The following is a 915,204-nucleotide window of genomic DNA, read 5'->3' as shown; positions in this document are numbered from 1 at the left end:
CATAGCGCAGGGCATTGCCGGGCAGGAACTGGGTGTGGCCAAGCTCGCCATGTTTCGCGCCTTTGGTGCCGCCATTGATCGCGCCGGTATCAACCAGTTTCAGCGCGCCGATGGCGTGGGGGGCAAAGAAATCGGAGCGGCGGCAGTCATAGGTCAGCGTTGTGATCGCAGAGACCACCGAGGTATCGCCCATGAAGCCACCAAAGGCGGTTTCCATCCCGTGGATCGCGATGATCACCCCCGCTGGCACGCCGTAGCGCGCTTCGAGTGACTGGTAGAAGCTTGCATTGCGGGCCTTGCGCTTGCGGCCTTGGGCGACGATCGTATCGGCACCGCGCACCTGCATGAATTTATCGAGCGAATAGTTGAAGGATTTCTGGTTGCGGTCGGCGGCGATGGTGCTGCTGGCATAGCGCGCGTTTGCCAGTGCATCGAGCCCCCGTTGACCGACACCCGCGGCGGCGGCCTCTTTCGCGAAGGCGGGTTTCCAGGCGTCGAAGCCTCCCGCGTTGTTGCCACATTGGGCCGCTGCAACTGGGGCGGCGAAGCCCAAAGAAAGCATAAGTGCCGTGGCAAGACGTTTGGTGGGGCGCATGAAATAACCTCTGACTATATTAAACTTCGGCTGACTCTAGCTCAGCTGTTTCGAACTTCAAATAGCAAGACGCATTCCAAGCGAAAGGGCGCCCCGATAGGGACGCCCTTTGCTGTTGGTCTGGCCACCCGTCCGGGTGGAGACCGCGTTTAGCAGCTGTAGTACATGCCGAATTCAACAGGGTGGGGGGTGTGCTCGTATTTGTGCACTTCTTCCATCTTGAGTTCGATATAGCCTTCGATCTGGTCTTTGGTGAATACGTCACCGGCCAGCAGGTAATCCATATCCGACTGCAGCTCTTCCAGCGCTTCGCGCAGGGAACCGGAAACGGTTGGGATATCGGCCAGTTCTTCGGCCGGCAGATCATAGAGGTTTTTATCCATGGCTTCGCCCGGATCGATCTTGTTCTTGATCCCGTCAAGGCCGGCCATCAGCAGCGCGGCAAAGCACAGGTAGGGGTTTGCCGCCGGATCGGGGAAGCGGGCCTCTACGCGTTTTGCCTTGGGGGATTCGGTCCATGGGATACGGACACAGCCCGAGCGGTTGCGTGCGGAATAGGCGCGCAGAACGGGGGCTTCGAAACCGGGGATCAGACGCTTGTAGCTGTTGGTCGCCGGGTTGGTGAAGGCGTTCAGCGATTTCGCGTGGGACAGGATACCGCCGATGAAATACAGCGCTTCCTGGCTTAGGTCGGCATATTTGTCGCCTGCGAAGAGGGGCTTGCCGTCTTTCCAGATCGACATGTTCACGTGCATGCCGGAGCCGTTGTCGCCATAGATCGGCTTGGGCATGAAGGTTGCGGATTTACCATAGGCGTGCGCCACGTTGTGGATCACGTATTTGTATTTCTGCAGCTCGTCCGCCTGTTCGGTCAGCGTGCCGAAGATCAGGCCCAGTTCGTGCTGGCAGGACGCCACTTCGTGGTGGTGTTTGTCGACCTTCATGCCAAGACGTTTCATGGTCGAAAGCATTTCGGCGCGCAGGTCCTGTGCTTCGTCCGTGGGGTTCACGGGGAAGTAGCCGCCCTTGAGGCCCGGGCGGTGGCCCATGTTGCCCATTTCATAGTCGGTGTCGGTGTTCCAGGACGCGTCGGACGCATCAACTTCGTAGGATACCTTGTTGATCGAGTTCGAGAATTTGACGTTATCGAACAGGAAGAATTCGGCTTCCGGACCCATATATGCCACATCACCGATACCGGAGGCTTTCAGGTAGGCTTCGGCTTTTTGCGCGGTGCCACGGGGGTCACGCTCATAGGCTTCGCCTGTGTCGGGCTCTACAACAGAGCAGTGCACGCAGATGGTTTTTTCGGCATAGAACGGATCAACATAGGCGGTGTCCGTGTCGAGCATCAGCTTCATGTCGGAGGCTTCGATGCTTTTCCAACCCGCGATGGAGGAGCCGTCAAACATGAACCCTTCTTCGACAAAATCTTCGTCAACAAGATCGGAGACGATTGTCACGTGCTGCAGTTTACCGCGTGTATCGGTGAAACGTACATCAACGTATTCGATGTCCTCGTCCTTGATCTTCTTCAGGAAGTCCTTGGTGCTCATTGGATGATATCCTTTTCTTGAATCTCGTAAATTCGATTAAAGCGCGTCTGACCCGGTCTCGCCGGTACGGATGCGGATTGTTTGTTCGATGGGGCTGACGAAGATTTTGCCGTCGCCGATCTTTTCGGTCTTCGCGGCCGATACGATGGCCTCGATGGCGGCGTCTACCTGATCGTCGTCCAACACGATTTCGATTTTTACCTTGGGCAGAAAATCCACGACATATTCAGCGCCACGGTACAATTCTGTATGGCCCTTTTGACGCCCGAAGCCTTTGACTTCGATAACGCTAAGGCCCTGAACGCCAACCTCTTGGAGCGCCTCCTTGACTTCATCAAGCTTGAACGGCTTGATTACAGCTTCGATCTTTTTCATCTGAGGCCTCCCTGCCAGACGGGTGATTTTCGGTCTACATCGGTGTCATCTCACCGTGCGGGCCGACGGTCTACCAGACGCGCGATGGAGTCCACCGAAAGAGGCGAAAATTTGTGCGCATCGGCTGTTTTATGTGCGTTGCGATTAAAATCTGTGCAGTTTGAAAATCCATGTGCTGGCAGGCTTGGCTATCGCTTGGGCAGGTGGTTTATCTTCGGGCAAAAGACGGACCGGAAAGGGGCTGCCATGCAACCGAGTGCCATCACCGCAGACACGCTGGACTTTGACCAATTGGCCAAGGGGCAGGGGCATAAGTTCGATCACGGGCATGCGATTGTCGTGACCGGTGGGGCCGGGCGCACGGGTGCTGCGCGGCTGTCCGGGCGTGCGGCGTTGCGGATGGGGGCGGGGCTGGTCACACTGGCCGTACCGCCCGCCGCGCAGATGGAGGTGGCGATGCAGATCACCGCCCTGATGCTGTCGCGCGTCACAGGCCCCGAGGATTTGGCAGAGCTGGCCGGTGACAAACGCGTGCGGGCGCTGTGCATCGGGCCGGGCTTGGGGCTGAAACCGGCCCATGTGGCGCTGGTGCGGGCAGTGCTTGAATGCGGCAAGCCCTGCGTGCTGGACGCCGACGCGCTGACCCTGATCGCGCAGGAGCCCACCCTGTGGGAGCGCCTTGGCCCGCACTGCGTGCTGACCCCGCATGGCGGGGAGTTCGCACGTCTTTTCAAGGGCATATCCGAGGGTGACGCCGATAAGGCGAAGGCCTGTCTGATGGCGGCGCAAAAGGCGGGGTCGATTGTTCTGTATAAGGGGGCGACCACCCTGATCGCGCATCCCGACGGCCGCGTCGCGGCGCATCACGGCACGGGCGATCGCGCGGCCCCGTGGCTTGCCACCGCCGGCGCGGGGGATGTGCTGTCGGGCATGATCACCGGTCTGCTGGCCCGCGGCATCACGCCTTTCGAGGCGGCGCAATACGCCACGTGGCTGCATGTAGAGGCAGCACGTCAGTTCGGACCGGGGCTGATCGCCGAAGATCTGGTCGAAGAAATCCCCCGCGTCTTCAAGGCGCTGGACCTCTAGCGGCGGTCGGGTGCAGGCACGCGTGGCAGGTGAGAAAAACTATACGTCATGCGCGTTTTTCCCCCTCGCCACTGGGAAATTTCTTTGATAGTGAACGCGCAATGCGGGTGTGGCGGAATTGGTAGACGCACCAGATTTAGGTTCTGGCGCCTATGGCGTGGGGGTTCGAGTCCCTTCACCCGCACCACTTCAACTTATTGATAATCATGCATAATTCGCGCGCTTCAGCGCCTGCGTTTTGATGTCTGTCTTGGCTGTGAACCATGCGCCGCGCCCGAAGGGTGTTCGGGCGCGGCGGGGCTGCGTGGGTTACGCGGCGGCTTTGAGCGCTTTGTCGGCCTTGTCGGCGACGGGCTCAGCGGCGGATTTGGCCGTTGATGCGGCCTCTGTTGGCGCGTTCGATTTCAGCAGGGCCGACAGGTAGGATTTGCTGGCCTGCTGGGGCGAGCTGCTGACCGGCGCGATCGAGTCGATCAGGCTGCGGGCCTGTGCGGCTTCGATCCGGGCTTCGGCTGCGGCGCGGGCTTGCGCCTCGCTCATGCCGCTGTCTTCGGCGTCCGAGGTGGCAACCGGGGTTGGGGCGACGGGGGCCGGAGCCTCCGCAGCGGGGGCTTGCGCTTTCTGCGCAGGGGCGGCGGCCTGAGACGACTGCGCAGGGGCAGTTTCAGCGGTGGGCTGCGTTTCTTGCGCGGCCGGCTGTTCGTCTTTGGCTTTGGCGTTGTTCTTTTCGGTGTTACCGGTCTCGGACTTATCTTTCTGTTTCTCGGCCCCTTTGGGCTGAGACTGCTGGCTGCCGCCAGAGAAAAGTGAACTTATTAACATAGATTTGCCTTTTCAGTTGGTTACCTACATGACTGAAGCAACTGCCTGACCGGTGTGGCGAAAAAATGGTCCAATTAAGGTTAATGCGAAGCTGAAATACCCGCGCAGATAGTATGCTGCGCGGGTCGGTGTGGTCTGATCACTCCTCCGGCGGGCGAAGAGCGATAACATGGATGCCGTCGCCGCCTTTGAACTCTTCGTTCTTGCGCATGAACTTGATCTCGCCGCTGGTGGTGATCTGGGCGAGCAGCCGCGCCTCGGGGCTTTCGGCGCGCCAGTCTTCCAGCGTGAACTCCTCTGACAGACGTGTGCTGCGGAAGCGCCAGCCTTGGGCGATCAGATCACGCAGTTCCGCATGTGTCGCCTCTAGCCCCAAGGGCCGCCCGCCAAGGGTGCGGGGCAGCTGGTGGCGGCTGCTTTCGGATTTCTCGCGCATCACCTGAAACACATTCTCGCGGCCGAATTCCGGTGCCAGGTCGGTGGTGACCAGCGTGTTGTAGGCGTCGTTATCCGTGGCAGCGATCAGCGTGGCATAGCTGACGAGTTCGACGCGCTGCTCTGCCGCCTCTGACAGAATATCACCCGAGAATGTGTCGATCCCCGCCGCGCGCGCCTTGCGCAGGCGGATGAAGTTGGGGTCGGTCATCAGCACCGGAATCTTTGCTTTTTTCAGCACTTCGGCCAGCTGCGTTGTCCAGTCCGAGCCGCCGATGATCACCACGCCGGGCGTGTCCGCACCGGTCAGCCCCAAAAGCCGCGCAAAGGGGGCGAGGGTGAAGCCGTTGACCACCACGGTCACCGCCACAAGCGCAAAGGCAAGCGGCGCGATCAGGGCGGCGTCCTCGAACCCGAGGCTGAGCAGGCGTTCGCCAAACAGACCCGCGACCGCGACCAGCACGACGCCGCGCGGTCCGGTCAGGGCCACCAGTAGTTTTTCGCGGAACGGGATGCCCGACCCGATGAGCGAGATAAACACCGTCACAGGCCGTGCGACCAGCACCACCACAGCCACAAAGGCCGCCGCGCGCCAGTCGAGATTGCCAAGCGCCTCGACATCCAGCCCTGCGGCCAGCAGGATGAACACGCCCGACACCAGCAGCACGGTGGCATGTTCCTTGAAACGGCGCATTTCCTCGTAGCTGGGCAGTTTGGAGTTCGCGATCACGATCCCCATGATGGTCACCGCCAGCAGCCCGCTTTCGTGCAGCACGGCATCGGACGCGGCAAAGACCCCCAGCAGCAGGGCAAAGAGCACGGGCACCTTCATATACTCGGGCACCCAGCCGCGTTTGAAGGCGCGCGACAGGCCGATCCCCGCAGCGACACCGGCGGCAGTGGCGACGGCGGCACCGATAAACAGCTCCAGCATCGCCTCGGACGCTGTTGTCGCGGTGTTCAGCGCGATCACGACCTCGAAGGCCAGCACGGCGGCCAGCGCGCCGATGGGGTCGTTCAGGATCGCCTCCCATTGCAGCAGGGTGGCAGGGCGGCGCGACAGCCGCGCGGTGCGCAACAGCGGCGCGATGACCGTGGGGCCGGTCACGATCATGATCCCGCCAAAGACGGCCGCGCTGGACCAGCTGAGCCCCGCCACATAATGCAGCGACAGCGCCGACATCAGCCAGCCAAGGGGCGCGCCGATATAGACCAGCCGCCGGACACCGCCGACCGCGTCCTGCAGCGTGTGAAAGTTCAGCGACAGACCGCCCTCGAACAGGATAATCGCCACGGCGATAGAGATCATCGGCCCCATCAACGGCCCGATATCCCGTGCGGGGTCGAAGATGCCCAGAACCGGCCCTATCAGGATACCGGCCACCAGCATCAGCACGATGGCGGGCATGCGCAGCCGCCATGCGATCCATTGAGACCCCACCCCGATCGCGCCGACCAATGCGATCGCAGTTACAGGATTTAGCGCGCCGAGTGTTTCTGTTGCCACAATGTGAACCCTTTATAATCAAAGCGATGACGTAACGCGGACCATCCCGCTGACAATGGCCGGTGTGAAATTTTAGGGGGTTTCCGTGTCGCAAGCCAGCGATCTGTCGTGCTGAACGACAAAAGGCCCCGACGTCAGGGGCCTTTTGCGCGAGGGTATGGGGCGGGGCGCGTGGCCCCGCGAGGTCAGTCGTCGACGCGGCTGTCGGCCAGCGTGCTAAAGGCGAGGTTCTTGAAGATCAGCCGCAGCGGCCCCCGATTGGCGGGCGACTGGATCATCAGCAGCGCGATCATATCTTCGGCAGGGTCCGCGTGATAGCCGGTTCCTGCGGCACCGCCCCAGTTGTATTCACCGGCGGAGCCCATTGACGGGGCGTTGCCGGTTTCAAGTCGCACACCGTACCCCAGACCAAAGCCGTAGCCGGGGCCGGGCAGGTAGTATTTGCCGGGTTTGATGCCCTCAAGGTGGTTCGAGGTCATCAGCTGCACCGACTTAGGCGACAGCAGCCGCGTACCGTTCAACTCTCCGCCATTCAGCATCATCTGCGCGAATTTGGCATAGTCATGCACCGTGGACATCAGCCCGCCGCCGCCCGACTGGTTCGGCTTGCGCACGCGCGGGTCAAAGACATCGCGGCTGCCCAGTTTGGCCTGATCGGCGAAGGGTTCGGCGATCCGCGGGAAATCCGCCGCGTCATCGATGTAGAAGGCCGTATCCTCCATCCCCAGCGGGTCGAAAATACGCGCCTTCATGAATTCCTCAAGCGTCTGGCCTGAGGCGACCTCTACCACCGCGCCCAGAACATCTGTCGCGCGGGAGTATTCCCATGTGGTGCCGGGGTCATGCTCAAGCGGCAGGGACGCCAGCAGATTGGCTTGTTCGATCGCCGTGTTCTCGGGCGAGGCGACCCCGGCCTCGTTATAAGCCTCGCGCGCGGGACCGGCCCCGAAGAAGCCATAGGTCAGCCCCGAGGTATGGCGCATCAGGTCGCGCACCGTCATCACGCCTTTGGCGGGGCGGGTCACGGGCTTGCCCTCGGCGTCTTTCTCACCGGTGACCACGGTCAGGGTTTTATAGGCGGGCAGATAGGTCGAGACAGGCGCGTTCAGCAGCAGTTTGCCTTCTTCGACCAGCATCATCGCGGCGACGGATGTGATGGGTTTGGTCATGGAGTAGATGCGGAACAGCGTGTCTTCGGTCATCGGCTCCCCGTCGGGGGTGCGTTTGCCCATGGTGGACAGATGCGCGATCTGACCGTCGCGGATCAGCATCAGCACGGCCCCCGGCGTCATCCCCTTGTCCACCAGCGCGCCAAAGGTGGCATCCATCCGCGCCAGTCGGTCAGGGTCGAACCCCAAGGCGGTCGCATCGCCGCGCGGCAGCTCTTGGGCCCATGCGGGGGTTAGGGTGGTAAAGGCGGTGCCAAGGGCCAGCGCCCCGGCGACCAGACCTGATCTGAAATGTTTCATTATATCTCCTCCCGGTTGTTGTGATCCGGTGGGACCACGACCCAAGGTTAGGAGTGTGCACGCCGCTGTGGCAACCTGCCTGACGGCTGTCAGGGCAGCGGCGCGGCTTTGTGACGTAGGGTAACTTGTGCCGCGATGCAGCGTACGCGGGGGCGGGGCAAGGGGGGTGTCGCCCTAGGCAGGAAAGACCGTAGGCGCGTCGCCCTCTGCCCATTGCGGGTATTTATCCATCACGGCGGCAAAGGCCTGCGAGGTCAGGAACCGGTCCAACCACGCCTGCAACTGCGGCCAGGGCTGCGCGTCGAACCAGGGTTTGTCGATGAAGGCGAACTGCCGCACGAAGGGGGCAATGGCCATGTCGGCAAGGCTGGGGGTGTCGAAAATATAGGTGTCAATTTGCGCGTCCAGCGCCGTCAGATGGGCGGCGGCTTTGGCCCGCTCTGCCTCCGGATCGGCGTCGGGGTAGCGGGTGGCGTATTTCGTGCGGTCCAGTGCGTGTTTGAACGGCCCGTCGCAGCGGCTGATCCAGTCCCATCCCGCGTCAGGCATCTGCAGCAGCCCTTCGGGATCGTGTCGGCGCAGAGCCCAGATCATGATGTCGAGGCTTTCGTCAATGACCTCGCCCGTATCCAGCGCCAGACAGGGCACCGTCCCACTGGGCGAGGTCGCCAGAAAGGCGGCGGGCTTGTCGCGCAGCACGACCTCGCGCAGCTGCACCTGCTGGCGGGCCGACCGCAGCGCCAGCCGCGCGCGCATGGCATAGGGGCAGCGCCGGAAAGAATAGAGCACGGGCATCATGGCAGCACGCTGAGCCAGAGCCACGCGGTCAGCACCGACCCCACCGTCGCCACCAGCACCGAGCTTGCCGCGACCCGCCGCGCGCGGCCATACATATTGGCGAAGATATAGGCGTTGAACCCCGGTGCCATCGCTGCCGTCAGCACGCCCGAGCGGAACAGATCCTGCGGCAGGCCAAAGCCGCTGCCCATGAACCAGACAATCGCGGGATGCACGATCAGTGCCAAAAGGCAGACCATGGCGATGGTCTTGCTGTCGCCCTCGGGGCGGTACTGGATCAACACGCCGCCCAAGGCAAAGAGTGCCGCGGGCAGGGCAGCGCGTACGATCAGCGACAGCGCGTCGTCGATCACACCGGGGATCGCCAGCCCGCTAAAGTTCACGGCAAAGCCCGCGAGGATGCCCAGAACCAGCGGGTTGTGGAACATCGCCCGCGCCACATTGCGCGCAAAGGCCGGACCGGATTGGCCCCGGTTGCGCACGAACTCCATCACCGTGATCCCCAGCCCGTAGCAAAAGGGCGAGTGGATGGCGATGATCGCAAAGTTCCCGATCAGCGCCTCGGGCCCATAGGCGCGTTCGGTGATCGGCAGCCCCAGCAGGACCGAGTTGGAAAAGAGGCTGCAGAACCCGATGGCCACACAGTCTTCCCAGTCGCGTTTGAACAGGATGCGCGCGCCGAACAGCCCCAGCGTGAAGCAGACCGCCGCGCCGGTGTAGAAGCTGAACAGCAGTCGCGGGTCGAAAGAGGCGGAGAGATCCAGATGCGCGATCGATTGGAACAGCAGGCAGGGGATCGCGAAGCTTTGCGCGAACCGCATGACCCCGTCGATGCCCGAGACCGGAAAATACCCTCGCCAGACAGAGACATAGCCAAAGCCGATGACAAGGAAGACGGGCAGGATGACTTCGAGAAGCGTTTGCACGAGAGATATGGCCTTGGGTGCGGGTGGCGCTGTCGGAGTGGGGGTTTCACACCCCCACGCCCCCGTGGAGTTTATAGGGCAAAATGAAGTCCGGACCCCGCGGGCGGGGGCTAGACCGGAAAGCTCAGGGTCATGCCATCAAAGGCGGGTTCGATATGGTCGGGGGTTTCCGCGGCCAGCGTGTCATAGTCGAGGTCGTTGTGCATATTGGTCAGCACAGCGGTTTGCGGTGCCATCTGTTCGATCCAGTCCAGGGTCTGAGCCAGGTGGCTGTGGGTTGGATGCGGGTCGCGGCGCAGCGCGTCGACGATCCAGCAGCGCAGGCCCTTGAGGTGGGGCCAGATGTCATCGGGGATCTGCGCCACATCGGGCAGATAGGCCACATCATTGACGCGGAAGCCAAGCGCATCCATCCCGCCGTGGTTCACCAGAAAGGGCGTGAAGCAGAGCGTGCCACCGGGCCCGTCGATCGTCACGTCGCCGTCAATATGGTTCATCTCGAGGATCGGCGGGTAGGACGATCCGGGGGGCTGGATGAACACATAGCCGAAACGGTCCAGCAGCGCCTCGCGCGTGGGCGTGTCGGCCCAGACCGGCAGACGTTGGCGCATGTTGATCACGATCATCCGCAGGTCATCCAACCCGTGCACATGATCGGCGTGGGAGTGGGTATAAAGCACCGCGTCCAGCCGTCCGACGCCCGCATCAAGCAGCTGGCTGCGCATATCGGGGGAGGTGTCGATCAGCACCGATGTCGTGCCCGCATCCGTGATCCGCTCGACCAGGATGGAGCATCTGCGTCTTGCGTTCTTGGGGTTGGCCGGATCGCAGGCCCCCCAGTGCCCGCCAAGGCGCGGCACCCCGCCAGACGAGCCGCAGCCCAGGATGGTGATCTTCATCTCGGCCATCAGGCGGCGTCCTGATATTGGGCGGCCTTGGTAAACAGCCGGTCGAAATTCGCCTGCGTCTGCGCGGCAAAGCTGGCATAATCGATGCCGAAGGTTTCGGCCCCACGCCGCGCCGTATGGGCGGTAAAGGCCGGTTCGTTGCGTTTGCCGCGATGGGGCGGCGGGGCCAGATAGGGGCTGTCGGTTTCGACCAATATCCGGTCCAGGGGCGCGTCGGCAAAGATGTCGCGCAGATCCTGGGATTTGGGGAAGGCGGTGATGCCCGACATCGACAGGTAGAACCCCAGATCCAGTGCCGCACGGCCAAGCGCCTGCGTCGAGGAGAAGCAGTGCATCACGCAAGGGTAGGCCCCGTTGGCATGTTCCTCTCTGAGGATGCGGGCCATATCGTCATCGGCGTCACGGGCGTGGATGATCAGGGGCAGGCCGCTGTCACGGGAGGCGGCGATATGGGTGCGCAGGCTGGCTTGCTGCGCCTCGGCGCTGTCAGCGGTGTAGTGGTAGTCCAACCCCGTTTCGCCGATTCCCACCATCTTGGGGTGTTTGGTCAGCGCCATCAGGTCGTCATAGCTGGCCATCGGCTCTGTCGCGACGCTCATCGGGTGGGTGCCGGCGGCATAGAAAACCGGGGCATGCGCCTCGGCAATGGCGCGCACGGCGGGTTCGTTCTTGAGCTTGGTGCAGATGGTGACCATGCGTGTCACCCCTGCGGCTTGGGCGCGGGCGATCACATCGGGCAGTTCACCGTCGAAATCGGGAAAGTCCAGGTGGCAGTGACTGTCGGTGATCGGGTGAATGTCGCGGGTGCTGTCTGTCATGCCTGGGGTCCTGCCTGTTCGTCTTGCGTGGGCTAGCGCGGTGCGGCGTCGCCCATCTTGAACAGGGTATCTAGGACCAGTGCGGCAGGGTCAAGGTTGACCGCCATCCCGTGGCGCGCGCGGGTGCCGATGTCTTGCGCGGTCTCGGCCCAGACCCGTCCTTGGGCGGGGGTGGGCGACAGGCGGGTCAGCACCGCGGCCTCGTTCTGGGCGGCGGCGGTTTCGGGTGGGCGGCCAAGGGCACCGGTGCGGGCCAATCGCAGCATCAGCAAATCCACCAGCGTGAACAGCAGCGACAGTTTTTCTTCGGCCCCGCGGGCGGCGGCGGCCTCTGCCAGTTTGAGCGCGCGGGCGCGGTCCAGCCGCGGCATCGTATCTAGCAGGGCGACCAGTTCGCCATACATCGCGAGCCCGCCCATCAGCGACAGGGACAGCGCGCCGCCGACAGACCCGCCGGAAAGCGCCGCGAGCGCTGCGGGATCGCCCTGAATATCCACCTCGGACTGGCCGAGCGCCTGCGCCATATCATCCGGCGTCAGGGTGCCAAGCCGCAGGGTCCGGCAGCGCGAGCGGATGGTGGGCAGCAGGCCGGAGGGGCGGTGGCTGATCAGCAGCATGATTGCGCGGGCGGGCGGCTCTTCCAGCATCTTGAGCAGCGCGTTCGCGGCATTGGGGTTCATCAGGTCGGCGTCATCGACGATCACGACACGGCGCCCGCCATCGGCAGCGGACATCTGGAAGAACCCGTTCAGCTTGCGGATGTCATCCACGACGATCTGCTTGCGCAGCCGTTTGGTTTTCTCGTCAACAGAGCGCGTGATCGCCTTCAGCGCGCCTTCGCCCCCGGCCGCAATACGGCGGGCGACGGGGTGGTCGGGATCGATATCAAGGCTGGTGGGGGCGGGGGTGTCGAACATGCCGCCGTCCTCTGCATCGGGGGTGGCCAGCAAGAACCGCGCAATACGCCACGCCAAGGTGGCCTTGCCCACCCCACGCGGGCCGGTCAGCAGCCAGCCGTGGTGCAGCTTGCCCGAGTTGAAAGCATCGAGGAACGCGGCCTCTGCCGCCGACTGGCCGAAAAGCTGCGGCGTGTCGCGCGGGTGGCGCGCGCCGTCGATACGGTCGGGCTGGGGGGCGTCATCACTCATGTCACGTGGTCTAGCAGATTGCGGCGGCAGGAAAAGGGGTCAGCGCGCATCAAGACGCGGGCGCACCTGCGCAAACACATCCGCCGCCACCGCATCGATGGATTGCGCGCCATTGATGGTGACGAAACGGTCGGGGAATTCAGCGGCAAGCGACAGGAAGCCGGCGCGCATGGCGACCTGCAGGCTTTCGCCGAAATCCTCGAACCGTTCCTCGACCGTGTTGCGCGACAAAGCGCGGCTGAGCCCTTCGCCGGGGTCCATATCGATCAGGACGGTGACATCGGGCTCGACGCCGATCATCAGGCTGTGCAACTGGTCCACGGCACCGCGCAGGTCACCCCGGCTGAGCCCCTGATACATCCGGGTGGAATCGGCAAAGCGGTCGCAGATCACGATCTTGCCCGCCTCGAGCGCAGGCAGGATCGTGCGTTCAAGGTGATCCCGACGGGCGGCGGTGAACAGCAGGATCTCGGTTCGGGCGGACCAGCGGTCGGGATCGCCCTGCAAGACCAAGGCGCGAATTTCCTCGGCCCCGGGGGAGCCGCCGGGTTCGCGGGTCAGCACGACCTGATGCCCGTCGGCCTCAAGCCGGTCTTTCAGTAATTTGGTCTGGGTCGATTTGCCCGAGCCGTCGATGCCTTCGAAGCTGATGAACAGGCCCTTGGCCGCGGTGCTCACGAAGCGGCCTCTGGCCCTTCGTTCAACCGGGTCAGCAGATGGCGGGCGGCGGCTTCAAGTTTGACCATGAACCCCCCTGCGGCAACGCTGTCGCGGGCAACCAGCGGGGCACGTACCTCTGGCAGGTCACCGCGGGTCAGCACCAATTCGCCGATGTTCTGGCCCTTGGTGATGGGCGCGCGCAGCGGGCCGGTATAAACCACCTCGGCCGAGACATCGCTGCCGCCGGACACAGGCACCAGCACCGACAGATCGCTTTCCAGTTCAAGGCCAACGGCACCCTGCGCGCCAAGCGCCACGGGGGCTTCGGCAATCATGGTGCCGGCTTTGCCCATGGACCGTTGCGAGAATTGGCGGAAGGCCCAGTTCACAATCGATTCCGATTCCTGCGCGCGGGCCGCGGCGCTTTCGAGACCGGACAGAACAAACACAACGCGGCGGTCGCCCTGTTTGGCAGAGCCGACAAGCCCGTAGCCCGCTTCTTCGGTGTGGCCGGTTTTCAGCCCGTCCGCGCCGATACCAAGCCCCAGCAGCGGGTTGCGGTTGGTTTTGTTTTGCGGCGCGCGCCCGTCAAACAGGAATTCGCGCTGCGAGAACATCGGGTAGTACTGCGGGTAATCCTCGATCAGGCGGGTGGCCAGCAGCCCCAGATCGCGCAGCGACATGCGGTGACCGGCGGCAGGCCAGCCGTTGGAGTTCGCGAAGGTCGAGTTGGTCATGCCCATTTGCTGCGCCCGCTGGGTCATCAGGCGGGCAAAACCGGCCTCTGACCCATCGGGGCTCAGCGCTTCGGCGATCACGGCGCAGGCGTCATTGCCCGACAGCACGATGATGCCGCGCAGCAGGTCTTCGACCTTTACGCGGTCGGTGGTGTCCAGAAACATGGTCGACCCGCCGTAGGACATGGCGTGCTGCGACACGGGCAGTTCCTCTGTCAGGTCCAGCCCGCCATTGCTTTTGCCCCGCTCGATCGCCTCGAACGCCATATACAGCGTCATCAGTTTCGACATGGAGGCCGGCGGCAGGGGTTCATCCGCGTTCTTGGTCAGCAGCACGGTGCCGGTGGTCTGGTCGACCACATAGGCCGCGCGGGCCTGTGTCTCGAACGCCTGCGCGGGCAGGGCCAACAGAAGGGTCGCAATCGTGGCTGCAAAAATACGGATCATGGCAGTTTCCTTTGGCGGTGGGTCAGTTCGACACGGCGTAGGCGTCAGAGAACCCTTCGGTCTTGATGGATTTCAGCAAATTGGTCAGTTCGGATTTCGTAGCGGCAGGGCCGACGACCACGCGCCAGAACGGCTTGTCGTTGATCTCGCTCCGTTTGACGGTGGGCAACATGCCCGCGCTGCGCATCTGGTTGGCCGCGCGTTCGGCATTTGCCTCTACACTGAAAATGCCGATCTGGACAAAGGGTTTGGCCAGCGAAGACGCAGGTTTGGGGGCTGCGGGTTTCGGGGCCGCCGGTGCAGCGGGCTTGGCCGCAGCGGGTGCGGCACCAATCGCGGCACCAGCCGTGACAGCGACTGGATCAAGCGCGGTTTCTGTCACTTCCGACGGGGTTTCAATCGTGCCTTCGGGGGCTGCGTCGGGGGCAGGGGTGTCATCGACTTCCTGACGGCGCAGGGCAGTGACGTTCAATGGCGCAGGGGCACCGGCCAGAATACCAAGGGCCGCCGCCGCATCCGACGACATCTGCAGCTTGGGCCCGGGTAGATCGCGTTCACGGCGAAACAACGCGCCGATGACGAATTTGCCATTGGCCTCGTTGCGGATGATCACCCGTTCGGGATCTGTGACATCGGGATGCGCGACCCAGACACCGCCAAGGCTGGGGCGTCCGTCCCAAAGCCCCTGATCACTGACCGAGAAAACCTCGGGCGCTTCGACGTCACGCTCCACCAGCTTGGTCGAGCTGGACGCCACCGCAGCAGAGCCTTTCTGACCGCCGGTCAGATTGCCGACCGCATCGCAGCCCGCCAAAGTCGTCATCATCAGCAAAACCCCTACCGTGCACCGCAGCGGCCGGTTGCCAGAAAAAGGGTGTAGCCCAAGGCTGTTCATGTCCGTCGTCCTTGCCTGCTGGCGCGGCGTTGTCCGCCGCCGCCTGATCGCGCCGTCAATACGGCATGTTTGATGCCCCATTGCCGGGGTCTTTGCGCTACACTAACGCGGGTACAGGGGTTTTGGAAAGGCTGACAGGACGGCATCGGCAAATTTCCCCACCCGGCCGGAACCCGCCCAACACGGGCTGCCGCTGTCTTGCGTTACGGTGCCACAGTGCGCGTCATTTCCAGGTTTGCAGAATCGCTGACACCCCTCTATGCGGTGCTTGCTGCGGAGGAGTGGCAGAGTGGTCGAATGCACTGGTCTTGAAAACCAGCGTGCGTGAGAGCGTACCGTGGGTTCGAATCCCACCTCCTCCGCCAATATCCCACCCTCTCACTACGCCTCTCCCCAATTCCGCGCCTGTCGTGGAACCGTCACCTTTGCGTTACGCGGCTGTTACCAGAATCGTGCATCAGGGACCGTCTTTAACGGAGAGCCCTTATGAAACACCCTATTCTTCCCCTTGCCCTGTCCCTTCTGGCCGCCCCTGCTGCCGCGCAAGAGACGTTTGATGCCACGCTTGCGGGCCATGCCTACCTGCCTGCGCTGAGCCTTGTCGCGCCGCCTGCGGATGCGCCGAAGGATGCGTGGATCAGTGGTAAGTTCACTGGTGGCGCGCGTAATGGCGTGCCGATGTCGGTGCAGGGCAATACGGGCAGGCTGCATGGCAAACGGCTGACGGGGCTGAACCTGCCCTTCATTGGCCAGCCGTTGCAGGGGTTTTCCGGTTTCGCGATGAACCGTGCCGAGGATGGGTCGGTCTATGTGCTGACGGACAACGGCTTTGGCTCAAAGGCGAACAGTCCCGATACGCTGTTGTTCTTCAGCCGGATGGACGCTGATTTCGACACAGGCGAGGTCGAGATCAAGGAAACGGTTTTTCTCCATGACCCCGATTTCAAAGTGCCCTTCCGCATTTCCTATGGCGGGACAGACAGCCGCTATCTGACCGGCTCGGATTTCGATCTGGAGAGCATCCAGCGCGTCGGCGACAGCATCTGGATCGGCGAGGAGTTCGGCCCCTATCTGATCGAGGCCACATTGGACGGGCGGATCAAGGGCGTCTATCCGACGATGGTGGATGGTGTTCAACTGAAAGGGCCGGACACGCCCGGTATCTCGGCCACATCGGTGAAGGGGACGGATTGGACCGTGCCACGCTCGGGTGGGTACGAGGGCATGGCGCTGCAGCCTGAAACGGGTTTGCTGTGGGCCATGCTCGAGAAACCTCTGCTGGCTGCGAGCGGCGAGAACGAAGGTGATTTCCTGCGCGTCATGGCCTTTGACCCCGAGGCACGCGACTGGACGGGCGAGGGCTTCAAGTTCAAGCTGGCCGAAGGGGCCACGGCGATCGGTGACTTCAACTTCATCGACGAGACCCGCGCGCTGGTGATCGAACGTGACAATGGCGAGGGCGAGCCTTCGTTGAAATGCGCCGGTGACCCGCAGGCAGATTGTTTCCCGAACCCCGCGATGGTCAAGCATGTGGTCCTGATCGATACCGCCGATGTGGATGCAGAGGGCTATGTGCGCCGCATCGGCCAGATCGACCTGATGAACATCGCCGACCCCGCGGGTAAGGCCCGCATCGAAACCGATGGCGGCGAGGCAGGGCGGTTCAGCCTGCCGTTCTTCACCATCGAGGACGTGATGCGGGTGGACGAGACGCATATCATGGTCGCCGTGGACAACAACCTGCCGTTCTCATCCGGGCGCAAGCTGGATGCCGCTGCAGATAACGAAGTGGTGCTGCTGAGCGTGCCCGAACTGCTGGCCGCGCAGTAACCCGACGCGCCCTTTCGGCAAAGGATGCCGAGGGGGCGTTTCACACCCTAGACACACCCCAGGCCCCGCCATTGCCCGCGCGCCCCCAACCTTTGGGAGGATGCCGGTTGATGTGCGGGGCTTTGCCGTGTCAGAAAAAGCGAACGCCCGCCCGATGGCATCGCCGTTCCCTGACCCCCGCGCCTTGGGACAGGGCACAGGGGTGGTACGGTGGGCCTTGGTAAAAGGATCGCCCCCATGACGTTTCAGATCGGCATTGGCCCGAATAATCGCAAATCCGCCTATTTCGACGCGACTGTCGCAGAGGGTGTGGCTTGTTTCTCGGTCTATAATCACATGTTCATACCAGCGCATTACGGCGACCCCGAGGGCGAATATGACGCGCTGATGAACGGGGTGGCCATGTGGGATGTCGCGGCGCAACGGCAGGTCGAACTGTCCGGGCCGGATGCCGCGCGGCTGATCCAGTATCTGACCACGCGCGATATGTCGAAAACCCGGATCGGGCAGGGACGCTATGTGCCCATGTGCGACCATCAGGGGCGGCTTATCAACGACCCCGTGCTGCTCATGCTGGCGCAGGATCGCTATTGGCTGTCGATTGCGGACAGTGACATCGCCCTATGGGCCAGCGCCATCGCGGCAGAGCGCGGGTGGGACGTGACCGTGGCTGAGCCAGACGTCTCCCCGCTGGCGGTTCAGGGCCCCAAGGCCGAGGCGGTGATCACCGCGTTGTTCGGCGACTGGGTGCGCGATCTGAGGTATTTCGGCTTCAAGCAAACGCAGCTGGGGGATATCCCGCTGGTGCTGGCGCGGTCGGGCTGGTCGAAACAGGGCGGCTTCGAGATGTATCTCCAGGACAGCAGCCGCGGGGGGGAGCTATGGGCAAAGGTAAAGGCCGCAGGCGCGCCCTTTGGCATCCGTCCCGGTGCGCCCAATGACGTTGAACGGATCGAAAGCGGGCTGGTGTCCTATGGTGCGGATGGTCGTCTTCAGACCAACCCCTGCACCCCGTATGACATCGGCCTGGGCAAGCTGGTCGATCTTGAGACCCCCGACGATTTTATCGGCAAAGAGGCGCTACGCCGCATCGCCGATGAAGGCGCACAACGGGAAAGGTCAGGCTTTGTCATCGCGGGCGCGCCACTGACGGGGGCGGCACATTCGATCTCCGTGCTGGACGACAAAGGCCAGCCGCGCGGCGTGCTTAGCGACTACGTCTATTCCAAACGTTTCGAGGCCAATATCGGCGTCGGGATGATCGCATCGGATGCAACGCAAGCGTCGCTGCACGTTGTCATTGGGGACGAGGCCCGCAACGTAACCCTGCGCAGCCTGCCATTTGAAAGCTGACCTTAGACGGTGGTCCCGCCGTTATGGCAGGATCACCCGCACGCCGGGAATTTCCTGAATGCGCGCAACGTCTTCGTCGTAAACCTCTGTCATCTCTTCGACCAGCTCTTCGGTCCAGCTGGGCATGTCCAGCTCTTCCTCGAGCGCGTCGTCGATCACGTATTTGTCCAGAAACGCCGCGATCACTCGCGGGTGCTCTGCCGTTGTCATCTCGGGATGCGAGGCGAGATAGGATTTGAACCGTTTCATGCCTTCGGGGCGCATGATCGTTTCCAGCAGGTCGAATTCCCCGTCCAACGGTGCCATCGTGGGCAGGCCCGCCATCTCGCGCATGATCTGCCCCCAGATCAGGGGGGCGTCTTCGTTGCACCATACGGTCACGGGAATCTCGGGCGCAGAATCACGTAGCAGCGCCAGCGTGTCGGACCAGCGCACATCCAGCGGATCCTTGTCGCCCCAGAACTGCGGCGGAGATTTATCGGCCGACACACCATACAGCACCGGCAGCAGGGTCGCGGGATTGCGGATGCCCATGAAAATCTGCAGTTCATCCTCGGGGAAAAGCTGCGCCATGCGCATCATCCGGACGGGGGCAGCGGGATAAAGCATCCCTTCAACAACCGCCGTCGCAGGGGTGCGAAAGAAGTTCGCGTCGGAAAAGATCACCCGATCCGCGTCAGAATCTCCCATGACCGCGTCCAGCAAGACATCCCGCGCCCCGTCCGAGGCGGATGTTTTATACATCGCATTCAACGTATCGCGAAACAGACCACGATAGGTCGCGGGGCTTGGCACATGGGTGCCCGCCTGCGTCAAAAGATCGTGGTTCGACTGGAGGCTTTTCAGCAACCTGTCTTCTTCGGTGTAATGGGCACCTGTGTGCAAAATCAACTGCATGAACGTCTTCTCACCCTTACTGATACCGGCTTTCCAATAGCCTTTCCTGCGACTTGTGTAAAACTGCAAAAAATTGACATTTCCCCTCTTGCACGGCCCGCAGCAATCTCTTAAACGCTCCCTCAGTGCCCCTATAGCTCAGCTGGTAGAGCAACTGATTTGTAATCAGTAGGTCCGCGGTTCGAGTCCGTGTGGGGGCACCACTTCTTCCCTGATTTCAATACATTGACAACTTTATGCGTCGCCGCATCCGCGATGCATTTCCCACATTTGTGCGTGCCTCACTGCTTGGCCAGCGGTAGGGGGATGATGTTTGATTTTCGTTTCATCCGCGCAAACTCCACCTGGGCGGCGTCTTTGCAGGTGGGGCAGATGGAATAGCTTTTGGCGAAGTTATCCGCATCTGGCGGGGTGCGCAGATCGATCCATTTGTCGCCGATCTGGAATGCGCAGCAGACCGAACATCGCGTGGTATCGTAGTATTCCTCGAAGGCGCTGACCGTAGGGTGAGGGGGGCTGGTGATCGCGTGGACAAGCATACTGCCGATGGTCAGGCTATCGTCGGGGGAGGGCCAGATCGTCAGCCGGTACAACCGCCGCACATCCGGCCCGTCACAGCGGTAAAGGATACTGAACAGTTGCTGTTCGATCCGGCAGGCCTGAAACACACCGAACAGATAGGTACGGGTGTTGGCCCCTTCGACGAAATCCCAAATCTCCCGCCCCAGCACATGGGTGGAGGTCGCCCCCGGCGCGTCATTTTCTATGGCGAAGGCGTCCCATTCGGACCCGACAGAGATGATCCGATCTTTGCTGTCCACGACATAGCTGTTTGTCTTGAGGTCCAATGAAAATGCCCTTGGAAAAATTTAAGGTCATAAACAGGATCATCGTTACGCTAGGTCATCATAAGCGCGAAACCGGCGCTTGCCCAAATATTTATCGTTAGAATTTAAAGTACCACGCCCCTCTGCGCCTCAAGCCGTCTTCTGGATATCGGTCGCGCCGGTGCAGGGCAGCGTCAGGCTGAAGGTGCTGCCAACGCCCAGTTTGCTTTCCAGTGACAGCGATCCACCGTGCAGCTCTGCCAGCTGCTCGGAGATGGCCAGCCCCAGCCCCAAACCGCCGTTTTGCCGTGTCATGGACCCGTCAACCTGTTGGAAACGCTGGAACACGCGGCTCGCGTCCTCCTCTGCGATGCCGTTGCCGGTGTCGGTGACGCTGAACACGATCTCGTCGGCGGAATGTAGCATCGACAGGTGGATTTTGCCTTCGCTCGTGAATTTGATCGCATTTGTAATCAGATTGTACAGGATTTGTTTGACGCGCACCTTATCCGCTACGGTGGCAGCAGGGCCGTCGCCGGCATAGGTGAGGGTCAGCCCTTTTGCCTCTGCGGCGGGTTGCAGTTCTTGGGTGACGGTGCGGGCGATCTCGTCCAGCTGGGTTGGGGCCATGTCCAGCTCTAGCTGGCCGCGGGACACTTTGGTCCAGTCCAGCAGATCTTCGACAAGGCGGATCATATGCTGCGATGATTCCGCGATTCCGGCACCCTGATCGGTGATGAACTTCTGGTACTCGATCGCGGCGGCAGCCGATTTCGGACAGCCACTGCCATCGGCGGTCAGCGCCGACATTAATCGCTGCGCCTGAGGCATCTTATCACTGTGCCGCATGAACGACGCACGGCCAAAGATCACGGTCAGCGGGGTGCGCAGCTCGTGCGATACGTTGTTCAGGAACTCGGTCTTCTCGCGGTCGGCGGCTTCAGCGGCTTCTTGCGCGCGCTTCTCGGCGGTCACATCTGTCCAGATGCCGACGGTATAGCCGTGGGGGGTCTTTGCCTCTGTCACCTTGAGCCAATTGTCGTTGCCGATGTCTTGCAAGAACGCCTGACCCGGATTGCGGAAACGTTGCAGCCTTTCGCGTACCCAGGCCTGTTTGCTTTTCGATCCGCTGAGGCTTTCGGTCCGGTTGGCCCAGTTGACCACAAGCTCTCCCATGGTGGCGCCGGGGACGATCAGATCGGCGATCTGGGGGTGATAGTCGCGGTACTTCTGGTTCACCACCATCACCCGTTCCTTGTCGTCAAACGCGATAAAGCCTTCGTCGATCGCGTCGATGGCCTCGGCCAGCAAGGCGTGCGCGTTGGTCTGGTTCAGCGCCAACCGGCGGAACGCCAACAGCACGCCCAGCAGGAATATGGCGGAAATGAGGGCGAAACCCACCAGGTTCCGGCTTTGTGGTGAATAGGCCGGCCATCCCGCGGCGGGGCGCACGGCGGCTTCCCATGTAGTGCCCAGAACGTTGAACGTGGTCACGACGGGCTTGTCTTTCAGCGCGCTCAACCGGTGGTCGGGCAGGGCCTCTACCAGTCCGGAGGCTTTGAGCGGGTGCAGCTCGAAACTATACTGTTCGGGGTCCGAGAAATCATGTTGCGGGGCTTGCAGCAGACCTTCCTGATCCATCACGACAGAGATGACGCCCCAGAATTGATCGGTGTTCAGCTCGGCGTTCGGCAGGAACACAGGGTAGTGCATGATATAGCCGGTCCCGCCCTGCACAAGGTTCACACGGTCATCCACCACAGGCGCGCGGGTGCGGTAAGCTTGGGCAACGCTCGCCATCTGGGCGGGCAGTTGCCAGTATTTGACACCGATCGTCTCGCGGTTATCGGTTTGCGGGAAACTGTGTGTAATCGACAGGTTAGGGGCCAAAGCGACGGCAATCACGTCAGGGTTGTGGCGTTGCAGGTCGCTCACGGTGCGCGCGATCTGACGCTCGTTGATCTCCCCCGCGACGGCAAGCGTATTCTCGATGTTCTTGGCCACCAGCACGGCTTCGAAAAAACGCAGCTGGATCTGGTCGGCCACCGAATGCAGGGCCTGTTCCACCTCAAGGCGCAGCGCGGCGAGGTGATTGTCGCGGTCGAGCTTCACAATAGAATAGGCAATCCCGCCGATACTCGCGAGCAGGACAATCGTCAAAACGACGAATACCTTAGAGGCTAAATACCCCGTGAACTTGTTGAGCAAAGTGCCACCCTCTTCCGTCCAGGTAGGCCGCCGCACGACTTTCTGTCGTTGCTGGTTTGCCTGCCTTTGTCCCCTTTATTGACTGCATCATTGTTTATCGAACGGACAAAATACGGGCGCAATCGAGGCATTTTGTAGACTTTTGCGCAAAGCGGTCATGCCGGTCACTGTCAGGCGTTTTCGGGGGTGATTACGGGGGTGCGATGCTGTCGAAGCGCTAGGGCAAGCCCGTCCTTGGGTGCTGCATCGGTGATCAGATGGCCCAGATGCTCAAGCGGGGTTACCTGCGTCAGGTGACGTTTGCCGAACTTGCTGGCATCAATCAGGAAATGCGCGGCGCGACTTTGGTCCAGCATGGCGCGTTTCACCTCGGCAAAGCCCGCGATGGCCTCGCTCACGCCTGTTTCATCCAGCGCGGAGGCCCCAAGAAAACAAGCGTCGACATTGAAACCGCGCAGAAAGTCGCAGGTGGCAGTGCCGGTCAGCGCGGCCTCTGCATTCATATAGTCGCCGGGGGTCATGATCACCCGCACCCTGTCGGAGGCCCCCAAAATCATCGCGACCTGCAGGCTGTTGGTTAATACCGTCGCCGTCACGCGGGAAAGGGTCAGCGCCCGCGCGAATTCCATCATCGTGGCGCCTGCGTCGATCATCAGGGTTTGCCCGTCTGTCACCCGTTTTGCGGCAAGCTGCGCCATCTGGCGACGTTCATCCACATGTTCGCGCTGACGTTCATCCAGCACGCTTTGCGCCCCCGGCGCGCGGGAGGAGGCCCCGCCGTAGGATTTCTGCAAAAGCCCCTGCGCGCTGAGCTCAGCAATATCGCGGCGGACGGTTTCGGTGGTCACATCAAAGCTGGCCGCAAGGTCCGATACACGCACATGCGGGGCAAGGCGCAGTTCCAGCAATATTTGTGCGTGGCGCTCTGCTTTGCGCAGGTTTCGGCGTTCCGTTCCGGTATCCATTCTGCGGTTCCTTTCGGCGGTCGGGGCGATGCATCCGACCGTCAATATTTGGCACTTGCCAAATTACTAGGCGGAAAATGTTGCGAATCGAAAGCTTCAATGCTCGTATCGCGTAATTAATCGCGCAGTACACTCTGCGCGGGTATTCTCGGGGAGGAGAAACAAGATGATCAAACGCAGCTTTATCACGGCGGGCCTGATGGCCGCTTTTGCCATGACCGGCACCACCGCACTGGCCGAAGAATGCGCCGAGCGCGGCGCGCTGGACGCGATGTTCTGTGACGCCAACGGCGATCTGGTAGCCGATGCGCCCACGGACGAAAGCATGCTCAAAGACCCGTCGACGCTGGTCTTTGCCTATACACCGGTCGAAGATCCCGCGATCTACGAAGACATCTGGACGCCCTTCATTGACCACCTGTCCGAGGTGACCGGCAAGAAGGTGCAGTTCTTTGCTGTGCAATCCAACTCTGCCGAGGTAGAGGCGATGCGCTCGGGCCGTTTGCATATCGCGGGCTTCTCGACCGGACCCACACCCTTTGCTGTGAACCTTGCGGGCGTTGAACCTTTCGCGATCATGGGCTCCGAAGACGGGCAGTTCGGCTACAAGCTGCAGGTCTACACCCAAGCCGACAGCGATATCAAAGAGATGGCCGACCTTGCTGGCAAACGCGTCGCGCATACATCGCCCACGTCGAACTCCGGCAATCAGGCACCGCGCGCGCTGTTCCCTGATCTGGGCGTCGTGCCGGATCAGGACTACGAAGTGACATACTCGGGCAGCCACGACCAATCCATGCTGGGTGTTGTTGCAGGCGACTATGATGCGGCACCGGTTGCGTCCGAAGTGGTGGACCGCATGGCGGAACGCGGGCTTTATGACCCTGCCGAGGTGCGCATTGTCTGGGAAAGCGATCCGTTCCCCACGACATCCTACGGCGTGGCCCACGACCTGACGCCCGAGCTGAAGGACAAGATCAAGGAAGCCTTCTTTAGCTACGATTTCACCGGCACCGCATTGGGCGAAGAGTTTTCGGGCGTGAGCAAATTCGTCCCGATCACCTATAAAGACCAATGGGCCGTCATTCGCCAGATCCAGTCTGCCAACGGTGTTGAGTACACGCCACAAGGTCTTGCTGCTGAATGATTTTCCCGTCGAGGCCGGTCCCAATGGGCCGGCCTCACGCATAAGGTATCCTACATGTTGAAAATTACTGACCTCGTCAAACGCTACGGCTCTGGCGATCCGGTCCTCAAGAATCTTGACCTGACCATCGAGGGCGAAAGCGTCGTGTCGATCATCGGGTCTTCCGGTGCGGGCAAAAGCACGTTGCTGCGTTGTATCAACCGTTTGGTTGAACCCACCTCCGGCACGATCGAGCTGAACGGCACCGACCTGACCCGCTTGCGGGGCAAGAACCTGCGGGCCGCACGGCGCAAGATCGGGATGGTGTTTCAGGGGTTCAACCTCGTGGATCGTCTCACCGTGATGGAGAACGTCCAGTCGGGCCGTCTGGGGTATATTTCAACATGGTCCGCCATCACGCGGCGCTATCCCAAGCAAGACATCCGCCGCGCTTACGAGCTGATGGAACGGGTCGGCATCGCCCATTACGCCGACACCCGCGCCGATCAGCTGTCGGGCGGTGAACGTCAGCGTGTCGGCGTGGTCCGCGCCCTGATGCAGGAGCCCGATATCCTGCTGGCGGACGAACCCACCGCATCGCTTGACCCCAAGACATCGGAACAGATCATGGGCCTGCTGCGCGACCTGTCGCGCGAGCTCAAGCTGCCGGTGCTGATCAACATCCACAATGTGAACGAGGCCAAGGAATACACCGACCGCATCGTCGGCATGCGCTATGGCCGGATCATCTTTGACGACAAGCCCGACATGCTGGACCCCGCCGCGATGGAGGCGATCTATGCGGGCAGCCCCCATGCCGACCGCAGCGGCGGGCCGGATGACAAGGCAGCCGCATCATGACCGCGCCGCGCGACACTTGGGTCAAGCCACCCTTCATCGCCAATCCGGCGCTCCGCTGGGCCGTGTATCTGGGGGCCATCGCCTATTTCGGCTGGGTCGGGCTGACCATGCCCATCGACTGGGACCGCGTCGCCGAAGGTATCGGCCGCGCCGGCAAGATCTTTGGCGGGGCCTTTCCCCCGAGCTTTGAACGCAGCGGTCTGCTGATCGACGGCTTTCTCGAAAGCCTCAAGATCGCGGTGCTGGCCACGGCGCTTGGCGTGCTGCTGTCGATCCCTATCGCCTTTATGTCCGCACGCAATGTGGCCCCCAAGCCGGTGTTCTATCTGGGCCGCGCCCTTATCATCATCGCACGCAGCTTCCATCCGGTCATTGTCGCGATCCTTTTCGTCAAGGCCGTCGGCTTCGGGCCGTTCGCCGGAGTGCTGACCCTGACCGTCTATTCCATCGGCTTTGTCGCCAAGATGCTGGCCGAGCGGATCGAGGAGATCGACTTTGGGCAGGTCGAGGCCATGCGCGCCGCCGGTGCGCCGTATTTCTCGACGCTGTCTTACGCGATCTTCCCGCAGATCATGCCGCGCCAGATCGGTCTGACCATCTACCAGCTTGATTCCAACCTGCGGGCCTCTGCCGTGGTGGGGATTGTGGGGGCAGGGGGCATCGGTGCGACGCTCGCCAATGCCTTCGGCCGCTATGACTATGATTTTGCCCTTGCCATCACCATCGTCATCGTCGGGGTGATCCTCTTGTCCGAGGCCGTCAGCGGCGTCATCCGAAAGCGTATCCAATGACCTCACTTTCTACGCAATTCGGGCGCGACGACTGGTCCCGCTTTACGTTCAAGCAACGTATGACGCGCTATGCCATCTTTCTGGGCTGTGCGCTGGCCATCGCCTGGGCGCTTACCTCGATAGAGGTGATCTGGCCGTGGGTCTGGGGTGCCCCTGAACAGATCGCCGATCTGTTTGGCCGGATGTACCCGCCGGACCCCAGTAATCTGGAAACCATCCTCAAGGTGCTGTGGGACACGGTGAACATCGCGACATTCGCCACCACCTTTGCGGTGCTGCTGTCGCTGCCGGTCGCCTATATCTCGGCGCAGAACACCACACCCAACCGTGTGACCCTGTGGCTGGGGCGGCTGATCCTTGTGACCTCGCGGTCGGTGAACACGATCATCTGGGCGCTGCTGTTTGTGGCGATCTTCGGGCCCGGTGTTGTGGCCGGTATCGTGGCGATCATGTTCCGCTCTATCGGGTTCATCGGTAAACTGCTGGGCGAGGCAATCGAGGAGATCGACACACGCCCCGTCGAAGCGCTCGAGGCGACGGGCGCGTCGCGCTTCAAGGTGATCGTCTATGCGATCGTGCCGCAGGTCATGCCGACCTTCTGGGCGGTGGCCATTCTGCGGTGGGATATTAACCTGCGCGAATCCACCGTGCTGGGTCTGGTGGGCGCTGGCGGCATCGGGATCATCCTGCAAGGTGCCATCGACACGTTCAACTGGCCCGAGGTCGCGACCATCCTGCTGGCGATCATCGCGCTGGTGGTGGTGGGGGAAGTCATCTCTGCTTATCTGCGCCGCCGTATCCTGTGACCCAGAGCATCGGCGTCGACCCGCAAAGCGCCTTTGCGCGCTATCTGCAAATCGCCGACCGTCTGCCGCGCACTGCGGCGGGCGGTCTGGCGGAAACGGGCGTGTTCACCGACATCGCGGCGCGCTTCGATCTGATCCTGTTTGACGCCTATGGCGTGCTGAACGTCGGCGAAACCGCGATCCCCGGTGCCACTGATACCATCGCGGCGCTGCGCGCGGCGGGCAAGGCGGTTGGCGTGGTGTCAAACTCCGCCGCCTATCCCAAGACGCATATGATGGCGCGCTACGCCCGTCTGGGGTTCGATTTCTCCGCCTCCGAGGTGACCACCAGTCGCGAGGCGCTGACCGCGCATATCGCGGGGCTGCCGCCGTGCCGATGGGGCGTGATGATCAACCCTGCCGTCGATCTGGGGGAACTGGCGACGCTGAACACGACTGTGCTGGGGGATGACGCCGAAAGCTACGATGCGCAGGACGGGTTCTTGCTGGTGGGCGCGGACGGCTGGACCGACCGTCGGCAGACATTGCTGGAGGCGTCGCTGAAACGCGCGCCCCGTCCGGTTTTGGTGGGCAACCCCGATCTGGTCGCACCGCGTGAAACGGGCCTCTCGCGGGAACCGGGCTGGTTCGCGCACCGGCTGGCCGATCGCACCGGTGTGATGCCTGTGTTTCTGGGCAAGCCGTTCGGGCAGGTCTTTGACATCGCCCTCGGCCGGTTCAATCGCGCCCTGCGTCCCGAACGGGTGCTGATGGTCGGCGATACGCTGCATACCGATATTCTGGGCGGTGCGCAGGCGGGCTTTGCCACGGCGCTGGTCACGGGCTATGGCGCGCTCACGGGGCTGGATGTGACGGATGCCATCGCGCAGGCCGGTCTGTCGCCCGATTTTATCGTCCCCAACATCTGACGCCCGCGCCCCTGCGCATCGGCGGATCATGACCCCGCGCGCGATATCACGGTTTATTTTGTGGCCCCCACAGGCTACCACCGAACCCGAGGCTATCAGAACAAGGGCAAGAAAAATGCGCAAAGCAGTGACCGCCGCCATATCGGCAATCGTGATCGCGACCACCTTGGGGGCTACCCCCGCCACCGCAGGATCTTTGGGCCGTTTCGAGGTAACGGGCGTGGGTGAGGATGACATGCTCAAGATGCGGGCAGGGCCGGGGACGGGGTTCATCGTGCTGCTTGGCCTGCCCAACGGCACCATTTTGCAGGTGCATGATTGTCAGCAAACCGGCGGCACGCGCTGGTGCGAGGTCTCGCTTGATCAGGCCCGCCGCGTGCGCGGTCACGTGTCTTGGGCCTATCTGCGCAAGCTTCGGTAAAGCGGGCGGCGCAGGGGCGCCTTTGCGGTTTGTCGCTGGCGCGTCGATTTCTGAATAGTTGATCTTTAAAGTCAGGATTGCGCCTTGTCGTGATCTTTGCTAGGCACGGCGCAATCGCGCTGTGCCAAAAGGGCTGTTTGCCCGCTGCGCCGCGCCAGAGCCAAAGGTGCCCATAGCGCCTTAGCCAAAAATCTCATCGTTTCATCCCACGGTCAGGAGGTCCCATGTCCCGTTTCCGTACCGCTATTCTGTCGCTGCCCCTTGTGATCGCAGCCCCGCTGGTCGCCGCGCAAGAGACCGATATCAAGGATCAAATCTCGGTCGAGCTGAACGCGGCAGAGACCACCGAAGATGCCTGCAAGCTGACCTTCATGATCACCAATGGCTTGGAGACGCCGGTCGACAAGATCATCTACGAGGCGGTGTTGTTTGACACCGAAGGGCAGGTGGACCGGCTGACGCTGTTTGATTTCGGCACCCTGCCACCGGCCCGCCCGCGCGTGCGCCAGTTCGTCGTGCCGCAAACCACCTGCGAAGGGCTGGGCCGCATCCTGTTCAACGGGGCCAACGCCTGCGAGACCGGCGGCAGCGCCAGCGGCGTCTGTGACACCGGCCTGCTGCCCACATCGCGCACGTCAATCGAGGTTCTGGGCTGATGGATATGTTCTCTGCACTGATCGCGTCGTTCCGCCAGATCGCTGAAACCGGCGGGCCGGTTGTTGTTGTCCTGATGGGCGTCGCCGTGCTGACGTTGGCAGTGGCGATCTATAAGGTCTGGCAGTTCTGGCGCTCTGCCGTGGGGCGGCACAAGGCGCTGACCGAAGCGGTAGAGGCATGGGACCGTGGCGACAGACCCGTCGCCCGCGAAGCTTTGGGCCGGTCGAAAAGCTACCTCGCCCCCGTGATCAAGATGGCGATGGTGTCGAACGGCAAGGGCAGCGGCGCAGGCGTAGAGCGTTTGCAAGCCGAGGCAGAGACGCGTTTTGCCAAGCTCGAAACCGGTTTCCGCCTGCTCGATTCCGTGGCGCAGCTGGCCCCCTTGTTGGGCTTGTTCGGTACGGTTCTGGGCATGATCGAGGCGTTCCGGTCGCTGCAAACCGCCGGATCGCAGGTCGATCCGTCGATCCTTGCGGGCGGTATCTGGGTGGCGCTGCTGACCACGGCTGTCGGTCTGGTGGTGGCGATGCCCACGGCCCTGATCCTCAGCTGGCTGGAACAGCGGATGGAGGCAGAGCGGGTGATCGCGGATAAGGCGATCCTGACGGTGCTGAACCCGTCCAACGACGTGCCAGCCTCTGCCGCCGCGACGCCAGCGCCGACGCCTGAAATGGTCGCCGCACATGGCTAGGCCGCGCACGCGCAGACGGCGGCTGTCGATGACCTCCCTGATTGATGTCATCTTTCTGCTGCTGCTGTTCTTTATGCTGACCTCGACGTTCTCGAAGTTCTCCGAGGTGCCGCTGGCCGCTGCCGGTTCGGGCGCGGTCGCGCAGGCCAGCGATGCCAAGCCGGTGTTCTTGCAGCTTGGCCCCGATACCCTGCGTCTGAATGGCGACGAAATCGCATTGGACGCGCTGGCCGGATCATCCTTGGCCGAGGCCGAGAAGGGCACCGTGCTGCTGGTCTCGCTCGGGGCGGATGTGGACGCGCAGCGGTTGACGGATGTGCTGGTCAAACTGCGCGAGATGCCTGCCTTGCAGGTGTCGGTATTGGGGGGCTGACAGATGCGCCGATTTGCCAAATCCAAACCGCAGCGTGAACCGACCATCGCGTTGATCAATATCGTCTTTCTGATGCTCGTCTTCTTCATGGTCGCGGGCACGCTGGCGCAGCCGCTGGACCCCGATCTGAAACTGGTCGAGACCCGCGCGCTTGAAGGGCAAGCCCCGCCGGACGCTTTGGTGATCTACCCCGACGGGCGCTTGACCTACCAAGGCGCGGCGCAGGTGGATGCCGCGTCCTATGTCGCCAGCCTGTCTGACGAAGACCGCGAGATCATACGCCTTGTGCCGGATCGCGCCTTGCCTGCCGAGACGCTGGTCGCGCTGACCCGCGACTTGCGTGCGGCGGGGGCGCAAAAGGTGATGCTCGTCACGCAAAGGGCACTGCAATGATATCGCATTCTCCTACAGCCAAAGGAATCTCTTTCGCCTTGGCGGTCGGGATCGTCGCGGGGGCTGTCACCATCGGTCTGCCGCAAGAAGAGATCGCGATCGAAGGGGGCGGTGCGCCGGTCGAGGCGATGATGGGCAGCAGTTTCGAGGATATGGCCGTGGGCACGCTCACGCCGGAACCGGCAGAACCGGCAGAGACGCCCGTGGCCGAGGCACCTACCGCCGCAGAACCCCTGCGCCCGACCACTACAGAGCAAACCCCGCCCGAGCAGGCCGAGCCGGTCACCCCGCCGGAGCAGGCGCAGCCCGTGACCCCGCCCGATGTGGCAACGGTGACGCCTGCGGCCCCCGCAGCATCCGCCGCCTTGGTGCCTGCGCCGCTGGCCGTGCCCCCATCGGAGAGCGCGCAAGTCGCACCGCCGCCTGAAACCCTGCAGGCGCAAGACCCCGATAGCGACGCCCCCGTCCTGTCGCGCCGCCCCATGCGCAAGAACCCTGAAACCGCTGCCAAAATCGCTGAGGCCCGCGCCAAGCAAGAGCAGGCAGAGCGTGAACGGCGTCAGGCAGAGCAGCAAGCCGCCAAGAAGAAAGCAACGCAGCAAGCCACCGCACGTGGCAATGCGCAGCGCAATGCGACCAAAGGGTCTTCGTCGGGCCAAAGCGCATCGGCCAAATCCACGAGCACCGGCAAACGCCAAGCCGCCGCATCGGCGCAAGGCAATGCCGCCGCCAGCAACTACCCCGGTCAGGTCATGCGCCGCATCTCGCGTGCGGGCAAGCCGCGGGTCCGCACCACGGGTACCGCGACGATCTCTTTTGCCATCGCCAGCAATGGCGGGTTGGCTTCTGTGTCAGTCGCACGGGGGTCCGGCTCTGCCGCGCTGGACCGGGCGGCGGTATCGGTGATCCGCAAGGCCGCCCCTTTCCCGCGTCCCCCCGCTGGCGCGCGGCGACAGTATTCTATCAAGATCAAAGGGCAATAGGCGGGACGTTCAGCCCCCTACGCCTTGCTTGAAGTGCAGCCGTCGCGGCGGCATCAGCCCTTATATACCGGCCATTTCCGCCGGATTGGTCCCCTGCAAGCTGTTGTTTCCCATGATAAAAAAGACCGGTAATTTTTACTGGTTACCACCAGTATAACGTAAACACGCCTCAAATCTGCCGTTTTCTCCGCCGATTAACTGTCCGGTAATCAACAGGTAGAGTGCGCCGACATGTTCAAAGTAGCCCATACGATCCATCATGATCACGACCTTGGTCTCGTGCTTCTGGCCGGGCTGCTTTGCGCCTTTGGCTGCTGGGTGGTGTCGCGTTTGTATCAGCACGCCTTGGGGCGCCCGCGCAGGCAGGCGCTGATCTGGTATTTCCTTACGGCGATCACGGCGGGCGTTGCGGTTTGGTGTACGCATTTTATCGCAATCCTCGCGTATCAGCCTTCGGCACCGGTAACGTTTAACTTGCAACTGACCTTTGTCTCGCTGTTGATCGCGATTGCAGGGTCGACCGTGGGCATCATGGTGGCGGGCATGTTCCGGTCGCTCGCGAGCACGATCATCGGCGGCACGATCTTTGGCGTTGCGGTATCGGCGATGCACTACACCGGCATGGTGGCCTACCGCGTCGAAGGTGTGGTGACCTGGGACCGTGGCTACCTCATCGGGTCTGTTATTCTGGCGGTGGTCCTGTCGACTGCCGCGCTGTATCTGGGCAGCCGCAGCGCACGGTGGAGCGGGCTGCAAATGACCGGCGTCCTGACGCTCGCCATCATCGGGCTGCATTTCACCGGCATGGCCGCGTTCAGCGTGGACTGCATCGGGCTGAAACCCGGCTATACCAACCCCGAAGAATACAAGCTGCTGGCACTGGTGATCGCGGGCACGGCGACGACAATCACCCTTGGCGGTCTGTTCACCTATTTCATCGAAAACCGGACCCGCATGGAAAGCATCGAGGAGTTGCGCAAGGCCCGCGACGCTGCCGAAGGGGCGAGCCGCGCGAAATCCGAATTCATGAGCGTTCTCAGCCACGAACTGCGCACGCCGCTGACCATCGTGATCGGCTATGCGGGCTTCCTGACCAAGCTCAAGACCACGACCACGGCCAAACTGTCGCCGGGTGAGCCGATCACCGAAAAACACTATAATATCATCGGGGATCAGGCAGAGCTTTACGGACAGCGCGTCAAATTCGCGGGCAACCACCTGCTGACGATCATCAACGATATTCTCGACTATACCAGCATCGAGCTGAACGACATCAAACTGGCCAAGACGACATTCCCCACACGGGCGCTGCTGGCGCAGGTCGAGGACCAGTTTCAGGGCATGGCGCAGGGCAAGGATGTGACCCTGCATATCCCCGACGGCAGCCTTGACGTGAACGCCGACCGTGGCCGCTGCTTGCAGATCCTGATCAATCTGGTGGGCAATGCGCTCAAGTTTTCCAAGGGCAAGGATATCTTCCTGCGGGCCGAAGTGGACGGCGGCGGCTTCCGCTTCGAGGTCGAAGACAATGGTGTCGGGATGGAGCAGAAAGATCTGGAATCGATCTTCCAGGCCTTCACCCAGATCGAAAGCGCCGACAACCGGTCGGAAGGCGGTACAGGGCTCGGGCTGGCGATCTGTAAGAAACTGGCGCTAGCGCATGGGGGCGATATCTCGGTCTCCAGCACGGTGGGCAAGGGCACCAAATTCTCGGTCTTCTTCCCGCATAGTCTGGTGAGCACCGGGCACCCGTCGCAGTCTTTCGCGGCAGCCGCCTGACCGAATAGTGCCACCCCCGAAACAGCAAGGGCCGCAGCGTGATGCTGCGGCCCTTGCTGTGTGCAGATCCGCGCCTAGCGTTTCAGCAACGGGGCCACGCCAGAGGACAACATGAAAAGCACCGCCGCGACGCTGACGATGCTGGGCCCCGTCGGCGTGTCGAGCGTGAAGGACGCGGCCAGCCCGCCCAAGGCGGCGATCATCCCGATGATGCAGGCCGCCATCGCCATGACTTCGGGCGTGCGGGCAAAGGGGCGGGCGGCGGCGGCGGGGATGATCAGCATCGCCGCGATCAGCAGCGCGCCAACTACCTTGATCGCGACCGCGACCGTCACTGCCAGCGCCAGCGTCAATATCAGCTGTTCACGGCGCGGATTGACCCCGCTGGCCGTCGCCAGATCGGGGTTCAGCGTGGACGACAGCAATGCCTGCCAGCGCCAGACCAGCAGCGCGATCGACAGGACGGCGCCGCTCCAGATGATCGCAAGGTCGGTCTTGGTCACGGCCAGGATCTCTCCGAACAGATAGGCGCTGAGGTCGACACGCTGGTTCGGCAGCAGCGACACCGCGACAAGGCCGATGGCCAATGCCCCGTGGGCCAGCACCCCCAGCAGCGTATCCGTGCCCAGGCTGCGCCCGTTCAGGGCCGTCACGATCAGCGCCATCGACAGGGCCACCAGCAGCACCCCAGCGAAAATCGGCAGCTCGAACGCCAAGGCCAGCGCGACCCCCAGCAAAGCCGCATGCGAGGTCGCATCGCCGAAATAGGCCATGCGCCGCCAGACGACGAAACAGCCCAAAGGCGCGGCCGCAAAGGCCACACCGATACCGGCAAGCCCGGCACGTATCAAAAAGTCATCAAGCATCTTGGTCCCCATGGGCGTGGTTGCAGCCGGCACCATGGGTATGGCCCTGCGCATGGTCGTGGGTGTGGTCGTGGGTGTGACTATGATCATGTGCATGATCATGCGAATGCGAATGTTCGTGCCGGTAAAGCGCCAGCGCCCCTTGGGTGCCAGTGCCGAACAACGCGCGGTATTCCGGCGCATCGGCGACGATCTCGGGGGTGCCTTCGCAACAGACATGACCGTTCAGGCACAGCACCCGATCCGAAGCCGCCATCACCACATGCAGATCGTGGCTGACCATCAAGACAGCACAGCCCATGTCGCGGCGGACCTCTTCGATCTGGCGGTAAAACGCGGCAGAGCCGGGTTGATCCAGCCCCTGCGTCGCCTCGTCGAGGATGAGGATATGGGGTTTGTTCAGCAGGGCGCGTGCCAGCAATACGCGCTGGAACTGGCCACCCGACAAGTCGGTCATCTGCTTTTTCGCCAGATCCGTGACCCCCGCCTGTAGCAGCGCCTGCGCGATGGTCTCGCGGGGCTGGCGGCGGGGCAGGTTCAAAAAGCCATGCACCGTCAGCGGTAGCGTCGCGTCGATTTGCAGCTTTTGCGGGACATAGCCGATGCGCAGGTCCGCAGCACGGGTGATCGTCCCCGACGCGGGTTTCAGCGCGCCGATCAACGCCCGCAGCAAGCTCGACTTGCCCGACCCGTTGGGGCCGACGATGGTCACGATCTCGCCGCGCTCTACGGCGATATCAACGTCGCGCAGCACCGTTTGCCCGCCAATGCGCAGGGTCAGGTTCCGGGTGGCGATCAGGCTCATGCGGTGGCTCCGTCCTGACAGGAGGGGCAGAGGCCCTGCGCCTCGATCACCGTGCGTTCAATCTGGAACCCCGCCGCGCGGGCCGCATCGCCCAAACGCCCTTGGGTCAGCGTCGTGTCGCTTTCGGCAACCGATTGGCAACTGCGGCAGATCAGGAAGGCCGGCGTGTGATCGGCACCGACGTGGCTGCAGGCGATATAGGCGTTCAATGCCTCGATCCGGTGGGCAAGCCCCGCCTTCACCAGAAAGTCCAGCGCGCGATAGGCGACGGGCGGCTGCGCCCCGAGCCCTTCGGCAGAGAGATGCCCCAGAATATCATAGGCCCCCAAGGCGCGGTGTTCGGCCAGCAGCAGTTCCAGCACGCGGCGACGTATCGGTGTCAGCCGAAGGTCCGAGGCCGCGCAACGCGCCTCTGCGGCGGCCATCGCGTCGTCGACGCAGGCCCCGTGATCATGCGTTTCAAATCCAATGGTCGACATATTTCGCCTCCGTAGCAGGGTTCGGTGTTGATATGTTATAACGTGTGATCTATCAAGGTTATAGTATAACATTAATAGGAGCCCGCCAATGCGCCGCCTGCTTTGCACAACCCTTCTTTTCTCTGCCGGTCTGGCACATGCAGAGGTGCCCCGTGTCGCCACCGATATCGCGCCGGTACATTCGTTGGTTTCTATGGTCATGCAGGGTGCAGGCAGCCCCGATCTGATCATCCCGCCCGGCGCGTCGCCCCACAGCTATGCCATGCGCCCCAGCGAGGCGCGCGCGGTGGCCAAGGCCGATCTGGTGGTCTGGGTCGGCCCGTCGCTGGCTCCGTGGCTTGAAGAGCCGATGAGCAGTCTGGCGCAGGGGGCCGAACGTCTGACCTTGCAAGACGTAGAGGGTATCCGCCTGCTGACCAACCGCAGCGGCGTTGCGTTCGAAGCCCATGATCACGGAGATCATGAAGGTCACGATGATCACGACGGTCATGACGACTACGCGGACCACGCGGAGCACGAGGATCACGAAGGGCACGACCATTCAGCTCATGAGGGGCATGGCGACCACGAGGATCACGAGGGTCACGAGGGTCACGACCACGACGCGCATGAAGACCACGAGGATCACGGGGATCATGAAGGGCACGACCATGCCAAGCATGACGATCACGGCGACCACGAAGGCCATGATCACGACGACCACAAAGGTCACGATGACCACGCAGATCATGACGACCACGACCATGACGCACATGAAGAGGCAGACGCTCACGAAGGGCACAATCATGCACCCGGCGCGCTGGACCCGCATATCTGGCTGGATCCGCAAAACGCAATGGTCTGGTTGGATGCCATCGCTGCAAGATTATCCGCGCAAGACCCTGAAAACGCAGAGCTTTACGCAGATAACGCTGCGCAGGCCCAAGCGCAGCTGGTAGATCTTCAAGCCGATATTCAGGCCGAGCTGACGCCGCTTCGGGGGCAGAAGTTTGTCGTCTTCCACGACGCTTATCACTATTTCGAAGCCCGCTTTGATGTCGAGGCAAGTGCGGCGATCTCTCTTAGCGATGGGGCCGCCCCCAGTGCCGCGCGTCTGGCCGAGGTACGCGATGTGGTAAAGGACATGCAGGCCGCCTGCGTCTTTACCGAGCCCCAGTTCAACGCCGGTCTGGTCGAGGCGCTGCAAGACGGCACGGCGCTGAAATCCGCCTCGCTTGATCCGATTGGCGCCGCGCTTGAGCCGGGGGTGGACATGTACCCCGCTTTGCTGCGCGATCTGGCCGCAGCCTTTACCAGCTGTCTGGCAAAGTAAGCCCCGCTTCGGGCGTCACAGTGACGCCCAAAGTTGAAACAGCAGCCCCGAGGCAAATGACCCTGTCAGTGCGATCCCGATATACAGCGCGAAGACAGGGCGTTTGACCAAAGCCCAGACGGCGATGGCCGCGGGCAGGGAGGTCACCCCGCCCGCGACCAGAAACGACAGACCCGCACCGGGGGCCATGCCCTGTCCGATCAGCCCGCCCACCAGCGGCAGCGCGGCATAGCCGTTTAGATAGGCCGGCACCCCCACCAAGGTCGCGATCCCGATCGGGGCCAGCCCGCTGCCGCCAAGGGCGCGGGTCACCAGCTCTGCGGGAATCCATGCCAGCATGAGGCTTTCCAGCAGGAACGCCAGCGTCAGCCATTTGGTCAGGAAGATCGTGGTCTTGGCGGCCTCGCGCAGGAATTTGGCGGATCGCGTCTTGTCGTGCCAGAAGGCCCAAACCACAGGGTGCGATGTGCGGACCTTCGACGCGCCACAGCCCCCGTTGCCCACGCCGTCGCGCAGCGGGTCGGTCAAGCGACCCGCGCGGGACAGCAGATGCACTATGATCCCGCCAAACACCCCGAGCCCGACGGCCGCGATGGTCTTGGCCACCGCGAACTCCACCCCCAGAACGCCGGTGGTCAGCACGAACATCGACGGATCCATGACGGGCGAGGCCAGCCAGAAGGCCATGACGGCAGACAGGGGCACCCCCATCGCCAGCAGCGCCGCGATCAAGGGGATCACCCCGCATGAACAGAAGGGCGACACCCCGCCGGCCAGTGCTGCAATGGCGATCATCACGGCGGGTGATCCGGTAAAGGCACGCGCGATCAGCCCGTCGGCCCCCGTGGCACCCGCGTAGGCGGCAACCGCGATGGACAGGATCAGAAACGGCGCGACATCCAGCAGGTTGGTCGCGGTGAAGTGCACGCTGGTCACGGCAAGCGGCGCATCGAGCGCTGCGACAGCGGCCAGCATGACGATACAGACCAGCCACACGCGTTCTCGCGTCCAGATGTGATGGGCCAGCGACCTGAGCGGGCTGCGCGCGGGGTGGGGCAGGTCGGTCATGCGGCGGTCTCCTTCAAAAGTGAAACACCGGTGCAGCATTCCGAGGTGAGAAACGAAAGCGTCGCCCGCATCACGTCGAAATCCACGCGGTTGACGATGTTGCGCCCGTCGCGGCGCTGGATGATCAGCCCCGCATCGACCAATGCCCCAAGGTGATGGGCAAGGGTGGAGGGGGCCGCATTCAGATGGGCACCGATCTCCCCCACGGTCAGCGCGTCATCACCGGCGCGGACAAGCAGGCGAAAGATCGCGAGGCGGGTATCATGGCCAAGGGCGGCGAGGGCGCGGGCAGTTGTTTGATGTTCTGTCATGCTATCAAACAAAACTATAAAACTAGTTTTGTAAAGATGATTCGCATTTACCGGCGCGACAAAGAAATTGCGCCCAAGGGGGGGAACCCTTGGGCGCAGAGATTTTGAAATGAATTTGGTTGGAATAGGGTCGGGGCGTCAGACGGCGATCTTGCCGCCACCCTGTTTGGTGACCACAACCACCGCAGGGCGCGGGGGCATCTTGGGATCAAAATCGGGCCAGCGGGTGGCGGGATCTTCAAAGGTGCTTTCACGCTCGAACCCGGGGATGTTCTTGGTCCCGTCCGTGCCGGGGTGTTGCACGGCGACAAACAGCGTCTCGCCGTCGTCGGTAAAGTAGGGGCCGCACATCTCTCCGCCGACGGGGCAGCGGAAGAACAGCTTGGACGTGCCGCGTGCCTCGCCTTCGGTTTCGACCGCATACAGCCCGTCCGACTTGCCCGTCTTGGCCCAGTTGCTGCCCTGATCCGTGCTGACCCACAGGCGGCCATCGGCGTCGATGGCGCAGTTGTCGGGGCTGCCGAACCACCCGTTTTCAGAGGTTTCGGGGTTCCATTGTGCGCCCACGTCCGACACCGACGGATCGCCGCATTTCACAAGGATCGACCAGCGCCCCTGCGTTGCCGCGTGGTTGCCGCCGTCTTCCTTGATCTCGATGATGTGGCCAAAGCTGCTGTCGGCACGCGGGTTGGCGGCGTTCACCTCATCCTCTGTGCGTTTTGTGTTGTTTGTCAGCATGATATAGGCCGTGCCGTCACCACGGGGCTGCGCGTCTTCGGGGCGGTCCATCGGGGTCGCGCCCAGCAGATCGGCCGCGATCCGCGTGTCGATCATCACGTCGCCTTGGTCATTGAAGCCGTTTTCAGCCGTCAGCGGGCCGGTGCCGTGGGTCAGGGGCAGCCAGGTCACCGTGCCGTCCTCGTCAAAGCGCGCGACATAAAGCGTGCCGTCGCTCAGCAGTTTGGCGTTGGCCGCCCGGTCGTCCGAGACTTTGCCCCCCGAGACGTATTTATACTGGTAATCAAAGCGGTTGTCGTCGCCCATATAGACCACCAGACGCCCGTCACTGCTGACCGTGGTTTCCGCACCTTCGTGGCGGAAGCGGCCCAAAGCGGTGTGTTTGACGGGGGTAGAGGTCGGGTCCATCGGGTCTACCTCGACCACCCAGCCGAATTTATTGGGGGCGAGGGGTTCTTTATCGATGTTGAAACGGTCGTATTGCGCGCCCCAGGCGTACCACATGCCCGGCACGCCATAGCGTTTGTAGGACGCCGCTTCGGGGTGGTCATCGGCGATCACGGGTTTGCCGTCCGCGTCCAGCTGGTCGCTCCAGAAATAGCCGTGGAAGTTCTCCTCGGCCATGAGCCACGTCCCCCAAGGGGTCAGCCCGCCGGCGCAGTTGTTCAGCGTGCCGATCACATTCACCCCGTCGGGGTCGTCGTTGGTCTTCATCCGCGCATGGCCCGCGGCGGGGCCGTCGATGGTCATCGCGGTGTCCAGCGGGGTGATGCGGCGGTTCATCTTGCCGTCGCGCACCACCTGCCAGACCCCGGCGTCGTCCTTGGCGATCTCGACCACCGAACCACCGTGGGCGGCCATTTCAATGTCGATCAGCGCGGGCGTCATGCCGGAAAATTGCGCGCGGTCCTGACGGCCAAGTCCGGGGAACATCACCTCTTCGTTGGTGTATTCGTGGTTCACACAAAGCAACCCGCGGCTGCCCTCATCATTCAGCGGGACAAAGCCCACGTAGTCATTGTTATAGCCGAACTGCTTAAGCTGCGCGGCCGCGGTCTGGTTCATCACGTCGAATTCGGGCGCGTCGGCGGTGATCGGATCGCCCCACCGCAGCAGCACATTGGCGTCATAGCCGTCGGCCACATGATGGGTTTCGTCATTGCCCCATGCCAGTTCGTCAAAGACATAGCGGCTGTCCGCGGTGGCGGCACTTGCCTGACGCGGCGCGACCATTGCCGAGGTGCCGAACAATGCGGTTGTCGCCGTGACCCCCAGCATGCCGCGCAAGATGTCGCGGCGTCCGTAGCGCGCGTTGATCACATCGCCGATGGTGCGCTGCAGATTGGGGTTGGTGGGGATGTCGTCGAAGGCTTCGAAAGCTTCGGCCTTATTGCCGATTTCGGGATCATCGAGGATTTGGCGACGTGTCATGGCTATTCCTTTATTGTGTCGGGCAGTGCCTCTGGCATTGCGTTTGGCGAGGTGACTCGCGGTTGCGCCTTATGTCGTCGCGATGTGCTACAAATGTGTTCCGCTTTCATGACAGTTCTGTGACAGGGCGCGCGGCGGTGGGCTGTGTTGCGCGCCACCCTAGCGCAGGAACGGGCAGGATGTGGGCGAAAATCGGCTGCCGGTATCCGCAGCACAGATCAGCGGGGCAGGGCGGTGGCGCAGGGCCAAATCCAAAGCCAAGGGGATGATCGGTCCTGCCCCCCTTGAACCCCCTAGGTGGCGCGATTAATCTTAAGCCAAGGTTTCGCGGGTATGGTCCGGCGAACGGCAATATCAGGCAGGCTTTATGAACGATCCACATGATACATATATGAACACGCTGGTCCCTATGGTGGTTGAACAAACCAGCCGGGGCGAACGTGCGTACGACATCTTCTCGCGTCTGCTGAAAGAGCGGATCATTTTCCTTAACGGGCCTGTGCATGACGGCATGTCTTCGCTGATCGTGGCGCAACTTCTGCATCTCGAGGCAGAGAACCCCTCAAAGGAAATTTCCATGTATATCAACAGCCCCGGCGGCGTTGTGACCTCTGGCCTGTCGATCTACGATACGATGCAGTACATCAAACCGAAGGTGTCCACGCTGGTCATCGGGCAGGCGGCATCCATGGGGTCGCTGTTGCTGCAAGCGGGCGAAAAAGGCATGCGATTCTCGCTGCCCAACAGCCGCGTTATGGTCCACCAGCCCTCCGGCGGGTATCAGGGTCAGGCGACGGACATCATGATTCACGCGCAGGAAACGCAAAAGCTGAAAACGCGCCTGAACGAGATCTATGTCAAACACACCGGCCAGCCGCTGGAAAAAGTCGAAGCAGCGCTTGAGCGTGACAACTTCATGTCGCCCGAAGAAGCCAAAGACTGGGGCCTGATCGACGAGATCGTCGAGAACCGCGGCAAGATGGATGATCCTGATGCGCCAAAAGATGGCGACAAAAAAGGCAAGTAAATAAGGCGTGCGTGGCCCGTTATTTTGCGATTGTGGACCACGCACCGCTGGCCTAAGCTGGCACCGAGCAAAAAAATATATAGATGGCTGCCCTATGGCGGACACGATCAAACGACAGACCTGAAAGGGTTGAAATGGCTAATACTTCGAGCGGCGACAGCAAGAACACACTTTATTGCAGCTTTTGTGGCAAAAGTCAGCATGAGGTGCGCAAGCTGATTGCAGGTCCGACTGTCTTCATTTGTGACGAATGTGTCGAACTTTGCATGGATATCATCCGCGAGGAAACCAAGGCCTCGGGGCTGAAAGCCACCGATGGTGTGCCGACCCCGAAAGACATCTGTGATGTTCTGGACGATTACGTGATCGGGCAGGCGATGGCCAAACGGGTGCTGTCGGTTGCCGTGCACAACCACTATAAACGTCTCAACCACGCCCAGAAGGGTGGGGACATCGAACTGGCGAAATCCAACATCCTGCTGATCGGCCCCACGGGCTGCGGTAAGACGCTGCTGGCGCAAACGCTGGCGCGTATTCTGGATGTGCCCTTTACCATGGCCGATGCGACGACACTGACCGAAGCGGGCTATGTCGGGGAAGATGTTGAAAACATTATCCTCAAGCTGTTGCAGGCGTCTGAGTACAATGTCGAGCGTGCACAGCGCGGCATCGTCTATATCGACGAAGTTGATAAAATCACGCGCAAATCCGAAAACCCCAGCATCACCCGTGATGTGAGCGGCGAAGGCGTGCAGCAAGCCTTGCTGAAACTGATGGAAGGCACCGTGGCCTCTGTCCCGCCGCAGGGCGGGCGCAAGCATCCGCAGCAGGAATTCCTGCAGGTGGATACCACGAACATCCTGTTCATCTGCGGCGGTGCTTTCGCCGGTCTGGACCGGATCATTGCCGCGCGCGGTAAAGGGTCGGCTATGGGCTTTGGTGCCGATGTGCGTGATCAGGATGCCCGCGGCATTGGCGAGATTTTCACCGACCTCGAACCGGAAGATCTGCTGAAGTTCGGCCTGATCCCTGAATTCGTAGGCCGTCTGCCGGTTCTGGCGACGCTTGAGGATCTGGACGAGGACGCGCTGGTCACCATCCTGACCGAACCGAAAAACGCGTTGGTCAAACAGTACCAGCGCTTGTTCGAGATCGAGGATACGCAGCTGACCTTTACCGATGACGCGCTGTTGGCGATCGCGAAACGCGCCATCGAACGCAAAACCGGTGCCCGTGGTTTGCGTTCTATCCTCGAAGACATCTTGCTGAACACGATGTTCGATCTGCCCGGCATGGACAGCGTCACCGAGGTGGTCGTGAACGAAGAGGCGGTGACCTCTGACGCGGCACCGCTGATGATCCACGCCGACGCCGAGAAAGAGCCTGCAACCGCCGGCTAGGCATCGCCTGCATGTTAACTGATCAAGGCGCGCCAGCGATGGCGCGCCTTTTTCGTATCTGGAGGGGGCCGCCGCTTTGTCGCTTGACCTTAGCAAGGGCAGGCGCTTTGACAGGGGCAGGCATGACAGACAAGAGGCGCATCATGACAAGACGTATTTTTTCCGGTGGTGAATTCGAAGCCAAGATCGGCTACTGCCGCGCCGTTGTGGCGGGGGGCTTTGTCCACGTGGCGGGCACCGTGGGGCAGGGCGATACCGTGACCGACCAGTGCCGCGCCGCCCTTGCGACCATCGAAGGCGCCCTGCGCGAGGCAGGCTGCACCATGGCGGATGTGGTGCGCGTGAACTATTATCTGCCCGACCGCGCAGAGTTCGAACCCTGCTGGCCGATCCTGTCCGAGGTCTTTGGCGACGCGCCGCCCGCCGCGACAATGATCGAATGCGGGTTGATCGACGACAAATACCGCATTGAAATCGAAGTCACCGCCTGCCTACCCGGCTGAAAACCGCGGCTATGTGCCCCGAAGCCCGCTAGACCTTTGCGCGGCCTTGGTGCATATATCCATCAAAGCTTCAGGAGACCTCTATGGGCATTCTCAACTCTCTTTTGCGCGGCGTGACATGGTGGAACGGCCAGACGCTGAACACGCAACTGTTCACGTGGCGCAAGGGCATCAAGGTCGGCGAAGACGCCGAGGGCAATGTGTACTACCGCAACGCGGACAGCAGCAAACGCTGGGTGATCTTCAACGGCGAGATCGAGGCGACGCGCGTCAACGCGGATTGGCACGGCTGGCTGCACCATTCGTGGGATGAAACCCCCGAGGCGCGTCCGCTGGCGCATAAGACCTGGGAAAAGCCCCACCAAGAGAACCTGACCGGCACCGCCCTGGCCTATGCGCCCGCAGGATCGATCCGCCGCGAGAAGCCTGCGGACCGCGGTGACTACGAGGCGTGGCAGCCCGAATAAGCGCCACACGCGCGCCCCGTGATCGGGCGCGCGCTGCTGCGGCGGCTCGGCTGTGCTGGCGACGCCCTTCGACGTTCAAGGAACCCATGTGATGCGCAAGATATTGATGATGCTCGCCATAATGGCCGCACCGGTGCAGGCACAGCAGGTGGCCAGCGCTGAAGGCGGAGTTTTGCGCGCGCTCGACAAGGTATCGGGTGTGTCACGTGACGTTGAAATGCGCCGTGGCGAAACCGCGCGCGTGGGCAATCTGAATGTGACGATGAACGAATGTCGCTATCCGTCGGGCAACCCTGCGGGCGACGCCTATGCCGAGCTCGAGATCGTCGAGACGGGCGACGAGAACCGGCTTTTTGCAGGCTGGATGATCGCCTCTGCCCCTGCGCTGTCGGCGTTGGAGCATCCGCGCTATGACATCTGGGTCATCCGCTGCACCACCTCTTGAGGGCTGGCCGCAGCGGGCGCTGTGAAATCTGCCGTTTTCATCAACGCCATCTCTAGCCGTGCGTGATAGGCCGCGCGGGTGATCTCTTGCGCGCCAAGGGACGCCAGATGCGGGGTCAGGAACTGCGTGTCAAACAGGGTAAACCCGCCGCGGTTTAGCCGGTCCACCAGACAGGCGAGCGCGATCTTGGACGCGTTGTCGCGCCTTGAAAACATGCTTTCTCCAAAGAACGCACGCCCCAGCGTGACGCCATAGACCCCGCCCACCAGCATGTCATCCTCCCAGACCTCAAGGGCGTGGGCATGACCAAGCCTATGTAGCTGGGCATAAAGGCTGAAAATCTCGGCGTTGATCCAGGTGTCGGCGCGGTCGGCGCAGCCGGTGACAACCTCGTTGAACGCGGTGTTGGTGGTGATGGTAAATCGCGTGCGCCGCATCGCGCGCGACAGGGACCGCGAGATATGGAACCCGTCGAGGGGAAATACACCCCGACGCCGCGGATCGACCCAGAAAATCTCTGGGTCGTCGCGGTGTTCGGCCATGGGGAAAATCCCGATGGAATAGCCGTGTAATAACAGCTCGGGCGTGAGGTCAGGCATTGCCCAGGTTGGTTTCAAGCCAATGCTCTAGCCAGTGGATGTTATAGTCCCCTGTCAGCACGTCCTGTTCGTCCAGCAGCGCATGGAACAACGGCACCGTGGTGTCGACCCCATCCACGATCAGCTCGCCCAAGGCGCGACGCAGACGCGCCAGCGCTTCGGGGCGGTCGCGCCCGTGGACGATGAGCTTGCCGATCAGGCTGTCGTAATAGGGCGGGATCTTATAGCCGTCATACAGCGCGCTATCCATTCGCACACCAAGCCCGCCTGGGGCGTGATACTGCGTGATCTTGCCCGGGCAGGGCGAGAAGTTCGGCAGTTTCTCGGCGTTGATCCGGACCTCGATCGCGTGGCCGTTGATCTGCAGGTCTTCTTGGGTAAAGGACATATCCATACCGGCAGCAACGCGGATCTGTTCGCGCACCAGATCGACCCCGAAGATGCCTTCGGTCACAGGGTGTTCCACCTGCAAACGCGTGTTCATCTCGATGAAGTAGAATTCGCCGTTTTCATAGAGGAATTCGATCGTGCCCGCACCGATGTAGTTGATGTTGGCCATCGCATCGGCACAGACTTTACCGATCCGCGCGCGTTCTTCGGCGGTGATCGACGGGCCGGGGGCCTCTTCGAAAACCTTCTGGTGACGGCGTTGCAGCGAACAGTCCCGCTCGCCCAGGTGGACAGCACGGCCCTTGCCGTCGCCAAAGACCTGAATCTCGATGTGGCGGGGCGTGGTCAGGTATTTCTCGATATAGACTTCGTCATTGCCGAAGTTCGATTTACCCTCGGCGCGGGCGGTCATGAAGGCACGTTCCATGTCAGCGGCGGATTGCGCCACTTTCATGCCCTTGCCACCCCCACCGGCGGTCGCCTTGATGATCACCGGATAGCCGATTTCCTCGCCGATACGCTTGGCGTCGGCCAATGTGGGCACGCCGCCGTCAGAACCGGGAACGCAAGGCACGCCAAGCTCTTTCATGGTGTCCTTGGCGGTGATCTTGTCGCCCATGATGCGGATGTGTTCCGCTGTGGGGCCGATGAAGGTCAGGTCGTGGTCTTCGACGATCTGCACAAAGCCCGCGTTTTCCGACAAGAAACCGTATCCGGGGTGGATCGCTTCGGCTCCGGTGATCTCGCAGGCGGCGATGATCGACGGGATCGACAGATAGGATTGCTGCGAAGAGGGCGGGCCGATGCAGACAGATTCGTCTGCCATGCGCACATGCATCGCATCGCTGTCAGCCGTCGAATGGACGGCGACAGACCCGATGCCCATCTCGCGGGCCGCACGGATCACGCGCAACGCGATCTCGCCGCGGTTTGCGACTAGGATTTTTTTGAACATGGGTTTCGCCTTATTCCAGGATCACCAAAGGCGCGCCGAATTCAACGGCGGCGCCGTCTTCTACCAAGATCCGCTTGACCGTGCCGGAGCGTGGCGCAGGAATGTGGTTCATGGTTTTCATCGCTTCGACGATCAACAGCGTGTCGCCTTCGGAAACGCTTGTCCCGACAGAGATAAACGCGGGCGCGCCGGGTTCGGCTTGCATATAGACGGTGCCCACCATCGGAGAGACGACTGCGCCGGGGTGATCCGCCGGGTCGCTGTTGTCTGCGGCAGGGGCTGCTGCCGCTGCTGGGGCCGCGGGGGCGGGGGCTGCATAGTGTGCAGGGGCCGACTGCGCCTGTTGCGGCGCGACGATTTGTTGTGGGGGTTTACGGCTGACGCGCACATTCAGGCTGTCATCCTCGGCGTAATCCCGCTTGACCTGCAATTCGGTCAGATCGTTTTCATTCAGCAACTCGGCGAGCGCCTGGATAAAAGCCACATCGGCGTCATGGGTGTTTTTTGTCATATTTTCCTCAGCCAGTCTAAGTCGATCGGGCGCTGCCTGTGCCCTTGAATTGCTGCCTTATAGGGCATGGGCGCAGGCATGAAAAGCAAGCAGTTGCCTAACGTAAGCTTGGCCGCGCAAAGCGCGGGATCGGGCAGCGGATCGGGGCGAGGGATATGGGGGATGCGACAGGGGGACGCGGGCGCGGGAAAATGCCGGTGTGAAACATATGTTTCGTCTGTTTTTCCCGCGCGCGTAGAGGCTTGGCCGTCAGATTGCCAGATATTCGGCACGCAGTTCGGCGTTGTTCAGCACCTCTTCGGCGGTGCCGTCAAACACCACGCCACCGGTATCAAGGATCACCGCACGATCCGCGAGTTTAAGCGCACGCACCGCGTTTTGTTCGACCAGAATGGTGGTGATGCCTTGGGATTTGATCAGCGACAGGGTCTTTTCGATCTCGTCCACGATGACGGGGGCAAGCCCTTCATAGGGTTCATCCAGCAGCAGCACCTTGATGTCACGGGCCAGCGCACGGGCAATCGCCAGCATCTGTTGTTCGCCGCCCGACAGGGTCACGCCCTCTTGCTTGCGGCGTTCCTTTAGGCGGGGGAATAATTCGTAGATGCGGTCAAGCGACCAGCCGATGGGCGGGGCGATCTGCGCCAGTTGCAGGTTTTCCTCGACCGTGAGACCCGCGATGATGCGGCGGTCTTCGGGGACCAGCGCCAGACCGTTTGCGGCGGCCTCGTGGCTGGCCATCTTGTGCAGCGGCTGGTGGTCCAGCCAGACCTCTCCTTTGCGCAACTCGGGATCGCCGATTTGCGCGATGGCCCGCAGGGTAGAGGTTTTCCCCGCCCCGTTGCGGCCCAGAAGCGCCAGGATCTCGCCTTCGTGCACGTTAAAGCTGACGCCCTGCACGATGTAGCTTTCGCCGTAATAGGCGTGGATGTCCCAGACCGAAAGATAGGCGGGGGCGGTAGCGGCGTGGTTGGCGCTGTTCGAGAAATCGGGTTTCGTGTTCATAGTCTTGTCCTTGCAAAGCCGTGTGTGCGGGGCGACGCGGGAGGGGGGAACCCCCGTGCGTCAGGCGGCGTCTTGGGATTCGCCCAAATACGCCTCGCGCACCTTGGGGTGGCCTTTGATGTTGTCGGGGGTGTCTTCGACCAGCGGGGTGCCTTGCGCCAACACGGTGATCCGTTCCGCCAGCGAGAACACCACATGCATGTCGTGTTCGATGATGGCGATGGTGATGTCGCGTTCGTTCTTGATCTGTTTCAGCAGGTCGATGGTATTGTTGGTATCGGCCCGCGCCATGCCCGCTGTGGGTTCATCCAACAGCAGCAGGCGCGGGTCTTGCGACAGGCACATCGCGATTTCCAACCGACGTTTGTCACCGCGCGACATAGAGGCCGCGTTCATGTGGCGCTTGTCGGCGAGCTTCATCTCGACAAGCATCTCTTCGGCTTTTTCGATCACGTCACGTTGGCTCGACATGGCGGTGAGCGCGTTCATCTGGAACGCCCCGTCACGTTTGGCAAAGCAGGGGATCATCATGTTCTCCTGCACGCTGAGATCGCCGAAGATCTCGGGCGTCTGGAATACGCGGGAAATCCCCATCTGGTTGATCTCGTAGGGTTTGCGCCCCAGCACCGACTGCCCGTCGAACATGACCGATCCGGTATCGGGGATCAGCTTGCCCACCAGACAGTTCAGCAGCGTGGATTTGCCCGCCCCGTTCGGCCCGATGATCGCATGGACCGAGTTTTCCGCGACGCTGAGGTTCACGTCGCTCAGCGCTTGCAACCCGCCGAAACGTTTGCCGACATTTTTGACTTCGAGAATGGCCATCTGTTCAGCTCCTTCTTATTCGGCTGGGGGTGTGTTGCGTTGTGCGGCGGCGTCTGCCTCGACCGATCCGGCGTTCCGGTCCTTGCGGCGGAACACGCGACCGATACGTTGACCGCCTTCGACCAGACCACCGGGCAGGAAGATCACGACCAGCATGAACAGCAGACCCAGCGTCAGGTGCCAGCCCTTGCCCACAAAGGGGTGGATCAGCGTGATCAGCGTGTCTTCCAGCCCGTCAGGCATAAAGGCGAACCAACCGTGCAGCACGTTATCGTTGATCTTGGAAAAGATGTTTTCAAAGTACTTGATAAAGCCCGCGCCCAGAACCGGCCCCAGTAGGGTGCCCGCACCACCAAGGATGGTCATCAGCACGACCTCGCCCGAGGCGGTCCACTGCATCCGTTCAGCACCGGCAAGCGGGTCCATTGCGGCCAGCAGGCCACCGGCCAGACCGGCATACATGCCAGAGATGACAAAGGCCGCCAGCGTGTAGGGTTTGGTGTTCAGGCCCGTGTAGTTCATCCGTTGCTGGTTCGATTTCACCGCCCGCAGCATCATGCCGAAAGGCGACCGGAATACACGGATCGAGATATAGAACGCCAGCAGCATGATCACGGCACAAAGGTAATACCCGACCGAGAAGGTGAAGGACCACGCCCCGAAATCCAGCGTCGTCGCCGCATTCATTTGCGCCCCGAACAGATTGGGGTAGCTGGGCGCGTTTGCCCCATCAAGGATACGCGGATCGCTCAGCGCGATTTGCAGGCCGGTTTCCCCGTTGGTGATCGGCGTCAGCACCGAATAGGCAAGGTTGAACGACATCTGCGCAAAGGCCAGCGTCAGGATCGAAAAGTAGATCCCCGACCGGCGCAGCGAGACAAAGCCGATCACGACAGAGAAGAGCCCCGCCACGATCACCGACAAAAGGATCGCGGGGATCACGTTCATCGACAAGAGCTTCATCATCCACACGGCAGAGTAGGAACCGACCCCCAGAAAGGCCGCGTGACCAAAGGAGAGGTATCCGGTCAATCCGAACAGAATGTTGAAGCCGATGGCAAAGATGCCAAAGATCACAAAGCGTTGCATCAGGTCAGGGTAGCCCGCGTTGAACTGCGCCAGCCCTGATCCGGCGGGGAAGGGGTTGAGGATGATAGGGGCTGCCATGGTCAGGAATGCCACCACCAACAGCAGGAGAAAGTCTTTTTTCGTGAGTGAGTGCATGGGTTATTCCTCCATCACGCCTTTGCGGCCCATCAGGCCACGGGGGCGTGTCAGCAAGATGAGTATCGCGACAACGTAAATGATGATCTGGTCAATGCCGGGCAGGATGTTCTTGACCTCGTTCATCGAGGCAAAGCTTTCCAGAATGCCCAGCAAGAACCCCGCCAGCACGGCACCGGGCAGCGACCCCATGCCGCCGACAACGACGACCACAAAGCTCAGCACCAGAAAATCCATACCCATGTGGTAGTTGGGCGAATTGATCGGCGCGTACATGACACCGGCCAGACCGGCGACCGCGGCGGCGATGCCGAACATGATGGTGAAACGTTTGTCGATGTTGATGCCCAGCAGACCGACGGTCTCGCGGTCGGCCATACCGGCGCGTACGACCATCCCGAAGGTGGTGAACTGCAAGAAGGCAAAAACGCCACCGATGATCACGGCCGAGAAGGCGAAATAGATCAGACGCCAGTAGGGGTAGATGATCGCATTGGGATCAAAGCCCAGCATCACGCCAAAGTCGAACGACCCGCGAAACGCCTCCGGGGCGGAGGTAGGGATCGGGTTTGCGCCGTAGAAATACTTGATCACCTCTTGCAGCACGATCGCCAGACCGAAGGTCACGAGGATCTGGTCGGCATGGGGGCGCTTGTAGAAATGTTTGATCAACCCGCGCTCCATGACAAAGCCGATGGCCAGCATGATCGGCACGGCAAAGAGGATCGACAGGGGAACGGACCAATCCAGCATCCAGGCACCGGCGGTCTCTCCGAACCAGTCCTTGATATAGAGAATGTCCTCGTATTTCGGCTTGCCCAGAAAATCGACGCCGGAGGGTTCCGATGCCTTATGGCTGAGCGTGAAAATCTTGCTTAGCGTGACGGCGCAGAAGGCACCGATCATGAACAGCGCCCCATGGGCAAAGTTCACGACACCCAGCGTGCCGAAAATCAACGTCAGACCAAGCGCGATGAGCGCATAGGCTGAACCTTTGTCCAACCCGTTAAGAAGTTGCAAAAGAATGGCGTCCATCGCGGTGCCCTCGAATTTTTAAGAAGTGAAAGGCGGAAAAACCCGCCGGCAAGGTAAGGCAGGGGTCGCCCCCTGCCTTAGACTTGATTTACGCGCCGGGGTTGCAGTCGCCCAACTCGCCGCCCGCAAACATCGGGTGGTCAGGTGCATAGGTGACCTGATCGGCTGGGGTGACTTCGACGATTTCCACGAGATCGAATTCATTCTCGGGGTTCTCTTTGCCGCGCACGACCACAACGTCCTTAAAGCACTGGTGGTCATCGGCGCGGTACAGCGTCGGGCCGTTGCCCAGACCGTCGAATTCGAACCCGGCAAGGGCTTCGCCGACGGCGCAGGGGTTGAACGACCCGGCACGGGCCACCGCATCCGCATACAGCAGCGTCTGCGCATAGCAGGTCTGGGCCGCCTGGCTGGGGGGGAAGCCGTATTTTTCGCCAAAGGATTGAACGAACGCGTTGGTGCCTTTGTAGCGGTCGCCCATCTGGTTCTCGAGCTTCCAGTCCCAGTTCTGCGAGCCGACGATACCGGTGATATTCTCACCCGCACCACGGGCCATCAGCTCTGAATAGAGCGGCACGACGATTTCGAAGTTCTTGCCGTTCACCTGCTTTTCGCGCAGGCCGAACTGCACGGCGTTGGTCAGCGAGTTGACCATGTTTCCGCCGTAGTGGTTCAGGACCAGAACATCCGCACCGGAGTTCAGGACAGGCGCGATATAGGATGAGAAATCGGTCGCGGCGAGCGGCGTGCGCACGTCGTTGATGGTTTCCCAGCCCATGGCTTCGGTCGCGGCCTGAATGGATTCCTGCTGCGTCCAGCCCCAGGTGTAGTCGGCTGTCAGGCTATAGACCTTGCGGTCATCGCCATAGAGGTTTTTCAGCACCGGTGCCAAAGCGGCAGCGGACATATAGGCGTTGAAGAAGTGACGGAAGCCATTGGCTTTCTTGTCTTTACCCGTGGTGTCGTTCGAATGGGTCAGACCCGCCATAAAGATCACGCCGGCCTCTTGGCACAGGCCCTGCACAGCAACCGCCACGCCCGAGCTTGAGCCGCCCGAGATCATGATCGCGCCGTCTTTCTGGATCATCGACTGCGCCGATGCGCGGGCCGCGTCCGATTTGGTCTGCGTGTCGCCGGTCACGAACTGGACTTTCTTGCCCATGATCCCGTTACCTTCCAGCGCCTTAGAGCTGAAGGTGTTCAGCATACCGCCGTCGCCCTGACCGTTCAGGTGCTCGACCGCCAGCTCGAACGCGCGCAGCTCGTCTGCGCCTTCGTCCGCGTAGGGGCCTGATTGGGGTACGTTAAAGCCAAGCGTCACCGTGTCGCCCGTTGGCGCGTTGGTAAAGCCGGAATGCGCGGCCGCGCTTAGATACGTCGGCAGCGCCAGACCGGCCCCGGCAGCAGCGCCGGTTTTGATCACGCCACGACGCGTCAAGTTAGAAAATGACATGTATTTCCTCCCAAATGTTGAAATCACGGCCCGATTATTTTTCCGGGTCCATGATGCACAGAGGTGCAAATATGATATGAGAGGAAAACTGAAAACCGATCAACAAGCCCCTTGATAAAAACAACTATTCTGTAAATATATTCGCACAGGTTGAGGGGGAGTTGTAAATTTAATGATATTGCAGCGCAGAAAGCCGTTGATAACGCGATATAATTCGTGCGGGGGTGCCGCGTGACCCGTGATGCGCTGACCGGCAGCCGCATCCGTGAACGTCGGGTGATGGCGGGGCAGAAACAGGCGGACCTTGCCAAGCGGATCGGCATCTCGGCCAGCTATCTGAATCTTATCGAACACAACCGTCGCAGAATCGGCGGGAAGCTGCTGCTGAATATCGCCGCCGCCCTTGGGGTGGAGCCGACGGCGTTGACCGAAGGGGCCGAGGCGGCGCTGATCGCCACCCTGCGCGAGGCGGCGGATGATGCGCGGCTCAGCGGGCCGGAGGCGACCCGCGCCGATGAATTTGCCGGGCGGTTCCCCGGCTGGGCCGATGTGCTGGCCAACGCACAGCGCCGGATCGCCACGTTGGAGCGTACGGTCGAAACCCTGACCGACCGGCTGGCCCATGACCCGCATCTGGCGGCCTCTATGCACGAACTGCTGACGACCGCTGCCGCGATCCGGTCCACCGCGTCGATTTTGGCCGATACCAAAACGCTTGAACCCGAATGGCGCGACCGGTTTCACATCAACATTGATCAGGACAGCCGTCGCCTTGCCGATAGCGCGCAGGCGCTTGTGGGCTATCTTGAGGCCGACCCCGAAATCACCCCCGCCGCCGATTCCCCGCAAGAGGAGGTAGAGGCGTTTCTGGCCGCGCATCGCTATCGTTTTGCCACGCTCGAGGTCACCGAAGGGGATGCGGATGCCATCGACAAGTTGATCCAGACCGCCCCCGAACTGCAAAGCGTGGCCGCGCGTCACATCGCGCGCGATGTGTTGCAGCAGATCGCCATCGACGCCGAAGCCCTGCCGATCACGCGGCTGACACAGGCGCTTGACCGGCTTGGACCCGACCCGGTGGCGCTTGGTGCAGAGCTGCGCCAGCCCGTGGCCCGCGTCTTGCGGCGTATGGCAACGGTGCCGGAACTGGGGGCAGGGCTGGTGATCTGCGACCGGTCGGGCACGTTGATCTTTCGCAAATCCATCGACGGTTTCGTCGTGCCGCGCTTTGGGGCCTGTTGCCCGCTTTGGCCGCTGTTCGCCGTTCTGGGCAGCCCGGGCATGGTGCAGAAACAACGGGTCGCGCAATTGGGGCGGGGCCATTCCGCCTTTGACTGTTTTGCCACCTGCGAGACGCAAAACGTGCGCGATTACAACGCGGTACCCTTGCTTCATTCGGTGATGTTGATCCTGCCCGCGGGGCCAGACAGCGCGCCCGCGCTTGATGTGGGGGCCACCTGTCGCGTCTGCCCGCGCGCGGCCTGTCCGGCGCGGCGCGAACCGTCGATCCTGAATGATGGGGTCTAGCGCGGGGCAACAGGCTTTTGACAGGGCAGGGTTTTCCGTGCATCTTGCCGCTCGGCCTACCGAGATCGCGGCACAAGCGACCAGGGCCACAGGGAGGGATTTTGCCAATGGGCAAGCATGTGGTGCTCGTGGAAGACGAGACGAACATCGCCGAGGCGATACGATTTTTACTCGGCCGTGAGGGCTGGCGCGTCGAAACGCTGGCCAATGGCGCGACAGCCGTGGAGGTGATCCGCAACGCCAGCCCCGATCTGGTGATGCTGGATGTGATGCTGCCGGGCAAAAGCGGTTTCGAAATCCTGAAGGAACTGCGTGCGGATGCCGCGCTGGCCGATCTGCCGATCCTGATGCTGACCGCCCGCGGTCAGACCCGCGACCGCGAAATCGCGCTAGAGGCCGGGGTCAGCCGGTTTATGACCAAACCGTTTTCCAACGCCGATATGCTGGCAGCCGTGCGCGATCTGACCGCCGCAGGCACCGCAAAAGCATGAGCAAGCCCCCCGGCTCGCCGCTGTTTCTGGAACGGCGCAGCTACCGGTTTCGCCGCATGATGGATGCCGTCCGGCTGCTGCCCTTGCTGGTGCTGGCCTTCTGGATGGTGCCGCTGCTCTGGCCTGTGCAGGATGCCCCCGTCGGCGCGGCCGTGCCCATGTCGCACGCGCTGCGCTATGTCTTTGGCGTCTGGCTGGCGGGCATCGTCTTGTGCTTTCTGCTCTGGCGGCGCACGGCGCGGCAGATTGCCCAGGAAGCGCAAGACTGATGGTGTCACTGAACCAGTTGGTCGCGGTCTGTCTGCTGTATGTGGTCGGGCTCTTTGCCGTGGCCTTCGCGGCAGAGCGTGCGGCGGCACGGGGGCGGGGCGACTGGCTGTTACGCTCTCCGCTGGTCTATACGCTGTCGCTGTCGATCTATTGCACCGCCTGGACCTTTTACGGTGCCGTTGGCTATGCCGCACGGTCGGGGTTGGAGTTTGTGACGATCTACCTTGGCCCGTCGCTGGTGATGATCGGCTGGTGGTGGGTGCTGCGGCGGTTGGTGCGCATCGGGCGGTCGCATCGGGTGACCTCTGTCGCGGATCTGATTTCCTCGCGCTACGGCAAGTCGAACCTGCTGGCGATCTTGGTCACCATCATGGCGGTGATCGGGGTGACGCCCTATATCGCGCTGCAACTTCAATCGGTTACCCTGTCCCTGTCGATCTTTGCCAGCGCCGAGCCGGGGGTGACACCGGGCAGCGACCCGCTGAATTCCGCACAGGCGGCCTTTTGGGTCGCGGTGGGGCTGGCGCTATTCACCGTGCTCTTCGGCACCCGCAATCTCAACGTGAATGAACGCCACCACGGCGTGGTCATCGCCATCGCTGTCGAGGCGGTGGTCAAGCTGCTGGCCCTACTGGCCGTCGGCGTTTTCGTGGTCTGGGGGCTGGCGGGCGGCGTCGATCAGGCGCTGGCGCAGATCGACCGGTCGGCCCTTGGTCAATGGCAGGTCGAGGGCGGCCGTTGGGCCGCGCTGACGCTGCTCGCCGCTGCCGCCTTCATCTGCCTGCCGCGGATGTTTCAGGTGCTGGTGGTGGAGAATGACGACGAACGTCACCTGCAAACCGCCAGCTGGGCCTTCCCGCTGTATCTCATGCTGATGAGCCTGTTTGTCGTGCCGATTGCCGTGGTCGGGCTGGACCTGCTGCCCGAAGGGTCGAATCCCGATCTGTTCGTGCTGAGCCTGCCGCTCAGCCAAGGGCAAAACAGCCTTGCGATGTTTGCCTTTCTGGGGGGCTTTTCCTCGGCCACGTCGATGGTGATCGTGGCGACTCTGGCGCTGTCGACAATGGTGAGCAACCATATCGTCATGCCGATCTGGCTCACCTACGGGCAGAACTCGGTGCAGCAATCGGGTGATGTGCGTCATGTGGTGATCCTGTCGCGGCGGCTGTCGATCCTGCTGATCATCTCGCTGGGGTATTTCTATTACCGGCTGTCGGGCGGCGGCGGTGCGTTGGCGGCGATCGGGACGATCTCTTTCGGGGGGGTCGCGCAGTTCCTGCCGGTGTTGCTGGGCGGAATCTTCTGGCGCGGAGCCACGCGCACGGGGGCCGTCTGCGGGCTAAGCGTGGGCTTTGCGATCTGGGTCTATACGATGCTCTTGCCCAGCTTTGGCGCAGGCGCGGCGCTATCGGTTGCGACCTTTCAGGACGGGCTGTTCGGCATGACCTGGCTGCGTCCCGAAGCCTTGTTTGGAATCAACGGTTTGGACCCTACTGTTCACGCAGTGATCTGGAGCCTTTCACTCAATGCGCTGGTCTTTGTCGCCGTGTCCCTGTTCAGCTTTCCGGCCCCTGTCGAGCGGCTGCAAGGCGCGCAATTTGTCAATATCTTCGACCATTCCACCGCCGCCCGCGGGTGGAGCGCGTCCGTCGCGGCCAGCGAGGATCTGATGATCATGGCGCAGCGGATTTTGGGCCCCGCCGAGGCGCAGGGATTTTTCCGCGCGCAAGCCCAGTTGCAGGAAAAATCGGATGGTTTGCCAGAGCCAACGCCGCGTTTTGTTCAGGCGCTGGAGCGTGAATTGGCGGCCTCGGTCGGGGCGGCGACGGCCCATGCGATGGTGTCGCAGCTGGTCGGCGGTGCCTCTGTCTCGGTGCAGGATCTGCTGGCGGTGGCGGACGAATCGGCGCAGATGCTGGAGTATTCAAGCCAGCTTGAAATCAAATCGCGCGAGCTGACCGATACCGCCGCGAAGCTGCGCCGCGCCAATGACAAGCTGACGCAACTGTCGCATCAGAAAGACAGCTTTCTGAGCCAGATCAGCCATGAACTGCGCACGCCCATGACCTCTATCCGGTCGTTCTCCGAGATTCTGCGCGACGCCCAAGGGCTCGGCCCCGAAGAAAAGACGCGCTATGCCTCGATCATCCACTCCGAAACCATCCGGCTGACGCGGTTGCTGGACGATCTGCTGGACCTGTCTGTGCTGGAAAACGGCGAGGTGTCGTTGAACCGTCAGCGCGGGTCGCTGCGCGATGTGCTGGATCAGGCCGTGACCACAGCGCGCGCCGCCAATACCCGCGCGATCACCATCGACCGCGATCTGGCGGTCGAGGAGGTGATGCTGGAGACGGATCTGGACCGACTGGTGCAGGTTTTCATCAACCTTATCACAAATGCGCAGAAGTATTGCGTTGCCGACGACCCGAAGCTGTCGATCCGCGCCCACCAGCGGGGGCGCCGCATCATTGTGGACCTGATCGACAATGGCGCGGGGATCGATGCTGCCTCGCAGGAATTGATTTTCGAAAAGTTTAGTCGTTTGCCCGGGCAGGGCGGCGAGGGGGCCGGTCTGGGACTGGCGATATGCCGCGAGATTATCAAACGTTTGCAGGGGGATATCTCGTATCTTACCGAGGTGTCGGGCACCGGTTTTCGGGTTGAACTGCCGTTGGCGCAGAGCGGGGCCTAGGGCGATTTTTTCGGTTCTTTAAAGGGAATCGTAACCTCTCTGCGCCATTTCATAGGGGTGAAATGGCAGTGAAGGAGGCGTGCGATGGGGTAAAGGATGTGAGTTTCGTCAAATGATGCCGGTGACATCAGATGCGGGGTGACAGCGCCGTCTTGGCGCTATCCGTTGGTATGGCCTCCGCAACGGCGCGGTTGGCCTGATCCTTGGCGGATCGACCCGTGGCGCGTTGACCGGTTACGCGTAGGGGGCGCTGAGCACGCCGCGCATGTGGCTTAGATCGTAGCCACCGGCCCGTGCGGCATCAATCAGCGCGTCCGCCGGTTGTTCGCCTGCCTGACCCAAGGCCCAAGCGATGGTCGACCGTGTGCCCGAGGCGCAATAGGCCAGAACAACCTCGTCCTGCGCCACGCCGATCTCGCGGTTGCGGGCAATGACATCAGGGGTCATCGTTTGGTGCGTCAGCTCCTGCACCGCAAAGCGCAGGCCAGCCGCCTCTGCCGCGGCCTGGATGGCGGCATGCTGGTGGCTGGGGGGCACTTCCGCGTCGGGACGGTTGCACAGGATCAAGGTAACGCCAGCCTCTTTGATCGCCTCCATATCGGAGGGGTCGATCTGAGGGGCAGCAAAGAAGCGGGGGGTGATTTGACGAATATCCATAGTTTGACTTATCCAGCCGCCCGCGTTGTGTCTAGTATCCGCCGCGCTTTGGGGGCGATCATCATACCCGCCAGCATGGTGATCAGAAAAATCAGGCCCCCCAAGCCGCCAAAGCCAAGCGACGCCATCGCAGGCCCCGGGCACAGCCCGACCAGCCCCCAGCCCGCGCCAAAGAGCACGGCCCCCAGGATCAGCTTGCGGTCCAGCCGCGGGTCGGGGCGTTCGGGGAAGTCACCGCCCACCACGGGCCGCCGCCCACGGGTCAGCGCCCAAGCGACCGCCATCGGCAAAATGGCCCCGCCCATAACAAAGGCGAGCGTCGGATCCCAATCCCCGAAGAAATCCAGAAACCCCTGGACCTTTTGGGTATCGGTCATGCCGGACAGATATAGCCCGGTGCCAAACAAGGCCCCGGCGAGGGCGGCAAGCATATTGCGCATCTCAAACCCCTCCGACCAAGGCGCGCAAGGCGACAACCATCAGCGCGCCTGCCGCGATATAAACGAGCGTGGCAACGATACCGCGTCGGCTCAGCCGCGAAATGCCGCAGACCCCGTGACCGGAGGTGCAGCCATTGCCGATGCGCGTGCCCAGCCCGACCAGAAGACCGGCCGCGCCGACCAGCCACAGGTTCTCTGTCAGGTTGGTGGTCGCAGGGACGGGGGCAAAGAATGCGATCACCGCAGGGAAGATGATCAGCGCCGCCAGAAAGCTGCCGCGTTCGGCCCAAGCGCCGCGCGCCGATCCGTCCACCAGCCCGCCGATAATGCCGCTGGCTCCCATGATGCGGCCATTCCCCAACAGGTAGACCGCAGCGCCGCTGCCAATCATCAGCCCGCCAATTAGGCCCCAAATCCAATCTGCTTCAATCATATGCTATATCGCCCTTTAGTACCGCCGTAAGCGGCGGGTGTCGGGAAAACATATAATGAATGCTGAATGTGTGGCAAGCCGCAAGCGCGAGGTTGACGCTGTGTCGGTCTCTGGGCGTTTGTTATCTATAGAGACAGGGGCAGAAAGTGGCCTTCACCTGCCTTAGCCGAGGATGATACCGATCACGACCATCATCAGTCCGATCACCGACAGCAGCAATGCGCCAAGGTTCATCGGCAGCACTTTTTGCAGGACGATCCGCATCTCTTCTTCGGGCAGGGCGGCGCGTTTGGCACGGGCCACGCGCAGGATACACCAGACAAGCCCGACCAACCCTACAAAGGAGATCGCCGCGCCCGCCCAGATCAGGACGTCAAAGAGTGAAAGAGATGCATTTTCCATAGGCCGCGAGCTATCCGAATTCCGCCCAATGGGCAAGAGTGGCTTGCGGCAGCGCAGGCACGCGGGTAGTCAATGCGCTGACCCATTCAAGACATAGGACGCCCCAGATGAGCGACAGTGCCACCAATCCCGAATCCCAAGACGCCATCGGTGATGCCACATATCGCGTGACCGCGAATGAGCTGCGCCAGTTCGTAGAGCGGATCGAACGGCTGGATGCCGAGAAGAAAGACCTCGCCGAACAGCAAAAAGAGGTCATGGCCGAAGCGAAATCCCGCGGTTACGACACCAAGGTGCTGCGCAAGATCATCGCTCTGCGCAAGCGTGAAGCTGATGATATCGCCGAAGAAGAAGCCGTGCTTGAGATGTATAAAGAAGCGCTTGGCATGTCCTGAGCCGGATGCGGTGCCTCGGGGGCCGATTATGCGCCCACTGGACGCCGCGCGAGACGTTTAATGCCATCGGTACGCGGGGGCAGGGGGCAATTCGCCCCGTCCCACGGGACCCCGCCGCCAAATCCGCTTGCGCCCAAGCGCAGGCCCCAATAGAAGAGCGGAAATTTTTCCGCCCGCGCCCCGCAATGCGCGGCCTTACCCTATGGAGCAAACATGCAGGTCAACGAGACGCTGAACGAAGGTCTGAAACGCGGCTATGCCATCACTGTGACAGCAGCTGAGCTGGAGGCCAAGGTCAACGAAAAGCTGGCCGAAGCGCAGCCCGAAGTCGAGATGAAGGGTTTCCGCAAAGGTAAAGTCCCAATGGCGCTGCTGAAAAAGCAGTTCGGCCAAAAGGTTATGGGCGAAGCAATGCAGGAAAGCATTGATGGCGCCATGCAAGAGCATTTTGAAAAGTCCGGCGATCGCCCTGCGATGCAGCCCGATGTTAAAATGGCGAATGAAGACTGGAAAGAAGGCGACGACGTCGAGGTCACCATGACCTACGAAGCACTGCCCGAGATCCCAGAAGTCGACCTGTCGTCCATCACGCTGGAAAAAATGGTTGTCAAAGCCGATGACGCCGCCGTTGAGGAAGCGCTGGCCAACCTGGCAGAGACCGCACAGGACTTTGAAGCCCGCGAAGAGGGTGCCAAGGCAGAAGACGGCGACCAGATCACATTCGATTTCCTCGGCAAAGTAGACGGCGAAGCCTTTGAAGGCGGCGCGGCAGAAGATTACCCTCTGGTGCTGGGTTCCAACTCCTTCATCCCCGGTTTCGAAGAGCAGCTGGTCGGTGTTGTGGCAGGCGACGAGAAAGACGTAACGGTTTCCTTCCCGGAAGATTACCAAGCGCCTCACCTCGCCGGCAAAGAAGCCGTGTTCGAGTGCAAGGTTAAAGAAGTGAAAAAGCCTGTTGCCGCGAAAGTGGACGACGAGCTGGCCAAGAAATTCGGTGCCGAAGATCTGGCTGCGCTGAAATCCCAGATCGCAGAGCGTCTGGAAGCGGAATATGCCGGTGCGTCGCGCGCTGTCATGAAACGCGGTCTGCTGGACGAGCTGGACAAGCTGGTCAGCTTTGACCTGCCGCCGTCGCTGGTCGAAGCCGAAGCAGGCCAGATCGCGCACCAGCTGTGGCACGAAGACAACCCTGATGTTCAGGGCCATGACCACCCGGAAATCGAAACCACAGACGAGCACAAGAAGCTCGCCGAGCGCCGCGTGCGTCTTGGCCTGCTGCTGGCCGAGCTGGGTCAGAAAGCCGAAGTTCAGGTCACCGACGCGGAAATGACGCAAGCGATCATGAACCAGGCACGTCAGTACCCTGGTCAGGAACGTCAGTTTTTTGAATTCGTTCAGCAAAACCAGCAGATGCAACAGCAGATGCGCGCTCCTTTGTTCGAAGACAAAGTCGTTGATCACGTGTTTGAACAGGCGACATTGAACGAGAAAGAAGTGTCGAAAGAAGACCTGCAGAAAGCCGTAGAAGAGCTGGAAGACGAATAAGTCTTTCCCCTTTTTCGGTATCACGAAGATCAAAGCCGTCCCGATTGGGGCGGCTTTTTTCGTTGGACGGCTGGGGGGGTATCCGTTTTAGTGCAGCAAAATGCGGCAGTTCCGGTCAAGGGGAAGGTGGTAGACACATGTCAGATCAAGCCAGTAACAGGGCGCGCCGCGCCGCGAGAGCAAAGACCCCCCTGACCGAGGAGGAGCGCAAAGCCCGCCGGCGTGCAAAGCGGAACCTGCGTCAGGCCGAGGCGATGGGCTTTCTCAAGGGGGTGACGGCGATGCTGAAGCCTGGCGATCTGGCGATGGACTGCGGGGCCAATGTGGGTGTCGTGACCCGTTTGTTGGCCGACACAGGCGCCGAGGTGATCAGCTATGAACCCGACCCTTATGCGTTTGAACAGCTCACGACGGCTGTGAAAGACCGCGCGAACGTGCGTCTTGTCAACGCGGCGGTTGGGGCCAGCTCGGGCACTGTGCGGCTGATGCGGGCCGCGAATTTTGACGACAATATGAAGGGGGCATCGGTCAAAAGCACAATCGTCGACGGCGGGCGTACGATTGACGCAGACAATTATGTCGATGTCGCATTGCTCAATTTTCTGGAAATCATCAGGGCTGAAATCGATAAGCGCGGCGAGATCGCTTTTGTGAAGATGGACATCGAAGGCGCGGAGCTTGATCTGCTTGAGGCGATGGATGCAGCGGATTTGATCAAGGGGATCAGGTGCTTGGTCGTGGAAACCCATGAACGCAAGTTCGCGGATCTCAGGCCGAGGTTCCGCGCGCTGCGCGAAACCTTTGCTGCGAAATACCCTGCGCGACAGGTGAACCTCGACTGGATCTGAGAGAGGCACGCCTGCGCCCATGGGGCAGCGCGGCGCGCCTTAGGGGGCTCAGCCTTTGCGCAGGCCGGTTTCAACCAGCATACCGCGCCGTTTGGCCTCGTAGTAATAGCCGCGGGCGTACCATTTGATTGCTGTGGCGTGATCGCCATCAGACAGCAGCCAAGCGCCGCGCAGGTATTTGACGCCGTATTTCAAGTTTACATCAGGATCGAGAAGATCGCCGGCATCGCCGCGAAACCCCATGCCGCGTGCGGTGGCGGGCAGGATTTGCAGCAGGCCGAAGTAGGGCCCATTGCGGGCCTCTGGACGGTGGGTGCTTTCACGGATGGCAAGACGGTGGACCAACGGGCGGGGGACGTCGTAGTGGTCGGCCCATTTGTTGATCAGCCCGCGCAGCTCGGGCGTCTCGTTGGGATAGAGCGGCAGCTTGCGGGGCGCGGGGGCGGGCTCTGGTGCGGTACTGGCGCAGGCAGAGAGGGCAGGTGTGCAAAGCAACATCTGGCAAAGGGAACGACGTGTGAGGGCGATCATGCGGGTGACTCGCATCGTTGACGGGAGCCAAATGCTTACAACGCCGGGGGCACCGCGCAACAAGGGCAGCGCCGGATGGGCAGAGGGTCGCTTAGCACAGGGCGGCATATTGCCGATCGCGCAATGAAAAACGCCGCCGCTGAGAGGTCAGCGGCGGCGTTTCATTTGGAATCAGATCAGAAGGCTTAGGCTTGCGCTTCGTCTTCGTCTGTTTTCTCGACAGCTTCTGCCAGATCGTCGTCGTCGGATGCGGCGGAGCCGATATCGTCGAACAGTTCAGAGATCTCGAATTCGGCTGCAGCTTCTTCTTCTGCGGCCAGTTCCTGGATCGACTTGCCTGCGGCCTGAAGCTCGGCCTCTTCAGGGGAACGTGCAACGTTCAGCTGAATTGTGGCTTCGACTTCGGGGTGCAGGATGACGGTGACGTCATGCAGGCCCAGGTCTTTGATCGGGCTGCCCAGAACGACCTGTTTGCGGTCGATGGTGAAGCCTTCGGCTGTAGCAACGTCTGCCGCGTCACGGGTCGTAACCGAACCGTAAAGCGCACCCGAATCGGAGGCGGAGCGGATGACGATGAACTGCTGACCGTTAAGCTTGTCGGACAGTGCTTCGGCTTCTTTTTTGGTCTCGAGGTTTTGTGCCTCAAGCTGGGCTTTCTGACCTTCGAAGGCTTCGATGTTGGCTTTGGAAGCCGACAGCGCTTTGCCTTGGGGCAGCAGGAAGTTGCGTGCGTAGCCGGGCTTTACGTCCACGACTTCGCCCATTTGGCCCAGTTTGGCCACACGTTCCAGAAGGATAACTTGCATGTGCTTTCTCCTTACTTAACGGCGTAGGGCAGCAGGGCGAGGAAGCGGGCGCGTTTGATGGCACGGGCCAATTCACGCTGCTTTTTCGCGGAGACTGCGGTGATGCGGGAAGGAACGATTTTGCCGCGCTCAGAGATGTAGCGCTGCAGAAGACGTGTGTCTTTGTAATCGATTGCCGGTGCGTTGTCGCCCGAGAAGGGGCAGACCTTACGACGGCGGAAAAATGGTTTAGCGGCCATGGTTTATGTCCTTTATTGCAAGCTGATGATCAACGACGTTCGCGGCGTTCGCCACGCTCGGGGCGTTCGTCACGTTTCTGCATCTGAACCGATGGCAGCTCTTTGTGCTCATCAACTTTGATGGTCAGAACGCGCATCACGTCATCATGCAAACGCATCAGGCGTTCCATTTCCTGTACGGCGGTCGCTGGTGCGTCCGAACGCAGGAAGGCATAGTGGCCCTTGCGGTTTTTGTTGATCTTGTAGGCCATCGTTTTGACGCCCCAGTATTCGCTGTCGACGAGCTTGCCGTCGTTGTCAGCCAAAACTGTGCCAAAATGTTCGATAAGGCCTTCTGCTTGCGTGTTGGACAAGTCCTGACGCGCAATCATAACATGCTCATAAAGCGGCATGTGCACTCCTATTTATATCAAGGCGCATTTCATAGGCAGGGCATTTGCGTTCTGCGGCCCCACCACGAGAGTCTGCGCGGTTCAAAAGATGATGCAAAACGAAGGGCCGATATACACGGTTTTGCAGGCAGGGCAAGGGTGCGTAGGCGCTATGGCACGGGCGTCTATCGATTTGGGGCGGATGATCCTTTGAAAAGTACCACTTCGATCACGGTCGCGCCTCTTTTTCGTCATGAACCCATACGAGAACTGAAGGGGAGATCACACGGTTAAGCAAGGTTTATCAGAACAATGGGCGCAGTTACGAATTTCTCGGCGGATAGTCTTCAGTTTTCGGCACAGGCCGGGATGGTAGATGGCTCTCGGGCGGTGGTGCGCAGCGTCCAGCGGTTGCTGGGGGCGGCCTTGGTGCTGGCGGCGTCGGGGTTGTGGCTGACGCCGGGGTCGAACTTTGGGTCAGATGTGATGCTGTTCAAGGTCGGGCTGTCGGCGGTGTCTGTGATGTTGGGGGCAAGCCTTTTGCTGTCGGGGCAAAAGCCCGCGCTGCCCGAGATCCAGATCGACACGCTGCGGCGCGAGCTGCGTCTGGTGCGTCCGCGCACGATGGGGGCGCAACGGGTGCTGCAACGCTGCAGTTTTGGCGATCTGGGACGGGTGGAGCGTGTGGGCCGCAACTTTCACTTCTGGGACGGGCGCGGCAATTTCATCGTTGATGTCCATATCGCAGAGCGCCGCGTGGTCGATAACCTGACCTTTAGCCTGCGCGACTCGGGTCAGGCGATCTGATCGTAGCTAGGTCGATATGTGCGTGTTTATCGCATGTCTGACGCGCGACTGTTCGCCAATGCGCACTAACTGTTGAACACTGCTGGGTTGCTGAAACGCTGAAATGCTTCATGTATGGTGCAGACAAACGCCAACAGGAGTATTCCAATGACCATGAAGTCTGTCCTTCTTGCCACCGCCCTGACACTGGGTGCCACCTCTGCTTTCGCCGCCGAGAAATATGTGCTGGACGCAAGCCACAGCCAGATCGTTTTTACCTATAACCACCTTGGGTTCTCGACCACCACGTCGATGTTCAGCGGTTTTGACGGTGAAATCATGCTGGACGAGGCAGAGCCCGCGAACTCCTCTGTCTCCGTATCTTTCCCGGTCAAAGACATGATCACCGGCTGGGAACCCCGCACCGAACACTTCATGACGGATGATTTCTTTGGCGCTGAAGACGGCGACATGGTGACGTTTGAATCCACCGGTATCGAGGTCACAGGTGAAAAGACCGCGTTGATCACCGGTGATCTGACCATGAACGACGTAACCAAATCCGTAGTGCTGGATGCCAAGCTGAACCAGATGGGCGAGCATCCGATGGCCAAGAAGCCTTGGGCCGGTTTCGACGCGACGACCACGGTCACACGCACCGATTTCAACCTTGGTCAGTTCGCGCCTTTCGTCAGCGACGAAGTGCAAGTGAACATCTCTATCGAAGCGATGAAGGCTGAATAAGCTTTTCACAGTTTATTAAGAAACGAGAACGCCGGGGCAGAACCCCGGCGTTTTTGCGTTTATGGGGGGGCGGGATTATTGCCCGCGTGTGGCGGTGAGGTCGATATTCACCGTGACGCTAAAGGCCAGCGTGCTTTCGTCCGTCACCGTTTCCCCGATGCCGAAGTTGCGGCGGTCCAGCGTGGTCGAGCCTGCCATCCGGGCGGTGTCGTCCTGCAACGTCAGGGTGAAAGGCAGGTCGACCGGCATCGTCTGATCCTTGATCGTCAGGCTGCCCGCCGCGATATAGCCGTCGGCGGTGGCATTGATATCGGCCTGAAACGTCGCGGTGGGGAAGGCCTCGCTGTTGAAGAAATCCGCCCCCATCGCCTGATCCGTCACCGACCCGAGGCTCAGCGACGGGATCGCGACCGTGGTCGTTACGTCGCCCGCTTTGCCGGATTGTACGGTGTCGTCAAATGTGATCGCGGATGTCCAGTCGGCAAAGCTGCCAGCCACGACGGATCCGAACTGCGTGACCTCTAGCGCGATGGTACCATCCTGCACTTGCCAGTCAGAGGCGACGTCCTCTAGCGCGGCGGTCTCGGTCGGGGCGGGTTGATCGCTTTGCTGGCCCCAACCAAGCCCCAGCCCCAGCCCGACGGCAATCGCGGCGACCCAGACCACAGTGGCGGTGATCACCGGCGCGGCAGAGTGGTGCTGCGCAGGCAGCGGGCCGACGACGGCTTCGCCCGGCAACATCCGCCGCAGGGTCGAATCGCGGTCCACAACGTGGTGCTTCAGCGCGCCGGCGATATGCAGGATCAAGGCGCCGATCAGCAGTTTGCCCGAGATGACGTGCAGCGCGCCGAAGGCGTGTTCTACTGTTGTGTTCTTGGGGATAAACGGCAGCGACTGCCCCAGCGGCCACCAGATCGGCGCGAAGCCAGAGGCGGCGGCGTGGTTGATCCAGCCGGCCAGCGGGACGATCACCAGCGACCCATAGAGCACCCAATGCACCGTTTCCGCCAGCCAGCTTTCAAGACGGTGATCCGCGTTCAGCAGCCCCGGTTTGGGTTGGGTAAAGGCCCAGACGATGCGGGCAAGGGCGACAAAGAAGACCGTCACGCCCAGTGTTTTGTGCAGCGAGAACAGCCACGCTTTGCGGGTCAGCTCCGCTTGGGTATCGTGGGGCAGATCGCTGGCATAAAGGCCAAGGGCGATCAGGGTGAGGATCAGCAGGGCGGTGAGCCAGTGAAGGAACTTGGTCACCCCGCCGTAGCGGATTGAGGTATTGGTTAAGGCCATCTGGGTGCTCCGTCGCGAAATGGGGTGGTTTCTCCATACTGCAACGGGGCTTGGGGACCAATGCGGATCAGCGCACAGTCGCCGTGCAGGCTTGTTTGACGGCCACCCACGCGCTAAAGCGCTGGAAACGCAAATTCGGGGGACTTTATGACCATTGCATTCGTATATCCGGGCCAAGGCGCGCAAACCATCGGTATGGGCCGCGATCTGGCCGACGCCTATCCGGCGGCAAAGGCCGTATTTGACGAGGTGGACGAAGCCTTGGGCGAAAAGCTGTCGCAGTTGATCTGGGAAGGCGATGCGGAGGAGCTGACGCTGACACAGAACGCGCAGCCTGCGCTGATGGCGACATCAATGGCGGCGATGGCGGCGTTGAAGGCCGAAGGCGTTACCGTCGATAAGGCGGCGTATGTCGCGGGCCATTCGCTGGGTGAATATGCGGCACTATGCGCGGCGGGGACGTTCTCGCTTGCCGATACGGCGCGGTTGCTGCGCATCCGGGGGCGCGCGATGCAGGCGGCTGTGCCCGTGGGGCAGGGCGCTATGGCGGCCCTTCTGGGGCTGAGCTTTGATCAGGCCGAGGCCGTCGCCGCAGAGGCCGCACAGGGCGAGGTCTGTCAGGTCGCCAACCAGAACGATCCGGCGCAGAATGTCGTTTCGGGCAGCAAGGCTGCCGTGGAACGAGCGATTGATCTGGCGAAAGCGGCTGGTGCCAAGCGCGCGCTGCTTTTGCCTGTGTCTGCCCCGTTCCACTGTGCCCTGATGGCCCCCGCCGCAGAAGAGATGGCCGGTGCGCTGGCGGATGTGACGATGAACGCCCCCGCCGTGCCCGTGGTGGCGAATGTGGTGGCCGAGGCGGTCACCGATCCCGAACAGATTCGCAAGCTGCTGATCGAACAGGTCACCGGTCAGGTGCGCTGGATGTCGTCGGTTGAATGGATGGGCGCGCAGGGCGTGACCGAGGTCTGGGAAATCGGCGCGGGCAAGGCGCTGTCCGGCATGATCCGCCGCATCAACAAGGAAATCACCTGCGTGAACATCGGCACCGCTGCCGATGCCGCTGCTGTGAAAACGGCCTGAGACAGGCCGCGAAAGGAATTACATATGTTTGATCTTACTGGAAAAAACGCGCTGGTCACTGGCGCTTCGGGTGGTATCGGCGCGGAAATCGCGCGCAGCCTGCATGCCCGTGGCGCGACCGTGGGCCTGTCCGGCACCCGCACCGAACCTCTTGAGGCGCTGGCCGCCGAACTGGGCGAGCGCGCCCATGTGCTGCCCTGTAACCTGAGCGATATGGACGCCGTTGACGCGCTGCCCAAACAGGCCGCCGAAGCGATGGGATCGGTTGATATTCTGGTCAATAACGCCGGCATCACCCGCGACAACCTGTTCATGCGCATGTCGGATGATGAATGGAATTCGGTCCTGAACGTCAACCTGACCGCGACGTTCAAGCTGTGCAAAGGCGTGATGCGCGGGATGATGAAGGCGCGTTGGGGCCGGATCGTGAATATCTCGAGCGTGGTCGGGGCCACCGGTAACCCCGGTCAGGCGAACTATGCCGCGTCCAAGGCCGGTATGGTGGGCATGTCCAAATCACTTGCCTATGAGGTTGCCAGCCGCGGGATCACCGTGAACGCGGTCGCCCCCGGTTTCATTACCACGGCAATGACTGACAAGCTGACCGACGACCAAAAGGCGGGAATCATGGGGCAAATCCCTGCGGGCCGTATGGGCGAAGCATCCGAAATCGCGTCGGCTGTTGTCTATCTGGCGAGTGCGGAAGCCGCCTATGTTACCGGAACCACCTTGCATGTGAACGGCGGCATGGCCATGTTGTGACCCTGCGCTGCAAAGCGTTTGCCAAATCTGCGTCTTGTGCTAAATGGGGCGCAGAATCCATCATAGGGAGGCTTGATTGCCCCCCTTACCTTGTGACAACAAGGGCCATAGCCGCCCCTCGGGGCACGATCCATACGGACCACATAAGGTTCTGACGGAAACAGAAGAGGGCAGGATTGCCCGAATGAATGAGGACTGAATATGAGCGACGTCGCAGACCGCGTAAAGAAGATCGTTGTAGAGCACCTGGGTGTTGAAGAAGACAAAGTTGTTGAGAACGCATCGTTCATCGACGATCTTGGCGCAGACAGCCTCGACACTGTTGAGCTGGTTATGGCGTTCGAAGAAGAGTTCGGCATCGAGATCCCCGATGACGCAGCCGAGAACATCCAGACCTTCGGCGACGCGGTCAAGTTCATCAAAGAAGCGTCCTAAGACGTTTTCGCCAGCCGCAGCCCAATAGGCGTCGCGGTGGCACGAGATTTAGAGAACGGCGTTCTTCCTAGCGGAAGGGCGCCGTTTTTGCTTGGGGGGCCCGCGCGTCACTTGTGTTGCGCGGGCTGCGGCGTGACACTGCCGGTGACAGAAATTCAAGCGTGAAGGTAATTCACCACATGTCGCGATCAGTACCGACCATCAATACCGCCCGTCTCACCCTGCGCGCCATGCGGGCCGAAGACTTCCCCCGTTATGCTGACATCTGGGCCACGCCCGCCGTGGTGACCCATATTACCGGCAAGCCCAAACCCAAGGCCGAAAGCTGGGATGCGTTTCTGCGCAATGCGGGCCATTGGCAGATTGTCGGCTTTGGTCAATGGGCGATCCAGTCGCGCGGCACCCGCGAGATGGAAGGTCAGGTCGGGTTTTTCTTTGGGTCCCGCGGGTTTGGCGACGATTTCGATCCCTTTCCCGAGGCCGGCTGGGTGCTGGCCCCCGAAGCGCAGGGCACGGGGCTGGGGCTGGAAGCCGCGCGCGCGGCGCATGACTGGTTCGACCGCGTGGTGACGGGGCGCACGGTGTGCATGATCGCCGTGGCGAATGCATCGTCGCTGCGGCTGGCCGAGACCCTGGGATATACCGCGCTGCGCGACATAGAGCTTGACGGCGACAAGATACGTCTGATGACGCGCAAAGGCCCGCCGGTCTGACCGTGGCTTGGGCGCTTCGCGTCTTGAAATTTACGGTCTCGGCAAGGTATAGCCGGTCAACGCAAAGAAACACCAAGGGGCTTGGATATGCGCAGAGTAGTAGTGACAGGTTTGGGATTGGTAACTCCGTTGGCCGATGGCGTGGAGGCCAGCTGGTCCAGAATTTTGGATGGTCAGTCCGGGGCGGGCAAGATCACGGGCTTCGATCCCAGCAAGCTGGTCACTCAATACGCCTGCGAAGTGCCGCTTGGCGACGGTACGGATGGTACCTTTAACGGCGACAAGTATATGGAGCCGAAAGAACAGCGCAAAGTGGATACCTTTATCCTGTTCGGCATGGCCGCAGCACAGCAAGCGGTCGAGGATTCCGGCTGGATGCCCACGGACCGCGAAGATCTGGAACGCACCGGCGTCTTGATCGGGTCGGGCATCGGGGGCCTGAACTCTATCGCGAACACTGCCGTGATGATGCACGAGAAAGGCCCGCGCCGCGTGAGCCCGTTCTTTGTGCCCGGCGCGCTGATCAACCTGATCTCGGGTCAGGTATCGATTCGCTATGGATTCCGCGGCCCGAACCATTCGGTTGTGACCGCCTGTTCCACCGGTGCCCATGCGATTGGTGACGCAAGCCGTCTGATCCAGCATGGCGACGCGGATGTGATGATTGCTGGCGGGGCCGAGGCCGCGATTTGCGAGATCGGCATGGCCGGGTTCAACGCCTGTAAAGCGCTGTCCACCAAGCGGGGCGACGACCCCACCAAGGCAAGCCGCCCCTATGACGCGGATCGTGACGGTTTCGTCATGGGCGAGGGCGCGGGTATTGTCGTGCTGGAAGAATACGAACACGCCAAGGCCCGTGGGGCCAAGATCTATGCCGAGGTGCTGGGCTATGGTCTGTCGGGCGATGCCTATCACATCACCGCCCCTGCCGAGGATGGCGACGGGGCCGAACGGTCTATGCGCAACGCTCTGCGTGGTGCCGGGCTGGAGCCAAAAGACATCGACTATATCAACGCGCATGGCACATCGACCATGGCTGATGTGATCGAACTGGGCGCGGTCGAGCGGATGCTGGGCGACGCGGTTGAGACGGTCACCATGTCGTCGACGAAATCCGCCACCGGTCACCTGCTGGGGGCTGCTGGCGCGATCGAGGCGATCTTCTCTATCCTCGCGATCCGCGATCAGGTTGCCCCACCGACCATCAACCTCGACAATCCTGCGGTTGAAACCAAGATCGATCTGGCCCCGAACAAGAAGGTCGAGCGCAAGATTGATGTCGCGCTGAGCAACTCTTTCGGCTTTGGTGGCACCAATGCGAGCGTGATCTTCGGGAAAGCATCCTAATGTGGCGTCATATCGCGTCTAACGCTGTTACGTTTCTGATTTTAGGCTTGTTTTTGTTAGGCGGGATTATCCTGTGGGGGCGGGGGCAGTATGATGCCCCCGGTCCACTGTCGCAGGCGATCTGCCTGCAGGTGGAGCGCGGGTCGAACATGCGTGCCGTGGGCGATGATCTTGCTACGCAAGAGGCCGTAAGCTCGGCTGCGATTTTCCGTCTTGGGGCGGAGTATGAGGAAAAGACCCGCGACCTGAAGGCGGGGAGCTTTCTGATCCAGCCCGAAGCCTCGATGAAAGAGATCGTGGACACGGTGACACGCGGCGGGGCAAGCACCTGCGGTACCGAAGTTGTCTACCGCATCGGTGTGAACCGCATCAGCACGCAGGTGCGTGAACTGGACCCCGTAACAAGCCGTTTCGTCGAGCGTGCCGAATTCACCCCCGGTGAGGATGAGGTGCCAGAGGTCTATACCCAGACCAAGGCGAAGGCCGACACGCGGTTCCGCATCGCGATGGCAGAGGGCGTGACAAGCTGGCAGGTGGCCGAGGCGTTGAAAGCCATTGATCTGCTGTCTGGCGAGATCGCGGCGGTGCCTGCGGAGGGATCTTTGGCACCCGACAGCTATGAGGTGTCCGAAGGGGACGACCGTGCCGAAATCCTGACGCGTATGGCCGCGGCACAAGAACAGCGTTTGGCCGAAGCCTGGGAGGCTCGCGATCCGGGGCTGCCCGTCGAGACGCCTGAGGAACTGTTGATCCTTGCCTCTATCGTCGAGAAGGAAACCGGCGTACCGGAAGAGCGCGAACAGGTGGCGAGCGTTTTCGTCAACCGTTTGAACCAGGGCATGCGTCTGCAGACGGACCCGACCGTGATCTACGGGATCACCAACGGGCAGGGCGTCTTGGGGCGTGGTCTGCGCCGCAGCGAGCTGCGCAAGGAGACCCCGTTCAACACCTACGTCATTGACGCGTTGCCACCGACGCCGATTGCGAACCCCGGACGTGCGAGCCTGATGGCTGCGGCACAACCGGCCAGCGAGGACTATGTTTTCTTCGTTGCCGATGGCACCGGCGGTCACGCATTTGCCGAGACATTGGAAGAGCATAACGCCAATGTCGCGCGCTGGCGCCAGATCGAGGCGGAGCGTGGCGCGGAAGCGGCGGGCAATGCGTCGACGGGCGGAAACTAAGGGTCAGAGCGGGCGCAGATCAGGGTTAAATTAGGAATTTGTTAACCATCGTAAGGGCTTGGAAGGTTTCGGTAACCTTGTTTTTCTTGACTTTGCGTCCGCTCTGACATAGAAATACGTCCATGCTAGAAGACATGGGCAAACGGCCCCGGATTAAGTTCCGGTGGCCGTTTTTTCGTGTCTGCTCGGGTTGGAGGTCCAAAACGAGAGGTAAGAGCAAGATGACGATGAATACCCCGGAACAGGAAATTGCTGCCAGTGAAGAGCAGCTTCAGGCGTTGCAGGTCGCGATCCGCGATTTGCGCCGCGAGATAGAGAGCCTGCGCGAACAGGCCCGATCCGGGGAGGAAGTAAACGAAACAGCAGCGTCGAAGGCATTGGGTAAGGCCAGTGGCATGGTGGCGACTTGCGTCAAGGTGGAGACCTATCTGAATGAGTGCAGAAACAGACAAGCGGGCATTGCCCGAGGGGGATACGCGCTGGACATGGAAAGGGCGCGGGCTGACATCGGGTGCAAGCTGGATCGGCTCCGCCGATGTTGCGGTGCAAGACCGGTTCCTGAATGATCTGGAGGAGGGAGAGCTTTTGGCTCTCCCTTTTTTGTTCGAGTTCTGGGCCATGCCGCATCAGCTGCCCCCCGAGGGCGACTGGCGGTCCTGGGTGATCATGGGCGGGCGCGGTGCGGGCAAGACGCGCGCGGGGGCGGAATGGGTGCGCGCGCAGGTCGAAGGGTCGCGGCCCTTGGATGCGGGGCGCTGTCGCCGTGTGGCGCTGGTGGGAGAGACCATCGAGCAGGTGCGCGAGGTGATGATCTTTGGCGATAGCGGGATACTGGCGTGCTCGCCCGCGGACCGGCGACCGGATTGGGAGGCGACGCGCAAGCGGTTGGTCTGGCCCAATGGGGCCGTGGCGACGGTGCATACGGCGCATGACCCAGAGGGGCTGCGCGGGCCGCAGTTTGACGCGGCTTGGGTGGACGAGCTGGCCAAGTGGAAGAAGGCCGAAGAGACGTGGGACCAATTGCAGTTCGCCTTGCGGCTGGGGGAGGACCCGCGGGTCTGTGTGACCACGACTCCGCGCAATGTCGGCGTGCTGAAAAACCTGCTGGCGTCGCCGTCGACCGTGACCACCCATGCCCCGACAGAGGCGAATGCCGCGAACCTTGCGGGCTCTTTCCTGGAGGAGGTGCGGGCGCGCTATCGCGGGACGCGGTTGGGCCGACAGGAACTGGACGGTGTGCTGTTGGCCGATGCGGAAGGGGCGCTGTGGACCTCCGAGCGGATCGAGGCCGGGCGGGTGCGGGATGTGCCTGCGCTGGACCGGATCGTCGTGGGGTTGGACCCTGCGACCACCGCCGGCGCGGGGTCGGATGAATGCGGGATCGTGGTGGTGGGCGCGCAGACCCAAGGCCCGCCGCAGGATTGGCGCGCCGTGGTGCTGGCCGATTGCACGGTGCAGGGGGCGACCCCGTCGGGCTGGGCGCGCGCGGCGATCAGCGCGATGACGCAGTACGGCGCGGATCGTCTTGTCGCCGAGGTCAATCAGGGCGGGCAGATGGTGGCGGAGGTCTTGCGTCAGGTCGACCCATTGGTGCCGGTCAAATCGGTCCATGCCAGCCGTGGCAAGGTGGCGCGGGCGGAGCCTGTGGCGGCGCTTTATGAGCAGGGGCGCGTGAGGCATGTGGCGGGGCTGGACGCGCTGGAGGACCAGATGTGCCGGATGACAGCGCGGGGCTATGAGGGGACTGGGTCGCCTGATCGCGTCGATGCGCTGGTCTGGGCGCTGCATGAGCTGATGATCGAGCCTGCGGCACAGTGGCGGATGCCCGGGGTGCGTGGATTGTGAGCGCGTTGCGGAGGAGAGCGGCCCTTCGGGGAGAGTTTAACGGGCAAAATGAAGCGCTGTTGCGGGCGGGGCGTTCGCTCTGGTCGGGCGGCGTTAAGGGATTGGTGAGATTTTCATGGGGCGGTCAATGAGCAGGGAGAGCAGCGGCATGGTTTTTGATTTTCTCAAACGGGGGGCGGTTGAGGTGGTTGCGGAGAAGAAAGCCTCTGCCACGGGGCCTGTCGTTGCGGTTCAGACCAGCGGGCGCGTGGCCTGGAGCCCGCGCGATGTGGTCAGCCTGACGCGCAGCGGGTTTTGCGGCAACCCTGTGGGGTTTCGGTCGGTGAAGCTGATTGCCGAGGCCGCGGCGGCCCTGCCGCTGGTGTTGCAGGATGCCGCGCAACGGTTCGAGGCGCATCCGCTGCTGGATCTGGTGGCACGGCCCAATGGGGCGCAGGGGCGTGCGGAGCTGCTGGAGGCGCTTTATGCGCAGCTATTGTTGACGGGCAACGGCTATATCGAGGCGGTTGGCGCGGGTCCGGTACCGGTGGAGCTGCATGTCTTACGGTCGGATCGCATGTCGGTGGTGCCGGGGGCGGATGGCTGGCCGGTGGCCTATGAATATGCCGTCGGCGGGCGCAAGCATCGGTTTGACGTGGCCGGGGATACGGCCGCGATCTGTCACATCAAGAATTTCCACCCGCAGGATGACCATTATGGGTTCAGCCCGTTGCAGGCGGCGGCGATGGCGTTGGATGTGCACGGCGCGGCCTCGCGCTGGAGCAAGGCCTTGCTGGACAATGCGGCGCGGCCATCGGGGGCGATTGTCTACCGGGGGGCCGAGGGGCAGGGCAAGCTGAGCGATGATCAGTATGACCGTCTGGTCAGCGAGATGGAGAGCCACCATCAAGGCGCGCGCAATGCGGGGCGGCCGATGCTGCTGGAAGGCGGGTTGGATTGGAAGCCGATGGGGTTTTCGCCCTCGGACATGGAGTTTCACCGCACCAAGGAGGCGGCGGCGCGGGAAGTGGCGCTGGCCTTTGGGGTGCCGCCGATGCTGCTGGGGATCGCGGGGGATGCGACCTATGCCAATTATCAGGAGGCGCATCGGGCGTTTTACCGGCTGACGGTCCTGCCCTTGGCGACGCGGGTTGCGGCCGCACTTGGTGCGTGGCTGGCGGGGTTCACGCATGAGGCGGTGACGTTGAAGCCCGATCTGGATCAGGTGCCCGCCCTGGCGCAGGAGCGTGACGCGCAATGGGCGCGGGTGGCGGGGGCGGATTTCCTGACGCAGGCGGAAAAGCGGTCTTTGTTGGGGCTGCCAGCGGTGGCGGCGGATGGTTGAGGAGATGGGATATGACCGGTTTGAATGTGCGCCGGGGTTGCGGTTGCAGGCGCATGAGAGGGTGAGCGCGATCCACCACGAGAACCTCTTGCAGCGGCTCGACCGGCTGGAGGAGATGATGGAGCGGCTGGAGCGGCGGTTGTGGTTGACCGTCTATGGTGTGGTCGCGGTGATTTTGGCGCAGGCGGTACAGTCGTTTCTGGTGGTCGCGCCGTAGCAATTTGAACGCAAGGGAGGGTGTCATGGAAGATGGCATGCGCTTCGGCCTCGGGTCGGAGAACGGGAGAGGTTTGCCCCATATGGGCGCTGGGTTGGAGCATAAGTTCGCGCGTTTCGACGAGGGGCTTGTGGTGGAGGGCGGCACCGAGATCAGCGGCTATGCCAGCCTGTTCGGGCGGGTCGATCAGGGTGGTGATCTGGTGGCACGGGGGGCTTATGGCGCCTCGCTGGCGGCGGCGCAGGCCGCGGGGCGGCGGATCAAGATGCTGTGGCAGCATGATCCGGCACAGCCCATCGGCGTGTGGGACGAGCTGCGCGAGGATGCGCGGGGGCTTTGGGTCAAGGGGCGGCTGCTGGACAGTGTGGCGCGGGGCCGCGAGGCGGCGGCCTTGATCGAGGCCGGGGCGATTGATGGCCTCAGCATCGGCTATCGCACGCAGCGGGCGGCCAAGAATGACGCGGGCCAGCGGGTGCTTCAGACCCTGGACCTGTGGGAGGTGTCGCTGGTGACCTTTCCCATGCTCCCCACGGCGCGGATCGCGGCCAAAGGGGATTTTATCGCCATCGGAGACGTCTTGCGCGGCATGGCCGGTGTCTTTGACGAGGCGCGGCGGAATTTGAAACGGAACGGAGGGTAAGCGGATGGAACGACACGAAGATGACATGGGCACCGAGCCCCGAGGCGCGGTCGAGGAGATGCGCCGCGCGGTAGGTGGATTTGTGCAGGATTTCAGAGGGTTTCAGGACGAGATGACGACCAAGTTGCAACAAACAGAAGAGCGAATGACTATGTTGGATCGAAAGATGACTTTGCCTGCGCGCACACCATTGGCGGGGGCTGTGGACAGCGGTGCGCCGCATCAGAAGGCGCTGCATGCCTATATCCGCAACGGCGACGACGACGGGTTGCGCGGGCTTGAGCTGGAGAGCAAGGCGCTGTCGGCGGCGGTGAATTCTGATGGTGGGTATCTGGTGGACCCGCAGACCTCGGATCGGGTGAAATCGGTGTTGAATGCCACGGCCTCTATCCGGGCGATTGCGTCGGTGGTGCAGGTCGAGGCGACCTCTTACGACGTGCTGGTGGATCATGCGGATGTGGGTGCCGGTTGGGCGACAGAAACGGGGGCCGTGTCCGAGACCGACACGCCGCAGATCGACCGTATTACCATCCCGCTGCACGAGCTGAGCGCGCTGCCCAAAGCTTCGCAGCGGTTGCTGGATGACAGTGCCTTTGACATCGAAGCCTGGTTGGCGGGGCGCATCGCCGACAAATTCTCGCGGGCAGAGGCCGCGGCCTTTATCCACGGGGACGGGATCGACAAGCCCAAGGGGTTTCTGGCCCATGCCACGGTCGACAATGTGATCTGGGAGTGGGGCAATCTGGGCTATGTGCCCACCGGCGTCGCAGGCGAGATCACGGCGGATGCGGTGGTTGATCTGGTCTATGCGCTTGGGGCGCAGTACCGCGCGCAGGCGAGTTTTGTGATGAGCTCGAAGACGGCAGGGATCGTGCGCAAGCTTAAGGATCTGGACGGGCGGTTTTTGTGGTCTGACGGGATGACGCAGGGCCAGCCCGCGCGGCTGATGGGCTATCCGGTGCTGGTGGCCGAGGACATGCCCGATGTGGCGGCGGATTCATTCTCGGTCGCCTTCGGTGATTTTGCCGCCGGTTACACCGTAGCAGAGCGGCCCGACCTGCGGATCCTGCGCGATCCCTTCAGCGCCAAGCCGCATGTGCTGTTCTATGCCACCAAACGGGTGGGCGGCGACGTGAGCGACTTTGCCGCGATCAAGCTGCTGAAATTCGGCACCGCCTAAGGCGCGGGGTCGAATAGGGGGGCTGGCGGTGGCTGGCCCCATCCCCCGGGCGCGCCGTGATGCGCCGGGTGCATTGCCTAGCTGCTGCCTCCGACCGAGCGATGCAGTCGGGGTGCGCGTTCGGGGGGCTTTGGCGGGCTAGATTTGGAGCGATGAGATGTTGATCGAAGAGACAGGGGTGGCGGAGGCCGATCTTCCGCTAGAGCCGTTCAAGGCGCATTTGCGGATGGGCAGCGGTTTTGGCACCGAAACCGTACAAGAGCCCGTTTTGGAGAGCTTTTTGCGTGCCGCCATTGCCGCGATTGAGGCGCGCACAGGTAAGGCGCTGATCTCGCGGTTGTTTACCATGACCGTGCAAGAGTGGGCGGACCCGCAGGCGCAGGCTTTGCCCGTGGGGCCGGTCCGGCAGATCGTGAGCGTCACCGTGGTGGCGCGGGATGCGATGGAGACGGTGATCGAGCCGCAGCGCTATTGGCTGGTGCGCGATATGCAGGCTCCGCTGCTGAAGCCATCAGGGGCGATGCTGCCGTTCATTCCGCCGCAAGGGTCGGTGGAGGTCTTGTTCGAGGCGGGGCTTGGGGAAAGCTGGGGCGCTGTGCCCGCGGATTTGCAGCAGGCCGTGCTGATGCTGGCGGCGCATTACTATGAATACCGCCACGAGACCCGCCTTGGGGATGGCTGCATGCCCTTTGGGGTGAGCAGCCTGATCGAGCGCTACCGCCCACTGCGGATCGGCTTGGGGGCACGCGCATGAGCCGACTGTCGTTGAGCCGCCGCCTGGTGTTGGAGGCGCAGGTGCCTCAGCCTGATGGCGCGGGCGGAGAGAGCCGGAGCTGGGTGCGTGTGGGGGATCTCTGGGCGGATGTCACGGCGCGGCGGGGCCGGCGTTTGGGGCGTGGCGGTATTGCGGTGAGCCGCGGGGTCTATGTGGTGACGGTACGCGGGGCACCAGTGGGCGATCCCGCGCGCCCCTTGCCGCAGCAGCGCTTTCGCGAGGGCACACGGGTTTATCAGATCCAGTCGGTGGCAGAGCAGGACGCACAAGGACGGTATCTGGCCTGCCTGACCCATGAGGAGGTGGCGGTATGAGCTATGGCATGGGGTTTGCCCTGCAACAGGCGGTCTTTGGCGTGTTGAGCACGGATCAGGAGATCACGGCGCTGGTGGGGGATGCGGTTTTTGATGCGGCTCCTGCGGGGGAGGTGCCGGCGCTGTATGTGCAGTTGGGGTCCGAAGCGGTGCGCGATGCCTCTGACGGGACGGGCGGCGGGGCGGAGCATCGGTTCACGGTTCTTGTCGTCACGCATCATGCGGGGTTCGCCCCTGCGAAACAGGTGGCCGCTGCGGTGAGTGATGCGCTGGTCGGTGGGCAGTTTGGCCTGAGCCGCGGGCGGCTGGTGAGCTTGCGGTTCGAGCGGGCCGTCGCACGACAGGTCGGAGCGGATGCGCGCCGACAGATAGAGATGCGGTTCAGGGCGCGGGTTCAGGACGGCTGAGCCGAAGTTTCAGGAAACTAACAGGAGAGTGGATATGGCTGTTCAAGCGGGCAAAGACCTTTTGGTCAAGGTGGACATGACGAGCGATGGTCAGTTCGAAACGATCGCGGGGCTGCGTGCCACGCGGGTGAGCTTTAACGCGGAGCCGGTTGAGGTGACCTCGCTTGACAGTGAGGGGGGCTGGCGGGAGCTGCTGGCGGGCGCGGGCGTCCGATCTGCCGCAATCAGCGGGTCGGGGGTGTTTCGCGATGCGGGCACGGATGAACGCGCACGGCAGTTGTTTTTTGACGGGCTGACGCCGGATTTCCAGATCGTGATCCCCAGCTTCGGTATTATCGAGGGGCCGTTCCAGGTGGCGGCCATTGAATATGGCGGGTCGCTGAATGGCGAGGCGACCTATGAGCTGAGCCTGCAATCCGCGGGGCAGCTGAGCTTTACCGCGGATACGGCAGACGCGCCCGAGGGCGGGGTCTGATCATGGTGAACCGGTGGCGAGGGGATGTGGCGCTGGTGGTGAACGGTCAGCGGCGCGTGGCACGGCTGACCCTGGGGGCTTTAGCCGAGCTGGAGGACGCGCTGGAGGAGCCGTCGCTGGTGGCTTTGGTCGAGCGGTTCGAGGGTCATCGGTTCAGCAGTCGGGATGTGCTGTTGCTGTTGGCCGCGGGGCTGCGTGCAGGGGGCACCGAGGTAAGTGCCGAGACGCTTGCGCAGGCCGAGATCGAGGGTGGGCCGGTGGCCGCTTCTCAGGCCGCCGCAGAGCTTTTGGCGCGGGCCTTTGTTGTGCCGGTATGAGCGTGCCACCCAAGAGGACAAAGGCAGAGACCGCGCTGGGGATGGACTGGGCCGCGCTACTGCGGGCGGGGCTGAGGGGGTTGACGCTGACGCCCGACGCATTCTGGGCGCTCACGCCGGCAGAGCTGCAACTGATGCTGGGGAGCGAGGCGGGGCGGGCTCCGCTGTTGGGGGATGGATTGGCAGCCTTGATGGCGGCTTATCCCGATAGGCAGAGAGAGGAAGACTGATGGCACAGGATGATACATTCGAGGGGCTAGAGGATGGCGCAGAGCGGTTGAATGAGACGCTTGGCGCGACGGCCACGCTGGTGGCTGGTTTCGATGCCGAACTGCGCCGTATGCGCAGCGCATTGGCCGCGACAGGCAAGGATGTCGCGACGTTGGAGAAGGGGCTGAGCCGTGGATTACGCAGGGCCTTTGATGGTGTCGCGTTTGACGGGATGAAACTGTCGGATGCCCTGTCCACCGTGGCGCGGTCGATGGTGAACACGACTTATAACGCGGCGATGAAGCCGGTGTCCGATCACGTCGGCGGGCTGATCAGTCAAGGTGTGGGATCACTGGTGCAGGGAATACTCCCCTTTGCCGATGGGGCACCGTTTTCTCAGGGACGTGTGATGCCTTTTGCTCAAGGGGGGATTGTCAGCACCGCCACTGGCTTTGGCATGCGCGGGGGGATGGGGCTGATGGGCGAGGCCGGACCGGAGGCGATCATGCCCTTGGCACGGGGGCCGGACGGTAAGCTGGGTGTCAAAGGGGGCGCGAGCGGCGGGACGACCGTGGTCATGAACATCACCACCCCTGATGTGCAGGGATTCCAACGCAGTCAAAGCCAGATCGCCGCTCAGCTGAGCCGCGCGCTGAACACTGGCAACCGTAACCGCTAGGGGAGCAAACCGATGAATTTTCACGATGTCAGATTTCCACCTAGCCTGAGCTTTGGATCTCTCGGGGGGCCGCAACGCCGTACCGATGTGGTGACGCTCGCCAACGGGTATGAGGAGCGCAACACCCCCTGGGCCCATTCACGCCGTGTGTATGATGCGGGGCTGGGCATGCGCTCTATCGACGATGTCCAAGCGCTCACGGGGTTCTTCGAGGCACGTATGGGGCAGATGTACGGGTTTCGTTGGAAGGATTGGGCGGATTTCAAATCCTGCGCCTCTTCGGTCGGGATCACGTTCGAGGATCAGAGCCTTGGTTTCGGGGATGGTGTGCGGACGGACTATCAACTGGTCAAGACCTATAGCTCGGGCGGGCATAGCTACGTCAGGCCGATCACCAAGCCGGTTGCCGGAACCGTGCGCGTGGGGATAGAGCAGGACGCCCTGCAAGAGGGGAGCGACTATGAGGTTGATCTGAGCACGGGCATCATCCGTTTCGCCCATGCGCCGGACCCCGAAATGCAGGTGTCGGCGGGGTTCGAATTCGACGTGCCTGTCCGCTTTGACACGGATCGCATTCTGGTCAGCGTTGCCAGCTTTCAGGCCGGGCAGGTGCCGGATGTGCCTGTGATCGAGGTGCGGGTATGAGCGGGGCGGGCAAAGACGCGGTGTTGGCGCATGCGCGCACGGGTCTGACGACGCTGTGCACGGCCTGGGCAATCCGGCGGCGGGACGGGGTGACGCTGGCGTTTACCGACCATGATCAGCCGCTCGGCTTCGACGGGTTGGCGTTTCGTGCGGATAGCGGGCTGAGTGCGCGGGCCTTGGCGCAGAGTACGGGGCTGTCGGTGGATAACACAGAGGCGCTGGGCGCGCTGAGCGATGACGCGATCCGCGAGGACGAGATCGAGCAGGGGCGCTTTGACGGGGCGGAAGTGCGCTGCTGGCGGGTGAACTGGGCCGATGTGACCGCCCGCTGCATGATCTTTCGCGGCACGATTGGCGAGATGCAGCGCGCGGGCGGTGCCTTTCGCGCAGAGCTGCGTGGGCTGACCGAGGCGTTGAACCGGCCTGTGGGGCGGGTGTTTCAGAAGCCCTGCACCGCGGTGCTGGGGGATGCGGCCTGCGGGTTTGATCTGGCGACGGCGGGCTATGCCGTGACACTCGCCGTGCAGGAGCACGAGGACGGGCGGGTGTTCCGTTGGGAGGGCATCAACGGGTTTGACGACGCATGGTTCGCGCGGGGCCGGCTTGAGGTGCTGGACGGCCCTGCGGCGGGGCTTTGGGGTATGATCAAACACGACCGGGTGCTGGAGGGGCGGCGCGAGGTCGAGCTGTGGGAGCCGATCCGCGGTACAATCACCGCCGGGCAACAGCTGCGACTGGTGGCGGGCTGCGACAAGCGCCACACCACCTGTCGGCTGAAGTTCAACAACCTGCTGAACTTTCAGGGCTTTCCTGATGTGCCGAGCGCGGATTGGATGATGGCGGTGCCGAAATCCTCGGGCAGCAATACCGGCGGGTCGCTGAGATGAGCGCGCGCGGGACCGCCGTGGTGGCTGCGGCGCGGGGATGGATCGGCACGCCCTACGTGCATCAGGCGGCGCGCAAGGGGGCGGGCTGTGACTGCCTTGGCCTGTTGCGCGGTATCTGGCGCGAGGTGGTGGGGGAGGAGCCGGAGGCGATCCCTTCCTATTCAATGGACTGGTCAGAACCACAGGGGGACGAGCAGCTTTGGCGTGCTGCGCTGCGTCACCTCTCGCCCAAGGTCCTGATCGATGAGGCCCCCGGTGACGTGCTGTTGTTCCGCATGCGCAGCGGGTCGGTGGCGAAACATCTGGGCGTGGCGGCAGAGGTCGGCGCGCAGGCGAGCTTTGTCCACGGCTACAGCGGGCATGGGGTGACGGAAAGCCCGCTGAGCCTGCCGTGGCGCAGGCGCATTGTGGCGCGTTTTGAATTCCCGGCGGAGGCGATCTGATGGCGACGATACTTCTTTCAACCGCAGGTGCGGCGATTGGCGGCTCTGTCGGGGGCACATTGGCGGGCTTGTCTTCGGTCGCCATTGGGCGTGCCGTGGGGGCGACCCTTGGCCGTGTGATCGACCAGCGGCTGCTGGGGCAAGGGGCGCAGGCGGTCGAGACCGGCAAGGTCGACCGCTTTCGTCTGACCCAGGCGGGCGAGGGCGCGGCGATTGCGCAGGTCTATGGCCGGATGCGTGTCGGGGGACAGGTGATCTGGGCCTCGGATTTCGCCGAGACCACGACAGTGACGGGCGGCGGCGGTGGCAAGGGCGCGCCCTCGACCCCGCAGACGACGGAATACAGCTATAGCGTCAGCCTCGCCATCGCCCTGTGCGAAGGGGAGATCACCAGCATTGGCCGGATCTGGGCGGATGGGGAGGAAATCTCGGCCCACGCACTGAATATGGCGGTCTATCGCGGGACGCGCGATCAACTGCCCGACCCGACGATTGCCGCGATAGAGGGGGCGGACGCGGTGCCGGCCTATCGCGGCACGGCCTATGTGGTGATGGAGAACCTCGGGCTGGGGCCCTTTGGCAACCGCGTGCCGCAGTTTTCCTTCGAGGTGCTGCGGGCAGAGGAACCGGATGCGCCTGCCGCCGACATCAGTGTCACCCATGGGGTCAAAGGTGTCGCGCTGATTCCCGGCACAGGGGAATACGCGTTAGCGACGACTCCGGTGCACTATACCGACGGACAGGGTGGCCGGTGGAGCGCCAATGTCTCTACCCCCGACGGGCGCAGTGATTTCACCGCCGCGCTGGAGGATGCCACGCAGGACCTGCCGCAGCTGGCTGCCGCGTCGCTGGTCGTCTCGTGGTTCGGCGATGATCTGCGGTGCGGCGAATGCCGCCTGCGCCCGAAGGTGGAAAGCGCCGAGGACGAGGGCGAAAACATGCCGTGGCAGGTGGCAGGTCTGACCCGCGGCACCGCCGAGGTGATCGCCCGCGAGGACGACCGTCCGGTCTATGGTGGCACCCCCGCAGATGCCGCGGTGATTGAGGCGATTCATGCCATTCAGGCGACGGGCAAGGCGGTGATGTTCTACCCGTTCATCCTGATGGACCAGCTAGAAGGGAATGGCTTGCCCGACCCCTATAGCGATGCCGGCGCCCAGCCCAAGCTGCCTTGGCGGGGGCGGATCACGCTGGCGAAAGCGCCAGGTCAGGCGGGCAGCTCTGACGGGACGCTGAGCGCGCATAACGAGGTAGCGGCGTTCTTTGGCACGGTCACGGCAGCGGATTTTACCATTGCGGGCGGGCAGGTGGTCTATTCCGGACCGCAGGAATGGTCGATGTCGCGGTTCATCCTGCATTATGCCGCCCTGTGCAAAGCCGCAGGCGGGGTAGAGGCCTTTTGCATCGGCACCGAGATGCGCGGGCTGACGCAGATCCGCGGGGCGGGGAACAGCTTTGTCGCGGTGCAGGCGTTTCGCGCGCTGGCCGCAGAGGCGCGGCTGCTTTTGGGCGCGGGCACCACGATCAGCTATGCCGCGGATTGGTCCGAATATTTCGGCTATCACCCGCAAGATGGCAGCGGCGATGTGTTCTTTCACCTTGATCCGCTGTGGGCCGACGACACGATCGATTTCATCGGTATCGACAATTATATGCCGCTGTCCGATTGGCGCGACGGTACAGATCATCTGGACGCGCAGCAAAGCGACAGCATTTATGCTCTCGACTATCTGGCGGGTAATGTTGCGGGGGGCGAAGGGTTTGACTGGTACTACCATTCGCCCGAGGCGCGCGCGGCGCAACGCCGTACGCCGATCACCGATGGCACCCATGGGGAGCCTTGGGTTTACCGTTACAAGGATCTGCGCGGCTGGTGGGAGAACCTGCACCACAATCGTATTGGCGGCGTGCGCGCAGCAGAGCCGACGGGCTGGCAGCCAAGCTCCAAGCCCATCTGGTTTACGGAATACGGCTGTGCAGCGGTGGACAAGGGGACCAACCAGCCGAACAAGTTTCTTGACCTCAAAAGCTCTGAAAGCAGTTTGCCGCGCTATTCATCGGGCGCGCGGGATGAGTTGATGCAGATGCAATATCTGCGTGCCGTGGCGGATCATTGGCGGGATCCGGCGCATAATCCGATCTCGGCGGCCTATGGCGGGCCGATGGTGGATATGACCCGCGCCTTTGTTTGGGCCTGGGACACGCGGCCCTATCCTTTCTTTCCCAATAATCGCGCGCTGTGGAGCGATGGTCGAAATTACGCCCGTGGGCATTGGCTGAACGGCCGCAGTGCGGCGCTGCCTTTGTCCGAGCTCGTGGCGGCGATCTGCCGGCGTGCTGGCGTTAACGATTTCGATACCTCTGGGCTGTATGGCTATGTCCGCGGCTATGTGGTGGACGAGGTGGCCGATGCGCGCGCGGCGTTGCAGCCGTTGATGCTGCGCTATGGCTTTGATGCGGTGGAACGCGACGGGGTGTTGCGTTTCATCATGCGGGACGGATTGGATGCCGTGCCACTGAACAGAGAGACGTTGGCTGTTTCGGGTGATCTGGAGGCACCGGTGGAACAGTCCCGTGAGGCAGAGGCGGAGCTTTCGGGGCGTCTGCGTTTGCGGTTTGTGCAGGCGGATGGCGACTACGAGGTGATCGCGGAAGAGGCGATCTTGCCTGACGACGCGACCCATGCGGTGGCGATGTCAGAGTTCAATATGGCGCTCACCCGGGCGGAGGGGCACCAGACAGCTGAACGCTGGCTGACAGAGGCGCGTGTGGCACGCGAAGGGGTACGTCTGGTGTTGCCGCCGTCGATGATGGATGTCGGCGCGGGTGATGTGATTGCCTTGCCGCCAGACGATGGCGAGGGGGAGGCGCTGTACCGTGTGGATCGCGTCGAGATGGGGGAGATGTCCTTGATCGAGGCCGTGCGGATTGAGCCCGAAGTCTATGACCCCGCGCCCTTCGATGACGAATTGGTCGCGTTGAAACCCTTTGTCGCGCCCGTACCGGTGAACGCGCTGTTTCTGGACCTGCCGCTGCTGCGCGGTGACGAGGTGCCCCATGCGCCGCATATTGCGGCCAGCGCACGGCAATGGCCGGGCAATGTCGCGGTCTATGCCTCTGGCGGGGAGACGAATTTCAGGTTGAACACCCTGATGCCCCTGCGCGCGACAATGGGGGTCACGCAAAACGACATGGCCCATGCGCGCCCCGGTGTGGTGGATCGCGGGCAGGCGCTGCAGGTCACGCTGACCAGCGGCGTGTTAGAGAGTGTTGATGAGGCCGATCTGCTGGGCGGGGCCAATCTGGCGGCGATCGGCGACGGCTCTGCCGACCGGTGGGAGGTATTCCAGTTCGCGCGGGCCGAGCTGATCGCCCCGCAAACCTATCTTCTGCGTGACCGGCTCCGCGGACAAGCGGGGTCGGATGGGGTGATGCCGGATGTCTGGCCCGCAGGATCGCAGTTTGTGCTGCTCAATTCAATCCCTCGCCAGATCGAGCTGAGCCCGAACCTGTTGCGGATCGCGCAGACCTATCGCATCGGGCCTGCGGGCCGTCCGCTGAACGACCCAAGCTACGTTCAAAAAACCGAGAGCTTTGACGGCAACGGGCTGCGCCCCTATCGGCCCTGCCACCTGCGAATAACAGAAGAGGCGGGGGCGTTGCGGTTTGGCTGGATACGCCGAACGCGGATCAATGGCGACGGGTGGACGGGTTTCGATGTGCCACTGGCCGAGGAAAGCGAGCAATATCAGCTGCGTATCCTGCAAAACGGTGTTGTCCTGCGCGAAGAGATCTTGGACCGCGCAAGCTGGACCTATACCGCCCAAATGCGCGCGGGTGACGGGGCGGCGGGGCCTGCGTTGATCAGTGTTGCGCAGGTTTCTGCGCTATACGGGGCGGGGCCCGCGCTGTTTGGCGAGATCAATTTGTGATAAACTGCGCGTGTAACCCCTCGGCTTTGCGTTTGGCACTTGGGCGGAACCTGCTATATCGTGGGGACAAAGAAGGATGGTCTTATGGCAAATGCACGCACGAATATCGCCACGGTGGATCCGGTTTGGGATCAGATCCAGACGGAAGCACAGAATGCTGTCCGCGATGAGCCGCTGATTGGCGGTTTTGTCCACGCTACGATTCTGCACCATAAATCCATCGAGAAAGCGCTATCCTACCGTATCGCGGCGAAGCTGGCCTCGAATGAAATGTCGATGATGGTGGTCCATGAGATGGTGGAGGAGGCCTTTGCCAGTGATCCCGACCTGATCAAGGCGGCACGGGCCGATCTGGTGGCGATTTACGAGCGTGACCCCGCCTGCCACCGGCTGTTGCAACCGATCCTGTATTTCAAAGGCTATCAGGCCGTGCAGGCCTACCGTGTGGGCCATCACCTGTGGAAACAAGGTAAACGGGATCTGGCCTATTTCGTGCAGATGCGCGTGAGCGAGATTTTTGGCGTCGATATCCACCCCGCCGCGACGATCGGCAAGGGAATCATGATCGACCACGCCCATTCCGTCGTGATCGGCGAAACCGCGGTCGTGGGCGACAACGTGTCGATGCTGCACTCGGTCACTTTGGGCGGGACGGGCAAGGAAGAGCAGGACCGTCACCCGAAGATTGGCAACGGCGTGTTGATCGGCGCGGGGGCGAAAGTGTTAGGTAATATTTCTATCGGACATTGCTCGCGCATTGCGGCGGGGTCTGTCGTGCTGGAATCCGTGCCGCCCTGCAAGACCGTCGCGGGCATCCCTGCGCGGGTCGTGGGGGAGGCGGGCTGCGATCAGCCGTCGGTCCTGATGGATCACATGCTGGGGCCGCAAGGCGATATTAATATGTAATGCTAGGGGATTGAGGGCGCGCGCCTTCGTCGAGATGTGAAAAGGCCGGACCCGTCATAGGGGCCGGCCTTTTTTTTGTGAGGCCGGGGGCTGTCTGCCCCCGGACCCCCGAGGATTTAGACCCATTTGGAAGCGGGGTTACGCCAGCATCATCATGGGGTTTTCGAGATTGTCCTTGATGGCGCTGAGCAGCTGCGCGCCCAAGGCTCCGTCGATGACGCGGTGATCGACAGAGAGGGTGACGGACATGACCGTGGCGACGGCGAGCTCCCCATCCTTGCCGACGACGGGTTTCTTGACCCCTGCGCCGACGGCCAAAATCGCGCCATGGGGTGGGTTGATGACCGCATCGAAGTTGTCGATCCCGAACATGCCGAGGTTCGAGATGGCGAAGCTGCCGCCCTGATATTCATGCGGCGCAAGCTTGCGGTCGCGTGCACGGGCGGCGAGGTCTTTCATCTCTGACGAGAGGGTCGAGAGCGATTTCATCTCGGCGTCTTTCAGCACAGGCGTGAACAGGCCGCCCTCGATGGCCACGGCGACGGCCACATCCGAGGGCTTGAGCTTGAGGATGCGATCACCGGCCCAGACGGCATTGGCGTCAGACACGGTTTGCAGCGCCAGCGCACAGGCCTTGATGATGAAGTCATTGACCGACAGCTTCACGTCGCGGGCTTCGAGTTGTTTGTTCAGCTCACCGCGGAACTTCAGTAGCGCGTCGAGTTCGATATCGCGGCGCAGATAGAAATGCGGGATCGACTGTTTGGCTTCGGTCAGGCGCGCGGCGATGGTCTTGCGCATGCCGTTGAGGGAGATTTCCTCGAACGCGCGGCCTTCGTAGATTTTCATCACGGCGTCGGCGGAAGGGCCGGCGGCAGGGGCCGCTGTGGCTGCCGGTGCGCTGGCGGTTTGCGTGCTTTCGGCCGGTTTGGCTTTGGCGCTACCGGCGGAGGCTGCCTCCACATCTGCTTTGATGATGCGACCATGCGGGCCAGAGCCGGAGAGTTCGGTCAGGTCCACGCCTTTGTCTGCCGCGATGCGACGGGCCAGCGGTGTTACAAACAGCCGTTTTCCGTCACTGCCCTTGGGCGCGGCGGGGGCGGATTTGCCTGTGTCGTTGGCGTCGCTTTCGCCGCGGCCGTAGCCTTTTTCAGGGGCCGCGTCCTGGTCGGGGGCATCCTCCTTGGCGCTGTCCTTGGCATCCGGGGCAGGGGCGCTGGTATCAATGTCTGACGCCTCTTCGCCCTCTTCCAGCAGCACGGCGATGGGGGTGTTCACCTTGACGCCTTCGCTGCCGTCACCGATCAGGATCTTGCCGATGGTGCCTTCGTCGACGGCTTCGAATTCCATCGTCGCCTTGTCGGTTTCGATCTCGCACAGGATATCCCCGGAGGAGACGCTATCCCCTTCGGAGACAAGCCATTTCGCCAGCGTGCCTTCTTCCATCGTGGGGCTGAGGGCGGGCATGAGGATTTCTATGGGCATGTGGACCGCTCCTTACTTGTAGGTGACTTTTTTGACCGCCGCGATAACCTCGTCCGTGGTGACAAGCGCCAGTTTTTCGAGGTTTGCGGCATAGGGCATGGGCACATCTTTGCCGGTGCAGTTGATCACCGGCGCATCCAGATAGTCAAAGGCTTCCTGCATGATCACGCTTGAGATGTAGTTCCCGACGGAGCCTTGTGGCCAGCCCTCTTCGACGGTGACAAGGCGGTTGGTCTTCATCACCGACTTGATGATGCTGGCGGTGTCCATCGGGCGCAGGGTGCGCAGGTCGATGACTTCGGCGTCGATGCCTTCTTCGGCCAGCTTTTCAGCGGCTTCCAGCGCATAGGTCATGCCGATGCCAAAGCTGACGATCGTGACATCCGTGCCCTCGCGCCAGATGCGGGCCTTGCCGAAGGGGACGGTATAATCCTCGACATCGGGCACATCGAAGGATTTGCCGTACATGATTTCATTTTCAAGGAAAACGACGGGGTTGGGGTCGCGGATCGCGGTTTTCATCAAGCCTTTGGCATCGGAGGCAGAGTAGGGCATCGCCACCTTGAGGCCGGGGATCTGCATATACCACGCGGCGTAATCCTGGCTGTGCTGCGCGCCGACGCGGGCCGCGGCACCGTTTGGCCCGCGGAAGACCATTGGCGCGCCCATCTGACCGCCGGACATATAGAGCGTTTTCGCGGCGGAGTTCAGGATGTGGTCGATCGCCTGCATGGCAAAGTTCCAGGTCATGAATTCGACGATGGGGCGCAGCCCGCCAAAGGCAGCACCCACACCGATACCGGCAAACCCGTGCTCGGTGATCGGCGTGTCGATGATCCGCTTGGCCCCGAATTCGTCCAGCAAGCCTTGGGAAATTTTATAGGCACCTTCGTATTCGGCGACTTCCTCGCCCATCAGGAACACATCTTCGTCACGGCGCATTTCTTCGGCCATGGCGTCGCGCAGGGCCTCGCGGACGGTCTGCTGTTTCAGCTTGGTGCCGTCGGGCCAGTCGGGGGTGGTGTCGGTTTCCGGTGCCTTCGGGGCTTCGGCATCCGGCTTGGCGGCGGCGGGTGCCTTGTCGGATTTAGCGTCGTCGCTGTCGTCGGCTTTGGTCTGTTCCGCCGGTGCGGCGCTGGACGCGCTATCGATGTCAGAGGCGTCTTCGCCCTCTTCCAGCAGCACGGCAATGGGGGTGTTGACCTTGACGCCTTCGGTGCCGGCGTCGATCAGGATCTTGCCAATGGTGCCTTCGTCGACGGCTTCGAATTCCATCGTGGCCTTGTCGGTTTCGATCTCGGCCATGATGTCACCCGAGGACACGGTGTCGCCCTCTTTGACCAGCCATTTGGCAAGCGTGCCTTCTTCCATTGTGGGGCTCAGTGCGGGCATGAGAATTTCGATTGCCATGGTTCAAGCCTCCTGTGGGACTTCGGTTGCGTAGATATCTGTCCAAAGCTCTTCCGCCGCGGGTTCGGGGCTTTCTTTGGCAAACTCCGCGCTTGCGTTAACGATTTCCTTAATCTCTTTGTCGATCGCTTTCAGATCGTCCTCGCTGGCGTGTTTATGTTCCAGCAGGATGTTGCGCACCTGTTCGATGGGGTCGCGTTCGTCGCGCATTTTCTGCACTTCTTCGCGGGTCCGGTATTTGGCCGGGTCCGACATGGAATGCCCGCGATAGCGGTATGTCTTGATTTCCAGAATATAGGGGCCGTCGCCCGAGCGGCAGTGTTTCACCGCGCGTTCGCCCGCGTCCTTGACCGCTAGCACATCCATGCCATCCACCGCTTCGCCGGGGATGCCGAAAGCCTTGCCGCGTTCCCAGATTTCAGCGCTGGAGGTAGAGCGCTGCTGCGAGGTGCCCATGGCATATTGGTTGTTTTCGATGATGAAAATCACCGGCAGTTTCCACAGGGCGGCCATGTTGAACGTCTCGTAGACCTGACCCTGGTTCGCGGCACCATCCCCGAAATAGGTAAAGGTAACGTTGTCGTTGCCCTTATACTTGTCCGCAAAGGCGATGCCCGCGCCAAGGGGCACGTTCGCGCCAACGATGCCGTGGCCGCCGTAGAATTTCTTCTCTTTCGAGAACATATGCATAGACCCGCCCTTACCGCGGGAATAGCCGCCTTCGCGGCCGGTGAGTTCGGCCATCACCCCGTCGGGGTTCATGCCGCAGGCCAGCATATGCCCGTGGTCGCGGTAGGTGGTGATGCGGCTGTCGCCGTCCTTGGCCGTGGCTTCAAGCCCGACAACCACCGCTTCTTGTCCGATATAAAGGTGGCAAAAACCACCGATCAAACCCATGCCGTAAAGCTGGCCCGCTTTTTCTTCGAACCGCCGGATCAGCAGCATATCGCGGTAATAGGCCTTGAGCTCTTCGGCGCTGGCGTTTGTCTTTTTCGTCGGTTTCTGGGCAGCCATGGGGCAATTCCTCCGTAGTTTGTCCCGCGCACGCGCAAAATAGTTTAGCGTTAAACTATCTCTTATCGGATTCGAGCAATGATGGCGAGAGGCATTTACAGGTCACGCAATACCCTGCTGGCGGGACGTGAATTTTTTATGACGCTGCGGGGGATTATGCCGGATAATGCGCGGGTATCAGCGGATCACGATTTCATCGGCGCGGATCATCCCCAGCACCTTGCGGGTCTGTTCGTCCAGCAGGTCGAGATCAAGATATTCGTCAGACAGACGATGGGTCAGGTTCTCCATCCGCGCCACATCAATCTGCACCTGTGCAAGCTGTACCCGCAGATCCTGCGCTTCGGCCACGATCTCGGCGCGGCGGAACAGGCCGTAGTTCCCCTGAATCGCCGCGAAGGCGAAATAGAGGCTCAGCGCGAAGGCGATCGCGAAAAACAAGAGAGTGCCAAAAGCGGGTTTGCTGCTGCGGTTCATGTATCTGCCTTTAATCGTCTCTTAGTGGACGTTCCCCCAGTATGACACAGGTGATTCGCGAAGGGAATCCCCCGTCTTGCGATTGGCAAGAAAATGTTCATCTTTTTAGGGGGTTGGGCAAGGATGTCGCATATCTTTCCCGCCAGTCGCATCGCAGCGCCGCGACTGGCGGGGGATAAGGTCAGGCGTCCAGCGCGGCGACGCCGGGGAGGATCTTGCCTTCCATCCATTCAAGGAAGGCACCGCCCGCGGTGGAGATATAGGTGAAATCCTCCGCCGCACCTGCCTGGTTCAACGCGGCTACGGTGTCGCCACCGCCCGCCACCGAGATCAGCGCGCCGTCGCGTGTCGCCGCGGCCGCTGCCTTGGCCGCGGCGACGGTTGCGGTGTCGAAGGGGGGGATCTCGAACGCGCCCATGGGGCCGTTCCAGATCAGGGTTTTCAGGCCGTCAAACGCGTCTTTGACCAGTTCAACCGTCTTCGGGCCTGCGTCCAGTACCATCTGGTCTGCTGCCAGCACGGTATCGGCCCCAAGGGCTGCGACCTCATGCGCGGCATGGGCGGCGAATTCCCGCGCGACAAGCCCATCTACGGGCAGCAGGACGCGGCAGCCGGCCTTTTCCGCCTGTGCCAGAATATCCTTGGCGGTGTCGTAAAAATCGGGCTCAGACAGGGACTTGCCCAGATCAGCGCCCTGCGCGCCCAGAAACGTATTGGCCATGCCGCCCCCGATCACCAACAGATCCAGCCGGTTCACGAGGTTTTCCAACAGCTCGATCTTGGTCGATACTTTGGCACCGCCCACCACCGCGCCCACGGGGCGTTTCGGAGTGGCCAGCGCGGCCTCAAGCGCCGAAAGCTCGGCCTGCATCAAACGGCCCGCACAAGAGGGCAAAAGCCGCGCAACCCCTTCGGTCGACGCATGGGCGCGGTGCGCGGCAGAGAAGGCATCATTGCAATAGATGTCGCCCAAACCGGCCAGACGTTTGGCAAAATCGGGGTCGTTCTCGGTCTCGCCCGGATAGAAACGGATGTTTTCAAGCAGCAATACATCGGCGGCGTTGATCTCTTCGGTGCCCGCCTCGGCGGCCTCGAGCGTTTCGGCCAGCACGACTTTGCGGCCCAGGGCATCTTCTAGCGCGGGGAGGACGACACGCAGGCTCAGATCCTGCACGCGCTTCCCCTTGGGGCGGCCAAAATGCGCCAGCAACACAGGGGTGCCACCCTGTTCCAGAATGTCGCGCAGGGTCGGGATGATCCGCTGGATGCGGGTGTCGTCCGTTACCTTGCCGTTTTCAACCGGCACGTTGATATCCACGCGCACCAGAACCCGCTTGCCGCGCAGGTCCATGTCATCCAATGCTTTCCAGCCCATCTTGTCCCTCGTGTAAAACCACAATTCCCGTCGTGTTTTGCCGTTATTGCCGTCAGGGTCAATGGACCCGCTTGGCAATTGCGCTTGCACGTCCTAGGTAATTGCCAACGAAATTCTTAAAGGAGACCGGCATGGCCGAGATCAAAGACCCCGAAAACACGATCCTGATGGAACTGAAGGGCGGCACTGTCACCATCCAGCTGTTGCCTGATGTGGCCCCCAAGCACGTAGAGCGTATGAAGGAACTGGCCCGCGCCGGTAAATACGACAACGTGGCCTTTCACCGCGTGATCGAAGGGTTCATGGCGCAGACAGGCGACGTGGCCAACGGCAACATGGAAGACAATTTCAACCTGCGCGCCGCGGGGACCGGTGGGTCGGACATGCCGAACCTGCCAGCCGAATTCTCCAAAGTGCCGCACGCTCGTGGCAGCATCGGTGCCGCGCGTTCCGCCAACCCCGATAGCGCGAACAGCCAGTTCTTCATCAACTTCAAAGACAACGACTTCTTGAACGGTCAATACACCGTTTACGGTCAGGTCATCTCGGGGATGGAGCATGTGGACGCGATCACCCGTGGCGAGCCGCCAGCGAACCCTGATCGCATGATCAGCGTCAAGGTTGCCGCTGATGCGTAATCTGATTGCAGCAGGCGTTGCTTCTGCCGTGATGGCAGGGGCGGCTTTCGCGGATGGTCTGGCGATCACCGTGGATGGCGAAGCGCAAGGCACCATCAAGATCGATCTGGCCGAAGACGTGGCCCCCGCGCATGTGGCACGGCTGAAAGAGCTGGCCGAAGCAGGGGCCTACGATGGCGTGGTATTTCACCGCGTGATCGACGGGTTCATGGCGCAGACCGGTGACGTTGAATTTGGCAAGGCCGGTGGGGACACAGGCCGCGCGGGCATGGGCGGTTCCGACTTGCCCGATCTGCCTGCCGAATTCTCGGACATCCCCTTTGACCGCGGTGTTGTCGGCATGGCTCGCAGCCAGAGCCCGGATTCCGCGAACTCGCAGTTCTTTATCATGTTTGACCAGGGGCACTTCCTGAACGGGCAATATACCGTTGTGGGCAAAGTGACCGATGGGCTGGACGTGCTGGACGCGATCAAGCGCGGGACCGGCGGCAACGGCGCTGTCACCGGCACGCCGGACCGTATGGTCGAGGTTAAGGTGACCGAATAATCATCGCGTAGGGCAGGGGCGCTTGCGCCTTTGCCTCGCTTTGGTCGCGCAGCACTTCGCGGTCGAAAATTTTGATATCACAACGAAAAAGGGCGTCGCAACAGTGCGACGCCCTTTCACATTCATCACCCTTGTCCGATCAGGACGCCGGGTTCGGCTTTTGCGCAGGGGCGGATTTCGCGCCGGGGTTCAGCGGGTCGTCCTGACGCTGAACGGAGCCTTCGAAATGCGCACCGGATTCGATGGCGATGGTCTTGTGGATGATGTCGCCTTCGACGCGGGCGGTCGATGTCAGGCGGACTTTCAAACCGCGCACGCGGCCCACGATACGGCCGTTGATCACAACGTCATCGGCGATCACTTCGCCCTTGATGGTCGCGGTTTCGCCGATGGTCAGCAGGTGGGCGCGAATGTCGCCTTCCACGGTGCCTTCAACCTGGATGTCGCCGGTTGTTTTCAGGTTGCCGGTGATGTGCAGATCGGAGGACAGCACGGAGGCAGGTGGTTTTGCCTTGGGCGCGCTGGCCTTGAATTCGCTTTGCTTGGGCGCAGCCGGTGCAGAGGATGACGGTGCAGCGGTGCTGGACGTGTCTGCGTCGGACTTAGGAGCGGGATCATTGATTTTGCTTTTAGAAAACATCGTTTGCAGCCTTGATAAAGATCATTGGATTTACAGCCTTGCCACCGACACGGACTTCGTAATGCAGGTGGACACCAGTAGACCGTCCTGATGTTCCCATATCACCTATCCGCTGTCCGCGCGATACCCTTTGGCCGACTTTTACGCGCAATTTAGACATGTGTGCGTAACGTGTCTCGACCCCGAATTCATGTTGGATTTTAACCAGTCGCCCGTAGCCAGAGCTCCAGCCCGCGTGGGTCACAACCCCTTCGGCGGTGGAGTGGATGGGCGTGCCCATACCGGCGGCGAAATCTGTCCCGCTGTGCATCCGGCGGCCCCCCGTCTTGGGATCGCGGCGGTAGCCGAACGGGCTGCTGAAGCGGAACGAGGATTTCAGCGGGTTCGCAAAGGGCGCTTTTTGCGCGGCAATGCGGTACATGTTCAGCTTGTCCATCTGGCCAAGCAGACGGTTGGCGCGCAGTGTGTCGGGGGAAGGAGCCTCCCCCCGTGTGGAAAAGCTTAACGGCATCAGCGGGCCACCCTGACCGGAATAACCGCGTCGCACGGTGGCCAGCATCCGGTCGGTCGGCATGCCCGCGCTGCGGAACATTTTATCAAGCGGGGCAACAGAAACGGTCATCGCCTCTTCAAGCTGGCGAAAAATCGCGTCGTTCTGTTCGCGCATCAAGGCCAGCTTCTGATTAAGTTCATCCGCCTGGATCAGCGCGTCTTGCGCATCAATCACCACCTGATCGCGTTCGGCGGCGGTACGCTCAAGCGCCTCTGCCAGCAGGGAAATCGGGGCGGAGGACCCGTTGGCGGCGCGTGTCGCTTTACCTTCGCCGGCGGCAGCGCCTTCCAGTTCGGCGACCTGAGTGCGCGCAGCTTCGCGGTCTTTCATCGTGTCGCGCAGGGTGCTTTGAATAACTTCGATGCCGGTCTCAAGCTCGCGGCGGCGCGTCTCGGATTGCAGCAGCTCGGACTGCATGACCGAAATCTGCTTCAGCGCGGCGTTAAACCGCTCCTGCGCGGCGACGGCCTCTTCCGCGCGCCCATTGCGCTGCGCTGAAAGATCGCTCAACCGGGCCTGATAGGTACGTTGGTCGCGTTTGGCTTGTTCGCGAAAATTGCCAGACCCGATGCTGTCCATCAGGATCACGGCGGTGGCGACGATGGACCAGGCCACAAACAAGGAGGCCCCGGTGAAGACGAAAAGCTGGGTAACGGGGCGCAGGCGGATAAAGCGTGTGTCGGTATCGGATTTCAGAAAAACGCGGCGTTCGGGAAAAAACCGTTCAAGCGCCGAATGAATTTTGATCGCAAACCTTGTCCGCACGCGTGGTATCCTTGTTCCGTCCCTGTCACAGCACGCAAGGCCCCCACCGCGCGCTGATTGTCACCCGCCGTGCTTAGCCAGTGGGGGTCCGTCGGGCAACCCTTCAGACTTTCCCACCGGCGGTTAATGAAAGTTTAACGACAAATTTGGCAATAAATTGCCGATTCAACGGTTTGGAGGGCGAATATTTTAAACACTCTCGGTCAACGGCCAGTAAAAATCCGGTGGAATCCCGGCCTCTGCCCGCTTCTCTTCGTTGAACGGGGGCTTGAGAACACCGTGGAAATAGGTGCGCACCAGATCGTGGAACGCCTCTTTCGGGTCAAGCTCGTGGCGCCCGCACAGGAAGTGGAACCACTTTGACCCATAGGCCACATGCGCGACCTCTTCGGCGTAAATCACCTCAAGCGCGTCGACGGCCTGCGTGGACTTGGCGCTTTTGAACACCTGAATCATATTGGGCGTCACATCGAGCCCGCGCGCCTCAAGCACCATAGGCACAACGGCGAGACGCCCCATGAAATCATCCACCGTATCTTCGGCAGCGCGCCACATACCGGCATGGGCGGGCAAGGCCCCGTAGTGGCTGCCCAAAGCTTCAAGACAGTCGCACATCAGGTTGAAATGTTTGGATTCATCGTCGGCGGCGCTGACCCAATCATCGTAAAACCCCATGGGCATTTTGACATCGGTAAAGCGCGCGATAATGTCCCAGTGCAGATCAACCGCGTTCAATTCGATATGGGCCACGGCGTGCAGCAAGGCGATGCGCCCTTCGGGCGATCCGGGCTTGCGGTGGGGCACATCGCGGGGCGACAAAAGTTCTGGCTTGTCGGGGCGGGCGGGGCGCAACGGCGGGGTGGACGTACCGATTTCCGGTGTCTCGCCTGCGGCGCGGGCAGCCCGCCACTCGGCTGCGTACTTGTGAGAAAGCGCGGTTTTTTCACGGCCATCCGCAGTGCGCAGCACGTTTTCCGCCATTTGGGCCAGCGCGATCATAGGGCGCGCACCGCGTCCAGTACCTCTTCCACGTGACCGGCGACTTTCACCTTGCGCCAGATGCGGGCGATATTGCCGCTCGCATCAATCAGATAGGTGGCGCGTTCGATCCCCATGGATTTTTTGCCGTACATATTCTTTTCGACCCAGACGCCATAGGCTTCGGTCACGGCCCCATCGATATCGGCCAGCAGGGGAACCGTCAGGGCATGTTTGGCCGCAAAACGGTCGTGTTTTGCCATCGTGTCACGGGATACGCCAAAAACCACGGCACCGGCGTCGGCAAATGCTTCAAGATGTTCGGAGAAGCCCACGGCCTCCTTGGTGCAGCCCGGCGTGTCGTCACGGGGGTAGAAATACAAAACCACAGCCTTGCCCCGCAGATCGGAGAGCGAAATTTCGCCACCCCCCGTCACAGGAAGCGTAAAGTCTGGTGCAGGTTGGGAAATCTCTGGCATGGGTCACTTTCTTATGTATTGGAAGCCGTTGTCTGCACTGTCATACTAGTCGGGCTTGGCGAAACTTAAACCCCAAGCCGCCCTAAAAACCGGACGCCCATGCCCAACACCAGCGCAGCCCCCCGTACCCCCAAGCGGAGACGACTTTGGCAAGCCACCAAATGGTCGCTGCTGGTTATTTCGCTGATTGTTGCCACCATCGCGGGGGCTGCCATCTATATGATCCGCAGCCCTATTGTCGTGCCGGAATGGCTCGAGACGCGCATCGAAGAGCGGTTTGCCAAAGATATGCCGCTTGCGCGGATCGGCTTTGGCGAGATGGTGTTGATCGTGGACGAAGGGTGGCGGCCGCGCGTTCGGCTGCGCGACGTGAATATCACCAACCCCCAAGGGGTTAGCTTTGCCGCCTTCCGTGAAGTGCGGGCCAGTTTTTCCATTCAGGGCCTGCTGGCGGGCGATGTGCAGCCGCGCGATATTGCGATGTCCGGGGTGGTGGCCAATCTGCGGCGCGATAAGGATGGCCGCGTCGCGCTGAGCGCGGCAAGCGGGACTGCCCCGGCAGAGCGGCGGGCGGCCACGATGCCGCAGTTGATAGGCCAGCTTGATACGGTGTTCGAGACGAAGGCGCTGTCGCGGCTGCGGTCGATAGAGCTGCGCGCCCTGACTTTGCGCTACACCGATCTGCAGTCCGACAGGATGTGGACTGTGGATGGCGGGCGGCTGTTGCTGGACCGCGAAGGCGATAACCTGCGGATGACGGCCGAGCTCGCCGTTTTGGGCGGGGGGGCGGATGTTGCCACGCTTTCCGCCAACTACAGCAGCAAAATCGGCGATACCGCGTCGCAGTTCGGCGTGAATTTCGATGGCGTGAGCGCGGGTGACATCGCGGTGCAGAACCCAGCGTTTGCTTGGTTGAAAGTCCTGCGCGCGTCTATCTCCGGTTCGGTGCGCAGCAGCCTTGACGAGGACGGCACCTTCGAGCCGCTGAACGCGACGCTGCAGATCGGGGCCGGTGTGGTTCAGCCTAATGAACGTGCTACGCCGATCCCCTTTGACGGGGCCCGCAGCTATTTCAGCTATGACCCAGATCAGCGTCTGCTGCGTTTTGACGAGCTTTCGGTCGAAAGCAAATGGGTGTCGGGCCGGATTGAGGGGGCCGCAAGTCTGGGTATTGATGACAGCGGTAAACTTGGCGAACTGGTCGCACAGGTCCGTCTGCGCGATCTGGTGGCTGACCCCGCCGATATTTATGACGCCCCAGTTTCGATTGAGGGTGCCGACCTGGACGCCAAAATCACCTTCAACCCGTTTCACATGTCCGTCGGCCGTATGGATATCGTTGACGGGGGGACGACGTTGAACCTGTCGGGGGATTTGCGGGCGGGGCCGCAGGGGTGGCAAGTTGCACTGGATGCTGGGTTGAACGCGTTGAAACCAACGCGCCTGCTCGAGCTTTGGCCAGAAAACGTCAAGCCAAAGACCCGCAAATGGGTGGACGAAAATATCTACGCTGGCGCGTTGAGCGATGTTGACCTTGCCTTTCGCTTGAAGCCAGGCGAGGCACCGCAAGCATACCTCGACTTTGATTTTCAGGGGGCCGAGGTTCGGTTCTTGCGCACCATGCCGAATATCACCGACGGCAGCGGTCATGCGAGCCTTTCGCGCAACCGCTTTGTTGTCAGCGTGGATACCGGGGTGATCACACCGCCCGACGAGACGCCTGTGTCGGTAAACGGGTCTTCGTTCATCATGCCGGATGTCACGGTCAAGGACGGCCCGCCCGGCATAGTTCGGTTGCGCGCCGATGCGGACATCACATCGGTCCTGGCGCTGTTGAACCGGCCCCCGTTGCAGGCGATGGATAAGGCCAACCTGCCGGTTGACGTCGTCGATGCACGGGCCCAGTTGGCGGGCACTTTGTCCTTTCCGATGAAAAAAGGCTCTGACCCGAAGCTGACGATCTTCGACATCAACGGAACGCTGGCGGAATTCCAAAGCGACCGTCTGGTCAAAGATCGCGCGCTGCGCGCCGACCAGCTGACATTGAACGCGTCCAACAGCGGCCTGACGATCAAGGGCGAGGGCGAGCTGGACGGCGTTCCCTTTGACGGCGAATGGTCCCAACCCTTCGGGAAGCCGGGCGCTGCGAGCAGTGTCAGGGCGGATATTGCGCTGAACGCCAAAACGCTCGAGACTTTCAAGATCGCGCTGCCCCCTGATACGATCGCAGGTGAAGGGCGGGCGTGGTTCGCGATGGATCTGGTCAAAGGCCAGCCCCCAGATTTTTCTGTCACATCGGATCTGCGGGGTTTGCGCATCACCGTTCCACAGATCGGCTGGACCAAAGCCCGATCCCAGACGGGCACGTTGGAGATATCGGGGCGGCTTGGGCCGGTTCCAGACGTCGATACCTTGAAGATCAGCGCCGCGGGGCTGTCGGCGCAGGGAGATGTCACATTGCACCCAAGTGGTGCTTTGGACAGATTGCAATTTCACCGATTGCAGGTCGGGAACTGGCTGGATGTGCCTGTGGATCTGATCGGGCAGGGGGCAGGTCGCCCGGTGCAGGTGGTGGTGAAAGGCGGCCGTCTTGATTTGCGCACGGCGGAGCTCGGAAAAAGCAAGCCCAGCGGGGTCGCGAGCCCGCCGATGTTGCTGTCGCTGGATAGGTTGCAGGTCACGGATAAGATTGCCCTGACAGGAATGCAGGGCGAATTTAACGTCGCGCGTGGCCTTGATGGACGGTTCACGGCAGCCTTGAACGGGGGCGCGCCGGTTTCTGGTCGCGTCGTACCCAAGGATGGCCGTAGCGCGGTGCAATTGACGGCAACCGATGCTGGTGGCGTTTTGAGGTCTACCAACATTGCACAACAAGTCCACGGCGGCGCGCTTTCGTTGACCCTGGTACCCGCCGGATCGGGCGGGGCTTTCGACGGTCACGCAGAGATTAAAGACGTTCGTATCAAGGACGCCCCGACGATTGCAGCGCTGGTGAACGCAGTGTCCGTGGTCGGGCTGATCAACGAGTTGAACGGGGACGGGATATATTTTGACACGGTCGAAGCTGATTTTCGCCTGTCTTCCAATCGCGTCAACCTGACCCAAGCCAGCGCGACGGGGGCGTCGCTTGGGATTTCTATGGATGGGGTTTTTGCCACTGACACCGGCCAGATGGCGCTGCAGGGTGTGATCTCTCCTGTATATATGTTGAACGGAATAGCCAGCTTTCTGACCCGCAAGGGCGAGGGGCTTTTGGGCTTCAACTACTCTATCGGCGGTACAGTGCAGAGCCCGTCTGTCTCGGTGAACCCGCTGTCGGGGTTTGTGCCCGGTGCGATGCGGGATATTTTTCGCAGCGCCCCTCGCACGACGCCCGCTCAGGATGGGGGGGCTGTCACCCCTGCGCCACAAAAACCTGTTGCTCAACGCTTTGAGGGGCGCTAACGGGCGCGTATGAAACTCAGTGACTTCGATTTTGAACTGCCCGAGCGTTTGATCGCGACGCGCCCTGCGGTCCCCCGTACGTCGGCCAAGATGCTCGTTGCGCAGGGTGATCATATGACTGACACGACCGTCGCCAATATGACCGATTGGTTGCGTCCCGGGGATCGGCTGGTGCTGAATGACACAAGGGTCATTCCGGCGCGGTTGTCGGGGCTTCGCCACCGGGACAGCGCACAGGGTCCGGTGCAGGCGCGTATCGAAGTAACCTTGCTGGAGCCACGGGGCGATGCGGATTGGACAGCGCTGATCAAGCCGTTGAAAAAGCTTAAGATTGACGAGACGGTCGTCTTCAGCGCCGATCTTTCTGCGCGTTTGGTTGGCGTCGAGGATGGGCAGGGTCGACTGCGGTTCAACTGCAGCGGCGACGATTTTGACGCCGCGCTGAATGATGCTGGTGCGATGCCATTGCCGCCCTATATTGCAGGCAAGCGTCCGGCAGACGCGCAGGACATGACGGATTACCAAACCGTTTTTGCCAAGAATGCGGGCGCAGTGGCCGCGCCTACGGCGTCGCTCCACTTTGATCAGCCGCTGCTGGATCAGCTCGCCGCGATGGGGGTGCGTTTTAGCCACGTCACCTTGCATGTGGGCGCGGGGACGTTTCTGCCCGTGAAGGTTGATGACATTGCTGACCATAAAATGCACAGCGAGTGGGGGCAGGTGAGCGCGCAGGCAGCTGCCGAAATCTCCGCCACCAAAGCTGCTGGTGGGCGGGTCATACCCGTTGGGACCACTGCCTTGCGGCTGGTCGAGACCGCTGCGCGGTCCGGGAATATCCAACCCTGGGAAGGGGATACCGATATTTTCATTACCCCTGGTTTTGAATTCAATGTCGCAGACGCGTTGATGACGAATTTCCATCTTCCGAAGTCGACCCTGATGATGCTCGTTTCGGCATTGATGGGGCAGAAAACTATACAAAAGATTTACAATCACGCGATTGAATCGAATTATCGGTTTTTCTCCTATGGCGATGCGTCGCTGCTCTTTCCAAAGACGCAAATAAACGCCTGAATGTCGTTCGGGGGGGTGACACCTCTTGGGATCGCCGTCAGGGAGGGGGCTGATCGCGTTAAAGGATTCGTAAGATGTTTCAGGTACTGAGCAGCGCATGGGCGCTTTTGTTGGGCATGTGTTTGCTGATGGTGGGCAACGGCATGCAAGGCACGCTCTTGGGGATTCGCGGCGGGATCGAGGCATTTTCGACCTTCGAAATGTCGATCGTGATGTCGGCATATTTCGTGGGCTTTTTGGGCGGCTCGCGTATGGCACCGGGTATGATCCGGCGCGTCGGTCACGTGCGGGTCTTTGCGGCGCTGGCGTCGATGATCTCGGCTGTCATGATCCTGTATCCGACCTTCCCGAACGTCGCTGTCTGGTCGGTGGGCCGCGTGTTGATCGGCTTTTGTTTTTCTGCGGTTTACGTGACGGCGGAGAGCTGGCTCAACAACGCTGCGACGAACGAAAACCGGGGGCAGGCGCTGTCATTGTATATGATCGTGCAAACCTTTGGCATCGTTATTGCGCAAGCGCTTTTGCTTACCGCGGATCCTTCAGGCTTTGTCCTGTTCGTTATTCCGTCGGTTTTGGTCAGTGTGGCGGTGACGCCGATTTTGCTGTCGATCAGCCCGACGCCCGCGTTTGACACCACCAAACCGATGAGCTTGCGCGAATTGGCCGGCTTCTCGCCCTTGGGGTGTGTCGGCATGTTCTTGTTGGGCGGGGTCTTTTCGGCGCAGTTCGGGATGGCCTCAGTCTACGGTGCCGAAGCCGGGCTGACCGTGGCGCAGATTTCGATCTTCGTTGCGACGTTTTTTGTGGGTTCGGTGGTTTTGCAATATCCGATCGGTTGGGTTTCGGATCGGATGGACCGGCGTCTTCTGATTGTCATCACGTCCATCATTGGGGGTATCGGGTCTGTCATCGGCATGCTGCTGGGGCATAACTTTAGCGTGTTACTGCTGACCGCCTTTGTCGTAGGTGGCATGTCTAACCCATTGTATTCTCTTCTTATTGCGCACACGAACGACTTCCTTGAACCCGAGGATATGGCCGCGGCATCCGGCGGCATGATCTTTATTAACGGGTTGGGCGCTATTCTGGGTCCGGTGATCACCGGCTGGATGATGGGCACCGCGCTCGGGCCGGGCGGGTTCTACCTGTTCACGGCGGTTCTGTTCTTTGCTTTGGCGGTCTACGCGTCCTACCGCGCGACGGTGCGTCCGGCCATTCCTGCGGATGAAACGGGTAACTACATCCCGATTTACCCCGCTGCGACGACCGTCGCGGTCGAACTGGCGCAGGAATACGCGATCGAGAGCGAACAAACCGCCGAAGCGGAGCCGACCTAGACGTTTTGCTAATTCGTTACATCTTGTGTCTAATGAAATTAGAAAAGTTTAATCTTTTCTGTGGTCAAAGGAGGCAAGGCTATGAAAACGCCTGAGGACGTACGTCGGTTCTGGCTGGAGGAAACTGGGCCTGCGGGATGGTATGCGGTGGATGATGACCTCGATTCCGCGATCCGGTTACAGTTTCTGGACACCTGGTCGCTCATCGGGACCCATCGGTTGGACCATTGGCTGACCGATGCGAAAGGCACTTTGGCCTATCTCATTCTGGCGGATCAGTTTCCGCGCAATATGTTTCGCGGGCAGGGGACGGCGTTTTCGACGGATCTGCGGGCCTTGCGGGCGGCTCAAACCGCTGTGCGCAACGAATGGGATAGGCTCATCGCGCCGCCTGAACGGCAATTTTTTTACCTTCCGTTCATGCATTCAGAAAGTCTGACCGATCAGGATCACTGCGTTCGGCTGGTCGTTGACCGTATGCCCGAGGCCGAGGAGACGCTTCGGCATGCGCGCGCACATCGGAAGGTGATCCGGCAATTCGGCAGATTTCCGTATCGCAACAACGCCTTGGGTCGGCGAAGCACCGCCGCTGAAACCGAATATCTTGACGACGGGGGGTATGCCTATACGCTGCGGACACTCACGTAAGTGCGAGTCCGGCAGTTTGATCCTGGATCGGAATTCTCCGAGTTGCTGACGCCCGCGAGATAGTTTACCACTAAACTAAATTTCAATACGTGCTGCGAGGTTGCATAATGGCTGCGAAATCCTTTGATCTGATCGTGATTGGTGCGGGGCCGGGGGGCTATGTTGCGGCCATCCGGGGGGCGCAACTGGGGCTTTCGGTCGCCATTGTAGAGCGTGAGCATCTAGGCGGCATTTGTCTTAACTGGGGCTGTATCCCGACCAAAGCGCTTTTGCGGTCTTCGGAAGTCTTCCACCTGATGCAGCGCGCAAGCGAGTTTGGCCTGAAGGCAGACAATATCGACTATGATCTGGAGGCAGTTGTCAAACGGTCGCGCAAGGTTGCGGGGCAGCTGTCCGGCGGTATCGGGCATTTGATGAAAAAGAACAAAGTCTCGGTCTTCATGGGCGCGGCGACGTTAGCGGGCAAAGGTAAAGTGTCGGTTAAGTCGAAAGACGGGGAAGAGACGCTGACCGCCAAGAATATCGTACTGGCGACCGGTGCGCGGGCACGCAACCTGCCAGGTCTGGAAGCAGACGGGAAACGCGTGTGGATGTACAAGGATGCCTTGCAGCCGCCCCATATGCCGAAAAAGCTGCTGGTGATCGGGTCTGGCGCGATCGGTATCGAATTCGCAAGCTTTTACAATACCTTGGGCGCAGACACGACTGTTGTCGAGGTGATGGATCGTATCCTTCCCGTCGAGGATGAAGAGATCAGCAAATTCGCGAAAAAGCAGTTCGAAAAACAGGGCATGAAGATCATGCAGAAGGCCGTTGTCAAACAACTGGACCGTGCTGATGACAAGGTGACTGCCCATATCGAAACGGGCGGCAAGGTGACCAAGCATGAGTTTGACACGGTGATCTCCGCCGTGGGTATCGTCGGCAATGTCGAGGATCTTGGGCTGGAGGATCTGGGCGTGAAAATTGATCGGACCCATGTCGTGACCGATGAATATTGCCGGACCGGCGTCGAGGGGCTGTATGCCATCGGTGACATCGCCGGTGCTCCTTGGTTGGCGCATAAAGCCTCGCACGAGGGGGTGATGGTCGCCGAACTGATCGCGGGTCAACACGCGCACCCGGTCAAACCGGAATCCATCGCCGGCTGCACCTATTGTCACCCGCAGGTCGCATCCGTCGGGTATACGGAAGCCAAGGCGAAAGAGCTTGGCTTTGACGTTAAGGTGGGTCGCTTCCCCTTCATCGGGAATGGCAAGGCGATTGCCCTTGGTGAGCCCGAAGGGATGATCAAAACCGTCTTTGACGCAAAAACAGGCGAATTGCTTGGCGCGCATATGGTGGGTGCCGAGGTGACCGAGCTGATCCAGGGCTATGTCGTGGGGCGTCAGCTTGAGACCACCGAAGAAGACCTGATGAACACCGTCTTCCCGCACCCGACCTTGTCAGAAATGATGCATGAATCCGTGCTGGATGCTTACGGACGCGTTATTCATATGTAGCCTTTGCCCGCGCATAGCGGGGTCCTGATCTTTGCAACGCCCGGTGACAAATTCAATGTTGCCGGGCGTTTGCCGTCGTAATGGTAGCCCAAAATGCGCCGCGATAATGTCGTTCCCCTTGTGTTCTTATTTTTTCGTTGGAGAATCCGTAGCACGCACCTATGTACTAAGCGTTAACGGGGGTCCGATATGGCTGAGCTAAAGAACATCGAAGTGCGCGGCGCGCGCGAACACAATCTAAAGAACATCGACGTGGATATTCCGCGCGACAAGCTGGTTGTGATTACCGGGCTTTCCGGATCGGGTAAATCGAGCCTCGCGTTTGATACGATCTATGCCGAAGGGCAGCGGCGCTATGTGGAATCGCTCAGCGCCTATGCGCGGCAATTCCTTGATATGATGCAGAAACCCGATGTGGATCACATCAGCGGCCTGTCGCCAGCGATTTCGATTGAACAGAAGACCACGTCGAAAAACCCCCGCTCTACCGTGGGGACGGTCACCGAGATTTATGACTATATGCGCCTGCTTTTCGCGCGCGTCGGCACGCCCTATTCCCCCGCGACCGGCAAGCCGATCGAGGCGCAGCAGGTGCAGGATATGGTTGATCGCGTGATGACCATGCCCGAAGGCACGCGCGCCTACCTGTTGGCCCCGATCATTCGGGACCGGAAGGGCGAGTACCGCAAAGAGTTTCTTGAGCTGCGCAAGCAGGGCTTTCAGCGGGTAAAAGTGAACGGCGACTTCTACGAATTGGACGAGCCGCCCACGCTGGACAAGAAGTTCCGCCATGACATCGACGTGGTTGTCGACCGTATCGTGGTCCGCGAGGGGCTAGAGACGCGCTTGGCGGATTCCCTGCGCACAGCGCTTGATCTGGCCGATGGGATCGCCGTGCTGGAAACCGCCCCGACCGAGGGCGAGCCCGAGCGTCATACCTTCAGCGAAAAATTCGCCTGTCCTGTCAGCGGCTTCACGATCCCCGAGATCGAGCCGCGTCTGTTTTCATTCAACGCTCCTTTCGGTGCCTGTCCGTCTTGTGATGGTCTGGGCAAGGAGTTGTTTTTTGATGAACGCCTTGTGGTGCCCGACCAGAACCTCAAGGTCTATGACGGTGCGCTGGCCCCGTGGCGCAAGGGTAAGTCCCCGTATTTCAAGCAAACGATCGAAGCCATCGCAAAACACTATCAATTTAGTGAAAATACGCGGTGGAAAGACCTGCCCGAGAAGGTGCAGCAGGTGTTCCTGCATGGCTCCGGCAAGGAAGAGATCAAGTTCCGCTATGACGAAGGCGGCCGTGTGTACGAGGTCAGCCGCGTGTTCGAAGGGGTGATCCCCAATATGGAGCGCCGCTACCGCGAGACGGATAGCAACTGGATCCGCGAAGAATTCGAACGCTACCAGAACAACCGCCCCTGTGGCACCTGCAACGGCTACCGCCTGCGGCCAGAAGCGCTTGCTGTCAAGATCGGCCCGTCGGATGGCGATAGCGATACGCTGCTGCATGCCGGACAAGTCGTTGAAATGTCGATCCGCGAAGCTTTTGACTGGTGCACCAAAGTGCCCGATTATCTGACCGTTCAGAAGAACGAAATCGCGCGCGCGATCCTCAAGGAAATTCGCGAACGTCTGGGATTCCTGAACAATGTCGGGTTGGAATATCTGACGCTGGCACGCTCTAGCGGGACGCTCAGCGGGGGGGAAAGCCAACGTATTCGGCTTGCGTCGCAGATCGGGTCGGGGCTGACAGGGGTGCTTTACGTGCTTGACGAACCGTCCATCGGCTTGCACCAGCGCGATAATGACCGCTTGCTCCAGACCCTGAAAAACCTGCGGGATCAGGGCAATACGGTCATCGTCGTTGAACATGACGAAGAAGCGATCCGCGAGGCGGATTATGTGTTTGATATCGGGCCGGGGGCCGGTGTGCACGGCGGGCAGGTGGTCAGCCACGGGACATCGCAAGAGGTCGCCAATGATCCGAATTCGCTGACAGGGCAATACCTTACCGGCAAACGCGAGATCGCGGTGCCCGCCAAACGGCGCAAGGGCAACAAAAAGAAAATCCGTGTGGTCAAGGCGACGGGGAATAACCTCCAGAATGTCACGGTGGACTATCCATTGGGCAAATTCGTCTGCGTGACGGGTGTGTCAGGCGGCGGGAAGTCTACCCTGACGATCGAGACCTTGTTCAAGACCGCGTCGATGAACCTGAACGGGGCGCGCCAGACGCCCGCGCCCTGCGAGACCATCAAGGGATTGGAGCATCTGGACAAGGTGATCGACATTGACCAGCGCGCCATCGGGCGCACGCCGCGGTCGAACCCGGCGACCTATACCGGTGCCTTCACCCCGATCCGCGACTGGTTCGCCGGTCTGCCCGAAGCCAAGGCGCGCGGGTACAAGCCCGGACGTTTCAGCTTTAACGTCAAGGGCGGACGCTGCGAGGCCTGTCAGGGCGACGGTGTGATCAAGATCGAGATGCACTTCCTGCCGGATGTCTACGTCGAATGTGAAACCTGCAAAGGCCAGCGCTATAACCGCGAAACGCTTGAGGTGAAGTTCAAGGGTAAGTCCATCGCTGACGTGCTGGATATGACTGTCGAGGACGCGCAGAGCTTCTTCCAGGCGGTCCCCAGCATCCGCGAAAAAATGGATGCGCTGATGCGTGTGGGCCTGGGCTACATCAAGGTGGGTCAGCAGGCGACGACGCTGTCGGGCGGGGAGGCGCAGCGCGTCAAACTGTCGAAAGAGCTCAGCAAACGCTCTACAGGCCGGACGTTGTATATCCTGGATGAACCGACCACGGGTCTGCACTTTGAAGACGTGCGCAAACTGCTAGAGGTGCTGCACGAGCTGGTGGATCAGGGCAATACTGTGGTCGTCATTGAACACAACCTCGATGTCATCAAGACCGCGGACCATATCATCGACATTGGTCCAGAAGGCGGCGATGGCGGCGGGCAGGTGGTCGCGACCGGCACGCCTGAACAGGTTGCCGAGGTCGAGGGGAGCTATACCGGCCATTACCTCAAGCCGATGCTCGCCCCGCGTAAGGTTGCTGCCGAATAGCATTGCCAACACTGCGGTAGACATAAAAATGCCCCGTCCTACTCAGGCGGGGCATTGTTCATGAAATCTTAGGGTTTCGCGGCGCAGTTTAGTTTAGAAGGCGCGATGCCAGACCGATCAGTGCCAGTACGTCATTGGTTTGCGGATCCACGGCATAGACATAGCCGTCGTCCTGAACGTAGCGGTTGTAGCGGGTCAGCCCATGCCGGTGGGGCTGTTCGATCACGACGTAGCGCGTCAGCTTGTCGCCTTTGGCGTGGTGGTGCTTGTCATGCCCTTTGGCAAGATGACGCCCGTTGTCGCTGTGCTGCTTCTCGTGTTTCTTGATCGCCTTTTTGTATTCTTTAACAGCTTTCTTGTGCTGCTTTTGATGCTTTTTGTCATCGTGCTTATCATGCTTGGCCAAGGTCACCTGTGGTGCCGCGACATCGTAATGCCCCGACGCGCCATAGGAGGCAGAGGCCGCCTGTACGGCCGGGCTGAAGGCCAGCACGGCGAAGGCGCTTGCGGCGAGGGTAAGGGTTTTCATGCTCGTTCTCCGTTACAGTGTCGATACAGTAACAAACGAACGGCGCGCGGGTTTCCGTCGCTGGGACGAGACGGCGGGAACCCGCTTGCTTTTCCCTGTCAGCCGTTGCGGCCGCGGGTTTCGAAACGGGGCAGCATGGCAGAGAAATCCTTGCCGTTTCCGTCTTCGTTCTCGACGAATTGCGCATAGAGCGCGCGGGCCAGCTCTCCCATCGGGGTGTCTGCATCTGCCATCTCTGCTGCCTGCTGCGACAGCCCAAGATCCTTGAGCATCAGCTCCGCCGCGAAGCCCGGCGTATAGCCATTGTCTGCGGGCGAGGTGGGGCCAACACCGGGGGCAGGGCAATAGGCGTTCATCGACCAGCTGTAGCCCGACGAGGTGCTGACCACGTCGAACATCTTCTGCCGGTCCAGCCCCAGTTTGTCGGCCAGTGCAAAGGCCTCGCAGGTGGCGATCATGGTGACGCCGAGGATCATGTTGTTGCAAATCTTCGCCGCTTGCCCCGCACCGGCATCGCCGCAATGCACCGCCTTTTGCCCCATGATGTCGAACAGGGGCTTGGCCTTGGCAAAGGCTTGCGTCGATCCGCCGGCCATAAAGGTCAGCGTGCCGCCAGATGCCCCGCCGATACCGCCAGACACGGGGGCGTCAACGGCCATTATGCCTGCATTTTCAGCGGCTTGCGCGGTGTTCTTTGCGCTTTCCACATCGACGGTGGAACAGTCGATGAACAGCGTGCCCTGCGCCATATGGGGGATCGCCTGCGCCGCCACTTGCCGCAGGATCGACCCGTTGGGCAGCATTGTGATCACCGCGTCCATGCCCGCTACGGCGGCTTCAAGGCTGTCTGCAACGCGCACGCCCTCTGCCGTGGTGCCCGCGACGTCAAAGCCCGTCACCTCGTGGCCCGCTTTGGCGAGGTTGGTCGCCATAGGCGCGCCCATGTTGCCCAGTCCGATAAATCCGATCTTCATGCTCATGTGGTTCTCTCCAGTGTCAGGGCGTCCTCGGCCAGCGGGCGCAGCATCTTGGCTGTCGCGGCAAGGGGGACGTTCATATCGGCATATTGCCAGTTGGGGCTGCGGTCCTTGTCGATGATCGCCGCGCGGATCCCTTCAAGGAAGTCGCCATGCTCCATCGCGCGGAAGGTAAATCGGTATTCCATATCCAACGCCTTCTCGATGCTCAGCGAGGGGCCGCGCAGACGGTGGATGATCTCGACCGTGCAGGCCATCGCCAATGGGCTGCTGCGCTGCATCTTCTTGAGCGTGTCTGCGGCAAAATCGCTGTCGGATGCGCGCAAGGCGTTGAGGATATCCGCCAGCGTTTCGCCGCCAAACAAGCTGTCAATCTCGGCCGCCTGCGCCTCTAGTGCAGAGGCGGGCGGCGTGGTGCTTGCGGTTTCCAGAATGGCCACATCGCCTGAATTCTCAAGCGCGGCTATCACGTCGGGCCAGTTTAACTCTGCGATGTAAGTGTCTGCGAAGCCAGCGTAAATGGCATCTTCACCCTTCATGCGTGACGCGGTTGTGCCCAGATATTCGCCCACCCGTCCGGGGGCCAGCGCCAGCATCAGGCTGCCGCCCACATCGGGCACCAGACCGATCCCACATTCCGGCATCGCGATCTGGCTGCTTTCCCCCACTACGCGGTGCGAGCCGTGACAGCCGATGCCTACGCCGCCGCCCATGGTGAACCCCTGCAAGAAGGAGACGACGGGCTTGGTATAGGCGAAGATCTTGGCGTTCAGCCGGTATTCATCCGCCCAGAACTTGCGCCCGTAGGCGTAGTTTCCCTTGGTGCCTGTGGCGTAAAGTTCGGCGATGTCACCGCCCGAGCAAAAGGCACGATCCCCTTCGGCGTCAAGGATGATCAGATCGACCTTCGGGTCATGCTGCCAAGCGTCAAAAGCGTCTTCGATGGCCAGACACATGTCATAGGTCATGGCGTTCAGCGCTTGCGGGCGGGTGAGGGTGATCCGACCCGCGCGCCCTGAAATACGGATGGAGATATCGGTCATCGGTTCTTCAGCATATCCCGCGCCACGATGACGCGCATGATTTCATTGGTGCCTTCAAGGATCTGGTGGACGCGCAGGTCACGCACCAGCTTTTCGATGCCGTAATCCGCCAGATAGCCATAGCCGCCGTGCAGTTGCAGACATTGATCGACGACCTTGCTGCCTGCCTCTGTCACGAACTTCTTGGCCATGGCGCAGAACTTGGTGGCATCCGGCGCGCCCGTGTCCAGCTTCCACGCGGCTTGTCGCAGGAAGACGCGGGCGGCTTGCAGTTCGATCTCCATCTCGGCAAGGCGGAATTGCAGACCCTGAAACTGGTCGATGGGTTTGCCGAATGCTTTACGCTCGCCCATATAGTTGAGCGTGGCGTTCAGCGCGGTCTGTGCAGCACCCAAGGAACAGGCGGCGATGTTCAACCGGCCACCATCCAGCCCCATCATTGCATATTTGAAACCTTTTCCCTCTTCACCCACCAGATTTCCGGCGGGAATGTTGCAATCGTCAAACTGCACTTGGGACGTGGGTTGGCTGCGCCAGCCCATTTTATCCTCTAGCCCGCCAAAGGAAAGCCCTGCCGTCCCGTCTTCGACATAGACAGTGGACACGCCCGCGGCCCCCTCATCCGAGGTGCGCACCATCGCGACATAGGCGTCGGAATAGCCGCCGCCCGAGATGAACGCCTTGGTGCCGTTCAGTGTGTAGCCTTCGTTCGTGCGGGTGCATTTCGTCTTGAGCGCCGCCGCGTCAGAGCCCGATCCGGGCTCTGTCAGACAATAGCTGAGCACCGTGTTCATGCTCAGGATGTCGGGCATGATCCGCGACTTGAGATCGTCACTGGCAAAGCTGTCCAGCATCTTGGCGCACATGTTATGGATCGACAGAAAGGCCGCGACCGACGGGCAAGCCATGCTGAGCGCTTCGAACACCAGCGTCGCATCAAGCCGCGTCAGGCCAGATCCGCCCGCATCCTCGGACACGTAAAGCCCGCCAAAGCCCAGCTCTGCAATCTTGGGCCAAAGGTCTTTGGGGATTGTTTCGTCTTTCTCCCACTTCTGGGCGAAAGGGGCGATATGTTCCTGGCCAAAGCCATAGGCCATGTCGAAAATCGCGGTTTGCTCTTCTGAAAGTGCGAAATCCATAAACGGTGATCCCTCCCAAGACCGATCGAATTGAACGTGTGTTTAATTGTAAGCATGCACGTGGGCGTCGCGCAAGCACCCTCCGGCGGGGGAGCCGCCGAAGGGCGAGGATGGGGCTTATTCCATCGGCTTGAAGTTGAACTCGCCGCCTTCTTTGATGCCCGAGGGCCAGCGCGAGGTCACGGTTTTGGTGCGTGTGTAGAATTTGAACGCATCCGGTCCGTGCTGGTTCAGGTCGCCAAAGACCGATTTCTTCCAGCCGCCAAAGGTGTGATAGGCGAGCGGCACGGGAATCGGCACGTTGATCCCGATCATGCCGACGTTGACGCGCGCCGCAAAGTCACGCGCCGCGTCGCCGTCACGGGTAAAGATCGCGGTGCCGTTGCCCATTTCGTGATCCATCGCAAGACCAAGCGCCTCTTCATAGGTTTTGGCGCGGACGGTGGACAGAACCGGCCCGAAGATCTCGTGCTTGTAGATGTCCATATCGGGGGTGACGTTGTCAAAGAGGTGCGGGCCGACAAAGAAGCCTTCCTCGTAGCCTTGCAGCTTAAAGTCGCGCCCGTCGACAACCAGCGTGGCCCCCTGATCGACGCCGGTCTGTACCAGCCGTTCGATGTTTGCCTTTGCGGCTGCGGTGACCACGGGGCCGTAATCGACGTCATTGCCCGAGGTATACGGCCCGACTTTCAGCTTCTCGATGCGCGGCACCAGCTTTTCGATCAGACGGTCGGCGGTTTCCTCGCCCACAGGCACAGCGACCGAGATCGCCATGCAGCGTTCGCCCGCCGCGCCATAGCCCGCGCCGATCAGCGCGTCCGCGGCCTGGTCCAGATCGGCGTCCGGCATGATGATCATGTGGTTCTTGGCACCGCCAAAGCATTGGACACGTTTGCCATTCGCGCAGCCCGTGCCGTAGATATACTCGGCGATGGGGGTGGAGCCGACAAAGCCGACCGATTGAATGACAGGGTGATGCAGGATCGCGTCGACCGCTTCCTTGTCGCCATTGACGACCTGAATGATACCTTTGGGCAGGCCCGCTTCTTCCAGCAGTTCGGCCAGCATCAGGGGCACGGATGGATCACGCTCGGACGGTTTGAGGATGAAGGCGTTGCCGCAGACGATGGCGGGGGCGAACATCCACATGGGGATCATGGCGGGGAAGTTGAACGGCGTGATGCCTGCGGACACGCCAAGGGGCTGACGCATGGAATACATGTCGATGCCGGGGCCCGCGCTGTCGGTGAAATCGCCTTTCAGCAGCTCGGGCGCACCGATGCAGTATTCCACCACTTCCAGACCGCGCTGCACGTCACCGGCGGCGTCGGGCAGGGTCTTGCCGTGTTCGCGGCTCAGCGCTTCGGCGAGCTTGTCCATATCGCGGTTCAGCAGGTCCACAAACTTCATCATCACCCGCGCCCGACGCTGGGGGTTCACCGCGGCCCATGCGGGTTGCGCGGCCATGGCGTATTTCACGGCCTGATCCATTTCGGACTCGTTGGCCAGCGGCACCTTGGCCTGCACTTCGCCGGTTGCGGGGTTGTACACGTCGGCAAAGCGGCCTGACGTGCCTTTGACGTGGGCACCGTTCAGGTAATGGGTCAACTCTTGCATGGAATGCTCCTTCTGTGCGTTTGGCGGCAGGTTAGGCTTGCAAAAAACAAAGCAAAAGAGGCATGGCGTCAAAATCGTTTTGCAATATTGCAAAGCCTTGCGCGGGCTGAAAGGGTAGGGTGGGGCGCTGCCCCCGTCCTTCGGACGTCCCCGGAGTTTACGGGCAAAATGAAGTCTGTGCAGAAAATGAAGCATGAAGGGAGCCGTGGCCGATGATGGGAAACTGGGACGACTTGCGGCTGTTTCTGGCCGTCGCGCGCGAGCAGAGCCTATCGGGCGCGGGGAAGCTGTTGCGGTTGGACCCCGCGACCTTGGGGCGACGCATGGCGCGGCTGGAAAAGACCATGCAGGCGGTATTATTCGTGAAATCGCCCTCGGGCTACGCGCTGACCGAGGCGGGCGTGCAGTTGCTGTCGCGCGCCGAAGCCGCGGAGCAGGCGATGCGGCAGGCCACGGCGGATGTGGTCGTGCCGTCGGACCAATTGGCAGGGCAGATCAGGATCGGGGCACCGGACGGCTGCGCCAATTATCTGCTGCCACAGGTCTGCGCCCGTTTGGTGGCGGATAATCCGGGGCTTGATATCCAGATTGTCGCCCTGCCGCGGGTGTTCAACCTGTCGCGGCGCGAGGCGGATATGGCGATCGGGGTCAGCGCGCCCACGGCGGGGCGGCTGGTTGTGCAGAAAATCGCCGACTACCAGCTGCATCTTGCCGCCGCCGATAGCTATCTTGCCGCGCGTCCCGCGATCCGGACCGTTGCAGACCTGCAGGGGCACCGGTTGGTGGGGTATATCCCCGACATGATTTTTGATCGCGAGCTTGATTATCTGGCGGAGCTTGGCATGACGCGGGTGCCTCTGGCCTCTAATTCCGTGTCCGTTCAGGTGAATATGATCCGGCAAGGCGGCGGCGTCGGGATTGTGCATGATTTCTCGCTCCCTGCGACGCCAGGGGTGACGCGCATCCTGACCGGTGACGTGCATCTGAGCCGCGCCTTTTATTTGATTCGCCACGAAGACGACCGGCGCAATCTGCGTCTGAGCCGCTTTGCGGAAGCTCTGGCGCAGGGCGTCCGCGCCGAAGTGGCGAAACTGGAGGCAATTGCTTGACACGCAACAGTATTAAAGGGAACCTGACCTATAGGTAATATTCTTGCGAAGGGGCCGACCATGCTAGTTTCCCAAATCCTGAAAACCAAAGCGGATGACAGTGTTACGACGGTAAAACCGGGCACGCGTATCTCGCAGGCGGCGGCGATGTTGTCGGAAAAGCGGATCGGGACCCTGGTCGTGTCAGCGGACGGCAAAACGCCCGATGGTATCCTGTCGGAGCGTGACATCGTGCGCACCCTTGGCCGCGAGGGCGGCGGCTGTCTGGACGACACCGTAGAGGCGCTGATGACGCGCGATCTGATCACCTGCGCCAAGGATGAAACCGCGGATGATATCCTTGCCAAGATGACGCAAGGCCGCTTTCGCCACATGCCTGTTTTGGAGGATGGGGTTCTGATCGGCCTGATCTCTTTGGGGGATGTGGTCAAGGCCCGCCTGATGGAGCTTTCGATGGAGAAAGACGCCCTGGAGGGGATGATCAGGGGCCACTAGCCCACCGAAATTGGCGTTGCATCTTCGCGGTGTAAATGCTTGCTTGGACTTCGAATAACGACTTGAAATGACTGGACTCTCCCATGCGCGTAGGCCTTTACCCCGGCACCTTCGACCCTATTACTTTGGGTCACATCGACATCATCCGGCGGGCGGCGACGCTTGTTGATAAACTGGTGATCGGGGTCGCGATCAACCGCGATAAGGGGCCATTGTTCGAGCTGGAAGAGCGTGTCGCCCAGATCGAAGAGGAATGCCGCAAGCTGAACCAGGAGACCGGGACAGAGATCGTGGTGCATCCTTTCGAGAACCTGCTGATCGATTGCGCCCATGATGTGGGGGCACAGATGATCATCCGCGGGCTGCGGGCCGTGGCGGATTTCGAGTACGAGTATCAGATGGTGGGGATGAACCGGAAGCTGGATGACAGCGTCGAGACGGTCTTCTTGATGGCAGAGGCCGAGCATCAGGCGATTGCCAGCCGTTTGGTCAAGGAAATCGCCCGGCTTGGCGGGGACGTCAGCAAATTTGTGACGCCCGCCGTCAATGCCGAGCTGTTAAAGCGTTTCTCGCAGTAACGATCAGAGGGTTTTCGCAACCTCGCGCGAGGTGTCGAGCATACGGTTCGAGAACCCCCATTCGTTGTCATACCAGCCCAGAACCCGCAGCTGTGTCCCGCTTTGGACAGAGGTCTGATCAAGGGCTACGACACAGGAATGTGAATCGTGGTTCAGGTCGATCGACACCAGCGGGCGTTCAACCAGACCAAGGATGCCTTTCAGCGGGCCTTCGGCGGCGGTGCGCAGGGTGGCGTTGACCTCCTCCACCGTGGTGTCTTTCGACAGTTCGACCACCAGATCGACACAGGATACATTCGGTGTGGGCACGCGGATCGCGGTGCCGCCGATCAGCCCGTCAAGCTCGGGCAGCACTTTACCCAGTGTCTTGGCCGCACCGGTGGTGGTGGGGATCATCGACAGCGCCGCGGCGCGGGCACGGTACAGGTCGCTGTGCGCCGTGTCATGCACCGGCTGGTCGCCGGTGTAGCTGTGGATTGTGGTCATATGGCCGTGCTTGATGCCGAAGGCGTCGTGCAGGGTCTTGGCCAGCGGTGCCATGCAGTTGGTGGTGCAGGAGGCGTTGCTCAGCACCGTGTCTTCGGCGGTGATCAGATCGTGGTTCACACCGTAGACGATTGTTTTCATGGCGTCTTTACCGGGGGCAGAGATGACGACGCGTTTCGATCCATTCGCCAGATGTTTGGCCGCAGCCTCGCGCGTGGTGAAGATGCCGGTGCATTCCAGCACGATGTCCACATCGCCCCAAGGCAGGGCAGCGGGGTCGCGTTCTGCTGTCACGCGGATCGGGCCTTGGCCCACATCCATCGTGTTGTCGCCCAGGGTGACCGGACGGCCAAAGCGCCCGTGGACCGAGTCGAATTCGAACAGATGTGCGTTGGTTTCCAGCGGGGCGAGATCGTTGATCGCCACCACCTGCAAATCATCGTCGCCACGCTCCATCAGCGCGCGCAACACGTTACGACCGATACGGCCAAAGCCATTGATTGCCAATTTGGTAGCCATGGGGCGTCCTCCTGAATTTGATAGCGCTAACATCGACATTTATGACAAAGAGTCAACCTGTGCAGGGCAATATTGCGCCGGAAGTGATCGGAGGGAAGGGGCCGACTGTCGGATCAGCGCCAGAACGCCACCCATTCGATCAGGTCGACAAATTTCTTGGTCAGGAAAATCAGATGTTCGCTGCCATAGATCAGCGCATCAATCCCCAGTGCGGTCAGCAATACAGCAGCGAGAGAGACAGCGATGGGGGTGTCCATGGGGGCGGTGGTCCTTGCCTGCGGGTGGCCCAGATATGACAGGGCAACCCGCGCGTCGCAAGTCTTAGCCCAGTTTGCCCATGGCAACGGCGACATCGGCCATACGGACAGAGAAGGCCCATTCATTGTCATACCACGCCAGGACACGCACAAGGCGGTTGCCAACGACCTTGGTCTGGTCGGGCGCGAAGATCGACGAGTGTTCGGTGTGGTTGAAATCGACCGACACTTTCTGTTCCGCATCATAGGCAAAGACCCGCGACATCGGGCCGTTTGCAGCGGCGCGCATGGCCTCGTTGACCTCTTCAACCGTGACGTCACGGCCTGCCATAAAGGTGAGGTCAACCGCGCTGACGTTTGGCGTTGGAACCCGCATAGCCGTGCCATCCAGCTTGCCTTTGAGCGCGGGCAGCACTTCGCCCAAGGCTTTCGCCGCACCGGTAGAGGTCGGGATGATCGCCATCGCAGCGGCGCGCGCGCGGTAAAGGTCTTCGTGGCGGCGGTCCAGCGTCGGCTGGTCGCCGGTATAGCTGTGCACGGTGGTCATGATGCCGCTTTCGATGCCGAACGCATCATGCAGCGCCTTGGCCATTGGGGCCAGACAGTTGGTGGTGCACGACCCGTTCGATACCATTGTGTCCGAGGCCTGCAATTCACCGTCGTTCACGCCGTAGACCACCGTGCGGTCGACGTTCTTGCCCGGTGCCGACAGCAACACGCGTTTCGCGCCCTGATCCAGATGCACCTTTGCCAGCAGCCCGTCGTTGAACTTGCCCGTGCATTCCAGCACGACGTCGCACCCTTCCCAGTTCAGCTCGTTCATCTGGTAGGTCGACATGACCTCCATCTCTCCGCGCCCCAGATCCAGCGTGCCGTTGCCGACTTTGACGTCATTGGGAAAACGCCCGTGGACGGAATCGTATTTGATCAGATGTGCCGCAGTCTCCAGCGGGCCGGTCGCGTTGATGCGCACCACCTCGATGTCATCCCGGCCCGATGCCGCGATATGTGACAGGGTGCAGCGGCCGATGCGGCCAAATCCGTTGATACCGACTTTGATGGTCATGGGGGCGTCCTTTGGCAAAGATCTGGAACTTTGCCGGTTCTATATCTGGTGGTCGTGAACAGGGGAAAGGGCTAAAACCCCCTAATTTCCGTATGTTAGCGATAAATATTCGTGTTAGCGATAACCCTCAGATCGCCTTTGCCTTCTGCCTGCGCTGCGCTACCCTTACGCCAACAAATATGGAGAGACTGAATGAGCGGCCTATTAGCCCTGTTGGATGATGTAGCAGCGATTGCAAAAGTGGCCGCGGCCAGCGTGGATGATGTGTTCGGCCAGGCCGCCAAGGCCAGCGCCAAGGCCGCGGGTGCTGTCATCGACGACGCCGCCGTGACCCCGAAATACGTCAGCGGCTTCGAGGCCAACCGCGAGCTGCCGATCATCTGGCGCATCACCAAAGGGTCGCTGAAGAACAAGCTGGTCTTCTTGTTGCCCGCCGGTTTGCTGCTGTCGAATTTCGCGCCATGGTTGATCGCGCCCTTGTTGATGTTGGGTGGGGCCTACCTGTGTTTTGAAGGCGCTGAGAAGATCGCACATGCGCTTGGGGTTGGGGGAAAAGGCCACGAGGATCATCCCCCCGGTGCCGATGAAAAGGTGATCAAGGACCCTGCCAAGCTGGAAGAGCAAAAGGCCAAAGGCGCGATCAAGACCGACTTTATCCTCTCGGCCGAGATCATGACCATCGTGCTGTCAAACCTCGAGGTGTCAAATTTCTGGATGGAAGCCGGGGCGCTGGCCGCCGCCGCCGTGATCATCACGGTCGCGGTCTATGGCTCTGTCGCGCTGATCGTAAAGATGGATGATGTAGGGCTTTATATGGCCAAGGACGGCAATCTCGGCCTGACCCGTGGTCTGGGTCGCGGGATCGTGCGCGGCATGCCGTGGTTCCTCAAGGCGCTGACCATCATCGGGACGGCGGCCATGCTCTGGGTCGGCGGATCGATCATCGTGCACGGTATGGAAGAGCTTGGCTTCGGCGCGCTTGGCCACCTGATCCATGACTACGCCGTCGCTTTCGGCCATATGGTTCCGGTCGCGTATGAAGGTGCCGCCGAATGGATCGCCAAAGCCGCGATGGACGGTGTGTTTGGTCTGGCCCTGGGGCTGGTGCTAATCCCCGTCGGCGAAAAGATCATCACCCCGCTGTGGCGCGCGGTCTTCAACCGCAAGGATGCCGGCGCACACGCGTAAACGGGGCGTATATGAGGGAGAGGAAGGGGGCGCAGGTTGCGCCCCTTTTTTGTGTGCGCGCGCTCAGCTTGCCTAAAGACCGTGGGGCACGATTTACCGCTTCGTCGTCTACATTACGCCTAAATTGCAAACTAGCGCTATTCTAGACGGCATAGGGAACCCCTTTTTGTTTCACACCTCGTTTAGATATTTTCTCGCAGCGACGTCGGCTGCGATGCTGGTCTACTTGGGCTTGACCCTAGGCCCGTCGATCCGCGCGGAAAACGAACGCTTCGCGGCGTGCAAAAACGATACTTCGTCTCAATGCCTCTCCAGCTTGGGCGTAGAGCAGGCGATGGATGCGCGCTTCGTTCCGCCACACATGCCTGAAGTGAGCATGTTGGCCCAAATGGGGCGCATCGACGACGCTTTTGCCTTGGCGCTACGTGCTGAAAGCGAAAATGAGCCGCTGCCAGAGGATGTTGAGGCGACCGTCAACAGGATGCTTGCTAGCCACCGTCTTACAGGGGCGCTTCGCGAGGGCAAGAGCCTGCAGGAAGCGATGGAAATGACACCGGGCATTGGTGCTGGCACCCCTTGGATCACTGCGCTGGATTTACTTGGCCGCAGGCCCTACGGGCTGTCTGCGCGCGACGGAAGCACCGCGGACACAATCCCGCGTGACGTAGTATCAGAGATCGCGCAGCGCATCGTCGATATTGCACAAAATGAACCCGTCAGGCCGCGCATTAGCCACCTAGTGGAAGCGGCTGAGTTGCACGCAGCTTTAGGGAACCGAGACAAAGCATTAAAGGTGCTTCAATCTTTGCCGCGAACGGACAACGCCTCCATCAACCCAAGTGAAAATCTTATGCGGCTCGTTGGGCCGTCAACATTTCTGCAGCTCTATCGCGAGGCAGGCGGTACGCATCTTTCCATACTTTTGACCGCCGCGGCGGCAGAGCCGGATATGACCCTCGCAGCCACGTATCTGGAAGAGGCCTTTACCGCGTTCTCGACCAAAAAGCCCTTTCCGGAATATGTCTGGATGGAGCGCATTATTGAACGCGCCGTCGACCTTGGCTTGCAGCCATTTGCCCTTGAGTTGGCACGCGCCTTCGAGGATCGAGCTGACATCGAACCCGCGATCTTCCCCGTCTTTGCACATATCGAAGCTGCGCGTGTTTTGTTACTTGCTGGTGCCGACGAGGGGGAAGTTCAGGCGCGGCTTGACGTGGCGCTTAGCACGTTCCGCACGAAGGATGGGAAAACTGCAAGTGACGCTTCCGAGATCGGGAGTATTCGGTGGGGCACTCGTCGGCTGGATGCGCAGGCACGGCGTGAAATGGCGACGCTAAAGGCGCGGCTCGGAGAAACTGAAACAGCCATCGCCTATATGGCAGGGTTGGAACAACCATTGTTTTCTTGGATGAGTATGCTGACCTCGGAGATTCCGGTTCAGGACGTGGATCTGCTTTTGCTTGCTGCGCGTGGTGCCCTTTCCGATGAAGAGCTCGCCTATGCAAAGCTGCAGCATGCGCAACAGTTGTTGCTAAGTGACACGGGCGAAGGGCAACGTGTTTGGGCGCAGGCGAAAGCGACAGAGCTAGCGAAATCCGACACGCTGACGGGGGAGCATGCGGTTCGCGCCTACAGTATGCTGTCTCGAATTGGGGCGCTTGTCGAAGACCAAAGACTTGAACGGTTAGGGTTGGAACAAATGGCTGAGGCCGCCCTGAAATCCCGCCGCTACCAAGATTTGTTGATGGCTGGCTTTTGGTGGAACCGATCACAGCAAATGCCGTGATTTCCACCTAGTGTGTCTGCCCCTGAGCCACCGCAGATCTGCAAAGTGCGTCGATCAGATAGACTGTGTCGACTGCTATGGACGTCGGATCGAACGTTTCCTGCGCCCCCACAAACCAAAAAGGGGGAGCAAAATGCTCCCCCATTCTCGTCTCGCTAAACAGTTCAGATCACAGCAGCGCTTTGGCCTTGTCGGCGACGTTCTGCGGGGTGATGTCGAACTTTTCGAACAGCTCTTCCGCGGGGGCGGAGGCACCGAAGCGGTCCATGCCGACGAAATCGGCCTTGTTCCACTTGCCACGCTCGCCGGTGAGCCAGCGGTCCCAGCCTTGGCGTACGGCGGCTTCGACGCCGACGCGGACGGGGCCGGCGGGGAGGACGCGGCGGCGGTAGGCTTCGTCTTGGGCGGCGAACAGTTCCATGCAGGGCATGGATACGACGCGGGTGCCGATGCCTTCGGCTTGCAGCAGGTCACGGGCTTTCAGCGCGATCTCAACTTCAGAGCCGGTGGCGATCAGGATGACCTGACGTTTGCCTTCGGCATCCGCCAGAACATAGGCCCCCTGTTCGGTGAGGTTCTTGTTCTTGTGCTCAAGGCGCACGGTTGGCAGGCCCTGACGGGTCAGGGACAGCACCGACGGCGTCTTTTTGCTGCTCAGCGCGATTTCCCAGGCCTCTGCGGTTTCAACCGTGTCAGCGGGGCGGAACACATAGGTGTTGGGTGTCGCGCGGCTGATGGCCAGATGTTCAACGGGTTGGTGCGTCGGGCCGTCTTCGCCCAGACCGATGCTGTCGTGGGTCATGACAAACACGCTAGGCACCTGCATCAGCGCGGCAAGGCGCATGGCGGGGCGGGCGTAGTCGGTGAAACACATGAACGTGCCGCCGTAGGGGCGGATACCGCCGTGCAGCGCCATGCCGTTCATCGCGGCGGCCATGCCGTGTTCACGGATCCCCCAGTAGACATAACGCCCACCACGGTTGTCCACGTCAAACACGCCCAGATCAGCGGTCTTTGTGTTGTTCGAACCGGTCAGGTCAGCCGAGCCGCCCACGGTTTCGGTATAGAGCGGGTTCAACACCTCGAGCGTCTTTTCGCTGCTGGCGCGGGTGGCCAGTTTCGGCGCATTTTCCGATGTCTGCTTTTTGAACGCCTTGATCGTCGCGCTCAGCTTCTTGGGGGCGTCACCGGCCAGCGCGCGGTTGAATTCTTCACGCTTTGTGCGCGACATGGCGTCGAAACGCTCTTCCCAGGCGCGGCGGTCGTCTGCGCCGCGTTTGCCGATCTCTTCCCAGGCGGATTTCACGTCGGCGGGGACTTCGAACGGGCCGGTTGTCCAGCCATAGGCGGCTTTGGCGGCGGCCATCTGGTCCGCGTCGGTCAGCGCGCCGTGACCTTTCGAGGTATCCTGCGCGGCGTGACCAAGCGCGATATGCGTTTTGCAAGCGATCATCGTGGGCAGATCGGATTTGCGCGCCTCGGTCAGGGCGGCGTCGATCTCGTCGGGGTTGTGGCCGTCGATTTCGATGACGTGCCAGTCAGCCGCCTTGAACCGCGCGACCTGATCCACTTTGTCGGAGAGCGAGACGGGGCCGTCGATGGTGATGTCGTTGTTGTCCCACATCACGATCAGCTTGCTCAGCTTATGGCGGCCGGCAAGGGCAATCGCCTCGTGGCTGATGCCTTCCATCAGGCAGCCGTCGCCCGCGATCACATAGGTGAAGTGGTCGACGATCTTTTTGCCGTATTGCGCGCGCTGGATTTCCTCGGCCATGGCAAAGCCGACAGAGTTCGCGATCCCCTGACCCAGCGGGCCGGTGGTGGTTTCAATCGCGTCGGCCAGGAAGTTTTCAGGGTGGCCCGCGGTGCGTGCGCCCATCTGGCGGAAGTTCTTGATCTCTTCGAGGGGGAATTGCTCGTAGCCGGTCAGGTGCAGCAGCGAATAGATCAGCATGGACCCGTGGCCGGCCGACAGGATAAACCGGTCGCGGTCAGGCCACAGCGGGTTGGACGCGTCGAACTTCAGGTGCTTTTCAAACAAGACAGTGGCGACATCCGCCATGCCCATCGGCATGCCCGAGTGGCCGGAATTGGCGGCGGCGACAGCGTCCAGCGTCAGGGCGCGAATGGCGGTCGCTTTGGACCAATGGGCGGGATGGGCTTTGGCGAGGGCGTTCAGATCCACGGTGCAAGCTTCCTTATAAGGGGGAAAAGGGATTGCGCGGATCAATACCAGCCACCCCGCAAAGATCAAGGCCCAGAGGGCATCGCCTGCAGCAGAGCTTTTCCGCCGGGCCAAGGCATTGTTCTTAAAGGGGCAGTATTCCGCCTTTGGTTTCGGTAGGATCAGCGGAAACCACGTTGACCAGCGATTCGATGGTTGGCAAACTGCATTTTACGACTGACATACGACGTTTTACGAGGAACCCTGCGATGAGCGACATAGAACACTTGCAAGGCCGTATTCTGGCGGCGCTTGAAAGGGCATCGCGCGGAGCTGACAAACTGGCCGTCGCCAAGGCGGAGGTCCCCGATCTTTCGGAAGAACTGGCGCAGGAACGCGCTGTCAACGCAGAGCTTTCTGAACAGGTCACTGCCCTGAAAAAGCGGCTGGAGGATGAAACCGCGCATCTGCGGGCTGAACTGGCCACAGCACAGGCGCGCAACAACAGTGCGGCCGCGGCACAGGCCCAGACCGAAAAGCTTGATCTGGAAATCCAGCGGGTGCGCCGCGCCAATGCGCAGCTGGCCGATGCCTGCGCTGCGCTGCGCGAAGCCAATGCCGAAGGGGTGGGGGACGCCGATCTGATCAATGCCGCCTTGCAGGCAGAGCTTGACGCGCTGCATGCCGCCCGTCGCGCCGATGTGGCAGAAGCGGACGCGATCCTCTCTGTTCTTACCCCGCTTGTTCCCACTGCCGAGGAGTCTGCCTGATGCCCGAAGTTTCCATCTCTATCGGCGGTCGCCAATTCGAAGTTTCCTGCCAGGAGGGCGAGGAAGACTACCTGCACGCCGCAGCCAAGATGCTCGACGATGAAGCGCAGGTGCTGTCGGATCAGGTGGGCCGGATGCCCGAAGCGCGGATGTTGTTGATGGCGGGCCTGCTGCTTGCCGATAAAACCGCCAGCGTCGAGGATAAGATCAAGGACGCCCGCGCCGAACTGGCAGAGCGTGACGCAGAACTTGCAAGCCTGCGCAATGTCGTGGTGGAGCCCGAGCGGATCGAGGTGCCTGTCATCCCGCAAAGCGTCACCGACAGCCTTGCCGAAATGGCTGCCCGCGCCGAAGCCTTGGCGAGCGAGATCGAAGACAAGGCCCGAGATAAGGCCCAAGACGGGGCCCAGTGACCCTGCCGCGCGCCATCGCATTCGGGGCCGCGGCGGCGTGGTGGTTCGGGGTAGGGGGCAGCGCTTTGGCGCAGGCCATGCCGGTCACCGCCACCTATATCTGCGAGCGCGGGGTCGAGGTGCCGGTTTCCTATACCACTCCCGAACAAGGGGAGGCGACGGCTGTGCTTTATGTGGAAAACCGCATGGTTACGCTGGTCCGGACCCGCGCGGCATCAGGGGCGCGCTATGCATGGCCCTCGGACGGTTCTGGCTATGTCTGGTGGACCAAGGGGGACGCCGCGACGCTATTCTGGCATGATGCGGCGGCGGATGAGGATGTCACGCTCTATGCGGCGTGTCAGGCGCGGTGACGCGTTCTATACCGCGCGCGCGCCGGTTTGCGTGGCGCGGTTCGGGTGCCCCTTGAACCAAGGCGCACCCGTTTTTTTGTCAGCCGATCGTTAGCTGTTAGCCGTTAGCCGTTGGCTTCGCGGATCTTGTCAGCTGCTTCTTTGTCAAAGGCGACGCCGTTGTCTTCCAGCAGCGTGTCCAGCTCGCCCGACAGCATCATTTCGGTGATGATGTCACAGCCGCCGACGAATTCGCCTTTGACGTAAAGCTGCGGGATGGTGGGCCAGTCAGAGAAATCCTTGATCCCCTGACGCAGCTCTTCGTCGGCCAATACGTTCACATCGGTGTAGTCAACATTCATATAGTTCAACACGCCCGCCACACGGGACGAGAACCCGCACTGCGGCATCGTCTTGTTGCCCTTCATGAACAGCACAACATTGTTGGCGGTGATGGTTTCCTGAATTTGCGTCTTTGCGTCGGTCATTTCGATTTGTCCTTTGGTATAAAGCGTTTCGCGTATTCTTGAGGGTCGCGGGGGATGCGGTAGTTGGTCTGATGTCCGCCACCGCCGCCACCCGAATGATAGGTCGCGTCAATTTCGTGATAGCCCTTGCCCGGCTTTGATCCGCGTTCGGTATCGCGTGTGTGTTTCAGCGCCTGTAGGCCGCGCAGAACCGCCACGATCAGCACCAAGACGCTGAGGATCAGCACCAGGATCGGGTCCACCGGATCAATCCGGCGCTTTGGTTGTCAGCGCCAGCGCGTGCAAATCGCCGTTCGATCCATCCATCCGGCCCTTGAGCGCGGCATAGACGGCACGTTGCTGTTGCACACGGTTCTGGCCACGGAAACTTTCGTCGATGATCATCGCGGCCATATGCACGCCGTCATTGCCTTCGACGGTGATCTTGGCGTTTGGAAAGGTCTCGCGCAGCAGGTCTTCGATTTCGCGGGCTTGCATGGGCATGTGTGGGGCGCTCCGTCTGGCATGTCATTGCCCAAGATGTAGTAGTGTGCAGGGCGGCGTGCAAGTTATCTCCCCGTTATCTCATTGAGCGGGGGCATGGGACGCCCTACATAAGAACAGTCGCCGCCGCGACAAGGTAAGGAGACCACCCGCCATGGAGATTTTCGAGAACGCACCGGAACGCGCCTATGCATGGGCGCAAGCGGGCCGCGGGGCCGCGCTGGCCACGGTGGTGGAGACATGGGGCTCTGCCCCGCGACGGGTTGGCGCGCAGCTGGCCATCGCCGCGGATGGCGAGATGCAGGGCTCTGTCTCGGGCGGGTGTGTCGAGGGGGCCGTGGTGGTCGAAGCGCTTGAGGCGATCGAGGACGGCACGCCGCGTTTGTTGGAATATGGCGTGAGCGATGGCGACGCCTTTGCCGTGGGGCTGGCCTGCGGCGGAAAGATTCGCGTGTTGGTCGAACCTGTGGGCGCAAAGGCGATGCCGTTTGACGTTCTGGGCGACCTCGTCCGCGCCCGCGCCGCGCGCCAGCCCGTGGCCTATCAGGTGCCCCTGTCGGGCGGGGTGGGGCGTTTAGTCACGGGCGGCTATGCAGACCGCTTTCGCATGGACCGTTCCGGCGTTGAAGAGGATGGCGATACATTTGTCGCGATCCACAACCCGCCGCTGCGGCTGGTGATCGTCGGGGCGGTACATATCGCGCAAGCCTTGGTGCCCATGGCGCAGGTCGCGGGCTTTGACGCCGTGGTCATCGACCCGCGCGAGGCGTTTGGATCGCAAGCGCGTTTTCCCGATGCACAGGTGATCAACGACTGGCCGGACGCGGCGATGGACACCGTCGGCGTTGATACCCGCAGCGCAATTGTGCTGCTGACCCACGACCCCAAACTGGACGACCCCGCGCTGCATATCGCACTCCGGTCTGACGCCTTCTATATCGGGGCGCTCGGATCGAAACGCACCCATGCCTCCCGCGTGGCACGGCTGGAAGAGGCGGGGTTTCCCGCCGCCGACATCGCGCGCATCAACGGCCCCGTCGGGCTGGACATCGGGGCCGCCAGCCCGCCCGAGATCGCGGTGTCGATCCTGTCGCAGATGATCCAAGCCCTGAGAAAACCGTGAAGTTCGGCCCCATCGACACGGCGCAGGCCGAGGGTGCCGTGCTGGCTCATTCCATCGCATTGCCCTCGGGCCGTTTGCGCAAGGGGTTACGGCTAGAGACCGCCCATCTGGCCGCGCTTCGGGCAGAGGGCATCGACCGCATCATTGTGGCGCAGCTCGCGTCAGGGGATGTGGATGAAAACACCGCCGCGGCACAGGTGGCGCAGGCCGTGCTGGCGGCGCATCCCCATCTGACGATGACACGCGCCTTTACCGGTCGCGTGAACCTGCTGGCCGATGGGCCGGGGGTGGCGCAGCTGGATGTGGGCGCGCTTGAAGCGTTGAACGCCGTGCACCCGATGATCACGCTGGCCACGGTCCCGCCATTCCAGCAGATGGCAGCGGGGGGCATGGTGGCGACGATCAAGATTATCTCTTACGCCGTCGCGCAAAGCGATCTTGCCGCCGCCTGTGATGCCGGACGTGGCGCGATCCGGCTGGTGCCGCCGCAAATCAAGGACGCGACGCTGATCATCACCGAGATTGACGGCGGCGCGGGTGATAAGGGGAAAAAGGCCATCGCAGACCGGCTTTCTGCGCTGAATGTGGATCTGAAAAAAGTCGTTATGGTCCCGCATGAGGTCACCGCCCTGCGCGATGCCATTGCGGCGGCGGATACGGCGCTGACGCTGATCCTCACCGGCTCTGCCACCTCTGACATTGATGACGTGGCCCCGCAGGCCCTGCGCGCCGCGGGCGGAGAGGTCTCGCGCTTTGGCATGCCGGTTGACCCGGGCAATCTGCTGTTTCTGGGGCAGATGGGCGATAGGCCGGTGATCGGCCTGCCGGGCTGCGCGCGCTCTCCTGCGTTGAATGGGGCGGATTGGGTGCTGTCGCGGGTGATCTGCGGCATAGAGGTATCCCCGCGCGATATCGCCCGCATGGGGGTGGGCGGCCTGCTGAAAGAGATCGCCACCCGTCCGCAACCAAGACGCGGCTGACCGACCCTGACGCAAGGCCCGTCGCCGCGCCGCGCCCGCGAAGTTCAACCCATGCGAAAAATTTCTGTTCTCAACGCCCCTTTGGCGTGCTTAACTCTACCCAACACATGACATAAAACGGGAGGAACATCATGACCGAGGTCAAAATGACCGTGAACGGCAAACCTGCATCCGGTGCCGTCGAAGGGCGCACGTTGCTGGCGTCATTCCTGCGCGAAAACCTGAGCCTGACCGGCACGCATATCGGCTGCGACACCAGCCAGTGCGGGGCCTGCGTGGTTCATGTCAACGGCGAGGCGGTCAAGGCCTGCACCATGCTCGCGGTCGAAGCGGACGGGGCCGAGGTCAAGACGATCGAATCCATGGCCAACCCCGATGGATCGCTGACAGTGATCCAACAGGCGTTTCAGGACCACCACGGGCTGCAATGCGGCTTTTGTACACCGGGCATGATCATGTCAGCCTCGGCGCTTTTGAAAGACAACCCCAAGCCGACCGAGGCAGAGGTCCGGCACTATCTGGACGGCAATATCTGCCGCTGCACCGGCTACCATAACATCGTCAAAGCGATCATGGCCGCATCCGGTCAGGACGTCAGCGCGCTGGCTGCCGAATAACCACCGTGCGACGTGCGGCCCTGTTGATGCAGGGGCGGGAGGACACGGCGCACCCATCCTGAAAACCGCGCTTTCCCACACAAACGGGGAACCGCAGCAACCCATAGATTGACGACATAAGAATAAAGCCAAACGCAAAAGCCACATACGACGGTGCGGACCCGATCCGTGCCCCATAGGGAGGAATTGACCATGCCAAAGGACGGCGGAATTGGTGCCAGCAGCAAGCGGCGCGAGGATATCCGGTTTTTGACCGGTGAGGGGAATTATACCGACGATATCAACCTGCACGGACAGGCGCATGTGTTCTTTCTGCGCTCGGATATCGCCCATGGGGTGCTGAATTCGGTCGATACATCCGCAGCAGAAGGGATGCCGGGGGTCGTGAAGATCTTTACCGGTGCCGATTTCGCCGAGGTCGGGTCGATCCCCTGCGGCTGGCAGGTCACGGACAAGCATGGCGAGCCCATGCAAGAGCCGCGCCACCCCGTGCTGGCCGAAGGCAAGGTCCGACACGTAGGCGAACCGATTGCGGCTGTCGTGGCGGAAACCCTGTCGCAGGCCCGCGATGCGGCAGAGGCGATCGTCGTCGACATCACCGATCTGCCCGCCGTCGTCGATATGAAGCAGGCCGTGCAGGAAGGCGCGCCCAAGGTTCATGACGATCTGACCTCGAACCTTTGCTACGATTGGGGCTTTGTCGAAGAGAACAAGGCTGCCGTGGACAAGGCCTTTGACGACGCGGCCCATGTCACCACGCTGGAACTGGTCAACAACCGTCTGGTCGCCAATCCGATGGAGCCGCGCGTCGCCGTCGGCGACTATGCACGCGGGACAGGCGATCATACGCTTTACACCACCAGCCAGAACCCCCATGTGATCCGCCTGCTGATGGGGGCCTTTGTTCTGGGCATCCCCGAACACAAGCTGCGCGTCGTGGCCCCCGATGTGGGCGGCGGTTTCGGCACCAAGATTTTCCACTATCAGGAAGAGGCGTTCTGCACCTTTGCCGCCAAAGCCTGTAACCGTCCGGTGAAATGGACCTCCAGCCGGTCCGAGGCCTTCATGTCCGACGCCCACGGGCGCGACCATGTGACCAAGATCCAGATGGCGCTGGACGCGGACAATAACTTTACCGCGCTGCGCACGGACACTTACGCGAATATGGGGGCTTATCTGTCGACCTTCGCGCCGTCGGTGCCCACATGGCTGCACGGCACCTTGATGGCGGGCAACTACAAAACGCCGCTGATCTATGTGAACGTAAAGGCCGTGTTTACCAATACCGTGCCCGTCGATGCTTATCGCGGCGCGGGCCGACCGGAGGCAACCTATCAGCTGGAACGGCTGGTGGATAAATGCGCCCATGAGCTTGGGGTCGACCCGATTGCGCTGCGGCGACAGAATTTCATCACCGAGTTCCCCTATGCCACGCCGGTCGCGGTGGAATATGACACGGGCGATTATGTGGCCACGATGGACAAGCTTGAAGAGATCGCCGATTTCGCCGGTTTCGACGCGCGCCGCAAGGAAAGCGAGGCCAAGGGCAAGCTGCGTGGGTTCGGCGTGAACTGCTATATCGAGGCGTGCGGCATCGCGCCCTCGAACCTTGTGGGGCAGCTTGGCGCGCGGGCGGGTCTGTATGAATCCGCCACCGTGCGGGTCAATGCCACGGGCGGTCTGGTCGTGATGACCGGCAGCCACAGCCACGGGCAGGGGCATGAAACCGCCTTCCCGCAGGTGATCGCCGAGATGATCGGTATCCCCGAAGAGATGGTCGAGATCGTGCATGGCGATACGGCCAACACCCCGATGGGGATGGGCACCTACGGCTCGCGCTCCCTTGCGGTTGGCGGGTCGGCCATGGTCCGCGCCACAGAAAAGATTATCGCCAAGGCCACCAAGATCGCGTCGCACCTGCTGGAAGCCTCGGAAGGGGATATCGAGCTGAAAGACGGGGCCTTTACCGTGGCAGGAACGGATAAATCCGTTGCTTGGGGGGATGTGACGCTGGCTGCCTATGTGCCGCATAACTACCCGCTGGAGGATATCGAGCCCGGTCTAGAGGAAACGGCTTTCTACGATCCCTCGAACTTTACCTATCCGTCCGGTGCCTATGCCTGCGAGGTCGAGTTGGACCCCGAAACCGGCCATGTCACCATTGACCGTTTTGCGGCGGCGGATGACTTTGGCAATATCGTCAACCCGATGATCGTCAGCGGTCAGGTCCACGGCGGGATCGCGCAAGGCATCGGGCAAGCGCTGATGGAGAATTGCGCCTATGACAGCGACGGTCAGTTGCTCAGCGCGTCCTACATGGACTACGCGATGCCACGGGCCAGCGATCTGCCGTTCTATACCGTTGACCATTCGTGCCAGACGCCCTGTACGCACAACCCCTTGGGCGTGAAAGGCTGCGGTGAGGCAGGGGCCATCGGATCGCCGCCTGCGGTGGTAAATGCGGTGTTGGACGCCATGCGATCGGGCGGTAAGGATGTCGGGCATATCGACATGCCTGTCACACCGGCGCGGGTTTGGGCGGCGATGAACGGATAAGAGGATGAGACAAGGCGGGGGGCTGCCCCTTCGCGCTGTGGCGCGAAAAAAATAGGTACAGCGGGGGCCAGCCCCCGCGCCCCCGGAGTTTATTGGCAAAATGAAGAGCGGCGCAGAGGCCAAGGCCCGCTCTGAGATTGGAAGGACGCAAGATGTATGATTTTGATGTAGTGAAACCCGCGACAGTGGCCGAGGCGGTCTCGGCATTGGGGCAGGACGAGGCGCAACCGCTGAGCGGCGGGCAAACGCTGATCCCCACGCTGAAGGCGCGCTTGGCGATGCCGTCGGTTCTGGTGTCGCTGAGCGGGATCGAGGACATGCGCGGCGTGCGTATGGGCGATGACGGTCGTCTGTGTATCGGTGGGGGTACCGTACATGCGACCGTCGCCAAAGAGGCAGAGGCACATTACCCCGGGCTGGCCAGTCTGGCCGCGCGGATCGGAGATCCGGCCGTGCGCAACCGTGGCACCATCGGCGGATCGGTCGCGAATAACGACCCCTCGGCCTGTTATCCGGCAGGGGTGCTTGCCAGCGGTGCGACGATCGTGACCAACGCGCGCGAGATCGCGGCGGATGATTTCTTTGAGGGGATGTTCGCCACCGCTCTGGACGAGGGCGAGATCATCACCGAAGTGCGTTTCCCGATCCCCGAGAAGGCGCATTACGAAAAATTCATCCAACCTGCCTCGCGCTTCCCGCTGGTGGCCGTGTTTGTAGCAAAATTCGCTGACGGTGTGCGGGTCGCGGTGACGGGGGCGTCGGAGGATGGCGTCTTCCGGTGGAGCGATGCAGAAGCCGCGCTGAGCGGGAGTTTTGCCGTGGATGCCCTGTCGGGGTTGAGCTTGCCCGGTGACGGTATGATCAGCGATCTGCACGGCAGTGGTGACTACCGTGCGCATCTGGTTGCTGTGATGACAAAACGGGCAGTTGCCGCGCTGACCTAAGCGGCTGGATACTTCAATGAAAACCGCCCCTTGGGAAGCCTTGGGGCGGTTTTTTGCTGTCTGGATGATTATCACTTGCGCAGTGTTGGGAACGATTTTGCAGCACCGGTGTTGTGCCGTAACGCTGCCCGAACGGCGTCCATAACCCCGTGAGGATTAGGAATGTATAAACTTTTGAAATCGACGACCTCTTTGACCATGTGTTTGGCGCTGGCCTTGCCCACAGGTGGTTTTGCCCAGACAACAGAAAGCTGCGTGGCCGAAGGGGAGCAAACCGTGTTCCCATGCGTGCTGCCTGACGGCAGTGTCGTGGCCGATGCGGATCAGATGATGACCTTGCGTGCCGACGGTGATCTGGCGCAGGCTCTTGGTCTTGAGGCGGAAGCCCAGACCGAAGCGCAAGCCGAGCCCGATGCAGAAGCCGCCGCTGAAACCGTAGACGCCGCGGAAGAGCAGGCCGCCGCCGCCGCCGAGGCCGAAGCCGCTGCCACCGCAGAAGCCCAAGCCGCCGCGGAAGAGCAAGCCGCTGCCGACGCAGAGGCCGCCGCCGCTGCCGCCGAAGCAGAAGCTGCTGAGGCGCAAGCTGCAGCCGATGCAGAAGCTGCCGCCGCCGCGCAGGCCGCTGAACAAGAGGCCGCCGAAGCTCAGGCCGCTGCAGACGCACAAGCCGCCGAGGCCGAGGAAGCTGCTGCCGCCGAAGCGCAGGCCGAAGCAGAGCGTGAGGATGCGGTCGCTGCACAGATCGCCGCAGACGCTGAAGCCAAGGCTGCAGCCGAAGCCGAGGCAGAGCAAGACGCCGCTGCGGCTGCCGAAACCTCGGAAAGCCCTGAAGCGCAGTCTGCCGAGACACAGGCAGATACCCCTGCCGCTGAAAGCGATGCTGGCGTAGACGCAGAGGCGCAAGCTCAGGCAGAGCCGACAGAGACTGAGTCGACCGAAGAAACCCAAGCCCAGACCGACGTGCCGGCAGACAGCTCTTCCGACACTGAAACTCAGGCAGAGGCCGAAACCCAGCAGCAAACGGAAGAGCAGATCGCCGCTGATCTGGCCGCCGAACAGGCTGCGGAAGAAGCCCGTCAGGAACAGCGCGCCGCTGATGCAGCCGCTGCTGCCGAAGCCGCCGCCGCTGCTGACAGTGGTGAAGCCAAGGCCGATGTAGTGGTAGAAGAGATCACCGAAGAAGACACACGCGCGTCGAGCGAAGAATTTTCGACGGCCGTCACCGGTGACACCTCTGCCGAAGCCAATACGCAAGCCAAAAAGGATGACGACGACGGGCTGAGCAAGTTCGAGAAAGCCCTGCTTGTCGGCATCGGTGCCGTGGCTGTCGGGTCGATCCTGAACAACGGCTCTAAGGTCGTGAGCAACTCGGGTGACCGTCTGGTTGTTGAAGATCCGAATGGGGATCTGCGCGTTTTGAAAGACGATGATGCGCTTGTGCGTCAGGCCGGTGACGAAGTCCGCCGCGAGACGTTCAACGACGGCTCTTCGCGCACCACTGTGATCAAGCCTAACGGCAGCAAGATCGTGACCATTCTGGGTCGGGACGGCACCGTATTGCGCCGGATCAACGTCGATCCACAGGGCAATGAATATGTGCTGTTCGATGACACACAAGCCGAAGAGCGTATCGTGGTGAACGAGCTGCCTCAGGTCCGTCCGCAGGCCAATACGCTGGCCAGCCAGCAGAACGAGGAAGCGCTGCGTGCCGCGTTGCAAACGCAGTTGCGTGGGGATCAGGCCCAGCGGTATTCGCTGCGTCAGGTGCGTGATGTCCGTCAGGTCCGTGCCCTAGCACCAGAGATCGAGCTGGACGCTGTGCGTTTTGCCACAGGGTCGGCTGCCATCCAGCCTGAACAGGCCCGGGCGCTGTCCAAGATCGGGACCGCGATCAGCAATGCGATCAAGGATGATCCGCGCACTGTGATCCTTGTGGAAGGGCACACCGATGCGGTTGGCAATGCGGGCTACAACCTTGCGCTGTCTGACCGTCGTGCCGAGACCGTTGCATTGGCCCTGACCGAGTATTTTGACGTGCCGCCAGCCAACCTGATCACCCAAGGCTACGGTGAAAGCGCGTTGAAAGTACCGACCGAGACCGCCGAACCCGCCAACCGTCGTGCGGTTGTGCGCAACATCACAGGTCTGCTGCGTCAGTAACCGCGACTTTCAAGACATAGAAAAACCCCCGCAGGAAACTGCGGGGGTTTTTTGCGTCTCGGGACTGTAAGACCCGGAATTATTTGCTTGGCAGCGGCCCGATGAGCATGACCATCTGGCGGCCTTCCATCTTCGGGAAGTTTTCAACGCGGCCAACTTCTTTGGTATCTTCGGCAACGCGTTCAAGCAGCTCGCGGCCAAGGTTCTGGTGGGCCATCTCACGGCCGCGGAACCGCAGCGTGATCTTTACCTTGTCCCCATTGTCGAGGAACTTGAACACGTTACGCATCTTGACGTCATAGTCATTGGTATCGGTGTTCGGGCGGAACTTGACCTCTTTGATCTCGATGATCTTTTGCTTCTTGCGCGCTTCGGCTTCACGCTTTTGCGTCTCATACTTGAATTTGCCAAAGTCCATGATCTTGCACACGGGCGGGTTGGCATTGGGCGAAATCTCGACCAGATCAAGTCCGGCATCAACAGCCATTTCCATGGCGCGATCCGGTGTCACGACGCCGACGTTTTCCCCATCCGCACCGATCAGGCGGATTTCGTTGGCGCGGATATTTTCGTTGATGCGCGGGCCGGTGTCTCTTTGCGGCGGCGCGTTATGCGGTCTGCGAGCGATGATGGTCGTCCTTTGATTGTTGTACTGATGTCGAGCACGGAAGGTAAACCTGCTCATGGTCTTCTTCAAGTCGCAAAATGGCGCATATACAGGGTAAAACCGCGTATTTTTGGGGGATTTACCCAAGGGGAAGCAGCGTATCGCGCATTTGACGCTATGTGTTGGCATATAGTATGTGCAGCAGGGGATTAACAAAGTTCAAAGGAACCACAGCATCATGAAAAACCTCATCTGGATTGTCATCGCAGGGGTGATCGCGCTTGGCGCGTACATGTTGTATTCGGGCCGTTCGGTCCAGGAGATTGCGACCGATGCGTCGGATGCCGTCAATGCTCCCGCCGCGCTGGAAAGTGCGACCGAAGCTGTGGGCGACGCTGTCGAGGCGACAGAGGGCGCAGTGACCGAGGCGGTAGAAGCCACCACGGAGGCCGCGAATACCGCAGCCGACGCGCTGTCGGAAGTGGCCGAGGATGTGGCCGACGCCGCGGCAGAGGCGGGCGAGGATGCCATGAACGCGGGCAAGCAGATCGCCGAGGATGCAACGCAAGCGGCGAATGATACCGCAGAAGGAAACGCGGAGGTTTCCACCAGCGCAGAGGCCGATGCCATGGCTGCCAGCGATGCAGAGGCAAGCGATGCCGCCAGCACCACACAAGCGGGCACGGCACCCGCCGCTGACCCGCAAGCCGAGGCAGACGCCGCAGCGGTTCAAGAGGAAGAAGCCGCCGCCGTCGCCGCGACAGATGCACAGGCGAGCGAAGATGCGGGGGCTGCAGCCGATACAGAAGTTCAGGCCGACGTCACCGCCGATGCTGACACGCCAGAGCAGTTGACCACCGTCGATGGCTTTGATCTGGAGAAGGTGCAAACCATGATCGACACCTCTGATCTGCCCGCCACGCAAAAAGCGCTGCTGAAGCAAGGGCTGGTCACCGCCGGTGAAAACCCCGATGCCCTGCGCGCGATCCTGGCACGGATCCGCGAGGCGCTGGCGCTTTAAGCGCGGCCCACGCAAAGCCGACCGGTAAGACATGAAAAAGCCGCGCCTCGAAAGAGAGCGCGGCTTTTGTTTTATCCCTGGTGCCCCATGCAAGGGCACCGCTGCATCGGATCAGCCGACAAAGGCCTTTTCAACGACGTAGTGTTTAGGGTCGGAGTTCGCCCCTTCCTCGAGCCCGAAACCTTCAAGCACGTCCTTGATATCCTTGTTGAATTCAAGGCTCCCGCAGACCATGCCGCGATCGGTGTCGGCGCTGATCCCGTCGATGCCGAGGTCTTTGAACACCGTGCCGTCCTGCAGCAGATTGGTGATGCGGCCCATCGTGGGGCTTTGTTCACGGGTGGTGGTGGGGTAGTAGACCAGCTTGTCGCCGATCATCTCGCCGATCAGCGGATCATCGGCAAGGCTCTCGACCAGCGTGCGGCCATAGTCTAGCTCGGCCACATCGCGGGTGGTGTGGGTCATGATGATCTGGTCGAATTTCTCGTAGGTCTCCGGTTCGCGCAGCAGCGAGGCAAAGGGTGCAAAGCCCGTGCCGGTGGCGAAAAGCCACAAACGTTTGCCGGGCAGCAGCGCGTCATGCACCAGCGTGCCGACGGGCTTGGGCCGCAGGATGATCTGGTCGCCGGGCTGGATGTGTTGCAGCTTCGAGGTCAGCGGGCCGTCCTGCACCTTGATCGAATAGAACTCCAGCTCTTCGTCCCAGGAGGGCGAGGCGATGGAATAGGCGCGCAGCAGCGGCTTTTGCTTGCCGGTCTCGGGGTGCGGATCGCCCATCAGGCCGATCATCACAAACTCGCCCGAGCGAAAGCGCAAGGACGCAGGGCGGGTCACGCGGAAGGAAAACAGCCGGTCCGTCCAGTGTTTGACAGAAGTCACGGTCTGCGCGTCAGGCAACGTGGGTACGGGTTTGGCGTCGGTTTGGGTCACTACATTCTGCTCGGTCATAATTTCATCTACGCGCGGATCGCGGCACGCAGCCTTTCTCTAGGGGAAGGGAGGGGGCAGGGAAAGCATCTTGGGGCGAAAACCCCGATCAGCCGCGCAGACGCGCCTGATAATTATGCTCTTGCCAGTTTGCACGGGCCAGCCATTGGTCCTGCGGTTGACGGGCGGCCAGATCATCGGGGATCTCGACCTCGTCAAAGCCCGACCGGCGCGCCATGGCGTATTGGTCCGCAATCACATGTCCATGCGCCCGCAGCCGCCCGGTGTAGCCGCGCAACCGCAGTTGGCGCGCGATGGTAAAGCCGCGCCCGTCGGCCGAACTGGGGAAGGCCACGCGGATCATCGAGATCGCACCATCCACAGGGATCGTCTCCGGCTGCACGTCAGAGGGGACGTCAAGGGCGGTCGCACCCGCTTCTACGCCTTCAGCAGCATCGAAGGGGGCGTAGGGCGTGGCGAAATCATCCGCCACAAACCCCTGATCATTGATCAACTGTGTCATGTCTTTGCTCCTGTGCGGACCATCTTGCCATCGACAAAATGGATGCCGCATTCTTCTTTTTCAATGTTTCTCCAGCGGCCGGCGCGGGGGTCTTCGCCCGGTTTCACCTTGGTGGTGCAGGGGGCGCAACCGATGCTGGGGTAGCCTTGGGCCACCAGCGGGTGACGGGGCAGGCGGTTCTCGTCGATATAATCCGACACGTCGGAGGCCTGCCAATGGGCCAGCGGGTTCACCTTGATCCGCGCGGGCGCATCGGCGGGGGTTTCGACCTCGAAGAACGGCAGGCTGGCGCGGGTCCCGGACTGGAACCGCTTGCGCCCCGTGATCCAACCGTCGAACCCCTCTAGCGCGTGCTGCAGGGGCACGGTCTTGCGGAAGGCACAGCAGGCGTCCGGGTCGCTCAGATGCAGCGTCCCATCGGGGTCTTTCTCTGCCACGTCCTGCGCCCGGATCGTCTGCACATTGCGCAGCCCCAACCGTTCGCTCAGCTCTTGCTGATAGACCAGCGTTTCAGCAAAGAGCATCTCTGTGTCGATGAACAACACCGGCAGATCACGTTTCACCATAGAGGCAAGGTGCAACAGGGCGACGGATTCCGCCCCGAAGCTTGAGACAAGCGCCAGATTGGGCACGTTGTCGATCGCGGCACGCAGCACGTCGGTGGCGCTGTGATGGCGCAGGCCATCGTTCAGTTTTTCCACCTGACGGGTCAGCGCTGCGACGCGGTCCGGCCCTTCGGGGAGGATTTTTTCCCCATTTGGAAGTGTCAGTTGATCACGCGGCATTGGCTTGTGCTTCCGGGTAGAGGACGGCCTTGAACGGGGCAAGACCGAGGCGACGATAGGTTTGCAAGAAGGTCTCGCCCGCGTCGCTGCGCAGGTCGAGGTAGCCTTTTACCAACCGTTCAATCGCCGGAATAATGTCGTCGGCGGAAAAACCCGGACCGGCGCGCTCTCCGATGGCGGCGTTTTCGGTGCCGTCACCGCCCAGAGTGATCTGGTAGTTTTCGACACCGGCGCGGTCGAGCCCGAGAATCCCGATGTGGCCCACGTGGTGGTGGCCGCAGGCATTGATGCAGCCCGAGATCTTGATCTTGAGCGGACCGACATCGTGTTCCAGCTTCAGCTCGTCAAAGCGGGTCGCGATTTCCTGGGCAATCGGGATCGAGCGGGCTGTGGCCAGCGCGCAGTAGTCCATGCCGGGGCAGGCGATGATATCGCTGATCAGGCCGATATTGGCCGTGGCAAGGCCGACCTCTTTCAACGCCGCGTGCAGCGCAGGCAGGTCGCCGCGGTGCACATGGGGCAGGATCACATTCTGCTCGTGGCTGATGCGCAGTTCGTCATGGCCGTACTCGGCCGCCAGTTCAGCCATACGGTGCATCTGTTCGGCAGTGGCGTCGCCCGGGGTCTTGCCGTGGGCCTTGAGGCTGATCGACACGATCGCGTAGGACGGATCGCGGTGGTCGGTCAGGTTGGTGTCGGCCCAACTTTTGAACACGGGATCGCTGTCATAGGCAGCAGTATAAGCGTCCGTCGGGGCGGTCTTGAACGTCGGGCTGGCGAAATCCGCCTCGATCCGCGACAGCATCTGCTGGTCGACGCCGGTGAACTGCGGACGGATCAGCGCATAGCGGGCGTCCACCCGTGCGCGGATGTCGTCGATGCCGTTCTCATGCACGGTGATCTTGATCCGCGCTTTGTATTTATTATCGCGGCGGCCCAACAGGTTATAGACCGAGACGATGGCCTCGAGCGTGGGCAGCAGGTCTTCGGAGCTGACGAAGTCGTAAAGCACCTTGCCGATCATCGGGGTCCGGCCAAGGCCGCCGCCGACAATGACTTGATAGCCGATCTCGCCGTCTTTCTCGACGATTTGCAGGCCGATATCATGGGCCTTGATCACCGCACGGTCATGGGGCGCGCCAGAGACAGCGACCTTGAACTTCCGCGGCAGGAACTGGAATTCGGGGTGGTCGGTGGACCACTGCCGGATCAGTTCGGCCACGGGGCGCGGATCGGCGATTTCATCCGCGGCGGCACCGGCGAAATGGTCGGCGGTCACGTTGCGGATGGTGTTGCCGCTGGTCTGAATGGCGTGCATGTTCACTTCGGCCAGCGCGTCCAGCATATCGGGGACATCACGCAGCTGGGGCCAGTTGTACTGGATGTTCTGGCGCGTGGTAAAATGGCCGTAGCCCTTATCCCATTTGGCAGCGATATCGGCCAGCTTGTGCATCTGGCGGCTGCTGAGCGTGCCATAGGGGATCGCGACCCGCAGCATATAGGCGTGCAGTTGCAGATAGAGCCCGTTCATCAGGCGCAGGGGCTTGAATTCATCCTCGGTCAGGGAACCGTCGATGCGGCGTTCGACCTGCGCGCGAAACTGTGCGTTGCGTTCGGCGATGAAGGCATCGTCAAATTCGGTGTAGCTGTACATTATTGAACCTCCTGCTTGCCGTGGGTGTAATTGCTTGGACCCTTGGCGCGGAATGCTTCGCGGAAATGCGATGGCTTGGGTGTGTCTGTGCTGGTGTCGACATCGGCCAGATAGGCCCCGACGGTCAGGTCGGCTTGCTGGATCGCATCGATCAGACGCACATCGGCGACCGCCTCGTCGGTCAGGACTTCGGCCTCCTCGAGTTTGCGGGTCCAGCCGGTGGCGGTCTGGTAGATCACGTCGCCTTCCAGCAAGGCATTGGCGGTGACAACTTTGGGGGTGAAGGGCTTGGCCATTATGCCATCTCCTCTTGAAACAATTCGGTGGTGGCGCGGGCGGCGGCACGGGGTGCCAGCCCATAGAAAGTCAGGGCGGGGCCGGTCAGATTGGCCGCGTTCAGGTCGGTGGGCAGACGGTCCAGCGTGGTCTCGACAATCCGCTGATCCGCGCGCGAGGCATTTTCGACCAGCGTGACAGGCGTGCTGCGATCGGCCCCGTGCATCAGCAGGCGGCCTTGGATGAACCGCGCGGATTTCTTGCCCATATAGATCGCGGCGACCTCGCCCGGGCGGGCCAAAGCGGCCCAATCATGATCGGCGAACCCTTTCATGTCATGGCCGGTCAGGAACCGGACAGAGGCGTTGCGCCCGCGTTTCGTCAGGCTTTGCCCGATGGTTGCGACGGCGGCAGAGGCAGAGGTGATCCCCGGCACGATGTGCCAGCCGATGCCATGGGCGTCCACGGCGTCGATCTCTTCGTCCAGGCGGCCAAAGATGGTGGCGTCGCCGGATTTCAGACGGACCACCTGGGCCCCCGCCTGCGCGTGTTCGACCAGCAGATCGTTGATGGTTTCCTGCGCGGTAGAGGGGCCGAAGCCTTCCTTGCCCACGTCGATCATCAGCGCCTCGCGGCGGGCGAGTTCGAGGATCTCGGGGCTGATCAGCCGGTCGTAGATCACCACATCGGCCTCGTCCAAAGCGCGGCGCGCCTTGAGGGTCAGCAGTTCGGGGTCACCGGGGCCGCCGCCGACAAAGGCGATGTGACCGGCACGCGCGGCGCGGGACTGGTGGTCGGCCAGCAGCGTGTTCAGCGCGTTTTCGACGGCGGCTTTGCCATCCGCTACGGCGCGGGGGCCGGCGGCAAAGTAATAGTCACGCCAGAAATCGCGGCGCGGGCGGCCAAAGGGCAGGGCGTCGGCCATCTTGCGGAACCCCTTGCCGATCCGCGCCAGCTTTCCCAGCGTTGTGGGCAGACGCTCTTCCAGATCGGCCTTGATCGCACGGGCCAGCACGGGGGCCGCGCCTTCGGTGCCGATGGCGATGGTCACGGGGTCACGGTCCACTATGGCGGGGGTGATAAAGGCGCTGTCGTGCAGATTATCGACGATATTGACCAAGGCCCCTTCGGCACGCGCAATCGCGGCGGTGCGGGCGTCTTCGGTCTCGTCTTCATCGGCAGCGTAGAAGAGTTTCGCACACAGCACATCGCCGTGGCGCAGGGCGCGGGTGTGTAGCGTCAGGCGGCCCGCATCAGCCCATGCTGCGATCTCGGGCGCGGGGGTCGGGGCGAAGACGCTGATCTTGGCTTCGGTCTTGAGCAACAGGCGCAGCTTGGCCAAAGCCGCTTCGCCACCGCCTGACAAGACGATGCGCTGGCCCTTGGTGGACAGGTAGATTGGGAAATGATCCATGTGGTTCGGTCCTTGCGCTTAGCTTGAGCTCTATATAGGAAATAATTCCAATAAGGCGCTAGGTGTCTGGGGATATAAGGACGTACGTTCCATTCAGCCGCGCAAACAGAACAACAGACCACAGAGTGAAGGAAAAGCAGAATGGACGTTCGGATCGATGACGTGGACCGGAAAATTCTAGCGCAGTTACAACGCGATGCCAGCCAGTCATTAGACGATATCGCGCGCGAGGTCGGCAGTTCCAAGACCCCTGTGTGGAACCGGATTCGTAAACTGCGCGAGGCCGGGGTGATCGGGCAGCATACGGTTGTGCTGGATGCAGAGGCGCTTGGCTTCGAGGCGTGTTTCTTCGTGTTGATCCGCACGTCGTCCCACGAGGCCGACTGGCAGGCGGCGTTCCTCAAGGCGTTGAAAAACCGTCCCGAAGTGCAAGAGGCGCACCGGCTGGCGGGGGACATCGACTATATCCTGAAGGTCCGCGTCAAGAACGCCCGCGCCTATGATGCCTTTTATCAGGCGCTGATTTCTGAGGTCCGCGTGCACAACGTCACAGCGTTGCTGTCGATGGAAGAGATCAAATCGACCACGATGCTGCCGCTGTAACGCCGTGGCGCGGGGAGGCGCGACTTAGATCGTCACCATCAACCGTTCCAGCTTGTGGAAATGGTAGGTATTGGCAAAGCGCGGTGCTTCGGCCAGTTGCAGGTTCGGCGCATGGTCAAAAAGCGCACGCAACGCGATCTGCATTTCCAGCCGGGCCAGCGGCGCGCCGACGCAGAAATGCAAACCACCGCCAAAGGCCGCGTGGGCCTTGGCCGGACGGGTCGGGTCGAACACATCGGGCTGGTCGTAAAGCGCGGGATCGCGGCCTGCGGCCCCTAGCACCAGTGCAATTTTGCGGCCCTTTTCCAGCATGACATCGCCCAGTTCGATATCCTCGTAGGCGAAACGTTCAAAGACATGCAGGGGCGGGTCGTAGCGCAGGATCTCTTCGACCGTGGCGTTGATCGCATCGGGGGCGAGGGCGCTGGCGGGGGTGCTATTTTCCAGCAAGCAGGCGATCCCGTTGCCAAGCGCGTGGACCGTCGCCTCGTGCCCTGCGTTCAGCAGCAGGATACACGTGCCGATCAGCGCATCCGTGCTCAGTTTTTCGCCGTCTTCTTCGGCGGCGATCAACTGGGTGATCAGGTCGTCACGCGGGTCTTGGCGACGCTCATTGACATAGCGGCGCAGGAAGGCGGTGAAATCTGCGGCGGCGGTATTGGCGGCCTCTTCGGTCGCGCGGGTCCGGCCGATCTGGTAGACGGCGACCATATCATTGGACCAGCGCAGCAGGTCGGGCCACATATCCTCTGGCACGCCAAGCAGCCGCGCGATGATGCGCACGGGCAATTGGGTGCAAAAAGCGGGGATCAGGTCAAAGGCTTCGCCCTTGGGCAGGTCGGCCAGCAGGGCTTGGGCAATCTCTTCGATCTCGGGGGCGAGACCGGCAATCCGGCGCGAGGTAAAGGCACGCAGCACCAACCCGCGCAGGCGGGTGTGGGTTGGCGGCTCAAGCTCGAGCATCGATTGGTCTTCCACCGCATAGAAGTCGCGCATGTGATCGGGCATGGGCTTGCGCTGGTCGGCAGGGGTCTCGCGGCCCAAACGGCGGTCACGCAGCAAGGCCTGCACCGTCGCCGCATCAAAAGCGGCCATCATCCCGTAGTCTTGCCAGAACAGCACGGGGCCCTGCGCACGTGCGCGCGTATAGGCGGCATAGGGGTTTTGGACGAAGTCGGGATCAAGCGGGGAAAGGTTCAGTGTTTTCATGGGGCCTAGCAATAGCTGTGGCTCTGGTCTTTGCAAGCGGGTCTGTGCCAAATAACGCCATGACCTCCGGAATGCGCCGCCGCGTCGCGACCTTTGTGCTGTTTCTGATCACCGTGTCGGTCCTCTCCGGCGGGGTCTGGCGCTATGCCTATCTGCAAGGGCTGGACCAGCTGCGCGCGCGGGGGCAGGCGGATCTGTCGCTGGTCAGCGACCGTCTGGTCGGGCAGTTGCAGCGGTACCGCGATCTGGCGGTGTTTCTGGCGGATCACCCGCAGGTGGCGCAGGTGCTGGACCGGCGTCCGGCGGTCGAGGCGCAGGCATTTTTGCAAGAGGTCGCGGATAAGACCACGGCGCTGGATGTGCAGGTGCTTGACCGATCCGGCGATGTGATCGTCGCGGCACTTGGCGCGGAAGCGGTGCGGGTGCCACGGGCGGATCAACGCTTTGTCCTGCGGGCCTTGCGCGGTGCACTTGGATGGGGGCACGGCCCCGCCGCGCCCTTGACCGACCGCGCCTATTTCCACGCCGCCCCTGTCTTCGCGCCCGACGGGCAGGTGCGCGGTGCCGTTGTGGTGTCGACTGATCTGAACGGCATTGATTATGACTGGCGCGGCAGCAATCCGGCGGCGTTCTTCACCGACACCGACGGGGTCGTCCAGATCGCAAACCGGTCAGAGCTGCTGTTCTGGGCGCGTCCCCGTGCGGCGCAGGGGCTGGTGCCGCCAGATGGTGCGGCGCTGGATTTCGCGGTGTCTGACGTGCGCGGCCACGAGATCTGGCATATGGGCTGGGGGCCGTATCTGCCCGACGCCGCCTTGCATCTGACCCGCGCCTTGCCGGTGGTGGGGATGACGGGCGAGGTGCTGCTGGATATCGAGGGCGCGCAACGTTTGGCACGGGCACAGGCGGCGGCGGTGGCAGCGCTTTGCCTTGCCTTTGGCGCGCTGCTGTTTCTCGCGACCGAGCGCCGCCGCGCCCTGTCAGAGGCGAACGCGGCGCTTGAGCGGCAGGTCGCCAAACGCACCGCCGCCCTGAACGCCAGCAACACCGAATTGCGCCGCGAAGCGACCGAGCGGGAAGAGGCGCAGGCCGCACTGCGCCGCGCGCAGGCGGATCTGGTGCAGGCGGGCAAGCTGTCGGCGCTTGGCCAGATGTCGGCGGGCATCAGCCACGAGCTGAACCAGCCGCTGATGGCGATCCGGTCCTTTGCAGAAAACGCGGTGCAATTCCTTGAGCGTGACCGCCCCGACAGGACGGCTGAAAACCTGACCCGCATCTCGCAGATGGCCGACCGGATGGCGCGGATCATCCAGAACCTGAGGGCCTTTGCGCGGCAAGAAAGCGTGCCGCAGACCCGCGTGGATGTGACCCGCGTGGTCGCCAGCGCGGTGGAGCTGACCCAAAGCTATCTGCGCGACGCGGGCGTGACCCTTGACTACCAGCCCGCCAATGCCCCCGTCTGGGTGCGCGGCGGCGAGGTGCGCTTGGGGCAGGTCTTTGTAAACCTCATCACCAACGCCGTCGATGCCATGAGCAGCAGCGACACCAAACGGCTGAGCATCACAATCGATCCCGCCGACCCCGTGCGGGTGCAGTTCCGAGACACCGGACCGGGGATCGAGATGCCAGACAAGGTGTTCGACCCGTTCTACACGACCAAATCCGTGGGGGGCGGTGCCGAGGGTGCGATGGGGGGCATGGGGCTGGGGCTGTCGATCAGTTACGGGATTGTGCAAAGCTTTGGCGGGGGGATCCGTGGCACCAACCTTGACGCGGGCGGTGCGATGTTCTCTGTCACGCTGGAACGCGCCGATACGGGCGAGGAGGGGCAGGCATGAGCAGAACCGTTCTTTTGGTCGATGATGATGCCTCTGTCCGCGAGGCGCTGGCGCAGACGCTGGAGCTTGCCGATATTGATGTTGTCGCCGCGGGGTCGTTCGTGGCTGCCAAGGATAGGATCACCGAGCGGTTCGATGGCATCATCCTATCGGACATGCGCATGCCCGGGCGCGACGGGTTTCACCTGCTGGCCTATGCCCATGAACAGGATCCCGACCTGCCGGTGATCCTGCTGACAGGCGAAGGCGACATCCCCATGGCCGTGCGCGCGATGGAGGCAGGGGCCTTTGATTTCCTTGAAAAACCCTGCGCCCCCGCCGCGCTGGTCACTGTGATTGAACGCGCACTGAAAACCCGCGCGCTGGTGCTGGAAAACCGTCGGCTGCTGCATATCGTGGAAACCGGCGATCCGGCGGCGCGGATGATTTTCGGGTCGTCGGATCTGTCAGAACGGCTGCGCGACAAGGTGCGGCGCGTGGCGCAGGCCAATGCCGAGGTGCTGGTCACCGGCCCGTCGGGCTCTGGTATTTCGAAGGTGTCAGAGGTGATCCACCTATCCTCGCGCCGCTCCAAAGGGCCCTTCGTCAAACGTGCTGCCGCGGGGCTTAGTCCCGATGATGTGAGCGATGCGCTGCACGCCGCCTCGGGCGGGTGCCTGTTTCTGGACGAGGTCGCGCAGCTTCCCGCGCAGACCCAACTGAGCCTGATCGAAGCGCTTGAGCAGGTGCCAGATGTGCGTCTCATTGCGGGCAGCGCGCGGGAGCTACAGTCATTGGTGGCCGAGGGGCAGTTCCACGCGGATCTCTATTACCGGCTCGAGGTCATGACCGTGCGCATCCCGTCGCTGGCTGAACGCCCCGAGGATATCGCCACGATGTTTCGCCGCTACGTCGATCAGGCGGCAGAGCAGTCGGGCGTGCAGCCGCCCGAAGTGACGCCGCAAATGATCGCGGGGCTGATGGCGCGGGACTGGCCCGGCAACGCGCGCGCGCTGATGTCAGAGGCGATGCGCTTTGTCATGGGGGTCTCGGACGAGGTGACGCCGGATGCGAACCTCGGGCTGGCGGACCAGATGGCGCAGGTGGAACAATCCCTGCTGCGCGCGGCCTTGCGCCGTGCCGAGGGGCAGGCGAGTGCGGCGGCGCAGGCGCTGAAACTGCCGCGCAAGACCTTCTATGACAAGCTGGCCCGCTACGGGATTCGGCCCGAGGACTTTCGCAGCTAGCCTGTGCGGATTTTCGCACAACTGCGCTGCGCGCTGTGCGGTTATCCGCACAGGCAGCGTGCAGCGCGTTGGTATATAACCTTAACTAAATGCATCAACGCTCTGATAAATAATATGTTTAACGCGATCTTGATCTTTCAACCTCTCTTCCTTGTGAGGTCGGCGAAATAACGCTCTAGTAACGCCACCGCATTTGGAACGACCGGATGCCGAGACTTGAAAAACAGTTCTCTGGGAGGAGACATCACATGAAATTCCTGACAACCACTCTGGTGGCTATTACCCTTTCCGTAAGCGCCGGTGCTGTTGCCGCGGCGTGTGACGATGGCGAAGTCGTCATCAAGCTGAGCCACGTGACCAACACAGACCGTCACCCCAAAGGCATCGCCGCGTCCTTGCTGGAACAGCGCGTCAATGACGAGATGAACGGCAAAGCCTGCATGGAAGTGTTCCCGAACTCCACGCTGTACAATGATGACCAGGTTCTTGAGGCGCTGCTGCAAGGCGACGTTCAGATGGCCGCACCGTCGCTGTCGAAGTTCGAGCAGTTCACCAAGCAGTTCCGCATCTTCGATCTGCCCTTCATGTTCAAGGACATCAACGCTGTAGACGAGTTCCAGAACTCCGACACCGGTGTTGCGATGAAAGAATCCATGACGCGCCGTGGCCTGCTGGGTCTGGCGTTCTGGCACAATGGCATGAAGCAGATGTCGGCGAACAAGCCGCTGAACGTGCCGTCGGATGCCAATGGTCTGAAATTCCGCGTGCAGAACTCTGACGTGCTGAAGGCCCAGATGGCGGCAATGGGCGCATCGCCCCAGCCGATGGCCTTCTCGGAAGTTTACGGCGCGCTGCAAACCGGCGTTGTCGACGGTCAGGAAAACACCTGGTCCAACATCTATGGCCAGAAGTTCTTTGAGGTGCAGGACGGGACAACCGAAACCAACCACGGTGTTCTGGACTACATGCTTGTGACCTCCACCGACTGGTGGGACAGCCTGGACGCCGATGTGCGTGACCAGCTGGCGACCATCGTTCAGGAAGTGACCGACACCCGCAACGCGGAATCGTCCAAAGTGAACGCCGAAGCCAAACAGGCGATCATCGATGCCGGTGGTGTGGTCCGTGAACTGGACGACGCGCAGCGCGAAGCCTGGGTCACCGCGATGAAGCCCGTCTGGGAAGAGTTCACCGCAGACGTCGGTCAGGAAAACATCGACGAAGCCCAAGCGATCAACGCCAAGCACTAAACCCTGTTCTGCCCCGTCTGGCGACGGACGGGGCATATCACTTGCGTCAGGCCCCGACATGCCCCGCGGCGTGCGGGCCTGATCCACTCTCCTCTCACAGCGGAGCATTCCCATGTCACATGGTGTTCAATCTCATTCTGCGCTCGGGCGCATTGTCAACGAGCTTGAGGAAACGGCGATTGCCATCATCCTTGGTCTGATGACGCTTATCACCTTTATCAACGTCGTCCTGCGCTATGGTTTCAACACCGGCATCATCTGGGGGCTCGAAGCGGTGACCTTCCTCTTCGCCTGGCTGGTGCTGTTTGGCATGAGCTATGCGGTGAAGGTCACGGCTCATCTGGGGGTGGACGCGGTCGTGAACCTGTTTTCGCTGCCCAAACGCCGGGTGCTCGCGCTGGTTGCGGCAGTGATCTGCGTGGTCTACGGGGCCTTGCTGATGAAAGGCGCGTGGGATTACTGGGCCCCCTTCGCGGGGCTGGACGCCACAACGGGCCGCTGGTTCCCCACAGGCTTTGCCGACAGCCGCGATCAGGCGTGGTATGAAACCGTCGATATCCCCATGCCGGATTGGCTGCGCTTTATCGAGCCGATCATGAACGAGGGCGAAACCTACGGCAAACTGCCACGGTTCATCCCCTATTTCATGCTGCCCTTCGGCATGGCGCTGCTGTTGTTCCGTTTCATCCAGGCCGGTGTGCGTGTCTTTACCGGACAGGCCACAGCGCTGATCGTCAGTCACGAGGCCGAAGATGATATCGAAGCCGTCAAACACATGAACGCGGAGTCCTGAGCGCATGGAAGTCCTTATCCTATTTACCATGATCGTCGGGCTGATGTTGCTGGGCGTTCCGATTGCCGTCAGCCTTGGCTTCTCGTCGATCGTCTTTCTGCTGGTGCTGTCCGACAGCTCGCTTGCGTCCATCGCGCAGACCTTCTTTCAGGCGATGGCGGGGCACTACACGCTGCTCGCGATCCCGTTCTTCGTGCTGGCGTCGTCCTTCATGTCGACGGGTGGTGTGGCCAAGCGGATCATCCGTTTCTCTATCGCGCTGGTCGGGCATTTTCCGGGTGGTCTGGCGATTGCGGGTGTCTTTGCCTGTATGCTGTTCGCCGCCCTGTCGGGATCATCGCCTGCAACGGTCGTTGCCATCGGCTCCATCGTGATCGCGGGGATGCGGGAAACCGGCTACACCAAGGAATTCGCCGCCGGTGTCATCGCCAACGCGGGCACCCTGGGAATCCTGATCCCGCCGTCCATCGTGATGGTTGTCTATGCCTCTGCCACGGATGTCTCTGTGGGCCGTATGTTCCTTGCGGGCGTTATCCCCGGTCTGATGGCGGGCACCATGCTGATGCTGACCATCTACATCATGGCGCGGGTCAAGAAGCTGCCACAGGGCGAATGGCGCGGCTGGGGTGAGGTCTTTGCTTCGGGGCGTGAAGCGGGCTGGGGGCTGATGCTGATCGTGATCATCCTTGGCGGTATCTATGGCGGTATCTTTACCCCGACCGAAGCCGCTGCCGTGGCTGCTGTCTATGCCTTCTTCATTGCGGCCTTTGTCTATCGCGATATGGGCCCGCTGCACGTCGAAGGCGAGGGGCGCAACCTGTCGCTGATGCGCAAGCCGATGGCGCTGGTCACTGTCTTTTTCCACCGCGATACCCGCGATACGCTGTTCGAGGCGGGCAAGCTGACCGTCACCCTGATGTTCATCATCGCCAACGCGCTGATCCTCAAGCACGTGCTGACTGACGAGCAGATCCCGCAGCAGATCTCTGCCGCGATGCTGAGCGCCGGTTTCGGGCCGATCATGTTCCTGGTCATCGTCAACGTGATCTTGCTGATTGGCGGGCAGTTCATGGAGCCGTCAGGCCTGTTGATCATCGTCGCCCCGCTGGTCTTCCCCATCGCGATTGAACTGGGCATCGACCCGATCCATCTGGGGATCATCATGGTGGTGAACATGGAAATCGGGATGATCACCCCGCCGGTGGGTCTGAACCTCTTTGTGACCTCGGGCGTGGCGAATATGCCGATGATGAATGTGGTCAAGGCCGCGCTGCCCTTCACCGTGGTGCTGTTTATCTTCCTGCTGATGGTGACTTATATCCCGGTCATCTCGACCTGGCTGCCGACCCTGATGATGGGGCCGGAGATCATCACCCGCTAGGGCGTTGTATCACGAGAGAAACGAAAAAGGCGGCGCACCCCATCGGATGCGCCGCCTTTTTATGTGTGTCATGCCATGAGTTTATTTGGCAAAATGAAGATCAGGTGGCAGCGAGCGCCTGAAGGATCGGGACGAAATCAGCGGGTGTAAGGCTCGCCCCGCCGATCAGGGCACCGTCCACGTTATCGACCTTGAAGATCTCTGCCGCGTTGTCCGGTTTGACCGAGCCGCCATACAGCAGCCGCAGCGCGTCGCTGACATCCGTGCCGAAGCGTTCGGCCAGTGTTGCGCGGATGAAGTCATGCACCTCGACGATCTGGTCAAGCGTCGGGATTTTACCGGTGCCAATCGCCCAGATGGGTTCATACGCGACGACGGTATTCTCGCCTGTGCAGCCGTCGGGCAGGGAGCCTGCAAGCTGTTCGGCGATGACATCCAGCGTGGTGCCGGAGCTGCGATCCGCCTCGCTTTCGCCGATGCAGATGATGGCGGTCAGCCCCGCGTCCCAAGCGGCCTGCGCCTTGGCCGCAACGTCGGCATCCGTTTCGCCATAGGCATCGCGGCGCTCGGAATGGCCGAGGATCACATAGGTCGCGCCGACCTCCTTGATCATCGAGGCAGAGATATCGCCAGTGAAGGCACCTTTCGGCTCTGCGTGGCAATCCTGCGCGCCGATGCCGACGGGGGTGCCTTGGGCTTTGGTGACCGCTGGTAGGAGGTAGGGGGCGGGCGGGCAGATCACCGCCTCTGCAGCGGTGCTGTCCATTGCAGCGGCCACATCGGCCAACATGTCCAGACCGGCCAGCGTGCCGTTCATCTTCCAGTTCCCAGCGGCAAGCTTGCGGCGCATATGCATATCCTTCATGTGGTTTTTCAAAGGGATACCAGCGCCACCCCGACAGGGCAACGGCAAGCTGCGGTCACGCCCCGCCAGCGCGGCGCGATACCGTTAGCCGAATTTGATGGATTCGCCGCAGCCGCAGGCTTCGGTCACATTGGGATTGCGGAACTTGAAGCCGGATTCCAGCAGCGAGGTTTCATAGTCGATCTCGGTGCCGAAAAGGAACATCTGCGCCATCGGCGCGATCATCACACGCGCGCCGTCCTGTTCGACGACCTCGTCATTGGCGTCGGCCTCGTTCACATACTCCATCGTATATTCCATGCCGGCGCAGCCACCCTTCTTGATGCCGATGCGCAGACCGGCGTGGCCGGCGGACGTCATCAGCTTGGTGATCTGATTGGCGGCTTTGGGGGTGATGGTGACGGCTTGCTTGCCTGGGATTGCGAACATGCTGAATACTCCTGTTACCGACAAGATAAGGGCTTTGGCAGGGTTTCTCAAGCGGGGGGATGCACAATAGCGAAAGGCCGCCCCCGAAGGGACGGCCCATGTCGTCACGCGCGATTGCGCCGGATCAAACCCCGTAGGTTACAGGCCCATGCAGTTGGCATAGTAGGTGACGGTCGCGGGCCAGTCAGAGAAGACCCCCTTGACGCCAGCGTCCTGTGCCAGCACGTCCAGCGCGACCAGATAGTCGCTGTCGTCGGTGATGATGTCGCCAACGGATTGGAAATACCAGCCACCGCCCGTGGACAGCGGACCGGAGCGTTCGAGCGTCCAGGCGATCAGGTTCAAACCGGCTTCGCTGGCTTTCTTGGCATAGTCAGAGGCGGCCAGAGCGCCGTCTTTGTTGGTCAGCAGCATGTTCAGCGACGGGGCCAGATACTGCACGCCTTGCTCTTTCAGCTGGGCGAAATCCTGTGTCCAGGTGCTGGGGTCCTGTTCGTCGAAACCTTCGCTCCATTCCACGAGATAAACGGCCTGTTTGCCGAACTCGGGCTCTGCCTTGATCCAGTAAAGCACGTCATCCAGATTGAACGACTGCGCCCAAACGTCCGAGGCAGGGACGCCCGCGGCTTTGTATTCGTCGATCATCTTTTGCGCATAGTCTTCCTGGCTGAAGCCGTCGTGGGGCATCTCGACCGAAGGGGACTTGAGCTCGGGGGTGAATTTCGCGCCGAGGGATTTGAACAGCTCGATCGATTCCGCGTGGGTCATCAGATCGGCACCGTCGCTGTACAGCTGGGTGCGGAAGCTGGCCACGCCGCCCTGATAGTCTTCGGCGGTGGTGGCGGTGGCGTCGGCGCTGTCCATCTTGGGCGTCAGGGTGCGGAACTCAGCCAAGGTGATATCCGAGGTGCGGCATTCCGCGCTGGCACCTTCTTCGCCCGCAGCGGCGGTGAAGCCGGTGGTGCATTTCTCGGCCAGATCGGAGACGAGGATATTGGTGGTGGTGTGCAGATCGTTCTGCGCGTGACGGCAGACCAGTTCGTGATCGGCGGTAAAGGTCACGTCGCATTCCAGAATGCCTGCACCCTGACGGGCGGCGGCAACGTTGGACTGTACGGTATGCTCGGGGAACATCAGCGGCGCGCCGCGGTGCCCGATGGAGAAATCGGATTTGGACGCGGTCTGGCCCATGCAGGACGCCAGCTTGTCCTTGAGGTCGCCATCGGGAAGCTTGTCCACCAGATAGGCAGGACGGGCACCGTATTCGACAGGGACGGGGGTGCTGTGGGCGTCGGCCAGCAGCGCAGTGGGGGCCAAAGCCAAAGCTGTAAGGGCAGTAGTTAGTCGCATGATCGCTCCAAATAAAATCATCTGGCAGCGGTGTGGCTACCCTATGTTACAATGATGCGACCATTGCGTGAAACTCATGTAAAATCAACCGGGACGTGAAACGCGCCCCGGTTTCGGCCTATCGGCTTACATGAAGCCCAGTTCAAGACGGGCTTCGTCAGACATCATATCCATGCCCCATGGTGGCTCCCAGACCAGTTCCACGTCGACGGTTTTCACGCCGGGCAGGGGTTCGACCGCATCGGCGACCCAGCCGGGCATCTCGCCTGCGACGGGGCAGCCGGGCGCGGTGAGGGACATCTTGATGTTGACCTCGTTTTCCGCGTTGATGTCGATCGTGTAGATCAACCCCAGCTCATAGATATTCACCGGAATCTCAGGGTCATAGACAGTGCGGCAGGCTTCGGTGATCTGCTCGTACAGCGGATGATCCGTTGACGAGGGCGCAATCAGAGGGGTGCCTTCAAGAGGTTGTGTGCTGTCGGTCATCAGGGCCTCGCTCCTTTTTCTTATCGTTTATATAGGGATTGCAGCGGGCACCGTCCAGAGGGCGGACCCGCGAACCAATGCGGAAGCTACGCTTTGCGCTTGCGCACCGGCTGCGGCTTTACCCGCGCTTCGATCATATCATAGACCATGCCGACGATATCCTTGCCGGTGGCTTTCTCGATCCCTTCGAACCCGGGAGAGCTGTTGACCTCAAGCACCTTTGGCCCGCTGTCCGACCGCAGCAGATCCACACCGGCCGTGCCCAGTCCAAAGGCTCGAGCTGCACGCAGGGCGGTGTCGCGTTCAACCTTGGTGATGCGCACGACCTGAGCGGTGCCGCCACGGTGCAGGTTGGAGCGGAAATCACCCTCCGCGCCGGTGCGCTTCATCGCGGCCACGACCTTGCCATCCACCACAAGACAACGCAGATCCTCGCCCGCGGCTTCCTTGACGAAATCCTGCACAAGAAAGTTTGCCTTGAGCCCGCGGAAAGCATCAATCACGGATTCCGCGGCCTTCTTGGTCTCGGCCAGCACCACACCTTTGCCTTGGGTGGATTCCAGCAGTTTCACGATGAGCGGCGCGGTGCCGACCAGCGCCATGAGGTTCGACGTGTCCTTGGGCGAGGCGGCAAAAGCGGTGGTCGGCATGCCGATTTTCTTCGACGCCAAGACCTGATGCGCATGCAGCTTGTCGCGGCTCGACAGGATACCGGCAGAGCCGTTGACGCAGTAGGTCCCGATGGTTTCGAACTGCCGGATCACCGCGCAGCCATAGGGCGTGACCGAGGCACCGATCCGTGGGATCACCGCGTCATAGCGCGGCAGACGTTTGCCATCGTAATGCACTTCGGGAGCCATGGCGTTGATCGCCATATAGCAACGGGTGGTATCGATCACTTCGACAGTATGGCCACGGGCCTCGCCGACTTCGACCAGACGCGAGGTGGAATAGTTGCTTGCCTCACGGCTCAGCACGGCGACCCGCAATGCGCGTTTGGGCGCGCGGTGGCGCACAGCGGCGGTATGGTAGACGTCATAGCTCAGATCCGGTTGCAACCGTTTCTCGGTGGGCGAGATGGTGATGTGATCTGTCAGCGCCTGACGGCCCAGCAACATGCGGCTGGTCATGCCCGCACGGTTGGTCAGGGTCACGTCAATCGGCCAGCTTTGGCCTGCGACATCCATCTTGGTCGAGATGACATAGCGCAGCTCTGCCTCGCCATTCGACGAGGTGACCTCGCGCCGGTCAATGATGGGCGCGGAGCAGGTGATAGTGATGTCTTCGTTGCCAGCCACAGGATGCACGTTGAACCGGACCTTGGGCTTGGACGCGGGGCCAAAGACTTCGATGTCATGGGCGTGCAGCGCCGATGTGCGCGCGCCGGTGTCGATCTTTGCCTTGATCGCGGGAAGCCCCAATTCGGGAAGGGCGACCCATTCTTCCCAGCCAAACGTCAATTCTTGCATGTCACGCACTCCGGCACAGCTAAATCATCCCGCCGCCTAGCAGGTCGCCTGCGTCTACTCAAGTCACGACACGGGCTTCCAAATGGCATAAATCCCGGGGTCCGGGGCAGCGCCCCGGCGGTTCCGGCTGGACATAGCGCAGATTTACGGTGCTTCCATGACAGCCTTGTGGAACGCGCGGCTAAACTGCGCGATTGCGCCTATGCGGGGGACATCTTATAGCCGCAGTCATGAAAAAATTCTCGTTCGATCTTCAGGCCCGCGATGGTGCGGCGCGTACCGGTGTCATCTCTACCCCGCGGGGCGATATTCGCACGCCGGCCTTCATGCCTGTGGGCACTGCCGCCACGGTCAAGGCGATGATGCCCGAAAGCGTCGCCGCGACCGGTGCGGATATCCTGCTGGGCAATACCTATCACCTGATGCTGCGCCCCACTGCCGAACGGATCGACCGTTTGGGCGGGCTGCACAAGTTCATGAACTGGGACAAGCCGATCCTCACCGATTCCGGCGGGTTTCAGGTGATGAGCCTGTCAGGGCTGCGCAAGCTGACGGAAAAGGGCGTGACCTTCAAAAGCCACGTGGACGGGTCGAAACACGAACTGACCCCCGAACGGTCGATGGAGATTCAAAAGCTGCTCGGCTCCGATATCGTCATGTGCTTTGACGAATGTCCCGCGCTGCCTGCGGATCGCGCGCGGATCGCGGACTCGATGCGGATGTCGATGCGGTGGGCCAAGCGCAGCCGCGAGGCCTTTGGCGACCGGCCGGGCCATGCGCTCTTTGGTATCCAGCAGGGCGGGCTGGAACGTGACTTCCGCGAGGAAAGCGCCAAGGCGCTGATCGACGTGGGCTTTGACGGCTACGCTGTGGGCGGCCTTGCCGTGGGCGAGGGGCAAGAGGCGATGTTCGGCTGTCTCGACTTCGCCACCGATATGCTGCCCGTGGATCGGCCGCGCTACCTGATGGGGGTGGGCAAGCCGGATGATATCGTCGGGGCCGTGGCCCGCGGGATCGATATGATGGACTGCGTTTTGCCCTCACGCTCTGGCCGGACGGGGCAGGTGTTCACGCGTCACGGCGTTGTGAACATCAAGAACGCACGCCACGCCGATGACCCGCGCCCGCTGGACGAAGCCTGCACATGTCCTGCGTGCTCGAACTACAGCCGCGCCTACCTGCACCATGTGTTCCGTAGTCAGGAAATGATCTCGGGGATGCTGCTGACATGGCATAACCTGCATTATTTCCAGGAAATCATGGCGGGTATGCGCGACGCGATTGCGGCGGGAACATTTGACGCCTGGCAGGCTGATTTTCATAGCCAGCGCGCCCAAGGCGACATCGACCCGCTTTAGGAAAACCCTGCGGTGAATGGAATAAACCTTCCGCCCCGTCCTTGCGATGACGGGGCGGAAGGTTAGGTGCTGTAGACAAGAAACAACACCGCAAAGGAGTTTTCCATGACCGAGGCATTATTCACCCCCCTGAAGGTCGGTGGCATCGAGGCCGCGAACCGCATTGTGATGGCCCCGCTGACCCGCAGCCGCGCCAATGACGACAGTGGCGAAGTCGGCGACATGCACGTCGAATACTACGCACAGCGCGCCGGTGCCGGGATCATCATCACCGAAGCGTCCCAGATTAGCGCCGAAGGCAAAGGCTACATCAAGACCCCCGGCATCTACACCGAAGGGCAGGTTGCTGCCTGGAAAAAGGTGACGGACGCGGTGCACGCCAAGGGCGGCAAGATCGTGATCCAGCTGTGGCACGTGGGCCGGATCAGCCATGTGGACATCCAGCCTGACGGACAAAAGCCCGTCGCTCCCTCGGCCATCGCGGCAGAGGTGAAGACCTTTACCAAAGACGGTATGACCCCGACATCTGAACCACGCGCCTTGGAGTTGGACGAGATGCCGCGTATTGTCGCCGATTATGTCCACGCAACCAAGATGGCGCGCAAGGCAGGCTTTGACGGGGTCGAGGTCCACGGGGCAAACGGCTATCTGCTGGACCAATTCCTTAAGACCTCAAGCAACAAACGCGATGACGCCTATGGCGGGTCGGTCGAGAACCGCGCGCGGCTGCTGTTCGAAGTCTTGGACGGCGTCGTAAATGCATGGGACGGCGATCACGTCGGCCTGCGCCTGTCGCCTTTCTCGCCTGCGAACGGCATCGCGGATGATGACCCGCAAGAGACGTTCACCTACGTCGTGGATGCGCTGAACAAATACAATCTGGCCTATCTGCACATGGTCGAAGGCTCGACCGGCCAGTCGCGCGATCTGGACAGCGGCGAAGACCTTGGCAAGCTGCGGTCGCTGTTCAACGGCGTCTACATGGCAAATAACCTTTATGACCGCGACATGGCGATCGATGCCGTGGCCAGCGGCAAGGCTGATTTGGTGGCCTTTGGCCGGCCTTATATCGCCAACCCCGATCTGGCAAAACGGCTCGAACTTAACGCACCGCTGAACGAGGGGGATACGAAAACCTTCTATGCCGGTGGCGAAGAGGGCTATACCGATTATCCCTTCCTCGAAGAGGTCGCGGCAGAGTAAGCTCGTTAAACGCGAAAAAGCACATTTCCGGCCCGTTTTTTGTCATTCGGGCCGGTTAACCATGGTTCTTGGCGGTTTTCGCGGATAATCATACGATCCGCGCTTGTCTGTCCGCCGGTGGCGGTTCATTCTAGGGCGATCCTCACGCCAGATGGCCCGCATACGAACGGATCACAGCATCATGGGGATTGAAACAGGCGGGTAGGGTCCCCAGATATCCTACTCAGAACAGGAGATGAACGAACGGTCGCCTAAGATAGGGGCCAGTGTCATCTTGCAGTATAAGGAAAAGAGCATGTTAGAGCCTCTGAACGCGTCCTACCCGGTATTGCCTTTGCGCGATATTGTGGTGTTCCCCCACATGATTGTACCGCTTTTCGTGGGCCGCGATAAATCTGTTCGCGCCCTTGAAGAAGTCATGGCCGATGACAAGCAGATCCTGCTGTCGAGCCAGATTGACCCCGGCGTGGATGACCCCGATTCTGATGGTATTTTCAACACCGGCGTCCTGGCGAATGTCTTGCAACTGCTGAAGCTGCCCGACGGCACCGTGAAGGTGTTGGTCGAGGGGCAGGCGCGGGTGCGCATCACGGAATACCTTGAAAACGATAGCTTCTTTGAAGCTTCTGCCGAATATCTGACGGAAGAGCCCGGTGACGAGACAACCACTCAGGCGCTGCTGAAGTCCGTCGCCGAAGAATTTGAGCGTTATTCCAAGGTCAAGAAGAACGTCCCCGAAGAAGCGCTGTCGGCGGTGACCGAAGCGTCCGAGCCTGCACGTCTGGCCGATCTGGTCGCGGGACATCTCGGCATCGAGGTCGAGCAGAAACAAGACCTGCTTGAAACCCTGTCCGTCTCCGAGCGGCTCGAGAAAGTATACGGGCTGATGCAGGGCGAAATGTCCGTTCTGCAGGTCGAGAAAAAGATCAAGACCCGCGTCAAATCCCAGATGGAGAAGACGCAGCGCGAGTACTATCTGAACGAGCAGATGAAGGCCATTCAGAACGAGCTTGGCGATGGTGAGGACGGCAAGAATGAAGTCGCCGAGCTGGAAGCCCGCATCGCGGACACCAAGCTGAGCAAAGAGGCCAAGGAAAAGGTCGACGCCGAGCTGAAGAAGCTCAAGAACATGTCGCCCATGTCTGCCGAAGCTACAGTTGTGCGCAACTACCTCGACTGGATCCTGTCGATCCCGTGGGGCGTGAAGTCGCGCACCAAAAAAGACCTCGCCAAGGCACAGCAGGTGCTGGATGATGATCACTATGGCCTTGAAAAGGTTAAAGAACGCATCGTCGAATATCTTGCCGTGCAGCAACGGTCCAGCAAGCTGAAAGGCCCGATCATGTGCCTTGTCGGCCCTCCCGGTGTGGGTAAAACCTCGCTTGGGAAGTCTGTTGCCAAGGCGACGGGGCGCGAATTTATTCGCATCTCGCTGGGGGGCGTACGTGACGAATCCGAGATCCGCGGTCACCGCCGGACCTACATCGGCTCCATGCCCGGCAAGATCATTCAGGCGCTGAAAAAGGCGAAAACCACGAACCCGCTTATCTTGCTCGACGAAATCGACAAGATGGGTCAGGATTTCCGTGGCGATCCTGCGTCGGCCATGCTTGAGGTGCTTGATCCGGAACAGAACGGCACATTCGTCGACCACTATTTGGAAGTGGAATACGATCTGTCGAATGTCATGTTCCTGACCACGTCGAACAGCTACAACATGCCCGGGCCTTTGCTTGACCGGATGGAGATTATCCCCCTTTCGGGCTATACCGAGGATGAGAAGCGCGAGATCGCGAAACAGCACCTTGTGGCCAAGCAGGTCAAGAACCACGGTCTGAAGGCAAAGGAATTTGCCATTGAAGACAGTGCGTTGACTAGCATGATCCGCTACTACACCCGCGAGGCCGGCGTGCGGAACCTTGAGCGCGAAATCGCCAAGGTTGCGCGGAAATCGCTGACCAAGATCGTCAAGAAGGAAGCCGACGAGATCACCGTAACGGGCGACAACATCGAGGATTTTCTCGGCGTGAAAAAGCACCGCTACGGCTTGGCCGAGCTTGAGGATCAGATCGGCGTCGTGACCGGATTGGCCTATACCTCGGTCGGGGGCGAATTGTTGCAGATCGAAGCCCTGCGCCTGCCGGGTAAAGGTCGGATGAAAACCACCGGTAAGCTTGGCGATGTGATGAAGGAATCCATCGACGCGGCCAGCAGCTATGTGCGGTCTATCAGTCCCAAGATCGGTGTGAAGCCGCCCAAGTTCGACACGCTGGATATCCACGTCCACGTGCCCGATGGTGCGACGCCGAAAGATGGCCCCTCTGCCGGTCTGGCGATGGTGACATCAATCGTGTCGGTGCTGACCCAGATCCCCGTGCGCCGCGATATCGCGATGACGGGGGAGGTGTCCTTGCGCGGGAATGCGATGCCAATCGGCGGCTTGAAAGAAAAGCTGTTGGCGGCGCTGCGTGGTGGGATCACAACGGTTCTCATCCCGACCGAGAACGAAAAGGATCTGCCGGATATCCCGGATAACGTGAAAGAAGGGTTGACCATCATTCCCGTCAAACACGTGTCCGAAGTGCTGAAACATGCGCTGGTCCGCGAGCCCGAAGCGATCGAATGGGATCAGGAGGCAGAAGATGCCGCCGCAGCCGCCGCGCTGGCCCGTCGCAACGCTGCAGGCGATAGCGCCACAGCGCATTAAGCATCGATCAAACCGACATCAGGCCGCCCTTCGGGGCGGCCTTTTTCGTGGGCGCGTCCCCGATTTTCGCGCAGGGCTGCGTCATCCCCAAGCACCGCTGGATTTCCCCCGGTGGCCCCGCTAGGGTTTGATGAAACCTCCCCAACGGACGAGACGTCAAATGGCCACGCCCAAGAAAACCTCCACGCCTAAACCAGCCGCACCCGACACCGCCGCAGCACCCGCTGTGGTCGAAGCACCGCGCCCTGTGATCCTCGGCCCCGTGATGCGCAAGAAAGAGCTGATCGACACAGTGGTCGAAAGGTCGGGCGTGAAAAAGCGCGATGCGAAACCCGTCGTTGATGCCATGCTCGCCGTATTGGGCGAAGCACTGTCGGACAGCCGCGAGCTGAACTTGCTGCCGTTCGGCAAGCTGAAAGTGATCAACGAGAAAGAGCTGAAAAACGGCAAGATGATCCGCGTCAAAGTGCGGCAGGTGACACAGGGGCAGGGCGGCGGCGATACCGCTGATCAACCCGAGGACTGAGGGCGAAAATCGCTCAAGATCTCCGGCGTAAATTTGCGACGCCCGCAGCAGCCCTTCACCTTGGTGAGGGGCTTTGTCGTATCAAGGTCTTTGCCTTGCTGATGCCACGGGCCGCGCAGGCAATCCCTTGACATCAAACGCATAAAACCCTGTCGCCGTCGGCGCAGGTTGCGTTGGTAGAACTGAATTGTATTGGTGGAATGGTGGGTCGTGAGAGGCTCGAACTCCCGACATCTTCGGTGTAAACGAAGCGCTCTACCAACTGAGCTAACGACCCGGTAGCGCTCTACTACCCCAAGGTTCAGCCGGGGTTCAACCCCATTTTTGCCGCCCCGGTGATTATTTTCGATTTTTTTCTGACGGTGCCCCGGATTGGCGCGGATTCACACGGTAACATTGCGTTTTCAAACGGTTTTGCCGCCTCCGGCAGATTGCGACGGGGCGAATCCCTGCGCCTCCGTTGCCCTTGGGGAAGTAACCGCGCTGAAATCGGCGGATGACCGATAGACGGGCTGTGTTTGGCGCGCTACTCAATGCACAGTCACGTAAAAGGTGGGAGAGCCTTTTGCATATATTCAGCAAGCCCTTGCAGCAGCAAGGCACCGGGGCCGACCACAATTGCCGGCCCCATAGGAGGAGGAATTCACATGGCCGTTCAGATTGATCCGACCAGCTACCGTAACCTGGACATCAAGGCGCATGACGATGGCGTCTGGGTGGTGACCCTGAACCGTCCCACGAAACGGAATGCCTTGGACATCGACACGATCGAGGAGCTGGTCACCTTCTTTTCCGCCGCACCGCGCGCTGGTGTGCGTGCAGTGGTACTGGCTGGCGCGGGGGATCACTTTTGCGCCGGGCTTGATCTGATCGAACACCATGACGAAGACCGCAGCCCCGCCGATTTCATGCACGTCTGTTTGCGGTGGCACGAGGCGTTCAACAAGATGGAATACGGCGGCGTGCCCGTGATTGCCGCATTGCAAGGGGCCGTTGTCGGCGGCGGGCTAGAGCTTGCCAGCTCTGCCCATGTGCGGGTGATGGACCAAAGCGCGTATTTCGCACTTCCCGAAGGCCAGCGCGGGCTGTTCACCGGCGGGGGGGCTACGATCCGTGTGACCGATCTGGTCGGCAAGGCGCGGATGATCGACATGATGCTGACCGGGCGCGTCTATCAGGGGCAAGAGGCCGTCGATCTGGGCCTCGCGCAGTATATCGTCGAAGGGTCCAGCATGGACAAGGCGATGGAACTGGCGCGCAAGGCGGCGCAGAACCTGCCGCTGTCGAACTTTGCGATCTGTAGCGCGGTGAGCCATATGCAGAATATGTCGGCAATGGATGCCGCCTATGCCGAAGCTGTGGTCGCCGGTGTGGTCAATACGCAGCCTGACGCACGCGCGCGCCTTGCGGCCTTTGCTGACAAAAGCGGCGCGCGGGTGCGGCCCAACGCGGAATAAGAACCGAAAGGATCACGCGCGGGTGCTGCGCGTGATCCCGCTTTCGCTGCGCCCTTCGGCATAGCGGGTCAGACGTTGCGCCAGCAGCCCGACAGAGAGATGCAGCAGCACCGTCAAACAGGCGAGCATGATCAACGCGGCGAACATCAGGTCGATCTTGGCGCGACCATTGGCCAGCAGCATCAGATAGCCCAGCCCCTTTGACGCGCCGACCCATTCGCCAATCACTGCGCCGATCGGCGCATAGACCGCCGCCAGCCGCAGCCCCGTCGCAAGGCTTGGCAGCGCGTGGGGGATTTGCACGTAGCGCATGAACCGCAACGGTCGCGCGCCCATCGATTGCGCCAGATCGCGGTAGCCATCAGGCACGCGGTTCAGCCCGTCGTGAAAGGCAGATGTCACCGGGAAATAGATGATCAACACCGCCATCACGATCTTGGACCCCATGCCATAGCCGAACCACAGCGTTAGCAACGGGGCCAGCGCAAAAACCGGCACGGCTTGGGTAAAGACCAGCAGCGGCAGCAGCAAACGCTCTGCCGTTTTGGACAGCGCCAGATGGATCGCGGTAACAGCCCCCAAGGCGGTGCCGATCAGCAGCCCCAGCAGCACCTCGACAGTGGTGACCCATGCGTTCTCGATCAGCGTCTCACGGGCGCGATATGCCGCCTGCGCCACGCGCCACGGCGAGGGCAGGATATAGTGCGGCGCGTCGGTCAGCAGCACCGCGGCCTGCCAAAGGCCAAGCCCCAGCAGGATCGCAAGTGGTATGTCGTATCGTCTCATGCAGGCACCCCCCGCAGATGGGACAGCAGCGCGCTTTGGCAGGCCCAAACCTCGGGCGCGGTGACGAAACGCGGCGCGGGAAGCGCGGGGACAGGCCAGCTTTGTACGCCCGTGGCAGAGAGGATCAGGATGTGGTCGGCCAGCCGCGCCGCCTCTGCCGGATCATGGGTGACCAGCAGCACGGTCCGCCCGTGCAACAGCTCTGCCGCGAGCTCTTGCATCGCGGCGCGGGTGCCCGCATCCAGCGCCGAGAATGGCTCGTCCAGAAAGACCACCGTGCGATCCTCCAGCAAGGTCCGCGCCAGCGCTGCCCGCTGCCGCATGCCGCCCGACAAGGCGGCGGGTTTCTTATGGGCATGATCCTGCAGGCCGACCCGTTCAAGCATGGCGGAGGCACGGTCCCTGTCAGGCGTGGTCCCACGCAGCCGGTCGCCGATCATGATGTTTTCGATCACCGTAAGCCACGGTAACAGCAAGTCGGATTGCGCCATATAGCTGATCCGCCCCGCCAGTGGTTGCCCGTCAGAGGCGGTGATCGTGCCGTCAAACGCGCCGCCCGTCTCAAGCCCCAGCAGCAGCCGCAACACCGTGGATTTGCCCACCCCCGACGGGCCGAGCAAGCAGGTCCACGCCCCCGCGGCGAGGGTCATATCCACGTCAAACAGGGGGCGCGCGTCAATCCGGTGTTGTCCCGTCAGACGCAGCGCGGGCGGTGGGGTCATGGCAGGTCCAGCCCCATCTGCCAAAAGCCGACCTCTAGCCGTGTGGCCGTGGAAAAGCGGTTTTGCAGTGCCGCGCGACGGGGGGCGGTTTCAAAATCTCCGATCCGCCGCGCAACCGCCGCGTCGACCATCGCGCCCACCGTCTGGCACAGCGCCTGATAGTCGGGGTCGGCGTAGGTCTCGATCCACTCGGCATAGGGCGTGTCGGCGCTGCAGGTCTGGGCCAGGCGCTGCCCGATCTCCCCATATCCCATGACGCATGGCAAGAGCGCCGTCATCAGATCAAGGAAATCCCCCTGCATCCCGGCATCCAGCACATAGCGCGTATAGGCGAGGTTGGCGGGGGCTTCCGTCGCGGTGAAAAGCGCCGCTTCGTCGATACCCGCCGCAGCACAGGTGCGGATATGCAGCGCCATCTCGTGATTGACCAGCGCATCTACCGTGGCGGCGCAGGTCTTCATCTCTTCCATCGTTTCCGATTTGACCACCGCCATGGACCAAGCGCGAGAGAAATGCACAAGGAAAACATAGTCTTGGATCAAATAGTTCACAAAGCAACGGCGCGGCAGGCTGCCATCGCGCAGCCCTTCGACAAAGGCATGGTGGGTATAGTCTTGCCACTCCTCCGCCGCAGCAGCGCGCCAAATCGCGAAGCTGCGGCCATAGTCCGGCGCGGTCATCGGGCGGTCACATCGATGGCGATGGTCGACACGGGCGAGATGTCGGGGATCAGACCCGCGTCATGCAAGAACGTCTCGAATGTGGCGTAGCGTCCAGCATCCATCGCCGTGGGGCGCAGGGCGAAACGGGGCAGCGTGTCTTTCCACGCGCGGGCGTTCAGCTCGTCCTGCAGATCGGCAGAGGTGGCGGCGAACACCTCCCAGCTTTCCTCGGGGTGGTTGACGATATATTGCGTCGCTTTCTCGGTCGCGGCCAGAAACCGCGCGATCATGTCCTTGTCCATCGTGTCGCGGTTGGCGACGTAGATCAGCTCGTCATAGGGTGGCAGACCCTCTTCCTCGACGTAGAAACAGGTGCCATCGACGCCTTCGATATCCATCTGGTTCAGCTCGAAATTGCGGAAGGCTCCGATGACCGCATCCACCTGACCGGACATCAACGACGGTGACAGCGACCAGTTGACGTTTACCAGCTCCACATCATCCAGCGACAGCCCGTGATGGGTCAGGATCGCGCCAAGCACGGCCTCTTCGACACCGCCTACCGAGAATCCGACCTTTTTGCCCGCCAGATCCGCAGGAGAGGCGATGGGACCATCGGTCAGCGCCAGCAGGCAGTTCAGCGGCGTGGCCACCAGCGTGCCGACCCGTTGCAGGGGCAGACCTTCGTGGATTTGCAGGTGCAACTGCGGCTGATAGGAAATCGCAAGATCCGCCTTGCCTGCGGCGACCAGCTTGGGCGGGTCAGAAGGATCGGCGGGGGCGATGACCTCTACGCTCAGGTCCTGTTCGGCGAAGTATCCTTTTTCCTGCGCCACGATGATCGGCCCGTGGTCGGGGTTCACGAACCAGTCCAGCAGCAAGACCATCTCGTCCTGCGCCAGCGCCGGGCCAGAGGTCAGCGCCAGCGCGGCCAGAATGTTACGAAGTTTCATCGGTTTGTCCTTTCAACGGGGAAGGCTCGCCCATGGCGAGCAGGGTAATGGGGCCGTGCCAGTAGCTGGCCAGATGGGTCGCCGCCTGCCACGCGCGCAGTCCCGAACGGCAGGCGATCACCGCACGGGGTTGATGTGTCGGGCGGGGAGCGTTGCGGAGGAAATCGGGCAGGGTGATGCGCTGCGCTGTGGGTGTCGCGGATGTGGGGGCCTCATCCGGGCCGCGCAGATCGACGACCCAATCGCTTGCGCGGATCTGCGAAGGCGCGACGAATCCGAAACCGTGGTCAGGCTCCGGCGCGGTATCAAAGCGGAAGCCGCCAGAACGATAGGAGGCAAGATCAAAGCTGATCAATTGCCCCAGAGGGGACGGCGACAGTCCAAGGAGGCAGGCCAGCGCCATCTGTGCTTGTGTGGCACCGATCGTGGCGACAACCGGCCCCATCACCCCCGCCGTGTCGCAGCTCGCCGCGCGGTCCGGCAGATCGGGGAAGACCGCCCGCAGCGACGGCGCGCCGCCGCAGAACCCGCCGACATAGCCGCCAAACCCAAGGGCCGAGGCGCTGATCAAGGGCAGATCCGCGTTCAGGCAATGATCCGATAGCACATAGCTTGCTGCGAAGCTGTCGGCGCAATCCAGCACGAGCGTCGCATCATGGCACAGCTTTGCCACGGTTTCCGGCCCAAGGGTCACGGGGTGGGCCACCACGGTGCACGCGCTGTTGCGCGCGGTTAGGGCGCGGGCGGCGGCGGTGACCTTGGGCGTGCCGATATCGGCCTCGGTAAAGAGCGTCTGGCGGTGCAGGTTTGACAGGGCCACGTCATCACCGTCCACCAGCGTGATATGCCCCACACCGGCCCCTGCCAGCAGGGGCAGTACCGGTGCCGCCAGCCCGCCCGCGCCGACCACCACCACACGCGCCGCCGCCAGCGCCTCTTGGCCCGATGGGCCGACCTGCGGCAGGATCATCTGGCGGGCATAGCGGGTCATCGGGTTGCCCCCAGCCATGCGGTGATGCGATCCTCGGGCGAGGGGTTCAGGGTGATGTCGGTCACCGCCGCGACGCAATCGGCACCGGCATCAAAAGCACCCGCCGCGCGGTCGACGGACATGCCACCGATGGCCACAAGCGGGGTCTGGCCCACCCGTTCACGCCAGTCGCGCAGACGGTCCAGCCCCTGCGCGTGCCACTTCATCTGCTTCAGGATCGTCGGGTAGATCGGGCCGAGGGCGATATAATCGGGGCGCAGGTCCAGGGCGCGGGTCAGTTCGGCCTTGTCGTGGGTGCTGATGCCCAGACGTGCGCCCGCATTGCGGATGGCGGTGAGGTCGGCGCTGTCCAGATCCTCTTGTCCCAGATGGATAAAATCACACCCTTCGTCGAGCGCGATACGCCAGTGATCGTTGATGACGAGGGTACAGTCGTGCTTGGCGCAGATCGCCTTGGCCTGCCGGATGTCGCGCCGCAGGGCAGGGGCGGGCGTGTCCTTGATCCGCAGTTGCACCAGTTTGATGCCAAGGGGCACCAGCCGCTCCAGCCAGGCGGCGCTGTCGAAGATCGGGTAGAAACGGTCAAGGGTCATTCCAGAAACGCCTTTCCGATCAGGGGGGTAGAGGGCGCGGCCATATCGCGGGGCGGCATCGGGTCCGCCTCGGCGGCAAGCTGTCCGGCGCGGATCGCGGTGGCAAAGGCCTCGGCCATGGCGGCGGGGTCACCGGCTTTGGCGACAGCGGTGTTCAGCAGCACCGCGTCAAACCCCAGCTCCATCGCCTGTGCGGCGTGCGAGGGCAGGCCGATGCCCGCGTCGATCACCAGCGGCACGTCGGGAAAATGCGCCCGCATGGCGCGCAGCCCGAAAAGGTTGTTCAGCCCCATCCCCGACCCGATGGGCGCGCCCCAGGGCATCAGCACCTCGCAGCCCGCCCGCAGCAATCTATCCGCGACCACAAGGTCTTCGGTGGTGTAGGGAAAGACCTGAAACCCATCCTCGCTCAGGATGCGGGCGGCCTCGACCAGACCGAAGACATCGGGCTGCAACGTGTCCTCCTCGCCGATGACCTCGAGCTTGATCCAGCGTGTGCCGAACACCTCGCGGGCCATATGGGCGGTGGTGACGGCCTCTTTGACGCTGTGACATCCGGCGGTGTTGGGCAGCACATGGACGTCAAGCGCGCGGATCAGTTCCCAAAAGTCCTGACCGGCGCGATCCCGTCCGCTTTCCCGCCGCAGCGATACGGTCGCCACCGCTGCCCCGCTGCGCGCAAAGGCGTCTGATAGTACCTTGGGCGAGGGGTATTGCGCGGTGCCAAGCATCAGACCATTGGCAAGGGTTTCTCCGTAAAAGGGGCGCATCTTAGCCTCCCTGCATGGGGGCGAGCACTTCGATGCTGTCGCCGGAGGACAGGGGGTGGCTGGCCCGCAGGCTGGCGGGGATAAAGCTGCCATTGACGGCGGTAGCGACTTTCGCGCCGCCAAATCCTTCGGCCTCTAGCAGGGCGGCAAGCGTGGGCGCGTCGCTGTCGAGCGGGGCACCGTTAAGCTGTAGTTTCATGGAAAATCTCCGGTGTTTTGGCTTCAAGGATCAGGTCCGCCACCATGGTCGCCAGCGCAGGGGCGAGCAGGAAACCGTGGCGATACAGACCGTTGGCGCGGATCAGATTGCCCTGCCGTTCGATGCGCGGCAGGTTGTCGGGGAAGGCGGGGCGGCTGTCGACGCCGATCTCTAGGATCTCGGCCTCGCCAAAGGCGGGGGACAGTGCGTAGGCCGCGCTCAGCAGTTCAAGCACGGACCGCACGCTGGCATGGGCACTGGCGCGGCCTTCGACCATTGTGGCCCCGAGCATGTAAATCCCGTCACCGCGCGGCACGAGGTAGATCGGCACACGTGGGTGCAGCACGCGGATGGGGCGGGTGATCGCGATATCGGGGCAGGACAGCAGCGCCATTTCCCCCTTCACGCCGCGCAAATCAGGCAGATCGGCGCGTGCGTGATAGCCGCGGCAATCAATGACGGTGCCGTCTTGCGCCAGCGCTTCGGGATCGGCCTCGCCCTGTTCGAAACTGGCCCCATCGGCCACCAGCCCGCGCCACAGCTCTGCCAGCGCAATGCGGGGCGACAGGTGGGCCTCGGTCTGGAAATATAGCCCTTTGGCAAAGCGGTCGCCCAAGTCGGGTTCAAGCGCCGCGATCTCTGCGCCGGTCAGGGTTTGGTGGCTTGTCGTGCGGCGGGCAAAGCGGGTCAGATCGCTGCTGTCCCGCGCCGGAGAGATTACAAGCGACCCGCGTCGGCGCAGCGATGTGGTGTGCTGCCCCCACCAATCCGCCGCCCTTTGCCCCAGCCGGATCACGGGTTCCTCGGCGCTTTCGCCTTCGCAAAACGGAGCGAGCATACCGCCAGCCCACCAAGAACACCCTTGCGGGCCGGGCTGGCGGGCGCGGTCGATCAGATGCACGCGCATCCCGCGATCCAGCAAGACACGCGCGGTACACAGCCCCGCGACGCCCGCGCCGATGATGGTGACCTGCGTCATGACCAGACCGCGTGGAAGTGATGCACCGGCCCGTGGCCCGTGCCGATATCGAGTTGATCCGCCGCGATGATGGCGCGGTGCAGATAGTCATGGGCGGCCTGTACCGCCGCGCCAAGGGGTTTGCCGTGGGCCAGCCCGGCGGCGATGGCCGCGGCGTAGGTGCATCCCGTCCCGTGGGTATTGCGCGTGTCGATGCGCGGCGCGCTGAGCCATGTGACACGCTCTGCGGTGACCAGCGCGTCGCTACAGATATTGCCCGCGCTATGGCCGCCCTTCATCAGCACTGCCTTCGGCCCCATCTTGAGCAGGGCACGGGCTTGCGTGACCATTTGGTCGGCGCTGTCAGCCTCGGGCTGGTTCAACAGGCGGGCGGCTTCGGGCAGGTTGGGGGTCAGCAGATCGGCGCGCGGCAGGATATCCGCGACCAACGCTGCGACGGCGTCTTCTTGCAACAGCGCATCGCCGGATTTTGCGATCATCACCGGATCGACCACGACGGCCCCCCGAAACGCGCAGAGCGCAGCGGCCACCGCCTGAATAATCTGCGGAGAAAACAACATGCCCAGTTTGATCGATTGCACCGAAAGATCGGACAGCACCGCATCGATCTGGGCCGCGACGATGGGCGCGGGGATCTCGTGCACGGCGCTGACGCTGCGCGTGTTCTGCGCGGTCACGGCGGTGATCACGCTGGCGGCATAGACATTATTGGCCGACATCGCCTTGATATCGGCCTGAATGCCGGCACCACCGCCGCTGTCGGATCCGGCGATGGTCAGGGAAATGGGGGTCGTCTTGGTCACATGCTCGCCTTTCGGTGGTGGGCAAGCAGACGCAAGAATGAGCTTTGTGGCGTGGACCCAGGGCCGTTGCACAAAGATACCCGTTCCCTACGCCGGTATTGCCCGGATCAGGTTCGACGGGTCGGTGCACGCACCTCTCAGCCCCCTAGGGCACCCCGACGGATAGATGTTGGAACTGCGGCCCCTGTGGGGGCGTGCAGCGTCGTTACCTTAGGCGTAGCCAAGTTCGGCAAACGGTGCAAGCCGCAAAATATTCAACCAAAGGTGGCGATATTTTGGGCAAATCGGGCGCGGTTTGGACAGCCCTCCTGACGCTTGTCAGCCGAAACAACGCCTCGTAACCCAAAGCAACGTAACGTCACATTTCCCATATTCTGCGGCGTTAACCCTTTGGCATCAGCAAACTAGGGGTGATCGCGCAAAGACCCCACGCGGCTGCGGTATCAAGTTCTGTTCTGCGGTATTGGCATCGAAATATCTTGCCCCTAGGCTGATTGACAGATTGAGTCGGATACCCTCGGGAGGAGGGGGCCGACACTCGGGAGGATGCGTTTTCTGGCCCGTTTTGCGGGTCGTACCGGACGCGTCGCGACAAGCATTGGGAGGTTTTGCGTGACATCTGCAAAGATCACATCTGCGTCCTGCGCATGGGCATCCGCAGCTTTTGCGGTGCCTGTGATCCTGCGATCCCGAACAATCCAAAGATGTACAACAGGGAGAGAGACCACATGAAGAATATGACACGTTTTGCCAAGGCCGCCGTCGGGTCCTTTGCGGTATCCATGGCGCTTTCGGGCGTCGCGATGGCGCAGGAGTATGAGTGGCCGCGCATGCTCGTGATTGCCACGCCGGGCACGTCGACAGGCAGCTTTGCCTCGACCAACGGTTGGGGGCCTGCGTTGCAAAAGGAAACCGGCACCACCGTGCGGATCGTTCCCGAAGACAGCGAGCCCATGCGCTACAAACGTCTGACCGACCGCGAAGATATCGCGATCGCGTCGGTTTCCGCGTCGGAAATGGCGCTGCAAGCGGAAGGGGTCGGCGGCTACGCCTCGGCGAAACCCATGCCGCAGCGGATCTTGTGGCACCATAACGACACGCCTTGGGGCTTTGTTGTGGCTGGCGATTCCGAGCTGCAAAGCCTTGAAGATATTGGGAAAGGCGGCGTGCGCGTTACCTCGGGCGTGTTCTCGCCCGCGATTGTCTCTGCGATCACCCAGGCCCTGCCTGCCTTTATCGGCATGACGCCCGAAGAAGCACAGGAAAAGATCGAATTCGTCCCGGCCTCCAGCTATGGTGAAAACTGTCGTTCGGTTGTCGAGGGGAAGTCCGATGTGGCCTATTGCTCGCCGATCTCTTCCGTCCTGTCCGAAATGGAAGGCGCACCGGGCAGCATCCGCTGGCTGCCGATGGATCCCGCCAACAAAGAAGGCTGGGACGGCTACCTCAGCTACCGCCCCATGACGATCCCCTCGACCATCTCTATGGGGGTGAGCACCGCCAAGGGTGTCGAGTCCATGACGTCGAACTTCGTCTATGCCGTGCCGGTCACCGCGGAAGAGGATTTCGTCTATAACATGGCGAAGTGGATGAATGAATCCCACGACAACTACAAAGGATCGCACGCGCTGGCGACCCGCATGTCGCTGGAGCATTTCCGCAACTTCCTGGATGCCAACCCGATTCCGGTTCACGAAGGCACGGTGAAATACCTGCGTGAAATCGGGGCGTGGACCGAAGAAGACGATGCCTGGAACAACGAGGCCATCGAGAAGATGGACGCGTGGATCGCGGCACGCAACGCCGGCATGAAAGAGGCGATGGAGCAGGGCGTAGAGATGAATTTCGAGAACCAGGAGTATCTCGACATTCTGGCCAAGCACACCGACGGGCTGGAGCCGTTCCGCTCGCGTCTGTAACGCCGCGCCGGACCGTCATCGACGGCATAAGACAGGGCGGAGCACAGCGTGCTCCGTCCTCCTAAGACACTGCCACAGCGCCCTTATTTTCAGGATCATCCATGTCAGCAACACAACACCCTCCGGCGGCTGAAACGGCTGTCGAACCCTCGTCCGAGACGACGCGACTGGGGGGATTATTCTCGTTCACCAGCATCGCTTTTGTGCTGCTGTGTACCTTTGGCCTCGGGATGGGGCTCGCCTATGTATTCGGCGTTCCCATCGGCGGGCGGCGCCTGATCGAGGGGCAGTACTACTGGGTCTTCATCGGCACCTTCCTTGCGGCGGCGTTCATCGCGCTGCCAGCGGTGAAATCGCACACTCATCTACCGATCTATGACATCGTGGCGGCCGCCGTGGGCTTTGGCATCTGCATGTGGTTCTCCATGTATGCATGGGAGATCGTGCAGGCGGGCTGGACCAATTTTTACGCGGGCGTCGTGCTTTGGCTGCTGATGCTTGAAGTCGCGCGCCGGTCGGGCGGCATCCCCTTCTTGCTCGTGGTGCTGGTGCTGGGGCTTTACCCGCTGGTGGCCGATTACTTCCCGGGTTTGCTGATGGGCATCCCCTATACGTTTGAACGCATGATCGAGGCGCATGTCTTCCGCACCGAAGGGTTGATGGGCATCACCACCAAGATCGTGGCCGAGATCGTGCTGGGCTTTCTGGTCTTTGCGGGTGTGCTGATCGCTACGGGGGCGGGGCAGTTCTTTATCGATCTGGCCAATGCGGGCTTTGGCAAGTACCGCGGCGGTCCAGCGAAAGTATCGATCGTGGCCAGCGCCTTTTTCGGGTCGCTGTCGGGGTCGATTTTTTCGAACATCGCGGGCACCGGGTCGATTACCATTCCGACCATGAAAAAGGTCGGCTACCCGCCCCATTACGCTGGCGCGATCGAGGCCTGTGCCTCGACCGGCGGGGTGGTGATGCCGCCGGTGATGGGGGCGATTGCCTTTGTCATGGCGATCACCATCGGTGTGGATTACGCGACCGTGATGGTGGCCGCGATCCTGCCGTCGGCGTTGTTCTACTTTGGCCTGATCCTGCAAGTCGACGCCTATGCCGCGCGCAAGGGGCTGGTGGGGATGAAACCCGATAACCTGCCCTCGGCCCGCGAGGTGATGAAGCGCGGCTGGCCTTTCTTGCTGGTCATGATCTTTCTGGTCTGGGGCCTGCTGTATATGCGGTGGGAGTATTACGCCCCGTGGTACGCCAGTGCGCTGATGATCGCGCTGAGCTTCCTGCAACGCGAGACCATGATGACACCTGCGCGCATCTTTGAAACGCTGCGCCAAGTGGGCACGCTGGTCACACAGACCGCAGCGATCATCCTGCCGATCGCCTTTGTGGTCAGCGCCTTGACCATCACCGGTGTGACAGGGTCGATGACCTCGGGGCTGGTCGCTTTGGGCGGGGATAACGTCTATCTCGTGATCGCGCTTGGGGTTTTGGCCTGCTTTATCATGGGCATGGCGGGGCTTGCGATTGTGGCCTACATCTTCCTTGCGGTGACGCTGGCACCCGCGATCATCGAAATCGGCGGGTTGAACACGGTCGCGGTGCACTTTTTCATCGTCTACTACGCGATGCTGTCGGTGATCACGCCTCCGGTGGGGGCTGCGGCGTTTCTGGCGGCGACGATTGCGGGGGCCAAGCCGATGCTGACCTCCTTCACCGCGATGCGGCTGGGGGTGGTGATCTACTTTGTGCCGCTCTTCTTCCTGTTCCAGCCTGCGCTGGTGCTGCAGGGCGATCTGACGCCGCTGATCTATGTGCTGCCGTCGATCATCATCGGCATCACGCTGCTGTCCGGCGGGCTTGAGGGCTATCTGCTGGGCGTCGGTATGGTGCGGCCCTGGTTGCGTCTGCCACTGGGGATCGCGGGCTTTGCCTTCAGCTTTCCGGGGCTGACGACGACGCTGATCGCGGGGGTCGCCTCGGCGGTGCTTGTCGCGGTGATCTGGCGGGACAACCGCAACGGCGTGGTTGCGGTCCCTTAAGATTGGGCGCGCGGGGACAGCCCCGCGCGCCGCAGTTCATGACGTTTGCGAGGGGCGCAGCTGTGCCGTCCCCAAGGCGCTCAGCGCCAGCATCAGCGCCGCGGTGCCAAGACACAGCGCCAGCCCCCCCAGTTGATAGGTGAAGCCTGACAAAAGCGTGCCTACCAACCGACCGGCCGCGTTGGACATATAGTAGAACCCCACATCCATCGTGACCCGCTTTGCATCCGTGAAGCTGAGGATCAGATAGGAATGAAGCGCCGAATTCACCGCGAAAATTGCCCCGAATACCAGCAAACCGAGAACAATCGTGACCGTCAGCGCGGGGGATGGCGCAGGCGTGATCCAGACCAGCGCGGCCAGCAGGGCGGGCACGACGACCAGCGCAAGGTTCCAGTGGCGGGCCTGCGCGAGCGTGTCGCCTTCCGCCCGGCCTGTGGCCCGCAGTATCTTGGGGGCCCAGCCTTGCACGGCCCCATAAAGGATCGTCCACACCGCCATAAAGCTGCCGATCATAAAGAAAGCCTCCCGCTTGCTTTCGACGCTGCCATCGGAGAGCACGGCATAGAAATAGACCGGAATGCCCACGACAAACCACACATCACGCGCCCCGAAGAGGAACAGCCGCGCGGCGCTGAGCCAGTTGATATTGCGGTTCTTGGACAGGACTTCGGTGAACTTGGCGTCCTTGCGCCCCACGGGCAGGCCCGCGGGCATACCGATGATGACGCCGATCAGGATCACAAACAGGATCGCCGCCATCACCAGCGTCGACGGCACAAACCCCAGCAGCGCCAGCATCCCCGCACCCAGCAGAAAGCCAGCGCCCTTGACCGCGTTCTTCGATCCGGTGAGCAGTGCGACCCAGCGGAACAAGCCGCCCCCTGTGGTGGGGGCCAGCAGCTTGACCGCGGATTTAGAGCTCATCTTGGCAAGATCCTTGGCCACGCCCGACAGCCCCTGCACCAGCATGACAAAGACGACCGAGGCGGCGACGCTCCATGCCGGATCAAGCTGTGTCAGTGCCAGCAGCGCGACCACTTGCAACGACAGCCCCGCATAAAGCGTCGAGGTCAACCCGAAGCGCGCTGCGATCCAGCCCGCCGACAGGTTGGTGACCACGCCCGCGATCTCGTAGAGCACAAACAGATAGGCCAGTTGTACCGGAGAGAACCCGAGCGTGTGAAAATGCAGCAGCACCAGCATCCGCAGCGCGCCATCGGTCAGCATAAAGGCCCAATAGGCGGCGGTGACAGTGATATAGGCGGTAAAACCGGCAGGGCGTGTCACAGCTTGCCGCCCACCATCAGCGCCACGTCCACCAGACGGTGCGCATAGCCCATTTCATTGTCATACCATGCATAGATTTTGACCTGCGTACCATTCACCACCATCGTCGACGGCGCATCCACGATCCCGCTGCGGGTGTCATTGGTGTAATCCGACGACACAAGCGGGCGTTCCTCAAAGCCCAGAATGCCCTTTAGCGGCCCCTCGGCGGCGGTTTTGAACAGGGCGTTGACCTCTTCCACACTCGTCTCACGCTCCACCTCGAACACGCAATCGGTGATCGACGCATTCAGCAGGGGCACCCGCACGGCGTGGCCGTTCAGCTTGCCGGTCAGCTCCGGATAGATCAGCGTGATCGCCGTGGCCGACCCTGTGGTGGTGGGGATCAGGTTGGTCAGCGCCGATCGGGCGCGGCGCATGTCCTTGGCGGGGCGGTCCACGATGGTTTGCGTGTTGGTCACGTCATGGATCGTGGTGATCGACCCGTGTTTGATCCCGATCCCTTCCAGCAGCACTTTGACGACGGGGGCGAGGCAGTTGGTGGTGCAGCTCGCCGCGGTGACGATGCTGTGCGTGGCTGGATCATAGGTGTCGTCGTTCACGCCATAGACGATATTCGCCGTCGGCCCGTCCTTGACGGGGGCAGAGACAACAACCTTTTTCACGCCCGCCTCGAAATAGGGGGCAAGCTTGGCTTCGGTCTTGAACGCACCGGTGCAGTCGATCACCACATCCACACCGTCCAGCGGGAGGTCTGTGATCGATTTGGTGCTGGTCACGGGGATACGCGTGCCATCGATGGTGATCGCGTTATCCTCTGCGCTGAAGGTCGCAGGCCAGCGCCCATGGACGGAATCAAACTCCAGCAGATGGGCGTGCATCTCGGGGTCGCCAACGGCGTCGTTGATAAAGGCGATCTTGGCCCCTTGTTCCAACAAGGGCCGCAGGGCGAGTTTTCCGATGCGGCCAAGGCCGTTCAACGCATAGGTTGTCATGGTGGTTTATCCTGTGGTCACTGGGTCGGCCCCGATGGCATCGACCCGTTTTTGCAAGGCAGCGCGGTCCAGCGCTTCGAAAGGCAGGGCGGTAAAGGCCAGAAGCCGGTTGTGCAGCGCGCCATATGTCTGTTGGAAGGCCAGCCGGCGTTCCGCTTCTGTCCCTTCGGCTTTGACGGGATCGGGCATGCCCCAATGCCCCGACACGGGCTGGCCGGGCCAGGTGGGACATTCCTCGTTTGCGGCATGGTCACAGACGGTAAAGACGAAATCCATCTGCGGCGCATCGGCGGTCTGGAATTCAGAGATATGTTTGGACCGCAGCGCGTCGATGCTGTGGCCCTTGGCTTGCAGCATCTCGACCGCAAGGGGGTTAAGCTCGGACCGGGGCAGGGTGCCCGCAGAATAGGCGGTGAACCGGTCGCCCGCCATGTCACGCAGGATCGTCTCTGCAAAGATGGAACGGGCGGAGTTGCCGGTACATACGAAAAGCATGTTGAATTTTGTCTGGGTCATCATCTGCGTCCTGTTAATGAGGTCAGAGAACGGGGGCGGGCAGAGATCAGCGCGCCCCCGACAACAATCCACGAACAACCCCGATACGACCTCGCCCGCCGCATCAAGGTTGATGGTATACAAGAGCCGCGTCCCGTCGCGCCGCTGCGAGATCAGCCCGACTTGCGTCAGCGCCGACAGATATACCGACGCCGTGCTGGATTTCAGCGCCAACACCTGCGCGATTTCCCCCGCAGGCAAGGCATCGGGATAGCGCCGCATCAGCAGGCGAAACACGGCCAGCCGCTGCGGGTGGCTCAGGGTGGCGAGTCGATCTGTGAGTAGTGATTCCATATTTCATGAATATGTGAAATATAGATTAGGCGTCAACACCTCTCTTCGATCCCGCCAAAGGTTTTTTTGCCACGCGGGTGCGTGTTGGGTGACGTGGCGTTTCAGGGGCAGGGTGTCTTGCGCGCCCTTGGCTTTGCGGGCATCGATTGGGAAACAGCGCGCCCGCGCGCGGTGACAGACGTATAAAGGACCCGACATGACAGATGTGACCCTGGCCGAGGTATTGGCCACAGCAGAGCAGGACGGCACCGCGCCGCGCTATCAGGTGCCAGAGAACTGGGCGCAGGGGCGTACGGCCTTTGGCGGATTTACCGGTGCCTTGCTGGTCAATGCGGCCCGTCGCGACCGCCCCGATCTGCCCGCGCTGCGGTCTGCGCTGATTAACTTTACCGCACCCGTGTCGCAGCCGCCCACGATCCATGCCGAAGTGCTTCGCGAAGGGCGCAACATCACCACCATCGCCACCCGCGCTGAAATCGACGGCAAGGTCGCGGCAACGGGCACGTTTTCTTTCGGGCATGCGCAGGAAAGCCAGTTGAGTGTAGGCCATACCGCGCCCGCCGCCCCCCAAGGGCCGGACGACACGCCCTCTTACTTCCCGCCCGCGCTGAAACGCCCGCCGGTGCGGTTCTTTGTCAACTTCGAGGTCAAACTGATCGAGGGCAGCCTGCCGTTCTCCGGTGCGGATCGCGGCTATGTCCGGATCTGGGCGCGGCACCGTGATCCGGCGATGTGGGGCACGCTTGAGGGGCTGATCGCGATTGGCGACGTGCTGCCCCCCGCCGCTTTCCCGATGATGACGCGGCCGGGGCCGAATTCGTCGATGAACTGGATCATCAACCTGCTGTCCGATCACGCCAATACCCGCGACGGCTGGTATATGATGGAGACGCAGCTGACCGCCGGCAACGGCGGCTATAGCTCTCAGGTCATGCGGGTCTGGAATACCGATGGGGATATGGTCGCAGACGGCATGCAGTCGGTGATCATCTTCGCCTGACGCCACGCTGTCGCCCGATAGGATAAGCCCGGCCCGAGGATATCAGGCCGGGCTTTTGCACGTGTAAGGGGCGGATCTACTGCGCTGCGATCGTGGCCGATCTGGACGCGGGCTTGGCCGGTGCCACATGCATGCCGAGCCGTTGCAAAAGGTCGTTGTCCTTCCACGTGGCGGGGTTTTCGGTAGTCAGCAACTGGTTGCCCACAAAGATCGAATTCGCACCCGCCAGAAAGCACAGTGATTGCAGCTCGTCGCTCATCCCCGTGCGGCCTGCGGAGAGACGCACGACCGAAGCGGGCATCAGGATACGCGCCAAGGCCACCAGCCGGACCAGCGCAAAAGGGTCGACCTTTTCGGATTTTCCCTGCACCGGCACGCCTTTCACCGCGTTCCACAGGTTCACCGGCACGCTGTCTGGGTGGCTGGGCAGCGTGGCGAGGGTGACCAGCATGCTGATCCGGTCCGCCTCTGCCTCGCCCATGCCAAGGATGCCGCCGCAGCAGACCTTGATCCCGCCCTTGCGCACATGTTCCACCGTTTCAAGGCGGTCTTCCATCGTGCGGGTCGAGGCGATCTCGGCGTAATACTCGGGCGAGGTATCGATGTTGTGGTTGTAGAAATCGAGCCCGGCATCCTTGAGCTTGGTCACCTGCTCGGGCGACAGCATCCCCAGCGTCATGCAGGTCTCGAGCCCCAGATCGGCCACGCCGCGCACCATGTCGGTCAGCTTGTCCATGTCGCGGTCCTTGGGGCTGCGCCATGCAGCCCCCATGCAGAACCGCTGCGCGCCCGCATCCTTGGCGCGTTTGGCAGCGGCGATGACCTCCTCCGCGCCCATTAGTTTGGTCGCTTTGACGCCGGTGTCGTAATGCGCCGATTGCGAACAATAGCCGCAATCCTCGGGGCAGCCGCCGGTCTTGATGCTCAGCAAGCTGGCGGTTTCGATCGCCGTGGGGTCGAAATGCGCACGGTGTAGCGTTTGCGCCTGATGGATCAGGTCGGGGAAGGGCAGCGCGTGGATCGCTGCCGCTTCGTCAAGGGTCCAGTCCGTGCGGATCATTGATCACGCCCTTTCAGCCGCGTCAGGCCCGACAGCAGTGTCGCCACCAGCAGCACCTTGACCACATCGCCCAGCAGGAAGGGAGTCAGCCCTGCGGCCAGCAGCTTGGGCGCGGGCACGAACAGCGCCAGCCACGCCAGACCACCGGCATAGACCACGGTCAGACCCGCCAGCATCGCCAGCACGCGCCCGATCCAGCCGCGCCCCATTGCCAGCCAGCCGGTCAGGCCCGCCGCCACAAGGTAACCCAGCAGATAGCCGCCCGTCGGCCCGACCATATAGCTGAGCCCGATGCCGCGTTCAGGCGTGCCGGAGAACACCGGAAGCCCCGCTGCACCGGCCCCAAGATAGGCCGCCATGGCCGCCAGCCCTAGACGCGGGCCAAGGGTGAGGGCGACAAGAAAGACCGATAGCGTGTGCAGCGTCATGGGCACTGGCCAGAACGGGATCTGGACCTTGGCCCCCAGCGTGATCAGCGCGGCACCGGCCAGCGCGAGGCCAAGGCCCTGCGCGAAGGACGGGTTACGGGGTAGGGATGTAATCGCAAGTGCCATCTGGTTTCCTCCGAGTGATAGCTTTCAAGGTCTATCCCAGTAGGACGAAGGACGCGCCTGCTGACAATTCAGATTATAGATAATTATCTGAAAAACTCGGAAGTGCCTGAGCCGATTTGATTTTTTAGGGTGCGACTGCGCTTGCCGATCCACCCCACATGGCGCGAGAGCGTGGTGCAGGCCAGATCCACCTGACCTTTGCGCAGCGCGTCAAGGATCAGACGGTGGTCGTGATCGGTGCGGGCTTCCCAATTTGTCCGCCACGCCCGCAGAATGAACCGCGCGCTTGCCGCTTGCAGGTCGTCAATCGACCGCATCAGCCGCGGCATCTGGCAGGGTTCTAAAATTAATCTGTGAAAACAGCGGTTTGCCTCTTCCCATTCATGTACATTCTGGGCGCTGTCTCCTTGCAGGTTGGCCTTTTGCGCCTTGGCAAGGATATCGGGCGTCAGGTTGGGTGCGGCGTGCCGCAGGGCGAGCGCTTCGAGGCTGGCGCGCATTTCGGCGACCTCCCGCAGCTCTGCCATATCGAAAAAAGTGACGCGAAATCCGCGTCTTGGCAGGCTTTCTGCAAGTGATTGTGTCTCTAGCAGACGGAAGGCTTCGCGCACGGGCACATGGCTTGCGCCGAATTCCTGCGCGATGTGGTCTTGCCGCAACCGCGCGCCCGGAGCCAACTGCCCCGAGATGATGCGGTCGGCCAATATGCGCGCGATCCGGGCGGAGTGGGTCTCTGATCTAGGTTGGGTCATGGATTATAGATAGTTTTGACCGTCCCCCTTGTCGAGCGGGTAAACTCAGACCGTCCGCAGCAGCAATCCCCCCGCCAACAGGGCTACACCAAGCCCGGCGGCAAGCTCGATCAGGGCGGCGATCTGGGCTGCACGGGGGGTACTGGCCCATCCGGCGAGCACGCCGCCGCGCAACGCGCCGGCCCCCAGCCCCACGGCGATCGTGATGGTCGCCGTGCCAAAGGCCATCGCAAAAGCACCGGCAATCCCGACGCCCGCGATCCCCATCTGAAGCGTGATGATCAACACGAACAACGCCCCCGTGCAGGGCCGCACCGCGATAGATCCGATCAGCAGCAGCGTCTCGCGCAGGGTGGTTGCCTGTCGAACCTGTTCAGCGGTGGGGCCATGCGCATGGCCACAGGTGGCGCAGATACCGTCATGGTCGTGCTGGTGGTGATGGTGGTGATGATCTTGCGGCGTGGGAAGCGTCGCGCGGAAATGGCGCAGGCCCCGCCAGAACAGCCACAGCCCGACACAGACAATCGCGCCATAGCTGACGGGGGCCATAATCGCCTCTGTCAGCGAGATCATACGCTCGCGCCCCAAATGCAACAGGCTCACGCCGGTATAGACCAGAGCCACCGCCGTCACGGCCTGACCCAGCGACGACAGCAGCGCGATCACCGACAGTCGCAGCATCGGCACAGCCTTGGCCGCGCCATAGCCGCCGATCAACACCTTGCCGTGACCGGGGCCTGCGGCATGCACGACACCATAGGCGAAACAGGCGGAAAGCAGGGCGGTTACCGCCTCTGGCTGGCCCGCACGCACGGCGCGAAGCGAGAGGGCGATGCTGTTTTGAAACGCGCGTTGATGCGCCGCAGCCCATTGCGCCAGCCGGTCAAAGCCGCCAGTCCACCACAGCGCGGCAAGGGCGATGACCACGCCCAAGGCGATCACGGTCAGGGCGCGGCGCATGTCACATTCACCGTCGGGGCCATTTGCGCGCCGATATCCGGCAGACCCGCGTCGGAAGGATCGGTCTGGGCATCAAGCTGGGCGAGCTGTTGTTGCAGCGCCTCCATCGTGGCGGTGACATCGGGCATGGCGACGCGGGCGCGACAGGTCGGCGCGCGCGTGGTGTCTATTGCGGTCGTGATATCGTAGGCGGTGTAATAGGTCGCATCATAGGGTTTGATCGTGATCGCTGTCCCGGCGGGGACAGCGGTTTCCAGCGCGCGGGTGTGCATCGTGGTGATCTGTCCGTTGTCAAACTGCGTTGCAATCTCGGTCGGGCCGGACAGCGCGATATTGCTCGCCTCGGCGCGGATGACCAGATCGCCGTTGAACCCGTCGACCCACTGCATGTCAAAGCCGTTCAGCGTCGCAAGCTCCGTTTCCGTGAGCGACCCGTCGCCGTCGGCATCAAGGCCCATATCCTCGGTCACCAGCAAGGAATAGAGCGCGTCATACTCCCAGGTCACCCGTACATGGGTCAGTTGCCCTTGATCGTCGGCCACAAGCGAGAGCTGCGTGTCGATGAACACATGGGGGTGCGCGGCCAGCGGCGCGGCCCAGAGGGTGAGGACAAAAGGGGCGAGCTGTCGGATCATAGGGCTGTGATACAAGTCTTGGACAGGGGGCGCAATTGCGCGGGCGGCGGATAGGCGCGCTTCCACTCGGCGCGGTTTACCCACCCATGCGACGGCTCAGGTAGCGTTCAAGCTGGGCCATCGCATCATAGATAAGCACCGCAAAAAGTCCCACGATCAACCCGCCTTGCAGCACATAGGCGGTGTTGTTGGTCAGCAGCCCGGCGATGATGACTTCGCCCAGGGTGCGCGCGGCAACGGTGGAGCCGATGGTGGCGGTGCCAAGGGCGATGACGACGGACAGGCGGATGCCGGTCAGGATCACGGGCACGGCGAGGGGAAGCTCCACCCGCCACAGGCGTTGCCAGCGGTTCAGCCCCATGCCGCGTGCGGCCTCCATCGTGGCGGGGGGCAGGGTTGATAGGGCGGTGATCGCATTCTCGAAGATCGGGAGCAGCCCATAGAGAAACAGCGCCACCAGCGTCGGCCCCGCCCCGAACCCCAAGGCAGGCACGGCAAGCGCCAGCACCGCGACGGGGGGGAAGGTCTGACCGATGTTGGTGATCGTGCGCGACAGCGGCAGGAAGGACGCGCCCACAGGACGGGTGACAAAGATCGCCAGCGTCACCGCCACCAGCGTCGCGGCGACAGATGCAAGGGCCACCAGCCCGAGATGGCTGAGCGAGAGCGAGAGCAAAGAGCTGCGTGCGTAAATGACCGGTCCGCCCGCCGGGGCCAGCGGCGCAAAGAGCGGCGCGAACCAATCGGGCCGTAGCACCAGAGCGAGCAGCAGCGCCAGCAAACCGGCGCGTAGCAGATTGCCCGCTGTCATGCGTGCACCTCGGCGCGGGCGCGGATCGCGTCCAGCGTCACGCGGCCGATGATCTTGCCCTTATCGGTGATCGGCACGGCGCTGCGTCCTGTCCACAGGCAGGCCGACAGCGCGTCGCGCAGATTTGCCTCGCGGGGCAGGGGCGCGCCGTTGGCGGGACCGTCCTCCATCACCTCAGCCAGCGGGGTGAGGGAAAGCAGCCGCAGCGGGCGTTCGACATCGCCCACCATATCGGCGACAAAATCGGTCGCGGGGTGGGTGATGATCTCTGCCGGGGTGGCATGTTGCACCAGCTTGCCGCCATCCATTACCGCCACGCGGTCGCCCAGACGAATGGCTTCCTCCATATCATGGGTCACGAGGATGATGGTGGAGCCGAGCGCCTGCTGGATGCGGCGCAGATCCTCTTGCGCGCGGGTGCGGATGATCGGGTCGAGCGCGCCAAAGGGTTCATCCATCAGGATCAGATCAGGGCGCGAGGCCAGAGCCCGTGCCACGCCGACACGTTGTTGTTGCCCGCCCGACAGTTCAGAGGGGTAGCGGTGGCGGAATTCTTGTGGTGCCATCGAGAAGAGATCAAGCAGTTCGTCCACGCGGGCGTCGATCTTGTCACGGGTCCAGCCCAGCAGTTGCGGCACCGCGCCGATATTGCGCGCGACCGTGTGATGCGGGAACAGCCCGTGCCCCTGAATGGCATATCCGATCCGCCGCCGCAGGATATGCGGTTTGACGTCGAGTGTTGATTGTCCGTTGATCCGCACCTCTCCCGAGGTGGGCTCTTCCAGCCGGTTGATCAGCCGCAAAAGCGTTGTCTTGCCCGAACCGGATGTGCCCACAATTACGGTGATCGTGCCGGTATCAATGGTCATCGACACGCCGTCGACGGCGCGGGCGCTGTCGTAGATTTTGGTGATATTGTCGATCTCTATCATGGTGTCTCCTTGGGGAGGCGGCGGGTCAGGTCGACCAGAATATCCATCACGATGGCCGCCGTCAGGGCCAGCGCGACCGTGGGCAGCGCGCCCAGCAGGATCAGGTCTGTCGCGGTCTGGTTCAGCCCTTGGAACACGAATGTGCCAAAGCCGCCGCCGCCGATCAGCCCCGCGATGACCGCCAGCCCGATGTTTTGGACCAGCACGATGCGCAGCCCGGTCAGGATCACGGGCAGGCCAATGGGCAGTTCCACGCGCCACAGGCGTTGGGCCGCTGTCATGCCGATCCCGCGCGCGGCGTTCAGGGCTTGCGGCGGCGTGGCGGCCAGACCGGCCACGGTGTTTCCCACGACGGGCAGCAGCGAATAGAGCACCAGTGCGACAAAGGCCGGTGCAAATCCGATGCCCGCGATGCCAATGCTGCGCGCACCGGGCACGGTGGCACCGACCCAGCCCAGCAGGGGGATCATCAGCCCGAACATGGCGAGCGAGGGGATGGTTTGCAGAAAGCTCAGCACCGGCAGGATCGCGCTGCGTAGCGCGGGCTTGCGGTGGCTCAGAACGCCGATGGGAAAGCCGATCAGCCCCGCCATGCCAAGCGACCCGAAGGCCAGCCACAGGTGACGCGTTGCCTCGGACGCGAAGGCGTCACGGCGCGCGGCAAATTCCTGCATCACCGACAGCGGTGCCAGCGCGCCAGAGCCGAGCACGACGCACAGGGCACCCAGCACCGCTGTCAGCAATAGTGCGCGCTGAAAGGGCCCCGGTTTCATCGCGGTGATTGCATCGGCCATGAGCAGGGCAAAGATCACCAGCAAGCACCAGAACCCCGCCGCCGGAGAGACCCTTGCGTAATCGCCCGCGCCCTCCAGCAGCGCTGGTGCGCCCTGGACGATCAGCCACAGCAATCCCGCCAGCCCCACAAGCGGCCCCGCCAGACGCAGCCCCACGTGTCTTGCAGGTAGGCCCAACGCCAGCCCCGCCGCGATCGCTGCCAATCCGGGGATCGTCTGCGATACGGGGACCACCGCCCAGATCGGCACCGCGTCCCCCGCCACGATGCGGTTTGCGGCCAGCGTCATAAAGGGGGCCAGCATCGCTGCGGTCCCCAGAACGGCAAATAGAACCCCCGGCGCGGATAGCCGCGCCCGAGGGGTTTGCAAGGACATCGTGCCCCGGATCAGTCCAGCACCCCGGCTTGGGTGAGGTAATCACGCGCCACGGCCTCTGCCGGTTCACCGCCCACCTGAATCCGCCCGTTGAGCTTTTGCAGCGTCGCCATATCCAACCCCTCGAAAATGGGGTTCAGCACCTCGGGGATCGACGGGTATTCGGCCAGTACCTCGGCGCGGACGATGGGGGCGGGCTCGTAGACGGGCTGCACGCCTTTGTCATCCTCCATCACCACCAGACCTGTGGCCCCGACACCGCCGTCGGTGCCATAGACCATCGCGGCGTTCACACCCGATGTGCCGCGTGCGGCGGCCTGGATCGTGGCCGCTGTATCACCGCCGGACAGGATCACGGTCTGGTCCGCGTTCAGTTCAAACCCGTAGGTGTCCTGCATCGCGGGCAGCACCGCGGGGGAGGACACAAACTCGGTCGAGGCCGCGAGCTTGACCGTGCCACCCTGCGCGACCCATGCGCCGAAATCGGACATGGTGGTCAGGTTGTTGTCTTGCGCCACGGGGCCGGTCACCGCGATGGCCCATGTGTTATTGGCAGGGGCCGAGGTCAGCCATGTGACATCGTTTTGCGCGGAGTCGAGCTCGGCCGCGCGGGCGTGTGCGGCTTCGGCGTCTTTCCACACGTCGCTGTCTGCTTCGTTAAAGAAGAAGGCCGCGTTGCCGGTGTATTCGGGGTAAATGTCGATCTGGCCGGACAGCAGCGCCTCGCGGACAACCTGCGTGCCGCCCAGTTGCAGGCGGCGTTCGACAGGCAAGCCCGCGTCCTCGAGCGCAAGGGCGATGACATTGCCCAACAGCCCGCCTTCTGTGTCGATCTTGGACGATACGGTGATGTCGGCGGCTGCGGCCGAGGCGAGTGCTACGGTAAGGGTCGCGGCGGATACGGTGATACGAAGGGAATTTTTCATGAGATGCAGGCTCCTTGGCGTAAAAAGTGACTGGTTTGTACAACTTGGGGATCAAGGTAGCGGGCCAAGCCGGGAAGCCAAGGGAAATTACTGCGAAAGCGGCAAGCGGCGGGGCGCGCACCGGTCCGTCCGCGCATTTTCGCATTTGTGCATCGAAGGCGTGCCGCTTAATGACGTCGGCAACACCCATAAATAGGTCGAAGCAGATATGAAATTCCCCAACCTCGCGCTGGCAGTCGTGCTGTCGGTCCCCTTTGCTCTTCCCGCCTCGCTGTTCGCACAAGGCGCCACAAGCGAGCAGATTGTCGATATCGCAGGTGCCAGCTTTGCGCCGGTAATCGAGCAATATCGAATCCCCGGATTGGTCGTGGGCATCACCTGGCAGGGGCAGCATAGCTTCTATGCGACGGGTGTGGCGGCGCGCAAAGGCAATGTCGCGGCGACGCCGGATACGATCTTTGAACTCGGGTCGATCAGCAAGATTTTCACCGCGACGTTGGCCGCATTGGCTGAAGACCGCGGTATGCTTGATCTGGATGCGCCTGTGTCGGACAGCATACCCCAGCTTGAGGGGGCCGCTTTCGGCGCGATAAGGCTGGTTGATCTGTCCACCCATGTCACCGGTGGCTTGCCGCTTCAGGTTCCCGGCGAGGTTGGCAATGTGCCCGAGCTGATCCGCTGGCTAGAGGGCTGGCAACCGCCGCAACCGGGGACACGCAGCTATTCCAACGTCAGCATCGGCTTGCTGGGGCATATCACGGCACAGACCATGCAGATGTCCTTTGCCCAAGCGGCTGAGGATGTGCTGTTTCCCGCGATGGGGCTTGGCAGCACCTATGTCGACGTGCCGGATGACGCGATGGATCGCTATGCCTTTGGCTATGACCGCAAGACGGATGCGCCCATTCGCGTTAACCCCGGCGTGTTGGCAGATGAAGCCTATGGGGTGAAATCGACCGCTCGCGATATGCTGCGCCTGCTGGATCTGGAGCTGGGCCGCGGCGGCGCAGATCCCGCGCTGACCGCAGCGCTTGAACGCACACGGCAGGGGCAGGCAGAGACGGCCTATTACACCCAAGACATGATATGGGAGCAGTACCCTTGGCCTGTCGATGTCGCCAAGATGGAGGCGGGCAACGGTTATGACTTTATCCTGTCGCCCCAGCCCGCGACCCGCCTGACCCCACCGTTGCCGCCGCAGCGCGATGTGATCCTGAACAAGACCGGCGCGACCAACGGGTTCGGCGGGTATGTCGCGCTGCTACCGGGGCAAGACCTTGGGATCGTTGTGCTTGCCAACCGCAACTACCCGAACGAGGCGCGGGTTCGTGCGACCCATGCGCTGATCACCGATTTGCTGGCGACGCAGGACTAGCGGGCTTGGGCGGCGCGTTCAGAAGGGGGCGGGTTACGCCGTCCCCAGAAGATCTCGGGCGATGCGGTCAAAGATCCCGCTGCCGATGGGGATAAGGTCATCGGGGAAGTCATAGTCGGGGTTGTGCAGGGCCGCGTGATCCTCCCCCGGTCCGAGACACAGCATCGCGGCTTTGGCCCCCCAGCCGAATACGCCGAAATCCTCGGAGGCGCGCATGGGTACGTTTTCCTCGCCAAAAGGCACGCCGATCGCCGCCATCGCTTTGGTCGCTACGGCATAGGCGTCTGCGTCATTGATCGAAGCGGCGAAATGGTCATGCACCTCGAAAGAGACGCCAAGACCGTATTCACCGGCAATCGTTGATGCGAGATCGCGCGCGGCGGCCTCAAGGTTTTCCAGCCCCGCATCGCCGGCGGTGCGCAGGGTGGCAAACACCTCTGCTGCACCCGGCGCGATGCCGAAAGTCGGCTCTCCTATAGTGGCGTGGGTGACGGTGACCAGCCGGAAGTCGTCGTTGCGCGGGCCGCCGTCGCCGTGGCCCAGATCATCCAGCGCGGGGATAAGCCGTGCCACCGCGAGCGCGGGCGATACCCCGTCTTGCGGGTCGGCGGCATGGGCAGTTTTCCCGCTGAGCTTGACCTTGAGCCCCATCGACGCGCAGTTGATCAGCCCCACGCGGGTGGAGACAAAGCCGAACGGACTGCCCGGTTCATTGTGGATCGCAAAGGCCCAATCCGGTTTGATCGCGTCGAATGCGGGGTCGCTGACCACCGCTTTGGCCCCGCTGCCGTCCTCTTCCGCGGGTTGGAACATCAGCACCACGCGCCCCGTGGCAACCGGTTTGCGCGCGATCATGCGCCCCAAAGCCAGCAGCATCGTCATATGACCATCGTGGCCGCACACGTGGCTTTTGCCCGCAACCTCGGACAGCCAATCGATATCGCTGTTGCGTTCTTCTATCGGCAGGGCGTCAAGCTCGGCGCGGAACAGGACCGTCGGGCCAGCCGTGCCGCTGTCGAACACCGCCGCGACGCCGTGCCCCCCAAGACCTGTCAGGATGCGGGTGGGCGACATGGGCTTTAGCGCGCCAACGATGGTCTTTGCGGTCTCTACCTCTTCACCAGAGACTTCTGGATGGCGGTGCAGCGCGCGGCGAAATTCGGTCAGTTCCACAAGATCACTATTGGTCAACATAAAACGCGACGCCTTCTGCTTCGGGGTTTTCTGGTATGTTAGGTCAAAGCCTTAGCAAACGCGACGGGTGCAGTGTAGGCGCGTTTGTGCGGGCGGTGCGGGAAACCGAGCGTAGGGGTCGGGACTAGGCGGCAGACCCGAACCTTTCGCGATACCGGATCGGAGGAACGCCCATCAATTTGCGGAAATCGCGGCGAAAACTCTCGGCCGAGCCGAAGCCGCAAACATCTGATATATCGGCCAGCGGGATGGCGCTATTTTCCAGCAGTTCAGCGGCGCGGGACACCCGTTCAAGCTTGAGCCAGTTAAGGGGGGTGTCGCCTGTCTCTTCGCGGAACCGGCGGGCAAGCGTGCGTCCGCTGGTCGCGGCGGTTTGTGCCATACGCGCCATCGGCCAGTCCTCGTCGAGTGTGGCGCGGATCATATCCTGTAGCGCCGCAAGATCCGACCCCATCCGCGCCTTGGGCTCGGGGCGGGGCACGAACTGGCGCTGCCCGCCATCGCGTTGTGCGGGAAGGACAAGCCGTCGGGCGACAGACGCAGCGACCTGCGCGCCGTGATCCTGCCGAATGATATGCAGCCCCAGATCCAGCCCCGCCGCCGATCCGGCGGAGGTGAAAACCCTGTCGTCTTCCACGAATAACACATCAGGGTCCACGGATATGTCAGTGTAGCGCGCGGCCAGCTTATCGGTGTATCGCCAATGGGTTGTGGCGCTTTTGCCTGTCAGCAGCCCCGCCGCAGCCAAAACAAAGACACCGGAACAGATCGACGCGATCCGTGCGCCTTGAGCATAGGCGTCTTGCAAGGCGGCGCATAGCGCGGGCGGGATAGGGGCATCGGCACCGCGCCAGCCGGGCACGATGATCAGGCTGGCTTGCCGCAGCAGATCAAGATCGTCCTGCGCCTCGATCGTGATGCCGCCCGTGGCGCGGATCGGACCGGGTTCGGCCTTAACTGTCGCATAGCGATACCAATCCGCGAACTCGGGTCGGGGCAGGGCGAAAAGCTCTACCGCGATGCCGAATTCGAAGGTGCACAGCCCGTCATAGGCAAGCGCACAGACCAAGGGGGCGTTTCGGGGCGCAGTTTGGGACATTTTGGCAGAATCCGACCGAAGCTTGTCAATATAGCCAGTATCGCGGGTTTCGCAGAAATGGCAATCTTGGATCAGCAACACATACCGGAGGTTTGACATGACCCTGCACCCTGACCTGCTGAGCGCGATAGAGACCTATTTTGACGCGATACACGAGTGTGACACCGACAAGCTGAATGCCGTGTTCCACCCGAGCTCAAGCCTGTTTGACGGCGACAATGGGACGGTCTTTGTAGAGCCGATAGACAGTTTCAGCCGCGATGTCGGGGCCCGCGTCTCTCCTGCCAGCACCGGGCAACCGCGCGAGGCCGAGGTATTGATGATCGACATGCTGTCGCCGCTGAGTGCAACGGTGAAAATCCGCATCCGCGCCCATGACAATGTCTTCGTCGATCACCTTGGTTTCGTGAAGGGCGCGCAGGGGTGGCAGATTGTATCGAAGATCTGGCATCTTGAGCGGCGCATTGATGCTTCCAATGCGGTCTGAGCGGCGGGGCAATTCGATTTTACGACAACACCAAACATTTGAAAGGGATAGGAAATGACCAAGATGAATGCCGTAGGATGGTTCGATATCTATGTGGACGACCTTGATCGGGCAGTCGGGTTCTACGAAGCCATGCTCGACACCAAGCTGGAGCCGATGCCAGACCCCAGCGGTGAGATGCAGATGATGAGCTTCCCGACCGAGATGACAGCCTATGGCGCGGGGGGCGCGCTGACCAAAGCGCCTTATGCGGGGCCAGGGGTCGGGGGCACGATTGTCTATTTCATGGTCGAGGATTGCGCCACCCAAGAGGAACGCGCGACCAGCGCGGGCGGCAGCGTCGCGCAGCCGAAAACATCCATCGGTGAGTTTGGCTGGATCCTCGTGTGTCAGGATACCGAGGGCAATATGGTCGGTTTCCACTCCATGCAGTAGCGGCACAAGTTTCGCTTAAATGCGCGCTGGCGAGGGGTCACTCCCTACGCCAGTGGCGCGTCAGCCCGCGTCTTTCCACGTCTGGGGCGTCAGGTAGACGACGCTGTCATCGACGCTGACCATCACGTCACCGTCCTGAATATGCACGCCAAGCTTCATCGCGCGGCTGGCCAGCTTTGCCAGCGCCGCGGTGTCATGCTCTGCCAGATTGACGACCTCGAGCTTGTCGAAACGGGCGGTGCTGCTGCGGACCTTGTCCCACCAGACCTCTGCGGTTTTGCCGCCATAAGAATAGATCACGACCCGCGCGGATTTGTTGCAGGACTGCCGGATGATCTTTTCACTTGGCAGGCCGAGAGCCACCCAAACGTCGATCTCGTCGCTCAGGCTTTTTTGCCAGATATCGGGTTCATCATCGGTCGACAGGCCCTTTGTCATCTCAAGATGCTCATGCGCGTTCAGGGCAAAGGCCAGCAGGCGCACCATCAGACGTTCATCGGTTTCCGACGGGTGTTTGGCCACGGTCAGCTTGTGGGTCTCGTAGTAGTGGCGATCCATGTCCGAGACCGAAAGCTCGACTTTGTAGATCAGAGAATTTTGCGCCATGACGTTGCCGGACCCTTGATGACCGGACTGTCCTATACAGTCTGGTGATGGGGGGCAGTACCTGCCGGTGACTGGATAAACAAGGCGAGACTGCGCTGTGAAAAATCATGCGTGTGTGAGGGGTGGCGAAATATTCTTTCGCCAAGTGTGCTTTCCGTGTAAGATCGTCAAACGCGTATCGCGCACGGACGTCTGACAATCCCGTGATCATCTTGGTCCAGACCTGTCAAAGGGTGCCATGAAACCTATGTTGACCAGTTCGAAACCACGCTGTTATACGCGCCCTCCGCCCTAGGCAAAAATTACCCAAGGACAACGACTTAATGATTGAATTCGAATTGAACGGACGGCAGGTCTCTGTCGACGCTGAGCCGGATACGCCCCTGCTGTGGGCGATCCGTGACGAGATCGGACTGACCGGCACCAAGTTCGGCTGTGGCATCGGTGCCTGTGGCGCGTGTACCGTGCATATCGAGGGGACGGCCACACGGTCCTGCATCACCTATCTTTCGGATGTCGAAGGTATGAAGGTCACCACCATCGAAGGGCTGGACGAAAACGGCAACCACCCTGTGCAAGAAGCGTGGCGGAACCTGCGCGTGCCCCAGTGCGGCTATTGCCAGTCGGGTCAGATCATGCAGGCAGCGTCGCTGCTGAAAGACACGCCCAACCCCAGCGATGACGACATCGACGCGGTGATGACCGGCAACCTATGCCGCTGCATGACCTATACCCGAATCCGTCAAGCCGTGCGCGATGCCGCCACCGCTATGGGAGGCTCCGACAATGGCTAATTTGATTTCCCGCCTCACAGGCGCACAGACGCAACCCCAGATGACCCGTCGTGGGTTCCTTGTCTCCATGACGGCCGTTGGCGTTGCATTCGGCTTCCCGCAGGCATCGAACGCCGCAATGAACCCTGCGGTGCCCGATGGCACGCCGGTCACGCCCAATGGCGACACGTTCGAGCCGTCGATGTGGTACTGGATCGACGCTGACGGTCAGGTCAACGTCAACATCATCCGTGCCGAGATGGGCCAACACGTCGGCACCGCCATCGCGCGTATTCTGGCGGACGAGCTGGAAGTCGCATGGGAAAACGTACACATCACCCATGTCGATACAGCCGAGAAATGGGGCCTGATGGTCACCGGCGGCAGCTGGTCGATCTGGCAAAGCTGGCCCGTCTACCGTCAAGCGGGGGCCGCTGGCCGGACCGCCTTGATCGAAGCCGCAGCGGCAAAGTGGGGTGTTGATGCCTCGGGTCTGACCGCACGCGACGGTGCGGTGACCGATGGCACGCAAACCATCAGCTATGGTGATCTGGTGGCCGAGGGTCTTGACCGCAGCTTCACCGAAGAAGAGCTTGCAGCGCTGCCGCTGAAACCCCACGCTGACCTGCGCCTTGTGGGTCAGGACGTGCATCCGCTTGATCTGGATACGAAAACCACGGGTCAGGCGATCTATGGTCTGGATGCCAAGGTCGACGGGATGGTGTACGGCGTGCCGATGCTGCCGCCGACGCGCTATGGCTCCAAGGTAAATGCCGTGGACGATAGCGGTGCCAAGGACATCAAGGGCTACCTTGAAACCGTGGTGATCGAAGACCCGTCGGGCACTGTGCCGGGCTGGGTTGTGGTGCTGGGCAAAACGCTGCACGCCGCGCGCACGGCGACCTACGAGATCAGCGTCGACTGGACCTCGGGCGAGACGGCGAATGTCTCGGAAGAGGATATCCAGGCGCGCTCGCGCGAGCTGATCCAGGGCGAGGAAGGGTCGATCCTGCACACAGAGCAGCCCGACACGACCGCTGCCTTTGATGCCGCCGCCGACATGCTCGAAGCCGAATACACCACGCAATCCGTGCTGCACTTCCAGATGGAGCCGGTGAACGCCACGGTTTTCCAGAACGCCGATGGTGTTTGGGAAACTCACGCGGGCAACCAGTGGCAATCGCTGATCCTGCCCACGCTGGCCGCCGCTTTGGAAGTGCCCGCCGATAAGATCGTGATGCGCAGCTATATGCTGGGTGGGGGCTTTGGCCGTCGCCTGAATGGCGACTATATCGTGCCTGCCGCACTCGCCTCGAAAGCTGTTGGCAAGCCGGTCAAGCTGGTGTTCTCGCGCGAAGAAGACGCGCAGTTCGACAGCATCCGGTCGCCGTCCGTGCAAAAACTGCGCATGGCGTTCGACGATGCCAAATCGGTCACGGGTATGGAACACCACGCCGCCGCCGGTTGGCCGACGCAGGTGATGGCACCGGGTTTCATGCCCAAAGGTGTCAACGAAGAACCCTATGACCCCTTTGCCATCGACGGTGCCGATCACTGGTACACGGTGGGTGCGCATCAGGTGCGGGCGATCTCGAACGATCTGGCGAATGCGACCTTCCGTCCCGGCTGGCTGCGGTCTGTCGGACCGGGCTGGACCAACTTTGCCGTGGAAAGCTTCATGGATGAAGCGGCGCATAAAGTCGGTGCCGATCCGTTGCAGTTCCGTCTGGATCACCTGAAGGCCGAAGGCATCAACGCGGGCTCTGCGCCCAATGCGGTTGGTGGGGCATCACGTCAGGCCGCTGTTTTGCAGCGCGTGGCAGAGATGTCGGGCTATGGCAGTGCAGAGCTGCCCGAGGGCACCGCAATCGGTATTGCCACCACCTATGGCCAGTCGCGCAGCATGCCGACCTGGACAGCGGCGGCGGTCAAGCTGGCGGTTGATCCTGAAACGGGCGAGGTCGATGTCCAGAAGATGTGGCTGGCGTTTGACTGCGGCACCGTCGTGGACCCCGACGGGGCGCGCGCGCAATGCGAAGGTGCAGCGCTTTGGGGGCTGTCGATGGCGCTGCATGAAGGCACCCGGATCGAGAACGGCAACGTCATCGACCTGAACCTCGGGGCCTATACGCCACTGCGTCTGACCGATGTGCCCGAGCTTGAAATCGACTTTGTCGAAAGCACCGAAGTACCCGTTGGTCTGGGCGAGCCCGGCACCACCGTGATCGCACCCGCGATCGCGAATGCGATCTTCAACGCGACGGGCGCGCGCGTGCGTCACCTGCCGATCACCGGCGATGCTGTGCTTGCCGCGATGAAGTCCTAAAAACAGATCGGGCGGGCGCAGTCATCGCGCCCGCCCGTTCCGGTAACCCAAGTGCCCGCAGCTGATTCACATCCGGTTGGCACCGTTGCCCATATTTCCCGAGATTTGTTCCTTTTCCCACCGCGCTGCGCCGCTGCGCATCGCGCCGTTCTGCGCACCGTGTTGCGTGGGATTGGCACCCCATCAGCTAAAACGCAAAGGATGTGCCACGCAGGCCCCCGAACGCGAAAAGCGCCCCCGAAGGAGCGCTTTTTCGTTTACCGCCAACCACCTAAGGGGAAGTTGGCTCCGACGGTAGGGATCGAACCTACGACCAATTGATTAACAGTCAACTGCTCTACCGCTGAGCTACGTCGGAACGGTCTGCACCGTATAGCTATGGTAATTTCCGGCGTCCAGAGGGTTTTGCCACTTTTTTCCAGATTTTTTCAAAAGATTTTCAGACCCGGCGAAAGGTGGCTGTCGCAGAGAGGGATTCAACCGGAGCGACGCGGTTTTTACCTGTAAGGTCAATCAGATGCGCAAGGACGTTGCGGGTCGCGGCACCCAGTAGCGCAGGCGGGGTTTCGGTGTAGATCGCGGCGGCAAGTTGGGCGGCGGTGGCGGGGGCTTGGTCGAGGGCACGCAGGATATCCGCCTCGCGCGAGAGGCGGTGCGACACCAGCCAATCGAGCCTTGCCGCAGGGTCGGTCACCGGCGCGCCATGACCCGGATAGAACACCCGCCAGTCGTTTTTTTGCAGCTCGGCACAAGATGCCATGAAATCGGTCAGATCCCCATCCGGCGGCGACACCAGCGAGCTGGCCCAGCCCATGACGTGATCCGCGGTGAAACAGGCGTCATTCCAGTCAAGGCTGATGTGGTTCCCAATATGGCCGGGGGTGTGAATCACGCTCAGCGTCCAGTCGTCGCCGGCGATGGTCTCTCCGTGAGTTAGGGGGCGATCGGGGATGAACTCTGCATCAATGCCTTCGCCGCCGCCAATATCGGACACGGCGGCCAGTTGTTGCATCACCTCAGAGCGGCCAGAAAACGCGTCGCCAAAGGCCAGTATCGGCGCGCCGCAGGCACGGGCAAGGTCGCGCGCGAGGGGCGAATGGTCCAGATGCGTATGGGTTACGATGATGTGGCTGATGTGCTGTTCGGGTCCGATGGCATCGCGTATCGCTTGCAGGTGCCGCGGCGACGCGGGGCCGGGGTCGATCACGGCGATGCCGCGCGTGCCCAGCAGATAGGTATTCGTGCCACGGTAGGTCATGGGCGAGGGGTTGTCGGCCACGATGCGGCGCAGGCCCGGTTCCAAGATCTCGGCAATACCGATGGCGGGGTCGAAGTCGTCAGGGGGCAGCATGGTTTGGCCTTTCGCTGGGGCAGGGGGCTGGCTAAGGTCTATCCCATGTTCTTCGTCTGGCTCAAACGATATATGCCCCGTGGCATCTATGGGCGCGCTGCCCTGATCCTGCTTTTGCCGGTGGTGATCTTGCAGCTCGTGATGACCGTGATCTTTGCACAGCGGAACTATGAGGGGGTCACCAACCAAATGACCGACACGGTCCTGCGCGAGGTCGAACTGGTCATGCAGGTGGTCGATGATGCCCCCTCCGCCGCTGCCGTGCCCGCCACGGTGCAAGATCGGCTGGCCGCGCTGGACATGGGGGTGACGCCTGTGTCCGCCAGTGAGGTGCCGACGCGCAACCGGATGTCGTGGTATGATTATTCCGGTCGGGTGATGGTGGCGCGGTTCGATGAGTATCTGCCGTCCTTCCTGAGCCTTGATCTGACGCGGCCCACTGGGGTGCATCTCTATGTGCAGTCGCGCTTTGGCCCGCTGGATCTCCAGTTCGAGAGGCGCAGGATCTCGGCGCAGAACCCGCATCAGCTGTTCGTGTATACGTTCAGCTTCGGCTTTGTCATGACGTTGATCTCCTTCGTTTACCTGCGCAACCAGCTGCGCCCGATCAAGCGGCTGGCCCGCGCCGCCGAAGCCTTTGGCCGCGGGCGTCACGTGCCATATACCCCGACAGGCGCTGTCGAGGTGCGTGCGGCGGGGGCGGCCTTTGTCGATATGCGCGCACGGATCGAACGGCAGATTGAACAGCGCACCTTGATGTTGTCGGGGGTCAGCCATGACCTGCGCACGCCCTTGACGCGGATGCGGCTTGGCCTGTCGATGATCGACGAGGACGACGCGGAGCCGCTGTTGCAGGACGTCGATGATATGCAAGGCATGCTGGATGCCTTCCTTGATTTCGCCAAAGGCACCGCAGAGGGGGACGCCGAACCCCTGGACCCGCACGCCCTGATGCAGACCGCCGTAGAGGATGCGCAACGCGCTGGTCGCAACGTGACCTTGCTCCCGCCCGAAGGCGACGGCACCGGCACCGTCCGCCTGCGCCGCATGGCGATTTTGCGCGCGGTGGATAACCTGATCTCGAACGGGGTGCGCTATGGGGCGCGGGCCGAGGTATCTGTGCTGCTGACGGATAAAACCCTGCGGATCAGGGTGGAGGACGACGGCCCCGGCATCCCCGAGGATCGCCGCATCGAGGCCGTGCGCCCGTTCTCGCGGCTTGACCCCGCGCGCAATCAGAACAGTGGCAGCGGCGGCGTGGGCCTTGGTCTTGCCATCGCAACCGACATCGCCCGCGCGCATGGCGGCGTGCTGCGGTTGGGCAGCTCGGACACTCTGGGCGGTCTGCGCGCGGATATCGTCATTGCACGGTAATGCGCCAAGGCACCGGTGGCGTCAGCGTGCGGTGGCGTAGTCTTGCAACTGCTCGATGCGCGATCGCGTCAGGTCAATCCGGCAGCTCAGCGTCACATTGATCGCGGCCGTTCCCCCCAACGACAAGCGTTCGGGAAACGCGCAGTGATATTTGCGGTATTCTTCAAATGCGATCTGAGAGCTTTGAAGCAACGCGCTCGCCGAGGCATCGGCCTTTCGCGAAAACGCCTGATCAAACGCAGCCAGCGCCGCTTGGGCATCGAGATAGGCGCGCACCATGTCACGCTCCACCTGATCGCCCATTGCAAACAGACATTGATGCACGGCGTTCGGATCTGTCTGCGGCGCGGTGCAGTCTGACAAAAGGTCTGATTCAGGGGGTAGTTGTTCAGCGGTGGCCGTTGCCGGGATCAACAGCAGCGAAAAGCACACGTATTTCAACATCTGGCGTATCCTTTCGGGCAACATGGCAAAGCTACGAAAGAGATACTGCCGCAAAGCACGGCGGAATGCTACCGGTCGGGTCAAGGGCGATGATCGACAAACGGCTCTTGGCGGCAAGACATGCCGCGATCCCCGAAAAGGATTGAGATAAACTTTAGGGAAGGCTTGGAGCGGGTAACGAGAATCGAACTCGTAACTAAAGCTTGGGAAGCTGCCGTGATACCTTTTCACCATACCCGCGCGCCGTGAGGTGACTTAATCCGATGTGGCGGGTGCGTCAAGCGGGGTTTTTGCCTGACGCGCCCTTTGCCGATGGTTGCGGGCAGACCTTAGCGGCGGCGGCGGCGGCGGTTGCCGCCGGAGCTGTCGCCGCCGGTGTTGAAGGTCTCGGTCGGGAGCGTGACGATGCTGTTGAGGATCGGGAAGGGCTCTACCGCGTTGGGGATCGCAGAGGCGTTGACGAAATGCTCTTGGAAGCGGGGTTCGATGGCGGTCTCGATCTTGTGAATGTTGCGGACGGTCTCTTCGATCTCGGCGCGGCTGGAGGTGTTAAGCAGGGCAATGCGCGCGCCGGTGCCTGCGGCGTTCCCGGCGGATGTCACCTTGTCGAGCGGGGCGTCGGGGATCATGCCGAGGATCATCGCGTGCTTGGGGCTGATATGGGCGCCAAAGGCACCGGCCAGCACCACGCGGTCCACGTGATCGACCCCGAATTTATCCATCAGCAACCGCGCGCCGGAATAGAGTGCTGCCTTGGCCATCTGGATTTCGCGGATGTCGCGGTTGGTCACGGTGATGCGCGGGCCACCATCGGCGGTGCCATCATAGACCAGATAGGAATTGGTGCGCCCGTCGGCAAAGACATTGGCCGATCCGGTTTGTTCAGCCGTGCCGATCAGGCCGGGGGCGTCGACGATCCCGTGGATGCGCATTTCAGCGACCATTTCGATGATGCCCGAGCCGCAGATGCCGGTCACGCCGCTGGCACCGATCTGAGATAGGAAAGCGGGGTCGTCGGACCACAGGTCGCTGCCGATCACCTTGAACCGGGCGATCTTGGTGACGGGGTCAATCTCTACCCGTTCGATCGCGCCGGGGGCGGCGCGCTGGCCGCTGCTGATCTGCGCCCCCTCGAAGGCGGGACCGGTGGGGGACGAACAGGCGAGCACTTTATCGCGGTTGCCCAGCAGGATTTCGGCGTTGGTGCCCACATCGACCACCAGCACGAGATCGTCGGATTTATCGGGGGCTTCCGACAGGGCGACAGCGGCGGCATCCGCGCCCACATGGCCCGCAATGCAGGGCAGCAGATAGACGCGGGCAGAGGGGTGGATGTTCAGGTCCAGGTCCATGGCGCGCAGACGCAGCGCGTTTGACGTGGCCAGCGCAAAGGGCGCTTGCCCCAGCTCGAACGGGTCGATGCCCAGAAACAGGTGGTGCATGACCGGATTGCAGACAAACACCGCATCCACGATCATGCCCTTGTCGATGCCGCCCTCGGTGCTGATTTCATCGAACAATGTGTTCATACCGGCACGGACCGCGCGGGTCATCTCTGCCGCGCCGCCTTCGTTCATCATCGAATAGCTGACGCGGCTCATCAGGTCTTCGCCAAAGCGGATCTGCGGGTTCATCACGCCGGAAGAGGCCACGACCTCTCCGGTCTGCAGGTCGCACAGATGCGCGGCGATGGTGGTGGAGCCCAGATCGACCGCCAGCCCGTAAAGCGACCCTTCGTAGAAGCCGGGCCAGAGATGCATGATGCGGGCCGGGTTCTCATCATCGCCCAAATGCACGGCGACGGTGACTTTCCATGCGCCCTTGCGCAGCGCAGGTTGCAGCGTTTGCAGGATTTGCAGATCGGCGGTGACATTTTCAAGCTGCCACTGATCGCGCAGGGCGTCGCAGAGCCTCTCCAGATCGCCCGAGGGGTCGTGCATGTCGGGTTCCTGCACCTCGACGTAAAAGAGCTTGGTCGACGGGTTGAGCACGATATCGCGCGCCTCGGCACGTTTGCGGACCACCTGTTTGTGCACCTGGCTTTCGGCGGGCACATCGATCACCACGTCGCCCATGATCTGCGCCTGACAGCCCAGACGGCGGCCATCAATCAGACCGCGCTTGTCCTTGTAGCGTTGTTCGACGCTGTTCCATTCGGACAGCGCATCCGGCGCCACGGTGACCCCGTGCTTAGAGAACTGCCCATATCCGGGCGAGACCTGACATTTCGAACAGATGCCACGCCCGCCGCAGACGGAATCCAGATCAACGCCCAACTGCCGCGCCGCCGTGAGCACCGGCGTGCCCTTGGCAAAGTGACCGCGTTTGCCCGAAGGCGTGAATACCACAAGGGGATCGTTGCTCATCTATCTTTATCCTCAACACTTTGGCGCACCATAGCGTAGCAGGCGGCAGGTGAAAGCCGCGATGCGGCATAATTCCTGCCATCTGCGCCTGTCTGTGCCCCTGTACCCCCATGGCAGCGGCTGCGCGGATCACGTATGCGCGTCGAGCAATGCAGTTAGCGTGCAAATGGGTCTTTCCAATCAAACCCATCCATGAAATATGAAACCGCCAAATGAACCCATGCAAGCCGAGGTGCAAAATGGAGATTCGTGAGGCTCTGACCTTTGATGATGTACTACTGGTGCCTGCGGCATCCAACGTGTTGCCGTCTACGGCTGACACGCGGACCCGCGTTACCAAATCGATCGCGCTGAACATTCCGCTGCTCAGCTCTGCGATGGATACGGTCACCGAAAGCCGCATGGCGATTGCCATGGCGCAGGCGGGGGGCATGGGGGTCATTCACCGCAACCTCACGATCGACGAACAGTCCAAGGAAGTGCGCCGCGTCAAACGGTTTGAATCCGGCATCGTCTACAACCCGATCACCCTGCGCCCGGACCAGACGCTGGCCGACGCCAAGGCGCTACAGGAACGCTACCGTGTCACGGGCTTCCCCGTTGTTGATGACGCAGGCCGCGTTGTGGGCATTGTGACGAACCGCGATATGCGCTTTGCTTCTGATGATGCGACGCCGGTGCGCCTGATGATGTCCTCCGACAATCTGGCGCTGCTGCAAGAGCCCGCCGACCGCGACGAGGCGATCAGCCTGATGAAGGCGCGCCGGATCGAGAAGCTGTTGGTCACCGACGCCAAGGGCAAGCTGACGGGTCTGCTGACGTTGAAAGACACCGAACAGGCTGTGCTGAACCCCACCGCTTGCAAAGACAACCTTGGCCGTCTGCGCGTTGCTGCGGCTACGACCGTTGGCGACGCGGGCTATGAACGCTCGCAAGCATTGGTCGAGGCGGGCGTGGATATGATCGTAATCGATACCGCGCATGGCCATTCCGCCGGCGTGGCAGAGGCGGTGCGCCGTGCCCGCGACCTGTCGTCCGACGTGCAGATCGTTGCGGGCAACGTCGCCACAGGGGACGCGACCCGTGCGTTGATCGATGCGGGGGCGGATGCCGTCAAGGTTGGCATCGGGCCCGGGTCGATCTGCACAACGCGAATGGTAGCCGGTGTCGGGGTGCCGCAGCTGACGGCGATCATGGATTGCGCCAAAGCCGCGGGCGATGTGCCTATCATCGCTGACGGCGGGATCAAGTTCTCGGGCGATTTCGCCAAGGCGATTGCGGCAGGCGCGTCCTGCGCGATGGTCGGCAGCATGATTGCGGGCACCGATGAATCCCCCGGCGAGGTGATCCTGTACCAGGGCCGTAGCTTCAAAAGTTACCGTGGCATGGGCAGCCTTGGCGCCATGGCGCGGGGCTCTGCCGACCGGTATTTCCAGAAAGACGCCGCATCGGACAAGCTGGTGCCAGAGGGGATCGAAGGTCAGGTGCCGTATAAAGGCTCTGCCAATGCCGTTGTGCACCAATTGGTCGGCGGGCTGCGTGCGGCCATGGGCTATACCGGCTGCGCCACGGTCGAAGAGATGCGCAAGAACTGCACTTTCGTCAAGATCACCAACGCGGGTCTGTCTGAAAGCCACGTGCATGATGTGCAGATCACTCGAGAGTCGCCCAACTACCGTATTGGGTAGGTCAGTAAAATATAGCGCTTCAGGTTTGGGCCTGGAGCGCCACTGCATCTAAGATGTCGGAACGTATCAGGAACTATCGCCTTTTATAGATGCAGTATAGATGCATGAACAGGTGGAGTAGATGCAGATTTGAGGAGTTTGGGCGGGTCTCAGGAACCGCCTTCGGCGTGACGCTTTATCCGCGCCAGCAAATAGGCTTCGGCCACATCCTCCGCGACGACGTCTCGCGGACCTTCATCCCATGCCGCTGCCTTGGCATCGAGTGTTTCGTAATATGTCCGATTCATCAGGGTGTAATCTGTGGCACCATCACGCTCGATGTGAATTGCACTCAAAGCAAGCGGACTGCGCTCAAGCACCTCCGCAAACGCAGCAACGGCCGCCTCCAGTTTACTGAATGCGGCCGCGTATTCATCTTCAATCTTCATGGAAATCTCCTCGCATTTTGGCGGCTCTCATATTGAAGTGCCGCCGAGGATGCGAGGGTTGTCTCACATCGTCAGGCTTCCTGCGGATTCGTATGCGCTTAGCTGCTGCATCTGCGTGGTTGCGCTTACCGTATACAAGTTTATTGCCACGCCTAATTTGCTTATCGACGAACCTTGTAACCCCAGTGTCGCGCAGCACACGCGCGGATGACCTGAAGTTTTCTGGCACACCTTTCCCGATCTGCAGGCGCTGGTAAGACGACAGCTGACCGCCCTTCATGTCGTTGCCTGTCATCATTTTCCAACCGTCGAGGAACTGGTTTGATCACTTGGTAGCAGTTTTAATGTTATCTTGCGTAGGATTGCCGTCCAGGCCTTTGGCAAGCTCGTGTTCTGAGAATATCCGCAGTCCATCTGTCAGAGCCGTAGGCCAATGTGCATCACGGTCGCGCTGTGAGTAGCCCTAATATGCTGCAGCGTTCGAAAGCCGATCACGAGCGTGCTCATATACGGCCCCGCCAAACACGCTCTGGAATGTCGCGTCAGGTAGTGCAGCAAGCCGCTTATACTCTGTTTCGCGCGGGTCTTTCGTTTCGTAATTAGCATCGATGAAGCCGTCGAACACGCCGTCAATTTTTTCAAGTTTTGTCATTTTGGTTCTCCTTACCACCCGGCGGGGAGGTGGAGATGGGTTGTGACTATGCTGCGAATTCGGCCAGAAATTTCTCGACTGCCTCGTCGCATGTCGACGAGGTGATCCCGGAGCCATGCTCACTGACGATGATGTTATCGGCGCCGAAGTAGAGCTGGTGGTTCCTGTCGCCGCGGAACATATGGTTCTTGGAGCAGAGATCGATGTAGACCCGCTTGCCCTTCCAGGTCCTGGCACTCTTTACGTCGGGCAGGACATTTGCGCGCTCGGCGACTTCCTCGAGGATTTCGCTGGGCGACGCATCCTGATCATCGCAGCCTCGACAGACGTTGTATCTTCGATAATCCCGGCCTCGATGGCATCGTCCAGAATCCATCCCATACGCTTGAGACATGCGAGCTTCTCGTCATGCTCATCGTAGAGAGCGAGCGCTTCAATTGTCCGCGCGAGAAGGCCCGCGTCTTGCTTCCTTTGGACTTCGGCTGCTATGCATGAGGCGATCTTCATGGCGGCAAGGATCTTGGCTCGATCGCCTTCATCGGTGATGAGTTCCGATGCCAGCGACAACCCGAATTTAATATCCGAAAGTTCGGAAACCTCATTGGCGCGCGAGATCCGCTTGGTGACGTCGAGCACTTGGTGGTTCGAAAGTGTCATTGTCTTTCCTTCCTTTGTTCATCGGTCTTGTGTGATGCCGATTACAAGGAAATAGGAACGACGTGGGAATCTAAAAAAGAATTCCGACTTGGCAGCGATATTTCTTCTAAGCCGTTAAAAGGTTTATGATCTCTATGCAGCCGTCTCCTCTGTTTCCGCGGCATTCATTGCCTCGATCAGCGCCTGACCGATAGCCTTGCCGAGGAGTGGCGGGACGGCGTTGCCGACTTGGACATATTGCTCAGTCTTGGAGCCGGAGAACGTGAAGCTGTCAGGGAACGACTGCAGGCGGGCAGCCTCCCGGACGGAAATCGCGCGGTCCTGTTCGGGGTGGATGTAGGCGCCCCAGTGTATGTCACATTTCGTCAAGACGGTGCAGGAGAGCCCGCCCCACGTCATCCGCCCATACCGCTTGGTGTGGTCCGATCGCTTCGCGCGTTGCATACCTGCCGGGAGCAGGTCGAATGGGATGTCGCGCCAGCTTCCACCAGGTGGTATGTGCGCCAGACGGTCGACGTTCACCTTTCCGAGCCGCGGCGCCGCGTGGCAGGTGACCGCCGTCAGATTGCCTCGGAGCAGCTTCTGGAACTCCGACGTCGCCTCGGTAGCGTAGGGCACAACACCCAGATTCTCGCCGTTCTCCAGCGCGGGTAGATCGGAAATCGCGTCCTGGACGGTCACATACGGTATGAGGCCTGGGCCATGCGTCGGCGCAGGATGCTTGATAGGCGCGCCGATCCTGTTGCCGATGAATACGACACGGCGCCGCTCTTGTGGAACACCGAACTGCTCTGCTTTCAGGACCTCGAACTTGACGTCATATCCAAGAGCGCCGAGTTCATTCTGGATCGCGTGCACAGCTTCGCCGCCGCCGATCGAGAAGATCCCCGCAACGTTCTCCATCACGATCCATTCGGGTTGGAGGGCTTCGACGATTCGGAGGTATTCGCGGAAGAGTGTAGCCCGCTCATCATGCATTCCGCGCTGGTGATTGTAGACCGAATAGGCTTGGCAGGGAGGGCCGCCGACGAGGACAGTGAGCTCGCCTTTCTTGAGGCCTGCTGCCTTTAGAAACTCATCTGTCTTGAGGTCTTGGATGCGACCAGGCACGAACTTCGCCATGGGGTGAGTTTCGGCAAAAGTCCTGCCCGCGGCATCGAACAGGTCGTTGCCAGCCAGAACGGTGAAGCCCGCCATCTCCAGTCCAGCGGACAAGCCGCCCGCACCACAGAAGAGATCTATCGCTGTCCTGCGTTTGCCCATGTTTGCCCCGAGTCTTGTTTTGTTCTCTCCGCCGATACCAGATATCGCAGATTCCGGCAATTCCATATCGACATCGCGTTACGGTCCGGCGTTCATTTTGTCCTCAATCGCGCCCTCGAAGTCACCCATCGCGACAGGGATGCCGCCCGTCAGCCCTTCGATGGAGTGCTCCAATGTGGTCAGTCGGCGGTCGACCATCTGGAGCTCGAACGGGGCCCCCGGTGCCGCTTGGATGAAGTCAACGAGATACCAAACGATGTCGCAGTTCGAAACGTCAGGCATCTCGCGCATCTTGCCCATAGACTTGAAGAAAGCGATGTCGACCACGACTGCCATCTTTTTTCCCCATCGCCGCAAGGTGGGCACTTTGATCTGAAGCTGTGGCATGAGCCGCTTTGGACCACTTGAGCGGTAGTCAGGCCGGCGCCGATCGTTGGGCATTGCCAGCTGGCCACCGCTATTTGCGATCGCAGTTAGCTCCTTGCCCATCTCCGCGCCGGAGAAGTAGACCGCCTGAATCTCGACTGCGGCCCACTTCATCGGGTGGCCCACCGGATTGTTCGTTGCGGCGAGGACCATGTCGATGTTCCCGACACTCTGTCCAGGGTCGCTGTCGAGATTGCCGGTCGATTCCAGGAACCCGACCTCGCCGACTTGGAACGGATTCGGGTCACCCAGGAGGTCCTGGCCGATGTGCTGAGCAACGATATTTTTCTCTTGGTAACGGACCGGGCACATGCTGCGGATGTAATCCCGCTTGCCGGTTACCGGCTGGATGCCACCTCCGGGCTTCTCCTGGTATAGGCGCATCGAGCAGACGCCTCCGGGTTTGTTGCAGAATGGGAAGGGGGTGTCGGTTCGGAAGGGACACGGCATCTGTGTCGTCTGGAGAGCGTTAAGGCTTGCCTCAAGGTCTGTAAGCCTTTTCTGCTCCGTGGCAGACAGCGGGCCGAGCTTGGCCTTGGCCCGGAGATCCACAATGCGCTTCATCTCGGATTTATTCAGCATCTTCCCGGACGCCCTGAATTTCCCGAGGCTGACCCGGTCAGCGTCCGACAGATCAAGGAACGGCAGACCATACCATTCTGCGATATGGAACATCTCTTTGTCTTTCGGCGCTTTCGCCATCACGCTGCCCCTCGATTCTATGGTTTTTCAAACCATTACCAATGGGGCGTATGTGTGGATAGAAAAAAAGACCCGCAGGGCAGATCCGGCGGGTCTCAGGGTGTCCATGCATGAACTACTATTCGGGCGAAAATGGAGTAAAATCCGACGCGCACACTCGATGCTACAGGCCCAGGACGGGGCCCTACACAGTGATCTCCGTGAGCCTGAGGCCGCGCTTGAACGTTACAAAGGAACCTCGTCGTCGATCTGTCCTGCGGGTGGGGTGGGTTTCTGGTTGCCAGATGCGGAACCCTCGGAAACCTTCGGGCCCAGGTCGACCTTGCCGACACGCAACTCCAGCGCGGTCCGAGTCTGTCCGTCCTTATCGTATTCACGCTGACTCAGCTCGCCGCTGATTGCGACATACTGACCCTAAGACTGATACGGTGCCAGCTTCTCTGCGCGTGCACCCCAGATCGCGCATCCCGGCCAGAGCGTGCTCTTACGATCGCCGAACCCGGTGTCGCTGGCGACGTGGAAGTTACGGACCTGCGTCTGACCGACGGACTTGACGCCGTCGTGATCTGCGACCACCCGGCCGACGAGAGAGATTGTGTTCATGCCTGTTTCCCTTTCGGATTGTTGAATTTAGAGCATCACATCGGAAGCGATATTGAAGTGTTCCTTGTTCGCCGCGCGACCAGCATGCAGATCAGGGCCCTGCCGGAAGCAGCGAACTGTCATCATTTCGATCAGAAAATCTTCGAGGTCTTGCCCCTCAAGATGCTCGAATGCGGCAGCCTGAGCTTCGCGGCCCGCCTGTATCCATTGCGGCGCGTGGTTCTTAGCATTTTCCGATTCAAGTTCTTGTTGATGATAGCCTTCGCGCAAAGAGCAACGCCTTCTGCCGCGGGCTTTTTCGGCGCTTTTGCTGCAGGCTTCACCGCTTCGTCATGCAGCCGTTTCCTTCTGTTTTGCAATGGACTTAGGGAACGGGTTCGGACTGCTACAAATGACTGGGCTGTCTATTTTCAGGCCGCAAAATCGGCACAGCAAATGTCGGAGTGCTGGCGAAATGCGACGGTGTAGAACGTGTAGATCTTGCCACCACCCCGCGTCATCATGCTGATCTTGCGACACAGGCGGAACAGTTCATCAGTTGATGACTTTGTGGCTACTGGCGCATCTGCTGTGTTGCAAAAGGCTCGGGTCGTTTTGAGCAGCTCGACCGGCGAGGCCCCGCACTCTCGCGCATATGCCGTGAACTCTTCGATAAGTGATCTACGGCTGATTTCTGTTGGGCATTGGGTGGTCATGTCAGTCGCCATTTTCAGTGTGTGAAAAGAAGATAGAAACGAGATTTCCAGATCGGAAATTTGTGAGCAGATTATTTTCAAATATCGAAGTTTGGCCCGACCAGATCACCCCACACAACATCGCGATGATGCTCAGCAACGTGATCGTTCAAGGCCCGTCGCATCCGTTCTGTGCGCTCGGCACCCTCCGCTTCGAGCATTGATTCCAGCGCACCACCGAGTATGCACAAACGATGCGTCCGCGCGTCACGGTCTTCTTCTTCTGCAAGTCGCGCGAGGCGGTCGAGGAACCGCTGTTCAAGCCCGCTTTTCTTCTTCTGCCAGTCTTTCATGACTATCTCTTTTCTGTCTTTCTGAATGGGAAATAGTGCCCCGCCAGGCCCTTCGCGACGGTAGTCGCATCAAATAAACATCGAGCAGATATGTCGCGCCGCAGGCCGCGGTGAAACGGGAGAATCCCGTTTTGCATCCTTGCGCCCTTAACTACACACACACCTTTGGTCCCGCAGGGACCTATTTCCTTTTCAAAGAGGAAATTAGAAATGTCAGACAGACACTCGGCATCTTGGGCGCGCATCGAAGTCGTTCAAAGATCAAAGGGACAATCAGCAGTCGCACGCGCAGCATATCATCTTGCCGCACGTCTCTACGACGAACGTCGCGACCAGCATCATGACTTCAGCAAGAGGGGTGGTGTCGAAACCGTAGGTGTTTTCGGCTGGCGAAATCGTGACCCGCAAGACCTATGGAACGCCGCTGAGAATGCTGAAAAGAAACGCGACGGCACATATCGTGAGAAAGCTCAAACGGCTCGCGAAATGCGCATCGCGCTGCCGGTCGAAATCCCAGACAAAGACCTCAGGAAACTGCTGCGTGGCTACGCGATGTGGATGCATGAGCGCTACGGTGTCGCGGTGCAAATCGCAGTGCATCAGCCGCCGCGTGACGACTCCAAGAACCTGCACGTCCACATCCTGATGACCACACGCACGGTCGATCCGAACTCACCAACTGGCCTTGGCAAGAAGGCCCGCGAACTCGATGATCGCACCTCGCCTGGCATCGACAAAAACGGCAAACCACTCCCGTCTCGCGGCTCGCAAGAAGTAAACGCAATGCGCGATGAGTGGACGAGGCGAGTCAATCGCGCGCTGAAAAAATGCGGATCAGATCGCGGCCAGGTGGACCTTCGATCTCATAAAGAAAGGGCTGCCGTCGGTGACGCTCCACCCAAGAGATTGGCAAAGCACCTGGGCCCGGCGAAGGCTGCGACCGCCCGCAAGTATTTTAAGGAATGTGCAGCAGCAAAGGCCTACGGAACCTCCGAGCCAGACGCACCAGGATGGATCAAATCCGCCCGCCGCAATTCTGATATAAACCGTCAGCTTCAGTCGCTGTGGGATGAAACCTTGTTTCAGTCTCTGCGGCATCGCAAGCGTGGCGAGGAGGAACAGGCAGAGGAACTCTTGGGTATCTTGTTCGGCGCGGTTTCGGCGTTCTTCACACGCTCACAAAAGCCCAAAGACAGACAGACTGTGGCACCGTCTGCGTGTGCACCGTTGCCCCTCGCGAGGCCGGATCCGGAAGCAGAAGAGCGGGCACTCATTGCTTCTGAGTTCGATGTCGAAGTGGATCCAGAAGCCGATCCGAAAATCGACAAGAAGCCCGAGCAGCTGCCCGCCTTCCGTCCAGTTAAATTGCCAGGTCGCCAGCGCCAGAGGCAGCGCACCAGAGCTGGGGGATAACCCCCGGCCTGACCCGAGTCCTTCCGACTCGTGTGGTTCTTGTCAGGTTTCAGTGCTCGAACTGACGCTAAGACTTTCATCTGTAATCAGCAGACTCGATTTAGGGAAACATTCCATGAAACCTTCGGTCTCGCGCGCCTCGCGGAAAACAGCAAATGCCTTCGCGTCCTTATGAGAAAGCCCAGCAGTATGAGCGCTTTGAGCTAATTCAAGTAAGTTTTCGAAGTCTCGTTTTACGCACGCCAGTGCGAGTGCAAGGACAGGATCGGTTACGCTCCAGTCATATCTTGCCAGTTCTAACTCTGCATTTCGACTTTGGGCTTCTTCTTCTACGCCTGGCTCAAAGAGCTTAGTCAATGCTTTGTTGATCCCAAATTTTAGCCGAAGGTCATTGTCAAATTTTGCCTTATTGAACTCGGCGAATTCGACAATACGGGCAGCCATCTTCGTAAGTTCTGCCAAAAGAAACTCGTGAGAAGCAGATAACAGAGCAGAATACGACTTACTGGCATGTGCACGATACACCTGTTGAAACACCAAGTGTAGAATGTAAGAACCTACTACATATACTCTCGCGGCTGCTGATCTTAGATACTCATGGTCGATGTCAAGTTGAGTGCCCAATTTCGGTAAGCTGTCTTTTGGGATGCCCGCCGAAATGCAGTTTTCGAGATACTCCTTATTCACAACCCCACCAGCGTGAATGAAAAGGTGCCTCCTCTGGCACACTTCCAAGAAGTCCCGATAGTGAGAATCTTTTTTAACGTAGGATAAGTCGTTTAGTTTCGCGATGTCGCTCAGAATCCAATCAATTAGGTCTTTGTGACTCCCGCGCAATTTTTTGGAAAGGACCTTTTCAACCTGATCTGCTTCCCAATCCTGCACACTCTTTCCACTTCGCAAGTATCCAACGGAAATTGTTTCGTCACCTGGAATCAGCAGCTCGGGGAAATCAAGACAGACGCTTCGAAGAAGACGAAGCAGTAGGAAATCAAACTCTGCGATCAGCGCGCTTAGATTTGCCCTCTGAATGGAACTTGCAGCCTTTAGAAGGTGAGATGTAGTAGCCATTTTCTGGGCAACCGCAGCCACATCATCGTCATGAATAATGAAACTGTGTCTAACGCCGTTGTTTTTATTACCTTCGGCGTTTACGGGGGTCTCCTCGCTGGAGATTGCGTTATCCTTGAGGTAAGCAAGGACCTCTTCTTTTATCTGATAATCCGTGATGTGATATCCAAAGCCAGACATTGGAGGCATGTGTTTAATGGAGGCGATGCAAAACGCTGTCCAATCCTCGAACGATTCGAGCACTTCCTTGGCACCTTCTGGAACCGTATCACGACCTGGACCGACAAGCTTGAAGTTCATACGAAAGCTGCCTCCATATTCATTGGATTCAATGATTACCCGTGGCAGAAATTCGTCTTTTCCCGACATTTTTGGTCCTATAAATTTGCGATAAAAACTCAGTAAGTCCTATCTTACCTAAAATAGATCAGACCTCGCGTATAGACTCTTCCTTTTGTTAGCCCAAACTTCTCAGCTGGCCTCCTCCGGTTCAGCGGATAACCCTTATTCGGGGCCAACGTGTAGTTATGGTAGAAGCGAAGTTTGGTCGCCATTATGTCGACCATTTCTGGGTCGTAGTAGGCCCTCTCATACCACGTCGTTTCACCTGACGTAGGCTTCGTTCCACGAGCGAGGACATAGTCTCGTGATCCGTGGCTTTGAAATCAGCTTGATCGCGGGCCAAAATGACGTCCGAAAATTGGGCTTCCGTCAGTAAACCTATCTCCGGTATGACCATTCTTCGCGCGCTGACGTTCGCGCTCGCACTCGCGACAATTGCCGCGAGTCATGCGCACACCCTCGACGTATCGCTTCGTAGGAAAATCGTTCTCTGGCTGCTCTACACCGCACTGGGTGCAGGTTTTTACCCAAACCCCATCAATCAACCGATGACCCACATGCAGCCGCTTGTGCGTGACGGTATCGACGCAATCCAGATTCTCGATCCGGTTGTCAGTTCGATTGTGACTTTTGTGATGTATCTGGAAGCCGTCCGGGATTGGACCGTGCGCTTCTTCCCAAAGGATACGATGCTCGGCGACAATCGTGCCGCATGTCAGTTTGATCTGATAATACCCGTCAGATCCAAGCCAGCGTGTTTGTGTGTTTTTCTGTGCCATACTCGGGAAGTCGAGCCCGAGTGAGGATCTCGCTTGCTTGTTCTGCAATTTCCGGTTGCAACATTGCCTTATGCAGGTATGACGTTCAAAACTTCGGAGCAGACATGACGAAAAAACTCTACCGCGACATTCAGTCGATCGCTGGACTTGTCGAGCGAATGACGAATTCGGAATCTATTGATTTCACCGCAACCATTTTTGATGATGGTTTTGCAGAAGTTCCTGGAAACGAAATGCGCGTCATGCGCCTTCCTGCGGATATAATAAAGAAAAGTTCTACGATAGATATGAAGGCGAACTTCACTCCATACTTGATAAGCTATCTACAGAGAGATCATAAGATCATTGGGCTTATTTGCGGCATGACAGAAATCCCTGCAGATATTTCTCACGCTCAGGTCGATGATATACACGCAGACTACTGGTCTTATCGAGGCAGAAGAGTTGGTCTTGCGTTCGGAGTGGCACCGAACGAGGCGATTACAACAACCCTTGATCCCGTGACTGGCGCTGAATGGACTGCTTGGAATCTTGAGATTGCTGGTATTATGCCTGACAATATCGAACCGGGCCGCACCCCCTATCTTGCTCGGTGCGAAACGACTGGCGACATGATGACTTTTGATCGTCTTGCAGACGGAAAAGTTGAAGTGGTCATGTTGCCTAATGATGATGTGGCTGTAATGCAGACGATCTATGAAAACTTGAAATGAAAAAGACCCCCGGTGTATGCCGGGGGCCTCTACAGGAAATTCTTTTGACATATCAGGTATTTACAAGCATTCCGTGAATTGTAGCAGTTGAAGGCATCTCCATGAGCGGCAATTCGTAGATCGTTTCCCAGAATTCGTATTCTCCGCGATACATTTCCCATCTTCCGACAGTGATAGTGCGACCGACCATCTTCGATTCTTCATATCTCGCTCTTAACGCGAGATGACGAAGTTGGCGGCTGATATGTTCTGGCTTGAATGCCTTGATGCCTTCTTCAAGCAACTCAATGCCGGTGTGAATTGCTTCGTCGACCAGTTTCCGTTTTTTCAGGATTTCTTCCACGCGAAGATCAGTCAACTTGTGCTCGGCAGCTTCTATAATAGTAGCGAGGCCACCCCGTGCCACTGCGAGCTTCGGCGGCTTGCGCTGCTGCAATGAGGGGAAAATCCGCTCCATCTCCTCGATCATCTGGAGCATTTCTTTTTCAACCGGGATGAAGTCCCGATCAAGTATTTGAAGTAGTTCTTGAGCGTTTCCGAGCACTGCTGCTGACATTTTTCGGTGCGCCGCGATCTCGACCCGTTTTTCGAGATTACGTTCGATTTTTGCAACTGTCGTTTTGTCTGTGAGCTCAACAGCGCAGCAATGTCCGCAAAGCGCTTTGCTGCCGTCAGGCAGTAGGGCAAAGATGCCCTTGCGATGCCATTGCCTCTGCTTGCAGAACGAGCACCTGACATTGGTGTCGGACAGGTATCCATCCAGCAACATGACGGGGCGAATGCCCGCATGAACCTCAAGAGTGACGCCGGGCTGTTGTTCCGGATCAGTGATGACGAAATCCTCGCCGGGGAAAACTTGTTTGCTCAAATTGTCGCATCCATGTGATTGCCGTTGACGAGATGATAGTTCCTCGTGCAGGCAATATACTCGATTCGTTCTATTGTGGAAAGCTCGGCGCAACACACCACATTTTGTGTTGGTGGTCGGGCAAAAAAGAACCCCGATCATGAGATCGGGGGCAAGTTGATACAGGTCCCGGCCATTACCTCGGCCGGAGGGGATTCATTCGGCGGCGACATTGACAACAGATTTGGAGTTTTCTCGAACCGGGTTCGGCATGCGGTGCTGCCTCATGATGTCTATCGCCTTTTCGGTCAGTCCCACGCCGCGGTAGTAGCGTTCGCCGCGGATCTTTACGACATTCTTGGACACCCCGTGTCCGGCCATCGCATCCAGCAGCAGCTCCTTCTCATAGGGCTTCGGCTGACGTCCTCCGAGATAGATCTGGAAAAGCTTGTTGATCGCAGGGGCGGTCGTGTCGAGCGCCGGCAAAAATTCGAACCATTCGTCGAACATCTCGCAATACGGGTTCGCACTCTCAAGGATTTTGTCACGCAACGCTTCCACCGCCGACGAGTTCGGGAAGTTGCCCGCCTTCCCCTTGTTGAAGCGATAGTATGCCCGCGCACCGAGAACGGCGTAAAGACCAAGAGCCTTCTGGCCATCTTCTGACGCAAGCCACTCTGCGAGGCCGACCTCTTTCTCTTGGCACCCCTCCGGCGCCGTGCCGGGATCATAGAATGACTGGTTAAAAGGGAAGGGTGTGAGCCTGACCTTCGTCGCCTTGTCCCAGCTCTTGAAGCGTGGCACCCCGTTCATTGACATCCAGAAGCTGGCCGTGTTCACGAATTGGATGTTCTCGGTGCCGTGCGGCGGGCGTGCTGTCTGTTCGTCGCCACCAGAAATGCGGTTGAACTCCCCCGCCTCGATGCTTGAGCCCTTGCGCGGCTCGGATGCCATTGCGAACCGGCGCCAGATGAGAGGCGTTTTCGCACCGTCATGGCTGTTCGCATCGCGGTCTCCGGTGTCGAGAATGATGCCGGGCTTTACGGAGCAAGCCCACCCACCTCGACCGCCGCCGAACAACTTCAAGAGAGAGTTCTGAACCAGTGACTTGCCATTGTCGCCGTTCGAGTTCGAGTCGCTTTGATCGCCTGCCATGAAGAACATACGCTTCGCAGCCACCTCGCCGGTGACAGAATAGCCGATCGAAACCCGGAACATCCGAGAGGTCTCTGGATCACCGGGCCAGAAGCGGGAAAAAGTCCTCGCGACACGCCTCGCGTCGGCGGCCTTGTCGAAATCACACTTCAGGGCACCGGTCATGTAGTGCTCCGGATCATGCGGTATTTCCCCGCCCGTGCGCAGATCGACAGTCAAATTTTGAAAAGCGACGAGATGAGCCACCCGGAATGAGTTGAACAGCTCCCGCGGCAGGGTCATGGTGCCTTTCGCGTGATCGAGGATATACTCTGCGCTCTTGGCGTTCGCATTCAGCTTGTCGGCGACGTCGCCTGTTTCGGTCGCGTAGAGGCGGCGCACTCGATCAAGAAGCTCCGCACTGGGCTTTTGTGAAAACTGCCAGTGCGATCCAGTCCATTCGCCCCAACCCGCTCCTTCAACGAAGCATGCCCGGCCTTTCGCCTTCTCGGCGAGCCATGCGCCGAGGGCGCTGTAGTTGACATCGAATGCCATCAGCGGATTGCTCTCGGCGAGTTGCTTTCGGATACGGGTCTTCTCTTCGCGCTCTTCTATGGCAGCCCTTGCTGCCTCGGCTTTCGCATCCTTCTCGGCGGCTTTCTCGGCCTTCGCGAGATCCTTCTCCATGCCAGCCAGCTCGCGCTTTGCGGCTGTCACATCTGCACGGGCCGCGACGGCGGCCTTCGCGGCGTCGACCTTGTTCTTTTTCGTCGCCGTCGCGTTCAGCGCCGCCTTTTCAGCTTTCACCATTTCGAGTTTTGCGACCTTCTCGATCACCGCATCCCGAGCCTGCCGAATTGCCTCAACGTTTTTTGTCATTTTTTTTATACCCTTGACCTGTTGGCTCCTCCCAGTCTGGGCCGCCCCCGGGGATCAATCCGGGGGCTTTTCAGGTCCAGCAGGGAAGATGCGACGCCATTGTCGCTCAAGGGAAATGGTTCCCACCCGACATCTCGTGAAGTAAAGCAAGTAACGAATTGTTTCAGTTCTGTTTCAAGCCAATCTGCACTGTTGGCTTTCATCAGGGGCAGAGGGGGCAGGGTTTTGAAGTTCTTTGTGTGTGAGGAATTTCTTTTTTTACGTTGTAAAGCTGCCTCTCGTTAGAAAGGCACAAACATGAGAGGACTTTTTACCTGAAAATTTTTCCCGCGTTCAGTAGAAAAGAAGGTGCGCGAGACGTGCCCCTTTACTCCAGGAGGCGCAATCCATTGATCTGAAGGGGAAAATCGGGGACATCGGCGTTGCCCCCTGCGTTGTCGCCTGACCAGGAGATTTCCCCTTCGTCGACAATCACTCTGGCCAATGTTCTCCTCGCAAGCCCCATGGAGAGCCACATGATCGACGAAGACAAACTCGAAGATGACCTCGTGCTGGTAGCCGCTTGGTGCGAGTATCAATTTCCGCACATCAAGAACCTGAAACTGTTCGCTGCAGCTCAACAAACGAACGTTCCATATCAGCTTGCTGTGGCAGTCGCTGACACGCTTTCAACGACAAAGATTGATGGGCCAGTTGTTGCAGAAGCCCGCCGCGCGCTGCAAGCGCTCGGCTATACGTTTGCGTGGGAACAAAACGGCGACATCGACTTCATTTTGCAAGTCAGTGCTCAAGGGTTCTCAGCGCATGGACGGATGCAGGCTATATCGCAGCTTCATAAGCTCGTCCTGGCATGAGTTGCAGTCAGTGATGACATACGAAGAAGCGATCCACCGCGCCGCTGAGCAAGCGTCTGAGGAGCATCTGCGGCGCCTGGGTAGGTCTGCGCACCAGTTGCTGAAATTGCGCTCTGTGGCGCCGGAAAAGCGGGTCGAGTTCGTGTCGGGGTTTCTTGTTTCTGAGATTTTCAGAAAGATGGGTTGATCGCTTTGGATCGACGATCTGGGGCGTAATTCCGAAGGAGACACACAGAAAGACAGACAGAAGATGCAAAAGATGGATTCGATTATGCAGGAAGTAGCACTGGTCGAATTCTGGCACCGAACAGAGACAGCCGCGACTGTGCCCACCCAAGAAGAGATCGTTGTGAAAGTCAAGGCGGAGGTCGTTGATGATGCCATTGACTGGTCGAGCCTCGCCGCGCTTGGCGAGAAGGCGAAACGGGACGGTTACTACTACCGGAATGGCGCCCGCCAAGCGAGCATGTCTGACCTGATCGGGAAGGTCTGCATCTATGTGGCGCAGGTTGATGATGAGCAAATCATCTTCGTTTCCAACGACGGAACCTTCGCGAAGATGTATCATCGGCAGGACTGTTGCGAGAGCGTCTCGCTTGGGGATGTGAATGGCGATCTCGACGACCTGATTGGCGTGTCGCTTGAGGTTTTCGAAGAGCGCACTCAAGATGCCCCTTCGACCTACGGCAGCGCCACCTGGACTTTCTACTGCCTTCGCACGATCCGTGGTTTGATCGACATCCGTTGGCATGGTTCGTCTAATGGCTACTACTCCGAGACCGCAGATGTCGACGTGTGGATGCCGGAAAAACCGATCGGTGCTCACCAGCGTATAGAGCTGCTGAAGGCCGCTCACGAAAGCGGTGCATCATGACCAGCAATATTGAACACCTGAAATGGAAGATGGCGGTCAACTCCGCGCATAGCCTCGAGCAGTTCGTCGCCCTCGGCGAAAAGCGTGGATACAGAGCGAGCTGGGCATATCGCGCATATGCTGCACGCCTCGACATGAGTGAGAATTTTCAGCGCGACATGGATCGGATCCGGAAGAGCTGGGACGGGTTCGGGAAGGCGGTCGGAAAGACTGCTAAGCGTCTACAGGCAGAGAGATTTAAGCGGGACGACGGATATCAACCTCGCGGTTCCGGTGATCACAGCACCCCAGCCACTGGCGGAAAGTCAGTGCAGATCATGGTAGGGCAGGGGTGATGCGCTACGAACCCTACCAACTCGCCGCCCTCAAATACATCGAGGAGCGCGACCCAACGTTTGAAGAGCGCGCTGCCGATCTCACCGCTGACAACCTGAAGCGACATGGCGTATCGAACCACGTGTTGGTCTGGCTGCATATCATGAGCGGCCAGCAGATCTTAGCCTTAAAGGTTGAGGTCAAGCGGAAGTGTGAACGCGAGATGATGGAGAGCTTTCGCGAGCGCATGGGGCACTTTGTCGTTATTCATTTGCCAGTCCTATTTACAGATCCATTTGAGGGCTGTGATGCATAAGATCGTTCGCAACGTCCGAGGCTCCGCCGGCATACAGTGGAGCATCCTGATTGGATTGGTTATCGTCAATGGATATCAAGTTTATTTTTATCTCTTGGGGTTGATCGTATCGGCTTTGGGAGGCAGGGCTGATGCAAATTGAAATTGATCCAGATGACGTTGAGTTGCAATGTATCGACCTCGATTTCTCTCACTTGATATACCGTGGTGTTTCGTTTGCACTTGATGGCAATGACTACATCAAGCACCAGGCAAAGAGGTCTTCAGAATTCATCGGCTGGTCTCAGGATGATGGCGTCTACGATGCCTTGCTGCATGCCGCTGGTGCAGACCTCATTGCTGTTAAGGTGGCGGCAATGTCTGCACACGAGCGCTTGGAGTTCTTTCGCAAAGCGCAGGCGTGCGCATGAATCTCTACCGCCTCGACCCACCGCCGGAGTTCGACGAGGATGGTTTTGCTATCATGTGGTCTCCACCCGTTCGCCTTGAGTGTTGTGCTCCACCCATAGAAGCGATGCCAGCATGCTGCTCGATGGTTGGTGGATATATGCGCCAGGCAGGGACACAGCCGCCGAAGTGTAACGCAAGGCCACATCTCCTCTGCATAAGAGATGTAACCAAACGATCAGGACAATTGAGGGGGCAGCGAGGTAGCGCATCCGAGCGTGGCTATGGTGCGCCTTGGCGTAAGCTCGCTGAACGTATCAAACAGCGTGACATTGGTTTGTGCCAGCTATGCTTTGATCTGGGTCGCACCACTCAGTTGGATGCGGTTGATCACATCATCAACAGAGCAACGGCAGACGCTGACGGGATGGTGATGACCGCTTCGGGCGAGACGATGCATTACGATGATGAGCGCATTCTCCAATCAATCTGCAACGCGATCAAGACATCACGCGAAGGCAACGGCGGCAAAGTGAAGCCGCAGTTTGGCGTCAATGGGTGGCCGCTATGATCGCTGATCCAGGGCAGCTTTCGGACCCCTCGCCTTGGTCGGTCTCATTGGATGGCTTTCTCCGCAGCCAGCCTGGGTGCTGAAAAGGCAGTCAGGATGATCCGCCTGGGCGTCGTGCTGTTCATGTGGCTCGCCTAAGTCGCCTCAATCAAGCTTGGAATCCACGGTATCAAGAACCTCAATGCTCTTTTGCCAGGCTGATTTCTTGCGGCTACGCACAATCGCCCCCGAGCATAGAGATATCGAACGTTAACCACGCAAATTTCCGACCTCTCAGAAAGAGACGCATCTCCTCGAAAATGAGGAGTCTTGCACGTGTATTTCCAGCCTAAATCCAACGAGTTTTCTGCCGCTTATACTGAAATTTTGACCGAGCCTGAAGCTGCTGAATTTCTTCGGATCGGGCTGACGAAGCTCCGAGAGTTGCGCCGATCGGAACTTATCCCTCACATTCCAGGAAAGCCTGTTCGATACATGTCGGCCTCACTTCTGTCTTGGATGAAAGAGCAGGAAGTTCCGGCAAAGTCGTTGGCATTGCGCCCGACAACGAAACGCAGCAAAACCTACAACACAAACCCCGACAAGGCCGCCCTGCGAGCCGGAATTTTCGGTTGACGATCTCAGTTGCATCTGTTGACGTGAGTGAAAGCCACGGAGATAGATGCGGACATGAAGACACTCGAACGGATCGGCCAATTTACGGTCGCGCAAAACCGAAACACCTACCATCTCAGATGGACGAATAAGAATACCGGAAAGCAAGAGTCCGAGAGTTTTGGCAGAGACCGTGCTCGCGCTGAGGGTGAAGCGTGGCGGCGGATGGCCGCACTTGTTTCTCCGGGTGACCTGATTGAGCGCCCGAACAATCCGACATTCGAAGAGCTCTGGCACTTCTATTGCCGGGAGAAGAAGCCGAACCTGTCAGTTGGGCGCGTTCGGCGCCTTGACGAAGCCTACAAGCTCTATTTCAAGTCCGCTTTGTCTAAGGTGCCGGCGAGCGAACTTCCTGACGCAATCCGCATGATGCGCGATCGCATGCTTGATGGCTGGACGGGAGATAATCGCGACAACAGCCGCGGAGCGAGACACAGGCCCATCCACCCCAATACAATCGAAGATGTTGTAAATATTGCCAGGGCGACGCTGAATTTCCTGCTCGATGAGCGCATCATTGCAGGACCGAGTCCAGTGCCTACGATCCGGGTAGCGGGCCGCACGGCACCGATTGACCGAGATCCAAAGGGTCGCCATTTATCCTTTTCGGAGATCGGAAAGCTAATCGACGCATGCGAATTCCGACACCACCTTCATATAATGCTGTTCGAGCTCGGATGCGGTGCGAGAAGCGGAGTATTTACCCCCATGTGGCTTGATCAAGTCCTCTGGGATGTTGATGCGATCAACACTCTGCCGGAGGGGTGGAAGCAGGGTAAAAAGTATCGACCAGTGGTTCCCGTAACCGGCCCTATGAGATGGGCGGCTGCGGAAGCTACAATGACGGCGGGGCCGGACCAGCAGCTAATCCACTATCGGTCAGAGGGCCTCAAGGGCCGCAACGGCACACAGATCATCCACCGGATTGCGAAGCGTGCCCTCGGCGAAGAAAAGGCAGAAAATGTGAACTGGTATTCGATCCGTCACACATTGATCGACTGGCTTGAAATGCGTGTGCCTGCGAAGAGCCTGTCGATACTGGCTGGCCACGTCGCCGCGCTGGATACGCGTGAACGACGGCAGATGCGGAACATTGACGGCAGCAAGACCACTCTGATCTATATGCGCGCAAAGCTGGCCCATTTTGACCCGGTCCGAAAAGCTCTGGACGAAGAGTGGTGGCCGGCGATACAGATGCATTGCGACCTGAACCTCCGCCTGGATGATCCGAAAGTCGATTATGAATGGGCCACAGCACGAGAATTGGCTAAGAAAATAGATGCAAATCAGATGCAATTGAGCCGTAAGTGGTTGAAAGAAAACAACCGGTAGCCATGTGCATGATGTGCAGATCACCCGCGAAAGCCCGAACTACCGCATCGGGTAACTCCCTTAAATCAAAGGCGTAATCTACGTGACCCAAGCATGACCCCCGGCGCGCGCATCTCTGCCGCCATCGAGATTTTGAACACAATGGCGGACGGTGTCCCGGCGGAGCAAGCCTTGACCCGTTGGGCCCGTGGCAGTCGCTATGCGGGGTCCAAGGACCGTGCTGCGGTGCGCGATCATGTGTTCGATGTCTTGCGGCAGCGGCGGCTGGCCGCGCACCTTGGGGGGGGTGACACGGGGCGGGCGCTGATGATTGGCGTCTTGCGGGCGCAAGGCATCGACCTTGCGCCGCTGTTCAACGGGCAAGGTCACGCGCCGCTGCCGTTGTCGGACGCAGAGGCCACGACCCCCGACGCGCCAAGTGATATGGCGACCCTGTGGAACCTGCCGGACTGGATCATACCGCTGTTTCAGGCGTCGCTTGGGGCAGACGCCGAAGCTGTCGCGCAGGCTCTGCAATCGCGGGCACCGATCTCTGTCCGGGTGAATACGGCGCAGGCAACGGTCGCGGATGTGGCAGAGGCGTTGGCCGAAGCCGGCATCGAAACACGCACGAATGACCTTTGCACCACCGCCCTGACGGTGACTGAAGGGGAGCGGAAACTTCGCAACTCTGACAGCTACTTACACGGTGATATTGAACTTCAGGATGCGGCCAGCCAAGCGGTTGTGGCAGCGCTTCCCGAAGCTGAACGGATGCTTGATTATTGCGCAGGTGGCGGCGGCAAGGCGCTGGCAATGGCCGCGCGGCGCGATGCGACTGTCTTTGCCCACGACATCGATCCGCGCCGAATGGTCGACCTGCCCGCGCGCGCAGACCGCGCTGGTGTAACCGTCAGACAGGTGACAACCGATGAATTGGACGGGGCAGGCCCCTTTGACGTCGTTCTATGTGACGCTCCCTGTTCGGGGAGCGGGTCGTGGCGCCGGTCGCCCGAAGGCAAGTGGACGTTTACAGCCGGTCGTCTGGAAGAATTGACACAAATTCAGGATAAAATCCTGGATCACGCCGCCACGCTGACCGCCAAAAACGGGACGCTGGCCTATGCGACATGCTCGGTTCTGCAATCTGAAAACGAAGATCGGGCCGCGGCGTTTCTGGCGCGGAACCCGGACTGGACGCAGGTATTTACCAAGCGTTTCCATGTAGATGCGCAGGGTGACGGATTTTTCACGGCACATTTTAAACGTCGTTGAAGGATCTTTGAAACAACTTGAAGATGTTATTTTCTTTGACCTGATACGAAATTAACAGCACATTAACCCTCCTAAGTCTAAATGAACTCGGTTTCATGATTTAGGGGGAAAGTGTTGGCTCAAGAAAGTGCGGCTCGTCAGATCGTCTTTGGTAAGCGTTGGCTGGTGCTATCAGCCTTTGTTATCTTCGCCGCCATCCTTGGTTCAATCGCTCCAGCGCGCTCTCTGGCCATCGTTCTACAGGCTGCCAGCGCCACTGTCGGCCTTGCTGTCTTGGTTAACTTTGTGGTCGCGCTGCGCCGCCAGCGGGTGCAACGCGCGCAGCGTACGGCGGCAAAAACCACGATGGCTGATGATCCGAACCCCTGTGTACTTACCACCAAGGAAGGCGATATCGTTGCGCAGAACAACGTCGCGTTAACCACCTTTCTGCGTCCGGCACAGCCCACCATCGCCGACCTGCTCGCGCCGCTTTTCGCGGACCCAGAGGCGCTGTCGTCTCGGCTCGCGGCCAAGGCGACGGAAGGGGGCGCTGCGAAAGAAGACATCAACACCCGTGACGGCACCATGCGCCTGTCCGCGCACCGCGTGGGGGAAGATCTATTTTGGCGGCTCGAAACCTTGTGGGACGCGTCCGAAAACGGGGCTGGCACCAGCGATCACGGGTTGCCAATGGTCATGGCCAGCAACTCCAATGTCATTTTGTTTATGAACGCCGCGGCCCGCAGCCTAGTCGGCAGACGCGTGACAGCGTTGAACCAGATCATCGGCGATATCCCCATCGCTTCGGGGGAAATGGTTACCGTGCAGACTGCCAAAGGCCCCATATGCATGACCGTCGCCGAGATCGGAGCCTCGGCGAACCGCCGCGCACTATATTTTCTGCCCCATGCAAACGACCGGTTTCAGGACGCAGGGTGGTCCGCGCTTCAAAACCTGCCGATCCCGCTCATCAAAGTCGCCCCAAGTGGCGAGGTTTTGTCCTTCAACGCCCCGGCAGAGCAGTTGGTGGGCGCGGAATTGACGGAAGGCGTGTCACTTGCCGACGTGATGGAGGGGCTGGGACGATCAATCTCGGACTGGTTGCAAGATACGCTGGAAGGGAGATTGCTGCAAAAGCCCGAGTTCCTCAGGCTTAAACGCAGCGATCGGGAAGTGTTTGTTCAGATAAGGTTAAGCCTGATTTCCGAAGGCGGCACGCCCACGCTGATCGCCGTGTTACATGACGCGACCGAGCTTAAATCGTTGGAAGCGCAGTTTACCCAAAGTCAAAAGATGCAGGCTATCGGACAGCTTGCTGGGGGCGTTGCCCATGATTTTAACAATCTGCTCACCGCTATTTCCGGCCACTGTGACCTGCTCCTTCTGCGCCATGACCCGGGCGATCGTGATTACAGCGATCTGGTACAGATCGACCAGAATGCCAACCGCGCTGCGGCTTTGGTGGGGCAGTTGCTCGCCTTTTCACGCAAGCAGACGCTCCGCCCCGAGACGGTCAATATGCGCGACACGCTTGCCGACCTGACCCATTTGCTTAATCGTCTGGTTGGTGAAACGGTGACCCTGACGCTCAGCCATGACCCGATCCTGCAACCCATCCGTGCAGATAAACGCCAGTTGGAACAGGTGCTGATGAACCTGATCGTGAACGCGCGCGATGCTATGCCCATGGGCGGGGAAATCAAGGTCACCACAGAAAATACCCAGCTGGCTGAACCGCTTACACGTGATCGGGTGACCGTGCCCGTCGGGAAATACGTAACTGTTCAGGTCACCGACGAGGGCGAAGGCATCCCGCAGGACCGTTTGCAAAAAGTGTTTGAACCCTTCTACACCACCAAACGGACCGGCGAGGGGACGGGGCTGGGGCTGTCCACCGCCTACGGTATTGTCAAACAGTCGGGGGGCTATATTTTCGTCGATAGCACGATCGGGGAAGGCACCACCTTCACCCTGTATTTTCCGTGCCATAGCAAGGGCGCGGAGGCATCAGCGCCGATGAAACTAACCGCTTCCCCGACCGGATCGAAAAGAGAGGACGGGACCGTCTTGCTGGTCGAAGACGAAGCACCGGTGCGTGCATTTGCCAGCCGCGCGCTGCGCATGCGCGGCTATACTGTTCTAGAAGCCGACTCGGCCGAGATGGCACTAAAAACCCTTGAGGACCAAGCGCTTAATATTGATGTCTTTGTGACCGACGTGATCATGCCGGGGATGGATGGCCCCACTTGGGTACGCGAGGCGCTGAAAGCACGACCGGGGGTGCCTGTGGTCTTTGTCTCTGGCTATGCCGAGGATAGTTTCGGCGATGCCCAGATGACGATTCCCAATTCTGTTTTCCTGCCTAAACCGTTTTCGCTGACGGAGCTGACGAACACTGTGAACAGTCAGATCCAATAGGCTGGCTGGTCGCTACTCGATCGAGTCGTAAAGCGCGAATTCATCCGCGAATTTGCGTTTGAAACGTTGCTCTATCTCCGGGGAAAGATGCAGGTCCATTTGGGGGGACACGTTTTCTTGTTTCAGATCAAGCGTCACGTCGAGCCTTTGTTCAAGAAAACCTTTTAACCGATCCTGATTCTCGTATCGAAAATAATGGGTTATGCCCGTTCCGTTCGGTTGCGCTGCCATAAAGTTTAGCTGGCTGCCCACGTCGGCAAACCCAGGCTTTTTCCCCTTCATATAGGCAAGGATGAATTCATCAAAACTCACATCGAAGGTGGCATTGGGCTTGCCCTGCATAAAGGGCCGCTGCCGATAGCGATACCAACTGCCCAGCCAACTGATCGGTTCGCGCATGACGGCCATCAATTCAAGCTCCGTGTCACAGACTTTCAGAAACATCGGGCGAATAAACCGGTTGTAGCGATAGACCGGCGCATGTTTCAGGATGGGCGGTTCAGAAATCACCATATCCGCCCGGGGGGCCAAAGCGGTTTCATATGCGGTGGTGCCGGTTTTTGGCACCGACAAAAACGCAAGGCGCTCCTTAAAGAAAACAAGCACTTGAAAGAAAACCTTTCGTCAGTCGAATAGTAATTTTCGCGTATCAACCGAATGTTAATCAGTTCAATAAATAGATGAAAGGGCAAACAAATACATTGTAATGTTCTCATTTTGATCTCATATGGAACATAGAAAGAACATCAAGATGGTCGGGGCATGATGATTGCGGCTTGCAGACCACTGTGACAGTAAGAGGATAACCTATCATGGCAACGGCAGATCTTTTGACTATGGACAACAAGAAACAAGCTGAAAAGCAAAAGGCCCTGGACAGCGCGCTGGCACAGATTGAACGCCAGTTCGGCAAAGGGTCGATCATGAAGCTGGGGGCCGAAGGGGCCATTCAGGACATCAAGGCAAGCTCGACTGGTTCGTTGGGGCTGGATATCGCACTTGGTATCGGCGGTCTGCCCATGGGGCGGATCATCGAGATTTACGGCCCGGAATCCTCGGGTAAGACCACATTGACCCTGCATTGTGTTGCGGAGCAGCAGAAAAACGGCGGCGTTTGTGCCTTTGTTGACGCGGAACACGCGCTTGACCCGCAATACGCGCGCAAACTGGGCGTTGATATCGACGAGCTGCTGATTTCCCAGCCTGACACCGGCGAACAAGCGCTTGAAATTACGGATACGTTGGTCCGCTCCGGTGCGGTGAATATGGTGGTGGTCGACTCCGTCGCGGCGCTCACGCCCAAATCCGAGTTGGAAGGCGATATGGGCGACAGCTCTGTCGGGGTGCAGGCCCGTCTGATGAGCCAGGCAATGCGTAAGCTGACAGGCTCGATCTCGCGATCGAACTGCATGGTGATTTTCATCAACCAGATCCGGATGAAAATCGGCGTTATGTTCGGGTCACCCGAAACGACGACCGGTGGGAACGCGCTGAAATTCTATTCTTCCGTGCGTCTGGACATCCGCCGCATTGGCGCGCTCAAGGATCGTGACGAGGTGGTCGGCAACGCCACACGGGTCAAGATCGTCAAGAACAAGGTCGCCGCACCGTTCAAGCAGGTCGAATTCGACATCATGTATGGGGAAGGGATCTCCAAGATGGGCGAGCTGCTGGATCTTGGGGTCAAAGCTGGCGTGGTTGATAAATCGGGATCGTGGTTCAGCTATGGCGATGAACGGATCGGGCAGGGGCGTGAAAACGCCAAGACCTTCCTGAAAGAAAACACCGCCATGGCAAATGAGATCGAAGACAAGATCCGCGCGGCCCATGGGCTGGACTTCGACGGCTCCGACAGCGACGACGCGGATATCCTCGAAGCGTAAAGGCTTGCACCGCAAGTGGTTAGAAAAGGCGTGCCCCCAGGGCGCGCGTTTTTTCATGGGGGCTGCCTGTGGACAGTGCTCTGTCGCGAGGGTATTCGAAGGTAATTGTTTTTGCCCCTCGAAAGGCCCCGCATATGAAGACGCTCAACGATATCCGATCAACCTTCCTTGGTTATTTTGAAAAGCAGGGTCACTCGATCCAGCCGTCCAGCCCGCTGGTGCCGCGAAACGACCCCACGCTGATGTTCGCGAACTCCGGCATGGTGCAGTTCAAGAACCTGTTTACCGGCGTTGAAACCCGCGATTATTCGCGTGCGACAACAGCGCAGAAATGCGTGCGCGCCGGGGGCAAACATAATGACCTTGACAATGTGGGCTATACAGCGCGCCACCATACCTTCTTTGAAATGCTCGGTAATTTCAGCTTTGGAGACTATTTCAAGGCCGAGGCCATCGCCTTTTCATGGGAGCTGATTACCAAAGAACTGGGCATTGATCCCAACCGTCTTTACGTGACCGTTTACCATACCGACGACGAGGCTGCGGACATCTGGAAGAAAGTCGCCGGGCTGCCGGACGACCGGATCATTCGCATCGCGACAGATGACAACTTCTGGATGATGGGGCCGACCGGCCCTTGCGGCCCATGCTCCGAGATTTTTTACGACCACGGGGATCATATCTGGGGCGGCCCTCCCGGATCGCCAGAGGAAGACGGCGACCGGTTTGTCGAGATCTGGAACCTCGTTTTCATGCAGTATGAACAGTTCGAGGATGGCAGCCGCACCGCACTGCCGAACCAATCGATCGACACGGGCATGGGGATCGAGCGGGTCGCGGCGCTGCTGCAGGGCACGAACGACAACTATGCCACCGACCTGATGCGCAACCTGATCGAGGCGAGCGCCCATGCCTCCAGCACCGATCCGGATGGCCCGGGCAAGACGCACCACCGCGTGATCGCCGACCACCTGCGATCGACCTCCTTCCTGATCGCGGACGGGGTGATGCCGTCGAACGACGGGCGGGGCTATGTGTTGCGGCGGATTATGCGCCGGGCGATGCGTCACGCGCATTTGCTGGGGCTGAAAGACCCGTTGATGCACCGCCTTGTGCCCGAACTGGTGCGTCAGATGGGCGGGGCCTACCCCGAGCTGGGGCAGGCGCAGTCACTGATTACAGAGACACTGCTGCTGGAAGAAACGCGCTTCAAGCAAACGTTGGACCGCGGTCTGAAGCTGCTGGATGACGAACTCAAGGGCCTGCCCGCCGGTGCCGATCTGCCGGGCGAGGCTGCGTTCAAGCTCTATGACACCTACGGCTTCCCGGTCGATCTGACGCAGGATGCCCTGCGCGAACAGGACCGCAAGGTTGACCTTGAAGGCTTCAACGCCGCGATGGATGCGCAAAAGGCCAAGGCGCGTGCCGCATGGTCCGGTTCGGGCGAAGCGGCCGATGCGACCGTTTGGTTCGATGTGGCTGAAAAATCCGGCACCACCGATTTTCTGGGCTATGACACCGAAACCGCCGAGGGGCAGATCGTTGCGCTGATCCAGGACGGGGCGCAGGTGGCCGAGGTGAAACAGGGCGACGCCGTTCAGATCGCGCTGAACCAGACACCGTTTTACGCCGAAAGCGGCGGTCAGGTCGGGGACACCGGCACGATCAAGACCGACAGCGGCGTGGTCACGGTGACCGACACGCGCAAAACCGCGGGCGTCTTCATCCATATCGGCGAGGTGACAGAGGGCACAGTCAAGACCTCTCAGGCCGCGGTCTTGGATGTGGACCACGCGCGGCGGACCTCGATCCGTGCGAACCACTCTGCCACACACCTGCTGAACGAGGCGCTGCGCAAGACCTTGGGGGATCACGTAATGCAGCGTGGCTCTTTGAATGCGGCGGATCGTTTGCGTTTTGATTATAGCCATAACCACCCGATGACGGCCGACCAACTGGCCGCGGTCGAGGAAGAGGTGAACAGCTACATCCGCCAGAACACCGCCGTGGAAACCCGGATCATGACCCCGGATGACGCGCGCGAGATGGGGGCGCAGGCGCTCTTTGGCGAGAAGTATGGCGACGAGGTGCGGGTTGTCTCTATGGGCCGCGAGGCCGGGTCGGGCAAGGGCGCGGACAAGCAGACCTATTCGCTGGAACTCTGTGGTGGGACCCACGTGCGCCAGACCGGTGACATCGGGGCCTTTGTGCTATTGGGCGATAGCTCCAGCAGCTCGGGCATCCGCCGGATCGAGGCGCTGACCGGCACCGAAGCCCTCAAGTGGCTGCGCACGCAGGAAACCGCGTTGACCCGCGTCGCGGCAGAGCTCAAGACCTCGACCGCGGATGTGCCCGATCGCGTCCGTGCCTTGCTGGATGAACGCCGCGCCTTGGCCAACGAGGTCGCTCAGCTGCGCCGCGAGCTGGCCATGTCGGGCGGTGGCGATGCCGGTGCCGCGGCCCCGCGTGAGGTGAACGGGATCAAGTTCATCGCGCAGGTGGTCAACGGTGTGACCGGCAAGGATCTTCCCGCGCTGATCGACGAACATAAGGCCAAGCTTGGATCCGGCGCGGTGCTGCTGATCGCTGATGCAGACGGCAAGGCAGCGGTTGCGGCGGGTGTGACCGCTGATCTGGCCGCCACGATCTCGGCGGTTGATATCGTCAAGACAGTCGTTGCCGAACTGGGCGGCAAGGGTGGCGGTGGCCGTGCTGAAATGGCCCAGGGCGGTGCCAAAGATGTCGCAAATGCCGAGGCCGCGATTGCCGCAGCCGAAAATGTTCTGAAAGGATAAACTATGCCCGCTTTGTGGATTGCACATGTCACGGTTACTGACGAGGACGCCTACGGTAAATACGCCAAGCTTGCTGGCCCCGCCATCGCGGCGCATGGGGGCAGCTTTCTGGCCCGTGGTGGCCGCTTCGTGCAGCTTGAAGGCAAGGAACGCCCGCGCAATGTTGTGGCCCGTTTCGCCTCTGTCGAGGATGCGGTCGATTGCTACAACTCCGACGCCTACCAAGAGGCGCTGAGCCACGCCAAAGACGCGTCAGAACGCGAGTTGATGGTCGTAGAGATCGACGGCTAAGCCCAGCTGGCCAAGCCCGCACCCAAGCTCTTGTCAGCAGCCAAGAAAGGCCGCTGACCCCACCAAACCTCCCCCCACACTTCGCCAGACATAAAAAAGCAGGGCCAAACCAGCCCCGCTTTCCAAATGGTATAAAATCCTGGGGTCCGGGGCAAAGCCCCGGTCCAGCGTCGCTTTGTTTACGCCGACTTTGCCATCCGTTTCCGCTCGTGCGGGTCCAGATAGCGCTTGCGCAGACGGACTGCGTTTGGCGTGACTTCAACCAGCTCGTCGTCATCGATATAGGCAATGGCTTCTTCCAGACTCAGGGTCATGGGTGTGGTCAGACGGACGGCCTCGTCGGTGCCCGAGGCGCGGACGTTGGTCAGCTTTTTGCCCTTCAGCGGGTTCACCTCAAGATCGTTTTCACGGCTGTGTTCGCCGATGATCATGCCGGTATAGACGTCAGCCTGTGCGCCGATCATCATCTTGCCGCGTTCTTCAAGGTTCCACAGGGCGAAGGCTACCGAGGTGCCGTTCTCCATCGAGATCAGGACGCCCGCGCGACGGCCGGGAATCGTGCCCTTGTGCGGTGCCCAGGAATGGAACACGCGGTTAATGACGCCTGTGCCGCGTGTGTCGGTCAGGAATTCACCGTGGTAGCCGATCAGCCCGCGCGACGGGACATGGGCGATGATGCGGGTTTTGCCGGCACCGGCAGGTTTCATCTCGACCAACTCGCCCTTACGGGTGCCTGTGATCTTTTCGATGACCGCGCCGGAGTATTCGTCATCCACGTCGATGGTGGCTTCTTCGATGGGCTCGTGACGCACACCGTCGATCTCCTGGAACAGAACCTGCGGGCGCGAGATCGAAAGCTCGAACCCTTCGCGGCGCATGTTCTCGATCAGAACGCCCATTTGCAATTCGCCACGACCGGCAACCTCGAAGGCGTCGCCCCCGGGGGTGTCGGAGATTTTGATCGCGACGTTGGATTCGGCTTCCTTCATCAGGCGCTCGCGGATTACGCGGGACTGAACTTTCTTGCCGTCACGACCGGCCAGCGGGCTGTCGTTGATGCCGAAAGTCACGGTGATGGTGGGCGGATCGATCGGCTGGGCAGGGATGGCTTCGTTCACCGATGTATCGGCCAGCGTGTCGGCCACGGTTGCCTTGGACATACCGGCGATGGAAACGATGTCACCGGCTTCGGCCACGTCGATGGCTGTCTGCTCCAGCCCGCGGAAGGCGAGGATCTTGGTGCAGCGGAAGTTTTCAATCAGTTTGCCGTCGCGCGACATCGCCTTGATGCTTTGGCCGGCTTTCAGCGTGCCTGTTTCCACGCGACCCGTCAGCAGACGGCCCAAGAAGGGGTCGCCGCCCAATGTGGTTGCCAGCATGGTGAAGGGCTTGTCGGCGTTTTCGATCTGCTTGGGCGCGGGGACATGTTTGAGCACAAGCTCGAACAGCGCGCTAAGGTCTTTGCGCGGGCCGTCCAACTCGGCATCGGCCCAGCCGGAGCGGCCGGAGGCGTACATATGCGGGAATTCAAGCTGTTCGTCCGTGGCGTCAAGGCTGGCGAAAAGGTCGAAACATTCGTCCAGTGCGCGGTCAGGCTCGGCGTCGGCCTTGTCGACCTTGTTCAGCACAACGATCGGGCGCAGCCCCAGCTTCAACGCCTTGGAGGTCACGAATTTGGTTTGTGGCATCGGGCCTTCAGCCGCGTCGACCAGCAGGACAACACCGTCGACCATCGACAGGATGCGCTCCACCTCGCCGCCAAAGTCGGCGTGGCCGGGGGTGTCGACGATGTTGATGCGTGTGTTGTTCCAGACGACCGAGGTCGGCTTGGCAAAGATCGTGATGCCGCGCTCGCGCTCCAGATCGTTGCTGTCCATCGCGCGTTCGGTTGTGGCCTGGTTTTCGCGGTAGGTGCCGGATTGTTTCAGAAGCTCGTCAACCAGCGTCGTTTTGCCGTGGTCAACGTGAGCGATGATTGCGATGTTACGCATGTCCATTGGGGTATGCCTTTGATACGGGAGGGGGCCGCGCACGCTCTCGCACCGCAGCATTTGCGCAGCGCTTACCGTGCCCGGCATCAGAAAGCTAGCCCTAAAGGCGATTAGCCGCCGGTGCCTGTGTCTTCTGTGCTGTCGCGGCGGTCGTCGATGGGCAGCGGTTCATTGAAGGTCAGCGTGCGATAGGGGAAGGGGATCTCGATGCCCGCATCATCCAGCGCGCGTTTAACGGCGGCCACGACTTTGTCACGGCTGCTGCGGATGTCGATGGGGCGCGAGCCGGTCCACCATGTGACCTCGAAGTTGATCGCGCTATCCGCGAACTCCTGCGCAAAAATCTCGACGTCGCGCACGTCGTCGCGTACCGCATCCACACCGCGCACCGCATTGGCGATCACGTCGCGCGCAGCATCCACATCCTCGCCGTAGGCCACGCCGCAGATCACCGTGGTCCGGCGCACATCACGGGCGGTACGGATGGTGACGGGGTTCTTGAAGAACATCGCGTTCGGGGCGACGACAAGCTGCCCGTCGGTCTGGCGCACATGGGTATCGCGGATCGTGATCTCTTCGACCTGACCCTCAAACCCTTCGCATTCGATGTAATCCTCCACCGCGAAGGGCTCGCGGATCAGCAGCAAGATACCGGCGAGGAAGTTTTCGAACACATCCTTGAAGGCGAAACCGATGGCGACACCGCCGACACCCAAGGCGGTCAGTGCCTTGCCGGGGGTGATTGTGGGAAAGGCGATGGTCACCGCGATCAGCACCCCGAAGAGCCACATGCCCACCACGATCAGCATCATGATCACGTCGACAAGCGACCGCCGCATATGGGCGCGGCGCAGGGCACCGGGCACGACGGCCTGAACGATGCGGATGATGGCCCAAAGAAAACACAGGAAAACGATCGACAGGATAAGCTGCGGCAGGACGCTCCAGAACCCGATGGCGTAGCCTTCTAGCTGATTGCGCAAAGGGTCGGGGAGGGTGCCCCATACGGAGCTTAGTGAGTCTAACATGCGGCACTTTCGGTCGTTGCGTTACACGCTAACGCCTAAAAGCAGCGGCAGGTTCCGAGAAAGCGCGCCTTAGTGGGTCGCACTATGGGAAAACAGGTGGATGACCAGCACGCCGCCGATGATCATCGACAGGCCAACCACGGCGGCGAGGTCGAGCTTTTGTCCGAACACGATATAGCCGATGCCCGCGATGCAGACGATGCCAAGGCCCGACCAGATCGCATAGACGATCCCCACGGGCATCACTTTGAGCGTCAGCCCCATCAGGTAGAAAGAAATCGCATAGCAGACAACGACGCCGACTGATGGCCAAAGCCGCGTAAACTGTTGCGAGGCTTGCAAAGCGCTGGTGCCCAACGTCTCTGTCAGGATCGCGATCATCAACCAAAAGTAATGCATATCCTGACGCCCCCGTTGCTGCTTTCCGGCCCAGTCCTGCGGCGGTCACGGGCCGGTGTCAAGAGCGGGGCTGCGTGCTACACGCCTGTGGATCAGGTCGCGATATAGCGGTCGCGGCGGTGGTTGAAGGTGATGATCAGGTTCAGCACCAGTGCCCCAAGCAGCGAATAGCCCACGACAGAGGCTGGAAACAGGAACAATGCGACCGAAAAGATTACGGCGTCGGTGATCAGCTGGACCCATCCGGCTTTGAATCCCGTGGTGTCTTGCACCAGTAGGGCGACCACCCCAAGACCGCCAAGCGACCCGTTGTGTCGGAACATCGCCAGCAGCCCAAGACCCACCAGCGCGCCAAAGATCACCGCCGCGAGGGCAGGGCTGAGCGACTGGATCGCGAAACCATAGGGCAGGAATTCGGTCACGACCGACAGCATGGTCACGGAAATCAGCGACTTGATCGTGAACTCGGCCCCAAGCCGTTTATACGCAAGGAAGTAGAACGGCAGGTTGATCAGGAAGAAGACCGTGCCAAAGGAATAGCCTGTCAGATAAGCGATGATCACCGCCAAGCCCGCCGTCTGTCCGGTGATCAGACCGGCTGAGGTCAGCACAAAAATTCCGATACCGCAGAGAAAGACCCCAAGGCTGAGGCCTTGAATATCATCTAGCGAAGAATGGTGGAGGGGATCTGCATATGTCATATCGCCCAGATAGGGCAGCTATGTTGACCTGTCTAGGGGTGCTGCAGTGCAGAATAATATTTTTCCTCATGACATCACGTCACGCGGGGGATCGTGCACAGAAAAAGGGCCACCCGGTGTGGATGGCCCTTATTTTAAGCATTCGGCTTACTGCGCGCCAAGCGCCTTGTTCAGGTTCTCGTCCACCTTTTCAAGGAAGCCCATCGTGGTCAGCCAGCCTTGGTCGGGGCCGACCAGCAGCGCGAGGTCCTTGGTCATGAAACCCGATTCCACAGTATCCACCACGGTTTTCTCGAGCGTCTCGGCAAAGCGTGTCAGCTCGGCGTTGCCATCCAGCTTGCCCCGGTGCTTCAGCCCGCCGGTCCATGCGTAGATCGACGCGATGGAGTTGGTCGAGGTTTCCTCGCCCTTCTGGTGCTGACGATAGTGGCGGGTGACCGTGCCGTGGGCGGCTTCAGCCTCGACCGTCTGGCCATCGGGGGTCATCAGCACGGATGTCATCAACCCGAGCGAGCCGAACCCCTGCGCGACGGTGTCTGACTGCACGTCGCCGTCATAGTTCTTGCAGGCCCAGACATAGCCGCCGTTCCACTTCATCGCGCAGGCGACCATGTCGTCGATCAAACGGTGTTCATAGGTAATGCCCGCAGCTTTGAATTTATCTTCGAACTCGGTCTCGTAGATGTGCTGGAACAGCTCGAGGAAGCGGCCGTCATACTGCTTGAGGATCGTGTTCTTGGTGCTCAGATACACCGGCCAGCCGAGGTTCAAACCGTAGTTCAGCGAGGCGCGGGCGAAGTCGATGATGGATTTATCAAGGTTGTACATCCCCATCACGACACCGGCGTCGGGGGCGTCGAAAAGCTCGCGTTCAATCTCTGTCCCGTCTTCGCCGACGAATTTCAGGGTCAGCTTGCCCTTGCCGGGAAATTTGAAATCGGTCGCTTTATACTGGTCGCCATAGGCATGACGGCCCACGACAATCGGCTTGGTCCAACCGGGCACAAGGCGGGGGACGTTCTTGCAGATGATCGGCTGGCGGAAAATCACGCCGCCCAGAATGTTACGGATCGTCCCGTTAGGGGAGCGCCACATCTCTTTCAGGCCGAATTCCTCGACCCGAGCCTCGTCAGGGGTGATGGTCGCGCATTTGACGCCCACGCCGTATTCCTTGATCGCATGGGCCGCGTCTATGGTGATCTGGTCGTTGGTCTCGTCGCGGACCTCCATCCCCAGATCGTAATATTTCAGATCCACATCGAGATAGGGAAGGATTAGCTTTTTCTTAATGAAATCCCACATGATGCGGGTCATTTCATCACCGTCGAGCTCAACGATCGGGTTTTCCACTTTGATCTTGGTCATCATCTGCGGTCCTTTGAAATGATACTGACACCCGCATAGCCTATTCAGGCATGAATGCCTAGTCGGTATGCAATGGTATACTGAAAAGAGTTGCGCGGCTTAGCCAATATCATCGCGCTGCGACAGGCGTGTGACAAGTGTGGTTGGGGATGATGGGTAGAGGGGCGGGCGGTTAGCCGCGTGCGGCAAACCATGCAGAGACACGGGCGCGGGCAAACTCCCAAAGACCCGGCGCGCCGGTCTGGATTTTGCTGCCGACCTTTTCCACGAATTGCGCTTCGGTCACGTTGTATTCAACCCAGCTGCCGCCGCCCGCCGCGAGGTTCTGCATCGGGGGCTGGAACCGGTCGAGCGATTTGGCAAAGCGGGCTGTGGGGGTCTCATTGGCTTCGAACTCTTCCCAGGTCGCGCGAAGATCATCGCGTAAGTCATTGGGAAGGATGCCAAAAATACGATCAGCGGCAAGCTGTTCCTGCGCTTCCATATCGGCAGTGTCGTAGCTGCCAAAGATCGGGTTGTCGCCTGCGTCAATCTCTACCAAATCATGCAGGATCAGCATCTTGATCACGCGGGTGATGTCGACATCGGGGCCCGCCTGATCCGCCAGCACCAGCGCATAAAGCGTCAGGTGCCAGCTATGTTCAGCCGAGTTTTCGGCCCGCGACGCATCACAAAGCAACGTCCCGCGTGTGACCGACTTGAGCTTGTCCGCTTCGTTCAGAAAGGCGATCTGCTGCTCAAGTCTGGTGGTCATTCGTCAGCTTTCCTTTGCACGGTGAGCGGCAAGCGCCTTGGCCATAAAGTCACGCCCCTGTGCGGCGGCAAGCCGCGTGCGGATCGCCGTGACAAAGGCTTCTTCCATCGTCTGCGACGACGCGCCCAGAACAGCAGCGACTTCCATAAAAAGCCGCTCCTGTCCGGTTTCGCGTTGGACCGCCAGACATTCTTCGGCCATTTGGTTGGCCAATTCGACGACTGTCGGATCCGCCATTAGCGGGTTGTCTCCGTCAGGCGGCGCTTCACGTAGTCTGTGGTAGAGGTGATCAACGTCTCCATATGCGGCTCTTCAAAGAAGTGGCCGGCACCCTCGATCTCTTGGTGGGTGATGGTGATGCCTTTCTGCTCGTGCAACTTGTTCACGAGGTTCACGGTATCTGCGGGAGGTGCCACACGGTCAGCGGTCCCGTTGATCACCAGACCGGAGGCCGGGCAGGGTGCGAGGAAGCTGAAGTCATACATATTCGCCGGTGGTGCGACAGAGATGAAGCCCGTGATCTCGGGGCGGCGCATCAGCAGCTGCATCCCGATCCATGCGCCAAACGAGAAACCGGCAACCCAGCAATGTTTGGAGTTGTTGTTCATCGATTGCAGGTAATCCAGCGCCGAGGCCGCATCGGAGAGTTCACCGACGCCCTGATCGTATTCACCCTGGCTCCGGCCTACGCCGCGGAAATTGAAGCGCAGAACGGTGAAACCCATATTGTAGAAGGCATAGTGCATATTATACACGACCTTATGGTTCATCGTCCCGCCGAATTGTGGATGCGGGTGGAGCAGAATGGCGATTGGTGCGTCGCGTTCTTTTTGTGGATGGTAGCGGCCTTCGAGGCGGCCTTCGGGTCCGGGAAAAATAACCTCGGGCATGAGCGTCCCTGCTTGGGGTTCTAAGTGCAGCGGAATAGTTGACGAATTCGCTAGGGCAGTTTAGAACGGTTCTAACTTGTGTGATCCCCGTTTCTGGGGGTCAGACTTTGCGTTTAGGCATTTCAGGCGTCGTCGTCAATCAAACAGGCGCTTATGGGGAAGGGAACACTGCGATGAAGCTGTCAACCAAGGGGCGGTATGCGATGGTCGCTTTGGCCGATATAGCGCTTCAGCCCGCGGATCGTCTGGTCAATCTGGGCGATATCGCGACGCGTCAGTCGATTTCCCTGCCGTACCTAGAGCAGCTTTTCGTCAAGCTGCGCCGGGCCGAGCTGGTGGCATCGGTGCGTGGTCCGGGCGGCGGCTACCGCTTGGGGCGGCCCGCGTCGGACATTCGCGTTGTCGATATTCTGGCGGCGGTCGACGAGAAGGTCGATGCGATGCATGTGGGGGCCGGTGCCTCCGGCGGGTCATCGGGCAGTCGGGCGCAGTCGCTGACCAACCGCCTGTGGGAGGGGCTGAGCGCACAGGTCTATGTCTTTCTGCACCAGACGCGGCTGTCGGATGTTGTCGCGAACGAGCTTGCCCCCTGTCCGGCGGTGCCGAACCTCTTTGCCATCGTGGATGAGGCGGATGCGGAATGAGGGACGCTGTCCCTCACACTCCCTGGGATTTAGGACCATTTGGAAGCTGATGTGAGAGTATATCTTGATCATAACGCGACCACGCCCCTGCGGGCAGAGGCGCGCGCGGCCATGCTGGCGGCGATGGATGTGGCGGGCAACCCGTCCAGCGTCCATGCCGAAGGGCGTGCGGCCAAGATGATGGTCGAGAAGGCACGCGGGCAGGTGGCTGCGCTGGTCGGCTGCGATGTGTCGGAAGTGATTTTCACGAGCGGTGCCACCGAGGCGATTGCGGGTGTGGTGCAGGACGCGGGCAATGTGGCCGGCGCAGCCGTGGAGCATGAAGCGGTGCGTATCTGGTGCCCGGAGGCCGAACAACTGCCTGTGGATCGCAATGGTCACGTGGATTTGAACGCGCTGCCGGATGGAGCCTTGGCGGGTAAAACGCTGTTTTTGCAACGTGCCAATAGCGAGACAGGGGTGTTGCAGCCGGAAAGTCTGCTGGCCGAGCTGTCGCGTTTGGCCGCGTCGCCCGCAAGCGTGTTCCGTGACGCGGTGCAAGCGGCGGGCAAGTTGTCGGATCTGGGGCGCTGGCGTTCGGATGTGGGTCGTCATGCGTCATTGGCTGTCTCGGCGCATAAGTTGGGCGGCCCCAAGGGCATCGGTGCGCTGATCGCGGGGCCGGAATATACGCCCGGATTGATGCAGCCGATGTTGCGCGGAGGCGGGCAGGAATTGGGCCGTCGTGCGGGGACAGAGAACGTCATCGGCATCGCCGGTTTTGGGGCTGCGTGTGCTGCCGCAGCCCAGGATTTGGCGGATGGCGTATGGGAACGGGTTGCAGAACTTAGAAATGTTCTAGAGAAGGCTCTTGAGGCTGCGTCAAAGAAGACTATTTTTGTTGGGAAAGACGTGGCGCGTTTGCCGAACACCTCTTGCTTTATCACGCCCGGGTGGCGCGGTGAGACGCAGGTGATGCAGATGGACCTTGCGGGCTTTGCGATCAGCGCGGGGTCTGCGTGCTCTAGCGGTAAGGTGGCGACAAGCCGGGTGTTGACGGCGATGGGGTTTGACGACGCTGAGGCATCCTGTGCCGTGCGCGTATCGCTTGGGCCGGACACCACAGAAGAACAGGTCTTGCGTTTTGCAGACGCCTGGACCGCGAAATTGAAGAAACACGAGGCGCGGGCCGCTTGATGCGCGCCGCCAGTTGAAGGATGAAAAGCATGGATAGCACTTTGGTCAAGGACGACCCGAACACCGGCGTTAAAGAGGGCGTTGATCAGGAAACCGTGGATGCCGTGCGCGAAGTCGGCGGTGCCTATAAATACGGGTGGTCCACAGATATCGAGATGGATTATGCCCCGTTGGGTCTGAACGCCGATATCGTCAAGCTGATCTCGGAGAAGAACGAAGAACCCGAATGGATGCTGGAATGGCGTCTGGCCGCCTATGAACGCTGGCTGACCAAGAAAGAGCCGAACTGGGCGATGGTCGACTATCCGGAAATCGACTTTCAGCAGCAGTATTACTATGCGCGTCCGAAATCGATGGCGGAAAAGCCAAAGAGCCTGGATGACGTCGATCCCAAGCTGCTGGAGACCTACAAGAAGCTGGGTATCCCTTTGAAAGAGCAGGCTATTCTGGCAGGCGTCGAAGGCGCAGAGAAGATTGGCGACGAGCCCCGCAAGGTGGCTGTGGATGCGGTTTTTGACTCTGTTTCGGTCGGCACCACCTTCCAGGACGAGCTGAAAAAGGCGGGTGTGATCTTCTGCTCTATCTCCGAGGCGATCCGCGAACACCCCGAGTTGGTCAAGAAATACCTTGGTTCGGTCGTGCCGGTGAATGACAACTTCTATGCGACGCTGAACTCGGCCGTCTTTTCCGATGGGTCGTTCGTTTACGTGCCACCGGGCGTGCGCTGTCCGATGGAGCTGTCGACCTATTTCCGTATCAACGCCGAAAACACCGGTCAGTTTGAACGCACGCTGATCATCGCCGACAAGGGGTCCTATGTGTCCTACCTTGAAGGCTGTACCGCGCCGCAGCGCGACGAGAGCCAGCTGCACGCCGCGGTGGTTGAAATCATCATCGAGGAAGACGCCGAGGTGAAATATTCGACCGTTCAGAACTGGTACCCCGGTGACGAAGACGGCAAGGGCGGGATCTACAACTTTGTGACCAAGCGTGCAGATTGCCGTGGCGACCGTGCCAAGGTGATGTGGACGCAGGTCGAAACCGGCTCTGCCGTGACGTGGAAATACCCGTCCTGCATTCTGCGCGGCGACGACAGCCAGGGTGAGTTCTATTCCATTGCTATCGCCAATAACATGCAACAGGCCGACACCGGCACTAAGATGATCCACCTGGGCAAGCGCACCAAATCGCGCATCGTGTCCAAGGGGATTTCGGCGGGCAAGGCGCAGAACACCTATCGCGGCTTGGTGACCATGCACCCCAAAGCCAAGGAATCGCGCAACTATACCCAGTGCGACAGCTTGTTGATCGGCGACAAATGCGGGGCCCACACGGTGCCTTACATCGAGGTCAAGAATAACAGCAGCCGGGTGGAGCACGAGGCGACCACATCAAAGGTAGACGACGATCAGCTGTTCTACTGCCGTTCGCGTGGCATGGACGAGGAAGAGGCGGTTGCCCTGGTCGTGAACGGCTTTTGTAAAGACGTGCTTCAGGCGCTGCCGATGGAGTTCGCGATGGAAGCGCAGGCGCTGGTTGCGATCTCGCTTGAAGGGTCCGTGGGGTAATCACGATGATGCGCAAGCTGACATGGGACGTGACCATTGCCGCGCTCGTTTTCTGGGTGCTGATGGCGCTGTTTCGCGGGGGCGGGCTGACGCGCGTCGCCTTCGAGAACACGTTCTTCCAGATGCTGATCTTTGCGATGATCTACGCTGCGATCCGTGTGGCCCTATTGGTGCTGCGCAAGGGGGATGGCGAATGATCACCGTAGGGACCAAAGGCGCAGCGCTCTGATGCAGGCATCGGCGGATACCACTCCCTTGCGCCTGCACTGGTGGAAGGCGGTCCCGAATTTCGGGGACGCCATCAGCCCTGTGGTGCTCGCCCATGTCGCGGGCCGGCCTGTGGAACATGCCGGTGTGCGCAAGGCGGAGGTCTGGGCCATCGGGTCGCTTTTGCAGGTGGTCAAGCGCAACTTCAGCGAGCCGCAGGATCACCGCCCGGTGATCTGGGGGGCGGGCCTGTTGCATCCGGTGCAGGGGACGGGGTTTGTCGATCATGTCGATATCGCTCTGGTCCGTGGGCCGATCACTGCCGCGCTGCTGGGGTTGGAGCTGTCAGAGTTTGGCGATCCCGGTCTGTTGATCAACGCCGTGTGGCCGCAGGACCGCGCGCCCAATGGCAAGATCGGCATCGTGCCGCATCATTCGCTGGTGGATGACCCTGTGTTGCAGGCTCTGATCGCCAGTGACGCGCGGTATCAGCTGATTGACCCGCGCGGGCAAGCGCAGGATGTCTGCGCGGCGATTGCTGCGTGTGATCATGTGTTTGCGTCTTCCCTGCACGGGTTGATCGTGGCCGATGCCTACGGCGTGCCCAACAGCTGGCTGGCCCCGATCGGGCAGTCGCGCTTGAAATATCTGGATTACGCGGCCTCGGTCGGCCGGCCCCTGCGGGCCCCGATCAACGTCGAGGACATCCCGACGGCGGTTCTGCCCGACCCGCTGTCACCGCTTTCCTATCAGGCGGGCATAGATGCCTGCCGCACCGCTCTTTATGACCGTTTTCCCAAAGCCTTACAGGCGGGGAAGGCGGCATGAAATCTTACACCGATGACGGCCCCGCGACGGGGTTTTCATTCACTCAATTCACTGTCATTGCAGCGCCAAAGCGCAAGAAAAGGAACCCATCATGCTGAGCATCAAAGGCCTGAAGGTCAAACTGGAAGAAGAAGACAAGCAAATCCTGAAGGGTGTAGATCTGGAAGTCGAAGCCGGTAAGGTTCACGCGATCATGGGGCCGAACGGGTCCGGTAAATCCACGCTGTCCTATGTGCTGTCGGGCAAAGACGGCTACGAGGTCACCGAAGGCTCCGCCCATCTGGGTGACATCGACCTGCTGGACCTTGAGCCGGAAGAGCGTGCCGCCGCTGGCCTTTTCCTCGCCTTTCAATATCCCGTTGAAATCCCCGGCGTTGGCAACATGACTTTCTTGCGCACCGCAGTGAATGCGCAGCGCAAGGCCCGAGGCGAAGAAGAGATGTCTGCTGCGGAATTCCTCAAGGTTGTGCGTGCCCGCGCAAAAGAGTTGAAGATCGACGCCGACATGCTGAAGCGCCCCGTGAACATGGGCTTCTCGGGTGGTGAGAAGAAGCGTAACGAGATCTTGCAGATGGCGATGCTCGAGCCGAAAATGTGCATCCTCGACGAAACGGATTCCGGTCTGGATGTTGACGCAATGAAACTGGTTGCTGATGGCGTGAACGCGCTGCGCACCGAAGGCCGTGGTTTCCTTGTGATCACCCACTACCAGCGTCTGCTGGACCACATCAAACCCGATGTGGTGCACATCATGGCTGATGGCCGTATCATCAAGACCGGCGGCCCCGAGCTGGCGCTGGAAGTCGAGAACAACGGGTATGCCGACATCCTGTCCGAGGTGGCGTAATGGCCGAAGCAGCGACACAACAAACCCCGACCGAGGCGTTGATCGCCACGTTGGACCTGCCCCAAGGGGGCTGGTCCGATGCGGCGCGCAAGGATGCGTTGTCCCGTCTGCAACAGGCAGGTCTGCCCGAGCGTCGTGACGAATACTGGAAATACACCCGCCCCGATACGCTGACCCAGCCGCAGGCTGTCTCTGCCGCGGTGCGCGCGTCGGAAGACGTGGCCCTGTTTGATCAGATCGACCGGCTGAAGCTGGTGTTCGTCGACGGTGTGTTCGATGCCGATGCGTCGGATGATCTGGCGCTTGAAGGCATCACCATCGAACGGCTGGCCCAAGCGGATGCCGATCTGCATTGGGCGCGTGATCTTTATGGGACGTTGGAAAAAAACGGCCAGACGCCTGTGGCACGGCCCCTGGCGGCGCTGAACACGGCCTTTGCTGCAGATGGTGTGCTGATCCATGTGACGGACAAAGTTTCGAAGCCGGTGAATATCGTCTATCGCCGGACCTCCGAGACAGCGGATGTCATGCTGCACCACGTCGTCAAGCTGGACGCCGGCGCTGAATTCACGCTGCTGGAGAACGGCCCCGTCGCCGCGCGCTTTAACGGTGTGCTTGAGGTTGAAGTTGCGGATAACGCATCTTTCCACCACGTGCGCGCCCAAGGCCGCGATCACGAACAACGCGCCGCGACGCATATCTTTACCCGTTTGGGGACTGAGTCCGCGTTCAAATCCTTTACGCTGACCGCCAATGGCGTGATGACGCGCAACGATTGCGTGATCGAGCTGACGGGTGACGATGCTGCGGCGCATGTCGCGGGGGCCTGTGTCGGTGATGGTGCGGATTTCCACCACGACGACACGGTGTTCATCACCCATGACGCGGTGAACTGCGAAAGCCGTCAGGTGTTCAAGAAGGTACTGCGCAACGGGGCAACCGGTGTGTTCCAAGGGAAGATCCTGGTCAAGGCCGACGCGCAAAAGACCGATGGCTACCAGATCAGCCAGTCGTTGCTGCTGGACGAAGACAGCCAGTTCCTTGCCAAGCCAGAGCTTGAGATCTACGCCGATGACGTGGCCTGTTCGCACGGCTCCACTTCGGGGGCGATCGATGAGGACGCGCTGTTCTATCTCCGCTCGCGCGGTGTGCCGCATAACGTCGCGACGGATCTGCTGACCTTGTCCTTCCTGGCCGAGGCCGTGGAAGAGATCGAGGACGAGACCCTGCGCGAAGAGATCACCGCACGGCTTGCCGCGTGGCTTGAGCGGCACGCAGCCTGATGGCGGCGACACGCGATATCGTGGCCAGCTACCGCAACCCCGCCGCCGTTGTGCGGCGGTTGTTGGGGCAGGGCCCGCGGGAGGATCGCAACCTGGTCTATCTGATGGTCGCGTGTCTCATCTTTTTCGTGGCCCAGACCCCGCGTCTGGCCCGCGAAGCCCATGTCAACGGCACCGAGCTTGACATGCTGCTGGGGGCGACCCTGCTGGCATGGCTGTTCATCGCGCCGCTGATTTTCTACATGCTGGCGGCGGGGACGCAGATCATCCTTAGGGTGATGCGCGGTCGCCCCAGCGGCTATAGCACGCGTCTGGCGCTGTTCTGGGCCTTGCTGGCGTCCAGCCCGCTTGTGCTGTTGCACGGGCTGACGGCGGGGTTCGTCGGCGAAGGGATCGAATTGCGCATCGTCGGGCTGATCTGGCTTTGCGTGTTTTTATGGTTTTGGATCAGCGGGTTGCTGGTCGCATATCGGACACGCTCATGAATGCCCCTGATACAAGATCGGTTCTGACCGAGCTGGTTGTGCTCAGCCTGCGCGACCCGCGTGCCGCCGCGAACCAGATCATGGGATGGCGCCTAGGGCGGGACGTGCTGTGGACCGCGCTGGCGCTGGCGGCGGCGATCAATACGTTGATCTTCTCGGTCAGTCTGGTGCTGCAACCGACGCCCGCGATGCCTGCGTTCTTTACCAGCCCGCTGGCGATGTTTGTCCTGCTCTCGGGCGTCCTGGTGATCACGACCCACGGGCTTTACTGGGCCGGGCGTGCGCTTGGGGGCGAAGGCGACCTTGGCGATGTGCTGGCACTGGTGGTGTTCTTGCAGGTCCTGCGCATTATCGCGCAGGTGGCGATTTTCCTGCTGATGTTCATCTCTCCGGGGGTGTCGGTGCTGGCGTCCTTGGCGACGGGCCTTATCGGGCTTTGGATATTGGTCAACTTCATCGCCGCCGCCTTTAGCTTTACCGGACTGGGCAAGGCTGTCGGCGTTTTGCTGATTTCTATGGCGGCCATCGTTCTGGGGCTCAGCCTGCTTCTCTCTATCGTGGGCGTTGCCGCCCAAGGAGTGCTTCTTGATGTATGACGTAAACACCATCCGCAGCGACTTTCCGATCCTGTCGCGCGAGGTGAACGGCAAGCCGCTGGTCTATCTCGACAATGGGGCCTCGGCCCAAAAGCCGCAGGTCGTGATTGATGCGATCAGCCGCTCGTACAGCCATGAATATTCCAATGTTCACCGTGGCTTGCACTATCTTTCTAATCTGGCAACCGATCAGTATGAATCCGTGCGTGGCACTGTGGCGCGGTTCCTGAATGCCGGAAACGAGGATCACATCGTCTTTACCTCCGGCACGACAGAGGGGATCAATCTGGTCGCTTACGGTTGGGCCATGCCGAACCTGCAGGCAGGGGACGAGATCATCCTGTCGGTGATGGAGCATCACGCCAATATCGTGCCGTGGCATTTCCTGCGCGAGCGTCAGGGCGTCGTGATCAAATGGGTCGATGTGGACGCCTCTGGCGCGCTTGATCCGCAAGCCGTGATCGACGCCATCACCCCCAAGACCAAGCTCATTGCCGTGACGCAGGTGTCGAATGTTCTGGGCACGGTGGTGGACGTCAAGGCGATCACCGCAGGGGCCCATACCAAAGGCGTGCCCGTCTTGGTTGACGGGTCGCAGGCGGCGGTGCACATGCCTGTGGACGTGCAGGATATCGGCTGCGATTTCTACGCGATCACGGGTCACAAGCTTTATGGTCCCTCGGGGTCCGGCGCGATCTATATCAACCCCGATCGCATGGCCGAGATGCGCCCGTTTCTGGGCGGCGGCGATATGATCCGCGAGGTCACCAAAGACGGCATTACCTATAACGATGCCCCGATGAAGTTCGAGGCGGGCACCCCCGGCATCGTGCAGACCATCGGCATGGGGGTGGCGCTGGATTATATGATGAACATCGGGATGCAGAATATCGCCGCCCATGAGGCATCCTTGCGCGATTATGCCGTGTCGCGTCTGTCGGGTCTGAACTGGGTGCAGGTGCAGGGCACCACGCCGGATAAGGCCGCGATCTTCAGCTTTACACTGGACGGGGCGGCGCATGCGCATGATATCTCTACCATTCTGGATAAAAAGGGCGTGGCGGTACGTGCGGGTCAACATTGTTGCGGGCCGCTGATGCAGCACCTGGGCCAGACCGCCACCTGCCGCGCGTCCTTCGGGATGTACAACACCAATGCCGAGATCGACACGCTGATCGAGGCGCTTGAACTGGCGCATGATTTGTTTGCGTGACCCAAGGCTGATTTTGTAATTGCAGGGGGCGGGTAGTCTGGCTATACCGCCCCTAGATGGACCCTTAGCTCAGCTGGATAGAGCGCTGCCCTCCGAAGGCAGAGGCCAGAGGTTCGAATCCTCTAGGGTCCGCCATCTTCCCTTGAATGAGCTATGTCTATGTGCGGCTTCGCCCTCAGGCCTGCACGGCTTCTGGCGTGTCGCCTGTCGTTGCAGGGGTAGGGGGGTCGTCCGTGTTGCCAGCGGCTGACAGGATCACGGCGGGCTGCCGTGCGGCGACGGTGGCAAATTCCATGTGGAAGGTCGTGCCTTCGCCGACAACGCTGTCGTAGAACAATTTTCCCGACATCTGCCGGGCCAGCTGTTGCGAGATATGGAGCCCCAGACCGGACCCCTGTGTTGCATATTGCCCGCCGTTCTTGACCTGTTCAAAGCGGCCAAAGACCTGCCCCTCCATCCCGTCGGGGATGCCGCGGCCGCTGTCCTTGATCGACAGGCGCACATGGCCGTTGCGGATGGACAGGCTGCCTTCAACGGTGCTGCCCTGTTCGGAGAATTTGATGGCGTTGGACACGAGGTTGTCGATGATCTGGCGGAGGGCAAAGGCGTCACCGGTGATGGTCGCGGTTTGATCACCTTTCGGCAGCACGAGGTCGATCTTCTGCTCGGCGGCGAACATCTTGTTCTCTTCCAGGCTTTCTTTCAGTAGCGCCCCCAAATCGACCGGCAGCGCGTCCAGCGACAGCGCGTCCACGTCGATCTTTTGCGCCAGCAGGATGTTATCGACCAGACGGGACAGGCGCATCCCGTTGCGCTGCGCAATTTCGAGGGGGGAGCGGATGCGCGCGTCGATCTCGCCCAAACGCCCGCTTAGCGCCAGAGCCAGCCCCCCCTTGAGCGAGGTAAGCGGCGTGCGCAGCTCGTGGCTGACGACAGAGATAAATTCATCCTTGGCGCGGTTGGCCTCGTCGGCGCGCAGCAGCGCGTCTTCAAGGGCGCGGGTGATGACGATACGGTCGGTGATATCGACCAGGGTGATGCTCCACCCCAGAATGGCGCCGTTCGGGTCCAACGGGCTTTCGATTTCCTGAATACGGGGGTCATAGATGCGCTGTTCGATAGTCAAGGATGCGTCCGTCGTGCGGGGGCTGCGGGTGTCGATCTTGGCCAAAAGGGCGTCGGCTTCGGCTTTGGACAGGTTGCACAAGCCGCTGCGTTTCGCGGCAGAGTTCATCAACGTGACACGGCGGTTGTTGTCGATCAGGATCACCGGTTCGCTGGTCGTATTGAACAGGATCGACTGCCCGATCGACGCCATATCCATCGTCTTGTTCGTCAGCAGCATGAAGGTAAAGGCCAGGATACCGACGGTGAACATAAAGGCCGTCGGGTCCAGCCCGAAGACGGTGAAGCCGAAAATAACGTAAGACGCATTGGCAGATAGCGGGGTGATCGTGACCACCGCCAGCATTGTCAGCAGCGGCCAGGCAGAGCGGCGGGCGCGGGCAAAGGCCTTGATCAGCGCATAGAAGGTCGCGGCGACGAAAGTATATAGCACGGCCGTGATCGCGAAGAACCCCGGCCCGTGGATATAGGTGATCTGCCGGTCACCGGGCAGGATGGCAGTCTCGGCGGTATAGACCAGCTGGTGCATGCTATTGGTTGCAGCAAAGACAAAGCAGCCCACGGGCACCAGCACCAGCGCGGCCATCACACGCTTTTTCGACAGCCATTCGGCCTGATGCACATAGGCGAAGACAAAGAAGCACCACGCCACAGGTACCAGCGCATTTCCCAGCCATGCGACGACGGCCATGTCGAACTGGCAGGCAAAGGAGGGGTTGGAGGCTTCGGCCCCGACGGTGATCAGGGTCCAGATCATGGCGATGAAGGTCAGGGCGTAGAACCGCTTGCCGTGGAAGTGCTGGTATTTCAGCATGCAGACCATAACGACCGCGGCGACAGCGCTCACGCTTGCGGCAGCCCAGAACACGGGCTGCATAGCTACACCTTCAAAGCACGTTGTCATCAATTCACCCACGGCCTGCGTCTTTGCAAAGCAATCTAGGCATACGGATGTGTTGAAACTTTGACAGAAGTTAGACAGTAGGCCTGTGCGTTCGGGGCCGTCGTTCTGTGTCAAAGACAATACAAGGCATAGTATAGCTTTGTGCCGTGATCATGCGTGTGTGGGATGTGGGGTCAAGCGCTGGACGGGTTAAACACTGGCCTGAACACAAAAGAAATCCCCGCAAAACCGTGGTTTGCGGGGATTTTGACCTTGGCGGTAGGGAGAATCCCCATTACCGGCGGCGGCCACCCTTGCGGCCGGCGCGCCCACGCCCCTCTTGACCGGCCTTGGGCGCGACCTTGTTGAACTTGATCCATTCGGTGCCGTGAGGGTCGCGGTCGAACAGGAAGTTGGCGGCGCGGATCGCCTCCATCTCTTTGCCGGGGGTGGGTTTGGTCGATCCCATCCCGAAAAGCGTCACAAAGGTTTCGTCGTCGATCTCGTCCGGCAGGATGATGCCCGCCGTCACCAGTTCGGCCTTCTTCTCGGCAATCTTGGTCTGGTTCACGGGCAGGGTGATCGGGTTCATGATCGCGGAGGTCATGCCAGCGCCCATTGCCATCGGCAGGAAAGCGTTGTTGATGCCGTGACGGTTGGGCAGACCAAAACTGATGTTGGAGGCACCACAGGTCGTGTTCACGCCCAGTTCCTCGCGCAGACGGCGCACAAGGGTAAAGACCTGATGCCCCGCGGTCGCCATTGCGCCGATGGGCATGACCAGCGGGTCGACCACGATATCATGGGCTGGAATACCGAAGTCGGCAGCGCGTTCTACGATCTTCTTGGCAACGTCGAAACGCACGTCGGGATCTTCGGAAATGCCCGTGTCGTCGTTCGAGATCGCAACCACCGGCACGTTGTATTTCTTGACCAGTGGGAGCACGAGCTCCAGCCGCTCTTCCTCGCCGGTGACCGAGTTCAGCAGCGGGCGTCCTTCGCAGGCCTCAAGACCGGCTTCCAGCGCACCGGGGACCGAGCTGTCGATGCACAGCGGGATGTCGACGACGTTTTGCACGACGCGGATCAGTTCGGGCATCAGCATCGGTTCGACAAAGTTATTATCCGCATAGCGGGGGTCTTCGGCCATCTTGTTCGAGAAAACGGCACCCGAGTTCACGTCCAGAATATTCGCGCCCGCCGCGGCTTGTGCAATGGCGTCGGCCTCGACGCGGCTGAAATCGCCACGCTCCAGCTCTTCGGCGAGGATCTTGCGGCCGGTGGGGTTGATCCGCTCCCCGATCACGCAGAAGGGCTCGTCAAAGCCGATGATCGCTGTTTTTGTTTTGGATTCGACGACAGTTCTGGTCATGGTGTTCAGTCTTTCCTTAGACGGAGTTGGCTGGTTGAGCAGCGGGTCCGCTATTTTCAATGGCCCAATTGGCATTCGTCTTGATCCCACCCAGCGGGAAGAAATGCACATGGGTAATGTTGAAATCTGGGTTGGCGGCTTTGTGGGCGGCCAGTTCGGTGATCACATCTGTCGGCTCGTAGGGCAACAGCAGTTTGGTGACATCCATCGCGCGCTTTTGCAGCACCTTCAGCGAAGGGCCGACCCCGCAGGCGATGGCGAATTTGATCAGGGTTTGCAGCTTGGCGGGGCCTGCAATGCCGATGTGGATCGGCAGGTTGATGCCCGCGTGTTTCAGGCTATCGGCCCATTCGATGATCGGCTGCGCCTCGAAAGCGAATTGTGTGGCGATGGCCATCTTCGCGTCCGTCCGTTCGGAGAAACCCTGCTTCCAGCGCAGCGCATCATCCACCCGCAGACGTGATCCATCGGTGTCGATGTCGCGGTTGCCTTCGGGGTGGCCCGCGATGTGCAGCCGTTCAAACCCGTGTTTGTCAAACAATCCGGTGTCCATCAACTGCATGGAGTCGCTGAAATCGCCGTGGGGCGTTGTGACGCCACCGGCCAGCAGCAAGGCTTGGCGTACGTCAGCCTCGCCCTGATACATGGCGATCCAGTTTTCCAGCGTGGCACGATCCTTGATGATGCGGGCGGGAAAGTGCGGCATGACCTTATAGCCGTCCGCATTGAGCCGCGCCGCGGTGGCGACCATGTCTTCGATCGGGGTGCCATCGATATGCGCGATATAGACCCGTGTCCCCTCGGGCAGCAGATCGCGGAAGTCTTCGACCTTTTCCGCCGTGCGGGGCATCACCTCGATCGAGTAGTCGCGCAAAAAATCCGCGACCTCGGGGGTAGGCAGATCGGACACTGGGGCTTCTTTGCGCCGGAAGTTCAAAAGGGACATGAGCATTTCTTTCATGAAGGGATCAACTTTTGCACCGGCAACAGGCGGTCAGGCCCAGCCGTCATTGGCAATCAGCGTCTTGATGCGGTCACGGTCGAACTCTGCGTCGATGCGCGCGACCTCTGCATCGGCCACGGCGTCGGGTTCGCCGTCGACCGTATAGGGATCGGCCTTGCGCCATTCGGCCAGATAGGCATCGCTGTCATCCGCGCCGATTTTCATCGCGGCACGGTCGATGGCCTGTTCGAAGCGTTCAGGCAGCGGACGCTTGGACCCGCGACGGCCTTTGCCGACGATGACCTGCGCAGGAATATCACGCCAATAGACGATGGTAACTTCGGGCATGATTGATTCCTCTGCTGTGCTTGTTTTTCTTAGCGGCTGTTGATCTGTCCCCGTCGCCGTTTTTCGACATTCAGAACGGCGTCTGCGACGTGGTCACATTACAGTGCGCTACCGCGACAGGCGAGGGGGGCGGGGCGTCATAATTCTCAAGATGGTTGTGAGGGCGACTATAAGCTTACGCTTCCGGATCTCTGGTTTCCCGCTTGCCCCTTGCCCGCAGAAACATTACCTTGGGGGCAACTCAATATGAAAGGCGCAATCATGGCGCCACAGCGTCCCAAAGGTGCGGGCGCGCTCGATATACCGCCGGCTCTGAGCCCCGCGCCAGTTCCGCCCAGATCGACCGAACTTTATGCGGCCCTTGATCTGGGCACAAATAGTTGTCGCATGCTGATCGCACAGCCAAAAGGCAGCGGTTTCCATGTCGTCGATAGCTTCTCGAAGTCCGTCCAGCTTGGGGCAGGGCTTGAGAAAACCGGGCGATTGTCGCGCGGATCGATGACGCGTACCATTCAGGCATTGCGGATCTGCCAGCAAAAGCTGCGCCGTAACAAGGTGCGGCGGATGCGGCTTGTCGCGACCGAGGCGTGCCGCCGTGCCGCCAACGGTGCGGAATTCATGCAGCGTATCCAGCGCGAGACAGGGCTCAAGCTTGATATCATCAAGCCCGAGGAAGAAGCCCAGCTTGCCGTGATTTCCTGCGCGCCGCTGGTAAACCGCAAGACCCACAACCTGCTGGTGGTGGACATTGGCGGCGGTTCGACCGAATTGGTCTGGATCGACATCTCGAAGGTGCCAAAGGCGGATCGTGCGCAATCCATCATGCGGCTGCATGGGGGCTTCCATCAGGCGAAAACAGACGTGCCCGCAGCGCGCGTGGTCGACTGGATCAGCGTGCCTCTGGGCGTGGCGACCTTGCGCGATCAATTTTCTGACGTGGAAGACGACGCCGCACGCTTTGCCTTGATGAGCTGGTTCTTCGAGGAGAACCTGACCGACTTCACCCCTTATCAGTCGATCCAGTCGCAGGACCATTTCCAGATTGTCGGCACCTCGGGCACGGTCACCACTGTTGCTGCCAGCCATTTGGGGCTAAAGCGCTACGACCGGACCAAGGTGGACGGGCTTCGCATGACCTCGGCGCAGATCGACAAGGTGATCCATTCCTATCTTGCGATGGGGCCGGGGGGGCGGCGTGCCGATCCGCGTATCGGGCTGGACCGTCAGGCGTTGATCATGTCAGGGGCCGCGATCTTGCAGGCGTTGATGCGGTGCTGGCCGACGGATAGATTAAGTGTTGCAGACCGTGGTCTGCGCGAGGGGCTGCTCTATGCCCAGATGAGCGCGGATGGCGTTTTGGAAGAAGGATTAGGCTGATGGCGAAAACTCCGACAGGCAAGACGCCCACGGGCGGTGCGTCGGGCGGGAAGACCCCCACTGGCAAGAATACATCAGGGCGCGGCCAGCGTGACCTCAAGGTCAAGGTCAAGTCGGCCCGCGGACGCAAGCTAAGCTCGACCCGTTGGTTGCAGCGCCAGTTGAACGATCCTTATGTCAAACGCGCCAATGCCGAAGGGTATCGCGGGCGGGCGGCTTACAAGATCATGGAACTGGACGACAAATACCGCTTTTTGGTGCCCGGTGCGCGGGTGGTCGACCTTGGTGCGGCCCCCGGTGGCTGGTGTCAGGTCGCGGTCAAACGCTGTAACGTTCTGGGCGAGAAAAAGGGCAAGAACGTCGGGACCATTCTGGGGATCGACCTGCAAGAGATGGAGCCGATTGCAGGCTGCGAATTGCACCAGCTTGATTTCATGGAAGACGACGCGGACGAGATCGTCAAAGGCTGGCTGGGGGGCAAGGCCGATGTCGTGATGTCCGACATGGCGGCGTCAAGCTCGGGTCACAAACAGACTGACCACAACCGGATCATCGCGCTGTGCGAAGCGGCGGCCTATTTTGCTTTTGACGTGCTTGAGGATGGCGGCACGTTTGTCGCGAAAGTGCTGGCCGGCGGCGCGGAGGGCGACTTGCAACAGCTCCTCAAACGTCGGTTTACCAAGGTCGCCAATATCAAACCTCCCGCCAGCCGGTCCGACAGTTCCGAGAAATTCGTGGTCGCCACCGGTTTCAAAGGGGCGCTACCCGAAGACCAAGAGAATCTGTAGGCCCCGCACCGCCCCAAGGCGCGCGGAATTATCAAATGTGATGCGGCAGTTAGACGACTGCCGCATTTTTTTGTGCGGTGGATGCGGTTGGTCTCTTACATATTCGTGAAATGGACCTAAATTGGATCATCGCGCCGCGGCAAAGTTCAATTGCTGCGACAAGAAGCCCTCATAAATCCGTATTTTTCCATCGCAATTTGCGAAAAGAGGGCTGGTCGTTTTGGCGTGGCTCATGACATAGTTGCGGCCATGTCTTTGTTCCTGATTATAGCCCTCCCGTTTCTTGGCGCCTTGCTGCCCGGCCTGATGTATCAGGCAGGCCGTCAAAGCTGCTTTTTGGTGACCTTTCTGGTGACGGCCTGCGCCGCGATCGGCCTTGCGACACATGCACCGGCCGTTCTTGCAGGCGAGGTCGTGACCGCCAGCCTCTCGTGGCTGCCGCAGCTGGGGTTGAACGTGAACCTGTTCCTCGACCCGCTGGGGTTGATGTTCGCGGGGCTGATCCTTGGGATCGGGATGCTGATCATCCTTTATGCGCGGTTCTATCTGTCGCGTGACGACAATATGGGCGCGTTCTTTACCTATCTGCTGCTGTTCCAAGGTGCGATGGTCGGGATTGTTCTGTCGGATAACATCTTGATGTTGCTCATTTTCTGGGAGCTGACGTCGCTGTCGTCCTTCCTGCTGATCGGGTTCTGGAAGCATCTGCCCGAAGGGCGTCAGGGCGCGCGTATGGCCCTGACCGTGACGGGGATGGGCGGTCTGGCGATGATCGGTGGCATGCTGCTGCTGGGGCAGATCGTGGGCAGCTATGACCTGACCGTGATCCTTGAGAACCGCGAGCTGATCCAAGCGTCGCCGTTGTATCTGCCTGCGCTGATCCTGATCCTGCTGGGCTGTTTCACCAAATCCGCGCAGTTCCCTTTCCACTTCTGGCTGCCGCACGCGATGGCGGCCCCGACGCCTGTGTCGGCCTATCTGCACTCTGCCACGATGGTGAAGGCGGGGCTGTTCCTGATGGCGCGCATGTGGCCGGTGCTGTCGGGCACTGAAATCTGGATCGTGCTGGTCTGCTCTGCCGGGTTGATCACGATGGTCCTTGGCGCGCTGATCGCGATTTTCAAAAACGACCTCAAGGCGCTGCTGGCGTTTTCCACTGTGTCGCATCTGGGGCTGATCACCTTCCTGCTGGGCACGGGCACCTCCTTTGGGGCGATGGCGGCGGTGTTCCACATTCTGAACCACGCGAGCTTTAAGGCGGCCTTGTTCATGAGCGCGGGCATCGTGGATCATGCGGTCCATACCCGCGATATGACCCGACTGGGGGGCTTGCGCCGTCTGATGCCGATCACCTTCGCGATTGCCACGTTGGCCGCATTGTCGATGGCCGGTATCCCGTTGCTGAACGGGTTCCTATCCAAAGAGATGATGCTGGAAGAGGCGCTGCACACCACGCTGTTCGGCTCGCCCTATCTGGTGGCGGCAGTGGCAACGCTCGGCGCGCTTTTCTCGGCCGCGTATAGCTTCCGGTTCATTGCGCATACCTTTCTGGGCAAAGAGCGGAACGATTACCCCGCCAAACCCCACGACCCCGAGTTTGGCCTGTGGATTTCCCCGGCTTTGCTGATCATTCCCGTGATCGTCATCGGTGTGGCACCGTTCCTGGCGGAACCCTTTGTGCGCACCGTGACCCAAGCGGTCATCGGCTCTGCCGCCGAGATGCCAAGCGCGCATATCAAGCTGTGGCACGGCTTCGTGCCCGCCCTCGGCATGTCGGCGATTGCTGTGGTGGGTGGTTTGCTGTTGCTCGCCGCCTTCGGCCCGCTGGCGCGTCTTTGGGCCGCCACACCGCGCCCCGAGGCCAAGGATATCTTTGACCGTATCATCGCCGCGGCCGTGGGTCTTGCCGGTCTGGTATCGGAGCGTCTGCACAACGGGTCCTTTACCCGCTACGCTGCCGTCTTCGTGACCGCCGTCGTCGCCATCGGGGCGCATGCGTGGTTTACCGGCACCGATGGCGCCCCCGCGCGCGAGATGCTGCCCATCACGCCCGTCGGCTTTGCCGGTTGGCTGATGCTGATGATCGCGACGGGTTTCCTTGTGACGGTGCACCGCAACCGTCTGGCGGTTCTGATCCTGATGGGGATCATCGGCTTGATGGTATCGGTCGGGTTCAACTATTTCTCGGCCCCGGATCTGGCGCTCACGCAGATCTCGGTCGAGGTGGTGACGATTGTCCTGTTGTTGCTGGCGCTCAACTTCATGCCCAACAGCACGCCTAAGGAAAGCACCATTCTGCACCGCAGCCGCGATATCGTTGTATCGGTTGTGGCAGGGCTGGCGGCAGCCGGCCTGATCTATTCGATCCTGATGTCGGATTTCCCGATTGCCTCTATCGCTGACTACCACCTTGCCAATTCCTACAAAGGCGGCGGTGGCACCAACGTGGTCAACGTGATCCTCGTGGATTTCCGTGGCTTCGACACCTTTGGCGAGATCATCGTTCTGGGGATCGCCGCGCTGGTCATCTATGCCCTGACAGAGGCGCTGATGTCCGGCCCTGTGCGCGCGCGTCTGCTGAACCGTGGCTATGAGGAAGAGCGCGCAGGCGATGCGCATCCGCTGATGATGGTGGTGCTGACACGCGTGTTGATGCCTGTCGTTCTGCTGGTCGGTGTCTATATCTTCCTGCGCGGTCACAACGAACCGGGCGGTGGTTTTGTCGCCGGTCTGGTGGTCGCGATCGCGGTCGTGATGCAATATATGGCCAGCGGCTTTGCCTGGGCGGACAAGCGCCAACGCTATCATTACCACGGGATCATCGGGGCAGGGGTGCTTTGCGCGGGTCTGACCGGTATCGGTGCGTGGTTTGCCGGTGCGCCATTCCTGTCCTCTGCCTTTGGCTACTTCCGCATCCCCCCGATGGAGAAATTCGAGCTCGCCACCGCTATGGGCTTTGACCTTGGGGTCTTCCTCGCCGTCGTCGGCGCGGTGATGCTGTCGCTGGAAAGCTTCTCGCGCTTGGGCCGTCGCGCCGGCATCGAGGAAAGCGAACATGCAATGGATATCGACCCGTCACGGGATGAACCGAAAACCGAGACGGAGACCTGATATGGAGCTTTTAGTCGCGTCCGCCATTGGCGTTCTCACCGCTGCCGGGATCTATCTTATCCTGCGCCTGCGTACCTTTCCCGTGATCATCGGCACCTCGCTGATCAGCTATGCGGTCAATGTGTTCCTGTTCGCCTCCGGGCGGCTGGCGTTGAACGCCCCACCGATCCTGCGCGACGGGGTCGAGGTCTATACCGATCCGCTGCCCCAAGCGCTGGTGCTGACGGCGATCGTGATCTCCTTTGGGATGACAGCCGTGGTGGTGATGATCGCGGTCGGGTCCTACCTCAGCGCGGGCGATGATCTGGTCAACGAACCCGACACGCTGGCCGGAGCCGATACCGCAGAACCCTCCCCACGCGGAGGAGGCCCGGCATGACCCATTGGCTTATTCTTCCTATTGTTCTGCCAGCCATGCTGGCGGCGTTCATGGTGCTTGCCGCGCGCTATCACCTGCTGATCCAACGGGTGCTGTCCGTTACGGGCACGCTGGGATTGCTGGCACTGGCGCTCGGGCTGTTCTGGCAGGCCTCTGACGGGACGGTCAGCCTGTACCAGCTTGGCAATTGGGCGGCACCTTTCGGTATCGTGCTGGTCGCGGATCGTCTGTCGACGCTGATGGTCTTGCTGACCTGTGTACTGGCCCTGCCGGTGCTGCTTTATGCGATCGGGTCGGGCTGGGATAACCGCGGGCGGCATTTCCATCCGCTGTTCCAATTCCAGCTTATGGGGATATTGGGCGCCTTCCTGACCGGCGACGCCTTCAACCTGTTTGTTTTCTTCGAAGTGTTGCTGATCGCCTCTTACGGGTTGATGATCCACGCGGGCGGGCAACGGCGTCTGCGCGCGGGGACGCAATATGTGCTGTATAACCTGCTGGGCTCGACCCTGTTCCTCTTTGCCCTTGGCACGATCTATGCCGAGACAGGCACGCTGAACATGGCCGATCTGGCGATGCGTGTGGCGACGCTGGATGCGGGCGATGGTGCGGGTATTCGCGTCGCGGCGGTGCTGTTGCTGCTGGTCTTTGCGGTCAAGGCCGCGATCTTGCCGCTACATTTCTGGCTGCCCGCCAGCTATAGCGAGGCACCGGCCCCGGTGGCGGCGCTGTTCGCGATCATGACCAAGGTCGGGGCCTATTGTATCATCCGTTTCTACACGCTGGTTTTCCCCCCCGATCTTGAGATCACGCAGGGGCTGTTTGATGTCTGGCTGATGCCTGCCGCGCTGCTGACCGTCGCCCTTGGTATGGCGGGCGTGTTGGGGGCCAGAAGGGCCGACCGCATGGTCGCGTTCTCGGTGATCGGGTCGATGGGCATGCTGCTGGCTGCCGTGTCGGTCTTTACCCCCGCCGGAATTTCCGCCGCCCTTTATTATGCGATCCATTCCACTTTTGCCGCCGCAGCGCTGTTCTTGCTGATCGACGTGATCCGCAGCCGTCGCGGCGCGGCCGAGGTGTCCTTTGTCGATGCGCCGCCGCTGGCAGGTGGGGCGCTTGTCGCGGGTATGTTCTTTGTCGCGGCGATTGCCATGACCGGTCTGCCGCCGCTCTCGGGCTTTCTGGGCAAACTGCTGATCCTTGACGCGGCACGCAGCGCTGACCTGATGTGGTGGGTCTGGGGTGTGATCCTTGTCGGATCGCTGATCGCGGTTGTCGGTTTCTCCCGCGCGGGGAGCCAGATTTTCTGGAAAGCGCACCAGTCCATCGAAGAACCTGCCGAGGGTGATGAGGCACCGGTTGTTGCCGAGGGGCAGGGCGTTTTGCCGATGGTGGCCATTGGCGGGCTGCTGGCCCTGCTTGTCGCGCTGACCGTTGCGGCGGGGCCCATGACCCGCGTGCTGAATGCGACCGCTGCCCAGTTGTTCAACCCCGAACGCTATCTTGCGGTGGTCCTGACCACGCCGGGTAAAGAGATCACGGACCATCACGCAAAGGATGACCACGGCGATGCCGAGGGATCAGCCGATGCGACAGAGGACCACGGCGCAGAGGATGCCGCCGCACCAGAAAAGGATCACTGATATGTTGTCCCGACTGCTTCCGCACCCGATGCTGACAGCGATCCTCGCGATTGCCTGGTGTCTGCTGGTCAATGAAATCAAGCTTGGCACCATTGTCTTTGGTGTCATTTTGGGGCTGCTGATCCCGATTGCCACCGCGGCCTATTGGCCTGACCGCCCGCCGGTCGCGAAACCGGTCAAGCTTCTGGGCTATCTGATCATGGTCATGTGGGATATTCTGGTCGCCAACGTCGTGGTCGCGATGATTGTCCTGTTCAAGTCCAACAAGAACATGCGCCCCGCCTGGGTCGTCATCCCGCTAGAACTGCGCACCCCCGAGGCGATCACCATGCTGGCGGGGACAATTACCCTCACGCCCGGTACGGTGTCGGCGGATGTGTCTGAAGACGGGAAAGCCCTGCTGGTCCATGCGCTGGATGCTGAAAACCCCGACGAGGTGCGTGACGATATCAAACAGCGCTACGAGCGTCGCCTGAAGGAGATTTTCGAATGATTCTGATTGCTCTGAATATCGCCTTTGTCGCTGTTGCGGTCTCGCAGCTTCTGGCGATGCTGCGGTTGTTGAAAGGCCCCAATACCGGCGACCGTATCCTGTCGCTGGATACGATGGTCGTGAATGCGATTGCCCTGATCATCCTGCTGGGGATGCGTTTGGGCACCGACATCTATTTTGAAAGTGCGATGATCTTTGCCATGCTTGGCTTTGTGTCGACCGTGGCCATCGCGCGCTTTGTGCTGCGAGGTGATATCATTGAGTGATCTACCCCTAATCCCCGAAATCATCATCTCGGCCCTGCTGATTGTGGGCGGGTTCTTTACCCTTGTCGGTTCCATCGGCCTGATCAAGCTCGACAACTGCATGTCCCGTCTGCACGCGCCGACCAAAGCATCGACACTGGGCGTGGGGTCGCTGCTGATGGCGGCGATGATCTATTCCTTCGTCTCCGGCACAGGGTCCCTGCACGAGATTCTGGTAATGGCGTTCTTGTTCGTCACAGCCCCCATCACCGGCAATTTCATCGCCAAGGTGAATTTGCACCGGCTGCATCAGACCAAGGATATGCCGCCAGCGCCCAGTGATCACGTCTGGGGCACATACTCTGACAAATAAGCCAAGCCCGCGCCTCAAAGCGCGGGTTTTTTCTTGGGCGCAGGGCAGGTCGGGTAGGGCGTCTGACGGCGGATCAAAGAAAATTTCAATTTTCCTGCCGATCCATGCAAAACCCCGCTTGACGCCATCGCGAGCAAACCCTATCACCACCAAACGCTTCGACGGCAACGACGAAGTACGCAGTGGGCGGTTGTAGCTCAGTTGGTTAGAGTACCGGCCTGTCACGCCGGGGGTCGCGGGTTCGAGCCCCGTCAACCGCGCCACCGCTGCATTTTATCAGATATTTTGATAACAAGCACACGCCCTTCGGGGCGTGGTTTGCTTGTGCGTTCAGGCCCCTGATTTCCGCCACGGGCAGGGGATTACCGGTGCTGTTTCATGCGCAAAATGCGGCGATGAAAATTTCCAAAATTCTTTGTAGTTTTCTGCGGTTAATCGCTTGACGCTCTGCGCTGGTTATCTTATTCCGCCCTTACTGCGCGGTTGTAGCTCAGCTGGTTAGAGTACCGGCCTGTCACGCCGGGGGTCGCGGGTTCGAGCCCCGTCAACCGCGCCACTTCTCCCTTTTTAGATTTCTGATTTACCTCGTCCTAAAAGGGGAAAAGCGGGCCGTTAGGCCCGCCCGTTTGCTTACGTCATCGCATCCAGAATACGTGCCCAGCTTCGGATTCCCTTGTGGAAGCTTTCGAGGTCGTATTTCTCGTTCGGGGAGTGGATGGCGTCGTCGTCTTTGCCGAATCCGATCAGCACCGGCGTGGTATCCAGAATTTTCTGGAAATGCCCCGCAATGGGAATCGATCCGCCACATCCGACATAGGCAGCGGGGACGTTCCATTCATCGGTCAGCGCTTTGCGGGCATCTTCAAATGCGGGGGCGGTGGTCTCGAAGACCGATCCTTGGCTCGACCCGTGGGCGTGGAAAGTCGCTTCGCAGTCCTCGGGCATCATGTCTGTCACCATCTTGCGAAAGCTTTCGCGGATGACGTGAGGGTCCTGGGTGCCCACCAGACGGAAGCTGATCTTGGCGTGGGCCTGCGAGGGCAGCACGGTCTTGAAACCGGCACCTGTGTATCCGCTCCACATGCCGTTGACCTCGCACGTGGGGCGCGACCAGATCATCTCGATCGGCATGCGGTCCTGTTCGCCGGCGGGCTTCGACAGGCCCACATCGCCAAGGAAGCTGTCATGATCAAAGGCAAGCCCCTGCCACTGCGCCTGAATATCGTCGGGCAGTTCTGGCACGCCGTCATAGAAACCGGGCACCGTGATGCGGCCCGTGTCATCGTGCAGGGAGGCGATGACCTTGGACAGGACGCGCGCGGGGTTCATCGACACGCCGCCGTACATGCCAGAGTGCAGGTCAAGATCAGGGCCGGTGATGGTGACCTCTTCGCCCATCAAGCCGCGCAGCATCGTCACGATCGACGGCACCTTGGACTGGAACATGCCCGTATCGCAGATCATCGCATAATCGGCGCGTAGCTCGTCGGCATTCTCTTCCATAAAGGGCACCAGCGAGGGGGAGCCTGATTCTTCCTCGCCCTCGAAGAAGAAGGTCATGCGGCAGGGGAAATCGCCATTGACCGCTTTCCACGCGCGCAGCGCTTCGACAAAAGTCATCAGCTGGCCCTTGTCATCTGCAGCACCGCGCCCACGGATCACGCGGCCTTTTGCCGTGTCCTCGACGGCAGGATCAAAGGGATCACGGTGCCACAGGTTCAGCGGATCGACAGGCTGGACGTCATAGTGACCGTAGAACAGGATATGCGGCTTGTCGGCGGGGCCGTCCACATGGCCCACCACCATCGGGTGACCGGGGGTGGGGCGTTTGGTGGTCTTGATGCCGATGCTGTTCAGATCTTCGACCAGCCAATCGGCGGCGCGGTCGCAGTCTTCCTTGAACGCGGGGTCAGTCGAGATGGAGGGGATGCGCAGCAGATCGAGCAGCCGGTCGGTGGCCGCATCCAAATCATGATCGATCCGTGCCAATACGTCGGGTAGGGACATGGGGGTAAACCTTTCAGTCAGGGTGAAGATTGCCGCGACCGTATCAGCGGGTTTGGCCGTGTCCAGTAGTCCGCCCGAGGTGGCCGCAGCTTGCGCGCCATACCGCGTGAGAAGCGCTTGAAAAACATGCCTTTGACCCAAGCGGGACAGCGTGCAGGTTTCCGATGCGCGACATCCGACTGCGATGCGACGCGCCCCGGGGCGGCACCTGCGACAATCGGTTCCTATTAAGGCATTGAATTGAATGGCTCTAAACTATATTCATTCTAAAGCACGAATATGGCGAATGATCCGGTTGCCTTTGCTGGTCCCGCCACCGACGAAGGAGCAAGGCGCAATGGACTATACCAAACAGCTTGATCAGGCGATTGACCGGCTGCACGAGGAAGGTCGCTACCGCACCTTTATCGACATTGAACGCCGCAATGGTCAATTCCCCCACGCTGTCTGGACCCAACCCGACGGGCAAGAGAAGAATATCACCGTCTGGTGCGGGAATGATTACCTAGGGATGGGGCAAAACCCTGTTGTTCTGGCCGCGATGCACGAAGCACTTGATGCGACGGGTGCAGGGTCGGGCGGGACGCGCAATATCTCGGGCACCACGATTTACCACAAACGTCTTGAGGAAGAGCTGTCGGACCTGCACGGCAAGGAAGCCGCCTTGCTGTTCACCAGTGCCTATATCGCCAATGATGCGACGCTCAGCACGCTGCCCAAGCTCTTTCCCGGCCTTATCATCTATTCCGACGAGCTGAACCACGCGTCGATGATCGAAGGGGTCCGCCGCAATGGCGGGGCCAAGCGTATCTTCCGCCATAACGACGTGGACCACCTGCGCGCGCTGATGGCCGCCGATGATCCCGCCGCACCCAAGCTGATCGCCTTTGAATCGATTTACTCGATGGATGGCGATTTCGGCCCGATCGAGGCGATTTGCGACATTGCCGATGAATTCGGCGCGCTGACCTATATCGACGAGGTCCACGCTGTGGGGATGTACGGCCCGCGTGGGGCAGGGGTCGCCGAGCGTGATCGCCTGATGCACCGGCTGGATATCATCAACGGAACGCTGGCCAAGGCCTACGGCGTGATGGGTGGCTATATCGCGGCCTCGGCCAAGATGTGCGATGCCATCCGGTCTTACGCGCCGGGTTTCATCTTTACCACGTCCCTACCGCCAGCGGTTGCCGCCGGTGCTGCGGCCTCGGTCGCCTACCTCAAGACCGCGCCCGAACTGCGCGAGAAGCACCAGCAGCAGGCCAAAGTGCTGAAACTGCGGCTCAAGGGCTTGGGTCTGCCGATCATTGATCACGGCAGCCATATCGTCCCTGTGATTGTCGGAAACCCCGTACACACCAAGATTCTGTCGGATCGCCTGCTGGAGGATCACGGGATCTATGTGCAGCCGATCAACTTCCCCACCGTGCCCCGCGGGACAGAGCGTTTGCGCTTTACCCCGTCGCCCGTCCATGGCCCACTGGAAATCGAAGGGCTGGTCCACGCGATGGACGCTTTGTGGTCCCATTGTGCGCTGAATCGTGCCGAAATGGCGGGGTGACCCCGAATATTTCGTATAGTCCGTTGATTTATGCTACCGATATCGAAAGAAAAGCTTAATCTCGAATCAACATGTTGTTTCGATTAAGGGCAGCGGGCATAGCTACGGGACATTTTTATGATTGGGCGGTGGTCTTCCAAGTCGGCAGATAACGAGCAAGTTGAAGCCAAAGGTTTCGACGCGTTCGACTTGCGCCTTGGTGACCTGATGCGCGGTGAACGCGCGACGCTTGGTAAATCCCTGCTGGATGTCCAACGCGAGCTTCGGATCAAAGCCTCCTACATTGCCGCGATCGAAAACGCCGACCCGGAAGCCTTTGATACACCTGGATTTATTGCCGGTTACGTGCGGTCTTATGCGCGCTATCTGAACATGGACCCGGACAAGGCGTTCGCAGCCTTCTGCGCTGAATCGGGTTTTGCCGTGGCGCATGGCATGTCCTCTAAAGCGTCCGTCGTCAAAAAGCCGACCCGCGAAGAGCGTATGACCCGCAATGGCGAGAGCGATATTTTCGCCCGCCCTGCGACGCCCTTCACCCCCGTCGGTGATTCCCTTCTGGCGCGAATAGAGCCCGGTGCTTTGGGCTCGCTGCTGGTGCTCGTCGCTTTGATCGGCGGGATCGGCTATGGCGGGTGGAGCGTTCTGAAAGAAGTGCAGCGCGTGCAGGTTTCACCGGTGGATGAAACCCCTGTTGTGCTGTCTGACCTTGATCCGCTTCAAGGCGCGCTTGCCTCTGCCCCTGAAACGACAGAAGACCCCGATGCGCCGACCGCGATGGCTGTGCCACGTTCCGACGCGCTGGATCGGCTTTATCGTCCTGCCGCACTGGATGTGCCTGTTCTGGTCGCGCGGGATGCGCCGATTTCCTCGATTGATCCGCGCAGTATCGGCAGCTTTGCCTCCAGCTCGCCTTCGCCTTCCGTCGGAGATGCGCTGCGCACAGCTGAAAACACCGTGGTCCAACGGGATACGCCCGAGGTACTGCCGGGTGCCGTGCCGCAGGTGGTCGAAGGGCCCGCGCCGCAGCTGCGTATGGTTGCAGCCTATCCGTCCTGGGTGCGTGTACGCGCCGCAGATGGCAAGGTTATCTTTGAAGGCATCATGAACAAGGGCGACAGCTGGGATATCCCCGCGACCGAAGAGCCCCCGACGCTGCGCACCGGCGAATCCGGCGCGCTGTATTTCGCGATGGACGGGCAGTACTTCGGGCCTGTTGGCGATCGTGGTGCTGTGACGTCGAACCTGCCGCTGCACCGTCAGGCGCTGGCGGAGCTTTACGAGCCAGCCGTTCTGGAAGAGAATTCCGCGCTCGCGACAATGGTGGCCGAGCTGAAGAATGCGGCGACTTCGCCGACGGAATAAGCCGGATACCATTGCAACAACGCGACGGGCTGAATAGGTGTAGGGCGAACCGAACCTGACAGACCCTTCGACTGTTTCATTGCCAAAGGTAGCTTTGCATGTCCCTCAATCACATTCGCCCGTGGCGCAACATTTACCGCCGGAAGTCCCGTCAGATCATGGTGGGGAATGTGCCGGTCGGGGGCGATGCGCCGATCACGGTGCAGACGATGACGAACACGCTGACGACGGATGTCAAAGCGACCATCGCGCAGATTCAGGCCGCTGCCGATGTGGGGGCCGATATCGTGCGTGTGTCGGTGCCGGATGTCGAAAGCTCCAAGGCGCTGAAAGAGATCGTGCGCGAGGTATCGGTGCCGATCGTGGCGGATATCCATTTCCACTATAAACGCGGAATCGAAGCCGCCGAGGCGGGGGCCGCTTGTCTGCGGATCAACCCCGGCAATATAGGCGATGAAAAGCGCGTCAAAGAGGTGATCAAAGCCGCGCGGGACAATAATTGTTCGATCCGCATCGGCGTCAACGCGGGGTCGCTGGAACGCCACCTGCTTGAGAAATACGGCGAGCCATGCCCCGATGCGATGGTCGAAAGCGGGATGGATCACATCAAGATCCTGCAAGACAATGATTTCCACGAATTCAAGATCAGCTGCAAAGCCTCTGACGTCTTCATGGCCGCCGCTGCCTACCAGCAGTTGGCCGAGGCGACGGATGCTCCGATCCACCTTGGCATCACCGAGGCGGGGGGGCTGACCTCGGGCACGATCAAATCGGCCATTGGCCTGGGCAATCTATTGTGGATGGGCATCGGTGATACGATCCGTGTGTCCCTGTCTGCGGACCCCGTGGAAGAGGTCAAGGTTGGCTACGAGATCCTGAAATCCCTTGGCCTGCGTCACCGTGGTGTGAACATCATCAGCTGCCCCAGCTGCGCGCGGCAGGGCTTTGACGTGATCAAGACCGTCGAAGCGCTGGAGCAACGGCTGGAGCATATCAAAACCCCGATGAGCCTGAGCATCATCGGCTGCGTCGTCAATGGCCCCGGTGAGGCGCTGATGACGGATGTGGGCTTTACCGGCGGGGGCAACGGGTCGGGCATGGTCTATCTTGCCGGCAAACAAAGCCACAAGCTGGGCAATGACGCGATGATCGATCACATCGTCGAACAGGTCGAAGCCCGCGCCGCCATCATCGAAGCAGAGACCCAAGCGGCAGAGCAAGCAGCCGAGTGACTTTGCCCCAAGCGGCGCATTTGCCATCGACAGATATTTGCGTATTCCATATCAATAGATATGCCTGATCACGCCGCCAAGACCCCGACGTACGCCGAGTTTTTCTGCGGCGGTGGCATGGTGCGCGCGGCCTTGCAGGACCGCTGGGATTGCGTGCTGGCCAACGATATCGACGCGATGAAATGCAAGGTCTATGCCCAGAATTGGGGGCAGGCGGCATTGCATCAGGGCGATATCGCGACCATGCCCGATGACCTTCTAACGCGTCAGATCGATATGTATTGGGCGTCGAGCCCGTGTCAGGATTTCAGCCTTGCGGGCAAGGGGCGGGGATTGGGCGGCGCGCGCAGCGGTGTCTTTGCCCATTGGGCCGACAAGATCGCTACGGCCATAAAAGCAGGCTTTGCGCCGCGTATCATCGCCTTTGAAAACGTCGTCGGGTTGGTGTCGCGCAATGGTGGCGCGGATATGAACACCGTACTCGCGACCTTTGTGCGGCTTGGCTATAAGGTTGGCGCGCTCGAGATCGACGCGCGGCGTTTCTTGCCGCAAAGCCGGCCGCGTCTGTTCGTTGTGTGCGTGCGCGAGGATATCGATATCTCGGGGCTGACGGTGCCAAAACCGTCCCATGTCTTTCACGGCAAGAAGCTGCAAAAATTTCTCGCCTCCGCCGCGCGGCCGGTCCGATCCAACTGGGTCTGGTGGAAGCTGGGGGACGCCCCCGCCGACGAACAGGCGCTTGAGCGCGTGCTTGAACGGCGTGCCACCATGCCGTGGTTCAGTGCCGCGGATACTGACCGTCTGCTCACGCTGATGTCGCCCCCCAGCCTTGAACGGCTGCGCGTGGCGCGCAAGGCGGGGCGTACGGTGGTGGGCACGATCTATAAACGCGGGCGCCCCGATGCGGATGGGAATGTCCGACAACGGGCAGAGCTGCGCACCGACGGGATTGCGGGCTGCTTGCGGACCCCTGCGGGCGGGTCCTCGCGGCAAATTCTGATGTTTATCAAGGGCAACCAGACCAAAGCCCGGCTTGTCTCCTCGCGCGAGGTGGCGCGGCTGATGGGGTTGCCGGACAGCTACAAGATGCCCGACACCTACAACAACGCCTACCGCGTGGCGGGGGATGGGGTCGCCGTGCCCGTGGTACGCTATCTCGACGAGGTGTTGTTCGCGCCCCTGCTGGAACGTCAGTCACTGGGGGCCGTCGCGTGAACGCGGCGCAGGCGTTTCGGGGCAAGGCACTGGCGGCGCTGACCAACCAGATCGGCGTCTATGCTCTGTGCGATCTGGACGGCAACCCGATTTATGTGGGCCAGTCGGTTGATGGTATCCGCACGCGGGTGCGCCGGCATCTGACATCGGCGCGGTCCGATGTGATTGCCAACCGTCAGATCGACGTGTGGGAGATCGCCTTTGTCTGGGCCTGGCCGGTGACCACGAAGGCAGAGGTAGAACCGCTGGAACGCGCGATCTTTGCTCATTACGACGCTGAATTGCCGTTGATGAACGGCAAGGCGATGGTGGCGGATGCACCGCTGTTCGATTGGCCGGAAAAGCAGGTGGTGCAGGTCATCGACGAAGAGGAACGACAGTCGCGTCTGACCCCGTCAAACCGGCTGCCGCGCCAGATCAAACAGTATGACTTGCTGGTCGATTATATCCTCAACGTGAAAGAGGCCCCGCATCTCAAGCGGTCGCTTGATGCGCATTTCAAACGCATGGTGCGCTATCATCAGCGGTTTCTCTAAGCGCTACGGGGCCAGATACCGCCGCAGCACGATGTCGGGCATATGGCCACGCAAGATGCGGTCTGCCATGACGTAGAAGGGAGGATCGGTCATGCCAAGCTCTGCCGCGAGGGCGGCGCTGGCAGGGTCGGACATCATGTGATGCGTGAAGATGATGCCATATGTGTCTGTTATCGCTTCCAATTCCGCCACTGCGCGACCGCAGTCTGCGCAGTCGTCGTCGGTAAACAACGCAATCGGCGCTCCGGCCAATACTTGATCTGTCAGGGATGCGATAAGCGCGAGATCCGCCTGCGCCTTCTCTTGATAGGCTTCGGCAGCATAGTTGCGGGGGGCCACAGCGGGTGCTGCAAGCTCTGGCTCTGCCAGAAGCAACGCCCGCACTTCTTCCCCCAAGGCGCGCCGTTCTGCATGGGTCAGCGCGCCAAAGTCGGTCTGCGCGGCCACCGGAAAGGCCGCCACGCAACAAGCCAATGCCAGTCGCATCTTAGCCGCGTTTTTCTTCCAGAATGGCTTTCATCTGGTCGTAAGGCAGATAGCCGCGCAGCAGCTCGTCCTGCATCACAAAGGTGGGTGTGCCGGAAATCTGCAGCGTCTGTGCCAGTGCGCGGGTCTTTTCGATCTCGGCGGTGACTTCGGCACTGTCCATCTTTTCCTGAATGGCCTCGGCATCCAGATCAAAGCTGTTGGCCAAGCGTCCCAGCGACGTCGGGGTGATGTCGCCGTTAAAGCTCATCAAAGCGTCATGCACGGATTTATAGGCCTCGTCTCCCGCAACGATCTTGGTTGCGATGGCAAAGCGCGAGGCGACCATGGATTGTTCGCCCAGAATCGGCAGTTCTTTCACGATAAAGCGGATATTGCCGTCGCCATTGACCAGCTTTTCAACCTCGGAGAACGCTTTTTTGCAGTAGCCGCAGCGGTAGTCCATGAACTCTACGATGGTCATGTCGCCTTCGGGATTGCCACCGACATAGGAATAACCATCGTCAAAGATCGCGGCCGCATTGTCGGACACCAGCGTGAAATCCGCCTGCGCCTGTGCTTCGGCCTGACGGGCCTGTAGCTGGTTCACCGCTTCCATGATCACTTCGGGGTTTTCCATCAGATAGGCGCGGACCTCGGCGCGGAATTGCGCGCGTTCGGCATCGGTCAGTTCGGTCAGGTCCATCGCATGGGCGGGGGCTGTCAGGGAAAGGGCCACTAGGGCGGGGGCGATCAGCTTTTTCATCAGGGTCACTCGCTTGTTGTTGCGCAGGGGTGCAGGCACCGGTTGCAAGGGTGGTGCGCGATTTTGCCAGCGCGCACAAGGGTTGACGGCACCGGCGGGGTGCGGTGAAAGGTTCGGGCTCAACAGTAGGATCAAGCCCATGCGCATTTCAACCCGATCTCAGGTCGATCCCTTTATCGTGATGGATGTGATGCAGGCTGCCGCCGCCGCCGAGGCGGAGGGCCGCCACATCATCCATATGGAGGTCGGCCAACCCGGCACCGGCGCGCCCAAAGGGGCCAGCACCGCATTGACCGCCGCGATGGAGCAGGGCGCGCTTGGCTATACCGTCGCATTGGGGCTGCCTGCGCTGCGCCAGCGGATCGCGCGGATGTACGGGGAGTGGTACAATGTCGATCTGGACCCGAACCGCGTGGTCATCACCTCTGGCTCTTCGGGCGGGTTTATCCTGACGTTTACCTCGCTCTTTGATACCGGGGACCGCGTTGGCATCGGGGCACCGGGGTATCCCAGCTACCGCCAGATCCTCAAGGCGCTGGACCTTGCCCCCGTCGATCTGCCCACCTCGCTCGACAATCGCTTGCAGCCGGTGCCTGCGGATTTCGCAGGCATGGACCTGCAGGGGCTGCTGGTCGCGTCGCCGGGCAACCCGACGGGCACGATGCTGGATCACGCTGCCATGTCCGCCCTGATCGACGCGACGAAAGCGCAGGGGGCATCCTTCATCTCGGACGAGATTTACCACGGCATCGAATACGAGAAAAAGGCCGTGACCGCGCTTGAGATCACCGATGATGTCTATGTCATCAATTCGTTTTCCAAGTATTTCTCTATGACCGGTTGGCGTGTCGGCTGGATGGTTGTGCCAGAGGATCATGTGCGGGTGGTCGAACGGATCGCGCAAAACATGTTCATCTGCGCCCCCCACGCCAGTCAGGTCGCCGCCCTTGCCGCGATGGATTGCACCGATGAGCTTGAGGCGAATATGGATGTCTACCGCGCCAACCGCGCGATGATGATCACCGGCCTGCGCGAGGCGGGATTCACCCGTTTCGCGCCCCCCGACGGGGCCTTCTATGTCTACGCCGATGTGTCCGAGCTGACGGATGACAGCCGCGCGTTGGCGCGGGATATTCTGGACAAGGCGGGTGTGGCCGTGACCCCGGGGCTCGATTTCGATCCGGTGCGCGGGCATCACTGGCTGCGGTTTTCCTATGCGCGCAGCACCCAGGATATTGCCGAGGGGCTGGGGCGGCTCAAGACCTATATGGCGGCCCGCTGAAAGGCTGGTTCGGGTCGCGGCGGGGTGCTATACCTGCCGCAACCACCCCGAGCAGAACGGTGACAGGCATGCGTATCCTTCCCATTATCGCAACGGTTTGCGCGCTGTCCTTGCCAGCGTCCGCGCAGGATCTGACCGCGCTGGCGCGGGTGGACCCTGCCAAAAGCGCCATCTCGGATGGTTGGTTCGGGGGCACGACGCTGACGCTTGGGCTGAGCCAGGGGGTGCCGTTTCGGGTGTTCTTGCTGGATGATCCTGCGCGGCTGGTGGTGGATTTCCGCGAGGCCGACTGGAGCGGTGTGAACACCGCAGACCTGCTGCCTGAACCCGGACGGATTACCGGTCTGCGCTTCGGCCCGTTCCAACCCGGTTGGTCGCGGCTTGTCGCGGATCTGGCCGAACCGATGATCCCGCGCGAGATCGGGATGCCGGTCAACAAGGGCTCTGGTCACGCCACGCTTGAGATCGCGTTGACATCCGTCACCCCCGAGGAGTTTGCCGCCGCCGCCGGTGCGCCCGTTGATCCGGCGTGGACCATGGCGCTGGCCGCACCGCCCAAGGCGGTTGCCGACCTGAAAGAGGTGCCGTTTCGCGTGGTGCTGGACCCCGGTCACGGGGGCGTTGATCCGGGGGCAGAGACAGATGGTATCCTGGAAAAAGACCTGATGCTGTCCTTTGCCCAAGCGCTGCGCGATACATTGGTGCGCGACGGGGTCGATGTGGTGATGACCCGTGACACGGATCATTTTGTCGCGCTCGAAACCCGCGTCGCCATTGCGCATCAGGCCGAAGGCGATCTGTTCATCTCGCTCCATGCGGACAGTTTGCAGCACGGCGGCGCAAAGGGGGCGACGGTCTATACGCTGTCGGACGACGCCAGCGATACTGCCACCGACCATCTGGCCGCACGCCACAACCGCGCCGATATTATCGCGGGGGCCGATCTGACCGGATCGGATGACGAGGTCGCCAGCGTGCTGCTTGATCTTGCCCGCCAAGAGACAGAGCCACGGTCGGTCGCCGCCGCTAAAACGTTGGTTGAAGGCATGAAAGCCGCCGGCGGTCCGATGAACCGCCACCCGCTGCGCAACGCGGGCTTTTCGGTGTTGAAATCGGCTGACATCCCCTCGGTCCTGATCGAAATCGGGTTCCTCAGCTCGAAGCGCGATCTTGCCAATCTTCGTGACCCGATCTGGCGGGCGGTCATGGTGTCGGCGATTGCGGATTCCATCGCCAAATGGCGCGACGCGGATGCCGCGCTCAAGCCCTTGATTCGCCAGTAAACCGCACCCGAACGCCCCTCTAGGTGTTGCGCGGGTTACCGCACAGGGCCACTGCATCGTGTTTTGACGATTCCCGCAGGGTTGCGTATAGACGGGTCACCAACCCTCCTTGCAAGGAACTGCCAGCCGTGTTTCGTTTGATCCTGTCTTTCTTCGGGGGTATTTTTACCACCCTCACCATGAGCATCGGTATGGTCGCGCTGACCATCGGCGCGGTGTTCTGGATGTATGGCCGCGATCTGCCCAGCCACGAATCCCTTGCGCAATACACGCCCCCGACGATCAGCCGGATTTATTCGGGGCAGGGGCGGTTGATTGACGAATTCGCCAAGGAACGTCGCCTGTTCGCGCCGGCCAACACGATTCCGCCGCTGATCAAACAGGCCTTCATCTCGGCCGAGGACAAGAACTTTTATACGCACGAAGGCTATGACCTGCGCGGCATCGGGGCGGCGGCTGTAGACGCGGTGCGCACAAGGGGCAAGGATGTGCGCGGTGCATCGACCATCACGCAGCAGGTGATGAAGAACTTTCTTCTGTCCGGCGACCGTCGGGCTGAACGGAAGATCAAGGAAATCATCCTCGCCGCACGGCTTGAAGAAACGCTGCCCAAGGAAAAGATCCTTGAACTTTATCTGAACGAGATCTTCTTGGGCCAGAACTCCTACGGTGTGGCCGCCGCGTCGCAGACCTATTTCAACAAGACATTGGGGGAACTCGCCCCACACGAGGCTGCGTTCCTTGCCTCGCTGCCCAAAGCACCATCTGATTATCATCCCGTGCGCCGCAAGGACCGGCTGCTGGCACGCCGGAACTTCGTGCTGCGCGAGATGAAGGAAAACGGCTATATCACCCCCGCCGTCTACGAGACCGAGGTCGCACAGCCCTTGCGATCGGTGCAGAACGGGGACTTTGAAAGCTTCAAGGCCGAACTGCCGCCGCGCGATTACTTTACCGATGAGATCCGCCGCCAGCTGTCCGAGAACTTTGGCGAGGGCGAATTCTTTACCGGCGGTCTGACCGTGCGTGCCACCATCGACAACGAGATGCAGCCCATTGCCGCACAATCCTTGCAGCAGCAGCTTGAGGAATATGACCGCGGCATCGGTATCTACCGCGGCACCGGCAAGAAGATCGCGCCCGAAAAGCTGACCACCGAGGCCGATTGGCGCGAAGCGCTGTCGGACACCCGTGTGCCACGTGACGTTGATCTGGAAAACCCGTGGTATCCCGCCGTGGTGCTGAGCCTGACCAATGACGCCGCCCGCATCGGGATCGAAGGTGTGGACGAGGACGCAGACGGTCATTTCATTCCCGCCAAGGATGTCCAATGGGCGCGCAAACGTCTGGAGAACGGCAAGCTCGGCAACCGCGCCCAAGTGCCCGCTGATCTGCTTGAGGTCGGCGACGTGGTGCTGGTGCGCCGCATGACTGCGGATAGTGACGGGTCGTTCATCCGCTGGACCCTGCGTCAGATCCCGGAAGTGCAGGGCGGCTTTGTCGCGATGGACGTGAACACAGGGCGCGTGATCGCGATGCAGGGCGGTTTCTCCTATCAGGCGTCGGTGTTCAACCGTGCGACACAGGCGAAACGCCAGCCGGGGTCGAGCTTCAAGCCCTTTGTCTATGCTGCGGCATTGGACAGCGGCTATACCCCTGCAACCATCGTTGTGGATGCCCCGATCGAGATCAACACACCCCAAGGCATGTGGCGGCCGCGAAACTCGTCGAACAAGTTCTACGGGCCGACGCCCCTGCGGACGGGTATCGAACAGTCGCGGAACCTCATGACCATCCGTCTGGCGCAAGAGGTCGGAATGAACACCGTTGGCGACTATGCCGAACGGTTCGGGGTCTATGACAACCTCTCGCCGGTACTGGCCAACGCGCTTGGCTCGCAGGAAACGACGCTTTACCAGATGGTGTCGGCCTATGCGATGTTCGCCAATGGTGGCGAACGGGTGCAGCCGACGCTGGTGGACCGTGTGCAGGACCGCTACGGCCGCACTGTCTACAAACACGACCAACGCATCTGTAACGATTGCCAGCTTGAAACGCTGGCTCCCGGCGTGGGGCCGCGCATCATCTCGAACCGTGAACGGGTGATGGACCCGATCACGGCCTATCAGCTGACATCGATGATGAAGGGCGTGGTGGATCGCGGCACGGCGCGTGGGGCGGTGAACCTGCCCGTGCCAATCGCGGGCAAGACCGGCACAACCAACGACGCCAAAGACGTCTGGTTCGTTGGCTTCTCAAGCAACATCGTGGCGGGCTGCTATATCGGTTTCGACAATCCGCGCTCGCTGGGGCGTCGTGCCTATGGGGCGGGGATGTGTGGCCCTGTATTCCAGCGGTTCATGAGCGAAGCGATCAAGAAATACGGCGGCGGCCCCTTCGAAGTGCCCCCCGGCGGTCACTTCATCAAGATCGACCGCTTCACCGGTGCGCGTCTGTCTGACAGCGCCGCAGGTAATAACGTTGTGGCCGAATACTTCCGTGACGGCGAAGAGCCGCTGTTCGGGATCACCTTCGATGGCGGCTTTGCGATGGGTGCGGATCTGCCTCTGGTCGAAGAAGCCGGCGGCGGCGCGCGCGAAGTCACAACCTCTACCGGTAAGAAGGCGCGTGTCGGGCCCAAGGCAAGCTTTGGCAGCATCAGCTCCGGCGGGTTGTACTAGACCCGGCCCCATTCTACAGCGCTTGCCCATGTTGCGGCGCTGGTCTATTTGAAACGCGGCCCCGGCTATTCGGGGCCGCGATCTATTTAAAGGCAGGATACCATGCGCGCAGATGCACAAAATACAGCGGATAAGATCAGCAAATCGCTGGAGCTGTTGGCACAGCGTCTGGACGTCGAAACCGCGCCATACCGTCTGGAAGAATTCAACGCCCGTGTCGAAGACCCCAATCTGTGGGATGATCCCGATGCGGCGCAAAAACTGATGCGCGACCGTCAGGCGCTGGTCGATTCCATCGCCACCTACGAGGGCATCAAACAAGAGCTGGCCGATAACATCGAACTGATCGAACTGGGCGAGATGGAAGGCGACGACGAGGTCATCGCAGAGGCCGAAACCGCATTGAAAAAGCTGGCCGAGACAGCCGCCCAGAAAGAGCTGGAAGCGCTGTTGAACGGCGAGGCCGATGGGAATGACACCTTCCTTGAAATCAACGCAGGGGCAGGCGGCACCGAAAGCTGTGACTGGGCCAATATCCTGTCGCGCATGTATGTCCGGTGGGCCGAGAAAAAGGGCTATAAGGTCGAGCTGCAATCCGAAAGCCCCGGCGAAGAGGCGGGGATCAAATCGGCGACCTACAAGATCAGCGGCCCGAATGCCTATGGCTGGCTCAAGTCGGAATCCGGTGTGCACCGTCTGGTGCGGATCAGCCCCTTTGACAGCGCCGCCAAACGGCACACGTCCTTTACCTCTATCTGGGTGTATCCGGTGGTGGACGACAACATCGAAATCGATATCAACCCCAGCGACATCCGCATCGACACCTATCGGTCCTCGGGGGCCGGTGGTCAGCACGTAAACACCACCGACTCGGCCGTGCGGATCACGCACCACCCCACCGGCATCGTGGTTACCAGCTCTGAGAAATCGCAGCACCAGAACCGCGACATCGCGATGAAGGCGCTGAAATCGCGGCTGTATCAGATGGAGCTGGACCGCCGCAACGCGGCCATCAACGAAGCCCATGAAAACAAGGGCGACGCGGGCTGGGGCAACCAGATCCGGTCCTACGTCTTGCAGCCCTACCAGATGGTCAAAGACCTGCGCACCAACTTTGAAACCTCGGATACCAAAGGGGTGCTGGATGGTGACCTTGACGGGTTGATGGGGGCCGCGCTGGCGCTTGCCGTGTCGGGCAAGACCCGCGCCGAGGCGCAAGAAGGCTAAGGCCAAATATCAGGCAACTGCGCGCGGGCGGCCTTGTCGCGTGCAGCAGTTTTGCCGGTGCCTCTTGCATACCCCTGCCGCCTTCCGTTCTATGACCGCGAACGGAGGGCTCGGCCATGAACATACTAGACATCGGGGCCTTGGCCCAATCGGAGGCATTGGCGAACGGCAGCCTGACGGCGCGTGCTTTGATGGAGGCCACGCTAGAGCGCATCGACGCCGTGAACGGCGCGGTCAACGCCATCGTCGCGCTGCGCCCGCGGGCCGAGCTTCTGGCCGAAGCCGATAGGGCCGATGCCACGCCTCGGGTCGGATGGCTGCACGGTATTCCCATTGCGATCAAGGATTTATCCGATGCCAAGGGCTTGCCAACCGCCAAGGGATCACCGCTGTTTGCCGGAACGATTGCCCAGAAGGACAGCGTCTTTGTCGCCCGCATCCGCGCGGCTGGGGCAATCATCATCGGTAAAACCAACACGCCTGAATTCGGGTTGGGCAGCCACACGTTCAACCCCGTCTACGGCCCGACGCGGAACCCCTATGACCACACACGCTCGGCTGGCGGGTCTTCGGGCGGGGCGGCGGCTGCTTTGGCCACGGGGATGCTGAGCATCGCGGACGGCTCCGACATGATGGGCAGCCTGCGCAACCCCGCGGGCTGGAACAACGTCTACGGCATGCGCCCCAGCTGGGGCACAGTACCGGCAGAGCCAGAGGGCGATATGTTCCTGCATCAGCTGAGCATGGCAGGCCCGATGGCGCGCTGCCCCCGCGATCTGGCGGCCTTGTTGGACACGATGACCGGAGAGGACCCCAAACAACCCCTCGGCCTGTCACCGGCGCCGAGCTTGCCGCAGATGGACACCCCGTCGCCCACGCGCCGCATCGGGTGGCTGGGCGACTGGGGCGGGGCATTCACCTATGCAGACGGGATCGAGGACGTGAGCAAAGCGGCCCTGGATCAGCTGGCCGCCCTGGGGCATCAGGTGACCCATGTGCCAGCCCCCTTTGACGCAGACGCGATGTGGGACAGCTGGACCACGCTGCGGTCTTTTGCCGTTGCTGCCGGATTGGGCGCGCTCTACCGCGATCCGGAAACCCGCGACAAGCTCAAGCCCGCCGCCCAGTGGGAGATCGAGCGCGGGCTCGGATTCACGGGGCAGGAGGTGCAGCGCGCCAGCCTGACGCGGTCGGATTGGTATCGCCGTGTCACCGCGCTGTTTGACGAGGTTGACGTGCTGGTACTGCCCTCGGCGCAGCTTTGGCCCTTTGACGTGGATCAGGTGCATCCGACACAGATCGCCGGACGGGACATGGATACCTATCACCGCTGGATGCAGGTCGTGGTGCCCGCCGGTCTGGTGGGGCTGCCGGTTGTCAACATCCCCGCCGGTTTCGGCGCAGGGGGGCTGCCTGCGGGGCTACAGATGATCGGACCGCGGGGAAGCGATACGGCGCTGCTTCAACTGGCGCAACAGTGGCACGCGGCAACGCAGTGGCCCCAGATGCGCCCGCCGCCGCTGGCGTAGCGGTCATTCAAAGGCGAATTCGGTGCGCAGAAGGTGGCGGTGAAAGGGTTCAAGATCGTTTGCCTCGCATAGCCCCTTCAAGCGGGCGGCCTGCAACACGGCCGACGGGGTTTGCGGCAGGTATTCATAGACCAGCCGCGTCGCCCGCAGCCCGATCGAATTTTCCGGCACCGTGCGGGTGATGTATCCGACCCAGAAATTATTGTTGAACGACGCGATCCGCCCCAGATAGTTGAACGAAGAGGTCATCGCGCCGCGCCGCGAGGCGATAATGGCGATGCCTTCTTCCTGCTGCAGCACCACGCCGCGATACTCGCGCAATTCCGAATGGGTGGGCAGGCTTTGGATGCGCATGGCGTGAGGGGCCTCGTAGCCGCGCAGATAGGTATGCCGGCCACTGCGAAACACCATGACCAATCCCAAGGCGAATTTCTCGGGGTAAAGAAAACTGCGACGCGAGAACCGGTAGAAACCGCTGGGAAACGTTGCTTCGGGCAGGTCCAGCGCGCCCGAAACGATGAAGTCACCCATGAAATCCGGGGGGGTGGGTTCGATCTTCTTGATCTCTTCCAAGGGCTCCAGAAGGACACGCGCATCAACGTCGAAAAACTTGCACATCCGGTCCAGAATATCGGGGCGCGGAAAGCTTTCCCCCGACAGATATCGATTGAACTGTGTGCGATTGATCCCCAGTTCCTGCGCGAGGTAGGTGATGGAGGGGTAACCCACTGAAAGTTTTTTTAAATTTGACCCGAAAATTGTCCTGATATCGGCGGGGTTCGTCATGAAATCAGTCCACTAAAATTAATTGAACTAAACTTCACAACCTTTGAACGAATTTGCAAGGAGATTTGCAATATAGGGCTGTGTAGTGACGCTAATCAGCGTCAAATTTCGGTGCGCGCGACACAAAATGATTTCGTAAAAAAATCGACAATTTGTAAAAATGACATGATTATCTCTCATGTCTGCAAGCATCTGGAAGGAACAGTTAAATGTACGGTGTGGTACTTTGGAGCGATGCCCGATCCAACAAAGCTGTGTTCTGGTGCGAGGATCACGGCGACCTTGCGTATTTCCAAGGTGACCCCGCGACAGTGAACCAGATGACAAGCTGTTTCGATGCTGGTGATCTGGTCCAGTTCGAGGTCTACCACGAGGCCAAGTTGCGCAAGGCGCTTAACCCCAAGGTCGTGCGATCCAAGGCGGACGCTGATTTGCCGAACAAACTACTGCGCCATTCCGCCGGCATTACGCGAAAGCAAACAGGCGGCGAGGTGCTTCCATTCCGCCCAAAAGCCGTCCCGCCGGTAGAGTTCCGCCACCGCGGTCAGGCTTAGTCCGGCCGAAGCCGGCCAGACGTCAACCTGCCACCTTAGCGTATCAGTCGCCGCGCGACAGGGCTGCCACACCCGTCCGTGCCACGGACACCAGCCCCAAGGGGCGCATCAATTCGGCAAATGCGTCAATCTTCTCGGGCGCGCCGGTGATCTCGAACACGAATGTTTCCAAGGTACTATCGACAACGTTGGCGCGGAAGATATCCGCAAGACGCAGGGCTTCGACACGTTTGTCGCCGGTGCCATTCACCTTGAACATCGCAAGCTCACGCTCGACCACGGGGCCTTCGACGGTCAGGTCATGCACCTCGTGTACCGGCACAATCCGCCCCAGCTGCGCCTTGATCTGCTCGATCACCTGCGGCGTGCCCGAGGTGACGATGGTGATGCGGCTAAGGTGGCCTGTGTGGTCAACCTCTGCCACGGTAAGGCTGTCGATGTTGTATCCACGGCCCGAAAACAGACCGATGACGCGCGCCAGCACACCGGGTTCGTTCTCGACCAGTACGGCCAGCGTGTGGCGTTCGATCACATCCGAGAAATTGGGACGTAGGTTATAGGCGGAATGGCTGTTGGAGCCTTTTTTGATCTTTAGGGCTGACATGAAACTGTCCTTCTAAGATTTGTTCAATCTCGGCGCGCGACCCCGCGCCGATGTGTTTCCTTGTGCCGTTGGCGGCTTAGACCAAGACCGATCCTTTGGCGTCGATCACACCTTGCGTATCGACACCGGCCAGCATCATGTCGTTATGCGCTTTGCCCGACGGGATCATCGGGAAACAGTTTTCGTGTTTTTCCACCAGACAGTCAAAGATCACCGGACCGTCATAGTCGAGCATCTCCATGATCGCGTCGTCCAGATCGTCGGGGTCCGAACAGATGATCCCCTTGGCCCCGAAGGCTTCGGCCAGCTTGACGAAATCGGGGAGGGATTCAGACCAGCTTTGGGAATAGCGCTCGCCGTGCAGCAGCTCTTGCCACTGGCGGACCATGCCGAGGCGTTCGTTGTTCAGGATGAACTGTTTCACCGGCAGGCCGTATTGCATGGCGGTGCCCATTTCCTGCATATTCATCAGCCAAGACGCTTCGCCGGCGACGTTGATGACCAACGCGTCAGGATGCGCCATCTGCACGCCGATGGACGCAGGGAAGCCATAGCCCATCGTCCCCAGCCCACCAGAGGTCATCCAGCGGTTCGGATCCTCGAAGCCAAGGTATTGCGCGGCCCACATCTGGTGCTGGCCCACTTCGGTGGTGACATAGCGGTCACGCCCCTTGGTCAGCGCCTCAAGCCGCGAGAGCGCGTATTGCGGTTTGATGATCTTGCCTTTTTGTTCGAACTTGAGGCAGTCAACGTTGCGCCATTCCTCGATCTTCTTCCACCATTTGCCAACGGCTTCGGTGTTTGTCTTGCGGCCGCGCGATTTCCAGACCTTCAGCAGGTCTTCAAGCACATGGCCCACGTCGCCGACGATAGGGATGTCCACGCGGATGATCTTGTTGATCGACGAGGGGTCGATGTCGATATGCGCTTTCTTGGATTTCGGGCTGAACATGTCGACGACGCCGGTGATCCGGTCGTCGAAGCGCGCGCCGATGTTGATCATCAGATCGCAGTCGTGCATCGCCATGTTGGCCTCGTAAAGACCATGCATCCCGAGCATCCCCAACCATTTGTCACCCGACGCCGGATAGCTGCCAAGCCCCATCAAGGTAGAGGTGATGGGAAAGCCTGTCGCCTCGACCAATTCGCGCAGCAGTTGCGACGCCGCAGGGCCGGAGTTGATGACGCCGCCGCCGGTATAGAAAATCGGGCGCTTGGCGGTCTCGATGGCGGCCACCAGTTCGGTGATCTCGGTCATGTCGCCTTTGACGGGCGGCTGGTAATGCGAGGTGGACGGCTTCTTGGGCGTGTATTCCCCCGTGGCGAATTGCACGTCTTTCGGGATGTCGACCAGAACGGGGCCGGGGCGCCCGCTGGTGGCCACATGGAACGCCTCGTGCAGGACGCCGCCCAGCTTGTCGGTCTCTTTCACCAGCCAGTTGTGCTTGGTGCAGGGGCGGGTGATGCCCACGGTATCGGCCTCTTGAAACGCGTCAGAGCCGATCATGAAGGTCGGCACCTGACCCGTCAGGACCACCAGCGGAATGGAATCGAGCAAGGCATCCGTCAGGCCGGTCACCGCATTGGTGGCACCGGGGCCCGAGGTTACAAGAACAACGCCCGGTTTTCCGGTCGAACGCGCATAGCCTTCGGCGGCATGCACCGCCCCTTGTTCGTGACGCACCAACACGTGTTTGATGCTGTTTTGTTGGAACACCTCGTCATAGATCGGTAGGACAGCGCCGCCGGGATAGCCAAATACGGTATCAACACCCTGATCAATCAGGGCTTGAACGATCATTTTCGCTCCGGTCATTTTACGTGTCATCTTGGTGCTCCGTCAGGCGGTGGTTTATCAAAAAATACGTTGCGCAAAAAAAAGCCCCCGATTTTGACGGGGGCGCATGGTGACTATTATGGTCTGCCGTTACCGGCCCATGCGCGTGTGTCTTAGAATGACGACGATATCTGTCAAAGCTAGATCTGTCATAGCCAAAGGCCCCTCATTGCGTGCATGGACATTATGAGCGCCACAAAGGGGCGTCAATGCTCTATTGTCGATAAAAGTGTCGCTGGGTGCAAAAAATCTTTTCATTTATTGCGCGAAATCCTGAATTTTCTAATTTTTGCAAAATTGGGGGCATTTCTCGGGCCGATATCAGCTAGAGTCGCACTCCGGTTCCCTGCAGCACGCCGTGTTCCATCGCGTAGCGCGTCAGCCCTGCGGTGGAAGAGATGCCTAGCTTGCGCTTGATATTCTTGCGGTGGGTTTCGACGGTGCGCACAGAGATATCCAAGGTCAGCGCGACCTCTTTGTTGGATTTCCCCTGTGCCAGTTGCAACAGGATCGTCTGTTCGCGTTCGGTCAGGGATTCACGTGCGGCATCCTTGGGTTCAAGCGACCCTTGCGCGCCGGTGCACAGATACCGTTCGCCGCGCATCACCGTATCGATCGCCAACTTGATCTCGTCCGTCGGCACATCCTTGAGGATATACCCCATGGCGCCGTGGCTCAGCGCCGAAGAGATATATTCGGGGTTGTCATGCATCGACAGGATCACGATGCGGGTGTCGGGCTGGCGTTCCAGCAAGATCTCGGTCGCGGACAGCCCGCCGATCTCTGGCATATTGAGGTCCATGAGGATCACATCGGGGTCCAGTTCCGCGACGCTCTCGATCGCGGCGCGGCCATTGGGCAGACAGCCGACCACATTGATATCGTCATAGCTTTCAAGAATGGACTGGATGCCTTCGGCGACCATCGGGTGATCGTCCACGATCATCACTTTTATCAACGCGGGCGGCTGGGTGTCGGAAAGGGTCATGGGGCAGCTTTCGGGAAGGGGCATATCAGGGCTTAGGGAAGGGCGGTCGGCGGCGGGCGCAGCATATGGGTTAGCGGGACGGTAGCGGTAATCTCGGTGCCGCCCTGGGCAGAGGTTTGCATGGTCAGCGTACCGTCTAGCTGTTCGATCCGCTCTTGCATATTGCGCAGGCCCAACCCTCCGGCGGTGGAGCGTGTCTTGGCCAGTCCCAGCCCGTTGTCAGAGATCGACAGCGTCGCGCCCTGTCGGTGACCGCGCAGATCGACGATAACTTCGGTGGCGCGTGCGTGGCGTTCGATATTGGTCAGCGCCTCTTGCGCGATCCGGTAAAGCGCGATCTTGGCCTCGTCGTCCAAGCGGTTGCGGAATACCACGGTATCGAAGCGGCACTGAATACCGGTGCGTAGGGCGAATTGTTCGACCAGCGTTTTCAGCGCGGGACCAAGGCCGAGATCATCCAGAATACTGGGGCGCAGGTCGCGGCTGATGCGGCGCACTTCGGCGATGGCCTGTGCAAGGCTGTCGATCCCCTTTGCCAAAGGCTCTGCCGCGCGGGCGTCGCCCCTTTCCAGCCGGCGTCGCGCGTTGTCGAGCGCATAGCGCACCCCCACCAGGATCTGGCTGATGCCGTCATGCAGTTCGCGCGCCACGCGGCCGCGCTCTTCCTCTTGGGCGTCAAATACCCGCTGCGTCAGCTTTTTGAGCTTTGCATCCGCAAGCCGCCGTTCCCGCAGGTTGACCAGCATGCCCGTGCCAAAAACCAACAGCAGGGCGGTCACCGTAATAACGCCGATATAGAAGAACGTACGCTGCACCCGCGCCTGCACATCGGATCGCGCCGCGGCCCCGCTGGCAAGCACGTCGTCGATGAACACACCCGTCCCCACGGCCCACTGCCAGCTCGGGAAAGAGGTGACATAGGTGATCATCTGCGCATCCTCTCCGGTAGAGGGTTTGGGCCACATATAGGTGTGATACCCGCCGCCACTGCGTGCGATGCGGATCAGCTCGTCCACCACGGGCGTGCCGTCGCTGTCCGTCTCGCCGGCAAAGTTGCGGTTGATCCGGTCCGTCTGGCGCGGGCTGACAAGGGCGGTGCCGTCGTAGTCATAGACAAAGAACTGACCTTCCTCGCCATAGATCATCGCCGCGAGGATCTGCGCCACCTGCGATTTCGCCGCCCCATCATCAGGAGAGGCGGACCCGTAGACGAAGTAAAAGCCGTTGCGCGCCTGTGTCACATAATTGCGCAGCTCTACCTTCTTGGCGTCCAGCAACTGCTGCTCGAGCGTTGAAATCTCGCGGTCGGCCACCGCGCGCGCCTGCAGTGCCACGACAAAGGCAATCGCCGTCACCGCCAGCACCAGCGGCACAGAGGCGATGAGCGTCAGCTTTTGGGCGTAGGTGGGGGCGATCATGAAAGACGGGCGGCGCATGCAGCGCTGATACTGGGAAATCCACGCGAATCAAAGTGCTAGATGCAGTCACAATTCACCCGCTATACGCGTGTATGCACAACATATGGCAGGTGCGGCGGGAGATTTGCCGCATATTTGGGCGGTAAATCTGCACGCTCTACGCAGTAGTTGGTATTTTCAACCATTCGCTTTTGCGTAGAGTGAACGACACTTGAAATGACCCGCGCGCATATAATGAAGCGCGGGCACCCTCATATAACTCGGGAGGAGTATCCAATATGGACCGTCGTTCATTTCTGAAGACATCCGCGCTTGGCGGGTCTGCCGCCGCTGCATCGACACTGGCCGCACCGCTGTACGCCCAAGGCAAACGCACGCTGACCATGGTCACCGCATGGCCCCGTGGCTTTGCCGTGCTTGATGACGCCGCGACCTACCTCAACAACATGGTTAACGAGATGTCTGACGGCACGTTGACCATCGAAAAGAAAGCCCCGGGCGAGCTGGTCGGCGCGTTCGAGGTCTTTGACGCCGTTTCCTCCGGTCAGGCGGATATGTATCACGCGGCCGACTACTACTTCATCGGCCAGCACCCCGGTCTGGCGTATTTCACCGCCGTGCCTTTCGGTGCCACAGCACAAGAGCTGACCAACTGGTATCTGCACGGTGGCGGCCATGACCTGCACAACCAGATCGGTGAAATCTTCAACATGAAGATGTTCCTCGCCGGGAACTCCGGTTCGCAGTCCGGTGGCTGGTTCCGCAAGGAAATCAACTCTGCCGCGGACTTCAACGGCCTGAAATTCCGTATGCCCGGTCTAGGTGGCAAGGTGCTGGGTAAACTGGGCGCGTCTGTTCAGAACATCCCCGGTGGCGAACTGTATCAGGCGCTGTCCTCCGGCGCGCTTGACGGGCTCGAGTGGGTTGGCCCCTTCGCGGATGAGCGCGCGGGCTTCCAGGAAGTCGCCAAGATCTACTACACCGCTGGTTTCCACGAGCCAGGGTCGGGCCTGACCGCATCGGTCAACCTTGATGTGTTCAACGACCTGACACCGGCGCAGCAGAAGATCATCGAATATGCATCGATGGCGACCACGCACACCGGTCTGGCCGAAACACTGGCCAACAACGGTGCCGCCTTGGCGCGTCTGCAGCAGCAGGGCGTGAAAACCATGCAGTTCCCCGATGATGTCTGGGATGCATTCGGTGCGGCCTCCAAAGAGGTTATGGACGAGAACATGGACGACTCCCTGTTCGCCGACATCCGCAACAGCTTTGAATCTTCGCTGTCCGCATCGGCTGAATGGCTGTCCAAATCCGACGCCTACTATGTCGAACAGCGCCAGCGCGTTCTGGGTAAAATGTAAGCCATCCCCACGGGATGACAGGGGGGCTGCCTTTGGGCGGCCCCACACGCGACTTTGCGATCCGGAAAACGGGCGCGCAAAGCGAGGATAATTTTCGCACCAAGCCCACACTGAAACCGGGCGGGCGAAGGGGGGATATCAATGGCAGAAGATGCAGTATGCGCTGGATTTTTCCGCGCGGCGGAAGGGGCCAAGATCAGCTGCTTGGACCAATTCCAAGAGGGCAACCTGATCAGCTTCATTCTGGGCAACCTACTTGAAGCATTCTACAATTTCTTTGCAGCGGTGCTGAACCCGTCCATGTGGCTGGACTGGTCCAATAGCGAAGCCTTGATGCGGTTCATCTATTACGGTGCCTCGGTAGAGCTGTTCTTTGTCTTGCTCGTCGGGCTGCTGATCGTCACGGCTGTCGGCATCTGGAAACGCAGCTTTATGTGGGGCTGTGTGCGCGGGCTTGAAGGCTTCGCAAATGTCACCGGGCGTTTCTTTGCCTGGGCCGGGCTTTTGATGGTGCTGCAACAGATCATCATCGTCTTCATGCAACGTATTTTCACCCGGCCTGATATCTCTATCGGCTTTGGTATTCCGCTGCAGTTCGACATCAGCTGGTTCGCGGAAGAGTTGAAGCTTTTCAATGCGTTGGTCGTATGTCTTTGTGTGTCCTACACCTTTGTACAAGGCGGGCATGTGCGCGTTGACCTCTTCTATGCCGGCGCAAAATTCCGTACCAAGCGCGTGATCGACATGTTCGGCGCGCTGTTCTTCATGATCCCCTTCGCGATTGTCACATGGCTTTATGGCTGGTTCTTCCTGTGGCGCCATCTGGTGACACCGAACCCATCGGCCTCTGACCGGTTGGAACTGCTGCTGCGCAAGGCGCGCTTGCTCAAGTGGAACGTGGAAACCATCGGCTTTTCGCCCAATGGGTTCAACGGCTACTTCTTGTTCAAGATCCTGCTGTGCGCCTTCTGCGCAATGGTGATCTTGCAAGCAATATCAGTGTTTTATCGCGCTTTGTTAGAGTTCCGTGAAGGGCCTGAAAGCGAAGATAAATATCTCGACCGCGATACGTTGGGCGAGGGCGAAGAAGCCTATGAGGGCACACATTAATTCAAGGGGCGTCCCATGCTATTTGGTCTCGACGGGGTCGAAATTGGCCTGATCATTGTTTTTGCCTGCCTCTTTGGCGGCATCCTGTCCGGTTTCCCGGTGGCCTTTGCCATCGGCGGTGCTGGCATCATCTCTTTCGGTATCATCGCCGCACTCGATAGTGCGGGTCTGATGGTGCATCAGGCGATTGACCAATCGTCGCAAGCCTATCGCGATCTGGTGAACTCGGGCGTTCCCAATGACGCGGTATCGAAATTCCGCTATCCGGATTTGCCGCTGATCGGTGAATCGGTCTTCCCCCAAGGCTGGGAAGTCGCGCTGGACCGGAACGTCAGCTTTATCGTGAACCGTATGAACGAACGCGTTCTGGCGGGGCAGTCGATCGAGACGTTGCTGGCGGTTCTGATGTTCGTTCTGATGGGCATCACGCTTGAACGGTCGAAGATCGCGAACGACCTGTTGACCACAATGGCGCGCGTCTTTGGCCCGCTGCCCGGCGGTTTGGCGGTGTCGATTGTGGTTGTGGGCGCGTTTCTTGCGGCCTCCACCGGGATCGTGGGCGCGACTGTTGTCACCATGGGGCTGCTGGCGCTGCCGACCATGTTGCGCAACAACTATTCGCCTGAAATCGCGACAGGTGTCATCGCAGCCTCCGGTACTTTGGGCCAGATCATTCCGCCGTCTATCGTTATCGTCCTTCTGGGCACTTTGGCGGGCGATCTATATTCCGCCGCCCAGGAAGCGCGTGCCACCGCCGTGGGCTGTACCGATGCGCTGACCTACTTGGGCCAGCCCGCGGTTGTGTCTGTGGGGACGCTGTTTCAGGCCGCGTTGCTGCCGGGAATCATGCTGGCGCTGCTTTATGCGCTTTACGCCTTTGTCTATGCGCTGCTGAACCCTGAAAAGGCTCCCGCCGTGCCGATGGGGGCGACCAATGCCGAACCCATCACGCGGGGCGAAGGCTTTACCTGGTTCCTTGGCATGCCAGCCCTGCTGATCGTGGGCACGATTGTTCTGGGCAACCTTGGCATCGTGGGCAGCCAGTCGACTGTCGTGTCCAGCTTTAGCGACATCGGGCAGGGTGCCAGCCTGCGCACCAACGTAGGCGAGGCCTGTCAGGCCGCGATGATCGAACTGCACGGGCAAAGCGCATGGGATCAAGCGGTAACCGAGCAAGCCGCGATCGAGGCGGCGGGCGGTCAACAGGCCAGCGAAAAGCTGACCGAAGAAGCGCTGGCCGCCAAGCAGGCTGAAAAGATCGCCAATGCCGCCCCCATCGGGACCGGTGTTGCGATCATCCTGATCCTGCTGGCACTGGTCATGACGACCGGTCGCGGTGTCGCCCCATCGGCGGACAAACGGCCGCTGATCATCGGTGGCATCGGTCTGGTGCTGACACTGCTGGTCGATATCCTGCTGGTCGGTCCGGCCACGTCCTCGGGCACGATGGTGCTGCTGATGGCGCTGCCTTTCGTGGCTGTCATGTATGGCGTGGTCTATGCGCTGAAGCTTTGCGCGGGTAACGAGCTAATCCGCGTGGTCTTCCCGCCGCTGGTCCTGATCGTTGCGGTCCTGGGGTCGATCCTTGGCGGGATCACCAACCCGACGCCCGCTGCGGCCTTGGGGGCAGGTGGCGCGATCATGCTGGCCGCCTATCGCAAGCTCAAGGATATGGACCGGTCGCCCAAGGTGATCATCTGGTCCACCCTGGCCATCCTGATCGCGATCCTTGTCGGCGTGAACTTTGACCTGCGCATCAACCAAGAGGGCGTGAGCGTCGAAAGCTGGTTTGCCTTCTTCGTCGCCTATGGCGCGTATCTATACGCGGTGTTCGGTCTGCTGTTCTCGTGCTGGATCCTCTATACCTCGGGCGTGCTGAGCCCCGTGGTCCGCGAGACGGCCAAGGTGACCTCGATGGTGTTTACCATCCTGATCGGGTCGCAGTTGCTGAACCTTGTGGTGATCTCCTTTGGTGGCGAACACTACATCCAGCAGTGGTTGAAAAGCTTCGACAACGAGCTGACGGTCTTCCTGATCGTGATGCTGGTGCTCTTTGTGCTGGGCTTCGTGCTCGACTTCCTCGAGATCATCTACATCGTGATCCCGATTGTCGGGCCGGTGATCTACGGCGGCACTTTCGACCCGAAGTGGGTGACGATCATGATTGCGGTGAACCTGCAAACCTCGTTCCTGACACCGCCCTTCGGCTTCGCGCTCTTCTACCTGCGCGGCGTGGCCCCGGCGAGCGTCACCACCTCGCATATCTACCGCGGGATCATTCCTTTCGTCTTGATCCAGGTCGGAGCACTGGCGCTGTTGTGGATGTTCCCGGTCATCGTGACCATCGTGCCTGACCTGATCCCCAACTGATCTGGGGTCAGGCCGCCACAAAAACAAAAGGCACCCTGCGGGGTGCCTTTTTCGTTTCAGCGGGTGACAGCGGTCGAATGTGCCGCAGCGGTACGATTTAGCCTTTGGTCGGGCTCAGATCGGGGAGGGCGATATTGGCCACCTGTTCGGCAATCGGGTCGGTGTTCAGCGGATGCTGCTCGGGTTCGAAATCATCGGGGTTGCGCATCTTCTGCCACGCGCCGCCCATATAAACCTCAAGCCCCGAGAACTTGGCCTTATAGCCCATCTTGGGGCTGCCGGGCACCCAATAACCCAGATATACATAAGGCAGACCCGCCGCACGGGCGATTTCGATGTGGTCAAGGATAATGTAATTGCCCAACCCGTCACGGGGCCGGTCAGGGCTGTAGAACGAATAGACCATGCTCACCCCGTCATCGAGCACATCCGTCAGGCAGACGCCAATCAGCTCGCGGGTTTGGGTATCGGTATATTCGATCACACGGCTGCGGATCGGGGTTTCCTCGATCATCGCGGCGAATTCGAAGACATCCATATCGGCCATGCCACCGTCTGCATGGCGGCTGTCAAGATAGGTGCGGAAGAGGTCGTATTGCTCTTCCGTGGCCCAAGGCGATGTCGCCCGCCGCGTCAGCCCCGCGTTGCGCTTGATCGTGCGCTTCTGGCTTTTGCTGGGGGTGAAGTCGGCCACGTTGATGCGCGCCGACAGACAGGCCGCGCAATCCGTGCAAGACGGGCGATACAGTACATTCTGCGACCGCCGGAAGCCTTGCCCCGACAGGCTGTTGTTCAGCTTGGTCGCAGAGTCGCCCTGCAGCGCGGTGAACAGTTTACGTTCCATCCGGCCGTCCAGATACGGGCAGGGCTGTGGCGCAGTCACATAGAACTGCGGAGCGATGGGAAGTGTATGGCGCATGAAAATCCGTTGTTGTTCGGAGGAAATTCTAACAACTGGTCCAAAGCGCGCCAAGCACAAGTTTGGGTCAGTTCACGCTTTCGACACGACGGTTCAGCGGGACTGTGCCGAGGATCACGTCGCTCAGGCTCTGATGGCGCGAGGTGGCGCAGATGAGAATGATCGAAATCACCTGCAAAGGCATCATGGCAACGCTGACCGTATAGCCCGAAGTATGCAAAAACGCCGAGGCCAGATCCAGCGGTTCATCGCGCGCCGTGCGCAACTCCATGCCGAACAGGCGCATGCCCCAAGTGGCCGACCCGCTGGCAAGCGTCGCGACACGGTAGGTAAAGCCCACCATCAGCATCAGCAGCGGAAAAAAGAACAGGCCGGTGAAGGCGGTGAACGGCAGGATCAACACGCTGGCGATCAGCACCAACAGGGCGTCAACAACCCAAGCCATGAACCGCTTGGTCGGAATGCCGCTATAGAATTCAGGCTGGTCGAATGGATCTGGGGTGGTGGGGGTCATCATGTCCTGTCCCTTGAGAAAATCGGCCCCCCGCCGTGGCGGAGGGGGTGTTGATTGAACGCGCAGGCTTTAGGCCTTTTGCGCATCATCGTCGTTTTTGGAGCCTTCGGCCATGAACTGGTCGAACTCTGCCTTGTCCTTGGCTTCGCGCAGACGGCTCAGGAAGGCCTCAAAATTGGTTTGCTCTTCCTCCAGACGGGCCAGGGTGTCGGCCTTATAGGCATCAAAGGCGGCGTTTCCGGTTGAACGCCCGGTGATAGACCCACGGCGGGCGCGTTTGCTGCAAGACGAAGATTTAAACATGCGTTTGCTCCAGATCATATAGGCAAGAAGGGCAAGGCCAAGCGGCCAGAAAAGAATGAAACCGACAACCATGGCGGCGATCCAGGCCCCTTTGCCCTTGTCGTCAAGAAAGTCCTCGGTACGGCCCAGCCAACTGCGTTGTGCGGTGTAGGTGGGTGCATAGGTCTGTGTCATCAAGTTCCCTTTCGGTCAGAGTGTGGTGGCCCTGAACGCTGCGGGCCGGTGCGGTGGCGGGTAATGTAAATGCCTTTCACATTACATTAGATCGGGGTGCGCCCTGTGGTTTGCAAGGGATAATGTAAATCTTTTTTACATTATTTGGATTTGCACGTGTTTGGTGGGGGTTAGCAGGTGCCACGGCGCCATTGACGACGGGCATAGAACCAGCGAATGCTTGGCATATGAGAACACTTGCCAGTCAGATCACCCGCTGTCCCCGCATCTTTACGGCCGATCAGGCGCAGGATGCGCGCGCGCTCTTTCCCGATGCGCCGTCCGAAATTGCCGCGCTTGTGGCGGGGGCGGGATCGACGTCGCCCTATCTTCTGGGGTTGATGCAAAAGGAAACCGACTGGTGTCGTGTGGCCTTCGATGATCCCGCAGGGGCGGTGCAGCAGGTGATCGACAGCGCGGGCGCAGTGCCCCCGGACCAGTTGTCCAGTCATCTACGGCAGAGCAAGCGGCGCGTGGCGCTGATGACGGGGCTGGCCGATCTGGCAGGGGCTTGGTCGCTGGAGGAGGTGACCGGCGCGCTGACCGATTTCGCCGACGCCGCCGCCCAAGCCGCGCTGACCGCAGGGCTGAAAGCGCAGATCAAACGCGGCAAGCTGCCCGGCATGACGGAAGAGGACGCCGACAGCGGCGCAGGCATGGTCGTGCTGGCTATGGGCAAGATGGGCGCGCGCGAGCTGAATTATTCGTCCGATATCGATCTGATCTGCCTGTTCGACGAAACGCGCTTTGACGCCAGCGATTTTCACGACGCCCGCACCGCCTTTGTGCGCGCCACCCGCGCGATGAGCGGGACGCTCAATGATCTCACGGGCGAGGGCTATGTCTTTCGCACAGACCTGCGGCTGCGGCCCGATTCCGGTGTGACGCCCGTGTGCATCGCAATGGAAGCGGCAGAACGGTATTACGAAAGTCTGGGTCGCACATGGGAGCGTGCCGCCTATATCAAGGCACGCCCTGCGGCGGGCGACCTGGCGGCGGGTGATCAGTTCCTTTCGGTGCTGCGACCCTTCGTCTGGCGCAAGCATCTGGATTTTGCCGCGATACAGGACGCCCATGACATGCGCCTTGCGATCCGCGAGCACAAAGGGTTGGGGGGCAGTGTCTCGCTTTCGGGGCATAATATGAAGTTGGGACGCGGCGGTATCCGCGAGATCGAATTTTTCACCCAGACCCGTCAGCTGATCGCCGGTGGGCGCGACGCAGATCTGCGCGTGCGCGGCACCTGCGAAGGCATGGCCGTGCTGGCGGAAAAGGAATGGATCCCGCCCGAGGTGGCCGAGACGCTGAGCGATCACTACCGCGCGCATCGCACCGTGGAACACCGCGTCCAGATGATCCGTGATGCCCAGACCCATACGTTGCCCCAAACAGAAGAGGGGTTCGACCGGCTGGCCGCGATGATGGATATGGATGTCCCCGCGCTGCGTAGTGACCTTGAACGGCGGCTGGAAGAGGTTCACCAACTGACCGAAGGGTTCTTTGCGGGCTCGACCTCACGCCCTGAAGCGGCTGCCCCGCCCGAGGAACATGTCTTTGACGCCGCGATCGTGGACCGTTGGCTGAACTACCCCGCCTTGCGCAGCGCCCGGGGGGCGGAGCTTTTTGCAGAGCTGAAACCCGGCTTGCTGGCGCGTCTCGCACGGGCCACCAAACCGGACGAGGCATTGCTGGCCTTTGACGGCTTTCTTGGCGGTCTGCCCGCGGGGGTGCAGTTATTCTCCTTGTTGAAGATCAACCCGCAACTCTCTGATTTGCTTGTCGATATCGTCAGCGCGTCACCCGCGCTCGCTGCCTATCTGTCGCGCAATGCGCAGGTGTTCGACGCGGTGATCGGCGGAGATTTCTTCAGCGAATGGCCGGCAGAGGACGCTTTGGTCGACAGTCTGACAGAGGTGCTGGAGGCCGAAGAGGATTATGAGGCGCGGCTGGATACCTGTCGTCGATGGGCCAAGGAATGGCATTTCCGGATCGGGGTGCATCACCTGCGCGGGCTGATTGATGCCGCGACGGTTGGGGCGCAATATGCCGATCTGGCGCGGGCGGTGTTGCGCGGGCTCTGGCCGGTGGTGATCGACGAATTCTCGCGCCGTCACGGGCCGCCGCCCGGGCGCGGTGCGGTGCTGGTCGGGATGGGGTCACTTGGCGCGCGCCGCCTGACCGCTGCCTCTGATCTGGATATGATCGTGGTTTACGATTCCGCTGGCGTCGAAAGCTCTGACGGCAAGCGCCCGCTGGCCTCGCGGCTCTATTATGCGCGGTTGACGCAGGCGATGATCACCGCGATGACCGCGCCGATGGCCCAAGGCAAGCTCTACGAAGTGGACATGCGCTTGCGCCCGTCGGGGACGCAGGGGCCGGTGGCGACCAGTTTAGCGAGTTTTGAAAGCTATCAGATGGGGCAGGCATGGGTGTGGGAGCATCTGGCCCTGACTCGCGCCGATTGTGTGACCGGCCCCGATGATCTGATGCAGGATGTGGCGCGCCTGTGCGACAAGGTGCTCGCCCGTTCGCGCGACCGTGCCGATACCCTGCACGAGGTCGCGGCGATGCGCGCACGTCTGGCAACGGCCAAGGTGGCGGGCGGCATCTGGGATGCCAAGAACGGGCCGGGGCGCTTGCAGGATATCGAATTGCTGGCGCAGGCTGGGGCCTTGCTGGCGGGCACCACGGCGCGGGATATCACCTCTGCGCTCGGGGATGCGGAGGCGCAGAACGTCATCACCGCCGATCAGGCAGAGGTGCTGCGCCGCGTCTACCGCAGCTGTTGGGCGCTACAATCCGCGACGCGGCTGCTGTCATCCTCTGTCCTGCGCGAGGATTCTCTGGGGCAGGCGGGTTTGCGGTTTCTATGCCGCTCCCTCGATGTGGAGACGTCCGAAGAATTGCACGCGCATCTCGCGCGAAGCTACGATCAGGCCGCGACGATCATCGCCGATGCACTGGCCGCTTACGTGGACAAGGCGGATGGGGGCGGGACATGAGCAAAGGGGACCCCAACGATCCCAAAGGGCTGATCTTTGAATCCTACCGCATAGAGGGGATCACCCAGGCGGAGTGTCGGTCAATTTTTCTGGATTGGGCGCTCAGCCTGCCAGCGGAAGCGGATACCAAAGCCGCCCTGCGCGCCTTGTTGGACAGCATGACAGCAGAGAACCAAGACCATCCCATGACCCAAGTGATGCAAGAGGGGTTGATCGACATGGCCACGCCTCGGCGGCGCGGCGGCTGGCGCACCCGACCGCGCAGCTAGACAGGCCGACATTAAGGCGCAAACGTGCCGAAATACCCTAATGATGCCTTAGGTTTTGAACATTCTTGCCCCATTCCTGCCTTAATTGAGCAGCATTACCGTTACATGGCTGCACAATACGTATCGTCAGCAGCTTTTGGAGGGGTAAATGAAACATCATAAACTGTTGATCGCTTTGGCCTGTGCCGCTGCCGTGTCCGGTTGTGCACCGGCGGATATTGCCAGCCGGAATGCGATGTATGACACATCCTCGACCCGCATGTCCTTGCTGGACAATCTGAACGCCTACCAGCCCGATACGTTGCTGGACGCGGTGCATATCCAGCACACCAACGTCTCTGTGCCCGACCACCTGCGGGTCGCACAAGCGCCAAGCCTGCTGCAATCGGCCGACATCGTCTGGCATGGCGAAGCAGACACGGACCGCCGCGATCAGGTGCGCGCGATCTTCGAGGCCGCGATCCGCCAGGGGGCAGTGACCGCCTATGGTCCCGTGCCCGCCGCGCTGGAGGTCGAGGTCTTGCGGTTCTACAACCCCGCCTCAGAAGCCCCGTCGGCAGAGTTTATCCTGACCGTTGTCGACGCGCGCAATGGCAACCCGCTGGCCGAACCCCGTCAGGTCGCGGTAGAGCTGAGCAGCTTTGCGCCCCCCGTCGCAGAGGCGCAGCCTGACAATGCGGTGATGATCCATGATCTGGCCCGTGCGATCGAACAGCAGCTCGCCACGCCGGGCAGCTATAAACGCACGAAACTTGCCGCCTATTGAGGCAGCAATCGAACTCTGCGCTTCCCCAAACGCGCGGAACCGACTAATGGGGGCGGTATGACAACGCCCCTTTCCCCTCCCGCTTCGACCGACCCTTCCGATTTGCCTGTGGTGCGCCTGCTGCCCAAGGCGAATGCCCGCGCCATCCGGCACGGGTTTCCCTGGGTTTATGCCAATGAAATGGTCACCGACCGACGCACCAAGGCGCTTGCGCCCGGCAGTCTCGCGCTGCTGGAAGACAGTGCCCGTCAGGTGATGGGGGTGGTCGCGGTGAACCCGGCCTCCAAGATCTTCTGCCGGATGCTGGACCAGAACGCGCAAGCCGTGGTGAACCAGAACTGGTTCGAGGCCCATATCAATCGCGCCGTGCAACTGCGTGACCAGATGTATGACGCACCCTATTACCGGTTGATCCACGCCGAAGCCGATGGGTTGCCCGGTGTGGTGATCGACCGCTTTGGCGATACGGCCGTCATTCAGGCCAACGCCGCATGGGCCGATGTGCATATCGATGCGCTGACAGCAGCGCTGGTGGAACAAACCGGCGTGCGCCACGTGCTCAAGAACGCGTCGGGCCGGACCCGCAGCCTTGAAGGGCTGGATGACGTAAGCGGTGTGCTGCATGGCGAGGCCCCAAGCGCGCCTGTGCAAGTGCCGATGAACGGTGCTATCTATATGGCTGACCTCACCGGCGGCCAGAAAACCGGCCTGTTCTACGACCAACGCCCGAACCACGCCTTCGCGGCGAACCTGACCAAAGGCAAACGCGTGCTGGATGTCTTCGCCCATGTTGGCGGGTTCTCACTCGCCGCGCTGGCAAATGGCGCGTCTTCTGCGGTTGCGGTCGACGGATCGGCATCCGCGCTTGAGCTGGCGCAGCAGGGCGCAGAGGCTATGGGCGTGTCAGACCGCTTTGCCACGCGCCAAGGCGACGCCTTTGACATCCTGACAGCACTGCGGGCCGAGGGCGAAGAGTTCGACGTGGTGATCTGCGATCCTCCCGCCTTTGCCCCCGGAAAACCCGCGCTTGAAGCCGGTCTGCGCGCCTATGAACGTGTGGCGCGTCTGGCGGCGCAACTGGTGGCCGAAAACGGCGTGCTGGGTCTGTGTTCCTGTTCCCACGCGGCGGATCTGACGCAGTTCCGGACCGCATCTGTGCGCGGTATCGGTCGTGCGGGACGGCGCGCAGCGCTGCTGCATACCGGTTTCGCCGGTCCTGACCACCCGCAGCTGCCGCAACTGGCCGAGACGGGATACCTCAAGTCGTTGTTCTTCCGCCTGTAATGGCGCTGCGCATCCTGATTGACGCCTGCGTGCTCTATCCCACTGTCATGCGCGAGATGGTGATGGGCGCGGCGCGGGCGGGGGTGTTTGAACCGCTGTGGTCCGCGCGCCTGTTGGAAGAATGGGCGCGCGCCGCGATCAAGCTTGGCCCCGAGGGCGAGGCACAGGCCCGCGCAGAGATCGCCTTGCTGCGCGCCGCCTGGCCCAAGGCCGAGGTGCCCCCGAGCCCCGGTGTGGCGGCACGGCTGTACCTGCCGGATGAAAACGATGTGCATGTGCTGGCCGCCGCGATCACCGGCCATGCCGATATTATCATGACGCTGAATGCCAAGGATTTCCCCCGTGGCACCTTGGCTGAAGAGGGGTTGGCGCGGGTCGATCCCGACAGCTATCTGCACGGCGTCTGGCTGGCGCAGCCGCAGGTGATGGAAGCTGTAGCCGCACATGTTCTGGAAGAGGCACGCCGCCTGTCAGGCCATCCGTGGGAGATGCGACCGTTGCTGAAGAAAGCACGGCTGCCGCGGCTGGCAAAGGCGCTTGGTTAACGGTCCCAGGCGGTTTGCAGCGCCGTGAGCGCGCCGATCCTGTCTGCGGTCTTCGGGTGGCTCAGCAGCCAGGCGGGGGCGGTGCCGTGGTTGCTTTGGGTCAGTGCCTCCAGCTTTTCGAACAAGGAAATCTGTGGCGCGATGCCGATACCCGCTTTGGTCAGCAGGGCGGCGGCATAGGCGTCCGCCTCGTATTCATCGCTGCGCGACAGCCGCGCGGCCAGGAGCGTCGCCAGCATATTGGCGATCCAGATACCGACACCGGGAAGAATCCGCCCCAAGATCATCCCAAGCGCCGCGCGCATGGCATTCTGGCCGGAAAAATCGATCATCCGTCGCCGTGAATGCCCCAAGGCCACATGGCCGAGCTCATGTGCAATCACGCTCGCGAGCTCTTCGGCGGTGACGTCACCGGATTTGAATTTCTCGTAAAAACCGCGGGTAATGAAGATCCGCCCATCGGGGGCGGCAAGACCGTTGACGGGGGCGACTTCGTAGATATGCACCTTGATCCGCGGCAGATCGAGGGCGCTGGCCAGCTTCGATGTCATCTCGCGCAGGGCAGGGTCGAGCAGTTCAGTCGATTTGTCATCCAGCTCCTTCGCGGTGCGCCAAGCAGAAAACCGATACATGGCAAGCCCGTAGAGCACGGCGAGAAGTATGGGGAGGATGCGGATCATCCACCCAATATGGACGCAGGCGAGCGGGGTGCAAGGGTGGAATGAGTATTTGGGAAAAGGGTGAAGGGGTCGTAGTAGGGGCCGCGGGCGGGCGCGGCCCCTGGGGTAGGGTCAGGACAGTTTTGCGTCCATCGTGATTTCGGCAGTCATCAGTTTGGAGATGGGGCAGTTCTCCTTGGCGGTTTTGGTCGCCTCTTCGAACTGTTCTTGTGTGGCATTGGGGATGACACATTCCACATCAAGGTGAATCTTCGGCACATGGAAGCCGCCGTCTTTTTGTTCAAGGAAGACCGTGGCCTTGGTTTCGATGCTATCGGCGACCAGATCGTAGTCTTCAAGGATCATTGACAGCGCCATCGAAAAACAGGACGCATGGGCCGCGCCGATCAGCTCTTCGGGGTTGGTGCCGTCTTTGCCTTCGAAACGGGTGTTAAAGCCGTAGGGTTGGTCGCTGATCACGCCGGTCTGGGTGGAGACATGGCCTTTGCCCTCTTTGAGGTTGCCTGTCCATTTTGCGGAGCCTGATTTCTTGATCATGGGAATTCCTTTCACCATTTGGGTTCATGGTGAAAACGCGGGGGCGCGGTGGAATGTTCCGATCTATGATGGGGTGGCGGCTGATTACCGGGTCAGGGTCTTCATCCCGCGGCTCAGCCCTTCGAGGGTCATGGGCACCATGGCCTCTGCGCCAAAGATTTCCTGCACCATTTTGATGGATTGTGTGTAGGGCCAGTATTTCTCTGGGATCGGGTTGATCCAGAGGTTGCTGTTCCATTGTTCGCGCGCCCGAGAGAGCCAGACCGATCCGGCCTCCGCGTTCCAGTGTTCATTGGCGCCACCGGGGTAGGCGATTTCGTAAGGCGACATGGACGCGTCGCCCACGAAAATGCATTTGTAATCCGGCCCGTAGGTGCGCAGCACCTCCATCGTGTCCAGCTGTTCCGTCCAGCGGCGGCGGTTGTCACGCCAGACGCCTTCATACAGGCAGTTGTGGAAGTAGAAGTGTTCGAGGTGTTTGAATTCGGACTTGGCGGCGCTGAACAGTTCTTCGACGGTTTTGATATGCGGGTCCATAGAACCACCCACATCCAGGAACAGCAGCACCTTGACCGCGTTGCGCCGCTCGGGGCGGGTTTTGACATCGAGGTAGCCGTGTTCCGCCGTCGCACGGATGGTGCCGCCCAAATCAAGTTCGTCATTCGCGCCGTCACGGGCCCACCGGCGCAGACGTTTCAGCGCGACCTTGATGTTGCGGGTGCCCAGTTCGACCGTGTCGTCGAGGTTTTTGAATTCGCGTTTGTCCCAGACCTTGACCGCGCGCTGGTGGCGCGATTCATTCTGGCCGATGCGCACGCCTTCCGGGTTGTAGCCATAGGCCCCGAAGGGCGAGGTGCCTGCGGTGCCGACCCATTTATTGCCCCCCTGATGGCGGCCTTTCTGTTCCTCGAGCCGTTTGCGCAGCGTCTCCATCAGCTTGTCAAAACCGCCCGCGGCCTCGATCTCGGCCTTTTCCTCGGGGGTGAGGTGCTTTTCGGCCATTTTCTCCAGCCACTCGTGCGGGATGTCCACGGCCTCCATCACATCGTCGAGGCTGATGTTTTCAAGGCCCGAGAACGCGGCTGCAAAGGCGCGGTCGAATTTATCGATGTTGCGTTCGTCTTTGACCATGCTGGTGCGCGCGAGATAGTAGAAGGCATCGACATCATAGGTCGCGAGCCCGGCTGCCATCCCGTCGAGAAAGGCGAGAAATTCGCGCATGGACACCGGCACCTTGTGTTGGCGCAGTTGGTCAAAGAACGGCAGAAACATGAATTACGCTCCGGTTAGGACTCGGTCCAGAACGACTGTAAGGATCATGCCGACGATGATAAAGGCCATCGCAAACCCGGCCGCGTATTGTGCGATATCCTTGCGGTTGCCGTTGCGTTTACGGGCGGTCAGCCCCCCGATAACAGCGCCGATCACGGCGAGAAGTATGACGATCATTTTAACCCGTTTCGCTAGTTATTTGAGCGGGTTAAGCGACGCGATCTCGCGCATTTTGGCCCGCACAGCCCAGTCAGAGCCAAATCCGTACCGTGCCCAGCCCAAACTGTCCACCCTGACGGCCTGTGCCTCGGCCGCGCGGTTCTCAAGCTCGAGCGCTTCGGCACGCAGCAACAGCAGGGTGCTGAGCAGGGCGGCGTTCTCGCGTCGGCGTGCGGTGTCGATATGCGGCGCGATCAGACGTAGCGCTTCGGCACCCTGACCCTTGGAGACCGAATAGGCCCCCAGTTGCGTCGCCACATAGGCGCGGTGCAGATCGGTGCCGGGGGTGCGGGCGTAGAAGAGATCGGACATCTTGTATTGTTCATGCGCGGCTTCGGCATCACCCGATTGCAACGCGCGCCCCATGGCGTAATGGGCAAACGCGCGGCGGTGATCCTGCCAGCCCAGGCTTTGTGCGATCTTGATGGCGCTATAGGCCGCGTCCTGGCGTTGCCCGCTGGAGCGACCGGGCCCGAGCGCGCCCTGAACGGCGGCATTCCAGGCGCGGGGGGTGCGGGTCAGGAAGCGTGCTTTGGTCGATGTGCCGCCCGGATTGATCCGTGCCAGAATACCCGGTAGGGCGTTTGCCACCTGGCCCCGTGTCATGCCCGACCGCAGCGCCGGATCGTAGTAGGCGCGCAGGATCATCATATCAAATCCGGTCAGCACTGTATGCACGTTGTCATCGTTAAAGACAGAATCCGGCAGGCGATACAGATCGTTGAGAGGGCCAAGCGCTTGGGCCAGTTCTTCGTGCAGACAATCGCGGACCTCTTGCGGGCTGGCGTCATTCGGGATGAAGATCGACACGCGGCTGCGGGTTTTGAGTAAAGACCAGTTGGTCTGCGCGGTGCGGCGCACCTTCTTGTATTCATCAAGGCTGCTGACATTCGGGGCCACAAAACATGCGGCTTGGGGCAACACTTTGCTGATGGTGCGACGGCTGACAGCTTCGACGGTGATATTGGCATTCGTGCCGCTGGTGGGGCTGATGTCGATCCGGGCCTCTTGCCGCAAGCGATTGAGCAGCGCGGTCAGATCGGGGCCAAGGGTCGGGGGCGGCGCACCGATGACGCGCACGGTGACCGGACCTTCGAAACGGGTAAAAACGGGGAGCTCCTTGCCGCTTTCCATGCGGAACGACAGTTCGATAAAATCGAGGCTGAGGTCGTTGTTGGAGCGCGGTGCCGGGAGCGATTGATGCACGGTGAACCGTTTCATCGCGGGCAAAGAAGAGGTTGAGGCGGGTTCCATCGCGGCGCGGGTCACCACACCGGGATGCGAGGCCGGAACGCAGGCGCTGATCGCCAGCATCAAGGGCAGCAAAAGGTATTTCTTCATGGATGCGACCCCGTTGTGGCAGGTGCAGGGACCGCGAGGACAACTTTAACAGTCTCCAATACGCGGCGCACGAACGGTGCAAAAATCATATCCATCATCTACCTGACTGCCCTTTTGAGCTGATTACAGGTGTTTTTCGCCCGCCATCCAGACCATTCTAGGGAGCAACCATGTCAAAACAGAGAAAAATGTTAACAAATAAGGCAGGCTTATGACCATCGTTGCTTAGACGTCACAAATAGGACGGGCGCGTTTGCTGCCTTGAAATAACGCGCGAGCGGTTGGATATTCGCTTTATGCGGGATCAGGGCGCGGCGCACCGCGCCCCTTTGGGGTCACTTTTGCGCGCGTGCCATGAAAGCAAGCCGTTCGAACAGATGCACGTCCTGTTCGTTTTTCAGCAGCGCCCCGTGCAACTTTGGCAGGGCGGACTTGCCGTCTTTTTTCAGGTCGGCGGCATCCATATCCTCGGCCAGTAACAGCTTGAGCCAATCTAGCACTTCCGACGTGGATGGTTTTTTCTTCAGCCCTTGCTGTTCGCGGATTTCGTAGAATTGGGTCAGCGCCGTGGTCAACAGGGATTCCTTGATGCCGGGGTGGTGGACCTCGACGATCTTGCGCAGCGTGTCCATCTCGGGGAACTGGATGTAGTGGAAGAAGCAGCGGCGCAAAAAGGCGTCGGGCAGCTCTTTTTCGTTGTTCGAGGTAATGATGACGATGGGGCGGTTTTCGGCTTTGATCGTCTCGCCTGTCTCGTAGACGAAGAACTCCATCTTATCGAGCTCTTGCAAAAGGTCGTTGGGGAATTCGATGTCGGCCTTGTCGATCTCGTCGATCAGCAACACGGTTTTGCCTTCGGCCTCAAACGCCTGCCACAGCTTGCCCTTGCGGATGTAGTTTTTCACATCATGCACACGCTCTTCGCCAAGCTGGCTGTCGCGCAAGCGGCTGACGGCGTCATACTCGTATAGACCCTGTTGCGCACGGGTGGTCGATTTGATGTTCCATTCGATCATGGGCAGGCCAAGGGCGGCTGACACTTGTCGGGCTAGTTCCGTTTTACCTGTGCCGGGCTCACCTTTTACAAGCAGAGGTCGTTCCAGCGTCACAGCCGCATTCACCGCAATCGTGAGGTCATCTGTGGCGACGTAATCTTGAGTACCTTGGAATTTCATCTTGTTTTCAACCTTCTTCAACGCGCTATTCTTGGTCCTTAAACCAACAAACATAAGCATTGTGTAGTGACAATCCGCTAACGCTGCGTTAGATGCACGCCACGGGAGTGATGTCGGGAGACGCGCCTTCATGACAGGATTTAAGACCGCGATGGGGAATGATATGAAGCAGGAAGTTTTTTTGGCGGATGGTTATACACCTGCCGAAGACGAGCCGTTCATGAATGATCGGCAAGTCGAATACTTCAGACGCAAACTATTGAACTGGAAAGCCGAGCTGCTGGCGGGAAGCCGGGACACGATCGAGGGCTTGCAAGACGGGACACGCAACATCCCCGATGTGAACGATCGCGCCTCCGAGGAAACGGATCGCGCGCTGGAATTGCGCACACGGGACCGCGCCCGCAAGCTGGTCAGCAAGATCGACGGGGCGCTGCGCCGCATCGATGAGGGTGAATTCGGCTACTGCTCTGTCACCGGAGAGCCGATTTCGCTGAAACGTCTGGATGCGCGTCCAATCGCCACGATGAGCCTTGAGGCGCAAGAACGTCACGAGCGCCGCGAGAAAGTTCACCGCGACGATTGATCGTCCGGTAACGGGCCGCAAATGATCGCATTTGCGCGAGAATGATAATGAAAGCGCCGCGGTGAGAGCCCGGCGCTTTTGTGTATGAAGTTGGCAAGGCAGGCGAAAGCGAAATGGGCATCGGCAACGCAATCGTTATTGGTGGGGGTATCGGCGGCTTGGCCGCCGCAGCGGCTTTGTCGCGCCGCGGCATGGCTGTCACGCTGCTGGAGCAGGCTCCGGCGATCACCGAGGTCGGTGCCGGTCTCCAGATCAGCCCTAACGGTATCGCGGTGTTGCGGGCCATGGGGCTTGACGCGAAGCTGACCGAACGCGCGGCGGTGCGCGGGCAGGCGGTGGTCTTGCAGGATCACAAGGCTGGGGCGCGTGTGGCGCGGTTGGACCTGATGCGCGGGCAGGGCGCATATCCCTATGTGTTCGTGCACCGCGCCGATCTGGTGGACATCCTGCTGGGCGCGGCCAAACGGGGCAATGTGACGGTAGAGCTCGGGGCCGAGGTGGCAGAGGTGACCCCCGGTGCCACACCGCAACTGCGCCTGACCGATGGGTCGCGCCGACGGGCAGAGCTGATCGTTGATGCCAGCGGGATCCACAGCCGGGCGCGTGCGGTGTTGAATGGCGCGGATCAGGCAAAGTTCACCGGTCAGGTCGCGTGGCGCGCGGTTGTGCGCAATGATTTCAACCACCCAGACGAGGCCCATGTCACCATGGGGCCGGGCCGGCATCTGGTCAGCTACCCTTTGCGCGGCGGGCGGCTGGTCAATCTGGTCGCGGTGGAAGAGCGTGACAGTTGGGCCGCCGAAGGCTGGAACGATGCGGACGATCCGGCACACCTGCGAAAGGCTTTTGCGGGCTTTGGCGGGCGGGCTGCCGCGATGATCAATGCGGTAGAGACCTGCACGCTTTGGGGGCTCCACCTGCATCCGGTTGCGCAGTCGTGGCATCAGGGCGGGGTTGTCTTGCTGGGGGATGCCGCGCATCCGACGCTGCCGTTCCTAGCGCAGGGCGCCAATATGGCGCTTGAAGATGCATGGGTGCTGGCCGACAGCGTACTGAACCACCCCGCAGAACAGGCGCTCGCCCGCTATCAAAACCTGCGCCAACCCCGTGTTACCCGCGTCGTCAAAGCGGCGGCAGGCAATGCCGCGCGCTATCATTTGCGCCCCGGGCCTTTGCGGTCGGCCGCGCATTTGGGGCTAAAGCTGGGCAGCACCCTTGCACCCTGGGCGATGGTCGGCGCGTTCAACTGGCTGTACCACCATGATGTGACCGCGCCGAAATAGGCTACCGTCGCCGTTACTTGGCCCTTTGCAACATGCCGAACAGATCCCGCGGATCTTCGGGGTCGGCCAGCAGGTCAAGCGGGTCGAACAGATCGGTCGCCTTGATCTGGTCGCGCACATAGCGCAGCGCCGAGAAATCCTCGATCGCAAAGCCGACGCTGTCGAACAGGGTGATCTGCTTGTCATCGGTGCGCCCCTGCGCCTGACCGGTCAACACCTGCCAGATCTCGGTCACAGGGTGATCCGGTTCAAGCTGCTGTATCTCGCCCTCGATCCGGGTCTGTTCGGGGTATTCCACAAAAATCCCTGCGCGGTGCAGGATCGCGGGGGCCAGTTCGGTCTTGCCCGGACAGTCGCCGCCGATGGCGTTGATGTGGATGCCGCTGCCGACCATATTATCTGTCAGGATGGTGGCATATTGCTTGTCCGCCGTGCATGTGGTGACGATCTGCGCGCCCAGCATCGCTTCTTCCGCGGTGTCGCAGGGCACGACCTTGATGCCCAGATCTTGCAGGTTGGCGGCGCATTTGGCGGTGGCATCTTTGTCGATGTCGTAAAGCCGCACCTCGTCGATGCCGACGATGGCCTTCATGGCGAGGGTCTGGAATTCGGATTGCGCCCCGTTCCCGATCATCGCCATCACATGCGCGCCCTTGGGGGCCAGCAACCGCGCCACCACGGCAGAGGTTGCCGCCGTGCGCAGCGCCGTCAGCATCGTCATCTCGGACAGCAACACCGGATAACCGTTGGCCACATTCGCCAACAGGCCAAAGGCGGTCACGGTCTGCAAACCGTCTGCGGTGTTCGAGGGGTGGCCGTTCACGTATTTGAACCCGTAAACCTCGCCGTCCGAGGTCGGCATCAGCTCGATCACGCCCTGTTCCGAATGGCTGGCAACGCGCGGGGTCTTATCAAACAGCTCCCACCGTTTGAAATCCGCCTCGATATACTCCCCAAGCCCGATCAGCATGGGTTCAATCCCGATGTGGTGGATCAGCGTCATCATATTGTCGACGGAAACAAAGGGCACCAGCGCCTTGTCAGAGGGGGTCAGATTGGTCATGGTCGTGGTCCTTTACTCAAATCAATAGGCGCGGGTGGGGCGGTCGAATACGCGGCGGCCAAAGGCAGAGGCGGCCAGATCGACCATCAGCTGCGCGGTGCGGCCCCGTTCATCCAGAAAGGGGTTCAGCTCTACCAGATCAAGCGAGGTCATCAGCCCGCTGTCATGCAGCATTTCCATCACCAGATGGCCTTCGCGCACGGTCGCACCGCCGGGGACAGTCGTGCCAACCGCGGGGGCAACGGAAGGATCAAGGAAATCCACATCAAGCGAGACATGCAGCATTCCGTTCGCCGCAGCGACCTTTTCAAGGAAGGTGTTCAGCGGCGTGGCGATGCCCGTCTCGTCAATCTCGCGCATGTCGACGCGCTGGATGGTGGTTTCTTGCAGCGCCGCACGCTCTGCCGCGTCGACAGAGCGCAGGCCGATGATGGCGATATTATCGTGGGGCAGCGGGTAGGGCAGATCGGGGAAGGCATCAAAGCCCTCGCGCCCTGTTACATAGCCTAAAGGGGTGCCGTGCAGGTTGCCGCTGTCGGTGCTTTCGGGCGTGTGGAAATCGCTATGCGCGTCCAGCCACAGCACAAACAGGGGGCGTTCCTGCGCCTGCGCATGGCGCATCGCGCCCAGGACGGTGCCGGAGGCAAGCGCATGATCGCCGCCCATGATGATCGGGGTACCGTCCTGCAAGGCGGCTTGGGTGGCCTCGGCCAGACTGTGAGTCCAGGCGATGGTTTCCTCAAGCGCGTGCAGTTTCGGGTGCTTTCCGGGCGTGAAGGGCGCAGGCGCGACATTGCCACGGTCTGTGACGCTATGGCCCAGGTCGGTCAGCGCGCCCGCCAACCCTGCGGTGCGATAGGCATCGGGGCCCATCAGACAGCCCAACCGGCGCTTGCCGCTATCTAGCGGGGCCCCAAGAAGAATACAGTTTTGTCCAGACATGGGTGAGATCCTTTCGTCAACGTTTCCAAGACGATATCTAGCTGGTCTGGTCAGAAACAATCATCTAAAGTGACCAAATCGGAGATTATTTTACCAAACTGGACAGCCAAAATGGACACAACGGACGAAGCAATTCTGGCAGCGCTGCGCGACGACGCGCGGGCGTCTCTGTCTGATCTGGCGGCGGCCTTGCGGCTGTCACGTACCACCGTGCGCGCGCGTCTCGCCCGTTTGCAACAAAGCGGAGAGATACTGGGCTTTACCGTCGTGACGCGCTCGGACGTGCGTGCCGATCCGGTGCGCGGATTAATGATGATCGAGATCGAGGGCCGTGGCGCTGACCGCATCACCCGCACGCTGGCCGGAATGGCGGCGTTGCGTGCCGTGCATTCGACCAATGGCAGATGGGATGTGATCGTCGAGATCGGCACCAAAACGCTTGAGGAGTTCGACGAGGTTCTGGCCCGCATCCGCAAGCTAGACGGGGTGGTCGCGAGCGAGACGAGCCTTTTGCTCAAGACGCGAAAAGCAGGGCAGGCCGCCTCCTAGAGCGGCCTGCGAGATGGTTCAGCGCGGCGTGCGCGCGGCAGAGACCCAGAACGCCAGCAGGATGGCACAAATGACCGCGTTCCAACCCGCCATGGACAGACCGAAAAGCTGCCAAACGATGTCATCACACATAACCAGACCGGAGGGCGCGCTGGTGGACAGAAGATCGCTGCCGCTCATCGCGCCAAGGTCCATGCCACCGCCTGTGCAGGACGAGGGACCGGGCCAGAATTTCCATTCCACCCCCGCATGATAAACCCCGATCAGCCCCGTGATCGCCACCGACAGCGCGCCCAGCCAGATCAACGCCCGCGGCGCACCAAAGAGAACGATCACCCCGATCAGGATCGCCGCCGCATGGGGCCACCGCTGCCACAGGCACATTTTGCAAGGCGCATAGCCGCCGATGTGTTGGAACCCAAAGGCCCCCAACAGCAGCGCAGCAGACCCCAGCGTAGCGATCAGGACATAGGTGTTTCGCGTCATCACAGATACCTCAGCAAGAAGAAGCTGCCGAACAGCAGCACGACAAATACCGTAAATACCAAAGGCAGACGGCGTTCAACAAAGTCGCGGATAGGTGCGCCAAATTTCCACAGCAGCGCCGCCACGATGAAGAACCGCAGCGCGCGCGCAAGGATCGAGGTCACGATAAAGGTCGCCAGCGGCATCCCCGTCCACCCCGACATGATCGTGATCACCTTGTAGGGGAAGGGCGTGACGCCCGCAGTCAGCACAGCCCAGAAGCCGACGCCGTTGAACCGGTCCGAGAATTCCGCCATCGCGTCGCCTTTGCCAAGGCTGGCAAGGATCGGTTGCCCCAGTTGTTCAAATGCCAGCGCACCGATGGCGTATCCCAGCAGCCCTCCCAAGACCGACGCGACCAGTGCGATCCCCGCGATGAGCCATGCGCGGTTCGGGCGCGCAAGGATCATCGGGATCATCAGCACATCCGGCGGAATGGGAAAAACAGAGCTTTCAAGGAATGCCACAACCGCAAGGGCCCAAAGCGCGTGCGGGTGGTTTGCCAGGCCCAGAACCCAGTCATATAGCCGTCGGATCATACTGCGGTCTCCGGTATTGTTTTCTGTTCAATGGCAACACCAGAACAATCGGACGGGGTCAAGCAAAAGCGGTAAAATTGCTCTTGCCGTGGGGCGCGTGGCACGGTAACAGACCCCCATTGTGCCCAAGTGGCGGAATGGTAGACGCAGGGGATTCAAAATCCCCCGCCGCGAGGCGTGCCGGTTCGAGTCCGGCCTTGGGTACCAAGGGCTTAGCCGATTTATCGGCGACATGACTGTAGTGAGTCCCACATGGGAGTCCTACAGTCATGTTTTGTTTCCGGTCTGTTTTCTTTTTCATGTTCTGCGCTCCTGCCCAGCTTTTGAAAGTTTTCGGCGGCTTGCCTTGGATCTATAATAAGCGACCATTTGAGCGCTTTGCCCCGTAATGGCTTGAATTTGAGCATCAGTCGCGTCCGCTTCGGCCAATTGGATGATCGCAAGCTTACGTAGGCCGTGGAGTGAATAGGGCAGGGCGTTGTCGCCTAGTCCTTTCCGCCAGCGCCGGAATGATTTTTCGACTGCATCATATCCGACCGGCTGATTAAGGTTCTTTGCAATAATGTGCGTTCCACGTCTTGGGAGGGCCTCTATGTAAGCTCGCAGCTTTTGCGGGCAGAAAACTTCAAATTCTTGGTTTCCCTTCTCATCACGCACACTCATCCATTCCCCATTAAAATGATCACGGCGCATCGATATTGCGGCACTGGGCCGCTGTCCGGTCCCGAGGATAAGCTCCGCCGCAGTCCGAACATTGAGGGGCGCACTTGCCAGCGCGTCGACCATCCATTCCGGCCAAGGTTCATATTGCCGCTTTGGCTGATTAGTCCCCAGACCCTCCGCAGGGTTTGATCCTAGCGGCCAATCGAGTTCTTTCTTTGCGAAGTTCCAAAGGAGACTGATGGTTTGAGCAAACCGTGTGGCCTTACGTGGTGTTTCAACGTACTTTGCCATTGATGCACGGACAGCAGCGCGGGTCGTTTGTCGAATATCTTTATGCCCGTTCTTCTCCATGATTGTATCCATGGGAAGGCGGTAGCTTTTCTTAGTGCTGTCTGCCAACTTCTCCTGAATCAGTATATCTTTTCGCCAAGCAATAATCGCTTCGCCCCATGTATATCGGGCTGGCGTTACTTGAGCATCATGCATCCCAGATTCACATGCCCAGTAAAGACGATCTAGTTGCTTCGCATCACCAGCCCAATCCAGCTTAATCTGCCGGGAAAGGCGCTTGCCGCCCTCCGTCCATGTTGTCAGGTGGTTCGGCTCCCACTCATTACGCGCCGCGCGCCAGACCCATTTCAGGCGTGGCTTAACGATCCTTGGTTTATTCCGGCGGTAGCTCAAAGCTCAAAGTCCTGTGAGGGCCGTGCCGCATGGCCACGGGCGATTGTATGCAGCTGTTCGACGTCCCATCGCGGATAGCGCCCCAAGTTCAGCGCCTTGGGCAGCACACCGTCTTGTACCAGCCCGCGAAACTCATCAGGCTTCAACCCAAGTAGGTGCGCGGCATTTTTTTCGTCAACAAAGAGGGGCGCGGGTTTGGACATGACTATGCTTTCGCATCCGAAATACGGACGATGGCGCGGCTCAACACATCCTGCTTTAATTCAGCCCGACGCGACATTCTAAACCCTTCCAATCCAGGTGCCGATTGTGCTGTCGATTTGCGCAAAGGCATTTGCGACACACTTTTGCGCATCAACTCTCAGGGAAGTTACATGTTGGCTCTCCGAAAACCCTTCGTCTTGCGGTTCGGTAACGAGGAATGGGCCATCGGTATGACCAGGTGAATGAAGGAAAAATACTGTTCTTTGCAGCGCAGCGAGTAGAGCATCAGCGGGGGTATTACGATATTCCAGCAGCAGTTCTGCTTTGCGGCTTAGAACGATATAAGCCATCATGTTGGCGTCCTCCACGCCAACCCCCCACCGCACCAGCTCACGAGTGACTGCCAGTACGGCGACGTCACCCATGGTAAATTCAGTCCAGCCACGCGTTTTGTGATCGCTCAAGAGGTTGAGCTCGTACCTCTGTAGCCAGTTGCGAAATGCCTTTGGTGTTAGGTCAATTGCAGTCGCAACGTTCGAAAATCTGATTTTTTTATCAAGCCCATTCATAAAAGTGTCCTCCTGAGTATTTTTTAATATGTGCTCAGGTGGGCGCTTTTGTCAACATGGTTTTAGCATCTTGTTGTTGGAGTTCATTCAACAGGTCATCGCTGATATCGGTGATGACCTGGAGCAGTGTCGCGACCGCCTCACCAACATGTGGGTCGGTTAAGTTGGTATTCAGTGCAGCTTGGCCGACAAGGGCAAGCTGAGCGATCTTCTCGACTTGATCTGACGGCGTGAGCATGGCGTTAACGTGTGTTTGGACATTGGTCATTTTTTACTCCATTGAGTTTCAAGCGATCTAGTGATAGGTCTGATATCATACCCAATTGAAATGATCAACATGATATCACTTGATAAGAAAAAGATCACATCCGAGCAACTACGCGGAGCTAGAGCAATGCTCAGGATCACGGCGCAAGAGCTTGCTGACGCTGCTGGTGTAGGCGTCGCCACCGTTCGCCGAAGCGAAGAGGGAAGCGGTACTATTAGCGCAAATTATTCAAGTTCCAAAGCAATGCAGGACGCGCTTGAAATAGCAGGTATTGAGTTCATCGATGAGAACGGCAGTGGTGCTGGTGTGAGATTAAAAAAGGAAATGTAATGAAGTTAGTTATTGATAAAATTGAAAGACTTAACCCAGACAATGATGGCATCGCAGAATTACATGTCACAGTTTCTCTTTCTGGTTTTCATCTAGTTGGTCAATTCGTTTACATTGAAATGATCAAGTCGGATGCCCCCATTCCCGACGGTCTAGAAGATCGTTGTGAGAAGAGAATTACTGATCTGCTTTCCAGCTAAAAGGTTGAGTACGCGCCGCGCCCTGGAAAGGTAGCTGGGCCGCGCGCTGTCAGGGTTAATAACGGCACTCACTGACTGAACCGTGCGAATAGGCTTGATGAATAAAAGCCAGCGCCCGCAAACGCTATCTCTCCCAATCCACCATGCGCATTGCTCCGGACACGTCTGCCGGTGCAATATCAGCGGCCTTAGCCTCAGCCAGCGTCTTGATGATCGCCGAAAGGGCACGGGCACGTCCGCCAGCGTCGAAGGCTTGCAAAGGCCGGATCGTGTCAATCGTTACCTCTACGCCGAGCTTGGCTGTCGCCTCATCCGCCAGCATCGCAGCGATCGGCTGCAAGGTCCAAATCGCCAGCTGGCGTTGTGCCTCACGGATCACGGGGCCGGTGGCCGACCGATTGAAGAATGATGGCAAAACACCATAGGCCATGCCAACGCCCTCACGGGCTGCCGCCAGCGTCTCGCTTGTCATGGATTTTGACAGGTCAGGCGATAGCTGATCAGGTTTTTGTCCAATCGTCGGGTTCATGCCGGCCGCCGTCGCTTGGGCAACACCTTCGATCACAAGAGTTGAACCGCGACGGCCTTTGAACGCGCCACGCATATTCGCCATGTCGTCAGTACCGGTGTCAGGCAGTGGCACGATCAAGCTGCCCAACGGGGCGTTCTCGAACGTCTCAGAAAGCGCCGATTCCACCGCATGAAGCATTGCCCCGGTCAGACTCGATCGCCGTAGCGGTGCCGTGCCGATCCAAGGCGTCAGGTTGTCCGAGCCGATCCGCAGGTGCAACACCTCGGCGGCAAGCGCGGTGACAGTGCGGCCGCCGCCCGCCTCGGGGATGGACAGGCGATAGGCGCGCGGCTTGCCGTCGCGGGTGGTCACGTCCCAATCGGTCGCCGGCACAAGCCCCAAGTCTGTGACTAGAAAGACCGCCTCGCCGTTCAACGCAACACCACGGGCTATCATAGCCATCGTCTGCCGTGTCAGTAGGTCAGTGCCGGTCACGTCCGCCATGGCAAAGCCTCCCTCCCACAACGAGATTGATGACTGTACTACGGATGTCAGCTCGGCCACGCCGCGCCGCCCGCTGATGTAGCTATCGCGCGCCGCCATAACCTGGGCAGTATATCCGCTGCCACTCGACCGCACCTCGATCGGGCGCAGTTTATTCATGATCCATCCAAGCATTTTTATCTCCACCGGATTGCGGCGGGGCGGTGCGTCGAGCGCTTTGCCACCTCGCTAATGGGTTGCCAGTTGCGCGCCTCGATCTGCGCTTGAGGGTAGGCCGGTTTCGTAACGGCACTAATCTCGATCAGATCAGCCGCCCGAATGGTGCGAAGGATTGCGGTTCCGCGTTCCTCTACGGTTTCACCGCCTGGACGGACGCGAAAGCCGGGTGATAGCCCGCGTACCAGACCGGCGGCATGAGCGGACAGAAAGTCGCGGACATAGCTGACCTGGCCCATAGCAGCGCTGATGATCGCGTCGATGGTCAAAGCCTCGTCAGTCTCCGTCAGGGTCAGACTGCCGGCGGAACGTGAGGCCAGCGGCTTGTTGAAGTCATGGCCGGCCAGAAAATGCACGTCCTCACCGCGCTCGATGCGATCGGCAAACGCGCGGGCTGCGATCATCTCACGACGCTCACGGCCTGCCCCGATACCTTCGGACAGCACGGTTTCCCGACCATAGGGAAAGGTTGCCCGAAGGCGGATTTCTCCGCCTTCGGTGCGCAGCTCAAGGCTGCCGGTATGTGCGCCCCAAAGCATTATGCGGCTGCCAATTCGAGACCGGTCAGCAGTTCGAGCTGCGCCGGGCGCGCTACTGTTACGTCCATCGTGGCCAGCGCCGTGATCCGCAGTCCGCCGGACTGTGCATCGCTGTAGGGGTCGCGGATCATATCAACCGCACCCCAAGCACCGATGAAGATCGGGGCCACGCCACCCGCCGCAGTGGTCAACAGCGATGAGGTGGCGAGAGGGACGCCAGACGGCGCGGGAAGCGCGTTATTCGTCATAGCGATGTTGGCCGAGGGGAGGTTCTTGAGCAGGCGATCCCATTCCGAAACGGCGGTGCCGCTGATCAGGGCGCTGTCCAGATAATCCCATAGCTCGGGCCGGATCAGTGCCCGTACCGCATCTGGTGAACCGGCGGCGTTTGAGGTCATGAAGCGGGTGACTGCAGAACGAAACGCACCCCAGCTCGCAAGCTCTGCCACCACAGTTGCCGTGATGCCGTAGGTAGCCGCGCCACTGATGACGCCGAGGGGCTGACCGTCAGCGCCAGTGCCAAGGAATGCGGCCTGATCCATCGCTGCGCCCATCGCGCCGTTCATATCCCGCCGCACTGCCTGCTCGAGGGCAGCGCCGGACTGCTTCAGGGCTTTCCGCGTGATCCGCATCTGAATACCCAGATTGTGGTCTGGCGACATGGCGCGGTCAGTTGTGGCGTAGACAGTCGGGCCTGCGACATTGCCTGTCTCTGATGCCGCCCATCCCGCCGTGACTGCCGATGTGGTCACCGGCCATTCGATCGCGCCGGCCTCGATGCTGATCATCTGCGCACCCATGCGGGATGCCACGCTATCGGGGAAAAGGCGGTCAATGATAGGCCGGGTCTGGATCGGGTTCGGGGTGCCACCCGCTACCGTTTCGCCAGCGCGGGTTTCAAGCGCCTGCCACGGTACTGGGATGCCACGGAAACCGCCTGCATTGCGCAGCTCCGTCACAATTTCGGCGGTCTGGCCGTCAAGCTGACGGCCTTCGTCCAAAGCCAAGGCGACCTGGCGCATCTCGAAGCCGGCCATCAGATCCGCCCATTCCTGACTGGAACGGGTTTCCAATTCGCTGCCAGCATCACGGCGTTCGGTATCCTCGGCGATCAAGGCCGCACGATACCGCGTTTCGTTGGACCTGTATTCGGTGTCCATTTCACCCATCTTGCGGATTTCGTCCTCGGACGGGGTTTGGTTGTTTGCCAGCTCGGCAAGGTTTTGGCGGATCTCCGACTGTCGGCGGGCAATTTCTACTGATCTAAGCATCGTTGATTTCCTTTGTGATGATGCTGCATTCATCGGGGCTTGAGAGTGCCTCGACGGCTTCTTGCCATTGCTGGCAATTTCGGGACGGGGGATGCCCGCACTCGATTCTTGTTTTTTTCGCGTGACAGCTGGGGCAAAGCGATTGAAGATTGCTGGGGCTGTAAGCCAGATCGAAATGCGACCTGACGGGCTTGATGTGATCGACCTCGAGGCGTCCACCTATGCCGCATTCCTTGCAGCGAAAATGATCACGCTCGAGGATCTGCATTCGCAGAACCTTCCAGCGTTTGGTCGATGTGACCCGCTTCGAAAAGCGGAGGTATTCGGGCCTACTGTCTCCCATCACATCACCCGCGCTTTGCAGCTGATTTCGAGAAAGCTCATTCTGCCCTCGATCTGCTTGATGCCGATGATGTTAAATTCGAGCCCCTCGCAGGTCAGCCGATCCGATGGGCTGATATCGCGGGTGAAGGTTGAAGAGCGGACTATAAAGCGCGTGTCTAGCGTTGCTTGAACGGTGCCCGCTGCAAATTTTTCGACATCCGACACGTCGCGCCGTGCCGCAAAGACGAGCGTTCCATGATCCTGCCACTCCTCAACCTCGCTGAACCCATCATCGACGAGAACGGCACGGAGGAATTGAATTCGCCTATCAAGTTTTCCAGAATTCAAACCCATAGCGCGCGCCCCTTCTTTTGCGGAGCTGCTTTCATGCGCGCGCCTTGGGCTACTGCGACCACGGTTGCCGCCGCCGCGTCGATCCGGCCAAGTGATCGAGCCTTTGCCAGCTTATGGTTGCCCGCCGGGTCAACCAGCGTTATCGCGTCGGCGAAAGCAAAGCGCAGCAGCATCGAAGGTGCGACTTTGACTTCTCCATCGAAAAGCGCCCGCCTGAAACGCTCAATATCTTCGGCAGAATCCTTCCAGCCAAAGCCGCGCCAGATGAACGGTACCCGCGAAAGCCCGGCTGCCTGCATCGCCTCGACGAACTCCGCATGACGGAAACGGTCACCAACGATGCATACTGGTGTGATCCCGTCCAGCTGCCGCACGATCTCGGCCAGCCATGGACCAGGCGGAACGGTATTCTCACCCATGACGGAAAGTTCACCGCGTTCGTGCATCTGCGAATAACGATCAGACACCCCATCCGATGCGCCGCGATCTGCCAGACCAGGGAATGAAGGAAACGTGCCCAAGGCTTCGAGCCTGCCAGTCGACGGCCAATAGAAGGCCGCAGCCGACATGCTGCGCGACCCGCCCAAGTCGATACCAAGAACGCATGGCCCTTCGCGCTTAGGCAGTTCGTCCGGGTCAACCTCGGCAGACATCCATTCGTCAACGGTCACCAGTTGCGACCGATCCTCAGTCGAAGTCCGTTCATTCCTGTTGAGATTCCTGAAAGACGAAAGGGCAGATCCGCCTCGAGCGATCGCACGACGTGCCTGAGACACAAGCCAGTCAGCCGTTGAGCCGATACCCTCGGCTGCGCCGGGGTTGGCGATCAGCAGGCTTTCGAGATCATCGGCAGGCAAGCCCATAGGAGGGCGATGCTCTTGCACAAATGTGCCGGGGGGCGGTTCGTCCATCCAGCGAGAAAAGGTGTTGGTATCGTCGGGCGCAGACGTGGAAATGATCAAGGCACGGCCATCACGCTTGCCAAGACCGGATAAAATTGCGTTCTCGAGGCTGTCGCCTTTTTCGCGTTCCCATGCCGCGCGCTCGTCCATTATCGCCAATGTCGGCGCGCCGCCTAGGACGGACTTGCCATCAGCTGCGATGACCCGAGCCACGCCACCGCCGTTGCCCTCGAATTCTACCTCGAGTTTGGATCCGCGACGGATGATGAAATTCGCTTGGTCAGCCTCCGACATGCCTTGGATGAAACCCAGCAAGAAATTGAATGCGATCTTGGCTTGATCCCGGTTCCGGGCGGCAAGGATAATCTCGCGCTTGGGCTGAGGCCGCTCTTGCATCGCACCGACGAGCTCGGCCAATGCTAGGCCGGCGGACAAGGCAGTTTTTGCATTGCCCCGACCGATCGACAGCACACCAACCATGATTTGCTTGGAAAACGTACCTTTGATGAAATTTCGCTGGAAATTGGCGAGTTTTAAAGGTTTTCCAGCCTTTTTACCCTCAGGAACGTTTAAAAGCGCCAAAAACTGAATTGCGCGAACCGCCGGCGATTTTCCCCGGATTTTTTTGAGGAGAGAGAACGCAACAGTCCCACCACGGTCCCAAGCATTTTCAGAAACTGCGGCATTGGTACCAGATCCGAAGAGGTCTGTTTGGTCTTTCGATCGTGCGTGTCTCATTGTCTGTTCTCCATCTCAAACGTTGCTTTATTCACTTCATCTCAATCAGTTCAGACCTCGGTTGACGGTCAGAAAGCGGGTTACTCTAGCGGGGTTGAAAACCCGCTCCCCGCCCTGACCGCCGCCATGTTGCCATCTCAATTCAGACGAGCCCCAGCATTAGGTCAGACCTGCCTTTCCCTCGGCGCAGTCCGCTCTCCCATGTTCACCGCCATAGGGTGGCAGTGGGGCCTTAGGGCGTGGAGAGACCGCACGACGCGGAATAGCTGCCCTTGTGCTGTGGCCCGTTACCCGGTAGCACTGTGATGCGGCAGACCCGGCTAACCCGTGAACGCCATCTGCCGCATAGGCCCGCCGTGTCACCGGCGGGCTTTCTTCTTTGTTATCTCTCGATCAACTCGACATCGCGCTCTGGCACGGTGCCAAGCTCTGACACTAGACGCCGCATGATCTGTTCTTGCCTGGCAGTGGGTCTCCACTCTGGCCGCTTCCCATGCTTGGCGATCGAGCGCACAAAGCCTTTGAGCCATTCATCCGTGCCTGCCATTGATCTTCGCATCACCAGTGGCCAACGGAACGTCAGCACCTCTTCAAGCTCTCTGTCAGTCATGCCTGCACCCCGCGGTATCGAGCGCCCACACGCGCCATGTGCGGTGAAGTAGTGAGGGACTTGGCCTCCATCGGCGACCTGCCGTCATAGTGCAGTGCGGTCTGATCCATGAGGGCCTGAGAAAGGTCGTGCGGGATGCTCGACGCATCTGCGCCAAACCCCGCCTGATATTCGATCGTGATCCGGCTTGGGGCCAGGTCGTGCCATGACGCCAGCCACCGGATATAGGGACGGTTGCCGCCCGCAAAGTCGAACGCCGAGAACGCTTCGCCGTCGATGGAAACGGCCGGAATGTCATCGTCTGCAACTGGCCCAATGGGCAACCGCAACCCGCCCTCGCGCGACGGTTCAAAAATAGTCACGCGGATCGTCTGGGTCAGCAGGGCGATCTGAGCAAACTGTTCAATCTCCGCCGCCGCCGTGTGGCCCATGTTCGTGATCGACGCATCGTCAATGTCATCATTCACGCGGATATGGGCCTTGAGGTCATCCAGGTCGAAAGGCAGCTTAGTGCTGACAGGTGTCCGGTGCACAAGCATTTTCATGCGGCAATCTCCACTTCCGAGATGTGGTTGCGGAACGCCATTTGCTCGCGCATGGGCAGTGCCTCATAGGCTGCCAGCGCATACGCCTTGCGCTCTTTTAAAGATGCGAAGGATGCCCACCAGCGTGCATCTTCCATCGGATTGAGAAAGGTCGGCAGGGGGTAGTCTGCGAACGTCAGGAGGGTTGCAGCGACAGTTTCAGCTTGTGCCGGGGTGTCGAGGGCGCGGAGGGCAGCCCACGCCAAGGCGGCGCGTTCTTTGTTCGTCAGTCGCGTCTGCGCAACGGTTGTGAAACCGGCCCATGCGTCAGCATCGCCGAGGGTCAGTGTGTAGCCGATCACACGCGCCATGCGCTTGTGTTCCGGCTTCATGCTTCTGGAAAGAGACGAATTGCCGCGCGGTCCAACGTTCGCAGGAGGTTCTCGATCTGTCCGTAGGACGGAATTATCGGAAGTTATTGTTTTGGTGCGATTACGGTTAAATTCAAAATCCCCCGCCGCGAGGCGTGCCGGTTCGAGTCCGGCCTTGGGTACCACCTTGTTCTTGCAAGGCTTTCCGTAAAATTCAGTTTTGATCGTCGATAGGTGTGAAGGTTGCTTTTGCGGCCTCGGCGATGTCGCGTCCTCTTGTCCGTTGCATATCAAAAGCCGCGCAGGGAATTGCTGCGCGGCTTTGTGAAAGGGTCCGTCTGGGGTTGGCGTTAAAGCTCGTTCGCCCAAGGCGGGTTGGCACCGGCGCGTGACACGGTGATGGCGGCAACGCGGGCGCCATATGTCATTGCGTCGCGCAAAGCGTCGGGATTAAGCATGCCAAGGGCTTCAGGCGTCAGCAGACCCAGATCGGACAGCTTCGCCAGAAATCCCGCATTGAACGTATCACCTGCACCGATTGTATCGACGACGTTGGTCTTTACCGCAGGCACTGCGATCGATGTGCCGTCGGCAAGCGTTGCTATGGCACCCTCGGCCCCTTGGGTGACAATCACAACCGACGGGCCGGTGTCGAGCATTGCGCTGATCTTTTCGGCCTGCGTCAACGGGGCGGGGTTCAGCCAGTCAAGATCCTCGTCCGAGACTTTGACGATATCCGCCTGGTTGATCATCGCCGCCATCCGGCGGCGGTAGCCGTCCGCGTCGGTGATAAACAGCGGGCGGATGTTGGGGTCGATCATCACCGCCCGCGACCCACCCTGACGTTCCAGCAAGGCAGCATAGGCGCTGGCACTGGGATCGCTGGCAAGACTGATACCGCCAAAGAACAGCGCGGTGATATCGCTCGGCAGCGCTGGCATATCCTCGGCGCGGATCATCCGACCGGCGGAGTTTTCGTCGAAGAATGAATAGCTTGCCTGCCCATCTTCAAGTTTCACAAAAGCCAATGTGCTAGGGCGGTCAGAGCGGATGATATGCGTGGTGTCCACGTCACTGGCCTTCAGCGCATCGGCGAGCTGATCGCCGAACATATCGCGCGACATTCCGGTAAGCATGCCCGTGCGGGCCCCCAATCGGCCAAGCGCGATGGCGGTGTTAAAGACCGCGCCGCCCGAATGGGGCACAAACCCGTCCGGCCCGTCGAGCGACGGGGCCGCGACCATATCGATCAATGCCTCCCCGCAACACAGGATCATTGCCCCATCCCCGCGCGGTCACCGGCCAATGCGGCGGCCACATCCGGCTGATCGGTATAGACCGCAAGCGCGGCCTCGCAGCCTTCTGCCCAGATGAGCGAGAGCCAGTGTTCAAACGCCTCGGCAAAGGCCTGATGCTCGGCCAGATCGCCATAGATATGACGCTGCGCAAGCCAGAGCTGCGGCGCTTCGCGCGCGGCCAGGGCCACAGCGTTGAGGCGCGCCCACTGCGGGTCGTTCGGCTCGATCTCTGTCCCGTCCATGCGGGAGCCTGCACACATACGGGCCCATAGCGCCTCTACCAAAGCCAGACCGGAGCAACTGCCCTTGGCCGCCAAGGCGTCGCGCAGGACCGGCAGAACAAACCCCGGATGTCGTGATGACCCGTCAAAGGCCACGCGCCGTGTGGTGTCGCGGATCGCGGGGTTGGCGAAACGTTTGGCAATCAGTTCGACATAGGCCGCCGGGTCTTGACCGGGCACGGCGGCGACGTAGGGGGCGATTTCCTCTGCCTCGATCTTGCGGAACATGGCAGAGGTCAAGGGGTGCGCCATGCAATCGGCGATGGTTTCCAGGCCCAGCAACTCTCCGGCGTTGGCCAAGACCTGATGTCCTGCGTTGAGGATGCGGATTTTCATCGCCTCGTAGTCATGCACAGCATCGGTAAAGATCGCCCCCGCCTTGTCCCAGTCGGGGCGTCCGGCGCAGAAGTCGTCTTCGATCACCCATTGGCGGTAGTTCTCGTGGGTCACCGGTGCCGCGTCATCGACGCCAAGGCTTTGCGCCAGCGCAATCTCGTCAGGGCCGGTGGCGGGCACGATGCAATCCACCATAGAGTTCGGGAAGCTGCAGTTTTGCTCGATCCACTGGGCAAGCGCCGCGTCACCTTGGCGGGCGAGGGTCACGACGGCCTGGCGCGTGGCGGTGCCATTGCCGCGCAGGTTGTCGCAGCTTTGCACCGTGAACGGACCGTGGCCCGCATCGCGCCGCAGCTTGAGCGCGGCAATGATCGCCCCGAAAACCGTCTTGGGCTGATCGGGCTGTGCGCGGTCATGCTGGATATCGGCGTGGGTCAGATCAAGCCCGCCGGTTTCGGGGTCGATGAAATAGCCGCCCTCGGTCACGGTCAGCGACACGATGCGGATCGCGGGATCTGCCATCGCGGCAATTAGCGGCGCGTTGTCTTCGGCGATGGGGGTGTAGTCGATCATCGAGCCGACGACCTCTGCCGTGACACGGCCGGGCGCAAGCTCGATCAAGGTCGTCAGATAGTCCTGCGCTTTAAGCTTGTCGCGCATCGCGCTGTCATAGGCCCGCACACCGGCGCCGATCAGCGCCCAATCCTGCGCCAGACCCTGTTGCATCAGCTTGTGCAGATACCACGCCTGATGGGCGCGGTGGAAATTGCCCAGACCGATGTGGATGATCCCCGCCGAGAGCGCGGCGCGATCGTAGTTGGGCGTGCCGATACGGGCGGGCAGGTCACCAAGGCGGTCCAGGGACAGCGGCACCGGAGGCGGCGCGTCGGTGTTTGTTATGGTCGGTTCATTCATGAGACCGCTTTCGTAGGAAGCAAAGTTAAAGGGCAGGGGCACGCGGCGCTTCATGCGATGCGTAGGCCGTTGGCGTCGAAGCGGTGAAGCGACTCCTCGCGCGGGGTCAGGAACACTCGGTCGCCGTGGCGCAAGCCCACTTCGCCGCGGGCACGGACGGTCATCATCTCGGTCAGGCCGGTGTCATAGACGTGGAAGAACGTGTCCGACCCCAGATGCTCCGACACTTTGACGACGCCGCTCCAGGTGCCTTCGGTTGTCGATACGTCGATGTGTTCAGGGCGGATGCCGATGGTATGCGCACCGTGTTTGGCCGCCTCGGGGCCCGAGATCAGGTTCATCTTGGGCGAGCCGATAAAGCCCGCGACAAAGGTGTTTCGGGGTGTGTGGTAAAGCTCGAGCGGGGAGCCGACCTGTTCGATCACACCGGCCTGAAGCACCACGATCTTGTCGGCCATGGTCATCGCTTCGACCTGATCATGTGTTACATAGATCATTGTCGTCTCAAGCCGTTTATGCAGCTCGGAGATTTCAAGCCGCATGCCCACGCGCAAAGCAGCGTCGAGGTTGGACAGCGGTTCGTCGAACAGGAAGGCCGCGGGTTCACGGACAATCGCCCGACCAATCGCCACACGCTGGCGTTGCCCGCCCGACAGCTGGCCGGGTTTGCGGTCCAGATAGGCGGTCAGGTTCAGCGCTTTCGCCGCGGCATCGATGCGGCGGTTCTGTTCGTCCACGGGTATGCCCGCCATGCGCATCGGAAAGGCGATGTTCTTGCGCACGGACATATGCGGATACAGCGCGTAGGACTGGAACACCATCGCCAGACCGCGCTTGGCGGGGGGCACATGGGTGGCGTCCTGTTTGTCGATGCGGATTTGCCCGCCCGAGGTATCTTCGAGCCCTGCAATCAGGCGCAGCAAGGTGGATTTGCCACAGCCCGAGGGGCCGACAAAGACGGTGAATTCGCCGTCTTCGATGGTCAGGTCCAGCGGCGGGATGACTTCGACGTCACCGAAGCGCTTGGAAACCTTGTCTAATGTGATGCGTCCCATGGTGTTGTTTCCTTATTTCACTGCGCCAAAGGTCAGGCCGCTGACAAGTTGTTTCTGGCTGAACCAGCCAAGGATGAGGATCGGCGCGATGGCCATGGTCGAGGCCGCGCTGAGCTTGGCGTAGAACAACCCTTCGGGGCTGGAATAGCTGGCGATAAAGGCCGTCAGAGGGGCAGCCTTGGCAGCGGCGAGGTTGAGGGTCCAGAAGGCTTCATTCCAGGCGAGGATCACGTTCAGAAGCAGCGTGGAGGCGATGCCGGGGATCGCCATCGGCGTGAGGATATACAGCACCTCTTCGCGCAGGCTGGCACCATCCATACGGGCTGCCTCTAGGATCTCTCCGGGGATTTCCTTGAAGTAGGTGTAAAGCATCCAGATGATGATCGGCAGGTTGATCAGCATCAGCACCACGACCAGCCCCAGCTTGCTGTCCAGCAGACCCATCTTGATAAATATCAGGTAGATCGGATACAGCACCCCGACCGCTGGCAGCATCTTTGTGGACAACATCCACAGCAGGATATCTTTGGTCCGGTTGGAGGGGACAAAGGCCATCGACCAGGCGGCGGGAACGGCGATCAGGATGCCCAGAAGGGTAGAGCCCCCCGCGATCACCACCGAATTCCACAAGAACCGGCCGTAGTTCGAACGTTCCTGCACCGCGGCGTAGTTCTCTAGTGTCCAGTCAAAGAACAGGAACACCGGCGGGTCTGCAATCGCCTGGGCTTCGGTCTTGAAGCTGGTCAGGATGGTCCAGAGGATGGGGAAGAAAATCAGCAGCCCGACGCCCCATGCGAGTGCGGTGTTCAGAGCCTTGCGTTGTGTGGTCGTTGCACGTGCCATGACGGGCTCCTTATGCGTCGAGGTTCTTGCCAACCATGCGCATCAGGAAGATGGCAACGATATTGGCGAGGATGATGGCATAGACACCGCCGGCAGAGCCGAGCCCGATGTTCTGGCTTTCCAACACACGCTGGAAGATCAGATAGGTCAGGGTTTTGGTGCCAAAGGCGCCTTGGGTGGTCACGAAAATTTCGGCGAAGATAGAGAGCAAAAAGATCGTCTGGATCAGCACCACCACAGTGATCGCCCGCGACAGGTGGGGCAGAGTGATGAAACCAAAGCGTTTGACGGGCGATGCGCCGTCCATCTCGGCGGCCTCCAGTTGTTCACTGTCCAGCGATTGGATCGCGGTCAGCAGGATCAGCGTCGCAAAGGGCAGCCACTGCCAGCTGACAATGAGAATGATGGATTGGGTCGAGGCCTCGGTCAGCCACACCAGCGGTTCAGCCCCGAACAGGCCCCACAGGTGGGCGAGCAGCCCGTTGACCGGATCCATGAACATGTTTTTCCAGACCAGCGCCGATACGGTCGGCATCACGAAGAACGGGGCAATCACGAGGATCCGAACGATCCCTTGACCCCACATCGGCTGGTTCAGCAAAACGGCCAGCAACACACCCAGTACGACGGTGATGAACAGGACGCCGCCCACGATCACCAGTGTCGCCTGAACCGACGGCCAGAAGGCGCTGGACGATACAAAGCGGACGTAGTTGTCAAAGCCGACCCACCCCAGATCACCGCCGCGCAGGGGCAGGTATTTGCGAAAGGAAAAATACAGCGTCATCGTCAGGGGGACGAGCATCCATCCCAGAAGCAGCACGACAGCGGGGGCCATCATCAGACGGGCGGCCGATCGTGAGTGTTGCGTTGCCATTGAATATACCTCCTCCGTTGACGGGCTAGGGCCGTCCCGGACGATCATGCACGTGTTGGAAAAAAGGGGCCAGTCAGCAAGGGGGAGCTTTGCTGACTGACCCCGAGGGCGATCAGATCAGTAGCCGGCGGCTTCCATCTCATCGGTGGTCAACGCTTGTGCGTTGGCCAGGGCTTCATCGACGGACTGTTGTCCTGCCAGCGCGGCAGAGAACTCTTGACCGACCTGTGTGGCGATGCCTGCAAACTCCGGGATAGCTGCAAACTGCACACCGACGTAGGGCACCGGATCCACGGTTGGCGCGGTGGGATCAGCCGACAGGATGCTGTCCAGTGTCATCTGCGCGAAAGGCACCTTTTTGTATTCGGCGTTTTCGTACAGCGATGTCCGCGTGCCGGGAGGAACATTTGCCCAACCGTCTTTCTCGGCGACCAGTTCAAGATACTCTTTGGACGTGGCCCATTCGATGAATTCTTTCGCGGCGGCTTCGTTATCGGTGCCAGCAGGGATGCCAAGCGCCCAAGCCCACAGCCAGTTGCCGCGTTTGCCTTTGCCGGTGTCAGGTGCCAGCGCAAAGCCGACCTGATCCGCGACGGTGGAATCTGTCGGGTTGGTCACAAAGGACGCCGCAACAGTCGCGTCGATCCACATGCCGCATTTGCCCTGCTGGAACAGCGACAGGTTTTCGTTGAACCCGTTGTTCGCCGCACCCGGAGGGCCCGCGTCGTTCATCAGGTTCACATAGAACTCAAGCGTTTCTTTCCATGCGGGCTGGTCAAACTGCGCAGTCCAGCTTTCGTCGAACCAGCGTGCCCCAAAGGCGTTTGCTGTCGCTGTGAGGAACGCCATATTCTCGCCCCAACCGGCCTTGCCACGCAGACAGATGCCGTTGATGCCGGCGTCACGGTCGGTCATAGCGCGGGCGGCTTCAGCGACGAATTCCCATGTGGGCGCGTCGGGCATCTCCAGTCCGGCTTTCTCCATCAGGTCCTTGCGGTACATGATCATGGAGCTTTCGCCGTAGAAAGGGGCCGCATAAAGCGTGCCGTCGACGCTCAGACCGCCGCGCATCGCGGGCAGGATGTCGTCGGTGTCATATTCTGCAGACAGATCGTCCAGCGGAACCAGCCAGCCTTGTTTGCCCCAGATCGGGGTCTCGTACATGCCGATGGTCATGATGTCGAACTGCCCACCTTTGGTAGTGATGTCCGTGGTCACACGTTGACGCAGGACGTTCTCCTCCAGCGTGACCCATTCGACTTCGTGGCCGGTTTTGGCAGTAAAATCATCGGTAAAACCCTGCATCCGGATCATGTCGCCGTTGTTGACTGTAGCGATTGTGATCGTATCCGCAGAAGCAGCGGCTGCCGTCAAAAGTGAAATGGCGGTCGCCGTTCGAAACGCGTTCAAAACAAACATCTTCTACCTCCCTGATGAGATGTTAGCGACAAGCTTACGGTTATTGGTGAACTCGCGTCAATTTGAATTTTACGCGCGTCTAGTTTTGCGATTTAGGTGCGTGTTTTCAATAATTTAGGCAGAGCCCCTGAGCACGAGCTTGCCGTCAAACAGCGTCTCTGTACGCGAATCAAGAGAATCATCTGCCTCGATCAGGGCCAGCAGGGTGGTCGCGCTTTTCTCGGCAATGGCTTCGTAGTCTTGGGACACGGTGGTAAGGCGCGGGCAGGTGAAGCGCGAGAAAGGATGGTCGTCATGGCCCGCGACGCGGAAGTCGTGGCCGGCCTCGATCCCGACGCTCATCCCCGCCTCGAAAATGGCGGACAACAGCCCGATGGCCAAACGGTCGTTGCTGCACAGTATGGTTTTTGACGGTAGGCTTCGGTCGCGGATTACGCGGGTGCCTTCACGAAACCCGATCTCTTCGAATTCCCATCCCTCGCCACCGACCTGGATCAGATGCGGCGTTTGGCCCAGACGTTCCATCGCCCTGACATAGGCGGCGCGCCGTTTGTAGGCGTTGGGGTTCATCGGGTCTTTCATCTCGAAAAAGGCAGGCGGCTCGCCCGTGCGGCACAGATAGTCAACGATCAGATCAACGCTTTGTTCATTGTTGGAGCCTATGAACGCCTTGCCGACCTTATCGATGTTCGCATCGAACAGGACGGTAGGGACCTCTTCGGTAAAGGTCTGGATCTGCGCGTGGTCAGAGCTGCGCCCGAAAGCGGCCAGCAATACGCCCGCCGGTTTCAACATGCGCAGGTTTTCGAGGTTCTCCAGCTCCATCTCGGGGCTGCCGTGCGACCCGAGCAGAACGGGCCGGAAGCCCTGCCGCAAGATGTGCTCTTCGATCGTGCGGGCAATCTTGGCAAAGAAAGGGTCGGCCAGATGCGGCACCACGACGCCGATGTTCTTGGTCAAACGGCGGTTCTGGTTCATGGCGTAAAGATTGGGCCGATAGTCATATCGGTCCAGCGCTGCCTCAACCCGTTTGCGGGTGCTGCTACGCACGCTGGTGGGGTCGTTGAAGAACTTGGAAAGCGTCGGACGGGAGATCCCGCTGACGGCGGCAAACTCTTCCATATTCTTGATTTTCCGACTGCTCATCAAACGCTTCTTCTGGTGGTGGCAGAGGCCAAGTGACGACGCCATGTTCCTGTATCTGTTGGATCAGCATACTTGTCGCGCGGTAAATATCACCCCCTAACATCATGAGACAGTGGGATTTTGCTGCGAATTTGACCAAAATACCCTCTTGCGGTTGTAGCGGCAGATGTTCGCTCAAACACATGTCCTCGTGTCAAACTTATGGTGTCGGGCCTAAATAATCGGCATATGGCACCCCACCTGAGGTGCCGAAGACTATCCTTTAGGTGGTATTGCGATTCGGTTTTGCGCTGGCAAACTGGCGGCGTTTTCGAAAAAATGGGCGCGGTCGCAAGCTATTGGTTCCAAATCGCGAATTTACGCCCCGCCACAGTCCCGCCACGCCGAATTTAATCGCAAAGATGGTTTATTGTGTCTGTCTGCGAAACAGTGCCGAGCGCTAGGTTTGGGAAATCATTAAAATTAAGTGAAAAATCCCAAAAACCACCCGCATCATCGAAATTCGCACCCTGATATGGGAAACAATGCGCTACCTATGCGTGCATATTCCGCGCCGCCGTCGAGTCAAAAAAGGCGGAAAAGAGGCGCGTCTGCGAATTCTTGCCATTTTTTCCTTCCAGCAACGTCAACGGGTAGGTAATAAGAACGTGCCCAACTGGGGGGCAAAGTTTTTTAGGTTTCGGGGGCGACCGCATCGAACGCACATGTTGTGCGGGGAAGATGTGTTCGCTTGGCTCTTAAGAGCCGATGAATATACCACTGCCGGTTGCGCGGCAGCGGGCAGCTGTCTGCGGCTGATCCTCCCTTCAGGACGGTAGAGTTCTTTGTGTGTCGTCTGTGACCGCGGAGCTTTGTTAGGGGTATTGTGCGCCGTTTTTTAACGGCCCGCCACGTTGGCGGAAGGAGGAGAAACTGATGGGAAACTGTATCTACAGACCACGACTGCCGGACCGTTCGGGTATGGATGATGTTGCAACTCTGCGTTGCTCCGCCGCTGCCGAGACCGTCTTGATTTCTTCCCCGAAGCGCCGTTTTCGGATCACAACAAGAACACAAATGACCCGTATCCAAACGGCTGCAGATTTGGGCGTGTCACGCGATGCACCCGTCCGCGCGCCGTATGTTTCATTGCAGCAGCGTCGCGGGCAGGGCGTTGCTTTGTCCCGCCTTAGTACCCCGGGCACAGAATTGGTGCCATGTGATTTAATTAGCTTCGCCCATGACTGGGCACCCTCGTTTTATGGCTGACGGTACAACCGTAGCGTGCCTGACCTGATTTTGGAGACGACCGATATGACCATCTTTTTGAACAAACTGTGGCTCTTTGGAAAAACCTCGACCGCCGAGGCCGAGAAAACCGCGACCGAGGCTCCGGCCGACGGGCCGAACGGGATCGTGGACGGTAACCAGCAGGGCAACAAGATCGACGCCAGCTATAATGATGACCCAAGCGGTGACCGTGTTGACGGCAACGACGCGGTGTTCGGCAACGTCGGGTCCAATGATGACATCATCCTCGCACGTGGCGGCAATGATACGGTCAACGCGGGTTTGGGGAATGATACGGTCGTTGCAGGGTCGGGCAATGATTATGTCGATGGTGGCAAGGGCAACGACATCCTGATCGGTGATGGCGCGACCAAGGGCAACTACGGCGACACCCGCGAAAGCTTTGAATGGTCCAAGGCACCCGACCCATCGGGCGACGGTTCCGCGATCGACGACAATGACAACCTCAAGGGCGGGTTCACCCAGAATACCGGCACCGTCAACGTCACATTCGAGCTCAAGAGCTTTTCGCCGAAGAACAATGCGGACCAGGAATTCAGCGATAGCAAACAGTTCACCGGAAATGTCGAGGGCGATGCCCATGGCGTGAACGACAACAGCTCGTTTGAATCGCTGGCCAACTGCACCGGTGAAACAAAGTTCGAACTGCGGTTTGACGAGGCCGTTGGCAATGTGTCCTTCAACGTGAACGACATCGACAACAGAGGCGCGGTGAAAGTGCTGGCCTACGATGCATCCGGCAAGATGATCGACGTCGATATGATCGCCAACAGCAGCTCCGGCAAAGTGAAGCTGACGGACAGTGACGGCAAGTTCGGCGTGGACACGGCCACCAGCGAGGGCGGCGACGATTCCCCGGCGTCGAGCAAGTATTCCGTCAACGTGTCCATCGACGGTCCCGTGTCGCGGATCGAGTTCATTCACACCGGTGCCACAAGCGGCAACTCGGGCGTGAACGTAACAGACGTGTTCTTTGACAACCCGGCGGCTTTGCTGGCGGATGACGACGGCACCGTCGGCAACGACACGCTGCACGGCGGCGAAGGCGATGACATCATCTTTGGCGACAGCGCCGGCCTGACCAAAGCGCAGCCCGTCTCGAAGACTGTTGAGCCTGTATCGGGTGCGGATCATACCGTTCTGACATGGGATCTGGCAAATGTGACGGTGGCTGGCGGTTCAAGCCCCTTCCAGAACAGCGATGTGGGCTCCGGCGATCTGTCTGGCAAGTCGTTCACCATCAACGAAAATTCCGCACCTGTCGCGGTTGGCATCAATGATGACGACGACAAGTTGAATGACAACGACAACTCGCAAACCCTGGCAAAGACCACCAAATTGGATGGCAACACCGAATACGCCGGCGACAAGATCATCCCCGAGTATTCCTATATTGTGCGCCCCGAAGGCGCGGTGGATTCCTCGCAGGATGTGACAGTCTACGTCGTGAACTTTGACGGCAACGATGCCGTCGGTTTCGTGACAGACAAACCGCTGGAAGTCGGTAAATCCTACGATTTCGTCAGCCACAACTCTAACCTGCCGTCGATCAAATACGACCACATCGCCAAAACCTACACCGTGACCGATGACAGCACGTCCCCAACCGATGGTACCGTTGGTGGCGACGATGTGCTGACCGGCGGGAATGGCAACGACACGATCTTTGGTGAAGGCGGCAACGACAGCATCGAAGGCAACGCGGGCCACGATTCGATCGAAGGCAACCACGGCGATGACACCATTTCCGGTGGCACCGGCAATGACACGATCTATGGCGACAACAACACCGGCGGCACCTCTACGCCCGGTGGCACGACAGAGCGTGAGAGCTTTGAGTGGGACAAGGCACCAGACCCCCATGACAACTCGGCTGTCGATAATAACGACAATCTGGGCGGTGGATTTGTTCAGGACACGGGCAACGTCAATGTGACCTTCTCGGTCACCGGCAGCAGCAAAACGCCCGAGACGACATTCTCCACTGACCAGCAGAAGGTGCATTCGATCACCGGCGACGGTCAGGCGACCAATGCGAACAGTTCTTTGGCGTCTCTGGCGAACCAGGATGGCGAAAGCGCGACCTATCGCCTGGACTTCTCGAAGGATGTGACCAACATCAGCTTCCGCATCAATGACATTGATAACGCGTCGAAAGTTGTGATCGTGGCCGTTGGCCCCGATGGCGCACGCACGCCGATCAACGTCAGCACAGGCGGCGGCATTCAGGCACAGAACCAGGACGGCGTCGGCGGGAATGAAACGCTGATCAGCCGCGGTGCCGATGGCCCGGATACAGATCCGAGCCACTCTGCGCTGGTGAACATCTCGGGTCCGGTGGATTACCTCGAAATCACCCACACGATGGATCAAAGCCTGTCGCCCGGCAACCACGCGGGCATCAACATCACCGACGTCTATTTCGACGCGCCCGTGGGCGGCGTTGACGGGGGTGCCGGCAATGACCTGCTGATGGGCGACGAGGGCGATGACCTGATCGACGGCGGCGCGGGTAATGACACGCTGTTTGGCGGCGATGATGACGATACGTTGATCGGCGGCGACGGTGATGACCAGCTCACTGGCGGCGAAGGCAAAGACAACATCAGCGGCGGCGCGGGCAAGGATACCATCTTTGGCGGCACCGATGGCGATACGGTTGACGGTGGTGCCGGCGGCTTCAATGCCGACCCTGCGCTGAACACCGACGATGACACGCTTGATCTGACTGGCCTCAATTTCCGCTTGCGTGATCTGGAACCAGATAGCAACGGCAATGGTCAGAACGGTACGGTTGATCTGTACAACGACGACGGCACATCCGCGGGCTCGTTCAAATTCACCGAGATCGAAAACATCATCGGCGAAGAGATGGCCGGCCCTGTTGATGGTCTGGACAGTGGCGAGGATATGGCACCGGGGTACACCGACGCCCAAGGCGACCAGATCGACGGCACAGACGGGATCAACGATACGATCTTTGGCAACGGTGGCGACGACACGATCGACAGCGGGTTGGGCGACGATACCGTTGACGGCGGGTCGGGCGACGACACGTTCACACTGACCGATGGCGTCGATAACGACGTTATCATCGGCGGCGAAAGCGGCGAAACCGACGGCGATGTGATCGACAGTACGGCTGTGAACGACGACCTGACTGTCACTTTCACCGATAAAGAGGAAGGGACACTGACCAACGGGTCCGGCACCACCGAATTCTCGGAGATCGAGAGGCTCGAACTGGGGGGCGGTGACGATACTGTCACAGGCTCCGGCGGTGATGAAAATGTCTTGACCGGTGACGGCAACGACGTGGTGAATGCCGGCGGTGGTGATGATACCATCGATGGCCAGGGCGGCAATGATACCATCGACGGTGGTAAATATGATGACAGCCTGATCGGTGGTGACGGCAACGACTCCCTCGTCGGTGGTGAGGGTGACGACGTACTGATTGGCAACAAGCCCGGTGCGATTGGCGTGCCCGACACAGACGTTCCGTTGGTCTCCACACCCTTTGATCAGGATACCAACCCCAACGACGACAAAGACACGCTGATCGGCGGCGCGGGCGATGATACGATCGATGGCGGTGATGATGCCGACTATATTGACGGTGGCGACGATGATGATGTCATCGAAGGCGGCATCGACAACGACACCATCTATGGCGGCAGCGGCAACGACACCATCACCGATGTCCAAGGTGCGGACGAAATCTATGGCGGTGACGGTGACGATCTGATCGAAGCGGGTATCGACACCTTCTCTGATTATGCGAATGATCAGCCGACCGTCGGTGGACGACCCAACCCCTTCTTCAACTCCGGCGATCCGAACAAGGACGATGGTCGTGATTTCGTCGATGGCGGCAGCGGCAACGATACGATCCGCACCGGCGACGACTCTGACACCATCTACGGCGGTACGGGCGACGATTCTATCAACGCGGGTATCGATGACGATGAGGTCTACGGCGACGACGGCGACGACAGCATCATCGGCAGCCACGGGTCCGACAGCCTGTATGGCGGCGAAGGCAATGACACCATCTATGGTGGCTTTGGCAACGAACCGATCGCCGGCTACGAGGGCGAGGAAGTCGACGCCACCGATCCGCAGCCGAATAACGGCAAGGACTATATCGAAGGCGGTGCGGGCAATGACGTTCTGTACGGTGAAGACGACAACGACACCATCCTGGGTGGTGCCGATGACGACTACATCGACGGTGGCATTGACGACGACAGCCTGGATGGCGGTCAGGGCAACGATACGATCTTGGGTGGTCAAGGCAACGACACCATCCGCGGCGCACAGGGCCATGATGAGATCGATGGGGGCGACGGTGACGACTCCATCCTCGCGGGTAATGGCGACGACGACGTTAAAGGCGGTGCCGGTAACGACACCATCGACGGTGGTCAGGGCAACGACACCATCGACGGCGGTGACGGCGATGACTCCATCCTTGGCGGCTTTGGTGACGACTCCATCCTCGGGGGTGCCGGAAACGACACGATCATCGCGGCCGGTGACAATGATACCGTAGACGGTGGGACCGGTGACGACTCCATCAGCGGTGTGCGCGGCGACGACATCTTGTTCGGTGGCGAGGGTGACGACACCATCGACGGCGGTGAAGACAACGACAGCATCGACGGTGGCGTCGGCGACGACAGCCTGCTGGGTGGCTTTGGCAACGACACCATCGAAGGCGGTGAAGGCGACGATACCATCAGCGCAGGTGGCGGCGACGACATCATCAGCGGTGGCGCGGGCAATGACAGCCTGCAAGGTAACGACGGGCGCGATACCTTCACCAACGTCAACGGTGGCGACACCATCGACGGCGGTGCCGGCACAGATGCCTCCGACTACGACGTCATCGATCTGAGAGGCGCGTTGAGCCCCGGCGGCGGCTATCGCCTTGAAAACGTCACGCCGGATAATGATGCCGGTGACACAATCGACGGCGACAGCCCCAACGATGGCATCGACGGTACGATCGTCTTTACGGATGCGTCCGGCACTGAGACCGGTCGTCTCGACTTTACCAACATCGAAGAGATCATTCCCTGCTTCACGCCGGGCACCTTGATCGCTACGCCGAAAGGGGAACGTCGGGTCGAAGATCTGGTGGTGGGCGACCGTGTCATCACCCGTGACAACGGTATCCAGGAAATCCGCTGGGTCGGTGCCCGCGAGATGACCGGACAAGAGCTGGCGCATAAAGCGCATCTGCTGCCGGTTCTGATCCGTCAGGGCGCTTTGGGCAACAACCTGCCCGAGCGTGACATGCTGGTCAGCCCCAACCACCGCGTTCTGGTGGCCAACGACAAGACAGCGCTCTACTTTGAAGAGCGCGAAGTTCTGGTCGCGGCGAAACACCTGACCGGTCTGGAAGGTGTTGATATCGTTGAAACCTCTGGCACGACTTACATCCACGTGATGTTCGACCAGCACGAGGTGATCCTGTCTGACGGCACATGGACCGAAAGCTTCCAGCCGGGCGATATGAGCCTTGCAGGCGTCGGCAACGCGCAACGCAACGAGATCCTGGAGCTTTTCCCGGAACTAGCAACGCGCGAAGGGGTGGACGGCTATGTCGCCGCGCGTCGCACGCTGAAAAAGCACGAGGCGAAACTTCTGACGAAGTAAGCGCCACATTATATGCAGCAACATGCCTGCATCCCTTAGGGGGTGCGGGGCGAAGAACGGGGCAGGCGACTGTCCCGTTCTTCGTGTTCAGGGGTACGTGGTCAGGGGCCGGTCAGCGCGCCGCGCGCCATGCAGCCCATGCTTCGGGCGTATCAAGGTCCAGTCGCGCGCGGTTCTCCGGCAGGGGAATCAGCAGCGTCTGATCCTGGGCCTGTGCGATGATCTCTTTCCCGCCGGTGTCACCTTGCATCCGTGCAAAATGATCAAAATGGCAGGCGGCAAATACCGTCGGGTGACCCGGCTTTCCATCCGCCGTCGCACCGCGCCATATCGTGTAATTTGATTTAATATCAACGGCGTGAAAGACGGTGTTCAAGTCATCTTCAGTCAGTTCTGGCAGGTCGGCAAGCAGCACCATCGCGGCAGGCGTACCGGCGGGAAGGGCCGCAAACCCCGCGCGGAGCGAGGCGTTCATCCCCTCTGCCGCATCGGGAACGGGGAGCGCTTCAACCTCCATATCAGCCACAAGCGCGTAGCGCGGGTGGGGCGCAGGTGGCAGCGCCACAATGACCGCCCCTCGCGTCGCCGCCCGCGCGATCCGTGCCTGTCGGCGCAGCAGGGGTTCGCCCTCCACGATCTCTTGCAGTTTGTCGCGCCCCCGCATCCGCGAGGATTGCCCCGCGGCCAGCAGGATGATGGGGATGTCATGGCTCATACACCGACCATAGCCATAATTCTCAACCACCGTAAGAGCATAGCATCAGTCCCACCCGCTGATTTGGCCCTGCGTTTTTGAACCATCGGGCGGCATAGGGCGTTGGGCTTGTAAGCCAGGTGATCTCCGCGCAAGCTTGTTGAACATGGCACTTCATGACGCGGACATACCCTATGAACTTTGACTTCCTTTTGCCATCGACACTGCTCCGCAAGGGCCGTGAATACAGCCGCAAGCTTTGGGTGCGTGTGCTGATCATGGGGTTGTTGGCGGTCTTGTCGCTGCTGCTGAGCATGTTGATCGAACGCTGGATCCCGCAATCGCTCGCGACCTATCTGACCGGCAGTGCGGCGGACCGGTTGTTGTCGATCATCGCCAACGCGATGCTCGCGGTCACCACCTTTTCGCTTAGCGTCATGGTCACGGTATATCGCAGCACCTCGACCCAATGGACGCCGCGCATTCACCGCTTGATCGTGCAGGACCGTACCACCCAGAATACGCTGGCCGTTTTTATCGGGGCCTATGTGTATGCTCTGATCGCCATCATCCTGCGCGAGCTTGGGGTGTTCGACGACAAGCGGTCTTTCGTGTTGTTCGTGATGACGGTGATCGTATTGACGGTGATCGTGTTCAGCCTGATCCGCTGGGTGCTGCATCTGCAGACCTTTGGCAGCCTGATCGATACCTCGCGACAGGTGGAGGATCAGACACGCCGCACCTTCAAGGAACGCCTGCATAATCCCTGCCTCGGGGCCAATCCGCTGACCGGTGATATTCCCGACAGTGCAAAGCCGTTCACCGCGGATGAAAACGGCTATATCCAGCATATCTATCCCGAAGCGTTGAATACCGTGGCGGAAAATCACGGGGTAAAGATCTACCTCAAGCGCAACATCGGCAGCTTTGTTTTCGTCAACGAACCTTTGATGATGATCGACCGCGTGGGGCAGCCCAAGGACGATGAACACACCGATGAAACGCTGCATGCAGGGATCAATGCCAGTATCACCATCGGCGATCTGCGTACCTATGACCAAGATCCGCGCTTTGGTCTCATCGTGATGGGAGAGGTCGCGTCAAAGGCGCTGTCGCCCGGCGTAAATGACCCCGGCACCGCGATCGACGTGATCACCCGCATTGGCCGCATCCTGAGCTTTTACGAGGACGAGACCGAAAGGGACCGCGACGAGGTGCTGGACCACATCTATGTCGCACCGCTGGACCCGTCCGACCTGATGCAGGACGCTTTTGGCGCGTTGGCGCGGGACGGGTGTACGGTGGTCGAGGTGCAGCAGCGGCTTCAAGCCACGCTGAACGGCCTGATGCGGCACCCTGACGAGGGGCTGCGCATCGCCGCGCGCAGGGCTGCCGAACGTCACCTCAGACGCGCGCTTGCCAAGATCGACTTTGAACCCGACCGGGCGCAGTTGATGGAAAGCGCCAGCCAAGACGTGCGCGATGCGGTCCGTGATGCGGTAAAGCGCAGCGATACAGAGGATGACGCGCCAAAGATGGACAATGACACCACCTGAGGGCGGCTTTTACAGGGGGCGGATTTTCAGCTGTGTGATCCGGTTGCCATCGCGGGCGATGACCTCGAACCGGAACCCGTGGAAAGAGAACACCTGATTGGGCGTCGGGATCATCTGCGCTTCGTGGATCACCAGACCGGCGACGGTATTAGCCTCTTCATCCGGCAAATCCCATTCCGTAGCGCGGTTGAGGTCGCGGATCGTCATGGCCCCATCGACGAAATACTGCCCGTCCTCGGCCTTGGTCACGCCGTGGTCCGCATCTGGGTCGAATTCATCGGTGATCTCGCCGACGATTTCTTCAAGGATATCCTCGAGCGTGATCAACCCCTGAAGCGAGCCATATTCATCCACCACCAGCGCAAAATGGGTGCGGCGCCGCAGGAACTGGCGCATCTGTTCGTCCAGCGTAGATGTCTCGGGCACGAAATAGGGTTTCATCGCGATATCGGCGATTTTGAACGTCTTGAACGGTTTGTCATCCTCGGCACCGCTGATGTGCTTGTACATGGCACGCAGCAGGTCTTTGGCATGGATCACACCGATGATGTTCTCGGGATCGTCGCGGTAGACGGGCAGGCGGGTGTGGTTGCTTTCCAGGATCTGTTCAAGGATCTGCGAAGGGTCATTGGCGGCATCGATCATCTCGATCCCTGACCGGTGGAGCATGACCTCTTCCACCATGCGTTCGCGCAGATCAAGCGCACCAAGAATACGGTCGCGGTCTTCCTTCTCTACCACCCCTTCGGAGCGGCCGATTTGCAGCGCCCCCGCGATTTCCTCGCGCACGGCAAGGATGTTGCTGTCGGGGTCGATGGTCACGCCGAAAAGGCGCAGGATGCCGCGGACCAGAAACCGCACGGCTGATACCACGGGGCTGAAGATCAGCACCACCAGCGCAATGGGCCGCGACACGGCGGCGGCGGCGGTTTCAGCATTGGTGATCGCATAGGTCTTGGGCAGAACCTCGGCAAAGATCAGGACCAGCAGCGTCATCACCAGCGTCGCCAGCGCCACACCCGACTCGCCAAAGACCCGCGTGAACAGCGCCGTCGCAAGCGAGGCTGCAAGAATGTTCACAAGATTGTTGCCCAGCAGGACAGAGCCGATCAGCCGCTCGTTATCCTCGGTGATCTTGAGCGCACGTTCCGCCCCCTTGGACCCTTTATCCGCCTGACCCCGCAGCTTGCCCCGCGATGCCGCCGTCAGCGCCGTTTCCGACCCCGAAAAGAAGCCGGAAAGCACCAGAAGAAACAGGATGATACCGCTGCTGATCCAAAATGCGCCGTCTAGGATTGCGGGGGCCGTGTCCATTTGTGAGTATACCTTATCCGTTTGCTCATAGGGTTATGGGCGTGTGTGCGGTTTCATTCAAGGGATGAGCAGGGTGAACCATCAAGATTTGGGACAATTGAACGGGCCGATTGTGTTGTTCGGCGGTCCGTATTCCAACCTGCAGGCGCTTGCCGCGCTGTTTGACCGCGCGCGGGCCTTAGGGGTGGGGCCGGACCGGATGATTTGCACCGGCGACGTCGTGGCCTATTGCGCCGATGCCCATGCCGTCAGCGACAGGATGCAGGACAGTGGCATCGCGGTGGTGGCGGGGAATTGTGAAAAGCAGCTTGCCGCAGGTGCGATGGACTGCGGCTGCGGGTTCGAGGATGGCAGCGCCTGCGATCTGCTGTCGGTCGGCTGGTACGGCTACGCCAGCGCGCAGATCACCCAAGCGCAGCGCGACTGGATGGGGCAGGTGCCGGACATCCTCAGTTTTCACCACGCCGGAAAGCGCTATGCCGTGATCCACGGGGGGCACCACGATATCGCCCGCTTTATCTGGCCCGTCTCGCCCAAGGCCGTGTTTGACGCGGAATGGCAGGCGGTTGAGCGCAGCATCGGTCCGGTGGACGGGATCATCGCCGGGCATTGCGGGGTGGCTTTTGAACGGCAGACGGCGCGGGGGATGTGGATCAACGCCGGTGTCATCGGCATGCCGCCCAACGACGGCGCACCGCAGACCCGTTTTGCGGTGCTTGATGCGGGGCAGGTGACGTTTCACAGGCTTGACTATGACCACGCCGCCGCCGCCCGCGCGATGGTGCAGGCGGGGCTGACCCAAGGCTACCACAAAGCGCTAGAGACCGGTTACTGGCCGTCAGAGGATGTCTTGCCGCCGGAACTGCGCCGCCCCGCCTTGGCCAGCGGATGATTTTCCAGCACCAGCTCGGACAGACGTGCCTCTAGCACATGGGTGTAGATCTCGGTCGTGGCGACATCGGCATGGCCCAGCATCGTCTGGATCGCCCGCAGATCGGCCCCATTGGCCAGCAGGTGCGTGGCAAAGGCGTGGCGCAACGTGTGGGGGGTGACCTTGGACGGATCAACACCGGCGGTCAGGGCAAATTCCTTGATCAGCAGATAGAAGCGGTGGCGCGTCAGATATCCGGCGCTGCCGCGGCTGGGGAACAGGTAAATCGACGCGGGTTTGCCCTTGGCCTGCGCGGTCTCGTCGGTTTTATCTCGCTGCACCAGCCATGCCGCCAGCGCCTCGCGCGCCGGGTCAGACAGGGGCACCAGACGTTCCTTGCCGCCTTTGCCCATGATCAAAAGCAAACGCGGATCGCCGCGGGCGGCGCTGACCCTAAGGCTCACCAGCTCGCTCACCCGCATGCCGGTGGCGTAGAGCAGCTCCATCAAACAGGTGTTGCGCAGCTGGTCCGAGGTGTTGCGCCCCGAGTGGCGCGCCGCGTCGAGCAGCTGGTCAACCTCGTCTTCTGACAGCACCTTGGGCAGACGCTTGTCCTGCCCCGGACCGGCAATCTGGATCGCGGGGTTATCGGTGCGCCACCCTTCTTCAAAGGCGAAACGGTACAGCTGTTTGATCGCCGACAGCCGCCGTGCGCGGGTGGATTTGGCAAGCCCCTGCGCGTCGCACCAGACCAGATAGGCTTCGATATCCTTGCGACCGACCGTGACGAAATCCAATGCGCGGCGGGCGAGAAAACTGTCAAAATCCTTCAGGTCGCGCCCATAGGCGAGTTGCGTGTTCGTGGCCGCGCCCAGTTCCGCCGCCTGCGCCTCTAGGAAGGTTGAAATCCAGTGCAGCAACTCGGTCTGCATCAGTCACGCTCCAGCAAAGACGTTTGCAGGGCAGCCCGCCGCGCGGCATCTTCCAGCCCCAAGGCCCGCAGGGTAGAGATCGCATCGCGCAGGGCAGCCGTGTCGCCGCGGGCACCGTCCTCTAGCAGGGCAATCGTATGCAGGATGGCGCTGCCCAACTGACCGTTTTGCGCCATTTCAACCAGCCCCTCACGTGGAGTTGGCGTCGTGAACGCGCTGGCAATCCCCTGTGCGTGGGGGATATCGGGCGTGGTTTTCGGGGCCTCCCCGCGCGCGATCTGCGACAGGAATGTAATCTCTGCCGGTGTCGTATCGGTGCTAGTAACCTGCTCGTAGAGCGGTGACAGCAGCAAGATACGGTCGCGCAGGGCCGCACTGGCACCGGTAAGGTCGGTGCTCTGCAAATCCTCCGCATAGAGGGTGGCGAAGGTCACTTCGGTCTCGGCCTGCTGCATGGCGCGCCACGCGGGGCGCAGGGCTTTGGCGATTGCCTCTGTATTGCCGCTGGACATGGCCGTGTCGAACCGCTGGAGCGCGTCGACACGGTCCCACACCCCGCCAGAGGCCGCAGGCTCACGGTCGGTATAAATGCCCAGAAAGCGGTTGTCGGGCAGGGCACCGATACGGGTCAGGCGCTCCGCCGCATCGAGCTGCGCTTTCCAGCCCGCGATATCGCGCAGATCGGCCACAGCATAGGCGGCGGGCAGGTTCCGCGTGGGCTGCGGCTCTCCGATCGCTTCAAGAAGCCGAAACTTGAGCGGCGTCATCTCGCGCGGGCCGGGCAGGGGCGCGGCCCCTTCGTAAAGGTCAGGGTTGAGGAACCGGTCCAGCAACGACAGATCACTTTCGGGCAGCAGCGCCAGCGCTTGGGCAGACCCCAACGTCAGCGCCGCCGTGTCCCATTCCCCCGACCGCGCAGCGCACAGGATGCGGACGCCATAATCCGTGGTCAGGAAGGGCTTGTCCTTCAGGCGCAAGCAGGCACGATCTTCTGTGCCCAAAAGCAGGCTCACCTGCATCCATAGGCCAAAGTGATCCGGCGAGGTCTCGACACCCGCCTGTTCGATCAGCGACATCGCAGGGTCAAGCGCCGCAGCATCCATCAAGGTGCGCACACGGGCGAGGGCCAGCGCATCGCCCTGTTTCGCATCCCCCTGCGGCGCGGTTGCTTGCGCCAGCAGCAGGGTAAACAGCAGCGAATGGGCCACGGGCAGATGAAGCTCTGGCAGACGGTCAAGCTGATGGGCGATGTCTTCCGCTGTGCTGCCCGTCCATAGATCCTGCGGCAGCCCTGTCACCTTGGTTGGCACCAACCCGATGGCGCGCGGCCCGCCTTTGCCCAAGGGGGCCACGGTCACGGCAGGCGGCAGCGCGGACCGCGCCACGGGGGCTTCGTCCGGCTTGACGGGGGCCTTGCGCGTCGGTTGCGGCGTCTTGGGACGTTCGCCGAGCCAGTCGATCACCGACAAAGGCGCGTTGCGGTCATTTTGCGCCGCGGTTTGCGCGGCGACACCAAGGGGGAGGGCAATCAGGCAAAAAACGCTTAGCTGCCTGACAAATCGGATCATTGCTGCTCCAACGTCACGGATTCGCGGATTTCGACCTGGGGTGGTGCAAAGTCCGCCCCGAAGAACGGCCCCACATAGGCATAGACCGCAAGGCCGATGAACCCGATAATTGCGAGGTAAATCAGAAACTTGATCAGCTTGCCCATGGAATCCGCCTGCTTTCTTCTGCATCTTTTGACTATTCTATATATGGCCTTTTGGGCAAGATCACGTCATTCACACAAGAATGAGCGAAATTCAGCAATCCCCAGCCGATACGGCCCAAAACACCCCTCGGTACCATCTTAAGAAGACGGTTGTCATGGTGGGTATGATGGGCGCAGGTAAAACCGCCGTGGGCCGCGCTTTGGCCGCGAAACTCGGCGTGCCCTTTGTGGACAGCGACCACGAGATTGAGGCCGCTGCCAATCTGACCGTGCCCGAAATCTTTGAGCGCGACGGCGAACCCTTCTTTCGCAAGCGCGAGACCGAAGTGATCTCGCGTCTGCTGGATAAAGAGCCCGGCATCCTGTCGACCGGCGGGGGCGCCTTTCTGGCGGAAGCCAACCGCGAGAATATCTCGGCCCGCGGGGTGTCGGTGTGGCTGGATGCGGATCTTGACCTGCTGTGGAACCGCGTGCGGTACAAGACCTCGCGCCCGTTGCTGCGCACCGCTGACCCGCGCGGCACCCTGACCGAGCTTTACGAAAAACGTGTGCCGATCTACCGGCTTGCGGATATGACAGTTGCCAGCACGCCGGCGCTGTCGATTGACGCGATGGCGCAGCGCGTGGTGGATGCGCTGGCGGATCGTCCAGATGTACTTGAGGTGCTGTGATGCGAGAAACGGTTCATGTCGGTCTTGAGGGCCGCGCCTATGATGTGGTGATCGGCCCCGATCTGCTAGCGCAAGCAGGCGCGTTGATTGCCCCGCTGTTGCGCCGCAAACGTGTTGTGGTGGTCAGTGATGAAACGGTTGCGGCGCACCATCTGGACAGTTTGCGCGCCGGGCTGGACGCCGCTGACATCAGCGTCGAGGCGCTGGCATTGCCGCCGGGCGAGGCCACAAAATGCTGGGCAGAGCTGACCCGCACGGTCGATTGGCTGATGGATCAGAAGGTCGAACGCAACGATGTCGTGATTGCCTTTGGCGGCGGTGTCATCGGTGATCTGGTGGGCTTTGCCGCCGCGATCCTGCGCCGTGGTGTGCGCTTTGTGCAAATCCCGACCTCGCTTCTGGCGCAGGTCGACAGTTCGGTCGGGGGCAAGACGGGGATCAACGTATCGCAGGGCAAGAACCTTGTCGGCGCGTTTCATCAGCCGTCCCTTGTATTGGCCGATACGGCCGTGCTTGGCACATTGCAGACGCGTGACTTCCTCGCCGGATATGGCGAGGTCGTCAAATACGGGCTTCTGGGGGATGCGGCCTTCTTTGACTGGCTCGAGGTGAACGCTCCCGCGATGGCCGCTGGCGATATGGCGATGCGCGTAGAGGCGGTGCGCCGGTCTGTCCAGATGAAGGCCGATATCGTGCTGCGCGACGAAAAAGAACACGGTGATCGCGCGCTGTTGAACCTTGGCCATACCTTCTGCCACGCGCTTGAGGCGGCGACGGGCTATTCCGACCGGTTGCTGCATGGCGAAGGTGTGGCGATCGGCTGTGCGATGGCGTTCGAATTGTCCGCCCGTTTGGGGCTTTGCGCGCAAGAGGACCCCAGCCGCGTCCGCGCGCATCTGCGGGCCATGGGGATGAAAACCGACCTGCGCGACATCGACGGAGATCTGCCGGACGCCGCCTATCTGCTTGATCTGATGGGGCAGGATAAAAAGGTCATCGACGGCAAGCTACGCTTTATTCTGGCTCGCAGCATTGGCGATGCTTTTGTCACCGCCGATGTCCCCAGGGACGCGGTGCTGCAGCTGCTGGATGACGCGCTGGCCGAACGCCACTAGGGCGCGACGCCCACCCGTCTTAAGTCACGACAAAGAAAAAGGCGGGGAATTCCCCGCCTTAACTATGTTTGGTATCCAATTGATATCAAAATGGGATTTCATCATCCAGATCGCGCGAGGAGCCGCGACCACCGTCGTTGCCGCCGCCCGAGGGGCCACTGTCATAGCCGCCACCGTAGCCGCCCTGATCCGACGGGCCACTGTCGTAGCCGCCACCGCCGCCGCCGTAGTTGCCACCACCACCGGAACCACCACCGTCGCGGCCATCGAGCATGGTCAGCGTACCGCCAAAGCCCTGCAGGACAACTTCTGTGCTGTATTTATCTTGACCGGACTGATCTTGCCATTTGCGCGTTTGCAGCTGGCCTTCGATATATACTTTGGAACCCTTCTTCAGGTATTGCTCTGCAATGCGCACAAGCCCTTCCTGAAAGATCGCCACCGAATGCCATTCGGTCTTTTCGCGGCGCTCGCCGGTGTTGCGGTCTTTCCATGTCTCGGATGTCGCGATGCGCAGGTTGCACACTTTGCCGCCGTTCTGGAACGAACGCACTTCGGGATCGCGCCCCAGATTCCCGATTAGGATCACTTTATTCACTGAGCCGGCCATGATGCCCCCATTTGCTGCAAGTTTACGGGCCACGCGCGAATCCCGCACGCACCTTGGATTGGCCGACGTTATACCCAGCAGGGTTTGCGATAAACAGGGGGGAGGCGGGATTATCGCCGTTGCGACCCACGCAGATGTGACAGGGGGCAATAAAGGGTGGCACCAACGGGTCAGTTTGATATGGTCTGCGGGAATTGAGACTGCGTGGGGCAGGGACAATATGCGAATTTTACTAACGGCGGCGCTGTGCTGCCTTTCTGTGGGCGCAGCACCGGTTGCCGCCGATGTTTTTTCATCCAAGAACCGGACCAAGCTTTTTGCGTCCCAGACCAAGATTTTGGACACACGGGCGTCAAAGCAATATGCGGCCTCTGTCCGGCTGCAGCCACAACGCGTGGCCACTCCGACAAAATGGGACACACCCAAATATCGCGGCAAGTACAAGGGCGTCTATCTTGGCATGGCGCGCGAAGCCGCGATGCGTCACGGCATTCCGGCGGATCTCTTCTTGCGCCTCGTGCAGCAGGAAAGCGGCTGGAACCCTGCGGCGCGGTCGCATAAAGGCGCGCTTGGTCTGGCGCAGCTTATGCCGGAAACGGCGCGGATCCTGCGCGTGGACCCGACCGACCCCTACGAGAACCTTGATGGCGGTGCACGCTACCTTAAACGTCAATATCAGGCGTTCGGGTCATGGAACCTCGCGCTTGCGGCCTATAACGCGGGGCCGGGGGCGGTGAAGAAATACGGTGGCATCCCGCCCTACGCCGAAACCAAGAACTATGTGAAGGTGATCGCGGGTCTGTGATGCACCCCGATAAGTGGCTGTAAATACTATGTATTTCGCCGCTTTATGCTGATTTCCGGTTGCCGTTTTTCGCGGCGATGGAACCATATCGCCACGGCTGATGTTCCCTTTCCACAGCGTCAGCAGGTCGTCTTCTACGGTCTGCGCGCATCAGAAAGATAAGGAGCATTCGCATGTTCAACTCAGTTAAATCGATCGCCTTGGCCACGGGTGTCAGCTTGGCCGCATTGTCCTCTGCCGCATTTGCGGACGACAGCGTTGCCTTCTCCGCGATTGACGTAAGCTCGTCGATCAATGCCGCGCAGGACGCTAACGCGATGGAATACTACCCCCAGATCACCGAGGATCTGAAAGCCGCCGTGGCCGCCCGCGTATTGGGCAGCGATGATGCCAGCGATCCGACGATCAACATCGACATCCGCAAAATCTCGCTGGATGGGGATACGATGCTGAGCGACAGTCAGGAATTTAACGAGATCGAAGGTGTGGTGGACATCACATCACCCAATGAATCGATCGGCGCACGCAGCTTCCCTGTGAATGTCGCCGCCTATTCGGTCGATCAGGTCGTGCCCGAGGGCTATGTCGCTGTGTCCCCGACCGAGGGTGTTTTTTACGAAGTCATGATCAACGGTTTTGCCGATGAGGTGGCCGAACAGGTCGGCAATCTGAACACCGCAGGTAGCGGCGTCAGCAAATAAGCCACCTTGCCTCGATCAGGCAGAAGCGGCCATCGCACATGCGGTGGCCGTTTTTTGATGCGTAGCGAAGGGTTCAGCGCGCCGTAACGTCCATCTCGATCACCGGCTCCATCGCCGCAAGCTGCGCGTCATCCAGATGACATTTTACCGTATGCCCCGCCGCCAGCGGCCGCAGCTCTGGCACCTGCTTCTCGCACAGATTTCCCGGCACCCGAGATTTCCATCGGCAGCGCGTCTGAAAGGGGCAACCGGGCGGCGGATTCATCGCCGAGGGGACATCGCCTTCCAGCACGATGTGTTTTTTCTTCACCCGCGTGTCGGCGATTGGCACCGCTGACAGCAGCGCTTCGGTATACGGGTGGTAGGGCGGAGAGAACACCTGATCCGTGGTGCCCAATTCGACCACATGCCCCAGATACATCACCATCACCCGGTCGCTAAGATATCGGACGATGCTCAGGTCATGGCTGATGAACAACAGACAGGTCTGTTGCGCCTGCTGGATCTCCATCAAAAGATCCGTCACCGCCGCCTGAACCGAAACATCAAGCGCCGAGACGGGTTCATCCGCCACCACGATCCGCGCGTCTCCGGCAAAGGCACGGGCAATCCCCACGCGTTGTTTCTGCCCGCCCGACAGTTGGCGCGGCATGCGGCTGGCGAATTCCCGCGGCAGTTTGACCAGATCCAGCAGCTCCAGCATACGCGCCTTACGGTCACGCGCGGATGTGCCCACGCCAAACACTTCAAGCGCGCGGATGATCTGGCGGCCCACGGTCATTGACGGGTTCAATGTGTCGAAAGGGTTCTGGAACACCATCTGGATATCAGCGACGGTCTGTGTCCCCCGATCCTCGATCGCGGTGGTGCCGATATCACGGCCATCCAGTAGCAGATGACCGGCTGTGGCCGTCTCCAGCCCCATAAGAACCTTGGCAAAAGTGGACTTGCCGCAACCGGATTCCCCAACGATGGCAAGGGTTTCACCCGCACGCGCTTCAAAGCTCAGCTCTTCGTTTGCTTTAACCACTCTGGTTCCGGTGCCGCCAAACATGGAATGCGCCGCCACCTGATAGTATTTCTTGAGCTTGTCCATTTTCAGAACGACGTCGCCAACCTCGCCCTTCGACTTGGTCGCCGCATGCGCCATCGGCGCGGCCCAGTCGATTTCATCGTGGCGGATACAGCGGGTCGCGTGTCGCGTGTTTTCGGGCACATCCAGCATCGGAATGGCACCCTGATCGCAGCGCCCTGCGACAAAGTAATCACAGCGCGGGCCAAAGTTGCAGCCTTCGGGGCGTTCATGGGGCAGGGGGAAATTGCCGGGGATAGCGACCAGCGGGCGCGCGGTCTTGTCGGCACCGGGCAGCGGGATCGACCGGAACAGAGCCTGTGTATAGGGATGACGCATGCCGTCGAACACATCCGCAATCGACCCGCGCTCGACCGCCTCGCCGGAGTACATGACACAGATGCGATCGCAGGTGTCCAGCACCAGCCCGAGGTTGTGGCTGATGAACAGCATAGAGGTGCCGTATTTGCGCCCCAGATCTTTGACCAGATCAATGATCGCCGCCTCGACCGTGACATCCAATGCTGTGGTGGGCTCGTCCAGGATCAGCAAGGACGGCTCTGACATCAGGGCCATAGCGATGACGATACGCTGCTGTTGCCCGCCTGACAGTTGGTGCGGATAGGCCTTGAGGATACGTTCGGGGTCCGGCAGCTTGACGTCGGTCACCAGTTGCAAGGCGCGGGCATGGGCCTCGCGTTTCGACATGCCACCGTGGATCATCGGCACTTCCATCAACTGCTGCCCGATCCGCATGGCGGGGTTCAAAGAGGCCATAGGCTCTTGATAGATCATCGCGATTTCGCTGCCCCTGATCTGACGCAACTCAGCGGCGCTCATCTGGGACAGATCGCGCCCCTTGAACTTGATGGACCCGCCCACGACACGCCCGTTCACCCCAAGGTCCTGCATCACACCCAAGGCGACCGTTGATTTACCACAACCGGATTCACCAACCAGCCCCACAGCCTCGCCCGGTTTGACCGAGACAGAGAAATCCATCACCGCCGGAATTTCGCGCAGCCGTGTGAAGAAAGAGATCGACAGCCCGTCGATCTCCAGAATTGGCCCGTCATATGCCTCGCCCATGTCCAACTCCCTTACCTTCAACCGCAACCATATACTTCATTTTGCCAAGTAAACTCCGGGGGTGCGGGGGCTGGCCCCCGGCGGCGGCCATCCCAAATCAATCCCGCAAACTCTCTTCGCGCAGCCCATCCGCGAGCAGGTTCAACCCCAGCACAAGGCTGAGCAAAGCCAGCGCCGGCGCGATTGCCGCATGGGGGTAGAGCGCCAGCAGGCGCCGCCCTGCGTTGATCGTGGTGCCCCAATCGGGGCTTTCGGATTCCAGTCCCAGCCCAAAGAACCCCAGCGTGCCAAGCAGGATCGTGGTATAGCCGATGCGCAGGCAGAAATCGACGATCAGGGGGCCGCGGGCATTGGGCAGGATCTCCCATAGCATGATGTACCACGGTCCTTCGCCGCGGGTCTGCGCGGCCGCCACGTAGTCGCGTGTCTTGATGTCCAGTGCGAGCCCGCGCACGATCCGGAATACTGTGGGCGCATTGACGAAAACCACCGCGACAAAGACCACCAGCAACCCCGGCCCGATGTCGAGGAAATCCAGAAACGCGGGCAGGCCCGGGATCTCGTAGGTCTGGGTGCGCACCAACGCCCCATCGTCCGAGATCATCGCGAGGTAAAGCCAGCCCACCAGCCCCAGTACCACGACCAGCACCGGCGTGCGGGTGCCTGGCTGCGTGCGCAGACGAGTGTTGAGCAGCACCCCAAGGAACACTAGCGGAAAGATGAACAGCACAATTGCCATGTAATTCGGCAGTCCGGTCAGCACGATTTCGGGGGTGACCAGAAGATAAAAGATCAAGATCACCGGAAAGGCGAGGATCAGATTGGCTAGAAAGCTCAGGAATACGTCCAGTTTACCGCCATAGTAGCCCGCAGGCAGCCCCAGCGTGATCCCCACCATAAAGGCAAAGACCGTCGCCATCGGCGCGATCTGGATCACCACCCAGGCCCCCTTGATCAGTCGGCTGAACACATCGCGGGCAAGGTTATCGCCGCCCAGCAGGAACCACGGGTAGTCGCCATCCTCGGCACGGGCCAGTGGTGTGCCGGGAAGCTTGTTCTTCATGCCCGAGGTCTGGCTGAGGCTGTCATGGGTCACGATCATGTCGAACACCCCGCCGAACAGCCCCGTATAGACCCAGAACATCACCAGCCCAAAGCCGATCATACCGACGGTGCTGTCAAACAGTTTGCCATAAAGCCCCAGCCGGCGTTTGAAGGCGATCGACAGGGCAAAGGTCACGATCAGGGCAACCCAGACCGGCAGCAGACGTTGCGCCATGCCGCCAAAGATGCCGGCCTCGGCACCCATGAAAATGCCCCCGACGACATAGACCATCAGCAACGCCGTCGCCGCCGCGATCCCCGCGGTGGTGATCTGCCCCAAGCGGCGCGCTCCCGCAGGGGAAGTGGGCAGCAGGGGCCAGACCATCTGCATCGCGATGCCAAGCAGCACGACCAGTACCGCGCCCCCCAGCAATGGGTTCACCCAGTCCAGCGCACCTGTCCATGTCAAGGGGTCCATCTGCATTGTCTCCTCAGGTGATCCGGATGCGCGGGTTCAGCACGACATAGCCGATGTCCGAGATCAGCTGCGTTGTCAGCACCACGATCACCGACACGACCGACACGGCCAGCAACAGCTCGATGTCATTATTCGACGCGGCGCGGACCAGCAGCCAGCCGAAGCCCTTGTAGTTAAAGAGGGTCTCGACGATGACGACTCCGTTCAGAAGCCAGGGGATTTGCAGCATGATCACCGTGAACGGCGCGATCAGTGCATTGCGCAGGGCGTGTTTCAGGACGATGTTGCCAAAGCTCACCCCCTTCAGCCGCGCCGTGCGGATGTATTGCGCGGTCATCACCTCGGTCATCGAAGCACGGGTCATGCGCGCGATATAGCCCATCCCGTAAAGCGAGATGGTCAGCACCGGCAGAAAGAAGTTCCAGAAGGTCGCGTCTTTCATCGCACTGGCGGCGGAGCCCAGAAACAGCGTTTTGCTGTCGATCCAGCCCCAGTCGGCCAGCAGAGGCGACAACCCAAATCGCGACGAGGCGAGCAGGGCGATGAACACGACACCAGACACATATTCAGGCGTCGCGGTTGTCAGGATTGAAAAGGTCGACAGGGTCCGGTCCGTCCGCGACCCTTCGCGCATCCCCGCCAGCACGCCCACAATCAGCGCCATCGGCACCATCAGCAGGATCACGCAGCCCATCAACTTGCCCGTCAGCGCCAACCGGGTCAGGACAGTGGGGCCGACATCCTCTTGGAAAACAGTGGAAAATCCCCAATCCCCTTGCAAGATACCGCAAAAGCGGCGGCGGTCGCCCTCGGGCGTGTCCTTGGTAAAGCAGCGCCCGAAACTGGTGCCGTCATCCTCTTGCGTCACCCATCCGGGCATGACGCCCAGCCATTGGCCGAATTTGACCGGCAGCGGGTCAAGATAGCCGCGATCCCCCAGATAGCTTGCGACCGCTTCGTCGGACATGCGGAAGTTGCCTTGGGTCTTGGCGAGCTTTTCTAGGTTCGGATAGAGGTTCGTCAGCCAGAACACGATAAAGGTCAGGCATAGCGCTGTTACCACCATCACGCCCAAACGGCGCAATATGAAAATACCCATGTGATGACCCTGTTGCGCGGCGGTACGGCGACACCTTGTAGGCGCGCGGCTGCGTTTGAATTTGTCGCAGCGCGGTCCGGCTTTTGCCGATACGTTGCGCGCTGCGCGGCTCCCTTATTATCCGCTTTCGGCCATGACATTGGCGGTGCGGATGTGTTTTTCTTGAATACCAGTCAGCCACAGGTCGCGGTGGCAGGTCAACTCGGTACTTTGGAAAAGGCGCTAACCCCAGCGTCCTTGCGGCCACCGGCCCTGACGTGTCAGGCCGCCGTTGCCCGCAGACGCGAGGGTGTGAGGCCCGTGTGTTGCTGCATGAACCGTGTAAAATAGGCGGCAGAGCCAAAGCCGAGGTGGCGCGCGATATCCTGGGCGGAATGCTCTGTCGTGCCAAGCAGGTGCCGTGCCTCATGCACCACCCGTTCGGTCAGGATATCCGCCGCAGTCTTGCCGGTCGCGGATTTTACGGCCCGTGACAGATGCGTCGGCGTGACCTCCAGGCTTTCGGCGTATTGCGCCATCGGCGCGCCGCTGCTGTAGTGTTCACAGACCATCTGGCAGAACCGCGCGCTGAGCCGTGCGGCGGCGTTGCGCCGGTTGGGCACATGTTCGTCCTGCATGATCTGGCGCCGCAGCCAGACCGACATCAGCGCCGCGTGCCCCTCTAACGCGTCGTGATACAGCGGGCGCTTGGCCTGTTGTTCGCGCTGCGCGGCTTCGATCAGGCCGGTCAGTTCGGTCTGGGCCTGCACATCCCGAATACGCAGGTGGCGCGGCATTTGGGGCAGGCGCAGCTCGGTGCCGTCGGGGATCACCACCGCTTGCCCGATGCCCTGCCGCCCCATATCAAGGGCAAAGAGCGCACGGGCAGGGATAAACACCGCGTTATGCGCCCCCAAGCCGCGCCGCTGGCCGTCAAGCTGCAGCAACCCCTGACCGCGGGTGATCCAGATCAGCATATGCACAGGACGGTCATGACAAAGCTGCACGCGCCAGTCCTGCCCTTGCGACAGTTGCGCCAGCGTCAGCAATTCGATTGTGTTCTCTGTCATTGCATGACCCTATCAGCAAAAGACAAGTAAACACTATCGTTATACAGAGATACGGAAAGATAAAGGCAGCAAAAGATAATTTCGCCGTTTTGGCAGCCGCGTGCTACCCCGGCACATATTGCAGCCAATCGGCGGTGTTCTTGCGCATCCACGTGCGCTGCCGTTTGGCATATTGCCGTGTCGCGATGATGGCATCCTGTCGCGCCACGTCAAGCGGTGTCGCGCCGTCAAGGTAGCGCATCAGCTCGGGTACGCCGATGGCACGGTGCGCGGGCAGGGCGGGGTCGTAATCGGGGCGCACGGCGGCGACTTCGTCCAGCGCGCCTTGGTCCAGCATCTGGTCAAAGCGACGGATGATCCTGTCGTTCAGCCAGTCCTTTGACGCGGCAACGGCGACAGGCTGACAGCGGTCCATCGGCAGGACGGGCGGCGGGGTATCATCTTGCCACGCGGCCAGCCCGCGCCCTGTCGCTTGCTGCACCTCCCACGCACGCTGGACGCGCATGGGGTTATAAAGATCGATGCGGCGCGCCGTCTCTGCATCAAGCGCGTCGATCATCGCCGCGCGGGTCATGGTGTTGCCCGCGGCGCGCACCGCATCGGGGGTCGGGGGAATGTCCACCAGCCCCTTGGTCAGCGCCGCGAAATAAAGCCCCGTGCCACCGACAATGATCGGGCGTGCGGGCTGGCGCAGCACCTCGGTTACCTCTCGCAGCCAGTGGCCGACCGAATAGGGATCGTGTGCCGCGACATGGCCATACATCAGATGCGGTGCCAAGGCCTCTTCCTCGGCTGGGGGGCGGGCCGAGATCACGCGCCAGCAGCCGTAGACCTGACTGGCATCCGCATTCACAATCACCCCGCCCTGAGCCTGCGCAATCGCCAGCGCCAGCGCCGATTTACCCGACGCCGTGGGCCCCGCAATCAGGACAGGCGCAGTAGCGTCGATAGAGGAAACCACGTCAGAGACGCGGGACAGCGGGGCATCTGGCATTTCTTTGCGTGAACCTCTGACGGAGCATTGAATGTTTGCGCTATTTGCGACATTTTACGGCGCAATGAAAACCCCTCCCACACCCTGAAAGGTGCGCCCATGCCCGAGAGCCAGTCAAAAGTAACATTCAACCGGGTCATGCTGAAGATTTCAGGCGAAGCATTGATGGGCGATCAGGGGTTCGGGCTGAACCCGCCAACCGTGCAACGCATCGCGAACGAGGTCAAATCGGTTCACGATCTTGGCGTCGAAATCTGCATGGTCATCGGGGGCGGCAATATCTTCCGCGGGCTGCAAGGGTCGGCTCAGGGGATGGAACGCACCACCGCTGACTATATGGGGATGCTGGCCACCGTGATGAACGCGCTGGCGATGCAATCCGCGCTGGAGGAACTGGGCATCCACACGCGGGTGATCTCCGCGATCACGATGAACGAGGTCGCCGAACCCTACATCCGCCGCCGCGCCGTGCGCCACCTTGAGAAAAAGCGCGTGTGCATCTTTGCCGCGGGCACCGGCAACCCCTATTTCACCACCGATACCGCCGCGACGCTGCGCGCCAATGAAATGGCCTGCGAAGCGATATTCAAGGGCACCAAGGTCGATGGTGTCTATGATAAAGACCCCGCCAAATTCGACGATGCGGTCCGCTATGATGCCGTCAGCTATGACGATGTGCTGCAAAAGCGTTTGGGGGTCATGGATGCCTCTGCCATCGCCTTGGCGCGTGACAACAACCTGCCGATCATCGTCTTCTCTCTGGACGAGCCGGGCGGCTTCAAGGGGATTCTCGCGGGCGAGGGCACATACACACGGGTTCAGGGCTAGGCCCCAACCTGCGATAGATGCGGGGCTCCCTATACAAGGGGGGCTTGATCGCGTTATATCGGTTCAAATCTAGATAGTTACAAAACCACCGGGGACATCATGTCAGACGATTTTATGCTGGACACAGACGATCTTGAGCGGCGCATGAACGGCGCAATCGCATCGTTGCGCACCGAATTTGCCTCTTTGCGCACAGGCCGTGCCTCCGCCTCTATGCTGGAGCCTGTGATGGTCGACGCCTATGGCAGCAGCACGCCGATCAACCAGGTGGGCACCGTCAACGTGCCCGAGCCGCGGATGGTCACCATCAACGTCTGGGACAAGGCGCTGGTCGGCAAGGTCGAAAAGGCGATCCGTGAATCCGGTCTGGGTATCAACCCGCAGTTGAATGGCACGATCATCATGTTGCCGATCCCCGAGCTGAACGAGGAACGCCGCACCCAGCTGACCAAGGTCGCGGGGCAATATGCCGAAAGCGCCCGTGTATCGATCCGCAACGTGCGCCGCGACGGTATGGACCAGATTAAGAAAGCCAAGGCCGACGGCATGTCGGAAGACGATCAGAAAGTCTGGGAGGGTGAGGTTCAGGACATGACCAACAAGTTCATCGCCCAGATCGACGAGCAGCTTGAAAGCAAACAAGCCGAGATCATGCAGGTTTAAGTACCTTACTCGATGCGCGCGACCCAAGGTCCGCGCATCGACCTGCAGTTCGATAAGGATAGATGATGCCTGCTGCGACCGACCAGACCTTCCAGCTTGTCCCAGGGGCACCGCGCCATGTTGCGATCATCATGGACGGAAACGGCCGTTGGGCGACCCAGCGAGGGCGTCCGCGTCTGTTCGGGCATCACGCCGGTGCCAAACGCGTGCGTGAAATCGTAGAGGCATGCCCCGATTTCGGCGTCGAATATCTGACGATCTTTGCCTTCTCGACCGAGAACTGGAAACGTACTCAGGTCGAGGTGGCGGGGCTCATGAGCCTGTTCCGCCGCTATATCACCAAAGAGACCAAGGCGCTGAAAGCCAAGGGCGTGCGCGTCCGGTTTATCGGTGACCGTGTCCGGCTGGATGCGAAACTGGTCAAGCTGATGAATGTGCTAGAGGCAGAGACGGCGGAAAATACCCGTACCCATCTGACGATTGCCCTGAACTACGGCGGTCGCGACGAGGTCGCGCGCGCGACACAGCGGCTGGCACAGGACGTTGCAGCGGGTCTGCTCAGCCCAGAGGACGTCGACGAAGAAACCCTGCCGCGCTATCTGGATACCCATGTTTTGCCGGACCCCGATCTGGTGATCCGCACCAGTGGCGAGGCGCGGATATCGAACTTTCTGCTGTGGCAATCAGCCTATGCCGAATATGAATTCATTGATACGCTCTGGCCCGACTTCACCAAGGCCGAGTTTGGCAATCTTTGTGCGGCCTTTGGCAATCGCGACCGGCGCTTTGGTGCCGTGTCCTCCTGATCGTACGACGAAAGGAAAGCACTATGACACCTTCTTCGGAACGCTGGTCCGACCTCACGGCGCGCGTCGGGTCGGCGCTGGCGATGATCGTGGTCGGTCTGGGTGGTATCTATCTGGGCGGGCCCGTGTTCCACGTTCTTGTCGCGATCATTTGCGGCGTCATGGCGTGGGAACTGGTGGGGATGTTGAACCCGTCAAACCGTGGTGCGCGGATGCAGATGGGCTTGCTGGTGGGCGCGGCGACGCTCGCCGCGATCTACCTGCCCGTGGGCTTTGCCCTGCCGGTGCTGCTGGCCCCCGCGTTGGTGGGCTTTGGCCAGTTGGAAAAGCACCGCACCATTTTCATGTGTTTCACCGTGATGATCATGCTTGCCGGTTTCGGGCTGACGCAGGTGCGCGATGATTTCGGCTTTGGCTGGCTGATGTGGCTGGTACTGGTTGTGGTCATCACCGATGTCGTTGGCTATTTCGCCGGACGTGCCATCGGTGGGCCGAAGTTCTGGCCCAAGGTTAGCCCCAAGAAAACATGGTCCGGTACGGCGGCGGGCTGGATCGGGGCCGCGGCTGTCGGTTTCCTGTTCTCGATCAACACCGGTGTGGGCTTGCAGCTGGTCGGTGTCTCTGTCGCCATGTCGATGGCGTCGCAGATGGGTGATATGGCGGAATCCGGGATGAAGCGTCGCTTGGGGGTCAAGGACAGCTCTAACCTGATCCCCGGTCATGGCGGTTTGCTGGATCGGTTCGACGGTATGCTGGGGGCGGCGCTGTTCCTGCTGATCATTGGTCGTTTCCTGACCATCACCCCCGCGCTAAGCTGATCTTCATCCCATGAAGAAAGTCAGTATTTTCGGGGCCACGGGCTCTATCGGGCAGAATACCATTGATCTGATCGCGCGCGCGCCCGACGCCTATGATGTCGTCGCGCTGACCGGTGCCAGCAATATCGCGCAGCTGGCCGAAGATGCGCAGCGGCTGAACGCGCAGCTTGCCGTCACGGCCCATGAGCATCTGCTGGACGACCTGCGCGACGCGCTATCGGGCACGGGGGTAGAGGCCGCCGCCGGACCCCAAGCCATCAACGAGGCCGCCGCACGCCCCGCCGATTGGGTCATGTCCGCCATCATCGGGGCCGCGGGACTGGCACCGGGGGTGGAGGCGTTGAAGCAAGGCGCGACGCTGGCCCTTGCGAATAAAGAGTCGTTGGTCTGCGCCGGTCAGCTGATGCTGGATACGGCCATGGCACATGGGGCCACCATGCTGCCGGTCGATAGCGAACATTCCGCCGTGTTTCAGGCCCTGATCGGCGAGGATATCTCGGCGGTGGAACGGATCATCATCACCGCCAGCGGCGGGGCGTTTCGCGATTGGCCGCTGGAAAAGCTCGCCGATGCAACGTTAGAGCAGGCGTCGAGCCATCCGAACTGGGACATGGGCCAGCGCATCACCATCGACAGCGCGTCAATGTTCAACAAGGCGATGGAAGTCATTGAAACGCGTGAATATTTTCGCGTGGATCCCGACCAGATCGAGGTGTTGGTGCATCCGCAGTCGATGATCCATGCGCTGGTGGGGTTCAACGATGGTGCCTTGATGGCGCATATCGGCCCGCCCGACATGCGCCACGCCATCGGCTTTGCCCTGCATCACCCCGACCGTACCCATTTGCCGGTAGAGCGGCTGGATCTGGCAAAGATCGGCAGCTTTGACTTCCGCGCCCCCGATGACATCCGTTGGCCCGCCCTGCGCCTCGCGCGCGAGGTGATGGCGCGTGGTGGCATGGCCGGTGCGGTGTTCAATGCCGCCAAAGAGGTCGCGCTTGACGGGTTTATCGGCGGCAAGCTGCGCTTTCCCCAGATGGCCGAGATCGTCGAAGACACGATGGAAGCGCTTTTCCCTGACAATGGGGTGATCGATGCGGCCATCACACTTGATAACGTCGCACAGGTGGACCATCTGGCAAGGCAGGCCGCATGGGCCGCAATAACAAAGAGGGCAGGGTAGAGTTTTGGATATTATGGCATTGATCCCGCAGTTTGGCGGGCTGATCTGGACGCTTCTGGCTTTTGTGATTGCCCTGTCTGTGATCGTCGCGATCCATGAATACGGTCATTATATCGTCGGACGCTGGTCCGGCATCCATGCCGATGTCTTCTCTCTCGGGTTTGGCCCTGTGATCTACAGCCGCTACGACAAACGCGGCACCAAGTGGCAGATCGCGGCGCTGCCCTTTGGCGGCTACGTGAAATTTGCGGGCGATGCGGATGCGGCCTCGGGCAAGGATGTGGCCGCGATGGAAGCGGCCGAGGCGGACCCCAAGCGGTTGCGTGCCACCATGCATGGGGCGCCGCTATGGGCGCGTGCGGCCACGGTCGCTGCGGGGCCGGTGTTCAACTTTGCCCTGTCCATTCTGGTCTTCGCGGCCATCGGCCTGTCGGTCGGCGTTCCGCGTGACCCGATGACAGTCGGGGAGTTACACCCGCTGCCGTTTGACCAGAATGAACTGGTGGAAGGGGACGAGATCGTCTCTATCGGCGGGGTGACCCTGCCGCCGGTGTCCGATGCCACCGCCTATGCCGACGCCTTTGCCAGCATTCCGCTTGACCAGCCGCTGCCCTACGAGGTGAACCGTGGCGGGGACGTCGTGACCGTGGATGGGCCTTATGTCATGCCATCGCTGGTCAAGCAGGTGATGCCGCAATCCGCGGCCTATGAGGCCGGTCTGAAAAGCGGCGATGTGATCACCGCGGTTGACGGGGCAGAGATTTTCGCCTTCCGCCAGTTGAAGACCGCTGTTGAAGCGTCTGAAGGCACACCGCTTGAACTTGATATCTGGCGCGACGGGGAAATGCTGGACATCACCCTGCGCCCCAAAGTGACGGACGAACCGCAGCCGGACGGCAGCTTCAAGTCGCAGATGCGCATTGGCATCGTGGGCGGCACCGCCTTTGACACCGCCACCACGAACCCTGGCGTGCTGACAGCGCTCTGGGGTGGGGTAGAGAACACAGGCCGGATCATCAGCGGGTCGCTGTCGGGTCTCAAGCATATGATCGTCGGCAATATCAGCACCTGTAACCTGAGCGGCCCTGTGGGGATCGCGCAAACCTCTGGCGCGATGGCGTCGCAGGGCGCGCAAAGCTTCATCTATTTTATCGCGGTTCTGTCGACGGCGGTCGGTCTGCTGAACCTCTTCCCGATTCCGGCGCTGGATGGCGGGCATCTGGTGTTCTACGCCTATGAAGCCGTGACCGGCAAACCACCCAGCGATGGCGCGTTGCGCATCCTGATGACCATTGGTCTGACCTTGGTGCTGGGGTTAATGGTCTTTGCCTTGGGTAACGATTTATTCTGCCCTTAGGCGATATTTTGCCGCCTAAAAGGGGGTAAAAAGTTACAAAAGTCTTATTGCTGCCTTAATTGGTCAAACGAGCGCCGCAATCGCCTGCGATATTCGATCCAAGTTACAAAGGATACGAGTATGCAGACGTTCAAGACAAGTTATCGCGGTTTGAGCCTTTTGGTTGATCTGAACTGGGACCGCGCTTTGTACTTCGGCTTCCTGATCATCGCGCTGACCGCCGGCGCGTGGATCGGCGCATAACGCCGTTCTCTCTCCCTATCCAGGTGCCCTCCCGCACTCTATCGTGATCCAACTGGCCGTCATACACACTATATAGGTGTATGGCGGTCTCTTCGTTTTGACAAAGGCCGCTAACCTGTCTAGTCAGGACGAAAGAGTTTTTTGACAGCGGGTAGGGCAAATGATGCACAACGACAGGTGGAATAAGCCCACCGAAACAGCGGTTTTCACTCCTTTTGCGAAATCCTTGCGCAGCGCTTCTTTTTGCGTAATGTTATCAGTCGCTTGGCTGGTGCCAGCGCCACATGCTGACGCGCAAAGCTATCAGTTCAATACAGTTCAGATCGACGGCAACGAACGGATCGGCGACAGCGCCATCCTAAGCCGCGCAGGAATCGCGCGTGGTCGGGCGATCAGCGCGGGCGAATTGAACGATGCTTACCAGAACCTTCAGGCGTCCGGCCTGTTCGAAAGCGTCGCACTTGAACCGCGCGGCGGGACATTGGTGATCACGGTCGTAGAATTCCCCACGATCAACCGCATCAGCTTTGAAGGCAACGCGCGCATCGACGACGAAGCGCTGGCGTCGGTCGTTGATTCAGACGAACGCCGCGTCTTTAACCCGACCCAAGCCGAAAAAGACGCCAATGCCATCGCGCAGGCCTATAGCAACGACGGCCGTATCGCCGCCCGCGTCCAGCCCAAGGTCATCCGCCGCGACCAGAACCGCGTTGATCTGGTGTTTGAAGTCTTCGAAGGCGACAACGTCGAGATTGAACGCCTGAGCTTTGTCGGCAACCGCGAATATTCGGACCGTCGTCTGCGCCGCGTTCTGGGGACCAAGCAAGCGGGGCTATTCCGCCGACTGATCAAACGCGACACTTTTGTGCCCGAACGCATCGAGGCCGACCAGCAGATGCTGCGCGATTTCTACCTGTCGCGCGGGTATGTCGACATGCGCATCTCGGCGGCGAACGCTCAGCTCACCGAAGAACGCGACGGCTATTTTGTGCAGTTCAACGTGCAAGAGGGGCAACAGTTCAAGTTCGGCGAACTGACCGTGACCTCGACCATCAACGGGGTGAACGCCGACGATTATCGTGGCGTGATCAAGACCAAATCCGGTGCCGTCTATTCGCCGTCGCTGGTCGAGACGGATATCGCCCGGATGGAACGCAAAGCCATCCGTGACGGCGTTGATTTTCTGCGGGTAGAACCGGTTGTCACGCGCAATGATCGCGACCTGACGCTGAACGTCGAATATCGCATCTCTCGTGGTCCACGTGTGTTTGTCGAACGGATCGACATCGAAGGTAACACCACCACGCTTGACCGCGTTGTGCGCCGGCAGTTCGACAGCGTAGAGGGTGACCCGTTCAACCCGCGCGAGATCCGTGAAAGCGCCGAGCGCATCCGCGCCCTTGGTTATTTTGAAAGCGCCGAAGTCAACGCCCGCGAGGGGTCTTCCCCCGAGCAGGTCGTCGTTGACGTGAATGTTGTGGAACAGCCGACAGGCTCGCTCAACTTCGGTGGGTCGTTCTCGTCCAGTGACGGGATCGGCGTCGCGGTCAGCTTTGCCGAGGATAACTTCCTGGGGCGCGGCCAGAAGCTCAAGCTGACGGTCAGCACGGCTGAAGATGCACAGCGCTATGGCTTCAACTTTATCGAGCCGAGCCTCTTGGGGCGTGATGTGGCGTTCGGCCTGAACCTCGATTATGCCGAAACAAGCTCGTCCTATAACTCCTTCGACACCGAACGTATCGTCTTCCAGCCGACCCTGTCGTTCCCTGTCAGCGAAAACGGACGGTTGAGCCTCAACTATACCTATGACGACCTTGAGATGTCGGAGCGGGACGATACCACAACCGGTTTTGTCGTCGCAAATGACATCGCCGCAGGCCGTCAGGTGACCTCTTCGATCGGGTATAACTACAGCTACGACACCCGCCGCGCCGGCCTTGACCCGACATCGGGTGTGCTGCTGCAATTCGGGCAGGATTTCGCAGGTCTAGGGGGGGACACCAAGTTCGTGAAAACCACCGCCAAAGCCATCGGCGAAAAGCGTATCTTCAACGAGGAAGTCACCCTGCGTGCCACCTTGCAAGGTGGGGCATTGGCATGGAGCGAAGGCAACAACCGCGTTTCCGACCGCTTCTTGATCGGCCCGTCGATCATGCGCGGCTTTGAAACCGGCGGCATCGGCCCGCGCGATCAAAGCAACGGGTCTGACGACTCCCTTGGGGGGAACCTCTTTGTGGTTGGTAGTCTTGAGGCGGAATTCCCGCTGGGTCTGCCCGAAGAATACGGCATCAGCGGCGGCGTCTTCTATGATGTCGGCAACGTCTGGAACCTCGACGATGTAGAGATCCCTCTGGGCTCGTCTATCGTTGGTGAATCCGGTTCGTTCCGCCACGTGATCGGTGTCTCGCTCTTCTGGGATACGCCCGTTGGTCCCTTGCAGTTCAACGTCTCTAAGGCCTTGAAAAAAGAGGACTTTGACGAAGAGCAGAAGTTCGAAGTGACCCTGCGGACCGATTTCTGAGGCCGTTATGAAACTGCGGGCACTCTTGATTTGCCTTCTTCCGGTACTGCCCCTTGCGGCGGTGCCGGTTTTTGCACAACAGCAGTCTGAACGGCGCGTGGTGCAAAGCCCGATCCTGACCATCGATTCAGATCGTGTGTTCAATGAAAGCGCCTTTGGTCTGCGGGTGGCGGATGACGTGGAAACCCAAAGCGCTGAAATATCTGCCGAAAACCGCCTGATCGAAGCGGATTTGAAGGCCGAGGAGCGCAAGCTCACCGATCAGCGCAGCAAGCTCAGCCCCGATGCTTTCAGCGGGCTGGCGGATGCCTTTGACGAAAAGGTGCAGAAAACCCGCGCGGCGCAAGCGGCAAAGGGGCGGGCGTTGAACGAATTGGTCGAGAAAGAGCGCCAGGTGTTTCTGGCCGCTGCGGGCCCTGTGTTGGAACAGATGATGCGTGAAGCCGGGGCGGCCGTGATCCTTGAACGCCGGTCGGTCTTCGTCAGCGCCAACGCCATCGACATCACCGACGAAGCCATAGAGCGGCTTGATGCGTCGGTCGGCAGCGGCAAGAACTGATCCCCCCGCTTGCCCATGGCGGCCAGAATTGGTAGCCAGCATACAGCTTTTAACAGACAGGACATGCAATGACTGACACCCTGCCAAGTGCCGATATCCAGATGATCCAGCGGATCATTCCGCACCGCTATCCCTTTTTGCTGGTCGATAAAGTGGTCGATATTCAGGGCACGCAAAGCGCTGTCGGGATTAAGAATGTCACGATGAACGAACCGCATTTTCAGGGGCATTTCCCCGGCATGCCGATTATGCCCGGCGTCACCATCGTAGAGGCGATGGCGCAGACCGCTGCGGTGATGGTTGGTGTCACGCTGGAAATGGCGGATAAGGACATGAAGGTCTATTTCATGGCCATCGACAAATGCAAATTCCGCCGCAAGGTCGTTCCTGGTGACGTCGTCCGGATGGAGCTGAACACCCTGCGCGGCAAACCCGGCGGCAAAGTCTGGAAATTTGGCGGCGTCGCGTCGGTCGAGGGTGAAATGGCGGCCGAGGTTGAATTTACTGCGATGATGGACCTGTCCTGATGGGCAACATCCACCCAAGCGCCGTGATCGAGGAAGGGGCGCAGATCGCGGCCTCTGCCAAGGTCGGCCCGTTCTGCGTCATCGGCCCTCGGGTCGTGCTGCATGACAACGTTGAGGTGAAGTCCCACGCCATCGTCACCGGCGACACCGAAGTCGGCGAAGGCACGGTGATCTTTTCCTTCGCGGTGATCGGTGAAATCCCCCAAGACCTTAAGTTCAAAGGGGAATCCAGCCGCCTTGAGATCGGGAAGCGCAACCGTATCCGCGAACATGTCACCATGAACGGCGGCACCGAAGGCGGTGGCGGCGTGACCAGGATCGGCGATGACGGGCTGTTTATGGCGGGCTGTCACATCGCCCATGACGCCATTCTTGGCGACCGGGTGATTGTGGTGAACAATGCCGCCGTCGCGGGCCACTGCATCATTGAAGACGATGTTCTGATCGGCGGGCTGGCCGGTATCCATCAATTCGTGCGCATCGGTCGCGGGGCCATCATCGGCGCTGTGACGATGGTAACAAATGACGTGATCCCCTACGGTCTGGTGCAAGCGCCCCGAGGGGTCTTGGACGGGCTTAACCTCGTCGGGCTCAAGCGTCGCGGTGTCACCCGTGCCGACATCACGGCCCTTCGCGCGGCGTTCCAGATGCTGGCGCAGGGAGAGGGGACATTCCACGACCGCGCCCGCCGTTTGGGCGAGGAAACCGGCAGCGACTACGTCCGCGAGATCGTCGACTTCGTGCTGGCCGACACGGGCCGTCACTTTCTGACACCGGGTTGATGCTGGCGCTGATCGCAGGGGGCGGCGGACTGCCTCAACGGGTGGCCGGCGCGCTGGCCGATGCGCCTTTGATCTGCGCCTACGAGGGGACGACACCGGTCGGGCTGGAGCCTGATCTGGTGTTCCGCCTTGAAACGCTTGGCACCTTGCTGGCCGAGCTGACCGCGCGCGGCGTGACGCATGTGTGTTTCTGCGGTGCCGTGGCACGGCCGTCCTTCGATCCGTCCAAGCTGGATGCGGCAACGCTGCCCTTGGTGCCGGTCTTCCAGAAAGCCCTTGCCGCGGGGGACGACGGTGCCCTGCGCGCCTTGGTCGATATTTTCCAGACAGCGGGGCTGACCGTCGTTGCCGCGCATGACCTCGCGCCCGACTTGATGGCGGCCGAAGGCGTGTTCAGCCAGCGTCAGCCGGATGCGCAGATGCGCGATGACGCCGCGCGCGGTGCTGCCTTGGTGCGCTGCCTTGCGCCGATGGATGTGGGGCAATGCTGCGTCGTCGGGCAAGGGCAGGTCATGGGGGTCGAGGCGATTGGCGGCACGGATCACCTGCTGTCGACCCTGCCTGATCGTGCGCGCGCGGCCAGCGCGGTGCTGTTTAAAGGTCCGAAGCCGGGCCAAAGCCATCTTGTCGATATGCCCACCATCGGGCCCGACACCCTGCGCCGCGCCCATGCGGCAGGGCTGGCGGGTGTCGTGATCGAGGCGGGGTCTGTCATTCTGCTGGAGCCAGACGCCTGCGTCGCCTTGGCGGATGAATTTTACCTCGTGCTATGGGCAAGGGCCGCGACATGAAGGTGTTCATCATCGCGGGCGAACCTTCGGGCGACCGTTTGGGGGGCGCGCTGATGGCAGGGCTGAAATCCCTGCGCTCCGACATCACCTTTGACGGGATCGGCGGGACGGATATGGCCGCCGAAGGGCTGACCAGCCGTTTTGATATGTCCGAACTGTCTGTCATGGGCATCGCCGAGATCCTGCCGAAATACAAATCCTTGATGGCGCGGATCAACGAGACGGCGCAGGCCGTGATTGAAGCAAGGCCCGATGTGATGATCACCATCGACAGCCCCGATTTCTCGCTCCGCGTGGCCAAGCGGGTCAAGGCGGCGTCGGATATTCGCACGGTTCATTACGTCGCGCCCACGGTCTGGGCCTGGCGTCCCGGGCGCGCGAAAAAGATGGCGCGGTATATCGATCATGTGCTTGCGCTTTTCCCCTTCGAGCCGCCCCTGATGGAGGCCGAGGGCATGGCCTGCGATTTCGTCGGCCATCCCGTAGTCGGAGAGAAGATCGCCACACACCGCGAAGCCGCTGCCTTTCGTCAAGCGCATGAGATCGGGGATGCCCCCCTGATGCTCGTCCTGCCCGGATCGCGGCGGTCAGAGGTGGCGCGTCTGTCGGATGTGTTCGGCGATGCGGTGGCCCGTTTTGCCCGGACACATCCTGATCTGCGCGTGGTCATTCCCGCCGCTGGTCCTGTGGCAGACGCGGTGATTGCGCAGACCCAGGGCTGGACGGTGCGCCCCATCGTGCTGGACCCGCGTGCGGGCAGCAGGGAGGAAGGTGCCGCGATGAAACGGGCGGCTTTTGCCGCCGCGGACGTGGCACTTGCGGCCTCTGGCACGGTGTCGCTGGAACTGGCCGCCGCATCGCTGCCGATGGTGATCGCCTACCGGATGAACTGGCTCAGCTTCCGTCTGATCAAAGCGATGGCGCTGATTGATACGGTGACTTTGGTGAACCTTGTGTCCGACACCCGCGTCGTGCCGGAGTTTCTGGGCCCCGATTGCACCGCCGATAAGATCGCTGGCGGTTTGGCGCATGTTTTTGCGCATCCCGAGGATCAAAAGGACGCGATGGCGCTGACGATGGAGAGGCTCGGCAAGGGGGGCGAGAGCCCGGGCCTGCGCGCGGCGCGGGCGGTATTGGCAAAGCTATAGGTCTAGAGACTGGCCATAGAGTAAAATGAGGGGCGCTGCCCCTCAAACTCACGACCCCATATGAGGGGCGCTGCCCCTCAAACTCCTCGGGATTTTAAACCATTTGGAAGGGGTTAGCCTTTGTGGATCCAGCCGCCGCCGAAGATGCGGGTGCTTTCGGGGTCGTAGAAGACGCAAGCCTGACCCGGCGAGATCCCTTCCTCGGGGGTGAGCAGCTCTACCGTGGCTTCGGTATCCGAGATCGGACGCAGGATCGCGTCTGTCGGAGGGCGGGTAGAGCGTACGCGCACAGCAATGGGCCATTCGCTTTGCGACATGAGCGGGGTGTCACCAAGCCAGTTAATCTCTTTCACGGGCACGGTTCGGGTGGCCAGCATTGATTTCGGCCCCACGACGACCTGCGCATTATCCGCATCAAGTTTCACCACATAAAGCGGGTCGGCCAAGCCGCCGATGCCAAGGCCACGGCGCTGCCCGATGGTGTAGTTGATCACCCCGTCATGCTGCGCCAGCACATTGCCGTCGGTGTCGACGATATTGCCGGGGTTGGCGGCTTCGGGGCGCAGTTTGCGGATCACCGAGGCGTAGTCGCCATTCGGAACAAAGCAGATATCCTGACTGTCGGGCTTGTCCGCCACGCTCAGCCCGTATTTCGCCGCCAGCGCCCGCGTGTCGTTTTTTGACGGCAGGTGGCCAAGGGGGAAACGCAGATAGTCCAACTGTTCGGGCGTGGTCGAGAACAGAAAGTAGCTTTGATCACGATTGGCATCGGCGGCGCAATGCAGTTCGGCCCCGTCGGGACCCATCTTGCGTTGGATATAGTGACCGGTCGCCATGCAATCGGCATCCAGATCCTTGGCCGTTTCCAGCAGATCCTTGAACTTCACCCGTTCGTTGCAGCGGATGCAGGGAACGGGCGTGGCCCCGCCCAGATAGCTATCGGCGAATTCGTCAATCACGGCGTCCTTGAACACGTTTTCATAATCCAAAACGTAATGCGGGAACCCCATGGATTCCGCGACACGCCGCGCGTCATGGATATCGATGCCCGCACAGCAGGCCCCTTTGCGCGCCAGTGCCGCACCGTGGTCGTAGAGCTGCAGGGTGACGCCGACGACGTCATAGCCTTCCTCGGCCAGCATGGCGGCGACCACGGAACTGTCGACACCGCCCGACATCGCCACAACGACGCGGGTGTCGGCAGGTGCTTTGGCAAAGCCCAACGAATTGAGCGGCGGGGTGCGATCAAGCGGCATGAGAATACTCCGGGAGGTTTGAGGCTTAATATAGGAAAATTAGCGGTACTCTCAAGGGGCGACTTCACGGGTCGTTAACATGCGGCGACCTAGCCTGCACCGGATCAAGAACGGGCCGTGAACAGTGGGCGCGCGTCTTATGTGTAAGGGGTGAAAAGGGGAAAACGAGTGTATTTGAAAAAGGTCGAACGACCCAGGGCGGTTACCCTGCCCGACGGGTCCAGCTTTAGCCTTGCGGATCTGCCGGATCGCAATACCCGCCGGTGGGTCGCATCGCGCAAGGCTGCGGTGGTGCGCGGTGTGTTATACGGGCTGATCACTGAGGCGGATGCGGAAGAACGCTATGGTGTGGGGCGGGCGGAATTTGTCGAATGGGTGCGCGCTGTCTCTGAACATGGGGAGGCGGCTTTGCGGGCCACAGCGCTACAAAAGTATAGACAACTTTAAGTTGCTCGCCTAACAAGTTGAGCACTATTAACGAGTGGTTAAACTATTTTGTTCACGGTGCCTTTTATACCAAATCCATTTGAGCGGAGTGAGACACATGCGAATACTGTTGGTCGAAGATGACCCAACCACCTCCAAAAGCATCGAACTGATGCTGACCCATGCCAATCTGAACACCTATACCACCGATTTGGGGGAAGAGGGCATCGATCTGGCAAAGCTCTATGACTACGATCTGATCCTGCTGGATCTGGATCTGCCGGATATGAACGGGCATGACGTCTTGCGCCAATTACGGCTGAGCAAGATCCAGACGCCGATCCTGATCCTCTCCGGCTCTGACGACACAGAAAACAAGATCAAGGGGTTCGGCTTTGGTGCTGATGACTATCTGACCAAACCTTTCCACCGCGAAGAACTGGTGGCGCGGATCCATGCGATCATCCGGCGGTCCAAGGGCCATTCGCAATCGGTGATCAACGTCGGGCGCGTGTCGGTCAATCTGGACGCCAAGTCGGTGACCGTGGGGGATAAGCCCGTGCATCTGACCGGAAAGGAATACCAGATGTTCGAACTGCTGAGCCTGCGCAAAGGGTCGACCCTGACGAAAGAGATGTTCCTGAACCATCTTTACGGCGGCATGGATGAACCCGAGCTCAAGATTATCGATGTTTTCATCTGCAAATTGCGTAAAAAGCTTAGCAATGCCACGGGTGGCGAGAATTACATCGAGACGGTCTGGGGCCGGGGCTATGTACTGCGCGATCCGGCCACCATGGGCTACCCCGAACAGGAAAGATTGGCCGTCGGCGGCTAGCCACAAAGGCAAGGGAAATATTCTAGACGCGGGGGAGTTCCCTGCGTATCTAGACCCCAGTTGAAACAGCAGGCTGGGGCTTACCGTGACTGATAAAACCGCACTTCAGGAGCTTTCCGAAGAGGAGGCCAAAGCCGAATTGGCGCGGTTGGCTGACCTGTTGGGGCGGGCGAATGCGGCCTATCACACGCAGGACGCGCCCGACCTGTCAGACGCGGAATATGATCGCCTGAAACGTCGCAATCAGGCGATCGAGGAACGGTTTCCCGGCCTCAAACGCGCTGATAGCCCCAGCGACAAGGTCGGTGCCGCCCCGGCGGAAGGGTTCGGCAAGGTCCGGCATGACGTGGCGATGCTGTCCTTGGGCAATGCCTTCGAGGATGAGGATGTTGTCGATTTCGATGCGCGCATCCGCAAATATCTGGGGCTGCCAAGCGGCACGCCGCTGGCCTTCACCGCAGAGCCCAAGATTGACGGGCTGTCGCTGTCGCTGCGCTATGAAAACGGGGATCTGGTGCAGGCCGCGACCCGTGGGGATGGTGCCGTCGGGGAAAACGTCACCGCCAATGCGCGCACGATTGATACCATTCCGACGCGGATCGAGGGCGCACCGGCGCTGCTTGAGGTGCGAGGCGAAGTCTATATGCGCCACGACGATTTTGATGCGCTGAACGCCCGACAGACGGCCAATGGCGGCAAGACCTTTGCTAATCCGCGCAACGCCGCCGCCGGATCCTTGCGCCAGCTGGATCCCGAGATTACCCGCGCACGGCCGCTGGCGTTTTTCGCCTATGCCTGGGGGGCCTTGTCCGCGCCTCTGGCCGAAACGCAGTTTCAAGCGATAGAGCGGCTTAAGGCATTCGGGTTTGACACCAACCCGTTGACGACGCTCTGCGATGGTCCGCAAGAGATGATCGCGCATTACCGTAAGATCGAAGAGCAACGCGCGACGCTTGGCTATGATATCGACGGCGTCGTCTACAAGGTGAACGATCTGGCGTTGCAAGACCGGCTTGGCTTTCGCTCATCCACCCCCCGTTGGGCAATTGCGCATAAATTCCCTGCAGAACTAGCCTGGACCCGGCTGGAGGATATCACCATTCAGGTCGGCCGCACCGGCGCGCTGTCGCCGGTGGCGCGGTTGAAGCCGGTGACCGTGGGGGGCGTCGTTGTCTCGAATGCGACGCTCCATAACGAGGATTATATCAAAGGGCTCGACAGTAAGGGGGCCCGTATCCGCGACGGCAAGGATATCCGCGTCGGCGACTGGGTGCAGGTCTACCGTGCGGGGGACGTGATCCCCAAGATCGCGGATGTGGACCTTGGCAAGCGACCCGAGGACGCTAGAGCCTATGTCTATCCAACGACATGCCCGGAATGTGGCAGCGACGCCATCCGCGAGGAAGGTGACGCGGTGCGTCGCTGTACGGGGGGTTTGATCTGTCCTGCCCAAGCGGTTGAAAAGCTGAAACATTTCGTATCACGCGCGGCTTTTGATATTGACGGTCTGGGCGCGAAACAGGTCGAGCAATTCTATGCCGATGGCTGGATCGCGGAACCGGCGGATATCTTCACGCTAAAGGCGCGATATGGCAGCGGCATGCAGCAGCTCAAGAACCGCGAGGGCTGGGGCGAGAAATCTGCCGATAAACTGTTTCAGGCCATTGAGGATAAACGCAAAATTCCCCTGTCGCGGCTGATTTTTGCGCTTGGCATCCGCCATGTTGGCGAAGCGGCGTCGAACCTGATCGCGCAGCATTACGGCAGCTGGACCGCGTTCGAGGCTGCAATGGGCCATGCAAAATCCGGGGTTGGCCCCGCCTGGGACGATCTGATCGGTGTGGACGGCATCGGTCAGGTCATGGCGCAAAGCTTGGTAAGCACCTTTGCCCAAGAGGCCGAACGTGCCTCGATCGACCGGCTGGTAACGGAACTGTCGGTGCAGGATGTGGCGCGCCCTGATACCGAAGGGTCCCCCGTGGCGGGAAAAACCGTGGTCTTCACCGGTACGCTTGAAAAAATGACCCGCGCCGAGGCGAAGGCGCGCGCCGAACGTTTGGGTGCCAAGGTCTCTGGCTCGGTCAGTGCGAAAACCGATATTCTGGTCGCGGGGCCGGGGGCTGGCTCCAAGGCCAAGAAAGCTGCGGATCTGGGCATTCAGACATTGGACGAGGACGGCTGGCTTGCGCTGATCGACGGCGCATGACCGGCCGGCCCGAGGCGCTTTTTCCCCTCTTTGCCAAGCTCGAAACGCTGGAAGGGGTCGGGCCGAAGACCGCGCAGAACTTTGCCCAGCTTGGGGTGATGGCCCCGCGGGACCTGTTGTTCACGCTGCCGTATTCCGGCATCGACCGACGCCTGCAGCCCAGTGTCAAGGATGCGATCCTGCCCGCCACTGTCACCGTAGCGGTCACCGTTGGCGCGCATCGGGCCCCTGCAAACAAGGGCGGGGCCTACAGTATTCATGTCGAAGACAGCGCCACCGCCTTTCAGCTGGTCTTCTTTCACGCGCGCGGGGATTACTGGAAACGGCAGATGCCCGAAGGGTCACGGCGCGTGGTGTCGGGGCGGGTAGAGCTTTTTGACGGCATCCCCCAGATGGTGCACCCGGATTTCGTCGTACCCGAGGCCGAGGCGGGCGATATTCCGACGTTTGAACCGGTCTATCCGCTAACCAGCGGGATCACGCAAAAGCTGATGTATAAGGCCACGCGGGCCGCATTGTCGCGGGTGCCAGAGGTCGGCGAATGGATTGATCCCAATCAGAAAAACCAAGAGGACTGGCCAGATTTTCCCGATGCGCTGCACCAGGCGCACGCCCCGAACGACATGGCTGACCTTTCTGCCGCGGCACCAGCGCGGGCGCGGCTGGCCTATGATGAATTGCTCGCCCATCAACTGACGCTTGCCCTTGCGCGCGCCAAGGACCGGCGGAAGGCGGGGCGCAAGACGGTTGGGGATGGCCACCTGCAGCAGCGCGTGCTTGGCGCATTGCCCTACGCGCCCACCGGTGCACAGACCCGCGCCATCGCCGAGATTGCAAAGGACATGGCCAGCGGGGCGCGGATGAACCGCTTGCTGCAGGGGGATGTGGGCGCGGGCAAAACGCTGGTCGCCTTCATGGCATTGTTGCGCGCGGTCGAGGCAGGCGGGCAGGGCGTGCTGATGGCCCCGACAGAAATCCTTGCGCGTCAACACCTTGAAGGCTTGCGCCCCCTGGCCGAACAAGCGGGTGTGGTGCTGGAGCTCTTGACCGGACGCGACAAAGGGCCCGAACGGCGCGCCAAGCTGAGCGCGCTGGAAAGCGGCGCGATCCAGATCCTTGTGGGCACCCATGCGGTGTTTCAGGCCGATGTCGCCTTTGGCGATCTGCGTCTTGCGGTGGTGGATGAACAGCACCGCTTCGGGGTGCGCCAGCGGCTTGAGCTTGGCAAAAAAGGGCAGGCCGTCGATGTTTTGGTCATGACCGCGACGCCGATCCCGCGGTCGCTGGCCCTTGCGCAGTATGGCGATATGGACGTGTCTGTGCTGGATGAAAAGCCGCCCGGGCGCAAGCCCATCCGCACCGCCCTGATTGCCACCGACCGGATGGAGGAGGTCGTGACCCGCTTGCGCGCCGCCATCAGCGAAGGGCGGCAATCCTATTGGGTGTGCCCGCTGGTCGAAGAAAGCGAGGTCAGCGATCTGATCGCCGCAGAAGAGCGGTTCAAACATCTGCGTGCGGCATTGGGCGAAGGCGTGGTCGGGCTGGTTCATGGGCAGATGCCACCCGCCGATAAAGACGCGGCCATGCGTGCCTTTCAGCAAGGGCAGACCAAGCTGTTGGTCGCCACCACGGTGATCGAGGTGGGCGTCGATGTGCCGAACGCCAGCATCATCGTGATCGAGCGCGCCGAAAGTTTCGGGCTGGCACAGCTGCACCAGCTGCGCGGGCGCGTGGGACGGGGGCAGGCGGCCTCTACCTGCTTGCTGATGTATCAAGCCCCGCTCAGCGAAAGCGGCCGCCAGCGGCTGGAGGTTTTGCGCGAAAGCGAGGATGGTTTTGTGATCGCCGAGACGGACCTGAAGATGCGCGGGACCGGTGATCTGATCGGCACGGCGCAATCCGGCGTACCGCGGTTTCGGGTGGCGGATCTGGAGAAACAGGCGGGTTTGATGCAGGTCGCCCAATCGGATGCGCGCGCCTTGCTGGCTGTGGACCCTGATCTGACCACACCGCGCGGCAAAGCCGCCCGGTTGCTGTTGTGGCTGATGCGCCAGGACGAGGCGATCCGTTTGATATCAGTGGGTTAGCAATTTAATCCCATTTTGTTCTCTTTTGTTCTCATAAAGTTCTTTACACAGGGGTTTGAAAATGAGAACAAATAGGCAACGGAAACGGGAGAACGCAAATGACCACGATCCTTACAGTCAAAGCCATTGCCAAACGGTCGAAAGACACGCTGTTGCAAGATGCCGCAGGGGCGGCTGCCTTGGTTGTCATCCTCGTGGTCGGTCTGCACCTTCCCGCCTTCGTTTGACTTCTGCCTGCGTAAACCGTGTTGTTTTGATCTAGCCCGCGCATCTGTCCCAAACTCTATGCGTTGGCGAAGTCCGCAATACCTTCGTCCCTGTGCCCGAGTTGTCCCCTCTGTCACGGATCAAAACGAGCCTTCACGGTCACCGCACCCTTACGCCGCCATCCTGCCCGGATGTGCGGCGTTTTTTTTGCAGGCGTTCGCGGGGGGCGTTCGCCGCTCGGGCGGCAGCGCCGCCGCGGCGCTATTTGCACAGCTCGCCGCGGAACGGGCCTAGCCGTTTTGCGCAACCTCTTGGGTCTGTTCCATCGCTTCGGCCAACGCCTCTATCGTCAGCAGGATGGAGGCATGACGGTTTTTATAGGCCACCGCGGGGGTGAGCACCTCGAACCCGTCAAAGGGCGCGTCGGGCGCGGGGCCTTTGCCTTTCAACATCGCTTTCAACTGATCCCGCGCCGTCTGGATCTGATCTAACGTCGCACCAACTGCCGCCGCACCGGCCACAGCGGCAGAGGCTTGCCCCAACGCGCAGGCCTTCACATCCTGCCCCATCTGCGCCAGCGTGCCGTCTTCGACCACGACATCGACCGTGACGGTGGACCCACATAGGGGCGAGCGCCGCGTGACGCTGGCATCGGGATTTTCCAAGCGCCCCAGATGTGGGATGTCAGCCGCAAGCCCCAAAATCCGCGCCGAGTATAGCTTGATCAGGTCTGTCTCGTCACTCATGGCTGTTCCTCTGTGTCGTTAACCCTTACATAAGCCTTCACGCGGATGATGCAAAAACAAACTGAAGGCACGGCGATGGACTTTGACACCAGCACATTGAAATTCAACGAAGCAGGGCTGATCCCCGCGATTGCACAGGATGCGACCACGGGCGAGGTGTTAATGATGGCGTGGATGAACGCGCAGGCCGTCACCCAAACGCTGGAAACCGGCCGCGTCACCTATTGGAGCCGCTCGCGTCAGTCATTCTGGATCAAGGGCGACACCAGCGGCCACGTGCAAGAGCTGGTCGAGCTGCGCATCGACTGTGACCGCGATTGTCTGCTGGTGAAGGTGCACCAGACGGGGGCGGCCTGTCACACAGGACGGCGAAGCTGCTTTTACACGCTGGTCGAGGATGGTGCCGAACGTATCACGCTTGACGTAATGGATGATGAATAGGCGCTAAAGCCCTATCATTGAACGAATATTTTGTGGTGACGCGCCTTCTCTCCGGTACAAGGAGATTGCGCGCGCGTCATCGCGTTTTGCCAGCCGCTTGCCATTTTCATCACGGATCAGATCGTGGTGGAAATAGCGCGGAGGTTTGTGGCCCAGCAGATCCAGCAGCAACACTTGCACCTGAGTGAAGTCAAACAGGTCCACGCCGCGCACCACATGGGTGATCCCCTCGCGGATATCGTCGATGGCAGAGGCAAGGAAGTAGGCGGCGGTCTGGATGTCTTTGCGACCCACCACGATATCACCGATCTCCGTCAAAAGCGCTGCATGATCAAGGGGATGGGGGCCAGCGTGTAGCGGCCCGTCCTCTATGAACCCCAACCCGTCTGACGCCTGTTCAACTGCGCGGTCCATATGCAGGCGGATGGCGTCATTCGGTCCGCGGTCGTCCATGCTACGCGTTTTGCAGGTTTGCGGATAGACGCTATGCGGTGCCCCTTCCTGCGGCGCGGCGAGTGCGGCGGCAATATCTTTGCGGCTACAGCGGCAGGGATAGGTCAACCCACGTGAAGAAAGCGCCTCAACACTTTGATTATACACATCAAGGTTTTCGGATTGCATCAGCGGTGGTGCATCCCATGTGATGCCCAGCCACGCCAGATCGTCCAACGCTTGGCGCATGTACTCGGGCTTTGATCGCTCCAGATCTGTGTCCTCGAACCGCAGCAAAAAGCTGCCGCCTTGCGCGCGCGCCATATCGTGGGCCACCAGCGCCGAATAGGCGTGCCCCAGATGCAGCGGCCCGGTGGGCGACGGCGCGAACCGGGTGCGAAAGCTCATGCTGCGGGCGTGGTGCCGTCCAACCAGCCCTGCCAGTCTGTCTTGGCGCGGTCGGTGTAGGCTTTATAGCGATCCTTGCGGCCGCGACGGCCGGATTTCAGCCCCTCGACCGGTGGGAACAGGCCAAAGTTGACGTTCATCGGCTGGAAGGTTTTCGCATCCGCGCCGCCAGTGATATGGGTAATCAAGGCGCCGGTCGCAGTGGTCGGCGGGGGTGGTGCGGCCGCTTCGCCCTTGATCTCGGCCACGGCCAGACGCCCGGCAAGCAGTCCCATCGCAGCGCTTTCCACATAGCCTTCGACACCGGTGATCTGCCCAGCAAACCGCACGTTCGGCTGGCTGCGCAGACGCATCTGATCGTCCAACAGCGTGGGCGAGTTCAGGAAAGTATTGCGGTGGATACCGCCGAGCCGCGCGAAGGAGGCATTTTCAAGCCCCGGGATCATCCGCAGCACCTCGGTCTGGGCCCCGTATTTCATCTTGGTCTGGAAGCCGACGATATTATACAACGTGCCCAGCTTGTTATCGCGGCGCAGCTGCACCACGGCATAGGGTTTATTGTCGGGATCATGGGGGTTGGTCAGGCCGACGGGCTTCATCGGGCCAAAGCGCAGCGTTTCGCGTCCGCGTTCGGCCATCACCTCGATCGGGAGGCAGCCGTCGAAGTAACCCGCCGTCTCGCCTTCCTTGAATTCGGTTTTATCCGCGGCCAGCAGCGCGTCGATGAACGCCTCGTATTGGTCCTTGGTCATCGGGCAGTTGAGGTAGGCTGTACGCTCTTCCTCGGTCTCGCCCTTGTCATAGCGCGATTGCATCCACGCTTTGCTCATATCGATGCTGTCGTGATAGATGATCGGCGCGATCGCGTCGAAAAAGGCCAGTGCCTCGGCACCGGTTTCGGCGGCGATAGACTGCGCTAGATCGCCCGAGGTCAGCGGGCCGGTCGCGATGATCCAGTGACCCTCGCGCGGCAGATCGGTGATCTCGCCATATTCGACAGAGATATTTGGATGCGCCATCAGCGCATCTGTCACCGATTGCGCGAAGGGATCACGGTCCACCGCCAAGGCACCGCCGGCGGGCAGGCGGTGTTTCTCGGCGGTTGCCATGATCAGCCCGTTGGCGGCACGCATCTCCCAATGCAGCAGCCCCACGGCGTTCTGTTCATTATCATCCGAGCGGAAGGAGTTGGAGCAGACCATTTCCCCCAGCAGCCCCGTCTGATGCGCGAAGGTGCCGACCTTGGGCCGCATTTCATGGAGCACAACCTGAATGCCCGCGTTCGCCGCCTGCCAGGCGGCCTCTGATCCGGCCATGCCGCCGCCGATGATATGGAGTGTATGTGTCATGCCAGCGATGTAGGGCAGGGGCTGTCGCGGTGCAATAGCCAGCGGTGCCTGTCGCGAAACGCGTGCCCGCCGCCCTTTAGACCGTCAAACATGTCGATTGAATGTGAAGGGGGATTTTTGGGGTCGCCGCTGCGGGAACGGTCGGTCAGTGAGAGGCTGACCTGGAGGGACCTTCCGCCGGCGGCGACCCAAAATCATCAAGGCATCTGCCTTGTCTTATTTGTGCCACAAAAGCGCCCGAATTGAAAGCACGAATTCGTGATCTGTGCGGCACCATCGGAAACAGTCTGTTTCCGGCTTACTGATCCCACTCAGGGGTGCGTTTTTCCAGGAAGGCCGCGATGCCGTCGGCCGTGTCGGGGTTGAGCATGTTTTCCACCATCACGTCGCCTGTATAGACATAAGCTTGCGCGACCGGCATGGCGAGCTGCGCATAAAAGGCCTGCTTGCCGATCTTGACCGCTGTGCCCAGCTTGTCCGCGATCTGCTGGGCCAGCGCTGTCGTCTGCGTCCCAAGCTCGTCTGGTGGGGCAATACGGTTGATCAACCCCAGTTCGCGGGCGCGGGCTGCATCGATAAACTCGCCCGTGGTCAGCATCTCGAACGCCTGTTTGCGCGGGATATTGCGGCTGAGCGCGACCATCGGGGTCGAGCAGAACAGGCCGATATTCACCCCGTTCACGCCAAAGCGCGTATCCTCGGCCGCGACCGCAAGATCGCAGGTCGCGACCAGCTGACATCCCGCGGCCGTGGCGATGCCGTGGACTTGCGCGATCACGGGCTGGGGCAGGGACTGGATGCGCGCCATCAGACGGGCGCAGCGTTCGAACAGGTCTTGGAAGCCGGCGACACCCCCATCCTTGGCGTCGCGCAACGCCGTCATCTGCTTCAGATCATGCCCGGCGCAGAACGCTTTACCCGCCCCTGCAAGGATGACGACCCGTATATCAGGGCGATGCGCGATCTCGTCCAGACGCGCCTGCAACGCGGCAAGCATCTCGTCCGACAGCGCGTTCAACCGGTCCGGCGCGTTCATCGTCAACCGGACTACCGCACCGTCACATGCCATTTCGACCATTGTCATCTTGAACCCCTCCCGCTTTTCCCTGAGCCTAGCCGCGACATATGAGGGAGGACAAGTATGCCAATTATGATGGATGCCGATGCGCTCGCGGTTTTTATGAAAGACGTGTTCAAGCAGGTCGCCGATGATTTCGCCATCGACCATGTCGGAGAGACGGATCTGACCACACGTTTGCTCACCGCGGACCGGCACCTGCGCCCCGGCGGCACCGTGTCCGGCCCGTCGATCTTCGCGCTGGCCGATGTCAGCGCCTATCTGATGACCTTGGCGCGAATCGGGCCCAAAGCGCTGGCGGTGACCACAAACTGTTCGATCGATTTCATGCGCAAACCCGCGGCCAATACCGATCTGATCGCCAAGACGCGGTTGCTCAAGCTTGGCAAACTTCTGTCGATTTGTGATGTGCTGGTCTATTCCGAAGGGCTGGACGACCCTGTCGCGCGGGCATCGCTGACCTATGCCATTCCGCCACGCTGATTGTACCCCACACTGACAGGTACAATCGAAAAAAGGGCCGGTATTTACCGGCCCGAGTGAAGAGGTCTGGACTGCGCCACAGGGACGTTACGCCTTCCAGAACACCCGAATAGACTCATCATGAGCCTGTCGCGGTGTGAGTCCCACGTCTGCCAACTGCCAAGGCTCAAGCTGTGCGAGCGCTTTGCGTGTCCGGCGACGCGATGCCATCTTCGTGACGCAGACCGCAAATTTGACCGCAAGAACAGCGGCAAACGGTGTGCTGCGCTGGTTCAGGATTGCCACAGTTTCGTGGTTGAGGGTCAGGGTCTGTGTCATGAGAATCTCCTATTTCTGAATTGTATTGACACAATGTTACGTTTTGCCGTAACAAAGGGGTACAAAATGCGATACATTTTGAAAAGGAAAACATTGTAATGGGTACAATTTGGCGACCTGATCAAATTGACGGGCCTGGCCCTAAATACAAAGCCGTTGTTACAATGATACGAAACGGTATCTCGAACGGCGCTTTATCGGCGGGGGAAAAACTGCCGCCGGTGCGGGAACTGGCATGGAAGCTTGGCGTTACGCCGGGGACCGTGGCACGGGCCTATACGATGCTGACCGAAAGCGGGACGTTGCAGGCCGAGGTCGGGCGCGGCACCTTTGTCGCGCTGCCGCCCACGACCCCCGATCGCAACAGCCCGATCGAGATGGATGTGATCGCCCACCACGTGCATCAAGGGACAAAGAACTACCCCGCGGATACCTATGCCGTGAACATGTTCTCGCCGCACCTCCCATCGGCGGGGCAGGCGACGCTAATCCGCAATCTGATGGCCGAGGTCGCTCAGGATCCGGCGTCAGGTGTGATGCATTATCCCAGCCGCACCGGCGCGCGCCCCGCCCGCGAAGCCGTGGTCAAATGGCTGGCCGGCACGCCGCTGGGATCCTTTACCGAAGCCGATGTGATCCTGTCTCACGGCGGGCAAAACGGTCTGTCTCTCGTGTTCCAGTCCATCCTGCAAGGTCGACGCCCCGCCATAGCGATTGAAGAGCTGTCGTACCCCGGTTTCCGCCGCGCGGGCGAGCTGCTGCGCGCCGATGTCATTCCGGTGGCCATGGATAAAGACGGCGTGATCCCCGAAGCGCTGGACGAGGTGGCGCGGAACCATGATCTTCAGATTTTCTGCACCTCGCCCGAAGTCCATAACCCGACCGCCGGTTTCACACCTGTGGCGCGCCGCGAGGCGCTGGTTGAAGTAGCGCGCAAACATGACTTTCAAATTGTCGAGGACGATTGTTATCGCATGCGCGTAGAGCGTGCGCCGACCTACCGGATGCTTGCCCCCGAACGCGGCTGGTATGTCTCTTCGCTGGCCAAGACCCTGACCCCTGCGCTGCGTATCGGTTTCGCCATCGGCCCGCGCCAGCGCACACCCGATCTGCGTCGCGTGGCCGAGTACAATTGCTTTGGCCTTGCGACCCCGTTGATCGACCTTTGTGCCAAGCTGCTGGTACATCCAGATATCGACGCCATCGCCGAAGGCACGCGTCAGGGCTTTAACGCCTATGTCCAAAGCGCGGTGAATATACTGGGCGGATATGATGTAGCGTGGCGCACCAATGTACCGTTTTTATGGCTGAGCCTGCCGGTTGGCTGGCGGGCGGGTGCGTTCTGTCAGGCGGCTGAAGGGCAGGGTGTGCAAATCCGCTCGGCCGAGGAATTTGTCTGCCGCGATGCCCGCGCGCCCCATGCAGTGCGGCTTGCGATCAACGCAGGCGTGGCGCTGCACAGTTTTGAGGATGCGATCATGCGCCTGCGACATCTGCTGGACTCTCCACCCGAGCAGTTGAGCGTGTGATTTTTGTGGGGTATAATAATACCTAATTTGCAAAGCGTTGTTTTTGTGTGAAAAAATAGGGAATGTGGCGCTTGACGTGGCGAAGGGCGTGTTTATAACCCAGCCATCAGATAGCGGGGTTCGGTTTCGGACCCTTTCACCAAAGTAACGGGAATTCCCTCCATGAAAACCTTTTCTGCAACACCGGCAGATATCGACAAGAAATGGATCATCGTCGACGCTGAAGGCGTCGTCCTTGGCCGTCTTGCGTCGATCATTGCCATGCGTCTGCGCGGCAAGCACAAGCCTTCCTACACACCTCACATGGATTGCGGCGACAACGTCATCGTGATCAATGCCGAGAAAATCCAGATGACCGGCAAGAAGCGTGAAGAAAACTTCTACTGGCACACTGGCCACCCCGGCGGGATCAAAGAGCGTACCAAAGCTCAGATCCTTGAAGGTGCGCACCCCGAGCGTGTTGTGACCCAAGCGGTCAAGCGCATGCTGCCCGGCAACCGCCTGAGCCGCCAGATCATGACCAACCTGCGCGTTTACGCCGGTTCCGAACACCCCCACGAGGCGCAAAGCCCCGAGGTTCTGGACGTGAAATCCATGAACTCTAAAAACACGCGGAGTGCATAAGCATGGCTGATGAAATCAAAACACTCGAAGGCCTCGAAGCGGCCGTAACCGAGAACATCGGTGGCGTTCAGGGGACAGAAGTTGAAATGACCCCACGCGAGCCCGTGCGTGACGCGCAAGGCCGCGCCTATGCAACCGGTAAGCGTAAAGATGCGGTTGCCCGCGTTTGGATCAAACCAGGTTCCGGTAAAGTCATCGTAAACGGCAAAGCGCAAAACGAATATTTTGCACGCCCCGTTCTGCAGATGATCCTGGCACAGCCATTCACCATCACAGGCACCGACGGTCAGTTCGACGTTGTTGCAACTGTGAAAGGTGGCGGTCTGTCCGGTCAGGCGGGCGCGGTGAAGCACGGTGTTTCCAAAGCACTGCAGCTCTACGATCCCTCCCTGCGCGGCGCGCTGAAAGCGGCAGGCTTCCTGACACGCGACAGCCGTGTTGTTGAGCGTAAGAAGTACGGTCGTGCGAAAGCGCGTAAGAGCTTCCAGTTCTCCAAGCGTTAAGCTTTACTTTACAGTTTTTGGAAAAGGCCGCTCCTGCCGGGGCGGCCTTTTTCGTATGCGCCTGCGGCCAGCCGACCCTTCGGGGAGAGTTTATTTCGCAAAATGAAGCCGGCGGGGTGGTTTTGTTTTCCAGACCGCGTGCTTAGGTAATGGATGCGTTAAAAACGGAGCCGCCCCATGCGATATTCAGTCCTTGATCTTTCCCCCGTGCCCGAAGGGTCAGATGCCCGCCAGGCCATTGCGAATACGATTGATCTGGCAAAGCGGACCGAAGCGGCGGGATATTATCGCTACTGGATGGCAGAGCATCACAACATGCCGGGGATCGCCTCTGCCGCGACATCGGTGTTGATCGGCCATGTGGCGGATCACACCTCTCGCATCCGTGTGGGCGCGGGGGGCATCATGTTGCCGAACCACGCGCCGCTGGCGATTGCAGAGCAGTTCGGCACGCTTGCCACGATTCATGGAGACCGGATTGATCTGGGCCTTGGGCGCGCGCCCGGTGGGGATCAGGCCGTGTACCATGCCTTGCGGCGCGGGATGCAAGGGGGCGACCATTTCCCCGAAGATGTGGCCGAGCTGATCGGCTATCTTGGCGAGGCCCCTGCGGGGGCGCGTGTGATGGCGCATCCGGGGCAGGGCACCCATGTGCCGGTGTGGATCCTGGGCTCTTCGCTTTATGGCGCGCAGCTGGCGGCGCATTTCGGGCTGCCCTATGCCTTTGCCTCGCATTTCGCCCCTGATGCGTTGGAGGACGCCGTGGCGATTTACCGTCGCGATTTCAAACCCTCGGCGCAGTGGGAGAAACCGCATTTCATGTTGGCGGCGAATGTTTTCGCGGCGGATACCGATGAAGAGGGGGCCTACCTTCGGACCTCCATGCAGCAGGCTTTTGTGCGGTTGCGCACCGGCAAACCGGGCAAGCTGCCGCGTCCCGTGCGCGATATTGATGCCGAAGTTGGCGTGCAGATGCGTCAGGCCGTCGATCAGGCCCTGCGGGTGACTGCCGTGGGCAGCCCCGAGCGCGTCGCGCGGCAACTGTCGCAGATGATTGAGACATATCAACCGGATGAATTGATCCTGACAGGGCAGATCCACGACCACGCCGCGCGGGTCAAATCCTTCGAGATCGCGGCGCAGGCCTTGGCGGAGATCGCCGCCTAGTCGTCCGGTCCTACCAGACCAAGGCCGCGCAGGTAGATGCCAATGCCGCTTTCCAGCAGATCATCTGCGGGAAAGGGCGAGGCCCTGCCGGGGGAATTCCGCGCGAAGAGTTCAACCACACCGTGGCTCAGCGCCCAGATATGGGCGGAGAACATCGAGGCGGGCGGCCGCTTTTCCAACGGGATATGCTGGCTGAGATCGCTTGCGGCCTGTTCCAGCACCCCATTGGCCCGCGCCGCAGCGGCGGCCAGATCGGGGGTGCGGTTGACGGAAATGCCGCTTTCGAACATCGCAATGTAATGACCTGGATAATCGCGGGCGAAGGCAAGATAGGCACGGCCCGTCGCCTCGAACGCTTTGAGCGCAGAAGGCTGGCCGGATTGATACGCGGCTTCCATCAATTCGGCAAAGATATCATAGCCTTGCAACGCGCCTTCGGCGATCAGGTCTTCGCGGCCTTCGAAATGGCGATAGACGGCTGCGGGGGTGACACCCGCCTGTTTCGCCGCCTCTGACAGGGTGAACCCCGTGGGGCCGCGATCCTCGATCAGTTTGAGCGCGCCGTCGATCAGCGCCTGTCGCAGGTTGCCGTGGTGATAGCCGCGTTTAGGCATCCCAGATATCCGGCCCGCCGCAAATCTGGTCATCAATCGCGCCGATCGCCTTGGTATCTTTGCCTGTATAGTCAAACGCGTGGAGCACGGTCCGGATCGCTGCCAGCCGCGCGCGGCGTTTATCGTCAGAGCGGATCACCGTCCACGGGGTCTGCGGCGTATGGGACCGCTGCAGAGTGTCCTTGATCGCGGCGCTATAGGCGTCCCATTTCGCCAGCCCTTTGACATCGATGATGCTGAGCTTCCATTGTTTCAGCGGGTCGCCTTCGCGCGCGAGCATCCGCCGCAGCTGTTCGCCGCGGCCTACGTTGAGCCAGAATTTGAACAGGTGTAGCCCGTCGTCCACCAGCATCTTTTCCAGCGGGACAACCTGATCGAAGAAAGCTTCACGCTGGGCCTCGGTGCAAAAGCCGAAAACCGGTTCGACGACGCCGCGATTGTACCAGCTGCGATCAAAGAACACCATGTCACCGGCGGTCGGCAAATGCTTGATATAGCGTTGAAAATACCATTGACCTGCTTCGGTTTCGGTGGGTTTGGGCAGGGCCACCACATGGGCGGAACGCTGGTTCAAATTCTGACGGAAGCGCGAGATGGTGCCGCCTTTGCCCGCAGCGTCGCGGCCTTCAAAGATCATCGCGATACGCGTGCCGGTGTCGCGCGCCCATGCTTGCAGCTTGACCAGTTCGATCTGGAGCCGATCCATCTCGCGGTCATATTGCTTGCGCCCCAGACGTTCGGAATGGGGGTAGCTGTCGCTCAGGATATCGTCCTTATCGGCGCGTTTGATCGCCTTGTTGATGGGCGCGGGCGCGTCGTTTTCGAAATAGGCGCTGATCGCACCGTCAAAGGGCAGGTCCATGGGGGCCTCCTCAAATATCCTGTTCACCCTAACTTATGGAGCGTTCTGCCCCCTAGCGCAAACCCGCACGTGTCGCTGCGCGGTCAATGACGGCGATGACGTCGGGTTGGGTCACATGTTGTGGCATATGGCCAATGCCGGGCAGGGTGGTCAGCACCGCGTCGGGCAGTTGCGGCGTTGCGATTGCCGCGTGGACATCCAGCGGGACGATAGTGTCTGCGGTGCCGTGGATCAGCTCGACCGGCATGGTCAGCGTATCATATTTCGGGACCATCTTCTTGATCTCGGGCAGCAGCGTGTTCACCTGTTGCGCATTGGCGCGCATGGACATCCGCCGCAGGGACAGGCCGGTGCCGATGTGGTCACTATAGCCGTCAGGCGTGGCTTGCGGGGCAAAGATCGCGCCGACGCTGGCGCGTACAAATCCCTGCGGCACAAAGGCGGTGACCAGCGGGATCACAATACCCGACCCAAAGGCCGAACCGGTGATCTTGTACTGCCAGCCAAGGTCACCTTCCCACGGCTCGGACACGGCGGATACGAGCACCAGCGCCGCCGTGTCATCGGGCCGCGACAGCCCCCACGCCAGCGCCACCGCGCCGCCGTAGCTGTGCCCCAGCACGATCGGGTTGCTCACCCCAAGCCTGTCCGCTGCCTTTTGCAACAGCGCGGCCTGTTCATGGGGTGTGGCCGCAGTGGCATTCCATGCGCCCGCGTGCTGGGGCAGGTTGTCGGTCCAGCCGAGCCCCGGTCGGTCGAACAGGATAACGCGGTAGCGGTCGGCAAGCTGGTCCACCATGTCAAAGGTGAAATCCCGCATATTCCCTGACGCCCCGTGGATCAGCACCAGATCCGGCCCGCTGCCCTGCACCTTGGCATGGACCTTCACGCCGTCGATATCGATCAGCTCGCCAATCGGCGGGTAGGCGGCGTTGGCCGCAGCCTCGCGCGCGCTGGCCCGCCAGTGCACCACGATCACCAAGCCCACGGCGACCAGCGTCAGGATCAACAGCATGCTACGTCCCAAAATTGCTGCGACCGATGTCGTTCAGATCGTAGTGCGTGGTCTGGTAGATCTCGTTGATCCAGTTGCCGTACAGAAGATGCGCATGGCTGCGCCAGCGGTTCAGCGGGACCTGTGCAGGGTCGTCATCGGGGTAATAGTTGCAGGGCACGTTGATCGGCGTGCCTTGGGCGACATCGCGGTCATATTCGTCCTTCAATGTGTCGCGGTCATATTCTAGGTGATTGAAGATATAGAGCGCCCGATGCCCTGCATCCTCGACCAGACAGGGACCGACCTCCTTACTGCCGAGCAGGGTGGTCAGGCTGGGCACGGCGTCGACCTCTGCCGCGCGCATTTCGGTCCAACGGCTGACCGGCACCACCAGATCATCCGAGAACCCGCGCAGATAGGGTGACGACGGTTCAAGGTTGCTGTGGCGGAAGCAGCCGAAGGCCTTTTCCTCCAACAGATGCTTTTTGATACCGTGGAAGTAATTGATCATCGCCATGCCACCCCAGCACACGCCGAAGGTCGAATGGACATTGGTCTGGGTCCAGTCAAAGACGCGGGTAAGCTCTTCCCAATAGGTGACGTCATCAAAGTCCAGATGCTCTATCGGGGCACCGGTGATGATCAGCCCATCGAATTTCTCGTGGGTGACTTCCTCGAACGGGCGGTAAAAGCTTTCAAGGTGATCTGCGGCCGTATTGCGCGACTGGTGGTCGGACATGCGGATCAGGCTGAATTCGATCTGCAAGGGCGTGGCCCCGATCAGCCGCGCGAACTGGTTTTCTGTCTGGATTTTTTTCGGCATCAGGTTCAGCAAGGCAATGCGCAAAGGCCGGATGTCCTGACGCGCCGCCATTTCCTCATCCAGCACCATGACACCTTCGCGCGTCAGCACGTCATAGGCAGGCAGGTCGGAAGGCAGTTTAATCGGCATGTCAGTATTCCACGTCTAGGGGCTCAGGTCTTGCATCATCTGCGCCGGATTTAGATAAGCGCCCGCGCAGAGGGCGCCAAGGGTCACGCGCTTAACGTCCCCGCGATCAGGTCGTTGAAATCATCCTCGGATTTGAGCCCGGCCACCTGATCGGCAGTCACGGTCACCCCCCATCGCGACATCGCCTCGTAGCGCGGCTGTCGGTGGGCAAGCGCTTGGGCGTAGGTCCAGCGGATAAAGGCATCCGGATCGACATCATCCTCTTGGCAGTTGTTTTCGCGCAGATATTCTTTCCACACCCGCAGCAGGAACTCGGGCTGATAGGCCATCGGCTTGGGGGCTTTGTCAAAGCGGCGGATCAGCTCTTGGGTGTGGGCATCGTCGCCCTTGATCCAGACCGGCAGACATTCCGCCGACAGGGTTTGCATCAGCGGATCATTGTCGTCATCGGGGTCCACCCATTCACAGATCGAGCCGCCGGTGTCACAGATGAAATGCGGGTACCCATAAAGCGCCTGCGCACGGCGGGCAAAATGGCCGGTGTCGCGCAGGGCTGCGATCTCCGCCTGTTTGAACGCTTCCTGTCGCGAGGCATATTCCGCCATCGGCAATCCCCCCTTGGCCGCATCGCCGGGCTTGCCCAGCCAGGTCGCCACGGGCGAAAGATTATCAAAGGTGATGTTTGACCCGATGTAGATGCTGTCGCTCAGCAGAAGATCCCGCAGGAACGGCACCTTCATCGCTTCGGCCTTGGCGTTGTCGGCGATGGTTTCACCCAAGTATCGCGTGCCGATCCGGTAGTCGATGGAGTAGTGGAACCACCCCCCCGATTGCCGCAGCAGATGCGCCATATGCGTTTTTCCCAGACCCGACATGCCAAAGACCAGCACATGTTTATGCGGCGCGGCACGCCACGCATCGGCAGAGGGGTAGAGCATGGGTCGTCATCCTTGGAACGTCTTGTTTCGCAATGAGTAGCCTAGCCTGTGCCGAGACACCAGACGCGAGCCATCGGCCACGAGACATCAGACATCGCGCCCCCAAGAAAAAGCCCGCCACATTGCTGGGGCGGGCTGATAGAGCGTTGCTGTGGTAGGGCTCAGAAGGTGAAGCCGACTTTCACACCGATCGCGACAGCGTCGTTATCTTCGAATGTCGCTGCGGTCTGACCGCCACCGAGCGTCGTCTCCGCGTCACCGATGTTGATGTAGCGGATGCCGGTCGTAACTTTCATACTGTCGCGCGTATAGGTCGCTGCCAATGCAAGGCTCTTGTTGCCGTCAGTCGGTCCCAAGTTGCTCGAAAAGCCACCGTTGGATTTCTCGTAACCGACGGACGCCGCAACGGACCACGTGTCACTCAGTCGGCGACCGACACCTAAGGAGTAGGTGTAGACGTCGTCTTCGTAGCTCAGCAGTTTTCCACCGCCTGTAAGGGTTGAGTAATCGTTTGGCGCGATTTCGAATGATGACCAGTCAACCCAACGGACACCACCGAAGACAAGCGTGTCTGCTGCAACGCCGGTTTGGAATTCAAGGTTAACCGACTGAGGTGTTTCTACCTCTGTTTCAGTTACATTGGATCCAATAAGCGAATTCTCGGATGTGCGGACATCGTAGCTGATCTTGGAATTATAAGTCAAAGACACGCGCAGCGCGATTTCAGGCTTTTCGTACGCGACACCGGCAACATACCCGACGCCTGTATCACGGTCTCCGTCCACGCTGTAGTTCGCGATGAAGGGGATGGCAGCGCTGGCTTCAATGGTTTGCACCCGAATACCGCCATGCACACTGAAGTTGTTCGGCATCTTGTAGCGCAACAGGCCTGTCAGCGCGTGGCTGTTGAACTCGGCCGTGGACCCTTGGGCGAAATACCCAGTTCCCGTAGGGTACTCCACATCAGCACCAAAAGGCTGGTCATAGATAATCGCGTAGGACAGCTGATCGTTGATGTCAGCTTTGTACGCCGCACCAAAGGTAAAGAAATTATCCGTCATGTTGCCGGAGTTTGCGCCTGGCGTCGGCGTGACTGGGGACGCAGGCCCTGCACCCACCCCCGATGTATTCGGCGACACCGACCCAAGGCTGAACTCAGCATAACGGCCGCTTTCAAACAGGGCCGTGATCGACTGACCCGACCGGTCGATCCCCCCCGCGTGCACCGTCGATGCGCTGCCCAACAGGGCCGCCATTGCGATTACTCGATACGTCATCTCTAAATACTCCTCCCCAGAAGCGATGCAGCCACAACACGCAGCCACATTTTATACAGCAACTGAAGAGCAGGGTGCGTCAATCTGTCAATTCTTGACCAAGGGGAAGTCTGCGCCCCTATGCCAGAACTGTTGCAGTTTCGTTACGAAACGCGGCGAGATTCGATCCAGAGGTTCATGTAGTTGCCGGCAAAGATAATCGCGCCGCCGATGAAAACCCAGATATCCAAGGCCTCGGCATAGACCAGCATTCCGATGACGGCGATCAGGGGCAGGCGGACAAAGTCGATAGGAACGACCACCGTCGCAGGCGCAATGGACAAGGCGTTGGTCAGACAGAAATGCGCCATAAGCCCTGCGACGCCGATCAGCAACAAAAGCGGCATCTGTGCCACCTCGGGCACCGCGATATCCCCGTCGTAACCGGCCATGATCACGCCAAAAACCAGTTGCGTTACCGTCAGGTAAAACAGGATGCAGGTGATCGTCTGGCTGCGCGTCAGCCGCTTGGTCAGCATGATCGTCAGAGCAAAGAAGATCGCCGAGGACGCCGCCGTGATCACGCCGGCATTCAGCCCGGCAATCGTCGGGCGGGCAACACAAAGGATGCCGATAAACCCAAGAACCGCCGCCAATGCCCGCACCTTGGTAAGCCGTTCGCCCAAAATCAGCGGCGACAGGACAATCACCCAAAGCGGAGAAGTGAATTCAAGCGCAAAGACCTGCGCGAGCGGGATCACGGTAACCGCGTAGAACCACAGATTCTGTCCGGTGAAATGCGCCAGATTGCGCCCGATCTGCGTGCCGAAATCGCGCCGGTTGATCTGCCCCCAGGTCCCGTAAACGGTCGCGAGCGTAAACACAGCGATCACGCCCACCAGCGACCGGTACATCATGATCTCGAACGTATCGAGGCTGCCGCCAAGCTCGCGCCCGGCGACGGCCATCGCAGAGAAAGACGTGATCGACCCCATCATCCACAAAGCCGCTCTTAGCGTCGGGGTCACGGTCTCTCTTCCAAATGGAAAAAAATCCCCGCCGGAGGCATCTTTGTCATGCGGCCGATCACAGCCATTCAGATCATTCCCATTCAATCGTGCCGGGAGGTTTCGACGTGATGTCGTAGGTCACCCGGTTGATGCCCGGAATCTCGTTGATGATCCGCGTTGCGGTCTCGCCCAGGAATTCGTGGGTGAACGGATAGTAATCCGCCGTCATCCCATCGACCGAGGTGACGGCCCGCAGGGCACAGGCAAAATCATAGGTCCGCCCGTCGCCCATCACACCCACGGTGCGGACCGGCAGGATCGCCACAAAGGCTTGCCAGATTTCATCGTAAAGCCCGTGCTTGCGGATCTGGTCGATATAGACCGCGTCCGCCTCGCGCAGGATGTCGAGCTTTTCGCGGGTGATCTCGCCGGGGCAGCGGATTGCGAGGCCGGGGCCGGGGAAGGGATGGCGGCCGATAAACGACGGCGGCAAACCCAGCTCGCGGCCAAGCTCGCGCACCTCGTCCTTGAAAAGTTCGCGCAGCGGCTCGACCAGCTTGAGGCCCATCTTTTCGGGCAAGCCGCCCACATTATGATGCGATTTGATTGTCACCGACGGCCCGCCGGAAAAGGACACCGATTCAATGACATCGGGGTACAGTGTGCCCTGTGCGAGGAAGGTGGCATCGCCGACTTCCTTGGCATGCTTCTGGAACACGTCGATGAACAGTTTGCCGATGATCTTGCGCTTGGTTTCGGGGTCGGACACGCCATCCAGCTCGCCCAGGAACAGTTCCTGTTCGTCGGCGTGGATCAGCGGCATGTTGTAGTTGTCACGGAACATGGTGACGACCTCTTCGGCCTCGCCCTTGCGCAGCAGACCGTGGTCGACGAAGACGCAAGTGAGCTGGTCACCAATCGCTTCGTGGATCAGCACGGCCGCGACCGAGGAATCGACCCCGCCGGACAGACCGCAGATGACCTTTTGATCACCGACCTGTTCACGGATCGCAGCGATGGCCTCGTCGCGGTAAGCGCTCATCGTCCAGTCGCCCTTGAAACCCGCGAGACGCACAAAGTTTTCGTACAGGCGCGCGCCATTGGGGGTGTGGTGCACTTCGGGGTGGAACTGCACGGCATAGAAATTGCGCGACACATCGCCGGTGACCGCGAAAGGCGCGTGAGGCGAGGTCCCGTAGACTTCGAAACCGGGCGCGATGGCGCTGACGTGATCGCCGTGGCTCATCCAGACTTGCTCTTTCTCGGTGAGGAACCAGCCTTCCAACAGCTCAAGACGGGCCTCGGAGGGGGTCACATAGGCGCGTCCGAATTCAGCGGTGCCGTGACCGCGTTCAACCTTGCCGCCCAGGCAATGCATCATGACCTGTTGGCCGTAGCAGATGCCAAGGATCGGTACGCCAAGCTCGAACACCGATTGCGGTGGCATGGGCGCACCTTCGGCGAAGACCGAGGACGGCCCCCCCGACAGGATCACCGCCTTGGGCGCAAAATCCTTGAGAAAGGCATCATCCACCGTGTTGAACGGGTGGATTTCGCAGAACACATTAAGTTCACGCAAACGGCGGGCGATCAGCTGGGTGACCTGGCTGCCGAAGTCGATGATGAGAAGGCGGTCATGGGAGATATCTGTCATGCAGACTGATTATGGGCGGATGGCCTGCGTGGCAAGAGTGGAGTGGGGGCCAGCCCCCAGACCCCCGGAGTTTATTTTGGCAAAATGAAGGGGTCGGCGGATCATGATGTCGGTTTTTGACCTCTAAGGCCGTAAACCGCGTAAAGCCCGCTGCGTGAATGGGGTAGCTAGGCGTCAGTTTTGGCGGAAAGGAAGACCTCATGGCGGAATCAGCAAGACGCGGGCGCGGTGGTGGCGGTGCGGCACGTCGGGCGGCACGCTCGGCTGTGTCCTTCGAGACAGCGAAATACATCGAACGCAACATTCCCAACTACGAGGTGCTGACCGAAGAGGCGCTGCAGATCATCGAGTATAACGCCGATACGGTGTTGGAAGAGATCGGCGTGAACTTTCCCGACAATCCCGAGGCGCTGGCGCTGTGGCGCGCGGCCGGGGCGGATGTGACCGGTGACCGCGTGCGTATCCCCCGCGGGCTGGCACGCGAGCTGTGCAAGACCGCGCCGTCGCAGTTCACCCAACACGCGCGCAACCCCGCGCGCAACGTCGAGATCGGCGGGCGCAATCTGGTGTTGGCCCCGGTCTATGGCCCGCCCTTCGTGCGTGACACCGCCGGGGGCCGTCGCTATGCCACGATGGAAGATTTCAACAAATTCGTGAAGCTTGGCTATATGTCCAAGTGGTTGCACCATTCCGGCGGCACGGTCTGTGAGCCCACCGATGTGCCTGTCAACAAGCGCCATCTGGACATGCTCCATGCGCATATGACGCTAAGCGATAAACCCTTCATGGGATCCGTCACGGAACCGAGCCGCGCGCAGGATTCCGTGGACATGTGCAAGATTCTGTTCGGTGCGGATTTCGTCGACCAGAACACGGTGATGACGTCGCTGGTGAACATCAACTCGCCCATGACGTTTGATGATGTGATGATGGGGGCGCTGAAGGTCTTTGCCGAGAACAATCAGGCGTCGATCATTTCGCCGTTTATCGTTGGCGGCGCGATGGCACCGGTATCCGTGGCAGGGACATTGACGCAAGTTCTGGCCGAGGTCATGGCCGGCATCGCCTATAGCCAGCTGATCCGCAAGGGCGCGCCGGTGATTTTCGGGGCCTTTGTGACCTCGATCGACATGAACTCGGGTGCGCCGACCTTTGGCACGCCGGAAGCCGCGCATATTACCTATGGGGCGGGGCAATTGGCGCGGCGGATGAACCTGCCATTCCGGTCCTCGGGTTCGTTCTGCGGGTCAAAACTGCCCGACGCGCAAGCAGCCTATGAGACGGCGAACAGTCTGAACATGGGGCTTTTGTCGGGGGTGAACTTTATGCTCCACGCCTGTGGCTGGCTCGAAGGCGGTCTGGTCGCCTCGTTCGAGAAATTTGTGATGGATGCCGATCAACTGGGCGCGTTGCACCATTTGGCGCGCGGTGTAGAGATTGACGAAAACGCGCAAGCGCTGGATGCGATCCGCGAGGTTGGTCCGGGCGGGCATTATCTGGGATGCGCACACACACAGGCCAACTTTAAGGAAGCCTTCTGGAAATCCGATCTGCTGGACTACAAGCCATTTGAAACATGGTCAGATGAGGGCGCGCGCGATACCCAGTCGCTGGCGGCGGCGCGGGTCGAAAAGCTGTTGGGCGACTATGTGCAACCGCCTATGGACCCCGAGACGCGTGCGGCGCTTGATGCCTTTGTCGCGGAACGCAAGGCGGCGGAGCCTGACAGCTTTATGTAGCCGCATCTCGCAGAGTTTCGCGCAAGATCGCGGCCTCGGCAATGAGGGCGATCATCACCTCTATATGACGGACCAGGTTATAGCCTGCGTCCGTCTTTTTACGTCTGGCGTTCAGGTCTGCCTCTATATCGATCAGCTGCACCAGCACCACGCCGCTGCGCGGTGGGGACGCTTTCCCCAGTATCCGTCGCAGGGTCGGGCCGCGGCGATAGCTGCGGGCCCCGATGGAGCCTGCCTGCACCAATATGGCGGGACGGCGAATACCGCGAAGACGCGCTAGAATATCTTGCATAAAATCAAATCCTTGCTGACTGCGGCTGCATGCAAACGCATGGCCGCTCATGGGCAGGATTTCACGCAGGATACTGGTGTTGCTCGCGTGGCTGGGTCAGCGTGCGTCGCGGTTACGACTGTTTACCGTTTGGAAACAATTATGAGTTGTATCGATAAATATTAACAAATCCATAACCAATTAACCTTTTGGTATTGTGGATAAGGCTGTGGATAACCGCGCCGCCTGAAGAAAGGAGACCGCATGACCCAAGTTTTGAATACGCCGCCGGACCGGCGTGGATTGCCCGGATGGGTGCCGGATGCCGCGCGGCATTATGTGTCGCATGTGGAGATGGGCCAGCCGATCCGGGCGCTGGCGCGATCAGCTGAGTGTCACGCCTCTACCATCCTGCGCCAGATCCGGCGGCTGGAAACGCGGCGCGATGATCCGCTGGTGGACGACGCCCTTGATCTGCTGGGGCAGGTCAGCCGTTTTGAAACCCACCCCATGCAGGAGCCCGCCGCGATGAATGACACCTCACCCCCCATGATGCCCGATGATGAAACTCTGAGCAGCGAGGCGCAGCGCATCTTGCGGCGCTTGTGCGAAACCGGTGCGCTGCTGGCGGTCGCAGCCGAGATGGACAAAGCCGTTGTCGTGCGCAGTGGTCCGGATGGCGCACAGACGCGGACTGCCGTGGTCGACCGCTGTGTCGCGCAGGCGATGGCGCTTAACGGCTGGATCGCGAGTGATGGCGAGGGGCGCATCCTGCGCTATCACATCACCGCGGCCGGACGGCATGCGCTGGAAGAGATGCTGGGTCAGGGCGCACAGGACGGTTTTGCCGAAGCCCAAACCAGTTTTGCCCCTGCGCCGCCGCTGCCAGAGGGGGCGCGGCAGAAGACAGCGCGGCGCTTGCGCTACACTCTGGCAGAAAGCCCGTTGGCCGCGCTCGCGCGCAGACGCGACGCAAAGGGCGCGCCATTTCTGTCCGACAGTCTCGTCCAAGCCGGAGAGCGCCTGCGCGAGGATTTTGAACTGGCGCAAATGGGCGAGGCGGTGACGCAGAACTGGGACCGGTTTCTGGCACCGGGCGGGCAGGGCGACAGCGTCAGCTTTGAAGGCAGCGCACCTTCTGCAGCCCGGGCACGGGTGGGATCGGCGCTGGCGGATCTGGGGCCGGGGCTGTCTGATATTGTGCTGCGGTGCTGCTGCTATCTGGAAGGGTTGGAAACCACGGAAAAGCGCCTTGGCTGGTCAGCACGGTCGGGAAAGATCGTTCTGCGTATCGCCCTGATGCGGCTGCGCAAACACTATGCGGAAACGCTTGGCCCCGGGAGCGCGATGATCGGCTAGGCGGCGGATCCGGATCGGCGCGCACCGCATGGCTGCCCCGCAGATGACAACTGCCTCTTTCATGCGCCGCGCGAACCGACTACATAAGGGGCGTATTCCAAACGGAGCCTGATCATGCGAGACCTGAAAATCCCCGAGCAGCGCCACCCTGAAAAGGCCCGACGCCCCGACAATCCACAGCCGAAAAAGCCGTCGTGGATCCGGGTGAAGGCGCCGGGTGGCAAAGGCTATGCGGATACCGCAAAGATCATGCGCGAGAACAAACTGGTGACTGTCTGCGAAGAAGCGGGCTGCCCGAATGTGGGCGAATGCTGGTCGCAGGGCCATGCCACCATGATGATCATGGGCGAGGTCTGCACCCGCGCCTGTACCTTCTGCAACATCGCGACAGGGCGCCCACCGGAAGCGCTGGACATCTTTGAACCCGGGCGTGTGGCCGATGCGGTGTCCAAACTGGGGCTGAACCACGTCGTGATCACCAGCGTGGACCGCGACGACATCGAAGACGGTGGGGCAGAGCATTTTGCCCAGACCATCCGCGCCGTCCGCAAACGGTCCCCGGGCACCACGATCGAAATCCTGACCCCCGATTTCATCCGCTGTGATCCCAAAGTGCTGGAAACCGTGGTCGAGGCGCGCCCGGATGTGTTTAACCACAATCTGGAAACAGTGCCCGGCCTCTACCCCGAGGTCCGCCCCGGGGCGCGGTATTTCCATTCGCTGCGTCTGTTGCAGAGGGTCAAGGAACTTGATCCGACGATGTTTACCAAATCCGGCATCATGGTCGGTCTGGGCGAGGATCGTCAGTCGGTTATGCAGGTCATGGAAGACATGCGCGCGGCAGACATCGATTTTCTGACCATCGGGCAATATCTGCAGCCGACACCAAAGCACCACGCGGTGGACCGGTTTGTGCATCCCGATGAATTCGCCGCCTATGAAAAATCGGCCTATGGCAAAGGGTTCTTGATGGTCTCTGCGACGCCTCTGACGCGGTCGAGCTACCACGCAGGGGATGACTTTGCGCGGCTGCAGGCGGCGCGGTTGGCCAAGCTGGGGTAACTGTGTTGCATTGATCTTGAGGGGCGCAGCCCCTCAAACTCACGCGGTACAATGAGGGGCGCTGCCCCTCAAACTCACGCGATATAATGAGGGGCGCTGCCCCTCAAACTCCCCGGGATTTACATCCATTTGGAAAGGTTAGAACGGGTTTTTGATCCGTTGAGTCGTGGCCCATTCGGGCCAGTAGCCAAAGTATTCTGCGGCAAAGATCAGCGCGCCGGCCAGGACCACAGCAAAGACGAATTTGACGCGGCCCGCCGAGGGCGGGTGCTGCACCCACCGTTTCATCCGCATCAGCCAAGCGACGTTCATGTAAAACGGACCTTGCCGATAAAGGGCTGGTTGCGGTCGCGCTGTGCGAAATCGATGCCGTAGCCCACAACAAATTCATCCGGAATTTCAAAGCCGATCCAATCGGCCTTCATATCCACCTCGCGGCGGCTGGGTTTGTCGAGCAGGGCGATGGTTTTCAGCCGTGCGGGGTCGCGCGACATCAGCAGGTTGCGCACGTGATGCAGGGTGTGGCCCGTGTCGACGATATCTTCGACAACCAACACATCGCGCCCTTCGATTGCGCCGCGCAAGTCTTTGAGGATACGCACTTCTCTGCTGCTTTCCATGCCATCTCCATAGCTGGAGGCCTCGAGGAAATCGACCTCGATCGGGAGGTCAAGTTCGCGCACCAGATCGGCGATAAACACGAAAGAACCGCGCAGCAGCCCCACCACTGTCAGCTTTTCGGTGCCTGCGAATTCGCTTTGGATTTCGCGGCAAAGGGTTTCGATCCGCGCGGCGATTGCCTTGGCCGAGATCATTTCATCGATGACATAAGGTCGCGTCGTCATGGGTTTTACCTTGAAAAAGGGGGAGATAGGATTTCATAAGGGCTAACTTCATGACAGATGGAAATCAATGCCTACCCATTCAGAGACCCGCGAACTGCCCTACACCGCCCAGCAGATGTATGATCTGGTGGCCGATGTGGCGTCATACCCAGATTTCTTGCCCTGGACCGCCGCCGCGCGGATCAAAAGCCGTGAGGATAAGGGGGATCACGAGGTGATGGACGCCGATCTTGTCATCAGTTTCAAAGTGTTTCGCGAACGGTTCACCAGCCGCGTGGTGTTGTGGCCAGAGGCCAAGAAGATCGACACCGAATATCTGGATGGCCCGTTCAAATACATGAAATCGAACTGGGCGTTCGAGAATAATGGCGACGGCAGCTGCAAGGTGCATTTCTTCGTCGATTTCGAATTCAAGAACGCGATTTTGCAAAAGATCATCGGCGTCGTCTTTAACGAGGCGATGCAGCGGGTGGTGCGGGCCTTTGAAAAACGCGCGGCCGCCCTCTATGGGGCGAGCGTGTAAGAACAACCCGAGACAACAAAGGCCCCAATGCGGGGCCTTTGTGTGGGTCTTTGGGTTCCGGATCAGCTGCTTAGATCATAGGCCCGTTCACCGTGGACGGACAGATCAAGCCCGTTGACCTCGACCTCTTTGCTGACACGCAGCGGCGTGATCGCCTTGCAGACCAGCACCAGCACAACGGTCACCACCGTGGTATAGACACCGACAATCGCCAGCGACCCCAGTTGTGCGGCCCAGGACCCCGCCCCGAGGGCCGCGATCATAATGGTGCCGAAGATACCACCCACGCCGTGAACCGCGAATACATCAAGCGTGTCGTCGATCTTGGCCTTGTTGCGGATCAAGACGACCGCTTCCTGGCACAGGATCCCGGCAACCGCGCCGATCAGCAGCGCCGCCCAAGGGCCGACGAAGCCCGACGCAGGCGTGATGGAGGCCAGCCCCGCGATGGTGCCTGTGACGATGCCGACCAGAGAGGCCTTGCCGAATTTGATCCGCTCCCACAGCGCCCAGGTGAGCGAGGCGGTGGCGGCAGAGATATGGGTCACCGTGATCGCCATCGCCGCACCTCCGTCTGCGGCCAGTTGCGAGCCGCCGTTAAAGCCGAACCAGCCGACCCAGAGCATCGCCGCCCCGATCATCACGAATCCCGGGTTATGCGGCGGGGTGTTGTGGTTAAGGCGTGGACCAAGGAAGACGGCGAGGATCAGCGCCGCGAGGCCGGCTGTTTCATGCACCACGATGCCGCCCGCGAAATCGCGCACGCCGACCTCGCCAAAGATGCCACCATCGGCCAGGAAACCGCCGCCCCAGACCCAATGCACCACGGGCGCGTAGCATAGCAGCATCCAGAGACCCGAGAAGAGCATTACGAATCCAAAGCCGATACGCTCCACATAGGCACCGACGATCAGCGCGGGGGTTATCACTGCGAATGTCATCTGGAAGGCGAAGAACAGGATCTCGGGCAGGGTGCCTGACAGGCTGTCAGCAGTGACCCCCGACAGGCCGATCTTGCCCAAGCCGCCCCAGAGGCCCGATGTGTCGGGACCAAAGGCGATGGAGTATCCGGCGAAGAACCACAGCACGCTCATCAGACAGGCGACGCCGTAGGTATGCATGAAAACGCTCAGCACGTTGCGGCTGCGCACGAGGCCGCCATAGAAGAGCGCGAGCCCCGGTAATGTCATGAACAGGACCAAGGCCGTGGCGGTCATGATCCAGGCCGTATCAGCTGCGTTCATCTTGGTTTCCTCCCGAAAGGTTTTTGATTGCAGACGGGTGAAACGGATGTGCGCGCGTGACAAAAGTTAAAAAGTGGGCAAAGCCGGTGATTAAACGGGCATTTCTACATTCGCCACATATTTAGGCAGCAATTTAGCCATGCCGCCTGTTTTGCGGGCGTTATGTAATCGCTTCAAAAATCAGCCCCAAGGCGAAATCGCGGGCAGCGCGGCGGACTTTATCGCGGCCCAATGCGCCGAACTCTTGCGTTTGGGTGGTGATACCGGACGCCGTGGCGAGGCCGAAACAGACGCGACCTTCGGGCTTATGCTCTGACCCGCCGGGGCCTGCGATGCCGGTGATCGACACGGCGATCTGCGCGCCAGATCTTGCCAAGGCACCGCGCGCCATTTCAAGGGCGACCTGCTCGGACACCGCGCCGTGGGCGGTGAGTGTGTCAGGGCTGACGCCAAGCAGGTCGATCTTGGCGGCATTGGTATAGGTGACAAACCCTCGGTCGAAGATCGCGGAGGATCCGGGGAGGTCCGTCAGGGCGGCGGCGACCATGCCGCCCGTGCAGCTTTCGGCGCAGGCGATCATGACCTCGCGCGTGCGGGCGCGGTCCAGAAGGGCGTGCAAATCAGGCAAAGAGATACACGTGATACAGCACGGCCAGTGCGATCACCCCCAGCAGGGCGAAAATACCTGCAAAGATATCATCCAGCATCACGCCAAGCGCATCGCCGCGCCGGTCGGCCCAGCCGATGATCAGCGGTTTCCAGATGTCGAACAGACGGAACAGGGCAAAAGCCGCGATCCAGCCGGGCCACATCACAAGGATGTTCATATCCATCGTCCAGCTGGCATAGCTGAGCGGCAGCAGCGCGACCCATTGGCCTGCAACCTCGTCGATCACGATTTCCGACGGATCATGATCCGCACTTCCCGCGGTCATGCGTGCGGTGGCCCACCAACCTGCGGCAAAGGTAAGCACGATGCCTGCGATCAACAGCGGCAGCCCCCCGATGACATGGAGCAGCCAGGCCCAGGGCAGCGCGACCAGCGACCCCCATGTGCCCGAAGCAGGGCGGATGTAACCCACCCCCAGAACGGTCGCGATCAGCTTTGCCAAAGTCATAGTTTCACCAATGTTGCTGTGGCCATGCAGGCGATGCCTTCGCCGCGGCCGGTAAACCCCAAACGTTCCGAGGTCGTCGCCTTGACCGACACTCGGCTTTCCTCAATGGACAGGATATCCGCCATCACGCGGCGCATCTCTGCGGCATGAGGCCCCACTTTGGGGTATTCGCAGATCAGCGTGCAATCGACATGGGTCAGGGTGAACCCTTCGCTGCGCGCCAGATCGGCGGCATGGCGCAGAAAGATATGGCTTTGCGCCCCTTTCCACTGCGGGTCAGACGGGGGGAAATGCTGGCCGATGTCGCCCATAGCCAGCGCGCCATAGATCGCATCGGTGACCGTATGCATACCGACATCGGCGTCGGAATGGCCGACCAGCCCCTGATCATGCGGGATATCAACGCCGCAAAGTGTGACGTGATCCCCCGGACCGAAAGCATGTACATCAAACCCGTTGCCGGTGCGAATATCCATTGAAGACTCCAATATGCGGGCGGCGCGGGTCAAATCGCCCGGCACCGTGATTTTCAGGTTATCGACGCTGCCGGGGGTGATGGCAACCGCAACACCGGCGGCGCGGGCGACCTCTACATCATCGGCGGCGATGCCTTCAAAGGCGGCATGGGCGGCGCGGATCGTGGCCGCATCGAAGCCTTGCGGGGTTTGTGCGGCATAAAGCGCGGTGCGGTCCTGCGTGCCTGCGACGGCTCCGTCTTCGGCGACCCAAAGCGCGTCGGTGACAGGCAGGCCGGGGGCGGCTGCGGCATCTGTGGCCAGCGCGTCGATCACACCGTCGATGATCTGCGGCGTGACACAGGGGCGGGCGGCGTCATGGATCAGCACCAGATCCGCATCCCCCAACAGCGCCAGACCGTTGCGCACCGATGCTGCACGATCCGCGCCCCCTTCGGCGACAAGACAGCCTTGGTAGGTGAACCCGTCGGCCTCTGCCATGTCACTGGCGTTCAATACGATGATGATCCGGTCGACCTGCGGATGCCGCTGGAAAGCCGCAAGCGTGTGGTCGATCACGCGTTTCCCGCACAGCGGCTGCCATTGTTTGGGCACGGCACCCCCCGCACGGGTGCCCCGTCCGGCGGCCACGATGAGCGCTGCGATTTTCGGTGTCGACGCCATCGCGCGCCCCCTTTGATAAACTTGCCCCCGTTCTAAGCCTGCAAAGCGGCCTGTGCAATCGTCCGCGCCCCATGCCTAAATTTTAGGCAATAGGTCAGTTTCTCACCAGCAAAAGCTTTTGGTTTGATTGAGTTTCGGCCCACCCCTCGGTAAACCAAAGGCAATTGCACAAGGATTAAGCGTTTGGATCTCTCGGATCTGCCCTTCAAACTCGACCCGCCTGTTTTGCTGGCTCCGATGGCGGGGATCACCGATCTGCCGTTCCGCACACTGGTGGCGTCTTTTGGCGCAGGGTTGGTGGTGTCAGAGATGGTGGCCAGCGTCGACATGATCAACGCCCGCCCCGGGACGCTCGAAAAGGCCGAACTGGGGCTTGGCGTCGAAGGCACTGCGGTACAGCTGGCAGGACGCGAGGCCGCCCCCATGGCCGAGGCCGCGCGGATGGTCGAAGGTCAGGGCGCGCGGGTGATCGACATCAATATGGGTTGCCCTGCCAAGAAGGTGACCCAAGGCTATTCCGGCTCTGCGTTGATGAAAACGCCCGACCACGCGCTTCGGCTGATCGAGGCGGTGGTGAACGCGGTGAACGTGCCCGTCACGCTCAAGACGCGGCTGGGGTGGGACGACAATATGCTGAACGCGCCACAGATCGCCGCGCGGGCCGAAGCGGCGGGGATCACCATGATCACCATCCACGGGCGCACGCGCTGCCAGTTCTATAAGGGCTCCGCCGATTGGGCCGCGATTGCGGGTGTCAAACAGGCGGTCTCTGTTCCCGTGATTGCCAATGGCGATATCATCAGCACCGATGCCGCGCGACAAGCGCTGGCGCAGTCGGGGGCGGACGGTGTGATGATCGGGCGCGGTGCCCAAGGTAAACCGTGGCTGCTGGCTCGAGTGGCCCATGATCTGTTCGGCGCGCCCGCACCGGTCATCCCGCAGGGTGCCGATTTCGCGCGCATGGTATCCGACCACTACGAGGCGATCATCCGGTTCTATGGCGAGGTGATCGGCCTGCGCGTCGCGCGCAAACATCTGGGGTGGTACATGGACACCAGCAACACCCCCGCTGATCTGCGTCGCGCGGTACTGACCGCGGCCAGCCCCGCCGAGGTGCACCGTCTTATCCCGTCCGCCTGTCTGCCGGACCACCAGTTGGAGGCCGCTTGATGTCGCTGGATACCGTTTTCGCATCGCTGCCCGTGCCCGCCATTCTGATCGATACAGACGACACGATCGCCGAGCTGAACTCGGAAGCCGAAGGCTTTCTGAACGCCTCCGCTAAATCCGTGCGCGGTGTGCCGGTGTGGGACATGATCGCCGTCGATGCCCCTCTGGAAGAGGCGTTCACCCGCGCCCGCGACAATGGCACGCCCTTGTTCGTCAACGATGTGGATGTCGGCAGCGGCCAGCGCCCGCCGGTGCAATGCGCACTGCACTTCGCGCCGCTGATCGATGCGGCGGGGCAGATGATCCTGATGATCACCCCCCGCGAGATGGCTGGTCGGATGACGCAGAATAATTCGGTCAAATCCGCCGCCAAATCCGCCATCGGCATGGCCGAGATGCTGGCCCATGAGATCAAGAACCCACTGGCAGGGATCACCGGTGCCGCTCAACTGCTCAGCATGAATCTCAGCACCGAGGATCTGGAGCTGACAGACCTGATCGTCGCGGAATCGCGCCGGATCGTGAAGCTGCTGGAACAGGTCGAACAATTCGGCAACCTGATGCCGCCGGAACGCAAGGCGGTGAACCTGCATGACGCGCTGGACCGCGCGCGCCGGTCTGCGCTGCTGGGGTTTGGCGCGCGCATGAAGATCATCGAGGATTACGACCCCTCGCTGCCGCCGGCCTTGGGCGACAAGGACCAGCTGTTGCAGGTGGTGCTGAACCTGATCAAGAACGCGTCAGAGGCGGCAGGCCCCTCGGGCGGGACGATCCGGTTGCACAGCTATTATGAACATTCGTTCCGCATGCGCCGATCCGACGGCACGGCGCAATCGTTGCCCTTGCAGATCGAAGTTATCGACGACGGCCCCGGTCTCCCAGAGGCGATCCGCGCTGACGTGTTCGAACCCTTCGTATCCGGGCGCGAGAACGGCACCGGGCTGGGGCTGGCGCTGGTGAGCAAGATCATTTCCGACCACGGCGGCTGGATCACGGTGGAGTCTGTGCCCGGCAAGACCGTGTTCCGCATCTCACTACCACGGGCCGATAAGACCCAAATTGAAAATACCGCTTCCGATCAGGAGAATTAACGATGGATGGCACCGTTCTGGTCGCTGATGACGACCGCACAATCCGCACCGTTCTGACACAGGCACTGACCCGCGCGGGTTGCAAGGTGCACGCGACATCCAGCCTGACCACCCTGATGCGTTGGGTGGGCGAGGGTAAAGGTGACGTTGTGATATCGGATGTGGTGATGCCCGATGGCAATGGGCTCGAGATGCTGCCCAAGATCGCGCAGGACCGCCCCGGTTTGCCCGTGATCGTGATCTCGGCGCAGAACACGATCATGACCGCGATCAAGGCGGCAGAGGCGGAGGCCTACGACTACCTGCCCAAGCCTTTCGACCTGCCTGACCTGATGAAACGCACCGCCCGCGCGCTAGAGCGCAGCGGGCCCGCCCGCCGTCCGGCGCAGACCAGCTCTGACAGCGATGGGGACCGGGATGATCTGCCGCTGGTGGGGCGCACGCCGGTGATGCAGGCGCTCTACCGCGTGGTGGCGCGGGTGATGAACACGGATCTGCCGGTGTTGATCTGGGGCGAATCCGGCACAGGAAAGTCGCTGATTGGCAAGGCGATCCACGATTTCTCGGACCGGCGGAACCTGCCCTTTGTCACCGTCACCTCGGCAGAGCTCCAAGACCTTGAGGGCCCGACACGAGTCTTGGCGAGGGTCCGCGGCGGGACGCTGCTGATTGACGAGATCGGCGATTTCTCGGAAGAGATTCAGGCCCGTATTGCACGCATGATGGACACGCCCGGTGAACATGCGCCGCGGTTCCTTGCCACCAGCCAATCGGATCTGGCCGCCGCGATGAAGGCGGGCACGCTGCGGCGCGATCTGTACTATCGTCTCTCGGGGGCGACGCTGCATGTCCCCGCGCTGCGCGACCGCGTGGATGATATTGCCTTGCTTGCCGCACATTTCCTTGAACGGTCCGAAACCGGCAATACCGCGCCGCGCGCCCTGTCCGAAGGGGCGGCGAAAGTCTTTGCCAACTATCAATGGCCCGGCAACGTCCGACAGTTGGAGCATGCGATGCGGCAGCTCGCTCTGACCAGCCGCGCGCCCGAAATCACCCAATCCGAGGCAGAGCATGTACTGGGGGCGCAACCCGACCCCGAACCGCTGCGCGCGCAGGCCAATACCGAAAAGCTTGGCGCGTCGGTCGAACGTCACCTACAGCGATACTTTGACCAGCACGGATCCATGCTACCGCCCCCCGGTCTTTATGCCCGTATCCTGCGCGAGATCGAGGCCCCGTTGATCGAGATCGCCCTTGCCGCAACCGCTGGTAATCAGGCGAAATGTGCAGACCTTCTGGGAATCAACCGCAATACGCTGAGAAAAAAGATCACGGACCTCGATATTGAGGTGACACGCGGTCGAAAAATGATGTAAAAGCGCCACATAACCGTGGCCATCTAGCCTCAAAGCCGGATCAGGACCACAAAAATGGGCGGTTGATGCATAGGTGCATCACATCATCGGTGAGGATAGCGGGTGCTTACCCGGTCACGCAGCTATTATCTTATGCGGCTTGAGCGCCTGCGCCGGATCAGGCGCGTGCGCAATCTGGCGACCCTGGGCCTTGTCGTTCTGGGGCCGGTGCTGGCGCTTGTCACCTATTTGGTGCTCGGCCCGCTTGAACAGGGCGGAAACACCCCCAGCCTGCGCATCATTCTGCTGATCGATCTGGTCTATATCCTGCTCGTCGCCGCCCTTGTGTTGAGCGAGGTCGCGCGGCTGGTGGCGGCGCGGCGGGCGAAGTCTGCGGGCTCTCGGTTGCACCTGCGTCTGACGGGGGTGTTCGCGCTGATGGCGCTGATCCCGACGGTGAGTGTTGCGATCTTCGCGGGGCTGACGATCAACGTCGGGCTTGAAGGCTGGTTCTCGGATCGGGTGCGGTCCGTGGTGGGCAATTCGCTGGCCGCCGCCGAAGCCTATGAGAACGAGCAAAGCGATGACCTGCGCGAAGATGCCATCGCCTTGGCCCGCGCGATTGATCAAGCGCGCACGCAGGGCGTTGATGTGCCGGACACCCAGCTTTTGGCGGACGGGCAACGCCTGATCCAGCGCGGCTTGCGCGAGGCCTATATGATCGATGGCACCGGCCAAATCCGCGCGCGCGGCGACCGGTCCTATCTGTTCGATTTCGAAGAACCGACACCCGAACAGATCCGCGAGGCACAAGAGCTCGACGGCGCGCCGCTGGTGATCGAGGATTGGGATAACAACGAATTCCGCGCGCTGGTGCTGATGGAAGCCTTTGTCGACCGCTATCTTTACGTCAGCCGCGATGTGGACGGAAAAATCCTGTCGCTGCTGGACGACACCAAGGAGACGGTGCGGCTGTACCAACAGCTTGAAAACGAGCGCGGCAAGCTGCTGTTCGAATTCGGGCTGCTTTATGTGGGCTTTGCGGTGATCCTGATTCTCGCAGCGGTCTGGCTGGGGCTGTGGTTTGCCGAACGTCTGTCAGGGCCGGTGGGCCGGTTGACGGGCGCGGCGCAGCAGGTCGGTGCCGGTGATCTTGAGGTTCAGGTCCGCGAGGAAGAAGGCGATGACGAGATCGCCATGCTTGGCCGCTACTTCAACCAGATGACCAAACAGTTGAAAGGCCAGCGCGAGACGTTGCTGGATAACACCCGCCAGATCGAACGCCGCCGCCGCCTGTTCGATTCGGTGCTTAGCTCCGTCACCTCGGGCGTCGTGGGGCTGGACCCCGAAGGGCGGGTGACCTTCGTCAACCGCTCTGCCGCGCGGCTGCTGGACTGGAGCGAGGACCAGCAATCGCTGGCGCTCTCTGTTGCGGTGCCGGAGTTCGGCCCGCTGTTCAATTCGGTCGTCAAAGGGCAGAACGAGGTCGCGCAGGGCGAGATCAAGGTCTCGCGACAGGGGCAGATGGAAAATCTGCTGGTGCGCGTCGCCACACGGCGCAGCGAAGACGGGCGGCTAGAAGGCTATGTTGTGGCCTTTGACGATGTGACCGATCTAGTAAGCGCGCAGCGCATGGCCGCATGGGGCGACGTGGCGCGGCGCATTGCCCACGAGATCAAGAACCCGCTGACCCCGATCCAGCTGAGCGCCGAGCGGATCAAACGCAAGTTCGGCCCCAAGCTGCCCGACGACGCAGCCAGCCTTGACCAGATGACCGGCGTGATCATCCGCCAGACTGGTGACCTGCGGCGTATCGTCGACGAATTCTCCAAATTCGCGCGCATGCCAGAGCCTGAAACCTCTGTGCAGAATGTCGTTCAGGTGTTGCAGGATGCGGTCGTGTTGCAGCAGTCGGGCCAGCCCGATGTGACCATCAGCGCCAATCTGCCGACACAAGAGATACTGGCGCGGGTGGACCAGACAATGCTGTCGCAAGCCTTAACAAATTTGATTAAGAACGCGGGCGAAGCCATTGAAAGCCGTAATCAAAATGACCCAGAGGCCGACATAGACCCGCGCATCGAGGTGCAGTTGACCACAACCCAAACGGCGCTACAAATCACCATAGCGGATAATGGCATCGGATTGCCGGAAGACCGCGCGCGACTGTTCGAGCCATATGTCACCACCCGATCCGAAGGGACTGGCCTTGGCCTGCCCATCGTGAAAAAGATCATCGAAGAACACGGCGGGACGTTGTCGTTGGAAAACGCGCCGGTCTTCGCGGGCGAAACACATTACGGCGCAATGGCGGTGATCACGCTACCCCTTGCTGCCCCCACCGGAACCCCAGAACTGGAGACCCATAATGAGTGACATCCTGATCGTTGACGACGAACGCGACATCCGCGAGTTGATTTCGGACATTCTGGAAGACGAGGGCTTTGTCACGCGGTTGGCCGGCAATTCGGACGAGGCGATCTCGGCCATCAACGCGGAACCGCCAGCGCTGATGATCCTTGATATCTGGTTGAAAGACAGCCGGATGGACGGGATCGACATTCTGAAAACGGTAAAGCGGGACAATCCGGATGTGCCTGTTGTCATCATCTCGGGGCATGGGAACATCGAAATCGCGGTCGCGGCGATCAAGCAGGGTGCCTATGACTTCATCGAAAAGCCCTTTAATATCGACCAGTTGATGGTGGTGATCCGCCGCGCGATGGAAACCTCGCGTCTGCGCCGCGAGAACCACAGCCTCAAGCGGCGCGAGGTCGCGAGCACCGATATGATCGGCAACTCGACCGCCTTCAAAACGCTGATGGGGCAGCTTGACAAGGTCACGAAATCGAACGGTCGGGTGATGCTGCGCGGCCCTGCGGGGGCGGGCAAAGAGATCGCCGCACGCTATATCCATGCCAATTCCAACCGGGCCTCCGCCCCCTTCGTAACGGTCAACTGCGCCAGTGTGGCGCCAGACCGCATGGAAGAAGTGTTGTTTGGCCGCGAAACCCCCGACCGTGGGGTAGAGCCGGGCCTGCTGGAACAGGCGCATGGCGGGGTGATCTTCTTTGACGAGGTGGCTGATCTGCCGCTTGGGACACAATCGAAAATCCTGCGTGTCCTGGTGGACCAGCAATTCACCCGCGTCGGCGGCAACGACAAGGTGCGTGTCGATCTACGCGTGATATCCAGCACAAACAAAGACTTGGACGCCGCGATTAAAGCGGACACCTTCCGGCAGGAACTATTTCACCGGCTCAACGTCGTGCCGATCTCTGTCCCGTCGCTAGAGGACCGCCGCGAGGATATTCCCGTCTTGGCGCGCCACTTTATCGCGGACTTCAATGCCTCGCAGGGGTTGCCGCTGCGCGAATTCTCGGGCGATGCAGAGGCGTTGTTGCAGACGATGGTCTGGCCGGGCAACGTGCGTCAGCTCAAGAACCTGGTGGAACGTGTGCTGATCCTTGGCGACGGCACCGGCCCGATCGAAGCGCGCGAGCTGCCGGGCGAGGAAGAAACCACCGATGAAGAGGGCCGCGTGGTGCTGTCCGGTGCTTTGGCGACCTTGCCCCTGCGCGAGGCCCGCGAAGCGTTTGAACGCGAATACCTGCTGACCCAGATCAACCGGTTCGGCGGCAACATCAGCCGCACCGCGAATTTCGTCGGCATGGAACGGTCGGCGCTGCACCGGAAGCTCAAAAGTCTCGGGGTGGTGACCTCGGCCAAGTCGGGCACGCGGGTGGCGCATGTGGATGATGACGGGGCAGCCGATAGCTGACCCCGTTCGCTACCCCCGCGTCACGATCTGGAAACTACCGTCGTCATTGCGGATCACGCAGGCGTTTTCAGTCAGCGCGGGCAGGGCGGTCGTGCGCCCCTGCGGCGCGGCCTTGGCGATGCCGGCGGGGCATTGCGGGATCGACACCGGCGCAAAGCCGGCATCCGCCATACACTGCGTTTCAACCCGTTCGCGCAGATCGGCACTGGGATCGACCGTATAGGTTTGCCCGGGCTCGAAATATCCCGCGCGGGAAGTGCAACGGCCATCGGACCGGCAGACGCGGCGCGGCGGGATGAAACGGGGCGGGGTGCGCACGGTTTGAAGCGCCACGGGCACTTGCGCCAAGGCATCGACCTGACATTGCGTGGTCTGCCGTTCAACCATCGCGACAGTGGCGCCGGGCTTGTAGTAGGTGTTCAACGGTGCGCAGGCCGCCAGTGCCACGCCACCCCAGATGATCAATGCCGTTTTCCGCATTTGCGCCCCCGTCTTGCTATGGAAGCAAGTCTGACATTTGAATTGACCCTTGCATAGCCATCTGTCATTCAAATCACTGGCATATCACGGGTCACGCGGGCACGCCCCAGCTGGTGACGCAAGGCAAGGCTTCACGCCAAAGGAACCCCATTTATGAAAGTGATCATTTGCGGCGCAGGGCAGGTCGGGTGGCAGATTGCCCGCCATCTTTCGGGCGAACGCAACGACGTCACAATCGTTGACAGCAACGCCGATCTGGTGCGCCGCGCCACCGATACGCTGGATGTGCAAGGGATCGCCGGCTTTGCAAGCTACCCCGACGTGCTGGACCGCGCCGGTGCCCGCGATGCCGAGATGATCATTGCCGCCACCCATTCGGACGAGGTGAACATGGTCACCTGTCAGGTGGCCCATTCGGTCTTTGGCATCAACCGCAAGATCGCGCGACTGCGTAGCCAATCCTATCTGACGGCAATCTATTCCGATCTTTATCGTCGCGATCACATGCCGATCGACGTTGTAATCTCGCCTGAGAAAGAGGTCGCGAATGCGGCGTTGCAGCGGCTTTCGGCCCCGGCGGCCTTCGATACAGAGACGTTCATGGACGGGATGGCGCATCTGATCGGCATCCAGATCGACGAAGACTGCCCGGTTGTGAACACGCCGCTGCGACAGTTGACCGATCTGTTCTCGACGCTGCGCGCTGTTGTCGTCGGGGTGCGCCGCGACGGGACGCTGTTTGCGCCGGAATCCAAGGACCAGCTCTTTGTCGGTGACGCCTGCTATGTCTTTTGCCACCGCGATGACATCCCCCGCACGCTCGAGATTTTTGGCAAGACCACCAGCAAGCTTGAACGTGTCGTGCTTGTGGGTGGGGGGAATGTCGGGCTGGCCGTGGCCCAGAACCTCGAGGCGCGCGGCAAGCGGGTACGCACCAAGATGATCGAGAAGAACCGCCGCATCGCGGAACGCGCCGCCGAGGCGTTGGAGCGGACGATCGTGCTTAACGGTGACGGGCTGGACGCGTCCTTGCTGGCCGAAGCGGGCATTGGCCGCGCCGATGCGATGATGGCGATCACCGATGACGACAAGACCAACATGCTGGCCTGCGTGCGCGCCAAATCCGAAGGCTGCCCCTATGTCATCGCGCTGATCAATGACCCCACGCTGGTCCCGCTGATGGAGCCTTTGGGCATCGACGCCTATATCAACCCGCGTTCCACCACCGTCAGCTCTATCCTGCGGCACATCCGTCACGGGCGGGTGCGGTCGGTCTATTCCATCGGCGACGCCGAGGCAGAGGTGATCGAGGCCGAGGTGCTATCGACCTCTCCGATTGCGGGCAAACGCGTGTCCGACATTGATTTCCCAGAAGGGGCATTGATGGGCATGGTTCGCAAGGGCGACGAGGTGATGCGCCCCCTAGGCACGACACGCATCGAAGAAGGTGACGTCATCGCTGTGTTCTGTCTGGCCAAAGACGTGCCGCAGGTCGAACAGCTGATGCAGGTCTCCATCGACTTTTTCTGATGGTGCCTGCGTCCAAATTACCGGAGCGCCACACGTGAGACGCAAATCCTATATCCGCCGCGAGATCCTTGAACTGCCGCTGTTCTTGCTGATTTTCGGTGTGTTCAGCGCCTCGACGATCTTTCCGGCGATCTTTGCGCTGACCACCCAAGACCATCTGGCATCGCGGGCGTTTTTCTATTCGGGGCTGCTGGGGGTGATTATCTTTACCCTGATTGCGGTCGCCCATGCCGGACGGCGCGCGCGGCACGGGGCCTTGGGGCCGTTGATGTCGCTGTTTTCAAGCTTTGTCTTTTTGCCCGCGCTGTTGGCGATCCCGTTTCTTGAGGCCCTGCCGACCACGCGGTTCCTGCACGCCTATTTCGATATGGTCAGCGCGATCACCACGACCGGCGCGACGCTGTTCGATGATCCCGGGCGGATCAGTGACACGCTTCATCTGTGGCGCGCGCAGGTCGCCTGGATGGGTGGCCTGCTGATGTGGATCGCGGCCTCGGCCATTCTGGCCCCCTTACACCTTGGCGGATTCGAGGTGACTTCGCAGGCCGAACCCGGCAACCCGGACGAACGCCGCAGCAATATGGGCCAGATCGACCCGCGCCAACGGTTGCTCAGGTCCGCGGCGGCGCTGACGCCGACCTATCTGGCGCTGACGCTGATGCTGTGGCTGCTGCTGCTGGCCAACGGAGATCGATCGCTGGTCGCGCTGTGCCATGCCATGTCGGTGCTGGCGACCTCGGGCATCTCGCCACTTGGGGGAACGCATGACACCGGTGTCGGTTTCGGGGCCGAGGCGATGATGATGCTGTTCATGCTGTTCGCGCTGTCGCGGCTGACATTCTCCAAAGACACGGTGACGGCGACGCAAGGGGGGCTCTTTACCGATCCGGAATTCCGCATGGGGCTGGCGCTGATCCTCGGCGTGCCTGTGGTGCTGTTCGTGCGCCATTTCCTTGGCGCTTTCGATGTAGATGCCAGCGCCGAAGCGCTTGAGACCGGCAGCGCCTTCTGGGGCGCCATGTTCACGGTCACCTCCTTTCTGACCACCACCGGATTTGTCAGCGCGTCCTGGGCCGAAGCGCAAAGCTGGTCGGGGCTCGAGACGCCGGGGCTGATCCTCATGGGGCTGGCGCTGATCGGTGGCGGGGTGGCGACCACGGCCGGAGGGGTCAAGCTGCTGCGGGTCTTTGCGCTGTATCGCAATGGCGTCCGCGAGATGGAACGGCTGGTCCATCCGCACTCTGTTTCAGGTGCCGGTCAAGCGGGGCGGCGGCTGCAAAGCAACGGGGCGTTCATCGCCTGGATCTTCTTTATGCTTTTCGCCCTGTCGCTGGCGGGGGTGACCCTGCTGCTGACCTTCGTCGGCGCGCCCTTTGCCGATGCGCTGGTGATGTCGGTGGCCACATTGGCGACAACCGGCCCGTTGATGGAGTTTGCCGCCGATGCCCCCATCGCGTTGATCCAGCTCGGCGACGGGGCCAAGATGATCCTATGCGCGGCGATGGTGCTGGGGCGGCTGGAAACTTTGGCGATTATTGCGCTGCTCACCCCTGATCTGTGGCGCGCGTGACACGGGATGCGGCTTTGCGCGCAACAGTTCTGACATTTTGGGGTGGAAACTCTGTGCGCGGGTCTTCATAGTCTTCCGAAGGGGTGAACCGATCCGCGGTTGCCAGCAAGAACAACAGCAAGAATAAGAGCGAGACCAACAATGGCGGCTGACCGACAAAACCTGCAAGACGCATTCCTGAACCATGTGCGCAAGACAAAGGTGCCGGTAACGATTTTCCTGATCAACGGTGTGAAGCTGCAAGGCGTCATCACATGGTTTGACAATTTCTGTGTTCTTCTGCGCCGTGATGGCCAATCGCAGCTTGTGTACAAACATGCGATTTCCACGATCATGCCAAGCACGCCGATCTCGCTATACGAGGGTGAAGACGCTAATTGAGCCGTCCTCCGTTTCAAATTGATGACACCGCAGGCCCGAAGCGTACCCGGGCTTGGGTGATTCACCCTGACATCAAGTCAGACAATGACCGCCGCATCGCGGAGCCCGCCTTGGCGGAAGCCGTTGCCTTGGCCCGTGCCCTGCCGCATCTGGACGTGGAAGGGGCCAATATCGTGCCCCTGCGCACCGTCAGCGCGGGCATGCTGTTCGGCTCTGGCAAGATCGAGGAGCTTCGGCTTGTCTTTGAAGAGGCCGAGGTTGAACTGGTGCTGGTCGATGGACCAGTGACGCCGGTCCAGCAGCGCAACCTTGAAAAAGCTTGGGGCGTCAAACTGCTTGACCGTACCGGTCTGATCCTCGAGATTTTCAGCGACCGCGCCGCCACCCGCGAAGGGGTGCTGCAGGTCGAAATGGCTGCGCTGAACTACCAGCGCACGCGTCTGGTCCGTGCCTGGACCCACCTTGAACGTCAAAGGGGTGGTTTGGGCTTTGTCGGGGGCCCCGGCGAAACCCAGATTGAATCGGACCGCCGCGCCATTGACGAACAACTGGTGCGCTTGCGCCGACAGTTGGACAAGGTCGTCAAGACTCGCGCCCTGCACCGCGCCGCGCGTGCCAAGGTACCATTCCCCATCGTGGCGCTGGTGGGCTATACCAACGCAGGCAAATCGACGTTGTTCAACCGGATGACCGGTGCCGATGTGATGGCGAAAGACATGTTGTTTGCCACGCTGGACCCGACCATGCGCAGCCTTGTGCTGCCCGACGGGCCAGAGATCATTCTAAGCGACACCGTGGGCTTCATCTCTGACCTGCCGACGGAACTGGTCGCCGCCTTCCGCGCCACACTGGAAGAGGTTCTGGCCGCCGATATCATCTGCCACGTGCGCGATATCTCTCATGCAGAGACGGAAAGTCAGGCACGCAATGTGCGCGATATCCTGACGTCCTTGGGCGTGCCCAAGGATACGCGCAGCTTCGAGGTCTGGAACAAGCTCGACCAGTTGGATGAGGACCGAGCCGCCGCCGTACGCGCCCGTGCGCAGCGCGACGACAGTGTTCTTGCCATCTCTGCCATCACGGGCGAGGGGTTGGACGAGTTGCAAGCGGTCATCGCCGAAGCGCTGCAAGGTGCGGTGCGTGAAGCCGAGCTGACGCTGGCCTTTGCCGACGGCAAGAAACGCGCCTGGCTGTTCGAACAGGACGTCGTGATCGAGGAAACCCAAACCGAAGACGGGTTTAACTTGATCGTGCGTTGGTCGGCACAGCAAGAAGCGCAATACCAGCGGCTGTAAGGCCGGCGGTTTTCGGGACCAATTGAAATAAGATAAAAAACGCCCGGAAAAGTCGCCTTTTCCGGGCGCTGCTGCATATGATTGGGGAGCGTTGATTTTTCAGGAGCCCCCGATGACTTTGATTATTCTTTATGTACTGACATTCGCGATCTTTCTGGGGCTCGACTTTCTGGGCCTGAGCTATCTGATCAAACCGGTTTTCAGCCGCGATATCGGCCCCTTGCTGCTAGACCAGTTCCGGCTGCTGCCCGCCTTTGTCTTCTATGCCTTCTATATTGCTGTGCTGCTGTATTTCGTCAGCTGGCCCGCGGTGGCACAGGATAAATCCTTGCTGTGGGTCTTTGGCAATGCGGCGCTGATCGGGGCCTTGGGGTATGGCACCTATGAGTTCACCAACCTCGCGACGTTGAAAGACTGGACACCGCAGATGGTGGCGACGGATTTCTCTTGGGGGGTGGTGCTGACCGGGACCTCTGCCACGTTGGGGGTCTGGGGCACGCGGGTATTTTCCTGACGGTTCAGGCGTCGGGGAAAAGGGGGGCCAGCCCCCCGGCCTTTGGCCGCCCCCCGGGATATTGGGCCATTTGGAATTAGCGGCCAAGCTCGGATGAGAAGCGCCATGCGCCGGGTTGGAGCTTGTGTAATTCCCAGTCGCCGACGCGCGCGCGGATCAGGCGGAGTGTTGGCAGGCCGACATGGGCCGTCATGCGCCGCACCTGACGGTTGCGACCTTCGGTGATCGTGATCTCGAGCCAGGCATCAGGGACGGATTTGCGAAACCGCACTGGCGGGTCGCGGTCCCACAGAGGGTCGGGCGGGTCCATCAGCCGCGCCTTGGCGGGGGCGGTCTTGCCGTCTTTGAGCGTGACACCGCTGCGCAAAGCGGCGAGGGCTTGTTCATCCGGCGTGCCTTCGACCTGCACCCAATAGGTTTTGGCCAGTTTATATTTCGGATGCGAGATACGGGCTTGCAGCGGGCCGCTGTCGGTCAGCACCATCAGCCCTTCGCTGTCGCGGTCCAGCCGTCCGGCGGGGTAGAAGCCTTTTTCATCGATATAGGCCGACAGGGTCGGGCGCGGCGAGCCTTCGGTGCCCTTGTCGGTAAATTGGGACAAGACGCCAAAGGGTTTGTTGAAAAGGATCACGCGGTTCATTCTGCCTCCGGTATCAGCTTGGTGATGCCGACGGGGGCGGCGCGGGCGAGCTCTTCGTCCAGCGACATGGGGATGTATTCGCCGCGCCGCCAGAGCTGTGCCAGATCGTCGTAGTGATGCGACAGGAAGTGGCCCGATTGGCCCGTCGAGGTGATGAACACCGATGAATCCGGATCGGCGAAGTCATAAACCCCGCGGAAGCCTGCGCCGTGGACATTGGCGAAAGGGTCCGGCCCCGTGCCACGGGTGCGGCCACGCAGCAAAGTGTTGTCACCGCCCGAGGTCGATTGGCGGATGTTCATGAAGTAGCGCAACACGGGGACTTCGCCCAAGGTCTGGTGGTCGTGGGTGGCTTGGTGTGCGTCGCCCCACCGCAGGGATTCCAGCTGGGTGCCCCATGTCTCGTTGATCCAGATCAGCGCATCGTCCAGCGCCATGCGGGCCATGTCGGGGCAGGTCTCTTTCGGGGCGGATTGCAGCACGTCGCACCATGCGGCCGCACCGTCCACATCGCGGAAAACACGTTCGATGAACAGCGGATCGACATGATCGAATTCCTCCGCCAGGGCCCCCAGCTCGTCCTGGATCAGCCGTTGCTGCAAGGCGCGCAGCCAGGCGGCATAGATCAACGGTTCGGGCAGATGTTCGTTCATCTCGCCCGACCAGCCGGCAAGCAGGGTCAGCGCGCGTTGGCGTTGGCGCTCAGACGTGCCTTCGGGCGCGGTTTCGCCGGTGAACCAAAGCTCGGCCCCGATCAGCGGTAGCAGAGAGCGTGCGGTGAAGCTGACCGTATCCAGCTGCGCCTCGATAAAGCTGTCGCGCGTGTGCACCTGACGGCGCTGCATCAGATTGCGCCACCGTTGGATGCGTTGCGTATCGCCCCAAAGGAAGGACACGTGGTTGGGGAAGGGGCGGTCCACCGTCTTGTTGTTGGTATTGCCGATAATCCCGCCGCGGGGCGACAGGAATTCGGGGTTTGCGCTATAGGGCAGGCGGCCCTGCCAGCGGTTCGCGGCGATCCAGCCCGGTGTGGGCATGCGCCCCTGGCTTTGATGCGCGGCGTCGCGGGCGGGCAGCGCGCCGATGGTTTTCATCGCGATGGTATTCACATCCACCAGCGTCAGGTTTTGCGACGGCGCGATATAGGCCTCGCCCGCGGTGATCCCTTCCTCGACGGTCTTGGCCTCCATCAGCTGCATGGCCGCGGCGATCGAGGTATCGGCGGGGTCCAGCGCGGTCCAGTTCAGCGCGGCGACATGACCGGGCGGGGTGATCGCGGCAAGGTTATAGTGGCTGCCGGGAAGCACCGGCCCATTGTCGGTCCAGCGCAGGGTCAGGGTGATCGGATCGGCATCCTTGACCGTGATGATCGACGCGCGTTTGGCGAATTTCTTGAACCCGTCGGGGGTGCGGTATTCCTCGCTGTTGTCGGGGTTCAGCTCTTCGATATAGACGTCCTGATCGTCGGCATAGGACGAGGTGATCCCCCAGCCAAGCGCGCTGCTGCGCCCTGTCAGCACCACGGGGATACCGGGGATCGTGCCGCCGATGACACCGCCCGATTGCAACTCGAGCCGCGCGAGGTACCAGATGGTCGGCGCGGTGAAGCCCAGATGCGGGTCATTGGCGATCAGCGTCCCGCCCGAGGCAGAGCGATCCCGTGCGGCAGCCCAAGCGTTGGAGGCACCTGCCAGATCAAAAGATTTGAACGGCGACAGCGGCGAGGGATCAAGCGGGATATTGGCAGCGAACTGCGGCAGGCCGGGGGCCAGCTGCGCATATTCGGGCAGGGCGGCGATACCACTGCCGGGGGCGTCAGGCAGGATATCGGACAGGCGCTTTTGATCGGGCAGCGCCAGCGAGGTGCGGGCGCGCTTGACCTCGGCATCCAGATGCCCCGACAGCTGCAAGGCCATCAACTTGACCAGCGCGACGGAATCCGCGGCGCGCCAGGGGGCGACAGGGGCATCAAACAGCAGCATTTCGGGGGCACCGCGACCCAGGGCTTCGGTGTTGATCTGATCCAGCCGGGCATTCACCCCGGCGGCATAGGCATCCAGCGCTGCGCGGGTCTTGGGGTCGAGCGCCTGAAGCGATTGCACCGACAAGGTATAAAGATCAAAGCGGCGCAGCAGGCGGTCGATACGGACGGTCGTGGTGCCGAAAACCTCGGACAGGCGGCCTTGGACTGTGCGGCGCATGGTGATCATCTGCCACAGACGGTCCTGCGCATGGGCAAAGCCCAGCCCGTAGAACACATCTTGGTCACTTTCCCCGAAGATATGCGGCACATTGGCGTTGTCGCGCACGATCTCCACCTCGGCCCCGAGGTTGGGCACGCGGACCGTATCGTCGTAGTCTGGCAGCGACCGCGAGGCCAGCCAATAGGCACCGCCGACACCAATCACCGCCAGCACCACCAAGAGCGTTGCAATTCGCATCAGCCACCGAAAAACCACTGCCATGTCACGCTCCTGGGTATATCTACGCGCGATTGACCAATGCGCGCAGGGTGATAGGTTCCTCTCAGGCAATAGCGCAACTGAATGACAAGGAAAAGACGATGGCAAAGCTCGCATTTTTGGGATTGGGCGTGATGGGCGCGCCAATGGCCGCGCATCTGCAAAAAGCGGGGCATGACGTGACCGTGTACAACCGCACCACAGAGAAGGCGCGCGCTTGGGCAGAAACCCACGGTGGCAAGATGGCAGAGACGCCCAAAGCCGCCGCTGAAGGAGCAGAAATCGTTTTTTCCTGCGTCGGCAATGATGACGATCTGCGCTCCGTCTGCGTTGGCGACGACGGCGCTTTTGCCGGAATGGGCGAGGGCACCATTTTTGTCGATCACACCACGGTGTCGGCCGCGGTGACGCGCGAATTGCACGCGGCGGCGGATGCGCGCCAGATCAGCTTTGTCGATGCGCCGATTTCCGGCGGGCAGGCGGGGGCAGAGAATGGCCAGCTGTCCATCATGTGCGGTGGCGATTCCGGTGCTTTTGATCGCGCGCTGCCCGTGATGGAGGTTTACGCCAAGATCTGCCGTCGCCTTGGCGACAGTGGTGCCGGCCAGATGACCAAGATGTGCAACCAGATTGCCATTGCCGGTCTGGTGCAGGGCCTGAGCGAGGCGCTGCATTTCGCCCAGAAGGCCGGATTGGACGGGCGCGATGTGGTCGAGGTGATCAGCCAGGGTGCTGCAGGCAGCTGGCAGATGGCCAACCGCTACGAAACAATGCTGGACGATAAATTCGACCACGGGTTTGCCGTGGACTGGATGCGCAAGGATCTGGGGATTTGTCTGGACACCGGCAACGAGATCGACGCGAGCCTGCCTGTCACGGCGCTGGTCGATCAATTCTATAAGGATGTGCAGAAAATGGGGGGCGGACGTTGGGATACATCGGCGCTGTTCAAACGTCTGAACGCCTTGGGTTAAGCCCAAAGCTGCCCGATCCGCGATGGTGCGGATCGGGCGTTTTGCTCAAGGAATGATGCGCGAATATTTCGTGCCTTCAAGCGTGGCACCGATACGCAGACCGGCGCGGCCAAAGACGGCGGCCAGCACGGGGGCAAGCACGGTTGTGGTATCCGCTTCGACGCTTTCACCACGATCCGAGATGACATATTCCAGATCGGCACCCGCAGCCCAACCGGGGGAGCGGCGGAAATCGCTGAGCGCGGCTTCAGTCATGAAGAACAGCACATGCGCATATTGCTGCGCCCCGATCTGCAAGCCGCCCGTCGCCTTGGTGACCGAGTAATAGTCCACGGTTACATTATTCACCCGCAGCGCACCACGGCCATAGGCACCGCCAAAGCCAAGGCCGGCCTCGGTCACCAGCGGCATGATCAGCATACCGTTGGATTTTTCCGCCAGTTGCCGCGTGTTGGGGAAGCTGCGGTACATCGCGTTGAGCGTCGCATCAACGCGGGCGTCGATCATCCCGCTGCCACGGCTGCCGACACCGTTGCCACATGCCGCAACGGCACCCGCGCTTGCAATCGCACCCAAAGCGAAAGCCCGGCGCGAGAAAGTGTTGTTTGTCATAGTCTTCTGCCTGTAATTGCCTGTGCCGGTTCATCCGGTTTCTGCGCGATCTTATGCTCAAAACCCGCGGGTGTCACGAATTTAGGGCTTGAATCGGCGGTGATCTGCCACAAGTGGCGTGTTATTTGCGCATCGAAGCCGCGTTATCCGTTCATCAACCGCGCCACGGCGGGGGCAAAATAGGTCAAGACCCCGTCACAGCCCGCACGTTTGAACCCCATCAGGCTTTCCATCATCACGCGGTCTTCGTCGATCCAGCCATTCTGGGCGGCGGCTTTCACCATGCTGTATTCACCCGAGACCTGATAGGCAAAGGTCGGCGCCCCAAAGCCGGATTTCACGCGGTGGCAGATATCAAGATACGGCATGCCGGGTTTGACCATGACCATATCGGCCCCTTCGCGCAGATCACGCTCGATCAGGCGGATCGCCTCGTTGCTGTTGGCGTAATCCATCTGATAGGTCTTCTTGTCGCCGGTCAGCGCCCCCGAGGCCCCGACAGCATCGCGGAACGGGCCATAGAAGGCCGAGGCGTATTTCGCCGCGTAGCTCATGATCATCACCTCGGAATGGCTTGCCCCTTCAAGGCCCGCGCGGATCGCGGCGATGCGCCCGTCCATCATATCGGACGGCCCGATGATATCGGCCCCCGCGTCGGCCTGCGCCAGCGCCATCTTGACCAATGCCTCGACCGTGCGGTCGTTGACGATGATCCCGTCTTCGACAAAGCCGTCATGGCCGTTGATATTATAGGTGTCCAGCGCGACATCGGTCATGAGGACCATATCGGGCACCGCCTCGCGGATCGCGCGAAGGGCGCGGTTGGCGTTGTTTTCAGGATCCCAGGCGCCGGCGCAATCCTCTGTCCGGTCCTCGATACCGGTATAGGGGAAGATACACATCGCCCCGATCCCCAGATCAGAAGCCTCGCGCGCGGCATCGACCAGCTTGTCAACGCTGCGCCGATAGACGCCGGGCATGGAGGGGACGGGCTCTTCCACGCCCTCACCGCTGCGCACGAACACCGGCCAGATCAGATCTCCCAAAGACAGCGCATTTTCACGAACCAATGCGCGGACGCCCTCGGATTGACGGGTGCGGCGCAGGCGGGTGGCGGGAAAGGGGGCTTGTTGGGGTCTCATGCAAAAATACCTCAGATGCTATCGGGCAAGGCTTGCCACGTATTTTTGCACGGCTCAAGGCTAGGAATTTCGCGAACGCGCCGCTATGACAGGCAGACGATTGTAGGGCAGCACGTCTGAACACAATGATTTCACTTCAAAGATGAGCGCACCTTGACCCTCTATCAGACAATTTTCGAAGTCATCGACATGCGGTCGTTTTCCAACCTGTGGTACTGGATCGCCGTTGCGGTGATCTGGTCTTCTGCCAGCCATTGGGTCTTGGGCGTGCCCTTTGATATGGTGCTGCGCGCGCGGCGCAACGGTGAACAGGCGCTGGTCGACCTGGAGGATATGGCACGCATCAACGTGAACCGTATTCTATATATCACCCAAGTGTCCGGCATCTGGATTTTGGGGTTCACCTGCTTTTTCATGACGATGCTCTTTACGCTGGCGGTTTTCTATCGGTTCGAATTCGCCCAGGCCGTACTGTTGCTGGCCTTTCCGCTGTGTCTGGTAGGGGTGCTGAGCGTTTCGACCGCGCAGCAGATCCGCGAGGATTCCGGCACCGGCGACCGCCTGATCAAACGGCTGAACCGTCACCGTCTTTATACCCAGATCATCGGGATGATTTCGATTTTCATCACATCGATGTGGGGCATGTACCAAAACCTTTATACAGGTCCGTTTGGCGGTTGAAAAAACCGCGATCGGATACAGGTAGCTGCTGATGTCAGAGAAATCCCAAATCACGCTGTCCGGCGTTCCCGAAGGTTTTGACGCACAGGCGGTGCTGAACGAACTGGGCAAAAACGGCACACCGGTGTTGCATATTGCCCGCGATGACAAACGCATGGCGGCAATGCAGGCGGCGCTGCGCTTTTTCGCGCCGGATGTGCCTGTGGTCGTCTTCCCCGGATGGGATTGCCTGCCCTATGACCGCGTGTCGCCCAATGCCGATATCTCGGCGCAGCGGATGGCGACGCTGGCGGGACTGGTGCATGGAATGCCGGACCGTTTTATCCTGCTGACCACGCTGAACGCCGCGACCCAGCGGGTGCCTGCGCGCGATGTGCTGCGCGATGCCGCGTTTTCGGCCCGTGTGGGCGACCGGATAGACGAGGCAGCCTTGCGCGGGTTCCTTGTCCGCATGGGCTTTGTCCAGAGCCCGACGGTGACCGAGCCGGGCGACTACGCGATCCGCGGCGGCATCATCGACATTTTCCCGCCCGGTGATCTTGGCCCCGTGCGGCTGGACCTCTTTGGCGATACGCTGGACGGGGCGCGCCGCTTTGATCCGGTGACGCAGCGCACCACAGAAAAGCTGGAGCTCGTGGAGCTTGCCCCCGTCAGCGAAGTCATCCTTGACGAAAGCGCTATCACCCGTTTCCGCCAGAACTACCGGATCGAATTCGGGGCCGCGGGCACCGATGATCCGCTATACGAAGCGATCAGCGCAGGGCGCAAGCATCAGGGCGCGGAACACTGGATGTCGTTCTTTCACGAGACGCTCGAGACCTTGTTCGACTATGTGCCGCAGGCAACGATCACGCTCGACGACCAACTGACCGCGCAACGTCTGTCACGGTGGGAGAGTATCGCGGATCAATACGAAACCCGCAGGCTGGCGATGGCGAACCGGTCGAAGATGGACAGCGTCTATAAGCCCGCACCGCCCGAGGGGCTGTACCTGACCGACACCGCGTGGGAAACCGCGCTGACCGGTAAACGCGTGATCAGTTTCAAGCCGCTCCCACAGCCAACGGGTCCGAATGTGCTGGATGCGGGTGGACGCTTGGGGCGCAACTTCGCGCCCGAGCGGCAACAGGAAACTGTCAGCCTTTTCGGTGCCTTGGCCGCACATATTAAAGCAAAACTTCAAGAAGGGCCGGTGGTCATCGCCAGCTATTCAGACGGCGCGCGCGAACGGCTGACCGGCCTGATCGAAGACGAAGGCATGGGCGAGACCATCGCCATCAAGAACGGCACCCGCATCGGCAAACGCGGGCTGCATCTGGCGGTTTGGGCGTTGGAACACGGGTTCGAAGCCCCGTGGGAAAGCGGCAGCAGCGCGTCGAAACTGACTGTCATCTCTGAACAAGACATCCTTGGCGACCGCTTGATCCGCGCGCCGAAACGTAAACGGCGGGCCGAGAATTTCTTGACCGAGACACAATCGCTGAGCCCCGGCGATCTGGTCGTGCATGTGGATCATGGTGTCGGTCGCTATCTGGGGATGGAGGTGGTGACCGCCGCCGGTGCCGCCCATGAATGTCTGCTGCTGGAATACGCCGAAAGCTCGAAGCTCTATCTGCCGGTCGAGAATATCGAACTGCTGTCGCGCTATGGTCATGACGAGGGGCTGCTTGACAAGCTTGGCGGTGGCGCGTGGCAGTCCAAGAAAGCCAAGCTCAAGGAACGCATCCGCGAGATGGCGGACAAGCTGATCCGCATCGCCGCCGAACGTGCGCTGCGCAAAGCGCCTGTCATGGATCCGCCCCCCGGCATGTGGGACGCGTTTTCCGCGCGCTTCCCCTATACCGAGACCGACGACCAGTTGAATGCCATCTCGGATGTGCTGGATGATCTGACCAGCGGCAACCCGATGGACCGGCTGATCTGCGGCGACGTAGGCTTTGGCAAGACAGAGGTCGCCATGCGCGCCGCCTTTGTCGCGGCCATGTCAGGGCTGCAGGTGGCGATTGTTGCGCCGACAACCCTGCTGGCACGTCAACACTATAAATCCTTCGCCGAACGCTTCCGTGGATTCCCGCTTGAGGTGCGTCAGCTATCGCGTTTTGTCACCGCGAAAGAGGCCACAGCCACGCGCGACGGCATCAATCGCGGCACTGTCGATGTGGTCGTCGGCACCCATGCGCTGCTGGCAAAGACGGTCAAGTTCAAGAACCTCGGCCTGCTGATTATTGATGAAGAACAACACTTTGGCGTGGGTCACAAAGAACGTCTGAAGGCGATGCGCACGGATATTCACGTGCTGACCCTGACCGCTACGCCGATCCCGCGTACCCTGCAGCTTAGCCTGACCGGTGTGCGCGACCTGTCGATCATCGGCACGCCCCCTGTCGACCGTCTGGCCATCCGCACCTATGTCAGCGAATTTGATGCCGTCACCCTGCGCGAGGCGCTGTTGCGCGAACATTATCGCGGCGGGCAGTCCTTCTATGTTGTGCCCCGCATCACCGATCTGCCCGAAATCGAAGCGTTCCTGAAAGAGCAACTGCCCGAGCTGACGTATCTTGTTGCCCACGGGCAGATGGCCGCCGGAGAGCTCGACGACCGGATGAACGCCTTTTACGACGGGAAATATGACATCCTGCTGGCCACGACGATTGTGGAATCCGGTCTGGATATCCCGACCGCCAACACGATGATCGTGCACCGTGCCGATATGTTTGGTCTGGCACAGCTCTATCAGATCAGGGGTAGGGTGGGCCGATCAAAAACCCGCGCCTATGCCTATCTGACGACCAAACCCCGTGCCAAGCTGACGGCCACGGCAGAGAAGCGTTTGCGGGTGTTGGGCAGTCTCGACACGCTTGGGGCAGGCTTTACGCTGGCGTCGCAGGATCTGGATATTCGCGGTGCGGGCAACCTGCTGGGCGAGGAACAATCCGGCCAGATGCGCGACGTGGGGTTCGAGCTTTATCAATCCATGCTGGAAGACGCGATTGCCAAGATCAAGTCGGGCGAGCTGGAAGGCGTCATCGACGACGATGGGCAGTGGGCACCACAGATCAATCTGGGCGTGCCGGTGCTGATCCCCGAGGATTACGTGCCTGATCTGGATGTGCGGCTTGGGCTCTACCGTCGCCTGTCGGAACTGACCACCAAGGTCGAGCTGGAAGGCTTTGCCGCCGAGCTGATCGACCGTTTCGGCAAGCTGCCGAAAGAGGTGAACACACTGATGCTGGTCGTGCGGATCAAGGCGATGTGTAAACGCGCCGGTATTGCCAAGCTGGATGGCGGGCCCAAGGGCGTCACGATCCAGTTTCACAACGACAAATTCGCCTCGCCCGAGGGGTTGGTCACCTTCATTCAAGACCAACGCGGGCTGGCAAAGGTCAAAGAGAACAAGATCGTCGTCAAGCGCGACTGGAAAACCGATTCCGACAAGATCAAAGGGGCCTTTGCCATCGCCCGTGATCTGGCAGAGCATGTAATCGCCAAGGAAAAGAAGGCCAAGAAAGCAAAAGCCTGACCCGTTTCGGGGTCAGGCTTTCACAACCGTCTGTGGTCAGGCCGCGCCGCTTTAGGTGTAAAGCGACGGCACCCCCATCTGCGCGTGGATCTCGTTCACCGCGGCGGGTTGCATCCCATAGGCGCTGGCCAGCTTGTGCAGATATTGCGCCTCTTCCTGCGTATCCAGATCAATCGCCAGCAGCGACATTGCGTAGATTTGCGGGCCCATGCCATCGGGGGTCTGAGCGACCAGCGCGTCGACATCCACAGGGGCTTCCATCTGGCCTTGCACGAATGCGGCCTCGTCGGCATCCACGTCGCCCAGATGGTTCAGCAGCTTTTCACGCTCGGACTCATCAAAAGTGCCGTCGGATTTCGCGGCCTGGATCATCGCGGCGATCATCAGCGCGGCGGTGGCCTCCTGATCGCGCGAGGGGGTGATTTCGGGGGCAGGGTTGCTGTCGAATTGCGAGTTCAGCACCGCGCCAAAGTCTGCCTCTGGCCGTTCGGGGGCTTTTTGGCTCGAACCGCCCAGGCTGGACAGCAAGCCACCCGCACCGGCGGCACCGGCAAGCCCACCCAGCAGCCCGCCAAGGCCGCCTGAACTGCCAGACGTGCTGGTGCCTGTGCCGCCACCAAGCTGGTTCAGCAAACCGCCCAAGCCGACGCTGCTGGCCCCGGACGATCCCCCCATCAGACCGCCCAGCATATCCTGCAGATTACCGCCCGAGCCGCCGGTGCCGCCGCCGGTCAGACCGCCCAGCAATCCACCCAGTCCGCCGCCGCTGCTGGCGCTGCCGGTCGTGGATTTATTCTTGTTCATCATGGCGCTGGCCCCTTTGGCCACAGCCACGCCGATCGCCACTTTGGCCAATGTTTTCATCAAGCTCATTATCGATAATCCTTTTGGGTCAAATCGCCTGCAAGTCTGTTGCAGTTTACTGTGCAAAACAACCAAAAGATCGCGGGGGTTCCCGCTTGTCGACGTGCTTGACGGTGGGACAACGGGTGGCACCTGCCACCCGCTGGCCGTTCAGGTGCCGCAGAAGGTGGCCGGCACGATTTCCTGCGTCGTCGGCGCGCGGTGCAGATCGGCGTCGGTTTCGCGGTACGGGCGGGCAAGCGCTGTCATCAGCCGGTGGAACGGGTCCATATCACCGGCAACGGCGGCGTTGATCATCGCCTCTATGCGGTGGTTGCGCGGGATCACGGCGGGGTTGGCGGCATCCATGACCGATTTAGGGTCAGGCTCGGCCGCGATGCGCTGCTGCCAAGCGTCGCGCCAGTTGGCAAAGGCCGCGCGGTCGGTGAACTGGCCGGCGGCATCATCGCCTGACAGCGCGCGGAACGCATTGGTAAAATCCGCGCCATCCGTTTGCATCAGCGACAACAGCGCATCGATCAGCGCAGTATCTTCAGCCTTGGGCGTCGTGATCCCGATCTTGGCAGCAAAGCGTCTCAGCCAGGCTTGCTCGATCAACGCGGGCATGGCGTGCACGATCTCTGTCGCCTCGGCCACGCCGCTTTCGGGATCATCAAGCTGCTGCAACAACGAGGTTGCAAGCTGCGCCATATTCCACACGACGATCTGCGGCTGATTGGCATAGGCATAGCGCCCCTGACGGTCGATGGAGCTGAACACACGGTTGGGGTGGAACGCATCCATGAAGGCGCAGGGGCCGTAATCAATCGTCTCGCCCGAGATGGCGCAATTATCGGTGTTCATCACCCCGTGAATAAAGCCCACAGACATCCACGCCGCGACCAGATCCGCCTGTGCTGCGCAGACCGCGCGCAGCAGGCCCAAGGGCCCGTCCGCCTGCGGGTAGTGCCGCTGGATCGCATAGTCGGTGAGGCGGCGCAGATTTTCAACCTCGCCCCGATGGGCAAAGACCTGAAACGTCCCCACACGCAGATGGCTTGCGGCGACGCGGGTCAGCACGGCACCGGGCAGGGCGGTTTCGCGAAAGACATCCTCGCCACTTTGCACAGCGGCCAAGGCGCGGGTGGTGGGGATGCCAAGGGCGTGCATCGCCTCGGACACCACATATTCGCGCAAGACCGGCCCAAGCCAGGCGCGCCCGTCGCCACCACGGGAATAGGGCGTGCACCCTGATCCTTTCAACTGGATATCGCGGCGCTGGCCCTTTGCATCCAGCACCTCGCCCAAGAGGATCGCGCGACCATCGCCAAGCTGCGGGTTGTAATTCCCGAACTGATGCCCCGCATAAAGCTGCGCCAGCGGGTCGGCACCGGCGGGCAGTTCGTTCCCGCTGAAGATAAAGGCCAGATCCTCGGTCGATCCGTGGGTGATCCCCAGCGTCTTGGCCAGCGGCGCGTTGAAAGCCAGCAGTTTGGGGTCGGCCACCGGCGTAGGCGTGGTGCGGGTGAAAAAGCCATCGGGCAAGGCCGCGTAGCTGTTATCGAAGGGGGCTGATAATGTCATAGGGCAGATATAGGGGCCGCGGCCCCAGCTTGCCAGTCCGCGTCAGAATTTGCGCGACATGAACATATAGTTTTCGCGGGGGCGAAAGCCTGCACGGTGGTAAAGCTTCTGCGCGATCTCGTTGCTACGCTCTACCTCAAGATGGATCGCGCGCAAACCGCCGCCCGCCAGCGCATTCGGGACGGCCAGCAATGCCTCTGTCGCGATGCCACGGCCCCGCACGCCGGGGCGCACGTAGATTTCATCGATGATCGCGTCCAGACCGCCGAACTCAACCGACCAGCCGAAGGTGATGATGATATAGCCGATGGGCGCACGGGCAGGGCCGATCAGATAGGCCACCCCATAGGGCGTGCCTTCGAGCAGAGGTGCCAGCCCGTTGCGGCGGTCGTCATCGGTCTGCTCGATCCCCGTCTCGGCGTGAAAGCTGCCCACGAGGGCAACGAGACGGTCCAGATGCTCTGGCTTGGCAAGGGTGAAGGCCGCGCTCATAGACGGGCCAGCCGTTCGGTCAGCAGGGCAAAGAAGCCATCAGAATCCAGATCGCCCATAAAGGTCGCATTGGGGGCGCGGTCGGTCACGCCCCACCAATCGGCGACGGTCATGCCCATGGTAAGCTCTGACTCTGTCTCGATCTCGACGTTGATGTGGCGGCCTTTGAACAGATCGGGGTTGATCAGATAGGCGGTAACGCAAGGGTCATGCAGCGGCGCGCCGTCAGAGCCGTATTTCTCTTTGTCGAACCGTTCGAAGAAATCGGTCATTTCCGCCACGGCGATGCCCACGGGCGTGCCAAGGGCGCGGAAAGCGTCGTTGCGCGCTTTGGTCACCAGCGCCTTATGGGTAACGTCCAGCGGCATGACAACGATTGGAGCGCCAGATTTGAACACGATATCAGCCGCTTGCGGGTCGACGTAGATGTTGAACTCCGCGGTTGGGGTGATGTTGCCCCCTTCGAAATAGCCGCCGCCCATCAGCACGATCTTGGCGATGCGATCGGCGATATCAGGTGCTTTTTGCAACGCGGTGGCGATATTGGTCAGCGGCCCCAGCGGGCATAGCGTGACGGTGCCCGGTGCGTTATCGCGCAGCGTGTCGATGATGAAATCCACCGCATGGCCTTCGGCCATCGGCATGGTAGGCTCGGGCAAATCGGGGCCGTCCAAACCGGTCTTGCCGTGCACATGCTCTGCCGTGACCAGCGCGCGGCCCAGCGGGCGGTCGCATCCGGCAAAGACTTTGACATCCCGTTTGCCTGCCAATTCGCACACGATCCGCGCGTTGCGCGAGGTGAGGTCCAGCGGCACATTGCCCGCGACGCAGGTGATCCCCAGAACATCAAGCTCTTCGGGGCTGGCCAAAGCGACAAGGATCGCTACGGCGTCATCCTGACCGGGGTCCGTGTCGATAATGATCTTGCGCGGTGTCATGGGCTCTCCTGTCTTGGCTGTGCCAGAGCCTTGCCGCAAGTGCCGCGACTTGTCCAGCAGGCACGGGCGGTCCTAGCTGCGTTCCGCCCGTTTTACATCCTCCCACAAGGCATCCATCTCGGCCAGATCACTATCCGAGGGGGATTTACCTCGTGCGGCCAACCGTGCCTCTACACCGTTGAAGCGGCGCATGAATTTGGCGTTGGCAGCGCGCAGGGCGGCTTCGGGTTCGACCCCAAGATGCCGGCCCAGATTGGCCATGACGAACATCAGGTCCCCGTATTCCTCGGTCACCTCGGCCTGGGTCAGCGTATCGCGCGCCTCGACCAGTTCGGTCGCTTCCTCGGTGATCTTGGCGATCACATCATCGACCTGCGGCCAGTCAAACCCGACACGGGCCGCCCGTTTTTGCAGCTTGTAGGCGCGCAGCAGCGCGGGCAGGCCAACGGCCACACCGTCAAGCGTTCCCCCCTGGGCCTTACCCGCGCGTTCTGCCGCCTTGATCTTTTCCCAATCCGCGGTCTGCTGTTCGGCTGATTTATCGCGGCTTTCATCGCCGAAAACATGCGGGTGCCGCGCGACCATCTTGTCCGAGATATTGCGCACCACCGTCTGAAAGCTGAACCGCCCGTCCTCTTCGCCTATGGCCGTGTGATACACGGTCTGGAGCAGCAGATCGCCCAACTCTCCCTCAAGCTCGGGCCAGTCGCGACGCTCGATCGCATCGGCGACTTCATACGCTTCTTCAATGGTATAGGGGGCAATGCTGTCGAAATCCTGTTCGATATCCCAAGGGCATCCGGTTTGCGGATCGCGCAGGCGGCGCATGATTTCCAGCAAGCGTTCGATCCCGGCGTCGCGATCGTGGATCAACGCATCATTTCTTGTCTCGGCCATTGCAGCCCCCATGTGTCTGATGTCAGATGCAACCTGACCAACATCCCCACAGGAGTCCAGTAATGCCCGTCGTGAACCGTATCGCGGATTATGCCCCCCAGATGACAGAATGGCGCAGATATCTGCACACGATCCCGGAACTGGGGAACGACTGCTTCAAGACCGCGGCTTTCGTGGCTGAACGTCTGCGCGAATTCGGCGTGGATGAGCTGCACGAAGGCTTTGCCACCACGGGCATCGTCGCCATTATCAACGGTCAGGCCGAGGGGCCGACCATCGGGCTGCGCGCCGATATGGATGCGCTGCCGATCCCCGAGGAAACCGGGCTGGACTATGCCAGCACCCACGCAGGCAAGATGCACGCCTGCGGGCACGACGGGCATACAACGATGCTGCTGGGGGCGGCGAAATATCTGGCGGCGACGCGCAATTTCGCGGGCCGCGTAGCGCTGATCTTCCAACCCGCTGAAGAAACCGGCGGCGGGGCCGAGGTGATGGTCGAGGAAGGGATCCTTGATCGCTTCGACATCGGCCAGGTCTATGCGCTGCACAATGCGCCCGGCTTCGAGAAAGGGGGCTTTTACACATCCCCCGGCGCGATGATGGCGGCGGTCGATGAGTTTCACATCCACATCAAGGGCTTGGGAGGTCATGGTGCCACACCGCATCTGACCCGCGATCCGGTCGTTGCCGCCTGTGGCATTGCGACGGCATTGCAGACCATCGTCAGCCGCAACCACTATGCGCAGGATGATCTTGTCGTCTCGGTCACACAGATCCACACGGGCACCACCGACAACGTGATCCCCGAAACGGCCTATATCAACGGCACTGTACGCAGCTTTGACAAAGAGGTGCAGGCCATGGTGATCCGCCGGATGGAGCAGATCGTCGCCGGGCAGGCCACCAGCTATGATGTCAGCGCGACACTTGAGTATGAAAAGGGCTATCCCGCCACGGTGAACACCCCGGAAGAGGCCGGATTTGCCGCCGCCGTTGCCTCCGAGATTGCGGGCGAGGACCGCGTGATTGCCGATAATGGCCGAGAGATGGGGGCCGAGGATTTCAGCTATATGCTGGAAAAACGCCCCGGTGCCTATTTGTTCATCGGGCAGGGTGATACCGCAGGGCTGCACCACGCCGCCTATAACTTCGACGATGAGATCGCGCCCGTGGGTGCATCCTTTTTTGCCCGCATCGTCGAGCGGGCCCAACCATTAGGAGCCAAGTAACATGGGTTTGGAAGACGCGAAAAATCAGGTTGATCAAGCCTTTACCCGCGATGATCTAAAAGGGCCGAGCTTCGAGAACGCCTTTGGCGGGGCCACGTCCTTTCTGCGGCGGCGCTATACCAAAGACCTGCGCGGCGTGGACATCGCCGTGACCGGCGTGCCCTTTGATCAGGCCGTAACCAACCGTACCGGCACCCGTCTGGGCCCGCGTGCGATCCGCGAGGCGTCTTCCTTGCAGCCCTACGACCCGCCCTATGGCTGGGATTTCGACGTGCTGAGCGAGTTTGCCATCGCCGACTATGGCGATCTGGCATTCGACTATGGTCACACAAGCCAGTTTCCTGCCGCGTTAACTAGCCATATCAAAGGGATACTGGACGCAGGTGCAGCAAGTGTGACCCTGGGCGGAGACCACTACATCAGTTTCCCGATCCTCAAGGCCTATGCCGAAAAATACGGTCCTATCAGTCTGTTACAGTTCGATGCGCATTCGGATACATGGCCCGACGATGATATGGACCGGATCGACCACGGCACCATGTTCTACAAGGCGGTGAAATCAGGCATCGTAGATCCGAAAACCTCGGTTCAGGTGGGCATCCGCACGACCAACCCCGATACGCTTGGCGTGACAACCATCGACGCGCGCGAGGTCCACGAGAAGGGGCCGCAGGCAGCCGTTGCCAAAATAAAACAAGTACTTGGCGACCGTCCTTGCTATCTTACATTCGATATCGATGCGCTTGATCCGGCCTTTGCGCCGGGCACAGGCACGCCGGTATGGGGCGGGCTTACGTCGGCGCAGGCGGCGATCATGATGCGGGATCTCGCGGGGATCAACATCGTGGGCGGCGACATCGTTGAAGTCTCTCCGCCTTTTGACACGACCGGTGCGACAGCGATCGCGGGCGCCCATGTGGCGACCGAGATCCTGTGCTTGCTGGGGTGGAATATGCGGCAGACCAAAGCCCGCGCATAACCACTGGCGGCACAGTTTGCGACGGCAGGACGCTCCGCGGGGAGTTTATTTGGCAAAATGAAGGTAAAGATAATGATGGCATTTTTCTGGATCGCACTGGCGATTTTCGTCGCTTTGCAGGCGTACATCCGCCTTGCACCCGCCCCCGCGGCCCGCTGGGAATTGGGCGCGGTCGACAAGGCCCCCGGCGATTACCCGTCGGAGGGGGGCTTTATGGCGGTGCGCGAGGTTGAAGGCGATGGCACAGCGTTCTTGAACCGGTTTGACGACGCGATGTTGTCATTGCCGCGCACTCAGCGGATCGAAAACAAAGCAGGTCAGGCGCTTTATGTCACACGCTCGGGCTTCTGGGGCTTTCCCGATTACACCAGCGTCGCGGTCACCCCCGTTGACGGGGCGGATCAGAGCCGCGCGGTGGTCTATGGGCGGCTGCGCTTTGGCCGGTCAGATATGGGTGTGAACGCCAAGCGTTTGAAGCGGGTTCTGGCCCAAGCCGGGGTCTAGGCGCTGTGCGAGGCCGGGGCAGGCCTCGCCGATATCGCGCCACATGGGCACATTCAGCGACATCTGGCATTGCGCGGCAAAGCGGCGACCGTTGACGTCGAGGCAGATCGTTTGCCCCAGCTCGACCCGCTGGCCGTCGCGGTCGGTGCAATAGCACTCCACCGTTTTGCGCCCCGAGGGCGCAGGCTCCGCCGCAAGCGACGGGGCAAGGCAGATCAGACTGAAAACCAGCGAAATGCGTTTCATAGGGGCATCATAGCACAGGCTGGGTCTTGACCATAGCCGCTTCATCAGCGACATCCAGCGGTATGATCCCCATGGACCGCCTTGCCCAAATCACCCAACGTTTCCAGTTTCTGGAGGCGTCTATGTCTGCTGGCTCTGACGGGGCGGATTTTGCCAAGCTGGCCAAGGAATACGCAGATCTGCGCCCCGTGGTCGAACAGATCGACGCCTATCGCCAGTTGCTCCAAGACATGGACGACGCCCGCGCCATGCTGAAAGACCCCGAGATGGCGGTGCTGGCCGAGGAAGAGCTGCCGCGCCTGAAGGCCGCCTTGCCGCAAGCGGAGGCTGATTTGCAGCTCGCGCTGCTGCCGCGGGACGAGGCCGATAAGAAACCTGCAATGCTGGAGATCCGCCCCGGGACCGGCGGGGATGAGGCGGCGCTTTTCGCCGCCGATCTGCTGCGCATGTATCAACGCTATGCCGAGGCGCGGGGCTGGAAGGTCGAGCTGATCGAACAACAGTTCACCGAGCTTGGCGGCGTCAAAGAGGTCGTGGCCCATATCAAGGGCGAGAATGTCTTTGCCCGTCTGAAATACGAATCCGGTGTGCACCGCGTGCAGCGTGTGCCCTCGACCGAAAGCGGCGGGCGCATCCATACCTCTGCCGCGACTGTCGCCGTTCTGCCAGAGGCAGAGGATGTGGATATTCACATCGACGCCAATGATCTGCGGATCGATACGATGCGCAGTTCAGGGGCGGGCGGGCAACACGTCAACACCACCGATTCTGCCGTGCGCATCACCCACCTGCCGACGGGGCTGGTGGTGACGTCTTCCGAGAAGTCGCAGCACCGCAACCGCGAGATTGCGATGCAGGTGCTGAAAGCACGGCTTTATGATATGGAGCGTCAGCGGGTGGACAGTGAACGATCGGCCAGCCGTGCGGCGCAGGTGGGGTCTGGGGACCGGTCTGAACGGATCCGGACCTATAACTTCCCGCAAGGGCGCCTGACCGACCACCGGATCAACCTCACCCTCTACCGGCTTGAAGCCGTGATGCAGGGCGATCTGGACGAGATTGTCGATGCGCTGACCGCGGATGCGCAGGCGCAGCTGCTGGCCGAGATGGGGCAGTGAGCGCGCCAACCGCCGCGCAAGCCATGGTCGCCGCCACAGCGCGATTGCGCGCAGCGGGCGTGCCTGACCCTGCACGGGATGCGCGGATCTTGCTGGCGCATGCGGCCTCGGTTGATGCGGCGCGGGTGACGTTGATCGCGCCCGAGGAAATCGCGCCGGATATTGCCGAACGGTATGAAAAGCTGATCGCCTTGCGGGCGGTGCGCGTGCCGGTCTCGCATCTGGTAGGGCAGCGGGCGTTTTACGGGCGCGACTTCAAGGTCAGCCGCGATGTGCTGGACCCGCGGCCAGAGACCGAATCCCTTATTGAACTGGCGCTGTCCGAGCCCTTTGAACGGGTGCTTGATCTGGGCACCGGATCGGGCTGTATTCTGGTGACGCTTCTGGCCGAACAGCAAGACGCACGCGGCCTGGGCCTTGATCTGTCCGAAGCTGCCTGTCTGCAGGCCAGCGCCAATGCGGTGTTGCACGGGGTACAGGCACGCGCGGAGGTCAAGCAATCGGATTGGTTCAGCGCGGCCGAGGGACGGTTCGATCTGATCGTCTCCAACCCGCCATATCTGGCACAAAGCGAGATGGCGGATGTTTCGCCCGAACTGCGCTTGCATGAACCCGAGATGGCATTGACCGACGGGCAGGACGGGTTGAGTGTGTACCGTATCATCGCGGCGCAGGCACAGGGATATCTGACGCCCACAGGCCGCGTTCTGGCAGAGATCGGCTGGCAACAGGGTGCCGATGTGAAAGCGATCTTTGAGGCAGCCGGTTGGGGCCGGGTGCGCATCTTGCCCGATCTGGGCGGGCGCGACCGTGTCCTTTGGGCCGATACGCCAGCATAAACACGCCAAAACTTGTCATTTCGCGGTGTTTTTCGCCAATTTCCACTTGCTCCAAATCATTTGCCGTGCTTATTCAAGGATGTTGCAGCGGTGGATGCCTTTTGGGCGGTCCCGCGCGGCGTTAAGCCCAACAGAGCGTAAAGCTAGCTTTTCAGGGACGCGACTGCGTCCGGCAGCTTATTCCGAAGCCCAGCATAACAAGGCTGAACTGATTACATGAAATCTTCCAGATCACGGTCCCGGTCCAAGAATAATCGCAACCGTCAGCCGCAAGGTGGCAACGTCGTTAACCGCGTTTTCGACAGTTCTGGCCCCGAAGGTAAGGTCCGCGGCACGCCGCAGCAGATTATCGAGAAATACAACCAGTTGGCGCGTGATGCCCAGCTGAGCAACGACCGCGTGGCGGCAGAGAACTTCCAGCAGCACGCCGAACATTACCTGCGGATGCTGTCCGAAGCACAACGCGAGATTGACCAGCGTCGCGATCAGCAAGAACGCGAGAACCGCGAACGTCAGGCAGAGCGGGACCGCGAGCGGGTAGAGCGTCAGGAACGCGAAGCCGCTCAAGCCGGTCAGAACACTGCGGATCAACCTGCCACGGAAGCAGATACGGGCGACAAATCCGACGCGTCCCAGCAGGACAACGCCAAGGGCGATGCCCCCAAGCGCCGCCGCAGCCGCAGCAACAACAACCAGAATGACAACGCCCCCAAGTCGGACAGCGCGCCCAAGTCGGATGGCGATGATACGCAAGACGGCAGTGCGGCAGAGGACAATCTGGTGGACACGCCCGAGAACAAGCCCAAGCCCCGACGCGCGCCGCGCCGCAAACCTGCCCCCAAGGCAGAGACGAACGAACCGGCCAAGGACAGCAGTGGCGACCAGCCCGAAGCGGCTGAGTAAACGCTTTGACATCGTAACAAAGGCCCCGCGATTGCGGGGCCTTTTGCGTTTCGGACGGTGTGTGTGTTGTGGTGACCTTAGCCGTTAGCCCTTGGCAATTTCGCGGGCCAGCGCGCAGAAGCCTTCCAGCGGCACCTGTTCGGCGCGCTCTGTCGGTTTCAATCCGGCCGCACGCAAACGATCCTCGATATCCGGTGCGGTTCCTTTGAGGGCAGAACGCAGCATTTTGCGCCGCTGATTAAAGGCGGCCGCCACAACGCGGTTCAACACATCAGGATCCGCCGGAAAGCGGGGTTCGGGCAGGGCCGTCAGATGCACCACAGCGGAGGAGACTTTGGGCGGCGGGGTAAACGCCTCGGGTGGGAGGTTCAGCACGATACGCGCATCGGCCCGCCACTGTGCAAGCAGCGCCAGACGGCCATAGGCCTTGGAGCCGGGCTTGGCCACGATCCGCTCGGCCACCTCGCGCTGGAACATCAACGTCAGGCTTTGCCAGAACGGTGGCCATTCCTGCGGGGTCAGCCAACGCACCAACAGCTCTGTCCCGACGTTATAGGGCAGGTTCGCCGCGATACGGATCGGTGGGGTCAGATGGGCCAGCGGGTCGATTTCAAGGGCGTCGCCTTCGATCACCGTCAGACGGTCGGGATAGGCCTCGGCGATCTCGGCCAAAGCGGGCAGGCAGCGTTTGTCTTTCTCGATCGCCAGCACGCGGCGCGCGCCTTCGGACAGCAACCCGCGCGTCAACCCCCCGGGGCCCGGCCCGATTTCAAGCACATCACATTCGGTCATATCACCCGCTTGTCGCGCGATCTTGGCAGTGAGGTTCAGGTCGAGCAGAAAGTTCTGGCCCAGCGATTTGCGCGCCTTCAGGTCATGGGTGTTGATCACCTCGCGCAGGGGCGGCAGGTTGTCGATTGTGCTCATTCTTGGACCTGTGAAACAGAAGGGTTCTGGGGGCGCGGGGTCATGATTGCGCCATGCGATAGGCCATGCGCAGCGCCTCGACCATGCTGGTGGGGTTGGCGATGCCCTGACCCGCGATGTCAAAGGCGGTGCCGTGATCGGGCGAGGTGCGGATGAACGGCAGACCGAGGGTCACATTGACGCCGCGGTCGAAATCCAGCGTCTTGATCGGGATCAGCGCCTGATCATGATACATGGCAATCGCCGCGTCATAGCGCGCCCGTGCGGCGGCGTGGAACATCGTATCGGCAGGGTGCGGGCCGCTCAGGTCATAGCCTTCGTCCTGCATCCGGGTGACCAGCGCCGTCATCCAATCTACTTCCTGACGGCCCATTGTCCCACCTTCGCCCGCATGGGGGTTCAGACCTGCGATGGCTATTCTAGGTACCTTGATCCCGAATTGAGAGCGAAGCCCCGCCGCCGTAATCTCTATCACGCGGCGCAGATGGGCGGGGGTCAGCACATTGGGGACCTGGTCCAGCGCGATATGGATTGTGGCCGGCACCACCCGCAGTTGGTCAGAGGCGAGCATCATCACCACATCGCTTCCCCCCGCCAGCGCGGCAAGGTACTCGGTGTGGCCCGGATAGGCGAAACCGGCCCCGTCTTTCAGCGCCTTTTTGTGAATGGGCGCGGTGGTCAGCGCAGATGCGGCCCCGCTGCGCACCAGGTCAACACCGCGCGCGATCACGTCGATTACCCCCTGCGCATTGGCGGGGTCCGGCTTGCCCGCGACCGCACCGGCGGCAAAGTCGTGGCGCAGCACGGGCAAAGCGTCATTGCCCGCGGCAAGCGCGTCCGACGGGCTGTCGATAATGCAATGGGGAATGTCTTGGGGCAGGTGGCGCGGATCACCGATCCAGGCGAGCGGCACTTCGCCTGCCAGCATCGCCCAGGCCCGTGCGGCGACCTCTGGCCCGATGCCAGAGGGTTCGCCGCAAGAGATCACAACCGGCTTGTCGGCCAAGCCCGTCTTGGCTTGGGTCATTTGCGAACGATGCGCGCGTCGGCCCGCAATTGCTCCAGCAGCTGTTCGGCATAGCCGGTCAGCCGTTCCTGACGCAGCGCATTGGTCACATCCTCGCGCGAGGCGGAGGCATTGGCGGCGGCGGTACGCCCACACATCATCAGCAGCATCAGCGTCTGACCATTGGCACGGGTCAGCGTGGTCGAAACCTCGCCCGTGTCGAGCTTGGACAGTTCAATCGCCACGTCCTGCGGGATGTCCGAAGGGGCTTTTTTCACACGCTCCAACACTTCGGCGGGCTGGCCTTTGGCGATGCCGTAAAGGTCATCGCAGGTATCGATGCGGCCACGGATCTGCGCCGCCTGAGCCAGCGCGGGTTCTGTGCGGCCACCGGGGATGTAATAGGCTGCGTATTCAATCTCGGCATAGGTCGGCGCGGCGACGCTGGTTTCCTCGATGTCGCGCAGTTGGAACAGCGCCACGGCGTTGGGGATCGGCAACGGGTCGGTAACTTCGCCCGGGGCGAGGTTCAGGATCAGTGGCTGCAGGCTTGGCGGCAGGTCCGTCAGGTTCTGCCACGGCAGCCGCCCGCCACGCCCGCGCGAGGCGGTCGCGGAATAGCGGCTGGCGTAGTTCGAAAACTCTGCCGTTGATTTGGATTGCGAGATTTGTTCGGCCAGCGCGTTCACCCGTGCGGCTTGCTGAGGCGGAGCGGGAATGATGATCTCGGACACGAGCACGCGCACACCGCTACCTTGTGTTTCGCCCAAAGCGCGGTTGATTTCAGCGTCGGTGATCTGCACGCGGCTGGCATAGCGGGCACGCACCAGTTCACGCCACCCGACCGAGTTTACGACAAAATCGCGAAACGTTTCGCGCGAGACGCCGGATTGACCAAGCGCCTGGGTAAATTCTTCGGTGCTCAGATCCGCGCGCGAGGCAAATTCGGCAAGGCTGTCTTCGATACCCTGCGGCGTCAGTTCGATGCCCGCTTCGGCCACGGCCTCGTTACGCAGGCGTTCGTCGATCAGCGAGGTCAGCGCCCCTTCGCGGGTCGCACCCGGTGCGTTCAACACTTCAAGAAAGCGCTGGCGCTGCTGGACTTCGAATTCGGTTACAACGGATTCATTCACCTTGGCGACGGGCGCAAAGAGGTTCTGCGCCGAAACGGGGGCGGCGGTCATCAGACCCAGCCCAAGGACGGCGATGCTTCGTGTCAGACGGTTCAGGTTCATCTTACTTATTTCCCACATGATCGCTCATATCTTTCTGTTCCGTTGGAGGCCGAGAAGCCCCGCAGGCCGATGTTAAACCCGATATCGGTAGAGGGCTCAACACTTGTTGAGGAGGTATAGCGGCGGCGCACCGAAAGGTCGACGCTCACACATTCATTATTGTAGGTCAGGCCAAGCCCAGCCGTCGCCGCCGTGCTGTTTTGCACGTCATAACGCACGTCGGCGCTGGCGGACCATTGCTTGTTGATGTCGTAGCTGCCGTCAAGCGACACCTCGGAAATCGCTTCGGTCCGGTCTTCGGCAGTATCCGCCTCAAGCCAGACATAGGTGCCTTCGACGGTGGTTTTGCCAAAGCTCCACCCGCCGCGCAGTTCCGCCTTGGAGATGTCGAAATCGGAGTCGACCAAGGTCCGCGCGGTCAGCGAAAGACCGGCGTTATTCTTGATCTGCCCCGCCAGCAGCACGTCAGAGCGCACGCCAGACAGGCCGGACGTATCGGTAAAGGCAGGGTCGCTGATGCTGCGGAACACCTGACCGACCGCGACATAGGTGTCCCAGCCATTGGGGTCAAAGCGCGACCAGTTCACCGCCACTGCCGCGGTTGTGCCGCGTTCGCGCCGGTCGGGGCGCGGAAAGCGCGAGAGCGACAGGATGTTGCCCTGATCGAATTCCACGCGCGTGCTTTCCTCGTTCGGAATGTCGAGCCTGCTGCCATCGGTCCACCCCAGCTGCACTACGGGCGTCAGCACCTGCGACGCACCACCAGCCTCGCGGCGTGCCATCGGGTAGCTTAGACCAACCGCTGCGAAAGGCGCGATGTCGCTGTGGTTCTGCGCAAAGGTATCGTCTTGGGTGATGTCAAAGAAATTGAACGTCGTGCCGACCTGCGCATCGGTGACCAAGCCGGAGCGATGGGTGAAGCGACGCAGATATTTAAGCGACCCGTTGATCCGCGATACATCGCGGCCAATCACATCCACATCAGAAGATCGCCAATGGCTATGCGCCTCCAGCCCGAACCGCAGCTCGCCCCCCCATGCCTTGGGGAAAAAGCGCCGTTCGAATTCGCCGTCGATCACGACTGTGGGCAGGGTGCTGTTCAACTCTCCTGGGCGCAGGGTTTCGAAGTTGTAAAGGCTGGTACGCACAAAGCTGTCGCGCCGCGCGCGTGAAAGTGTGAGGTCACTGCGCAAACGGTCCTCGTCCGAATAGCCGTATTCGGTAAAGTAAGAGCTGTCGCTGACGGCCTCGATCGTGAAGCTCAGCTTGTAGCCGCGCTCAAGCTCAAAGCTGCCTTCACCGAACAGATAGCCGCGGGTCTCATCTGGCAGCTGGTCATCGCGGGTATAGGCCCCGTCAAACTCGATATCACCATTGATGAACGCCTGCCGATAGCGGAATTCAAGCGTGCGGGTCGAGGACGACAGATAGGGCGTCAGCGTCAGGTCGCGACTTTCGCCCAAGGTGATGAAATAAGGCAGCTTCAGCCCCGTGCCCAACAGCGACGTGGTGCGAATGGATGGGGCCAGAAACCCGTCCGCGCGGTCCAGCGTCGGGTCGGGCAGCCGCAAACGGGGCAGGTAGAATACCGGCACCGACCGGATATGAAAAGTCGCATCATCGAAATACAGTTGCTGCGCCTCGGTATCATGCACCACGCGGCGCGCGCGGATCTGCCAGAGGGGCAGCTCGCCGTCATTGCAGGTTTTGCATGAGGTCACGGCGGTCTTGTACAGCTGGCTATAGCGCCCCTCGACACGGTCGATCTGGACGGCGGCCATCTGCACCTGCTGGTTCAGCACCATACGTGCGCCGCGCAGCAGACCGTTCTGCAACCCCTGATCCAGCTCTGCCGCATCAGCAAGAATGACGGTGCCATCACCGTCGTTCAGCACAATCGGCCCTTCGATCACCAAGGCACCGGTTTCGTCATTATAGCGGATCGCAGAGGCACGGATGCGGGTCGTGCCTTGAAACGCCTCTACGTTACCTTGGGCGACCAGTTCCCGGTCACGGGTGATGAACAGGTCATCGGCCACCAGAACGGCGGGGCGTTCGCTGTCTTGAGCGGCAGCGGGCAGACCAAGGGCGACAAGAAGGGTCAGGAGCAAACGGCGCATGTCAGCCATCCTCTGAATGAAGTAGAAGACCAAGCGCCAGAAGAATGGACGCGACAGGCGGTGCCCAAGCCGCAAGAAGAACCGGAATCTGCCCGTTCTCCCCCAGAATTTGCGCAAAACTGCGAATAAAATACAAGCCGAACCCCATCAGAACAGAGGCCAGCACCGCGACGCCCGTGCCTCCGAACCTCGTATGGCGCATGGTAAACGCGCTCGCAACCAGAACCATCGCAACCAGAAAGAACGGGCGCGCCAGTTCGGTCTGCAGCCAGACCTTGTGGCGGCGCGGGCTGAAGCCTGCCAGTTCAAGCTGCTTGATGTAATCGGGCAGATCATAGATCGAGACGGCACCGGGATCGGTGATACTATCGCGGATACGGTCGAGCGTCAGGGTCGAGGGCAGGGTGAGCGTGTCAAATGTCTCTGCCGCGCCTTCGGCGTTCACCCCCACTTCAAGCGGCCATGACTTCGCATCGGTTAGCGTCCAGATGCCATCTTCCAGCGCGGCGCTGTCCGCTTCGATCCGCCGTGCGGGACCGCCCTCGGGGGCGTAGCTGAGGAATGTGACATCATAAAGCACCGAGGCGTCCTTGTTTGACCGCCATGCGCGGATCACGGTCTGCCCCTCGTCACTGCCTTGGCGCAGCCACAGCCCTTCGTCGCTGACCGACAGGACAGAGGTCCCGCCCGCGCGAATGCTGTCGCTGAGTTGAATGTATCGTTTCGCGGTCGCCGCAACGATGGGGTTCAACATGCCCACAGCCATCACGCCAATGATGAACGCCACCCAGATCGGGGCCTGCAACGCGCTGAGCGCTGACCGGCCGGCGGCACGGGTCACCACCAGTTCTGACGAGCGTGCCAGCGACAAAAACAACACCACGGTCGCAAGGATCATGATCAGCGGCAGGATCAGGTTCATGGTTTCGGGCGTGTTTAACAACGTCATCCCGAAGAGGCGCAGCCAGCCGATATCGTAGCTGCTGAACCGGCGCGCCTGATCGACCATATCCACCAACACGAGCAGAGAGAACAGCACAGCGGAAATGAGGATAAACCCCATAATAAAGCGGCGCGCGAAATAGAGATGCAGGATCATGCGACGCCCCTTTGCTTGCCCATCCGTTTGGTCCAGCCCGGATGGGCCGTTTGCCAGATCATCCCGATCACAATCACAGCGCCAATCAGGCTGGGCAGGAACAGCAGCGGCCACCGGCTGGCGTCGTCGCGCACCGTTTCGACCAAAGTGCCGCGCAACCCGTCAATCGCGATGAGAAGACCAAATGCGATCACGATCTCGCGCCAGACCCCGAAGCGCGAAAACCCTCCGAGCACCAGTGTCGCATAGCCGATCATCGCAGCGATCATACAAAACGCCGCCGAGGCAAAGCGCGCCGTCAGCTCTTCTGCGATCTCGCCCGCGCTGGATTTGGTGACCGTCTCAAGCTGATCCCACTGGGCAAACATCTCTGCCGTGGTCATGGCGTCGATGGATTGGGTGCGGGGTTTGTCGCTGCTCACCAATGCCGAGATATCGAACGAGAAATCGCGGAACTTGGCGGTCGACAGGCGTTTGCCGGCCATCTCAAGCCGTTGCGCCATGCCATCGACCATGATCAGCGTCGTACCATCGCCATTGCGGATCAGATAGGCTTCGGACGCGGTATAGATCACGCCTTCGTCGGGGTTGCGCCGGTCCGACAGGAACACATCACGCAACACCCCGTCGGCGTCGATCACGCGGGTATAGAACGTGACCTTAGAGGTCGGATGCAGGAATGTGCCTTCGGTCAGCAGCCGTGCGGTGACATTCTGCGAAATCTCGGCCTCGCGTTCAGACAGCTGTCCGTTGGACAGGGGCAACAGCAGATGGGTCAGCACCGACATCATGATCGCGACGCATAGGCCATAGACGAACACGGGCCGCGCCAGACGCCAAGGGCTGGTGCCCGTTGCCTGCAGCACCGTCAGCTCGGATTCGCTGGTCATCCGGTTGATCACATAGACCGATCCCGCAAAGGTCGCGATCGGCAGGACTGTGGTGATCAGCTTGGGCAGCCCCAGCACGGTAAATTCAAGGAACACCAGTGCCGTCTGGCCGTCGCCAATCAGCCGGTCAAACAGCACCACGGCGCGGTTGATCCAGAAAATCGCCACCAGGATCAACGCAAAGAAACTGAACAAAATCAGGAACTGGGACAACATATAGCGGTCGAACTTGGCCAATCTGCATCCCTTGGGTATCAACACGGGTGAACTTTCGCCCGACGATAAAGTAAATTTCCGCCCACGAAAACTGCTATCTGGCCTTAACGGCGCACGCAGGATACGTCTAAGCGAAATTCAGACAAAAGGGGTTCACCTGATGACCGCATTGACGCCAATGACATTTACCGAAACCGATATTGACCAGATCGCAGGTCACACGGGCCGTGTGGCTGTGACTGTGGGCGCGGATGGCAAGCTCAACCCCTCCGCGCGGCGCATCAACAAGCTGACCAAGGGCGCGCTGGAACGTCTGGTGGCCAGCGACAGCTTCACGAAATTGTCAGCGGGCGATGCGGTCAGCCTCGGTTTTCCCACCGGCATGGCGGCCGAAGCCGTGGATGTGGTGCAATTGGCGAATAACGCCGATCAGGAAGCCCTGCGCGCAGCCGGTGCGGCGCTTGCGAAACGGCGCGGCGATGCGGATCTGCTGGTGTTGACGGGCGGTTTGCGCAAAGCGGCCGAGCTTTGCTTTGGACTGGCCATGCGCGACTACACGTTCGAGGATCGCAAAAGCAACGGCAAGCCACGCAAGGGGCAGGTCGTGATCATGAATTCCAAACCCGAAGAGGTCGAAGCCGCCGCTGCCCCCCTGCTGGCCATCGCCGACGGTGCCTTTATGACCCGCGACCTGACGAACGAGCCCGCGAATATCCTGACCACCACCGAATTCGCCGACCGTCTGGCCGAAATGGAGTCAATCGGCCTTGAGGTCGAAGTGCTGGACGAAGCCAAGCTGGAAGAGCTGGGGATGCGCACCTTGCTCAGCGTCGGGCAGGGGTCGGCCAGCCCGTCCTACGTCGTGGTGATGAAATGGAACGGCGGCGAGAAAGATGCGGCCCCGCTGGCGTTGGTCGGCAAGGGCGTAGTGTTCGACACCGGCGGTATCAGCCTGAAACCGGGAGCGGGCATGGAAGACATGACCATGGATATGGGCGGCGCGGGCGTTGTCTCGGGCGTGATGCGCAGTCTTGCCCTGCGTAAGGCCAAGGCCAATGTCGTCGGGCTGGTCGGCATCGTAGAGAACATGCCATCCAGCACGGCAACCCGCCCCGGTGACGTGATCAAGACGATGAAGGGCGACACGGTCGAGGTGATCAATACCGACGCCGAAGGCCGTTTGGTGCTTTGTGATGTGCTCTGGTATGCGCAAGAACGGTTCAACCCCGCGGGCGTGATCGATTTGGCGACGCTGACCGGCGCGATTATCATCGGCCTGGGTCATGACAATGCGGGGGTTTTCTCGAACGACGATACGCTGTGCAACGCCTTCCTCAAGGCTGCGCAAACCGAGGGCGAAGGCGCATGGCGGATGCCCTTGGGCGCGGGGTATGACAAGCTGCTGAAAAGCCGCATCGCCGACATGAAAAACATCGGCGGGCGGCCTGCCGGGTCGATCACGGCGGCGCAATTCCTGCAACGGTTCATCAAGGACGGCACGCCTTGGATTCACCTTGATATCGCCGGTGTGGCCTCCGTCAAATCCGAGACGGCGCTGGCGCCCGTCGGGGCCACGGGCTGGGGCGTTGCCGCGTTGAACCGATTGATTTCAAACTTCTACGAGACAGAGTAAACCTGATGGGTGCCGCGTATTTCTACCATCTGACCCAGCGACCGCTGGTCGAAACGCTGACCATGCTTTTGGGCAAGGCCCAAGGCGCGGGCTGGCGTGTGGCGGTACGCGGCACCGATCAATCCTTGCTGGAACAGCTTGACGTCGCCCTGTGGCGCGGGCCCGAGGATGGCTTTCTGCCCCATGGACTGGCCGGTGGCCCCCATGATGCCGAACAGCCGGTGTTGCTGACCACGGACACCCACGCGCCGAATAACGCAAGCTGCGTGTTCTCGATCCATGGCGCGGCTGTGTCGGCACAGGAAGTCGCGGCCTTGGATCGGGTGTGCATCCTGTTCGACGGGCTGGACGACCACGCCTTGAACGTCGCGCGGGACCAGTGGAAATCGCTGAAAGCCGCAGGAGCCTCTGCGCAATACTGGTCCGAGGAATCGGGCCGGTGGGAGAAAAAGGCAGAGACCTGAGGGCGTTACGCCACGCTTTACCGGGTGAGGATCAACTCTCCGTTGGTGATCTCGATCCGGCCCCAGCGTTGCAGATAGCCCATCCCAAGCAAGGATTGCCGCATCTCGCCTTCGTTCACGACCGCGGGCACATCGGTATCGCGCACCCCGCCCAGTTCAACCTCGTCCAGCCGCACATAGGCGGTGCGCACTTCGCCGTTGGCGGTGCTGGCACGGCCCAGATAGTTCAGGCTATCGGGCGAAAGCCCTGCGGCTTCGGCATCCGCGCGGGTCAGCACCATATCCGTCGCGCCGGTGTCCACCACAAAGCGGAGCGGCGTGCCATTGATCGTCGCCGTCAGATAATAATGCCCGTCGCGGGCGCGTGGCAGGGTGACGCTGCCGGTGCTGGCCTCATAGGCTTGGCGCGGGATGTCGCCTTGTCGGTTGATATCCTCCCACAGGCCATAGCCCGCGGCGACACCGGTAAAGATCATGGCCCAGACCGCGACCTGTTGCAGCGTCTTGTTCCAGCCCTGACGGCTTTGCATGAAGAACCAGCCCGCGACCATCGCCATGAGCACGATCAGATAGATCAAACGTCCTGTTTCAATGTCCGGCATCGTATATCCTTTGGCAATCTTCCAAAGATATGGGGGCAGGGCGTGGAAAAGTCAGCCCGGACCCGGCCCGAAACCGAAAGCGCTAAGCCCGTCGAGCACAAATTGCACCGACAGCGCGGCAAGCAGCATACCCAAAAGCCGCGTGATCACATTGATCCCGACCTTGCCCAAAGCGTTTTCAAGGTAGCCGCTGGCCTGCATCGTGATGCCCATGATGATCAGGACGGCAAAAGTGATCGCGACGACGGTCACCAGCCCTTCAAGGCCCGGTTTCTCGCCCGTCAGCAGGATCACCGACGCGATAGAGCCGGGGCCCGCGATCAAGGGAATGGCCAGCGGAAATACCGATGGGTCGTCGTGATCGTCATCCGCCTCGGCATGGCCTTCGCGGCGTTTTGTGCGGCGGTCGAACAACATATCAAGCGCGGTCAGAAACAGCAGCACGCCCCCCGCGACACGGAAGGCGGGCATGGAGATCCCGATAAAGCCAAGCACAGCCTCGCCAAACGCGGCAAAGACCAGCAGCAGCAGCCCCGCGATGACCACAGACCGCCACGCAATCAACCGGCGCTGGCGCGGGGTCATGCCGGGGGTCAGGGCCAGAAACATCGGGCCGATCGCAAAGGGGTCAATGATCACGATCATTGTCGCGAACGCGGTGATCATGAATGCCAGATCAAGTGCCATCATAAAACGTCACCGGGGCCAGCCCCGTCCTTATCCCTTGCGCCGCGCTGGCATTACGCCGACGCGGTTTCCAGTTTTTCCAACGCGCCCATCCAGATCGCTTCCGCCCGTTCAAGCGCGGCCATGACTTCGGCGTATTTCTTGTTCCAGACCTCAAGTTCGCCGACTTTGTCCTTTTCGTAAAGGGCAGGGTCCGCGAGCTTTTTCGCAAGCTTGTCGCGCATGTCGTTGATCTTGGTCACCCGCGCCTCGGCCGTGCGCACTTCGGCACGCAGGGCAAGGATGTCTTCGCGGTTGGCGCGTTTGGGTTTTGGCGCTTCCTTGACCGGTTTGGGGTTCTTGCTGACGGGCTTTTCCACGGTCAACAGCATCTTGCGATAGGCTTCGAGGTCATCCTCATAGGGTTTGACCGTGCCGTTCGACACCAGCCACAGACGGTCCGCGACCATCGACAAAAGGTGCATATCGTGGCTGACAAGGATCACAGCACCGGAATAGCGCGTCAACGCCTCGACCAGCGCTTCGCGCGATTCGATATCAAGGTGGTTGGTCGGCTCATCGAGGATCAGCAGATGCGGTGCGTCCAATGTGGCGAGCAGCAGTGACAGACGCGCCTTTTGCCCCCCCGACAAACGCCCCACTTCTGTATCGGCCTGATCCGGCCCCAGACCGAACCCCGCCAGCTGTGCGCGCAGCTTGGATTGCATCACACCGGGGCGCGCGCTGATCATATGCTGCAGCGGCGTTTCATGGACGATCAATTCATCCACCTGATGCTGTGCAAAGAACCCGATGCGCAGCTTGCTGGAGTTGATCGCCTTGCCCTCGAACAACACCAAACGGTTGGAGAGCAGCTTTGACAGGGTAGATTTACCCTGACCGTTTTTGCCCAACAGCGCGATGCGGTCGTCTTGGTCGATCCGCAGGTTCAGGCGCGACAGGACGGGCTGGCCCTCGGTATAGCCGGTCGATCCGCCTTCGATACTGATGATGGGTGGCGAAAGCTCATCGGGCTGCGGGAAGGTAAAGACCTTGCGCGCGGCTTCCTCCGGCGGCGTGATTGTCACCATCTTCTCGATGGCCTTCATCCGCGACTGCGCCTGTTTCGCCTTGGACGCCTTGGCCTTAAAGCGGTCCACAAAGGCCTGCATATGCGCCTTATGCGCTTGCTGCTTTTTCGCCTGCGCTGTCAGCTGCGCGCGCTTTTCGGCCCGCATTTTCGCGAATTGGTCGTAATTACCTTGATAATACGTGAGCTTACGGTCTTCGAGGTGCAGGATACCACCGACGGCACGGTTCAACAGACCACGGTCGTGGCTGATGATGATCACCGTATGCGGGTATTTCGACAGGTAGTTTTCCAGCCACAACGCGCCTTCAAGATCAAGGTAGTTGGTCGGTTCATCCAACAGCAGCAAATCCGGCTGCGCGAACAGAACGCCCGCCAGCGCCACGCGCATCCGCCAACCGCCCGAATAGGCCGAACAGGGCTGCTGCTGATCATGGTCATCAAAGCCGAGCCCCTTGAGGATCGCGGCGGCACGGCCTTCGGCGGACCAGGCGTCGATATCAGCAAGGCGGGTCTGCACCTCGGCGATGCGCGCGGGATCATCCGTTGTCTCTGCCTCGTGCATCAAGGCGGCGCGTTCGACATCGGCGGCCAGCACCGTATCGATCAGCGACACGTCAGAGGACGGGACCTCTTGGGCGATGCCCCCGATCTTGGCGCGCGAGGGCAGGCTGATGTCGCCCGCGTCCAGCGACAGCTCTCCGCGAATGATTTTGAACAGTGTGGTTTTACCCGCACCGTTTTGTCCGACCAGACCCACTTTGTGGCCTTCGGGGATGACCGCGCTGGCTTCCTCGAACAAGGGACGGCCTTCGACGGAATAGTTGATTTCTGAAATGCTTAACATGGACGCGGTGTGAACCATGTCTGGCCCCGCGTCAATCGCGGCTTTTCACGGGGCATGACCCATGCTAGGGAGCGGCCAAATCAACCCCACCTAGGAGAGCTATCATGGCCCTTGAGCGCACATTCTCGATCATCAAACCAGACGCAACGCGCCGCAACCTGACCGGCAAAATCAACGCCAAATTCGAAGAAGCCGGCCTGCGCATCGTCGCACAAAAGCGTATTCACATGACAAAGGCACAAGCCGGCGTTTTCTATGCCGTACACGCCGAACGTCCTTTCTATGACGAACTGTGTGAATTCATGGCGTCCGAGCCTGTTGTTGTTCAGGTTCTCGAAGGCGAAGGTGCCATCGCGAAAAACCGCGAAGTGATGGGCGCAACCAACCCAGCAGACGCAGCCGAAGGCACGATCCGCGCAGAATTCGCCGAATCTGTTGGCGAAAACTCCGTTCACGGGTCTGACGCGCCTGAAACAGCCGCCGTCGAAATCGCGTATTTCTTCTCCGGTCTGGAACTGGTTGGCTAAGCCTTCACAGGTTTGGACAGATGAAAGGGGTCGCAGGCAACTGCGGCCCTTTTTTCATGCAACGGGGATCACATAGCGGCGACCGACCTGTTCAGCCTTTAAGGGTCGGATGGTGTGACGACAGTTCACCGTCCACAGGGCTCACGGTTTTCATCGGTGCCGTTTGTTCAAGATGACGGTGCAACAGATCGACGTTGCGGATGTTTGCCTTCCAGCCCACGTCAAAGATGTCACCGATCAGGGGGATCGCACCGATCGCAAGGTCGATGCCCACATTCGCCCCCATACGCGCAAGGACCGAGCGGCTTGCGCCCATGCGATGCGCTTCCTTCAAGATATAGCCCGCCGGTGCCAAAGCCAGAACGTCGCCAACGCTGGGTATCAGGCCAAGGATGCTGTCCCAGCCCAGCCGAACGCCCAGAACAGGCACCCGTAGGGCGCTATCCATCGTACGGGCAAGGCCACGCAGCCGGTCAAGGTCGTGTTGAATATCGGGGGTATGTGGCATGGGGAAGGGTATCCTGTTGGGGCTACGTTTGCGACCCAACGCTTACGGGCGCAGTCCCGTTCCGCTGCCGCCTTCAGGTGTCGCAGGGACGCGTTACGCCTCGCGCACACCGATCAGGTTCATCATGCGTTCGAATTCAGAGCGTCCGGTATCATGGGCACGGGCCTTGATTGCGTCGAACTTGACCCGCAGGGCTTTCATTTCATCCCCCTTACAGTCGTTCCACGGGCGCCCCTGAAGCCCCATCACCAGAACATAGTACCCGATGAAGTGGGGGCGCTGACCATTTTGCAGCAATCTCTCATAGGCTGCATCGGCACCAAGATCGCGCAGCTCTTGCGCAGAGTGGATGCCAGCACGGGCGCAGCTTTCCTCGAACGCGGGGCCAAGATTGCGGATGGAAGAAACAGGGTCAGTCATACCGGGCTGTTTATACCGCAGCTTGCCGCCTGTCACTTTCAGATGCTGGCGTAATCCGTAAATATCACCGGCTGGGGTTTTTCCGGCGCGGGTTTGGGTGGGGCGGATTGTTGCGGCTGCGGCGATTGCTTGGTCATGGGTCTTCTCCGGCTTGTGTTGGTCTCTCCGTTTCAGGGGCTACCAACGTTCGGGCGGCCCTTTCGTTCACGGTGAAGTCGAAAACTGCCGGTTTAAGGGCCGGATATGGGCGGTTTTGGGGCGAAACTGTGCCATTTAAGCCATGCATTTTCCGCATATCCACTATGGTTTGCACCTTTGCTGCACCGCGCACATATGACGGTCACGGGCATTGAAGCCCTGAAATGGAAAGCTGGAAAATGAAAACCGAAGCTACATACAAAACCGCCACTCCGGTCGAAGTCGACCGTCTTCTTGCCGAAGCCAACGCGCTGCGCAGTGCCTATATCTCTGCCGCTGTTGCCAAAGCATCGCGCAAGTTTACCGGCCTGTTCCGCACCGCACCCCGCGGCACGGCAGCAGCCTAAACCGCCAGCGCTTCGCTGACGGAACATACCAAACCGAATGCGGTGGATAGGCCGCCGCATAGACGTGAAAGAGAGAATAAGAAATGAGCTATACATCCACATATACCGCCGCACCTGTTGCGGGTCTGATGCCCAAGCTGCGCCAGTCGCTTGATGCATTCCGTGCCTACAGCGCTGACCAACGCGCCAAACGCCAGACCTTCCGCGAGCTGTCGGCGATGAATGACCGGGATCTGGCAGATATCGGTGTTGCACGTGGCGAGATCCGCCATATTGCTTCGCAAGCGGTTGCCCTGCGCTAACCACGACGCCAAAAGCCACAAGAATTTCCCCGCCGCAAAGTCCTCCCACTTTGCGGCGGTTTTATTTTGTCTGATCAGATGCTTATGCGGTGCAATCCGGCGCTGGTGATTCCCCCAAATGCGCGCTAATTCGCTTGATTTCTTCCCCCAAAGCCCCTTCCGCCGCTGCGGCCCCCGAAACAGCGTTTCGCGATCAAAGCCCTTGCCAGAATTATATTCCTGACCAAGGATGAATGAAACCACCGCGGACTTGCTTGACGCTGCGCCATTGAAGCGCGGCTGCGTCATGTTACCTCCCCCTTAGACGTAACGGAGAATATCATGATCAAACACGCCACACTCACCGCAATCGCCCTTGCTACCGGCGTCAGTGCTGCTCAGGCAGAGACGCTGAATGTCGGCATGTCGGGCGGGTACTTTCCCTTTACCTTCGTAAAGCTTGACGAGCTTCAAGGGTTCGAGGTCGATTTCATCAACGCCGTCGCCAAGGAAACCGGCGACGAGGTGAATTTTGTCACCATGTCCTTTTCCGGCCTGATCGGCGCGCTGGAATCTGGCCGCATCGACACGATCGCCAACCAGATCACCATCACCCCCGAACGCGAGGCGAAATTCGCCTTTTCGCAGCCCTATGTCTTTGACGGGGCGCAGGTCGTGGTGAAAGAGGGCAACGAAGACACCATCGGCAGTGTCGAGGATCTGAGCGGGAAGACCGTTGCGGTCAACCTCGGCTCCAACTTCGAGGAACTGCTGAACGAACTGCCGAACGCGGGCGAGATCGACATTCGCACCTATGAAAGCAACATTGCGCAAGACACGGCCCTTGGTCGCGTGGATGCCTTTGTGATGGACCGCGTTTCCTCGGCCCAGCTGATCGCGGAAAGCCCGCTGCCGCTGGCGCTTGCGGGCAAACCCTTTAGCGAGATCCGCAACGCGCTGCCCTTCCGCAACGATGACGAAGGTCAGGCCCTGCGTGACCGGTTCGACGCCGCGATCACCAAGCTGAAAGAAGACGGCACCCTGACCGAGATTTCGGAAAAATGGTTCGGCTCTGACATCACAACAGCCGAGTAACACAAGATGCGGGGACTGGATTTCGAATATATGTGGGGCTTGCTGCCCGTGTTGCTGGGCTATGTCCCGCTGACGCTGTTCATGGCGTTTGTGGGCATGGTCTGCGCATTGGTGCTGGCCTCTGTGCTCGCCGTTGAACGGGTGTTTCGGGTTCCGGTCCTCGACGTTTTTGTGCGGCTGTTCATCAGCTTCTTTCGCGGCACGCCGTTGTTGGTGCAGTTGTTCCTGTTCTACTACGGCCTGCCGCAAGTCCTGAGCTTTCTGGGCAAGATCGACGGCGTCACCGCGACCATCATGGGGCTGACGCTGCATTTCTCGGCCTATATGGCGGAAAGCATCCGCGCCGCCATTCTGGGTGTGGACCGCAGCCAGTGGGAGGCCGCGCAGGCTGTTGGCATGACCCAAGGCCAGATGATGCGCCAGATTATTCTGCCTCAGGCCTCGCGGGTCGCGGCACCGACTTTGGTGAACTACTTTATCGATATGATCAAAGGCACCTCGCTGGCCTTTACCCTTGGCGTGACCGAACTGATGGGGGCGACCCAGAAAGAGGCGGCGGGCAGCTTCCTCTACTTCGAAGCCTTTCTCGTCGTCGCCGCGATCTATTGGGTCATGGTCGAGACATTGGCCTTCGCACAGCGTCACCTAGAGGTCTATCTGAACAAGGCACATGCGCGATGACCAATACACAAAGCATTCCAGAGACGGGCAGGGCGACGAATGACGGGATCACCATATCCGGCCTGACCAAATCCTTTGGCAGCACCGCCGTGCTGAAAGATATCTCGCTTGATATTGCCCAAGGCGAACGGGTGGTGATCATCGGGCCGTCGGGCACGGGGAAGTCCACCTTGCTGCGCTGCCTGAACTTTCTCGACGCGCCCGACGCGGGCATCATCCGCATTGGCGATATGTCTGTCGATGCAGCTACGGCGAAACGCGCCGATATTCTGGCGCTGCGGCGGCGCACGTCCTTCGTGTTCCAGAACTACGCGCTGTTTGCCAACAAAACCGCGCGCGAGAATATCACTCAGGCGCTGATTACCGTTCAGGGCTATAGCAAGGCCGAGGCCAACGCCCGTGCCGATGCGACGCTGCGCGAAACCGGTCTGTTCGAGAAAGCCGACAGCTACCCCGCTGCACTGTCGGGCGGCCAGCAGCAACGGGTGGGCATCGGCCGTGCGATGGCGCTGGATGCGGATCTGATGCTGTTTGACGAACCGACCTCGGCGCTGGACCCCGAATGGGTGGGAGAGGTGCTCGACCTCATGCGGCGCGTGGCCGAGAAACGACAGACCATGCTGATCGTGACCCACGAGATCCAGTTCGCGCGCGAGATTGCGGATCGGATCGTCTTTATGGACGAGGGGCGGATTGTCGAACAGGGCCCACCGGCGGAACTGCTTGATGCGCCCAAAGACCCGCGCACCCAATCCTTCTTGCGGCGTGTCACGGGATAGGGACTAGACCTTGATCACCGTGCACCCATGGGCGGCGGCGCGGGACAGCAGATCGGGCGACAGCGCGGCCCCTGTGACAAGGTAGTCATAGGCCCAGATCTCCCCGTGCTGGCAGGCAAGGTCCAACTCCGCCTTGCCCTGATCGGCCACCAGGATCGTTGTCTTGGCGCAGCCCGCAATCGCCTTGCGCGCCAGCACCTCGTCCGAGTTATAGTCCATCACCGCGCCCGACCCCGACAGCCCGCCACAGCTGAACACCGCGTAATCCATGCGGTAACCCGCGAAAAACGCCAGCGCTGCAGCGCCGATCAGATCCAGATCGCGCATCCGTACGTTGCCGCCCGCCAGCTCCACCATCACGCCCGCGGCATTCTGCAGGGCGCACACCGCGTGGATGCTATTGGTCGCGACGAATAGGTCCTTGTGCGACGACAGAAACCGCGCGCAATGCTCGACCGTTGTACCCGTCCCAAGCGCCACCCGTGCGCCATCGGGGATCAGGTTCTTGACCGCCAAGGCGATGCGCTGCTTTTCCTGTCGCGCGATGGTTTCGCGGGGCAGGTAGCCGATATTCTCGCTTTGCTGGCGCAGTTGCACCTTTCCCTTGCGGCGCTGCACCAGTGCCGCGTCGTCAAGGTCGCGCAGGTCGGCGCGGATGGTCTGCACCGAAACGTCCAAACGCTGCGATAGTTCGGCAGGGGACAAAGCGTCGTTCTGCGACAGCAGCGCAATGATCCTGTCGCGCCGGTCGGTAAGAGTAGGTCGCGCCATCTATTTTCCTTCGAAAACAACTCAAGGTTAGCCGGACCCTAGAGCGACCCCGTCCACGGCGCAATATAATTAAATCTGTTACGGAAATGTCATAAATCTGTAGCGTAAGATTGGAATAAGGCGAGCGTGAAATGCTTTCGTACGAAAGCTACCTTTTCAGGAGAGCCCCATGAAAACCATCCTCACCACCACCGCTTTTGCCCTGATGGCCAGCACGGCCCTTGCAGATACAATCACACTTTACACCTCACAGCCCAATGCCGATGCGCAGCAGACTGTGGACGCCTTCAAAGCCGCCAACCCCGATACCGATGTCGAATGGGTCCGCGACGGCACGACCAAACTGATGGCCCGTCTGCGCGCCGAGATCGAGGCAGGCAACCCGCAGCCCGACGTGCTGCTGATCGCCGACACCGTGACGCTGGAAGGCATGGCCCAAGAAGGTCTGCTGACCGCCTACCAATCCCCCGAGGCTGCCAATTATGACAGCGCGCTGTATTCTGCCGACGGCTTCTATCACTCGACCAAGCTGATCACGACAGGTATCGTCTATAACACCGGCGTCGAGACGGCTCCGACCTCGTGGAACGACCTGAGCGATGCGGCCCTGAAAGGGCAGGTGGCCATGCCGTCCCCGCTGTATTCCGGTGCGGCGCTGATCCATCTGGCAACCCTGACCGGCGATGACAGCCTTGGCTGGGGCTATTACGAACAACTGGCGGAAAACGACGCCCGCGCCCAAGGCGGCAACGGCGGCACGTTCAAGGCCGTGGCCTCGGGCGAGAAACCTTATGGCATGGTCGTCGACTTCCTCGCGATCCGCAACAAGGCCGAAGGGTCGCCTGTCGAATTCGTCTTTCCGACCGAAGGCGTATCCTATGTGACCGAGCCTGTGGCGATCATGTCGACCGCCAAGAACGTCGAAGGCGCACAGAAGTTCGTCGATTTCCTGCTGAGCGCGGAAGGTCAGGATGTGGTGCTTGAGATGGGCTATATCCCCGCACGCGACGGCATGGGCGTGCCCGCCGGTTTCCCTGCGCGCGAAGACATCAAACTGATGGATTTCGATCCCGCGACCGCGTTGAAAGACGCCGAAGCCAACAAGGCCAAGTTCACAGAGCTGTTTGGCGCCGAGTAATGGGCGTTCTGACAAAAAACGGGGGCAGCCGGTCCGAGGGGTGGCTGCTCTCTACCATTTTGATTGTGGCGATCAGCCTGACCCTTGCGCCGGTGCTGCGCCTGTTTGTCGAAGGGGTGACGGATCAGGGCGCGGTTGGCCTGTCGCTCGCGGGCGAGGTGCTGCGCCAACCATCAACGCTGAGCGCGCTGAAGCATTCGCTGGTGACCGCAGGGTTTGGCACCCTGGTCTCGGTGGTTCTGGGGTCTGCCTTTGCGTTTCTGGTGGCGCTGACCGATCTGCGCGCCAAGGCGGCGCTGGTGTTCTGCCTGATGATCCCGATGATGATCCCGCCCCAGATCACCGCGCTGTCCTGGACCCAGATCATGGGGCCGTCGTCGGTGTTGCTCAAGACCTTGGGGCTGGCACCGCCACTGGGGTCGCCGCAGCCGCTTTATTCGGCGCAAGGTATCATTCTGTTGCTGGGCATCCAGCATATGTCGATCATTTTCCTGACCCTGCGTGCAGGTCTGCGCGCCATCCCGCAAGAGGTGGTAGAGGCGGCGCGCATCAGTGGCGCGCGGGGGCTGCGCACGTGGTGGCAGGTGGTCATGCCCCTGACCCTACCCAGTTTGGCGGCAGGAACGGCGATCACCTTTGTCACCGCCCTTGGCAACTTTGGCATTCCCGCGATGCTGGGTATTCCGGCGGGCTATGCGACCCTGCCGACACTGGTTTACCAAAAGCTGGCGGGCATGGGCACCAGCGTGCTGGCCGAGGTATCGATCCTCGCCATGCTGATCGGTGCGGTGGCTGTAACGGGCATCCTGACGCAACGATTCTTCCAATCACGCCAACGGGTCTATCTGGTGGGAGCCACGTCGCGCCCCTTGGCGATCCCGCTTGGGGCGGCGCGTCTGCCGGTCGAGGTGTTGCTATGGGCCGTGGTCTGCACGATCCTTGTGCTGCCCATGTTCGGCCTGCTGGCGACGTCGCTGGTGCCTGCCTATGGCGTGCCACTGCGGCTTGACACCGTAACCTTTCAGGCATGGACCGAGGTCCTGCTGCGCCAACCGGTCACGACGCGGGCCTTTGCGAACTCCTTTGGTCTGGCGATCGGCGCGGCGGTTGTGCTCATGCTGCTCTGCCTGCCGCTGGCGTGGTTGATGGAGCGGAACCCGACGCGGCTGTCGCGGCTGTTCGACAGCCTGCTGGATCTGCCCTATGCCTTGCCCGGAGTGGTGCTGTCGATTGCGATGATTCTGCTGCTGATCAAGCTGCCGTTCACCGATGCGACGCTGTACGGCACGATCTGGATCATCTTCTTGGCCTATCTGGCGCGGTTCTTTGCGGTGATGTTCCGCCCCGTGCAAGCGAGCCTAAAGCAGTTGGATCCTGCCATGGGCGAAGCCGCGCAATCGGTGGGGGCATCGCTGTTCCAGCGGCTGCGCGATGTAATCGTGCCGCTCTCGGCACCGGCGGCGGCGGCAGGGGCGATCCTTGTGTTTCTCACCGCGTTTAACGAGCTCACGGTTTCCGCGCTGCTCTGGTCCTCGGGAACCGAGACGTTGGGCGTGGTCATTTTCAATCTGGACGACAGTGGCGAGACCGCAATGGCCAGCGCGCTGGCGATGACCATCGTGTTGGTGGTTATGGCGCTGATGGTGCTGGTGCAGCTGATGTCCCGACGTTTCCCCAAAGGAGTAGTCCCATGGCAGACATAAGCCTGTCCGCGCTTGGCAAATCATTCGCCGGCGCCCCCGCGCTGCATGACATCACCACCACCTTCAAGGATGGCGAATTCGTCGCCCTGCTGGGGCCGTCGGGCTGCGGCAAGACCACGCTGCTGCGCCTGCTTGCGGGGTTCGAGATGCCGACGACGGGGCAGATTTCCATCGGCCCGCGCGAGGTCGCGCATGTGGCTGGCAACCGCATGGTCCCGCCCGAGGATCGCAACATCGGTTTCGTATTCCAGTCCTACGCGCTTTGGCCCCATATGAACGTGCGGCGCAATGTGTCCTATCCTCTGGAGATCCGGCGTTTTTCCAAGGCCGAGATCACTGCGCAGACCGATCAGGCGTTACAGGCGACGGGGCTGACGGACTATGCCGACCGGATGCCCTCCGACCTGTCGGGCGGGCAGCGTCAGCGGGTCGCTTTGGCGCGCTGTCTGGTGTCGCACCCCGATGCGGTGCTGCTGGACGAACCGCTGGCCAACCTTGATGTGGCGCTGCGGGCGTCGATGCAAACGGTGTTCACCGATTTCCACAAGCGCACCGGCGCGACGATGGTCTATGTCACCCACGATCAGTCAGAGGCGATGGCCATGGCCGACCGGATCGCCGTGATGGACAAGGGCCGCATCCAGCAGTTCGACACGCCCCAAACGCTGTATGAACGCCCCAGGAACCGCTTTGTCGCCGAATTCGTCGGGCGCGGCACGGTGGTGCCTATGCGCGGGGTCGAAAAGAGCGATAGCGCCCTGCACGGCCATGTCCTGGGCACGCGGATCGCGGTGCAAAGCGGGGATGACCTGCCAAGCCATGTCTGCCTGCGCCCCGAAAACCTGACCATCAGCGAAACCGGCGACCTGCGCGCCAAAGTGGCGCGGGTGACCTATCTGGGCGGCAAATACCTTCTGGAAACCGTCGCGGACTGCGGCACGCGTCTGCTGGCTGAAACACGGGCACGGTTTGATGTCGGCATGCAGCTTGGCCTGACGATCACCACCCCATGGGCATTCTCCGAGGATTAAATGCAAAGCGTAAGAGTACTTTCCGGCATCGGGGACAAGGGCCCCGCATGCATGCAATTGAACACGGGCAATCGGCGCTGGCTGCTGGACTGCGGCTTTGGCCCCGAGGCCCACGCCCATTTTGACCCGCGCTGGCTGAAGGGCGCGGATGCGGTCTTTATCACCCACGACCATATCGACCACATCGGCGGGGCGATCTATGCGGTAGAGGCGGGGCTGCCGATCTATGCCACTGCGCAAACCGCCAAGGCGCTGCCCCCTGCCGCCAAGGTCAATCTGCTGCCCGAACAGGGGGTATCCGTGATCGATGGCGTGCAGCTGACCACGGGGCGCAACGGGCACGCCATGGGCGGTGTCTGGATGCATTTCGCCTTGGGCGAGGGGCTGTTCTACTCGGGCGACTGGTCAGAGGAATCCGACTGGTTCCCGCTGGACCTTCCGCCACCCGCGGCAACGGCGATCCTGGACTGTTCCTATCAGCTTGACGATGTGCCCCAGACCGAAAGATTTGCAGCACTTGACGCCTTGCTGGACAGGCTTGAAGGGCAGGTGCTTTTGCCAGTGCCGCCATCGGGCAGGGCGGGCGAAATGGCCTTGCACCTGATCCGGCGCTATGGTCACGCCAGCGTCATGCTGGACCCTGAATGTCAGGCGGTGTTGGCGACGGGTCTGCGCAGCGGCACGCTTGGCGTGGATGCGGCCAAGATCGCCCCGCTGCTGGCGCGCGGCCCGCTGGACGAGGCGCGGTTTCTGGTCTGCGACACCCCCAATGCCGATGGCGGTGCCGCCTGGGGCTATGTGCGCGCCTGGCATGAAAGCGGCCGTTTGGGGCGCGACGCGCATGTGGTTTTTACCGGCCATATGACCGCCCATGCCCGCGGGATCTGCAGCGTGCCGGGGGGATATTTCCAACGCTGGAACGTACACCCGCCGCTGCGTGATCAGGTGCGTATGCTGGAACGGCTTGGCGCGAAACGCTTTGCGCCAGCCTTCTGCACACAGCCAGAAGACTATTTGATCGAGGATCTGGGCGTCGAGGTTTTCATGCATGATCCGGTGCGCCTGTGAGGGTGGCTGCGCTTCCGCCCTCGGACTTTTGCCTGATCCGCCACGGCGAGACGACCGCCAATGCGCAAAGCATTATCGCAGGGGTGACCGATGTCGCGCTGACCGCCCGTGGCCGCGATCAGGCGCGCGCGCTGGCCCGTCGTCGCTGGCCGCAGCCGGTCACGCTTTTCGCCAGCCCCGCCGCACGGGCGCGAGACACCTGCAAGCTTGCCTTTGCGCAGCGCGGTTTTACCGTGATTTCCGCGTTGCGCGAACGCGATTGGGGGGCGTTCGAGGGGCAGCCGCTGTCGCAGCAACCCATACGCGAAGACACCCCCGAAGGCGGCGAAAGCTGGCCCGCCATGCTTGATCGTGTCGCAGGCGCGATCCACGCGGCCTGTGCCGCCACACCCGCCGGCCACCTTCCGGTGCTGGTCTGCCATTCCGGTATCATCCGCGCCGCGCGCGTGCTGTGGACACCCCATGACGCGGGCACACGCCCGCCAAACGCCATCCCGATCCTGTTTCAGCGGTCGGGCACACTTCTTGAGGAGAAAGAGCTATGACATCCGCCCCCCTGACACCTTGCGTGGTATTCGACGTCGACGGCACTCTGGCCGAGTTCGACGCGGCAAAGCTGGGTCATCTGGTGCATGGCGTCGAGAAGCAATGGGATGCGTTCCACATGGCGATGGCCGACGCCCCGCTGATTGCCCCCATCGCCAAACTGATGCGCCGCCTGAAGCAAAGCGGCGAGACGATCGTCATCTGCTCGGGCCGCCCTGACGGTTGGGCGGAACACACGATCGCCTGGCTGCACAAACACGATCTGCCCTTCGACGGCGTCTACCTGCGCGCCAAGGATCAGGACGCCGCAAGCGATCCGGAGGTCAAACGCCAAGCGCTGGCGCAAATGCAAGCAGACGGGCTGGCCCCCTGGCTGGTCATCGATGATCGCAGTTCGGTCGTTGACGCATGGCGGGCCGAGGGGCTTGCCTGCCTGCAATGCGCGCCGGGGGATTTTTGACGCGGGCGGGTGCAGCATCACGCCCCTGATCGCGGATTTTGACAGCGCACCGCGCCACAGGGGCCTGCGACCAAGGCGACGGCTTGTCCCGCAAGGGGTATACATAAACTGTCAGGGTGAAATGGCGGAGAGACAGGGATTCGAACCCTGGGAACCCGTGAAGGCTCAACGGTTTTCGAGACCGCCCCGTTCGACCACTCCGGCACCTCTCCGCATCGGTGTGGTGCGTCCGTTTAGGATGGATTTTGCGGGGTGGCAAGGGGGGCTAGGCCAGTTTTCGCGGACACGGGGAATTTCATTGCTGACAGATGGATTTCGCCTAAGCTCTTGGGGTGGATCAACTTGAAAGGAATGCCCTGATGCGCCGACTGTCCCGTTTGCCGTTAACTTTATGTTTTGGATTGGCGGTCATGGTATCGCTGATTGCACCGATGGCGCGGGCCGCCGACAGGGAAAGGGTCGATGCATTTCTGGAAGTCACAGGGTTTGATGTCGCCCTTGAAAGCATCCGGCTGTCAGCTGATTCCGCGCCGCAAATGCTGGGGATTGATGCGGATGCCTTCGGTTCTGAATGGTCGCGTCTGGTGCGCGAGGTATTCGAGACGGATTTGATGCTGGACATGGGGGCCGGTATTCTGGCGCAGGCGCTCAGCGATGATGCGCTGGAACATGCCTCGGATTTCTATGCCAGTGATCTGGGCCGACGCTTGGTGGCCGCCGAAAACGCGTCGCATATGGAGGAAGACGATGCCGCGAAGGCAGAAGCGGGCGATGCGATCCTGGACGGGCTGCGCGGGATCGATTCTCCGCGTGTGGATCTGTTGGCGCGTCTGAACGGGGCGAGCGATGTCGAGGATAGCTCGATCAAGGCGCTGCAAGAGGTGCAGATCCGGTTCCTGATGGCAGCGGCGGGGGCGGGCGTGATCGAATTACAGATGGAAGAGCCCGACCTGCGCGAAGCGATGCGCGCGCAAGAGCCCGAGATGCGCGCCTCTATCAAAGAGAACGCGCTGGCGGGGGCAGCCTACACCTATCAGGCGTTCTCGGATGAAGAAGTGCGGGTCTATGCCAAGGCGCTGGAAGATCCGCAGATGCAGGAGGTCTACGCGCTGATGAATGCCGTGCAGTTCGAGATCATGGCGAACCGGTTTGAAGAGGTCGCACAGCGGCTTGGCACCATGCAACCCAGTCAGGACCTGTAACCATGCGCGCCCTTGTTCTTGCTGCTGGCCTGTGGATGCTGGCGCTGCCGCTTTGGGCCGACGCGCGGTCAACCGTGCTGGTGGATGTCCTGCGTCTTGGCGAGCTGGCCGAGATTTTGCAGCGCGAGGGGTTGGAGAACGCGGAAACGCTTGATCGCGATATGCTGGGCGGGCAGGGCGGCGCGGGGTGGGCGCTGCAGGTGCGTGCCATCTACAACCCCGAACGCATCGTCGAAACCCTGCGCGGGGCATTGGATGCGGGCTTGCAAGGGCAGGCCCGCGAGGATGTCATTGCCTTTTTCGCGCAAGACACGGGCGCAAGGATCATCACGCTCGAGAACGAGGCCCGCGCCGCTATCACCGACCCCGAGGTGGAAGACGCCGCCCGCGCAGGGTTCCATGACCTTGAGGGCAGCGACGACCCACGTCTGGCGCAGATCGCCACATTGATCGACAGTGGCGATATGATCGATCGCAATGTCACCGCCGCGATAAATTCCAACTTTCAATTCATGCGCGGGATGGCAGATGGCAACGCGCTGCAGATGACAGAGGCCGAGATGCTGGCCGACGTGGCGCAGCAGCAAGAAGAGATCGCGCAAGACACGCGCGGCTGGCTTTATGGCTATCTGCTGCTGGCGTATTCTCCGCTGGAGGATGCAGAGCTTGACCGCTATATCGCCTTTGCGCAAAGCGATGCGGGGCGCGGCCTGAACACAGCGCTGTTCGAAGGCTTTGGCACCGCGTACGAAGACGTGTCCTATGCCCTTGGTCGCGCAGTTGCGTTGAACATGGTGGCCGAGGAATTATAGCCAGCCGCACCGCCTTTGCGATAAGTCCCGCGAGGCCCGTGCTGGCCCTTGACATCAGGGGGGCGGTGCATCATACGGCAAGCCTCAACCTAAGGGTGCCCGTTTCGGGTGCCTTTGTTATTTCATGAACATCCCGAAACGGGATGCGCTGTCCGAGGTGGGCCAAGGCCCGACAAACTCCCGAACGGGGACCACAGGATGCGGAAACAGTAAAGGAAGACGCATGTTTGCGGTCATCAAGACAGGCGGCAAGCAGTACAAAGTTCAATCCGGCGATATGCTGCGGGTAGAACGTTTGGCTGCTGACGCGGGCGAAACAGTCCAATTCAACGAAGTTCTCATGCTGGGCGGCGATTCCCCCAAGCTGGGTGCTCCTTTGGTCGCAGGGGCCGGCGTTCAAGCCGAGGTCGTCGATCAGATCAAGGGCGAGAAAGTCATTCACTTCGTCAAGCGCCGCCGGAAGCACTCTTCCAAGCGTACCAAAGGCCACCGTCAAAAGCTGACACTGGTCAAAATCGGCGAGATCCTGTCGTCCGGCGCGGATAAATCCGACGTCAAAGCGGCCATCGGTACCGGTTCCGTCAGCGCTGCTGCCGTGACAGCCATGGAAGAGCGTTATGCGCTGAACAAAACCGATCAGGCCGAAATGGCCAAGCGCGTGAAGAACAACCAGGCCGAAGAGAAATCGGCCAAGCCTGCCAAGGCGAAGAAGGCCAAAGCTGCACCCGCAGCCGAAGGTGCCGACGATCTGAGCAAGATCTCCGGTGTTGGCCCGGTCATCGTTGGCAAGCTGAACGGCGAAGGCATCACAACCTTCGCACAGATCGCTGCTTGGACAGACGCTGACGTCGAAGCTATCGAAGAGAAACTGTCGTTCAAAGGTCGCGTCGGTCGTGAAGACTGGATCGCACAGGCCAAAGAACTCGCAAAAGGCTAAGGAGAGACACCAATGGCACATAAAAAAGCAGGCGGCTCATCCCGTAACGGCCGCGACTCAGCAGGTCGTCGTCTTGGCGTGAAAAAATATGGCGGTGAAGCTGTCATTCCCGGCAACATTCTGGTGCGTCAGCGCGGTACAAAGTACTGGCCGGCTGAAGGCGTTGGCATGGGCAAGGATCACACGATCTTCGCAACCGTTGACGGCAAGGTCCAGTTCCACAAGGGGCTGAAGAACCGTACGTTTATCTCGGTCCTGCCAGCGGCAGAAGCCGCAGAATAAGCCGCACCCGAGAGGTTTGAAAATTTAGGGATCGGCGGAAACGCCGGTCCCTTTTCCATTTTATCGCCCAGTGTTCACCCAGGAAGGGAGGGGCCGTTATGTCACGATCAAACCGCCCCGAGCTGAGCGATGGCACCATCCGTCTACGCGCGCCCGAACACCGTGACATCGACGCCCGGTTCAAGCTTGGAAACACGCCCGAGATCCACCACATGTTCGGGGCAGAGCTGAACGCCGTGCCGGTGATGACCAAGGCGCTGGCCGAACGTTGGTATGAAACGCAGCTGGTTGAACCGCTGGCCTGGGTCATCGAACATCGCGGCAAGATGATCGGTGCGCTGCGCCTGCACAGTCTTCGTCCGTGGGATGCCAGCGCCGATGTCGCGATCGGCATTCTCGCCCCCAAGAAACTGGGGAAGGGGTTGGGCACGCGCGCGCTGCATCTGCTTGCGGCCCACGCCTTTGGCTCGCTGTCGCTGCACCGCCTCTCGGCCCGTGTGCTCGACATCAACGAACGCGCTGCGGCCTGTTTCACCAAAGTCGGCTTTGCCGCCGAAGGGCGTGCGCGGCAATCGTCTTTTCTGGGGGGCGAATGGCACGACAACCTGTTGTTCGGGCTGATCAAACCCGATTACGTTCCGCCCGTCTATGACGCCAAGCCGCGGCAAAAGCGCAAGAAGAAGAGCCAGTCATGAGCGTCGCCCTGACATCCTTTATCGTCTTCGCTGCAAGCCAGATCGGCACACCCGGACCGGCGAATATGGCGCTGATGGCCACGGGCGCGCGCTTCGGCTTTCGCGCGGCATTGCCTTTTGTCGCGGGCGTGGCCCTTGGCAAACAGCTGGTGATCTGGCCAGTGGGTTTCGGGTTGATGCAACTGGCCGACCGCGCGCCGGGGGTTTTCGTCGCGCTGAAATTCGCCTCTGCCGCCTATATCATCTGGCTGGCGTGGAAGGTTGCGAACCTGCGGCTGGGGCAGGGCGCGCGAACCGAGGCCGCACCGGGCTTTCTGGCCGGGCTGATCGTCCACCCGCTGAACCCCAAGGCCTGGGCGATGATCGTGGGCAGTTTCACAGCCTTCATCGCGCCCGGCACACCTGCGCTGGCGGCGACGGTCACGGTGGCCGCCGTGCTGCTGGGATGCCAGATCGTGCTGCACCCCTTGTGGACGCTGGCCGGTGCGGGGATCGCAAAGACGGTCGCAGGCACCGTTTGGGAGAAATATTTGATGTGGACCTTGGCCGCTTTGACGGTGGCCTCTGTCTTGTTCGTGCTGTTCGGAGGAGGGACATAACGATGGAAGATTTAACAGTGTCGCAACAGCAAGTGATTGAAACAGAACGGTTTGACCTGCGCCCTGTGCGCATGTCGGATCGTGGGATGATCGAACATTATGCCAGCGATCCACGGGTTGCGATGCGCACCGCATCCATTCCGCACCCGCTACCGCCCGGCGTGATCGAAAGCTTCATCACCCGCGCCACCAGCACCCCGCGGACAGAAGATGTCTGGGTCATGGATGGGCTGAAAACCGGCGGCTCCGAGGTGATGGGCGTGATTTCCCTGATCCGGATGGACCGCGATCAATCCGAAGTCGGCTATTGGGTCGCCCCTGCGTTCTGGAACACGCATCTCGCGTCCGAGGCGGTGCAAGCGCTGGTGCAGGCCAATCCGCTGCGCAACAAAAATATGTTCGCCTCGGTGTTTCGCGACAACCCCGCCTCTGCCAAAGTGTTGACAAATGCGGGCTTCCGATATCTTGGCAATGCGGAAACCTATTGTCTGGCGCGCGAGACCTGCGTACCAACCTGGACGTATAGCCATAAACTATGACCACACGTGCCCCGAAAGGCCCTTTTGATGAAGTTTCTTGACCTGTGCAAAGTCTATATCCGCTCTGGCGCAGGCGGGGGCGGTTGCGTGTCTTTCCGGCGCGAAAAATACATTGAATACGGTGGTCCCGATGGCGGGGACGGCGGGTCGGGCGGATCGGTCTGGGCCGAAGCCGTCGACGGGCTGAACACGCTGATCGACTTCCGCTACCAGCAGCACTTCTTTGCCAAGAACGGCCAGCCCGGCATGGGCAAGCAGCGCACCGGCAAGGATGGCGATAACATCATCCTGCGCGTCCCCGTGGGCACCGAGATCCTTGATGAGGATCAGGAAACCGTGCTGGCGGATATGACAGAGCTTGGCCAGCGGGTCGAACTGGCGCGTGGAGGCAACGGCGGCTGGGGGAACCTGCATTTTAAATCCGCGACGAACCAGGCACCGCGCCGTGCCAATCCCGGACAGGAAGGCGTGGACCGCACGCTGTGGCTGCGTCTCAAGCTGATCGCGGATGTGGGTCTGCTCGGCCTGCCGAACGCGGGAAAATCGACTTTCCTCGCCGCGACATCGAACGCGCGGCCAAAGATTGCCGATTATCCGTTTACCACACTGCACCCCAATCTGGGCGTTGTGGGGGTGGATAATACCGAATTCGTCGTCGCCGATATCCCCGGCCTGATCGAAGGCGCGTCCGAAGGGCGCGGTCTGGGCGATCTGTTTCTGGGCCATGTCGAACGCTGCGCGGTGCTGCTCCACCTGATTGATGGCACGTCGAACACCATTGCCGAAGATTACCAGACCATCATCAACGAACTCGAAGCCTATGGCGGCGAGCTTGCGGATAAACCGCGGATCACCGTGCTGAATAAAATTGATGCACTGGATGAAGATGATCGCATAACCGCCCGCGAGGAATTGGAAAAAGCCTGCGGCGCAGAGGTCATGATGATGTCTGGCGTGGCCCGCGAAGGCGTCACCGAGGTGCTGCGGGCTTTGCGTGGCCAGATTGACGACGACCGGCTGCGTTTCCGGTCCGAAGATGAAGAAGAGGCACCTTGGCAACCCTAAGCGACGGCACCCGTATCGTTGTAAAAATCGGCTCGGCGCTGCTCGTCGATCGGGCCACCGGCCAACTGCGCCGCGATTGGCTGCAAAGTCTCGCGCAGGATGTGGCGTGGCTCAAGGGGCAGGGCAAGGATGTGGTGCTGGTGTCTTCGGGCTCCATCGCATTGGGGCGTGGTGTGCTTGGGCTGCCGCCAACCACGCTTGCGCTGGAACAATCCCAAGCCGCGGCCGCGGTGGGGCAGATCCGTCTCGCCCGCGCCTATGAAGAGGCGCTGGAACCCTATGGGATCACCGCCGCGCAGGTGCTTGTCACCCTGGAAGACAGCGCGGATCGTCGGCGGTATCTCAACAGCCGCGCCACGATGGAACAGCTGTTGTCCATGGGGGCGGTACCCATCGTCAACGAGAATGACACCGTTGCCACGGACGAGATTCGCTTTGGCGACAATGACCGGCTCGCGGCGCAGATCGCCGTGACCGTGGCGGCAGACCGGTTGATCCTGCTGTCGGATGTGGATGGTTTCTATTCCGCCAATCCCAATGACGACCCCGATGCCATCCGCTATGAGGTGATCGACACGATCACCCCAGAGATCGAGGCGCAGGCGGGCGATGCGGGCTCTGGCCTGTCCAAGGGCGGCATGAAGACAAAGCTGATGGCCGCGAAAACCGCGACCGCCGCGGGCTGCGCCATGGCCATCACCGAAGGATCACCATTGCGGCCTTTGCTGACCCTCGAAAACGGGGCCAACGCCACTTGGTTCACCGCGCAATCCGACCCCCAAACCGCGCGCAAACAATGGATTACGGCAATCAAACCACGCGGCAGCGTCACATTGGATGCCGGTGCGGTGGCTGCCATGTCCAAGGGCAAGTCGCTTTTGCCCGCCGGTGTCACCGCTGTTTCCGGTCCCTTCGGGCGCGGCGACTCCGTTGCGCTGTTGACCCCTGATGGGCGCCCCATCGGTCACGGGCTGACACGCTATACCTCAGCAGAGGCAGAGCTGATCAAAGGTCGACAATCCTCGGAGATCGAGGCCATTCTGGGCGCGCCGGGGCGTGCTGCTTTGATCCATCGGGACGATCTTGCGCTTTCCTGACCTCCAAATGGTTTAAAATCCTCGCCGAAGGCTTTAGGTAGAGGGCAACCCGAAATGACAAAAAAGCAGTAATTAGGTTATGACCTTGGATATGACACAGACAGACGACATTCCCGCGTTGATGGCGGATATTGGCGCGCGCGCCAAAGCCGCCGCCGCGACATTGGGCTTTGCCAGTGCCGACCAAAAGCAGACCGCGCTTGAAAAAGCCGCCGACGCGCTGATGGCCAGCAGCGCCGATATTCTGGACGCGAACGCCAAAGATCTGGCGTTTGGCCGCGACAAGGGTCTCTCTGACGCGATGATGGACCGGCTCTTGCTGGATGATGCGCGCATCAGCGCCATCGCCGACAGCCTACGCAGCATCGCCGCACAGGATGATCCCGTGGGGCAGGTGCTGACCGAATGGGATCAGCCGACGGGCCTGAACATCCAGCGCGTGCGCACGCCTTTGGGTGTCATCGGCGTGATCTATGAATCACGCCCGAATGTGACCGCGGATGCCGGTGCGCTGTGCCTCAAGGCGGGTAATGCCGTGATCCTGCGGGGCGGCTCCGAAAGCTTCCATTCCTCGCGCGCGATCCATGCCGCCTTGCAACAGGGGCTCGAAGCCGCTGATCTGCCTGCGGATTCAATCCAGCTGGTGCCCACGCGCGACCGCGCCGCGGTGAGCGAGATGCTGACCATGACCGACACGATTGATGTGATCGTCCCGCGCGGCGGCAAGGGGCTGGTCGGTCTGGTGCAGCGCGAAGCGCGGGTGCCGGTCTTTGCCCACCTCGAAGGCATCGTGCACATCTATATCGATGAAAACGCCGACCCCGAGAAGGTTTTGAAAGTCGTGCTGAACGCCAAGACCCGCCGCACCGGCATTTGCGGCTCGGCTGAGTGTCTGCTGATCCACGAGAAAGTGGCGCGGACGATTGGCAAGGGCGTGATCAAGGCACTGCTGGACGCTGGCGTCGAAGTGCGCGCCGATGGCGAGTTGACCGAGATCGAAGGCACCGTGCCGGCCACGGCGGATGATTGGGGTCATGAATACCTTGATATGATCATCGCGGCAAAAACCGTGGGCAGCATCGACGATGCGATCACCCATATCCGCACCTACGGCTCGAACCACACCGATTGCATCATCACCGAAGACGATGCGGCGGCGACCAAATTCATGACGCGGCTGGATTCTGCGATCCTGATGCACAATGCTTCCACCCAATTCGCCGATGGGGGAGAGTTTGGCATGGGTGCCGAAATCGGGATCGCCACCGGCAAAATGCACGCGCGCGGGCCTGTCGGTGCCGAGCAGCTGACCAGCTTCAAGTATCTGGTGCGCGGCGATGGGGCTGTGCGCAGCTAAGCCGTGATCCCAAGGGTGATGGTCGTTTCTGTCACGATGGATGTTAACTGTTGCCCGCTGTCCTTCACGATGGCGGGCAACAGCCCGAACTGGACCTGTGACGCCACCAAACGCTCTGCCCGGGACTGCCCCGCCAGCACGCCCCAAAGCGCGGCGTTGATGCTTAGCCGGTCGGCCGTGCCGGTGATGTCCCATCCCCCGTCGTGGTGATCTATGGTGATCTGCCCACCATAGGGCATCCCCGTTTCCAGACATAGCAGGCTCAGGAATACCATCCGCAGCGCGTTGCGCGGCGCGGCGACGCCGTCGGGCCAGGATACCTGCCATTTGGACTGAGCATATAGATCACGCAGGATACCGCTTGTTTCTTGGGCAGGGACAGGCTGCGCGTCGCCCGCGCCGAAAGCCACGCGAAAGAACCGCAGCCGCGCACTGGCGTTGCGCACGCTTTCATCGATCAGCGCGACTTCGGGGCTCATATTCATGCCCGACATCAAAAGCAGCTCAAGCCCATTGTTGATTGCGCCCACCGGCGATATCAAGTCATGGCAGATGCGGCTGCCGATCAAGGCGGCAAGATCAGTGTCGGTTTCTACCATGGGACGCCCCCTAATTAGCTGGCCCTAAATAGCTGCCCCCCACACCGCGCCGCAGAAAGGACGCACGCTTGGAAGACCTGAATGCGATACTGACACCCGGAATGCTTGTACGCCACCCCGCACATCCCGATTGGGGCGTGGGGCAGGTGCAAAGCAATATCAGCGGCAAGGTCACGGTAAACTTCCGCAGCGAGGGCAAGATCGTGGTCGATAGTCATCGGGTGATGCTCACCCCCGTCTTTGATGAAGGCTCTTCGTTAGCAAATCGTTAATTTTTCGCCGAAAACCACCGCGACGTGGGGCAAGCATTGCGCAACGGGCGGCAACTGCCTATTTATCCGCGTGATTGCGACCGGAGACGAAACCAGCCCATGATCATTGCAAAAGCGGCAGAGTTCGAAGTCCGTCTGGCGCGCACCCAAGCGGATCTTCATGCGGCGCAGCGGCTGCGGTATGACGTTTTTGTCACCGAGCTGGGGGCGGGCGGGCCTTTGGTGGATCATGACAACCGTCGAGAGGTCGATCAATACGACGATTTCGTGGACCATCTGCTGCTTATTGATCGCAAAACCCAGCAAACCGTTGGCGTGTACCGGCTGATCCGCCGCGATATGGCGGATCGGGCAGGCGGGTTCTATTCGGAAAACGAATATGATCTGACCGCGCTCAAATCCTCTGGCCGCGAGATACTCGAGCTGGGGCGGTCCTGTCTGCATCCGTCCTATCGCGGCGGCATCGCGATGCACCAGCTTTGGGCGGGGCTTGCCTCTTATGTCGCGGAACACGGGATTGAGATCCTTTTTGGCGTCGCGAGCTTTCATGGCACCCAGGCCGAGGCATTGGCGCAGCCCTTGTCGCTGCTGCATCACACCTACCTCGCGCCGCCTGATCTGCGGGTCACCGCCTTGCCAAAGGCGCGCCAAGAGATGAACCTGATCCCCGCCGACATCCTGAACCGGCGTCAGGCGATGGTGCAGATGCCCAGCCTGATCAAAGCCTATCTGCGGCTTGGCGGATGTGTGGGCGAGGGGGCCTTTATCGACCATGACTTCAACACGACGGATGTGCTTTTGATGCTCGACACCGCCCGGCTTAGCGAGCGGCAGGCCAAGATCTACAGCGGACAGCAAGGATGAGCGCGGCCTGGGACAGCGCCGACCACCCGACACCGGTATCCGTCGGGCCGCTTGGCTGGGTGCTGATGCTGCTGCGTGGCATGACGCTGGCGACGGTGGTTCTTGTGGGGCTGGTGATCCTGCTCGCGATCCGCCTGATAGAGCGCCCGCTGTATGGGCAGGGTCGCCCCGTGACCCCGCATATCACCCAGATCGTCTGCAAAACCGCATTCTGGATCATGGGGTTACGCCGCGCGGTTATCGGCACCCCGATGCGCCACAGGGGCGCTGTCGTCGCCAATCACACCAGCTGGCTTGATATCTTCAGCTTGAACGCGGCGCAGCGGATATACTTTGTGTCCAAGTCCGAAGTCGCCAGCTGGCCCGGCATTGGCTGGCTCGCCAAGGCGACCGGCACGTTGTTTATTGAACGCAACCCGAAACACGCGCGCAAACAGACCGAGGTGTTCCAACGTCGCTTGCTCGACAACCACCGGCTGTTGTTCTTCCCCGAAGGCACCAGCACCGATGGCCTGCAGGTCTTGCCGTTCAAAACCACGCTCTTCCAGTCCTTCTTCGCGCCCGAACTGCGCGACGTGATCTGGGTTCAGCCTGTGACCGTGCTCTATACCGCGCCCAATGGGACCGACCCGCGGTTCTATGGCTGGTGGGGCGATATGAGCTTTGGCGGCCATCTGCTGCGGACCTTGGCGTCCCTGCGGCAGGGGCAGGTAACGACGATCTATCACAATCCGCTGGCCGTCGCCGATTTCGAGAACCGCAAAGCCCTGGCCCAAGCCTGTGAAGCGCAGGTGCGCGCGGCCCATCCCTCGGGCGGGATTGCAGCGCCAAACCCCGCTGAATTGCGCTGATATAAGGCCCCAATGGCTAAAACATGCGCCTTGGACCTTGCGAAGCGTGAAAATCCGGACTATACGCGCGTCACTTAAACCCGCAGTCGGGGTTGGGCCTTTGAGGGAGAAATCCTTGAGCGTCCGCCGGTTGGTCCCATTCCGGGATCGAGACCCCCGACGAGGCAAAACCGGAAAGGTATAAAGACATGGCTCTTCCTGAGTTCTCCATGCGCCAACTGCTTGAAGCAGGCGTACACTTTGGTCACCAAACACAGCGCTGGAACCCACGCATGGGTCCGTTCATCTATGGCGCGCGTAACGGCATCCACATCATGGACCTGACACAGACTGTTCCAATGCTGGACCAGGCGCTGCAAGTCATCCGTGACACCGTCGCCAAAGGCGGCAGCATTCTTTTCGTTGGCACCAAGCGTCAGGCTGCACAGCCGATCGCAGAAGCCGCAGAGAAATGCGCACAGTACTACATGAACCACCGTTGGTTGGGCGGCACGCTGACAAACTGGCAGACCGTTTCCAAATCCATCCAGCGCCTGAAGTCCATCGACGAACAGTCCGAGCGTGGCTTCTCCGGCCTGACCAAGAAAGAGCGTCTTGGCATGGAACGTGACCAAGCGAAGCTGGAAGCATCGCTGGGTGGTATCCGTGAAATGGGCGGTCGCCCTGACCTGATCTTCGTCATCGACGTGAAAAAAGAAGCACTGGCCGTGGCCGAAGCGAACAAGCTGGGCATCCCGGTGATCGCTGTTGTCGACACCAACTGCTCCCCCGACGGGATCGACTACATCATCCCGGGCAACGACGACGCCGCCCGCGCGATCCACATGTATTGCGATCTGGCCGCACGTGCCGCACTTGACGGTATGTCCGCGCAGCTGGGTGCCGCAGGTGTTGACATCGGTGCGATGGAAGAAGCGCCCGAAGAAGAAGCCCTGATCGATGGTGGTGTCGAAGTTGGCAACGCTTCGGATGAAACCGTTTCGAACGACGCAATGGCAAAAGACGCACCTCTGGATATCGAATCCAAGAAGGAAACGCTGGCCGACGCCAAGTCGTAAGCGACGCGAAAGAGACGGGCAGGGGGCATGTTTCCCTCTGCCTGTCACAAAACCATTACATGATTGAGACAGTGGTGCAGGACGCTCTGCCCCTCAATTTATCCCAATTCAAGGAGAACCAAAGCGATGGCAATAACAGCATCCATGGTCAAAGAACTGCGCGACACAACCGGTGCCGGCATGATGGACGCGAAAAAAGCGTTGACTGAAACAGATGGCGACATGGAAGCAGCCGTTGACTGGCTGCGCACCAAGGGTCTGGCGAAAGCAGCCAAGAAATCCGGCCGCACCGCAGCCGAGGGCCTTGTTGCCGTTAAAGTCGAAGGCGGCCACGGTGTTGCTGTCGAAGTGAACTCCGAAACCGACTTCGTTGGCAAAAACGCTGACTTCCAGAAAATGGTTTCCGGCATCGCAGATGTTGCAACCGGTGTGTCCGACGTTGACGCGCTGAACGCGGCAGACATGGGCGGCAAGCCCGTTTCCACCGTCATCACCGATGCCATTGCGAAAATCGGCGAGAACATGTCGGTGCGCCGCATGCAGTCCATCGATGGTGACCAGGTTGTGTCCTATGTGCACAACGCTGTGGCACCCGGCATGGGCAAAATCGGTGTTCTGGTCGCAATGACCGGCGGCAACGAAGAGCTGGGCAAACAGATCGCGATGCACATCGCCGCTGTGAACCCTGCGTCCTTGTCCGAAGCGGATCTGGACCCGGCTGTTGTTGAAAAAGAAAAGCAGGTTCAAATGGACATCGCACGCGAGTCCGGCAAGCCGGAAGCCGTGATCGAGAAAATGATCACCGGCCGTATGCAGAAATACATGTCCGAAGTGACACTGCTGAACCAGGCATTCGTTGTGAACCCTGACCTGACCGTCGGTAAAGCCGCGGAAGAAGCTGGCGCGACCATCACCGGTTTCGTCCGTCTTGAAGTTGGCGAAGGCATCGAAGTCGTCAAAGAAGACTTCGCAGCAGAAGTTGCAAAAGCCGCCAAAGGCTAAGCTGTCACACAGCAGATGAGGAAAAGGGCGAGGGCGCATCAGCACCTTCGCCCTTTTTTATTATAAATCAGATACTAAGCGGTGAAACCTAATCCTTTAGGTGAACTTCCAGCGCATCCAAGGCCATCAGATAACCCTGCGCGCCAAACCCGCAGATCTGACCCAGAGCCACAGGCGCGATGTAAGACCGGTGGCGGAATGCCTCGCGCGCGTGGATGTTGCTCAGGTGTACCTCGACAACCGGCAGCTCGACCGAGGCGATCGCATCCATCAGCGCAATCGACGTATGGGTATAGGCACCGGCATTCAGCACGATCCCGGCATGTTTGCCTTTGGCCGCGTGGATCAAATCGATCAGCGCGCCTTCGTGGTTGGACTGCTCAAACGCCACATCAAACCCAAGCGTCTTCGCTTTCTCGCGGCACAGCGCCTCGACATCAGCCAAAGTCGTCTTGCCATAGACCTCGGGCTGGCGCGTGCCCAGCAGGTTCAGGTTCGGACCGTTCAGGATCAGAATGGATGTCATAGCGAGGACCTTGTTGTTACGATGTGGTGGCGCAGACGTAGCACAGGCACCACGGCGTCGTTAGTCTTTCTTTTCAGGGTATTCGACCGGACCACCGTGCTTTTCCCATGTCGAAAAACCTTCGCGCAGATGCGCCGCGTCAAAGCCCATGTCTTGCAGCGTCGCCGTGGTGATCGCCGAGCGCCAGCCAGAGGCACAGTGAAAGACAAAGGTTTTGTCCTGACCGAAAATCTCTTTGAAGTACGGGCTGTCAGGGTCGACCCAGAATTCAATCATGCCGCGCGGTGCGTGAAAGCTGCCGGGGATATAGCCGCTGCGCTGGCGTTCACGGATATCGCGCAGGTCAACGACAACAACATCCGGATCCTTCAGCATGGCCATCAGATCAGGCGTTTCGATCTCGCGGATACGCGCACGGGCAGCGGCAACCATATCCGCCGAAGACATCTTGAGCGTCATATTCTTCCTTTCGTTCAGCAGCCGCCAAAGCGCCGATCGCTTACAGTTGCATCGGCTTGGCGCATGTGGATTATGGCACGCAGAACAACGGGGTAAAGCAAGAAGCCACGCGGATGGGAGAATGAAGAATCTGGATGAAGAAGCGTCTTTTTATGCATATTTTCAGTTCTTTATGTCGCGTTTTAACAGCAAAACATCACCCAACGCACACCAATTATTTACATAATGCTGATTATAGGAATCAGATCAGGCGCAAACGCACCCCTCACAAACACAGGATTAGCTAATGAAACTCTGCCGTATCGAAACCCCTGACGGGATAAAACCTGCGATGATTGACGCAGATGGTGCCGCGCGCGATCTGACGCAGCATCTGACGGATATCGAGCTTGCCACAATGGCACCCGCAGCGCTAGACCAGCTGCGCGATGTGGACGTTACGGCCTTGCCTGTCATCACCGGCCGGTTTGCCCCTGTGATCAATGACATACGTCGTATTCTGTGTATCGGGCTGAATTACTCTGACCACGCGGCAGAAGCTGGCATGGAAGTGCCCGATCACCCGATCCTGTTTAGCAAACTCTGCGCGGCCACCGGTGCCAACGATCAGATCATCATCCCCAAGGATTCCGAGAAAACCGATTGGGAAGTTGAACTTGCGGTCGTTATCGGCACCAAGGCGCAGCATGTGTCCGAGGCCGACGCGTTGTCCCATGTGGCGGGTTATGCGACTTTCAACGACGTGTCAGAGCGCGCTTTTCAGATCGAATTCGGCGGTCAGTGGGTCAAGGGCAAGTCCTGCGACAGCTTCGCCCCCATCGGCCCGTATCTGGTGACCGCAGACGAGGTACCGGACCCGCAGAACCTTGATCTATGGCTTGATGTGAACGGCACCCGTCGCCAGACGGGCAATACCCGCACGATGGTCTTCTCGGTGGCCGAGATTATCTCTTTTCTCAGCCGTTTCATGACCTTGCTCCCCGGAGACGTGATCGCCACCGGCACACCGCCCGGCGTTGGCATGGGCTTTAAGCCGCCGGTGTACCTGCAACCGGGCGACGTCGTTGAACTGGGCATCGAAGGCTTGGGGGATCAACGCCAAGAAGTCATACAATTCAACGGGTAAGCGCCCTACCCTAATGCATAACCTGCACCGCGCACCGTGCGGATTGGGTCATCGCCACCGTGAGATGTCAGCGCCTTGCGCAGCCGCGCGATGTGCACATCCACGGTGCGCGTGTCGACATAGATATCGCGGCCCCAGACGTGATCCAGCAGCTGATCGCGGCTAAACACACGGCCCGGACGCTCTAACAGGGTGACCAGCAGCCGGTATTCTGTCGGGCCCAGTTTCAGCTCGTTCGCGGCGCGGTTCACGCGGTGGCGTTCGGTGTCCAGCGTGATATCGGCATAGCTGAGCGCCGCGCCCGACGATGCCGGGCGCACACGGCGTAACTGGGTGCGCACACGGGCCATGAGCTCGCGCATGGAATAGGGTTTGACGACGTAATCATCCGCCCCCGTCTCTAGCCCGCGCACGGTGTCCACCTCTTCTGACCGTGCCGAGAGCATGATCACGGGGATATTACGCGTATCTTCGCGGGTCTTAAGCTGCCGGCACACCTCGATACCGCTCAGCAGCGGCATCATCCAGTCCAGAATAATCAGGTCCGGCAGCGCCTCTGCCACCAGCAGGATCGCTTCTTCGCCATTCTCGGCCCGCCTTACGTCAAACCCTTCGGATTCGAGGTTATACGCCAGAATTTCGCGCTGTGCGGGTTCGTCTTCCACCAACAGGATCTGGGGCTGCGCCGCCGACATGGTTCTACCCCTTCAGCTTGGTGGAGGTGTTATCCGCCTTTGGGCGGTCCTCGTCCGGATGGGTGCCGGTCACCAGATAGACGACCTGTTCCGCGATCGATGTGACCAGATCGCCCATGCGTTCCACGTTTTTCGCGATGAAATGCAGGTGCATACACGATGTGATGTTGCGCGGGTCTTCCATCATGAAGGTGAGGAATTCACGGAACAGCGCGTTGTACATCTGATCCACGTCTTCATCGCGTGCGATCACGTCCATCGCCAGTTCTGCGTCGCGCTGCACATAGGAATCCAGCGCGTCCTTGAGCATGGATTCAACCGTTTTACACATGCGGCGGATGGCACCGGCGCTATCGGCAACTGCAGGAAGCTGCGCGAGCACTGAATTACGCTTGGCCATGTTTTTCGCATAGTCGCCAATACGTTCCAGGCTGGCGCTGATCTTGATCACGCTCAGGATCAGACGCAGGTCCACGGCTGTGGGTGCGCGCAGGGCGATGATGCGGGCGGCGCGTTCGTTGATCAGCTCTTCGAGTGCGTCAATCGCCTTGTCCCCGCCGCGGACCTGATCGGCCAGCTCTTCGTCGCGGGTTTCAAGCGATTGTGCGGCAAGGCGAATGGCATCTTCGACCATGCCACCCATTTTCATGATCTGTGCCTGAACGCTTTCGAGGTCACGGTCAAAGGCAGAGACAATGTGTTGATCTTGCATGATACTTATCCAATCCGGCCAGTGATGTAGCTTTCCGTCCGAGGGTCTTCGGGCGACGTGAAAATCTTGTCGGTCTCGCCGAACTCCACCAGATTGCCAAGGTGGAAGAACGCTGTTTTCTGGCTCACCCGTGCGGCCTGCTGCATGGAGTGTGTGACGATCACGACCGAATAGTCCTGACGCAGCTCATCGATCAGCTCTTCGACCTGCGCGGTGGCGATCGGGTCAAGCGCGGAACAGGGTTCGTCCATCAGCAGCACTTCGGGTTCGGTCGCAACGGCACGGGCGATGCACAGACGTTGCTGTTGCCCGCCAGAGAGGCCGGTGCCGGGCGCATGCAGACGGTCCTTGACCTCGTTCCAGATGGCACCGCGTTTCAGGGCCCGTTCAACGATATCGTCAAGCTCGGACTTGTTGCGGGCCAGACCGTGGATGCGGGGGCCGTAGGCCACGTTGTCATAGATCGATTTCGGGAACGGGTTCGGCTTCTGGAACACCATACCGACCTTGGCGCGCAGCTGCACCGGATCGACCGCGCTGTCATAGATGTCTTCGCCGTCGATCAGGATATCGCCCTTGACGGTGCAGATATCAATCGTGTCGTTCATCCGGTTGATACACCGCAGGAAAGTCGATTTCCCGCAGCCCGATGGTCCGATAAAGGCGGTGACGGTTTTGTCTTGGATATCGACAGAGACATCCTTGATCGCGTGGGTGTCCCCGTAGAAAACCTGCACGTTGCGGGCGGCGATTTTTGTTTGGTTCGTTGTCACGTCCGTCTCCGAAATTACGTTGTCTTTCATAGCCTTGCCTTTCATTCTTACCAGCGCCGCTCGAACCGGCGCCGCAGCATTACGGCGATGGCATTCATGGTGATCAAAAAGACCAGCAAGATGATGATACCGCCCCAGGCGCGTTCATAGAACGCGGGATCGGCGCGTTTGGCCCATTCGTAGATCTGCGCCGGCATGGCGGAGTTCGGGTCCATCAGCCCCGATGCGATGCCGTCGGGCGGGTTCGAGGCGATGAAGCCCACCATCCCGATCAGCAGCAGCGGGGCCGTTTCACCAAGTGCCTGCGCCAGACCGATGATTGTGCCAGTGAGGATACCCGGAGCAGCCAAAGGCAGCACGTGGTGGAACACCGATTGCATCTTCGACGCCCCTACCCCCAGTGCCGCGTCACGGATGCTGGGCGGGACAGATTTCAGCGAGGCGCGGGTCGAGATGATGATCGTCGGCAGCGTCATCAGCGTCAGCACCAGCCCGCCCACCAGCGGGGCCGAGTTTGGCAGGTGCATATAGTTGATGAAAACCGCCAGACCCAGAATACCGAAGACAATCGACGGCACCGCGGCGAGGTTAGAAATATTCACCTCGATGATATCGGTCAGCAGGTTCTTGGGGGCGAATTCTTCAAGGTAGATCGACGCGGCGACCCCGATGGGCAGCGCAAGCGCCAGCACCACCAGCATCATAAAGAGCGAGCCAAGCATCGAGACCCCCATGCCCGCCGCCTCGGGTCGGGCGTCAGACGCATCGGCACCTGTGATGAAATCGATGTTAAAGCGTTTTTCCAGCGCCCCATCTGCGACAAGGGCGTCCACCAGATCAAGCTGCTCTGCGCTGATGCTTTTGTCGTTGGCAATGCTGTCGCGCGTAACGCGGCCCTTCATATAGCCATCGACGCGGCTGTTGGTCAGGAATTCGAATTCAACCGCGGTGCCGATGAGCTCGGGGTTATCCAGCACAAAGTCACGCAGCTGTGCCGCCGCATCCTTGGACAGGATGCCCGCCATATCCTTGGGCTTTAGGTCCGTGGTAATATCGGTCTCGGCCACCTTGGCCTCAAGCGCGGCGGCCATCAGCGGCGCGTAGCCGAAGGTCGATACCTTCTTGATCTCGTCCAGATTCCGGTTGCCGTTCTTGTCCAGCTTTTCCTCAAGCAGTTGCACGTTCAGCGTCAGGAACGTCTGCTGAAAGGCCCCTACGCCGCGTCCGATAATCGTGGTCAGCAAGATCGCCAACATCAGCAGGCCCACGGCGATGGCCGCGATACCGTAGGATTTGAAACGGGCCTCTGCGCGGTTGCGTTTGACGGTGCGCGCGTCGGGCTTCAGCAGCGAATGGCGCGGCGTTGCGGTGTTGGGCATGTCGGTCATTCGTACTGCTCCCGGTATTTGCGCACGATATAAAGCGCCAGAACGTTCAGCCCCAGGGTCAGCACGAACAGCGTCAGACCAAGGGCAAAGGCGACCAGCGTTTCAGGGCTGGCAAAGTCGGTATCCCCGGTCAGCTGGCTGACGATACGGGTGGTGATGGTGGTCATCGCTTCCAGCGGGTTGCCCGAGATGCGGGCGATGGCCCCTGCCCCCAGAACAACGATCATCGTCTCGCCGATGGCCCGGCTCGCGGCGAGAAGCACAGCCCCCACGATCCCCGGCAAAGCGGCAGGCAGCACGACCTGGCGGATGGTTTCGGAATGGGTCGCGCCCAGGCCAAATGACCCGTCGCGCATCGATTGCGGCACAGCGTTGATGATATCGTCGCTTAGCGAAGAAACGAAGGGGATCAGCATGATGCCCATGACCAGCCCCGCCGTCAGGACCGATGTCGCCCCGCTCATCCAGTCGACGCCCAGCAGACCATTATCGCCGCGGCCAAAGATGTTCACAAGGAACGGCCCCACTGTCAGCAAGGCAAAAAGACCATAAACAATGGTCGGGATACCGGCGAGGATCTCCAGCAAAGGCTTGGCGAAAGAGCGTACTTTGTTGTTGGCGTATTCCGACAGGTAAATCGCGGCAAAGAGGCCGATCGGCACGGCCACCAGCAGCGCGATGATCGAGATATAGAGCGTCCCCCAGAGCAGCGGCAGGATCGACAGATCACTGTCCCCGCGGAAGTTCGGGGCCCATGTGGTGCCCAGAAAGAAATCCTGCCAGGGATGCAGGCGGAAGAAATTCAGCGTCTCGAACAACATCGACAGGACGATCCCCACGGTGGTCAGGATCGCCAGCGACGCGGCGAGCACCAGCAACCCCAGCAGAAAACGTTCCACCGTATTGCGCGCGCGAAAATCGGCCCGTGCGGTGCGCATCGCGATGAACAGACCGGCCAGCGCCAAAACAGAGATCACCCCGATCATCAGCCAGCGGCCGGTGTATTCCATTGACCGGTAGCGCTGCGCGGCGGCCAGCACCTCTGGCGTCACGTCAGACCCAAGCGCCACGCCCGAGCCCGCCAGCAGCGCGCGCACATCAGTGCCGGTCACGTCCAGATCACGGGCGCTTTGCGCATCCAGCGCGCCCGATTGCACGGCCGCGTCCAGCCCGTTGGCCACGCGGCGCACGTCGCTCATCACCAGATTGACGGAAGAGCCTTCGTTCACGGCGCTTTGCGGGATCATGTCGATAACCGCGTTCTGGATCAGCATCGGCTGGACCAGCATCCAGATCGCCAGCACAAACAGCGCCGGAATGGCGGTGAGCATGGCGGCATTATAGCCGTAGTAATTCGGAAGGGAGTGCAGCTTGCGCGCATCGCCCGAGACGGACGACATGGCCCGGCTGCGCACCAGACCATAGGCAAGGACTGTTAATATCAAAACAACGACAACTAAGAGCGTGGTAGATCCCACATTGAAAATATCGCGCATGGTGGCCCCCGGTCGCAGCCTGTTTCAGGCTATCATTGTTTGGAAAGTATCAGTCGGCAGCAAAAATCCGGAGGCACCTCGCAGCGCCTCCGGATCGTCAGACAGGGTTTAGGAACCGCTGCCCATTACAGTTTCTTCAGCAACAACCGACTGTGTTTTCGCCAGTTCTGGGTCGGAGACCAGACCGTATTCAGCCAAAGGACCGTCGGGACCGGCAATCTCGTCTGCCACGAAGAACTCGGCATATTCTTTCAAGCCGGGGATCACGCCGATGTGCGCTTTCTTGACGTAGAAGAACAGCGGGCGGGATACGGGGTAGTCGCCGCTCGAGATGGTTTCAACGGTGGGCTCAATGCCGCTCATGTTGGCGACGGTCAGCTTGTCGGTGTTGTTCTCGTAGAAGGCCAGACCGAAGACGCCGATGCCGTCTTTGTTGCTTTCGATGCGCGCCAGCGTTTCGGTGTAGTCACCGTCGATGTCCACGGAAACACCATCGGTGCGCAGCGCGATACATGCTTTTTCAGCGGCTTTCTTGTCGTCGCCATTGGCGGCCTTGAAAGCTTCGAAATCGCCGGTGGCTTCACAGCCTGCCAGGATCACTTTTTCTTCGAAAACTTCGCGTGTGCCGTGCTTGGTGCCGGGGATGTAGGCCTGGATCGGCTGCTCGGGGAAGCTGGCGTTCACATCGGACCACATTTTGTTGGGGTTCGCCACGATCTCGCCGTCGACAACGACTTCGGCGGACAGGGCTTTGTACCAGTCTTCGGGGGTGAATTCGAATGTGTTGCCATTGATGTCGGAGGCAAACACGATGCCGTCATAGCCGATCTGGACTTCGATGATGTCGGTCACACCGTTCGCGGCGCAGGCTTCGACTTCGGAGCTTTTGATCTTGCGCGAGGCGTTTGCCACGTCGATTGTGTTCTCGCCAACACCTTCACAAAAACGCTTCAGACCCGCCGAGGAGCCACCGGATTCTACAACAGGTGTCGGGAAATCGAAGTTTTCGCCAAAGGCTTCGGCAACGATGGACGCATAGGGCAAAACAGTGGAGGAACCGGCAACCTGTACCTGATCACGCGCGGCAGCGGCGGTTGCGGATACGGCGGCAATGGCCAGCGCGGAAGTGGTGAGTTTAACGAGCGACATGATGTCTCCTGTCAGCTTAGATTTGTCTGACCACCCCCATGGTGATCTTGCCGCAGCAATAGGCGGGCGACACTGAGCTTTTGTGACAGTCATGTTACAGTTTTATGACACGGACGGAAATTGTAATTTCTTTTTGACCAAAATGCGCCCGATCACGCCACATCCATAGGCAAGATCACCGTGAATCGCGCCCCATCTCCCAGATCAGAGGTGATTTTCAGCCGTCCGCGGTGCCGGTTCAGGATATGTTTTACAATCGCCAGCCCCAACCCCGTCCCGCCAAGCGCGCGGCTGCGGTGGCTGTCGGCGCGGTAGAAGCGTTCGGTCAGGCGTGGCAGGTGCACAGGGTCGATCCCCGGACCGTGGTCGCGAATGGTGACCCGCACCGCAGGCCCGCGCAAGGAAGGGTCACGCAAGGTCGTCTCGACCGAGATTTCGACGTCTTTACCCACGCCACCATATTTGATGCCGTTTTCAATAAGGTTCGTGAACACCTGCAACAGCTGGTCCGTATCCCCCATCAGGGGCAGCGGATCGTCCCCCATAGTCGCGACCAACGTCACATTCGCCTCTACGGCCAAGGGGTTGAGGTTGCGCATGGTCGATTGCAGCACATAGCGCAGATCGACCTTATCCGTCGGGCGCACCCGTTCGTCCGATTCGACGCGGGACAGCGACAGCAGGTCGCCCACCAGCCGGTTCATGCGCTCGGCCTCTCCGGTCATGATCCCCAGAAACCGGTCCCGTGCGGGGGCGTCGTCACGCGCAGGGCCGCGCAAGGTTTCGATGAACCCCATCATCGCCGTCAGCGGGGTGCGCAATTCGTGGCTGACGTTGGCGACGAAATCGCGGCGCATCTGGCTGGCGTTGGTGACCTGTGTGATGTCTTGAAAGCTCAGCAAGACGTAATCCATGCCGGTCACCTTTCGGACGTGCACCCGAAAGGTCGTGTCATTGCCATTGTCGCTGGCCAGATATTGCGCCTCGCGCGGGGTATCATCCTGTTGGCATTGTTCGACCGCATCGACCACCGCCGGCTGGCGCAACACGTTGATGTAATGGCGGTCCAATGCGCCACGGCCCAGCAGAGCTTGGGCCGGCGCATTCATCGCGACGATACGTTCAGCCCGATCAACGGCAAGCGTAGGCAAAGGCAGCGCTGCCAGCAGATCCGGCAGATGCGGGCGCAGCACCATGCTCAGACGGGTTTAAGCTGGCTGGCAAAGCGCCGCGCGTTGTCTTGGTAGTGTTTCGCGCTGGCGGTCAGCCCTGCAATCGCCGCCGCGTCCAGCTCGCGCACGACCTTGCCCGGTGCGCCCATCACAAGCGACCCGTCGGGGATCACCTTGTTTTCAGTGATCAACGCCCCTGCCCCGATCAGACAATTCTTGCCGATCTTGGCCCCGTTCAGGATCGTCGCCCCCATCCCGACCAGCGAATTATCCCCGATGGTACAGCCGTGCAGCATGACCTTGTGACCGATCGTACAGTTTTCTCCCACGGTCAGCGGACAGCCCGGGTCCGTGTGAAAAACGCAGTTTTCCTGCACATTACTGCCCTTGCCGACGAGGATCAGTTCGTTATCGCCGCGCAGCGTACAGCCGAACCAGACAGAGGCATCAGCCTCGAGCGTCACATTCCCGATGACATTGGCATCGGGGGCAACCCATGCATCCGCGTGAACCTGCGGGGTGATATCGGCCAGAGCGTAAAGCGTCATTTCGTGTCCTCGAATTCTGATTGCAGCGCGCGCACATGATCCACCAGTTTCGGCTGCTGCGAAAGGCGCAATCTTTCGGCGGTGATGATCGACTTCAGCTTGGCCTCTGTTTCGGTCAGGTCATCATTGACCAGCACGTAGTCGTAGCCGTCCCAATGGCTGATCTCGTCCCAGCTTTTCTCCATTCGCAGGGCGATGGTATCGGGGGCGTCCTGACCACGGGTTTCCAGACGCCGCCGCAGCTCTTTGATCGAGGGCGGCAGGATGAAGATCGACAGCACGTGCTGCTTGAGCGTCGAGTTGCTGATTTGCTGCGCGCCCTGCCAATCCACGTCGAAAAGCACATCGCGACCACTGTCGATCGCCTTTTGCACCGGTCCCTTGGGCGAGCCGTAATAGTTGTTGAAGACGCGGGCGTGCTCAAGCATATCGCCATCGTTCACCATGGCGCGGAAGTCATCCTCGGCGGTGAAAAAATAGTCCTTTCCGTCTTCCTCGCCGACACGCGGTGCGCGGGTGGTGGCCGAGACAGAGAATTCAAGCGAGGTATCCCAATCGCGCAGCTTGCGGGCCAGCGTCGATTTACCCGCCCCCGAGGGCGAGCTGAGGATGATCAATAGGCCGCGTCGGTCGCTCATGTCTTACTCCACATTTTGCACTTGTTCGCGCATCTGATCTATCACCGCCTTCAAGGCCAGCCCGATCTGGGTCAGCGCGGTGTTTTGTGCCTTGGCGCACAGTGTATTGGCCTCGCGGTTGAACTCCTGCATCAGGAAATCCAGCTTGCGCCCCACGGCCCCCTCCTGCGCCAGCAAGGCGCGGGCGGCATCCACATGGGCGTGTAGGCGGTCGATCTCTTCCGTGATGTCGGATTTGACGGCGATCAGCGCCAGTTCCTGCGCCAGCCGGTCAGCGTCCACGCCTTCGGCATTGTCCAGCACCCGCGAAAGATTGCGTTGCAACGTCTGTGCCATCTCGTCCTTGCGCGTCTCGGCCAGCGCGGCAGCCTGTGTTGTCAGCTCTGCCACCTGCGTCAACTGCGCCTCGAGAACCTGCGCCAAGGCAGCCCCTTCGCGGGCGCGCATGTCGTTGAAATCGGCAAGCACCGTGGGGAATTCCGCCAACAATGTCGCGCAAAGGGCGGCCACATCATCCACCATCGTCGCCTGTTCAAGAACGCCGCGCATTGTGACGATATCGGTCGCCTTGGAGGGCGCAAGCGAGATACCCGCGTCCATCGCGCGCGCTTCGATCTGGTGCAGCGCGTCCAGCACGACCTCAAGCTGATCCGCGTTCACCGTCAATGCGCCAGAGCCATCCTCGCGGGTGATCCGTAGGTTGCAGGTGACATTGCCGCGGGTGATGGCAGCGCCGAGCGTTTTGCGCAGGCCGGCTTCCAGCCCGTCGATCCAGTCGGGCACACGCAGGCGCAGGTCGAGCCCCTTGCCGTTGACCGATCGCAATTCCCACCCCCAACTGTGCGGGCCGGACGCACCACTGGCCGAGGCGAAACCCGTCATTGAACGTATCATGGCATGGTCCTTGTCGATTGCGATTGTTGCGCGCCTTAAAAGGGAAAGTCGCAAATGGGGCAAGTAAAAAGCCATTCTGCCGCGCGAGGTCTCCCCTTAACGGTCTGTTAACCAAGTTTGCTGTTATATCTACAAATTACCGCTCATTTGACTAAACTCAGGCAATACATCGCGGCTCCTTGCCGCCCCCCGTACTGCTCTTGTCCCGACCGCAATAAGGCTGCCCGATGAAACATCTTCCTCCTCTGGATGACATGCCCCAGACCGGCTCTCGCCGGGTGATGCCGCCGCCGACACCCGCGATGGTTGACGTGCGCGCCTATTGGCAGGGGCTTTGCCGTGGTCAGCCGGTTCCGTTCCGGTCACAGATCGACCCTGCACAGATCACCTCCGTGCTGGATCGCGCCTTTGTTCTGGAACGCAGGCGGTCTGAACTGGCGCGGTTTCGCGTCGCCGGATCGCAGCTGTGCACTGCCATGGGAATGGACCTGCGCGGGATGCCGATGATCTCTCTGTTCGACCCGTCCGAGCGTCGCCGCTGCAGTGATTGGCTGGATCACATTCTGTCACAGCCCGCCACCGGAGAGATGACGCTCACCGCGGGGGATGCGGCCGTTCAGGCGCGTATGCTGGTGCTGCCGCTGCGCAGTGACATGGGGCAGATCGACCGGATGCTTGGCTGTCTGGAGATCACATCCAATGGCATCGAGCATCCGGGCTTGTATCGCATCGGCGACCTTGCCACCACACCGATCCCGCGCCCGCCACGGGCCGATGTGGCAGAGGAAACGCACACGCCCTGCCCCGAAGGTTTCGCCGATCCAGCCGCGCGTTTTGCCGCGCGGTCCGGTCGCAACCGGCCAGCCTATCTACGGGTCGTGAAGTAAACGGGGTAACCCCGATGGAACGCACCCCGATGCCGCAAAAGAAAAAGGCCGCGCATGATGATATGCGCGGCCTTTCTTATTGCATGAGCTGCGGCAGTTAGCCGACGGCTTTGACCTGTTGGTTCGCCCGGCGTGCCGACAGTTCCTCGGCCACGAGGAAGGCAAGCTCCAGTGACTGGCTGGCGTTCAAACGCGGGTCGCAGGCAGTGTGGTAGCGGTCCGACAGGTCTTCGTCCTGAACGGCGCGGACACCACCAGTACATTCTGTCACATCTTGGCCGGTCATCTCAAAGTGGACACCACCGGGCACGGTGCCCTCGGCCCCATGTACCGCAAAGAATTCACGCACTTCGCGCAGCACGGAATCAAAGGGCCGCGTTTTATAGCCGCTTGAGGATTTGATCGTGTTGCCATGCATGGGGTCACAGGTCCAGACGACATTCGCGCCCTCTTCCTGCACGGTCTTGATCAGACGCGGCAGGTGTTCCCCCACATTGCCGGCCCCGAAACGCGCGATCAGGGTCAGGCGACCCTCTTCGTTTTCGGGGTTCAGCTTGTGCATCAACAGCTTGAGGTCATCGCTGGTCATCGTCGGGCCGCACTTCAGGCCGATGGGGTTCTGAACGCCGCGGGCAAATTCCACATGCGCGCCATCAGGCTGACGTGTCCGGTCACCGATCCAGATCATGTGACCCGAGCCCGCCAGCCATTTGCCGGTCTGGCTGTCCTGACGGCACAGCGCCTCTTCGTATTCCAGCAGCAGCGATTCGTGGCTTGTATAATATTCCACCGATTGCAGCGTATGCGCCGTCTCGGACGTGACACCAGCCGCCGCCATGAAATCAAGCGTGTCTGAAATGCGGTTCGCGATCTCGCGGTATTTTTCCGCCTTTTCGCTTTCGGTAAAGCCCAAAGTCCAGCCGTGCACCTGATGCACATCGGCATAGCCGCCGGTCGAGAACGCCCGGATCAGGTTCAGGGTCGCGGCGGCCTGTGTGTAGGCGCGCAGCATCTTTTTAGGGTCAGGAATACGGGCCTCGGCGGTAAAGGCCAGCTCGTTGATGATGTCACCGCGGTAGCTTGGCAGTTCCACCCCATCCACGGTTTCCGTGGGCGCTGAACGCGGTTTGGCGAACTGACCCGCCATGCGGCCCAGCTTGATCACCGGCACTTTGGCACCGTGGGTCAGCACGATGGCCATCTGCAACATCACCTTGAACGTGTCGCGGATCATATCGCTGCTGAATTGTTCGAAGCTTTCGGCGCAATCACCGCCCTGAAGCAAGAACGCCTCGCCACGGCCCGCCGCCGCCAGGTGCTTTTTCAGCCGCCGCGCTTCACCCGCAAAGACCAACAATGGATAACGGGACAATTCAGCTTCGACCGCGCGCAGCGCGTCCTGATCAGGATAGTCGGGCATCTGGATCCGCGGTTTGTCGCGCCAGCTTGATTTTGTCCAATCGGTCATCATTTTTCTCCGAAGTCCGCAGCGCCCGAAGTGTCAGGCGCAAACATTGTGAAATTGTGGTATATAAAGGTCTGGCCCAAGTGACCAGAACCGAAATTCACCCTATTGACCTTCGCCCCCGCCCGTGGGCAAGGTTTTCGGCAGGTTTTTGAGGGCAGCGCCCACTTTGCCCCAACGTATAACGCAAACCTGAAAGGCGACGTGATGAGCGACACCCGTCTGGCCAACCGCATTCTTCCTGACGCTGAAAAGACACGGCGCTTTGTCTTTGTACTGCTGGAAAACTTTACCATGCTAAGCTTTGCCTCGGCGGTGGAATGTCTGCGCATCGCCAACCGCATGGCGGGTCGTCCGGCCTATGACTGGCGTCTGATCGGCGAGGATGGCGGGCGCGTGCGCTGTTCGGCAGGGGCAGAATTCACGCTGGACGGCGATCTGGACGATCTGGGCCGCGACGACACGCTGGTGGTCTGCAGCGGCATCGACGTGCAGGCGGCGACGACCAAGAAGCTGCTGGGATGGCTGCGCCGGGAGGCCCGCAAGGGCATGATGGTCGGCGGTCTGTGCACGGCCGCCTTTACGCTGGCCAAGGCCGGATTGCTGGACGGGAAGAAAGCTACGATCCACTGGGAAAATCAGGATAGTTTCAGCGAAGACTTCGAGGACGTCACCCTGACAAAATCGGTCTTTGTGGTGGACGGCAACCGGATGACGACAGCGGGCGGGACATCCTCGATCGATCTGATGCTCAAGCTGATTGCCGACGATCTGGGCGAGGATCTGGCAAATGCCGTTGCCGACCAGCTGATCTATAGCTCCATCCGCACGGATCAGGACACGCAGCGTCTGTCGGTGCCCACCCGTATCGGCGTGCGGCATCCCAAGCTGGGTCAGGTCATCCAGATGATGGAGGCCAATATCGAAGAGCCGATCAGCCCGTCCTCATTGGCGCGCGATGTCGGCATGTCCACGCGGCAGCTTGAACGGCTGTTCCGCCGCTACCTCAACCGAAGCCCCAAACGCTATTACATGGAACTGCGCCTGCAAAAGGCGCGTAACCTGCTGATGCAAACGGATATGAGCGTGATCAACGTGGCGCTGGCCTGTGGCTTTGCCTCGCCGTCGCATTTTTCCAAATGCTACCGCGCGCATTATAACACCACGCCTTACCGCGAACGCGGGTCGCATGCGGCCAAGCCTGTCGCCTAGTCGTTACTGATCCGGTACACCGCCCCGTCCCCGACCGAGATAAACCAGATCGCGCCGTCCGGCGCCTCTATGATGTCGCGCACCCGTGCCGTGGCGGGGGTAGAGATTTGCGCCACCTCGGCCAGCGGGTCGCCCTGTAGCCGCGCGATATAATTGAACTTGAGCGAGCCTATGAAGATATCGCCCCGCCAGTCGGGAAACATCTTGCCCGAATAGACCAGCAACCCCGAAGGCGCGATAGACGGGTCCCAGTAGAAGGCGGGCTGCTCCATCCCCTCTTTCGCGGTGCCTTCGCCGATCTTGGCACCGGAGTAATGGCGCCCGTAGGATATCACCGGCCATCCGTAATTCGCGCCCTTGCGGACCGCGTTAACCTCGTCTCCGCCGCGCGCCCCATGTTCTGACACCCACAGGTTGCCCTCCAGATCAAGCGCTGCCCCTTGCGGGTTGCGATGCCCGTAGGACCAGATTTCCGGCAGCACGTCGTCGCGCCCGACAAACGGGTTATCGGCGGGCACAGTACCGTCACGGTTCACCCGCACGACAGAGCCGTTGTGCTGCCCCAGATCCTGCGCCGCGGGGCGGTCGCCGCGCTCTCCGACAGTGACGAAAAGCGTGCCATCGCGCGCCTCGACCACGCGGCTGCCAAAGTGCTGACCGGCGGCAGACCCGCGTGACATGGTAAAGAGATCGCGTAGATTTTCGAGCCGCGCACCATCCTGCGACAGCTCTGCCGCGGCAAGCGCGGTACCGGCACCGCCCTCAAGCGCTTTGGCATAGGTCAGGAATATGGTGCGCGATCTGTCAAAATCCCGTGCCAGCGTGATGTCCAGCAAGCCGCCCTGCCCTGCGTCAACGACCTGCGGTGCGCCCGCAACCTCGTGGCTGGTCCCCTCGCGGACCCGCAGCAAGCGGCCGTCTCGTTCGGTGACCAGCACGTCCCCATTCGGCAAAATCGCCAGCGCCCAAGGCGTCTCCAGCCCTGACACCTGCTGGGTAATCCGCAACTCTTGCGCGCCAAGGCCCGACGGGCCCATGACCGATCCGGCTATGACCAACGCCCCGATGGCCCGTGCGGCCAGATGTATCATCCCTCCGCGAAACATGGCTTTCCCCCTTCATACAACCTATCCCTGCAAACCTAGCGCAGACAAAGCGTCGATCCACATCATCTTGCGCCACTTTACCTAGGGATAACGCTTTTCTTTTTCAAAATCGCCGCATAGGCTCTGGCGCAGAACACCATGTTCAACAGGGAGAGAAACATGAAAAAGATGCTTATGGCCACAACGGCTGCAGCATTGCTGGCCACCAATGCCTATGCCGACGCGCATAGCAAGGACGTGAAGCTTGGCGTGATCTTTGGCTACACCGGCCCGATTGAATCGCTGACCGGCATCATGGCATCCAGCGCCGAGCTGGCCATGAAAGAAGTCACCGACAGCGGCATGCTGATGGACGGTGCGACAGTCACCGCCTCGCGCGCGGACACGGGCTGCGTCGATAACGCGCTTGCGGTATCCAGTGCGGAACGCCTGATCGCCGAAGGGATCAACGGCATTGTGGGCGCGGCCTGCTCTGGCGTGAGCGGCGCGATCTTGCAGAACGCGGCACTGCCCAACGGCATGGTGATGATTTCGCCATCCTCCACATCGCCCGGCCTGACATCCATGGAAGACGACGGTCTGTTCTTCCGCACCGCCCCCTCCGACGCCCGACAGGGCGAGGTCATGGCAGAGGTGCTGATGGAAGAAGGCATCAAGGAAGTCGCGGTCACCTATACCAACAACGACTACGGCAAGGGTTTGGCGGACGCGTTCCAGCAGGCCTATGAAGCCGCGGGCGGGACGATCACCATCTCTGCCGCACATGAAGACGGCAAGGCCGATTACTCTGCCGAGGTTGGCGCGCTGGCCTCTGCCGGTGGTGACCGTCTGGTGGTTGCGGGCTACGTCGATCAGGGTGGATCGGGCGTTGTGCGTGCAGCGATTGATTCAGGCGCGTTCGACACGTTCCACTTCCCCGACGGGATGATCGCGGCGAACCTTGAAAACAACTTCGGTTCCGAGCTGGACGGCTCCACCGGCCAGCACCCCGGCACCGATAGCCCCGGCGCTGACAAGTTCACCGCGCTGGTCGACGGTGCCTTCGACACCACGTCGCCCTTCGCACCCGAAAGCTATGACGCAGCGGCGCTGCTGATGCTGGCGATGCAGGCCGCAGGGTCTTCCGATCCGCAGGACTATAAGGATCAGGTCATGTCGGTCGCGAACGCCCCCGGCGAAAAGATCTATCCGGGTGAGCTGGCCAAGGCGCTGCAAATCCTCAAGGACGGCGGCGAAGTCGATTATGAAGGCGCAACCGCGGTTGAACTGATCGGCCCCGGTGAATCCGCTGGCAGCTACCGTCAGATCAAGATCGAAGACGGCAAGATCACGACGGTTCAATACCGCTAACATCACATGACGTGACAGAAAACAGCCCGGTGCATTGCGACCGGGCTGTTTTTGCAACGGGGCTTCGGCACCGCACGGGGAGACTACAAAATGATCGTCGTAGACGACATCCATAAACATTTCGGCGGGTTCCACGCCGTGGACGGGGCCAATCTGACCATTGGCAAAGGCACGATCACCGGTTTGATCGGCCCGAACGGTGCTGGCAAAACGACGCTATTCAACGTGATCGCGGGGGTGCTCAAACCGACCTCGGGGCGCGTGACGATGGACGGCGAGGATATCACCGGCCTGCCCCCCCATACGCTGTTTCACAAAGGGCTACTGCGGACCTTCCAGATCGCGCATGAATTTTCATCGATGACCTGCCGCGAGAACCTGATGATGGTGCCCGGCGATCAGGCGGGCGAGACGCTATGGAACACGTGGTTCGGGCGCAAGCGCATCGCCGATCAGGAACGCGCCTTGCGCGCCAAAGCCGACGAGGTGCTTGAGTTTCTGACGGTGGAACATCTGGCCGAGCAGAAAGCGGGTCAGATCTCCGGCGGTCAGAAAAAGCTGCTGGAACTGGGGCGCACCATGATGGTCGACGCCAAGATCGTGTTCCTTGACGAGGTCGGGGCCGGTGTGAACCGCACGCTGCTCAATACCATCGGTGATGCGATCATCCGTCTGAACAAGGAACGCGGCTATACCTTTGTCGTGATCGAACACGACATGGATTTCATCGGCCGTCTGTGTGATCCGGTGATCTGTATGGCCGAGGGCAAGGTTCTCGCTCAAGGCACCCTGCCCGAGATCAAGGCCAACGAACAGGTGATCGAGGCCTATCTGGGCACCGGGCTCAAGAACAAGGCCGTGTCTGCATGAGACGGATGGCCACCGCATTGACGCTCTGCGCGGGATTTGCCCTGCCGCAGGCCGCTGCGGCCTGTGCGCAGCTGTCGGCGCAGGTCTGGATGTGCGATCGGGGCACCCCGTGGGAAGAAGCAACCTGGGACACGGTCGGCGACGGCTCCACCCGCTATCTTGGCGAGGTGATCCTGAACTTCACCCAAGAATGGCCCGGGTACGACATCGCCGACGGCACCTCGACGCTGGAAGAGCAATACGAGACCTATAGCGCCTGGATCGCGGCGGATGGCGGCCCTGCCCCCGAGGTGCTGAAGGTCGACCGGATCGACACCCCGATGGGCACGACCCTGCGCCACCTGCAATATGACGAGATCGAAGGCGACCGCACCATGAGCGCGGTCATGTTGTCGGATGTCGGATCAGCGCGGATTATGCTGTATCTCGATACCACCGACACAATGCCTTTGGATGAAATGGACAAGATGTCCTTTGAGGTGGCCATGATGCTGCGCGACACATGTGCGGATGAGATATCCTGCGCCGCGCCCATCCCTGCGGCAGCCCTGGACACCGAATGAAAGAGAACGACATGAGCAACCCATACGGCGACCGGGGCAATAAGGACCTGTCGATCGCGAACCCCAAAGGGCAAGGCACCGCGCAGCCGGTCAAAGGGGGCGGCAAAAGCCACCCCGCGCCGGGGGGCCCCTTCCTGATCGGCGACACGATGACGGGCGGTTATGGCAAGGGCCCCGATATCCTGCACGGCTGCACCATCGCCGTCGAAAAGGGTGAGATCGCAGTCATCGTCGGCCCCAATGGCGCGGGCAAATCCACGGCGATGAAGGCGGTCTTTGGCATGCTCGACGTGCGCCAGGGCCATGTGCGGCTGGACGGCGAAGACATCACCTCGCTGTCGCCGCAGGACCGTGTGGCCAAGGGGATGGGGTTCGTGCCGCAGACCTCGAACATCTTTACCTCGATGACAGTGGAAGAAAACCTCGAGATGGGGGCGTTCATCCGCCGCGATGATTTCCGTGATACGATGGCGCAGGTCTATGACCTTTTTCCGATCCTCAAGGAAAAGCGCTATCAGGCCGCGGGCGAACTGTCGGGCGGGCAACGCCAGCAGGTCGCTGTGGGCCGCGCGCTGATGACGCAGCCGAAGGTGCTGATGCTGGACGAACCCACCGCTGGCGTGTCCCCCATCGTGATGGACGAACTGTTCGACCGCATCATCGAGGTCGCGCGGACCGGTATCCCGATCCTGATGGTGGAACAGAACGCCCGCCAAGCGCTGGAGATTGCGGATAAGGGCTATGTGCTGGTGCAAGGGGCCAATGCCTTTACCGGCACGGGCAAAGAGCTTTTGGAAGACCCCGAAGTTCGCAAATCCTTTCTGGGGGGTTAAGCGATGCGATGGACCCTTCCGATGGCCCTATTGGCAACCACGGTGCCAGCCTTGGCGCAAGACAGCGTTGCCACAACCGCAGCCGCTACGGCCCCCGCAGAGCCCTTCCAGCAGACGATTGCGATCGCCTGCCGCTTTACGTGGGAATGTGTGGAGAACGAGCCCTGCACCGAGACAGAGTTCACCCCCGACATCACCGGCAACGCAGGCGGCGCCTCTGCCGATGCGCTGACGGTTCAATCACAAATGGTCAGCGACGCCGAAACCGTCGACATGACCGGCACGAAACAGGTCAAGGCGCTGTCCCTGACGGGGGGTGGGTTTGATGCCCGCCACCTGCTGAGCATCGCCACCGACGGGGCCTCCCGTTATACCGTGCATTACGCTGATGGGCCGATTGTCATCAGCTATCTAGGGACATGCAAATAATGGATTTACTCAACGCTTTCATCGCCTTGGCCAACTATGTGCTGGTTCCGGGCATCGCCTACGGGTCGCAGCTGGCGCTTGGTGCGCTTGGGGTGACGCTGGTCTATGGCATCTTGCGGTTCTCGAACTTTGCCCATGGCGACACGATGGCGCTTGGCGCGATGTCCGCCGTGCTGATCACCTGGGGTTTCCAGTCGCTGGGGCTGAGCCTGGGGGTCTTACCGACTGCCCTGCTGGCGCTGCCATTCGCGATCATCATCACCATCGGGCTGCTGCTTGGCACGGACAAGCTGGTCTATAGTTTCTACCGCGAAAAGAAGGCCAAGCCGGTGATCTTTGTCATCGTCTCGCTGGGGGTGACATTCGTCTATAACGGCATCACCCGCTTCATCATCGGCGCAGAGGATCAACGGTTTCTGGATGGCGAACGCTTCATCGTCTCGGCCCGTGACTTCAAAGAGATGACGGGGCTTGAGGAAGGTCTGGCGATCAAAACAACCCAAGGGCTGACCGTGGTGACGGCTGTCATCGTGGTTGCCGCACTGTTCTGGTTCCTGAACAAGACACGCTCGGGCAAATCCATGCGCGCCTACTCTGACAACGAGGATCTGGCGCTGCTGTCGGGCATCAATCCTGAACGCGTGGTCATGATCACCTGGATCATTGTGGCCTGTCTGGCGACTACCGCAGGCGTGCTTTACGGGTTGGACAAGTCCTTTAAACCCTTCACCTATTTCCAACTACTGCTACCGATCTTTGCCGCCGCGATCGTGGGCGGTCTTGGCAGCCCGATCGGTGCCATCGCGGGGGGCTTTGTTATCGCATTCTCCGAGGTGACGATCACCTATGCGTGGAAAAAGGTCTTTGGCTACCTCGCACCCGAGGGGATGGCCCCCGACGGCTTGGTGCAGCTTTTGTCCACCGACTATAAATTCGCCGTCAGCTTCGTGATCTTGTTGATCGTGCTGCTGTTCAAACCCACAGGTCTGTTCAAGGGGCAATCGGTATGAATGAGACACTGAAAAACACCGCTCTTTTCGCCATTGTCGCGCTGCTGATCGTACTGACCGGGCTGGCGCAAAGCTGGAACGCGGCGCTGCTGATCATTGCGATGGGGCTGATCTCCAGCATCATGGCACTTGGCGTGAACCTGCAATGGGGCTTTGCGGGGCTGTTCAACGTGGGCATCATGGGGTTTGTCGCCCTTGGCGGTCTGGCCGCTGTGCTGATCGGCATGCCACCCACGCAAGGCGCTTGGTCCGCGGGGGGCTGGGGGATCCTCACCGCCCTGCTGATGGGGGCCGCGACGATCATTCTGGCGGTTCAGGTGATGAAACGCATGGCCAAGGGATGGCTGCGCACGCTGGTTGTTCTGGTGGTGCTGGTGGCAGGGTTTTTCATCTTCCGCGCCCTGCTCGACCCGTCTGTAAGCGCGGTCGAGGCCGTGAACCCCGCGACCACCGGCTATCTTGGCGGGCTTGGCCTGCCGGTGATCATCGCCTGGCCCGTGGGTGGGCTGTTTGCAGCCGGAGCGGCCTGGCTGATCGGGAAAACCGCGCTTGGGTTGCGGTCTGATTACCTTGCGATCGCGACCCTGGGCATCGCCGAGATCATCATCGCCGTGCTCAAGAACGAAGACTGGCTGTCGCGGGGCGTCAAGAACGTCATCGGCATCCCGCGCCCCGTCCCCTATGAGATCGACCTGCAAAATAACGCGGGCTTTGTCGAACAGGCGGCCGGCTTCGGACTGAACCCGGTAGAGGCATCGACGCTTTGGGTGAAATTCCTGTATGTGTGTCTGTTCGCCGTGGTGCTCTTGGTGCTGATGTGGCTAAGCCAGCGGGCGCTGAATTCGCCCTGGGGCCGCATGCTGCGCGCGATCCGCGACAACGAGGTCGCGGCCGAAGCCATGGGTAAGGACGTGACCGCACGGCACTTGCAGGTGTTCATTCTCGGCTCTGCCATCTGCGGGATTGCCGGCGCGATGATGACCACGCTGGACAGCCAGTTGACGCCCGGATCCTACCAGCCGCTGCGCTTCACCTTCCTGATCTGGGTCATGGTGATCGTTGGCGGGTCCGGCAACAATCTGGGGGCCGTGCTGGGGGGCTTTTTGATGTGGTACCTTTGGGTGATGGTTGAACCCATGGGGCTGTGGCTGATGCAATTGGTCACCGCGGGCATGTCCGACGGCTATTGGCTGAAAGACCACCTGATCGAATCCGCTGCGCATATGCGGCTGATGACGATGGGGGCGGTCTTGCTGCTGGTATTGCGATTCAGCCCGCGCGGGTTGATCCCCGAGAAGTAAAAGAAAAGGCCTTATCCCTTGCGGGATAAGGCCAGCCTTCGGCGAGGATTTAGGACCATTTGGAAGCGCGTTCAGCGTCCTTTGAACAACCCGCCCAAGATTCCGCGCACGATGCGCCGGCCGGTTGTGCCTTTCAACTCCTTGATCACGACACTCGCGATGGCACCGCCAAAGCTGTCGTCGCTTTTGGTCGAGCGTTTCGAGGTCGAGCGCGTGACCCGTTTGCCCGCATAGCGCCGCGCCGCGTTGAATTCGCGCAAGGCGGGGGATGTGTCTTCGGCCTCGGCTTGTTCTTCAGCCTGTGCTGCCTCTTTCGCGGCGTCTTCTGCGCGTTTGGCCAGCATCTCGAACGCGGAGGCGCGATCAAGGCGGGTGTCGTATTTCCCCGCCATCGGGCTTTGCGCCATCAGGGCGGCACGGGTGGCCGGATCGATCGGACCAAGCTGCGAGGATGGGGGCCGGATCAGGGTGCGTTCCACAATGCCGGGGATCCCTTTTTTCTGCAGCATGGAGGTCACCGCCTCGCCCACCCCCACATCGCGGATCGCGTCTTCGGTCTCAAAACGCGGGTTCTCGCGGTAGGTTTCGGCGGCAAGGCGCAGCGCCTTGCGATCACGCGCGGTGAAGGCGCGCAAGGCGTGCTGGATGCGATTGCCCAATTGGCCAAGGATATCTTCGGGCACATCTGCGGGGTTCTGTGTGATGAAATACACGCCCACGCCCTTGGAGCGGATCAGCCGCGCCACCTGTTCAACCTTGTCGACCAGCGCTTTGGGGGCGTCGTCAAACAGCAAATGCGCCTCGTCGAAGAAGAACACCAGTTTGGGTTTATCGGGGTCGCCGATCTCGGGCAGTTCCTCGAAGAGTTCTGACAGCAACCACAGCAGGAAGGTCGCGTAGAGCTTGGGCGAGTGCATCAGCTGGTCGGCTGCGAGGATATTGATAAAACCGCGCCCGTCCGTGTCTGTGCGCATCAGGTCGGTGAGCGCCAGCGCAGGTTCCCCGAAGAGATCAGTCGCGCCTTGGTTTTCCAGCACCAGCAAGCGCCGCTGGATCGCCCCGACCGAGGCCGACGACACATTGCCGTAGCGCAGCGCCAGGGTCGAAGCGTTTTCCCCGATCCAGACCAGCAGCGCCTGCAGATCCTTGAGGTCCAGCAGCGGAAGCCCGTCTTCGTCAGCAACGCGGAAGGCGATGTTGAGGATACCTTCCTGGGCCTCCGTCAGATCGAGAAGCTGCGCCAACAGCAAGGGCCCCATTTCCGAGATTGTCGTCCGCACCGGATGCCCCTGTTTGCCGAACATATCCCAGAAGGTGACCGGAAAGGCGCTGTAGTCGAAATCGTCAAAGCCGATGGTCTGGGCGCGCTCTGAAAAGGGGGTGTGCAGCTTGTGGCTGGCAGAGCCTGCCTGCGCCAGACCTGACAGATCGCCTTTGACGTCGGACAGAAACACCGGAACCCCTGCGGCGGAAAAACCTTCGGCCAGGATTTGCAGCGTGACGGTTTTGCCTGTGCCCGTGGCCCCCGCGACCAATCCATGACGGTTGGCATAGCCGATGTTGAGAAACTGTTTCGTCGCGTAGTCTTCGCCACCGCCGCCGATGAATATATCATTTGTCACGTATTTAATTCCTTTTGGGCCAATAACCTGCAGCCAAAGTGCAGAGCGAGCATACAAAGTTAACCTTTTCACACCATAGTGATTTTGTCGCCGGTCGTGATGTCCTTTTCGTGCTGGCGGCACTTCCTCCCTGTCAGACTTGGCCGCGCCTTCGGGTGCGGCCCTTTTTACGTTTGAGGTCCGTTTTACGCGCTTGAAACCGCTGTGATATTTTATGTTGACGGTGCCCGAATGCTTTCGTAACGTGCTTTCAATAAGTCGGCCAAGTCCGATGGGGAGAACGAAGAACAGGGAAAAGGACGCATCGCGTCCTTTTTTCTATTTCAGCCCCCCGCGCCCGGCCTCTCCCCCGTGAAAACCTGATGAAATAGGCAATATTTTGCCTTAAATCACGATGGTTTCAGCGCTATCGTCCTGACATTGGCATTGGCGCATGGTAGATGGCGTCGAATTTAACTGATTTGGAACGAGCATGAAAAAGTATATCACACTTCTCCCTCTCTGCGCGGCGATGGCTCTGACTATGCCCGTTTCCGGTTACGCACAGACTGCAGCCACGGAAACGCCCGCAGCAACAGACGCCCCGGAAACGGCGCAGCCGACCGCTGAAGCGGCACCCGCGACGGAAGAAAACACCACCACCGGCAGCAGCACCGACGTGCAGTCGCAGCTGAGCCTTGGTGAAGATGCCGACGGGGAGCCGACCCTGGGCAAGCCCTACACCAAAGAGGTGATCGGTGCCTGGGAGATGCGCTGCATCAAGACCGAAGAAGATGTCGACCCCTGCCAGATGTACCAGCTGATGGATGATGGCCAAGGCGCGCCTGTCGCCGAATTCTCGCTGTTCCGCCTGCCAGCGGGCGGCAAGGCGACAGCCGGTGCCACTGTGGTTGTGCCATTGGAAACAGCCCTGCCCTCGCAGCTGACGCTGACCGTCGATGGTGGCAAAGCGCGCCGCTATCCTTTCGCTTTCTGTAACCCCGTTGGTTGCTACGTCCGCATGGGCCTGACCGAAGCCGATGTCGCCGCGTTCAAACGCGGGAAAGAGGCCGTGATCACCATCGTGCCCGCGCTGGCGCCTGACCAGAAGGTCGAACTGTCGCTGTCGCTGGACGGGTTCACCGCAAGCTTCGACAAATCCTCGGTTGTTGAAGACCGGTAAGCAGACGCTTGGCCCTCGGGCCGTTGAGACGACAAAAGCCGCCCCGTTTGACGCGGGCGGCTTTTTCATGGGCGGTGTCGCTGGTAAGATCAGATCGCGCGCAGCGCCAGTACCGCGTTCATGCCGCCAAAGGCAAAGGCGTTGGACAGCGCCACCGTGACCCGCGCATCGCGGGCCACATTGGGCACCACATCCAAGGCGCAGTCGGGGTCGGGCTCTTCGTAGCCGATGGTGGGGGCGATCACCCCGTCGCGCAGGGCCATGATGCAGGCCAAAAGCTCTACCGCGCCGGTGCCGCCGATCAGATGCCCATGCATCGATTTGGTCGAGCTGATCATCAGCCTGTCTGCATGGGTGCCGAACACATCTGCCACCGCCGCACATTCGGTTTTATCATTGGCTGCCGTGCCCGTGCCATGGGCGTTGATATAGCCCACCTCCTCCGGGTTGATCCGGGCGTCGTCCAACGCGCCTTTGATCGCGCGGGCAGCACCCGCCTTGGACGGCATCACAATGTCCGACGCGTCAGAGGACATGGCAAAGCCCGATACTTCGCACAGGATATCAGCCCCGCGGGCGCGGGCGTGGTCATATTCCTCGAACACGAAAATGCCTGCGCCTTCGCCCTGCACCATGCCATTGCGATTGGCCGAGAACGGGCGGCAGGCGTCGCGCGACATCACGCGCAGCCCTTCCCACGCCTTGACCCCGCCAAAGCACATCATGGATTCAGAGCCGCCCGTGACCATCGCCGGTGCCATCCCGCTGCGGATCATCGAAAACGCCTGCGCCATCGCGTGGTTCGAGGATGCGCAGGCGGTGGAAACGGTGAAGGATGGCCCCTTGAGGTGATGCTCCATGCTCACATGGCTGGCGGCGGCGTTGTTCATCAGGCGCGGCACCACAAAGGGATGCACGCGGTTCTTCCCTTCGGCATAGACCGCACGGTAGTTATCGTCCCATGTGCTGACCCCGCCGCCCGCCGTGCCAAGCACCACGCCGGATTTCGCCGATAGCTCTCCCTTGAACTCAAGCCCTGATTGGCGGATCGCCTCCGCCGCGGCGGCAAGGGTGAACTGGGTGAACCGGTCATACAGCGCGATTTTCTGGCGGTTATACTGGCTTTCGCCGTCAAACCCGTGGACCTGACCGCCGATCTTGATCGACAGCCGGTCCACGTCGCGGAAATCAAGCGGCCCGATTCCGCACATCCCGTTGCGCATGGCCGCAAGCGTATCGGGCACGTTCAACCCCAGCGGATTGACCGTGCCCGCCCCCGTAATCACGACACGTTTCACGCGTCAGGCCTGCTCGGCGCGCAGCCGTTCCACCCCTGCGACAATGCTGGCCACGCTAGAGATATCGAACCCCGTGGCATCCGGCTGGTTCGCGTTGAACGGCACCGATACGTCGAATATCTCTTCAATCGCGAAGATGCTTTCGACGATGCCCATGCTGTCGATGCCAAGGCTTTCGAGTGTGCTGTTCATGGTGACATCCGATGGCGTCAGAAACGCTTGATCGGCGATAATGCTGATGACCTGATCTTTGATGTTCATCCTAAGTCTCCGTCAGAACGGGCCATGCCTCGGCCCTAGCTTGTCTCACTGTCTTTGGAGGTGCCCATCTGGGATTTTAACGCCGCCACATCGCGAAGCAAGCGCGGCAAACGGCGCAGCGCTTTGTAGCCTTCGATCTGCTTGCCCATTTCCGTCGCGGGATACCCCAGCAACGACCGGCCCGCGGGCGCGTTGGACAGGATCTTGGTGCCGCCGCCCGCGATCACCCCGTCGCCGATGGTGATATTGTCGCTGACGCCCACCTGACCACCCAGCACGACGTTGTCGCCGATGGTCACGGAACCAGCGATACCGACCTGCCCGCACAGCAGGCAGTTTTTGCCGACCACGACGTTATGCCCCAGATGCACGAGGTTATCGAGCTTGCTGCCGTCGCCAATCGCGGTGTTGCGAATGGTGCCGCTGTCAACCGTGCAGTTCATACCGCATTCCACGTCGTTCCCGATGGTCACACTTCCAAGGGTGTGAATACGGGTCCATTGTTGCGCTTTTGTGTCGCCGCGATCACCAAGGGTCTTGCGGGTCTGTTCCACCGTGCTGGGTTCAGCCGTCACGAACGAAAACCCGTCGCCGCCGATCCGCGCGCCCGGTTGCGCGATGAAATCATCGCCGATGCGCACCCGCGCGCCGATGCTGACATGATCGCGCAGATAGGCGTTCTTACCCAGAACCGCGTCTGTCCCAATGTAGCACTGCGGCCCGATGACAGAACCAGCGCCGATTTTCGCGCCTGCCGCCACAATCGTCAATGGCCCGACAGAGACGTCCTCGGCCAGTTCGGCAGTCTCATCAATAACGGCGGAGGGGTGGATGCCAGCCCCGAACCCCTGCCCCGGATCCATCATGCGGGTCAGTCCCGACATGGCAAAGCGCGGACGGTCCGGCAGGATGGCGGCCTTCAACCCCATCTCTTGCCAATCGGCATCGGGCCAGAGCATGGCCGCGCGGGCCGATCCGTCAGACAGCGATTGTGCGTATTTGGGGCTCATGGCGAGCGCGAGATCGTCGGGGCCCGCGTCTGCCGGCTCTGCCAGTTTGGCAATCGAAATGGAGGTATCGCCGACCGCTGGCAAGCCAAGCGCGTCGGCGATCTGTTGGATGGTGTAGGTCATGTGCGGTCTCCCCTTATCAGGGACGAGTTAACCCTGAACCGCGCCCAATGCCACCCCCGCCTTGCTCAGCGCATCCCAGATACGGCCATCGCGACCATAGATATCGGCGCGATACTGCGTATGGCCGCGCGGTGTGGTGAAGGCGGTGCGGTAGATGATGTGGACCGGCACTTCGGTATCCAGATGGACGAAAGTCTCGCGGCCTGTGGCCAGTTGCCGTTTGAAATAGGCGACAGGATCAGCCGCTTGCGGGGCCAGCAGCGTATAGGCGAAATCAAAAGGATCGGCGAGCCGCACGCAGCCGTGGCTAAAGGCACGAACGTCGCGGTCAAACAGGCTCTTGGAGGGCGTGTCGTGCAGGTAGATGTTGTATTTGTTGGGGAAAATGAACTTCACCAACCCAAGCGCATTGGTCCGCCCCGGCTTTTGGCGCATGCCATATGGGAAGGTACGCGCTGTATAACGGCTAAAGTTCACAGACCCACGGCTGATGATCCGGCCGCGGTTATCGATCAGATCAATATGACCCGCGGCATTGGGGTTGCGCTGCATCGACGGCAGATATTCCTTGGTCACGATCGACCGCGGCACCGTCCACGTCGGGTTGATGACGATATATTCCATCACATCCGAGAATTCAGGAGTCAGCCGGTCCGATTGGTTCGCCCCCACGACCGAGCGTGTCTCGAAGGTGACCTGCCCGTTGTCGACAACGGACGCGGTGAAGGCGGGGATATTGACCAGCACGTGACGTGCGCCGCGTTCCTTGTTCAGCCAGCGTTCACGCTCCATCGCGACGATGACGGATTGCAGCCGCGTCTCGACGCTCTTGTTGATCTCGGCCATGGTGCCGGAGCCAGCGACGCCGTCCTCATTCAGCCCGTGATCTTTTTGAAAGCTGCGCACCGCCTCTTGCAACGTGGCGTCATAGGTCATCACGTTGGACCGTTTCAGATACCCCATCGACATCAATCGGTTGCGCAGCGCGACCACTTGCGTGCCTTGCGCCCCGGGCTTGAGCGAGGATGCAGGCACCGCGGGGCCCCAACCGCCTTGGGTCAGCAAATGCTCCATCCGCAGCTTTTCACGCATCAGGGCGTTATACTCCATCGTCCGCGGGCGCAGATTGCGTAGGAACGGCGTGGGATCGGAAGAAATGAAATCGGTGATATAGGTCTGACGGTCGCGGTATGGCACTTCGCGCACGATGGACGGATCAATGCGCGACGGCACCAGCACACCGGTTTGCAGATCACGGGCGTATTGCAGGAAAACGCGCGTCATCTCGACCTCGGCCAGCCCGCGATCCCGCGGGGTCTGCGCGTTTTTGAGCTTTTCCATCAGCCCTTGGGGGTCATAGCGTGCGACGGGCAGCCCGTGCAAATCAGCCGCGCGGATCGCTGACATAAGAGCGGCACGTCGGGCGCGCTGTGTCTCTGTCGCTTCGGTCCAGATCGGTGCATAGCCGTGGGTCCGGTAGTAGGCGGCGATATCCTCATCCCGCGCGGCGGCTTCGGCAACGGCCTGTTTGAACGCGGTCACCTGCGCAAAAGCGGGTTGCGGCGCGGTAAAGAGTGTCAGAGCTGTGGCAGCAGCCCCCAGAAAACCTGCCATGCGGCGAAATTTCCGCGATTGAATGCTTAAAATACGAGTCATTGATTCCCCCGAAATCGGTGAGCTTTGGATTTCCTAGATAGGCAGGGAACCCTATGCTCTTGTCCAATAACAATGCCCGTGAACTGAAAACTAAGGATAAATTGATGCTTATCGGCATCGCCCCTGTGGCAAAAATGAACAACCAACTAAGGGTTGCGCAAAAATTCGCCTAAATTTGTTGATGGATGGAACCTTTTCGATTCAGCACTTGGTTCAAGAATCGCGCTATGCCATAAATTGTTGCATCTGGGGATCGATGGAAAACTCCGTGTAACATCATGGAACCAAAGGCAGAAGACGGGACATACAATCAATGACTGGTAAGAGCACTTCGGGCATGACCCGGCGCTCCGTATTGGGCGCATTCGCAGCGACGGCCGTAGCAGCGGCACCGACCTTCGCAAACGCAGCAGGATTTTTGCGTGGGGCCGGCGATATTCGTCGCATCAAGATGTATTCCGGCCGGACAGGCGAACGCATCGACATGATCTATTGGATCGAAGGCAACTACATCAAAGATGCCGTATCCGAGCTGAACTATTTCATGCGTGACTGGCGTACCGATGGCGTCAAATCGATGGACTTGCGCACCGTGGACATCATGGCCGCGTCGCATAACCTTCTGGATGTGTCCGAGCCCTATATGCTTCTATCCGGCTACCGCAGCCCGCAGACCAACGCGATGCTGCGTTCCAGATCGCGCGGTGTGGCCAAGAACTCCCTCCATATGCGTGGTCAGGCGGCTGACCTGCGTCTGGCATCGCGTTCGGTGAACCAGATGGCACGCGCGGCGATTGCCTGTAACGGTGGCGGTGTTGGTCGCTATTCCGGTTCTAACTTCGTGCATATGGATTGCGGTCAGGTACGTAACTGGGGCGGCTAAGCGCCAGACGACGATCACGGAAACAAAGCGCCCTCGGGCGCTTTTTTCGTTTTAAGACAACGCGCTATTCGATCTCTTTCGCTCAGCCGATCCACACGAGCGTCACCCAGGCCAGCACGCCATAGCGCAATGCCTTGCCGATGCCGACGATTGCGACGAAGGACCACAGCGGCTCTCTTAGCACCCCTGCGGTGACGGTCAGCGCATCGCCAACAACCGGAAACCAGCTGACCAGCAGCGACCAGCGGCCATAGCGCGCATACCACATCTCGGCCCGCGCCATTTGCGACGGGGATGCAGGAAACCAGCGCTTGTGTTGGAACCGCAGCACCGCATGCCCCAGCCCCCAATTCACCACCGACCCCAAGACATTGCCCACCGTGGCAACCGCCAGCAACCCCAGAACCCCGTGCTGGCCGTGGATCATCAGCCCGACCAGCAACGCTTCGGATTGCATCGGTAGAATCGTCGCTGCAAGAAAGGCGACCGCAAAAAGGCTCAGGTAACCGGTCATCGACGGGCCCAAGCCAACGGGCATCTGGCGACCCGTTCGGGGCGTCGGAACCGATCACCGTACAGGCGGAATATATCGTAAGGGGGGTATGGCGGACAGACAGGGATTCGAACCCTGGAGACGGTCTCCCGCCTACACACTTTCCAGGCGTGCGCCTTCGACCACTCGGCCACCTGTCCATTGAGGGGGTGTTTAACGTGACCTGCAGGCGGGGTGCAAGGGGTAAAACGCGCGAAATTCAACAAGATTTCAATGCGCCGTTCAGCTGTCGAGATGGACGTAGATCCGGCGGGTGCCGCGCCCCTTTTTCTCAATCTTGCCAAGGCGTACCGCCCCAATCTCTCCGGTGCGGGCAACGTGGGTACCACCGCAAGGCTGCAGGTCGATCCATGCGTCACTCTCTCCGATTTGCACCAGACGTACGTTGGCCGCCGTGACCGGTGGTGCGACGGATAACGTCTTGACCAACTCAGGCGCGGCTTGCAATTCCGCTTGGGTAATCCAGTGATCCGTAATCGGCAAATCCTGCGCGATATAGGACGCCAGCGCGTCTTCGATGCCGTCGCGATCCTCTGGCGCATCGGCAAGGTCAAAGTCGAGCCGCCCATGCGTGGCCGAGATTTGCCCTCCCACCACGGGAAACGGCACGACCACGGACAACAGATGCAGCAGGCTGTGCACCCGCATATGCCGGTGCCGGCGGTCCCAATCCAGCTTCTGTGTGACATGGGTGCCCGGCTGGGGGATTTCCTCGGGTTCGGCCGGAACCAGAATGATGGACCCGTCCAGCCCTTTGACCGTTGTCGCGATCGGCATGCGCTGCTTGTCCCAGTTCAGCCAACCGCTGTCCCCCGGTTGCCCGCCGCCCGTGGGATAGAACACTGTCCGGTCCAGCACGATCCCGCCCTCGTCGGTGATGGCGGTGACTTTGGCGGCGCTGTCGCGGGCATAGGCGTCGGTGAGGTAGATCGGCTCGTTCAACTGTCCTCTCCATCCTGCTTAGAGGGTTTTTCGCCCGCGCGGGTGCGCAGCCATACGTCCCGCTGGGGAAAGGGCACCTCGATGTTTTCGGCGGCAAAGCGTTCGACGATGGCGTGGTTGATATCGCTTTTGACCGACATCATCCAATTCACGTCCCGCAGGAAGGCACGGATCTCGAACTCCAGCGCGTCGGCCCCGAAACGCACCAGCAGCACATTTGGCGCGGGGTTCGCAAGCACCAGCGGCTGGTCCTCCGCGATCTCGCGCAGGATCGCCTCGACGCGGCGGGTATCGGTGCCATAGGCCACCCCGACCGAGATGATGACCCGCCCCACGGTATTGCCACGGGTAAAGTTGGTCACCGTACCGCTGACAAGATCGGCGTTCGGGACAATGACGTCGGTGCGGTCAAAGGTTTCGATCCGCGTGGACCGCACCGAAATATCGCGCACATAGCCGGACTTGCCACCGACCTCGATCCAGTCGCCTTCGGAAATGGGGCGTTCGATCAGCAGGATGATCCCCGAGACGAAGTTGCTGACGATGTTCTGCAGACCGAAACCGATACCGACCGACAGCGCACCGGCAACGATGGCAAGTGAGCTAAGGTCAATGCCCGCCCCCGTGATCGCGGCCAGCGCGGCCAGAAAGATCCCGACATAGCCCAGCCCCGACAGCAGCGCGTTCTGCCCGCCGATGTCGATCTTGGTCTTGGGCAGGACATTGCTGCGCAGCGCCCCTTGCAGCAGCCGCGTGAGCAGATAGCCGATCGCAAAAATCACCGCGAAGGCCAGCAGGTTCGACGGCGAGATCTGGCTTTCCCCGATGGTGAACCCGCGCGAGAATGCGGCCCATAACTCGGTCAGGTCAGCGACCCGTGCGCCCCAGACCAACGCAAGCACGGGCATCGCCAACAACAGCAAAATCAGACCGAAGAACAGCGGCATCAGCGCTTCGCGTGCGGCAACGCCCTGCCCCGTGATCGCGCCATAGACATCCGCGGAAAAGCGTTGCAGCGCCATGACCAGCCCCAGCACGGCTAGTGTCGTCACATAGGGGCGCAGGATCGCATCCGACAGATCTTGATAGCCAAAGGCATACAGCAGCGGTGCCACAACAGAGACCGCAATAGCCCCCAGCCCGGCACCGCGTACAACCCGCGCATGGGACGATGCTTTGGTCATGCCATCCGCGTCTGGCGTATCCTCTTCGGGTTCACGGTAGCTGCGCAGGATCCGACCGATCTGGAACAGCGCGAGACTGGTCAGCACCGCCAGCGGGAATTGCACCACCGCGCGGGTCGCCAAGCTGGGGTCGCCGATTTCAAGCACCGTCAGCGCCACGATAGACAGGATCATCACGAAGGTGATCGCGTTCACGTAGAACCGTGCGGATTTACGTTGCTGTGCAGACAGCGGCAAAAGCGCTTCGTCTTCTTCGCGGGCAAAGACCCGTTCGGACACCCAGCGGAACCCGAAGATAAGCAGGCCAATCAGTGGCAGCAATTCAACGACCTGTGTCGCGCGTGTGCCCAGAAAACCCGATTGCCGTGCCGCGATGGTCAGCAGGTAAAGCCCCACCAGCGGGAACAGGATGCGCAACAGGGAGACGACAAAGCGCCAGATCCCCATGCCGCGCGCCTGATGCACGCGCAGGGTATGCGCAATCTTCATCGCCCAGACACGGCCGCGGAACAGCAAGAGCAAGCCGGCAATACCCGCGAAGAAAACGGTCGGCAGGTTGTTTTCCAACGTATTCAGCGCGCTGTCCGTATCCTGTTCAGCGCTTTCCTGCCAGAAAGCGGCAAAGGCATCCTGCATCTCGACCAGCGCGGGCCCCCAATAGACGGGGTTCAGCGGCGACGGCGTGGTGCGGAGCAGCCGTTCGGTCTGGCGTTCGCGAATGATCTTGTCGATCTCGCGCACCAGTCCGTCTGCGCGCAGAAACTCGCGCTCTGCGATCTGAACGGGCGCCAGCAGGGTGTTCAACTGCTGATTGATGTCGGCGCGGGTCTTGGCCACCTCTGGCGCTTCGGGTTCGGCATTTTCGCCCTCGGGCGCTGTGCCCAAGGCGGCAAGCTGGTCGCGCAGCGCAGCGATACGTTCAGCGTTCAGCGTGCGCGCGGCCTCGAACTCGGACCGGTAGTTGACGATACGCCCGCGCAAGCTGTCGAGTTCGGAAGTCGGTGTGTCGGCCTCTTCAACCGATTGTTCCGCCTTGACCGCAACACTATCCCATTGCTCCGCCGTTTCTTCGACGTCGGTCTGCGCGAAAGCCGCGGTCGTCAGGCAAAGCGCCAGAAGACCGCAGGCCAGAAGCCCCCTGAGCGTCGCGATCATTGGTCTTCGAAGACGCCGGGAATGGATTGTGGGGCGCGGTCCAGCCAAGCGGGCACGGGCAGATCTTTTTCGCGCAGGAAGTCGGGGTTGAACAGTTTCGACTGATAGCGCGTGCCAAAATCGCACAGGATCGTCACGATGGTATGCCCCGGCCCCATATCCTTGGCCAGACGCACCGCACCGGCCACGTTCACACCCGACGACGCCCCAAGGCAAAGCCCTTCGTGTTGCAGCAGATCAAAGACATAGGGAAGCGCCTCTTCGTCCGAGACGTTGTAGCTGAAATCGGGCGTGAACCCTTCGAGGTTCTTGGTGATGCGGACCTGACCGATACCTTCTGCGATTGATCCGCCTTCGGCGACCAGTTCGCCCTTGGTGTAATAGTTATGCAGCGCGGCCCCGTCCGGATCGGCAATCGCGATTTTCACGCCTTTGGGCTGCAACGCCATGCCGATACCGGCCAGCGTGCCGCCAGATCCTACCGCACAGCAGAATCCGTCAACCTTGCCGCCGGTCTGCTCCCAGATCTCGGGGCCGGTGGTTTCGATATGCGCCTGACGGTTGGCGACGTTGTCGAACTGGTTGGCCCAGATCACACCTTCGTTCGTGGTGCGCGCCAGTTCATTCGCGAGCCGTTCCGAGTAGCGCACAAAGTTGTTGGGGTTGCGGTAGGGTGCCGCGGGCACTTGCACCAGCTCGGCCCCGGCAAGGCGCAGCATGTCCTTTTTTTCCTGACTTTGCGTTTCAGGAATGACGATCACGGTTTTGAACCCCATCGATGCGCCGACCAGTGCCAGCCCGATACCGGTGTTCCCTGCCGTGCCTTCGACAATCGTGCCGCCGGGTTTCAGCGTACCCTTGGCGATGGCATCCTGAATGATGAACAGCGCAGCACGGTCCTTGACCGACTGGCCGGGGTTCATGAATTCTGCCTTGCCGTATATCTCGCAGCCGGTTTCCTCGCTCGCCTTGCGCAGACGAATAAGAGGGGTGTTGCCAATGGCCTGCGCCAGATCAGATGCGACGTGCATGGGATGCTCCTAAATCAAGTTACCTCCGGTGTAGCGGCGGGCGCTTCCAACCTCAAGCGTTCCCGATGCCGCGCAAGCCAGTAAGCGGCAATCACCAGCGGCGCATTGGCAGCTTCAAGCTGGTCTACCATTGTCATCAGCGCATCAAAGCCGATGAGATGGGACCGGATATCCTCGTTTTCGGCCTCAAGCCCGTTCACACCGGTGCTATCATCGGGCAAATCGGCAAGGCCCAGATAGATATAGAAAAATTCCGTAGAATCCCCCGGAGAGGCATAGACTTCCGCGATTTTTTCAAGCTTGCGCAGGGTCAGACCCGCTTCTTCCTGCGCTTCGCGGTGCGCGGCGTCTTCGGGGCTTTCGCCCGGATCAACACGGCCCGCGATGGGTTCAAGCTGCCACTGCGCGCGATCCCCCCGCGCCACCGGCCCCATGCGCAGCTGCTCTACCAGCATCACCCGATCCCGCACCGGATCATAGGGCAGCACCAAGGCGGCATCGGTCGCGACGAAGACCGCACGCTCCAGCACATCGGTCATCGTGCCGTCGAAACGCTCGTGCGCGAGGTGATATTCGTTCAGCGCGAAATAATTGGTATAGGCGCGGTCAATCCGGTCGATCCGGACCTTGCCGTCCAGCGTCCCTGCCCCGTGTTTCGACCGAAGCGCATTCACCTGCGCCGCTGCCCGTGACCGGATCATCGGGAACATCTGTGCCACGCGGTCGGCGGTGTAGACGCCGAAATAATCCATCACCTCGCGCGCAGCAAAGCAGCTGAGCGCACCCCAATCTGCCTGCCACTGCGTCAGCGACCACGGGTCACGTGTCGTCCATTGATCAGGCCGCGCGAAATAGCCCAAAGCGCTTGCGCCGCTTTCCAACGTGATTTCTTGCAGGTCGTAGGCAAAGCTGCCCTCGTAGAAATTCAACCGGTCCAGATCGTTCTGCCCCAGCCCGCGCAGCAACACCCCTTCGGCGGATTGGCCCGGTGCCGGCACGATGCAGGGGAACGGCCCCTCGACAACGGATAAGGCGATGTGATCCGGCAAACGGTCCGGCGAGATGTCAAGCCGGTCCGCCGCGCGCCCCATCACAATTTCAAGCAGCGGCACATGCCGCAACGACCCATAGAGAAAAAGATCTGTCATCGGCTTAAGGGAACTTGCTGTCGATAAGGTTTGTGATCACGCCACTGACGGCACCGCCAATCAACACGACCGCGATGATCGGCACCGTTGCCATGATCAGGAAGTATTCGGCACCGATACCAATCATGCCCACCAGCGCCTCTCCGACACCGCCATAGCGGTGCATCATCGCGTTCTCGATCATCTCGCGGCCTGCCTGGATGAACAGCCCCCAGAACACCAGAACCACGGCGCCGGTCAGCCCGATGGTGATCCCTTCGGAAACGCCACCGCCCGCACGTGCCCCCATGACCCGCCACCCGACCGCGAGCCCGAGGGCAATATTGGTGGGAATGAAATACCCGAACTGGGTGGATTCAGGCATCAGGGGCATGATCATGCGCGAAAGGGCAAAGCCCATCAGCGCCAGGCAGAAAGCGGCTGTCAGGCGGGCAGCGGTCGGCATCGGGATTTCCTTAGACTACAAGCAATGCGCCCTCAGGCCGGACGCTTCACGGTAATCTGTGTCACATCGCAATTGCCGCTGTCAAAGGTAGACGCGCAAGAGGTGAGGTAGAAATCCCACATCCGCTTGAAGCGTTCGTCAAAGCCCATACGCGCGATCTCTTCCCACTTCTCATTGAAGGTCGTATGCCAGCGGCGCAGCGTGACGTCGTAGCTTTTTCCAAATTCGATAGACTTTTCAACGGCTAGTCCGGCATTCTCAACCTGTTGCTTCAACACCGCGGGGCTTGGTAGCATACCCCCCGGAAAGATATATTTCTGAATGAAATCAACGCCTCGCTTGTAAACCTTCCAGCGACGATCCGGCACGGTGATGATTTGCAAGGTCGCTTGACATCCAGGTTTAAGACAGGCGTGCAACGTATTGAAATACGACGGCCAATACTGTTCCCCAACGGCTTCGAACATCTCGATGCTGGCAATACCATCGTAAGTGCCACGCTCGTCACGGTAATCTTGAAGCTTGAACTGAACAACATCGGCCAAGCCCGCGTTTTCAATACGTTCTTTGGCGTAGTTAAACTGCTCTTTGCTGATCGTAAGGCAGGTGACCTTGAGCCCGCGTTCCTTCGCTGCATATTCAGCGAAACCGCCCCAGCCGCAGCCGATTTCCAGCACATGGTCCCCAGCCGAGACCCCCATTTGATCCACCATAGAGGCATATTTCGCAGTCTGCGCCGCCTCTAGCGATTGTTGAAAGCCGTCCTCGAAAAGCGCGCTTGAATAGGTCATCGTGTCATCAAGCCACAATTTGTAGAAATCATTCCCCAAATCATAGTGATAGCTGATGTTCTTACGCGCTTGCTTCTTGCTGTTGCGCTGCAACCAGAAGCGCAGGGATTCAAATTTGCGGATCAACCCCATGCCGGGGAATGAATCGTAGATATCCTCATTCGCATGAGCCACGTCCATAAAGGCCTGCAGGTCCGGTGTGCTCCACCATTCGTCAAGGTAGGCATCGCTGAAACCAAGATCACCCTCCCTGATAAGACGCGCGAACAAGTCATTGTTATGGATACGGATTTCCGCAATGGGCAGCGGGTTCTTTCCGGTTGCGCGAAAGCACCGCCCGTCGGGCAAAACAAAGTCGACCTGCCCGTTTTGCATTTCCTGCGCCATCGCAAAAACACGCGAGAAATATCGTGGAAGGGCAGTCTGCCCCTCGGTGCTGGTCAAAATCATTCGCTCTCCTGTATGCGCTTGGACGCGTATCTTATTGGTTTATGGGTGTTACGTGGGAGATCCACGTTTCATAAAGGTTAAAAGTTTCGCCCCTTATAGGTTTCAAGGGCCCGTTCGCGCCCTTCGTCCAGCGCGATGATCTTCTCGGGATAGTCATCATCCGCCGACAAGGGCCAACTGCGCGGGATCGCATCAAAGAACGCGAGCGCGTCCTTATGCGGATTGGCACGCCCTTCGGCGATCCAGCGACTGGCGTAGTCTCTATTCTTATCAAATTTATCCAGCTGTGTCTCGGGGTTGAACACGCGGAAATACGGAGACGCATCCGGCCCCGACCCCGCCGCCCATTGCCACCCCATCGCATTGCTCGCGGGGTCCCAGTCGATCAGGCAATGTTCAAACCACTTCTGCCCGATGCGCCAGTGACACATCAGATGTTTCGTCAGATAGCTCGCGACGATCATGCGGCCCCGGTTATGCATGCGGCCGGTGACATAGAGCTCGCGCATGGCAGCATCGACAAAGGGTTCGCCCGTGCGCCCCTGTTTCCAGGCTTTTACCTCGGCACGGCGTTCATCCTCGTTCCAGGGGAAGGCATCCCATTCCTCGCGCCAATTGTCGGTCAGCATCCGTGGCGTGTGATGCATCAGGTGATAGGCAAACTCGCGCCACACCAGCTCTTTCAGAAAGGTCTCCGCCCCCTGTTTGCCGTCATGCAAGGCGCGCTGTGCGGCGTGCCAGCATTGATGCGGACTAATCTCACCCAGCGACAGGTTCTCGGACAGGTTCGACGTGCCATCGGTGCCGGGAATGTCGCGGGTCTGCTTATAGTCGGCTACCCCATGCGCCATGAAGGCCCCCAGCCGCGACTGCGCGGCTTTTTCGCCCAGACAGACAAACGGGCGCACCACATCGGCACCACGGTCCATCGCAGCCCCCAAGCCCCACCCGTCCAGCGCATCACTGTCGGGCCAGCTTTCGGGCGCGGGAAGTTCTGAAGGTGCCGACAGCGGCGGCTCAACATCGCGGGTTTTGACGTTGTTCCAGAACGGCGTGTAGACCTTATAGCAGTCGTCCGCCTTGGTCTCGACCGTCCAGGGCTCGAACATGACGTGCCCCCCAAAGGATTTCGCCTCTATCCCGTCGTTGCACAGGATCTCTTTGATCTTGCTGTCGCGCTGCACGCTGTCCGGATCATAAAGCCGCGACCAATAGACGGCACCGGCGCCCGTCTCCTTGATCAGAACCTGTAATACCTCAAGCGCATCGCCTTCACGCAAGATCAGCCTGCTCGACACCCCCTCAAGACTGTTCGCCAGCGCCCCGATCCCCAACCCCAGACGCCATTTCGGTGCCGCGCCAAGGGCGTTGACGCTCTTGTCCTTTATAAAGACGGGTATCACGGGCCGCCCCGCGTTTGCAGCGGCAGATAGGGCCGGATGATCGCTAAGCCGCAGATCGCGGCGATACCAAAGAAGGATGGGGCTTTTATCGGACATGTCACACTTTGCGTTAAGGTGATGCAAAGCTAGTGCTGCCCTCGCAAGGTCAAGGCCGTACCAGTCCCTAAATACGCCAAACGGCGACCCCAAGGGGCCGCCGCCAGACAAATCGTAGCCGTCGTGCCGGTGGTTTAACCGTTCACATCAACCACAACACGACCCCGCACCTGACCGTTCAGGATGTCTGCCCCCAGCTTGGGCAGATCGCTCAGCGTCGCAGGCACGACCATATCCTCAAGCTTGGACAGCGGCAGGCCTTTCCCGATCCGCTGCCATGCGCGCAGACGGTTGTCATAGGGTTGCATGACGGAATCGATCCCCAGCAGGTTCACACCGCGCAGCAGGAAGGGGATCACCGTGGCCGGCAACCCTGCCCCACCCGCGAGCCCGACAGCTGCGACCGAACCGCCGTATTTCATCTGCCCCAAGACCCGCGCCAGCATCTCGCCGCCCACGGCATCAATGCAACCGGCCCAGGTTTCGGATTCCAGCGGGCGTTTAACGGTTTCGTTCAACTCTTCCCGCGCGACGATCTGCGTGGCACCCAGCGATTTCAGATAATCCGCCGTATCCGGGCGGCCCGTCACACCGGCGACCTCGTGACCCAATGCAGCAAGGATGGCGACCGCGACCGACCCCACGCCACCGGCGGCACCCGTCACCAGCACCGGCCCGTTGCCTGGCACCAGCCCGTGATCCTCCAGCGCCATGACAGACAGCATCGCGGTAAAGCCCGCCGTGCCCACGGCCATGGCCTGGCGGGTATTCAGCCCCTCGGGCAGCGGCACCAGCCAGTCTGCCTTCACACGCGCCTTTTGCGCATAACCGCCCCAATGGGCCTCGCCCACACGCCAGCCGGTCAGCACGACCTTATCGCCGGGTTTGTAGCGATCATCGTCCGATGCCTCCACGGTGCCTGCGAAATCGATACCCGGAATATGGGGATACTTGCGTACCAAGCCGCCGCCCGGCCCGATGCACAGCCCGTCCTTGTAGTTCACGGTCGAATATTCGACAGCAACGGTCACATCCCCCTCGGGCAAACGGTCAAGGTCGATCTGGGTAACCTCGGCATGGGTCTTGCCGGTGTCCTCATCCTTATTCACCATCAACGCATCAAACATCATTTCTCCTGTCTCGGACCGCCGTTCAGGGCCCGCTTCATTTTGCCAGTAAACTCCGGGGAGCCCGAGGGGCTGGCCCCTCGGTTCCATGGGTTCAAGCTGCGCGCCAGTGGGGGTGCCCGCCGACTCACATCTTGCAAAATTAATGTCAGACAATTAAAGTTTTTCCAAACCATAAATGTAAGACATATGAATTCCACGCCAGAAACCGCCTCTGATCTGTCCAGCCATATTGCCGCGAACATCCGTGATGCCATCATCAAGGGTGTGTTGATCGTGGACGAACGCCTCCCCTCCGAGGCGGAGCTGTCGGCGCAGTTCAACGTCTCGCGCGCGACGGTGCGCGAGGCGCTCAAGCGGTTGGCGGCACAATCGTTGATCCGCACGCAACGGGGTGCAACGGGCGGCGCTTTCGTCAATCGCATCAGCTTTGAAGCCGCCCAAGCGCAGCAGATCACCACCTCCACCCTGCTTTTGTCGATGAACGATGTGAGCTTCGAGACCGCCTGCGAGGCCCGCTTCGCGCTAGAGCGCGCCTGCGCCCCCCTGTCGGCGGCACGCAGGCAGGATCATCACCTGGACGCAATGCAAAACGCGCTTGCCGCGCAATCTGCCCCCGATCTGTCGGACGCGGGCTTTTGCGCGGCTGATGTCGCGTTTCACCGCGCGCTGGTCGATGGCGCGTGCAATCCGGTGCTGTCCTATCAACTCGCCGGTGCGGTCGAAGCGATGCAGCCGCTGATGAACATGATCACCTTCACCGCATGGTCCCGCGACGCCATCGTCGCGCGCCATCGTGACATCGCCGCCGCCATCGCCGCCCGCGACGCCGGCGCCGCCGCCCAAGGGCTGTCCCTGCTTGAGGAAGAGACCCAGGCCCTCGCCCGCACCGTCTTTGCCCGCCGCAGCAAACAGATTGACGCGGCCCGATAGCCGCGGGACATCTTTCGTTTTCAAAGCTTTCCCCTTGCAAAGCAAATCACGCCCCTTATATCTAGGGTGTCCTTCGGGACTATGGGTATAAACGCGCATGTAATAAGCGGTTCGGACCCGGGGGCGGTACCCGGCGACTCCACCAAACATCCGTCATTTGCGGATCATGGGGTCGAAATAGGATCGACGAACGTCTAAAGATGTTGCTTTATCTCGGCTGACTGCCACCGTTATCGGCGTAAAATGTACAATTGCAAATGACAATCGTGCTCCAATGGCGATGGCCGCGTAAGCGACCGGAACTATTGAAACTTAAGTCCTTACGTTTAGCGACCTAAGGCGGGGTTCGCAGGTACCTGGCAACAGAAACCTGCACTTACCTCTCCCCCGTAATTTTCCACTTTCAAGCGCATGATGTGCACTTTCCGCCTGCTTATGGTCAGGCGGGCCTTCGCCTGTGCTGCAATCAATCGGCAGCTTGCATAAGCACTTCGTCCGCTTCAGAATGAACGGCAGAACACCCAAGCCCCTTGAACCCTGACTTTCAACCCGCACTTCGGGTTTGTTTGACTTGCGGTCAAAAGTCCATAATTTTTAATAAGATACATTAACCGCCCACAAAGCAGAGAAGCCGCTCAATGTCCCAATCGACTGAAATCCTCGTCTCAACTCGGTTCTCGTTTCTAGGGGCGTCAGGATGGCAAAGCGACTTTTCCAAAGATGCGGCGATGCTGTTCGATAAAAACAGGCTGTTGCGGCGGCTATGGCTGTTCAACAATATCGCATTGGCGAGCCTCGCGTCGCAAACGGACGATAACTTTCACCATTTCATCCTCTCCAGCGATCAGATGCCCGATTGGGCAAAATCAGAGCTGACCGATATGTGTGAAGACCGTTTAGGGGCAGGCAAGTTCACGATACAATTCGCGCCGCAGGGCCCGGCGAGGAAGTTTCAGCGCCACGCAATCGGAAAATTTGCAGGGAGCGATCCCGTGGCGCAAGTCGTCCTTGATGATGATGACGGCCTGTCTTCGGATTTCATCGCAACGCTCAGAGCGCATCTAGCGCAAGCCGAGCCGCTCGAAGCAGAGGGCAAGCCCCATTTTTACACATTCCCAAAGGGGTACGCATTGGGCCTGCGTGACGACGAGGTTCAGTTATGGGCACATCGCTTCAAATTCATTAATTTGGGTCTGACGATGGTTGGCAGGAAAGACCATAAAAACATATTCGGCATCGGCCATATGGATGCACCGAAACGGTTTGGTTACACCAGCGACACTCGGAAGCTCATGTATATCCGCACGTTGAGCGACGTGAACGACTCGCGTGTCAGCGTCGGTGAAAGATGGACAGAGGTCGAGAATTGGCGCGACGACGAGGACTTTAAATCACGGTTCCCTTGGATGCTGGACGTGCCGTTCAAAGAGTTCAACGATTTCGATAGTTTGGCGTGATAGCAACCTGCCCCCCCTGACCTGACAATCCGCATCGTTTGAATACCACCGCGTGTATGTGCGGGCAGTGCCAATCGGTGCCCCACCGACGCTTGACCTCAGGGGCCGGTACTGCGACCTCTGGCGCGGGGCATCGTGAGAGGCATATGCGAGATATGAGTGTACCGGAATGGCGCCTGCTGGCGCGTGTGTTCGGGCGGATCGGGGTGCTGTCCTTTGGGGGGCCAGCGGCACAGATCGCCCTGATGCACAAAGAGTTGGTCGAGCGTCATCGCTGGCTTTCGGAAGACGGTTTTTTGCGCGCGCTGTCCTTGTGCATGTTGTTGCCCGGGCCAGAGGCGATGCAGTTGGCGACCTATGCCGGATGGCGGCTGCGCGGCACCCTTGGCGGGCTGTTGGCGGGGCTTTTGTTTGTACTCCCCGGGGCTGCAGTCATTCTGGCGCTGGCCTTTGGCTATGCCTATTTCGGCCAGCTTCCCTTGGTTCAAGCCGCGTTCATGGGGATCAAGGCGGCGGTCATTGTCGTGGTCTTTCAAGCCTTGCGCAATCTGGGACGGAAGGCGTTGCACGGGCGCGCGGGTTGGGTGCTGGCTGCGCTGGCTTTTGTGGCTCTGTTCGTCTTTGGTCTGCCCTTCCCGCTGATCATTCTGGGCGCTGGCCTTTGGGGCGCTTTCGGTGCCACCGGGCACGGCAGCGTGGTCGAGGTTGAGGTGCGACATCACCGCCCTGCCCGCCCCTTCGGCGTCATCGGGCTTTGGGTCGCGCTATGGGCGTCGCCGCTGCTGTTTGTCTGGGGTGTGGGGAATGAATTCCTGCTCAAGATCGGGCTCTTCTTCTCGAAGCTCGCGGTGGTGACCTTTGGCGGCGCCTATGCGGTGCTGGCCTATATGGCGCAGACTGTGGTGCAGGATCACGGGTGGATCACCACCGAACAGATGATCGACGCCCTGGGGCTGGCCGAGACGACGCCGGGCCCTCTCATTCTGGTGACGGAGTTTGTTGCCCTGCTGGCGGGTTTTGCCCAATCGGGGCCATGGGGCGCGGTCTCGGCCGGGGCTCTGGCGCTCTGGGTGACGTTTACGCCCTGTTTTATATGGATATTCCTTGCCGGCCCGTATCTGGAGGCGATCTCGGCGCAGCCGCGGCTGGCGGGGGCCTTGCGCGCGATTACCGCCGCCGTCGTCGGCGTGATTGCCAACCTATCGGTCTGGTTCGCGCTGCATGTGATGTTTGAACGCGTGCTGCCTATGGCGCATCTGGCCGTGCCGCTCCCTGATTGGAGCAGCTTTGATCCCGTGGCCGCTGTGCTGACGGGGGTGGCGGGAGTGTTGATGCTGGGGCTGCGGTTCGGCTTTGTCCTGACGATGACGATAAGCGCGGCATTGGCCCTTTGCTGGCGCCTGTTGCTATAAATTTTTGCGCCCCCTTTTCACTGGTGCGAAATGCCGTATGCTATCGCCATCAACCAAGGCCGGAGAGAAGTAATGAGCCGAAGCATTGAGTATGGCAATCTGATGCACGATGCCATGCGCGGGTTAATTCGTCAGGTATTACTTGACGTTGCAGCCAATGGACTGCCCGGCAACCATCACTTCTTTATTACGTTCGACACCTCTCATCCGGATGCGGAACTGGCCGATTGGCTGTCCGACCGCTACCCCGGCGAGATGACCGTTGTCATGCAGCATTGGTACGACAAGCTTGAGGTCACCGAGGAAGGATTCTCGGTCACGTTGAACTTTGGCGATGCGCCCGAACCGATGTATATCCCCTATGACGCGATCCGCACCTTTGTGGATCCGTCGGTGGAATTCGGCCTGAAGTTCGAACAGCAAGAACCGGGCCAACAGGACGAGGACGAAGATCTGCCCCAACAAGACGAAAGCGAGCTTGAGGTCGAGGAAGAAGCCCCCAAAGCCGCCGAGATCGTATCGCTGGACAGCTTCCGCAAGTAATCGACCGGTCAGCGCGCCTTGTCGCCAAGGTTAGCGCCATCGGCTCATTGCACCGCTGCGGCCCGCGGGGTAAACCCTGATCAGACATAAGCCCAAGATCAGGAGCCTTTTCATGGCCGATACCCGCACAGAAACCGACAGCTTTGGCCCATTGGAAGTGCCGTCCGACAAATACTGGGGCGCGCAGACCCAGCGGTCGATCATCAACTTCCCCATCGGGTGGGAAAAACAGCCCGTGCCGATCATCCGCGCCCTTGGCGTCGTGAAAAAAGCCTGTGCGATGGAAAACCTGAACCAGGGCAATCTGGACCAGAAGCTGGCCGATGCAATCACCGCCGCCGCGACCGAGGTGATCGAGGGCAAGTTCGACGACAATTTCCCGCTGGTCGTCTGGCAGACCGGTTCCGGCACCCAGTCGAACATGAACGCGAACGAGGTGATCTCGAACCGCGCGATCGAGATGCTGGGCGGCGAGATGGGGTCGAAAGATCCGGTCCACCCCAACGACCACTGCAACATGGGACAGTCGTCCAACGATACCTTCCCTACCGCGATGCATGTAGCCATCGGCATGCAGGCCCGCGATGTACTGCTGCCCGGTCTGCAAAAACTGCACGACGCCTTGGTCGCGAAGTCCGAAGAGTTCAAGGACATCATCAAGATCGGCCGGACCCATACCCAGGATGCGACACCGCTGACCTTGGGTCAGGAATTCTCGGGCTATGCGCATCAGGTGAAAAAGGGAATCGAACGGGTCAACGCCTGCCTGCCCGATATCTATGAACTGGCCCAAGGCGGTACTGCCGTTGGCACCGGCCTGAACACCAAAAAAGGCTGGGCCGAAGCCGTGGCCGCGCATATGGCCGAGATCACCGGCCTGCCCTTTGTCACCGCGCCCAACAAGTTTGAATCGCTGGCCGCCCATGACGCGATGGTCATGTTCTCGGGTGCGCTGAAAACCGTTGCGGGATCGCTGTTCAAAATCGCCAATGACATGCGCTTGCTCGGGTCCGGCCCGCGTTCGGGTCTGGGCGAGTTGATCCTGCCCGAGAACGAGCCCGGGTCGTCGATCATGCCGGGTAAGGTGAACCCGACGCAGGCCGAAGCGCTGACCATGGTCTGTGCGCATGTCATGGGCAATGACGCCGCCGTCGGCTTTGCCGGCTCGCAAGGTCATTTCGAGCTTAACGTCTACAACCCGATGATGAGCTATAACGTTCTGCAATCCATGCAGCTTTTGGGCGACAGCGCCTCGGCCTTCACGGACAATATGGTTGTCGGCACACAGGCCAATGTCGAACGTATAGACAAGCTGATGAAAGAAAGCCTGATGCTGGTCACAGCGCTGGCCCCTACGATTGGCTATGACAACGCGACCAAAGTCGCGAAGACGGCCCACAAGAACGGCACGACGCTCAAGGAAGAAGCAATCGCCTTGGGCTTTGTCGATGCCGAAACATTCGACCGCGTGGTGCGGCCGGAGCAAATGATCGGACCCAAAGAATGAGCGCCCCCATCAACCTCAACAAGGTCAAGAAAGAGCGCAACCGCGCCTCGCGCAAGGCCCGTGCCGATGAAAACGCGGTACAGTTCGGCCAAAGCAAGGACCAGAAAGAGGTTTTGAAAGCCCGTCTGGCGCAAATCTCGCGCAATCTGGAAGCCCATAAGCGCGACACATGAGCGCCCGGCCGGTGAAACATTCGGTGACCCTTCGGGGTCACCGTACGTCGATCTCGCTGGAGGATGAATTCTGGCAGGAATTGCGCGACCTTGCGCAAGAGATGGACATGCCGATCAATGCGCTAGTGGCGCGGATCGATGCAGAACGCGGCGTTGAAGCGGGGCTGGCCTCTGCGATCCGCGTGTATGTGCTGCGAGCATTAAAGGAACGTTTACCTTCGCGGGGGTAAGTTTCCCCCATGGTCAAACAACAGTATTCTCCATTGTCGCCCGAGGGCTGGATGCTCGCCCTATTCAGTTCGAAGGCTGCCCGCAGCGGGTGTGTCGTGCGGCGGAATGTCAGGGATGTCGAAAGATATGTGGGCCGCCACGCGTTCGAGCAAGAACTGCTACGCCGCGGTTATCACGCTGTGGAGAATGCGGGCCAGCTCGTGATCTTTTGCAATCAGGAACCGATCCGCATTATTGTTTAGGGGTTTTCTTCCCAAGAAAACCCCCGCGGAACTTAGGAAAATTCCAATTTAGGCGACAGAGGCATCGTAGATCTTCGTGATGTTCTGGCCCAGTGCCGTGTTGAACTCGGCATCCGACATCTTGACGTTCAGCCCTTCGGTCAGCGCACGCGAGAAGCTGGCGATCATCTTGGGGTTTTGCGCCAAACGCGCGCAGGCGTCTTCGGTGGAATACCCGCCAGACAGCGCAACGACCCGCAGCACATTGGGGTGATCCGCAAGGCCGTCATAAAGCCCCGCGAGTTCTGGCAGCGTCACCTTGAGCATCACCAGTTCCTCCGCCGACAGCGTGGCCAAGTGCTTCTCGAGCTCGGATTTCAGGATGTCCTCGGCTTCCGCCTTGCTCTCGGAATGGATGTTCACCTCTGGCTCGATGATCGGGACCAGACCGGCAGCGCAGACGGTTTTGGCAACGGCGAATTGCTGCGCCACGACCGACGCGATCCCTTCGGCGTTGGCGGATTGAATGACCGACCGCTCCTTGGTGCCAAAGATACCCGCGGCTTTCGCGCGTTTCAGCAGATCGTCCAGCTCGGGCATGGGTTTGAGCAGCTGCACGCCGTTTGCTTCGTCTTCCAGACCTTTGTCGATCTTCAGGAAAGGTACGACGCCGCGATCCTCCCAAAGCAGTTGGGCCACAGGTTTGCCGTTAATCGTGTTGTCCATCGTGCGTTCAAACAGGATCGCGCCCAGAACTTTGTCAGAGGTGAAATCATCGGCCAGAATGATCCGCGCGCGCATGTCGTGCATGGCTTGAAACATCTCGGCATCGCCCGAGTAATCAGAGGGTTCAACGCCATAAAGGCTCAGCGCCTTGGGGGTCGATCCGCCCGACTGGTCCAATGCGGCCACAAACCCCTGCCCTGTTTCCATTTGTGTGCGCTGTGCGTCTGTCGTGGTCATGATGATCCTGGCCCTTATTGATTCCGTCGAATGTTCGTTTAACGCATCTATTCCCGCGATGATATATCGTTAGCGCCGGACAAAGCGCAGCAAAATGCCGTCTTTTGAACGAACTGTCAGATGTGCTACGGGAACAGGTGGCTTCTTGCCGACAACCTCTATGCGGTAATCGCGCAGGATACGCGACAGGATCAACGGGCCTTCGACCATGGCAAAGCCTGCCCCCGGGCAGACCCGCGCACCGGCGCTGAACGGCAGATATGCCTCGCGCTGGCATTTCTTGCCGTTCTCGCTGTGCCATCGCGCCGGATCAAATCCGTCGGGGTTATCCCACAGGCGTTCGTGACGATGCAGATGCCACGGGCTGATCACCACCTGTGCCCCACGCGCCACGGTTCGGTCGCGGAACGTCGCGGGGCAGCTCGCTTCGCGCACCATCATCGGCACGGGGGGATAAAGGCGCAGTGCCTCGCGGAAGACATCGCGGCTTTGCCTAAGCTTGCCCATGACCGCAAAATCGCACTGGTCGATCGCCTGCGCCTCTTCGGCCAGACGGTCCTGCCAGTCGGGATGGGTCGCCACCAGATACATCGCCCATGCCAGCGCCGATGCGCTCGTCTCGTGGCCCGCAAGAAAGAAGATCGCGACCTGATCGACCATTTCTTCGGTGGTAAAGGTAGAACCGTCTTCGGGGTCGGGCGTGGTCATGATCTTGGTCGCCAGATCGTCAGGGGCGGTGCCCGCCTTGATCGCCTCCATCCGTTCGGCCGTCAGCGCGGTGATCAGTCGCCGGATCTTGGCTGCGCTGCGTTTGGTGTCGCGGCGGAACAGCCGTGGCAGCCAGCGGGGCAAGGGTACAAAGGCCGCGATGTTCAGGATCGGCTGGCTGCGCTGATAGGTTTTGAATTCGTCAAAGACCTCGCGCGCCATGTGGTGTTCGATGGGAATCGAAAACAACGTGCGAAAGATCACATCCGCCGCCGCGTGGCTGGTCTGCGCCTCGACCTCTAGCGGCGCGCCATCATGAGGGGAAAGCCGTGCCGCTGCTGCCTCTGCCGCGTCCCAGATGGCGGGGAAGGTTTCGCGCAAGCGGCCCCCTTCAAACGCGGGGTCAATAATGCGCCGCTGTCGTTTCCATATCGCCCCGTTGGTCAGGAAGACCGAATTGCCAAGCAGCGGGCGCAATCCTTCGCCGATCCGGTCTGACTTGGGATACTCGTCGGGGCGCGTCTTGAGCACGGTCTGGATCAGATCAGGCTGGTTGATCAGATAACTGCGGAAGAACGGCGTCTTGAACTCTGCCATCCAGGCCCGATACAGCCGTGCGGGCTGCGCCGACAGGATGTCTTGGCGAAAGAGCCGCGCATAGCGCCAAAGCGACACTTTCGCGGGGCGGCTCTCGGGTTTGGGGGGCAGCGTCATGGCGCGGTAGAGGTGAATTTATTCACCGGTTTGACAATGCGCGACCGGGATGCAGGCCGTCCGGCATAGCGTTCGGCCAGACTGTGCGGGCCGGCGGTGATCTGGAAATAGTCATAGTCCTTGGGCGCATCAAAGGCGCAAAGGTATTGGAAATGCAGCCGGAAAAACCGCCAGCGCAGCTCTTTCCAGCGGGCTGGGGTCAGCGATTGGGTGAAGGCCGCGGAAAACACCAACGGCCAGCGTTTATCCTCGGGGGCAACGCCCGACACCGCCACCGGATCGCAAAGCGCAAAGGCACAGCCGTCGCCGGGGGCCGTCACATCGACCCATGTCAGACCCTCGCATTGCGACAGAAAGCGCAAATCGGCGCGCAGACGGTGGGCATCGCGCAGGAAGGACACCATCGGCACCACCTGCCCCAAGGTCATAAAGGCCAGCGCAGGCCCGTCCGCAGGGACACGGCCCGCGCGGATCAGATCGGCAAGGATCGACACCCCCAGATGCGCGCCCGAGGAATGGCCCACGACCAGCACCTCGTCCACATCAGACCTCAGCGCCTGCGCGATCGCATCCCCGAATTCGGTCATGCGCGTTTCAAGCGCGGGCGGGTTCGCCCCGCGCGTCGCGGCCCCGAAGGCGTAATCATGCATCAGGTAATAGGCGAAAAGCTTGCCATCGTGTTTCTTGAACCAGCGCAGCACCTGCCAGCCCAGCCCCACGCCAGCGGCGGCGGCGATCCCCTTGAACCACGAAGGCCCGCCAAAGAAGGTCACCCCCGCGTAAAGCAGCTTGCCCGCGAGGGCAGCGGTCAACAGTTGCAGCAGCAACATCCCCACCGGATAAAGTGCCGCAATCACCGGCCCCTTGCGCAGCTTCATCAACCGCCAAAGCGCACCCGACGCGATATAGACCCAAGCCGTCTGCACCAACTGCCCATAGGTCGCGAGGATCGAATTGCTCATGGAGATGCGCACGATGTCGGACCAGACGAGCACGTCGACCTGAGCCTCTACATCAACGCCATCGATATGCGCGGCGACGTTCCAGCCGTAGTTCCCGCCGCCCTTCTTGGGCGACAGCGCGATCTGATAGTCCGAGATCCGCGCCTGTGCGCTGCCTTCCTTGCGGTAAAGCTCGCGGTAGCGGCGCGGATGAATGGGGTCATAGCCCGGGATATAGAAAACCCGTCGCGTCTTGACTGTCTGCTCTATGTTCTCGGCCATCGTTCACCCTGTATTTCGCCGCAGCTTAAACAGGTTTTCCGGCAAGAGTAAGGCGCCTAACCCAAGGATCCCAATGCAGGAAATGTTTCCAGCAACCAGAAAGAGAAGGTCGTAAACGCCCCCGTCAGCAGCGCCAGACCGACGACCACCAGCAAGATTCCCATGCCGCGTTCGATCAGCTTCATATAGGGCTTGATCCGGTTCATGACGTGGGTGGCGCGGGTAATGAACATCGCCGCCAGCAAAAAGGGAATACCCAAGCCCGCCGCATAGACCCCCAGCAAAAGCGTGCCGCGCGTGACCGAGGCTTCGGACGCCGCAAGCGACAGGATCGCGCCAAGCTGCGGCCCGATGCAGGGTGTCCAGCCAAAGGCGAAGGCCAGCCCAAGGATATAGGCCCCAAAGGACGTGCCGCCCTTGTCGCCCGCATCCAGACGCGCCTCTTGATCCAGAAAGGGAATGCGGAAGACGCCCAGGAAATGCAGACCAAAGATGATCACCACGATGCCCGACAGCCGCGCGAAGAGAACCTGATTTTGCAGGAAGAACGCCCCGAAGACCGAGGCCGTGAACCCCAGAATCAGGAACACCGTACTCAGCCCCATCACAAAGAACAGCGCCGCGATGACAGCCTTGCGGCGCGCGGCGGCGACCGATGACATGTCGTTCAGGGTGACCCCGCTCATATAGGCGAGGTACGGGGGGACGATGGGCAGGACGCAGGGGCTCAGGAAGCTGATGATCCCGGCGGTCAGCGCAATGAGTATGGCGGGCAGTAGTCCCGCGTCGATCAGGTCAAATCCAAACATGACATCAGCCATAATCTGCTTTGTCGGGCGCGTCACCTGCTGTTGCGCGTGATCCCCGTCACAAGGTTGTGGACGCGTTGAAACATGTGGCTTATCTGAGGACCATGACAGATAAAAACTTTCTCGACGCGACGGGGCTTTTGTGCCCCCTGCCCGTGCTCAAAGCCCGTAAACGCCTGCAATCATTGGCCTCTGGCGATCTTCTGACCGTGCATGCGGATGATCCCGCCGCGATCATCGACATCCCGCATTTCTGTGCCGAGGCCGGTCACAGCCTTGAAAGCGCCGCGATGGACGAAACGCCGCAGGCCTATGTGATCCGCAAAAAGTAACGGTCCCGCCGCCCCACGTGCCGCGGATACCGCAGAAAAAAGGCAGACCCGAAGGTCTGCCTTTTGTCGTTTCTATATGTCAGCGCAGGGGCGCTGCTTAGCCGCCCAAGGACCACCAGCCGCGCCGCTTGGGCTTGGCGGGTTTTTCGGGCTCCGCCTGCGGGGTCGCCTCGGGCTGAGGTACTTCGGTGACCGGTGGCTCCGGCTGGATTTCCTGCGCGGGCGGCATTTCCGTCGGGGTGCTATCGGGCACCTCGGTCGGGGCCGGCGTTTGCTCCACCTCGGCGGGCTGGGACGGCTGCGCGGGCGTGGGTTCCGGCGTCGGGATCGGCGTCGGCTCCTTTGCGGGCTCGGGCGTCGGCGCGTCTGGTGTCACCTCAGGCTCGGGCTTGGGCTCGGGGGTTGGCTGCTCTTTTGGCGCAGGTGTTTCCTCGGGCTTGGGCGCCTCTTCGACAGCCTCGACAGGCGCGGCCTTGGGCTTGCGCGTGCGGGTCCGCTTGGGTTTTGGCTTGGGCGCGTCTTCGGCGGCCTCCGCGTCGGCAGGGGTCGTCTCCGCAGGTTTCGCGTCCTCGGAGGTCTTGGCGTCCGCGTCTACGGTCGCTTCTGCCGCGGCATCAGCCTTGGGTTTGCGGGTCCGGCTACGGGTGCGCTTGGGTTTGTCCTGCGGTTTCGCGTCATCAGAAGCGGCGTCTGCAGTCGCATCCGTTTTCGCGTCATCCTTGGCATCCGCAATTTCCGCGGGCGCGTCGCTATCGCCGTTGTCACCGTTGGTGTTGCTATCGCCGTTGTTTTCACCGTTGGCCGCATCATCCCCGTTGGATTTGCCACCCCGACGCCTCCGGCGACGACGACGGCGCTTGGGTTTCCCTTCGCCATCATTGTCATCGTCAGAGCCATTGTGCTGGTTCTGCCCGCCATTGCCGTTGCCGGTAGGTTCATTGTCAGCATTGTCCGCATCTGCTTCCGCATCAACATCCAGATCGTCGACCTCGTCCATGATGGAGGTATCAACCGACACCACATGTTCGATCGGCGTGACAACCCGTGTCGCGGTCTTGAACTTTTCAAGCGAGAAATCGGGGCTGACCAAAGCGGGGTCGCCTTCGATGCGCACGGCCATGCCATAGCGGCCTTCGATATGGGCGATATGTTCGCGCTTCTGGTTCATCAGGAAGTTAGCGATGCCCACAGGCGCGGTGATCAATACCTCGCGCGACCGTTTGCGGGTGCCCTCTTCCTCGATCTGGCGCAGGATCGACAGCGCAAGGTTGTCGTCCGACCGGATCAGGCCGGTGCCGTGGCAGGCGTGGCACGGCTGTGTCGTCGCCTCGATCATACCGGGACGCAAACGCTGGCGCGACATTTCCATCAGACCAAAGCCGGAAATACGGCCCACCTGAATACGCGCACGGTCGGTTTTCAGCTTTTCCTTCATAAGCTTTTCAACGGCGGCGTTATTGCGACGCTCGTCCATGTCGATAAAGTCGATGACGATCAGACCGGCCAGATCGCGCAGACGCAGCTGGCGGGCGACTTCGGCGGCGGCTTCCAGGTTAGTCTTGGTCGCGGTCTGCTCGATGGAGCCTTCCTTGGTGGCCCGGCCCGAGTTCACGTCGATCGCAACAAGCGCTTCGGTCACACCGATCACGATATACCCGCCCGAAGGCAGCTGCACCGTGGGATTGAACATGCCCGAGAGGTAGCTTTCGACCTGATAGCGCGCGAACAAGGGCAATGTTTCGCTATAGAGCTTCACGTTCTTGGCGTGGGACGGCATGATCATCTTCATGAAGTCCTTGGCGATGCGGTAACCGCGTTCACCTTCGACAAACACCTCGTCAATCTCGCGGTTATAAAGGTCGCGGATCGAGCGTTTGATCAGGTCGCCTTCTTCGTAGATCTTGGCGGGCGCGATGGATTTCAGCGTCAGCTCGCGGATCTGTTCCCACAGGCGTTGCAGGTATTCGTAGTCGCGCTTGATCTCGGCCTTGGTGCGTTGTGCACCGGCGGTGCGCACGATCAGACCGGCACCTTTTGGCACCTGAATTTCGTTTGCGATCTCTTTCAGCTTCTTGCGGTCCGCGGCGTTGGTGATCTTGCGGCTGATGCCGCCCCCACGCGCGGTGTTGGGCATGAGCACACAATAGCGGCCGGCCAGCGACAGATAGGTTGTCAGCGCGGCACCCTTGTTGCCACGTTCCTCTTTAACGACCTGCACCAGCAGGATCTGACGCACCTTGACGACTTCCTGGATTTTATAGCGCTTGGGCCGTGGCTTGCGCGCGGTGCGCAGATCGTCGTGGTCATCGTCATCCGCCACGGATTCGATGCTGTCATCCTTGGAGGACGCATCTTTAGCCTTGGGGCTATCGTCGCTGTCATCCGCGTCGTCGCTGTCGTCCTGATCATCGGCATCAGGTTTCGCGGCGTCTTTCGCATCTGCATTGGCGGCCTTGGGCGTGTCACCTTCTGCCTTGCTATCATCGCCGTCTGGCTCTTCGACAGGCGTTTCGGCAACCCGCTCCATCGGAGAGGAGCCTTCTTCATCGTCCAGATCGACGGTCTGCATGCCGTTGATCTGGTCGCTGTCGGTCGCATCCGCGTCTTTGCTGACCGTCGCGTCATCGGACACGGTGTCTTCGGCCTTGGACTTGCTGCGGCTGCGCGAGCGTGTGCGGCGTTTGGGTTTTTCGTCTTCGTCTTCCTTGGCGGCCTGCGCTTCGGCATAGGCACGCTCTTCCTCCATCAGCGCCAGACGGTCGGCGACGGGGATCTGGTAGTAATCGGGGTGAATTTCCGAAAAGGCGAGGAAACCATGACGGTTGCCGCCATAATCCACAAACGCGGCCTGCAACGAAGGTTCGACCCGCGTGACTTTCGCGAGGTAGATATTGCCAGCTAGCTGGCGTTTATTCTCTGATTCAAAGTCAAATTCTTCGACCTTGTTTCCGTCAACCACAACAACGCGAGTTTCCTCAGCGTGGGTGGCATCGATAAGCATTTTCTTAGGCATAAATCCATTTTGCACAGCTGCGCAAACAGCAGCCCCGGTGGGGCGCTGCGAGGCAGGGTATGTCTTGTCAGGGCGATGGGTGACGCGGCTAAAACAGGGCCCAAAAGGCCGCCTGTCTGTCTGCTCTTGGCGTCTGCGCGCGTCATCGCGGTTCTTCTCCGACATGGGTGGTGCGTACCGCGCCCCCATATCCATTAATTTACTGCGGTTGTCCGGCCAAAGGCACGGCGCAATCGTCAGCGGTTCTTGAGCCTTTTTTAAGGGCCTAATCGGTCTGCCTGGTCACCACATGCCGGGGAACCGAGGCATCGAAACTGTCTGGGGTCTGGTTTGCCATCCAAAGAGGCAAACAGCCCTATCTACAATTAACGGCAGAAGGCACCAAATGACAATGGGAAATCGCGTTTAGCGGCTTTACAGATACGGGGGCCGATAGCGGTATCACGCGCCTCGCCGCCTTGCTTGACAAGGATCGGTGCTATGGGAAAAGCTTTGCCAGCGGGTTTATGCCCGTGCCGCAGCCCCTGTGACGGGATGCACAAAAATAAGACAGATAAGGATGATACGAATGCATATTTCCCTGCGCGCAGCCCTGTGCCTGCCGTTTCTGGCGCTTGCCGCCTGCGAAGACATGAGCACGACCGGCGGCAGCGACCCCGAGGGCCCGTCCAAGCGCAGTTGCATCCGTGCCGTGGAAAAACACACCGGCAAATCGGGCGGTACGCTCAACACGACCATCCCTATCGTCGAGACTGGCCAGTATATTGTCGATATCCCCGGCGGCCCGTCGTGGACCTGCTACACCGATGAAACCGGTGCAGCACGCGAGCTGATCGAGACGCGGCTCGGCTGAGCCTGTCTGCAAAGTGCGGCGCTCAGAGGTAATCCGAGCGCTGCAAACCGTATTTCGCCATCTTCTCGTTCAGCGTCCGGCGCGGCAGGCACAACTCCTCCATCACACTGGCGATAGACCCTTTGTGCCGGCGCATGGTATTATCGATCAGCATACGCTCGAAGGCTTCTACATATTCTTTCAACGGCTTGCCGTCGGTGGTCATCACCGGCTGCATCTCTTCGTGGTCCGACATCAGCAGTGATGCGATAGAACCGGACCCGCGACGCGACTGCAACACAGCGCGTTCAGCCACATTGATCAATTGCCGCACATTCCCGGGCCAAGGCGCTTGCAACAGTTGCGCGGCCTCTTGCGCGGAAACCTGCGGAGTCTCGCAGCCATATTCATCCGCGAATTCTTCGGACAAACGTGTGAACAGCGTCAGAATATCCTCGCCCCGTTGGCGCAGCGGCGGCACGGTGATGCGCAGAGCGGCCAGACGATAGAAAAGATCAGAACGCAGCGCATCTTCGGAGGTGCGCCCCGCTTCTTGCAGGTTCGAAATCGCAACGATCCGCGTTTCCGCAGGCGTGCCTTGGTCGTTGATCGCACTCAGAAGACGGGCTTGCAGCGTCTCGCTGAGCGATTCAACACCTTCCAGCACCAAGGTACCACCGCGGGCCTCCTCGATCGCGGGAAGCTGGGCGTCTTCTGGCATCATCGGACCAAACAAGCGCTTGCTCAATGCGTCTTCCTCTAGCGCACCGCAGCTGACCAGCACGAATTTCTTGCCCGCGCGCGATCCTACAGCATGTAACGCATGCGCTACCAGCGTCTTGCCCGTACCGGTTTCACCGTCGATCAGCACGTGACCGTCGGCCTGACCAAGATCCAGAATATCCTCGCGCAGCCGCTCCATCACGGGCGAGCCGCCGATGAGCTTTTTCATCAACTGGCTGCCGTCAGACAGTTCACGACGCAGGGCGCGGTTGTCCATGACCAGACGGCGCGCGTTGGTGGCCTTCTTGGCCAGTTCGCTCATCCGGTCGGGGTTAAAGGGCTTTTCAAGGAAGTCGAACGCGCCGACGCGCATCGCCTCGACCGCCATGGGCACATCGCCATGGCCGGTGATCATGATCACGGGCAGCGCGCTGTCGGTCCCCATCAGCTTTTTCAGGAACTGCATCCCGCCCATGCCGGGCATCTTGATGTCGGAGATCACGATACCGGGGTAATCCGGCCCCAGCGTTTTCAGCGCGTCCTCGGCGCTGCCGAACGTCTCTGTGTCATAGCCCGAAAGCGCCAGCCACTGGCTGATCGACTGACGCATGTCTTGTTCATCATCAACGATCGCGATTTTCATTGCCTGAGCCATTGGTTTACTCTGCCGCCTGTGTCTTCTCTGTGCTGTCCATAATGGGCAGCTGCATTTCAAAAACCGCACCGCCATGTTGGCCGTTGCGAGCTGTCAGCCTGCCCCCCAGATCGGATACAATACCCGACGAGATCGCAAGCCCCAGCCCGACACCATCGCCGGGCTGCTTGGTCGTATAAAACGGCTCGAACAGGCTATCGAGATCTTCGATCCCGGGGCCATTATCGCGCACGGTAAGCGTCGCCGTCTCACCCGCTGATAGTATAATCTCTACCGTCGGGTTTCGTTCCGATTTGGTGGCATCCAATGCGTTGCGCAAGAGATTGACCAATACTTGTTCGATCCGCATGCGGTCCCCCATCACCTGAACAGGCGCTGCGGGCAGGATACGGTTGATCTGCACCTGACGCTGACGTAGCTGCGGCTCCATCATTGACAAGGCAGAGGCAAGCGCCTCCCCCATATCAAAGGGCGAAAACTGCTGCTGGCCCTTGCGTGCATAGCTTTTCAGCTGCCGCGTGATGGCCCCCATGCGTTCGATCAGATCGTCGATGCGCCCGAATGACGCCAGCGCTTCCTCCAGCCGGTTGCGCTGCATCAACAGACGCGCGCCCGCCAGATAGGTCTTCATCGCGGCCAACGGCTGGTTCAGCTCGTGGCTGACGGCGGCGGACATTTCGCCCAAGGCGGCGAGCTTGCTGGATTGTTCCAACGTCTGCTCGGCCACGGCCAAGGTCTGCTGCACCCGTTTGCGTTCCGCCACCTCGCGCTGAAGGGCGGCGTTCAGCGCGCGCAGCTCGGCGGATTCACGCTGAAACAGCGCCGCGCGCCCCGCCGTCCGACGGCTGAGAGCATAAAACGTCAGCGCCAGCAGGATCGCAAAGCCCATCACCTCAAGCGCAAGCACCCCGTTCACCTTCTCGCGGACCGAGGCATAGGTGGTATAGCTCGTGATCCGCCAGCCCCGAAACGGTATCCGTGACGACAGACGCATCACCGCCTCGCCCTGCAGATAAGCATCGGCAGGCAATGCGGTCCAATCCGCGGTGGCCTTGATCGCGCGCTCGATGGCGCTTTGCGGTGTCTGGTTCGACAGAGCCTCGCTTTCCGTCAGACCGCGCCAGCGCGGTTCGGTCGCCATGATGATGTCACCCGTGCTGTCGGTGACAATCACCGCATCCGAGATACCGGCCCAGGCCCGTTCAAACCGTTGCAGATCCACCTCGGCCGCGATCACCCCAAGGTTGGTGCCGCCTTCCTGAATACGGCGCGAATAGAAGAACCGGTAGCCGCCGGTATCACGGGGAATAACGCTGAACACGGTCGAATTCGATCGCAGCGCGTCAACAAAGTAAGCCTCTTGCCGGTGCGAGGCCCCCAACCGGTTGCGGTCGGTCGCTGCCACCGTGCGCCCATCGATATCATAAAGCATCAAGGACGCCGCGCCGATCTCCTCTACAAAAGAGATCAATCGCTGGGTCGACAGGGAGTAATCAGATCGGGTCAGCGCCTCGATCAAGGCGGGATCGCGCGACAAAAGCTGTGGCACAATCGCGTTCTGGCGCAGCTCGGCCAGCAGGTTGCCGCTGTATAGCGCGATCCGAAGCTCGGCCCGGTTACGTGTGCTTTCGGTAAAGCGATCCGTCAGCAGCTTGTTGGTGACCGAAATCGTGGCCACCGCAATGACCAAAAGCAAAGCAACCGCCAGCCGGACGCGCCAGCTGACAGATAAAGGGGCTTCACTAGAGGACGCAGACCGAAACATGGCGGCAATCTACGCGTCCTCACCGGTGCACTCAAGTCACGCTGTGACCAGAGACCCCGCCAATGCGCGGAAGAGCGCCGCCCCGTCCGTGCCCCCATGCCCCGCATCGGCTGCGCGTTCAGGGTGCGGCATCATCCCCAACACACGACGGTTCGACGAAAGGATGCCCGCGATGTCCGACTGCGACCCGTTGGGGTTATCGCCATAGGTAAAGGCAACACGATCCTCGCCATGCAGTTTGGCAATCGTATCGCCATCGGCAAAATAATTACCATCGTGGTGGGCGATCGGGATATCGATCATCGCACCGGCCTCGTAGCCCGATGTATAATCGCTGTCCGCCGTGGCCACGCGCAGCGGCACGGTGCGACAGATGTATTTCAGCCCCGCATTGCGCAGCAGGGCACCGGGCAGCAGACCGGTTTCGGTCAGCACCTGAAAGCCGTTGCAGATCCCCATGACATAACCGCCACGCTCCGCATGGGCCGCCACTTCGCGACAGATCGGAGAGTTTGCCGCAATGGCACCACAGCGCAGGTAGTCGCCATAGGAAAAGCCGCCGGGCACACCCACAATATCGACGCCCTCGGGCAGGATCGTGTCCTTGTGCCAGACCATCGACACTTTGGCACCGACCGCCTTGAATGCCACCGCCAGATCGCGGTCACAGTTAGAGCCGGGAAAAACGATGACCGCTGCGTGCATCAGCTCATCTCCACTGTGTAGGATTCGATCACCGTGTTCGCGAGCAGCTTTTCACACATCGCCTCGACGTCGGCCTTGGTTGCGCCGTCATTCAGGTCCAGCTCGATCACCTTGCCCTGACGCACGCCATTGACGCCTTCAAAGCCCATGGCCCCAAGCGCGTGGCGCACGGCCTCGCCCTGCGGATCCAGAACACCGTTTTTCAACATCACATGCACCCGTGCTTTCATGACGCGTCCCCTATCTTCATTTTGCAAAATAAACTCATCTGCGACGCCAGCCTAGTTGATCAACGTCGGTTTCATCATCGGTGTCGACGTCTTGGGCATGACCCCCAAACGTCGGGCGACTTCGGTATAGGCATCCGTCAGCGACCCCAGATCGCGGCGGAACACATCCTTATCCAGCTTCTGGCCGGTTTCGATATCCCACAGACGGCAGCTGTCGGGGCTGATCTCGTCGGCGACGATCAGACGCTGGAAATCACCCTCGTAGATCCGGCCCACCTCAAGCTTGAAGTCCACCAGCCGGATGCCCACGGCCATCATCACGCCGGACATGAAGTCATTGACCCGCAGCGACAGGCTCAGGATGTCTTCCATGTCCTGCTGACCGGCCCAGCCAAAGGCGGCGATATGTTCCTCGGTGACCAGCGGATCGCCAAGGTCGTTGTTCTTGAAGTGATATTCCACAATCGGGCGCGGCAGTTGCATGCCCTCGTCAATGCCAAGCCGCGTAGACAGATCCCCCGCCGCATAATTGCGCACGACGATCTCGAGCGGGATGATCTCTGCCTGACGGATCAGCTGTTCGCGCATGTTCAGACGTTTGATGAAATGCGTGGGCACGCCGATGTTGTTCAGGCCGGTCATGAAGAATTCGGACAGGCGGTTGTTCAGCACGCCCTTGCCTTCGATCACCGCTTTTTTCTCGGCGTTAAAGGCGGTTGTGTCGTCTTTGAAGTGCTGGACAATGGTCCCCGGTTCCGGTCCTTCATACAGGATCTTCGCCGTACCTTCATAGATTTTCGTGCGACGGGCCATGCACATCCCTTCCAGACAACAGGCCGGTTGGAATACCCATCAGCCATTTCTAGCCTGTCACATAGTCCAAGCGCCCCTGCCACGCAAGCGCGCGCCCTGCCCTCATGGCGGTCATGCACGCAGAAACCATGGCGGCGGCTCATGACGATCATGAGAATAATGAAGTTGCGTCAACAGGGGCGTTGTGGGAAACGGCAAAATCACCCATTTAGCGGAGCGTTTTGATGTCCAACCCCCTCACCGATCTTCTGGCTGAAAAAGGCACGCTGCTGGCCGATGGTGCCACTGGCACGAACCTGTTCAACATGGGCCTGATGTCCGGTGACGCGCCAGAGATGTGGAACACCGAACAGCCGCAAAACATCATCAAGCTGTATCAGGGTGCGGTGCAATCGGGCAGCGATATCTTCCTGACCAACTCCTTCGGCGCGAATGCCTCGCGTCTGAAACTGCATAATGCCGAAAAACGCGCCCATGAGCTTAGCCGCGTGTCCGCCGAGCTCGCGCGCGAGGTCGCGGATAAGGCCGGTCGCAAGGTCATCGTTGCAGGCTCCGTCGGCCCCACGGGCGAGATCATGGAGCCGGTCGGCCCCCTCACCCACGCGCTGGCGGTCGAGATGTTCCACGAAACCGCAGACGGGCTGAAAGCCGGCGGTGCCGATGTGGGCTGGCTCGAGACGATCAGCGCCCCCGAGGAATACCGCGCCGCCGCCGAAGGCTTCAAGCTGGCAGGGCTCGACTGGGTCGGCACGATGAGCTTTGACACCGCAGGCCGCACAATGATGGGCATGACCTCCGAGGCGATGGTCGACATGGTGCATGACCTCGATTATGGCCCGCTGGCCTATGGGGCCAACTGCGGCACCGGCGCGTCGGATGTGTTGCGCACGGTGCTGGGGTTCGCCTCCAAAGGCATGCCGACGCCGATCGTGTCCAAAGGCAACGCGGGCATCCCGAAATACGTCGAAGGCCACATCCACTATGACGGCACGCCCGAACTGATGGCCGATTACGCCGAAATGGCCCGCAACTGCGGCGCGTCGATCATCGGCGGCTGCTGTGGCACCATGCCGGAACATCTGGTGCATATGCGCGCCGCTCTCGACAGCCGACCCAAGGGCGACGCCCCGACGCTGGAACAGATTGTCGAGGCCCTTGGCCCGTTTTCATCGGCAAGCGATGGCACCGATGGCGAAGGCCCCACCCGCGCACCACGCCGTGGCCGCCGCCGGGGTTAATCCCCGAACAGATCCAACTGCGCGCTCGCCCGTTTGGGCGGGCGGAACAGATCGCAGCGCATTGGCGGCAGTAGCGTATCCAACCCCAACCGTTTGATCGCCAAGGTAAACCGCTGCGCAATCATCTCGGCATAGGGGCCTTCACCGCGCATCCGTCTGTGCCAATTTGCGTCATATTCCTTGCCCCCGTGCATCTCGCGCAGCCGCGCCATGATGCGACCCGCGCGGTCAGGGTAATGCGCCGCCAACCATTCCTGCATCAAGGGCGACACCTCGCGCGGCAAGCGCAGCATGATCCAGCTGGCCGCCACGGCCCCCGCATCGCGCCCCGCTTCCAAAATCGCCTCAAGCTCGGGATCGGTCAGCGCCGGCACCATGGGGGACGCCATCACCCGCACCGGAATGCCCGCCTCTGCCAAACGTTCGATCACCTGCAACCGGCGTTTCGGTGCAGGCACCCGCGGCTCCATCAACCGCGAAAGCGTCGCATCCAGCGTCGTCACCGACACGCCCACGCGGCACAGCCCGCGCGCCGCCATATCCGACAGAATATCAATATCCCGCTCGATCAGACTGCCCTTGGTCACAATGGCAACGGGATGGTTCGCGTCTGACAGCACCTCTAGCAGCGCGCGCATGATCCGATGCTCTTTCTCGATCGGCTGATAGGGATCGGTGTTCGTGCCAATCGCAATGGGGGCGACCTGGTATTTCTTCGCCGCCAACTCTCGTTTCAACACCTCGGGTGCCTCGGGCCGTGCGATCAACCGCGTCTCGAAATCCAGGCCAGGCGACAACCCCAGATAGGCATGGCTTGGCCGCGCGAAACAATAGACACAGCCGTGTTCGCACCCGCGATACGGGTTGATCGACCGGTCGAACGGCAGGTCTGGCGACTGGTTGTAGCTGATCACGGAGCGTGGAATTTCAACGCTCACCTGAGTGCGCAAGACCGGCAAAGGGTCATCATCGCCCGCCCATCCATCGGCCACAGCGCTGACGGTCAGCGGCTCGAACCGGCCCGGGCGGTTGCTGGATGTGCCCCGTCCGGGCAGTCTGTATTTGCGCTGTGCCTGATCCATTCAAATCTTTTGAAACAAATTAGGAACATGGTCAAGTATATTGGCCCAAGCCATTGTTTTACAGCACGATTGAGCGTAATTTCCCAACAACCAAAGCGTCGCACGCGGTGCCGGGTTTGTCGCAAAAAGCACGAAGCTTTCGGCGCGTATGTGACAAAAAGGCACAAGCCCGCGCGGGTGAGTTAACCGATGAGGAACGACTATGTCGGATGAAGACGAAATTATCCTTGCCGATCTGGACGACGAAGAACTTGTTCAGCAGATGTTTGATGATCTCTATGACGGTCTGCGCGAAGAGATCGAAGAAGGGGTCAATATCCTGATCGAACGCGATTGGGCACCCTATGACATTTTGACCAAGGCGCTTGTTGGCGGCATGACCATCGTCGGGGCCGACTTCCGCGACGGTATCCTCTTTGTCCCCGAAGTGCTTTTGGCTGCGAACGCGATGAAAGGCGGCATGGCGATCCTAAAGCCGCTGCTGGCCGAAACCGGCGCGCCGCGCGTGGGCAAGATGGTGATCGGCACGGTCAAGGGCGACATCCACGACATCGGCAAGAACCTTGTGTCGATGATGATGGAAGGCGCGGGCTTCGAGGTTGTCGATCTTGGCATCAACAATTCGGTCGAAGCCTATCTTGAAGCGATGGAAACCGAAGGGCCGGACATCCTTGGCATGTCCGCACTGCTGACCACGACCATGCCCTATATGAAAGTCGTGATCGACACGATGGTCGAACAGGGCATCCGCGATGACTATATCGTGCTGGTCGGCGGGGCCCCGTTGAACGAAGAATTCGGCAAGGCCATCGGTGCCGACGCCTATTGCCGCGATGCCGCCGTCGCGGTGGAAACCGCCAAGGAATGGGTCGGGCGGAAACACAACGCCGCCAAGGCGTAAACAGTTGATCTAGAACATAAAGGCCCTTCCCTACCGGAGGGGCCTTTTGCATGACGGAGCGTGAGATGAAGCCGCCCTCGGACCGTGATCTGACAGAAAAAGGCCTGCCGCTCGCCCCGCAGACGGGCCGCATTCTGCTGATCGCCTGCGGGGCGCTGGCGCGGGAAATTCTCGACCTGAAAGAGGCGAACGGCTGGTCGCATCTGGACCTGACCTGCCTGCCTGCCAAGCTGCATCTCTACCCAGAAAAAATCACCGACGAAGTCCGCGCAGCCGTTAAGAAACTCCGCGGCAAATACGACGATATATTCGTTGTCTACGCCGACTGCGGCACCGGCGGATTGCTGGAGGCGGAGTGTAAGAAACTTGGCGTGCAGATGGTCGCCGGGCCGCATTGCTATAGCTTTTTTGAGGGCAACGACCGCTTTGCCAAGATCTCGGAGGACGAGATTACCACCTTCTATCTCACTGATTTTCTGGTCCGCCAGTTCGACGCTTTCATTATAAAACCCATGGGGCTCGACCGGCACCCCGACCTGCGCGATATGTACTTCGGGAACTACGAAAAGCTTGTGTATCAGGCGCAAACAGATGATCCTGCGCTCACCGCCAAGGCGAAAACATGCGCCGATAGGCTCGGCCTTGCCTTTGAACGGCGCTTTACCGGCTACGGTGATCTGGCGCGCACGCTCAAGGCGCTCTGATCTTCATTTTGCCAAATAAACTCAACTGGCACAGCCGTCGCCACACCCCGCAGGCGCGCGTTCAACCCTGCTGTGCAGCCTCGCCGCGAATCCGTTCGATCATCGCGGTCAGCCCGTTCGACCGCTGCGCCGACAGATGTTCGTTCAACCCAAGGCGCCCCATCTCGGCACGGGCATCGATGGCGCTGACCTTCGCCGCCGGCACGCCGTTATACAGTTTTTGAAGCACGGCAATCAGACCTGAAACGATCATCGCATCGCTGGCCCCGTCGAAATGGAGCACGCCGTCCTCGAACTGCGTATGCAACCAGACCTGACTGGCGCACCCATCTACTTTGGTTGCGGGCACGCGCAGCTCTTCGGTCAGCGGCTCCATCGCCTTGCCCAGATCGATCACATGGCGATAGCGATTTTCCCAATCGTCCAGAAACTCGAAATCCTCGACCAGTTCTTCAAATGCCTCTGTCGCCACGGTGCGTCCCTCTTTTCGCTTGCCAAACAGGTAGGTTGCACGATGCCAAAGGTCCACCCCCTTCCCAACGGGTCTGGGATGGGTTAGTCAAATATTACCGAAATTTCTACGGCGGACCCCATGCGCAAGACCTTTTCAGCCATCTTGGTATCGACCCTTGTTTTGACAGGCTGCGCGACCGTGCGCGACAGCCGTGTGAACCCGTTCAACTGGTTCGGGACCGCGCGGTCTGAACCGATCACCCGTCAGGAAGCCTCGACCAACCCTTTGATCCCGCAGCGGACCGGATTGTTCTCCTCCTCGCGGAATAAAGAGGTGGTATATGCCGGTCGCCCCTTCGACCAGATCATTGATCTGACGATCGAAGAAGTACCGGGCGGTGCCGTCGTGCGCGCCACCGGTCGCGCGGATCGTCAGGGCATTTACGAGGTGCAGCTGACCCCCGCGAACGAAGACGAGCTGCCAGTGGACGGCGTTCTGACCTACCGTCTTGAAGGGGTAGAACCAAGCGAGGCGACCGCCATCGGCACGCCCCCCACCCGCGAGGTTACGGCCGGCCGCAAGCTGACCAACCAGACGCTGGCTGGCGTGACGACCATCCGCGTCGAAGGGCAGCGCAACGCGATGACATCGCGCCGCTAACTCCGACAAAAATCAATAAAAACCAAAGGGTTGAGCGTTAAAGCTCAACCACTTTCAGATCGGACCCGACCGCGGTCAAAGCGATCTCGCCGTTGCACAGACGCAGCGCATCTTCCCCGAATACCTCGCGTCGCCACCCTTTAAGTGCGGCCACATCACGCAGCCCTGCGGCGATCCCGTCAAGGTCCGCAGCGGGGGCGATCAGCTTGGCCGCAACGCCTGCGCTTTCGGACTTGGCCTTTAGCAAGACACGCAGCAGATCGGACAGCGCCGGATTGACCTGAAGCTTGTCGCGGCTGCGATCAGGCTGCGGCATATCTCCGGGCGGGCAATTCAGGCCAGCGGCCACCGCCTTGAGGATACCATCCGCGATCTCGCCCTTGCGGGCCTCGCGCAGAAGCAGACGGGCGCGGCCCAGTTCCTCGTGGTTTTTCGGCTTGTTGCTGGCCAACTCTACCATCGCGTCATCCTTATAGACGCGGCTCCGCGGGATGTTGCGGGTTTGGGCGTATTCCTCGCGGAAGGCGGCCAGTTCGCGCACAAGCGCCAGAAACTTTGGCGAATTCGTGCGCGTCTTGACCCGACGCCATGCCTCGCGCGGCGGGGTGACATAGGTGTCAGGGCTGGTCAGGATCTCAAGCTCTTCCTGAACCCAGCGGGCGCGGCCCGTCTGTTCAAGCTTACGCGCAAGGAATTCGTAGATCTGGCGCAGGTGCGTGACATCGGCCAGCGCGTATTTCGCCTGCGCGTCGCTCAGTGGGCGGCGCGACCAATCGGTAAAACGGGACGTCTTATCAAGAGGTTGATGGGCGATCTTGCGCACCAGAGTTTCATATCCCACCTGTTCGCCAAAGCCACAGACCATCGCCGCGACCTGTGTGTCGAACAAGGGTTCGGGAAAGACGCCCGCATCGACATAGAAAATCTCTAGATCCTGCCGCGCGGCGTGGAAGACTTTGACCACCGACGTATCACGGAACAGCGTGTACAGCGGGTCAAGCGACAGCCCCTCGCTCAGCGGGTCCACCAGAACGGCATTGCTATCGTCGGTTCCGGGCATCGCCAACTGGATCAGACAGAGCTTGGAATAATAGGTCCGTTCGCGCAGAAACTCGGTATCGACGGTCACGTAATCATGCTTGGCGGCCTCTGTGCAGTAGGCTTCAAGCTCGGCGGTGGTGGTGATTGTTTTCATAGCGCTACTTTGGACAGAGGAAGCCATTCAGGCAATGGAAAAGCGCATGGTTTCAGCGCAATAGGCCGCGCGGTCAGCTTTCCAGCATTAAAAGATCACGGTTGCCGCTGGCAAACCGCCGCAGCACCGCAGGGTAAAGACGATGTTCCTGCACCAGAACCCGCGCTGCCAGATCCTCTGGCGTGTCGCCGGCCATAACGGGAATGGTCGCCTGCCCCAGGATCGGCCCGTCATCCAGCGCCGCTGTAACCTCATGCACGGTGCAGCCATGCTGGGTATCGCCGGCCTCAAGCGCGCGGGCATGGGTGTGCAGCCCCTTATAGCGCGGCAGCAAAGACGGGTGGATATTGATCATCCGCCCCGCCCAAGCATCGGTAAAGCCACCGGTCAGTTTGCGCATGAATCCGGCCAGACAGATGATGTCGGGCGCATGGGGCATCAGCCGCGCGGTCAGTTCGTTTTCAAAGGCAGCGCGATCCCCTGCAAAGGGCTTGTGATCCACGACTTCGGTCGGGATGCCGCGTTCTTTGGCCCAGGCAATCCCGCCCGCGTCCGCCACATTCGACACCACCACACAGGGCCGCGCGGGATGGTCGCCGGTCATGTCTTCGACCAGCGCCCGCATGTTCGACCCGCCACCCGAAAGGAAAATCGCAACCCGTTTGGTCACAGCAGGCTACCGGTATAGGCAACGCCCGTGGTCTCGGTGACATTACCCATCGGATAGACCGTTTCGCCCGCCTGCCGCAGCAATTTGGTCAGCGCCTCGGCCTCATCCGCCTTGACCACAAGGATCATACCCACGCCGCAGTTAAAGGTCTTGAGCATCTCGGTTTCCGAGATCGCACCCACATCGGCCATCCATTTGAACACGCCGGGCAGCTCCCAGCTGTCCAGATCAATCTGCGCGCCCAGATCATCGGGCAGAACGCGGGGCAGGTTTTCCGTCAGACCGCCGCCGGTGATATGGGCCAGCGCATGCACGCCCCCTGCCCGCACGGCCTGCAACGCGGGTTTCACATAAAGCCGCGTCGGCGTCAGCAGCACCTCGCCCAATGTTCCGTCGGCCCAGGGGCAGTCCGCATCCCAGCCAAGACCAGAGATCTCGACCAGTTTACGCACCAGAGAATAGCCGTTCGAATGCACCCCGTCCGAGGCAAGCCCCAGCAGCACATCCCCCGCCGCCACATCACGTGGCAGGTCCGCGCCGCGTTCCATCGCGCCCACAGAGAAGCCCGCGAGGTCGAAATCACCTTCGGAATACATGCCAGGCATCTCTGCCGTCTCGCCCCCGATCAACGCGCAGCCAGAGCCTTCGCAGCCTTTGGCGATGCCTTCGATGATCCGCGCGGCCTGTTCGGTCTCAAGCTTGCCGGTGGCGAAATAATCGAGGAAAAACAGAGGCTCCGCCCCTTGGCAGACCAGATCGTTGACGCACATGGCGACCAGATCGACCCCCACGCCATCGACGTTGCCGGTATCAATCGCGATCCGCAGCTTGGTGCCTACACCGTCCGTCGCAGCGACGAGGATCGGGTCGGTATAGCCCGCCCCCTTGAGGTCGAACAGCGCGCCGAAACCGCCAAGCCCCGACATCACGCCCGGACGCTTGGTCCGTTTGGCCGCCGGTTTGATACGTTCTACCAGCGCGTTGCCTGCATCAATATCCACACCAGCGTCTGCATAGGTGATCGAGTTCTTGGAGTTGGTCATGACGCATCCCGCTGCCTGTTCCCTTTGCGAAAGTGGGTTATAGCAGGTTGCGCAGGCGTGCAATGCACCTAAGCCACATCTGCGCGTTTCTATCCCTTGACGCGCCGCGCCCGCCCGCTTACCAAACCGCGCAGGCGGGCCTGTAGCTCAATTGGTTAGAGCAGAGCGCTCATAACGCTTTGGTTGCGGGTTCAAGTCCTGCCGGGCCTACCAAACTTTCAGTATTCAAACTGAAACCGCCGCGTTCCATTTGAAAATACCAGGTTACTCCGGGGTTGCACGCTACGATCCGCGGGGCGATCGCGCTGTTTCGCGTGGCCTTAGGCGGCAGCGTTTACCTCGAGGCTTTGCGCGGCGCGGATGGGGAGTGTCAGGATAAAGCAGCTGCCCTGCCCGACGACGCTGGACACGCTAAGGCTGCCGCCCTGCATTTCTGCCAGACTGCGCGAAATCGCGAGCCCCATGCCCGTGCCGCCTGCCCGACGCGTGGCGGTGGAATCGACCTGATAGAAGACCTCGAAAATGCTTTGGAGTTCGGCTTCGGGGATGCCGGCACCGCTGTCATGCACTTCGAAGCTGACGACATCGCCCACGGGTTTCACCACCAGACGGACGAAACCGGTGTCGGTGAATTTGATCGCGTTGCCGATGAGGTTGAACAGGATCTGCCGCGCGCGCACCTTATCGGCAAAGACCATATCCGCCTCTTGCACCACATCAAAGGCCAGCCCCTTCTTGCTTGAAAGTGTGCGAAGCTGTTCGATCACCGGATCGACAATATCCTGCACCGCACAATGGCTGGGTTCGATCACCAGGCTGCCGGATTCGATCTTGGCCACGTCGAGGATCTCGTTGATGAGGTGCAACAGATGCTCGCCGGATTGCACCAACCGGTTCATCAGGCCGGACAGCTGGTCGTACATCTCATCCAGCAGACGTTTTGCCTCTTCGTGGCTGATCTCTCCGTCCTCATAGCCCTTGAGCAGCGCCTTGGACGACGACAGCATGCGCGCGTTGCGGGAAAGCTGCGCCACGCCCATGATCACCGTCAGCGGCGTGCGCAGCTCGTGGCTGAGGACGCCCATGAAATCCGTCTTGGCCTTGCTGGCAGCTTCGGCGGCATCCTTGGCGTGGCTCAGCTCGGTCACATCCACGCGCAGGCCGACATAGCTACCGTCTGCCAAAGGCCGGTCAGAGGCTTTGATCACGCGCCCGCCCGACAGATGTTGTTCTGTCTCGGAGGTTCTGTTTTCGCGGTGGATGGCCAAGCGACGCTCGATCCACTCTTCCTCGTTATAGCGCCCCATGGGAAACTGCTTGCTTTTGACACCGATACGCAGCAGCTCGGCAAAAGGTGTTCCGGGCTTGAGCACTTCAGAGGGAAGATCGTACATCTCTTTGTATTTCGAGTTGCTCAGAAGCAAACGATCCTGCGCGTCGAACATGACAAACCCGTCGTTCAGCGCCTCGATCCCGCTGCTTAGCAGGACTTCGGCACGTTTGCGCCGCTCTGACACCTGCAGCACATAAAGCAGCGTGCCCAAAAGCATCAGCCCGGCCGACGCGATGAGCGCGCGTTTTGACCATTGATCGGGCGCGTGTTTGGGCCATCCGCCCTTGGTGCGTGCTTCCAGCATCCATTCCTCGAAGGAGAAATCGAATTCCAACGTAACAGTATCCGCCTCAAGCAGGCCACGATCGCCGTAGGTGAACATCTGCGGCCCTCCCCCCACCTGCGGAGAGGCCGCATGAATGAGGATATCATAGCGTTCTTCGGCCTCACGTATGCCGGAATTGATCAGGAATTGATCATATTCCAGCACAAGCGATACGATCCCCCACAGCTGGCGTTTGCTGCCGTCAACATCGCCTTCGGTGGCAAAGTCGGGATCGGGCCAATAGACCGGGGCACGCAGGATCAGCCCCTTGCCGCCTTGCACCAGATCGACGGGGCCGGTCATCAGCTCTTTGCCCAGGTTCAGCATCCGTACAATGCCGGGAAACTGGTCTTCGTTTGTGCGGTAATCTAACCCAAGCGCGCCCATGTTCGGCGCGAGCGGGTGGATCAGGGTCACGACGAGGTCAGGCGCGGCAGCGATATTGATCACCGTGTCGTCGACTTCACGTATATTTTGCACCCGCTGGGTAAACTCTTCCTGTTTGGCAAAGGGGTTCTCGCCGATGAACGTCGCAAGTTCGCGCAGCGCGAGGGACCGTTCGTGAATGATTTCTTCAAACTGTTCGCGCACCTCAAGCAGGTCCAGATATGTCTGGGCGCGGGCTTCGTATACGAAAGCTTCGGAGAGCAGACGATCCAGACGGCCGGCGGCGTAGGTAATGATAACTGCCGCGACGAGGAATGCGACCAGTGACCATATACCGCCGATGTGGGTGCGCTTTGTTCTACTTAAGGGCAAGCACTGTTCCGCCTGAAGCGCAGCCTAGCTGCGGATTACCTGAAGCATCCAAGTCTAAGAGATCAATCTATGCGGCGGCAGGGCGAGAATTTGCCGACCAAATGTTACCCGTGAGCTGTGGCGCGCGCGCCGCATTCGTTAACTTTGCGTAAACCTTAACCTTCGTGCCCAAATAAGTTGCGCGCGCCGGACATATCTCCGACGCGCGCCCCACGTTTACCGTTGCCTCGCAGGCTTAGGGCAGGAAAATCGCCTTGGCGTTGGCGAATTCCTTCATGCCGAATCCGCCATGCTCACGCCCATAGCCGGAATCTTTCACCCCGCCAAAGGGCATATTCGGATCGGCAGCCCCGAAGGAGTTGATGCGGATCATGCCTGTGTCGAAATGCTCTTTCGCGAGCTTCAAGGCGCGGTCCTCGTCCTTCGAGAATATCCCGCCGCCCAGACCGTAGCGGCTGTCATTCGCCAGACGCATGGCATCTTCATCATCCTTCGCACGGATGATCGACGCGACGGGCCCGAAGATTTCATCGTCAAACGCCGGCATACCGGGTTTGAGGTCGGACAATACCGTCGCGGGATAATAGGCCCCCGTACGGTCAGGCACCTCGCCACCGCACAGCACCTTGGCCCCTTTATCAACGCTTTCTTTCACCTGATCGCGCACGGTCTCGAACTGGTCTTGGCTGGACAGTGGGCCCAGCTGAACATTTTCGTCCGTCGGATCGCCCATATTGATCTTCTTCATCTCGGTGACGAAGGCATCAACAAAGGCGTCATGGACCTTATCGGCGACAATAAAGCGTTTCGCCGATACACAGGTTTCCCCGTTGTTATAGAGCCGACCCATAACCGAGAATTTGACCGCTGTTTCGATATCAGCATCCTCAAGCACCAGATAGGCGTCGTTGGACCCGAGCTCGAGCACGGTCTTTTTCAGCGACTTCGCGGCGACCGACCCGATGTGACGGCCCGCGCCATCGCTGCCCGTCATTGTCACGCCACGCACCTTGGGGTGTTCGATCAGCTTGTCGCTGGTGTCGTGGTCGATGAGGATCACTTGGAATAGGTCTTCGGGTAGCCCTGCCTCGATACAAAGTTCGCGCAGGCGAAGGCCCGAGCCGGTGCAGATGCTCGCGTGTTTCAGAACACAACCGTTGCCGGTCATCAGGTTCGCCGCAAGCACACGGGTGGGCTGATACAGTGGGAAGTTCCACGGCTGGATCGAATAGATGACGCCGATGGGCTGATAAGTCACGACCCCGCGCTTGCCGTCGGCACCGTGAGTGCGTTCTTCATCCGCAAGCACGTCGGGGCCATTCTTGGCGGTATACTCAAAGATGGCCGCGCAAATCTCTACCTCGGTCTTGCCATCTTTCAGCAGCTTACCTGTCTCGCGCGTCATGAGAGCGGCCAATTCATCCGCGTTCTCGCGCAGCTTGGCGGCGATTTTGGTCAGATAGGGCGCGCGTTCCTTGTGCGACAATTTGCGCCATTCAAGATGCGCGTCATGACAGGCTTCGACCCGCTGAATAGCCTCTGCCTCGCTCATCAGATCGTAAGACTGGATCTCTTCTTCGGTGGCGGGATTGATTGTCGTGATCTTGGACATGTCTGCTCCTTCTTCGCTTATTCGCGTCGAAGGGCAAACACATGGCCGTCGTATCAAGTTCCTGCGGTTGCGGCTGTAGCGGTCACGTCTGCGTGTGCGGCCCCCGCGCCCTTAGCCGCCGAAGCCCGTGCGCCCGCTGCCCACCTTCCCGAAACCGCCGCGGGATTTCGCCGTCGCACGGGTCATCGGGGTTTTGCCCACGGTCGTCGCGGGGCGGGTGAATTGCGAGGTGCTGAGCTTGGCGGCCCCCTTGTTGCTGGAATAGGTGCTGGTGCGCGCCGCATTGGTGAACTTGCCATCCGCCGTCTTATACATCGGCTGGCTTGCGGCCATCCCCGACCGCCCGCCCAGCATGTTCCCGATCAGATAACCCGCGAGCAACGGCATAAAGATACCGCCCGATCCGCCCTGTGTTTGCTGCGCCTCTGACCCGCAGGCGCCTTCGCCGTGTTGTTCTTCGCAGACATCCAAACTGTTGTAACGCGGTGCGGATTCCACATGCAGCGTCTCTGCCTCGGCAAAGGCGGTTTCACAATCGGCGGCGGTGAATGTGCCCCCAAAAGACGCCTCGTTCTTGCAGCTTTGCACATCGGGAAAGGCAGCGGCATCAATCTTTTCGTCGCGGCAACCGGCCAGTGTAAAGGCGGTAGCCCCGATGATCGCGATGGCGACGCGTTTTGACCGTTTTGTCATGATGATCTGCTTTCTGCTGTGGTTCGGCGATTGGGCGACGATGCTAACCGGAATATGGCGCAATGTAATGGGGTTTGAAACGTGACAAATCCTGCGTGATCCTTGACCGGTCCTCGCGCAGGCCGATGCCCGCACAGGTTTGCCCGATGATCCACGCGCCGACCACGGGGCGCATCCCGTCGAACTGCGGCAAGGGCGCATAGGCCTGAAGGATACGCGGGTGTTCGGCATACGCCGTGTTGCTGGCACTTTCGATGATCTGGCCGGATTTCACGATCTCGACCGAGGCCCCTTCGCGCGACAGGATCGGTTTGCGCACATGGGCCCGTGCAAGCCCTGCCCGCGCACGGTCAAAGGCATCCGCAGCACGCCCCGTGACAGAGCCGCGCCCCGCCATCGCCTCGCCCACATCCTGTTCAAAGAACGCAGGGAGCAGGTTCGGGTGATCCTCGAACATCTCCCACAGCACGGGCAGCAGGCCCTTGTTGGAAAGCAGCGCTTTCCATGCGGGTTCAAGGAACAGACAGCCAGAGCCTTCGATGTGGTCCGCGTAATCGTCACGCAGCAGGTCTTCCCACGGGTAGAGTTTGAACAAGACGGCGATGCGGCGGTCCTCATCATCCAGAAACTGCCCGTCATCGCTCAGCGCGATTTTATCAAGGTCGCAATAATGCGCCCCCAACCCCGCCTCGCGCGCGGCCCAACCCATAGCCTCTACCGTGCCGTAATCTTCCGGATTACCCGCCACGGCGGTGAAATGCAGATCGCTATCGGGTTCAAACACATCGGCGAAACGGGCGACAAGCGCCTCGTGGATGCCGTTGAACTGATCCGCCCCCTCGGGCAGGTTGCCTGCCTCTAGCTGATCTTCCAACCACTGCCACTGGAAGGACGCCGATTCATAAAGCGAGGTCGGCGTATCGGCATTATACTCCAGCAGTTTGGCAGGCCCCTGCCCGTCATATGCCAGATCGAAGCGGCCATAGATCTCGGGGTCGCCTTGCTTCCAGCTGTTCGCAATGAGGTCGCGGTGCGCTTCGGGAATGGCAAGCTTGTCCAACAGCTCTTCGCTGGCAAGGATGTGATCCACCGCCTCGCGGCACATACCATGCAGCGCGGTCGCGGGGTCTTCGATGTCATTTTCGATCTGGTCAAGCGAGAACGCGTAGACAGAGGTTTCGTCCCAATAGGGTTCGCCGTGCATGTCCGCGAAGGAAAAACCGACCTCTTTGGCGTGGTCGCGCCAATGGGGCCGTTCGGCTAGTTCTACTCTTTGCATCCGGCCGGACCTTTCGCTCGAAAAACTACCGCGGGTTTAATCGCTTTGCCCCTGTGGTGCCAGAGCATATCCTCCATTGCCCCTTCCGCACCCGCATCATTCACAAAAACGTCAGACATATCGCGGAACAACGGGCGCGCCCATTCGTTGAACGGTCTACGCGGTCGTGATTGCGGCGTCCCCAATGACGCCCTGACCGGTATAAGAAATGAATTGAAAGGCCCAAAAACATGAAAATTCTCATGGTACTCACCTCCCACGACAAGCTGGGCGACACTGGTAACAAAACCGGTTTCTGGCTCGAAGAGTTCGCGGCCCCCTATTACGTGTTCAAGGACGCTGGTGCAGAGATCACTTTGGCATCACCCAAAGGCGGACAGCCGCCGCTTGATCCGTCCAGCGATGCAGATGATGCGCAGACCGACGCGACCAAACGGTTCAAGGGCGATGACGCCGCACAGAAAGAGCTGGCCAATACCGAGGTGCTTTCGAGCGTTTCGGCTGACGGTTTCGACGCGATCTTCTACCCCGGGGGCCACGGCCCGCTGTGGGATCTGGCTGAAGACAAGGCCAGCATCAACCTGATCGAAAGCTTTGCCGCCAGCGACCGCCCCGTCGGGGCCGTCTGCCACGCGCCAGCGGTGTTCAAGCACACCAAAGGCACCGACGACAAACCGCTGGTATCGGGCAAAACCGTCACCGGTTTCACCAATACCGAGGAAGAGGCCGTGGGCCTGACCGATGTGGTCCCCTTTCTGGTCGAAGACATGCTCAAGACCAATGGCGGCACCTACAAGAAGGGTGACGACTGGGCATCCTTCGTGGTGACCGATGGCAAGCTTGTCACCGGTCAGAACCCCGCGTCTTCGGAAGAAGCCGCCCACAAGCTATTGTCGCTGCTGTAAAGTGCCGCCCGCTGCGCGAAGGCCGCGCGGCGGGCAGTTTTTCCGCGACACGTATAACAAGGATTACAACCATGAATATTCTCGTCGCCGGCGCGACCGGCAAAACCGGTATCCGCGTCACTGAACAACTCCGCGAACAGGGTCACACGCCGATCGCCCTTGTCCGCGATTCCTCTGACACCAGTGCGCTGGCCTCTGACGTGGTGCTGCGCAAGGGAGACCTGACCAATCTGTCCGCTGACGCCTGCGAAGGCTGCGATGCGGTGATCTTTGCCGCGGGCTCCGGCGGGTCCACAGGGCCAGAGATGACCGACAAGGTCGACCGCGATGGTGCCAAAGATCTGGTGGATATCGCCGCCAAGGCCGGCATCTCGCGCTTTGTGATGCTCAGCAGTGTCGGCGCGGACAACCCCGACCCGGACAGCGAGCTTGCGCATTATCTGCAAGCGAAACACGAAGCCGACGTGCATTTGCAAAACTCCGGCCTCGAATACGCCATCCTGCGCCCCGTCGCGCTGACGGATGATGCGGGCAATCGGAATATGATCTTTGGCGACAGCGTTGACGTCAAAGCCAAGGCCGCCCGTGGCGATGTTGCCGCCGCTTTGGTCGATGCCGTCACCGACCCCGAATGGAAGAACCAGGCTTTGCTGATGCAATCCGCCTGATCACGGGTTTGCGCCTGATCTGACTGCGCGCGGGCACCTCCCACCCGTTCGCGAGAGGAATGCGCCGTACCGCCAGACCCCACCGGTCTGGCGGTTTTTCCATGAGTGACGCTGCGAATGCGACATTTCGCGCCAAATCCGCCGCATTGGCCCCCTTGGCATCCCTGATCGTCTCGTCTATCAGGCGCCTTCCCGGTCGCAGCCTACCCGGGTATCAAAACAAGGGTTAAGAAATGAAAACGATTGTCATCTGCTCCGGCGGATTGGATTCTGTGTCGCTCGCTCATATGGTGGCGGCAAATCGCAAGCTGACGGGGCTGGTGTCGTTCGACTACGGTCAGCGTCACCGCAAGGAACTAGACTATGCCGCGCTCTGCGCCAAACGTCTGGATGTTCCCCATGACATCATCGATATGCGCGGGATCGGTGCGGCGCTGACCGGATCCGCGCTGACTGATGATGTGGATGTACCCGACGGGCATTACGCCGAAGACACGATGCGGGTCACCGTTGTCCCCAACCGGAATGCGATCATGCTGACGGTCGCCTATGGCATTGCCGCCGCACGTGGGGATCAGGCCGTCGCAACCGCGGTGCATGGGGGCGATCACTTTATCTACCCCGACTGCCGCCCCGATTTCACCCAAGCGTTTGAGTTCATGCAATATATGGCGCTGGACGGCTACGCCGATGTGTCGCTTTACACGCCGTTTGTGCACCGTTCAAAAGCGGTTATCGTGACCGAGGGCCAGCGCCATAACACCCCCTTCGCCGAAACTTGGTCTTGCTACAAGGGCGGCGCGCATCACTGCGGGCGCTGTGGTACCTGCGTGGAACGGCGCGAGGCTTTCGATCTGGCGGGGGTTGCCGACCCGACCCATTATGACGATCCCCATTTCTGGGCCGAAGCGGTCAAGCGTAAGATCCTCACCTGATGTATACCATTACGAAAGAGTTCCATTTCTCCGCCTCACATCAGCTGTCGCATCTGCCCGATGGCCACCAATGCGCCCGCCTGCACGGGCATAACTATGTCGTGGTGGTGGAGCTTAGGGCCAAAGAGCTGAACGCCGACGGTTTCGTCCGCGACTACGGAGAGCTGAAGCCGCTCAAGACCTATATAGACGAGACCTTCGATCACCGTCACCTCAACGACGTGCTGGATTTTGCTTCCACCGGCGAAAACATGGCGCGTCATCTCTATGAATGGTGCGCGCAGCACTGGCCCGAAACCACCGCTGTCAAAGTCAGCGAGACGCCCAAAACCTGGGCAGAGTACCGGCCATGAGCCAGCTGCGCATCGCCGAGGTATTCGGCCCCACGATACAGGGAGAAGGCGCGCTGATCGGTGAACCCACCGTCTTTGTGCGCACGGGCGGCTGTGACTATCGCTGCGCGTGGTGTGACAGCATGCACGCGGTTGACCCCGCATTCCGCCATGACTGGGCCAACATGTCGACCGACGCGGTCTGGCAAGAGGTGCAGCGCCTGTCAGACAACACGCCGCTGACCGTATCCCTGTCAGGCGGCAACCCCGCCATTCAGGACTTCGCGCCCTTGATCCAATTGGGTCATGCCGCCGGCTACCGTTTTGCCTGCGAAACGCAAGGCTCCATCGCGAAACCGTGGTTCGGGCAGTTGGATTGTCTTGTGCTGAGCCCGAAACCACCATCCAGCGGCGAGACGGTGGATTGGGCCGCTTTCGACCGTTGTGTTGCGGCTGGCGAAACGGCGGCCCAGACGGTGATGAAGATCGTCATATTCGACGACGCGGATTACGATTGGGCCCGCGACGCCGCCACCCGCTACGCCCAACTGCCGCTTTATCTGCAACCGGGAAACGACGAGGTCGACCCGACCGTCGCTGTCGATCCGCAGGTGCTGGCGGATAAGCTATTGTGGCTGGTGGACAAAACCATGGCAGATCGCTGGTTCACGCCGCGCCTGCTGCCACAACTTCACGTATTGCTATGGGGCAACAAACGCGGAGTCTGACCCGCCACCGGAGGATTTATGGAAACGATTTACAGCGATTTGCAGCAGCTTGGCGGCAAGACAGAGCTTCCCGCCTCGCCCGAAGAAGCGATGCTCGAGAAAGTCGCGAACCCTCAGGCCGATGTCGATTATTGCGTGCGCTTCACCGCGCCCGAGTTCACCTCGCTTTGCCCGATGACCGGCCAGCCCGACTTTGCGCATTTGGTGATTGACTATGTGCCAGATCAGTATCTGGTCGAGTCCAAATCGCTCAAGCTTTATCTGGGCGCGTTTCGCAACCACGGTGCCTTTCACGAGGATTGCACCGTCTCGATCGGGCGCCGTCTGGTAGAGCTGCTGTCGCCCCGCTGGCTGCGCATAGGCGGCTATTGGTATCCGCGCGGGGGCATCCCCATCGACGTGTTCTGGCAAACGGGCGAGACCCCCAAAAGCGTCTGGATTCCCGATCAAGGCGTGCCGCCCTATCGCGGGCGCGGGTGAAGCGAGAGAAGCCCTCACGCTACCTAGGGTAGATCACACCCGCGCAACGATTGCCTCGCTGCGCGGTTTTTTTGTGCTCGGACTTCTCGCCATATTCTTATGCCAAACCCTGCGGATTACCTTTATATATGAGCTCAAAGCTCGGCGATCAGTCTGCCCCGTCTCGCAAGACAAAGTACAACCCCAACGTGTTACCAGACGTAAGCTGTTAACGCTAAAGAGCATTTATCGCTAGACATTGCACTTTTAAATTGCGTTAATATTTCGATAGCGAGTGATTTCAGTACGAGTATCGATTTTTACACTTCGCCAAGTTTTTTGGCAGACATTTCAGGTGACACATGTTTTCGAAGCTCGTCCGGGCGCTTTCGCGCGTGCCGTGCAAATTTGGTATTCATCGCTGGCGTGACAGTACAACCATGCCGCAAAAAGTCTGTACGAGGTGCCACTGTCGGCGACAGACCTACGTTTAAGGTTACTGCCTCCGCTTCATAATGCGCCCTTCTGAAGACCACATATAACGCTCCTGCCCCGCATATATTCTATACTGTGGGACAGAAGAAAGCTCAGTCACCGGGGCAGCAGCCTGCCCCGGTGAAGCATTCATCAGCCGTTGATCAGCACTTCGCCGAAGCTTTCGCGCAGATCGCGTTTCAACACCTTGCCGGTCGCGTTGCGCGGCAATGCGTCGGTAAAGACGACGCGATCAGGGATCTGCCATTTGGCGATCTTATCTTCGAAGATCGACAGAATCTCTGCCTCGCTCGGGTCCTGGCCTTCGGCTTTCACCGCAATCAGGATCGGACGTTCGTCCCATTTCTCGTGACGGGCACCGATGACGGCCGCATCCGCGATTTGCGGGTGACCGATCGCGATGTTTTCAAGCTCGACCGAGCTGATCCATTCGCCGCCCGACTTGATGATATCTTTTGACCGATCGCGGATCGTGACATAGCCGTCGGGGTCCATTGTCGCCACATCGCCCGTGTCGAACCAACCGTCCTTGTTCAGCGTCTCGCTGCGGGTCTTGCGGAAATAGCTGTCAAGAATCCAGTAACCCTTGGTGACCAGATCGCCCTGTGTCACGCCGTCATGCGCCACGGGATTGCCGTCGTCATCAAGGATTTCAAGATCCACACCAAAGACCGGACGACCCTGGTTTTCGCGCAGCTTGTTTTGCGCGTCGGCAGGAAGCTTGGTGTGTTTGGCCAGCAGTTGGTTGATGCTGCCGACGGGCGACATCTCTGTCATGCCCCAGGCGTGGATCGTCTCAACGCCGTATTTCTCGCGGAAGGCGGTCATCATCGACGGCGGGCAGGCAGAGCCGCCAACGACCGTACGCTGCAGGCTTTCCAGCTTGCTGCCGATCTTATCCGCCTCGTTCAGCAGCCCTAGCCAGATGGTTGGAACGCCAAGCGCCAGCGACACATGGTTGGTGTCGATCAGTTTCACCAGCGACGGGCCATCTAGACCGGGACCGGGCATTACCATCGCCGCGCCAACCATAGCGCAGGCATAGGGCGCGCCCCAGGCGTTGACGTGGAACATCGGCACGACGGGCAGCACCACATCCTTGGCCGTGATCGCAATGCTGTCGGCCAGGTTGATCCCAAAGCTGTGCAACACGGTCGAACGGTGCGAATAAAGAACGCCCTTGGGGTTACCCGTGGTGCCCGAGGTGTAGCACAGGCTGGAGGCGGTGTTCTCGTCCAGATCCGGCCAGATGAACTCGGGGTCGCCGCTGGCGATCAGGTCGTCATAGAACTTGATCCCGGGCAGTTGCGCGGCGGCTTCTTCATCGGTGCCTTCCATCAGAACGACATGCTCTAGGTGTTCAAGCTTGTCCTGAATGCCTGCGATCAGCGGCACAAACGTCTTGTCGATGAACAGCACCTTATCTTCGGCGTGGTTCAGGATATAGACAAGCTGTTCGGGGAAGAGGCGCGGGTTGATGGTGTGGCAGACGAAACCGCCGCCCGATGCACCAAAGTAGATTTCGAGGTGACGGCGGTTGTTCCAAGCGATGGTGCCGCAGCGCGCCTGCGGGTCCAGCCCCAGATTTGTCAGCGCAGAAGCCAGCGCACGGGCATTGCGCGCGACTTGCCCCCAAGAGGTCTGCTCCAACCCGCCGGTGGTCTTGACAGAGACAATCTCTGTCTCGCCGTGAAAGCGTTGTGCGTGTTCGATCAAGCTCGAAATCAGCAGCGGTTTATTCATCATTTGGCCAAGCATGGCGCATCCTCCCAATTACTCGTTGGGTGCAAAATGGACAAATCACCCCAGTCTTGCAAGCGCCCTCATTGCTGCTTACGCAGGGTTCATGACAGTTATTTATCACACGCCCCTTTCCCCCGATCAGCAACGCGCCGCCGGTATGCCAACACCGCAACCGATGGCCATGGCAGATCAGGTCCGCTTCTCTGATCTGGACACCAACAACCACGTCAATAACACCGTCTATTTCGAATGGTTCGAACGGCTGCGCATCCGCTATACGCAGTCATTGGTGGAACGCGGGCTGATCGATAGCCCCGGCCCGCGCGTGGTGATCCGGTCAGGGTCGATCCGCTATCTGCAAGAGATGCTGGAGCGCGAGAATTACATCGTGACCTGCCGCTGCACCAGCTTTCGCAACACCTCTTACGCTTTGGCGCAAGAGGTTTGGGTAGGCCGCGAACTGCGGGCGACGTTCGAGTGTATTTTGGTACTGCTGGAACGAGACGGCTCCGGTCGGTATCCCCTGCCCGACCGTTTGAAACAGTATTTTGAGCAGACTGAAAACGCCCGCCCCGAGGGGTAACCGCCGCGCGCGCATTCACCGAAAGGAACATAAGATATGACAGTCACCACCCGCCCGATGGACGCCGCGGATCGCAGCGCCTGGGAAGCGCTTTTTGCCGGCTACGCCGCCTTCTACAAAGTCGATCAGACGCCGCAGATGCGTGAAACCGTCTTTGGCTGGCTGATGGACCCCGATCACGGCAGCAATTGCATCGTGGCGCAGGATGCCAGCGACACGCTTGTCGGGTTCACCCATTACCGCCCCTTTGTCAGCCAGCTGCGCGCGGCGACGAATTGTTTTCTGGATGATCTGTTCGTCAGCCCGCAGGCCCGCGGCACCGGAGCCGCACAGGCGCTGATCAAAGCGGTTGAGACGGTGGCGAAAAACAACGGCTGGGGCACGCTGCGCTGGATCACGGCAGAGGATAACTATCGCGGGCGTGGGGCCTACGACAAGCTGGCGACCCGCACAGGCTGGGTGACCTATGACATCGCGCTGAAGGGGTAGGCTGCAGCGTTGTGCGCGAGGTTGGGGATGAGGGGCGCTGCCCCTCACACTCCCCGGAGTTTATTTGGCAAAATGAAGCCGTGATCCTAATCGGCGTGTTTTGCAATAAAGGCGACAAGAGCGGCGGTTGAGCCGTCTTTATCGGTCGCAGGTGCCGCGCCCTCGACGATGGGTTGCAAAGAGGTGGCGAGCTCCTTGCCCAGTTCCACACCCCATTGGTCGTAGGAATTGATGCCCAGAATGACGCCTTCCACAAAGACGCGATGTTCATACAGCGCGATGATTTGGCCCAAAGTGAACGGGTCGAGCAGAGGGTAGCTGAGCGTGGTCGACGGGCGGTTGCCGGGGAAGACGCGGTGGCGCGCCTGACGGTCCAGCTCGGCACCGGTCAGACCTTTTGCCGCCATCAGCTCTGACGCTTCTTGCAAGGATCGACCGCGCATCAAAGCTTCGGATTGCGCAAGACAATTGGCGATCAGCAGCTTGTGGTGGTGCGTCAGGTCCGGCTCGTGCCCATTGGCCGCAATCAGGAATTCGCAAGGAATGACGCGGGTGCCTTGGTGGATCAACTGGTAGAACGCGTGCTGCCCGTTGGTGCCCGCAGCCCCCCAGACAACGGGGCCCGTGTGATAGGGCGCGGTGGTGCCATCCATCAGGGTCGACTTGCCGTTGGATTCCATCTCAAGCTGCTGGAGGTAATCAGGCAGTTGCCCCAACCGCTGGTCATAGGGCAGCACGGCGCGGGTGGCATAGCCACAGATCTGATTGTGCCAGATGCCGACCAGGGCCAGCAACATGGGCATGTTCTCGTGAGGGGCGGCCGCGCAGAAGTGACGGTCCATCGCCTGCCCCCCGCGCAAGAACGCATCAAAGGCGCGTGGGCCAATGGCGATCATCAGCGACAGGCCAATGGGCCCCCAGACGGAATAGCGCCCGCCGACCCAGTCTTCGAAGCCAAAGACCTGATCTGCGTCGATGCCGAAATCGCTGGTCTTGTCCTGCGCTGTGCTCAGGGCTGCAAACTGCTTAGCCGGATCGCCGCCATTCTCTGTCATCCACGCACGTGCGGTACGGGCGTTGGTCATCGTCTCGATCGTGGTGAAGGTTTTGGAAGCGACGATTACCAGCGTGGTTTTCGCATCAAGCCCGCGGAGCGTGTCCGAGATATGCGCCCCGTCGACATTCGACACGCAGTGGCAGCGCGGCCCGTCATGATAGGGCGAGAGCGCCTGCACCGCCATCGCGGGCCCAAGATCGGACCCGCCGATCCCGATATTCACCACATCCGTGATATCGCTGCTGCGGATCTGATCCGCGAAACGGCGCATCCGGTCGAGCGTATCATGGACGCCGGGCATCACATCCGCCCCATCCACCATCACCGCCCCGCCATCAAGGTTGCGCAGCGCGGTGTGCAGTACCGCGCGGTCTTCGGTCTCGTTTATCTTTTCGCCTGCGAACATCGCATCGCGGCGCGCGGGCACATCGGCGGCATCGATCAGCGCCAGCAGCGCATCCATCGTATCGCGGTCAAGATTGGTTTTGGAGAAGTCGAACAACATGTCGCCGGTCTGCGCGCTGAACGTCTGGGCGCGATCGGCTGTGTCGAACAACGACAGGATAGAGCGGTCTTGCACCGCCGCCTGCATACGGATCAAATCATCAAATTGCGTCATGGTGCCCAATGTACTGTTGCCTCGTTCAATACTGCGCCGATGGGGGCCTGGAGGGCCGGCAGGCTTTGCGCCCGTTCCACCGCTGCACGTTTTTCATCGCCAAAGATCACAAGATGTTTTGACATGGCGCCTTCCAGCACCCTGCCCGACAGGGTGATGCGCCCGATGTCCTGCCCGTCGACATCGATCGGACAGAGCGCCGGCGCGTCCGCGGCCATCGCCGCCTCCAGCCCGTTTGAACCGGGAAAGAGCGAGGCCGTGTGCATATCCGCGCCCATGCCCAGCAACAGCACCGACAGCGGCAATCGGGATTCGATCTGGGGGGACAGTGTTTCTGCGGCCTCGGCCGAGGTCAGCCCGTCGATGTAGAAAGGGGTGAACGCTGCCTCGGCCGCGCGACCCACCAGCAGGCGATTGCGCAAGAGCCGCGCGTTCGACATCTCGTGGTCGGGGGCGACCCAGCGTTCGTCACCCAGCATGACCTGCACCCGCGACCAATCAAGATTGGCCGCGCTCAGGCTGTCAAAGATCGGCCCCGGGGTTGTTCCGCCCGGCACGGCAAAGCTGACCGTGTCATGGGACAACAGGGCGTTCTTCAGCTCCCCCGCGATCAGATTGGCGAGGTCCATCGCAAGGACTTCGCGGTCGGCATATTCGATCAACCTCATGCAGAATACTCCCGCCATTGGCGCTGGTCACGGCGCATCAGTTCGTTGGCATCTGTCGGGCCGTCGGACCCGCTGTCGTAGGGTTTGGGCACGTCATTGCGCGCTTCCCAGCCCTGGATGATCGGGTCGGTCCAGGCCCAAGCGGCCTCTACCTCGTCGCCGCGCATGAACAGGGTCTGGTTGCCACGGATCACGTCCATGATCAGACGTTCATAGGCGTCTACCTGTTCGGAGCCTTCAGGCCCCAAAGCGTCGGCGAATGTCATATCCAAGGGCACGTCCACCAAACGCATGCCGCCCGGGCCCGGTTCCTTGATCGTTACGCCAAGGGTGATGCCTTCGTTCGGCTGCAACCGGATCGACAGAACATTGCGGTGGCGGCCTGCGTCTTCTGCAAAAATCGAATGGGGCGTTTCCTTGAACACGACCGTGATCTCGGAGGACCGCGCCGCCATGCGTTTGCCGGTGCGCAGATAAAAAGGCGTGCCAGCCCACCGCCAGTTACTGATGTGGGTTTTCAGCGCGACGAAGCTTTCGGTGCGCGAGCGTGGATCCCCCACAGCGGTACGGTAACCGGGTTGTTCGGCCTCGTTGCACGGTTCCGCCTGATATTGACCGCGGGCGATGTGATGCGGCAGCACAGGGTCCAGCGCGCGGATCACCTTGAGCTTTTCATCGCGTACCGCGTCGGGGTCAAACCGCGCGGGCGGCTCCATCGCGATCAGGCACAAAAGCTGCATCAGGTGGTTTTGCACCATATCGCGCATGGCACCCGATTTGTCGTAATATTCGCCCCTGCCCCCGACGCCGACGGTTTCGGCCACGGTGATCTGGATGTGATCGACATATTGGCTGTTCCACAGCGGCTCGAACAGCATGTTGCCAAACCGCACAGCCATCAGGTTTTGCACCGTCTCTTTACCCAGATAGTGATCGATCCGGTAGATCTGGCTTTCGTCGAAATACTTGGCGAGCGTGGCGTTAAGCGCCTGCGCGGTTTTCAGGTCGCGGCCAAAGGGCTTTTCGACGACGATCCGGCTTTGCGCGTCCGCCATGCCCCATTGTTGCAGACGTTCCGCCAGATCACCGAACAACGCAGGCGAGACGGAGAAATAATAGGCCTCTACCCGTTCGGTCCCGGCCATGAGCTTTTGCAGCTCGGCCCAGCCGTCCTCGCCTTTGGCGTCAATCGCGACATATTCCAGCCGGTCGATGAACCCGTCCAGCTGCGCCTTCTCGTGCTCGAAGTCGCCGTTGAATTCGGCAATCGCCTCGCGGATCATCTGCTGGTAGCCCGCGCGGTCCATTTCTGTGCGCGCGGCACCAATGACACGGGGGTTTTCGGGCATCTGCCCCGCACAAAAGCGCCGGAACAAGCCCGGCAGGATCTTGCGGCGCGCCAGATCGCCTGTGCCGCCGAAAATCACCAGATCAAAAGGATCGACCGGAATGACGCGTGATACCATGTGGATGCTCCTTGTCGCGAGGCTACGACGTTTGGGTGCCGAGATGTGATGTTAGCGCAAACATACTGAGATTTCCGTTTTTCACAAGTCTGTGCACCAAATGACACGGGGTTTTATTGCGCATACCATTCGCATAAACAAAGAAAAGTAATTTATACAGGTGAGGTCCGGTTTCCTATGAAAGACGTTGTCGACGCAAATATCGGTAAATTTCAGGATCCTGCCCTGACGGCCAAGGGCGAACCCCGCGCGACTGTCAGCCTGACAAACCCGCAGACGCTGTGGTTCAACACCGGCACCTTATGCAACATTGAATGTGTGAACTGCTATATCGCGTCCAGCCCGACGAATGATGCGCTGGTCTATATCACCGCCGACGAGGTGCGCGATTATCTGGGGCAAATTACACAGCGCAACTGGCCGGTGACAGAGATTGCCTTTACCGGCGGCGAGCCGTTCATGAACCCGCAGATGATCGAGATCACCGAAGCCTCGCTGGCCGCCGGATATGACGTGCTGATCCTGACCAACGCCATGCGCCCGATGATGCGTAAATCGGTGCAAGCGGGGCTGGTGCGCCTGAACGAAGCCTATCCCGGCAAGCTGACATTGCGCATTTCCGTGGATCACTACCGCACCGATCTGCATGACGCAGAGCGCGGCGCGGGCGCGCTGGAAAAGACAGTGACCGGCATGAAATGGCTGCGCGACAATAACATCCGCATGGCCGTTGCAGGGCGGTCGGTCTTTGGCGCGACGGACGAAGACAGCCGCGCCGGATACGGAGCATTTTACGCGGAACATAACTTTGACATCGACCCGCAAGACCCTGGGATGACAGTGCTATTTCCTGAGATGGATGAAACCGTCGAAGTGCCCGAAATCACCACCGCCTGCTGGGGAATTCTGGATAAATCCCCCGACGCGGTGATGTGTTCAAGCTCGCGGATGGTGGTAAAGCGCAAAGGTGCGGCGACCCCTGCCGTGCTGGCCTGCACCCTGCTGCCCTACACCGAAGAGTTCGAGTTGGGCCATTCGCTGGAAGAGGCGGAAAAAGACGTTGCCCTGAACCACCCTCATTGCGCCAAATTCTGCGTCTTGGGCGGGGCAAGCTGTTCGGCCTGACCCCGCGCCCGCACAGCATTAGGGGCGGATGATCGCGCCGACCTTGGGGTCGGCCTCCCCGCGTGCGAGGGTGGCATAGACCTCTTCCGCATCGGCCACGCCGTCATGTACCTGCACCTCCATCCAATCGGATGCGCTGGCCGCGATGCGTTTCCACGCGGCGGTGATCTGCGCCTCGATCTTGCCGGGGCCCCATTCCTCGCGCCGCTTGGCGACCTGTGAGGGCGCAAAGAAGAATTGCGGCTTGGGACCATCCAACGGGGCTGTCGGGGTGAACTGATCCCAATGGCTCAGCCCGACAGCCGAGGAATGTTTCAGCTGATTTTTCAACGTGCTGTGCAGTTTGGCTTTGACCGTACTATTGCCGGACATATCGACATAGACGGATGGGACATGGGCCAGCGCGTCGATCTGGTCGTAGGTCAGCACCGTATCGCAATGCCCCAAACCTTCAACAAACGCGCGATTGCCAGCAGACGTGAGGCCCACGATCTTGACCCCGCGCGCCTCTGCTTCGGCAAGGTAGCTGCACAGGCCCAATCCGGTCTTGGACGATGCGCTGCCCACAATAATCTGCTTGGCACCGAAGAAGTCATTATCCAGCAGCCAGTCGTAGATCAGATACGACGTCGCCAGCAGCGGTTGCAGCAAGGCGCGCAGGTGATCCTCTGATGCGGGGGCGGTTTTGACGGGCGTGTACTGATTATAGATCAAGGGCAGGTTCGCGCGATGTGCCGCCGCATCCACCAGACCCGCCGCGCCTTGTTCAGGCGTGATCACCAGCTCGGATGCCATTGGATAAAAGCCATAAAGCCGCGTGCCGACCTCAAGCACATCTGTGCGGCTTTCGACGACTTTTGCAGTCCCCCACACGGGCACGATGCCCCATCCGTTTTCGGACGTCGGGAAAAACTGCCAATAGCCGATATCGAAACCCGCCGCCGCATAGGTCACATTGTTCGATGTCACCGCGAAGTTTTCGATCGCAAGACGCGCCTGCCCCGGTGCCAGCGGCTCTCCCTCCGCCTCGAGCATGCGGGTTTCGGTGATTGCGTTTTGATTGACCAATATCTGTTGCACGTAGATGCCTCCCCCTCGTTTTGCTTTAGCCTACCCCAAACGCGCGGGCTTGAACCACCAATTGACATTGACGTTACGCCACAAAAATCACGCCGGATTTAGTATCATTACATTTCAACAACTTAGCTTGATGAGCAAGTGAATCCCCGCCTGCCAAGGCCGCAGGCATTGCACCCGATATGCCCCGTCTGCTATACAAAACCGCAAGATATAGAACCAGCAAGAGCTAGGCAGATTACGTGAACGACACGCCAGAAACCCCTGAAAACGATGACGAAATCCCGGCTACGCGCCCCGTGTATGATGGCCCGTCGGTCAATATCGAACACGAGATGCGGACATCCTATTTGGATTACGCCATGTCGGTCATCGTTTCGCGCGCCATTCCCGACCTGCGAGACGGGCTGAAACCGGTTCACCGCCGCATCATCTATTCGATGTATGAAAAAGGCATCACCCACGAAAAAGCCTACCGCAAGTCGGCAAAGTCCGTGGGCGACGTGATGGGTTCCTATCACCCGCATGGGGACAGCGCGATCTATGACGCTCTGGTCCGCATGGCGCAGGACTTCTCTATGTCGCTGCCGCTGATTGACGGGCAGGGTAACTTTGGATCGATGGACGGCGATAGCGCTGCGGCGATGCGTTATACGGAATCCCGCCTTGATAAGGTCGCGTCCTTCATGACCGGCGATCTGGACAAGGAAACCGTTGATTTCATCGACAACTACGATGGCAAAGAACGCGAACCTACTGTTTTGCCTGCACGTTTCCCGAACATGCTGGTCAATGGCGCGGGCGGTATCGCCGTTGGTATGGCGACGAACATCCCGCCGCATAACTTGGGTGAAGTGATCGACGCCTGTCAGGCCCTGATCGAGAACCCCGATCTGACCTCGGAAGAGCTGATCGAATATATCCCCGGCCCCGACTTCCCCACCGGCGGGATCATGCTGGGCCGATCGGGCGCGCGCAAAGCCTATCTTGAGGGGCGCGGCAGTGTGATCATGCGGGCCAAGACCCGTGTCGAAGAGATTCGTAAAGACCGTTTCGCCATCGTCATCGACGAGATTTGCTATCAGGTGAACAAATCCACCATGATCGAAAAGATTGCCGAGCAGGTGCGCGAGAAGAAGATCGACGGCATCGCCCATGTTCAGGATGAATCTGACCGCAACGGCGTGCGGGTTGTGATCGAGCTGAAGCGCGACGCGACGGCCGAAGTGGTGATGAACCAGCTTTACCGTTTCACCCCGATGCAGACCTATTTCGGCTGTAACATGCTGGCGCTCAACGGCGGCCGGCCCGAACAGCTGACGCTGCGCAAGTTCCTGACATCCTTCATCGATTTCCGCGAAGATGTCGTCGCCCGCCGCACCGCCTATCTGCTGCGCAAGGCGCGTGAACGCAGCCACATCCTGTGTGGTCTGGCCGTGGCTGTTACCAATATCGACGAGGTCGTCGCGACGATCCGGTCCTCCGCCGATGCCGCGGAAGCGCGTGAAAAGCTGATGACCCGCCGTTGGCCCGCGGAACAGATCCTGCAATATATCGCATTGATCGACGATCCGACACATACCGCCAATGACGACGGCACCTATAACCTGTCCGAAGCACAGGCCCGCGCCATTCTGGAACTGCGTTTGCAGCGTCTGACGCAGATCGGGGTGAAAGAGGTCACCGACGAGCTGGAAGAACTGGCCAAGAAGATCAAGGAATACCTTGAAATTCTGGGCAGCCGCGAACGGATCATGGGCATCATCTCGGACGAGCTGGCCGAAGTGAAAGACCAGTTTGCCGTGCCGCGCCGCACAGAGATCGTCGACTGGTCCGGCGACATGGACGATGAAGATCTGATCGCGCGCGAGGATATGGTCGTGACCGTAACCTCCGGCGGCTATATCAAGCGCACCCCGCTGGTCGATTTCCGCAGTCAACGCCGCGGCGGCAAAGGTGTTTCGGGCATGCAAACGAAGGAAGAGGACGTCGTCACCACCCTCTTCGTTGCCAATACCCACACGCAACTGCTGTTCTTTACGACCGACGGCATGGTCTACAAGCTCAAGACCTGGCGCTTGCCTCAAGGCGGGCGCACGTCAAAGGGCAAGGCGATCGTTAATATCCTGCCCATCCCGACCGGCGTTTCCATTGCGGCGATTATGCCCGTGGACCGCGACGAAAAAGAATGGGACGATCTGCAGGTGGTCTTTGCGACATCTGCCGGTACCGTGCGCCGGAACAAGCTGTCGGATTTCACCAACGTCATGCGCAACGGCAAGATCGCCATGAAGTTCGAGGACGACCACGCCGACACCACGCTGATCAACGCACGCATCGCGTCGAATGATGATGATGTCATGCTGGTGACCAATTCGGGCCGCGCGATCCGCTTCCCTGCGACGGATGTGCGCGTCTTTAACAGCCGCGCCTCTGTCGGGGTGCGTGGGATCAAGCTGAACGGCGATGACAAGGTCGTCTCCATGTCGATCATCCGTCACTTCGACGCCAGCTCGGAAGAGCGGACGGCCTACCTCAAGATGCGCCGCGCGATGGCCGGTCTGGCCGATGATGCGGAAGGCGACGAAGACGAAGCCCCCGCCGATCCGAATTTCTCCCAAGAGCGCTACGCCGAAATGTCCGCGGCCGAGAACCTGCTGCTGACAATCACCGAAAAAGGCGCGGGCAAACTGTCCTCCAGCCACGACTATCCCGTGCGCGGGCGTGGTGGCCTGGGCGTGACCGCGATGGACAAAGCGATGCGCGGTGGCGATATCGTCGCCTCCTTCCCTGTCGAGATGGATGATCAGATCATGCTCGCGACCTCTAAAGGGCAATCGATTCGCGTCCCGGTAGAGGGTATTTCCTTCCGGTCGCGCAGTGCCGGTGGCGTCAAAGTCTTTGACACCGGCCGCGGCGAAGTTGTGGTAAGCGTTGCCTGGATTGCAGACCAAGGTGATGAAACCGGCGACGACGAGATCGCAACGCCTGAAGCGTAAGTCGCCCACCAGAATGCTCAAAGCCGCCCCTCTTCCTGAGTGGGCGGCTTTTTTCCTTTGCGCGCTACGGATTGCAAACCCATAAAAAAACGCCCCCGAGGGGGCGTTTTCGAAACTCTCAGATCGTCAGATCTGTATTGCTTACGTACCGTTGGAACCGTTTGTGCCGTTTGCGTCGTCATCGTTGCTTGCGATAACTGCAACTGCAACGATAACCGCTGCGATACCACCGGCTGCGGCGGGGCTCAGGCCCTCAAAGCCAACGCCACCAGCGGCGCTTGGATCGATGCAACGACGTGCAATGATGCCATCGATTTCGGTAGGTGCTTGGCAAGCGTAGGTAACGCCGTTTTCGCCAACAACTGTGGTTGGGTAGCCGGCAACGCCGGAATCACCACCAACAGCGGCTTGGGTTGTAACTTGGGCGGAAGCTGCGCCGGCAGTCATCAAAAGCGCGGCGGCAAATGCTGTGAAGCGTGTCATAATAATTTCTCCAGTTTGCGAAGGTCAAAAATCTTGATCCTCATATCGCATATTTCAGGCGCAATAGCAAACTTGATATTGACGCTAGGGTCATCAGATCAAGTAAATGCAATTCAATCGACCGTTTTCGGGCTCGGCCAGACTATAATGCATATAGAGTGCTGAATTTCTCCGTCAAATAGGAAAGCAAGGGGGCCTCGCTCGGCTGCTCCCCGGTGGCGCGCGTGATCAAATCCCGCGGGGCGTAAAGCCCGCCGTGGCGTTGGACATTCTCGCGCAGCCAGCCCGTCGCCTCAGAGGTATCGCCCTGCGCCAATTGCGCATCCAGTTCCGGTACATCGCGGCGCAGCGCCGTATTCAGGCACCCGGCATAGACATTGCCCAAGGAATATGTCGGGAAATAGCCGAACAACCCGACCGACCAATGTACATCTTGCAGCACGCCATTCGAGGGCCGGTCAACCGCATAGCCGAAATCAGCCTCGAACCTGTCGTTCCACGCGGCTTCCAGATCATCGACCTGCAGATCACCGGCCATCAAAGCGCGCTCCAGATCAAACCGCAAAAGCACGTGCAAATTGTATTGCAGCTCGTCGGCCTCGGTCCGGATATAGCCGTCAGAGACACGGTTCACGATGCGGTAGAAGGTTTCTTCATCCGCTACGCCAAAATCACCGAAGGCGTCGCGCATCTGACCGTACAACCAGCCGGTAAAGGCACGGCTGCGCCCAAGCTGGTTTTCATAGATCCGGCTTTGACTTTCGTGCACCCCCATAGACACCCCCGCCCCAAGCGGCGTCAAAAGGTAGTCCCTGTCGATGCCCTGCTCATAGCAGGCATGCCCGACCTCGTGGATGGTGGAATAGAAACAGTTGAACGGGTCCAGCTCGTTGGTGCGTGTGGTGATCCGCACATCAAGCCCGGACCCGCTTGAGAACGGATGCACGGCCTTGTCGACACGCCCCATGGACATATCATAGCCGAAGGTGGTGGCGAGCTGGCGTGTCAGCTTCATCTGGGTCTCCGCGTCAAAACGGCCCTCTAGCACCGGCGGTGCTTCGGCGGCGCGCACAGCTTCACGCAGGCGCGTCAGCTCGGGGCGCAATGCGCCGAACATCGCCTCCAGCTCGGCAGCACGCGCACCGGGTTCATAATCATCCAGCATCGCGTCATAGACATCGCCGCCAGCAGCCAGCGCCTGCCCTTCTTCGCGCTTCAACGCGATCACCTCGGCCAGGGTCGGGGCAAAGGCCGCGACATCATCGGCGGCGCGCGCCTCGGCCCAGATGCCCTGCGCCTCCGAGGTGACCCGAGCGATGCGCGCGGCAAGGGCGGCGGGCACTTTAGAGCTGCGCGCGTGACTGCGACGGATGTCACGCAGCTGCGCTTGTCCGACGGGGTTCAGCGCCGATTCGTCGATCCTGTCCAGCCATTCGGGAATGCGCGGATCAACACGGCGCGCATGAAGCACGCCTTCCATTGCCGCCATCTCCTCACCACGCTGCGGGGCGGCCCCGCGTGGCATGACGGTCTCCTGATCCCAACCCAACCGGCCTGCGACCTGTGCCAGCGCCTCGGTTTCGCGCTGGAACGCCATCAGCTCATCAAAAGCACTCATCAGGATTTACCTCGTACAGATGTCGGAATGGGATAAGCGCTCAGGAAGCGGGCGCGCAGGATCAGCACCCACAGCACCACGGCAAGCACCTGATGGAAGATCGCGATATGTACCGGTGCGGCGTTGATCACGGTCACAATGCCCAAGGCAATCTGCCCCAGCATCGCGATCATCATCAGGTTAAACGCTTTGCGCGTATTGGGATGCGCCGACTTACGGCCCCGCAGCCAGACCACGATAGCAAAGGCAAACAGCAGATAGCCCGCCATGCGGTGCATGAACTGCACCAGCCCGGGGTTTTCAAAGAAGTTACGCCAGACCGGCGTGATGCTGAAGGCGTCAGGCGGAAAGAACTGCCCCTGCATCAGCGGCCAATCGACAAAGAACCGCCCCGCATCGATCCCCGCGACCAGCGCGCCCAATAGGATCTGCAGGAAGGCAAAGTGCAACAGGCCCGTGGACATGCCGAAAAGCTTTGCCTCCTTGGCGCGTCGCGCCTGCATCAGGTCACGCTCGCTCCGGCCCAAGAGCAACGCATACCAGGTGATGAACCCGAGGATGACAAAGGCAAGCCCCAGATGCGTGGCCAAACGGTAGCTGGCAACATCCAGAACCGCCTCTCCGGTGGTGACGCCCGACGACACCATCCACCAGCCGATCGCACCCTGCAGACCGCCAAGACCGCCCAACACCAGCAAACGCCCGGACCAGCCAACGGGGATCTGGCGACGCAAGAGAAACCACAAGAACCCGACAGCCCAGACCAGACCAATCACCCGACCCAACTGCCGATGGCCCCATTCCCACCAGTAGATTGCTTTGAAATCAGACAGTTCCATCCAGGAGTTCTGGACCTGAAACTCGTCAATCTCTTGGTATTTGGCGAATTCCGACTGCCAGTCCGCCTCGTTCATCGGCGGCATGGCTCCGGTAAAAGGCTTCCATTCGGTGATGCTCAGGCCACTGTCGGTCAATCGGGTCAGACCGCCCACGGCGATCATCACAAAGACCAATGCGAATAGGATGAACAGCCAGATACGGATGCCACGGCGTGCCCCACCCCGCCCGCGGTCAATGCCGCCAGCCTGTGCCACGGGGCGCGTGGCCTGCGCCTCGCCTACGTCCTCGAACAGCTTTCGTTTTTCGGCCATGGTGCCTCTCGTCTGCTAGGGTTTGTGCAGAAGTAGGACACAAGCGCACAAAGGTCTAGCCGCGCTCTTTCCAACGTACCATCTGTCGCAGGGTGCCGTGCAAGGTCTGCACATCGGCACGGGTCAGCGGCAGGCGCGACCACATGTTGCGCAGATTGATCTTCATGCTGGCGGCCTTGTGCTCGGGGTAGAAAAAGCCGGCGGTGTCCAGACGGTCCTCGAAATGCCGTGCGAGATGTTCGATCTCGCTGTTGTCGGCCCAGTCGGTGCCCGCCATCTCGACTTGTTCGGCCACGACGTCGCCCTGCGCGCGCATCCACTCATAGCCCATCAACAACACACATTGCGCAAGGTTAAGCGAGGCAAAGGCAGGGTTTACCGGCACCGAGACAATCGCATTCGCGCGGCTGATATCGTCATTCTCAAGCCCAGCCCGTTCCGGCCCGAACAGCACCGAGACACGGCGGCCCTCGCGGATCATCTGCGCGGCTTTGGCCATAGCCGCTTCAGGACTATAAACTGGCTTGGTCAGATCTCGATCGCGCGCCGTGGTGGCAAAAACAAAGGCAGCATCGCCCACAGCACCGGCGACATCATCATAGATCACCGCCTCATCCAGCAACCGCCCCGCACCAGATGCCATAGCAACGGCCGAAGGGTTCGGCCAGCCGTCACGCGGCGCGACAATGCGCATGCGATCAAGACCAAAGTTCCACATGGCCCGAGCGGCGGCACCGATGTTTTCGCCCATCTGCGGGCGCACAAGCACAAAGGCCGGGATCTGCGGGTGTTCTACTGTATCATTCATGGGCACCTCATACGCGCGCGGCGCGCACCTCGCAAGAACGACGGGGCGCTCCGCGCGCCTTCCAAATGGGAAAAAATCCTCGCCGAAGGCATAAAAGTTTTTCTTTCCCCGCGTGATCCGCTAATTGACGCGCAATAACGCAAAGGACAGCAAGCCATGGATACGCCCGAACAGCCGCAGCTTTACCTGATTACCCCGCCCGAGCTTGAACTCTCCAGCTTTCCCGACCAGCTGGCGCGTGTGCTGGATGCGCATGATGTGGCCTGCGTGCGTCTGGCGCTCAGCACCCGCGACGAAGATCGCGTGATGCGCGCGGCGGATGCGCTGCGGGGCGTCACCGACGCGCGTGACATAGCGCTGGTGATTGCGGATCACACCTTGCTGGCGGAACGGTTGGGGCTTGATGGCGTGCATCTGTCGGATGCGGCACGCTCCGTGCGTCATGCGCGCAAGACCTTGGGCGATGACGCCATTGTCGGCAGCTTTTGCAACGGCTCGCGTCACGACGGCATGGCCGCAGGCGAAGCGGGTGCGGATTACATCAGCTTTGGTCCGGTGAACGCGTCCCTGCTTGACGATGGCACCCACGCCGAACAAGACCTGTTCCAGTGGTGGTCCGAAGTGATCGAAGTGCCGGTCGTCGCCGAAGGGGGGCTCAACACCGATCTGATCCGCGCGCTCACCCCCGTTACCGACTTTTTCGGCATCGGGGATGAAATCTGGACCAGCGAAACACCCGAACATGCGCTCGCCGATCTGATTGCCGCGATGAAGTAACCGCGCAGGGCGGGTGTTACAAGAACACCCGCTCTACGAACCAATAGGCCCCGATGACCGCAATTGCGACCGACGCCGGTATGGCGACAAAGCGACGGTAGGGTGCCGCGACCTGACGGAACTGCACCGACAGGAAACACCCGGTAAAGACCAGCGCCAGCGGGATCAGGAACACCGGCACCGGTGCCTCCAGCAGCGCGGCCACGGCGGGCATCGGCACGATGCACAGCGCCAGCGCAATCACCGTCAGCGCCACATAAAGCCCCTTGGCCGCACGCGGGTCACCCTGCCCGCGCATCACCCGCAGCGCCTGCCAGACACAGAGGAACATGACGGCAATCACGGTGAGCTGCCCGATCTCTACCCCGATGTTGAACCCGATGAGCGCAGGGATGAACTGGTCTTGCGGCAAGCCGAATTCCCCCAGCACCGAGGCAAAACCAAGCCCGTGCAACAGACCGAAGCCAAAGATCACCAGCGGTCTCCACGGGCTGAGCCCTGCAAGAAAGATATTCTCGACCGCGACATAGACGATAGAGGCAGCGATCAACGGCTCGACAATGCTGCCGGGGACAGTCACCCAGCCAAGCGCGCCAAGCGCCAATGTCACCGTATGCGCTGCGGTAAACGCCGTAACCTGCCAGATCAGCGGGCGCAGATGCGTCGACAGGAAAAACAGCCCCAGCACGAACAGGATATGATCCAGCCCCTTGGGCAGGATGTGATCGAACCCGACGGGAATATAGCTGGTAAAGGCCTCCCACGCGGATTGCTGTCCGCCGCCCGCAAGCAAAATTTCGGGGCTTACCGCGCCACCGTCCAGATAACCGGTATAGGGGTTTTCGACCCCTTGTTGGCGCAGAACCAGCGCGCCCGACCCATCGGGCCATGACACCACCAGCCCGCGCGTGTCTTGCGGCACCGTTCCTCGCAGCGACCATTCGGCGATACGGGGCAGCTCTGGGTTCACGTCTTCGGGAAGCGTCAGCGCGACTGCCTCCAGCGCCACAGGCTCCCCATCGGCGCGCAGCAGCGGTAGCGCGTTCCACTGGGCCAGCAATTCCGGCGCACGGGCCGCGACCTCATCTGCGGGCAAGGCACGCAAGCTGTCGTAATCGCTGGCATTTTCGGCATCATTCGTATCGGCTACCGCGTCCAGATCAATGCCGGACATCAGCGCCTCTAGGTTCACGCGCAGATCAAGCGTGACCTGACCGTCGCTGCTTTGCACATCGGCGATGGTCGGCACGACTTCATGCGCCTGCGCGAGCCCTGCCATCCCACTTGACAAAACCAGCGCATAGGCCAGCTTGAGTATCAGTTTATAAAAGGTTGTTGTCATGTTTCTGTCCCGTTTCGTACTCGTACTATCATTCTTATTACCAGCTTCGGCTGTCACTGCGCATGAATTCTGGTTGGACGCGCCCGCGTATCAAGTACAGACCGGCACCGAAATAACAACCGACATCCGCAACGGTGAGTTGTTTGAGGGCACACGCCTCGCCTATTTCCCGAACAGCACCGAACGGTTTGACGTGACTTTTGACGGGGAAACCACACCGGTCACAGCGCGCATGGGCGATATCCCGGCGCTGAAGATGACCGCGCCGGATCAGGACGGGCTGGCAATCGTCGCGCATCAGGCCAAGGCGACAATGCTGACCTATAAAGACTGGCAAACATTCGTCGGATTTACCGTGCATAAGGATTTCATGCAGGCATTGGCCGAGCACCGCTCCAAGGGCTACCCCCAGGACAAGGTCCGCGAACGCTATAGCCGCTATTCCAAGGCGCTGATCGCTGTCGGCGACGGACAAGGTGAAGACAAAGCCTTGGGGCTTGAAACCGAACTTGTCGCGCTCACCAACCCCTACACGCTTGCGGCCGATCAGCAGATGGAGGTCGCGTTGACCTACCAGCAAGAGCCGCGCCGCGATGTGCAGGTTGAAGTCTATGAACGCGACGCTGACAAGAACGTCACCGTGACCAAATACCGGACGGATGACGCGGGGCACGTCCAATTTCCGGTTACCGCGGGGATGACCTATCTGGTGGATGCCGTGGTGCTGCGCCCTGCCCCGGACGTGGAAACCACCCCCACCAGCCCCCAATGGGAGAGCCTTTGGGCATCGCTGACATTTGCCCTGCCGGAATAGGCCTTTTCGCGCCGCCGCGCCTTGCGCCCGCCATATCGGTTGGGCCATACCGGCGGCATGACACATACACCTGACATTCTCTGCATCGGTTCCGTGCTTTGGGACATTATCGGCCGTGGCGATACGGTCATGCGGCAGGGCTCTGATATGCCCGGACGCATCTCGCGTCTGCCCGGTGGCGTTGCGCTGAATATCGCGATGGCGCTGGCCCGCTTTGGGCTGTCTCCCGCCCTCATCAGCGCCGTCGGCCGCGACCCCGAAGGGGACGAGCTGATCGCCGCGTGCAAGCTGCGCGGGCTGCATACGGATCATGTGTACCGCTCGGATGATCTGCCCACGGACCGCTATATGGCGGTCGAGGGCACCAACGGCCTGATCGCCGCCATTGCCGATGCCCATTCGCTTGAGGCTGCGGGCGATAAAATCTTGCGCCCGTTCGAAGACGGATCGCTGCCCACTCCCTACCGCGGGGCCGTGGCGCTGGATGGCAATCTGACGCTGGACCTGCTGTCGCAAATGGCGCGTAGCCCGCTGCTTGAGCATGCCGATCTGCGCGTCGCCCCTGCGTCGCCGGGCAAGGCGCAACGGCTCACACCGTTTTTGCAGGCGGAACGCGGCACGCTTTACGTCAACCTCGAAGAAGCGGGTCTGCTGTGTCAGGCGACATTCGACAATTCGCGCGATGCGGCCACGGCGCTGCTGTCCCGCGGTGCCGTTCGCGCGGTGGTGACCGATGGCGGCAATCCCGCGACGGTGGGTGCGCCAAGTGGTCTGATCACCCAGAACCCGCCGCCCGTCTCTGTCACCCGCGTCACCGGTGCCGGTGACACGTTCATGGCTGCCCATATCGCGGCTGAAATCAAAGGGGCGGCACCAGACGCGGCCCTGACCCAAGCGCTTAGTGCCGCTGCCCAATATGTTTCTGGAGAGACCAAAATATGATTCCCCTGCACCGCTCTGCCGAAGTCGCCAAAGCCCATGCGAATGGCACCCCCGTTGTTGCGCTGGAAAGCACGATCATTACCCACGGGATGCCCTATCCGCAAAACCTCGAGGTCGCGCGTCAGGTCGAGGCAGATGTGCGTGAGGGCGGTGCGATCCCCGCCACCATCGCTGTGATCGACGGGCGGTTGCACATCGGGCTGGAAGACGACGAGCTTACGGCATTGGCGCAGGCCAAGAATGTCGCCAAACTGTCGCGCGCCGATATGGCGGCCTGCATCGCCACGGGCGGCACCGGCGCCACAACGGTTGCCGCGACGATGATCGCCGCCCATCTGGCCGAGATCGCGGTTTTCGCCACCGGCGGTATCGGCGGCGTGCATAAGGGCGCAGAAGACAGCTTTGATATCTCTGCCGACCTGATGGAGCTTGCCCAAACGCCGGTGACCGTTGTCGCCGCGGGGGCCAAGGCCATTCTGGATGTGGCCAAAACGCTCGAGGTGCTGGAAACGCAAGGCGTGCCGGTGATCACCGTCGGCCAAGACAGCTTCCCCGCGTTCTGGAGCAGCACCTCCCCGCTGAAATCGCCCCTGCGCATGGATAACGCGACTGATATCGCCGCCGCCCATAAAATGCGCGGCCACATGGGTCTGCCCGGGGGGCAGCTGGTCGCCAACCCGATCCCGAAAGAGGATGAAATCGCCGCCGCTGATCTGGCACCCATCATCAAGGCCGCCCAAGCCGATGCCAATACCCACGGCATCAGCGGTAAGGCCGTGACCCCCTATCTATTGCAGCGCATCTTCGAACTGACCGAAGGCCGGTCGCTGACCGCGAACATCGCATTGGTGCGCAACAACGCCCGTTTTGCGTCCAAAATTGCGGCTGCACTTATGTCAAAAGACCATAAAGCTTAATTATTATGCGTCCTCCATTGTAGCAACGCGTGAAACGCCCTAGCTCTAACGCATTGCTGCAGTGGGATAACCTTCATTCATGAACACACCGTTTACGCCGCCCCTTCCTCCCGCACCGCGCCGGACTTTGTTCGCGCGGATCAGGGCTTCGTTCCTGACGGGGCTGGTGGTGATTGCGCCGGTCGGCCTCACGATCTGGCTGATCTGGACCGTGATCGGCTGGATCGACGGGATCGTGCTGCCGATGGTGCCGCTGGCCTATCACCCCGACCGGCTGATCCAGACGTATTTCGGGTTGGACCCGTCTGCCCAGATCAACGTGCGCGGCATCGGTGTGATCATCTTCTTGCTGTTCACGGTCATCGTAGGTTGGCTGGCCAAGGGCATCATCGGCCGGTCGTTCATCCGTTTCGCCGAAAGTCTGGTAGAGCGTACACCTGTGGTGCGGACCATCTATTCCGGCATCAAGCAGATTTCGGAGACGATTTTCGCCCAGTCAGAGCGCAGCTTTGAAACCGCCTGCATGATAGAATACCCGCGTAAGGGTATGTGGGCGCTTGGTTTTATCTCTATCCCCGCAAAGGGAGAGGTCGCCGAAGCAGGGGGTGAAGGATCGAACCTCGTGGGGGTCTTTGTGCCGACCACGCCCAACCCGACCTCGGGCTTTTTGTTGTTCGTGCCGCAAAAGGATGTGACCGAGCTTGACATGTCGGTCGAGGACGCGGCCAAGCTGGTGATCTCTGCTGGTCTGGTCTATCCGCCAAAGAAACCGGTGCCTGTGGACCCATCCGCGCCCCCGCGGCCCGACCGCATTTCCCCTAGCTGAACATCTTGCGCAGATCGACTGAACTGCGTTTGCCTATACTGTCGATATCCGTTTGCAGAAACCGCTCGGCCGAGGTGCGGCCCGCGGATTTAAGCGCGGTGATCACCGCCCCGTTCGGCACGCTTTTGGTCGCAGTGGACAGCTGCGACATCAGATCATCGTCAGCGATCATGTGAATCCGCAACCGCTGCATCTGGCCTTCCTCGACACGTCCCTGATCCAGCAGGTTCTGCACAAAGTGGATCGCACGAAGTTCGCGTAACAGGCTGGAATTAAAGCTGATTTCATTCACTCGGTTGTGGATCATCTGCGGCGTGGTGGGCAGTTCGTCCCGTTCAAGCGGGTTGATATTGATGATGACGATATCCCCCGGCAAGTCCGAGGAATACAGCGGGAAAAGCGCCGGATTGCCGGTATAGCCCCCGTCCCAGAACGCCTCGCGCCGGCCCGATTTCGGATCCTCCATCTCGATCGCCTGAAACAGCGTCGGCAGACAGGCAGAGGCGAGGATCGCGTCCGGCGTGATCTCTTCTTTCTCGAAGACGCGGATCTTGCCGTCGCGCACTTTGGTCGCGCTGACAAACAGCCGCGGTCCCGCCGCTTGGCAGATATGTTCGTAATCAAACGTCTCGACGATATCGCGCAGCGGGTTGCGATAGAGCGGGCCGTAGACATAGGGCGACACGATCTGCGTCATCGCCGTGCTGAGCATGACCGGCCAGCTATAGGCCATCGCCTGACTAAGCGCACCGACGCCAAAGGGGGCCATCCAGCCATTCAGATGCAGGTTCCCGACACCGGCCACCCTGTCCCACAGCCAATCCAGATTATCGCGCGCGGCCTGATGCCCGCCCTTGATCAGCCCCGCCTTCAACGCAGCGCCGTTCAGTGCGCCAGCCGATGTGCCGGAAATACCGCTGATCTCAAGCTCTGGCTCTTCCAGCAGCCGGTCAAGCACGCCCCAGGTATAGGCCCCATGCGCGCCGCCGCCCTGTAGGGCAAGGTTGATCTGTTTTTTCTGCATCTAGACGCTCCGCCAATCGGCGCGCGCGAGGTATCCCGCGCGCGGCGACGGGTATTGAATTACAGGGCGGTCCAGCCACCATCGACGCTGATCGTTGTACCGGTGATCTGGTCCCCTGCCTCCGAACACAGGAAGGTCGCGGTACCACCCAGTTGTTCGACCGTGGCGAACTCTTTCGACGGTTGGCGCTTGAGCATGACGTTCTTGATCACCTCTTCGCGCGACATGTCGTATTCTTTCATCGTGTCAGGGATCTGCTTTTCGACGATATCGGTCAGCACATAGCCCGGGCAGATGGCATTGCAGGTGATCGGGTCTTCGGCCGTTTCCAGGGCTGTGGTTTTGGACAGCCCGACGATCCCGTGCTTGGCCGCAATATAAGCGGATTTATAGGGCGAGGCCGTCAGCCCGTGGGCCGAAGCGACGTTGATCACGCGGCCCCAGCCCGCCTCGCGCATCATTGGCAAAGCCACCGCGGTGGTATGAAACGCAGAGCTGAGGTTGATGGCGATGATCGCGTCCCATTTCTCGGTCGGGAAGCTGGGGATCGGCGCGACATGCTGGATGCCCGCGTTGTTCACCAGAATATCGCAGCGCCCTGCATCGGTGATCAACTGGCGGCATTCTTCGGCTTTCGACATATCCGCCTTGATATAGCGCGCGGTCACGCCGGTTTCGGTGGCGATGTCTTTCGCAATAGCGTGGTCTTCGTCGCGGTCGGTAAAGGAGTTCAGCACAACATCCGCCCCTGCCCGCGCCAATGCCCAGGCAATGCCAAGCCCGATACCGGAATTGGACCCCGTGATGACTGCTGTTTTTCCTGAAAGATCGATGCTGTAAGCCATGAAAATCTCCTAGCGTTTCTGCAGGTGCATCATGGCGGGCTGCGAAACGAATGGAAACGGGTAATTCCGCCCCCGGCGGAATGCCCCTGCTGCCCGGACATATGACGGATCACGGGCAAAAAAAAACGTCCGCACGAAGCGGACGTTAAGTTATTGAGGCAGGTTTCATACAGGCAAGAAACCTATCGAGCAGTGAGTTCGTTATACGCAATTCGCCGCCGTAATCCAAGCTTAAAGTTTGAACTGTAGCCGCCGCATCGCTAAGGAATACGCTAATAAAACAAGGGCAGAGCGGGATTGTTGCTAAAATGGCGTTTAAATTTTTCCAAAGCTGTCGGGCAGTTGCAGCTGTTTCTTCACTGATTCTTCTCAGTGGATTCGCCCGCGCCGAGCCCGCACATGGTATATCTATGTATGGGGACCCTGCTCTCCCACCTGATTTTGTGTCGCTGTCCTATGCCAACCCGGACGCACCCCAAGGCGGCGCGATCGTTCTGGGCAACACCGGCGGGTTTGACAGCCTCAATCCCTTCGTGCGCAAGGGCACCTCTCCGTGGCAATTGCCGTTCTTTACCCATGAAAGCCTGATGGGCCGTTCGTGGGATGAACCTTTCGCGCTTTACGGGCTTTTGGCCGAATCGATTGAGGTCCCGGAGGACCGGTCCTGGGTCGAATTCACCCTGCGACCCGAGGCGCGCTTCTCTGATGGCAGTCCGGTCACCCCCGAAGATGTGATCTTTAGCTACGACATGCTCGGCACCGAGGGCCACCCGCGCTACCACGGGCTTTATGCCCAGATCGACAGCATCGCCCAGACCGGTCCGCGCAGCGTTAAGATGGAGTTCAACACCGATAACCGAGAGCTGGCCCTGCTGGCAGGGATGCGCCCGATCCTGAGCAAGGCGCAATGGGAGGGCCGCGATTTCGCCAACGCCCCGCTGGCGGAGATACCGCTCGGCTCCGGCCCCTATGTGGTCAGCGATTATAAGGCGGGCAAACAGGTCACCCTGACGCGCAACCCTAACTACTGGGGCAAGGATGTGCCGTTTCGCAAAGGCACCCATAACATCGACGAGATAAAGCTCGACTTTTATGGCGACGCGAATGTGTTGTTCGAGGCGTTCAAGGCCGGAGAGATTTCCGCCCTGCGCGAATTCAACGCCGAAAGCTGGGCGACGCAATATGACTTCCCCGCCGTGCAGCGCGGTGATGTGGTCAAATCCACCTTCGCCCATAGCAAACCCTCGGGCATGACCGGATTGGTCATGAACACCCGCCGCGCGCCCTTTGACGACATCCGTGTGCGCGAGGCGCTGATCGCGGCCTTTAACTTCGAGTATATCAACGAGACGCTGACCGGCGGGGCGCAACCGCGCATTACCTCTTATTTCTCGAACTCTCCGCTGGCGATGCAAGACGGCCCTGCCACCGGCCGCGTGGCCGAGTTGTTGACCCCCTTTGCTGATGACCTGCCCGCCGGCGCGCTTGACGGCTATGCGCTACCCGTGTCCGACGGATCCGCCCGCAACCGCGCGGGCATCCGCCGCGCCATGGGCGCGTTGGCCGATGCGGGATACAGCGCCGATGGCGGCACCATGCGGGGGCCTGACGGGCAACCCTTGTCGTTCAGCATCCTGCTGTCCAAAGGTAGTAGCGAGAATATCGCCATTGCCGAGCTTTATATCCAGGCGCTGGCCCGTCTGGGCATCACTGCCCGCGTGGACGCTGTGGATGACGCGCAATTCGTCGCGCGCAACGCGGCCTTCGACTTTGACATGGCCATCTTCCGCCGCGCCCTCTCGCTGAGCCCGGGCAACGAACAACGCTATTACTGGGGGTCGGAGGCAGCCGATCAGGAAGGCAGCCGCAACCTGATGGGGGTGAAATCCCCTGCCATCGACGCGATGATCGATACGATGGTCGGGGCCAGCAGCGCCGAGGATTTCACCGCCGCCACCCGCGCGCTGGATCGCGTGCTGACCGCCGGGCGCTATGTCATCCCGTTCTGGCAGTTCACCGAAGACCGCATCGCCCATGTCGCAGCGTTGAAATACCCCTCCCACGTGCCGCTGTATGGCGACGGTCCGAATTATATGCCCGAGGTCTGGTGGATTGAACCGGCCCAGTAAGCGACGCGTGTAGGTATCAGGCGGCGGTGCCTGTGGCGTAGCGGCCCTTCGGGGAGAGTTTATTTGGCAAAATGAAGCGCGGGCCCGTCGGTTAGGTGAGCGATGTGACCCAAAGGATCGTGGCGTCCTCATCGCTGGTAGAGACGACGTTATGCCCCATCGTCGCATCATAATAGGCGCTGTCGCCGCGGCGCATTTCGACGGGTTCGTAGAATTCGGTGTATAGGGTGATGACGCCGGTCAGCACGTAAAGGAACTCTTCCCCGTCGTGGCGCACCCAGCCGTCGAATTCATCCATCCGGCGGGCACGGATCCGCGCGCGGTAGGGCAGCATCTGCTTTTTGCGCAGCGTATCGGCCAGCATCATGTGCTCGTAGGTGGTCGTCGCCTTGGCCGCCCCCTCGCCCGATTTGGTGACCGCCATGCGCCCGTTGATCTGCCCTGCCGAGGGGGGCGTAAAGAGCTGTGGCACCGAGATTTCCAACCCCACGGCAAGCTTTTTCAGCGCCTCATAGGTGGGCGACATCTGGCCGTTCTCGATCTTGCTGAGCGTGGAACGGGCCAGTCCGGCCTGATTGGCGGCTTGCTCCAGCGTCCAGTTGCGCGCCTTGCGCAGCTCGCGCACGCGCGCCCCCAGATCAACAGGCGGGGCGGTTTCCGTCTCGCCGCTTTCGCGGGCGATCTGGATCATGGATTTCGGGCCGTCTTGCGTCATGCGCTGGCTATAGCGCCGCGCCGGAGCGCTTGCAACGCTGCTGCGCGCGGGGTAGCGATTGGGCATGCTGTCCGTCTCTGCGTCCTCCGGCTTTGCGCCTTGCCCCGCCCCGTTCAATCTTGCCGCCCATGTTCTGGGCCGCGCCGCCGATTTGGGCGACAAGACGGCGCTTGCCATTGTCGGGGCCGATCGCGTTGAGGCGTGGCGTTTCGACCAGCTTGAGGCCGCCGTGCGCGGCACCGCGACGGGGTTGCTGGGCATGGGGCTGCGCCCGGGGGACATCGTGCTGATGCGCCTTGGCAATACTGTGGATTTCCCGCTGGCCTATCTGGGCGCGCTGGCCGCAGGCTTGGTGCCTGTCCCCACCGCCGCCGCGTTGACAGAACCGGAGGTCGCCGCGATCATCGCCACCCTCGCGCCCAAGGCGATCTTGCGCGATCCCGCCGTGCCCTGCCCGCCGAATGACACCACCGTTGATCTGGCCCAGCTCAGGTCCATGCGCGATTTGCCCGCGGCCCCCTGGCATATGGGAGACCCCGACCGGCTGGGCTATATCATCTATACCTCTGGCACGTCGGGCCGGCCGAGCGCGGTGATGCACGCACATCGCGCCATCTGGGCGCGGCAGATGATGGTGCGCGGCTGGTATGATCTGAAGCCCGAGGATCGGGTCATGCATGCAGGCGCGTTCAATTGGACCTATACGCTGGGGACCGGCCTGATGGACCCCTGGACCGCCGGTGCCACCGCCCTGATCCCGGCTGCGGGCGTGGCTCCTGCGGATCTCCCTGCCTTGATGGCGCGGCATGAGGCGAGCCTTTTTGCAGCCGCACCGGGGGTGTACCGTCAGATCCTGAAACGCCACGACCGGATCAACGTGCCAAGCCTGCGCCACGGGTTGAGCGCGGGGGAAAAGCTACCCTCGGCCTTTGCCCGGGCATGGGAGGCTGCCAGCGGCACGCCGATTTTCGAGGCCTACGGTATGTCGGAATGTTCGACCTTCCTCTCCGCCTCTCCCGACCGTCCGGCGCGGGCCGGCACATTGGGCCAGCCTCAGGACGGGCGTCGCATCGCGTTGATCGGGACGGAAGGCCCAGTAGAGATCGGCCAAGAGGGCACCATCGCGATCCACAGAAGCGACCCGGGGCTGATGCTCGGCTATCTTGGCGCGCCGGATCAAACGGCCCAGAAATATCAGGGTGACTGGTTCCTGACGGGCGATCAGGGCGTCATGGGCAACGATGGGCAGATCACCTATCTGGGGCGCAATGACGATATGATGAACGCGGGCGGGTTCCGTGTCTCGCCCATCGAAGTGGAACAAACCCTCGCCAAATTCCCCGGCATCCATGCTGTCGGCGCGGCGGAGGTCGAGGTTAAACCCGACGTGACCGTGATCGCGGCCTTCTATACCGCCGATAGCCCGCTGGACGAGGCCGCGCTGGCACTTTATGCACAAGACAACATGGCGCGCTACAAGCAGCCGCGCCTTTTCATCCACCTGCCAGAGCTGCCGATGGGCGCGAATGGCAAACTGCTGCGCCGGTCCTTGCGTGCAGCCTATGAGGCACAACGATGACCCAGACGATCAAGCTTGATATCATGTCCGACCCGATTTGCCCTTGGTGCTATATCGGCAAGGCCCATCTGGACCGCGCACTGGAAAGCGAGCCGGACCACCCTTTCGCGATCGAATGGCACCCGTTCCAGCTTAACCCCGACATGCCTGCCGAAGGGATGGACCGCCGTGCCTATCTGGAAGGCAAATTCGGTGGCAAGGAAGGTGCGGTGCGGGCCTATGCCCCTGTGGTGGAACATGCCGAGAAAGCCGGTCTCAAGATCAACTTCGAGGCGATGCAGCGCACCCCCAACACGCTGAACGCCCATCGGTTGATCCATTGGGCTGGGATCGAAGGGCGCCAAACCGCTGCGGTATCGGCGTTGTTCAAAGCCTATTTTGTTGATGCGCGCGATATTGGCGATGCCGAGGTGCTCGCCGATATCGCCGACGGGATCGAGATGGATGCATCTGTTGTGACGCGTCTATTGGCGACGGATGAGGATATGGAAGACATCCGCAAACGAGATGCGCACAGCCGCGAGATGGGCATCAACTCCGTCCCGACCTTTATTGTGGGCGGGCGTCACGCGGTGCCGGGCGCGCAGCCACCTGAGCTTTGGAAGAAAGTACTGGCCGAGCTGCGCAACGAAGGCTGAGGCCACGCGCCCGCGCTGGCGATATGGGGCAGAAAGGCTTTGCCTTTGTGCTGAAACCCGCCTAGAATCAATCGGATAAAGGGGCAAAGACCCCTATCCAGATCGAGCGGGCAGCATGAAATACGATATCCCCTTTCCCTTCATGGGACGCGGGCGGGCGACGGTGGTTTCACCGGCGGCGCGCCCGTCCAGCTTCACACCCTCCACGCCAATCACGCGGACGATCCTGACCTATGGCGGGTTCGACGGATTCCACACCGGTCACGCCGACTGGCTACGGCAGTTGGCCCGTATGGGCCGCGATCTGGTCGTCGGCTGCCAGAGCGAACAGTTCTGTCAACGTGCGGGGCGTCCGGCGCATCTGGGCTTTGCCGCCCGCCGTGCAGTGCTGGAGCGGTGCCGCTATGTCTCGCGGGTCATTCCGCTTGAGACATGGGATCAGGTGCGCAGCGATATCGTGAATTACAACGTCTCGGTATTGGCCCTGCCCGCGCATCTTCCCCTGCCGGTGTCGGGACTAGACGAGATCGTTCAGGTATTGCGTTTGCCGGTGACCACCCGCGAGACAGAGCCGCGCCAGCGCGCCCGAGCCAGCTGACGGCGCGACGCCGATTGCACTATCTGTAAGGCAGCCTTATGAACACCATAGGCTGCGCCCTGCGGCCCACCGTCACGATGGAGCCGATGGATGACCGACGACCGCCCCGACATCAACATGAGCCGCCCCGAGTTTGTGGCGCTGATTGCGATGATGTTTGCAATCATTGCTTTCTCGACCGATGCAATGCTGCCTGCCCTGCCCGAGATCGGCGCAGAGCTGTCGCCCTTGGATATGACCAAAGTCCCGCTGATTGTGACCGCCTTTATTCTGGGGATGGGGATGGGCACTTTTGTCACCGGCCCGCTGTCGGACGCTTTCGGGCGCAAGAATATCATCTACCTCGGGTCTGCGATCTATATCTCGGGGGCTGTGGTGGCGTGGCTAAGCCAATCGCTTGAGGTGATGCTGATCGCGCGGGTCGTGCAGGGCGTGGGGGCTGCGGGCCCTCGGGTTGTGGCGCTTGCGGTGATCCGCGACCTTTATTCGGGCCGGCAGATGGCCAAGATCATGTCTTTCGTGATGATGATCTTTGTCGTCGTGCCCGCCTTTGCCCCTGCGATGGGGGCTGTGATCATCGCCCTGTCCGATTGGCGTGGCGTATTCTTGTCATTCATCGTTTTCTCGGCAACCTGTGTGGTCTGGGCCATGCTCCGCCTGCCCGAAACCCTGCCCAAGCCCAAGCGTCGACCTTTGCAGATCGGCCTGCTGTGGAACGCGGTGAAAGAGATTTTCAGCAACCCGATGGTGTGTCTGTCGATCACGGTGCAGACGCTGGTGATGGGGTTCTTGTTCTCGACGCTGATGCTGGTGCAACCCATTTACGACCAAGTCTATGACCGCGCCGAGAGCTTCCCCTTCTGGTTTGGCGTCGCGGCGCTGATCTCGGGGACGTCGAGCCTGCTGAACGCGCTGCTGGTCGTCCGGCTGGGGATGCAGCGGATCGTGATCCTTGCGCTTGGCCTGCAGATCGTATTGTCGGGCCTGATGCTGGGTCTTGGTCTGGGCGATCTGCCCGAGCCCTATGGCTTTGTCTTTTTCCTGATGTGGCAGGCGTCGCTGTTCTTTCAGGTGGGGCTGGTGATGGGCAACCTCAACGCGCTGGCGATGGAGCCTTTGGGCCACATCGCCGGCATGGCGGCGTCGGTCATCGGGGCGGTGTCGACGGTGATGGCTGCCATGCTCGCCTCGCCCATCGGGTTGATGTTCAACGGCACGATCACCCCGCTGATCGGCGCGGTACTGACGCTGGCGACACTCGCCTTTGCGCTGATGCTGCTTCTGGCGCGGGTCAACCGGCAGGCGGCAGCAGACCCCGCGGAATAGGGCTGAGCCACCACGTGGTGGCTGGTGGTGCCGGTTTCGCCCTTCGGGCGAGGATTTAGAGCCATTTGGAAGCGCGGACCAAGGCGCTTTAGAGAGAGGTAACAAAAAGGGGCACCGCTGATGGCGGTGCCCCTTTTGATCGTGCGTTGATACCTGCGCGCTTATGCGGCGCGCTGCCCGGCTGGCTTGCGACGACGCCGCGCGGCACCGGCGGGTTTGCCCGCACCGCCGCCATTGCCACCGCCCCCGTTGCCGCCACCGCCACCGGGGCGACCACCGCGACCACGACCGCGTCCGCCGCGACCCTTTGGCTTGGCGGGTTCGTCAATCGCTTCCCACGGACGGCCGGAGGCCACGGGGATCGAGATTTTCATCGTCTTCTGGATATCTTTCAGCTCGCCCATTTCATCCGGCGCGCAGAAAGCGATCGCCGCCCCGTCTTTGCCCGCGCGCGCGGTCCGGCCGATACGGTGGACATAGTTGTCGGGCACATTGGGCAGCTCGTAGTTGTAGACGTGCTTCACGTCGGGAATATCCAAACCGCGGGCGGCGACATCCGTTGCCACCAGCACAGTGACCTCGCCTTTCTTGAAGGATTCGATGGCGCGGTCCCGCTGACCCTGGCTTTTGTTGCCATGGATCGATGCGGCTTTGAAACCGGCTTTGACCAGATCTTTCATCAGCTTTTCACAGCCGTGTTTGGTCCGCCCGAACACCAGGGCGCGTTCCTCGGTGTGTTTGCCAAGCAGTTCGATCAGCAGGGATTTCTTTTCCGCCTTGGCGATGAAATGCACCTCTTGGGTGATCTTATCCGCCGCCTTGCCCGGAGGCGAGACTTCGATGCGGATCGGGCTGTTGAGGTAGCTGTTGGCGATCTCGTTCATCAGTTTCGGCATGGTTGCCGAAAAGAGCATCGTCTGACGCTCTTTCGGCAGCACCGCCGCAATCTTGCGCAGATCGTGGATGAAGCCCATGTCGAGCATCTGGTCCGCTTCATCCAGCACAAGGAACGTGGTTTTGTGCAGCAGCACCGCGCGGCGGTCCATCAGGTCCAGCAAGCGCCCGGGAGTGGCCACCAGCAGGTCGACGCCGCGCTCCATCCGTTTGATCTGCGGGTTGATCGACTGGCCGCCGACAATCATCATGGTTTTCAACTGGGTGCCTTCGCAGAACCCCTTGAGGTTCTCCATGATCTGGTTGGCCAGCTCGCGGGTCGGGGCCAGCACCAGCCCACGCACGGTGCGCGGCTCGGGGCGGGCTTCGCGTTCCAGCATCTGGGCCACCAGCGGGATACCGAAGGCAGCGGTCTTGCCGGTGCCGGTCTGTGCCAGCCCCATCACGTCGCGGCCATTCATCCCGTGGGGGATCGCCTGTTTCTGGATCGGGGTCGGATCGGTCATGCCCATGTTGGTCAAGGCTTTGACCAGACGGCGCGGCAGGCCCATCATTTCAAAATCGCTCATCGTTTTGTCGTCTTTCCGCGGGATGCGGGGCAAAGCCCCTTCCCGCCATAGCAATCACGCGGGCCCCGTCGATGCAGGGAAACCGCGAGGGACGCAAAGCAGATCGCAGGGGGCAGCCTAGTGCCAACACCCTGTCTGTTGCGCTTGGCCCCACGCGTGATTTTGGGAACATCGGCGGCCTTTTGTTCAGCTGTCATAAGACGCGACGATTTTAGGTCGACAGGTCAAGGGCTGGTCTGCTCACGCGGCAGAAGGCATCGCTTGCGCCCCAGATGGGCTGTTTGGGCGGCAAAGTCAACGGTGCTGTGAAAGATAGCCTAGCGCGGGGTGCTGCGCGCCAGCATCAGCGGCAGCACAGCGCTGAGGATGAACAGGCGCATCATGTGGCAAGCGGCGACGAAACCCGGGCTGATCCCCAGCACGCTGCCCATGGCGATCATGGTCTCGAACCCACCGGGCGCAAAGGCCACAAGGATATGCGCCAGCGGCATGCCAAGCGCCATAGCGACCGGGATCGCCCCCAGCAGGGCCAACCCCACGGCAAGGCAGGTCACAGCCAGCCCTGCGGCAAGCCCCTTGGTCAGATCGTCAAGCCGCACGCCGGAGAACCGCGTGCCGATCAAGGCGCCGAGCACCACATAGGCGGGCATCACCAGCCACAGGGGCAGCACACCGGGGGCGAGCCCTGTCACATGCGCAAGCGATGACACCAGCATCGGCCCGATCAACATCGGCGCGGGCACCCGGATGCGCCCCAGCAGCACCCCTGCCCCGACGGATAGCACCGCCATCACCAGCAATGTCACCCCGCCCATAACGGGGCCGTCGGGCACGATGGACCCGCCCAGATCAACCCCCATCGCCAGTGCGACAAAGGGCACCACCAGCGTGAGCGACAACAGCCGCACCGACTGCGTGGTCGAGATACGCACCACATTATCCCCGCCATCGGCCGCCATCGCCAGCACAAAGCTGAGGTGTCCGGGGGCCGAAGCCAGCAGTGCTGCACGACGGTCAAAGCCAAAGAACCGCGCCAGCAGCCACCGGCTGAGCACCAGCATCGCCCAGACCAGCACGGCCATCCCTACAAAAGCCAGCGGCCAGCGCAGCATGGCATCGACCGCGTTCTGGTCAAACCCTGCCCCCACCGACAGGCCAATGACGACAAAGCAGATGTTGCGCAGCGGCAGCGACACCCCCATGCGCCCGCCCGCCAGACCGGCCAGCGACACCAGCACCGCAGGCCCCAGCAGCATGTAGATCGGCGCGTTCAGCAGCCAGCCGATACCGGCCCCCACCGCGCCGATACAGACGGTGAAAACGGTCGTAAGCGTATCAGACGGGGGGCGCGGCCATTTCATACGCTTGTGCTAGCAGTTGGTCCCTTCCGCCACCAGCCCCGTCACGGGATGCGCCGCGAGGCTTGCACATCCCCCGACAAAGGGACATGCATCCACTGACGGAATTTTAGAACGATTGTATGAAGGAATAGGATATGGACAATCTGCGCGGCGCTTTGATCATGGTGCTGTCGATGTTGGGCTTTGCCATTGAGGACATGTTCATCAAGCTGATCGGGACGGATATCCCGATCGGGCAGATTATCTTTATGCTCGGGACCGGTGGCGCGCTTTGCTATGGTGCGATGGTGGTGATGAAGGGCGAACCCTTGATGGATCGCGCGATGCTGACCCGCCCGATCCTGCTGCGCGCCTTGGGCGAGATCGTCGGCACCTTGGGGTTTGTATCGGCCATTGTGCTGACGCCGATTTCTTCTGCCTCGGCCATCTTGCAGGCGACACCGCTGGTGGTGACCCTAGGCGCGGCGCTGTTTCTGGGCGATCCCGTCGGCTGGCGCCGGTGGAGCGCTATTCTGGTTGGTATGCTGGGCGTCTTGCTGGTGATCCGCCCCGGGATGGACAGCTTTCAGGCGCTGTCCCTGCTGGCGGTGCTTGGGGTGCTGGGGCTGTCCTTGCGTGATCTGGCGACGCGGCGGGTGCCGAAATCGACCTCTACGTTCCAGCTGTCGTTCCTTGCGTTTCTGGCGTTGGTCCCTGCAAGCCTGCTTTTCATGCTGGGCACGGGCACGGCTTTTGCGCCGATGTCGGGGGTGCAATGGCTGTTCATGGGGGCCGCGCTGACAACCGGCATGGTCGCCTATTACGGCATCGTCGCGGCCATGCGTATCGGTGAAATCAGCTTTGTCACACCGTTCCGCTATGCGCGCCTGCTGTTCGCGATGGTTGTGGGCATCACGATCTTTGGCGAACGCCCCGATCTGCTGACCTATGTTGGCGCAACCATCATTGTTGCCTCGGGCATCTATACGGTATGGCGTGAGCGAAAGGTCAAAGAACAGGCCTGAACACTTTCCATCCTCCCCCCGGCGCGCTAAACCGCTGCGCAATTGTCATCTGCAAAAGGATAGCCCCTTATGAGCACGATCATCGACATCCACGCCCGCGAAATCATTGACAGCCGGGGCAACCCCACGGTCGAAGTCGATGTGACGCTTGAAGACGGCACCATGGGCCGTGCGGCCGTTCCCTCTGGCGCATCCACCGGTGCCTATGAGGCGGTAGAGCGTCGCGATGGCGACCAAAAGCGCTATATGGGCAAGGGCGTTCTGGAAGCCTGCGCCTCGGTCAATGGCGAGATCGCGGATGCGCTGGTCGGCATCGACGCGACAGAGCAGGTCGAGATTGACGGCACGATGATCGAGCTGGACGGCACCGACAACAAGTCGCGTCTGGGGGCCAACGCCATTCTGGGCGTCTCCCTCGCGACGGCGAAGGCCGCGGCTGATTATTGCTCGCAGCCGCTCTACCGCTATGTGGGCGGCACCTCTGCGCGCATGCTACCCGTGCCGATGATGAACATCATCAACGGGGGCGAGCACGCGGATAACCCGATCGACATTCAGGAATTCATGATCATGCCCGTCGCGGCAGAGAATATCCGCGACGCGGTGCGCATGGGCTCCGAGGTGTTCCACACGCTGAAGAAAGAGCTTTCGGCCGCAGGTCTGTCCACCGGTATCGGCGACGAAGGCGGCTTCGCACCCAACATCAGCTCCACCCGCGATGCGCTTGATTTCATTCTGAAATCCATCGAAAAAGCAGGCTACAAACCGGGCGAGGAAATCTACCTCGCGCTGGATTGTGCGGCAACGGAATACTTCAAGGACGGCAGCTATGTCCTTTCTGGAGAAGGGAAAACCCTGACCAGCGCCGAGAATGTGGATTATCTGGCGGCCCTCTGCGCCGATTACCCCATCATCTCTATCGAAGACGGCATGTCCGAAGACGATTGGGATGGCTGGAAACTGCTGACCGACCGTCTGGGTGACAAGATCCAGCTGGTGGGCGACGATCTGTTCGTGACCAACCCCGAACGTCTGGCCGAAGGCATCAAACGGGGGTCTGCCAACTCCATGCTGGTCAAGGTCAACCAGATCGGCACCCTGTCCGAGACGCTGCAAGCGGTCGACATGGCGCATCGTGCGGGCTTTACCAACGTGATGTCCCACCGCTCGGGCGAGACCGAAGACGCGACGATTGCGGATCTTGCTGTTGCGACGAACTGCGGTCAAATCAAGACGGGCTCGCTCGCGCGGTCCGACCGGTTGGCGAAATACAACCAGCTGATCCGCATCGAGGAATCGCTTGGCGTGACAGCGGAATACGCCGGTCGTTCGATTCTGAAAGGTTGATTACGGGGGGCAGTTCGCCCCGCCCGAAGATACGAAAGCGCGCCCGATCAAGGCGCGCTTTTTTTTGTGCTTGCGGTGTCGCGTCCAGTGTCAGCTTTGGATCTGACGCAACAGGCCCGACTTGGTAAAGCCCACACGGATCATATCCGTGTCACTTTTCAGCATCGGCATCTTGATCTGGATCGTCCGCGGCTGCGCGCCAAAGGCCACGTTCATCCGGATGGTGGCCACGAATTTGCCTTGCGTCGACGGGCGCACGTCTTCGATCATACCGACGACCTCGCGGTCGGTGGTCATGACCGTAGCGCCCAATGCCGCCGTGATCGGGACAGAGGCCGCGGCGCGGGTCACATCGCCGCTGACACTGCGCGATACCGCGGCAGTCGCGCTGCCGGTCGTTCCGCTGTCGTCGGTCGTCGTGCCGCCGCCGCTGTTGGACCCGCCGGTGCTGCCGACACCCACGCCAACGCCCGCGACGGAACCCCCGCCAACCGAGGCCCCGACACCAGCGCCCACGCCGCCGACAGAGGCACCTACGCCCGCATCAGCAACCGAACCGCCACCGACAGAGGCACCCGCCCCCGCGCCGACGCTGCCCGCGCCCACACCAACACCGACATCCGCGGCGGACCCATGGCCGGCACTGGCCCCTACGCCCGCGCCAATACCGCCCACGCTGGCACCGACGCCGACATCCAGCGCAAAGGCCGACGTGGCGATGAATACCGTTGCAACCGAAGTTGCGGCGTTTTTAAGAAACATACTCGTCATGGTCATTCTCCTTTTGAAAAGGAACGGCGCAAGCAAAGCCCCCACTTTATGCGCCACCGTTCTGAGGTAGTACAATTCAAGGTAGAACCACTCCGATCCCAAGCAAGGAAACAGACTGTTTACGGAACGCCGCTATGCAAGCGGGCAACAGCCCTTTGCCGCGCCAGAAACCCGCGGCGCGTAGCTAACCTATTCGGGAGAAACGAAGAATACGTACGACCATAGCGCGAAATTCTAACAGGCGACTCACGCCGCAACACGTCCTGTCCAGCGAAAAACGCAGGTCACAAGGGCGACGATACGCTGGCGCGCCACCCATCAAAGGGCCTTATTCTAAACGCTGATCGCCTCCGTCGGCATGCTGACGGTGCCGCCCCCGACCGCAGCCCGCACCCCCGTGGTGCCGGGGCAAGAGGTCGGCAGCCCGCGCGCCACCCGCACGGCAAGATATCCGAAGGCCTGCGCCTCCAGCATATCACCGTCGAGCCCGATCTCTTCTATCGGCATGACCGGACAATCCAGACTGACGCTGAGCATCTTCATCAACACAGGGTTGTGCCGCCCGCCCCCGGTGACCAGCACACGATCGGGCAAACGCGGACAATGCTGCATTGCTTCGGCCACGCCAGCGGCACACATGGCCGTCAGCGTCGCGGCGGCATCTGCGTCCGACAGTTCAGTCACCAGCGCGACCATCTCGTCAAAATCGTTCCGGTCTAGCGACTTGGGGGGCATCCGTGCGAAATAGGGCTCGGCCAGAAACAGCTCAAGCGCGCCGGTCTCTACCTGCCCGCGCGACGCGGTCTTGCCGCCCTCGTCAAAGGGCAACCCCAGACGCGCCTGCATCAGATCGTTGATGGGTGCATTCGCGGGCCCCGTGTCGAAAGCCAGCAGCGCCCCCTCCGCCTCGGGCAAGGGGATCGCCGGATCCACCCAGGTCAGGTTCCCCACCCCGCCAAGATTCAAAAAGGCCACCGGCCCCGTCAGCCCCGCATAGCGGGCGCAGGCGTGGTGAAAAAACGGCGCGAGCGGTGCGCCCTCTCCGCCCAGATGCACATCGGCGCTGCGGAAATCCCACACGACGGGCAGCCCCAGATGATCCGCCAGCGCGGCACCGTCGCCCACCTGCAACGTCCCCTGTATGCGCGGCGCATGGGCCAGCGTCTGCCCGTGAAAGCCGATCAGATCGACATCGGTATACGCTCCGAGGGCATCGATATGCGCTGCCTCCACCACCTGCGTCGCCGCCGCCACCTCTGGCCCTGACCATTTGCCGAAACCGGCCGCGATGGTGCGGCGTTCCTCGGCTGAATAGCTGCGGTAGCTCGACGTGCCGAAGCCCATGATATCGCGGCCGTCCGTCTCGATCACCGCGACGTCCACCCCGTCGAGCGAGGTGCCGCTCATCGCGCCTGCGGCCCGCAGCGGGCCTGTTTTCGCGATCCGTGTCGGGGTTCTTGCCCCTTGGGCCTTATTCATGGCCTTTTCCTTTGTCTGCTCAGCACCTATAGAGTGCACCACCACCCAAGCTGAGGGCAAGCACCATGACATACCACCCCAAATCCGATTTCATCCGCATCATGATGGAGCGCGGCTTTCTCGCCGATTGTACGGACTATCAGGGCCTTGATGACGCGCTGATGAACGGGGCTGTGCCTGCCTATATCGGCTATGACGCGACAGCGAAATCCCTTCATGTGGGGCATCTGATGAATATCATGGTGCTGCGCTGGTTGCAGAAATGCGGCGGCAAACCGATCACCCTGATGGGCGGCGGCACCACCAAAGTGGGCGACCCGTCCTTCCGGTCGGATGAACGCCCCCTGCTCGACAACGCCGCCATCGACGCCAATATCGCCGGCATGCAGCAGGTGTTCGAGAAATACCTGTCCTACGGTGACGGCGACAGTGACGCGATCATGCTGAACAATGCTGAATGGCTGGACAATCTGAACTACCTCGAATTCCTGCGCGACATCGGGCGGCATTTCAGCGTGAACCGGATGCTGTCGTTCGAAAGCGTCAAATCCCGTCTTGATCGGGAACAGTCGCTGTCCTTCCTCGAATTCAACTACATGATCTTGCAGGCCTATGACTTCCTTGAACTCAACCGCCGCTATGGCTGTTTGCTGCAAATGGGCGGCTCGGATCAATGGGGTAATATCGTCAACGGGATCGACCTGACCCGCCGCGTGCTGGATCAAGAGATTTTCGGCCTCACCACGCCTTTGCTCACCACCAGCGACGGCCGCAAAATGGGCAAATCCCAAGGCGGCGCGATCTGGCTGAACGGGGACATGCTGTCGCCTTACGAGTTCTGGCAGTTCTGGCGCAACACCACCGATGCGGATACGGGCAAGTTTCTCAAGATCTTCACCGAACTACCGGTCGAGGAATGCGACCGTCTGGGCGCACTGGAAGGCTCCGACATCAACGCGGCCAAGATCATTCTGGCGAACGAGGTCACGACCCTGCTGCACGGTGCCGAAGCCGCAAAGAACGCCGAAGCCACGGCACGCGAAGTATTCGAAAAAGGCGGCGTCGGCGATGACCTACCCACCCTGACGCTCAGCGCGGCGGATATCGGCGACGGCATCTCTATCGTGCAGTTGATCGTGAAATCCGGTCTGGCCGGTTCGGGCAAAGAGGCAAAACGTCTGATCACCGAAAACGGTGCCCGCTATAATGACGAACCGCTGACAGACGCAGGGCTGATGGTCGATGCCGCCACGCTGGCCACACCGATCAAGCTTAGCGCGGGCAAGAAACGCCACGCGCTGGTACAACTGGGCTAAGCCCCCCACAGTATGCGAGGGGGGCGGGTCGCCCTGCCCCCTTCAGCTTTCGGCTTTTTCTTCCAGCATCAGCCACTCGGCCTCTGCGTCCTGCAGCTTTTCATTCCGCTCGACCAAGGCATCGGTCGCTTTCTGGAATTTCACCGGATTGTCGGAATAGAGCGTCGGGTCGCTCATCAACTCTTCCAGCTTCGCGATTTCGGCTTCCAGTCGCGCAATCTCGGCGGGCAGCGCCTCTAGCCGGTGCTTCTCGGTAAAGCTCAGGCCCGATTGCTGCGCCGCTTTGGGCTTTTCGGATTTCGCCCCGGGCTTTGATTTGGCGACGACGCTTTGGTCAAAATCATCCTGCTGGCGCTGCGCCAGATAATCCGTCCAACCGCCCGCATAGACGGTCGCCTTGCCGTCACCTTCCATCGCAATGGTGGTCGCGGCAACGCGGTCAAGGAAGTCACGGTCGTGGCTGACCAGCAGCACGGTGCCATCATAGGTCGACAGCAGCTCCTGCATCAGATCAAGGGTTTCGACATCCAGATCGTTGGTCGGTTCGTCAAGCACCAAGAGATTGCTGGAGCGCGCCATGATCTTGGCCAGCAGCAACCGTGCCTTTTCGCCCCCCGACAAGGACCGCACGGGCGCACGGGCCTGCCCCTCGTCGAACAGGAATTCTTTCAGGTACCCAACCACATGTTTCGGCTGCCCGCGCACCAAAATCTGGTCCGCCTTGCCCGATACACGCATTTCCGGATCGCCGGTCAGACTGTCCCACAGCGACATATCGCCATCAAGCTGCGCGCGCGCCTGGTCGAACAGCGCGATCTCAAGATTGGTACCCTGTTTGATCTCGCCCCCGTCGGGCTGTTCTTTCCCGATCAGCATATTCAGCAACGTCGTCTTGCCCACACCATTCGGCCCGACCAAGGCGATCCGATCCCCCCGCTGGATCGTGATGTCGAAGGGGCGTAGAATCGTCTTGTCGCCAAAGGCCTTGGTGATGCCCATAGCCTCGACCACCTTACGGCCCGACTTCGGCCCCGCTTCCAGCGCCATGGCGGCGGTGCCCTGACGTTTGATCTGGCTGGCGCGTTCGGCCCGCAGGTCTTGCAGGGCGCGCACGCGGCCCTGGTTGCGCTTGCGCCGCGCCGAAATACCTTCGACAGCCCACCGTGCCTCCGCCTTGATCTTGCGGTTCAGCTTGTGGCGCTGCATGTCCTCTTCTTCCCACATCTGGTCGCGCCAGGCTTCAAACCCGCCAAAGCCGATGTCCTGCCGGCGCACAACACCGCGGTCGACCCAGAGCGTCGCACGGGTCAACTCACGCAGAAACGCCCTATCGTGAGAGATAATCACAAAAGCGGCCCGCGTCGCTTTCAGCTCGTCTTCAAGCCAGCGGATCGCTTCGATATCCAGGTGGTTCGTCGGCTCGTCCAGCAGCATCAGCTCGGGCTCGGAGGCCATCAGACGCGCCAATGCCGCGCGGCGACGTTCCCCGCCGGATGCGGTGCTGACAGGGCGCGCGGGGTCAAATTTCAACCCTTCTCCGGCGCGTTCGACCTTGTACATCTCGGACGGGTCCAAGCCATGGGCCGCGAAGTCGCCCAAAGTCTCGAATCCGGTCAGATCCGGGTCTTGCTCCATATAGCCTACCGAAACGCCGGGCCCGACGATCACGTCGCCGCTGTCGGCTTCGACCAATCCGGCCATGACCTTCATCAAAGTGGATTTACCTGACCCGTTCCGGCCCACCAGCGCCAGTCGGTCGCCGGATTGAACCACAAGGGACATGTCTTCGAATACGGGATCTCCGCCGAATGTCAGCGAGATCTCGTTAACTTGTAATAGGGGTGCGCGTGCCATGACAGCCAGCTAGCGCCGCGCCGCGTCAGCGTCAATGACCCCTCTTCCAAATGGGCTAAAATCCTCGCCGAAGGCATGAAACTCTTAGGCGGCACCGCGCAGCAGGCGCTTACGCCCCTCGGGGATCGCCGCGATTTCGAGGCCGGTAAACACATGCAGCGTGTTCATCTGGTGGTCGATCACCGCATGATCGCTCACCCAGCCCCCCATCATCAGATAGCTCCGCAGCAGCGGCGGCAGCATTTGTAGCGCGGCTTTCTCGGCCGGTTTGTCCAACCTCCGTTCCACAAAGCCCACCGTATCGGGGGCCTTGACCTGCGGCTGCCAGTGCAGGGGCGCAAGGTGGCGGCTGTGCAAAAGCGCCATGACATCGCTATAGGGTGCCGGATTTGTGCCCTTGAAGGAGGTACACCCAAAGAGCAACGCGACCGTATGGGCGTCCACAAACTGCGCCAGCGCGGCCCAGGCCATGCGCACGACATCCGGGTCTGTGACTCCCGGGGCCAGACAGAACCGCCCCAGCTCCATCATCGCGCCGGGGAAATATGTAAGCTTGGTCAGATCGTAGAATTGCGCGGCATAGCTTTGATCCAGCGACGCGCCCCCCATCAGCCCGATCCGGTAGCAGCACAGCAGGTCACCGCTGCCTTGATGCCGTACGAGGATATGATGCTTTTGCGCATCAAACCCGTCGATATCGCGCGGCTGGACCAGCCCAAAGGCCCGCGCGCGCAAGGCTTGCGCGGCCTCGATATCCTCGGCTGTGATGGCACAATAGGCGCGGTAAGGACCGCGTAAAAGCGGCTTGATCACAGCACCCTCCGGCACCGTCACGGGCCTGCCCTAGCCAGCCAGCGCCGCAGGGTTCAAGCGGCCAATGTTGCCCAGAAGCTGGCGGATAAAGGATTTATCCGAGATCGGCGAGCTGGTGACGCGGCGGTCAAGGGTGACGACATTGCCACGCTCCAGCCCGAAACGTTCGACGTTCTGCACCACCCCGTTGCTGTCAAAGCTGACAGCGACAACTTCGCGCTCTGTCTCGCGCGGGGCCATGAACCACATCGCCTGACGGCGCGACCGGACATAGTAATACCCCGAATTGGTCAGCAACCCTGCCGACGCAGGCACGCCCACGGTTTCGGCCACGGTGTCGCGTGTGTCCTGGCCCACGGTGATCTTCTCAAGATCCTCTTGCGGCGGGATATAGCCGTGGTTGGAGTATTGCGGGGAGCAGGCCCCAAGCGTCAGACCAGCAGCGAGAACTGTGGCGGTCAGCAGTGTCTTTTTGACATGGCGGTCGATACGCATTCTTGGTGCCCTCTTGCCCTTGGGGATCATGGCTTTTATCTCGCATACACTAAGCACGCCCCATGGTTCAAGAAACGAAAGTACCCCTAACATGTCTCGCACGCCCCCAAGCCCCACAGCATTGCGCGTCGCAGAGCTGTCGCAGAATGCGCAAACCCCTTTCTCCCTGCGTCCCGACGCCGACAGCTTGCGGATGATCGCAGAAGAACTTGATCTTTCAGCCTTACGTAAACTTTCATTCGAAGGGCGTCTCAAAGCGCTTGGTCGCAGCGATTGGGAACTCAAGGCGCGTCTGGGGGCCACTGTGGTGCAGCCCTGCGTGGTGACGCTGGAGCCAGTACAGACGCGGATCGACGTCGATGTCACACGGCTTTTCGTGCAGGATTACGAAGAACCCGAGGAAGCCGAGGTCGAGATGCCCGAGGATGATCGCACCGAACCGCTTGGCGCGTGGATTGATCCCGCGGCCATCATGATCGAAGCGCTGGCGCTTGAGATTCCCGAATATCCCCGCGCCGACGGGGCCGAACTGGGGCAAGCGGTCTATACCAAACCCGGCGACACCCCGATGACCGACGAAGACGCCCGCCCCTTTGCGGGGCTGGCCGGCCTCAAGAACCAGCTTAAGGACGATACCACCGAATAACCCTGCTGGTTTGGGTGAAAAAAGGGTTGCTTCGGCGGGTTTTCGCAGTATTTTGCGCCCTTCACCCCAATTAAGGTTGGACATCGGATAGGCTTCGGCCTAAACGCACGTCACGCCCAAACCGGGAGTTGATCTGAAACACGGTCGTCTTTGGCAGGAAGCCGATGAACGACCCCGAAGGCAAAGGCACCAGACATGGCTGTCCAACAGAATAAAGTTTCCAAATCGCGTCGCAACAACCGCCGCGCACACGATTCGCTGACTGCAGCGAACCCGAACGAATGCTCCAACTGTGGTGAGCTGAAGCGCCCGCACCACGTTTGCGCAGCATGCGGTCACTATGACGACAACGAAGTTGTTTCTCTGAACGAAGAGATCGACCTCGACGAAGACGCGGCGTAAGCTCGTCACGTCAACCGCAGTTCATAAGAGGCATCGCACCAGATGACGGCCACGTCCGATCAGCCTAGCGCGAGAACTCAGCGCACCCTTATCTCAGTTGATGCGATGGGGGGCGATCAGGGCCCGGCAATCGTTGTTGCCGGGTGCTCTGCGTCCGCGCTAAAAAATCCCGATATCAGCTTTATCCTGCACGGCCCTGCCGAAACGCTGGAACCGCTGGTGGCAAAGCGGCCCGAACTGAAAGGGCGCTGCACCATTCGGGATGCCCAAGGGGTTGTCACAATGGATGACAAGCCCAGTAATGTCGTGCGCAATGGCAAGGACACATCGATGTGGTCCGCCATCGAATCCGTGCGCGATAACGAAGCCTCGGTCGCGGTCAGCTGCGGGAACACCGGCGCGCTGATGGCGCTGTCGATGATCCGCCTGAAAAAGCTGCCGGGTGTGAACCGCCCTGCCATCGCTGTGCTCTATCCCTCTACCAACCCTCAGGGCTTTAACGTTCTGCTGGATGTGGGTGCGGATGTGCGTGCGGATGCCGATGACCTGTTGCGCTATGCGCTGATGGGCAAATCCTACGCCCGCAACGGCATGGACATCGAACGCCCGCGCATCGGGTTGCTGAATGTCGGCACCGAAGAACACAAAGGCCGGACCGAGCTGAAAGAAGCCCACGAGTTGATTCGCGACGCCGCGGATGACGCGGGTTTTGAATTTGTCGGTTTCGTTGAAGGCGGCGATATCTCGGGTGATGTCGCAGATGTGATCGTCACCGATGGATTTACAGGTAATATTGCGATCAAGACCGGTGAAGGCACCGCGACGCTGATCGGCAATGGCCTGCGCCAAGCGTTCAAGAATTCGATCTGGTCCCGCGCGGCATCGCTGCTGGCCTATACCTCGCTGCGCCGCGTCAGCAAACGGTTTGACCCGCGCCGTGTGAATGGCGGTGTGTTTTTGGGGTTGAACGGCACGGTCGTTAAATCCCACGGTGCCGCTGACGCTACGGGGGTTTCCTCGGCGATCAAACTGGCCGCGCGATTAGCGGAAAGTGAATTTACAAATCGGTTGGCTGCGCGTGTTGCCGCAGCGAAGCCGACGAAAGAGACCGAAGAATGACAAAAAGAGCCGTCGTAATTGGTGCCGGACACTACCTTCCGGAACGCATTGTCGAAAACGCAGAGTTTGAAGGCAAGATCGACACCAGTGACGAATGGATCCGGTCACGCTCTGGCATTGAACGGCGTCACTTTGTCGGCGAAGGCGAAACCACGTCGACCATGGCCACAGCTGCCGCCAAGGCCGCACTGGCCGACGCGGGCAAGACAGCCGCCGATGTGGATGCGGTGATTGTCGCCACCTCTACCCCCGATCTGACTTTCCCCTCTGCCGCAACGATGGTGCAGGCGCAGCTCGAGATGGAGCGCGGCTTTGCCTTTGATGTACAGGCTGTGTGCGCGGGCTTTGTCTATGCGCTGGCCAATGCCAACGCGCTGATCGTCTCGGGTCAGGCTGACCGTGTGCTGGTCATCGGCTCCGAGACGTTCTCGAAAATCATGGACTGGACCGACCGCAGCACCAGCGTGTTGTTCGGTGACGGTGCCGGCGCGATCCTGCTTGAAGCGCAAGACGGCGACGGCACCGCAGCCGACCGCGGTATCCTCTCCACCGATCTGAATTCGGACGGGCGCTACAAAGACTTGCTGTATGTCGACGGTGGCATCAGCACGGGCACGACCGGCTATCTGCGCATGCAGGGGAATCAGGTCTTCCGCCACGCGGTTGAAAAGCTCGCCGCGTCGGCAAACACAGCGATGGACCGTGCCGGCGTCAGCGCAGAGGACGTCGACTGGATCGTCCCGCATCAGGCGAATATCCGTATTATTCAAGGCACTGCCAAAAAGCTGAACCTGTCGATGGATAACGTCGTCGTGACGGTTCAAGACCACGGCAACACCTCTGCCGCGTCGATTCCGCTGGCCCTTTCCGTCGGGCAAGAGCGCGGCCAGATCAAGAAAGGCGACCTTCTGGTCACCGAGGCGATCGGCGGCGGGCTGGCCTGGGGCGCGATCGTTCTGCGCTGGTAAGCGGCTTTTCTTCGCGCGAACAGCACGTTACGCCCCATAGTTGTTGACTTGCGGAAAAATCACAGCCTATGCTGCTTAAAACACATGGGGGGAAGATATGGCCGACAAAACGTTGACCCGGATGGATTTGAGCGAAGCAGTCTTTCGTGAAGTAGGTCTTTCCCGCAATGAAAGCGCACAGCTGGTCGAAGCGGTGCTTGAACATATGTCCGACGCGCTGGTCAAAGGCGAACAGGTCAAGATTTCATCTTTCGGTACTTTCTCGGTGCGCGACAAGTCGGCCCGCGTTGGCCGGAACCCCAAAACCGGCGAAGAGGTCCCGATTAACCCGCGCCGCGTGCTCACATTCCGCCCGTCCCATCTGATGAAGGACCGGGTTGCAGACGGGAACAAGCGATAACCTAATGCCCAAGTCTCCGGACGCATTCAGAACCATCTCCGAAGTTGCAGAATGGCTTGAAATTCAGGCGCATGTCCTGCGTTTCTGGGAAAGCAAGTTCACGCAAGTCAAACCGATCAAACGCGCCGGCGGGCGGCGATACTATCGCCCCAACGATATGCTGCTGCTTGGCGGCATCAAACGCTTGCTGCATGAAGACGGGCTGACGATCAAAGGCGTCCAGAAGGTATTGCGCGAAGAAGGCATGGGCCATGTCGCGGCCCTGTCCGCGCCTCTTGACGGGGTCACGCAGGATGATCTGGATGCTGGTGGCGACACCATCGACATGACCCCCGCGCCGATGCACGAGGACGCAGAACAGACCCACGAGGGTGTTGTTCTCCCGTTCGAGCAACGCGGGAGCAAAGCGGCTAAGCCTGCGCCTGTCGAAGCGCCCGAAACACATGTAGAAGCCGCTTCCGCGCCCGAGGTGTCGGCCGAGGATACCCCACCCCTGCCTGCCGACGAACCGACCCTCGACGCGACAGAGGCGGAGCCGGAGGAGACAACCACTGCCCCCGCTGATACCTCTGCGGAGGACGGTGCCACCCTGCCCGGCTTCCTGCGCCACCCGATGACCGATGCACCGGTGCCGCCAAGCGATAACACGCCGGACGAAGCCCCTGACGCTACGCAAACACGCGCCCCGGATCAGGACGCGCCCGCGCCGACCATCGACAGCACGCCGAAGGCAGCGCCGGAAGACAGCACCGCCGAAACGCTGGAGGCGGAAACGCAGGACATCGAAGCGCCAGAGATCAACGAGGCACCGGAAGCCCCTGTTGTTTCAGGCCCCAAACCGCGTATCATCGATCTGCCGGCTCTGACGGCAGAAGAAGACTTCCCCGCCAAACCCTCTGTGCTTTCTGCTGCACTGCTGTGCCGCGATCTGCCCGAGGATTCGGCCCGCGATATCGCGCCTTTGCTTAACCGTTTGGGCGAACTGCGCGATTCCATTCGGGCCGATGTGGTCCGCGGCACAAAAGTCTAAGCCGCGCGTGCGATTTGCGACAATTCCCCCTTGCACGCACGGTTTTATCAGGTATGAAACGCCTCATGTCGGGCTATGGCGCAGCCTGGTAGCGCGTCCGTCTGGGGGACGGAAGGTCGCAGGTTCGAGTCCTGCTAGCCCGACCAACCGACATACAACAAACGCCCGTACCCTAATGGGTGCGGGTGTTTGCATTTGAAAGGCCCGGATATGATCGGCGTAGTTCCCAACCAGCATATCACCGACATGATCGCTTCGGGTCAGATCATCGGCACACCGCCTGTCGACAGCGCCCAGATCCAGCCTGCGAGCCTTGATCTTCGTCTAGGAACAGTGGCTTACCGCGTGCGTGCGTCTTTTCTTGCGGGGCATGGGGCCAAGGTCGCCGACCGTCTGGAAGAGTTCGAGATGCACCGCGTCGACCTGACGAATGGGGCGGTGCTGGAAAAGGGCTGCGTCTACGTTGTCCCGCTGATGGAAAGCCTCGCCCTGCCCAAAGGCACCTCTGCGGCAGCCAATGCCAAAAGCTCCACCGGGCGGCTGGACCTGCTCACGCGCACCATCACCGACGGCGGGACCGAGTTTGATCGCATCGCGCCGGGCTATACCGGCCCGCTTTACGCAGAGATTTGTCCGCGCTCTTTTTCGGTGCTCGTACGTCCGGGCATGCGGCTGAACCAGATTCGTTTTTCCACCGGTGCCGCCACGCTTGACGATGCCGCGCTGCGTGCATTGCACGCCGACAGCCCGCTGGTGGATGGCGAGGCCGTGATCGATGATGGTCTGGGATTCTCGGTTGATCTGCGCTTGCCTGACACCACGCTGGTCGGCTACCGCGCCAAGCCGCATACGGGTGTGATCGATCTGGACAAGATCGGCCATTATGACCCCGCGCAATACTGGGAAGAGGTCCACAGCGACAACGGTCAGATCATCCTCGACCCCGGTGCGTTCTACATTCTGGTCAGCCGCGAAGCTGTAACCATTCCGCCAGAATACGCCGCAGAGATGGCCCCCTATCTGGCGATGGTGGGCGAATTCCGCGTGCATTACGCAGGTTTCTTTGACCCCGGCTTCGGCCATGCCTCTGCAGGGGGTGCGGGATCACGGGGCGTACTTGAGGTCCGCTGCCACGAGGCCCCTTTCGTGCTGGAGCATGGTCAGGTTGTCGGACGGTTGGTCTATGAGAAAATGACCGACATCCCGACCCAGCTTTACGGGTCGGGCATCGCGTCGAACTACCAGGGTCAGGGTCTCAAGCTCAGCAAGCATTTCAGCGCGCCGCGTTAAGCTTCGCACCGCCTGATCGCGCGGGTTAGAAACGCGTCAACTTGCGCATATTCTTGACCATATTGCGCGCCTGTTTGCCCTGCTCGCGGCTGCTTCTGTCACGACGGGCCACTTCCTCGGCGCTTGGTTGGACAGGATTGCCGTCACGGTCCACCGACGCCCGACGCCCCTTGCCCAGCTTTGACGCCTGATCAAAGCCGATATCAACGCCTTTGTTGATCAAACGCCCCATCACGCGACGCATAATCATGTTAATTATCTGGTTCATGTCCTGACCTCTTTACCGCGCGTTAAACTGTGTCTGAGGCCAATATAGCACCTATTGCGGCGATTTTCAGGCCACCTGCGGGATTAATCCTCGAACAGCTCGCTCTGGCCCTCGGTCGCTTCTGGCTCTTCTTCGCTGTCGACACCGGGCATCTCGCCAAAGGCGGGGCGGCTTTCTAGCAATCCGGCAGAGCGGAGCTCCTTCAACCCCGGCAGGTCGCGGGGGCTTTCCAGACCGAAGTGGGCCAGAAATTCCTGTGTCACGACAAAGGTCACCGGACGACCGGGGGTCATTTTGCGGCGGCCAAAGCGAATCCAGTCCAGCTCAAGCAGCTGATCCAGCGTGCCGCGCGATACGGATACGCCGCGGATCTCTTCGATCTCGGCGCGGGTGGCGGGCTGGTGGTAGGCGATGATCGCCAAGGTCTCGATCGCGGCGCGCGACAGTTTGCGCGTCTCGACCGTTTCGTGTTGCATGAGATACCCCAGATCCGCCGCCGTGCGCATGGCGTAGGCATCCCCGATGCGACACAGCTCCACACCGCGGCCGGTGTAGCGTTTGCGTAGATGCACCATCGCTTCGGCAGGGTCACAGCCATGCGGCAGACGCGCCGCGATCTCGCGCAGGGTCATCGGCTCTGCGGTGGCGAAAAGGATCGCTTCGATCATGCGCTCCTGTTCGGCCAATGGCGGGGCCTCGAACAGGCTTTCTTCTGTTTGTTCAACGGGTTCGGCCACGTCAGATATCCTTCTTACGCAACTGGATCGGGGCAAACACGCCCTCTTGGCGAATTTCCAGATGCCCTTCCTTTACCAATTCAAGCGACGCCGCAAACGTCGATGCCGTGGCCGAGCGACGCATTGCCGGCTCTTCGCCCCATCCGTCGGGCATGTAGCTCGTCAGGTCAGACCAATCACCAGAAAAGCCAATCAAGCCGCGCATCCGCTCCAGCGCCTGCTCCATCGTAAAGACCTTGTCACGGTCCATCACGAAGGGGCGGAAATCGTCGCGCGTGCGGATACGCGCGTAGCCCTGCATCAGGTCCAGCAAGGTCGCGGTATAGGTCACGCGGCGGGTCTGGCGCATTTCCTGCGTCTGGCCGCGGGCAAAGAAGTCGCGCCCCAACTGGTCACGGGCCATCAGCTGGGCCGCCACGTCGCGCATCGCTTGCAGACGTTCCAGCTGGAACGCCAGATGCGCGGCCAGTTCCTCGCCCGAGGGGCCATCGTCCTGCGGATCAGGCGGCAGCAGCAGACGGGATTTCAAAAACGCGAGCCACGCAGCCATGACCAGATAATCCGCCGCAAGCTCAAGCCGCAGCGCCTTGGCCTTGTCCACGAACATCAGATATTGGCGTGCCAGTTGCAGCACAGATATCTTGCGCAGGTCGACCTTCTGGGTGCGGCTAAGGGTCAACAACAGGTCCAACGGGCCCTCGAACCCGTCGACATCCACGATCAGCGCCTCGGCCGCGAGCCGTTCAGCAACTTTCGTTTGCCCGTCTTCCAACTGCGTTTCAGCCATATACCGTCCCGCCCAAAAGCCTGTCGAGCTTTGCAGTCAGGGCAGGAATGTCAACATCATCAGGCGTCCGGCGCATGGCAAGGGCCCGCGCGGCACGTGTTTGCGCGGCCTCGGACATCTCTCCGGCAGCATCGGCAACACGGGTGCGATCCTCAAGTGTGGCGTTGCAATACAGCACCACATCACAGCCTGCGGCCAAGGCACCGGCGGCGATGGCATCCACCTCGCCCGTCAATGCTTTCATCGAGATGTCATCCGTCATGATCAGGTTATCAAAGCCGATATCCTCGCGGATCAGCTGCATCATCACGGGCGACAGTGTGGCAGGGCGCGGATCAATCGCGTCATAGACCAAATGCGCCGTCATCCCCATCGGCAGGTCGTTCAACGCCTTGAACGGGGCGAAATCATGGGTGTCCAACGCGGCACGCGGCGCATCAACCTGCGGCAAGTCAAAATGACTATCCATCGTGGCGCGCCCATGTCCGGGCATATGTTTGACCACGGGCAAGACGCCCCCCGCCAGCATGCCATCTGCCGCCGCACGGCCCAAAGCTGCCACCGCATCGGGCGTCGTGCCGTAACAGCGGTTGCGTAGAAATGCGTGGGTTTGCGCCCCGGCGACATCGACCATCGGCGCGCAATTGCTGTCGATGCCCACGCGGTGCAGCTCGTCCGCGATCAGTCGAAAGCGCAGATACATTGCCTCTGCCGCGTTGGGGCCTGCCGCTTGCACGAAGTCCAGCGGTGCCGTCCAGTCGCGCCAATGTGGTGCGCGCAAACGCTGCACCCGCCCGCCTTCTTGGTCAACGGTGATAACAGCCTCGTGGCCCGCCGCCTCGCGCAGCTCATCACACAGCGCGCGGACCTGATCCGGCGTGTCGATATTGCGCGCAAAGAGAATGAACCCAAAGGGCTTTACGGCGCGAAACAACGCCTTTTCCTGCGCCGTCAGCCGAAGCCCCGACGCGTCCAGTATCGTCGCCCCGTATCGCATCAGCGTGTAACGACGGGAATGCAGTCGGTGTTTTCAGCAACCAGCGCCGAACAGAAGCGTCGCGCATCCGCGATGTCCGAGAACCCATGCGCACGCAAACGGTAGAAGGTGCGCCCGCCGCTGCTGGCCTCTTGGATGATGCGGTCCTTGCCTTCCATATAGGCCCCGAAACGCGCGTTCAGACGGACCCATTGCGCCCGTGCGATCTGCGGTGAATCGAATGCGCCAAGCTGCACCAGACGCGTACCTGTGGGCAGGCTGTCGGGCGAAAGCTCTTTCACTTCGGCGGCGGCAACCGGTGCAGGTTCAAACGACGCCTTGGTCGCAACGGCACGGCCACCGGGGCGCGTTTGAGGACGCAAGGATGCGCGGACGCCCGGCTCTTCGCCCATGGCAACGGCCACCGCGTTCGACACCGCCATCTCAAGCGGGTCGACATCCATCGTGGCACTTGCGTTCATCGGCTCTGGCAGGGCGGTGCCGTCTTCTTCGTCTTCCAGTGGTTCCACCCCATCGGTGAGAGAGGCGACAAGATCGTCCACATCGCCGTTTTTCAACGCCTCTGCCACGTCAGCCGCAGGCGATGATTGCGTTGGTGCCTGTTGCGCAGGTGCAACCATCGCGACGGGAATGGGCTGGTCTTCTTCTTCCAGATCCAGTGGCTTCGGGGCCAAAATCAGCTGTTCCGCGAATTGGTTCGCCGTCCCTTCAGAGGCCACAGCATTGACCGACAGACCCTGATTGTCCGCCAGTTGGCCGCCAGGATTTTCGGGCCGCACGCGCATATCGCCTTGGGCCGCACGCACCACCGGAATGCCGGTAACATCGCGCACCAGCAGCTTGTAGCCCCAGACCCCGATGCCGACGATTAGGGTGATGGAAAGCGCCGCGCCCGCGAAATTTGCAAACTTGGTCAAGGGCTTGGCCGCAACTTGCGGTGCCAACCCTGCGTCATGTTCAAAGGAGTACCCCCCACCCTGGGAGGAGGACGTGTAATCTGCCATTTCTGCCTCACTGCCCGCGTCAGATATCACCCGCGCGGGTCTGTTTTTTGAACCTGCCTGACCAGCAATGGTGCGTTATCGCATCTCTTCCGCTGGCTTGACCCCAAGAATACCAAGACCTGACGCAATTACAATCGCTGCGGCTTGGGCCAGCGCGATTTTTGACTGGGACAGGGCCGCATCATCCTGCAGGAAACGCAGTTCAGGCACGTCGTTACCGCGGTTCCACAGCCCGTGGAAATCGCCCGCCAGCTCGTAGAGATAAAAGGCGATCCGGTGCGGTTCGTTGCTGCGCGCCGCGGTCTCTACCATCCGGGGCCATTCGGCCAGCTTTTGCGCCAATTTCAGCTCTGCTTCGTGGTCAAGCTGGCTCAGGTCGGCACGCTGCAAGGTTTCCATATCCGTGTCGACCCCCGCCTCTGCCGCCTTGCGCAGGACAGAATGCACACGCGCATGGGCATATTGAACGTAGAACACCGGATTCTCACGCGACTGTTCCAGCACCTTGGCAAAGTCAAAGTCCAGCATCGCGTCATTCTTGCGGGTCAGCATGACAAAACGCGTCACATCAGGGCCCACCTGATCAACCACATCGCGCAGGGTGACGAATGTCCCTGCCCGTTTGGACATCTTGAATTCCTTGCCGTTCTTGAACAGCTTGACCAGCTGCGTCAGCTTGATGTCGAGCGGCACCGACCCCTCGGACAGCGCCGAAACAGCGGCTTTCATCCGTTTGACATAGCCGCCGTGATCCGCGCCAAAGACGTCGATCAGCATGTCAAAGCCACGCTGCACCTTGTCGTAGTGATACGCGATATCGGGCGCGAAATAGGTCCAGCCGCCGTCGGACTTCATCACCGGACGGTCAACGTCATCACCATGGGCGGTGGATTTGAACAGGGTCTGCTCGCGCGGCTCCCAGTCCTCGGGCTTCTTGCCTTTTGGCGGCTCAAGCACGCCCTCATAGATCAGCCCCTTGGCTTTCAGGTCATCAATCGCGGATTCAATCCGGCCCGTGCCATAAAGCGACTTTTCGGAATAAAACACATCCATCTTCACCCCGAGAGAGGCGAGATCATCGCGGATCAGCTTCATCATCTCGTCGGTGGCAAAGTTGCGCACCTCTTCAAGCCAGACGGATTCATCGGCGTCGATATAGGCGTCGCCCACCTTGTCTTTCAGCGCGGCCCCCACATCGATCAGATAGTCGCCGGGGTATGTGCCTTCGGGAAAGGCGACCTCTTGGCCATGCGCCTCGAGATAGCGCAGATAGACAGAGCGCGCCAAAACATCGACCTGCGCGCCGCCGTCGTTAATGTAATATTCACGCGTGACATCGAAACCCGCGAAATCCAGCAAGGATGCCAGCGCATCGCCAAAGACCGCTCCGCGGGTGTGCCCCACATGCAGCGGCCCCGTCGGGTTGGCCGAGACATACTCGACATTGACCCGCTTGCCCTGCCCCAGATCGCCCCGGCCAAAGTCTGTGCCCTGCCCCAGAACGGCACCGACAACACCCTGCCAAACCGCAGCACTCAGCCGCAGGTTCAAGAACCCCGGGCCCGCCACATCCGCCGCCGTGATCCGTGGATCCTCGGCCAGCTTTTCGGCCAGCTTTTCAGCGATATCGCGCGGTTTCATACGGGCCGGTTTCGCCAGTACCATCGCGGCATTGGTCGCCATATCCCCATGCGCCGCATCGCGCGGCGGCTCTACGGTAATGGCGTCAAAGCTCAGCCCCTCGGGCAGAAACCCGTCGGCAACCAGCGTATCAAGGGTGGACAGCACAAGGCTGCGGATATCGGCAAATAGGTTCATAACGGGGTTCCTTCGACTTGGCCCCGTGTATCACCTGAATATGCGCCCATAATCAAGGGCGGTTCAGCCTTTAACGATCAACCGCTCATGTTCCTGCAAAGCAAAGCGATCTGTCATCCCCGAGATATAGTCGCTGACGATCCGCGCAAGCGCCGTATCGCCGTCCGCGTCCTCTACATCCTTGCGCCATTGCTTGGGCAATTGGTCCGTATGCGCGCAGAAATAGGGGAAAAGATCCTCGACCACCTGCGTGACCTGCTTGCGCATGATCACCACGGATGGCGCGCGATACATGCGGTCAAAAAGAAAGGCGCGGATGACCTTGAGATCCTGGAAAACCGGATCGGAGAACTGGATCAACGTGCGCCCGGCCATGCGAATATCGGTGGCGGTTTCGGGCTTCATCTCGGCCAGACGGTGCCGGGCGACGCTGATCACGTCCTCCACCAGCACGCCAAAGAAACGGCGCAGCGCTTCGTGACGGCGGCGATAGTAGTTCAGACCGGGATACAGCCTGTCCACTTCGGCGAAATTCTGCTTCAGGATCGGCAGTTCGGCCAGCTCGTCCGTCGAGAACAGTTCGGCCCGCAAACCGTCATGCAGGTCGTGGTGGTTATATGCCACATCATCGGCAATCGCCGCCACCTGCGCCTCGGCACTGGCGAATGTCTCCAGCTCAAGATCATGCTGACGCTCATAGGCCGCAAGTGCCCACGGCAGCTCTCCTGTCACCGGCCCGTTATGTTTGGCCAACCCCTCCAGCGTGTCCCAAGTCAGGTTCAGCCCGTCGAAATCCGCGTAATGCCGCTCCAGATGGGTGACGATGCGGATGGCTTGGGCGTTGTGGTCAAACCCGCCATAGGGGGCCATCAAGGCTTCCAGCGCGTCCTCGCCCGTGTGACCAAAGGGCGGATGCCCCAGATCATGGGCCAGAGCGACCGCCTCTGTCAGCTCGGCATTCAGACCCAACGCACCGGCGATCGTGCGTGCCACCTGCGCCACCTCGATCGAATGGGTCAGCCGCGTGCGATAGTAATCGCCCTCATGTTCGATAAAGACCTGCGTCTTGTGCTTGAGCCGCCGGAAGGCGCTGGCGTGGATGATCCGGTCGCGGTCCCGCTGAAAGCAGGAACGAAAGGTGCTTTCCTCTTCCGGTATCAACCGTCCCCGGGTCAATGCCGGATCAGAGGCAAAAGAAGCGCGCATAGTCGGTGGTCCTTGTGGCCTGTCCTGCGGGTTTCTATATTGTAAGACAACACAGATGGAAACCGATCACACCGGAGCCCGAAAATGAACCTGCCCCCCCAAGTTACCCCGCGCGCCTTTGACCGCCTTGCCGAAATCGGTGCCGCCGCAGAGGGCAAAGCCCTGCGCGTCGCCGTAGAGGGCGGCGGCTGCTCCGGCTTTCAGTATGACATCGCGCTGGATGATCCCAAAGACGATGACCTGATCCTTGAAGGGGCCGGCCAGAAAGTTGTGGTCGACAGCATCTCCCTGCCCTTTCTTGCCAATGCCGTCATCGACTTCTCGGAAGAGCTGATCGGCGCGCGTTTCGTGATCGAAAACCCCAATGCCACCAGCGCCTGCGGCTGCGGCACGTCTTTCTCGATGTAACAGGTGCCCGATACACGCGCCCGCTTCATTTTGCCCAAGTAAACTCCCGCCGGAGGCTGGCCTCATGCCCGCATGAGGCCATTCTAGTGCCGTAGCTGCACCATAGAAGCCACTGCCGGGATCGGTGCCCGCGCGAACCGCGCGAAAAACGCTTCAAATTGCGGGCAAGACGTCTCTGCCTCGGTCAGTATCTCTTGCGCCTCAGGGTCTAGCGCCCTCATGACCCGTCCACGCATAAGCGACCACTGCGCTTGCCGCGTCTCTCCCATGTCAAAAAGCGCCGCCGATAGCGCCTGCAGCGCCCCGTTTGGCGGGGTATAGCGGATGGCCACAGCCCCTTGTGGCACCGGTTGGCAAAATGCCGCCCCTCCGGACATGTGCGCGGCCCAGCCGGTCACCAGATATGCGTGATACCCGTCCACCGGTCCGCCCCCCTGCTGCGGTACGATCCGGCAGGCACGTGCAGCGGACTGAACCGCATCCTTCCACAGTGCAGGTGACGCAGCGCCTGCAAACCGTAGCGCGACACAAAGCTCGGCCAGCAGATCCATATCCTGATCAAGATACGCCAGAATACCGGCAAAATTCAGGCTTCTGATCGCTGTCGCCGGCAGTTGGGGGTCGCGCTGACCGTAGTCTGACAGATAGAAAACGATATGTGCCAGCTCATAGGATGCTTTCTTGTTAGGCAGCGCAAAGGTTTCGGATCGCGTGAAAAAGCGGCGCAAGCGGGATTGCAGGGCGTCGTCGCGCGGCACGGACATCCGACGCGCCAGCAGGCGCTGCGCTTCGGCGCGTTGCAGGTCAGACAGTTCCCCATCCGCCAGCCGCATACGGGCGACCCAATGCACCAACCGCTCCCCCGCGTCGCCGGGCAAGCCCAGATCCTCAAGGTCCAGCGCGAGGGACAGGAAAAATCGGTAGTACTGCGGAAAGAAGCGGATCGTCTCTTCGATGCGGTCATAGAAGGACGCATAGGGCACCAGAGCGTCTGGCGGGACAGGCATGTCCGCGCTTGCCAGAATTCCCAGCCATTCCGCGTTTTCCTTCAACCAGAACACATCCCCCGCACGGCGTCGCTGCACCGCAAACATACGGCTGATCGCGGCGCTATCGGCGTGTTTGCGACCGCTATTGCGCGCACGTACGGATGAAAGCGGTATAACATTCGACATAGACCCCCCTTGGCAAGAAACCCCTGCGCCGGTTCCAGCGCAGGGTGTGTTTGGATTAGCAGCCGGTGGTAAACAAACCGGTAAGCTCCCCAGTCGCCATGCCGCCTGCCTGCGGTCCCGACTGTGATCCTGTGGTGAACAGCCCGGTGCCGTGGTCGCAATGGGGGTCTTGCCCTGCACGGATACAGCCGGTGGTATAAAGCCCTGTCCCCGCCCCCTGATGGAGCGATGCCGCCCCGGCCTGAACATTCGGGAAAGCAGTTTCGACGTAAGCAATAGCGGTCATGAGTTTTCCTTTTTGGCGTGATTTTGAAATCGGCAACTAAACCTCAAGCTGCACTCCTTTCATCAATCACCACCTCAGGGCTTTGACCTAGGCGGTAAAAAGATCGCATTTTAACGATGTAAATCATCCACATGCGCTGCGTCTTTGATCCGGTTGAAACCACGCGGCGATGCCGTGTTCTCCACAATAGCTACAATTTTAATGGAACGCTGGCAAAGCGCCCCGCGGCGGCGTGGGCACCGTCGGCTCTCCTTCGAATCGCAGGCGAAACCTGCCCAAACCGGTGCAGCCCCCTTGCCCCATATTGCGGTATGCGCGATAGCTGCGGGGACCAATGCAGGGGGCCGCCATGAAAATCGCCACGTTCAACATCAACGGGATCAAAGCGCGGATCGACGCCCTGCCCCAATGGCTCGACGAAGCGCAGCCCGACGTCGCCATTCTGCAAGAGATCAAATCCGTCGACGAAGGCTTCCCGCGCGAGCTGTTCGAGGATCGCGGCTATAACGTCGAGACCCACGGGCAGAAATCCTTTAACGGAGTCGCGATCCTGTCAAAGCTCCCGCTTGAGGATGTAACCCGTGGCCTGCCCGGGGACGACAGCGACGAACAGGCGCGCTATATCGAGGCAACGGTCGTGGGCGATCATTCTTCGGTTCGGCTTTGTGGGTTGTACCTTCCCAACGGCAACCCCGCGCCGGGCCCGAAGTACGATTACAAACTGGCCTGGATGCAGCGTCTTGAAGACCGTGCGCGCGCACTCTTGGCCGAGGAAACACCGTTTCTGCTGACCGGCGACTTCAACATCATCCCCCAGGCCGAAGACGCGGCAACGCCAGATGCCTGGCGGGAAGATGCGTTGTTTCGCCCTGAATCCCGCGCCGCCTGGCGACGTCTGCTGGCCCTTGGCCTGACAGAGGCGTTCCGCGCACGGACCCAAGGGCCGGGGCATTACAGCTTTTGGGATTATCAGGCAGGCGCGTGGAACCGCAACAACGGCATCCGTATCGACCATTTCCTGCTGAGCCCTGCCATCGCCGACAGCCTGCGCGACTGCCAGATCGACAAAGATGTACGCGGACGCGAGAAACCCTCCGATCACGTGCCCGTCTGGGTGGAGCTTGACCTCTAACGCGGACGCACAAGCGCGGCCCTAGATCACGCCTGAAGCTCGGCGTCCCAATAAAGAAAATCCATCCAGCTATCATGCAGGTAGTTGGGCGGGAATTTCCGGCCCATATTGCGCAGATCCTCGGCTTGCGGCTGGCGCGGTGGTTTGCGCAGCTGGAATCCGGTCTGGTGCAGCGCCTTGGACCCTTTTTTCAGATTGCACGGGCTACACGCCGCAACAACGTTCTGCCAGCTTGTGATACCGCCCGCCGCACGGGGCACCACATGGTCAAAGGTCAGATCCCCCCGTGCACCGCAGTACTGGCAGCAGAATTCGTCCCTCAGAAATAAATTAAAGCGCGTGAAGGCCACGCGCTTTTGAGGTTTGACATAATCTTTGAGAACGACCACCGACGGGATGCGAATTTGCATCGACGGGCTGTGAACATAGTCGTCATATTCAGCGACGATATCCACCCGATCCAGCCATTTGGCCTTCACCGCTTCCTGCCAGGGCCACAGCGACAGCGGATAGTAGGACAAGGGCCTGTAATCCGCGTTCAGCACAAGGGCCGGTTTGTTTTTCAGCCCTGCCGGGCTTCGGGTGAATTCAGTTCTAAAGTCGCCGTCCATTGTTCGATAGCCCCTTGCCGTTCCGCGTCCGGTCCAGCGGGACAGCCCCGCTGATGCTTTCGACTATATCTCGTGGTTTGCGTCTGACAAGTCGCAAACGGGTACAAGATGTCGCAGACATGCGTAAGCTGATTACGTAACAGGCATGTGACGGAAACGGCCAATCCGGCCGGGGCCTTCCTGCGGGTCGCGCATGCGCCCGCAGGGAATGGGATCAAAGACCCAGTTTGTCGCGCATAAAGGCCAGCGCCACGCTCAGCCCGTCGGGGGCGATTCCGTGGCCTGTCCCCTTCATGATATGGGCGAAAACGTCCGTCCATCCGGCCTCTTGCAAGGTTTCGGCTGCCTGTGGCAGGGATTGCGGCGGGACAACATCATCGGCGTCGCCGTGCACCAGCAAGACCGGAGGGCGCACGACCGCTTCGTCTTTCAGGCTTTCGGGCGACAGCAAGCGGCCCGAAAACGCGACAACACCGGCCACGGCATCTTCGCGGCGCGGCGCGACATGCAGCGCCATCATCGTACCTTGGGAAAAGCCAAACAGCACGACCTGTTCGGGCAGCAGATCTTCGTCCACCATCAGCGCATCGAGAAAGGCGTTCAGGTCATCGACCGCCTGCATCATCCCGCGTTCGGCTTCTTCCTCAGAGGAGTTATCGATCCAGGGGATCGGGAACCACTGGAATCCCATGGGCGCACCGGCACAGGCTTCGGGCGCATCGGGGGCCACGAACAGCGTGTCGGGCAGATGTTCCCCCAACGGGTCGGCAAGCCCCAGCAGATCGGCACCATTCGCGCCATAGCCATGCAGGAACACGACGGCAGACCGCGTTTCCCCCGAGACCGGTTCGCGGCGCTCTGCGTTTAGTACTCGTGTCATGAAATCCCTTCCCGTTGTTTTGCCACGCGGTAGTACGAAAACAGGATGCGGGCTGCAACCGATCGCCAGGGCGACCAGTCCTGCGCCATGTCCGCAAGCTGCTTCGGCTTTGGTCGCTGGGGCAGATCAAACAGGATTTTCGCGGCCTCTTGCAAGGCCAGATCGCCCTGCGGCAGGATATCGGCGCGCCCCAGCGAAAACATCGCATAGATCTGCGCCGTCCACAGCCCGACACCGGGCACCGCGGTCAGCGTCTCGATCACCACGGCATCAGGCGCGTCCCGCAAGGCGGTATAGTCGATCCCGGCATCGGCCAACGCCAACGCATAGCGGATTTTCTGGCGGCTCAGCCCCGCCGCGCGCAGGCCATCCTCGCCCGCGGTGAGTATCGCCGTCTCATGGGTCAGTCCCGCCGCATCCATCTTGGCACGCATGGCATTTGCCGACGCGACAGAGACTTGCTGGCTGATGATCGCCCCGATCAGCGCGTCAAACCCGTCCGCACGTAACCGCAGAGGCAAAGGGCCAGTCGCGGCCAAGGCGGTAGCAAACTGCGGCACATGCGCAGCGAGCCAATCCGCCCCTTCGACGACATCCGCGTCGCCAGTGATAATCCGTCCGATGCTCATCCGGTTGTGCCCCCCGTTGTCAGCGTCTCGACCCAGTGGATCGCCGCATCCGGCGCGGCGAGAACCTGCGCGCCGACGGGGGCCGCCGGACGGTCAATGGCAATCACCCGCAGCCCCAATGCGCGCGCTGCGTCCAATTTGGGGCGGCTTGGCACGCCACCGACGTTGCGCAGGACCAGCGTATCGATCTGCAAGGCGCGAAACAACGCCTCCTCCGCCGCCTGAGTGAAGGGGGGCTGGCCATAGACGGCCTCGGCAAAGGAAGGCAGCTGGGTTCGGGCCTGCGCGTTGGTCTGCCGCAGATAAAGCCGCGCGCCTGCGAAGGGGGCGTAATCCTCCACCGTCCCGCGCCCCGTCGCGGCAAAGACCCGTGCTTGGGGTCGGATCATCCGTGCCGCCGCCGCGACCGACGCGGCCCGTTCCACCGGTGCCGAGATGTCCCACATGGGCCGCAGGACACGCAGATAAGGCAGCCCCAACCGCGCGGTGGCGTCATAAGCGATCTGCGAAATATCCGCGTCAAACCCGTGCCCTGCGTCCAGCACCGCAGTAAGCTCATGGGCGCGCAGGTAGGCTGCCATCTCATCCACGGTGCCCGGCGACCAGATCTCGGACGGTACGGCCAGCGGGCCAAAGCTGCGCTCCGCCCGCCTTAACACGGCGCGTGCAGAGACGTCAGAGGCCGACATCGCAGCGGCGATCTCATGCGCTTCGGCGCTGCCAGCGATCAGCAGAATATGGGGGCCCCGGTTCATGGCGCGACCATCGTTGACCCCGCCGCCGGACGCAAGGCCCTTGCAGCCCCCCAAAGCCCGGTCTACGCATTCACCATGACAGTGATTGATGACACCCGCGCCAAGCGCAACGTCGCCGTGCTGGTGACCGCGCAGGCCTTTCTTGGCAGCCAGATGCCGATGTATTTTGTGGTCGGCGGATTGGCGGGGCAACAGCTGTCGCCCAACGTCTGCCTCGCGACGCTGCCGATCTCTATGATCGTCTTCGGGTCGATGACCACGGCCCCGTGGCTGTCGACGGTGATGCAACGCTTTGGCCGTCGCGCGGGCTTTGTGGCCGGCGCATTTGGCGGGATGACGGGGGCCGCGCTTTGCGCCTATGCCCTGACGATCCAGAGTTTCATGACCTTCCTGCTGGGCAGCTATCTGATCGGCATCTACATGTGCTCGCAAGGGTTTTTCCGCTTTGCAGCGACGGACACCGCATCTGACGCATTCCGGCCCAAGGCGATTTCCTATGTCATGGCGGGCGGGCTGATCTCGGCCATCATCGGGCCGCAGCTGGTGGGGTTTCTGACCGGTGCCAACGGCGATGCGACGATGATGCGGTTTTTCCCGGTCTACCTCGCCGCGATTGCGCTGAACGCTGTGGGCATGGTGCTTTTCGCCTTCCTCAACATCCCCAAGCCGCCCGTGCCTGCCGTGGATGCCCCCAAGGGCCGCAGCCGGATGGAGCTTTTGAAAACCCCGCGCATCGCCGTCGCTGTGATCTGCGGCATGGTATCCTATGCGCTGATGAACCTTGTCATGACCTCGACGCCGCTGGCGGTTGTGGGCTGCGGCTATGACATCGTGGATGCGTCCCATGTGGTCACAGGCCATGTTCTGGCGATGTATGCGCCGTCGTTTTTCACCGGCCACCTGATCGCGAAATTCGGGGTCGAAAAGATCCTCGGCCTTGGCATCGCGATCCTTGCGGGGGCCGGTGTGGTCGCGCTGCAGGGGGTGGAGCTGAACAACTTCTACATCGCGCTGATCCTGCTGGGGATCGGCTGGAACTTCGGCTTTATCGGCGCGACATCCATGCTGGCCGGTGCCCATGAACCGCACGAGCGTGGCCGCATGCAAGGTCTGAACGATCTGCTGGTGTTTGGCGGGGTGACCTTTGCGTCGCTGTCAAGCGGCGGGCTGATGAACTGCTCGGGCGGCAACCCTGTCGAAGGCTGGGCCGCCGTCAATATCGCGATGATCCCGTTTCTGGTGCTGGCAGGCGGGTCGCTGATCTGGCTGATGCTGCGGCAACGTAGCGCGCGGGTCTAGGGCTACCAACGTCCCGACAAAGCCCGCCACGACAGGGCGAAATCATTCATCGGCGGCAGTTCTGCGGCGCTGACACGCCCGGGGGCGGCGATGGCCGCGCTCAGCACCTTGTCTGCCGCGCCGACGCTATACGTCGCCGGTCGCGCCGCTTTCGAGATCTTGCCACGGTTGGCCCGCGCCTGTCGTAACCGCGCCCGCGCCTTTTGGGCCAGCGCCACAACGCCAGCGTCGGTGCCGTCCAGCAACGGGACGCGCCCCTGCTCTACCAGCTGCGGGATCGCGTGCAGCCAAGCCGCCACCCCCGCCCCATAGGCCGCATCGCGCACCGTGGTCTCCTCCGCCGGTCCCAAAGACCGCGCGGCCACCCACATCAGATGGCCCGCGGTCTGGTCGATATAGGCGTCGAAATGCGCGGCATCTTCAAAGGCGTCGCGGTAGATATCCCACCGCCGCGCGGCGGCCAGCGTGTCGAGCAACACCGCGTCTTCGGGCGAGATAGCCAGTGCAAGGGGCGTCGCAACCTCGTGCCGCCGCACAACGCCACGGTTCGCGATCTCGTCACAGACATCGCGCCACCACTGCAAACGCATCTCGGCGATCATGGTTTCCTGCGTCACCCAAGGCGCGCGCGCCACCTCGATATTAAAGGCATAAAGCGGGAACAACACACGGCGTGCGGCCACAGGGGCCGCCATGCTGGCGCGAAAGCGCAGCGGATCGGCACGCTCGATAATAGCCGCGCAGGCGCTTAGATCGGCATCAAATTCCATGGGTTCCTATCCCTTGCGGTCGCGGATCAGCTTCCAGCGGATCGCGTCCAACAGTGCTTCGAAAGACGCATCGACGATGTTGGCCGACACACCCACAGTAGACCAGCGCCGCCCCTGCCCGTCTTCGCTGTCGATGATCACCCGCGTCACCGCCTCTGTGCCACCTTGCGTGATCCGCACCTTGAAATCCACCAGATGCATATCCTCCAGCAGCGCCGAGTACTGCCCCAGATCCTTGACCAGCGCCTTGCTGAGCGCGTTCACCGGCCCGCGGTCGCAGCCTTCGGCATCCATGCTTTCGCTCACCGACAGACGTTTCTCGCCATCAACTTTCACGACGACAACCGCTTCTGACAGGCTGACCATCTGGTCGTATTTGTTTTTGCGCCGCTCGACGGTCACACGATAGCGTTTTACCTCGAAGAGATCCGGCATCTGCCCCAGAGCTTTACGCGCCAGCAGCTCAAAGCTGGCCTGAGCAGTGTCATAGCTATAGCCTTCGGCCTCGCGCGCCTTCACCTCGTCAAGGATCCGCCCCAAGGCCGGATCCCCCTTGGCGATGGTCAAGCCGGCACTTTCAAGGCGCCGGCGCAGGTTCGACTGGCCCGCCTGGTTCGACATGGGGATGATGCGCGTGTTGCCGACCAGCGCGGGGTCGATATGTTCATAAGTGGACGGGTCTTTCAGGATCGCGCTGGCATGCAGCCCCGCCTTATGCGCGAAGGCCGACGACCCGACAAAGGCCGCCTGTTTGGTCGGCACCCGGTTCAAGATCTCGTCCAGCGCACGGCTGATCTGGGTGAGGTTCGCCAGACCGTCTAGCGGGATTCCCGTGTCGAAACGGCTGGCATAGGGCTCTTTCAGCAGCAAAATCGGAATCAGCGTGGTCAGGTTGGCATTGCCGCAGCGTTCGCCCAAGCCGTTCAACGTGCCCTGTATCTGCCGCGCGCCCGCGTCAATGGCGGCCAGGGAACAGGCGACCGCGTTTTCGGTGTCGTTATGGGTATGAATGCCCAGATGATCGCCGGGGATGCCTGCGGCGATGACCTCGGCTGTGATGCGCCCGACCTCGGCGGGCATGGTGCCGCCATTGGTATCACAAAGCACGATCCACCGCGCGCCCGCCTCATAGGCCGCCTTGATCGCGGTCAGCGCATAATCGGGATTGGCGCGGTAGCCGTCAAAGAAATGCTCCGCATCGAACAGCGCCTCGCGGCCCTGCGCCACCAGATGCGCGATGGATTTCGCGATATTATCCGTGTTCTCGTCCAGCGTAATCCCGAGCGCTGCCGAGACGTGAAAATCATGGGTTTTACCCACCAAGCAGACCGTCCGCGTGCCCGCATTCATCACCGCCGCCAGCACATCATCGTTCTGCGCCGACATGCCGTTGCGCTTGGTCATGCCAAAGGCCGTCATCTTCGCCCGCGTGGTCGGCGCTGCGTCGAAAAAGGCACTATCCGTCGGGTTCGCGCCGGGCCAGCCGCCCTCGATGTAGTCCACCCCCAGCGTATCGAGCGCGCTGGCAATCGTTATCTTTTCGGCGGTCGAGAATTGCACCCCTTGGGTCTGCTGCCCGTCGCGCAAAGTCGTGTCATACAGATAAAGGCGTTCGCGGGTCATCGCAGCGATCCCTCCTTCATTTTGCCAGATAAACTCCGGGGAGCGTGAGGGGCTGGCCCCTCACCCCCGCACGTTGCCAAACCACCAGCGCTGGACGCGGCGCAGATCACTTCAACACATCCAGCTTGGCAGGGTCGAAGTCTGGCCGAAGCTCGTATGTATAGCTGTCTTTAGCCTCTCGAACCTCGACACCCGCAGCAATTAATCCATCGCGAATACGGTCAGCGCGTGCCCAATCCTTAATTTGTCGCGCCTGCCAACGGTCAGACATCAGGGCCTCAATAACCTGCTTTACGTTAGTGCTAGCATCTTCCTGAACTGCCCAATTCCCACCATCGGCCTCCAGCAAACCTAGTAGTTGCGCACTGGCTAACAGTTGCCCGTGCATTGACTGATCGTCGGTAGGATCGTTTGCAAGCGAGTGGAGCTGTCCAATAGCTGCAGGTGTATTCAAATCATCTGCGAGCAAATCACGAAAATGCGAATTTACCTCACCCGGCTCTAGTCCTGCCGTAAATGCGCGCCACTTCCTCAACGTCTTCTCCGCCTCGTCCCGCTTTTTCTCGGTCCAGTCCATCGGCTTGCGGTAATGCGTGCTGAGCATGACGAAACGGATCACCTCTCCCGGAACGCCTTGATCCAGCAGATCGCGTACGGTGAAGAAGTTACCAAGCGACTTGGACATCTTCTTGCCCTCGACCTGCAACATCTCGTTGTGCAGCCAGTAGCGCGCCATCTCGTCGGTGCCATTGGCGCAGCAGCTTTGGGCAATCTCGTCCTCGTGGTGGGGGAATTGCAGATCCAGACCGCCGCCGTGGATGTCAAAGACATGGGGCTGGCTCTTCGCCTTGTCCGACAGACGGTCCTGACGGAGGGGCTCTTTCCACAGCAACTCGTCCGCCATGGCGGAACATTCGATGTGCCAGCCAGGGCGGCCACGGCCCCAGGGGCTGTCCCACCCCGGCGTCGCGTCGTCCGACGGCTTCCACAGCACGAAGTCCATCGGGTTACGCTTGTAGGGCGCAACCTCGACCCGCGCGCCGGCAATCATATCGTCGATCGACCGGCCCGACAGCGCGCCATAGGCTTTGTAGCTTTCGACAGAAAATAGCACATGCCCCTCGGCCGCATAGGCGTGGCCCTTTGCAATCAGGTCTTCGATCATCGCGACCATCTGCGGAATATAGGCGGTGGCGCGTGGCATGTGGTCGGGCTCAAGCGCGCCGACGGCGGCCATATCGTCCAGAAACCACTGGGTTGTCTCGGCGGTGATCTCGCCAATCGACCGTCCGCTTTGCGCTGCGCGCGCGTTGATCTTGTCATCCACATCCGTGAAGTTGCGCACATAGGTCACATGGGCGTCGCCATAGACATGACGCAGCAACCGGTTGAGCACGTCAAACACGATCACGGGGCGCGCATTGCCCAGATGGGCGCGGTCGTACACCGTGGGCCCACAGACATACATCCGCACGTTTTTATCATCAATCGGGGTGAAATCCTCGCGTTTGCGGGTTTTCGTGTTGTGCAGCTTGATCGTGGTCATGGCGCGTCCTTACGCAAGGATTGCGCGGGCATGGCACAGAAATCTCGGGAAGAAAACGATGTGAGCAAGCCCGCCGGAAGGTCTTAGCAGGTAATACAGCAAATAATGAGTGGCATCATCTTCATGCCGTCTGCGTAGCCCGACCCGCCACTGGCGGTCAAGCCTGATTGACAAATCAACCATGCTCTGCGCCCCTGCGTCTTCAAGTTACGAGGGAGAAGACGGCATGCAACTATCATCGCGCATCACAGGGCTGCTTGGCGGCGGATCAGACGGCTGGGGCGTTTTCCTGCGCGCCCGCCAGATGATTGAACAGGGTACGCAGGTGACAGAGCTGACGATTGGCGAACATGACATCCGCACCGCCGCACCGATCCTGCAAGATATGCACCGCGCCGCTTTGGCCGGTCACACCGGATATGCGGCCATCCCCGGCACCACGGGTCTGCGCGATGCCGTGGCCGCGCGGTTGCAGGAACGTACCGGCGTGCCGACGACGCGCGACAATGTGCTGATCACGCCGGGCGGACAAAGCGCGCTGTTTGCCGCGCATATGGCGACCTGCAACCCCGGCGATACAGCGCTTTATATCGATCCCTATTACGCCACCTACCCCGGCACGATCCGCGGTGTCAGCGCCCTGCCCCATGCGATCGCCGCCCGTGCGGAAGATGCGTTCCAGCCCCGTGCGGACGTGATTGCCGCCGCTGCGAAACAGACCAACGCGGCGTCGCTGCTGGTGAATTCGCCCAACAACCCCACCGGCGTTGTCTATTCCCGCAAGACGCTTGAAGGCATCGCGCAGGTCTGCCGCGATCACGACATGTGGCTGATCTCGGACGAGGTGTATGACACGCAAGTCTGGGAGGGCGCGCATCTGTCGCCACGCGCGCTGGACGGGATGGCGGAGCACACTCTGGTCGTGGGGTCGATGTCGAAAAGCCACGCGATGACCGGCTCGCGCTGCGGTTGGATCGTCGGGCCCGTGGATGCGATCGAGCATCTGACCAATCTGGCGACCCACACGACCTATGGCGTGCCCGGATATATCCAGGACGCCGCGCTGTTCGCGCTGAACCAAGGCACCGGTTTCGAGACAGAGATCGCCGCCCCGTTCCAGCGCCGCCGTCTGCTGGCGCAGGATATTCTTGCGCGACAGAACGCCGTCAGCCTCGTGCCCGCCCAAGGCGCGATGTATCTGATGCTGGATGTGCGCAGCACCGGTATGAGTGGCGAGGATTTCGCCTATGCGCTGCTGGAAAAACACCACATCGCAGTGATGCCCGGCGAAAGCTTCGGGACGGCAGCGGCAGGGCATATCCGCGTCGCGATGACCATCGAGGACACGCGCTTTGCCCAAGCGCTGGCGACAGTATGCGACTTCGCGGAGGGCCTCGCCGCCTGACGAAAGCGTCGCGCGACCGCAGCTACCAACAGACGAAAAAGGCCGGAGGATCATCCTCCGGCCTTTTTGACTGGCACATTATTATTTCCTGCCGAGAGCACCGTTATGCGACGCCCTCGGCAGATACACCGCCAGTTTTCAGCGTGTCAGCTTAGAAGCGGTAGGAACCACGGATGTTGAATGTGGTTACGTCCGCGTCGTCACCGGAAACACCGTTTACGTCGTCAAACTTGTGCTCAAGCAGTTCTGCGCCAACGCTGTATTGCTCGGTGATTTTGTAATCCATGCCGATACCGTAGAAGGCACCGTCTTCGTCACCCAAGGATGTGTCGGCACGAGCGTAACCGCCGGTTGCGTAGATCAGAGTGCTACCCAAGTCGTAGCCACCTTTGATTTTCGCACGAGCAACGGAGTCGATGGAACCCTGTGTTACGCCTGCAGCGTCGTCCAGATCGATGTCTGTTTTGTCGTAGTCAAGCTCACCGCCCAATACGAAGCGACCGAAGTCGTAGTTGTAACCAGCGTGGAAACCGTAGGACCCGTTGTCACCTTCCAGACCGTTGTCGATCTCAGCGTCGGAATAACCCAGTTGCAGACCGGTGTAGAAGCCTGTCCAGTCGCCACCCAGGTCGGGTGCAGGAACAGGTGCGGTCATCACGGGCTCAACCACTGGCTCTGCCAGGCTACCGGCGTATGTTGCGCCAGCGAATGCTGTGGATGCCAGAACGGCTGCGGATGCAAGTTTCATAGTGCGTTTCATAATCGTAACTCCTCGATCAGTTTGTACCGGAGCGGGCGCTTCCCGCTTCATCGACACAACACGGCAGCTAAGATCTGGTTTCGGGATTTCCCAATCACGGGTTGGTGATCGGAAAATTGTTGCTCAAATGCACGGCGTCTCGGCGGCCCGTCGCCGCTATTAACCCTTTTTACCAAGGCCAAAACGCAGTTCCGCGGAGATGCGCCAAAATCACCCGAAATTAAATTTTCAAGAAGATGGAACAATCTGCCCGCAGGCTGCAGCAGGAATCCCGCGAAAATGCTGCAAAAAGTGGCGTTTACCCCCCTATGTGCTAGGTAGCGATGCGGCGCGGATGACAGCATGTCCGGCATAATCGAGGCGAAACGACCATGATCGAATTCTTCATTACCCATATAGAGGTCGTTGGCGTCATCCTTTTGACCCTCGGCGTGGCCTTCATCCTGCTTCAGCAGCGCCGCAGCCCACAATCAACTGCCGCCTGGATCCTGTTTCTGGTGGTGATGCCCTATGTCGCCGCGCCCTTGTTCTTGGCGCTTGGCTTTCGCAAACAGGGCAAACGTTACGAGCCTATTATCTTTACCCAGAAAGAAGACCCGCAAACGCCCGTGCATGCGCTGGACGAGATGTTCCAGAGCTTCAACCTGCCCCCCGCGCTGGAAGCACAGCGACTGAACCTGCATGATACACCCCAAACCGCCTATGCCGCCGCGATGGAGGTGATCGAGAGCGCGACACAGACGATTGATGTGCTGTTCTATATCGTCTCGGACGATGACACCGGCAATCACGTGGTCGACGCCCTGACCGAAAAAGCCCGCAACGGCGTCAAGGTGCGCCTGCTGATGGACCGGCTCGGCACCCTGCGCGGCCCCTCTAAGGCGGTCAAGGCGCTGCGCAAGGCCGGCGGCGAGGTGCTGTTCTTTTCGCCGATCCTGCAACTGCCCAGCAGTGGCCACCTGAACCTGCGCAACCATCGCAAGATGATCATCGCCGATCATGCCCGTGTCTTTTCAGGCGGGATGAACATTGGCGAACACTATATGTCAGACCACCCGCACAGCGATCATTGGGTTGATCTGGCCTTCACCCTTGAAGGGCAATCGGTACAGACCTTCTGCGATGTCTTCCGCTCGGACTGGGAAGTCGCCTGTGGTGAAGACGTGGATCATATTAAAACGCCTGCCCCGACCACCGCGGGCAATGCGACGGTGCAGTTGATCCCCTCGGGCCCTGATATTGTCGAAGACCCGCTGCACGACGGGATTATCCGCGCACTGCATCTGGCGAAAACCCGTATCTGGATCGCCACCCCCTATTTCGTCCCGACCGAGCCGCTGGCCAATGCGCTGCGCATTGCGGCGCTGCGCGGGGTGGATGTGCGTATTCTGGTGCCGCAGAAGTCGAACCAGCATATCGCGGACTTCGCCCGTGGCGGCTATCTGCGCGATGCGCATACCGCAGGGGCCAAGGTCAAATACTTTGAACCTGCGATGATCCACGCGAAAGCCGCGCTGATTGATGATGTTGGGCTTGTGGGCACGGCAAATTTCGACGTGCGCAGTATGCTTTTGAACTTTGAGGCGATGTTGTTCGTTTATGATGCACGCAGCGTGTCAACCCTGTCGGACTGGTTCACGGCCCGCGAGGCAGACTGCCATGAGAATATGCCAAGCCCGCATTTGCCCCGCCGTCTGGCCGAGGGCGTCTTTCGCATAGGAGCACCGATCTTGTGACCCAAGCCCCCCTTCGCATCGCCAGCTATAACATGCGCAAGGCCATGGGCACTGACCGCAAACGGGATCCCGCCCGCATCCTGCGCGTGATCCAGACGCTCGCGGCGGATATCGTCGTATTGCAAGAGGCCGATATGCGCCTTGGCCCCCGCCCCTCGGCGCTTCCCATGGATCAAGTGACGGCGCAGACCGGTTTGATCGCCGTGCCTGTCCCCAGTGAGGTCAGCATCGGCTGGCATGGCAACGCCGTCTTGCTGCGCCCCGAGGCAGAGCTGATCGAGGTCAAACACCTGAACCTGCCGGGGATGGAACCGCGCGGTGCGATGGTGGTGGATTTCGATCTGCGCAATGTCCCGCTGCGCATCATTGCCACCCATCTGGGGCTGATGCGCCGATCGCGGCGCGCTCAGCTTTCCGCGCTCATTGCCCATCTGGATGCGCAGTCCAAACGGCCGACGTTGATCGCTGGCGATATGAATGAATGGTCGCTGAACGTCGGGCTTGGGCGTCTGGCGCATCACTTTGACATTTACGCTCCGGGTAAAAGCTATCACGCGCGCCTGCCTTTGGCCGCACTGGATCGCATCGCGGTGGATGACGCGCTGCATGTGATGGGCGGTGGCGTCTGCGAGACTGACGATGCACGCCGCGCCTCGGACCACCTGCCGATCTGGCTGGATTTCGCGCGTTCTACAGGCCAGTAGAGCGCGCGAATTAAGCTAACTTATCAGGTGAGACTGCCATCACAAACTATTGATAATTATAATACAAACGCCACACTTAAACCAATTTCTGAAGTACCATCAGAGCAATTTCCGCAGCCGCGCCTCCTCTGCGCGCGCCTGTTCGATAGCGGCGTGTTTCACCGGCCCATAGCCCCGAATATTCATCGGCAGCGCCAGCAGCTCTTGTACCGTCTTAACCGTTGACTCGCCGGTCTTGGCGGACAGCTCTGCCAGCAAGGCTTCGTACCAGCGGATCAAAGCCACTTCTTCGCGACGTTCCTGAGTGTAGGAAAACACATCCAGCGCCGTGCCCCGTAGGGGCCGCAGCTTTGACAGTGCGGTCAATACCGGCGTGAACCATGCACCGAACGCGCGCTTGACGGGCCGCCCCCGCGCGTCCTTGCGCAGGGACACGATCGGTGGGGCCATGTGGTAGTTGATGTTGAACCCCGGCTCGAACTCCTGCGCCAACATCTCGGCAAAGGCAGGATCGCGGTGTAGCCGCGCGACCTCATATTCATCCTTGAACGCCATCAGTTTGAACAGGGCCTTGGCCGCGACCTCCGTCAGCGCGTCGGCATGGGCGGCGGGCAAGGCGGCGCTGAACTGCGCAAGCCGGTCGCGGTAGCGCTGCGCGTAGCTGTCGTTTTGATAGGCCCGCAACCGGTCGGCCCGATCCGCGATCAGCGCGGCGCTGTCCAAGTCTGGCTGTTCACGCGACGGCAGGGCCAGCGCGTCAGGCGTTTCCGCCATCACGCGGCCCAGATCAAAGGCGCGATGATTCTTGTCGATAGCCACGCCGTTCAACACGACCGCCTGCCGCAGCGCGCCGTGGGATACGGGCACCAGCCCATTCTGCCACGCGAAGCCCAGCATGATCATATTGGCGAAAACCGTATCGCCCAGAAACCGTTCTGCCATCGCATTGGCATCGAAACCGGCAAGGTTTTCACCCCCCACGGTATCGCGGATCACACTCTCGCGCTGGTCGGTGTGCAACTGAGCGTCACGGTGCAACACCAGATCGCCCGTGGGCATTTCGGCGAGGTTCAACACCACCTTGGTCGCGGGCCCGTAGTAGACCGACGCCTGCGCGGCAGAGGAAACGACGATATCGCAGCCAATCACCGCATCCGCCGCCCCGTGATCAATGCGCACCTGATGGATCGCATCAGGGCGCGCCCCGATCCGGATAAAGCTAAGCACCGTGCCGAACTTCTGCGCGAAGCCGGTGAAATCCAGCACGCTGGCCCCCTTGCCCTCCAGATGCGCGGCCATGGTGATCAGCGCGCCGACCGTGATCACGCCGGTGCCGCCCACGCCTGTGACCAACAGATCAAAGGGCGCATCAAGGCTGGGCAGTTCGGGACGCGAGATACCCGCCAGCAGCGCGTCCACGTCGACCTCTGCCCCGGTTTTCTTGCGCCGCACCGCCCCTTCAAGGGTGACGAAGCTGGGGCAGAACCCGTTCAGACACGAGAAATCCTTGTTGCAGCTCGAAAGGTTGATCTTGCGCTTGCGGCCCAGATCCGTCTCTAGCGGTTCGATGCTCAGACAGTTGCTTTCAAGCGAGCAATCGCCGCAGCCCTCGCATACAGCGGGGTTGATGAAGGCAAAGCGCTTGGGGTCCTCCATCTGCCCGCGCTTACGGCGGCGGCGTTTCTCGGTGGCGCAGGTCTGTTCGTAGATCAGGACCGACACGCCTTTGACCTCGCGCAGTTCGCGCTGCACGGTGTCCATCTCTTCACGTGGGTGAAAGCTGGTGCCTTGCGGGAAATCGCCGCGGTCGAATTTGTCGATCACATCCGACACCAAGGCGATGCGCTGAACCCCTTCGGCACGACAGGCCTGCGCGATTCCGGTCACGCTGATCGGCCCGTCCACCGGTTGCCCCCCGGTCATGGCCACCGCGTCGTTATAGAGGATCTTATAGGTGATATTCGTCCCCGCCGCGACAGCCTGCCGAATGGCGAGCGAGCCTGAATGGTACCATGTGCCCTCGCCCAAGTTCTGGAACAGGTGTTTGCCGCCGTTGAACTTGGAGGCCACCACATGCGGCACACCCTCACCGCCCATCTGCGCATAGCCACCGGTTTCGCGGTCCATCCACCCCGCCATGACGTGGCAACCGATGCCCAATGCGGCCTGCGACCCCTCGGGCAGCTTGGTCGAGGTGTTATGCGGGCAGCCCGAACAGAAATATGGCGTGCGCTTTGCCCCCGGCACATTCAGTAGCACAGGCGGCTTTTCCATCAGCGCGCGCGCCTTTTGCGGCAGGTTTTCATCAGGGAAGAACGCGTCCAACCGCTCGGCCACCACGGGCACCAGCGCCAGCGGGCTTAACTCACCGGTCCAGGGCAGCAGCGGATCACCTGCCGCGCGGTGTTTACCGACCATTCGACCGGGCTTGTGCCCCGGCCAGTCGTAGAAATATTCCTTCAGCTGGCTTTCGATGATGCCGCGCTTTTCCTCGATCACCAGCACTTCTTCCGTGTCGGCAACAAAGGCCAGCGCATCACGCCGCGCCAAGGGCCAGACCATGCCGACTTTGTAGATATCGATGCCAAGACGGCGGCAGGTGGCTTCGTCCAGCCCCAGCAGACGCAGCGCCTCCATCAGATCCAGATGGCCCTTGCCGGTGGTGACGATGCCAAAGGTGGCATTGTCCAGATTGTAGATACGCCTGTCGATCGGGTTGGCCTCGACAAAGGCTTCGACGGCGCTGAGCTTATGCTGCAACCGGGTCTCGATCTCGGGGCTTGGCATGTCAGAGCGGCGCACATGCAGCCCGCCGGGCGGTGGCGTGATCTGGGGCAGCGTAAACGCGCGGTCAGGCTGCAACGCTACCGATTGCCCGCTTTCCACCGTCTCGGAAATCGCTTTGAACCCAACCCATGTGCCGGAAAAACGGCTTAGCGCGAGCCCGTAGGCCCCGAACTCCAGAAACTCTCCTACATTCGCGGGGTTCAGCGTCGGCATCATCCAGGTCATAAAGGCGACATCCGATTGATGCGGCATGGACGACGACACACAGCCGTGGTCATCCCCCGCCACGACCAGCACGCCCCCCTTGGGCGAAGAGCCATAGGCGTTGCCGTGGCGTAGCGCGTCCCCCGACCGGTCCACCCCCGGCCCCTTGCCGTACCACATGGAGAATACACCCTCGACCTCGCAATGGGGATCAAGCACAGCCTGCTGCGCCCCCAGAACCGCCGTGGCCCCCAGGTCTTCGTTCACCGCGGGCATAAAGGTGATGTTGTTGTCCTTGGTCACATCCCGTGCGCGCCACAGCTCAAGATCGACCGCGCCCAAGGGCGACCCGCGATACCCCGAGATAAACCCCGCGGTGTTCAGCCCCTGCTGCTTATCGCGCCGCGCCTGATCCAACATGATCCGCACCAGCGCTTGGGTGCCGGTCAAAAACACCGTTCCTTCTGTGCGCGTATAACGATCGGATAAGGCATAGGGGTAAAAATCGTGGGTTTCTTTGGTCATGATGGCAATCCTTGGCTGTCTTGACCATCAAACCACGTTTCCGTGAAATATCTGCCCCCTCTTGCGCCTGCACGCGGAATAAACGAATGTTTTATTCAGCATATAGGGGATTGATGAAATGTCTGACCAAATGCGCTTTGACGACCGCGACCGCAAGATACTGGAGCTGTTGCAGCGCGACTGCCGCATCTCGAACGCCGATCTGGCAGAGCGGGCCGGCATGTCCGCCTCCGCCTGCTGGCGGCGGGTGAAAGCGTTCGAGGACGCCGGCGTGATCGAACGCTACCGCGCGGATGTGTCCCCGACCAAGGCGGGCAACAGCTTTCAGGCGCTGGTGCAGGTGCAGCTTGCGCGTCACAATCAGGAAAAGCTGGCCGAGTTCATCAAAGCCATCGCGCACCGCGCCGAGGTGCTGGAATGCTATGCCACCACCGGACAGGCCGACTACCAAATGCGCGTCCTCTGCCGCGACATCGCCGCCTATAATCGCTTTCTCGAAGACTTCCTGTTCCGCCTCCCCGCCGTCGAAAGCGCGCAAACCAACGTGGTCCTGCGCGAGATCAAACGGAATACGAGCATTCCGATGTAGCCCCCAAACGAAGAAAGGGTGCCCGATGGGGCACCCTGAGTTTCGCCTGACCTTGCTCATCGTTCACCGCTCGTTTGTTTTATGCCTGCGGCAAGGCCAGCGTCAGGGGCAAGCGCACCTGCCCCATGTAGAAAGCCCCGACCGCAAGGCCGGGGCGTTTGTCTTAGCTGCAGCCGGACGTTCCGCCGCAGGTGTTGCACTTCATGCAGGTGCCGTTGCGGACCAGCGTGTAGTTGCCGCATTCCCCGCAGGCTTCGCCCTCGTAGCCCTGCATCTTTGCCTTGGTACGGGCGTCCATGCTGACCGCGCCGCTGGACACCGCTGTGGTCGACCCCATGCTTGCCGCGACCGAGGCTTGGCCTGCCTGCGGCATCACACGGTCAAGCGTCTGCGTGTCGCCCTGCCCCTGCCCGCCTTGCAGTAGCACCAGATCCTGCGGCAGACGGTTGCGCAGATACCCGGTGGAGCTGATCTGCTTGAGCACCTCGAGCGAGCGGTTGGCGGCGGTTTCGGAGATTTCCGCCACATTGGCAACGCTTTCCTGATCGCCGCGGCCGAGGCTGTCAAAGCTGGCCCCTTCGGGTTGCACATGTGCCAGATCGGTACGGTCCAGATAGGACACGGCGAGCTCGCGGAACACATAGTCAAGGATCGACGTCGCGTTCTTGATGCTGTCGTTGCCCTGCACCATGCCAGCGGGTTCGAACTTGGTGAAGGTGAAGGCGTCGACGAATTCCTCCAGCGGGACGCCGTATTGCAGACCCACGGACACGGCGATGGCAAAATTGTTCATCATCGCACGGAAGCCCGCGCCTTCCTTGTGCATGTCGATAAAGATCTCGCCCAAGGAGCCGTCTTCGTATTCACCGGTGCGCAGATAGACCTTATGCCCGCCTACATTGGCCTTTTGGGTATAGCCCTTGCGGCGCTGAGGCATCTTTTCGCGGTGCGATTTGATGATTTCTTTGACGATGACCTTCTCGACGATCTTTTCAGCCAGCACGGTGGCTTTCTCGTGGGTGGTGCCGCTTTCCAGCGTTTCGGCGGCCTCGTCATCATCCTCGACCAGCGCAGAAGCCAGAGGCTGCGACAGTTTTGATCCGTCGCGGTACAGCGCGTTGGCTTTGACGCCAAGTGACCACGACAGCTCGTATGCGTTCTGGCAATCCTCGATGGTGGCGTCATTTGGCATGTTGATCGTCTTAGAGATCGCGCCGGAGATGAAGCTTTGCGCCGCCGCCATCATATAGATGTGGCTGTTGACGGACAGGTAGCGTTTGCCCTTCTTGCCGCAGGGGTTGGCGCAGTCGAAGATGCCGTAGTGTTCGGGCTTGAGGTGCGGCGCGCCTTCCAGCGTCATCGTACCGCAAACATGGTCGTTGGCCGCTTCGATATCTTTCTTGGAAAAGCCTAGGGATTTCAGCAGGTCAAACGTCGGGTCGTTCAGCTTTTCGGCAGGGATGCCAAGGACTTGCGTGCAGAACTCCTCGCCCAATGTCCATTGATTGAAGACAAAGCGGATGTCGAAAGCCTGTGCCAGCGCCGCGTCGATCTTGGCCAGCTCGTTGGGGCCAAAACCGTGGCCGACCAGCGTGGTGTGGTTGATCGCAGGCGCGTTGCCGATGGTGCCGTGACCGACGGCATAGCCGACAATCTCTTCGATCTGGGCGGAGCCGTAGCCAAGCTTTTCAAGCGCTGCGGGTACCGACTGGTTGATGATCTTGAAATAGCCACCGCCCGCGAGCTTCTTGAATTTCACCAGCGCAAAGTCAGGCTCGATCCCGGTGGTGTCGCAATCCATCACCAGACCGATGGTGCCCGTCGGCGCAATCACAGAGGTTTGCGCGTTGCGGTACCCGTGCTTTTCGCCAAGACGCAGGGCTTCGTCCCAGGTCGCGGTGGCGATGTCGATCAGGTTGGCTTGCGGGCAGTTTGCGTGATCCAGTGGCACGGGCTTGACCGATAGCGCCTCGTAGCCGTCGGTCTTGCCGTGGGCCGCATTGCGGTGATTGCGGATGACGCGAAGCATATGCTCGGCGTTCTTGGCGTGACCGGGGAAGGCCCCCAGCTCGCCCGCCATCTCGGCGGAGGTGGCATAGGAAACGCCTGTCATGATCGCGGTCAGCGCCCCGCAAAGGGCACGGCCTTCGTCGCTGTCGTAGCTAAAGCCCATGTTCATCAGCAGACCGCCGATGTTGGCATAGCCCAGACCCAGCGTGCGGAAATCATAGGACCGCTGCGCGATTTCCTTGGACGGGAACTGCGCCATCATCACCGAGATTTCGAGCGTAACGGTCCACAGACGCGAGGCGTGCATATAGTCTTCGACCATGAACTCCCCGTCTTGCAGGAAGGTCAGCAGGTTCATCGACGCAAGGTTACAGGCCGTGTCGTCGAGGAACATGTATTCGGAGCACGGGTTCGACCCGCGGATCGCGCCGTCTTCGGGGCATGTGTGCCAGTCGTTTACCGTGTCGTGATACTGGATACCGGGATCGGCGCAGGCCCATGCGGCGTGGCCGACTTGCTCCCACAGGTCACGGGCGCGGATGGTTTTTGACACGCGCCCGGTGGTGCGGTCCAGCAGTTCCCAATCGGCGTCTTTTTCGACGGCGTGCAGGAAAGCGTTGGTCACCCGGATCGAGTTGTTGGAGTTCTGGCCCGAGACCGAGGAATAGGCTTCGGAATCCCAGTCGGTGTCATAGGTCGGGAATTCGATCGAGGTATGACCCTGCTTGGCATAATCCAGCACGCGCTTGACGTATGTCTCTGGGATCGCGCATTTTTTCGCGCTGCGGATCGCGGCCTTCAGCTGGTCGTTCTTGGCAGGGTCATAGGCGTCGGCCTCTGCGCCGTCCCATGCTTTGATCGCGGCAAACAGCTTGTTCAGCTCGCGTTCATGCATCTTCGACCCAGCGACGATGCTCGCCACCTTTTGCTCTTCGATGACCTTCCAGTTGATGAAATCCTCGATATCGGGGTGGTCCGCATCAACGATAACCATCTTGGCCGCGCGCCGTGTGGTGCCACCCGATTTGATCGCGCCTGCCGCACGGTCACCGATTTTCAGAAAACCCATTAGGCCAGAGGATTTCCCCCCGCCCGACAGTTTCTCGCCCGCCGCCCGCAGGCTCGAGAAGTTGGTGCCGGTGCCGGACCCGTATTTGAACAGACGCGCCTCGCGGACCCACAGGTCCATAATGCCGCCGTCCCCTACCAGATCGTCAGCGACAGACTGGATGAAACAAGCGTGGGGCTGCGGATGCTCGTAAGAGGATGTCGACCGCGTCAGCTTGCCGGATTTATAATCGACATAGTAATGCCCCTGCGCGGGACCATCGATGCCGTAGGCCCAATGCAAACCGGTGTTGAACCATTGCGGGCTGTTGGGTGCGCCGCGCTGGCTGGCCAGGATGTGGCGCATCTCGTCATAATAGGCTTGGGCGTCTTCTTCGGTGGTGAAATAGCCACCTTTCCAACCCCAATAGGCCCAAGCGCCTGCCAGACGGTCGAACACTTGCTTCGACGACGTCTCGCCGCCCATGGTCGCGTCATCGGTCGGCACCGAGCGCCAGAGGAATTCTGGCACGCCCTTTTCCTTGACCTTCTTGGTCTCGGACGGGACGCCTGCCTTGCGGAAATATTTCTGGGCGATCACATCAGAGGCGACCTGGCTCCAGCTGGAGGGCACTTCGACGTTATCGAGGCGAAAGACCACCGACCCGTCAGGATTGCGGATTTCGGAGGCTGTGCTCACAAAGTCCAGTTCTGCGTAGGCATCCTGACCGGATCGCGTGAATTTTCTCTCGATTTTCATAAGTGCTGCCCCAAATTTTCAAACTCTCAACCAGCGGCATGATCGGGCCGCCAAACCTATCGCCGGTGTGCATCGTCCCCCGCACCCGCATCAGGTTGGTCTTGGATCAAGCCGTTTAACCGGCGCAAATGTGCGAAACCCAATTTCACCCGATCAGCAGGCCACCCCGATCAATCACCAGATGTAGTGGCCCGCCCGTCGATTTACACAAACTGGCGTATGCAGCCCTATTGGGTCAACGGCTTTATTATCGAAATAAGGGAAGTTGCGTCTTGACCGGATCGGCATTTTTTGAAGCTTCGGTCGGCGCGGTGATTCAGCGAAATGATATGCACAGACAGCGGATCTCGAGGGTGATTTTCCACACCGCGGATAAAGTTAATAAACGCTAAGGTTTAGCGCGGCTGGCTCATGTATCGCTTGAGTTATCCACAAAATCCCCGACAGCGGGCTGGGGATAAACATGGCGGAACTGTGGATGATAAAAATTTATGCAGCCACCAGATATAGGTTCGCAAACCCGGCTATCTCACCAGATTTAGAGCGTGCTTCTGTGGCAAAAAAGAACGACTGCACACAAATACAGCGTTCTGATCTGCATAAAGCAGATCAGGAACACTATATGTGGTGGTTCTTAAAGTGGTCGGGGCGAGAAGATTCGAACTTCCGACCCCCTGTACCCAAAACAGGTGCGCTACCAGGCTGCGCCACGCCCCGACTGCGGCCTACTTAGCCCCAAGCAATCGGATTGAAAAGCCCTAAGTTCACAGAAAATGATAGTTTCTGACGAACTAACAGGGCCATGCCGGATTGCGCCCTGCAAACGCGGGATGGCGCAGCTCTGTCCCCGGTGTGATGCCCATCCGCGCGCTTAATCCGCCGTTGATTTCCAACACCGCCAGCAGCGCATCACTGCCCCCCTCAAGCGGAGATTCGTCGAGCGGAACCGCATTATGGTGGATGTGCTGCACCACACCGTGGGAATCGATGAACAATAGGTCGAGGGGAATCAATGTGTTGCGCATCCAAAAGCTGAGAGGCTGCGGTTCTTCATAGATAAAGAGCATACCCGCGCTGCCTGCCAGTGAGGTGCGGTGCATCAATCCTTGGGCACGTTCACCGGCATCATCGGCAATCTCGACGCTAAAGCGCGCCTGCCCCCAGTCGCCGCGCAGCGTCACGCTGGTGTCGCTGCATTTGGCAGCGGCCGCCCCTGCCATCGCCAGAGTGGCAAAGGCCAAAAGACCCGCGCGGATCAGCTTTGCGCGGTGCCAGATGAATCGAGTCGTACCGTTTCCCATGCATGTACCTCTGCCGCCATCTGGCCGCGTTCCCCGTTAATGACCCGCAGCGCCAATGCCTCGCCCGGTTGCAAATCCGACAGGCCCGACTGCCGCAACACTTCTATATGTAGAAAGATGTCATCGCTTTTGCCAAACACATTCGCGAAACCAAAGCCCTTGGATTTGTCGAACCATTTGACCCGCGCGGGTTCCAGCGGTGCGGCGGCCACCAGCGCGGGGTCAATGCCCACAATATCCGACAACGCCATCGCCTGAGCGGCAGCGGGCGGGTGTACCGCATGGACCTGGGTCGCCTGCACCCCGCGTTCGGTCTTTTGCACCGTCAGATCAATGCGCGCACCGTCCGCGACAGAGCTTTGACCGTAATTACGTAACACATTGACGTGCAACAGGATATCAGGCCCGCCAGCGTCTGAGACAACGAAACCGAACCCCTTCGCGGGGTCAAACCATTTCACCACGCCGGAAATGGCAGAGCTATTGCTGGATACTTCTGACACAAATGTCCTTTGGTCTTCTCTAGGTCAGGCAACAGCGTGCCCGCGTACAAAATATCAGCGGCAAAAGCCGCCTTATGGGTTCAATCTCGTTACGCTCCAATCACCGTTTTGTTCGGCACGTCGCCAGACAAAACGGTCATGCAATCTATACTCTCCGTCGGCCCAGAACTCGATTTCGACCGGGGTGATCCGGTAGCCCCCCCAAAAAGGTGGACGGTCTGGGTTTGGCCCCTTTTTGGCGGTGACTTTTGCCACTTCGGCGACCAATGACGCACGGCTGGCTAAAGGGGACGATTGGTCAGAGGCCCAGGCCCCCAACCGGCTTTTGAGCGAACGCGACTTGTAATATGCGTCCGCCTGCGGGCCTTCTTCTTTGGAAACCACGCCGCGCACCCGTATCTGGCGGCGCAGGGATTTCCAATGCATCACGAAAGCAGCCTTGCCCGCGTGATCCAGTTCTTGCGCCTTGGCGCTGGTGTAGTTTGTGTAAAAGACGAATGCCGCGTCTTCGATTTCTTTTAGCAACACCATGCGCGCATTGGGCAAACCGTCGGCATCCACGGTCGATAGCGCGATGGCATTTGGGTCGTTGACCTCTGTCTGCGTTGCCTCATCCAGCCAGCGGCGCGCAATCACAAAGGGATCGTCACCGGCAAAAATGCCTTTGCGCACTTCCATGATCATGATCCCCTTCCTTGCGCATCGACGCAATCTTGCGACAATGCCTTACATCAAATGACATACTAGAACAACTAAACACACTGTCGCGCCTAAAAACCGCCAGGGCGGTCTATCTCGGCGTCCTCTCAAGTGCCGCGATCACCGTGCAGCCTTGATGCCAAACTATCAATAGCATAAACCGGATAAAAGTTCAGTGACATAGTCGAAGGAAGTACAATGGCAAATGACCTGATGGCAGGCAAACGTGGGCTTATCATGGGCCTCGCCAATGACAAGTCGATTGCCTGGGGCATCGCACGCACCCTCGCGGATGCCGGTGCAGAGCTGGCATTCTCGTATCAAGGCGACGCGCTGAAAAAGCGGGTCGATCCGCTGGCGGCGCAACTGGGTAGCGATCTGGTCCTGCCCTGCGATGTCGGGTCGGAAGAGTCGATTGACGCGCTGTTTACCGCTTTGGGCGAACGTTGGGACGGGATCGACTTTATCGTCCACGCGATCGGGTTCTCTGACAAAAACGAATTGCGCGGGCGTTATGTCGACACCAGCCGCGCCAATTTTGCGATGTCGATGGATATCTCTGTCTACTCCTTCACCGCTGTGATGCAGCGCGCGGAAAAGATGATGAAGTCCGGCGGCAGCGCGGTCACGCTCACATATTATGGTGCCGAAAAAGTGATGCCGCATTATAATGTGATGGGCGTCGCCAAGGCCGCTCTGGAAGCATCGGTCAAATATCTGGCCGAGGATCTGGGCAAGGACGGCATCCGCGTCAACGCGATCAGCGCCGGCCCGATCAAGACATTGGCCGCATCCGGCATCGGCGACTTCCGCTATATCATGAAGTGGAACGAGTATAACTCGCCCCTGCGTCGCAACGTGACCATCGACGACGTGGGTAAATCCGCGCTGTTCCTGCTTAGCGATCTTGGCTCGGGCACGACGGGCGAGAATCTGCATGTGGATGCGGGCTATCACGTGGTGGGCATGAAAGCCGTCGACGCCCCAGACATGGCAAAGGAATAACGACATGAGCAAGGATGCCTCGCGCCTGCCCCATGAAAAAGGGTTTCACATCAGCTGGGACCAGATCCACCGTGACAGCCGTGCGCTGGCGTGGCGTCTGGACGGCATGGGCCCCGATGACGGCGGCTGGCGTGCTGTGGTTGCGATCACCCGTGGCGGGATGGCCCCCGCGATGATCGCCGCCCGCGAGCTGGATATCCGCACCGTCGACACGATTTCGATCAAGTCATATGATCATCAGGATCAATCGGACGCGGTCGTGCTCAAGGCCCCCGATGCTGAGCTGATGGGCGACGGCACCGGTATCCTGATCATCGACGATCTGGTGGATTCCGGTAAAACCCTTGAAGTCGTGCGCCAGCTTTACCCCAATGCGCATCTGGCCACCGTCTATGCCAAGCCCAAGGGCCGCCCGCAGGTGGATACCTTCATTACCGAAGTCAGCCAGGATACGTGGATTTTCTTCCCCTGGGATATGGCGCTGCAATATGTAGAGCCCTACCGCGGCAAAGACTAAACGGCACCCCCGCAGATACCTGCCTTCGGCGAGGATTTAGGACCATTTGGAAGCAGCGGCCCCGCGCCGTGTCAGACTTTGCGCTGGTCCGCTCGCCGAAGCGCCCCCTCCCTCGCCCAGTCAGGAGCATTGACCATGACCCCGCGTACCGCCGCGACTTTCTCTCCTCCGGTGATGGAGGCGCGCCGCTGGTTGACGGGCGTCCATTTTGACGCCGACCGCCCCCTGATCAACGTGAGCCAAGCCGCCCCTGTCGATCCGCCACCGCAGGCCATGCGGCAGGCCATGGCTGATGTCGCGCTGAACAACGATGATGCGCATCTTTATGGGCCGGTGCTGGGTCTGCCCGAATTGCGCGACGAGCTGGCCGCGCAGGTCAGCGCCCATTACGCCGGCGCGGTAGAGCCCGCGCAAGCGGCGATTACATCGGGCTGCAACCAGGCCTTTGCCGCTGCGATTGCCACGCTCTGTGCCGAGGGGGACGAGGTGATCCTGCCGGTGCCGTGGTACTTTAACCACAAGATGTGGCTGGACATGTCGGGTGTCGCCGCCGTGCCGCTGCCGGTGGGCGATACGCTCTTGCCCGACCCGGAACAGGCTGCCGCCCTGATCACCGACCGCACCCGTGCCATCGCCTTGGTCACGCCCAACAACCCCGGCGGCGTTGAATACCCCGAAGAGCTGGTGCAGGCGTTTTTCGATCTGGCCCGTGCGCGCGGTATCGCCCTGATCCTGGACGAGACCTATCGCGACTTTGACAGTCGTTCCGGCCCGCCGCACCGTCTGTTTCTGGACCCCGACTGGCACGATACGTTGATCCATTTATATTCTTTTTCAAAGGCCTACCGTCTGACTGGTCACCGAGTGGGCGCGATTATCGCCTCCCAGACGCGTCTTGCCGAGGTTGAGAAGTTCCTGGATACCGTCGCCATTTGTCCCGGCCAGATCGGCCAACATGCCGCCCTTTGGGGGATGCAGAACCTTGACACATGGCTGGCCGGCGAGCGGCGCGAGATCCTGGCGCGGCGACAGGCGATTGCCGACAGAATGCATCGTTTGGACGCGAAAGGCTGGAAACTCTTGGGGCTTGGCGGCTATTTCGCCTATCTCTCGCATCCCTTTGACGAAAGCTCTGCCACATTGGCCCCACGGCTGGTGCGCGAGGCGGCCGTGCTGACCCTGCCCGGCACCATGTTCCATCCGGCAGAGGATATCACCGGCGGGCGACATCTGCGCCTCGCTTTTGCCAATCTGGATGTCGCAGGCATCAAGGTGCTGTTTGACCGTCTGACACAGGTCTAACGCGGCTCTTGCCCCCCTGCCGCGCACCGCATAGACAGGGCAAAACGTGCGTTTAAGGGATGACACCATGAAAGCCAAAGGCAACAGCTTTACGAAAACCGCAGTATGGGGGCTGATGGGTCTTTTGATCCTGGGTCTGGGCGGTTTTGGCGCGGTCAATCTGAACGGTAGCGCACGCACCGTCGGCGAAGTGGGCGACAAGTCAATCTCGGTCGACGATTACGCCCGCGAGCTGCAGCAGCAGATCCGCGCCATCGAAAGCCAGTCCGGCGAACAGCTTAGCTTTCAAGAAGCCCAAGCCATCGGGCTGGACCGTGCCGTGCTGCAACGTCTGGTCCGTTTGCGCGCGCTCGACAATGAGGCCGACGAGATGGGCCTGTCCATCGGCGACGCGAACCTGCGTGAACGCGTTGTGGAAATCCCGTCGTTTCAAGGCGTTGACGGGAATTTTGACCGCGAGGGCTATCGCTTTGCCCTACAGCAGGCCGGTCTGAACGAGAATGAATTCGAACAGTCCCTGCGCGAGGAAGCGGGCCGCACCCTATTGCAGGAAGCGATCACCGGCGGTGTTGCGATGCCCGACGCCTATGCTGACACGCTTGTCTCCTATGTGGGCGAGCAGCGCAGCTTTACCTGGGCCAAACTGACGCAAGATGATCTGGATGCGCCCCTGCCCGACGCCACCGATGCGCAGCTGCAGGCCTATTACGACGAGAACGCCGATCAGTTCATTCTGCCCGCCAGCAAGACCATCAGCTATATCACCATGGGCCCGCAGGATCTGCTGGACGAAGTAGAGCTGACCGACGAAGAGCTGCAGGCCGCCTATGACGACCGCGCGGATGAATACATCCAGCCCGAACGCCGCCTGGTCGAACGTCTGGTCTTCCGCGATCAGGAGGCCGCCGATCAGGCCGCCGCCGCGCTCGAGGTGGATGGCAATACATTTGAGGGGCTGGTCGCGGACCGTGGGCTGTCCCTGTCGGATGTGGATCTTGGCGATCTGAGCCAGCAACAGTTGGGTGCCGCAGGGGACGCCGTGTTTGCTGCCGAAGTGGGTGATATTGTCGGCCCGCTGCCCAGCAACCTCGGGCCTGCATTGTTCCGTGTGAACGGTGTGCTGCCGTCGCTGAATACCACCTTCGAAGAAGCCCGCCCGACGCTCGTGCAAGACCTTGCCGCGGACCGCGCGGCCCGTCTGGTAGAGGTCCGCGCCCAGGATCTGGACGACCAATTGGCCGGTGGTGCCACGCTGGAACAGATCGCAGAGGAAAGCAAAATGACCCTCAGCACCATCGAATGGACGCAGGACAGCAGCGAAAGCATCGCCGCCTATGCCGGTTTCCGCGAGGCCGCGACACGTCTGACCGAAGGCGACTTCCCCCAGATCCAGCAGCTGGATGACGGCAGCGTTTTCGCCATGCGTCTTGATGGCACCAAAGAGGAACGCCCCAACCCGTTTGACGCCGCCCGTGCAGACGTGGCCAAGGCGTGGCAGAACGAACAATTGATCACCGCCCTGCGTGCCAAGGCCGAGACCCTGCAGGCCGAGCTTGCCGATGGCGCTGATTTTGCCGAGCTGGGGCTGGAGCCCAAGACCGGGACCGACCAGACCCGCGACGCCGTGGTCAGCGCCGCGCCGCAGGGGTTCATCGCCGCTGTGTTTGACGCAGCCCCCGGCGAGGTCGAACTGCTGGAAGGTGCCGATGAGGTCGCGCTTGTCCGTCTTGATAGCATCAAGGACGCGGGCGAGAATGACCGGATGACCCAGGTCAAAACCCAGATCGCCACCCAGCTGGATGACCAGCTGTCGCAAGCGCTTTTCGCCGCTTTCTCTGACGACGTGATCCGCCGCACGGCACCGCGTGTCGATCAGCAGGCGATCAACGCCGTCCACGTGAACTTCCCCTAAGTTAGGTCTCCCATGTCGTTGACACCCGATTATGACAGCTTTGCCGCAGGCTATGCGGCGGGCAAGAACCAGATCGTTTACACCCGTCTGGCTGCCGATCTGGACACGCCTGTTTCGCTGATGCTCAAGCTCACCGGTGCGGCACAGAACGCCTTTGTGCTGGAATCTGTGACCGGCGGCGAGGTCCGCGGGCGCTATTCGATTATCGGGATGAAGCCCGATCTGATCTGGCGCTGTCAGGGCACCACGTCGGCCATCAACCGTTCGGCACGCTATGACGTAGATGCTTTCGAAGATGTTGCGGGCGATCCGCTGGATACATTGCGTGCGGTGATCGCGGAGTCGAAGATCGACCTGCCTGATGACCTGCCGCAAGCCGCCGCCGGGCTGTTCGGCTATCTGGGGTATGACATGATCCGGCTGGTGGAGCATCTGCCGAATGTGAACCCCGATCCCATGGGGCTGCCCGATGCGATGATGGTGCGCCCGTCGGTGATTGCCGTGCTTGACGGGGTCAAGGGCGAGGTCACGATCGTATCGCCAGCTTGGGTGTCTGACGGGCAATCGGCCAAGGCCGCTTATGCCCAAGCCGCCGAACGCGTGATGGATGCGGTGCGTGATCTGGAACGGTCGATGCCCGGCACCAGCCGTGATCTGGGTGACGCCCACGAAGAATCCGCCCCCGTCAGCAATTTCACCCGCGAAGGCTATAAATCCGCCGTTGAAAAAGCGCGGGAATACATCGTGGCGGGCGACATCTTTCAGGTGGTGCCGTCGCAACGGTGGGCGCAGGGCTTCTCGCAGCCGCCCTTTGCGCTGTATCGCAGTTTGCGCCGGACCAACCCGTCGCCCTTCATGTTCTATTTCAACTTCGGTGATTTCCACGTCGTCGGGGCCTCGCCCGAGATCCTTGTGCGCGTTTTCGGCAACGAGATCACGATCCGCCCCGTTGCAGGTACCCGTCGTCGCGGGGCCACGCCGGAAGAAGACCGCGCGCTGGAGGCTGATCTGCTGGCCGACCAGAAAGAGCTGGCTGAACATCTGATGCTGCTTGATCTGGGCCGCAATGACGTGGGCCGGGTCGCCAAGATCGGCACCGTGCGCCCGACCGAGGAATTCATCGTCGAACGCTACAGCCACGTGATGCACATCGTGTCCAATGTCGTGGGCGAGCTGCGCGAAGACCGCGATGCGCTGGATGCCTTCTTTGCGGGGATGCCCGCGGGCACCGTATCAGGCGCGCCCAAAGTCCGCGCGATGGAAATTATCGACGAGCTGGAGCCCGAGAAACGCGGGCTCTACGGCGGCGGTGTTGGCTACTTTAGCGCAGGCGGCGACATGGACATGTGCATCGCGCTGCGCACGGCCGTCATCAAGGACAAGACCCTGTATATTCAGGCCGGTGGCGGTGTCGTCTATGACAGCGACGCAGAGGCAGAATATATGGAAACGGTGCATAAATCCGACGCGATCCGCCGTGCGGCGGCCGATGCAGCACGCTTCGCAGGTCAAGGGAACAGCTGAGGATGCCGACGCAAGCCCCGTTCGAGATTGCGGGTCAACACGTGGCACCCGGCTCTCGGGCACAGATCGACTTGCCGATCTCGATCCTGCCGGACCACACGCCTGTCGGTCTCTCGCTTGAAGTGATCCACGGCAAGCGCCCCGGGCCCACCATGTTTGTCAGCGCCGCTGTTCACGGGGACGAGCTGATCGGGGTCGAGATCGTGCGCCGTCTGCTGCGCGCACCGCAATTGAAATCCCTGCGGGGGACGCTGCTGGTGATCCCGGTGGTGAACTCTTTCGGTTTCCTGAACCGGTCACGCTATCTGCCGGACCGGCGCGATCTGAACCGTTGTTTTCCGGGGCACCCGTCGGGGTCTTTGGGGTCACGGCTGGCGCATATCTTTCTGAACGACGTGGTGCTGCGCTGTGATTTCGGAATCGATCTACATTCGGCCGCGATCCACCGGACCAACCTGCCGCAGGTGCGGATATCTCCATCAGATGCGGTGACGCGGCGCATGGCCGCCAGCTTTGCCGCACCGGTGGTGCTGACCTCGCCCCTGCGCGACGGATCGCTGCGCGCGGTCGCCGCCGCCAAGGGCACGCCGGTGCTGCTGTATGAGGCGGGCGAAGGGCTGCGCTTTGACGAAATGGCGGTGCGCGCGGGCGTTGCGGGTATCTTGCGGGTCATGCATGCCGAAGACATGCTGCCGGCCAAGGGCATCGCCCCCTCGCGCAGGCAGTCCCATGTCTGCTCAAGCTCGACCTGGTTGCGCGCGCCAGTGGGTGGGCTGCTGCGCACCTTCAGGGCCGAGGGGGAGACCGTGAAACAGGGCGACGCGCTGGCGACAGTCTCTGATCCGTTCGGCAAGACCGAAGAGGATATTATCGCCCCCCATGACGGTATCCTGATCGGCCGCGCGATCCTGCCCGTGGTGAACGAGGGCGACGCTGTCTTCCACTTGGCAAAGCTGCTGCCCAAGGCCGTGGCAGACACGGTCGAGGATATGATCACGCAGCTCGAAAGCGACCCGCTGTTCGACGAAGACGAGATTATCTAGGCAGATCACACTCAGGCACGTCGAAGCCCGCGCAGCGCGCAGGTTTTGACGGCTTTACCGGTGGATCATTCAGGCGTCGCGTTTTTCAGCACGGCTGAGACAGGGGCAAGTGCGACTTGGCTGGCACGGTCCTGTAACCCCCAGACCAACAGCGCCGAGATCGTCTCGGGCCGCATCCGCCCCATCATGATCACCGACCCTTCGATCCCCGCCTTGAACGCGGCCTGATCAAGGAACCGTCGGATCACGGTGGGCGTCTGCCCCTTGCTGTCAAAGTCGCGGAACACGGGTGCAGCGGGCACGCCCTCTTTCACTGCAAGCTTGGGCATCGTGTTCAGCCCCTTGTCCTGGGTCACAAGGCCATAGCCCCCCTGCCCAAGGATCGCAGTCACCTGATCTGCTGTCGCACGGTCGGGTTGCAGCCCGGCACCCTGCCCTTCAAGCACGCCGATCACTTCGGGCATGCGCGAGAAGGCGACCGCCAGCGTGGTCTCTGCATCGCTTGGCTGCGCGCCTTGGGGCAGGTCGACCATCGCCAGCACCTCGAATCCTTCGTTGCGGTAGGTCTGCATGCGCTCTGCCGCGTCGGGCAGGCTGACGTCGACGGCAAAGCTCAGCGGATAGGGAAAGCTGCGCAACGCGGCGATACCGACCTCGCCCCCTTGCAGATCACTGCCCACGTCCATCAACAGGACGCTCATCAGCGGTTTGTCATCAGGATTCGCGAAAGGCTGGCCATACCGGGTGATGGCGGGGCTTTCTGCGGTGGCTTGCGCCTCGGGGGCGGTCTGTTCGCCCGATTGGGCGGTCGGCAGGCGGTTGATCGTCACGCCCGTATCCCGTTCAGAGGTGATTGCCGCAGGGGTGCCGATTGTGGGCCGCCCGTCTGTGCGTTGCTCGGGCGCGACAAAGACAACATCGGCGGGGGCTTCTTCGGGTTGCGCGTCGGGCGCGCTTGGTGCGGTGGCGACATCGGTATCCGGCGTGGGCGACACGGGAGTGTCGACGCTTTCGTCGGCGGTGACGGGCGGTGCTGTCCGGGTCTCGATGCCAAGCGCATCCGGCTCGGTCGGTTCCATCGGTGCGAGCGCCATCGGATTGGGCAAGACAGGATCATCGAGCGTGATCTTCGGTGCAGCCGCATCGGGCACGGTCACGGGAGCTGTCGCGTCGATATCCTGCGCGATCTGCGGCGCGGGCTGCGGCGTTGGGGCGACCTCTGGCTCGGGCTGTGGTTCAGGCTCTACCGTCTCAGGCGCTGCCGCGACGTCCGGCGCGTCCTCTGAAGGTGCATCTTGCACAGCCTCTTGCGCGACCGGTGCTTCTACTTCTGGTGTGACCTCGGCTTTAGGTACAGTCTCGGGCTCTGGTTCAACGATGGGCTCCTCGACGACAGGCTCTTCGACAACTGGCTCCGGCTCTGGCGTGATCACATCCTCGTTAGTGTCCTCAGCCGCCGTCAGGGGCGTTTCATCAGCCGCTACTACCGGGGGGGCCGCCATTTCGGACGCGTTGGTCGCGCGCTCTTCGTCAGGCGTGTCACTTGGCACAGGCGTGTCTTGCAAGGGCGCGGGCCCCATAGGTACCATGAAGGACGCGACACCGGCGACGCCGACACTGAATACCGCACCAATGAGGATGCCGCCAATAAACCCGCGTGACATAGATGATCGCTCCTGTTTTTGTTCCGGTTCGCGCGGCTCTCCGGCCTGCTGCCCTTGACGATAGGTCTTAACCCTGAACATGTATCAGCGGACATTATACCGTGGTTTTGCGCGGTTCCTCTAGCCCTAAACCCTGCCTCAATACAAAGAATTGCCGCATGCTGCTCTTGATAGATAACTACGATAGCTTCACCTACAACCTCGTACACTATCTGGGTGACCTCGGGGCCGAAGTCGAAATCCGCCGCAATGACCAGATCGACGTGCAGGCCGCGATGGCGATGAACCCCGCGGGGATCATCCTGTCGCCCGGCCCCTGCGACCCGGATCAAGCGGGCATCTGCCTTGCGCTGACGGTAGCCGCCGCCGAAACAAGCACGCCGCTTTTGGGTGTGTGCCTTGGCCATCAGACGCTGGGTCAGGCGTTCGGCGGCAAGGTCGTGCGCGCGGGCGAGATCGTGCACGGCAAGATGGGCATGATGCACCACAAGGGTCAGGGCGTCTTTGCGGGGCTGCCATCGCCCTTTGCCGCGACGCGCTATCATTCGCTGATCGTTGACCGCGCTACCCTGCCCGACTGCCTTGAGATCACGGCAGAGCTTGAGGACGGCACGATCATGGGCCTGCAGCACCGCGACCTGCCGCTGCATGGCGTGCAGTTCCACCCGGAATCGATCCGTTCGGATCACGGTCACCAGATGCTGCAAAACTTTCTGAACAACGTAAAGGTGCCCGCATGAGCGATGCTCTAAAACCTCTGATCGATGCGGCCGCCAATGGCCCGCTGACCCGGGATCAGGCCGAGACCGCGTTCCAGATCCTGTTCGAGGGCGAAGCGACCCCCAGCCAGATCGGTGGCTTCCTGATGGCCCTGCGCACCCGTGGCGAGACGGTGGATGAATATGCTGCCGCCGCCCATGTCATGCGCGCCAAATGCAATCCCGTCACCGCCCCCGAGGGCGCGATGGACATCGTGGGCACCGGCGGCGATGGCAAGGGCACGCTGAATATTTCTACCGCGACGGCCTTTGTCGTGGCCGGCGCGGGCGTCGTGGTGGCGAAACATGGCAACCGCAACCTGTCGTCCAAATCCGGTGCGGCGGATGCGCTAACGCAGATGGGGCTCAAGGTGATGGTCGGGCCCAAGGTGGTCGAGGCCGCCCTGCGCGATGCGGGCATCGGCTTTATGATGGCGCCGATGCACCATCCCGCGATTGCCCATGTCATGCCCACGCGGTCCGAATTGGGCACACGCACGATCTTCAACATCCTCGGCCCGCTGACCAACCCGGCGGGCGTCAAACGGCAGCTGACCGGGGCTTATCGCCGCGATCTGATCCGCCCGATGGCCGAAACACTTGGCGCGCTTGGCTCTGAAAAAGCGTGGCTTGTGCATGGCTCCGACGGGACGGACGAGCTGACGATCACCGGCACCAGCTGGATCGCCGCGCTGAACCCTGATGGCACCATTTCCGAATTCGAGATCACGCCCGAAGACGCGGGCCTTCCGGTCCATCCGTTCGAGGATATCGTCGGCGGCACACCCGAAGAAAACGCACGTGATTTCAACGCGCTGCTGGACGGAACCCCATCGGCCTACCGCGATGCGGTCTTGCTCAATTCGGCGGCGGCGCTGGTCGTGGCCGATGCCGCGCCCGATCTGAAAGCAGGGGTAGAGATGGCACGTCACAGCATTGACAGCGGTGCGGCCCGTGACAAGATCACCCAAGTCGCGCGGATCACCCAGACCGCATGAGCCGTTTTGACCTATCGCGCCTCGGGGCCTGGCGCGACCTTGCGTTCTTTGACGACACCCTGCCCGGCATCGCCGCCGCGCTGGCCGCGGACCCGCGCGAGACGCTACCGCCCCGACCGCAGGTTTTCGCCGCGCTGGAACATACCCAGCCCGACGCGGTGCGCGTGGTGATCCTGGGGCAAGATCCCTATCCCACCCCCGGCCATGCCCACGGCTTTGCCTTTTCCGCGCGCGCCGATACCAAACCGCTGCCCCGTTCGCTGTCCAATATCTATAAGGAAATGGTGGATGACATCGGCGCGTGCCCACCGGATGCCGATCTGCGGTTCTGGGCGGATCAGGGCGTGCTGTTGTTGAATACCACATTGACCGTGCCTGCGCGGGACGCAGGCGGTCATGGGAAACTGGGCTGGCAGCAGCTGACCACGCAAATTCTTGGCCGCTTGGCCGACCGTCCCCGCGCCTATTTGCTGTGGGGTGCGCATGGCCAAAAAGTCGCGCGGGATGTGGACGGGGGACCGAACTTCAAACTCGAAACCCCGCACCCGTCGCCCCTGTCCGCGCGGCGTGGGTTTTTCGGGTCACGCCCCTTCTCGCGCTGCAATGACTGGTTGCACGCCCAAGGCCAAGCGGCCATAAACTGGGCAACACCGGAGACATCATGACCGATACCAACACTGGCACCATCCTAGACAAGATCAAAGCCTACAAGCTGGAAGAGATCGCCGCCGACAAGGCCGCCAAACCGCTCGAGGCCGTAGAGGCAGAGGCGCGCGCCGCCTCGCCCGTGCGCCCTTTTGCCGACGCGTTGTTCGACGCCTCGCGCGAGGGGTACGGGCTGATTGCCGAGGTCAAGAAGGCAAGCCCGTCAAAAGGGTTGATCCGCGCCGATTTCGACCCCGCTACACTGGCCGCTGCCTATGCCGCCGGTGGCGCGACCTGCCTGTCGGTGCTGACAGACACGCCCAGCTTTCAGGGGGCCAAGGAATATCTTGTCGCCGCCCGCGAGGCCTGCACCCTGCCCGTGCTGCGCAAGGATTTCATGTACGACCCCTATCAGGTCGCCGAAGCCCGCGCGCTTGGGGCAGATTGTATCCTGATCATCATGGCCTCTGTCAGCGATGCCCAAGCGATCGAGCTTGAGGACGCCGCCGCCCAATGGGGCATGGACGCGCTGATCGAGGTGCATGACAAGGAAGAGCTGGACCGCGCCGCCGTGCTGAAAAGCCGCATGATGGGGATCAACAACCGCAACCTCAAAACCTTCGAGACGACGCTAGATACCACGCGCCGCCTGTCGAAACATGTGGATGTGGAAAAGATGATCGTATCGGAAAGCGGGCTGAACACGCCCGAAGATCTGGCCGATATGGCGAAATACGGATCGCGGGTGTTCCTGATCGGGGAAAGCCTGATGCGTCAGGACGATGTAGAGGTCGCAACCCGCAACCTGCTGGCCACACCGCTGCGGCCGGGGGGCATGTAATGGCGCTCACGCATTTTGACGGTAAGGGTGACGCGCATATGGTCGACGTGTCGGACAAACCCGTGACGTCGCGGGTGGCCGTTGCTGAAACCCACATCAAGATGTTGCGCGAAACCTTTGATATCATTACCGAAGGACGCGCTAAAAAGGGTGACGTCATGGGGGTGGCCCGTCTGGCGGGGATCATGGCTGCAAAGCGCACCGCCGATCTGATTCCGCTGTGCCACCCTCTGCCGATCACCAAAGTGTCGGTCGAACTGACACCCGATGCCGACCTGCCTGGCCTGCGCATTGCCGCGACCGTCAAGACCACCGGACAGACCGGCGTCGAGATGGAGGCGCTGACCGCCGCCTCTGTCACAGCGCTGACTGTCTATGACATGGCCAAGGCCGTGGACAAAGGCATGGAGATCGGCGGCCTGCGGGTCGTGCTGAAAGACGGCGGCAAATCGGGCCGATACGAGGCAGAATGATCTCTGTCAGCGGCGCCCTGTCGCATCTCTTTGATCTCGTAACCGCCACCGAAGTGGAAGCGGTCCCGCTGCGTCAGGCCGCGGGCCGTGTGCTGGCGCGCGATGGTGTTGCCACCCGCACCCAGCCGCCTTTCGCGGCCTCCTCTATGGATGGCTATGCCCTGCGCCAGACAGAAGTCGAGCCCGACGCGATGTTCAAGGTCATCGGCGAAGCGGCGGCGGGCCATCGATTTGACGGAGTGGTCAAGGCCGGTCAGGCCGTGCGCATCTTTACCGGTGCCCCTGTCCCCGAAGGTGCGGATTTCGTTGTGATCCAAGAGGATACGACCCGTCGTGGCGATCTGATCATGCTGGGCCATGACATCGGCCCCAAGACCAATATCCGCCCCGCCGGTGGGGATTTCCATGCAGGTGACACGATGGATGCGCCGCGTCTGCTGCGCCCTGCCGATATCGCGCTGCTGGCGTCGATGAATGTGGCGACGGTGCCGGTCTATACCAAACCACGCGTCGCGATCATCGCCACGGGGGACGAGCTGGTGCAACCCGGCGAGGTGCCGAACCCCGACCAGATCATCGCCTCCAATACCTATGGTCTGGCCGCCCTGCTTGAACAGCATGGTGCGCAGTGCCGCATGATCCCGATTGCCCGCGACACGGTGCCCTCGCTGACCCAAGCCTTCACCATGGCGCAGGATGCCGATCTGATCATCACCATCGGCGGTGCCTCTGTCGGAGACCACGATCTGGTCGCCCCCGTCGCCGCCCAAATGGGGATGGACCAGTCTTTCTACAAAGTCGCGATGCGCCCCGGCAAACCTCTTATGGCGGGGCGGCTGCGTGATGTCCCGATGATCGGCCTGCCCGGCAATCCGGTGTCGGCGATGGTCTGCGGGACGGTCTTTGTCGTGCCGGTGCTGCGCAAGATGCTGGGCCTGCCCGCCGCGCCCGCCGCACGGGTCGATCTGCCGCTTGGCGTCGATCTGCCCGCCAATGGGCCACGCGAACATTATATGCGTGCGATGGTCCGTGACGGTGCCGTCCTGCCCGAAGACAATCAGGACAGTTCGCTGCTGGGCATCCTGTCGCGCGCCGATGTCCTGATGGTCCGCCCGCCCCACGATGGGGCCCGCACGGCCGGAGCGATCATAGGCTGTATTCCCCTCTGACGGTTGACACAAAACAGGAACATCCCTAGAACAAACCCCAAATAGAAACGGGGAATGTCCGGATGCTGACCAAGAAACAACTCGATCTGCTGGCCTTTATTCACAAACGTGTGCAGCGCGATGGCGTGCCGCCCAGCTTTGACGAGATGAAAGAAGCGCTTGATCTGCGGTCCAAATCCGGCATCCACCGTCTGATCACAGCGCTGGAGGAACGCGGATTCATCCGCCGGCTTGCGCATCGCGCCCGCGCGATAGAGGTAGTGAAACTGCCCGATAGCTTGGGCAGCCTGTCCGGTGCGGGCTTTACCCCGCGCGTGATTGACGGCGACCGCCCCGATGGGCCGCCCCCTTCTGCCGCGCAGCCGGTCAGCGCGTCGTCCTTTGATGTACCGATGATGGGCCGGATCGCCGCCGGTGTCCCGATCGAGGCGATCAGCACCATGACCCAATCCGTCGCCGTCCCCGGCGGGATGATCAGCGGCAGCGGCGAACACTACGCTTTGGAGGTGCAGGGTGATTCCATGATCGACGCAGGGATCAACGATGGCGACGTGGTGATCATCCGCGAAACCTCTGTCGCGGATGATGGGGATATCGTGGTTGCGCTGGTCGAAGACCACGAGGCGACGCTCAAGAAATTCCGCCGTCACGGCAGCTCTGTCGCACTGGAAGCCGCTAACCCCGCCTATGAAACGCGGGTTCTGCCGTCGGATAAGGTCAAGGTGCAGGGGCGTCTGGTCGGGTTGATCCGCACCTACTGACGCTTGCTACCACGGCGGCCTGTCCTTTGGCCATGCTGTCCACAGCCGCGTGCCCGCTTTTTGGCGGGCCGTTTGCATTGTGACCCGCCCGTTGTCGATGGTGAGTGCGACTGCCCCCGAGGATCGCAACCGGTCGGGGTCAAACACATCGCAACCGCCCGTCAGCGGCGGATCGGGCACAACAGACAGCACGATGATCTGATCCGCACGGCACGCCCCGAACGCCGCCCGCGCGCGCTTGCCGGACAGGTGGATCACCTCTCGCCCCCCAATATTTGGCCTTGTGGGCCAGCGCGCGGCGGCCCGGGCCTGATCGGCGCCATCGCCGTCATTCTCCAGCCAGTTGAGCGCGACAAAGCCTGCGCCTTTCGCCTTGCTCAGCGCACGGCCCGTGGGGGTCATCACCCCCACCAGACTGCCGGTGTCCGAGATCAGTACCGTCGGACGCTCTGCCCCGTGCCACAATACCCCCGCCGCAATCACGGCTCCCAGACCGGCAAATCGCAACCAACCCTGCCACAGCAACAGCCACAAAAACCCGAGCGCCAGCAGCGGCAGCACCCAAGGGCCGGGGGCGGCCACATGGCCCTGCGCCCCGTCGATCCCCGCAACGCCCTGCGCGACCAGCAAGATCCAGCGCAACCCTGCGCCCATGACCTGCAGGGGAATCCACTCTAGTCCCAGCGGTGCCATGACCAAGGCCGCGACGGCGGCCGGCATCACCAAGATCCCCATCAGCGGGACCGAGAGCAGGTTCGCGACCAAGCCATATTGCGCGATTGTGTTGAAATGGGCCGCCCCGATGGGCGCGGTAAAGCCCCCCGCCACAGCCGAGGAAATCACCGTCGCCACAGCCGGTGCCAGCCACTTCGGCCCAAGCGAGACCTCGGCGTTGCGCAACCAGCCAAAGATCGCAACCAACCCCGTGGTGGCGGCAAAGGACATCTGGAACCCCGGCCCCGTCAATGCCTCTGGCCGCAGGACCAACACGACCGTGGCTGCAATCGCCACGGCCCGCAGGGTCAGCGCCCGTCGCCCGATGATCAACGCGCCAAGGGCCACGGCGACCATGATGAACGCGCGTTCGGTTGCGACATTACCCCCCGACAACAGCAGATAGCCGCTGGCCGCCACCAGCGCCCCTGCCGCTGCGATACTGCGCGTGGGCCAGTGCAGCGCGATCCACGGCACCAACGTCAGCACGATCCGCAACGCGCCAAAGACCACCGCGCTCAGCAACCCCATGTGCAAGCCCGAGATCGCCAATAGATGCGCAAGGTTGCTGGCGCGCAGATCCTGCAGCGCGTCCTGGCTGATGGCGCTGCGGTCGCCGGTGGTGATCGCCGTGGCAAACCCGCCTATATCACCCGGCAAGATCCGCTGAATCCGGGCCGAGGCCGCCATGCGCGCCCGAAATACCGCTAGCCCGCCATGCCCCGCCTCAGCCGGTGTCGCCGCCAGTAACGGGGTGCGACTATACCCCACAGCACCCAAGCCTGCGAACCATGCATGCCGTTGGAAATCAAAGCCCTCAGGCTCGACCGGACCGCTTGGCGGTGATAGATGCCCCGTGGTCATCACCCCCAACCCCGGCGTGATATCCGCGTCAAAGCGTCTGTCGCCGTGCAAGGACACGCGCACATGCAGCGGCGTCCGCGCCGCAGACACCCGTTCAAGCACGACCCGATCCAGCGTCAGCCGCAAGGCGTCGGACTGGCTGCGATCCACCGCCACGACGCGCCCCGCGATCGGGCCGTAATAGCGCCACCCCAGCACCGGCCCGCCGACGGCATGGGCCCGCAACGCCGCCAGATCAAAACCGACCAACACCAAGGCCGCGCCCAACAAAACGGGCCCCGCGACCTCGCCCGCCAGAAAGGCCGCAGCCCCCAGCAGCGCCGCCCCGCCCGCGACCCAAAGCAGGACGGTCAGCGAAGGCTCAACCCGCAGCGCAAAATAGCTACCGATCCCCACGGCCAGACACACCGGCACCCAGCCGATCAGATGCCCCCGCTGTGCGCGCATGCTCTGCGCCATATAGGACAACAGCCCCATACTTGCCCCCGTTCTCTGCACTGGGTAGATAGTCGGGGACGCTATCTCCAAAGGAGTTAGCAAATGATAAACGGCACCCCGAACGGGCGTTTTCCGTGAACTTCTGCTGCAAAGGATCCTCCGCTCATGACAACGCCTGTCGTTACCCGTTTCGCCCCGTCTCCTACCGGTTATCTGCACATCGGCGGCGCGCGGACGGCGCTGTTCAGCTGGCTTTATGCACGCGGTCGGGGCGGTAAATTCCTGCTGCGTATCGAAGACACCGACCGCCAGCGCCACACCCCCGAGGCAACCGAAGCGATTCTGCAGGGCATGGCGTGGCTGGGACTGGATCACGACGGTGACGTGGTCAGCCAGTTCGAAAACGCACCCCGCCACGCCGAGGTGGCGCTGCAGCTTCTTGCCGAAGGAAAGGCGTATAAGTGCTTTGCCTCGCAAGAAGAAATCGCCGCGTTCCGGGATCAGGCCAAGGCCGAGGGGCGCAGCACCCTGTACCAATCACCTTGGCGTGACGCCGCGCCCGAAACGCACCCCGACGCCCCCTATGTCGTACGGATCAAGGCCCCGTTGACGGGCGAAACCGTCATCCGCGACGCGGTCCAGGGCGACGTGGTGATCGGGAACGACCAGCTTGATGACATGGTGCTGTTACGTTCCGATGGTACGCCCGTCTATATGCTGGCCGTTGTTGTTGATGACCATGACATGGGCGTGACCCATGTGATCCGCGGGGATGATCACCTCAACAACGCCGCGCGCCAGATGATGATTTACAACGCTATGGGCTGGGACGTGCCGGTCTGGGCGCATATCCCGCTGATCCACGGCGCGGATGGCAAGAAACTGTCGAAACGTCACGGCGCTTTGGGCGCGCAGGAATATCAGGCAATGGGCTTTCCCGCGGCCGGTATGCGCAACTACCTCGCCCGTCTGGGGTGGAGCCATGGGGACGACGAATTCTTCACCGACGCCCAAGCGCAAGAATGGTTCGATCTGGACGGTATCCGCAAAAGCCCCGCGCAATTCGACCTCAAGAAGCTGGAAAACATCTGTGGGCAGCACATCGCCGCGGCGGATGATGCTGCATTGCGGCACGAGATCGAGGCCTATTTGACCGCTGCCGGTCTGCCCGCGCTCACAAAAGCGCAAGCTGACGGGTTGGAGCGGGCGATGTATTGCTTAAAGGATCGCGCGAAGAAATTTCCTGATCTCCTTGAAAAAGCTGAATTTATCCTCGCCGAACGCCCCATCCAACCGGACGAGAAGGCAGACAAGCACTTGGACAATGTATCCCGTGGTATGCTGACTGAATTGACGCCGCAGTTGCAGAATGTTACTTGGGACAGAGAAACGCTGGAGGAGGCGCTGAACGGCTTTGCCGCCGCGCGGGACACCAAATTCGGCAAACTGGCGGGGCCGCTGCGCGCGGCACTCGCCGGGCGGGCAGCAACCCCATCAGTTTTCGATATGATGCTGGTACTTGGGCGTGACGAAAGCCTTGCCCGTTTAAACGATGCGGCTATCTAAGATATGCAAAAGCATATTCCTGATATGCACAACAATAACTGAGGGGCGGACCGTTTCGGTATCTCCCCAGTCGACGGCATAACGCACGTCGATAAAACGATAGGAAGGGACTTCATGGCCGAAAGTACAAAATCCGCAACGTTGACCATCGACGGGAACAGCTTTGAACTGCCGATCTATTCCCCGTCGGCGGGCCCGGATGTCATGGACATCCGCAAGCTGTTCTCTCAGGCGAATGTGTTCACATATGACCCTGGCTTCACCTCGACAGCGGCCTGTGACAGCACGATCACCTTCATTGACGGTGACGAAGGCGTGTTGCTTCACCGTGGGTATCCGATCGACCAACTGGCCAGCGAATCCCACTACCTCGAAGTGTGCTACCTGCTGCTGTATGGCGAACTGCCCTCTGCCGCGCAGTTGGAAGAGTTCGAAAATCTGGTGACCAACCACACCATGATCCACGAGCAGATGATCAACTTCTTCCGTGGTTTCCGCCGTGATGCACACCCGATGGCGATCATGGTCGGCGTTGTGGGCGCGATGTCTGCCTTCTACCACGACAGCACCGACATCAACGACGCGCACCAGCGCGAAGTGGCAACGATCCGTCTGATCGCCAAGATGCCGACGATTGCCGCGATGGCCTATAAGTACACCATCGGTCAGCCGTTCATCTATCCGCGCAACGACGTAGACTATGCCGGTAACTTCCTGCGCATGTGTTTCGCCGTCCCTGCCGAGGATTACGTCGTCGACCCCATCCTCGCCCGCGCGATGGACCGCATCTTTACCCTGCACGCGGACCACGAACAGAACGCATCGACATCGACCGTGCGTCTGGCGTCCTCTTCGGGGGCGAACCCCTTTGCCTGTATCGCTGCTGGCATCGCCTGCCTTTGGGGGCCGGCGCATGGTGGGGCGAACCAGGCATGTCTTGAAATGCTGAAAGAGATCGGCACACCGGACCGCATCCCTGAATTCATCGCCCGCGCCAAGGACAAGAACGACCCGTTCCGCCTGATGGGCTTTGGTCACCGCGTCTACAAGAACCACGACCCACGCGCGACCGTGATGAAAGAAAGCGCGGACGAAGTGCTTGAGCTGCTGGGTGTCGAAAACAACCCGATCCTGCAGGTCGCGAAAGAGCTTGAAAAACAGGCGCTGGAAGATCCGTATTTCGCAGAGAAGAAGCTGTTCCCGAACGTCGATTTCTACTCGGGCATCATTCTCGAAGCGATGGGTTTCCCCACGTCGATGTTCACGCCGATCTTTGCGCTGGCACGGACCGTTGGCTGGATCTCGCAGTGGAAAGAGCAGATCAGCGATCCTCAGCTGAAAATCGGGCGTCCCCGTCAGCTGTATCTTGGCGAAACACCACGCGACTATGTGGACATCGAAAAGCGCTGAATGTCAGTACATTAGTCAAAATGCCCCGCCCTCACGGCGGGGCGTTTTGCGTTTCAGGGTGGACTGCTGCTGCCTGAAACGCAGGACAAAGAGAATCACCTGAAAGCCCGCCAGAAAGCGCCCCGTGATCAAAGCGCCTCTTTCCAGCCCATTGTTTCAACTCACTTTTCCCCATTTCGAAACCATAGCGTCCGAAATATGGCAGTTTTGTGTTGTTGTTTCCAAGCTACGCATAATGGTCAAAATTGATTGACCAACCGCCCCGATCATCCCAGATTCATCGTCAATTCAGCGCAGCTTTACCCTGTGCGATGCACAGCAGACCCCAATACGCCCGCTGCCCCCCGCGGAAAGGATGACCGGATGAACGACCCTCGGCCTCGCCTGCAATGGGATAACGCGACCAGTCTAAGCTGCAAGACCGCACGACATCACCCCGCGCCGCAGGGATCGTTCGTGCATGATATCGAACAGAAATGTGACCAGATCGCGGTGGTCTATGACAAGGGCCAGACGCCGCCGCGGATCACGGTCAAGCAAGTGTCAGGCAGCGTGCACACGGTGCTCGCCGACGGGATAGCGGTGGCTGTGGTTGCCAGCGCCTCGCGTCCGACCCTCAACCCCGATGACGTGTTGTTGGTCGAACGCTCGGTCTAGTGGGATTAGCGGCCCTCGAAGCTCGCGGGGCGTTTCTGCATAAAGGCCATCACGCCCTCTTTGAAATCACGTGATTGCCCGCATTTGCCTTGTTCCTGCGCCTCTAGCGACAACTGATCCTCCAGCGTATTGTCCCAGCTTGCGCGAATGGCGTTCTTGGCAGCGGCATAGGCTGCGGTCGGACCTTGCGCCAGATGCGCCGCCTTGGCACGCCAATGGGCGTCAAACGCGGCATCGGCCACCGCTTCCCAGATCATCCCCCAGTCATCCGCCTGACGGGCAGAGATTTTATCCGCGAACAAGGCCGCGCCCATAGCCTTGGCCGTGCCCATCTGGCGGGGCAACGTATAGGTGCCGCCCGCATCGGGCATCAGTCCAATGCGCGTAAATGCTTGCAGAAAATAGGAAGATTCCGTCGCAAAGACCACATCCGCAGCCAGTGCAAGGTTCGCCCCTGCCCCTGCCGCAGGACCATTGACCGCGGCGATCGTCGGCACAGGGCAGTTGGTGATCGCCCGCAGCATGGGGCCATATTCCTCGCGCAGGGTGCGTTCCAGATCCAGCGAGCCCTTGCTGCTGCTGTCGCTCAGATCCTGACCGGTGCAAAACGCACGACCGGCACCGGTGATGACCACACAACGCGCGTCTTTGCCCGCTTGGGTAAACGCGTGCTCGATCTCTGCCCGCATTTGCGTGGTCAGCGCGTTCATCTTGTCGGGGCGGTTCATGGTGACCACGGCCAGCCCGTCGGTCAATTCATAGGTCAGGGTTTGATAGTCCATGGCACGGGTTCCTCATCTAGATTTCCCCCGCACCTTACCCATACGACAGGCCACCGCCAGTGAAACCCCGCGTTATCGCTTCAGAATGTCGTCCAGCCGCGCCTGTTCTTGCGCGCTAAGCGGGGCCTGTTCCGCCGACGGTGCCTTCGCACGACCGCGCAGGTAGCCAAGCCCGACCCCAGCCGCGATCAATAGCATGAGGGGCCCTGCCGCCCATAACACCCAGGTCGATCCCCGAGCAGGCGGGTTAAGCAGGACATATTCACCATAGCGGTCGACGATATAAGCGACCGCCTCTTCGTCGCTATCGCCAGCCACCAGACGTTCGCGCAGCAGGATACGCAGGTCGCGCGCAAGGCTGGCATTGCTTTCGTCGATGCTTTCGTTGCGGCACACAAGGCAACGCAACCCTTTCGACAAGCTCCGCGCGCGTTGCTCAAGCGCAGGATCCGAGAGCACCTCGTCCGGCTGCACGGCCCAGGTCGGCGCAACCGATAGCACAGGTGCTACAAGCAACATCAGGGCGAGGATCAGCGCCCTCATTCTGCAGGTACCGGTTTTGTTTTCGCCGCCCCTGCCGCAACGCGGTAGCGCCGGTCTGAAAGGCTTAGCACGCCACCAAGGGCCATCAGCGCGCAGCCGATCCAAATCCAGTTGGTCAGCGGTTTGACATAAGTGCGCACCACCCAGCCGCCATTTGCCTGTTCATCCCCGATCACGACATAGACATCGCGCAGCAGATTATAGTCGATCGCCGCTTCGGTCGTGGGCATCTGCGCCACGGGATAGAAGCGTTTCTCCGGTCGCAACTGCGCAATCTCTTCCCCGTCGTGGAACAATGTCACGCTGCCGGTCGTCGCCGTATAGTTCGGACCCTGGCCCTGAGTGACATCGTCCAGCTGCACGGTGTAGCGCCCCACATCGTAGGAGTCCCCCAGCGGAACGGCGCGGATGTCATCAATCGACCACGCCGTCAGGCCAGCCACCCCCGCCATGGTCACCCCAAGGCCGGCGTGGGCCACCATCTTGCCCCAATCCGCACGCGGCAACCGCCCAAGCCGGCGCAGCCGGTTACTACCGCGCCCCGTACGCCCCCACAGATCAACAACGGTGCCCATCACGATCCACGCCCCCAAGAACAACCCGAGCGGCCCCAGCAAGCTGCGCCCCGACTGCATCGCGTAGGCCAGCCCCCCAATCGCAATCGCCAATACAAAGGCGTAGCGTAGCGGCTTTAGCGCCCGCGAAATCACCGCACGCTTCCAAGGCATCGCCGACCCGATCGGTAGGATCAGCCCCAGCATAATCATGAAAGGTGTAAAGGCGGCGTTAAAAAACGGGGGGCCAACGCTCAATTTTCTGTCGAAGAACATTTCCGCCAGCAGCGGCCACATCGTGCCAATGAAAACGACGAAACAGGCAACGGCGAGCAGCACGTTATTTACCAGCAAAGCCGACTCTCGGCTGACCATGCTGAACACGCCTTTCGCCTCTAGCGCGCTGGCGCGCGCCGCGAACAGAACCAGCGCACCGCCCATGAAAAACGCCATGATCATCAGAATAAACACGCCGCGTTCGGGGTCATTCGCAAAGGCGTGGACCGAGGTTAGCAACCCGGACCTGACGATAAACGTCCCGATCAGCGAGAAGCCAAAAGCCAGGATCGCAAGCAGGATCGTCCAGCTTTTCAGGCTTTCTCGTTTCTCCACAACGATAGCGGAATGAAGCAGCGCCGCCGCCAGAAGCCAGGGCATAAAGCTTGCGTTTTCAACGGGATCCCAGAACCAGAACCCGCCCCAGCCAAGTTCGTAATAGGCCCACCAGGACCCGAGCGCGATGCCGATCGTCAAAAACACCCACGCCGCCAAGGTCCAAGGACGCACCCACCGGCCCCAAGCGGCATCGATCCGCCCTTCGATCAAGGCGGCAACGGCAAAGCTGAAGGTCATCGAAAGGCCGACATACCCCAAATATAAAAACGGCGGGTGGAAGGCGAGCCCGGGATCCTGCAGAAGCGGGTTCAGATCCTGCCCGTCAAAAGGGGGCGTCGCCAGCCGCAAGAACGGGTTGGATGTGAACAGGATGAAGGCAAAAAACGCCACACCGATTGCGGCTTGCACAGAAAGAACCCGCGCCCGCAAAGTCGGCGGCAGATTGCCCCCGAACCACGCAGCCATCGCCCCGAATAGCGAGACAATGAGCACCCACAGCAGCATTGAGCCTTCATGATTGCCCCAAGTACCGCTGATTTTATACAAAAGCGGCTTCATCGAGTGGCTGTTCAACACCACCAATCGCAGCGAGAAATCAGAGGTGACAAAGGCCCACATCAACGCCGCAAACGCCAGCAATGTCAGGGCGAATTGCGCCCCGGCGGCAGGCTCTGCCACGGCCATCCACCCGGGCCAGCGTTTATGAGCACCAATCAGGGGCACGACCATCTGAACGATGGCAACGCCGAAGGCGAGGATAAGGGCGAAATGTCCGAGCTCTGTAATCATACCCCGATCATAGAGCGGAGCACCGCCCCATACCATGCCGATTCACCGCGAAATCACACGACTGTGCGCAGCAAAGCGTCGCAGGCCCCCCTTACCCTGCAACCCTGCGCCAGTTACCCTGCAGCCCTGCGCCAGTCCGCAAGCGCCGCGTTGTCCGATCTGTCGCGCACTGCGCTAGATACGCCTTCCAGATCCCGCACGGCCCCTTCTTCAACACCATCAACACGTAGCGTTTCCAGCTCTCTGATATGTCGCATCACCGTTGGCGTCTGCGCGACGGTGCGCGCGATAGAGTGTTGAAAATCTTGTGTTTTTACCTGATGCCGCGCGCCAAAATAGAAGGACACGACAACCCCCAGAAGCCACCATAACGGCTCTGGCACCAGCGACACGCCCTGCATCCGGCTGGCAAACCAGACCGGATCAACCATCGCCGTGATGAACAAGCCCAAGGTACCAAGCGCCAGCGCTGGACGCGGAAGCCGGTTCAGCCCGTCCATGAAACGGTCAAACCGTCCCTTGCGGGGCACAGCGAATTCCGCCCCAAATTGCACCATAGCCTGTTCCCGCGCGGTCGCATCACGGCCGGCCGTCTTTTCCGCATTGGCGCGAAATACCTCGACCGTGTCGCGCACCACATTGCGGCCGTCACCAAAGACCAACGCAAGCGCGGTATCAATCATCCCCATGCCGCGACCCTTTCGTTAAAGTCACGGATGCTCAGATGGTACCGCGGTGACATGAATTCCTCTGCCCGTTTGATCCATCCTCCTTTCTTTCCGGCCCTCGTGCGGGCGTATTTGCGACTTGCGGGGCGCTGATCCGCCAGCCCAAAGTAATAGTTGCGCCGCGCCACGGCGTAGGCGTCCACCATCTGCGCAGGTGCAGCGGCGTAAGCGCGCCCCGTAGCGCCAAGCGTTTGCGGTCCAAGGACCCCGTCCACGGCCACATCAAACTCCATATCTCTTAACAATCGCTGAAGAATCTTCACCGCATTCGCCCCCGCATTCACATACATATCGAAAACCGAAGGCTGGAGCGGACTGGGCAGCTGCGCGATCTTGGGTTTGTGGAAGTAATGGGTGATGAATATCTCGGTCGCTTGATCTTGAGTAAGCTCTTGAACATCGGCGAGATTTACTGCGCCGTCACGGTTCACATCCAGCCCCAGCCGACGCAGCGTGTGGATGGTGACGCCGTGGTTTGTTGCCCCGCCCGGATCATCGGGGTCATTCACAAAGCCCCCCTCACGCGCGACGATGGACTTTGCAATTTCCTCAACAGTTTGCATCAGATTGGCCCTTCTTGCAGATTGCACTGCTGCAAGAATGACGTCTCAGATGTTAACGAAACCCGGCAGGCCCGTACGCATCACCCCTCGGGGGCAACATAAACGCCTTGCTCTTTCAGGGCGTCGACGACCTCTTTCGGCATGTAGGTCTCGTCATGTTTGGCAAGGATTTCAGTCGCTTCGAAGGTGCCGTTTATGTAACGCCCTGTCCCTACCATGCCTTGATTTTCCTCGAACAGATCGGGCAATACCCCGCTGTAGGTCACAGGCACAGCCGCGCCGCCATCGGTCACGGAAAAGCGGATCGTCAGACCATCCCCGCGCACAAGGCTGCCCTCTTCAACTAGGCCACCGATGCGGAACACCTCTGTCGGGCCGGGGGGTTCGGCGATCACCTGACTGGGCGCGCGGAAAAAGTTGATCCCGTCGCGCATGGCATATCCAATCAGCGCCGTGGACAGCACAAGCGCCACGACCGCGACGCCGATGATCTGGATACGCCGTTGCTTTTTAAGACTTTTCATGCGCCCTCAGGGAAATAGCGGAGCCATCATCAGCCCCTCGACCTCGTCAATACCTAACATCAGGTTGGCGTTTTGCAACGCCTGCCCGCTGGAGCCCTTGGTCAAATTATCGAGCGCGGCAACCACAATGGCGCGGCCGTCGATCCGGTCTGCCACCACGCCGATGTGACAGAAGTTCGACCCGCGAATATGGCGCGTGCTCGGGGCCTCCCCCATGGGCAGCACCTCGATAAAGGGCTCGGCATCATAGGCCGCGGCAAGGGTTTTGTGGATCACCTCGGCATCGCCTTTGACATAGACGGTCGCCAAAATCCCGCGGTTGGCGGGCACCAGATGCGGGGTGAACTGCACCTTGACCGGACGGCCGGCAATGGCGGAAAACTCCTGATCAAACTCACCCAGATGGCGGTGCGTCCCGCCAAGGGAATATGCGTGATACCCCTCGGACAGTTCTGCATGCAGCAGGTTTTCCTTCAACGACCGCCCCGCACCGGACACGGCGCATTTGAGGTCAAGGATGATGTCGTCCAGATCAATCACGCCTTTTTCGATCAAGGGGCGCAGGGCAAACTGACCGGTGGCGGCGTTACAGCCCGTACCGGCCACAAGACGCGCGGATTTGATCTCTTCGCGGTAGAATTCGGTGAGGCCATAGACCGCCTCTTTCTGCTGCTCCAGCGCGGCATGGGGGTTGCCGTACCACTTGGCGTAGGCCTCGGGGTCGCGCAGCCGGAAATCTGCCGAAAGATCGACGATTTTCAGGTCTTTAGGCAGGTTCGCGATGACCTCTTGGCTGGTTTTATGGGGCAAGGCGCAAAAGCACAGGTCAATGTCCGAGAAATCGATCTCTTCAATGGTGACCAATGCGGGCAGGTCGAGATGACGCAGGTGTGGAAACACCTCTGCGATGGTTTGCCCCGCCTTGGAGTTTGCCCCCAAAGCTTTGATCTGCATAGAGGAATGGCCAGCGATCAGCCGGATCAGCTCGGCTCCGGTATAGCCGGAGGCACCAAGAATGGCGATATTATGGGTCATGTCGGGTTCCGTTCGGAAAGTGTTAGCAAATACGTGTTAGGCCGCTTGAAAGGTCAACGGTCGTCGCAAGAATTGCGTGGCACGGCTGCTGACCTTTTTGGGGTCGCCCGTGGTCAGGAAAGCCGCCTCGCCCGTGCCCAGCATATTGGGGTGACGCTTAAGATAGTCGCTCAGACTATGGGCGACCAGATTGGCCTGACTGAACACTTTGACATCGGGGCCAAGCGCGTCCTGAAAGGTTTCCTGCATCAGCGGGTAATGGGTGCAACCCAGAATGGCAGCTTCGGGCGCGGGCATCTTGCGTTTCAGCGCGTCCACATGGCTGCGCACCAGCGCTTCGGCGAGGATGAAGTCACCGTCCTCGATCGCATCCACGACACCCCCACAGGCCTGCGCTTCGACATCGACGCCGATCGCCCGAAAGGCCAGTTCACGCTGGAACGCACGGCTTGCCACTGTTGCGGGCGTCGCAAACAGCGCCACGTGCTTGAGATCCACCTCGCGCGGGGGGGAATTGTCGCCCCACTGGCGTTCTGTCATCGCCTCGATCAGCGGCACAAAGACGCCCAACACGCGCTTGTCCGACGGGATCCACCCTTCCTGCATCCGGCGTAGCGCCGCGGCAGAGGCCGTGTTGCACGCCAGGATCACCAGATCGCAGCCCGCATCGAACAGACGCTGGGTTGCAGCAGTGGTCAGGTTATAAATGTCATCCGCATTACGCACACCGTAGGGCGCATGGGCGCTATCGGCCAAATACACGAAATCCACATCCGGTAGCTGTGCCTGCACGGCATCCCAAACGGTCAGCCCGCCTAGCCCAGAATCGAAAATACCAACTGCCATAACACCTTGCCGTCACCTGTCGGCACGATGCCGATCTTCAAATTCAAACCCCAGATCAAAGGATTTTGCCGGGTCTGGTGACAACTCATACGTCGCTTTGCGCAGGAAATCCATCATAGCTTTTGCGTCTTTTGCCATGGGGTCCAGCACGTTTCTGCCGATGGGGTCGCCGATGACCACGCGCACGGGCGTGTCGACCCGTTTGCGGAATTCCTTGATCAGCAGTCCCATGCGCAGGGTGTGATGCAGATGGCTGGCAATCTGGAACAGTCGGCTGGTGTGGCCGTCAAAGTAGATCGGCACGACGGTGGCATCCGATTTCGCGATCATGCGGGCGGTAAAGCTGCGCCAGCCCGGGTCCATGGGGCGCGAAAACGGCCGTGCGCTGGTGCTGACGGTGCCCCCCGGAAAGATACCAACCGCGCCACCCTGCCCCAGATACTCCAGCGCGGTCTTGCGCGTGCGCAGGTTCAGCGCCAGCGCGGCCTTGTCCTCGTCAAAACTGATCGGCAGCAAATGGCGGTTCAGGTCGGGCGCGCGGTTAAAGACCGAATGGGCCATGATCTTGAACCCGTCCCGGCGGCGCGCCAACATATGCCCCAGCATCAACCCGTCCAGAATACCGTAAGGATGGTTCGCCAGCGCGATGACAGGCCCCGTTTCAGGGATATTCGCCAGACTGCCCCCCACGACGTCAAGCGTCAGCCCATAGCGCTGCACCATCACGTCAAAGAACCCCATCCCGCGCGCCATGTCGTCTTCATAGCCGGTTGCGCGTTTCATCAGCCCCAACCGACCTGTGCTATTCTCCATCAGGCGGATGAAGGCACGCGCGGGCCGCGATTTGGCGGAATAGGCATAGCTGATGTCACGCGCTGTCAGAGGCCGAAGATCGGGCTGCAAGAGGGTCAAGGTCGGTTCCTTTTCACGGGCTTTGCCTTGCCCTCTAGCAGTGGATCATGACAGTCGCGTGACAGACAGCCCATTCAGCCTACTCTGCCTATTCTGCCGCGCGCGAGGTTTGCGTGCCGCCTGACCGGATAACGGCCAGCAGCTCTTCGCGCCGCTTTGCGGCCTTCGCTTCATTCGACTGTTTCACCGGACCAAAGCCGCGGATCTGCAAGGGAAGCTCTGCCAAGGCGACAATCGCGTCGTGGGTTGCGTCGGTCAGCTTGGGCAGAACATCCTTCATGTCGGCCTCGTATTGCGTGATCAACGACCGCTCCATCCGGCGTTCTTCGGTACGGCCAAAGGGATCGAACGGCGTGCCGCGCAGGAATTTCATCCGCGCCAGCATGTTGAACGGCCCCTCCATCCACGCGCCAAAGGTCCGTTTCATCGGACGGCCATCCGCTCCGGTTTTCGACAGGATCGGTGGCGCAAGATTGAAGGTCAGCTTGGGATCCCCCTCAAAGGCCTCTGCCACTTTGGCACGGGTGGATTTCAACAGGCGCGCGACCTCGTATTCATCCTTATAGGACAAAAGCTTGTGGTAGCCCAAGGCCACGGCCTCTTTCAGGCGCGCGTCGGTAATGCTGTCCACCATGGTGCCATAACGCTTCGCCAGCCGCTTGCCCTGATAGGCGATCAGGTGGTCCTTGCGGAAGGCGATCCGTTCATCCAGCGTTTTCGGCAGGGCGACGACATTGGGCGTCATCACGCGCTTGGCATCTTCGGGGTGCAGCACGGCCCAACGGCCCAGTTCAAACGCACGCAGGTTCCGCTCGACCGCGGCACCGTTCAACGTGATCGCCTGTTGCAAGCTGTCCAGCGACAGCGGGATCAACCCCTGCTGCCACGCCGCGCCGAAGATCATCATGTTCGAATAGATTGAATCCCCCAGCGTCGCCTTCGCCAGATCAGAGGCATCAAACAGCGCGACGTCATCCTTGAGCCGCGCCTCAAGCGCGAGGGTGAGCCGGTCGTAGGGCATCTGGAACTCGGTATCGCGGGTAAACTCGCCCGTGATGATCTGGTGCGAATTCACAACCGCCCCCGTCCGCCCAGCGCGCGTCAGGCCAAGCGTCTTGGTCCCGGCAGAGACAACAAGATCGCCCCCGATCAACGCATCCGCTTCACCCGTTGCCACGCGAATGGCGCTGATGTCTTCGGGACGGTTCGCAATGCGGCAATGGATATGCACGGCACCGCCCTTTTGGGCAAGGCCTGCCATCTCCATCATCCCAGCGCCCTTGCCATCAATCTGCGCGGCTTGCGCCAGCACGGCACCGATGGTCACAACGCCGGTCCCACCAACACCGGTGATCACCACGTTATGCGTGCCATTGATCGCAGGCAGGGTCGGCATGGGCAGGTCGGGGATCTTGACCTCTGTCGTGGGATCCTTGCGGATCTTCGCCCCTTCCAGCGTCACGAAGGACGGGCAGAACCCTTTAACGCACGAGAAATCCTTGTTGCACGAGGATTGATCAATGGCCCGTTTGCGCCCCAGTTCTGTTTCTTCGGGCACGATCGAGACGCAGTTGGACTGCACACCACAATCCCCGCAGCCTTCGCAGACATCAGTATTGATGAACACGCGCTTGTCGGGATCGGGGAACAACCCCCGTTTGCGACGGCGACGTTTCTCGGCGGCACAGGTCTGGATATAGACGATGACGCTGACGCCTTTGTGTTTGGCGAAATTCTCTTGCACGGTCTGCAGGTCCGCACGCTCGTACATCGGCACGCCACCAAAGGCTTTTTCGTCTACGTCTTCTTTCTCGTCATAGACCACGGCGATATTCTTAACGCCCATGGCCTTCACCTCTGCCACGATACGCGGCGCGTCCAGATCGCCTTCGTTGTGCTGGCCACCGGTCATGGCGACGGCATCGTTATAAAGGATCTTGTAGGTGATGTTCGTCTTGGCCGCGATGGCCGCACGGATCGCCAGATTGCCCGAATGGTTGTATGTCCCGTCCCCGAGGTTCTGGAACACATGGTCGCGTGTCGAGAATTTGGATTCACCGATCCAGTTCGCACCTTCCCCTCCCATATGGGTAAAGCCGGTTGTCTCGCGATCCATCCATTGCACCATATAGTGGCAACCGATCCCGGCGTAGGCGCGGCTCCCCTCTGGGAGCTTGGTTGACGAGTTATGCGGACAGCCCGAACAGAAGTAGGGCACACGCGCAGCGATGTCTTCGGCGTTATCGGCACGTCGCGCGGTATCCAGCGCTTCCATACCCGCCTTGATGCCATCGGTGGTCCGGCCTTCCTCGATAAAGATACCGCCCAGCTTTTCGGCAATCCAGATCGGGTCCAGCGCGCCACGGGTGGGGAACAGCTCTTCGCCATGCTCCATCCCGGCACCACCGCCTTTGTGCCAGCCATAGACGCGGCGATGCGTATCCGAGAACAGCGCCTCTTTGATCTGCACCTCGATCAGCTTGCGCTTCTCTTCCACGACGATCACCAGATCGAGCCCTTCGGCCCACTCATGGAACCCCTTCATATCCAGCGGGAAGGTCTGCCCGATCTTATAGAGCGTGATCCCCAGACGTTCGGCTTCGTTCTCGTCGATGTTAAGCAAACTCATGGCGTGGATCACATCCAGCCAGTTCTTGCCGGCTGCCGCGATGCCGATCTTGGCCCCGCGCTTGCCCCACATGCGTTTGTCCATCTTGTTGGCGTGGCTAAACGCCTCTGCGGCAAAGCGCTTATAGTCGATCATCCGCGCTTCTTGCAGATGCGGCGTGTCTTGCAGACGGATGTTCAGCCCACCGTCGGGCATATCGAACTGCGGGGTGACCAGCTTCATTCGGTTCGGGTCACCATTCACGACCGATGTCGCCTCTACGGTGTCCTTCATCGTCTTGAGCCCGACCCACAGCCCGCTGAAACGGCTTAGCGCCCAGCCGTAGATACCGTAATCAAGGATCTCCTGCACACCGGCGGGGCTGACGACGGGCATATAGGCATCCACCATCGCCCATTCGGACTGGTGCAACACGGTAGAGGATTCACCCGTGTGGTCATCCCCCATGGCCATCAGAACACCACCGTTCGCGGACGAGCCCGCCATATTCGCGTGGCGCATCACATCGCCAGAGCGGTCCACACCCGGGCCCTTACCGTACCACAGGCCAAACACACCGTCGTACTTCCCCTCACCGCGCAATTCTGCCTGCTGGCTGCCCCATAGGGCCGTAGCGGCAAGATCTTCGTTCAGGCCCGGTTCGAACACGACGTTATGCGCGGCCAGCGTCTTGGCGGCGCGGTCCATCTGAAGGTCAACGGCCCCCAGTGGCGATCCACGATATCCGGTCACGTATCCGGCGGTATTCAACCCTGCCGCCTTGTCCCGTGCCGCCTGCATCATCGTCAGGCGCACCAACGCCTGCGTGCCGTTCAGCAACACGGGCGATTTCTCGAGGTCATACCGGTCAGTTAGTGAAATTTTTTGCGTACCCATAGCGCGTCCTCCCCTACGTGCAATCAATAGCTATGGCATCACACTAGGTCACAAAAGCTGACCTGTCTAGCGTTGTGTCTGACCCTAGGTCATAAAGCGCCAAGGCGCGGGGCTTGATCTTTTGCACCTCCGCCCGATCTATCCGTGATAAGATAACCGCACATATACCGATGCGCCGCGTCGGAGGGTTGTTTTTAAACTGTAAAACGCGCAAAGATGACCGTTCTTGCGAACACTGCGCTCATTATAAAGGTAGTCCTCATGGATTGGGACAAGCTCAGAATATTTCACGCCGTGGCGGACGCGGGCAGCTTGACCCATGCGGGCGACAAGCTGAATTTGTCGCAATCTGCCGTCAGTCGCCAGATCCGCGGACTGGAAGAGCAGCTGAATACCAACCTGTTCCACCGCCATGCACGCGGCTTGATCCTGACCGAACAAGGCGAGCTGCTGTTCGACGCCACCGTCGCCATGTCCAAACGGCTGGATACCGCCGCTGCGCGCATCCGCGACAGCGAGGAAGAAGTCTTTGGCGAATTGCGTGTCACCACGACCACGGGCTTTGGCACCCTTTGGCTGGCCCCGCGTCTGCCGAAGCTGTACGAGAAATACCCCGACCTCAAGGTCGACCTGATGCTCGAAGAACGCGTCCTTGACCTGCCCATGCGCGAAGCCGATGTCGCCATCCGCATGAAAGAGCCGTCGCAAGCCGATCTGGTCCGCAAGAAGCTGATGATGATCAAGATGTGCATGTACGCCTCGCCCGCCTATCTTGCGGCGAACGGCACGCCCCAGCGGCTTGAGGATATGTCGGACCACCGTCTGATCTGCCAGAACACCGACAGCAACCAGGTGCATGCGGGTCTGAACCTGATCCAGCAGCTTATGATGCATGACGTGCGGTCGATGCTGACGGTGAACAACTACTTTGGCGTATTGCAAGCGGTGATCAACAACCTCGGGATCGGCGTACTGCCCGACTACCTCATCCAAGACTTCCCCGATCTGGTGCAAGTTCTGCCAGAGACCGAGTCGGCGGATGTGCCCGTATTCCTTGCCTACCCCGAAGAATTGCGCGCCTCCAAGCGGGTCGCGGCCTTTAAAGACTTCGTGCAGGACGAGATCATTACCCACCGCAAACTGCTGCGCGAGAAAGAGTCCCACTAGCTATGCGAAAACCGCATAACGGGCATGTCATAGATTAACGATTCCATCCTTGAACCGTGCACGAACGCCACTTAATTGGGCGGTATGAAGACGGGCGGCTCCGCGCCGCTACTTCATACCTCCCTGTTGGACTCGGCCGAGCTTCGTGCTCGGCCTTTTTTTTGGCTATGGCCCTTCACGAGCCTTAGGTCTTTTCCCCGCGCTGCGCTTGATCTAAGAGGTGTGGCATATTGCTAGGGGAAAACGCGCACCATGACCGAACCAGCCATCACCCAAGACCTGATTTCCAGCCACGGCATCAATGCCGAAGAATATCAGCGTATTCTGGATATCATCGGGCGCGAACCCACCTTTACCGAACTGGGCATCTTTTCGGCCATGTGGAACGAACACTGTTCCTACAAATCGTCGAAGAAATGGCTGCGTACCCTACCGACCGAAGGCCCACAGGTGATCTGCGGACCGGGCGAGAATGCGGGCATCGTTGATATCGGCGACGGCCAAGCGCTGGTCTTCAAGATGGAAAGCCACAACCACCCGTCCTACATCGAACCCTATCAGGGTGCGGCAACTGGCGTGGGCGGCATCCTGCGGGACGTCTTCACGATGGGCGCGCGTCCGATCGCGGCGATGAACTCTCTTAGCTTCGGGTCGCCCGACCACCGCAAGACCCGTCAGCTGGTGCATGGCGTGGTCGCGGGTGTGGGCGGCTACGGTAACTGCTTTGGCGTGCCCACGGTGGGCGGCGAAGTGCGCTTTGACACCGCCTATGACGGCAACTGCCTTGTGAATGCCTTTGCCGCGGGTTTGGCCGACACTGACAAGATCTTCTATTCCGCCGCTTCCGGCGTTGGCATGCCAGTCGTTTACCTTGGTGCGAAAACCGGCCGCGACGGTGTGGGCGGCGCGACGATGGCATCGGCCGAGTTCGACGACACCATCGAAGACAAACGTCCCACCGTTCAGGTCGGCGACCCCTTCACCGAAAAGCGCCTGATGGAAGCCACGCTCGAACTGATGGCGACCGGTGCCGTGATTTCGATCCAGGATATGGGTGCGGCAGGCCTGACCTGTTCGGCCGTGGAAATGGGCGACAAGGGCAACCTTGGTGTGCGTCTGGACCTCGAAAAGGTCCCGACCCGCGAACACGCCATGACCGCCTACGAGATGATGCTGTCGGAATCCCAGGAACGGATGCTGATGGTCCTGCGCCCCGAGCTTGAGGCAGAGGCGAAAGCCGTCTTTGACAAATGGGACCTCGATTTCGCCATCGTAGGCGAAACAATCGCCGAGGACCGTTTCTTGATCGTGCACAATGGCGAGGTCAAAGCCGACCTGCCGCTTAAAGCGCTCTCGGGCAACGCGCCCGAATACGATCGCCCCTATGTCGAGACACCAGCAGCCGAACCGCTGTCGGATGTCCCCGGCATCGACCCCATCGACGGGCTGAGCGCGCTGATCTCCAGCCCGAACTACGCGTCCAAAGCCTGGGTGTTTGAACAATACGACACGATGGTCATGGGCGACAGCGCCCGCACCCCCGGTCTGGGATCAGGCATCGTACGAGTGCATGGCACCGACAAGGCGATCGCCTTTACCTCGGATGTGACGCCCCGCTACGTCAAGGCGAACCCTGTCGAAGGCGGCAAACAGGCCGTGGCCGAAGCCTACCGCAACCTCTGTGCCGTGGGGGCGCTGCCGCTGGCGACCACGGACAACCTCAACTTCGGCAACCCCGAAAAGCCCGAGATCATGGGCCAGTTCGTTGGCGCGCTGAAAGGCATCGGCGAAGCGGTTGCCGCGTTGGACATGCCCATCGTGTCGGGCAACGTGTCGCTGTACAACGAAACCGACGGCAAAGGCATTCTGCCCACCCCCACCATTGGCGCGGTCGGCCTGCTGAAGCACACGGACGAGATCATCGGCAAAGAGGTCCGCGAGGGTCATGTCGCTTTGGTTCTGGGGGCCACCGAAGGTCACATCGGGCAATCCGCCCTGCTGCTTGAAGTGTTCAACCGCCGCGATGGCGACGCCCCCCATGTCGATCTGGCGATGGAGAAGGCCCACGGTGAATTCATCCGCGCCAACCGCGCGTTGATCAAAGCCTGCACCGACCTGTCGGACGGCGGTCTGGCACTGGCAGCCTTTGAACTGGCGGACGAGGCCGGCGTCGGCGTGACCCTGGATTCTGCCGATACGCAGGTTCTGTTTGGCGAGGATCAAGCCCGCTATCTGATCGCCTGTAACTTCGATCAGGCCGAAGCCCTGATGATCGCCGCGCAAAACGCCGGCCTGCATCTGGAAAGCGTCGGCAAGTTCGGCGGGGATCAAGTGAACTTCGGCGGCGTCAAAGCGCCTTTGGCTGACCTGTCGGCGACCTATCGCGGGGCTTTTGCCGAAACCTTCGCCTAAGGGGTCGCCCCCATCATCTGCATCAATCGCGTTTTCTCGCCCCGGTCATCGGGGCGGGAGATCACCTCTGCCAGTTCTTGCAACGACGCAATCGAGTGACCGGCCCGAAAACTGTCGGTGAAGGGCAGCATCGCACGGATACCCGCCGCTTTGGGCGCGAACCCGTCCCACCGCAGCAGCGGATTTAGCCAGATCAGCCGACGTGCGGACAGATGCAACCGCTGCATCTGTCGCGCCAGATCATCGGGCGCATCGCGGTCCAGCCCATCAGTGATCAACAGCACAACCGCACCCTGCCCCATGACCCGCCGCGACCAATCGCGGTTGAACGCCTCAATACAGGCCCCGATACGCGTGCCGCCCTCCCAATCCTGCGCCTCTGCCCCCGCCGCCTTGAGCGCTGCATCCACGTCGCGTGTCGCCAGATGGCGGGTGATATTGGTCAGCCGCGTGCCAAAGGTAAACGCATGCACCTGCGCCCACCCCGCGCCCTTGGCATTGCTCACCGCGTGCAGGAAATGCAGCACCATGCGGGAATATTGGCTCATGGAACCGGAGATATCACAAAGCACCACCAGATTGGGATAGCGTGGGCGCGGGGTTTTCAGCACCAGCTTGTCCATCTCTCCGCCCCGGCGCAACGCGGCCCGCAGGCTGCGCCCCGCGTCGATCCGCCCCCTCGGCGACGTCATGGCACGGCGTGACGGTATGGGTTTGACCGGCAAGCGCAACCGCGCCAGCATCTTCTTGGCCTCCGCCACCTCCGCGAGGCTCATCAATTCGAAATCAAGACTGCGCAGCCGTTCTTGCGAGGACATGGTCAGGCTGGCATCGACCTCGATCTCTGTCTCGCCTTCGTCTTGCGGTTCTTCGCGGTCGCGTTCCGGCGCTTCGGCACCGTCCAGCAACGCCTCTGCCGCGCGTTTCTCGGCGGCTTGAGCGGGCCGGTCTTCCTGCACCCCACGGATCGCGGGCAGCATCGCGGCCATCATATGTTCCAGATACCGCGGGTCGCGCCAATAAAGCCGGAAGAGCTGCGCAAAGATGGTCCGGTGTTCAGGACGATTCACAAAGCAGGCGTGCAGCGTCCAGTAGAAATCGGTTTTGTCGGTGAACCCCGCCACCTCTACCGCGCGGATCGCGTCGATCACGCGGCCGGGACCAATGGGCAGGCCGGCGCGGCGCAGGGCACGGGCGAAATGGGTGATATTGCCGGCAAGTTTGGGGTTATCGGGCAGATCCAGGGGCAGATGTTCCATCAGCTCGGCCGCCGCCGGGGGCTGTCGGCCCCCGGACCCCCGAGGATATTAGACCATTTGGAAGCGGCAGTATCCGTCAAGGGGTCGCGTCCAGCGTGGCTTTGGCTTGATCGAGGATGCGTTTCGCCTCTGATCCTTGCAGTTTGGCGATATCATCCTGGTATTTCAGGATCGCCCCAAGCGTATCCGCAATGGTTTCGGGGCTGAGGTTGATCACATCCAGCGCCAGGAGACATTTTGCCCAATCAATGGTTTCGGCCACGCCGGGCTTCTTGAACAGGTCCTCGGTCCGAAGGTGCTGGACAAAGGCCACGACCTCGCGGCTGAGCGCGGCTGAGGCTTCGGGGGCGCGGGCGGCCAGAATCTCCATCTCGCGGGGAAAATCGGGATAATCGACCCAGTGATAAAGACAGCGGCGTTTGAGCGCGTCATGCACCTCGCGCGTGCGGTTCGAGGTCAGGATCACAATGGGGGGCTCGGGAGCCTTGATCGTGCCGAGTTCGGGGATCGTGACCTGAAAATCGCTGAGCGCCTCAAGCAGGAAGGCTTCGAACGGGGCGTCCGTGCGGTCAAGCTCGTCGATCAACAGGATGGGCGCACCGCGTCCGTCAGGGCGCATCGCTTCAAGCAAGGGGCGTTCGATCAGAAAGTCGTCGCTAAAGAGTTCTGTTGTGAGCTGCTGTCGCGAGCGATCGCCGGTGGCCTCAGCCGTGCGGATTGCCACCATCTGGGCAGGGAAGTTCCATTCGTAGACCGCCGTGGCGGCGTCCAGCCCTTCATAGCATTGCAACCGGATCAACTTGCGGTCCAAGGCCAGGGCCAATGCTTTGGCGATCTCTGTCTTGCCGACGCCTGCCTCTCCCTCGAGGAACAGCGGCCGGCCCAAGGTCAGGCTCAGGAACACCACCGTGGCCAAAGGCCGCCCGCAGACATATCCCTGCCCCGCAAGCAGCTCTTGCACGGCGTCGATCGAAGGGGGCAGTTGCATGGCATTCTCCGGTTGTGATTGGGACGAGTGGTGCATTCTGATCCCGCGCGGTCAAGGGGTCTGCACGGGGTTCAACAGACTCTATGCCTTGGAGCGACCACAGAATGTGCTATAAATGTGCTTCAAATCTCCGCATTTTCGCCTTAATGCGCCGATACCTCAGACCAAAAGCCAGGGGTTTCCTGTGCCCAGATACGATTGAGGAAGTTTACCATGATCGATACCGCCGTAACGCTCGACACGTCTTTTGAGGACTATTCCAAAAGCGAGTGGATGGATGCTGTGAAGCAGGTCGCGCAGAATGGCGGGTTCTATGAAGCGCTCGGGTCACGACACCACGCGATGTTTCTGGAAAAATCCTCTACCCTGCTGGTCAGCTTTGAAACCATCAACGGGATGCGCGCCTTGTCATCGATGGCGCATCCATTGGGCTGGGAAATGGTGCGCAGCGAAGGTTGGTCGCATCTTTGTCTGGCGTCTGAAGGGGACACATGGTTCCGGGACGCGCCCGTTTATGCGTTTTTCGACCGGCTGATCGACGATGGCTTTTTCGACGGCTTTGACCGCGTGGTCTTTTATGGCGCGGGTCCGGGCGGCTATGCGGCTGCGGCATTCTCTGTCGCGGCACCGGGCGCAATGGTCGTTGCCATCCAGCCGCAAGCGACGCTGGACCCCAGCGTGACCGAATGGGACGATCGCTTTGTCGAGATGCGGCGCACGGATTTCACCTCCCGGTTCGGATATGCCCCCGATATGCTGGACGCGGCCGAGGCCGCTTTTGTGATCTATGACCCGACTGTGCCGCTGGACGCGATGCACGCCAGCCTCTTTACCCGCCCCAATGTGACCAAACTTCGGATGCGGCGCATGGGCACGGCGCTGCAATCGAAACTGCTGGAGCTTGACCAGTTCGAAAACCTGCTGACCCTTGCAGCCGATGGCGAGCTGACAATCGCGAGCTTTGCACGCATCGCCCGGGCGCGCCGCGATCACCGCCCCTATCTGAAGGGCCTGCTTGCCGCGCTGGAACGCGAGCAGCGCGATCCGTTGACGCTCACGCTTTGCAATTTCGTGACAGGGCACATGTCGGCCCCTCGGTTTGTCCGGCGCAAAAAGCAGTTAGAGGCCGAACTGGCCCTGCGCGTCGCACAGGAAAACGGGACTGCAGAGGAACAGGATACGCAATCGCAGGATGCAGCCAAAACCACCGGCTGACGGTTGCTGCGGTTCCTTTGACCAACCCGAGACTAGCGCGCCCGCACGCCCTGTGCTAGCGGGGAGCCCATGACACAGACCCTCACGCTTCGACGCCCCGATGATTGGCACCTGCACCTGCGCGACGGCGCGATGCTGGACGCCGTGTTGCCCCATACCGCCGCGCATTTTGCCCGCGCCATCATCATGCCCAATCTGGTGCCCCCGGTGGTGCGCGGTGCCGATGCGGCCGCCTACCGCGATCGTATCCTCGCGGCACTGCCCGAGGGCGCGGAGTTCAAACCGCTGATGACCCTTTATCTGACCGAGGATACCGATCCCGACGATGTGGCCGCCGCCCATGCCAGCGGGTTGATCACCGCGGTCAAGCTCTACCCCGCCGGTGCGACGACAAATTCAGCCAGCGGCGTGTCGAACTTTGACAATGTTGCGCCCGTGCTGGAACGCATGGCCGAGATCGGCCTGCCCCTGTGCACCCATGGCGAGGTCACCGACCCCGAGATCGACATTTTCGACCGCGAGGCCGTGTTCATCGACCGCGTGCTTGACCCGATCCGCACCCGTCATGCGGGGCTGAAAGTCGTCATGGAGCATATTACCACCGCCGACGCCGCCCAATATGTCACGGAAAGCACCGGTAATCTGGGCGCGACCATCACCACGCACCATCTGGTGATCAACCGCAACCATATCCTCGCCGGTGGGATCAAACCGCATTACTACTGCCTGCCCGTCGCCAAACGCGAGAGCCACCGTCTGGCCCTGCGCGCTGCCGCGACTTCGGGCGACGCGCGCTTCTTTCTGGGCACGGATTCCGCGCCGCATACGGACGCGAACAAGCTGCTGCCCTGCGGCTGTGCCGGCTGCTTTACCGCGCCCAATACGATGTCGATCCTGGCCGAGGTCTTTGAACAGGAAGACGCGCTGGACCAATTGGAACGGTTTACCTCGCTGAACGGGCCGGATTTCTACGGGCTGGCCCCGAACGAGGCGACGATGACGCTGACCCGCACACCGGCGACCTACCCCGATCACATCGACACGCCCGACGGGCCGGTCACCGTGTTCGATCCGATGATGCCGCTGAACTGGTCCGTCACCGACTGACGCCCCCCCCCAGTACCAAAGACAGTTTGCCGGTCGCAGCAGGATGAGACCGACCACCACCGCCCTCAACGCCAAGGCCCCAAAAGGAACGCATGACATGATCCCCACCAGCTACCCCGACTCTACCGAAATGGCGCGCTTGACCGCGCGGATGTTGCTGGAGATCAAGGCCGTTCATTTCAACGCGGCAGAGCCCTTTACCCTCGCCTCCGGCCTGCCGAGCCCGACCTATATCGATTGCCGCAAGCTGATCAGCTATCCGCGCATCCGCGCCACCTTGATGGACTTCCTGACCGTCACAGTGATGCGCGAAGCGGGGTTCGAGGCGTTTGACAATATCGCGGGCGGTGAAACCGCGGGCATCCCCTTTGCCGCGATGGTGGCCGAGCGCATGGCGCTGCCCATGACCTATGTGCGCAAGAAGCCCAAAGGCTATGGCCGCAACGCCCGCATTGAAGGAGAAATGACCGAAGGCCAACGCGTTTTGCTGGTCGAGGATCTAACCACCGATGGCGGCTCGAAGATCAGCTTTGTCGACGCGATTCGCGATACCGGTGCAACCTGCGCGCATACGGCAGTGATCTTTTACTACGGTATTTTTCCGCAGACAGAAAAGACCTTGGGCGATCACGGGGTTACGTTGCACAGCCTGTGCACCTGGTGGGATGTGCTGGCCGAGGCCAAAGCGCAGAACGCATTTGACACAGAAACCCTGACGGAAGTCGAAGCCTTCCTGAACGCCCCCGAAGCGTGGCAGGATGCGCGGAAAAAAACCTAAGCAATCCACATGATATTGTGTCGCGTGGTGTAAAATCACGCGACATATGCTACGCTAGCGCAGAGATCAGGTTATCCACAGCTTATAAAGATTGCGGGATGACGGGCGGCTCGGGTAGATAAGCCTCGGGTCATTAATCAGTGGGGCAACACGTAGCATGAACGAGATTTCAAGCATCGACGGTAACCAGCTAACGGTTCAAGCGGCCGAGACAATGCCGCATTCCATCGAAGCGGAACAGCAGTTGTTGGGCGCGATCCTGACCAACAACGATATCTACGACCGCGTGGCGTCTGTCATCGGTCCCAAGCATTTTTACGACCCCGTTCACGCCCGTATTTTCGAGATCGCCGCCGCGCGGATCGCCAAGAACAACCTTGCCTCCCCCGTGACGCTCAAGGCGTTTATGGAGGATGACGAAGGGCTGAAAGAACTGGGCGGCCCCGCCTATCTGGTGCGCCTTGCCGGTGCCGCGATCAGCGCCTTTGCCGTGCGCGACTATGCGCAGATGATCTATGATCTGGCGGTGCGTCGCGACCTGATCCAGCTGGGCCGTGACATCGCGGCCAAAGCCGCACAGGTCGATGTCGCGTCAGAGCCGCGCGAACAGATCGTCGAGGCCGAACAAAAGCTCTATAAGCTCGCAGAGCAGGGTCAGACCGAAAGCGGTTTCCAGAGCTTTCTCAAAGCCGTGACCGATGCGGTCAACGTGGCCAATGCGGCCTACCAACGCGACGGTGGCCTATCCGGTGTCTCTACCGGTCTGATTGATATGGATAAAAAGCTGGGCGGCTTGCACCCCTCTGACCTTTTGATCCTTGCCGGTCGTCCGTCGATGGGGAAAACCTCGCTTGCAACGAACATCGCCTTCAACGTCGCCAAAGCCTACCGCCGTGGCACCTTGCATGACGGCACCGAAGGCGCTGTAGATGGTGGCGTTGTCGGGTTCTACAGCCTCGAGATGAGCGCGGAACAGTTGGCTGCGCGTATCCTGTCCGAAGCGGCCGAAATCCCGTCCCACCAGATCCGGTCGGGTGATATGACAGAGACCGAATTCCGCCGTTTCGTCGATGCCGCCAAAGCGCTGGAAGCCTGCCCGCTGTATATCGATGACACGCCCGCCCTGCCGATCAGCCAGCTGGCCGCCCGTGCGCGACGGCTCAAGCGGACCCACGGGCTGGACGTGTTGATTATCGACTATCTCCAGCTGGTGCGCGGGACGGGCAAAGGCGAAAACCGGGTGAATGAAATCTCGGAAATCACCATGGGCCTCAAGGCCATCGCGAAAGAGCTCAACATCCCCGTGATCGCCCTGTCGCAGCTGTCGCGTCAGGTGGAAAACCGCGAAGATAAGCGCCCGCAGCTGTCGGACTTGCGTGAATCCGGGTCGATCGAACAGGATGCCGACGTCGTGATGTTCGTGTTCCGCGAGGAATACTATAAGGAACGCGAAAAGCCCGGCGATCACGAGCTGGATAAAATGGCGATCTGGCAGGAAGAGATGGAGCGTCTGCACGGTCGTGCCGAGGTGGTCATCGGCAAGCAGCGTCACGGCCCGATTGGTACTGTCGATCTCAGCTTCGAAGGACGCTACACCCGCTTTGGTAACCTTGTGAAACCGTGGCAGAGTGAAAATGGCGGCGGCGATCAGGAGTTCTGATCGCCACACCCCTTTAATTTAATGAATACACGCTATGTGCGGAGGTCAGACAACCGCCGCGCGGGCGATCTCTGCCTCTGACAGATTGTATTTCGCGGCAAAGCGCTCCCGCGCCGCAATCAGCCTTGGGTCATTGGGCCGCATCCCCAAAGTACGAATGAATTCAATCCGTTGCTGGTGCTTTAGCGCCTCGCGGTCAATCGCCGTCCCCATCGCGCGGTCAATCACGGCCCCGCCGGGGCTGACGTGGAACCACTTGCTGAAATCACGGAAGTGATGCTGGTTGTGCAGTGTGGTCACATACCGCTCTACCCGCGTTTTTGGCACGTTCACATGGGCGGTCATGTGGAACCATTCATAGACCAGAAAGGTCAGCACCCCGCCAACTGGCACGATGGCCACGGCGATCCAGCCCGCCTGCGGCACACCAAACAGGGCAAGAACACCCCACAGCAGCCCTCCGTTCACCAGTAGCATCGGCAAAGCGACCCAGATCGGCACGAAAAACAGCTTGGTGTTGGTCGGGAAATCATGATGACCGTAGTGCGCCATATACAGCAGGTTGAATGCCCATTGCGCCCGCGGGGGCGACAGGTGGAACACATAGCGGTGCAGGTTGTATTCATTCAGCATCTGCGCGGCGACCCCCAAGGGGATCAGCGCCCAGACCCATAGCGGCGCGAACAGCGCCAAGCCAACCAGCCCCGCCCCACAGGCGACCGCCATCACCACGACGGCCGCATGCGAGAACATGATACGCAAGCGCATCATCAGCGGTACCCCTTACTCGGGCGACAGGGTTTCATAGCGCAACCCTTTGGCGGTGTCCTTGTCGAACCCCTTCCAATAGCTGTGATCCTCCTTCGGAGTGCCGTCCTCGTTCATCGACCAGACCCCGTCGTTGGAGTTTTCGACCAGATCAAGATAGGCCCCCATCTCGGCATCGCCCTTGAGGTGCTGCGCCATCCAGACGGTGGCGAAATGTTGCGCGATGTTGTTCATGCGCACCGTGTCCCAGACCGGATCGGTATAGTGGCCCGACACGTTGAACCCCAGATCAGCGTCATCGCGAAAGGATTCCGCAGGCGCAGGCATCGGGGCCGCCGCATTGTGGCCGCCGTTTTCAAAGGTAAGCAAGGCGCGGTCGACGCTGCTGGCGTTTTCCCAAATGGCGCGCACGCCTTTTTCGTACAGCGATACCATATCCTCGGACCCGGCCATGAACAGCATCGGGATCTGCACGCCCTTCAAGCCTTCGGCATCCCAGAAGCCCGTGTTCATGCCCCAGGGGCCGATCGCGATGGCGGTCTTGATCCTTGGGTCGGGCAGGTTGTTATGCGTCTCGGACCCCGCCTGATGGATGCCCAAAGTGCCATGCGGCCCACCCCAGCCATAGCCGACCGACGCTTCGGTCACGCCACCACCTGCGGTGATCACCGCGCCGTAGCCGCCCATGGAATAGCCAATCAAACCGGTGTTATCCGCATCCACCAACCCATTGAGAAAAGAGCTTTCGTCTTGCGACAGACGCGCCATTTCATCCAGCACGAAAAGCTGGTCCAGCGACCGGTTCACCAGCGTAGAGCCAAAGGCCGCCTGCGTGCGATAGGTGGAATCAAGGTGATCGATGGACGCCACGACATAGCCCTTCGACGCGATATTCTCGGCCAGATGGGACATCAGGAAGCGGTTGCCGGGATAGCCGTGGGAAACGATGACCAGCGGATAGGCCGCGTCGGGCTGTGCGGGGTCCGCGTCGCGCATAGCTTTGCCTTGCAAGGTGACCTCGGTCTTGCCATCGCGGATGAACGCCTTGATCGCGGTGTCGCCGGTGGCCCCGTCCGCGGCGGGGTACCAGACCTCGACGGTCAGCGGGCGATCATAGCGCGGCAGGGTTTCAGGCTTGTCCGCTGCGGGATCGATGGACAGGATATCGATCTGGTCCTTATGCACCAGATCAAGCTGGCGCACGCCGATCGCTTCGTCGCCATAGGCCGCCATATCAGGGGCTGTGGGCATCTGGGTATCGATCCGGTTCTCGGCCAGCGCCATGGGCGCGGCCATCGCCGTGACCACCGCCAGCACGGGCCCCGTTGTCATTGTTGAAACTCGCATTGAACTCTCTCCCGTTTTATATGCGGCTACTGCGCGCAGCCTGTCTTTTGTCAGGAACCAAGCTATCGCGTTCGCGCCACCATGCAAGCATCATGCGAAGGTTTCGTTACGTTAGGGAAATGGGCCAAACATTCCGCCCCTCTTCCCGCATGGCGAGGGATTATTGGCCGGTGGCCTTGCTCGTGGCTTGACCTTGGCGGGCATACGGTCAAAACAAATCCCATGACAACAGCCACCCTCTCTATCGACCTCAATGCGATTGCCGCCAATTGGCAGGCGCTGAACAAAATGACCGGCTGCGACACCGGTGCCGTGATCAAGGCAAACGCCTATGGTCTGGGCGTTGACCGCGTGGCCCCGGTTCTCGCCGCCCAAGGCGCGCGCAAGTTCTTTGTCGCTGTCGCGGAAGAGGGCGTGGCCCTGCGTCGCGTGTTGGGGCCCGGCCCTGCGATCAACGTCTTTGCGGGGCATATGCCCGGTGACGCCGATATGATCCGAAGCGCGGCCCTGACGCCGATGATCAATTCGGTCGACCAGATGATCGCCCATGTCGAAGCCCTGCCCGGCCATCGTTTCGGGGTGCAGCTGAACAGCGGCATGAACCGCCTTGGCATGGACCCCGCGGAATGGGCCGCGCTGCGCGACATCGCCCTGGCGCAGAACCCGACCTTGATCATGTCGCATCTGGCCTGCGCGGATGAACCGAACCACCCTATGAATGCCCGCCAGCTCAAGACGTTCCGCGAGATGACGGATGGGTTGAACGTGCCACGATCCTTGGCCGCGACGGGGGGGATCATGCTTGGCCGTGACTACCACTTTGACCTGACCCGCCCGGGCATCGGGGTCTACGGCGGATTGCCCTTCGCCGATGCGATGCCGGTGGTGACGCTGGATGTGCCTGTCATTCAGGTGCGCGAAGTCGCCACGGGCCAGACCGTCGGCTATGGCTGCGCCTGGACGGCCCCCCGCCCGACATTGGTCGCCACGATCGCAGCGGGTTATGCCGACGGGTTGATCCGCGCCTTGGGCAACGGGGCCACTTTCACCCACGAGGGGCGCAAACTGCCCGTGGTCGGACGTGTCTCTATGGATCTGATCACCGTCGATGTGACCAGCCTGACAGAGGTGCCAGAGCATTTGCAGCTGATCGGGAACTATCAGTCTGTGGATACGGTCGCCGGGTTTGCGGGCACCATCGGCTACGAGGTGCTGACCGCGCTTGGCGCGCGCTATGACCGGGTCTATGTGGAGTGATGGGGCACCACGCCCCCGCGCAGATCGCTTAGATATGCTGCTGCGCGTCGCAAACCTGTCTTTGCTGATCCTCTACCCCGTTGCATGGGCCGCGCCCTTGTTGCGGGCGGGCGTGCTGCCACTGTTCGGGCTCACCGAAATCTCTGTCCTGAGCGGTCTGAAATCCCTATGGGACACCGACCTGTTTCTGGCGCTGATCGTCGCGGTTTTTGCCCTTATCGCACCCTATGTTAAGACCGTCGGCCTGACGCTGGTTCAGTTCCGCCTGATCGGCCCGCGCGCCCTGCCCGTCTTGCAGGCAATCGGCAAATTGGCGATGGCGGATGTGTTTCTGATCGCCCTTTATGTGACCCTGTCAAAGGGGATCGGCATCGGGCGGATCGAGACGGCTTGGGGGCTATACCTGTTTACAGTCTGCGTCCTCGCATCCCTGTTTATCGGGCACCGCGCGCAGAAAATCGCCTAAGCAAGCCGGCGTTTTCACGCGACCAATCCACCCGCCTGGGTAGAATTGCTCGGAATTTCCCGAGTAAAATCGATTCATTTACGGAAATTTCAAGATTTTCTTCGCCTTTTGCCAACATCGGCATATTCTTGCTTACAACAGCAACTCAAGCACAAGGTGAGACAGATGAACGCGTTGACGGCACTTATTCAGTATCTTTTTCAAAGACTCGCATTCGCGGTTTTCGCTGTTGCCGCCGTGGCGATCACCGTCTGTACCGTTATGGCCGCGCTTGGCCAATGGGCTTGGATTGAACTGCCGCTCAACTATGACGGGCAACCCGTTGAGAATGCAGGGATGTATGCGCAGATCGGCCTGACCATTCTGGCCGTGGGCATCTGCTTTTTCATCCCCACCAACCGCCGCATCATGCAGCTTGAAACATCGCACCGCAAATTTGCGCTCAACATGGACGACATCACCCGCGCCTACGGGGCGGTGCATGCGGCGGATCGCGGTGACGTTTTTCACATGTCTTCCGAATTCGACTCGGTCCGCGAACGGCTGGCCTATCTGCGCGATCACCCTGACCTTAGCACCCTTGAACCCGCCCTTCTGGAAGTCGCCGCGCAGATGAGCCACATCTCGAAAGAGCTGGCGACCGTCTATGCCGACGAGAAAATCGAACGCGCGCGCAATTTCCTAAAGCAGCGTCAGGAAGAAGTGAACCTGTTCAACAGCCGTCTGGATCAGGCCAAAGGCATCACATCCGAGATGAAGCACTGGCTGCACGAGGTTGAGCTGGAAGAAAGCGTGGCCGCAGCACAGCTGGACCGCCTGCGCGCCGAAATGCGCGAGATCATGCCCGAACTGGGAATCGAACGTACCGTATCGGCGGATGAAATGGCCCGCGATTCACGCGTGGTAGAGCTGCCCCCGAAAGCAGCGGAGTAACCCCGCGCAGGCACCAAGGTTTTGCTTTGACGTTTCCCCTTTGTTCGGCCAGAAAGACGCATGGCTAAATCTCCCGTTACATTTTCGTGCACGGCTTGCGGTGCGACCTATAACAAATGGTCCGGGCGCTGTGATGCCTGCGGCGAATGGAATACGATCCAGCAGGACAAGGGCATTTCATCCGGCCCGCCCAGCAAATCGCTTGGCACCCGTCGCGGCGCGGCGATGGTGTTGACCGACCTCACCACCAAGGACACGCCCCCGCCCCGCAGCCAATCCGGCATTGCCGAGCTGGACCGCGTTTTGGGCGGCGGGCTGGTGCCCTCCTCTGCCATTCTGGTGGGCGGTGATCCGGGCATCGGGAAATCCACCCTTTTGCTGCAAGCAGCGGCCCATTTTGCCCGCAGCGGTTTGAAAACAATCTACGTCAGCGGAGAGGAAGCCTCGGCGCAGGTCCGTATGCGGGCGCAGCGTTTGGGGCTGTCCGACGCCTCGGTGCAACTGGCCGCCGAAACCAATCTGCGCGATATCCTGACCACGCTTGAAGAGGTGAAGCCCGATCTGGTCATCATCGATTCGATACAGACCATGTGGGCCGATAACGTCGATTCCGCCCCCGGGTCCGTCAGTCAGGTCCGCGCCGCCGCGCACGAGCTGACAAGCTTTGCCAAACGGCGCGGCGTTTCCGTGATTCTTGTGGGGCATGTCACCAAGGACGGGCAGATCGCGGGGCCGCGCGTGGTCGAGCATATGGTCGATACCGTGCTGTATTTCGAGGGCGAGCGCGGCCACCAGTTCCGCATCCTGCGCGCGGTCAAGAACCGCTTTGGCCCCGCAGACGAGATCGGCGTGTTCGAGATGACCGGCGAAGGGCTGGCAGAGGTCACCAACCCCTCTGCCCTGTTTCTGTCCGAACGCGGCACGCCCGCCGCGGGGTCAGTGGTTTTCGCAGGTATCGAAGGCACCCGCCCTGTTTTATGCGAGCTTCAGGCGCTTGTGGCCCCGTCGCCTCATTCGCAGGCGCGGCGTACGGTCGTGGGCTGGGACGGGGGACGGCTTGCGATGATCCTCGCTGTGCTAGAGGCCCGTTGCGGCATCCCCTTTGCGGGGCTTGATGTTTACCTCAACGTGGCAGGCGGCATGAAAATCTCGGAGCCGGCCGCGGATTTGGCGGTCGCGGCCGCGTTGCTCAGCGCGCGCGAAGACGTGGCTTTGCCCGCGGAAACCGTTGTTTTCGGCGAAATCAGCCTGTCCGGTGCGCTACGCCCCGCCAGTCAGACCGAAAACAGGTTGAAAGAAGCGCAAAAACTTGGTTTTACCAGCGCCATCGCGCCCGCGGGCGGAAAACCGGTGGGCAAGAACGGCATAACGCTTAACACCATGAGCGATCTCACCGGATTTGTAGGCGAAATATTCGGGGCTGGCTAACCGCCCCTTCAAGGAAGGCAAGACGACCATGGAAGGTTTTACCATCATTGACGGGGTTGTGGCGCTTGTCATCGTTCTGTCGGCTTTGCTGGCTTATGGCCGCGGGCTTGTACGCGAATTTATGGCGATCGTGGGCTGGATTGCCGCCGCGATCCTTGCGTTTCTTTTTGCGCCGCAGGTTGAACCGCTGGTGTCAGAGATCCCTGTTGTGGGCGAATTCCTTGCCGACAGTTGTGAACTATCGATTATCGGGGCGTTTGCCATCGTCTTTGCCATCGCGCTGATTGTGGTCTCGCTGTTCACCCCGTTGTTTTCGTCGCTGGTGCAGCGGTCTGTTCTGGGTGGTCTGGATCAGGGGCTCGGGTTTCTTTTCGGCGTGGCGCGCGGCATTCTTTTGGTCGCCATCGCCTTCTTTGTCTATGACACCGTGATCACCGGCCAGACCTTCACCATGGTGGACGAAAGCCGGTCGGCACAGGTCTTCGGGCGCTTTACCGGCCAGATCGAAGAGCAGAACCCAGAAGCCGCATTGGGCTGGATCACCACCCGCTACGAGGCTTTGGTTGGGGCCTGCGGTGCCTAATCGCCGCTGACGCTGCCAAAAGTTATCCATGCGCCCCCGTTTTCGGGGGCGTTTGCGTTTCTGCCATATGTTGCATCGCAGCATATGCGGGGGCAAAATGTAACGGCGGGGTGACAAGGCCCGCCCAAAGTCCTACATAGCCCCTATCCCTTCATCGGATTCGGAGTTGCCCCGTTGTCCAAGATCATGCCCCCCGCGCACCCGTTTGATTCCTCCTATCTGCGTGATGCAGATGACGGGGATAAACTCAAAGAAGAATGCGGGGTGTTCGGCGTGATCGGCGTTGCAGACGCCTCGAACTTTGTGGCCCTCGGCCTGCACGCGTTGCAGCACCGTGGTCAGGAAGCCGGCGGGATCGTCAGCTATGACCCCGCTGCCGGTTTCCAGTCCGCCCGCCGCTTCGGCTATGTGCGCGACAACTTCACCTCGCAAAAGGTGATGGAGACGCTGCCCGGCGAACTGTCTATCGGGCATGTGCGTTATTCGACCTCTGGTCACAAAGGCCCGACAGCGATCCGCGATGTGCAGCCCTTCTTTGGCGAATTCGCCATGGGCGGTGCCGCGATTGCCCATAATGGCAATATCACCAACGCCAACGCCCTGCGCCGCGAGCTGATTGAACGCGGGTCGATCTTCCAGTCCTCGTCGGACAGCGAATGTATCATCCACCTGATGGCGCGGTCCCTGCAACGCAACATTCCCGAACGCATGGAAGACGCGCTGCGCCGTGTCGAAGGCGCGTTTTCGGTCGTGGCGATGACCCGCACCAAGCTGATCGGTGTGCGCGATCCTTTGGGTGTCCGCCCGCTGGTTCTGGGCAAGCTTGGCGACGGTTGGGCGCTCAGCTCTGAGACCTGCGCGCTGGATATCATCGGTGCCGAATTCGTCCGCGAGATCGAGCCCGGCGAGATGGTCGTGATCACCCCTTCGGGCGTCGAAAGCCATTTCCCCTTCCGCCGTGTCGCATCGCGTTTCTGTATCTTTGAACACGTCTATTTCAGCCGCCCCGACAGCATCCTTGGCGGTCGTTCGGTCTATGAAACCCGCGAAGCCATCGGGCGCGAGCTGGCAAAGGAATCGCCGGTAGAGGCGGATCTTGTCTGCCCCGTCCCCGACAGCGGCACGCCTGCGGCCATCGGTTTCAGCCTCGAATCGGGTATTCCCTATGCGATGGGGATTATCCGCAACCAATACATGGGCCGGACCTTCATCGAACCAACCGAACAGATCCGCAACATGGGCGTGCGGCTAAAGCTCAACGTGAACCGCGCGCTGATCAAGGGCAAGCGGGTCATTCTGGTAGACGATTCGGTTGTGCGTGGCACCACCAGCCGCAAGATCAAAGAGATGATCCTTGATGCCGGCGCGAAAGAGGTCCACTTCCGCATTGCTTCGCCCCCCACCGCGTGGCCCTGTTTCTACGGTGTGGACACGCCGCAACGTGAAAAGCTGCTGGCGGCCACCATGTCCGAAGAGGAAATGCGCGAGCATTTGCAAGTTGATAGCCTCAAGTTCATTTCGCTCGACGGGCTTTACCGCGCCGTGGGCGAGGCAGAGGGTCGCAACAACAAGTGCCCTCAATATTGCGATGCCTGCTTCTCGGGCGATTACCCCGTCACCCCTGCCGACCAGATCAATCAAGGGTTCGAGATGAAGCCAGCCGCCGAATAAAGCCGCCGCTTCGCGACAAGTTCCGCAAGGGCGGGCGCAGGGTTCAACCCCTCGCCCGCCCTTTTGCTATTTTGCGCCCCCGTACCGCTGGCAAAGCTTTGCCGACGTGCAAGCCAGTCTTTGCCAGCTTCCCCCGCGCCCTCTTTCGGCTGTCAGGCAGCTTTGTTAGCCCCTCGGTCTAACCATTCTTTGCCCCCCTAAGCGCAGCAAGAGGCACCCATGTCGACTGACGAAAAAGGCACTCCGACCCCGCAGAAAACACTCAATCTGGCTACGCAGCAGGCGTCCCTGCCCAAGCTCGCCCTGATTGGTACCTTCGGCAGCCTGACCGACCCCGGCGCGTTGATCCGCGATGGCCGCGGACGCATCCACCGCGTGACATTGAACGACAAGATCAGCGACGGCATCGTCGCCGCCATTGGCGACGACAGCGTAGTTCTGGCGCAGCGCGGGCGCACGGTGACGCTCAAACTTCCCAAAGGGTGAAACGCCCCGCGACATGACCCCGGGTGCCGCGCCCCTCTTGACGGGGCGCGGTGGCTCAGGCAAAGCCACCCCATGACAAAAACAGCTCTTATCACTGGCGCGTCCCGCGGTCTTGGTGCCGCCCTGGCCGAAGCACTTTGCGACACGCATCACATCATTGCAGTCGCCAAAACCACCGGTGCCCTGGAAGAGCTGGACGACCGCATCCAGTCCCGCGGCGGCAGCGCGACATTGGCCCCGATGGACATCACCAATGCCGATGCGATGGCGACCCTGTGCCGTGGCATCTATGACCGCTGGGGCAGCCTTGATCTGTGGCTGCACACCGCTGTCCATGCCGCCCCCTTGGCCCCGACCGATCACATCGACGCCAAAGACATGGCCAAATCGGTCGCCTGTAACGTCACCGCCACCTCGACCCTGATCACCTATGTGGCACCGCTACTGGGGCAGTCGGGTCAGGCCGTGTTCTTTGACGATCCGGTTGTGGCGACCAAGTTCTTTGGCAGCTACGGGGCCACCAAGGCCGCGCAGATCGCGCTGGCCAAAAGCTGGCAGTCCGAAGCCGTGGCAATCGGCCCGCGCGTCCACATCATGACCCCCGCCCCCATGCCAACCGCGACACGCGCGCGTTTCCACCCCGGTGAAGACCGCGAGGCGCTGAACACGCCACAGTCACAAGCCGCTGAAATTCTGGCGCAACTGGCTGTTTCCCAGCCTTAAAACATGATGCGGTGAAGGCTCCTGCCTTGCCGCGCCGCGCCCCGTCGCCTATCAAGGCGCAAAGGGGAATTTATGCGCATTCTGATCACCAACGACGACGGTATTCACGCCCCGGGTCTGAAGACCCTGCAGGGCATTGCCACCGACCTGGCCGGACCCGATGGCGAGGTCTGGACCGTGGCCCCCGCCTATGAACAATCCGGCGTCGGGCATTGCATCAGCTACACCAAGCCGATGATGGTCGAAAAGGTCAGCGACCGGCGCTTTTCGGTCGAGGGCAGCCCGGCCGATTGTGTGATGGCGGCACTGCATGACTGTATGCTGGATGCCCGCCCTGATCTGGTGCTGTCCGGTGTGAACCGCGGCAACAACGCGGCTGAAAACACGCTCTATTCCGGCACGATCGGTGGCGCGATGGAGGCGGCGCTGCAAGGCATCCCCGCCGTGGCGCTGTCGCAATACTACGGCCCTGCCAACCGCGATCTGGATGACCCGTTCGAGGCCGCCGCCGGCCACGGGGCCGATGTGATCCGCCGTATTCTGGATGCGACACCGGCGCATGGGGATGGCTACCGTCTGTTCTATAACGTGAATTTTCCGCCCGTCGCAGCGGCAGAGGTTCAGGGCATCCGTTTGGCCCCCCAGGGGATGCGCCGCGATACCAGCTTTTCCACGATCCCGCAGCTGTCGCCCTCGGGGCGGCGGTTCTTGTGGATCAAGGGCGCGGACCAGCAGATCCCGACGGACGACGGCACCGACGCCGCGCTGAACCTTGACGGCTATATCTCGGTCACGCCCATGCGCGCCGACCTCACCGCTCATGATACATTTGACGCGCTAAAAGCCATCAATACATGAACGACGAAGAAGACATCACAGACGCGACACGCAAGATGCAATTTCTTTACGCACTCCGTTCCAAGGGCGTCACCGATGCCCGTGTCCTGAACGCGATGGAGCAGATCGACCGAGGTCCCTTCATCCGCGGCCTTTTCGCGTCCCGCGCCTACGAGGACATGCCCCTGCCGATCGCCTGCGGTCAGACCATCAGCCAGCCTTCGGTTGTGGCGCTGATGACGCAGGCGCTGGATGTGTCGTCGCGTGACAAGGTGCTCGAGGTGGGGACCGGATCAGGCTATCAGGCCGCGATCCTCAGCAAACTGGCGCGGCGCGTCTATACCATCGACCGCCACCGCAGACTGGTGGTAGAGGCCCGCCAGATCTTCGAGGATCTGGCCCTGTCCAACATCACGGCGATCATAGGCGACGGCAGCTTTGGCTTGCCCGAACAGGCCCCCTTTGACCGGATCATCGTGACCGCCGCCGCCGAAGACCCCCCCGGCCCGCTTCTGGCTCAGCTCAAGGTGGGCGGCATCATGGTCGTGCCCGTGGGCCAGTCGGACACGGTTCAACACCTCATACGTGTACGCAAAACCGAGACCGGGCTGGAATATGACGAGCTGCGCAAGGTCCGCTTTGTTCCCTTGCTTGAAGGGCTGGGAAAAGACGGCTAAATGCAGTATAGCAAGGGGAACTCCGCCCGAACGGGGACCCCAAGGCGCTGACGGCACCGAAGACGAGGACGAGCAGATGACCCAACCAAACGTGACCCGTACCCTCAGGCTGACGGTACTGGCGGGCAGCTCTGCGCTTTTGCTCGCCGCTTGTGAACAGCCCCTTGATATGGATTTGCGCGGCGGCTTTGGCGACGGTTTCACCACCGCCCACGCAGCCACCGGCCCGCTGGATGAACGCCCCGCACCGGACAACCGCGGTGTGATTTCCTACCCCAACTATCAGGTCGCTGTGGCGCGGCGTGGCGATACGCTGTCTGACGTGGCCACCCGCGTGGGTGCCGATGTGGGCAGCCTGTCGCGCTACAACGGCATCGACCCCACTGTCCCCCTCCGCAAGGGAGAGATCATCGCCCTACCGACCCGCGTGGCCGAACCCTCGCCCGCGACTGGCGCGTCGGGCACCGGTCCGATCACCACTGCAGCGGTCGATATCCAGACTATCGCAGGCGGCGCGATCAACCGGGCGCCCGCCACCCCCGGCGTGCAGACCACCACCCTGCCCTCGGCGCAGACCACCACCCGCGAGAACCCCGCGAAACAGACCGGGATCGAGCCTGTGCGCCACAAGGTGGAACGTGGGGAAACCGCCTATACCATCGCGCGTCTCTATGCCGTGCCGGTTGAAACGCTGGCCGAATGGAACGGGCTTGGCGCTGATTTCTCTGTCCGCGAAGGGCAGTTCCTGCTGATCCCCGTGGCGCAGCAGGCCGCCCCGAAACGCAGCGCCGCGGTCCCTGCTGCCGCGACGGCCACTGCGCCGACAACGACCAGCTTGCCCGGCACCGGATCGCCAACGCCGACCCCGCCAAGCGCCGCGAAACCGCTACCGCCTGTGGACGAGAAGCCCGCCGCGCCAAAGCCCGAACCCGCCGCAGCCAAGCCTGTCGCCGATGTGGGCAAGACGACGCAACCCGCCTCTTCGGGCCGCATGTCGCCCCCCGTGCAGGGCAGCATCATCCGCGCCTATTCCAAGGGCAAGAACGAGGGCATCAACATCAAGGGCACACCGGGCGCTGCGGTCAAAGCCGCCGATAGCGGCACCGTCGCCGCGATCACCAAAAGCGCCGAGGGCGTGCCGATTGTCGTGATCCGCCACCCTGACAACCTGCTGACCGTCTATGCCAACGTCGCCAATGTGTCGGTCGCCAAAGGGGATAGCGTCTCGAAAGGGGCAAGCATCGCCAAACTGCGCCCGGGCGATGATTCATTCGTACATTTCGAGGTGCGCAAAGGCTTTGATAGCGTCGATCCGACGCCCTACCTGAACTAAGCCAACTGGAAAACGGAACAGCTTCAACGCGCGGCCCCTTTTCGGGGCCGCTGTCTTTTGCGAAGGCCGTTTATCGCTTACAGCGCGACGCCGCGCCGCCCTGCCAGATCAACGAAATACTGCCACGCCACACGGCCCGACCGCGCCCCACGGGTCGCTTGCCATTCGATCGCCTCGGCGTGCAGAGTCTTGGCGTCAATCTCGACCCCGTAGGCCTCGCAATAGCCGCGGATCATATCCAGATACTGTTTCTGGTCGCAGGGATGGAAGCCCAGCCACAGCCCGAACCGATCCGACAGCGAGACTTTCTCTTCCACCGCCTCGGCAGGGTTGATGGCAGAGCCACGTTCGTTCTCGATCATGTCACGGGGCATCAGATGCCGCCGGTTCGACGTGGCGTAAAGCACGACATTCTCTGGCCGTCCCTCGATCCCGCCATCCAGCACCGCCTTCAGCGATTTGTAATGCGCGTCATCATGACCAAAGCTCAGATCATCGCAATAAAGGATAAACCGTTGCCGCGCACCGCGCAGCAGGCTCAGCAGACGGCCCACCGATGGCAAGTCCTCGCGTTGCAGTTCCACGATGCGCAGACGGTCGTGCGTCTCGCGGACATGGGCGTGTACGGCTTTCACAAGGCTCGACTTGCCCATCCCGCGCGCGCCCCACAGCAGGGCGTTGTTGGCGGGCAGACCGGCGGCGAACTGCATCGTGTTGGCCAGCAACGTGTCGCGCGCACGATCCACCCCGACCAGCAGCGACAGATCAACCTTGCTGACCGTTTCGACCGGTGCCAGATGGTCCGGCCCTGTCTGCCAGACAAAGGCCCCCGCTACATCAAAATCCGGGGCTTTCAGCGGCGGAGGAGACATCCTCTCCAACGCCGCTGCAATACGGTCCATCGGGTCACGGTTCACTTCAGGTCGTCCTCATCCTCTTCGAACTCTGCGAGGATCGGGTCATCATATTCGTCGTCATAATACCCGTCTGCGCGCAGCTGTTCTTCTCGTTTGCGTTCAACCCGCCCTACAAGAAAGATAGAGATTTCGTAAAGCCCGTAGACCACAACAAACAGGATCCCTTGGGTGATCACATCCGGCGGCGTGACAAGTGCGGCCAGCACCAGAATACCAACCACCGCATATTTGCGCACGTTGCCAAGCCCTTCGGCGCTGACCAGTCCGGCCTTCCCCATCAGGGTCAGCAATACGGGCAGCTGAAAGCACAGCCCAAAGGCCACGATGAACTTGATCGTCAGGCTCAGATATTCCTGAGCCGACCCCTGGAACGCAATGGCGGCGATCCCGCCTGCGTTATCCGTCCCCTCGCCGACAAGCGTGCCCGCCTGCTGGAACCCAAGAAAGAAATCGAAAGCCAGCGGCGTCACGACATAAAAGGCAAAGGACGCGCCCAAAAAGAACATCAGCGGGCTCGAGATCAGGAAGGGCAGAAACGCGCCCTTCTCGTTCTTGTAAAGCCCCGGTGCCACGAAGCGCCACAGTTGGTAGCTGATATAGGGAAAGCCCAAAACCAGCCCGCCCAGCAAAGAGATAGAGATGGCGACGAAAAAGCCCTCTTGCAGCTTGATCAGGATCAACCCGCAGTCTTCCTGCCCACGCTCGGCCATAGCCGAACACAAAGGGTTCGTCAGGAAGTTAAAGATCGGATTCCAAACGGTAAAACAGATCACCATGCCGATGATAAAGGCGATCACCGAATGGATCAGCCGCGTGCGCAGCTCGGCCAGATGCTCGATCAGCGGGGCGGCGCTGTCGTCAATATCGTCTGATGCACTCATGTGTCACTCTTTTTGGCCGCTGGCGCTTTGGGCGCGGCTTTCTTGGCCACAGGTTTCGCTGCGGCAGGTTTCTTGGCGGCAGGCTTTTTCGCGGGCGTGGCTTTGGCTGGCGCTTTGGCGGCAGCTGCCTTCTTGGCTGGCGCTTTCTTGGCAGGAGCTTTCGCCGCCGGCTTCTCGATCTGCGGCGCGGCGGCGGGTGTCGCGAGTTTCGCTTCTGCCGCATCGGCCTGTGCCAGCGCTTCGGCAGCTTCACGCTGCTTGCGCTCGGCACCGGCACGGGCGGTGGCGGCCTGGATCTTCTTGACATCCTCGGCCCGCTGCGAGGCCAGTTTGCCCGTCTCGCTTTCGGGGTCGAATTTGGACAGGGATTTGGTCGCTGACTTCACTTCGTCCATCGCCGATCCCAGCGGGTTCGTCGCTGTTTTCAACGTCTTGTTCAAACTGGACGACATCTCGCGCATGCCCGTGTCATCGGCGGCATCATTCATCGCATTGCTGAACTCGCGCGCCATCCCCTTGGCCTTGCCCACAAACTGGCCGACCTTGCGAAACAGCACGGGCAGGTCCTTGGGACCCACCACAATCAGCGCGACAACGCCAACGACCAACAGCTCTGACCACCCCATATCAAACATGAGAGCTTACACCCGGTCCTTGTCGGTCTTCGTGTCGGTGACAACAACGGTGTCATCGCTCAGCTCGGCAGTGTCCTTGTCGCCGTTTTTCACGTCATCTTCGCCTTCGCTGATGCCTTTCTTAAAGCTGGTGATGCCCTTGCCGACTTCGCCCATCAGGCTGGAAATCTTGCCGCGCCCGAACAGGACCAGCACCACAACGGCAATCAGCAAAAGACCCGGAAGGCCGATATTGTTCAACATAGTCTCAACTCCATAATCCGAATATGTGGCAGGGGGACTGCCCCCACCGGTAAACTCTGTCTCTTTTTAGGCCCCTGCTCTGGCAGCTTGAAGGGCCAAAGCGTTTCCCTCGCCGCGCGGCCCCGCAAAATTTACGCCCTCCAACGACCACCCCAACACTCCTGACAGTTTTTTGGCAGTTGCCTTGCACCCTGTCCACCTGTGTGGCACAGATAAACCATGCGCCGCAGCGACCGATTGTTTTCCCTGCTCTCCCTCATGGGCGACCACCAGCTTCACCGGGCCGAGGATATGGCGCAGGTAGCGGGCGTGTCCTTGCGCACGCTCTACCGCGACATCGCGCGGCTACAGGCGTCGGGCGTTGCGATCACCGGCACCCGTGGCGCAGGCTACCGGCTGACACCGGCGACGGTGCTGCCGCCGCTATCCCTCTCCCCAGAAGAGATAGAGGCGTTGCAACTCGCCCTCGCCGTTGTGCTTGAAACAACCGACCCCGACCTACAGGCCGCCGCGACCTCTCTGGCGCAAAAAATCGACGCGGCCTTGCCCGAAACCGCACAGCCCGCAACGCAGGACTGGCAGCGCATCGAACACCCTTTCGCCAATGCCGCGCGGGGGATGGGGCATCTGCCCGTGCTGCGCGCCGCAATTCGCGCGCGCCAGAAACTCAGGATCGTCTATAACGCCGACGATGGCACGCTCGATACGCTGGTGCTCCACCCCCACAGGCTCAGCCATGCCGCCCGCAGTTGGACCCTGTCAGGTTGGGATGAAACCAAAGGGCAAAACACGACCCTGCGGCTTGACCTGATCGAGGCAACACACCCGCTGCCCGCGCTATTCACCGCGCCGCCCGCCTTCCAAATGGAATAAATCCTCGCCGAAGGCATCCCGCGGTGCCACAGGGGCAGCCGCCAGCGGTCTACCCTGCCGCATGCACCGGAAAAACAAAACAACGATCGCGGCGCACGGTCAGCCACATGACGGCCCCGGGCTGCGGCAAAAAGACATTGGGCACGGTGGCGCGCAGGGTGCTGCCGTCATGGTCCATGACAAATTCCACGAGACTTTCATTCCCCATGAAACGCGCACGCGCAACAACGGCGCGGGCTGCGGTCCCATCGGTCGAGGTTGGCAACGGCCCCTTGCCCGCACGATCAAAGTCGATGCGCAAATGCTGGGGGCGGAATACGATATCCACCTGCGTCCCATCCGGCACGCCGGGGGCCAGAAACCGGCCAAAGACCGTATGCGCCAGCGCCCCAGACACCTCGGCCCGCAGCACATTCGCGTCCGAGAAAAACGCCACCGACGCGCGGTCGACGGGACGCGTATACACGTTATAGGGGGCCCCCTGCTGCACGATCTTGCCATCGCGCATCAAGGCGATCTCGTCTGCCATGCGCATGGCTTCCTCGGGCTCGTGGGTGACCAGCAAGACGGCGGTACCTTCCTCTTTCAGGATGCCCAAAGTCTCGTCCCGGATGTCATCGCGCAGCCGGTTATCAAGACCCGAGAAGGGCTCGTCCATCAGCATGATCTTGGGCCGTGGGGCCAAGGCACGCGCCAGCGCCACGCGCTGTTGTTCGCCCCCTGACAGTTGATGGGGATAGCCGTCGATAAATCGCAGCAGGTCCACACGTTCAAGCAGTTCCTCGATACGGGCGCGGCGTTCGGCCTTGGTGCCGGTTTTCAGGCCAAAGCCCACGTTGTCGGCCACGCTAAGATGCGGAAACAGCGCGAAATCCTGAAACATCAACCCGATCTCGCGCCGTTCGGGGGGCACGCGGAAAACCGTGTCACAGATCAGCTTGCCATCAACGTGGATCGTACCGCTGTCCTGCATCTCGACGCCGGCGATCATCCGCAGGGTGGTCGACTTGCCACAGCCCGATGGCCCCAGAAGGCAGGTCACCTGCCCCGGCATGATTTTCAGGCTGACATCATCCACGACGGCCCGCCCGCCATAGGCGCGCTGCAGGTTCTTGATCTCCAGTCTCGGGTGCACGTCAGTCACTTCAGTCATGGGCGCGGTCTAATCCGATCAATTCGCTCGGGATCGACCGCTATCAGCCCCGCCGCGCGCCCGCAAGCACCGCCGCGAAGCCTGCGACCAGAACGACCACACAAATCACCAAAAGCTGTTCGTATTTATGCCCCTCTGGCAGCACCGCGGCAAAGGCGGGCCACGCACGGGCAAAATAGGCAAAGGCCCCGATCATCGCCGCCCCGAAGGCTGCCAGATAGGCCCATAGGGCGATCTGCCGCTGCATCACCAGCCCGACCACCAGCACCGGCGTCAGGAACATCGACGCGGTACCCGACACGGCCACCGCATCGAACAGCGTCGCATTGCCCCAGAGCGTCAGCACCGTGCCCGCGGCCATAAAGCCCAGCATCACGATCCGCCCGCCGTTCAGGCTACGCGGTGCGAGCTTCAGCTCTTCAACCACCAGACGCGCGGCAGAAGAGAGCGCGGAATCCAGCGTGCTCAGCGCCGAGACCAGCAGCGAAATCATCAGCGCCACAAACACCCACGCAGGAAACATCGTGGCCCAGGTGCCGATCAGCTCGCCCTCGTAGGCCGCACCGACAAGGCTCGCCTGAATGCCGAAGAACCCGAAGCCGATGATACACAGGGTCGAGATCCAGAAGGCATGCAGAAAGGACCGGCGCGTCACCTCCGGGTCGGCGATAAAGCCCCGGTCCATCATCACGGGATCATGCGCGGGGTAGGAAAACACTTGCAACAACGCCACGGCCAGCAAGACCCAGCCGTTATAGGCCCCTGCGGTCCCCGGTGCCGTGACAACCGCCCCCAGATCAAAGCCGGGCGACACGACCAGCGCCACAAAGGCGACACCGAAAACCACGAGGAACACGACCATCTGCACCACATCGGTGCGCAGCGCGGCACTTAGCCCGCCCCAAGCGGAATAGCCCAGCCCCACGAGCGCCACGATCAGGATCGCAGGCGTGCCGCTGCCCGCCAGCACGGCGTTAAAGATCAGCCCCACCACCAGCAGATTGGCAAACACCTCGGACAAGAGCCGCAGCGCGATGACCAGATTATAGCAGGCATTGCCCGCCCCGCCAAAGCGCGCGCCCAGCCAATCCTGCACCGACAGGGCACCGTTCTGGCGCAGACGCCCGACGATAAAGCCCCCGGTCAGGAAAGACCCGTAGTAGGCTGCATAGGCCAGCGTGCCCGCGATGCCGTAGTAATATCCCAGGATCGCCGCGTTCATCAGGCTGCGCGCGAAAATCCATGTGGTGACCTGGCTGAGCACCAGCGTCCAAAGCCCCGGCGCACCGCCTTGGGCCGTCATCCCGCCAAAGAACCCCTCGACCGAGGCGCGACGCGGTGCGGCCAGCAGACTTGCGGCGATGATGGCACCGAAGAGGACAAACAGAACAATGGGGGACATCCGGGAATACCTTTGAAAGGGACAGTAACGTCCATGGGTAGCCTAGCACAAACCGCCGCGCTATCTGTTGCGCGGCGGTCTGTCGTAAACGTGATGAAATATGTCAGACGGGCGCGCGTGCCGCGCGGACATCACAGCGCCCGCCCCTCGCCCTTACATCGTGATATTGGTCGCCCCGCCGTCAAGCAGCAAGTTCTGCCCGACGATAAAGCCCGCGTGTTGCGAGCACAGGAAGGCACAGGCCGCGCCGAATTCATGCCGCGTGCCATAGCGCCCTGCGGGAATCGTCGATGCGCGCTCGGTGCGGGCCTCTTCCAGCGTGATGCCCTTTTGTTTGACGACGCCGCCATCCAGTGCATCGGCACGGTCGGTGGCGTGGATGCCGGGCAGCAGGTTGTTGATCGTGACACCCTTGCCCGCGACCTGACGCGAGGTGCCCGCGACATAGCCGGTCAGACCGGTACGGGCCGAGTTGCTGAGCCCCAGAACGCCGATTGGCGCGCGCACGGATTGCGAGGTGATGTTGACGACGCGGCCCCAGCCACGGTCCATCATCGCGGGCACCAGCGCCTTGATCATCGCGATGGGGGCCAACATGTTCGCATCGAGCGCCTTGATGAAATCCTCGCGGTCCCAATCGCTCCACATGCCGGGGGGTGGGCCGCCTGCGTTATTGACCAGAATGTCGATCTGGCCCGCGGCCTCCAGCACCAGCTTCTGGCCTTCGTCCGTGGCGATATCGGCGGCGATGGTGGTGACCTCGACGCCATAGTCCTGACGGATGCGTTCGGCGGCTGTTTCCAGATCAGCGGCACCGCGTGCGTTCATCACCAGATCCACACCCGCTTCGGCCAGCGCCTCTGCGCAGCCCAAGCCGAGGCCCTTTGACGATGCGCAAACCAATGCGCGTTTTCCCTTGATTCCCAGATCCATAGCGATCTCTCCCGGTTAGTGTTCGCGCAAGTCGTAGCACTGTCTTCGCGGACAATGCCAGCAAAAGGCCAAAGGCTTGACCCGAATGGGACACAATCCTATGGCAAAGAGATACGAACCACCGGCAGTTGTGTGACTGCCGGCCCCGATATCATTCATCTTTCGCGCGCAAAGGCCCGCCCCATGACCTCGCCCCGTCCTTCCCCTCCGCAAAGCGTCCCTGTCTTTCGTGCGACGCAATTCACGGCGACGGATGGTGCGAATATGGGCGACACGCTGTCTTTTGCCTCGGAACTGCTGCTGGATGATGTGTACGAGCTGTCCTACGGGGCGGAACCAGTGCGCCTGTCGATCCAGACGGCACCGGATGGCAGCCTGTCGATCGCGCCCGATACGCAAACCGGCACCAGCGGGGCCGCCCTGCATCTGGATTGCGCGCTGACCTTCATGTCACCTGACGGGCAGATCAACGATGCGATCCTGCTGGTCGAAGTGGCCGATGACGGCCATGCCGAAGCGATCTATCTCATCCCGCTCAGCGCGCTGTCGTCCAAAGTGGAATACCGGCTGGTTGGCATCGACACCGAGACGATGCGCCAGAAGTTCGCGCAAGTGGCGTGTGTGTCCTTCACCCGCGGCACGCATATCACCATGGCCACCGGTGAGCAGCGCCCGATCGAAGAACTCTGCGTCGGGGACAAGGTCCTGACCCGCGATGACGGTGTGCAGGCGATCCGCTGGATCGGACAAAGCACCGTGCGCGCGGTTGGCGAATTCGCCCCGATCTGCATCAACGCGGGCACTTTGAACAACGACAATGACCTGATCGTCAGCCCCGATCACCGCCTGTTCATCTACCAGCGCGAAGACCGTCTGGGCGCCGGCCGGTCAGAGCTGCTGGTCAAGGTCCGCCATTTGGTCAACGGCGATACGGTACGGGTACAGGACGGCGGCTTTGTCGACTATTTCCAACTGCTGTTTGACGGGCACCAGATCATCTATGCCGAAGGCATCGCGGCGGAATCCATGCTGATCGACAGCCGCACCAAAGGCGTGCTGCCGCAAGAGCTGTCGGACGCCATGGGCGATGTCATCCCCGGCCATTCCGACCTGCCCCATGCGGGGCTGGATGTGTCGGAACCCCTGCTAGACCGCCCCGACGCGGCAGAACTGCTGCGCCGCGCCAGCATGCGCTGATCAACCAAAGAATTCCTCGCGCACGATCTTGCCATTGGCCACCTGGTAGATGGCAACCTCTTTCATCTCCATCTCGGTGCCGCTGTCCTTTTCGCGCGCCGCAACATCAAAGATGACGGCAAAGCGGTCATCGCCGTGGAGCATCGGGTCGCTGACATTCTGACGCGTCACCTCCATCGCGCTGTCCCACCACGCATGCTTGCCCTTGATGCCCTCAAGGCCCTGCGTCTCGCGCCCGTTTCCGTGGTCCATCCCTTCAACCGACACGGCGTCCTGCGCGTAAAGCCGATCAAGGTTCGCCACCTCATGGCCCTCGCGGCAGCCTTTTACCAACGCATCTGCGATCTCTTTCAATTCCATTGTCACACCCCCTCTGGTTTCATCTGCGCCCATCATACCGCAGTTTCGCGCCGACCCCCAAGAAAATGCCACCAACCGCCTGATCCAAGCAGACTTGCGCGTGTGTACGGGCGTGGATATATGCCAATCCATGTTGGATACCCCCTCAAACCGCCCCGCTTTGCCTGCCGAAATCGCTCGGCGTCGCACCTTTGCGATCATTTCCCACCCCGATGCGGGGAAAACCACGCTGACAGAGAAATTCCTGCTGTTCGGCGGGGCGATCCAGATGGCCGGACAGGTCCGCGCCAAGGGCGAGGCGCGACGCACCCGCTCTGACTTTATGGCTATGGAAAAGGATCGCGGCATTTCTGTCTCGGCCTCGGCCATGTCGTTCGATTTCATGAACAAGGGCACGAATTTCCGCTTTAACCTTGTGGATACGCCCGGCCACTCTGATTTTTCCGAAGATACCTACCGCACGCTGACCGCCGTTGACGCGGCCGTGATGGTAATTGACGGCGCGAAAGGCGTGGAAAGCCAGACGCAAAAGCTGTTCGAGGTCTGCCGCATGCGCGACCTGCCGATCCTGACATTCTGTAACAAGATGGACCGCGAAAGCCGCGATGTCTTCGAGATCATCGACGAAATTCAGGAAAACCTTGCCATTGATGTGACCCCTGCAAGCTGGCCCATCGGCGTGGGCCGCGACTTTATCGGCTGCTACGACATCCTGCGCGACCGGCTTGAACTGATGGACCGTGCAGACCGGAACAAGGTCGCTGAGAGCATTGCGATCGAAGGGTTGGATGACCCGAAACTGGCCGAACACGTGCCCGCCGCCCTGCTTGAGAAACTGCGCGAAGACCTTGAGATGGTACGCGAGCTGATGCCGCCGCTGGATGCGGCGCTGATGGCCGAAGGGTCGCTGACACCGATCTGGTTCGGCTCTGCGATCAACAGCTTTGGCGTCAAGGAACTGATGGACGGCATCGCCACCTACGGCCCCGAACCGCAGATTCAATCGGCAGAGCCAAGACAGATTTTACCTGAAGAACCAAAGGTTTCCGGCTTTGTCTTCAAGGTTCAGGCGAACATGGACCCCAAGCACCGCGACCGCGTGGCCTTTGTCCGTCTGGCGTCGGGCCATTTTACCCGTGGCATGAAACTGACCCATGTGCGGTCCAAGAAAACCATGTCTGTCACCAACCCCGTGATGTTCCTTGCCGCCGACCGCGAGCTGGCCGAGGAAGCATGGGCCGGTGACATCATCGGCATTCCCAACCACGGGCAGCTGCGCATCGGTGACACCCTGACCGAGGGCGAGGCGATCCGCGTCAGTGGCATCCCGTCCTTCGCGCCAGAGCTGTTGCAGGGCGTGCGCGCGGGCGATCCGATGAAATCGAAACACCTTGAAAAAGCGCTGATGCAATTCGCCGAAGAAGGTGCGGCGAAGGTCTTTAAACCCGCCATCGGCTCGGGCTTTGTTGTGGGCGTCGTCGGGCAGCTACAGTTCGAAGTGCTCGCCAGCCGGATCGAGCTGGAATACGGGCTGCCGGTGCGGTTCGAACAATCGCAGTTCACCTCGGCTCGCTGGGTGAACGGTGACCGGCAAGCCGTTGATAAGTTTACAGAAGCCAACAAACAGCATATCGCCCATGACCACGATGGCGACATCGTTTACCTGACGCGGCTGCAATGGGATATCGACCGTGTGGACCGCGATTACCCCGATGTGCGCCTGACCGCGACCAAGGAAATGATGGTCTGACTTGGGCTTGCCAGCCCGACCGACGCACCGCAAACTGGCCCCATGACTGATGTGACATGGGGCATCGCCTCTACCATTCTGGCACCGACGCGCGACATATTGCAGTTCGCCGCCTATCATCTGGCGGCGGGCGCGCAGCGGCTTTACATCTATCTGGATGCGCCCAATGACGAGGCCTTTGCCCATCTCGACGCTCATCCCAAGATCCGCGTCATCACCTGCGACGCGCGCTATTGGAAGCAGCGCAAACGTGACCGGCCAGACGCCCACCAGCAACGCCAGACGGCAAACGCGACCCATGCCTACAACCGCCGCCGCGAGGTGGACTGGCTGATCCACATGGATGCGGACGAGTATCTGGTCGCAGGCCGCCCGATCGCTGACATTCTGGCCGATATCCCGCAAGCTGCGCCGGCCACCCGCATCCGCCCGATGGAGCAGCTTTCAGGCGATCCGACGGCGTTCAAGGGCTTCATCCCCGCCGGCCCCGACCGCGCGCGCATTGTGGCAGAGCTTTATCCGACCTATGGCGCTTATTTGAAGGGCGGGTTTCTCAGCCATCTAGCGGGCAAGGTATTTGTCCGCACGGGGCTGCCGAATATGCATCTGCGCATCCACAACGTCTTTCAAAAGGGCGAGATGCTGGACTGTCACGACGCTCCGCCCGAGATCACGCTGGCCCATGCCCATGCGAAAACATGGGACGACTGGATCGCCGCGTACCGCTACCGCGTCACCAAGGGCAGCTACCGCCCCGAACTGCGCCCCAACCGCCCCTACGACCAAGGCGGTCTGTCGCTCAACGACCTTTTCTCGATGATAGAGAGTGAAAGCGGCGAGGAAGGGTTGCGCGCGTTTTTCGACGAAGTCTGCGCAGATACACCGGAATTGCGCAGCCGCCTGCGCGACCACGGGCTGCTACGCGAGGTTGATCTGGCGCTGCCCGACCAACTGGCAACACATTTCCCCCGTTTCACAGGGCTTTAGCGCATCCATTTGACGCGACGGGGAGTCTTTGTTAATGGGTGCAGAACATGTCGCGGAGAGCCTCCGCCCCTTGGGCCATGCGGGCCGACATGAATGCTGCCGCGGGCCAAGTGTATGTCCGCTATCATCGGACACACATGACAAAATTTTCTGATCTAAACCTTAATCCTAAAGTCCTGAAAGCCATTGATGAGGCCGGGTATGAAACCCCCACGCCAATTCAGGCCGGCGCGATCCCCCCTGCCCTTGAAGGCAAGGACGTCTTGGGAATCGCCCAAACAGGCACCGGCAAAACTGCCAGCTTTACCCTGCCCATGATCACCCTGCTTGCCCGTGGCCGCGCCCGCGCCCGGATGCCGCGCAGTCTGGTGCTGTGCCCCACGCGGGAACTGGCAGCACAGGTGGCCGAGAACTTCGACACCTATACCAAGCACCTGAAACTGACCAAAGCGCTGCTGATCGGCGGCGTGTCGTTCGGAGAGCAGGACAAGCTGATCGACAAGGGCGTTGACGTTTTGATCGCCACGCCCGGCCGTCTGATCGACCACTTTGAGCGCGGCAAGCTGATCTTGTCCGACGTGAAGATCATGGTCGTAGACGAAGCCGACCGGATGCTGGATATGGGGTTCATCCCCGATATCGAACGCATCTTCCAGATGACGCCCTTTACCCGTCAGACGCTGTTCTTCTCGGCCACGATGGCCCCCGAGATCGAGCGGATTACGAACACCTTCCTCTCTGCGCCCGAGCGTATCGAAGTCGCCCGTCAGGCCACCACAAGCGAGAATATCGATCAAGGCGTGCTGATGTTCAAAGCCTCGCGCAAGGACCGCGAAGCGACGGAGAAACGCAAAGTGCTGCGCGCGTTGATCGACGCCGAAGGCGACAAATGCACCAACGCGATCATCTTCTGTAACCGCAAGATGGATGTGGATACGGTCGCTAAGTCGTTGAAGAAATACGGCTATGACGCGGCTCCGATCCATGGGGATCTTGATCAAAGCCAGCGGACCAAAACACTGGAAGGGTTCCGCAACGGCGATCTGCGCTTCCTTGTTGCCTCTGACGTGGCGGCGCGCGGTCTTGATGTGCCGTCGGTGAGCCACGTGTATAACTACGACGTGCCCTCCCATGCCGAGGATTACGTGCACCGGATCGGCCGCACGGGTCGCGCGGGACGTGATGGCAAGGCGATCATGATCTGCGTCCCGCGGGACGAAAAGAACCTCGAAGACGTTGAACGTCTGGTACAGCGCGAGATCCCGCGCCTCGACAACCCCTTGGGCGGTTCGGAGGCAAAAGCGGCCCCCGCGGCAGAGGCCAAGACAGCCGACGCCCCCGCTGCGAAATCCGATGACGCGGCTAAATCTGAAAAGCCCAAACGCACCCGCACGCGCAGCCGCAAAAAGCCTGATGCGGCTAAGGTTGACGCTGAACAGACAGAGACGGCGCAGGCGGACAGCCCCAAGGCGGACAAATCCGATGCCAAAGCGGACGCCAAATCTGATGCAAAGCCGCAAGACAAAAAGTCGGACAAACCAGCCAAGGAGTCCGCAGATAAAGCCCCTGCCCAAAAGGCAGACGCCGCTCAGGACGACAAACCCAACAACCGTCGCGGTGGCCGTGGCGGGCGCGGTGATAACAACCGCAATGACAACAACCGTCAGCAGAACAACCGAAACGACAACCGCGTCGTCGGTCTGGGCGATCACACGCCCGAGTTCATCGGCCTAAGCTTTGCCGAGCGTCGCGAATAACCCCGCGCACCACTGACAGAAACGATTAAAGGCGCAGGGCATCCTCTGCGCCTTTTTCTTTGTGTTTACCGCTTTGCCTTGCAGCAGCTCCGACGCGCCACACCCTGCCCCCACAAACGCAAAACGCCGCGCAGGGGGCTGCGCGGCGTTTCGATGAGCATGAGAGCGTTTTAGCTCAGGCGGCTGACCACGATGGTAACCTCGGGCTTTTTGCCGATCTCATCGTTGGCGGACTGACGCACAGTGCGCTTCAACCCATCGTGAAGCTTGTCGTCGTCGCGCAGGGTCTTGGCGTTTGCACGGCCAAGGAACTGGGCCAGATCGGCTTCCAGCACGTCAACCAGCGACGTCTTGGACCGACCTTGCTCTGGTAGACCCATGGCATCGACCCAAGGATCACCCAAGGCTTCGTCATTCTCGTCCAAGATGACGGTCACGGTGACGTGGCCGTTCAGCGCCATGCGAATACGGTCGCGCACAACGCCGTCCATCGCGCCAATCTGGGTCGAACCGTCAAGATACGTCCGCCCGCTGTCGACATATTCAACGACCTTGGGCTCGTTGCCCGACAGGTCGATCATCATGCCGTTAACGGCCAAGACACCCTTCATCCCCTTGGCGTTGGCGATTTTGGCGTGCTCACGCAGGTGGCGGTGCTCACCATGCATCGGGATCAGGATCTGCGGCTTGACCACATCATGCAGCGTTTCCAGATCGGGACGGTTGGCGTGGCCCGATACGTGATACAGACCCGAGCTGTCGTCGACGATATCAACGCCCATCTCGGAGAATGCGTTGATCACCTTGATCACGCCACGTTCGTTGCCGGGAATGGTTTTGGAGGAGAACAGGAACATGTCCCCTTCCTTCATTTCCAGCCCCATGTATTTGCCGCGTGCTAGCTGTGCCGACGCCGCACGACGCTCCCCTTGCGAACCTGTTACCAGCAGCATCAGGTTCTCGCGCGGGATGCCGCGGGCTTCTTCCGGGCTCACGACCGGGGGGAAGTCCTTCATCACGCCGGTTTCAAGCGAGGCTTCGACCATGCGTTTCATCGCACGTCCCAGCAGCACAACCGACCGCCCTGCCCGTTCGCCCGCATCCGCCAGCGTCTTCACACGCGCGACGTTAGAGGCGAAGGTCGTCGCGACGACCATACCCTGCGCGGTGCCAAGCAGTTTTTCAATCTCTGGCCCGACGGTCGCTTCGGACCGGCCTGCATGTTGCGAGAAGACGTTGGTACTGTCACAGATCAGCGCTTTGACGCCGTCTTTGGACACGTCGGCCCAAAGTTCGGGGTCGTAGGGTTCACCAACGCCGGGTGTCATGTCGATCTTGAAGTCGCCCGAGTGGATCAGCCGATCGCCGGCCACGTCGATCACCAGCGACGACGATTCAGGGATGGAGTGGGACATGGGCAGGAAGCCCACTTTGAACGGCCCTACAGTCGTTTGCTGCGGCCAAGGGGCCACGGTGGTCACCGCATCATCGGGATGGCCGTATTCGTCCATCTTGCGCTTGGCGATATTGGCGGTGAATTTCCGCGTGTAGATCGGCGCGCGCAGGCGGTCATAGGTATGGGCCACGGCACCGATATGGTCTTCGTGGGCGTGGGTGATGAAAATCGCCTCGATCTGGTCGCGGCGTTCTTCAAGCCAGGCGATATCGGGGATGATCAGATCCACGCCGGGGCTTGTGTCCATGTCGGGAAAGGCGACGCCAAGGTCGACAACAATCAGCCGCTCCTTACCGGGTTTCCCGTATCCATAAACATAGGCATTCATGCCAATTTCACCTGCCCCACCGAGGGGCAGATAGATCAATCTTTCGCTGCTCATATGACTAAGCGGTATCCTTGTTATAGTTATAAATCACGGTCAGGCCGTGCATCGTCAAATCATCTTGGTATGCATCAAACAGATCGACTGTCTGTTGAAAGAGCGGGGCCAGCCCGCCTGTGGCAATCACGCGCATTTCGCGGCCGCGCTCAGCCTTTATTCGGGCACATATCTCACGGACGAGGCCAACATAACCCCAAAAAATGCCCGATTGTATGCAAGAGACGGTATTTGTACCAATCACCGCCTGTGGTTTCGAGATGTCTACATGAGGTAAGGCCGCGGCGGCGTTATGCAATGCCTCAAGGCTCAGGTTCACACCGGGGGCAATCACCCCGCCGATATAGGCCCCGTCCGTATCGACCACGTCAAAGGTCGTCGCCGTGCCGAAATCGACAATGATCAGATCACCGCCATAAAGATCATGCCCCGCCACCGTGTTGACCAGACGGTCAGGCCCCACGGCGGTGCCTTCGTCAACGCGGACATCCACGGGCAGCAGGCAATCGGGTTTGCCCACCACAATGGGCCGCGTGTCAAAATAGCGGTCCGCCAGAACGCGCAGGTTGAACACCACCCGCGGCACGGTCGAGCTGATGATGACATCGGTGATATCTGCCTCGACGCCCTGAAACTTCATCAACGTGCTGAGCCAGACGTAATATTGGTCAGAGGTACGCTGCCATTCGGTAGAGGTCCGCCACGTCCCGAGGAACCGCGCCCCGTCCCAGATCGAAAAGACTGTATTGGTGTTTCCGCAGTCAATCGCCAACAGCATGGCACATCCCTCCGCTCGCGCTTAGAAAAATACATCCGCCGCAGTGATGGGCACACGGCCTTTAGGGGTGCGCAGGATCAGGTTGCCTTGCGCGTCCACGTCTTCGAACACACCACGGGTTTCGTCCTTCATGGTGCGCGCGACGATCTCTTCGCCCAAACGCGCGGCATGGGACAACCACGCGGTACGGATGGGGGCAAAACCATAGGTCTGGAACTTCGTTTCCAGCTGCGCATATTCCGCCGCCAGCGCATCCAGAAAAACCTCGGGCGGGACCACCTTGCCGGTCTCTGCCACGACGGAAACGGGGCGCAGGGCCCCTGCCTCGACCTGATCGGCACCGGGCGCATGGGCAAGGTTCACCCCGATCCCGATGGCCAGAAAATCACCGATGCTTTCCAGCAGGATGCCCGCGACCTTACCGCCATTCAGCAGCACGTCGTTGGGCCACTTGAGGGTAAAGGCCCCCTCGTCCCGCGTGGTGGCGACAAAGGCGCGGCGCAGGGCAAGCGAGGCGACAAAGCTGCGCAGCGCCGCGGTCGAGGGGCTTTCGGACCGGCGCATCATGAGCGTCGCGGCAAAATTGCCCCGTGGCGTGGCCCAGGACCGACCGCGCCGACCGCGTGCGGCGGTTTGTTCTTGCGCGAGGATCCATGTGGACCCCGTCAGCTCGCTCGCTTGGCGTGCCGCCTCGCTCAGCGTGGAATCGACGCTATCGAAAACCTGCCGCCCATAGCCATCGGGCCAAGACGCGTTTTGCGCCTTGGCCCCCGTTGCTCCCGCAGTGGAAGCGCCATTGTTCACCGATGTCACCGGCAGATCAGTTGATCAGCGTCGCCGCTGCAGAGATCGCAGCAGTTTCGACGCCAAACATGTTCAGGATACCCACGACCATGATCACGGCAGAGGCAACAACGAACCCCGACAGCAGGCTGCTTTTACCCTCGTCCAGGCGGTCATCGCCTTCGGCACCGAAATACATCAGGAAAACGATACGCAGGTAATAATAGGCACCGATGGCCGAGGCCACAGCGCTTGCAACAACCAGCCAGACCAGCCCCGCATCCACACCCGCCTGCCAGACACCCAGCTTGGCGAAGAAGCCCAGCATCGGCGGCACACCAGCAAGCGAGAACAGCAGCACCAGCATCGCCAGCGCCTTACCCGGCGCGCGTTTGGAATACATGTTCAACGCCGAGATATCGGTGACCGGCTGGCCGTCTTTCTCCATCCCGAGGATGAAGGCGAAGGTGCCGATGTTCATGGTCACGTAGATCGCCAGATAGACCAGCATGGATTTGACACCCAGCTCTGTCCCGGCAGCAAGGCCGATCAGCGCATAGCCCATGTGGGCGATCGAGGAATAGGCCATCAGGCGTTTGATGTTGGTCTGACCAATCGCGGCGACGGCACCAAGGAACATGGACAGGACCGACAGCAGCGCGACGATCTGGCTCCAGTCGGCGACAGCATTGCCGAACGCGTCATGCAGCACGCGGGCAAACAGCGCCATCGCGGCAACTTTGGGGGCTGTGGCGAAGAAAGCTGTAACCGGAGTCGGTGCGCCCTCGTAGACATCGGGCGTCCACATGTGGAACGGCACGGCCGAGACCTTGAAGGCCAGACCGGAGACGACAAAGACGATCCCGAACAACAGGCCAATCGATGTCTGCCCTGCGCTCGCAAGGCTCATGACGCCCGCGAATTGCGTGGTGCCGGCGTAGCCATAGACCAGCGACACACCGTACAGCAGCAAACCAGAGGACAAAGCGCCCAGAACGAAATACTTCAGACCCGCTTCGGTCGATTTCACGCTGTCACGACGCAGAGAGGCGACGACATAAAGCGCCAGCGATTGCAGCTCGAGGCCCATGTAAAGGGTCATAAGGTCGCCTGCGCTGACCATCATCATCATGCCGACAACGCTCAGCGCGATCAGCACCGGATATTCAAACCGCAGCAGCCCGCGCTTTTTCATATAGGCTTCGGACATCGCCAGCACCGCCGCCGCGCTGAGCAGCATGGTGACTTTGGCAAAACGGGCAAAGCTGTCTTCGACGAACAGACCGTTGAAGGCGATGCGCGTGGTGCCACCGCTGGTCATACCGATCCAGATCGCCAGCAGCGTCATCACGATTGCCGTGGCCCAGACGATCACCCCCGCAGCGGCGTCCTTGTTGGTGTAAACCGCCCCAAGCAGTGCCAGGATCGCGAAAAGCGCCAGCAGGATTTCGGGCAGGATGACATTCAGATCAGCGGAAATCATCGCGCGGTCCTTTATTCTGAGGCCGTCTGGACAGCGGCACCTGCCGCCTCCAGGGCCGTATCATAGCTATCAACAAGGGCGGCAACCGATGGCCCGATCATGTCGAGCACCAGCGCCGGGTAGACACCCAACAGCAACGTCATCGCCACCAGCGGGGCAAAGATCCAGCGTTCGCGGCGCGACATGTCCGTGATGGTGCGCAGGCTTTCCTTGATCAGATCGCCCATCACCACGCGGCGATAGAGCCACAGCGCATAGGCCGCCGAGAAGATCACCCCGGAGGTAGCTACCGCCGCGACCCAGGTGTTCACCTGGAACGTGCCCATCAGCGTCAGGAATTCCCCGACAAAGCCCGATGTCCCCGGCAGACCGACGTTGGCCATGGTGAAGAACATGAACACCAGCGCATAGGCAGGCATCCGGTTCACCAGACCGCCATAGGCGTCAATCTCGCGGGTGTGCATCCGGTCATAGATCACGCCCACACACAGGAACAACGCAGCCGAGATGAAGCCGTGGCTGATCATCTGGAAGATCGCGCCATCCAGCCCCTGCTGGTTGAAGGTAAAGATACCCATGGTCACGAAACCCATATGCGCGACCGAGGAATAGGCGATCAGTTTTTTCATGTCTTCCTGCACCAGCGCCACCAGCGAGGTATAGACAATCGCGATCGCCGACATCCACAGCACCAGCGGGGCCATCACATCTGCCCCCACGGGGAACATCGGCACCGAGAAGCGCAAGAAGCCGTAGCCGCCCATTTTCAGCAGGATCGCCGCCAGCACCACGGAACCGGCTGTCGGGGCCTGAACGTGCGCGTCCGGCAACCATGTGTGCACCGGCCACATCGGCATTTTCACCGCGAAGCTGGCAAAAAACGCCAGGAACATCATGGTCTGCAACCCGCCGACCACGGTGATCCCCGCAACCGAGAAGCTGTCGGAGGCAAAGGTATGGGTCAGCAAGCTGACCTCGCATCCGCCAATACAGGTCGTGCCGGCATCCGCGTACATCATCACCATCGCCACCAGCATCAGGACGGACCCGAGGAAGGTGTAGAGGAAGAACTTGAACGAAGCGTAAATGCGGTTCGCCCCGCCCCAGATGCCGATGATCAGGAACATCGGGATCAGACCTGCTTCGAAGAAGAGGTAGAAGAGCACCAGATCCAGCGCCATGAACACGCCCAGCATCAGCGTTTCCAGCAGCAGGAAGGCGATCATATATTCCTTGACCCGCGTCTCTACGTTCCAGCTGGCGGCAATGACCAGTGGCATCATAAAGGTGGTCAGCATCACGAAGAGGATCGAAATCCCGTCAACGCCCAGGCGATATTTCAGGCCCATCAGCCACTGCGCCTCGTCGACGAACTGGAACCCGGTGTTGGACGGGTCGAAGTCGAACAGGATGAACAGCGAGATCAGGAAGGTGACCGTCGTCGTGATCAATGCGAGCCACTTTGCATTGCGCCCCGCTGCGGCGTCATCGCCCCGCAGGAACACAGCCAGAATAAGCGCCGCAAAGCTGGGCATGAAGGTAATGATGGAAAGCAAGTGATGATCCATTAGTGTGCCCCCCCGCTCATCGTCATCCAGGTCACAAGGACCGCGATGCCGATCACCATGGCAAAGGCGTAGGTAAAGATATAGCCGGACTGCGCGCGCCCTGCCAGTCGGGTGAGGAACGGGATGATCCCCATAGCGACACCGTTCAGCGTGCCGTCGATCACATTGCCGTCCCCGCGCTTCCAGAAGAAGCGACCGATGGCCATGGCCGGTTTGACGAAGATCACGTTATAAAGTTCGTCGAAATACCATTTGTTCAGCAAGAACAGATAAAGCGGCCGTTGGTTCGCCGCCAGACGCGACGGCAGGGTCGGGTTCCAGATGTAGAACCACAGGGCCATCACAAGGCCAAAGACCATCGCGATGAACGGGCTGACCTTGACCCATGCCGGTGCGGCGTGGGCGTCGTCCAGAACGTGGTTGTCGGGTGCGATATACAATGCCCCCTCGCCCGGTGCACCGGCGAAGGCGGGACCGTGGTGACCGGCGTCGGCACCGTGGCCGTCCTCGGCGTGATCGCCTGCGTCGGCGTGGCTGTCTTCCGCCCCTTCAACATGGGTTTCACCACCGGCGGCCATCTCGGCCATGGGGATGCCATAGAACTCGCCCACATCCTCGGCGTGGCCAAAGAAGCTGTTGTACCAGATCATACCCGCAAAGATCGCGCCAAGGCTCAGCACGCCAAGCGGCACCAGCATGACCATCGGGCTTTCATGTGCGTGGTCATGGGTATGCTTGTCGCCGCGCGCCTTGCCAAAGAAGGTCAGGAACATCAGCCGCCAGCTGTAGAAGCTTGTCATCGCAGCCGCGATCACCAGCATCCAGAAGCCATACATGGACCCGCCACCCCAAGCGCTTTCGATGATCGCATCCTTGGACAGGAAGCCCGCGAAGCCGAAATGCGTCAACGGAATACCGACACCGGTAATGGCCAGCGTACCGATCATCATCGCCCAGAATGTATAGGGGATTTTCTTACGCAGCGCGCCATAGTTACGCATGTCCTGTTCGTGGTGCATCGCGTGAATCACCGACCCCGCCCCCAAGAACAACATCGCCTTGAAGAACGCGTGGGTGAACAGGTGGAACATCGCGGCAGAATACATGCCAACGCCAGCGGCCACGAACATATACCCAAGCTGCGACATGGTCGAATAGGCGATGACGCGTTTGATGTCGTTCTGCACCAGACCGATGGTCGCGGCGACAAAGGCGGTGGTGGCTCCAAGGAAGGTGACGAATGTCATTGCCTCGGGGGCGACCTCCATCAACGGAGACATGCGGCAGACAAGGAAAACACCGGCCGTCACCATCGTCGCGGCGTGGATCAGCGCCGACACAGGCGTCGGGCCTTCCATCGCGTCGGGCAACCATGTGTGCAGCAAGAGCTGCGCCGATTTACCCATCGCACCGATGAACAGCAGGATCGCGATCAGGTTCGCGGCGTTCCAGTCGGCCCAAAGGAAACCAACGGTTGTTTCCGCCAGCTCGGGGGTTGCGGCGAAGACATCGTCGAACTTGATCGAGTCGGTCAGATAGAACAGGCCAAAGATACCAAGGGAAAAGCCGAAGTCACCGACACGGTTGACCACAAACGCCTTGATCGCCGCCGCATTCGCCGAAGGCTTCTTATAGTAGAAGCCGATCAACAGATAGGATGCGACGCCCACGCCTTCCCAGCCAAAGAACATCTGCACAAGGTTGTCAGATGTCACCAGCATCAGCATCGCGAAGGTGAAGAACGACAGATAGGCGAAGAAACGGGCGCGATAGGGTTCGGCGTCCGAGAAATTCTCGTCATGGGCCATGTAGCCGAAGGAATAGAGGTGGACGAGGCTGGAGACCGTGGTGATCACGATCAGCATGATCGCGGTCAGACGGTCGAGGCGGATCGCCCAATCGGTCGACAGGCTGCCGCTTTCGATCCAGCGCAGGATCGGGATGTGCTGTGTTTCACCGTCAAACGAAAGGAAGACGATCCAGCTGAGCAGCGCCGCGAGGAACAGTAGACCCGTTGCCACATATTGGCCGGTCTTCTCCCCGATCAGCTTCCAGCCGAAACCACAGATCAATGCACCGACAAGTGGTGCGAAAAGAATGATCGTTTCCATGATCTTAGCCCTTCATCACGTTGACATCTTCAACCGCGATCGTACCCCGATTGCGGAAGAAGCAGACCAGAATGGCCAGCCCGATTGCGGCCTCTGCCGCAGCGACGGTCAGGACGAACAGCGTGAACACCTGCCCCACCAAATCACCCAGATAATAGGAGAAGGCGACAAAGTTGATGTTCACCGCCAAGAGCATAAGCTCGATCGACATCAACATGATGATGATGTTCTTGCGGTTCAGGAATAGCCCGAAAATGCCAATGACAAACAGCGTCGCCGCTACTGTCAGGTAATGTTCAATTCCGATCATGTCGTCCCTCGGTTCTTTTGCCCGTTTCAGGCGTTCTTTAGTTCTTGTCGCGAGATGTTTCCATCCCGATCCCGTCGCATCTAGAAAATGCTGTAGCCGCCCACGACCACGATCAAAACCACGACAAGCACCACAATTGTATTACGTGACATGGATCACATCCTTGTTTGGGTAGGCCGCCTAAAGGCCCTGCCCGGGTTTCACATCATTCAGCTTCATCGCCAGCTTCGGATCGCGCATCATCTGATCGACCACGTTCTGGCGTTTCACATCCGCACGGTGGCGCAGCGTCAGCACAATCGCCCCGATCATCGCGACCAGCAGGATCAGACCCGACAGCTGGAACAGCAGGAAGTATTGATCATAAAGGATCAGGCCCAATGCGGCGGTGTTGTGCACCTCGTCGGTGATCACCTGCGTGCGCAGCCCTTCGGCGGCAGAGTTCGCATCCCATGCGCCGAACGCCATCACGAATTGCATCAGGATCACCAGACCGATCAGCAGGGCCAGCGGCATATAGCGCGCCATTTCGGCCTTGAGCTCGGCGAAATCGACATCAAGCATCATGACAACGAACAGGAACAGAACCGCGACCGCGCCGACATAGACAATGATCAGCAGCATCGCGACGAATTCGGCGTTGAGCAGCACGAAAAGCCCCGCCGCGCTGAGGAAGGACAGGATCAACCACAGCACCGAATGCACGGGGTTGCGGCTGATCACAGTGAACAGCCCGCCAGCGATCACGCTGATCGCGAAGAGGTAAAATGCGAAAACGCTCATGCGTCACCTTCCTTGTCATCCAAAACACCCTGCGCGATTTCCATTGCGCGGGTCATGGCGGGGATGCCGGCGAAAACCGCCATCTGCCCGATCGTCTCTATCACTTGCTGCTTGTGGGCCCCTGCCTCTACCGCGTGGATCACGGCCTGACGCAGCGCCACGTCATTCTGGGCACCCTGCATGGTCAGCCCCGAAATCGTCAGCAACATCCGTGTTTTGGCATCCAACCCGTTGGGGTTCATCGTATTGCCAAAAAACGTTTCCATCATGTCTTTGGGCATCTTGCCCATCATCGCCTCGAACCCTTTGGGGGAAAACGCATCCATTGCAGGAAAGGCTTTGGCCATATCCTGCATCTGACGCATCATCTCTTCAAAAGGGTTCTGGCTGTCGGTCATCGGTACGGCGCGTCCAGTTCGAGGTTGCGCGCGATTTCAGCTTCCCAGCGTTCGCCGTTGTCCAGCAGCTTGGCCTTGTCATAGAACAGCTCTTCGCGGGTCTCGGTCGAGAATTCAAAGTTCGGCCCCTCGACGATCGCGTCAACCGGGCAGGCTTCCTGACAGAAACCGCAGTAGATGCATTTGGTCATGTCGATGTCATAGCGCGTGGTGCGGCGGCTGCCGTCATCGCGCGGTTCCGCGTCGATGGTGATCGCCTGCGCCGGGCACACCGCTTCGCAGAGTTTGCACGCGATGCAACGCTCTTCCCCGTTGGGATAGCGGCGCAGGGCGTGCTCCCCACGGAATCGAGGGCTCAGCGGGCCCTTTTCATGCGGGTAGTTGATCGTCGCCTTGGGCTTGAACATATACTTAATGCCCAGCTTCAAGCCTTGATAGAAATCCTGCAGCAGGAAGTATTTCGCGTGACGGGTATAGTCGGTGTTAGCCATATCAGCCCCCTACTGTCCAACGGGCATAGATACCCCAGAACCAATCGAATTTCGCGGCGAAGGATACGAAGACAACCCAGAACAGGCTGAATGGCAGGAACACTTTCCATCCCAGACGCATCAGCTGGTCATAGCGGTACCGCGGGGTGATCGCCTTGACCAACGAGAAGAAGAAGAACACCAGCCCCATTTTGGCGACCATCCAGAAGATGCCGTCTGGCAGGCCCGGGATCGGCGACAGCCAACCGCCAAAGAACATCAGCGAGATCAGCGCGCACATCAGCACCACGGCGACCAGTTCACCGATCATGAACAGCAAGAAGGGCGTGGAGGAATATTCGACCTGATACCCGGCAACCAGTTCCGATTCCGCTTCGGGAAGGTCAAACGGCGGGCGGTTGGTTTCGGCCAGCGCCGAGATAAAGAACAGGATCAGCATCGGGAAGTGCGGTAGCCAGTACCAGTTCAGCAGACCGTAGTCGCCGCTTTGCGACAGCACGATGTCCCCGAAGTTCAACGAGCCAGAGCTGATGACGACGCCGATGATGATCAGACCGATCGACACCTCGTAAGAGATCATCTGCGCGGCAGAGCGCAGCGAGCCCAGAAACGGGTATTTGGAGTTTGACGCCCACCCGCCCATGATCACGCCATAGACTTCAAGCGACGAGATCGCGAAGACATAAAGGATCGCAACGTTGATGTTCGACAGAACCCAACCGTCGTTGAACGGGATCACCGCCCAGGCAACCAGCGCCATAACCAATGTGACCATCGGAGCCATGAAGAACACGGCGCGGTCCGCACCGGCGGGCACGACCACCTCTTTGACGATGTATTTCGCGAAATCCGCAAAGGATTGCAGCAGACCGTAGATGCCTACAACGTTCGGGCCGCGGCGCAGCTGTACCGACGCCCAGATTTTCCGGTCGGCGTACATCAGGAACGCAAGGGCAAGAAGCAGGGGAATCACAACAAGGAAAATCTGGCCAATAATCAGCAGGATCGTCCCCAGCGTGGTGTTGAAAAAGAAGTCAGCCATAGGTCCTCACACCGTCGGTATGCCTTTTTCCATGCAGTTCTGCACGGTCACTTCAGCATCTATTGTCTTCAAGCCCGCAGGCAGGCTCGGCGAGATGGTGTAAACAGCATCTGCGTGCCAGACACCACCCTCGATCTCAACATTTGTACGCACGTGGCGGGCAAAACCAAAGCCCCGGATCAAAGTATAGCGCGCCGCGGCACATTCCGCGTATTCCGCTACATTCTCGGATGACTGTGCTTTGGTCATCGCCACGTCGAACTGGACAAGATCCCCGTCCAGCAGTTTGGTTTCAACACCGCGATACTCGGGAATGAAATCTTCGGCCATGGGCGCTTGCGTCTCGCAGGCACCCAGAACCAAAGGCAACATCATCCCCAAAATCCTCACTCCGCCGCCAGTGGTTTTTCGCGGCGGGCTTTGGCGTTGGCCGAAAGCTCTGCCATCAACTGGCTGGCGCGGGCGATGGGGTTGGACAGGTAGAAATCGGCAATCGCAAAGCGCAACGGGCTGTCGCCCAGATCGCCTGTGGCCACAGGCTGCCATGCGTTTTCAGCAACCTGATCAATATTCCCCAGATGCGGGACATCAGCGACCAGCGCCTTGCGCAATGCTGCAAGCGAATCGAACGGCAGCTTGGCGTCCAGCTCGGCACTCAGCGCGCGCAGAATGGCCCAGTTTTCCTTGGCCTGACCGGGGGCAAAGCTGGCACGCGCGGCAAGCTGCGGACGACCTTCGGTATTGACGAACAAACCGCCCTCTTCCGTATAGGCGGCACCGGGCAGGATGATATCGGCACGGTGCGCGCCGCGATCCCCGTGCGAGCCTTGATAGATCACGAAGGGGCCAGCAGGAATGTCGCCCTCATCGGCGCCAAGGTTATAGATCACATCAGCGGCCAGCACATCGTTGATGCCATTTTCAGCAACGGCACCGACGTCCATCGCACCCACACGGGATGCGGCAGTGTGCAAGACCATGAAGCCGGATTGCGTCGCCTCGGCCAGCGCCATGGCAGCGGCCAGAACCTCTGCCCCGTCTTCGCGCGCCAAGGCCCCCATGCCCACAACGATGACCGAGGATTTCTCGGCGATGTCGGCGTGGTCCTTTTTCAGCAAGTCATTCAGCAGCGACGGGCTGTCGCCCAGATGATCGTAATCGTAGGTCAGATCGACCGCTGGGCCCATCAGCGCCACATCCGCGCCGCGGGTCCATGCCTTGCGGATACGGGCGTTCAGCACCGGTGCTTCCACCGCGGGGTTCGCGCCGATCAGCATCACGGCTTGCGCGTGATCCAGATCTTCGACCGTGGCGGTCCCGACATAGCCCGAGCGGTTGCCCGCAGGCAGCTTCGCGCCATCGGTCCGGCATTCGACAACGCCGCCCTGCCCCTCGATCAGTTGTTTCAACGCATATGTCGCCTCGACCGAGGCAAGGTCACCGATCAGACCGGCGACTTTCTTACCCTTCATCGCAGCAGCGGCAGCGGCCAATGCTTCGGGCCAGTCAGCTTTGCGCAATTTTCCGTTTTCACGAATATAGGGCGTGTCCAGACGCTGGCGGCGCAGTCCGTCCCAGACGAAACGGGTTTTATCGGAAATCCATTCCTCGTTCACGCCATCATGGTTGCGCGGCAAGAAGCGCATGACTTCGCGGCCTTTGGTATCCACACGGATGTTCGACCCAAGCGCATCCATCACGTCGATCGATTCGGTCTTTGACAGCTCCCAGGGCCGCGCGGTGAAAGCATAGGGTTTCGAGACCAGCGCCCCCACGGGGCACAGATCAATGATATTGCCCTGCAGGTTCGAATCGAGCGTCTGCCCCAGATAGGCTGTAATCTCGGCGTCTTCACCACGGCCGGTCTGGCCCATCTGGTGAATGCCCGCGACCTCGGTGGTGAAGCGCACACAACGGGTGCAGGAAATGCAGCGCGTCATATGGGTTTCGACCAATGGACCCAGATCCAGATCTTCGGTCGCGCGTTTGGGCTCGCGGTAGCGGCTGAAGTCGACGCCGTAAGCCATCGCCTGATCCTGAAGGTCACACTCGCCGCCCTGATCGCAGATCGGGCAATCCAGCGGGTGGTTGATCAGCAGGAATTCCATGACCCCCTCGCGGGCCTTTTTTACCATAGGCGAATTGGTTTTGACGACAGGCGGCTGGCCCTCTGGGCCAGGACGCAAGTCACGCACCTGCATGGCGCAAGACGCCGCAGGCTTGGGTGGGCCGCCCACGACCTCCACAAGACACATCCGGCAGTTACCGGCAATCGACAGACGCTCATGGTAACAGAAACGCGGAATTTCCACCCCTGCTTCCTCGCACGCCTGAATGAGCGTCATCGCCCCTTCGACTTCGACTTCCTTGCCGTCAATGATGATCTTGCGGGTATCGCTCATATGCTTATTTCGCTCTCAGTAACGAACCGATCCGGCTCGATTTTTGGATTTCTGCACGCCCTAACGCACAATAGCTTTGCGGGTCCGAAGTATCGACCCCCTTCGCCTTTAAATATGCGGCCCCACGGGCCTTCATGCGCGCCTTTTCAGCATCGCTTTTGCGGTAGGCGTCAATTTCGTCCGACGTATAGCCCAAAGATTTCGCCGTATTGTGCACATTGTTCAAATAGCTGAGCGCGCGGATCATACGGGCCGAGATATCGGGGCATTCTTTGCGAATCCGGTCGGCCAGTCCAAGATCAAGCAGCGCATCATCAACAGCCGGTACATCACGCAGCGGCGGCTTTGCGGCGACAGGGCTGGCCATCAGGGCCACGGTTGTTACGGCGATCAATACGTTACGCATCTTACTCTCCTCATGTAGCGGGGCGGACTGCCCCTTGCTACACATGGGAACTGACCCCGATGTTATTCAATAACATCTCCGGATCAGCCATTTGCCAGCGGTATGTCGCGCAAACGGTCAGGAAGGGCAAGCCCCCTGAAACGTCAAAGCGTCGTCCACAAGGCGCAAATTCTCGGGCGGGGTGTCCGGCCCCACGACCCATTTGATATCCGAACTGCCATAGTTGGTCACACAATAAACCGTCGCTTCATAGCGCGCCGCTTCGCGGGCACCGTTGATCGACTGCGACGCATTGCGCACCCGCAGGGTAAAGACATCGCGTTGCCCGTCGACTTTGCTCAGCTTGGTGCGGAAATATTTACCATCAAAGGCCAGACGGTCTTCGCGGGCGGTACAGCCAGCCAATACCGCGGCCGTTATACAAAATAGAACAATCTGCTTCATCTTCCCTCACTCTGCCGGTGTGGCCGGACCCGTCTTTTTGTGCAGCCCCCTGCCCGATCAACGGGTGAAAGCTATCGTTCTTCAGTCGTGCCTCAGAAGGCTGCGAAAATCGCCAGGACCGCCAAGGCCAGAATACACACCAGCCCCAGCATAAAGAACAGCGACCGCATCGGCTGGTTGGTCGTCCCGATATGCACCACGGCCATCGCGACCCGCACCACCACGAATAGCGCCGCAAAGAGGTTCACCCAGAACACAGGCGCGCCAAGCAGCACTGCCGCAAGCGTCGAGGCCAGAAACGGGCCCGACGCCTCTATCGCGTTCATGAACGCGCGTTCGCGGCGATAGACCACATCGTCGTAGTTCCGCTTAGGCTTGCCGCAATCGCAGCGCCCCTCTGGCGTGCGCCCCATGGTAGAGAGCGCGCCGAGGACACTGATCAGAATGGCCCAAAAAGCCAAAGCAGTCAGCGCGTGGCTATAGGCGGCAAAGCTTTCCATCAAAACTTACTCCGCCGCGACGGCGCTGACGCGGCCGGTGCGTTTGTGCTTGATGCGATCCTCGATCTCGTCGCGGAAGTGACGGATCAGACCCTGAATGGGCCAAGCCGCCGCATCCCCAAGGGCGCAGATCGTGTGGCCTTCGACCTGCTTGGTCACGTCAAGCAGCATGTCGATTTCTTCGGGCTCCGCATCGCCGCGCACCAAACGGTCCATCACGCGCATCATCCAGCCCGTGCCTTCGCGGCATGGCGTACACTGACCACAGGATTCGTGCTTGTAGAATTTCGCCAGACGCCAGATCGCCTTGATCACATCGGTGGAGTTATCCATCACGATGACCGCAGCCGTCCCCAGGCCCGAGCGTTGTTCGCGCAGGTAGTCGAAATCCATGATCGCGTCGCGCATCTGTGCACCGGGAATCATCGGCACGGACGACCCGCCGGGGATCACAGCCTTGAGGTTGTCCCAGCCGCCACGGATACCGCCGCAATGCTTTTCGATCAGCTCTTCAAAGGTGATGCTCATCGCTTCTTCGACGACGCAAGGATTATTCACATGGCCCGAGATCGCAAACAGCTTGGTGCCTGCGTTGTTCGGACGGCCAAAGCTTGAAAACCATTCCGGACCGCGACGCAGGATCGTTGGGACCACCGCGATGGATTCCACGTTGTTCACCGTGGTCGGGCAACCATAAAGACCGGCCCCCGCAGGGAACGGCGGCTTCATCCGCGGCATGCCTTTCTTGCCCTCAAGGCTTTCCAGCAACGCGGTTTCCTCGCCACAGATATAGGCACCTGCCCCGTGGTGCAGATAGATGTCGAAATCATAGCCGGATTTGCAGGCATTCTTGCCCACTAGACCCGCGTCATAGGCCTCGTCGATCGCGGCTTGCAGCGCTTCGCGCTCGCGGATGTATTCGCCGCGGATGTAGATGTAGCAAGCGTTGGCGTTCATCGCGAAGCTTGCGATCAGGCAGCCCTCGATCAGCGTGTGCGGATCGTGGCGCATGATCTCGCGGTCCTTGCAGGTGCCGGGCTCGGATTCATCGGCGTTCACCACCAGATAGCTGGGGCGACCGTCGCTTTCCTTGGGCATGAAGGACCACTTCAGACCGGTGGGGAAGCCCGCACCGCCACGGCCCCGCAGCCCCGAGGCTTTCATCTGGTCGATGATCCAGTCGCGCCCGTTCTTGAGGATGCCCGCCGTGCCATCCCAATGGCCACGCGCCTGCGCGCCTTTCAGCGTGCGGTCGTGCATACCGTAGATATTGGTAAAGATGCGGTCTTGATCCTGAAGCATGAAGCTAACCTTTATGTGTCACGGCTGGCCGCGCGGGCCCGCCTCATCTGATATATATTGACCATCGCCCAGATCAGGGCTGCCAGCGCGGCAAAGTCGAACAGCAGCGCATAGCGTCCGGACAAGCCGAACTGCGGCGCAAGCCATTGCGCCGCGATCCAAAGCAACATGGTGCCGGCAATGACAAGGCCGACCATCCGGCCCTTACGGGCCAGCGCGATTTCTTCCTTATCTGTCATCACACGGCATCCATGTCAGGCTCAGGTCTTTTTACTACGAGTGGAGAATTCGGTCTCTCCACCGGAGGCGAGGGTTTTGGCCTGCGCCATCCAGTCATCACGTTGAATACGGCCTTTGAACCGCACGCGGGCATCAACCCAAGCGATTTCAGCTGCGGTCCATTTGGCGATCTGATCAAAATGATAGATCCCCAGCTCATTCAGCGTTTGTTCAAGTTTCGGCCCTACCCCACTGATAAGCTTGAGGTTATCGGCACCGCCAGCGCGCGGTTTCTCCAGCGTTTCGGGGCTGCTTTCCACAGTACTCGCCGGAATATCCGCGATCCCCGAACGGGTCGAGGTAGCCCCCTTGACGGTGGCCGGTGCCTGCGGTGTTTCAGCCGGCGTTGGTTCCGGGATAGAGGCGACAGGTTCTGCCGCCGCTTCGGGCACGGGCGCAGGAGCCGGAGCCGGAGCCGCCTTGGCCTGTGCAGGCTCGGCTGCGGGGGCTTCGTATTTGTAGCTCCCCTTGCGCGCAGCGAGTTCCTTTTGACCCTTCAGCTTGGCCGTGGGCTTGATCCCCGAGAAAGCGGCGGGTTCGTCTTTGGCTGCCGGCGAGGTGCCCGCTGTCGCCTCTGACGCGGCACCGCCGACATCGGCCTCTGCCTGACCGCCGGTCGTGTCTTCGGGGCGGGTCTCTACCGTTTCGGTGGCAGCGGGTTCCGCCTCCAGCGTCGGCTCAGGCTCTACCGCGGCGTCGCTGGTTGGTGCGGCGCTGGCCGCCTGGGTTGTGGCCGCCGTTGCAGGGGCCGCAGCCGCCGCAGGGGTGCTGGCCGTCTGCATAGGCTCATCCCCAAGCGACCCGCACATGAGTTTGGACAGGACCACAAAGGTCACAAGCCCCAGTATGATTCCAAGGAACAGGGAGGCGATAAAGCCCCAGCCGAAAACCAGCCAAAATAGCAACGCGAGGACAAGGCCGACCCCGGCCCCCCACCGCATGCAACCGCGTTTGCATTGCTCTTTTTGCGTCAAATCAGTCATGTCCGTCCCTTCGTTCGCCATTCAAGATGATCTATTATGTGTTATAGATACCATCTTTTGTGGCGCGCGACGAGAATTCTGTTTCTTCACCAGCAGCAAGTTTTTTCGCCTGCTCGACCCAGTTGTCGCGGGTCACGCGACCCTTGAAACCTTCGAGGTTCTGATCCACCCAGGATACCTCGTTCGGGCCCCAGTCAGCGATCTGGCTAAAGTGGTAAAAGCCCATCTTGTTCACCAGCGCTTCGAGCTTGGGACCGATGCCCTTGATCATCTTGAGGTCATCCGCCGCGCCGCCTTCGGGGGCATCCAGCGTCTTGGGCTTGGTGGCTGCCGCATCCGCATTGGCCTCTGCAGACTTCGCAACCGATGCTTTTTTGGTGCCCGCGGTCGAGGCTTTGGGCGCAGGGGCCGGATCGCCGGGTGCGACGCTGCCTGCTTCGGGTTTGCCCACAGCTTCGGTGCCGTCAGCCTCCCCCGGTGCTTCGGACCGTTGATCCGAGGCATCGCCCACATCACGTGGTGCGTCTTCCTCTGCGGCGGTACGACCGCCTTGGGCACCGTCAGGGCCTTCGGGTGGCATATTGTCATCGCGCGCAACAGGCTGTTCCTTGTCAGAACCGGCGCTGTCTGCACCATCTTTACCCTGCCAGGGTGCCGTCAGCGGCACTTCGGTACCATCGATGCGCTTGAGCGTATCGCCGATGTCCACGGCCAGCTGCGCGCTGGCGTTATATTGTGTCTTGCCACTGTCGTGATCGGTCAGGCTGGTCAGCCCGGACAGCGGTTCAGAGGCATAGCGCCCGTTCTGCGGGCCGGGTACAGGCACCTGCCCCGCCGCCATCTCGTCGATCATGGCGCGGAAGCCGTCGACGGTCAGATCTTCGTAATAGTCCTTGCCGATCTGCGCCATGGGCGCGTTCGAACAGGCCCCCAGACATTCGACTTCTTCCCACGAGAATTTGCCGTCTTCACTGATTTGATGTGCCTTGGGCGCGATGCGTTCCTTGCAGACCTCGATCAGGTCTTCAGCACCGCAGATCATGCAGGATGTCGTGCCGCAAATCTGGAAATGCGCGACCTCGCCCACAGGCTGAAGCTGGAACATAAAGTAGAATGTCGCGACCTCGAGCCCGCGGATATAGGCCATGCCCAGCATTTCAGAGACATGTTCGATCGCAGGGCGGCTTAGCCAGCCTTCCTGTTCCTGCGCACGCCACAGCAAAGGGATGATCGCGCTGGCCTGACGGCCTTCGGGGTATTTCGTGATCTGCGCTTCGGCCCAGGCCTGGTTGGCAGGGGTGAAGGCAAAGCTTGTCGGTTGGTCAGGGTGCAAACGGCGCAGCATCAGATCAGGCTTTCGTTCTTGCGGAAACGGCGGGCGCCTCCGGCGGGAGTTTATTTGGCAAAATGAAGAGGACCCGGCTCAACGGTCGACCTCTCCGAAAACGATGTCCATGGTGCCGATGATCGCCGCGACATCCGCCAGCTGGTGCCCCTTGGCGACATAGTCCATCGCTTGCAGGTGCAGGTAGCCCGGCGCGCGCAGTTTGGCACGGTAGGGTTTGTTCGATCCATCCGCCACAAGGTAGACGCCGAATTCGCCCTTTGGGGCCTCGACCGCGCAATAGACTTCGCCGGCGGGGACGTGGAACCCTTCGGTGTAGAGCTTGAAGTGGTGGATCAGGCTTTCCATGTCGGTTTTCATCGCGGTCCGGCTGGGGGGCGTGATCTTGCCCCGCGCCAATACATCACCCTGCCCTTCGGGCGCGCGCAGCTTTTCGATGGCTTGCTGGATGATGTAGGTGGACTGGCGCATTTCTTCCATCCGGACGAGGTAGCGGTCATAGCAATCGCCGTTCACACCGGTCGGAATCTGGAAGTCGAATTCATCGTAGCATTCATAGGGCTGCGCACGGCGCAAATCCCATGCCAGACCAGAGCCGCGGACCATCACGCCCGAGAAGCCCCAATCCTGGATGTCCTGTTCAGACACGATGCCGATGTCAGCGTTACGCTGTTTGAAGATCCGGTTTTCTGTCAGCAGCTGATCCACGTCGACCATGAAGCCCGACAGGAACTTGTGGGTCCACGCCTCGATATCATCAAGCAGCGCGGGCGGCAGATCCTGGTGGACCCCGCCGGGGCGGAAATAGGCCGCGTGCAGACGGGCACCGCAGGCGCGTTCGTAGAAGATCATCAGATCTTCGCGTTCTTCAAAGCCCCAGAGCGGCGGTGTCAGCGCACCCACGTCCATCGCCTGTGTGGTGACGTTCAGCAGGTGTGACAGGATGCGGCCAATTTCGGAATAGAGCACGCGGATCAGCGAGGCGCGACGGGGCACTTCGACACCGGTCAGCTTTTCGATGGCCAGACACCAGGCGTGTTCCTGGTTCATCGGGGCCACGTAATCCAGCCGGTCGAAATACGGCAGGTTCTGCAGGTAGGTGCGGCTTTCCATCAGCTTTTCGGTGCCACGGTGCAGCAGGCCGATATGCGGATCGCAGCGTTCGACGATCTCGCCGTCGAGTTCAAGAACCAGACGCAGAACCCCGTGCGCCGCAGGGTGTTGCGGGCCGAAGTTGATGTTGAAGTTGCGGATCTTCTGCTCGCCGGTCAGGGCGTCTTCGAAACCTTTGGTGCCGTCCATCATTTACGCTCCAGCTCGGTCAGTTTGACGCCCATCCACCACAGAAGGGCGACGGTGCCCAAAGGCACGAAACAGGCAACAGACCAGTATTTATTGATCCCGAAAAACGGCAACAGCTTGACCATCGGGATGATTGTGAGGGCAGACAGTATGAACCACCACATGCCCCCCATTATTTTGCCTCCGGCTTTTCATCGCCCGGCAGAATATATTCAGCCCCTTCCCAAGGCGACATAAAGTCGAACTGGCGATATTCCTGAACGAGGCTCACGGGTTCATAGACCACGCGCTTTTCCGTCTCATCATAGCGGACTTCGGTATAGCCGGTGGTCGGGAAATCCTTGCGCAGCGGGTAACCGCGGAACCCGTAGTCGGTCAGCAGGCGGCGCAGGTCGGGGTGGCCGGCAAAGATGATGCCGAACATGTCAAAGACCTCGCGTTCGAACCAGTTGGCCGACGGGTGGATATCGACGATCGAGGGGACCATATCCTCTTCGCGCGCGGCGACGCGCAAGCGGATCCGCTGGTTCTGGTACATCGACAGAAAATGATAGACGACATCAAAGCGTTTGGCGCGGCCCGGGTAATCCACCGCGGTGATATCCACCAGCGAGGAGAAACGGCAGGTCGCGTCGCTTTTGATAAATTCTACTAGACCGGGCAGATTGGCCTGGGTGACATCCATGTTCAGCTCGTCAAAGGCGATGTCCCACCCGAGGATACAGTCAGGGCGTTTCGCTTCGATATACGCGCCAAGTTCGTTCAGTTGTTCTGACATATCAGCCCCTTAGCGAACAATTGTGCCGGTGCGGCGGATTTTGCGCTGCAACTGCATGATACCATAAAGCAACGCCTCTGCCGTGGGCGGGCAGCCAGGCACATAGACATCGACAGGCACGACACGGTCACAGCCGCGCACCACGGAATAGCTGTAGTGGTAATAGCCGCCGCCATTGGCGCAAGACCCCATAGAGATCACATAGCGCGGTTCCGGCATCTGGTCATAGACCTTGCGCAGGGCCGGCGCCATCTTGTTGGTCAGCGTGCCCGCAACAATCATCAGGTCCGACTGACGTGGAGACGCGCGTGGCGCGGTGCCAAACCGTTCCAGATCGTAACGCGGCATCGAGGTGTGCATCATCTCGACGGCGCAGCAGGCCAGACCAAAAGTCATCCAGTGAAGCGAGCCGGTACGGGCCCAGTTGATGATGTCTTCGGTCGAGGTCAGCAGGAAGCCTTTGTCCTGCAGTTCCTTGTTCAGGTTCTGGGTGGCCACATCGCGGTCCATCCCGGCCACATTGGCCCCGGCGGCTGCTACTGCCATTCCAGTGCTCCCTTTTTCCACTCATATGCAAAGCCGGCGGTCAGCACGGCAAGAAAGACCATCATCGACCAGAAACCGGCCATGCTCACATCCTGAAAGGCCACGGCCCAGGGGAAGAGAAAAGCGATTTCGAGGTCAAAGATGATGAACAGGATCGACACGAGGTAGAACCGCACGTCAAATTTCATCCGGGCGTCGTCAAAGGCGTTGAACCCGCATTCATAGGCCGACACTTTTTCAGGGTCCGGGTTGCGCACGGCCAGCACGACGGCAGCCAGGATCAAAACAATGCCAAGGACAATCGCCACGGCTAGAAAAAGTAGGATCGGCAGGTATTCCCGCATCATGTCGTCCAAGGGGAAGCTCCTTTTGCGTATGCGACGCGCCACGCGCCCTGTCAGCCAAACGGCACTATTGGCTTTGGTCGGTTTACTCCGCTGTCCGGTCAGGGTCAACCGAGCCCGCCATATTTGCGTCATCCTGTCGTGGGGCGCGGCGCGCCCTGCCCGCGCCCGCGTGATTGGCGCTATTTTTCCAGCAGATCGCGGCTCTCGCGCCAGCTGTGCTGCGGCGCGAACCCCAGCAGGTCACGCGCCTTTTCGATGCTGTAGAATGTCTCGAACTGGCCCATATCGCGGGTCTGGCGCACGTCTTTATAGTAGCGATCAATCAAGTCAGAGGTTTGTGCGGCGACAGAGGTGTCGGCGTTGGCCACATTGAACACCTCGTAGCCTAAGCCGTCCACATCAAGACAGCGCTGCACCATCTGCCCCAGATCGCGGGCATCGATATAGGCGAAGATATTGCGCCGACGTTGATCGGGGTCGTGAATGAAGCCGGGGAAAAGGCTGGCGTATTCATGCGGTTCGATCACGTTGTTGATTCTCAACCCGTAGATATCCGCCCCCGTGCGCGTCTGAAAGCTGCGCGCCGTCGCCTCGTTACAGACCTTGGACATGGCATAGCTGTCTTCGGGCACGGTCGGGTGATCTTCATCGACGGGGATATAGTCGGGCTTCCGCTCCCCCTGGGCAAAGCAGATGCCATAGGTCGTCTCGGATGAGGCAAAGATGATCTTGGGCACACCCGCCTTCACGGCAGCATCAATGACATGATAGGTGCCAAGCGTATTGACCCGAAACACCTCTGTATCCGACGTGATCAGGATGCGCGGCACGGCGGCGAAATGCACAACGGCGTCAAACCCCTGCACGCCGGTGCCCTCATCCAGTTCGCCCAGATTCATCAGACTATGCATCACATCATGCATCTGGCCCGCATCGGTGATATCGGCAATGCGGTTGTCAACGCCGGGGTGATCCAGCGGCTGCTGGTCCACGTTCAACACCTGATGCCCCTGATCCAGCAGATAGGGGATCACATGCCGCCCCGCCTTGCCGCTGCCGCCGGTGAATAGAATACGCATGGGGCCCCCTTTTGCCGTTGATGTCGTGGCAAAGCCTAGAGCCTTGCCGCCCCGCTTCAACCCGTAACCCAGGCCGCCTTGCGCTTGTCGAAGAAGGCACCGATTCCCTCGGCCGCCTCTTCGGTTTCCCAGCGGTCGGCCAATGCGGCGATGGTATGGTCCACGACCTGCGCGTCGATCCGCGGCCCCAGATCCCGCGCGAGCTGTTTCGCCGCAGCCACGGCCCCCGGCGCACAGGACAGATAGGGCACGACCTCGGCCTCGATCGCAGCGTCCAGCGCATCCGCCGGCACGGCACGGGCCAGCAATCCCAGATCGACCGCCTCTGCCGCGTCAAACAGACGGGCCGACATGAACACACGCCGCGCGCGCCCCTCGCCCATACGGGCCAGCACATAGGGGCCGATGGTGGCCGGAATGATCCCCAGCCGCGTCTCGGTGAACCCCATCTTCAACGTATCGACCCCGATCGCCACATCACAGACCGAGGCCATGCCGACACCGCCACCAAAGGCATTCCCCTGCACCCGACCGATCAAGGGCTTGGGCAGCGTGTTCAGCGCGCCCAGCATCGTGGCCAGCTTGCCTGCCTCGGCCGATCGTGTCGGCCCATCCATATCGCGCTGCGCCTGCATCCAGCCCAGATCACCGCCCGCGCAAAAGCTTTTGCCCGCGCCGGTCAGCACCACGACCCGCACAGCATCATCAGCGGCCAAGGCGGCGGCGGCCCCGGTCAGCTCCGCGATCATCTGCGCGGACATGGCGTTGTGCTTTTCCTCGCGCGCCAACGTCAACGTCGCGACCCCGCGCGCGTCGGTCTCCAGCTTCAGTGTCTCGTACATCATCCTGCCCTCATCCGCCGCGCCATCTCGGCGGCTTCCTCGATCACCGCCTGATCCAACCCGGTGTCATAGCCAAGCGCCATCAGATGCGCGTTGACCTTTTCCGTAGCAACATTGCCCGCAGCCCCCGGCGCATAGGGGCACCCCCCCAAACCGCCGACGGCGGCATCGAACACCCGCACGCCCATGGACAGGGATGCATCGATATTGTCCATCGCCCGCCCGTTGGTGTCATGGTAATGCCCGGCCAAACGCCCCACAGGCACCACATCGCGCACCGCCAGCAACATGCGCGCAATCGTATCCGGCGTGCCCGCCCCGATGGTGTCACCAAGCGAGACCTCATAGCAGCCCATAGAGAAAAGACGATCCGCCACTTCCGCCACCTTGGATGGCGCGACCGCCCCGTCATAGGGGCATTCCACCACACACGAGACATAGCCCCGCACCGGCATATCCACATGGCGTGCCTGCTCCAGGATCGGCGCGAAACGCTCGAACGCCTCCTCGATGCTGGCGTTGATATTCTTCTGGCTGAACCCCTCGCTGGCCGAGGCGAACACCGCGATCTCTCCCGCTTTGGCCGCGACCGCATCCTCGTAGCCCCGCATATTCGGCGTCAGCGCGGCATAACGCACCCCCTCGACCCGAGCAATCCCGCCCAGAACCTCACCCGATCCGGCCATTTGCGGCACCCATTTGGGGCTGACAAAGCTCGCCACCTCGATCCGGGAAAACCCCGCACGGCTCAGCAGGTCGACCAGCGCGATCTTCTCCGACACCGGAATTTCGCGCGCCTCGTTTTGCAGCCCGTCCCGTGGACCGACCTCGAATATCTCGCAGACCCCTTTATCCATAACGCCCCCTCCCCTTCATTTTGCCAAATAAACTCACCTACGTGACGGTAGCATCACTCGACCGGCCACGGGTCATAAAACGTCCGGTCAAACAACGGCACGTCTTTGGGCAGCGACAGCTGGAACGCCTCGCGGTCGGTGATGCGCGCATACCAGGCCGCCACATTGGGGTGATTGTCGAGCTTGGCGAAATGCTGCGCCATATAGACCGCCTGCCCCACGTTCACATCCGCCGCGGTGAAACCGCTCATCAACAGATAATCCTGCGACAGTATCCCGCCGCCCAATCGCGCCTCGATCGCGTCGTAACACTTCATCAAACGCGCGGCTTCCAGCTTCATCACGATGGGGCTGCGCATGGAATCATCGCGCAGCGCCACATGCTGCTGGGTCAGCGCGGCACAATGCTGCGATACCGTCTCGGCAAAATGGATCCACACCAACCACGCCATGCGATCCGGCGCCCCCGGCATCCGCCCCAAACGGTCTGGGCTGAACCTTTCGCAAAGGTATTCCGCGATGGCACCGGTCTCGAACATACGCTCCCCGTCGATCTCGAGCGAGGGCACACGCCCCGCCGGGGAAATCGCCAGATAGCCCGGATCACGCAAGGATTTATCGAAGGCGTGGATCGACACCTCAAAGGGCACCTCCAGCTCGTGCAGCAACCAAAGGGTGCGCATGGAACGGGTCTGTTCGACGTGGTGCAGGGTAATCATGGTGCGGTCTCCTATGCCTCGGGCTCTAGCCGCACCAGTGCTACACCCGCCTCGACCTGATCACCAGCCTGCGCCAGAACCTCGGCGACAACGCCATCGCGCGCGGCAAGCAGGCTGTGCTCCATCTTCATGGCTTCCAGCACCGCAAGGCGGTCGCCCTTGGTTACCGTCTGGCCGACCTTGGCATCCACGACACGCACCAATCCGGGCATCGGCGCCTCGATCAGGTTGCCGTCGCCGTGACCACCCGCGGCACGGGCCAGCGGGTCGATAACGTCAAACACCAGCCCATAGCCGTCAAATACCGTTACGCGCCCCTCGGCGACGGATACAGCCGCCGCCTGTTGCCCGCCCAAGGACCAGCGCCCGCCGATGCGCTGTGCCACGACCTCTGTCCCGTCCACGGTCCAGATCTGGTGATCCGCCGAGACGACCTGCACCTGCAGCAGATGATCCTCTCCGCCCCAGGTCAATCCAACCGCGCGGCGCAGCGGCTGCCACAGCGTAAATCCCGCACCCGCGGCCGGATCCAGCAACGACAGTGCCGCCATCCCGGCAAGCGCTGCATGGCGCGGCTCCACCTCGGGCGCTTGTGTCAAAGCATCAATGTCACGGGCGATCAGCCCGGTATCCACATCCCCCGCCGCAAACCCTTCATGCGCCGCCAAAGCGCCCAGAAACGCAAGGTTTGTCACCGTCCCCGCCACCTCACAGCCGGTCAGCGCGGCGCGCAGGCGCGACAGGGCGATCTCGCGCGTGTCGCCATGCACGATCACCTTGGCAATCATCGGATCATAGAAAGGGCTGATCGTATCGCCGGCGCGCACACCGCTGTCGGCACGGCAGGCGGGCGTGAACTGCAAATGTGTCAAGGTGCCCGTGGCGGGCAGGAAGCCCTTGGGCACATCCTCCGCATAAAGCCGCGCCTCAAACGCATGTCCGTGGATCGACAATTCGTCCTGACGCAGGGGCAGCCCCTCGCCCGCCGCCACGCGCAACTGCCAGGCTACCAGATCAACGCCGGTAATCGCCTCGGTCACGGGATGTTCCACCTGCAGACGGGTGTTCATCTCCATGAAAAAGAAGCCGTCCGTCTGCAACCCGCCAGAGCCGTCGACGATGAATTCAATCGTGCCCGCCCCGGCATAGCCGATCGCCTCGGCTGCTGTGACGGCCGCCTGCCCCATCGCTTCGCGCATTTCGGGCGTCATGCCGGGGGCCGGAGCCTCCTCGATCACCTTCTGGTGACGCCGCTGAAGCGAGCAATCGCGTTCAAACAGATGCACGGCCTTTTTGCCGTCGCCAAAGACCTGCACCTCGATATGGCGCGGTTTGGTGACGAATTTCTCGACCAGCACATCGGCGTTGCCAAAGGCTGTCTTGGCCTCTGAGCGCGCACTCTCCAGCGCGGCCTGAAAACCGTCCGCCGCCTCCACCAGCCGCATGCCCTTGCCACCCCCACCGGCGACGGCCTTGATCAACACCGGATAGCCGATCTTATCCGCCTCTGCCGCCAGCAGCGCGTCATCCTGATCGGCCCCGTGATACCCCGGCACAACCGGCACGCCCGCCTCGACCATCAAGGCCTTGGCGGCATCTTTAAGCCCCATCGCGCGAATGGCCTTGGCCGACGGGCCGATAAAGACCAGCCCCGCCGCCTCTACCGCATCCACGAAATCGGGGTTCTCGGACAAAAAGCCATAGCCCGGATGGATCGCCTGCGCGCCCGTATCCAGTGCCGCCTGAATGATCACCTCGCCGCGCAGATAGCTATCCGCAGGGGCCGACCCGCCGATATGCACCGCGGTATCCGCCATCGCCACATGTTTCGCCGCGCGGTCCGCGTCGGAATAGACCGCCACGCAGCGCACCCCCATGGCCTGCGCTGTCTCCATCACGCGGCAAGCAATCTCGCCCCGGTTCGCAATCAGGATCGTATCAAACATCACGCAGTTCCCTCACATCCATCTTATCTTCATTTTGCCCCTTAAACTCCGGGGGTCCCCGGGGGCTGGCCCCCGGCCTAATAAAAGTCTCGGGCTGGCCCCCGGCTTTATTAAAAACTTGGGCTGGCCCCCGGCCGCATAAAACCCACCGCAGCCTACATCCGGAACACACCAAACTTCGTATCCTCGATCGGTGCATTCAAGCTTGCCCGTAGCGACAGCGACAGCACGTCGCGGCTGTGGCGCGGGTCGATCACGCCGTCATCCCAAAGCCGCGCGGTCGCATAAAGCGGGTGTGACTGTTCCTCGAACATATCAATCGTGGGCTGCTTGAACGCTGTCTCTTCTTCCTCGGTCCAGCTGTCGCCCGCGCGTTCGATCGCATCGCGTTTTACCGTTGCCAGAACGCCCGCCGCCTGCGCACCGCCCATGACCGAGATGCGCGAGTTCGGCCATGTCCACATGAAGCGCGGGGAATAGGCGCGTCCCGCCATACCATAGTTACCGGCCCCGAACGACCCGCCCACCAGCATGGTGATCTTGGGCACATTGGTCGAGGCCACGGCCGTCACCATCTTGGCCCCGTGCCGCGCGATGCCTTCGTTCTCGTATTTTCGGCCGACCATGAAGCCGGTGATGTTTTGCAAGAAGACCAGCGGGATCTTGCGCTGCGAGCAGAGTTCTACGAAATGCGCGCCTTTCTGGGCGGATTCCGAGAACAATACGCCATTGTTGGCGATGATACCGACGGGGCAGCCTTTCACATGGGCAAAACCGCAGACCAGCGTCTCGCCAAAGCGCGCCTTGAATTCGTCGAAGCGGCTGCCATCGACCAGCCGCATGATGACTTCGCGGATGTCATAGGGCGTGCGCAGATCGGCGGGGACAACGCCCAGCATCTCGGCCGGATCATAGGCAGGGTCTTCGGCGGGTTGCCATTGCACATTCATCGGGGCCGCGCGGTTCAGACCGGCCACGGCACGCCGGGCGAGCGCCAGCGCGTGGGCGTCATCCTCGGCCAGATAGTCGGCCACACCTGACAGACGGGTATGCACATCGCCGCCGCCCAGATCCTCGGCGCTGACCACCTCGCCCGTCGCGGCCTTGACCAGCGGCGGACCGGCCAGAAAGATTGTGCCCTGCTCTTTCACGATGATCGACACATCCGACATCGCGGGCACATAGGCCCCGCCCGCGGTGCACGATCCCATGACCACCGCGATCTGGGGGATGCCCTGGCCGCTCATCCGCGCCTGATTATAGAAAATCCGGCCAAAGTGATCACGGTCGGGAAAGACCTCGTCCTGATTGGGCAGGTTCGCGCCGCCGCTATCGACCAGATAGATGCAGGGCAGATGGTTTTCCTCGGCGATTTCCTGGGCCCGCAGGTGTTTCTTGACGCTCATCGGGAAATAGGTGCCGCCCTTCACCGTGGCGTCGTTGCACACGATCATGCAGTCGATGCCCTGCACCTTGCCGACACCCGCGATCACACCCGCCGCGGGGGCCGCCCCGCCATAAAGCCCATGCGCCGCCAGCGCACCGACCTCAAGGAAGGGCGAACCGGGGTCGAGCAGATTGGCCACCCGTTCGCGGGGCAGCATCTTGCCGCGGCTCACGTGGCGGGCGCGAGATTTCTCGCCGCCGCCCAGTTCCGCCGCATCCGCAGCCTCGCGGATGGTTTGCAGGGCGGCCAGATGTGCGGCCTCGTTCGCCTTGAAGCTTTCGGACGAGGGCAAGGCTTGCGAAATCAGCTTCATGTCGGTCTCCTTGATCGGATGGAATGGGGGGACGTCACAGGGGGGTATTGCATCACGCAGCCCCTTCGGCAGCCGCGCGGGCTTTCAGCGCGCGGCGGATCACCTTGCCTGTGACGGTCATCGGCAAGGCATCCAGAAAGGCCACCTCGCGCGGGTAGGAATAGCTGGCAAGGCGGGTTTTCACCCAGTCTTGCAGGGTCTGCTCATCGACAGTCGCACCGGATTTGCGCACGACATAGGCTTTGACGATCTCTGTCCGCAGCGGGTCGGGCTTGCCCACCACACCGCAGGTTGCGACTTCTGGATGGGTCAGCAGGCAATCCTCGATCTCTGCCGGACCGATGCGATAGCCGCTTGAGGTGATCACATCATCCTCGCGCCCGATAAAGCGCAGGTATTCACCGTCGAACACGCCTCGATCACCGGTCAGCATCCAGTCACCCCGGAATTTCTGCGCTGTCTCGTCGGGGCGCTGCCAATAGCCCAGCATCATCGCGGCTGATCCCTTGCGGATGGCGACATCGCCTTCGTCTGCCGTCGGCTTACCGGCATCATCCAGCACTTCGACGTCATGGCCCGGCACAGGTTTACCGATGCAACCGGGGCGCGGCGGGAACTGGCTGCCCGCGCTGGTGGCGACCATATTACATTCGGTCTGCCCGTAAAATTCGTTGATACCCAGGCCAAAGGCTTGTTGTCCCCATGCAAGCATCTCGGCCCCCAAAGGCTCCCCCCCAGATGCGACAGAGCGTAGCCCCGCGATCGTAGCTCCCTCGGCCTTGAGCATCCGCAGCGCGGTCGGGGGGAAGAACACGTTGCGCACATCGCCCTCGCGGATGATGCGCGCACAGGCGTCTGGAGAGAATTTCGCTAAGCGCGCCGCGACAACAGGCACGCCAAGCGCCAGCCCGGGCATTGCCACATCGAACAGCCCGCCGATCCACGCCCAATCCGCAGGCGTCCAGAGGCAATCGCCGTCCTGCCCCAGCACCTCATGGCTGAGCGAGACGCCGGGCAGATGGCCCGTCAGCACCCGATGGCCGTGCAGCGCACCCTTAGGCGACCCCGTCGTGCCCGAGGTATAGATCAGCACCGCCGGATCGTCAGGGCCGGTGTCGGCAAAGGCGACAGGATCGCCCGCCACGCCGACGCTATCTGCCATCAAGGGCGTCGCCAGCCCCCCCAGCAGATCGCGCCCTTCGGGATCGGTCAGCACCAGCGTCACGCCCGCATCACGCACCCGCGACGCAAGGGCATCATACTTGAAGAGTTTGAACAAAGGCACTGAAATCGCGCCGATTTTCCAGATCGCCAGATGGGCCGCAGCACACCACGGGCTTTGCCCCAGCAGCACGCCCACACGGTCGCCTGCCTGCACCCGCTGCGCCAAGGTGCGGGCCAGTCCGTCGACCATATCGGACAGGGTGCCAAAGCTGAAACCGCGCCGCGCGTCACCTGTCAGATCAATGATCGCAAGCCGCGCGGGGTCATGGGACAGACATTGCGCCGCCATGTTCAGCCGCGCCGGAATCTCCCACGCGCCCGTTGCGTCCAGACCTGGCAGGACGTCAGCCATCAGCCTTCCCACACGTCCAGCGACAAAGCCTGACGCGCGGTCTGATGCATCAGACAGTTAATCGCCGCAGGTCCGCGCCCGGTGCCCCCTTGCCAAAGCGAGGCTTCGTAGGTGCACGCCTTGTCGCGGAACACGATCCACGCCCGCTGCATCTCGCGCAGGGCATCCGCCACGCCGGGGCTTCCCTCGGGCCCCGGGATCGCATCGGCATCCATCCGTTTGGCCTGCACCATCACTGCGGCGTACTTATCGTTCAACCGCTGGTCCCAGAATTGCAGCTCACGGTCCAGACACCCGCCCATACCATAGGTGCTGCTCCCGCCCGGAGAATCCTCCATGCACTGGTTGGCAGAGACACCGACGCAGGCCATCTCGGCTGCAAAACCATCTGCGTCGGCGAGGCAAATCTCTGTGCCGCGGTCAGTATATTGCAGATCTTGCGCGGCAAGCGGTGAGGCGCAGAGCATCAGAGCGATGCCGAGAGGTTTCACGCCATCGCTCCCATCATCTCGCGGCCCACCAGCATCCGGCGGATTTCAGAGGTGCCTGCCCCGATCTCCATAAGCTTGGCATCGCGGAAGATGCGGCCCACGGGGTTGTCAGACAGGTAGCCCGCCCCGCCCATGGCCTGCACCGCCTGATGCGCCTGTTTCATCGCTTCTTCGCTGGCATAAAGACAGCAGGCGGCGGCATCCGCACGGGTGACATCACCGCGATCACAGGCCTTGGCGACCTCGTAGACATAGGCGCGGGCCGAATTCATCGCGGTGTACATATCCGCCATCTTGCCCTGCATCAGCTGGAAGTTCCCGATGGGCTGCCCGAATTGTTTACGCTCGACCATATAGGGCATGATCTCGTCCAGACAGGCGGCCATAATCCCCAGACCGATCCCCGCCAGCACCACGCGTTCGTAATCAAGCCCCGACATCAGCACCGCCACGCCGCGCCCCTCTTCCCCCAGAACGTTTTCAAACGGGACTTCGACATCGTCAAAGATCAGCTCTGCCGTGTTGGACCCGCGCATCCCAAGCTTGTCGAAATGCGGGCTGGTGGTGAAGCCTTTCATGGATTTCTCGATCAGGAAGGCGGTGATGCCTTTCGATCCGGCATCGGGGTCGGTCTTGGCATAGACCACCAGCGTGTCTGCATCGGGGCCGTTGGTGATCCAGTATTTATTTCCCGACAGGCGGTAGTGATCGTTGCGCTTTTCGGCGCGCAGTTTCATCGACACCACGTCGCTGCCCGCAGACGGTTCGGACATCGCCAGCGCGCCTACGTGTTGACCCGAGCACAGGCCCGGCAGGAATTTCGCCTTCTGCTCGGGGCTGCCGTTGAGACGGATCTGGTTGACGCAGAGGTTCGAATGCGCCCCGTAGGACAGCGAGACCGAGGCGGAAGCGCGTGCGATTTCTTCAACAGCGACGGTGTGTGCGACATAGCCCATGCCCGAGCCGCCAAATTCTTCCTCGACCGTCATGCCCAGCAGACCAAGGCTGCCCATCTCTTCCCAGAGCGCGGGCGGGAATTCGTTCTTGGTGTCGATCTCGGCGGCCATCGGTTTGACCCGTTCCTGCGCCCAACGGTGCACCATATCGCGCATCTCGTTCACGTCATCGCCCAGATCGAATTTCATGGTGGTGTTGAACATAGACCCCTCCCCCGAGTTTATTGAACAGTTGTTCATTACACTACACTTCTCGCGGATTCGGTCAAGCAAATGTCGCAGGCTACGCGGAACTGCACCCGCGCCGCCGATGTTACCCCCGTGACACAGGATAGAAAGGACGCCCCGATATGAGCACGTCATTGAAGAAAGAATTCTGGGACCGCGTAGACGACACCCGCATCGGGATGCTGGCCACCGATACCGCCCGCGCCATCCCCATGAGCCACTATGCCGATCACGACGCCAATTGCCTTTGGTTCATCACCGCACGGGACACCGATCTGGCGAAATCCGCCCAGACCGGTGCTGCGGCCGAATATCTGGTGACCAGCAAGGACGAACACCTATACGCCCGGATCGACGGTACCGTTCAGGCTGTGACCGACCCTGCCAAACTGGACGAGCTGTGGAACGCCTTTGCCGCCGCGTGGTTCAAGGACGGACGCAAGGATGACGACGTGCAACTTGTGCGCATGGACCTCAAACAGGCGGAGGTCTGGCTGACCGGCGGCAGCCTGTCCTTCCTGTACGAGATCGCCAAAGCCAATGTGACCAAACAGGTTCCGGATGCGGGCCAACATGGGACCATTCGCTTCTGAACGGCGGACACGCCATCAATCGCAGCAAGGGCGGGCCGTTGTGTCTGCCCTTTTCGCGATGCCATGCTAGGGTGCTTCCGAACACCAGCGGGCTTTGCATCAGACCCGGCCCGATACAGCCACGAACGGATGAATTGATATGAAAATCTATGTGACCAGCATCTTCGTTGACGACCAAGACAAGGCCCAGAAGTTCTACTGCGACAAGCTGGGATTTGAGGTGAAGAACGATATCCCCCTCGGGACGCACCGCTGGCTCACTGTGGTATCACCCGAACAGCCCGACGGGACAGAGCTTTTGCTAGAGCCCAGCGATCACCGCGCCGTTGGCCCCTACAAACAGGCGCTGGTGGAAGACGGGATCGCAGCCCATTCCTTTCAGGTTGAGGATCTGGATGCCGAAGTCAAACGGCTGACCGACAGCGGTGTCGTCTTCACCCAAGACCCAATTGATGCCGGCCCCGTCCGCATGGCGGTGCTGGATGACACCTGCGGGAACCTCATCCAGTTGATCCAGATGGCGCCCCCCGGCGCGGCCTAGCCCTGCTGGAACACCGCCGAGACTTCCGCGCGAATGATCCGTGCGATCAGCGCGCAGTCGTCCAACGAGAATGTCAGCGGGACGCGCATGTCGATAATACTGGCAAGCACCGCATCGCTGGCGGGCAGCGCAGAGGGTTCGGCATAGCGCCATGAATCGTAGCGGCTGGTAAAGCCCACAGGCTCCGCCCCGCCGAACCACTTAAGCTCCACCCCGCGGGCGGCGCAACGGGTCAGCACTGATGCAATAGCCTCGGGGGCCCAGCCAGACAGCAGGAACTGGAACGACGATCCGACAAAGCGTTCCACTGCGGGGCGGTCGATGAGGGTCAGGCCGGGCGTGTCGCGCAAGCCGTCCTGAACCACGTGATACCGCGCATTCCACCCGTCGATCTGTGCCTCAAGCCGCTTGAGCTGCGGGCGCAGGATCGCCGCGCGCAAGTTATCCATCCGGCCAGAGATATTCGGTGTGTCGTATTTCACCGTCTCGAAGGCTTCGGGCGGCGGCCCCGCCAGATGCCGGTCATAAAGCATATAGGACCCTGAGAGCATGATCGCCCGCGCCGCGAGTGCTGCATCGTCGGTGACCAGCAGCCCGCCTTCGCCCGCGTTGACGTGTTTATAGGTCTGGCAGGAATAGCACCCCACCGCCCCATGCCGCCCCGAGGGCACGCCGTTCCAGCTTGCCCCCATGGTATGGGCGCAATCCTCTACCACGGTGACACCGGCGGCATCACAAAGCGCCATCAACCGGTCCATATCGCAGATATGCCCGCGCATATGGCTTAGCAGCAGCACCCGCGCCTGATCCAGTTTGGCGGCCAGATCGTCCAGATCGATCACAAGACCTTGGGTGACATCGACAAAGACCGGCGTGGCCCCGACCGCGGCAATCGCGCCGGGCACGGGGGCCAGCGTGAAGGCGTTGGACAGCACCCGATCCCCCGGCTTGACGCCAACAGCCCGCAAGGCGGTCGCGATGGCATAGCCGCCCGAGGCCACGGCAAGGCAGTAGTGCGCGCCCACCATCGCGGCGAACTCCTGCTCGAGCAGCGCGGCCTCGGCGGTTTCGCCGGGCGCCGTGTTATAGCGGTGCAGCCGCCCGTGGCGCATCACGGCGACGGCGGCGTCGATGGCGTCCTCGGGGATCGGTTCTTGCTGGGTGAAGCTGCCGGCGAACACCTCTGCCGTGTCAGATGCCATGTCAGACGGCACCGATCAGACGGGTCACGATGTCGGGCAGATCGTCATAGTGGTCCAACAGGGCCTCGGGGCCAAGTGCCGCCATATCATCGCCCGAGGGACCGAAGGAGACCAACACGCAAGGCACCCCCGCCGCGCGCGCCGTCTCGCGGTCGGTATTGGTATCGCCCACAAGCAAGCACAGCGCGGGGTCGCCCCCGGCACGCCGCGCGGTTTCGAACAGATGCTCCGGATCGGGCTTGCGGATCGCCAGCGTATCGGCCCCCACCATCGCGCCAAAGGCATCGCGCACGCCAAGTTTGGTCAGCAGCGTATGGGCCAGCCCCTCGGGTTTGTTGGTACAGATCGCCACGCGGTAGCCCGCGGCTTTCAACGCCTCCACCGCCTCCATCGCGCCGGGGTAAAGCACGGTATGGGTATCGATCTCGCGGCCATAGGCTTCGAGCAGCATGGGATAGTAGCGGTCGATCGTCTCGGCGTCGTCGGCGCGCCCCAAACGTTCCATGCCCAACCGCAGCATCGCGCGGCCGCCTTTCAGCGCCGTGCCTGCATCGGTCTTGGCATCCAGCACATCGCCCTCGCCCATGTCGCGGAAACAGGCATTGGCCGCGGCGATCAGGTCTCCGCTAGTGTCCGCAAGCGTCCCGTCGAGGTCGAATACGACTGTTTTCATCGGCATTCCTTTGCTGAATGTGTTGCAGGCGGAAATCTTCTTTGATGACCCCTAGCCTTGCGCAAAATCGCCAACAAGGTAAAGAGAGCAGACATTAAATTGATTAAAGAGATTATACATGGAAGTTGCACTGATCCTTTTGGCCGCAGGCAAAGGTACCCGTATGCAATCGGATCTGCCCAAGGTTCTGCATGCGGTCGCCCACGCACCATTGTTAGAGCACGCCATGGCATCAGGTGCCGCACTATCGCCTGCCCGCACGGTCGTTGTTGCAGGCCACGGGGCAGATCAGGTCCGCGCCGCTGCGCAGGCTTTTGATGACGAAGCACAGGTCGTCGTGCAAGAGGAACAACTGGGCACCGCCCACGCCGTTGGTCAGGCGCGCGAGGCGCTGGCAGGCTTCGACGGCACGGCCATCGTGCTTTATGGCGATACGCCTTTCGTGCAGACCGAAACGCTTGAAAACATGTGCGCAGCACTTGAGACGAATGATGTCGTCGTGCTGGGCTTTGACGCCGCTGATCCTGCCCGCTATGGCCGTTTGGTAATGCAGGGCGACAGCCTTGACCGCATCGTTGAATACAAAGATGCCACAGATCAAGAACGCGCTATAACCCTTTGTAATAGCGGTGTTGTCGCGTGCAAATCCAACCTGCTGTTTGACCTGATTGATGCGGTCGGCAACGACAACGCATCGGAAGAATACTACCTCACCGATATCATCGGCATTGCACGGGAACGCGGGCTGAAAGCCACTGCCGTCACCTGTGACGAGGCCGAGACGATGGGCGTGAACTCCCGCGCGGATCTGGCCGCTGCCGACGCCGCGTTCCAGTCGCGCGCCCGTGCAGCCATGCTTGAGGACGGTATCACGCTGATGGCCCCCGAGACGGTCTATTTCGCCCGTGACACCTATATCGGCCGCGACACGGTGATCGAACCCAATGTGGTCTTTGGCCCCGGCGTGACGATTGAATCCGGTGCCACCATCCGCGCGTTCAGCCACCTTGAAGGCTGCCACGTCGCACGCGGCGGGGTCATTGGCCCCTACGCCCGCCTGCGCCCCGGTGCAGAGCTGTCCGAGGATGTGCGCATCGGCAACTTTGTCGAGGTCAAGAACGCGCAGATCGCCGAAGGGGCCAAAGTGAACCACCTGAGCTATATCGGCGACGCGACCATCGGTGCCAAAGCCAATATCGGCGCGGGCACGATCACCTGCAACTATGACGGCGTGATGAAGCACCACACCCATATCGGGGCCAACGCCTTTATCGGGTCGAACACCATGCTGGTGGCCCCCGTGCATATCGGCGACGGAGCCATGACGGGATCGGGGTCGGTCATCACCTCGGATGTGGAGGCTGACGCATTGGCGCTGGCGCGCGCGCATCAGGTCGAGAAACCGGGCATGGCGCGGAAATTGTTGGAAATGTTAAAGGCCAAGAAGGCCAAACAGCAGAGAGGCAGCTAATCATGTGTGGTATTGTCGGTATCCTTGGCCAACACGAAGTTGCGCCTACCCTTGTCGAAGCCCTGAAACGTCTGGAGTATCGCGGCTATGACAGCGCCGGTATCGCGACGATTGACGCGGGCAAGCTGGACCGCCGCCGCGCGGTCGGCAAACTGGTGAACCTGTCGGATCTGCTGGTGCATGAACCGCTCGCCGGGAAGTCGGGCATCGGGCATACCCGTTGGGCGACCCATGGCGCGCCATCGGTCACCAATGCGCACCCGCATCAGGCGGGGCCCGTGGCTGTTGTGCATAATGGCATCATCGAAAACTTCCGCGAGCTGCGCGCCGAACTGGCCAAGGACGGCGTTGAATTCGTGACCGAGACGGACACGGAAACGGTCGTACTACTCACCCAGAAATACATGGCCGAAGGGCTGGGCCCTGTAGACGCCGCGACCAAGACCATTGCGCGGCTGCATGGGGCTTTCGCGCTGGCGTTCCTGTTTGACGGTGAAAACGATCTGATGATCGGCGCGCGCAAGGGGGCTCCGCTAGCCGTCGGCTATGGCGACAACGAGATGTATCTGGGCAGCGACGCGATTGCGCTTTCGCCCATGACGGACCGAGTGACCTACCTTGAGGAAGGCGACCGCGCCGTGCTGACCCGCACGTCGGTCAAGATCTACGACGCCAATGATGCCCCTGTTGACCGTGTGGTCAAGAAGATCAGTCTGGATACCACCCGCATCGACAAGGCCGGCCACAAGCATTTTATGGCGAAAGAGATCGCAGAGCAGCCCGCTGTCATTGGCGAGGCCCTGTCGCGCTACCTCACCGCGGACGGAGAGATCATGCTGCCCGATCCGGGGCTCGATTTCACCAAGATCGACCGTATCACCATGGTCGCCTGCGGCACGGCCTTCTACGCCTGCCTGACCGCGAAATACTGGTTCGAACAGATCGCCCGCATGCCGGTCGAGGTCGATGTCGCGTCGGAATTCCGCTACCGTGAACCGCCCATCTCGGACCGGACCATGGCGCTGTTTGTCAGCCAGTCGGGCGAAACCGCCGACACGCTGGCCGCGCTGCGCTATTGCGCGGGCAAGGCCGATCTCATCACTTCGGTGGTCAATGTGACTGAATCCTCCATCGCACGGGAAAGCAATCTGGCGTTGCCGATCCACGCGGGGGTCGAAGTGGGCGTCGCCTCTACCAAAGCCTTCACCTGCCAGTTGACCGTCTTGTTCCTGATGGTGCTGAAAGCCGCCGTCGACCGTGGCGCGATCACCAAGGAAGAGCTGGCCGATTATGTCTCTGGTCTGCGGTCCATGCCGTCGCTGATCAACACCGCGCTCGAACAAAACGCCGCCCTGCGCGACGAAGCCTACAAGCTTTCCTCGGCCCGTGACGTGTTGTTCCTGGGGCGTGGGGCGATGTTCCCGCTTGCCCTTGAAGGTGCGCTAAAACTGAAAGAAATCAGCTATATACACGCCGAAGCTTATGCGTCGGGAGAACTTAAACACGGCCCGATCGCGCTGATCGACGAAAACGTGCCTGTGGTGGTCATGGCCCCCAACGACACGCTTTTCGACAAGACCGTTAGCAACATGCAAGAGGTCATGGCGCGCAAGGGCAAGGTTATCCTGATCTCGGATCGTGCGGGGCTGGATGAAGCCGCCGAAGGCACGTGGGGGCAGATCGAAATGCCACCCGTTGCCGATGCGCTCGCCCCTATCCTCTATGCGATCCCGGCGCAGTTGCTGGCCTATCACACCGCGATTGCCAAAGGCACCGATGTCGACCAACCGCGCAACCTGGCAAAATCGGTGACTGTGGAATGAACCTTGCCCCCTACATGGCGCAGCTGAACGAACTGGCTGATCCCGCCGCTGTCGAGAAGATGCAGGCCTATCACAAGGTGGATCGCCCCTATCTGGGCGTTGCCAATCCGCAGATCAACGATCTGACCAAAGGATGGCGGGCCGAGCTGTCGCTGACCGACCGGATCGCGCTGGCCGATGCCCTATGGCAGACGGATATCTTCGAGGCGCGGGTGGCGGCGGCCAAGCTGTTGACCCAGGCCCGACTGCGCCCGGATGACGAACCCGCGTGGCAGTTGATCCAAAGCTGGGTCCCGGACTTCGACAGCTGGGCCATCGCGGATCATGCCTGTATGGCGGCGCAAAAACGGTTGCTGGCAGACCCTCAACGTCTGGATGTGGTCGAGACCTGGACCCAATCGGGTGAACTCTGGTCGAAGCGGGCGGCGCTTGTCGCGACCCTGCCCTGGACCAAGCAGAACAACCCCAAGCCCGAAGAGCTGGACGCGCGCGAGCGTATCCTTGGTTGGGCAGCGGGGTATCTGCCGGTCAAGAACGGCATCCTGCAAAAGGCCATCGCGTGGTGGGTCCGCGACCTCAGCCGTCATGACCCCGTGCGCGCCGCCGCCTTTATCGAGGACAACCGCGCCACCCTCAAACCCTATGCGATCAAGGAAGCCGCGCGCCATATGCCGGATTTCCCGCTGGAAGCCCCGGTGGCAGCGGACGTGACGGCGGAAGACGGAGCCCCCGCATCAGACAACTGATCCCTACAGAAAACGGGCGTCCAAGGTTCCCCCCTCGGACGCCCGTTTTGTATCTTACACCATTACCGCGCGGCTTAACCGTTGGTGGACACTTCAACTTTGGTCAGATCCGTCAGCGACGCGCCAATCAGACGGAGCGCCGACAACGACATGCGGCTCCCGCCCGAGGCAGGCCCATCCAGCGGGATCAGTTCAACCGTAGAGGATTTGCCCGTCGCGGGGTTCGTCACGCGGCCCTGCATTTCCGATTTCACCAGCGGTGTTTTCATCCACAGCCCCGGCTCTGTCGCGCTGCCAAGCGAGGCGACGGTGGTGCCCAGCGATTTGGCCCCTGCCGCAGCAGGTTTTGACGCCTCGGCGCGTTGTTCGGCCGTGGTGGTGTCAAGCGCATCGGCTGTGCGTGCCCCAGCAGGCGGACGGGCAGCCGCGGTGGCGGACGACAGGGACGCCTCTGCACGCGCCTCGGCCTCGGCCGTGGGGGGGGCAGCGTCCGCCCCGCGTTTGCCCAAACCCAAACGATCCGTTACGCCCGCACATCCGGCCAGAGCAACGACAGCGACACCTAGAATAATATAATGTTTCATGGGCTAAATCTAACGCTCCGCCCCTGCCGCTTCAATCTCCTAAATGCTACTTGCCCCGGGATGGGCCGATGTTTACCTATGGGATATGAATGCACCTTTGATTGACCCGTTCGCCCGCGCTATCACCTATCTGCGCGTCTCTGTCACAGACCGCTGTGACTTTCGCTGTGTTTATTGCATGTCCGAGAATATGAATTTCCTCCCCAAGAAGGAACTTCTGACCTTGGAAGAGCTGGATCGGCTGTGCACCAACTTTGTCGATCTGGGTGTGCAAAAGCTGCGCATCACCGGCGGTGAGCCTTTGGTCCGCAAAGGCATCATGACCTTCTTCGACAGCATGACCCGCCATCTGGACGCCGGCACGCTGAAAGAGCTGACGCTGACCACCAATGGCAGCCAGTTGGAACGCTATGCCGCCGATCTTTATGCTGCGGGCGTGCGCCGTGTGAATGTCTCGCTTGATACGCTGGACGATCAGAAATTCGCCGACATCACCCGTTGGGGACGTCTGCCGCAGGTGCTGCGCGGGATCGACGCGGCGCAGAATGCCGGGCTGCGGGTCAAGATCAACGCCGTCGCGCTGAAAGGCTTCAACGAGGCAGAACTGCCGTCGATGACCGCATGGTGTGCGGATCGCGGGATTGATCTGACCTGGATCGAGGTGATGCCCATGGGCGACTTGGGTAACGAAGACCGCTTGGGCCAGTATTGGTCGCTCAAGGATGTGCGCCGCACCTACGAGGAACACTACACCGTCACCGATCTGGCCGAGAATACGGGCGGCCCTGCCCGATATGTCCGGCTGGAAGAGACCGGCCAGAAGATCGGCTTTATCACGCCGCTGTCCCATAATTTCTGCGAAAGCTGCAACCGCGTACGGATCACCTGCACCGGTGAAATCTACATGTGTCTGGGGCAGGAAGATGTGGCCGACCTGCGCGCGCCCTTGCGCAACCACCCAGATGACGACGCACCCTTGAAAGACGCAATTCGCGCGGCGATCAACCTTAAGCCCAAGGGCCACGACTTTGATTATTCACGGCAAAAGCTGGATGGGCAGATGCCCCGCCACATGAGCCACACAGGCGGCTGACGCGACCGTGTCCGCGCCTTTCCTGTACCGCGCCTGGGTTCTTGCCAGCCGCTGCCTGATCCCCTTTGCCGCCAGCGCAGAGGCGCGCAAGCTGAACGCGCAAGACGTGCCCGCCGCCCGCGCGGGAGAGAAACGCGGCATTGCCACACAGCCGCGCCCAAGCGGCGCGCTCGTCTGGGTGCATGCGGCCTCCGTGGGCGAAAGCCTGTCGGTGCTGGCGCTGATCACCCGCATGGGGCACATGCTGCCCGACGCGCATTTCCTGATTACGTCCGGCACCGCGACCTCGGCCAGGCTGGTGGACCAACGTCTGCCGCCGCGCAGCCTGCACCAGTTTGCCCCGCTGGACGCCCCCGGCCCGTTAAAGCGGTTCCTGGCCCATTGGCAGCCCGACGCCGCGATATTTGTCGAGAGCGAGATCTGGCCGCAGATGTTGCGACGGACCCATGCGACCGGCGCGCCGATGGCGCTGGTCAATGCGCGCATGTCCGACAAAACGGTCGAGTTCTGGGAGAAATGGCCCCGCACTGCCCGCTACCTGTTCGATGTCTTCACGCTGATCGTGACGCAGAATGACGCGATGGCGCGCAATATGATCCGCATGCATGCCCCCGCCGATCGTGTGTCGCCGGGCGTAAATCTGAAATCCATGGCCGGCCCGCTGCCCGTCGATGCACAGGCGTTGGCGTCTGCGCGCACAGCGCTTGGCGGGCGGGCGGTCTGGGTCGCCTCCTCCACCCACGAAGGCGAGGAACGCAGCGTGCTGGACGCACATAAGAAGCTGCTGCGCGAGATTCCCGATCTGTGTCTCATCCTTGCCCCCCGCCACCCCGAACGCGGCGACGCGGTAGAGGCGCTGGTTCAGGACGCGGGGCTGACCGTGCAGCGTCGCGGCCGTGGGGACGCCCCCGGAGGGCAGGTCTATCTGGCCGACACGCTGGGGGAATTGGGCCTGTGGTACAGCCTGTCCGATGTCGTGTTTCTGGGTGGGTCGCTGCTGCCCATTGGCGGGCATAACCCGTTCGAGGTGGCGCAATCGGGTGCTGCGGTGCTGTCGGGCAATCACGTTGCGGCCTTTGCGGAAACCTATGCCCAGCTCGAGGCTGAAGGCGCTGCGCGGATCGTGGCGGATGGCGATGATCTGGCCGCCCGCGTTGCCGCGCTCTTGACCAAACCGGACGAGCTGGCGACGATGACCGCAGCCGCTGCCCGCTTCATCGCGGCACAGGATGACCAGCTTGATGCCATTGCCAGCCGTCTGATCACCACATTGAAGTTGGATACCCCATGACGCACCCCCTTGCCCGCACCGATGTGATCGCGCCGAATTTCAAACGCAGGCTCAGCGGCGTCACGGCCACTGTGATGCGGCTGGTGCCGGTGCAATCGCGCGATATCTCTATCGCGGCAACGGGCCCCATTGTGCCTGATGATGTGCCGCAGGTGCCGTTGGCCTCGCTTGTGACCATGTCGCGCCGCGGGCCGTCGCCGTCGGGCTGGCGGGTCTGGCACGCGCGGCGCAACGTCGAGATGCTGGGCGGGCTGGCGCTGCGCTATCTGCTGGGCAAGCGGCTCAAGCTGATGTTCACCTCGGCCAGCCAGCGTGAACAGACCGGCCTGACGCGCTGGCTGATCCGGCGGATGGATGCCGTTGTGGCGACCTCGGACCGGACCAACGCCTATCTGGAAAACCCCGGCCATGTGATCATGCACGGGATCGACACCGAGGGCTTTGCCCCCTCGCCCGACCGCGCCGCCCTGCGCGCCGAGCTCAAGCTGCCAGTGAACGCGACGCTGGTGGGCTGCTATGGCCGTATCCGCGCCCAAAAGGGCACCGATGCCTTTGTCGAGGCGATGCTGCCGATCCTGCGGGACAACCCCGATGTCGTCGCCCTTGTGATGGGGCGCGCGACCGAGAAATACGAGAGCTTCGAGAAGGGCCTGAAAGACCGCGCCCGCGCCGAAGGGCTGTCGGACCGGATGCTGTTCCTGCCAGAGGTGCCCGTGGGCGATATGGCGGATTTCTACCGCGTGCTGGACCTTTACGTCGCCCCCCAACGGTGGGAGGGATTCGGCCTCACCCCGATCGAGGCGATGGCCTGCGGTGTGCCCGTGGTCGCGACCCGTGTGGGGGCCTTTGAAAAGCTGGTGGTGCAAGGTACGACGGGCCTACTGGTGGACCCCGATGACATTCCAGCGCTTGAGGCCGCGACGCGCGATGCCCTGTCCGACCGGACCCGACTGGCCGCATGGGCAGAGGCCGGGCGCAGCTATGTGATGTCGGATTTCTCTATCGCCCGCGAAGCGGCGGCGCTGGTCAAAATCTATCGCAAGCTGCTGGCGGCATAGGGCGCGGGTTTCCCCCGCCCCATGCCTGTGTGATCAGCCGATGGGCATGCGTTGTTCGGCGATACCCGCCCACCAGCTGCAGCCCGCGGGAATGATATCGTCGTTAAAGTTATACATCGGGTGGTGCACCATCGCAGTGTCGCCATTGCCGACCAGAATATAGGCACCGGGGCGCTCTTCGAGCATAAAGGCGAAATCCTCGCCCCCCATGACCAAAGGTGCTTCGTCGCATTGCCCCGAGATGCCGCGCGCGACATCCGCCGCGAATTCAGTCTGTTCGTCGTGGTTCACCATCACCGGATAGTTGCGCACGTATTTGACCTTTGCCGTCGCGCCAAAGGTCGCCGCGATGCCTTCACAAATCTCTGTCACGCGCTTTTCAGCCAGATCGCGCAGGTCATTGGACAGGGTGCGCACGGTGCCCAGCAAGTTCACCCGCTGCGGGATCACGTTGAACGCCTTGGACGAGGATTCGATCGAGGTGATCGAGACAACGATATTGCCCACGGGGTCCGCGTTCCGGCTGACGATGGTTTGCAGCGCGGTGATGATATGTGCGGTGACCACACCGGTATCGATGGTCTCGTGTGGTTTGGCCGCGTGGCCGCCCAGACCCTCGACTTCGATTTCCAGCAGGTCGGTGGCCGCAAAGAACGGGCCGGGGCGGATGCCGAATTGTCCGGCAGGAATGCCGGGCCAGTTGTGCATGCCATAGACTTCCTGAATGCCCCAGCGTTCCATCATGCCGTCCTTGCACATCTCGCGCCCGCCACCGCCGCCTTCTTCGGCAGGCTGAAAGATCACCACAACGGTCCCGTCGAAATTCCGTGTCTCGGCCAGATACTGCGCCGCGCCCAACAGCATCGCCGTGTGGCCGTCGTGGCCGCAGGCATGCATCGCATTGGGCGTTTTGGAGGCATAGTCCAGCCCCGTCTGTTCGTGGATCGGCAGCGCGTCCATATCCGCACGCAGCCCGATGACCTTGCCCGAGCTGGTGGCATTGCCCTTGATCACGCCGACAACACCGGTACGCCCGATGCCTTCGACAACTTCGTCACAGCCGAAAGCGCGCAGTTTCTCGGCCACGGTGGCAGAGGTGCGATGCGTCTCGAACAGGATCTCGGGGTGTTCATGCAAATCACGTCGCCATGCGGTGATGTCGGTGTGCAATTCGGCAAATCGGTTCTTAACGGGCATTTTTCGAAGTCCTTGAAGTCTGTGAAAAAAGGGAAACGCGCAGCGCCCCTTTCGGGCAAAGCCGGCGGCTAGGCTGGCAATCTTGTTTCAATCATTTCCGCGAACCAGCTACAACCTGCGGGGATCGCGTCATCGTTGAAATTATACATGGGGTGGTGGACGGTGGGCCCGTCGCCATTACCCAGCATGATATAGGCACCGGGGCGCTGGTTCAGCATATACGAGAAATCCTCTCCGGCCATGATCGGCGGCGTGTCGCGGTCTACACCGGGGGCGATATTCTCGGCCACATCAGCGGCATAGGCGGTGTTCGCGTCAGCGTTCACGGTGATGGGATAGCCGCGCGCGTAAGCGATGTCGGCAGTGCATTGGTGGGCGGCGCAGGTGTGGGTCACGACTGCCTCCAGCCGGTCCTGCACCAGATCGCGGATGCCCGCATCCAGCGTGCGGACCGTGCCGCGCAGCCGCACGGTTTGCGGCAGGACGTTGTGGCTGTCGGTATCGGACCGCAGGGTACAGACTGACACGACAGCATTCTTGATCGGATCCACGTTGCGTGCGGCGATGGATTGCAGCGCGACAACGACATGCGCCGCGGCAAGGTTGGTATCGATCGCCTCGTGCGGGGCTGCGGCATGGCCGCCCTGCCCGGTGATGATGATGTCGAACTCATCCGCCGCCGCCAGCAAAGGGCCACTGCGGATCGCGAATGCGCCGACGGGATGGCCGGGCATATTGTGCAGCCCGTAGACCTCGTCGATCGACCAACGCTCCATCAGGCCTTCCTCGACCATGACGTTGCCACCGCCGCCGCCCTCTTCAGCGGGCTGGAAGATAAGCACCGCCCGCCCGTCGAAATTGCGCGTTTCTGCCAGATACTGCGCGGCCCCCAGCAGGATCGCGGTGTGCCCGTCATGGCCGCAGGCATGCATCTTGCCCGGCGTTTTGGACGCATACTCAAGCCCCGTCGCCTCGGTGATGGGTAAAGCGTCCATGTCCGCGCGCAAGCCGATGCTGCGCCCCGAGGCATTGGTCTTGCCCTCGATCACCGCGACGATGCCGCTTTGCGCCACGCCGGTGGTGATATCGGTAATGCCAAAGCTGCGTAGCTTCTCTTCGACGAAAGCCGCGGTCTGCGGCAGATCGAATTGCAATTCGGGGATCGTATGCAGGTGACGCCGCCACGCGGTGATGTCGGCATGGGTTTCGGCAAAGCGGTTCTTGATCGGCATCGCGTGCGTTCCTTTATGTGTCTAGACGTTCGGGCCCAGGATCATCGGGCTTCCATCGGTGAAACGTGCAAGGCGAAAGCGGGTCAGGTCGTGCCCGCCGCTTTGCCCCGTGGCCAGACGCGCCAGAACGCGGCCCATACCCGGCCCGATACCAAAGCCGTGCCCCGACATGCCCGTGCCAATGGTCAGCCCCGGCAGTGCTGCCACAGTATCCACGACAGGTACAATGTCAGGCATCGTGTCGATCATCCCCGCCCAGGCAGATTTCAGCTTTATCGGACCCAAGTCGGGGAACATTGCTGAAAAATCACGCAGCAGGCGGCGGATCTTGGCCATATTGGGCACGGGATTAAGGATGCGCATCGCCTCGAAGGGGGATGGGGTATCGGCCTGCCAGCGCCGCTTGGTCGTCCAGGCATCGGGAAAGCCCTTGGGCGCAAAAGGGTGAAGCCTTTGACCAAAGGGATCGGCGCGCAACTGGGTCAGGTAGTGGGGCAAGGCGCGAAAGGCGTCAGGGCCCACAAAGAGCTCGGGCGCGCCGGGAGGAGCGAGCGTATAGCCGCCATCCTCGCGCCGCCGGAACGCGACCCGCCCGTCCGACACCGCCCCTGCGTAAATTTCAGGCAAGCTTTCGGTCGCCGCCACATTTTCGCGCACCGACAGCTGCGGCATAGAGATACCGTGATTGCGTAGGAACAGCGCCGACCACGCGCCACCTGCCAGCACCACCTGCGAAGACGCGATACGCCCATGCTCCGTGATCACCCCGGCAACCCGCCCCGCCGCGATATCAAGGCAGCGCACGGCGCAATTCTCGATGATCTGAACGCCCTCTCGCGCGGCGATACCGGCGAGTGCGGGCACCGCGACCCAAGGCTCCGCCCGCATGTCCGACGGCGTGATCAGCGCGCCGATCTGAGGTGTCGCAAGGCCGGGGAACATGGCGGAGACCTCGGCCGCCGTCATCATCCGACTGTCCGCGCCGTTGGCCCGCGCATGGGGCAGCCAGTTTTCATAGCCCGCAAGCTGTGTCGGCCTTTGCGCCAGATAGGCGATGCCGCCCTGCCGCAGCCCGATATCCACATTCGTTTGCCCCGCAAGTTCGCGCCAGAGCGCCTGCGCCTCGGCCATGATCGGCATCTCGTCAGGGTCGCGCCCCTGTTGCCGGATCCACCCCCAGTTGCGGCTGGATTGTTCAGCGGCGATGCGGCCCTTTTCCAGCAAGGTGACCGAGTGGCCCTCCCGGGCGAGGAACAGCGCCGTGCAGACCCCGATGATCCCGCCGCCGATAACAACGATATCCGACGTGGTTGGCTGGGGGCCGGGATAGGTGACGGGGGTGGTCGTATGGATCGGGAAAGGCTGCATGGGTCAGGCTTTATATTGCGTGGGCGTCGCGGGCAAAGCAGGCCTGGATCGGGGGCCAGCCCCCGGTGCCGCGCTGCGGCCCCTCCCCCGGGATGTGATGCCATTTGGAAGAAGGGGGCCGCTGCGCTGTGTCATTTCAAACGGTCAAGCAGGTCGCGCATGAAGCTATGGCCGGCCTCAAATTGCGCGACTTCGATATATTCGTTGGGCTGGTGCGCCTGTGCGATATCGCCAGGGCCGCAGATCACCGCGCTATACCCGGCTTCCTGGAACTGTCCGGCCTCGGTCCCGTAGGAGACCTTGTGGCTGGCATTGTCGCCGGTGATCTGGCGCACGAAGGTTTCGGCCAGCCCGTCTTTTTCGGGTTGTAGTGCGGGGACGTCGAAACGGGGGGTGACCTCGATATAGGTTTCGGGCACGACCTCTTGCATCTGCTTTTCGACCTCGCGCACCTTTTCCAGATAGGCGGTGCCCCAAGCGTCTTTGTCTTCGCCCGGCACGACGCGGAAATCCATGGCGAAGTGGCAATCCTTGGCGGTGATATTATGCGCTGTCCCGCCCGAGATCACGCCCACATGGGCGGTGGTAAAGGGCGGGTTGAACATCGCGGCAAGCTCGCTGGGTTTGCGGGCCATGTTCTCGGTGTTCACCTCATTGGCCCATTCGATCAGCTTGGCCCCCGCCATGATCGCGTTGACGCCTGTGTGCAGGAGCGAGGAATGCACCTCGAAGCCGACCACATGGGTGTTGAAGCCCGCGCCGCCCTTGTGGCCTGTAACGGCCTGCATGGTGGAGGGTTCCCCCACGATCACCAGCGCCCCCTTGGGCAGCACCGGTTGCATCGCCTCGATCATCGGAGGGGCACCGGTGCAGCCGATTTCCTCGTCAAAGCTGAGCGCGATCTGGAGCGGGCGTTGCACGTCGGCGTAATGCGCCTCTACCAGTGCCCAGATGGCCAGCGCATCAAAGCCCTTCATGTCGCAGCAGCCGCGCCCGTAATAGCGCCCGTCCCGTTCAACCACGGTGAAAGGGTCGCTGTCCCAGGGCTGGCCGTCCACCGGCACCACATCGGTATGCCCCGACAGGACCACCGCGCCCTCTTCCCACGGGCCCACATGGGCGAAAAGCGCATGTTTGGGTTGATCGGCGTGGATATAGCGATGGGACGCGATGCCGTGGCTTTCAAGGTAATCGGCCACCCAGTCGATCAGCGGGATATTCGTATCCCGCGACACAGTAGGAAAGCTGACGAGTTTTTCCATCAGCTCGAACGGGGTCATGCGCGCAGTCATTAATGTGGTCCTTTAGTATCCGCTATCGGTGATCAAGACCTGATGGCCGGGGGATACGGTTTTGTAAACAGAGGGTTCCGCGACATAGCTAGTCGGATGGATCGGGGACGGGATCGGCTTGAAGTTCAGCTCGCTTTCCTTTTTGCGACGCCGTGGATCGGCGATGGGGACGGCTTTCATCAGGGCCTGCGTATAGGGGTGCTGCGGGTTTTCAAACACCTGCGACCGCGTGCCCATTTCCACGATCCGGCCCAGATACATCACGCCGACGTGGTGGCTGACCCGTTCGACCACAGCCATATCGTGGCTGATGAACAGGAAGGACAGCCCCATTTCCGCTTGCAGCTCCAGCATCAGATTGACCACCTGCGCCTGCACCGACACATCCAGCGCCGACACGGCTTCATCCGCGACGATCAGCTTGGGGTTCAGCGCCAAGGCCCGCGCGATGGCGACGCGCTGGCGCTGACCACCTGACAGCTCGTGCGGGAAGCGGCGCATGAAGCTGCGCGGCAGTTCCACACGGTCAAACAGCATCTCGATGCGTTTGGTCAGCTCGGCCCCTTTGAGCGTGCCATAATTGTGGATCGGTTCGGCCACCTGATCCGACAACTGCATCTGCGGATTGAGCGAGGCAAACGGGTCCTGAAAGATCATCTGCATGTCCAGCCGCGCCTTGTGCAGGCCACGTGAATCCAGTGCCATGATGTCTTTGCCATCGAGGTTGACCTCGCCCGACTGGGGGTCGACCAGCCGCAGCAAGGACCGCCCCGCCGTAGATTTCCCGCAGCCGGATTCCCCCACAAGGCTTAGCGTCTGGCCCTTGTTGATGGTAAAAGACAGGTCCTCGACCGCATGGACATTGGCGACGGTGCGGCGCAGGAAGCCGCCCTGCACCGGAAAGCGCGTGGTCAGGTTCTTGACCGTCAGCAGCGTTTCCTCTGTGCCCTTGATGGGTTTGATCTCTTTATCCGCCGTCCCGAGCAGTTTCATCGGTTCGGGATAGGGTTTGCCGCGCATCTCGCCCAGCTTGGGGACGGCGGCCAGCAACGCCTTGGTATAGGGGTGTTGAGGGTTTTCGAAAATTTCCTCGACCGTGCCTTCTTCGACCTTGTTACCGCGGAACATGACAACAACGCGATCGGCCATCTGGGCGACAACGGCCATGTCATGGGTGATGAACGTGACGGCGGTGCCGGTCTCGCGTTTCAAGCGGTCGATCAGCGCGAGGATTTCGGCCTGAATGGTCACATCCAGCGCGGTGGTGGGTTCATCCGCGATCAACAGCCGCGGCGAACAGGCCAGCGCCATCGCGATCACCACACGCTGGCGCATCCCGCCCGACAGCTCGTGCGGGTATTGTGCAAGACGGCGGGCCGGTTCAGGGATGCGGACCTGGGTCAGAAGCTCCAGCGCGCGGGCCTCTGCCTGCGCCTTGGACATGTTCTTGTGCAGGCGTAGCCCTTCGGTCAGCTGGCGACCGACGGTAAAGACCGGGTTCAGCGCGGTCATCGGCTCCTGAAAGATCATCCCGATCTCATTGCCGCGAATATCGCGCATCACATCCTGATCTGTGCGCGCCAAATCGACAGCGGGATCGTTCTGGCGCTCAAATAATAGGCGCCCACCCGCAATTTTTCCGCCGCCGAACTCGACCAGACGCATCAGCGACAGCGAGGACACAGATTTACCCGAGCCGGATTCGCCCACAACGCAGACAGTTTCACCCGCATTGATGTCAAAGCTGACGTTCTCCACACCTAGAACGGGTCCGTCCTGGGTTTGAAATTCGACCCTAAGCTCTTGAATTTGCGCGATTGGTGTCGGCGTTGCCTCGTCTAGCATGGTATTTTCCAGCGCTTCTCGTTTAATCAATTTGACGACGCTAAGGCACTTCGTCATCTGGTGTCAAATCGGTCCAAGGGACCGCTAACATCCGCTGCTTTGGAGGCTTGCATTTTTTTTCAAACCTGTTTCGATGCTTCGACGTTATTGGCGTGGCTGGAAAAACGGGCGTTTTGGCGGGCATCCCTGTCTGTCGCAGCACCCTGCCCCCGGCCGTGATCAAGATTGACGTTTTTGGCATTGCCAGAAAAGACAGACCATAAAAAAAGGCACCTCAAAAAACCAACGGTGTCCAACAAGGAGTAAGCTATGAACATGAAAACCCTGTTACTGGGAGCCGCGGCTTCGGTAGCGATTGCCCCCGCCGCATTCGGCGCCGCCCACGAGGGCGAGCGTGGACGCGACGGCGAGGTGAAAGTTATCTACTGGCAAGCGCCCTCGATCATGACCCCCTATCTGTCGGGCGGCACAAAAGACCTCGAGGCGGCGAGCCTCGTGCTGGAGCCGATGGGCCGCTATGACGAAACCGGCGCGTTGGTCCCCTATCTGGCGACCGAGATTCCCACCGTTGAAAACGGCGGCGTGGCCGAAGACCTGAAATCCATCACCTGGAAGCTAAAAGAGGGCCTGGTTTGGTCCGACGGCACGCCGGTGACCTCGGCGGATCTGAAATTCACCGCTGAATACTGTATGCACCCCGAAGGCGGCTGCGCGCAGGCGTCGAAGTTCGATGGCGTTGAAAGCATCGATATCGTGGATGATCTGACGGTTACCGTTCATTTCACCGACGCCAAGCCAAACCCTTACGGCCCGTTCATGGGCGCGCAATCACCGATCATTCAGGCCGCGCAGTTCAAGGACTGCCTGGGCGCGAAAGCCCCCGAATGTACCGAAGCCAACTTTAACCCCATCGGCACCGGCCCGTTCCGCGTGACAGATTTCCGTCCCAATGACGTGATCCAGATGGAAGCCAACCCCAACTACCGTGACCCCAGCAAACCTGCGTTCGCGACACTGACCCTCAAGGGCGGTGGTGATGCGAATGCCGCGGGTCGTGCGGTGATGGAAACCGGCGAATACGACTATGCCTGGAACATGCAGCTGGCCCCCGATGTGCTGGCGAAAATGGCCGAAGGCGGCAAGGGTCAGGCGATCTCTGCATTCGGGACATTGGTCGAACGGATCGAGATGAACCTGACAGACCCATCGCCGGACCTGCCAGAGGGCGAACGCTCCACCGTGGCGCATCCGCACCCGATCCTGTCCGACTTTAAGGTCCGCAAGGCGCTGTCCATGGCGATCGACCGTCCTTTGCTGGTCGAAGTTGGCTATGGCCAGGCGGGTCGCGCGACCTGTAACCTCGTGCCCGCGCCCGAGCTTTATGCCTCCGACAACACCGAATGTCTGACGCAGGATCTGGAAGGCGCGAAAGCCCTGCTGGAAGAAGCCGGCTGGACCGACACCAATGGCGACGGCATCCGCGACAAAGACGGTGAAAAACTGTCCCTGCTGTACCAGACCTCGACCAACGCTGTCCGTCAGGATTTCCAGGCGCTGATCAAAGACTGGTGGAACCAGATCGGTGTCGAAGTCGAACTGCGCAACCTTGATGCGTCGGTCTTCTTTGGTGGCGACCCCGGTTCGCCCGATACCTTCCAGAAGTTCTATGCCGACGTTGAAATGTACGCGAACAACTTTGACGGCACCGATCCGCAGGCTTACCTGTCTGCCTATCGCTGTGGCAACGAGCCCAAGCCTTCCAGCCAGTGGCAGGGTGAAAACATCAACCGTTTCTGCAACGAAGAATACGACGCGTTGCTGGACGAACTGTCGCGCACGGGCGAGTTGGACAAGCGCGGCGATATCGCCAAGCAGCTGAACAACATCATCACACGTGACACGATGACCATCGTTCCGCTGGTCGACCGTGGTCGGGTTTCCGCTGCGTCCAACACTCTGGGCGGCGTGATCCTGAACACATGGGATTCCGAACTGTGGAATGCCGCCGACTGGTACCGCGTGAAAGAATAATCACGCCCAAGCTCAGAGGAGCACGCAGCGCGCGTGCTCCTCATGACTTGATGCCTGTGTGAATGTGTGCGAAATCGCGCCTCCCTTCGATTTTGACATGCTTCCCCTCCCCTAGACCGACTTGCAAAGGCGCTGTGCATGCTGACCTTCACCATTCGTCGACTACTTTTGTCGATACCAACGCTTTTGTTTATCAGCCTGGTAATCTTCCTGCTGTTGCAACTGGCCCCCGGCGATCCGATGGCCCAGGTGCCGCTGACAGTCCCGCCAGAGGTAAAACAGAAAATGCGCGAGGCGCTTGGCCTCGGGCAGCCGATCTATGTGCAATACTATAAATGGCTGATCCAGTTCTTCTGGGTTGAACCGCAGGTCTTCATCGACTGGGCCACCCGCGACAGCTTCCTGCTGGGCTGGCTGCCCGACACCAGCCTGTCGACCTTCATTGACCCCGACACAGGTGCTGTGCGTCCCGTACAGCGTGCAATCAGCTGGCAGACCCGCAGCCCGATCATGGATATCGTGATCCAGCGGATGCCGCAGACGCTTTGGGTGGTTGGGCTGAGCTATATCGTGGGCATCCTGATCGCGATCCCGATTGGCATCTATTCGGCCTACCGCCACTATTCGCTATTCGATCAAGCGGGCACCTTTGTCACCATGATCGGCTTTTCGATCCCGCCCTTTTTCACCGGGCCGCTGCTGATCGTGATTTTCTCGGTCTCGCTGGGGTGGTTGCCGTCGATCTATGACACGACCCATGTGGTGACCGACTGGGAGAGTTTCAAATTCCAGTTCATGCAGATGATCATGCCCGTGATGGTGCTGGCGCTGCAAACCACCGCGCAGATCAGCCGCTATATGCGCGGCGCGATGCTGGACAACCTGAACCAGGACTATGTGCGCACCGCCCGCGCCAAAGGGCTGCGCGAAAAATCGGTCGTTCTGGTCCATGTGTTGCGCAACTCGATGATCCCAGTGGTCACGGTGATTGCCCTTGGCATGCCGGCGATCTTTGGCGGCGCGATCATTACCGAGAATGTGTTCAAAGTGAATGGTATCGGGCAGCTGCTGCTGACCGCGCTTTTTGCCAACGACCTGCCGATGGTGATGACGCTGACCTTTATCTTCGCCATCCTCATCGTTCTATTCAACCTGATTGCCGATGTTCTATACGGCCTGCTTGACCCAAGGATCCGCTATGACTGAGCAAGCCACCCCCGCAAGCCCGATCGAGGCCGACATCGAACTCTATGGTGCGCTGGTCGATAAAGAGCCGCAAAAGCCGCCGCGCAGCCAGTGGATCGACGTCTGGCAGCAGTTCCGCAAGCACAAGGGCGCTGTCTTTGGCGGAGGCTTCTTGCTGTTCATCACCCTCGCGGTGTTGTTCGGCCCCTACCTTTGGGATGTCGACCCCAAGGCGTTGGATATCCGCAACAAGAACTGGCGCCCCGTGTATCAACTGCTGTTCGACAGCGAGGCCAAGGCCGGTTGGGCACATCCCTTTGGCACCGACCAGCTGGGCCGTGATATCATGGCACAGATGATCGCCGGCGGGCGTGTGTCTATGGCGGTGGGCTGGCTGGCCATGGGGCTGGCGCTGGTCATCGGATCGGCCATCGGCGTCATCTCGGGCTATTTCAAACGGCTCGATTTCTGGCTGATGCGCTTTACCGATCTGGTTCTGTCGCTGCCGATCCTGCCGCTGACGCTGCTGGCGGTGACCCTGTTCCGCCAACCGCTCAACGCACGGTTTGGCCCCGAAGGCGGGATGTTCATCCTGATCGTCGGCATCATCGGGCTGACTTCGTGGATGCAGACCGCGCGGATCGTGCGCGGCGACATTCTGGCGCTGAAAGAGCGCGAGTTCATCCTCGCCGCGCGGTCCATCGGGACGCGGTCGGGCAAGATCATCCGCAAGCACCTGCTGCCCAACGTCATCTCTCCGATCATGGTTTCGGCCACGCTGGGTCTGGCGACCGCGATCATCACCGAAAGCGCGCTGAGCTTTCTGGGCGTCGGCTTCCCGTCGGACTATCCGACATGGGGCAAGCTCTTGTCCGATGCCGTGTCACGGATGCAGGAATTCCCCGAGCGGGTGATCCTGCCCGGCGTCGCGATCTCGCTGACCGTGCTGAGCGTGAACTATCTTGGCGACGGGCTACGTGACGCGCTGGATCCGCGGTTGCGCGGACGGTGATCCGGATCGGCCCGTCGCCTTTTGGGGCTGCTGTCGGGTTTGAGTATTTGAAAAAGGGTGAAGGGGGGCTGCGGCCTCCCTTTGTCGTGGGGGCGCAAAAGGCTTGAATTCGGGCGGTTTCCGCGTCAGGGAACTGTCGTGTTGTCGTCAAGGGGATCACGGGGATGTTTGAACAATTCGGTTTTGAGACCACCACACCGCAACAAGCGGCTGTCTGGTTCGCGCTGGCGGTTGGGGTGATCTTTGGCATACTCGGGCAGATCACCAAATTCTGTTTTCGCCGCTCGCTGATTGGCGAGGACCGGCGCGCCGCAAAAGGGGTCTGGCTGACGGCGCTGGCCTTTGCCGTGCTGGGGACGCAGGTCGCGGTCGCCATGGGCTGGATCAGCTTTGCCGAACACCGCTTTATGGTGCCGGGTGTGCCCTATCTGGCGATTGGCATCGGCGGGCTGCTTTTTGGCGCGGGGATGGTGTTGACGCGGGGCTGTATCTCTCGGCTGACCATTCTGGCGGGCTCTGGCAATTTGCGCGCGGCGTTGGTCGTGGTTGTCTTTGCTGTTGTGGCCCATGCCACGTTGAAAGGCGTGCTGGCTCCGATGCGCGTGGCGCTTGGCAGTGTGACGCTTGGGCTTGGCGATTACGTCAGCCTTGCCGCCCTGCCCGGGGGGGTGATGCTATGGGGCGGGCTGATCGTGGTGGCGGCCCTTGCCGTGGCGCTGCGATCGGGCAACCGCTGGACCCATCTGGCGATGGCGGCAATGATTGGCCTGCTGGTCCCGCTGGCCTGGGTCGGGACGGGGTTTATCCTGTTTGACGAATTCGACCCTATCGCGATGGAAAGCCTGTCGTTCACCTCTCCTTCGGCCGATGCGCTGTTCTGGGTGGTGGCCAGCAGTTCGATCCCCGCGGGCTTTGGCGTCGGGCTTTTGGGGGGCGTGGCCTTGGGGGCCTGCGCGTCGAGCCTGATCTTTGGCGGCTTTCGCTGGCAAAGTTTCGAGACACCCGCCCAGACCGGCCGCTATCTGACCGGAGCGGCTTTGATGGGTGTGGGCGGTGTACTGGCGGGCGGCTGCACGCTGGGGGCCGGATTGTCCGGCGTGCCCACGCTGTCCCTTGCCGCTATCCTTGCGATTGTGATGATCGGTGTCGGCGTGCTGGCGATGCATGCCTTCCTGCGCGCCACACCAGCGGGCAGCTGACCCTATTTGATCTTGTGGCGCAGGCGGCGCAACAGCCCCCAGACCAGCACCACCACCACCGGGACGGCCACTGCCGTGAGCGTGCCCGTGCTGACCCCGATACGGTCGGCCAGCGGGTAAAGCATATAGCCCACCAGCGACACCGCGTAATAGCTGATCGCCACCACGGACAGCCCTTCGACCGTGTGCTGCAAACGCAGTTGCAGGTCAGAGCGTTTGTCCATGCTGGCCAGTATCGCCTGATTTTGCGCGGATCGTTCCACATCAACCCGTGTCCGCAACAATTCGGCCGCGCGGCTGGCGCGGGCGGACATTTTATTGAGCCGTGTTTCCGAGGATGTGACCGTTCGCATCGCAGGCTCGTAGCGGCGCATCATGAATTCATCAAACCCTTGCCGCGCCATGAACCGTGTTTCGCGCAGGGCTCCGATCCGCTGTGCGACGATGGCTTGATACGCCTCTGTCGCGCCCAGACGGTAAGACGCATCGGCCGAAAGCGCCTCTAGCCCTACAGAGATATCCAGCAGCCGGTGCAGCGTGTCTTCGGCCATGGCAGAGGTGCCTGCCATACCCGCCATCAGATCGTTCAGCTCTGCATCGATACGGTCCAACTGGCCCGCGAATTCGCGCACCTTGGCAAAGCCGAGCATCGACATGGATTTATAGGTCTCTATCTCGCACAGACGTTGCACGATGCGGCCCAAGCGGCGGCTGCCCGTGCCTTCGCTGGCAAAGACCGCCATGCGCATGTGGCCCGCGGGATCGATGCGAAAGTCGCTGGCGATGACGGCAGCATCTTCAAGCACCGATGCCACGGCGAGGCTTTCGGGGACGAACCAGTCTTGCAACGCCTCGGCGATCTGCGCGTCCTGTGGCGGACGGGGCACCAGCCGCAGCAGAATAGAGGTGATCCGCTGCGCGTTCAGGCCCGCGCGCCAATCCTGCGGGAAGACATCAAACTCTGCCGGATCAAAGGGGCGCTGGCCGAGCTGATCCAGAAACACCGTATAGGTCACGAACTCGGTATGCTGCTCCCACTTCAGCGTGTATTTCCCCATCGGGCCGAAATAATGGGTCGCGTCCTCGGCGGGCAATGGCGCACCATAATGGGCCAAGAGATCACGGAGCTGTTGCAGATCGACAGAGCGGTCCCGCCGCGCGGCCTCCCCCGATGGGCGCACGGCCAGATAGGCCGCAACATGGGGCGCGGTGAGCGAGGGGAACGGGCGGGCGTGCAGCTCGCTATTGAGCGTATAGCGCAGGGGGTGATCGTCGAGGGCGGGCACGATGCGGGCTTTCTACAAGGGGACAATCAAAGCAGTCTATCGTGACCACCGCCATTCGCCTAGTGATATTTCACATATCTTTCATATGGTTAACCGTATACCGCGGAATACCGGACCCGTTTCAGAACCGGTTGACCGGTATCTTGAGGTAAACGTGACCGTCATCTTCGGCCTCCGGCAAGCGCCCTGCCCGAAGGTTCATCTGTAAGACATGCAGCATCCGGTCGGGCAGCGCGAGGGTTTTGTCCCGCGCCTCGCGCTGGTCGACGAAGCTTTGCTGCGACACGCCACCGCCGATATGGGCGTTGTGCCGGCGTTGTTCGGCCACGGTGGATTCCCACTTGGGTTGGCTGCGATACTCGGTGCCATAGTCATGGCCGATGAACAGGCGCGTGGCATCCGGCAGGGAAAGGATATCTTGCAAGGACTGGTAGAGTTCAGCCGCGGTGCCACCCGGGAAATCGGCGCGCGCAGTGCCCACGTCAGGCTGCATAAAGCTGTCATGCACAAAAGCCGCGTCAGAGCCTACGACATAGGTGATCGACCCCAACGTGTGCCCCGGCGACAGCATCACCCGCACGGGCAGCTCGCCGATGGTGAATGTATCGCCATCCTCGAAAAGGTGGTCGAAATCGGCGGCGGGGTCAAAGGCGTCGGGCATGTTGTAATAGTCACGCCAGAGCTCTGCGATCTCTCTCACCTTTGCTCCGATGGCATTGGGCTTGTTCAACCGCTGTTTCAATACGTGCGAGGCCATGAGATGGTCCGCATGGGGGTGCGTGTCGAGGATCCATTCGATCTCGTAGCCCGCGGCGTCGGCGTGGCGCAGGATGGTGTCGACATGCTGCGTGTCAGTCGCCGCACTTTGTGGGCTGAAGCCCAGAACCACGTCGATCACCGCCGCCTTTGAGGTCGCCGGATCAGCCACCAGATATTGGATGCTGCCGGTATCGTCATCGTAAAAGCCGGTCACTTCAGGGGAACCGGGGCCGGTCGAGGGGCTGGTGCGTGAAAACTTCATATTCAAATCCTCCTATATGACAATTCAACACGTGCCACCGGCTTGAGTTCCACAGCCTTCGCCCCAAAAGCAAAAGGGGCGGCGCATTGCTGCACCGCCCCTTGGTTTGTCGCCTGTCGCGTGATCAGTCGATCAGCGGCAGCAGCTTGTCGAGGCTCGCCTTGGCGTCGCCGTAAAGCATCCGCGTGTTGTCCTTGAAGAACAGCGGGTTCTCGATGCCGGAATAGCCTGTCCCCTGCCCGCGTTTGGACACGATTACGTTCTTTGCCTTCCAGCATTCCAGAACCGGCATACCGGCGATGGGGCTGTTGGGGTCGTCCTGTGCGGCAGGGTTCACGATGTCATTGGACCCGATCACGATCGCCACGTCGGTTGACGGGAAATCATCGTTGATCTCGTCCATCTCCATCACGATGTCGTAGGGCACTTTGGCCTCGGCCAGCAGCACGTTCATGTGACCCGGCAGACGCCCCGCAACGGGGTGAATGGCGAAACGCACGTTCTTGCCTTTGGCCCGCAGCTTCTTGACCAGCTCGCTTACCGCTTGCTGCGCCTGCGCGACCGCCATGCCGTAACCGGGGATGATGATGACGCTGTCGGCCTCGTTCAGCATGGTGGCAACACCGTCAGTGTCGATCGCAACCTGCTCGCCCTCGACCTCCATCTGCGGACCGGATGTCCCGCCGAAACCGCCGAGGATCACGCTGACGAACGACCGGTTCATCGCCTTACACATGATGTAGGATAGGATCGCACCAGACGAGCCGACCAGCGCCCCCACGACGATCAGAAGATCGTTGCCAAGGCTGAAACCAATCGCCGCCGCAGCCCAGCCAGAGTAGCTGTTCAGCATCGACACAACCACGGGCATATCCGCGCCGCCGATACCCATGATCAGGTGGTAGCCGATGAACAGCGCCGCCAGGGTCATGATGAACAGCGGCAGGAAGCCACCGGTGTTGAAGTACCAGACCAGACACAGCAGCGACAAGCCAGCCGCCGCGGCGTTCAGGATGTGACCGCCGGGCAGTTTTGTCGCCGACGTATCTACGCGCCCCGCCAGCTTACCATAGGCGATGACCGACCCGGTAAAGGTGATGGCACCGATGAACACACCAAGGAACAGTTCGACCCGCAGGATCGCGATCTCGACGCTGTCTTTCTTGGCCAGCAGCGCTGCGAACCCTTCGGTCGCTTTGCGGGCGGTGTCATCCATCGCCAGCACGTTGCCCAGTTCGATATGCGCGTTATAGCCGACGAAGACCGCCGCCAGACCCACAAGGCTGTGCATCGCGGCAACCAGTTCGGGCATCTGCGTCATCTGCACTTTTGTCGCCAGTTGATAGCCGATGGCACCGCCACCCGCGATCAGGATCAGCGACAGCAGCCAGAAGCCGGCCCCCGGCCCGATCAATGTCGCAGCCACGGCCAAAGCCATGCCCACGATCCCGTACCATACCGCGCGCTTGGCGCTTTCCTGACCCGACAGCCCGCCAAGGCTGAGGATGAAGAGGATGGCGGCGACTACGTAAGCCGCTGTTGTAAAACCAAAATCCATTTACCTGAACCCTTTACGATTTTTGGAACATGGCAAGCATGCGCCGTGTCACGAGGAAGCCACCAAAGATGTTGATCCCGCACATAAAGACCGACAGCGCGGCCAGAATAATCACCAAGAACGACCCGGACCCGATCTGCATGACCGCCCCCAGAATGATGATCGACGAAATCGCATTGGTCACAGCCATCAGCGGTGTGTGCAGGCTGTGCGCCACACCCCAGATCACCTGGAAGCCGATAAACACGGACAGCACGAATACGATAAAGTGCTGCATAAAGCTGGCCGGCGCGACCAGACCCACCGCCAACAGCAGCACGCCACCGATGGCCAGCAGGCCGACCTGATTGCGGGTTTGTGCCTTGAACGCGGCCACTTCGTTTGCGCGTTTCTCTTCCGCTGTCAGCTCTTTCGGCTTGTCTTTCTTCGGAGCCGCCGCAATCGCTGCCACTTTCGGTGGCGGCGGTGGGAAGGTGACTTCCTTGTCATGGGTGATGGTCGCCCCACGGATCACGTCGTCTTCCATGTTGTGGTTGACCACACCGTCTTTTTCCGGCGTCAGATCGGTCATCAGGTGACGGATATTGGTCGCATAAAGCGTCGAGGCCTGCGTTGCCATCCGGCTGGGGAAATCGGTGTAGCCGATGATGGTCACGCCATTCTCGGTCACGATTTTCTCGTCCATCTTGGTCAGCTTGCAGTTGCCACCCTTTTCCGCCGCCAGATCGACGATCACCGAACCGGGCTTCATCGCTGCGACCATATCTTCGGTCCACAGCTCAGGCGCTTCGCGGTTGGGGATCAGAGCGGTGGTGATGACGATATCGACCTCGGGGGCCAGCTCGCGGAACTTGGCCAGCTGCGCCTCGCGGAATTCAGGCGAGGAAACAGAGGCATAGCCACCGGAGGCAGAGCCGTCCTGCTGCTCTTCCTCGAAATCGAGGTAGACAAACTCGGCCCCCATCGATTCAACCTGTTCGGCCACTTCTGGACGCACGTCAAAGGCCAGCGTGATCGCGCCAAGGGATGTGGACGTGCCGATCGCGGCCAGACCGGCAACACCGGCACCGACAACCAGAACCTTCGCCGGAGGCACCTTGCCCGCCGCCGTGATCTGGCCGGTAAAGAAGCGGCCAAAGTTGTTGCCTGCCTCGATCACCGCACGGTAGCCCGCGATGTTAGCCATGGACGACAGCGCATCCATTTTCTGCGCGCGGCTGATCCGGGGGATCATCTCCATCGCGACGACAGTGGTGCCTTTCTCGGCCGCCTCTTTCATCTTGGCCTCATCAGCCACAGGGCTGAAGAAAGAGATCAGCGTCTGGTCGGACCGCAGCATCGCCATTTCTTCGGTGTTGGGGACGCGGACCTTGGCCACGACATCCGCCGTCTCCCAAAGCTCGGCCGCCGTGTCGATCACCTCTACCCCGGCTTCGACATACTTATCGTTGGAAAAACCAGCCGCCTCGCCTGCGCCAGCTTCGATCATACAGCTATGACCAAGCTTTTGCAGCTGCAGCGCTGATTCCGGAGTCATCGCAACGCGATTTTCCCCTTCAAATGTTTCTTTTGGCGTCCCGATCTTCAATCCAGAGTCCCCCGTTTGTGCTTCTACGCCCAGTGTGGCGCAATAATATTACCCAGAGCGATAGCGCTTGGGTTCCTATAGTACAAGAGACGGACATAATTAGAACAGCGTTTTGCAGCGTCAATAGCGCTAACAGCCCGATTTTTAGGTTTACGACGTTGCGTGAAAACCCGCGCGCCCTTGCACCTGCCCCCTGCTGCCGACAGCATGCCCCTCATGATGATCCATTTCATAAGGGAGAGCAGAATGGACCTACAGGGAAAACACGCGCTGATCACGGGCGGCGGCACCGGCATCGGGCTGGACATCGCGCGCGATCTGGCCGCACGGGGCGCACATGTGACCATCACTGGCCGCCGCCAAGAGGTGCTGGACGAGGTCGCAGGCGATAACATGACCGGCATGGCAATGGACGTGCGCAGCGAGGAAGACGTGGTCGCCAAGATCGCCGCCGCCGTCAAAGCCCACGGTCCGATCCAGATCTGCATCCCCAACGCCGGCATCGCCGAGGGCAAGGCCGTGCATAAGACCGACATGGAATTCTGGCGCAACATGATGTCGACCAATCTCGACGGTGCCTTTCTAACCATCCGCGAATCGCTGAAAACCATGCGCGATACCGACTGGGGCCGCGTCATCGCGATCTCTTCGATGGCGGGCCTGAAGGGGCTGCCCGGGGCTGCGGCCTATTCGGCGTCGAAACACGGGATGATCGGTTTGGTCAAATCGCTGGCGGCGGATTATCTGGGGCAACCCTATACGTTCAACGCGATCTGCCCCGGCTATGTCGACACGCCCATCGTGTCGCGCAATACGGCGTCGATCTCGGAACGTGCTGGTATCTCGGAAGAAAAAGCGCGCGCGATCATGGTCAACTCTAACCCGCACAAGCGTCTGATCGAGGTGTCCGAGGTCACAGCCGCGGCCGCATGGCTGACCGGTCCGGGGTCGCAAAGCATCAACGGCCAATGCATCCAGGTCACCGGCGGCGAGATGTAATCGCCCACCGGTCATGATTTGTTAACTTTGGGGCGGCTAAGGTCGCCCCATGCACAAGATCACATACCCGATAGCCCCGCCCCCAAGCGCCGTCGCTTTTCAAAGCTGCCGCAAACGGCACCGCCAGCACGCGGGCAAACCACGCGCGCCGCAGCCAAGACCTGCCGCGCCGCCGGATTTCCTCTGGCAGAAGATCGACACGCTGACCGCCCGCTACCTTGCAAGAACTGGCCCCTTGCATGTGCCGCGCATCACGCTGTCGGGGTAACCTGTCAGGCGGATTTCAACATGCGCTGATGCTTGCTGTCCGCCCAGGCCTGCGCCGCCGCACCAAAGCGTTCGAACAGGGGACGCGACACCGGATCATTGCCCGCGTCCCATTCTGGGTGCCACTGCACGGCAAGGGTAAACCCCGGCGCATCCTTGATATATATCGCCTCTGGCGTGCCGTCTTCGGCAAAACCGTCGATCACCACACGCGGGCCCGCCGCCTTGATCCCCTGCCCGTGCAAGGTATTCGTCCGCACCTTCGGGGCCCCCAAGACCTCGTGGAAGACGCCCCCTTGGGTAAAGGTCACGTCGTGGCGCAGCTCGAACTTCTGCTCCATCGTGCCATCGGGGGGCATGCGGTGGTTCATACGGCCGGGTAGCTCACGGATTTCGGGGTAAAGCGTGCCACCCATGGCGACATTCACCTCTTGGAACCCCCGGCAGACACCAAAGAACGGCTGCCCGCGTTCAACGCAGGCGCGCACCAGCCCCAGGGCGATAGCGTCGCGCGCACGGTCAAAGGTACCATGCGCCTCGGTCGCGGGTTCGCCGTATTCCTCGGGGTGCACATTGGGCCGCCCGCCGGTCAGCAAAAAGCCGTCGCAGGTCTCCAACAGCTCTTCCACCGACACAAGCGACGGGTCGCTCGGGATGATCAGGGGCAAACAGCCAGACACCTGCGCCACCGCGATGGTGTTCATCGTGCCGGCGGCATGGATCGGATATTGATCGTTCAACAGGCTGGTGTTTCCGACAATACCAACAACAGGACGCGCCATATTCAGCCTCAGAGTTTGATTTCGCTCAAAGCCTACCGCGTCCTCAATCCGACCTCAACACCCCAAAGCGGGCGTTATTCCTCGCCTTTCAGCCCTGCTGCTTCGATCCCTGCCAGCGCTGCCTTGACGTCGTTGTCCGAGGTATCCCCCGTCACGCCCAGCGCGCCAATCACCGCGCCGGCGTCATCGCGCAGCAGCAAGCCGCCGGGCACAGGCACCACCGCCCCGCCGTACACACCGTTCACTGCCGCCATGAAATAGGCCTGCTGTTCGGCCCGCGCCATCTGCGCGCGCCCTGCCATCCCCAGCATCACCGCACCATAGGCCTTGCCGTGGGCGATCCCGAAACGCCCCGGTGCGGCACCGTCTTCCCGCTCGAAGGCTTGCACGTGGCCGCCCGCATCAAGCACCACTGCCGACAAGGGCTTCAGCCCCAGCTCATGCCCCTTCTTGAACGTCTCGGCGATCATCGTCCGCGCCTGCTCTAATGTGACTGCCATGCTATCCTCACTATTCCTTCATTTTGCCAACTAAACTCCGGGGAGCGCGAGGGGCTGGCCCCTCGCCCTTTCCGAAACTTCAAACTCAGCCCTGCGCGGCTTTCAGCTCCAACCGGCGGGCATGCAGGACAGGCTCGGTATAGCCCGAAGGCTGCACGCGCCCTTTCAGCACCAGATCGCTGGCCGCTTGAAAGGCGATGCCGTCAAAACCCGGTGCCATAGGCTGGTACAGCGGATCGCCCGCATTCTGCCGGTCCACGACAGCGGCCATCTTCTTGAGAGCCGCCGTGACCTGCTCTTCCGAGATCACCCCGTGGTGCAGCCAGTTCGCCAGCGCCTGAGCCGAGATGCGGCAGGTCGCGCGGTCTTCCATCAGGCCGACGTCATGGATGTCCGGCACCTTCGAGCACCCAACACCCTGATCGACCCATCGCACAACATAGCCAAGGATGCCTTGGGCGTTGTTCTCAACCTCCTGCGCGATATCCGCGTCCGACAGGTTCCGCCCGTCCAGGACCGGAATGGTCAGCAAATCGGCCAGTGTGCCACGGGCCCCGCCCTGTTTGATCTCGTCCTGACGCGCCAGCACGTCGATTTTGTGGTAGTGCATCGCGTGCAGTGTGGCGGCCGTGGGCGATGGCACCCAAGCGCAGTTCGCACCCGCCTTGGGGTGACCGATCTTGGCCTCCAGCATTGCCTCCATCATATCGGGCATGGCCCACATGCCCTTGCCGATCTGGGCACGTCCCTGCAGGCCGCAGGCCAGACCGATATCAACGTTGCGATCCTCATAGGCGCTGATCCAGGGGGCGTTTTTCATCTCGCCCTTGGGCACCATCGGCCCTGCCTCCATAGAGGTGTGGATCTCGTCGCCGGTACGATCAAGGAAGCCGGTGTTGATAAAGGCCACGCGCGATTTGGCCGCGCGGATACACTCCGCGAGGTTGACCGAGGTGCGGCGCTCTTCATCCATGATGCCCAGCTTGACCGTATTGGTAGGCAGACCCAGCACGGTTTCCACGCGGGTAAATATCTCATCGGCAAAGGCCACTTCCTCGGGCCCGTGCATCTTGGGCTTAACCACATAGACCGATCCCGCGACCGAGTTGCGCAGGCCCCCGGTCTTTTGCAGATCGTGCATGGCGATCAGCGTGGTGACCATGGCATCCATCAGCCCTTCGCCAATCTCGCGCCCGTCGCGGTCCAGAATGGCAGGGTTGGTCATCAGGTGGCCGACATTGCGCACCAGCATCAGCGACCGTCCCTTGATCGTCAGCGCGCTGCCGTCTGGCGCGGTATAGTCGCGATCCCCGTGCATCTCGCGCGTGACCTGCTGGCCGCCCTTCTCGAAGGTTTCCGACAGATCGCCTTTCATCAGCCCCAACCAGTTACCATAGGCCACGACCTTGTCCTCGGCGTCCACGGCGGCGACGCTGTCTTCGCAATCCATGATCGTGGACATCGCGGATTCCAGCAGCACATCCGCCACGCCTGCCGGATCGGTCTTGCCGATGTTATGCGCGGCGTCGATCCGGATTTCGATGTGCAGCCCGTTGTTGCGCAGCAAGATCGCCTCGGGCGCGGCTGCGTCCCCACGGTAGCCGACAAACTGCGCCCGATCTTTCAACGCAGGGATCAGCGCGCCGTCAACCACGGCATACCCCGTTACGTCCGCGTGACTGCCTGACGCCAGCGGCGCCGCGTCATCCAGAAACGCCTTGGCCCGCGCCACGACCCGTGCACCACGGTCCGCATCGTATCCCTTGCCCTGCGGCAGATCGCCCAAAGCGTCGGTACCGTAATAGGCGTCATACAGGCTGCCCCACCGCGCATTGGCGGCGTTCAGGGCAAAGCGGGCGTTGGTGATCGGCACCACCAACTGCGGGCCGGGCACCTGTGCGATTTCAGGGTCGACGCCTTTTGTGTCAATCTCGAACGCGGGGCCTTCGGGCACAAGATACCCGATCTCGCGCAGAAAGCTTGTGTAGGCGTCCGCATCATGAGGCTGGCCGGCCCGTTCTTTGTGCCAGCTGTCGATCTTGGCCTGCATGTCTTCGCGGGTCTGCAACAGCGCGCGGTTCTTGGGGCCAAGGTCATGTACCAGATCGCTGAGCCCCGCCCAGAACGTTCCCGCATCGATGCCGGTGCCGGGCAGTGCTGCACCCTCGATAAACTCAACCAGTTCGGCGGCAACCTGAAGGCCGTTCTTGTCGGTACGCTGTGTCATCTCATAGCTCCTGTCGCTGGCGTGGAATTTGCTTTGCGACAAGACTTAGAAGGTATCCCCCCGTGGAGCAACATGTATTGGTAAAAACATCTTACCAATGCAGCCCCTACTGGGCGCTCGCGGCCCCCCGCGCCCTACGGCATCGGTCAGAGCAGTATTTCACCGCCTCCCAATCGCGCGCCCATTTGCGCCGCCAGCTAAAGGGCAGCCCGCAGCTTTGGCATATCTTGGTCGGCAGATCTGCTTTCTTGCGCATTTTCGCCATTGCGCCTTACCCCCGGATAATCCCTATCATCATAAAAAACGGCAGGCCTTGTCGCCAAGGTCTGCCGTCCAAATCATTAAATCTTCAATCGTTAAAAGCGCTTATAAAACTCAGTTGCTTTCGTTTGTCCCCGGAGCGACGGGATCAACAGGCGCTGCGTTGGTATCGTCAGCCTGTGTTGCGCCGCTTGTGTCTTCCTCGGTCACCGCGGGGACGGTGCTGTCAGTGGTGATGGCCTGCGTGCCTTCTTCGGCAGCGGGTTGACGGTCTTCGCGACCGTTGTCGATCAGGATGAAGCCAAGAATGGCGACGATCACGATGCCGAAAATCATCGCGCCTTTGACGCCAAGCAGCGCGGGTTTGTGCTGTTTCTCTTGCTTGTCGATATTTGTGTCGGGTGCAGACATGATGCCCTCCGATGGGTTCGGTGAAAGTTGATCTTCTCGGGTGGCGACCTTGCAGGTGCCGTGTTGCAAGACTAACTTGAGCGCTGGACATCTGGTTCCAAACAGAAGGAAAAAACATGCGCGACGCTGCCCCCCAGACGATATATCTGGCCGACTACACGCCTTATGGCTTTATCATCGACGATGTCGCGCTGCATTTCGATCTGGACCCGCGCAAGACCCGCGTCAAAAGCCGTATCTCCTTTCGCCCTAACCCCGATGCAAGCGACAAGACGTTCTTTCTGCACGGGGAGAACCTATCGCTCGTCTCGGCCGCGATTGATGGCACGCCCGTCTCGCCCGAGGTGACGCCCCAGGGGCTCACTTGCGACGTGCCGGACGCGCCCTTCGTCTGGGAAGCGGAGGTAGAGATCGACCCGATGGGCAACACCGCGCTTGAGGGGCTTTATATGTCGAACGGCATGTATTGCACCCAATGCGAGGCGGAAGGCTTTCGCAAGATCACCTATTATCCCGACCGCCCCGATGTAATGGCGGTGTTTACCGTGACCATCAACGGCCCGCATCCGGTATTGCTGTCCAACGGCAACCCCGTCAGCAGCGGCAAGGATACCGCCGAATGGCATGATCCCTGGCCCAAGCCTGCCTACCTGTTTGCTCTGGTCGCGGGCGATCTGGTCGCACACCCCGGCAGCTTCACCACGAAATCAGGCCGCAAGGTCGACCTGAACCTCTATGTGCGCCCCGGTGACGAAGGCAAATGCGCCTTTGGCATGCAGGCGCTGAAAGACAGTATGAAATGGGACGAGGACGTTTATGGCCGTGAATACGATCTTGATCTGTTCAACATCGTTGCCGTGGATGACTTCAACATGGGCGCGATGGAGAATAAGGGGCTGAACATCTTCAACTCCTCCGCCGTTCTCGCGTCGCCTGAAACCTCGACCGATATGAACTTTGAACGGATCGAGGCGATTATCGCGCATGAGTATTTCCACAACTGGACCGGCAACCGCATCACCTGCCGTGATTGGTTTCAGCTGTGCCTGAAGGAAGGGCTGACGGTCTATCGCGACAGCCAGTTTACCTCTGACATGCGCTCTGCCGCGGTGAAGCGGATCGGTGACGTGATCGACCTGCGCGCCCGTCAATTCCCCGAGGACCAAGGCCCGCTGGCCCACCCCGTGCGCCCCGAGAGCTTTCAGGAAATCAACAACTTCTACACCGCCACGGTCTATGAAAAAGGGGCCGAGGTGATTGGCATGCTCAAGCTGCTGGTCGGGGACGAGGCGTATTCAAAAGCGCTTGACCTCTATTTCGATCGCCACGACGGGCAGGCTTGTACCATCGAAGACTGGCTACAGGTGTTCGAGGATACCACAGGCCGCGATCTGGGGCAGTTCAAGCGCTGGTATTCCCAAGCGGGCACGCCGCAGCTATCGGTCACCGAAAGCTGGGACCACGGCACATTGACGTTGCATTTCAAGCAGCACACACCCGCCAGCGCGGCCACCGCCGACCCGCAGCCCTATGTGCTGCCGATCGCTGTCGGGCTGATCGGTCAGGACGGGGACGAGGTGCACGAGACCACGGTTCTGGAAATGACGCAGGCCGAACAAAGCTTTGTCTTTGACGATCTGGGGACGCGGCCTGTGGCATCCGTGCTGCGCGGCTTTTCCGCGCCGGTGGTGCTGACCCAAGACCTGTCGGACGCAGACCGCGCGCATCTACTGGCTCATGACACCGATCCGTTCAACCGTTGGGAACAGGGGCGCATGCTGGCCTATGGCTCGCTGCTGGCGATGATCCGCGAGGGCAAGGCCCCGAACAAGGATTGGCTGGCCGGTATCCGTGCGGTAATCGGGGATGAAACCCTTGATCCGGCGTATCGCGCGCTGATGCTGGGGCTGCCGTCGCAATCCGATCTGGCGCGCGCGCTGTCAGAGGCAGGCGACACCCCCGACCCCGACATCATCTATGCCGCGACCGAGGCGACCCGCGCCGCGATGGCCGACGCCTTTGCCGATCTGTTGCCGACGCTTTATCGCCGTCACACCGTCGACACCCCGTTCGAGCCAAACGCGAAACAGGCGGGCAAGCGCGCCCTGTCCAATGCCGCCCTGTCACTGCTGACGCGCAATGACGACGGCGTGCTCGCGCAAGAGCAATATGACGCGGCCGACAATATGACCCAGCAGCTTTCCGCGCTGGCCAATCTGGTCCGCGCCGGTCGCGGCAACAAGGCTGTGGAGGCCTTCGAGGCGCAGTGGAAAGCGGACCGTCTGGTCATGGACAAATGGTTCGGCCTGCAGGTGATGGAAGCCGACCCCGAGGACGCCCACGAGGTGGTCGAGACGCTGACCAAACACCCGGACTTCAACTGGAAGAACCCCAACCGCTTCCGTGCTGTGCTGGGGGCCTTTGCTGCGCATCACGCGGGCTTCCACCATGCTTCGGGGGCGGGCTATCGTCTGCTTGCCGATTGGCTGATCCAGCTTGATCCGGTGAACCCGCAGACCACAGCGCGGATGTGTTCGGCCTTCCAGACATGGAAACGCTATGACGCTGACCGTCAGGACATGATCAAGGCAGAGCTGGACCGCATCCTGTCGCAACCCGGCCTGTCGCGTGACACGACCGAAATGCTGACACGTATCCGCGGTGCATGATGCCGCCGAAGGTGTCCCGCCGCGGGGGCACCTTCCGCTACCGGCGTGCGGGGCGCAGCCTTTGGACGGCTTTGGTGGTCGCGGCTGTCTGGCTGGCGCTGGTCACTGCCTATGTCGTGATTGAGGCGTCCCCGGTGATACTGGCGATCGTCGCCCTCTTCACCCTGCCCGCGCTATGGGATCTTACGACAAACCCCATCGCCAGCCTGAGCCTCACCACGCAAGCGCTGCTCTGGCAGCGGGGCAAGGATAAGGTCACGATCCCGCTCGACACAATCGACCACATCCGCCTTGATACGCGGCTGGACCTCTCTGTACGCGCCACAGTCAAGCTGCGCTCGGGGCAGCGGTTGCGTGTTCCCCCCGATACCATGCCCCCGCACCGCCCGTTCGAGCACGCGCTGCACGCCGCTGGCGTCCCCACGCAGCGGCACCACTTTAGCCTGCGCGGCTAGGCCGGCCACGGGCGGCGCGTTCAGGGTCACGTTCAGGGGCGCGGCTTGGGGCGCGTCGCATCCAGTGGTTTGCAATAGGCTTGCTGCTTCAGCCAGCGCGACATGTCCCGACGTTTCGCAGGGCTGCGTAACGGGCCCCAGTCCGCCGCCACACCGCGCCCGCCGCGACCATAGATCACCCCGTCACGGGGCACGGTGACCGCCATGATCCGCACCGCACAGCTCAGGTTCGCGGCCCCGTTCTGCAACCCCGCGCCCGTGCCGACGTTGCAGCCATAGCCGCGCGCGGTGGCAGGCAGGATCTGAAGCAACCCGTACCACAGACCGCCCCCCCCGACCGCGCGGGCCTTATAAGTACTCTCATGTTTCGCCAGCGCCGACATGAACCCGACCCAGAACGCCCTGCGGTCCGCGTCCGAGGCAGTGGGATAGGCCGGGCACCAGTCGTCGATGTCGGCGGGCACCATATCAACCAGAGGCTTGCCGTGGGACTTGAGCGCGGACAGCGCCGTGCGCGTCCAGACCGCGTGCCCGCGACGGTGCTGCCACCTTGTGCGCGGGATCACCCCGTTGCGCGCAGGCGGCGAGACCTCGTAAAGATTGATCGGTGCCGCGGTCGCAAGGTCGGGGCCCGCTGTGCCACCATCTCCGGGCACTGCGGGCGCGGGTTCGATCGGCGCGGCGGCGGTCGGCGGCGTGGTGTCAGGATCAGGCACCGCGCTGCGGGCCACCGGGCGCAGGACATTCACCGTCTCGGCCGCCAACGGCAGCGCCACGCCACCGGACAGTAGCGCGACCATCACCGGCGCGAGAATCACCCGCCCCAGACCACCGCGCCGCATGCCGCTGCGGCGTGCTGTTATCTTTGCTGACATTCCTACTCCCCCAGTCGTATTCGCGCACAACATAGCGTGTTCCGCGCCATCGTCGCCGGTCTTTGAACAATCAGGCATTATTCAGCCTTAAAGCCGCGTTCAGACGCTTGGCAAATCCCAGACTAACCATCGCGATGCCATCTTGGTGCCTAAATATCCCGCCATTTTCAGTGGCAGAAGACGGGTTCATATAGGACTGGACAAACGATGCGGCACCTCAAGAATTTATTCAAACGCAAAAGCGTTCCGACGCTGCTGTTGGATTCTGATGATCTTGGCCAAACGCCGCGCAAGCAAGAACCCCGCCCGCAGCCTCAGAAAACCGCGCAAACCGCCGTGCCGCGCCCTGATGCTGTACCGCCTTCGCCTCATGAAATGCTCAGCATCGACTGCCCTGATCCCACTGCCGAGGACCGTCTTTGCGATGAAAACCACCAGTTGGGCCAAGGCTTGGTGCGGCAGGAGAACTGGGCGGCGCTGTCAAAGGTGATCCGCGCGGCAGACGCTGATCGCACGCTCACCCCCGGGTCCATGCCTGTGGCCGAGCTGATCGCCTATGGTGCCCGTGCCGATGTGGTCATGGCGACAGAGCACGCGATCGAGGACGTGGACAGCGGCTTTGCCAAAGCCTTGCTGAGCGGGATCGAGGATTTCGAACATGTGCTGGACGAGCACCAAGACGATTACGTTGTCGCTTGCGTCGTGGCACAGGCCCATATCGACATCGGCTGGGCGTGGCGCGGCAAAGGCGAAAGCAACGTGCTGCCGCAACGCAACCGCGACGCCTGCATCGCCCACTTCGAACGCGCCGGAGAGATCATCGCCCCCTTCATTGCCCAGCATCCCACCAGCGCGCTTGTCGCGGCCACCTGCTGCGCCCATGCGAGCGGGCCGTTCAACCACCAAGGCGGGCTGCGCGAAAGCTACGAAAAGCTGATCATGCTCAACCCGCTGAACCCGCGCCCCATGCGCGCCTTGGGCAACCACCTGCTGCCGCGCCATCACGGCGGCTATTCAGAGCTTGAGCTTGAAGCCCGACGCACCGCTGCGCGGGTACAGAATGTCTGGGGGGCCGGTGGCTATACCTGGGTGATGTTTGACGCGATCTGCTCTGATGATACGGCCTGTGCCAATCTGGACGTTGACTATTTCATCGACGGCTTGCGCGACATCCTTGCGCATCACTCCACCGCCTATTTCGCGAACCTGCTGGCGGCCTATTGCGCCAATATGACCAGCTTTGGCGGCGGCGGAAACGAACGCGCCGACAGCATTCGCGCCCGTATCGGTGCCTGCACCGAATGGATCATCCGTGCACATCTGACAGAATTGCATCCGATGATTTGGGCACATGCCGCCCACGGCTTTGACAACAACCTGCGCATCCGGTCGCCGCATAAATTCGCCGCGTCGGGCCGCGAGGATGCGATGCAGGTGATGACCAGCCTGTTCCGGTCCGAGCTCGCCTCGGGGCAGCGGATCGTGTTCACCAGCAAGGGGCCACAGGCCACGCCCGCCTAAGATCGCCTTTGGGCAGCACCTCTTGGCCGGTCCGTGCGCGCATTGGCGCGGCCTGCCTCTTGCAGCACCCCGCCCCCTGTCTTATGACCAAGGCGTTCTGTTTCTGACGCCAAAGGTGCCCCCATGCTTGACCTGACCTATGACACCCCCAAAGTGCGCACCATTGCGGGTGCCAAACATGACTGGGAACTGGTCATCGGGATGGAGGTGCACGCGCAGGTTCTGTCGAACGCAAAGCTCTTTTCCGCCGCCTCGACCAAATTCGGGGCTGAGCCGAACAATAACGTCGCTTTCGTTGACGCGGCCATGCCCGGCATGCTGCCCACCATCAACGAATATTGCGTCGAACAGGCCGTGCGCACGGGTCTGGGCCTGAAGGCCGAGATCAACCTGCACAGCGCCTTTGACCGCAAGAACTATTTCTACCCCGACCTGCCACAGGGCTATCAGATATCGCAGCTCTACCACCCCATTGTGGGCGAAGGTGAAGTGCTGGTGGAACTCGGCGACGGCACCGCGCGGCTGGTGCGCGTTGAACGCATCCACCTTGAACAGGATGCGGGCAAATCGATCCACGACATGGACCCGAACATGTCCTTCGTCGACCTGAACCGCACCGGTGTTGCGCTGATGGAGATCGTGAGCCGCCCCGACATCCGCGGCCCCGAAGAGGCAGCCGCCTATCTGACCAAACTGCGCCAGATCCTGCGCTATCTGGGGACGTGCAACGGCGACATGCAATCCGGTGCCATGCGCGCGGATGTGAACGTGTCGATCTGCCTGCCCGGTCAATATGAAAAATATCAGGAAACGCAGGATTTCAGCCATCTGGGCACGCGCTGCGAGATCAAGAACATGAACTCCATGCGGTTCATCCAGCAAGCGATCGAGGTCGAGGCGAAACGCCAGATTGCCATCGTCGAGGCCGGTGGCGAAGTGGTGCAGGAAACCCGCCTGTTCGATCCGGACAAGCAGGAAACCCGCTCCATGCGCTCCAAGGAAGAAGCGCATGACTATCGCTATTTCCCCGACCCCGATCTGTTGCCTTTGGTGATCGAACAGGCGTGGGTGGACGACATCGGTGCCAACCTGCCCGAATTGCCTGACGCCAAGAAAGCGCGTTTCATCAACGACTTCGGCCTAAGCGACTATGACGCTTCGGTGCTGACCTCGGATCTGGACAGCGCAGGCTATTTCGAGGCGACCGCACAGGGTCGCGACGGCAAGATGGCGGCGAACTGGGTGATTAACGAACTGTTTGGCCGTCTCAAGAAAGACGAGAAAGTCATCACCGACAGCCCTGTCAGCCCTGCTCAGCTTGGTGGTGTGATTGATCTGATCGCCTCTGACGCGATTTCGGGCAAGATCGCCAAGGATTTGTTTGAAATCGTCTATACCGAAGGCGGCGATCCTGCGGTGATCGTTGAAGAGCGCGGGATGAAGCAGGTCACAGACACCAGCGCGATCGAGGCCGCCGTGGACGAGATCATCGCCGCGAACCCCGATCAGGTCGCCAAGGCGCGCGAGAACCCAAAGCTCGCCGGTTGGTTCGTCGGTCAGACGATGAAGGCCACGGGCGGCAAGGCGAACCCCAAAGCGGTCAATCAGATCGTCGCGCAAAAACTGAACGGCTAAGACATCGGGCCGGGGTTCACCAAAACCCCGGCCCTTTTCTTGCCACGCTCCCCCATCTGACATCCTGTGAAAGGTCATTTATGGACACGCCCTTCCGGTCATCGCCGCGCATCGTTCAGCCCGAATGGATCGACTGTAACGGTCACCTGAACATGGCCTATTATTCGGTGCTGATGGATAACGCCGTCGATGATGCCTATCACCAGATCGGGTTCGGACCAGAGTATCAGAAGACCGGCCACACCACCTATGTCGCTGAATTCCACATCTGCTATCTGCGCGAGCTGCACGAAGGGGCGTCGACCTATTGCACCTTCCAGCTGCTCGACTTTGATGAAAAACGTTTCCATTCCTTCACGCAGCTTTGGCACGAAGACGGATGGCTTGCCGCCACGGGCGAGGCGCTGACGCTGCACATTGACCAGTCCGGCCCCCGCGTGGCCCCCATGCCCGCCGACCTCATGGCGCGGCTTGAGGCGATGAAAACAGCCCATGCCAGCTTGCCTTATCCTGAACAGGCGGGCCGCAAGATTGGTCTGAAACGCTGAGTGTATCCCGTTGCCCACCCCCGTATTGATTTGAAAGCCAGCCGTCATGCCACGCTATGAATACAAAGTTGTGCCCGCCCCGACCAAAGGGTTGAAAGCCAAGAACGTCAAAGGGGCAGAAGCGCGTTTTTCCCATGCGTTGCAAGAGCTTATGAACGGTCTTTCAGGGTATGGGTGGGAATACCAACGCGCCGAGACCCTGCCGTCGATCGAACGCGCGGGCCTGACCGGCAGCACGACAGAGTGGCGCAATGTGCTGGTGTTTCGCCGCCTCCGCGAGGCCGAGCCCGAGGACGAAGCCGTCACTACAGAGCTGCTTCCCCCGCCGCAGCCCGACACGCACGACACGCCCGAGCCCGAAGTTGAAACCACCCAAGCAGAGGACGCAGGCGACGCGCCCTATTTCGAGGATGAGCATGGCGAAACGAAAGACGACGGCAAGACCGCCGTGGTGGCCCCGTCCCTGCTGAACGCGCTGGCGTCGCGCCGTAAATCAACCACCGTGAAAACGCCCGCCAAGCCAAGCGCCACAGCCGCAGAGACCGCCCCGAAGGCCGAGGCAGACACCACGGCCCCGGAAACGGAAACGGCAAAGACGGCAGACTAGCCGCGAACTGTAACGCAGCGCTTAAACGTCGAGATCCAGCGCAAGCGCGTGAATGCGGCCAATCAGATCGGGGCCAAGCGCGCCATGCACGGCACGATGCCGCGCAACACGGTTCAGCCCCTTGAAATGGGCCGACCGGATTTTCACATTAAAATGACTTTCGCCGCCCTCGCGATAGCCCCCGTGGCCGCGATGGCTTTCACTATCGTCAACGACGCTTAATTCCGACGGGGCGAACGCCTCTTCCAGCCGGTCGGCAATTTCTTGTGTCACTGACATTTTTTAGCTCAGCCCCCCTTCAATCTCACAGCCCAAGGTCTAAACTGACCGGCCTGAGTCGGAAAGGTCCATATCATGCCCAAAAGTGATCCCTTTGGATTCGACATGTCCGTGTCGTCTTCGAAAAAGAAAAATCCCCGTGGCCGTCGCGGGATGTCCGGTGCGTCCGAGACATCGCAACGCGTCTGTTCGCACGAAGGCTGCGAAGAACCGGGCAAGTACCGCGCGCCCAAAGCACCGGACGTGCTGGATGATTATTTCTGGTTCTGCCAGAAACACGTGCGCGAATATAACCTCAAGTGGAACTTCTTTGACGGCACCACAGAAGCCGAATTGAACGCCCAACAGTCCAAGGACAAAGTCTGGGAGCGCACGACCAAGCCTCTTGGCGACCCCGAACAGCGGGCCTGGGCGCGTTTGGGCATCGAGGACCCGCATCAGGTTCTGGGCAAGAACGCGACGCAGAACCCCGGCAAAGGGCCTGCCGCCGGTCGCCGCCTGCCCCCCACGGAACGCCGCGCGCTCGAAATTCTGGAAGCCAAGGACACCTGGACCAAACCCGAGGTGCGCAAGGCCTATAAGGCGCTCATCAAGGTGCTCCACCCCGATATGAACGGCGGGGACCGCAGCCAGGAAGAGCAGCTGCAGCTCGTCGTCTGGGCCTGGGACCAGCTCAAGGGCAGCCGCAACTTCAAGGACTGACGCTGCGGCATTGCGGCGGGCCGAGGGCATCGGCATCCGCCTGTGACGGGCTTGAGAGCCATATAGATGGGGCGGTGCAGACAATTGCGCCGCCCCTTTTCCATGTGACACAGGGATTCGCGGTTTTGCCGCAGGTGCGAATTGCCCCTTTCCCTCGCGCTCAGGAAAGATATGTTGCCGTGGACGCCACCCTTGATCCGCAAGCGGTGCGCAAGACAGAAGCATGAAGGACGTACAGAATATGGCCGAGACCTCATTGGACCTCACAACCAAACCCACCAAAGAGATCTCCGTTCGCGAAGTCTTTGGCATCGACACCGACATGGTGGTGCATGGCTTTGAAGAACGTACAAGCCGCGTTCCCGATCTGGACAGCACCTATAAATTCGATCCCGACACCACGATGGCGATCCTTGCGGGGTTCAACCATAACCGCCGCGTGATGGTTCAGGGCTACCACGGGACGGGCAAGTCCACCCACATCGAACAGGTGGCAAGCCTGCTGAACTGGCCCTGTGTCCGCGTCAACCTTGATAGCCACATCAGCCGGATCGACCTGATCGGGAAAGACGCGATCAAGCTGAAAGACGGCAAGCAGGTCACGGATTTTCAGGAAGGCATCCTGCCTTGGGCCCTGCGCAACCCCACAGCGATCGTGTTTGATGAATATGACGCGGGCCGCGCTGATGTGATGTTCGTGATCCAGCGTGTGCTGGAGGTAGACGGCAAGCTGACGCTGCTGGACCAGAACCAGGTGATCGAACCCCACCCCTATTTCCGCATCTTCGCGACCGCGAACACGGTGGGTCTGGGCGACACCACGGGTCTTTACCACGGCACACAGCAGATCAACCAGGGCCAGATGGACCGTTGGTCGCTGGTGGCGACGTTGAACTATCTGAGCATCGACGCCGAAACCCAGATCGTTCTGTCGAAGAACCCGCATTACAACACCGAAAAAGGCCGCAAGACGATCAAACAGATGGTTACCGTCGCAGACCTGACGCGCACCGCCTTCATGAATGGCGAACTCTCGACCGTTATGTCGCCGCGGACCGTGATTGCCTGGGCCCAGAACGCCGAGATTTTCCGCGACGTGGGTTATGCCTTCCGCCTGTCGTTCCTCAACAAATGTGATGAACTTGAACGCCAGACCGTGGCCGAATTCTATCAGCGTCTGTTCGACGAAGAGCTGCCGGAATCCGCCGCCAGCCTGAGCCTTGGCTAAGCTACGATCCACCCCGTGCCCGCGTTGGCAGGGATGAAGAACAAGACGTCCACCGGCAGCTTGATCGGTGGACGACAGTCTGACCGCAGCGCCCCGTTTCGTGTGGCCGCGGTGACCAAAGCCGCAGGTCGGCCGCACTCGGATGGGAGAATGACATGAGCAAACAATCAGATAACCCCGCCGACGCGTTCAAAAAGGCTTTGGCCGAAGCGACCAAGGTCATGTCGAACGATCCTGACCTCACGGTCAGCTATTCCGTTGACCCGTCGGGGCTGAGCGGGGATTCCATGCGCCTGCCGCAGGTCAGTCGTCGCATGACCCGCGAGGAAGTCCTGCTGGCCCGCGGCACCGCTGACGCGCTCGCGCTGAACCGGCGCTATCACAACGGCCAGACCCACGCGAAATACATGCCCGCCGGTGACATGGCCCGCGATCTTTATGAAGCGATGGAGACCGCCCGTTGCGAAGCCGTAGGTGCCCGCGACATGCCCGGCACCGCGGGCAATATCGACGCGAAGATCAAATACGACTCCCTGCGCAAGGGCTATGATCAGGCCAAGCAACCCTCGGACGTGCCTTTGGCGACGGCGGCAGGCTATCTGGTGCGCCATCTGGCAACGGGGCGTGACATGCCCGCCGGTGCCGCCAACGCTATGGAGCTGTGGCGCGGCTATATCGAGGATCAGGCCGGTGGCACGCTCGAGACGTTGAACGACACGCTGGATGATCAGGCCGCCTTTGCCCGCTTTGCGCGCAAGATGATCGTTGATCTTGGCTATGGCGATCAGCTGGGCGATGACCCCGACCAAGGCGACGACGACCAAGACAGCGCGGAGGAAGAAGGCACCGAAGAAGAGCAAGAGCCCGATAGCACCGGTCAGGACGATCAGGACGACGACGAGGCAGAAGCCTCGCCCGAGCAGTCGCAAGAGCAGCAGCAGGATGAATCTCAGGCGCAGGTGTCGATGGATGACACCGCCGATCAGGAGCTTGGCGAAGAGGCCGAGATGCCCGATGGCGACGCCCCGATGGAGCCGCCCGCCCCGCCGCAAGCCTCGGACGCGGACCCGAATTATCTGGTGTACCAGACAGATCATGACGAGGTGATCGGGGCCGAAGACCTTGCCGAACCGGCAGAGCTTGAACGCCTGCGCGCCTATCTGGACCAACAGCTTGAACCGCTGAAAGGCGCGGTCAGCCGTCTGGCGAACAAGCTGCAACGTCGCTTGCAGGCGCAGCAGAACCGGTCGTGGGAATTCGATCTGGAGGAAGGCACGCTGGATGCCGGTCGTCTGGCCCGTGTCGTGGCCAACCCCACAACGCCGCTGTCATTCAAGGTCGAACAGGACACCGAATTCCGCGACACCTGTGTGACCTTGCTGCTGGATAACTCCGGCTCGATGCGCGGGCGGCCGATTTCCATCGCCGCGATCTGCGCCGATGTTCTGGCCCGCACGCTGGAGCGTTGCAACGTCAAGGTCGAGATCCTGGGCTTTACCACCCGCGCCTGGAAAGGCGGCCAAGCCCGCGAGGCCTGGTTGAACGACGGCCGTCCGGTCCAGCCGGGCCGTCTGAATGACCTGCGCCACATCATCTATAAATCCGCCGACGCCCCCTGGCGGCGCACGCGGCCCAATCTAGGGCTGATGATGAAGGAAGGCTTGCTGAAAGAGAACATCGACGGGGAGGCGCTGGAATGGGCGCACCGCCGGATGATCGCCCGCCACGAGGCGCGCAAGATCCTGATGGTGATCAGCGACGGTGCGCCTGTGGACGACAGCACCCTATCGGTGAACCCTGCGAATTATCTGGAAAAACACCTGCGCGACGTGATCGCCATGGTCGAGAAACGCAAGGCGGTGGAACTGCTGGCCATCGGTATCGGCCACGACGTCACCCGCTATTATGACCGCGCCGTCACGATCACCGATGTCGACCAGCTGGCCGGTGCGATGACCGAACAGCTGGCGGCGCTGTTTGATACCGATCCCCGCGCGCGGGCCCGTGTCATGGGCATGCGCCGCGCAAGCTGAGGGTAAGGGACGCTCCGCGGGGAGTTTTAAGAGCAAAATGAAGAATGGGGTGGGGATATGTTTCAATCGTTCGAGGTAACCTCGCGGCCGGAACAAGGGCCGCCACGGCTGGCGGCGCTGCGCAAAGAGCTGGAGGCAGAGGCGCTTGACGGGTTTCTGGTGCCCCGCGCCGACGCGCATCAAGGTGAATATGTTGCCCCCCGTGACGATCGCTTGAAATGGCTCACGGGGTTCACCGGATCGGCCGGCTTCTGTGCCGCTTTGCGCGATGTTGCGGGCGTGTTTATCGATGGGCGCTATCGCACGCAGGTCAAGGCGCAGGTGGCGGATGTCTATACGCCCGTGGCCTGGCCCGAAGTCTCGCTGGCCGAATGGCTGCGCGCACAGCTGCCTCAGGGTGGCGTTATCGGCTTTGATCCCTGGCTGCATGCCGCCGGGCAGATCGCCCAGCTTGAGGACGCCTTGGACGGCAGCGGCATCACGCTGCGCCGCACCGATAATCTGGTCGACCGCATCTGGGAGGACCAGCCCGCCCCGCCCATGAACCCCGCCAAGGTCCACCCGATCGGCTATGCGGGCGAGGCCCATGGCGATAAGATCGCGCGGCTGGCCGAAGGGCTGCGCGACAAAGGCCGTGGGGCCGCCGTGATCACCCTGCCCGACAGCCTGTGTTGGCTGCTGAACATCCGCGGGTCCGATATCGCGCGAAATCCGGTCGTGCATGGCTTTGCCGTGCTGCACAGCGCGGGTCACGTGGACGCGTTCGTCGCTCCCTCCAAGCTGGAGGGGCTTGAGGCGCATTTGGGCGCGCATGTGACCCTGCATGCGCCAGAGGCGTTTTTGGATGCGCTTGGCGACCTGTCGGGCCCCGTGCTGGTCGAGAAGGCCACCGTGCCTGTGGCTGTTTGGGACGCTTTGGGCGACAGGGTCGTCTGGGGCGACGACCCCTGCGCCCTGCCCAAGGCCCGCAAGAACGCGGCGGAGATCGAAGGCTCTGTCGCGGCGCATTTGCGCGACGGGGCGGCCTTGGTCGAGGTGCTGGCTTGGCTGGACGCGCAGCCTGCGGGCAGCGTGACGGAGACGCAAGTGGTGACCCAGCTGGAGACCGCACGCCGCCGTGATCCGGCCTTGCAAGAGATCAGCTTTGAAACCATTGCCGGGACCGGCCCCAATGGTGCGATCATGCATTACCGCGTGACCGAGGACACCGATAGTCTTTTGCAAGACGGGCATCTGCTGGTGCTGGATTCGGGCGGGCAATATCTGGATGGCACCACCGACATCACCCGCACCATCGCCATCGGCACGCCGCCGGTCGAGGCGAAAGAGGCGTTTACCCGTGTGCTGAACGGTTTGATCGCCATGAGCCGTCTGCGCTGGCCCCAAGGGCTGGCCGGGCGGGATATCGAGGCAGTGGGGCGTTTGCCGCTTTGGATGGCGGGGCAGGATTTCGATCACGGGCTGGGCCATGGCGTCGGGGCCTATCTTAGCGTGCACGAAGGGCCGCAACGCCTCAGCAAGCTCAGCACGGTGCCCCTGTCCGAAGGGATGATCCTGAGCATCGAGCCCGGTTATTACCGCGAGGGGGCCTTTGGCATCCGGCTCGAAAACCTTGCCGTGGTGCGGTCTGCGCCTGATCTGCCGGGCGGGGACGCGCATCGCGCCATGCTGTCGTGGGAGACGCTGAGCTTTGCGCCCATCGACACGCGGCTGATCGTGCCGCAGATGCTGACCCAAGATGCGCGAGACTGGCTGAACGCCTATCATCGCGACGTTGCGGAAAAGATCGGGCCGCGGCTATCACCGGTTGCAAAACTGTGGTTGGATGCGGCAACAGCGCCGGTTTGAGCGCGATATATTTCAGTTCATTCAGGGAGGACGGTCAGCAATGGCAGACCATATCAAGATATTGAAGTCGAACGGAACATGGACAGTGCGCGCGGGGGGCGCGGTACTTGCCGAAACACGTAATGCGCTTGAGCTGCGCGAAGGCGACCACGACGCGGTAATCTATATCCCCCGTTCGGATATCGCCATGGCGTTTCTGGACAAGACCGACAAGACCACCCACTGCCCGCATAAGGGCGATGCGCATTACTTCTCGGTTGTGACCAAAAGCCGGACGTTGGAAAACGTGGCATGGTCCTACGAGGACCCCAGCGAGGATGTCGCCGAGATCAAGGGCCATCTGGCCTTCTACCAATTGCCCGAGGTTGCGGTCGAACAAATCTAGGGCCCCCGAGAGGGCCCTGGAAATTCAAGATTAAAGCAAGGGGGGCTGCGGCCCCTCTTATGCGTTCAGCAGCCAGCTTGTGTCCGCGCTGAGATCGGCGGCGCTGGTGTTCTGCACGATCACCACGACATTGCCGTTGACCACAAGTTCACTATCGATGCCATTGGCCGCGGCGCGGATTTCGAACATCCCGTCACCGGGGGCAAATTGCGCGGGTGAGCCTTGGGTTTCCTGCAGGTACAGCCCGTCTTCGGCGAGATTAAAGTCGGTCACGATGACCGGGGCTTTGCCAACTTGATCATAGCCGATGGCATTGATCACGTCGGCCCCGTCGCCCCCTGTCACGGTATCGCCGTCGTTGGCGCTGATGGTGTCGTTGCCATCGCCCCCCAGCACGACATCTGCCATCGTATCGGTATCGCCCGACACATTGCCGTTGAGGTTGAAGTCGAACGCGCGGATCACATCGTCACCGGCACCGCCGTCAATACTGTCGGTCCCCAGCCCCGAGATCAGGAAGTCATTCCCCGCCCCGCCGTTCAACGTGTCGTCGCCCATGCCGCCGAACAGCGCGTCATTGCCAGCGTCGCCATCAATCAGGTCGTCGCCCCTGTTGCCCGCCAGCTTGTCCGGCCCCTCGCCGCCCGTCAGCGTATCATTGCCGGGGCCTGCGTTGATCGTATCGGCACCTGCGTCGCCAGACAGCGCATCATTACCACTGCCGCCGTTGATCAGATCGCTTTGGGTGCCGCCGCTGATCACATCGTCGCCGCCATTGCCATTCAGCGTGTCGTTCAACCCGCCCCCCATCAACGTGTCATTCCCGGTGTTGCCGTTCAGCAGGTCGTTGCCGCCCTGCCCGTCGAGCATATCATCGCCCGCCAACCCGCTCAGCGTATCGCTGCCAACCCCGCCCATCAGCGTGTCATTGCCCTGCCCGCCGCTGAGCCCGTCGTTGCCTTCGTTGCCCATCAGGATGTCGTCGCCGTCGTTCCCTTCGATGTAGTCAAAGCCTTCGCCACCGCTTAGCGTGTCATTGCCGCGCCCCCCCAGCACGGTATCCGCGCCAAAGTTGCCCTGGGCGTCGTCTTCGCCGGACCCGCCGTTGACCAGATCGTTGTTGGTGCCACCGCGCAGCACGTCATCGCCGGAACCGCCAAAGAGCGTGTCCATCAGCCCGCCGCCCAAAAGCGTATCATTATCGGCCCCGCCATCCAGATTGTCGGACCCGAGCCCGCCCACGAGGGAATCCGCACCGCCAAAGCCGCCAAGGCTATCGTCGCCGCTACCGCCGATCAGGGTGTCATTATCAGCCCCGCCATCAAGCGTATCGCTGCCGTTGTTCCCATTGAGCAGATCATCACCCAGACCACCGCGCAGCATATCGCTGCCCTGCCCGCCGGAGAGATCATCGGTGCCCCCGAAGCCTGAAAGACTGTCCGCGCCGTTCCCGCCCAGCAATGTGTCGGCACCCGGCCCGCCGTTGACGGTATCGCGACCCTCTTCGCCATTGCCAAGATTGTCGCCACCGCCAAGGTTCAGCTGGTCATTGCCCGCGCCGCCCTGCACCGTGTCATCGCCGCCAAAGCCGTTTACCGTGTCGTCACCGCCAAACGCGTCGATGTCGTCATCCGCGTCCGTGCCCGTGACCAGATCAGGGCCGTTGGTGCCCTGCTGCGTGGCGATCTGCGGGTCTGTCACCTCGGGCTCTGCCACGTCTTGCATGTCGTCGTTGGTATCGTCGTCATCGCTGTCGCTGCCAATCAATCCCGCAAACCCCAAAAGCGCGAGCGCTGGTAGTAAAGTCAATCCAAGCATGTTCAAATCCCCCTAAGCTATACCCAGAGTGTAGCTTACGCTGAGGAACGCAAGAAAGACAAATTACCGCCGCATTTCAGACACATTTCAATATTTAGGACAGTTCAGCCCCGCTGCGCTCACTGTCGCGAATACAGCGACAATCAAGAATGTTCCTCGGCCGCTGTCTCGGCCAGGGCGCGGTTATAGGCCTTGAGCGCATCCACATGGAACAGCGCGCCCAAAAGTTCGGGCGGCGATTCGGGCTTGAGCGTGACCACGGGAATAAACGCCGCGCCGGTCTGCTCGAAAATCGGCATCGCGGCCTCTAGCGTGGCGGTGCCGTCGATATAGGTACCCTCGCCGATCAGATCCCAGCAGGTTTCTTCGTTCGCAGCGCGCAGGTCGTCGGGGCGGCGCATGATGCGGCCCACCATGAACATGCCCAGCAGATAGGCCTGAGGACCGGCGGCAAGGTGGATACCGCGGCGTTCCATCTGCGTCAGGAAAAAGCTGCGGTGCACCAGACGCGAGGCAAGCGCGGTCGACATGCTCACAGCGACCATCACCGCCAGACCCGTCTGCCAGTCTCCGGTCAGTTCGAATACAATCAAGGTGGTAGAGATCGGCGCCCCCAGAACGGCAGCCGCCACCGCGCCCATGCCTGCCAGCGCGTAAAGCGACGTGGCCCCCGACATCGTGGGAAAGACGCCCGTGGCAATCAACCCGAAGGCCAGCCCCGTCAGCGCCCCTAACATCAGCGAAGGCGAAAACACCCCGCCGCCCATCCGCCCGCCAAGGGTGATCGACACCGCGATGATCTTGAGCACGGCAAAGACAACAGCTTCGTGCAGGATCATGTCACCGCTTAACGCGCGGGTCGTCGTCTCGTATCCGACGCCGATGATATGCGGGAACCACAGCGCAATTACGCCAAGGATTGCCCCTGCCACGGCAGGGCGCAGGTAGCGCGGCAGCTTGCTGCGGGCCTGTATGAAGTTGCCGAAATCCTCGGCCCAGAAGATACCGCGCATCAGAAAGACCGCCACCACACCGCAGGTCAGACCCAGCAGCAGGAAGGCGGGCAGCTCGGCATAGAAGGACATATCGCCCACGGTGGGCAGGGCAAATTCGGTCAGCCCGCCGAATTCCAACCGGTTGATCACAGTGCCGGCGGCCGACGCGATCACGATGGGGGCAAAGGCGTGCACCGCAAAGTGGCGCAACACGATCTCGAGCGCGAAAAGCGCGCCTGCGATCGGGGCATTAAAGCTGGCAGAGACGGCCGCCGCAACGGCGCAGCCCAGCAGGTCACGACCGGTAATACCGCTGGCATTGATCCGGCGGCTCACCAGGGTCGAGATCACGCCCGCAAGGTGGACCACCGGCCCTTCTCGCCCTGACGATCCGCCGGTGCTCAGCGTGATCAGCGACGCCAGCGCCGACGCAATACCAGCCCGTGTTTCCACCCGACCTTCGTGCAATGCCGCGCCAAGGATCACATCGCCGACGCTGCGCACACGGGCGTCTCGGGTGAAATTATGCAAGATCAGCCCCACGGTCAGCCCGCCGATGGTAGGGATCAGAACAACCCAATACCAATCAAGGCTTCCGATAAAACTATGCAGGTGCTGCACATCTTCGGTGCCGTAAAGAAACGCCTGTAATGCGTTGATCCCTTTGCGAAAAAACAGCGCAGCAAAGCCTGCCGAGATGCCGATTGCAAGCGCGATGAACCAGAAGGTGACCTTGCCCGGCCCTTTTTCACGCAACACATCCCACCCCAAACGCGCATGGTTGCACAACGTGTCATACTGCTGGTTCAGAAAGGGGCGCGGTTTCAAAGGCATGGCGGCTTTGCTGTCAGGGTTTACCCATGTCTAGGACAGAGCCGCCTGCGTTAAAACCCCTGCAATCAAGACTGTGCCGCTAGCTGGCGAATTCTTCGCCCAAAAGCTCGCGCGCGGCGGCGCGTGCGGCCTCGGTAATCGTATCCCCAGCCAGCATCCGCGCGACCTCGTCCACGCGTTCTGGCGCTGACAGTGGCGTGACCGTCGACAGGGTCATGCCCTTGGACACGGCCTTGGACACGCGCCAGTGATGCGCGCCCAAAGCGGCAACCTGGGGGGAGTGGGTGACAACAAGCACCTGCCCGCCCTGCGACAGCGCCGCCAGACGACGCCCCACCGCATCGGCAGTCGCACCGCCGACACCCCGGTCGATTTCATCAAAGATCATCGTCAGGCCGGTTTGCCCCTTGGCCAGACAAACCTTGAGCGCGAGCAGAAAGCGGCTGAGCTCCCCGCCTGATGCGATCTTGCCAAGTGGGCCCGCAGGCGCGCCGGGGTTGGTGGCCACGGTAAAGGACACCGCATCGCGGCCTTCCGGTCCGGGCGTTTCCTCGGTGATCTGCGTGGCAAAAACCGCGCGCTCCATCTTGAGCGGAGCAAGCTCTGCCGCGACGGCCTTGTCCAGCTTGCCCGCTTTCTTGCGGCGCGCATCGGTCAGGGCGTCGGCTGCGGCATCATAGGCGGCTTGTGCGTCGCGCACGGCTTTCTCTAGGCCCGCCTGTGCGGCCTCGCCTGCGTCCAGCGCGTCCAGCTTGCCGCGCAACGTATCGGCAAAGCCCGCCAGATCGTCGGCCAGCACCTCGTGCTTGCGGGCCATGGCGCGGATCGCAAAGAGGCGCTCTTCGGTTTCTTCCAGCTCGATCGGGTTGAACGACATGGTGTCGATGGCGGCGACCACGCCTTCCATCGCCTCGTCCAATTCGACCATCGCACGCGAAAGCGCGGCCATCGGGGCCTCTAGCGCGCCGTCGGCTTTATGGGCCACCCCGTCGAGCCAGCGCAGGGCGTCGCCCAGCTGTGTCTCTGCCCCGCCCTGTCCCATCATCTCGTAGGCGTTGACCACATCGCTGCGGATCTTTTCGGCGCTTTGCATCAGGCGACGGCGCGCGTCGAGCTGTTCTTCCTCGCCCGCTTGCGGGTCCAGCTTGTCCAGCTCTGCCACGGCGTGGCGCAGGTATTCTTCTTCGGCGGCAATGGCCGCGCGTTCGGCGGCGGCCTGTTTGGCGGCCTTGCGCGCAGCAGCCAAGGCAGACCACGCCTGCCGCACCTTGTCGCGCAGCGGGGCGGTGCCCGCGAATTCATCCAGAATGGCGCGGTGGCCCTTGGGGTCAAGCAACCCGCGGTCGTCATGCTGGCCGTGCAATTCGACCAGCGTTTCCGACAGCGCGCGCAGCACCTCGCCCGAGCAGCGGCGGTCATTGACCCAAGCCGTTTTGCGCCCGTCAGACCCGTTGATACGGCGCAAGATCAACTCGCTCTCGCCGGGCAGGCCAGCCTCTTCCAGCACCGCATAGGCCGCGTGGCCTTCGGGCAGGTCGAACCATGCCGTGACCTCGCCCTGAGACGCGCCCTGACGCACCAGATCGGCGCGCCCGCGCCAGCCCAGCACGAACCCGAGACTATCAAGCAAGATCGATTTACCCGCCCCGGTTTCGCCGGTCAGAACGTTCAAACCCGGCTGAAACGCAAGTTCCAGCCGGTCGATGATCAGCATATCCGAAATATCTAGGCCGCGTAGCATGGGTCACTATCCGTGTGGGCCGTCAAAAGGCGCTTGGGTCAGATCCATTCGCCCTTGATCGTTTGGCGGTAGATCGCGGTCAACCAGTTATCGCCGAAGGACTTCATTTCAAGGCCCTGACCGGTCAGCAGCTTATAGCTTGCCTCGTACCATTCGGTGGACTGGTAGTTGTGCCCCAGAATGGCACCTGCGGTCTGCGCCTCGTCCGTGAGACCCAGCGACAGATACGCCTCTACCAGACGGTGCAGCGCCTCGGCGGTGTGGGTGGTTGTCTGGAAATCCTCGACCACGACGCGGAAGCGGTTGATCGACGCGGTATAGTGTTTGCGGCGCAGATAATAGCGCCCTACTTCCATTTCCTTACCCGCCAGATGGTCAAACGCCAGATCGAATTTCAGCACGGAAGACCGCGCATATTCGCTGTCTGGATAATCCTCGATCACGCGACGCAGCGCTTGCAGCGCCTGAAAGGTCAGCCCTTGATCGCGGCCAACTTCGTCGATCTGGTCATAATAGCTTAGCGCGAGAAGGTAGCTTGCATAGGACGCGTCATCATCATCGGGGAAGAAATCAATATAGCGCTGCGCAGCAGAGCGGCTGTTGGGGTAATCCTGATCCTGATGATAGGCGAAAGCCTGCATGATCAGCGCCCGCTTGGCCCATTCGGAATAGGGGTACAGGCGTTCGATCTCGGAGAAATATTCAGCGGCTTCAGCAGGGCGTTTGCGGTTCAGTTCAAATTCGCCACGCTCGTAAATCTGCTCGGCCGAGTATGTTTCAAGCGGAATTTCCTGAGGGTTGAAGAAGCTGTTGGTCGTCCGACCCGTGTCCTGAGCACCACCGCACGCGCCAAGAACGCCCGCCAAAAGCACCGCACCGACCACCCGCTTGCGCGACATCGTACCCGTCATGCGTTTCACCCTCGCTTTAAACTCTGCGTCACGTTTCACGATACGCCTTTGCCCGTGACTAGCACAAGGTTTCGCGCAACAAAACGACCATTCGCCAGTCCCCTGCAAGGGCGGCTGTCGACGGGCCAAATCGTAAACAAAGGATTACCCAAGCCCCACCGGAGTTTCAACCGTCGTTAACGCCCTGCCCTGCGACATCGCGTTACCGCTTTCAGGCAACGGCGGGGATTTCGTCCCACTCAAGACCAAAGCCGGGCAGCCGCGACGCCATTTGCGCGTCACATTCAACCATGCGCACGGCACCGGGGGTCGCGAACAGCGCCCGCAGCAGCGTGTTGGTCAGGCTGTGGCCGGCGCGCACGCCGGTGTAATGGCCGATCAGCGGTGCACCGGCCAGCGCCAGATCACCCAAAGCATCCAGCATCTTGTGGCGTACGGGTTCGTCCGCGTGGCGCAGACCACCGGGGCTCAGCACTTGGTCGCCGTCAAAGACGACAGCATTTTCACCAGCGTGACCGCCCAATGCCAGACCGTTCGCCTGCATCGCGTCGACATCCGCCTGACGGCAGAAGGTCCGGCTGTCGCAAAGTTCGCGGGCGAAGCTGCCGTTGTTCATGACCAGCGACTTTTCCTGATGGCCAATGGCGGCATCGGCGAAATCGATGACAAAGTCGATCTTCAGGGTGTCTGCCGGTGCGATAGTGGCCGAGGCTTCTCCATCCGTCACGGTGACCGTTTTCAGCACTTCGAAAGCGCGCACAGGGGCCGCAAGAACGCGAACGCCGCGCTGCATGATACCCCGCACGAAGGGCGCGGCAGAGCCGTCGAGGATCGGCACTTCGGGGCCGTCAATCTCGACCAGCGCGTTGTGGATGCCACAACCGGCCAGTGCGGCCATCAGGTGTTCAACAGTAGAGATTTGCAGACCCGCCGCATTTTCCAGCTTGGTGCAAAGAGGCGAGCGATTCACCGCATCCCAGCGGGCGGGGATCAGGCGATCGCCCACATCCACGTCACTGCGCGAGAACCAGATACCGTGATGCGCGCCAGCCGGACGGATCGTCACAGTTGCAGGACGGCCGGAATGAAGGCCGGTGCCGCTAAAGCTGATCGCTGTCTTAATGGTTGTCTGCACGGTCAATACTCACTGTCCAAAGATCATCTGTCTAAGTTGAACTCTGTCCTAACGGGGCCGTTCCTAATGCTCAATTCAATCATTGCTACCGTCTGAAACATCACTGTCACAATTGGGCGTTAACGTGCGCATACCCCCAATAAGCCATTGTTATATATATATTTCAGGCTCCCGATCATCCCTGAAATGACGGCGAAGCGTGAACATATAACAGCAATATTTCAACGAATGTTATCGACCCGCACACCCCAATTGCTGCACCGCAGCACGCTTAAAGTTGTGGCGCTAACGGAAAAGACCACCCCTAAGGGTGGCCTTTCGGACGTTTACGAGGACGTCTTAGGTAAGCTTAGTTCGCCTGACGACGCAGGAAGGCGGGGATTTCGATCCGCTCTTGATCTTCGTCCTGAACGTCGCGCGGCTGTGGCGCGGCAGAGCTCGCGCGGGTCTGAACCGGCGGCTGCTGACGTGCGGGGCGCTGCTGCTGTGTTTCCGCCTCACCGTGACCGGTCATGCGGTTGATCAACGAGTTGATGCCAAAGCGCTTCTCCCCCTGCTCGGCGGCGGGTTGTTGACGCTGCTGCTGCGGCTGCGCTTGTGGCTGACGCTGTTGTTGCTGGCTTGGCGACGCTTTTTGCGCGGCGGCGCGCAGACGGGCCAGTGCTTCGGGCGATGGGGTGCCGGGTGCAGGGGCGCGTGGCGCGACAAACGCCTCTTGCTCTTGCGCGTCGACATTCACCTCTTCGCGGCGCGGCTGGAAGGACGCAACCTCGGGACGGTAGGCGGGGGGTGGCAGATCATCTGCGTCCGACGCTTCGTCTTCGTAGGATGTGTCAGAGAAACCGCTGTGGTTGACCGCGGCTTCTTCCTTGAACAGCTGCTGCTGTGGTTCTTCTTCGTACTCGGCTTGTGCGGCAACGGGTGCAGGTGCTTCGGCGGCGGGGGCTTGTTCAACCTCTGGCGCTTTGGCAGGCAATGGCTGCGACATGGAACGGCGCGGCACGGGCATCTCGGTGTTGACGTCAACCGCATCGATCCCAGTGGCAACAACGCTCACGCGCATGACGCCACCCAGTTCGGTGTCGAGCGTGGACCCCACGATGATATTCGCGTCTGGGTCGACTTCTTCGCGGATACGGTTCGCCGCTTCGTCCAATTCGAACAAGGTGAGGTCGTGACCGCCGGTGATGTTGATCAGAACGCCCTTGGCACCGCGCAGGCTGATTTCGTCCAGCAGCGGGTTCGCGATGGCCTTCTCGGCGGCCTGGATGGCGCGATCTTCGCCCTCTGCCTCGCCGGTGCCCATCATCGCTTTGCCCATCTCGTCCATCACGGCGCGCACGTCCGCAAAGTCGAGGTTGATCAGGCCGGGGCGGACCATCAGATCCGTTACGCCCTTGACACCTTGGTACAGCACGTCATCCGCCATGGAGAATGCTTCGGTAAAGGTGGTTTTTTCATTCGCCAGACGGAACAGGTTCTGGTTGGGAATGATGATCAGTGTATCGACGACCTTCTGCAGCGCCTCGATACCGTCTTCAGCCTGACGCATCCGCTTGATGCCCTCAAACTGGAACGGCTTGGTCACGACACCAACGGTCAGAACACCCAGCTCCCGCGCGGCCTGCGCGATGATCGGCGCGGCCCCTGTCCCGGTGCCCCCGCCCATACCGGCGGTGATAAAGCACATGTGCGCGCCGGCCAGGTGGTCAACAATCTGTTCAATGCTTTCTTCGGCAGCAGCAGCACCGACAGAGGCCCGCGCGCCCGCACCCAGACCTTCGGTCACTTTGATGCCCAGCTGAACGCGGCTTTCCGCTTTGGCTTGCTGCAACGCTTGCGCGTCTGTGTTGGCAACCACGAAATCAACACCGTCGAGCTCTTTCTCGATCATGTTGTTCACGGCGTTGCCGCCTGCCCCGCCAACACCAAACACTGTGATGCGGGGTTTCAGGTCGCCCTGTCCGGGCATTGAAAGATTAAGGGTCATGAGCCATCCGCCTGTATTGTTTAGCTCGCTTACGGAGCATTTTTTGTGCAATCCCCCTTATTGTATAGGGAGAACGCCCATGCGTCACCTAGAAAACACGGTTTTGACACATTATATGGGCGTTTTTTTGCCGGTTTTCTCATGATTTCGACGCGCGCACCGCATCTGGGGGTTACCAGTTGTCGCGGAACCACTTGACAGCGCGCTTCAACGACCGGGATGGGTAGCGATCGGCGGGAATGTCAAAGTCCCACCACTCGTCTTGCGGGTGCGCGGCAAACAGCGCCAACCCTACAGCAGAGGCGAAACCCGGACCGGTTGCGGCTTGCGGCAGGCCATGCACGCGCAGCGGGCGGCCCAAACGGACCTGTTGGCCCAAAATCTTGCTTGCCAGACCATCAAGACCCGGAATCTGACTGCCGCCGCCGGTCAGCACGATCTGCTGGCTTGGCAGGTGGTCAAAGCCCGCGGCATCCAGACGGGCGCGGACTTCTTCCAGAATTTCTTCGACACGGGGGCGCATGATGCCGATCAGCTCGGCGCGGCTCACGGTGCGACGGTCGTGCTCGTAATCCCCGGTATCGCCACCGATATCGATCATCTCGCGGTCGTCCATGCCTGTCGCATGCACCCCGCCATAGAAGGTCTTGATCCGTTCAGCATTGGCCGTCGGCACCTGCAACCCCATAGAGATGTCAGAGGTGATGTGATCCCCGCCCATGCGCACGCTGTCGGCATAGATCATGTGTTTGCGAATGAAGATCGAAACAGAGGTCGACCCGCCGCCAAGATCAATACAGGCGGCACCAAGTTCCTGCTCGTCCTCGACCAGCGACGAAATCCCCGAAACATAGGCCGAAGACGCAACGCCCGCCAGTTCGAGGTCACAGCGTTTGATGCAATGGGCAAGGTGTTGAACCGCCGCCGCGTCCACGGTCAGCATATGCATATCGACCGACAGGGTATTGCCCAATTGGCCGCGAGGATCGGACAGGCCCGACCGGTTATCCAGCGCAAAGTTCACCGGCTGCGCATGCAGCACTTCACGGCCCTCGCCGTATTCGGGCACGTCGCAATTGGCCAGAACCTGCGCGACATCCTGCTCGGACACGACCTGCCCTTCCAGATCCAGCGCCGCATCCAGACCGTAGCTGCGCGGTTCAGCCCCCGAGAAACAGGCGATCACGTGATCCACACGGATGTTCGCCATTTTCTGCGCCGCCTGCAGCGCGGTACGCACAGCGCGTTCGGTTTCCTGCATGGCGCAGATCTCGCCAAAGCGAACCCCGCGCGACCGCGTGGTCGCAGCCCCGATCACGCGAAAACCGGATTGCCCCGCGAGCGACCCGATTTCGCCCTCTTCAGAGACGCGGCCCGTGCCGTCAAACCGCAGCACCAGGCAGGCGATCTTTGACGTGCCCACATCCAGAATAGCCACCACGCCGCGTTGCATCGCAAGCTTACGCATGTGGCGCATGGATCGCTGACTATCGTATAGGTCCATCATCTTTTCACTGTCCCGAAATCTGCCTGATGCGCCACAATTCTTGTGTGGCGTCCTTGTTCATTTGCACGGTGGGCCGTTGGGCCAACCGCATGTCTACCCGCGCAACGTCGCGGGCCAGCACATCCTGTGCGCCTTCCAGCGCGATCACCCGCTCCAGCGCCTGAACGGCCTGGGTTTCGGGCAGCAAGATACGCTGTTCACGGTCAAGAACGACGTCCCATCGCCGCTCTCCCATGCGCACCAAGCCGCGCAGCCGCTCCCCCAACGGAGCCGCCGTGCGGATCAATTCAAGCGCTTCGCTCACGCGCTGGTTCGCCGCCTCGCCTACCACCAAGGGCAGGTCCGTGCGATCGCCACGCGAAGCAAGCTGGCCGATGGGGCTGCCCTCGGCGTCGATCAGCAGCAGCCCGTCCTGGCTACGCCAAACGGCGACCGGCACCCGTGGCTGTACCGACACCTGCAACACGCCGCCCGGCTTCACCCGCAGCGATGCCTGCTTGACGCCGGGAAGATCGGTGATCGCCTGCCGCAATGCAGGCAGATCAAGATCAAAGGAACTGGTTGGAAATTCGACAGGCACAGCAGCACGCACGTCGGCGGCCAAAACGCCTTCGACACCATCAATCGCCATCAGCTTGACCATAAATTCAGGGCGCTGCTGGATGCTGGTGCGGGCATTGGCATAGACATCGGCCAACTGGCCGCGCCGTGCTTCGTCCGACAGATAGATTGTCCCCGCAGCCAAGGCCAAGCAGAACGGCACCCCGACGCGCAGCCCGAAACGGAACGTCGGCGTCAGCATCAAGCGCTGCATGCGCCACGCCCAACGTGACGGTGCGGGATCTGCCTTGGCCGGCTTGGCGGGTTTGACGCGTTTGATCAACGATTGCATGACGCGTCCTCGACCATCCAGGCGCAGAGCTCGCCAAAGGAAATGCCAACCGCCTGCGCCTGTTCGGGCGACAGCGACGTGGGGGTCATGCCGGGCTGGGTATTGGTTTCCAACAGGAACAGCCCCGCTGCCCCCTTGCTTTCATCCCAACGGAAATCCGTGCGACTGACACCGCGACAGCCAAGCGCGTTATGCGCCCGCAGGGCGTAATCCATGCAGAGCTCAAAAATTTCGTGCGGGATATCGGCAGGGACCACATGGGTAGACCCGCCCGCCTTGTACTTGGCGTCATAATCATACCAGCCCGTCGTGTGGATGTCGGTCACGGTCAGCGCACGTTCGCCCATCACGGTGGTGGTCAGTTCGCGACCGGGGATAAATTTCTCGACCATGACCTCGGCAGGCATGGCATCATCCAACTGTGGCGGGCCGTTGTTTTCGATCTCGACAAGGTAAACACCGACGGATGACCCTTCGTTGTTCGGCTTGACCACATAGGGCGGGTCCATCACATGGGATCCCCGCACAGTCGCCGCCGATACGATCAAGCTTTCCACGACAGGCAAACCCGCGGCACGAAAAACTTCCTTGCTGCGCTGCTTGTCCATCGCAAGGGCAGAGGCCAGCACGCCGGAGTGTGTGTAAGGCAGGCCCATCCATTCCAGCAAACCCTGCACGCAGCCGTCTTCGCCCCAGCGGCCATGCAGACAATTCAGAACGACATCGGGTTGAGCAGCGCCCAGATCGGCACAAAGGTCGGGGCCGCAATCGACCTCGATGACTTCGAAACTCCGGTCCCGCAAAGCCGCTGCGCAGGCGCGCCCTGTTGACAGAGACACCTCGCGTTCCGCCGAGGGGCCACCCAACAATACTGCAACTCTCGGGGGTGTCCTGCTCGACAATCCCACTCAATCTGCCTTTTTAAACGGGCCTGTTGCGACCCTTATTCATTCTGTTCCGAGCCTTTTGGCGGCCCTAAATCATGACGCTCGAACGTTTATTTTTCGCCGATCCGCATAATTTCCCACTCTAGCGTAATCCCGCTGGAATCGTAAACCTTTTTTCGCACCATTTCACCCAACGCTTCAAGGTCTGCTGCCGTCGCGGAACCCGTATTGATCAGGAAGTTGGGGTGTTTCGGGCTCATCTGCGCGCCACCCAAGGTGGCACCGCGCAAACCGGCGTCGTCAATGACCTTCCACGCCTTCAGATCATGGCGGTCATCCGCCTGCCCCGTGCTGGAAAACCCCGCCGGATTGCGGAACGTCGATCCTGCGCTGCGGTCCTTGGTGGGTTGGGTTTCGTCCCGTTTGCGCAGCTGGTCCTCCATCCGCGCGTGCAGCGCTTGCGCCTCGCCTTTGGGGGGCGCGAAACGGGCAGCGGTGATGACATATCCCTCTGGCAAAGCGGTCTGGCGATAGGCAAATTGCAGATCGTCCGGCCCAAGCGTGACCTGTTCGCCTGTGCGGGTGATCGCGTCTGCGCTGATGAAATAATCAGCAGTATAGGCACCATAGCAGCCCGCGTTCATCCGTACCGCGCCGCCAATACTACCCGGGATTGTGCGCAGGAAGGTCAGGTCCAACCCCGCGTCTGCTGCCTTGCGCGCGACATGGGCGTCCAGCGCCGCGGCACCTGCGGTGACGATTCCGTCTTCGCATTTGATGGTGTTGAACCCGCGCCCCAGCCGGATCACCACAGCGCGCAAGCCGCCGTCGCGCACGATCACATTCGATCCGACCCCCATCGGCATGACCACGACATCAGCGGGCAGCGCCTTCATGAAAGCCGCCAGATCATCCGCATCGGCAGGCTGGTAGAAATAGTCAGCAGGGCCGCCCACGCGTAGCCAGGTCAGATCAGCCAAGGGGCGGTTTTGCGTCAGCTTACCACGCATGTCGGGAAAGGAAATATCTGTCATGCCCTTCGCCTAGCCCGCTTTGGGAGGGAGGTCAATTTTCCACATGTGCCCGAAGCGCGCCAAAAACCGCCCAATCAATCAGGCCGGTTCGCCCGCAGCTCGCGCGCGATACGGCCGGCCAGCCATCCTGCAAGAAACGCGCAGACCGCATAGCCCGTGGCGGCGGCTTGCGCCATGAACACCGGACGCTCCAGCGGTTTCGCGCCAAGGCCCCAGATCATCCACGCCCAGTTCAGCGCGAGCCCTGCCAGCAGGACCAGCACAAAGCCGCCATACCGGCGCATCAGACCGCACCAGCCCGCGGCCAGCATCCACACCACGAGGATGCTGATCAGGATCACCAGCGTCAGGTTCACTTTGCGGCATTCCGCACAGCGGCGCCGCGCAGCCAGCGCATCAGATAGATCACCGGCCAGCGCAACACCGAACACCCGCCCGCGAACACCAGCATCCCGACCCAAGGGCCATGCTGCATGGTGACAAACCCCAGGACGGGGATGCCGACGGCAATCAGCACATAGGCGCTGCGCCAATGCTGGTCAGAACTGGGCGTCATCGCCAACACATTGGCAACGACCGCCCAAAAACAGGCAAGAACCAGTGATATACTCATTTTGGAACCTCCGGGTTTTGTCCGCGCAGCTTGGCCAGCAAAAAGCGCAAGGGATTGCGGAACATGGACACAAAGGCAGCAAGAGCAAGCAGGCTATAGAGCCAGCCCACCTGAAGACCGATCAGGATGATCAGCACCGGTGCGGCAATCAGCAGGATCACACCGGGAATATATTGCAGACGCATGGGCAGCGTCGCCACCGTGGCCGAGCAAAAGACCCACAGGATGCAAGCCCAAAGCAAGGTCATGACCGGCCCCCGTATGATGGGGTCCGCGCCATTCAGACGGGTTCCTTCTTCAAGGCTTCAAGCGCGGCAGGCAAGGCGTTGGCCCAGGTGCTGATTGTCCCTGCCCCAAGGCAGACAACCATATCCCCCGGCCCTGCCTGTTCGCGGACCAGCCGCGCCAGATCATCCTCGCTTTGGACGGCGCGGGCGTGGCGGTGACCATGACGGATCAACCCTGCGACCAGATCATCGCGCCCTGCGCCCTCGATCGGGGCCTCGCCCGCGGCATAGACCTCGGCGATGCCAACAACATCGGCATCGTTGAAACAGGCGCAAAATTCCTCGAAATGGTGGTGCAAGCGGCTGTAGCGATGGGGCTGGTGGACCGCGATCACGCGCCCTTCGGTGGCCTGACGTGCGGCTTTCAGCACGGCGGTAATCTCGACCGGGTGATGACCGTAGTCGTCGATGATCGTCACGCCATCCACTTCGCCCACTTTGGTAAAGCGACGGTTCACGCCGCCGAACCCGGCAAGAGCGGCACGGATTTCTTCGGTTTTCATGCCAAGGTGGCGCGACACGGCAACCGCCGCCATCGCGTTTGACACGTTGTGATCCCCGGGCATCGGCAGGCTGCAATCCTTGATCGTGATGCCTTCGGTCTGGAACATGATATCGAAATGCGCAACGCCCGCCTTGTAGTGCAGGTTGACCGCGCGCACGTCGGCCTGGGTGTTGAAGCCATAGGTCATGACACGGCGGTCGGTGATCTTGCCGACCAAAGCCTGCACCTCGGGGTGGTCGATACAGCAGACCGCCAGCCCGTAGAAAGGAATGTTCGAGACGAAATCCAGAAATCCTTTGCGCAGGGTATCGAAGTCGCCCCAATGCTCCATATGCTCGGGGTCGATATTGGTCACGATGGCAATGGTCGCGGGCAGACGGTTGAAGGTGCCGTCGGATTCATCCGCCTCGACCACCATCCATTCGCCCTGCCCCATCCGCGCGTTCGACCCGTAAGCATGGATGATCCCGCCGTTCACCACCGTCGGATCGATCCCGCCGTTGACCAGCAGTTCGGCCACCATCGTCGTTGTGGTGGTCTTGCCGTGGGTTCCTGCCACCGCAATGTTGGATTTCAGGCGCATCAGCTCTGCCAGCATCTCGGCGCGGCGCACGATGGGAAGGCCCGCCACCCGTGCGGCATCCAGTTCAGGGTTGCCCGGCTTGATCGCCGAAGAGATCACGACCACGGCGGCCCCTTCGATATTCGCGGCCTCCTGCCCTTCGAACACCGTCGCGCCAAGGTCCACCAGACGGTCGGTGATCTTGGTCGATTTCAGGTCCGACCCCTGCACGCGGTAGCCGTGGTTCAACAACACCTCGGCAATGCCGGACATGCCGATACCGCCAATACCCACGAAATGGATCGGGCCCACATCGGTGGGGAGTTTCGTGGCTGCGTTCATCGTTTCTTTCCTTCGGTTGCCAGGGTTTCCACCATCTGGGCGAGTTCTTCTGCGGCGTCCGGCTTGGCGACAGACAGGGCGGCGCGCGCCATCTGCTGTGCGCCCTCTGCATGGGTCAGAACCATTTCGATCTGGGCACGCAGACTGTCGGGGTTGGCCATGTTTTCGGGCACCATGATCGCGGCACCGGCGTCCACCAATCCACGGGCATTGGCCGTCTGATGATCGCCCGTCGCCGCCGCAAAGGGGATCAGGATCGAGGGCCGCCCGATGATAGAGATATCGGCAACGCTGGACGCGCCAGCGCGGTTGATCACCAGCTGGGCTTCGGACATGCGCCGCGGCACGTCATGGAAAAACGGCTGCACATCGGCATTGATCCCGTTCTCCGCGTAAAAGGTTGCGACCCGCTGGCCGTCCTCGTCCCGCGCCTGATGGCTGACACGGATATTGCGTAGCAGTTCCATCGGCAGATCGGCAATGGCGGGGGGAATCACCTCGCTTAAGATGCGCGCGCCCTGGCTGCCGCCCATCACCAACAGCTCCATCGGGTAGTCACCCGGCGCGATATAGCCCGCGCCCGCACGCTCCAGCACCGCGGCACGCACCGGATTGCCGGTGTGTTCGGCGCTGACACCATCGGGCAATGTGGTCGGCCATGTGCCGCAAGCCACGGCATCAACATGTTTGGAAAACAGATCATTGACCCGACCGAGCACGCCGTTTTGTTCGTGGATCATCCGGGGTTTGCGCAGCACCCAGGCCGCTGTCAGCGCGGGAATCGACGGATACCCGCCAAAGCCGACAACCACATCGGGCTTGTCGCGCAGCATACCGAAAATGCCGCCAAGCACACCGCCCAGAATACGAAACGGCGCGATGGCCTTGGCCACCAGACCGCCGCGCGCGAAAGTGGCGCTGCTGACCTGCTGAATCTCGACCGCCTCGGGGAAACCACCGGTATAGCGCGCCCCCCGCGCGTCGGTGGACAGCTTTACCCGCCAGCCCCGCGCCAGCATGACTTCGGCAAGTGCTTGGGCGGGAAACATATGCCCGCCTGTCCCTCCTGCGGCGATAACCAGCAGCGGCGCCGTCATCGGGCACGGCTCCGGCCCAATAGATCAGAGATCTGGCCCTGTGGTCGGGTCCGGGTAAACGCCAGCAACATGCCCACGGCGATGCCAGAGGCAATCACCGACGACCCGCCGTAGCTAACGAAAGGCAGCGTCATACCCTTGGCGGGCAGCAGCCGCACAGCCACGCCCATGTTGATCATCGCCTGCACGCCGAACATGCAGGCCAGCCCGGTGCCGGCCAGACGGATAAAGGGATCCCGCTCGCGCACCAGACGAAGCAGCGACCGCACCACGATCACGGCGTAAAGCGCGATCACACACATCACGAGGATCAGGCCGTATTCTTCGGCAGCAACGGCGATGATGAAATCGGTGTGCGCATCGGGCAGCGACCATTTCACCTGCCCCTCGCCCACGCCGACCCCGAACAGACCGCCTTCGCGGATCGCATCGGTGGCATAGCCAAGCTGCGTGCGCGGATCGATGTCGGGCGACAGGAACCCATCAATCCGTCGGGCAAAGTGTTCAGAGTTGGAATAGGCGAAAGTCCCCGCCAAGACGACCAGCCCGGCCATGCCCACCAGCAGCACCAACGGCGCACCGGCGACGAAATACATGACTCCCCAGCCGAACAGGACCAGACAGGCCTGACCAAAGTCGGGCTGCAACGCCAGCATCAGCACGATGGAAATACACAGCGCAAAGGACCATGTTTTGCCCGGAGGGCCGTTGATCTCGAGCGCGGCCGCCATCATCCACGCCGCCACAACGACAAAACCGGGCTTGAGGAACTCTGACGGCTGGAAGGACGCAAAGCCCATGGAATACCAGCGCACAGCACCTTTGCCAAAGTCGGTGCCAAAGAACGGCAGCAAGGCCAGCGCCACAAAGGACACCAGAAAGCCGACAATCGCCAGACGCCGCACCATCACCGGCGTCATCATCGATGTTAGCACCATGGCAATCACGGCAAGCACACCGAAAACAGCCTGTCGCTGCACATAGTGAAAAGAGTCAAAGCCGTTTTTCGCGGCCAACGGCGGGGAGGCCGCCAGCCCCAGCAACATGCCCACGGCAAACAGCAGGAGGATGCAGGACATCGCCCATTTGTCGATCGTACGCCACCATTTGGGAAGAATCGGTTCGCCATCCCGAACGGGAACCGCGCCATAGACCATTTCTGTCATGGGACCTGCCTTACACTGCCTCGTTCCGCCCCTTTTCGGGGTCTAGCTTGCAGTGTAGCGCGAAAGGTTACGCGGGGCTAGTCTGTTTTAACCAGCCCCGCGCAAAGCTGCCTATGCCCCCGCGTGCGTGCCGCGGATCGGATAGTCGTTGTCACGCACAAACTTGATCCCGTTCAGCAGCCCCTCCAGATCAGGCCGCGCGAAGGGCGCGTTCGAGATGTCGAGGATCTGGATATTACCGTCGCCATTCACCACGAAAACGCCGGGCTCTGCGAAAGGCTGATCGGTTTCTTGCGGGCTGCGCGGGTCAGAGACATAGAGCCCCAGTTCGCGCATCTGTGCGATGCTCATGTCATAGCCGATGGTCAGGGACAGATCCTGCTCTTGCGCCATCTCGCGCGCCTTGTCTTTCGGATCACCCGACACGGCAACAACGTCCACACCTGCCTTGTTGAAATCCGCGACCAGCCCGTCCAGCGTCGACAGGTACTTTTTGCAGATCGGGCAATGCAGACCGCGATAGACGACCACCAGCTGCCAATCATGATCGCCCCGCGGGGTGCCAAGGGTCAACATGCCGCCTTGCAGCTCTGCCACGGTCAGTTTCGGGAATGCGTTGCCTGCGTCCAATACGTTCATCGGGTCTCTCCTTTAATTGCTTCGTCTCTCACGGAATTAGTCTTCATGTGCCGGGTTACCACCCCGCTCACGGCCACTTGACCGGCTTGTGTGGCGGGGGCTATGGCGGGGCCATGCAATATGATACGGTAATTTTAGGCGCAGGGGCCGCAGGCATGATGTGCGCGGCCCACGCGGGCGGATCGGTGCTGGTCGTGGATCACGCCAAAGCACCGGGCGAGAAAATCCGCATTTCGGGCGGCGGGCGCTGCAATTTCACCAATATGCACTGCACGTCCGATGCCTTCATCTGCGCCAACCCCCATTTCGCAAAATCGGCGCTGGCACGTTATACGCAGTGGGATTTCATCGAACTGGTAGACGCACATGGGATCGCGTGGCACGAAAAGACCCTCGGCCAGCTCTTCTGCGACACCTCCGCCAAAGAGATCGTCGCCATGCTGCGCGGCCTGATGCAAAAAGCCGGTGTCGATCTGCGGCTGCACAGCACGCTGACCGATATCGCTGCGCGTGATGCCGGATATAGCATGACCTTGCACACGCCCGACGGCACCACGCCGATCACTACGCGCAACTTTGTCGTTGCCTCTGGCGGGAAATCCATCCCCAAGATGGGGGCGACGGGGCGCGCCTACGAGATCGCCGCGCAGATGGGTATCCCCGTCACCGACACGCGGGCGGGGCTGGTGCCCTTCACCTTTACCGACGCCCGTTTCGCGCCCATATCCGGCACCGCAACGCCCGCGCGGGTGACTGCCCAAGGCCCCTCCTTTGACGAAGCCTTGCTGTTCACCCACCGTGGCCTCTCGGGCCCTGCCGTGCTGCAAGCTTCAAGCTACTGGACCGAAGGCGCGCCGATCACAGTGAACCTGCTGCCCGACAGTGATCTGCTGGCCAAGCTGCGCAGCCAACGCCAGACCTATGGCCGCCGCAACCTGACGACAGAGCTTTCCCACCACCTGCCCGCGCGGCTGGTGGATCATCTGGCGGGGATCATGGACCTTGGCGGCAACCTCGCCGATTGGTCGGATGCAAAACTCGGCACCCTGATCGACAGGCTGTCGCATTGGGTGATGACCCCTTCTGGCACCGAAGGCTACCGCACCGCCGAAGTCACCCTCGGCGGTATCGACACCGACGCGCTGTCCTCCAAAACACTGGAGGCCAAGACACGCCCCGGTCTCTACTTCATTGGCGAGGCCGTCGATGTGACCGGATGGCTGGGCGGCTATAACTTCCAATGGGCCTGGTCCTCCGCCATGGCCTGCGCCGCAGATATCGCACAGAAGCAGTAATTTCCAAATGGCCCTAAATCCCGGGGGAGCCGCCACAGGCGGCGGGGGCAGCGCCCCCAGACCGACACCGTCGACCCCGCAATGCAGCTTCCCCAATGCAGACATGCGCCACACTATCGGTAAATCCAGAAAGGAAGACCATGCGTGACCCAGAAACCGACAAGGCCAACGTCATCGCCTTTTACGAAATGATGTTCAATGATTGCCGCCCCGCCGACGCCATCGCGCGCTACGCCGGAGCGCAGTACATTCAGCACAATCCCCATGTGGCGGACGGCAAGGCGGCCTTCGTTGACTATTTCGAACGGATGGCACGCGAACATCCGGGCAAACATGTCGAGGTCAAGCGGTCATTCGTGGACGGCGATCATGTGATCCTGCATTGCCATCAGCTCTGGCCCAACGGTCCCGATTATGCAGGGATGGACATTTTCCGTCTCGATGATCAAGGCAAGATCGTCGAGCATTGGGACGTGCTTCAGGAAATGCCTGTACAAAGTAACAACGACAACGGGATGTTTTGATGCAATGAATGCCGTGCGAGCACAGCAATGAAAGGTCAAAGCTATGCGTTGGCATTTTTCCCCAGGGCCGTGCCGCAAGCCCTTTATCAGCGTAAACAATCAACGTGCCGCCACCCCCAACAAGCGTCACAGTTATATGAACTTGCACATTAGGCATGTTAAGTTCTTCCTTGAGGTTGGCGGTACGTTGCCAGTTTTTGAGACAGTATTGGCACCGCCCTATAAGCGTCGCGCCGCTTGCCAGACCAATGGCGCAAGCACGATGGCGATAAAGGGAAACATCAAGAGATTGATGAGGTGCCATCCCGACGCCTGCATCAACGCGCCAGAAAAGAACGAAAGTGCCGCGACTGTGCCGAAAACGGCGAAATCATTCAGCCCTTGGGCACGCCCGCGCTCGGCCTCTGTATGCGCGGCAGCCACCATCGCAGTCGCTCCGATGAAGCCAAAGTTCCATCCGATCCCAAGAAGGATGAGAGAGATAAAGAAATGCCTCAGATCCAGACCGGTCAGCGCAACAGCACCTGAAATGCCGATGATGATCAGGCCAGCGGCGGTGACCTTTTCCTTGCCGAACCGGGCGATCAGCTTGCCCGTCACAAGGCTTGGCGCGAACATCGCCAGCACATGCCACTGAATACCCCAGGCTGCGTGGTCAATCGAATGCCCGCACCCGACCATCGCCAGCGGTGCGGCCGTCATGACAAATGACATAAGCCCGTAAGACACCACGCCAGCGGCGACCCCAAGCATGTATTTAGGCGACGCCAGAAGTTGGAGCACGGTGCGCCCCCCGTCATCGGAAGACGTTTGGGCTGTCGCTGCGGGTTGGCGGCCCCTTAACCGGGTCAGAACAAAAAACGCGATGAGCGCCAGCGCCGCTTGGCTCAGGAAACTGCCCGCAAAGGGCACGCCCGGCACAGCGTCGCGCGTGGCAATGACCAGTTGCGGGCCGATAATGGCAGCGATCAGCCCGCCGACCATGACCCATGAAATGGCGCGCCCCCTGTCTGCCCCTTCGCGCCCGTCGGCAGCTGCGAAACGGTAAGACTGTACATAGGACGCATAGAGCCCCGCCAGAAACGTTCCCAAACAGAAGAATATGAACGCCCCAAAGGATATCGCACCAGCGGCGACCAATCCCGACAACACGCCGATCATCGCGCCCAGAAGATAACCGCTGCGCCGCCCGTATTGTCGCATGATCCAAGCGGCAGGCACCGTTCCAAGGGCAAGCCCAAGATTATAGATGCTGACCGGAAGGGTCGCCAAAGCAGGGTCAGTTGCGAGGTCCTGACCAACCAATCCCCCCAGCGAGATCACAATCGGTCCGCTGGCAGCCCCTAAAGATTGGGCGAGGATCAGCACCGTCAGGTTGCGGCGGAACCCGGCGGTTTCAGTCGTGTCTATTGTCTGAGTCATCATATATCATTTGTATGGGCACCATGCCCGTTGGATTGGCTTGGCGCGGCGTGCTTTCATTTCTATATTGCATGCCCAAAATCATGCGGGCGGGCGGTGATCAGGTCTGCATGGGGTCGTGCAGCGCCAGCGTGCTGGCCGCATGTTCGGCCGCCTCTAATGCGCCCTCAAGAAAGCCTCCGAATTCCGGGGCGGTTTCGGTCGACGCAAATATCATCCCGCGTGCTGACAGGGCATGCAGGTTGGACGGCAAACCATAGCGGGGATGGCTTCGAACCGGTTGTCGGTCCTGTGGGCGCGCGATGTGGGGAATGGTCGCCCAGTCTTGCAAAACAAGGTGCATCGGGTTGGCCATTTCCGGACCGAACAGCGCCGTAAGCTGCGTCACCGCAAGGCGCATCATCTCATCTTTGTGCTGGACACGCGCATCCGCAGGAACCCCGACAAAACCGAAGAGCGCATAGGGACCGCCCTGTCTTGGCGAAGCATCGTGGATTTCGACCATCGGCCCTTGCTGGCTCATGGCGTCGCCGGACAGCCCGGCATGTCGCCAATGAGGCTGATCGTAAACCGCAACGATCTTGGCCTGACCGGCCATCCAGGTCGGCGTGTCTTGCAATGCCTGCATTTGGCCCGCATCCAGCGCGGGTTCAAAGGAAACGGTATCTGCAATGACCCGAGGCGGCATGGCCATCACGATCCTGTTGGCCGTGATGATCTGCGCTGTGCCGTTTTGATCAACCTGCGCTGTGATCTTGCCCGCCGAATGCGCGACCGACGTCAGCCGCGTATTGGTCATGATCTTCGCCGGATCCAACCCTTTGGCCAAAGCTTGCACCACAGAGCCGATCCCACCGGCCAAGCGGTAGGACCCCTCCATAGAGGCGTAGCCGCGTCCGCGCTGCACGGCGCCGTTTTGCTCTTGATAGACCAAGTCACCCGTCGAGAACTGCCCAAACACAGGGATCTGAAAGCGCTCCGCGAGGGCCGCCATGCGCGGCTGCCCCGGCCAGAACCACGCAGGCCCAAGGTCGAACGCGCCGCCCGAAAACTCCTGTGTAAGGATGCGCCCGCCAAGGCGGTCCTGCGCTTCAACCAGCAAAAAATCACGGCCTTGGCGGGCCAGATGGTCGGCAAGCGCAAGACCCGACAGACCACCGCCCACAATCAGAACATCGGTCTGCATCAGAACGCCTCTCCCATCGGCCCGAGGTCCAGCTCATGGGTCCAGGTGGACCGTGGTTGATCCGCCAGCGCCAGATAGGTGCGGGCAATATCGGCTGACTTCATCATCCGTATAGGGTCCATTCTGTGTAGGGCGCGGTTAGCAAGACCGGCACCCGCCCCGCCAATGATTGCAAGTGGGTCTGCCATCTCAACATCCGGCATTGGGGGCTGTTGGCGTTTCCGCAAGATGGCCAGATTTGACCCAAAGCCGCGCCCCATCAGGGCCGGAAACAGCGTTCAGCGGCGTGTGGGGCGGTAGGCGCAGCCAGGAATTGACCCCGAAGACCTCATCCCCTTCGATAAAGCTTCCTTCGACCACAAGGGCTTCGAACCCGCTGTGGCCGGCCTGTGTCACTGCCACGCTGGGCTCCCAAATCTCGATCCGCACCCGTTCGTGCGCATCCTCGAACAGCGGGATCACTGAAACACCCGCACGCACCGGCTGCGGGGTCTGGGTGGTGGTGTCTATGGTGATCTGCTGACGGTCATCCATGTCGAACTGCCACAGCTTGACGAAGATCGTCGCCCCTGATGCAGAGCTTGGGGTGTGCGAAGACGTTGGCGGGTTGCGCACGTAGGTGCCGACCGGAAAGTCACCGTGTTCATCCTGAAACACGCCCTCAAGCACCAGAAACTCTTCGCCGCCGGTATGGGTGTGCGCCGAAAACGCGCTGCCCGGCGCATAGCGGACGATGGTCGTCGCCCGCGCGACTTCATCCCCGATCCGGTCCAGCATCCGCCGGTCCACGCCTTTCATCGGAGATGCGACCCACGGCTGCCGATCCGAATGTACAACAGCACGTTCATCAAAATTTGCGTTCAGGTCCATGGTACATCCTTCCGGTTCAGCGCGAAGCGGCGCTACATAGCTACCTATCAGTTGATAGGCTTCCAGTTAGATATTGCCCTCCTCGCTGTCAACACCTATCTACCACATGATAGACAGGAGCCGCAAATGCCGCAGACAATGAAAGACAAAATCCTTGATGCCGCTGAAAAGCGTGTCCGTGGTGCGGGTTTCTCGGCGATGAGTTTTCGCGACCTGGCAAGCGATGTCGGCATCAAAAGCGCAAGCGTTCACTATCACTTCCCGACCAAACCCGATCTGGGCGAAGCTTTGGTGGATCGCTACACCAGCCAGTTCAAGGAGCACCTTGAACAGATCGATACGGCCAGCTTGCAAACGGCGTTGGACAGCTACGTTGCGCTTTACTCTCAGGCGCTGGTCTTGGACGAAACCATCTGTCTTTGCGCGATCATGGGCGCAGAAGCGATCGGGCTGCCCAAGAATGTAAACCAGAAAACAAAGGCATTCTTCAAAATGAACAGGTTATGGCTGCTTGACCTGTTCCAACGCAATGGCGTCGAAAACCCCGAGGACACGTCCTGCCTCATCGTCGCGGCGCTGGAAGGCGGCATGATCGTTGCGTCATCCTCCGACGATCGTGCGATGTTCGACCAGATTGCCAAGGCCGCGATCCGAAGTATCGCCAAGATTTGACGTCGATACGGCAGCGCTCTCGACTGCCGTGAACTGCGTTTGTACGAAAGTAAACCGGATCGCCGCCCGAAGGATCAAGCGCGTCATCTTGACCCCGTAAAGAGAATGCCCGCGCTCGGAAAATTCTAGGGCGCTATATTTCTGTTGAATAAAAACGACGGAAAGTTGGCACGTGTCCGTTTAAGGCCTAGCTTCGGCTTAGCAGCGCTTCGACCCGAAGTTGGAAGTAAAGATACCGACATCTCATGGGAGATCAGAAAATCATGTCCAAGAAAACTCTCTATGGGACAGCCGCCGCATCGGTTGTGCTGGCCGCCGCATCCCTGATCTATTCGCCTTCATCGGCTCAGAATGTGAAACAGTCGAATGACACTGCGGCGGTCGTTCAAGCGGCAAATTGGGCAGATCATGTCAAGATCACGGTCGATGCTGACGCAAAAACCTTCCGCTTCCAATCCAACGGCATCCCGGACCACGGCTTTGCGGAACAATACTTGATTCCAAGCAATCCAAACGATCAACCTTTTGCCGACAAGCCGCTGGAATTCTTTGACGTGCAAAACTCTGCCGATTACTTCCAAGAGACCGAGATCGACGCGACAATCACAACCCAGCCTGTCTATTCGGATACATCAACGAATACCTCGCTGGGGAGAATTGGCGTGGCCTTGAGCGGCGCACAGATTTTCAACGATTACGAGAACCCCGACCGCTCCGTCGTTGCGATTGACGATCAGGTTGTTCATGATCACGTGGCATTTCTGGACAACTGCAACGGGCACACGCTCGTGGACGGGACGAATTACCACTATCATGGCATCCCTGTTTGTATCGCCGAGGCCGCGGCGCAAGCCGGGCAACATTCGCGGATGATCGGTGTTTTGGCCGACGGCTTTCCTGTCTATGGCAACAATGATGTCGGTGGCATTGTCGTGGTGAATGACGATCTGGATGCGTGCAGCGGCCACTCCGGCCCGACACCTGAATTCCCGGAAGGGATTTACCACTACCACCTCACAGCAGATGAAGCGCCCTATATGATCGACTGCTACCATGGTGAGGTCGACGTGGCCGCGAACAATGGCCCCGGTGGCGGTGGTGCCGCACCGGATTTTGCTGCAGTTGCCGATCAACTGGGCATCACCGAGGCTGAATTGGTCGGGGCACTTGGTGACACGCGCCCGCCGGACTTTGCCGCGGCAGCTCAGGCACTTGGCGTCAGCGAAGCCGACCTGCGCGCAGCTATGCCCGCACCCGGCCAGTAAAGACCGGATCTGGTGGAAAAACTCGCCTATGCCATAATCGGGGCGTCGATGGCTGTCGTGGTCACGACGCTTTTTCCGATGTCGCGCGCCCCCATTTCACCTGACATCGGCAAGGCAACGATGGATATGGCAAGCGCGCCCGGCGCGGTGCAAGCGCACCGGCATCCTCCGCGCGACGTCTCTGCCGAACTGCCACAGCCAAGCGTCACGCATCTGGTATTTCCTGACGTCATGGGCGGGTATAATGTTCAGATCCTGCCCGTTCATTTCAAGTTCACACCCGCGGCGATCAATCACGCACCGCAAGACAACGAAGGCCATGCCCATATCTATGTGAATGGCGTGAAAATAGCGCGGGTCTATTCCAACTGGTATCATCTGTCAGGCACCTCACTGGTGCCGGGCGAGAATGAAGTCAGAGTGACATTGAACGCAAATGATCACAGCGCGTGGTCGGTAAACGGCGTTCCAATTTCATCAACCGTCAAGGTTTTCATCCCCGAGGCCACCCCATAGGTCGTCCCTCGAAAGAACGCCGAACCTCTTGTCGCGCACGCCCGATACGCCGCAAGTAAATCTCGTCGGTTCTCGGCCGCAGACGATTAGGATCAAGACCTTTTTCTTCGATAGACGGCCTCGAAATCTGCATCCCCGAACAAGCCGTCAATTATCCGATGGCCCCGATCAAACAACCAGTCACCCGCCACGATCTGGACCGGAGCAGACCGAAACACCGCAATCAGTGTTCATGCGGCGCTCCTTCCCCAAAAACGCAGTTACGCGTCCGTCAGATGCTTCTGCACCTGCGCGACAAAATCCTCTCCGCGGCGCTCGAAACTGTCGTATTGGTCAAAGCTCGCCGCCGCAGGGGCCAGCAGAACGACGTCCCCCGCCTCTGCATCCTCGACAGCGCGTGCAACCGCGACGTCCATCGTGCCACAGACCTCGGCCTCGACCCCCAGTTTCATGGCAAACTGCGCCGCCTCGCGCCCGATCACATAGGCTTTGCGCACCGTCTCCAGCGGTTCTGACAAACTGCCCAAACCGCCCTCTTTCTCAAGCCCGCCGCAGATCCAGCGGATGTTCCTGAACGCCGCCAGTGCCTTGACCGCACTGTCCACATTGGTCGCCTTGCTGTCGTTGACGAAGCGCACGCCGTCCGCCTCGCCCACGGTCTGGCTGCGGTGCGGCAGGCCGCCAAAGGAATGGAACGCCGCTTCGATGATCTTGGGCGCGAACCCCAGCGTGCGACAGGCGGCATAGGCGGCACAGGCGTTCTGGTGGTTATGCGCGCCGGGCAAGCCGGTGATGCTGCGCAGATCGATGGAGCCGATCTGCTTGCCGCCGCGATATTCCGACAAGAAGCCTTTGCGTGCGAAGACCTGCCAACCAAGACCTGTAAGCTTGCGGTCCACCGACACGCGGATCACCCGGTCGTCGGCCGCCCCTTCGCTGAGCTGTCCCGCCAGAAAACGCCCTTCGGGTTCATCCACGCCAATGACGGCACGATCCGGCCCGCCTTCAGCAAAGAGCCGCCGTTTGGCCGCGAAATAGCCGCCCATGCCCGCATGGCGATCCAGATGATCGGGGCTAAGGTTGGTGAAGACGGCGACATCCGGCGTCAGATTGCGCGCCAGATCGGTCTGGTAGCTAGACAGCTCCAGCACCACGACCTCGCCGTCAATGGCAGGCTCTATGTCCAGCACGCCGCGACCGATGTTTCCCGCCAGCTGCGTCGGGCGGCCCGCGTGCTTGAGAATGTGATGCACCAACGCCGAGGTGGTGGATTTCCCGTTCGACCCGGTGATCGCGATTATCTTGGGCACAACGTCAAAATTATCCCAGGCCAGCGTCGCGAAGCTTTGAAAGAACAGCCCGATGTCATTGTCCACCGGCACAGCTGCGTCCTGCGCGGCGACGATCACCGGGTTCGGTGCCGGATAAAGATGCGGGATGCCGGGCGATACGATCAGCCGCGCGATGTCATCAAAGACGCCGGCTTTGCCCAGATCCACACAATCGAACCCTTCGGCCTGCGCGGCGGCGCGGGCGGCGGGGTTGTCATCCCAACAAACAGGCACAGCGCCCCCGGCGGCCAGCGCACGGGCCGCAGACAGCCCCGACCGCCCGAGCCCCAGAATGGCGACCTTTGCGCCGGTCAAACCTTGAACTGGTATCATGCCTGCTCTCCTGTTAGCGATGACCCTGAAACTTTCGGAGCCCCTTATGCCCCCTCTGCCAGAGATTTTAGCCCAGCTCAACGCCGACATGCGCGCCACGGATGACTGGGGAGACGTGGCAGCCTATATCCCGCAGCTGGCCTCTGTCGATCCTGCACAATTCGGTATCGCGATCACCACCGCGGACGGCGAGGTCTTTACCGCCGGCGATGCCGATACGCCGTTTTCCGTGCAATCCATCACCAAGGTCTTCACCCTTGCCATCGCCCTTGGACGGTCAGGCGACCAGCTGTGGAAGCGCGTGGGCCGCGAGCCATCGGGGCGTGCGTTCAATTCCATCGTGCAGCTTGAGGCCGAACAGGGCCGCCCGCGCAATCCGTTCATCAACGCCGGTGCCATTGTCACCACGGACGAGGTGCTCACGGGCCGCGAACCGCGCGAGACCCTTGCCGAAATCCTGCAATTCGTGCGCGCCGCTGCCAGTGACGACGACATCCACATCAACGAAACCGTCGCGGCCTCTGAAACCGCCCATGGCCACCGCAACTTTGCCTTGGCGCATTTTCTGGCCTCCTGCGGAAACCTGAACAACCCGCCGGAGAAGACGCTCGGCACTTATTTTCACCACTGCGCCATCGACATGTCCGCGCGGCAACTGGCCATGGCCGGACGGTTCCTGATCGAAACCGACAAGCTGCCCCGCATGATCCTGCCGCCCCGCATCCGGCGCCTCAATGCGCTGATGCTCACCTGCGGGCATTATGATGGGTCGGGCGATTTTGCCTACCGCGTAGGGCTTCCGGCGAAATCCGGTGTGGGCGGCGGTATCCTTGCCATCGTCCCCGGCCGCGCCAGCATCGCCGTCTGGTCCCCTGGCCTGAACCGCTATGGCAACTCGAAGAAAGGCACCCAGGCCATGGCTCGCCTCGCGCGCGAAATGGGCTGGTCGATCTTCTGACGCCACCCGCGTCCAGCCTCCGCCGCCCTTCATTTTGCCAAATAAACTCCGGGGGACGCGGCCCCTTGGCCGCGCGGGGGCTGGCCCCCGTCCGCCATAAAAAAAGCGCGCCACATCCCTGCAGCGCGCCCTCTTGTTTCTTTCCGCTTTGATAAACGGCTCAGCGGACCTTCAGCGTCGCCAGCCCGATCATCGCGAGGATCAAAGAGATGATCCAGAAGCGGATGACGATCTGCGGCTCGGCCCAGCCTTTCTTTTCATAGTGATGGTGGATCGGTGCCATCAGGAAAACACGTTTGCCCGTGCGTTTGAAATAGAGCACCTGAATGATCACCGACAGCGCCTCGACCACAAACAGGCCGCCGACGATGGCCAGCACCAATTCGTGCTTGGTGGCAACCGCGATGGCCCCCAATGCGCCGCCAAGGGCCAGCGATCCGGTGTCGCCCATAAAGACCGCGGCGGGGGGCGCGTTATACCACAAAAAGCCCAGACCACCGCCAAAGATACCGGCGGTAAAGACCAGAATCTCGCCCGTCCCCGGCACATAGTGCACGTCCAGATATTCTGTGAAATCGACGCGGCCGACGGCATAGGCGATCACGCCAAGCGCCCCGGCGGCGATCATCACCGGCATGATCGCCAGCCCGTCCAGCCCGTCCGTCAGGTTCACCGCATTCGCCGCCCCCACGATCACGATGATCGAGAAGGGCACGAACAGATACCCAAGGTTGATCAGCGTGTTCTTGAACACGGGCAGCGCCAGTTGGTTCTGCAGCTCTGCGGGGTGGAACTGCGCCGCCCAATAGGCCGCGCTGCCCGCGATGATAAAGCCCAGCAACAGACGCATTCTGCTGGAAACACCAGCGGTCGTCTGCTTGCTGACCTTGGCGTAGTCATCGGCAAACCCGATGGCGGCAAATGCCATTGTTACCAGCAGCACCATCCAGACAAACGGGTTGTCCAGCCGCGCCCACAGCAGGGTGGAGGTCAGCAAGGCCCCCACAATCAGCAGCCCGCCCATGGTCGGCGTCCCCGCCTTGACAAAATGCCCCTCTGGACCGTCATCCCGGATCGGTTGGCCCTTGCCCTGCCGTTTGCGCAGCACGGCGATCAGCGGCTTGCCGAACAGAAAGCCAAACACCAGCGCTGTCAGGAAGGCCCCACCGGCGCGGAAGGTGATGTAGCGGAAAAGGTTAAAGAAATCGCCGCCATCTGACAGGAGGGTCAACCAATAGAGCATCGTACGCGTCCTAACTCAAAATCTTGTGGGCTTAGCCCTGTCGTTCATTCTGGACCGGATGGCCCATTTTGCGGATCGCGTCAACGATCAGCCCTAGTTTCATGGACAAGGAGCCTTTGGCGAGCACAACATCGCCACTGTCCAGATGCGACGAAAGCGCGGGCAGCAGATCGGCGGCGGTCTCGGCCCATTCCCCGCGTTGATGCGCGGGCAGCAGGTCATAAAGCGACTTCATCAGCGGGCCCACACAGTGGATCACATCCAGCTTTTTGGTGGCGTCGAGATGCGCGAGCCCTGCGTGCAGGGCGATCTCGTCCGGTCCCAGTTCTTTCATGTCGCCCAGATAGGCGATGCGCCGCCCCTTGCTGACGCGGCCGATATCATGGGTCACCTCGGCGGCGGCCAGCACCTCTAGGGCGGCGGCCATCGAGGTGGGGTTCGCGTTATAGCTGTCATCAATCAGGTTCAACGTCAGATGGGTGTCGACCACGTCGAGATGGATGACCTCTCGCACGCCGCGCCCCTTATACGGTGTCCAGCGTCCCAACGAGGCCGCAGCCAGCGCCAGATCCGCGCCCATGGCCTGTGCAGACGCCAAGGCCCCCAAGGCGTTCATCGCGAAATGCCGCCCCGGCGTTCCGATCTTGAACAGCAGTGGTGTGCCGTCGGCGTCGGCGCGCACCACGGTGGTGTCGCCCTGCACCTGCACGTCCAGCAGTTTGTACTGATAGCCATGCTCGCCAAATTCGACCTCGCGCAGGCGGCGATCCACGGCCTTGGCCATCAGGATCGCGGCGTGTTCGATGTCTGCGTTGATCACCGCCACGCCCCCCGGTTGCAGCCCGTCAAAAACGGCGGCTTTCTCGACCGCGATTTCCGCGACATTGGCAAAGGCTTCCAGATGCACGGCGGCGACGGTGGTGACCATCGCGACATCCGGCTTGGCCATCTGCGCCAGCGGAGAGATCTCTCCGGGGTGGTTCATGCCGATTTCGATCACGGCATATTCCGTATCCGCAGGCATCCGCGCCAGTGTCAGCGGCACACCCCAGTGGTTGTTATAGCTGTCGACAGAGGCATGCGCCCGCCCCTGGTCGGCAAAGATCGCAAGCAGCATTTCCTTGGTCGAGGTCTTGCCGACGCTGCCCGTCACCGCGACGACCTTGGCCTGCGTGCGGGCCCGCGCGGCGGCACCAAGCGCCTCAAGGCCCCTCAGCACATCCTCGACGATCAGCAGCGGTGCATCCTCGGCCACGCCCTCGGGCACATGGGTGACCAGCGCGGCCCCGGCCCCTTTTTCCAGCGCCATGGCGACGAAATCATGCCCGTCGCGCACGTCTTTCAGCGCGACAAACAGATCCCCCGGTGCAAGGGTACGGGTATCAATCGACACGCCATCACAGCTCCAGTCCCCGATGGCGCGGCCGCCGGTGGCGCTTTCGGCCTCTTTTGCTGTCCACAAGCTCATGCCAATCTCCCATCCAGCGCCGCGACGGCGACGCTGGCCTGTTCCACATCATCAAAGGGTAGCACATCGTCACCGATGGTCTGTCCGGTTTCATGGCCCTTGCCCGCGATCAGCAGCGCGTCGCCCGTGCCGATGGCGTCGATGCCCCGCAGGATCGCCTCGGCACGGTCGCCCACCTCGGTCGCTTCTGGCGCGCCCTCCATGACGGCGGCACGGATGGTCGCCGGATCTTCGGAGCGCGGGTTGTCATCGGTCACGAACACCAGATCCGCATGGGCCGCCGCCGCCTGCCCCATCAGCGGGCGTTTGGCACGGTCACGGTCGCCGCCTGCGCCCACGATAGCGACCAGCCGGCCCATGACATGGGGGCGCATCGCTTGCAGCGCGGTGGCGATGGCGTCGGGGGTATGGGCGTAATCCACAAACACCGCCCCGCCATTGTCCCGCGTGGCGGCAAGCTGCATACGGCCGCGCACGGTGGTCAGATGCGGCAGAGTATCGAACACATGGGCGGGGTCCGCCCCGCAGGCAATCACCAGCCCCGCCGCGAGCAACACGTTGTCCGCCTGAAACCCGCCAATGAGGTTCAGACGTTTCTGGTAGGTCTTGCCGCGATAGCTGAACCGCAGGTCCTGCCCCGTCGCATCAAAGCGCTGGCCGGTCAGATGCAGATCGCCGCCGTCGCGCCCCACGGTAATCACCTCGCAGCCACGGGCGCGTGCGATAGCGACCATATCGACCCCTTTGGGATCATCGATATTGATCACCGCCGTGCCGTCCTCGGGCAGCACCCGCGAGAACAGTCCGGCCTTGGCGTCGAAATAGGCGTCGAAGGTCTCGTGGTAGTCGAGATGGTCTTGGGTAAAATTCGTGAACCCCGCCGCCTTGAGCGTGACGCCATCCAGCCGCCGCTGGTCCAGCCCGTGGCTCGACGCCTCCATCGCGGCATGGGTGATACCGTTGGTAGAGGCCTCGGCCAGAGTGCGGTGCAGGGTGATGGGCTCGGGTGTGGTATGCGCCAGCGGTGCCGTCCATGCGCCTTCGACGCCAGTGGTGCCAAGGTTGACAGCCGCCAGCCCCATCTCGATCCAGATTTGCCGCACGAAGGTGCTGACAGAGGTTTTGCCATTGGTGCCGGTGACGGCAATCATCGTCTGCGGCTGCGCGCCGTACCATAGGGCTGCCGCGCGCGACAGCGCCTCGCGGGGGGCATCGGTGACGACAAGGGCGACCTCGGCCTGTGCCAGCGCGTCAGCGGCCAGCGTGGCCCCCTCGGCGTCGGTCAACACCGCCACCGCGCCCATGCGCAGCGCATATTGGATAAACTCGGCCCCGTGGACCTTGCTGCCGGGCATGGCGGCGAAGAGGGTGCCGGGCTGGACCTGACGGCTGTCGACGCTGATACCTGCAATGGGCGGGTTGCCCCCCCCTTTCGCGGTCAGACCAAGGGAGGATAACGGGACGGCCTGTGTGCCCATGGGGACGCTCTTTATATTAGTTGCTGCTGGAGAGCGTTATATCAGCGAGGCTGTCCGGTTCAACAGTCGGTCGCAGACCCAGCAGGGGCGCGACGCGACGGACCATTTCCGCGGCCACGGGCACGGCTGTCCAACCGGCCGTGCGGCGCGGTTTGTCGCCCGAGGTCTCGACAGGTTCGTCCAGTGTGACGATCAGCACGTATTTGGGATCATGCGCCGGGAACATGCTGGCAAAGGTCGCGATGACCGTATCCTCAAGATAGCCACCACGGGGGCCGGGTTTATCCGCCGTACCGGTCTTGCCGCCGATCTGGTAGCCGGGCACTTCGGCAAAGCTGGCCGTGCCTTCGGTCACCACCGCACGCAACATTGCGCGGGCATCCGCCGCCGCGCGTTCAGACATCACACGGGGGCCGACCACGGGGCCGGATTGCTTGCGCAACGTCGGGGTGACCTTGTGCCCGCCATTGGCGATGGCAGAATAGCCCGCCGCCAGATGCATCGGGCTGGAGGATAGGCCGTGGCCATAGGAGACGGTTACGGTGCTCAACTCTTGCCAGCGCTGCGGCAGCAAGGGCTTGCCGCCAGAGGCTTCGACGATCTCGAAGGGGGTTGGCTCAAAGAACCCGAGGTTTTTCAGGAACTCCTGCTGACGCTCCGCGCCGATCTCAAGCGCAAGCCGCCCTGTCCCGCGGTTGGAACTGTGCACGATGATCCCTGTCACCGTCTGCTTGCCGTAGTTCTTGCCGTGGAATTCGCCGATGCGGAAGCCGCCGACCTTCATCGGGCCAGAGGTGTCGATCACCGTATCCGCAGTGGCAATGCCAAGGTCGATCGCCTGTGCCGCGGTGAAAATCTTGAAGACAGAGCCAAGCTCGTAGACGCCTTGCACCGACCGGTTGAACAGCGGGCTGTCGGACGCATCGCCTGTGACGGCGGCATGGGGCCGGTCGTTGGGGTCGAAAGAGGGCAAGGATACGGCGCTGATCACCTCGCCCGTGTGGACATCCATCAGGACCGAGGTCGCCCCCTTGGCGTTCATCAGCTTCATGCCGCCATAAAGAATACGCTCGGACGCGGCCTGTACGGTCATGTCGATCGACAGTTCCAGCGGTTTGTTCCCATTGGCCGGATCGCGCAGATAATCGTCAAAGTATTTCTCTGCTCCCGCGACGCCGATCACCTCGGCGGCATGGACACCCTCGCGGCCATAGCTGGCCCCTCCCATGATATGCGCGGCAAGCGACCCGTTGGGGTAAAGGCGCATGTCACGCGGTGCAAACAGCAAGCCCGGCTCGCCGATATCATGCACGGCCTGCATCTGCTCGGGGCTGATTTTCTTCTTGATCCACAAGAACTTGCGCTTGCCGGTAAAGTCGCGCAGCAGGCGTTCCTCGTTCAGGTCGGGGAACACGGCCATCAGCTTTTTCACGGCCCCCTGCGGGTCGATCATGTGGTGCGGCTGCGCATAAAGCGCATGTGTCTCAAAGTTGGTCGCCAGCAGATTGCCGTTGCGATCCACAATATCGGCGCGGGTGGCCGAGATCACGGAACCGGGGGCCGCCGCGCGCGGCTCTGTCGGGTCGGTGGTCGCCATGACCCCCATACGCGCGCCCACGACTGTGAAGGCGCAGAAGAAGAAGACCCCCAGAACCAGCAAACGCCCCTCGGCGCGCTGCCGCGAGGCGTCGCGCATCTGCTCGTGGCGGATACGCTTGTTCTCGCGCTCGATCGCATCGGGGTTTTCGCCCTTTTGACGGGCTTCAAGAATACGGGCCAGCGGGCGCAGCGGGGTGCGGATCATTCGGGGGCCTCCATCGAGGATACGTCAACGCCGTCGGTGATCTCGAACAGCGGCAGTTCTGGCAGCGGCGGGTAGCTCACCTGATCGATAGATCCGAACTGGTCGGGATGCAGCGGCAAAAGGTTCAGCCGGTCAAAGTTGAGCTCTGCCAGATCGCGCAGACGGTCGGGGCGGTTCTGATAGGCCCATTCCGCCTTGAGCACGGCCAGACGGCTGTAGGCTTCGCGGATTTCATAGCGCAGGTCATCGGCATCACTCAGGGCTTGCTGGGTCGCGTAATTCTCGCGGTAGGCCCAGAAGGCCAGCCCGATCACCGAAAAGGTGGTTAGGATGTAAAGCACGGTTCTCATACGGTTAATCCCCTGACCATAGGCATGCCGAGTGCCTTGGCATCGATGCTGCCCGCAGGCGCATCAGTGCGAATTGCGACGCGCAGCTTGGCCGAGCGGCTGCGCGGGTTCTCTTCCAGCTCTTGCGCATCCGGCCCGATGGCCTTGCGCTTGAGGATCTTGAATTGCGGCGCTTCTGTTTCAATTTCGGGCGCAAAGCGATTGGCGTTGCCCCCTGCCCCCGCACGCGCCGTCAGGAAGCGTTTGACCATACGGTCTTCGACCGAGTGGAAGGTCACAACGGCCAGCTGGCCACCCGGTTTCAACGCACGTTCCGCCGCCATTAACCCGTTGAACAGCTCGCCATATTCATTGTTCACCGCAATGCGCAGCGCCTGAAAGCTGCGGGTCGCGGGATGCGACTGGCCGGGTTTCGAACGCGGCAAACAGCCTTCGACCAAGCCTGCAAGCGCCAGCGTTGTGGTGATCGGGGCCTCTTCGCGGGCACGTACGATCGCTTTGGCGATGCGGCGGCTGGCACGTTCTTCACCGTATTGGAACAGGATATTGGCAATCACCTCTTCCTCGGCCTCGTTGACGATATCCGCCGCCGAGGGGCCGTCCTGGCTCATCCGCATATCAAGCGGCCCGTCACGCATGAAAGAGAACCCGCGCTCTGCCAGATCAAGCTGCATGGAGGACACGCCCAGATCCAACACGATCCCATCCAGATCCTGCGCATAATCGTCCATCTTGGAAAAGACGCCGCGCTGCATGACGATCCGGTCGCCATAGTCGCCGGCCCAGGCCTGCGCCATTTCAAACGCAAGCGGGTCACGGTCCACCGCCACCACCTGCGCAGCACCCGCGTCCAGCAGGCCACGGGTATAGCCGCCCGCGCCAAAGGTGCCATCCAGCCAACGCCCCGACACAGGGGCCACCGCCGCCAGCAAGGGGCGCAGCAGAACCGGTGTGTGCGGGGCGGAGGGGGTATCGCTGGGTCCGCTCATATCGATCAAGCCTCCGGCTTGCCGTCCAGGAAGGCCATCGGATCAAAGTCTTCTGGCAGATCGTCCAGCCATTCCTCTTCGCGGGCCTTTTCCTCGGTCTCGTAGGTTTCGGGCTTCCAGATCTGGAAGGTATCACCGGCGGCGATAAAGAATGCTTCGTTTTCCAGGTCGATCTTGTTGCGCAGCTTCGCTGGCAGAACCAGGCGGCCCGTTTCATCGACCGATGTGGGAAAGGACTGACCGTGGAACAGGCGCTGCAGCATCTTGCGTTCCATTGACCCGCGCGGCAGCGCGTCGATCTTGTCGTCCACCTCTTCGATGGCCTGCATGGTATAGCATTCAAGATAGCTGCGGCGGCTGTCGCCATAGACGATCACCAGCTCGGGCGTGCCACCGTTTTGCCAATTCGGGTCACCGGCTTCCAACACACGACGAAAAGAGGCTGGGATAGACACCCGCCCCTTCGTATCGACCTTGTGTTGGCTTTCGCCTCTGAACCTGCGGCTCACGTGTTTGTCCCTGCCTGCGACGCTTGTGCGCCCTAAAATCATGCCCCCGGCGGTAGATGTAGAAACGGCGGGCTGATCTGCTGCCACTGATCAACCCGCCGCCCGTCCCGCCTTGGCGGGGAAGTCCGACTGCGCGCGCCACCTGGGGGGATGTCTGCTCGCTCGCGCGCCGGATCTCTTGGTCTGATGAAAGCGAGGTGCCTGTATGAACCTGCTAGAGTTTTATTTGGTCGTTGGGGTCGTTTGGTGCCCCGTGTCTCGTTCTCATCCGATGTACTAGGGATGCCATGGGAATTGATGGGCGTCTATAAGTTTTTTGGGAAATACACACCAAATTTGGTTTTGCACAGGGTTGTAAATCAACATGTGGGAAAAAAATATCGGCCGTTTTTAGCTTATATCGGCTAAATGTTAAATTTAGACACAACATATTGAGGTTAAAAACGCGTGCTGAAATTTCCCACAATTTCCCAACAATTTTAGACCACAGAGTTATCCACAACCTGTGTTCGCGGCTTGTTCCCCGATCGCAACACCAATTGCAACTGATTTATCGCGCAAACTGAGGATTCCGCGCCTCAGACAGCCATTTTCCGCCGAATCACCTTGCCAATCCGGCAGGGTCCGGCCGGCGATCTCCCATGTTTTCCCATGAGGTTTTCCCATGCGATCCCATACGCACGTCCACACAACGCCGATGAACGCGAAACGCCGCGCAGGGGGCTGCGCGGCGTTGAGTACAGATAGGGTCGTGAAGGAGGTTGCCCCTTAGGCCATCCCACCCTTGATCAAACCTTCGGCGATGCGGGCATAGGCCTGGGCCATCGGCCCATCCCCCGCGGCCACCGGCGTGCCACCATCGCCCGAAAGCCGGGTATCAAGATCGATGGGTAAACTGCCGAGCAAAGGCACGTCCATCTTCGCAGCTTCGGCTGCAACCCCGCCATGACCAAAGATTTCATGTTCGGACCCACAATCAGGACAGACAAACAGCGACATATTCTCGATCAATCCCAACACGGGCGTCTTCAACGTATTGAACATATCAATCGCCTTGCGCGCATCGATCAGCGCCACGTCCTGCGGCGTTGACACCACGATCGCGCCGGACAATTCGGATTTAGTACATAGTGTCAGCTGCACATCGCCCGTGCCCGGCGGCAGATCGACAAGCAAAACGTCCAGCTCGCCCCACTCTACCTGCCCCAGCATCTGCTGCAGCGCGCCCATCAACATCGGGCCACGCCAGACCACAGCCTTCCCCTCCTCCATCATAAAACCGATGGACATCAGGGTCACACCATGGGCGCGCAGCGGGGTGATCGTCTTCCCATCCGGCGAGGCGGGCCGCTTGTTCACCCCCATCATACGCGGCTGACTGGGACCATATATATCGGCATCCAGCAAACCGACCTTGCGACCTGCTCGCGCCAGCGCCACGGCGAGGTTCGAGCTCACGGTCGATTTGCCCACGCCCCCCTTGCCCGACCCAATGGCGAGAATGCGCTGCACGCCAGCCGGTTTCATCGGGCCATCCTGCGCCTTCGGGTGCCCGCCAATCTTTAGGCTTGGGGCCGATTGCTTTGGCGCGGGGCCATGAGCCGTCAGGGCGACTGTTACGCTGCCAACACCATCAACCTCGCGCACCACGGCCTCTGCCGCGTCGCGCAGCGGGGCCATCTGCGCGGCGACCTGCGCATTGGGGGCTTCTATAACAAAGCGCACCACATCGTCCTCGACCGTCAAAGCGCGGATCAGATCGTGATCAAGGATAGATTTCCCATCCGGCAGCATCACCCGGGCCAGAGCAGATTCGACGTCGGATTTAGAGAGCGGCATGACATATTCCTTTCGAGACTGCTTTTGACATGGCAGTTTCTGGCCAAATCGCAACCCTACGTTCGCATGCCGCACAGCACCAAGGCAAAACGAACATTTAGCGCCCAAAAATTACGCAAAACCCCTATGTTTTCGCTGCATGGCAGCAATGCACAATTAGAGAATTGTGCAAACGCAGCAAATAGGTCAAAAAGGTTTCAGGAACGCAGACACTGCGAGCCAAGAATAAGACCAAACTCATCCATCCTCCTCCCGGATGTGTTTGTTTTCGGCGGCGATACCCTCCTCCTCCCTGGTATCGTCGCCATTTTTTTTCATACAATTCCTCCTGACTACTTAAGCGTTTGCGCTAGGGTTATTTTGTTCCCGATCAAGACGTTACGTCACCTTTTGCCCATGCATTTTCTGCATAGCAGCATTGACGATCTGACTATTGTGCAGATGCAGCATTTTACTACATAACCAACACAAGACGAATGATAACGAACACAGACGAAACAAGACGAGGTATCCGATGGCCTACTTGAACGCTACAACCGCACCGACACTGGCAGACCGCTTTGCCGCGCTGATGTCCACACTCGAGACTCGCCGTAAGCAGCGCCGCGTATACCGCTCGACTTTCAATGAGCTGAGCTCCTTGTCCAACCGCGAGCTGAACGACTTGGGCATGGGCCGCTCGCAAATCCGCGGCATCGCGCTGGAAACAGCACGCAACGCTGCATAGATCATACTGGATCGGGCACACGCACCCTCCCTGTTGTGTGCCTGTAGAAAGCTTCGGGTCTCCTCCTCCTCCCTGAGACCGGCGGCTTTCATAAACGTCCCCTTCCCCCTTTCCTCCCGATTGGATTGGGGACGTAGATAAAGACGGCGGTGCTTTCCTCCCAAAGCACCGCCGTTCTTGCATCTAATTCTTGATATTTCGTAAAACTCATGACGCCCGTTCAGAACGGAACGTCATCCGATGCGCTCAGATAGCGCGACACGACCTTCTTGACCCCGGCCTTGTCAAAGCTGATCTCAAGCTTATCCCCTTCGATTCCAACAACTTCGCCATAGCCAAATTTCTGGTGGAACACCCGTTCTCCCATCGCAAAACTGCTGACGGCGGACATGTCGATTGTCACATTTCGGGCTTCCGAAGGCTGGCTCACGCTGCGCGCTTGGCTGCGCGTCTGCAATCTGCGCCACCCCGGAGAATTATATACATTCGCTTCAGCGGCTTTTTCATGCAGATTCGATTTGGGCATCGCTGCACCATACCCGCCACCATACAGCCCCGGCGGGGTCAGCACATCCACATGGGCTTCGGGGAGTTCGTCGATAAACCGTGACGGCATGGCGCTTTGCCACTGACCAAACACGCGGCGGTTGGCCGCAAAAGAGATCGTGCAAAGCTGCTCGGCCCGTGTGATTCCGACATAGGCAAGCCGCCGCTCTTCCTCTAGCCCCTTCAGGCCGGATTCGTCCATCGATCGCTGCGACGGAAACAGCCCATCCTCCCAGCCGGGAAGAAACACCGCCGGAAACTCAAGCCCCTTGGCCGCGTGCAACGTCATGATCGACACTTTGGCGCCACCATCGTCGCTTTCATTATCCATGATCAAGCTGACGTGTTCCAGAAAACCTTGAAGATTCTCGAACTGCTCCAACGCTTTAACCAGCTCCTTCAGGTTCTCAAGCCGCCCCGGAGCTTCCGGCGTTTTGTCGTTCTGCCAAAAACCAGTATATCCGCTTTCATCCAAAATAATCTGCGCCAATTCCACATGGCTGACCTCGGGCGGGCCATATTCCTCGTGAAACAGCGGCGCACCTTCATCGATGACGCTATCGTCATCAACCACAGTCTGTAGGCGCGGGCCCCGCGCCAGTTCGGACCAGCGCTGAATCCCGTCGATGAGCAGACGCAACTGCGCCGCCCCACGACCGCCAATCCCGCCATTCGCCAATAGGATCCGCGCCCCCTCCACCAGGTTCACACCGTTTTCGCGCGCGGTTTTCTGTATATTTTGTTGCGCTTTATCGCCTAAACCACGCTTGGGCGTGTTCACGATTCTCTCAAAAGCAAGATCGTCATCAAGCGAGGTAACCACCCTGAAATAGGCCATGGCGTCGCGAATTTCTAACCGTTCATAGAAACGCGGTCCACCGATCACGCGGTACGGTAGGCCAATGGTCAGGAATCGATCCTCGAACGCGCGCATCTGGTGTGATGCCCGTACAAGAATCGCCATATCGTCCAATGTGTATGGATCAAGCTCGCGTGTGCCGCGCTGCAACGCTTCAATTTCGTCGCCGATCCAGCGCGCCTCTTCCTCGCCATCCCAATGGCCGATGAGACGCAGCTTTTCACCCTCACGGGATTCCGTCCACAAAGTCTTGCCCAAACGCCCCTCGTTTCCTGCGATCACGCCCGAAGCGGCCGCCAGGATGTGCGGTGTTGACCGGTAATTCTGTTCCAAGCGCACCACATGGGCGCCGGGAAAATCTTTTTCGAACCGCAGGATATTGCCAACCTCGGCCCCTCGCCATCCGTAGATCGACTGGTCGTCATCCCCGACACAGCAGATATTCTTGTGGCCAGAAGCCAGCAGACGGAGCCACAAATACTGCGCCACGTTGGTATCCTGATACTCATCCACCAGAATATATTTGAACCACCGCTGATATTGCCCCAACACGTCTTCGTGCTGCTGGAAGATGGTGACCATATGCAGCAGCAAATCACCGAAGTCGCAGGCGTTCAGATCTTTAAGCCGCGCTTGATACTGCGCATAGAGCTCCGCCCCGCGGTGGTTATAGGCCCCCGCATCGGCCGTAGGAATTTTGTCGGGCGTCAATGCGCGGTTTTTCCAGCCATCAATAACGCCTGACAGCAAACGCGCGGGCCAACGTTTGTCATCAATCCCTTCGGCTTTGATCAATTGCTTGAGCAGGCGCAGCTGGTCATCCGTGTCCAGAATGGTGAAGTTCGACTTTAGCCCGACCAATTCAGCATGGCGGCGCAACAGCTTGACGCAAATCGCATGAAACGTACCCAGCCAAGGCATCCCTTCAATGTTCTGCCCCAGCATATGCCCCACACGGTTTTTCATCTCGCGCGCGGCCTTATTGGTGAAGGTTACCGCGAGAATCTCGTTCGGGCGGGCGCGCCCGGTGTTCATCAGATGCACGATCCGCGCCGTCAAAGCCTTGGTCTTGCCCGTGCCTGCCCCCGCGAGCATCAAGACAGGGCCATCCATCTGCTCCACCGCGGCACGCTGGGCCGGATTCAGCCCATCAAGATAGGGTTGCGGACGCGCAGCCATAGCGCGCGATGATAGGGAAGCGCCCTCAAAGGCGGCCATTTCGTCGAAATCACTCATGCGGCCAATCTATCCTGCGCACGCACCAAATAAAAGACACGTTCGCAAAATGTTCCCGCCGCATTTTCTATAAAGCGGCGGCGGTTTGCTAGCCGTCTAGCGTCAAAGCCGCAGGAATTATTGCTATCTGTTCCTCCTTATTACTCATGTCATTGCATAGGTACGATCGCGCCCTCGACTCGGCGTAGCACCCCATCTCTTTCCAAATGGTTAAAAATCCCCCGCGGAGCGCAAAAAAACTTCTACTTGCACACCGTGTCAAACAGACGCAACAATGCCGCAGCGCAGCGTTAGCGCGTGCTCTAGACGCTTGAAAAGTAAGATTTCTCGCCAGCAGGAAGGCCTAGCTATGACCGACTTTAAGAAAATTCTAATCGCAAACCGCGGCGAGATCGCCATTCGAATTATGCGCGCGGCCAACGAGATGGGAAAAAAGACGGTCGCCGTTTTCGCAGAGGAAGATAAGCTGGGCCTACACCGTTTCAAGGCCGATGAAGCCTATCGGATCGGGGCCGGTTTGGGGCCTGTCGCCGCCTATTTGAGCATCGATGAAATCATCCGCGTGGCCAAAGCCTCGGGCGCGGATGCGATCCACCCGGGCTATGGGCTACTGTCAGAAAATCCCGATTTTGTAGATGCTTGCGCGCAGAACGGCATTACTTTTATCGGGCCGCGTGCGGAAACAATGCGCGCCTTGGGCGACAAGGCCAGCGCGCGACGCGTAGCGATGGAGGCCGGCGTGCCGGTCGTCCCCGCGACAGACGTTCTAGGCGATGATATGGAGGTCGTCCGTAAGCAGGCCGCAGAGGTTGGCTACCCGCTGATGCTCAAGGCCTCCTGGGGCGGCGGGGGTCGTGGCATGCGCCCCATCGCGAATGAAGAAGAACTTAAAGAAAAAGTGATGGAAGGCCGGCGCGAGGCAGAAGCGGCCTTTGGCAATGGCGAAGGCTATCTGGAAAAGATGATCCTGAAGGCGCGCCATGTCGAGGTGCAGATTTTGGGCGACAGCCACGGCGAAATCTACCATCTATTTGAAAGAGATTGTTCCGTTCAGCGTCGCAACCAAAAGGTCGTCGAACGCGCGCCTGCCCCCTATCTTACTGAAGAACAACGCGCCGAGATTTGCGAATTGGGCCGCAAGATCTGTGCACATGTTAACTATGAATGTGCCGGTACAGTCGAATTCCTGATGGATATGGACGACGGCAAGTTTTATTTTATCGAGGTAAATCCAAGGGTTCAGGTCGAACACACGGTCACCGAAGAGGTCACCGGCATCGATATCGTCCAGGCGCAAATCTTAATTGCCGAAGGCAAGACCATCGCCGAGGCGACGGGCAAGGCCACGCAGGCAGATGTGCAGCTGAACGGCCATGCGTTGCAGACTCGGATCACTACCGAAGATCCCCAAAACAACTTCATTCCTGATTATGGCCGCATCACCGCCTTTCGTGAGGCCACCGGCATGGGGATCCGCTTGGACGGCGGTACCGCCTATTCGGGCGGGGTGATCACGCGCTATTATGACAGCCTTTTGGTCAAGGTGACGGCGAAAGCGCAAACGCCCGAGCAAGCGATCGCCCGCATGGACCGCGCCCTGCGCGAGTTCCGCATCCGGGGCGTTTCGACAAACATCGCCTTTGTCGAAAATCTGCTGAAACACCCGACTTTCCTCGACAATAGCTACCACACCAAGTTTATCGACCAGACGCCCGAACTTTTCACCTTTGAAAAGCGCCGCGACCGGGCGACCAAAGTATTAACATACATCGCTGATATTACTGTGAACGGGCACCCTGAAACCAAAGGGTTCGAACGCCCTGCGGCGGCCGCCCGCGCGCCGCAGCCGCCCGCCGCCCGAGCCGAGCCGATGATGGGCACTCGGAACTTGCTTGAACAAAAAGGGCCGCAGGCTGTTGCCGATTGGATGGGGCAACAGCGGCAGCTGTTGATCACCGACACCACCATGCGTGACGGCCATCAGTCATTGCTTGCGACGCGGATGCGCAGCCATGACATGATCAAGGTTGCCCCGGCCTATGCTGCTAATCTTCCACAGCTTTTCTCGATGGAGTGCTGGGGCGGTGCGACTTTTGATGTGGCCTACCGGTTCTTGCAAGAATGTCCGTGGCAGCGCCTGCGCGACCTACGCGCTGCCCTGCCAAACGTGATGACGCAAATGCTGCTGCGCGGGTCGAATGGCGTGGGCTATACCAATTATCCGGACAATGTGGTGCAAGAATTCGTCCGCGTGGCCGCGACCGAGGGTGTCGATGTTTTCCGCGTGTTTGATAGCCTGAACTGGGTTGAAAACATGCGTGTCGCGATGGATGCGGTGATTGATAACGGCAAGATTTGCGAAGGTACCGTTTGCTATACCGGCGACATTTTTGATCCGGACCGATCGAAGTACGACCTGAAATACTATGTTGCTATGGGCAAGGAGCTGAAAGCGGCCGGTGCCCATGTTCTGGGTCTGAAAGACATGGCCGGCGTGCTCAAGCCGAATGCGGCCAAAGTATTGATCAAAGCGCTGAAATCCGAAGTCGGCCTGCCGATCCATTTCCACACGCATGACACCGCAGGCACGGCGACCGCGACGATCATGGCAGCCTCCGAGGCAGGCGTGGACGCGGTAGATTGCGCCATGGACGCGCTATCGGGCAACACGTCTCAGGCGACGCTCGGGTCTGTGGTCGAAGCGCTGAAACACACGGATCGCGACACGGGCCTGTCGATGGACGCGGTGCGCGAAATTTCTAACTACTGGGAAGAAGTGCGTGGCGAATATGCCGCGTTCGAGACCGGCATGCAGGCCCCTTCCTCCGAAGTCTATCTGCACGAGATGCCCGGCGGGCAGTTCACCAACCTCAAGGCGCAGGCCGCGTCGATGGGGCTGGATGATCGTTGGCCCGAGGTCGCCAAGACCTATGCCGAGGTGAACCAGATGTTTGGTGATATCGTCAAGGTGACGCCGTCGTCCAAAGTGGTCGGCGACATGGCTCTGATGATGGTATCCCAAGGGTTAACCCGCGCGCAGGTCGAAGACCCGAAGGCAGAAATGTCCTTTCCTGACAGCGTGATCGACATGATGCGCGGCAATCTAGGCCAGCCTCCGGGCGGGTTCCCTGACGCGATTGTCGACAAAATCCTGAAAGGCGAAAAACCGAACACGGAACGCCCCGGTGCCCATCTGCCCCCTGCCGATCTTGAAGCGACACGCAAGGAACTGCGCGACCTTCTGGAAGGGGCTCAGGTTGAAGACGATGACCTGTCGGGGTACCTCATGTACCCCAAGGTTTTCCTGGATTACATGGGTCGTCACCGGACCTATGGCCCTGTCCGTGTATTGCCGACCCGCACCTTTTTCTACGGGATGGAACCGGGCGAAGAGATCACCGCGGAAATCGACCCGGGCAAGACGCTGGAAATTCGTCTGCAAGCCTTGAGCGAGACCAATGAAGACGGCGACGTTAAGGTCTTTTTTGAACTGAATGGCCAGCCGCGCGTGGTGCGCGTGCCCAACCGGATGGTCAAAGCGACGACCGCACAACGTCCCAAGGCCGAGATCGGCAACGTCAATCACATCGGAGCGCCGATGCCGGGGGTTGTTGCCTCGGTCGGGGCGACGGTGGGTCAAAAGGTCAAATCCGGCGACCTGCTTCTGACCATCGAGGCGATGAAAATGGAAACCGGTATCCACGCGGACCGCGATGCTGTGGTCAAAGCGGTTCATGTCACGCCGGGTGGCCAGATCGACGCCAAGGATCTGCTGGTCGAGCTGGAGTGATCCCATGCGCCTTTCTGCCCTGACCCTGATCGTCCCCAGCTACGACGAAGGAATATCCTTTTACTGTGGTACGATGGGGTTCGAGCTGACACAGGACGAGGACCAGGGGCATAAACGCTGGGTGCGCGTCACCCCTTCGGGTGGCGGCACCGGCTTTATCCTCGCCGAACCGGGCGACGATGTTCAGCGTGCCGCGATTGGGAACCAAGGTGCGGGGCGTGTCTGGTTGTTTCTAGAGACCGAGGATTTTGCCCGCGACCATGCCCGACTTTTGGCTGGGGGCGTGACATTCGAAGAAGCCCCTCGCCATGAACCCTATGGCACTGTCGCGGTGTTCCGCGACGTTTTCGGCCATCGCTGGGATCTGATTGAACCGCGTACGACCCCCTAGAAAAAACATCGGCCCTGACACTTGGGGTCGGATGCATTCTGCCGCATTGATTAGGCCCGTTCTGCTGCTACGTTCAGGGCTTGGCACGACAGATGGACACCCCCCATGCCCTATGAATGGAAAACACGACCCGACGCCTCGACGCAGGTTCTTTGCCTGCGGCCGCACCAATCCCTGCCGGCAAAGGGATTCGCCAGTTTTATCCTTATCACGTTCGTCCTAATTCTGATCCCCGTTCTGCCACTGTTGGGGACTGTTTTGCTGTGGGGGCTTCTTCCTTTCATGCTGGCCGCCGTCGCGGCGATGTATTGGGCGCTACAGCGCAACCATAAGGCCAGACAGATTGAAGAAGTGTTTACGCTCGACCACAATACAGCACATTTATCCCATCTCACCGCGCGCGGAGAGGTCAAGGAATGGCAGTGCAACCGGCATTGGGCCGTCGTGACGAAATATGAAAAAGACGGCCCCGTACCCCATTACGTGACGCTGCGCGGCATGGGCCGCGAGGTCGAAATCGGGACCTTCCTGAGCGAAGAAGAACGGATCGCGCTTTATGACGAGCTGAACCGTTCGCTGATGCGCTGAGCCTTAGCTCAGCCGCTCTTTCACTTTGGGGCCAACCGCGCCAAAATCCATTTGCCCCGTGTACTTACCTTTAAGCAGCCCGATCACCTTGCCCATGTCACGGATCGATGTCGCACCCACTTCGGCAATGGCGGCATCGACGGCCTTGGCGGTTTCTTCTTCGGTCAGCTGACGGGGCAGAAACTCTTCGATCACGGCGATCTCTTCACGCTCGCGATCCGCAAGATCAAGCCGCCCGCCCTCTTCATAGGCGCGTACGGACTCCATACGTTGTTTCGCCATTTTACCTAAAATCGCGAGCACTTCGGCATCGCCAACACCCGTGTCGCCCTCATCAGCGCGCGCCGCGATGTCTTTATCCTTGATCGCCGCATTGATCAGCCGCAGGGTCGACAGCCGGTCCGCCGCCTTGTCTTTCATTGCCTGTTTCAGTGCATCCGAGATGCGAGTGCGCAGTACCATTACCATCGTCCTTTTGACCCTAGGGGGTATTAAGCCGTGCAACATAGAGATATTGCGCGGCGCAGGCAATGCCACAAGCCTCGCGCAACCCATTGAATAACAACGATATTTCATTTTCAACCTGCTATTGACCCCGACGAACTGCGGCTTTAGGTTGCCACCGTTTAGCTCCATATACCTGCCGCTGGAGGCCCCCGACATGACCGCGACCACATCACCTCGTCCGACTGCCTGCCTGGCGCTAGCGGACGGATCGATTTTCTACGGCATGGGCTTTGGCGCAACGGGAGAGACCGTGGCCGAGCTTTGCTTTAATACAGCGATGACGGGCTATCAGGAAATCATGACCGACCCGTCCTACGCGGGGCAGATCGTGACCTTTACCTTCCCCCACATCGGCAATACCGGTACCAACCCCGAAGATGACGAAACCGGCGATCCGGTCGCAGCGGGGATGGTTGTCAAATGGATGCCCACCGACCCGAGCAACTGGCGTTCGGTCCAGCCGTTGTCCGAATGGCTGGCTTCGCGCGGACGCATCGCGATTGGTGGTATTGATACACGCCGCCTGACCCGCGCCATCCGGCAGCAAGGGGCCCCTCACGCGGCATTGGCGCATAATCCTGACGGCGTTTTCGACGTCGAAGCGCTTGTCGCTGCGGCACGCGGTTTCGCGGGCCTAGAAGGCATGGATCTGGCGAAAGATGTCAGCTGCAAACAATCCTACCGCTGGAATGAAATGCGGTGGGCTTGGCCAGACGGCTATACTGCGCAGGAAAACGCACCTCATAAAGTGGTCGCGATCGACTACGGTGCCAAGCGCAACATCCTGCGCTGCCTTGCCTCGGCCGGCTGCGACGTCACGGTGCTGCCCGCCTCTGCCACGTATGAAGATGTGATGGCGCATAATCCTGACGGTGTTTTCCTGTCGAACGGCCCCGGCGATCCGGCGGCGACCGGCGTGTATGCCGTGCCGATGATCAAGGACGTCATTGAAAAGACAGAGCTTCCGGTTTTCGGCATTTGCCTTGGCCACCAGATGCTTGCGCTGGCTCTTGGGGGGCAGACGGTCAAGATGGGTCACGGTCACCACGGTGCGAACCACCCCGTTAAGGACATTGATACCGGCAAGGTCGAAATCACCTCGATGAACCATGGGTTTGCCGTCGATGCGCAAAGCCTGCCAAGCGGAGTGGTTGAAACGCATCAGTCGCTGTTTGACGGCTCCAACTGCGGCATCCGGATGGAGGGGCGGCCCGTCTGGTCCGTTCAGCACCACCCCGAAGCGAGCCCCGGCCCGCAAGACAGTTTCTATCTGTTTGAACGCTTTGCCGCGGCGATGGCAGAGCGGGCCAGCTAAACCTGATAATTGCGGGCGTTCTCTTCATTCGCAATTAACGTCCCATTAAGTCATCTCTCCCAAGGTGGTCCTATTCCGACAGGAAGGGATTCGCCCGTTGAGCAACCTTGGATTAGAGCTGAAAGCACCCAGTCCCGCGCGTGTGCGCGGGCGCTATCGTCCCTTGGGGCGCATATTGGTCGACGCAGGGTTGATCGATCAGGCCGATCTGGTGCACGCGCTGGAAGCGCAGCGCGATCTGGATGCACCGCTTGGGGAAATCCTTCTGGCTCAAGGGCTTGTCTCGCGCAGTGAGGTGACCAAAGCACTGGCACTGCAACACCAGATCCAGCAGATCGACCTTGACGCAGACCCGCCCAAACCGGTGCTTGCGCGCCATCTGTCTGCCGAAGCCAGTTTGCACCATAAGATTGTGCCGTGGCGGAGGATGGGCCAAACGCTGTTTGTAGCGACCAGCCGGCCGGATACCCTTCATACCCTTGCGCATGAGGCCTTCGGCAACAGCGATCTGGACATCGTACCGGTGCTGGCAGAACCCGCGCAGATCAACCGTCAGATCACCGCGCTTTACGGGTCCGAGCTGGCCAAACGCGCGGCAGAGCGTGTGCCCCCTCATGAAAGCTGCCGAACATGGCGGGTTGCCGGGCCGCGCCGGCGTATTTGGGCCGCCGGTGTCATTTTTGTCGCGAGCATGCTGTTCGCGTTACTCCCCGCGGTGACGTTTACGGCGTTTGTTCTATGGGCATTGTTCTGCAGTACTATGATCATGACGCTACGATCATCGGCCTTTCTGGCGCGCTGCCTGTGGGGGAACACACCACTGCCTTCAGACCCCGCCGTGCCATCGCCCCCGACACGATGGCCAAAGGTATCGGTTCTCGTCCCTCTTCTGCATGAGGAGGAGATTGCCAGCGCCTTGATCGCACGCCTGTCGCAGCTCAGCTATCCCAAGGCGCTGTTGCAGATCGTTCTGGTGCTTGAGGAAGGCGATCAAATGACCCGTGACACCATCGCGCGAACCGAACTGCCCTTTTGGTTCGACGTGATCGAAGTGCCCCAAGCAGGCAAACTGCGCACCAAACCCCGTGCCCTGAACTATGCGCTGGAATTTTGCAGCGGCAGTATTATCGGCGTGTGGGATGCCGAGGACGCGCCGGAGGCAGACCAGATCAACCGCGTTGTACAACATTTTGATAAGGCACACAAAAACGTTGCTTGTGTGCAGGGCGTTCTGGATTTTTACAATGCGCGCACCAACTGGATCTCGCGCTGTTTCACACTGGAATATGCGACTTGGTGGCGCGTGATCCTACCCGGTGTCGCGCATCTGGGCCTGATCATTCCCCTCGGCGGCACCACATTATTTTTCCGCCGCGCCGCTTTGGAGAAACTGCGGGGCTGGGACGCCCATAATGTCACCGAAGATGCAGATCTTGGCGTCCGCCTCGCGCGGCATGGGTATAAAACCGACCTGCTGCCGACTGTCACTTACGAAGAGGCCAATTTTCGTGCGTGGCCGTGGATCAAACAAAGGTCGCGATGGCTGAAAGGCTTCTTGATCACATGGGTCGTGCACAGCCGTGCCCCCTTCCAACTGATCCGTGATGTCGGGCTTATTCGGTTTATGGGCGTGCAGGTACTGTTCCTCGCGACGTTCTGCCAGTTCATCTTTGCCCCCCTGCTCTGGTCTTTCTGCCTACCGCTGTTCGGCGCAGCACATCCTGTCCAGACAACACTGGGCGCTGACGTGTTCTACGGGCTTTTCGGATATTTCCTCTTCGCGGAAATCCTCAATATATCTGTCGCGATGACGGCGGTTTCAGGTCCGCAACATCGCCACCTTATACCCTGGGCAATCACCCTTCCGTTTTACTTTATTCTCGGCTCTTTCGCGGCCAATAAGGCGCTATACGAATTCGTGGTCACGCCGTTCTATTGGGACAAGACCGAACACGGCGTCGCACATAAATCCAGCCCCATTGGTTCTACGGCGTCACCACTTCGTCCACCCTAGCCTTCGTCTTTGCGCTGTGCCGCTTCTTGCTTGAGCCGCGTCATGAAGGCGACAGAAATATGCGTGCGCAATGCTTCATCCGCACCATCTTCGTCACGCTGTTCGATCATCTGAACAATGCGGTCATGTTCATCCTGCGCGATCGCACCGCGCCCATCCACGGCCAGTGACGATGTCGCCATCAGCGCCATGGACCGGTGCACCAGATCAAGTTGCTGCACCAGATACCGGTTGTGCGACGCGAGATGAATTTGTTTGTGAAAACGGCGGTTCGCACGCGCCAACGCCGCTGGATTGTCGCGAAAAGCGTCGTCTTCCTCGACCATTTCGCGCAATACACGGACTTCTTCAGCGGTGGCGTGACGGGCGGCAAGCCGCGCGGCCAACCCCTCCAACTCGCCGCGTACGACGTAAAGTTCGGCCACCTGATTGTGGTCCAACGATGCAACGATCAGGCTCCGCCCGTCCCGCGCGAGCAGGGATTGCGTCTCAAGCCGTTGTAATGCTTCACGAACCGGCGTTCTTGAGACACCGAAGCGTTCGGCCAATTCGCTTTCCACCAACCGATCACCGGGGCGATAGGTGCCCACGTCAATCGCGTCCAGGATCATGGAATAGGCGTCTGTGGGTCCGGAGCGTGGCGTCGTCATTGGTTCTCTTTCAAAAGGCTCCGGCACCTTAGCCCCCGCGTCCAATTGCGCAACCCCGTGATCTTGCGCAGATCATCCGGTCAGCGTAGCAAGTCCCCATGCCACACGCCTCTTTCTCTCATGTGAATACTTGGGTCTTTGACCTTGATAACACATTATACCCGCCATCAGCCCGCCTGTTTGACCAGATTGAACAGCGGATGACGCATTGGGTGATGACCGCCTTGAACGTCGATGAGCAGCGCGCGGATTATCTGCGCAGACATTACTGGCACACCTACGGCACCACGCTGGCCGGGCTGATGCGCGAACACGACCTTGATCCCGGCCCCTATCTGCACGAGGTCCACGAGATCTCCTTTGACGCGCTGATCCCGGATCCTCTGCTTGCCGCGCGGATCGCCGCCCTGCCGGGGCGCCGGATCATCTATACCAACGGCACTGCCCCCTACGCCGAAAAAGTCATTGCCGCACGGGGGCTTTCGGGCCTGTTCGATGCCATCTACGGCGTTGAGCACGCGTCATTTTTACCCAAACCCGAACGCGCCGCCTACGACCTGATATTCGCCGCCGACGCATTGACCCCAACCACCGCCGTGATGTTCGAGGACGACCCCCGCAACCTGATCGCCCCGCATGACATGGGGATGGGTACCGTCCATGTGGCCGAGCACCCCGCCCCCGCGCCGCATATCCATTTCCACACCGATGATCTTTCGGCTTTTCTTGCACAGATCACGGGCTAACTGACGGGCATGACTATGGCATGTGATATCTTGATTTCGGGCGGCGGCATTGCCGGTTTGACGGCGGCAGCGGCTTTCGGCACCGCGGGTTTCAACGTGGTCTGCGTCGACCCCACGCCCCCCGTCACCGATGGTGCGGCGAAAGGGGCCGACATGCGCTCTACTGCGATGCTGCAACCGGCGCGCCGCGTGCTTGAGGCCGCGGGCATCTGGGCCCATCTGGAAGAACATGCCGCACCTTTGCAGGTGATGCGTATTGTGGATGCCGGCGGTGACGGCGATGCACCGGTGACCAGCCGCGCTTTTGATGCTGCCGATATCTCGGACCAGCCCTTTGGCTGGAACTTCCCGAACTGGCTGCTAAGGCGTGCGCTTCTGGAGCGGTTAGAGGCTTTGCCGAACGTCGATTTCCGCCCCGGCACCGCAACCACCAGCTTGTTCATCCGCACCACCGGCGCACGCGTAAGCCTCAGCGATGGCACGAAAATTTCGGCAAAGCTCGTGATTGCCGCAGACGGGCGCGACAGCCCCATGCGCGACGCCGCCGGCATTGAGGTGACCCGCCAAAGCTATGGCCAAAAGGCGCTTGCCTTTGCCGTGACACACCCGATCCCGCATGAAAACGTGTCGACCGAGGTGCACCGCAGCGGGGGCCCCTTCACCCTTGTACCCCTGCCCGATCGCGACGGCCTGCCCTGCTCTGCCGTGGTGTGGATGGATGACGGCGCGTCCTGCCTTGCGCGGATGGCGCTTGACGCAGATGCGTTTTCCCAAGCCGCGACCGACCGCAGTGCCCATGTGCTCGGCCCGTTGACGCTGGCCTCCGAACGGGCGATCTGGCCGATCATCAGCCAGCATGCCGCGCGCCTCGCGGCTGAACGTGTCGCCCTGATTGCAGAAGCCGCCCATGTGATGCCCCCCATTGGCGCGCAGGGGTTGAACATGTCGCTGCAAGACATCGCAACGCTGCTGGAACTGGCGCAAAAGCACGGCGCTGATCTGGGCAGCCAGCACATGCTGGATGCCTATCACAAGGCGCGTTTTGGCGATATTCAGCTGCGCTTGCGGGGCATCGACCTCTTGAACCGCGCGAGTCAGGCGACAACGCCGCTGGCCCGCGATGCGCGTGCCAAAGGGCTCAGCGCGCTATATGCCCTGCCCCCCGTACGGCGCATGTTGATGGAGATGGGCTTGGGCATGCGGCAGGGCTGACCTGCCGCGCGCCTTTATTTACAGTACCTTATCGACCACGGCGGCCAGCCGCGCGAGCGTGGCATCGACGTCGTAAAGCTTATCCAGACCGAACAGCCCCAGACGGAAGGTCTGGAAATCCTCCGGCTCGTCACACATCAACGGCACGCCAGCAGCGATCTGCATCCCTTCGGCAGCAAAGGCCTTGCCGTTTTGCACGGTTGGATCCGCGGTATAGCTCACCACCACCCCCGGCGCGCCAAAACCTTCCGCCGCGACAGAGGTAACGCCCCTCTCCGCCAACATCTTGCGCACGGAATCCCCCAGACGCCACTGCGCCTCTTTCAGACGGTCAAACCCGTAGGATTTCGTCTCAAGCATGGTATCGCGGAATTGACGTAGCGCATCGGTCGGCATGGTCGCGTGATAGGCGTGGCCACCATTTTCATAGGCTTTCATAATGCTATGCCACTTGGCCAGATCAATAGCAAAACTGTCCGATGTTGTCTCTCCCATGCGTGCAACAGCGCGATCCGACATCATGACCAGCCCGGCAGAGGGCGAAGCGCTCCAGCCCTTTTGCGGCGCAGAGAGCAATACGTCGACGCCAAGCGCCTTCATATCCACCCATGCGCAGCCCGACGCGATACAATCCAGCACCACCAGCGCGCCGACGGCATGGGCCGCTTCTGCCATCTGCTTGATATAGTCATCGGGCAGGATCACCCCCGCACTGGTCTCCACATGAGGTGCGAAAACCACCTGCGGCTTATGCGTCTCGATGGCCTTGACGACGTCATCAATCGGGCTCGGGGCAAAGGGCGCGGGCGTGCTGTTGCCCTGCATCTGCGCCTTCATGACGGTAGCATTGCCGGTCAGATCGCCGCTCTCGATGATCTGGCTCCACCGATAGGAAAACCAGCCGTTGCGCACGACCAGCACCTCGGCCCCCCGTGCGAACTGACGGGCGACCGCCTCCATCCCATAGGTGCCGCCTCCGGGGACGACAGCCACGGCATCGGCCTTGTATACGTCTTTGAGCAGAGTGCTGATGTCGCGCATGACCTCTTGGAACACGGCGCTCATATGGTTCAAGGACCGGTCGGTGAACACGACCGAAAACTCTTCAAGCCCTTCCGGGTCAACTGAATTTAGCAAAGCGGGCATGATATCCTCCTGATGGTTTCGCGCGAACATAGCCGCTCGCGTGGTAAAGTCACAGGCCCAATGGTCCGGTCAGTCGTTCCTCGCTTAGAAGCACATTTGCCTCGACCGCCCCCGCCCCGGGCAGGGTCATGATCCGCCGCCGCAGTACCCGTTCGAAATCCGCCAGATCCCGCGCAACAACCCGTAAACGGTAGTCATATAGCCCCAGAACATGCTCCACCGTTTGGACCTCGGGGATGGCACTGACGGCGCGTTCGAAATCCTCCAGGCTAACCCGCCCTTTGGTCGCAAGCTTGACGCCAAGAAAGACGGTGACGCCGAACCCCAATGCCTCCCGGTTCAAGCGCAGCCTCTTGCCGCGCAGGATGCCTGCCTCCTCCAACCGTTTGATCCGCCGCCAAGTGGCAGGCTGCGACAGCCCCAGATGACGCCCCAGGGCACCGGCGCTTTGTGTGGCATCGCGCGCAAGCGACCGGATCAACCGGTGGTCCACCTCATCCAGCGTGATCATAGCGGTAACGCCTCCTCTGACTTGATCCGCGCCACATGCATCAGCGCCTCGATATCGGCAATATGCGGCAAGGTCAGAATACCCTCCCGGTAAATCTGCTGATAATGCGCCATATCCCGCGCAATTACCGATAGGCGCACATCCACCCGCCCCAGAAAGGTCTGGAGCTCGATCACCTCAGGCAGTTGGCGTGCCTCTTCAAGAAAGCGGTCAAAGGCATTGCCTTGTGTCTTGTCCAAAGTGATCCGCAAGGACACTTCGACCGTGTAGCCCAATGCCGCCCAATCGACGACAGCCGCCACCCCCTGAACGATACCGGCTTCCTGCATGCGCGTGATCCGCCGCGACACCTTACCCGCTGTCAGCCCCGTAAGGTCGGCCAACTCCGCCGGCGACAGCCCCGCATCCGCCTGCCAGTGGCGCAGAAGTCGTCGATCCATATCATCAAGCATGATTTTTCCATTTTTACCGCATACCGCGCATTACCATCTTCATTTTGCCAAATAAACTCACAATTCCGCAATAGCATCTCGCACTAGCTTCGATATGGTCTCCCTAGATTTCAACGAACCCGAAAGGACGCCCCAATGCGCGTTTATTACGACCGTGACTGCGATGTGAACCTGATCAAGGACAAGAAAGTCGCCATCCTCGGCTATGGCTCCCAGGGCCACGCCCACGCGCTGAACCTGCGTGATTCCGGTGCGAAAAACCTCGTCGTTGCGCTGCGCGAAGGCTCCGCTTCGAAAGCGAAAGCCGAAGGCGAAGGCCTGAAAGTCATGGAAATCGCCGAAGCAGCAGCTTGGGCCGATGTGATCATGTTCACCATGCCCGACGAATTGCAGGCTGAAACCTACAAGAAATACGTGCACGATAACATCCGCGAAGGCGCTGCAATCGCATTCGCCCACGGCCTGAACGTCCACTTCGGCCTGATCGAACCCAAACCCGGCGTTGATGTGATCATGATGGCCCCCAAAGGCCCGGGCCACACTGTGCGCGGCGAATACACCAAAGGCGGCGGCGTGCCTTGCCTGGTTGCGGTAGACACCGACGCCACCGGCAAAGCGCTGGAAATCGGCCTGTCCTACTGCTCCGCCATCGGTGGCGGCCGTTCCGGCATCATCGAAACCAACTTCCGCGAAGAATGTGAAACCGATCTGTTCGGCGAACAGGCTGTTCTGTGCGGCGGTATCGTTGAACTGATCCGCTGTGGCTTTGAAACACTGGTCGAAGCCGGCTACGAGCCCGAAATGGCCTATTTCGAATGTCTGCACGAAACCAAGCTGATCGTTGACCTGATCTATGAAGGCGGCATCGCCAACATGGACTACTCGATCTCGAACACAGCGGAATACGGCCAATACGTCTCCGGCCCGCGCATCCTGCCCTACGACGAGACCAAAGCGCGCATGAAAGCCGTTCTCAGCGACATCCAGTCGGGCAAATTCGTGCGTGACTTCATGCTGGAAAACTCCGTCGGTCAGCCCACGCTGAAATCCTCGCGTCGCGCCAATGACGAACATCAGATCGAAGTCGTCGGCGGCAAGCTGCGCGAAATGATGCCCTGGATCTCTGCCGGCAAGATGGTCGACAAATCCAAGAACTGATCGCCATTGCAGCGATGTGGAAAGGCCCGGTTTTGCACCGGGCCTTTTCTTTTGCGCAACCGGCTGTCACATCTGGCGGGCCGAGTTTTCCCACAGGATATGTCATGCCGGACGCGCCCCAGATCACCAAATCCAGCTGGCTGATGATCCTGCTGCTTGCCTTCATCTGGGGAGGCACGTTTCTGGTGACCGAAATCGCTTTGACTGAAATGCCACCCTTCTGGATCGCGGCCACACGTGTCGGGTTCGCGGCCACCGTGATGGTGGTAATCTGGGCTCTGCGAGGCTTTCGGCTCTTTACCCAATCCCCCACCCGCGGCGACATCGCGGCCGTGATCTTTATCGGTGCCGCCAGCTCTGCCGTGCCGTTCAGCCTGCTCGCATGGGGTCAGCAATATGTCACCTCGGGATTCGCGGGGGTGACCATGGCCGCGACGGCGCTGATCATCCTGCCGCTCGCGCATTTCTTCGTTCCGGGCGAAGCGATGAGCCCGCGCAAGGTGATCGGGTTTGCCCTGGGCTTTGTCGGCGTTGTCATCCTGATCGGCGCGCAAGCCTTTGAAAGCACTGGCACCGCGCTTGAAACCCAAGGCCGTCTGGCCTGCCTGGGTGCGGCGGGGTGCTACGCCACCAGCTCGATCATCATGCGCCGCCTGCCCGCGGTGGACGCGATCGGCCTTGCGACCATCCTGCTGATCATTGCCACCTGCATCACCGTTCCCATGGCAATCATCATCGAAGGTCTGCCGCCCCGCCCCTCGCCGTCCATCTTCGCGGCGCTGGCGTTTCTGGGCCTGATCCCCACCGCCGCCGCGAATTTCCTGCGCGTGCTGGTGATCCGCAGTGCTGGCCCGGTGTTTATGTCACTGGTGAACTACCAAGTCCCCGTCTGGTCCGTCTGCCTCGGTGCGCTCTTGCTGAACGAACCGCTGCCGCCATCCCTGCTCTACGCGATGGTGCTGATCCTCTCGGGCGTCGCGCTCAGCCAATATGGCGCGTTCCGCCGGCTGTTCACCCGCACGCGCGCCTAGCTTCCAAATGGCTCTAAATCCTCGCCGAAGGCATCCCACAGCCACCGCAGGCGGCGCGTCCCGCGAGGGCAAGGCAGGGCCGCTGCGCAGGACATCCCCGCCAGCAGCCCTGCGATCAGCTTAAGGTGCGACAGCCGCCGTGACCGCATCCACCACAGAATCGACAGCGCGTTCCATCAGCTGCGCGTCTTCATGTTCTGCCATCACACGCACCAGCGGCTCGGTACCGGATTTGCGGATCAGCAAACGCCCCTGACCAGCCAGATCGGCTTCGGCCTGTGCGATGGCCCCTTGCACCTGCGCGTCTTCCAACGGCACCTGACCGGCAGAAAACCTTACGTTCTTAAGCAGTTGCGGCACGGGTTCAAAGTTGTTCAGCAGCTCGGAGGAGGTCTTCTCCGACCGGATCATCTCTGCCAGAAACTGCAGCCCCGCCATCAGACCGTCACCCGTGGTGGCGTGGTCGGTCATTACGATATGGCCCGATTGCTCGCCGCCCAGATTGAAACCGCCTTCGCGCATCCGCTCGACCACATAGCGGTCGCCGACGGACGTCCGCTCAAGCCGTAGCCCCTTGCCCTGCAAGAAGTGTTCAAGGCCGAGGTTGCTCATCACCGTGGCAACCAAGGCGCCATTGGCCAGCCGGTCTTCGGCCGCCCAACGGGAGGCCATAAGGGCCATGAATTGATCCCCGTCACCGACCTTGCCGGTTTCGTCAATCAGGATCACGCGGTCCGCGTCGCCATCTAGACAAATGCCCACATGGGCACCGTGCTCTACCACCGCCGCTGCGGCGCGTTCGGGGTGGGTCGAGCCGCAATTCTCGTTGATATTAAAGCCGTTCGGCGACACGCCAATCTCGATCACCTCGGCCCCCAGTTCCCATAGGGTTTCGGGAGCGACGCGGTGTGCGGCCCCATTGGCGCAGTCGATCACGACCTTCAGCCCATCCAGACGCATCTGGCGCGGGAACGATGACTTCACCCGCTCGACATAGCGGAACCGCCCGTCATCGATCCGCTTGGCACGGCCGATCTTGTCGGCGGGGTTCAACTCCACGCCGCCTTCGATCAACGCCTCGATCTCGGCCTCCACAGCGTCGCTCAACTTGAACCCGTCGGGGCCGAAGAACTTGATGCCATTGTCCGTCGCCGGATTGTGGCTGGCCGAGATCATGACCCCCAGATCAGCCCGCATCGACCGCGTCAGCAGCCCGACCGCAGGTGTGGGCACCGGCCCCAGCAGCAGCACATTCATCCCCGAGGACGTTAGCCCCGCCGTCAGCGCGTTTTCGAACATATAGCCCGACAACCGCGTGTCCTTACCAATCACCACACGGTGCACACCATCACGACCCGCGCTAAAATAGCGCCCCACAGCGGCCCCGATTTTCAGGGCGACCTCGGCTGTCATCGGGTGCACATTGGCCTTTCCGCGAATACCGTCTGTTCCAAATAATTTTGTCATAAAATGCTCCCAAAATATGCGGCATGCCACAGAGCGACCGCTTGGCGGGTGTCGTCCACGTCATGCACACGGATCATTTGCACACCCTGCCCCAATCCTGCAAGCGCCACGGCGATCGACCCCGGCGCGCGGTCCTGTGCCTGCGGTGCGTTGCCGATCGTTCCGATGAACCGTTTGCGCGACACGCCTAGCAGGATAGGCGTCCCCAAAGCGTGAAACAGGCTCAGCCGCGCCAGCAGAGCCAGATTGTGATCCTGCGTCTTGCCGAACCCGATGCCCGGGTCCGCCAGAATGGCCCCCCGCGGGATGCCTGATGCCTCCAGCATGCTGATCTGCCGCTCCAGCGCGTCAAAAACATCAAGCAGCACGTTATCATACTGTGGGTCCAGATGCATGGTCGCGGGATCGCCTTGGGCATGCATAACGCAAACCGGCAGCGCCAGTTTTTGACACAGGGGTCCAAGGGCGGGATCAAAGGTGAAGCCCGAGACGTCGTTTACCAGATTGGCACCGGCGCTGACCGCGGCCTCGGCCACGGCGGCCTTGCGGGTATCGATAGAGATCGGCGTGTGCAGCCCCGCACCCCGCAGTGCGGCAATGACGGGAGCGGTGCGCGTGATCTCTTCGGAGACGGGCACAAAATCCGCGCCGGGGCGTGTGGACTCGCCGCCAATGTCCAGAATATCCGCGCCGGCGGCCACCATCTCTTGTGCGACGCGCAGCGCATCGGGCACGGCATTATGCTGCCCCCCGTCCGAGAAACTATCGGGCGTCGTGTTCAGAATGCCCATGATGCGCGGGCGGTCCAGCGTCAGCCCTGCCATCGCGGGTCTGGGCGCGGTCAGCCGTGCCATCACGCTTGCCGGGATATCGGCCGCGGGTACAACACGGGGCGGCGTGCTGCGCGACAAGACCTCGGCATGGGTGAACCAGCCCCACCCCCCCGCGAGAGACACCGCGGTGTCAGGCCGCGCGGGGCCGATCTGGACGAGAGGTCGAAAGTAATCGGTCATGTCTCACAGCCTGCCCTGGTCCACCGCTACGGCGCGCAGCGGAACAGAGGCGTCGGCCGGCAGGTCCGCCCCGATCACCAACATCTCTGTCGCGTCGAAGCTGGCGGCGAACCACGCGGCCAAGGCCACAGCATCGCGCGGCTGCGCCGAGGGCGTATCCACGCTATCAAGCACGATCTTCGACGGAGCCCAAACGCTCGTCTGGCCGTTCTTCATCGCCCAATCCAGCTCTGTCCGCGTCGCCACGACCACGCAGCGATCATCCTTTGCGGCCAGCACCCAAGCGTTCTGTTCAATCGCCAGCAGATCAATGCGACGCTGCGCCATTTTATGCCCGACCTGCGGCGCGGCGGTGTCCGATGCGCCGACACAGAGGATCAGGGGCCGCCCCATCTGGTGCAACTGGTCCAGCCACCCCGCCAGATGCGGCGAGGCGATGGCATCATTGCTCAGATAAACCAGCTCGGGGTGCGGCACCTCGCGCGCCTCGGCCTGACTGTCCGGGGTATCATCGCGGGCGCGCACGATCTCGACTCCCAAAGCACCGGGGCCACGGTCCAGCTTTTCGATGCGCACAAACACCCGCATCGCCTGCCGTTCCAGCAGGATACGATCCGCGACCCGTTCGGCCAGCGTCTCGAGCAGGTTCAGCCGTTCGTCCGACAGCTCGTAGGCGATCGCTTCGGTCACGCGGTCGTAGGACAGGATACGGTCCACATCGTCATCCACGGGGCCGGTCAGCGGCTGCACCTCGACGACGACATTGAAACAGATGCGCTGCGTTACGCCACGTTCGGCCTGAAAGGCACCGATCTCGACCTCAACGATATGATCGCGCAGGGAAATCCGGTCCAGAGGTTCAGGCCCCGCCGTCGCAGCAGCGCGTTCGGACGGGTGCGCAAAGGCAAGCCGCGTGTCACTTGTCATGGGTTTGGGCCTTTGCTTGTCTCACTCGCAAACGATCCTAGACCGTTTGCGCGGATGTACCAAAGCCAGACACGGCTGGCCAGCCGTCAAAGACGACAGAAACGCCGCTTAGTTCGACGCGGTCTGAACGCCGTCACGATAGAACATGTGCACGCCGATCTTGGTGGTGCGGGTAAAGACGCGCGACCAACGGGGGCTTACGGCGGTGGTATGATAATACGTCGCCCCGCCTGTCAGCGATGGTGCCTTGCCGTCCAGCACCGCCCGCGCGACCTTGCCGACCTGCGCATAGGCGCGCGGTTCGGCGATCACTTCGGCATTGCCGTCGCAGGTGTAGGTGAACTGACACTGGTATTTGCGACCTGTTCCCTGATTGATCACGCTGCACAAAGACCCGGGAAACTGCGCGGATTTCACACGGTTCATGATCACTTCGGCCACAGCGAACTGGCCCTTGACCGTCTCGCCGCGCGCTTCAAAGTAGAGCGCCTCTGCCAGACAGCGCCATTGTTCGCCGCCCGATGCCTTCGGCTGTTCGGCCAGCCATGCGCGGGTGAACTCCACCTCGCTTGCGTTGTTCGATGCGATCATGCTTTCCAGACGTTCCGACCCGACAGAGCGCAGCCCTTTGGCTTCGATGTCAGCCAATGCTTTCGCCTGTTGCGGGCTGGCGGACGCCACGGCAGGAGCAAGCAAAGACAGCGCCAGCAGGGCGCAGGACGAGAATTTCTGAAAAGAACGCATTGAGCGCCTCGCAAGTAGTTTCGGACAGCGCCCCCTACCCAAACTGGCACCAAGCGTAAACCCTGCCGAAACCGCCTGCGCGGGAACCCGCACAGGAAAACAACATCTAGGCGATCAGCCGCGCAAAACTACCCGATCTTGTCCGAGATTGCGAGCTGTGCCGCCGCCAACCTGGCAACTGGAACACGGAAAGGTGAGCAAGAAACGTAGTCGAAACCCGCGTCACGGCAAAAAGCAATCGATTCGGGGTTGCCGCCGTGCTCTCCGCAGATCGACAAGGTAATCCCAGGTTGTGCTTCCCGCCCCCGCGCGGCACCAAGCTGAAGCAGCTCTCCGACGCCATCACGGTCCAGCATATGGAACGGATCTTCGGGGAAAACGCCCTGCTGCACGTAGGTCGACATGAACCGTCCCGCGTCATCTCGGCTCAACCCATAGGTCATCTGCGTCAGGTCGTTTGTCCCGAAACTGAGGAAGGAACAATGGGGCGAAATCTCTCCGGCGCGCAGGGCGGCACGGGGTGTTTCGACCATCACGCCCAAACGGTAGGTAAAGCTCGCGCCGCGTTCGGATTTCACCGCCGTTGCGATCTTGTCGACGCTGGCTTTGATCAGTTCAACCTCGCGTTTGGCCGAAACAAGCGGGATCATGATCTCGGGCACCACGGGGTCGCCGTCGCGGCTGGCTTCGATCGTGGCCTCGAAGATCGCGCGGGCCTGCATCTCGTAGATTTCGGGCACCGTCACGCCAAGACGAACGCCGCGCAGGCCGAGCATCGGGTTATATTCGGTCATCGCCTCGATCCGGCGGGTCACGTTGGACAGCGGCAAATCCAGCGCCTCGGCCAGATCGCGTTGACCGGTTCGGGTCGAGGGCAGGAATTCGTGCAAGGGCGGATCGAACAGACGGATGCACACCGGCTGACCCTGCATGATGCGGAAAAGCTGAATGAAATCATCGCGTTGCATTGGCAGCAACCGCTCCAGCACGGCGCGGCGGCCTTCACTGGTATCGGCAAAGATCATCTCGCGCATCACGGTCAGGCGGCTGGGGTCAAAGAACATATGCTCTGTCCGGCACAGCCCGATCCCCTGCGCGTCGAAATTGCGCGCGGTTTGCGCGTCGGCGGGGGTGTCAGCGTTGGCACGTATCCCGATGTCGGCAGCGTCTTCGGCCCAGGACATGAGCTTTTGGAAGGTCGCGTCCAGCAGCGGCTCAAGCATATCCGCGGCCCCGCACAGCACCTCTCCCGAGGTGCCGTCGAGGGTGATTTCATCGCCTGCCTTGAACATCCGCCCGTCAGGGGCCGTGATCACCCCCTTGACCAGATCGAACCGCATTGACGAGGCACCGACGACGCAGGGCAAGCCCATGCCCCGCCCGATCACCGCGGCGTGGCTGGTGATGCCACCGCGTTCGGTCAGCACGGCTTGGGCGGCATGCATCCCGCGAATATCCTCGGGCGAGGTTTCGCGGCGCACCAGAATACATTTCTCGCCCCGTGCGGCACTGGCTTGCGCATCGTTCGCGTTGAACACGATCCGGCCGGTGGCGGCACCGGGGCTGGCGGCAATGCCGCGCCCGATCACATCGCGTTTCACCCGGGGGTCAACCTGCCGGTGCAACAGCTCTGTCAGGGTGCGGGGCTGGACACGCATCAGTGCCTCTTCGCGGGGGATGATCCCTTCGTCCGCCAGCGCCACCGCGATACGCACCGCCGCCCGCGAGGACCGCGACACGCGCACGCCATCAAGGATAAACAACTCTCCGTCAGAGATGACGAATTCCACCTGCATCTCGGCACGCAGCCGCACCCGCATCAGCGCCGCGTGCTGTTTGAGCATCTCGAAAGCTTCGGGGGCGTGTTCCTCAAGCGACGGGCCGCGTGGATCGCGCGTCAGGTAAAGCGCATCGGCGGTGTCCTGCAAGGCGTCGCGCCCCTGCGACTGGCTCAGGTACCGCCCGGTGATCTGTGGTAGGCCGGTGGTGCTGTCCACCAGTTGCAACACGCCCGAGCCGCAAATCCCCGTGCCCACACCGAACACCATCTGCTGCACGATCAGGCCCAGCCCCGCATCTGCAGGCGCCCCCTTGGCCTGGCGCAACAGCCGCGCCGATGTGCCCTCCCACGCCCGCGCCATGGAACTGAGCACGGCGGTCAGCTGGGTCACACGGTCCTGGGGGAAGCTTTCTTCGGTCTCAAGCTCGTAGGCGCGCAGGGATTGCAGCAGCGCCTCGCGCCCGTCGCCTTCGACGTCGTCGAACATATCGGGGTCCAAACGCGCCACATTGACGGCATAGGATTGCACGAAACGGGTATAAAGCGCCGATGCGGGTCCCTCGCCCATACGTTCGCAATAGTCGGCATAGCGGTCATCGTTCATGCCGATGTTCATCACCGCCCCCGGCCCGCCCCAATCCGGGTCCTGGCTAGAGGGGCGCACGCATAGCAGCGCGTCTTGGGGGAATTCATCGGCGACCGCTTGCAGATCGGGGATCTGCCCCTGCGCGATCTCGAGCACGACATCAAAGGGCAGCGCCACGGTGCGCGGCACCGGCAGATCAAGACGGACCAGACGTTGCAGACATTTCGCACGCCCCCCATGCGTATCATTCGCGATGGGGGCGGTTTGGGTCACAAGGGTTGTCATGGCGGCTTTCTGCACTGCGGCACCTTTTGGTTCCTGCGCAGCATAGGCTTTCGCCGTGGTGTGGCAAGGCGTGATCGCCTTGCCCACGTGTCGGGTCTGCTGCGTTACCCGTCGATTTTCGTCAGATCCGCGACCGAGCTACAGATCGTGCGGATACGGCTGAGCAGGTTCAACCGGTTGCGCCGGACCGTCGCGTTATCAGAGTTCACCTGCACCGCATCAAAGAACGCATCAATCGGGCCGCGCAAGGACGCCATCGCGGACATGGCTGTGCCGAAATCCTGTGCCTCCATCGCCGGTTTGATCTGCGCCTCTGCGGTATCAAGGGCGGCAAACAACGCGCGCTCTTCTTCCGTCTCGGCAAATTTGATGTCCGCCCCGAAGGAGTATTCCACCCCATCCGCATCCTCGGCTTGGCTGAGAATATTGTTGGCGCGCTTGAATCCTTGGATCAGGTTTTCCCCGTCGTCGGTTTTCAACGTCTCGCTCAGCGCCTTGGCGCGTTTGACCAGCAGGGTCAGGTCGTCGTTGCCGTCCGTCGCACCAGCAGGTGCGCCATCAGAAGAACTGATGCAAGCGTCGATGATGTCATGACGGACGCCTTGGTCTTTAAGGTAGACCTTCAGGCGGTCGTGGAGGAAGGAGAGGAGGTTAGCCGTTTCAATTGGATGTCCAGCTAAAACAGTCTGCCGTGCTCTTTCAGCAGCGCCCAACCGTTCGTCAAGATTTAGATCCTCGTTGACGCTTTCGGTTGCTATCCAAGCAGTAATTTCATCAGTTTGCCAACTGTCGATTGAGTGAAGCAGTGGCTCCCTCCAGATGTCACTCTTTCCTGCGTGAATAGCCCAGCCAGCTAACTCTTTACGCAGACAATCTGCTTCTATTCTACGAAACGCAGTTGGAATTACATTTCTGAGGTTCAGCGACACATCATTCTCAACCAAAATCCGGATCACGCCCAAGGCCGCGCGACGCAGCGCAAACGGGTCTTTGCTCCCGGTCGGTTTTTCGTCAATCGCCCAGAAGCCGGTCAGCTTGTCGATTTTCTCTGCCAGCGCCACGGCGATGGACACGGGCGCGGTTGGCACGTCGTCGGATGGTCCCAGCGGCGCATAGTGGTCTTGGGCGGCGGCGGCGATGGCGTCGGACTTGCCGGCGGCTTTGGCATAGTAGCTGCCCATAAGCCCCTGAAGTTCGGGGAATTCATAGACCATTTCGGACGATAGATCGGCCTTGGCGAAACGGGCGGCGGCGCGGGCCTCTTTTGCGTCGGCCCCGACCATCGGGGCGAGTTCCCCAGCCAGTGCCTCCATGCGCGAGATCAGCTCTGCCTGTGTGCCCAGCTTGTTGTGGAAGGTCACGTTGGACAGGCGGTCCACCCAGGTCTGCATCCCGGCCTCCGATTGCGCGATGCGCAGATCGTTTTCCCAGAAGAATTTAGCGTCCGACAGGCGCGCAGAGAGCACTTTTTCATTGCCCGCCAGAATGGTCGCGCCATCGTCGGCGGTGGTGCGGTTGGCGACGGTGACAAAGCGCTCGATGCGGCCCGTCTTGGGGTTGCGCACGGAAAAGAACTTCTGGTGCTCTTTCATCGAGGTTTGCAGCACCTCGGGCGGCAGACCAAGGAAATCATCGCCAATCTGCCCCATCAGCACGACGGGATATTCCACCAGCCCTGCGACCTCGGCCAGCAGGCCCGCATCCTCGACCACCTCAAGCCCGTTGGCAAAGGCCATATTGGTCGCGTCGTTCCAGATCGTATCGCGCCGCTCTGCCGGGTCGAGCACGACAAACGCGCGTTTCAGCTTGGCGCTGTAGTCGTCAAAGCTGCTGACGGTGATTGTATCGGGGGCCAGAAAGCGGTGTCCGCGCGTGGTATCGCCTGCGGTAATCCCGTCGATGGTCAATGGCACGGTCTGCGCGCCATCCTCGGCCGACAGGATACACAGGATCGAATGCAACGGGCGCACCCACCGCAAGCTGCCACTGCCCCACCGCATGGATTTGGGCCATGGGAAATTGCGAATGGTGTTTTCCAGCACTTCTGCCACGATCTCGGCTGCGGGGCGGCCCGGCTTTTTGATCATGGCGAACAGGATCTTGCCCTTGGGCGTGTCGCGTTCTTCCAGCTGGTCGCGGGTCAGGCCCGCGCCACGCAGAAACCCTTCGATGGCTTTTTCCGGCGCGTCGGCCTTGGGGCCTTTGCGTTCCTCGACCAGCGACGGGCTGGCGTCCAGCATCCCCTCGATCGTCAGGGTCAGACGACGCGGCGTCGAAAAGGCCGCGGCAGAGGCATAGGTCAGCCCCGCATCCACCAGCCCGTTCGTCACCAGTTTCTTTAGATCATCCGCCGCGCGCGCCTGCATGCGGGCGGGAATTTCTTCCGAGAAAAGCTCTATCAGGAGGTCGGGCATGGGTTCGTACCTTTCGGGGCCGCGTGTCGCTTGGGTGCGGTTAAATATGTGTCGCGCAAACAGCGCTTATGTCAAAGGGCCGGTCGATCCGGGTCGGATCAGTCGGCGGGGCGTTCCGGGCAAGCTTCGCCCACCACGGTCCCATCATAGGATTTGTCGCCACAATCGTTCAGCTCGTGCCAGACATAGCCGCGCCCGTCCGAAGTGATCGCAACGATACGGTCTACGCCGAAATGCACGTTCTTCTGCCCCAGAAAGGTCAGCGCCGTGCCTGCCTCGATCTCTTCTGCGATGGCTTTGGCGTCGAAACAGTCGAACCAGCCCGGTGCATTGCGCGGCGTGACCTCGTCGCTGACGACATAGGTTTCGGACAGCATGGCGAGGCTGAGCGAGGTGTCGAAACATGCGCGGTAGCGGATGGGCGAGCTGTCGGCGTCGATGGCGCGGAAATTGTCGGTCAGGATCGGCTCGGACGCATTGCTGGAGATCGACACCAGCGAGACGCCCTCATCCGGTGCCGGTGCCTCGTGATAGTAGCCGTAGACCTGTAGATAATAAAGCGCGAGACCCGCAATGGCTGCTGCAACCAAGATGACGCCTCCTACAATTTTACCGTTCATGCCGCGTCTTCCGACCAACCGCCGGCCCGTGTCTGAACAAAGGCGTCGGCGCAGGCTTTGGCAAGGGTGCGCACCCGCCCGATATAGGCCTGACGCTCTGTCACCGAGATGACACCGCGTGCGTCCAGCAGGTTGAAAATGTGGCTCGCCTTGATGCATTGGTCATAGGCGGGGTGCGCCATCACGATGCGCTTGCCGGTCTTGGGGTCCACGGCGTCTTGCGCAAGGATCGCCTTGCACTCGTTCTCTGCCTCGACAAAGTGGTCCAGCAGCACGTCGGTATTGGCGACGTCAAAGTTCCAGCGGGCGTATTCTTCCTCGGTCTGTTTGAACACATCACCATAGGTCAGCGGGATCGGCGCGTCGGGGCTGTTAAAGGGCATGTCCATCACGTGATCGACGCCCAGAACATACATCGCCAAACGCTCGAGCCCGTAGGTCAGCTCGCCCGATACAGGATGGCAATCATGGCCGCCGACCTGCTGGAAATAGGTGAACTGCGACACTTCCATGCCGTCACACCAGACTTCCCAGCCCAGTCCCCATGCGCCCAAAGTGGGGCTTTCCCAGTCATCCTCGACAAAGCGGATGTCATGCAGCGCCATATCGATCCCGATCGCCTCAAGCGATCCGAGGTAGAGCTCTTGCAGGTTGGGCGGGCTGGGTTTGATCAGTGCCTGAAACTGGTAGTAATGCTGCAGACGGTTGGGGTTTTCCCCATAGCGCCCGTCGGTCGGGCGGCGCGAGGGCTGCACATAGGCGGCGGCCCAAGGGTTGGTGCCAAGCGCGCGCAGGGTCGTTGCCGGGTGGAACGTACCCGCACCGACTTCCATGTCGTAGGGTTGCAGGACCGCACAGCCCTGACGTGCCCAATAGGACTGTAGGGCGAGGATGATTTCCTGAAATGAACGGGGGCGCTGGACCGGGTCGGACATAAGATTTTGCCTTTGCTGCTGCGCGCCTTTCCTAAGGTGCTGTCGCGGTAGGGTCAATTGGCAGCTTTGTGATGATTTGCGCTGTCTCAAGCATGGTATTTTGCACAGGTTCCTGCTTATCTACTGCAAGTTTAAATCCTTGAGAGCACCCATACCTATGACGCGACTGTTTGCGGCCCTGATCGCCGCCTTGTTTATTGCCCCGTTTGCCTTTGCACAGTCTGCCGATGATGTGGTTTGGATACAGGTCGAAGCCCAGCCCAATCTGGCCGCGGCGACCGATCGCGCACGTGCCTATAGCGCCAATCTTGAGGATGTGAACGGCTTTGCCTTGGGCGGCAGCTGGTATGGAATCGCGGTCGGCCCCTATCGCCGTGATGACGCAGAGCTGTTGTTGCGCCGCTACCGCCGCGACGGGGTGATTCCGCGCGACAGCTTTATCCAGCTTTCTGAACGGTTCCAGCAGCAGTTCTGGCCCGTGGGCGCGAACGTCCTGAACATTCCGCTGATCGCACCGGTTGACCCTGCATCCCCCACCGATACGCAGACAGACAGTGAGATCACGCAAACCACCCTGCCCCCCGCCAGCGAAGCGCTGGAGCAAGAGAACACCGCCACCGTAGAGGTAGAAACCACGCAAGTCCCCGTCCTGCCCGAACCACCACGTGACGAAACCCTGGCCGAAGCGCGCGCCAGCGAACGGGAGCTTGACCGCGAGGCGCGCGAACAGCTGCAGGTCGCGCTGAAGTGGGCCGGGTTTTACAATGCCTCTATCGACGGTGCCTTCGGGCGGGGTACGCGGGGGTCTATGGCCGATTGGCAAGGGGCCAACGGCTATGACGCCACCGGCGTGCTGACAACGCTGCAACGCGCCGCCCTTCTGAAACAATATAACGCCGTGCTCGAAGGTCTGGGCCTGCAGGTCGTGCGCAACGCCGACGCCGGGATCGAGATGGTGATGCCGACCAAGATCGTGGGGTTTGACCGGTTCGAGCCCCCCTTCGCCCATTACAATGGCACCGGCGACATCGACGCGCGGGTTCTGCTGATCAGTCAGGCGGGCGATCAAGATACGCTCTTTGGCCTGTATGACATCATGCAGACCCTTGAAATCGTCCCCGAAGAAGGCCCGCGCGAGCGGAAGTCCGACAGTTTCGAGCTGATCGGCGAGAACGGCCGCATCGTCAGCCAGACGCAGGTGTCGCTGCAGAATGGCGAGATCAAGGGCTTCACCCTCATCTGGCCCGCCGGGGACGAAGACCGCCGCCGCCGCGTGATTGCCGAGATGACGAAATCCTTCACCCGCCTGCCCGGTACGCTGGATGCCGCAGCGGGGGGGGGCGACCGTCAGGCTGTCGATCTGGTGTCAGGTCTGCAAATCCGGTCGCCGAAAATCTCGCGCTCGGGCTTCTTCATTGATGGGCGCGGTACTGTTGCCACCACATCCGAGGCGGTGCAAAGCTGTGGTCGGCTGACGCTGGACGACGAGACAGAGCTTGATGTGGTTGTTGACGATGCGGCCAGCGGGGTCAGCCTGCTGAAACCCCGCGCAGCGCTTTCGCCCCTGGATGTGGCGGCGTTCAACACCGTGCCCCCCCGTTTGCAATCCGAAATCGCGGTTGCGGGTTTCCCCTATGAAGGCGTGCTCGGATCTGCGACGGTGACCTATGGCACGCTGGCCGATGTGCGTGGGCTGCAAGGCGAAGAGAACATCGCCCGCCTTGCGCTAGAAGCCCGCAGCGGTGACGCGGGTGGTCCGATTCTGGATCGTGACGGGCGGGTCTTGGGCATGTTGCTGCCCCGTGCCAATGGCGCACGCGAATTGCCCGAAGATGTCGCGTTTGCGGTTGAATCCAAGGTCATCGCAGAGCTCGCGCAAAAGGCCGGTGTCACCGTTGATACCACGGCCAGCAGCACCACGATCAAGCCGCAGGACCTGCGTGAAAAAGCCAAGGGCATGACCGTACTGGTCAGCTGTTGGGAATAAAGAAAACCCCGATCTCCCGTTTAACGGAGGATCGGGGTCAGTCGTTTGAACCGCTTCGGGCAGCGCCCTTGATCAGACTGCGGTCTGGGGCGTCAGATAGATCAACGTCGGGCGGTCGGCCTTGAAGGCTTGCGCCAAGACCTCTGGCAGCTCCTCCAGCGATTTCGGTGCCGCAGCATAGGCTCCGTAGGCTTCGGCCAGTTTGCAAAAATCGGGATTGTGAGCGATGACCGCGTTTGGCGCGATCTGCGCGCGGGTCATGCTGTCTTCGATTTCGCCCAGTTTGCCATTGTCCCACAGGATGATCGGCAGCGGCAGCCCCAGCTCTACCGCAGCCCCCAGTTCCTGCACCGTGTATTGAAAGCCATAATCCCCGATGATCGCCATGGTCGGCAGTCCGGGCCGGCCAATGGCCCCACCAATCGCAGCAGGTGTTGCGTAGCCAAGCGTGCCGAACCCGTAAGGATGATGCCAATATCCAGGCCGGTCCATCTCCCAGACCTCTGTCGCGGCATAGGCGAATTGGGTCATGTCCGAGTAGATCATCGTGCCTTCGGGCGTCGCAGCCTTGACCGCCTCCACCACGGCAAGGATGCCCGGACGTTCCATATCCACTTCTGACCGCCAGCGTTTGCGCCAGCCTGCCACCTCGGCCGCATTCCAACCAGCTGCTGTGCGTTCGTCCGGCAAGGCAGCGTCAAGCGCGGTCATTACCTGTACCGCATCCCCAAGGATGGCAAATGGTGCTGCCTGCGGGTCCGCCAGAACCGACGGATCAATATCAACGCGCACCAGCTCGCCTGAATGGCCCAGATGATCGCGCCAGAGGTCCACCTCTGCCAGTTCGGTCCCGACGGCGATCACAAGATCCGCCTGCGCGATCACATCCACGCTGCTTTCCCGCGCGAGATAGGCCCCGAAATGCAGCGGCGCTCCGGGCGAGACGATGCCGCGTCCGGCATAAGTCGTTAGGCTCGCCGCCTGCCAGCGGGCCAGCAGGGCGTCAACGTTTTGAACGCCAACGGCACCACCGCCAAAAATGAACAGCGGCTTTTGCGCTGCCGCCAGCTTTTGCGCCAGAAGGTCGATCTGCGCAGGGGGCACCGCCGGCAAGGACGCGGTGACGGCAAGGGCATGCGCGGGGGCGGCCTCTGCCTCCAGCAGGTGAATGGGAACAGAAATATGCTTGGACCGCGGGCGGCTGGTGGCAAATTCGGTCAGTGCACGGTCAATCAGCTGGTAGGCCGCCGGTGCCGTCAGCGCCATTTCGGACCAGTCGCACACGGTTTCCGCCGCCGCGCGCTGATCGTTCATCTGGTGCAGCTGCCCCTTCCGCGCCGCCGTTTCATCCAGACAGGAGGACAACACCAGCACCGGCACGGAATCGCTGTAGGCCTGTCCCATCGGCGTCATCACATTGCACAGCCCCGGGCCGGTGATCACATAGGCGACCCCCGGCTTGCCCGTGGCCCGGGCATAGCCATCAGCCATAAAGCCCGCCCCCTGTTCGTGCCGCGCCAGCACATGGGTCAGCCCTGCTTCCTCGATCCCGCGGTACATCTCTTGGTTATGCACGCCGGGGATGCCAAAGATCACCTCTACCCCGCGAGACTTGAGCATATGAGAAATCTGTGCCCCCAAAGGACGGGTTTGTACTGCGCTCATTATGCTCTCCAGAATTTGAATGTCAGAATGACGTATACCGCCATAAGCTCCAGCCGTCCGACCAGCATCGCGGCGGTCAGGATCCATTTGGCTGTGTCGTTGAGGGTGCTGAAATTGCCCGCCGGCCCGATGATCTTGCCCAGACCCGGCCCGATGTTCCCCAAGGCCGCCCCCGCCCCCGAGATCGAGGTCACGAAATCCAGCCCCGTCATGCTGAGCGCCACGGCCACCAGCCCTAAAGTCAGCGTGAAGAACATGAAAAACGACATGACCGAGATCATGACATCGCCGCTGATCGGGCGACCGTCATAGCGCGGGGTAAAGATGCCGTGGGGTGACCGGATTCGCTGCAACTGCGCACGGATGGATGCGAACAACAGCTGATAGCGGAAGATCTTGATCGAACAGGCGGTGGACCCCGCGCAGCCGCCAATCAGCCCCGTAAAGAAAAACAGCGCCACGGGAAACGGCCCCCAGGTCATATAATCGACCGAGGCAAAGCCCGTGCCCGAAATGATTGAAGTGATATTGAACAGCGCCTCGCGCAGGGATTGCTCCCAATGATGCGGAAAGACCGACTGAATAGAGATAAAGATCAGCCCCACCAGCACCGCAATCGTCAGCAAGAAACCCTTTACCTGCGGATCACGATGCAGGGCCAATGGATTGCCGTTCAGCAGTTGCACGTAGCGCACGAAAGGCAACGCCGCGAGCACCATGAAGATCGACGCCGCATATTCCGCATTGCCGCTAAAGGTACCGAAAGAGGCATCATAATTCGAAAACCCGCCCGTAGACACGGTGGTCAGCGCGTGGACCGTCGCGTCAAAGACGTTCATCCCCAAGGTCAGATAGGTCAGCGCGCAGGCGAAGGTCAGCCAGACATAAATGACCGAGATCTGGCTGGCGATCTGCCCGGCCCGTGGCAGGATTTTACCAAAGGTATCAAAAGCTTCCGACTTGAAGATCTGCATACCACCGACGCGCAGTTCGGGCAGGAACACCATCGCCACAACAATGATACCGATGCCGCCCAGCCACTGCAGGATCGCGCGCCACAACAACAGCCCCTTGGGCAGATCATCAAGACCGGAAAACACCGTTGATCCGGTGGTGGTCATGCCCGACATGGCCTCGAACACCGCATCGACGAAACGCGCCTCTGTCGCGCCCAGCATGAACGGCAAAGCGCCGAAGAGCGGCAGCATCAGCCACACGGCTGTCGTCAACAAAAAGGTCTGCTGGATCGTCAGCCCTTCCCTGACCCCGTTGGCACAGGCCAGCGCGATCATGCTGCCCCCCAGCATAGTGATCAGCCCGGCCTCGACGAAGACGGGCCAATGGCCGCGCCCTTCGGCAATATCGACCAACATTGGCACGATCATCGCGATGCCAAGCACCGACACCAACAGGCCGATGACATATCCAACTGGGCGCAAATCCAACATCTGCGCAGCGTTGGCGCGGCGGCGCGCCGGTGTCAAGGACGCGCCCTGCGGTAAAACGCAAAACGGCCCGGGCAAGACACACCCGGGCCGTCAATACTCAACCTGAGAACCGATCAGACGTAATATGTGTCGCGGAAAACATGGTGCACGATGTCATCACGTTTGATACCCATCGCGGCCAGCTCTTCGTCGGTCTTGGACTGCAGGAATGTCACCTGACGCATCCGGCCCGAGTTCGCACCCGCTGCGATCAAACCGTTCCAGATGGCAGCAAAAAACCCGCCGATGACGGCGACTGGGGCTTTGATGCTGGGGACGTTGCTTTGCGAAATTGTGCTGTTGTAAGCCATAATAAACTCTCGATTTATCTTGGCATTTCTGCCGGTTACCTTGTTCTGCCTCTTAATATAACGAAGCAATCCCCAATGAGAACCGACGTTTCTGCATAGCAGCATCCCGAAGATGCCGCATCGCAGCATGGCTTTGTGCATGTTTCAAGCAAGCAGCACAAACCTCCGCGCAATAAATGCGCAGAATGAAAACATGTCAGAGTAACTGCCCTAAAACCGTACTAACGTCAGCCGACGTGAAACAGCGTGCTGAACAGTCTGGGGTCAATGCTTTGAGCCGCAAAGGTATCGCCCTGCGTCAGAACAGAGATCGCATCATGACTGTGCAGGCTTTCTTGGTGGCTGGCCACAACGCGAAAATCACGCACCCGCGGTTCGGCTTGCAACTGCTCGCAGAACAACCGCGCCGCGTCTTCGACAAAGATCGGGTTAGCGGCGTTCAACTCGGCAAACGCCTGTTCGTCCTCGCGTTTGACCATCACCTGCGTTTCTGTCGGCACCGCGCGCCGCGCCGCGTCGATCAGGTCTTCGAACCACAGGCAGCTTTCCTCGCAGTTCACCTCGACCGAGATCCGCGCGACAGAGCGTTGTGAATGCGGCGTGGCAAGCTGCCCCCGTGTCGCACGGGCATGCTCGGACAGCTCCAGCGAACAGGGACAGGTAGAGGAATAGACGTAATCAAGGTGGATGATCTTCTTGCGCGCGCCTTCGGCCTCGACCAGCTCAAGCGCAATGTCGTAATACTGGTAGCCCGACAGGCCCGACCGCAGGCTATCGATCTGTACCGGAAAGGAAAACCGCATCTGGATGCGGGCATCATAGCTTTCGAGGTCGGACTTATAATCATCCAGCGCAGCTTCCATCACCTCGAAGCTGAACACCTCATCCGCATGTTTATAGAAACTGCGCATGATGCGGGACATGTTAATGCCCTTTTTGTCTGCCTCAAGGCTGACCGATCCGGTGACCGATGTCTCGAGCGTCAGATCGCTGCCCTCGCGGGTGTGAAACCGCATTGGCAACCGAAAGTTCGAAATCCCCACGTGCTGAATCTGCTGTTTCGCACCACGGATCAGGCTCGACGGTCCGTTTTGCAGATCGGGTAGCGTGGCCTTGTAGTTATCTCCCACGGCAAAATCACTGGGGTAATCGCGGCTGAACTGCGGGTAGCTTTCGGCGCTTTGCAGCAGACGGGCCAGCGACGGGTCCAGCGTCTCAATCTCGGCGGTGCTGGCCTTGCGCGCCCAGGCCCGCAACGTATCAAGTGCGGCAACCGCGTCATCACGGTCCGGTATCACTGTCGCGGCGATATTCATAGCAAGGCCCTTTCGCAAGTTGCCCCCTATATAGGCGATATCGGGGGCTTTACCAATGCTCCGTCCAGCCAAGCAGGCAAAGCCCCCGAGTGATCACTTCAATGTGTCCAGCGCCTGACGGATATCGGCAATCAGATCATCCACGTCCTCAAGCCCCGCAGACAAGCGCACAAGGCCGGGGCTGATCCCCAGCGTGGCCTTCTGGTCATCCGGCAAACGCTGGTGCGTCGTGGTCGCCGGATGGGTCGCAATGGATTTCGCATCGGCGAAGTTGTTCGAGATGGTGATAATCTCGAGCGCATTAAGGAATGCAAAACACGCCTCCTTACCGCCCTTGACCTCTACCGCCAAGACGGTCCCCGCCGACGGCGCATGAGACGTGGCGAGCGCGTGCTGCGGATGGCTGGGGTGTGTCGGATAGCGCACAGCGCTCAGCTTGGGGTGCCCGTTCAGCGCATCTGCGATCTTATAGGCGGCATCCGCTTGGGCACGCACACGCAGGTCGATGGTTTCAAGCGCCTTGAGGTGGGTCCAGGCGGTAAACGGGTTCATCGCGCCGCCGGTGTGTTTCATATAGGCTTCGATGGGTCCGCGGATCAGCTCTTTGGGGCCACAGATCGCACCGCCCAGCATACGCCCCTGCCCGTCCACATGTTTCGTGGTCGAGATAATGGCGATATCCGCACCACATTCCTTGGCATAGGAAAATACCGGCGTCGCCATCGCGTCATCCGCCAGCACCAGCGCGCCGACGGCATGGGCCGCTTTCACCACATGGCGCATGTCAACGACTTCCAGGGTGGGGTTCGAAATGCTCTCAAAGAAGACCATGGTCGTGTCAGGGCGAATGGCAGCATCCCAGGCCGCATTATCCGTGCCGTCGATCAAGGTCACCTCGACCCCGAAACGCGCCAGGATATCCTCCAGCACATATAGGCACGACCCGAAAAGCGCGCGCGCGGCGACCACGTGATCGCCTGCTTTCAGCAGCGATGTCAGCGCGCCGCTGACCGCCGCCATACCAGAGGTACAGGCGAAACAATCCTCATACCCCAAAAGGCCCGAGATCCGGTCCTCGAACATGCGCACCGTGGGGTTGCCATAGCGGGCATAGATAAACTCGTCATCCCCCAGCGACTGGAACCGCGCCTCGGCCTGTTCGGCGCTGTCATAGACAAAACCCTGTGTCAGGAACACGGCCTCGGACACTTCGTTATACTGGCTGCGGCGGGTGCCACTGTGAACAGCCTTGGTCCGTGGTTTCCAATCAACGCTCATTCTCTCATCCTTCCTGTCCCGCCGTGCAGCGGGCGTAAAAAAACCCCAGACGCGGTCAAGCGAAAGGGGGCTTTCATCCTGACCTTTTAGCGGAATTTGGCAGGTTTCTCTGCCCGTGGCCCGCAATCCGGTATCAAATCGCCACATGTCATCTGCTACGCCCCTCGCCCGCTCGCGTCAACTATAACAGCGAGCCGCCTTCCAAATGGCCGTAAATCCCGGGGGTGCTGCCCCATACGGGGCAGCGGGGGCTGGCCCCCGTCCTAGCTTTCGTCTTTTTCCAAACCATAGGTCTGGAACAGCCGCCCTTGCGTCATGAAAAACACAAACACCGCCGCCGTCAGCCCGAATGTCTTGAAATACACCCAAGTCTCGGTGCTGGCAAAGCGCCAGATCAGCTCGTTCGCGAGCGCCAATCCGAAAAAGCACAGCATCAGCCGTTTGGTCAGGATCATCCAGCCGGCGTCATTCAAAGGCATCATCTCTTCCATCACGAACTTGAGATAGGATTGCCCCCGCGCCAGACCGATCGCCAGCAGCGCTGCAAACAAAAGGTAGATGGCGGTCGGCTTCATTTTAAAGAACCTCTCGTCATTCAGCCAAACCGACAGGCCCCCGAACAGCGTCACCAGAATGACTGTGGCAACCTGCATGCGGCTGATCTTGCCCGTCAGCGCCCACAGCGCGCCCGTCGACAGGATCAACAGCGGTACAAAGGCCGCCGTGACCACAATAAAGCCGCTGTAGTCGGTGCCCCAAAGGGTGAAGGTCTCGTCCTTGAAGCGCAGATAGGCGACAAAGAATATCAGCACCGGCCCGTATTCCAGCGCCGATTTGACGAAAGGGTTTATCTCGCGTGTCGTGCTCATCTTGCTCTCCAGTTATCCGCCCATTTCGACGATCACCGCGCCAAGCGCGATCAGCGCCATCAGGGCAATACGGCGCGGGCCTACGGTTTCTTTCAGCACCAACCATCCGATCAGCGCCGCAAACACGGTCGAGGTTTCACGCAGCACGGCGGCCTCGCCCACTTTGTCCAGACGGGTCGCCAGCATGATCGAACCAAAGCTGAAAAAGGCGACAAAGCCACCCGCCACGCCGCGGGTCATCAACGGTCCAAGCTCGGGGCGATCCTCCATCCGCAGCCAGCGGCGCGCGGCGATCACGGGCATGACCAGCCCGTCGATCATGAAAAACCACGCCAGAAAGGTAAACGGGTTGTCCGTCGCGCGGATGCCATAGGCGTCGAACGTGGTATAAAGCGCCACGAAAAGCCCCGTCAGCACCGCCAGCCCAAGGGCCGCGTTCAGCGTATCGCGTTCGGACACGAGGTAGACAAAGTTATACAGCGCCAGCCCGAAGATGCCGGCCACCAGCACCGCAACGCCCAACCATTGCACGCCCGAAAAGCTCTCTCCAAAAATGAGGTAGGCGCCGATCACGGTGAACAAGGGCCCCGTGCCGCGCACCACAGGGTAGACGACCGTATAGGCCCCCTTGGTGTAGGCCCAGGCCTGTAACAGCTTATAGACAATATGGATCGCCCAAGCCCCGGCAAAAATGACCCACATATGGGGCTCGGGCCACGGCACGATAAGCAGCGCAAAGGGGGCTGCCATCAGGCAATAGGAAAAGTCGATCGCCCCGCGGGTCAACCACGGATCATGCCGCCCTTTCTGAAGCGCGCCAAAAACGGCGTGCAGAAAAGCCGCGGCCAGCGCAAGCCAAAGCGCCGCTTGGTGCCCTGCTGCGGTGCCTTCAATTTGGCTGATCCATTCGGTCATGACGCCGAACCTTTATGCTGCGTCACTGCGGGTCCAGCCCCATCAAGGCATCCGCAAACTCCTGCGGGTCAAAGGGCTGCAGATCGTCGATCTGTTCGCCCACGCCGATGGCATGGATCGGCAGCCCGAACTTATCCGCAAGCGCCACCAGCACGCCGCCCTTGGCCGTGCCATCCAGCTTGGTCATGACCAGACCGGAAACATCTGAAATTTCCTGAAAAACCTTCACTTGGTTGAGCGCATTCTGCCCTGTCGTCGCATCCAGCACCAACAGAGTATTATGCGGCGCGCTTGGGTCTTTCTTGCGAATGACCCGCACGATCTTGGCCAGTTCTTCCATCAGGTCGCCCCGGTTCTGCAACCGTCCGGCCGTGTCAATCAGCAGCAGATCAGCGCCGTCACGCTCCGCTTGCGTCATCGCGTCGAACGCAAGGCTCGCCGGGTCCGACCCCTGCCCTGCGGTCAATACCGGCACGTCGGCACGGTCGCCCCAGACCTGCAATTGTTCGACAGCGGCCGCGCGAAATGTGTCACCGGCGGCGATCACGACGTTCTTGCCTGCGGCTTTAAACTGGCTGGCCAGCTTGCCGATTGTGGTCGTCTTGCCGGACCCGTTTACCCCCACCACAAGCACCACCTGCGGTGTCTTGGCATAGATCGGCAAGGGCTTGGCAATCGGGTCCATGATCCGCGCGACCTCTGTCGCCATCAAGCGCTTGATCTCGTCCACAGACAGACGCTTGCCAAAGCGCCCCTCGGCCATATTCGCGGTGACGCGCAGGGCCGTATCCACGCCCATATCGGTCGAGATCAGCAGTTCTTCGAGCTGTTCGAGCATCTCGTCATCCAGCACACGCCGCACAACAGGGGCCGCGGCGCTGCGTCCCATCAAGCGGCCCATCAGACCGGGCTTGGCCGGTGCAGGCTCGGGGGGTGCGGGCACCAGATCGGGGGCCACGGGGGTCATCGTCTCGCGCAGCGGCACGGGCGCGGGCGTATCCTCTTCATCCGCGGGCATCGGTGCGGGTTCATCATCCACCGCTTCGGGTAACGCTTGGGCCGCGGCCTGCGGCGCCTCCATCACCTGATCGACGGGAACTTCATCCACCGTTTCAGGGGTATCCGTCGCCCCGCCATCTTCGACAATCGCCTCAAGCCCCTCGTCGATCTTGGACGAGGATTTGAACATTTTGGATTTCAGCTTTTGAAAAAAGGCCAAGCGCGCTCTCCGAATTGTCAGGCGTTTTCTATGATCTATAGGCTCGACCCGCGGGATGGAAGGGCGACAAGAGCAATTGACAGCAAGGGGCCCGTCGCGCACCAAGTCTGCATGCGGTTTTTATGGGTGCTCTGGGTGATACTGATGGCTGGGGCGGCGCAGGCCGAGCCGGACCAGCGTTACTGTTCCAGCACCAAATGGGGCCATGCCCACTGCATCCGCCCTGCGCATTTCGTGTATGACACGTGCAACGCGATCAAGGTCTTTTCCGAGCGGCACGGGCTGGACAGCGGATTTTTCGCGCGGCTCATCTGGCAAGAAAGCCGGTTTGACCAAAACGCCTTGAGCCACGCCAATGCGCGCGGCATTGCGCAGTTTATCCCCTCCACCGCCGCGTTGCGCGGGCTGAAAGACCCGTATAATCCAGCTGACGCACTGGAACACTCTGCCCAGTATCTTGCTGAAATGACGCAGAAATACGGGAACGAAGGGCTGGCCGCGATCGGCTACAATGGCGGCGAGCGACGTGCAGAGGGGTTTCTGGACGGCAAGGGGCTCGCCCCCGAGACGGTCGCCTATGTCCCCATCATCACCGGTCTGGACGCCGAGCAATGGCGCGATGCGCCGCCCAAAACGCCCGATTTCCGGCTATCAAAAACGCAAGCTTTCCTGCCCGCCTGCTACGAAATGGCGCGCAATCGCCGGTTGACCGCCCTAAAGGTGACACCCCCTGCCCCGGTGATCAAACCCTGGGGTGTTCAGGTATCCTTCGGGACCAGCAAAGACCGCGCGCGAGATAAAGCCAAAGCGCAGACAGCAAGCTGTCGCAGCGCGGTAAAAGGACGGCGTCTGGATTTCCTGTTCAAGAAAAACCGCGTGTCGCGCCGCAAGGGATTCTACTTTGGGCAATACGGCAGCAACAGCCGCACCGACGCCCAGCGCCTGTGCGACAGGATGCGCGCGACCGGGTGCACCTGTTTGGTGGTGCAGAACTAATTCCCACTTTGAAGAGACGTCTATCCCGTTCTAAACCTCGTCCGCGAAGTGTTTGATCACCAGGCGGATCGGGTTCGGCGCTGCCTGCCCCAACCCGCAGATAGAGGCATCGACCATAGCGGTCGAGAGCTCTTCCAGCAGGGGTTTATCCCAGCGGTCCGCCTGCATCAGCTTGACGGCTTTTTCGCAGCCCACACGACAGGGGGTGCATTGCCCGCAGCTTTCATCCTCAAAAAAACGTAGCATATTCAACGCTGCGGCCTTGGCGCTGTCTTGGTCCGACAGAACCACCACAGCTGCAGAGCCGATGAAAGACCCGTGCGGCTGCAATGTATCAAAGTCGAGTGGTATATCATCCATCGCAGCGGGCAGCAGCCCCGAGGATGGCCCACCCGGTTGATAGGCTTTGAACCGGTGCCCGTCGGCCATGCCACCCGCAGCCTCGATGACATCGGTGATCGTGGATCCCGCAGGCAGTTCATACATCCCGGGTTTGGCGACGCGCCCGGATACCGAATAGCTGCGCAGGCCCTTACGCCCGTTCTTTTCCGTGCTGTTCAGCACCTCGGGCCCTTCGCGGCAGATGCGCGCCACCCAATGCAGGGTTTCAACGTTATGCACCAAGGTGGGCCGACCAAAGATACCCACCTGCGCCACATAGGGGGGACGGTGCCGCGGCAGCCCACGCTTGCCCTCGATGCTTTCAATCATCGCGGATTCTTCTCCGCAAATATAAGCCCCCGCACCGCGCCGCAGATCGATGTATCCTGCGGGAACAATGCCTGCAGTCTCGAGCGCCGCAATCTCTGTCCGAAGGAGCGCGAGCACCTGCGGGTATTCGTCCCGCATGTAGAGGAACACTTTCTCTGCCTCTACGGCCCAGGCAGCGATCAGCATCCCCTCTAGGAAAAGATGTGGTACGCGTTCCAGGTACCAGCGATCCTTGAAGGTGCCGGGCTCCCCCTCATCGCCGTTGACCGCCATATAGCGCGGGCCCGCATTATCCCGCACGAACCCCCATTTCTTGCCCGACGGGAAACCGGCGCCGCCAAGCCCCCGCAAACCAGCGTCGAGCAGGTTTTGCTGCACGTCCTCCCAATCGCCATCACGGCGCAGTTTCTTGAGCGCCTCATACCCCCCGCCAGCGACATAGGCGTCGAAGGCTTCGTAGTCGGGCATATGCACATGGGTATCGCCTGCCGCGATGACCTGCTTCACCTTTTCCAGCGTTGCGTGGTCGACAAAGTTATGCCCGATCTCAAGCGCCGGTGCCGTATCACAACGCCCCATACAAGGCGCACGCACGACACGCACCTCTGACGCGTCCAACCCGTCTTCCAGTGCGGTTTTCAACGCCTGCGCACCGGCCAATTCGCAGGACAGAGAATCGCAAATCCGTATGGTCAACGCGGGCGGTGGTGTTTCCCCCTCTTTCACCACGTCAAAATGGGCATAGAACGTTGCGACTTCGTAAACTTCGGCCATGCTCATGCGCATTTCTTCAGCCAAAGCGCGCAGGTGCGCCGCAGAAAGATGCCCGAATTTATCTTGAATAAGATGCAAATGCTCAATCAGCAGATCGGCACGTCGCGGTTTATCCGCCAATAAGGCGCGCACCTCATCCCACGCGTCCTCTTGCAGCTGGCGACCCTTGGTATGGCTACGCCCCTTACCCTTGCCGGATTTCCACACACCTTTGCGCGGTGCGTTTGCATCTGAGGTATCATGATTATCCAACGCCATCGGGCTGCCCTCTCGTATCGCTTTCGCATCACGCTATCAAAGCCGCATCAGCTTGCGCAGAGTAAAAGCGACCAATCCGCAGCACTTTACGCGGTAGCTGCGGCGACCTAGGCCCTTTTTCACGCGCCGTTTCGCGTATAAGAAACACGCATCCCCAGCGGAGCCGCCCTATGTTCTGGTACAGCATCGCCAGCCTGACCCCAGCGATATTTCTGTTACTCGCCTGTCTACGCGGCGGCCCCTGGCCCCTGATCGCGCTGCTGTCGATCACTGTGGTCGTGTTCTTCCTTGATAGGCTATCTCGCCGGCTGCCAGTGCGAAACTCTTCGGGTCGTGTTCTAAGCCTGACACTGGCCGTTGTGCATTTCACGCTTTTGCCCCTTGGGGTCTGGGCGCTAGGCGCAAGCGACACGTTGAACGTGACCGACAAGCTGTTGATTTATATCGGGCTTGGTTTGTTTCTTGGCCAGATCTCGAACTCCAACGCGCATGAGCTGATCCACGCCGCATCGAAATGGCGCCGACGGATCGGCACCGCAATTTATTGCAGCCTTTTGCACGGCCATCACGTGTCGGCCCACCTGCGCGTGCATCACATCTACGTCGCAACGGAGCATGATCCGAATTCGGCCAGATTGGGCGAAGGCTTCTATACCTATGCCCTGCGCGCCCTAAAAGGCGAGTTTATGGCCGGGCTACGGGCTGATACGCGGCAGCGGCGTGGAAAACGGCACCTGTTGTCACACCCTTATGTCACCTATGTCACCGGTGCGTTGATCACCCTCGCCGCCAGCTTTGCAGTGGCCGGAGCACGTGGGGTCGTTGCGATGCTGGCGCTGGCGGCCTATGCGCAAATGCAGCTGTTGCTGTCCGACTATGTGCAACACTATGGCCTGCGCCGCAAAATATCCGAAAATGGCAAGCCCGAGCCCGTGGGCCCGCAGCATAGTTGGAATGCGCCTGCGTGGTATTCCTCGGCGATGATGCTGAATGCGCCGCTCCATTCGGACCATCACATGCGCCCCTCGCGCGCCTTTCCGGCGCTGGAACTGACACCGGGCACCATGCCGATGCTACCACGATCCCTGCCGGTGATGGCAGTGCTGGCGCTGGTCCCACCGCTGTGGCACCGGGTGATGGACCGCCGTGTTGCGCGTTGGCAGCCGGTCCGCGATCAAGACTAGATCACGCCCCGGGTTTCTGGCACGCTGCGGCTATGAAACAGCTTGCCCTGATCCTCGCCCTGACACAGGCCGCCCCTTTGGCCGCGCAATCCATGATGTCCGCGGCAGAATTTGACGCCTATACACGGGGCAAAACCCTGTTCTACGCCCAAAACGGAGAGACCTACGGTGCCGAGCGGTATCTGAGCGACCGGCGCGTCGAATGGTCCTTTCTGGACGGTGAATGCAAGTCAGGCAGCTGGTACGAAGATGCGGGCAAGATTTGCTTTACCTATGACGAGAACCCGACACCCCAGTGTTGGCGCTTTCGCGAAGGGGCGGCCGGGTTGATCGCACAGTTCGAAAACGACCCGACCACCACCGAGCTTTACGAGGCGCAAAACAGCGGTCAGGATTTCACCTGCCTCGGCCCGAAAGTAGGGGTCTGAGACCTAGAAGAGACTGCCTTGTTCGGGCGCTTTCTTGGGGGTCTTTTTGGGGGCCGCCCCGCCGCCGATCTTCATCTTGCCGTCGATAAATTCAATCTCGAGCGCCGAGGCATCCTGCGCCGCCTGCTTGGTTGTCACCACGCCCCCGTCGCCGCGCACCACGGCGTAGCCCCGTGCCAGCGTCGATTTATAGCTTAGCATCTCATGCAGACGGTCAAGCCCTGCAATCTGTTTGTGCCAGCCTTGGGTCTGCCGTTGCCCAGCATCTGAAAGTCGCCGCGCAAGCGATTGAAAGGATTCCTCTTTCCGCTTTCGGTCCTGCTCTAACGCGTCGGGGCGGAATCGGGCGATCAAACCTTCAAGACGGCGCTTTTGCTCGCGGCCCAATGCCTCGGGGCGGAAGCGATCGGCCAAGGCGGCCAGCCTGCGTTGCTCTGCCTGAAGGCTGCGGCGCAGGGTGGCAGGGCGCAACGCGCCAGAGATGTCAGAGAGATGCACCTTTCGTTTCTGCACACCCGCGGTCAGCGCCGGACCCAGACGGGCGCCGCGCATATCGAGCCGCTGGCGCGGACCATCAAGCAGGCTGTCGGGCCGAGGCAACGCGCGCGCCATGTCGCGCAACCGCTGGTCACGGCGCGCAAGGCCCTGGCTGAGCGCTTGGGTCATCCGTGCCTCCTGCCCATCAAGCAGGGCGACAAGTTCATGGCGCACAGGCACCGCAAGCTCGGCTGCCGCCGTCGGCGTGGGCGCGCGCTTGTCAGAGACATAGTCGATCAGCGTGGTATCGGTTTCATGCCCCACCGCCGAAATCAGCGGAATGTCGGAGGCTGCGGCTGCCCGAGCGACGATCTCTTCGTTGAACCCCCATAAATCCTCGACCGAACCGCCGCCGCGCGCCACAATCAACAGATCAGGCCGCGGCAAGGCTCCGCCCGGGGTCAGCGCGTTGAACCCCGCAATGGCGCGCGCGACTTCTGGCGCGCATTTCGCCCCCTGCACGGCGACGGGCCAGATCAACACCTTGCGCGGAAACCGGTCGCGCAGACGGTGCAGGATATCGCGGATCACCGCCCCCGAGGGCGAGGTCACGACGCCGATCACCTCTGGCAGGTAGGGCAGCGGGCGTTTGCGTTCAGGGGCGAACAGCCCCTCGGCCGCCAGCACCGCCTTGCGTTTTTCCAGCAACGCCATCAGCGCGCCCATGCCCGCGGGTTTGATATCCTCGATCACGATCTGGTACTTCGACTGCCCGCCAAAGGTGGTGATGCGCCCCGTGGCAATCACCTCCATCCCCTCTTCGGGTTGGGTTTCAAGCCGTGCTGACACGCCTTTCCAGATCACACCGGAAATTACCGAACTGTCGTCCTTGAGATCAAGATAGATATGCCCTGAACGTGGCCGGCTGACACGCCCCACCTCGCCGCGAATCCGTACATGGCCGAATTCGCCCTCGATCACCCGTTTGATCGCGCCCGAAAGCTCGGTCACGGTGAATTCGGGGCTGTTCTGCCCCTCGCGCGGGTCGTCGATCAGATCCATCAGCGGTGTCTTTCCGTGTTTATCTTGTGTCGGGCTCAGTCCCAGCTTAGAACGCGCAGCAACCAAGGCCAAGGGAGTGCAACCATGAACATCCTCATTCTGGGCAGCGGCGGGCGCGAACACAGCCTGGCCTGGGCCGTATTGCAAAATCCTAAATGCGACAAGCTGATCGTGGCACCGGGCAATGCCGGAATCGCCGCCATCGCGGATTGCGCCAGTTTCGACATCAACGACGGGGCCGCGGTGGTCGGTTTTGTCGACGAAAACAACATCGATTTCGTCATCATCGGGCCAGAAGCCCCGCTTGCTGCAGGCGTTGGCGATGATCTGCGCGCTGCCGGCGTATTGGTGTTTGGCCCGTCAAAAGCGGCCGCGGCGCTGGAAGCCTCCAAAGCCTTTACGAAAGAGATCTGCGACGCCGCAAACGCCCCCACTGCCGCCTATGGGCATTTCACCGACGCAGACGCTGCGCGGGCCTATCTGGCCGACCACCCTGCCCCGATCGTGATCAAGGCCGACGGCCTTGCAGCGGGCAAAGGCGTGATCATCGCCGAGACCGATGCCGAAGCGCTGGCCGCCGTCGATACGATGTTCGACGGCACCTTCGGCGACGCGGGCGCAGAGGTGGTGATCGAAGAGTTTATGGACGGCGAAGAAGCGTCCTTTTTTGTTTTATGTGACGGCGACACCGTACTGCCGATCGGCACAGCCCAAGACCACAAACGCGTCGGCGACGGCGATACCGGCCCCAACACCGGTGGCATGGGGGCCTATTCGCCCGCGCCGGTGCTGACCGACGAGATCGCCGAACGTGCGTTGGCAGAAATAATCCGCCCGACCATGGCCGAAATGGCCAAGCGCGGCACGCCCTACCAAGGGGTGCTTTATGCCGGTTTGATGATCAAGGACGGTGCCCCCCGTCTGGTCGAATACAACGCCCGTTTTGGCGACCCTGAGTGTCAGGTCCTGATGATGCGTCTTGGCGCGCAGGCTTTTGACCTGATGCATGCCGCCGCCGAAGGGCGGCTGAACGAGGCCCGCGTGAACTGGGCCGACGATCACGCTGTCACCGTCGTTATGGCTGCGCAAGGCTATCCCGGAAGCTATGACAAGGGCAGCGTTATCAAGGGATTGGATGCCCTACCAGAAGACAGCCGCAACATGGTGTTCCATGCGGGCACCGCCAAGAAAGACGGGGCGATAACGGCCATCGGCGGACGGGTACTGAACGTCACGGCGCGCGGCGACACCCTGGCCGAGGCACAGGCGCGCGCCTATGAGATGGTCGAGGCGATTGACTGGCCGGGCGGGTTCTACCGCCGCGATATCGGCTGGCGTGCGCTGTCCTGAGGGCGCGGCCTGCTGGTTTGACGAGACCGACCGGGGGCTCGCCCCCGGACCCCCAGGATTTCAACCATTTGGAAGCAGGTCTGTGCTTAGTTTGGGCTGAGCGTACAGGCTTGGGCGGCGGCGGTATTGCTGGCGGTGAAGGGCACGTCGAAGCTTCGCGGGCTTAGTGTTTTGCCGTCAAGCTGAAGGGCCACCATTTGCGATGGCGCACTGCGCTGCCACGGCATCTGCGCAAGGATTAATTCGGGGTGTGGGCCGCATGTGCGGATACCCCCCGCGATTTCCGGATCACCGATGCGGTGGTTGGTGAACCCCTCTGCCGTAGCAATGACGGTGAGGCTGCTGTTATCGTAAGCGAGCAGCTGCACCGAACCGGACAGATGCGGTGTGACGACGATCGCGATCTCGAGCCGCCCATTTCCGGTGAAGTCCGCAGCACCAATCGGGGCAAGCCAGCGGTTCTTCCGCCCGATAAAGGGCGTCTGTGCGATGCGCCCGGACGCGCCATAGACCGCAAGCCGCGCACCTTTGGACTGATGGCTTTCAACCACGATCACTTCGGGTTGGCCATCACCATCCAGATCCGCAATCCGAGGCGATGTGTCTTCGAATACAAGGACTTGGGGCAAGATTATGCGGCGGCTGGTGCCGTCAGCCAAGCCCAGCGTCAGGCTGCCCCATTCGACCGCATCGCCCAATACGCCGTGATCATAGCGTGTGGTCGGATCACCAAAGCTGGCGCGGGCGATGTCTTGCGCAGAAGCGGGCAGCGCATTGATCACGCATGCCGCAACGATCGGCAAAAGGCGCGACGAGATATGTCGCGCCAGCCGTCGCATCAGATTTGCTTTTCGGGCATTTTCACGCGCAGGCCGTCCAGCGCATCTGTGACCTTGATCTGGCAGGTCAGACGGGACGTGGCGGGATCGGGCTCGAACGCGAAGTCGAGCATATCTTCTTCCATGTCGTCCTTGGCGGGCACTTTTTCGACCCAGTCGGGATCCACATAGACGTGGCAGGTGGAGCAGGCGCAGGCACCGCCGCAGTCGGCCTCGATCCCGGGGATGTTATTGTCACGGGCCCCTTCCATGACGGTCAGGCCATTGGCCACATCGACGACATGTTCGGTGCCATTGTGTTCTACATAAGTGATCTTGGCCATCTGAATGCCCCTTCGAATTTAGAATTTCGACATATGTAAACAGCAGCCCGCGGCTTCGCCAGCCCCTTTTCACGGCTCATGCAAGGGGATGGCATTATTCCCACCCCGATAGGCCTATCATCTAGGCATTGCTGCGAAAAGCCGCTAGCCTGCGACGGACCCTTTGACCCGCAAGGCCCGGCTGTGCAGTTTTTCTCTCGATCACATTTAGTTCAATTTGCCTGCGCATTTACGGTTCTCGTCTCGCTCGGAGCGTGTAACGCCCCCTCCCAAGACGCAGAAGTACCCGAGCCTGGCGTTCGCGAGGCGACAACCAAGGGCCCGGCAGGGGCTGCTCCGGGCAGCTGTTGGGGGCGGACCGTATCACCTGCAGTGATCGAAACGGTGACGGAGCAGGTACAGGTGCAGCCGGCGCAGATCAGCTCTACCGGCGAGATCCAGTCGCTGCCGATCTACCGCACGGAAACACGGCAAAAGATCGTCTCTCCCCGTGTGGACAACTGGTTCGAGACCCCCTGCATCAGCGCGCTTACGCCCGACGTGATCGCAACGCTGCAACGTGCGTTAGAGGCGCGAGGGTTCTATGACGGGGCCATTAATTCAGAGCTCGACGACGCGACACGGCGGGCAATGCGGGCGTATCAGATCAGCACTGGCGGGCCCGATAGCCCCGTTCTTGCATTGGCCACCGCGCGATCATTGGGTGTCATCGCTGTGGACATCCCCGGCGTTTCTCAAGACAGCAGCGGTTAAGAAACGACCTCAAGCGGTTGGAAAACAAAACCTTTGTCGGTGACTTCACTGAACGCAGTGATGCCGAAGACAGCTTCGACAATCTCTGTCGTCAGCGCCGTCTGTGGCAAGTCGTCTGCGACAACTGCGCCGTTGTGCAACACGATCAACCGTGTGCAATGCCGCGCTGCCAATCCCAGATCATGAAGCGAGACGAGCACCCCACGCCCTTGGCCCGCTGCTTTGGAAAAGCTTTCCATCGCGGCGATTTGATGGGCGGGGTCTAGCCCGGCGGTGGGCTCGTCTGCGATCAGCAAGGGTGCCTCTTGCGCGAGGCTACGGGCGATCAGCACGCGCGCCTGCTCCCCACCCGATAGCTGTGTCGCGGGACGATTGCGGAAGGTGTCCAAACCCATCTGCGCAATGGCACGATCTACGGCAGCCTGATCTTCTGCCTGTATTTTCTGCCCGCCCCGTAGATGGGGTGTGCGGCCCAGTCGGATGATCGTTTCAACCGTGACCGGCCATGCAATCTCGCGCGATTGGGGCATCCACGCGGCGGCGCGCCCGCGCATGCGCGGCGCAAGTGCGGCGATTGAACTTTGGCCATCAGCGGGGATCAGGCCCAGTGCCGCGCGCATCAAGGTGGTCTTGCCGGCACCATTCGGCCCGACCAGGCCTACGACCTCTCCTTCACGCAAGGTCAGGTTGATGTCGGATAAAACGGTTTTCCGCCCCCGATGAACGGAGAGGTTTTGCAGTGATAGCAGTGTCATAACCCCTCCCTCCGCGTGCGATAGATCAGGTGGAGAAACAGCGGCGCGCCGACCAATGCCGTCACAACCCCAAGCTTGAGATCACGATCGGGCACCACAAGGCGCACAAGGATATCCGATGCGAGGATCATCGCCGCGCCGCCAAGTGTCGCGGCCCATAGCAGCGCCCCCGGTCGCGCGCCAACAAAGCCACGTAGCAGGTGCGGCATGACCAGCCCCACAAACCCGATCGCCCCCGCCACGGCGGTAGAGGCACCAACGACCGCCGCCGTACCGATAATGACCGTGAGGCGAAGCCGGAATAGGTTGATCCCCATCGCCTCTGCCGCGTCTTCACCCAAGGTCAGCGCGTCAAGCCCGCGCCCGAGGGTCGCCAACAGGACACCGCCCCCAAGCAGAAAGGGCATCGCGATCCAGACATGGGTCATGGACCGGTCCGCCAGGGAGCCCATCATCCAGAATACGATCTCATTCGCCGCATAGGGGTTCGGCGACAGGTTCAGGACCAGCGAGGTTAATGCCGCAGCAAAGGCCGATATTGCGATACCAGCGAGGATCAGCGCCAGTGACGTGCCCCGAGGACCTGCCAACAGCAACACCAACAACACCCCCAGCAGGGCACCGCCAAGCGCCATCGCGGGGAGCACGAGCGCTGCAAGCGCGGCCAATCCGGTCTGTATCGCCAGCACAGCCCCCAACGCCGCAGAGCCAGATACCCCGATCAGCCCCGGATCCGCCAAGGGGTTGCGCAGATAGCCCTGCATCGCAGCGCCAGAAAGCCCCAAGGCACCGCCGATCATCACGCCCAATAGCGCACGCGGGAGCCGTATCTCGCGCATGACGGTGGCCAGTGGGCCGCCCTGCCCGGTGACCAACGCGTTCAAACTGTCGCCCGCGGATGCGCTGGACGGGCCAATCAGCAGCGACCCGACAAATAGCACGCACACAAGGCTGCCGAGACCAAGCGCCAGGACCGCTGACCGCCCCATCAGCAAGCGCCCCGGGCACTTAGGCACTTCATTTGCCCTACTGCATAGGGCGCAAAACTTAACATTGGGTGAATGGATATGCTCATCGTTCCGCTCATAATTTCTTCGCGACCCTCCTAGTTTCATCACAGTTGCGTGCAACCTTCGAGGGGCGTTTGGACACTGCCGCAATATAAGCTCACACACCCGTGAACTTTTCCACGCGCTACGGCGTTGAGGTTTAAATCCTTCAACTGCTGGAGCCATATTTGGAACATCTGCCCTCAATCCGGCGCTCACTTCAGTTGCTGGTCCTGATTTCCCTTTTCGTCACCGCGTATTTCGCCAAGGACTTGATATTGCCCGTTGTTCTAGGCTTTTTGCTTGCCCTGACCCTGTCGCCCGTGGGCCGTGCGCTTTATCGGATCGGCGTGCCGCATCCTGTGTCGGCCTTTTTGCTGGTGACGGCGACGAGTTTGGTGATTGCTGCCGTGGTTTTACTGTCCGCGGGCACCGTGGCGATCTGGAGCGACGAGATCCCGGAAATGGGCCGCGAGATCCAGATAAAGCTGAGCGGCGTGAGCAATGCGGTCGAAACGATGCGATCTGCCTCGGAAGAGGTAGAGAAACTGGGCACCGAAACCGGCGGCAAACCGCAAGAGGTTGTCGTGCGCCAACCTGGCTTGCTCGACACCGCGATGGATACGGTGAGCAAAACAGGGGCGTCGCTGGCGGTGATCCTGATTCTGGCGCTGTTCTTACTTGGCTCTGGCGAGCTGTTTTACTTAAAACTTGTGCAATCCATGCCGACGTTAAAGGAAAAGAAACGTGCGCTGCATACGGTCTATGACGTGGAGAAGCGGGTGTCGCGCTACCTGCTGACGATTGCCACGATCAATGCCGTGCTCGGCATATTAGTCGGGACCTATCTGACAGTGCTGGGCTTGCCGTCGGCCTATATCTGGGGGATCGCGGCGTTCATGCTGAACTTCCTGCCCTATATCGGCGGGTTTGCGGGGGTGCTCTTGGTCGCGGGCTTCTCTCTCGTGACGTTTGACACCATCGGCTATGCGATGCTGGCCCCGATCGGTTACCTGACGCTGACTCTTTTAGAGGGGCAGATTATCACCCCGTGGCTGGTCGGCCGCCGGTTAGAGATGAATACCGTCGCGGTATTTCTAACGGTCGTGTTTTGGGGGTGGCTATGGGGCATCCCCGGCGCATTGGTCGCGGTGCCCTTTCTTGTGGTGTTCAAAGTCGTTTGCGAGAACTTTGAACCGCTTCATACCATCGGGAATTTCCTGTCCGCAGAGCAGGTTAAACCCGATGATATGAAGGATCAGGAAGTCATGTCAGCCAGCGAGTGAGGGCAGCCACAACACGATAGACGGGAAGGCCACCAACAATGCGATTGTCACGGCATCCGCGATAAAGAACGGTGTCACGCCCTTGAACACGTCCTGAACGCTCAGGTCAGGGCGTACCCCTGCAACCACAAAGCAGTTGAGGCCAATGGGAGGCGTGATCAGACAGAACTCTGCCATCTTCACCACCAGGATTCCGAACCAGATCGCACACATCGGCCCCGACATGCCAAAGGCGCTATCCGCAGCAGAGACGAACTCGCCCCCGTTCAGCGCCATGACGGCAGGATAGACCACCGGAAGTGTCAGAAGCAGCATGCCAATCGCATCCATGAACATCCCCAGCACCGCATAGGCCAGCAGGATGCACACGAGGATCAGGATCGGCGAAGCCTCAAGCCCCGAAATCCAGTCGGCGAACGCGCCCGGCAGATCGGCAAAGCCCAGGAACCGAACATAAATCAGCACGCCCCAGATGATGGTAAAGATCATCACCGTCAGCTTCGCGGTTTCAAGCAGCGCGTCCTTAAGCTCGGCCCACCGCATGCCGCGATAAAGCGCCATTAGGAACACGATAAACGCGCCCACGGCCCCGCCCTCGGTCGGGGTGCCCCATGCGTCGCCGAAGGGGTTGTAAACAAAGAAAATAATGATGATCACAACCGCAAAGATCGGCATGGCGGCAGGGAGAGACGCGAACCGTTGCTTCCAGGTAAAGCCGCTTACAGGGGGGCCGACGCTTTTCCAGATGGTCGCAATGCCCACGATCAGGACGGCATAGACGATGGCCGAAAACGCACCGGGGATAAAGCCCGCCAGAAGCAGCTTGCCCACGTCTTGTTCAACGATGATCGCATAGATGACAAGAATCGCTGACGGCGGGATCAACGAGGCCAAAGTGCCCCCGGCCGCCACGACGCCCGCCGCGAATTTCTTGTTGTACCCAATCGCCAGCATCTCGGGGATGGCGATACGGGCAAAAACCGCTGCCGTCGCGACCGAAGCACCGGAAACCGCCGCAAAGCCCGCGGTTGCAAAGACAGTCGACACAGCAAGACCGCCGGGCAGCCAAGCAATCCAGCGTTTTGCGGCCTCGAACAAGGCGCGGGTCAGACCGGCGTAATAGGCAAGAAAGCCGATCAGAATGAAGGTGGGAATCAAGCTTAGCGTCTGGCTCGACACTTTGGAGTGTGGCACCTGCCCCGCGGTCTTGATCGCGACCGTCAGCGCCCAGTCCAGTTCGGACCACTGCATGCCTTTCTTGGACCAAAAGATCCAGATCAGGCCGACCAGACCCGCCATTGCCGCGGCGAAAGCCACGCGCATACCGAGCACCACCATAAGCAGCAGCCCGCCCGAGACCCATAGGCCAATTTCAATAGGATCCATAATCAGTCCCGCCCGTCTAGATGTTCAGCTTCCGCCATCGCCTGTTCGGCTGCGGATTGTACCAAGGGTACGGCGACGGGGTTTTCCAACCCCAATACAAAGGCCCGCCCATAGCCCCAGATCTGCAGCAGCAACCGCAGCGCCAGCACCGTAAAGGCCATTGGCACGATCAGTTTCGCAGGCCAGATCGGCAGACCGATATCGATGGAGCTGTCACGGCTCCACATCGGGGCGGCGAAATCAAAGCTGCGCTGGAAATGCGCCCAAGAGCCCCAGATCAGCGCCAGCATAAGGATAAAGATCAGCACGACCGAGAACGTCTCGGCGGCCCATAGCGCGCGGCCTTTGAGCTGGCCGATCAGGATGTCCATGCGCACATGGCCGCCGTTCCGCTGGGTATAGGAAATCCCCATGATCGCGATCAACGGCATGGCGAATTCAATCCAGTCCACATACCCCGCCAGCGGCGTGCCAAAGAACTTGCGGCCGCCAACGGACCAGACGGCAAGCACCATCAGCATGAAAACGGCAATACCAGAGACCAGAGCAAACACGGTTTCAAGGCGTAAAAGCCCTTTGTCGATACGGCTAAGCAGACTGCCGTCTTCGAGCACGGCGGAGGAACCGGCCATGATGCTTTCCTTTCAAATGAGTGGGAGGGAGATCGTACAAACAAAGGGGGCCTGCATCGGCAAGCCCCCTCCTCGCGCCAATTAGTTGGACGCGCGTTTTTCTTCAAGCGTTTTGACGACCAGGTCATAAAGCTCTTGGCCAGGGATGCCTTGGGCTTCCATATCCTTGATCCAGGCTTCACGCGCAGGGTCAGCTGCCTTGGATTTGAACTCGGCCAGAACTTCGGGCGTGAACATCACTTTTTCGACGCCTTTTTCTTCCAGCACGGCGTCCCAGCGGTTCAGCAGCTCGCCATAGTTCGCCAGATAGTGATCCAGCGCCTCGTCGACAGAACCGTCCAGCGCTTCTTTTTCCGCATCCGACAGGGCCTCATAGGCATCGATGTTCACCACAACAGGGCAGTTCACCGTGCCGGGGTTGAGGTTCGCGGTCCACCAATCGGCCTTGTTGATCGTCCCAAAGCTCAGGTGGGCGTGCTGCGCGAACGCCACGGTATCCACAACACCGGATTCCATTGCGTTATATGCCTCGGAGGAGGTCACGGAGGTCGGCACAGCGCCCACGGTTTCGAAGGCTTTGCCCAGACCACCTGTCGCGCGCACGCGCATACCGTCAAAGGATTCCAGCGTATCGCGAGGCTCGCCCGTGCCAACAAGATTGTACTGCGGCATTGGCGAGGTCATCAGCATCTTGGCGTTCCACTGTGCCATCTCTTTGGCCACGGCGGGGTGTGCGTAAACAGCGCGGGATACGGCAACTTCTTCTTCAAGGTTCTGAACCCCAAGGAAGGGCAGTTCTAGCACGGTGATCGCGCGGTTCTTGTCGGCGTGGTAACCAGCACAGAATTGCGCCATCTCGAAGGCACCGATGGAAATACCATCGAGGTTGTCAGAGTTCTTGGACAGACCGCCATAGCTGACATTGATCGTGAATTCGCCATTGGTCTTTTCGGACACAAGCTCGGCAATCTTTTCGACATGCTCGGTGAAGGCACGACGTTTACCCCAGACAGAGGCGTTCCATTCCGTCGCGGCCGCTTGCGAGGCAAAAGCGAAAGTCAAAGCGCAGACAGCTGCGCCGTTCAGTAGATTGTTCATTGATATCTCCCTTATGCGGGCTGTTTGGGGCCCGCTTGGGCGAAATACTATCCTTAGGGCAACTTGCTGCCAACCCCTGAACATATCTCTTGATTGCCCCTGTGGGAGCCTTCGGCGAGGATTTTTCACCATTTGGAACCATGCCCCGCGTGCGATCGGCCCCGTTAACAGGCAATCGGTGCTGTTTCCTAGGGTTTTGGCAGGGTTGTCAGTGAAATTTACTAGTCCGCGCAGCAGACGGAAAAATATTTACAGACAAACCGCGTGTTTCCATATGCTTATTTCCTTCTTTTCACTTCCCGTTATGATCTGCCAAGGGAGAGCCGCCACGCCCATGCGTCCGAGCGGCAGAAAACGAACAGAGTTCTGAGGGAGGAACCATGTCCAACGTCGCCACACAGACCTATCCGCCATCCGACGACATGGCGGCCAATGCCCATGTGAACGCCGCGAAATACGACGCGATGTATCATGCCTCTATCGCGGACCCCGAAGGGTTCTGGCTGGAGCAGGCGCAGCGCATCGACTGGATGAAGCCGTTTACCAAGGTCAAAGACGTCGATTTCACTTTCGGTCAGGTCAAGATCAACTGGTTTGCCGACGGTGCGCTGAACGTCAGCGCCAATTGCATCGACCGTCATCTTGAAACGCGCGGCGACCAGACCGCGATCATCTGGGAGCCAGACAGCCCGGACGAAGACGCGCAGCACATCAGCTATCGCGCCCTGCATGCCCAGACGTGTAAAATGGCCAATATCCTGCGCGATATCGGCGTCGGCAAAGGCGACCGGGTTATCATCTACATGCCGATGATCCCCGAAGCCGCCTATGCCATGCTGGCCTGCGCACGCATCGGTGCGATCCATTCGATCGTCTTCGCCGGCTTCTCTCCGGATGCGCTGGCGGCACGGGTACAGGGGTCGGACGCCAAGGTTGTGATTACCGCAGATTATGCGCCCCGCGGGGGCAAAGCGACACCGTTGAAGGCCAACGCGGACAAGGCTTTGGCAGGCTGCGACCCATCGGTCAAATGTCTGGTGGTGCGGCGCACTGGCGGTGATGTGGCGTGGAATGATGCGCGCGACGTGGATTATACCGCGCTTGAAAAAGAGGCTTCTGACACTTGCGCGCCGGAAGTGATGAACGCCGAGGATCCGCTGTTCATCCTCTATACCTCTGGCTCGACCGGTCAGCCCAAAGGGGTCGTGCATACGACGGGTGGCTATCTGGTCTATGCCGCGCTGACCCACGAGGTCACGTTTGATTACCACGATGGCGATGTCTATTGGTGCACGGCCGATGTGGGCTGGGTGACGGGCCACAGCTATATCGTCTACGGTCCGCTTGCCAACGGGGCGACAACGCTCATGTTCGAAGGGGTGCCCACCTACCCCGACGCCAGCCGCTTTTGGCAGATCTGTGAAAAACACAAGGTAAATCAGTTCTACACCGCCCCGACCGCCATTCGCGCGCTGATGGGCAAAGGGCGCGCCTTTGTTGACGGTTGCGATCTGAGCAGCCTGAAACTGCTTGGCACCGTGGGCGAGCCGATCAACCCCGAAGCCTGGAACTGGTACAATGACGTTGTGGGCAAAGGAAACTGCCCCATCGTGGACACATGGTGGCAGACGGAAACCGGCGGTCACCTGATGACGCCGCTGCCCGGTGCCCACGCCACCAAACCCGGCGCCGCGATGAAGCCCTTCTTTGGGATCAAACCGGTCGTACTTGAACCCACCACCGGTGCCGAGATCGAGGGCAATGACGTCGAGGGGGTTCTGTGTATCGCTGACAGCTGGCCAGGCCAGATGCGCACGGTCTGGGGCGATCACGAGCGGTTCGAGCAGACCTATTTCAGCGACTACAAGGGCTACTACTTCACTGGGGACGGGTGCCGCCGGGACGCGGATGGCGATTACTGGATCACGGGCCGCGTGGATGACGTGATCAACGTCTCCGGTCACCGGATGGGCACGGCCGAAGTCGAAAGCGCTTTGGTCGCGCACCCTAAGGTGGCAGAGGCCGCGGTCGTCGGGTTCCCCCATGATATCAAGGGACAGGGTATCTATTGCTATGTCTCTTTGATGAGCGGCGAAAGCCCGAGCGAGGACCTGCGGGCCGAGCTACGCAACTGGGTCCGCTCTGAGATTGGCCCGATCGCTTCGCCCGATATGATCCAATGGGCCCCCGGCTTGCCCAAAACCCGTTCAGGCAAGATCATGCGCCGCATCCTGCGCAAGATCGCAGAGAACGACTATGGCACGCTCGGCGATACATCTACCCTCGCAGAGCCCGAGGTTGTCGACGATCTGATCACGAACCGGATGAACCGCTAGGACCACATAACGCGAAAGGGGCACCAAATGGTGCCCCTTCTGCATATCGACCTATTGGCCTGAATTAACCTTCGACGCGTTGCAGCGTAATTTCACCCACGCCAATGGCAAAGTTTACGCCGTTCTGCGTGTTGACGCTCACAGGTTGCAGCGCCAGTGTGTCTTCGGAACCGCCGACCATGACATTGGCACCTAGGCCAACACCAACAGTGGCTTCAGCAGAAACACCCTGATAGTCGCCGTTCAACCCGCCTTCGTAATATTCGGATTCAGTTGGTGCCAGCACCAACCAGGACATCTGACCATTCTGGGTCTTACCGATATCAATACCGTAGCGTTTGATGTCGCCGATGTATGTCTCGTCAGCCAGACCCTCTTGCACAGGATTGAAGGTGCAGGTCAGTTCACGGGTAGACCCGAAGATAAAGCCCGTGCCATCACCAACGTCACAGCTCAGCGAGCCGACCTCGGTGTGGTCCACAGTCTCGCCGTCGTCGGCCAGTGCAGGCGTGGACAAAGCAGCGCCGGTGACAAGGGCTGCGACAGTCAGCTTGATGGGGGCAAAACGATTCAGTGTCATAGTTAATCCTTCCGGCGGGAAACCCGCCAATAACAGTCGTGAGCGTCGGCATTCGGGTGCCTGTTGGCGGTAGCTGGAACCTCATATCCCAACACCCCTTCTCCGACAGGCAGTCCGAAATTTCGCGGTCATGCCTCTCAGTGGGGGAACAACACGGCAGGCGCTATTCGGTTCCACACAGCGGATTTTATCAGCCACCATCGCCACTCGCAGAGGGCGTGCCGCAACGGGCCGGGGTTTGCTGTCTGGACAAATCCGGCTCCCCGTGGCACCGCTGCGGCATGGCTGATCCTTTGCACCACTTCATCCCGCTGCCCGACGCCACAGTCGAGCTACGCCGCGCCTTTGGCCGTTTTGGCACAGGGGTCACGATTGTGACGGTGCAGACCGCGAATGGCCCATTGGGGATGACCGCGAACTCCTTTTCCTCGGTTTCGCTGGACCCGCCCTTGGTGCAGTGGTCCCCTGCGCTCAGTTCCAAACGTCATGACGCATTTACCAACGCGGCGCAGTTCGCTGTGCATATTCTGGGTAGCGGTCAGCGGGCGCTGGCAGATGCCTTTGCTGTCTCTGGCGACGCGTTTGACCAATTCGACTGGACGATTGGCCCCAATGGCGCGCCGACACTGGCAGGCTGCCTCGCCAGCTTCCACTGTGACACCTACGGCGTGCATCCGGCGGGCGACCACTCCATTGTCCTCGGGCAGGTCACGCACGCCGCTTATGACCCCGATGACAGCGTTGCGGGCCTGATGTATGACCAAGGCCGCTATGGCCGTTTTACACCGCTGACGGAATAGCCCGTAAGCCGTTCCAAATGGTCAAAATCCCGGGGGTGTCCCGGCATCGCCGGGACGGGGGCTGGCCCCCATCCTAGCTGAACCGCAGAACAAAGCGCTCAATGGCGGATCAATAATCCTTCTCGAAGAAGATACCGATCCCGGTGTTCCCATCGGACCCGACCGTCCCTTTCGCCGTCAGATTCTTGGTCAGATCAAGGTTGATAGACACATCCGCTGTCCCGTCAGAGGCGGCGGTCACATCGGTGTAGACATTCTCAGAAATGTATTTACCCGCGCGGACAGCCGTGGCACCGCTGTCGGTGGTGGTCACATCCAGATCGTCCAGCCCGAACCCTGTGCGCAGGTTAGAGATCACCCCCGCACCACCGCGTCCGGCAAGTGTCGCCACCGCGCTGGCGAGTTGCAGCGCCTGAAACGCCGAGATTTCAGAGATGTTTCGCCCAAACAGAAGCTGTGCCAGCACCTCGTCCTGCGGTGCATCGGGTGTCGATTCAAAGGAAACCTCGGGCGATGTGGCTTTGCCCTCGATCACGATACGAACCTCGCCTGTGTTGGTGGTCGTCGAGGTTACAAACCTCAGGTAGGGTACCAGATCGCCTTGGAAGCGCACGGCCCCTTCGTCCAGCTCGAACCGTTTGCCAAGAATATCCAGACGACCACGGATCAGGTCGAAGCGACCGGCCGAGATGATGCGATTGGTCGATCCCGTCAGCAACAGGCTACCGCCCAGTTCCGCATCCAGACCACGGCCGCGCACGAAAATCCGCCGTGGCGCATTGATGCGGACGTTCAGGCCAAACCCCGGCCCGCTGTCGCCACTTGCCGCGGGATCCGTGCCCGCGTCGGCACCGGTCAAACCGGCCTTGCGACGGGTCGCCACAACATCTGCTGGCGCGCCGATGAAATCGATCTGTGGAATATCACCGATGCTGGTCATACCGGTTGACGGCACGCTTACCTCGGTCTCGCCCACGTCGATCTGACCGCTGATATTCGCCCCCCCCGAAAGCGGTCCCGCAAGACGCAGGTTGCCATCAAGCGACGTGCGATACAGCGATGGATCGATCAGCACGAGGTTGTTCAATCCGATCTGGATATCGGCGGGCAGTGATCCGGTCAGGGTCACCGCCCCGCCCGCCTTGATCTGCCCCCCGTCCGCGCTGCGCGCAGATAGGTCGATTTGCGCGCGATTATTGGCCAGCCGGATATCCGCTGCGATGTCCTGAAGTGTCACCCGAAGGTTGGGGGCGGACAGCGACGCGTTAGAGGTTTGAATGCTCCCGTTGACCGACCCAAGTGCCGGCGGCCCGTTCACCGTCAAATCGAACCGTGCCTGACCTTGCAAGCTCCGCGGCGCAATGAACGGGGCGGACAGCCCCAATGGCGCGTTCCCGTTCACGTCAAGGTTCAGATTGCCATCGCTGCCCACAAGCCCCGCGATCGTGGCACGGGTGCCCGCTGGTCCGGTGGCGTTCGTATTGACCCGCCAGCCAGCGCTTTCCTGCTGTGCGGTACCGGTCACATTCAGCGGGCCGGACAGTTTTGGCACCACGGCCCCCAGATTGGGGATCGTGACATCATAATTCAGCGCGGGCGCATCCCCCGTGACAACCCCCTGCACAGACGCCCGGGCCGCATAGGGGCCCGTCGCGTTTGTATCTACGGCGATGCCGGCGGGCGTTTGCCGCACCGATCCTTTTGCCGCCAGCGGGCCGGACACGCCCGGCACCAGCGGCTGCACATTTGGCACCGACACGTCAAACGTCAGCGACATATCGGGGCCTGTGGCCAAACCTTCCACCATCGCGCGCGCGCCATATGGGCCTGTCGCGTTGGTATCGACGAAGAACCCCTTTTCCGTCTGACGCACGGTCCCTGTCGCCGCAAGTGGCCCGTTCACCTGCGGCACCACCTCCTGAAGATTCGGGACCGATGCGTCGAAAGAGATATCGACCATAGGTGTTAACATCCCCTGAACGGCAACCTGCGCGGCGTAGGGGCCACTGGCTTTCGCGTCGATCTGGAACCCTTCTTCCAACTGCTTGAGGTTGCCCGACGCCTCTACCGCGCCGGTCACCTGAGGTGCAAAAGCCTCTACCCGCGGGATCGAGGCGCTAAAGTCCAGATCCAGCGGCGTCAGCAGCCCCTGGACCGAGGCGGTCACATCTTCGGGGGCGGAGGCTTTGGTGTCGACCTGCCACCCGTCCGGCGTCTGGCGGAGCACGCCATCCAACGCGATAGGGCCCTCGACCGGCGCGTCGGGCACAAAGTCACGCAGTTCGGGCACATCGGCCGTGAAGTTGAGCACCGCATTCTCGCCCGTTGCCAGCCCTTTGGCGGTCAGCGCGGCACCGTAGGGGCCGTCCGTCACGGCATCGACAGTCCAGCCACGGGTGTCCTGCTCGGCCTCGGCCTTGATCGTGATGGGACCGGAATATTGCGGCAGCACAGTCTCGATATCGTTCAGTTTTGCATCAAATCGCGCTTGCGAATTATTGCTGCGCAGCTCGACGCCACCGCTGGCGGTCAATGCGTCGTTTTCCAGCAGCACGTCACGCACGAAGGTGCCCGTCTCGTCACGCGATGCGCCAAGGCTTAGCGTCGTGTCGCCAGCCAGCAATGCGTCCGCCTGTTCGATCCCCACTTTCAAATCCTGCGTCAGGCCAGAGATATTCAGGTCGAACGTCCCGTCCAGTGGCGTGATCTGCCCCGCGATCTCTACATTCGCGGCCCCGTCCATCTCGCGTCCGGCAAGAGCGGAAAAGCGGCTGATGTCGGTGGCTTCAAGGCGGGCTTTCAACTGGGTAAGAAAGCTATCGGCTGGCCCGCTAATCGTGACATCACCGGTCAGACCATAATCCGCGCCAGAAAGATCAAGCCCCGTGATCTGAACCGGTGTGCCTTCGGTATAGGCGATGGTTGTACGCCCCTTGATGGACTGGCCGACCGCTTCGGAAACCGCGGCGTTGGTCAGCGTCAGCCCGTCAGCCGAGAATGCCAGATCGCCCATGAATTCGCCGACCGACCCTGCCGCACCTTGCAACGTCCCGTTCAACTTCAGTTGTGTCGCGTCAATCGCCAGCGCGTCTGTGGCCAGTTCGGTCACGTCGAACGTCGCGTCAATCGAGTCGCCATCTTGCGCGTTATAGTTCACATCAAGCCCGACGCGCCGCACGTAAGTATCGCCCCCGGCCACTGGCAGCAAAACGCGACTGCCATCGGCGCTGGCGACAGTGCCCGTGATGTCGATCAGGCTGGGCCAGTTGTCGCTGTTCAGCGTGACCTCGCCCTGCAGCTCCGCGGATTGCGCCTTGAGGGCGAAATCGCTGACCTCGACACCGCCTTCAGCCTGTACCAAAGCATCCACGGTCAGCGCGACATCGGGGCCAAAAAATTCGCGGTATTGCGACAGGATCAGCGCGGTCACGTCGCCGTTCAGATCGGCCTGAATACGGCGGTCAGGTGCGGCGCTATCGCCTTGGGCGGCAACGATAACCTGACCGGCAAGCCGTTGTTCCCCGTCGGTCGAAAGGTTGATATCTGTCGCAAAATCCGAAAGCGGCCCCTGCCCCGCAATCACCAGATCGACAGAGGGCTCATCAGGCAGTTTAAGCGTGCGCGAGATGATGCCCTTGGCTTCCTCTGAAAGCGTTACAGCCATGTCCAGCAGGCTGTCATTGCGGTCCAGATCAGCGGTGATTTTGAACTCGCCCTTCTTGCCATCGGTGCGCGCGGCCAGAATATCGACCGTCGCCGTGTCGTCATTCAACAGCGCCGTGGCTTGAACCGTCAGTGTGGCCGCTTCGCCCAGAATTGGCGCGCCCAGATTGATCTCGTCGACCGAAAAGTCAGCCACGTCGATGGCGACGGGCAGATCGGGGATCGCCGGAAAGGTAAAGGGTTTCGCCTCGGGATCGGGGAGCGTTTCTTCCTGCGCCACGGGCAATCGCGGAACGCTCAGCCGCTTTGCGGTCAGGGCCTGCACCTCCAGCCGGCCGCGCAACAGTGCGGAGCGGTTCCAGTCCAACTCCACCTCTTCCAGCGTCAGCCAGACCCCTTGATCGTCGGCGATGGTCATCCGGTCGAACCGCGCGCGCGAGCTGAGCGCACCAGCGAAACCGTCAATACTGACCGTGCGGCCCGCGCCGCTGAGAGCGTCTTGGATCGTGCGGGTCAGGAAGCCTTTGTCATCCTCTTGGGCCGAAGCGACAGAGCCGACAAAGATCAGGGCGAAAACCAGAAAGCTGCGCATGAAGTGGATCAAAACGATTGTCCAATACCGATATAAACTTGAAAATTCTCATCTGTTTCGGGGCCTGACACAGGCACCGCGAGGTCCACGCGGATGGGGCCGATGCCCGTGGCATAGCGCAGACCAAGCCCTGCACCTGACTGCCAAGTGCCTGACCCGTCGTAGAATTCCTCGGCACCGATGTAGCCCGCGTCGGCAAAGGCCACGACGCCGATCTTGTCGCGTACCTGCCAACGCGCCTCTGCGGACAGGCCAGCAAAGCTGCGACCGCCTACTGTATCGCCACTGGCCAGATCAACGCCAAGCGATTGGTAGGGTTGCCCGCGCACGGTGCCGCCGCCGCCGGAATAGAACAGATAGTCCGCGGGCGATTCAGCCAGTGTCGGGCCATAGACCGACCCGAGCTGTCCCCGCAGGGCAAAGGTCACGGGCCGCGTGGTGCCAAAGGTTTTATAGCCGCGCACGTCGATGTAGGTGCGCACGCCGTTATCCGACCCCGACAGCGCCACAAAAGGCGTCACGCTGGCCTTGGCGTAGTAGCCATCTTTCGCATCAAGCCGATTGTCGCGGTAATCATGTTCCGCGCTTAGGGGCAGCGTCAGCAACGTATATTTGTTCTCGCCAAAAGCGTCGCGGGTTTCAGCCGTCCGCAAACCGACACCAAGCGTATAGGTCCGTTCCTCGCTGGCGATGCGTTCGATCCCGGCCTCAAGGTCGAGCTGACGCGAGAAATAGTTCACCTCGTCAAGCTGTTCGATCTCGGCCAGCGCGTAGAAATTCGTGTCGGCGTTAAAGGTCGCAGGGCGCTCAAAACGTGTGCCAAGACGATAATCCGTGCCGCCGGAATCGCCGCCGATCCCCGACACCTCGCCTTCGACACGCAGGCTTTCGGCCCCGCCCAGCAGGTTACGGTGCAGCCAGTAGGTGCTGACGCTGAGCCCTTCAAGCGACGACAGTTCCCCGCCGAAACCAAAGCGTCGCTTGGGCGCGTCAGTGATCTGCGCTGTAATCGGCAGAACATCGGGCGCGGTGATCTGTTCGGCCTCGATCATCGCGACAGAGCTGAAAGCGCCCGTGCGCCGCAACCGTGTGGCGGCCAGATCAAGTTGCTCTTGTGAATAGACCTCTCCGGTGGGCAGGCCGGCGATTTTGACGATCCGGCGCAGGCGCACATCGCTTTTTCCCTTTACCGTCAACTCTCCGAAACGCAGGCGCGGTCCCGGGCGCAGACGCAGGGTTGCCGCCAGTGTGGCATCGGGCACGCGGGCGGTCAGCTGCTGGTCGGCCAGTTCGGCTTTGGCGTGGCCCTGATCGCGCCAGCCTTCGATACCGGCGGCGACGGCCTCTTTCATGACGCCGAGACTTGCGGTTTCACCTGCGGCGAATTGTTCGGGCAGCTCGGTTTCGGGGGCGACAGGGGCGATTTCGGCTTTGGAAAAGCTGAACTTGCGACCGGTTTCGATGTTGATCACAGCGCGGTTGATCTGGCGCGGCGGGGCGACCGGCGCGATGGCAGAGGCGTCTACACCGTCGATGGTAATCTTGATGACGGCGGCAAAATACCCTTCGTCATAGAGCACGGCCAAAAGGCGGGCATAATCGGCCTGCGCGGCGGCCAAAAGCTCTTGCGTCGTGGGGTCTGCATCTTCGTCCGTTTGTTCGCGCAGCAGCGATCCGCCGAGCACCGTCTCGTATAGATCGGAGTCCTTATCGATGCCGGTGATGTCGAGCGTCGCCGCGAGACCCGCCGTGCATCCTCCCCAGACCAAAGCTGCCGCGGCCGTAGACGCCCGCAAGAACTTTGCAAAACTGTCTGATTGAAAATGCCCCATGCGGTGCTCCCTGTACTCATAGAACGACGTGCCGTTGGGTGAGACATAGAGCGCGCGACCGCAACGTCAGCAAACTTGTTTATTATTCCCTTGTGCATAGCGGAAACCGCCTGCCATCGGCAAACAGTCTGTTGGCCAAAATCGCGATTGTGAACCGCAAAACACATCCGGTTATGTCATTTTACGCAAGCAGGCGGAAGTTTGCCGTGAAAATGGGGACGCGTATGCAAAACGCCCGCCAGGGGGAACCTGACGGGCGTTCTTTTCAAGGCCGTGCGAAACGGCCAGTGGCCGGTGGTTAGGCGGATTTCGCGAGGTTGCGCAGCACGTAGTGCAGAACGCCACCGTGTTCGATGTATTCAATCTCGATCGCGGTATCGATCCGGCATTTGATCATGATCTCTTTGACCGAGCCATCTGCCATTGTGATCGTGCAGGGCACTTCTTGCAGCGGCTTGATGGTGTCCAGACCGCTGATCGAAACGGTTTCCTCGCCGGTCAGGCCCAGGCTCTTGCGGGTGTCGCCGTTGGTGAACTCGAACGGGATAACCCCCATGCCAACCAGGTTGGAGCGGTGGATACGTTCAAAGTTCTCGGCGATGACCGCCTTGACGCCCAGCAACGCCGTGCCTTTGGCCGCCCAGTCACGGGACGAACCCGCGCCGTATTGTTCACCACCGAAGATGACCAGCGGCGTGCCGTTTTCCTGATGCGCCATAGCCGCGTCAAAGATCGAGGTCTGTTCGCCATCGGGGCCTTTGGTATAGCCGCCCTCAACACCGTCCAGCATTTCGTTCTTGATACGGATGTTGGCGAAAGTGCCGCGCATCATGACCTCGTGGTTACCACGACGGCTACCGTACGAGTTGAATTCACGCACAGGCACCTGACGTTCCACCAGATACTGACCCGCTGGCGTGGTTTCCTTGAAGGAACCGGCAGGCGAGATGTGGTCGGTCGTGATCATGTCACCCAGAACGGCAAGCACTTTGGCGTTCTCGATGTTGGTGATCACACCCGGCTCTGGCGACATGCCTTGGAAGTAGGGCGGGTTCTGCACATAGGTCGAGGTTGGTGGCCAGTCATAGGTTTTGGCGTCGGTGGTTTCGACGGACTGCCACTTTTCGTCGCCCTTGAAGACGTCGGCATATTTTTCCTGGAAGGCTTCGCGGGTCACGGTCTGCTCGACCAGATCAGCGACTTCCTTGGATGTTGGCCAGATGTCTTTCAGATAGACGTCGTTGCCGTCCTTGTCCTGACCCAGCGGGCTGTTGGCCAGATCGACGTTCATGTCACCGACCAGCGCGTATGCCACGACCAAGGGAGGCGACGCCAGATAGTTGGCGCGCACGTCAGGCGAAATCCGCCCTTCAAAGTTCCGGTTACCCGAGAGGATCGATGTCCCGATCAGGTCGTAGTCGTTGATCGCCTTGCTGATCGGTGCTTCGAGCGGGCCGGAGTTACCGATACAGGTGGTGCAGCCATACCCGACGAGGTTGAAGCCGATGGCGTCCAGATCCTCTTGCAGGTTTGCGGCCTCAAGATAGGCGGACACAACCTGGCTACCGGGCGCGAGCGACGTCTTGACCCAAGGCTTGCGTGTCAGGCCCAAGGCGCGTGCCTTGCGTGCAACCAGACCGGCACCGATCATCACATAGGGGTTGGACGTGTTGGTGCACGATGTGATCGACGCAATCACGATAGACCCGTCATGCAGCTGGTAGTTGCCATCTTCGGTCTGGACGTAGCCACGCTTGTGGTTGCCCTCGTCGCCGGGGATGTCTTGAGGCTCGGGCTGACCGCCCTCACCTTCCCAACGGACTTCGGCGTTGGCTGTGGTATCTTTACCTTCGCGCACGCCTTTCACGTATTCTGCAAATGCAGTGTGTGCCGAGGTCAGTGCAATGTAGTCTTGCGGACGCTTCGGACCCGAGATCGCAGGCACGATGGTGCCCATGTCGAGCGACAGTGTGTCGGTGTAAACCGGCGCATAGTCATCGCCGCGCCACATGCCGTTTTCCTTGGCATAGGCTTCGACCAGCGCGATGCGGTCTTCATCACGGCCGGTGGTGCGCATGTAACGCAGGGTTTCGGCATCGATCGGGAAGAAGCCACAGGTCGCACCGTATTCGGGGGCCATGTTGGCGATTGTCGCGCGGTCCGCCAGGGGCAGGCTATCAAGGCCAGCACCATAGAATTCAACGAATTTACCAACCACGCCCTTCTCGCGCAGCATTTCGACCACCTTCAGCACCAGATCGGTCCCGGTGGTGCCTTCCATCATGGCACCCGTCAGCTCAAAGCCGATCACCTCGGGGATCAACATCGAAATCGGCTGACCCAGCATCGCGGCTTCGGCCTCGATCCCGCCAACGCCCCAGCCCAGAACGGCCATGCCGTTTACCATTGTGGTGTGGCTGTCGGTCCCGACGAGCGTGTCAGGATATGCGACTTCGACGCCGTCTTGGTCTTTGTCGGTCCAAACGGTCTGCGCCAGATATTCAAGGTTCACCTGGTGGCAGATGCCGGTGCCGGGGGGTACAACGCGGAAGTTGTTAAACGCCTTCTGACCCCATTTCAGGAAGGTATAGCGTTCGATGTTGCGCTCGTATTCGCGGTCAACGTTCATCTGGAACGCGCGCGGGTTGCCGAACTCGTCGATCATGACCGAGTGGTCGATGACAAGATCAACAGGGTTCAGCGGGTTAATCTTGTCGGCATCGCCACCCAAGGCAACCAGCCCGTCGCGCATCGCCGCGAGGTCGACAACTGCGGGAACGCCGGTGAAATCCTGCATCAACACGCGTGCGGGACGGTAAGCGATCTCGCGCGGGTTCTGGCCGCCCTTGGCACCCCATTCGGCGAAGGCCTTGATGTCATCGACGGTGACAGTTTTGCCATCTTCGAAACGCAGCATGTTCTCGAGCACCACCTTAAGCGCGGCTGGCAAATTGGAGAAATCACCCAGACCGGCTTCCTGCGCTGCAGGAATCGAATAATAAGCGATGGATTGGCTGCCCGAAGATAGAGTTTTGCGGGTTTTGGCGGTGTCCTGGCCAACGAAGATGGTCATGGATGGCTCCCTTTATGGGTTAAAAAAGGTCGGTGACTTGGGGCCTAAATGCCTTATTGCGCGGGTCGTTTCAACTGCAAACACGCGCTTCTGGCGCTTTTGTATACCGTTGTGTACTGGACTGAGGCATTTCATACGCAATCCCGTGACGTTACAGCGCCTCAACAAAGGTTGAGTGGTAATTACAACGGGTGCAGTCTACGAATTGTGCATCCAAACCGAAAGTACCCTGCGATGCCCCGCCTGTTTACGTCCCTGATCGCCGCTGGCCTGCTGTCCATAGCGCCCGCCTTTGCTCAGGATCGCCCCGTTGTCGTCGAACTCTATACCTCGCAAGGGTGCTCTTCCTGCCCTCCTGCTGACGAGATGTTTGCCGAGCTGTCCAAAAGGGACGACGTGATCGCGCTGGCGCTGCATGTGGATTATTGGGACTATATCGGCTGGCAAGACCCCTTTGGTGCGCCTGAGCACGCCGAACGCCAGCGCGCCTACGCGCTGACCGGTGGGCGGACGTCGATTTACACGCCCGAGATGATCGTCAACGGCCAGTCCGATGTGGTCGGTGCCAAACCCATGAAGCTGATGGAGGCGATCAACAAGCACAAAGAAGACGCCCCACAGGTCGACCTATCTATCGCACGCGACGGGGAAACCCTGCGCATCAACGCGCATACGGTATCGGGTGCCGCCGGACCGTTTGACGTGCACATGTTGCGCTATCACCCGATGGCGGTCACGCAGGTCAAACGCGGCGAAAACGCGGGCCACACGTTCGAGAATTATAACATCGTCGAAGGCTGGCAGACGGTTGATCAGTGGGACGGGCAAGCGCCGCTATCACTCTCTGCCGCCATCACCGGCGATATGCCGGTGGTTGTGCTGGTGCAGCGCAGCAACGCGGGGCCGATCGTGGCAGCGGCGCGGATCAAGTAGTCACTCAAAACACCTAGATGTTTAGGCATTAATTGTCGTGGATGCGCCAGCGACGATGGACCCAGAACCATTGCTCGGGATCCGCTTTGACCCGTGCGGTAAGACTGTCATTCAAAGCCTGGGTCATCGTGACAGCATCGCTGTGTGGCACAGGTGCCTCCAGCACCGTGTCGAATGACACCCCATCAGCCTGTCGAATGCCGTAGAACGGGATCAACAGCGCATCATAGCGCAGTGCCAGCTCGGCGGCAGAAAGCGCTGTATTGGCAGGTTGCCCCAAGAAATCGAGCGCCGGCGCGCCAAAGACGTGTTGATCAAACAGCAGTACCAGCTGCCCGCCCTCTTTTAGATGCCGTACGAAACCCGCCGTGCCGCGTCGGCCTTGCGGGAAGACAGGGCCGCCGAAAGCCTCCATCGTTTGGACATAGTGCGCGTTGAAATAGGGGTTCTTCATGTTGCGGTAGAGCCCGCCAATGTCATACCCCCGCGCCACAAGACAGGCACGCATCGCTTCGTAGTTGCCATAGTGGCCCGTCACCAGAATGACCGGTTTGCCTTGTTCTGCCGCTTTTTCCAGCGCCGCGACGCCTGCGCCGGTCGGCGTATTCTTTGCCATACGCTTGGGGAAGTCGCGCGCCGAATAGTTTTCGATAAAGCTGCGCCCCACGTTATTAAGGCACCTTGAAGCAATTTCTGCGCGCCGTTCTTGCGGCATCTGCGGCCAAATCATCGCAAGATTTTCAAGCGCCCGCGCCCGATATCCCGCTACCGGCCCGATCACATGTTGAACAACCCAGCCGACGAAGGCTATGCGCGTTTTATAGGGCAGCACCAAGGCCAGTCGAATAAGGCCGACGATAAAGGCATTGGTCAGGTAGTGCCCTGCACGTCGGCTAAATCGAACGTTCTTGGGATATTTGGGACTGGCCATGCGCATCTGCCTGCAAGGAAAAGCGCCCTTAAGGGGCGGGGCCTGCCGTTCATACCGCGCAGGGCCCCGCGCAACAAGCGTGTTTCACCCAGGCGGCAATGCGCCACCGGATGCAACAGCGGCTGGTTAATAGCTAAACGTTTGACCGGTTGCGATCGCTGTCCGCAAGGAGGTTTCGGCCCATGTCCCTGCCCCGCCATGCGCACGAATGGCACGAAGTTCGGCCAAAGCTTCGGGGATATCGCCCTGTTCTACCAAAGCTTGCCCGCGATAGGACCGCGCGAGAACATTCGCAGGGTTGGCTGCCAGCGCACGCGCATAGAACGCCATTCCGCCAGCTTGGTCGCCCATTTTGCGCGTCGTGAACCCCATGTAGGTCAAGCGACGATCGTCGTGCTCAGGCATAGCGGCAAGTACGATCTGCGCATCCGAATATTCCCCTGCATAGGCCAGTTCACGAACAGTTTGATAAAGGTCATCCGGTGTTAACCGGCTATCCTTTGCATCGATACAGGTCTTTGACTTCTTGTCATACACCTGCCCGTCTTCGCATTTCACAACGGGCTTGGGTGGGGACGTATCATTGGAACCAGCGGCAAAGGCCGCGAAAGGCATCGCCAATGACAGGATGGACGCAAACACAACACGCATACTCAAACACTCCTGAACTAAATACACGGCTGATGTTAGACGATCGACGCCATAGGTAAAGCACTAGGTTCAAACCTACCGTCTCGATGTAGCGCGAGATAGGGCCGGAATACGCAGCTTTTGAATCAAAAAGGCTGCACCGCCGTCAAGCGATGCAGCCCTGAATGCCTGCGCGTGTATCAGTCCTTGAAGACGCGCTTAAAGATCGTATCAACATGTTTGGTGTGGTAGCCCAGATCGAATTTTTCTTCGATCTCTTCTGCACTTAGTGCGGCCAGAACCTCTTCGTCAGCCAGCAGCTCGGTCTTGAAATCCTTGCCGTCTTCCCAGACCTTCATTGCGTTGCGCTGAACCAGCTTGTAGCTATCTTCGCGGCTCACGCCGGCCTGCGTGAGCGCGAGCAAAACACGTTGCGACATCACAAGACCGCTAAACTTGTTCATATTTGCGAGCATGTTGTCAGGATAAATCAGCATATTGTCGATGACGCCGGTCAAACGGTGCAGCGCGAAGTCAAGGGTGATGGTGGTGTCGGGGCCGATCGCACGCTCAACGCTGGAGTGGGAGATATCGCGTTCATGCCACATGGTGACATTTTCCATCGCTGGAATCACAGCCATGCGAATTGTACGGGCCAGCCCGGTCAGGTTCTCGGTCAGCACAGGGTTTTTCTTGTGCGGCATCGCCGAAGACCCCTTCTGACCCGCCGAGAAAAACTCCGCCCCTTCCAAGACTTCGGTCCTTTGCATATGCCGCACTTCGGTCGCAACGTTCTCGATAGAGCTGGCGATCACACCAAGTGCTGCGAAGAATGCCGCGTGACGGTCACGGGGGATGATCTGCGTGCTCACGGGTTCGGGCGACAGGCCCAGCTTTTCGCAGACATGTTCCTCGACCCGCGGATCGATATTCGCAAATGTCCCCACAGCGCCGGAAATCGCACCGGTAGCAATCTCGGAGCGTGCTGTTTTCAGCCGCGTCAGGTTGCGGTCCATCTCTGCATAAAAGCGCGCAAAGGTAAGGCCCATCGTTGTGGGTTCAGCGTGGATCCCGTGGCTGCGCCCGACGCGCACAGTATTTTTATGTTCCATGGCACGGCGTTTCAGCGCGGCCAGCAGCAAACCCATGTCTTCGATCAGAATATCAGCTGCGCGGGTTAATTGCACGTTAAAGCAGGTGTCCAATACGTCAGAAGAGGTCATCCCCTGATGCACAAAACGCGCCTCGTCGCTGCCCACATGTTCGGCCAAATGGGTCAAGAAAGCGATAACGTCATGTTTTGTAACGGCTTCAATCTCGTCAATCCGCGCGACATCGAACTCGACATCTTTGGCTTTCCAAACCGCTTCCGCATTTTCGCGCGGGATCACCCCAAGGTCGGCCATGGCGTCACAGGCATGCGCCTCGATCTCGTACCAGATGCGGAACTTGGTTTCGGGGGACCAGATCGCAACCATCTCGGGGCGGGAATAACGGGGAATCATGTGGTGATACCTTTGTTTTGGGGTGTTTTGATGTACGCGCGGGATAGACCGCGGGGGGGTAAAGAACAAGTCTGAACCCTTGCGCCACCAAGGCAGGGACGCTTGCTGCCTCGCCCATAGGCGCCTCCGGCGGGAGTTTTCAGAGCAAAATGAAGAAGGGGCGGGTTTGTCCCATTCTGGTCTGGCAGTTTACCTTCGGACAGGCAAAGGTGCCGCAAATTGAATATATTACGCTATTAAGGAATCGCTAAGAAATGTCTGATACGTCTCGCTTAAGCCCCGCTACGATTGCTGCCCAAGCAGCGGGAGCGGTTGATGCGCAAACCGGCGGGGTGGTCCCGGCGCTGCCTATGGCCACGACCTATCTGCGGGATGAAGCATACCAACCGCTGCGTGCAGACAACATTTATCTGCGCGATCAGAGCGATATTGTACGTGTTGCAGAAAAAGTGCTCTCTCAACTGGAGGGGGCGAAAGAATCGCTGCTGTTCCCGTCAGGCATGGCAGCGCTTGCCGCCGTCTTCCGTACCGTCCCAAATGGCGGGCGCGTGCTGGTGCAAAGCCAGATTTACTGGGGCACCACCAAGTGGATCCGGGATTTCTGCACCCGGCGTGACATTGAACTGCGAGAGGTCGAAGCCTCTGACAAGGCGGCGTTTGTCGCCGCCTGCGAGAGCTTTGGACCAACCTTGGCGCTCATCGAAACGCCATCAAACCCGTGGCTTCGCGTGGTCGATATCCAGGCTGCGGCTGATGCGGTGCATAGCGCGGGTGGGCTGCTTGTGGTGGATAGCACGGCCGCGACGCCGATTCTGCAACAGCCGCTTAAACACGGTGCCGACATTGTAATGCATTCTGCCACAAAGGGCATTAATGGCCATTCGGACGTATTGGCGGGCGTTCTGGCGACCAATGACGTCACGGGCCGCGTGTGGGAAGATATCAAAGCGGACCGGCATGATGCAGGCGCGGTTATCGGCCCGTTTGAAGCATGGTTGCTGGTCCGCGGGATGCGCACCCTGCCCCTGCGCGCTAGGCAAATGTCACGCAACGCCATGGAATTAGCAGAATTCTTGCAAAATCACCCGCAAATCGAAGAGGTTCTCTATCCGGGTCTTGCGTCACATACGGGCCACGAATTGGCGACGCGGCAAATGTCGGAAGGATTTGGGTCGCTTTTGTCTTGCATTGTAAAGGGTGGTGGCGCAGCGGCGCTGGAGGCTGTCGGTAAGCTGGAAGTTTTCCATCGCGCAACGTCTTTGGGCGGGGTCGAAAGCCTTGTCGAACACCGCCACACGATCGAACCCCACACCGGGATTCCCGAAGGGTTGCTGCGTTTATCGGTGGGGATTGAAGATATCGAAGATCTAAAACGCGACTTAAGCCAAGCGCTTGATGCATAAAGATACTTCGGGGCGCTCGCGCCCCGGGACCCCATGTCTTTCGAAGATGATTTGAATGATACAACCAGTGGTGCGGTCGGAGAGACTCGAACTCTCACGGGTGTTACCCCACAGCGACCTCAACGCTGCGCGTCTACCATTCCGCCACGACCGCACGCCATGGTTGGTGAGGGTCGTTTAGACAAACTCTTTCACAAAGTGAAGAGCAAAATTGCGCCAGATTAAGTCCTTGTTCAGATTCGTGTGATTTATCATTCAATCGGGCGGGGTGGCTTGAAAAACAGTGCGAAGACGTAAACTTAAAGGAGGATATGAATCGAGGAACAATATGACCCAAGCGCCCATAGATCCCCCTGCCCTGCAGATCGACATCGTTTCTGACGTGATGTGCCCTTGGTGTATTGTCGGGTACCGCCAGCTAGAGCAGGCGTTAGCCGCCTTGAACATCGGCGCGTTCATCCGCTGGCACCCTTTCGAGCTTAACCCCCAAATGGGCCCCGAAGGTCAGAACCTGACCGAACATATTGCCGAAAAATATGGTGCATCGCCTGAGCAATCGGCGCAAAACCGTGCGCATCTTGTGCAGCTTGGCACTGAACTTGGAATCGACTTCAATTTCAACGCCGATAGCCGCATCGTCAACAGCTTTGCTGCACACCAATTGCTGGACTGGGCTCAAGATCAGAACCTGCAGCACCCACTTAAGCTTGCGTTGTTTGAAGCACATTTTACGAAGGGATTGGATGTTTCAGACCATAGTGTCCTCGTTGATGTCGCTGCAGATGTCGGATTGGATCGCAGTTCTGCGCAGGACGTTCTCGACAGCGGCAGCCATGTAGAACGCGTTCGCGAACGCCAGTCGGTTTGGACATCGCAGGGGATTTCTGGCGTGCCTTCAATGATCTTCGCGGGCAAATACCTTGTGACTGGTGCGCAGGGTGTCGATAATTATGTGCAAATTATCCAAAAAGTAATTCAAGAGGTAAGCGCCGCGGAATGACTGTTTCGTTTACCTCGGCTCAATGGTGCGCACAGAATGGTTGAATGGATCACCTCCAAGGGCCTTGTCGATTACCGGGAAGCCGAAGCATGGATGGAGGAACGCGCGTCCTTTATCGCCGCGGGGAATGCCGATGAATGCGTCTGGCTTGTAGAGCATGCTCCGCTATATTCTGCCGGCACCTCAGCAAAGTCGGAAGATTTGACCGACCCCAAGCGGTTTCCGGTATATGAAACGCGCCGCGGCGGACAGTACACATACCATGGGCCGGGGCAGCGGGTTGTTTATGTGATGCTGGACGTCGGTAAACGCGGCCGGGATGTCAGACGTTTTGTTCAAGACCTTGAACATTGGGTGATCGCGACACTTGCAAGCTTTACCATCAAAGGCGAGATCAAGGAGGGGCGCGTCGGCGTCTGGGTGGAACGTCCCGAGAAACCGCTCGCGGCGCAGGGTGGCATTCGCGAAGATAAAATCGCGGCGATCGGTATCCGACTTAGAAAATGGGTCAGCTTTCACGGAATCAGCATAAATGTTGATCCAAATCTTGAGCATTTTTCCGGGATCGTCCCCTGTGGGATCCAAGAACATGGCGTTACGTCTTTAGTTGACCTTGGCCTGCCAGTTGTGATGGAAGACGTTGATATCGCCCTGAAAGCGCAGTTCGACACGGTTTTCCCTCCGCTGTCTGAATACGCGCCCAAAGACGGATAATGTTCCTCGCCGCTCAAACGTTTCACTGCGCTCGTGCTATTTCCGCCGCGGCTTTACGGTTTCTTCATCGCTAGAGGCGTATGTCATCCAGCATGATGAGCACTTCTGACACCTCCTCCCCCCGTCACGACAAGGCTGTGCGCCTCCGACACAGTTTGATAAATGATCTGTCTTTTTTCGTGCCCTGCGTCAAAGGCGGCCATTGCCCATATTGGCAAGCCGCACTAGAACGAACCTTAATTCAATGCGCGCCCCCTGTCGGGGCGTGAGTTGACAACCCAATCTCAGGAGGCACCGCATGGCAGACGCAGCCATTCACGGGCAAGACCATCACGACGAGCGCGGATTTTTCACGCGCTGGTTCATGTCCACAAACCACAAAGACATCGGGCTATTGTACCTGATTGTTTCGGCCCTCGTTGGCTTTATCTCTGTATGTTTCACCATATATATGCGCTTGGAGCTTATGCACCCAGGCGTGCAATATATGTGTATGGAAGGCGCGCGGTTTATCGCTGATAGCGCAGCGACCTGTACGCCAAACGGCCACCTTTGGAATGTTCTGATCACCGCGCACGGCATCTTGATGATGTTCTTCGTGGTTATCCCCGCTTTGTTCGGTGGTTTCGGCAACTATCTGATGCCATTGCAAATTGGCGCGCCTGACATGGCGTTCCCGCGGATGAACAACCTCTCTTTCTGGCTGTATGTCGGCGGCACAACGCTTGCAGTCTGCTCCGTGCTGACACCCGGCGGCAGCGGCCAGCTTGGGTCAGGTGTGGGCTGGGTTCTCTATCCTCCGCTCTCTGTTCGTGAAGGCGGCATGTCGATGGATTTCGCAATTTTCGCTGTGCACGTATCCGGCGCATCGTCGATCCTGGGTGCAATCAACATGATCACAACATTCCTCAACATGCGCGCCCCTGGCATGACGTTGTTCAAAGTGCCGCTGTTCAGCTGGTCCATCTTTGTTACAAGCTGGTTGATCCTTCTGTCCCTGCCAGTTTTGGCCGGTGCCATCACCATGCTTTTGATGGATCGCAACTTCGGATTCGCATTCTTTGACCCAGCAGGCGGTGGTGATCCGGTTCTGTATCAGCACATTCTGTGGTTTTTTGGTCACCCCGAAGTGTATATCATTATTCTTCCAGGCTTCGGCATCATCAGCCACGTCATCGCGACCTTCAGCCGCAAGCCTATCTTCGGATATCTTCCGATGGTTTGGGCGATCATCGCGATTGGCGCATTGGGCTTCGTCGTTTGGGCGCACCACATGTACACCGTTGGTATGTCTCTGAACCAACAAGCTTACTTCATGTTGGCCACCATGGTTATCGCGGTGCCGACGGGCGTTAAGGTATTCAGCTGGATTGCGACCATGTGGGGTGGTTCGGTTGAATTCAAAACACCTATGCTGTGGGCCTTCGGCTTCCTGTTTCTTTTCACCGTTGGCGGTGTGACAGGTATCGTTCTCTCGCAGGCAGCTGTGGACCGCTACTACCACGACACATACTATGTGGTTGCGCACTTCCACTATGTGATGAGCCTTGGTGCCGTCTTCGCGATCTTCGCCGGTATTTATTTCTACCTGCCGAAGTTCACGGGCCGCATGTATCCTGAATGGGCTGGCAAGCTGCACTTCTGGGCGATGTTCATTGGCGCGAACCTGACGTTCTTCCCACAGCACTTCCTAGGCCGTCAGGGCATGCCGCGTCGCTATATCGATTACCCTGATGCGTTTGCATATTGGAACCTGTGGTCGTCGATCGGCGCGTTCCTCAGCTTTGCGTCCTTTATCTTCTTCTTCGGTGTTATGTTCTACACGTTGACACGTGGGGCCCGCAGCCCAGCTGCGAACCCTTGGAACGAATATGCGGACACTCTGGAATGGACGCTGGCAAGCCCCCCACCAGAGCATACGTTCGAAATTCTTCCCAAGCAGGAAGAATGGGACAAACAGCCTAGCCACTAAGCTAGCACAACATTGAAATGAGAGGCTCCAACGGCGGTTGGGGCCTTTTTTCGTTCTACCCGGGCTCTCGGTACAGTTTCATAAAGACGAATGTTTATCGGCGGTTAGCCAAAATCTTACCGCGTCCCCCAGTAAAATAAGGGCTTTCCAAAATTGTCTGAAATTAATTTCGAAAAATGTTATTTTTCCTCTTGCGGCTCACCGCTGCTATGGGTATTCCACGCCCTACCAGAGGATGCGGGCGTAGCTCAGGGGTAGAGCATAACCTTGCCAAGGTTAGGGTCGGGCGTTCGAATCGCCTCGCCCGCTCCAACTGGTTCTCTGCTTACCCAGCAGGACAGCAAGGCCACCTTCGGGTGGCCTTTTGCTGTTCCAGGCCCCTAAAACAATGAAGCTGTCCACAGGCCTGCAAAGGGCCAGCACACTTACCAGTTCGGATAACAGTCCGTTCATTGGTGCCCAGTCTAGAACTCTGATCAGGGTTGAAGCATGCACGGCTACGGCGCAAAATATACTGTCGCCACAATGATACGCCCTAGCGGCACGTGACAAAGCTTTCACCGCTGAATGGCCTCACTCTGCGGCCTACAAGGGTTCCCTAGGCCTCTCTCTGAGGGCGACAGCACAACAGTCCCGATACCCCCTCCCCCGTTGTTGCAAGAGCACCTGAGGCGTCTCAGGCCAGTACCAACGAAGCTGGGGCACGTGGATATTCGCGAGGCTCTACGCGCTCTGCCTGTCCTTGTGGATCATCGCTGATGAGTTGGATCAAACGCCCCAGCCGCGTGCGTCAGAGCCACACACAGAGCATGTTTCAATATGGCACCCAACGAGTTTCTGCCGACGCCTAACGTCAGTCAAATACCGTTGTGATCAAAAGAAAAAAAGCGGGCGCTGAAAGCACCCGCCTGCGTCGGCTTATACCTGTTCGAATGATGGCACTACGAACACGACCGCCATACAGCAAACGCCGATGGCACAATTATTTTCTGGTTAAAGAAGAGATATCGTCGATCGTGCTGATAGTGTTTCACGCTCCATCTGCTCGATGGCGCGAATGTGCCACTCCAAACCGGTTTGACCCTGATCGGCCGCTTCGGCCAAGTTGTTCTGCGCCAGCTTCGCCTGGTCGGCCGACAGAACCAACGCCTCGGCGACCTCTGCGCGGCTGGTGCGTATATCGGCAAGCTGCGCGTCATAAGCATCCTCCGAAATCGCCCCTGAGGCCTTGAGCTGATTCAACGTCGCCACATCTTCTTGCTGCTGTGCGAGCATCTGGGGAAGATGTGTCGTGATATCATCCAGCTGGTCATTGGATTTGCGGATACTGCGCACAAGGTCATTCGCGGAAACCAGCTCCATCCGTTGGGCGACTTCTCGTTTGCCAGCGAGATTCCCGCTCACCGCACCAACAACGCCACCGGCCGCAGCGGCTCGCAGGCAGCCCGAGGCATCGGATGCGGCAAGCACCGAGATACCGCAGCCCACCGCGGCACCAACCGCGGCATGCTTGATTGTGGAGTTGCGGACAATATCGCGCATCAACGCGTCAAGCGCGGCGGTTTGCTCCACCATACCGGCGTCATTCTCACGGTTTTCCTTGAAGCTTAGCTTGCCGGACGAAGGGCCGAATTGCGCAGCGCGATCGGCAGTGGGCGCAGCACATCCTGAAACAAGAACGGCAGCGGCGAGGGAAATCGTTAGAACAGTGGTTTTCATTACATGGATCCGTTGAGCTAGGCGTATTCGCGACGAATAGACGAAAATTATGCCGATTTTACGGCATCAGCGCCATGAAGTTTTCCGACGTTAACGTTTATCTATTCACCTTCGTGCCACAAATGCCCATAGTTCCCGCACAGGGTGAATTTTTTAAAAAGTCATATTGTTGCCGGTTTTGTTCACTATCGTTTAGGGAGTTCGACATAGGTTGCCTCGGAACCCCGAAGCAAATCTTGGAAGGAGACCACATTGAAAATTCTAGCAGTCGACGATGATCCATTCATTCTAGAACTCCTTCCCGCGATGTTTGAACAGGCAGACCTGAACGATCTGCACACTGCCCCTTCGGGTCCGGCTGCTCTCGACATGATCAAAGCTCAGAAGGTGCCATTCGATTGCATGCTGCTGGACGTCGATATGCCGGAGATGGACGGGATCGAGCTTTGCCGAAGAATTCGCACTGTCCACGGGTATGAGGACAAACCGATATTGATGCTGACGGCGAAGACAGATTCGATCTCTATCGAGAAAGCGTTTGCCGCCGGTGCGAACGACTACATCGCCAAGCCATTTAACCTGAAGGACATCTACAACCGCATTCGCGTGGCCGAACGTCTTTTGGTGTCATCCAAGACCATCAAACGCATCGACGCGAGCGACCTGTCCAAAGAAGGCACACAGGTAGCTGAAGATATCACACTGGCCGACAAGGTCTTTTTGGCGAATGTCGGCAGGCTGATCCTGTCATTCTCCCTTGGGAACTACATTACGCAGCTCGATCGGAGCGAACTGGACAACTATCAGGTTTTCGGCGTGTCGATTGATGATGCGGAACGTATTTTCGAGGAAACGTCACAACAGGGTTTTCTTCACCTCCTTACCAGCGTGGCAGAAACCCTGACCGACCTCATCACTTGCCCCCATCTGCTGATGTCCTACGAAGGCAACGGTGCCTTCCTGTGTATCACGCGCGACCCGAACCTGCCCGAATGGGACCGGATGGAGGCTGGCCTACAGGCCAAGCTGGATGCGCTGAACTTGCTAAGCGATGATCTGAAGCAAGAGAGCATCAGCCTGTCAGTCGGCACGCCCATTGCGCCGAATGCGAACCGGACGCAACGGGTGAAAAAGACCTTCGAACGGGCGCTATCGCGGGCTGAAATGCGCTATGCGAGCAAATGCGCCGCCGCCTGATCCTAGTTGATCGGGAATTGCACCAGACACTGCGCCGCATGTTTGCGGTAATCCTCTAGCGTCTGATCGATCGAGCGGCGGTCGCGCATTTTGCCCATGGCCGATTTCTTTTGCGCCCGTGTGCCGCTCACATGGCGTTCTAGGATCAGGACCGTTACGCCCAGCATGATGGTCTTCTCATCCTCACCGATCATGTCCGCACGCGCCAAGGTCACCGCCGTATAGGCGATCATATTGGCGCAGCGCAGCGCCGCGGCCTCTTCCCCTTCATAGGTAAGCGCATGCGCTGGCCCCCAAAGAACAGATCCGCAAAGAAGCGCAGAAAGCAGGAGCCTCAAAACGCTTTGAACGTCATCGTTGTCAGTGAACGTTCAATCCCTTCGATGTCCAGAAGGTTATCGTTGATGTAAACGCCAATATCTTTTCCCGAAGGAATATAAAGCTTCATCAAAAGATCGTAATCACCAGAGGTTGAATACAGCTCGGAGTGTATTTCCCGCAGCGCGACCTCTTCGGCAACGCGATACGTACTGCCGGGCCGGCACCGGATCTGGATAAAAACGCAGGTAGACATGGACAGGCCTTAGGCTGGTTACAACACGTCCAAGCTGACATAAGGGGGCAACAGCCGCAATCGCTGATTGGGACCGATCGGCATCGAAACGCTTTGTCTTGGCGCGACGGCCTGCCCTGCTATAAGAGCCCGAAAGACGGAGATATTCATATGCGCCAGACCACCATCAATCGTTCGACCGCAGAGACCGAGATCAGCGTCGAAATCAACCTCGACGGGACAGGGTCCTACGCCAACCACACGGGCATCGGGTTCTTCGATCACATGCTGGATCAATTGGCGCGTCATTCGCTGATCGATATGAAAATCAGCGCAAACGGCGACCTTCACATTGATGATCACCACACCGTCGAGGACGTGGGGATCACGCTGGGCCAAGCGCTAAGCACCGCATTGGGCGACAAACGCGGCATTCGCCGATACGGCGCGTGCCTGCTCCCAATGGACGATGCCTTGGTGCGTACCGCGCTTGATCTTTCGGCGCGGCCTTTCTTGATCTGGAATGTGAACCTACCGACTGCAAAAATCGGGAATTTCGACAGCGAATTGGTACGGGAGTTTTTCCAGGCGCTCAGCACGCATGGCGGGATCACCTTGCACATTGATATGCTGCATGGCCTGAACAGCCACCACATCGCCGAGGCCGTCTTTAAATCTGTCGCCCGCGCCCTGCGCGAAGCGGTAGAAACCGACCCTCGGAAATCTTCTGATATCCCCTCGACCAAGGGTGCGCTGTAACGATGTTAACTGCGATTATCGATTACGAGTCGGGCAACCTTCATTCGGCGCATAAGGCGTTCGAACGGATGGCGCGTGAGTGTAATGCTGGCGATGTAGTGGTCACCGCTGACGCCGATGTCGTGGCGCGCGCCGACCGCCTTGTCCTGCCCGGCGACGGCGCATTCCCCTCCTGCATGGCCGCGCTGAAAGGCCAAAGCGGCATCTATGCCGCCATGGTTGAATCCGCCGTCGACAAGGGCCGCCCCTTCCTCGGGATCTGTGTGGGCATGCAGTTGATGGCATCCATGGGGCGCGAGTATGAAGACACAGCAGGCCTAGGCTGGATCAGTGGCGACGTGACCAAGATCACGCCACGCGACCCATCCCTAAAAGTACCGCATATGGGATGGAACGACCTTGTCATAGACCACCCTCACCCCGTTTTCGACGGAATCGAAACCGGGGATCACACGTATTTTGTCCATAGTTTCCATATGGATGTACAGAACGAGTCCGAGAGGTTGGCGCATGTCGATTATGCTGGTGACGTCACTGCTGTTATCGGCCGTGACACCATGATCGGCATGCAATTCCACCCGGAAAAAAGCCAGACAACCGGCCTTCGTATGATTGCGAACTTTCTGAACTGGCGCCCCTGAACCGGGCACCGCCTTCTACCGAAGGCGGGTCCAGATCATTTCGTCGCAAGCATTTCCTGTGCAGGTCTGTAACCGCATCGCATTGCCGTCGACCAACATCTTCGCCTTATGTTTTTTTGAGGCAGAAGGCTCCAGCAACGTGCCGACATAGCTTCCGTCTGGTTGCGGCTTCATATCCCAGAAGACCCGTTTGCCAACCGCTGTAGAGCGTTTGTCATATCCACGCCGATCCTTGGCACGTTCGACGGTGCCGCATAACGCAGGCCCGCAGGGCTTCGCCCGTACGTGAACAACCAATCCGTTAACATCCGGCGCAGATTTCCAGACACCTTCAACTACATCAGCAAATACAGTGGTCGAAGAAGCTGCAAAAATAGCAGCATAGAAAATATATTTTGTTAAAAACATCGTATCACTCCCCCAAGCGACACATGCCTTACAGCTTTTTAGCAACGCACCAAAAAACCAAGGCGCGGGCATAGTCTACACCCGCGTCCCGATTCGCGCAAATCCCACTCATTTGGGATGGAAATGAAGCTTACTGGACCCGCTGCCAGTCCTGCTTTGAACACAGCAACCCGCCCGCGACACAGCCCGACAGTTTCAGGCTGTTACCGGCGACGGTCATCTTGCCGATGTAGATTTTGTTGTTTGAAGGTCGCCAAACCTTACCTGCATATTTGCCGCTCCCGTCAGGTTTCATGTCGATGACCAACTGCTTTCCGATATTTTCGGACTTATATTCGCCCGACGCGTTGAACGTCCGCTGAATCGTACCGCAGATCGCCCCACCACAGGGCGTCATTTTGACATGCGCATAAGCCCCGTCATCCGGTTGCGTTTTCCAAACGCCAACCGCCGGGTCGGCAGCCATGGCTGTTCCTGCAAAACCAATGCCAACGATGGCCGCAATAATCGTTCTTTTCATGATATATCCTCCCGATATGCTCTCAGATTGAAGCGAATACGACGATTCAGGCAAGCTTGACGTAGGGGACACCTCTGCCGCGTTGCAAAAACCCGCCCGCCGTGGCAATTGAAACCAACTCCCCCAATGCCAAGGGCAACACTATGATCCTCTACCCCGCTATTGACCTTAAAGACGGCCAAGCCGTTCGTCTTGTGCACGGCGACATGGAAAAATCCACTGTTTTCAACGATGACCCCGCGGCGCAGGCCCGTGAGTTTGTGGATACGGGCTGCACTTGGCTTCACTTGGTGGACTTGAACGGTGCCTTCGCAGGGACGCCGGTCAACGCCGCCCCGGTGGAAGCGATTTTGAAGTCTTGCAACGTCCCCGCCCAGTTAGGAGGCGGCATTCGCGATATGGCGACGATCGAAGCTTGGCTGGACAAGGGTCTCGCACGCGTCATTCTGGGCACTGTCGCGGTAGAAAATCCCGCTTTGGTGCGTGAAGCAGCGCGTGCTTTTCCAGGCAAGGTCGCGGTCGGCATTGACGCCAGAAATGGTCGCGTGGCAACCAAGGGATGGGCTGAGGAAACCGACGTAATGGTTACAGATCTCGCTAAATCTTTCGAAGATGCAGGTGTCGCGGCGCTGATCTACACCGATATCATGCGAGACGGGGCCATGGGCGGTCCAAACATTGACGCCACCGCCGCTTTGGCGCGTGCCGTGAATATTCCTGTCATCGCCTCCGGGGGCGTCAGCTCCCTTGCCGACCTTGAGGCGCTGAAAAAAACTGGCGTGATATCCGGTGCCATTTCCGGCCGGGCGCTTTATGATGGCGCGATCGACCTGAGCGAAGCTTTGAAGGCCCTCGCCTGAGTTTCCAAATGGTTTCAAATCCTCGGGTGGTTTGGAGGGCAGACAGCCCTCCAACGGGTTTTTCCGCTGCCCCGTCGCGAGAAAGAAGACATGCTTAAGACCCGTATTATTCCCTGCCTCGATGTCGCCGATGGTCGCGTTGTCAAAGGCGTTAATTTTGTTGGCTTGCGCGATGCCGGTGACCCGGTTGACGCAGCGATCGCATATGACGCTGCAGGGGCGGACGAGCTTTGTTTTCTTGATATCCACGCCACACACGAAAACCGTGGTACCATGTTCGACCTGGTCACACGCACAGCCGAACACTGCTATATCCCGCTTACTGTAGGTGGCGGTGTACGCACCGTTGCAGATGTTCGCGCCCTGCTTTTGGCTGGTGCCGACAAGGTCAGCTTTAACTCTGCCGCGGTGGCTAATCCGGACATTATTGCGCAGGCAGCAGACCAATTCGGCAGCCAGTGCATCGTCTGTGCCATCGATGCGAAAACCGTCGCCCCCGGAAGGTGGGAGATTTTCACCCACGGTGGCCGCAAACCCACGGGCATAGATGCCGTCGAATTCGCAAAGACGGTCACAGAGAAAGGCGCAGGAGAGATTCTGCTTACCTCCATGGATCGTGACGGTACCAAGCAAGGGTTTAACATTCCGCTAACGCGCGCGATTTCCGACGCGGTTTCTGTGCCTGTCATCGCCTCTGGCGGTGTCGGAACGCTGGATCATCTTGTCGATGGCGTCGTTCAGGGCGGCGCTTCAGCGGTGCTCGCAGCATCGATCTTTCACTTCGGCGAATTTACGGTCGCTCAGGCGAAACAACACATGGCTGATGCCGGTATCCCAATGAGGCTCTCATGACGCTCGACGATCTATTTGAAACAATCCAATCAAGAAAAACTGCTGATCCATCAAGCAGTTGGACGGCGCAGCTTTTGGCAAAAGGTCCCGAGAAATGCGCCGAAAAATTCGGTGAAGAAGCGGTCGAAGCGATCATCGAGGCCGTGAAGGACGATAAAGCTGGCCTGACGTCGGAAGCCGCAGATGTGCTGTACCACCTGCTTGTCATGCTCGCGTCCCGCGACGTTGCGCTGTCAGATGTACTGGATGAACTGAGCCGCCGACAGGCGCAAAGCGGCCTCGCTGAAAAAGCCGCCCGCTAACACGGGGCACGTTTACCACAGTATATTTTGTGACGCGTAGCAAACTGGGGTCAAAGCTTGCTAGAGATTATTCCCGTTGCAAAGCCTCCCATGCGCAATTCGCCGAAAAGGCGCTGATATTCAATCTTCGGGCATCTGTTTTGAATAACGGTCACGCCCTTTGCTTCCGCTTTTGCGGCAGCTTCAGAATGCTGCACCCCGATTTGCATCCAGATCGTCGCCAGATCAGGAAACACCTGTAATGCCTCGTCAACGATTTCTGGCACAGTCTCTGACCGTCTAAAAATATCGACCATGTCAACGCCACCCTCGATGTCTGACAGCTGCGAAACCACCGTTACCCCCAATAGTGTCTTCCCCGCATGCGCCGGATTTACCGGAACAATATCGTAGCCCTTGGTCTTCAAATATCGCGTGACATAATAGCTTGGCCGAACCGGGTTCAACGAAGCCCCCACGACCGCGATACGCTTCGTCTGCGTCAGAATATTTTTCAATTGGGTATCGGTGTAAGTCATGCCTCTTACTAAACCCCTAACGGTTCAAAAAAAGCGCCCTCGACGATAAACGTGAGGGCGCAAAGGTATGGAACGAGGGACAGTTAGGTGATCGGCGAGAGTTCCAAACTCGCCGTCATACACGATAGGTAGGAACGATTTGCTCCATTCAAAGTGCATGTGACAAATCCGTGAAGAAACGATGAATGCGCCAGCCATTTTCCGCCGAATCTCGCTTCTGACAGCGTAAACTAGTCAAATATATCGTCGATCACATCCGCGACCTCACTCGCGATCTTTGTGATCCAGGTTTTCTTTTTCTTCACTTTTCGATGCTTAGGCTTGCGAATAGCAGCTGCCGCTTGGGCATGTGGAAATTTCCGCAGCCCCGCCGCAGGCCTGCCGCTGGTATTGGGCTTTTCAGAATCGCGAGGGAGCGGAATTTGTTTCAGATCATGCAATGGTGCGCCGCATTGTGCGCAAGCCAGCTCGTGCCGCCCTGCCCCCAATGTCAGCGCTGCCTTGCTGCCGCAAAAACAGCATGTCGCGATTTTTGTCGGGTAATTCATGCAATTATGCTCAGCTGTGATCCCGCGACGCATATAGCGCGATTGCCGCTGCATTTGACACGTTTAGCGAACCGAACCCGCCCCCTGCGTCGATTCGGACCAGCGCATCGACGGTTTCTTTGGTTTTTTCACGCAGACCTGGCCCCTCGGCCCCCAGCACAAGCGCCACCGGACGGTCGCGCTTCCCCTCCAGTGCAGATTCGACGGTCATATCGGCTTCGCCGTCCAGACCAAGAACAAGATACCCCATCGATTGAAGCTCCTTGATCGCGTCGGCTAGGTTCCGGACACGCAAATACGGCTGCCGCTCCAGCGCGCCACTCGCTGTTTTCGCAAGCGCCCCGGTCTCGGGCGCAGCGTGATGACGCATGCCCACAACCGCCGATGCGCCTAATACCTCTGCGGACCGCAGAATTGCACCAACGTTATGCGGGTCTGTCACCCGATCCAGCAGCAACACGCGCGGTGCTTCAGCCCCGATGCAGACATCCTTGAGCGCCCCCCAGCTCAGCGGTTTGACCTCTAGTACGGCTCCTTGATGCACGGACCCGGGGTCCAGCGGCGGGCGAAATTTTCGCGGATCAACGACCTCTGGTTCAATGCCGGCCTTGGCAATCGCCTCTTCCAGCTTGATCTGAGCATTCGGCGTGACCATCAGCTTAATCTTTTCACGCGCGGGATTTTCCAGCGCGTCGCGCACCGCATGAAGGCCAAACAACCAAACTGTTTGGTTCGCATCTGCCTTCTTTTCCTGCTCTTTTTGCACAACCCACTTAGGTTTTTTCATCGCCGAACCTTCTATCTTTCATCGCAAGGTAAAATTCCCTGCATTTCGCGCCGGTTTTCGCCTTGACGCCTATACTGCCCGCTTGTAATCACGCCTTCACATCCGGTGCAATGCACAGGGTGAAAGTGGGCGACAGGCCGCAAGGTGTGGCAGGGGACTGTAACTCCCTCGCGGAGACGCACGCCTGGTTCGATTCCAGGGTCGCCCACCACTTTCCCCTTTTCGACTATCCTCAAGTATAGCGGCACAGCCGTTTGATACATTGTGTTCCGATGTGAATTTGTGACACATCTTATGCATTTAGAACGCATACGAAATGATAGGGGTGACCCGTGTCCCATGCTTCCCGGCCGGATCAGGCTTTCAACATCGCGATCGTCGGGCAACACGGGCGGCTGGCTTATGAGGCTCTGTTGTTTGCCGCATCACTGCGCCACCACAGCCCCCATTTTTCGGGCAACCTCTATGTGATGGAGCCGCAGCCCGGCCCGCTTTGGTCGGGAGATCCACGAATCAAGAACCCCGATGTTATCAGCGCGCTCCACAATCTTGGCGCAGAGGTGATCCCGTTTGACACAAAGTACTTCGGCGAGAGCTATCCATATGGAAATAAAATCGAAATGCTCAATGCGCTTCCAAAAGCTGAGCCCTTCGTTTTCTTCGATACGGACACGTTGATCACTGGCGACCTGATGTCGGTCCCCTTCGACTTTGACCGCCCGATGGCATCCATGCGGCGCACAAACACATGGCCTGTTCCCCAGCTGTACGGACCACAATACGCCGGTCTGTGGAAATCCCTTTACGACAAGTTTGACCTAGATTTTGACAGCAGCCTCGACCTGTCTCAGCCCGACGACTATTGGCAACGGTATCTGTATTTCAACGCAGGCTTCTTTTTCTATCGCTGCCCTCACGAATTTGGTGAAAAGTTTTTGCACTATGCCCTGGCGATCCGCGATGACGCGCCGGAAGAGCTGTGCGCGCAGTCTTTTGACCCTTGGCTTGACCAAGTCGCGTTGCCGCTGGTGATTCACGCGCTTGGTGGGGCGCGCGATACCTTGCCTGACGGGCTGATCGACGGGTCTGTTAGCTGCCACTATCGCCTGCTGCCCTTGCTTTACGCACGCGAACCGGACCACGTCGTTGAGACTTTAGAAACGATTGCAGCACCAAATAAACTGAAGAAAGTTTTCAAGGGTTCGGAGCCGATCAAGCGGATGGTCTATCAAGGCCGCGGTCGCAAGGCGCGGGCTCTCTTTGATCAGGACAACTTGCCGCGCAAAGAGCAGGCTATTCGGAATCGTTTGAAATCAAACGGCTACTGGATGCGGTAGCGTCGACCGCATTTCATCCGAGTCGGTAAACAACCTCCTAAGCGTTACAGAAGCGACCTACAGCTTGTGCGTTCACATCGGTTCACCTAACCATATTGAAGACAATTTTAGGGAGAACGACGATGACAGATAGCCCCAACTATGGTTTTGATACCCTGCAGATACACGCAGGGGCCAAACCTGATCCGGCGACCGGTGCGCGGCAGACGCCGATCTACCAGACCACGGCCTATGTGTTTCGCGATGCGGACCACGCGGCGGCGTTGTTCAACCTGCAAGAGGTGGGGTTCATCTATTCCCGCCTGACGAACCCGACCGTTGCTGTCTTGCAGGAACGCATCGCCACGCTTGAGGGGGGCGTTGGTGCCGTGTGTTGCTCTTCCGGGCACGCGGCACAGATTATGGCATTGTTCCCGCTGATGGGGCCGGGCAAAAACATTATCGCCTCCACCCGTCTATATGGGGGCACGGTGACGCAGTTCAGCCAAACGATCAAACGTTTCGGTTGGTCTTGCAAGTTTGTCGACTTTGACGACGTTGATGCCGTGAAAGCAGCGGTTGACGACGATACCCGTGCGATCTTTGGCGAAGCCATTGCCAATCCTGGCGGCTACATCATGGACGTACGTACCATTGCCGACGTGGCGGATGCGGCAGGCGTTCCGCTGATCATCGACAACACAACCGCGACACCCTACCTGTGCCGCCCGATCGAACTTGGCGCGACTCTGGTGGTACATTCGACGACGAAATACCTGACCGGCAACGGCACGGTAACAGGCGGCTGTATTGTGGATTCAGGCAAGTTCGATTGGTCCGCAAATGATAAATTCCCGTCGCTGAGCCAACCGGAACCTGCTTACCACGGTCTTAACTTTCACGAGACCTTTGGCGGCTTGGCCTTTACCTTCCACGGCATCGCCATCGGTTTGCGGGATCTTGGCATGACAATGAACCCGCAGGCCGCGCATTACACCCTGATGGGGACAGAGACACTTTCGCTGCGCATGGAACGCCACGTAGAAAACGCCCAGAAAATCGCGACTTGGCTCGAGAATGATGACCGTGTCGACTATGTCACCTATGCGGGGCTCGAATCCTCGCCCTATTTCGAGCGTGCGAAAAGCGTTTGCCCCAAAGGGGCCGGCGGGTTGTTCACCTTTGCGGTGAAGGGCGGATACGACGCCTGCGTCAAATTGGTAAATGCGTTGGAGATTTTCAGCCATGTCGCAAATCTTGGCGACACCCGGTCGCTGATCATCCACTCTGCCTCCACCACGCACCGACAGCTTAGCCCCGAGCAGCAAGAAGCCGCGGGCGCCGGCGCGAATGTTGTGCGCGTCTCCATCGGAACAGAGGATGCCGCCGACCTGATCGCCGATCTTGATCAAGCGCTGGCTAAAGCGACGGCTTAAGCTACGACCTATAAAAGACCCCCGCCAAAGCAACCCTTCGGCGGGGGTATGTTTACCCATTCAAACCTTCAAATGCCGCGAGGCAGCAGAGGGTTAGTCAGCCTCGGCGATTTCGAACTGCAGCGTGACTTGCGCGCTGATGTCGATCTCTCCGGTCTCTATGGGCATATCCATACTTTTCATCTGGGCACCCCGCATTTCCATCGGGCGGAAACCCTGGCTCGATTCGGACATGCTGGTGAGTTTACCAAGCTTAACGCCAGCGGCATCTGCAAGCTGCTGCGCACGCGCCATCGCATCCTCAACGGCCCTCTCTCGGGCCTTGGCCAGCGCCGCTGCATTATCCTGCAAGCCGAACTGCAAGCCGTTAAAATCATTCGCGCCCTCGGCCACGACCGCATCCAGCAATTGCCCAAGTTTGCTTAGATCGCGAACCGTCACACTAACAGTGTTGCCCGCCTCGTAGCCCGATACTTCCACCGGGGACGCATCTTCGCGGGGGCGGTTGTCATAGACGGGGCGCAGATAAAGTCCGCTGGTCTGACGGTCGAGGCCCGCGATCTTTAATGTGTCCAATTGGTCTAGAATGCCGCGCACTTTTTCCGAAGTCTGCGCCATTGCGTCCGAAGCAGAGGCCGCCCGCTCGCTCACGCCCAAGCGGATCGTCGCGGTATCAGGGGCAAGCGATACAATGCCCTCGCCATTCACGGTGATCCCCTGCGGCGTTTGTTGCGCCAACGCCCCTGACGCGAAACCGGCACAGACGATCGCGGCAATTTTCAACATTCGCATATTCATGACCTTTTTTTACTGTGATATTCCTTGGCAACATATGTGACCTCCCGCCTAAGTTGCCGCAAGCCTCCTCTGCGCTCCGCTCTTTTCATGAGCAAACTACTGCTCTATTCTTTTGCTGTGAACGGGCGCTCTGTTTTGCAGGCGATCAGCATGGTATTGGCAATCTGCTGCCGTCCGAATGTCCCACCGTCCCAATGCCTCTAGTCAAAAGCGTTCCAATGAAGCCCAATTTTGCACTGTCTCTCTCCTTCGAAGGTATTCGCCTGCTGCATCGCGCCCCTGATGGATGGCGGCAGGTGGGCGAAGTGTCCGTCGACGCGGAGGATATGGCCGCCCAACTGGCCGCCTTGCGCAGCACCGCCACCGCGCTAGAGCCGAGCGGCCTGCGCAGTAAGCTGCTGATTCCGAACGATCAAATCAAATACATGACGATCGACACCGCAGGGCTTAGCGATCAGGCGCGGCGCGAACAGGCCGAAGTGGCCCTTGATGGCGCGACGCCCTATGCCGTCGAAGATCTGGTCTTTGACATCAGCAATGACGGCCCCCGCACACATATCGCCGCCGTCGCCCGCGAAACACTGACCGAGGCCGAAGCCTTCGCGACCGAGCATCGTTTTCACCCCGTCAGCTTTGCCGCCCAGTCCGACGATCATGATTTTACCGGCGAGGCGTTTTTCGGCCCAACAGACTCCGCCCCCAAATGGTTGGAGCCGGGCGATTCTGTGGAGCGTGACAAAGGGCCATTCGTTATCCTGGGCGATGTGGAGCTGCCGCCGGAGGATACTTCGCCCCCGAAAGATGATACGGCTGCTGAGACGGAAAGCCCCGGGAAGGCCGATGATGTGACGGCGGATGCGTCGCAGGAGGGTGACAGCACGTCGGATGCTCCGGCGGCTGATGCTGCAAAGCCGGAAGCAAAGACGGCTGATGCGCCTCAGCCTGCAAGCCAGAAACCAGCAGACGCCCCCGCGCCCAAAGCGGCAAAGCTTGACGCGCCTCGCGTTGCACCCGCGTCCCCATCGGTGACGCCCCCGCCAAGCAAGGCGTCGCCCCCCGCCCACGCCCAAACGCCCGAAGCGTCAGCTGGAAAGGCATCGGCACCCGCGGTACAGAAACCAGCCGCCCCATCTGTTGAAAAAAATGCGGCAGCGACACCCAAGCCCGCGCCCGCCGTCTCCAAAGCCCCGCCCGCGGCACCTGCCGCTACGAAGGCCCCCGCGGATTTTTCCAGCCGACGCAGCGCGCCCATCGTTGCGGGTGCCGCCGCGCGCGGTAGCGTGCAGCCTTTGTCGCACACGGGCGGGCCGGTCCCCGATAGCAGTTCGTTAACCGGTGCCAAACCCACACAGCCCGCCAAGTCGTCGCCTTTCGGCTTTCTGAAACGCCGCAAGCCCCGCGCGACACCACCTCCGCCCAAACCAATTGCCGCAAAAGCGGCCCCCATTCCCGGCAAGGCCCTTGCCACGGGGGCCAGCGAAGTCGACCAGATGACCGTTTTCGGGGCCCGCAAAGAGCAGTCCATCGGCGGCAAGCCGCGCTTTTTGGGGCTGGTCCTGACCGCAGCTTTGCTGGTGTTCCTCGCGGGCGTCGCAGCTTGGGCGTCTGTCTTCCTTGATGATGGGTTAGCGCTTTCGCGGCTTTTTGGCAGTCGTGACACCACGCAGACCGCCTCTGCCCCCCCACCGGAGCCGGCGGTCAAACAGCAGGTGGAAAGCCGCGAGGACCCCATCATACCGCAGGCCCGGCCCGAGAATACGGCTGGCACCACTGTCGCCGCGCTTGATCCCACCCTCAGCGATGAAGACGGCGCGGTTTTGGACGCGATGCGCGTGCCACAGCAGTTGCAACCACGCGAGCTGACCGCGCAGGAAATCGAAGCGAAATACGCGACAACCGGCATTTGGGCCATCGCGCCAAAGACACCAAAAGCGCCGTCGATGGTGACGCTGGATGATCTGTTCATGACCAGCATCGATCCCGTCAGCACCTCGAATGACGCTGTTGCACTGCCGACGCTCGCGTCCTTTGGCGGGGATACAGTCGATATCAGCTCGGCCCCTCCGGCGGCGGCGGGCACGTCGTTCACGCTGGATGATCGTGGTCTGGTTGTTCCAAGTCCGAATGGCACGTTGAACGCGGATGGGGTTTTGGTTTTCGCCGGGCAACCGGCCCGTGTGCCCCCTGCGACCCTCGCCCGCCCCGGTGCGGTCGAAGAGGAAGAGGTCGAGGATACGGTTGTTGCCGCCCTGCTCGGCTTTCGCCCCAAGCTGCGCCCCGAAGATCTGCCCGAACAGAACGAGCGCGCCAATCTGGGCGGGGTGACCCGCAACGAACTTGCCGCGTTCCGCCCTACCCTGCGCAGCGCCGATGTCATCAAGGCCGCTGCTGCAGCCAAACAGGCCGAGGTTGACGCCGCAGCAGAGGCCGCAGCCGCCGCGATCAAAGCCGCCTTGCCGCAAGAGCCGGTGAACAACGCGACGCAATACGCGACAGAAGTGTCCAAGCGACCAGACACGCGCCCCGGTAACTTTTCGCGCATCGTACGTCGGGCCGAACGGGCGCAGCCTGCGCCTGTGACGGTCGCCAGTGCGCCGGCTGCGGTCACGCCACAGGTGGTACAGCCTTCGGTGCCGTCGAAAGCCTCCGTATCGAAGCAGGCAACTGTGAAAAATGCGATCAAACTGCGTCAAATCAATCTGATCGGGGTCTACGGCAAACCCTCAAGCCGCCGCGCCTTAATCCGGCTGAGCAACGGGCGGTACCAGAAGGTTGCCGTCGGGGATCGTCTGGATGGCGGTCGCGTCTCCGCGATTGGCGAGGCCGAATTGCGGTATAACCGCCGCGGGCGCGATGTCGTGCTTAAGATGCCGCGCGGCTAAGCCACGCAAGATCTGACTGCTCGCTACATGAAAAAGCCGCATCCGAAGATGCGGCTTTCTATCGTTTCAGGCTTCGCTCAACTCGCCACTGTCGATTTGTTCTTGCTCGATGCTCTCGAACAGCGCCTTGAAGTTCCCTTCGCCAAAACCGTCGTCCCCTTTACGCTCGATAAACTCGAAGAAGATCGGCCCGATGACAGTTTTCGAAAATATCTGCAGCAAAATGCGGGTTTCGCCGCCATCGACGACCCCTTCCCCGTCAATCAGGATGCCGTGTTTTTTCATCCGATCAAGCGGCTCTTGGTGGCCGGTGACGCGATCCTTGCTCATCTTATAGTAGGTCTCGGGCGGGCCGGGCATGAACTTTAATCCGTTGTCCGCAATGGCATCCGTCGCATCATAGATGTTCCGCGCGCCCACGGCGATGTGCTGGATCCCCTCGCCGTTGTATTTCTTGAGATAGGCCACGATCTGCCCCTTCTCGTCGCGATCCTCGTTGATCGGGATACGGATGCGGCCGCAGGGAGATGTCAGCGCGCGCGAGGTAAGGCCGGTAAACTTGCCTTCAATATCGAAAAACCGGATTTCGCGAAAATTGAACAGATCGCCGTAGAACTTGAACCAGACGTCCATGTTTCCCTTAAAGACATTGTGCGTCAGGTGATCGAGATAGTAGAAACCGACACCAGCGGGTTTGGATTGCGCGATCCAGTCGTATTCCTCGTTATAGGGCGACGTGTCGTAATACTGATCCACAAAGTAGATTAACGACCCGCCGATCCCCTTGATCGCGGGCACATCCAGCACCTTGCCTGCGCCTGTATATTCCTCCGCCCCTTTGGCAACAGCGTGGTCCAGCGCCTTTTGCGCATCCACAACCCGCCAGCCCATTGAGGGCGCACAGGGGCCATGCTCGGCCACAAAGCCTGCGGCAAAGCTGTCAGGGTCGGCGTTCAGCACATATGTGATGTCCCCCTGCTGCCAGAGTTCGATTTTCTGCGTTTTGTGGTTCGCCACATGGGCATAGCCCATACGGGTAAATAGATCGCGAAGCTCCTGCGGGTCGGCGCTGGCGAACTCGACGAATTCGAACCCGTCGGTGCCGGCCGGGTTTTCATCGGTGATTTTGGATTTTTCGGCGTCATGCGGAAACGGGCCCATGAGATGCTCCTTTGATAGCGTTCGTGCGCAGTCTATCGCCGGAACCACGCTATCTTTGCGCAAACATACAAGTGTGACTGGCTATTCGCGCGGGGTTGACGCATGGTTTTATCATTCTATGTGAGAATACCGCATGACATTAGATGATATCGATAAACGCCTGCTGGCGGCGCTGCAAAAGAACGCGCATCTCACTGCTCAAGAGTTGGGAGAGAAGCTGCACCTATCCCCGTCCCAAGCAGGTCGGCGGCGGCAAAGGCTTGAAACCGAAGGGTATATCCAAGGCTATACGGCCCGGCTCAACCCCGAACGGTTGGGGCTGACGGTACAGGGGTTTGTGCAGGTCCATCTGGGCACCCACGGGCCCGAACATTCCGCCAGCTTTGCGCGGCTTTTGGCCACCCGCCCCGAAATCGTTAGCGCGTGGACGATGACGGGGGATGCGGATTATTTGCTGCGCGTCTATTGTGCAGACCTGCCCAGCCTGAACCGCCTCATCCATGATGTGCTGCTCCCCCATGGTGCTGTCGCAAAAGTGCATAGCCAGATCGTTATGGATCAGCTTAAACGAGACGGGCCCTTGCCCACCTGATTGACCCGCTCGGGGCCTGCCCGACACAAAGAAAGTATGCCCCTTATGGAAGGTTTCCTGTTTCAAGCCTCGATCTATCTCGCTGCGGCGGTGATTGCGGTTCCCATCGCATCGCGTCTGGGGCTGGGGTCGGTGCTGGGATATCTCGCGGCGGGGATCCTGATCGGGCCGGCCTTCGGGCTGGTCGGATCGGAGACCAAGGATTTGCAGCACTTCGCCGAATTTGGTGTCGTGATGATGCTGTTCCTCATCGGGCTAGAGCTTGAACCCCGCGCCCTGTGGAACATGCGCCACCGGCTGCTGGGGCTTGGCGGGATGCAGGTCGTGCTTAGCGCTGCGGCGCTGATGGGCATCGCGATGGCCTATGACCAACCGATGGGTGTGGCGATTGCGATCGGCCTCACGCTGTCGCTGTCGTCAACCGCGATCGTGCTGCAAACCCTTTCAGAAAAGGGTTTGATGCAAACAGCGGGCGGTCGGTCCGTCTTTTCGGTGCTGCTGACGCAGGATATCGCGGTGATCCCGATCCTCGCGTTCCTGCCGCTGCTTGTGGCGCAGCTGCCCGCGCAAATGCGGCCCGACGGATCGATCTCGGTGAACCCCGAGGATGCCGCCCACGGGGCAGAGGCAGCCTCGGGGCATGGTCCTGCGGCGGCGGGTCATGGTGCGGAAACCGCGCAGGCGGCAATTTCACTGGTGCAGGGGCTGCCGGGTTGGGCCATCACGCTGGTCACCTTGGGTGCCATTGCCGGGATCATCATCACCGGCGTGTTTTTCACCCGCCCCGTTTTCCGGTTTATCCACGCCGCCAAGCTGCGCGAGATGTATACCGCTTTGGCCCTGCTGATTGTCGTCGGGATTTCCTTTCTGATGATGCTGGTGGGCCTGTCGCCCGCGCTTGGAGCCTTCCTTGCGGGAGTGGTGCTGGCCAGCAGCGAATTCCGGCACGAACTGGAAACCGACCTCGAGCCGTTCAAAGGGCTGCTGCTGGGGCTGTTCTTCATCACCGTGGGGGCGGGTATCAACTTTGATCTGCTGTTCGCCGATACGATCATCATCGTCGGGATGGCGCTGCTGGTTATTCTGGTGAAGGGCCTGATCCTTTACGGGCTTGGCACCCTGTTCAAGCTGCAAGGGCGCGACCGTTGGCTCTTTGCGCTTGGTCTGGCGCAGGCGGGTGAATTCGGCTTTGTGCTGGTCAGCTTCTCGGTCGCCACGGGGGTCATGCCCAATGACGTGGCCGAGACATTGTTGCTGGTCGTCGCCCTATCGATGCTGATCACACCGCTGCTGTTCATCACCTATGACCAGATCAGCAAACGGATGGATACGAAATCCGGCCCCATCGTTGCGGACGAGATTGACGAGCAAGGCACCGTGATCATCGCGGGTGTCGGGCGGTTCGGGCAGATTGTGAACCGTCTGGTGCAAGCCAGTGGCTTTCGCACCGTCGTTCTTGACCACAACCCCGAAACCATCGCCGTCATGCGCCGCTTTGGCTTCAAGGCATTCTTGGGCGATCCGACCCGCGCTGATATTCTGCGCAAGGCCGGTCTGCGCGATGCCAAGGTTCTGGTTGTCGCGCTGGATGATCCCAAGTCGGCCTTGCAGCTTATCGCCTATGCGCGCAAGGAACGGCCTGACCTGCATATCGTAACCCGTGCCCATGACCGGACGGATGTGTACCAACAATACCAGGCCGGCGCGAATGACATCGTGCGCGAAATGTTCGACAGCTCGCTTCGGGCGGGGCGCTATGTATTGGAAAACCTCGGGCTCTCCGATTACGAGGCGGCAGAGGCGCAGCGGATGTTCTATTCGCACGACCGTGCGTCTGTGCGCGAGCTGGCGGCCCTGTGGCGCCCTGACATCCCACCAAGCGAGAACAAAGCCTATGTGGCGCGCGCGAAAGAGCTGCAAAAGGATTTGGAAACCGCTTTTCTGAACCGGATTGACCAAGAGGATAAGACCCAAGGGTAGTGCCCCCCTCGCCCTTCAGACACCAAAAAGCCGCGCCCGATATGATATCAGGCGCGGCTTTTCTAAATTTAACGGTTGCGATCAGGCGGCGGCGACGCGGCTTTCCAACACATCACCGACCTGCTTGGAGGCCGCCAGTTCGTCCCCACCGGCGACGGCGGCAACTTCACGGGTCAGACGCTCAAGCGCGGCTTCATACAGCTGACGCTCGGAATAGCTTTGCTCGCGCTGGTCGTCGGTGCGGTGCAGGTCGCGTACGACTTCGGCGATGGCGATCAGATCACCGGAGTTGATCTTTTGCTCATATTCCTGCGCACGGCGCGACCACATGGCGCGTTTGACCTTGGCCTTACCCTTCAGGGTTTTCATCGCATGGCTGATGACGTCAGGGCTGCTGAGCGCGCGCATGCCAATTTCTGTCGCCTTATGGGTGGGGACCCGCAGCGTCATCTTGTCTTTCTCGAACGCGATCACGAACAGCTCCAGCGAGATGCCCGCGACTTCCTGCTCTTCGACCGAGATGATCTGACCAACGCCATGCGCCGGATAAACAACGAATTCATTCGGGCGGAAATCTAGCTTCTTCGACTTGCTCATACAGTGGCTCCTTGGGCGCGGGGACGGCCCGCATGGGTAAATATGCTGTCACAACGACAAAGGCCGACCGGCCCAAAGAGCCGTCAGCCTCATTTCATAACTTCAGATGTTCTGGTTCAACCTGTGCAAAACGGTTGAGATTTGGCGCGTAGGTATCATCATTTGCGACAACGTATATCACAAAATTAGCCCCCCCGAAAGCGGGGGGCCGCATAGATTCGATCAAATACGTGTTAATCGAATAAATAAAGGGGATCAGGTGGCGTCACACGCAGCGATTACCCCATGCACCCAAGTGCGAATCGCTTAGCCGCCTTCGCCGGGTGCTTCAGAGAAATACTTCTCCAGCTTGCCCTGTTCACCATCACGTTCCTCTGCCTCGGGCAGTGGGTCTTTCTTGGTGATGATCACGGGCCACAGTTCGGAGTATTTGCGGTTGAATTCAACCCACTTCTCCATGTCCGGCTCTGTATCGGGGCGGATCGCGTCTGCGGGGCATTCAGGTTCGCAAACGCCGCAGTCGATGCATTCATCGGGATGAATGACCAACATGTTTTCGCCCTCATAGAAGCAATCCACCGGACATACCTCAACGCAGTCAGTGTATTTGCAGGCGATACAGGCATCGTTAACGATATAGGTCATAACATCATCTTTTATGGCAGGTTTAACGCAGGAGATACGTCAGCACAGCGTATCATTCAAGGTGGCGCGCCCGAGAAAGATCAAGCACGCGGCGATCACGCTTACTGGGGCGCCCTTTTCCCTCAAATGCCGGATTTTCAGGTTGTTTTTTCTCGGATCGGGGGACCGGCGGGGACAGATCGGTGTAAAGCGTTTGCGCCTCGGGGGCCGGACCACGGCGGGTGCCAATGCCCTCTATCTGGATCACCCGCACATCGTCGCCCATAGCAAAGGTCAGCACGTCGCCAACCACAACCAGCGTCGCACGCTTTTGCGCGACGCTGCCGTTGACCCTGACGGCCCCCGCTTGCACGCGGGCAGCCGCCAGAGAACGCGTTTTATAAAACCGCGCATGCCACAGCCATTTATCAAGCCGCAGCTTTGTCGGCGCTTCGGACAATTACTTGTTGTCTTTCAGCCCCATCAGCGCAGCGGCGAATGGGTTGTCGGGGTCGATCGGCTTTTCCGCACGGGCGGGCTTGCTGCTGAACTTCTGGGCTTTGCCGCCCTTGTCCCCACGCGGTGCACCCTTTTTGCCACGCGGTCCGGGTTTCCCCTTCCCTTGTGGACGATCCCCACCGCCGCGACGCTGGCCTTGGGCATTGCCACGGGGCGTGCGCCCCCAGGTAAAGACATAATATGTCTCAAGCTCGGCACCTGCGATATCGGCGTCAGGCGCTGTGCCTTGAGGGTTTTCTTCGGCAGGGGTGTCGGGGATGTGGTCGTCGACCTCTGGTGTCTCGGCCAGTTCCTCGACCATCGGGGCGATCCCGTCATCGGGCATATCCGCAGTTGCGGGCACGATGTCATCCGCCTGAGCAGCCGCCGGATCTTCGACGATACCACCGGCAGATTGCTCGGCCGCGACATCCATCACAGGCGTCTCGGCATCTGCGCCTTTGTCGGCAGCCATCGGTGCACCGTCGTGGGGCACGACAGTATCAACGGCTTTCACCTTGGTGCGCTCGGCCTTTTCGGCCTTATAGCCCAGACCTTCCATCAGCGTGGCGAATTGTTCGAGCGTCATGCCCGTGATCGACAGCATATCGGCCTTCGCCTCGAACCCGCCGCGCGAATCTTCGGAGCGCAGCATATCTGCCAGACGTTCCAGCATATCGATACGGATCGCGCGTTCACCAGCATTACGGTACCCTGCCATCGTCGCAGCGCCTTGAGGCGCGCTGGTGTCTACGGGGATGGTGACCAGACCGGGGGGCGGCGATTCAGGGAATTCGTTCAGCCCCTTGGAAATCGACCACAGCACCAGACGCAAACGGGTCGGCGCGGGCTTGAGCAACAACGGCATAAAGATGGTGAATTGACCAAAGCGCAAACCATGCTTGCGCAGCGCGCCACGGGCGTCCTGATCCAGGGCTTTCACCTCGTCCGCCACATCAGCGCGGGGCAAAATACCAAGGTTTTCAACCATGCGGAAGGCAAAGCCACGGGCCAGACCAGTCAGCGCCTCATCCTTTGACAGGGCGATCAGTGGCTCGAACAGGGCTGCGACCTTGCGGTCGATGAAATGCTGCAAGCGGCGCTGCACTTTTTGTGCGACCTCGGGGCCCGCAACGTCATCGACGAAGACCTCTACACCGGGTTTCAACGGATCGGAGCCCGCAACCAGTTTACCCACGGCAGAGCTGCCCCACATGAGGCCGCCCTGCTCTGTGAAATCAATCTCTGTATCAGGCGCGTTGTAGAAACGATCCGCCCGCAAATGGAACTGAGGAGCCAGCGCCTGCAACGATGCAGCTTTGATCGTTTTATCTTCGGCAACGCCTGCGCCTTTGTCTTGGCGAAAGCGGAACCCGTCCAGCTTGCCAACAAATTCGCCTTCAACGGTTACTTCACCGGTCTCGTTTACTTCGGCCACCATGGCTTCCTTCTGTCCTAGCCGGCGCAAAAGCACGGATGTGCGCCGATCTACAAATCTTTGGGTCAGACGCTCGTGCAGCGCATCCGACAGTCTGTCTTCTACGACACGCGCCTCGTGTCGCCAATGGCTTTCGTCACCTGTCCAGCCTTTGCGCTGTGTCACGTAGGTCCAGGTGCGAATAAACGCCAATCGTTTGGATAACGCATCAATGTCGCCATCGGTTCGATCTATGCGTTTAATTTGCCGCGCCAGCCAGTCGTCGGGGATCGAACCGCGCTGATGCAGGAAGTTGAAAATCTGCTCCAGCAGGCTGGCGTGCTCTGCATGGCTTATACCACGAAAGTCGGGAATCCGGCAGACATCCCACAACAGACGTACTGACGGTCCATCGGTACAGCGCGCCGCGATCTCGGCATCCACGGCGAGATTCTTGAGCGCGCGCAGATCATCGGCCTCGCGCGCTTTGAACAAGCGTTCATTGTCCGGCGACATTTCAAGCGTCTGGATCAGCCCGTCAATAGATCCGAACTGCAGCGCGGGGTTGCGCCAGTTGAGCTTGTTCTGCGGTGTGAACTGATGATCCATAATGGCCCGCGCGACACCATCATCAAGCGGAGACGCATCGCCCGTGACACCGAATGTACCGCTCTTGAACCCGCGCCCTGCCCGTCCGGCAATCTGCGCCAGTTCGTTCGGGGCCAAGGGTCGCATCCGACGCCCGTCAAACTTGCTGAGCGCCGAGAAAGCGACGTGGTCCACATCAAGGTTCAACCCCATCCCGATGGCATCAGTCGCCACCAGATAGTCGACCTCGCCATTTTGATACATCGCGACCTGCGCGTTACGTGTGCGCGGGCTGAGCGCGCCCATAACCACCGCCGCACCGCCCTTCTGACGCCGGATCAGCTCTGCAATCGCATATACATTCTCAACCGAAAAACCAACGATCGCACTGCGCGGACGCATCCGGCTTATCTTTTTCTGACCAGAATAGATCAATTCGGACATTCGCTCGCGCCGGATGAACTGCGCCTCTGGCACCAGCGCCGCGATTGAGCCGCGCATGGTGTCGGACCCCATGAAAAGCGTCTCGTGTTGACCGCGCGCGCGCAAAAGACGGTCGGTAAAGACATGCCCCCTCTCAGGATCAGCACAAAGCTGGATTTCATCGACCGCAACCAGATCAGCGCCCATGCCTTCGGGCATCGCCTCGACGGTGCAGACCCAATATTGGGTGCGCGGCGGCACGATCCGTTCTTCGCCTGTGACCAGTGCCACGATGGACGGACCACGCAGGGCAACGATGCGGTCATAGACCTCGCGCGCGAGCAAACGCAGCGGCAGCCCGATCACCCCCGTGCGATGCGCCAACATCCGTTCGATTGCATAGGTCGTCTTGCCTGTATTGGTCGGGCCCAAAACGGCCACGACCCTGCTGTCACCTGCCACCAGAAATTCCTTAGATCGTTAAAGCGTGCGCCCGATGCCGTCGCGCCGCAGCCCGTCGAGCGCCCTTTGCGCGTTATCATGGTGAGGGTTAATGCTTAACACTCGGCGATAGAGATCGGCAGCCGCCCGCAGATTGCCAAACTCCTGCAGGATCGCCCCCAGACCGAAGATGGCGTTATACTGCTGCGGGTTCAAGGCAAGCGTCGTTTCCAGATCATCGATTGCAGGGCCATAGAGACCTGCGGCGAAATAGGCCTGTGCACGGGCATGATAGCCTTCGGCGAAATCAGGGGCGTGATCCGTCAGAGCTGTCAGATGGGCGATCGCCAAGGTGGTGTCCCCCTCTGACATGGCATCGCGACCACGGGAATACAGCAAATCCATCGCGGCCGAGCCGGACCGCGCCCAAGCGCGCTGCACATCACGTTCGATTCGCGCCGCCTCAGCCGCGGGGGCATCGCGTAAATCCTGCAGCAATTCCGCCGCCG

At 60.7% G+C, this 915,204-nt stretch carries 879 protein-coding genes, 18 tRNA genes, 1 other RNA gene and 1 riboswitch (2 of these 899 only partly in view); of the genes, 418 read left to right on the top strand and 480 right to left on the bottom strand.

The window, feature by feature from the left end; all coding sequences use genetic code 11:
* The 3 genes from IV89_RS11005 to IV89_RS10995 form a co-directional block, all read right to left on the bottom strand.
* A protein-coding gene (locus IV89_RS11005; protein WP_005852656.1) for a lytic murein transglycosylase crosses the window boundary here: on the bottom strand, positions 1–595 show its 5' portion. 209 nt of this gene lie to the left of the window's left edge; only the first 595 of its 804 coding nucleotides appear in the window; the start codon lies at positions 593–595; its stop codon lies beyond the left edge, outside the window.
* A 149-nt stretch (positions 596–744) separates the two neighbouring features.
* Positions 745–2,151, bottom strand: coding sequence for a type I glutamate--ammonia ligase (gene glnA / locus IV89_RS11000; RefSeq protein WP_005852657.1), 1,407 nt, complete (start codon positions 2,149–2,151; stop codon positions 745–747).
* A gap of 36 nt (positions 2,152–2,187) precedes the next feature.
* Positions 2,188–2,526 (bottom strand): P-II family nitrogen regulator, encoded by a 339-nt coding sequence (locus IV89_RS10995; RefSeq protein ID WP_005852659.1) that lies wholly within the window; start codon positions 2,524–2,526, stop codon positions 2,188–2,190.
* A gap of 246 nt (positions 2,527–2,772) precedes the next feature.
* On the opposite strand from IV89_RS10995, the gene IV89_RS10990 reads away from it, so the two are divergent.
* Positions 2,773–3,615, top strand: coding sequence for an NAD(P)H-hydrate dehydratase (locus IV89_RS10990; protein ID WP_037943949.1), 843 nt, complete (start codon positions 2,773–2,775; stop codon positions 3,613–3,615).
* 103 nt (positions 3,616–3,718) lie between these two features.
* Positions 3,719–3,802 (top strand) — tRNA-Leu (locus IV89_RS10985).
* Positions 3,803–3,924: 122 nt separating this feature from the next.
* On the opposite strand, the gene IV89_RS10980 is transcribed toward IV89_RS10985, so the two are convergent.
* From IV89_RS10980 to IV89_RS10930, 11 genes are all read right to left on the bottom strand, one after another.
* Entirely contained in the window at positions 3,925–4,437 is a 513-nt protein-coding gene (locus IV89_RS10980) for a hypothetical protein (RefSeq protein ID WP_037943951.1), read from the bottom strand.
* A gap of 139 nt (positions 4,438–4,576) precedes the next feature.
* Positions 4,577–6,379, bottom strand: coding sequence for a sodium:proton antiporter (locus IV89_RS10975; protein ID WP_037943953.1), 1,803 nt, complete (start codon positions 6,377–6,379; stop codon positions 4,577–4,579).
* 185 nt (positions 6,380–6,564) lie between these two features.
* On the bottom strand, positions 6,565–7,848 hold the full coding sequence (locus tag IV89_RS10970) for a serine hydrolase domain-containing protein (RefSeq protein WP_037943955.1): 1,284 nt from the start codon (positions 7,846–7,848) through the stop codon (positions 6,565–6,567).
* 174 nt (positions 7,849–8,022) lie between these two features.
* Positions 8,023–8,646, bottom strand: coding sequence for a glutathione S-transferase (locus IV89_RS10965; protein WP_037943956.1), 624 nt, complete (start codon positions 8,644–8,646; stop codon positions 8,023–8,025).
* The gene (locus IV89_RS10960; RefSeq protein WP_005852681.1) at positions 8,643–9,572 is read right to left on the bottom strand and encodes an AEC family transporter; all 930 of its coding nucleotides are present in this window, start codon (positions 9,570–9,572) and stop codon (positions 8,643–8,645) included. Before IV89_RS10960 ends, IV89_RS10965 begins: the two co-directional genes overlap by 4 nt.
* A gap of 110 nt (positions 9,573–9,682) precedes the next feature.
* Entirely contained in the window at positions 9,683–10,480 is a 798-nt protein-coding gene (locus IV89_RS10955) for an MBL fold metallo-hydrolase (RefSeq protein ID WP_005852683.1), read from the bottom strand.
* The gene (locus tag IV89_RS10950; protein ID WP_009826687.1) at positions 10,480–11,298 is read right to left on the bottom strand and encodes a TatD family hydrolase; all 819 of its coding nucleotides are present in this window, start codon (positions 11,296–11,298) and stop codon (positions 10,480–10,482) included. The genes IV89_RS10955 and IV89_RS10950 overlap by 1 nt, the downstream gene beginning before the upstream one ends.
* A gap of 32 nt (positions 11,299–11,330) precedes the next feature.
* The gene (locus IV89_RS10945; RefSeq protein WP_005852687.1) at positions 11,331–12,446 is read right to left on the bottom strand and encodes a DNA polymerase III subunit delta'; all 1,116 of its coding nucleotides are present in this window, start codon (positions 12,444–12,446) and stop codon (positions 11,331–11,333) included.
* Positions 12,447–12,485: 39 nt separating this feature from the next.
* On the bottom strand, positions 12,486–13,124 hold the full coding sequence (tmk, locus tag IV89_RS10940) for a dTMP kinase (RefSeq protein ID WP_037943958.1): 639 nt from the start codon (positions 13,122–13,124) through the stop codon (positions 12,486–12,488).
* Positions 13,121–14,290, bottom strand: coding sequence for a D-alanyl-D-alanine carboxypeptidase family protein (locus IV89_RS10935; protein WP_005852693.1), 1,170 nt, complete (start codon positions 14,288–14,290; stop codon positions 13,121–13,123). The genes tmk and IV89_RS10935 overlap by 4 nt, the downstream gene beginning before the upstream one ends.
* Before the next feature lie 22 nt (positions 14,291–14,312).
* A complete protein-coding gene (locus IV89_RS10930; protein ID WP_081858803.1) occupies positions 14,313–15,116 on the bottom strand; it encodes an SPOR domain-containing protein in 804 nt (267 codons plus the stop codon).
* Positions 15,117–15,460: 344 nt separating this feature from the next.
* Here IV89_RS10930 and IV89_RS10925 point away from each other — a divergent pair.
* From IV89_RS10925 to IV89_RS10915, 3 genes are all read left to right on the top strand, one after another.
* Positions 15,461–15,550: transfer RNA gene (locus tag IV89_RS10925), tRNA-Ser, on the top strand.
* Between the two features lie 121 nt (positions 15,551–15,671).
* Positions 15,672–17,015, top strand: a complete 1,344-nt coding sequence (locus tag IV89_RS10920) for an esterase-like activity of phytase family protein (RefSeq protein WP_037943960.1) — start codon at positions 15,672–15,674, stop codon at positions 17,013–17,015.
* Positions 17,016–17,252: 237 nt separating this feature from the next.
* Positions 17,253–18,368, top strand: a complete 1,116-nt coding sequence (locus tag IV89_RS10915; protein WP_037943961.1) for a glycine cleavage system protein T — start codon at positions 17,253–17,255, stop codon at positions 18,366–18,368.
* Positions 18,369–18,389: 21 nt separating this feature from the next.
* Here the strand turns inward: IV89_RS10915 and IV89_RS10910 are convergent, their stop codons facing one another.
* Positions 18,390–19,265: a hypothetical protein gene (locus IV89_RS10910; protein WP_037943962.1), complete on the bottom strand. Its 876-nt coding sequence runs from the start codon at positions 19,263–19,265 to the stop codon at positions 18,390–18,392.
* Positions 19,266–19,392: 127 nt separating this feature from the next.
* On the opposite strand from IV89_RS10910, the gene IV89_RS10905 reads away from it, so the two are divergent.
* Positions 19,393–19,468, top strand: a tRNA-Thr gene (locus tag IV89_RS10905).
* 78 nt (positions 19,469–19,546) lie between these two features.
* On the opposite strand, the gene IV89_RS10900 is transcribed toward IV89_RS10905, so the two are convergent.
* The 3 genes from IV89_RS10900 to IV89_RS10890 form a co-directional block, all read right to left on the bottom strand.
* Positions 19,547–20,113: a hypothetical protein gene (locus tag IV89_RS10900; RefSeq protein WP_037943963.1), complete on the bottom strand. Its 567-nt coding sequence runs from the start codon at positions 20,111–20,113 to the stop codon at positions 19,547–19,549.
* Between the two features lie 129 nt (positions 20,114–20,242).
* Positions 20,243–22,252 carry an ATP-binding protein gene (locus tag IV89_RS10895; RefSeq protein WP_181358633.1) on the bottom strand — a complete coding sequence of 670 codons (2,010 nt, stop codon included), beginning with the start codon at positions 22,250–22,252 and terminating at the stop codon, positions 20,243–20,245.
* Between the two features lie 218 nt (positions 22,253–22,470).
* The gene (locus tag IV89_RS10890; RefSeq protein ID WP_037943965.1) at positions 22,471–23,265 is read right to left on the bottom strand and encodes a DeoR/GlpR family DNA-binding transcription regulator; all 795 of its coding nucleotides are present in this window, start codon (positions 23,263–23,265) and stop codon (positions 22,471–22,473) included.
* Positions 23,266–23,431: 166 nt separating this feature from the next.
* Between IV89_RS10890 and phnD the strand changes: the two genes are divergently transcribed.
* From phnD to IV89_RS10830, 12 genes are all read left to right on the top strand, one after another.
* Positions 23,432–24,412: a phosphate/phosphite/phosphonate ABC transporter substrate-binding protein gene (gene phnD / locus IV89_RS10885; RefSeq protein WP_005852758.1), complete on the top strand. Its 981-nt coding sequence runs from the start codon at positions 23,432–23,434 to the stop codon at positions 24,410–24,412.
* Between the two features lie 54 nt (positions 24,413–24,466).
* A complete protein-coding gene (gene phnC / locus IV89_RS10880; RefSeq protein ID WP_005852760.1) occupies positions 24,467–25,252 on the top strand; it encodes a phosphonate ABC transporter ATP-binding protein in 786 nt (261 codons plus the stop codon).
* The gene (gene phnE, locus IV89_RS10875; protein WP_037943966.1) at positions 25,249–26,043 is read left to right on the top strand and encodes a phosphonate ABC transporter, permease protein PhnE; all 795 of its coding nucleotides are present in this window, start codon (positions 25,249–25,251) and stop codon (positions 26,041–26,043) included. Before phnC ends, phnE (IV89_RS10875) begins: the two co-directional genes overlap by 4 nt.
* Entirely contained in the window at positions 26,040–26,849 is an 810-nt protein-coding gene (phnE, locus tag IV89_RS10870) for a phosphonate ABC transporter, permease protein PhnE (RefSeq protein WP_005852764.1), read from the top strand. Before phnE (IV89_RS10875) ends, phnE (IV89_RS10870) begins: the two co-directional genes overlap by 4 nt.
* A complete protein-coding gene (locus IV89_RS10865; RefSeq protein WP_037943967.1) occupies positions 26,846–27,757 on the top strand; it encodes an HAD family hydrolase in 912 nt (303 codons plus the stop codon). The genes phnE (IV89_RS10870) and IV89_RS10865 overlap by 4 nt, the downstream gene beginning before the upstream one ends.
* A 115-nt stretch (positions 27,758–27,872) precedes the next feature.
* Complete coding sequence (locus IV89_RS10860) at positions 27,873–28,178, top strand: peptide-binding protein (protein ID WP_037943968.1); 306 nt, start codon at positions 27,873–27,875, stop codon at positions 28,176–28,178.
* A 224-nt stretch (positions 28,179–28,402) separates the two neighbouring features.
* Positions 28,403–28,834 (top strand): hypothetical protein, encoded by a 432-nt coding sequence (locus IV89_RS10855; RefSeq protein WP_037943969.1) that lies wholly within the window; start codon positions 28,403–28,405, stop codon positions 28,832–28,834.
* A complete protein-coding gene (locus IV89_RS10850) occupies positions 28,834–29,526 on the top strand; it encodes a MotA/TolQ/ExbB proton channel family protein (protein WP_037943970.1) in 693 nt (230 codons plus the stop codon). Before IV89_RS10855 ends, IV89_RS10850 begins: the two co-directional genes overlap by 1 nt.
* Positions 29,519–29,899: a biopolymer transporter ExbD gene (locus IV89_RS10845; protein ID WP_327565550.1), complete on the top strand. Its 381-nt coding sequence runs from the start codon at positions 29,519–29,521 to the stop codon at positions 29,897–29,899. Before IV89_RS10850 ends, IV89_RS10845 begins: the two co-directional genes overlap by 8 nt.
* A 3-nt stretch (positions 29,900–29,902) precedes the next feature.
* Positions 29,903–30,292, top strand: coding sequence for a biopolymer transporter ExbD (locus IV89_RS10840; RefSeq protein WP_037943971.1), 390 nt, complete (start codon positions 29,903–29,905; stop codon positions 30,290–30,292).
* Complete coding sequence (locus IV89_RS10835; RefSeq protein ID WP_037943972.1) at positions 30,289–31,275, top strand: energy transducer TonB; 987 nt, start codon at positions 30,289–30,291, stop codon at positions 31,273–31,275. Before IV89_RS10840 ends, IV89_RS10835 begins: the two co-directional genes overlap by 4 nt.
* Positions 31,276–31,506: 231 nt before the next feature.
* Positions 31,507–33,054, top strand: coding sequence for an MHYT domain-containing protein (locus tag IV89_RS10830; protein WP_037943973.1), 1,548 nt, complete (start codon positions 31,507–31,509; stop codon positions 33,052–33,054).
* Positions 33,055–33,128: 74 nt separating this feature from the next.
* Here IV89_RS10830 and IV89_RS10825 read toward each other — a convergent pair whose 3' ends face one another.
* Genes IV89_RS10825 through IV89_RS10815 form a run of 3 tightly spaced genes read right to left on the bottom strand, consistent with a single transcriptional unit; the run spans position 33,129 to position 35,204 of the window.
* On the bottom strand, positions 33,129–33,920 hold the full coding sequence (locus IV89_RS10825; protein ID WP_180827530.1) for an iron chelate uptake ABC transporter family permease subunit: 792 nt from the start codon (positions 33,918–33,920) through the stop codon (positions 33,129–33,131).
* Complete coding sequence (locus tag IV89_RS10820) at positions 33,913–34,725, bottom strand: metal ABC transporter ATP-binding protein (RefSeq protein WP_037943975.1); 813 nt, start codon at positions 34,723–34,725, stop codon at positions 33,913–33,915. Before IV89_RS10820 ends, IV89_RS10825 begins: the two co-directional genes overlap by 8 nt.
* Entirely contained in the window at positions 34,722–35,204 is a 483-nt protein-coding gene (locus IV89_RS10815) for a transcriptional repressor (protein ID WP_005852777.1), read from the bottom strand. The genes IV89_RS10820 and IV89_RS10815 overlap by 4 nt, the downstream gene beginning before the upstream one ends.
* 88 nt (positions 35,205–35,292) lie before the next feature.
* On the opposite strand from IV89_RS10815, the gene IV89_RS10810 reads away from it, so the two are divergent.
* Entirely contained in the window at positions 35,293–36,516 is a 1,224-nt protein-coding gene (locus tag IV89_RS10810) for a zinc ABC transporter substrate-binding protein (protein ID WP_037943977.1), read from the top strand.
* Positions 36,517–36,531: 15 nt separating this feature from the next.
* Here the strand turns inward: IV89_RS10810 and IV89_RS10805 are convergent, their stop codons facing one another.
* The 3 genes from IV89_RS10805 to IV89_RS10795 all read right to left on the bottom strand — a co-directional run bounded on the left by IV89_RS10805 (position 36,532) and on the right by IV89_RS10795 (position 40,064).
* Entirely contained in the window at positions 36,532–37,584 is a 1,053-nt protein-coding gene (locus tag IV89_RS10805) for a permease (RefSeq protein WP_037943978.1), read from the bottom strand.
* Positions 37,581–37,895 carry a metalloregulator ArsR/SmtB family transcription factor gene (locus tag IV89_RS10800; protein ID WP_037944992.1) on the bottom strand — a complete coding sequence of 105 codons (315 nt, stop codon included), beginning with the start codon at positions 37,893–37,895 and terminating at the stop codon, positions 37,581–37,583. The genes IV89_RS10805 and IV89_RS10800 overlap by 4 nt, the downstream gene beginning before the upstream one ends.
* A gap of 138 nt (positions 37,896–38,033) precedes the next feature.
* Positions 38,034–40,064, bottom strand: a complete 2,031-nt coding sequence (locus tag IV89_RS10795) for a PhoX family phosphatase (RefSeq protein ID WP_037943979.1) — start codon at positions 40,062–40,064, stop codon at positions 38,034–38,036.
* 367 nt (positions 40,065–40,431) lie between these two features.
* Between IV89_RS10795 and IV89_RS10790 the strand changes: the two genes are divergently transcribed.
* The 5 genes from IV89_RS10790 to IV89_RS10770 all read left to right on the top strand — a co-directional run bounded on the left by IV89_RS10790 (position 40,432) and on the right by IV89_RS10770 (position 43,906).
* Positions 40,432–41,091: an ATP-dependent Clp protease proteolytic subunit gene (locus tag IV89_RS10790; protein WP_009826714.1), complete on the top strand. Its 660-nt coding sequence runs from the start codon at positions 40,432–40,434 to the stop codon at positions 41,089–41,091.
* A 134-nt stretch (positions 41,092–41,225) separates the two neighbouring features.
* Complete coding sequence (gene clpX / locus IV89_RS10785; protein WP_005852783.1) at positions 41,226–42,491, top strand: ATP-dependent Clp protease ATP-binding subunit ClpX; 1,266 nt, start codon at positions 41,226–41,228, stop codon at positions 42,489–42,491.
* 143 nt (positions 42,492–42,634) lie between these two features.
* Entirely contained in the window at positions 42,635–42,994 is a 360-nt protein-coding gene (locus IV89_RS10780; protein ID WP_005852785.1) for a RidA family protein, read from the top strand.
* Positions 42,995–43,077: 83 nt separating this feature from the next.
* Complete coding sequence (locus IV89_RS10775; protein WP_005852787.1) at positions 43,078–43,461, top strand: NADH:ubiquinone oxidoreductase subunit NDUFA12; 384 nt, start codon at positions 43,078–43,080, stop codon at positions 43,459–43,461.
* 91 nt (positions 43,462–43,552) lie between these two features.
* Positions 43,553–43,906 carry a DUF2155 domain-containing protein gene (locus IV89_RS10770; RefSeq protein WP_005852788.1) on the top strand — a complete coding sequence of 118 codons (354 nt, stop codon included), beginning with the start codon at positions 43,553–43,555 and terminating at the stop codon, positions 43,904–43,906.
* Here the strand turns inward: IV89_RS10770 and aat are convergent.
* The 8 genes from aat to IV89_RS10730 form a co-directional block, all read right to left on the bottom strand.
* Positions 43,870–44,505 carry a leucyl/phenylalanyl-tRNA--protein transferase gene (aat, locus tag IV89_RS10765; RefSeq protein WP_037943981.1) on the bottom strand — a complete coding sequence of 212 codons (636 nt, stop codon included), beginning with the start codon at positions 44,503–44,505 and terminating at the stop codon, positions 43,870–43,872. The two genes, IV89_RS10770 and aat, sit on opposite strands and share 37 nt — an antisense overlap.
* Positions 44,498–45,850 carry an acetyl-CoA carboxylase biotin carboxylase subunit gene (accC, locus tag IV89_RS10760; protein WP_037943983.1) on the bottom strand — a complete coding sequence of 451 codons (1,353 nt, stop codon included), beginning with the start codon at positions 45,848–45,850 and terminating at the stop codon, positions 44,498–44,500. The genes aat and accC overlap by 8 nt, the downstream gene beginning before the upstream one ends.
* 10 nt (positions 45,851–45,860) lie before the next feature.
* A complete protein-coding gene (gene accB / locus IV89_RS10755) occupies positions 45,861–46,361 on the bottom strand; it encodes an acetyl-CoA carboxylase biotin carboxyl carrier protein (RefSeq protein ID WP_005852791.1) in 501 nt (166 codons plus the stop codon).
* A 249-nt stretch (positions 46,362–46,610) separates the two neighbouring features.
* Entirely contained in the window at positions 46,611–47,366 is a 756-nt protein-coding gene (locus IV89_RS10750) for an ABC transporter ATP-binding protein (RefSeq protein WP_005852792.1), read from the bottom strand.
* A gap of 60 nt (positions 47,367–47,426) precedes the next feature.
* Positions 47,427–48,191, bottom strand: coding sequence for an ABC transporter ATP-binding protein (locus IV89_RS10745; RefSeq protein ID WP_037943984.1), 765 nt, complete (start codon positions 48,189–48,191; stop codon positions 47,427–47,429).
* A gap of 15 nt (positions 48,192–48,206) precedes the next feature.
* Positions 48,207–49,415, bottom strand: a complete 1,209-nt coding sequence (locus tag IV89_RS10740) for a branched-chain amino acid ABC transporter permease (RefSeq protein ID WP_005852794.1) — start codon at positions 49,413–49,415, stop codon at positions 48,207–48,209.
* A gap of 3 nt (positions 49,416–49,418) precedes the next feature.
* Positions 49,419–50,450: a branched-chain amino acid ABC transporter permease gene (locus tag IV89_RS10735; RefSeq protein ID WP_009826721.1), complete on the bottom strand. Its 1,032-nt coding sequence runs from the start codon at positions 50,448–50,450 to the stop codon at positions 49,419–49,421.
* An 88-nt stretch (positions 50,451–50,538) separates the two neighbouring features.
* Positions 50,539–51,903, bottom strand: a complete 1,365-nt coding sequence (locus IV89_RS10730) for a substrate-binding protein (RefSeq protein WP_037943985.1) — start codon at positions 51,901–51,903, stop codon at positions 50,539–50,541.
* Between the two features lie 231 nt (positions 51,904–52,134).
* Here IV89_RS10730 and IV89_RS10725 point away from each other — a divergent pair, with 231 nt between their 5' ends.
* The 4 genes from IV89_RS10725 to IV89_RS10710 all read left to right on the top strand — a co-directional run bounded on the left by IV89_RS10725 (position 52,135) and on the right by IV89_RS10710 (position 56,883).
* Positions 52,135–53,430, top strand: a complete 1,296-nt coding sequence (locus tag IV89_RS10725) for a helix-turn-helix transcriptional regulator (RefSeq protein WP_037943986.1) — start codon at positions 52,135–52,137, stop codon at positions 53,428–53,430.
* 107 nt (positions 53,431–53,537) lie between these two features.
* Entirely contained in the window at positions 53,538–53,921 is a 384-nt protein-coding gene (locus IV89_RS10720; protein ID WP_005852799.1) for a response regulator, read from the top strand.
* On the top strand, positions 53,918–54,190 hold the full coding sequence (locus tag IV89_RS10715) for a hypothetical protein (RefSeq protein ID WP_009826724.1): 273 nt from the start codon (positions 53,918–53,920) through the stop codon (positions 54,188–54,190). Before IV89_RS10720 ends, IV89_RS10715 begins: the two co-directional genes overlap by 4 nt.
* Positions 54,190–56,883: a sensor histidine kinase gene (locus IV89_RS10710; RefSeq protein ID WP_037943987.1), complete on the top strand. Its 2,694-nt coding sequence runs from the start codon at positions 54,190–54,192 to the stop codon at positions 56,881–56,883. Before IV89_RS10715 ends, IV89_RS10710 begins: the two co-directional genes overlap by 1 nt.
* Positions 56,884–57,117: 234 nt before the next feature.
* On the opposite strand, the gene IV89_RS10705 is transcribed toward IV89_RS10710, so the two are convergent.
* From IV89_RS10705 to IV89_RS10690, 4 genes are all read right to left on the bottom strand, one after another.
* Complete coding sequence (locus IV89_RS10705) at positions 57,118–57,540, bottom strand: TIGR01244 family sulfur transferase (RefSeq protein ID WP_037943988.1); 423 nt, start codon at positions 57,538–57,540, stop codon at positions 57,118–57,120.
* A gap of 8 nt (positions 57,541–57,548) precedes the next feature.
* Positions 57,549–57,980 (bottom strand): DUF6691 family protein, encoded by a 432-nt coding sequence (locus tag IV89_RS10700; protein WP_037943989.1) that lies wholly within the window; start codon positions 57,978–57,980, stop codon positions 57,549–57,551.
* 1 nt (position 57,981) lies between these two features.
* Positions 57,982–58,413 carry a YeeE/YedE thiosulfate transporter family protein gene (locus IV89_RS10695; protein WP_037943990.1) on the bottom strand — a complete coding sequence of 144 codons (432 nt, stop codon included), beginning with the start codon at positions 58,411–58,413 and terminating at the stop codon, positions 57,982–57,984.
* Positions 58,414–58,575: 162 nt separating this feature from the next.
* Positions 58,576–58,815, bottom strand: coding sequence for a hypothetical protein (locus tag IV89_RS10690; RefSeq protein WP_037943991.1), 240 nt, complete (start codon positions 58,813–58,815; stop codon positions 58,576–58,578).
* A 107-nt stretch (positions 58,816–58,922) separates the two neighbouring features.
* Here IV89_RS10690 and IV89_RS10685 point away from each other — a divergent pair, with 107 nt between their 5' ends.
* The 3 genes from IV89_RS10685 (at position 58,923) to IV89_RS10675 (ending at position 61,603) form a co-directional block, all read left to right on the top strand.
* Positions 58,923–59,210, top strand: a complete 288-nt coding sequence (locus IV89_RS10685) for a DUF2312 domain-containing protein (RefSeq protein ID WP_009826729.1) — start codon at positions 58,923–58,925, stop codon at positions 59,208–59,210.
* Between the two features lie 213 nt (positions 59,211–59,423).
* Positions 59,424–60,755: a trigger factor gene (gene tig / locus IV89_RS10680; RefSeq protein WP_037943993.1), complete on the top strand. Its 1,332-nt coding sequence runs from the start codon at positions 59,424–59,426 to the stop codon at positions 60,753–60,755.
* Positions 60,756–60,892: 137 nt separating this feature from the next.
* Positions 60,893–61,603 (top strand): FkbM family methyltransferase, encoded by a 711-nt coding sequence (locus tag IV89_RS10675; RefSeq protein ID WP_037943994.1) that lies wholly within the window; start codon positions 60,893–60,895, stop codon positions 61,601–61,603.
* Between the two features lie 48 nt (positions 61,604–61,651).
* Here the strand turns inward: IV89_RS10675 and IV89_RS10670 are convergent, their stop codons facing one another.
* From IV89_RS10670 to rpsF, 4 genes are all read right to left on the bottom strand, one after another.
* Positions 61,652–62,134: a lytic transglycosylase domain-containing protein gene (locus tag IV89_RS10670; protein WP_235183774.1), complete on the bottom strand. Its 483-nt coding sequence runs from the start codon at positions 62,132–62,134 to the stop codon at positions 61,652–61,654.
* Between the two features lie 185 nt (positions 62,135–62,319).
* Entirely contained in the window at positions 62,320–62,940 is a 621-nt protein-coding gene (rplI, locus tag IV89_RS10665) for a 50S ribosomal protein L9 (protein ID WP_037943995.1), read from the bottom strand.
* 11 nt (positions 62,941–62,951) lie between these two features.
* Positions 62,952–63,179: a 30S ribosomal protein S18 gene (gene rpsR, locus IV89_RS10660; protein ID WP_005852865.1), complete on the bottom strand. Its 228-nt coding sequence runs from the start codon at positions 63,177–63,179 to the stop codon at positions 62,952–62,954.
* Positions 63,180–63,208: 29 nt separating this feature from the next.
* A complete protein-coding gene (gene rpsF, locus IV89_RS10655) occupies positions 63,209–63,571 on the bottom strand; it encodes a 30S ribosomal protein S6 (RefSeq protein ID WP_005852867.1) in 363 nt (120 codons plus the stop codon).
* Between the two features lie 291 nt (positions 63,572–63,862).
* Here rpsF and IV89_RS10650 point away from each other — a divergent pair, with 291 nt between their 5' ends.
* Both IV89_RS10650 and IV89_RS10645 read left to right on the top strand, forming a co-directional pair.
* On the top strand, positions 63,863–64,357 hold the full coding sequence (locus tag IV89_RS10650) for a hypothetical protein (protein WP_235183775.1): 495 nt from the start codon (positions 63,863–63,865) through the stop codon (positions 64,355–64,357).
* A 153-nt stretch (positions 64,358–64,510) separates the two neighbouring features.
* Positions 64,511–65,080 carry a YceI family protein gene (locus IV89_RS10645; RefSeq protein ID WP_180829322.1) on the top strand — a complete coding sequence of 190 codons (570 nt, stop codon included), beginning with the start codon at positions 64,511–64,513 and terminating at the stop codon, positions 65,078–65,080.
* A gap of 75 nt (positions 65,081–65,155) precedes the next feature.
* On the opposite strand, the gene IV89_RS10640 is transcribed toward IV89_RS10645, so the two are convergent.
* Positions 65,156–66,367 (bottom strand): cytochrome b/b6 domain-containing protein, encoded by a 1,212-nt coding sequence (locus IV89_RS10640; protein ID WP_037943998.1) that lies wholly within the window; start codon positions 66,365–66,367, stop codon positions 65,156–65,158.
* Positions 66,368–66,514: 147 nt separating this feature from the next.
* Between IV89_RS10640 and fabD the strand changes: the two genes are divergently transcribed.
* From fabD to cysE, 23 genes are all read left to right on the top strand, one after another.
* Positions 66,515–67,447, top strand: a complete 933-nt coding sequence (fabD, locus tag IV89_RS10635) for an ACP S-malonyltransferase (RefSeq protein WP_037943999.1) — start codon at positions 66,515–66,517, stop codon at positions 67,445–67,447.
* 24 nt (positions 67,448–67,471) lie between these two features.
* Positions 67,472–68,209 carry a 3-oxoacyl-[acyl-carrier-protein] reductase gene (gene fabG, locus IV89_RS10630; protein WP_005852879.1) on the top strand — a complete coding sequence of 246 codons (738 nt, stop codon included), beginning with the start codon at positions 67,472–67,474 and terminating at the stop codon, positions 68,207–68,209.
* 201 nt (positions 68,210–68,410) lie between these two features.
* Entirely contained in the window at positions 68,411–68,644 is a 234-nt protein-coding gene (locus IV89_RS10625; protein ID WP_005852881.1) for an acyl carrier protein, read from the top strand.
* A gap of 179 nt (positions 68,645–68,823) precedes the next feature.
* Positions 68,824–69,357 carry a GNAT family N-acetyltransferase gene (locus IV89_RS10620; RefSeq protein WP_005852883.1) on the top strand — a complete coding sequence of 178 codons (534 nt, stop codon included), beginning with the start codon at positions 68,824–68,826 and terminating at the stop codon, positions 69,355–69,357.
* Between the two features lie 87 nt (positions 69,358–69,444).
* Positions 69,445–70,704: a beta-ketoacyl-ACP synthase II gene (gene fabF / locus IV89_RS10615; RefSeq protein ID WP_074635104.1), complete on the top strand. Its 1,260-nt coding sequence runs from the start codon at positions 69,445–69,447 to the stop codon at positions 70,702–70,704.
* On the top strand, positions 70,704–71,888 hold the full coding sequence (gene mltG / locus IV89_RS10610; RefSeq protein ID WP_037944000.1) for an endolytic transglycosylase MltG: 1,185 nt from the start codon (positions 70,704–70,706) through the stop codon (positions 71,886–71,888). The genes fabF and mltG overlap by 1 nt, the downstream gene beginning before the upstream one ends.
* Before the next feature lie 618 nt (positions 71,889–72,506).
* A complete protein-coding gene (locus tag IV89_RS10605; protein WP_037944994.1) occupies positions 72,507–73,733 on the top strand; it encodes a terminase family protein in 1,227 nt (408 codons plus the stop codon).
* A 148-nt stretch (positions 73,734–73,881) separates the two neighbouring features.
* Positions 73,882–75,057 (top strand): phage portal protein, encoded by a 1,176-nt coding sequence (locus IV89_RS10600; protein ID WP_037944001.1) that lies wholly within the window; start codon positions 73,882–73,884, stop codon positions 75,055–75,057.
* On the top strand, positions 75,050–75,274 hold the full coding sequence (locus IV89_RS10595) for a hypothetical protein (protein ID WP_005852894.1): 225 nt from the start codon (positions 75,050–75,052) through the stop codon (positions 75,272–75,274). Before IV89_RS10600 ends, IV89_RS10595 begins: the two co-directional genes overlap by 8 nt.
* A gap of 25 nt (positions 75,275–75,299) precedes the next feature.
* Positions 75,300–75,914: an HK97 family phage prohead protease gene (locus IV89_RS10590; protein ID WP_081858784.1), complete on the top strand. Its 615-nt coding sequence runs from the start codon at positions 75,300–75,302 to the stop codon at positions 75,912–75,914.
* Positions 75,915–75,918: 4 nt separating this feature from the next.
* On the top strand, positions 75,919–77,094 hold the full coding sequence (locus IV89_RS10585; RefSeq protein ID WP_037944002.1) for a phage major capsid protein: 1,176 nt from the start codon (positions 75,919–75,921) through the stop codon (positions 77,092–77,094).
* 157 nt (positions 77,095–77,251) lie between these two features.
* Positions 77,252–77,848, top strand: coding sequence for a head-tail connector protein (locus tag IV89_RS10580; RefSeq protein WP_037944004.1), 597 nt, complete (start codon positions 77,252–77,254; stop codon positions 77,846–77,848).
* Positions 77,845–78,183 carry a head-tail adaptor protein gene (locus tag IV89_RS10575; RefSeq protein WP_037944006.1) on the top strand — a complete coding sequence of 113 codons (339 nt, stop codon included), beginning with the start codon at positions 77,845–77,847 and terminating at the stop codon, positions 78,181–78,183. The genes IV89_RS10580 and IV89_RS10575 overlap by 4 nt, the downstream gene beginning before the upstream one ends.
* Positions 78,180–78,590 (top strand): DUF3168 domain-containing protein, encoded by a 411-nt coding sequence (locus IV89_RS10570; RefSeq protein ID WP_037944007.1) that lies wholly within the window; start codon positions 78,180–78,182, stop codon positions 78,588–78,590. Before IV89_RS10575 ends, IV89_RS10570 begins: the two co-directional genes overlap by 4 nt.
* A gap of 34 nt (positions 78,591–78,624) precedes the next feature.
* Positions 78,625–79,065 carry a phage major tail protein, TP901-1 family gene (locus IV89_RS10565; protein ID WP_037944009.1) on the top strand — a complete coding sequence of 147 codons (441 nt, stop codon included), beginning with the start codon at positions 78,625–78,627 and terminating at the stop codon, positions 79,063–79,065.
* A gap of 2 nt (positions 79,066–79,067) precedes the next feature.
* The gene (locus tag IV89_RS10560; RefSeq protein ID WP_009826749.1) at positions 79,068–79,382 is read left to right on the top strand and encodes a gene transfer agent family protein; all 315 of its coding nucleotides are present in this window, start codon (positions 79,068–79,070) and stop codon (positions 79,380–79,382) included.
* Positions 79,379–79,612, top strand: coding sequence for a rcc01693 family protein (locus IV89_RS10555; RefSeq protein WP_051843950.1), 234 nt, complete (start codon positions 79,379–79,381; stop codon positions 79,610–79,612). The genes IV89_RS10560 and IV89_RS10555 overlap by 4 nt, the downstream gene beginning before the upstream one ends.
* Positions 79,612–80,271 carry a phage tail tape measure protein gene (locus IV89_RS10550; protein WP_037944010.1) on the top strand — a complete coding sequence of 220 codons (660 nt, stop codon included), beginning with the start codon at positions 79,612–79,614 and terminating at the stop codon, positions 80,269–80,271. Before IV89_RS10555 ends, IV89_RS10550 begins: the two co-directional genes overlap by 1 nt.
* A 12-nt stretch (positions 80,272–80,283) precedes the next feature.
* A complete protein-coding gene (locus IV89_RS10545) occupies positions 80,284–80,916 on the top strand; it encodes a DUF2460 domain-containing protein (protein ID WP_037944011.1) in 633 nt (210 codons plus the stop codon).
* Positions 80,913–81,803 carry a DUF2163 domain-containing protein gene (locus IV89_RS10540; protein ID WP_037944012.1) on the top strand — a complete coding sequence of 297 codons (891 nt, stop codon included), beginning with the start codon at positions 80,913–80,915 and terminating at the stop codon, positions 81,801–81,803. Before IV89_RS10545 ends, IV89_RS10540 begins: the two co-directional genes overlap by 4 nt.
* Complete coding sequence (locus IV89_RS10535) at positions 81,800–82,246, top strand: peptidase (protein WP_037944013.1); 447 nt, start codon at positions 81,800–81,802, stop codon at positions 82,244–82,246. Before IV89_RS10540 ends, IV89_RS10535 begins: the two co-directional genes overlap by 4 nt.
* Positions 82,246–86,178 (top strand): glycoside hydrolase/phage tail family protein, encoded by a 3,933-nt coding sequence (locus IV89_RS10530; protein WP_037944015.1) that lies wholly within the window; start codon positions 82,246–82,248, stop codon positions 86,176–86,178. The genes IV89_RS10535 and IV89_RS10530 overlap by 1 nt, the downstream gene beginning before the upstream one ends.
* Before the next feature lie 84 nt (positions 86,179–86,262).
* Positions 86,263–87,084, top strand: coding sequence for a serine O-acetyltransferase (gene cysE / locus IV89_RS10525; protein ID WP_005852922.1), 822 nt, complete (start codon positions 86,263–86,265; stop codon positions 87,082–87,084).
* Positions 87,085–87,222: 138 nt separating this feature from the next.
* On the opposite strand, the gene IV89_RS10520 is transcribed toward cysE, so the two are convergent.
* The 5 genes from IV89_RS10520 to IV89_RS10500 form a co-directional block, all read right to left on the bottom strand.
* A complete protein-coding gene (locus tag IV89_RS10520; RefSeq protein WP_037944016.1) occupies positions 87,223–88,569 on the bottom strand; it encodes a pyruvate dehydrogenase complex dihydrolipoamide acetyltransferase in 1,347 nt (448 codons plus the stop codon).
* A gap of 12 nt (positions 88,570–88,581) precedes the next feature.
* Positions 88,582–89,979 (bottom strand): pyruvate dehydrogenase complex E1 component subunit beta, encoded by a 1,398-nt coding sequence (locus tag IV89_RS10515; protein ID WP_037944017.1) that lies wholly within the window; start codon positions 89,977–89,979, stop codon positions 88,582–88,584.
* A gap of 3 nt (positions 89,980–89,982) precedes the next feature.
* Positions 89,983–90,993: a pyruvate dehydrogenase (acetyl-transferring) E1 component subunit alpha gene (gene pdhA / locus IV89_RS10510; protein ID WP_005852939.1), complete on the bottom strand. Its 1,011-nt coding sequence runs from the start codon at positions 90,991–90,993 to the stop codon at positions 89,983–89,985.
* 177 nt (positions 90,994–91,170) lie between these two features.
* Complete coding sequence (locus tag IV89_RS10505) at positions 91,171–91,470, bottom strand: septum formation initiator family protein (protein ID WP_005852941.1); 300 nt, start codon at positions 91,468–91,470, stop codon at positions 91,171–91,173.
* Positions 91,471–91,651: 181 nt separating this feature from the next.
* The gene (locus tag IV89_RS10500) at positions 91,652–92,845 is read right to left on the bottom strand and encodes a phosphoglycerate kinase (protein ID WP_037944018.1); all 1,194 of its coding nucleotides are present in this window, start codon (positions 92,843–92,845) and stop codon (positions 91,652–91,654) included.
* A 131-nt stretch (positions 92,846–92,976) separates the two neighbouring features.
* On the opposite strand from IV89_RS10500, the gene IV89_RS10495 reads away from it, so the two are divergent.
* The gene (locus IV89_RS10495) at positions 92,977–93,483 is read left to right on the top strand and encodes a peptidylprolyl isomerase (RefSeq protein WP_009826761.1); all 507 of its coding nucleotides are present in this window, start codon (positions 92,977–92,979) and stop codon (positions 93,481–93,483) included.
* Complete coding sequence (locus IV89_RS10490) at positions 93,476–94,030, top strand: peptidylprolyl isomerase (protein ID WP_037944020.1); 555 nt, start codon at positions 93,476–93,478, stop codon at positions 94,028–94,030. Before IV89_RS10495 ends, IV89_RS10490 begins: the two co-directional genes overlap by 8 nt.
* A gap of 139 nt (positions 94,031–94,169) precedes the next feature.
* On the opposite strand, the gene IV89_RS10485 is transcribed toward IV89_RS10490, so the two are convergent.
* The 4 genes from IV89_RS10485 to IV89_RS10470 form a co-directional block, all read right to left on the bottom strand.
* Entirely contained in the window at positions 94,170–94,670 is a 501-nt protein-coding gene (locus tag IV89_RS10485) for a polymer-forming cytoskeletal protein (protein WP_005852949.1), read from the bottom strand.
* A complete protein-coding gene (locus IV89_RS10480; RefSeq protein ID WP_005852951.1) occupies positions 94,660–95,988 on the bottom strand; it encodes a M23 family metallopeptidase in 1,329 nt (442 codons plus the stop codon). Before IV89_RS10480 ends, IV89_RS10485 begins: the two co-directional genes overlap by 11 nt.
* Before the next feature lie 189 nt (positions 95,989–96,177).
* Positions 96,178–96,987: a ferritin-like domain-containing protein gene (locus tag IV89_RS10475; protein WP_037944021.1), complete on the bottom strand. Its 810-nt coding sequence runs from the start codon at positions 96,985–96,987 to the stop codon at positions 96,178–96,180.
* On the bottom strand, positions 96,984–97,445 hold the full coding sequence (locus tag IV89_RS10470; protein WP_005852954.1) for a peroxiredoxin: 462 nt from the start codon (positions 97,443–97,445) through the stop codon (positions 96,984–96,986). Before IV89_RS10470 ends, IV89_RS10475 begins: the two co-directional genes overlap by 4 nt.
* A 99-nt stretch (positions 97,446–97,544) precedes the next feature.
* Here IV89_RS10470 and IV89_RS10465 point away from each other — a divergent pair, with 99 nt between their 5' ends.
* From IV89_RS10465 to uvrA, 6 genes are all read left to right on the top strand, one after another.
* Positions 97,545–100,889, top strand: coding sequence for a DUF3971 domain-containing protein (locus IV89_RS10465; RefSeq protein WP_037944022.1), 3,345 nt, complete (start codon positions 97,545–97,547; stop codon positions 100,887–100,889).
* A 9-nt stretch (positions 100,890–100,898) separates the two neighbouring features.
* Entirely contained in the window at positions 100,899–101,963 is a 1,065-nt protein-coding gene (gene queA, locus IV89_RS10460) for a tRNA preQ1(34) S-adenosylmethionine ribosyltransferase-isomerase QueA (protein WP_037944023.1), read from the top strand.
* Between the two features lie 74 nt (positions 101,964–102,037).
* Positions 102,038–103,300, top strand: coding sequence for an MFS transporter (locus IV89_RS10455; RefSeq protein WP_005852959.1), 1,263 nt, complete (start codon positions 102,038–102,040; stop codon positions 103,298–103,300).
* Positions 103,301–103,381: 81 nt separating this feature from the next.
* On the top strand, positions 103,382–103,948 hold the full coding sequence (locus IV89_RS10450; RefSeq protein WP_037944024.1) for a DUF924 family protein: 567 nt from the start codon (positions 103,382–103,384) through the stop codon (positions 103,946–103,948).
* A gap of 107 nt (positions 103,949–104,055) precedes the next feature.
* Positions 104,056–105,450, top strand: coding sequence for a dihydrolipoyl dehydrogenase (gene lpdA / locus IV89_RS10445; RefSeq protein WP_037944025.1), 1,395 nt, complete (start codon positions 104,056–104,058; stop codon positions 105,448–105,450).
* 189 nt (positions 105,451–105,639) lie between these two features.
* Complete coding sequence (gene uvrA, locus IV89_RS10440) at positions 105,640–108,522, top strand: excinuclease ABC subunit UvrA (protein ID WP_037944026.1); 2,883 nt, start codon at positions 105,640–105,642, stop codon at positions 108,520–108,522.
* 88 nt (positions 108,523–108,610) lie between these two features.
* Here uvrA and IV89_RS10435 read toward each other — a convergent pair whose 3' ends face one another.
* The 5 genes from IV89_RS10435 to IV89_RS10415 all read right to left on the bottom strand — a co-directional run bounded on the left by IV89_RS10435 (position 108,611) and on the right by IV89_RS10415 (position 113,827).
* Entirely contained in the window at positions 108,611–109,051 is a 441-nt protein-coding gene (locus IV89_RS10435; RefSeq protein ID WP_037944027.1) for a hypothetical protein, read from the bottom strand.
* 98 nt (positions 109,052–109,149) lie between these two features.
* Positions 109,150–110,025: a 3-hydroxyisobutyrate dehydrogenase gene (mmsB, locus tag IV89_RS10430; RefSeq protein ID WP_037944029.1), complete on the bottom strand. Its 876-nt coding sequence runs from the start codon at positions 110,023–110,025 to the stop codon at positions 109,150–109,152.
* A gap of 2 nt (positions 110,026–110,027) precedes the next feature.
* Positions 110,028–111,071, bottom strand: coding sequence for an enoyl-CoA hydratase/isomerase family protein (locus IV89_RS10425; protein WP_037944030.1), 1,044 nt, complete (start codon positions 111,069–111,071; stop codon positions 110,028–110,030).
* Positions 111,068–112,210 carry an acyl-CoA dehydrogenase family protein gene (locus IV89_RS10420; protein ID WP_037944031.1) on the bottom strand — a complete coding sequence of 381 codons (1,143 nt, stop codon included), beginning with the start codon at positions 112,208–112,210 and terminating at the stop codon, positions 111,068–111,070. The genes IV89_RS10425 and IV89_RS10420 overlap by 4 nt, the downstream gene beginning before the upstream one ends.
* 117 nt (positions 112,211–112,327) lie before the next feature.
* On the bottom strand, positions 112,328–113,827 hold the full coding sequence (locus tag IV89_RS10415) for a CoA-acylating methylmalonate-semialdehyde dehydrogenase (RefSeq protein ID WP_005852974.1): 1,500 nt from the start codon (positions 113,825–113,827) through the stop codon (positions 112,328–112,330).
* A gap of 212 nt (positions 113,828–114,039) precedes the next feature.
* Here IV89_RS10415 and IV89_RS10410 point away from each other — a divergent pair, with 212 nt between their 5' ends.
* From IV89_RS10410 to coaD, 3 genes are all read left to right on the top strand, one after another.
* Positions 114,040–114,936: a LysR family transcriptional regulator gene (locus IV89_RS10410; protein WP_009826775.1), complete on the top strand. Its 897-nt coding sequence runs from the start codon at positions 114,040–114,042 to the stop codon at positions 114,934–114,936.
* A 60-nt stretch (positions 114,937–114,996) separates the two neighbouring features.
* The gene (locus tag IV89_RS10405) at positions 114,997–115,431 is read left to right on the top strand and encodes a CBS domain-containing protein (RefSeq protein WP_005852978.1); all 435 of its coding nucleotides are present in this window, start codon (positions 114,997–114,999) and stop codon (positions 115,429–115,431) included.
* Between the two features lie 83 nt (positions 115,432–115,514).
* A complete protein-coding gene (coaD, locus tag IV89_RS10400; RefSeq protein WP_005852979.1) occupies positions 115,515–116,009 on the top strand; it encodes a pantetheine-phosphate adenylyltransferase in 495 nt (164 codons plus the stop codon).
* A 3-nt stretch (positions 116,010–116,012) separates the two neighbouring features.
* Here coaD and gap (IV89_RS10395) read toward each other — a convergent pair whose 3' ends face one another.
* From gap (IV89_RS10395) to gap (IV89_RS10385), 3 genes are all read right to left on the bottom strand, one after another.
* Positions 116,013–117,014: a type I glyceraldehyde-3-phosphate dehydrogenase gene (gene gap, locus IV89_RS10395; protein WP_037944032.1), complete on the bottom strand. Its 1,002-nt coding sequence runs from the start codon at positions 117,012–117,014 to the stop codon at positions 116,013–116,015.
* 113 nt (positions 117,015–117,127) lie between these two features.
* Positions 117,128–117,271 carry a hypothetical protein gene (locus IV89_RS10390; protein WP_005852981.1) on the bottom strand — a complete coding sequence of 48 codons (144 nt, stop codon included), beginning with the start codon at positions 117,269–117,271 and terminating at the stop codon, positions 117,128–117,130.
* 64 nt (positions 117,272–117,335) lie between these two features.
* On the bottom strand, positions 117,336–118,337 hold the full coding sequence (gap, locus tag IV89_RS10385) for a type I glyceraldehyde-3-phosphate dehydrogenase (RefSeq protein WP_037944033.1): 1,002 nt from the start codon (positions 118,335–118,337) through the stop codon (positions 117,336–117,338).
* A 192-nt stretch (positions 118,338–118,529) separates the two neighbouring features.
* Here gap (IV89_RS10385) and IV89_RS10380 point away from each other — a divergent pair, with 192 nt between their 5' ends.
* Both IV89_RS10380 and IV89_RS10375 read left to right on the top strand, forming a co-directional pair.
* A complete protein-coding gene (locus IV89_RS10380; protein ID WP_037944034.1) occupies positions 118,530–119,525 on the top strand; it encodes a DUF808 domain-containing protein in 996 nt (331 codons plus the stop codon).
* Positions 119,526–119,691: 166 nt separating this feature from the next.
* Positions 119,692–121,311 (top strand): hypothetical protein, encoded by a 1,620-nt coding sequence (locus IV89_RS10375; protein ID WP_037944036.1) that lies wholly within the window; start codon positions 119,692–119,694, stop codon positions 121,309–121,311.
* A gap of 169 nt (positions 121,312–121,480) precedes the next feature.
* On the opposite strand, the gene tkt is transcribed toward IV89_RS10375, so the two are convergent.
* Complete coding sequence (gene tkt / locus IV89_RS10370; protein WP_037944997.1) at positions 121,481–123,496, bottom strand: transketolase; 2,016 nt, start codon at positions 123,494–123,496, stop codon at positions 121,481–121,483.
* A 248-nt stretch (positions 123,497–123,744) separates the two neighbouring features.
* Here tkt and IV89_RS10365 point away from each other — a divergent pair, with 248 nt between their 5' ends.
* Genes IV89_RS10365 through IV89_RS10355 form a run of 3 tightly spaced genes read left to right on the top strand, consistent with a single transcriptional unit; the run spans position 123,745 to position 125,011 of the window.
* Entirely contained in the window at positions 123,745–124,245 is a 501-nt protein-coding gene (locus IV89_RS10365) for a hypothetical protein (protein ID WP_009826783.1), read from the top strand.
* Positions 124,245–124,658: a cell division protein ZapA gene (locus IV89_RS10360; protein ID WP_037944037.1), complete on the top strand. Its 414-nt coding sequence runs from the start codon at positions 124,245–124,247 to the stop codon at positions 124,656–124,658. The genes IV89_RS10365 and IV89_RS10360 overlap by 1 nt, the downstream gene beginning before the upstream one ends.
* Positions 124,655–125,011 carry an MliC family protein gene (locus tag IV89_RS10355; protein WP_037944039.1) on the top strand — a complete coding sequence of 119 codons (357 nt, stop codon included), beginning with the start codon at positions 124,655–124,657 and terminating at the stop codon, positions 125,009–125,011. The genes IV89_RS10360 and IV89_RS10355 overlap by 4 nt, the downstream gene beginning before the upstream one ends.
* A gap of 104 nt (positions 125,012–125,115) precedes the next feature.
* Here IV89_RS10355 and grxD read toward each other — a convergent pair whose 3' ends face one another.
* Genes grxD through IV89_RS10340 form a run of 3 tightly spaced genes read right to left on the bottom strand, consistent with a single transcriptional unit; the run spans position 125,116 to position 125,961 of the window.
* Positions 125,116–125,478, bottom strand: coding sequence for a Grx4 family monothiol glutaredoxin (gene grxD / locus IV89_RS10350; protein ID WP_037944040.1), 363 nt, complete (start codon positions 125,476–125,478; stop codon positions 125,116–125,118).
* Positions 125,475–125,720 (bottom strand): hypothetical protein, encoded by a 246-nt coding sequence (locus IV89_RS10345; RefSeq protein ID WP_009826787.1) that lies wholly within the window; start codon positions 125,718–125,720, stop codon positions 125,475–125,477. The genes grxD and IV89_RS10345 overlap by 4 nt, the downstream gene beginning before the upstream one ends.
* Positions 125,721–125,724: 4 nt before the next feature.
* Complete coding sequence (locus IV89_RS10340; protein WP_005853000.1) at positions 125,725–125,961, bottom strand: BolA/IbaG family iron-sulfur metabolism protein; 237 nt, start codon at positions 125,959–125,961, stop codon at positions 125,725–125,727.
* 154 nt (positions 125,962–126,115) lie between these two features.
* Between IV89_RS10340 and IV89_RS10335 the strand changes: the two genes are divergently transcribed.
* The 6 genes from IV89_RS10335 to IV89_RS10310 all read left to right on the top strand — a co-directional run bounded on the left by IV89_RS10335 (position 126,116) and on the right by IV89_RS10310 (position 134,341).
* On the top strand, positions 126,116–127,084 hold the full coding sequence (locus tag IV89_RS10335; protein WP_037944041.1) for an XdhC family protein: 969 nt from the start codon (positions 126,116–126,118) through the stop codon (positions 127,082–127,084).
* Positions 127,081–128,064: a molybdopterin-binding protein gene (locus IV89_RS10330; RefSeq protein ID WP_037944043.1), complete on the top strand. Its 984-nt coding sequence runs from the start codon at positions 127,081–127,083 to the stop codon at positions 128,062–128,064. Before IV89_RS10335 ends, IV89_RS10330 begins: the two co-directional genes overlap by 4 nt.
* 131 nt (positions 128,065–128,195) lie before the next feature.
* Positions 128,196–128,681, top strand: coding sequence for a (2Fe-2S)-binding protein (locus IV89_RS10325; protein WP_005853005.1), 486 nt, complete (start codon positions 128,196–128,198; stop codon positions 128,679–128,681).
* Between the two features lie 192 nt (positions 128,682–128,873).
* A complete protein-coding gene (locus tag IV89_RS10320; protein WP_037944045.1) occupies positions 128,874–131,237 on the top strand; it encodes a xanthine dehydrogenase family protein molybdopterin-binding subunit in 2,364 nt (787 codons plus the stop codon).
* A gap of 152 nt (positions 131,238–131,389) precedes the next feature.
* Entirely contained in the window at positions 131,390–132,181 is a 792-nt protein-coding gene (locus tag IV89_RS10315) for a xanthine dehydrogenase family protein subunit M (protein WP_005853008.1), read from the top strand.
* A 162-nt stretch (positions 132,182–132,343) separates the two neighbouring features.
* On the top strand, positions 132,344–134,341 hold the full coding sequence (locus tag IV89_RS10310; RefSeq protein WP_037944046.1) for an OmpA family protein: 1,998 nt from the start codon (positions 132,344–132,346) through the stop codon (positions 134,339–134,341).
* A gap of 79 nt (positions 134,342–134,420) precedes the next feature.
* On the opposite strand, the gene infC is transcribed toward IV89_RS10310, so the two are convergent.
* Entirely contained in the window at positions 134,421–134,969 is a 549-nt protein-coding gene (gene infC, locus IV89_RS10305; protein ID WP_037944998.1) for a translation initiation factor IF-3, read from the bottom strand.
* A 217-nt stretch (positions 134,970–135,186) separates the two neighbouring features.
* Here infC and IV89_RS10300 point away from each other — a divergent pair, with 217 nt between their 5' ends.
* On the top strand, positions 135,187–135,969 hold the full coding sequence (locus IV89_RS10300) for a hypothetical protein (RefSeq protein WP_037944047.1): 783 nt from the start codon (positions 135,187–135,189) through the stop codon (positions 135,967–135,969).
* 111 nt (positions 135,970–136,080) lie between these two features.
* On the opposite strand, the gene IV89_RS10295 is transcribed toward IV89_RS10300, so the two are convergent.
* The 6 genes from IV89_RS10295 to cysG all read right to left on the bottom strand — a co-directional run bounded on the left by IV89_RS10295 (position 136,081) and on the right by cysG (position 141,548).
* The gene (locus IV89_RS10295) at positions 136,081–136,917 is read right to left on the bottom strand and encodes a ferredoxin--NADP reductase (RefSeq protein ID WP_037944048.1); all 837 of its coding nucleotides are present in this window, start codon (positions 136,915–136,917) and stop codon (positions 136,081–136,083) included.
* 88 nt (positions 136,918–137,005) lie between these two features.
* Positions 137,006–137,419, bottom strand: coding sequence for a DUF934 domain-containing protein (locus tag IV89_RS10290; protein WP_005853018.1), 414 nt, complete (start codon positions 137,417–137,419; stop codon positions 137,006–137,008).
* Positions 137,416–138,204: a phosphoadenylyl-sulfate reductase gene (locus tag IV89_RS10285; protein WP_037944049.1), complete on the bottom strand. Its 789-nt coding sequence runs from the start codon at positions 138,202–138,204 to the stop codon at positions 137,416–137,418. Before IV89_RS10285 ends, IV89_RS10290 begins: the two co-directional genes overlap by 4 nt.
* Entirely contained in the window at positions 138,194–139,858 is a 1,665-nt protein-coding gene (locus tag IV89_RS10280; RefSeq protein ID WP_037944050.1) for a nitrite/sulfite reductase, read from the bottom strand. Before IV89_RS10280 ends, IV89_RS10285 begins: the two co-directional genes overlap by 11 nt.
* Positions 139,858–140,154 (bottom strand): DUF2849 domain-containing protein, encoded by a 297-nt coding sequence (locus tag IV89_RS10275; protein ID WP_005853022.1) that lies wholly within the window; start codon positions 140,152–140,154, stop codon positions 139,858–139,860. The genes IV89_RS10280 and IV89_RS10275 overlap by 1 nt, the downstream gene beginning before the upstream one ends.
* Entirely contained in the window at positions 140,154–141,548 is a 1,395-nt protein-coding gene (gene cysG, locus IV89_RS10270) for a siroheme synthase CysG (RefSeq protein ID WP_037944051.1), read from the bottom strand. Before cysG ends, IV89_RS10275 begins: the two co-directional genes overlap by 1 nt.
* Before the next feature lie 141 nt (positions 141,549–141,689).
* Here cysG and IV89_RS10265 point away from each other — a divergent pair, with 141 nt between their 5' ends.
* Positions 141,690–142,151: an Lrp/AsnC family transcriptional regulator gene (locus IV89_RS10265; RefSeq protein ID WP_005853026.1), complete on the top strand. Its 462-nt coding sequence runs from the start codon at positions 141,690–141,692 to the stop codon at positions 142,149–142,151.
* Positions 142,152–142,175: 24 nt separating this feature from the next.
* Here IV89_RS10265 and IV89_RS10260 read toward each other — a convergent pair whose 3' ends face one another.
* A complete protein-coding gene (locus tag IV89_RS10260; protein ID WP_037944052.1) occupies positions 142,176–143,360 on the bottom strand; it encodes a cytochrome P450 in 1,185 nt (394 codons plus the stop codon).
* 59 nt (positions 143,361–143,419) lie between these two features.
* On the opposite strand from IV89_RS10260, the gene IV89_RS10255 reads away from it, so the two are divergent.
* From IV89_RS10255 to IV89_RS10235, 5 genes are all read left to right on the top strand, one after another.
* Positions 143,420–145,198, top strand: coding sequence for an ATP-binding protein (locus IV89_RS10255; protein ID WP_240558211.1), 1,779 nt, complete (start codon positions 143,420–143,422; stop codon positions 145,196–145,198).
* The gene (locus tag IV89_RS10250; RefSeq protein WP_037944055.1) at positions 145,195–146,424 is read left to right on the top strand and encodes a sigma-54 dependent transcriptional regulator; all 1,230 of its coding nucleotides are present in this window, start codon (positions 145,195–145,197) and stop codon (positions 146,422–146,424) included. The genes IV89_RS10255 and IV89_RS10250 overlap by 4 nt, the downstream gene beginning before the upstream one ends.
* A 248-nt stretch (positions 146,425–146,672) precedes the next feature.
* On the top strand, positions 146,673–147,674 hold the full coding sequence (locus tag IV89_RS10245) for a DctP family TRAP transporter solute-binding subunit (RefSeq protein WP_037944056.1): 1,002 nt from the start codon (positions 146,673–146,675) through the stop codon (positions 147,672–147,674).
* Between the two features lie 112 nt (positions 147,675–147,786).
* Positions 147,787–148,467, top strand: coding sequence for a TRAP transporter small permease (locus IV89_RS10240; RefSeq protein WP_037944057.1), 681 nt, complete (start codon positions 147,787–147,789; stop codon positions 148,465–148,467).
* A 4-nt stretch (positions 148,468–148,471) separates the two neighbouring features.
* Positions 148,472–149,848, top strand: a complete 1,377-nt coding sequence (locus IV89_RS10235) for a TRAP transporter large permease (protein WP_037944059.1) — start codon at positions 148,472–148,474, stop codon at positions 149,846–149,848.
* A 100-nt stretch (positions 149,849–149,948) separates the two neighbouring features.
* Here the strand turns inward: IV89_RS10235 and tpiA are convergent, their stop codons facing one another.
* The 5 genes from tpiA to rimK form a co-directional block, all read right to left on the bottom strand.
* On the bottom strand, positions 149,949–150,698 hold the full coding sequence (gene tpiA, locus IV89_RS10230) for a triose-phosphate isomerase (protein ID WP_037944060.1): 750 nt from the start codon (positions 150,696–150,698) through the stop codon (positions 149,949–149,951).
* Positions 150,699–150,797: 99 nt separating this feature from the next.
* Positions 150,798–151,142 (bottom strand): iron-sulfur cluster assembly accessory protein, encoded by a 345-nt coding sequence (locus IV89_RS10225; protein WP_005853040.1) that lies wholly within the window; start codon positions 151,140–151,142, stop codon positions 150,798–150,800.
* Between the two features lie 138 nt (positions 151,143–151,280).
* Positions 151,281–152,492 (bottom strand): glycerophosphodiester phosphodiesterase family protein, encoded by a 1,212-nt coding sequence (locus IV89_RS10220; protein WP_181358634.1) that lies wholly within the window; start codon positions 152,490–152,492, stop codon positions 151,281–151,283.
* A 126-nt stretch (positions 152,493–152,618) separates the two neighbouring features.
* Positions 152,619–152,981, bottom strand: a complete 363-nt coding sequence (locus IV89_RS10215; protein ID WP_005853043.1) for an SUF system Fe-S cluster assembly protein — start codon at positions 152,979–152,981, stop codon at positions 152,619–152,621.
* 86 nt (positions 152,982–153,067) lie between these two features.
* Complete coding sequence (rimK, locus tag IV89_RS10210) at positions 153,068–154,450, bottom strand: 30S ribosomal protein S6--L-glutamate ligase (RefSeq protein WP_037944061.1); 1,383 nt, start codon at positions 154,448–154,450, stop codon at positions 153,068–153,070.
* Positions 154,451–154,680: 230 nt separating this feature from the next.
* Between rimK and tgt the strand changes: the two genes are divergently transcribed.
* From tgt to IV89_RS10190, 4 genes are all read left to right on the top strand, one after another.
* The gene (gene tgt, locus IV89_RS10205) at positions 154,681–155,808 is read left to right on the top strand and encodes a tRNA guanosine(34) transglycosylase Tgt (protein WP_037944062.1); all 1,128 of its coding nucleotides are present in this window, start codon (positions 154,681–154,683) and stop codon (positions 155,806–155,808) included.
* 105 nt (positions 155,809–155,913) lie between these two features.
* Positions 155,914–157,011 (top strand): alkene reductase, encoded by a 1,098-nt coding sequence (locus IV89_RS10200; RefSeq protein WP_037944063.1) that lies wholly within the window; start codon positions 155,914–155,916, stop codon positions 157,009–157,011.
* Between the two features lie 295 nt (positions 157,012–157,306).
* Entirely contained in the window at positions 157,307–159,718 is a 2,412-nt protein-coding gene (gene lon, locus IV89_RS10195; RefSeq protein ID WP_005853049.1) for an endopeptidase La, read from the top strand.
* A gap of 160 nt (positions 159,719–159,878) precedes the next feature.
* Entirely contained in the window at positions 159,879–160,244 is a 366-nt protein-coding gene (locus tag IV89_RS10190) for an HU family DNA-binding protein (RefSeq protein ID WP_037944065.1), read from the top strand.
* A 201-nt stretch (positions 160,245–160,445) separates the two neighbouring features.
* On the opposite strand, the gene IV89_RS10185 is transcribed toward IV89_RS10190, so the two are convergent.
* Positions 160,446–160,521 (bottom strand) — tRNA-Val (locus tag IV89_RS10185).
* 370 nt (positions 160,522–160,891) lie between these two features.
* Here IV89_RS10185 and IV89_RS10180 point away from each other — a divergent pair.
* The gene (locus IV89_RS10180; protein ID WP_009826810.1) at positions 160,892–161,701 is read left to right on the top strand and encodes a crotonase/enoyl-CoA hydratase family protein; all 810 of its coding nucleotides are present in this window, start codon (positions 160,892–160,894) and stop codon (positions 161,699–161,701) included.
* Positions 161,702–161,713: 12 nt separating this feature from the next.
* On the opposite strand, the gene IV89_RS10175 is transcribed toward IV89_RS10180, so the two are convergent.
* Genes IV89_RS10175 through thiD form a run of 10 tightly spaced genes read right to left on the bottom strand, consistent with a single transcriptional unit; the run spans position 161,714 to position 169,159 of the window.
* The gene (locus IV89_RS10175; protein WP_037944066.1) at positions 161,714–162,487 is read right to left on the bottom strand and encodes an ABC transporter permease; all 774 of its coding nucleotides are present in this window, start codon (positions 162,485–162,487) and stop codon (positions 161,714–161,716) included.
* Positions 162,484–163,209, bottom strand: a complete 726-nt coding sequence (locus IV89_RS10170) for an ABC transporter ATP-binding protein (RefSeq protein ID WP_037944067.1) — start codon at positions 163,207–163,209, stop codon at positions 162,484–162,486. Before IV89_RS10170 ends, IV89_RS10175 begins: the two co-directional genes overlap by 4 nt.
* Entirely contained in the window at positions 163,206–163,889 is a 684-nt protein-coding gene (gene tenA / locus IV89_RS10165; protein WP_037944069.1) for a thiaminase II, read from the bottom strand. The genes IV89_RS10170 and tenA overlap by 4 nt, the downstream gene beginning before the upstream one ends.
* On the bottom strand, positions 163,886–164,824 hold the full coding sequence (locus IV89_RS10160) for an ABC transporter substrate-binding protein (RefSeq protein ID WP_005853063.1): 939 nt from the start codon (positions 164,822–164,824) through the stop codon (positions 163,886–163,888). The genes tenA and IV89_RS10160 overlap by 4 nt, the downstream gene beginning before the upstream one ends.
* Positions 164,811–165,815, bottom strand: coding sequence for a ThiF family adenylyltransferase (locus IV89_RS10155; RefSeq protein WP_235183776.1), 1,005 nt, complete (start codon positions 165,813–165,815; stop codon positions 164,811–164,813). The genes IV89_RS10160 and IV89_RS10155 overlap by 14 nt, the downstream gene beginning before the upstream one ends.
* Complete coding sequence (locus IV89_RS10150) at positions 165,812–166,408, bottom strand: thiamine phosphate synthase (RefSeq protein ID WP_037944071.1); 597 nt, start codon at positions 166,406–166,408, stop codon at positions 165,812–165,814. Before IV89_RS10150 ends, IV89_RS10155 begins: the two co-directional genes overlap by 4 nt.
* Complete coding sequence (locus tag IV89_RS10145) at positions 166,405–167,178, bottom strand: thiazole synthase (RefSeq protein WP_037944072.1); 774 nt, start codon at positions 167,176–167,178, stop codon at positions 166,405–166,407. Before IV89_RS10145 ends, IV89_RS10150 begins: the two co-directional genes overlap by 4 nt.
* 1 nt (position 167,179) lies before the next feature.
* Entirely contained in the window at positions 167,180–167,377 is a 198-nt protein-coding gene (gene thiS, locus IV89_RS10140; RefSeq protein WP_005853074.1) for a sulfur carrier protein ThiS, read from the bottom strand.
* Entirely contained in the window at positions 167,361–168,356 is a 996-nt protein-coding gene (locus IV89_RS10135) for an FAD-dependent oxidoreductase (RefSeq protein ID WP_037944073.1), read from the bottom strand. The genes thiS and IV89_RS10135 overlap by 17 nt, the downstream gene beginning before the upstream one ends.
* Positions 168,353–169,159 (bottom strand): bifunctional hydroxymethylpyrimidine kinase/phosphomethylpyrimidine kinase, encoded by an 807-nt coding sequence (thiD, locus tag IV89_RS10130; protein WP_037944074.1) that lies wholly within the window; start codon positions 169,157–169,159, stop codon positions 168,353–168,355. The genes IV89_RS10135 and thiD overlap by 4 nt, the downstream gene beginning before the upstream one ends.
* 67 nt (positions 169,160–169,226) lie before the next feature.
* Positions 169,227–169,327: riboswitch (TPP riboswitch) on the bottom strand.
* A 560-nt stretch (positions 169,328–169,887) separates the two neighbouring features.
* On the opposite strand from thiD, the gene IV89_RS10125 reads away from it, so the two are divergent.
* Both IV89_RS10125 and IV89_RS10120 read left to right on the top strand, forming a co-directional pair.
* Positions 169,888–171,078: a TAXI family TRAP transporter solute-binding subunit gene (locus IV89_RS10125; RefSeq protein WP_037944075.1), complete on the top strand. Its 1,191-nt coding sequence runs from the start codon at positions 169,888–169,890 to the stop codon at positions 171,076–171,078.
* 101 nt (positions 171,079–171,179) lie between these two features.
* Positions 171,180–173,117, top strand: a complete 1,938-nt coding sequence (locus tag IV89_RS10120) for a TRAP transporter fused permease subunit (RefSeq protein ID WP_037944076.1) — start codon at positions 171,180–171,182, stop codon at positions 173,115–173,117.
* A 36-nt stretch (positions 173,118–173,153) separates the two neighbouring features.
* Here the strand turns inward: IV89_RS10120 and arsJ are convergent, their stop codons facing one another.
* Genes arsJ through IV89_RS10105 form a run of 3 tightly spaced genes read right to left on the bottom strand, consistent with a single transcriptional unit; the run spans position 173,154 to position 176,251 of the window.
* On the bottom strand, positions 173,154–174,407 hold the full coding sequence (gene arsJ, locus IV89_RS10115; RefSeq protein WP_037944077.1) for an organoarsenical effux MFS transporter ArsJ: 1,254 nt from the start codon (positions 174,405–174,407) through the stop codon (positions 173,154–173,156).
* Positions 174,404–175,402, bottom strand: coding sequence for an ArsJ-associated glyceraldehyde-3-phosphate dehydrogenase (locus tag IV89_RS10110; protein WP_037944078.1), 999 nt, complete (start codon positions 175,400–175,402; stop codon positions 174,404–174,406). The genes arsJ and IV89_RS10110 overlap by 4 nt, the downstream gene beginning before the upstream one ends.
* Before the next feature lie 6 nt (positions 175,403–175,408).
* Positions 175,409–176,251 carry a helix-turn-helix domain-containing protein gene (locus IV89_RS10105; RefSeq protein WP_037944079.1) on the bottom strand — a complete coding sequence of 281 codons (843 nt, stop codon included), beginning with the start codon at positions 176,249–176,251 and terminating at the stop codon, positions 175,409–175,411.
* 196 nt (positions 176,252–176,447) lie between these two features.
* Between IV89_RS10105 and IV89_RS10100 the strand changes: the two genes are divergently transcribed.
* Positions 176,448–177,251: a thioesterase family protein gene (locus tag IV89_RS10100; protein ID WP_037944080.1), complete on the top strand. Its 804-nt coding sequence runs from the start codon at positions 176,448–176,450 to the stop codon at positions 177,249–177,251.
* A gap of 76 nt (positions 177,252–177,327) precedes the next feature.
* Here the strand turns inward: IV89_RS10100 and bioB are convergent, their stop codons facing one another.
* The 9 genes from bioB to IV89_RS10055 all read right to left on the bottom strand — a co-directional run bounded on the left by bioB (position 177,328) and on the right by IV89_RS10055 (position 185,050).
* Positions 177,328–178,311, bottom strand: coding sequence for a biotin synthase BioB (bioB, locus tag IV89_RS10095; protein WP_037944082.1), 984 nt, complete (start codon positions 178,309–178,311; stop codon positions 177,328–177,330).
* The gene (locus IV89_RS10090; protein WP_037944083.1) at positions 178,308–178,865 is read right to left on the bottom strand and encodes a biotin transporter BioY; all 558 of its coding nucleotides are present in this window, start codon (positions 178,863–178,865) and stop codon (positions 178,308–178,310) included. The genes bioB and IV89_RS10090 overlap by 4 nt, the downstream gene beginning before the upstream one ends.
* An 83-nt stretch (positions 178,866–178,948) precedes the next feature.
* Positions 178,949–179,617 (bottom strand): GntR family transcriptional regulator, encoded by a 669-nt coding sequence (locus IV89_RS10085; RefSeq protein ID WP_081858785.1) that lies wholly within the window; start codon positions 179,615–179,617, stop codon positions 178,949–178,951.
* Between the two features lie 45 nt (positions 179,618–179,662).
* On the bottom strand, positions 179,663–180,577 hold the full coding sequence (locus IV89_RS10080; protein ID WP_037944085.1) for a membrane protein: 915 nt from the start codon (positions 180,575–180,577) through the stop codon (positions 179,663–179,665).
* Complete coding sequence (locus IV89_RS10075; RefSeq protein ID WP_037944086.1) at positions 180,562–181,212, bottom strand: DUF1007 family protein; 651 nt, start codon at positions 181,210–181,212, stop codon at positions 180,562–180,564. Before IV89_RS10075 ends, IV89_RS10080 begins: the two co-directional genes overlap by 16 nt.
* 76 nt (positions 181,213–181,288) lie before the next feature.
* Positions 181,289–182,023, bottom strand: a complete 735-nt coding sequence (locus tag IV89_RS10070; RefSeq protein WP_037944088.1) for an ABC transporter permease — start codon at positions 182,021–182,023, stop codon at positions 181,289–181,291.
* On the bottom strand, positions 182,020–182,955 hold the full coding sequence (locus IV89_RS10065; protein WP_037944089.1) for an ABC transporter ATP-binding protein: 936 nt from the start codon (positions 182,953–182,955) through the stop codon (positions 182,020–182,022). The genes IV89_RS10070 and IV89_RS10065 overlap by 4 nt, the downstream gene beginning before the upstream one ends.
* Complete coding sequence (locus tag IV89_RS10060) at positions 182,952–184,052, bottom strand: ABC transporter permease (RefSeq protein WP_235183777.1); 1,101 nt, start codon at positions 184,050–184,052, stop codon at positions 182,952–182,954. Before IV89_RS10060 ends, IV89_RS10065 begins: the two co-directional genes overlap by 4 nt.
* Positions 184,053–184,135: 83 nt before the next feature.
* On the bottom strand, positions 184,136–185,050 hold the full coding sequence (locus tag IV89_RS10055) for an ABC transporter substrate-binding protein (protein ID WP_037944091.1): 915 nt from the start codon (positions 185,048–185,050) through the stop codon (positions 184,136–184,138).
* A 208-nt stretch (positions 185,051–185,258) separates the two neighbouring features.
* Here IV89_RS10055 and ampC point away from each other — a divergent pair, with 208 nt between their 5' ends.
* Positions 185,259–186,425, top strand: a complete 1,167-nt coding sequence (gene ampC / locus IV89_RS10050; protein WP_037944092.1) for a class C beta-lactamase — start codon at positions 185,259–185,261, stop codon at positions 186,423–186,425.
* Between the two features lie 33 nt (positions 186,426–186,458).
* Here the strand turns inward: ampC and IV89_RS10045 are convergent, their stop codons facing one another.
* A complete protein-coding gene (locus IV89_RS10045; protein ID WP_037944093.1) occupies positions 186,459–187,619 on the bottom strand; it encodes an amidohydrolase in 1,161 nt (386 codons plus the stop codon).
* A gap of 124 nt (positions 187,620–187,743) precedes the next feature.
* Positions 187,744–188,817 carry a transcriptional regulator FtrA gene (gene ftrA / locus IV89_RS10040; protein ID WP_037944095.1) on the bottom strand — a complete coding sequence of 358 codons (1,074 nt, stop codon included), beginning with the start codon at positions 188,815–188,817 and terminating at the stop codon, positions 187,744–187,746.
* Here ftrA and IV89_RS10035 point away from each other — a divergent pair.
* Positions 188,816–189,205 carry a nuclear transport factor 2 family protein gene (locus tag IV89_RS10035; protein WP_037944096.1) on the top strand — a complete coding sequence of 130 codons (390 nt, stop codon included), beginning with the start codon at positions 188,816–188,818 and terminating at the stop codon, positions 189,203–189,205. The genes ftrA and IV89_RS10035 overlap by 2 nt on opposite strands.
* Before the next feature lie 54 nt (positions 189,206–189,259).
* Positions 189,260–189,640, top strand: coding sequence for a VOC family protein (locus IV89_RS10030; protein WP_037944097.1), 381 nt, complete (start codon positions 189,260–189,262; stop codon positions 189,638–189,640).
* Positions 189,641–189,700: 60 nt separating this feature from the next.
* Here IV89_RS10030 and IV89_RS10025 read toward each other — a convergent pair whose 3' ends face one another.
* Positions 189,701–190,246 carry a YaeQ family protein gene (locus IV89_RS10025; protein ID WP_037944098.1) on the bottom strand — a complete coding sequence of 182 codons (546 nt, stop codon included), beginning with the start codon at positions 190,244–190,246 and terminating at the stop codon, positions 189,701–189,703.
* Between the two features lie 323 nt (positions 190,247–190,569).
* Between IV89_RS10025 and IV89_RS10020 the strand changes: the two genes are divergently transcribed.
* Entirely contained in the window at positions 190,570–191,040 is a 471-nt protein-coding gene (locus tag IV89_RS10020) for a (2Fe-2S)-binding protein (protein WP_037944099.1), read from the top strand.
* Entirely contained in the window at positions 191,033–193,345 is a 2,313-nt protein-coding gene (locus tag IV89_RS10015) for a molybdopterin cofactor-binding domain-containing protein (RefSeq protein ID WP_037944100.1), read from the top strand. The genes IV89_RS10020 and IV89_RS10015 overlap by 8 nt, the downstream gene beginning before the upstream one ends.
* 283 nt (positions 193,346–193,628) lie before the next feature.
* Here IV89_RS10015 and IV89_RS10010 read toward each other — a convergent pair.
* Positions 193,629–193,703: transfer RNA gene (locus IV89_RS10010), tRNA-Asn, on the bottom strand.
* Positions 193,704–193,784: 81 nt separating this feature from the next.
* A complete protein-coding gene (locus IV89_RS10005) occupies positions 193,785–194,696 on the bottom strand; it encodes an MBL fold metallo-hydrolase (protein ID WP_037944102.1) in 912 nt (303 codons plus the stop codon).
* A 45-nt stretch (positions 194,697–194,741) separates the two neighbouring features.
* On the opposite strand from IV89_RS10005, the gene IV89_RS10000 reads away from it, so the two are divergent.
* Complete coding sequence (locus IV89_RS10000) at positions 194,742–196,070, top strand: ATP-binding protein (RefSeq protein WP_037944103.1); 1,329 nt, start codon at positions 194,742–194,744, stop codon at positions 196,068–196,070.
* A 21-nt stretch (positions 196,071–196,091) separates the two neighbouring features.
* Here IV89_RS10000 and IV89_RS09995 read toward each other — a convergent pair whose 3' ends face one another.
* The 3 genes from IV89_RS09995 to IV89_RS09985 form a co-directional block, all read right to left on the bottom strand.
* The gene (locus IV89_RS09995; protein ID WP_235183778.1) at positions 196,092–196,514 is read right to left on the bottom strand and encodes a lysozyme inhibitor LprI family protein; all 423 of its coding nucleotides are present in this window, start codon (positions 196,512–196,514) and stop codon (positions 196,092–196,094) included.
* 166 nt (positions 196,515–196,680) lie between these two features.
* Positions 196,681–196,754 (bottom strand) — tRNA-Gly (locus IV89_RS09990).
* Between the two features lie 89 nt (positions 196,755–196,843).
* Positions 196,844–198,880, bottom strand: coding sequence for an ASKHA domain-containing protein (locus IV89_RS09985; RefSeq protein WP_037944105.1), 2,037 nt, complete (start codon positions 198,878–198,880; stop codon positions 196,844–196,846).
* A 239-nt stretch (positions 198,881–199,119) separates the two neighbouring features.
* Between IV89_RS09985 and guaB the strand changes: the two genes are divergently transcribed.
* Positions 199,120–200,568 (top strand): IMP dehydrogenase, encoded by a 1,449-nt coding sequence (guaB, locus tag IV89_RS09980; RefSeq protein WP_037944107.1) that lies wholly within the window; start codon positions 199,120–199,122, stop codon positions 200,566–200,568.
* 149 nt (positions 200,569–200,717) lie between these two features.
* On the opposite strand, the gene IV89_RS09975 is transcribed toward guaB, so the two are convergent.
* The 9 genes from IV89_RS09975 to IV89_RS09935 all read right to left on the bottom strand — a co-directional run bounded on the left by IV89_RS09975 (position 200,718) and on the right by IV89_RS09935 (position 206,326).
* Positions 200,718–200,996, bottom strand: coding sequence for a hypothetical protein (locus IV89_RS09975; RefSeq protein WP_037944108.1), 279 nt, complete (start codon positions 200,994–200,996; stop codon positions 200,718–200,720).
* A gap of 463 nt (positions 200,997–201,459) precedes the next feature.
* Positions 201,460–201,648 (bottom strand): hypothetical protein, encoded by a 189-nt coding sequence (locus tag IV89_RS09970; protein ID WP_037944109.1) that lies wholly within the window; start codon positions 201,646–201,648, stop codon positions 201,460–201,462.
* 240 nt (positions 201,649–201,888) lie between these two features.
* A complete protein-coding gene (locus IV89_RS09965; protein ID WP_037944110.1) occupies positions 201,889–202,305 on the bottom strand; it encodes a hypothetical protein in 417 nt (138 codons plus the stop codon).
* 132 nt (positions 202,306–202,437) lie between these two features.
* A complete protein-coding gene (locus IV89_RS09960) occupies positions 202,438–203,634 on the bottom strand; it encodes a DNA cytosine methyltransferase (RefSeq protein ID WP_235183779.1) in 1,197 nt (398 codons plus the stop codon).
* A 12-nt stretch (positions 203,635–203,646) separates the two neighbouring features.
* Positions 203,647–204,696 carry a NotI family restriction endonuclease gene (locus tag IV89_RS09955; RefSeq protein WP_051843951.1) on the bottom strand — a complete coding sequence of 350 codons (1,050 nt, stop codon included), beginning with the start codon at positions 204,694–204,696 and terminating at the stop codon, positions 203,647–203,649.
* Between the two features lie 414 nt (positions 204,697–205,110).
* Positions 205,111–205,299 carry a single-stranded DNA-binding protein gene (locus tag IV89_RS09950; protein WP_051843952.1) on the bottom strand — a complete coding sequence of 63 codons (189 nt, stop codon included), beginning with the start codon at positions 205,297–205,299 and terminating at the stop codon, positions 205,111–205,113.
* 27 nt (positions 205,300–205,326) lie between these two features.
* Positions 205,327–205,569 carry a hypothetical protein gene (locus IV89_RS09945; RefSeq protein WP_037944111.1) on the bottom strand — a complete coding sequence of 81 codons (243 nt, stop codon included), beginning with the start codon at positions 205,567–205,569 and terminating at the stop codon, positions 205,327–205,329.
* A 140-nt stretch (positions 205,570–205,709) separates the two neighbouring features.
* Entirely contained in the window at positions 205,710–205,994 is a 285-nt protein-coding gene (locus IV89_RS09940; RefSeq protein ID WP_037944113.1) for a hypothetical protein, read from the bottom strand.
* A 77-nt stretch (positions 205,995–206,071) separates the two neighbouring features.
* Positions 206,072–206,326 carry a hypothetical protein gene (locus IV89_RS09935; RefSeq protein ID WP_037944114.1) on the bottom strand — a complete coding sequence of 85 codons (255 nt, stop codon included), beginning with the start codon at positions 206,324–206,326 and terminating at the stop codon, positions 206,072–206,074.
* Between the two features lie 210 nt (positions 206,327–206,536).
* On the opposite strand from IV89_RS09935, the gene IV89_RS09930 reads away from it, so the two are divergent.
* On the top strand, positions 206,537–207,739 hold the full coding sequence (locus IV89_RS09930; protein ID WP_051843953.1) for a MobA/MobL family protein: 1,203 nt from the start codon (positions 206,537–206,539) through the stop codon (positions 207,737–207,739).
* A 42-nt stretch (positions 207,740–207,781) separates the two neighbouring features.
* Here IV89_RS09930 and IV89_RS09925 read toward each other — a convergent pair whose 3' ends face one another.
* The gene (locus tag IV89_RS09925) at positions 207,782–209,179 is read right to left on the bottom strand and encodes a hypothetical protein (protein WP_037944115.1); all 1,398 of its coding nucleotides are present in this window, start codon (positions 209,177–209,179) and stop codon (positions 207,782–207,784) included.
* Positions 209,180–209,541: 362 nt separating this feature from the next.
* On the opposite strand from IV89_RS09925, the gene IV89_RS09920 reads away from it, so the two are divergent.
* Positions 209,542–209,955: a hypothetical protein gene (locus IV89_RS09920; RefSeq protein WP_235183780.1), complete on the top strand. Its 414-nt coding sequence runs from the start codon at positions 209,542–209,544 to the stop codon at positions 209,953–209,955.
* Positions 209,956–210,035: 80 nt separating this feature from the next.
* Positions 210,036–210,644 (top strand): hypothetical protein, encoded by a 609-nt coding sequence (locus tag IV89_RS09915; protein ID WP_037944118.1) that lies wholly within the window; start codon positions 210,036–210,038, stop codon positions 210,642–210,644.
* A gap of 52 nt (positions 210,645–210,696) precedes the next feature.
* On the opposite strand, the gene IV89_RS09910 is transcribed toward IV89_RS09915, so the two are convergent.
* A complete protein-coding gene (locus IV89_RS09910) occupies positions 210,697–211,512 on the bottom strand; it encodes a hypothetical protein (protein WP_037944119.1) in 816 nt (271 codons plus the stop codon).
* A 195-nt stretch (positions 211,513–211,707) separates the two neighbouring features.
* Entirely contained in the window at positions 211,708–213,504 is a 1,797-nt protein-coding gene (locus IV89_RS09905) for a hypothetical protein (RefSeq protein ID WP_037944120.1), read from the bottom strand.
* Positions 213,505–214,019: 515 nt separating this feature from the next.
* On the opposite strand from IV89_RS09905, the gene IV89_RS09900 reads away from it, so the two are divergent.
* From IV89_RS09900 to IV89_RS09850, 11 genes are all read left to right on the top strand, one after another.
* Positions 214,020–214,358 carry a hypothetical protein gene (locus IV89_RS09900; protein WP_146152948.1) on the top strand — a complete coding sequence of 113 codons (339 nt, stop codon included), beginning with the start codon at positions 214,020–214,022 and terminating at the stop codon, positions 214,356–214,358.
* Between the two features lie 13 nt (positions 214,359–214,371).
* Positions 214,372–214,545, top strand: a complete 174-nt coding sequence (locus tag IV89_RS09895; protein ID WP_160171652.1) for a hypothetical protein — start codon at positions 214,372–214,374, stop codon at positions 214,543–214,545.
* Between the two features lie 63 nt (positions 214,546–214,608).
* A complete protein-coding gene (locus IV89_RS09890) occupies positions 214,609–215,232 on the top strand; it encodes a hypothetical protein (RefSeq protein ID WP_181358635.1) in 624 nt (207 codons plus the stop codon).
* Entirely contained in the window at positions 215,229–215,567 is a 339-nt protein-coding gene (locus tag IV89_RS09885) for a hypothetical protein (protein ID WP_037944122.1), read from the top strand. Before IV89_RS09890 ends, IV89_RS09885 begins: the two co-directional genes overlap by 4 nt.
* Entirely contained in the window at positions 215,567–215,863 is a 297-nt protein-coding gene (locus IV89_RS09880) for a hypothetical protein (protein ID WP_037944123.1), read from the top strand. Before IV89_RS09885 ends, IV89_RS09880 begins: the two co-directional genes overlap by 1 nt.
* 131 nt (positions 215,864–215,994) lie before the next feature.
* Positions 215,995–216,273: a hypothetical protein gene (locus IV89_RS09875; RefSeq protein ID WP_037944125.1), complete on the top strand. Its 279-nt coding sequence runs from the start codon at positions 215,995–215,997 to the stop codon at positions 216,271–216,273.
* Positions 216,270–216,821 (top strand): HNH endonuclease, encoded by a 552-nt coding sequence (locus tag IV89_RS09870; protein WP_146152949.1) that lies wholly within the window; start codon positions 216,270–216,272, stop codon positions 216,819–216,821. Before IV89_RS09875 ends, IV89_RS09870 begins: the two co-directional genes overlap by 4 nt.
* Positions 216,822–217,136: 315 nt before the next feature.
* Positions 217,137–217,436 (top strand): helix-turn-helix domain-containing protein, encoded by a 300-nt coding sequence (locus tag IV89_RS09865; protein WP_160171653.1) that lies wholly within the window; start codon positions 217,137–217,139, stop codon positions 217,434–217,436.
* 54 nt (positions 217,437–217,490) lie between these two features.
* On the top strand, positions 217,491–218,807 hold the full coding sequence (locus IV89_RS09860) for a site-specific integrase (protein ID WP_037944127.1): 1,317 nt from the start codon (positions 217,491–217,493) through the stop codon (positions 218,805–218,807).
* Between the two features lie 93 nt (positions 218,808–218,900).
* On the top strand, positions 218,901–220,061 hold the full coding sequence (locus IV89_RS09855) for an RsmB/NOP family class I SAM-dependent RNA methyltransferase (protein WP_037944128.1): 1,161 nt from the start codon (positions 218,901–218,903) through the stop codon (positions 220,059–220,061).
* 114 nt (positions 220,062–220,175) lie between these two features.
* Positions 220,176–222,461, top strand: a complete 2,286-nt coding sequence (locus IV89_RS09850) for an ATP-binding protein (protein WP_037944129.1) — start codon at positions 220,176–220,178, stop codon at positions 222,459–222,461.
* Between the two features lie 12 nt (positions 222,462–222,473).
* Here the strand turns inward: IV89_RS09850 and IV89_RS09845 are convergent, their stop codons facing one another.
* Entirely contained in the window at positions 222,474–223,067 is a 594-nt protein-coding gene (locus IV89_RS09845; protein ID WP_037944130.1) for a hypothetical protein, read from the bottom strand.
* A gap of 206 nt (positions 223,068–223,273) precedes the next feature.
* On the opposite strand from IV89_RS09845, the gene recA reads away from it, so the two are divergent.
* The 3 genes from recA to IV89_RS09830 all read left to right on the top strand — a co-directional run bounded on the left by recA (position 223,274) and on the right by IV89_RS09830 (position 227,430).
* Complete coding sequence (gene recA / locus IV89_RS09840; RefSeq protein ID WP_005853202.1) at positions 223,274–224,344, top strand: recombinase RecA; 1,071 nt, start codon at positions 223,274–223,276, stop codon at positions 224,342–224,344.
* 134 nt (positions 224,345–224,478) lie between these two features.
* Positions 224,479–227,139, top strand: a complete 2,661-nt coding sequence (alaS, locus tag IV89_RS09835; RefSeq protein ID WP_037944137.1) for an alanine--tRNA ligase — start codon at positions 224,479–224,481, stop codon at positions 227,137–227,139.
* Positions 227,140–227,142: 3 nt separating this feature from the next.
* Positions 227,143–227,430, top strand: a complete 288-nt coding sequence (locus IV89_RS09830) for a DUF1330 domain-containing protein (protein ID WP_009826907.1) — start codon at positions 227,143–227,145, stop codon at positions 227,428–227,430.
* Between the two features lie 179 nt (positions 227,431–227,609).
* Here IV89_RS09830 and typA read toward each other — a convergent pair whose 3' ends face one another.
* From typA to IV89_RS09790, 8 genes are all read right to left on the bottom strand, one after another.
* Entirely contained in the window at positions 227,610–229,427 is a 1,818-nt protein-coding gene (gene typA, locus IV89_RS09825) for a translational GTPase TypA (protein ID WP_037944140.1), read from the bottom strand.
* Between the two features lie 104 nt (positions 229,428–229,531).
* Positions 229,532–230,404 carry a mechanosensitive ion channel family protein gene (locus tag IV89_RS09820; RefSeq protein ID WP_037944141.1) on the bottom strand — a complete coding sequence of 291 codons (873 nt, stop codon included), beginning with the start codon at positions 230,402–230,404 and terminating at the stop codon, positions 229,532–229,534.
* A 114-nt stretch (positions 230,405–230,518) separates the two neighbouring features.
* Positions 230,519–230,848: an SMR family transporter gene (locus IV89_RS09815; RefSeq protein ID WP_005853213.1), complete on the bottom strand. Its 330-nt coding sequence runs from the start codon at positions 230,846–230,848 to the stop codon at positions 230,519–230,521.
* Positions 230,849–230,940: 92 nt separating this feature from the next.
* Complete coding sequence (locus IV89_RS09810) at positions 230,941–231,549, bottom strand: YitT family protein (protein WP_037944142.1); 609 nt, start codon at positions 231,547–231,549, stop codon at positions 230,941–230,943.
* Between the two features lie 147 nt (positions 231,550–231,696).
* Positions 231,697–232,914, bottom strand: coding sequence for an NADP-dependent isocitrate dehydrogenase (locus IV89_RS09805; protein WP_009826912.1), 1,218 nt, complete (start codon positions 232,912–232,914; stop codon positions 231,697–231,699).
* 172 nt (positions 232,915–233,086) lie between these two features.
* On the bottom strand, positions 233,087–233,668 hold the full coding sequence (locus IV89_RS09800; protein WP_037944143.1) for an HD domain-containing protein: 582 nt from the start codon (positions 233,666–233,668) through the stop codon (positions 233,087–233,089).
* Positions 233,669–233,671: 3 nt separating this feature from the next.
* Positions 233,672–233,905, bottom strand: a complete 234-nt coding sequence (locus IV89_RS09795) for a hypothetical protein (RefSeq protein WP_005853222.1) — start codon at positions 233,903–233,905, stop codon at positions 233,672–233,674.
* Entirely contained in the window at positions 233,905–234,558 is a 654-nt protein-coding gene (locus tag IV89_RS09790) for an alpha/beta hydrolase (RefSeq protein ID WP_005853224.1), read from the bottom strand. The genes IV89_RS09795 and IV89_RS09790 overlap by 1 nt, the downstream gene beginning before the upstream one ends.
* 173 nt (positions 234,559–234,731) lie before the next feature.
* On the opposite strand from IV89_RS09790, the gene IV89_RS09785 reads away from it, so the two are divergent.
* The 11 genes from IV89_RS09785 (at position 234,732) to IV89_RS09735 (ending at position 243,540) form a co-directional block, all read left to right on the top strand.
* Positions 234,732–235,202, top strand: a complete 471-nt coding sequence (locus tag IV89_RS09785; RefSeq protein WP_037944144.1) for an Rrf2 family transcriptional regulator — start codon at positions 234,732–234,734, stop codon at positions 235,200–235,202.
* A gap of 51 nt (positions 235,203–235,253) precedes the next feature.
* Entirely contained in the window at positions 235,254–236,378 is a 1,125-nt protein-coding gene (locus tag IV89_RS09780) for an aminotransferase class V-fold PLP-dependent enzyme (RefSeq protein ID WP_037945004.1), read from the top strand.
* 29 nt (positions 236,379–236,407) lie between these two features.
* Positions 236,408–237,946, top strand: a complete 1,539-nt coding sequence (sufB, locus tag IV89_RS09775; RefSeq protein WP_005853229.1) for a Fe-S cluster assembly protein SufB — start codon at positions 236,408–236,410, stop codon at positions 237,944–237,946.
* A gap of 5 nt (positions 237,947–237,951) precedes the next feature.
* A complete protein-coding gene (locus IV89_RS09770) occupies positions 237,952–238,143 on the top strand; it encodes a hypothetical protein (RefSeq protein WP_037944148.1) in 192 nt (63 codons plus the stop codon).
* 31 nt (positions 238,144–238,174) lie between these two features.
* Entirely contained in the window at positions 238,175–238,981 is an 807-nt protein-coding gene (locus IV89_RS09765) for a polysaccharide pyruvyl transferase family protein (RefSeq protein ID WP_037944149.1), read from the top strand.
* A 91-nt stretch (positions 238,982–239,072) separates the two neighbouring features.
* On the top strand, positions 239,073–239,828 hold the full coding sequence (gene sufC / locus IV89_RS09760) for a Fe-S cluster assembly ATPase SufC (protein WP_005853235.1): 756 nt from the start codon (positions 239,073–239,075) through the stop codon (positions 239,826–239,828).
* Entirely contained in the window at positions 239,828–241,111 is a 1,284-nt protein-coding gene (locus tag IV89_RS09755; RefSeq protein ID WP_037944151.1) for a SufD family Fe-S cluster assembly protein, read from the top strand. Before sufC ends, IV89_RS09755 begins: the two co-directional genes overlap by 1 nt.
* Positions 241,111–241,596: a hypothetical protein gene (locus IV89_RS09750; protein ID WP_037944153.1), complete on the top strand. Its 486-nt coding sequence runs from the start codon at positions 241,111–241,113 to the stop codon at positions 241,594–241,596. Before IV89_RS09755 ends, IV89_RS09750 begins: the two co-directional genes overlap by 1 nt.
* On the top strand, positions 241,593–242,192 hold the full coding sequence (locus tag IV89_RS09745; RefSeq protein WP_037944154.1) for a Yip1 family protein: 600 nt from the start codon (positions 241,593–241,595) through the stop codon (positions 242,190–242,192). The genes IV89_RS09750 and IV89_RS09745 overlap by 4 nt, the downstream gene beginning before the upstream one ends.
* Positions 242,185–243,405, top strand: a complete 1,221-nt coding sequence (locus IV89_RS09740; RefSeq protein ID WP_037944155.1) for a cysteine desulfurase — start codon at positions 242,185–242,187, stop codon at positions 243,403–243,405. The genes IV89_RS09745 and IV89_RS09740 overlap by 8 nt, the downstream gene beginning before the upstream one ends.
* 58 nt (positions 243,406–243,463) lie before the next feature.
* Positions 243,464–243,540, top strand: a tRNA-Arg gene (locus IV89_RS09735).
* Positions 243,541–243,580: 40 nt separating this feature from the next.
* Here IV89_RS09735 and IV89_RS09730 read toward each other — a convergent pair.
* From IV89_RS09730 to IV89_RS09715, 4 genes are all read right to left on the bottom strand, one after another.
* Positions 243,581–245,407 carry a histidine kinase N-terminal 7TM domain-containing protein gene (locus IV89_RS09730; RefSeq protein WP_037944156.1) on the bottom strand — a complete coding sequence of 609 codons (1,827 nt, stop codon included), beginning with the start codon at positions 245,405–245,407 and terminating at the stop codon, positions 243,581–243,583.
* A 301-nt stretch (positions 245,408–245,708) separates the two neighbouring features.
* Positions 245,709–246,785: a methyltetrahydrofolate--corrinoid methyltransferase gene (locus tag IV89_RS09725; RefSeq protein ID WP_005853246.1), complete on the bottom strand. Its 1,077-nt coding sequence runs from the start codon at positions 246,783–246,785 to the stop codon at positions 245,709–245,711.
* Between the two features lie 16 nt (positions 246,786–246,801).
* Positions 246,802–247,731 (bottom strand): methylenetetrahydrofolate reductase, encoded by a 930-nt coding sequence (locus tag IV89_RS09720; protein WP_037945006.1) that lies wholly within the window; start codon positions 247,729–247,731, stop codon positions 246,802–246,804.
* Between the two features lie 48 nt (positions 247,732–247,779).
* Positions 247,780–248,076, bottom strand: a complete 297-nt coding sequence (locus tag IV89_RS09715) for a virulence factor (protein WP_005853250.1) — start codon at positions 248,074–248,076, stop codon at positions 247,780–247,782.
* 261 nt (positions 248,077–248,337) lie between these two features.
* On the opposite strand from IV89_RS09715, the gene IV89_RS09710 reads away from it, so the two are divergent.
* The 10 genes from IV89_RS09710 (at position 248,338) to IV89_RS09665 (ending at position 257,041) form a co-directional block, all read left to right on the top strand.
* The gene (locus IV89_RS09710; protein ID WP_037944157.1) at positions 248,338–249,453 is read left to right on the top strand and encodes a Ppx/GppA phosphatase family protein; all 1,116 of its coding nucleotides are present in this window, start codon (positions 248,338–248,340) and stop codon (positions 249,451–249,453) included.
* A complete protein-coding gene (locus IV89_RS09705) occupies positions 249,453–250,241 on the top strand; it encodes an RlmE family RNA methyltransferase (protein ID WP_005853253.1) in 789 nt (262 codons plus the stop codon). The genes IV89_RS09710 and IV89_RS09705 overlap by 1 nt, the downstream gene beginning before the upstream one ends.
* 249 nt (positions 250,242–250,490) lie before the next feature.
* The gene (locus IV89_RS09700) at positions 250,491–253,352 is read left to right on the top strand and encodes a monovalent cation/H+ antiporter subunit A (RefSeq protein WP_037944159.1); all 2,862 of its coding nucleotides are present in this window, start codon (positions 250,491–250,493) and stop codon (positions 253,350–253,352) included.
* Between the two features lies 1 nt (position 253,353).
* Complete coding sequence (locus tag IV89_RS09695) at positions 253,354–253,731, top strand: Na+/H+ antiporter subunit C (RefSeq protein ID WP_005853256.1); 378 nt, start codon at positions 253,354–253,356, stop codon at positions 253,729–253,731.
* The gene (locus IV89_RS09690; protein WP_037944160.1) at positions 253,728–255,374 is read left to right on the top strand and encodes a monovalent cation/H+ antiporter subunit D; all 1,647 of its coding nucleotides are present in this window, start codon (positions 253,728–253,730) and stop codon (positions 255,372–255,374) included. The genes IV89_RS09695 and IV89_RS09690 overlap by 4 nt, the downstream gene beginning before the upstream one ends.
* 1 nt (position 255,375) lies before the next feature.
* A complete protein-coding gene (locus IV89_RS09685) occupies positions 255,376–255,867 on the top strand; it encodes a Na+/H+ antiporter subunit E (RefSeq protein ID WP_037944161.1) in 492 nt (163 codons plus the stop codon).
* Complete coding sequence (locus IV89_RS09680; protein ID WP_005853262.1) at positions 255,864–256,133, top strand: K+/H+ antiporter subunit F; 270 nt, start codon at positions 255,864–255,866, stop codon at positions 256,131–256,133. Before IV89_RS09685 ends, IV89_RS09680 begins: the two co-directional genes overlap by 4 nt.
* Positions 256,126–256,485 carry a Na+/H+ antiporter subunit G gene (locus tag IV89_RS09675; protein WP_005853264.1) on the top strand — a complete coding sequence of 120 codons (360 nt, stop codon included), beginning with the start codon at positions 256,126–256,128 and terminating at the stop codon, positions 256,483–256,485. The genes IV89_RS09680 and IV89_RS09675 overlap by 8 nt, the downstream gene beginning before the upstream one ends.
* Positions 256,486–256,671: 186 nt before the next feature.
* Positions 256,672–256,748, top strand: a tRNA-Asp gene (locus tag IV89_RS09670).
* Between the two features lie 216 nt (positions 256,749–256,964).
* A tRNA-Asp gene (locus IV89_RS09665) sits at positions 256,965–257,041 on the top strand.
* Positions 257,042–257,115: 74 nt separating this feature from the next.
* On the opposite strand, the gene IV89_RS09660 is transcribed toward IV89_RS09665, so the two are convergent.
* Positions 257,116–258,492 (bottom strand): M20/M25/M40 family metallo-hydrolase, encoded by a 1,377-nt coding sequence (locus IV89_RS09660; RefSeq protein WP_037944162.1) that lies wholly within the window; start codon positions 258,490–258,492, stop codon positions 257,116–257,118.
* A 337-nt stretch (positions 258,493–258,829) separates the two neighbouring features.
* Here IV89_RS09660 and hemA point away from each other — a divergent pair, with 337 nt between their 5' ends.
* From hemA to IV89_RS09635, 5 genes are all read left to right on the top strand, one after another.
* Positions 258,830–260,053 carry a 5-aminolevulinate synthase gene (gene hemA, locus IV89_RS09655; protein ID WP_037944163.1) on the top strand — a complete coding sequence of 408 codons (1,224 nt, stop codon included), beginning with the start codon at positions 258,830–258,832 and terminating at the stop codon, positions 260,051–260,053.
* Positions 260,054–260,170: 117 nt separating this feature from the next.
* Entirely contained in the window at positions 260,171–261,415 is a 1,245-nt protein-coding gene (locus IV89_RS09650; RefSeq protein ID WP_037944164.1) for a helix-turn-helix domain-containing protein, read from the top strand.
* A gap of 98 nt (positions 261,416–261,513) precedes the next feature.
* Positions 261,514–262,647 (top strand): flavodoxin-dependent (E)-4-hydroxy-3-methylbut-2-enyl-diphosphate synthase, encoded by a 1,134-nt coding sequence (gene ispG / locus IV89_RS09645; protein ID WP_005853271.1) that lies wholly within the window; start codon positions 261,514–261,516, stop codon positions 262,645–262,647.
* 60 nt (positions 262,648–262,707) lie between these two features.
* A complete protein-coding gene (locus IV89_RS09640; RefSeq protein ID WP_037944165.1) occupies positions 262,708–263,862 on the top strand; it encodes a DNA cytosine methyltransferase in 1,155 nt (384 codons plus the stop codon).
* A complete protein-coding gene (locus IV89_RS09635; RefSeq protein WP_037944166.1) occupies positions 263,859–264,398 on the top strand; it encodes a GIY-YIG nuclease family protein in 540 nt (179 codons plus the stop codon). The genes IV89_RS09640 and IV89_RS09635 overlap by 4 nt, the downstream gene beginning before the upstream one ends.
* 3 nt (positions 264,399–264,401) lie before the next feature.
* On the opposite strand, the gene IV89_RS09630 is transcribed toward IV89_RS09635, so the two are convergent.
* A complete protein-coding gene (locus IV89_RS09630; RefSeq protein WP_037944170.1) occupies positions 264,402–264,884 on the bottom strand; it encodes a hypothetical protein in 483 nt (160 codons plus the stop codon).
* 1 nt (position 264,885) lies between these two features.
* Complete coding sequence (locus IV89_RS09625; protein ID WP_037945007.1) at positions 264,886–265,629, bottom strand: DsbA family protein; 744 nt, start codon at positions 265,627–265,629, stop codon at positions 264,886–264,888.
* A gap of 139 nt (positions 265,630–265,768) precedes the next feature.
* On the opposite strand from IV89_RS09625, the gene IV89_RS09620 reads away from it, so the two are divergent.
* The 5 genes from IV89_RS09620 (at position 265,769) to IV89_RS09600 (ending at position 273,631) form a co-directional block, all read left to right on the top strand.
* Positions 265,769–266,911, top strand: coding sequence for an aminotransferase class I/II-fold pyridoxal phosphate-dependent enzyme (locus tag IV89_RS09620; RefSeq protein WP_037944171.1), 1,143 nt, complete (start codon positions 265,769–265,771; stop codon positions 266,909–266,911).
* Positions 266,912–266,979: 68 nt separating this feature from the next.
* Positions 266,980–268,194 carry an N-acetylmuramoyl-L-alanine amidase gene (locus IV89_RS09615; protein WP_037944172.1) on the top strand — a complete coding sequence of 405 codons (1,215 nt, stop codon included), beginning with the start codon at positions 266,980–266,982 and terminating at the stop codon, positions 268,192–268,194.
* Between the two features lie 128 nt (positions 268,195–268,322).
* Complete coding sequence (locus IV89_RS09610) at positions 268,323–270,875, top strand: penicillin-binding protein 1A (protein WP_005853282.1); 2,553 nt, start codon at positions 268,323–268,325, stop codon at positions 270,873–270,875.
* A gap of 102 nt (positions 270,876–270,977) precedes the next feature.
* Positions 270,978–272,102 carry a peptide chain release factor 2 gene (gene prfB, locus IV89_RS09605; protein WP_009826942.1) on the top strand — a complete coding sequence of 375 codons (1,125 nt, stop codon included), beginning with the start codon at positions 270,978–270,980 and terminating at the stop codon, positions 272,100–272,102.
* Positions 272,103–272,218: 116 nt separating this feature from the next.
* Positions 272,219–273,631 carry an amidase gene (locus IV89_RS09600; protein WP_037944173.1) on the top strand — a complete coding sequence of 471 codons (1,413 nt, stop codon included), beginning with the start codon at positions 272,219–272,221 and terminating at the stop codon, positions 273,629–273,631.
* A 3-nt stretch (positions 273,632–273,634) separates the two neighbouring features.
* Here IV89_RS09600 and IV89_RS09595 read toward each other — a convergent pair whose 3' ends face one another.
* On the bottom strand, positions 273,635–274,417 hold the full coding sequence (locus IV89_RS09595) for a helix-turn-helix transcriptional regulator (protein ID WP_037944174.1): 783 nt from the start codon (positions 274,415–274,417) through the stop codon (positions 273,635–273,637).
* A gap of 209 nt (positions 274,418–274,626) precedes the next feature.
* Here IV89_RS09595 and IV89_RS09590 point away from each other — a divergent pair, with 209 nt between their 5' ends.
* Positions 274,627–274,971, top strand: coding sequence for a hypothetical protein (locus IV89_RS09590; RefSeq protein ID WP_037944176.1), 345 nt, complete (start codon positions 274,627–274,629; stop codon positions 274,969–274,971).
* Between the two features lie 43 nt (positions 274,972–275,014).
* On the opposite strand, the gene ilvN is transcribed toward IV89_RS09590, so the two are convergent.
* The 4 genes from ilvN to IV89_RS09570 all read right to left on the bottom strand — a co-directional run bounded on the left by ilvN (position 275,015) and on the right by IV89_RS09570 (position 279,836).
* The gene (gene ilvN, locus IV89_RS09585; protein ID WP_009826946.1) at positions 275,015–275,575 is read right to left on the bottom strand and encodes an acetolactate synthase small subunit; all 561 of its coding nucleotides are present in this window, start codon (positions 275,573–275,575) and stop codon (positions 275,015–275,017) included.
* A 76-nt stretch (positions 275,576–275,651) separates the two neighbouring features.
* A complete protein-coding gene (locus IV89_RS09580) occupies positions 275,652–277,403 on the bottom strand; it encodes an acetolactate synthase 3 large subunit (RefSeq protein ID WP_037944177.1) in 1,752 nt (583 codons plus the stop codon).
* A 334-nt stretch (positions 277,404–277,737) separates the two neighbouring features.
* Entirely contained in the window at positions 277,738–278,400 is a 663-nt protein-coding gene (locus IV89_RS09575) for a response regulator transcription factor (protein ID WP_005853301.1), read from the bottom strand.
* Between the two features lie 32 nt (positions 278,401–278,432).
* Positions 278,433–279,836: a cache domain-containing protein gene (locus IV89_RS09570; RefSeq protein WP_037944178.1), complete on the bottom strand. Its 1,404-nt coding sequence runs from the start codon at positions 279,834–279,836 to the stop codon at positions 278,433–278,435.
* Between the two features lie 260 nt (positions 279,837–280,096).
* On the opposite strand from IV89_RS09570, the gene IV89_RS09565 reads away from it, so the two are divergent.
* The 3 genes from IV89_RS09565 to IV89_RS09555 all read left to right on the top strand — a co-directional run bounded on the left by IV89_RS09565 (position 280,097) and on the right by IV89_RS09555 (position 284,665).
* A complete protein-coding gene (locus tag IV89_RS09565) occupies positions 280,097–281,185 on the top strand; it encodes a TRAP transporter substrate-binding protein (RefSeq protein WP_005853304.1) in 1,089 nt (362 codons plus the stop codon).
* A 141-nt stretch (positions 281,186–281,326) separates the two neighbouring features.
* Complete coding sequence (locus IV89_RS09560; RefSeq protein WP_005853306.1) at positions 281,327–282,295, top strand: hypothetical protein; 969 nt, start codon at positions 281,327–281,329, stop codon at positions 282,293–282,295.
* Positions 282,296–282,310: 15 nt separating this feature from the next.
* Positions 282,311–284,665, top strand: a complete 2,355-nt coding sequence (locus tag IV89_RS09555) for a TRAP transporter large permease subunit (RefSeq protein ID WP_037944179.1) — start codon at positions 282,311–282,313, stop codon at positions 284,663–284,665.
* 97 nt (positions 284,666–284,762) lie between these two features.
* On the opposite strand, the gene IV89_RS09550 is transcribed toward IV89_RS09555, so the two are convergent.
* From IV89_RS09550 to IV89_RS09540, 3 genes are all read right to left on the bottom strand, one after another.
* Complete coding sequence (locus IV89_RS09550) at positions 284,763–285,584, bottom strand: arginyltransferase (RefSeq protein ID WP_005853310.1); 822 nt, start codon at positions 285,582–285,584, stop codon at positions 284,763–284,765.
* 67 nt (positions 285,585–285,651) lie between these two features.
* Positions 285,652–286,101: an RDD family protein gene (locus tag IV89_RS09545; protein WP_009826952.1), complete on the bottom strand. Its 450-nt coding sequence runs from the start codon at positions 286,099–286,101 to the stop codon at positions 285,652–285,654.
* Between the two features lie 66 nt (positions 286,102–286,167).
* The gene (locus IV89_RS09540; RefSeq protein WP_009826953.1) at positions 286,168–286,575 is read right to left on the bottom strand and encodes a DUF2852 domain-containing protein; all 408 of its coding nucleotides are present in this window, start codon (positions 286,573–286,575) and stop codon (positions 286,168–286,170) included.
* Positions 286,576–286,802: 227 nt separating this feature from the next.
* Here IV89_RS09540 and IV89_RS09535 point away from each other — a divergent pair, with 227 nt between their 5' ends.
* The 5 genes from IV89_RS09535 (at position 286,803) to IV89_RS09515 (ending at position 292,480) form a co-directional block, all read left to right on the top strand.
* On the top strand, positions 286,803–289,616 hold the full coding sequence (locus IV89_RS09535; protein ID WP_037944180.1) for a [glutamate--ammonia-ligase] adenylyltransferase: 2,814 nt from the start codon (positions 286,803–286,805) through the stop codon (positions 289,614–289,616).
* Positions 289,613–289,885, top strand: coding sequence for a hypothetical protein (locus IV89_RS09530; protein WP_037944181.1), 273 nt, complete (start codon positions 289,613–289,615; stop codon positions 289,883–289,885). The genes IV89_RS09535 and IV89_RS09530 overlap by 4 nt, the downstream gene beginning before the upstream one ends.
* Before the next feature lie 148 nt (positions 289,886–290,033).
* Positions 290,034–290,651, top strand: coding sequence for a DUF6778 family protein (locus IV89_RS09525; protein ID WP_005853320.1), 618 nt, complete (start codon positions 290,034–290,036; stop codon positions 290,649–290,651).
* A gap of 57 nt (positions 290,652–290,708) precedes the next feature.
* Positions 290,709–291,935, top strand: coding sequence for a class I SAM-dependent rRNA methyltransferase (locus IV89_RS09520; protein WP_051843955.1), 1,227 nt, complete (start codon positions 290,709–290,711; stop codon positions 291,933–291,935).
* Positions 291,935–292,480: a PIN domain-containing protein gene (locus IV89_RS09515; protein ID WP_037944182.1), complete on the top strand. Its 546-nt coding sequence runs from the start codon at positions 291,935–291,937 to the stop codon at positions 292,478–292,480. The genes IV89_RS09520 and IV89_RS09515 overlap by 1 nt, the downstream gene beginning before the upstream one ends.
* Here the strand turns inward: IV89_RS09515 and IV89_RS09510 are convergent.
* The 6 genes from IV89_RS09510 to IV89_RS09485 all read right to left on the bottom strand — a co-directional run bounded on the left by IV89_RS09510 (position 292,477) and on the right by IV89_RS09485 (position 297,704).
* Positions 292,477–293,160 carry a M48 family metalloprotease gene (locus IV89_RS09510; protein WP_037944183.1) on the bottom strand — a complete coding sequence of 228 codons (684 nt, stop codon included), beginning with the start codon at positions 293,158–293,160 and terminating at the stop codon, positions 292,477–292,479. The genes IV89_RS09515 and IV89_RS09510 overlap by 4 nt on opposite strands.
* Positions 293,161–293,271: 111 nt before the next feature.
* Entirely contained in the window at positions 293,272–293,697 is a 426-nt protein-coding gene (locus IV89_RS09505; RefSeq protein ID WP_009826959.1) for an OsmC family protein, read from the bottom strand.
* Between the two features lie 84 nt (positions 293,698–293,781).
* Complete coding sequence (locus tag IV89_RS09500) at positions 293,782–294,969, bottom strand: VWA domain-containing protein (RefSeq protein ID WP_009826960.1); 1,188 nt, start codon at positions 294,967–294,969, stop codon at positions 293,782–293,784.
* 3 nt (positions 294,970–294,972) lie between these two features.
* On the bottom strand, positions 294,973–295,146 hold the full coding sequence (locus tag IV89_RS09495) for a hypothetical protein (protein ID WP_005853331.1): 174 nt from the start codon (positions 295,144–295,146) through the stop codon (positions 294,973–294,975).
* A gap of 18 nt (positions 295,147–295,164) precedes the next feature.
* The gene (locus tag IV89_RS09490) at positions 295,165–296,529 is read right to left on the bottom strand and encodes a DUF2927 domain-containing protein (protein WP_037944185.1); all 1,365 of its coding nucleotides are present in this window, start codon (positions 296,527–296,529) and stop codon (positions 295,165–295,167) included.
* Between the two features lie 335 nt (positions 296,530–296,864).
* Positions 296,865–297,704, bottom strand: a complete 840-nt coding sequence (locus IV89_RS09485) for a MoxR family ATPase (protein ID WP_037945011.1) — start codon at positions 297,702–297,704, stop codon at positions 296,865–296,867.
* Positions 297,705–297,867: 163 nt separating this feature from the next.
* On the opposite strand from IV89_RS09485, the gene dksA reads away from it, so the two are divergent.
* A complete protein-coding gene (gene dksA / locus IV89_RS09480; protein ID WP_037945012.1) occupies positions 297,868–298,290 on the top strand; it encodes an RNA polymerase-binding protein DksA in 423 nt (140 codons plus the stop codon).
* A 113-nt stretch (positions 298,291–298,403) separates the two neighbouring features.
* The gene (locus IV89_RS09475) at positions 298,404–299,573 is read left to right on the top strand and encodes an FAD-dependent monooxygenase (RefSeq protein ID WP_037945013.1); all 1,170 of its coding nucleotides are present in this window, start codon (positions 298,404–298,406) and stop codon (positions 299,571–299,573) included.
* Between the two features lie 13 nt (positions 299,574–299,586).
* On the opposite strand, the gene IV89_RS09470 is transcribed toward IV89_RS09475, so the two are convergent.
* Both IV89_RS09470 and rocF read right to left on the bottom strand, forming a co-directional pair.
* Positions 299,587–300,636 carry an ornithine cyclodeaminase gene (locus IV89_RS09470; RefSeq protein ID WP_037944186.1) on the bottom strand — a complete coding sequence of 350 codons (1,050 nt, stop codon included), beginning with the start codon at positions 300,634–300,636 and terminating at the stop codon, positions 299,587–299,589.
* A 21-nt stretch (positions 300,637–300,657) separates the two neighbouring features.
* Positions 300,658–301,578, bottom strand: a complete 921-nt coding sequence (rocF, locus tag IV89_RS09465) for an arginase (protein ID WP_037944187.1) — start codon at positions 301,576–301,578, stop codon at positions 300,658–300,660.
* A gap of 111 nt (positions 301,579–301,689) precedes the next feature.
* Between rocF and IV89_RS09460 the strand changes: the two genes are divergently transcribed.
* Positions 301,690–302,127, top strand: coding sequence for an Lrp/AsnC family transcriptional regulator (locus tag IV89_RS09460; protein ID WP_037944188.1), 438 nt, complete (start codon positions 301,690–301,692; stop codon positions 302,125–302,127).
* 18 nt (positions 302,128–302,145) lie between these two features.
* On the opposite strand, the gene IV89_RS09455 is transcribed toward IV89_RS09460, so the two are convergent.
* Positions 302,146–302,613: a disulfide bond formation protein B gene (locus IV89_RS09455; protein WP_037944189.1), complete on the bottom strand. Its 468-nt coding sequence runs from the start codon at positions 302,611–302,613 to the stop codon at positions 302,146–302,148.
* Positions 302,613–303,191 (bottom strand): YqaA family protein, encoded by a 579-nt coding sequence (locus IV89_RS09450; RefSeq protein ID WP_037944190.1) that lies wholly within the window; start codon positions 303,189–303,191, stop codon positions 302,613–302,615. Before IV89_RS09450 ends, IV89_RS09455 begins: the two co-directional genes overlap by 1 nt.
* Positions 303,192–303,314: 123 nt before the next feature.
* Between IV89_RS09450 and IV89_RS09445 the strand changes: the two genes are divergently transcribed.
* Positions 303,315–303,398 (top strand) — tRNA-Leu (locus IV89_RS09445).
* Positions 303,399–303,488: 90 nt separating this feature from the next.
* Here the strand turns inward: IV89_RS09445 and IV89_RS09440 are convergent.
* The 4 genes from IV89_RS09440 to IV89_RS09425 all read right to left on the bottom strand — a co-directional run bounded on the left by IV89_RS09440 (position 303,489) and on the right by IV89_RS09425 (position 305,579).
* Positions 303,489–304,538 (bottom strand): tyrosine-type recombinase/integrase, encoded by a 1,050-nt coding sequence (locus IV89_RS09440; protein WP_037944193.1) that lies wholly within the window; start codon positions 304,536–304,538, stop codon positions 303,489–303,491.
* Positions 304,535–304,741 (bottom strand): hypothetical protein, encoded by a 207-nt coding sequence (locus IV89_RS09435; protein ID WP_037944194.1) that lies wholly within the window; start codon positions 304,739–304,741, stop codon positions 304,535–304,537. Before IV89_RS09435 ends, IV89_RS09440 begins: the two co-directional genes overlap by 4 nt.
* Before the next feature lie 78 nt (positions 304,742–304,819).
* Positions 304,820–305,311, bottom strand: coding sequence for a hypothetical protein (locus IV89_RS09430; RefSeq protein WP_037944195.1), 492 nt, complete (start codon positions 305,309–305,311; stop codon positions 304,820–304,822).
* A 34-nt stretch (positions 305,312–305,345) separates the two neighbouring features.
* The gene (locus IV89_RS09425; RefSeq protein WP_107277687.1) at positions 305,346–305,579 is read right to left on the bottom strand and encodes a hypothetical protein; all 234 of its coding nucleotides are present in this window, start codon (positions 305,577–305,579) and stop codon (positions 305,346–305,348) included.
* A gap of 69 nt (positions 305,580–305,648) precedes the next feature.
* Between IV89_RS09425 and IV89_RS09420 the strand changes: the two genes are divergently transcribed.
* A complete protein-coding gene (locus IV89_RS09420) occupies positions 305,649–305,909 on the top strand; it encodes a hypothetical protein (protein ID WP_037944197.1) in 261 nt (86 codons plus the stop codon).
* Positions 305,909–306,109 carry a hypothetical protein gene (locus IV89_RS09415; protein ID WP_037944198.1) on the top strand — a complete coding sequence of 67 codons (201 nt, stop codon included), beginning with the start codon at positions 305,909–305,911 and terminating at the stop codon, positions 306,107–306,109. Before IV89_RS09420 ends, IV89_RS09415 begins: the two co-directional genes overlap by 1 nt.
* A gap of 124 nt (positions 306,110–306,233) precedes the next feature.
* Here IV89_RS09415 and IV89_RS09410 read toward each other — a convergent pair whose 3' ends face one another.
* The 16 genes from IV89_RS09410 to IV89_RS09335 form a co-directional block, all read right to left on the bottom strand.
* Positions 306,234–307,298, bottom strand: coding sequence for a phage portal protein (locus tag IV89_RS09410; RefSeq protein ID WP_037944199.1), 1,065 nt, complete (start codon positions 307,296–307,298; stop codon positions 306,234–306,236).
* A 2-nt stretch (positions 307,299–307,300) separates the two neighbouring features.
* Positions 307,301–307,879: an HK97 family phage prohead protease gene (locus tag IV89_RS09405; protein ID WP_037944200.1), complete on the bottom strand. Its 579-nt coding sequence runs from the start codon at positions 307,877–307,879 to the stop codon at positions 307,301–307,303.
* Positions 307,879–309,150 (bottom strand): phage major capsid protein, encoded by a 1,272-nt coding sequence (locus IV89_RS09400; protein WP_037944201.1) that lies wholly within the window; start codon positions 309,148–309,150, stop codon positions 307,879–307,881. Before IV89_RS09400 ends, IV89_RS09405 begins: the two co-directional genes overlap by 1 nt.
* Positions 309,143–309,418, bottom strand: a complete 276-nt coding sequence (locus IV89_RS09395; RefSeq protein ID WP_235183781.1) for an HNH endonuclease signature motif containing protein — start codon at positions 309,416–309,418, stop codon at positions 309,143–309,145. Before IV89_RS09395 ends, IV89_RS09400 begins: the two co-directional genes overlap by 8 nt.
* A 74-nt stretch (positions 309,419–309,492) precedes the next feature.
* Positions 309,493–309,828, bottom strand: a complete 336-nt coding sequence (locus tag IV89_RS09390; protein WP_037944203.1) for a phage head closure protein — start codon at positions 309,826–309,828, stop codon at positions 309,493–309,495.
* A complete protein-coding gene (locus IV89_RS09385; protein WP_081858786.1) occupies positions 309,819–311,468 on the bottom strand; it encodes a terminase large subunit in 1,650 nt (549 codons plus the stop codon). The genes IV89_RS09390 and IV89_RS09385 overlap by 10 nt, the downstream gene beginning before the upstream one ends.
* Before the next feature lie 382 nt (positions 311,469–311,850).
* Positions 311,851–312,078: a hypothetical protein gene (locus IV89_RS09380; RefSeq protein WP_037944205.1), complete on the bottom strand. Its 228-nt coding sequence runs from the start codon at positions 312,076–312,078 to the stop codon at positions 311,851–311,853.
* Positions 312,075–312,623, bottom strand: a complete 549-nt coding sequence (locus tag IV89_RS09375) for a phage head-tail connector protein (protein ID WP_037944206.1) — start codon at positions 312,621–312,623, stop codon at positions 312,075–312,077. The genes IV89_RS09380 and IV89_RS09375 overlap by 4 nt, the downstream gene beginning before the upstream one ends.
* Complete coding sequence (locus IV89_RS09370; RefSeq protein WP_037944208.1) at positions 312,620–312,973, bottom strand: hypothetical protein; 354 nt, start codon at positions 312,971–312,973, stop codon at positions 312,620–312,622. Before IV89_RS09370 ends, IV89_RS09375 begins: the two co-directional genes overlap by 4 nt.
* A gap of 350 nt (positions 312,974–313,323) precedes the next feature.
* Entirely contained in the window at positions 313,324–314,250 is a 927-nt protein-coding gene (locus IV89_RS09365; RefSeq protein ID WP_037944209.1) for a carbohydrate kinase, read from the bottom strand.
* On the bottom strand, positions 314,247–315,803 hold the full coding sequence (locus IV89_RS09360; protein ID WP_235183782.1) for a mannitol dehydrogenase family protein: 1,557 nt from the start codon (positions 315,801–315,803) through the stop codon (positions 314,247–314,249). Before IV89_RS09360 ends, IV89_RS09365 begins: the two co-directional genes overlap by 4 nt.
* 50 nt (positions 315,804–315,853) lie before the next feature.
* Complete coding sequence (locus tag IV89_RS09355) at positions 315,854–316,858, bottom strand: ABC transporter ATP-binding protein (protein WP_037944211.1); 1,005 nt, start codon at positions 316,856–316,858, stop codon at positions 315,854–315,856.
* Between the two features lie 12 nt (positions 316,859–316,870).
* Positions 316,871–317,701 (bottom strand): carbohydrate ABC transporter permease, encoded by an 831-nt coding sequence (locus IV89_RS09350; RefSeq protein ID WP_005853358.1) that lies wholly within the window; start codon positions 317,699–317,701, stop codon positions 316,871–316,873.
* Between the two features lie 10 nt (positions 317,702–317,711).
* Complete coding sequence (locus IV89_RS09345; protein ID WP_005853360.1) at positions 317,712–318,578, bottom strand: sugar ABC transporter permease; 867 nt, start codon at positions 318,576–318,578, stop codon at positions 317,712–317,714.
* Positions 318,579–318,695: 117 nt separating this feature from the next.
* Positions 318,696–319,997 (bottom strand): sugar ABC transporter substrate-binding protein, encoded by a 1,302-nt coding sequence (locus IV89_RS09340; RefSeq protein WP_037944212.1) that lies wholly within the window; start codon positions 319,995–319,997, stop codon positions 318,696–318,698.
* Positions 319,998–320,111: 114 nt separating this feature from the next.
* On the bottom strand, positions 320,112–321,143 hold the full coding sequence (locus tag IV89_RS09335) for a LacI family DNA-binding transcriptional regulator (protein ID WP_037944213.1): 1,032 nt from the start codon (positions 321,141–321,143) through the stop codon (positions 320,112–320,114).
* A gap of 1,293 nt (positions 321,144–322,436) precedes the next feature.
* Between IV89_RS09335 and IV89_RS09330 the strand changes: the two genes are divergently transcribed.
* On the top strand, positions 322,437–328,097 hold the full coding sequence (locus IV89_RS09330) for a Hint domain-containing protein (RefSeq protein ID WP_235183783.1): 5,661 nt from the start codon (positions 322,437–322,439) through the stop codon (positions 328,095–328,097).
* 112 nt (positions 328,098–328,209) lie between these two features.
* Here the strand turns inward: IV89_RS09330 and IV89_RS09325 are convergent, their stop codons facing one another.
* Positions 328,210–328,812, bottom strand: a complete 603-nt coding sequence (locus tag IV89_RS09325; protein ID WP_037944215.1) for a nucleotidyltransferase family protein — start codon at positions 328,810–328,812, stop codon at positions 328,210–328,212.
* A gap of 173 nt (positions 328,813–328,985) precedes the next feature.
* Here IV89_RS09325 and IV89_RS09320 point away from each other — a divergent pair, with 173 nt between their 5' ends.
* Positions 328,986–330,347: a DUF2254 domain-containing protein gene (locus tag IV89_RS09320; protein WP_037944216.1), complete on the top strand. Its 1,362-nt coding sequence runs from the start codon at positions 328,986–328,988 to the stop codon at positions 330,345–330,347.
* A 9-nt stretch (positions 330,348–330,356) separates the two neighbouring features.
* Here the strand turns inward: IV89_RS09320 and IV89_RS09315 are convergent, their stop codons facing one another.
* Positions 330,357–331,661: an HlyC/CorC family transporter gene (locus IV89_RS09315; RefSeq protein WP_005853373.1), complete on the bottom strand. Its 1,305-nt coding sequence runs from the start codon at positions 331,659–331,661 to the stop codon at positions 330,357–330,359.
* Between the two features lie 64 nt (positions 331,662–331,725).
* Here IV89_RS09315 and IV89_RS09310 point away from each other — a divergent pair, with 64 nt between their 5' ends.
* Positions 331,726–332,553, top strand: a complete 828-nt coding sequence (locus IV89_RS09310; protein ID WP_037944217.1) for a metallophosphoesterase family protein — start codon at positions 331,726–331,728, stop codon at positions 332,551–332,553.
* Here the strand turns inward: IV89_RS09310 and IV89_RS09305 are convergent.
* From IV89_RS09305 to IV89_RS09295, 3 genes are read right to left on the bottom strand one after another with little or no spacing between them, the layout of a single operon-like run.
* Positions 332,490–333,464, bottom strand: coding sequence for a site-specific tyrosine recombinase XerD (locus IV89_RS09305; RefSeq protein WP_037944218.1), 975 nt, complete (start codon positions 333,462–333,464; stop codon positions 332,490–332,492). The genes IV89_RS09310 and IV89_RS09305 overlap by 64 nt on opposite strands.
* Positions 333,464–335,032 (bottom strand): hypothetical protein, encoded by a 1,569-nt coding sequence (locus IV89_RS09300; RefSeq protein WP_037944219.1) that lies wholly within the window; start codon positions 335,030–335,032, stop codon positions 333,464–333,466. Before IV89_RS09300 ends, IV89_RS09305 begins: the two co-directional genes overlap by 1 nt.
* Complete coding sequence (locus IV89_RS09295) at positions 335,029–335,178, bottom strand: hypothetical protein (RefSeq protein WP_005853380.1); 150 nt, start codon at positions 335,176–335,178, stop codon at positions 335,029–335,031. Before IV89_RS09295 ends, IV89_RS09300 begins: the two co-directional genes overlap by 4 nt.
* Positions 335,179–335,258: 80 nt before the next feature.
* Here IV89_RS09295 and IV89_RS09290 point away from each other — a divergent pair, with 80 nt between their 5' ends.
* Positions 335,259–335,849: a shikimate kinase gene (locus IV89_RS09290; RefSeq protein WP_009826981.1), complete on the top strand. Its 591-nt coding sequence runs from the start codon at positions 335,259–335,261 to the stop codon at positions 335,847–335,849.
* On the top strand, positions 335,849–336,964 hold the full coding sequence (gene aroB / locus IV89_RS09285) for a 3-dehydroquinate synthase (protein ID WP_037944220.1): 1,116 nt from the start codon (positions 335,849–335,851) through the stop codon (positions 336,962–336,964). Before IV89_RS09290 ends, aroB begins: the two co-directional genes overlap by 1 nt.
* Before the next feature lie 85 nt (positions 336,965–337,049).
* Here aroB and IV89_RS09280 read toward each other — a convergent pair whose 3' ends face one another.
* Complete coding sequence (locus IV89_RS09280) at positions 337,050–337,574, bottom strand: single-stranded DNA-binding protein (protein WP_005853386.1); 525 nt, start codon at positions 337,572–337,574, stop codon at positions 337,050–337,052.
* 220 nt (positions 337,575–337,794) lie between these two features.
* Between IV89_RS09280 and IV89_RS09275 the strand changes: the two genes are divergently transcribed.
* Both IV89_RS09275 and IV89_RS09270 read left to right on the top strand, forming a co-directional pair.
* On the top strand, positions 337,795–338,379 hold the full coding sequence (locus tag IV89_RS09275) for a lytic transglycosylase domain-containing protein (RefSeq protein WP_051843957.1): 585 nt from the start codon (positions 337,795–337,797) through the stop codon (positions 338,377–338,379).
* Positions 338,380–338,552: 173 nt separating this feature from the next.
* Complete coding sequence (locus tag IV89_RS09270) at positions 338,553–339,080, top strand: hypothetical protein (protein WP_037944222.1); 528 nt, start codon at positions 338,553–338,555, stop codon at positions 339,078–339,080.
* A gap of 73 nt (positions 339,081–339,153) precedes the next feature.
* Here the strand turns inward: IV89_RS09270 and IV89_RS09265 are convergent, their stop codons facing one another.
* The 5 genes from IV89_RS09265 to miaA all read right to left on the bottom strand — a co-directional run bounded on the left by IV89_RS09265 (position 339,154) and on the right by miaA (position 345,905).
* Positions 339,154–341,241 carry an ABC transporter ATP-binding protein gene (locus IV89_RS09265; RefSeq protein ID WP_037944224.1) on the bottom strand — a complete coding sequence of 696 codons (2,088 nt, stop codon included), beginning with the start codon at positions 341,239–341,241 and terminating at the stop codon, positions 339,154–339,156.
* A gap of 97 nt (positions 341,242–341,338) precedes the next feature.
* The gene (locus IV89_RS09260) at positions 341,339–342,763 is read right to left on the bottom strand and encodes an ABC transporter permease (protein WP_037945014.1); all 1,425 of its coding nucleotides are present in this window, start codon (positions 342,761–342,763) and stop codon (positions 341,339–341,341) included.
* A 13-nt stretch (positions 342,764–342,776) separates the two neighbouring features.
* Positions 342,777–343,862: an ABC transporter permease gene (locus IV89_RS09255; RefSeq protein ID WP_037944225.1), complete on the bottom strand. Its 1,086-nt coding sequence runs from the start codon at positions 343,860–343,862 to the stop codon at positions 342,777–342,779.
* Between the two features lie 260 nt (positions 343,863–344,122).
* Positions 344,123–344,911 (bottom strand): AraC family transcriptional regulator, encoded by a 789-nt coding sequence (locus IV89_RS09250; protein ID WP_037944226.1) that lies wholly within the window; start codon positions 344,909–344,911, stop codon positions 344,123–344,125.
* 103 nt (positions 344,912–345,014) lie between these two features.
* The gene (gene miaA / locus IV89_RS09245) at positions 345,015–345,905 is read right to left on the bottom strand and encodes a tRNA (adenosine(37)-N6)-dimethylallyltransferase MiaA (protein WP_037944228.1); all 891 of its coding nucleotides are present in this window, start codon (positions 345,903–345,905) and stop codon (positions 345,015–345,017) included.
* 99 nt (positions 345,906–346,004) lie between these two features.
* Here miaA and pyrH point away from each other — a divergent pair, with 99 nt between their 5' ends.
* The 13 genes from pyrH to lpxB all read left to right on the top strand — a co-directional run bounded on the left by pyrH (position 346,005) and on the right by lpxB (position 358,131).
* Positions 346,005–346,733, top strand: a complete 729-nt coding sequence (gene pyrH / locus IV89_RS09240; RefSeq protein WP_009826990.1) for a UMP kinase — start codon at positions 346,005–346,007, stop codon at positions 346,731–346,733.
* A gap of 99 nt (positions 346,734–346,832) precedes the next feature.
* The gene (gene frr / locus IV89_RS09235; RefSeq protein WP_005853404.1) at positions 346,833–347,396 is read left to right on the top strand and encodes a ribosome recycling factor; all 564 of its coding nucleotides are present in this window, start codon (positions 346,833–346,835) and stop codon (positions 347,394–347,396) included.
* 62 nt (positions 347,397–347,458) lie between these two features.
* Positions 347,459–348,202, top strand: a complete 744-nt coding sequence (uppS, locus tag IV89_RS09230) for a polyprenyl diphosphate synthase (protein WP_005853406.1) — start codon at positions 347,459–347,461, stop codon at positions 348,200–348,202.
* A gap of 23 nt (positions 348,203–348,225) precedes the next feature.
* Positions 348,226–349,020 carry a phosphatidate cytidylyltransferase gene (locus tag IV89_RS09225; RefSeq protein ID WP_005853409.1) on the top strand — a complete coding sequence of 265 codons (795 nt, stop codon included), beginning with the start codon at positions 348,226–348,228 and terminating at the stop codon, positions 349,018–349,020.
* Between the two features lie 10 nt (positions 349,021–349,030).
* A complete protein-coding gene (dxr, locus tag IV89_RS09220; RefSeq protein ID WP_037944229.1) occupies positions 349,031–350,203 on the top strand; it encodes a 1-deoxy-D-xylulose-5-phosphate reductoisomerase in 1,173 nt (390 codons plus the stop codon).
* Positions 350,204–350,207: 4 nt separating this feature from the next.
* A complete protein-coding gene (gene rseP, locus IV89_RS09215) occupies positions 350,208–351,560 on the top strand; it encodes an RIP metalloprotease RseP (RefSeq protein WP_037944230.1) in 1,353 nt (450 codons plus the stop codon).
* Between the two features lie 120 nt (positions 351,561–351,680).
* Positions 351,681–351,803 (top strand): hypothetical protein, encoded by a 123-nt coding sequence (locus IV89_RS18640; protein WP_005853414.1) that lies wholly within the window; start codon positions 351,681–351,683, stop codon positions 351,801–351,803.
* Between the two features lie 250 nt (positions 351,804–352,053).
* Positions 352,054–354,324: an outer membrane protein assembly factor BamA gene (bamA, locus tag IV89_RS09210; protein ID WP_037945015.1), complete on the top strand. Its 2,271-nt coding sequence runs from the start codon at positions 352,054–352,056 to the stop codon at positions 354,322–354,324.
* A 7-nt stretch (positions 354,325–354,331) separates the two neighbouring features.
* Positions 354,332–354,883, top strand: a complete 552-nt coding sequence (locus IV89_RS09205; protein ID WP_037944231.1) for an OmpH family outer membrane protein — start codon at positions 354,332–354,334, stop codon at positions 354,881–354,883.
* Positions 354,884–354,951: 68 nt separating this feature from the next.
* The gene (gene fabZ, locus IV89_RS09200; protein ID WP_005853421.1) at positions 354,952–355,410 is read left to right on the top strand and encodes a 3-hydroxyacyl-ACP dehydratase FabZ; all 459 of its coding nucleotides are present in this window, start codon (positions 354,952–354,954) and stop codon (positions 355,408–355,410) included.
* Entirely contained in the window at positions 355,410–356,192 is a 783-nt protein-coding gene (gene lpxA / locus IV89_RS09195; protein ID WP_005853423.1) for an acyl-ACP--UDP-N-acetylglucosamine O-acyltransferase, read from the top strand. Before fabZ ends, lpxA begins: the two co-directional genes overlap by 1 nt.
* On the top strand, positions 356,192–356,983 hold the full coding sequence (gene lpxI, locus IV89_RS09190; protein WP_037944232.1) for a UDP-2,3-diacylglucosamine diphosphatase LpxI: 792 nt from the start codon (positions 356,192–356,194) through the stop codon (positions 356,981–356,983). The genes lpxA and lpxI overlap by 1 nt, the downstream gene beginning before the upstream one ends.
* Positions 356,980–358,131 carry a lipid-A-disaccharide synthase gene (lpxB, locus tag IV89_RS09185; protein WP_037945017.1) on the top strand — a complete coding sequence of 384 codons (1,152 nt, stop codon included), beginning with the start codon at positions 356,980–356,982 and terminating at the stop codon, positions 358,129–358,131. Before lpxI ends, lpxB begins: the two co-directional genes overlap by 4 nt.
* Positions 358,132–358,244: 113 nt before the next feature.
* Here lpxB and mnmA read toward each other — a convergent pair whose 3' ends face one another.
* Positions 358,245–359,387 carry a tRNA 2-thiouridine(34) synthase MnmA gene (gene mnmA, locus IV89_RS09180; RefSeq protein ID WP_005853429.1) on the bottom strand — a complete coding sequence of 381 codons (1,143 nt, stop codon included), beginning with the start codon at positions 359,385–359,387 and terminating at the stop codon, positions 358,245–358,247.
* A 168-nt stretch (positions 359,388–359,555) separates the two neighbouring features.
* Between mnmA and IV89_RS09175 the strand changes: the two genes are divergently transcribed.
* The 5 genes from IV89_RS09175 (at position 359,556) to IV89_RS18635 (ending at position 365,171) form a co-directional block, all read left to right on the top strand.
* Positions 359,556–359,834: a DUF1153 domain-containing protein gene (locus IV89_RS09175; RefSeq protein WP_037944233.1), complete on the top strand. Its 279-nt coding sequence runs from the start codon at positions 359,556–359,558 to the stop codon at positions 359,832–359,834.
* 97 nt (positions 359,835–359,931) lie between these two features.
* On the top strand, positions 359,932–360,651 hold the full coding sequence (locus IV89_RS09170) for a response regulator transcription factor (protein ID WP_005853432.1): 720 nt from the start codon (positions 359,932–359,934) through the stop codon (positions 360,649–360,651).
* A gap of 85 nt (positions 360,652–360,736) precedes the next feature.
* Positions 360,737–362,857 (top strand): NAD-dependent DNA ligase LigA, encoded by a 2,121-nt coding sequence (ligA, locus tag IV89_RS09165; RefSeq protein ID WP_037944234.1) that lies wholly within the window; start codon positions 360,737–360,739, stop codon positions 362,855–362,857.
* On the top strand, positions 362,854–364,944 hold the full coding sequence (gene recG, locus IV89_RS09160) for an ATP-dependent DNA helicase RecG (protein ID WP_037944235.1): 2,091 nt from the start codon (positions 362,854–362,856) through the stop codon (positions 364,942–364,944). The genes ligA and recG overlap by 4 nt, the downstream gene beginning before the upstream one ends.
* Before the next feature lie 98 nt (positions 364,945–365,042).
* Positions 365,043–365,171, top strand: coding sequence for a hypothetical protein (locus tag IV89_RS18635; RefSeq protein WP_005853439.1), 129 nt, complete (start codon positions 365,043–365,045; stop codon positions 365,169–365,171).
* Between the two features lie 270 nt (positions 365,172–365,441).
* On the opposite strand, the gene IV89_RS09155 is transcribed toward IV89_RS18635, so the two are convergent.
* On the bottom strand, positions 365,442–365,897 hold the full coding sequence (locus IV89_RS09155) for an iron-sulfur cluster scaffold-like protein (RefSeq protein WP_037944236.1): 456 nt from the start codon (positions 365,895–365,897) through the stop codon (positions 365,442–365,444).
* 75 nt (positions 365,898–365,972) lie between these two features.
* Between IV89_RS09155 and hisI the strand changes: the two genes are divergently transcribed.
* On the top strand, positions 365,973–366,338 hold the full coding sequence (gene hisI / locus IV89_RS09150) for a phosphoribosyl-AMP cyclohydrolase (protein WP_180827671.1): 366 nt from the start codon (positions 365,973–365,975) through the stop codon (positions 366,336–366,338).
* A gap of 3 nt (positions 366,339–366,341) precedes the next feature.
* Here hisI and gluQRS read toward each other — a convergent pair whose 3' ends face one another.
* From gluQRS to IV89_RS09135, 3 genes are all read right to left on the bottom strand, one after another.
* Complete coding sequence (gene gluQRS, locus IV89_RS09145; RefSeq protein WP_037944237.1) at positions 366,342–367,178, bottom strand: tRNA glutamyl-Q(34) synthetase GluQRS; 837 nt, start codon at positions 367,176–367,178, stop codon at positions 366,342–366,344.
* Positions 367,175–368,527 carry a methylenetetrahydrofolate--tRNA-(uracil(54)-C(5))-methyltransferase (FADH(2)-oxidizing) TrmFO gene (gene trmFO / locus IV89_RS09140; protein ID WP_037944238.1) on the bottom strand — a complete coding sequence of 451 codons (1,353 nt, stop codon included), beginning with the start codon at positions 368,525–368,527 and terminating at the stop codon, positions 367,175–367,177. Before trmFO ends, gluQRS begins: the two co-directional genes overlap by 4 nt.
* Positions 368,528–368,825: 298 nt before the next feature.
* Positions 368,826–369,611 carry an enoyl-CoA hydratase gene (locus IV89_RS09135; protein WP_037944239.1) on the bottom strand — a complete coding sequence of 262 codons (786 nt, stop codon included), beginning with the start codon at positions 369,609–369,611 and terminating at the stop codon, positions 368,826–368,828.
* Between the two features lie 57 nt (positions 369,612–369,668).
* On the opposite strand from IV89_RS09135, the gene IV89_RS09130 reads away from it, so the two are divergent.
* Positions 369,669–370,088 carry a PaaI family thioesterase gene (locus tag IV89_RS09130; protein WP_005853451.1) on the top strand — a complete coding sequence of 140 codons (420 nt, stop codon included), beginning with the start codon at positions 369,669–369,671 and terminating at the stop codon, positions 370,086–370,088.
* Between the two features lie 87 nt (positions 370,089–370,175).
* Here IV89_RS09130 and IV89_RS09125 read toward each other — a convergent pair whose 3' ends face one another.
* Positions 370,176–370,406 (bottom strand): DUF1127 domain-containing protein, encoded by a 231-nt coding sequence (locus IV89_RS09125; protein WP_005853453.1) that lies wholly within the window; start codon positions 370,404–370,406, stop codon positions 370,176–370,178.
* Positions 370,407–370,504: 98 nt separating this feature from the next.
* Here IV89_RS09125 and IV89_RS09120 point away from each other — a divergent pair, with 98 nt between their 5' ends.
* The 4 genes from IV89_RS09120 to IV89_RS09105 all read left to right on the top strand — a co-directional run bounded on the left by IV89_RS09120 (position 370,505) and on the right by IV89_RS09105 (position 374,229).
* Positions 370,505–371,935: a PLP-dependent aminotransferase family protein gene (locus IV89_RS09120; protein ID WP_037944240.1), complete on the top strand. Its 1,431-nt coding sequence runs from the start codon at positions 370,505–370,507 to the stop codon at positions 371,933–371,935.
* 162 nt (positions 371,936–372,097) lie between these two features.
* The gene (gene rplM / locus IV89_RS09115; RefSeq protein ID WP_005853457.1) at positions 372,098–372,559 is read left to right on the top strand and encodes a 50S ribosomal protein L13; all 462 of its coding nucleotides are present in this window, start codon (positions 372,098–372,100) and stop codon (positions 372,557–372,559) included.
* A gap of 2 nt (positions 372,560–372,561) precedes the next feature.
* Positions 372,562–373,062, top strand: coding sequence for a 30S ribosomal protein S9 (rpsI, locus tag IV89_RS09110; RefSeq protein ID WP_005853459.1), 501 nt, complete (start codon positions 372,562–372,564; stop codon positions 373,060–373,062).
* 177 nt (positions 373,063–373,239) lie between these two features.
* Complete coding sequence (locus tag IV89_RS09105; protein WP_037944242.1) at positions 373,240–374,229, top strand: LLM class flavin-dependent oxidoreductase; 990 nt, start codon at positions 373,240–373,242, stop codon at positions 374,227–374,229.
* On the opposite strand, the gene IV89_RS09100 is transcribed toward IV89_RS09105, so the two are convergent.
* From IV89_RS09100 to guaA, 8 genes are all read right to left on the bottom strand, one after another.
* Positions 374,226–374,843 carry a TetR/AcrR family transcriptional regulator gene (locus IV89_RS09100; protein ID WP_005853462.1) on the bottom strand — a complete coding sequence of 206 codons (618 nt, stop codon included), beginning with the start codon at positions 374,841–374,843 and terminating at the stop codon, positions 374,226–374,228. The genes IV89_RS09105 and IV89_RS09100 overlap by 4 nt on opposite strands.
* Positions 374,836–375,705 (bottom strand): polyphosphate kinase 2, encoded by an 870-nt coding sequence (gene ppk2 / locus IV89_RS09095; RefSeq protein ID WP_037944243.1) that lies wholly within the window; start codon positions 375,703–375,705, stop codon positions 374,836–374,838. Before ppk2 ends, IV89_RS09100 begins: the two co-directional genes overlap by 8 nt.
* Positions 375,706–375,757: 52 nt before the next feature.
* On the bottom strand, positions 375,758–376,720 hold the full coding sequence (locus IV89_RS09090) for an alpha/beta hydrolase (protein WP_037944244.1): 963 nt from the start codon (positions 376,718–376,720) through the stop codon (positions 375,758–375,760).
* A gap of 1 nt (position 376,721) precedes the next feature.
* The gene (gene metA / locus IV89_RS09085; RefSeq protein WP_005853468.1) at positions 376,722–377,654 is read right to left on the bottom strand and encodes a homoserine O-succinyltransferase; all 933 of its coding nucleotides are present in this window, start codon (positions 377,652–377,654) and stop codon (positions 376,722–376,724) included.
* Positions 377,655–377,737: 83 nt separating this feature from the next.
* Positions 377,738–378,592 carry an ATPase gene (locus IV89_RS09080; protein WP_037944245.1) on the bottom strand — a complete coding sequence of 285 codons (855 nt, stop codon included), beginning with the start codon at positions 378,590–378,592 and terminating at the stop codon, positions 377,738–377,740.
* 161 nt (positions 378,593–378,753) lie between these two features.
* Positions 378,754–379,869, bottom strand: a complete 1,116-nt coding sequence (locus tag IV89_RS09075; RefSeq protein WP_037944246.1) for an outer membrane protein transport protein — start codon at positions 379,867–379,869, stop codon at positions 378,754–378,756.
* A gap of 143 nt (positions 379,870–380,012) precedes the next feature.
* On the bottom strand, positions 380,013–380,876 hold the full coding sequence (locus IV89_RS09070; protein WP_037966355.1) for a DMT family transporter: 864 nt from the start codon (positions 380,874–380,876) through the stop codon (positions 380,013–380,015).
* Positions 380,877–380,949: 73 nt separating this feature from the next.
* Positions 380,950–382,512 (bottom strand): glutamine-hydrolyzing GMP synthase, encoded by a 1,563-nt coding sequence (gene guaA / locus IV89_RS09065; RefSeq protein WP_005853474.1) that lies wholly within the window; start codon positions 382,510–382,512, stop codon positions 380,950–380,952.
* A gap of 200 nt (positions 382,513–382,712) precedes the next feature.
* Here guaA and IV89_RS09060 point away from each other — a divergent pair, with 200 nt between their 5' ends.
* Positions 382,713–384,251: a trimethylamine methyltransferase family protein gene (locus tag IV89_RS09060; protein WP_037944248.1), complete on the top strand. Its 1,539-nt coding sequence runs from the start codon at positions 382,713–382,715 to the stop codon at positions 384,249–384,251.
* On the opposite strand, the gene IV89_RS09055 is transcribed toward IV89_RS09060, so the two are convergent.
* Complete coding sequence (locus IV89_RS09055; protein WP_037944250.1) at positions 384,244–384,543, bottom strand: DUF6477 family protein; 300 nt, start codon at positions 384,541–384,543, stop codon at positions 384,244–384,246. The genes IV89_RS09060 and IV89_RS09055 overlap by 8 nt on opposite strands.
* 243 nt (positions 384,544–384,786) lie before the next feature.
* On the opposite strand from IV89_RS09055, the gene IV89_RS09050 reads away from it, so the two are divergent.
* Positions 384,787–385,881, top strand: a complete 1,095-nt coding sequence (locus IV89_RS09050; RefSeq protein WP_051843958.1) for a DUF6456 domain-containing protein — start codon at positions 384,787–384,789, stop codon at positions 385,879–385,881.
* Between the two features lie 114 nt (positions 385,882–385,995).
* On the top strand, positions 385,996–386,943 hold the full coding sequence (gene lipA, locus IV89_RS09045) for a lipoyl synthase (protein ID WP_005853478.1): 948 nt from the start codon (positions 385,996–385,998) through the stop codon (positions 386,941–386,943).
* Between the two features lie 138 nt (positions 386,944–387,081).
* Here lipA and IV89_RS09040 read toward each other — a convergent pair whose 3' ends face one another.
* Positions 387,082–387,255, bottom strand: coding sequence for a hypothetical protein (locus tag IV89_RS09040; protein WP_005853479.1), 174 nt, complete (start codon positions 387,253–387,255; stop codon positions 387,082–387,084).
* A complete protein-coding gene (hpt, locus tag IV89_RS09035) occupies positions 387,252–387,788 on the bottom strand; it encodes a hypoxanthine phosphoribosyltransferase (RefSeq protein WP_037944251.1) in 537 nt (178 codons plus the stop codon). The genes IV89_RS09040 and hpt overlap by 4 nt, the downstream gene beginning before the upstream one ends.
* Before the next feature lie 67 nt (positions 387,789–387,855).
* On the opposite strand from hpt, the gene IV89_RS09030 reads away from it, so the two are divergent.
* A complete protein-coding gene (locus tag IV89_RS09030) occupies positions 387,856–388,311 on the top strand; it encodes a type II toxin-antitoxin system RatA family toxin (protein ID WP_037944252.1) in 456 nt (151 codons plus the stop codon).
* A gap of 62 nt (positions 388,312–388,373) precedes the next feature.
* Here the strand turns inward: IV89_RS09030 and IV89_RS09025 are convergent, their stop codons facing one another.
* From IV89_RS09025 to IV89_RS09010, 4 genes are all read right to left on the bottom strand, one after another.
* Entirely contained in the window at positions 388,374–389,555 is a 1,182-nt protein-coding gene (locus IV89_RS09025; protein ID WP_037944254.1) for an ammonium transporter, read from the bottom strand.
* A 160-nt stretch (positions 389,556–389,715) separates the two neighbouring features.
* Entirely contained in the window at positions 389,716–390,183 is a 468-nt protein-coding gene (locus IV89_RS09020) for a CinA family protein (protein WP_037944256.1), read from the bottom strand.
* Entirely contained in the window at positions 390,176–390,673 is a 498-nt protein-coding gene (locus IV89_RS09015; RefSeq protein WP_005853484.1) for a phosphatidylglycerophosphatase A, read from the bottom strand. Before IV89_RS09015 ends, IV89_RS09020 begins: the two co-directional genes overlap by 8 nt.
* Complete coding sequence (locus tag IV89_RS09010; RefSeq protein WP_037944257.1) at positions 390,670–391,812, bottom strand: bifunctional 2-C-methyl-D-erythritol 4-phosphate cytidylyltransferase/2-C-methyl-D-erythritol 2,4-cyclodiphosphate synthase; 1,143 nt, start codon at positions 391,810–391,812, stop codon at positions 390,670–390,672. The genes IV89_RS09015 and IV89_RS09010 overlap by 4 nt, the downstream gene beginning before the upstream one ends.
* A gap of 183 nt (positions 391,813–391,995) precedes the next feature.
* Here IV89_RS09010 and dusB point away from each other — a divergent pair, with 183 nt between their 5' ends.
* From dusB to IV89_RS08985, 5 genes are all read left to right on the top strand, one after another.
* Entirely contained in the window at positions 391,996–392,982 is a 987-nt protein-coding gene (gene dusB / locus IV89_RS09005) for a tRNA dihydrouridine synthase DusB (RefSeq protein ID WP_037944258.1), read from the top strand.
* On the top strand, positions 392,982–394,073 hold the full coding sequence (locus IV89_RS09000) for an ATP-binding protein (protein WP_005853487.1): 1,092 nt from the start codon (positions 392,982–392,984) through the stop codon (positions 394,071–394,073). The genes dusB and IV89_RS09000 overlap by 1 nt, the downstream gene beginning before the upstream one ends.
* A gap of 2 nt (positions 394,074–394,075) precedes the next feature.
* Complete coding sequence (locus IV89_RS08995; RefSeq protein WP_005853488.1) at positions 394,076–395,449, top strand: response regulator; 1,374 nt, start codon at positions 394,076–394,078, stop codon at positions 395,447–395,449.
* 132 nt (positions 395,450–395,581) lie between these two features.
* Positions 395,582–397,804, top strand: coding sequence for a PAS domain-containing sensor histidine kinase (locus IV89_RS08990; RefSeq protein WP_037945021.1), 2,223 nt, complete (start codon positions 395,582–395,584; stop codon positions 397,802–397,804).
* Positions 397,797–399,209 carry a sigma-54 dependent transcriptional regulator gene (locus tag IV89_RS08985; protein WP_037944259.1) on the top strand — a complete coding sequence of 471 codons (1,413 nt, stop codon included), beginning with the start codon at positions 397,797–397,799 and terminating at the stop codon, positions 399,207–399,209. The genes IV89_RS08990 and IV89_RS08985 overlap by 8 nt, the downstream gene beginning before the upstream one ends.
* Positions 399,210–399,218: 9 nt before the next feature.
* Here IV89_RS08985 and IV89_RS08980 read toward each other — a convergent pair whose 3' ends face one another.
* Positions 399,219–399,689, bottom strand: a complete 471-nt coding sequence (locus tag IV89_RS08980; protein ID WP_037944260.1) for a hypothetical protein — start codon at positions 399,687–399,689, stop codon at positions 399,219–399,221.
* Positions 399,690–399,842: 153 nt separating this feature from the next.
* Between IV89_RS08980 and trkA the strand changes: the two genes are divergently transcribed.
* From trkA to IV89_RS08955, 5 genes are all read left to right on the top strand, one after another.
* Positions 399,843–401,219, top strand: coding sequence for a Trk system potassium transporter TrkA (gene trkA / locus IV89_RS08975; protein ID WP_005853494.1), 1,377 nt, complete (start codon positions 399,843–399,845; stop codon positions 401,217–401,219).
* Positions 401,220–401,253: 34 nt separating this feature from the next.
* The gene (locus IV89_RS08970) at positions 401,254–402,789 is read left to right on the top strand and encodes a potassium transporter TrkG (RefSeq protein WP_005853496.1); all 1,536 of its coding nucleotides are present in this window, start codon (positions 401,254–401,256) and stop codon (positions 402,787–402,789) included.
* A 141-nt stretch (positions 402,790–402,930) separates the two neighbouring features.
* A complete protein-coding gene (gene hfq, locus IV89_RS08965) occupies positions 402,931–403,170 on the top strand; it encodes an RNA chaperone Hfq (protein ID WP_005853497.1) in 240 nt (79 codons plus the stop codon).
* A gap of 56 nt (positions 403,171–403,226) precedes the next feature.
* On the top strand, positions 403,227–404,465 hold the full coding sequence (gene hflX, locus IV89_RS08960) for a GTPase HflX (protein ID WP_037945022.1): 1,239 nt from the start codon (positions 403,227–403,229) through the stop codon (positions 404,463–404,465).
* A gap of 112 nt (positions 404,466–404,577) precedes the next feature.
* Positions 404,578–404,979, top strand: a complete 402-nt coding sequence (locus IV89_RS08955) for a DUF2177 family protein (protein ID WP_037944261.1) — start codon at positions 404,578–404,580, stop codon at positions 404,977–404,979.
* A 76-nt stretch (positions 404,980–405,055) separates the two neighbouring features.
* Here the strand turns inward: IV89_RS08955 and IV89_RS08950 are convergent, their stop codons facing one another.
* Together IV89_RS08950 and IV89_RS08945 are read right to left on the bottom strand one after the other, a co-directional pair.
* Complete coding sequence (locus IV89_RS08950; protein ID WP_037944262.1) at positions 405,056–405,619, bottom strand: pseudouridine synthase; 564 nt, start codon at positions 405,617–405,619, stop codon at positions 405,056–405,058.
* Positions 405,616–408,084 carry a penicillin acylase family protein gene (locus IV89_RS08945; protein ID WP_009824597.1) on the bottom strand — a complete coding sequence of 823 codons (2,469 nt, stop codon included), beginning with the start codon at positions 408,082–408,084 and terminating at the stop codon, positions 405,616–405,618. Before IV89_RS08945 ends, IV89_RS08950 begins: the two co-directional genes overlap by 4 nt.
* Before the next feature lie 98 nt (positions 408,085–408,182).
* On the opposite strand from IV89_RS08945, the gene IV89_RS08940 reads away from it, so the two are divergent.
* Entirely contained in the window at positions 408,183–409,055 is an 873-nt protein-coding gene (locus IV89_RS08940; RefSeq protein WP_037944263.1) for an NAD(P)-dependent oxidoreductase, read from the top strand.
* 45 nt (positions 409,056–409,100) lie between these two features.
* On the opposite strand, the gene IV89_RS08935 is transcribed toward IV89_RS08940, so the two are convergent.
* Together IV89_RS08935 and hemB are read right to left on the bottom strand one after the other, a co-directional pair.
* Complete coding sequence (locus tag IV89_RS08935) at positions 409,101–409,667, bottom strand: YSC84-related protein (protein WP_005853509.1); 567 nt, start codon at positions 409,665–409,667, stop codon at positions 409,101–409,103.
* 143 nt (positions 409,668–409,810) lie between these two features.
* Positions 409,811–410,809, bottom strand: a complete 999-nt coding sequence (gene hemB / locus IV89_RS08930; protein WP_037944264.1) for a porphobilinogen synthase — start codon at positions 410,807–410,809, stop codon at positions 409,811–409,813.
* A gap of 153 nt (positions 410,810–410,962) precedes the next feature.
* On the opposite strand from hemB, the gene IV89_RS08925 reads away from it, so the two are divergent.
* Entirely contained in the window at positions 410,963–411,490 is a 528-nt protein-coding gene (locus IV89_RS08925; protein WP_005853514.1) for a hypothetical protein, read from the top strand.
* A 31-nt stretch (positions 411,491–411,521) separates the two neighbouring features.
* Entirely contained in the window at positions 411,522–415,010 is a 3,489-nt protein-coding gene (gene mfd, locus IV89_RS08920; RefSeq protein WP_037944265.1) for a transcription-repair coupling factor, read from the top strand.
* 51 nt (positions 415,011–415,061) lie between these two features.
* Here the strand turns inward: mfd and IV89_RS08915 are convergent, their stop codons facing one another.
* The 5 genes from IV89_RS08915 to mazG all read right to left on the bottom strand — a co-directional run bounded on the left by IV89_RS08915 (position 415,062) and on the right by mazG (position 419,764).
* Positions 415,062–415,883 (bottom strand): DUF533 domain-containing protein, encoded by an 822-nt coding sequence (locus tag IV89_RS08915; RefSeq protein WP_037944266.1) that lies wholly within the window; start codon positions 415,881–415,883, stop codon positions 415,062–415,064.
* A gap of 141 nt (positions 415,884–416,024) precedes the next feature.
* Positions 416,025–417,437 carry a protein adenylyltransferase SelO gene (locus IV89_RS08910; protein ID WP_037944267.1) on the bottom strand — a complete coding sequence of 471 codons (1,413 nt, stop codon included), beginning with the start codon at positions 417,435–417,437 and terminating at the stop codon, positions 416,025–416,027.
* 42 nt (positions 417,438–417,479) lie between these two features.
* The gene (locus tag IV89_RS08905; protein WP_005853523.1) at positions 417,480–417,929 is read right to left on the bottom strand and encodes a GNAT family N-acetyltransferase; all 450 of its coding nucleotides are present in this window, start codon (positions 417,927–417,929) and stop codon (positions 417,480–417,482) included.
* Positions 417,926–418,867, bottom strand: a complete 942-nt coding sequence (locus tag IV89_RS08900; protein WP_009824603.1) for a nucleoside hydrolase — start codon at positions 418,865–418,867, stop codon at positions 417,926–417,928. Before IV89_RS08900 ends, IV89_RS08905 begins: the two co-directional genes overlap by 4 nt.
* A 72-nt stretch (positions 418,868–418,939) precedes the next feature.
* Entirely contained in the window at positions 418,940–419,764 is an 825-nt protein-coding gene (mazG, locus tag IV89_RS08895; RefSeq protein WP_037944269.1) for a nucleoside triphosphate pyrophosphohydrolase, read from the bottom strand.
* 62 nt (positions 419,765–419,826) lie between these two features.
* On the opposite strand from mazG, the gene IV89_RS08890 reads away from it, so the two are divergent.
* The 3 genes from IV89_RS08890 to IV89_RS08880 all read left to right on the top strand — a co-directional run bounded on the left by IV89_RS08890 (position 419,827) and on the right by IV89_RS08880 (position 422,479).
* Positions 419,827–420,996, top strand: a complete 1,170-nt coding sequence (locus IV89_RS08890; protein WP_037944270.1) for a M20 aminoacylase family protein — start codon at positions 419,827–419,829, stop codon at positions 420,994–420,996.
* A gap of 1 nt (position 420,997) precedes the next feature.
* Positions 420,998–421,975: an agmatinase gene (gene speB, locus IV89_RS08885; protein WP_037944271.1), complete on the top strand. Its 978-nt coding sequence runs from the start codon at positions 420,998–421,000 to the stop codon at positions 421,973–421,975.
* A gap of 72 nt (positions 421,976–422,047) precedes the next feature.
* Positions 422,048–422,479, top strand: coding sequence for a DUF1499 domain-containing protein (locus IV89_RS08880; RefSeq protein WP_037944272.1), 432 nt, complete (start codon positions 422,048–422,050; stop codon positions 422,477–422,479).
* Here IV89_RS08880 and IV89_RS08875 read toward each other — a convergent pair.
* A complete protein-coding gene (locus IV89_RS08875) occupies positions 422,420–422,725 on the bottom strand; it encodes a hypothetical protein (protein WP_081858789.1) in 306 nt (101 codons plus the stop codon). The genes IV89_RS08880 and IV89_RS08875 overlap by 60 nt on opposite strands.
* 62 nt (positions 422,726–422,787) lie before the next feature.
* Between IV89_RS08875 and prfA the strand changes: the two genes are divergently transcribed.
* From prfA to IV89_RS08860, 3 genes are all read left to right on the top strand, one after another.
* Positions 422,788–423,843: a peptide chain release factor 1 gene (gene prfA, locus IV89_RS08870; RefSeq protein WP_037944273.1), complete on the top strand. Its 1,056-nt coding sequence runs from the start codon at positions 422,788–422,790 to the stop codon at positions 423,841–423,843.
* Positions 423,840–424,682, top strand: coding sequence for a peptide chain release factor N(5)-glutamine methyltransferase (prmC, locus tag IV89_RS08865; protein ID WP_037944274.1), 843 nt, complete (start codon positions 423,840–423,842; stop codon positions 424,680–424,682). The genes prfA and prmC overlap by 4 nt, the downstream gene beginning before the upstream one ends.
* A 216-nt stretch (positions 424,683–424,898) precedes the next feature.
* Positions 424,899–425,585 carry a DUF4167 domain-containing protein gene (locus IV89_RS08860; protein ID WP_037944275.1) on the top strand — a complete coding sequence of 229 codons (687 nt, stop codon included), beginning with the start codon at positions 424,899–424,901 and terminating at the stop codon, positions 425,583–425,585.
* 84 nt (positions 425,586–425,669) lie between these two features.
* Here the strand turns inward: IV89_RS08860 and rsmA are convergent, their stop codons facing one another.
* Genes rsmA through lptF form a run of 6 tightly spaced genes read right to left on the bottom strand, consistent with a single transcriptional unit; the run spans position 425,670 to position 433,099 of the window.
* Positions 425,670–426,512 (bottom strand): 16S rRNA (adenine(1518)-N(6)/adenine(1519)-N(6))-dimethyltransferase RsmA, encoded by an 843-nt coding sequence (rsmA, locus tag IV89_RS08855; protein WP_009824612.1) that lies wholly within the window; start codon positions 426,510–426,512, stop codon positions 425,670–425,672.
* Positions 426,513–426,552: 40 nt separating this feature from the next.
* On the bottom strand, positions 426,553–427,539 hold the full coding sequence (gene pdxA, locus IV89_RS08850) for a 4-hydroxythreonine-4-phosphate dehydrogenase PdxA (RefSeq protein ID WP_037944276.1): 987 nt from the start codon (positions 427,537–427,539) through the stop codon (positions 426,553–426,555).
* Complete coding sequence (locus IV89_RS08845; protein WP_037944277.1) at positions 427,536–428,753, bottom strand: peptidylprolyl isomerase; 1,218 nt, start codon at positions 428,751–428,753, stop codon at positions 427,536–427,538. Before IV89_RS08845 ends, pdxA begins: the two co-directional genes overlap by 4 nt.
* A gap of 5 nt (positions 428,754–428,758) precedes the next feature.
* A complete protein-coding gene (lptD, locus tag IV89_RS08840; protein WP_037944278.1) occupies positions 428,759–430,873 on the bottom strand; it encodes an LPS assembly protein LptD in 2,115 nt (704 codons plus the stop codon).
* A 1-nt stretch (position 430,874) separates the two neighbouring features.
* Positions 430,875–431,972, bottom strand: a complete 1,098-nt coding sequence (gene lptG, locus IV89_RS08835) for an LPS export ABC transporter permease LptG (RefSeq protein WP_037944279.1) — start codon at positions 431,970–431,972, stop codon at positions 430,875–430,877.
* Positions 431,969–433,099: an LPS export ABC transporter permease LptF gene (gene lptF / locus IV89_RS08830; protein ID WP_037944280.1), complete on the bottom strand. Its 1,131-nt coding sequence runs from the start codon at positions 433,097–433,099 to the stop codon at positions 431,969–431,971. The genes lptG and lptF overlap by 4 nt, the downstream gene beginning before the upstream one ends.
* A 139-nt stretch (positions 433,100–433,238) precedes the next feature.
* On the opposite strand from lptF, the gene IV89_RS08825 reads away from it, so the two are divergent.
* Both IV89_RS08825 and IV89_RS08820 read left to right on the top strand, forming a co-directional pair.
* Positions 433,239–434,711: a leucyl aminopeptidase gene (locus IV89_RS08825; RefSeq protein WP_037944281.1), complete on the top strand. Its 1,473-nt coding sequence runs from the start codon at positions 433,239–433,241 to the stop codon at positions 434,709–434,711.
* A gap of 5 nt (positions 434,712–434,716) precedes the next feature.
* Positions 434,717–435,175, top strand: a complete 459-nt coding sequence (locus IV89_RS08820) for a DNA polymerase III subunit chi (RefSeq protein ID WP_009824619.1) — start codon at positions 434,717–434,719, stop codon at positions 435,173–435,175.
* A 17-nt stretch (positions 435,176–435,192) separates the two neighbouring features.
* On the opposite strand, the gene IV89_RS08815 is transcribed toward IV89_RS08820, so the two are convergent.
* The 3 genes from IV89_RS08815 to IV89_RS08805 are packed head-to-tail and all read right to left on the bottom strand — an operon-like array spanning position 435,193 to position 438,380.
* Positions 435,193–435,777 carry a TIGR02281 family clan AA aspartic protease gene (locus tag IV89_RS08815; RefSeq protein ID WP_037944283.1) on the bottom strand — a complete coding sequence of 195 codons (585 nt, stop codon included), beginning with the start codon at positions 435,775–435,777 and terminating at the stop codon, positions 435,193–435,195.
* Between the two features lie 51 nt (positions 435,778–435,828).
* Positions 435,829–436,464, bottom strand: coding sequence for a MarC family protein (locus IV89_RS08810; RefSeq protein ID WP_009824621.1), 636 nt, complete (start codon positions 436,462–436,464; stop codon positions 435,829–435,831).
* Positions 436,465–436,517: 53 nt separating this feature from the next.
* Positions 436,518–438,380, bottom strand: a complete 1,863-nt coding sequence (locus IV89_RS08805; protein ID WP_037945024.1) for an ABC-F family ATP-binding cassette domain-containing protein — start codon at positions 438,378–438,380, stop codon at positions 436,518–436,520.
* Between the two features lie 104 nt (positions 438,381–438,484).
* Between IV89_RS08805 and ndk the strand changes: the two genes are divergently transcribed.
* The gene (gene ndk / locus IV89_RS08800) at positions 438,485–438,907 is read left to right on the top strand and encodes a nucleoside-diphosphate kinase (protein WP_005853549.1); all 423 of its coding nucleotides are present in this window, start codon (positions 438,485–438,487) and stop codon (positions 438,905–438,907) included.
* Positions 438,908–438,998: 91 nt separating this feature from the next.
* Here ndk and IV89_RS08795 read toward each other — a convergent pair whose 3' ends face one another.
* Positions 438,999–439,415: a DUF4112 domain-containing protein gene (locus IV89_RS08795; RefSeq protein WP_037944284.1), complete on the bottom strand. Its 417-nt coding sequence runs from the start codon at positions 439,413–439,415 to the stop codon at positions 438,999–439,001.
* Between the two features lie 93 nt (positions 439,416–439,508).
* Entirely contained in the window at positions 439,509–439,835 is a 327-nt protein-coding gene (locus tag IV89_RS08790; RefSeq protein ID WP_037944285.1) for a TfoX/Sxy family DNA transformation protein, read from the bottom strand.
* A gap of 377 nt (positions 439,836–440,212) precedes the next feature.
* Here IV89_RS08790 and IV89_RS08785 point away from each other — a divergent pair, with 377 nt between their 5' ends.
* The 5 genes from IV89_RS08785 to IV89_RS08765 all read left to right on the top strand — a co-directional run bounded on the left by IV89_RS08785 (position 440,213) and on the right by IV89_RS08765 (position 443,216).
* A complete protein-coding gene (locus IV89_RS08785; protein WP_235183784.1) occupies positions 440,213–440,380 on the top strand; it encodes a hypothetical protein in 168 nt (55 codons plus the stop codon).
* Between the two features lie 83 nt (positions 440,381–440,463).
* On the top strand, positions 440,464–440,682 hold the full coding sequence (locus IV89_RS08780) for a DUF1127 domain-containing protein (RefSeq protein WP_009824624.1): 219 nt from the start codon (positions 440,464–440,466) through the stop codon (positions 440,680–440,682).
* 321 nt (positions 440,683–441,003) lie between these two features.
* Positions 441,004–441,756, top strand: coding sequence for an amino acid ABC transporter substrate-binding protein (locus IV89_RS08775; protein ID WP_005853554.1), 753 nt, complete (start codon positions 441,004–441,006; stop codon positions 441,754–441,756).
* Positions 441,757–441,762: 6 nt separating this feature from the next.
* Positions 441,763–442,437, top strand: coding sequence for an amino acid ABC transporter permease (locus tag IV89_RS08770; protein WP_005853555.1), 675 nt, complete (start codon positions 441,763–441,765; stop codon positions 442,435–442,437).
* On the top strand, positions 442,434–443,216 hold the full coding sequence (locus IV89_RS08765) for an amino acid ABC transporter ATP-binding protein (RefSeq protein ID WP_037944286.1): 783 nt from the start codon (positions 442,434–442,436) through the stop codon (positions 443,214–443,216). The genes IV89_RS08770 and IV89_RS08765 overlap by 4 nt, the downstream gene beginning before the upstream one ends.
* A 3-nt stretch (positions 443,217–443,219) precedes the next feature.
* Here IV89_RS08765 and IV89_RS08760 read toward each other — a convergent pair whose 3' ends face one another.
* Positions 443,220–443,987: a DeoR/GlpR family DNA-binding transcription regulator gene (locus IV89_RS08760; protein ID WP_037944287.1), complete on the bottom strand. Its 768-nt coding sequence runs from the start codon at positions 443,985–443,987 to the stop codon at positions 443,220–443,222.
* A 169-nt stretch (positions 443,988–444,156) separates the two neighbouring features.
* Between IV89_RS08760 and IV89_RS08755 the strand changes: the two genes are divergently transcribed.
* From IV89_RS08755 to IV89_RS08730, 6 genes are read left to right on the top strand one after another with little or no spacing between them, the layout of a single operon-like run.
* Complete coding sequence (locus tag IV89_RS08755) at positions 444,157–445,125, top strand: ABC transporter substrate-binding protein (protein WP_005853558.1); 969 nt, start codon at positions 444,157–444,159, stop codon at positions 445,123–445,125.
* A complete protein-coding gene (locus IV89_RS08750; protein WP_037944288.1) occupies positions 445,125–446,828 on the top strand; it encodes an iron ABC transporter permease in 1,704 nt (567 codons plus the stop codon). The genes IV89_RS08755 and IV89_RS08750 overlap by 1 nt, the downstream gene beginning before the upstream one ends.
* Positions 446,816–447,859 carry an ABC transporter ATP-binding protein gene (locus IV89_RS08745; protein ID WP_037944290.1) on the top strand — a complete coding sequence of 348 codons (1,044 nt, stop codon included), beginning with the start codon at positions 446,816–446,818 and terminating at the stop codon, positions 447,857–447,859. The genes IV89_RS08750 and IV89_RS08745 overlap by 13 nt, the downstream gene beginning before the upstream one ends.
* Before the next feature lie 51 nt (positions 447,860–447,910).
* Positions 447,911–448,927, top strand: coding sequence for an MBL fold metallo-hydrolase (locus IV89_RS08740; protein ID WP_009824630.1), 1,017 nt, complete (start codon positions 447,911–447,913; stop codon positions 448,925–448,927).
* A 2-nt stretch (positions 448,928–448,929) separates the two neighbouring features.
* Positions 448,930–449,472 carry a histidine phosphatase family protein gene (locus IV89_RS08735; RefSeq protein WP_037944291.1) on the top strand — a complete coding sequence of 181 codons (543 nt, stop codon included), beginning with the start codon at positions 448,930–448,932 and terminating at the stop codon, positions 449,470–449,472.
* Entirely contained in the window at positions 449,469–449,933 is a 465-nt protein-coding gene (locus tag IV89_RS08730) for an HAD family acid phosphatase (protein ID WP_037944292.1), read from the top strand. The genes IV89_RS08735 and IV89_RS08730 overlap by 4 nt, the downstream gene beginning before the upstream one ends.
* A gap of 122 nt (positions 449,934–450,055) precedes the next feature.
* On the opposite strand, the gene IV89_RS08725 is transcribed toward IV89_RS08730, so the two are convergent.
* Positions 450,056–450,145: transfer RNA gene (locus IV89_RS08725), tRNA-Ser, on the bottom strand.
* A 147-nt stretch (positions 450,146–450,292) separates the two neighbouring features.
* On the opposite strand from IV89_RS08725, the gene IV89_RS08720 reads away from it, so the two are divergent.
* The 10 genes from IV89_RS08720 to IV89_RS08675 all read left to right on the top strand — a co-directional run bounded on the left by IV89_RS08720 (position 450,293) and on the right by IV89_RS08675 (position 458,518).
* Positions 450,293–451,135: a DUF2059 domain-containing protein gene (locus tag IV89_RS08720; protein ID WP_037944293.1), complete on the top strand. Its 843-nt coding sequence runs from the start codon at positions 450,293–450,295 to the stop codon at positions 451,133–451,135.
* A gap of 2 nt (positions 451,136–451,137) precedes the next feature.
* Positions 451,138–451,947 carry a hypothetical protein gene (locus IV89_RS08715; RefSeq protein ID WP_037944294.1) on the top strand — a complete coding sequence of 270 codons (810 nt, stop codon included), beginning with the start codon at positions 451,138–451,140 and terminating at the stop codon, positions 451,945–451,947.
* Positions 451,948–452,170: 223 nt separating this feature from the next.
* Positions 452,171–452,884 carry a 50S ribosomal protein L21 gene (locus IV89_RS08710; RefSeq protein ID WP_005853569.1) on the top strand — a complete coding sequence of 238 codons (714 nt, stop codon included), beginning with the start codon at positions 452,171–452,173 and terminating at the stop codon, positions 452,882–452,884.
* 12 nt (positions 452,885–452,896) lie between these two features.
* Entirely contained in the window at positions 452,897–453,166 is a 270-nt protein-coding gene (rpmA, locus tag IV89_RS08705; protein WP_005853571.1) for a 50S ribosomal protein L27, read from the top strand.
* A 98-nt stretch (positions 453,167–453,264) separates the two neighbouring features.
* Positions 453,265–453,861 (top strand): GNAT family protein, encoded by a 597-nt coding sequence (locus IV89_RS08700; protein WP_037944295.1) that lies wholly within the window; start codon positions 453,265–453,267, stop codon positions 453,859–453,861.
* Positions 453,858–454,460, top strand: a complete 603-nt coding sequence (locus IV89_RS08695; RefSeq protein ID WP_037944296.1) for a LysE family translocator — start codon at positions 453,858–453,860, stop codon at positions 454,458–454,460. The genes IV89_RS08700 and IV89_RS08695 overlap by 4 nt, the downstream gene beginning before the upstream one ends.
* A gap of 2 nt (positions 454,461–454,462) precedes the next feature.
* Positions 454,463–454,999, top strand: a complete 537-nt coding sequence (locus IV89_RS08690) for a GNAT family N-acetyltransferase (RefSeq protein ID WP_005853576.1) — start codon at positions 454,463–454,465, stop codon at positions 454,997–454,999.
* A gap of 27 nt (positions 455,000–455,026) precedes the next feature.
* Positions 455,027–456,064 carry a GTPase ObgE gene (obgE, locus tag IV89_RS08685; RefSeq protein ID WP_037944297.1) on the top strand — a complete coding sequence of 346 codons (1,038 nt, stop codon included), beginning with the start codon at positions 455,027–455,029 and terminating at the stop codon, positions 456,062–456,064.
* Positions 456,052–457,161: a glutamate 5-kinase gene (gene proB, locus IV89_RS08680; RefSeq protein ID WP_037944300.1), complete on the top strand. Its 1,110-nt coding sequence runs from the start codon at positions 456,052–456,054 to the stop codon at positions 457,159–457,161. Before obgE ends, proB begins: the two co-directional genes overlap by 13 nt.
* A gap of 79 nt (positions 457,162–457,240) precedes the next feature.
* Positions 457,241–458,518, top strand: coding sequence for a glutamate-5-semialdehyde dehydrogenase (locus IV89_RS08675; protein ID WP_037944301.1), 1,278 nt, complete (start codon positions 457,241–457,243; stop codon positions 458,516–458,518).
* On the opposite strand, the gene IV89_RS08670 is transcribed toward IV89_RS08675, so the two are convergent.
* Positions 458,515–459,117, bottom strand: coding sequence for a histidine phosphotransferase family protein (locus IV89_RS08670; protein WP_037944302.1), 603 nt, complete (start codon positions 459,115–459,117; stop codon positions 458,515–458,517). The two genes, IV89_RS08675 and IV89_RS08670, sit on opposite strands and share 4 nt — an antisense overlap.
* 68 nt (positions 459,118–459,185) lie before the next feature.
* On the opposite strand from IV89_RS08670, the gene IV89_RS08665 reads away from it, so the two are divergent.
* From IV89_RS08665 to tsf, 5 genes are all read left to right on the top strand, one after another.
* Positions 459,186–459,389, top strand: a complete 204-nt coding sequence (locus IV89_RS08665) for a DUF3553 domain-containing protein (RefSeq protein ID WP_005853586.1) — start codon at positions 459,186–459,188, stop codon at positions 459,387–459,389.
* 99 nt (positions 459,390–459,488) lie between these two features.
* Entirely contained in the window at positions 459,489–460,253 is a 765-nt protein-coding gene (locus IV89_RS08660) for a GNAT family N-acyltransferase (RefSeq protein ID WP_037944303.1), read from the top strand.
* Positions 460,250–461,104 carry a lysophospholipid acyltransferase family protein gene (locus IV89_RS08655; RefSeq protein WP_037944304.1) on the top strand — a complete coding sequence of 285 codons (855 nt, stop codon included), beginning with the start codon at positions 460,250–460,252 and terminating at the stop codon, positions 461,102–461,104. The genes IV89_RS08660 and IV89_RS08655 overlap by 4 nt, the downstream gene beginning before the upstream one ends.
* A gap of 188 nt (positions 461,105–461,292) precedes the next feature.
* Positions 461,293–462,162: a 30S ribosomal protein S2 gene (gene rpsB, locus IV89_RS08650; protein ID WP_037944305.1), complete on the top strand. Its 870-nt coding sequence runs from the start codon at positions 461,293–461,295 to the stop codon at positions 462,160–462,162.
* Positions 462,163–462,288: 126 nt separating this feature from the next.
* Positions 462,289–463,164, top strand: coding sequence for a translation elongation factor Ts (gene tsf / locus IV89_RS08645; RefSeq protein ID WP_005853593.1), 876 nt, complete (start codon positions 462,289–462,291; stop codon positions 463,162–463,164).
* 88 nt (positions 463,165–463,252) lie between these two features.
* On the opposite strand, the gene aroQ is transcribed toward tsf, so the two are convergent.
* Both aroQ and IV89_RS08635 read right to left on the bottom strand, forming a co-directional pair.
* The gene (gene aroQ, locus IV89_RS08640) at positions 463,253–463,690 is read right to left on the bottom strand and encodes a type II 3-dehydroquinate dehydratase (protein ID WP_037944306.1); all 438 of its coding nucleotides are present in this window, start codon (positions 463,688–463,690) and stop codon (positions 463,253–463,255) included.
* Positions 463,691–463,750: 60 nt separating this feature from the next.
* Entirely contained in the window at positions 463,751–464,149 is a 399-nt protein-coding gene (locus tag IV89_RS08635; protein WP_005853596.1) for a rhodanese-like domain-containing protein, read from the bottom strand.
* Positions 464,150–464,435: 286 nt separating this feature from the next.
* Between IV89_RS08635 and IV89_RS08630 the strand changes: the two genes are divergently transcribed.
* Positions 464,436–465,275 carry a fumarylacetoacetate hydrolase family protein gene (locus IV89_RS08630; RefSeq protein WP_037944307.1) on the top strand — a complete coding sequence of 280 codons (840 nt, stop codon included), beginning with the start codon at positions 464,436–464,438 and terminating at the stop codon, positions 465,273–465,275.
* A 5-nt stretch (positions 465,276–465,280) separates the two neighbouring features.
* Here IV89_RS08630 and phoB read toward each other — a convergent pair whose 3' ends face one another.
* From phoB to IV89_RS08580, 10 genes are all read right to left on the bottom strand, one after another.
* The gene (gene phoB, locus IV89_RS08625; RefSeq protein WP_005853599.1) at positions 465,281–465,970 is read right to left on the bottom strand and encodes a phosphate regulon transcriptional regulator PhoB; all 690 of its coding nucleotides are present in this window, start codon (positions 465,968–465,970) and stop codon (positions 465,281–465,283) included.
* Between the two features lie 4 nt (positions 465,971–465,974).
* Positions 465,975–466,682: a phosphate signaling complex protein PhoU gene (gene phoU, locus IV89_RS08620; protein ID WP_009824650.1), complete on the bottom strand. Its 708-nt coding sequence runs from the start codon at positions 466,680–466,682 to the stop codon at positions 465,975–465,977.
* A gap of 5 nt (positions 466,683–466,687) precedes the next feature.
* On the bottom strand, positions 466,688–467,485 hold the full coding sequence (gene pstB / locus IV89_RS08615) for a phosphate ABC transporter ATP-binding protein PstB (RefSeq protein WP_005853603.1): 798 nt from the start codon (positions 467,483–467,485) through the stop codon (positions 466,688–466,690).
* Positions 467,486–467,502: 17 nt separating this feature from the next.
* Positions 467,503–468,843, bottom strand: coding sequence for a phosphate ABC transporter permease PstA (gene pstA, locus IV89_RS08610; RefSeq protein ID WP_037944308.1), 1,341 nt, complete (start codon positions 468,841–468,843; stop codon positions 467,503–467,505).
* The gene (pstC, locus tag IV89_RS08605; protein WP_051843961.1) at positions 468,840–470,339 is read right to left on the bottom strand and encodes a phosphate ABC transporter permease subunit PstC; all 1,500 of its coding nucleotides are present in this window, start codon (positions 470,337–470,339) and stop codon (positions 468,840–468,842) included. The genes pstA and pstC overlap by 4 nt, the downstream gene beginning before the upstream one ends.
* Positions 470,340–470,447: 108 nt before the next feature.
* On the bottom strand, positions 470,448–471,488 hold the full coding sequence (locus tag IV89_RS08600; RefSeq protein WP_037944309.1) for a substrate-binding domain-containing protein: 1,041 nt from the start codon (positions 471,486–471,488) through the stop codon (positions 470,448–470,450).
* Between the two features lie 152 nt (positions 471,489–471,640).
* Positions 471,641–472,684, bottom strand: coding sequence for an ATP-binding protein (locus IV89_RS08595; protein WP_009824654.1), 1,044 nt, complete (start codon positions 472,682–472,684; stop codon positions 471,641–471,643).
* A gap of 2 nt (positions 472,685–472,686) precedes the next feature.
* The gene (locus IV89_RS08590; protein ID WP_009824655.1) at positions 472,687–473,208 is read right to left on the bottom strand and encodes a gamma carbonic anhydrase family protein; all 522 of its coding nucleotides are present in this window, start codon (positions 473,206–473,208) and stop codon (positions 472,687–472,689) included.
* Complete coding sequence (gmk, locus tag IV89_RS08585) at positions 473,205–473,846, bottom strand: guanylate kinase (RefSeq protein WP_005853615.1); 642 nt, start codon at positions 473,844–473,846, stop codon at positions 473,205–473,207. Before gmk ends, IV89_RS08590 begins: the two co-directional genes overlap by 4 nt.
* A gap of 3 nt (positions 473,847–473,849) precedes the next feature.
* Complete coding sequence (locus tag IV89_RS08580; protein ID WP_037944310.1) at positions 473,850–474,740, bottom strand: YicC/YloC family endoribonuclease; 891 nt, start codon at positions 474,738–474,740, stop codon at positions 473,850–473,852.
* Between the two features lie 227 nt (positions 474,741–474,967).
* On the opposite strand from IV89_RS08580, the gene IV89_RS08575 reads away from it, so the two are divergent.
* Positions 474,968–475,627, top strand: a complete 660-nt coding sequence (locus IV89_RS08575; protein ID WP_037944311.1) for a PAS domain-containing protein — start codon at positions 474,968–474,970, stop codon at positions 475,625–475,627.
* Positions 475,628–475,724: 97 nt separating this feature from the next.
* Here the strand turns inward: IV89_RS08575 and IV89_RS08570 are convergent, their stop codons facing one another.
* The gene (locus tag IV89_RS08570) at positions 475,725–477,095 is read right to left on the bottom strand and encodes a 3-deoxy-7-phosphoheptulonate synthase class II (protein ID WP_037945027.1); all 1,371 of its coding nucleotides are present in this window, start codon (positions 477,093–477,095) and stop codon (positions 475,725–475,727) included.
* A gap of 204 nt (positions 477,096–477,299) precedes the next feature.
* Between IV89_RS08570 and IV89_RS08565 the strand changes: the two genes are divergently transcribed.
* Positions 477,300–478,304, top strand: a complete 1,005-nt coding sequence (locus IV89_RS08565) for a GlxA family transcriptional regulator (protein WP_180827738.1) — start codon at positions 477,300–477,302, stop codon at positions 478,302–478,304.
* Here the strand turns inward: IV89_RS08565 and IV89_RS08560 are convergent.
* Entirely contained in the window at positions 478,301–479,410 is a 1,110-nt protein-coding gene (locus IV89_RS08560; RefSeq protein ID WP_037944313.1) for a PQQ-dependent sugar dehydrogenase, read from the bottom strand. The two genes, IV89_RS08565 and IV89_RS08560, sit on opposite strands and share 4 nt — an antisense overlap.
* Before the next feature lie 159 nt (positions 479,411–479,569).
* Between IV89_RS08560 and IV89_RS08555 the strand changes: the two genes are divergently transcribed.
* From IV89_RS08555 to IV89_RS08525, 7 genes are all read left to right on the top strand, one after another.
* The gene (locus IV89_RS08555; RefSeq protein WP_037944314.1) at positions 479,570–480,760 is read left to right on the top strand and encodes an ABC transporter substrate-binding protein; all 1,191 of its coding nucleotides are present in this window, start codon (positions 479,570–479,572) and stop codon (positions 480,758–480,760) included.
* A 90-nt stretch (positions 480,761–480,850) separates the two neighbouring features.
* A complete protein-coding gene (locus IV89_RS08550; protein ID WP_005853630.1) occupies positions 480,851–481,630 on the top strand; it encodes an ABC transporter ATP-binding protein in 780 nt (259 codons plus the stop codon).
* Positions 481,627–482,193 (top strand): hypothetical protein, encoded by a 567-nt coding sequence (locus IV89_RS08545; protein ID WP_051577590.1) that lies wholly within the window; start codon positions 481,627–481,629, stop codon positions 482,191–482,193. The genes IV89_RS08550 and IV89_RS08545 overlap by 4 nt, the downstream gene beginning before the upstream one ends.
* An 11-nt stretch (positions 482,194–482,204) precedes the next feature.
* On the top strand, positions 482,205–483,026 hold the full coding sequence (locus tag IV89_RS08540) for an ABC transporter ATP-binding protein (RefSeq protein ID WP_081781256.1): 822 nt from the start codon (positions 482,205–482,207) through the stop codon (positions 483,024–483,026).
* Between the two features lie 21 nt (positions 483,027–483,047).
* The gene (locus IV89_RS08535) at positions 483,048–483,455 is read left to right on the top strand and encodes a hypothetical protein (RefSeq protein WP_037944317.1); all 408 of its coding nucleotides are present in this window, start codon (positions 483,048–483,050) and stop codon (positions 483,453–483,455) included.
* The gene (locus IV89_RS08530; RefSeq protein ID WP_037944318.1) at positions 483,455–484,465 is read left to right on the top strand and encodes a branched-chain amino acid ABC transporter permease; all 1,011 of its coding nucleotides are present in this window, start codon (positions 483,455–483,457) and stop codon (positions 484,463–484,465) included. The genes IV89_RS08535 and IV89_RS08530 overlap by 1 nt, the downstream gene beginning before the upstream one ends.
* Positions 484,462–485,766 carry a branched-chain amino acid ABC transporter permease gene (locus tag IV89_RS08525; protein ID WP_005853637.1) on the top strand — a complete coding sequence of 435 codons (1,305 nt, stop codon included), beginning with the start codon at positions 484,462–484,464 and terminating at the stop codon, positions 485,764–485,766. Before IV89_RS08530 ends, IV89_RS08525 begins: the two co-directional genes overlap by 4 nt.
* A 71-nt stretch (positions 485,767–485,837) precedes the next feature.
* Here IV89_RS08525 and IV89_RS08520 read toward each other — a convergent pair whose 3' ends face one another.
* Positions 485,838–487,388, bottom strand: coding sequence for a helicase HerA-like domain-containing protein (locus IV89_RS08520; RefSeq protein ID WP_037944319.1), 1,551 nt, complete (start codon positions 487,386–487,388; stop codon positions 485,838–485,840).
* Between the two features lie 523 nt (positions 487,389–487,911).
* On the opposite strand from IV89_RS08520, the gene IV89_RS08515 reads away from it, so the two are divergent.
* Complete coding sequence (locus IV89_RS08515) at positions 487,912–488,550, top strand: invasion associated locus B family protein (RefSeq protein ID WP_235183785.1); 639 nt, start codon at positions 487,912–487,914, stop codon at positions 488,548–488,550.
* A gap of 89 nt (positions 488,551–488,639) precedes the next feature.
* Here IV89_RS08515 and IV89_RS08510 read toward each other — a convergent pair whose 3' ends face one another.
* From IV89_RS08510 to IV89_RS08495, 4 genes are read right to left on the bottom strand one after another with little or no spacing between them, the layout of a single operon-like run.
* Complete coding sequence (locus IV89_RS08510) at positions 488,640–489,848, bottom strand: beta-ketoacyl-[acyl-carrier-protein] synthase family protein (RefSeq protein WP_037944322.1); 1,209 nt, start codon at positions 489,846–489,848, stop codon at positions 488,640–488,642.
* Positions 489,849–489,851: 3 nt separating this feature from the next.
* The gene (locus IV89_RS08505; RefSeq protein WP_037944323.1) at positions 489,852–490,109 is read right to left on the bottom strand and encodes an acyl carrier protein; all 258 of its coding nucleotides are present in this window, start codon (positions 490,107–490,109) and stop codon (positions 489,852–489,854) included.
* A 35-nt stretch (positions 490,110–490,144) separates the two neighbouring features.
* Positions 490,145–491,242, bottom strand: a complete 1,098-nt coding sequence (gene lpxD, locus IV89_RS08500; RefSeq protein ID WP_037944324.1) for a UDP-3-O-(3-hydroxymyristoyl)glucosamine N-acyltransferase — start codon at positions 491,240–491,242, stop codon at positions 490,145–490,147.
* 27 nt (positions 491,243–491,269) lie between these two features.
* Positions 491,270–492,856 (bottom strand): L,D-transpeptidase family protein, encoded by a 1,587-nt coding sequence (locus tag IV89_RS08495; protein ID WP_005853649.1) that lies wholly within the window; start codon positions 492,854–492,856, stop codon positions 491,270–491,272.
* A 355-nt stretch (positions 492,857–493,211) separates the two neighbouring features.
* On the opposite strand from IV89_RS08495, the gene IV89_RS08490 reads away from it, so the two are divergent.
* Positions 493,212–493,781: a DUF882 domain-containing protein gene (locus IV89_RS08490; protein ID WP_037944325.1), complete on the top strand. Its 570-nt coding sequence runs from the start codon at positions 493,212–493,214 to the stop codon at positions 493,779–493,781.
* A gap of 82 nt (positions 493,782–493,863) precedes the next feature.
* Here the strand turns inward: IV89_RS08490 and IV89_RS08485 are convergent, their stop codons facing one another.
* The 10 genes from IV89_RS08485 to acuI form a co-directional block, all read right to left on the bottom strand.
* Entirely contained in the window at positions 493,864–494,319 is a 456-nt protein-coding gene (locus IV89_RS08485; RefSeq protein WP_235183786.1) for a YqaA family protein, read from the bottom strand.
* Between the two features lie 65 nt (positions 494,320–494,384).
* Positions 494,385–494,474: transfer RNA gene (locus IV89_RS08480), tRNA-Ser, on the bottom strand.
* An 82-nt stretch (positions 494,475–494,556) separates the two neighbouring features.
* Positions 494,557–495,276 (bottom strand): alanyl-tRNA editing protein, encoded by a 720-nt coding sequence (locus IV89_RS08475; RefSeq protein ID WP_037944327.1) that lies wholly within the window; start codon positions 495,274–495,276, stop codon positions 494,557–494,559.
* Positions 495,273–497,615, bottom strand: coding sequence for a DUF3772 domain-containing protein (locus IV89_RS08470; RefSeq protein ID WP_037944328.1), 2,343 nt, complete (start codon positions 497,613–497,615; stop codon positions 495,273–495,275). The genes IV89_RS08475 and IV89_RS08470 overlap by 4 nt, the downstream gene beginning before the upstream one ends.
* The gene (locus IV89_RS08465; protein WP_037944329.1) at positions 497,612–498,646 is read right to left on the bottom strand and encodes a cysteine synthase A; all 1,035 of its coding nucleotides are present in this window, start codon (positions 498,644–498,646) and stop codon (positions 497,612–497,614) included. Before IV89_RS08465 ends, IV89_RS08470 begins: the two co-directional genes overlap by 4 nt.
* Positions 498,647–498,660: 14 nt before the next feature.
* Complete coding sequence (locus IV89_RS08460) at positions 498,661–499,794, bottom strand: NUDIX domain-containing protein (protein WP_037944330.1); 1,134 nt, start codon at positions 499,792–499,794, stop codon at positions 498,661–498,663.
* 4 nt (positions 499,795–499,798) lie between these two features.
* Positions 499,799–500,239, bottom strand: a complete 441-nt coding sequence (locus tag IV89_RS08455; RefSeq protein ID WP_005853664.1) for a TrgA family protein — start codon at positions 500,237–500,239, stop codon at positions 499,799–499,801.
* Between the two features lie 32 nt (positions 500,240–500,271).
* On the bottom strand, positions 500,272–501,480 hold the full coding sequence (locus IV89_RS08450) for a cyclopropane-fatty-acyl-phospholipid synthase family protein (protein ID WP_037944332.1): 1,209 nt from the start codon (positions 501,478–501,480) through the stop codon (positions 500,272–500,274).
* A 77-nt stretch (positions 501,481–501,557) separates the two neighbouring features.
* Positions 501,558–502,979, bottom strand: a complete 1,422-nt coding sequence (locus tag IV89_RS08445; RefSeq protein WP_037944333.1) for a deoxyribodipyrimidine photo-lyase — start codon at positions 502,977–502,979, stop codon at positions 501,558–501,560.
* 134 nt (positions 502,980–503,113) lie between these two features.
* Positions 503,114–504,106: an acryloyl-CoA reductase gene (gene acuI, locus IV89_RS08440; protein WP_037944334.1), complete on the bottom strand. Its 993-nt coding sequence runs from the start codon at positions 504,104–504,106 to the stop codon at positions 503,114–503,116.
* A gap of 189 nt (positions 504,107–504,295) precedes the next feature.
* On the opposite strand from acuI, the gene IV89_RS08435 reads away from it, so the two are divergent.
* The 9 genes from IV89_RS08435 (at position 504,296) to IV89_RS08395 (ending at position 510,604) form a co-directional block, all read left to right on the top strand.
* A complete protein-coding gene (locus IV89_RS08435) occupies positions 504,296–505,039 on the top strand; it encodes an FCD domain-containing protein (protein WP_037944336.1) in 744 nt (247 codons plus the stop codon).
* A gap of 30 nt (positions 505,040–505,069) precedes the next feature.
* Positions 505,070–505,416, top strand: a transfer-messenger RNA (tmRNA) gene (gene ssrA / locus IV89_RS08430).
* A gap of 261 nt (positions 505,417–505,677) precedes the next feature.
* The gene (locus IV89_RS08425) at positions 505,678–506,496 is read left to right on the top strand and encodes a glycosyltransferase (protein WP_037944337.1); all 819 of its coding nucleotides are present in this window, start codon (positions 505,678–505,680) and stop codon (positions 506,494–506,496) included.
* A 155-nt stretch (positions 506,497–506,651) separates the two neighbouring features.
* Positions 506,652–507,908: a chromate efflux transporter gene (chrA, locus tag IV89_RS08420; RefSeq protein WP_037944338.1), complete on the top strand. Its 1,257-nt coding sequence runs from the start codon at positions 506,652–506,654 to the stop codon at positions 507,906–507,908.
* 72 nt (positions 507,909–507,980) lie between these two features.
* Positions 507,981–508,451, top strand: a complete 471-nt coding sequence (locus IV89_RS08415) for a ClpXP protease specificity-enhancing factor SspB (protein ID WP_005853671.1) — start codon at positions 507,981–507,983, stop codon at positions 508,449–508,451.
* A gap of 112 nt (positions 508,452–508,563) precedes the next feature.
* Positions 508,564–509,958, top strand: a complete 1,395-nt coding sequence (fumC, locus tag IV89_RS08410) for a class II fumarate hydratase (RefSeq protein WP_005853673.1) — start codon at positions 508,564–508,566, stop codon at positions 509,956–509,958.
* Positions 509,955–510,131 carry a DUF4169 family protein gene (locus IV89_RS08405; protein ID WP_005853675.1) on the top strand — a complete coding sequence of 59 codons (177 nt, stop codon included), beginning with the start codon at positions 509,955–509,957 and terminating at the stop codon, positions 510,129–510,131. Before fumC ends, IV89_RS08405 begins: the two co-directional genes overlap by 4 nt.
* Positions 510,128–510,361 (top strand): ribbon-helix-helix domain-containing protein, encoded by a 234-nt coding sequence (locus IV89_RS08400; RefSeq protein ID WP_037944339.1) that lies wholly within the window; start codon positions 510,128–510,130, stop codon positions 510,359–510,361. The genes IV89_RS08405 and IV89_RS08400 overlap by 4 nt, the downstream gene beginning before the upstream one ends.
* A gap of 9 nt (positions 510,362–510,370) precedes the next feature.
* Entirely contained in the window at positions 510,371–510,604 is a 234-nt protein-coding gene (locus IV89_RS08395) for a hypothetical protein (protein WP_009824689.1), read from the top strand.
* 48 nt (positions 510,605–510,652) lie between these two features.
* Here IV89_RS08395 and IV89_RS08390 read toward each other — a convergent pair whose 3' ends face one another.
* From IV89_RS08390 to IV89_RS08375, 4 genes are all read right to left on the bottom strand, one after another.
* Positions 510,653–511,546, bottom strand: a complete 894-nt coding sequence (locus tag IV89_RS08390; protein ID WP_037944340.1) for a fructose bisphosphate aldolase — start codon at positions 511,544–511,546, stop codon at positions 510,653–510,655.
* 69 nt (positions 511,547–511,615) lie between these two features.
* Complete coding sequence (locus IV89_RS08385; RefSeq protein ID WP_037944342.1) at positions 511,616–512,968, bottom strand: cytochrome P450; 1,353 nt, start codon at positions 512,966–512,968, stop codon at positions 511,616–511,618.
* Positions 512,965–514,191 carry a hypothetical protein gene (locus tag IV89_RS08380; RefSeq protein ID WP_037944343.1) on the bottom strand — a complete coding sequence of 409 codons (1,227 nt, stop codon included), beginning with the start codon at positions 514,189–514,191 and terminating at the stop codon, positions 512,965–512,967. Before IV89_RS08380 ends, IV89_RS08385 begins: the two co-directional genes overlap by 4 nt.
* 56 nt (positions 514,192–514,247) lie before the next feature.
* Positions 514,248–515,000 carry a cytochrome c biogenesis CcdA family protein gene (locus IV89_RS08375; RefSeq protein ID WP_037945030.1) on the bottom strand — a complete coding sequence of 251 codons (753 nt, stop codon included), beginning with the start codon at positions 514,998–515,000 and terminating at the stop codon, positions 514,248–514,250.
* Positions 515,001–515,104: 104 nt separating this feature from the next.
* Here IV89_RS08375 and IV89_RS08370 point away from each other — a divergent pair, with 104 nt between their 5' ends.
* A complete protein-coding gene (locus IV89_RS08370) occupies positions 515,105–515,332 on the top strand; it encodes a sulfurtransferase TusA family protein (RefSeq protein ID WP_037945031.1) in 228 nt (75 codons plus the stop codon).
* A 97-nt stretch (positions 515,333–515,429) separates the two neighbouring features.
* On the opposite strand, the gene IV89_RS08365 is transcribed toward IV89_RS08370, so the two are convergent.
* Positions 515,430–518,345: a ribonuclease E/G gene (locus IV89_RS08365; RefSeq protein ID WP_037944344.1), complete on the bottom strand. Its 2,916-nt coding sequence runs from the start codon at positions 518,343–518,345 to the stop codon at positions 515,430–515,432.
* Between the two features lie 568 nt (positions 518,346–518,913).
* Here IV89_RS08365 and IV89_RS08360 point away from each other — a divergent pair.
* Positions 518,914–519,198: a hypothetical protein gene (locus IV89_RS08360; RefSeq protein WP_037944345.1), complete on the top strand. Its 285-nt coding sequence runs from the start codon at positions 518,914–518,916 to the stop codon at positions 519,196–519,198.
* 22 nt (positions 519,199–519,220) lie between these two features.
* Here the strand turns inward: IV89_RS08360 and IV89_RS08355 are convergent, their stop codons facing one another.
* Genes IV89_RS08355 through purC form a run of 5 tightly spaced genes read right to left on the bottom strand, consistent with a single transcriptional unit; the run spans position 519,221 to position 524,068 of the window.
* A complete protein-coding gene (locus IV89_RS08355; RefSeq protein WP_009824697.1) occupies positions 519,221–520,555 on the bottom strand; it encodes a sigma-54 dependent transcriptional regulator in 1,335 nt (444 codons plus the stop codon).
* Positions 520,556–520,559: 4 nt separating this feature from the next.
* Positions 520,560–522,320: an ATP-binding protein gene (locus IV89_RS08350; protein ID WP_037944346.1), complete on the bottom strand. Its 1,761-nt coding sequence runs from the start codon at positions 522,318–522,320 to the stop codon at positions 520,560–520,562.
* Positions 522,321–522,356: 36 nt separating this feature from the next.
* Positions 522,357–523,025, bottom strand: a complete 669-nt coding sequence (purQ, locus tag IV89_RS08345) for a phosphoribosylformylglycinamidine synthase subunit PurQ (protein ID WP_037944347.1) — start codon at positions 523,023–523,025, stop codon at positions 522,357–522,359.
* On the bottom strand, positions 523,025–523,255 hold the full coding sequence (gene purS, locus IV89_RS08340; protein WP_009824700.1) for a phosphoribosylformylglycinamidine synthase subunit PurS: 231 nt from the start codon (positions 523,253–523,255) through the stop codon (positions 523,025–523,027). The genes purQ and purS overlap by 1 nt, the downstream gene beginning before the upstream one ends.
* Positions 523,256–523,306: 51 nt before the next feature.
* The gene (gene purC, locus IV89_RS08335) at positions 523,307–524,068 is read right to left on the bottom strand and encodes a phosphoribosylaminoimidazolesuccinocarboxamide synthase (RefSeq protein ID WP_005853701.1); all 762 of its coding nucleotides are present in this window, start codon (positions 524,066–524,068) and stop codon (positions 523,307–523,309) included.
* A gap of 224 nt (positions 524,069–524,292) precedes the next feature.
* On the opposite strand from purC, the gene bmt reads away from it, so the two are divergent.
* Positions 524,293–525,306 carry a betaine--homocysteine S-methyltransferase gene (gene bmt, locus IV89_RS08330; RefSeq protein WP_005853702.1) on the top strand — a complete coding sequence of 338 codons (1,014 nt, stop codon included), beginning with the start codon at positions 524,293–524,295 and terminating at the stop codon, positions 525,304–525,306.
* Here bmt and IV89_RS08325 read toward each other — a convergent pair.
* On the bottom strand, positions 525,303–526,388 hold the full coding sequence (locus tag IV89_RS08325; protein ID WP_037944348.1) for a PA0069 family radical SAM protein: 1,086 nt from the start codon (positions 526,386–526,388) through the stop codon (positions 525,303–525,305). The genes bmt and IV89_RS08325 overlap by 4 nt on opposite strands.
* A 202-nt stretch (positions 526,389–526,590) precedes the next feature.
* Here IV89_RS08325 and IV89_RS08320 point away from each other — a divergent pair, with 202 nt between their 5' ends.
* The gene (locus IV89_RS08320) at positions 526,591–527,289 is read left to right on the top strand and encodes a cobalamin-binding protein (RefSeq protein WP_005853706.1); all 699 of its coding nucleotides are present in this window, start codon (positions 526,591–526,593) and stop codon (positions 527,287–527,289) included.
* Between the two features lie 65 nt (positions 527,290–527,354).
* Positions 527,355–527,993 carry a DUF1638 domain-containing protein gene (locus tag IV89_RS08315; protein ID WP_037945032.1) on the top strand — a complete coding sequence of 213 codons (639 nt, stop codon included), beginning with the start codon at positions 527,355–527,357 and terminating at the stop codon, positions 527,991–527,993.
* A 61-nt stretch (positions 527,994–528,054) separates the two neighbouring features.
* On the opposite strand, the gene IV89_RS08310 is transcribed toward IV89_RS08315, so the two are convergent.
* Positions 528,055–528,465, bottom strand: a complete 411-nt coding sequence (locus IV89_RS08310; protein ID WP_037945034.1) for a SufE family protein — start codon at positions 528,463–528,465, stop codon at positions 528,055–528,057.
* A 120-nt stretch (positions 528,466–528,585) separates the two neighbouring features.
* On the opposite strand from IV89_RS08310, the gene IV89_RS08305 reads away from it, so the two are divergent.
* Complete coding sequence (locus tag IV89_RS08305; protein ID WP_037944349.1) at positions 528,586–529,107, top strand: hypothetical protein; 522 nt, start codon at positions 528,586–528,588, stop codon at positions 529,105–529,107.
* Positions 529,108–529,144: 37 nt separating this feature from the next.
* Here IV89_RS08305 and rnd read toward each other — a convergent pair whose 3' ends face one another.
* The 3 genes from rnd to purM form a co-directional block, all read right to left on the bottom strand.
* Positions 529,145–530,302 (bottom strand): ribonuclease D, encoded by a 1,158-nt coding sequence (gene rnd / locus IV89_RS08300; protein ID WP_009824705.1) that lies wholly within the window; start codon positions 530,300–530,302, stop codon positions 529,145–529,147.
* A 73-nt stretch (positions 530,303–530,375) separates the two neighbouring features.
* A complete protein-coding gene (purN, locus tag IV89_RS08295; protein WP_005853715.1) occupies positions 530,376–530,972 on the bottom strand; it encodes a phosphoribosylglycinamide formyltransferase in 597 nt (198 codons plus the stop codon).
* Complete coding sequence (gene purM / locus IV89_RS08290) at positions 530,969–532,015, bottom strand: phosphoribosylformylglycinamidine cyclo-ligase (protein ID WP_037944351.1); 1,047 nt, start codon at positions 532,013–532,015, stop codon at positions 530,969–530,971. Before purM ends, purN begins: the two co-directional genes overlap by 4 nt.
* A 136-nt stretch (positions 532,016–532,151) precedes the next feature.
* On the opposite strand from purM, the gene IV89_RS08285 reads away from it, so the two are divergent.
* Positions 532,152–532,228 (top strand) — tRNA-Ile (locus tag IV89_RS08285).
* A gap of 107 nt (positions 532,229–532,335) precedes the next feature.
* On the opposite strand, the gene IV89_RS08280 is transcribed toward IV89_RS08285, so the two are convergent.
* From IV89_RS08280 to IV89_RS08265, 4 genes are all read right to left on the bottom strand, one after another.
* Positions 532,336–534,432 carry an ATP-binding protein gene (locus IV89_RS08280; RefSeq protein ID WP_037944352.1) on the bottom strand — a complete coding sequence of 699 codons (2,097 nt, stop codon included), beginning with the start codon at positions 534,430–534,432 and terminating at the stop codon, positions 532,336–532,338.
* A 235-nt stretch (positions 534,433–534,667) separates the two neighbouring features.
* Positions 534,668–536,044, bottom strand: coding sequence for an NAD-dependent succinate-semialdehyde dehydrogenase (locus IV89_RS08275; RefSeq protein WP_037944353.1), 1,377 nt, complete (start codon positions 536,042–536,044; stop codon positions 534,668–534,670).
* Positions 536,045–536,155: 111 nt separating this feature from the next.
* The gene (locus tag IV89_RS08270) at positions 536,156–536,737 is read right to left on the bottom strand and encodes a DUF1190 domain-containing protein (RefSeq protein ID WP_005853722.1); all 582 of its coding nucleotides are present in this window, start codon (positions 536,735–536,737) and stop codon (positions 536,156–536,158) included.
* 43 nt (positions 536,738–536,780) lie between these two features.
* Entirely contained in the window at positions 536,781–538,016 is a 1,236-nt protein-coding gene (locus IV89_RS08265) for a glutathionylspermidine synthase family protein (protein ID WP_037944354.1), read from the bottom strand.
* 230 nt (positions 538,017–538,246) lie between these two features.
* On the opposite strand from IV89_RS08265, the gene IV89_RS08260 reads away from it, so the two are divergent.
* From IV89_RS08260 to queF, 6 genes are all read left to right on the top strand, one after another.
* Positions 538,247–538,921, top strand: a complete 675-nt coding sequence (locus IV89_RS08260) for a type 1 glutamine amidotransferase domain-containing protein (RefSeq protein ID WP_037944355.1) — start codon at positions 538,247–538,249, stop codon at positions 538,919–538,921.
* 71 nt (positions 538,922–538,992) lie between these two features.
* A complete protein-coding gene (locus IV89_RS08255) occupies positions 538,993–539,589 on the top strand; it encodes an SDR family oxidoreductase (protein ID WP_005853728.1) in 597 nt (198 codons plus the stop codon).
* 233 nt (positions 539,590–539,822) lie between these two features.
* Positions 539,823–540,524, top strand: a complete 702-nt coding sequence (queC, locus tag IV89_RS08250; protein WP_037944357.1) for a 7-cyano-7-deazaguanine synthase QueC — start codon at positions 539,823–539,825, stop codon at positions 540,522–540,524.
* Positions 540,524–540,877: a 6-carboxytetrahydropterin synthase QueD gene (queD, locus tag IV89_RS08245; RefSeq protein WP_037944358.1), complete on the top strand. Its 354-nt coding sequence runs from the start codon at positions 540,524–540,526 to the stop codon at positions 540,875–540,877. The genes queC and queD overlap by 1 nt, the downstream gene beginning before the upstream one ends.
* Positions 540,874–541,584 (top strand): 7-carboxy-7-deazaguanine synthase QueE, encoded by a 711-nt coding sequence (gene queE / locus IV89_RS08240; RefSeq protein WP_037944360.1) that lies wholly within the window; start codon positions 540,874–540,876, stop codon positions 541,582–541,584. Before queD ends, queE begins: the two co-directional genes overlap by 4 nt.
* 18 nt (positions 541,585–541,602) lie before the next feature.
* Positions 541,603–542,064, top strand: a complete 462-nt coding sequence (queF, locus tag IV89_RS08235; protein WP_005853736.1) for a preQ(1) synthase — start codon at positions 541,603–541,605, stop codon at positions 542,062–542,064.
* A gap of 606 nt (positions 542,065–542,670) precedes the next feature.
* On the opposite strand, the gene IV89_RS08230 is transcribed toward queF, so the two are convergent.
* Entirely contained in the window at positions 542,671–544,296 is a 1,626-nt protein-coding gene (locus IV89_RS08230; RefSeq protein WP_037944362.1) for a long-chain fatty acid--CoA ligase, read from the bottom strand.
* A gap of 88 nt (positions 544,297–544,384) precedes the next feature.
* On the opposite strand from IV89_RS08230, the gene IV89_RS08225 reads away from it, so the two are divergent.
* Together IV89_RS08225 and IV89_RS08220 are read left to right on the top strand one after the other, a co-directional pair.
* On the top strand, positions 544,385–544,864 hold the full coding sequence (locus IV89_RS08225) for an acyl-CoA thioesterase (protein ID WP_037944363.1): 480 nt from the start codon (positions 544,385–544,387) through the stop codon (positions 544,862–544,864).
* Between the two features lie 36 nt (positions 544,865–544,900).
* Positions 544,901–545,353: a GNAT family N-acetyltransferase gene (locus IV89_RS08220; protein WP_037944364.1), complete on the top strand. Its 453-nt coding sequence runs from the start codon at positions 544,901–544,903 to the stop codon at positions 545,351–545,353.
* A gap of 86 nt (positions 545,354–545,439) precedes the next feature.
* Here IV89_RS08220 and pgi read toward each other — a convergent pair whose 3' ends face one another.
* Genes pgi through zwf form a run of 3 tightly spaced genes read right to left on the bottom strand, consistent with a single transcriptional unit; the run spans position 545,440 to position 549,163 of the window.
* Complete coding sequence (gene pgi, locus IV89_RS08215; protein WP_037944365.1) at positions 545,440–547,029, bottom strand: glucose-6-phosphate isomerase; 1,590 nt, start codon at positions 547,027–547,029, stop codon at positions 545,440–545,442.
* Positions 547,026–547,697, bottom strand: a complete 672-nt coding sequence (pgl, locus tag IV89_RS08210) for a 6-phosphogluconolactonase (RefSeq protein ID WP_037944366.1) — start codon at positions 547,695–547,697, stop codon at positions 547,026–547,028. Before pgl ends, pgi begins: the two co-directional genes overlap by 4 nt.
* On the bottom strand, positions 547,694–549,163 hold the full coding sequence (gene zwf, locus IV89_RS08205) for a glucose-6-phosphate dehydrogenase (protein WP_037944367.1): 1,470 nt from the start codon (positions 549,161–549,163) through the stop codon (positions 547,694–547,696). Before zwf ends, pgl begins: the two co-directional genes overlap by 4 nt.
* A gap of 177 nt (positions 549,164–549,340) precedes the next feature.
* On the opposite strand from zwf, the gene IV89_RS08200 reads away from it, so the two are divergent.
* A complete protein-coding gene (locus tag IV89_RS08200; RefSeq protein WP_037944368.1) occupies positions 549,341–550,288 on the top strand; it encodes a radical SAM protein in 948 nt (315 codons plus the stop codon).
* Between the two features lie 18 nt (positions 550,289–550,306).
* Here IV89_RS08200 and IV89_RS08195 read toward each other — a convergent pair whose 3' ends face one another.
* A complete protein-coding gene (locus IV89_RS08195; protein ID WP_037944369.1) occupies positions 550,307–551,368 on the bottom strand; it encodes a DUF2855 family protein in 1,062 nt (353 codons plus the stop codon).
* Between the two features lie 239 nt (positions 551,369–551,607).
* Between IV89_RS08195 and gyrA the strand changes: the two genes are divergently transcribed.
* Positions 551,608–554,364 (top strand): DNA gyrase subunit A, encoded by a 2,757-nt coding sequence (gyrA, locus tag IV89_RS08190; RefSeq protein WP_037944370.1) that lies wholly within the window; start codon positions 551,608–551,610, stop codon positions 554,362–554,364.
* A 141-nt stretch (positions 554,365–554,505) separates the two neighbouring features.
* Here the strand turns inward: gyrA and IV89_RS08185 are convergent, their stop codons facing one another.
* The 4 genes from IV89_RS08185 to IV89_RS08170 form a co-directional block, all read right to left on the bottom strand.
* Entirely contained in the window at positions 554,506–554,847 is a 342-nt protein-coding gene (locus tag IV89_RS08185) for a hypothetical protein (RefSeq protein ID WP_037944371.1), read from the bottom strand.
* A 142-nt stretch (positions 554,848–554,989) separates the two neighbouring features.
* The gene (locus tag IV89_RS08180; protein ID WP_037944372.1) at positions 554,990–556,465 is read right to left on the bottom strand and encodes a carboxypeptidase M32; all 1,476 of its coding nucleotides are present in this window, start codon (positions 556,463–556,465) and stop codon (positions 554,990–554,992) included.
* Complete coding sequence (ctaA, locus tag IV89_RS08175; protein ID WP_037944373.1) at positions 556,465–557,616, bottom strand: heme A synthase; 1,152 nt, start codon at positions 557,614–557,616, stop codon at positions 556,465–556,467. Before ctaA ends, IV89_RS08180 begins: the two co-directional genes overlap by 1 nt.
* Positions 557,617–557,671: 55 nt before the next feature.
* Complete coding sequence (locus tag IV89_RS08170; protein ID WP_037944374.1) at positions 557,672–558,424, bottom strand: RNA methyltransferase; 753 nt, start codon at positions 558,422–558,424, stop codon at positions 557,672–557,674.
* A gap of 156 nt (positions 558,425–558,580) precedes the next feature.
* Between IV89_RS08170 and IV89_RS08165 the strand changes: the two genes are divergently transcribed.
* Positions 558,581–559,201, top strand: a complete 621-nt coding sequence (locus tag IV89_RS08165; protein ID WP_037944375.1) for a thiamine phosphate synthase — start codon at positions 558,581–558,583, stop codon at positions 559,199–559,201.
* Between the two features lie 16 nt (positions 559,202–559,217).
* On the opposite strand, the gene IV89_RS08160 is transcribed toward IV89_RS08165, so the two are convergent.
* Positions 559,218–560,543, bottom strand: a complete 1,326-nt coding sequence (locus tag IV89_RS08160; RefSeq protein ID WP_037944376.1) for a HupE/UreJ family protein — start codon at positions 560,541–560,543, stop codon at positions 559,218–559,220.
* Here IV89_RS08160 and IV89_RS08155 point away from each other — a divergent pair.
* The 4 genes from IV89_RS08155 (at position 560,542) to IV89_RS08140 (ending at position 564,042) form a co-directional block, all read left to right on the top strand.
* Entirely contained in the window at positions 560,542–561,357 is an 816-nt protein-coding gene (locus IV89_RS08155; RefSeq protein WP_037944377.1) for a DUF4198 domain-containing protein, read from the top strand. The two genes, IV89_RS08160 and IV89_RS08155, sit on opposite strands and share 2 nt — an antisense overlap.
* A gap of 57 nt (positions 561,358–561,414) precedes the next feature.
* Complete coding sequence (locus IV89_RS08150) at positions 561,415–562,299, top strand: PfkB family carbohydrate kinase (RefSeq protein WP_037944378.1); 885 nt, start codon at positions 561,415–561,417, stop codon at positions 562,297–562,299.
* Positions 562,296–563,216 (top strand): pseudouridine-5'-phosphate glycosidase, encoded by a 921-nt coding sequence (locus IV89_RS08145; RefSeq protein WP_037944379.1) that lies wholly within the window; start codon positions 562,296–562,298, stop codon positions 563,214–563,216. Before IV89_RS08150 ends, IV89_RS08145 begins: the two co-directional genes overlap by 4 nt.
* Positions 563,217–563,295: 79 nt before the next feature.
* Complete coding sequence (locus tag IV89_RS08140) at positions 563,296–564,042, top strand: DUF502 domain-containing protein (RefSeq protein WP_037944380.1); 747 nt, start codon at positions 563,296–563,298, stop codon at positions 564,040–564,042.
* Here the strand turns inward: IV89_RS08140 and IV89_RS08135 are convergent.
* Positions 564,035–565,066, bottom strand: a complete 1,032-nt coding sequence (locus tag IV89_RS08135) for a patatin-like phospholipase family protein (RefSeq protein WP_037944381.1) — start codon at positions 565,064–565,066, stop codon at positions 564,035–564,037. The two genes, IV89_RS08140 and IV89_RS08135, sit on opposite strands and share 8 nt — an antisense overlap.
* A 59-nt stretch (positions 565,067–565,125) precedes the next feature.
* A complete protein-coding gene (locus IV89_RS08130) occupies positions 565,126–565,899 on the bottom strand; it encodes a 3-hydroxybutyrate dehydrogenase (RefSeq protein ID WP_198005506.1) in 774 nt (257 codons plus the stop codon).
* Between the two features lie 422 nt (positions 565,900–566,321).
* Between IV89_RS08130 and IV89_RS08125 the strand changes: the two genes are divergently transcribed.
* Complete coding sequence (locus tag IV89_RS08125) at positions 566,322–568,040, top strand: extracellular solute-binding protein (RefSeq protein ID WP_037944382.1); 1,719 nt, start codon at positions 566,322–566,324, stop codon at positions 568,038–568,040.
* A 91-nt stretch (positions 568,041–568,131) separates the two neighbouring features.
* On the opposite strand, the gene IV89_RS08120 is transcribed toward IV89_RS08125, so the two are convergent.
* Positions 568,132–568,755 carry an XRE family transcriptional regulator gene (locus tag IV89_RS08120; RefSeq protein WP_037945035.1) on the bottom strand — a complete coding sequence of 208 codons (624 nt, stop codon included), beginning with the start codon at positions 568,753–568,755 and terminating at the stop codon, positions 568,132–568,134.
* 64 nt (positions 568,756–568,819) lie between these two features.
* Here IV89_RS08120 and IV89_RS08115 point away from each other — a divergent pair, with 64 nt between their 5' ends.
* The 4 genes from IV89_RS08115 (at position 568,820) to IV89_RS08100 (ending at position 572,896) form a co-directional block, all read left to right on the top strand.
* Positions 568,820–570,334 (top strand): class I adenylate-forming enzyme family protein, encoded by a 1,515-nt coding sequence (locus tag IV89_RS08115; protein WP_037944383.1) that lies wholly within the window; start codon positions 568,820–568,822, stop codon positions 570,332–570,334.
* Positions 570,331–570,972, top strand: a complete 642-nt coding sequence (locus IV89_RS08110; RefSeq protein ID WP_009824740.1) for a DsbA family oxidoreductase — start codon at positions 570,331–570,333, stop codon at positions 570,970–570,972. Before IV89_RS08115 ends, IV89_RS08110 begins: the two co-directional genes overlap by 4 nt.
* Positions 570,973–571,087: 115 nt before the next feature.
* On the top strand, positions 571,088–571,570 hold the full coding sequence (locus IV89_RS08105; RefSeq protein ID WP_037944384.1) for an adenylyltransferase/cytidyltransferase family protein: 483 nt from the start codon (positions 571,088–571,090) through the stop codon (positions 571,568–571,570).
* Positions 571,571–571,660: 90 nt separating this feature from the next.
* Positions 571,661–572,896, top strand: a complete 1,236-nt coding sequence (locus IV89_RS08100) for a multidrug effflux MFS transporter (protein ID WP_005853775.1) — start codon at positions 571,661–571,663, stop codon at positions 572,894–572,896.
* A gap of 161 nt (positions 572,897–573,057) precedes the next feature.
* Here the strand turns inward: IV89_RS08100 and IV89_RS08095 are convergent, their stop codons facing one another.
* Together IV89_RS08095 and IV89_RS08090 are read right to left on the bottom strand one after the other, a co-directional pair.
* Positions 573,058–574,359 (bottom strand): DEAD/DEAH box helicase, encoded by a 1,302-nt coding sequence (locus tag IV89_RS08095; protein ID WP_005853776.1) that lies wholly within the window; start codon positions 574,357–574,359, stop codon positions 573,058–573,060.
* Between the two features lie 317 nt (positions 574,360–574,676).
* On the bottom strand, positions 574,677–575,720 hold the full coding sequence (locus tag IV89_RS08090; RefSeq protein ID WP_037944385.1) for an AbrB family transcriptional regulator: 1,044 nt from the start codon (positions 575,718–575,720) through the stop codon (positions 574,677–574,679).
* A gap of 134 nt (positions 575,721–575,854) precedes the next feature.
* Between IV89_RS08090 and IV89_RS08085 the strand changes: the two genes are divergently transcribed.
* A complete protein-coding gene (locus tag IV89_RS08085) occupies positions 575,855–576,724 on the top strand; it encodes a DMT family transporter (RefSeq protein WP_037944386.1) in 870 nt (289 codons plus the stop codon).
* Positions 576,725–576,793: 69 nt separating this feature from the next.
* Positions 576,794–578,071: a phosphopyruvate hydratase gene (eno, locus tag IV89_RS08080; RefSeq protein ID WP_009824746.1), complete on the top strand. Its 1,278-nt coding sequence runs from the start codon at positions 576,794–576,796 to the stop codon at positions 578,069–578,071.
* Between the two features lie 90 nt (positions 578,072–578,161).
* On the opposite strand, the gene IV89_RS08075 is transcribed toward eno, so the two are convergent.
* Positions 578,162–578,842: a hypothetical protein gene (locus tag IV89_RS08075; protein ID WP_037944387.1), complete on the bottom strand. Its 681-nt coding sequence runs from the start codon at positions 578,840–578,842 to the stop codon at positions 578,162–578,164.
* Between the two features lie 333 nt (positions 578,843–579,175).
* On the bottom strand, positions 579,176–580,321 hold the full coding sequence (locus tag IV89_RS08070; RefSeq protein ID WP_037944388.1) for an anhydro-N-acetylmuramic acid kinase: 1,146 nt from the start codon (positions 580,319–580,321) through the stop codon (positions 579,176–579,178).
* Between the two features lie 65 nt (positions 580,322–580,386).
* On the opposite strand from IV89_RS08070, the gene tyrS reads away from it, so the two are divergent.
* Complete coding sequence (gene tyrS, locus IV89_RS08065) at positions 580,387–581,637, top strand: tyrosine--tRNA ligase (RefSeq protein WP_037944389.1); 1,251 nt, start codon at positions 580,387–580,389, stop codon at positions 581,635–581,637.
* 42 nt (positions 581,638–581,679) lie between these two features.
* On the opposite strand, the gene IV89_RS08060 is transcribed toward tyrS, so the two are convergent.
* The 3 genes from IV89_RS08060 to bamE all read right to left on the bottom strand — a co-directional run bounded on the left by IV89_RS08060 (position 581,680) and on the right by bamE (position 584,799).
* Positions 581,680–583,491, bottom strand: a complete 1,812-nt coding sequence (locus tag IV89_RS08060; protein ID WP_037944390.1) for an ATP-binding cassette domain-containing protein — start codon at positions 583,489–583,491, stop codon at positions 581,680–581,682.
* An 84-nt stretch (positions 583,492–583,575) separates the two neighbouring features.
* The gene (locus tag IV89_RS08055) at positions 583,576–584,325 is read right to left on the bottom strand and encodes a GNAT family N-acetyltransferase (protein ID WP_081858791.1); all 750 of its coding nucleotides are present in this window, start codon (positions 584,323–584,325) and stop codon (positions 583,576–583,578) included.
* 9 nt (positions 584,326–584,334) lie between these two features.
* Entirely contained in the window at positions 584,335–584,799 is a 465-nt protein-coding gene (bamE, locus tag IV89_RS08050) for an outer membrane protein assembly factor BamE (protein WP_037944392.1), read from the bottom strand.
* Positions 584,800–584,890: 91 nt separating this feature from the next.
* Here bamE and IV89_RS08045 point away from each other — a divergent pair, with 91 nt between their 5' ends.
* From IV89_RS08045 to IV89_RS08010, 8 genes are all read left to right on the top strand, one after another.
* Positions 584,891–585,445: a DUF177 domain-containing protein gene (locus tag IV89_RS08045; RefSeq protein WP_074634824.1), complete on the top strand. Its 555-nt coding sequence runs from the start codon at positions 584,891–584,893 to the stop codon at positions 585,443–585,445.
* A gap of 195 nt (positions 585,446–585,640) precedes the next feature.
* Positions 585,641–585,847 carry a 50S ribosomal protein L32 gene (gene rpmF, locus IV89_RS08040; protein WP_005853791.1) on the top strand — a complete coding sequence of 69 codons (207 nt, stop codon included), beginning with the start codon at positions 585,641–585,643 and terminating at the stop codon, positions 585,845–585,847.
* Between the two features lie 42 nt (positions 585,848–585,889).
* Complete coding sequence (gene plsX / locus IV89_RS08035; protein WP_037944394.1) at positions 585,890–586,966, top strand: phosphate acyltransferase PlsX; 1,077 nt, start codon at positions 585,890–585,892, stop codon at positions 586,964–586,966.
* Entirely contained in the window at positions 586,963–587,934 is a 972-nt protein-coding gene (locus IV89_RS08030; RefSeq protein WP_037944395.1) for a beta-ketoacyl-ACP synthase III, read from the top strand. The genes plsX and IV89_RS08030 overlap by 4 nt, the downstream gene beginning before the upstream one ends.
* Before the next feature lie 97 nt (positions 587,935–588,031).
* Positions 588,032–588,334, top strand: coding sequence for an integration host factor subunit alpha (gene ihfA / locus IV89_RS08025; RefSeq protein WP_005853794.1), 303 nt, complete (start codon positions 588,032–588,034; stop codon positions 588,332–588,334).
* A 4-nt stretch (positions 588,335–588,338) separates the two neighbouring features.
* Positions 588,339–589,364 (top strand): MerR family transcriptional regulator, encoded by a 1,026-nt coding sequence (locus IV89_RS08020; protein ID WP_037944397.1) that lies wholly within the window; start codon positions 588,339–588,341, stop codon positions 589,362–589,364.
* Between the two features lie 69 nt (positions 589,365–589,433).
* Positions 589,434–589,510, top strand: a tRNA-Pro gene (locus IV89_RS08015).
* A gap of 64 nt (positions 589,511–589,574) precedes the next feature.
* Positions 589,575–590,654 (top strand): 2'-deoxycytidine 5'-triphosphate deaminase, encoded by a 1,080-nt coding sequence (locus IV89_RS08010; RefSeq protein WP_037944398.1) that lies wholly within the window; start codon positions 589,575–589,577, stop codon positions 590,652–590,654.
* 25 nt (positions 590,655–590,679) lie between these two features.
* On the opposite strand, the gene IV89_RS08005 is transcribed toward IV89_RS08010, so the two are convergent.
* From IV89_RS08005 to IV89_RS07975, 7 genes are all read right to left on the bottom strand, one after another.
* Positions 590,680–590,922 (bottom strand): hypothetical protein, encoded by a 243-nt coding sequence (locus IV89_RS08005; protein WP_037944399.1) that lies wholly within the window; start codon positions 590,920–590,922, stop codon positions 590,680–590,682.
* Between the two features lie 83 nt (positions 590,923–591,005).
* Positions 591,006–591,659 (bottom strand): SMC-Scp complex subunit ScpB, encoded by a 654-nt coding sequence (gene scpB / locus IV89_RS08000; RefSeq protein ID WP_005853798.1) that lies wholly within the window; start codon positions 591,657–591,659, stop codon positions 591,006–591,008.
* 1 nt (position 591,660) lies between these two features.
* Positions 591,661–592,446 (bottom strand): ScpA family protein, encoded by a 786-nt coding sequence (locus IV89_RS07995; RefSeq protein ID WP_005853799.1) that lies wholly within the window; start codon positions 592,444–592,446, stop codon positions 591,661–591,663.
* Positions 592,439–593,443: a beta-N-acetylhexosaminidase gene (nagZ, locus tag IV89_RS07990; protein WP_037944400.1), complete on the bottom strand. Its 1,005-nt coding sequence runs from the start codon at positions 593,441–593,443 to the stop codon at positions 592,439–592,441. Before nagZ ends, IV89_RS07995 begins: the two co-directional genes overlap by 8 nt.
* Positions 593,443–594,447 carry an SPOR domain-containing protein gene (locus IV89_RS07985; protein ID WP_081858804.1) on the bottom strand — a complete coding sequence of 335 codons (1,005 nt, stop codon included), beginning with the start codon at positions 594,445–594,447 and terminating at the stop codon, positions 593,443–593,445. The genes nagZ and IV89_RS07985 overlap by 1 nt, the downstream gene beginning before the upstream one ends.
* 75 nt (positions 594,448–594,522) lie before the next feature.
* Positions 594,523–596,265 (bottom strand): arginine--tRNA ligase, encoded by a 1,743-nt coding sequence (gene argS / locus IV89_RS07980; RefSeq protein WP_037944401.1) that lies wholly within the window; start codon positions 596,263–596,265, stop codon positions 594,523–594,525.
* A gap of 63 nt (positions 596,266–596,328) precedes the next feature.
* On the bottom strand, positions 596,329–597,471 hold the full coding sequence (locus IV89_RS07975) for a deoxyguanosinetriphosphate triphosphohydrolase (protein WP_005853804.1): 1,143 nt from the start codon (positions 597,469–597,471) through the stop codon (positions 596,329–596,331).
* 84 nt (positions 597,472–597,555) lie between these two features.
* Between IV89_RS07975 and IV89_RS07970 the strand changes: the two genes are divergently transcribed.
* The gene (locus IV89_RS07970) at positions 597,556–597,879 is read left to right on the top strand and encodes an iron-sulfur cluster assembly accessory protein (protein WP_009824761.1); all 324 of its coding nucleotides are present in this window, start codon (positions 597,556–597,558) and stop codon (positions 597,877–597,879) included.
* 83 nt (positions 597,880–597,962) lie between these two features.
* On the opposite strand, the gene IV89_RS07965 is transcribed toward IV89_RS07970, so the two are convergent.
* On the bottom strand, positions 597,963–599,054 hold the full coding sequence (locus IV89_RS07965; protein ID WP_037944402.1) for a hypothetical protein: 1,092 nt from the start codon (positions 599,052–599,054) through the stop codon (positions 597,963–597,965).
* Positions 599,055–599,109: 55 nt separating this feature from the next.
* Positions 599,110–599,340, bottom strand: coding sequence for a hypothetical protein (locus tag IV89_RS07960; protein WP_037944403.1), 231 nt, complete (start codon positions 599,338–599,340; stop codon positions 599,110–599,112).
* A gap of 349 nt (positions 599,341–599,689) precedes the next feature.
* On the opposite strand from IV89_RS07960, the gene xth reads away from it, so the two are divergent.
* Positions 599,690–600,472: an exodeoxyribonuclease III gene (gene xth, locus IV89_RS07955; RefSeq protein WP_037944404.1), complete on the top strand. Its 783-nt coding sequence runs from the start codon at positions 599,690–599,692 to the stop codon at positions 600,470–600,472.
* Positions 600,473–600,498: 26 nt separating this feature from the next.
* Here xth and IV89_RS07950 read toward each other — a convergent pair whose 3' ends face one another.
* The 4 genes from IV89_RS07950 to IV89_RS07935 all read right to left on the bottom strand — a co-directional run bounded on the left by IV89_RS07950 (position 600,499) and on the right by IV89_RS07935 (position 603,347).
* Positions 600,499–601,083 (bottom strand): HNH endonuclease, encoded by a 585-nt coding sequence (locus IV89_RS07950; protein ID WP_005853809.1) that lies wholly within the window; start codon positions 601,081–601,083, stop codon positions 600,499–600,501.
* A 214-nt stretch (positions 601,084–601,297) separates the two neighbouring features.
* Positions 601,298–601,963 carry an alpha/beta fold hydrolase gene (locus tag IV89_RS07945; protein WP_005853810.1) on the bottom strand — a complete coding sequence of 222 codons (666 nt, stop codon included), beginning with the start codon at positions 601,961–601,963 and terminating at the stop codon, positions 601,298–601,300.
* Positions 601,960–602,592 carry a DNA-3-methyladenine glycosylase gene (locus IV89_RS07940; RefSeq protein WP_037944405.1) on the bottom strand — a complete coding sequence of 211 codons (633 nt, stop codon included), beginning with the start codon at positions 602,590–602,592 and terminating at the stop codon, positions 601,960–601,962. The genes IV89_RS07945 and IV89_RS07940 overlap by 4 nt, the downstream gene beginning before the upstream one ends.
* Positions 602,589–603,347, bottom strand: a complete 759-nt coding sequence (locus IV89_RS07935) for a precorrin-6A/cobalt-precorrin-6A reductase (protein ID WP_037945039.1) — start codon at positions 603,345–603,347, stop codon at positions 602,589–602,591. The genes IV89_RS07940 and IV89_RS07935 overlap by 4 nt, the downstream gene beginning before the upstream one ends.
* A 75-nt stretch (positions 603,348–603,422) precedes the next feature.
* Between IV89_RS07935 and IV89_RS07930 the strand changes: the two genes are divergently transcribed.
* Positions 603,423–604,646 carry an MFS transporter gene (locus IV89_RS07930; protein ID WP_037944406.1) on the top strand — a complete coding sequence of 408 codons (1,224 nt, stop codon included), beginning with the start codon at positions 603,423–603,425 and terminating at the stop codon, positions 604,644–604,646.
* 2 nt (positions 604,647–604,648) lie between these two features.
* Here IV89_RS07930 and IV89_RS07925 read toward each other — a convergent pair whose 3' ends face one another.
* The 3 genes from IV89_RS07925 to cysS all read right to left on the bottom strand — a co-directional run bounded on the left by IV89_RS07925 (position 604,649) and on the right by cysS (position 608,585).
* On the bottom strand, positions 604,649–605,416 hold the full coding sequence (locus IV89_RS07925; protein WP_037944407.1) for a squalene/phytoene synthase family protein: 768 nt from the start codon (positions 605,414–605,416) through the stop codon (positions 604,649–604,651).
* A gap of 6 nt (positions 605,417–605,422) precedes the next feature.
* Entirely contained in the window at positions 605,423–607,039 is a 1,617-nt protein-coding gene (gene cimA / locus IV89_RS07920) for a citramalate synthase (protein ID WP_037944408.1), read from the bottom strand.
* A gap of 106 nt (positions 607,040–607,145) precedes the next feature.
* Positions 607,146–608,585, bottom strand: a complete 1,440-nt coding sequence (gene cysS, locus IV89_RS07915; RefSeq protein WP_037944409.1) for a cysteine--tRNA ligase — start codon at positions 608,583–608,585, stop codon at positions 607,146–607,148.
* A gap of 226 nt (positions 608,586–608,811) precedes the next feature.
* Here cysS and IV89_RS07910 point away from each other — a divergent pair, with 226 nt between their 5' ends.
* Positions 608,812–609,990, top strand: a complete 1,179-nt coding sequence (locus IV89_RS07910) for a pyridoxal phosphate-dependent aminotransferase (RefSeq protein ID WP_005853817.1) — start codon at positions 608,812–608,814, stop codon at positions 609,988–609,990.
* Between the two features lie 151 nt (positions 609,991–610,141).
* Here the strand turns inward: IV89_RS07910 and IV89_RS07905 are convergent, their stop codons facing one another.
* A complete protein-coding gene (locus IV89_RS07905; protein WP_037944410.1) occupies positions 610,142–610,750 on the bottom strand; it encodes an outer membrane beta-barrel protein in 609 nt (202 codons plus the stop codon).
* A gap of 371 nt (positions 610,751–611,121) precedes the next feature.
* On the opposite strand from IV89_RS07905, the gene IV89_RS07900 reads away from it, so the two are divergent.
* Positions 611,122–612,486 carry a phospholipase D-like domain-containing protein gene (locus IV89_RS07900; protein ID WP_037944411.1) on the top strand — a complete coding sequence of 455 codons (1,365 nt, stop codon included), beginning with the start codon at positions 611,122–611,124 and terminating at the stop codon, positions 612,484–612,486.
* Positions 612,483–613,190, top strand: coding sequence for an endonuclease/exonuclease/phosphatase family protein (locus tag IV89_RS07895; protein WP_037944412.1), 708 nt, complete (start codon positions 612,483–612,485; stop codon positions 613,188–613,190). The genes IV89_RS07900 and IV89_RS07895 overlap by 4 nt, the downstream gene beginning before the upstream one ends.
* Before the next feature lie 99 nt (positions 613,191–613,289).
* Here the strand turns inward: IV89_RS07895 and IV89_RS07890 are convergent, their stop codons facing one another.
* On the bottom strand, positions 613,290–616,706 hold the full coding sequence (locus IV89_RS07890; RefSeq protein ID WP_037944413.1) for an indolepyruvate ferredoxin oxidoreductase family protein: 3,417 nt from the start codon (positions 616,704–616,706) through the stop codon (positions 613,290–613,292).
* A gap of 118 nt (positions 616,707–616,824) precedes the next feature.
* Here IV89_RS07890 and IV89_RS07885 point away from each other — a divergent pair, with 118 nt between their 5' ends.
* Entirely contained in the window at positions 616,825–617,295 is a 471-nt protein-coding gene (locus tag IV89_RS07885) for an Lrp/AsnC family transcriptional regulator (RefSeq protein WP_005853822.1), read from the top strand.
* A gap of 163 nt (positions 617,296–617,458) precedes the next feature.
* Here the strand turns inward: IV89_RS07885 and IV89_RS07880 are convergent, their stop codons facing one another.
* The 5 genes from IV89_RS07880 to pdxH all read right to left on the bottom strand — a co-directional run bounded on the left by IV89_RS07880 (position 617,459) and on the right by pdxH (position 623,594).
* Entirely contained in the window at positions 617,459–621,112 is a 3,654-nt protein-coding gene (locus IV89_RS07880; RefSeq protein WP_037944414.1) for a vitamin B12-dependent ribonucleotide reductase, read from the bottom strand.
* Between the two features lie 640 nt (positions 621,113–621,752).
* Positions 621,753–621,829, bottom strand: a tRNA-Pro gene (locus IV89_RS07875).
* A gap of 74 nt (positions 621,830–621,903) precedes the next feature.
* Entirely contained in the window at positions 621,904–622,332 is a 429-nt protein-coding gene (locus tag IV89_RS07870) for a DUF192 domain-containing protein (RefSeq protein ID WP_037945041.1), read from the bottom strand.
* A gap of 35 nt (positions 622,333–622,367) precedes the next feature.
* Complete coding sequence (locus IV89_RS07865) at positions 622,368–622,916, bottom strand: cold shock protein (RefSeq protein ID WP_174226609.1); 549 nt, start codon at positions 622,914–622,916, stop codon at positions 622,368–622,370.
* Positions 622,917–622,988: 72 nt separating this feature from the next.
* Positions 622,989–623,594 carry a pyridoxamine 5'-phosphate oxidase gene (pdxH, locus tag IV89_RS07860; protein ID WP_037945043.1) on the bottom strand — a complete coding sequence of 202 codons (606 nt, stop codon included), beginning with the start codon at positions 623,592–623,594 and terminating at the stop codon, positions 622,989–622,991.
* A 219-nt stretch (positions 623,595–623,813) separates the two neighbouring features.
* On the opposite strand from pdxH, the gene fabI reads away from it, so the two are divergent.
* From fabI to IV89_RS07830, 6 genes are all read left to right on the top strand, one after another.
* On the top strand, positions 623,814–624,620 hold the full coding sequence (fabI, locus tag IV89_RS07855; RefSeq protein WP_005853827.1) for an enoyl-ACP reductase FabI: 807 nt from the start codon (positions 623,814–623,816) through the stop codon (positions 624,618–624,620).
* A 4-nt stretch (positions 624,621–624,624) separates the two neighbouring features.
* The gene (gpt, locus tag IV89_RS07850; protein WP_005853828.1) at positions 624,625–625,137 is read left to right on the top strand and encodes a xanthine phosphoribosyltransferase; all 513 of its coding nucleotides are present in this window, start codon (positions 624,625–624,627) and stop codon (positions 625,135–625,137) included.
* Between the two features lie 135 nt (positions 625,138–625,272).
* The gene (locus IV89_RS07845) at positions 625,273–626,439 is read left to right on the top strand and encodes an aminotransferase (protein WP_081858792.1); all 1,167 of its coding nucleotides are present in this window, start codon (positions 625,273–625,275) and stop codon (positions 626,437–626,439) included.
* A gap of 67 nt (positions 626,440–626,506) precedes the next feature.
* Entirely contained in the window at positions 626,507–628,351 is a 1,845-nt protein-coding gene (locus IV89_RS07840) for a peptidyl-prolyl cis-trans isomerase (RefSeq protein WP_037944415.1), read from the top strand.
* 12 nt (positions 628,352–628,363) lie between these two features.
* The gene (gene trpE / locus IV89_RS07835) at positions 628,364–629,875 is read left to right on the top strand and encodes an anthranilate synthase component I (RefSeq protein WP_037944416.1); all 1,512 of its coding nucleotides are present in this window, start codon (positions 628,364–628,366) and stop codon (positions 629,873–629,875) included.
* Positions 629,876–629,877: 2 nt separating this feature from the next.
* Positions 629,878–630,918 carry a succinylglutamate desuccinylase/aspartoacylase family protein gene (locus IV89_RS07830; RefSeq protein ID WP_037944417.1) on the top strand — a complete coding sequence of 347 codons (1,041 nt, stop codon included), beginning with the start codon at positions 629,878–629,880 and terminating at the stop codon, positions 630,916–630,918.
* A gap of 65 nt (positions 630,919–630,983) precedes the next feature.
* On the opposite strand, the gene IV89_RS07825 is transcribed toward IV89_RS07830, so the two are convergent.
* Positions 630,984–632,582 (bottom strand): divergent polysaccharide deacetylase family protein, encoded by a 1,599-nt coding sequence (locus IV89_RS07825; protein ID WP_235183789.1) that lies wholly within the window; start codon positions 632,580–632,582, stop codon positions 630,984–630,986.
* Positions 632,583–632,740: 158 nt separating this feature from the next.
* Here IV89_RS07825 and IV89_RS07820 point away from each other — a divergent pair, with 158 nt between their 5' ends.
* The 7 genes from IV89_RS07820 (at position 632,741) to lexA (ending at position 638,227) form a co-directional block, all read left to right on the top strand.
* Positions 632,741–633,322, top strand: coding sequence for an aminodeoxychorismate/anthranilate synthase component II (locus IV89_RS07820; protein ID WP_037944419.1), 582 nt, complete (start codon positions 632,741–632,743; stop codon positions 633,320–633,322).
* The gene (gene trpD / locus IV89_RS07815; protein WP_037944420.1) at positions 633,319–634,338 is read left to right on the top strand and encodes an anthranilate phosphoribosyltransferase; all 1,020 of its coding nucleotides are present in this window, start codon (positions 633,319–633,321) and stop codon (positions 634,336–634,338) included. The genes IV89_RS07820 and trpD overlap by 4 nt, the downstream gene beginning before the upstream one ends.
* Positions 634,335–635,003, top strand: coding sequence for a uracil-DNA glycosylase (locus tag IV89_RS07810; RefSeq protein WP_037944422.1), 669 nt, complete (start codon positions 634,335–634,337; stop codon positions 635,001–635,003). Before trpD ends, IV89_RS07810 begins: the two co-directional genes overlap by 4 nt.
* On the top strand, positions 635,000–635,824 hold the full coding sequence (trpC, locus tag IV89_RS07805) for an indole-3-glycerol phosphate synthase TrpC (RefSeq protein ID WP_009824807.1): 825 nt from the start codon (positions 635,000–635,002) through the stop codon (positions 635,822–635,824). The genes IV89_RS07810 and trpC overlap by 4 nt, the downstream gene beginning before the upstream one ends.
* The gene (gene moaC, locus IV89_RS07800; protein WP_037944424.1) at positions 635,824–636,297 is read left to right on the top strand and encodes a cyclic pyranopterin monophosphate synthase MoaC; all 474 of its coding nucleotides are present in this window, start codon (positions 635,824–635,826) and stop codon (positions 636,295–636,297) included. The genes trpC and moaC overlap by 1 nt, the downstream gene beginning before the upstream one ends.
* A complete protein-coding gene (glp, locus tag IV89_RS07795; protein WP_037944425.1) occupies positions 636,294–637,466 on the top strand; it encodes a gephyrin-like molybdotransferase Glp in 1,173 nt (390 codons plus the stop codon). The genes moaC and glp overlap by 4 nt, the downstream gene beginning before the upstream one ends.
* A 62-nt stretch (positions 637,467–637,528) precedes the next feature.
* Positions 637,529–638,227, top strand: coding sequence for a transcriptional repressor LexA (gene lexA, locus IV89_RS07790; RefSeq protein ID WP_005853849.1), 699 nt, complete (start codon positions 637,529–637,531; stop codon positions 638,225–638,227).
* A 6-nt stretch (positions 638,228–638,233) separates the two neighbouring features.
* On the opposite strand, the gene IV89_RS07785 is transcribed toward lexA, so the two are convergent.
* The gene (locus IV89_RS07785; protein WP_037944426.1) at positions 638,234–640,282 is read right to left on the bottom strand and encodes a ComEC/Rec2 family competence protein; all 2,049 of its coding nucleotides are present in this window, start codon (positions 640,280–640,282) and stop codon (positions 638,234–638,236) included.
* A 126-nt stretch (positions 640,283–640,408) separates the two neighbouring features.
* On the opposite strand from IV89_RS07785, the gene gltX reads away from it, so the two are divergent.
* The 3 genes from gltX to IV89_RS07770 all read left to right on the top strand — a co-directional run bounded on the left by gltX (position 640,409) and on the right by IV89_RS07770 (position 643,876).
* A complete protein-coding gene (gene gltX / locus IV89_RS07780; RefSeq protein WP_037944427.1) occupies positions 640,409–641,809 on the top strand; it encodes a glutamate--tRNA ligase in 1,401 nt (466 codons plus the stop codon).
* Between the two features lie 114 nt (positions 641,810–641,923).
* The gene (gene gltA, locus IV89_RS07775) at positions 641,924–643,219 is read left to right on the top strand and encodes a citrate synthase (RefSeq protein ID WP_037944428.1); all 1,296 of its coding nucleotides are present in this window, start codon (positions 641,924–641,926) and stop codon (positions 643,217–643,219) included.
* 363 nt (positions 643,220–643,582) lie between these two features.
* Positions 643,583–643,876, top strand: coding sequence for a hypothetical protein (locus IV89_RS07770; RefSeq protein WP_005853859.1), 294 nt, complete (start codon positions 643,583–643,585; stop codon positions 643,874–643,876).
* A 5-nt stretch (positions 643,877–643,881) separates the two neighbouring features.
* Here IV89_RS07770 and IV89_RS07765 read toward each other — a convergent pair whose 3' ends face one another.
* From IV89_RS07765 to IV89_RS07720, 10 genes are all read right to left on the bottom strand, one after another.
* Positions 643,882–644,658: an enoyl-CoA hydratase-related protein gene (locus IV89_RS07765; protein WP_005853861.1), complete on the bottom strand. Its 777-nt coding sequence runs from the start codon at positions 644,656–644,658 to the stop codon at positions 643,882–643,884.
* A 72-nt stretch (positions 644,659–644,730) separates the two neighbouring features.
* Positions 644,731–645,201 (bottom strand): cytochrome c-type biogenesis protein, encoded by a 471-nt coding sequence (locus tag IV89_RS07760; protein WP_037944429.1) that lies wholly within the window; start codon positions 645,199–645,201, stop codon positions 644,731–644,733.
* Complete coding sequence (locus tag IV89_RS07755; protein ID WP_037944430.1) at positions 645,198–647,159, bottom strand: heme lyase CcmF/NrfE family subunit; 1,962 nt, start codon at positions 647,157–647,159, stop codon at positions 645,198–645,200. The genes IV89_RS07760 and IV89_RS07755 overlap by 4 nt, the downstream gene beginning before the upstream one ends.
* A gap of 113 nt (positions 647,160–647,272) precedes the next feature.
* On the bottom strand, positions 647,273–647,848 hold the full coding sequence (locus IV89_RS07750) for a holin family protein (RefSeq protein ID WP_037944432.1): 576 nt from the start codon (positions 647,846–647,848) through the stop codon (positions 647,273–647,275).
* A complete protein-coding gene (locus IV89_RS07745) occupies positions 647,839–648,450 on the bottom strand; it encodes a holin-associated N-acetylmuramidase (RefSeq protein WP_037944433.1) in 612 nt (203 codons plus the stop codon). The genes IV89_RS07750 and IV89_RS07745 overlap by 10 nt, the downstream gene beginning before the upstream one ends.
* Positions 648,451–648,530: 80 nt before the next feature.
* Complete coding sequence (ccmE, locus tag IV89_RS07740; RefSeq protein ID WP_005853870.1) at positions 648,531–648,974, bottom strand: cytochrome c maturation protein CcmE; 444 nt, start codon at positions 648,972–648,974, stop codon at positions 648,531–648,533.
* 6 nt (positions 648,975–648,980) lie between these two features.
* The gene (gene argC, locus IV89_RS07735) at positions 648,981–650,009 is read right to left on the bottom strand and encodes an N-acetyl-gamma-glutamyl-phosphate reductase (protein WP_005853872.1); all 1,029 of its coding nucleotides are present in this window, start codon (positions 650,007–650,009) and stop codon (positions 648,981–648,983) included.
* Between the two features lie 36 nt (positions 650,010–650,045).
* Positions 650,046–650,855, bottom strand: coding sequence for an aspartate/glutamate racemase family protein (locus IV89_RS07730; protein ID WP_005853874.1), 810 nt, complete (start codon positions 650,853–650,855; stop codon positions 650,046–650,048).
* 12 nt (positions 650,856–650,867) lie between these two features.
* A complete protein-coding gene (locus tag IV89_RS07725; protein WP_051843964.1) occupies positions 650,868–651,767 on the bottom strand; it encodes a lysophospholipid acyltransferase family protein in 900 nt (299 codons plus the stop codon).
* A gap of 88 nt (positions 651,768–651,855) precedes the next feature.
* Positions 651,856–655,272, bottom strand: a complete 3,417-nt coding sequence (locus IV89_RS07720; RefSeq protein WP_037944434.1) for an indolepyruvate ferredoxin oxidoreductase family protein — start codon at positions 655,270–655,272, stop codon at positions 651,856–651,858.
* Positions 655,273–655,533: 261 nt separating this feature from the next.
* Here IV89_RS07720 and IV89_RS07715 point away from each other — a divergent pair, with 261 nt between their 5' ends.
* Both IV89_RS07715 and purL read left to right on the top strand, forming a co-directional pair.
* Positions 655,534–656,439 carry a LysR family transcriptional regulator gene (locus IV89_RS07715; RefSeq protein WP_005853880.1) on the top strand — a complete coding sequence of 302 codons (906 nt, stop codon included), beginning with the start codon at positions 655,534–655,536 and terminating at the stop codon, positions 656,437–656,439.
* Between the two features lie 252 nt (positions 656,440–656,691).
* Entirely contained in the window at positions 656,692–658,851 is a 2,160-nt protein-coding gene (purL, locus tag IV89_RS07710) for a phosphoribosylformylglycinamidine synthase subunit PurL (RefSeq protein ID WP_037944435.1), read from the top strand.
* Here the strand turns inward: purL and IV89_RS07705 are convergent.
* Both IV89_RS07705 and IV89_RS07700 read right to left on the bottom strand, forming a co-directional pair.
* Entirely contained in the window at positions 658,848–660,110 is a 1,263-nt protein-coding gene (locus IV89_RS07705) for a VWA domain-containing protein (RefSeq protein WP_037944436.1), read from the bottom strand. The two genes, purL and IV89_RS07705, sit on opposite strands and share 4 nt — an antisense overlap.
* Before the next feature lie 76 nt (positions 660,111–660,186).
* Positions 660,187–661,098: a MoxR family ATPase gene (locus IV89_RS07700; protein ID WP_037944437.1), complete on the bottom strand. Its 912-nt coding sequence runs from the start codon at positions 661,096–661,098 to the stop codon at positions 660,187–660,189.
* Between the two features lie 213 nt (positions 661,099–661,311).
* Between IV89_RS07700 and IV89_RS07695 the strand changes: the two genes are divergently transcribed.
* The 4 genes from IV89_RS07695 (at position 661,312) to IV89_RS07680 (ending at position 665,858) form a co-directional block, all read left to right on the top strand.
* Entirely contained in the window at positions 661,312–662,313 is a 1,002-nt protein-coding gene (locus IV89_RS07695) for a hypothetical protein (RefSeq protein WP_037944438.1), read from the top strand.
* 69 nt (positions 662,314–662,382) lie between these two features.
* Positions 662,383–663,420 (top strand): dihydroorotase, encoded by a 1,038-nt coding sequence (pyrC, locus tag IV89_RS07690; RefSeq protein ID WP_037944439.1) that lies wholly within the window; start codon positions 662,383–662,385, stop codon positions 663,418–663,420.
* A 97-nt stretch (positions 663,421–663,517) separates the two neighbouring features.
* Positions 663,518–664,198, top strand: a complete 681-nt coding sequence (locus tag IV89_RS07685; RefSeq protein ID WP_005853893.1) for an orotate phosphoribosyltransferase — start codon at positions 663,518–663,520, stop codon at positions 664,196–664,198.
* Between the two features lie 157 nt (positions 664,199–664,355).
* Positions 664,356–665,858 carry a replicative DNA helicase gene (locus IV89_RS07680; RefSeq protein WP_005853895.1) on the top strand — a complete coding sequence of 501 codons (1,503 nt, stop codon included), beginning with the start codon at positions 664,356–664,358 and terminating at the stop codon, positions 665,856–665,858.
* Positions 665,859–665,903: 45 nt separating this feature from the next.
* Here the strand turns inward: IV89_RS07680 and IV89_RS07675 are convergent, their stop codons facing one another.
* On the bottom strand, positions 665,904–666,629 hold the full coding sequence (locus IV89_RS07675; RefSeq protein WP_037944440.1) for a sterol desaturase family protein: 726 nt from the start codon (positions 666,627–666,629) through the stop codon (positions 665,904–665,906).
* Positions 666,630–666,641: 12 nt separating this feature from the next.
* Positions 666,642–667,958, bottom strand: coding sequence for a dienelactone hydrolase family protein (locus tag IV89_RS07670; RefSeq protein ID WP_037944441.1), 1,317 nt, complete (start codon positions 667,956–667,958; stop codon positions 666,642–666,644).
* Between the two features lie 237 nt (positions 667,959–668,195).
* On the opposite strand from IV89_RS07670, the gene alr reads away from it, so the two are divergent.
* The 11 genes from alr to IV89_RS07615 all read left to right on the top strand — a co-directional run bounded on the left by alr (position 668,196) and on the right by IV89_RS07615 (position 678,367).
* A complete protein-coding gene (gene alr / locus IV89_RS07665) occupies positions 668,196–669,230 on the top strand; it encodes an alanine racemase (protein WP_037944442.1) in 1,035 nt (344 codons plus the stop codon).
* Complete coding sequence (locus IV89_RS07660) at positions 669,220–669,696, top strand: paraquat-inducible protein A (RefSeq protein WP_037944443.1); 477 nt, start codon at positions 669,220–669,222, stop codon at positions 669,694–669,696. The genes alr and IV89_RS07660 overlap by 11 nt, the downstream gene beginning before the upstream one ends.
* Before the next feature lie 165 nt (positions 669,697–669,861).
* Entirely contained in the window at positions 669,862–670,629 is a 768-nt protein-coding gene (locus tag IV89_RS07655) for a hypothetical protein (RefSeq protein ID WP_037944444.1), read from the top strand.
* 60 nt (positions 670,630–670,689) lie between these two features.
* The gene (radA, locus tag IV89_RS07650; RefSeq protein ID WP_005853906.1) at positions 670,690–672,057 is read left to right on the top strand and encodes a DNA repair protein RadA; all 1,368 of its coding nucleotides are present in this window, start codon (positions 670,690–670,692) and stop codon (positions 672,055–672,057) included.
* 28 nt (positions 672,058–672,085) lie between these two features.
* Complete coding sequence (locus tag IV89_RS07645) at positions 672,086–672,640, top strand: CvpA family protein (protein WP_005853908.1); 555 nt, start codon at positions 672,086–672,088, stop codon at positions 672,638–672,640.
* Between the two features lie 186 nt (positions 672,641–672,826).
* On the top strand, positions 672,827–674,311 hold the full coding sequence (purF, locus tag IV89_RS07640; RefSeq protein ID WP_037944446.1) for an amidophosphoribosyltransferase: 1,485 nt from the start codon (positions 672,827–672,829) through the stop codon (positions 674,309–674,311).
* Between the two features lie 219 nt (positions 674,312–674,530).
* Entirely contained in the window at positions 674,531–674,797 is a 267-nt protein-coding gene (locus tag IV89_RS07635) for a hypothetical protein (RefSeq protein ID WP_005853915.1), read from the top strand.
* Between the two features lie 72 nt (positions 674,798–674,869).
* Positions 674,870–675,520, top strand: a complete 651-nt coding sequence (locus tag IV89_RS07630) for an SDR family NAD(P)-dependent oxidoreductase (protein ID WP_009824837.1) — start codon at positions 674,870–674,872, stop codon at positions 675,518–675,520.
* Between the two features lie 72 nt (positions 675,521–675,592).
* Positions 675,593–676,378, top strand: a complete 786-nt coding sequence (gene surE, locus IV89_RS07625; protein WP_037944447.1) for a 5'/3'-nucleotidase SurE — start codon at positions 675,593–675,595, stop codon at positions 676,376–676,378.
* On the top strand, positions 676,375–677,034 hold the full coding sequence (locus tag IV89_RS07620) for a protein-L-isoaspartate(D-aspartate) O-methyltransferase (RefSeq protein WP_005853921.1): 660 nt from the start codon (positions 676,375–676,377) through the stop codon (positions 677,032–677,034). The genes surE and IV89_RS07620 overlap by 4 nt, the downstream gene beginning before the upstream one ends.
* Positions 677,035–677,110: 76 nt before the next feature.
* On the top strand, positions 677,111–678,367 hold the full coding sequence (locus IV89_RS07615; RefSeq protein WP_005853923.1) for a LysM peptidoglycan-binding domain-containing protein: 1,257 nt from the start codon (positions 677,111–677,113) through the stop codon (positions 678,365–678,367).
* A 77-nt stretch (positions 678,368–678,444) separates the two neighbouring features.
* Here the strand turns inward: IV89_RS07615 and IV89_RS07610 are convergent, their stop codons facing one another.
* The 4 genes from IV89_RS07610 to IV89_RS07595 are packed head-to-tail and all read right to left on the bottom strand — an operon-like array spanning position 678,445 to position 681,043.
* On the bottom strand, positions 678,445–679,284 hold the full coding sequence (locus IV89_RS07610; protein ID WP_107277689.1) for an ATP-binding protein: 840 nt from the start codon (positions 679,282–679,284) through the stop codon (positions 678,445–678,447).
* Positions 679,281–680,165, bottom strand: a complete 885-nt coding sequence (gene tatC / locus IV89_RS07605) for a twin-arginine translocase subunit TatC (RefSeq protein ID WP_005853927.1) — start codon at positions 680,163–680,165, stop codon at positions 679,281–679,283. The genes IV89_RS07610 and tatC overlap by 4 nt, the downstream gene beginning before the upstream one ends.
* A complete protein-coding gene (gene tatB, locus IV89_RS07600) occupies positions 680,162–680,800 on the bottom strand; it encodes a Sec-independent protein translocase protein TatB (protein WP_037944450.1) in 639 nt (212 codons plus the stop codon). The genes tatC and tatB overlap by 4 nt, the downstream gene beginning before the upstream one ends.
* Positions 680,801–680,806: 6 nt before the next feature.
* Complete coding sequence (locus IV89_RS07595; protein ID WP_005853930.1) at positions 680,807–681,043, bottom strand: twin-arginine translocase TatA/TatE family subunit; 237 nt, start codon at positions 681,041–681,043, stop codon at positions 680,807–680,809.
* Positions 681,044–681,262: 219 nt separating this feature from the next.
* On the opposite strand from IV89_RS07595, the gene IV89_RS07590 reads away from it, so the two are divergent.
* Complete coding sequence (locus IV89_RS07590; RefSeq protein WP_037944451.1) at positions 681,263–681,916, top strand: WYL domain-containing protein; 654 nt, start codon at positions 681,263–681,265, stop codon at positions 681,914–681,916.
* A 49-nt stretch (positions 681,917–681,965) separates the two neighbouring features.
* Here IV89_RS07590 and IV89_RS07585 read toward each other — a convergent pair whose 3' ends face one another.
* The 3 genes from IV89_RS07585 to IV89_RS07575 form a co-directional block, all read right to left on the bottom strand.
* A complete protein-coding gene (locus IV89_RS07585; protein WP_005853933.1) occupies positions 681,966–683,069 on the bottom strand; it encodes an ABC transporter ATP-binding protein in 1,104 nt (367 codons plus the stop codon).
* Between the two features lie 43 nt (positions 683,070–683,112).
* Positions 683,113–684,471: a sodium:proline symporter gene (locus IV89_RS07580; RefSeq protein WP_037944452.1), complete on the bottom strand. Its 1,359-nt coding sequence runs from the start codon at positions 684,469–684,471 to the stop codon at positions 683,113–683,115.
* A 153-nt stretch (positions 684,472–684,624) separates the two neighbouring features.
* Positions 684,625–685,404 carry an SDR family oxidoreductase gene (locus IV89_RS07575; RefSeq protein WP_005853937.1) on the bottom strand — a complete coding sequence of 260 codons (780 nt, stop codon included), beginning with the start codon at positions 685,402–685,404 and terminating at the stop codon, positions 684,625–684,627.
* Between the two features lie 183 nt (positions 685,405–685,587).
* On the opposite strand from IV89_RS07575, the gene IV89_RS07570 reads away from it, so the two are divergent.
* A complete protein-coding gene (locus tag IV89_RS07570; RefSeq protein ID WP_005853939.1) occupies positions 685,588–686,601 on the top strand; it encodes a Hint domain-containing protein in 1,014 nt (337 codons plus the stop codon).
* On the opposite strand, the gene IV89_RS07565 is transcribed toward IV89_RS07570, so the two are convergent.
* Complete coding sequence (locus IV89_RS07565; protein WP_037944453.1) at positions 686,602–686,961, bottom strand: nuclear transport factor 2 family protein; 360 nt, start codon at positions 686,959–686,961, stop codon at positions 686,602–686,604.
* Between the two features lie 130 nt (positions 686,962–687,091).
* Here IV89_RS07565 and IV89_RS07560 point away from each other — a divergent pair, with 130 nt between their 5' ends.
* From IV89_RS07560 to IV89_RS07550, 3 genes are all read left to right on the top strand, one after another.
* Positions 687,092–688,711 carry a peptide chain release factor 3 gene (locus tag IV89_RS07560; RefSeq protein WP_005853943.1) on the top strand — a complete coding sequence of 540 codons (1,620 nt, stop codon included), beginning with the start codon at positions 687,092–687,094 and terminating at the stop codon, positions 688,709–688,711.
* Positions 688,712–688,753: 42 nt separating this feature from the next.
* Complete coding sequence (locus IV89_RS07555; RefSeq protein ID WP_037944454.1) at positions 688,754–689,698, top strand: glycosyltransferase family 2 protein; 945 nt, start codon at positions 688,754–688,756, stop codon at positions 689,696–689,698.
* A gap of 137 nt (positions 689,699–689,835) precedes the next feature.
* Positions 689,836–691,455, top strand: coding sequence for a DEAD/DEAH box helicase (locus tag IV89_RS07550; RefSeq protein WP_037945049.1), 1,620 nt, complete (start codon positions 689,836–689,838; stop codon positions 691,453–691,455).
* A 170-nt stretch (positions 691,456–691,625) separates the two neighbouring features.
* Here the strand turns inward: IV89_RS07550 and IV89_RS07545 are convergent, their stop codons facing one another.
* The 34 genes from IV89_RS07545 to IV89_RS07380 form a co-directional block, all read right to left on the bottom strand.
* On the bottom strand, positions 691,626–693,293 hold the full coding sequence (locus tag IV89_RS07545) for a ribonuclease J (RefSeq protein ID WP_037944455.1): 1,668 nt from the start codon (positions 693,291–693,293) through the stop codon (positions 691,626–691,628).
* A 4-nt stretch (positions 693,294–693,297) separates the two neighbouring features.
* Positions 693,298–694,071 (bottom strand): type III pantothenate kinase, encoded by a 774-nt coding sequence (locus tag IV89_RS07540; RefSeq protein ID WP_009824851.1) that lies wholly within the window; start codon positions 694,069–694,071, stop codon positions 693,298–693,300.
* 21 nt (positions 694,072–694,092) lie between these two features.
* On the bottom strand, positions 694,093–694,875 hold the full coding sequence (locus IV89_RS07535) for a biotin--[acetyl-CoA-carboxylase] ligase (protein ID WP_037945050.1): 783 nt from the start codon (positions 694,873–694,875) through the stop codon (positions 694,093–694,095).
* A 16-nt stretch (positions 694,876–694,891) separates the two neighbouring features.
* Complete coding sequence (nuoN, locus tag IV89_RS07530; RefSeq protein WP_005853955.1) at positions 694,892–696,337, bottom strand: NADH-quinone oxidoreductase subunit NuoN; 1,446 nt, start codon at positions 696,335–696,337, stop codon at positions 694,892–694,894.
* Between the two features lie 11 nt (positions 696,338–696,348).
* The gene (locus IV89_RS07525) at positions 696,349–697,905 is read right to left on the bottom strand and encodes an NADH-quinone oxidoreductase subunit M (RefSeq protein WP_037944456.1); all 1,557 of its coding nucleotides are present in this window, start codon (positions 697,903–697,905) and stop codon (positions 696,349–696,351) included.
* Positions 697,905–700,016: an NADH-quinone oxidoreductase subunit L gene (gene nuoL / locus IV89_RS07520; protein WP_037944457.1), complete on the bottom strand. Its 2,112-nt coding sequence runs from the start codon at positions 700,014–700,016 to the stop codon at positions 697,905–697,907. Before nuoL ends, IV89_RS07525 begins: the two co-directional genes overlap by 1 nt.
* A gap of 4 nt (positions 700,017–700,020) precedes the next feature.
* Positions 700,021–700,326: an NADH-quinone oxidoreductase subunit NuoK gene (gene nuoK, locus IV89_RS07515; protein WP_005853964.1), complete on the bottom strand. Its 306-nt coding sequence runs from the start codon at positions 700,324–700,326 to the stop codon at positions 700,021–700,023.
* 180 nt (positions 700,327–700,506) lie between these two features.
* Positions 700,507–701,109 (bottom strand): NADH-quinone oxidoreductase subunit J, encoded by a 603-nt coding sequence (locus tag IV89_RS07510; RefSeq protein WP_005853967.1) that lies wholly within the window; start codon positions 701,107–701,109, stop codon positions 700,507–700,509.
* Positions 701,106–701,507 (bottom strand): carboxymuconolactone decarboxylase family protein, encoded by a 402-nt coding sequence (locus IV89_RS07505; RefSeq protein WP_005853969.1) that lies wholly within the window; start codon positions 701,505–701,507, stop codon positions 701,106–701,108. Before IV89_RS07505 ends, IV89_RS07510 begins: the two co-directional genes overlap by 4 nt.
* Positions 701,504–701,998: an NADH-quinone oxidoreductase subunit NuoI gene (nuoI, locus tag IV89_RS07500; RefSeq protein WP_005853971.1), complete on the bottom strand. Its 495-nt coding sequence runs from the start codon at positions 701,996–701,998 to the stop codon at positions 701,504–701,506. The genes IV89_RS07505 and nuoI overlap by 4 nt, the downstream gene beginning before the upstream one ends.
* A 1-nt stretch (position 701,999) precedes the next feature.
* Positions 702,000–703,040: an NADH-quinone oxidoreductase subunit NuoH gene (nuoH, locus tag IV89_RS07495; protein ID WP_005853973.1), complete on the bottom strand. Its 1,041-nt coding sequence runs from the start codon at positions 703,038–703,040 to the stop codon at positions 702,000–702,002.
* Positions 703,041–703,046: 6 nt separating this feature from the next.
* The gene (locus IV89_RS07490; protein WP_005853975.1) at positions 703,047–703,415 is read right to left on the bottom strand and encodes a hypothetical protein; all 369 of its coding nucleotides are present in this window, start codon (positions 703,413–703,415) and stop codon (positions 703,047–703,049) included.
* Between the two features lie 11 nt (positions 703,416–703,426).
* Positions 703,427–705,442, bottom strand: a complete 2,016-nt coding sequence (nuoG, locus tag IV89_RS07485; protein ID WP_037944458.1) for an NADH-quinone oxidoreductase subunit NuoG — start codon at positions 705,440–705,442, stop codon at positions 703,427–703,429.
* Between the two features lie 4 nt (positions 705,443–705,446).
* Positions 705,447–705,848 carry a DUF5333 domain-containing protein gene (locus tag IV89_RS07480; protein ID WP_005853978.1) on the bottom strand — a complete coding sequence of 134 codons (402 nt, stop codon included), beginning with the start codon at positions 705,846–705,848 and terminating at the stop codon, positions 705,447–705,449.
* A 117-nt stretch (positions 705,849–705,965) separates the two neighbouring features.
* On the bottom strand, positions 705,966–706,292 hold the full coding sequence (locus IV89_RS07475) for a hypothetical protein (RefSeq protein ID WP_005853981.1): 327 nt from the start codon (positions 706,290–706,292) through the stop codon (positions 705,966–705,968).
* A gap of 92 nt (positions 706,293–706,384) precedes the next feature.
* Positions 706,385–706,792: an MAPEG family protein gene (locus IV89_RS07470; protein WP_037944459.1), complete on the bottom strand. Its 408-nt coding sequence runs from the start codon at positions 706,790–706,792 to the stop codon at positions 706,385–706,387.
* Positions 706,793–706,798: 6 nt separating this feature from the next.
* Positions 706,799–708,094: an NADH-quinone oxidoreductase subunit NuoF gene (nuoF, locus tag IV89_RS07465; RefSeq protein ID WP_009824861.1), complete on the bottom strand. Its 1,296-nt coding sequence runs from the start codon at positions 708,092–708,094 to the stop codon at positions 706,799–706,801.
* An 11-nt stretch (positions 708,095–708,105) separates the two neighbouring features.
* Complete coding sequence (locus IV89_RS07460) at positions 708,106–708,333, bottom strand: DUF5337 domain-containing protein (protein WP_037944461.1); 228 nt, start codon at positions 708,331–708,333, stop codon at positions 708,106–708,108.
* A gap of 21 nt (positions 708,334–708,354) precedes the next feature.
* Positions 708,355–709,356: an endonuclease gene (locus IV89_RS07455; protein WP_235183790.1), complete on the bottom strand. Its 1,002-nt coding sequence runs from the start codon at positions 709,354–709,356 to the stop codon at positions 708,355–708,357.
* Positions 709,357–709,390: 34 nt separating this feature from the next.
* The gene (locus IV89_RS07450; protein ID WP_037944464.1) at positions 709,391–710,701 is read right to left on the bottom strand and encodes an NADH-quinone oxidoreductase subunit E; all 1,311 of its coding nucleotides are present in this window, start codon (positions 710,699–710,701) and stop codon (positions 709,391–709,393) included.
* 78 nt (positions 710,702–710,779) lie between these two features.
* Positions 710,780–712,003 (bottom strand): NADH-quinone oxidoreductase subunit D, encoded by a 1,224-nt coding sequence (locus tag IV89_RS07445; RefSeq protein ID WP_005853993.1) that lies wholly within the window; start codon positions 712,001–712,003, stop codon positions 710,780–710,782.
* Positions 712,003–712,167 carry a hypothetical protein gene (locus IV89_RS07440; protein ID WP_181358643.1) on the bottom strand — a complete coding sequence of 55 codons (165 nt, stop codon included), beginning with the start codon at positions 712,165–712,167 and terminating at the stop codon, positions 712,003–712,005. Before IV89_RS07440 ends, IV89_RS07445 begins: the two co-directional genes overlap by 1 nt.
* Positions 712,168–712,175: 8 nt before the next feature.
* A complete protein-coding gene (locus IV89_RS07435; RefSeq protein ID WP_037944466.1) occupies positions 712,176–712,781 on the bottom strand; it encodes an NADH-quinone oxidoreductase subunit C in 606 nt (201 codons plus the stop codon).
* Positions 712,782–712,790: 9 nt separating this feature from the next.
* Positions 712,791–713,327, bottom strand: a complete 537-nt coding sequence (locus IV89_RS07430; protein ID WP_005853998.1) for an NADH-quinone oxidoreductase subunit B — start codon at positions 713,325–713,327, stop codon at positions 712,791–712,793.
* Complete coding sequence (locus tag IV89_RS07425; protein ID WP_005854000.1) at positions 713,318–713,683, bottom strand: NADH-quinone oxidoreductase subunit A; 366 nt, start codon at positions 713,681–713,683, stop codon at positions 713,318–713,320. Before IV89_RS07425 ends, IV89_RS07430 begins: the two co-directional genes overlap by 10 nt.
* A gap of 170 nt (positions 713,684–713,853) precedes the next feature.
* On the bottom strand, positions 713,854–714,753 hold the full coding sequence (locus IV89_RS07420; RefSeq protein ID WP_037944467.1) for an NAD(P)-dependent oxidoreductase: 900 nt from the start codon (positions 714,751–714,753) through the stop codon (positions 713,854–713,856).
* 56 nt (positions 714,754–714,809) lie between these two features.
* Positions 714,810–715,595 (bottom strand): crotonase/enoyl-CoA hydratase family protein, encoded by a 786-nt coding sequence (locus tag IV89_RS07415; RefSeq protein ID WP_009824867.1) that lies wholly within the window; start codon positions 715,593–715,595, stop codon positions 714,810–714,812.
* Positions 715,595–716,452, bottom strand: a complete 858-nt coding sequence (locus IV89_RS07410) for a hydroxymethylglutaryl-CoA lyase (protein ID WP_037944468.1) — start codon at positions 716,450–716,452, stop codon at positions 715,595–715,597. The genes IV89_RS07415 and IV89_RS07410 overlap by 1 nt, the downstream gene beginning before the upstream one ends.
* Positions 716,453–716,505: 53 nt before the next feature.
* Entirely contained in the window at positions 716,506–717,171 is a 666-nt protein-coding gene (locus tag IV89_RS07405; RefSeq protein WP_005854006.1) for a glutathione S-transferase family protein, read from the bottom strand.
* 11 nt (positions 717,172–717,182) lie between these two features.
* Positions 717,183–719,117, bottom strand: a complete 1,935-nt coding sequence (locus IV89_RS07400) for an acetyl/propionyl/methylcrotonyl-CoA carboxylase subunit alpha (protein WP_037944469.1) — start codon at positions 719,115–719,117, stop codon at positions 717,183–717,185.
* Positions 719,118–719,272: 155 nt separating this feature from the next.
* Positions 719,273–720,877, bottom strand: a complete 1,605-nt coding sequence (locus tag IV89_RS07395; RefSeq protein ID WP_037944471.1) for a carboxyl transferase domain-containing protein — start codon at positions 720,875–720,877, stop codon at positions 719,273–719,275.
* 52 nt (positions 720,878–720,929) lie between these two features.
* Positions 720,930–722,453: an AMP-binding protein gene (locus tag IV89_RS07390; protein WP_037944472.1), complete on the bottom strand. Its 1,524-nt coding sequence runs from the start codon at positions 722,451–722,453 to the stop codon at positions 720,930–720,932.
* Complete coding sequence (locus IV89_RS07385; protein WP_037944473.1) at positions 722,453–722,944, bottom strand: lysozyme inhibitor LprI family protein; 492 nt, start codon at positions 722,942–722,944, stop codon at positions 722,453–722,455. The genes IV89_RS07390 and IV89_RS07385 overlap by 1 nt, the downstream gene beginning before the upstream one ends.
* A complete protein-coding gene (locus IV89_RS07380) occupies positions 722,941–724,104 on the bottom strand; it encodes an isovaleryl-CoA dehydrogenase (protein WP_005854015.1) in 1,164 nt (387 codons plus the stop codon). Before IV89_RS07380 ends, IV89_RS07385 begins: the two co-directional genes overlap by 4 nt.
* Before the next feature lie 146 nt (positions 724,105–724,250).
* Between IV89_RS07380 and IV89_RS07375 the strand changes: the two genes are divergently transcribed.
* Entirely contained in the window at positions 724,251–724,721 is a 471-nt protein-coding gene (locus IV89_RS07375) for a pyridoxamine 5'-phosphate oxidase family protein (RefSeq protein WP_037944475.1), read from the top strand.
* A gap of 139 nt (positions 724,722–724,860) precedes the next feature.
* Positions 724,861–725,262, top strand: a complete 402-nt coding sequence (locus IV89_RS07370) for a VOC family protein (protein ID WP_037944476.1) — start codon at positions 724,861–724,863, stop codon at positions 725,260–725,262.
* Here the strand turns inward: IV89_RS07370 and IV89_RS07365 are convergent.
* Both IV89_RS07365 and IV89_RS07360 read right to left on the bottom strand, forming a co-directional pair.
* Positions 725,259–726,464, bottom strand: a complete 1,206-nt coding sequence (locus tag IV89_RS07365; protein ID WP_037944477.1) for an aminotransferase class I/II-fold pyridoxal phosphate-dependent enzyme — start codon at positions 726,462–726,464, stop codon at positions 725,259–725,261. The genes IV89_RS07370 and IV89_RS07365 overlap by 4 nt on opposite strands.
* Position 726,465: 1 nt before the next feature.
* On the bottom strand, positions 726,466–727,137 hold the full coding sequence (locus IV89_RS07360; protein WP_005854024.1) for an HAD-IA family hydrolase: 672 nt from the start codon (positions 727,135–727,137) through the stop codon (positions 726,466–726,468).
* A 118-nt stretch (positions 727,138–727,255) separates the two neighbouring features.
* Here IV89_RS07360 and glmU point away from each other — a divergent pair, with 118 nt between their 5' ends.
* Genes glmU through IV89_RS07345 form a run of 3 tightly spaced genes read left to right on the top strand, consistent with a single transcriptional unit; the run spans position 727,256 to position 731,177 of the window.
* Positions 727,256–728,608, top strand: coding sequence for a bifunctional UDP-N-acetylglucosamine diphosphorylase/glucosamine-1-phosphate N-acetyltransferase GlmU (gene glmU, locus IV89_RS07355; RefSeq protein WP_037944478.1), 1,353 nt, complete (start codon positions 727,256–727,258; stop codon positions 728,606–728,608).
* Between the two features lie 2 nt (positions 728,609–728,610).
* Positions 728,611–730,431 (top strand): glutamine--fructose-6-phosphate transaminase (isomerizing), encoded by a 1,821-nt coding sequence (gene glmS / locus IV89_RS07350; protein ID WP_037944479.1) that lies wholly within the window; start codon positions 728,611–728,613, stop codon positions 730,429–730,431.
* Positions 730,428–731,177 (top strand): DNA alkylation repair protein, encoded by a 750-nt coding sequence (locus IV89_RS07345; RefSeq protein WP_037944480.1) that lies wholly within the window; start codon positions 730,428–730,430, stop codon positions 731,175–731,177. The genes glmS and IV89_RS07345 overlap by 4 nt, the downstream gene beginning before the upstream one ends.
* Positions 731,178–731,251: 74 nt before the next feature.
* Here IV89_RS07345 and IV89_RS07340 read toward each other — a convergent pair whose 3' ends face one another.
* The gene (locus IV89_RS07340; RefSeq protein ID WP_037944481.1) at positions 731,252–731,761 is read right to left on the bottom strand and encodes a hypothetical protein; all 510 of its coding nucleotides are present in this window, start codon (positions 731,759–731,761) and stop codon (positions 731,252–731,254) included.
* Positions 731,762–731,846: 85 nt separating this feature from the next.
* Between IV89_RS07340 and moaA the strand changes: the two genes are divergently transcribed.
* From moaA to IV89_RS07325, 3 genes are read left to right on the top strand one after another with little or no spacing between them, the layout of a single operon-like run.
* A complete protein-coding gene (gene moaA / locus IV89_RS07335; protein ID WP_005854034.1) occupies positions 731,847–732,854 on the top strand; it encodes a GTP 3',8-cyclase MoaA in 1,008 nt (335 codons plus the stop codon).
* 7 nt (positions 732,855–732,861) lie between these two features.
* Positions 732,862–734,145 (top strand): glycosyltransferase N-terminal domain-containing protein, encoded by a 1,284-nt coding sequence (locus IV89_RS07330; protein ID WP_037944482.1) that lies wholly within the window; start codon positions 732,862–732,864, stop codon positions 734,143–734,145.
* Positions 734,142–735,203 carry a glycosyltransferase family 4 protein gene (locus IV89_RS07325; protein WP_037944483.1) on the top strand — a complete coding sequence of 354 codons (1,062 nt, stop codon included), beginning with the start codon at positions 734,142–734,144 and terminating at the stop codon, positions 735,201–735,203. The genes IV89_RS07330 and IV89_RS07325 overlap by 4 nt, the downstream gene beginning before the upstream one ends.
* A 33-nt stretch (positions 735,204–735,236) precedes the next feature.
* Here the strand turns inward: IV89_RS07325 and IV89_RS07320 are convergent, their stop codons facing one another.
* From IV89_RS07320 to IV89_RS07300, 5 genes are all read right to left on the bottom strand, one after another.
* Positions 735,237–736,400 (bottom strand): M20 aminoacylase family protein, encoded by a 1,164-nt coding sequence (locus tag IV89_RS07320; protein ID WP_037944484.1) that lies wholly within the window; start codon positions 736,398–736,400, stop codon positions 735,237–735,239.
* Between the two features lie 68 nt (positions 736,401–736,468).
* The gene (locus IV89_RS07315; protein WP_037944485.1) at positions 736,469–737,632 is read right to left on the bottom strand and encodes a M20 aminoacylase family protein; all 1,164 of its coding nucleotides are present in this window, start codon (positions 737,630–737,632) and stop codon (positions 736,469–736,471) included.
* Between the two features lie 21 nt (positions 737,633–737,653).
* The gene (locus tag IV89_RS07310) at positions 737,654–739,000 is read right to left on the bottom strand and encodes an FAD-binding oxidoreductase (RefSeq protein ID WP_037944486.1); all 1,347 of its coding nucleotides are present in this window, start codon (positions 738,998–739,000) and stop codon (positions 737,654–737,656) included.
* A 131-nt stretch (positions 739,001–739,131) separates the two neighbouring features.
* Positions 739,132–740,292 (bottom strand): acetylornithine deacetylase, encoded by a 1,161-nt coding sequence (gene argE, locus IV89_RS07305; RefSeq protein ID WP_037944487.1) that lies wholly within the window; start codon positions 740,290–740,292, stop codon positions 739,132–739,134.
* Between the two features lie 12 nt (positions 740,293–740,304).
* A complete protein-coding gene (locus IV89_RS07300; RefSeq protein ID WP_037945051.1) occupies positions 740,305–742,137 on the bottom strand; it encodes an ABC transporter ATP-binding protein in 1,833 nt (610 codons plus the stop codon).
* 309 nt (positions 742,138–742,446) lie between these two features.
* On the opposite strand from IV89_RS07300, the gene IV89_RS07295 reads away from it, so the two are divergent.
* From IV89_RS07295 to IV89_RS07280, 4 genes are all read left to right on the top strand, one after another.
* Positions 742,447–744,168, top strand: a complete 1,722-nt coding sequence (locus IV89_RS07295) for a peptide ABC transporter substrate-binding protein (RefSeq protein ID WP_009824888.1) — start codon at positions 742,447–742,449, stop codon at positions 744,166–744,168.
* 138 nt (positions 744,169–744,306) lie between these two features.
* On the top strand, positions 744,307–745,374 hold the full coding sequence (locus tag IV89_RS07290) for an ABC transporter permease (protein WP_009824889.1): 1,068 nt from the start codon (positions 744,307–744,309) through the stop codon (positions 745,372–745,374).
* Positions 745,367–746,365, top strand: coding sequence for an ABC transporter permease (locus IV89_RS07285; RefSeq protein ID WP_005854057.1), 999 nt, complete (start codon positions 745,367–745,369; stop codon positions 746,363–746,365). Before IV89_RS07290 ends, IV89_RS07285 begins: the two co-directional genes overlap by 8 nt.
* A gap of 164 nt (positions 746,366–746,529) precedes the next feature.
* Positions 746,530–747,564 carry a YeeE/YedE family protein gene (locus tag IV89_RS07280; protein ID WP_037944488.1) on the top strand — a complete coding sequence of 345 codons (1,035 nt, stop codon included), beginning with the start codon at positions 746,530–746,532 and terminating at the stop codon, positions 747,562–747,564.
* 2 nt (positions 747,565–747,566) lie between these two features.
* On the opposite strand, the gene IV89_RS07275 is transcribed toward IV89_RS07280, so the two are convergent.
* The 4 genes from IV89_RS07275 to IV89_RS07260 all read right to left on the bottom strand — a co-directional run bounded on the left by IV89_RS07275 (position 747,567) and on the right by IV89_RS07260 (position 753,017).
* Positions 747,567–748,850 (bottom strand): DUF3422 domain-containing protein, encoded by a 1,284-nt coding sequence (locus IV89_RS07275; RefSeq protein WP_037944489.1) that lies wholly within the window; start codon positions 748,848–748,850, stop codon positions 747,567–747,569.
* Between the two features lie 121 nt (positions 748,851–748,971).
* Positions 748,972–749,871: an MBL fold metallo-hydrolase gene (locus tag IV89_RS07270; protein ID WP_037944490.1), complete on the bottom strand. Its 900-nt coding sequence runs from the start codon at positions 749,869–749,871 to the stop codon at positions 748,972–748,974.
* 124 nt (positions 749,872–749,995) lie between these two features.
* A complete protein-coding gene (locus IV89_RS07265) occupies positions 749,996–751,429 on the bottom strand; it encodes an NAD(P)(+) transhydrogenase (Re/Si-specific) subunit beta (RefSeq protein WP_037944491.1) in 1,434 nt (477 codons plus the stop codon).
* Positions 751,430–751,442: 13 nt separating this feature from the next.
* On the bottom strand, positions 751,443–753,017 hold the full coding sequence (locus IV89_RS07260; RefSeq protein WP_037944493.1) for a Re/Si-specific NAD(P)(+) transhydrogenase subunit alpha: 1,575 nt from the start codon (positions 753,015–753,017) through the stop codon (positions 751,443–751,445).
* Positions 753,018–753,263: 246 nt separating this feature from the next.
* Here IV89_RS07260 and IV89_RS07255 point away from each other — a divergent pair, with 246 nt between their 5' ends.
* Together IV89_RS07255 and IV89_RS07250 are read left to right on the top strand one after the other, a co-directional pair.
* Positions 753,264–754,016: an SDR family oxidoreductase gene (locus IV89_RS07255; protein WP_005854063.1), complete on the top strand. Its 753-nt coding sequence runs from the start codon at positions 753,264–753,266 to the stop codon at positions 754,014–754,016.
* Between the two features lie 49 nt (positions 754,017–754,065).
* Entirely contained in the window at positions 754,066–754,284 is a 219-nt protein-coding gene (locus tag IV89_RS07250) for a hypothetical protein (RefSeq protein ID WP_037944494.1), read from the top strand.
* Between the two features lie 4 nt (positions 754,285–754,288).
* On the opposite strand, the gene IV89_RS07245 is transcribed toward IV89_RS07250, so the two are convergent.
* From IV89_RS07245 to IV89_RS07225, 5 genes are all read right to left on the bottom strand, one after another.
* A complete protein-coding gene (locus IV89_RS07245) occupies positions 754,289–755,065 on the bottom strand; it encodes a gamma-glutamyl-gamma-aminobutyrate hydrolase family protein (protein ID WP_005854066.1) in 777 nt (258 codons plus the stop codon).
* Between the two features lie 74 nt (positions 755,066–755,139).
* Positions 755,140–755,565 (bottom strand): heme-binding protein, encoded by a 426-nt coding sequence (locus IV89_RS07240; protein WP_037944495.1) that lies wholly within the window; start codon positions 755,563–755,565, stop codon positions 755,140–755,142.
* A gap of 85 nt (positions 755,566–755,650) precedes the next feature.
* Complete coding sequence (locus IV89_RS07235) at positions 755,651–757,792, bottom strand: malate synthase G (RefSeq protein WP_037944496.1); 2,142 nt, start codon at positions 757,790–757,792, stop codon at positions 755,651–755,653.
* Between the two features lie 106 nt (positions 757,793–757,898).
* Complete coding sequence (locus IV89_RS07230; protein ID WP_081858794.1) at positions 757,899–758,057, bottom strand: DUF2256 domain-containing protein; 159 nt, start codon at positions 758,055–758,057, stop codon at positions 757,899–757,901.
* A gap of 110 nt (positions 758,058–758,167) precedes the next feature.
* Positions 758,168–758,464 (bottom strand): hypothetical protein, encoded by a 297-nt coding sequence (locus IV89_RS07225; RefSeq protein ID WP_037944497.1) that lies wholly within the window; start codon positions 758,462–758,464, stop codon positions 758,168–758,170.
* Positions 758,465–758,580: 116 nt separating this feature from the next.
* Here IV89_RS07225 and pepN point away from each other — a divergent pair, with 116 nt between their 5' ends.
* On the top strand, positions 758,581–761,133 hold the full coding sequence (gene pepN, locus IV89_RS07220; RefSeq protein WP_037944498.1) for an aminopeptidase N: 2,553 nt from the start codon (positions 758,581–758,583) through the stop codon (positions 761,131–761,133).
* Positions 761,130–761,588, top strand: coding sequence for a hypothetical protein (locus tag IV89_RS07215; protein WP_235183791.1), 459 nt, complete (start codon positions 761,130–761,132; stop codon positions 761,586–761,588). Before pepN ends, IV89_RS07215 begins: the two co-directional genes overlap by 4 nt.
* A 32-nt stretch (positions 761,589–761,620) precedes the next feature.
* Here the strand turns inward: IV89_RS07215 and IV89_RS07210 are convergent, their stop codons facing one another.
* Positions 761,621–762,463 carry a transglycosylase SLT domain-containing protein gene (locus IV89_RS07210; protein WP_037944499.1) on the bottom strand — a complete coding sequence of 281 codons (843 nt, stop codon included), beginning with the start codon at positions 762,461–762,463 and terminating at the stop codon, positions 761,621–761,623.
* A 207-nt stretch (positions 762,464–762,670) separates the two neighbouring features.
* Here IV89_RS07210 and IV89_RS07205 point away from each other — a divergent pair, with 207 nt between their 5' ends.
* The 4 genes from IV89_RS07205 to IV89_RS07190 all read left to right on the top strand — a co-directional run bounded on the left by IV89_RS07205 (position 762,671) and on the right by IV89_RS07190 (position 766,774).
* Positions 762,671–763,984, top strand: coding sequence for a hypothetical protein (locus IV89_RS07205; RefSeq protein WP_037944501.1), 1,314 nt, complete (start codon positions 762,671–762,673; stop codon positions 763,982–763,984).
* 123 nt (positions 763,985–764,107) lie between these two features.
* Positions 764,108–765,619, top strand: a complete 1,512-nt coding sequence (gene gatB, locus IV89_RS07200; protein ID WP_037944502.1) for an Asp-tRNA(Asn)/Glu-tRNA(Gln) amidotransferase subunit GatB — start codon at positions 764,108–764,110, stop codon at positions 765,617–765,619.
* A gap of 80 nt (positions 765,620–765,699) precedes the next feature.
* On the top strand, positions 765,700–766,167 hold the full coding sequence (locus tag IV89_RS07195; protein WP_037944503.1) for a thioesterase family protein: 468 nt from the start codon (positions 765,700–765,702) through the stop codon (positions 766,165–766,167).
* A 46-nt stretch (positions 766,168–766,213) separates the two neighbouring features.
* A complete protein-coding gene (locus IV89_RS07190) occupies positions 766,214–766,774 on the top strand; it encodes a hypothetical protein (RefSeq protein WP_037944504.1) in 561 nt (186 codons plus the stop codon).
* 21 nt (positions 766,775–766,795) lie between these two features.
* On the opposite strand, the gene IV89_RS07185 is transcribed toward IV89_RS07190, so the two are convergent.
* Positions 766,796–767,053 (bottom strand): BolA family protein, encoded by a 258-nt coding sequence (locus IV89_RS07185; protein WP_005854089.1) that lies wholly within the window; start codon positions 767,051–767,053, stop codon positions 766,796–766,798.
* A gap of 75 nt (positions 767,054–767,128) precedes the next feature.
* On the opposite strand from IV89_RS07185, the gene IV89_RS07180 reads away from it, so the two are divergent.
* The 5 genes from IV89_RS07180 (at position 767,129) to IV89_RS07160 (ending at position 773,249) form a co-directional block, all read left to right on the top strand.
* Entirely contained in the window at positions 767,129–767,755 is a 627-nt protein-coding gene (locus IV89_RS07180) for a J domain-containing protein (RefSeq protein ID WP_037944505.1), read from the top strand.
* 241 nt (positions 767,756–767,996) lie between these two features.
* The gene (gene cobS, locus IV89_RS07175; RefSeq protein ID WP_005854093.1) at positions 767,997–768,983 is read left to right on the top strand and encodes a cobaltochelatase subunit CobS; all 987 of its coding nucleotides are present in this window, start codon (positions 767,997–767,999) and stop codon (positions 768,981–768,983) included.
* 155 nt (positions 768,984–769,138) lie between these two features.
* Positions 769,139–771,016 (top strand): cobaltochelatase subunit CobT, encoded by a 1,878-nt coding sequence (cobT, locus tag IV89_RS07170; protein ID WP_037944506.1) that lies wholly within the window; start codon positions 769,139–769,141, stop codon positions 771,014–771,016.
* A 57-nt stretch (positions 771,017–771,073) separates the two neighbouring features.
* Positions 771,074–772,864, top strand: a complete 1,791-nt coding sequence (locus IV89_RS07165; RefSeq protein WP_037944507.1) for an aminopeptidase P family protein — start codon at positions 771,074–771,076, stop codon at positions 772,862–772,864.
* Between the two features lie 40 nt (positions 772,865–772,904).
* On the top strand, positions 772,905–773,249 hold the full coding sequence (locus IV89_RS07160; protein WP_005854099.1) for a DUF427 domain-containing protein: 345 nt from the start codon (positions 772,905–772,907) through the stop codon (positions 773,247–773,249).
* Positions 773,250–773,306: 57 nt separating this feature from the next.
* Here the strand turns inward: IV89_RS07160 and IV89_RS07155 are convergent, their stop codons facing one another.
* The 17 genes from IV89_RS07155 to IV89_RS07075 form a co-directional block, all read right to left on the bottom strand.
* On the bottom strand, positions 773,307–775,067 hold the full coding sequence (locus tag IV89_RS07155; RefSeq protein WP_037944508.1) for a calcium-binding protein: 1,761 nt from the start codon (positions 775,065–775,067) through the stop codon (positions 773,307–773,309).
* 143 nt (positions 775,068–775,210) lie between these two features.
* Complete coding sequence (locus IV89_RS07150) at positions 775,211–776,896, bottom strand: chloride channel protein (protein ID WP_005854103.1); 1,686 nt, start codon at positions 776,894–776,896, stop codon at positions 775,211–775,213.
* A gap of 79 nt (positions 776,897–776,975) precedes the next feature.
* The gene (gene recN / locus IV89_RS07145) at positions 776,976–778,637 is read right to left on the bottom strand and encodes a DNA repair protein RecN (RefSeq protein WP_037944510.1); all 1,662 of its coding nucleotides are present in this window, start codon (positions 778,635–778,637) and stop codon (positions 776,976–776,978) included.
* Between the two features lie 38 nt (positions 778,638–778,675).
* Positions 778,676–779,548: an outer membrane protein assembly factor BamD gene (locus tag IV89_RS07140; RefSeq protein ID WP_005854107.1), complete on the bottom strand. Its 873-nt coding sequence runs from the start codon at positions 779,546–779,548 to the stop codon at positions 778,676–778,678.
* Between the two features lie 211 nt (positions 779,549–779,759).
* Entirely contained in the window at positions 779,760–780,683 is a 924-nt protein-coding gene (gene lpxC, locus IV89_RS07135) for a UDP-3-O-acyl-N-acetylglucosamine deacetylase (protein WP_037945053.1), read from the bottom strand.
* A gap of 349 nt (positions 780,684–781,032) precedes the next feature.
* Positions 781,033–782,673, bottom strand: a complete 1,641-nt coding sequence (gene ftsZ, locus IV89_RS07130) for a cell division protein FtsZ (protein ID WP_037944511.1) — start codon at positions 782,671–782,673, stop codon at positions 781,033–781,035.
* Positions 782,674–782,845: 172 nt separating this feature from the next.
* Entirely contained in the window at positions 782,846–784,180 is a 1,335-nt protein-coding gene (ftsA, locus tag IV89_RS07125) for a cell division protein FtsA (protein ID WP_037944512.1), read from the bottom strand.
* Between the two features lie 4 nt (positions 784,181–784,184).
* Positions 784,185–785,072 carry a cell division protein FtsQ/DivIB gene (locus tag IV89_RS07120; protein ID WP_005854115.1) on the bottom strand — a complete coding sequence of 296 codons (888 nt, stop codon included), beginning with the start codon at positions 785,070–785,072 and terminating at the stop codon, positions 784,185–784,187.
* Positions 785,060–785,980, bottom strand: coding sequence for a D-alanine--D-alanine ligase (locus IV89_RS07115; protein ID WP_074634488.1), 921 nt, complete (start codon positions 785,978–785,980; stop codon positions 785,060–785,062). Before IV89_RS07115 ends, IV89_RS07120 begins: the two co-directional genes overlap by 13 nt.
* 89 nt (positions 785,981–786,069) lie before the next feature.
* On the bottom strand, positions 786,070–786,993 hold the full coding sequence (gene murB / locus IV89_RS07110) for a UDP-N-acetylmuramate dehydrogenase (RefSeq protein ID WP_037944513.1): 924 nt from the start codon (positions 786,991–786,993) through the stop codon (positions 786,070–786,072).
* 74 nt (positions 786,994–787,067) lie between these two features.
* Positions 787,068–787,349 carry a hypothetical protein gene (locus tag IV89_RS07105; RefSeq protein ID WP_037944514.1) on the bottom strand — a complete coding sequence of 94 codons (282 nt, stop codon included), beginning with the start codon at positions 787,347–787,349 and terminating at the stop codon, positions 787,068–787,070.
* Positions 787,346–787,606, bottom strand: coding sequence for a DUF2484 family protein (locus IV89_RS07100; protein ID WP_037944515.1), 261 nt, complete (start codon positions 787,604–787,606; stop codon positions 787,346–787,348). Before IV89_RS07100 ends, IV89_RS07105 begins: the two co-directional genes overlap by 4 nt.
* Positions 787,603–787,854, bottom strand: coding sequence for a DUF2484 family protein (locus IV89_RS07095; protein ID WP_005854125.1), 252 nt, complete (start codon positions 787,852–787,854; stop codon positions 787,603–787,605). The genes IV89_RS07100 and IV89_RS07095 overlap by 4 nt, the downstream gene beginning before the upstream one ends.
* Before the next feature lie 32 nt (positions 787,855–787,886).
* Positions 787,887–789,302, bottom strand: coding sequence for a UDP-N-acetylmuramate--L-alanine ligase (murC, locus tag IV89_RS07090; RefSeq protein ID WP_037944516.1), 1,416 nt, complete (start codon positions 789,300–789,302; stop codon positions 787,887–787,889).
* Positions 789,299–790,399: a UDP-N-acetylglucosamine--N-acetylmuramyl-(pentapeptide) pyrophosphoryl-undecaprenol N-acetylglucosamine transferase gene (locus IV89_RS07085; protein ID WP_037944517.1), complete on the bottom strand. Its 1,101-nt coding sequence runs from the start codon at positions 790,397–790,399 to the stop codon at positions 789,299–789,301. Before IV89_RS07085 ends, murC begins: the two co-directional genes overlap by 4 nt.
* Positions 790,396–791,565 (bottom strand): putative lipid II flippase FtsW, encoded by a 1,170-nt coding sequence (gene ftsW / locus IV89_RS07080; RefSeq protein ID WP_005854131.1) that lies wholly within the window; start codon positions 791,563–791,565, stop codon positions 790,396–790,398. The genes IV89_RS07085 and ftsW overlap by 4 nt, the downstream gene beginning before the upstream one ends.
* Before the next feature lie 111 nt (positions 791,566–791,676).
* Positions 791,677–792,204, bottom strand: a complete 528-nt coding sequence (locus tag IV89_RS07075) for a redoxin domain-containing protein (RefSeq protein ID WP_005854133.1) — start codon at positions 792,202–792,204, stop codon at positions 791,677–791,679.
* Positions 792,205–792,317: 113 nt separating this feature from the next.
* Between IV89_RS07075 and IV89_RS07070 the strand changes: the two genes are divergently transcribed.
* Together IV89_RS07070 and IV89_RS07065 are read left to right on the top strand one after the other, a co-directional pair.
* On the top strand, positions 792,318–793,499 hold the full coding sequence (locus IV89_RS07070; RefSeq protein WP_037944518.1) for an NAD(P)/FAD-dependent oxidoreductase: 1,182 nt from the start codon (positions 792,318–792,320) through the stop codon (positions 793,497–793,499).
* Positions 793,500–793,639: 140 nt separating this feature from the next.
* A complete protein-coding gene (locus tag IV89_RS07065) occupies positions 793,640–794,023 on the top strand; it encodes a nuclear transport factor 2 family protein (RefSeq protein WP_037944519.1) in 384 nt (127 codons plus the stop codon).
* A gap of 219 nt (positions 794,024–794,242) precedes the next feature.
* Here the strand turns inward: IV89_RS07065 and IV89_RS07060 are convergent, their stop codons facing one another.
* From IV89_RS07060 to IV89_RS07050, 3 genes are all read right to left on the bottom strand, one after another.
* Positions 794,243–795,448, bottom strand: coding sequence for an MFS transporter (locus IV89_RS07060; protein WP_037944520.1), 1,206 nt, complete (start codon positions 795,446–795,448; stop codon positions 794,243–794,245).
* Between the two features lie 97 nt (positions 795,449–795,545).
* Positions 795,546–796,631: an FAD-dependent oxidoreductase gene (locus tag IV89_RS07055; protein ID WP_037944521.1), complete on the bottom strand. Its 1,086-nt coding sequence runs from the start codon at positions 796,629–796,631 to the stop codon at positions 795,546–795,548.
* A 189-nt stretch (positions 796,632–796,820) separates the two neighbouring features.
* On the bottom strand, positions 796,821–797,501 hold the full coding sequence (locus tag IV89_RS07050; RefSeq protein WP_037944524.1) for a cupin domain-containing protein: 681 nt from the start codon (positions 797,499–797,501) through the stop codon (positions 796,821–796,823).
* Positions 797,502–797,627: 126 nt separating this feature from the next.
* Here IV89_RS07050 and IV89_RS07045 point away from each other — a divergent pair, with 126 nt between their 5' ends.
* The 3 genes from IV89_RS07045 to IV89_RS07035 all read left to right on the top strand — a co-directional run bounded on the left by IV89_RS07045 (position 797,628) and on the right by IV89_RS07035 (position 799,954).
* Positions 797,628–798,173, top strand: a complete 546-nt coding sequence (locus tag IV89_RS07045; protein WP_037944525.1) for a TetR/AcrR family transcriptional regulator — start codon at positions 797,628–797,630, stop codon at positions 798,171–798,173.
* Positions 798,174–798,436: 263 nt separating this feature from the next.
* The gene (locus IV89_RS07040) at positions 798,437–799,438 is read left to right on the top strand and encodes a YHYH protein (RefSeq protein ID WP_240558218.1); all 1,002 of its coding nucleotides are present in this window, start codon (positions 798,437–798,439) and stop codon (positions 799,436–799,438) included.
* Positions 799,439–799,450: 12 nt separating this feature from the next.
* Entirely contained in the window at positions 799,451–799,954 is a 504-nt protein-coding gene (locus tag IV89_RS07035) for a hypothetical protein (protein ID WP_051843965.1), read from the top strand.
* Between the two features lie 260 nt (positions 799,955–800,214).
* On the opposite strand, the gene murD is transcribed toward IV89_RS07035, so the two are convergent.
* A complete protein-coding gene (murD, locus tag IV89_RS07030) occupies positions 800,215–801,618 on the bottom strand; it encodes a UDP-N-acetylmuramoyl-L-alanine--D-glutamate ligase (RefSeq protein ID WP_037944527.1) in 1,404 nt (467 codons plus the stop codon).
* A gap of 46 nt (positions 801,619–801,664) precedes the next feature.
* On the opposite strand from murD, the gene IV89_RS07025 reads away from it, so the two are divergent.
* On the top strand, positions 801,665–802,576 hold the full coding sequence (locus IV89_RS07025) for a glutaminase (RefSeq protein WP_235183792.1): 912 nt from the start codon (positions 801,665–801,667) through the stop codon (positions 802,574–802,576).
* Positions 802,577–802,736: 160 nt separating this feature from the next.
* On the opposite strand, the gene mraY is transcribed toward IV89_RS07025, so the two are convergent.
* The 8 genes from mraY to IV89_RS06985 all read right to left on the bottom strand — a co-directional run bounded on the left by mraY (position 802,737) and on the right by IV89_RS06985 (position 812,256).
* Complete coding sequence (gene mraY, locus IV89_RS07020) at positions 802,737–803,819, bottom strand: phospho-N-acetylmuramoyl-pentapeptide-transferase (protein WP_005854153.1); 1,083 nt, start codon at positions 803,817–803,819, stop codon at positions 802,737–802,739.
* Positions 803,820–803,850: 31 nt separating this feature from the next.
* Positions 803,851–805,287: a UDP-N-acetylmuramoyl-tripeptide--D-alanyl-D-alanine ligase gene (murF, locus tag IV89_RS07015; RefSeq protein WP_037944528.1), complete on the bottom strand. Its 1,437-nt coding sequence runs from the start codon at positions 805,285–805,287 to the stop codon at positions 803,851–803,853.
* Positions 805,284–806,765 (bottom strand): UDP-N-acetylmuramoyl-L-alanyl-D-glutamate--2,6-diaminopimelate ligase, encoded by a 1,482-nt coding sequence (locus IV89_RS07010; RefSeq protein ID WP_037944529.1) that lies wholly within the window; start codon positions 806,763–806,765, stop codon positions 805,284–805,286. Before IV89_RS07010 ends, murF begins: the two co-directional genes overlap by 4 nt.
* A 16-nt stretch (positions 806,766–806,781) precedes the next feature.
* The gene (locus IV89_RS07005) at positions 806,782–808,569 is read right to left on the bottom strand and encodes a penicillin-binding protein 2 (protein ID WP_005854159.1); all 1,788 of its coding nucleotides are present in this window, start codon (positions 808,567–808,569) and stop codon (positions 806,782–806,784) included.
* Positions 808,566–808,919 (bottom strand): hypothetical protein, encoded by a 354-nt coding sequence (locus IV89_RS07000; RefSeq protein ID WP_005854161.1) that lies wholly within the window; start codon positions 808,917–808,919, stop codon positions 808,566–808,568. Before IV89_RS07000 ends, IV89_RS07005 begins: the two co-directional genes overlap by 4 nt.
* A complete protein-coding gene (gene rsmH / locus IV89_RS06995) occupies positions 808,916–809,908 on the bottom strand; it encodes a 16S rRNA (cytosine(1402)-N(4))-methyltransferase RsmH (RefSeq protein ID WP_037945057.1) in 993 nt (330 codons plus the stop codon). Before rsmH ends, IV89_RS07000 begins: the two co-directional genes overlap by 4 nt.
* A 5-nt stretch (positions 809,909–809,913) precedes the next feature.
* Positions 809,914–810,417 (bottom strand): division/cell wall cluster transcriptional repressor MraZ, encoded by a 504-nt coding sequence (gene mraZ, locus IV89_RS06990; RefSeq protein WP_081781250.1) that lies wholly within the window; start codon positions 810,415–810,417, stop codon positions 809,914–809,916.
* Between the two features lie 768 nt (positions 810,418–811,185).
* Positions 811,186–812,256, bottom strand: coding sequence for an Mrp/NBP35 family ATP-binding protein (locus IV89_RS06985; RefSeq protein WP_037944530.1), 1,071 nt, complete (start codon positions 812,254–812,256; stop codon positions 811,186–811,188).
* Positions 812,257–812,770: 514 nt separating this feature from the next.
* Between IV89_RS06985 and IV89_RS06980 the strand changes: the two genes are divergently transcribed.
* Complete coding sequence (locus tag IV89_RS06980) at positions 812,771–812,983, top strand: DUF1127 domain-containing protein (RefSeq protein ID WP_005854169.1); 213 nt, start codon at positions 812,771–812,773, stop codon at positions 812,981–812,983.
* 220 nt (positions 812,984–813,203) lie between these two features.
* On the opposite strand, the gene IV89_RS06975 is transcribed toward IV89_RS06980, so the two are convergent.
* Entirely contained in the window at positions 813,204–815,624 is a 2,421-nt protein-coding gene (locus IV89_RS06975; RefSeq protein WP_037944532.1) for a UvrD-helicase domain-containing protein, read from the bottom strand.
* A 349-nt stretch (positions 815,625–815,973) separates the two neighbouring features.
* Here IV89_RS06975 and IV89_RS06970 point away from each other — a divergent pair, with 349 nt between their 5' ends.
* The 3 genes from IV89_RS06970 to IV89_RS06960 all read left to right on the top strand — a co-directional run bounded on the left by IV89_RS06970 (position 815,974) and on the right by IV89_RS06960 (position 820,393).
* Positions 815,974–819,414, top strand: a complete 3,441-nt coding sequence (locus IV89_RS06970; RefSeq protein WP_037944533.1) for a pyruvate carboxylase — start codon at positions 815,974–815,976, stop codon at positions 819,412–819,414.
* 4 nt (positions 819,415–819,418) lie between these two features.
* Entirely contained in the window at positions 819,419–819,805 is a 387-nt protein-coding gene (locus tag IV89_RS06965; protein WP_037944534.1) for a VOC family protein, read from the top strand.
* 105 nt (positions 819,806–819,910) lie between these two features.
* Positions 819,911–820,393 (top strand): DUF2244 domain-containing protein, encoded by a 483-nt coding sequence (locus IV89_RS06960; RefSeq protein WP_037944535.1) that lies wholly within the window; start codon positions 819,911–819,913, stop codon positions 820,391–820,393.
* A gap of 3 nt (positions 820,394–820,396) precedes the next feature.
* On the opposite strand, the gene IV89_RS06955 is transcribed toward IV89_RS06960, so the two are convergent.
* Positions 820,397–820,855, bottom strand: a complete 459-nt coding sequence (locus tag IV89_RS06955) for a GatB/YqeY domain-containing protein (RefSeq protein WP_005854179.1) — start codon at positions 820,853–820,855, stop codon at positions 820,397–820,399.
* A 199-nt stretch (positions 820,856–821,054) separates the two neighbouring features.
* Between IV89_RS06955 and carA the strand changes: the two genes are divergently transcribed.
* Positions 821,055–822,215 (top strand): glutamine-hydrolyzing carbamoyl-phosphate synthase small subunit, encoded by a 1,161-nt coding sequence (carA, locus tag IV89_RS06950; protein WP_005854180.1) that lies wholly within the window; start codon positions 821,055–821,057, stop codon positions 822,213–822,215.
* A gap of 97 nt (positions 822,216–822,312) precedes the next feature.
* A complete protein-coding gene (locus tag IV89_RS06945) occupies positions 822,313–824,229 on the top strand; it encodes a glycosyltransferase family 2 protein (protein WP_037944536.1) in 1,917 nt (638 codons plus the stop codon).
* Here the strand turns inward: IV89_RS06945 and IV89_RS06940 are convergent.
* A complete protein-coding gene (locus tag IV89_RS06940) occupies positions 824,226–824,879 on the bottom strand; it encodes a GntR family transcriptional regulator (protein ID WP_005854182.1) in 654 nt (217 codons plus the stop codon). The genes IV89_RS06945 and IV89_RS06940 overlap by 4 nt on opposite strands.
* A gap of 98 nt (positions 824,880–824,977) precedes the next feature.
* Between IV89_RS06940 and IV89_RS06935 the strand changes: the two genes are divergently transcribed.
* On the top strand, positions 824,978–825,625 hold the full coding sequence (locus IV89_RS06935; RefSeq protein WP_005854183.1) for a pyrimidine 5'-nucleotidase: 648 nt from the start codon (positions 824,978–824,980) through the stop codon (positions 825,623–825,625).
* A gap of 9 nt (positions 825,626–825,634) precedes the next feature.
* Positions 825,635–826,837: a UbiH/UbiF family hydroxylase gene (locus tag IV89_RS06930; protein ID WP_037944537.1), complete on the top strand. Its 1,203-nt coding sequence runs from the start codon at positions 825,635–825,637 to the stop codon at positions 826,835–826,837.
* 18 nt (positions 826,838–826,855) lie between these two features.
* Here IV89_RS06930 and IV89_RS06925 read toward each other — a convergent pair whose 3' ends face one another.
* The 3 genes from IV89_RS06925 to IV89_RS06915 are packed head-to-tail and all read right to left on the bottom strand — an operon-like array spanning position 826,856 to position 828,946.
* Positions 826,856–827,983: an aminotransferase class V-fold PLP-dependent enzyme gene (locus IV89_RS06925; protein WP_037945059.1), complete on the bottom strand. Its 1,128-nt coding sequence runs from the start codon at positions 827,981–827,983 to the stop codon at positions 826,856–826,858.
* A 49-nt stretch (positions 827,984–828,032) separates the two neighbouring features.
* Positions 828,033–828,494, bottom strand: a complete 462-nt coding sequence (locus tag IV89_RS06920) for an Lrp/AsnC family transcriptional regulator (RefSeq protein WP_005854186.1) — start codon at positions 828,492–828,494, stop codon at positions 828,033–828,035.
* Positions 828,491–828,946, bottom strand: coding sequence for an Lrp/AsnC family transcriptional regulator (locus IV89_RS06915; protein ID WP_037944539.1), 456 nt, complete (start codon positions 828,944–828,946; stop codon positions 828,491–828,493). Before IV89_RS06915 ends, IV89_RS06920 begins: the two co-directional genes overlap by 4 nt.
* Before the next feature lie 135 nt (positions 828,947–829,081).
* Between IV89_RS06915 and ilvC the strand changes: the two genes are divergently transcribed.
* Together ilvC and IV89_RS06905 are read left to right on the top strand one after the other, a co-directional pair.
* Entirely contained in the window at positions 829,082–830,104 is a 1,023-nt protein-coding gene (gene ilvC, locus IV89_RS06910) for a ketol-acid reductoisomerase (protein ID WP_009824953.1), read from the top strand.
* Between the two features lie 104 nt (positions 830,105–830,208).
* A complete protein-coding gene (locus tag IV89_RS06905; RefSeq protein WP_037944540.1) occupies positions 830,209–831,135 on the top strand; it encodes a DMT family transporter in 927 nt (308 codons plus the stop codon).
* Between the two features lie 120 nt (positions 831,136–831,255).
* Here IV89_RS06905 and glmM read toward each other — a convergent pair whose 3' ends face one another.
* From glmM to IV89_RS06865, 8 genes are all read right to left on the bottom strand, one after another.
* Positions 831,256–832,602: a phosphoglucosamine mutase gene (gene glmM / locus IV89_RS06900; protein ID WP_037944541.1), complete on the bottom strand. Its 1,347-nt coding sequence runs from the start codon at positions 832,600–832,602 to the stop codon at positions 831,256–831,258.
* Positions 832,599–833,615 carry a dihydropteroate synthase gene (gene folP / locus IV89_RS06895; protein WP_037944542.1) on the bottom strand — a complete coding sequence of 339 codons (1,017 nt, stop codon included), beginning with the start codon at positions 833,613–833,615 and terminating at the stop codon, positions 832,599–832,601. The genes glmM and folP overlap by 4 nt, the downstream gene beginning before the upstream one ends.
* A gap of 3 nt (positions 833,616–833,618) precedes the next feature.
* Positions 833,619–834,542, bottom strand: a complete 924-nt coding sequence (locus IV89_RS06890) for a dihydroneopterin aldolase (protein WP_037944543.1) — start codon at positions 834,540–834,542, stop codon at positions 833,619–833,621.
* 108 nt (positions 834,543–834,650) lie between these two features.
* Positions 834,651–835,286 carry a cell wall hydrolase gene (locus tag IV89_RS06885; protein ID WP_037944544.1) on the bottom strand — a complete coding sequence of 212 codons (636 nt, stop codon included), beginning with the start codon at positions 835,284–835,286 and terminating at the stop codon, positions 834,651–834,653.
* Between the two features lie 128 nt (positions 835,287–835,414).
* Positions 835,415–837,937, bottom strand: a complete 2,523-nt coding sequence (locus IV89_RS06880) for a putative PEP-binding protein (protein WP_235183816.1) — start codon at positions 837,935–837,937, stop codon at positions 835,415–835,417.
* Positions 837,938–838,041: 104 nt separating this feature from the next.
* The gene (gene glyS / locus IV89_RS06875) at positions 838,042–840,351 is read right to left on the bottom strand and encodes a glycine--tRNA ligase subunit beta (RefSeq protein ID WP_037944547.1); all 2,310 of its coding nucleotides are present in this window, start codon (positions 840,349–840,351) and stop codon (positions 838,042–838,044) included.
* A gap of 98 nt (positions 840,352–840,449) precedes the next feature.
* On the bottom strand, positions 840,450–840,971 hold the full coding sequence (locus IV89_RS06870) for a DUF6446 family protein (protein ID WP_005854197.1): 522 nt from the start codon (positions 840,969–840,971) through the stop codon (positions 840,450–840,452).
* A complete protein-coding gene (locus IV89_RS06865) occupies positions 840,968–841,906 on the bottom strand; it encodes a glycine--tRNA ligase subunit alpha (RefSeq protein ID WP_037944548.1) in 939 nt (312 codons plus the stop codon). Before IV89_RS06865 ends, IV89_RS06870 begins: the two co-directional genes overlap by 4 nt.
* Before the next feature lie 157 nt (positions 841,907–842,063).
* Between IV89_RS06865 and IV89_RS06860 the strand changes: the two genes are divergently transcribed.
* Positions 842,064–843,893: a serine protease gene (locus IV89_RS06860; RefSeq protein WP_037944550.1), complete on the top strand. Its 1,830-nt coding sequence runs from the start codon at positions 842,064–842,066 to the stop codon at positions 843,891–843,893.
* A gap of 72 nt (positions 843,894–843,965) precedes the next feature.
* Here IV89_RS06860 and IV89_RS06855 read toward each other — a convergent pair whose 3' ends face one another.
* From IV89_RS06855 to ftsY, 8 genes are all read right to left on the bottom strand, one after another.
* Positions 843,966–845,558 (bottom strand): 5-guanidino-2-oxopentanoate decarboxylase, encoded by a 1,593-nt coding sequence (locus tag IV89_RS06855; RefSeq protein ID WP_081858796.1) that lies wholly within the window; start codon positions 845,556–845,558, stop codon positions 843,966–843,968.
* Positions 845,558–847,006, bottom strand: coding sequence for a TrkH family potassium uptake protein (locus IV89_RS06850; RefSeq protein ID WP_037945061.1), 1,449 nt, complete (start codon positions 847,004–847,006; stop codon positions 845,558–845,560). The genes IV89_RS06855 and IV89_RS06850 overlap by 1 nt, the downstream gene beginning before the upstream one ends.
* 113 nt (positions 847,007–847,119) lie before the next feature.
* Entirely contained in the window at positions 847,120–847,356 is a 237-nt protein-coding gene (locus IV89_RS06845) for a hypothetical protein (RefSeq protein WP_037944552.1), read from the bottom strand.
* A 227-nt stretch (positions 847,357–847,583) separates the two neighbouring features.
* Positions 847,584–848,672: a GTP cyclohydrolase FolE2 gene (gene folE2 / locus IV89_RS06840; protein WP_037944553.1), complete on the bottom strand. Its 1,089-nt coding sequence runs from the start codon at positions 848,670–848,672 to the stop codon at positions 847,584–847,586.
* 93 nt (positions 848,673–848,765) lie between these two features.
* The gene (locus IV89_RS06835) at positions 848,766–849,950 is read right to left on the bottom strand and encodes an aminotransferase class V-fold PLP-dependent enzyme (RefSeq protein ID WP_037944554.1); all 1,185 of its coding nucleotides are present in this window, start codon (positions 849,948–849,950) and stop codon (positions 848,766–848,768) included.
* Positions 849,951–850,213: 263 nt separating this feature from the next.
* The gene (locus IV89_RS06830; protein ID WP_037944555.1) at positions 850,214–850,819 is read right to left on the bottom strand and encodes an inner membrane-spanning protein YciB; all 606 of its coding nucleotides are present in this window, start codon (positions 850,817–850,819) and stop codon (positions 850,214–850,216) included.
* 12 nt (positions 850,820–850,831) lie between these two features.
* On the bottom strand, positions 850,832–851,734 hold the full coding sequence (locus IV89_RS06825) for a DMT family transporter (protein WP_037944556.1): 903 nt from the start codon (positions 851,732–851,734) through the stop codon (positions 850,832–850,834).
* 22 nt (positions 851,735–851,756) lie between these two features.
* Complete coding sequence (gene ftsY / locus IV89_RS06820) at positions 851,757–852,953, bottom strand: signal recognition particle-docking protein FtsY (protein WP_037944557.1); 1,197 nt, start codon at positions 852,951–852,953, stop codon at positions 851,757–851,759.
* Between the two features lie 144 nt (positions 852,954–853,097).
* Here ftsY and IV89_RS06815 point away from each other — a divergent pair, with 144 nt between their 5' ends.
* Positions 853,098–853,949 carry a lytic transglycosylase domain-containing protein gene (locus IV89_RS06815; protein WP_235183817.1) on the top strand — a complete coding sequence of 284 codons (852 nt, stop codon included), beginning with the start codon at positions 853,098–853,100 and terminating at the stop codon, positions 853,947–853,949.
* Between the two features lie 30 nt (positions 853,950–853,979).
* Here the strand turns inward: IV89_RS06815 and IV89_RS06810 are convergent, their stop codons facing one another.
* Entirely contained in the window at positions 853,980–855,692 is a 1,713-nt protein-coding gene (locus tag IV89_RS06810; protein ID WP_037944559.1) for an NAD(P)H-dependent oxidoreductase subunit E, read from the bottom strand.
* A gap of 170 nt (positions 855,693–855,862) precedes the next feature.
* Between IV89_RS06810 and IV89_RS06805 the strand changes: the two genes are divergently transcribed.
* The gene (locus IV89_RS06805; RefSeq protein ID WP_037944560.1) at positions 855,863–856,876 is read left to right on the top strand and encodes an alkane 1-monooxygenase; all 1,014 of its coding nucleotides are present in this window, start codon (positions 855,863–855,865) and stop codon (positions 856,874–856,876) included.
* Between the two features lie 32 nt (positions 856,877–856,908).
* Positions 856,909–857,304, top strand: a complete 396-nt coding sequence (locus IV89_RS06800; protein ID WP_037944561.1) for a hypothetical protein — start codon at positions 856,909–856,911, stop codon at positions 857,302–857,304.
* Positions 857,305–857,307: 3 nt separating this feature from the next.
* Here the strand turns inward: IV89_RS06800 and xseA are convergent, their stop codons facing one another.
* A complete protein-coding gene (gene xseA, locus IV89_RS06795) occupies positions 857,308–858,843 on the bottom strand; it encodes an exodeoxyribonuclease VII large subunit (RefSeq protein WP_037944562.1) in 1,536 nt (511 codons plus the stop codon).
* An 84-nt stretch (positions 858,844–858,927) separates the two neighbouring features.
* On the opposite strand from xseA, the gene purD reads away from it, so the two are divergent.
* Positions 858,928–860,193 (top strand): phosphoribosylamine--glycine ligase, encoded by a 1,266-nt coding sequence (purD, locus tag IV89_RS06790; RefSeq protein ID WP_005854217.1) that lies wholly within the window; start codon positions 858,928–858,930, stop codon positions 860,191–860,193.
* An 86-nt stretch (positions 860,194–860,279) separates the two neighbouring features.
* Here purD and IV89_RS06785 read toward each other — a convergent pair whose 3' ends face one another.
* A complete protein-coding gene (locus IV89_RS06785) occupies positions 860,280–861,032 on the bottom strand; it encodes a VCBS repeat-containing protein (protein ID WP_037944565.1) in 753 nt (250 codons plus the stop codon).
* Positions 861,032–861,355, bottom strand: a complete 324-nt coding sequence (locus IV89_RS06780; protein ID WP_005854231.1) for a 2Fe-2S iron-sulfur cluster-binding protein — start codon at positions 861,353–861,355, stop codon at positions 861,032–861,034. The genes IV89_RS06785 and IV89_RS06780 overlap by 1 nt, the downstream gene beginning before the upstream one ends.
* Before the next feature lie 384 nt (positions 861,356–861,739).
* Here IV89_RS06780 and IV89_RS06775 point away from each other — a divergent pair, with 384 nt between their 5' ends.
* A complete protein-coding gene (locus tag IV89_RS06775) occupies positions 861,740–862,108 on the top strand; it encodes a peptidoglycan-binding domain-containing protein (RefSeq protein ID WP_235183793.1) in 369 nt (122 codons plus the stop codon).
* On the opposite strand, the gene IV89_RS06770 is transcribed toward IV89_RS06775, so the two are convergent.
* Positions 862,105–862,863, bottom strand: coding sequence for an ABC transporter ATP-binding protein (locus tag IV89_RS06770; protein ID WP_037944568.1), 759 nt, complete (start codon positions 862,861–862,863; stop codon positions 862,105–862,107). The genes IV89_RS06775 and IV89_RS06770 overlap by 4 nt on opposite strands.
* Positions 862,860–863,852 carry an iron ABC transporter permease gene (locus tag IV89_RS06765; protein WP_037944569.1) on the bottom strand — a complete coding sequence of 331 codons (993 nt, stop codon included), beginning with the start codon at positions 863,850–863,852 and terminating at the stop codon, positions 862,860–862,862. Before IV89_RS06765 ends, IV89_RS06770 begins: the two co-directional genes overlap by 4 nt.
* Positions 863,853–864,100: 248 nt before the next feature.
* Here IV89_RS06765 and IV89_RS06760 point away from each other — a divergent pair, with 248 nt between their 5' ends.
* Positions 864,101–865,198: an AI-2E family transporter gene (locus tag IV89_RS06760; RefSeq protein ID WP_037944570.1), complete on the top strand. Its 1,098-nt coding sequence runs from the start codon at positions 864,101–864,103 to the stop codon at positions 865,196–865,198.
* Here the strand turns inward: IV89_RS06760 and IV89_RS06755 are convergent.
* The 3 genes from IV89_RS06755 to dctP all read right to left on the bottom strand — a co-directional run bounded on the left by IV89_RS06755 (position 865,184) and on the right by dctP (position 868,314).
* On the bottom strand, positions 865,184–866,584 hold the full coding sequence (locus IV89_RS06755; protein ID WP_005854245.1) for a TRAP transporter large permease: 1,401 nt from the start codon (positions 866,582–866,584) through the stop codon (positions 865,184–865,186). The genes IV89_RS06760 and IV89_RS06755 overlap by 15 nt on opposite strands.
* A gap of 2 nt (positions 866,585–866,586) precedes the next feature.
* Entirely contained in the window at positions 866,587–867,216 is a 630-nt protein-coding gene (locus IV89_RS06750) for a TRAP transporter small permease (protein WP_005854247.1), read from the bottom strand.
* 81 nt (positions 867,217–867,297) lie between these two features.
* Entirely contained in the window at positions 867,298–868,314 is a 1,017-nt protein-coding gene (dctP, locus tag IV89_RS06745; protein WP_005854249.1) for a TRAP transporter substrate-binding protein DctP, read from the bottom strand.
* 380 nt (positions 868,315–868,694) lie between these two features.
* On the opposite strand from dctP, the gene acs reads away from it, so the two are divergent.
* Positions 868,695–870,650: an acetate--CoA ligase gene (gene acs, locus IV89_RS06740; RefSeq protein WP_037944571.1), complete on the top strand. Its 1,956-nt coding sequence runs from the start codon at positions 868,695–868,697 to the stop codon at positions 870,648–870,650.
* A 64-nt stretch (positions 870,651–870,714) separates the two neighbouring features.
* Here acs and IV89_RS06735 read toward each other — a convergent pair whose 3' ends face one another.
* Entirely contained in the window at positions 870,715–871,230 is a 516-nt protein-coding gene (locus IV89_RS06735) for a DUF992 domain-containing protein (protein ID WP_037944573.1), read from the bottom strand.
* 281 nt (positions 871,231–871,511) lie between these two features.
* On the opposite strand from IV89_RS06735, the gene IV89_RS06730 reads away from it, so the two are divergent.
* Positions 871,512–872,030, top strand: a complete 519-nt coding sequence (locus IV89_RS06730; RefSeq protein WP_051577585.1) for a flavin reductase family protein — start codon at positions 871,512–871,514, stop codon at positions 872,028–872,030.
* Positions 872,031–872,139: 109 nt separating this feature from the next.
* On the opposite strand, the gene IV89_RS06725 is transcribed toward IV89_RS06730, so the two are convergent.
* The 3 genes from IV89_RS06725 to acnA all read right to left on the bottom strand — a co-directional run bounded on the left by IV89_RS06725 (position 872,140) and on the right by acnA (position 881,190).
* The gene (locus IV89_RS06725; protein ID WP_235183795.1) at positions 872,140–876,297 is read right to left on the bottom strand and encodes a translocation/assembly module TamB domain-containing protein; all 4,158 of its coding nucleotides are present in this window, start codon (positions 876,295–876,297) and stop codon (positions 872,140–872,142) included.
* Positions 876,294–878,117: an autotransporter assembly complex family protein gene (locus IV89_RS06720; RefSeq protein ID WP_037944576.1), complete on the bottom strand. Its 1,824-nt coding sequence runs from the start codon at positions 878,115–878,117 to the stop codon at positions 876,294–876,296. Before IV89_RS06720 ends, IV89_RS06725 begins: the two co-directional genes overlap by 4 nt.
* Positions 878,118–878,415: 298 nt before the next feature.
* Positions 878,416–881,190 carry an aconitate hydratase AcnA gene (gene acnA / locus IV89_RS06715; RefSeq protein WP_037944577.1) on the bottom strand — a complete coding sequence of 925 codons (2,775 nt, stop codon included), beginning with the start codon at positions 881,188–881,190 and terminating at the stop codon, positions 878,416–878,418.
* A gap of 234 nt (positions 881,191–881,424) precedes the next feature.
* On the opposite strand from acnA, the gene IV89_RS06710 reads away from it, so the two are divergent.
* Positions 881,425–882,123 (top strand): DUF1223 domain-containing protein, encoded by a 699-nt coding sequence (locus IV89_RS06710; RefSeq protein ID WP_037944578.1) that lies wholly within the window; start codon positions 881,425–881,427, stop codon positions 882,121–882,123.
* Positions 882,124–882,151: 28 nt separating this feature from the next.
* Here the strand turns inward: IV89_RS06710 and IV89_RS06705 are convergent, their stop codons facing one another.
* From IV89_RS06705 to purB, 3 genes are all read right to left on the bottom strand, one after another.
* Positions 882,152–883,054, bottom strand: a complete 903-nt coding sequence (locus IV89_RS06705; protein WP_037945065.1) for a lysophospholipid acyltransferase family protein — start codon at positions 883,052–883,054, stop codon at positions 882,152–882,154.
* A gap of 126 nt (positions 883,055–883,180) precedes the next feature.
* On the bottom strand, positions 883,181–883,705 hold the full coding sequence (locus tag IV89_RS06700; RefSeq protein ID WP_037944579.1) for a tetratricopeptide repeat protein: 525 nt from the start codon (positions 883,703–883,705) through the stop codon (positions 883,181–883,183).
* 179 nt (positions 883,706–883,884) lie between these two features.
* Entirely contained in the window at positions 883,885–885,189 is a 1,305-nt protein-coding gene (gene purB / locus IV89_RS06695; protein WP_005854277.1) for an adenylosuccinate lyase, read from the bottom strand.
* A gap of 254 nt (positions 885,190–885,443) precedes the next feature.
* Between purB and IV89_RS06690 the strand changes: the two genes are divergently transcribed.
* Complete coding sequence (locus tag IV89_RS06690; protein ID WP_037944580.1) at positions 885,444–886,592, top strand: aminotransferase class I/II-fold pyridoxal phosphate-dependent enzyme; 1,149 nt, start codon at positions 885,444–885,446, stop codon at positions 886,590–886,592.
* A 68-nt stretch (positions 886,593–886,660) separates the two neighbouring features.
* Here the strand turns inward: IV89_RS06690 and IV89_RS06685 are convergent.
* Positions 886,661–886,746: transfer RNA gene (locus IV89_RS06685), tRNA-Leu, on the bottom strand.
* Positions 886,747–886,920: 174 nt separating this feature from the next.
* Between IV89_RS06685 and IV89_RS06680 the strand changes: the two genes are divergently transcribed.
* From IV89_RS06680 to IV89_RS06665, 4 genes are all read left to right on the top strand, one after another.
* Positions 886,921–887,592 (top strand): DsbA family oxidoreductase, encoded by a 672-nt coding sequence (locus IV89_RS06680; RefSeq protein WP_037944581.1) that lies wholly within the window; start codon positions 886,921–886,923, stop codon positions 887,590–887,592.
* A 36-nt stretch (positions 887,593–887,628) separates the two neighbouring features.
* Entirely contained in the window at positions 887,629–888,306 is a 678-nt protein-coding gene (gene lipB / locus IV89_RS06675; RefSeq protein WP_037944582.1) for a lipoyl(octanoyl) transferase LipB, read from the top strand.
* A gap of 298 nt (positions 888,307–888,604) precedes the next feature.
* Positions 888,605–890,278: a cytochrome c oxidase subunit I gene (ctaD, locus tag IV89_RS06670; protein ID WP_005854284.1), complete on the top strand. Its 1,674-nt coding sequence runs from the start codon at positions 888,605–888,607 to the stop codon at positions 890,276–890,278.
* Between the two features lie 237 nt (positions 890,279–890,515).
* Positions 890,516–890,590: transfer RNA gene (locus tag IV89_RS06665), tRNA-Gly, on the top strand.
* Between the two features lie 681 nt (positions 890,591–891,271).
* On the opposite strand, the gene IV89_RS06660 is transcribed toward IV89_RS06665, so the two are convergent.
* Positions 891,272–891,997: a hypothetical protein gene (locus IV89_RS06660; RefSeq protein WP_037944583.1), complete on the bottom strand. Its 726-nt coding sequence runs from the start codon at positions 891,995–891,997 to the stop codon at positions 891,272–891,274.
* Positions 891,998–892,249: 252 nt separating this feature from the next.
* On the opposite strand from IV89_RS06660, the gene IV89_RS06655 reads away from it, so the two are divergent.
* The gene (locus tag IV89_RS06655) at positions 892,250–893,194 is read left to right on the top strand and encodes a response regulator (RefSeq protein WP_081858797.1); all 945 of its coding nucleotides are present in this window, start codon (positions 892,250–892,252) and stop codon (positions 893,192–893,194) included.
* Positions 893,195–893,196: 2 nt separating this feature from the next.
* On the opposite strand, the gene IV89_RS06650 is transcribed toward IV89_RS06655, so the two are convergent.
* Together IV89_RS06650 and IV89_RS06645 are read right to left on the bottom strand one after the other, a co-directional pair.
* Complete coding sequence (locus tag IV89_RS06650) at positions 893,197–893,427, bottom strand: hypothetical protein (protein WP_235183796.1); 231 nt, start codon at positions 893,425–893,427, stop codon at positions 893,197–893,199.
* A 101-nt stretch (positions 893,428–893,528) separates the two neighbouring features.
* A complete protein-coding gene (locus tag IV89_RS06645) occupies positions 893,529–893,768 on the bottom strand; it encodes an Lrp/AsnC ligand binding domain-containing protein (protein WP_005854294.1) in 240 nt (79 codons plus the stop codon).
* 150 nt (positions 893,769–893,918) lie between these two features.
* On the opposite strand from IV89_RS06645, the gene hisB reads away from it, so the two are divergent.
* On the top strand, positions 893,919–894,506 hold the full coding sequence (gene hisB, locus IV89_RS06640; RefSeq protein ID WP_037944584.1) for an imidazoleglycerol-phosphate dehydratase HisB: 588 nt from the start codon (positions 893,919–893,921) through the stop codon (positions 894,504–894,506).
* A gap of 2 nt (positions 894,507–894,508) precedes the next feature.
* A complete protein-coding gene (gene hisH, locus IV89_RS06635; protein WP_037944585.1) occupies positions 894,509–895,147 on the top strand; it encodes an imidazole glycerol phosphate synthase subunit HisH in 639 nt (212 codons plus the stop codon).
* Between the two features lie 15 nt (positions 895,148–895,162).
* Here hisH and IV89_RS06630 read toward each other — a convergent pair whose 3' ends face one another.
* Together IV89_RS06630 and IV89_RS06625 are read right to left on the bottom strand one after the other, a co-directional pair.
* The gene (locus IV89_RS06630; RefSeq protein WP_005854300.1) at positions 895,163–895,555 is read right to left on the bottom strand and encodes a DUF2147 domain-containing protein; all 393 of its coding nucleotides are present in this window, start codon (positions 895,553–895,555) and stop codon (positions 895,163–895,165) included.
* A gap of 130 nt (positions 895,556–895,685) precedes the next feature.
* Positions 895,686–896,075: a DUF2147 domain-containing protein gene (locus IV89_RS06625; protein WP_005854302.1), complete on the bottom strand. Its 390-nt coding sequence runs from the start codon at positions 896,073–896,075 to the stop codon at positions 895,686–895,688.
* Positions 896,076–896,218: 143 nt separating this feature from the next.
* On the opposite strand from IV89_RS06625, the gene hisA reads away from it, so the two are divergent.
* The 3 genes from hisA to IV89_RS06610 all read left to right on the top strand — a co-directional run bounded on the left by hisA (position 896,219) and on the right by IV89_RS06610 (position 898,089).
* Positions 896,219–896,935: a 1-(5-phosphoribosyl)-5-[(5-phosphoribosylamino)methylideneamino]imidazole-4-carboxamide isomerase gene (gene hisA, locus IV89_RS06620; protein WP_037944586.1), complete on the top strand. Its 717-nt coding sequence runs from the start codon at positions 896,219–896,221 to the stop codon at positions 896,933–896,935.
* Positions 896,936–897,025: 90 nt separating this feature from the next.
* Positions 897,026–897,787, top strand: coding sequence for an imidazole glycerol phosphate synthase subunit HisF (hisF, locus tag IV89_RS06615; RefSeq protein ID WP_005854304.1), 762 nt, complete (start codon positions 897,026–897,028; stop codon positions 897,785–897,787).
* On the top strand, positions 897,784–898,089 hold the full coding sequence (locus IV89_RS06610) for a phosphoribosyl-ATP diphosphatase (protein ID WP_037944588.1): 306 nt from the start codon (positions 897,784–897,786) through the stop codon (positions 898,087–898,089). The genes hisF and IV89_RS06610 overlap by 4 nt, the downstream gene beginning before the upstream one ends.
* Positions 898,090–898,139: 50 nt before the next feature.
* On the opposite strand, the gene IV89_RS06605 is transcribed toward IV89_RS06610, so the two are convergent.
* From IV89_RS06605 to rlmB, 3 genes are all read right to left on the bottom strand, one after another.
* Positions 898,140–898,607 carry a CoA-binding protein gene (locus tag IV89_RS06605; RefSeq protein ID WP_037944589.1) on the bottom strand — a complete coding sequence of 156 codons (468 nt, stop codon included), beginning with the start codon at positions 898,605–898,607 and terminating at the stop codon, positions 898,140–898,142.
* Between the two features lie 230 nt (positions 898,608–898,837).
* On the bottom strand, positions 898,838–899,155 hold the full coding sequence (locus tag IV89_RS06600; protein WP_037944590.1) for a hypothetical protein: 318 nt from the start codon (positions 899,153–899,155) through the stop codon (positions 898,838–898,840).
* Between the two features lie 10 nt (positions 899,156–899,165).
* A complete protein-coding gene (gene rlmB / locus IV89_RS06595; RefSeq protein ID WP_037944591.1) occupies positions 899,166–899,942 on the bottom strand; it encodes a 23S rRNA (guanosine(2251)-2'-O)-methyltransferase RlmB in 777 nt (258 codons plus the stop codon).
* Positions 899,943–900,069: 127 nt separating this feature from the next.
* On the opposite strand from rlmB, the gene IV89_RS06590 reads away from it, so the two are divergent.
* From IV89_RS06590 to IV89_RS06580, 3 genes are all read left to right on the top strand, one after another.
* A tRNA-Tyr gene (locus tag IV89_RS06590) sits at positions 900,070–900,153 on the top strand.
* Positions 900,154–900,274: 121 nt separating this feature from the next.
* Complete coding sequence (locus tag IV89_RS06585; RefSeq protein WP_037944592.1) at positions 900,275–901,279, top strand: hypothetical protein; 1,005 nt, start codon at positions 900,275–900,277, stop codon at positions 901,277–901,279.
* Between the two features lie 122 nt (positions 901,280–901,401).
* Positions 901,402–902,694: an O-acetylhomoserine aminocarboxypropyltransferase/cysteine synthase family protein gene (locus IV89_RS06580; protein WP_037944593.1), complete on the top strand. Its 1,293-nt coding sequence runs from the start codon at positions 901,402–901,404 to the stop codon at positions 902,692–902,694.
* A 93-nt stretch (positions 902,695–902,787) separates the two neighbouring features.
* Here IV89_RS06580 and IV89_RS06575 read toward each other — a convergent pair whose 3' ends face one another.
* Positions 902,788–903,486 (bottom strand): SIMPL domain-containing protein, encoded by a 699-nt coding sequence (locus IV89_RS06575; RefSeq protein ID WP_235183797.1) that lies wholly within the window; start codon positions 903,484–903,486, stop codon positions 902,788–902,790.
* A 224-nt stretch (positions 903,487–903,710) separates the two neighbouring features.
* Here IV89_RS06575 and IV89_RS06570 point away from each other — a divergent pair, with 224 nt between their 5' ends.
* The gene (locus tag IV89_RS06570; RefSeq protein WP_037944595.1) at positions 903,711–906,374 is read left to right on the top strand and encodes a hypothetical protein; all 2,664 of its coding nucleotides are present in this window, start codon (positions 903,711–903,713) and stop codon (positions 906,372–906,374) included.
* A gap of 66 nt (positions 906,375–906,440) precedes the next feature.
* On the opposite strand, the gene hppD is transcribed toward IV89_RS06570, so the two are convergent.
* Entirely contained in the window at positions 906,441–907,535 is a 1,095-nt protein-coding gene (gene hppD / locus IV89_RS06565; protein WP_037944596.1) for a 4-hydroxyphenylpyruvate dioxygenase, read from the bottom strand.
* A 133-nt stretch (positions 907,536–907,668) separates the two neighbouring features.
* Between hppD and IV89_RS06560 the strand changes: the two genes are divergently transcribed.
* Together IV89_RS06560 and IV89_RS06555 are read left to right on the top strand one after the other, a co-directional pair.
* A complete protein-coding gene (locus IV89_RS06560) occupies positions 907,669–908,127 on the top strand; it encodes an Lrp/AsnC family transcriptional regulator (RefSeq protein WP_005854326.1) in 459 nt (152 codons plus the stop codon).
* A 45-nt stretch (positions 908,128–908,172) separates the two neighbouring features.
* On the top strand, positions 908,173–910,107 hold the full coding sequence (locus IV89_RS06555; protein ID WP_037944597.1) for a cation:proton antiporter: 1,935 nt from the start codon (positions 908,173–908,175) through the stop codon (positions 910,105–910,107).
* An 81-nt stretch (positions 910,108–910,188) separates the two neighbouring features.
* Here the strand turns inward: IV89_RS06555 and IV89_RS06550 are convergent, their stop codons facing one another.
* The 5 genes from IV89_RS06550 to IV89_RS06530 form a co-directional block, all read right to left on the bottom strand.
* Entirely contained in the window at positions 910,189–910,704 is a 516-nt protein-coding gene (locus IV89_RS06550) for a CarD family transcriptional regulator (RefSeq protein ID WP_009825020.1), read from the bottom strand.
* A 306-nt stretch (positions 910,705–911,010) separates the two neighbouring features.
* A complete protein-coding gene (gene fdxA / locus IV89_RS06545) occupies positions 911,011–911,349 on the bottom strand; it encodes a ferredoxin FdxA (protein WP_037944599.1) in 339 nt (112 codons plus the stop codon).
* Between the two features lie 52 nt (positions 911,350–911,401).
* Positions 911,402–911,788, bottom strand: coding sequence for an RNA-binding S4 domain-containing protein (locus tag IV89_RS06540; protein WP_005849182.1), 387 nt, complete (start codon positions 911,786–911,788; stop codon positions 911,402–911,404).
* A complete protein-coding gene (locus IV89_RS06535; RefSeq protein WP_037944600.1) occupies positions 911,789–914,716 on the bottom strand; it encodes a helicase-related protein in 2,928 nt (975 codons plus the stop codon).
* Between the two features lie 18 nt (positions 914,717–914,734).
* Positions 914,735–915,204, bottom strand: partial view of a tetratricopeptide repeat protein gene (locus IV89_RS06530; protein WP_037945069.1) — the 3' portion only. 97 nt of this gene lie beyond the right edge of the window; the window shows 470 of its 567 coding nt (coding positions 98–567); its start codon lies off the right edge, out of view; the stop codon is at positions 914,735–914,737.

The organism is Sulfitobacter sp. CB2047, from assembly GCF_000735125.2.
GTDB lineage: Bacteria > Pseudomonadota > Alphaproteobacteria > Rhodobacterales > Rhodobacteraceae > Sulfitobacter > Sulfitobacter pontiacus.
Note: the sequence above shows the minus strand (reverse complement) of the source record. Positions and strands in the feature narration are given on the sequence as shown.

Coding starts and splice junctions, on each gene's coding strand:
- IV89_RS10455 (WP_005852959.1), top strand. CDS start 102,038: ATGTTTCAGGTACTGAGCAGCGCATGGGCGCTTTTGTTGGGCATGTGT.
- IV89_RS07975 (WP_005853804.1), bottom strand. CDS start 597,471: ATGCGCGCTTCTTTTGCCTCTGATCCGGCATTGACCCGGGGACGGTTG.
- IV89_RS08570 (WP_037945027.1), bottom strand. CDS start 477,095: ATGACCGATTGGACAAAATCAAGCTGGCGCGACAAACCGCGGATCCAG.
- tig (WP_037943993.1), top strand. CDS start 59,424: ATGCAGGTCAACGAGACGCTGAACGAAGGTCTGAAACGCGGCTATGCC.
- IV89_RS07560 (WP_005853943.1), top strand. CDS start 687,092: ATGTTGGATACCCCCTCAAACCGCCCCGCTTTGCCTGCCGAAATCGCT.
- IV89_RS10215 (WP_005853043.1), bottom strand. CDS start 152,981: ATGACCGACAGCACACAACCTCTTGAAGGCACCCCTCTGATTGCGCCC.
- IV89_RS10125 (WP_037944075.1), top strand. CDS start 169,888: ATGAAGAATATGACACGTTTTGCCAAGGCCGCCGTCGGGTCCTTTGCG.
- IV89_RS08230 (WP_037944362.1), bottom strand. CDS start 544,296: ATGCTTGGCCAAATGATGAATAAACCGCTGCTGATTTCGAGCTTGATC.
- IV89_RS10090 (WP_037944083.1), bottom strand. CDS start 178,865: ATGGCACTTGCGATTACATCCCTACCCCGTAACCCGTCCTTCGCGCAG.
- IV89_RS07065 (WP_037944519.1), top strand. CDS start 793,640: ATGCGTGACCCAGAAACCGACAAGGCCAACGTCATCGCCTTTTACGAA.
- IV89_RS09725 (WP_005853246.1), bottom strand. CDS start 246,785: ATGACCAGAACTGTCGTCGAATCCAAAACAAAAACAGCGATCATCGGC.
- miaA (WP_037944228.1), bottom strand. CDS start 345,905: ATGCCAGATGCCCCGCTGTCCCGCGTCTCTGACGTGGTTTCCTCTATC.
- guaB (WP_037944107.1), top strand. CDS start 199,120: ATGGAGATTCGTGAGGCTCTGACCTTTGATGATGTACTACTGGTGCCT.
- IV89_RS09685 (WP_037944161.1), top strand. CDS start 255,376: ATGTTGTCCCGACTGCTTCCGCACCCGATGCTGACAGCGATCCTCGCG.
- IV89_RS07905 (WP_037944410.1), bottom strand. CDS start 610,750: ATGAAACGCACTATGAAACTTGCATCCGCAGCCGTTCTGGCATCCACA.
- IV89_RS10650 (WP_235183775.1), top strand. CDS start 63,863: ATGGGCGCAGTTACGAATTTCTCGGCGGATAGTCTTCAGTTTTCGGCA.
- IV89_RS07925 (WP_037944407.1), bottom strand. CDS start 605,416: ATGGAATTTGATGCCGATCTAAGCGCCTGCGCGGCTATTATCGAGCGT.
- tatC (WP_005853927.1), bottom strand. CDS start 680,165: ATGAGTGCATCAGACGATATTGACGACAGCGCCGCCCCGCTGATCGAG.
- IV89_RS10410 (WP_009826775.1), top strand. CDS start 114,040: ATGATGGGAAACTGGGACGACTTGCGGCTGTTTCTGGCCGTCGCGCGC.
- acs (WP_037944571.1), top strand. CDS start 868,695: ATGTCCAACGTCGCCACACAGACCTATCCGCCATCCGACGACATGGCG.
- IV89_RS10530 (WP_037944015.1), top strand. CDS start 82,246: ATGGCGACGATACTTCTTTCAACCGCAGGTGCGGCGATTGGCGGCTCT.
- IV89_RS10690 (WP_037943991.1), bottom strand. CDS start 58,815: ATGGAAAATGCATCTCTTTCACTCTTTGACGTCCTGATCTGGGCGGGC.
- IV89_RS07760 (WP_037944429.1), bottom strand. CDS start 645,201: ATGAGGGCGCTGATCCTCGCCCTGATGTTGCTTGTAGCACCTGTGCTA.
- IV89_RS07645 (WP_005853908.1), top strand. CDS start 672,086: ATGGAAGGTTTTACCATCATTGACGGGGTTGTGGCGCTTGTCATCGTT.
- IV89_RS09205 (WP_037944231.1), top strand. CDS start 354,332: ATGAAACTGCGGGCACTCTTGATTTGCCTTCTTCCGGTACTGCCCCTT.
- IV89_RS07365 (WP_037944477.1), bottom strand. CDS start 726,464: ATGGCATCTGACACGGCAGAGGTGTTCGCCGGCAGCTTCACCCAGCAA.
- IV89_RS10255 (WP_240558211.1), top strand. CDS start 143,420: ATGACCTCCGGAATGCGCCGCCGCGTCGCGACCTTTGTGCTGTTTCTG.
- IV89_RS07165 (WP_037944507.1), top strand. CDS start 771,074: ATGTTTCAATCGTTCGAGGTAACCTCGCGGCCGGAACAAGGGCCGCCA.
- hisA (WP_037944586.1), top strand. CDS start 896,219: ATGATCCTCTACCCCGCTATTGACCTTAAAGACGGCCAAGCCGTTCGT.
- IV89_RS10065 (WP_037944089.1), bottom strand. CDS start 182,955: ATGATAGAGATCGACAATATCACCAAAATCTACGACAGCGCCCGCGCC.
- IV89_RS06845 (WP_037944552.1), bottom strand. CDS start 847,356: ATGGCTTACAACAGCACAATTTCGCAAAGCAACGTCCCCAGCATCAAA.
- IV89_RS06980 (WP_005854169.1), top strand. CDS start 812,771: ATGGCCTACTTGAACGCTACAACCGCACCGACACTGGCAGACCGCTTT.
- IV89_RS08370 (WP_037945031.1), top strand. CDS start 515,105: ATGACAGATAAAAACTTTCTCGACGCGACGGGGCTTTTGTGCCCCCTG.
- lexA (WP_005853849.1), top strand. CDS start 637,529: ATGCTGACCAAGAAACAACTCGATCTGCTGGCCTTTATTCACAAACGT.
- IV89_RS07930 (WP_037944406.1), top strand. CDS start 603,423: ATGACAGTGATTGATGACACCCGCGCCAAGCGCAACGTCGCCGTGCTG.
- IV89_RS06830 (WP_037944555.1), bottom strand. CDS start 850,819: ATGAGCACGACACGCGAGATAAACCCTTTCGTCAAATCGGCGCTGGAA.
- IV89_RS09305 (WP_037944218.1), bottom strand. CDS start 333,464: ATGCAGACCGAGTTGCTGCACTGGATTTCAACCTTCCTAGAGGCGCAG.
- IV89_RS10700 (WP_037943989.1), bottom strand. CDS start 57,980: ATGCGCAATATGCTTGCCGCCCTCGCCGGGGCCTTGTTTGGCACCGGG.
- IV89_RS10380 (WP_037944034.1), top strand. CDS start 118,530: ATGAGCGGCCTATTAGCCCTGTTGGATGATGTAGCAGCGATTGCAAAA.
- IV89_RS07320 (WP_037944484.1), bottom strand. CDS start 736,400: ATGCCCGTTAAGAACCGATTTGCCGAATTGCACACCGACATCACCGCA.
- IV89_RS08790 (WP_037944285.1), bottom strand. CDS start 439,835: ATGACTGACCCTGTTTCTTCCATCCGCAATCTTGGCCCCGCGTTCGAG.
- IV89_RS07310 (WP_037944486.1), bottom strand. CDS start 739,000: ATGCAGCCTTTCCCGATCCATACGACCACCCCCGTCACCTATCCCGGC.
- IV89_RS10200 (WP_037944063.1), top strand. CDS start 155,914: ATGACCGAGGCATTATTCACCCCCCTGAAGGTCGGTGGCATCGAGGCC.
- IV89_RS10275 (WP_005853022.1), bottom strand. CDS start 140,154: ATGGCCAAGCCCTTCACCCCCAAAGTTGTCACCGCCAATGCCTTGCTG.
- pstC (WP_051843961.1), bottom strand. CDS start 470,339: ATGCGCGATATTTTCAATGTGGGATCTACCACGCTCTTAGTTGTCGTT.
- IV89_RS07545 (WP_037944455.1), bottom strand. CDS start 693,293: ATGAGCAGCGAAAGATTGATCTATCTGCCCCTCGGTGGGGCAGGTGAA.
- phoU (WP_009824650.1), bottom strand. CDS start 466,682: ATGCAAGATCAACACATTGTCTCTGCCTTTGACCGTGACCTCGAAAGC.
- IV89_RS09790 (WP_005853224.1), bottom strand. CDS start 234,558: ATGCCCGAGGTTATTTTTCCCGGACCCGAAGGCCGCCTCGAAGGCCGC.
- IV89_RS08950 (WP_037944262.1), bottom strand. CDS start 405,619: ATGAACCGCGTGATCCTTTTCAACAAACCCTTTGGCGTCTTGTCCCAA.
- IV89_RS10060 (WP_235183777.1), bottom strand. CDS start 184,052: ATGCTGGCCCCCTTTATGACGCTGGCCGCAAACCGCATCGTGGCGGGG.
- IV89_RS09740 (WP_037944155.1), top strand. CDS start 242,185: ATGTATGACGTAAACACCATCCGCAGCGACTTTCCGATCCTGTCGCGC.
- IV89_RS10945 (WP_005852687.1), bottom strand. CDS start 12,446: ATGAGTGATGACGCCCCCCAGCCCGACCGTATCGACGGCGCGCGCCAC.
- cysE (WP_005852922.1), top strand. CDS start 86,263: ATGGCAAATGCACGCACGAATATCGCCACGGTGGATCCGGTTTGGGAT.
- IV89_RS10070 (WP_037944088.1), bottom strand. CDS start 182,023: ATGACAGCGGGCAATCTGCTACGCGCCGGTTTGCTGGCGCTGCTGCTC.
- IV89_RS07555 (WP_037944454.1), top strand. CDS start 688,754: ATGACTGATGTGACATGGGGCATCGCCTCTACCATTCTGGCACCGACG.
- IV89_RS10605 (WP_037944994.1), top strand. CDS start 72,507: ATGCCGCATCAGCTGCCCCCCGAGGGCGACTGGCGGTCCTGGGTGATC.
- IV89_RS09325 (WP_037944215.1), bottom strand. CDS start 328,812: ATGAGCCATGACATCCCCATCATCCTGCTGGCCGCGGGGCAATCCTCG.
- IV89_RS09570 (WP_037944178.1), bottom strand. CDS start 279,836: ATGCGCCGCCCGTCTTTCATGATCGCCCCCACCTACGCCCAAAAGCTG.
- IV89_RS07525 (WP_037944456.1), bottom strand. CDS start 697,905: ATGGATCATCACTTGCTTTCCATCATTACCTTCATGCCCAGCTTTGCG.
- gluQRS (WP_037944237.1), bottom strand. CDS start 367,178: ATGAGCTTTCGCACCCGGTTCGCGCCGTCGCCCACCGGGCCGCTGCAT.
- IV89_RS10340 (WP_005853000.1), bottom strand. CDS start 125,961: ATGCCCATGCAAGCCCGCGAAATCGAAGACCTGCTGCGCGAGACCTTT.
- IV89_RS07935 (WP_037945039.1), bottom strand. CDS start 603,347: ATGAACCGGGGCCCCCATATTCTGCTGATCGCTGGCAGCGCCGAAGCG.
- mfd (WP_037944265.1), top strand. CDS start 411,522: ATGTCAGAGAAATCCCAAATCACGCTGTCCGGCGTTCCCGAAGGTTTT.
- IV89_RS06925 (WP_037945059.1), bottom strand. CDS start 827,983: ATGCCCGCTTTGCTAAATTCAGTTGACCCGGAAGGGCTTGAAGAGTTT.
- IV89_RS08580 (WP_037944310.1), bottom strand. CDS start 474,740: ATGATACGTTCAATGACGGGTTTCGCCTCGGCCAGTGGTGCGTCCGGC.
- IV89_RS10580 (WP_037944004.1), top strand. CDS start 77,252: ATGTTGATCGAAGAGACAGGGGTGGCGGAGGCCGATCTTCCGCTAGAG.
- purF (WP_037944446.1), top strand. CDS start 672,827: ATGCCCCCCGCGCACCCGTTTGATTCCTCCTATCTGCGTGATGCAGAT.
- IV89_RS08915 (WP_037944266.1), bottom strand. CDS start 415,883: ATGAGCTTGATGAAAACATTGGCCAAAGTGGCGATCGGCGTGGCTGTG.
- IV89_RS07395 (WP_037944471.1), bottom strand. CDS start 720,877: ATGAAGCTGATTTCGCAAGCCTTGCCCTCGTCCGAAAGCTTCAAGGCG.
- IV89_RS06555 (WP_037944597.1), top strand. CDS start 908,173: ATGGAAGGTTTCCTGTTTCAAGCCTCGATCTATCTCGCTGCGGCGGTG.
- glp (WP_037944425.1), top strand. CDS start 636,294: ATGATCTCTGTCAGCGGCGCCCTGTCGCATCTCTTTGATCTCGTAACC.
- IV89_RS08740 (WP_009824630.1), top strand. CDS start 447,911: ATGCAATTGAACACGGGCAATCGGCGCTGGCTGCTGGACTGCGGCTTT.
- IV89_RS08775 (WP_005853554.1), top strand. CDS start 441,004: ATGATCAAACACGCCACACTCACCGCAATCGCCCTTGCTACCGGCGTC.
- IV89_RS07000 (WP_005854161.1), bottom strand. CDS start 808,919: ATGAGAACCGTGCTTTACATCCTAACCACCTTTTCGGTGATCGGGCTG.
- IV89_RS08260 (WP_037944355.1), top strand. CDS start 538,247: ATGAAAATTCTCATGGTACTCACCTCCCACGACAAGCTGGGCGACACT.
- ctaD (WP_005854284.1), top strand. CDS start 888,605: ATGGCAGACGCAGCCATTCACGGGCAAGACCATCACGACGAGCGCGGA.
- IV89_RS07745 (WP_037944433.1), bottom strand. CDS start 648,450: ATGCAAACTGTTGAGGAAATTGCAAAGTCCATCGTCGCGCGTGAGGGG.
- IV89_RS06770 (WP_037944568.1), bottom strand. CDS start 862,863: ATGACACTGCTATCACTGCAAAACCTCTCCGTTCATCGGGGGCGGAAA.
- IV89_RS09060 (WP_037944248.1), top strand. CDS start 382,713: ATGGCGGAATCAGCAAGACGCGGGCGCGGTGGTGGCGGTGCGGCACGT.
- IV89_RS06765 (WP_037944569.1), bottom strand. CDS start 863,852: ATGGGGCGGTCAGCGGTCCTGGCGCTTGGTCTCGGCAGCCTTGTGTGC.
- cobT (WP_037944506.1), top strand. CDS start 769,139: ATGAGCAAACAATCAGATAACCCCGCCGACGCGTTCAAAAAGGCTTTG.
- IV89_RS10320 (WP_037944045.1), top strand. CDS start 128,874: ATGCCAAAGGACGGCGGAATTGGTGCCAGCAGCAAGCGGCGCGAGGAT.
- IV89_RS08405 (WP_005853675.1), top strand. CDS start 509,955: ATGAGCGCCCCCATCAACCTCAACAAGGTCAAGAAAGAGCGCAACCGC.
- IV89_RS09080 (WP_037944245.1), bottom strand. CDS start 378,592: ATGCTCTACCCCTCTGCCGATGCGTGGCGTGCCGCGCCGCATAAACAT.
- IV89_RS07160 (WP_005854099.1), top strand. CDS start 772,905: ATGGCAGACCATATCAAGATATTGAAGTCGAACGGAACATGGACAGTG.
- IV89_RS07205 (WP_037944501.1), top strand. CDS start 762,671: ATGCGGCACCTCAAGAATTTATTCAAACGCAAAAGCGTTCCGACGCTG.
- IV89_RS09915 (WP_037944118.1), top strand. CDS start 210,036: ATGACGAAAAAACTCTACCGCGACATTCAGTCGATCGCTGGACTTGTC.
- IV89_RS07265 (WP_037944491.1), bottom strand. CDS start 751,429: ATGGATTTTGGTTTTACAACAGCGGCTTACGTAGTCGCCGCCATCCTC.
- IV89_RS10545 (WP_037944011.1), top strand. CDS start 80,284: ATGAATTTTCACGATGTCAGATTTCCACCTAGCCTGAGCTTTGGATCT.
- rpsI (WP_005853459.1), top strand. CDS start 372,562: ATGGCTGATGAAATCAAAACACTCGAAGGCCTCGAAGCGGCCGTAACC.
- IV89_RS09710 (WP_037944157.1), top strand. CDS start 248,338: ATGGCGCCACAGCGTCCCAAAGGTGCGGGCGCGCTCGATATACCGCCG.
- thiS (WP_005853074.1), bottom strand. CDS start 167,377: ATGAAACTACAGCTTAACGGTGCCCCGCTCGACAGCGACGCGCCCACG.
- IV89_RS08415 (WP_005853671.1), top strand. CDS start 507,981: ATGAGCCGAAGCATTGAGTATGGCAATCTGATGCACGATGCCATGCGC.
- IV89_RS07290 (WP_009824889.1), top strand. CDS start 744,307: ATGCTGACCTTCACCATTCGTCGACTACTTTTGTCGATACCAACGCTT.
- IV89_RS08170 (WP_037944374.1), bottom strand. CDS start 558,424: ATGAATGATACAGTAGAACACCCGCAGATCCCGGCCTTTGTGCTTGTG.
- metA (WP_005853468.1), bottom strand. CDS start 377,654: ATGCCGATTAAACTGCCTTCCGACCTGCCTGCCTATGACGTGCTGACG.
- phnE (WP_037943966.1), top strand. CDS start 25,249: ATGACCGCGCCGCGCGACACTTGGGTCAAGCCACCCTTCATCGCCAAT.
- IV89_RS07620 (WP_005853921.1), top strand. CDS start 676,375: ATGAACGACGAAGAAGACATCACAGACGCGACACGCAAGATGCAATTT.
- IV89_RS07455 (WP_235183790.1), bottom strand. CDS start 709,356: ATGACTGATTTGACGCAAAAAGAGCAATGCAAACGCGGTTGCATGCGG.
- IV89_RS09130 (WP_005853451.1), top strand. CDS start 369,669: ATGCCAATTATGATGGATGCCGATGCGCTCGCGGTTTTTATGAAAGAC.
- IV89_RS08115 (WP_037944383.1), top strand. CDS start 568,820: ATGCTGTCCGTCTCTGCGTCCTCCGGCTTTGCGCCTTGCCCCGCCCCG.
- IV89_RS08905 (WP_005853523.1), bottom strand. CDS start 417,929: ATGAGCGCGGCCTTCACCCTTGCCAAGCCAGAGCATCTGGACCGTCTC.
- IV89_RS06810 (WP_037944559.1), bottom strand. CDS start 855,692: ATGGCGTTGGATAATCATGATACCTCAGATGCAAACGCACCGCGCAAA.
- IV89_RS08360 (WP_037944345.1), top strand. CDS start 518,914: ATGCATATTTCCCTGCGCGCAGCCCTGTGCCTGCCGTTTCTGGCGCTT.
- IV89_RS08110 (WP_009824740.1), top strand. CDS start 570,331: ATGACCCAGACGATCAAGCTTGATATCATGTCCGACCCGATTTGCCCT.
- IV89_RS10855 (WP_037943969.1), top strand. CDS start 28,403: ATGTCCCGTTTCCGTACCGCTATTCTGTCGCTGCCCCTTGTGATCGCA.
- IV89_RS09120 (WP_037944240.1), top strand. CDS start 370,505: ATGGGTACAATTTGGCGACCTGATCAAATTGACGGGCCTGGCCCTAAA.
- IV89_RS09925 (WP_037944115.1), bottom strand. CDS start 209,179: ATGTCGGGAAAAGACGAATTTCTGCCACGGGTAATCATTGAATCCAAT.
- IV89_RS08845 (WP_037944277.1), bottom strand. CDS start 428,753: ATGAACCTGAACCGTCTGACACGAAGCATCGCCGTCCTTGGGCTGGGT.
- IV89_RS10640 (WP_037943998.1), bottom strand. CDS start 66,367: ATGGCCTTAACCAATACCTCAATCCGCTACGGCGGGGTGACCAAGTTC.
- IV89_RS08575 (WP_037944311.1), top strand. CDS start 474,968: ATGAAACATCTTCCTCCTCTGGATGACATGCCCCAGACCGGCTCTCGC.
- IV89_RS07230 (WP_081858794.1), bottom strand. CDS start 758,057: ATGGCGAAAATGCGCAAGAAAGCAGATCTGCCGACCAAGATATGCCAA.
- IV89_RS10675 (WP_037943994.1), top strand. CDS start 60,893: ATGTCAGATCAAGCCAGTAACAGGGCGCGCCGCGCCGCGAGAGCAAAG.
- bamE (WP_037944392.1), bottom strand. CDS start 584,799: ATGCGTATCGACCGCCATGTCAAAAAGACACTGCTGACCGCCACAGTT.
- IV89_RS06905 (WP_037944540.1), top strand. CDS start 830,209: ATGCCGGACGCGCCCCAGATCACCAAATCCAGCTGGCTGATGATCCTG.
- IV89_RS10750 (WP_005852792.1), bottom strand. CDS start 47,366: ATGAACACGAAACCCGATTTCTCGAACAGCGCCAACCACGCCGCTACC.
- IV89_RS06605 (WP_037944589.1), bottom strand. CDS start 898,607: ATGACTTACACCGATACCCAATTGAAAAATATTCTGACGCAGACGAAG.
- IV89_RS10035 (WP_037944096.1), top strand. CDS start 188,816: ATGACCCTGCACCCTGACCTGCTGAGCGCGATAGAGACCTATTTTGAC.
- IV89_RS09520 (WP_051843955.1), top strand. CDS start 290,709: ATGACAACGCCCCTTTCCCCTCCCGCTTCGACCGACCCTTCCGATTTG.
- ilvN (WP_009826946.1), bottom strand. CDS start 275,575: ATGTCAGCCCTAAAGATCAAAAAAGGCTCCAACAGCCATTCCGCCTAT.
- aroQ (WP_037944306.1), bottom strand. CDS start 463,690: ATGACATCCATTCTGATCCTGAACGGTCCGAACCTGAACCTGCTGGGC.
- IV89_RS08375 (WP_037945030.1), bottom strand. CDS start 515,000: ATGTTTGGATTTGACCTGATCGACGCGGGACTACTGCCCGCCATACTC.
- nuoG (WP_037944458.1), bottom strand. CDS start 705,442: ATGAGCGATACCCGCAAGATCATCATTGACGGCAAGGAAGTCGAAGTC.
- IV89_RS10825 (WP_180827530.1), bottom strand. CDS start 33,920: ATGCTTGATGACTTTTTGATACGTGCCGGGCTTGCCGGTATCGGTGTG.
- rpsB (WP_037944305.1), top strand. CDS start 461,293: ATGGCTCTTCCTGAGTTCTCCATGCGCCAACTGCTTGAAGCAGGCGTA.
- hemB (WP_037944264.1), bottom strand. CDS start 410,809: ATGAGACCCCAACAAGCCCCCTTTCCCGCCACCCGCCTGCGCCGCACC.
- rimK (WP_037944061.1), bottom strand. CDS start 154,450: ATGCAAGAATTGACGTTTGGCTGGGAAGAATGGGTCGCCCTTCCCGAA.
- IV89_RS08810 (WP_009824621.1), bottom strand. CDS start 436,464: ATGGCACTTGATCTGGCATTCATGATCACCGCGTTCGCGACAATGATC.
- ftsW (WP_005854131.1), bottom strand. CDS start 791,565: ATGACAGAAATGGTCTATGGCGCGGTTCCCGTTCGGGATGGCGAACCG.
- IV89_RS08220 (WP_037944364.1), top strand. CDS start 544,901: ATGACAGTCACCACCCGCCCGATGGACGCCGCGGATCGCAGCGCCTGG.
- queA (WP_037944023.1), top strand. CDS start 100,899: ATGAAACTCAGTGACTTCGATTTTGAACTGCCCGAGCGTTTGATCGCG.
- IV89_RS06815 (WP_235183817.1), top strand. CDS start 853,098: ATGGCTGGGGCGGCGCAGGCCGAGCCGGACCAGCGTTACTGTTCCAGC.
- IV89_RS08160 (WP_037944376.1), bottom strand. CDS start 560,543: ATGACAACAACCTTTTATAAACTGATACTCAAGCTGGCCTATGCGCTG.
- IV89_RS07810 (WP_037944422.1), top strand. CDS start 634,335: ATGAGCCGTTTTGACCTATCGCGCCTCGGGGCCTGGCGCGACCTTGCG.
- nuoI (WP_005853971.1), bottom strand. CDS start 701,998: ATGGCTAACACCGACTATACCCGTCACGCGAAATACTTCCTGCTGCAG.
- IV89_RS09405 (WP_037944200.1), bottom strand. CDS start 307,879: ATGCTTTGGGGCGCACATACCGGCAGCCTTGAGCTGCGCACCGAAGGC.
- IV89_RS09960 (WP_235183779.1), bottom strand. CDS start 203,634: ATGGAATTGCCGGAATCTGCGATATCTGGTATCGGCGGAGAGAACAAA.
- grxD (WP_037944040.1), bottom strand. CDS start 125,478: ATGACCGACGCAAAGACGCAAATTCAGGAAACCATCACCGCCAACAAT.
- IV89_RS07750 (WP_037944432.1), bottom strand. CDS start 647,848: ATGGGGATGATTGATACCGCGCTTGCGTTGGTCTTTGGTGACGGCCGC.
- IV89_RS07140 (WP_005854107.1), bottom strand. CDS start 779,548: ATGACGGGTACGATGTCGCGCAAGCGGGTGGTCGGTGCGGTGCTTTTG.
- IV89_RS09455 (WP_037944189.1), bottom strand. CDS start 302,613: ATGACGCGAAACACCTATGTCCTGATCGCTACGCTGGGGTCTGCTGCG.
- IV89_RS10685 (WP_009826729.1), top strand. CDS start 58,923: ATGAGCGACAGTGCCACCAATCCCGAATCCCAAGACGCCATCGGTGAT.
- IV89_RS07820 (WP_037944419.1), top strand. CDS start 632,741: ATGCTGCTCTTGATAGATAACTACGATAGCTTCACCTACAACCTCGTA.
- ccmE (WP_005853870.1), bottom strand. CDS start 648,974: ATGAAAAGTCTTAAAAAGCAACGGCGTATCCAGATCATCGGCGTCGCG.
- tatB (WP_037944450.1), bottom strand. CDS start 680,800: ATGTTTGATATGGGGTGGTCAGAGCTGTTGGTCGTTGGCGTTGTCGCG.
- IV89_RS09270 (WP_037944222.1), top strand. CDS start 338,553: ATGTTCAACTCAGTTAAATCGATCGCCTTGGCCACGGGTGTCAGCTTG.
- xseA (WP_037944562.1), bottom strand. CDS start 858,843: ATGGATCTGATCGACGACCCGCGCGAGGGGCAGAACAGCCCCGAATTC.
- IV89_RS08710 (WP_005853569.1), top strand. CDS start 452,171: ATGTTTGCGGTCATCAAGACAGGCGGCAAGCAGTACAAAGTTCAATCC.
- IV89_RS09040 (WP_005853479.1), bottom strand. CDS start 387,255: ATGAACGTCGCTTGGCTGATGCGGATGAAACGGTGGGTGCAGCACCCG.
- dctP (WP_005854249.1), bottom strand. CDS start 868,314: ATGAACAATCTACTGAACGGCGCAGCTGTCTGCGCTTTGACTTTCGCT.
- IV89_RS08555 (WP_037944314.1), top strand. CDS start 479,570: ATGAAAAAGATGCTTATGGCCACAACGGCTGCAGCATTGCTGGCCACC.
- IV89_RS06575 (WP_235183797.1), bottom strand. CDS start 903,486: ATGCGAATGTTGAAAATTGCCGCGATCGTCTGTGCCGGTTTCGCGTCA.
- radA (WP_005853906.1), top strand. CDS start 670,690: ATGGCTAAATCTCCCGTTACATTTTCGTGCACGGCTTGCGGTGCGACC.
- IV89_RS08150 (WP_037944378.1), top strand. CDS start 561,415: ATGACACATACACCTGACATTCTCTGCATCGGTTCCGTGCTTTGGGAC.
- IV89_RS06550 (WP_009825020.1), bottom strand. CDS start 910,704: ATGAGCAAGTCGAAGAAGCTAGATTTCCGCCCGAATGAATTCGTTGTT.
- IV89_RS09425 (WP_107277687.1), bottom strand. CDS start 305,579: ATGACCAATGTCCAAACACACGTTAACGCCATGCTCACGCCGTCAGAT.
- IV89_RS08185 (WP_037944371.1), bottom strand. CDS start 554,847: ATGACACGCTTCACAGCATTTGCCGCCGCGCTTTTGATGACTGCCGGC.
- IV89_RS07325 (WP_037944483.1), top strand. CDS start 734,142: ATGACGCACCCCCTTGCCCGCACCGATGTGATCGCGCCGAATTTCAAA.
- IV89_RS06705 (WP_037945065.1), bottom strand. CDS start 883,054: ATGGCCAGTCCCAAATATCCCAAGAACGTTCGATTTAGCCGACGTGCA.
- IV89_RS06850 (WP_037945061.1), bottom strand. CDS start 847,006: ATGTTGGATTTGCGCCCAGTTGGATATGTCATCGGCCTGTTGGTGTCG.
- zwf (WP_037944367.1), bottom strand. CDS start 549,163: ATGGTATCACGCGTCATTCCGGTCGATCCTTTTGATCTGGTGATTTTC.
- gatB (WP_037944502.1), top strand. CDS start 764,108: ATGCTTGACCTGACCTATGACACCCCCAAAGTGCGCACCATTGCGGGT.
- IV89_RS09830 (WP_009826907.1), top strand. CDS start 227,143: ATGCCCGCTTTGTGGATTGCACATGTCACGGTTACTGACGAGGACGCC.
- IV89_RS10805 (WP_037943978.1), bottom strand. CDS start 37,584: ATGACCGACCTGCCCCACCCCGCGCGCAGCCCGCTCAGGTCGCTGGCC.
- IV89_RS07945 (WP_005853810.1), bottom strand. CDS start 601,963: ATGACACGAGTACTAAACGCAGAGCGCCGCGAACCGGTCTCGGGGGAA.
- IV89_RS09540 (WP_009826953.1), bottom strand. CDS start 286,575: ATGACACAGACCTATGCACCCACCTACACCGCACAACGCAGTTGGCTG.
- IV89_RS09770 (WP_037944148.1), top strand. CDS start 237,952: ATGATGCGCAAGCTGACATGGGACGTGACCATTGCCGCGCTCGTTTTC.
- IV89_RS08445 (WP_037944333.1), bottom strand. CDS start 502,979: ATGTCCGATAAAAGCCCCATCCTTCTTTGGTATCGCCGCGATCTGCGG.
- IV89_RS09335 (WP_037944213.1), bottom strand. CDS start 321,143: ATGAGCAGTCGGAAAATCAAGAATATGGAAGAGTTTGCCGCCGTCAGC.
- hisI (WP_180827671.1), top strand. CDS start 365,973: ATGGACTTTGACACCAGCACATTGAAATTCAACGAAGCAGGGCTGATC.
- IV89_RS08120 (WP_037945035.1), bottom strand. CDS start 568,755: ATGACGCAAGACGGCCCGAAATCCATGATCCAGATCGCCCGCGAAAGC.
- IV89_RS07565 (WP_037944453.1), bottom strand. CDS start 686,961: ATGGAATTGAAAGAGATCGCAGATGCGTTGGTAAAAGGCTGCCGCGAG.
- IV89_RS08265 (WP_037944354.1), bottom strand. CDS start 538,016: ATGCAAAGAGTAGAACTAGCCGAACGGCCCCATTGGCGCGACCACGCC.
- IV89_RS07055 (WP_037944521.1), bottom strand. CDS start 796,631: ATGCAGACCGATGTTCTGATTGTGGGCGGTGGTCTGTCGGGTCTTGCG.
- IV89_RS08075 (WP_037944387.1), bottom strand. CDS start 578,842: ATGACGAGTATGTTTCTTAAAAACGCCGCAACTTCGGTTGCAACGGTA.
- IV89_RS07900 (WP_037944411.1), top strand. CDS start 611,122: ATGATCGAATTCTTCATTACCCATATAGAGGTCGTTGGCGTCATCCTT.
- IV89_RS09785 (WP_037944144.1), top strand. CDS start 234,732: ATGAAGCTGTCAACCAAGGGGCGGTATGCGATGGTCGCTTTGGCCGAT.
- purD (WP_005854217.1), top strand. CDS start 858,928: ATGAACATCCTCATTCTGGGCAGCGGCGGGCGCGAACACAGCCTGGCC.
- IV89_RS10560 (WP_009826749.1), top strand. CDS start 79,068: ATGGTGAACCGGTGGCGAGGGGATGTGGCGCTGGTGGTGAACGGTCAG.
- IV89_RS10930 (WP_081858803.1), bottom strand. CDS start 15,116: ATGATGACGACTTTGGCGGGCTGCGATGCGGTCGGCAATCTGACCGGC.
- IV89_RS09410 (WP_037944199.1), bottom strand. CDS start 307,298: ATGCTTGGATGGATCATGAATAAACTGCGCCCGATCGAGGTGCGGTCG.
- alr (WP_037944442.1), top strand. CDS start 668,196: ATGACAACAGCCACCCTCTCTATCGACCTCAATGCGATTGCCGCCAAT.
- IV89_RS07270 (WP_037944490.1), bottom strand. CDS start 749,871: ATGAAGTTTTCACGCACCAGCCCCTCGACCGGCCCCGGTTCCCCTGAA.
- glmM (WP_037944541.1), bottom strand. CDS start 832,602: ATGACAAAATTATTTGGAACAGACGGTATTCGCGGAAAGGCCAATGTG.
- IV89_RS10695 (WP_037943990.1), bottom strand. CDS start 58,413: ATGATTGAAGCAGATTGGATTTGGGGCCTAATTGGCGGGCTGATGATT.
- IV89_RS10780 (WP_005852785.1), top strand. CDS start 42,635: ATGACAAGACGTATTTTTTCCGGTGGTGAATTCGAAGCCAAGATCGGC.
- IV89_RS07390 (WP_037944472.1), bottom strand. CDS start 722,453: ATGGCTGACGTCCTGCCAGGTCTGGACGCAACGGGCGCGTGGGAGATT.
- IV89_RS08485 (WP_235183786.1), bottom strand. CDS start 494,319: ATGCCCGTTGGCTTGGGCCCGTCGATGACCGGTTACCTGAGCCTTTTT.
- trpE (WP_037944416.1), top strand. CDS start 628,364: ATGTCGTTGACACCCGATTATGACAGCTTTGCCGCAGGCTATGCGGCG.
- pgi (WP_037944365.1), bottom strand. CDS start 547,029: ATGACGCAATTTGATGATTTGATCCGTATGCAGGCGGCGGTGCAAGAC.
- IV89_RS10485 (WP_005852949.1), bottom strand. CDS start 94,670: ATGTTTTCTAAAAGCAAAATCAATGATCCCGCTCCTAAGTCCGACGCA.
- IV89_RS08385 (WP_037944342.1), bottom strand. CDS start 512,968: ATGACGCTGCCCCCCAAACCCGAGAGCCGCCCCGCGAAAGTGTCGCTT.
- IV89_RS10085 (WP_081858785.1), bottom strand. CDS start 179,617: ATGACCCAACCTAGATCAGAGACCCACTCCGCCCGGATCGCGCGCATA.
- IV89_RS10570 (WP_037944007.1), top strand. CDS start 78,180: ATGAGCTATGGCATGGGGTTTGCCCTGCAACAGGCGGTCTTTGGCGTG.
- IV89_RS08155 (WP_037944377.1), top strand. CDS start 560,542: ATGTTTCTGTCCCGTTTCGTACTCGTACTATCATTCTTATTACCAGCT.
- pstB (WP_005853603.1), bottom strand. CDS start 467,485: ATGAAAGACAACGTAATTTCGGAGACGGACGTGACAACGAACCAAACA.
- IV89_RS06970 (WP_037944533.1), top strand. CDS start 815,974: ATGACCGACTTTAAGAAAATTCTAATCGCAAACCGCGGCGAGATCGCC.
- IV89_RS10015 (WP_037944100.1), top strand. CDS start 191,033: ATGGCTAATTTGATTTCCCGCCTCACAGGCGCACAGACGCAACCCCAG.
- IV89_RS08760 (WP_037944287.1), bottom strand. CDS start 443,987: ATGGCGCGACCTACTCTTACCGACCGGCGCGACAGGATCATTGCGCTG.
- IV89_RS07580 (WP_037944452.1), bottom strand. CDS start 684,471: ATGTCCCCCATTGTTCTGTTTGTCCTCTTCGGTGCCATCATCGCCGCA.
- rlmB (WP_037944591.1), bottom strand. CDS start 899,942: ATGAAAAAACCTAAGTGGGTTGTGCAAAAAGAGCAGGAAAAGAAGGCA.
- alaS (WP_037944137.1), top strand. CDS start 224,479: ATGAAGACGCTCAACGATATCCGATCAACCTTCCTTGGTTATTTTGAA.
- argC (WP_005853872.1), bottom strand. CDS start 650,009: ATGACCCATAATATCGCCATTCTTGGTGCCTCCGGCTATACCGGAGCC.
- IV89_RS10220 (WP_181358634.1), bottom strand. CDS start 152,492: ATGCGACTAACTACTGCCCTTACAGCTTTGGCTTTGGCCCCCACTGCG.
- IV89_RS09490 (WP_037944185.1), bottom strand. CDS start 296,529: ATGAAGAAATACCTTTTGCTGCCCTTGATGCTGGCGATCAGCGCCTGC.
- IV89_RS06735 (WP_037944573.1), bottom strand. CDS start 871,230: ATGACACTGAATCGTTTTGCCCCCATCAAGCTGACTGTCGCAGCCCTT.
- IV89_RS08450 (WP_037944332.1), bottom strand. CDS start 501,480: ATGATTTTGACCAGCACCGAGGGGCAGACTGCCCTTCCACGATATTTC.
- IV89_RS09495 (WP_005853331.1), bottom strand. CDS start 295,146: ATGATCGTCATACTTCTCGCCGTGATCGGCGCTGTTATCGGGGGGCTG.
- IV89_RS07700 (WP_037944437.1), bottom strand. CDS start 661,098: ATGCAACTGCCCCCTTCGATCGACGCCGTGCAAGAGCTGCTTGCGGGG.
- lipA (WP_005853478.1), top strand. CDS start 385,996: ATGCGAGACCTGAAAATCCCCGAGCAGCGCCACCCTGAAAAGGCCCGA.
- IV89_RS09695 (WP_005853256.1), top strand. CDS start 253,354: ATGGAGCTTTTAGTCGCGTCCGCCATTGGCGTTCTCACCGCTGCCGGG.
- IV89_RS07635 (WP_005853915.1), top strand. CDS start 674,531: ATGTCGACTGACGAAAAAGGCACTCCGACCCCGCAGAAAACACTCAAT.
- IV89_RS10490 (WP_037944020.1), top strand. CDS start 93,476: ATGCGTAATCTGATTGCAGCAGGCGTTGCTTCTGCCGTGATGGCAGGG.
- IV89_RS09705 (WP_005853253.1), top strand. CDS start 249,453: ATGGCGAAAACTCCGACAGGCAAGACGCCCACGGGCGGTGCGTCGGGC.
- IV89_RS06750 (WP_005854247.1), bottom strand. CDS start 867,216: ATGGCCGGTTCCTCCGCCGTGCTCGAAGACGGCAGTCTGCTTAGCCGT.
- IV89_RS08860 (WP_037944275.1), top strand. CDS start 424,899: ATGAAATCTTCCAGATCACGGTCCCGGTCCAAGAATAATCGCAACCGT.
- ilvC (WP_009824953.1), top strand. CDS start 829,082: ATGCGCGTTTATTACGACCGTGACTGCGATGTGAACCTGATCAAGGAC.
- IV89_RS09010 (WP_037944257.1), bottom strand. CDS start 391,812: ATGGCGTCGACACCGAAAATCGCAGCGCTCATCGTGGCCGCCGGACGG.
- IV89_RS10775 (WP_005852787.1), top strand. CDS start 43,078: ATGGGCATTCTCAACTCTCTTTTGCGCGGCGTGACATGGTGGAACGGC.
- rplI (WP_037943995.1), bottom strand. CDS start 62,940: ATGCAAGTTATCCTTCTGGAACGTGTGGCCAAACTGGGCCAAATGGGC.
- IV89_RS08020 (WP_037944397.1), top strand. CDS start 588,339: ATGCCCAAGTCTCCGGACGCATTCAGAACCATCTCCGAAGTTGCAGAA.
- IV89_RS09805 (WP_009826912.1), bottom strand. CDS start 232,914: ATGACCAAGATCAAAGTGGAAAACCCGATCGTTGAGCTCGACGGTGAT.
- phnE (WP_005852764.1), top strand. CDS start 26,040: ATGACCTCACTTTCTACGCAATTCGGGCGCGACGACTGGTCCCGCTTT.
- plsX (WP_037944394.1), top strand. CDS start 585,890: ATGACGGCCACGTCCGATCAGCCTAGCGCGAGAACTCAGCGCACCCTT.
- IV89_RS10990 (WP_037943949.1), top strand. CDS start 2,773: ATGCAACCGAGTGCCATCACCGCAGACACGCTGGACTTTGACCAATTG.
- IV89_RS08530 (WP_037944318.1), top strand. CDS start 483,455: ATGGATTTACTCAACGCTTTCATCGCCTTGGCCAACTATGTGCTGGTT.
- IV89_RS10245 (WP_037944056.1), top strand. CDS start 146,673: ATGAAATTCCTGACAACCACTCTGGTGGCTATTACCCTTTCCGTAAGC.
- IV89_RS09100 (WP_005853462.1), bottom strand. CDS start 374,843: ATGCCTAAACGCGGCTATCACCACGGCAACCTGCGACAGGCGCTGATC.
- IV89_RS09530 (WP_037944181.1), top strand. CDS start 289,613: ATGAGCAAAGGGGACCCCAACGATCCCAAAGGGCTGATCTTTGAATCC.
- IV89_RS07870 (WP_037945041.1), bottom strand. CDS start 622,332: ATGGCAGGGGCGGCCGCTGCCAAATGCAGCGACACCAGCGTGACGCTG.
- lptD (WP_037944278.1), bottom strand. CDS start 430,873: ATGCGCCGTTTGCTCCTGACCCTTCTTGTCGCCCTTGGTCTGCCCGCT.
- queD (WP_037944358.1), top strand. CDS start 540,524: ATGTATACCATTACGAAAGAGTTCCATTTCTCCGCCTCACATCAGCTG.
- IV89_RS06985 (WP_037944530.1), bottom strand. CDS start 812,256: ATGCCGCTCTCTAAATCCGACGTCGAATCTGCTCTGGCCCGGGTGATG.
- IV89_RS08600 (WP_037944309.1), bottom strand. CDS start 471,488: ATGTCGCTCGTTAAACTCACCACTTCCGCGCTGGCCATTGCCGCCGTA.
- hppD (WP_037944596.1), bottom strand. CDS start 907,535: ATGGGCCCGTTTCCGCATGACGCCGAAAAATCCAAAATCACCGATGAA.
- IV89_RS10735 (WP_009826721.1), bottom strand. CDS start 50,450: ATGGACGCCATTCTTTTGCAACTTCTTAACGGGTTGGACAAAGGTTCA.
- IV89_RS06940 (WP_005854182.1), bottom strand. CDS start 824,879: ATGACGACGCCACGCTCCGGACCCACAGACGCCTATTCCATGATCCTG.
- IV89_RS10860 (WP_037943968.1), top strand. CDS start 27,873: ATGCGCAAAGCAGTGACCGCCGCCATATCGGCAATCGTGATCGCGACC.
- IV89_RS09905 (WP_037944120.1), bottom strand. CDS start 213,504: ATGACAAAAAACGTTGAGGCAATTCGGCAGGCTCGGGATGCGGTGATC.
- IV89_RS10980 (WP_037943951.1), bottom strand. CDS start 4,437: ATGTTAATAAGTTCACTTTTCTCTGGCGGCAGCCAGCAGTCTCAGCCC.
- IV89_RS08095 (WP_005853776.1), bottom strand. CDS start 574,359: ATGAGCGATTTTGAAATGATGGGCCTGCCGCGCCGTCTGGTCAAAGCC.
- gmk (WP_005853615.1), bottom strand. CDS start 473,846: ATGAGCGACCGACGCGGCCTATTGATCATCCTCAGCTCGCCCTCGGGG.
- IV89_RS07965 (WP_037944402.1), bottom strand. CDS start 599,054: ATGTCGAATGTTATACCGCTTTCATCCGTACGTGCGCGCAATAGCGGT.
- IV89_RS08125 (WP_037944382.1), top strand. CDS start 566,322: ATGTATGGGGACCCTGCTCTCCCACCTGATTTTGTGTCGCTGTCCTAT.
- cysG (WP_037944051.1), bottom strand. CDS start 141,548: ATGGATCATTTCCCAATCTACCTGTCCACCAAGGGCCAGCGCATCGTC.
- IV89_RS10850 (WP_037943970.1), top strand. CDS start 28,834: ATGGATATGTTCTCTGCACTGATCGCGTCGTTCCGCCAGATCGCTGAA.
- IV89_RS07075 (WP_005854133.1), bottom strand. CDS start 792,204: ATGAACGTATTGGACGCAGGCAACGCATTCCCGAAACTGACCGTGGCA.
- mraY (WP_005854153.1), bottom strand. CDS start 803,819: ATGCTCTATTGGTTGACCCTCCTGTCAGATGGCGGCGATTTCTTTAAC.
- IV89_RS09965 (WP_037944110.1), bottom strand. CDS start 202,305: ATGACACTTTCGAACCACCAAGTGCTCGACGTCACCAAGCGGATCTCG.
- IV89_RS10475 (WP_037944021.1), bottom strand. CDS start 96,987: ATGATCGCGCTGGCCCAAATGGCGGAAAACGTGCTGCGCACTGCGGAT.
- IV89_RS09475 (WP_037945013.1), top strand. CDS start 298,404: ATGGGCATCGGCAACGCAATCGTTATTGGTGGGGGTATCGGCGGCTTG.
- IV89_RS10175 (WP_037944066.1), bottom strand. CDS start 162,487: ATGAGACGATACGACATACCACTTGCGATCCTGCTGGGGCTTGGCCTT.
- IV89_RS08540 (WP_081781256.1), top strand. CDS start 482,205: ATGAGCAACCCATACGGCGACCGGGGCAATAAGGACCTGTCGATCGCG.
- rsmH (WP_037945057.1), bottom strand. CDS start 809,908: ATGAGCGGACCCAGCGATACCCCCTCCGCCCCGCACACACCGGTTCTG.
- IV89_RS09620 (WP_037944171.1), top strand. CDS start 265,769: ATGCGCATTTCAACCCGATCTCAGGTCGATCCCTTTATCGTGATGGAT.
- IV89_RS09545 (WP_009826952.1), bottom strand. CDS start 286,101: ATGATGACCCCCACCACCCCAGATCCATTCGACCAGCCTGAATTCTAT.
- IV89_RS07660 (WP_037944443.1), top strand. CDS start 669,220: ATGTGGAGTGATGGGGCACCACGCCCCCGCGCAGATCGCTTAGATATG.
- IV89_RS07415 (WP_009824867.1), bottom strand. CDS start 715,595: ATGTACGAGACACTGAAGCTGGAGACCGACGCGCGCGGGGTCGCGACG.
- IV89_RS08490 (WP_037944325.1), top strand. CDS start 493,212: ATGACTGGTAAGAGCACTTCGGGCATGACCCGGCGCTCCGTATTGGGC.
- bioB (WP_037944082.1), bottom strand. CDS start 178,311: ATGATCCGCACGGACTGGACCCTTGACGAAGCGGCAGCGATCCACGCG.
- glmU (WP_037944478.1), top strand. CDS start 727,256: ATGGAAGTTGCACTGATCCTTTTGGCCGCAGGCAAAGGTACCCGTATG.
- IV89_RS08145 (WP_037944379.1), top strand. CDS start 562,296: ATGATTCCCCTGCACCGCTCTGCCGAAGTCGCCAAAGCCCATGCGAAT.
- mmsB (WP_037944029.1), bottom strand. CDS start 110,025: ATGAAGATCGGATTTATCGGACTGGGCAACATGGGCGCGCCTATGGCG.
- IV89_RS10740 (WP_005852794.1), bottom strand. CDS start 49,415: ATGCACTCACTCACGAAAAAAGACTTTCTCCTGCTGTTGGTGGTGGCA.
- recN (WP_037944510.1), bottom strand. CDS start 778,637: ATGCTACGCGGCCTAGATATTTCGGATATGCTGATCATCGACCGGCTG.
- IV89_RS09345 (WP_005853360.1), bottom strand. CDS start 318,578: ATGGCAACGCAACACTCACGATCGGCCGCCCGTCTGATGATGGCCCCC.
- IV89_RS08320 (WP_005853706.1), top strand. CDS start 526,591: ATGTCGGATGAAGACGAAATTATCCTTGCCGATCTGGACGACGAAGAA.
- IV89_RS06960 (WP_037944535.1), top strand. CDS start 819,911: ATGCCCTATGAATGGAAAACACGACCCGACGCCTCGACGCAGGTTCTT.
- IV89_RS10135 (WP_037944073.1), bottom strand. CDS start 168,356: ATGACGCAGGTCACCATCATCGGCGCGGGCGTCGCGGGGCTGTGTACC.
- IV89_RS06730 (WP_051577585.1), top strand. CDS start 871,512: ATGGCTGATCCTTTGCACCACTTCATCCCGCTGCCCGACGCCACAGTC.
- IV89_RS10325 (WP_005853005.1), top strand. CDS start 128,196: ATGACCGAGGTCAAAATGACCGTGAACGGCAAACCTGCATCCGGTGCC.
- IV89_RS06915 (WP_037944539.1), bottom strand. CDS start 828,946: ATGCTTGATGATATGGATCGACGACTTCTGCGCCACTGGCAGGCGGAT.
- IV89_RS08815 (WP_037944283.1), bottom strand. CDS start 435,777: ATGCCGGACATTGAAACAGGACGTTTGATCTATCTGATCGTGCTCATG.
- IV89_RS06700 (WP_037944579.1), bottom strand. CDS start 883,705: ATGCGTGTTGTGTTTGCGTCCATCCTGTCATTGGCGATGCCTTTCGCG.
- IV89_RS09940 (WP_037944113.1), bottom strand. CDS start 205,994: ATGACCACCCAATGCCCAACAGAAATCAGCCGTAGATCACTTATCGAA.
- queF (WP_005853736.1), top strand. CDS start 541,603: ATGGAAACGATTTACAGCGATTTGCAGCAGCTTGGCGGCAAGACAGAG.
- IV89_RS10890 (WP_037943965.1), bottom strand. CDS start 23,265: ATGGATACCGGAACGGAACGCCGAAACCTGCGCAAAGCAGAGCGCCAC.
- IV89_RS09350 (WP_005853358.1), bottom strand. CDS start 317,701: ATGGCACGTGCAACGACCACACAACGCAAGGCTCTGAACACCGCACTC.
- IV89_RS08720 (WP_037944293.1), top strand. CDS start 450,293: ATGCGCCGACTGTCCCGTTTGCCGTTAACTTTATGTTTTGGATTGGCG.
- IV89_RS10600 (WP_037944001.1), top strand. CDS start 73,882: ATGGTTTTTGATTTTCTCAAACGGGGGGCGGTTGAGGTGGTTGCGGAG.
- phnC (WP_005852760.1), top strand. CDS start 24,467: ATGTTGAAAATTACTGACCTCGTCAAACGCTACGGCTCTGGCGATCCG.
- IV89_RS09600 (WP_037944173.1), top strand. CDS start 272,219: ATGAACATACTAGACATCGGGGCCTTGGCCCAATCGGAGGCATTGGCG.
- ctaA (WP_037944373.1), bottom strand. CDS start 557,616: ATGGCCGAAAAACGAAAGCTGTTCGAGGACGTAGGCGAGGCGCAGGCC.
- IV89_RS10045 (WP_037944093.1), bottom strand. CDS start 187,619: ATGTTGACCAATAGTGATCTTGTGGAACTGACCGAATTTCGCCGCGCG.
- ftsA (WP_037944512.1), bottom strand. CDS start 784,180: ATGATGGACCTATACGATAGTCAGCGATCCATGCGCCACATGCGTAAG.
- cimA (WP_037944408.1), bottom strand. CDS start 607,039: ATGACCCGCGAACGCCTTTATCTGTATGACACGACTTTGCGCGACGGG.
- sufC (WP_005853235.1), top strand. CDS start 239,073: ATGCTGAGCATCAAAGGCCTGAAGGTCAAACTGGAAGAAGAAGACAAG.
- IV89_RS09800 (WP_037944143.1), bottom strand. CDS start 233,668: ATGACCACCAGACTTGAGCAGCAGATCGCCTTTCTGAACGAAGCGGAC.
- IV89_RS09315 (WP_005853373.1), bottom strand. CDS start 331,661: ATGGACACGGCCCCCGCAATCCTAGACGGCGCATTTTGGATCAGCAGC.
- IV89_RS10845 (WP_327565550.1), top strand. CDS start 29,519: ATGGCTAGGCCGCGCACGCGCAGACGGCGGCTGTCGATGACCTCCCTG.
- IV89_RS07570 (WP_005853939.1), top strand. CDS start 685,588: ATGACCTCGCCCCGTCCTTCCCCTCCGCAAAGCGTCCCTGTCTTTCGT.
- IV89_RS10105 (WP_037944079.1), bottom strand. CDS start 176,251: ATGGAATCACTACTCACAGATCGACTCGCCACCCTGAGCCACCCGCAG.
- IV89_RS06600 (WP_037944590.1), bottom strand. CDS start 899,155: ATGAATTACCCGACAAAAATCGCGACATGCTGTTTTTGCGGCAGCAAG.
- IV89_RS08030 (WP_037944395.1), top strand. CDS start 586,963: ATGACAAAAAGAGCCGTCGTAATTGGTGCCGGACACTACCTTCCGGAA.
- rnd (WP_009824705.1), bottom strand. CDS start 530,302: ATGAAAACAATCACCACCACCGCCGAGCTTGAAGCCTACTGCACAGAG.
- fabD (WP_037943999.1), top strand. CDS start 66,515: ATGACCATTGCATTCGTATATCCGGGCCAAGGCGCGCAAACCATCGGT.
- lptG (WP_037944279.1), bottom strand. CDS start 431,972: ATGATCCTGCATCTCTATTTCGCGCGCCGCTTTATTATGGGGTTTATC.
- IV89_RS09470 (WP_037944186.1), bottom strand. CDS start 300,636: ATGACCAATCTGACCCCCTCTGACAAGGCGCTGGTGCCCTTTGTTTCC.
- tsf (WP_005853593.1), top strand. CDS start 462,289: ATGGCAATAACAGCATCCATGGTCAAAGAACTGCGCGACACAACCGGT.
- IV89_RS09250 (WP_037944226.1), bottom strand. CDS start 344,911: ATGACAGAGAACACAATCGAATTGCTGACGCTGGCGCAACTGTCGCAA.
- IV89_RS09730 (WP_037944156.1), bottom strand. CDS start 245,407: ATGCAGCCCGTGTTCTGGGCTGCCGCAAGCGTGAGCGCTGTCGCCGCG.
- IV89_RS10770 (WP_005852788.1), top strand. CDS start 43,553: ATGCGCAAGATATTGATGATGCTCGCCATAATGGCCGCACCGGTGCAG.
- IV89_RS07705 (WP_037944436.1), bottom strand. CDS start 660,110: ATGGAACATCTGCCCCTGGATCTGCCCGATAACCCCAAACTTGCCGGC.
- hfq (WP_005853497.1), top strand. CDS start 402,931: ATGGCGGCTGACCGACAAAACCTGCAAGACGCATTCCTGAACCATGTG.
- IV89_RS09660 (WP_037944162.1), bottom strand. CDS start 258,492: ATGTCCCTACCCGACGTATTGGCACGGATCGATCATGATTTGGATGCG.
- IV89_RS07880 (WP_037944414.1), bottom strand. CDS start 621,112: ATGAAAATCGAGAGAAAATTCACGCGATCCGGTCAGGATGCCTACGCA.
- IV89_RS10235 (WP_037944059.1), top strand. CDS start 148,472: ATGGAAGTCCTTATCCTATTTACCATGATCGTCGGGCTGATGTTGCTG.
- IV89_RS09015 (WP_005853484.1), bottom strand. CDS start 390,673: ATGACTTTGGCAAAGCTGATCGCGACCGTTCTGGGGGTGGGTTACATC.
- IV89_RS07240 (WP_037944495.1), bottom strand. CDS start 755,565: ATGGCAGTCACATTAGAGCAGGCGCGGACGATGATCGCCGAGACGTTC.
- IV89_RS08495 (WP_005853649.1), bottom strand. CDS start 492,856: ATGGCAGGTTTTCTGGGGGCTGCTGCCACAGCTCTGACACTCTTTACC.
- IV89_RS08715 (WP_037944294.1), top strand. CDS start 451,138: ATGCGCGCCCTTGTTCTTGCTGCTGGCCTGTGGATGCTGGCGCTGCCG.
- IV89_RS07360 (WP_005854024.1), bottom strand. CDS start 727,137: ATGAAAACAGTCGTATTCGACCTCGACGGGACGCTTGCGGACACTAGC.
- IV89_RS06650 (WP_235183796.1), bottom strand. CDS start 893,427: ATGATCGCCTATACGGCGGTGACCTTGGCGCGTGCGGACATGATCGGT.
- carA (WP_005854180.1), top strand. CDS start 821,055: ATGACCGCGACCACATCACCTCGTCCGACTGCCTGCCTGGCGCTAGCG.
- IV89_RS09275 (WP_051843957.1), top strand. CDS start 337,795: ATGCGAATTTTACTAACGGCGGCGCTGTGCTGCCTTTCTGTGGGCGCA.
- hisB (WP_037944584.1), top strand. CDS start 893,919: ATGCGCCAGACCACCATCAATCGTTCGACCGCAGAGACCGAGATCAGC.
- IV89_RS10415 (WP_005852974.1), bottom strand. CDS start 113,827: ATGCAAGAGTTGACCCATTACCTGAACGGTGCCCACGTCAAAGGCACG.
- IV89_RS10550 (WP_037944010.1), top strand. CDS start 79,612: ATGGCACAGGATGATACATTCGAGGGGCTAGAGGATGGCGCAGAGCGG.
- IV89_RS07840 (WP_037944415.1), top strand. CDS start 626,507: ATGAAAGCCAAAGGCAACAGCTTTACGAAAACCGCAGTATGGGGGCTG.
- nuoK (WP_005853964.1), bottom strand. CDS start 700,326: ATGATCGGAATTGAACATTACCTGACAGTAGCGGCGACGCTGTTTGTC.
- IV89_RS10160 (WP_005853063.1), bottom strand. CDS start 164,824: ATGAAACTTCGTAACATTCTGGCCGCGCTGGCGCTGACCTCTGGCCCG.
- IV89_RS09320 (WP_037944216.1), top strand. CDS start 328,986: ATGAACTTTGACTTCCTTTTGCCATCGACACTGCTCCGCAAGGGCCGT.
- IV89_RS09630 (WP_037944170.1), bottom strand. CDS start 264,884: ATGCGACTGGCATTGGCTTGTTGCGTGGCGGCCTTTCCGGTGGCCGCG.
- IV89_RS10795 (WP_037943979.1), bottom strand. CDS start 40,064: ATGACACGTCGCCAAATCCTCGATGATCCCGAAATCGGCAATAAGGCC.
- IV89_RS08780 (WP_009824624.1), top strand. CDS start 440,464: ATGAGCTATACATCCACATATACCGCCGCACCTGTTGCGGGTCTGATG.
- IV89_RS08770 (WP_005853555.1), top strand. CDS start 441,763: ATGCGGGGACTGGATTTCGAATATATGTGGGGCTTGCTGCCCGTGTTG.
- IV89_RS07730 (WP_005853874.1), bottom strand. CDS start 650,855: ATGGCAGTTGGTATTTTCGATTCTGGGCTAGGCGGGCTGACCGTTTGG.
- IV89_RS10295 (WP_037944048.1), bottom strand. CDS start 136,917: ATGACCGAGCAGAATGTAGTGACCCAAACCGACGCCAAACCCGTACCC.
- IV89_RS08200 (WP_037944368.1), top strand. CDS start 549,341: ATGAAAGACGTTGTCGACGCAAATATCGGTAAATTTCAGGATCCTGCC.
- IV89_RS10730 (WP_037943985.1), bottom strand. CDS start 51,903: ATGTCATTTTCTAACTTGACGCGTCGTGGCGTGATCAAAACCGGCGCT.
- IV89_RS07755 (WP_037944430.1), bottom strand. CDS start 647,159: ATGATTACAGAGCTCGGACATTTCGCCCTTATCCTCGCCTTCGGCGTT.
- moaC (WP_037944424.1), top strand. CDS start 635,824: ATGGCGCTCACGCATTTTGACGGTAAGGGTGACGCGCATATGGTCGAC.
- IV89_RS10005 (WP_037944102.1), bottom strand. CDS start 194,696: ATGCTGCCCCCTGACGACTTCGACCCCGCCATCGGTATTGCCGAGATC.
- IV89_RS09260 (WP_037945014.1), bottom strand. CDS start 342,763: ATGGACCCCTTGACATGGACAGGTGCGCTGGACTGGGTGAACCCATTG.
- IV89_RS07550 (WP_037945049.1), top strand. CDS start 689,836: ATGACAAAATTTTCTGATCTAAACCTTAATCCTAAAGTCCTGAAAGCC.
- IV89_RS10790 (WP_009826714.1), top strand. CDS start 40,432: ATGAACGATCCACATGATACATATATGAACACGCTGGTCCCTATGGTG.
- IV89_RS08515 (WP_235183785.1), top strand. CDS start 487,912: ATGCCCGTTTCCGGTTACGCACAGACTGCAGCCACGGAAACGCCCGCA.
- IV89_RS09580 (WP_037944177.1), bottom strand. CDS start 277,403: ATGACACGTAAAATGACCGGAGCGAAAATGATCGTTCAAGCCCTGATT.
- tenA (WP_037944069.1), bottom strand. CDS start 163,889: ATGACCGCGCCGGACTATGGCCGCAGCTTCGCGATTTGGCGCGCTGCT.
- IV89_RS08795 (WP_037944284.1), bottom strand. CDS start 439,415: ATGCCACATACCCCCGATATTCAACACGACCTTGACCGGCTGCGTGGC.
- IV89_RS10935 (WP_005852693.1), bottom strand. CDS start 14,290: ATGATCCGTATTTTTGCAGCCACGATTGCGACCCTTCTGTTGGCCCTG.
- IV89_RS08355 (WP_009824697.1), bottom strand. CDS start 520,555: ATGGCTCAGGCAATGAAAATCGCGATCGTTGATGATGAACAAGACATG.
- IV89_RS07185 (WP_005854089.1), bottom strand. CDS start 767,053: ATGTCAGTGACACAAGAAATTGCCGACCGGCTGGAAGAGGCGTTCGCC.
- IV89_RS08655 (WP_037944304.1), top strand. CDS start 460,250: ATGAGCGCGGCCTGGGACAGCGCCGACCACCCGACACCGGTATCCGTC.
- dksA (WP_037945012.1), top strand. CDS start 297,868: ATGAAGCAGGAAGTTTTTTTGGCGGATGGTTATACACCTGCCGAAGAC.
- IV89_RS09460 (WP_037944188.1), top strand. CDS start 301,690: ATGGACACAACGGACGAAGCAATTCTGGCAGCGCTGCGCGACGACGCG.
- IV89_RS09295 (WP_005853380.1), bottom strand. CDS start 335,178: ATGGGCAAGCTGATCAAGTTTCTGATTTACCTCGCAATTATCGGGTTC.
- IV89_RS09105 (WP_037944242.1), top strand. CDS start 373,240: ATGCGATATTCAGTCCTTGATCTTTCCCCCGTGCCCGAAGGGTCAGAT.
- lon (WP_005853049.1), top strand. CDS start 157,307: ATGTTAGAGCCTCTGAACGCGTCCTACCCGGTATTGCCTTTGCGCGAT.
- ampC (WP_037944092.1), top strand. CDS start 185,259: ATGAAATTCCCCAACCTCGCGCTGGCAGTCGTGCTGTCGGTCCCCTTT.
- IV89_RS10830 (WP_037943973.1), top strand. CDS start 31,507: ATGTTCAAAGTAGCCCATACGATCCATCATGATCACGACCTTGGTCTC.
- IV89_RS07940 (WP_037944405.1), bottom strand. CDS start 602,592: ATGAGCATCGGACGGATTATCACTGGCGACGCGGATGTCGTCGAAGGG.
- IV89_RS08100 (WP_005853775.1), top strand. CDS start 571,661: ATGACCGACGACCGCCCCGACATCAACATGAGCCGCCCCGAGTTTGTG.
- tpiA (WP_037944060.1), bottom strand. CDS start 150,698: ATGCGCCGCAAGCTTGCCGCTGGGAACTGGAAGATGAACGGCACGCTG.
- IV89_RS06630 (WP_005854300.1), bottom strand. CDS start 895,555: ATGTTTTTAACAAAATATATTTTCTATGCTGCTATTTTTGCAGCTTCT.
- coaD (WP_005852979.1), top strand. CDS start 115,515: ATGCGCGTAGGCCTTTACCCCGGCACCTTCGACCCTATTACTTTGGGT.
- nuoH (WP_005853973.1), bottom strand. CDS start 703,040: ATGGCTGACTTCTTTTTCAACACCACGCTGGGGACGATCCTGCTGATT.
- IV89_RS08005 (WP_037944399.1), bottom strand. CDS start 590,922: ATGAACCAGATAATTAACATGATTATGCGTCGCGTGATGGGGCGTTTG.
- rocF (WP_037944187.1), bottom strand. CDS start 301,578: ATGTCTGGACAAAACTGTATTCTTCTTGGGGCCCCGCTAGATAGCGGC.
- IV89_RS07890 (WP_037944413.1), bottom strand. CDS start 616,706: ATGACCAAAGAAACCCACGATTTTTACCCCTATGCCTTATCCGATCGT.
- IV89_RS10715 (WP_009826724.1), top strand. CDS start 53,918: ATGAGCAAGCCCCCCGGCTCGCCGCTGTTTCTGGAACGGCGCAGCTAC.
- IV89_RS06570 (WP_037944595.1), top strand. CDS start 903,711: ATGAAGCCCAATTTTGCACTGTCTCTCTCCTTCGAAGGTATTCGCCTG.
- IV89_RS09330 (WP_235183783.1), top strand. CDS start 322,437: ATGACCATCTTTTTGAACAAACTGTGGCTCTTTGGAAAAACCTCGACC.
- IV89_RS07575 (WP_005853937.1), bottom strand. CDS start 685,404: ATGGATCTGGGAATCAAGGGAAAACGCGCATTGGTTTGCGCATCGTCA.
- IV89_RS18635 (WP_005853439.1), top strand. CDS start 365,043: ATGACCACGATCCTTACAGTCAAAGCCATTGCCAAACGGTCGAAAGAC.
- IV89_RS09500 (WP_009826960.1), bottom strand. CDS start 294,969: ATGTTTCTGCCGTTCTTTGACCAACTGCGCCAACACAAGGTGCCGGTG.
- IV89_RS07430 (WP_005853998.1), bottom strand. CDS start 713,327: ATGGCAGTAGCAGCCGCCGGGGCCAATGTGGCCGGGATGGACCGCGAT.
- sufB (WP_005853229.1), top strand. CDS start 236,408: ATGGATAGCACTTTGGTCAAGGACGACCCGAACACCGGCGTTAAAGAG.
- IV89_RS08325 (WP_037944348.1), bottom strand. CDS start 526,388: ATGGATCAGGCACAGCGCAAATACAGACTGCCCGGACGGGGCACATCC.
- bamA (WP_037945015.1), top strand. CDS start 352,054: ATGTTATCAGTCGCTTGGCTGGTGCCAGCGCCACATGCTGACGCGCAA.
- IV89_RS10290 (WP_005853018.1), bottom strand. CDS start 137,419: ATGACACAGTTGATCAATGATCAGGGGTTTGTGGCGGATGATTTCGCC.
- IV89_RS10920 (WP_037943960.1), top strand. CDS start 15,672: ATGAAACACCCTATTCTTCCCCTTGCCCTGTCCCTTCTGGCCGCCCCT.
- IV89_RS07910 (WP_005853817.1), top strand. CDS start 608,812: ATGCAACTATCATCGCGCATCACAGGGCTGCTTGGCGGCGGATCAGAC.
- IV89_RS07540 (WP_009824851.1), bottom strand. CDS start 694,071: ATGCTGTTGGCGATTGACTGCGGAAACACCAATACAGTCTTTTCGATC.
- IV89_RS10180 (WP_009826810.1), top strand. CDS start 160,892: ATGGCCGTTCAGATTGATCCGACCAGCTACCGTAACCTGGACATCAAG.
- IV89_RS08690 (WP_005853576.1), top strand. CDS start 454,463: ATGGAAGATTTAACAGTGTCGCAACAGCAAGTGATTGAAACAGAACGG.
- cobS (WP_005854093.1), top strand. CDS start 767,997: ATGGCCGAGACCTCATTGGACCTCACAACCAAACCCACCAAAGAGATC.
- IV89_RS07615 (WP_005853923.1), top strand. CDS start 677,111: ATGACCCAACCAAACGTGACCCGTACCCTCAGGCTGACGGTACTGGCG.
- purM (WP_037944351.1), bottom strand. CDS start 532,015: ATGACCAACTCCAAGAACTCGATCACCTATGCAGACGCTGGTGTGGAT.
- moaA (WP_005854034.1), top strand. CDS start 731,847: ATGAATGCACCTTTGATTGACCCGTTCGCCCGCGCTATCACCTATCTG.
- IV89_RS08675 (WP_037944301.1), top strand. CDS start 457,241: ATGACCTTGGATATGACACAGACAGACGACATTCCCGCGTTGATGGCG.
- IV89_RS07285 (WP_005854057.1), top strand. CDS start 745,367: ATGACTGAGCAAGCCACCCCCGCAAGCCCGATCGAGGCCGACATCGAA.
- IV89_RS07655 (WP_037944444.1), top strand. CDS start 669,862: ATGAACGCGTTGACGGCACTTATTCAGTATCTTTTTCAAAGACTCGCA.
- IV89_RS09290 (WP_009826981.1), top strand. CDS start 335,259: ATGAGCGAAATTCAGCAATCCCCAGCCGATACGGCCCAAAACACCCCT.
- IV89_RS08365 (WP_037944344.1), bottom strand. CDS start 518,345: ATGCCTAAGAAAATGCTTATCGATGCCACCCACGCTGAGGAAACTCGC.
- acuI (WP_037944334.1), bottom strand. CDS start 504,106: ATGTTTGATGCGTTGATGGTGAATAAGGATGAGGACACCGGCAAGACC.
- IV89_RS09890 (WP_181358635.1), top strand. CDS start 214,609: ATGCAAAAGATGGATTCGATTATGCAGGAAGTAGCACTGGTCGAATTC.
- eno (WP_009824746.1), top strand. CDS start 576,794: ATGAGCACGATCATCGACATCCACGCCCGCGAAATCATTGACAGCCGG.
- IV89_RS09555 (WP_037944179.1), top strand. CDS start 282,311: ATGCTATTTGGTCTCGACGGGGTCGAAATTGGCCTGATCATTGTTTTT.
- IV89_RS07885 (WP_005853822.1), top strand. CDS start 616,825: ATGTCTGACCAAATGCGCTTTGACGACCGCGACCGCAAGATACTGGAG.
- IV89_RS10810 (WP_037943977.1), top strand. CDS start 35,293: ATGCGCCGCCTGCTTTGCACAACCCTTCTTTTCTCTGCCGGTCTGGCA.
- IV89_RS08105 (WP_037944384.1), top strand. CDS start 571,088: ATGAAATACGATATCCCCTTTCCCTTCATGGGACGCGGGCGGGCGACG.
- IV89_RS07435 (WP_037944466.1), bottom strand. CDS start 712,781: ATGTCAGAACAACTGAACGAACTTGGCGCGTATATCGAAGCGAAACGC.
- IV89_RS08565 (WP_180827738.1), top strand. CDS start 477,300: ATGAGCGACACCCGTCTGGCCAACCGCATTCTTCCTGACGCTGAAAAG.
- IV89_RS10080 (WP_037944085.1), bottom strand. CDS start 180,577: ATGCGCCGCGCCCTGACCGTGATCGCCTTGGGCGTGGTCATCGCCCTT.
- IV89_RS09525 (WP_005853320.1), top strand. CDS start 290,034: ATGAAACATCATAAACTGTTGATCGCTTTGGCCTGTGCCGCTGCCGTG.
- pepN (WP_037944498.1), top strand. CDS start 758,581: ATGCGCGACGCTGCCCCCCAGACGATATATCTGGCCGACTACACGCCT.
- IV89_RS06690 (WP_037944580.1), top strand. CDS start 885,444: ATGTCTGATACGTCTCGCTTAAGCCCCGCTACGATTGCTGCCCAAGCA.
- IV89_RS09860 (WP_037944127.1), top strand. CDS start 217,491: ATGAAGACACTCGAACGGATCGGCCAATTTACGGTCGCGCAAAACCGA.
- IV89_RS06805 (WP_037944560.1), top strand. CDS start 855,863: ATGTTCTGGTACAGCATCGCCAGCCTGACCCCAGCGATATTTCTGTTA.
- IV89_RS06625 (WP_005854302.1), bottom strand. CDS start 896,075: ATGAAAAGAACGATTATTGCGGCCATCGTTGGCATTGGTTTTGCAGGA.
- IV89_RS09055 (WP_037944250.1), bottom strand. CDS start 384,543: ATGCAAGATATTCTAGCGCGTCTTCGCGGTATTCGCCGTCCCGCCATA.
- IV89_RS09640 (WP_037944165.1), top strand. CDS start 262,708: ATGCCTGATCACGCCGCCAAGACCCCGACGTACGCCGAGTTTTTCTGC.
- IV89_RS08900 (WP_009824603.1), bottom strand. CDS start 418,867: ATGACACCGCGCAAGATCATTATCGACACGGACCCCGGTCAGGATGAC.
- IV89_RS09590 (WP_037944176.1), top strand. CDS start 274,627: ATGTACGGTGTGGTACTTTGGAGCGATGCCCGATCCAACAAAGCTGTG.
- IV89_RS10390 (WP_005852981.1), bottom strand. CDS start 117,271: ATGGACACCCCCATCGCTGTCTCTCTCGCTGCTGTATTGCTGACCGCA.
- IV89_RS10950 (WP_009826687.1), bottom strand. CDS start 11,298: ATGACAGACAGCACCCGCGACATTCACCCGATCACCGACAGTCACTGC.
- IV89_RS10955 (WP_005852683.1), bottom strand. CDS start 10,480: ATGGCCGAGATGAAGATCACCATCCTGGGCTGCGGCTCGTCTGGCGGG.
- IV89_RS10555 (WP_051843950.1), top strand. CDS start 79,379: ATGAGCGTGCCACCCAAGAGGACAAAGGCAGAGACCGCGCTGGGGATG.
- IV89_RS09400 (WP_037944201.1), bottom strand. CDS start 309,150: ATGCTTAGATCAGTAGAAATTGCCCGCCGACAGTCGGAGATCCGCCAA.
- IV89_RS07210 (WP_037944499.1), bottom strand. CDS start 762,463: ATGTCAGCAAAGATAACAGCACGCCGCAGCGGCATGCGGCGCGGTGGT.
- IV89_RS09365 (WP_037944209.1), bottom strand. CDS start 314,250: ATGATCCTGTGTTGCGGGGAGGCATTGATCGATATGGTCGCGGCCCCG.
- IV89_RS07120 (WP_005854115.1), bottom strand. CDS start 785,072: ATGCAATCGTTGATCAAACGCGTCAAACCCGCCAAGCCGGCCAAGGCA.
- IV89_RS10840 (WP_037943971.1), top strand. CDS start 29,903: ATGCGCCGATTTGCCAAATCCAAACCGCAGCGTGAACCGACCATCGCG.
- IV89_RS08525 (WP_005853637.1), top strand. CDS start 484,462: ATGAATGAGACACTGAAAAACACCGCTCTTTTCGCCATTGTCGCGCTG.
- IV89_RS08955 (WP_037944261.1), top strand. CDS start 404,578: ATGACTTTGATTATTCTTTATGTACTGACATTCGCGATCTTTCTGGGG.
- IV89_RS10815 (WP_005852777.1), bottom strand. CDS start 35,204: ATGTCGACCATTGGATTTGAAACGCATGATCACGGGGCCTGCGTCGAC.
- IV89_RS10520 (WP_037944016.1), bottom strand. CDS start 88,569: ATGCCCATAGAAATCCTCATGCCCGCCCTCAGCCCCACGATGGAAGAA.
- nagZ (WP_037944400.1), bottom strand. CDS start 593,443: ATGCGATACGGGGCGACGATACTGGACGCGTCGGGGCTTCGGCTGACG.
- IV89_RS07380 (WP_005854015.1), bottom strand. CDS start 724,104: ATGTTCAACACCACCATGAAATTCGATCTGGGCGATGACGTGAACGAG.
- pdhA (WP_005852939.1), bottom strand. CDS start 90,993: ATGGCTGCCCAGAAACCGACGAAAAAGACAAACGCCAGCGCCGAAGAG.
- IV89_RS09510 (WP_037944183.1), bottom strand. CDS start 293,160: ATGATCCGCATCCTCCCCATACTTCTCGCCGTGCTCTACGGGCTTGCC.
- IV89_RS08435 (WP_037944336.1), top strand. CDS start 504,296: ATGAATTCCACGCCAGAAACCGCCTCTGATCTGTCCAGCCATATTGCC.
- IV89_RS08805 (WP_037945024.1), bottom strand. CDS start 438,380: ATGTTAAGCATTTCAGAAATCAACTATTCCGTCGAAGGCCGTCCCTTG.
- fabF (WP_074635104.1), top strand. CDS start 69,445: ATGCGCAGAGTAGTAGTGACAGGTTTGGGATTGGTAACTCCGTTGGCC.
- cysS (WP_037944409.1), bottom strand. CDS start 608,585: ATGACCACGATCAAGCTGCACAACACGAAAACCCGCAAACGCGAGGAT.
- gap (WP_037944032.1), bottom strand. CDS start 117,014: ATGGCTACCAAATTGGCAATCAATGGCTTTGGCCGTATCGGTCGTAAC.
- IV89_RS09690 (WP_037944160.1), top strand. CDS start 253,728: ATGACCCATTGGCTTATTCTTCCTATTGTTCTGCCAGCCATGCTGGCG.
- recG (WP_037944235.1), top strand. CDS start 362,854: ATGACCGGCCGGCCCGAGGCGCTTTTTCCCCTCTTTGCCAAGCTCGAA.
- glmS (WP_037944479.1), top strand. CDS start 728,611: ATGTGTGGTATTGTCGGTATCCTTGGCCAACACGAAGTTGCGCCTACC.
- IV89_RS07695 (WP_037944438.1), top strand. CDS start 661,312: ATGATCGATACCGCCGTAACGCTCGACACGTCTTTTGAGGACTATTCC.
- IV89_RS07315 (WP_037944485.1), bottom strand. CDS start 737,632: ATGCCGATCAAGAACCGCTTTGCCGAAACCCATGCCGACATCACCGCG.
- IV89_RS09970 (WP_037944109.1), bottom strand. CDS start 201,648: ATGACAAAACTTGAAAAAATTGACGGCGTGTTCGACGGCTTCATCGAT.
- phnD (WP_005852758.1), top strand. CDS start 23,432: ATGATCAAACGCAGCTTTATCACGGCGGGCCTGATGGCCGCTTTTGCC.
- IV89_RS09300 (WP_037944219.1), bottom strand. CDS start 335,032: ATGATCCGATTTGTCAGGCAGCTAAGCGTTTTTTGCCTGATTGCCCTC.
- IV89_RS10420 (WP_037944031.1), bottom strand. CDS start 112,210: ATGGATTTCGCACTTTCAGAAGAGCAAACCGCGATTTTCGACATGGCC.
- IV89_RS06855 (WP_081858796.1), bottom strand. CDS start 845,558: ATGAGCGCAGTACAAACCCGTCCTTTGGGGGCACAGATTTCTCATATG.
- IV89_RS10710 (WP_037943987.1), top strand. CDS start 54,190: ATGGTGTCACTGAACCAGTTGGTCGCGGTCTGTCTGCTGTATGTGGTC.
- IV89_RS06870 (WP_005854197.1), bottom strand. CDS start 840,971: ATGAACGGTAAAATTGTAGGAGGCGTCATCTTGGTTGCAGCAGCCATT.
- typA (WP_037944140.1), bottom strand. CDS start 229,427: ATGGACATGCGTAACATCGCAATCATCGCTCACGTTGACCACGGCAAA.
- IV89_RS07770 (WP_005853859.1), top strand. CDS start 643,583: ATGAACGACCCTCGGCCTCGCCTGCAATGGGATAACGCGACCAGTCTA.
- IV89_RS06560 (WP_005854326.1), top strand. CDS start 907,669: ATGACATTAGATGATATCGATAAACGCCTGCTGGCGGCGCTGCAAAAG.
- IV89_RS10910 (WP_037943962.1), bottom strand. CDS start 19,265: ATGCAGTTGATTTTGCACACAGGTGCCCATTACACCGAAGAAGACAGG.
- IV89_RS10030 (WP_037944097.1), top strand. CDS start 189,260: ATGACCAAGATGAATGCCGTAGGATGGTTCGATATCTATGTGGACGAC.
- uppS (WP_005853406.1), top strand. CDS start 347,459: ATGATGCCTGCTGCGACCGACCAGACCTTCCAGCTTGTCCCAGGGGCA.
- IV89_RS07095 (WP_005854125.1), bottom strand. CDS start 787,854: ATGACCTTGCTTTGGGCTTGCATCCTGTGGGTCTTTTGCTCGGCCACG.
- IV89_RS10515 (WP_037944017.1), bottom strand. CDS start 89,979: ATGGCAATCGAAATTCTCATGCCCGCACTGAGCCCCACAATGGAAGAA.
- IV89_RS06835 (WP_037944554.1), bottom strand. CDS start 849,950: ATGAGCGTTGATTGGAAACCACGGACCAAGGCTGTTCACAGTGGCACC.
- IV89_RS08135 (WP_037944381.1), bottom strand. CDS start 565,066: ATGCAGAAAAAACAGATCAACCTTGCCCTACAGGGCGGCGGCGCGCAT.
- nuoL (WP_037944457.1), bottom strand. CDS start 700,016: ATGGAAACGATCATTCTTTTCGCACCACTTGTCGGTGCATTGATCTGT.
- IV89_RS10250 (WP_037944055.1), top strand. CDS start 145,195: ATGAGCAGAACCGTTCTTTTGGTCGATGATGATGCCTCTGTCCGCGAG.
- folE2 (WP_037944553.1), bottom strand. CDS start 848,672: ATGAATATCGCCGCGACAGTGATACCGGACCGTGATGACGCGGTTGCC.
- IV89_RS09680 (WP_005853262.1), top strand. CDS start 255,864: ATGATTCTGATTGCTCTGAATATCGCCTTTGTCGCTGTTGCGGTCTCG.
- IV89_RS08380 (WP_037944343.1), bottom strand. CDS start 514,191: ATGGCCGAGAACATAGAGCAGACAGTCAAGACGCGACGGGTTTTCTAT.
- IV89_RS07845 (WP_081858792.1), top strand. CDS start 625,273: ATGACCCCGCGTACCGCCGCGACTTTCTCTCCTCCGGTGATGGAGGCG.
- aat (WP_037943981.1), bottom strand. CDS start 44,505: ATGCCTGACCTCACGCCCGAGCTGTTATTACACGGCTATTCCATCGGG.
- IV89_RS09625 (WP_037945007.1), bottom strand. CDS start 265,629: ATGAAAAAGCTGATCGCCCCCGCCCTAGTGGCCCTTTCCCTGACAGCC.
- IV89_RS09075 (WP_037944246.1), bottom strand. CDS start 379,869: ATGACGTATCGAGTAATCGCAATGGCGGCCCTGTTGGGCAGCGCATCG.
- IV89_RS06880 (WP_235183816.1), bottom strand. CDS start 837,937: ATGACAACCCTTGTGACCCAAACCGCCCCCATCGCGAATGATACGCAT.
- IV89_RS07250 (WP_037944494.1), top strand. CDS start 754,066: ATGCACAAGATCACATACCCGATAGCCCCGCCCCCAAGCGCCGTCGCT.
- IV89_RS07070 (WP_037944518.1), top strand. CDS start 792,318: ATGCAATATGATACGGTAATTTTAGGCGCAGGGGCCGCAGGCATGATG.
- IV89_RS10315 (WP_005853008.1), top strand. CDS start 131,390: ATGTATGATTTTGATGTAGTGAAACCCGCGACAGTGGCCGAGGCGGTC.
- IV89_RS09050 (WP_051843958.1), top strand. CDS start 384,787: ATGACCCAAGTTTTGAATACGCCGCCGGACCGGCGTGGATTGCCCGGA.
- IV89_RS10970 (WP_037943955.1), bottom strand. CDS start 7,848: ATGAAACATTTCAGATCAGGTCTGGTCGCCGGGGCGCTGGCCCTTGGC.
- mazG (WP_037944269.1), bottom strand. CDS start 419,764: ATGGCCGAGACAAGAAATGATGCGTTGATCCACGATCGCGACGCCGGG.
- IV89_RS09000 (WP_005853487.1), top strand. CDS start 392,982: ATGTCGCTGGATACCGTTTTCGCATCGCTGCCCGTGCCCGCCATTCTG.
- IV89_RS07595 (WP_005853930.1), bottom strand. CDS start 681,043: ATGTTGAACAATATCGGCCTTCCGGGTCTTTTGCTGATTGCCGTTGTG.
- IV89_RS10360 (WP_037944037.1), top strand. CDS start 124,245: ATGCCCGAAGTTTCCATCTCTATCGGCGGTCGCCAATTCGAAGTTTCC.
- IV89_RS10595 (WP_005852894.1), top strand. CDS start 75,050: ATGGTTGAGGAGATGGGATATGACCGGTTTGAATGTGCGCCGGGGTTG.
- IV89_RS09720 (WP_037945006.1), bottom strand. CDS start 247,731: ATGTCCCTTTTGAACTTCCGGCGCAAAGAAGCCCCAGTGTCCGATCTG.
- pdxA (WP_037944276.1), bottom strand. CDS start 427,539: ATGACCCAAGCCAAGACGGGCTTGGCCGACAAGCCGGTTGTGATCTCT.
- IV89_RS09755 (WP_037944151.1), top strand. CDS start 239,828: ATGGCCGAAGCAGCGACACAACAAACCCCGACCGAGGCGTTGATCGCC.
- IV89_RS07590 (WP_037944451.1), top strand. CDS start 681,263: ATGCGCCGCAGCGACCGATTGTTTTCCCTGCTCTCCCTCATGGGCGAC.
- ftrA (WP_037944095.1), bottom strand. CDS start 188,817: ATGTCAAACCTCCGGTATGTGTTGCTGATCCAAGATTGCCATTTCTGC.
- lpxB (WP_037945017.1), top strand. CDS start 356,980: ATGAAGGTGTTCATCATCGCGGGCGAACCTTCGGGCGACCGTTTGGGG.
- dxr (WP_037944229.1), top strand. CDS start 349,031: ATGAAGAAAGTCAGTATTTTCGGGGCCACGGGCTCTATCGGGCAGAAT.
- IV89_RS08700 (WP_037944295.1), top strand. CDS start 453,265: ATGTCACGATCAAACCGCCCCGAGCTGAGCGATGGCACCATCCGTCTA.
- IV89_RS07470 (WP_037944459.1), bottom strand. CDS start 706,792: ATGGAAAGCTTTGCCGCCTATAGCCACGCGCTGACTGCTTTGGCTTTT.
- IV89_RS06955 (WP_005854179.1), bottom strand. CDS start 820,855: ATGGTACTGCGCACTCGCATCTCGGATGCACTGAAACAGGCAATGAAA.
- IV89_RS06660 (WP_037944583.1), bottom strand. CDS start 891,997: ATGAAAACCACTGTTCTAACGATTTCCCTCGCCGCTGCCGTTCTTGTT.
- IV89_RS09340 (WP_037944212.1), bottom strand. CDS start 319,997: ATGTTTGTTTTGAACGCGTTTCGAACGGCGACCGCCATTTCACTTTTG.
- IV89_RS09370 (WP_037944208.1), bottom strand. CDS start 312,973: ATGGCGCGTGTGATCGGCTACACACTGACCCTCGGCGATGCTGACGCA.
- IV89_RS10100 (WP_037944080.1), top strand. CDS start 176,448: ATGACAGATGTGACCCTGGCCGAGGTATTGGCCACAGCAGAGCAGGAC.
- IV89_RS09535 (WP_037944180.1), top strand. CDS start 286,803: ATGAGAACACTTGCCAGTCAGATCACCCGCTGTCCCCGCATCTTTACG.
- IV89_RS07150 (WP_005854103.1), bottom strand. CDS start 776,896: ATGCCTTTGAAACCGCGCCCCTTTCTGAACCAGCAGTATGACACGTTG.
- purB (WP_005854277.1), bottom strand. CDS start 885,189: ATGATTCCCCGTTATTCCCGCCCCGAGATGGTTGCGATCTGGTCCCCC.
- lpdA (WP_037944025.1), top strand. CDS start 104,056: ATGGCTGCGAAATCCTTTGATCTGATCGTGATTGGTGCGGGGCCGGGG.
- IV89_RS08875 (WP_081858789.1), bottom strand. CDS start 422,725: ATGAAACGCATTTCGCTGGTTTTCAGTCTGATCTGCCTTGCCCCGTCG.
- IV89_RS07235 (WP_037944496.1), bottom strand. CDS start 757,792: ATGACACAGCGTACCGACAAGAACGGCCTTCAGGTTGCCGCCGAACTG.
- IV89_RS08305 (WP_037944349.1), top strand. CDS start 528,586: ATGCGCAAGACCTTTTCAGCCATCTTGGTATCGACCCTTGTTTTGACA.
- IV89_RS10145 (WP_037944072.1), bottom strand. CDS start 167,178: ATGCGCCCCTTTTACGGAGAAACCCTTGCCAATGGTCTGATGCTTGGC.
- IV89_RS10365 (WP_009826783.1), top strand. CDS start 123,745: ATGAGCGACATAGAACACTTGCAAGGCCGTATTCTGGCGGCGCTTGAA.
- ndk (WP_005853549.1), top strand. CDS start 438,485: ATGGCCCTTGAGCGCACATTCTCGATCATCAAACCAGACGCAACGCGC.
- IV89_RS09900 (WP_146152948.1), top strand. CDS start 214,020: ATGATCGACGAAGACAAACTCGAAGATGACCTCGTGCTGGTAGCCGCT.
- IV89_RS07480 (WP_005853978.1), bottom strand. CDS start 705,848: ATGCGTAACGTATTGATCGCCGTAACAACCGTGGCCCTGATGGCCAGC.
- IV89_RS09875 (WP_037944125.1), top strand. CDS start 215,995: ATGCAAATTGAAATTGATCCAGATGACGTTGAGTTGCAATGTATCGAC.
- IV89_RS10190 (WP_037944065.1), top strand. CDS start 159,879: ATGGCCACGCCCAAGAAAACCTCCACGCCTAAACCAGCCGCACCCGAC.
- IV89_RS10470 (WP_005852954.1), bottom strand. CDS start 97,445: ATGCCAGAGATTTCCCAACCTGCACCAGACTTTACGCTTCCTGTGACG.
- IV89_RS08890 (WP_037944270.1), top strand. CDS start 419,827: ATGCCCGTCGTGAACCGTATCGCGGATTATGCCCCCCAGATGACAGAA.
- IV89_RS08560 (WP_037944313.1), bottom strand. CDS start 479,410: ATGTTTCGCGGAGGGATGATACATCTGGCCGCACGGGCCATCGGGGCG.
- IV89_RS08940 (WP_037944263.1), top strand. CDS start 408,183: ATGGCAAAGCTCGCATTTTTGGGATTGGGCGTGATGGGCGCGCCAATG.
- IV89_RS06710 (WP_037944578.1), top strand. CDS start 881,425: ATGCCCCGCCTGTTTACGTCCCTGATCGCCGCTGGCCTGCTGTCCATA.
- IV89_RS09280 (WP_005853386.1), bottom strand. CDS start 337,574: ATGGCCGGCTCAGTGAATAAAGTGATCCTAATCGGGAATCTGGGGCGC.
- aroB (WP_037944220.1), top strand. CDS start 335,849: ATGCGAGAAACGGTTCATGTCGGTCTTGAGGGCCGCGCCTATGATGTG.
- IV89_RS10450 (WP_037944024.1), top strand. CDS start 103,382: ATGAAAACGCCTGAGGACGTACGTCGGTTCTGGCTGGAGGAAACTGGG.
- prfB (WP_009826942.1), top strand. CDS start 270,978: ATGCGCGCAGATGCACAAAATACAGCGGATAAGATCAGCAAATCGCTG.
- tgt (WP_037944062.1), top strand. CDS start 154,681: ATGAAAAAATTCTCGTTCGATCTTCAGGCCCGCGATGGTGCGGCGCGT.
- IV89_RS10575 (WP_037944006.1), top strand. CDS start 77,845: ATGAGCCGACTGTCGTTGAGCCGCCGCCTGGTGTTGGAGGCGCAGGTG.
- trmFO (WP_037944238.1), bottom strand. CDS start 368,527: ATGACACATACACTCCATATCATCGGCGGCGGCATGGCCGGATCAGAG.
- IV89_RS10720 (WP_005852799.1), top strand. CDS start 53,538: ATGGGCAAGCATGTGGTGCTCGTGGAAGACGAGACGAACATCGCCGAG.
- IV89_RS09815 (WP_005853213.1), bottom strand. CDS start 230,848: ATGCATTACTTTTGGTTGATGATCGCGATCCTGACAGAGACGTTGGGC.
- IV89_RS09870 (WP_146152949.1), top strand. CDS start 216,270: ATGAATCTCTACCGCCTCGACCCACCGCCGGAGTTCGACGAGGATGGT.
- IV89_RS09375 (WP_037944206.1), bottom strand. CDS start 312,623: ATGAAAATGCTTGTGCACCGGACACCTGTCAGCACTAAGCTGCCTTTC.
- IV89_RS08045 (WP_074634824.1), top strand. CDS start 584,891: ATGTCTCGCACGCCCCCAAGCCCCACAGCATTGCGCGTCGCAGAGCTG.
- IV89_RS07300 (WP_037945051.1), bottom strand. CDS start 742,137: ATGCTAGACGAGGCAACGCCGACACCAATCGCGCAAATTCAAGAGCTT.
- rpmA (WP_005853571.1), top strand. CDS start 452,897: ATGGCACATAAAAAAGCAGGCGGCTCATCCCGTAACGGCCGCGACTCA.
- gpt (WP_005853828.1), top strand. CDS start 624,625: ATGAGCAAGGATGCCTCGCGCCTGCCCCATGAAAAAGGGTTTCACATC.
- IV89_RS07100 (WP_037944515.1), bottom strand. CDS start 787,606: ATGAGTATATCACTGGTTCTTGCCTGTTTTTGGGCGGTCGTTGCCAAT.
- IV89_RS07510 (WP_005853967.1), bottom strand. CDS start 701,109: ATGAGCGTTTTCGCATTTTACCTCTTCGCGATCAGCGTGATCGCTGGC.
- IV89_RS06975 (WP_037944532.1), bottom strand. CDS start 815,624: ATGAGTGATTTCGACGAAATGGCCGCCTTTGAGGGCGCTTCCCTATCA.
- IV89_RS07420 (WP_037944467.1), bottom strand. CDS start 714,753: ATGCGTATTCTATTCACCGGCGGCAGCGGCAAGGCGGGGCGGCATGTG.
- IV89_RS10310 (WP_037944046.1), top strand. CDS start 132,344: ATGTATAAACTTTTGAAATCGACGACCTCTTTGACCATGTGTTTGGCG.
- IV89_RS08980 (WP_037944260.1), bottom strand. CDS start 399,689: ATGCGGAAAACGGCATTGATCATCTGGGGTGGCGTGGCACTGGCGGCC.
- IV89_RS07585 (WP_005853933.1), bottom strand. CDS start 683,069: ATGACTGAAGTGACTGACGTGCACCCGAGACTGGAGATCAAGAACCTG.
- IV89_RS08755 (WP_005853558.1), top strand. CDS start 444,157: ATGAAAACCATCCTCACCACCACCGCTTTTGCCCTGATGGCCAGCACG.
- IV89_RS10075 (WP_037944086.1), bottom strand. CDS start 181,212: ATGATCCGACAGCTCGCCCCTTTTGTCCTCACCCTCTGGGCCGCGCCG.
- IV89_RS07670 (WP_037944441.1), bottom strand. CDS start 667,958: ATGACAACGGGGCCCGTGCTGGCGGTGGTCACGGCGATGGCCGCGCCC.
- IV89_RS07410 (WP_037944468.1), bottom strand. CDS start 716,452: ATGGATAAAGGGGTCTGCGAGATATTCGAGGTCGGTCCACGGGACGGG.
- murD (WP_037944527.1), bottom strand. CDS start 801,618: ATGATACCAGTTCAAGGTTTGACCGGCGCAAAGGTCGCCATTCTGGGG.
- IV89_RS09355 (WP_037944211.1), bottom strand. CDS start 316,858: ATGGGACGCATCACATTAGACAAGGTTTCCAAGCGCTTCGGTGACGTC.
- pdxH (WP_037945043.1), bottom strand. CDS start 623,594: ATGGAAGTGCGCAAAGGCATTTTTGCCGGTGACGATCCCTTTGTGATT.
- IV89_RS07025 (WP_235183792.1), top strand. CDS start 801,665: ATGCCCCCTCTGCCAGAGATTTTAGCCCAGCTCAACGCCGACATGCGC.
- uvrA (WP_037944026.1), top strand. CDS start 105,640: ATGGCTGAGCTAAAGAACATCGAAGTGCGCGGCGCGCGCGAACACAAT.
- gltA (WP_037944428.1), top strand. CDS start 641,924: ATGGCCGAAAGTACAAAATCCGCAACGTTGACCATCGACGGGAACAGC.
- IV89_RS09265 (WP_037944224.1), bottom strand. CDS start 341,241: ATGGGCGAGGCATATGACGGGCCAATTCTGGAGATCGACGGGCTGTCG.
- IV89_RS07830 (WP_037944417.1), top strand. CDS start 629,878: ATGCCGACGCAAGCCCCGTTCGAGATTGCGGGTCAACACGTGGCACCC.
- IV89_RS10335 (WP_037944041.1), top strand. CDS start 126,116: ATGGAGATTTTCGAGAACGCACCGGAACGCGCCTATGCATGGGCGCAA.
- IV89_RS10505 (WP_005852941.1), bottom strand. CDS start 91,470: ATGAACCGCAGCAGCAAACCCGCTTTTGGCACTCTCTTGTTTTTCGCG.
- purQ (WP_037944347.1), bottom strand. CDS start 523,025: ATGCACGCAGCGGTCATCGTTTTTCCCGGCTCTAACTGTGACCGCGAT.
- IV89_RS10540 (WP_037944012.1), top strand. CDS start 80,913: ATGAGCGGGGCGGGCAAAGACGCGGTGTTGGCGCATGCGCGCACGGGT.
- IV89_RS09485 (WP_037945011.1), bottom strand. CDS start 297,704: ATGAAATTCCAAGGTACTCAAGATTACGTCGCCACAGATGACCTCACG.
- IV89_RS09450 (WP_037944190.1), bottom strand. CDS start 303,191: ATGATCCGACGGCTATATGACTGGGTTCTGGGCCTGGCAAACCACCCG.
- IV89_RS07970 (WP_009824761.1), top strand. CDS start 597,556: ATGAACCTGCCCCCCCAAGTTACCCCGCGCGCCTTTGACCGCCTTGCC.
- IV89_RS09395 (WP_235183781.1), bottom strand. CDS start 309,418: ATGCAGATCCTCGAGCGTGATCATTTTCGCTGCAAGGAATGCGGCATA.
- surE (WP_037944447.1), top strand. CDS start 675,593: ATGCGCATTCTGATCACCAACGACGACGGTATTCACGCCCCGGGTCTG.
- IV89_RS09515 (WP_037944182.1), top strand. CDS start 291,935: ATGGCGCTGCGCATCCTGATTGACGCCTGCGTGCTCTATCCCACTGTC.
- IV89_RS10150 (WP_037944071.1), bottom strand. CDS start 166,408: ATGACCCTTGACCGTTTCTACCCGATCTTCGACAGCGCCGCCTGGCTG.
- IV89_RS07190 (WP_037944504.1), top strand. CDS start 766,214: ATGCCACGCTATGAATACAAAGTTGTGCCCGCCCCGACCAAAGGGTTG.
- glyS (WP_037944547.1), bottom strand. CDS start 840,351: ATGCCCGACCTCCTGATAGAGCTTTTCTCGGAAGAAATTCCCGCCCGC.
- IV89_RS07050 (WP_037944524.1), bottom strand. CDS start 797,501: ATGGACCTGAACGCAAATTTTGATGAACGTGCTGTTGTACATTCGGAT.
- IV89_RS09615 (WP_037944172.1), top strand. CDS start 266,980: ATGCGTATCCTTCCCATTATCGCAACGGTTTGCGCGCTGTCCTTGCCA.
- IV89_RS09170 (WP_005853432.1), top strand. CDS start 359,932: ATGCGAATACTGTTGGTCGAAGATGACCCAACCACCTCCAAAAGCATC.
- IV89_RS07370 (WP_037944476.1), top strand. CDS start 724,861: ATGAAAATCTATGTGACCAGCATCTTCGTTGACGACCAAGACAAGGCC.
- IV89_RS06785 (WP_037944565.1), bottom strand. CDS start 861,032: ATGCGACGGCTGGCGCGACATATCTCGTCGCGCCTTTTGCCGATCGTT.
- IV89_RS08275 (WP_037944353.1), bottom strand. CDS start 536,044: ATGTCCAAGATCACGACAATCAATCCCGCCACCGAAGAAGAGATCCAG.
- IV89_RS10155 (WP_235183776.1), bottom strand. CDS start 165,815: ATGACCCGCTATGCCCGCCAGATGATCCTGCCGCAGGTCGGCCCATCG.
- IV89_RS08455 (WP_005853664.1), bottom strand. CDS start 500,239: ATGCCGACCGCTGCCCGCCTGACAGCCGCTTTCTGCCTGGCGCTGATG.
- trpD (WP_037944420.1), top strand. CDS start 633,319: ATGAGCGATGCTCTAAAACCTCTGATCGATGCGGCCGCCAATGGCCCG.
- xth (WP_037944404.1), top strand. CDS start 599,690: ATGAAAATCGCCACGTTCAACATCAACGGGATCAAAGCGCGGATCGAC.
- IV89_RS06610 (WP_037944588.1), top strand. CDS start 897,784: ATGACGCTCGACGATCTATTTGAAACAATCCAATCAAGAAAAACTGCT.
- IV89_RS09975 (WP_037944108.1), bottom strand. CDS start 200,996: ATGAAGATTGAAGATGAATACGCGGCCGCATTCAGTAAACTGGAGGCG.
- IV89_RS10405 (WP_005852978.1), top strand. CDS start 114,997: ATGCTAGTTTCCCAAATCCTGAAAACCAAAGCGGATGACAGTGTTACG.
- IV89_RS09505 (WP_009826959.1), bottom strand. CDS start 293,697: ATGATCAAGAAATCAGGCTCCGCAAAATGGACAGGCAACCTCAAAGAG.
- hisH (WP_037944585.1), top strand. CDS start 894,509: ATGTTAACTGCGATTATCGATTACGAGTCGGGCAACCTTCATTCGGCG.
- IV89_RS10170 (WP_037944067.1), bottom strand. CDS start 163,209: ATGACCCCACCGCCCGCGCTGCGTCTGACGGGACAACACCGGATTGAC.
- IV89_RS08630 (WP_037944307.1), top strand. CDS start 464,436: ATGAAACTCTGCCGTATCGAAACCCCTGACGGGATAAAACCTGCGATG.
- IV89_RS07460 (WP_037944461.1), bottom strand. CDS start 708,333: ATGACAGATAAGGAAGAAATCGCGCTGGCCCGTAAGGGCCGGATGGTC.
- IV89_RS06755 (WP_005854245.1), bottom strand. CDS start 866,584: ATGGATCCTATTGAAATTGGCCTATGGGTCTCGGGCGGGCTGCTGCTT.
- IV89_RS07405 (WP_005854006.1), bottom strand. CDS start 717,171: ATGATTACCCTGCACCACGTCGAACAGACCCGTTCCATGCGCACCCTT.
- IV89_RS08545 (WP_051577590.1), top strand. CDS start 481,627: ATGAGACGGATGGCCACCGCATTGACGCTCTGCGCGGGATTTGCCCTG.
- accC (WP_037943983.1), bottom strand. CDS start 45,850: ATGTTCAAAAAAATCCTAGTCGCAAACCGCGGCGAGATCGCGTTGCGC.
- nuoF (WP_009824861.1), bottom strand. CDS start 708,094: ATGCTTCAGGATCAAGACCGCATCTTTACCAATATCTACGGTATGCAC.
- IV89_RS10225 (WP_005853040.1), bottom strand. CDS start 151,142: ATGTTCGCAATCCCAGGCAAGCAAGCCGTCACCATCACCCCCAAAGCC.
- IV89_RS08595 (WP_009824654.1), bottom strand. CDS start 472,684: ATGGTGCTGCGCCCGCATCTGCCGGATCTGCTGGCAGCGCTGCCTTTG.
- IV89_RS08695 (WP_037944296.1), top strand. CDS start 453,858: ATGAGCGTCGCCCTGACATCCTTTATCGTCTTCGCTGCAAGCCAGATC.
- IV89_RS09360 (WP_235183782.1), bottom strand. CDS start 315,803: ATGAATGAACCGACCATAACAAACACCGACGCGCCGCCTCCGGTGCCG.
- rplM (WP_005853457.1), top strand. CDS start 372,098: ATGAAAACCTTTTCTGCAACACCGGCAGATATCGACAAGAAATGGATC.
- ihfA (WP_005853794.1), top strand. CDS start 588,032: ATGGCCGACAAAACGTTGACCCGGATGGATTTGAGCGAAGCAGTCTTT.
- IV89_RS09390 (WP_037944203.1), bottom strand. CDS start 309,828: ATGGGTTTGAATTCTGGAAAACTTGATAGGCGAATTCAATTCCTCCGT.
- IV89_RS09030 (WP_037944252.1), top strand. CDS start 387,856: ATGCCTACCCATTCAGAGACCCGCGAACTGCCCTACACCGCCCAGCAG.
- IV89_RS10000 (WP_037944103.1), top strand. CDS start 194,742: ATGTTCTTCGTCTGGCTCAAACGATATATGCCCCGTGGCATCTATGGG.
- lipB (WP_037944582.1), top strand. CDS start 887,629: ATGGTTGAATGGATCACCTCCAAGGGCCTTGTCGATTACCGGGAAGCC.
- IV89_RS10300 (WP_037944047.1), top strand. CDS start 135,187: ATGAAAAACCTCATCTGGATTGTCATCGCAGGGGTGATCGCGCTTGGC.
- folP (WP_037944542.1), bottom strand. CDS start 833,615: ATGACCGATTACTTTCGACCTCTCGTCCAGATCGGCCCCGCGCGGCCT.
- IV89_RS07245 (WP_005854066.1), bottom strand. CDS start 755,065: ATGGCGCGTCCTGTTGTTGGTATTGTCGGAAACACCAGCCTGTTGAAC.
- fabI (WP_005853827.1), top strand. CDS start 623,814: ATGGCAAATGACCTGATGGCAGGCAAACGTGGGCTTATCATGGGCCTC.
- IV89_RS09255 (WP_037944225.1), bottom strand. CDS start 343,862: ATGGGTATTTTCATATTGCGCCGTTTGGGCGTGATGGTGGTAACAGCG.
- accB (WP_005852791.1), bottom strand. CDS start 46,361: ATGACAAAAAACACCCATGACGCCGATGTGGCTTTTATCCAGGCGCTC.
- IV89_RS10110 (WP_037944078.1), bottom strand. CDS start 175,402: ATGACAACCTATGCGTTGAACGGCCTTGGCCGCATCGGAAAACTCGCC.
- IV89_RS10435 (WP_037944027.1), bottom strand. CDS start 109,051: ATGAAAACCCTTACCCTCGCCGCAAGCGCCTTCGCCGTGCTGGCCTTC.
- IV89_RS08085 (WP_037944386.1), top strand. CDS start 575,855: ATGGACAATCTGCGCGGCGCTTTGATCATGGTGCTGTCGATGTTGGGC.
- IV89_RS10280 (WP_037944050.1), bottom strand. CDS start 139,858: ATGTACAGCTACACCGAATTTGACGATGCCTTCATCGCCGAACGCAAC.
- lpxA (WP_005853423.1), top strand. CDS start 355,410: ATGGGCAACATCCACCCAAGCGCCGTGATCGAGGAAGGGGCGCAGATC.
- IV89_RS09435 (WP_037944194.1), bottom strand. CDS start 304,741: ATGTCCAAACCCGCGCCCCTCTTTGTTGACGAAAAAAATGCCGCGCAC.
- IV89_RS10285 (WP_037944049.1), bottom strand. CDS start 138,204: ATGCCGCGTGATCAACTGACACTTCCAAATGGGGAAAAAATCCTCCCC.
- IV89_RS07450 (WP_037944464.1), bottom strand. CDS start 710,701: ATGCTGCGCCGTTTGCACCCTGACCAACCGACAAGCTTTGCCTTCACC.
- IV89_RS09930 (WP_051843953.1), top strand. CDS start 206,537: ATGTCAGACAGACACTCGGCATCTTGGGCGCGCATCGAAGTCGTTCAA.
- IV89_RS09310 (WP_037944217.1), top strand. CDS start 331,726: ATGAGCAGGGTGAACCATCAAGATTTGGGACAATTGAACGGGCCGATT.
- IV89_RS08390 (WP_037944340.1), bottom strand. CDS start 511,546: ATGACCACGACAGACGCACAGCGCACACAAATGGAAACAGGGCAGGGG.
- IV89_RS10425 (WP_037944030.1), bottom strand. CDS start 111,071: ATGACCGATATCTCCATCCGTATTTCAGGGCGCGCGGGTCGGATCACC.
- IV89_RS10965 (WP_037943956.1), bottom strand. CDS start 8,646: ATGATGCCCGTGCTCTATTCTTTCCGGCGCTGCCCCTATGCCATGCGC.
- IV89_RS07475 (WP_005853981.1), bottom strand. CDS start 706,292: ATGAAGCAGATTGTTCTATTTTGTATAACGGCCGCGGTATTGGCTGGC.
- IV89_RS08995 (WP_005853488.1), top strand. CDS start 394,076: ATGGATGGCACCGTTCTGGTCGCTGATGACGACCGCACAATCCGCACC.
- hpt (WP_037944251.1), bottom strand. CDS start 387,788: ATGACGACGCGACCTTATGTCATCGATGAAATGATCTCGGCCAAGGCA.
- IV89_RS07180 (WP_037944505.1), top strand. CDS start 767,129: ATGCCCAAAAGTGATCCCTTTGGATTCGACATGTCCGTGTCGTCTTCG.
- IV89_RS08635 (WP_005853596.1), bottom strand. CDS start 464,149: ATGACGCTCAAGATGTCTTCGGCGGATATGGTTGCCGCTGCCCGTGCG.
- murC (WP_037944516.1), bottom strand. CDS start 789,302: ATGAACGCAGCCACGAAACTCCCCACCGATGTGGGCCCGATCCATTTC.
- IV89_RS10120 (WP_037944076.1), top strand. CDS start 171,180: ATGTCAGCAACACAACACCCTCCGGCGGCTGAAACGGCTGTCGAACCC.
- IV89_RS07340 (WP_037944481.1), bottom strand. CDS start 731,761: ATGAAACATTATATTATTCTAGGTGTCGCTGTCGTTGCTCTGGCCGGA.
- IV89_RS10535 (WP_037944013.1), top strand. CDS start 81,800: ATGAGCGCGCGCGGGACCGCCGTGGTGGCTGCGGCGCGGGGATGGATC.
- IV89_RS06580 (WP_037944593.1), top strand. CDS start 901,402: ATGACAGATAGCCCCAACTATGGTTTTGATACCCTGCAGATACACGCA.
- IV89_RS10705 (WP_037943988.1), bottom strand. CDS start 57,540: ATGGATATTCGTCAAATCACCCCCCGCTTCTTTGCTGCCCCTCAGATC.
- IV89_RS09750 (WP_037944153.1), top strand. CDS start 241,111: ATGGCGGCGACACGCGATATCGTGGCCAGCTACCGCAACCCCGCCGCC.
- IV89_RS09935 (WP_037944114.1), bottom strand. CDS start 206,326: ATGAAAGACTGGCAGAAGAAGAAAAGCGGGCTTGAACAGCGGTTCCTC.
- guaA (WP_005853474.1), bottom strand. CDS start 382,512: ATGACAGATATCTCCCATGACCGCCTTCTCATCATCGACTTCGGCAGC.
- IV89_RS07505 (WP_005853969.1), bottom strand. CDS start 701,507: ATGACCGACAGCCAGAACCCTTTTGAAGAGATGATGCGTCAGATGCAG.
- IV89_RS09560 (WP_005853306.1), top strand. CDS start 281,327: ATGGCAGAAGATGCAGTATGCGCTGGATTTTTCCGCGCGGCGGAAGGG.
- IV89_RS09090 (WP_037944244.1), bottom strand. CDS start 376,720: ATGCTGTTGATCCTGACGCTGGTCGCCGTGGGCTTGGTGATCGTGGTG.
- IV89_RS09385 (WP_081858786.1), bottom strand. CDS start 311,468: ATGAGACACGCACGATCGAAAGACCAAACAGACCTCTTCGGATCTGGT.
- trkA (WP_005853494.1), top strand. CDS start 399,843: ATGAAAGTGATCATTTGCGGCGCAGGGCAGGTCGGGTGGCAGATTGCC.
- IV89_RS10585 (WP_037944002.1), top strand. CDS start 75,919: ATGGAACGACACGAAGATGACATGGGCACCGAGCCCCGAGGCGCGGTC.
- gap (WP_037944033.1), bottom strand. CDS start 118,337: ATGACCATCAAAGTCGGTATCAACGGATTTGGCCGCATCGGCCGCTGC.
- IV89_RS09225 (WP_005853409.1), top strand. CDS start 348,226: ATGACACCTTCTTCGGAACGCTGGTCCGACCTCACGGCGCGCGTCGGG.
- IV89_RS06930 (WP_037944537.1), top strand. CDS start 825,635: ATGACTATGGCATGTGATATCTTGATTTCGGGCGGCGGCATTGCCGGT.
- IV89_RS08550 (WP_005853630.1), top strand. CDS start 480,851: ATGATCGTCGTAGACGACATCCATAAACATTTCGGCGGGTTCCACGCC.
- recA (WP_005853202.1), top strand. CDS start 223,274: ATGGCAACGGCAGATCTTTTGACTATGGACAACAAGAAACAAGCTGAA.
- IV89_RS10915 (WP_037943961.1), top strand. CDS start 17,253: ATGACGTTTCAGATCGGCATTGGCCCGAATAATCGCAAATCCGCCTAT.
- lpxD (WP_037944324.1), bottom strand. CDS start 491,242: ATGACCTACACCATCCAACAGATCGCCGACGCGCTTGGCTTGCCAGCG.
- IV89_RS07060 (WP_037944520.1), bottom strand. CDS start 795,448: ATGATGACTCAGACAATAGACACGACTGAAACCGCCGGGTTCCGCCGC.
- IV89_RS08255 (WP_005853728.1), top strand. CDS start 538,993: ATGAATATTCTCGTCGCCGGCGCGACCGGCAAAACCGGTATCCGCGTC.
- IV89_RS08060 (WP_037944390.1), bottom strand. CDS start 583,491: ATGGCACGCGCACCCCTATTACAAGTTAACGAGATCTCGCTGACATTC.
- IV89_RS07225 (WP_037944497.1), bottom strand. CDS start 758,464: ATGTCTGCACCCGACACAAATATCGACAAGCAAGAGAAACAGCACAAA.
- IV89_RS07045 (WP_037944525.1), top strand. CDS start 797,628: ATGCCGCAGACAATGAAAGACAAAATCCTTGATGCCGCTGAAAAGCGT.
- IV89_RS08270 (WP_005853722.1), bottom strand. CDS start 536,737: ATGACAAAACGGTCAAAACGCGTCGCCATCGCGATCATCGGGGCTACC.
- IV89_RS06885 (WP_037944544.1), bottom strand. CDS start 835,286: ATGCGTTCTTTTCAGAAATTCTCGTCCTGCGCCCTGCTGGCGCTGTCT.
- IV89_RS07215 (WP_235183791.1), top strand. CDS start 761,130: ATGATGCCGCCGAAGGTGTCCCGCCGCGGGGGCACCTTCCGCTACCGG.
- IV89_RS06865 (WP_037944548.1), bottom strand. CDS start 841,906: ATGTCCGACCCGGTCCAGCGCCCCCGTTCATTTCAGGAAATCATCCTC.
- IV89_RS07985 (WP_081858804.1), bottom strand. CDS start 594,447: ATGGCAGATTACACGTCCTCCTCCCAGGGTGGGGGGTACTCCTTTGAA.
- IV89_RS09950 (WP_051843952.1), bottom strand. CDS start 205,299: ATGAACACAATCTCTCTCGTCGGCCGGGTGGTCGCAGATCACGACGGC.
- IV89_RS10835 (WP_037943972.1), top strand. CDS start 30,289: ATGATATCGCATTCTCCTACAGCCAAAGGAATCTCTTTCGCCTTGGCG.
- IV89_RS07440 (WP_181358643.1), bottom strand. CDS start 712,167: ATGTGGTGGTTCATACTGTCTGCCCTCACAATCATCCCGATGGTCAAG.
- IV89_RS10625 (WP_005852881.1), top strand. CDS start 68,411: ATGAGCGACGTCGCAGACCGCGTAAAGAAGATCGTTGTAGAGCACCTG.
- IV89_RS09920 (WP_235183780.1), top strand. CDS start 209,542: ATGACCATTCTTCGCGCGCTGACGTTCGCGCTCGCACTCGCGACAATT.
- IV89_RS08785 (WP_235183784.1), top strand. CDS start 440,213: ATGAAAACCGAAGCTACATACAAAACCGCCACTCCGGTCGAAGTCGAC.
- pgl (WP_037944366.1), bottom strand. CDS start 547,697: ATGAGGTTGATCGAATATGCCGACCGCGAAGTCCTTGCGATGGACCTC.
- ispG (WP_005853271.1), top strand. CDS start 261,514: ATGTCCCTCAATCACATTCGCCCGTGGCGCAACATTTACCGCCGGAAG.
- IV89_RS07445 (WP_005853993.1), bottom strand. CDS start 712,003: ATGGACGGCACCAAAGGTTTCGAAGACGCCCTGACCGGCGAGCAGAAG.
- gltX (WP_037944427.1), top strand. CDS start 640,409: ATGACAACGCCTGTCGTTACCCGTTTCGCCCCGTCTCCTACCGGTTAT.
- IV89_RS09955 (WP_051843951.1), bottom strand. CDS start 204,696: ATGGCGAAAGCGCCGAAAGACAAAGAGATGTTCCATATCGCAGAATGG.
- glnA (WP_005852657.1), bottom strand. CDS start 2,151: ATGAGCACCAAGGACTTCCTGAAGAAGATCAAGGACGAGGACATCGAA.
- lpxI (WP_037944232.1), top strand. CDS start 356,192: ATGCTGGCGCTGATCGCAGGGGGCGGCGGACTGCCTCAACGGGTGGCC.
- speB (WP_037944271.1), top strand. CDS start 420,998: ATGGGTTTGGAAGACGCGAAAAATCAGGTTGATCAAGCCTTTACCCGC.
- IV89_RS08010 (WP_037944398.1), top strand. CDS start 589,575: ATGATCGGCGTAGTTCCCAACCAGCATATCACCGACATGATCGCTTCG.
- IV89_RS09380 (WP_037944205.1), bottom strand. CDS start 312,078: ATGACTGACAGAGAGCTTGAAGAGGTGCTGACGTTCCGTTGGCCACTG.
- IV89_RS06780 (WP_005854231.1), bottom strand. CDS start 861,355: ATGGCCAAGATCACTTATGTAGAACACAATGGCACCGAACATGTCGTC.
- IV89_RS08400 (WP_037944339.1), top strand. CDS start 510,128: ATGAGCGCCCGGCCGGTGAAACATTCGGTGACCCTTCGGGGTCACCGT.
- IV89_RS10745 (WP_037943984.1), bottom strand. CDS start 48,191: ATGGCCATTCTCGAAGTCAAAAATGTCGGCAAACGTTTCGGCGGGTTG.
- IV89_RS10025 (WP_037944098.1), bottom strand. CDS start 190,246: ATGGCGCAAAATTCTCTGATCTACAAAGTCGAGCTTTCGGTCTCGGAC.
- IV89_RS09855 (WP_037944128.1), top strand. CDS start 218,901: ATGACCCCCGGCGCGCGCATCTCTGCCGCCATCGAGATTTTGAACACA.
- IV89_RS09715 (WP_005853250.1), bottom strand. CDS start 248,076: ATGCCCGAAGTTACCATCGTCTATTGGCGTGATATTCCTGCGCAGGTC.
- IV89_RS07400 (WP_037944469.1), bottom strand. CDS start 719,117: ATGTTTGATACGATCCTGATTGCGAACCGGGGCGAGATTGCTTGCCGC.
- IV89_RS07765 (WP_005853861.1), bottom strand. CDS start 644,658: ATGGACTATCAAACCCTGACCTATGAATTGACCGACGGGCTGGCCGTG.
- IV89_RS10465 (WP_037944022.1), top strand. CDS start 97,545: ATGCCCAACACCAGCGCAGCCCCCCGTACCCCCAAGCGGAGACGACTT.
- IV89_RS07345 (WP_037944480.1), top strand. CDS start 730,428: ATGAACCTTGCCCCCTACATGGCGCAGCTGAACGAACTGGCTGATCCC.
- IV89_RS07785 (WP_037944426.1), bottom strand. CDS start 640,282: ATGGGGCTGTTGTCCTATATGGCGCAGAGCATGCGCGCACAGCGGGGG.
- IV89_RS06935 (WP_005854183.1), top strand. CDS start 824,978: ATGCCACACGCCTCTTTCTCTCATGTGAATACTTGGGTCTTTGACCTT.
- prfA (WP_037944273.1), top strand. CDS start 422,788: ATGATCCCCATGGACCGCCTTGCCCAAATCACCCAACGTTTCCAGTTT.
- IV89_RS07825 (WP_235183789.1), bottom strand. CDS start 632,582: ATGTCACGCGGGTTTATTGGCGGCATCCTCATTGGTGCGGTATTCAGT.
- IV89_RS09595 (WP_037944174.1), bottom strand. CDS start 274,417: ATGACGAACCCCGCCGATATCAGGACAATTTTCGGGTCAAATTTAAAA.
- IV89_RS08140 (WP_037944380.1), top strand. CDS start 563,296: ATGAACACACCGTTTACGCCGCCCCTTCCTCCCGCACCGCGCCGGACT.
- IV89_RS09415 (WP_037944198.1), top strand. CDS start 305,909: ATGAAGTTAGTTATTGATAAAATTGAAAGACTTAACCCAGACAATGAT.
- IV89_RS08765 (WP_037944286.1), top strand. CDS start 442,434: ATGACCAATACACAAAGCATTCCAGAGACGGGCAGGGCGACGAATGAC.
- IV89_RS09575 (WP_005853301.1), bottom strand. CDS start 278,400: ATGACCCTTTCCGACACCCAGCCGCCCGCGTTGATAAAAGTGATGATC.
- chrA (WP_037944338.1), top strand. CDS start 506,652: ATGAGTGTACCGGAATGGCGCCTGCTGGCGCGTGTGTTCGGGCGGATC.
- IV89_RS07085 (WP_037944517.1), bottom strand. CDS start 790,399: ATGACGGCGCCGCTGCTGGTTATCGCCGCAGGAGGGACAGGCGGGCAT.
- IV89_RS06965 (WP_037944534.1), top strand. CDS start 819,419: ATGCGCCTTTCTGCCCTGACCCTGATCGTCCCCAGCTACGACGAAGGA.
- IV89_RS08730 (WP_037944292.1), top strand. CDS start 449,469: ATGACATCCGCCCCCCTGACACCTTGCGTGGTATTCGACGTCGACGGC.
- IV89_RS09155 (WP_037944236.1), bottom strand. CDS start 365,897: ATGAGTGACGAGACAGACCTGATCAAGCTATACTCGGCGCGGATTTTG.
- IV89_RS09795 (WP_005853222.1), bottom strand. CDS start 233,905: ATGGCGGATCCGACAGTCGTCGAATTGGCCAACCAAATGGCCGAAGAA.
- mltG (WP_037944000.1), top strand. CDS start 70,704: ATGTGGCGTCATATCGCGTCTAACGCTGTTACGTTTCTGATTTTAGGC.
- IV89_RS07680 (WP_005853895.1), top strand. CDS start 664,356: ATGAACGAGATTTCAAGCATCGACGGTAACCAGCTAACGGTTCAAGCG.
- IV89_RS07280 (WP_037944488.1), top strand. CDS start 746,530: ATGTTTGAACAATTCGGTTTTGAGACCACCACACCGCAACAAGCGGCT.
- rpsF (WP_005852867.1), bottom strand. CDS start 63,571: ATGCCGCTTTATGAGCATGTTATGATTGCGCGTCAGGACTTGTCCAAC.
- hisF (WP_005854304.1), top strand. CDS start 897,026: ATGCTTAAGACCCGTATTATTCCCTGCCTCGATGTCGCCGATGGTCGC.
- IV89_RS07675 (WP_037944440.1), bottom strand. CDS start 666,629: ATGATGCGCTTGCGTATCATGTTCTCGCATGCGGCCGTCGTGGTGATG.
- nuoN (WP_005853955.1), bottom strand. CDS start 696,337: ATGATTTCCGCTGATCTGAATGTCATCCTGCCCGAAATCCTGCTGGCG.
- IV89_RS10055 (WP_037944091.1), bottom strand. CDS start 185,050: ATGAAAAATTCCCTTCGTATCACCGTATCCGCCGCGACCCTTACCGTA.
- IV89_RS09565 (WP_005853304.1), top strand. CDS start 280,097: ATGGACCGTCGTTCATTTCTGAAGACATCCGCGCTTGGCGGGTCTGCC.
- IV89_RS08990 (WP_037945021.1), top strand. CDS start 395,582: ATGCGGCTTGAGCGCCTGCGCCGGATCAGGCGCGTGCGCAATCTGGCG.
- IV89_RS09125 (WP_005853453.1), bottom strand. CDS start 370,406: ATGACACAGACCCTGACCCTCAACCACGAAACTGTGGCAATCCTGAAC.
- trpC (WP_009824807.1), top strand. CDS start 635,000: ATGACCGATACCAACACTGGCACCATCCTAGACAAGATCAAAGCCTAC.
- IV89_RS09025 (WP_037944254.1), bottom strand. CDS start 389,555: ATGAACGCAGCTGATACGGCCTGGATCATGACCGCCACGGCCTTGGTC.
- mnmA (WP_005853429.1), bottom strand. CDS start 359,387: ATGCCGCTTGATCGCACCCCGCCGCTCAATTCGTTGGGCTTTGCCAAA.
- IV89_RS08880 (WP_037944272.1), top strand. CDS start 422,048: ATGATGGCATTTTTCTGGATCGCACTGGCGATTTTCGTCGCTTTGCAG.
- ftsZ (WP_037944511.1), bottom strand. CDS start 782,673: ATGACCCTTAATCTTTCAATGCCCGGACAGGGCGACCTGAAACCCCGC.
- acnA (WP_037944577.1), bottom strand. CDS start 881,190: ATGACCATCTTCGTTGGCCAGGACACCGCCAAAACCCGCAAAACTCTA.
- IV89_RS09430 (WP_037944195.1), bottom strand. CDS start 305,311: ATGAATGGGCTTGATAAAAAAATCAGATTTTCGAACGTTGCGACTGCA.
- IV89_RS07255 (WP_005854063.1), top strand. CDS start 753,264: ATGGACCTACAGGGAAAACACGCGCTGATCACGGGCGGCGGCACCGGC.
- IV89_RS06890 (WP_037944543.1), bottom strand. CDS start 834,542: ATGACAAGTGACACGCGGCTTGCCTTTGCGCACCCGTCCGAACGCGCT.
- argE (WP_037944487.1), bottom strand. CDS start 740,292: ATGACTGCGCGCATGACCCCGTTCGAGCTGATGGAAAAACTCGTCAGC.
- IV89_RS07155 (WP_037944508.1), bottom strand. CDS start 775,067: ATGCTTGGATTGACTTTACTACCAGCGCTCGCGCTTTTGGGGTTTGCG.
- IV89_RS08945 (WP_009824597.1), bottom strand. CDS start 408,084: ATGGCAGTGGTTTTTCGGTGGCTGATGCGAATTGCAACGCTCTTGGTG.
- IV89_RS07685 (WP_005853893.1), top strand. CDS start 663,518: ATGATCCCCACCAGCTACCCCGACTCTACCGAAATGGCGCGCTTGACC.
- IV89_RS08465 (WP_037944329.1), bottom strand. CDS start 498,646: ATGCACGTCGCATCTGATCTGGCGCAGGCCATTGGCAACACCCCTCTT.
- IV89_RS06800 (WP_037944561.1), top strand. CDS start 856,909: ATGAAACAGCTTGCCCTGATCCTCGCCCTGACACAGGCCGCCCCTTTG.
- fumC (WP_005853673.1), top strand. CDS start 508,564: ATGGCCGATACCCGCACAGAAACCGACAGCTTTGGCCCATTGGAAGTG.
- IV89_RS09880 (WP_037944123.1), top strand. CDS start 215,567: ATGCGCTACGAACCCTACCAACTCGCCGCCCTCAAATACATCGAGGAG.
- IV89_RS07490 (WP_005853975.1), bottom strand. CDS start 703,415: ATGATGTTGCCTTTGGTTCTGGGTGCCTGCGAGACGCAAGCGCCCATG.
- IV89_RS08910 (WP_037944267.1), bottom strand. CDS start 417,437: ATGACATTATCAGCCCCCTTCGATAACAGCTACGCGGCCTTGCCCGAT.
- IV89_RS10495 (WP_009826761.1), top strand. CDS start 92,977: ATGGCCGAGATCAAAGACCCCGAAAACACGATCCTGATGGAACTGAAG.
- fdxA (WP_037944599.1), bottom strand. CDS start 911,349: ATGACCTATATCGTTAACGATGCCTGTATCGCCTGCAAATACACTGAC.
- IV89_RS10260 (WP_037944052.1), bottom strand. CDS start 143,360: ATGAAAACACTGAACCTTTCCCCGCTTGATCCCGACTTCGTCCAAAAC.
- clpX (WP_005852783.1), top strand. CDS start 41,226: ATGGCTAATACTTCGAGCGGCGACAGCAAGAACACACTTTATTGCAGC.
- IV89_RS10820 (WP_037943975.1), bottom strand. CDS start 34,725: ATGAGCCTGATCGCCACCCGGAACCTGACCCTGCGCATTGGCGGGCAA.
- IV89_RS09765 (WP_037944149.1), top strand. CDS start 238,175: ATGCAGGCATCGGCGGATACCACTCCCTTGCGCCTGCACTGGTGGAAG.
- IV89_RS10645 (WP_180829322.1), top strand. CDS start 64,511: ATGAAGTCTGTCCTTCTTGCCACCGCCCTGACACTGGGTGCCACCTCT.
- IV89_RS09420 (WP_037944197.1), top strand. CDS start 305,649: ATGATATCACTTGATAAGAAAAAGATCACATCCGAGCAACTACGCGGA.
- IV89_RS08070 (WP_037944388.1), bottom strand. CDS start 580,321: ATGAATAAGGCCCAAGGGGCAAGAACCCCGACACGGATCGCGAAAACA.
- IV89_RS07720 (WP_037944434.1), bottom strand. CDS start 655,272: ATGGGTACGCAAAAAATTTCACTAACTGACCGGTATGACCTCGAGAAA.
- IV89_RS06920 (WP_005854186.1), bottom strand. CDS start 828,494: ATGATCACGCTGGATGAGGTGGACCACCGGTTGATCCGGTCGCTTGCG.
- IV89_RS08670 (WP_037944302.1), bottom strand. CDS start 459,117: ATGGTAGAAACCGACACTGATCTTGCCGCCTTGATCGGCAGCCGCATC.
- IV89_RS07375 (WP_037944475.1), top strand. CDS start 724,251: ATGAGCACGTCATTGAAGAAAGAATTCTGGGACCGCGTAGACGACACC.
- IV89_RS09135 (WP_037944239.1), bottom strand. CDS start 369,611: ATGACAATGGTCGAAATGGCATGTGACGGTGCGGTAGTCCGGTTGACG.
- IV89_RS08935 (WP_005853509.1), bottom strand. CDS start 409,667: ATGACAAACAACACTTTCTCGCGCCGGGCTTTCGCTTTGGGTGCGATT.
- IV89_RS09650 (WP_037944164.1), top strand. CDS start 260,171: ATGATTGGGCGGTGGTCTTCCAAGTCGGCAGATAACGAGCAAGTTGAA.
- IV89_RS07950 (WP_005853809.1), bottom strand. CDS start 601,083: ATGGACGGCGACTTTAGAACTGAATTCACCCGAAGCCCGGCAGGGCTG.
- IV89_RS08225 (WP_037944363.1), top strand. CDS start 544,385: ATGACAGTTATTTATCACACGCCCCTTTCCCCCGATCAGCAACGCGCC.
- IV89_RS10620 (WP_005852883.1), top strand. CDS start 68,824: ATGTCGCGATCAGTACCGACCATCAATACCGCCCGTCTCACCCTGCGC.
- IV89_RS08590 (WP_009824655.1), bottom strand. CDS start 473,208: ATGACGCTTTACGCTCTGGCCGATATCACCCCGCAGGTTCACGCGGAT.
- IV89_RS07010 (WP_037944529.1), bottom strand. CDS start 806,765: ATGGGCACACAGGCCGTCCCGTTATCCTCCCTTGGTCTGACCGCGAAA.
- IV89_RS07995 (WP_005853799.1), bottom strand. CDS start 592,446: ATGGCTGAAACGCAGTTGGAAGACGGGCAAACGAAAGTTGCTGAACGG.
- rsmA (WP_009824612.1), bottom strand. CDS start 426,512: ATGAGCACAATCGACAACCTGCCGCCCCTGCGCGAGGTGATCAACACC.
- murB (WP_037944513.1), bottom strand. CDS start 786,993: ATGACAGATATTTCCTTTCCCGACATGCGTGGTAAGCTGACGCAAAAC.
- IV89_RS10020 (WP_037944099.1), top strand. CDS start 190,570: ATGATTGAATTCGAATTGAACGGACGGCAGGTCTCTGTCGACGCTGAG.
- IV89_RS08825 (WP_037944281.1), top strand. CDS start 433,239: ATGACCGCATTGACGCCAATGACATTTACCGAAACCGATATTGACCAG.
- IV89_RS09810 (WP_037944142.1), bottom strand. CDS start 231,549: ATGACATATGCAGATCCCCTCCACCATTCTTCGCTAGATGATATTCAA.
- IV89_RS08535 (WP_037944317.1), top strand. CDS start 483,048: ATGGCCCTATTGGCAACCACGGTGCCAGCCTTGGCGCAAGACAGCGTT.
- IV89_RS10800 (WP_037944992.1), bottom strand. CDS start 37,895: ATGACAGAACATCAAACAACTGCCCGCGCCCTCGCCGCCCTTGGCCAT.
- IV89_RS09995 (WP_235183778.1), bottom strand. CDS start 196,514: ATGTTGAAATACGTGTGCTTTTCGCTGCTGTTGATCCCGGCAACGGCC.
- IV89_RS08820 (WP_009824619.1), top strand. CDS start 434,717: ATGGGTGCCGCGTATTTCTACCATCTGACCCAGCGACCGCTGGTCGAA.
- bmt (WP_005853702.1), top strand. CDS start 524,293: ATGTCCAACCCCCTCACCGATCTTCTGGCTGAAAAAGGCACGCTGCTG.
- IV89_RS08505 (WP_037944323.1), bottom strand. CDS start 490,109: ATGAACATCAAAGATCAGGTCATCAGCATTATCGCCGATCAAGCGTTT.
- IV89_RS10500 (WP_037944018.1), bottom strand. CDS start 92,845: ATGGGCTGGAAAGCATTGGATGACATGGACCTGCGCGGCAAGCGGGTT.
- ppk2 (WP_037944243.1), bottom strand. CDS start 375,705: ATGGACCTGCCCTTTGACGGTGCGATCAGCGCCTATTTCGAAAACGAC.
- IV89_RS09985 (WP_037944105.1), bottom strand. CDS start 198,880: ATGAGCAACGATCCCCTTGTGGTATTCACGCCTTCGGGCAAACGCGGT.
- IV89_RS10670 (WP_235183774.1), bottom strand. CDS start 62,134: ATGATCGCCCTCACACGTCGTTCCCTTTGCCAGATGTTGCTTTGCACA.
- tyrS (WP_037944389.1), top strand. CDS start 580,387: ATGACATACCACCCCAAATCCGATTTCATCCGCATCATGATGGAGCGC.
- frr (WP_005853404.1), top strand. CDS start 346,833: ATGTCAGACGATTTTATGCTGGACACAGACGATCTTGAGCGGCGCATG.
- rpmF (WP_005853791.1), top strand. CDS start 585,641: ATGGCTGTCCAACAGAATAAAGTTTCCAAATCGCGTCGCAACAACCGC.
- IV89_RS10265 (WP_005853026.1), top strand. CDS start 141,690: ATGGACGTTCGGATCGATGACGTGGACCGGAAAATTCTAGCGCAGTTA.
- fabG (WP_005852879.1), top strand. CDS start 67,472: ATGTTTGATCTTACTGGAAAAAACGCGCTGGTCACTGGCGCTTCGGGT.
- IV89_RS09550 (WP_005853310.1), bottom strand. CDS start 285,584: ATGCGCCATACACTTCCCATCGCTCCGCAGTTCTATGTGACTGCGCCA.
- IV89_RS08315 (WP_037945032.1), top strand. CDS start 527,355: ATGAAGCCGCCCTCGGACCGTGATCTGACAGAAAAAGGCCTGCCGCTC.
- argS (WP_037944401.1), bottom strand. CDS start 596,265: ATGAACCTATTTGCCGATATCCGCAGCCTTGTGCTGTCCACCCTTGAT.
- queC (WP_037944357.1), top strand. CDS start 539,823: ATGAAAACGATTGTCATCTGCTCCGGCGGATTGGATTCTGTGTCGCTC.
- hemA (WP_037944163.1), top strand. CDS start 258,830: ATGGACTATACCAAACAGCTTGATCAGGCGATTGACCGGCTGCACGAG.
- IV89_RS10995 (WP_005852659.1), bottom strand. CDS start 2,526: ATGAAAAAGATCGAAGCTGTAATCAAGCCGTTCAAGCTTGATGAAGTC.
- phoB (WP_005853599.1), bottom strand. CDS start 465,970: ATGTCGGCGGCGCAGCCCCAGATCCTGTTGGTGGAAGACGAACCCGCA.
- IV89_RS10590 (WP_081858784.1), top strand. CDS start 75,300: ATGGAAGATGGCATGCGCTTCGGCCTCGGGTCGGAGAACGGGAGAGGT.
- IV89_RS08750 (WP_037944288.1), top strand. CDS start 445,125: ATGGGCGTTCTGACAAAAAACGGGGGCAGCCGGTCCGAGGGGTGGCTG.
- purS (WP_009824700.1), bottom strand. CDS start 523,255: ATGAAAGCACGGGTGCATGTGATGTTGAAAAACGGTGTTCTGGATCCG.
- IV89_RS08090 (WP_037944385.1), bottom strand. CDS start 575,720: ATGAAATGGCCGCGCCCCCCGTCTGATACGCTTACGACCGTTTTCACC.
- fabZ (WP_005853421.1), top strand. CDS start 354,952: ATGACTGACACCCTGCCAAGTGCCGATATCCAGATGATCCAGCGGATC.
- IV89_RS18640 (WP_005853414.1), top strand. CDS start 351,681: ATGCAGACGTTCAAGACAAGTTATCGCGGTTTGAGCCTTTTGGTTGAT.
- purL (WP_037944435.1), top strand. CDS start 656,692: ATGACCGAACCAGCCATCACCCAAGACCTGATTTCCAGCCACGGCATC.
- obgE (WP_037944297.1), top strand. CDS start 455,027: ATGAAGTTTCTTGACCTGTGCAAAGTCTATATCCGCTCTGGCGCAGGC.
- IV89_RS08165 (WP_037944375.1), top strand. CDS start 558,581: ATGGATACGCCCGAACAGCCGCAGCTTTACCTGATTACCCCGCCCGAG.
- pstA (WP_037944308.1), bottom strand. CDS start 468,843: ATGACCGACATGCCCAACACCGCAACGCCGCGCCATTCGCTGCTGAAG.
- IV89_RS07960 (WP_037944403.1), bottom strand. CDS start 599,340: ATGACCGCTATTGCTTACGTCGAAACTGCTTTCCCGAATGTTCAGGCC.
- IV89_RS08180 (WP_037944372.1), bottom strand. CDS start 556,465: ATGAGTGCTTTTGATGAGCTGATGGCGTTCCAGCGCGAAACCGAGGCG.
- IV89_RS10240 (WP_037944057.1), top strand. CDS start 147,787: ATGTCACATGGTGTTCAATCTCATTCTGCGCTCGGGCGCATTGTCAAC.
- IV89_RS06860 (WP_037944550.1), top strand. CDS start 842,064: ATGACGCGACTGTTTGCGGCCCTGATCGCCGCCTTGTTTATTGCCCCG.
- IV89_RS10565 (WP_037944009.1), top strand. CDS start 78,625: ATGGCTGTTCAAGCGGGCAAAGACCTTTTGGTCAAGGTGGACATGACG.
- IV89_RS09745 (WP_037944154.1), top strand. CDS start 241,593: ATGAATGCCCCTGATACAAGATCGGTTCTGACCGAGCTGGTTGTGCTC.
- IV89_RS07195 (WP_037944503.1), top strand. CDS start 765,700: ATGGACACGCCCTTCCGGTCATCGCCGCGCATCGTTCAGCCCGAATGG.
- pyrC (WP_037944439.1), top strand. CDS start 662,383: ATGACACAGACCCTCACGCTTCGACGCCCCGATGATTGGCACCTGCAC.
- IV89_RS07005 (WP_005854159.1), bottom strand. CDS start 808,569: ATGATCCGCACCCCGCTGCGCCCGCTGGCCCGTATTCTTGAAGCCCGT.
- purC (WP_005853701.1), bottom strand. CDS start 524,068: ATGGCCCGTCGCACGAAAATCTATGAAGGTACGGCGAAGATCCTGTAT.
- murF (WP_037944528.1), bottom strand. CDS start 805,287: ATGAGCTTGTGGACAGCAAAAGAGGCCGAAAGCGCCACCGGCGGCCGC.
- IV89_RS08425 (WP_037944337.1), top strand. CDS start 505,678: ATGTCCCAATCGACTGAAATCCTCGTCTCAACTCGGTTCTCGTTTCTA.
- IV89_RS06680 (WP_037944581.1), top strand. CDS start 886,921: ATGACCCAAGCGCCCATAGATCCCCCTGCCCTGCAGATCGACATCGTT.
- IV89_RS08985 (WP_037944259.1), top strand. CDS start 397,797: ATGAGTGACATCCTGATCGTTGACGACGAACGCGACATCCGCGAGTTG.
- IV89_RS07040 (WP_240558218.1), top strand. CDS start 798,437: ATGTCCAAGAAAACTCTCTATGGGACAGCCGCCGCATCGGTTGTGCTG.
- pyrH (WP_009826990.1), top strand. CDS start 346,005: ATGCCCGAGAGCCAGTCAAAAGTAACATTCAACCGGGTCATGCTGAAG.
- IV89_RS08745 (WP_037944290.1), top strand. CDS start 446,816: ATGGCAGACATAAGCCTGTCCGCGCTTGGCAAATCATTCGCCGGCGCC.
- IV89_RS09700 (WP_037944159.1), top strand. CDS start 250,491: ATGTCTTTGTTCCTGATTATAGCCCTCCCGTTTCTTGGCGCCTTGCTG.
- IV89_RS08470 (WP_037944328.1), bottom strand. CDS start 497,615: ATGATCGCGACGCTCAGGGGGCTTCTGGCCTGCGGTCTTCTGGCGCTT.
- IV89_RS06825 (WP_037944556.1), bottom strand. CDS start 851,734: ATGACCGAATGGATCAGCCAAATTGAAGGCACCGCAGCAGGGCACCAA.
- rpsR (WP_005852865.1), bottom strand. CDS start 63,179: ATGGCCGCTAAACCATTTTTCCGCCGTCGTAAGGTCTGCCCCTTCTCG.
- IV89_RS06720 (WP_037944576.1), bottom strand. CDS start 878,117: ATGGGGCATTTTCAATCAGACAGTTTTGCAAAGTTCTTGCGGGCGTCT.
- IV89_RS07715 (WP_005853880.1), top strand. CDS start 655,534: ATGGATTGGGACAAGCTCAGAATATTTCACGCCGTGGCGGACGCGGGC.
- IV89_RS08395 (WP_009824689.1), top strand. CDS start 510,371: ATGGTCAAACAACAGTATTCTCCATTGTCGCCCGAGGGCTGGATGCTC.
- IV89_RS09885 (WP_037944122.1), top strand. CDS start 215,229: ATGACCAGCAATATTGAACACCTGAAATGGAAGATGGCGGTCAACTCC.
- IV89_RS08350 (WP_037944346.1), bottom strand. CDS start 522,320: ATGTTTCGGTCTGCGTCCTCTAGTGAAGCCCCTTTATCTGTCAGCTGG.
- queE (WP_037944360.1), top strand. CDS start 540,874: ATGAGCCAGCTGCGCATCGCCGAGGTATTCGGCCCCACGATACAGGGA.
- IV89_RS08660 (WP_037944303.1), top strand. CDS start 459,489: ATGATCATTGCAAAAGCGGCAGAGTTCGAAGTCCGTCTGGCGCGCACC.
- IV89_RS07295 (WP_009824888.1), top strand. CDS start 742,447: ATGAACATGAAAACCCTGTTACTGGGAGCCGCGGCTTCGGTAGCGATT.
- IV89_RS06645 (WP_005854294.1), bottom strand. CDS start 893,768: ATGTCTACCTGCGTTTTTATCCAGATCCGGTGCCGGCCCGGCAGTACG.
- IV89_RS09895 (WP_160171652.1), top strand. CDS start 214,372: ATGACATACGAAGAAGCGATCCACCGCGCCGCTGAGCAAGCGTCTGAG.
- IV89_RS07630 (WP_009824837.1), top strand. CDS start 674,870: ATGACAAAAACAGCTCTTATCACTGGCGCGTCCCGCGGTCTTGGTGCC.
- IV89_RS08460 (WP_037944330.1), bottom strand. CDS start 499,794: ATGACAGATCTTTTTCTCTATGGGTCGTTGCGGCATGTGCCGCTGCTT.